Raw genomic sequence first — 909,308 nt, 5'->3', positions numbered from 1 at the left:
GGCACCAATGAAGGTGCGCGGATTACCGTGCCGGCCGTGACGCTCCTCGAACTCCTGCACAGCGAGGGCCTGAGCCGGGTCGATGCCGTCAAGCTCGACGTGGAGGGCGCCGAGGATCTGATCCTGGAACCGTTCCTGCGCGAGGCGCCGGAAGCACTCCTGCCGCGCATCCTGCTTGTCGAGAACGGCACCGGTCAGTGGCAGATCGATCTGCCGGAGCACCTCAAGGGCTACGGCTATCGCGAGATCGCGCGTACTCGGCTGAACCTCGTCTTTGAGCGTTGAACCCGCCGACGGCACCGTCGCGTCAGAGAAAGTCACGTTCTTGGTTAAAGGGCGAGCCGCCGATCCGTCATGGCGGCTCGCTTTCACCATAAATCACGGCCCTCACTCGGCTTGATGTCACCTCACGGCGCTGACAACCTGCCAGATCGGACGCATCGAATTGCTCTCCAAGTCGAAGATTGGAAGGTTTTCGATGAGTTTGAGTCGGCTTGATCCGCCCGTGAGAGTGAGCTGACCTGTTTCGTTGCGTGCCTCGCGGATTTTACTTTCGACGTAGCCTTGCTCAGCACTTAGAGCCGGCAAGCCATTGAGCCGATCCGCGCGGACAAAATAAGCGTTATTGCCGGCTGAATTTGATCCAACAAAGCAGTAACCCTTCTGAGTTGCGAGATGCACCAGCGCATTCAGTGAAGCGCCATAGTACAGATGCGTGTGGTGCGCAGCGCGTCGATCAAAATTCTCAGCATATTGCACCGTAACCTTCGCGCTGGAACCGAAAATGGAATTATATTCGCAGATCATTATAACCGGCCTGCAAACTTCGATTGCATTCCAAATCCAGTAATCTACGCCATCGATATCGATGCTCATAATGCCTAAATCATCGGCGAATCCTGTGTCTTTTATAATCTCATTTATGTTATCTCGGGTGATAAACGCGCGCACCGCCTGCAAATCGTGACGCCATGATATTTCGTCATGGAGGATCGATGTTACATTCTCCATCGACGAATCCATGATTAATCCGGACCAGTTGTTGTTTATAAGCAAAAATCGTGTGTTCGCCTCTTGGTAGTTCTCGACTCCAAATTCTATGAAGCGCTCCTCCCAAGAGTTAACCTTACATCTCTTGATCAGAAACTGGATGATGCCGTCGTCGCCAAACTGCGAAAAGACTCGAAATTCAGCATCGCTTAAACGTTCAATCTCGCCAATCCTATTCAGCAAATCCCTTGCGGCCACATGACCCATCAGGTGCATGACTTTATAATATTGCGACATTCTTACGTCTTTTCAGGTATTCTGGCACAAAGGGCCATTCTTCAGATGCTCAAATCTTCCGCTATCATAAGATAACTCGAAGAACAAGAGATCCGCATAAAGCTATATATTGGATCGCAAAGCACACGAACGATGGTCGATAGTCCAATTAAATGTTATTTAAAATTGATAAAAGTAGGTATTACACCGCACTACATCATTTCACGACGTGGATTTATTTTGAAACTGTTTCTCGATCATCCTGGAATGGGCAAAAGGGGGCAACTTTAAAGAGGCGTGATCACCGGGATCTCGTCCGCGATGGCGACGCCCTCCGGCGCCACGGCGCAGCGATAGGCCCGGACCTCCACGCCCGCGGCCCGCGCCTCCCGGAAGGCCCGGTCGAAGGCCGGATCGATGTCCCGGGCGACGTCGAAGGCCTGCGCCGCCATCTGAACGACGATGACGACCAGCGCCCGGCCGCCCTCGGCGACGACCTGGGCCAGGTCGCGCATGTGCCGGGCGCTGCGGGCGGCCGTGCAGTCGGGGAATTCCGCGAGGCCGGGCCGCCGCATCAGGTGGCAGTTCTTGACCTCAACGTGGCACGGCCCCCCCGCCGCACCGCTCGCCAGGAAATCGACCCGGCTCGCCTGCGCGTACCGGACCTCCGGTCGCAGCACGTCATGGTCGGCGAGTGCCGTGATGGCGCCGGCCCGGAACGCCTCGGCCACGAGCGCATTCGGCCGCATCGTGTTGATGCCGACCCATTGCGGGCCGCCGGGGAGGTCGGCCTCGACCAGTTCCCAGGTCAGCGGCAGCTTGCGGGCCAGATTGGTCGCGCGCGACAGGAGCACCCGCGCGCCGGCCGTGTTCAAGCCAAGCATCGCCCCGGGGTTGGGGCAGTGGGCCGTGACCAGCCCCGCATCGGTCTCGATATCGGCCAGGAAGCGCTTGTAGCGCCGCACCAGCCGTCCGGGCACGAGCGGCGCGGCGAACTGCATCGAGTCCTCGGGGTTCATGTAGTCGTGGGCTGCGGCTGCGCTATCTGCCTGCGACGCACGCCCGACACCAGAGACCCATGGACCAGACCAACGAATCCGTCACCGCCGCCATCCTCGTGATCGGCGATGAGATCCTCTCGGGTCGCACCAAGGACAAGAATATCGGCACCATCGCGGATTTCCTCACCGCCGCCGGAATCGACCTGCGCGAGGTGCGGATCGTGCCCGACGAGGCGGCCATGATCGTCGAGGCGGTGAACGCCCTGCGGGTCCGCTACACCTACCTGTTCACCACGGGCGGGATCGGGCCGACCCACGACGACATCACCGCCGACTGCGTGGCCCAGGCCTTCGGTGTCGGCATCGACGTCGACGAGCGCGCGCGGGCGATGCTGCTGGAGCGGCACAAGCCCGAGGACTTGAACGCGGCGCGCCTGCGCATGGCCCGGATCCCCTTCGGGGCCGACCTGATCGCCAACCCGGTCTCGAAGGCGCCGGGCTTCCGGATCGGCAACGTCCACGTCATGGCCGGTGTGCCGAGCATCATGCAGGCCATGCTCGACTCGATCGCCCCGACCCTGCAGGGCGGCGCCGCGATGATGTCCGAGACGATCGAGGCCGCCGGCATACCCGAGGGCAACTACGCGGGCGAACTCGGCGCGATCGCCAAGGCGCACCCGGCCGTGTCCATAGGCTCCTACCCGGCCATGACGCCGGACGGGTTCCGCAACCGGATCGTCGTGCGCAGCCGCGACGCGGAGGCGCTCGCCGAGGCGCGGCGTGCGGTCGAGGCGCTGGTGGCGCGGCTCACGGCCTGATCGGCGAACATCCGATCGGAACGAGTGGCGTAGCGGAGCTGACGGATGGTCCGGGACAAGAACAAGCGGGCCGAGCAGGTCGCTCGGCGCGACGAGTTGTTGAAGGAAGTCTCCGAGATCGGCCGGCCGGATGCCTACGTGCTGCACGAGGTCATTCGGCTCGAGGGCGACGAGGAGCTGCGGCGCCACGGGAGCGCCCTGTTCTTCTCGGCCTTCGCGGCGGGGCTCAGCATCGCGCTGTCGCTGATCGTCCCCGGCGTCCTGAGGAGCCATCTGCCCGTGTCCGACTGGGCGAGGATCGTGAGCTCGATGGGCTACGCGGTCGGCTTCCTGGTGGTCGTTCTCGGCCGCCAGCAGCTCTTCACCGAGAACACCATCACGCCGGTCCTGCCGCTTCTGCACGACCGGTCGGCCAAGACCGCGTTCCGGGTGGTGCGGCTCTGGCTCATCGTCCTGTGCGGCAACATCCTGGGAACGCTGGCGATCGCGACGGTGATGGCCCATTCCGGAGCCTTCGAGCCGCCGGTGCTGAAGGCCTTCGCGGAGATCAGCCACGACGCCATCGCGCACGGCTTCTGGGCGACGTTCGTCAAGGCGGTCTTCGCCGGATGGATGATCGCCCTGATGGTGTGGTTCCTGCCGGCGACCGCCAGCGCCGCGCCGTTCGTGATCCTGCTGATGACGTGGCTGGTCTCGCTCTGCGGCCTCGCCCACATCGTTGCCGGCTCCGTGGAGGCCTTCTACCTCGTGGTCACGGGCGCGGCGACGATGCACGATTACGCGCTGACGTTCTTCCTGCCGACCCTGCTCGGCAACACCTTCGGCGGCGCGGCCCTGGTCGGGGTACTGAACTACGGGCAGGTGGCGCCGGAGGTCGAGGAGACCAAGGCGGTCGAGGGCGAGCGGCCGGACTGAGCCGGGTCAGTCGAGCCTCACCTTCGGGCTGATCAGGTGGTCGAGATCGTCGAGCACCCATGTCAGGGTCCCGCGGAGCGGGCCGTAGAGGCCGATCTGGTGCTGCCGGTACAGCAGGTCGTGCGTCAGGCGCGCGGACAGCCCGTTCAGACGCCCGCCGCCGAACGTGTAACGGCCCAGCGTCCCCCAGCCGTTGAAATCGGCCAGCGAGACGATGGCGCCCTTCTCGACGTAGTGGAACGGCGGAAGCTCGGCCGCCGCCGTGTCGCCGCGCGCCAGGACGCGGCCGAGATGGCGCGCGAGGTGCTGGGCCTGCTGCCGGGCGGCCTGGGCCGTCGCCGGAACGGGCTGGCCGGTCTGCGGGTCGGTGAGGCTGGCGCAGTCGCCCAGCGCGATGATGGCGGGATCGTGGGTCGTACGCAGATCCGGACCGACGACGAGCTGCCCGGTCCGCGAGCGTTCCAGGCTGTCGAGATCCGCGAGCACGTCCGGTGCCTTCACGCCGGCCGCCCAGACCTTGAGCCCCGCCAGGATGCGGCTGCCGTCCTTCAGGGTGAAGCCGGTCGCGTCCGCCGCCGTCACCATCGCGCCGGTCCTGACCTCGACGGCGAGGCCCGACAGGGTGCGGGCGGCGGCCCGGGAGACCGTCTCGGGGAAGGCCGGCAGCAGGCGCGGCCCGCTCTCGATCAAGGTCAGGCGCAGGCGCCCCGGCAGGTCCGGCGAGCCGTAGGCCGAGAGCAGGTTGATGGCGTGCTTCAGCTCGGCGGCCAGCTCGACGCCGGTGGCGCCGCCGCCCACGATCGCAATCTCCAGCATCCCCCCGCGATCGAGCCGCGCCAGCAGATGGCACCGGAGCTGATCGTGGAAATGCTCGGCCTCGGTCAGGTCATCGATGGTCAGGCAGTGCTCGGCCACACCCGGCGTGCCGAAATCGTTGGCCCGGCTGCCGATCGCGAGCACGAGCAGATCGTAGGCGATCTTCACCTCCGGCCGCCCCTCCGCGGCCTCGACGGCGAGCCGGACGCGCCGGGCCTGCCGGTCGATGCCGACGAGGGCTCCCGGCTGGAAGCGGAAGCCGTTGCGCCGCGCCTGGGCGAAGAAATCCACCTTCTGCCGATCGGCCCGGGCGGTGCCGGCCGCGAAGGTGTGCAGCATCGGCTTCCAGACGTGGGACAGGCTGCGATCGGCCAGCGTCACTTCGGCCCGGCCGCCGCGGCCGAGACTTGTGGCGACCTCGATGCCGGCGACCCCGCCGCCGACGATCACGATCCGAGCCCTGTCCGCCATGACGTCTCCGCGTTCACACGCGTTGGGAACGCCCGTCAGGACACCGATGTTCGCCGGGGGAAAACCCGGATGCACCGCGTCTTTGCGAGCGCCATCCAGCATGAAAAAAGCCGCCCGGAGGCGGCTTTCTCAGACCTTGCCTACGCTGCGGCGGGATCAGGACCGCAGGCGCGTCCGGACCTCGCCGAGGCTGGCGCGGATCAGGCCCTGAGCGGCCTCGCCCTGCATCCGCTCGCGCAGGATCGTCTCCGACACCTTCACGGCGGCCTCGGCGGCGGCGGCGCGCACCTGAGCCTCGGCCTGCGCTTCGGCCTGGGCGATCTTGGTCTCGGCGGCCTTGGTGCGGCGAGCCAGGAAGTCGTCGAGCTTGCGGTGGCCCTCCTCGGCGGCGCGCTGGGCTTCCTCGCGGGCACCGGCGACGATCGACTCGGCTTCCTTCTCGGCCTCGGCGCGGCGACGCTTGTAGTCGGCCAGCACGGCGGCCGCCTCCTCGCGCAGGCGCTTGGCCTCGTCGAGTTCGTGGCGGACGCGGTTGGCGCGGCCGTCCAGGCCCTTGGTCATCGCCGAGAAGCCGCCGACCTTCCAGGCGATGCCCATGAAGATGACGAATGCGACGGCGACCCAGAATTCGGCTTCGAGCAGCATCGTTGGGGTTCCGTCTAGTGTGCGGTGGCGTCGAGGGCGCGGTCGAGGCTGGCCCGATCGGGGGCCTGCCCCGTCAGACGCTCGACGATCGCCGACGCGGCCTCGCCCGCGATCGAGCGGACATTGCCCATGGCAGCTTCGGTGCGGGTGCGGATCGTCGCCTCGGAGGCAGCGAGCTTGGCGTTCAGCTGCTCTTCGAGCGCCTTGCGCTTCACCTCGGCCTCGGCGGCCAGATCGTTCCGGGTGGTCTGCGCGATGTCGCGCGCCTTGCCCTGGGCGTCCCGCAGCGCGGTCTCGAAGGCCACGCCGGCGGCATCCGCCTCGGCCTTCATCGCCTGCGCCTGGTCCAGGTCGGCCCGCAGTCGCTCGGCGCGGGCATGCAGGATCGCCTGGATCCGCGGCAGCGCGATCTTGTCCATCAGGTAGTAGAGGAGCCCGAAGGCCAGGGCGAGCCAGATCAGCTGCGCCAGGAAGCCCGAGGTCTCGAAGGGCGGGAAGGCGCCGGTATGCGCCTCCGTGTGCTCGACATGGCCCGGCACGATCTGCGTGTCGGCGCCGTGGGGTGGCGTGGTGAGGGGATTGGGCTGCGCCATGAGACCGCTACACTGACACCGTTCGCTGGGTCACCGCTGGACGGTGACGGAAGAAGCGGGCGCCCCGCCTGGGAGCGCCCACCCGTTCATTGGGCGGCTGCCCGAGGAGGCCGCGGAATCCGCGGCCTCCGCAAGCCGATCAGACGGCGAAGAGCAGCAGCAGCGCGATCAGCAGCGAGAAGATGCCGAGCGCCTCGGTGAGCGCGAAGCCCAGGAGCAGCGTGGCGCGCTGGCCGTCGGCCGCGGACGGGTTGCGAAGGGCGCCGGCGAGGAACTGACCGAACAGGTTGCCGAGGCCGATGCCCGCACCCGCCATGCCGAGGCAGGCGAGGCCGGCGCCGATGTACTTCGCAGCGACGGGATCCATGATAACTCCTGAGGTCTCTTCAGATCGAAACGTGCTTTGACGTTTGCGGCGGGTGGAGCCGGCCGGATTAGTGGCCGGGGTGAAGGGCGTCGTTGAGGTAGATCGCCGTCAGTGTCGCGAAGACGTAGGCCTGAAGCGCCGCAACGAGGAACTCGAGGGCGGTCAGCGCGATCGTCAGGAACAGCGGGAGCGGCGATAGCACGCTCCAGGCGCCCGCGAGAAGAAGCTGGACCACGAAGAACGCGAAGATCTTCATCGCGATGTGGCCGGCCAGCATGTTGGCGAACAGACGGACCGACAGGCTGATCGGGCGCGAGATGAACGAGATGATCTCGATCGGCACCAGGATCGCGAGCAGCGGCTTCGGCACGCCCGACGGCACGAACAGGCCGAAGAAGTGGGTGCCGTGCTTCATCACGCCGAAGACCACCACCGTGGAGATCACCAGCGCGGCCAGCCCGAAGGTGACGATCAGGTGGCTGGTCACCGCGAAGGCGTAGGGGATCATCCCGAACAGGTTCAGGATCAGCACGAACATGAACAGGGAGAACACCAGCGGCATGAACCGCTTGCCGCCGTCGCCGGTCGCCTGGTGCAGCGTGTCGGCGATAAATTCGTAGAAGATCTCGGCCAGCGACTGCATGCGGCCCGGCACGACCGAGCGCGACGCCGTCGCCACGATGGTGATCAGCGCGATCACGCCCACGGCGGCGAACATGTAGAGGGCGGACTGCGTGAACGCGAGCTCCTGATGGCCGATATGGCCGAGCGACACGAGCGGCTTCAGCTCGAACTGCTCGATCGGGTCGATCGTGACCGCCATTCCCGCTTCCGCCCTTCTTGTCCGGCGCACCGACGGTTGCCGGCTGCCTCGATTGCCACCACCGGCGCGCCTTATGGCTCCTGCCGATCGCGCCGTTCCGGACGCGCGCCGGCGAAACCCGACACCCGCATCACGTTGTAGACCCCTGCGACGAACCCCAGCATCAGGAGGACGATCAAGCCCCAGGGTTTGGTCCCGAAGACATGATCGACGATCCAGCCGAGTATGCCCCCCGCGATTACGCCCGCGACGAACTCCGTGGAGATCGTCATGGCCTGGCCCAGCGAGGAGGCCCCGCCGCTCCGAGGTCGCGCCGAAGGATCGGGAGCGGCCTGCGGCCGCTTCCGTTCGATCTGCATTTCGAGACGTCTGAGCCTCGCGGAGAGTTCGCTATCCGTCGGCGTCTGCTCGGTCCCTTTCCCGTCCGTCGGGTCGTCGCCGTTCACGGCTCAAAACTCATCGGGCGGGAGGATCTGGAACCGGCTGGACGCCCCCAGCAAGCGGGCGCACCATAGTTTCGCCTATCTTGGGTGTCAAGGCGAAGCCCATACATACTAAGTCTTTGATTTTAAGTTGGTATTCCAGCTTTAGCGATTGTGCCGGGGTCGCGCTTCGCGCCCGTCTCCGGCCGGTCGCTCAGGCGCCCAGGATCGGCTTGATCACCTTCTCCATACCCTCAACCGTCATCTCGCCGGTGTAGCGCTCGCCGTTGATGAAGAAGGTCGGGGTGGAATCGACCTTGAAGACGTCGAGCCCGCGCTGCTTCACGGCGTTCACCGCGCTGTAGACCTTCTGGTCCTTCAGGCAGGCCTCGAAGGTCTGCTTGTTGTAGCCGGCCTGCCGCAGCATCTGCTCCAGCGCGTCGACGGGCTTCTGCGTGAACGCCCAGGCCGGCTGCTGATCGAACAGCAGGTCGGTGATCGGGTAGTATTTCGACTCGCCCTCGCAGCGCGCCAGCATGAAGGCCGCGGTCGCCAGGGGGTCGAGGGGAAACTCGCGCAGCGTGAACCGCACCTTGCCGGTGTCGATGTAGCGCTCCTTCAGCGTCGGCCACGTGTTCTTGTGGAAGGCCGCGCAGTGCGAGCAGGTCATCGAGGCGTATTCGATGATCGTGCACTTGGCATCAGCCGGGCCGAGCCAGACATCGCCGAGCGGGCCCGGCTGCAGCAGGGCGGCCGTGTCGATGCCCTCCGCCTGGGCAGGGCGAGCGAGGTAGGGCAGGGCGAGGCCGGCGCCGAGCGCGAGGCCGGAGATCTTGAGAGCGTCGCGTCGCGTCGTCATCGGGCAGGCTCCGCCGGATTGGTCGGTCTTGGCGTGCGAAAGCCGGTACTCGGGCACGGGCCTCCTGGCAAGATGACCGAATCGCCGGCGCGCCCGCGGCAGCGCCGGCATTGGGCTCAGCGTTCGGGACGGGTGGCGACGGCGGCGGTGCCGAGGCGGTCGAGAGCGGCGCGCAGCCCGTCATCCTCGATCCCCGAGATGGCGCGCTGCACCTCGACGACCCGCGCCGGATCGATGCGGGCGCGCGACGGCTGACGCCCGCCGCGGCCGACCCGGTCCTGCTGCAGCACGATCCGCGAGACGCAGGCCCAGCCGTAATGGGCGTTGATCCGCTGGATCACCACCGGCGCGAGGTGCTGCAATTCGATGGCGAACACCCCCTCGACCCGCACGACCAGCGTGCCGGATTCCGGCGCGTCAGAATCCTTGCGTCGGCGCTTGGGCCATTCGAGCTTGGACGGGCGGCAATAGCGGGCGAGCCGCTCGCCGACGATCTCCGGCCATGCGGCGAGGATGTCGGTCGAGGCGAATCCCTGCGCCGCAAAGGCCGGGCCGATGCAACTCTCGATCAGTTCGGCCAGCGGTTTGACGCGCGCCATGGTGAGTCCGGACCTGTGGATCCGCGGAGGTTAGCGCAGGATGGTTGACGAAGGGAGGACGCGTCGGCGCTTTCGCCGCCCTATGATCGTCGCCGGGCTCCGGCTATGCAGCGCCACCCCGATCGACGTGCCCATGCCCCCTCGCACAGCCACGGAACCCGAGCCCGGTCCCGGACCGCGCGCCGACGACCTGCTCGCCTGGTACGACCGGCATCGGCGGGTCCTGCCGTGGCGGGCGCTCGCCGGCGAGATGCCCGAACCCTACCGGGTCTGGTTGTCCGAGGTCATGCTGCAGCAGACCACGATCGCGGCGGTCCGACCGTATTTCGAGCGATTCCTGACGCGCTTTCCTGACGTCTTCGCCCTGGCCGAGGCTCCCGAGGAAGCGGTGATGTCGGCCTGGGCCGGCCTCGGCTACTACTCCCGCGCCCGCAATCTCCACGCTTGTGCCAAGGCGGTGGCAGCGACAGGCGGGCGCTTCCCCGAAACCGCCGACGGCCTGCGCAAGCTTCCGGGAATCGGCGCCTACACGGCCGGCGCCATCGCGGCGATCGCCTTCGACCGGCAGGAGGCGGCGGTCGACGGCAATGTCGAGCGCGTTCTGAGCCGGGTCTACGCGGTTGAGATGCCGCTCCCGGGCAGCCGGCCGGAGATTCGCCGCCTGACGCAGGCGCTGGTCCCCGAGGACAGGCCGGGCGACTTCGCCCAGGCGCTGATGGATCTCGGCGCGACGATCTGCACGCCCAAGCGGCCCGCCTGCGCGCTCTGCCCCTGGATGCGGCCCTGCCGCGCCCGCGCGCTCGGCATCCAGGAGACATTCCCGCGCAAGATCAAGGCGGCCAAGGGTGCGCTCCGCCGCGGTGCGGTCTTCGTGGCGATCCGCAGCGGCGACGAGGCGGTGCTGCTGCGGACCCGGGCCCCGGAGGGGCTGCTCGGCAACATGGCCGAGCCGCCGGGCAGCGCCTGGGAGCCGGATTACGACGTCGCCGCCGCCCTGCTGGACGCGCCCCTCGACGCCCGGTGGAAACGCCTGCCGGGGCTCGTGCGCCACGGCTTCACGCATTTTCCGCTGGAGCTGGCGGTGTTCGTGGCCCGGGTCGCCCTCTCGACACCCGCGCCGGCCGGCATGCGATTCACCCCGCGCAGCGCCCTCGATGACGAGCCGCTGCCCGGCCTGATGCGCAAGGTCCTGGCCCACGCCTTCGACCCGAAGCCGGAGCCGGAGAAGAAGCCGCGCGGCCGCCCCAGGAAGGAGCCGCCGCCGATGCCGCTGCTGGCGGCGATGGAGGCGCCGGTGTCGATGCCGGATCCGGAGCCACGCCCGCGCGTCCGGGCCGTGCCGAAACCGCAGCCGAAGCCGGCGGCCGCGCCACCGCCCGAGGCGGACGAACTGTTCGAAGGGGAGGTTGAACAGCCCGCCGGGGCGCCACCGCCGCGGCGCCGTGGACCGGCCCGCAGACGATCGTGACAGGATCGCGCCGTCATTCCGGGGCTCGCCGCAGGCGAGAGCCCGGAATCCAGGGCCGTTCTCGGTTCAGCACGTGGCGCTCCGAACCCGGTGACGGCGCGGTTCCGGATTCCGGGCCCTGCCTCGCAGTCCCGGAATGACTGAGCCTGTGTGGAATGCAGTTCCACCGCCGGTTGATAGCTGCGCCGCAGTTATCGACCACAGCGAACGGAAACAGGTTCAACCGTTCGCCATCGCCTGCCGGAGGCCGGCCCGGTAGCTGTCGATCACCATTGGCTTGCCGCCGCGCTCCACGTGCCAGAAGGTCCAGCCGTTGCAGGCGGGCAGCCCCTGGACCAGGGCACCGATCTTGTGGATCGAGCCGATGACGAGTCCGTTGTCGAGCTGGCCGTCCGGGCGCACCGTGGCGCGGAAGCGGCGGCGTTCGTCGGTTACGATCTCCCCGGGACGGATGTGCCCGGCCTCGATCACCGACAGGAACGGCACCCGCGGCTCGGCGCGCTTGGTCGGCGCCACCATGAGGGCGGCCTTCGACAGGGTCTCGACGGCGGCGATCCGCGCGCGGGCGGCCTCCGCGTAGACCGGCTCGCGCTCGATGCCGATGAACCGGCGGCCGAGGCGCTTGGCGACGGCCCCGGTCGTGCCGGTCCCGAAGAACGGGTCGAGCACGACGTCGCCGGGGTTGGTCGCCGCCAGAAGGGTGCGGGCGAGCAGGGCTTCGGGCTTCTGGGTCGGATGGACCTTGTGACCCGCCCCATCCTTCAGCCGCTCCTCGCCGGTGCAGAGGGGGATGAACCAGTCAGAGCGCATCTGGAGGTCTTCGTTCCCCGCTTTGAGCGCGTCGTAGTGGAAGGTGTAGCCCTTCGACTCCGCCGAGCGCGAGGCCCAGATCAGGGTCTCGTGGGCGTTGGTGAAGCGCTTGCCGCGGAAGTTCGGCATCGGGTTGGCCTTGCGCCAGACGATGTCGTTGAGGATCCAGTAACCGAGATCCTGCAACGCGCTCCCGACCCGGAAGATGTTATGGTAAGACCCGATCACCCAGAGGGTCGCGTTCGGCTTCATCACGCGGCGACAGGCCGCGAGCCAGTCCCGAGTGAAGGCGTCGTAGGCCTCGAAGGTCGCGAACTTGTCCCAGTCGTCGTCGACCGCGTCGACACGGCTCTGGTCCGGACGCAGCAGGCCGGCTTCGCCGAGCTGGAGGTTGTAGGGCGGATCAGCAAACACGCAGTCGACGCTCGACGCCGGCAGGGCGTTCATGGCGGCGATGCAGTCCCCGACGAGAACTTGGTCGAGGGGCAGAGAACGCTGGGCGGGCACGAGACCCATCCGTGGCGCCGACGCGGGCCGCCCGGCACGCGAAACATGTTTCCGGGCGACGGCGTCGGCAGCCACGGTACGCGGGGAAGCCATGGCAAACACCGGTTACGCGACTGACCGGCAGACCATGCCTCGGATACGGTAAAGGTCGCGTTGTCGATTTTGGCCGCCATGCGTCCCGTTCTGGGGCTGCAGTTTTTGCCGGGTGCGGATCAGGCCGAGCGGCGCACAGGTTAAGCAAGGGTTACGAGCCCGGTTCCGGGCCTCGCGCGCCCCGCGAAATCACCCCTCATCTGCCGCCCGATCGGCCATCGAGAGGGCTATCCTTGCCGGACCGGCGCGGACGAACGGCAGCAGCGATCGGCTTTGTTTGATGCGCGCGCGTCCAGCAAAGTGGGATGCAGGGTCACGGCCAGCGCAGGCCTTGGGAATATGGGCCTATTTGCCGGCCTTTCTGACTGCTTGCGAGAGTTCTTGCACAATACATCCCTCGACTGGGCGACGTGTAGTTCTCAGATAATCCGGAAATAAACCGAAATAAATGCTCATGTAATAAGAAGGACCAGGAAAAAACCGACCAAAATGTGACCTCGGCGGTACGCGAACACCTGCCATATTCCGGCCGATTTCCGGCACGACTGGCGACGCCCCGACAAAAACAAAGGGAATGCGTTGAGAATGTCGTTTGGTTTCGGAAAGTTCGTCGTCTCGCTTGGAATGCTCACCACCGTAATCGGAACAAGCCTCCCGGCCGCCGCGCAGAGCGGTGCGGCCTCCTGGTATGGCAGCGGTCATCGCACCGCGAACGGCGAGCACTTCAACCCCAACGGACTGACCGCCGCCCATCGCAGCCTGCCCTTCGGCACCCGGGTCCGCGTCGAGAACAAGCGGACCGGCCGCTCGGTGGTGGTGCGCATCAACGACCGCGGTCCGTTCGTGCACGGACGCATCATCGACCTGTCGCGCGGCTCGGCCCGCGCCCTCGGCATGGGCGGCACGACCTACGTCTCCTTGCAAGTCCTGAACTGACGTCGCAGACCTTCGGTCGCCCGAGCCCGAACGGGCAGGGCGGCCGAGGGCGTTGTCGGCGGCAAGGCGAGGCCCCATCTGCAGCCGGGTTCAAGCCGGATCAGCTACCCATGCCCAAGCCCCTCATCGTCGACATCCCGCACGACCTCGGCCGCGACGAGGCCAAGCGGCGCCTCGAGCAGGGGACCGAGCAGGCGCGGGCCTTCCTCGCCAAGAGCGGCATCGCGATCGACCAGCTGGCCTGGACCGGGGACCGGCTCGATTTCGGCGTGTCGGCCATCGCCCAGAAGATCGCAGGCACCATCGATGTCGGCGCCGAGAGCGTGCGTCTTGAGGTGAAGCTGCCCTTCCTGCTCGCCCTGTTCGCCGAGAAGATCCAGAAAGTGGCGAGCAAGGAGGGCAACCTCCTGCTGACGAAGAAGTAGCGATCCGGAACCGGAACGGCGGGACCTTGTTTCCGCCGGACCGGTGCAGGTTCGCACCTCGGTCTCGCGGAGGATCACCGTGTCCCAGTTCACGCTCGCCGACCCGGGCCAGGTCCCCGAGGTGCCGCCGCAGCCGACCCCGGTGCCGGATCGGCCCTACGACCCGCCGCAGGCGCCGACCCAGCCGCCGGGACCGGAGATCCCCGGGAATACGCCCGCCGAGGCGCCGGGCATCCAGCCGCCCGAGATCCCCATCAACGATCCCGGCGCGCCGGAGATCAGCCCGCCCACGGGGCCGGCCAACCCGATCGCCTGACCGGGCGAAGTCCCGGCGGGGCGGTACCGTTTGAACAGGCCGCCCCGCACTGCCATAAGCCGGCCCATGGCCGCTCCCCCGCTTCTCACGCTCCAGGACGTCGCGCTCACCTTCGGCGGCACGCCGCTGATCACCCGCGCCGAACTCACCATCGCCCCGGGCGAACGGACCTGCCTCGTCGGGCGGAACGGCTCCGGCAAATCGACGCTCATGAAGATCGCCGCGGGCCTCGTGGAATCCGACCGCGGGCGCCGCTTCATCCAGCCCGGCACCACGATCCGCTATCTCGCGCAGGAGCCGGACTTCTCGGGCTTCGCCACCACGCTCGATTTCGTCGAGGCCGGGCTGCCAGCAGGCGAATCCGCGCACCGCGCCCGCTACCTGCTGGAGAGCCTCGGGCTGACCGGCGCGGAGGATCCGCAGAAGCTCTCGGGCGGCGAGGGGCGGCGCACCGCGCTGGCGCAGGCGCTTGCGCCGGAGCCCGACGTGCTGCTCCTCGACGAGCCCACCAACCACCTCGATCTGCCGGCGATCGAGTGGCTCGAATCAGAGCTGAAGGGCACCCGCGCGGCGCTCGTCCTCATCAGCCACGATCGGCGCTTCCTGTCGGCTCTGTCGCGGGCCACGATCTGGCTCGACCGCGGCGAGACCCGGCGGATCGACCAGGGCTTTTCCAGCTTCGAGGCGTGGCGCGACGCCTTTTTCGAGGAGGAGGAGCGCGACCAGCACAAGCTCGACCGCAAGATCGTCGCCGAGGAGCACTGGCTCCGCTACGGCGTCACAGCCCGGCGCAAGCGCAACGTCCGGCGGCTCGGGAACCTGCATACGCTGCGTCAGAACCGCCGCGAGGTGCGCCGCCCGGTGGGCAGCGTCAGCATGCAGGCCTCAGACGCGGAATCCTCCGGCGCCCTCGTCGTGGAGGCGCGCGACATCGCGAAATCCTACGGCGACCGCCGGATCGTCGACGGCCTGTCCCTGCGGGTGATGCGCGGCGACCGGCTCGGCATCGTCGGCGCGAACGGCGCCGGCAAGAGCACGCTGATCAACCTGCTCATGGGCCGGCTCGCGCCCGATTCCGGGCAGATCGTCCTCGGCACCAACCTCCTGCCGGTGGTGCTCGATCAGGCTCGCGCGGTCCTGGAACCCGGCATGACCGTCACCGACGTGCTCACCGGCGGACGGGGCGACAGCGTCACGGTGAACGGCCAGAGCCGGCACGTGATCGGCTACCTGAAGGACTTCCTGTTCAGCCCCGAGCAGGCGCGCACGCCGGTCTCGGTGCTGTCGGGCGGCGAGCGCAACCGGCTTCTGATCGCCCGCGCGCTGGCGCAGCCGGCCAACCTGCTGGTCCTCGACGAGCCGACCAACGACCTCGATCTCGAGACCCTCGACCTGCTCCAGGAGATGCTGGGCGACTATCAGGGCACGCTGATCCTGGTGAGCCACGACCGCGACTTCCTCGACCGGGTGGTCGGCAGCGTGCTCGTCTCCGAGGGGGCGGGCCGCTGGGTCGAGTATGCGGGCGGCTACAGCGACATGCTGATCCAACGCGGGCAGGGCGTCGAGGCGCGGGCGGCCGCGCCGAAGGCCAGGGAGACCAAGGCACGCGCCGCCGCGCCCGCGGCCGCTCCCTCCGGCAAGCCCAAGCTCGGCTTCAACGAGCAGCACGAGCTGAAGACGCTGCCGTCCCGGATGCAGAAGCTGGAGGCGGCGATCGGCCAGCTCAAGACGATCCTGGCCGATCCCGACCTCTATGCCCGCGATCCCGCCCGCTTCGACAAGGCTTCGTCCATGCTGGCGCAGGCCGAGACCGACCTGGCGCAGGCGGAGGACCGCTGGCTGGAGTTGGAGATGCTGCAGGCGGGGTGAGTCCCGCCGGCAGCCACGAGACATTCCCTGGGACCGGAGACCGCATGACCGCCTACCAGACCCTCGAACAGCGCTTCGCCCGGCTCGCGGCCCTCGAAGGCGCCGCCGGGATCCTCGGCTGGGACGCGCAGACGCTGATGCCCGACGGCGCCGCCGAGGCCCGGGGCGACCAACTCGCGATCCTGCGCGGGCTGGCGCACGAGATCCTGACGGCGCCCGAGGCGGCCGAGGACCTGGCGGCCGCCGAGCGGGCGAGCGGCCTCGAATCCTGGCCGGCGGCCAACCTGCGCGAGATGCGCCGCGCCCAGGCCCATGCCACGGCGGTACCCCGAAATCTCGTGGAGGCGAGTTCCCGCGCGGTCTCCCGCTCCGAGATGGTCTGGCGCGAGGCGCGGCGGGACGCGGATTTCGCCAAGCTCGAGCCGCACCTCGCCGAGGTGCTACGGCTCCAGCGGGAGATCGGGCAGGCCAAGGGCGCGGCCCTCGGGCTCGACCCGTACGACGCGCTGCTCGACAGCTACGATCCCGGGATGCGCCGGGCGGTGATCGACCCGCTGTTCGCGGACCTGTCCAGCTGGCTGCCGGCGCTGATCGCCCGTGCCCGGGAGATCCAGGCCGCCCGCCCGGCGCCGCTGCCGCTGACCGGCCCGTTCGACGTCGCGGTCCAGCGCGAGCTCGGCCTCAAGCTCATGGAGGCGGTGGGTTTCGACTTCACCCGTGGCCGGCTCGACATCAGCCTGCACCCGTTCTGCGGCGGCGCCACCGACGACGTGCGGATCACCACCCGCTACGACGCCGCCGATTTCGGCCGCGCCCTCATGGGCGTGCTGCACGAGACCGGCCATGCCCTCTACGAGCAGGGGCGGCCGGCGGCCTGGCGGCACCAGCCGGTCGGCGCGGCCCGGGGCATGAGCCTCCACGAAAGCCAGTCGCTGATCATCGAGATGCAGGCGTGCCGCAGCCGGGAGTTCTTCACCTTCCTGGCGCCGCTGCTGCGCGCGGCGTTCGGCCGGTCCGGGCCGGAATGGTCGCCCGAGAACCTGCACGCGCTCAACACCCGGGTCGCGCCGGGCTTCATCCGGGTCGATGCCGACGAGGCGACCTACCCGGCCCATATCCTGCTGCGCTACCGCCTGGAGACCGCGATGATCGCGGGCGACCTCGCGGTCCGGGACCTGCCGGGCGCCTTCAACGACGGCCTGCGGGAGCTGCTCGGCCTCACCGTGCCGGACGACCGGGTGGGCTGCCTCCAGGACATCCACTGGCCGAGCGGCGCCTTCGGCTATTTCCCGACCTACACGCTGGGCGCGATGGCGGCGGCGCAGCTGTTCCGCGCGGCGCGGGCGGCCGAGCCGGCGCTTCCGGGCTGCCTCGCACAGGGCGATTTCGGGCCGCTGCGCGGATGGCTGCGGACCCGCGTGCACGAAGTCGGGAGCCTGCTCGGCACCGACGACCTGCTCACCCGCGCCACGGGCGCGCCGCTCGGCACCGCGGCGTTCCGGGCGCATCTGGAGGGGCGGTATCTCGGGGACGCGCGCGTCTGACCGGATCCGCGAAACCGGTTTCGCCGACCATCCGTCATCCCGGGGCCGCGCAGCGGTGCCCGGGATGACGGTTTGGCTGCGCGCTCCCGACCTGTGGGGGCCGCCACGGCCGACCGCCGACGCGTCCTTGCGAGCGCAGCCGACCGCCCCGCAACCCGCTACAGCGCCACCACGTCCACCGCCGCGCCGAGCCGGTCGCGGGCGATGTCGGCGACGTGGCGGTGATGCGTGAACAGGATCGGCTGGACCCGTTCCCCGATCGCCGCCAGCGCGTCGAGCCCGTGGCCGGTGCGCACCTCGTCGAAGGTCGAGAACAGGTCGTCGCCGATGAACGGCGCCGGCTCGGCGCGGCCGGCGTAATCCTCAAGGTAGGCCAGCCGCAGGGCGAGGTAGAGCTGGTCGCGCGTGCCCTCGCTCATCCCCTCGATCTGCACCAGCCCGCCGCCCGCCCGCTGTCCGGCGAGCCGCGGCGTGTCGGCCTCATCGTAGGTCTGGGCGAGCCCGGAAAAGCCGCCGCCCGTCATGGCGCAGAACAGGGCACCGGCGCGTGCCAGCAGCGGGTCCTGCTGACCGGCGCGGTGGCGGGCGACCGCCTGCCCGAGCATCAGCCCGGCGAGACGCAGGACTGCCCAGGAGCGGGCCGCCGCCTGCAGGTCCGCCTCCGCGGCCTTGCGCTCGGCGAGCGCCAGCTCGGCGCCGGTTCCGCCTTCCAGCTCGGCCCGGCGCCGCTCGGCGCGGTCGCGGTCGGCGAAGATGACCTGGCCGCGCTCCGCCTGTTCCTCCGCCTCCAGGGCGAGCCGGGCCAGCTCGGCCTCGATCGCCTCCGGCGGGAGTGCTTCGAGGCCCCCGCGCAGCTCGGCCTCGGGGAGCCCGTCGGCGGCGCCCGCGAGGCTCCCGCGCAGGCGCAGGAGCTCGGCGCGCAGGGTCTCCCGGGCGCTCAGGCGGTCGAACAGGGCCTCGATCTCGGGCATCGGCGCCTCGGCCCGGTCCGGCATCGCGGCTGCGACCACGCGGGTCAGCGCCGCCCGGGCCTCCGCGTGCAGGTCCGCTGCCGCGCGGCTCGCCGCCGCGGCCTCGTCGCGCCGGCGGTCCAGCTCGATGCGCCGCGCCTCCCGGGCCTGCGCGGCGACGAGGCGCGCGTGCAGGGTGCGGATCGCGGTCGTCGCCGGCGTGTCGGCGAGGTCCGGTGCCAAAGCCTCCACCAGGGACGCCGCGCCGACCCGAAACGCTTCCATGTCGCGCCGGATCCCGGTCGCCCGGCGGTTCAGGGCGGCGCGATCCGAGAGCCGGTCGGGCACCGTGCGCCACGCGTCCAGAGCACTTTCCGCCTCCTCGGGCCGGCTCGTGGCGGCGAGGCCCAGCGGCTGCAGCGCCGAGGCCCATTCGGTCTGCCACGCGGCGCGCCGCGTCGCGGTCTCGGCGCAGGCAGCGTCCAGCCGGGCGCAGGCGGCACGGGCCGCGCGCAGCAGGCCGCCGGTCTGGAGATTCGCCTCCCAGCGGCTCGCCAGCGTCGCCACCCGTGCCTCCAGCCGTTCGAGGGCCGGGCCGACTTCCAGCTCCGGCGCGGGATCGAGCCCGGAACTGACGTACAGATCCGCCAGCGGCGACCGGGCGGCCTCGATCCGCGCCGCCAGCCGCTCCCGCTCGATCCGCTGCTCGGCCAGCCGCTGCTCCGCCTCGATCAGGTTCTCCGTCTCGGCGAGCCACGCCGCCATCTCGACCGGCGGCCCCGGCTCGATCCCGGCGGGCCGCCATGCCGCGCGCCACGCCGCCTCGCCGGCCGAGATATCGGCCGTGATCCCGGCCAGGATGTCCTGGGCGGCGGCGATCTCCGCCTCCTCGGCAGCGAGGCGGTCCTGGTCGGCGGCATGGGCCGCGACCCGCGCCGCGTCGCTGGCGCGCTCGTCGGCCAGCCGGTCCACGTCGAGGACAGCCCGCTCGTAGGCGGCGATCTCGGCGAGCGCAGCTTTCCGTTCGGCCCCCAGGGCGTCCCGCAGCGGCGCGAAGGCTGCGTCGCGCGACGCCCGCGCCGCCCCCAGGCGCTCCAACGTGGCGATCGGCCGACCGGCCTCGCGCGCGCGCAGCCTGTCGCGGGTGGCGGCGGCTTGGCGCAGTGCCGTCTCGTGCCGGTCGACGGCGCGCTCCCGGTCGCGATGCCGACCGTCGAGAAGGGCGCGGAAGCGCGCGATCGCCTCCGGCGCGGGCAGCGGCATCCGGACGAGGGCGGCGGTGTCCGGGACGGGCGGCGACAGCCGGGCCGCCTGGTTGCGCAGCAGCGCCGTCTCCCGTCGGATCGCGCCATCGAGGGTCTCGTGGGCGGCGATCCACTCGTGCAGGCGGGCGAGCGGCTTCAGCGCCTCGCGCAGCGGCGTGGGATCGTGGGTCGCGCCCGCGGCTTCGATCTCGCCCGCCAGCCGGTCCCGCTCGGCGAGGGCCACGGCGCTGTCGCGGGCCGTCTGCTCCTCGGCCGCCGACAGGGTCCGATGCGCGCGGATCAGCCCCTCGATCCGGGCCCGGGCGGCATCCGTCGGCTGGGCCGATTCCAGCGCAGCGAGGTCGGCGGCGCCGATCCGGGCGCGCAGCCGCTCCAGCTCCAGCCCGACCTTGTGGGCATCCCCCTCGATCCGGGGCAGGTCCGTCCCGCCCTTCTCGTATTCCTTGGTGCCGCTGAAGGCCGCGAGGATCTCGTCGGCCCGGAGCGTCAGCCCCGGCTCGACCGGCACGGCCTCGGCCTCCGTCCGGGCCTGGGACAGGAGAATGTCGGCCCGGACCGCCTCGGCCTCCGCCGTCCGGCAGCGGTCGAGGGCGGCGCCGAGGCGCTCGATCCAGGCCGGATCCGCGTCGACGAGGCCGTCCTCGGCCGCGATGCGCCGCTCCAGCGCGTCGATCTCCGCGACGATCGGCCGGACGCGCTTCAGCCGCTCCAGGCGGCCGCGCTCGACGGCCATGGCCTTCTGCTCGGCCCGGAGCGCGTCGAGCTGGCCGGCCGCGGCCGCGATCTCGTCGTTCAGCGCGCGCCAGTCGCCTGCGCGCAGGCCCTTCTCGCGGATCGCCTTGCGGGCCGTGTCGTGGCGTTCCAGCGCCTGGTAGAAGGTCCGGTGCTTGGCCTGGCGCGGCGCGAAGATGGCCTCCGCCTCGGTGTCGAGGGCGGATTGCAGGTCGGTGAGGCCGCGCAGGCCAGAGCCCGCCGCGAACAGGCTCGCGCCGACCTCGCCCTCCACGTCGACCATCTCCCGCCCGCCCGCCCGCAGGCTCTGCGCGTCGAGGCCGAAGGCGCGGCAGAAGGCCGACCGCGACAGGCCGCCGAGGAACGGCGCGAGGGCGTCATCGGGCAGGGGCGCGTCGTCCGCATCGATCAGCGTGCGGCTGTTGCCCTTGCGGCGGCGGAAGCTCAGCCGGCGGCCGTCGGCGGCGGCGATTTCCGCGCCGAGGCGCAGCTGCGGCATGTCGTGCAGGAAGGCGTAGCGGGTGGACTTTTCGAAGCCGAACAGCAGGTCGGTGACGGCCGCCAGCGCGGTGCTCTTGCCGGCCTCGTTGGCTCCGAGCACGACATGCAGCCGCGCGTCGGGGCGGAACGCGATCGTGCGGTCCGTGAAGGCGCCGTAGCGCTCGAGGGCGAAGCGGATCAGACGCATCGGATGTCCCTGGGCGCTCCGCTCAGCAGTGCCGGCCGACGAGTCGGCCCAAAATCAGGGCCTCGGCCTCGGCGCAGAGGGCGTCGAACTCGTCTTCCAGACCCGCCTCGGCGGTGACCGCGGTCGGCATCCGGCCACCGATCTCGGCCAGCGCCGCCTTGGCCCGCGTCCGGAAATCGATATCGCGGTCGATGTCGGCGAGCAGCGCGGCGGGGTCGATCGCGGTGCCGGACGATTCCACCGCCGCCCGGGGCCGGTGCGTCTCGATCTTCAGGCGCTCCAGCCAGAGATCCTCGTGCAGCCGGTGGGCGGCGGCCTGGATCTCGGCCGTGAGCGCCTCCCGGTCCGCCGCCAGCGCGTCGTGGGCCGGCGTCGTGCCGGTGAGATGGACGCGCACGAGGACGAGACGGGTGGCGGCCAGGGCGGCGAGCGGCTGGAGCGCCGCCTCCACGGCCTCGAGCGCCGCACGGGGGTCTTCCGCCTCGGCGAGATCGACCGAGACCTGCTCGAACCGGGCGCGGTCGAGGGCGAGGCGCTGGAGGCCGGTCACGCGGCCGTCGGCGACATCGACCACCACGGCCCCCTTCTCGCCGCGCTCGCGGATACTGCGGCCCTGGAGATTGCCGGGGAACACGATCCAGGGATCCCGGGACAGCTCCGCGTATTCGTGGATGTGGCCGAGCGCCCAGTACTCGTAGCCCCGTGCCGCGAGGTCGGCGACCGAGCAGGGGGCGTAGGTCTCGTGGGCGGCGTGGCCGGTGCAGGAGGTGTGGAGGATACCGAGATTGAACCAGCCCGGCAGGGCGGCCGGGTAGGTCAAAGCCAGGTTCTCCTCGACCGCCCGGCCCTGAAAGCTCCGGCCGTGCAGAGCGACCCGCAGGCCCTCCAGGCGGAACGTTCCGGCGCGGTTGGCGGGGAAGACATGCACCGAAGCCGGCAGGGTGATCGAGCGGGTGATCACGCTCTCGGCGTCGTGGTTGCCGCGCACCAGGATCGTCGGGATGTCGGCACGGTCGAGGCGGGAGACCTGCCGGGCGAAGAACAGGCCGATCGTGTTGTCGGCCCAGTCGCCGTCGTAGATGTCGCCGGCCACGACCACGAAGGCGACCGACCGCTCGATCGCCTGGGTGACCAGATCCTCGAAGGCCTGCCGGCCGGCCGTGGCGAGGCGCCGGGCCAGGTCGGCATCGCGCGCGGCGAGCCCCGACAGGGGGCTGCCGAGATGCAGGTCCGCCGCATGGATGAAGCTGAAGCCCGTCATCGAAATCCCAGGGGATCGTGGCGCGTTCGGAATGGATGCCGGCCCATGCAGGCCGGCCGGCATCGCGTGCCGGCTCTTAGGCCGCCGGCAGGGTCGGCCTCAAGCGGCGTTCGTCGCTGGCCTGTGGGACGCGCCGGATAGGCCCCACCACGTCGGGCCGATTGGCGCACAGGCCGTCGAACGACGGAGCCGCGCGCGCGTTACAGCGTGGCGGTGGCGGGAGAGCCGCGTGATGAGAGGCAAGTCCGGCCCGATGAACATCGCTGCACGCCCCCCGGCCCGGCCCGGCTTGACCGCGGCTCCCGATCTGCCGCTTCGGCAGGCGGCCCGCGCCCACGCGCCGTTCAAGATCGTGAGCTGGAATCTCCTGCGCCGCACCGGCGCCGCCGTCGACGACGTGGCGGCCCTGATCGCCCAGGAGAAGCCCGACCTGCTGCTGATGCAGGAGGCGACCCGCGCCATCGGCTTCCTGCTCGACAGGATCGGCGGCCACTATGCCTGGGCACCCCTGCCGGGGCGGATCCACGGGCTCGCCATGTGGAGCCCCGAACCCTGGCCGGCGCCGCCGCGGGTGATCACGCTGCCCTCCGGCGCCCTGGTGCACCGGGTCTGCCAGATCCTCGACCTCGGCGAGTTCGGCGTGGCCAACGTCCATCTGTCGCACGGACAGATGCTGAACCGCCGCCAGCTCCGCCGCATCGTCACCGAGCTGCCGCCGCGCGCCGCCGTGCTCGGCGACTACAACATCGTCGGTCCGGCGCTGATCCCGGGCTTCCGCGACGTCGGTCCCCGCCGGCCGACCCACGCGATGGTGGACGTCCTGCCGCTGCGGCTCGACCGGTGCCTCGCCCGCGGCCTGATCTGCCACGCCCACGACGTCCTGCCCCGCGGTCCGTCCGATCACCGGCCGATCGTGGTCCATCTCGGGCCGGCGCCCGAGGCGCACGCGCCCGGCCGCTTCAAAGGTATGGCAGCAGCAGTCGCACGCCTGCGTCGCGCAGACGGACCGGCAGGACGCGGGCGGCGAGGTCCTCCCGGCTGAGACGGGCCTCCATCTTGCCGCGCATGAACCGGTCGAGCTCGGCGGCCAGCTCCGCGTCGATGATCTCGACATTCAGCTCGAAGTTGAGCCGGAAGCTGCGCATGTCCCAGTTGGCGCTGCCGACGAAGCACCAGATGTCGTCGACCACCATCGCCTTCGAGTGATCGAACGGCGGCTCGTCGAGCCAGACCCGCACGCCGGCCCGGAGCAGCGGGTCGAGATGGGCCCGGGTCGCCCAGTCGATGAACGGGTGGTCGCTGACCCGCGGGATGATGACGTCGACGGTGATCCCGCGGGTCGCGGCCTGGGCCAGGGCGCCGGTGACCAGCTCGTCGGGCAGGAAGTACGGCGTCACGAACCGGACCGTCTTGCGGGCGCAGGCCAGCGCCTGGAGGATGACCTGCTCGATCTTCTCCACGTCGGCGTCCGGGCCCGACGTGACCGCGCGGGCGACGCTGGTGCCGGCCGGCTCCAGATCGGCGAACCAGGGCTCGCCGTCGAGGTTCTCGCCGGCCACGAAGGCCCAGTCGGCCGCGAAGGCGACGGCGAGCTGCTCGACGACGGGGCCGGTCAGCCGGAAATGGGTGTCGCGGATCGGGTGCTCGGGCTTCAGGGCGACGCGGTTCGGGTGCGAGATGTTGAGGCCACCCGTGAAGGCGACCCGTCCGTCGACGATCAACAGCTTCTTGTGCGAGCGCAAGTTGAGGAACGGCATCCGCCAGGGCAGGGCGGAGTGCATGAACAGGGCCGCCGGCACCCCGGCGGCGGTCAGGCGGTGGTAGGCGGGGGCGCGGAAATAGCCGCCGCCGATCCCGTCGATGATGACCCGGACGCTCACGCCGCGCGCCTTGGCCTCCACCAGCGCGTCGCAGAATTCCCGGCCGGTGGGATCGTCCCGGAAGATGTAGCTCGTCAGGGCGATGCTCGCCCGCGCCTCACGGATGGCGGCGAGCATGACGGGATAGGCCGCGTCGCCGTTGCGGAACATCTGGACGGCATTGCCCGCGAAGGCCGGGAGGCCGGTGATCCGCCGGATCGCGCGGTCCAGAGGCCAGAGCGTCTCCGGCACGACCGCGTCGTCAGTGTCGGGCAGGCTCGTCGCATCGGAGGGCTTGGTCCGGAGTCGACGGGCGCGGCGCGAGACTCGGTTGATGCCGAAGGTCAGGTACAGGGCGGTGCCGAAGATCGGCGACAGCCAGGCGAGCCCGATCCATCCGACCGCCACGCTCACCCGCCGCTTGCGCAGCAGGGCATGCAGGGTCACGCCGATCGCGAGCGCGAAGCCGATGAGCGCCTCCACGTCCGACCGCAGCAGGGCGGTCGACTGGACCCATCGAGTGAGCGCGTTGTCCAAGGTCTCGGCATCCGGTTCGCGTGAGGAGGCGCCGGATATACCCGAAGGAAGTGCGGCGGCGCGGATTAATCCGCTGGCTTGGCCGTTGAGGCAATGGGTGACGCGACGGGCCCGGCCACCGGCCGCTCGCAGCGATACGGCCCGCTGCCGTCGAGGGCCGCATACAGGACGCGGCCGCCGGACTCGATGCAGCGCGTCTTCGCCTCCGCGTAAGGCCGGTGGAAGCTCCAGATGGTGATCATCGGCCCCATCGTGGCGAAGCAGATGCCGCCGAACACCAAGGCAGCCGCCCAGGTGGCGCCGTTCCGGTCGGGGCGCTGCGGCCGAGGGGGCGGCATCGCGCCGTAGAAGGCGAGCGTCAGACCGAACAGGTCGATGGTGCTCATCAGCCGTTCCGCTTTGGGGCGCCGGACCCGGCAGGATCGGGCGTATCCACAATCCTAGGGCAGGACAGCGCCATAACCTACGCGAACCGGCCTGCGTCGTATCGCGTCAGGCCGCGGAGGACCTACGGTTCCCAGCGGGGCGGCCGCTTGCCCAGGAAGGCGTCGATGCCCTCGTGGGCGTCGGCCAGCATCATGTTCCGGGTCATGACCTCGGCGGCGTAGCCGTAGGCCTCCTCCACGCCCATCTCGATCTGACGGCCGAACGCCTCCTTGCCGATCGCCAGAACGCGCCGTGCCTTGCCGGCGATCCGGGTCGCGAGGGCGCCGACCGCCGCATCGAGATCCGCCTGCGGCACGACGCGGTTGACGAGGCCGATCCGCAGCGCCTCGGCGGCGTCGATCGGCTCGCCGACCAGCAGCATCTCCAGGGCAGCCTTGCGCGACACCGCCCGCGAGAGGGCCACCATCGGGGTCGAGCAAAACAGCCCGATCTGCACGCCGGGCGTCGCGAAGCGGGCCTCCGCGGCGCAGACGGCGAGGTCGCAGGTCGCGACGAGCTGGCAGCCGGCGGCGGTGGCGATGCCGTGGACCCGGGCGATCACCGGCTGCGGCAGGCGTGTGAGGCTGAGCATCAGCCGGGCGCAGGTGCGGAACACCGCCTCGGTCGCTTCCCGCGCGGGATCGGCGCGCATCTCCTTGAGATCGTGGCCGGCGCAGAAGGCGGGGCCGGCCCCCTGCAGGACCACGACGCGTACCCCGGGATCCGTGCGGATCGCGTCGAGCTGGTCCTGGAGCGCGCCCATCAGGGCCATCGACAGGGCGTTGCGGGCCTGGGGCCGGTTCAGGGTCAGCGTCGCGACGCCGTCGGCGTCCGCGCGCAGCAGGATCGGTTCGTCCGATCTGTCCGAGGCGGATGGGACCGTGGACGGGGCTGCGGTCATGAGGGCGTCTCCCGATGCCGGCCGCTTTGGCACGTGCGGCCGAACCTGTGGCCGGAGGGTTAGCACGCGGCCCGAGCCCCCGCGATGCCGCCCACCGATTGGGCTGCCTCAAGAAAAGGTAAACCGCCCGTCTGGCAAGCTTGTCCGCCAGATCCGCGCGCTGCCGGCGCCGGCGGTCGCGCGAGGGATGTCCCGTCATGATGGTGCTGCCGTTCGTCGGCTTTGCGGGAAGTTTGGTCGCCGTGCTCGGCGGCCGTCGCGGGGTGGCCCTCGGCCTGTGGCTGGTCTCGCTGATCGGCACGCTCGTGCTGTTCGGCGCGCACGCCACCTCGACCCTTCAGCTCGATTTCTGAGGGATCGCGCGATGACCGCTCTTCAGGCCCGGACCCTCAACGCCCTCGCGCTGCTCGGCTGCTGCGCCGTGCTCATCGAGGCATTCTGGTATCAGTTCTTCCTCGGAGAATTGCCCTGTCCGCTCTGCCTGCTGCAGCGGGCCGCGTTCGCGGCGGCGGGAATCGGCTTCGCGCTCAACCTGCGCTTCGGTCCGCGGCCATCCCACTACGGGATCGCGATCCTCGGCGCCGTTGCGGGCGCCTGCGTGGCGGCACGACAGGTCGCCCTGCACATCGTTCCCGGCACCGGCGGCTTCGGCTCGACGCTGTTCGGACTGCATTTCTACACGCTGGCGCTCATCGCCTTCGCCGCGCTGATCGTCGGGGTGAGTGTGCTGCTCCTCGGCGACGGGGTCTTCCGGGCCGATCCCCGGGCGCAGAGCGGCGGGGCCGGCCGATTCGGCACGGCATGCCTGCTGCTGTTCCTCTGCGTCGTTCTCGCCAATGCCGTGTCCACGGCGGCGGAATGCGGCACCGGCCTCTGCCCGGACGACCCCACGCGTTACGAGGCGCTGGACAGCTGGCTGGGGCACGCCGGCCCGCGCTGACGGCGCAGGCCTCGGTCCCGTCGCACCCTACGCCAGCTCGGCCAGCGCGAGATCGAGGCTCGCGAAATCGGCGCCCGGGCCGTTCCACCATACCGGCGGATAGGCGGACAACCGGCCCATCAGGCCGGCATAGGCCTGCGCCAGCGTCGTATCGACGATTACCAGGGCCGCTCCCGACAGCGACAGGCTGTCGGCCAGAGCGTCACCGAGACCGGTCCCGTCGAGGCAGACGACCCGGAGGCCGAGGCGGGCGAGACCGAGGCGCATCGCCTCCGCCTGCCCGAGATCCTGCACCAGAAGCGCGACGGTGTCGCCGGCGCGCAGGCCCTCGCCGATGGCCCAGCGCGCGACCCGGTGCGGGCAGATTGCGGGCGCAGCCTCGGCGCCGCGCCGGTCGGCGGCTGCAGGCCCGGCCGGGCCGGTCCGGAAGGCGCGGGCCGGGTCCTGGGGCGCCAGGACTGGAAGTGATGCGGCAGAGGAGTTGACGCCGAACATGCGATGCAGACCGCCTTGATCTGGGTAGACCATGACGTCTGGCGTGACGCGGGCAGGTTAACACTCTCTCTCACCTCGCAGCCCAGCCGGGACACGGGTGCATTTTCGGCAGCTCCACGGCCCTGGACTGGATCTATGGCCAACGGGTCATGAAAATCGGTCGCACGTTTGCAGGCAAATTCGGTCGCATTGGCGAATGGCCCGCCCGGTCCTATGTCCCGCCCGCCTGAGGCGACCCGCCAGAGTTCGCCCGTCTTCGAGGAAACGGCTCCGCATGCGCCACATCGCCCTTCCCGCCGCCCTGATGCTCGCCGCTCTCCCGGCACAGGCGCAGGTCCGCAACGCGCCGGGCCCGCGGGCCCTGGAATTTGCCGCCTACATCTTCGCCGCCTCGAATGTCTGCGGCTACCGGGTCGGCAGCGACCAGTTCGAGGCGCTTCTGGCGAAGCAGAACGTGCAGATCGCCGATGTCCAGCCGCGGGGTCCGTTCGGCAACCGCGTGCAGACCATGTTCACGCTGATGTCGAACCAGATGGCGCAGAACCGCGATCAGGCCTGCATCGCGGTAGCCGGCGAATACGGCCCCGAGGGCACCGTCGCCAAGAACGTGCTGCTGCCGGCCGGCCAGGATCCGGGTGCTCCGGCGGCCAAGCCGGCGGAGACCGCCAAGCCGCAGTGAGCGCCGGCCGCGCTCAGCCCAAGCGCCACTCGATCGGGCGGCCACCGTGCGCGGTCAGCCACCGGTTGGCCCGCCCGAACGGATCCGAGCCGGGGAAATCCCGCGCGCGGTTGAGCGGCGAGGGATGGCCGCTCTCGAACACGCCGTGGCGGCGCGCATCGATCAGCGCCGCCCGGGCTCGGGCCTGGGCGCCCCAGAGCAGGAAGACCGCGGGCTCGGGACGCGCCGAGATTGCGGCGACCGCCTCGTCGGTCAGCGCAGCCCAGCCGTAGCGGAGATGCGCCCCGGCCTTGCCGGCCTCGACGGTGAGCGCGCTGTTGAGGAGCAGGACGCCCTGCCGCGCCCAGGGCGTCAGGTCGCCGCCCGCGGAACGGTCCGAGCCGGCCTCCGCCAGGATCACCTTCAGCGAGGCGGGGAGGCGGCCCGAGCCCACGAACGAGAAGGCGAGGCCGTTGGCGTCACCGGGGGTCGGGTAGGGGTCCTGCCCGAGGATCACCGCGCGCACCGCCGGCAGCGGCGTCTCCGTCAGGGCGCGGAAGATCCGGTCCGGCGCCGGCAGCACGCGGGCACCCGCGGCGATACGGGCATCGACGCGGGCTGCCACCGCGTCGGCCTGCCCCCCCGCGAAGAACGGCAGCGTCAGCCAGGGTGAGCTGGCGGCGCGGAAGGCCGCGAGGGCATCGGCAACAGGCGTGTCGGTCATGAGTCTCGCGGTCAGGATCGTGGCCGGGATCTGCGGCAGCCGGGCCCCGCGACCGGGGCGGCGGTTGCGGCTTGCGGCGACACATGGTTAGGGACAGAGGTCGAGCGCGCGGCGCCTCACGGGGCGGCATGTCGCATCCGGTCTTCGCCGGGCGGCATCGCACCCTACATGGAGCGCACCCGACAGGGGCAAGCCTCCGGTCCAGGCCCAAGCGCACGCGCCGGCCCCCGGATATCCGAAGCCAGAGGAAGGACTCGGCGCGCGGCGCCGGAACGATGCCATGAACGAACGCGTCGAACCTGCCGCGCTGGCCAATGGCCGGCCCCTGACGACCCTCAAGCCCGCAGCGGACGGCCTGCCGGCCGACCACCCGAAGGTGGCCTGGGGCCGTGTCGGCGTCCTCCTGATGAATCTCGGCACGCCGGAGGGCACGACCTACTGGCCCATGCGCCGGTACCTCAAGGAGTTCCTGTCGGACCGGCGGGTGATCGAGGTGCCGCGGCTGATCTGGTGGCCGCTGCTCAACCTCGTGATCCTGACCAAGCGCCCCAAGCCGAAGGGTCGCGACTATGCCAGCGTCTGGAACAACGCCCTGAACGAGGGTCCGCTCAAGACCATCACCCGCGGCCAAAGCGAGCGCCTCCAGGCCGCCATGGGCGAGTCCGTGGTGGTCGATTGGGCGATGCGCTACGGCAAGCCCGAGGTCGCCGGCCGGATCCAGGCCCTGCTCGACCAGGGCTGCGACCGTATCCTGCTGGTGCCCCTCTATCCGCAATACGCCGCCGCCACCTCGGCGACCGCCTGCGATCAGGCGTTCCGCGCCCTGATGGACATGCGCTGGCAGCCGACGGTGCGGGTTTCGCCGCCTTATCACGACGATCCGGTCTACATCGCCGCGATGGCCGATTCGATCCGCGAGGGTCTGGACAAGCTCGATTTCGAGCCGGAGGTGATCCTCACCTCGTTCCACGGGGTGCCGCGGAGCTACCTGCTCAAGGGTGATCCCTACCATTGCCAGTGCCACAAGACCGGCCGACTGATCCGGGAGAAGCTCGGCCTGTCGCCGGAGAAGATGCGGGTGACCTTCCAGTCCCGCTTCGGCAACGAGGAGTGGCTGAAGCCCTACACCGACGAGACGGTGATGGAGCTGGCGAAATCCGGCGTGAAGCGCATGGCGATCGTCGCCCCGGGCTTCACGGCGGATTGCCTGGAAACGCTGGAGGAACTCGACGGCGAGAACCGTCACTATTTCGAGGAGAATGGCGGCGAGCAATTCGCCTACATCCCCTGCTTGAACGACAGCGACCTCGGCATGCGGGTGATCGAGCACGTGGTGCGCCGCGAGCTTCAGGGCTGGATCTGACGATCGGGCGCGAACGCCGCTTGCGGGCTGGCCGCGCCCCCCTATTATTTTCCTAAGCCGGACGGGTTTTTCGGTCCGGCGCGGGAGGATCACATGGCGTTCTTCATCGGCATCGCGTGCCCATGGCTGCTGATCGCGGTGCTCGACCGAATTGCCGAAGGGCGCCGCAGCGACGAACTCGCCGCGCTCGGGGTCACGCCGCAGGCCGCGCCGGAACGCTCGAGCTACCTCGTGCCCGACCGGCCGTACTGACGGGTTCGACCGGTTCTCAACACCCGTGAGTGAGGTCGAGAAGCGCGGCGCGAGGCTGCGCTTTTTTCTATGTCCGGAATCGTTGGGTGCTGGTTATCTTGGCCGGGTCCGCCCATCCGGAGGACGCGATGATTCGTGCCGAACTCGGGGATCCGCTTGAGGCCTTCGTGACGCGGCTGGTCGAAACCGGCCGGTACACTTCGGAGAACGAGGTGCTTCGGCAAGGTGTCCGCCTGATCCGCGACCGGGAAGCGAGCCTCGCCGCGTTGGATCAATCGATCACGATCGCCCTCGCTCAGGCCGGGCGGACCAAACCGGCCGACGATGTCTTCGGCCGGCTGGAACGCAAGTCTCGTGCGCTCAGCGACGGGACAGAATGATCGTCCGTTTCGCGGACGCGGCGGAACACGATCTGGAAGCGCTCGGCGACCTCGTCGCGCAGGACAATCCGCAGCACACTGAGTTTCGTTCGGGGACTGCGCATGGCCTGCCTGGCGCTGGCTGATTTCCCCGAGCGTTTTCCGCTGGTTTGCCGCTATGAGGACCGTGGCGTTCGCCGGCATGTGCAGGGCAAGTACCCGATCTTCTACAGGGTTGAGACCGATTGCGTCGTCATCCTGCACATCCTGCGTGGCACCGTCGATCATGCCACGCGCCTGTTCCCGTCCTGACTGGACCCGTCCGGCCCGACCGTCAACAGCGCCCGGATCAGGGCTTCTTCGTCTCCGGCACCGGCTGAGCCGCCTCGGCGGGCGCGTCGGTGCGCTCGATCTTCGCCTCCGAGCGCAGTTTCAGGATCATGTCCTGCTGGGCCTTGCGGATCAGGTGCTGGTCGATCTGCTCTTTGAGATCCTCAAAGGTCGGCTGCGGCTTGGTCCGCTTCTCCTCGACCTTGATCACGTGCCAGCCGAACTGCGTCTTGATCGGGTCGGAGACCTGGCCGACCTTCATCGCGAAGGCCGCATTGGCGAAGTCCGGGACCATCCGCTCCTTGGTGAACCAGCCGAGATCGCCGCCCTCGGTCTTCGAGCCCGGATCCTTCGAGGTCTCGGCCGCGACCTTGGCGAAATCCTCGCCGCCCTTGATGCGCGCCGCGATCTTTTTCGCCTCGGCCTCGTTGTCCACGAGGATGTGGCGGGCATGCACCTCCTCCTCGGGCTTCATCAGCTTGACGGTCTGATCGTAGATCGCGTGCTCCGACTCGGGCGTGACCGCTAGCTTGGCCTCATGCTCCAGGTAGTCGTCGAGCAGGAGCTTGTCGCGGAAATAGGCGAGCTTGCGCTGGAACTCCGGCGTGTCGCCGATCTTGGCCGCCTCCGCCGCCTGCGCGCCGACCCGCAGGTCGACCATGTAGTCCACGAGCAGGTTCTTCTTCTGCGCCTCGTCGACACCCGGCAGCGACAGTGCCGGATCGTCGGCCGCGATGGCGAGGTCGCCCTGCGTGATCGGCTTGCCATTGACGCTTGCCGCAACCGCGTCCGGCCCGGGCGCCGCGGCGGGCGTGTTCGCCGCGGGCGTCGATGCCGGAGCCGGGGCCTTCTGCGGCGTCTGCGCCAGCGCGAATCCCGGCATCGCGAGCATGACGGCAAGCGCGCTGGCGCGCCGGAGGAGGGCGGTGTTCGGCATGCGGGCGAAGTCTCCGACTGACGTCTCGCGCCGCCCCGATCGGGCCGGGCGGCAGGCTGCGGCACAGGTGGCCCGCGTCGCGCGAGAAGGCAAGCGCTGCCGTTCCGCGCATCCCGGAACCGTGACCGTACCGGCCCGCGTTGAGCGCTGCCCCTTTCAGGTGCACCGGGCGATGTTTACCTCTATAAGCCCGGCCAACTCCGCCCAGGCCGGCCCGCCACGCTCACCCGTGGGCGGGCTCGCGCGTCCGCAGGTCAACGATGCTCGGCTCGATCGCCAAGAAGATTTTCGGCTCCTCCAACGACCGCCGCGTCAAGGGCTATCGCCCGCGCGTGGCCCTGATCAACGCGCTGGAACCGGAGATCCAGGACCTGTCGGACGAGGCCCTGCGCGCCCGCACCGACATGCTGAAGGCCGAGCTCGCCGCCGGCAAGAGCCTGGACGACATCCTGGTGCCGGCCTTCGCGACGGTGCGCGAGGCCGCCAAGCGCGTCTTCGGTCAGCGCCATTTCGACGTGCAGCTGATCGGCGGCATGGTGCTGCACGAGGGCGGCATCGCCGAGATGAAGACCGGCGAGGGCAAGACCCTGGTGGCGACGCTGCCGGTCTATCTGAACGCGCTCGAGGGCAAGGGCGTCCACGTCGTCACGGTCAACGACTACCTCGCCGCCCGCGACGCCGAGTGGATGGGCCAGCTCTACCGGTTCCTGGGGCTCAGCGTCGGCACCATCGTCCACGGACTCGACGACGCGCAGCGCAAGGACGCCTACGCCTGCGACATCACCTACGGCACCAACAACGAGTACGGGTTCGACTACCTGCGCGACAACATGAAGTACGAGATGTCCCAGCTGGCGCAGCGGGGGCACAACTTCGCGATCGTCGACGAGGTCGATTCGATCCTGATCGACGAAGCGCGCACGCCGCTGATCATCTCCGGCCCGGTGGATGACCGCTCGGAACTCTACGTGGCGGTCGACGCGCTGATGCCGCGCCTGCGCAAGGAGTTCTACGACCTCGACGAGAAGCAGCGCACCGTCTCGCTGACCGAAGAGGGCAACGAGTTCATCGAGGAGGCGCTGCGCGAGGCCGGCCTCCTCAAGGAAGGCGACCTCTACGACGCCCACAACGTCACGCTGGTCCACCACGTGAACCAGGCTCTGCGCGCCAACACGCTGTTCACCCGCGACAAGGACTACATCGTCAAGAACGACGAGGTGGTGATCATCGACGAGTTCACCGGCCGCATGATGCAGGGCCGGCGCTACTCGGAGGGCTTGCACCAGGCCCTCGAGGCCAAGGAGCGGGTCACGATCCAGCCCGAGAACCAGACGCTGGCCTCGATCACCTTCCAGAACTACTTCCGCCTCTACAAGAAGCTCGCCGGCATGACCGGCACGGCCTCGACCGAAGCCGACGAATTCGCCGAGATCTACAAGCTCGACGTGGTCGATATCCCGACCAACAAGGAGGTCGAGCGCGTCGATGAGGACGACGAGGTCTACCGGACCGTCGGGGAGAAGTACGAAGGCATCATCGCCGAGATCGACAGGGCGCATAGCCGTCACCAGCCGATCCTGGTCGGCACCGGCTCGATCGAGAAGTCGGAGCACCTCGCCGAGATGCTCAAGAAGGCCGGCTACAGCCTGCTCGACTATTCCGATCCGAACGCGCTGACAGACGTCTACGCCGCCGCCCGCGAGGGCCGGGTGACCAAGCGCTTCGCCGTGCTCAACGCCCGCTTCCACGAGCAGGAGGCCTATATCGTGGCCGAGGCAGGTGTGCCCGGCGCGATCACCATCGCCACCAACATGGCGGGCCGCGGTACCGACATCAAACTCGGCGGCAATCTCGAGATGCGGATCGAGAAGGAGTTGGGGCACTTGGCCGACGGGCCGGAGCGCAACGCCGCCATCGAGGCGATCAAGGCTGAGATCGCCGAGAACCGCGCCAAGGTGCTGGCCTCCGGCGAACCGGCCGATCCCGAGGCAGGCCGGAAGAAGGCGCTGCCCGGCGGCCTCTACATCATCGGCACCGAGCGCCACGAATCCCGGCGCATCGACAACCAGCTCCGCGGCCGTTCGGGCCGCCAGGGCGATCCCGGCCGCTCGAAATTCTACCTGTCGCTCCAGGACGACCTGATGCGGATCTTCGGCTCCGACCGCATGGACGGGATGCTGCAGAAGCTCGGCCTGGAGCAGGGCGAGGCGATCATTCACCCCTGGATCAACAAGGCGATCGAGAAGGCGCAGCAGAAGGTCGAGGCGCGCAACTTCGACATGCGCAAGAACGTGTTGAAGTACGACAACGTCATGAACGACCAGCGCAAGGTCGTGTTCGAGCAGCGCCGCGACTTCATGGGTCAGGACAGCGTCCGCGAGACCGTGGACGAGATGCGCGAGGGCGTGATCGACGACCTCGTCGCCCGCCATATCCCGGAGAACGCCTACGCCGAGCAGTGGGACGTCGCCGGCCTGCACGAGCAGGTGAAGGACATCCTCAACCTCGACGTGCCGGTGGAAGACTGGGCCAAGGAGGAGGGCATCGCCGACGAGGAGATGCGCGAGCGCCTGATGAAGGCCGCCGAGACGGCCTATGCCGACCGGACCGAGAAGAACGGTGCCGAGGTCACGGCCTATATCGAGAAGCAGGTCCTGCTCCAGACCCTCGACCATCTCTGGCGCGAGCACCTCGTGACCCTGGACCACCTGCGGCAGGTGATCGGCTGGCGCGGCTTCGCCCAGCGCGACCCGCTGAACGAGTACAAGTCCGAGGCGTTCGACCTGTTCAACGGTCTCGTGACCGCCCTGCGCGAGCAAGTCACCGCGCAGCTCTCGCGGGTCGAGATCATGATGCAGGAGCCGCAGGCGGAGTACCCGGCCGGTGGCCCGACGCTGCCGCCGATGTTCGCCCAGCATCTCGATCCGGTGACCGGCGAGAACGAGATGGATTATGCCGGGCAGGGTTCGGGCAGCGACGGGGGCGGTGGTCCGGCCTACGGTTTCGCCGCGCAGGGCCTCGCGGCGGATGGGGCCGTGCTGGAGCGCAATCCGGACGATGCCGCCACCTGGGGCCGCGTCGGCCGCAACGAGCCGTGCCCCTGTGGCTCGGGCAAGAAGTACAAGCACTGCCACGGCAGCCTCCAGGCCTGAGGCCGGCGTGCCCGCGCGGGCGGTCTTCATCGCCGGGGGCGGGACGGAGATCGGCAAGACCTACGTCACCGCGGCCCTGACCCGGCGCCTCCGGACGCTGGGTCGGCCGGTCCGGACCCTCAAGCCTCTCGCGAGTGGGGTCCCGCCGTTCGGCGACCCCGGCTTCGCCGAGAGCGACACTGCCCGTCTGCTCGACGCCCAGGATCTTGCCCTCGACGACGCGGCCGTCGAGGCATGCTCGCCGTGGCGGTTCTCGGCGCCGCTCTCGCCCGATCAGGCGGCCGCGTTGGAAGGGCGGTCCCTGGACCTTGCCGACCTCGTCGGCTGGTGCCGCACGCAGATCGCCGGCACCCGGGGCACGCTCCTGATCGAGGGCGTGGGCGGCCTCATGAGCCCCGTGACCGAGACAGCCACGGGTCTCGACTGGCTGCGCGCGCTCGGCGTTCCGGCCCTTCTGGTCTCCGGCAGCTATCTCGGGGCGATCAGTCATGCGCTCACCGCCTGCGAGACTCTGCGCCTGCATGCGGTTCCCCTGCTCGCCGTGGCCGTCAGCGAAAGCGAGGGTGCGCCGGCACCGGCCAGCACGGTGGCGGGAGCGATCGCCCGCCATGCCGGCGCGCCGGTCTTCTGCCTCAGACGCGGCCAGCCCTGTCCGGAGGGACTCACCGATCTGATCTGAGGCGCCGCCAATCGTGACCGCGGCGGCGCTGGACGGCTTGGCCGCAGCCGCTACTTCTTCGAAGGAGGCGCCGCACCCCGGACCGGGGGCGCCCTGCCGGAGTCCTGCGTTGAGTCAGTCCCTTGCCCCAGCGGCGCATTCCGGGTCCCAGGCTGCTGCGGGAGGCGATGTGCCGACGCGCGGCCGGCTGCGGCCGGCCCTCATCCTGGGCGCGCTGGGGGTCGTCTACGGCGACATCGGCACGAGCCCGCTCTACGCGTTCAAGGAGGCGGTGAAGGCCGCGACCGCCGGCGGGGCCTCGGTGCCGGCGGCGGCCACGGGTGCGGTGTCGCTGATCCTGTGGTCGCTGATCCTGATCGTGTCGCTGAAATACGCGGTGCTGATCCTGCGCGCCGACAATCGCGGCGAGGGCGGCATCGTCGCCATGCTGGCGCTGCTGGGGGCGCGGCAGGCGCGGCCGGGGACGTGGAAGGCGCTGCTTCTGGTGATCGGGCTCGTGGGCGCGGCTTTGCTCTACGGCGACGGGGCGATCACGCCGGCGATCTCGGTGCTGTCGGCGGTCGAGGGCCTGAAGGTCGATGCGCCGTCACTCGGTCCGTTCGTGGTACCGATCACGCTGGTGATCCTGGTCGGGCTGTTCCTGGTCCAGCACAAGGGCGTAGCCGCCATCGGCCGGGTGTTCGGACCGGTCATGCTGGTCTGGTTCGTCGTGCTGGCCCTGCTCGGAATCGTCGGCATCGTCGCCAAACCCGAGGTGCTCGCGGCCGCCAACCCGTTTCATGCGGTCGATTTCATGCTCCATGCCGGCTTGCACGTCAGCTTCGCCATGCTCGGCGCCGCCTTCCTGGCGGTGACCGGCGGCGAGGCGATGTACGCCGATCTCGGACATTTCGGCGCGTCGCCGATCCGCCTCTCCTGGTTCGCGCTGGTCCTGCCCGCGCTCATGCTCAACTATTTCGGCCAGGGCGCGCTGCTGATCGCCACCCCGGACGCGATCGAGAACCCGTTCTTCCGCCTGTGCCCGGATTGGGGCCACCTGCCGCTCATCGCGCTGGCCACGATGGCGACGATCATCGCCTCCCAGGCGATCATCTCGGGCGTGTTCTCGCTGACTCAGCAATCGGTCCAGCTCGGCTTCCTCCCGGCGATGCGGATCGTGCAGACGGCCCGGGAGGAGCGGGGACAGATCTACGTCCCGATGGTGAACTGGCTCCTGGCGGCGGCAACCCTCGTGGCGGTGGTGATGTTCGGATCGTCCGACGCGCTGGCCGGCGCCTACGGGATCGCGGTCTCGATGCTCATGGCGATCACCACATTGCTAGCAGCCCTCATCGCCCTGCGGTGGGGCTACAACCCGATCCTGGTCTTCGCGGTGAACGGCTTCTTCCTGGCGATCGACGCCGTGTTCTTCGCGGCCAACAGCGTGAAGATCTTGGAGGGCGGCTGGTTTCCCCTCGTCCTCGCCGGCGTCGTCGCCCTGATGATGCTCACGTGGAAGAAGGGCAACGAGCTCGTCGAGGACGCGCGGATCTCCCTGAGGCAGCCCGAGGACGTCTTTCTCGCCGGCCTCCAGCACCGCGACCTGCTGCGCCTGCCCGGCACCGCGGCGTTCCTCTCCGCGGCGGAGCACGGCATTCCGCTGCATCTTTCGCGGTTCGTTGCGCGCAACCACGCCCTGATGGAGCGCATCCTGATCATCACGGCCCTCTACGAGGAGACGCCCACCGTCCCGAAGGAGCGGCGCGCCCACGTGACGATCCTGGCGCCGGACTTCTACCGGGTGATCCTGCGCTACGGCTTCATGGAAGAGGCCTCGATCCCGGAGGGGCTCGCCTGCGCGGTGGAATCCCGGCACCTCCCGCCGCACGTCCTCGACGACATGACCATCTTCGTCGGCCATGAGACGATCATCCCGCGCAAGGACAAGCGGGGCATGGCGCCGTGGCGGGAGAACCTGTTCGCCTTCATGCAGCGCAACGCCGAGCGCACCGGCGCCTTTTTCGGCGTGCCGACCCGGCAGGTCGTGGAAGTCGGGACCGAAATCGAGATCTAGGCGTTCAGGCGACCACCCGACACACGCGCAAGTCTCCGCCGCGGCCCACGGGTGAGATCGCCAAGTCCACGCGGGACGACGGGTGACAATCCGCCCTGAATGGGTCGCGGATGCGACCGCCTGCACAGGGTACGACGACGGACCGGAGCGGAGCCGCAGGCCGTACTCAGCGCAGATCCTTGCCAGCCGATGCACAGAAACTTGAGCAGGCAATGCCGGACGGCGCGGAACCGCGGCCGCCGCGCCTCGTTGCGCCCCAACCTGGGCGACGCACCGACGTGGCGTGCGCCGGATCGGAGGGACGAGGATGAACCAAGATCATTTCGAAGGCGGCCTTCGCCATCTACGGGGCCGGGCCAAGACGGCGGCGGGTGCCATTCGCGGTCGGGCCGGCGATCAGTTCGACGGCGCATACGACCAGGCGACCGGAGCGGCGCAATACGCCTACGGGGAAGCGCGCGACGCCGTGCGCGACCTGCGCCACGGCGGCGAGAACCTCGTCGAGGAGGGACGCACCCGATTCCGTCAGGTCAGCGAGCGGAGCCATGCTCTCGCCGACGAGGCCATCGAGCGCGGGCAGCATTACCGCGACCGCGCCGTACGCCACGGCCGGACCCTCGCGCGGCGCGCGGACCAGAACCGCGGCACGACCCTGGCCCTCGTGGCGGCCATGGCCTTCGGCCTCGGCTGGCTTTCGCGACCGACCCGCTGAGCGGCCCTCCGCGATGACGCCGCGGCGGGGCCGCCGGCCACTCGGCCGCCCCACTGGGCGAAACGCATAAAGACATCTTTATGTCTTGATTGCTTCGTATCCCGCGAAGTGGTAGGGGCTTGGCCCGAACCGCAACGCGAACACGGAGCCATCGACTCATGGCCAAGGATTACATCGTCAAGGACATCGGGCTGGCCGATTACGGCCGCAAGGAAATCTCGATCGCCGAGACGGAGATGCCGGGCCTGATGGCGGTCCGCGAGGAATACGGCGCCGCGCAGCCCCTGAAGGGCGCGAAGATCGCCGGCTCGCTCCACATGACGATCCAGACCGCTGTGCTGATCGAGACGCTGAAGGCGCTCGGCGCCGACATCCGCTGGGTCTCCTGCAATATCTACTCGACGCAGGATCACGCCGCCGCCGCCATCGCGGCCGCCGGCATCCCGGTCTTCGCCGTGAAGGGTGAGACCCTGGAGGAGTACTGGGACTACACCTCGCGCCTGTTCGACTGGCATGACGGCGGCATGCCGAACATGATCCTCGACGACGGCGGCGATGCCACCATGTTCGTCCATCTCGGCCTGCGCGCCGAAAACGGCGATACCGCCTTCCTCGACAAGCCGGAGAGCGAGGAGGAGGAGATCTTCTTCGCGCTGCTCAAGAAGAAGCTCGCCGAGAAGCCGAAGGGCTGGTTCGCCGGCCTCGCCGACAGCATCAAGGGCGTCTCCGAGGAGACCACCACGGGCGTCCACCGCCTCTACGTGCTGGCCAAGGAGGGCAAGTTGCTCTTCCCGGCGATCAACGTGAACGATTCGGTCACCAAGTCGAAGTTCGACAACCTCTACGGCTGCAAGGAGTCGCTGGTCGACGGCATCCGCCGCGGCACCGACGTGATGATGGCCGGTAAGGTCGCGATGGTCGCGGGCTTCGGCGACGTGGGCAAGGGCTCGGCCGCCTCCCTGCGCAACGCCGGCTGCCGCGTGCTCGTGTCGGAGATCGACCCGATCTGCGCGCTCCAGGCCGCGATGGAAGGCTACGAGGTCGTGACCATGGAGGATGCGGCGCCGCGCGCCGACATCTTCGTCACCGCCACGGGCAACAAGGACATCATCACCATCGACCACATGCGGGCGATGAAGGACCGGGCGATCGTCTGCAACATCGGCCACTTCGACAACGAGATTCAGGTCGCCGGCCTGAAGAACCTCAAGTGGTCGAATATCAAGCCGCAGGTGGACGAGATCACCTTCGCGGACGGGCACCGCATCATCCTCCTGTCGGAGGGTCGTCTGGTGAACCTCGGCAACGCCACGGGTCACCCGTCCTTCGTGATGTCGGCCTCGTTCACCAACCAGACGCTCGCCCAGATCGAGCTCTGGACCAACCTGGGCAAGTACCAGAAGCAGGTCTACACCCTGCCCAAGACCCTCGACGAGAAGGTCGCGGCCCTGCACCTGGAAAAGATCGGCGTGAAGCTCTCGAAGCTCCGCCCCGATCAGGCCGCCTATATCGGCGTGTCCGAGGCCGGCCCGTTCAAGCCCGAGCACTACCGCTACTGACGGCGCCGCGACCTGGGTTCGGCGCAGGCCCGCGCCGAACCATCGGTTGCGAGTATGAACATCGCCGGGCGGTCTCACCGCCGGATGGACAATTCTTCGAGGCCCGGCGCGCTGCGTCGGGCCTCTTCGCTTGTCAAGCTCTGTATGCGAAATCGAACTGTGTCTTCTGTGTGTCGTTAACGACTGATTATGCGCAACTTGCCCGCAGGCACGCTTCGTTCCCCTTCCGGGGTGATTCCGCCCCACGGTAGAGTACCGGCGAATCTTTGATCGATGAGGCCGCGGCGGTCCGGGAGGATTGCCGCGGGGACGGTGCGTTCTGCGCCGCGCGATGACGCGCGCCGCTCGGACCGCCATCGATGGGTGGGGGTAGGGCAAGCCATGGGTGTCGGTCGTGCGGCACACGTTCGGATCTGCGTGGGTGCGCTCGCCCTGACCACGGCGAGCGCGGCGCTTGCCGAGCTGCCCGAGGCGACCGCGGCCCATCCGGCGCGCGAGATCCACAGCGTGGCCGCTCTTGCGGTGTTTGGCGGGCTCGTCGTCTTCGCGGTAATCCTGTCGCTTCTCCATCTCTATGAGCGCGGACGCTGGACGCGGCGCGAGCGCGAGTTGGCCGCAGCCCTCGACGTCCTGAGGGGTGCTCATGACCGCGCCGAGATGCTGCTCAACGCCGAGCGCCAGATCATCGTCACCTGGGACCGGCGCAGCGAGCCGGTGGTCGAGGGCGATATCAGCCTCGCGATCCACGGCGAGCGGCCGACTTCGGGCTACGCGCGCCGGGTCCTGGCCTTCGGCACCTGGCTCGTCGCCGCCGACGCGGACGCGGTCGAGGCCGCCGTCGACACCCTGCGGGCCCGGGGCACGAGCTTCGCGCTGAGCCTTCGGACGCAGACCGGCCGCAACATCGAGGCGCATGGGCAGGCGGTGGCCGGCCGGGCTCTGCTGCGCCTGCGCGAGACCAGCCAGGAGCGCTGCGAGATCGCCGACCTGCGCGCGACCCTGGACGAGACCCGTCGCGGTCTGTCGGCCCTGTCAGGGCTTCTTGACGCGATCCCGCAGCCGGTCTGGCGGCGCAACCGCGAGGGCAGCCTGAGCTGGGTCAACGCCGCCTACGTGGCCGCCGTCGAGGCGGAGAGCCGCGAGGCGGCCCTCGATGCCGGCACCGAGTTGCTGGACCGCCCGGCACGGGAGACGATCGCCCGCGAGGAGGCCGCCCGCTCCGCCGGCCTGACGCGCAGCGTACCGCGCCTGTCGGCCATCGTTGCCGGAAGCCGCCGGGTGCTCGACGTCTTCGAAACCAGCCTCGACACCGGCCGGGTCGGCATCGCCATCGACGTCTCGGAACTGGAAAGCGTCCGGATCGACCTGCAGCGGCAGATGAACGCCAATGTCCGGACCCTCGACCAATTGCCGACCGCGGTGGCGATGTTCGACGTGTCGCAGCGGCTGATCTTCCACAACGCCGCCTATCGGCAGCTCTGGGACCTCGATCAGGCCTTCCTCGACAGCCGCCCCGCCGACGGCGAGATCCTCGATCACCTGCGGGCCGAGCGGAAGCTCGAGGAGCATGCGGATTTCCGCGGCTGGAAGCAGGGGGTGCTCGCCGCCTACCGGGCCGCGGAGGCGAACCAGACCTGGTGGTACCTGCCCGACGGCCGGACGCTGCGCGTGGTCGCCGATCCGAACCCGCAGGGCGGCCTGACCTACCTGTTCGACGACGTCTCCGATCACCTGAACGCCGAATCCCGCTACAACGCCCTGCGCCGCCTACAGGCCGAGACGCTCGACACCCTGGCCGAGCCCGTCGCGGTGTTCGGGGCCGACGGCCGGCTGACGCTCGCCAACCGCGCCTTCTGCACCGTGTGGCGGCTCGACCCGGCCATCGTGGAGGAGCGGCCGCATGTCGACGCCGTCATCCAGGCGTGCCGGTCGCTGGCGCCGGCCGAGGAACCCTGGCTCGATATCCGCGACACCGTCGTCGGGCTGGAATCGCGGACCGCGCGCTCCTGCCGCTTGGAGGTCGTGGACGGCACCGTCCTCGACTGCGCCGCGCAGCCGCTGCCCGAGGGCGCGACGCTCCTGACGCTGATCGACGTCACCGCCAGCGTCAACGTCGAGCGGGCGCTGACCGAGAAGAACGACGCGCTGGAGAAGGCCGCGCAGCTGCGCGACACCTTCGTGCACCACGTCTCCTACGAGCTGCGCTCGCCGCTCACCAACATCATCGGCTTCACCCAGCTCCTCGGCGACGAGACGGTCGGCGCGCTGAACGAGCGGCAGCGGGAATATTCCGACCACATCATGCGTTCCTCGGCGGCGCTGCTGGTCATCATCAACGACATTCTCGACCTGGCCTCGATCGACGCCGGCTCGTTGGAACTGCAGCGCGAGGAAGTCGACGTCCAGGCCACGGTCGAGGCCGCCGTCCGCGGCATCGAGGACCGGCTCGCGGAATCGCACATCACCCTGGCCCTCGACGTGCCGGAGGATATCGGCAGCGTCCATGCGGACGGGAAGCGGGTCCGCCAGATCCTGTTCAACCTGCTCTCGAACGCCGTGGGCTTCTCGGATGCCGGCCAGCGTGTCGAGGTCCATGCCCGGAAGGACGCGCAGGATCTTGTCCTGAGCGTGCGCGATTACGGCCGCGGCATGCCGGCCGAGATCGCCGACTCGGTCTTCAACCGGTTCGAGAGCCATACCCTCGGCACCCGCCATCGCGGCGTCGGACTCGGCCTCTCGATCGTGCGGTCCTTCGTCGAGCTGCATGGCGGCCGGGTCCACTTGGAGACGGCGCCCGGACATGGGACGCACGTGACCTGCACCTTCCCGATCGGCCTCTCGGAACGCCCCGTGCGCGAACCGCGCCCGGAGCCCCGACCACCGGTGCCGCCTGCGGCGACCACACCGCGCAAGCCCGGGATGGCGCTGCACTGAGCGGGCCGATCCCGATCGCCGGCGGAACGGGCGCGACGATACAGCCTGAAGTTCGCTAGCGGTCCGCGAGGTCCCCACCGTCAGGCTTGATTCTTGTGCCCGTCCCGCGCAGCAGGAAGACATGTCCGCACATGATCGCTCCGGCTGGGCCGTCTTCGGCATCGGCGACTTCCGCCTGTTCGGCGCGGCCCGCTTCCTCACGGGGCTGGCCTATCAGATGCAGGCGGTGGCGATCGGCTGGTTCGTCTACGACCTGACCCATTCCGCCCTGGCGCTCGGCCTCGTCGGCCTGGCGGGCTTCCTGCCGGCGGTGCTCTGCGCGCTGATCACCGGCCACGTGGCGGACGCCTACGACCGCCGCCTCGTCGGCGCTGCGGCCTTCGCGCTCCAGAGCGCGGCGAGCGTCGGCCTCCTCGCCTACGCCCTGGCCGGGTATCAGTCGGTCTGGCCGATCTACACCCTGGTCATCGTCGTCGGCACCGCCCGGGCTTTCGCGAACCCGGCTCTCCAGGCGCTGCTGCCGACTCTGGTCCCCGGCCCGCAATTCAGCTCGGCCATCGCGTGGAACGCCTCCCTCTGGCAGAGCGCATCCGTGCTGGGGCCGGCCCTGGGCGGTTTCCTCTATGCCCTGGGGCCCGCCGTGGTGTTCGGCGGGGCCGGGGCCAGCTTCGCCCTGGCGAGTCTCCTGACCCTGCTGATCCGCTTCCGGCCGGCCGCATCGAGCGAGCGGCCGCCGATCACCTGGGCGGCGCTGTCGGCCGGCATCGACTACATCCGCTCGCAGCCGGTGGTGCTCGGCGCGATCAGCCTCGATCTGTTCACCGTCCTGCTCGGCGGCGCTACCGCCCTGCTGCCGATCTATGCTGGCGAGGTGCTGCATGTCGGCCCCCTCGGGCTCGGCGCGCTGCGGAGCATGCCGGCCTTCGGGGCGGTGGCCATGGCCGTGCTGCTGGCGAACTACCCGCTGCGCCGCCATGCGGGCGTGCGCATGCTCCGGGCCGCGGCGGTGTTCGGCGCGGCGATCGTGGTGTTCGGCCTCTCGACCTCGCTGCCGCTGTCGATGGCCTGCCTGTTCGTCACCGGCGCAGCCGACATGATCTCGGTCTACGTGCGCCAGACCTTCGTGCAGGGCGAGACGCCGGACGCGATGCGCGGCCGGGTCTCGGCGGTGAACACGGTCTTCATCGGAGCCTCGAACGAACTCGGCGAGTTCGAGTCCGGCCTGCTCGCAGCCGCGGTCGGGGCGGTTCCGGCGGTGGTGGCCGGCGGCGCGGCGACCATCGGTGTCGCGCTGCTCTGGGGTCGGCTGTTCCCGGCTCTGCGGAACCGCGATCAGCTGATGGTGCAGCGGTGACAGAACCGGCCGCGCGGCCGGAAAGAGCGGACGCCGTCCCGGCGAGCGCAGCGCAGCAACCCAGGCGGCGCCGCAGGTTCCGACCTCGCGCCGCCTGAACTCACTTCGCTTCCGCGCGTGATGACGGTCTGAACCGTCAGCCGCTCAGCGGCCCGCGAGAAGCGGCGACCAGGTCGGGTCGGAGGCGTAGGCGGGCGTCGGCACCGGTTGCTCCACCTTGCCGGTGATGTCGACCATGAACAGCTTGCCGCCGCCCTGGCCACCGGGATCGCGGAAGAACAAAACGTACTGGCCGTTCGGCGCGAAGGTCGGACCCTCGTTGTGGAAGCCCTCGGTGAGGACGCGCTCGCCGGAGCCGTCGGGCTTCGACACGCAGATGGCGAAGCCGCCGTTGCGCTGGCGCGTATAGGCGATCAGGTCGCCGCGCGGCGACCAGGCCGGCTGCGACGCCGAGCCTGCGCCGAAGGTGATCCGGTGCGGGTTCGAGCCATCCGCGCCCATCACGTAGACCTGCTGCGAGCCGCCGCGATCGGACTCGAACGCGATCTGCGCGCCGTCCGGCGCGTAGGTCGGCGAGGTATCGATCGCCATGCCGCTGGTGATCGCGTGCTGGGCCTTCGAGACGATGTCCATCGTCACGATGTCGGCGTTGCCGCCCTGCTGCACGCTCATGACGATCTTGCGCCCGTCCGGCGAGAAGCGCGGGCTCGCGCTCATCGAATCGACGTTGCCCAGCGCTTGGCGCGAACCGGTTTCCAGGTTGATCACCTGCACCCGCGGCTGGTGGCCGGTGGCCTGAGCCATGAAGGCGATGTCCTGCGTGGCCGGCGAGTAGCGCGGCGCGACGATCGACATCTCGCCGCTGGTGATGGCCCGGACGTTGGCGCCGTCCTGATCCATGACCATCAGGCGCTTGCGGCGGTTCTCCTTCGGGCCGGTCTCATCGACGAAGGCGATGCGGCTGTCGAACCACGGTCCGAGACCGGTGATCTTGGTGTAGACCGCGTCGGAGATCAGGTGGCCGGCGCGCCGGGCATTGGCGGAATCGGTGCCGTATTGCTGGCCGGTCATCTGCTGGCCGGAGGTGACGTCCCAGAGCCGGAACTCGACCTTGACCCGGCCGCCGTCGCGGACGACGCGGCCGGTGACCAGCCCCTGGATGCCGGTGGCGCGCCACTTCTCGAAATTGGGCGCCGCGTCAAAATTCGGCTGCTCCGGGAAGCGGGCATGGTCGAGGGGCGTGAAGTAGCCGGAGCGGCGCAGGTCATTGGTGACCACGCCGGAGACGAGGCCCGCAAGGCTCGGGTCGCCGCCGAAATCCGCGATGGCGATCGGCATCGGCTGGAAGTTGCCGCCGCCGATGCGCAGCTGCAGCTGCGCCTGCGCAGGCCCTGCCAGGAAGCCCGTCAGCATCACGAGGAGCGCGATCAGGCGCGCGGCATAGGACGTCGGGCGGCGCCCGACGGAAGACGTGTTCAGCATGGTGGGTCGGATCCGAGTGACGATCAGACGAGGGCGCGGGGACGGCTCGACAGCGGCTGGAAGACCTCAGGTCGCCGTGAACTCGAACTCCGCGTTGATGGCCTTCCAGTCATTGTAGTACGGCGCATAGGTGGCCGGAATGTTGTACGGCGCGCAGCGGCGGACCGCCCGGAGCGCGGCCTGCGCGATCGACTGATCCACCGCGCTCGCCCCGCCGCGCATGATCCGCGGCTCGGTGCTGAGCGAGCCGTTCGGGTTCAGACGGATGTCGAGAACCGGCAGGACCACGCCCTGAGCCGCGCCGGGGGGCGCCGAGTAGCACCGCTCGATCTGCTGCTGCAGCAGGCCGACCAGGGCGTCGCGCAGCGACGGCGACAGGCGCTGGGCATTGCCGGTCGCGGCGCCCAGGGCCGCCACCTTTTGCACGGCCTGTCCGGTGGCGCCAGTCGATTGCGACGGCGCCTTCGAGGCGAGCATCGAGCGGATGTCGCCCGCGTTGAACTTGTTGGCGAGCTCGGCCTGCTTGCGCGCCTTGGCCTCGCCGTCGGCCTTCGCCTTCGCGTCCGCCATGGCCTTGGCCTTCGCCTTGGCGGCGGCCTCGGCCTTGGCGGCCGCTTCAGCCTTCGCGGCATCTGCCTTGGCCTTCGCGGCGGCCTCGGCCTTCTCCCGCTCGGCCTCGGCCTTCGCCTCGGCGAGTTCCTTCTGACGCTCGGCTTCGGCCTTGGCTTTGGCGTCGGCGGCCTTCTTGGCCGCTTCCTTCACAGCCTCAGCCTTGGCGGCGGCCTCGGCCTTCGCCTTCGCGGCGGCCTTCTGGGCGGCGGCCTCGGCTTCGGCCTCCTGCTTCTCGATCAGCTTCTCGAGCTGCTCGCGCTTCTCGGTCTCGGCCTTCGCGACAGCCTCGGCTTTGGCCTTCGCCTCCGCCTTGGCGGCCGCAGCCTTTTCGGCGGCCTTCTCGGCAGCCGCCTTCTCAGCCGCGGCCTTGGCGGCCTTCTCGGCCGCCTTCTCGGCGTCGCGCTTCTCCTGCGCGGCCTTGGCGGCCTGCGCCACCTCCTGCGGGTCCGGCTCGCTGCGCAGCGGCATCTCCTCCGCGTTGGCGAGCTTCATCTCGGCCGTGCGGGTCGGGGCGGTGGGCGCGTCGGTCTTGGAATTCTCGGGCTCGCGATCCTCGACCTTCTCGGCCTTGCGGTCGGCCCGCGAGGTCGCGTTCGGCATCGGCTTGTCGGCCTGCCGCTCGCCCTTGGTGATCTCGGAGAACTGGTTCTCGGTGATCACCTCGACGGGCACGCCCTCCTGCGCCTCGGGCAGGGCCGGGGCGGCGACGCTGAACAGGGCCAGCCCGAGCAGCGCGACATGGGTGCCGGCGGAGATCCAGACACCCGGTTCCTTGCGGTCGAAGCGGAACTCCACGATCCAGGCCCTACTGATGCTCAGGCTCGGTCACGAGGGCGACCTTCTTGAAGCCGCCGCCGGTCACGATCGCCATCACCTGCGCGACGCGGCCGTAATCGACACGCTTGTCGCCGCGCACGAACACGCGCTCCTCGGTCCCGGTCTTGGCGGTTTCGTTGAGCTTGGGGACGATCGACTCGTCGGTGAGTTCGTCCTCGCCGAGGAAGACCTGCCCGGTCTGCCGGATCGACAGGGTGATCGGCTTCACGTCGGAATTGAGCGGCGACGCCTTCGACTGCGGCAGGTCGAGGGGAACGCCCACGGTCATCATCGGCGCGGCGACCATGAAGATGATCAGGAGCACCAGCACGACGTCGATGAACGGCGTCATGTTGATCTCGTTGATCGGACCGCCGCGGCGGCTCCGCCGTCGGCGGCGCTTTCCGCCCTGAGACGCACCCGCTGCCATACCCATGGACCTGTCTCCTCCGGATCAGCTTCAGGCGGCGAGCGGCAGCCGCTCGTCGATCTGGCGGGAGAGGATGGCGGAGAACTCGTCGGCGAAACCCTCCAGGCGCGATTGCGCCTTCGTGACCTCGGCCTGGAGCTTGTTGTAGGCGAGCACCGCCGGGATCGCCGCGAACAGGCCGATCGCGGTGGCGAACAGCGCCTCGGCGATACCGGGGGCGACGACCGCCAGCGAGGTGTTCTTCGAAGCGGCGATCGACGTGAACGCGGTCATGATGCCCCAGACCGTGCCGAACAGGCCGATATACGGACCGGCCGAGCCGATCGACGCGAGGAACAGCAGGCGCGACTCCAGCCGCTCGACCTCGCGATGGATGGTGACGTCGAGCTGCTTCTCGATGCGCTGCGACAGGGATTGGATCTGCCGGCCCGAGCCTTCGAACGAGCGCTTCCACTCCCGCATCGCGGCGACGAACACCGCGGGAAGCCCCGTGACGGGCCGGTCGTTGAATGAGCGGAACAGCTCTTCCAGGGAGCGGCCGGACCAGAACGCGTCCTCGAACGCGTCCATCTCGGCCTTGGTGCGCCGGAACAGCAGGGTCTTGTCGACGATGATCGACCAGCACCAGATCGAGGCGCTGAGCAGCCCGACCATCACGATCTTCACGACGAAGTGGGCCTGCAGGAACAGGCCGAGCAGCGTCATGTCGGCGACAGGCGCGGCCTGCATCGCGTCGGCTGGGTTCATCCGTCGAGGTCTCCTGCTCCGGATCGCGATGCGCCGGGCGAGGCCCGCGTCCGCCGGATACGTGAGCGATATCAACGCTGTCGCCCGCGAATCTGTCGAAAGTAAGGGCCGCTGGGCCCGCGATGTCTCGCCGCCGCACCGCCTCCGTTAAGGGCGCGACAGGGTTAAGGATCGGTTTCGATCCCGGCGATCCTGAGGCGTCCCGCTGTTCGAACAGGGGCAGCAGGCTGGACCCGTCGAAACCGCGTCCGCTAAGGTCCCGGCCAGCGGCGCCGAGTCGCGAGCCCTGAAACACGCAGGACCGCATGACCCTCCCCGTTCCCAATCTGCCCGAATTGCTGCCCACCGGACCGGCACGGTTCCTGGGCTGGTCCATGATCGCGGACCCCTTGGTCGCGGGCGCGCTGGCGCGGGCCGGCTTCGACGCGGTGCTCCTGGATCAGCAGCACGGGAGCTACGACTACCGATCCTGCTGCGCCGCGATCACCGAGGTTGCCCTCGCCGGAAAATCGACCCTGGTGCGCGTGCCGGTGGGCGACTTCGCCATGGTCTCACGCATGCTCGACGCGGGTGCCGCCGGGATCGTCGCCCCGATGATCAACACGGTGGCTGACGCCCAGGCGCTTGCCGCCGCCGCGAAATTTCCGCCGGTCGGCCAGCGCAGCTGGGGGCCGGACCGCGCCATGTGGTTGTCGGGTCTCCGAGACAGCTCCGCGTACCTCGCGGAGGCCAATGAGCGCGCCCTGACGATCGCCATGTGCGAGACCGAGGGTGCGATCGCGGATCTCCAGGCGATCCTGGCCGTGCCGGGGATCGACGGCGTGCTGGTCGGTCCCGCCGATCTGTCGATCGCGCTCTCGAAGGGCACGGCCTTCGATCCGCTCGGCGCTGCGGTCAGCGCCGCCCTCGCGGAGATCGCGCGCACGACGCGGGCGGCGGGGAAGATTCCTTGCGCCTTCGCGCCGTCGCCCGCACGGGCGCGGGAGATGGTCGGAATGGGCTATCAGCTCGTATCGGTCGAGTACGATGCGATGACGATCATCAACGCCTTCGCCCGGGTGCTGCGCGAGGCCGATCCGTCACGGTCCGGCTGACAGCTGATCGGCCGAGGCGGACGCGAAGCGCTGGCGCAGGCCATCCGGCAGGCGGACCGCGCGGCCGTCGCGCACGCAGGCAACCGTCACCTCCGCGGCCACGAGACATTCGCCGCCGCGGCGAACCTCCTGCGCCAGTTGCATCGAGGCGCCGCGCAGGACGCGCGTGCGGGTGAGGATCGTCAGCAGATCGTCCATCCGGGCCGGACGGATGAAATCCAGGCTCATCCGACGCACCACGAAGACGAGGCCGCGCGCCTCGCGGTGAAGGTCCGACTGGTCGCCAGCGAGGTCGCGGAGCAATTCCGTACGTCCCCGCTCGAGAAACCGGAGATAGCTCGCATGATAGACGAAGCCCGAGAAATCGGTGTCCTCGTAGTAGACGCGCACGGACAGCCGATGCGGCGCCCCTCCCTCGTTGGCCGGATCGTCGTTCGCGGGCTCTGTTGCGGTCATGCGCTCCCTTAGCGGCGCGCCGGGCGCAGACGCAACACGACGAGAGCCGCCCGAAGGCGGCCCTCGCGTTCACATCCCCTGAGGCTCGCGCGGATCAGCCGCCGATGCGGGCAGCGAGGGTCGCCGAGTGGGCATGCTCGTCGGCGATGTAGGGCAGGGCTTCGTTCGCGAAGCGACGGCCCTGCGCGTTGTCACCCGCCTTCGCGTAGGAATCGTACAGCGCCAGGGTCCGGGCATCGGACCGAGCCTGCTGGTCAATATAGGTCCGGTCGAAAGCGCGGCCCCTCGGGGCGGACTGGAGCTGCGCGAGGCGCGCCTGGCCACGCTCGCCGAGAGCCACCCGGCGACCCGGCTCGGCCGGGCTGTTATCGACGATGCCAACCGCACCGAGGGCGCCGCCGACGATGCCGGTGCCGATGTTGGCCGCGATCGTCACCGGCGCGAGCACCAACCCGACCGGGTTGCTCAAGTCGGTGCGGATACCCTGGTTGTCCGAGACCACCGAGCCGTTGCGCGACAGGGAGGTGTTCGGCGGCAGCAGCGCGTCCGTGGTGGCCTTGCGCTCGACCAGGACGCGGTTGGCGTAGTTGCGGACCTGCGGGTTGCGCGACCGCTGCAGGGCGATGCGGCTCGCCTCGATGCTGGCGGCGTCCGAACGCAGCGCCTCGGCGCGGAAGGCCGGGGTCTCGGTCGCGGCGGCGCCGATACCGTCCTGGTTGGCGAACGGCGACACGCGGATCGGCAGCGCGTCCTGCGCGAAGGCCGGCGCGGTGAAAGCGGCCGAGAGGCCGAGAATGGCGAGCGTCATCTTCTTCATGGCGGAAGTTTATCCCTGACGTTGTTCTTGGAAATACGAAGACCAGCCGCGAACCGAGGGGCAGGGCCTCGATGCAGGCAGCCTCACTCGCGCCAATCGGACGTAGCGCGGTCGCCTTCACAACTGGCGCATTTTCGCACTGTTCCATGGAACATCGCAGATTCTCTCTGGCGACTCTTGCTGCAATCCCGTCACAAGCTTGGCAATATTATCGGGCACTTACGCCAGAAATCGCCGTCGCGGCAGTCGGTTACATTCGAAGCGTCGTACGTCGCCTGTACCGAAGCGCGGTGGAACCCGGCGGTCAGACCATGAAACACGCGAAACGCAGGAGCGATCTCAGTGCATGGATGAGCGTGTCTCGGGCCTCAGTTTCCCTCGTCGTCGAGGAGCCCAAGTTGCCCGCCCGCGTCGCGTCTCGGCACGGCGAGGCCCATATGGCGGTAGGCGTGCCTGGTGAGGACGCGCCCGCGCGGGGTGCGCTGCACGAAGCCGCGCTGGATCAGGTAGGGCTCGATGATGTCCTCGATCGCGTCGCGCGGCTCCGACAACGCCGCCCCGATCGTCTCGATGCCCACCGGCCCGCCCCCGAACGAGCGCGCGATCAGGCTCAGGTACTTGCGGTCCATCACGTCGAGACCCGCCTCGTCGACGTCCAGCAGCTTCAGCGCCCGGTCGGCGATCGCCCGCGTCACCGTCTCGGCCTCCGCCACGATGGCAAAGTCCCGCACCCGCCGCAGCAGGCGCCCCGCGATCCGCGGCGTGCCCCGCGCCCGCCGGGCGATCTCGTTGGCGCCCTCCGCCGACATGCCGAGGCCCAGCACCCGCGCGCCGCGGGCCACGATCTGCTCCAGCTCGTCGATCTCGTAGAATTCCAGCCGGATCGGGATCCCGAACCGGTCGCGCAGCGGCGTGGTCAGGAGCCCCGCGCGCGTCGTGGCGCCGACCAGCGTGAACTTGGGCAGCTCGATCTTGACCGAGCGCGCCGCCGGGCCCTCGCCGATGATCAGGTCGAGCTGGTAATCCTCCATGGCCGGGTAGAGGATCTCCTCCACCGCCGGGTTGAGCCGGTGGATCTCGTCGATGAACAGCACGTCGCGCTCGTCGAGGTTGGTCAGCTGCGCGGCGAGATCCCCGGCCTTGGCGATCACCGGCCCGGAGGTCGAGCGGAAGTTCACACCGAGTTCGCGCGCCACGATCTGGGCCAGCGTGGTCTTGCCCAGGCCCGGCGGGCCGACGAACAGCACGTGGTCGAGGGCCTGCCCGGTCTTCTTCGCCGCCTCGATGAAGATCTGCATGTTCGCCCGCGCCGCCCGCTGGCCGATGAACTCGGACAGGCTCAGCGGACGGATCGTCTGATCGACGTCCTCGGCACGCTTCTCCGGCGTCAGGAGGGCGTTGGTCGGGGGCTTCGGCTTGCTCATGAACCCTTGCGTGTTGGACCGAACCGCGCCGCACCCGTTCGCGGCGCTGTGCAGGGGCTTCCGGCCGCCGTCGTGTCCGGTTTTGTTCCTCCTTACCCGTGAACGCGCGGAAGTCTAAGCGTCGCACCGAGGAACGTGCCGCGGCGCACCATCTGTCGCGGCCGATGAAACCGTTTTGGGCGCCCGTGCATTCAAGGTTCGATCCCCAAGCACGGCCGCAGAGCGCACTTCCCGCCATGATGATCCGTATGTCCGCAGCCGGCGTCGCCGGCGCCGCTCTTCTCCTTGCCAGCGTGGCCGCCCAGGCGGCGACAGCCCCGGCCGAGACGAAGGTCGCCCAGGCCGGCGCCCAGGTTCATCCCGCCGCCGTGGTCGAGCGCGACGATGACGCGACCTGCAGCCGGGCGCGCCGCCGTCTCTGGATCGAAGGGGAGGGGTGGGTCGTCCGGCGGATCACCACCTGCCGCTGAGTCGGCTGGCCGCGATCCGCAGGGTCTGAAGCGCGCCTTACGCACTCTCCGCGGCTGGAACGCCGGAACGGCCGGTGATCCGGTTCGTTCCCCAGCATCCCGCGCGACCCGGTCGCGCCGACGCGCATCGGAGCCTGCGCCATGGCACCCCGCACGACCCTCGCACTGCTCGCCCTGCTCCTCGCCGCCCCGGCTTCGGCCCAGGGCTTCCGCAATGTCGATACCTATGGTCCGGCCTATGCCGGCGAGGACGGCTTTGCCGGCAACTTCGTGCGCGGGACCTATATCGGCGCGCCCCTGACGCGGGTGCCCCGCCCCACCCAGATCGTTCCCGCGCCCTGGAGCTACGGCACGTACGGGATCCCCACGGTCACGGGCATCGCGGCGCCTCCAGCCGCGCAGCCGACCCTGACGGTCATCAATGCTGGCGATTCGACCGCACCGCGCCGCGGGCGCGAGGCTGCTGGCGGTCGGCCCTCCGGCCCTCAGATCATCTCGGTTCAGGTTCCCCGGCGCTGAGCGCGGCGTACCATTCCGCATAAGGGGTAGTGTGGACCATGTGCCGGTTGAGATCCGGCGCACCGTCCCGCCACCAGACCGGGCCGCGCTCGCCCAGCGCGATCTTGACCGCATTGACCTCCGCTCGGGCGGCGATCAGCGCGTCCGCTGCACCGGCTTCGTTGTCGCGCTCGGCCTGCTTGGCGGCCTTCACGGCCCGCCGCGCCGCCATCAGCCGTACGATCAACGCCTGTCGCCGCTCCGGAGACAAACTGGGATCGGTCCGCCGCCAAAGTCGATCACGGACAACGATATAGCGCTGGTCGGGTGTGGTTATGGCCGCGCTCATCCAGAGATTCAGGCTGTTTGGGGTGGGTTAAGTCTTCCGGCTTACACCGCGGATATCAATCCCGGGTCACGCCATGCAGATCGTCATCGTCGACTCGAGCCGCGTCGTGCTCCAGATCATCGCCTCGCTGATCGAGCCGCGCGGTCACGACGTGCACGCCTTCACGGATTCGGCGCAGGCCTTGGACTTTCTCGCCGCGACGCCGGCGATCCGGGTCCTGATCACGAGCCTTGAGGTTCGGCCGCTCAGCGGGCTCGAGCTCTGCTGGTCGGCACGCCTCCTCGCCGAGGGGCGCGGCCCCCTGCATGTCATCACCATGTCGTCGGCGCGCAACGTCCGCAGCCTGGCCGAAGCGCTCGACAGTGGTGCCGACGACTTCATCGAGAAGCCGCCAAGCGCCGAAGAGCTGAACGCGCGGCTCAGGGCGGCCGAGCGCCTGACCACGATGCAGGAGGAACTGATCCGTCTGGCTGAGACGGATCCGCTGACCGGTTCCTACAACCGGCGTGCCTTCTTCAATCGCGCCCGTAATGCTGTGGAGCCGAGCCGGCGTTCCGGCGGGGTTTCGGCCATCCTGCTCGATATCGATCATTTCAAGCGGATCAACGACGAGCACGGGCACGATGTCGGGGATGTCGCCATCAAAGCGGTGGCCGATCTGATCGCGGGGGCCGGCATCGCTGGCCGCCTCGGCGGCGAGGAATTCGCTGTCCTCCTGCCGGGTTGCGGACTCTCTCTGGCCCTCGCGCGCGCCGAAAGCCTCCGGGTCGGCGTTCAAGCGCTCGAGATCCCGGGCAGCAAGGGCGCGATCCGGCTGACCTGCAGTTTCGGTGTCAGCAGCTGGGCCGACGGCGACAGCGTCGAAGCCCTGATCAAGCGCGCCGACCTTGCGCTGTACGCGGCCAAGAGCGGCGGCCGCAATCGCGTGCTCCCGTACCGGGGCAATGAGGACGTGGCCGTCGCCGGTTGAAACGGCCGGGCTGCTCCAGATCGGCACAGCCGGGTCGAGCAGATCTCGGCACCTGCCCCAGATCGGGGCACCGATTCGCCCAGCAACCGCAAACGTGCATCGAATCTGCCAATATAAAGCTTAATATTCGCCCGGTCTGATTGGAACGGATCTTGGAACTTGGCCTTCGATCCCGGCCACATGTACCATGTCGGGAGAGAAAGGTGCGAGGTCATGAGTACGGCCGTTGGCGTCCTGATCCTGGATGAGCCGCAGGACCTGAGCGCGACTGTTCGCGCCACCCTGGAGCACATGCCGGAATTTCACACGATCGGCGAGGAAGACCTAGAACAGGCGGATGCCGGAAGCGCGGTCGCGCTGATCTTCCTGGATGAGATCCGGCTGGCCGATGGGATTGCACGCCTCGTCGGCCTGAAGGAGCGCCAGCCGAACCTGCGCACGCTGGTGGCGTTCGGCGCACTCACCGCCGATGACCTGCGCGCGCTCCTGGCTGCGGGCGCCGACGCCTTCGTCGCGCGCTCGAAGTCGCCGCGGGAGCTCGGTGCCGCGCTGCTCGCGCTCGCGGAGGGCTCCGAATGTCTGGTGCCGCCGGAACAGTCCATGCCCATGCCGACCGATCCCGGCGATAGCCTCGGGCTGACACCGCGTGAGGCCGAGGTGCTGCGCTTCCTCAGCTCCGGCTTCAGCAACAAGGAGGTCGCGCGGCGCCTGGCCCTCAGCGTACGGACGGTGGAGACCCACCGACTCAACCTGCGCCGAAAGACCCAGACCGGGCGTCTGAAGGACTTGGTCTCCCTCGCGCGCCAGCTCGGCCTCGCGCCGGTGGTGGACAATGGCGAGCAGGTCCGGCGCGGCACGAACAGCGGCACCGCGTCGAGCAACGACAATCAGTTCCGGCACTGACCGGGACAGCGTGCGGGCGCGCAGGACTGCGTCAGGCGGCGCCGGCCTGCGGTCTTCCCTGAGCGCGCGATCGAGGCTTGTCCTTTGCAGCCGGCTGGGTGCGGGCGGGACCCGCTCTCTTCGCTGCCGCCTGGGCAGGGGGCTTATCACGCGCTGTCTTCGTATTCGGGCCCTGCGTCGCCGCGGGCTTGACCAGTTTCCCCGTGCGGGCGTCGTCCTCAGCCGCAGCCAGCCGTGACTGGAGCAGCCCGAGGACTGCAGCCTCCTCGGGGCGAAGGCTGGATAGATCCTCGCTCAACTCCGTCTCGACCGCGTCCTTCACCTGTAGGAGCAGGCTTCCCTCCAGGTAGCAATCGAGAACCTGAGGATGGATGTAGCATTTGCGGCAGATCGTCGGCGTGTTGCCGAGGCGGCTGGCGACGCTCTCGATCGCCGCCCGGAGATTGCGCTTGGCGCCAGCTTCGCTGTCGAAGCTCTCGAACTCGCGCAGGGCGAGGGCAGCCAGGACCGTGCCGGCCCAGGTCCGGAAATCCTTGGCGGTGAAGTCCTCGCCGGTGATCTCGCGCAGATACGCGTTGACGTCCGACGAGGTCACGTCGCGCTGGGCGCCGTCCGCGTCGAGGTACTGGAACAGTTCCTGACCGGGGAGGTCCTGGCAGGCCTTCACGATCCGGGCGACGCGCCGGTCCTTCAGCGCGACGTCCCAGGTTTTGCCGCTCTTGCCCTTGAAGCGGAACGACAGGGCCGCGCCCTCGATTCGGACATGGGGATCGCGCAGGGTGGTGAGCCCGTAGCTCTTGTTGGTCCGCGCGTAATCGTCGTTGCCGACGCGGATCAGCGTCGTCTCGAGGAGGTGGACCACCGTGGCCAGCACCTTCGCGCGCGTGAGGCCCGGCCGCTTCATGTCGGCATCGACTTGCCGGCGGATGTCCGGCAGGGCGTTCGCGAAGGCCATGATGCGCGAGAATTTGTTCGCCTCCCGCGCCTGCCGGAAATCCGGATGGTAGCGGTACTGCTTCCGCCCCTTGGCGTCCCGGCCGGTCGCCTGGATGTGGCCGTTGCTGCGCGGGCAGATCCAGACATCCGTATAGGCCGGCGGTACCGCCAGGGACCGGATGCGGGCCAGGACCTTCTGGTCCCGAACCGGTGCGCCCTTCGCGTCGAGGTAGCGGAAGCCGGTGCCGCTGCGCTTGCGCGTCAGGCCCGGGCGGCTGTCGTCGACATAGACCAGCCCGGCTTCCTCCGCCGCCGCGCGCAGGTCTCCGCCGCTCTCGACCGTCCCGACATCCGCCATCGCCTGCCCCTCCCGTTTACGCCGCCGGGCTGCACGCCCCGCGAGAAGGCCTCGATCAACTGGCCGTATGGGCCGGCCGTTCCGGGGCTGCGCATCCGCCGCAGGACGCGTCGCGGGGGCGTGTTAGAGGAACGCCATGGCCTCTGAATCCGCCTCCGAAAATCGGCCCGCCCCGATGCGGCGCCTTGTCTTCGTCGTGACCGAGGACTGGTTCTTCGCCTCGCACTTCCTGCCGATGGCGCGGGCCGCCGTCGCCATGGGCCTGGCGGTGGCGGTGGTCACCCGTGTCCGGGAGCACCGCGCCGTCATCGAGGCGACCGGCGCGCAGGTGGTGCCCCTCGAGGCGGAACGGGCGAGCCTCAATCCCATGGCTGCCGGCTACGCGGCCGGTCAGCTCGCCGCGATCCTGAAGGCGCTCCGGGCCGACATCGTCCACTGCATCGCCCTGCGCGGCATCCTGGTCGGCGGCACGGCCGCCGCCATGGCGGGCGTTCCAGCCCGGGTCTACGCGCTGACCGGCCTGGGCCTCGTGGGTGCCCGGCACGACCGGATCGGGCGTGCGGCCCGGCTGGGCCTGCGGACGCTGATCCGCGGCCCGCTGGCCTCGACGCGCACCCGCTACCTGTTCGAGAACCCGGACGATGCCCGCGCGCTCGGCCTCGATCCGCTGGACCAATCGGTCACGGTGATCGGGGGCGCCGGTGTCGATCCCGCGGATTTCATGCCCTCTCCGCTGCCGGCGATGCCGCCGTTGCGGGTGGCCGTCGTCGCCCGCATGCTGTGGTCGAAGGGCGTGGACGTGGCCGTGGAGGCGACCCGTCTCGCCCGGGCGCAGGGCGCGCCGGTCGAGCTCGACCTGTTTGGCGCACCGGATCCTTCGAACCGGCGCGCGATCGCCGAGGCGACGCTGCGGAACTGGAGCCGCGACGGCGTCGCGTGGCACGGTCCCACTGCCGATGTCTCCTCGGTCTGGGCCCATCACCACGTCGCGTGCCTGCCCTCACGGGGCGGCGAAGGCCTGCCGCGGACGTTGCTGGAGGCCGCCTCCTGCGGCCGGGCCCTGGTCGCGTCGGACGTCCCGGGCTGCCGCAGCCTCGTGCGCGACGGTGTCGAGGGTCTGCTCGTCCCGCCGGACGACGCGCCCGCCTTGGCGCGTATCCTCGTGCGGCTGAGCGGCGACGCCCGCCTTGTCGCCGAGCTGGGCGCGGCGGCGCGGTCGCGGATCGAGGCCGGCGGCTTCACCGAGACCGCGGTGACCGACAGCGTCCGCGCCGTCTGGCGCGACCTGCTGGACGCCTGATCATGTTCGCGCCTGACGATCCGACGGGCTTCATCCGCGCCAACACCCGCCTGCGGCCCGTGCCCCACGCCCCCGAGATCCGGCTCCACGTCGCCGACGAGGCGACGGCGTTGTGGCAGCGGACCGAGGAGGAGCTGCAGACGATCGGCCTGCCGCCGCCGTTCTGGGCCTTCGCCTGGGCGGGCGGACAGGCCCTCGCCCGCTATGTCCTGGATCATCCGGATGTCGCAGCGGGCGCGCGCGTGGTGGATTTCGCCTCGGGTTCCGGCCTGGTGGCGATCGCAGCGGCGCGTGCCGGGGCGCGGCATGTCATCGCGAGCGATCTCGACCCGTTCGCCGTGGCGGCGATCCGCCTGAACGCCGCAACCAACAACGTCGCCGAGCGCATCGAGCCCATGTCGGACAATCTCCTCGAGACGGACCCCGAGGCCGATCTCGTTTTGGCGGCCGACGTCTTCTACGAGCGCGACCTCGCCGCGGCCGTGACAGGCTGGCTGATCGGCCTGCAGGCGAAGGGAACCACGGTTCTGATCGGCGATCCGGGCCGGACGTACCTGCCGCGGGACCGGCTCGAATGCCTGGAGACCTACGCGGTGCCGGTCTCGCGATCCCTGGAAGATTGCGAGATCAAGCGCAGCCACGTCTGGAGGCTGCGGCCGTGAGGCTCGGTCGCCCTGCAAAGAAATGGCCGCGGCGCGCGGATGCGCCGAGTGTTCATCCGGAGTGGTAATACGCTACCAACATGAAGCCCGAGGCGCGTCCGTTGCACGCGCCGGATTTATGCGCAGTCCCGCATCGGGGCGTCCTGCGGTCGAAAGGTTCCCGGTGAGTATCGAGTCGAGCGTCAAGCCCAGCATTGCCCGTGTGGTCGCCTTCTCGGGGAGCGCCAAACGGCCCTCGCGCACCCGCGTCCTGGTCGAGGCGCTCGGTGCCGAACTCGGCCGCCTGCGCCGGATCGACCTCACGGTCTACGACCTGATCGATGCCGGGCCCGGTCTCGGGGCGACGCAGCGCGACGCGCTGTCGGCGCCGGCGGCGCAGCTGATCGAGGCGATCGAGGGGGCGGACGCACTGATCGTCGGGACGCCGGTCTACCAGGGCGGCTACGCGGGCCTGTTCAAGCACGTGTTCGACTTCGTCGATCCGGCCCGGATGGCCGGCATGCCCGTGGCGCTGACCGCAACCGGCGGCGGCCTGCGCCACGCCCTCGTGGTCGAGCACGGGCTGCGGCCGCTATTCGGTTTCTTCGCGGCCCATATCGCACCGACTTCGGTCTATGCGGGGTCCGACGACGTGGTGGACGGCCGCATTGTGGACCCGGGGGTCGCGGTCCGGCTGAACGCCGCGGCGGCGGAGCTAGCCGCCCTGATCGCGGTGGCGCGGAAGGTGGAGTCCGACGCGTCCCGCTGACGGGATACTCCCCCGTCCTGCAACCGGCCCTAGATGCGGAACCGGATCACGCTCACGCGCGAGGGATCATGTCAGGTTCTCCGATCATGGCCGGCAAGGCGCCGCCGCTCCCCGCCACCTACGTCACGGCCTCCGGGCTGCCACGCTACAATCCCGTCGCGCAGGCGCTGCACTGGGTGACCGCGGGTCTGGTGCTCGCCATCCTGCCGCTGGCCTGGGTGGCGATCAGCCTGCCTCCGTCGCCGGCCAAGGGCAGCGCCTTCGTGCTGCACAAGTCGGTGGGCCTGACGATCCTGGCGATCGTGGTCTTGCGGATCGTCTGGCGCATGATCCGGCCGGCACCGCCGGACCCGCAGGCTCCGCGTCTCCTGACGCTGATAGGCCGTATCAACCATTGGCTGCTCTACGCGATCTTCCTGATCATGCCGGTCAGCGGCTACCTGCTGAGCGCGCTGTCCGGTCGCGACACGCCGTATTTCTGGCTCTTCATCGTGCCGGGCCTGCCGAAGGACGACGCGGCTCAGAAGGTGGCCGAGTCGATCCACGTCGCCGGGCAGTGGTTCGTGTATGCACTGGTGGTGCTGCACATCGCCGGCACGGTCTGGCACCTCGTCATCCGCCGCGACGGCCTTCTCGAGCGGATGCTCCCGGTTCAGGATGGCCGCGGCGCCTCGCGTTAGGCGTCAATCGACGCGGCGCAGAACGAAGGTGGTGCCGACCTCCGGGTCGCGCCGCCAGCGTCCATCGCCGTTCGGGACGAGCTCGATGCTGTGGCCACGCTTGGCGGTCAGCGTCAGGCGGCCGTTGGCGTAGCGCCAGCGCACCGGGTCGAACACCTCCAGCCCGCCATCGTGACAGCCGGGGACGATCCTCACGCCGCCGCCGGCACCGTCGATGGTGATCCGGCAGGTGTCGCGCTCCTGGAAGCGGTCCAGGGCGTAGACCCCCGGCGCCGGTCCCGACACGGCGACCGCGGCCGGCTGCAGCTCGGCCGGAACCGGCGTCGCGGCCTGGAGCGTGGAGGGCTTTGGTGCAGTCCCGGGTCCCGGCTCGACCTGAGCGCCCGCTCCGCTCGCCGCCTCGGCAGGGCGCATCGCAACGATGTCCAGCGGGACAAGGCTGTACTCCTCGCCGCTCTCCGTTCTTGCGACGAGGCTGCGCTGATCCGGCCGCTTGGCGAAGTCGAGGATCGGACGGACGTTGCGGTCGACGAGGCGCACGGCGCCATCGACGAAGAGCCATCCGGCGACGCCGGCGATCACCGGCAGCGCGCGTCGGCACCCCGCCGGGAAACTCACCTTCCGTCCGGCCTCGCCGCTGTCGAGCCGGAGTGTCATCACGCAGCGGCGGTTGGTACCGTCGCGGGACAGGTCCCAGGTTCCGGGAACCTCGCCGAGCTTCTCGGGAAGGCTCGGCGGGGCGAGTGCTGCGACGGGCGGGGCGGCGAGCATGTCGGCGGCCGGGGCAGCGGAGCCGGGGGCCGGCTCAGGCCCCTCCTGAGCCGCCGCCGGCCAGGGGATCAGGACCAAGCTGGCCAGCAGGGCGGCCTGTGCCGATCTCACGCCTTCGGTCTCCAGGGTGTCTCTGTGACGGGCGTCAGCGGGCCCCGGCCCTCGAGCCACGAGACGACGTTGTCGACGACGAGTTGCGCCATCGCGGCACGGGTATGCTCGGAGGCGGAGCCGACATGCGGCAGCAGCACTGTGTTGTCGAGGGCGGCAAGGTCTTCCGGCACGTGCGGCTCATTCTCGAACACGTCGAGACCGGCACCCAGGATCGTGCCCGCTTTCAGCGCGGCACTCAGCGCCGCCTCGTCGACCAGCGTGCCGCGGGCGACATTGATCAGGATGCCCTCGGGGCCGAGCGCCTCCAGCACGGCCGCGTCCACGATGTTGCGCGTGTCAGCACCACCGGGCGCCACCACGATCAGGATATGGACGGCCCGGGCGAGGCCGAGCAGGCTGTCGTGATAGGTGAAGGGCATGTCCGCCTGTCGGCTGCGGCCGTGGTAGTCGATCTCCACGCCGAAGCTCTCGAGGCGTCGGGCAATCGCCCGCCCGATCCGGCCGAGGCCCAGGATGCCGACGCGCCGCCCGCGCAGGGAGGCCGTGAGCGGGAAGGGCGCCTTGGGCCAGTGGCCGGCACGCAGGTAGCGGTCCGCCTGGGGGATCCGCCGCAGGGTCGCGAGCACGAGTCCGACCGCGAGATCGGCGACCTCGTCGGTGAGCACGTCCGGCGTATTGGTGACGGTGATGCCGCGCCGATGGGCTTCCACCGCGTCCACGGCGTCGTAGCCGACACCGAAATTGGCGATGAGTTCCAGGTTCGGCAGCCGGTCCATCAGCGCCGCATCCACGCCGACCTGTCCGCCCACGCAGAGCGCACGGATCCGCGGGCCGATCTCGGCCAGCAGCGCTTCCGGATCCGCAGCGCCCGCGAGCCGGTGGACCGTGTGCCGCCCCTCGAACGCCGTCTCTACAAGCGGGTGCATCTTCCGCAGCAACAGGATCTCGGCCGGCGCATCAGGCATCGCTCACTCCCATGTTCGGCCGTCCAGCAATGCGGCCGGTTTCCCCATTCCCGCATAGGGCCTGCGCGGGGTACGGCGCCAGCGGGACATCCCGTCCACGGTGACATCCGCGCGCCGACGCCGGGCGGCCATCGGACCGGGGCAAGGCTGGCCCCTTTCGAAATCCGTGCGCGATGCCTACTAAGGACGACGCACCATCGCGAGAGCTCTGCACCGCCCCATCCCGAAGACGAAAACCGATGACCAGCCCGCGCACTCTCTACGACAAGATTTGGGACGACCACGTCGTCGAAGTCCAGCCGGACGGCTCCAGCCTCCTCTACATCGACCGTCACCTCGTTCACGAAGTGACGAGTCCGCAGGCATTCGAGGGGCTGCGCACGGCCGGCCGCAAGGTTCGCCACCCGGAGAAGACGCTCGCGGTGGTGGACCACAACGTCCAGACCTCCGACCGCAGCAAGGGCATCGAGGATCCCGAGAGCCGTACACAGCTCGAGGCGCTGGCCGAGAACGTGCGCGATTTCGGCATCGAATTCTACGACGCCTTCGACCGCCGCCAGGGCATCGTCCACATCATCGGACCCGAGCAAGGCTTCACGCTGCCCGGCCAGACCATCGTGTGCGGCGATTCCCACACCTCGACGCACGGCGCCTTCGGGGCGCTGGCGCACGGCATCGGCACCTCGGAGGTGGAGCACGTGCTCGCCACGCAGACGCTGGTGCAGCGCAAGGCCAGGAACATGCGCGTCTCCGTCGACGGCACGCTGCCGCCCGGCGTGACCGCGAAGGACATCATCCTGGCGATCATCGGCGAGATCGGGACCGCCGGCGGCACCGGCCACGTCATCGAGTATGCCGGCGACGCGATCCGCGCCCTCTCGATGGAGGGCCGGATGACGATCTGCAACATGTCGATCGAGGGCGGCGCCCGGGCCGGCATGGTGGCCCCCGACGCGACGACCTTCGCGTACGTGAAGGACCGGCCGAAGGCCCCGAAGGGCGCGGCTTTTGAGGCGGCCCGGCGCTACTGGGAGAGCCTCGTCACCGATGAGGGCGCCCATTTCGACCGCGAGGTGCGCCTCGACGCCGGCAGCCTGCCGCCGATCGTCAGCTGGGGCACCAGCCCCGAGGACGTGATCTCGGTGCAGGGCCGCATCCCGGATCCGGCCGAGATCGCCGACGAGAACAAGCGGCAGTCGAAGGAGAAGGCGCTGGCCTATATGGGCCTGACGCCGGGCACCCGGATCACCGACATCACCCTGGACCGGATCTTCATCGGCTCCTGCACCAACGGCCGCATCGAGGATCTGCGCGAGGTCGCGCGGGTCGTCGGCGACCGCAAGGTCCATGAGGGCGTTTCGGCGATGATCGTTCCGGGTTCCGGTCTCGTGAAGGCGCAGGCGGAGGCCGAGGGCCTCGACAAGATCCTGAAGGCGGCGGGCTTCGACTGGCGCGAGCCGGGCTGCTCGATGTGCCTCGGCATGAATCCGGACAAGCTGCGCCCGGGCGAGCGCTGCGCCTCGACGTCGAACCGCAACTTCGAGGGCCGGCAGGGCCCGCGTGGACGGACTCACCTCGTGTCTCCGGCCATGGCGGCGGCGGCGGCGGTGGCCGGGCGCTTCGTCGACATCCGAGAGTGGCCGCAGGGCTGAAATCCCGATTGACGGCGACATCTCCGTTGCATAAACGAAGCCGTCGCCGGCCGATGGCCGACGGCAAGCCCAGGTGGCGGAATTGGTAGACGCGCTGGTTTCAGGTACCAGTCTTGCAAGAGGTGAAGGTTCGAGTCCTTTCCTGGGCACCAATTAACGGAAGTGAGCCCGCCAAGTTGTTGGCGGGCTTTATGTTTTATAAGGTGCGGGATTGATCCGAACCCGGTTCGCTGTCCGCGTGTACGTTGTACTTTCACGGCTGCCGGAGGCCCCAGCCGCATAGCAGGCCTCGATCGGCAGTCTGAGCCACCCACCTCCGGAAACCGTTCCAGGATGGAACGGCGCTCGGCTCTGGCACTCAGCGTGAGCGCACGCCGTAGGCTCGGCGCCGACGGACGAGCCGACAGAGACCGGCCTCAGCGGCCGCGCTGCGGCGTCAGCTTCTGCGCTTGCTTGACTGCCTCACGGCAGCCCTGGTCACCGCGCGTGTTGAGGTCCACGGCCCGCTGCAGTGCCATCTCGGCCTGGGAGATTTTGTTCTCGGACGAGCGCTCCGGGGACGCTTTGGCATCGCCACCCTGCGCCGCGGCATGGACAGCCGTCGGACGGTTTCCCGATTGCCGGCGCACATCGTCGGGTGAGGTCGCGATCCGGCCGATGGCGACGGCATCAGCCTGCGCGCCCCGGGTCGCCGCTTCGATTGGGCCCGAGACGCCACCGACAGTTCCGGGTGTGCCACCGCTCTCGCGGGATGCACCGCCCTGCTGCGCCCGATCCGGATCGGGCGTCCACCCCGGCTTGGCCGTGCTGCCGGTGGTGCTGGCCGAGGCCAAGTGGCCTCCGGGCTCGTTCGGCCCGCGCCGCTGGCCGAAATCGGGCTCGGAAACGGGCGCGCCCAGGCCAACCCGTGTCCCGAGCTCGCGCGTGAGCGTGGCGATGTCGTCAGTGCACGGGCCGCCCGCCCGCGCGAGAGCAGCCGTAGACAGGCTTACAGCCGTGAGCGCGACAGCGCCGCAGAGAAGGGGCAGACGTGTCCTCACAATTTCCCGGAAGTTTATTCTACTGGCACATGCTCAACCGTGCGTAGCAGCGACGGTTCGGTTACCGTCACCTGGCCCGACGAGGATGCGGCGAGCGTTTCGCCGGCCCCATGCCCGTCGAAGGGCGCTTCCCGAAACGCCGCCGCCGCCTATCTGCGCCCTTCGGTCCCGAGACCCACGGCGAGGGTTACCCAGGAGCAGGACGGCGCCCTCAATGTCATTGACGAAGCGGATTGTGGGCCTCGTGGGCTTGGCGCTCCTGCCGGCCCTCGCCATCCAGGGCTACAACGAGTACGCGCTGCGCAGCGCGCGCGGCGACGCCGTCCGGGGCGAGGCCATGCGGACGGCGCGCGGCGTCGCCGTCGACTTGGAGCAGTTCAGTCGCGGCGCCAGGCAGATTCTCGGCATCCTGTCCGAGCTGCCGGAAATCCGGACCAAGAATCCGCAAGTCTGCACGACCTATCTCAGGAGCGTCGTCGACAAGGTGCCGGGATCGTTTTTCTTCGGCGTCGCCGACGCCGAAGGTCACATCCTGTGCAACACGCTCGGCTCTTCTCCCGGCGCCTATACGGTTGCGGACCGATCCTACTTCAAAGAGGCGATGCGGACCGGCGGCTTCGCCATCGGCGAGGTCTTGTCCGGCCGGGTCACCAAGCGGCCAACGATCCAGTTCGCCCTGGCCATCCCGGGCGCGAACGGCCGCCCGGACGGCATCGTCCTGACAAGCATCGATCTCTCCTACCTGGCCATGCGCCAGGCCGCCGCCGGCCTCCCACCCGACACGGCGCTGACCGTCGCAGACCGGAACGGTACCATCCTGATTCGCCTGCCCGAACACGAGGAATGGGTCGGCCAGCCGCTTCCGGAACCCTTCTGGGCAGCGCTGAAACGCCACCGCGGCAATGTGGCGGATCTGATCGGCCTCCGGGGCAATCCGCGGATCACCGCGGTCGCCGAGACGAGCCCGGACGATCTCGGCTCCTTCACGGTCGCGGTCGGTCTCTCACCGAGCACGGCCTTCGCCGACATCAATGCCGCCACATGGCGCGGCCTCGTCCTGATCGGGATCGGAGCCGCCCTGGCGGTCGCCGCGGCCCTGATGGCTGGGCGCGCCTTCATCCGCCAGCCGGTCCGCCGCCTTCTCCGGGCGGCCGCAGCTTGGCGGTCCGGCGAGCTGGGCGTGCGCAGCGGGATCGGAGGGCCTGGCGAGTTCGGCCAGCTCGGCGAAGCGTTCGACGCCATGGCGGTCGCGCTGCAGAAGCACGAGGGCGAACTGCGCGCCGAGATCGCCCGCAGCCGCCTCCTTCAGGAGCGGCAGACGCTGCTGCTGCACGAACTCAACCACCGCGTGCGCAATACCCTCACGACGGTGCAATCGCTGGCTCGGCAGGCCCGGCGCGACGACGACCGGAGCGAGCGGCTGGAAGGACGCATCCTCGCTCTTTCGAAGACGCACGATCTGCTCTCGCGGGATGATTGGGGTGGGGCACCGCTGCGGCTCGTCATCGAGAACGAGTTCGCACCCTTCCAGGATGGGGACGGTCGCCGCTTCAGCCTCGATGGGCCGGATCTCGAGCTGCGCCCCCGCTATGTGCTCGCTCTCGGCATGACGATCCACGAACTGACCACCAACGCGGCCAAATACGGTGCCTTGGCGACGGAGAAGGGTCGGGTCGACGTGACGTGGCGTGTCGTCATGGGACCCGACAACGCCCGCAGGCTCGCGTTGGAGTGGCAGGAGAGTGGGGGACCACCCGTGGCGGTACCGACCCGTCGGGGCTTCGGCACGCGCCTGATCACCGGCGGCATCAACCGGGAACTCGGCGGATCGGTCGAGCTCAGTTTTCCGCCCGAAGGCGCACGCTTCACGCTCGATGTTCCGCTGGACGAGCCCGACCGCTTCCTCTCCTTCCGCCAACTCGCCGGCAACCTGCCCCAGCCCGTGGCTTGAATTACGCGGGCGCCTGGAACACGGCCGAGCCGGGACCCTGGCGGCCGGTGCCTATCGCCCCTGGAACCTGGACCCCGCCCAGCCGAGCGCGCGACCCACGCCGAAGCCGCCAAGAGGGCTTCGACGATCGGGACGATCATCCAATCCATCGGTCCTGCACGGGGGCCGAACTGGCCTTTCGACACGCCCGATGCGGCACCCAGACCGCCGATCGTGGACGCTGCGGCGATGCAGCGAAGAGACCGGGAACGCCGCCGGAACGCGGTGGCGGCGTCCCACCGCCAATGACCCGGAACGCCCGGCGCGGCTCGGGGCGACGCATCGGGCGCCTATGCGCGCGTTGCCGCGCCCCGGAAAGCGCTGGACCGGATCAGCCTCGATCGCGCGCCGCGCCTGCGCATCACGCCAAGCAGGATCGCGCCGCGGCCGGCATTCGACACCGGCACGCGGACAGGAGGGGGGGGCAGGCGCCGCTCAGGCCTTCGGGAAGTCGTAGAGTTCCGCGGGATTGTCGACGAGGATGCGTGTCCGATCGGCCTCGTTCGGCACGAAGGTCGGAAACAGATCGAGCAACAGGGCGTCGTCGGGCTTGTTGTCCTGACGCTCGGTGGGATGCGGCCAGTCCGTGCCCCAGACGCACCGCGTCGGCGCAGCGGCCGCGAAGGCGCGCGCGACGGCAACCGTATCGGCGTAGGAGGGCGGCCCGACCGTGGTGTCTGCGTAGTGGCCGGTCAGCTTCACCCAGGTGTTCCCCTGGTCGAGGAGCCGCCGCATCAGCTTGAACGTGTCGCTCTGGACGCCCGCCGGCTGCGGGCAATGCGCCAAGTGATCGAAGACCAGCTTTCCGCGGATCTTCAGGAACGTGTCGGACGCCGCCACGATCTTGTCGCCCGGCATGTTGATCTGGCAGTGCCAGCCGAGGGCGTCCACTCGCTGGGAGAGCGGTTCCAGCATGTCGAGCGTCGTGGTGCCGGCCTGCGCGAGATTGAACCGGACGCCGCGGATTCCGAGATCGTGCAGCCGCCGCAGTTCCGCATCGCTGACGGCAGGGGTCACCACCGCGACGCCGCGGAAGTTCGGCCCGAGGGCCGCCATGCCGGCGAGCGTCGGTCGGTTGTCGGTTCCGTACAGCGAGGGTTGGACCACGACGCCCCGGGTGGTGCCGAGGCGCGCCTGCAGCGCGCGGTAATCGTCCGGCGTCGCGTCCGGGGCCGGCAGGCCGCCCGCGGCCGGCGGGACGCGGTTGTCGTAGATATGGAAATGGCAATCGGCGGTGTTCGGCGGGACCTTGAACGTCGGCGCCGCGCTGCCGGTCGAGTAGCGCACGGTGTGCTGGGCGGAGGCCGGACGATCCCTCAGGCCGAGTGAGGCGCCAAGGGTTGCCGCGGCCGCACCGCCGAGCACGCGCCGACGGCTTGGGTCCAGAGTGATCATCGCGTCCTCCCGCTGCTTCGAGCCCGGTCGTCTGCGCGTCCGGTGTCACGCGGCAGCCTATCGACGCGCCTCATGCGCCGGAACGGATCGCGGAGAATACTGGATACGATCCGGCGCGAGCGTCAGCGGCGCATCCGGCCCTCCGGAGATCCGCGTTCGCCCGAAGCTCGGTCCGAGGGCCCGGGAGGCCGGAAGGCGCCCGCGATGACGGGGCGCCCCCAATTCCGGCTGCCTCAGGCGTTGTCGCCTCGGATCGCCGCGATGACCGCGTCGGTGACCTGACGGGTCGTCGCCTTTCCGCCGAGGTCAGGCGTGTGCAGGTTCGGATCCGCGGTGACGCGCTCGACGGCGCGCATCAGCCGGCCGGCCGCGTCCGGCTCGCCGAGATGCTCCAGCATCTGGCACGCCGTCCAGAAGGTCGCGACCGGGTTGGCGATGCCCTTGCCGGTGATGTCGAAGGCCGAGCCGTGGATCGGCTCGAACATCGACGGGTAGGTGCGTTCCGGGTTGATGTTGGCGGTCGGCGCGATCCCGAGCGAGCCGGCAAGCGCCGCCGCGAGGTCCGACAGGATGTCGGCGTGCAGGTTTGTCGCCACGATGGTGTCGAGGGTCTCGGGCTTCATCACCATCCGCATGGTCATGGCATCAACCAGCATCTTGTCCCAGGTGACGTCGGGGAAATCCGCGGCCACCTCGGCGGCGATCTCGTCCCACATCACCATGGCGTGGCGCTGGGCGTTCGACTTGGTCACGACGGTCAGGAGCTTGCGCGGCCGGGATTGAGCGAGCTTGAACGCGTAGCGGATGATGCGGTCGACGCCCGACCGGGTCATCATCGAGACGTCGGTGGCGACCTCGTTCGGATGGCCCTGGTGGACCCGGCCGCCGACGCCGGCATACTCGCCCTCCGAGTTCTCGCGCACGATCACCCAGTCGAGTTCCGGGCCCGAGACGTGGCGCAGCGGGCTGGTGATGCCCGGCAGGATGCGGGTCGGACGGACATTGGCGTACTGGTCGAAGGGCTGGCAGATGTTGAGCCGCAGGCCCCAGAGCGTGATGTGGTCGGGCACGTCCGGCGCGCCCACCGCCCCGAAGAAGATCGCGTCATGGTCCTTGATCTGCTCGCGGCCGTCGGCGGGCATCATCACGCCGTGCTTCTTGTAGTAGTCCGAACCCCAGTCGAAATGGTCGAACCGGAACCGGAACGCGCCGGTCTTCTCGGCCAGCACGTCGAGGACTTCGATACCGGCGGCGATGACCTCGACGCCGATGCCGTCCGCCGGGATCGCCGCGATGGTGTAGGTCTTGGTCATGACAGATCTCCTTGGGAACGTGAGAGGATTCAGCGCGCCAGCGCGCGTTCGGGCGCGGTGCGGCGCCCGGCGCGGGCGACGGCGAGGGTGAGGATGGCGGAGAGGACCAGAAGGCCGGCGACGAAGTACAGGCCGCCCGCGAAGCTGCCGGTCCGGTCCTTGATCCAGCCGATCGCCCAGGGTCCGACGAAGCCGCCGAGATTGCCGATCGCGTTGATGGCGGCAATGCCCACCGCGGCGGCCGACCCGGACAGGAACATGGTCGGCATCGCCCAGAGGGGCGGCTTGGCGGAACTAATCCCGATATTGACGAGGCTCAGGGCGGCCACGACCCCCACCACCGACGACGCGCCGCCGGCCAGGACGAGGCCCAGGGAGGCGGCGAGGCAGGCGATGACCACGTGCCACGTGCGCTCGCCCGTCCGATCCGAATGGCGCGCCCACAGAACCATCGCCACCACGGCCGCAGCGGGCGGTACGGCGTTGAGCAGGCCGACCGTCATCGTGGACAAGCCGAGACCCTTGATGATCTGCGGCGCCCAGATGCCGAGGGTGTAGAGGCCGGCCGAGGTGCCGAAATAGATCAGTGCCAGCGCCAGCACGCGGGCGTCGGCAAGACCGCTCAGCAGGCTGTGCCGGGCGCTCGGCTGCTTGGCGGCCCGCTCGGCGTTCATCTCGGCGACGAGCCATGCGCGCTGGTCGTCGGCGAGCCAGGTCGCCGCCTCCGGGCGGTCGGTCAGGTAGAACAGCACGGCCACGCCCAGGATCACAGCGGGGACAGCCTCGACGATGAACATCCACTGCCAGCCATGGAGGCCCAGGAGGCCGTCCAACTCGAGCAAGAGACTCGAGAGCGGCGAGCCGAGCAGCACCGAGATCGGCGCGGCCGCCATGAACAGCGAAACCACCGCGGCACGATAGCGGCTCGGGAACCAGTAGCTCAGGTAGAGGATGATGCCGGGAAAGAATCCGGCCTCCGCGGCGCCGAGCAGGAAGCGCAACACGTAGAAGCTCGTCTCGCCCCGAATGAAGGCGAAGGCGCCCGAAAGGAAGCCCCAGCTGATCATGACGCGGGCGATCCAGAGCCGCGCGCCGACCTTGTCGAGAATGATGTTCGACGGCACCTCGAACAGGAAATAGCCGAAGAAGAACACGCCGGCGCCGAAACCGAAGACAGAAGCCGAAAAGCCGAGATCCTTGTTCATCGTCAGCGCCGCGAAACCGATATTCACGCGGTCGATGAAGGCGATGAAGTACAGGAGGCAGATGAAGGGAACCAGGCGCCATGCGACGCGGCGCATGGTGGCGTGCTCGAGCGAGCCGTCCATCGTTTCCTCCCTTGGCCGTGGCGCGCGATTACGTCTTGCGCGCCATCTTCCATGCAAGATGGCATACTGCTAGAACCGGTGGGCAGACCTGTCAATGCCTGTTCCGCGGCGGATGTCGGGGGTGCTAGGTCAGCGCGGTCGAGGAGGCGGTTGATGGCGCGGGCGCAGCGCGGCAAGGATCCGGAGGTGGCGAGGGCCGCCGACGAGGGCGAGAAGCGCACCTCGCTCGTCGACGACGCGTACGCGGCGCTGCGCGCCGCGATCCGCGATGCCAGCTTCGCTCCGGGCTACCAGGCCTCGGAGCAGGAGATCGCCCTGCGGCTGGGCATGAGCCGTACGCCGGTGCACGAGGCGGCGATCCGGTTGCAGGAGGACGGGCTCGTGCGCGTCCTGCCCCGGAAGGGCATCCTGATCCTGGCCCTCGCTCCGGACGACATGCGCGAGATCTACGATGTCGTCATCGCGATGGAAGGCCGCGCCGCCGAGCTGGTGGCCACGCTGCCGGACCGTGAGCGCCTGACGGCCGCGCAGGCGCTGGATGCCCAGACCGACATCATGGCCCAGGCCCATGCACGCAGCGACCTTCCGGCGTGGGGGGAGGCCGACGGGGCGTTCCACGCCGCGCTGATCGAGCACGCCCGGAACGGGCGGATGAGCCGGATCGTGCAATCGATCAACGACCAGTCGCACCGGGCCCGGATGCTGACGCTCAATCTCCGCCGGGCGCTGGACGCCTCGACCGCAGAGCACCGGCGGATCGCGCAGGCGATCCGCGCGGGCGACGCGGCCGAGGCTCTCGACGCCGCGCGCCAGCACCGCATCCGCGCGCGGAACGAGCTGCTGCCCTTGCTGGACAGCTACGGGCTCAAGCACCTCTAGGCCTGGCGCCGGACCACCATGCCGTATCGCCCCGTGCCAGGACGTCGACGCGGTGGCCGCCTCAGCCCGCGCGCAGGCGTTGAATGTCCGCCGCAACACCGCCCGGATCGCGTCGATCGCCCGTGTAACGTTTTGTGTCAGCAGCACGTTTCGCGTTGCCGGGCCGCCTGCACCGCTTATGCTTCGGCCATGCACGAAGGCATGACCATCGCCATCGTCGAGGACGATTCCGACATCCGCGCGCTGCTCGCCGGCTATCTTGAAGGCGAGGGCTTCCATGTCGTCGCCCTCGACGGTGGCGCCAGCCTCGACCGGATCCTGGCGGCCGGCACCGTCCCGGACCTGATCGTCCTCGACTGGATGCTGCCCGGCGAGGACGGGCTCTCGATCTGCCGGCGGCTGCGGGACGCGAACGGTCCGCCCGTGGTGATGCTGACTGCCAAGGACGAGGATATCGACCGGGTGCTCGGCCTGGAGATGGGCGCCGACGACTACGTCTCGAAGCCGTTCAACCCGCGCGTGCTCCTGGCCCGGATCCGGGCCGTCCTGCGCCGGGCCAGCGGCGGCGGCCACGTGGCCGAGCCCGGCTCGGAAACGCTGCGCGTGGCCGACCTCACAGTGAATCTCGGGGCCCGCACCGTGACGCTCGGCGATCCGGCGAGCGAGATCCCGCTCACCAGCGCCGAATACGATCTGCTGCATTGCTTCATCACGCGGCCCCAGCGCGTGCTGTCGCGCGACCAGCTCCTCGACTGGACCCGCGGCCGGACCGCCGACGCCTTCGACCGCACCATCGACGTGCAGGTGAGCCGCCTGCGGCACCGGCTCGAAGCCGCCGGCAGCACCGCGGCGTCCCTGATCAAGACCGTGCGCAACGCGGGCTACATCCTGGCCGCGCCGGTGAAATCCGGCCTGCCGTGATGGGCCGCATCGGCCTCCTCGGCCGGATCATGCTGCTCCTGCTGGGGGCGCTATCGCTCCTCGTGCTCGCCACCGTGGCGCTGGACGATTGGCAGCGTCGCGAGGAACATCTGCCGAGTGGCCCGCGCTTTCCGCGCGTCGACCAAGCCGCCAGCATCATGACGCTCCTGCGGGATGCGGACCCGGCCGAGAGACCCGCCATCCTGAAGGCGGTGAGCGGTGAGATCCTGCGGGCGGAGATCGTCGACGCCCCTCCGAACGAGGCCGGACTGATCCGGGAGCCGCGCCTCGAAGCCCGACTTCGGCGGCTGACGGGCGGTTCGGTCAGGGCGTTCACCGATTCCGCGCTGCTCCTGCGGCGCGTCAACCCGGCCACGGTGGCGAACGCCGACCAGCATGGCCCGTTCGGTCGTCTGGCGATGGCGACGTACCCGCTGCCCGACGGCCGGACCCTGGTGATCACCGCCGTCGCCCGCCATCGCTCGCTCATGCCGTGGCTGTTCGGACAGCCGCTGAGTCTCTGGGTGGCCGCCCTCGGGGCGGTTGTGGCGGCCCTCGTGCTGGTCGGCACGCGCCACGAGCTTGCCCCGCTGCGGCGGCTGACCGACGCCGTGTCCCGCTTCGATGGCCGGGCGCCCGAGCGCGTGAGCGCCCCGCGGGGAGCCCCCGAGATCCTCCGCCTCGCCCAGGCGATCCAGGGCATGCAGGAGCGGATCAGCGGCCTGATGGCCGAGCGCTCACTGCTGATCGGGGCGATCTCGCACGACCTCAAGACGTACCTGACGCGGCTGCGCCTGCGCGCCGAGGGTGTGGCCGAGCCGAGGCTGCAGGAGCGGCTGGTGGCGGATCTCGACGCCATGACCGACCTGCTCGAGACCTCCCTGGTCTTCGCCCGCGGCACCGCCGTCGAGGCCGCGCGCTCGCCGGTGGATCTCGCCGATCTGGTGGCCGTGGAAGTCGCCGAGCACGCGGCGCAGGGCGCCAACATCGACTTGACCGGCGAGGACGTGCGGGACGCGACCGTGGCGGGCGACGCGCTCGCGCTGCGCCGCGTCATCGCCAACCTGATCGGGAACGCGGTGAAGTTTGGGCAATCCTCGGTCGCCGTGGCGGTGCTGCGGACCGGGGCGGACTGCCAGATCATCGTCGAGGACGATGGGCCTGGCATTCTCGCGGCCGAACGCGCCGCGATCTTCAGCCCGTATTATCGGGTCGAACGGTCCCGAAATCGGCAGACCGGCGGGACCGGTCTGGGGCTCGCGATCAGCCGACAGATCGCGGAGGCGCATGGCGGCACCGTGGTGGCCGAGACGGGTTCGCAGGGCGGTGCCCGGTTCATCGTGACACTGCCGGCCGTGACCCGAACCACCGGCACGACAACCAAAAGATGATGCGTTACGAAACGTTACACGCCGGCCTCCGCCCGTCACATCCGGGCAGAGCGCGCGGGCGAACCTTCGCTCACACGTCGCGGCGGCACCACCGCCGGGACGGTTGGGACAGAGCCCCGAAAGGCTCTTTCACGTGAGCAGAAGGAACGCACCGATGTTGAAGGTTCTCGGCCCGGCCGTTCTCCTCGTCGCCCTCGCGGCTCCGGCCTCGGCATTGCCGCTCGTCCAGGCGGCGGTTTCCGCCGGACCGGGCGATGCGCAGATCATCCAGGTCTATGGCGGCTGCGGCCCGTACGGGCATCGCGGCCCCTATGGCGGCTGCCGTCCCGGCGGCCAGCGGGGCGGCTACAGCCGGGGCGTGGCCTGCCCGCCCGGATTCCACATCGGACCCTATGGCCGACGCTGCTGGCCGAACTGACTCGTCGCCTGATCGCACCCCGTACCGTGTCCGGGCCGCGGCCGGACGACCATGGAGAGACAGATGATCCGCAAGCTTGTCATGCCCGCAGCCCTCGCGGCGGGCGTTCTGTTGGCCGGTTCGAGCGCCGAGGCCCGCGACGGATGCGGGCCCGGCTTTCACCGCAACTTTTACGGCTGGTGCCGGCCGAACGCGTTCTACCGTCCGTTCGTCGTCGTTCCCGGCTACCGGTGGCGCTACGGCCATCCCTACGCCTGGCATCAGCGGTTCGGCTGGAACCGCGGCTTCCGGCATGCGGGGTGGCACGGCGGATGGCATCGGGGCTGGCACGGCGGCCACCGTGGCGGGTGGCACCATCGCTGGTGAAACCGTCACGGCGCCCGGTTTCCTAGGGAAGGACCAGACCGGACAACGCGTAGGTCAGCGCGGCGACGAGGGCGGCGGCCGGCATCGTGATCACCCAGGCCACCACGATCCCCTGCGCGACGTTCCACCGGACCGCCGAGACGCGGCGGGCCGCACCGACCCCCACGATCGCCCCGGTGATCGTGTGGGTGGTGGAAACCGGGATGCCGAAGGCCGTCGCGGCGAACAGGGTCACGGCGCCGCCGGTCTCGGCGCAGAAGCCCTGCATGGGCGAGAGCCGGGTGATCTTCGATCCCATCGTGTGCACGATGCGCCAGCCGCCGAGCAGCGTCCCGATGGCCATGGCGGTCTGGCAGGACAGCACCACCCAGAGCGGCACGTGAAAGCTCCCGCTCTCGCCGTGGGCGTAGAGCAAAGCCGCGATGATGCCCATCGTCTTCTGGGCGTCGTTGCCGCCATGCCCGAGGGAGTAGAGCGAGGCCGAGACGAATTGCAGGCTCCGGAACAGCCGGTCGACGGCCGTCGGCGTGGACCGGACGAAGAGCCACGACACGGCGAGCATCAGCAGCAGCCCGAGCCCGAAGCCCAGCGCCGGCGAGAGCACGATCGCCGCGCTCGTGGCGACAACGCCGTGCCAGACGATCACGCCCGGCCCCGCCTTGGCGATCCCGGCGCCGAGCAAGCCGCCGATGAGCGCGTGCGAGCTCGAAGACGGGATGCCCGCATACCACGTCAGCAGGTTCCAGCTGATCGCGCCACCGAGCGCCCCGAGGATCACCCGGTCGTCCACGGCCGTGACGTCGATGATGCCGGATCCGACCGTGCCGGCGACGTGCAGGCCGAAAACCAGGAACGCGACGAAGTTGAAGAACGCCGCCCAGAACACCGCGTAGCGCGGCGCCAGAACCCGGGTCGACACGATGGTGGCGATCGAGTTGGCGGCGTCGTGCAGCCCGTTCAGGAAGTCGAAGATCAGCGCGAGGGCGATCAGGGCGACGAGGAACGTCACGCGTGCGACCCGTCGCTCAGACGTGCTCGACCACGATACTGCTGATCTGGTTCGCCACATCCTCGAACCGGTCCATGACTTTCTCCAAGTGATCGTAGAGTTCGGACCCGACCAGGAAGGCCATCGGATCCTGCCGGGAGGCCTTGAACAGCCTCTTCAGCCCGGCATTGTGCAGATCGTCCGCCAAGCCTTCCAACTCGATGACGCGCTCGGTCAGGCCGTTCAGGGCGGCGGCGTTCTCTCCGAGGGCGCGCAGCTTCGGGAGCGCCTCGGCGGTGACCTGGGCGGCCTCCTGGATCACCACGCCCATCTCGCGCATCGCCGGCTCGAAGGCCGTCACCTCGAAGAGCTGGACCGCCTTCGCGGTCTTGAGCATTTGGTCGATGGCATCGTCGAGGGAGCCGACGAGGGCCTGGATATCGCCGCGGTCGAAGGGCGTGATGAAGGTCCTGCGCACCGCCAGGAGCGCCTCGCGGGTGATCGCGTCGGCCTCGTCCTCGCGCGCCGCGATGGCCGCGCAGGCCCCCGCGATATCCTGCGTGCCCTCGAGGAGGGCCCGAAGGGCAACCGCGCCATCGACGAGCGTGGCCGCGTGACGCTCGAAGAGGTCGAAGAACCGGTCTTCCTTCGGCATCAGCGCCCGAAACCAAGCCAGCATGTCGTGTCCAGGTCCAGAAGATCGGTGTGACCGAAGGGCCGATCGGCGCCCGGCAAGCACAACCGCCAAGGAGGCCGGACCGATCCAGGCTTGAGCACGCAATTCGTCCGCCGATGATGCGGACGTTCCGCTCACCGCAGCGGGAGGACGCTCGGGCGCCGACCGGCCCCGGCGAAGCGGCGCCAGCGTCGCTTGCGCCCGAAGGTCCTGCGCGGATCGGCAAGGCGCGGGTCGGCCTGGCCCTCTCGCGGGCGCGGCTGTCGGATGGCGCCGATCGCCACAAGCGTCACGGCACAGATCAGGACGACGGGCGCCGCCCCCCAGAAAAAGCTCTCGAACATCAGCGACCCCCGAGCCGATGACCTCCACTCTTGAGTGATGAAGACCGCAGGCGATTACGGCCAAAGCTGGACTATTCGAGCGATGACGGCAACTCCGCTTTATCGGACACGAAAAAGCTGTGGGTTACTTGGGGCTCCCCGCCGGCGGGATCGGCGCCGCAATTCCGACCGGCGGTGACTTCCTCTGTCCTTGCTCCGGATCAAGGCACCCTGCGCCGCGTGGACCGACGATGGCTCCGTCCAGAGCGGAGCCGACCGATGCGCACCTACCGCGTGACCTTCACCATGACCGTCCCCGACGATACCGGGCACGACCACCGGGCCGTACAGAGCGCCATCGTGGTCCGCGCCCGCTCGGACGTATCCGCCGCGTGGCAGGCCAAAGCGATCCTGTGCGAGCGGGCGCAGGTGGTCGACTGGCGGTTCCGGGCCGACCGGTGTGAGGTCGCGGCTCTCACCGATGTGGCGGCGTGACAAACCGACCGCGTCTCGATGCGGAGCGCCCGCTCGGCTGAAGCGACCGGGCCGCCCCCGGACAGGACCGGGTGGAGGATCAATTCGGCGCGCTTCCCAATCTGCACGCCGCCCGGGCAGGACGGCAGGCATTCGGCGCAGCTTTTGAGCACAGAAACATATTTTCTGGATACATTTCGTAATATTTCTGACTTGTGCGGGTAATGTTTGCGTATAGATCGAGTAAAACGTGGCACAAAGATCACATTGCGCCCGCGGAACAAGCGGCGAGCACTGAATTCTATTGTCCCGCTGGGGCCGGCAGAGCATGATCGCAGCGCATTCAGGCATCGCCGAACGCGTTCCCTGATGAGCCTGCCGCCCAAGACGCAGGCCAAACCACAGACATGCGGTCAGATCTGGACAATCGGGCGACCGCGCCACGGGTCTCGAAGCTTTGGAGATTTCTATGACGCTCTTGAAGAGTTCGCTGCTCGGGTCAGCGGCCGCCTTCGCGGCCGTCGGTGCCGCGCACGCCGCCGACCTGCCGGTCAAGAAGGCGGTTCCGATCGAGTACGTCCGGGTCTGCACCGCCTACGGCGCCGGCTTCTTCTACATCCCCGGCACCGACACCTGCCTGCGCATCTCGGGCCGCGCCCGGTTCGAGGGCGGCTACCAGACCAGCTACTCGCGCCAATCCGGCACCAACGGCGGCGATACGTCGGGATACCAGGGCCGGATGCGCATCAACCTCGATGCCCGCACCCAGACCGCCTACGGCACGCTCCGCGCCTTCGTCCGCCTCGATGCGGGCGCCCGCACCGGCTATTCCGGTGTCGGCACTTCCGGCACCCAGCAGCGTATCGGCCAGGCCTTCCCGGGCATTGGCACCGATCAGTTCGGCCGTGACCAGCAATTCGTGAACGTCGACAAGGCGTTCATTCAGTTCGCCGGCCTGACCGCCGGTCGCGCCTCCTCGTTCTTCGACTTCTACGCCCACGATTTCGAGATCGCCGCCGCGACCCTCGGCTCGGACGTGTTTTCCACGAACCTGCTCGCCTACACGGCGACGATCGGCAACGGCCTGTCGGCCACGATCTCGATCGAAGATCCGGTCTTCCGCCGCACCCCGATCTTCTCGCCGCAGAACGTCTCGGCTACCCTCAATACCGGCAGCGTGCAGAACTTCGGCGTGACCACCCAGCCGACGCAGGTCTTCGTCGGCTATACCGGTGGCGTCCCGACACGTTTCAGCGCCATCGATACGATCGAGCGCGAGCGTATGCCCGACTTCGTCGGCGTCGCGCGCCTCGACCAGGCCTGGGGCTCGGCCCAGCTGTCGGCCGCGGCCCACGAGCTGAACGTCGGCAACATCTCCACCGCGGCGACCACCGGCACGGGCTCCATCGTGGCCCCGGCACACACCAACAGCGTGTTCGGCTGGGCGGTCCAGGGCGGCCTGAAAATCAACACCCCGTTCATCGCCCCGGGCGATGCCCTCTACCTGCAGGGCGCCTACGGCGACGGCGCGCAGATGTACACCGGCTACTGCGCGTATACCGGCTGCTACACGCAGAGCACCACGACCATCCAAGGCCAGAAATTCGCCCAGTACTTCTCGGATGCCACGGTCAACCCGTATACGGGCCAGCTGCAGACATCGCAGAGCTTTACGGTCACGGCGTCTTACCTGCACTATTGGACGCCGGAATGGCGCTCGGCCTTCTTCGGCTCCTACGGCGAGCAGGATTTCTCGGCGGCCGCCCGCTACCAGCAGGGCCAGCTCTACGGCCTCGTGAGCGGGCTGGCCGGCAGCAACCCGTTCGGCTCAAACGCCGTCGGCACGCCGGGCACGCGGTTCTTCCAGCTGAGCCAAGCCTTGCGCGACACCTACCAGTTCGTGGCGGGCGGCAGCGTGATCTGGTCGCCGGTCAAGGATCTCGATATCGGCGTCGAAGCCTTCTACACGCAGATCGGCCTGAAGAGCGGCCGGGCGATCGACCTCGACAAGAGCCCCACGGCCTATTCGAACATCGCGGCCATCAACGCTGGCACCTTCGCTGTCGCGACAGCCTCGAAGGACTCGGTTTCGCAGGTGCGCTTCCGAGTCCAGCGCGACTTCTGATCACCACTGGCGATCGGAACATGGTGCCGGGGCAGCTTGCCTCAGCGTCATGGACTACCTCCGTGCAAAATGGGACCTTGAGCCCAGCCTCGTGCCGGGCTTTTTTTGTCGCCGCCGGCAACGCGGGCGCCCGAGAGGCGGCTCGCTCCGTCTGTGCGGCGCCGCACCGCGAGGGCGAGGAGAGATGTTCCATCTGCCCGCTCCACAACGGACCAGCCCCCGATGCCCCGGATGCGGATCGTACGCGCCGTCATTTTGGCCTCGGCGGCCACGATCCTCACGGTGGTTCCTCGCCCCCGCTCTGGCCGCCGTCACCGGGCCTGGGCGGCAAGACGCGCGGGACGCATCACAGGGACGGCTTTACCAAGCGTTCATTCTCCGGGTGTCCCATCCGGGTTCGAACAGGCAGGATGCGGAAACATGCCGACCGAGACGAACACGCAGTCCCAGGAGCCAATCCTCGAAGTGTGGCGCATCGTGGCCCTCGCGCTGATCGTCGCGGCCGGGATGCTGTTCGTTCACCTGATCGTCCCGACCGAAGCCGATGCGTCCCCGAGCCCGGCCCGGGTGGCGATCGCCGCACGCTGACTGAGCTCAAACGCCTGGGCGTGACCGGCCCGGCACGGCCGGGTTCGCGGACAGTGTCAGGCTGGTCCTAACGGCCGCCCGTCGACCGCGGCCCGGCCTGATCCAGGGCGGTCGCCGCGGCGTTCAGGTCGTGCCGCACCTTGGCGATCACCGTCGCCCGTTCATCGCCCTGCGCGTTCAGCGCCTCGAGGAAGGCGGTCCAATCCGCGCGGGCACTATTCGGGATCTGGCCGTCGAGGCGTTGCCGAAGCTGGGCGACGCGCCCGTCAGCGGTCGCGACGGCGGGGGCAGCGATATCGGCGTCGTAAACGCCGACCGCGCAGGTCTGGTCACCCGCCTTGGTGTAGTAGGTGGTCTTCGGCTCCTCCACGGTGCTGCCGGGCTTGGGGAACAGGTAACGGATCACCGAGATCTGCCCGGGCTTGGCCGCCTCCATCATCGTCCGAATGAAATAGTTTCCCGTCCTGTCGTGCAGGTCCCGCACGTCGTGACCTCTCAGGATCGGGTTGGGATGGGCACTCATGATGCCGTCCGGACCGATGCAGAACACGTACGTGTCTGCGGTGCGAAACCCGCGGGCCCCGTCGGAGAAATCCTGAAGCGCCCGAACCCTGTCCGACCGCAAGGCCCGATCCACGCGGCCGAGCATCCAGGACGCAAAACCGTTCGGGCTCGGATCGTCGCAGGAGGTCGGGGCTTCGCCGTCGCCGCAGGCCAGAGCCGGTGCGGTCGGCCCCGCCCCAAGGATCAAGACAGCCGCAAGCACCGAAGCTCTCAGCGACATCGGCCTCTCCCGAAATCAGCACAGCCTCTCGAATCGCCACAATCAGAAACTGCACCTGCCGACTTGGCAAGCGCTCAATACAGTCCTCACGCACTCGTCAGCGCGATGGCTCAGGTTTGCCGCCTATTGCATCGGCAGGGGAATCGCCTCGATCCCCACCTCGCCGATCCCACGCGCCGCCAGTGCCGCGCGCAGAGAGGCATTCAGACAGGTGCCAGCCGTGAAGGCGCCGATCGCAGCCCCGTACCGGTCCGCGGCGCGGGGCAGAGGCCCGATCAGTTGCACGACGCGCCGCGCGATGGCGGGAGCTGGATCGATCCACGTGACCGGCCAGGGCGCGAGCGCCTCGAGGCGCGGCAGCAGCAGGGGGTAGTGCGTGCAGGCGAGACAGACCACGTCCGTTTGCCGCCCGTCCGGCTCAATCTTGAAGCAGGGCGCGATCTCGGCCGCGAGTGCGGCATCGTCCACCGGAGCACCGGCGAGTTCCGCCTCCGCGTAACCCGCAAGGTTCTGCGAGCCGACGAGGGTGACCGTGCAGGATCCGGCATAGGTTGCGATCAGGTCGCGGGTGTAGGAGCGAATTACCGTTCCGGGCGTCGCAAGCAGGGAGACCAGACGCGAGCGCGTCGCCTCGGCGGCCGGCTTGATCGGCGGAACCACACCCACGAAGGGCGTCGTGAAGCGTTGGCGCAGGGCCGGAAGGACCAGCGTCGAGGCGGTGTTGCAGGCAATGACCACGAGGTCTGGCCGGTGGATCGCGACGAGGCGCTCCATCACCGCGAGGACGCGGGCGACGAGGGCCGGCTCGCCGAGCCGGCCGTATGGGAAGGCCGCGTCGTCGCCGACATAGACGTAACGGGCATCCGGCCGGGCGCGGCGCACCGCGTCGAGGACGGTCAATCCACCGAGGCCGGAATCGAAGACCAGGATGGTCGGCTCGGAGGCGACGTGCAGCGCGGCGGCGGACAGGCTGGCTCCAGCCATCAGATCGATCCGCATGAGAACCCTGGACTCCTCGACGAGCGTCCTAAAATCTCGGCGGCGAGGGTTAAAGGGCCCTCACTGCGGCGAGAGAAAGACCCGCGATCCCCAACTGTTCCCGTTAACTTCGGCCTCCGGGGAGCGAAGACGTGCGGGACCACGCCCGCCGGGCTTCCCGGCCTGCAGAGGTTGTCTGACCACGGCTGGGACATATCTTCTGCGCGCTGGCTCGGAATCGAGGAAATGGTTCCGCGTCGTGCCCGGAACGGGGGACAATCGTCATGGCAGCCACGGCCGCACTGCGCCCGGAGGAGACGCGCGAGCAGGGGGCACCAGCCTTCCCGCCGCCGTTCATCACCGCCCGCCCGATCGACCGGGCCAGCTGGATCGCCGCGTTCCGCCACGTGCGGCGCGAGACCGAGCGCCGCGCCAAGCCGCTTTCCGCGGAGGACCAGCAGGTCCAGTCGATGGCGGATGCCAGCCCGACCAAGTGGCATCGCGCGCATGTCACGTGGTTCTTCGAGCAATTCCTGCTCCGCGAGCACCTGCCGGGTTACGCGATCTTCGATGAACGGCTGCACTACCTGTTCAACTCGTACTACGTGGCTGCCGGCCCGCGTCAGCCGCGCATCGAGCGGGGCCTGATCACGCGCCCGACCATGGCCGAGGTGAGCGCCTACCGGGCGCATGTCGATCGGGCCGTGGAGAGCCTGCTCGGGCGGGCCTCCGAGCGCGCTCTGGAGGCGGTGCTGCCGATCCTGGAGATCGGCCTCTTCCATGAGCAGCAGCACCAGGAGCTCCTGCTCACCGACATCCTGCACGCCTTCGCGCAGAACCCGCTGAGCCCCGCCTACGATCCGGCCTGGCGGTTCACCGATGCTGCGGCACAGCCCGGCCAAGCGCATCTCGACCGGAGCATCGCCTGGATCGGGCATGAGGGGGAGGGGTTCTCGTTCGACAACGAATCGCCCCGCCACGAGACGCTGATCGTGGCCGGCCGGATCGACCGGGCGCTCGTGACGAATCGCCAGTGGCTCGCCTTCATGGAGGATGGCGGCTACGCCAAGCCCGAGCTGTGGCTCTCGGATGGCTGGTATGCCGGTCCGGCCGAGGGGTGGGAGGCCCCGGGCTACTGGCGCCGGAACGGGGACGGCTGGGCCACCATGACCCTCGGCGGCCTGCGCCCGGTGGCGCTCGACGCGCCCGTCACCCACATCAGCTACTATGAGGCCGACGCCTATGCCCGCTGGGCGGGCCGGTTCCTGCCGACCGAGTTCGAGTGGGAGGTCGCGGCCCGGGACGGCCTGCTGCCGGACGCGTTCGGCCTCGTCTGGCAATGGACCCGCAGCGCCTACCTCCCTTATCCGGGCTACCGGCCGCTGCCGGGGGCGCTCGGCGAGTACAACGGCAAGTTCATGGCCAACCAGTTCGTGCTGCGCGGCTCGTCCGTCGCCACGCCCGACGGCCATGCCCGTCTGCCCTACCGCAACTTCTTCTATCCGCACCAGCGCTGGCAATTCACCGGCCTGCGCCTCGCGGACGCCGCCTGACGCGCCCCGGAGGCACCCTTGACCATCAAGCCCACCTTCCCCGACGCGGCACCGGTCGCCCTCGACACAGCCGCGCCGGAAACGGCCGCGCTGGCCTTCCTCGACGACGTCCGGGCGGGCCTGTCCCAACCCCAGAAGGCGTTGTCGCCAAAATACTTCTACGACGCTGCGGGCTCGGACCTGTTCGAGGCGATTACGCGGCTTCCGGAATATTACCCAACCCGCACGGAGATCGGCATTCTCGACCGGAGCGGGCCGGAGATTGCGACGTTGTTGCCGACGCACGCCGCCCTGGTGGAGTTCGGCAGCGGCTCGACCGTGAAGCTTCGCCGTCTCCTCGAGCATCTCGAGACGCTGGCCGCCTACGTGCCGGTCGACGTCTCCGGTGCGTTCCTGCAATCCCAGGCCGAGGCCCTCAAGGCGGACCTGCCGCAGCTCCGGGTCGAGCCGGTGGTTGCCGACTTCACCCGCGACTTCGACCTGCCCCAGAGCCTCGACGGCCTGCCGCGGGCAGGCTTCTTCCCAGGCTCGACCATCGGCAACTTCGAGCCCGCAGAGGCCGAGGGCCTGCTGCGCCGGTTCGGGCGGATCCTGGGGCAGGGCGCCCACATGATCGTGGGCGTCGATCTCGTGAAGGACATTGCGACGCTGGAGCGTGCCTATGACGATGCCGCCGGCGTCACGGCCGCCTTCAACCTCAATCTCCTGAGCCGGATCAACCGGGAGCTGGCCGGCCGCTTCGACCTCGACGCCTTCGCCCATCGCGCCGTGTTCAACGCATCGGCATCACGGATCGAAATGCATCTCGTTTCCCGGGACGCGCAAACCGTGCGTGTCGGTTCCGACACCTTCGCGTTCGCGGAAGGCGAGACGATCCACACCGAGAGCAGCTACAAATACACGGTCGCGACCTTCCGGGCCCTGGCCGAGCGGGCCGGCTGGACATGGCTCAAGGTCTGGACCGATCCGGAGGGACTGTTCTCGGTCCACGCGCTCCGGCTGGATTGAGGGTCCGCTGGCGACCGGAACCACGCAGGAGGCGCCGGTGCGTTTCAGACCGCCCTGGTTCTACGTGGTGGCGCCGGCCCTCGGTGCTCTGGCCGGCCTGGTCTACGGGCTGATCTTCGAGGTCGGACCGCTGACCGGCGCGGCGATCCGCGGCGCGATCATCGGCACGCCGATCATGCTCTACGAACGGCGGCTCCTGGCCCCGGCGCTGCGCGAGCGCGTCCGGAGTCTCGCAACGCCGCTGTTCCTGCTCGCCACGGTGGCGCTCTATGTCGCGACGATCGTCGTCGGCAACGCCGTCGCCAGTACCGTGCTGAACCGCCTGTTCCGGTTCATGTACAGCGAGCGCAACGCGATGCTGATGACCGACACGGGCCTGCTCTACGCGCTCTGCATCTCGGTGCTCGTGGTGTTCGTGTTCCGGGTCCGCGACCTGATCGGGCCGGGCGTGTTCGCCAACCTGCTGATCGGCCGGTACCATCGCCCGATCAGCGAGGAACGGATCTTCCTGTTCCTCGACGTGAGCGGCTCGACGCGCTTCGCGGACCGCTACGGTGACCGCGAGGCCCAGGCCTATCTCGGGCAGGTGTTCAACGCGCTGGCGCTGCCGGTCTCCCAGACGCGCGGCTCCATCGACGATTACATCGGCGACCTCGCGCTGGTGACCTGGACGATGGAGCGGGGCACCCGCGACGCCGCGTGCCTCCGCTGCGTCTTCGATTTCGCCGCGCGCCTCGCCGCCGAATCGGAGGCGTGGCGGAGCCGTTTCGGGCAGGTGCCGGAGTTCCGCGCGGCCCTCCATTGCGGCCCGGTGGTCACCGCCGAGATCGGTCTGGAGCGGCACAAGATCGCGTATTTCGGCGATGTGGTGAACACCACCGCGCGGCTGGAAACGCTGTCCAAGACGCTCGGCGTCCACGTGCTGGTATCGGCCGATCTTCTCCGCCGGCTCGGGCCGCTGCCGGCCGATCTTGTTGCAGAGGATCTGGGCGCCCACTCCCTGAGAGGCCGCGCGGAACCCTTGGCCGTCGCGGCGATCCGACGCCGCGCGCCGGCCGCCGCGACGGTAGCGCCCGTTCAGAGCCAAGCGGTGCTGGGCTGAAGCGGGCCGTGCGGCGACGCCCCGGCTCATTGGCAGACGAAGGCTGAGATCAGGCGCCCAGCGCCTTCAGCACATCGCGGGCGGCGCGCTCGCCGTCGAGAGTCGCACCGCCGACGGTCATGGCTCCGCCGCCGGCCAGGGCCTCTCCGGCGAAGAACAGCCGCCCACCCACCGGCTCCCGCAGACGGTCGCGAGCCTCGGCGTGCCCGGGCGCGACGATCGCGTACGATCCGCAGGCGTGCGGATCCGTCCACCAGCCGGCGAGCCGCCCCGCCAGCACGGCACCCTTGGCCTTCTCGCCCAGAACGACGCCGAGGCGTTCGGTGGCCAGCGCCACCGCTGCGGTCTCGCCGGCGCGGCACAGGTCGCGGGCGAGGTCGCCGCCGAGATTGGCCACCGCCAGAGGCCGGCCGAACGGGCCCATCTCGAAATACAGCGTCGGACCGCCGGTCGCGATCGAGACCGCATCGCCGAACGCCGTCGGATCGATCCTGGCTGGGTCGAGACGCAGCCCGACCTTGGTGTAGGCGCCCATCCGCAGCCCCTGGAGCGCGGCCAGCGGGCCGTCGGGGAGCCCAGGCCTGAGCCGGAGCGCACCGGATTGCAGCACGCCCACAGGCACCGTGACGATCACGGCGGCCGCCGACAGGGTGCCTTGGGCCGTCTCGACCCTAACCTCCCGGCCGGACCAGTCGATCGCGCGGACGGGGCAGCCGAGGCTGACCGGCAGATCCGAGAAATGGCGCGCCACCAGGTCGCCGTAGCCGTCGACCCACAGGTCGGTGCCGGACCAGAGCCGGTCGTAATCGACCGCCGAGACCCGCTCGGGATCCTCACCGAGGGAGAGCCGGCTCAAGCCCGCGGCTGCCAGCTCGGCGTTCGGGCCACCGGCCCGGGCGGCCTCGGCCAGGGACGGATCGCCTCCCTTCGGCTCCAGAAGTGCGTCGAGTCCGGAAAAGCCGGCGCGCCGGGCCGCCTTCTCCGCATCGGTCGCGGGGCGCCCGTCGATCGTGAGGGTGCGCGCCCAACCGTCCTCCCGGGCGAACCGGACCTCGGCCGCGCGGGCGATGGGCGCCCACGGGTTGTGCTCGGCCCAATGGATATACTCGGCTCCGGCGTCGAAGGGGCAGTCTGCGCCGAGCGCCCTGTCGGTGAAGGCGCGGCCGCCGATCCGATCCCGCGCCTCGACGAGGGTGAAGCTCTGGCCTGCCGCCCGCAACGCGGCCGCGGCCGCAAGACCCGCCGAACCGGCGCCGACGATCACCACGGGCCCGCCCCGCGCGGACGCGCGCAGGGCCGGCGCGGCCAGCAGGGCGGAGGCGATGATCGCGCGTCGGGTGGGTGTCGACTGGCCCGGGTTCATGGCGCCTCTGCTCGGAAACGTCCTGAACCAGCCGGACAAAGGAGAACGCGCTACCCGCGTGCGCCCTGCGTGCCCGAGCGCTTCTCCATCATCGTCTTGACCTGCATCAGCTGGTCCCAGACCTGACCCGGCGACGTCCCGAAGAAGTCGAAGCCCGCGTTGATGCCCCAGTAGATGCCGAAGCAAATCAGCGGCACGAGCATCCAGGCGAGCACCTCCTCGCCCCGCCGACGCCGCTGGCGGCGAAGGCGGCGTTCCTCGCGCCGGGTCAGCTTCTTCGGGGGCGCCGGCTGCGAGACGGAGGTGAGGGGGCCCTCGTGCAGGTTGTCAGTCATCGGCCGCCTCCTCGCCGCGGCGCATTCGCGTCGCGGCGGTCATAGACCGGCGGCTCCTAGTCCGGAAGGCCGCCGACCGCCGAGCGGACCATTAGGCGCGTACGAGTGGCACCTTCGGCACGGTCCGGACGCCGCCAGAACCGCCGCCACCCTTGTTGTCCTTCGGCGTCTTCTTCCGGGCCGCGGTGCGGGGCTTCGTGCGCTTGTGGCGCTTGGCGACGTTGGTCACGTCCTTCTCGGGCTTCGGCGTCACCGGACCGGCCGGGAACTCGAAGCCCAGGCTGTCCTTGGCGCCGGCCTTGGCCTCGTCGTCCTCGGGCTTCCGCACCACCACGCGGACGGCGCCGCCATCCTTCAGCTTGCCGAACAGCACCTCGTCGGCGAGCGGCGTCTTGATGGTCGACTGGATCAGCCGGGCCATCGGACGGGCACCCATCGCGTCGTCGTAGCCGTGCTCGACCAGCCACTCGCGGGCCTCGTCCGACAGCTCGATCGTCACGTTGCGGTCGGCGAGCTGCGCCTCAAGCTGAAGCACGAACTTGTCGACCACCTTGGCCACCACCTCCTTCGGCAGGTGGCCGAACGAGATGATCGCGTCGAGACGGTTGCGGAATTCCGGCGCGAACAGCTTGTTGATCGCCTCCACGTCATCGCCCGTGCGCTTCGACTGGGTGAAGCCGTAGGCCGACTTCGCCAGGTCCGAGGCGCCCGCGTTGGTCGTCATGATGATGATGACGTTTCGGAAATCGACCTGCTTGCCGTTGTGGTCGGTCAGCTTGCCGTGGTCCATGACCTGCAGCAGGATGTTGAACAGGTCCGGATGCGCCTTCTCGATCTCGTCGAGCAGCAGCACGCAATGCGGGTGCTGGTCGATCCCGTCGGTCAGCAGGCCGCCCTGATCGAAGCCCACGTAGCCGGGCGGCGCGCCGATCAGCCGGCTGACCGTGTGGCGCTCCATGTATTCCGACATGTCGAAGCGCAGCATCTCGACGCCGAGCGACGAGGCGAGCTGCTTGGCGGCCTCGGTCTTGCCGACGCCGGTCGGGCCGGCGAACAGGTACGAGCCGATCGGCTTGTCCGGGTCGCGCAGGCCGGCGCGCGCCAGCTTGATCGCCGAGGTCAGGGCCTCGATCGCGTTCGGCTGGCCGTAGACCACGCGCTTCAGGTTCTCGGTCAGGTGCTGAAGCACCACCGCGTCGTCCTTCGAGACGGTCTTCGGCGGGATCCGGGCCATCGTGGCGATGGTCGCCTCGATCTCCTTGATGCCGATGGTGCGCTTGCGGCGCGCCTCCGGCACCAGCATCTGCGAGGCGCCGGTCTCGTCGATCACGTCGATCGCCTTGTCGGGCAGCTTGCGGTCGTTGATGTAGCGGGCCGACAGCTCCACCGCGGCCTTCACGGCCTCGGTCGTGTACTTGAGCTTGTGGAACTCCTCGAAGTACGGGCGCAGGCCCTTCACGATCTCGATCGTGTCGGGGATCGACGGTTCGTTGACATCGATCTTCTGGAACCGGCGCACGAGGGCGCGGTCCTTCTCGAAGTACTGGCGGTATTCCTTGTAGGTGGTCGAGCCGATGCAGCGCAGCGTGCCCGAAGCCAGCGCGGGCTTGAGCAGATTCGACGCGTCCATGGCCCCGCCCGAGGTCGCGCCGGCGCCGATCACCGTGTGGATCTCGTCGATGAACATGATCGCGTTCGGGTGCGCCTCGATCTCCTTCATCACCTGCTTGAGGCGCTCCTCGAAGTCGCCGCGATAGCGGGTGCCGGCCAGCAACGTGCCCATGTCGAGGGAGAACACCGTCGCGTCGGCCAGAACCTCCGGCACCTCGTGCTGGATGATCTTGCGCGCCAAGCCTTCCGCGATCGCGGTCTTGCCGACGCCGGGATCGCCCACAAGCAGCGGGTTGTTCTTCTGCCGGCGGCAGAGCACCTGGATCGTCCGCTGGACCTCGGTCTCGCGGCCGATCAGCGGATCGATCTTGCCGTCGCGGGCCTTCTTGTTGAGGTTGACGCAGTAGGCGTCGAGCGCGTCGCCCTTCTTCTTGGCGCCGCCGCGGGGATCACCCTCGTCGCTCGGCCGCTCGGCCGCGCCCTCGTCCTCGGCCCCCCGCACGGGCTTCGACTCGGAGGCGCCGGGGCGCTTGGCAATACCGTGACTGATGTAGTTGACCGCGTCGTAGCGGGTCATGTCCTGCTCCTGCAGGAAGTAGGCGGCGTGGCTCTCGCGCTCGGCGAAGATCGCCACCAGCACGTTCGCCCCGGTCACCTCCTCGCGACCGGAGGATTGGACGTGGATCACAGCGCGCTGGATCACGCGCTGGAACCCCGCCGTCGGCTTGGCGTCCTGCCGCCCGTCGCCGGTGAGGTTGGACAGCTCGGTATCGACGTAGTCGACGAGGCTGCGCTTGAGCGTATCGATCTCGACATTGCAGGCGCGCATCACCGCGGCCGCATCCTGGTCGTCCACGAGGGCGAGCAGGAGGTGCTCCAGCGTCGCGTATTCGTGCCGGCGCTCTCCCGCGAGCGCCAGGGCGCGGTGGAGAGCTTGTTCTAGGCTGCGTGAGAAGCTTGGCAAAGCTGGCCTCTGTGTGGGTGCCTACCGCGAGCGGCGCCTATTTCTTTTCCATAACGCACTGGAGAGGATGTTGGTGTTTGCGCGCGAAGTCCATGACCTGCGTCACCTTGGTCTCCGCCACCTCGTAGGTGAAGACCCCGCACTCGCCGACCCCGTTCTGATGCACGTGCATCATGATCTGGTAGGCGTCCTCGTGGCTCTTGTTGAAGAACCGCTCGACCACGAGCACCACGAACTCCATCGGCGTGTAGTCGTCGTTCAAAAGGAGCACCCGGTAAAGGCTCGGCCGTTTGGTCCGCGGCTTCGTGCGGGTGATGATCGCCGTGTTGGATCGGTCGTCACCGCCTGGCGCGCGCGACCCGGACGCCGTGATCGCACGTTGCGCCGGCCAGTGACCCTTCGTGGAACTCGCGGTGCCCTGCATGGGGACCTGTCTCATGTGCGTCGAACCGATCCCTCAACTGGAGCGGGCGTCGCCAGCCCGTAAAGCCGCGTCTGTCTCGGCTTCGCCGGGAGCGGCGCTCGGCTCCGCTTCGGTTAATCTACAGACGGTAAGCCGACTTCGCCAGACGCCTGTGCGCACTTGTCCGCCCGGCCGGGAAGGTTTGCCACGCATGCCCAGCGTGCTGGCGCGCACGCATGCCCGGTCGCTGGCGATGAACCGCGCTCGCGAGCGCGGCCGAGCTTGGCAGGCATGGCTGATCTCCGGACCGCCGCCGGCCCAGCCGGGCCGGCAACCGCGGCCTGATCCGAATTTGTGTGCCGCGTCAGCCAGCGTCAAGCTGCGGCCGGTAAGGACGATAAGCGACCGTCGGATCGGCACGATCCGGCATTCGAGCCGAGCGCATTAACGGGCCTGTAACCGCACTTGCCTAACTCTCCGATGATGCAGCGGGGCCACGCGATCAGCGCGGATCACCCAGGGACATGACCGGCGCGTGCCGGTTTCGCGAGGCAGTCAGGCGTGATGCGTAGCGTAGTAGGCCGCTCCCGGACGATTCCCGTGCTGCCGGCCGCCCTCGCGGCCGCGGCACTCCTGACGGCCCTGGCCTCGCCGGCCGAGGCCCGGCGCGGTCGCCACCATCACCATGCGCGCGCCGGCGGCGGATACAATCCGCCCTACGCCGCGATGGTCGTCGACGTGAAGAGCGGCAAGACCCTGCACGCGGTCAACGAGGATGCCCTGCGCCATCCCGCCTCGATCACCAAGGTGATGACGCTCTACATGTTGTTCGAGCAGATGGAGCGCGGCAAGTTCGCCCTCGACTCCGAGCTGACCATCTCGGCCCATGCCGCCGCCCAAGCGCCCTCGAAGCTCGGCCTGCGTCCCGGCCAGACCATATCGGTCGAGAACGCCATCAAGGCGATCGTGACCAAGTCGGCCAACGACGTGGCCTGCGCGATCGGCGAGAACATCGCCGGCTCCGAGGAGCGCTTCGCGCAGATGATGACCGCCAAGGCGCACGCGCTCGGCATGAGCCGGACGCAATACGCCAACGCCTCGGGCCTGCCGGACCCGGATCAGCTCACCACCGCCCGCGACCTGACCGTGCTCGCCCGGGCGATCCAGGACCGATTCCCCCACTACTATCGCTACTTCCAGACGCGCTCTTTCGCGTTCCGCGGCCGGGTGATCGGCAACCACAACCACCTCCTCGGCAACGTCGAGGGCGTGGACGGGATCAAGACCGGCTACACTCGGGATTCCGGCTTCAACCTGATGACCGCGGCGAAATCCGACGGCCACCAGATCGTGGCGATCGTGCTCGGAGGGAAGTCCGGCGCGAGCCGCGACCGGATCATGGCCGACCTCGTCCGCTCCAGCCTGCCGCGGGCCTATGCCGGTGCGCGGACCGCACCTGCGGTCACCGAGGTTGCCGAGCGCGCCCGCCCGGCGGTGGTCGCCGATGCGGTCTCGCGGACGCGCACGCAGGTCGCCTCGGCCGACGACGAGGATGTCGAGACCACGGGCACAACCGGCGAGCCGCTCGAGCTCGCCCCGTCCAAGACCACAACGCCCGGCGGCACCTGGAAGCCCGGCCCGCAGGGCATCCCGAAGGCCGCGCAGGCCTATGCCGGCGCCGGCAGCGCGCAGGCGCCGTTCCCGGGCGCGACCAAGTCGGCGGCCCGGGTGGCGTCGGTCGAGCGCGACGAGCCGCCGAAGGCTGTCTCCGGCGCCCGTGTCGTGCCCACCGCCTGGGTGATCCAGCTCGGCGCCATGGATGACGAAACGAAGGCCCGGTCGATGCTCTCGGAGGCGCGCGCCAAGGTCGGTGGCAGCCTCGCCAAGGCGGCCCCCTATACGGTCAAGGTGGAGCACGGCGGGACGACGCTGTTCCGCGCCCGCTTCTCGGGCTTCGGCGAGCAGGATTCCGCCCAGGAGGCCTGCTCGGCCCTGAAGCGCAGCGGCTTCAGCTGCTTCGCGACCCGGAGCTGACGGCGCCCCAAGCCGGCCGATACAGTGATGCCGCGGTGGAGTTCGCCCGCGGCTGCATACGGTAACTCTCTGACAACGCGCGTGGAGTTTAGCGATGTCGGCTCAGAAGCCTGTCCCGGGCCGCGTTGACGCGCGCCGCCCGTTCGGCGCTGCCGCCCTGGTCGGGGTGGGCGCGCTTCATGAGCGACCGGTGGGCCGACCGGATCTCCTCAGCGGTCGCCCCGCGCTGAAGCCCCAGGACCTGGTACGCCTCCTCCTGCGTCATCGCCCCTGGGTTCGGCGGACGGCCCGGCCGCGGATCTCGATCGCGCTCAGCGTGTACACGCCATCCGGGCGCCCGGCGGTCGAGATACGGCTCTAGCAGGGCGGCACCCGCAGCGTCGCGCAGGCGGCAGAGCTGCAGGAGATCGACCACGGCACCGGTGGGCATGGCCTCGAGCCATGCTCCGATATCTGGCCCAGACAGGACCTGCCCGGTACGCAGGCTGCCGTCCGGGTTCAGCAGCGCGTCGATCAGAACCGTGCGGACGCGCCGATCCTGAGGGGTACCGGGGCCTCGGCCGGAGGCCGGCCGGACGAAGCGGCGGAGCCGTTCGGTTATCGAGGCTTGTCCCTCGATCATCCAGACGCCGCCAAGGCCGAGAAGCGCCGCGAGGACGAGGTTTCCACGGAGCAGCAGGAAGCCCGCTGCCAGGAGTGCGAAGGCGCCGAAGGTCGGCAGCCGCGCGCGGCCGAGGGCGGCGCCGAACCCTTGGCCGACGGCACGCTTCAGGCGCCGGCCGAGACCGTTGCTCCTCTTCGAAAGCCACCACAGCGTGAGGCAGGCGAGCAGACCGGCAAGCAGCGCCATCGCTCAGCGCCGCATGCCGTACTCGGCCGAAGCCCGGCCGCCGATCTGCACGGTGGTCCCGTTGCCGAAATTGTAGACGCCGTCACGCCGCGCCTTCGGCCTGGTGGCGACGGAGTCACAGCCTGGCTGCGGCGGCAGGCGGACGCCGTCGGGTAGATTCTCCGGGCACAGGCGCGACCGCAGCGGCGGCTCGCCGGCCAGTGCGGCCCCGGCCATCAGCCCGACGAGAAGAGCGACGAGAGAGGTTTTCATCGACGGTTCTCCGCCACATCCGCGGTCGTGACCCGCACCTGTCGGATACGGCCGTCGCGCTCGACCTTCAGCGTCACGGGCGTACCGAGTCCGGCGCCCTCGATGGCCGCCGTCAGATCGGCCAGGCGATGGACCGGGCGGCCATTGGCCTCCACGATCACGTCGCCGATGTCGCCGGTCTGGGCATCGACGCCGCGCAGGCCCGCCTGGGCGGCCGGCGACCCGGGCAGGACCCGCACGATCACCACGCCGTCAATGCCGAGCCGCGCGGTGGCGGCCTCCTGGGCGGCGATGATGCCGATGCCGGGATTGCGCACGCGTCCCGCCTTGATCAGTTCCGGCACGATCCGGTTGACCACGTCAACCGGGATGGCGAAACCGATTCCTGCGCTCGCCCCCGACGGCGAGACGATGGCGGTGTTGACGCCGATCAGCCGGCCGGCGGAATCGAGCAGCGGGCCGCCGGAATTGCCGGGGTTGATCGCCGCATCCGTCTGGATGACGCCCGACACTTCACGCCCCTCGCTGGTCGGCATCCGGCGGCGGACGGCGCTAATCACGCCGGTCGTCAGCGTGTGGTCGAGGCCGAACGGGTTGCCGATCGCGAAGGTCGATTGTCCGACCTTGAGATCCGCCGAGGTGCCGATGGCGAGCGGCGGCGGCATGTTCGTGACGCGCCCGAGCTGCAGGACCGCCAAGTCGTAGGACGGCGCCATCCCGACCAGTGTCGCGGGCACCACCGCGCCGTCGCTGAGGCGGACCGAGACGGAGCCGCCGCTCTGCGCGGCATTCTGAACCACGTGGGTGTTGGTCACGATATGGCCGGCGCCGTCCCAGACGAAGCCGGTGCCCGTCTGGGTGTTGCCCTGCTCGCCACCGTCCTCGTCGAGGTCGAGCAGGTCGCGGTTCTGGGCCGCACCCTGCGCGAAGACGTGGACCACCGACGGGCTCGCCTGCTCGAACAGGGCGACCGTGGCCTTCTCCGACTGCGCGAGATCGCCGCGCGCGGTCACCGCCCGGGGGGTGTTGGCCGCGTAGAGCAGGGGTTGCAGGTAGGGCTGGGCGACGTAGAGCGCCATCAGGACCAGGACCGCGGCGAGGAGGATGCGCACGGTACGATCCGGCACGGGCGTCTCCAGGGAAGGCCCGGGGCGGGCGCGGGTCTTAAGTGCGCGTTCAGCTTCAGGGCGTCAACACAGACAGGCGCCGCAGCCGACAGGCCTCAGACGTGTTCTGGCGCACGGCGGCGAGGGGCGCAAACTGGCTAACGGAATGGTCATCTTTCGAGGGCCACAATTCTCGCAAGTCCACGGCAGCTCGGATGTGTTCAAGACGGAGACGGAACACCGGACTCAGCCTTTCCTCGTGCCTTCGCACCGGATGCTGGCTTCGAAATCCGCCCGAATTGATCGCAAAGCTGCCGCAGAGATGCTTGCTTTGACGCTCAGACCATCGATCCCCGCCGCGTCTCGGCCCAGGCCGACGGCGGCGATCTGAACGGTCCAAAACGGTTCGGAAGGACGCGTACACATGGAAACCGAAGCTCTGGAACGGCCCGCGGATCTGACGATCTGGCGCACAGCCCCGGCGAGCGCCCCGCTCGCGCAGCCCGAGCGCTTTGACACGCTGCGCGAGGCGATCGCCGCCGCCGCCGGTGCCCTGACCGACCCGGCCAAGCAGCCATGGATCATCACCGAGGAGGGCGAGATCCTCTCGCCGAACTGGATCCGCACCTACCTGAACTGACGACCTCAGCGGTCGAACAACGGGGATACCGGGGATGGCAGCGAAAGCTCCGCTCCGGGCCCCCAGGGCTCATTCCGCCGCGTCCGAGTGGCGGAACCCTTCGATCCCGACCTGATCGGGGTTGATCGCGTGCAGCGCCCGCCGGGCGGCCTCGAGCGGGTGCTCGGCCTCGACCCGGACCGAGGTGAGATCCGGGCTCTTGTAGACCGTCACGATGGTGTCCATCACCTCGGTGAGCGTCGTGCGCTTGTCCTCGGGCGCCGCGATCAGCAGCTGCAGCCCCCAGGCCCGGTAGAGATCCACCAGCGCCTGGCTGTTGCGCACGTCGAGCTTCGAGAACGCCTCATCGAGAAGGCACAGACCCAGGCCCGGATTCTCGTCGCCGGGCCGGTCGCCGGGATAATAGGCGCTCGCCAGGGAAGCCGCGATCGCCACGTAGAACGGCGCCTGCGCCTCGCCGCCCGAGCCGCGGAGCGCCCGAGCCGACATGGTGGTGCGGTTACCCGCTTGGTCCCGCATGCCGATCTCGTAGACGAAGTAGTTGCGGTAATCGGCGAGCCGCGCCGCATCCTCCGCGCCGGCGATCAGGGCGGTGATCTCCGCCAGCGCTGCCGCCATCGGACCCTCGGCCTCGCCGGCGAACAGCGCCTGGGCGGCCTCGGGCGAACGGGCCGTCTCGATGGCGAGCGCGTGGACGGCGGCGTAGCGGCGGTCCACCGCCGCCTCGAATGCGTAGGTCTGCCCGGTGAAGCTGCGGGCCGAGAGCCGCTCGTTCAGGGCCGCGAGCTTGGCGTGGACGCGCTCGAACCGGTCGGCCAGACGCGTCAGCAGGTCCTCGGTCATGAGGCGGCGCATCTCGGTCTCGGCCCGCTCGGCCTGGGCGCGGTAGCGCCGTAGCTCGTGACCTTCTACCGCCTCGTATTCCCGCCGGACCCAGGCAAACCCGTCAATCGCGGGGGCATCGCCGGTATTGAGCGGATTCTCGACCCGCCAGGCGGCGCAGGCCTCCGCCAGCTCACGCTCGGCGGTCCGACCGTGCGCGCGGGCGGCGTCGGCCGCTTCCCGGGCGAGGGTGCGCTCGGTGGTCGCCCGCGACCCGGTGGCCTTGGCGTCGAGCCCCGCGAGGGCACGGCGTGCCTCGGCGATAATACCGACGTCGAACACCTCGGAGCGCGCGAGCCGCACCCGGGCGGCATCACCGCCCGTGAGCTGGCGCAGCGCCGCGCGCCGCGCCGCGAGCGCCGCGCGGGCGGCCTCGCGGACCGGGCCGAGCCGGGCGCGGAGCGCCGCCTCGTCGGCGAGCAGGCGGTCGAGCTTCGGCTCCAGCTCCTCCGACAACTCGCGCAGGTAGCCGGCGCGCTCCGCGCTCAGCGCGGTGATCTCGGCGGTGAGCCCGGCGGTGTCGCGCTTCTCGATCCCCTCGCGCTCGGTCTGAAGCGTGCGCCGCCGCCCGTCCAGGCCGTCCAGCTCGGTCCGCAGGGTGTCGATGTCGTCGAGACCTCGGGCGATGCGGGCGCGGATCGCGGCTGCTGTGCGGGCCGCCTCGCGCAGAACGGCCGCCTCGCCGCGCAGCCGACGCGCCTCCGCGACCGCGACCTCGTGCGCATGGCGGCTGTCGGCGGTCGGCCCGCGCTGGCCGCGGGTCATCAGCAAGTCGACGCTCCGGGTCACCGAATAGGCCATGCCGGCGGTGGTCCGTCCGCTCGGCGCCACTGCGCGAGTAAGATGGGCGAGCTCGGCATCGTCCCGGGCGAGGTCGTAGCCGCCCAGCCGCACGCCCAGGAACGCCTCCGCGTGCGGGTCTCTGGTCTCGATCACGGTGAGCGGCCCGTCATCGTAGCGGCGCGCCCGCTGCTTGGCGGTGTCGGTGGTCTTGACCAAGATGCAGCGATGGAACCGATCACGGCCGGATTGCAGGACGCCGAGCGCCTCGTTCAGCCGGTCCGGCGCTACCACCAGCGCCTCGCGCGCACGCCCGAGCAGGGCTTCGAGGGCCGGGCCCCAGGTCGGATCGACGATCTCGGCCAGCTCGCAGATCGGCACCGCCGCGATGCCGCGCCGCTCCAGCTCGCCGCGGAACGCCACCGTGTCGGAGGACAGCCGCGCCGTCGGCCCGGCGCCGGTGCGCGGCGCGGTGCGTTCCGCCTCGCTCTCCTGGGCGCGCGCCTTGAGGGCGGCATCCTCGGCGGCCCGCTCCAGCGCCTCGTCGAAATCGGGCAACCGCGTCAGCCCTTCGACCAGTTCGGCGAGTGGCCCCTCGGGGCGCAGGATTTCCTCCGGGGATGATTCCTTGCGCAGGCCGGCCCGCGCACAGGCCTCGGCCAACCGCGCCGCTTGCGGGCTGGACGGGCGCAGGATCGGGGCGACCGCCTGGAGCTTGCCCATCTGGCCGACGAGGCCGACGAGGTCGGCGATCCGGCCCGCGAGTTCCTTGCGGTCCCGTTCCAGCATGGAGAGGCCGAGCGTCGAGGCGGCGAGCCGCCCCTCCGCGGCACTCGCGGCGGCGAGCGCCTTCTTCTCGGCGATCTCGCCGTCGATCTCGCGCACGAAGGCGCGGCTCGCGGCGACACGCTCGCGGGCAATCCGCAGGGTATCGGCGCCCTCGCGCAGGCGCGTGCGGACGGCGATGAGGTCGAGGCTGCGGCGGCGCAACTCGGCGCTCGCCGCGCGCAAGTCGTGCGTCGCCGCGGCGAGCACCGACTCGCTCCAGGCCTCGTAACGGTCCCGCAGGCGCCGCAAGCGGCCGAGGCGTGTCTCAAGCTCGGCGATCGTCTCCAGGAGGCGCCGCCAGTTGGCGATGGAGAGGCGGACGCGCTCGACATCCAGCGGTTCCGGGTCGAGCACGAAGGCGCGCACGAAGGCGCTGGTGTCGAAGATCGGCTTGAACGCCACCGCGTTGGCGAAGCTGCGCAGGAAATGACGGGGCTCGGGCGCCAGCGCGCCCTCGCGCAGGGTCGCGAGGATATCCGCCGTGAAGCGCTCGCCGGAGGTGCGGTACTCCGTGAAGCTCGAAGCCCGGGCGCGCAGATCCGCGGCGATCTCGCTCCACGGCGCCGTGTAGCTTCCGCCCGGCGCGGTGCGGGCGTAATCGGCGACTTCGAACCGGTGCCCAACCGCGATGAAACGCGAGAGCACGGTCTCCTTCGGCTCGACGGCGCGCGCCGCCAGCGCCAGCCCGACCGTGACCACGCGCCCGGATTCGGGGTTCTCGAACACGAGGGCCAGCACGGTCTCGCAGGATTCCCGGGTCGGGCGACCGCCCTCCGCCGGGTCGCTGATCCAGCCCAGGCAATAATCCCGCACCGTGCGGGCGCTGCGCCCGGAGGCCGAGGCGTTGAGGGCGAGACGGCTGGCATTGTTGCCGGCCAGAACCGTGCCGACCGCGTCGAAGATCGTCGATTTTCCGGCCCCCGTCGGCCCCACGAGCGCGGCGGCGCCCCGCAGCCGAATCTGCTCGCGGCGAATCAGGTACCAGTTCGAGATGGCGATGTCGGTGAGGACGTACACGAGACCGGGCGTTGGACCGTTGGCAGGAATTCGGCCGGCCCAGTTGGCCGGGTTCGGCCGCGTATGCAAGCCGGCCGGGTCGCCGCCCGGATGCCGGACACGACCACAAGTTATGACAATTTTAGCACAACTTGCTCATGCCGCTGGGATCTCGCCCGATGACCCGGTTTCGATCGATGCGCCTGAGCCTGAAAACGAAGTTGAGCGGCCTGTTCATCATGCTGCTCCTCGCAGCGATGATCCAGGGCGGCGTCACCCTGTACAAGATGCAGGCGGTCGATCAGCGACTGACGGAGCTTCTCGACAACGCCGTCCCGTCGATCAACGAAGCCCAGGCCATCAACACTTTCGTGCTTCGGACCCGACTGTGGCAGTTCCGATACGTCACGGCAGATACGCAGGCCGAGCGGGACACGAGCCTGAAGAATGCGGACGAGATGACCCGCAACCGCCAAGCGAAGGTTGAGGCGTACCGTGCCTTGGTGGCCTCGAAAGAGGAGCAGGCCATCTACGAGGATCTGCTGACCAAGCTCGCAGCCCAGGAAAAGGACTGGGACCGGTTGCGGGCTTTCCCGGCCGACGCGCACGAGCAGGCGCTCGCCTATTTCCGCGGTCCGATGAATGCCAATTATCTGGCGGCCTCGACCGCCACCCGGGCCCTCGCCGACCTCAATATCAAGACCGGCGCGGCCGCCGGGCAGGTCGCCCGCCGGAGCCAGACGGAAGCCGTCCAGGCCACCGTGACCATCCTGGTCGTCACCGTGCTGATCGCCCTCGGCGCGATGCTCTACGCCTTCGTCGGCGTGTCGCGCCCGCTGGCAGCCATGACGCAGGCCATGCGGCGCCTCGCGGACGGCGACACGGAGGCCGCGGTGCCCTTCGCCCAGCGGCGGGACGAGATCGGCAACATGTCGGCGACCGTGGACGTGTTCAAGCAGAACCTGCTGCATGGCCGTGCCCTGGAGGCTGAGACCGCGCTCGCCCGAGCCGGTGCCGAGGCGCAGCGCCGGCAGGCAGCGCAGGAATTGGCCGATCGGTTCGAGGCGAGTGTCGGCGGCATCGTCGGCTCCGTCACCGCCGCGGCGACCCAGCTTCAGGCCACCGCCCAAAGCCTGACCGCGACCGCGACGCAGACCGCCGGCCAGTCGACCAGCGCGGCCGCGGCCGCCGAGGAGGCCTCGACCAACGTGACGACGGTGGCCGCCGCGGCCGAGGAACTCGGCTCCTCGGTCAACGAGATCGGGCGCCAGGTCGGCTCCTCCGCAGACCTCGCGCAGGCCGCCGTCCAGGAGGCCGGCGCGACCGCCCAGTTGGTCCAGGAGCTGAGTGCGGCGGCGCGGCGGGTCGGGGAGGTCGTCGACCTGATCTCCGCCATCGCGAGCCAGACCAACCTGCTGGCGCTCAACGCCACCATCGAGGCGGCGCGCGCCGGCGCGGCGGGCAAGGGCTTTGCGGTCGTCGCCTCCGAGGTCAAGGCGCTCGCCGACCAGACCGCCAAGGCCACCGCCGAGATCTCCGCGCAGATCGGGCAGATCCAGGGCTCGACCGGACAGGCCGTCCAGGCGATCGGCGGGATCGCCGGGCGCATCCGCGAGATCAGCGGCATGGCGAACTCGATCGCGGCCGCCGTGGAGGAGCAGGGCGCGGCCACCCAGGAGATCGTCCGCAATGTCGCCGAGGCCGCGACCGGGACGGACGCCGTCACCGCCAACGTGAGCGGCGTCGCCGGGGCCGCCGAGGAGACTGGCGCGGCAGCCGCCCAGGTGCTGGCCTCGGCGTCCGAAATGGCCCGCCAGGCCGCCCATCTCGGCAGCGAGGTCGAGCGCTTTCTGGCGACCGTCCGGGCGGCCTGAGCGGAAACCGGCGAGCGGGGGCTTGCGGGTGAGGAGCCCGGTTGCCCCCGTCGTCGACAGGCGCCGGCCTCAGGCCTCGCCGGCCTCGGACCAGGCCCGCAGGCGCTCCAGCCATGCATCCGAGGCCAGCACGGCGAGCCCTGGCAGGAGCGACAGCGGCGTGACCCGCTCGACCCGGTCGCGCTCGCCAAGCCGCAGCCCGCCGCGCTTGGCGTACATGCGCAGGATGTCGGCGAGCCGGCCCTCCTCGGGCGGCTCGTTGCGCGCCACGGTCCGGATCTTCTCGACGATCTCGTCGGTGGTGCACGCGACGATGCCGTCGGTGCCGGCGCGGTGGTCGCGCAGGCCCTCCTCATACAGGAGCCGAAGCGCCAGAAGCACAAGGGTCTCGTCCTTGCGCAGGCGCTCCGAGACGATGTCGTGGCGCGGCGCGTCCGCCGACGGGCTCAGCGAGACCATCTGGTCGCGGTGCGAGACCGTGAGCGCGTAGCCGAGGCAGGCGAAATAGTCGGTGAAGAACGGCGCGTAGTGCCGGGCGAGCTCGTAGGAGCGGCCGATCCCCTGCGTGTCCGCGTAGATCACCTGTCCCTTCAACAGCACCTGGAGCGCGCGGCTGAGTTCCTCGGCGTCGGGCGCCCGGGCGCCGGGAGGCGGCGGCTCGTCACCGTCGATGATGGCGCGGAAGCCCTCAAGCACGGGGACGTCGCTCCAAGAGGAAATCCGGGCAGTCGAGCCAGCCGTTGACCACCCGCTCCGGCAGGCGCGTGACGGCGTAGCGCTCGCCGAGCCGCGCGTCGAACAGAACGTCGATCTCGCGCAGGCGCTGGAACACGACGAAGTCGTCGACACCCGCGATGACGATCTGCGACCCGCGCAGCCGCACGGCCTTGCCGAGCCGCGCCTCCACGAACGCGGTCATGCTCTCGGGCGTCACGGTGGTGCGGCGCCGGAACTCCGCCTTGGCGGCCGCGAAGGCGTCCACCACGGGATCATCCTCCAGATCGGGCAGGGGCTCCATGTCGATCGCGCTCTTGCGCGCCCGCGGCGCCTGGAGATGCGCGTGGCCGATGGGTGGTCGCAGCTGGGAGATGTCGGCCGGCACGTCGGGCGCGATCTCCGAACCGCCGACCGCCCGCAGCATCGCGGCGACGCGCTCGAGCCCGCTCGGATCCGGGCGGTCCATGACGTGCAGGGCGGCGCCGATCCGGCGCTCCAGGCGCGCCACAACGGCGTCGACGGCGTCGAGATGGTTGTCGAGCCCCTCGAACACCGAGAGGATCTGGGCCAAGTCGGCCCGGACCGCCCGCTGCGCCGTGTCGAGATCGGCGCTGCGGCCTTCGCGGATCAGGCCCTCGGCCAGGGCCCGCAGGGTGAGCGCGTCGCGCAGCGCCCGGCCCGCCTCGCGCACCACGCTGGCGCGGAACCGGAACGGGTTGAAGCGCGTGTGCAGCGTCCTGTAATCGCTGATCAGGTGGCGCTCGACGAAATCCTCGAAGAACAGCCGGAAGGTCTTGGCCCGGTCCGACTCGCGCAGGATCCGCTCCTCGACCTTGCGCATGCCGGCGGCGAGCCCGCGCACGTGCGACAGGAAGGCGGCGGCGGCCCGGGCGGCGTTGGACAGGGCCTCCGAGCGGTTCGCCGGATCCGAGAGAGCGCTCTCCAGCCCGCCCAGCACCTCCAGAACGGCACCGCCGTAGGAGCGGGTCTCGCCCCGTTCGAGCCGGGACAGCTCTTCCAGGAGAAGCCGCGCCTCGGGATCGAACTCCACCACCGGCACGTAGCGCTCCCGGCGCTCGATCAGCCAGCCGGTGTCGAGGAGGCGCCGGTAGAGCGCGGTCCGGCGCTCCGCGGGATCGGCCGAGATCGGCTCATCGCCGCTGACTTCCGGATCGCTCCAGCCCACGGCGAAGTCGCCGATCTCGGCGAGCAACTCGGCCTTGCGCACCGGCTCAGCCCCGAGGACGCGCCGATGCAGGTGCAGGAGAAGGGCCGCATTGAAGCCGCGGCTCGGAGCCGCGAGCGGCTTGAACAGCTCGTCGGGCAGCTGCGCGAACAGCATTCTTTTGAGACTCTCGCCGTCGCGCAGCCGGGCCGTTACTTCGCGCCGAGGAGCTCGACGTCGAAGATCAGGGTGGCGTTCGGCGGGATCACGCCGCCGGCGCCCCGGGCGCCGTAGCCGAGCTGCGGCGGGATGATCAGGGTGCGTTTGCCGCCGGTCTTCATGGTGGCGACGCCCTCGTCCCAGCCCTTGATCACCTGGCCGGCGCCGAGGGGGAAGCTGAAGGGCTGGTTGCGGTCGCGGGAGGAGTCGAACTTCTTGCCCTTCTTGCCGCCCTCGTCGAGCCAGCCGGTGTACTGGACGGTGACCTGCTGGCCGGCCTTGGGCTCAGGCCCGGTCCCGACGACCTCGTCCTGGTACTGCAGGCCGGAGGGCAGGGTGACGGTCTCGGCATTGGCGGCTGTGCTCATGGCGATCAACGCGGCTCCGGCGATGAGGGACAGGCGAGGCATGGTTTCTCCCTGGAGCCGGCGCCGTACGCGCCGACCGTCGGAGCGCTTCTATCGGCTCACGTCGGTCGAGGCCAGGGAGGTTCTGATGCCCCTCATGTGCGGTGACGGTCAGCCGTCCAGCATCGCGGCCAGATGCAGCACCAGCCGGCGGGCGACCTCATCCTTGCCGAGACGTGGCCAGGATTCCACCGCGCCATCCCGGCGGATCAGATGGACGGCGTTGTCGACGCCGCCCATCACGCCGCCCTCGGCCGAGACGTCGTTGGCCACGATCAGATCGCAGCCCTTGCGGGCGATCTTCGCGCGGGCGTGATCCAGCACCGCATCGGTTTCCGCGGCGAACCCGACGACGAGTGGCGGGCGGCCCGACGGCATCCGCGCAACCGTCGCGAGGATGTCGGGATTCTCGGCGAGCGGGAGCGGGGCGGGGCCGCTGCCGTCCTTCTTGATCTTCTTCGTCCCGGCCTCGTGCTCCGGCCGCCAATCAGCCACGGCCGCGGCAAAGATGGCGATGTCGGCCGGAAGCGCCGCCTCGACGGCTGCCAGCATCTCGCGGGCAGTCTCGACCCGCACCACGGTCACGCCCGGCGGATCGGAGATCGTCACCGGCCCGGAGACCAGGGTCACGACGGCGCCGGCCCGCGCGGCCGCTTCCGCGATGGCATGGCCCTGGCGGCCCGACGAGCGGTTGGCGAGATAGCGCACAGGGTCGATCGGCTCGTGGGTGGGGCCGGAGGTCACAAGCACCTTTCGGCCGGCGAGGGGCCGCGCAGCGCCATCGGCGCCCAGCATCGTCTCCAGCGCATCGGCGATCTCGTTGGGCTCGGCCATGCGTCCGGGGCCGGTTTCGGCCTCCGCCATGCGACCGGCATTCGGGCCGATCACGCGCACGCCGTCGCCCTCCAGGGTCGCGAGGTTGCGTCGTGTGGCCGGGTGCGCCCACATCTGCACGTTCATGGCGGGCGCGATCAGGATCGGCAGGGTCGTGGCCAGGAGCACAGTGGTCGCCAGATCGGCGGCGTGGCCGCCCGCGAGGCGGGCCATCAGGTTGGCAGTGGCGGGCGCAACCACAACCGCATCGGCCTGGCGGGCAAGCTTGATATGGCCGATCTCCGCCTCCGAGGCCCGGTCGAACAGGTCGGTATGGGCCCGCTCGCCGGCCAGCGCCGCCGCCGCCAGAGGCGTGACGAATTCCTGAGCCCCCGCGGTGAGAACCGGGCAGACGCTGGCGCCCCGCTCGCGCAGACGCCGGATCAGATCGAGGGCCTTATAGGCCGCGATGCCCCCGCCGATAATGAGGAGAACACGGCGGTTGGCGAGGGTCTCGGTCATGCCGGACCCTCTGCGCGGCCGCGCGCGCGCGTCAAGCCGCACTCAGGCCGCGGCCGGGACGGCGGGCGCCTTGAGGCCGCCGAACCGGCGCTCGCGGCGGGTGAACTCGGCCACGGCGGCGGCGAGGTCGTCGGGACCGAAATCGGGCCACATCCGCTCGGTGAAGTGCAGCTCGGCGTAGGCCGCCTCCCACAGCATGAAATCCGAGAGCCGCTGTTCGCCGCCTGTCCGGATCAGCAGGTCGACGTCGACCGGTGAACCGTGCATCGCGCCCGCCACCACCGCGCCGAAACTCTCCCGCGTGAGGCCCTCTTGGCTCTGCAGGCGCTGCGCGGCGGCGATGATCGCGTCGCGGGCGGAGTAGTCGACGCAGATCCGCAGGTGCAGGCGGTTGCCCGAGGCCGTCGCCGCCTCCGCCGCAGCGATCGCCTCGGAAATGCCGTCCGGCAGCCGGTCGCGCCGGCCGACGACGCTGAGACGCGTGCCGGTGCGCGCCAAGCGCTGCGTCTCGTTGCGCAGGTAGGAGCGCAGAAGCCGCATCAGACCCCCGACCTCCTCGGCCGGGCGCTGCCAATTGTCCGCCGAGAACGCGTAGAGCGTCAGGGTGCCGATCCCGAGATCCGGACACGCCTCGGCGGTGCGCCGGATCGCCTCCACGCCGCGGTGATGCCCCGCCAGCCGGGGAAGCCCGCGCTGCGTCGCCCAACGCCCGTTGCCGTCCATGATGATCGCGGCGTGCAGGGCCCTCGGCACCGCTTCGCTTTGCATCGTAAAGTCTCCCGGCATGGGCGTTTCGCCAAGGTTTGTCGGATTATGGTTAACAATCCGTGGGGAATTGTGCGGTCTCACACCGTTTTCGTGGCCGGATCCAGGCTGCGCAGCCCGGTTTCGGTGCTCGAATCAGCGGCCTTCGCGGCATCCCGGACGACCTGTTCGAGGACGCCGAGATAACCGATGAAGCGCTGACGCCCGGTCGCCGTCAGACGACACACCGTCTGCGGCCGGTTATGCGCGGAGCCCTTCTCCAGACTGACAAGATCGGCCTCGCTCAGCACAGCGAGATGCCGACTCAGGTTGCCGTCCGTGAGCCCGCACAAACGCTTGAGATCCGGGAAGGGCAGGCCCTTCGGATGCGCGACCAGCGATGTGAGTACGCTCAGGCGCGCCCGCTCGTGGATGGTTCTGTCGAGCCCCTCGTATGAAAAGCGCCCGTCGGTGCGGTCAGAAATCGTCATCGAAGGCCCGGGCGCCGCGATGGAGGATACAGGCCAGCCAGACCTGACCGACCAAGAAGGGCAGGCCCATTGTCCAGGGAGAGAGGGCTCGCGTCTCGGCCGAGATCGCCAGCACGGCGAGCCCGGCCAGCAGGTACCAAGCGCCGACGCCCTGGACGGCCCGCGGCAGGATGCGCGCCGACGCGAACAGGCCGAGCCCGACCAGGACTTGCCAGAGGCCCGGCAGCATCCAGACCTCGCCGGGCGCGAATCGCGCGATCACCAGGGCGAGACAGGCGCCTGCACCGGCAGCCGGCAGAAAGACCTCGATGGCGTTCCACACCATCGCGTCGGCCAGCCCAGAATGCAGGCGGCGGCTGCGCCGGACAGCCTCGATGCCAACCAACGCGAACGCCACCAGGGCAACCGCGATCCACACGCCGAAGAACGTCCCGATTCGTGCGGCCGGGTCACCGAGCCAGAGAGCCTGACCGGCGGCGCAGGCCAGGGCGAGGCCGCCGGTGGCTGCAACCGTCGCAGCCCCGAGTCCGCGAAACGCCGTGTCTCGGGCGATCTGCGAGCGGATCGCCACGATATCGGCCAGCGCCTTGTCCAAGTCCTGCATGTGCCACATGCCCCGGGCTGCATCATGCTTTGTCGCGCAAAGTATCCGCCCGGCACGAGCGCTGCAAGCCGGTTGATGGACCCCAAGCGGCGGAATGTCTCAATATTGAGCCAACGATGCGCCTCCGCGTCGATGCGGACGCTACTCATCGGCGGCGCTCGTTTCGCCATCCGAATGAAGGATTTCCGCTGGGGTCGCGGGCATGGCGCGCCGGCGGGATCGGCCACGGTGCCGATGGAAGTGGCAAAACTCCACGCCGAAAAGGGTTTCTCGCGGCGGGCGCCGGGCCCATATTGGTGTCATGCCCGCTCCGAAGAAATCGCGCGCCGCTTCCGTCACGGCCTCGTCCGCCAAGGCGTCGAAGCCCGAGTTGAAGCCCCTCGATACCTATCTGGCCGAGTTGCTGAACCCGGCGCTCAACCGCAATCGGCTGGCTCCGATCGATCCGCCCCCTGAGCCGCCCGCGCGGCCGGGCAAGGTGAAAGGGCGCACCGGCAAGGGCGACAGCAAGGCGGCCACGCGCCGGGCAGAGATCGCCCGCGACGGCTTCGCGGAGGCCCCGCAGGCCGGCTACGCCCTGGGTGACGCGGCGGATGTCGATCCGCGCCTCGCTCAGGCCCTCGGCTTGACCCCGCCCGAGGACGGCCCGGTGCCGGAGGGCGCCGACCTGCCGGATCCCGGCGGCGACGGCGGCGCCTCGGCGACCGTCTCGGCCCTGGAGCGCCTGCTCACCGAGGGCAACCCGCTGTTCAAGGACGGTCAGACCTGGGTGCCGCACCGGCCGGAGCGGCCGCAGAAATCCGAGGGCGGCCTCAGGTTCACGCTGAAATCGGAGTTTACGCCGGCCGGCGACCAACCGAAGGCCATCGCCGAACTGGTCTCCGGCGTGCAGGCTCATGAGCGCGATCAGGTCCTGCTCGGCGTCACCGGCTCGGGCAAGACCTTCACGATGGCCAAGATCATCGAGGAGACGCAGCGTCCCGCCCTGATCCTGGCGCCCAACAAGACGCTGGCCGCGCAGCTCTACGGGGAGTTCAAGTCGTTCTTCCCCGACAACGCCGTCGAATATTTCGTCTCCTACTACGACTATTACCAGCCCGAGGCCTACGTCCCGCGCTCCGACACATTCATCGAGAAAGAATCGTCGATCAACGAGCAGATCGACCGGATGCGCCATTCCGCCACCCGTGCGCTGCTGGAACGGGACGACGTCATCATCGTCGCCTCGGTCTCGTGCATCTACGGTATCGGCTCGGTCGAGACCTACACGGCGATGTCGTTCACCGTGTCCCTCGGCGAGCGCATCGAGCAGCGCCAGCTCATCGCCGACCTCGTCGCCCTGCAATACAAGCGCATCCAGTCGGATTTCGCCCGCGGCACCTTCCGAGTGCGGGGCGATTCGATCGAGCTGTGGCCCGCCCACTTGGAGGATCGCGGCTGGCGGATCGGCCTGTTCGGCGACGAGATCGAGAGCATCGTCGAGTTCGATCCGCTCACCGGCAAGACCCTCTCCGAGCTGAAATTCGTGAAGGTCTACGCCAACTCGCACTACGTGACGCCGCGGCCGACGCTGCAGCAGGCGATCAAGGGCATCAAGACCGAGCTGAACGGCCGGATCGAGGAGCTGACCAAGATGGGCCGGCTGATCGAGGCCCAGCGCATCGATCAGCGCTGCACCTTCGACATCGAGATGATCGAGGCCACCGGCGCTTGCAACGGCATCGAGAACTATTCCCGCTACCTCACCGGCCGGAAACCCGGCGAGCCGCCGCCGACCCTGTTCGAGTACCTGCCCGACAACGCGCTCGTGTTCACCGACGAGAGCCATGTCACCGTGCCGCAGATCGGCGGCATGTACCGGGGCGACTTCCGCCGCAAGGCGACGCTCGCCGAGTACGGCTTCCGGCTGCCCTCCTGCCTGGACAATCGCCCGCTCCGCTTCGAGGAATGGGACGCGATGCGTCCGATGACGGTCCACGTCTCGGCGACGCCAGGCAAGTGGGAGATGGAGCAGACCGGCGGCGTGTTCGCCGAGCAGGTCATCCGCCCGACCGGCCTCGTCGATCCGGTGATCGAGATTCGCCCGGCCCGCAGCCAGGTGGACGACCTGCTGGGCGAGGTTCGGGACGTGGCGCAGGCCGGATACCGGACGCTGGTGACCACGCTGACCAAGCGCATGGCCGAGGATCTCACCGAGTATCTGCACGAGAACAGCGTGCGGGTGCGCTACATGCACTCCGACATCGACACGCTGGAGCGGATCGAGATCATCCGCGACCTGCGGCTCGGCGCCTTCGATGTACTGATCGGCATCAACCTGCTGCGCGAGGGCCTCGACATCCCGGAATGCGCCCTCGTGGCGATCCTCGACGCCGACAAGGAAGGCTTCCTCCGGTCGGAAACCTCGCTGATCCAGACCATCGGCCGCGCCGCCCGCAACGCCGACGCGCGCTGCATCCTGTACGCGGACAACATCACCGGCTCGATGGAGCGGGCGATGGCCGAGACCGAGCGGCGTCGCGCCAAGCAGCTCGCCTACAACGAAGAGCACGGGATCACGCCGCAGAGCGTGAAGCGCGGCATCGCCGACATCCTCAGCAGCGTGTTCGAGCGCGACCACGTCCAGGTCGATACCGGGCTGGCCAAGGATGCGATCACGGTCGGCCACAACCTCAAGGCCGTGATGGCGGACCTCGAGAAGCGGATGCGGGCTGCTGCCGCCGACCTCGATTTCGAGGAGGCGGCCCGGCTGCGGGACGAGCTCAAGCGGCTTCAGGCGACTGAACTGCTGGTTTCCGATGACCCAATGGCCCGGCAGAGCGATGTGGAGCGCGAGGCCGGCAAGTTCGGACGGAAGGCGCCGCGCGGGGCAGGGGGCAGCCGTATCGCCAAGCCCGACCTCGACAACATGGGTCCGGGGACCGACCGGGAGCTGCCCGTGGGCGGCACGGCGCCGGTCTGGCAGGAGCGGCCGAAGCCGCGCTCGACGCAGGGGCTCGGTGGGCAGAAGCCCAAATACAAGGGCGGCGGCGGACGGCGGGGTTGACCGGCCGTCTCCGTCTCAAGCGGCCTCGTGATCCCGGCCCTGGCGATGCGTCGTCGCGGCCTCGCCCGCATCGACGATCGCCTGGGCGATCCGGACGACCAGGGCGTTGCACGCTTCGTCGTAGGCGCGAGAATCGGCCTGCACGGCCGCCTGGGCCACCGCACCTCCGCGCTCCCGAACGATGTCGCGCGCGGTGCGCAGCGCGTCGGCGAAAGGCTCGAAGGGTCGGGGCATCGTCGCGCTCCGGAAGCGCCGGGACGTATCGGCCCGGTTGGCGGCTGCAACGAGCAACCCAACGAAACTGTTCCCGGCGGCCCTGGACGCCCATACCGCACCGGCCCAGATCAGCCGCCGGCGAGAGACGAGCACACGATGGCATCCGAGACGAACACGCCCCCGGCCCTCGATGACGAGACCCTGGCCTTCGCGGCCCGGGTGTTCCAGTACGCGCGGATGGGCCATGCGGAGGCGCTCGCCGAGCTGTTCTCCCAGGGCCTGCCGGCGAACCTGCGCAACGACAAGGGCGACAGCCTGCTGATGCTGGCCGCCTATAACGGCCAGGCGGAGGCCACGCGGGTGATCCTGGAGGCCGGCGGCGACCCGGAACTCGCCAACGACCGCGGCCAGACGCCACTGGCCGGCGCCGCCTTCAAGAACGATCTGGCGGTGGCGCGGCTGCTGCTCCAGCACGGGGCCGCGGTGGACGGGACCGGCAGCGGCAGCCGCACGGCCCTGATGACGGCGGCGATGTTCGACCGGACCGAGATGGTCGATCTCCTCCTCCAGCACGGTGCCGACCCGGATCGCCGCGACGCCGCCGGCCAGAGCGCCGCCGACATGGCCCTGGCCATGGGCGCGCAGGCGACGCCGGGGCAGCTCGACCAGGCGGGGCGTCGGTAGTGCACTTCGCCAAGCGCTGCAGCGTTGAGCCGACACGTACGGGCGCGACTGGCGCCTCACCCGGGAGCAGAATCTTGCAGCGATCCCTCGGAAGCATCGCGCTGGCCTGCCTCGTCCAGATCACGTCCTTCGGCATTGCATCCGCCGCCGAGACGCCCTGGCCCACCTTCGGCCACGACCCCAGCAACCGCAACTTCTCCGAACTCGCCCAGATCGACCGCGACAGCGTCGCCCGGCTGCGCCCTGCCTGGATCTTCCAGACCGGGATCACCGGCTACTTCCAGGCCCAGCCCGTGATGGTGGACGGAACGCTCTATCTCTCCACCACGCAGAACAACGTCGCGGCCCTCGACGCGAAGACCGGCAAGCCGCACTGGACCTACACGCACAAGCCGCGCACGGAAAAAATCTTCGGGCCGCCCTCGAACCGCGGACTCGCTGTATCCGGAGGCCTCGTCTTCGAGGCGACCATGGACGGGCGGCTGATCGCCCTCGACGCGAAGTCTGGCACGATCGTCTGGGACAAGGAGGCGGTGCGCCCGGAGGAGGGCGAGAGCGAAACCGCCTCTGGCCTCACCGCGACGCTCGGCGGCAAGCCCGTGCAGGGATCGAGCCGGCTCGGCTTCAAGATGCCGCCGCTGGTCGCCGACGGGCTGGTGATCGTCGGCGTGACCGGCGCGGGCTACGGCCTTCACATCGAGGACGAGGCTGGTGGTCTCGACGGCGGCGCGGTGGTCGGGATCGAGGGCGGATACGGGCGGCGCGGCTGGCTCGCCGCCTACGATGCCAAGACGGGCGAGGAGCGCTGGCGCTGGTACGTCACGCCGTCGGAAGGTTGGGAGGGCGGCTTCGTCGAGAAGACCGCAGACGGCACGCCGCTCCACCGCGACATCGCCGCCGAGAAGGCAGCCGCGCCGGCCAATCGCGACGCCTGGCGGGTCGGCGGCGGCTCCCTCTGGATGACGCCCGCCTACGACGCGGATCTCGGCCTGATCTTCCTCGGCACCGGCAACCCGGCCCCGCAGAATTTCGGTCTCTCGCGACCGGGCGACAACCTCTACACGATGTGCCTGGTGGCCCTCGACGTGAAGACCGGCAAGTTGCGCTGGTACTATCAGCAGGTCCCGCACGACGAGTGGGGCTACGATGTCGCCGCGCCGCCGTTCCTGCTCGATGGGCCCGGCGGCGCCAAGGCCGTGGCCTCGGCGAGCAAGACCGGTTGGATCTATGTCCACGACCGCGCCACCGGCAGGCTGATCGAGCGCTCGGCACCGCTCGTCGACCAGAAGAACCTGTTTTCACCCCCGACGGCGCAGGGCACGCTGGTGGCACCCGGTCCCCTCGGCGCCGTGTCGTGGCCACCCACCGCCTATGACGGCCAGCGTGCCTACGTGCAGGTCCGCCACGGGGCGACCACCTACACGGTGAAGACAGTGCCGGCCGCCGCCGGGCGGCCGGAGATCCGCTACACCGAGACCGGGGAGGCCAAAGGTGAGCCGTCCTTCAGCACCCTGACGGCCGTCGATCTCGGCGACGGCGGCAGGATTGCGTGGTCGGTTCGGTCGCCGAGCCGTTTGTCGGGGGGCACGCTGGCGACCGCCGGCGGCCTCGTCTTCTCCGGGGAGGAGGACGGGCATCTCGATGCGCACGATGCGCGCGACGGCCGGGTGCTCTGGCGCTTCCAGTGCGGGGCCGGCATCAGCGGGCCGGCGATGACCTACGCGCTGGACGGCAAGCAGTTCCTGGCGGTCGCGGCGGGCGGCGCGTCCTTCACCAAGGCGTCGGGCTTCGGCACCGGCGACGCGCTGCTGGTCTTCGCGCTGCCCGACTGACCGCGGCGGAGCCCGCCCCGCGAGCAGGTCAGTCGGCAGCGATCGCGTAGCGCGTGCGCAGGCGCAGGCCGAACACCGCCATCATGAACATGCAGCAGGTGGCGTTGTTGCCATTGTACAGCACCGTCTCGAACGACGCCGAGACCAGCCCCAGGAACCACAGCCGCAGGAACAGCATCGTCTCCGCGTCGAGGCGGGTTCCGCCCGCCACGCGCTGAAGGTCGCGCATGGGCGCGAGCACGAACGCCACCACGGTCAGGGCCAGGAACGGCAGGCCGCCGATCAAGGCCGTGTCGAGATAGGCGTTGTGGGCGTGATCGACGGTGTTGACCCAGGTCAGCTCCTCCGAGCCGCCATACATGGTCCGCTCGGTCATCCAGAACGCGCCGAGCCCCCAGCCGCGCCAGGGGCGGACGAGGATGTTGTCGATGGCGAACTGCCAGATCTCGCTGCGCCCCGTGAAGGTGGCGTTGGTGAGGAGCGCCCCGACGGCATCCTGGATCGACGGCACCAGGACCGAGCCGATCGAGATCAGCGAGAATCCGACGATCGGTCCGAGCAGCAGCAGCGTCCGCGTGACCCCGCCGGTGAGGATCTGGCACAGGCCCGTGATGGCGAGGATCACCGGCAGGAGCAGGATCGCGGTCTTGGAGCCGCTCGCGATCAGGAATCCGGCGGCCAGCAGCACGATGCCCCAGCCGAGGACGCGGCTCGCCACCCGCGCGACGTAGAGCCCGACGACCACCAGGATGACCATGGCGGCGCCGGCCTCGTTCTTCTGCGGGAAGATCCCGCGCCAGAGCCCCGGATGGCTCGGGTCGGAATTGACGTCGAAGGCCGAGTGGATGGCGAGGTTCGGGACGAAGGCGACCGCGAGGTAGCACGACAGCACGATCACCAGCGCGGCCCCGGCCATGGTCAGGGCGAGTTGCCGCGGAGAGCGGGCCACGATCAGCACGCCCGCCGAGAGCAGGGCGGCGATGGCGAACAGCGCCAGCCGTCGCAGCGACAGGCTCGGCTCGATGGAAAGGAGCGCCGTCCCGCCCAGCCAGACGGCGCACAGCAGGAGGGGGCCCGTCGCCAGCGGCCGCAGATGCCGGAAGCCGATCCGATGGATGGCCGCAACCATGGCGACACCGGCCGAGAGAAAGAGCGCCTGAGTGAGAAGGCTGCCCTCCTCGGAGGCCGCCAGGATTGACCGGTCGGACAGGTCGACGAGCCAGATGTGATTCCAGAGCAGCACGAAGACCGCGCCGTTCAGGAGAACGCGCAGCACGTCCGGCACATCGGAAGCCGCGGTGCCGCGCTGCCGCTCCTGAACCCGGATCCCGGTTGCCGCGTCCGCAGAAGCCATTCCGTCCCACCGCGAAAGCCGCAACCTGCGGCTCTGACCATTCTAGCGGATGACGGATCCAGGGCGATGGGCAATCAAAGCTTAGCCCCGACGATCGCGTGATAACCTTGACGCCGAGGCACGCTGCTCAGCGCCGCATCGTGTACTGCGAGCGCCCGGCCGATTGCCGCATCAGGAAGGACGCCATCTCGGAGAGCTCCGGCGCCTTGGAGCGAAAGGTCACGGAGAGCGCCAGGAGCGTATCCTTGTGGTCGAGCCCGGAATAGATCCGCTCCTGGACTGGAACGTGCTCGGCGCGCAGCTTGGCGGCCAGGCTGACCGTGTGCCGGGGCTTCACCACCGTGTCGGCGTCGCCGGTCGCCAGGAAGGCGGGCGGCGAGAGCGGGCCGACGAAAGTCCCGGGCTGCGTCGCGGCCTTGTCGGGCGCGTCCCCGAACACCTTGAGGGTGGTATCCTGGTCGAGGGGCAGGAAGTCGTAGGGACCTGAAAGGCCTGCGACGGCCTTGATCACCTTGGGATCGACGCCGGCCGCGGTCACGTAGCGCGGATCGAGGCCGAGCATCAGGGCGTTGTAGGCGCCCGCGGAGTGGCCGGCCAGCACGATGCGGCGAGGGTCGCCGCCGTAGGCCGTGATATTGTCGCGGACCCAGGCCACGGCCGCGGCACCGTCCTCCAGGAAACCCGGGAAGGGCGCGTCCGGATAGAGCCGGTAATCGGGCAGCACCGTGACGAAGCCCTGTGCGGCGAGCGCGTGCCCGACGAAGGCGTAGTCGTCCTTGGAGCCGCTCTGCCAGGAGCCGCCGTAGAAGAACACCAGCACAGGCGCGTTCTCGGCGGCCGCCGTCGGGACGTACACGTCGAGCTGCCGCCGCGGTCCCGCGCCGAAGGGCTGGTCCTTCGCCGCGAGGCGGCCACCCGGATCGCGCGGACCGATCGCGTCGAACAGGGCAAGCGGCGAGGCGGCGGTGAAGCCGAACGCGGCAAGCCCGAGGCAGAGGAGGCTAGCGAGCGCGGTGAGCAGACGTGTCATATCCCATCCGGTTGTCCCGACCGGGTCATACCGCATCGGGCTCAGGGCGGATTGATGACGGTCCCGCGGCGAACACCGGAAAATCAGGTTCGCAGCACGATGCAGGCGCCGCCGACCTTCCGGATCCGACCGCACAGGTCGTCGGCCGCCTGCCGGCTCTGCGCCGGGATGCGAATCCGGTAGAAGGCCCGGGTCCCGCGGTTGCGAAGGCGCGTCCCGATGATCATCGGCCGCACCTCGCCGATCACGCCCGCATAGCTGCTCCGGGCACGGTTGAAGCTTTGAAGGGCGAGCGCCTTGGAGAAGTTGCCGGCGAGCTGGATTCCCCAGGGGGCCGCCGGGCCCTCGTTGAGCCCCAGCGCGAACCGGTCGCCGCGGGCCGGGATCCGCAGGCTGGCGGTGACCTGCAGGCAGGTTTTGGGCGCCTCTGCCTTCGCCTCCTTCGTCTCGGGCTTCTCCGGCTTCTCGGGCGCGCCGCCCTCCGGGTACTCGATCGCCTTGGCGGGTCCGGTCCGCCAGTCGTCGACCGGGGCGCCCGTGATGGCGACCACATAGGCGCGGGTCTCGGCGGGCAGCCCGCCATCCCCGGCGAGCCACTTGCTGACCCGCGTCGCGCCGCCGTTATAGGCCGCTGCCGCCAGCCCGAGATTGCCGAACTGCGTCTTGAGGTCGGCCAGCAGGTGGGCAGCGTGCGGGATCGCCTGTTCCGGGTCGAACGGGTCGAGGAGGCCCCGCTCCCGTGCGGTCCCGGGCATGAACTGCGCGACGCCCTGTGCGCCCGCGGGGCTCACGACGCCGACGCGAAAGCTGCTCTCGCGCCAGATCAGCCGCGTCAGGAACGGCACCGGCAGTCCGCGGGCCTTGGCGGATTCGTCGATGAGCCGGCAGAGCGCCTGCTCGACGGTCTCGGTGGCCCCTTCGGAAGAAGCGGACGCCGCCGGATGCACGAAGGCGAAGCCGAGGAGGGCGAGCAGCGCGCCGAGGCGCAGGCGTGAGATAGTCACACCGGCGCTTGTAGCGACCTCCGGTTGCGGATCAATCCATCCGGTCCGCCGCCCAGGCCGGGGCATCGTCGCCGAGCCGGCGCGCCGCCCGGGCCCAGCTCATCGCGGCGCCGGGCACGGTCGCGGGCGGCCGAAGGCGCCGCGCCGGCCCCCACGCCGTCGCCTCGACCTCCGGGGCGAGGTCTTCGACCGCCCCGGCAACGGGCGGCCGGTCGGGGGCTCCCGGCCCCGCCGCGACCAGAAGCGCCGCCGTCCGGGCGAGCGAGAGCCGGGCTTGGCCGCCGGTCCCGTCGGAAAGCCGGCGCGCCAGCAGCCGTAGGATCGCGGCGGCCATCATGTAGCCGGTCGCGTGGTCGAGGGCCTGAACGGGCAGCGGCACCGGTGCTTCGGCCTTCCGCCAGTCCTGGCCGGCCTGCGCGATGCCGCAGCTCATCTGGACGAGGCTGTCGAAGCCGCGCCGTCCGGCCCAGGGCCCGGTCCAGCCATAGGCGTCGAGGCAGACCTCGACGAGGCCGGGCGCCAGCGCCCGCCGCGCCGCCGCGCCGTAGCCGAGCCCGTCCAGGGCTCCGGGCCGGTAACCGTGGACGAGCACGTCCGCCCCGGCGAGCAGCGCCTCGAAGGTCTCGCGACCGGAAGTCTGGCGCAGGTCGAGACGGGCGCAGGTCTTGCCCAGCGTCACCTCCGGCTCCAGGGCGGCCTCATTCCAGTCGGGCGGGTCGATCCGCAGCACGTCGGCCCCGAAGCCCGCGAGGAAGCGCGTCGCAACCGGCCCGGCGAGCACCCGGGTCAGGTCGAGCACCCGCAGGCCCGCAAGCGGCCGATCCGGGGGCGGCGCCCAGCACGATCCCGTCCGGTCGCTGGCCGGCTCGCTGGCCACCAGCGCCTCGGCCGCCACCGCGCGCCCCTGCGGGTGTACCGCCCACTCGGCGAGCCCGCGCATCTCGGCGGCGCAGCCGCCCTCGGCCAGGATCGCGGCCTCCAGCTCGGTCTTTGCCCAGCCTGCGACGGCCTGGGCCATGCCGGCGCGATCCGACTGCCCCCCGAGCACCCGCTCGGCTGCGGCTCTGTGGTGCGGGGCGTTGGTGTGGAGGCGGATCCAGCCGTCCCGGGTGGCGTAATCGCCGGCGACGGGATCCCAGGGCGCCGGCACGGTCCAGCCCTCCGGCCGCAGCGAGGTCGCGAACCAGAGCCCCGCGAGCCTTCGATCCACGCGAACCGGTCCGCGCCCACCCGCGATCTCCGCGAGCGCCAGCGCCGCCGCACCGATCGAGCCGGCGGCCAGTTCGGTGACCGCGAAGGCGGAGGGCAGGGCGGCCGTGCCGATGATATCCAGGCGGTCGAGGGCGCGGGGCGGTCCCCCGAGGGCGTCCCAGATCCGTACGGCGAATGCCTCGGCCCCAGCCGTCATGCCGATCTCCCGCGGGTCTGCGTGTCCGGGCGGATCACCCTCGCCGCCGGAGACACTAGGGCCGCGGCGCACGCGCGCTATAAGGGATGCATGTCAGAGGCCGAAAACCAGCCGCTCCTCGCCGTCGAGGGCCTGTCCGTCGCCTTCAGGTCCCGCGCGGGCGAGACCGGGGCGGTCGACGGTATCGCCTTCACGATCCGCCGCGGCGAGACCGTGGCGCTGGTCGGCGAATCGGGATCCGGCAAGTCGGTGACCGCTTTGGCGATCCTGCGGCTCCTTGACGGGGCGGCGCGCCAAGAGGGCCGGATCCTGTTCAAGGGGCGCGACCTCGCCGGCTTGCCGGAGCGCGCGATGCGCGACGTGCGCGGCGCCGACATCACCATGGTGTTCCAGGAGCCGATGACGTCGCTCAACCCGCTCCACGCGATCGAGCGGCAGATCGGCGAGGTGCTGGGCCTCCATCGCGGCCTCACCGGCAAGGCGGCAAGGCGCCGGATCCTGGAACTCCTGGAGCTCGTGGGCTTGCGCGACGCCGAGCGCCGCATGGGTGCCTACCCGCACGAGCTCTCGGGCGGCCAGCGCCAGCGGGTGATGATCGCCATGGCGCTGGCCTGCGAGCCGGACCTGCTGGTCGCCGACGAGCCGACCACGGCGCTCGACGTCACCGTGCAGGCCCAGATCCTGGCATTGCTGGCCGATCTTCAGAAGCGCCTCGGCATGGCGATGCTGTTCATCACCCACGATCTCGGCATCGTCGAGCGGATCGCCGACCGGGTCTGCGTGATGCTGAAGGGCAAGATCGTGGAGGCCGGTGCCACCGGGGCGGTGTTCGCGAACCCGCAGCACGATTATACAAGGCGCCTGATCGCCTCCGAGCCGAAGGGCCGCGCAAATCCCGTCCCGCCTGATGCCCCGTCTCTGGTCGAGGCCGGGCCGCTCAAGGTCTGGTTCCCGCTGAAGACCGGCCTGCTCCGGCGCGTCACCGGCCACGTCAAGGCGGTGGACGGGGTGTCCCTGCGGGTGCGAGCCGGCGAGACCGTGGGCGTCGTCGGCGAATCCGGCTCCGGCAAGACCACGCTCGGTCTCGCCCTGCTGCGGCTGACAGGCTCGGAAGGCCCGATCGTGTTCCTCGGCAAGGCGATCGACGGCTACGGCGTGGCGCAGATGCGCCCGCTGCGGAAGGACATGCAGGTGGTCTTCCAAGATCCCTACGGCTCGCTCTCGCCGCGGATGTCAGTGGCCGACATCGTCGCCGAGGGGCTGGTGGTCCAGGGCGCCGTGCGTTCCCGAGCCGAGCGCCGCGCCGTGGTGTCGAAGGCCCTCAGCGATGTCGGCCTCGACCCGGCCGCCATGGACCGCTACCCGCACGAATTCTCCGGCGGCCAGCGCCAGCGCATCGCCATCGCCCGGGCCATCGTGCTCAATCCGCGCTTCGTCGTGCTCGACGAGCCGACCTCGGCCCTCGACCGGTCTGTCCAGGCCCAGATCGTGACCCTGCTGCGCGATCTCCAGCGCGAGCGCGGCCTAGCCTACCTGTTCATCAGTCATGATCTGAAGGTGGTCCGCGCGCTGGCGAACTACGTGGTGGTGATGCAGAACGGCCGGGTGGTCGAGGAGGGCCCTGCGGAGACGATCTTCGCGAGCCCGCAGACCGCCTACACGCAGGCCCTGTTCAAGGCCGCCTTCGCCCTCGACAGCGACGCGCCCACCGAGCTGGAGCCCGCCTGACCGTGGCGCGCGCGCTCCTCATCGTCCTCGATTCCGTCGGCATCGGCGGCGCCCCGGATGCCGAGACCTACGGCGATGCCGGTTCGGACACGCTCGGGCACATCGCGGAAGCCTGCGCGGCGGGACGCGGCGACCGGCCCGGGCTGCGCGCCGGCCCATTGCGGCTTCCGCATCTCGCCGCGCTCGGTCTCGGGCTCGCGGCTGCCGGGGCGTCGGGCCGGATCCCACCCGGCCTGGCGCCGGACGGTGCGCCGGGCGGCGCCTACGGCCACGCCGTGGAGACGGCCGCCGGCAAGGACACGCCCTCGGGCCATTGGGAGATCGCCGGCCTGCCGCTGCCGGAGCCCTGGGGCCATTTTCCGGATACCCGGCCGGCCTTCCCGCCAGAGCTCACCGAGGCGCTCGTCGCGCAGGCGCAGCTGCCGGGCATCCTGGGCGATCGCCACGCGCCGGGCGTGGCGATCATCGAGGCGCTCGGGGCCGAGCACCTACGGACCGGCAAGCCGATCTGCTACACCTCGGCCGACAGCGTGTTCCAGATCGCCGCCCACGAGGAGGCGTTCGGGCTGGAGCGGCTCTACGCGCTGTGCCGCACCGCCCGCCGGCTCTGTGATCCCTACCGGGTCTGCCGGGTGATCGCCCGGCCGTTCGTCGGTTCGGCGGATGCGGGCTTCCGCCGGACGGGCAACCGCAAGGATTTCGCCGTGGCGCCGCCCGGCCGCACCCTGCTCGACCGGGCTGAGGCGGCGGGCCACGCCGTGGTGAGCATCGGCAAGATCGGCGACATCTTCGCCCACCGCGCCACGGGCCGCGAGATCAAGCCGGGCCCGAACGCGGCCTGCCTCGCGGCGGGGCTCGGCGCGCTCAAGGACCTGCCGGAGGGCGGCCTCGTCTTCGTGAACCTCGTGGATTTCGACACGGAGCACGGCCACCGCCGCGATGTGCCGGGCTACGCGGCGGAGCTTGAAGCCTTCGATGCCCGGGTCCCGGAGATCCTGGCCGCCCTCCGGCCCGGCGATCTGGCGGTGGTAACGGCCGATCACGGCAACGACCCGACCTGCCCGGGGACCGACCACACCCGCGAGCAGGTCCCGATTCTGGCCTTCGGCCCCGGCATCGCCGGACGCGCGATCGGGCGGCGGGACACCTTCGCGGATATCGGTGCCACGGTGGCGGCCCATCTCGGCCTGCCCTGGGACGGCGCCGGACGACCGTTCCTGTAGGGAGTACACACGATGCGGGACGATGACGACCGGCCGCGCAAGGCCGTCGCTCACGAGATCGGGCAGCCTCTGGACACGCTCTCGCTCTCGGATCTCGACGCGCGCGTCGCGCTCCTGCGGGCCGAGATCGCCCGGATCGAGGCGGCGCGGGCGGCCAAGCAGGCGGCGCAGGGTGCGGCCGACGCCTTCTTCAAGCGGGGCTGAGGCTTGGACCGGACAGACACGCTCGCCGCTCTCCGGCGCGGCGACCTCGGCGGCGCGCGGGAGGTGCGACTGCCCGATGGGCTCACCGAATTCCCCCGGGAGGTGCTGGACCTCGCCGACACCCTCGAAGTTCTGGATCTCGGCCGCGGCAGCCTCTCCGACCTGCCGGCCGATCTCGGACGCCTGCGGCGCCTGCGGGTGCTGTTTGGCTCCGGCAACCCCTTCACGCGCCTGCCGCCGGTGCTGGGCGACTGCCCGACGCTCAGCCAGCTCGGGTTCCGCGGCTGCGGCATCCGCGAGGTTCCGCCGGACGCGCTGCCACGCGACCTGCGCTGGCTGACCCTGACCGACAACCACATCGCGCACCTGCCCGACAAGCTCGGGGAACGGCCGCTGCTGCAGAAGCTGATGCTGTCCGGCAACCGGATCACGGCATTGCCCGACAGCCTGTCGGCGGCGGACAATCTCGAGCTGATCCGCCTGTCCTGCAACCGGTTCGACGCGCTTCCGTCCTGGCTGGCGCGGCTGCCGAGACTCGCCTGGATCGCCTATGCGGGCAACCCCGCGGAGCCGGAGACGGAGCCTGCGGGGAGCGCCCGAGTGCCGTGGGCGGCGCTGACGGTCGGCGATCTCCTCGGGGAGGGGGCATCGGGCCAGGTTTATAGGGCCGTGTGGACGAGCCCGGTCGGCGCGCAGGAGGTGGCGCTCAAGCTGTTCAAGGGCGCGATGACCAGCGACGGCCTGCCCGAGCGCGAGATGGACGCCTGCCTCGCCGCCGGCACGCATCCGGCGCTGACCGGCGCCCTCGGCCGGATCGACGGGCATCCAGACGGCGCGCAGGGATTGGTCCTGCGGCTCCTGCCCCAGCACTGGCGCGTGCTTGCGGGCCCGCCGAGCCTCGCGAGCTGCAGCCGCGACGTCTATGCGCCAGGCGTGCGCCTCAACCCGGCGCAGGTCCTGCACATCGCCCGGGCGGTGGCGGAGGCGGTGGCGCACCTTCATGGCCGCGGCCTCCTCCACGGCGACGTCTATGCCCACAACACCCTCTGGGATGGCGCAACCGGTGCGGCCGTGCTCAGCGATCTCGGAGCGGCCTCGGTCCTTCCATCGGGGGAAACCGGTTCGGCGCTGATGCAGGTCGAGGTCCGGGCGATCGGCATCCTGATGGGTGAGTTGCTCGACCAATGCACCGCGCCGCCGGAGAGCCTGCGGTTTTTGGCACGGGCCTGCAAGCAGGCCGATCCGGCGCGGCGCCCGGGCCTTCCGGAGGTCATCGCCATGATCGGGCGGGCGGCGGCCTGAGCCGTCGCTACGGAGTACGGCAGCTCCATCGAAACATCGACCTCACCTGGTCGCGTCCCAGCGCCTGTGATTCCGTACGTCACCGTCATTGCGGGGCGCCGAAGGCGAGCCCGGCATCCAGAACCGCCGTTCGTGCAAGGTCTGGCAGGTCCGCGGGTCTGGATCCCGGGCTCCGCTGCGCAGCCCCGGGATGACGGGGAGCTCGGCCCTTCCCGGGGGAAGCCCCGTGAGCTCAGGCTTTTTACGAAGGCGACGCCTCAACCCGGAATGTCGGCCTGCCTGCGGGCCACCACGGCAAACAGGTCGCCGAGCGCGGCGAGGCTCGCGGCCTGAAGCTGAGCGGCGGGGACCACGCTGCCGTCCGGCGCCGGAAGGTCGCGCGTCGCCGTGGCGGAGGCCACGACGGTGGGGCGGAACCCGAGATTGAAGGCGCTGCGCGCCGTGGAGTTGACGCACATATGCGTCATGAAGCCTGCGAGCAGGACGTCCTTCACGCCTTCCGCCTCCAGCCGCTCCTGGAGGTCAGTTCCCACGAACGAGCTCGGATAGGCCTTGGTAATCACCGGCTCGTCGCCCTGCGGCGCCACCTCCGGGCTGATCTGGCCGATCGGAGCCGTGACGTCGTAAGGCGAGCCCGGCCCGGCATCGTGGCGGACATGGAGGATCGGGATTCCGGCCTCGCGGGCCCGCCGGAGCAGGTCCGCCGCCTCGCGGATCGCGGCTTCGACCCCCTCGAGGCGCATGACGCCTTCGCGATAGGTCTGCTGCAGGTCGATCATGACGAGCGCCGAGCCCTTGAGCCCGGCCGGCTCGGGGCTGAGGCCTGACAGGCCGCGCAAAGTCGCGAGATCGGACATCCGGCTTCTCCCATGGTGCCGCGCGGGCCGCGGCCGCCATCTCTGTGGCCCTTGACCCTTACGACGGATGGGTGGGAGCGCACCATTGCCAATCGGCGCGCACCGGGACCTAGCGCGCCGGCGGCCCCGGATCGATCGCCGGCAGCTCGCTTGCCGGCAGGCCCGAGCCGGCCAGCGCCTGCGGGCCGCCGGCGCCGCGGGCCCGGTTGGCGAGCGCCACGGTCAGGCGCTCGGCGGTCTCGGGCTGCATCACGGCCAGCACCTCGGCCATCTTGCGCGGGTTCATGGCCAGCACGATCGGAACCAGAACCTCGTGGCCCAACCGGTCGAACACCCGGGCGGCATCCTTGGGCTTCATCGCCTCGTACATCGTGACGATGTTCTTGAGCCCCTGCTTCTCGGCCTCCTCCTTCGCCTTGGCGACGGAATCGACCTTGTCCTCGGCCTTCTTGAGATCGCCGAGCCCGGTCTCGAGCTTCCGCTCGGCCTCGCCCAGCATCTTCTCGCGCAGGTCGAGCTCCTCGTTCTTCTGGCGCAGGGCATCGCGCCGGGCCCCGAGCTTCTCCAGCAGCGCGCGCTCGGTGGGCGAGACCGAGGGAGGGGCCGCAGGCTGCGGCGGGGCCGTGACCGGAGCTTTCGCGGCCGCGGCGGCCGGCTCCTCCTTGGCGCCCACGGACCCGGTGGTGACCGGGTCGGACGGCTCGTAGCCGGTTCGGGCCCTGGCGACCGCGCGACTGTAGTCCGGCAGCGCGGCGCTCTCCGGCAGGCCGGCCTGCAGCAGGCTGAGGAGCTTGAGCACGAGGAGCCCACCCGCCGCGAGGGCGACGGCGTTGATGAGGCGCAGCCGCGCCGGCCGCGCCGGCTTGGGAGGCAAGCGGCGCAGCGCTTCGCCGGCGCGGCGCAGCTTCGCCTCGGGATCCGGCTTCGGGGGCGGGACCTTCGGGGCCTTGACTCCGGTCACGCGGCGCGCGCCCGGACGCGGGCGAGGGCGCGCTCGCTCATGGCGAGCGCAGCCGCGGCGGCGGCCCCGAGGCGCTCCCCGTTCGGGCTCGACGGCTCCGGTCGGCGCAGGGGCTGAAGCTCGGGCTCAGCCCCGACCTGGGGAGCGGATGCCGGCTCCGGACGGGCCGGCACCGCGCGCATCTGCGCCACGATGGCGCCGATGCGCGACACCACGGTCTCGCCCGCCTCGACCTGCAGCTTCAGCTCGGCGGACCGGGCGGTTGCGGCATCGAGGCTGGCATTGAGGGTACGGTCGGCATCGTCGATGGCCGCGCGCAGGCCCGCGATGGCGCGCTCGGCCGTCCCGCTCGCCACCATCAGGTCGCCGATCGTCTGGCGGAGCGCCGCCTCGTCGCCCTTCATCTGGCCGATCCGACCCGACAGACGCAAGGAGGTGACGATCGTCGCCGCGAGGAGGACGGCGACCAGGATGTCGGCCGCGAGGGTGACGAAGAGACTCATGCCGGGACCCTCATCGGCCCTAATTGTCCGACCGGTTGTTCATCGAGGCCTCGTAGGCCTGGATGGTCGTGCGTGACCGGCGCAGGGGCCGGGTGACCTGGACGGCGATGTGGCCGTCGACCCGGCCGATCCGCCCCTGCGTGAGCGCCCAGTCGCCGCAGCGCACGGTGATGAGGTCCGACGGCTTGGCTTCGAACATCAGCGTCTCGCCGACCTTGAGGCTCATGACCTGCTTCAGGGGCAGCATCATCTCGTGCAGCACCGCCTCCATGGTCACGTCGGCCTGCCAGATCTCGGTGGCGAGATGGCCTTCCCAGATGTGATCGCGGCCGAGCTTCTCGCCCATGAAGCTCTGGGTGAGCAGTTCGCGGATCGGCTCGATGGTCGCGTAGGGAAACAGGATCTGCAGCATGCCGCCGCGTCCGTCGACGTCGAGGCGCAGGCTGATCAGGATCGCGGCGTTGCCCGGCCGCGTGATGGTGGCGAAGCGTGGGTTCGTCTCGATCCGGTCGATGCCGAAGGTCACGGGCGAGAGCGGCTGGAACGACATCTCCAGGTCGCCCAGGACGATCTCCACGAGGCGGCGCACCAGCGTCATTTCAATGGCGGTGAAGGGCCGTCCGTCAAGGCGGCTCGACAAGCCGCCGCGCTTGCCGCCGAGCAGCAGGTCGAAGGTCGCGTAGGCGAGGTTCGAATCGACCGTGACGAGGCCGGAATTCTCCCATTGCTCGGCCCGGAACACGCCGAGCAGCGTCGGCAGCGGGATCGCGTTGAGATAGTCGCCGAAGCGCACCGAGGTGATGTTGTCGAGGGTCACCTCGACGTTGTCCTGGAACAGGTTGCGCAGGGAGGTCGACAGCAACCGGATCATCCGGTCGAAGACGATCTCCAGCATCGGCAGGCGTTCGTACTGGACGACGCCCGAATCGACGATGGCCTGCACGCCCCCGGCCCCGGAGGCCGAGAGCTCGCGCATGGAGAAGCCGAGGACGCCGTCGATCTCGTCCTGGTTCAGCACCCGGTCGTTGCCGGCGAGTTCGGGGAGGTTGTCGCTCTCCCCGTCCTCGATCATCGTCGCCCATTCGGCGGCGACGTCGCCCGCGTTGCGCGTGGTGCCCTGCTCGGCGAGCGCCGCGCCCCATTCCTCGGCCAGCGACGTGTCGCCGCCCTCGGCGCCCTGCTCCAGGAGCGCCGCCGACCAGTCGTCTTCGGGAAGTTCGTCCTCGGGTTCCATCAGGCGTGCTCGGTCAAGCCTTGGCGCGCGGCCTGCGCGCGGCGTGAGAGGATCTCGGGCCGGATCATTGGACGATCACGTCCTTGAACAGCACGGCCTCGACCTTGGCGGGATAGAGCGCGATGTTGACGCGGCGCAGCAGCTCCTCGCGCAGCCGGAACAGGCCTACCGAGCCGGTGAGGTCGCTGGCGCGCAGCTCGCGCATGTAGACCTGCAGCGCGTCCTCGACGCGCGGCATCAGAGGTTTCACCTCCTCCTCGACCTTGGCGTCCTTGAGTTCGAGGGAGAGGCGGACCTTGGCGTATTTCGTCTTATCCTGCGGCATATCGGGGCTGAGGTTCAGGAGCAGCTCGCGCACGTCGAGGAAGACGACCTGCTTCTTGCCGTCCGGCGCGGCCCCGTGGCCGCCGCCGTGACCGCCTTCCGCGGCCTCCTTGCCCTCACCGTTGCCTCCGCCGCGGCCCATCATCATGTAGGCGCCCGCACCGCCGCCCACCACCAAGAGAGCGACGGCCACCATGATGATGAGCTTCTTCTTGCCCTTCGGGGCGGCGGCTGTTCCGGCCTCGCCTTCCTCGGCGGAGGCCTTCTTGGGCTTCTTGGCCATGGAATAATGCTCTCTCGCGGAAGTCCGCGCGCCGGGTACAACCGGATATCGGAGCATCAGGGTTAACGCGCCGTTAAGCGGGCAATTCCTGCCGAGTCAGGTTTGCCGTGGCGCGGTCCGGACCGGCCGGACCGGCCGGCTTACTTCCGGATAAGCCACTCCAGATGCTGAGCAAATTTCCATCCGGTCACGTGGCACAGCGCATGCTGAAAGGATCGTTGCCGCCACCGCGGCGCACGAGTCCCAGAGTCCACGATGCAGAATGCCCTCTTCGTCGGCGTGTCGAGCCAGATGGCGCTCCAGCGCGAGCTGGACGTGATCGCCAACAACATGGCCAACGTGTCGACCACCGGCTTCAAGGCCCGCAACAGCCGCTTCCAGGAATACCTGATGCCGGTGGCGAGCGCGGATTCCTTCGCCCGGCCGGACCGGCGCCTCTCCTACGTCATCGACCAGGGCACCGCCCTCGACCTCGGGCAGGGTCCGGTCGAGCAGACCGGCAACCCGCTCAACGTCGCCGTCAAGGGCTCTGCCTTCATCGCTGTGCAGTCGCCCCAGGGCGAGCGCTACACCCGCAACGGCGCGTTCGAGCTGGACGCCCAGGGCACGCTCGTGACCAGCGACGGCAACAAGGTCGTGGGTGACGGCGGCCCGATCAGCATCAACCCGCAGGAGACCGGGCTGGCGATCGGGCCCGACGGCACGGTGTCGACCAATCTCGGCATCCGCGGCAAGATCAAGCTCGTCACCTTCGCCAACCCGCAGCGGCTGACGAACGAAGGAGCCAACCTCTACGCCTCGCCGGATCCGGCACGCCCAGCCGGGATCGACGGCCGCCTGGAGCCGGCCGCGCTGGAGCGCTCGAATGTCCGCCCGGTCATCGAGATGACCCGGCTGATGGACGTGAACCGCTCCTACGCCATGGTGTCGAGCATGATCTCCCGCCTCGACGATCTGCGGGGCACGGCGATCCGCCGCCTCGCCGACGTCGCGTAAGGGGGCCTGACCGATGCGCGCCCTCTACTCCGCCGCCACCGGCATGGCGGCCCAGGAACTCAACGTCCAGGTCATCTCGAACAACATCGCGAACCTGCGCACCACCGGCTACAAGCGCCAGCAGGTGCACTTCCAGGATCTGCTCTATCAGAACCTGCGCCGCGCGGGCTCCTCGACCTCGGAGCAGAACACGCAGCTCCCCGCGGGCCTCGCCCTCGGCTCGGGCGTGAAAACGACCTCGACCGCCCGGGTCATGTCGCAGGGCACGCTCTCCTCCACGGAGAAGGACTACGACGTCGCGATCCGTGGCGAGGGCTTCTTCCGGGTCACCATGCCGGACGGCCGGACCGCCTACACGCGGGACGGCTCCTTCGACCTCTCGGCCCAGGGCCAGCTCGTCACCCGCGACGGCTACCTGCTCGATCCGGCGATCACCGTGCCGCAGACCGCGACCGCGGTGACGATCAGCGCCACCGGCGCCGTGCAGGCGACGCTGCCGGGACAGACGGCGCCGCAGTCACTCGGCCAGTTCCAGCTCTCGCGCTTCGTGAACAAGGTCGGCCTCGAGTCGATCGGCGACAACCTGTTCATCGAGACCGCCGCCTCCGGCCCGGCCATCAGCGGCCTGGCGGGCGCCGAGGGCTTCGGCAACCTCCAGCAGAGCTACCTGGAGGAGGCGAACGTCAACGCCGTTACGGAGATCTCGTCGCTGATCGCCGCGCAGCGCGCCTACGAGATGAACTCCAAGGTCGTCACCGCCGCCGACCAGATGCTCTCCACCACCACCCAGATGTTCCGCAGCTAAGCGCGCAGCCCGCGCCCGCTCCAGGTCCCTGATCATGTATGCCCGCATGCTCCCCGATCCCGCCTTCGCGACCGTCGGTCTGCCCCTCGTCAGCACGGCGTCATACGAGAGCGACCTCAGCCCGATCGTCCGCCGTCCCCGGCCACGGGTCGTCCCGCTCGGCACGGCCGTGGTCCTGCGCGCCATGCTCGCCGTCCTGACCGTCGCGGTGCTCGGGGTGCTCGCGATCCCCGCGATGGCCCGGGCCGACGGCCTGCACCTGCGTGGGGACGTGACCGCCCGCGGCGACGTCCTGACCCTCGCCGACCTGATCGAGGGCGCGCCCTCGACGCTCGCGGCCCGCCCGCTGTTCCGCTCCCCCGCGCTCGGCGCGACCGGAACAATCCAGACCCGCCGGATCGTCGAAGCGGCCACGGCGCTCGGCCTCACCGGCCTGGAGACCGGAGGCCGGCTGCAGATCGCCGTGCAGCGCGCCGCCCGCCGCCTCGGCCCGCCGGAGATCGAGGCCGCGCTCAAGCACGGCCTGGAAACCGGCTATTCACTCGACCCGCGCACCGTCGCGGTGCGTTTCGACGGCGACGGTCCGACCCTGCTGGCGCCGGTTGATCTCGAGGGCCAGGCCACGGCCCTCGACCTCAGCTACGACCCGCGCTCCCGCCGTGTCGCGGGCCTCGTCAGCCTGGGCGAACGCCAGGCCTCGCTACGGGTCTCGGGCGTGGTCATCGAGATGCGCGAAGTCGCCGTTCTCGCCCGCGCGCTCAACCGCGGCGAGCCGGTCAGAGAGGGCGACCTCACCCTGGAACGGCGCCCGCGCGACGCCGTCGCGGCCGACGCGCAGGCCAGCGCCTCCGCGATCCTCGGGGAGGTCGCCCAGCACGCGCTGTCGGCCGGCACGGTGCTGCGGGTGTCCGACACGGCGCCGCCCGAGCTGGTCGCCCGGGGCGAGAACGTGACGATCGTCTATGAGACGCCGAGCATCAGCCTGCAGATGCGTGGGATCGCCAACGAGAGCGGTCGCATCGGCGCGGTCGTCAACGTCGTCAACGTGACCTCCAAGAAGGTCCTCCAGACCACCGTGATCGGGCCTGGCCGGGTCTCGGTGAGCCCGAGTCCCACGACCCAGCCGGGTGCCGCCGCGCAGGTCCAGGCCACCGCCTCCCTACGCTGAGCACCCGTCTTGTCCGCGTCGAAGAGTACCTGTCCGATGGCCAGCCGCATCGTCCTGAACCCGCTCGCCGCCGCGCTGCTTGCCGGCGCGCTCGGTGCCTGCAACACGGCCGACCGCCTCTCCCAGGTCGGCGCGACCCCGGCCCTGTCGGCGATCGAGGATCCGACGACCCAGCCCGGCTACAAGCCGGTGCGGATGCCGATGCCCGACGTCCAGCCGGTCTCCTATGCGCCGAACTCGCTCTGGCGCACCGGATCGCGCGCCTTCTTCAAGGATCAGCGCGCGGCCCGGCTCGGCGACCTCCTGACCGTAAAGGTCAATGTCACCGACCAAGCGAACATCAGCAACGAGACCAAGCGGTCGCGGGCCAACACCGAGAGCTTCGGCCTGCCGAACGCCCTCGGTCTCGAGAACAACGCCGTCGGCAAAGCCTTCGGCGTCGGCGGCACGGCGCTGCTCGCCGCCACCTCGGCCACCGCCAACGACGGTGCCGGCTCGGTCCAGCGCGCCGAGACCGTGACGACGAACGTGGCCGCCGTGGTGACCCAGGTGCTGCCCAACGGCAACCTCGTGGTGGAGGGCAAGCAGGAGATCCGGGTCAATTTCGAGATCCGCGAGATGGTGGTCGCCGGCGTCGTCCGGCCGGAGGACATCGAGTCCGACAACACCATCGATTCGACCAAGATCGCCCAGGCCCGGATCGCCTATGGCGGCCGCGGCCAGATCACCGACGTGCAGCAGCCACGCTACGGCCAGCAGATCGTCGACATCCTGCTGCCGTTCTGAGGCGTCTCAGCTCGGCTCCTCCGGCTCCGGACCGCGGGTCACGTCGAGGCCCGCGCCGGACCCAGGGGGCGGGCCGACCTTGACGGGCACGCCGGTGCGGGCGGCCTCGTAGATCGCCTCCATCAAAACCTGATCCTGCAGTCCCTCCTCGCCGGGGGTGCGCGGGCGCAGGTTCTCCTGGATGCACCGGGAGAAGTGATCCATTTCCAGGGCGAACTGATTCTTGGCGCTCAGGACCTTCTCGTCCCGGGCGGCATTCTTGCCGTCGCGGTGGCCGATGTAGAGCCGCTGGCCCTCGTACGCGAAGGCGTTCTGGAGATCGACCGACGCGTTGCTGGTGTGCAGGGTCAGCGCGCGCGCCTCGTAGACGCCGTAGCTCGACATGCACTGCGCGATCACCCCGGACGGGAAGCGCAGGGTGAAGCTCACCGTCTCCTCGACCTCGCGGTATTTCGGATCGTCGGCCAGCGAGTGGATCTGGGCCTGGATCAGCTCCGGCTCCTCGCCGAGCACGGCACGGGTGGTGTTCAGGCAGTAGAGCCCGATATCCGGCAGCGAGCCGCCGCCCGCCAGCGCCTTCTTGAGGCGCCACTGCTCCGGCAGGCCGGTCGTCTGGCCGTTGAAGGCCTGGATCGTCCGGGGCCGGCCGAACTCGCCCGAGCGGGCGATCCTGATCACCGCGCGGTTGTGCGGCTCGTACTGGCAGCGATAGGCGATCATCAACTTGACGCTCGCCTTGGCGCAGGCCGCGATCATCTCGCGGCACTCGTCCGAGGACACCGCCATCGGCTTCTCGCAGAGCACCTGCTTGCCGGCGGCGGCCGCGGCTACGACGTTGTCCCGGTGCACGCCGTTCGGCGTGACGACGTAGACCACCTGGACGTTCGGATTGGCCTTCAGCCGATCCCACTCGTCGTAGCCGTAGACGGCATCGTCGGGCAGGCCGTATTGGCGCGCTACGAGCTTCGCCTTTTCGGGCGAGCCCGACATCACCGCGGCGAGCCGCGAGCGCTTGGTCTCCCCGAAGGCCGGCAGGATCTCGTCGAGGCTGAGCCGCCCGAGGCCGATGACGCAGTAGCCGACGCGCTGGCCCGGCGGCTGCGGGGCTGGCGTCGGTGCCGGGGGACGATCCCCAGAGCCGCGCCAGTTCGGGAACATCACCCGGCCGCCCTGGACCGCGCCGGTATCGGCTGGGACGGACGGCGCCGGCGGGGCCGCCTGCGCGGGGCCTCCCATGGCGGCGCCGGCCAGGGCGCCCCCGGCGGCCAGAAGGTTGCGTCGTGAGAGCCGGTTGTCGTCCGCCATGAGCCTCGCCGTATCGCCGGATTGCAGTGACGGCGCCGAAGCGCCGCAGCAGGGGTCGGGCGCCAGCGCTGGCCGGACCGCCCACTCAGTGAACGCGACCGGGTTCCGGGCTGTTTCCAGCGAGGAGCGCGGCGCGCAGACGCGCCACCTCCGTTTCGCTGGCGGCGAGGCGCCGGACGACCGCCTCCGGCGCGGAGGCCGCCTGCGTTGCGTCGAAGCCGGGACCGACGGCCGCGCCCGACCGCCACGCCACGAACACCCGCCGCGTCGCGTTCCGGCAGGGGATGAACAGGTCGAAGCTTTCCGGCGGGATCGTCTCGGCGGCGATGCGGATCCCCGCGCCGTCCAGGGACACGTCGCGCACGGTACAGTCGTGCTCCCGCAGGAATGCGGCGCCGCGCACGGGGCCTCCGCGGTCAGGCCGGCGGCGGCGGGTCCGGCGCTTCGACCTCACCGCGGCGCTGAAGCTGCAGGGCGACGAACCAGCACAGGGACGCCCAGGCCGCGCCGATGCACCAGCCGGCCAGCACGTCGCTCGGCCAATGCACGCCGAGATAGATGCGGCTGAGGCCGACCAGCAGCGTCAGGCTCACGCCGAGCGCCAGAACCAGAGCCTTGGCGCGCCGGTTGCGCTCCACCCGGGCGATCAGGGTCGCCAGGGTCAGGTAGGCGATCGCCGACATGGTGGCGTGGCCGCTCGGGAAGCTCGCGGTGAACACCTCCATGCCGTGCGGCACGAGATCCGGCCGGGGCCGTTGGTAGAAGACCTTCAGCACGGTCGAGACCAGTTCGCCGCTGCCAACGGCGGCGAGCACGTACAGACCGATCCGGCGGCGCCCGGACACCGCAAGGTAAGCGGCGACCGCGCAGGTCAGGAACAGCACCGTGAACACGCTGCCGAGGCCGGTGATGTCGCGCATCGTCTCCTCGAGCCAGGGCGGCCCGATCGGGTCGGACAGGTCGGCCGGATTGCGCAGGCTCAGCAGGATCCTGCGGTCGAGGGCCGCGGTGGATCCCTCGCCGACCTCGTGGGCGAGGTAGAAGAAGCCGTAGCCCAGGATGCTGAGGCCGAGCAGGGCGACGAGGGGCCCGACCTCGTTGAGGCGCAGCCGCAGCCAGACCGCCGTGGCGGGCCGCATGAGCCGGTTGTCCCGGAGGCTCGCCGGCGCTCTCACGATGCGACCTCCCGATGAGGCGTGGTGGCCATCAGGCGTTCTCTCCGAAGGGCAGACGCGCGACCGCGCCCCAGGGACCTCCGAGGTAACGCCACAGCAGGGTCGCGGGAGCCGTGAAGCGGAACGGAGCGAACCCCGCCGACAGGTCGGCATGGAGCGCCCGGGCCTTCTCGGGCGCGACCTTGTTCTGCACGGTGACGTGCGGGCGCCAGCCCTGCCGATCCTGCGCGGTGAGATGCGGGTCGAACTCCCGGGCCAGGCGAGCCCGGAAAGCCGCCAGCGGCTCGCATTCCAGCACGTAGGCGACGCCCCGCCCGGTGAAGCGCAGGCCCGTCACGGCGACCTCCGGGGGCGGCAGGGTGCGGGCGAAGGCGGTTATCGCCTCGATCACGCCGCGCTCCCGGTCGCCCGGCAGGTGGTGGAACAGCGTGGCATGGGCCGGGATGACGTTCAGCGTCTCCGGAAAGCAGCGCCGCCGCTCGCCGTCGAAACGCGCGAAAGTCGGCTCGTCGAAGGCAAGCGTCAGGATCAGGGGGGCATCGTTCATGCGGGCGACATGGCGCCCGGGGCCGCTCAGGTCCAGTACAGCACGCGTCCCGCCGGCAGGATGCGCGCTGTGCTCTCGGTGAGATGCGCGCGCATGGCCTGCATCAGCGGCTTCGGAAAGACGTGCTTCACGGAGCCGAATTTCGTGCGCTTCTCCACGCGCTCCGCCTCGTCGAGGGGCAGGTCCGAGCCCGGATACCAGCCGCGCAGGACCGCCTTCGAGCCGGGGGTGAACCGGTGGGTGATGAGCTCGGCCGTCAGGTCGAGGTCCGGCACGCCCGACAGCGCGTCGGCGGCATCGCGGATCAGGTCTGTGTAAGCCTCCTCCCAGCCCGGGACCGGCAGGATCGGCGCGATGGTCAGGCCGACCGGATAGCCGGCGCGGGCCACCTGTCCCAGCGCGGCGAGCCGGGCGTCCAGCGGGTCGGTGCCGCCCTCGTAATGCGCGGCGGCGCGGGCATTCACCGAGAAGCGGATGCGGGTGCGCCGGTTGTGCGGCAGGTCGAGGAGCGGGGCGACCGCGGCGAACTTGGTGGTGAAGCGCAGCTGCACCGGGGCGTCCCAGGCACCGAAATGCCGGATCGCTTCCGAGAGCGAGCCGGTGAGGTGCTCGATGCCGAGCGGGTCGGTGTAGCAGGAGGCCTCGAAGGTGGTGCCCTCGTGAGCCCGCTCGGGGGAGGCCGAGGTGACCGCCCCGCGCCCGACATAGGCGGCGAGGTTGCCCAGGATCGCGTCGAGATTGGCGTAGGCGCGCGTGACCGGCGGTCCCTGGAGCGAGCCCGCGAGGTAGCAGTACTGGCAATGGGCCGGGCAGCCCTCCGCGAGGTCGAAGCGCCAGTCGGCCGAGGGCGGGATCGGCTGCAGCCGCAGCTTGGTCGGCGGTGCCACCGTCAGCGCGAGCGTCGCCTTGGCGGCCGCGTAGGCCCGGCGCGGATCCGGCTCGCACGGGCTCGGGAGGCGGTTCGCCGTCAGGCGCTCCACCGGAAGGCCCACCGCCTCGGCCCGGGCCAGCATGGCCCGCCCGTGCGCGTGCTCCAGCGCCGCCGGCGTCACCAGCACCCGGCGCGGGCGCCACAGGCGGGCGGGCCGGGGGCGGGTCGTCGGGTCGAGCGCGAGAGCGGACGAGGGCGGCATCCCCGGCGAACGCATGGGCTGCCGTGCCGGGTCCGGCCTAGTCGCCCGGTCCCGGTGCGGCTAAAGCACCGCCATGTCTGCAGGCAGAGAGAGCGTACATGTCGGCCGCGACGGCTGGTTGTTTCTCACCGGCGGCACCAACCGCGTCCTGGACCGGTATCGGGGCGGCCTGCGGCACTGGCTGCTGCTCCGGGGCTGGGTGCGGCTGATCCGGGCGCGGGCGCGGCGGGCGGAGAGCCTCGGCATCCGCTGCCTCCACGTGATCGTCCCGGAGAAGCTGTCAGTCTACGACGACAAGACCGACGGCCTGCGCTACGCGCCCGCCAAAGCTTCGACTCGGCGTCTGGCGCGATACCTCGCGCGTCACCCGGCCTATCTCGACCTTCTGGCCCCGCTGCGCGCGGCCCGGAACGGGCCTGAGCCGCTCTACCTGCGCACCGACACGCACTGGACGGCGCAGGGATGCCTGCTGGCCTATCGCGCGATCATGCGGGCGCTCGGGGCCATCCCGCCCGCCGATATCGGCACGCGCCCCGGCACCGTCTCGGACCAGCTCATGGATCTCGGCGAGAAGCTCGCCGAACGGCCGCGGGAGCGGGTCGAGCGGTTCATGCTGCAGCGCGATGCCGAACGGGTCGAGACCGGAGCCTATCTCGCTGCCTACGAGGCAGAGGGGCGCGACCGGGAGGTGCATGTCGGCGCGCATGTCATATACCGGAACGCGGCGCCGACCGCCGATCCGCGCCGCCTCGTGCTCTTCGGCGATTCCTGCGCGCATTTCGACCCGTTCCTGCTGACGGGGCTGCTCGCCGAGAGCTTTCACGAGGTCCACTTCGTCTGGTCCTCGAGCCTCGACTGGGCCTATATCGAGCGTGTCCGGCCCGACATCCTGCTCTTCGAGCTGGCCGAACGCTTCCTGACCAGGCTGCCGAAAGACGACTATGACGTCGCGGTCGCGGGCCAGCGTGGGACTGGAGGCCGCCTCGCGCGGATCCAGAAGGAGGGCCTCCCTGGGAAGCGAAGCGCGTCCGCGCTTCAGTAGATCGCCGGATCCATACGGGTGAAGTCGTTGATGCTCGCTGCCTGATACTGGGCGAAGGATTCCGGCGCGTAGGCGATCCCGATCATCAGCACCAAGAGGGTCGCGAGGCACGCGAGCGTCGCCGTGACCACGTCCGCGTGGCGTCGCAGGGCATGGATCACCAGGCACCCGAACGTGAACAGAGCCGCCTCGGCGACGGGCACCAGCGCGAACGACATCACACCACCTCCGTTCAATGTCCCGCCGAAATCGGGCCGTCCTTCGGACATCCAGCGGGCGAGCGCCCCGAGACATGCCGGATTTTGCTGCACTGCAACAGAAGGCCGCGCGCAAACCTGCCTTGCAGTGAATTCGCAGGCGGCCGGGAACGACCGTCCCGCGCGCCGGAGACACGGGGCCGCAAGAATGTCTCCGGCCGACTGTCCGCGCGCCGTACCGTGCCCATCTCGTTCGGAGTCTTACTGGGAACGGGATACGGCGATGGGTCTCCTCGTAGACGGCGTCTGGCGCGACCAATGGTACGACACCGCCGCGACGGGCGGGCGCTTCGAGCGCAAGGCCTCGGCCTTCCGCAACTGGGTCACGGCAGACGGGGCACCGGGACCGTCGGGCGAGGGCGGCTTCCGCGCCGAGCCGGGCCGCTACCACCTATACGTCTCGCTGGCCTGCCCCTGGGCTCACCGCACGCTGATCGGGCGTGCCCTCAAAGGTCTGGAGACGGCGGTCACCGTCTCGGTTGTCGATCCGCATATGGGCGCGGAGGGCTGGGTGTTCGGCGATACGCCCCGCGCGACGCCGGACCCGATCCACGGCGCCAGGCGCCTCTACGAGGTCTATCGTGCGGCGGACTCATCCTATACCGGCCGCGTGACCGTGCCGGTGCTGTGGGACCGGCAGCGCGCGACCATCGTGTCGAACGAATCCGCCGAAATCCTGCGGATGCTGAACGATGCCTTCGGCGGCACCGGGCCGGATCTCTACCCCGAAGACCTGCGCGCCGAAATCGATGCGGTGAACGCCCGCGTCTACGACCGCGTGAACAACGGCGTCTACAAGGCGGGATTCGCCACCGCGCAGGACGCCTACGCGAACGCCTTCGAGGCTCTGTTCGCGGAACTCGATGCCCTGGAGGAGCGGCTCGGCCGGAACCGCTACCTTTGCGGCGACCGGCTGACCGAGGCGGATATCCGTCTGTTCACCACTCTGGTGCGGTTCGACGCGGTCTATGTCGGCCACTTCAAGTGCAACAAGCGCCGGATCGCGGATTATCCGAACCTGTCGAATTACCTGCGCGACCACTACGCCCTTCCGGGCGTCGCGCCGACCGTGAACCTGACCCATATCAAGCGGCACTATTACGAGAGCCATCCAACCATCAATCCGACCGGCATCGTACCGCTCGGACCGGATCTGGACTTCTCGGCCCCGAACGACCGTGGCCTGCGCTTCGGCGCGTAGCGGGCTTCTGAAACCGGCTTGGCTCGCCCCGCGTCATTGCGAGCGGAGCAAGCCGGGGTGGCGGGGGGACCTCGGCGAGCGTGCCGCCGCTGGATTGCCGCGCTCCGCGCACGAAGATGGGGGAGGGCATGTTCAGCAGTTTGCGGGCGATCCGAGGCCGGACGATGTGCCGCGCCCCTCGACGGCCGTCATGGCGCGCCTAAGTTCGGCTCTCAACCGGAGGATGCCCGACACGCCATGATCAACAGCCTGCGTCTCGCCCTGCTCTGCGCCCTTCTCGGCCTGCCGTCCGCGGCGCGGGCCCAGGCGGCGTTACGGCTGGAAGGCACCTGCGAGAGGCTGGTGATCGGCACGCAGGACCTGAGCCAATCCTGCAGCAACGTCCTGATGAACGCGGTGAGCCGGAACCGTACGAGCTTCGACTTCACCACCTCCGACGGTCAGACGCTCAGCTTCAGCGGCAATGGCGCCCAGCAGGAGGCTACCGAAGAGACCGATCCGCTCCAGCCGATCAATGTCGTGATGATCGGCAAGGATGCCGGACCCACCCTGGCGATCGGCGCCTGCCGCTTCTCCACGCCGGAACCCGGCCGCACGGCCATCACCTGCGACGCCAACGCCGCCGACGGCCGCGCTTTCGCGGGAACATTCGTGACGGCCGCCAAGGCGGCGGCCGGGGCGCCCGGTCCCGCACCAGCCCGCTGAGCCGACGGCGTCCGGACTGGTCAGACGGCCTGGGAAGCCCCATTTAAGGCCCTTCACGAAAAAGGTTCCGAAGCGAGACCGATGCTCAACGACACCCTCGCCGGGGGCGGCGTCCCGGCCGGCGATACCGGCTCCCTGATCAAGGACACCACGACCGCGGGCTTCCGCCAGGACGTGATCGCCGAGTCGATGCACCGACCGGTGCTTGTCGATTTCTGGGCACCCTGGTGCGGGCCGTGCAAGCAGCTGACCCCGGTGCTGGAGAAGGTTGTCCGGGAGGCTGCCGGGGCTGTCGCCCTGGTCAAGATGAACATCGACGAGCATCCCTCGATTGCGGGCCAGCTCGGCATCCAGTCGATCCCGGCGGTGATCGTCTTCCAGAAGGGCCAGCCGGTCGACGGCTTCATGGGCGCGGTGCCCGAGAGCCAGATCAAGGAGTTGATCGGGCGCGTGGCCGGCCCGGTGCAGGATCCGGTCGAGGCGGCGCTCGCGGACGCCGCCGTCCTGATCGAGGAGGGCGACCTCGCGGGCGCCGCCGAGATCTACGCCGCCGTGCTCGAGCAGCAGCCCGACAACGTCACGGCGCTGGCTGGCCTTGCCAAGATGCAGCTGGATGCGGGCGAGATCGAGAACGCCAAGCGTGTGCTGGCGATGGTCCCGGAGGCGAAGGCCGGCGATCCGGCGCTGGCCGGCGTCCGCGCCGCCCTCGAGCTCGCCGAGCAGGCCGCCGCGCTGGGCGATCTTGCGGGTCTGCAACGGGACGTGGAGGCTGATCCGGATGCGCATCAAGCCCGGTTCGATCTCGCGCTCGGCCTCGCGGCGCGGGGCGAGCGTGGCCAGGCCGTCGACCACCTGATCGAGCTGCGCAAGCGCGATAAGGACTGGAACGAGGACGGCGCGCGCAGGCAGCTGCTGCAGTTCTTCGAGGCTTGGGGCGTGATGGACCCGGACACGATCCGCGGTCGGCGCAAGCTCTCGGCGCTTCTGTTCTCGTGAGGCGCCGGCTCGGGCGCCGGCCCACCCTTCGGTCCCTCTGGGAGGCGCCATGAGCACCCATGCGAGCTACAAGGGCCCCGCGGACTGTCCGGCCGTGATCCCGGTCTTCCCCCTGTCGGGGGCGCTCCTGCTCCCACGCGGGCAGATGCCGCTGAACATCTTCGAGCCGCGCTACCTGGCGATGGTCGACGACGCGATGCGCACCGACCGGATCATCGGCATAATCCAGCCCGATCCCGAAAGCCCGGGGGCAGCGGCGAACCCGAAGCTCTACCGGGTCGGCTGCGCGGGCCGGGTGACGCAATATGCGGAGACCGGCGACGGCCGCTATCTGATCTCGCTGACCGGTATCAGCCGGTTCCGGGTCGAGAGCGAGATTGCCTCGGTCGGGCCCTATCGGCGCTGCCACGTCTCCTATGACGCCTTCGCGGTGGACTTCGAGCCGCGGGCGGGCGAGGAGCTTGTCGACCGCGAGGGTGTCCTCAAGGCGCTGCGCGACTTCGTGGACTCGAACGACCTCAAGGTGGACTGGGCCGGGATCGACGAGGCGCCCGACGAGGCGCTGGTCAACGCCCTGTGCATGATGAGCCCGTTCGGCGTCCGCGAGAAGCAGGCGATGCTGGAGGCCCCCGACCTGAAGACACGGGCCGAGATCCTGATCGCGGTCACGCAGATGGAACTGGTTCGCGGCTCGAGCCCCGAATCGCCGATGCAATAGGTTGCACCCTTGATGTCCAACGACCTCACCACCGCCGTCGAGGCGACCCGCGTCGACCCGAAGCTTTTGGAGATCCTGGTCTGCCCTCTGACCAAGGGCACGCTGGAATATGATTCTGCCCGGCAGGAGCTGATCAGCCGCTCGGCGAAGCTCGCCTACCCGATCCGCGACGGCATCCCGATCATGCTGCCGGAGGAGGCCCGGCCACTGACCGATTGAGGGCTGCCTGGTCGCGCCGGTCACACCGCGCGCAGCTCAGCAATCCGTGGGCGCAGCCGCACCGACTTGCCCCGCTGGCCTCGAACGACCGGATGCATGGCTGAGAGCCATCGGCATCCGGCCTTTTCAGAGCCTGCCCGGTGACGCGACCGCCGGTGGCTCCCCGCGCGAGAGCGCGTCCCCGATCAGCGGCACCACCGCGTTCCATAGGGACCGTAGCCCGCGACATGGCCGCGATGGCGCAGGCACCATGCCTGGTTCTGCCCGCCCCACACGCAGCGGCCCCAGGCATTGCGGTGGCCGTTCGGACCGCAGGCGCCCAGCGCGGAGGCGGGTGCCGTGGCTGAACCCAGGGTGGCTGAGAACGCGACGAGGCCGATCAGGGCGAGCATGGGCTTCTTCATCGGACATCTTCTCCGGACGACCGTCTGCGAACCCGCATTGGGGCGGGCGGCTTCTGCGGCGCCACCGCAGGACCATCGCGCCGGGGATTTGCTGCGGTTTTGCGGTCCAGCCCGAAAGGTAACGTTTTGTAACGACACAGCCTGGCCGCCGGCTCGGCCCGGCGCCGGGTCGGCCTGCGTCTCGGGCCGTCACGGGAACGCAGCCCCTGCAACGACGAGGCCCGCCGCGGCATTGGCCGGGCGGGCCTCGAACGAGCGATAGGCTGGATCAGGCCGCCTTCACGCCGGCCAGGAACGCGGAGACCTCGTGGGTGAGGCTCTCCGAATGCCGGGCCAGCTCCTGCGCCGAGCTGAGGACCTGCGTGGCGGCCGCGCTCGTCTGGCCGGCCCCCGACCGGACCGCGCCGATATTGTGGGTGACCTGCTCGGTGCCGCGGGCGGCTTCCTGAACATTGCGGGTGATCTCCTGGGTCGCCGCGCCCTGCTCCTCCATGGCGGCAGCGATGCTCGCCGCGTAGGCGGACATGTCGCCGATCACGCGGGCAATCTGCTGGATGTCGGCGACAGCCTCCCGCGTGGCGGACTGGATCTCCGCGATGCGCTCGCCGATCTCACCGGTGGCCCGACCGGTCTGACCGGCCAGTTCCTTGACCTCGGCGGCAACCACCGCGAAGCCGCGGCCGGCCTCGCCGGCCCGCGCCGCCTCGATCGTGGCATTGAGCGCGAGGAGGTTGGTCTGGCTGGCGATGTCGGTGATCAGCGAGACGGCCGTGCTGATGCGCTCGGCCGTGCCGGTCAGCCTCTGCACGGTCGCGTCGGTCCGGCGCGCCGTCTCGACAGCCTCGCCGGCGATCCGCGACGCGTGGCTCACCTGATGGACGATCTCGGCGACCGAGGCCGACATCTCTTCGCTGGCCGCCGCTACCGTCTGCACGTTGGCCGAGGTCTGCTGGGCCGCGCCGGCCGCCGAGACACTCTGGTCCGTGGTCTCGTCGGCGGTGGCGGTCATCGCCCGCGCGGTGGCCTCCATCTCGGTGGCCGCCCCCGCCAGGCTTTGGGTCAGCACGGAGACGCTGCGCTCGAAGCTCCGGGTCAGATCGTCGAGCACATTGGCGCGGCGCATCTTGGCTTGGTTCTCAGCCTCCTGGGCGACCGCCAGGGCACGCGCCTCCACGGCGTTCTCCCGGAACACCTGCAGTGAGCGGGCCAGGGAGCCGACCTCGTCCCGGCGCTCGGTCCCGACGACCGACACGTCCAGCTCACCGGCCGCCAAGCGGCCCATATCGGCCGCCATCGCGTTCAGCGGACGCGCCACCCCGAAGACGGCGATCGCGGCGAGCAGACCGGTCGCGGCCAGCAGGCCGACGGCCGCCAGGACCGTGAGCGTCGTCGTGGCCGAGGCGGCGATCTCGGAGGCACGCTCCTGCGCGGCCTTCAGGTCCCGCTGGTTCTCGGCGATGCGCCCGTTGAGCTCGTCGATCAGCTTCAGCCGGACGTCGCGGCTCGCGCTCCCGGAGATCTTGGCGGCCATCTGCTTATCGCCCGCCAGGCCGTACCCCATGCCCTTCTCGACCGAGGCGAGATACGTCACGAGCTGAGACTTGATCGCCGCGTTGATGGCGCGGCGCTCCGGTGAGCTGGAGAGCGCGATCAGCTCGTCGGCCAGCGTCAGGGCGCGGGTCTTGTCAGCCTCGAACTGCTGGGCCTGCCGGGCGAGCACGCTGGGATCCGTCTCGATGATCGCGTTCTTGTCGCGGATCGTCGTCTCGTCGATGGCGAAGGCGAGTTGCTGGACGCGAATGACGCGCCCGGCACTGACCTCGACCGTGGCGCGGGTGATCGCGTCCAGCGTGCTCAGATTGGATCGCGCCAGCAGAACCATCCCGAGCGAGACGGCGATCAGGATCGCAACCGGGATCGCCAGTTTGCTGGTGAGCTTGAGGTTCTTTAGGGTATTCATTCGCCAAGCAAGCGGGAACGGGCGCGAATATCAGTACGGTCCCAGCGCAGCTGATAGAACGCTGTAGATGTCTCAACCTTAAAGTGAAATTAAGCCGAAACGCGGCGGAACGATTCCATCGCAGCGTGTGTCGCGCGCCCGCCGACACCGCGCCGGGTCGCCCTGTGGGAGCCGCCGGCCGGACCACCCGATCCGGCGGCAGGAGGCCGTCACGGCGACGGGACCTGCCCGGCGACCACGACGCCGAGGGTGTCGAGCAGCGAGGAACGCGCGCGGCTGACCCGGCTCTTCACGGTGCCCACCTGGCAGCCGAGCAAGTTCGCGGCCTCCTCGTAGGTGTGCCCCTCGGCGCCGACCAGCAGGAGGGCCTGCCGCTGCGCTGCCGGCAGGCCGCCGAGGCGCTCCCAGACCACCTTGAGCGTGCTGGCATCTTCCTGGTCGGACGGGCTGGTCATCTGGCCGGCATGCGTCCCGTCCACGTCCTCGACCTCGCGCCGGTGCTTGCGCAGCTCCGAGTAGAACTGGTTGCGCAGGATGGTGAACAGCCACGCGGTGAAGTTCGTGCCGGGCCTGAACCGCGTTTGGTTGGCCCAGGCCTTGACGAAGGTTTCCTGCACGAGATCGTCGGCGCGGCTCACATCTCCGACCAGCGACAGCGCGAAGGTGCGCAGGGCCGGAAGCGCCTTGATGATGTCGGTTCGGAAATCGAAGGCCACGCTCTGGCCATGCGCCGCGACCGCCGCCTCGAAGCGCGTCACCAGCGTGACAAGCTGCGCGGGCAGCGGTTCCAGCTCGACGACCTTGAAATAGTCGCGGATCGGCATGGCGAGATGCTGGCCGAGGATCGTCGCATAAGCGCCCGCGCTCCGCTCATGCCCCGGCTCGGCTGTCGGCTTCGCGGCGTCATCCATCATGGCCGTACCCTGAACCCTCTCCAGCTGGTATACTGGAATCGATCTAACGTCGGTACCTGCATAATTCTGAACCGATACCAAACGCTCCCGACGAAATCGGGTTGTTTGCGCAAGGTGTTCGCTGCCTTGCCGTTTGGTATATCCTGCGGCTCAGGATGGCCGCCGATGCGCGCTGATCCGGCTGGACATCGGCCTTGGAGCGCGGGGAAGAGAGCGGGATGAGCCACGATCACGCGCATCACGATCACGATCACGATCATGGTAGCGACCTGACCCCCGTGGAGGCGCGGGTGCGGGCGCTCGAATCCCTGCTCACCGAGAAGGGCTATATCGACCCGGCGGCCCTCGATGCCCTGGTCGAACTCTACGAGACCAAGGTCGGTCCGCATGCGGGCGCCCGCGTGGTGGCCCGGGCCTGGGTGGATCCGGATTACCGGGCGCGCCTCCTGGCAGACGCCACGCCGGCCATCGCGGAGCTCGACATCGGTGGTCGCGGCGGCGAGCACATGGTGGTTGTCGAGAACACGCCCGAGACCCACAACCTCGTCGTCTGCACGCTGTGCTCCTGCTACCCCTGGCCGGTGCTCGGCCTGCCGCCGGTCTGGTACAAGGCGCCGCCCTATCGGGCCCGGGCGGTGATCGATCCGCGCGGCGTGCTGGCCGAGTTCGGGGTGACGCTGCCCGAAACCACCCGGATCACCGTCTGGGATTCGACCGCAGAGACCCGCTACATGGTCCTGCCGATGCGGCCCGCGCAGACCGAGGGATTCTCCGAGGAGGCGCTGGCCGCCCTCGTCACCCGCGATTCCATGATCGGTACGGGCCTGCCCACGGGCATCGCGGCAGCGCCCGTGGAGATGCCGGTATGAATGGCGCCCAGGATCTCGGCGGCGCGCATGGTTTCGGGCCGGTGGTGCCGGAGCCGGACGAGCCGGTCTTCCATGCCGCGTGGGAGCGGCGCGTCTTCGCGCTGGCGATGGCCATGGGCTACACCGGTGCCTGGAACCTCGACGGCAGCCGTGCCAACCGCGAGTCCCTCCCGCCGGCCGAATACCTCGCGTCGAGCTACTACGAGATCTGGCTGAAAGCCCTGGAGAAGCAGGTCGTGGCGACCGGCCTCGCGACGCCGGCCGAGATCGCAGCCGGCCGATCCGCGGAGCCGGCCAAGCCCGTCGCCCGCATCCTGGCCGGCGAGGGCCTGGAGGAATGCTTCCGGGCCGGCTTCCCGAGCAGCCGCGCCGCCGATGCCCCCGCCCGCTTCGCGGTCGGCGACACGGTCCTGGCGCGCAACATCCACCCGACCGGCCATACGCGGCTGCCGCGCTACGTGCGCGGCAAGCGCGGCCGGATCCTGCGTGTCGACGGGGTCTTCGTCTTTCCCGACACCAACGCCTATCGGGCGGGCGAGAACCCGACCTGGCTCTACACGGTCGCCTTCACCGCACAGGATCTTTGGGGTGAGAGCGGCGACCCGGGCGGCGTCGTCACCGTGGCGGCCTTCGAACCCTACCTGGACCCCGCGTGACCGAACCGTCTCCGAGCAACTTCGCGGCGCCCTGGGAGGCGCAGGTCTTCGCCCTGGTGGTCTCTCTCCAGGAGGCCGGGCTGTTCACGTGGGCGGAATGGGCGGACCGGATCGGCCGGGAGATCCGACCCGCCGACGCCCCCGAACGCACGGCCGATTACGGCGCGTGGCTGGCGACGCTGGAGACGATCCTGGCCGAGCGCGGCGTGGCCGGATCGGAGAGCGTTGCCGCGCGGACCGAGGCGTTCCTGCGGGCCGCCGCGGCGACGCCCCACGGCCAGCCGATCCGCCTGGAGAACGATCCGCTCCATCGGCCACGCTGATGCTCACGTGCGGTCGTGACACGCCTGCGATCCGCGCTCGCGCCACCGAGGGCGGTCGGCGCGCAAGACGGCAGCTCTGCCACTCCCGACCGTGATTCCGGGGCCGCGGAGCGGAGCCCGGAATCCGGACGCGGATCCGCTAGAAGGCCTTGCTCCGTCGGCGGCTCTGGGTTCCAGGCTCGCCCGAGGCACCCTGGAACGACGGACGGACAGCTCGAGCCGCCGATCCGTGACCGCGTCCTGACGCCCCTAAACCCGCAGCCCATCGAGCGGCACGGGGGCAGCGTACGACCGGCCGCTCATCAGCTGGTCGAGGAGCGCCAGCACCTCCGGACGCCCGCAATTGCGCGCCGGCTCGAACGGCGTCCAGGTCTGGACGAAGTCGAGGCGCTCGAACACGTCGCGATAGCGGCGCAGCTCGCTCGGCGTGAGCGGCACCCCGCGCACGAACGCCTTGTGGGCCGAGATCGTGGTCGCCCGCCGAAAATCCGCCGGGTCGAGCTCGAACTTCAGCGCGTCGCCGCAGAAGCAGATCTTACGCGACCGGTCGTAGAGGACGGCGTGGCCGTCGAAATGCCCGGCGGTGCGGTGCAGCTCCAGGCCCGGCAGGGGCTCGAGGAAGTCGTCGTAGGGCCAGCTCACCTGCAGCGCGGCGCTCCAAGTGAAGTCGGCGGCCGGCAGGCATAGTTCCGGGTCGAAACGATCCTGGAGCTGCGTCAGCGCCCCGTAGGAATGTGGGTGAGAGGCCGAGAGCACCGCCATGCCGCCCAGCCGGGCGATCTGGTCGAGGGCGGCCTCGCTGAAGACCGGGCACCCCTCGAAACCCATATTCCCGCTCTCGGTCTGGATCAGGTAGGCGGAGGGGCCGATGCCCGAGACCGGCTCGTTCCAGAAGCGCCACACGCCCGGCTCCAGCTCCTGCCAGTGACACGGGAAGGCGTCCTGCGCCTCCCGGGCGGTGCGGAACCGCCAGCCGTCCTGCGGCACCACGTGACGGGCATCGAGGCACATCGGGCAGGCGGCCGGCGTCTCGAAGTGGCGCTGCCAGAACCCGCAATTGTCGCAGGTGTAGGCGGGCAGCTTCAGGGCGCCCGCGAAGGGGAGATAACCGGGCATCGTCTCGAACCTTCCTCGGGGCGGTGCACTGAATACGGCCCCAGTTGACGTCGCCTTCTCCGTCATCGCGCGGGTAGCGAAGCGACCCACGGCAGCGCGACCTCGAACATCGTGGCGCGACTGGATTGCTTCGCCCCGCTCGCAAAGACGACGGTAGGCCTATCGATTTGAACGGGCTTAACAGGCGGCGCGTAAAGGCGCAGCCGTCACGTCCGCCCCGGCAGCCGACGCGCCGAGCGCGCGGCGTGGACGGTGCCGGCGAGCCCGATCAGGGCCAGCCCGGCCAGACCGCCGACCACGAGATCCCGGGTGCGGCTCGTGACGAACTCGGCCCGGCCGGCCTTCGTCCGGCCGATGAACCGCCCGTCGATCCCGACGGGGCCGGGCACGGCTTCGTAGAGGTTGCCGTCCATCTCGGGGATGGTCTCGTCGGAGAGCTGCGCCGACCACATGGAGGCGGCCTTGCGGTCGGCGAGCGCCGGCGCCAGCGCCTGGGCGGCAGCCATCATCATCGACGAGCGCCCGACCCAGACCTCCCGGCGCGGGTGCTCGACCGCATACAGGATCGCCTCGGCGCAGAGCCGCGGATCGAACACCGGATCCGGCGCGTATTGCCGGTGCCCGGTGCGGTTGCGCGCCCAATTGAACTGGGGCGTGTTGACCGCCGGCAGGTAGACGACGCTGAGGCTGACATCGACCCGGTCGTGGAGCAATTCGCAGCGCAGGGCGTCGGTGAAGCCCGAGACCGCGAACTTCGCCGCGCAATAGGGCGCCTGCAGCGGCGCGGCGCGGATCGCGAGGCCGGACGAGACCTGGATGATCGCGCCGCGGTTGCGCCGCTTCATGAAGCGCAGGGCGGCGAGCGTCCCGTAGACTTGGCTGAGATAGGTGGTCTCGGTCACCCGCCGATACTCGTCCGGCGTGATCTGGTCGGCCGGGTTCACGATGGTCGACATCGCGTTGTTGACCCAGGCGCGAATCGGGCCGAGTTCCCGTTCCACGCGCTCGGCGGCCGCATCGACAGCCTGCGAATCGGCGACATCGGCGCTGATCGCCAGGACCGGCTGGCCGTAGGCGGCCAGGGCCCGTTCCACTGCGGCGAGCCGGCCCTCGTCGCGCGCGACGACTGCCACCGACCAACCACGCGCGGCGAGCCGATGGGCAGTCGCGAGACCGATCCCGGCAGTGCCCCCGGTAACGACTGCCACCCGTGCCATATCCACCTCATGCGACGCCGAACGTTCGATCCGGCAACACCGGTCGGGCACCGCAGTTGCGTCGCTTCAACATGCCGAATCGTCACGGCCGCGCCGATTTGTGGCTCCACTACGCAACGACTGCCGAAGAGCGCTGTTGACTGCCTGTACCGCCCCATGCGGGCGTCGAGGGTCGAAGCCATGCATCATGGACGACGCTTCTCCCTGCCGATCGATCCCTGGCCGCAAGCTTCCCTCGGGGAGCGGACGGCTGTCGGGATGGTGCTGACGTTCCTGCTGCTCGTACCGGCCTGCGCGGCCGGTGCGCTCCTTCTCGTGGCTGCCACGCTGGTGGCCCATGTCGACCGATCCTATGATCTCGGCGCCTCCCTGCGCGCCGCGATTGAGCGGCGCCTCGGGTTCCGCTCCCGCCGGAAGGAGCGCATCGTCTGGAAGGCTTGAGGGCGGCTGCGCTGCGGCGGGCCTGATCTTCAGAGGTGCCGGTCCGCACGACGAGCATTCCGTGCGGCCACAATTGCTGTGCGCTCTCACCGGGCCGATTTGACCTGGACGTATCTGGTAGGCCAGTCAGGTTCGGAACCGAGAGATCGCCATGTTCCGTACCCTGATGACTGCGCGGCGCTTCGCGCCGCTGTTCTGGTGCCAGTTCTTCTCCGCGTTCAACGACAATTTCCTCAAGAACGCGCTCGCCTTCCTGATCCTGTTCGGGATCGGCGGCCAGGCAGACGCCAACGCCGGCGTCCTGGTCACCCTGGCGAGCGCCGTCTTCATCGGGCCGTTCTTCATCCTGTCGGGTCTCGGCGGCCAGTGGGCCGACCGGTACGACAAGGCGCTGATGGCCAGGCGGCTGAAATTCGCCGAGATCTTCGCGGCCGGCACCGCGGTGCTCGGCTTCCTGCTGCATTCGGTGCCGGTGCTGTTCGTGGCGCTCGGCCTGTTCGGGACGATCGCGGCCCTGTTCGGCCCGATCAAGTACGGGATCCTGCCGGATCACTTGAAGCGCGAGGAATTGCCCGCCGGCAACGCCCTGGTCGAGGCCGCGACCTTCCTGGCGATCCTGCTCGGGACGATCGCGGCCGGGGCCGCCTCCGCGATGGGCGGTTCCGGGCTCCTGTTCGGCGTTCTGGTGATGGGCTTCGCCATCCTGTGCTGGCTCTCGGCCCGGATGATCCCGGCGACCGGGGAGGGGGCGCCGGACCTGCGCGTCGACCCGAACGTCGCGCGCTCGACCTACGCGCTGCTGCGCGACCTCTGGGCCGACACACGCCTGTGGCGCGGCTCGCTGACGGTGAGTTGGTTCTGGCTGGTCGGCGTGGTGGTGCTGTCGCTGCTGCCCGTGCTGGTGCGCGGCGCCTTCAACGGCACCGAGACCGTGATCACGCTGCTGCTGGCCCTCTTCTCCATCGGTATCGCGCTGGGCTCGGGACTGGCCTCGTGGCTCGCCAGCGGCCGGATCGTGCTGCTGCCGACGCCGGTCGGCGCGGTGCTGATGGGCCTGTTCGGCCTCGACCTCGCGTGGACGATCGGCCACCTGCCTGCGCCGCCGAACGAGGCGATCGGCCCGCTTGCCTTCCTCCAGACCGGCCACGGCCTGCGCACCGGAATCGACTTCCTCGGGCTCGCGATTGCCGGCGGTCTCTACATCGTCCCGTCCTTCGCGGCCGTGCAGGCCTGGGCCGAGAAGGCGATGCGCGCCCGGATCATCGGCGCCGTCAACGTCATGACGGCGGCCTTCATGGTGGCCGGCACCCTGGCGCTGGCAGCGCTGCAGGGTGCGGGATTGTCGATCGCGAGCCTGCTCGCCGTGGTGGCGGTGCTGAACCTGATCGTCGGCGCCATCGTGTTCGCGACCCTGCCGACCAGCCCGTTCCGCGACGCCCTGTCGATCCTGTTCCGGGCGTTTTACCGTCTGGAAGTCCGCGGCTTCGACAACATCGCGGCGGCCGGGCCGAACTGCATCGTCGCCCTCAACCACGTGTCGTTCCTCGACGCGCCGCTGGCCCTGTCCCTCTTGGAGCAGGAGCCGGTCTTCGCCATCGACAGCGGCATTGCCCAACGCTGGTGGGTGCGGCCGTTCCTGCGCGTCACCAAGGCGATGCCGCTCGACCCGACGCGCCCCCTCGCCACCCGGACGCTGATCAACGCGGTCAAGGGCGGCGAGACCCTGATCATCTTCCCCGAAGGCCGGCTGACCGTCACCGGCAGCCTGATGAAGGTCTATGACGGCGCCGGGCTGATCGCCGACAAGTCGGGCGCGATGGTGGTGCCGGTGAAGCTCGACGGCCTGGAGCGCACCGTCTTCTCGCGCCTGTCGCGCGGGCAGGTGCGCCGCCGCTGGTGGCCCAAGGTGACCGTGACGGTGATGCCGCCGGTGCGCCTGACGGTGGATCCCGCGCTGAAGGGCAAGGCCCGGCGGCAGGCGGCGGGCGCAGCCCTCTACGGGATCATGTCGGACCTGGTGTTTCGCACCACCGATACGGACCGCGGCCTGATGGCGGCGCTGATCGACGCGGGCGAGCGCCATGGCTGGCGCCGCAACGCCCTGGAGGATCCGGTCGGCGGGCGGCTCACCTACGGCCGTCTCGTGATGGGCGCCAACATCCTCGGCCGCAAGCTCATGCCGCTGGCCCCGGAGGGCGGCCGGATCGGCGTGATGTTGCCGAACGCCAACGGCGCCGCGGTGACGCTGTTCGCCCTCGCCTCAGCGGGCCGCGTGCCGGCGATGATCAATTTTTCCGCCGGACCCGCCAACGTCCTCTCCGCCTGCAAGGCGGCCGAGGTGAACCGGATCCTGACCTCCCGCGCCTTCATCGACAAGGGCCGGCTCGGCCCGCTCGTCGAGGCGATCCGCGGCTCGGTGGAGCTGATCTACTTGGAGGACGTGCGGGCCGGCATCACCAAGGCCGACAAGATCCGGGGCCTGCTGGCTTCCCGCCGGCCCCTGGTTGCGCGCTCCGGCGAGGATCCGGGCGCGGTGCTGTTCACGTCGGGCAGCGAGGGCACGCCGAAGGGCGTGGTGCTCGCCAACCGCTGCATGCTCGCCAACGTGGCGCAGGTGGCAGCCCGGATCGACTTCGGGCCGATGGACAAGGTGTTCAACGTGCTGCCGGTCTTCCACGCCTTCGGCCTGACGGCCGGGCTGGTCCTTCCGCTGGTCTCGGGCGTGCCGGTCTACCTCTACCCGTCGCCGCTGCATTACCGGATCGTGCCGGAGCTCATCTACGGCTCGAACAGCACGGTGCTGTTCGGGACCGATACGTTCCTGACGGGCTACGCCCGCGCAGCCCATTCCTACGACCTGCGCTCGCTCCGCTACGTCGTGGCCGGCGCCGAGGCCGTGAAGGAGACGACCCGCAGGACCTGGGCGGAGAAGTTCGGCCTGCGCATCCTCGAAGGCTACGGCGTCACCGAGTGCGGACCGGTGGTGGCGCTCAACACGCCGATGTTCAACCGCTTCGGCACGGTCGGGCGGATCCTGCCTGGGATCGAGACCCGCCTGGAGCCGGTGACGGGGATCGAGGAGGGCGGTCGCCTGTCGTTGCGCGGCCCCAACATCATGCTGGGCTATCTGCGCGCCGAGAAGCCCGGCGTCCTGGAGCCGCCGCCGGAGGGCTGGCACGACACCGGCGACATCGTGGCGATCGACGCCATGGGCTTCGTGACGATCAAGGGGCGGGCCAAGCGCTTCGCTAAGATCGCGGGCGAGATGGTATCGCTCGCCGGCATCGAGTCGCTCGCCGCAGATCTGTGGCCGGATCGGCCGAGCGCGGTGGCGGCGGTGCCGGATCCGCGCAAGGGCGAGCGCCTGATCCTGTTCACGCAGGAGAAGGGCGCCACCCGGGCCGCCTACCAGACCTTTGCCAAGGGCCGCGGCGCCTCGGACGTCGCGATCCCCGCCGAGGTGGTGGTGCTGGAGTCGATCCCGATGCTCGGTACCGGCAAGATCGACCAGATCGCCGTCACCAAGCTGGCCCAGGAGCGGGCGAAGGAATCGGCTGCCGCCTAGGGCCCGCAGACGCGCCCGTGCGCCGCGTCATTCAAACGGGGGATGCAACGCTTCGGTGGATCCGCTCGTATCACGAATACAGCCCCGATTCGATCCATGGCGGTCCACCCGGCGGGATCAGATCAGAGGACTGGATTTCGCGTCGCGAGTCGCATCGACGAGGGGCAGATCATGCTGAAGAGCAGGCGAATTCCGACTTGGCTGGCCAGACGGTCGTATTTTAAGCGGATCGAGCGTTGGGCGAAGATCGGCAAGGCTCGCAAGATGGCACCCGAGGCCACTTCCGTTCCCATGCCATCCAACGTGGTGCTGTTCCCGATGCGCATGAACCGGCCGGAGCGCCCGGCCTTCGAGGATCTGCGCGAGGTCGGCACGGCCTAGCCGTCGGAACGCCAGAGCCGTCCAGGGCTTGTCCGCCGCGTCGGATCGAGGAATCCTTCGCCGGAGACAGGCGGATCCGGAACCTGGAGGGGGTGTGCCGCAGGGTGGGCTTGATCGGGGCGGAGGACCGGTCCGTGGCCGCCGCTCCGTGGCGCGCCTGACGCTCGCGTTCGCGCTGGGGCTCGGGCTCATCGGGGCGGGCGCGCTGTGGCGCTACGCGGAGGGGCTGCCGCCGCTCGATCTCGCCGTCGCCTCGGCGCGGTCGACGGTGGTGCTCGACCGGTCCGGCACGCTCCTGCGCCCGTTCGCGACCGCGGACGGGCGCTGGCGCCTGCCGGTCACCGCCGACACGATCGATCCACGCTATCGGGCGATGCTCGTCGCCTACGAGGATCGCCGCTTCGCGAATCATCCCGGGATCGATCCCGTCGCGGCCCTGCGGGCCACGATCCAGTGGCTGAGGAATGGGCGCATCATCTCGGGCGGGTCGACCCTGTCGATGCAGGTGGCGCGCCTCGTCGAGCCGCGCCGGGAGCGCACGCTCGAAGCCAAGCTCCGCCAGATGGCGCGGGCGCTCCTGCTGGAGCGGCGCCTCGGGAAATCCGGCCTCCTCGACCTCTATTTCGCCCTCGCCCCCTACGGCGGCCCGCTCGAGGGCGTGCGCGCGGCGAGCCTCGCTTATTTCGGGCGGGAGCCGGTGCGGCTGACGGCGGCCCAGGCCGCGCTCCTCGTCGCCCTGCCGCAATCGCCCGAGACCCGCCGGCCGGACCGCTTCCCGGACCGCGCCCGGGCCGCCCGCAATCGGGTGCTCGACATCGCCAGTGCCCGGGGCATCCTCACCGCCACCGAGGCCGAGGCCGCCAAGAGCGAGCCGGTGCCGACGGCGCGGCGCCCCTTCCCGATGCTCGCGGCGCACGCCGCCGAGGAGGCCGTGGCGGCCGACAACACCGCCCCGGTGATCCGCCTCGCCATCGATGCGCGTTTGCAGGAGCGGCTGGAGGCTCTCGCGTGCGAGCGGGCCGTCGCGGCCGGCCCGGGCCTCTCGGCCGCGATCCTCGTCCTCGACAACAGCAATGGGCGCGTTCTCGCCCAGGTGGGCAGCGCGGGCTACCTGGATTCGACCCGGAATGGCGCGATCGACATGACCCTCGCGGTGCGCTCTCCCGGTTCCGCGCTGAAGCCCTTCGTCTACGCCATGGCCTTCGCGGACGGGCTGGCGCATCCCGAGACGCTGCTGGAAGATCGCCCCGCGCGCTTCTCGGCAAGCTACGCGCCGGAAAATTTCGACCTGACCTTCCAGGGCACGGTCACGGCCCGTCGGGCCCTGCAGCTCTCGCTCAACGTGCCTGCGGTCGAACTCATGGACGCGGTCGGGCCCGCGCGCTTCATCGCACGGCTGCGCGCGGCGGGCGCCGCGATCGTGCTGCCGCGCGAGGCGGCGCCGGGCCTGCCGGTGGCGCTCGGCGGTCTCGGCATCACGCTCACCGATCTCGCGCGCCTCTATGCCGGGCTCGCCCGCGGCGGCACGGTGCCTGATCTCCTCCGCCGAGCCGAGACGGCCCCGGCCGGTTCCGAGCACCGGGTCGCAGAACCCGTGGCCGCCTGGTACGTCGCCGACATCCTGCGCGGCACCCCGCCGCCGGAGAACGCGCTGCCGAACCGAATCGCCTACAAGACCGGCACCTCCTACGGCTACCGGGACGCCTGGGCGGCGGGCTTCGACCGGCACGTGACCGTGGTGGTCTGGATCGGCCGGCCCGACGGCGCCGCTGTTCCGGGCCTCGTCGGCCGGACGGTCGCGGCGCCGATCCTGTTCGACGCCTTCGCGCGCCTCGGCCGCGAGCCAGAGCCGGTGCCCCAGCCCCGAGACGTGCTGGCGGCCGGGCCCGGCGGCCTACCACCGCCGCTCCGCCATCTGCGCCGCGAGGTCCCCGGCGCGCCGGGGCCGGCGCTGCGGATCGCCTATCCCCCGGACGGCGCCCGGATCGATCTCGGCCTCGGCACGGCCGGGCACGATGGGGAGGGCACGGCCGACGGTCCGGCGCTCGCCCTCAAGGCCCTGGGCGGGGTGCCGCCGCTCACCTGGATGATCGATGGTCAGCCCGTCGTGCAAACACCGCGGCGGCGCGCCGCGTGGTCCCCGACAGGTGCCGGCTTCGCGCGGATCTCGGTTCTGGATTCTACGGGCGCGAGCGACAGCGTTTCCATCCGGCTTGAATAGCCCGACATCATCGTTCTTGCCGTCGAAGCTTGGCCGCTACGTGATTTTGAATACAGAAATACATGTAAGGCCCGGAAACTTCCTGCGGAGATTCATCGGTCATCAACGAATATGGGTCTACTCGTGACCTGTGAGGTTGGTGATGGCGTGGAAGGTCGGCGCCGCGGTGGCGGTGCTTCTCGGATTTGTCGGGGTTAGCGGGGGCGTCGGCAGCGGCCCCGATCCGCGCCGCGCGGGCTGGCGCGACGCCTACCGCGCGCCCACCGAAATCCCGTTTCCCGCCGAGAACCCCTACACGGCCGCGAAGGCCGACCTGGGCCGCCGCCTGTTCTTCGATCCGATCCTGTCGGGCGACGGCACCCGGGCCTGCGCCACGTGTCACATCCCGGATCTCGCCTGGGGCGACGGGCGCGCCCGCGCGGCCACGCGCCAGCAGGGCGACATGGATCTGCGCACGCCGACGCTCGTCAACATCGCCTGGCAGGACGGGCCGCTCGGCTGGGACGGCAAGTTCCGCACGCTCGAAGCGGTCGCGGCCATGCCGATGGCGTCGCCGGGCAACATGAATCTGCCGATGCCGGACGCCCTGGCGCGGCTCTCGTCCGACCCGAGCTACGCGGCGGCCTTCGCCACAGCCTTCGCAGACCCCGAGATCACCCGGGAACGGCTTGAGGCGGCACTGGCGACCTTCCAGCGCCTGATCGTGACCGGCACGACGCCCTTCGATCGCTGGATTGCCGGCCAGGAGGACGCGATCGGAGAGCCGGCCAAGCGGGGCTTCGACCTGTTCAACGGCCGGGCCGGCTGTGCGAGCTGCCATTCCGGCTGGTCGTTCACCGACAACTCGTTCCACGATATCGGGGTCGGGGTTGGCCCGGATATCGGCCGCGGACGGTTCAAGCCCACGTCGCTCGCTCTGCAATACGCCTTCAAGACGCCGACCCTGCGGGAGATCGGCCAGCGCGGCCCCTACATGCACGACGGATCCGTGCCGACCCTCAGCGCCGTGATCGATCTCTACAACCGCGGCGGGATCGACCGTCCGAGCCGCTCCCGGTCGATCAAGCCGCTTCAGCTGACCGCGGCGGAGCGGGCGGATCTCCTGGCGTTCCTGGCGACGCTCTCGACCAGCACCGGCCGCGACCTCGTCACGATCTCGTTCGCCGCCAAAGCGCCGGCACCCTGACGGACCGGCTCGCATCGGGCCGCAGTGCGGCCTGACGCGGCCGCCGGACCGCGCATCAGCGGTCGAGCGCGGGCCCGCGCTGCGATCCGCCCAGACTCCGTCGTTCAAAGCCCTGCAGCGCGGCGGCCAGCCGGGCCTCGCCGGCCGTCACATCGTGCGAGAGGCTGAGTACCGTCGCGAGGATCCAGACGCTTCCGAGAAGGCTGACCACGGCGACACCGACCAGCCCGTAGGTCAGCAGCCTGTTCCGGCGCAGATCGGACTTGATCGTCTGCACGAGATCCCGGCTGTCTTCGGCAAGACCGTTTCGCGCAGCCACCAGTTCATTGTACATGTTGGTGATGGCGTTGGTGGACATATACACCAGCAGCAGATGGACGACGAAGTCGTCGTCCGTCGTGGTGTTCAAGGCGGCCGCGATCCGCACGGCGAGCTGGCGCTCCCAGGGCTGGAGATCGCGGCCGTGGACCGACCGGTAGAACCGCTCGAGGTTGGTCACGGCCGGAGCGCATCCCGCCAGGCCATGTGGAAGTTGCGGCGGAGGCGACGCCCCTCGACGCGCAGCCGCATCGGCGCGCCGGTCGCGAGCGTCTGCCACGTCATGTGCTGAACCCGCAGCGCCTCGATCAGGCGCTCGCCGATCCGCTCGATCTCGATCACGCGGAAGTTCGGCTGCTTGCGCAAAGCCCGCACGAGATCGGACGCTTCGAGGTAGTCGAAATTGGTCGCCTGCGCGGTGTTCTTCGCGAGGATCGCCCGATCGCACTCGATCAGCATCGGCCGGAGTTCCTTGAGGACCTCGAGGGCCGTGGGATCGACCGCGCCGGCCGCGACCACCACGGAGAGGCGGACATTGGCCTCCCGGCAGCTCTCGACGATGATCTCGGTGCAGCGCCGCGTCGTCTCCGTGTCGCCGGCCGGAAAGTCGACCACCACGCAGCGCTCGGGCGCGTCCACCACGCGTTCGATCATGTCCTGGCACAGGGTCGGGTCGACGCGTCCGGTGCTGTCCTCCGCACGCAGACGCTGCCGGCAGCAGGACACGCCCGGCCGGCGCGGCACGAAATTGTCGCTGCCGGGGCTGGTCTGCGTCATCAGCGCGGTGTGGAAATGCCGGTTGGCCGGGTCGGTGTCGATCGCCAGCACCGGCCCGACCTCGGCACACAGATCGGCGATCTGCAGGGCGATGGTGGTCTTGCCGACACCGCCCTTGCCGCCGAGGCACAGGACGAGAACCTTCGCGGCCGAGCCCAGAAGGTCGCGCTGGATGTCCTGGATCTCGTCCGGGCTGTACCAGGCCGGAACCTTGATCTGCGTCGCGTCGGTCATGAGTGTCTCCTTGCTTCGTGGTGGATGCAGGCGTCCTGCGCGCGCCTCTGCGCCGCCCGGCACGGACCTGCGGGTTTGTCAGAGCTGATGCGTTGCGCGTTGCGCCCGCGCATGGGAGCGGCCGGCCGCGGGCGCCGATGCGCGGCGCCGCGGCGTTCCGAGCGGAGGCCCGATCCCGCCGAAGCGGCCGCGCGCACGAAGGCTGAACTGTCTCAAGCAGCCGATCCGATCATGCGCCGAGCAGGGAGCGCCCATGGCGCTGGCGGCCCACGTCCGGGCTGAGCAGAAGCGACGTCAGGCGGAACGCCGGCCCGGGACCGCGCAGCCCGGTGAAACGCTGTCCCGGCACCCCGCGCCGTGTGCCTGTGCTGAGCTCGCCGTCCACCCGCACCACCCGAATCCCGCTCCTGGCTCGTGCCTCCGGTGAGATGCTTCAGCAGATCTCATCTCGTCCAGGCGAAGCACGATCAAGACTCTGCGCATGCGTCCGCGATATGCAAGCCTCACCACGCAGATGTCGATATGGTTTCCTCCACCGTATCGCAAACACCAGTGAATCAATCGCTACCAACGATTTGGCATGACGGCGTGTTTCATTCCGAATAACACACATACATAATCACAGATACATCAAAAATGGCAATCTAATCTACAAATAGTGCAATTTTTGAGACCGAATTCGTTTATTGACAGCACAACGCCGCCACGAAGTGGGAAACACGCCGGCGCCGGGCTGGCTTCGCTTACGGCAAGCTGGACGTCGGGCGGGTGCTGCGCAGCCCCGCGAGCAGACGGGATTTCCGGCGGGCGCAGTTACCCGATGCGGCACGTCCGGTGGGCCGCGAAACGCGGCAACCTCCAGCGTCCTGCAGCCCCATGCCCAGCGCAGAAAAAGCAGGAGTCAGAAGGGCCTACGCCGAATCCACAGCGTTAACCTTTCACTCATATTCGTTAACAAACCATTGGCTAAAATTGCGCGAAGATATGTAAATGGCTGAGTAACCACGGTGTCGCTGTGCAGCGACGAGGGTCCGATGCCAAGATCCAAGAACAAGCGGTTATCGGTTGTCGGCGCTTTCGGCCTGTCCGGCCTGTTCACACTAGCGGCCCCGAATGCGGCCCAAGCCCACGTGAAGTGGTTCTGTGCCTACGACGTGGCCGGGCAGCCGCAGGGCCTCGAGCAGGTGCTGTGCGTGGACTTCGAATGGCTGACGGCCCTCGCCCTGGCCTGCCTCATGTTCGGCTGCCTCGCCGAGGGTACGCCGTTGGGCGGCGCGCTGCTCAATGCGCTCGACCGCGTGACCGCGCGGATCCGCACGGATACCGAGCTGCTGGTGCGCGCCACGCTGGGGTTCTTCCTGGTCTCGCTCTGGGAACTCGGCGGCATCATCCTCACGCCCGAGCTCAAGACCGACGTCGCCTGGATCCCGTGGCTTCAGCTCGCGATGGCCGCCTGCCTGATCTGGCGCCGGACCATGCCGATCACCGGCCTCGGCCTCGTCTTCCTGTTCAGCTTCGCGACGGCGCAGTACGGGCTGTTCCACCTCGCCGATTACCCGATCTTCCTCGGCATCGCCGCCTACCTGATCGCCCAGGGTCTCGGCCTGAAGCCGTTCGACATCCGGCCGCTCGACCTCGTGCGCTGGACAGCCGCCATCACGCTGATGTGGGCCTCGATCGAGAAGTGGGCCTATCCGGACTGGACGGCGCCGCTCATTGCCGCCAAGCCGCAGATGACGATGGGTGCGACGCCCGAGCTGTTCATGCAGGCCGCCGGCGTCATCGAGTTCACCCTGGCCTTCGCGCTGATCTGGACGCCGCTCGTCCGCCGCACCTCGGCGATCATCCTGGCGGCGATCTTCGTCTCGGCGATCTTCGAGTTCGGCAAGGTGGACGCGATCGGCCATTCCGGGATCATCGTGGTGCTTCTGGCGATTGCCGCCGACGATGTCCGGGTGCCGGTGCGGGCCCGGCAGGCGCTGCTGGCGCCGGCTTATTATGGGGCGGCGCTCGCGGCCTTCCTGTTCCTCTACTACGTGGGGCACGCGGCCCTGTTCGGGGGCTTGAGCGAGATACCCGTCATCTGACGACGGTCCTCTCCGCGTCCCGGTTCATCGCGCCGCGAGAAGCGGCGCGATCACGTCGGTGAGGCCATTGATCAGGATCTGCGTGCCGACGCAGAGCAGCAGGAAGGCGAACAGGCGCCCCACCACCCGAGCCCGGGCCGGTCCGATGAGCGCCACCACCCGGTCGGCCGAGGCGTAGATCAGCGCGACCGCCGCGGCGACCACCAGGGCGGCCAGCGTGATACCGAGATAGAATCCGAGCCGCTCTGCGTAGGCCTGGGGCCGGTTCGCGCCCAGGGTTATCGCGACCGCGATCGTTCCGGGCCCGGTGGTGAAGGGCAGGGTGAGGGGGAAGAAGGCGATCTCGGACAGCGGGCCCGGCGCCTGATCCGCCTGCGGTTCCGAGGGGACCGACCCGCGATCCGCCGAGCCCGAGGCTTCGGCCTGCTTGCGCGCTTCACGCGCCTCCGGCCGGTTGAGCTGGTTCCAGGCCGAGGACATCACCACGAGGCCGCCGGCGATGCGCAGCGCCGCCAGGGTGACGCCGAAGAAATTGAGGATCGGCGTGCCGGCCCAGAGGGCGCCGAGCATGACCAGCGCTGCGTAGACGCCGATCCGACGGGACAGCAGCACGCGCTCGGCATGGCTGTAGGCGCCGGTGACCTGGGCGAAGATGAAGGCGCCGCCGATCGGGTTCACGATCGAGATCAGGCCCGAGAGGGCGAGCAGGAACTGCTGGACGGTGAAATCGATGCTCATCTGGGCCGGCCCGTGTCGCGGCCGATCTTAGACGCAGGGCCGCTTAACAATCGTGTCGCCCGCCCGGGTCAGCCCGGAGACGGTGCCGGCACCAGCACCCGGGCCGGCGCGAGGCGGCGGGCGCGCCGCACCTGCTGCACGGCAATGGGCCGATAGAGCTGCTTCGTGGCATCGACCACGTGCAGGCCCGCGAAGGGCAGGGACAGGCTGGTGCCGAGCCGCTCCCAGGCAGGGCCGGTGCGCAGCATCAGGCGCGAGCGGACCGGCGGCATGTACAGGGTCTCGGACCAGTTCACAGGCGAGAACAGCGTGTCGCGCATCAGCCGGCCGAGCTGCGAGCGGCTGTAGGGCTGGCCGTGGCCGAACGGCGTCGCCTCGCGGCGGGCCCAGACGCCCCGCCGGTTGGGGACTACCAGGATCATGCGGCCGCCGGGCGTGAGCGTGCGCCAGACCTCCTGCAGCAGCTCGGTCGGGCTCTCCACGGATTCGAGGGCGTGAACCAGGATGACCCGGTCGATCGCGGCCTCGGGAAGCGGCATCATGGTGGGATCGGCCAGGGCCGCGCAGGAGCGACCCGTGTCCGGCCAGTTCACGACGCCCTGCGTGGCCGGCATGAACGCCAGGGTGCGCTCCGCGATGCAGTGGATCGGGCCGAGATAGGGGGTCGCATAGCCGATCCCGAGGACGCGCAGCCCCGAAACCGAGCCCAGGAACTCGTGCAGCGCGCGCCCGACGACGCGGTGCGTCGTGCGACCCAGGGGACTGGCGTAGAAGGCTCGCAAGCCGTTGACGTCGAGACGCATGGAGGAGCAGAAATTCGGGACTGGAACGGTTGCCGTACTCAATGGTGAGCCGGACCGCCTGCGGCAAGCTCCGACGGAACCCGGCCGGACCGTAGCCTGTTCACGGCAGCAGCTTTCGCGCCCCGAGGAGATGCCGTTCGATGGCCGCCGAGACCGAGATCCGCACCTTCCTGTGCCGCAGCGACAATATCGGCGTCCTGATTCGCGACCCGGCCACCGGAGCCTGCGCGGCGATCGACGTGCCCGAGGCCGAGCCCGTGCTGAGGGCCCTCGATGAGACCGGCTGGCGGCTCACCGACATCCTCGTCACCCACCGGCACGCCGACCATGTCGAGGGCATCCCGGCGGTGAAGCAGGCGACGGGCGCGCGCGTGACGGCGCCCGCGAAGGCCGGGGACGCCGTCCCGCTGGTGGACATCACCGTGCGCGAGGGCGACAGGGTGCGGGTCGGCAACCTGGAGGCCCAGGTCTGGGAAACGCCGGGCCATTGCGCCGACCACGTCACCTACTGGTTCGCCGAGGCCGGCCTCGTCTGCGCCGGGGACACGCTGTTCACGCTGGGCTGCGGGCGGGTGATGGAGAGCCCGCCCGAGACCCTCTACCGGTCCCTCCGGCGCTTCGACGACCTGCCCGACGACACGCAGGTGTTCAGCGGTCACGATTATGTCCTCAGCAACGCGCGTTTCGCCCTGGCGGCGGATCCGGATAACGCGGATCTTAAGACCCGCTTCGCCGACGCCGAGCGGGCGAAGGCGCAAGGCCGGTTCCTGATCCCGTCGACCCTGGCCGTGGAACGGGCGACCAATCCCTTCCTGCGCAGCGCCGAGCCGGCCCTGGCCAAGTCGGTCGATATGCCACTGGAAAGTGATCCAGAGGCAGTGTTCGTCGCCCTACGAGCGTGGAAGAACCGCTTCTGACGCAGGGGGTAACGAGAAAAATTTGTTGCCTTCTCAAGGCGAACTGACACATAGGGTTATTTAAGCGGTCCTAATCCGCTGAGGTAACCGGGCTCCCGGGGGGAAGCCGCAACGTCAACGCGAAGCGCCGGGACGCTTCAGCCGGTATGATGGGGGTCCGTCTCGCCCTACCACCTGTCCACTTCCCGCCTTCCACTTCCGTTCCTCAAGCCAGAATCTGACGGATCCAAGGAAGAGGCGCTCACCGCCAAGGCCAAGCTCACCCTCGCCGATGCCGAGACCGGCACGCCCCGCGACGGTGGCAATACGGCCGGCGCAACGCGGCCCCGAGCACCGGTTGCGGCCGATGTGCGCCTGCTCGGTATCGCAACCGAACATCTCTCGCGGCTCGGGCCCAAGCGCGTGACGGTCGTGGCCGTCGCCGCCGAGGCGGGCATGACGCATGCCAACGTGTACCGCTATTTCCCGTCGAAGGACGCGCTCCTCGACGCGGTGGCGGGCCGCTGGCTGCGCGAGGTCGAAGCCCGGCTCGCCGGCATCGCCGACGCGCCCGATCCCGCCGACGACAAGATCGAGCGGCTGCTGACCGCCCTCGCGACGGTCCAGCGGGATGCCCTGTTCGACGAACCGAATCTGTTCGCGGTCCATCTCGACGCCACGGTCTCGGCCCGGCCGATCGCCCGGCGGCATCGCGTCCGGCTGCGCAGCCTGGTCGAGCGCGTGGTGGAGGAGGGTATCACCTCCGGCATCTTCTCGGCGCGCGATCGGGAGCGGGCGATCGCCTACATCTTCGACGCGAGCTACCGCTTCACGCACCCCCTGGCCATCCAGCACGATGCCGAAGTGCCCCGTGACCTGATCGAGGCCCGGTTCGGGGCCGTCATCCACGCGATCCAGCGGGTCCTGCGCTCCGGAATTCTCTGAAGGCAGACACAAACGCCTCGCTCTTTTGAAAGGCCCGGACCCTGCGTCCGGGCCTTCTGCGTTTCCGGACACGGCGAGGGCGTCCGGTGCGACGACCCGAAATGACAGGTTTTCGGATCTGTCATCCGAGCTTTGCAGCACCGGCGAGGCCGCGTGCACCGCACCTAAAACCTTCGCGATGCTGGCCTTTCTCTGGCCGCCTTCAAGAACCGTTTCATTGCCTACCCCGAAGGAGGGGTCCCCCGCCGGCCGCGCATCGGGTTGAAGCGGCGGTGCTTTTCGGCCACACAGCCGCGCAGAATTCAGAGCGGCGAATCCGGCCTCGAACGCAAGCGGACGAACGGTCCCGGCCTCGCGCAGAACATCCTAGACCTCGAACGCAGCGGAGACGAATCCGACATGGCTCGCAACAAGATCGCACTCATCGGTGCCGGCCAGATCGGCGGCACCCTGGCCCTTCTGGCCGGCCTGAAGGACCTTGGGGATGTGGTGCTGTTCGACATCGTCGATGGCGTGCCGCAGGGCAAGGCCCTCGACATCGCCGAGGCCGCTCCCGTCGAGGGCTTCGACGCGACCTATGCGGGCGCCAGCGACTATAGCGCCATCAAGGGCGCCGACGTGGTGATCGTCACCGCCGGCGTGCCGCGCAAGCCCGGCATGAGCCGCGACGACCTGATCGGCATCAACCTCAAGGTCATGCAGGCGGTGGGCGAGGGCATCAAGACCTACGCGCCCGACGCCTTCGTGATCTGCATCACCAACCCGCTCGACGCGATGGTCTGGGCGCTGCAGAAGTTCTCCGGGCTCCCGACCAACAAGATCGTCGGCATGGCCGGCGTGCTCGACTCGGCGCGCTTCCGCCACTTCCTCGCCGAGGAGTTCAAGGTCTCGGTGGAGGATGTCACCGCCTTCGTGCTCGGCGGCCACGGCGACGACATGGTGCCGCTGACCCGCTACTCGACGGTCGCGGGCGTACCGCTGACCGACCTCGTCAAGCTCGGCTGGACCACCCAGGAGAAGCTCGACGCCATGGTCGACCGTACCCGCAAGGGCGGCGGCGAGATCGTCAACCTGCTCAAGACCGGCTCGGCCTTCTACGCGCCGGCCGCCTCCGCCATCGCCATGGCCGAGAGCTACCTGCGCGACAAGAAGCGCGTCCTGCCCTGCGCCGCCTATCTCGACGGCCAGTACGGCGTGAAGGGCATGTTCATCGGCGTGCCGATCGTCATCGGTGCCAACGGCGTGGAGCGCGTCCTGGAAGTGACCTTCGACGCCGCCGAGAAGGCGATGTTCGAGAAGTCGGTCGCCTCGGTGACGGGCCTGATCGAGGCCTGCAAGGGCGTCGACAGCAACCTCGCCTGACCGGTAAGCGGATACCGGGCAGCGCGTCGCGTTCGGGGATTCGAGTCCCAATCGCCACGCGCTGTTCGCCGTCACCTATTCGCTCCTCCCTACGAGGCTCCGATGAATATCCATGAATATCAGGCCAAGGCCGTGCTGAAGGAGTTCGGCCTGCCCGTCTCCCGCGGCGTTGCCATCTTCAACCCGTCGGAGGCCGAAGCCGCCGCCAAGGAGCTCGGAGGCCCCGTCTGGGTCGTGAAGAGCCAGATCCATGCGGGTGGCCGCGGCAAGGGCACCTTCAAGGGCGCACCCGAGGGTGCCAAGGGCGGCGTGCGCGTCACCAAGTCGATCGACGAGGTGAAGCAATATGCCGGCGAGATGCTCGGCCAGACCCTGGTGACGATCCAGACCGGCCCGGCCGGCAAGCAGGTCAACCGCCTCTACATTGAGGAGGGGGCCCAGATCGCCGAGGAATTCTACCTGTCGATGCTGGTCGATCGTGTCACCGGTGGGGTCGCCTTCGTGGTCTCCACCGAGGGCGGCATGGACATCGAGGCGGTCGCTCACGACACGCCCGAGAAGATCCACACGATCGCGGTCGATCCGGCCACGGGCGTCATGCCCCATCACGGCCGCGCGGTCGCCAAGGCGCTGGGCTTGACCGGCGCCCAGGCCAAGGAAGCGGCCTCGCTCACCGAGAAGCTCTACGCGGCGTTCGTGGCCAAGGACATGAGCATGCTGGAGATCAATCCGCTGGTGCTGACCGCCGACGGCCATCTCAAGTGCCTCGACGCCAAGATTTCGTTCGACTCGAACGCGCTCTACAAGCACGCCGACATCGTCGCCCTGCGGGACGAGACCGAAGAGGACGCCAAGGAGATCGAGGCATCGAAATATGACCTCGCCTACATCGCGCTCGACGGCACGATCGGCTGCATGGTCAACGGCGCCGGGCTCGCCATGGCGACGCTGGATATCATCAAGCTCTACGGCGAGAGCCCGGCCAACTTCCTCGATGTCGGCGGCGGCGCCTCCGAAGAGAAGGTCACGGCGGCGTTCAAGATCATCACCGCCGATCCGCAGGTGAAGGGCATCCTCGTCAACATCTTCGGCGGGATCATGAAATGCGACGTGATCGCCAACGGCGTGATCGCGGCCGTGAAGGCGGTGGGCCTGCAGGTGCCGCTGGTGGTGCGCCTCGAGGGCACCAACGTCGAGCAGGGCAAGGCCATCATCCGCAATTCCGGCCTCAACGTCATCCCGGCGGACGACCTCGACGACGCCGCCCAGAAGATCGTCGCCGCCGTGAAGGGAGCCTGATCATGTCGGTGATGATCGACGCCAGCACCAAGGTCATCTGCCAGGGTTTCACCGGCAAGAACGGGACCTTCCACTCCGAGCAGGCCATCGCCTACGGCACCAAGATGGTCGGCGGCACGAGCCCCGGCAAGGGCGGCTCCCGCCATCTCGGCCTGCCGGTGTTCGACACCGTGGCCGAGGCCCGCGAGGCCACGGGCGCCGAGGCCTCGGTGGTCTACGTCCCGCCACCGGGTGCCGCCGACGCGATCTGCGAGGCGATTGCCGCCGAGGTGCCGCTGATCGTCTGCATCACGGAGGGCATCCCGGTGCTCGACATGGTGCGGGTAAAGCGAGCGCTGACGGGCTCGAAGTCCCGTCTCGTCGGGCCGAACTGCCCGGGCATCGTCACGGCCGGCGAGTCGAAGATCGGCATCATGCCGGCCAACATCTTCCGGCCGGGCTCCGTCGGCATCGTGTCCCGCTCGGGCACGCTGACCTACGAGGCGGTGTTTCAGACCTCCAATGCCGGCCTCGGCCAGACCACCGCGGTGGGGATCGGCGGCGACCCGGTGAAGGGCACCGAGTTCATCGACGTGCTGGAGCTGTTCCTGGCCGACCCGAAGACCGAGTCGATCGTGATGATCGGCGAGATCGGCGGCTCGGCCGAGGAGGAGGCCGCCCAGTTCCTGAAGGACGAGGCCAGGCGCGGGCGCAAGAAGCCGATGGTCGGCTTCATCGCCGGCCGCACGGCGCCTCCGGGCCGCCGCATGGGCCATGCCGGCGCGATCATCTCGGGCGGCAAGGGCGGCGCCGAGGACAAGATCGCCGCCATGGAGGCCGCGGGCATCCGCGTGTCGCCGTCGCCGGCCCGGCTGGGCTCGACCCTGGTCGAGGTCCTGAAGGGCTGAAGGCAAGCGCGCCTGCGTTGCGGCCACCGCAGGGCCGCAACGCCCATATCGGGTGTGCAGACGATTTCAGCGGGGCGGTCACCCGCCCCGTTTCGGTTTCAGGGCAAGCCGCCGCGCTGACGGGGAGCCCGAGGGGCAGGCGAGCCTGCCCGCGCGATCAGGATGGACGCACCATGGCACGCCAGGACGTGAACGAAGCGCTCCTCGAAACCTCGTTCCTCTACGGCGCCAACGCCGCCTACATCGAGGAATTGCAGGCGGCCTACGCCCGCAACCCGTCCTCGGTGGATCCGGAGTGGCAGAGCTTCTTCAAGGGGCTCGGCGAGGACGAGACCCTGGTCGAGAAGAACGCCGCCGGTGCCTCCTGGGAGAAGCCGAACTGGCCAGTGCCGCTCAACGGCGAGCTGGTCTCGGCGCTCGACGGCAATTGGGGCGCCCTGGAGAAGGCGGTCGGAGACCGGATCGTCGCCCGCGACGCCAAGGAGGCCAAGCCCGGCAAGCCGCAGGACAGCGTCACCGCGACAACCGGTGTGTCGGTCGAGCAGGCGACGAAGGATTCGGTGCGGGCGATCATGCTGATCCGCTCCTACCGCATGCGCGGCCACCTGCACGCCAAGCTCGATCCGCTGGGTCTCGCGCCGCGGGGCGATCACGAGGAGCTGCACCCGCAGCATTACGGCTTCACCGAGGAGGCCGACTGGGACCGTCCGATCTTCCTCGACAACGTGCTCGGCCTCCAGTTCGGCACGATCCGCGAGATCGTCGACATCCTGGAGCGGACCTACTGCCAGACGCTCGGCGTCGAGTTCATGCACATCTCGGATCCCGCCGAGAAGGCGTGGATCCAGGAACGCATCGAGGGCAAGGACAAGGAGATCTCCTTCACCCCCGAAGGTCGTCGCGCGATCCTCAACAAGCTGATCGAGGCCGAGGGCTTCGAGAAGTTCCTGGATCTGAAGTACACCGGCACCAAGCGCTTCGGCCTCGACGGCAGCGAGTCGATGATCCCGGCGCTGGAGCAGATCATCAAGCGCGGCGGTGCGCTCGGCGTGCGCGAGATCGTGCTCGGCATGGCCCATCGCGGCCGGCTCAACGTGCTGACCAACGTGATGGCGAAGCCTTTCCGGGCGGTGTTCCACGAGTTCAAGGGTGGCTCGGCCTCCCCGGCGGAAGTCGAGGGCTCGGGCGACGTGAAGTACCATCTGGGCGCGTCGTCGGACCGGGCCTTCGACGGCAACAACGTCCACCTGTCGCTCACCGCCAACCCGTCGCACCTGGAGATCGTCGATCCGGTGGTGCTGGGTAAGGTCCGTGCCAAGCAGGACCAGTGGGCCAAGCCCAACATTGAGCGCCGCACGGTACTGCCGCTGCTGATCCACGGCGACGCTGCCTTCGCGGGCCAGGGCGTGGTGGCGGAGTGCTTCGGCCTGTCGGGCCTGAAGGGTCACCGCACCGGCGGCTCGATCCACTTCATCATCAACAACCAGATCGGCTTCACCACCGATCCGCGCTTCTCGCGCTCGTCGCCGTACCCGTCCGACGTCGCCAAGATGGTCGAGGCGCCGATCTTCCACTGCAACGGCGACGACCCCGAGGCCGTCACCTTCGCCGCCAAGGTCGCGGTCGAGTACCGCCAGAAGTTCGGCAAGCCGGTCGTGATCGACATGCTGTGCTACCGCCGCTTCGGCCACAACGAGGGCGACGAGCCGGCCTTCACCCAGCCGAAGATGTACCAGCGGATCCGCAAGCACCCGTCGGCGCTGGAGACCTACGGCCGCAAGCTCGTCGAGAACGGCTCGGTCACCCAGGAAGCCCTCGACGCCCGCAAGGCCGAGTTCCGCGGCATGCTCGACAGCGAGCTCGACGTCGCCAACAGCTACAAGGCCAACAAGGCCGATTGGCTCGACGGCCGCTGGTCGGGCGTGAAGGCCGTGCACGAGGACGTGGACGATCCGCGCCGCGGCCGCACCGCCGTGCCGGCCGAAACCCTTCAGGAGATCGGGCGCAGGATCACGCAGGCGCCGCCCGGCTTCCATCTGCACCGCACGATCCAGCGCTTCATGGACAACCGCGCCAAGGCGGTGGAGACGGGGGTCGGCATCGATTGGGCGACCGCCGAGGCCCTGGCCTTCGGGGCGACGCTCCTCGACGGCAACCGGGTCCGCCTCTCGGGCCAGGACGTCGAGCGCGGCACCTTCTCGCAGCGCCACGCGGTGGTGATCGATCAGGAGAACGAGCAGCGCTTCACGCCGCTCAACGCCATCCGCGAGGGGCAGGCCTCGATCGAGATCATCAACTCGATGCTCTCCGAGGAGGCGGTGCTCGGCTTCGAGTACGGCTATTCCCTGGCCGAGCCGAATGCGCTGGTCCTCTGGGAGGCGCAGTTCGGTGACTTCGCCAACGGCGCCCAGGTGGTGATCGACCAGTTCATCGCGAGCGGCGAGCGCAAGTGGCTGCGCATGTCCGGCCTCGTGCTGCTGCTGCCGCACGGTTACGAGGGGCAGGGGCCCGAGCATTCCTCCGCCCGCCTGGAGCGCTATCTCCAGGCCTGCGCCGAGGACAACATGCAGGTCGCCAACGTCACGACCCCGGCGAACTACTTCCACATCCTGCGCCGGCAGCTGAAGCGCGACTTCCGCAAGCCGCTGGTGCTGATGACGCCGAAGTCGCTGCTGCGCCACAAGCGCGCCGTGTCGAACCTCGACGCGCTCGCCGAGGGATCGACCTTCCACCGCGTCCTCTGGGACGATGCCGAGGAGGAGGGCGCGACCAACAAGCTGGTCCGGGACGACAAGATCCGCCGCGTCGTCCTCTGCTCGGGCAAGGTCTATTACGACCTTCTGGAGGAGCGGGAGAAACGGGGCTTGAACGACATCTACCTGATGCGCGTCGAGCAGCTCTACCCGTTCCCGCTGAAGGCGCTCGCCAACGAGATGGGCCGCTTCCGCAACGCCGACGTGATCTGGTGCCAGGAGGAGCCCAAGAACATGGGCGCGTGGTCCTTCGTCGAGCCCTACCTGGAATGGGTGCTCGGCCAGGCCGGCTCCGCTGTGAAGCGTCCCCGCTACGTCGGCCGCCCGGCCTCGGCCTCAACCGCGGTCGGCCAGATGTCGAAGCACCAGGCGCAGCTCCAGGCCTTCCTCAACGAGGCCCTGGCGGTCTGATCGTCCGGCCATGGCCTACTTCCTGCTCCGTCTGGAACCGCCCCGCCCGAGCTTCCCGTTCGACGCGACGGATGCCGAGAAAGCGCTGTTCTCGGCGCATTCCGGCTACTGGATGGAGGAGGCGGCCAGTGGAGCCGCTATCGCGGTCGGGCCCGTTTTCGAGTCCGGCGGCACCTGGGGCCTGGCCCTGGTCGAGGCAGCCGATGCGGCGCAGGCCCAGGCACTCGGTGCGGCGGATCCCGTCGTGATGGCGCAGGCGGGCTTCCGGTACCGTGTCTCGCCCGTTCCATCCCTGATCCTGCGGCACTGACGTCGCGACCCGACATCCAGAGGAGGCCCCCCGCGGGGGCAGAAGAGAGCATGGCAACCGACATCCTCGTCCCGACCCTCGGCGAATCCGTCAGCGAAGCCACGATCGGCCGCTGGTTCAAGAAGCCCGGCGACACGGTTGCGGCCGACGAGCCGATCGTCGAGCTCGAGACCGACAAGGTCACCCTGGAGGTGAACGCCCCGGCGGCCGGCCAGCTGGGCGAGATCCTGGTCAAAGACGGCGAGACCGTGGAGCCCGGCGCCCTGCTCGGCTCGATCGTCGAGGCCGGTGCTGGCGGCGGGACGGCCAAGAAGGCCGCGCCGAAAGAGGTCGCCGAGACCAAGGCCGAGAGCCGGAGCGAGGCCCCCAAGGCCGCCGCGCCCGCGAAGGCCGAGGCGCCGGCTCAGGAATCCTCGGCGGGTTACGGCAATCACGGCGATGCCGCGGCTCCGGCAACCCAGCAGCGCCCGGTCGGCGACAACGGCCCGGCGGTCGCCAAGCTCGCCCGCGAATCCGGCGTCGATCCGTCGAGCGTGAACGGGTCCGGCAAGGACGGCCGCGTCACCAAGGGCGACATGCTCGGCGCCATTGCCAAGGGGCCGGCTCCGTCGGCGCCCGCCAGGGAAGCGCGCCCGACCCTGCCGCGCGCGCCCTCGGCGCCGGACGATGCCGCGCGCGAGGAGCGCGTGCGCATGACCAAGCTGCGCCAGACCATCGCGCGCCGCCTGAAGGACGCGCAGGACACCGCGGCGATGCTGACGACGTTCAACGACGTCGACATGTCGGCCGTGATGGCGATGCGCAGCCAGTACAAGGACATCTTCGAGAAGAAGCACGGCACGAAGCTCGGCTTCATGGGCTTCTTCACCAAGGCGGTGATCGGTGCCCTCAAGGACGTGCCGGCGGTCAACGCCGAGATCGACGGGCAGGACCTCGTCTACAAGAACTACTACCACATCGGCATCGCGGTCGGCACCGATAAGGGCCTCGTCGTGCCGGTGGTGCGCGACGCCGACGACTTGTCGATCGCCGGCATCGAGAAGAAGATCGCCGGCTTCGGCAAGAAGGCCCGCGACGGCAAGCTCTCCATCGAGGACATGCAGGGCGGCACCTTCACGATCACCAATGGCGGCATCTACGGCTCGCTGATGTCGACGCCGATCCTTAACGCGCCGCAATCCGGCATCCTGGGCATGCACCGCATCGAGGAGCGCCCGGTGGTCCGCGGCGGCAAGATCGAGGCTCGGCCGATGATGTACCTCGCCCTGTCGTACGATCATCGCATCGTCGACGGTAAGGAGGCCGTGACCTTCCTGGTGCGGGTCAAGGAGGCGCTGGAGGATCCGGCGCGCCTCGTGCTGGACCTCTGAGGCTGTCATGTCGGGCGCTGAGAACAGGGTCGCCATCGTCACTGGCGGCGGCCGCGGCATCGGCCGTGCGGTGTCGCTGCTCCTGGCGGAGCGCGGCTACGCGGTCTGCCTGAGCTACGTGTCGGATGAAGCCGCGGCGCAAGGCGTGGTGGACGCGATCAAAGCCCAGGGCGGGACGGCGCTCGCCGTGAAGGGTGATGTCGGCAGCGAGGCCGACGTGATCGCCCTGTTCCAGGCGGCCGACGGCCTCGGCCGCCTGACGGCGCTCGTCAACAATGCCGGCGTGGTCGACGTGAAGTCGGACGTCGCCGACATGAGCGTCGAGCGCCTACAACGGATGATGACCACCAACGTCGTCGGCAGCTTCCTCTGCGCCCGCGAGGCGGTCCGGCGCATGTCGACCAAGCGCGGCGGCGCCGGCGGATCGATCGTCAACCTGTCCTCGGTGGCGGCACGCCTCGGCGGACCCGGCCAGTTCGTCGACTACGCCGCCTCCAAGGGCGCCATCGACTCTCTGACGATCGGGCTCGCCCGCGAGGTCGCCGGGGAGGGCATCCGCGTCAACGCGGTGGCGCCCGGCATCATCGCCACCGAGATCCACGCCAGCGGCGGCGAGCCCGACCGGGTGGAGCGCCTCGGCCCCGGCGTCCCGATGGGGCGGGCCGGCACCGCCGAGGAGGTCGCCGCCCCCATCGTGTGGCTCCTCTCGGAGGAGGCCGCCTACACCACCGGCGCCATCCTCGACATCGGCGGCGGCCGCTGAGTCCAACCTGACATTCATTGCCCGTCTGACACGCGGCACGACCGACCGGAAGCGAACGCACATGTCCTACGATCTCGTCGTCATCGGCACCGGCCCGGGCGGCTATGTCTGCGCGATCCGCGCGGCGCAGCTCGGCCTGCGGACCGCGGTCGTCGAAAAGCGCGCGACCCATGGGGGCACCTGCCTCAACATCGGCTGCATCCCGTCGAAGGCTTTGCTCCACGCCTCCGAGGCGTTCGAGGAAGCCAACAAGCACTTCGCCGATCTCGGGATCGACGTCGGCACGCCGAAGCTCGACCTCAAGAGGATGATGGCCTTCAAGGACGAGGGCGTGGCCGGCAACACCAAGGGCGTCGAGTTCCTGCTCAAGAAGAACAAGGTCGAGACCTTCCACGGCACCGGCCGGATCGCCGGCGCGGGCCGGGTCGAGGTTGTGTCTGACGATGGCGGCAACCAGATGCTCGAGACCAAGAGCATCGTCATCGCCACCGGGTCCGACGTGACGCGCCTGCCGGGCGTGACCATCGACGAGAAGGTCGTGGTGTCCTCGACCGGCGCCCTCGAACTCGACCGGGTGCCGAAGAAGCTCCTGGTGATCGGCGCCGGAGTCATCGGGCTGGAGCTGGGATCCGTCTGGCGCCGGCTCGGCGCCGAGGTCACCGTGGTCGAGTATCTCGACCGGGTGCTGCCCGGCATGGATGGCGAGGTCGGCAAGCAGTTCCAGCGGATCCTGACCAAGCAGGGCATCGCCTTCAAGCTATCCACCAAGGTGACGGGCGTCGAGATCGGCAAGAAGGGGGGCGCGAGCGTCACCGTCGAGCCGGCCGCCGGCGGCGGCGCGGAGACCCTGCAGGCCGACGTGGTCCTCGTGGCGATCGGCCGGGTGCCCTACACCGAGGGCCTGGGGCTCGACACGGTCGGCGTCCAGCGCGACGACAAGGGCCGGATCCTGACGGATTCACACTACGCCACCAACGTGACGGGCATCTACGCCATCGGCGACGTGATCGCGGGCCCGATGCTGGCCCACAAGGCCGAGGACGAGGGCGTCGCCATCGCCGAGATGCTGGCCGGGCAATCCGGCCACGTGAATTACGGCGTGATCCCCAACGTGGTCTACACCTTCCCGGAGGTCGCCTCGGTGGGCAAGACCGAGGAGGAGCTGCAGAAGGACGGCATCGCCTACAATGCCGGCAAGTTCCCGTTCACCGCGAACGGCCGCGCCAAGGCGAACGGCACCACGGACGGCTTCGTGAAGGTTCTGGCCGATGCCCAGACCGACCGCGTGCTCGGCGTGCACATCGTCGGCGCTGACGCCGGCAACCTGATCGCCGAGGTGGCGGTGGCGATGGAGTTCGGCGCCTCGTCCGAGGACATCGCCCGCACCTGCCACGCGCACCCGACGCTGACCGAGGCGGTCAAGGAAGCCGCGCTGGCGGTGAACAAGCGGGCCATTCACGTGTGAGCGAGAGGGAGCGTTCGGTACCCCGACCGCTTCCCGATCCCGGAGGCAGGCCGCGCGGAAGCCCCCTCAGAGACCAATCCGCGATGCTCCGGCCCCGCACGGCATCATTCCGGGTCGCCGAGGGCCCGCCCGGAATTCAGATCCGCACTCCGCGCGGGACCTGAGCTCGCCGGTATCGATGGATTAAGGGCTCAACTGCGCGGCCCGGGAACGACGGCGCGCCCCATCGTCCGGTCGTTTCTCAGACCCGCAGGACGATCAGGCGATCTTGCGCCGCGAATTCGGCAGATCGGCAATCCGCAGGAGCGCGCTCGGCGCAGGCGGAGCCGTGAGGGCGTTCAGCAGGTACGGCCGGCGCAGGCCGAGGGCGTTGTGCAGGGCGAGATCGATGTCGCGGGCGTAGAACGGCATCCGCAGCACCGCGTCGACGCCGAAATAGCGGCCCGCCTGGGCGACCGATTCCAGCTCGGCGGTGGTCAACAGGGTGATCCGGGTCGCGAGACCGAGAGGCTGAATCTGGCAGGCGAGTTCGAGCCCGTCGATGCCGGTGAGCTTCACGTCGATGAAGGCGAAATCGTAGGCCGCGAGCTTGAGCTGCCTCAGCGCGTGGCGGCCGTCATCCGTCTCGTCGAGCTCGATCGCGAAGCCGCTGCGGGCCACGACCCGGCTGATCGCGGATCGGCCAGCCGCTGTCGAGCAGGCGAGCAGCGCCCGGGTCGGCGCGCGGCGGCGGGCATCGGCGTGCAGAAGCTGCTCGATATGGCTCGGGTCGAGAGGTGTTTTCAGGACCTCGTAGGCGCCGAGGCTGCTGGCGATTTCCTGCCAATGTGCCAGCACGCGGGTGGCGACCAGAACCAGGCAGGGCGGCTCTGCGCCCGCCCGACGCGCCACCGCGACGGCTTCGGGTCCGCTCAGATCCTCGAGTTGCAGGCCGACGAAGGCCAGGGTCGGACGGTGGCGAAGCAGGATGTCGCAGAGCGCCTGACCGGAGGTCGCTTCCTCGATGATCGCCCGGGCATCGAAGCGCTGAACGATCTCCTTGAGGGCAGTGCGGCGGCCCGCGTCGCAATCCGCGATTACAACTCGTGCCGGCGTCATCCCCTCCTGAAGCTCCATGACGCCCGCCCAAGCCGATCTCTGTCTCGTCCGCTAGATTGGCCGTAGATCATGACGAAGCTCTTAAAGAAAACGACTGCTGACTCGAACCAGTCGATGTTCTGCAGAGGCTAGTAACATACCGCGCCAAAACAGCCGTCCTTGGCAGTTTAGATCAGCGTCCGGCTCGGGGATGGGCGGCCGCGTAGGCGCTCATCAGCCGGGCCGCATCGACCTGGGTGTAGAGCTGGGTGGTCGACAGGGAGGCGTGGCCGAGGAGTTCCTGGATGGCGCGGAGCTCCCCTTGCCGGGCGAGGAGATGCGTGGCGAAGGAGTGCCGCAGGGCGTGCGGCGTCGCGGTCTCGGGCAGGCCGAGGGCGCCCCGGGCGCGGGCGACCGTGTACTGGATGATACGCGGCGAAAGCGGGCCGCCGCGGGCCCCGACGAACAGGGGACCCTCCGGCGGCAGCGGCAGCGGGCAGGCGGCCAGGTAGTCGGCGACCGCCTGGGCGACCACGGGCAGGATCGGCACCATCCGCTCCTTGCCACCCTTGCCGAGCACGGTGACCTGATCGATGCCCGGCAGCGGCGCATCGCGCCGTGCGAGACCCAGCGCCTCGGAGATGCGCAGGCCGGCCCCGTAGAGCAGCGCCAGAACGGCAGCGTCCCGGGCGAGCACCCAGGGCTCGCGCTCCTCGCCGGCGCGGATCCCCGTGTTGGTCAGCGCCACCGCGGCGGAGACGGGGAGGGGGCGCGGCAGCCGCCGGGGCACCTTGGGCGAGCGCACGCCGCCCAGCGCCGAGACCGTGCCATAGCCCTCCCGTTCGAGGTAGCGCGCGAAGGAGCGCAAGCCCGCGAGCATGCGCATCAGCGAGCGCCCGGAAACCTCGTCGGCCCGCCGCGCGGCCATGAAGGCGCGGATGTCGCGCACCTTCAGGGCCACGAGCATCGGGATCGTCGGGGTGCCCTGGCGCGAGGCAAGATGGTGGAGGAACTGGCGCAGGTCGCGCGCATAGGCCTCGACGGTGTTGGGCGCCATCCGCCGCTCCCGCGCGAGCCCATCGAGCCAGGCCTGAACGGCCTCGCGCAGGCGGGCATCGCCCGGAAGTAGCAGATCGTGGTCAGGCGCACGCGCGTTCATAGGCCCTATCGACCGGATCATCCTTGCTGCGGGCTTAACGTGCGGCCGGGAAGGACAGCACGACGGTCGCTTGGCGCACGAGGTCGTGCCAAGCTGTGTCCATGACGCTCCTCGCCTATGCCGGCGCCGCCCTCGCGGAGATCGCCGGTTGCTTCGCGTTCTGGTCCTGGCTCCGGCTGGGACGCTCCGCCTGGTGGATTCTGCCGGGCCTGGGCTCGCTGGCGGCCTTCGCGGGGCTGCTGACCCTGGTGGACAGCCCGGCGGCCGGGCGCGCCTTCGCGGCCTATGGCGGCGTCTACGTCGCCGCCTCGGTCCTGTGGCTCTGGCTCGCCGAGGGCCAGCGGCCGGACCGCTGGGATCTCGCGGGCGGCGCTGTCTGCCTCGCCGGGACCGCCATCATCCTGCTCGGCCGCCGCGGCTGAGTCGGTCTCACCGGCCCATCGCGTAGAACGCATCGTTCGGGCGCAGCTCCGCGACGCTGGCGATCCGGTTCGACAGGGCGAAGAGCGCGGTGATCGCCGCGATGTCCCAGATGTCGTCCGCGCTGAATCCGTGGCCGGCGAGGGCCGCGTGGTCCTCTGCACCGACATTCCGGGACTCGGTCGCGACCTTGACCGCGAAGGCCAGCATGGCGCGCTGGCGCGGGGTGATGTCGGCCTTGGCGTAGTTGACCGCGATCTGGTCGGCGATCAGCGGGTTCTTGGCCCGCACCCGCAGGATCGCGCCGTGGGCGACGACGCAGTACAGGCAGTCATTGGCCGCGCTGGTCGCCACCACGATCATCTCGCGCTCAGCCTTGGTCAGACCGCCCGGCCGGTCCATCAGCGCGTCGTGATAGGCCATGAAGGCGCGGAACTCGTCCGGGCGATGCGCCAGCGCCAGGAAGATGTTGGGCACGAAGCCGGCCTTCTCCTGCACCAGGGCGATCCGGGCGCGCAGGTCCTCCGGCATCTCGGAGAGTTTCGGCACCGGGAAGCGGCTGATCGGGGCGTCGGCGCTCATGGTCATCCTCCAGAAGCCGCGTCTTGGTGAAACCCGGCGTTCACGATACGTACGGCAGCCTCGGGCCGTTCGTCGAGCGTTGGAGCATCATGACCAGCCCCGTCCGCATCCTCGGGATCGATCCCGGGCTCCGCCGTACCGGCTGGGGCCTCATCACCGCGCAGGGCACGAAGCTCACCTACGGCGATTGCGGCGTCGTGACCTCGGACGGCGACCTGCCGCTGGCCCTGCGCCTGCGCGAGCTGTTCGAGGGAATCGGGCGCATCGTCGACGGCGTGAAGCCCGATGAGGTCGCCGTGGAGGAGACCTTCGTCAACAAGGACGCGCAGGCGACCCTGAAACTGGGTCACGCCCGGGCCATGGCGCTGGTGGTGCCGGCGCTCGCCGGGCTGCCGGTGTTCGAATACGCCGCCAACCTGATCAAGAAGACCGTGGCGGGCTCCGGCCATGCCGAGAAGGTGCAGATCCAGGCGATGGTGCGCTTCCTGCTGCCGAAGGCCGAGTTCCGCATCGCCGACGCCGCCGACGCGCTGGCCATCGCCATCACCCATGCCAGCCACCGGGACTCGCACGCGCTGCGCAAAGCGCATTTGCCGGCGGGCAAGCGCCGCAGCCTCACCGGTCAGGCGGCTGCGGGGCAGGGCCTCGAAGGCAAGGGCTTCTCCGCCGCCGCCGCCGCACGCATCGAGGCGGCGCTGGCGAAACAAGGCTGACGGGATCGGGAAGAACTTGGTGGGGGAAGTAGGACTCGAACCTACGAAGCTTACGCAGCGGATTTACAGTCCGCCCCCTTTGCCGCTCGGGACATTCCCCCAAGGCGGGTTTTTCGCCCGCGGCGCCCTTATGGTGAGGGGTGGGCCGGGTGTCAACGCTTGTGATGGCCGGATCCGGTCTCCCGCGTGCGGCGGCCGTGGAGGGCCGTCGGTTTCTCTGGGCGAGACCGCTCGCGCATGAGCGTGTGAGCCGGGCTCGGATCGGATCCCGCTGATTCCGCCGGGACGAAAACGCGAACGTTCCGCGACTCCGGGGATTCACAAAGGAAGCCGGATCGGCCACTTTGCGCGCATGTCGCCCTGCTTCGTCGGCCGTTGACCCGTCCCGCCCCGTCCCTGCGGTCCCACCAGCGCACGCTGATGGCCCTGGTCGCGGCCATGGCGCGCGGGGAGGCGGGGCATGTCCGCAGGATCCTGGCCGCGGTGACGCCCGGCGGCGGCAAGTCGCTGCTGCCGGTGATCGCCGCACAGGGGCTCATCGAAGCCGGTCTCGTCGAGCGCGTGGTCTGGGTGGTGCCGCGGGATTCGCTGCGGTTGCAGGCCGAGGAGGCCTTTGCCGATCCGCTCTGGCGCGCGGCCTTCGGACACACGCTCTCGGTGCGGGCGGCCGACAACGAGCGCGACCCCACCCGGGGGCTTTCCGGCTACATCACCACCTACCAGGCGGTGGCCGCCGCGCCGGCGCTTCACCTCGCAGAAGCGCGGGCGCACCGGACCCTGCTGGTGGTCGACGAGGTCCATCACCTGCCGGTGCCGGGCAGGCCGGGGGCGGAGGAGGCCTCCGCCGAGGACGCGGAGGCCGGGGCATGGTCCCGGGCAATGCTGCCCGTGATGGAGGCTGCGGCCTTCCGGCTCTACCTGTCGGGCACGCTCGAGCGGGCGGACGGCCGGCGCATCCTCGGCCTGCCCTACCAGCCCGCCGCGCCGGGCCGCGGACCGGAACTCGACCTCGACGCGCCGGGCCTCGCGGTGATCGGCTATTCGCGCGCCCAGGCCCTCGCCGAGCGGGCCGTGCTGCCGGTGACTTTCGGGGCGATCGACGGCGAGGCGAGCTGGCTTGAGGGCGGCCGGATCGCCGGCGACAGCCCCCGGGTCGGGCCGCACCGGCTGGGCGCCGGCTCGGTGCGGGTCACAACGCGGCCGGCCCTGTTCACGGCCTTGCGCACCGGCTTCGCCCGCGATCTCCTGAGCGAAGCGTTCCACGCCACGAAGCGGCTGCGCGCCCGGCGCCGGGCCGATCGGGACCTCGCGCCCGGGGAGGCCGTGAGGGGCCTCGGCAAGCTCCTCGTCGTGGCGCCGGATCAGGCGAGCGCGCGCGCCTATCTGGCGACCCTGCGAAGCTGGATGCCGGTCGGGCAGGGGGAGCGCGACGTCCGCCTGGCGACCTCCAGTCAGGGCGACGCCCATGCCGCACTGGCCGCCTTCCGCCTGACCCCGGAGCCGGCGATCCTCGTGACGGTGGCGATGGCCTACGAGGGCCTCGACGCGCCGGAGGTCGCCGTGGTGGCGGCCCTCACCCATATCCGCTCGCGCCCCTGGCTGGAGCAGATGCTCGCCCGGGCGACCCGCGTCGATCCCCATGCCGGTGCCTACGACACGCAGCAGGCCCTGATCTTCCACCCCGACGACCCGCTCTTCGCCCGCTTCCGCCTGGAGCTTGAGACCGAGCAGGGCAGCAGCGTCCGGCCCCCGCGCGAGCGCCCGGCCAGCGCCGTCGTGCCCGAGCGGACCCGCTGGCGCGACGACGAGCCCGCCGGAATCACCCCCCTGGAGAGCAACGCGATCGGCCTGCGTTACGCCCTCCTGCGCCCGCGCCTCGCCGAGCCGACGGCGATGGCGCCGACACCCGAGCCGCCCTCCCTCACCGAGCGGACGCTGCGCCAGCGGCTCGCCGTCGCGGTCGCGTCGCAGGCGGTGGAGGACGAGGCCTCGCTGCGGGTGCCCCGCGGCGGCAACCTCGGGCATCGCTACAACGCCGTGCTGAAGCGCGTGCTCGGCAAGGGCCGCGCGACCATGACCCTGCCGGAGCTGGAGGCGGCGCTCGCCTGGCTTGAACGCAACCGCCTCTCGGACCATCTCGACCGCCTCGACGGTGATGCCCGCTACGCATGGTCCGCCCGGCAGCGCCGCGGGCGCTGGCAGCCGGAGCGCGCTGCCGGCCGCTGAGCCGAGCCGCGGGACCGACGCGACCGAGGGGAGAAGCACCATGATCGAGAGCCTGCCTGCCGCCTTCGCCGCGGCCCTGGCCGAGGCCGCGCCCCCACCGTCCTGGCCGGCGCCGCTAGCCGCCCTCTGGTGGCTGGCCAAGGATCCGTCCGGCTCGGACCCGGCGGCCTGGGAGCGGGCGCACGCCCTCGTTCAGGACGCGTCCGGACCCGAGGCCGCCTGGGTGCACGCCCATCTCCACAGGCTCGAGGGCGACACGGGCAACGCGCGCTACTGGTACGGGCGCGCAGGCCGCCCAGGACCGCACGGGACCCCGGCGGAGGAGCGGATCGCCATCGTCACGGCCCTGTCGAACCCGACGTAATGCGTCCTGTCGCGACGGATCGGAATCCGCACCCCCGCGGTTCCTGGTCCCGGCGGGGCCGCACCTGTCTTCAGGCGGAGCATTTTTTGATCGCCGCTTGCAACAAATGTCAATTTTCAAGTTCGGTTTAATACCGATAACGCTGGCATCGCTCGTTTCTAAACTGTCATCCCCATACAACCTCAGATTTAACATTCTCGAATTAAGCTGCGGGGCGATGACAAAAACTTGATTAGCCCGGATTTGCTCTGGATGACGGTGCTTTTCCGCTCGCCTATCGGCGAAATCTGACTATGGGTACGCGCATCAAGTCCGGAAGCAGGGGAACGTGCTGGTCGCCGTGATGAGCTTGGTGTGCCTAATCTGCGGCGTGAGTCTCGCGGGTCTTTCATTGCGCTATCCGGCCCGCGCGGCCGTCTTCGAGCGCTGGAGCGGGATCTGCCTCGTGCTCGGCCTGTGCCTGCTCGGCGCGGCACTGCACAGCGCCCGCGTGTAGGCCATTCGCGCCCATCCCGATGCACCGGATCACGCGAAGGGAGACGTCACGGTAGCGGCGTGGCGGCAGGACCGCAGAGCGGCCGACCCGAGCGGTGGCTCCGGCTTCTCGGCGGAACCGTCGGAGACGCTGCCAGCCGCGCGCATTCGCATGTCTGCCGGGCGGTTTGCCCCTTGGGCCGTCAGGCCTGCCCCGGGATGGCATCACGGCCGCGGCTGCCGCAGGCGGAGCAGAACCGCTCGAACGTGCTCTTGCGATGGTCGCAGGCGGGGCATCGCTCGAACAGGCCGATCCCGCAATGCGGGCAGAAATTCGCATTCGGGCTCGTGACGTCGATGGGCCGCTCGCAGCCCGGGCAGACCTTCTTGGCGAGGCGGAGCAGGGCCTGGTCGGTGGCGATCTCGGTTCGTCGCTCCTCGTCGGGCCGCGCTTCCGCGATCCGCTGGCGCTCCCGGTAGGTGTGGAGGGCGTTGATCGCCGCGCGCCCGGCCACGAGCGTGACCACCACCCCGACGCCATAATGGACGTAGCCGCCGTAGCTCGGCAGATACGGCACCAGCTCGACGAAGAACGCGAAGGCCGCCGCCAGCGCGAACCCCCACACGAACGGCCAATTGCGTGTGTTCCGCCGTTTCAGCAGCAGCCATCCGGCCAGAACCAGCAGCGGCAGGGTCACGGCGAGCCGGTAGCCGAAGACCCGCAGCTCCTGCGTGCCCTCGGTGGCCTGGAGCTTCTGCTGGGCGGCCGCGCGTTCCTCGCTGTCGTCGGCCATCAGCGCCGATTGTTTCTGCGCGAAGTCGAGATCCGCTTGAGCCAAGCCTTCCAGCCGTTCCTCGACCGCCCGCTCGGCGGCCTTCAGGGCGTCGAGTTGCTGCGTCCGGGCGATCAGATCGGGATCCTGGTCGACGCGCTGTGTGATGTCCCGGGTCTTCAGCCAGTTGGCGAAGGTCTCGCGGGCAGAAGCGGAGGCCGAGCGCGCCGCGTCGAGGGCGAGCTGGGCCTGATCCGTCTGCTGCTGGTTGTCGCTGCGCTCACGGCGGAGCTGCTTCAGCGCGGCCGCGGTGGCCTGCGACTTCCCGGTGTCGAGGAATTGCTCGAGTGTAGAGGGGTGCTCGACCTCCGGCAGGTCGCCGACAACCAGGGATCCGAGACCGATCAGGAAGCCCGCGAAGGCAACGGCCACCAGCCAGAGGACGAGGGTGAAGGACCGCTCGGACAGACTGACACCTGATCTCACGACATGATCCTCGGCTGGTCCAGGCGGGTGCGACGACATCCGATCTGCCCGGTGCAGGGCCGGGTCGCTTCGGTCCGGCCGGTCCCAGTGCGACCGCCGCAACTGCCGCGGGCGCACAGGGTCGAATCGGTTTCCCGTCGGCGAAAGCCATCGAGCTTAGCAGTTGACCGAGAGGCGCGTCCCGTCTCGGCGGTCGCACCCCGCACGCGGTCGATCCGGATGCGCAACGCCGTTCCGCGCGTCCCGGGGACCGGGCTACGGAACGTCGAGCCGCATCACCTGTTGTCAGGCCGCCCGGTGCGATTGCTGGGTTACGAGAATCGGAGCGAAGCCATGAGCCTCCTCGGCAGCATCGTCGGCAAGATCCTCCACCCGTTCGGCGGTGGAACCGCGGAGGCCGCGCCCTCGGCCACGGCCGGCTCGGGTGGTCCGGCCACTTCCAGCACCCCGTCGGCCCCCGGCAGCTCCGGCGGCAGCGAGCCCGTGGATGTCGCGGCCGTGCTCACGGGCCTCGCCGAGAAGAACCCGCAGACGCTCGATTGGCGCCACTCGATCGTGGACCTGATGAAGCTGCTCGGCCTCGATTCCGGGCTCGCCTCGCGCAAGCAGCTCGCCGACGAGTTGCACTACACCGGCGACAAGGACGACTCGGCCTCGATGAACATCTGGCTGCACAAGCAGGTCATGCAGAAGCTCGCCGAGAACGGCGGCAAGGTGCCGGACGACCTGAAGCACTAGGAGGCGGCGCCAGAGCCCCTCCTGACGGCGAGGGCCCGGCGACGCGGAGCGCCGGGCTCCTGCCCGAACGGCTGCCAGCGGCCATAGACCTCGTCGTTCCGGGGCGCCGGCGGTGAGGCCGAAATTCCTACGCACCGTCGGTGCTTATTCCTGCGGCCTCGGCGGGTCTGGATCCAGGGCTCCGCTCCGCGGCCCCGGGATGACGGCTCTGGAATCGTGCGTCGCGAGGCCCGCTCAGCGCCCGGTCCGGACCCGGGTCCACAGGCGGGTGACGAAGCGCTGGGTGCGGTCGTCCCAGGCGGTGTTGATCGAGAGGCGCTGCATCGTCGCCTCGTCCGGGTAGATGCCGGGATTGCTCAGGATCTCCGGCTTCACGAACTTCTTCGCCGCAAGGTTGCCGCTGGCATAGGCCACGAAGTTGGTGTTGGCCGCGGCCACGTCGGGTCGCAGCATGTAGTCGATGAAGGCGAGCGCCTCGGCCGGGTGGGCGGCATCCTTCGGGATCGCGAAGGTATCGAACCACATCAGGGCGCCTTCCTTCGGCACCACGTAGGCGATCTCAGTCCCGTTCTTGGCCTCGTCGGCCCGGCGCTTGGCCTGCATCACGTCGCCCGAGTAGCCCACCGCCACGCAGATATCGCCGTTGGCCAGCGCCTGGATATACTCCGACGAGTGGAATTTCCGCACGCTGCCGCGCACCTTGTAGAGGGCGTCGGTCACCAGGGTCATGTCGTCCCAGCGCTTGGAATCGGCCTTGGCGCCGAAGGCCGGCAGCATGCTCGGGATCAGATCCTCCGGGCTGTCGAGCATCATGATCCCGCATTCCTTCAGCTTGTTGGCGGAAGCGGGATTGAGGACGAGGTTCCAGGAGTTCACGGCCGCGTTGGCACCCAGGCGCTCGCGCACGGCGGCGACGTTGTAGCCGATCCCGGTGGTGCCCCACATGTAGTCGACGGCGTAGGCGTTGCCGGGATCGTAGGCCGCCAGCCGGCTCGTCACCTCGGGCCAGAGATTGCCGAGGTTCTTCAGCTTGGATTTGTCGAGCGGCAGGAAGGCGCCGGCCCGGATCAGCCGCTGCAGGTAGGGCCCGGACGGCACGACGATGTCGTAGCCGGAGCGGCCCGCCAGCAGCTTGGTCTCGAGGATCTCGTTGTTGTCGTAGGTGTCGTAGACGACCTTGATGCCGGTCTCGCGGGTGAAGGCCTCGAGTACCTTCGGGTCGATATAGTCCGACCAGTTGTAGATGTTGAGGATCCGCTCCTCGGCGGCACGGACAGGCTGCGCGAGGGGGAGGGCGGCGAGAAGGACGGCCGCCAGGACGAGGCGACGGAGGCCGCTCACCGGCTCCTCGCGGCCACGACCACGATCTCGACGAGATACTCAGGCGCGGCGAGCTTGGCCTCGACGGTGGCGCGGGCCGGCGGGTTCTCCGGGGCGACCCAGGCATCCCAGGCCGCGTTCATCTCCGCAAAGGTCGCGATGTCGGCGAGATAGACGGTGGCCGAGAGGATGCGTTCCTTGTCGCTGCCTGCCGCAGCCAGCAGCCGGTCGATCTCCGAGAGGATCTGCTGCGTCTGGATCGTCACCCCGGTGCCGACCGTGTCGGCGGCGACTTGACCGGCGAGATAGACCATGTCGCCGAAGGTCACGGCCTGCGACATCCGCTTGCCCGGCTCGATCCGCTGAATGTCCATACCCGCCTCCGCGCCTCAAGAACCGGCGTATCTGCCGCCGCACCCACCCGGTCGTAAAGGGCCGCGCGTCCGGACGTTGCTGGAACCCGAGGAAAATCGTCACGACGGGCCTGGGTGCGGGCAACCGTCGCGGGCCGCGGCGCGTTCTGCCGGCATCGACAGTCACGCCTTGGGGTTTGTTATGGGTATCCTCTGGACCATCATCATCGGGTTCATCGCCGGCGTCATCGCCAAGTTCCTCATGCCCGGCCCGAACGAGCCCGCCGGCTTCATCTTGACCACAATCCTCGGCATCGTCGGCGCCTTCGTGGCGACCTTCCTGGGCCAGGCCGTCGGCTGGTACGGACCGAATCAGGGCGCGGGCTTCATCGGTGCGATCGTGGGCGCCGTGGTCGTACTGTTCATCTACGGCCTGATCGCCGGCCGGCGCACCACGACCTACTGATCCGTCCGGCAGGTCCCGGAATGACGAGGGGCGCCCCGTGGGGCGCCCCTTTTGTTGTCCGGCTGACGCATTCCGGCTTGGGGTTCCGCCACCGCGCCCGCCGGCATGACGAGCGCAGCGAAGTGACCAAGGGCAGCCCCGCGATGGCGAACGGTGCGGGGCCTGGATTGCTTCGCTTCGCTCGCACAAACGGTGGCGCCGAAGCCCTCGAAAGTCGGGGCTTAAAAATGCTCGGACGCGGCCTTCACGGCGCAATGGCCGGTCGCGCCGCGCACCGCAAGGCCGACGCCGACGACGAGCGCCAGCAGGCTCAGGAGCTTGTTGGGACGGGGCTGCGCGGCGGCGGCGGCGATGCCGAGGCCGAGCGCCACCGAGACGGCGCGCTCCGTCGTCGACAGGTTCGGCTGCCCGCTGAAGATGTCGTGCATCATGTCGTTGGCCATGAGGGTCTCCGGTTGGGAAGTCGCGGGGGAACGCGGCATCCGGCGCCCCGTTCCCGGCTCGCGGCCGGGACGGGCGGTGCCCTGGCGGCGAACAGAAAAGGGCGCGGCCCCTGAGGACCGCGCCCGTCTGAGACATCCCGCACCGGCCGGAGCCGGCGCGTGTGTCCCGAGGCTTACTCGCCCGCCTCGCGGCGGCGCTCGCCGCGATGGCGGCCGCCCTCGCGGGGCTCCCGCGGCTCGTCGCCGCGCTCGGGCCGGTCGGCGTCGCGCTGGGCCTTCACCTTCTCGGTGATGTCCTCGCCGGTTTCCTGGTCGACGACCTTCATGGACAGGCGGATCTTCCCGCGGTCGTCCTGACCGAGGAACTTCACCTTGACCTTGTCGCCTTCCTTGACGACGTCCTGAACCTTGGCGACCCGCTGGGCAGCGAGCTCCGAGATGTGGACCAGGCCGTCCTTGGCGCCGAAGAAGTTCACGAAGGCGCCGAACTCCATGCACTTCACGATCGTGCCGTCGTAGATCACGCCGACCTCCGGCTCCGCCACGATCGAGCGGATCCAGTTGTAGGCCGCCTTGATCGCCTTGCCGTCGGCCGAGGCGATCTTGACGATGCCGGTATCCTCGATGTTGATCTTGGCGCCGGTCTTCTCGACGATCTCGCGGATCACCTTGCCGCCGGTGCCGATCACGTCACGGATCTTGTCGGTCGGGATCTGCATCGTCTCGATGCGCGGCGCGTACTCGCCGAGCTCCGGACGGGCAGCGGTCAGGGCCTTGGCCATCTCGGCGAGGATGTGGGCACGCCCGTCCTTCGCCTGGTCGAGGGCGACCCGCATAATCTCCTCGGTGATGCCAGCGATCTTGATGTCCATCTGGAGCGAGGTCACGCCCTCGTCCGTGCCGGCTACCTTGAAGTCCATGTCGCCCAGGTGATCCTCATCACCCAGGATGTCGGACAGGACCGCGAAGCGCTCACCCTCGAGGATGAGGCCCATGGCGATGCCGGCCACCGGACGGCGCAGCGGCACGCCGGCATCCATCAGCGACAGCGAGCCGCCGCAGACGGAGGCCATCGAGGACGAGCCGTTGGACTCGGTGATCTCCGACACGACGCGGATCGTGTAGGGGAACTCGTGGGCCGGCGGCAGGACCGGGCGGATCGCCCGCCAGGCGAGCTTGCCGTGGCCGATCTCGCGACGGCCCGGGGAGCCCATCCGGCCGGTCTCACCGACGCTGTAGGGAGGGAAGTTGTAGTGGAGCAGGAAGCGCTCCTTGTAGGTGCCTTCCAGCGAATCGATGAACTGCTCGTCCTCACCGGTGCCCAGCGTGGCGACCACGAGGGCCTGGGTCTCGCCGCGGGTGAACAGAGACGAACCGTGGGCGCGCGGCAGGACGCCGACCTCGGAGACGATCGGGCGGACCGTCTTCAGGTCGCGGCCGTCGATGCGCGAACCGGTGTCGAGCACGTTCCAGCGCACGACCTTCGACTGCGCCTCCTTGAAGGCGGCCTTGACCTTCTCGGCCGGGTACTTCTCGGCGCTCTCGGGGCAGAGGGCGGCCATCACCTTCGCCTTGACGGCGTCGACGGCGGCGTAGCGCTCCTGCTTGACCGTCTTGGTGTAGGCGGCGCGCAGCTCGGTCTCGCAGACCTCGAGGACGGCCTTCTCGACGTCGGCGTTCTCGGGGGCCTTGAAATCGCGCGGCTCCTTGGCGGCCTTCTCGGCCAGGCGGATGATCGCCTCGATCACCGGCTGGAAATGCTTGTGGCCGAACATCACGGCGCCGAGCATCACGTCCTCGGACAGCTCCTTGGCCTCCGACTCGACCATCAGCACCGCGTCCTGCGTGCCGGCGACGACGAGGTCGAGGCTGGATTCCTCCTTGGTCTCGGTGACCAGCGGGTTCAGCCGGTAGCTGCCGTTGATGTAGCCGACGCGGGCGCCGCCGATCGGGCCCATGAACGGCACGCCCGACAGGGTCAGGGCGGCGGAGGCCGCGACCATGGCGACGATGTCGGGATCGTTCTCGAGGTCGTGAGTCAGGACGGTGACGACGACCTGGGTGTCGTTGCGCCAGCCCTCGACGAAGAGCGGGCGGATCGGGCGGTCGATCAGGCGGGAGACCAGGGTCTCCTTCTCGGAGGGACGACCCTCGCGCTTGAAGTAACCGCCGGGGATGCGGCCGGCCGCGTAGGCCCGCTCCTGGTAGTTCACGGTGAGCGGCATGAAGTCGATGCCGGCCTTCGGCTCCTTCGTGGCCACGACGGTGGCGAGCACCGAGGTCTCGCCGTAGGTGGCGACCACGGCGCCGTCGGCCTGGCGGGCGACCTTGCCGGTCTCCAGGACGAGCTTGCGGTCGCCCCACATCAGCTCTTCGCGTTGAACGTCGAACATTCTTGATTTCTTCCTTGCCTGCGGCGGGCCCAAGCCCGGCGCCGCCGGGGGCAAGACGGCGAGACACTTCCCGGATGAAGTGTCTCGCGATCCTGCCCCGATGCCGACGCCTCGAAGCGGCCCGTTTGTCGGGAGGCCGGACCCATTCCGGCAGCCCGCGATGGTGAAGCGCGGCCCCGAGCCGGGCTCGGAACCGCGCGATAGACGCCTTAGCGGCGGATGCCGAGACGCTCGATGAGGGCGCGGTAGCGGGCCTCGTCCTTGCGCTTGACGTAGTCCAGCAGCGAGCGGCGCTGCGAGACCAGCTTCAGGAGGCCGCGCCGGGAATGGTTGTCCTTGGCGTGGGTCTTGAAGTGGCCGGTGAGGTTGGTAATCCGCTCGGTCAGGATCGCCACCTGGACCTCGGGGGACCCGGTGTCCTTAGCGTCCTTGCGGTGTTCCTTGATGAGCGCGGTCTTGCGCTCTGCCGTGATCGACATCGCATGCCTTTCGGGTTGTGCTGGTCGGATGCGGAGCCCCATTCGGGCACGCGCGGGCTCGGCGTTCGGCCAGTGCCGGGATGTCGTCCAGCACGGTCACAGCGCCAAGCGGTTCAAGCCCCGCCCGGTAACCCGGGTCGAGGCCCGCGATCCATGACACGAAACCGCCGGAGATGCCAGCCCCGGCGCCTGCGGGCCACCGTGTCCGATCGACCCCGCCCGAGATCGTCGCGCCAAGCGGCGTCATTCGGGACTGCGAAGCAGGGCCGGGAAACCAGATCCGCCCGGTTGGCTCAGCCTGGGGGCACCGGCGATTCGGGATCCCGGACTCCGTTGCGCGGCCCCCGGGAGGGTCCGATGAATCATTCCGTTTGCGGCCACGCTGCGCGATGCTTCGACGCGAGACTTGAGCCGGACACGTTCGGGCGCGCCGCTTGCTCCTCGTCGGCCGAGGCGCGATCCAGCAGGTAAGGGGAGACGGGATGGCCGAAACCGCGGTGACGACCGGCATAAGCGCCGAGCCCGGGCAGAGCCGCGCCCTGGCCCGGAGCCTCACGGCCCCCGGCCTCGTCGCCATCGGGCTCGGCGCCACGATCGGCGCCGGCATCTTCGTGCTCACAGGGACCGCGGCGGCGCAATATGCCGGCCCCGCCCTCAGCCTCTCCTTCGTCATCGGCGGGATCGCGTGCGGCTTCGTCGGCCTGTGCTACGCCGAACTCGCCGCCATGATCCCGGAGCCGGGCTCCACCTACACCTACACCCGCGCGAGCCTGGGGCGGTTTCCGGCCTGGGTGGTCGGCTGGGACCTCGTCCTCGAATTCGCCGTGGCGGCGGCGACGGTGGCGGTCGGCTGGTCGGGCTACGCACAATCGCTCGCGGCGGATTTCGGTCTGCGGCTGCCGGCGTCGCTCGCCGCGGCGCCCGGGGATGGCGGCCTCGTGAACCTTCCGGCCGTGGGCATCGTGCTGATGCTGACCGCCCTCCTGATGCGCGCCACCCGGGAGGCCTCCCTGATCAACGCGCTGCTGGTCGCCTGCAAGGTGGCGATCATCCTGGCCTTCGTGGGCGTCGGCGCGGCCCATCTCAAGCCGGAGCTCTGGCACCCGTTCGTGCCGGACAACGCGGGGAGCTTCGGCGCCTATGGCTGGAGCGGCGTATTCCGCGGCGCCGCAGTGGTGTTCTTCGCCTTCGTGGGCTTCGAGACCGTGGCGACGGCCGCCGGCGAGTGCCGGGCGCCGCAGCGGGACGCACCGGTGGGGCTGATCGGGTCGCTGCTGATCACCACAATCCTGTACGTGGCCATGGCGGCCGTGCTCACCGGCCTCGTCCCCTACCGCGACCTCGACGTCGCGGATCCTGTGGCCAAGGCCGTCGACACGATCGGCCTGTCGCGCTTCGCGACGGTGATCAAGGCCGGCGCCCTGATCGGCCTGACCACCTCGGCGCTCACCGCGCTCTACGGACAGGGCCGGATCTTCTTCGCCATGGCCCGCGACGGCCTCCTCCCGGAGGCCTTCTGCCGGGTGCATCCGGTGACGCGGGCGCCCGTGGCGAGCCAGCTCGTGATCGGCCTGTTCACGGCCGCGGTGGCGGGCCTCGTGCCGATCGACATCCTGGGCGAGATCGTCAGCATCGGAACGCTCCTGGCGTTCTGCCTCGTCTGCGCCACGGTGCTGATCCTGCGCCGGACGGAGCCGGACCGGCCGCGCCCCTTCCGGGTGCCGGCGGCGACGCTCACGGCCGGGCTCGGCATCCTGTCGTGCCTGACGCTGATGGCCTCGCTCCCGGTCGAGACCTGGATCCGCCTCGCCCTCTGGCTGGTGCTCGGCCTCGCGATCTATGCCGGCTACGGCCGGCGGCGCGCCCGGCTCAGCTGATCAGGTTGATCGTCGCCTGGGTCAGCTTGTCGATCGTGGCCGAGGCGTTGAGATTGGCCTCGTAGTTCCGGACCACCCGCTGCAGGTCGGCCGATTCCGCGGCGGTGTTGACGTTGGGCAGGCGGACATACCCCCTGAGGTCGGCGGCGCCGTTCGACGGGTCGTAGCGCCGGCGGAAGTCGCTGCTGTCGCGCACGATGCGGCCGACCGGGCTGTTCGGGCTGTCGGCCACGACGGGCGAAAACACCGCGATCTTGCGGGCATAGGGCGTCCCGCCCGGTTCGGTCGGCGCGGAATCGGCGTTGGCGATGTTCTCGGAGATCGTGCGGATCCGGCCCGTCTGCACCTGCCGGCCAGCCGCCAGCGCGTCGGAGGCCGAGTGGAGGGCGCTGGTATCCGGCATGCGCGGGCCTGGGCGGCGGAAGGACAGTGAGCGATCCTCGGCGCGATAGGCTTAATGACCGGTTAAGAGGACGCCCTGAACGTCCGGCGAAGCCTTGAGCCAAACCTCCGCCGCTTGGCGGAGCATGGCCCTCTGAGCCGCACGAGGATCCCCAACCCAGTCCATGTCCGAAGGGTCGTCCGAACCGAAAGCCGTCCCCGTCATCCCGGGGCCGCGCAGCGGAACGCGGGATCGAGACCCGCCGAGGCCGTCAAGGACGTGCATCGCGGCTGGGTCTGGATTGCCCCTCCAGCGTGCCCCTTCGGCTCCGGCCTCGCCTGCGGCGCCCCGGAATGACGGTGCGCCGCAGGCGAGCCGCGCGAATTCAAAATCTGAAGCTCACCTCACCGGACCGAAAGGCTCAGCGCCTCCCGGAGATCCTGACCGTCGGTCAGCCGCAGGCCCCGACGGCGCAGGGATGCCAGCATCGCCCGGTCCGGGAACGGGCAGTACGGCAGCACCGCATGGGTCCGGCCCTCGGGCATCGCGCCGGTCCGGGCGATCGTGTCGAGAAGCCCGTCCAGCAGGCCGCGCCCGTGGGCATGCAGCGCCACGGCAGCCCGGGTCGCGGTGGTGCCGGGGGGCAGGGGCACGGATTCCTGGGCGAGGATCGCCCCAGTGTCGATGGTCGCGGCCAGCCGGTGCAGGGTCATGCCGAAGCTACCGGGGCCCTCGGCCAGGGCGTGGATCGTCGGCACCGGGCCGCGGTGGCGCGGCAGCAGGCCGGGATGGCCGTTGATGCCCCCGAGCCGCGCCAGCCCGATCGTCTCCGGCTTCAGGATCTGGTCGAAATGGTAGGTCAGGATCAGGTCCGGCGCCGCCTCGCGCAGCCGCAGCGCGATCTCGGGACCGTTGACGTCGTCAATCGTCAGGGTCGGGATGTCGAGGCGCCGGCACAGGGTCTTGAGCGGCGTCGCTTCCGGCGCATCACCGCTTCCGGCCGCCGCCTGCGTCAGCGGCGCCAGCGGGCGCAGCAGGTCCGGCAGGCCGAAATTGACCGCCAGATAGGGCAGGATGCCGGCGCCCGAGCGCGCGAGGTGCCGCCGGATCTGCCCGGTCAGGCCGCCGCTCGACGGCCGCTCGGCATTGGAGAGTCCCACGAAGGCGATGTCGGCCCGGTAATCGGCGACGAGCCGGCGGACCACGCGGGCGTTCGGCAGCGCCTCCAGGACGAACAGCGCGATCCGGGGCCGCGCCATCAGCGACGCTTCCGCCGCTGGAAGCGGAAGGCGTAGAGCCCGGCCTTGCGGACGTTCTCCGGCAGGAGCAGCACGGTGCGGGCGAGCGCCGCGAGGATGAAGGGAAACGCGATCACGTCGCGATTGGCCGCGATGCCCTTGGCGATGCGCACGGCGGCCTGCTCGGCGCTGATCTCCAGAGGCCGCCAGCCCTTCAGCTCGCCGCCCATCGGGGTCTTCACGTAGCCCGGGGTCACGACGTTGACCTTCACGCCCCGGGGCCCGACCTTCTGGCGGAGCGCGAGACCGTGGGCAACGAGGGCCGCCTTGGCGCCGCTATAGGCCGGGGCGTCCTGCAGCGGCGCATAGGCCGCCAGCGACGACAGCAGGACAATCTGGCCGCGTCCGCGCTCGAGCATCAGCGTCAGGCCGGGCAGCACGACATTGAGCGAGCCGGTGTAATTGATGTCGGCGGTCTCGAAGGCCACGTCCTCGGCCTCGACCTGCCCCTCCTGGTTGCCGCCGTTTACCGCGGCATTGGCGATGACGAGGTCGAGGGGCGCCTCCGCGTCCGACCGGCGCACGAGCGCCACCGCGGCGGCCCGGTCGCGGGTGTCGAGGCGGGCGGCATCGACCGTGGCGCCGCTGGCGCGGCAGTCGCGGGCGACCGTCTCCAGGCGCTCGGCGTTGCGGCCGACGAGGATGAGGCTGACGCCGGGTTGCGCGTAGTGGCGCGCCAGCGCAGCGCCGATGCCGCTCGACGCGCCGGTGATCAGAATGCGGGGCATGGGGCGGGTTACGCCGCCGGGCGTGGAAAGATCAAGGTCGGGAGGAGCTCACCGACGGCGAAAGCCGAGTCAAATGCCCCAGATCTCTCTGCCCGCGCGGATTTCGGTCAGTAAACCGGGGCGAGTTCGCCGTCCCGCGCAGCCGTTTCGCGGATCGCCCGCGCCGCCGCCAGCATCGAATCTGGGAGGGCCGCCTCCATCCGCGGCACAGAGCCGGCCACGGCCCGGTCGATGGCTTCCTTGGAGAAGAAGCCGCCGTTGACCTGAGTCCGATGCAGCACGACGCGGCGGAAATCGGCCATCAGGCTCATATCGGGCGCCGTCGGGCTCTTCCAGAATCCGTCGAGGTCGCCCTGATGGGTCAGGCCGGCCATGTTGTAGATCGCACTGCCGACCGCGTGGGTGGGGCAGCCCATCTCCAGCGACAGCATGCCCACCGTCGAGTTGACGATGACCACGCCGCGCGCGCCCTTGATCAGGGCCGGGAGGTCGCCGCCGTCGATGAAGTCGAGCCGGTCGCTGACGCCGTGGCGGCGGGCCGAGGCGCGGGCGAACTTGCGCCAATTGATCAGGCCGCTGTCGAGCGGGTGCAGCTTCACCAGCAGACGCGTCGGCGCCGCGGAGGCGTCGGCGAAGGACTTGATCACCCGATCCATGAAGCCCTCGACGCCGAGGAACGGCGAGTGGACCCGGATCTGGTAATCGCTGTCGAGCTGGAGGGGCAGCAGGAAGTAGTCGCAGCCGACGGCGCGGTAGATCTCGTCGCAGCGCGCGGCCTCGCGGCGGGTGTGGGCGCGGCGGGTGAACTTCTTGATCCAGCCCGCGTATTCGGCCGCGATATGGGTCGGCCGATGGCTGCGGAAATGCGGGAAGAGGTAGGGGAACAGGACGTTGGCGAGGTTGTAGCCGACGTCCCAGATGCTGCGTCGGGCCATGTCGCCCGTGGAGGGCATCGCCCGGCCCGGTTGCGGCAGGCGCCGCGCCAGGGCCCGGATCTCGTCGGCCGTCCGCGGCAGCGACGAGAAGCCGTTCACGCCGCCCAGCTCGCAAGTGATCCAGTTCGGGCGGATGTAGCCCTCCTCGAACACGTGCACCCGCAGGCCGCGATACTCGGCGATCATCCGGGCGGCCTTGTGGAACGGCCGGCAATCCCCGAACAGCACGATGTCGGTGACGCTCTCGCGGTCGAGATAGGAGTCGAGATACTCGCCCCAGGCCTCGCGGCGGCCGCGGTAACTGTCCGCCTCGCCGCTCCAGAACAGCCAGTCGCCGGGGCAGAGATTGATGCGCCGGACCTGATGCCCCCGCGCGCGCAGCGCCTTTCCGAGGTCGGAGAAGAACGGCGTGGCGATGCCCTGAAGGAAGAGGAAGGTCGCAGGGCGGTTACGGAGGGCGTCGGGGGCGGGCTGTTGCATTCCGCGGCGCTTCTATCCTTGACCCTGGGCCGGACGAGCCGGGCCGATGATAAATCATCAGGTGGCACGGAGCCTGACGGCCCGGCAATCCAAAGCCGTGCCGCAGCACGGTTTTTCCGCGTCGGCGTGGCCCGTCTGCAACGGTGGCGCGTCAGCGGTTCGGGATTCGGATTAGGCCGGCAATCGCGGCGACGATATGTCCAAATCCTTTCCAGGTCGTGGCGGCGGTGACGTCGGCCGAGGTTGTCCCCGCGTTGCACGGCCATCCCACGCCGACGAAAATGCGCTACAGGCGGCCCACCACCTTGCCCGACCGGAGCCGGACGCGCCGACCATGGCCTCTAGACCCACCCCGTCGCTCTACGCGACCGGCCGCACGATCCGCCGTCTGCGGGCGGAGATCGAGGCCGCGACGGGCCTCGCCTTCGCGCCGGCGCAGTCCGGTGCGGTCGGTGCGGTCTGGGGCGCCGGAAGCCCGGCCGGGCGTCTGCTGGCGCTGGCGGGCCGGCGCCGCCTCGTGGTCGCACCCGGGCCGCTCCTCAGCCCGTACGACGCGCCGGAGACCGGTTTCGCGTCCTTGAGGATCAGCCTCGACGGTGTGCCGGTCGGCGGGGAGGCCGGCGTCCACTACCTCGATCCCTGGACCCGGGCGCCGATCGACCGCGCGGCCTGCGCCGAGCGGGTGGCGTGGCTCGCCGCGCGCTTTTCCGAGAACGACCGGCGGGTCATCTATGTCGGGATGTCGCGCTGGAAGCGGCCGGCCCTCGACGTGCTCGCGGCCGGGCCCGCCGGGCGCCCGATCCACACCATGACCACCGAGGCCGCCATCAGGGCCGGCCGGCGTCATCGCGGCCGTGTCCTCGCCTGGGCGACCCGGGCGCCGGGCCAGCTGGAGGAGGCCTGCGCGCAGGCCGGGCTGCCGCTGGCCCGGGTGGAGGACGGATTCCTGCGCTCGGTCGGTCTCGGTGCCAGCCTGCAGCCGGGCGCCTCCATCGTGGTCGACGATCTCGGCATCTACTACGACCCGCGCCGGGAGAGCCGCCTCCAGCGGCTGCTCGCCGAGGCGGACTTCACCCCGGACCTCGTCGACCGGGCGCGCCGCCTGCGCGAGGAGGTCGTGGCGCGCCGGCTCAGCAAGTACAATGTCGGCCTCGACGCCGCTTCCCTCGACTGGCCGGCCGGACAGCGGATCGTGCTCGTGCCCGGCCAGGTGGAGGACGACGCCTCGGTGCGGCACGGCTCGCCCCTGGTCCGCTCGAACCGGGCGCTCCTGCAGGCGGCGCGGCGGCGCAACCCGGACGCGTTCCTGCTCTACAAGCCGCATCCCGACGTGGAGGCGGGCTTCCGCCCCGGCACCATCCCGGAGGCGGAGGCGCTGACGCTGGCCGACCGGATCGTCGCCGGCATCAGCATCGTCGACCTGCTCGACCGGGTGCACCACGTCGAGACCATGACGTCTCTCGCCGGCTTCGAGGCGCTGATCCGCGGCCTCACCGTGGCGACGCATGGCCGGCCCTTCTACGCGGGCTGGGGCCTGTCGGAGGATCTGGCGCCGGGGGCCGACCGGGGCCGCCGGCTGAGCCTCGATGCGCTGGTGGCCGGGGCGATGATCCTCTATCCGCGCTACCTCGATCCCGTGGCGATGAAGCCGTGCAGCCCGGAGCAGCTCCTCGACCGGCTCAGCGCGGCCCGAGACGCGGCGCCGCGCAGCGCCCTGTCCATCGGACGGGCGGCCCATCTGCTGATGCGCGCCCGCTACGGGCTCCTCAACCCGATCGTGCGGGCTCTGCGCAGCCGGCGCGGCGTCGGCCGCGAGACCGGAGGCGGCCCGCAATGAGACGGCTCCCGGGGCAAGGAACCCGATTTCCCAGATCTTGCTGTGAGACCAAGGCGATAGCGCACGCCGCTCAGGTCGGCCGTCCGCAGCACGCCCCGGGCCGCCCCCGAACAATACGGATTAGGAGCGGCTCGCAAACCCTTGCTTTCGCGCGCTGTTTCCCGCCGGACCGTCGCCCGGCGGCGAGCAGGCCCGTCCCACGCCGAGTGCCCGAGTCTTGACGACCTTCCTCATTGCCACCGGCCTCGCGCTCGCCGTCTGCCTTGCCCTGGAGGTGTTCGTCGGCGACTCGATCACCCGGGCGAGCCTCGCGCCGCGCGACCTCGGCCTGCGGCTTGCCGGCTACCTGCTGATCCTGCTGTTCTGGTTCGAATTCTCCTGGCGGCCCTGGCTCGCCGCGCTGACCTGCGTGATCACCGTGGCGATCCTCATCGTCGTCAGCCGCGCCAAGCGCTCGGTGATCGGCGAACCGCTGCTGTTCAGCGATTTCGCCCTGCTGCCGCAGGTGCCGCGCCACCCGCAGCTCTACTACATCCCGCCGCTATGGGATCCGCGCATCTCCGTGCCCGTCCTGCTCACCCTGGCGGCCACCGTGCTGTGGTACCGGACCGAGCCGAGCGTGCTGCCCGCGTCCACCCTGCCGCGCGTCCTTGCCCTCCTCGGCCTGCCGCTGCTGCTCTGGCTGGTGGTCAAGGCCGCGCCGCGGCCTCCGCTCACCGGGCTGATCGCCCGCTGGTTCCCGCGCCCTGACCTGGAGGCGGACGTGGCCCGGGTCGGCCTTCCGGCGAGCCTTCTCGGCTACACCGCCCGGGCGCTGGCGGGTGGCGAGCCGGTACCCGAAGCGCCGACGCTGCCCTCCGGAACGGGCGACGACGTCGTGGTGGTGGTCCAGCTCGAATCCTTCATCGACCCGGAGCGGCTCGGCGGCGCGAGGCTGCCGGCGATGGAGCTGTTCCGGACGCGGGCCGCGCAGTATGGCCGTCTCCAGGTGCCGGCGCACGGCGCCTACACGATGCGCAGCGAGCACGCGGTGCTCACCGGCCGGCCGTCCGACAGCCTCGGCTTCGGCCGGTACGATCCCTACACGTCGCGCAGCGGCGACGAGCCGACGAGCCTCGCCCGTCTTGCCCGGGCCCGAGGCTACGCGACCCTGTTTCTCCACCCCTTCCACCGGGACTTCTTCCGCCGGGCGACGATCATGGAGGCGTTCGGCTTCGCCGACCTCGTGATGGGTGAGGCCTTTGCGGAGGCGCCGCGGGTCGGCCCGTATGTCGGGGACGTCGCCCTGGGCGAGCGCCTGCTGGCCGAGGTGCGAGCCCGACCGACGCCGCTGTTCCTGTTCTGCGTCACCATGGAAAATCACGGTCCCTGGAAGCCCGGTCGGCTGCCCGGGCTCGACGACCCGCAGGCGCAGTACCTCCACCACGTCGCCAATACCGGGCGGATGGTGGAGGCCCTCGTGGAGGGGCTCGATGCCCTGGCCCGCGAGCGTCGTCAGACGATGACGCTCTGCGTATTCGGAGACCACGCGCCCTCGCTGCCGACCTGCAAGCCAGGCTTCGGGGGCCGGACCACCGAATACGCCCTGTTCCGCTTCGGCCACGCGTCGGCCCCACCGCGCCGGGTCGATATGCCCGCCGATGCCCTCGGGCGGGCGCTTCGCGGCGCCCTCGCCACCGCGCCTGCGGACATGGCCGTTCGGACATGATACGGTTAAGCTTGAACGCCATAAGCGTGGCCGTGCCACGCTGGTGACGCATTGCCGACCGATAGCGCGACCGTCCGCCAGACGGCCGCGGGTTCGGCGCGGCCGTTAAAGCGATCGCAGCGTTTGGCGATCAAACTGGATGTCCCGGCCCATGCCAGCGATGGCAGGGGGTTCGGCGAGGAGAAGTCTCTGTGATGCTGCGTAAGACGACGCGCACCGCCTTGATGGCCGCACTGGCGGCGGGATCGGTCGGCGGCTGCACGTACCTGCCCGCGGCGGGTCCGACGGCGAGCGCGATCCAGGCGGGTGCGGAGGTTGCGACCGCCGATGGCGGCCTGGTGGCGCGCTACGAGATCATCGACGTCACCCCCAGCGTGGTCGAGGCCCTGCGCGGCCGTCCGCTGGACAGCCTGCTCGCCTCGTTCGGCGACCACCGCCCCTCGACCGAGCCGGTCATCGGCATCGGCGACATGGTCTCGGTCTCGGTCTGGGAAGCCGGCTCCGGCGGCCTGTTCTCCGGGCCGCTGGTCGCCGACCGGTTCTCGGCCGGCTCCAAGTCCGCCCTCATCCCCGAGCAGCCGGTCGGGCGCGACGGCGCCATCTCGGTGCCCTATGCCGGGCGCATCAAGGTCGCCGGCCGCCGCACCCAGGACGTGCAGGCGCTGATCGAGACCGAGCTCGCCGGAAAGGCCATCCAGCCGCAGGTGCTGGTCTCGGTCACGCGGCCGATCAGCCAGGCCGTGACCGTCACCGGCGAGGGCGCGGCCGGCGCCCGCCTGCCGCTCTCGGGCCACGGCGACCGCATCCTCGACGTCATCGCGGCCGCCGGCGGCAACCGCGCGCCGGTCAGCGAGACCTTCGTGCGGCTCTCGCGCGGGCCGGTCACCGCCACCGTGCCGCTGACCGCGGTGGTGTCGAACCCCAAGGAGAACATCTACCTGCGGCCCAACGACGTGCTCACGCTGGTGCGCGATCCGCAGACCTTCATCGCGGTCGGCGCGCTGGGCAACAGCACCGAGCTGGCGTTCCAGGCCGACGGCATCACCCTGGCGCAGGCGCTGGCCAAGGCCCGCGGCCTGTCGGACTTCGCCGCCGACCCGGCCGGCACGTTCATCTTCCGGTTCGAGCCGGCCAGCGTCGTGCGCCGGCTCAGCCCCGGCTCGCGGCTGCTCGGCACGCCGCTGGTGCCGGTGGTCTACCGGATCGACATGCGCGACCCCAACAGCCTGTTCGTCTCCCAGGCGTTCCGGATGCGCAACCGCGACCTCATCTACGTCTCGAATGCGCCGTTCACTGAGGTCTCCAAGGTGCTCTCCGCGTTCAGCGGCGTCACCGGACCGATCTCGTCGGTCGCAACGGCGTATTACTACGCGAAGTAGGACGCGTGGCCGGTCCCGAGGCCGGCGACGACGGACCGATGCTCGACCGAATGCGAAAACGGGCGCGGATGGGATCCGCGCCCGTTTTCGGTTTTCGTCGATCGTCCGGTATCGGCCACGATCCGGGGCCGGAGGCCCCGGCCGCGCTCAGGCCCGCTTGGCGAGGAGCTGCTCGATCAGCGAGCCGCCCTTGTCGATCGCCGCCAGTTCCTCGGCCACCGCATTGACGGTGTCGCGGATCTGGTCGGGGGTATGCTCGGAGGTCAGGAAGAAGCGCAGCCGCGAGGCCCGCTCCGGCACCGCCGGGTGGATGATCGGCTGGACGTTGATGCCCCGGCGGAACAGCCGATCCGACAGGGTGACGGCCTTCAGCGAATCGCCGACGATGATCGGCACCACGGCGAGGCCGAGGCTGAAGCCGGTATCGAGGCCGAGCTTCTTGGCGGTCGCCAGGAACAGCGTGCCGTTCTGGCGCAGGCGCTCGACCCGCTCCGGCTCGGCATGCATCACGGCGAGCGCCGCCTCGGCGGCCGCGGCGAGCGGCGGCGACATGCCGACGCTGTAGACGAAGCCGCCGGCCGAATGCTTCAGGTACTCGATCAGCGCGATCGGGCCGCAGATGTAGCCGCCGCAGGTCGAGAGCGTCTTCGACAGCGTGCCCATCCAGATGTCGACCTCCTTGGGATCGACACCGCAATGCTCGAACAGGCCCGCGCCGGTCCGGCCGGTGACGCCGAGGCCGTGGGCCTCGTCGACCATCAGCCACGCGTCATAACGCTTCTTCAGCGCGATGAGCCCAGCAAGGTCCGGCGCGTCGCCGTCCATGCTGTACAGACCCTCGACCACGATCAGCGCCCGGCGATGCTCGTGGCGGGTCGACTGGAGCAGGGTTTCCAGGGCGTCGAGGTCGTTATGCGCGAAGGAGCGCCGCTGCGCGCCCGAGAGCTGGGCGCCCGTGACGATGCTGTTGTGGGACAGGGCGTCGTGGAAGATGACGTCGCCGGCTTCCAGCAGGGCGCCGATCGTCGTGACGTTGGTGGCGTGCCCGCTCACCATCACCACGCAGCCTTCGGAGTGGTAGTGCTTGGCCAGGGCCTGCTCGAGGCTGATATGGCCGGGCCGCTCGCCCGCGACCACGCGGCTGGCCGACGCGGACGTGCCGTAGGCGTCGATCGCCTCCCGGGCGGCGTTGCTCACCCGCGGATGGCCGTTCAGGCCGAGATAATCATAGGACGAGAAGTTGGTGAAGGTCTTCTGGTCGATCCGCGTGGTCGCGCCGGCCTTCGCGTCGTGGACGCGGAAGAACGGGTTGCCCAAGCCGATCAGCTCTGCCGCCTGGCGCTGGAGCTTCAGCTCGCGGTAGCCCGGCAGGTTCTCGAAGTTCTGCGCCGCCGACTTGCCGGCCGGGGAGGCCGCTTTGACGGGGGCCGGGCGCGGCGTCGCGCGCCCGAGCCGGTTGGTCACGAAGCCGGCGAGCGCCGCGCGCCCGCCGTCCGGCCGTGCCGTGTCGGTCATGAGTTGGTCTCTTTGATTCCGCTGGACGTCTGCTCGATGAGTTCCCTGAGCGGCGCGATCATCTGCGCATCGACCTCACCGCCGACATGCTTCGAGACAAGGCTCATCGCGACGCCGGCCGCCTCGTCCATGGGCGCGGAAACCGCCTGAATTAAGGACTCCGACAGCTCGTTGACGGTCATGCCCGAGGACAGGCCTGCCGGCGGCGCGTCGAGGGCGAAGCGCTCCTGCAGGCTGGCGCCGAGCTCGACGCCCATCAGCGAGTCGAGGCCGATCTCCGAGAGCTGGCGCACCCGGCTGATGTCGTCCTTCGGCAGCCGCAGGATGCGGGCGATGTCCTCGACGATCGCGTCCGACACGGTCTTGCGGACCACGTCGAGGTCGCCGCCCTTGAGCAGCGCCGCGATGTTGATCGCCTGGACGCCGCCGGCCTCCGCCTGCTGGTCAGACCCGAGTTCGGCGTAGCTCGGCGAGCGCATGGTGGCGAGACGCTCGCGCGCCTTGCCCCAGTGCATCGCCGCAATGGCGATGACGGCCTCGTCGGGCGACGCGCCCTGGCTACCCAGCGCCTCGGCCATCAGGTCGAGGCAGCGGCGGGCCTCCATCGGCGTGACGCCGACGCGGCCGGCGAGGCCTTCCATGACCGCCTTGTTGCGGGCGAGCATGCCGACGTCGCCGATGGCGCCCCAGGCCACCGCCAAAGCGGGCAGGCCGCGGCGACGACGCTGCCGCGCCAACCCCTCCATGAAGCCGTTGGCCGCCACGTAGGAGCCCTGGCCCGGATTGCCGATGAAGGTCGTCGCCGAGGAGAACAGGACGAAGTAGTCGAGGCTCCGGTCGCGGGTCGCGGCGTCCAGGTGCTGGGCGCCGACCACCTTCGGGCCAATCACCGCGTCGAGCGCAGCCGCGTCGATGTTGGAGATCAGGCCGTCCTGGAGAACCGCCGCGGCGTGGAGCACGCCGGCCAGCTTCTTGCCGCCCTGCTCGATCCCGGCGATGAGCCGGTCCACCGAGGCGCGGCTGGTGATGTCGACGGCCTTGGCCTCGACGGTCACGCCGCGCGCCGTGAGCTCCGCGACGATCGCCTTGGCCTCGTCGGTGGCCGCACCCTTGCGGCCCGCGAGCACGAGATGCTTGGCGCCCCGGTCGATCAGCCAGCGCGCCGCCTCGAGGCCGAAGCCGCCGAGGCCGCCGGTCAGCAGGTGGACGCCCTCGGCCGAGACCGTGAACGGCCGGGCCGTGTCCTTCATGATCGTGCCGGCCTTGGGCGGGCTGATCACGATCTTCCCGATGTGACCCGACTGCTGCATCAGCCGAAACGCGTCCGAGGTCTCGGCCGCCGTGAAGGGCTGGTAGGGCAGGGGCTTGAGGCCGCCGTCGTTGAACAGGGCCATGACCTCGCGGAACATCCGCGCGCCGTCGTCGCCCTGGTGCTGGATCACCTGGTCGAGGTCGACGCCGAAGTAGCTGAGGTTCCGCCGGAACGGGCGCAGGCCGATATGGGTGTTGGCGACGTAGTCGCGCTTGCCCAGCTCGACGAACCGGCCGAAGGGCCGCAGCGCGTTGAGCGAGCGCTCCATCGCCTCGCCGAACAGGCTGTTCAGCACGATGTCGACACCATCGCCGGTGATCGCCCGAACCTCGTCCACGAAGGCGAGCGAGCGCGAATCGAGCACGTGCTCGGCACCCAGCGCCTTCACGAGCGCCCGCTTCTCGCGGGAGCCGGCCGTGGCGATGACCCGCGCGCCCTTAAGCTTGGCGATCTGCAGGGCCGCCAAGCCGACGCCGCCCGCGCCGCCATGGACCAGCACCCACTCGCCGCGCCGCATCCGGGCGCAGGAGACGAGGCCGTAATAGGCGGTGAGGAAGGCCACCGGCACGGTGGCGGCCGCCATCGAGTCGAGGCCATGCGGCATCGGCGCGACGACGAGATCGGGCACCACGATGTGGGTGGCGAAGCCCGACTGGGCGAAGGCGACGACCGGATCGCCGACCTTAAAGCCCTTCACGCCCGGGCCGACGGCGGTGACGCGGCCGGCACATTCGAGGCCGAGGCGGGGGCCGGCGAAGCCGTCCTCCAGGATCTCCTCGGGGAGCATCGAGAGCGCCCAGAGCACGTCGCGGAAGTTGAGGCCGGTGGCCTCGACCGCGATCTCCATCTCGCCCTTGCCGGGAGTGCGGCGCTCGGCCGGACCCCAGACCATCTCGCTCAGGCCGCCGGTGTTGCTGCGCTCCAGGCGCGCGGCCTCGGCCGGGACCAGATCCGCCGGATCCCGATGCTGCGGCCGGCCGGCATGGAACCGCACAACCTGGGTCCGCTCGTCGTCCAGCACGATCTCGGTCTCCGGGGTGCCGGAGAGGATGAGGTCGCGCAGGCGCTCGGAGGCGCGCTTCGACGACATCTCGGGGGAGAGGTCGATGCGGCGGACGTCGAGGTTCGGGGCCTCGTTGGCGAGGGTGCGGGAGAAGGCCCACACGCCGGCCTCGATGTTGGTGGTCTGGCCGCCGCGATCGCGGGTGGCGCCGGGCGCCACGACCCAAAGGCGGGTCTGACGGGCGCCGAGATGCTCCGTGCAGCGCTTGAGGCTGAGGCAGCGGTCGCGCAGCCGCTCGGCCGCCTCGCCGCCCCGGGTGAAGGCGCCGGCCAGGAACACCACCGTGTCGGGGGTCTCCTTCTCCAGCTCCATCAGGGAGGTCTCGGAGTCGAGGATGATCGAGACATGCACGCCGCCCGCGACCAGCAGGGTCGCCAGGGAGGAGGCGGTCTCGGCCGCGAACTCGTCGTCCGAACCGATGACGAAGGCGAAGCTCTGCGCCGGGGCCGGGCCCGGACGTACCGGCGCCTCGGCGGTCAGCAGCAGGTCGTCGCCGTTGGCGGAGGCCGCACGCTCGACCTCGACCTTGACGAGGCCGTGGGCGCTGAGCGTCCGCTGCCAGCCCTCGATATCCTCAAGCCGGCCGACGGGCAGGCCGCCCGCGGCCTCCTCGAACCAGCCGGACGTGAGGCCGAACACGAGGTCGCGGAACAGGGACGCTCCCGGCTCGACGGCCACCAGCAGGCCACCGGTGGCGAGCGCCCCGGCGAGCTGGCCCGGAAGGGCGCGGTCACCACGGTGCAGGCTGCCGGACGCCAGGATCAGGTCGAAGCTGCCGGGAGGGAGCTCCTCGGCGGTCTCGACCACGGCGGCGGCGCGGCCGAGGGACAGGCGGGCGCGCTCGGCGAGCCGACGGTCGGTCTCGAAGACGGTGAGCCGGGCCTCGGCGGCGGACGCGAAACTCGCGGTCTGCGCCGAGAGCGGGCCGAACCCGACCTGGAGGAACCGCAGCGCCCGCTCCTTCGGGAGCTGGGCACGGCTCCGCTCGATCAGGGCGGCGACCACGTCGGCGCCGTGGCGCGCGGTGGCCGAGCGCAGCACGAAGGCGTCGATCGCCCCCTGCGGCAGGGCCGGCGCGTCGGTGAGCTTGCCGGCGAGCAGCCGGTCGACCAGAGCGCCGACATCGGCGATCAGCACGAGCTCGGCCGAGAGATCCGGATGGTCGCCGGCGATCCAGCGCATGATCTCGTCGGGCGCCGGGAGGGCTGAACCGTCGCCGAGCGTCCAGTTCTGGCCCGCGCGCTCGGCGAGGCCGCTGCTGTCGAGGGCGTAGAGGGCGTTCAGCAGCCAGGGGCGCAGCGCCTCCGGCACGCGGCTGTCGGTGACCGACACGGTCTCGCCCTGCGCCAGCCCGGAGGCGAGGCGGTAGGCGAGCGAGGTCGCCCAGCCCTCCAGCAGGAGGTGGCCCGGCGACAGGGCGGCGTCGGCCGGCCCCTTCGCCTCGGCGGCGAGCGGACGCAGCCGCGCGGCCACGCTCGGCCGGCGCTCCATCGGGATCGCGGTCGGCTCGGTGGCCAGCTCCGGGACCTGCGAGATCGCGAAGGCCGCAAGATCGCCGCCATGCTTGGAGCGCAGGGCCTGGAACCGGCCCTCGCGGATCGTGGCGACCACCGCGCCCTCGGCGTCGAGGAGGGTGAAGTCGGCCAGGATCGAGCGCTCGTTGCAGCGGCGGGTGCGGATGATCGAGCGGGCGATCACCGCGCCTGGGCGCAGCAGCCGGACCTCGCCGAAGCGCACCGGGATGTAGGCCTTGCCGCCGTTCTCGCCGAGCAGGTCGGCGAAGAGCAGGATCAGCCCGTGGAAGCAGGCATCGAGCCGGTTCGGCACCAGGGCGTAGCGGCTGTCGGGCTCAGCCGGCAGCAGGTCGGAGACGATGGTGGCGTCGTCGAGACGGGCGCTCATCGCGACCTGCTGGAAGCTCGGCCCGAAGGCGAGCCCCGAGGCGAGGGCCTTGGCGTAGAGCGCGTCGCCGCTGAGCACATGCTCGCCCGCGGTCTCGAAGCTGAAGCCGTCGAGATCCGGCGTCTTCGGGGCCGAGAAGGTGCCCTCGACGATCTTGGCCTGGGCGTGGAGCTGCCAGGGCGTCTGGGTCAGGCGCGGCCGGCTCAGCACCTGGATGCCGTTGCCGGAGCCCGACAGGCGCACCGCGACCTCGCGCAGGGCATCCTCGGCGAACACCATCGGCGCGACGATCTCGAAATCGGCCAGCACGACCTCATCGTCGCGCATCGCCTCGCGGACGCAGGCCAAAGCCATCTCGACGAAGCCGGCGCCGGGCATGATCACCTGGCCGTCGACCTTGTGGTCCTCCAACTCGGGCACGGTCGCCGGATCGACGAAGCCGTTCCACTCCAGACCGTCGAAGGTCGTGCGCGACCCGATCAGCGGGTGGTAGGGGCGGGCGCTCATCGCGCCGACGCCTTCGGTGGTGTCGGCCAGCCGGAACGGACGGCGCTGCCAGGGATAGGTCGGCAGGCGGACGTCGCCCTTCGGCGCGTCGCCGAACAGCAGGGTCTCGTCGACCTGCGCGCCCTGGACCAGGGCGGCGTTTACGGCCTTGGCGATCGGGTCGCCGCCCGACGCCTTGCGGTGCATCACGCCGACCGTGGCGGTCTCGATGCCGAGCGGCTCGACCGCGTCGCCGACATGGGACATGAGGGTCGCGCGCGGGCCGACCTCGACGAAGACGCGGGCGCCGCGGCGGGTGGCGTCCTGCACGGCTTCGGAGAAGCGCACCGGCTCGCGGATGTTGCGCCACCAGTAGGAGGCGCCGAAATGGCTTCCGTCCAACACAGAGCCTGTGACGGTCGAGACCATCGCGGTGGTGCCGGCCCGGGCCTTCAGCCCGGCGAGGTCGCGCAGAAGCGGCTTCTCGGTCGGGTCCATCAGCCTTCCGTGGAAGGCGTAGGCGAGGTCGAGCTTGCGCCCGCGGCGGCGCTTGCGCGACAGGGCCTTGAGGGCGGCGTCGATATCGGCCACCGGACCCGCGACCGTGACAGCCTTCGGGCTGTTGTAGGCGGCGATGTCGAGGGTCGGGTAATCCTTGAGGAAGGTCTCGACCTCCTCGGACGGCATCAGCAGCACCGCCATGGTGCCCTGTCCGTGCGTCGTCTCCTGGTGGTGGCTGCGGTAGTAGATGACCCGGACCGCGTCCTCCAGGCTCAGGACGCCGGCGGCCTCGGCGGCCGCGATCTCGCCGACGCTGTGGCCGAGCACGTAGGACGGGATCAGGCCCTTCGCCCTGAGCGCGGCCGTGGAGGCGCTCTCGATGGCGAAGATCAGCGGCTGCGAGACGCTGGTGAGCACGAGGCGCTCGTCGAGGTCCTCCGCGTAGAGCGCGTCCTTCAGCGACCAGTCCGAATGAACCCGGAACAGGGTATCGATCCGGTCGAAGGCGGCGCGGAACGTCGCGTTCTCCTCGTAGGCCTCGCGGCCCATGCCGGCCCACTGGCTGCCATTGCCCGAATAGACGAAGGCGACCTCGGCGACGCGGTCGACTGCGGTGCCGGTGAAGGCGTCCTGGGTGTCCTCGCCCTCGCCGACGGCACGCAGGGCCGCGGCCACGTCGGTCTTACCGTCGAGCGCGATGGCGAGGCGGGCCGGCATGCGCTCGCGGCGATGCGCGACGGCGGCCGCCACGGTCGGGACCTGGGCCGGCTCGGCCTCCAGGCGCTCGGCGTAGTCCAGGGCCAATTCGTTCAGGGCAGCCCGGGTCTGTGCCGAGAGCAGCAGCACCTGGGCCTTGGGCTCCGCGGTGGCACCCGCCTGCGTCGCCCAGGCGGGCGCGTCGGTGATCACCACGTGGGCGTTGGTGCCGCCGAAGCCGAAGGAGTTCACGCCCGCAAAGCGCTCGCGCGAGCCACGGCTGATCGGCATGGCCTCCCGCACGACCTGCAGGTTCAGCTCGCCGAAGGGGATTTCGGGATTCAGCTCGGCCGCGTGCAGCGACGGCGGCACGAGGTCGTGCTCCAGCGCCAGCGTCGCCTTCATCAGGCCGGCGAGGCCCGAAACCGGCTCGGTATGGCCGATATTGGTCTTGATCGAGCCGATCGGCAGCGGCGCCTGCCGGCCGCGGCCGAGCTTCGAGCCGATGGCCGAGGCCTCGATCGGGTCGCCGACCGGCGTGCCGGTACCGTGGGCTTCCATGAAGGCGAGGTCGTCGAGCCCGATCTCGGCCTCGCGATAGACCTTCTCCAGCAGGGCGCCCTGGGCGTAGCCCGAGGGGAGCGAAATGCCGGTGGTGCGGCCGTCGGAGTTGATCCCCGAGGCCGCCACCACGGCGCGGACCGTGGCGCCGTTGCGCCGCGCGGCCTCGGCCGATTGCAGCACGAACACCACGCCGCCCTCCGAGCGCACGTAGCCGTCGGCGTTCTTGGAGAACGCCTGGCACAGGCCGGTGCGCGAGAGCATCTGCGCGGTGGAGAAGCAGATGAAGTTGAACGGGCTCGCCAGCACGTTCACGCCGGCGACGACCGCGGTGTCCACGCGGCCCGACCGGATCGCCTGCACGGCGTTGTCGAAGGCGACGAGCGAGGACGAGCAGGCCGTGTCGACCGTGAAGCTCGGGCCCTTCAGGTCGAAGATGTACGAGATGCGGTTCGAGATGATCGAGAGCGTGTTGCCGGTCGCCGCGTAGGCATCGCCCGACGGCGCGTCGAGAATGCGCAGGTTGCCGTAATCGAGCGACGAGGCGCCGACGAACACGCCGATGTTGCTGCCGGCCACGCTCGACGGGCGCAGGCCCGCATCCTCGAGGGCCTCCCAGGTCAGCTCCAGCAGCATCCGCTGCTGCGGATCCATCTGCTCGGCCTCGCGGGGCGAGATGCCGAACACCGCCGGGTCGAACGACCACACGTCGTCGATGACGCCCGCCGCCCAGGTGTAGCTCTTGCCACGCTCATGGGCGCGGGGATGCGCGAACCGCTCCAGGGAGAACCGGTCGGCCGGCACCTTGCTGACGGCGCAGCGCCCCTCGGAGAGGAGTGACCACAGCCCATCCACACTGGGGGCCCCGGGCAGTCGGCAAGCGCGTCCGACGATCGCAATGTCTGTACGTTGTGTCACGTTCGGTTCGCACACGCTCGTTATCGGAAGTCGGCTCGGCTCTCGACGAGTGAGTACCCTCTCACCCCTTACTGTGGCACCATTGCGGTGTCCAACCAGCCCCAACGCGAGGTCATCCCTGCGCGGTGAAATTGCCGGAGGCTGTGACATGTATTCATCAGCGGCTTATCCAATTCCCACGGCCACAATGCCAAGATTGGACGACTCGACTGGCTGCTGTAACGCTGGGACGATCATCAGAAAGCCACAGTTGCGCCATGCCGGCCGGACCCCGTCTACACGCGGCACGCCGGTATCCCGAAGACATCTTTTCCGGGCCGGCGAGATCCGAAGCGGGAATGCCGCCCTGCGGAGTGCGGCGGCGGCGATCAAGACGCCGTCTCTGCCGGGCGCTCTCCGCGTCGCCGGAGGCAGCTAGATGAGGCTGCCCGATGCGCGACCCGCTCGGGAGCGCCGGAATCGGCCGAGCATGTGCCCGGGATCGGGCCGACAGTGCCGGCCTCAATGATCGCACTCCGCATCCGGCCCTCCCGGCAGCCCGCCCAGCGGCTTGTTGCAACGCAGCATGGTCTGAGTGCCGCAACGATGCAACCCGACCATGCCGGGATCTCCTTCGATCTGGCGCCCGGACGTAACAACCTGGTGGATGAAAGCTTCGCGACGGCGCGCGGTGCGGGCCGGGCCCCGGGCCCGCGCTGCGAAGCGGCCTCGCCCACCGCGCCGATGCCGCTTCGCAGCGCGGGCGGCTTCCTGTAGAAGCGCCCCGCTCCCGAGGACCCGCCCCAAGGATCGGCGAAGGACTGCGATGACCGAATTGCCGAACGTGCACGTGCGCGCCGAGGTCCTGGCTCAGGCGCTGCCCCACATGCAGCGCTACGACCAGGAGATCGTGGTGATCAAGTATGGCGGCCACGCCATGGGCGACCGCGCCGCCGCCGAGGACTTCGCCGAGGACATCGTCCTGCTGGAGCAATCCGGGCTGAAGCCGATCGTGGTGCACGGCGGCGGGCCCCAGATCGGCAAGATGCTCGACCGGCTCGGCATCCAGTCGGAGTTCCGCGGCGGCCTGCGCGTCACCGACGAAGCCACCGTCGAGGTGGTCGAGATGGTCCTGGCCGGCCTGATCAACAAGCAGATCGTCGGCTGGATCTCCGCCGAGGGCGGCCGGGCGATCGGCCTGTGCGGCAAGGACGGCAACATGGTCCGGGCCAAGCGGGCGATGAAGACCGTCGTCGATCCCGAGAGCCATGTCGAGCAGACCGTCGATCTGGGCCTCGTCGGCGAGCCGGAACATGTCGAGCGCGGAGTCCTCGACGCCGTCCTAAAGGCCGAGCTGATCCCGGTCCTGGCGCCCGTCGCCTACGGGGCGGACGGTCAGACCTACAACGTCAACGCCGACACCTTCGCGGGGGCGATCGCGGGCGCGCTCCGGGCCAAGCGCCTGCTGCTGCTCACCGATGTTCCGGGCGTGCTCGACAAGGACAAGAAGCTGATTCCCGAGCTGACCGTGGAGGATTGCCGCCGCCTGATCGCCGACGGCACCATCACCGGCGGGATGATCCCGAAGATCGAGACCTGCATGTACGCGATCGAGCGCGGCGTGGAGGCGGTCGTCATTCTCGACGGCAAGGTCAACCACGCGGTGCTGCTGGAGCTGTTCACCGATTACGGCGCCGGCACCCTGATCCGGCGGGGCTGAGCGCCGCGCTCAGCCGGGTTGCGCGCGGGGCGGCAACTTCCGCCCCGCCGGCGCATTGTCGTGCCCCGGACCAGCCTCGTGCAGGCCGGCCTTGCGAGCTTGACCGTCTCGGTCCAGACTTGTCCACAGGGGACCACGAGCCAAAGGGATCCGGTGCATCACCCCGACAAGGCCCAGTTCACCACCACCGCGTCGCGCGGGTTCGCAGAGGTCGACACCTGGGTGTTCGACCTCGACAACACGCTCTATCCGAGCGACGCCCGGGTCTGGCCGCAGGTCGACGAGCGGATCACGCTCTACGTCATGAAGCTCTACGGGCTCGACGGGATCTCGGCCCGCGCCCTGCAGAAGCACTTCTATCACCGCTACGGCACGACCTTGAAGGCGCTGATGGTCGAGGCCGGGGTCGATCCGCACGAGTTCCTCGACTTCGCCCACGACATCGATCACTCGACCATCAAGCTCGACCCGGATCTCGGTGATGCGATCGAGCGTCTGCCGGGGCGCAAGCTGATCCTCACCAACGGGTCGCGCCGGCACGCCGAGAACGTCGCCGCCAAGCTCGGCATCCTCGACCATTTCGAGGACGTGTTCGACATCGCCGCCGCCGACTTCATCCCGAAGCCGGAGCGCTCGACCTACGAGCGGTTCCTCCGGACCCACGGGGTCGAGCCGACCCGTGCCGCCCTGTTCGAGGACATTGCCCGCAACCTCGCCGTGCCGCATGACCTCGGCATGGCGACCGTGCTGGTCGTCCCGAAGATCGCCGATCCCTACCGCGAGGCGTTCGAGCAGGAAGCGGTTCGCGAGGCGCATATCGACCACATCACCGACGACCTCGCGACCTTCCTGTCCGCCTGCGTGCTGCCCGAGGCCGGCGTGACGCCGGGATAGGGCGCCGTCCCCAAGGACCGCCCCGATAGCAGGCAGGTCGCCGGCGTGGGCTCGGAGAGTCGGGGCATATGCCCTGTGATCCTGCGCGGCAGCGATGAGGGCCAGGGGGCGGCGAGAACCCGGCTTTCCGCGATGCGGCTGGCGGGCACCACCCGCGAGCTCGGACGGGGGAGCGACGGATGGATCCGGCGCACGCGCCTCCGGCCGATCACGCCTGCGACCCAATCGACAAGCCGGGATCAATCCTGTAGAGAGCCGGCCAACTCACAACAGGATCGCCGAAATCCTGGCGCCGACCGCCCATGAGGGGCGTCACGGCGCGACGGCTGGAGCTATGCCATGAACATCATCGAGCAGCTGGAGCGCGAGGAAGTCGCGCGCCTGGCCAAGACCATTCCGGATTTCGAGCCGGGCGACACGCTCATCGTCAACGTCCGCGTGAAGGAAGGCGAGCGCACCCGCGTCCAGGCCTACGAGGGCGTCTGCATCGCCCGCTCGGGCGGCGGCCTCAACGAGAGCTTCACGGTCCGCAAGATCTCCTACGGTGAGGGCGTCGAGCGCGTCTTCCCGGTGCATTCCCCGATGATCGATTCGATCAAGGTGGCCCGCCGCGGCAAGGTGCGCCGCGCCAAGCTGTACTACCTGCGCGACCGCCGCGGGAAGTCGGCCCGTATCGTCGAGCGGACCGACCGCTACAAGGCCAAGGAGGCTCCGGCCGGCGCCCCTGCCGCCGCCGAGTAAGCTGTCCGAGGCGCTCCGCAGGGCGGAGTGATCGTGTTGTTTCAAACCGGTCCGGCTCAGCCGGGCCGGTTTTTTCTTGGCCGACAGCACCGTCTCGGCCGTCGATAGCCGGTGGCTCAGGCGGCCCGGATCCCGTCGAGGAACCGGTGGATCTCGGCGGAGAGCTGCTCGGACTTTTGCGCCATGCCGCGTGCGGCGCCGAGCACCTGCTCGGCCGCGCCGCCCGTCTCCTCGGTCCCCTTCGAAACGTCGGTGATGTTACCGGTGACCGCCTCGGTGCCTTCCGCGGCCCGCGCGACGCTGCGCACGATCTCCTCGGTGGTCGCGCCCTGCTGCTCGATCGCGGCCGCGACCGTCGTCGCAAGACCGCTCACCGCGTCCATGGTCCGGCCGATCCCCTGGATCGCGTCGACGGCCTGCCGGGTCGAGGCCTGAACCGCACCGATCCGGGCCGCGATCTCCTCGGTGGCGGCTGCGGTCTGTTCGGCCAGCGCCTTGACCTCGGCCGCCACGACCGCGAAGCCCCGGCCCGCCTCGCCGGCGCGGGCCGCCTCGATGGTGGCGTTGAGCGCCAGCAGGTTGGTCTGGCGGGCGATGCCGGCGATCAGGCTGGCGACTGCGCCGATCTGCTCGGCACCGTCCGCGAGTTCGCCCACGAGGGCATTCGTGCGCTGTGCCTCGGCCGCCGCCTGCGCCGTCCGGGCCGAGGATTGCGCCATCTGTCCGGAGATTTCCTGGATGGTGACCGCCATCTCCTCGGTGGCGGCGGCAACGCTCTGAACGCTCCCAGCCGTCTCCTGCGCGGCCTCCGCCACGCGTGTGGCCCGCGCACTCGAGCGCGATGCCGTCCGCGTCATCGCCTCTGCGCCCACCTGCATCTCCGTGGCGGCCGCGGCGACACCCGTCATCAGGGCCCCAGCATTGGCCTCGAACGCCTGGGTCAGGGCGCCGAGGACCTGCGCATGCCGGGCATCCGCCTCCGCCGCGCGTAAAGCCGCCCCGTCCAGCTCGGCCTTTGCGATCAGCGCATGGCGGAACACCTCGACGGCGCCGGCCATGTGGCCGATCTCGTCCGCGCGGTCGAGCCCGGAAATCGGGCTGGCGACGTCCCCGCCGGCGAGGGTTTGCATGCGGCGGCCGAGCTGGTCGAGGGGGCGCGTGATGCTGCGTCCGATCAGGAGCGAGCCGACAAACCCCAGGGCGCCGACGCCGAGGAGCAGGCCGATCGCCGCGAACGCGAGCGAGAGAAAGGCCGCCTTGATGTCATCGGTGTAGGTCCCCGCTGCGATCACGATCTTCCAGGGTTCGAACCTGACGGCGAACGTGGTCTTCGCGTACAGGCCCTCATGTCCTGGCCGGGCGTATCGGTACGTCATCATGGCCGAATCGGACGTCTTCAGCAGGTCGATCAGCGTCCCGGCCACGCGCACACCGTTGACCCGGGTATCCAGCTGGTTGCTGCCGACGAGGCTGCGGTCGGGCACCGCCACGACCGTGCCGTCCATCGCGTAGATGGCGACGTAGTTGGTGCCGTCGTCGAAGCGCATGCCCATGGCGGTCTCGGCCAGCTGCGCCAGGGCCGCCTCCCGGGTCAGGGCGCCGCTCCTCACCCGGGCCTCGAGATTCTGCGCGTAGGTGGTGAACAGCTCCGTAATGGCGCGCAGCGATTGCAGCCGCTCGGATAACATTTCCTGATAATACAACCGCAGACCGGCGGCGCCGATAAGCGTAACAATCAAGCCGGTCAGTGCAATTTGCGCCATGATCCGGCGCGACACACTCTTCTTCCAGAATTTAACGAGCATCATGCATTCCCGCAGACCGCCAACGTAAGCGATGCGGGGGCGAGATCTGATAAATCTGAACCGTCATGTCAAGAAAGGTCTTCATATCGAAGACGAGATCTACAAGTTGTGCCGATGAGATCTGAAGAAAAATCAGCCCGTCGCTCTCTTCGGAGCGCAACCATCGGACGCCGGGATGGGCCGTCATCCTGAAAGCGGAACCTGAGATCATCGCATCGCCGCGCACCCGCAGCACGCGAACGGATTCGCGGACCGGCCCGACATTGGGGCGGCATCCGGCACGGGATCGACGCCTGTTCGGGCGCCCTGGGGCCGTTCGGGCCGGTTGATCGAATGCCTCTGCGGCCCGGCGGAACGGCGCGATGGGTATTGTCGCCGACGCTATCCGGATCCGGACGCCGCTACCCGATCCGCGCGGTGACCTCGATCTCGACGCGCATCTCCGGGCGCAGCAATCCGGCCACGATCACGATCGTGGCGGCCGGCCGGACAGCGGCCAGCACCCGGCCGCAGACCGCCAGCATCGCCTCGGCATCGTTCCGGTCGGTGACGTAGTAGGTGGCGCGCACGATGCCGGCGAGGCTGGATCCTGCCACTGCCAGGACGTCCCGGATCGTCCGCCAGCAGGCCTCGGCCTGCGCGGCGGCGCCCTCCGGCATCGTCATCGTGGCGTAGTCGTAGCCGGTCGTCCCGGACAGGTAGACGGTGTCGCCGTCGATCACCGCCCGGGAGTAGCCGTAATCCCGCTCGAACGGCGAGCCCGACGTGATCAGCCGTCGACTCATCCGCCGCGCAGGGCTTCCAGCACCTTGCCGCCGGGACGGCCGGTCGGAGTCATGCCGAACCGGCGCTCGACGTCCTTGATGGCGTCGCGGGTCTTCTGGCCGACCTTGCCGTCCGGCTCGCCGACATCGTAGCCGCGGGCGGCCAGCCGGGTCTGGAGATCGCGCCGCTCGGCCCGCGACAGGGGCGGATCGTCTGTCGGCCACGCCGCCTGGACGCCGGCCTTGCCGCGCAGCCGGTCGGACAGGACCGCGATGGCGAGACCGTAGGATTCGGCGGCGTTGTACGAGTAGATCGCGTCGAAGTTCCGGGTCACCAGAAAGGCCGGGCCGTCGATGCCGGCGGGCGCGATGATGCCGGCGGGACCGTCGCCCGAGAGCGGGCGGCCATCCGCTCGGGTGACGCCCAGCGACGCCCAGTGGGCGACCGGCTTCTTGTTCTTGCGCCCGGCAGCGCCGACGTTGAAGCCGCGGGGCAGCTTCACCTCGTAGCCCCAGACCTGGCCGTGCTGCCACTTGGCGACGTGCAGGAAGTTGGCGGTGGAGGCGACGGCGTCGGCGACCGAATCGACCACGTCGCGCCGGCCGTCGCCGTCACCGTCCACGGCGAGGCGGTGATAGGTCGTGGGCATGAACTGGGTCTGGCCGAAGGCGCCGGCCCAGGAGCCGGTCAGCCGCTCCGGCGCGATGTCGCCGCGCTCGATGATCCGGAGGGTGGCGATCAGCTCGCCGCGGAAGAAGTCCCGGCGGCGATTGCTTGAGCAGGCCAGCGTCGCCAGCGACTGCACCAGCGGCATCTTGCCGAGATTCTTGCCGAAATTTGATTCGACGCCCCAGACCGCCGCGATCGTGTAGCGGTCGACCCCGTAGCGCGACTCGGCCTGGGCCAAAGCCGCCGCGTTCTGGCGCATGGCGGCGCGCCCGTCCTCGACCCGCTCGTCGTCGACCAGTGCCGCCATGTAGTCCCAGATCGGCGTCTTGAATTCGGGCTGCGCCTGGGACAGCTCGATCACCTTGTCGTCGTAGCTGATGCCGCTCGTGGCGGCCCGGAACGTCTGCGCCGAGACGCCCGCGGCGGCCGCCTGGGACTGGATGCCGGCGAGGCAGCCGTCGAAATCGGCCAGGGCCGGCAGGCTCGCCAGGGGCAGGGCCGCGATGCCGGCGAGCAGCCCGAGCGCGCGTGCCAGTCTCGGTCCCGTCGGGTGCTTCGGCATTCTGGCATTCCTCACGATGCGGGGCGAAGTCTGGGCGCGGATTCAGGCGACATGAGGGTTAACGAAGCGTGTGACCGGGCTGCATCACCGCGATCCTGAGCGCGGTCGGCGCGCCGCACTCAGCCCGGAGCGGCGGCCGGATCGTTGCGCCGGAGCCGGTCCAGATAGGCGCAGAGCATGTCGGCCAGCGCGTCGGCATCGTCCTGTATCGTCGTCTCCGGGCAAGACCGCTCCGAGATGCGCTCGCCGATGTCGCTCAGGGCCATGGCGATGATCTCACCCGCCCGGAGCCTGTCCGGCTCGGCAGTTCCGGGGAGTGCCTCGCACAGGAAGTCCCGGAAGACTCGCGAGCTGGCCAGTTGCGGCTCCGCGGCCTCCGGTGCGTCCCGATAATCGGGCGCCGCATCGTCGAGCGCCCGTCGCATGGCCGCCTCCTCGCATTCCGAACGCACGAATGCGTGCACGGCGGTGCGCAGCCGCTCGCCCGGCGGCGCGTCGCGAGTCTCCAGGATGGCGGCGAGTCGCGCAGAGGTGTCCCGCCATTCATCCCTCTGCAGCTGGAACAGGATCGCCGCCTTGTTGGGGAAATACTGATAGAGCGAGCCGATGCTCACCCCGGCGCGCTCCGCGACGCGCGCGGTGGTGAAACCTTGGGTTCCAACCTGCGCCAGAACCTGAGCGGCCGCCTGCAGGATGGCCGAAACGAGGTCGTTGGAACGGGCCTGCCGGGGCTGCTTTCGCCTGGAGATACCGAGACTTGGACGGTCAGCCATGGGACGGGCTCGGAACGCGAATAGCGAGGGCCGGGGCACGCCGGTACTCTGCGTCTTGTTCAGACGAACGCCAAGACGGAAAGCAACGGATCATGTCACACCAGATTTCAACCCTCGCCGAGCCCCCTGTCTCGACGGTGTTGGACAGTCTCTTCGCGCAAGCCGAGGCATCCTCACCGTTGACCGCCCTCGCCGATTTGTCTGCCGACGAGCGGGCGCGGCTGATGGGCAGCAAGACCGGCTACCGGGACTTCTACGGCCGTCTCAGGGACATGCCGCTTGCCGTCTCTCGCGAGACCGGACGGCTGCTCTACCTGCTCGCCCGCGGAAGCCGCGCCCGCTCGATCGTCGAGTTCGGCACCTCTTTCGGCCTCTCGACGCTCCACCTCGCCGCAGGCCTTCGGGACAACGGGGGAGGGCGGCTGATCACCTGCGAGTTCGAGCCGTCCAAGGTGGTCCGGGCGCAGGCGAACCTGACGGCCGCCGGCCTCGCGGATCTCGTCGAGTTCCGCGAAGGCGACGCCCTCCAGATGCTGAGCCTCGACCTGCCGGACACCGTCGATCTGCTGCTGCTCGACGGCGCCAAGGGGCTCTATCCAGAGATCCTCAGCCTCGTGGAGAGCCGTCTCCGGCCGGGCGCCCTTGTCGTGGCCGACAACGCGGATGACAGCCCCGATTACTTGGCCCGGGTGCGCGCACCGAACAAAGGCTACCTGTCGGTCCCGTTCGCCGAGGATGTCGAGCTGTCGATGCGGCTCGGCTGAACGCCGCACCACCCCGCACAGGGGCTGATGGACGGCCGCCTCGGCAGGCGACGGCCGCCGTCGGATGTCCCGGAGACTTCGCGTCGGTCAGGCCCATTCCCGCTGCGCGAGCTTCTGCTCGTAGGCGTCGATCGCCGAGGCGCGCTCCAGCGTCAGGCCGATCTCGTCGAGCCCGTTCAGCAGGTTGTGCCGTCGGCCGGCATCGATGTCGAAACGCAGCACGCCGCCGTCCGGCCCCTTGATGGTCTGGGCCTCCAGGTCGACCGTCAGGGTCGCGTTGGCGCCGCGCTCGGCGTCCTCGAACAGCTTCTCCAGATCCTCGGGCGACACGACGATCGCCAGGATGCCGTTCTTGGCGCAGTTGTTGAAGAAGATGTCGGCAAAGCTTGTGGAGATCACGCAGCGGATGCCGAAATCGGCGAGCGCCCAGGGGGCGTGCTCCCGCGACGAGCCGCAGCCGAAATTGTCGCCGACGACCAGGATCTTGGCGTTCCGGTAGGCGGGCTGGTTCAGCACGAAATCCGGGTTCTCCGAGCCGTCCTCGCGGTAGCGCATCTCGGCGAACAGGCTCTTGCCGAGCCCGGTCCGCTTGATCGTCTTGAGGTACTTGGCCGGGATGATCCGGTCGGTGTCGACGTTGATCGTCCGCATGGGCGCCGCGACGCCCTCCAGGATCGTGAACTTTTCCATCGTTTGACGGCCCGTGACGGTGGCTCTTCGGGGCGACGGTTTAGCAGCCCCCGGCGCGGGCCGGAAGCATCACGCCAAGTCCCTCGGCAAGGTCCGGGGCCGCGGCCCACGACAGGGCGCCGTCGTGGAGCGCGGAGGCGACCAGCGCCCCGGCCAGCCCCGCGTCGCGCAGAGCCCGCAGGTCGTCCGGGCCGCGCACGCCGCCGGCCGCGTAGAGGCGGCGATCCGGCGCCCGGGCCCGCAGAGCGCCCAGGGCCGCGACGTCCGGTCCGGCGCCGGCCCCGACCTGGGCGAGGGTCATGGCGATCACCTCGGGCGGCCAGAGCGACGGGTCGTCGTGGAGCGCCGCCGGGCCGAGCCGCTCCGCGCCGCGCGTGTCGAGGGAGAACACCGCCCGGTCCGCCAGCCGCGTCACCAGGCCGGGATCCGACTGGCTCTCGCTGCCGATCACCGGCCGGCCCAGGCCGGCGGCCAGGAACGCCTCCACCCCCGCAGGCTCGGCGAAGCCGGCATCCACCCACAGGCCGACGCCGGGGCAGGCGCGGGCGATGGCCTCAAGCGCCCCGAGATCGGGTGCCGCCCCGTCGATGATGGCGTCGAGATCGGCGACGTAGAAGAGGGCGGCAGGCCAGGCGTCGCGGAGCCCGCGTGCCACCGCGTCGGGCGCAGATCCCTTTGCCAAGGGCGTCTCGATCGGGGCATAGGAAGAGCGCTCGCCGCGGCGCGCCCGCACCACGCGGCCGCCCCGGAGATCGAGCACCGGGATCACCGCGAAGCCGGGGCGCCCGATCCTGTGGTCCGTCGAGGCGCTCGTCGCGTTCATATGCGCTCACCATTCCCAAAGACGATCGGGTGGGACCTGGGCGGGGTCCACGTCAAGGCCGCGCTGGTCGAGGACGGACGGGTCCTGGCCGCCGCGCAGGTCCCGTGCCCGCTCTGGCAGGGGGTGAAGGCCCTCGATCCGGCGCTCGCCGCCCTGCCGGACTGGGCGCGCGGCGAGGCCGCACACGCGGTCACCATGACCGGCGAGCTGACGGATTGCTTCGCCGACCGGCGGGACGGCGTCGCGGCGCTCTCCGGCTGGGCCGGGGCGCACCTGACCGGCGCCGTGCGGATCTATGCCGGCCGCTCCGGCTTCGTCGCCCCGGAGGCCGCCGCGGATGTCGCGGCCGACGTCGCCTCGGCCAATTGGCACGCCACCGCGGCGCTCACCGGGCGAATCGCCCCGGACGCGCTCCTCATCGATATCGGCTCCACCACCGCCGACCTGATCCCGATCGTCGGCGGCCGCCCGGCGGCCTCCGGCTACAGCGACGCCGAACGCCTGGCGAGCAGCGAGCTCGTCTATACCGGAATCGTGCGCACGCCGGTGATCGCGCTCGACGACCACGCCCCCTTCGCGGGCCGACGCACCCGGCTGATGACCGAGACCTTCGCCCACATGGCGGACGTCTACCGCATCCTCGGCCTGCTGCCCGAGGGGGCCGACCAGCAGACGAGCGGCGACCGGAAGGGCAAATCGGTGGCGGAGAGCGAGACGCGGCTGGCGCGCATCGTCGGCCGTGACCGCGCGGAGGCCCAGGCCGCGGCCTGGCCGGCCCTGGCCGCGCATTTCGCCGAGGCGCAGCTGCGTCTGCTGCACGACGCCGCCGCGCTCCTGCTCACCCGACCCGACCTGCCGACGCAGGCGCCCCTGATCCTCTGCGGGGCCGGCGCCTTCCTGGGCCCCCGCCTGGCGGAGCGGCTCGGGCGGCCGTCCAGCCTGCTGGTGTCGCTGCTGGGCGACCGGATCGCCGGCGCGCGCGACGCAATCTCGACCTGTGGGCCGGCGGTTGCGGCCGGCCTCATCGCCGCGGAGGAGACAGTCGCATGAGCGCCATCAAGATCCTGGCCCGTGTCCTCACGGCGCGGGTCGGGCCGCATATCGAGCTCGCCGTCGAGTCGGAATCGGGCGAGGTCCTGAAGGTGCTCGCCACCGAGGACCAGATCGACAGGCTGGTCGACGAGTTGGAGGATATCCTCAACTCGCCCGCCGAGCCGCAGGATGACGGGCCGCCCGAGGCGGCCTGACCCTCCGGATCGCCATGAGCCTGATCGCCGCCAAGATCATCGTCACGCCGACGCTGATGTGGGCCGTCTCGACGGCCGCGCGCCGGTGGGGCAGCCTCGTGGGCGGCCTGCTCTCGGGATTGCCGCTCACCTCGGCGCCGATCTCGATCTACCTCGCCGCCGAGCAGGGCGAGCACTTCGCCGCGGACGCCGCCGTCGGCTCGGTGGAGGGGCTGGGCGCGGTCACGGCCAGCTACCTCGCTTACGCCTTCTGCGCGCCGCGGATGGGCATCCTCGCGGCGATCCTTCTCGCCCTCGCGGCCTTCGTCCTCGGGGGCGCCCTGCTGCACGGCGTGATCCAGCCCGGCCTGTGGCTGGCCACGGCGATCGATCTGCCGGCGATGGCGCTGGCGGTCGCCCTGTGTCGGCCCGGCCCCGAGGCGCCGGCCCGCCGGTCCCGGCCGCCGCGCTGGGACATGCCGGCGCGGCTCGCGGCCGCCACGATCCTGGTCCTGCTGGTCTCGACGCTCGCTCCGCGCCTCGGCCCCGGCCTGAGCGGCGTCCTGGCGCCAATCCCGATCATCTCCTGGCCGCTCATCGCCTTCGCCCGGGCGCAGGGCGGGGTCGGGGCCGCGCTCGACGTGGTGCGCGGCAGCGCCCAGGGCGCCTTCGGCGTGCTGGCCTTCTATGTCTGCGTGCACCTGCTGCTCGGGCGGGTCGATCCGGTTGCCGCCTACGCCGTATCGATCGCGGCGTCGGCCGCCAGCGTGCTGCCCTGGCTGATCGCGCGACGGCGCCCGAGGGCGGCGTAATCGCGGCCCGTCGATGCGACCGCGGAGGTGATGATGCTGCCGGATACCGGAATTCCGACGCTCGCCCCGGGCTACGCGACGGTACCGCCGGGCCATCTCGCCACCATCGTCACCAGCCTGGAGATGCTCCGCCCGCCGCCCCCGCGTCCCGGGCGGCCGTTTCCGCCCGGTCTCCGCCTCGAGCCTCTGGGCCGCCCCGAACCGGAGACCTACCGGACCCTGTTCCGCGAAGTCGGCGCCGACTGGCTCTGGTTCTCGCGGCTCGCCCTGGCGGACGGCGCGCTGGCGGCGATCCTCGCCGACCGGGATGTCGAGATCTTCGCGCTGCGCCAGGACGGGCGAAACCTCGGCATGCTGGAATTGGATTTCCGACAGCCCGGTGCTTGCGAACTGGTCTTCCTCGGATTGATTGGGTCTGCGGTCGGGACCGGGATCGGCCGCACATTGATGAATACGGCGATCAGCCGGGCCTGGGCGCGGCCGATCACGCGGTTCTGGGTGCATACCTGCACCCTCGACCATCCGGGCGCGCTCGCCTTCTACCGGCGCTCGGGCTTCGACCCCTTCGCCGTCCATGTCGAGATCGCACCGGATCCGCGGCGCGACGGGACCCTGCCGCGGGACTGCGCCCCGCACGTGCCGCTGCTCGACTGACACGCCGCGGGAGCCCGACAAACGAAAAAACCCGCGGCCTCGCGGCCGCGGGTTCATGTCTTCAGCGTCGCGCGCCGGTCAGGCGGCGGTGCGCTTGCGGGCTTCCTGCTTGGTGTCGACGCCGGCCGCTTTGATCTCGGACAGCTTCTGCGCGACGTTGCGCGAGAACACGAACTCGGCGGGACGCTGATTCTCCAGGCTGACCTCGGGCGCCATCGCGCCGTCGGTCTTGATGCCGCGAATGGCGTGGACCAGCGGCTTCCAGGGCTTGCGAACCGAATCGACCACCGAGGAGGCCTCGTAGCCCGAGTGGACCATGCAATCGGCACACTTCTCGTAGTTGCCGGTGCCGTAGGAATCCCAGTCGGTGGACTCCATCAGCTCCTTGAAGGTCGCCGCGTAGCCCTCGCCGAGCAGGTAGCAGGGCTTCTGCCAGCCGAACACGGTGCGGGTCGGGTTGCCCCACGGGGTGCAGTGGTAGGTCTGGTTGCCGGCCAGGAAGTCGAGGAACAGGCCGGACTGCTGGAAGGTCCACTTCTCGCGGCCCTTCTCCTTGCCGTGCCGGAACACGCCGCGGAACAGCTCCTTGGTCGCCTTGCGGTTCAGGAAGTGCTTCTGGTCGGGGGCGCGCTCGTAGGCGTAGCCGGGGGAGACGGTGATGCCGTCGATCCCCATCCGGGTCACGCTGTCGAAGAAGTCGGCGATCTTCTCGGGCGCGGAATTGTTGAAGAAGGTGCAGTTGATGGTGACGCGGAAGCCCATCTCCTTGGCCTTCGCGATCGCCGCCACGGCCTTGTCGTAGACGCCGCGCTGGCACACCGACTGGTCGTGCATCTCCTTGTCGCCGTCCAGATGGATCGACCACGTGAAGTACGGGCTCGGCTTGTACTCCTTGATCTTCTTCTCGAGGAGCAAGGCGTTCGTGCAGACGATCGCGAACTTCTTCTGGGCGATGATGCCCTCGACGATCTGCGGCAGATCCTTGTGCAGGAGCGGCTCGCCGCCGGCGATCACCACCACGGGGGCGCCGCACTCGCGCACCGATTCGAGCGCGTCGGCGACCGGCAGCCGCTTGTTCAGGATCTCGTCCGGATAGTCGATCTTGCCGCAGCCCGCGCAGGCGAGATTGCAGCGGAACAGGGGCTCCATCATCATCACGAGCGGGTAGCGCTTGCGACCCGTGAGGTGCTGTTTCAGGATGTAGCCGCCGATCTTCGCGACGTACCGGAGGGGGATACCCAAGATTGCGGCTCCTTCACTTCGTCGGCCCCGGGGGTGTCGGGGTGCTTAACGCGAAAAAATCTCGAATTCCAGCGATCTAGCTTGGAACTGATCTGAAACGATCCCGTTTCGGCTGCGTCGCGACGCCTTATTCCGCGCCTGACGCAACCGCGCCACATCGATCGTACGGGCAGAACGCGTCGGCGGTGGAACCCGGTCGCCGAGGACAGCCTGTGCATTGCGTCGGCAATACGACCGCAAGCCCAAGTTTAGTCCCCGCGCCACGGGTGCCGTGCGCTAGCGCACATCGATCCCGCAAGGGCTGCGCCAGTGCCGCCGCGTTGCAATCTGGCATCGCCCTCTTTACTGAGCCCCTTGGCTGCGATGCAAGGTCGGGCCCGTGGCGGATGGCTGCGCTGCGGCCCATATCGGGCACGATCGGCTTGCGCATGCGTTTCGCACGGCCGGAATGGGCGGCGCAGCGTTCCTCGAAGGCGATGCGCGCCCGTACGGATTGCCGGACGGTCGGCACCGGGCACTGAACCCCGCTGGGCCGATCGCCGGGGTTCCGATGGACCGAATGGCAGGAGCCGGGCGCGCTAGGTGCGGGTCCGAGGCGAACAGGCAGGGTGCTCGTGATCGAAAGTCTCGTCGCGTTCTCGGTGCGGTATCGGTGGATCGTCATCGCCCTCGTGGCGTTCGTGACGGTCGCAAGTACCGGGGTCGCAGCGCACCTGTTCCGAATCAATACCGATGTCGAGCGGTTGATCGATCCCAAGGAGCCCTGGCGCCAGGACGAGATCAATTTCGAGAAGGCTTTCCCGCAGCGAACCAACACGATCGTGGCGGTCATCAACGGCGAGACGCCCGAAGAGACCGAGGAGGCGGCCGCCAACCTCGCGAAAGCGCTCACCGCCCACAAGAACCTGATCGAGACCGTCTATCGCCCCGATGGCGGCCCGTTCTTCGACAAGAACGGCCTGCTGCTGATGTCTCAGGCCGAGCTCGACAAGACGTTGGAGGAGCTCACCCAGCAACAGGGTCTGCTCGGGCCGCTGGCGGCCGATCCGTCGCTGCGCGGCATCATGCGGGTGCTGACGCTGGGCGCCCGCGGCGTGAAGACCGGCGATGCCAAGCTCGAGGATCTCGAGAAGCCCATGGGGCAGATCGACGGGACCCTCCAGAAGGTTCTGGCGGGCCAGCCGGCGCGGATGTCGTGGCAGGAACTTCTGGCAAACGGCCAGACCAGCGTCACCGACAAGATGAAGTTCGTGATCATCCAGCCGGTGCTGGATTTCAACGCGCTTGAGCCCGGCTATCAGGCGACCAAGCTGATCCGCAACGTCGCGCAGGATCTGAAGATCGACGCGCAGCACGGCCTGCGGATGCGCCTGACCGGCACGGTGGCGGTTGCGGACGAGGAATTCGCGACCCTGTCGGAGGATGCGGGCCTCAACAACAGCATCATCGTCGGCGCCATCGTGCTGTTCCTGTGGCTGGCCCTGCGCTCGGGCAAGCTCGTCGGCGCGGTGATCATCACCACCTTTGCCGGCCTCATCGTCACGGCCGCCCTCGGCCTCGTCATGGTCAGGGAGCTCAACCCGATCTCGGTGGCCTTCGCGGCCCTGTTCGTCGGACTGGGCATCGATTTCGGCATCCAGTTCTCGGTGCGCTACCGCGCGGACCGCTACGAGCAGCCGACCCTGGAGAGCGCGATCCGCGCCGCCGCCCGCGGGGTCGGCTGGTCGCTGACCCTCGCCGCGGTGTCCCTGGTGGCGGGCTTCTTCGCGTTCCTGCCGACCGCCTTCCGGGGCGTGTCCGAGCTCGGCCTGATCGCCGGCGTCGGCATGGTCGTGGCCTTCCTGTTCTCCCTGACGCTGCTCCCGGCGCTGATCGCGGTGTTCAAGCCGGAGGGCGAGAAGTCCGCGGTTCAGACCGAGTGGCTCGTCGGCGTCGATCCGTGGATCATCCGCCATCGCAAGCCGATCCTGCTCGCCGTCGGGCTTGTGACGCTGGCGGGCGCGCCGCTGCTCTGGAACCTGCCGTTCGACTCCAACCCGATGCATCTGCGCAGTCCGAAGACGCAGTCGATCGCGACCTATCTCGACCTGATCAAGAACCCGGAGACCAGCCCGAACCTCATCGACGTGCTGGCCCCGAATGTCGAAGCGGTCCCGGCGCTGACGAAGACGCTGGCGGCGCTGCCGGTGACGGCTTCGGTCAACAGCATCGATACGTTCGTGCCCCGGGACCAGGACAAGAAGCTCGCGCAGATCGCCGATACGGCCCAGCTTCTCGATCCGGTGCTGAACCCCGGCCGCCGGCCGCCGCCGCCGACCGACGCCGACAACGTGAAGGCGCTGAAGGATGCCGCGACGGCCCTCAACGGCGTCGCGGGCGAGGCCAAGGGCGATGCGAAAGGAGCGCAGGCGGCCAAGCAGCTCGCCGGCACCCTGGACAAGCTCGCCGCCGGTCCGGTCCCGCAGCGCGAGGCCGCGTCCTTCGCGCTGACGAAGGATCTGGGTCCGCTGCTGGCACGCCTGCGCGACCTGCTGCACCCCGACAAGATCACGCTGGACAACCTGCCGCCGCAGCTCAAGGCCGACTGGGTCGCCGCCGACGGGCGGGCGCGGATCGAGGTCCATCCGAAGGGCGACTCGAACGACGACCAGGTGCTCCGGACCTTCTCGGACGAGGTCCTGAAGGTTGCGCCCCATGCCACAGGCGCGCCCGTCGCGACCACGCAGTCGAGCTACACGATCCTGGGCGCCTTCGTGCAGGCGGCGGTCACGGCCTTCGTGCTGATCTTCGTCATCCTGTCGGTGGCCCTGCGCAAGCCCTGGGACGTCGCGATGACCCTGGGCCCGCTGGTGATCGCGACCCTCTGGACGCTGATGGCCCTGCGCATCGTCGGCATGCCGCTCAACTTCGCCAACATCATCGCGCTGCCGCTGATGCTCGCGGTCGGCGTGGCGTTCCACATCTACTACGTGATCGCGTGGCGGGCGGGCGTGAACGACATGCTCGCCTCCAGCCTGACCCGCGCGATCTTCTTCTCGGCGCTCACCACCGGCAGCGCCTTCGGGTCGCTGGTCCTGTCGAGCCATCCGGGCACCGCGAGCATGGGCAAGCTGCTCGCGCTCTCGCTGTTCTTCACCCTGGTGGCGGCGTTCTTCGTGGTCCCGGCGACGCTCGGCGAGCCGCCGGCACAGCCCGACGAAGACCGTCCCGAGGCTGAGAAGGCCGTCGGTGCGGCCCTGCGGAAGAGCGTGGCGCGGAAGGAACCGGTGCCGGCCAAGTAGGCGCCGGTCAGAGAACCTTCTCGAAGAAGTGGTCCGGGTAGGGGTCGTCGTTGAACCGGTCGATCTCGACCCAGCCGGAGCGCCGGTAGAGCGACAGAGCCTCGGGGAGGGCGCTGCTGGTATCGAGCCGCAATGTCCGGATGCCGAGGTCCCGGGCCGCATTCTCGACGTCGTGCATCAGGCGCTTGGCGAGGCCGAGGCCTCGCGCGGCGGGATCGATCCAGAGCCGCTTGACCTCCGCCACCGGGCCGCCGTTGCCCTTGAGCCCGACGCATCCGACCGGGGGGCCGTCCGCGACGGCGAGCAGGAAGATGCCGCGCGGCCGGACCATGTCCGCCGCCTCCGGGTCGCAGGACAGCGCGACGTCGAACCCCGAAGCGAAGCGACGGCCCAGTTCGGCATAGTAGGCGCCGAGGCAGGCGCCGGCCGCCGCGCCGCGCGGATCAGCCTCCGCAACGGCGATGGCGTGCTGGCCGAGCGCGAGGGCGACCCGATCCATGGCGCGCAGGAGTTCGTCCGTGTGCGGCGTGCGCTCGAGCAGGAGGGCCGCGCGGGCGTTCGACAGAGCCTCGTAGGCCTCGAATTCCCGCTGCCCCGCTGCCGTCAGCGACGCGATCCGGCGGCGGGCATCGGTGGGATGCGGCGCCGTCACCACCAGGCCCTCGACCTCCAGGCTCCGCAGAAGGCGGCTCATCAGTCCGGAATCGAGGCCCAGATAGGCGCGGATCTCGCCGATCTCGGTCCGCCCGGCGCCGATGGCGTTCAGGACGCGCGCGACCCCGAGCGGTCGGCCTCGTCCCAGGAACGAGCCGTCGAGCGCACCGACCTCGGCGGTGACGGCCCGCGCGAATCGGCGGACGCGGGCGATGTCGATCGACGTCATTTTATCTGACTAAAGTCAGATATCGGCTGCGGTCAACCGAGGAAGTCGGAGAACCCGCCGCGGATCGCGCCCGACGCGTCGGCGGCCGACCGCGAGGCGGGGGCGATCAACGCGTTCCGCTCGTCGACGTAGCGGTAGCCCGGTGCCTCGCCCGGGAAGCCGCCGGCGGTGGCCGGGTGGGTGTAGAGCTCGGTCAGGCCGTTCGGGAGTTCGGTCAGCAGAGCGGCGACGCGAGCGGGCGTCATGGCGCCGGACCACGCGAGGCCGAGGGTGCGGTCGGGGATCAGCAGCCCGGCCTGCCGGGCGCGGACCGCGAGCAGCGCCGCCCAGGGGGCGATGTCGAGGGCCGGCCGCGGCCGGGCGCCGGGCTCGGCGCGGCGCAGGATCTCCCGCGGCTCCCGGGGCACCCGCAGGGCGCGCATCCCGAAATCCCGGCCGATGCGCAGCACCGCGCCCGCGATCAGCGGGTGAACATGGAAGTGCTTGTGGGCGTTGACGTGGTCCAGCGGCAGACCGGTCGCCCGATAGGCCTCGAACTGCGCGCGGATTTCGGCGGCGAGCTGGCGGCGGGCCGCGGGCTTGCGGGCGAAGTCGAGGCCCAGGCGACCCATATCGGCGCGCATCAGGCCGGCCGTGTCGGTCAGGTCGGGCAGGTCCGCCGCCGGAAGGGTGGGCCACGCCTCCACGAGGACGAGGTGCAGCCCGACCCGCAGGGACGGCATCCGCTTGGCCCGGGCCACCGCGTCGGCGGCGGCCGGGGCCGAGACCATCAGGCTCGCCGCGGTGAGGATCCCGTCGCGGTGCGCCCGCTCGACGGCCTCGTTGACCTCGGGGCTCAGCCCAAAATCGTCGGCGGTGACGACCAGACGCTTCACGAGAACCTCAGTCCTGGGTGTCGACGGGTCCAGGGCGGAGCCGGCGAAGAGGGGGCGGGGCTCTGCCCCCCGCCCCCGCCGGGGCCGCAGGCCCCGGACCCCTGACTTACGCCGCCTTGGCGGTGCCCTGACGCTCCTTGAGGAAGCGGTAGAACTCGACGCCCTCGCGCAGGCGACGCTTCATCATGTCGGGCGAACGCACCATCTCGCTGACGATCGAGGCGATCTTCGGCGCCCGGAAGTAGAACTTCTTGTAGAACTCCTCGACCGAGGTGAAGATCTCGGTGTGCGAGAGGTGCGGGTAGTGCAGCGGTGCGACCTGCACGCCGTTCTCGTCGACGAGCTCGGCATTCTCGATGTCGAGCCAGCCGTTCTCCACCGCCTGCTTGTACAGGAAGGTGCCCGGGTAGGGCGCCGCCAGGGAGACCTGGATCGTGTGCGGGTTGATCCGCTTGGCGAAGGCGATCGTCTCCTGGATCGTCTCCTTGGTCTCGCCCGGCAGGCCGAGGATGAAGGTGCCGTGGATGGCGATGCCGAGGTCGTGGCAATCCTGGGTGAACTTCTCGGCGACCTCGACCCGCATGCCCTTCTTGATGTTGTGCAGGATGGTCTGGTTGCCGGATTCGTAGCCGACCAGCAGCAGGCGCAGGCCGTTCTCCTTGAGCACCTTCAGGGTCTCACGCGGCACGTTTGCCTTGGCGTTGCACGACCACGTGACGCCGAGCTTGCCGAGCTCGCGGGCGATCTCCTCGGCGCGCGGCAGGTTGTCGGTGAAGGTGTCGTCGTCGAAGAAGAACTCCTTGGTCTGAGGGAATTCCTTCAGGCAGTACTTGATCTCCTCGATCACGTGGGCGACCGAGCGGGTGCGGTAGGTGTGGCCGCCGACCGTCTGCGGCCAGAGGCAGAAGGTGCAGCGGCTCTTGCAGCCCCGGCCCGAATAGAACGAGATGTAGGGGTGCTTCAGGTAACCGATGAAGTACTTCTCCATCTCCAGGTCGCGCTTGTAGACGCTGGTGACGAAGGGCAGCTGATCCATGTCGGTCATGATCTCGCGGTCCTCGTTGTGGACCACGACACCGTTGGCATCGCGATAGGACAGACCCTTGATCTGCGCCATCGGCACGCCGTCGGCGACTTCCTTCACGGTGAAGTCGAACTCGTTGCGGGCGCAGAAATCGACCACCGGGGCCTGGGCCATGGCGCCGGCGGCGTCGACCGCGACCTTGGCGCCGATCAGGCCGGCGATGAGCTTCGGATTGGCGGCCTTCAGCGCCTCGATCGTCTTCACGTCCGACTTGAACGACGGCACCGAGGTGTGGAGCACGACGAGATCGAAGTCGTTGGCCTGGGCCACGATCTCGGGAAGCTTGATGTTGTGCGGCGGCGCGTCGATCAGCTTCGAGTTCGGCACCAGGGCGGCCGGCTGGGCCAGCCAGGTCGGGTACCAGAACGACTTGATCTCGCGCTTGGCCTGATAGCGGGAGCCGGCACCGCCGTCGAAACCGTCGAAGGTGGGGGCCTGGAGGAAGAGCGTGCGCATGGGGTTCAAGGCCTCAGGGCAATGCCGGGGGAGGGCGGAGGGACGAGGAAGCCGGGTTCAGCGGAGCGGCGCGCCGGCATCGCGGCCGAGTTCGGCGTCCGGGATCAGGGTGCCATCCGCAACCACGTGATAATCGTGACCTTTCCATGTCACCGCCCCCGACATGAAGGCCCAGGCGAAGTTCAGGAAGGACAGGATGTCGCGAATCGGCAACAGTCCGTAGGGGTGCGGGGTGAGGCCGAAGGCGCGTTCGAGCTGCCGGCAGAGCAAGACACGGCTCGCCAGCGCCGCCGCGGCGATCCAGAGTGCGCCGGTGCCGGCGCCCGGCAGCAGGGCCCCGAGCAGGGCCAGCGGGAAGGCATGCGTGACGATAGATCCAGCATAGCCGGCCGGATCGACGTTGCGGATCGTGCGGTTCCAGCGCAGCTCGTGCCGCCAGAGGCCGGACAAGTCCGTGTCGACGCTGGTATGGCCGATGGTGAAGCTCGGGATCACCACCCGGCCGCCAAGGCCGCGCAGGGCCGCCCCGATCGCGTAATCGTCCGCCAGGTCGTCGCGGAAGCTGCGGAATCCGCCCACCGCGTCGAGGCTCGCCCGGGTGAAGGCGATGGTGGAGCCGAAGCAGGGCTTCGCCAGCCCGAGGCTCAGGCCCATCACGACGTTGGGCAGGAAGTGGGTGTCGATCGCCAGCGTCGAGAGCTGGTCATAGAGGCCACGATAGGCGGGTACGCCGTGATAGAGGCAGGTCACGCCCGAGACGCCGTCCTGCGACAGCTCCGCGACCAGGCGCTCCAGGTAATCGGGCCGGACCAGCATGTCGCTGTCGGCCAGCACCACGACGTCGTGCGCGATCCGCTCGGCCATGTTGATCAGGTTTGAGACCTTGCGGTTCGAGCCGTGCTGGCGGCCGTCGATCACGAGGTCGATGCGCGCGGCGGGATAGGCCTGCCGCAGCCGATCGACTACGCCGATGGCGGGATCACTGGCTCTCTGGACGCCGAAGATCACTTGGACGGCGCCGGCATAATCCTGGCGCAGCACGGTCTCGAGGTTCTCGTAGAGATTCGGCTCCAGGCCGCAGAGCGGCTTGAGCATGGTCACGGACGGCCGGGGCGCGCCGGGGGCCAGTTCCGGCATGGCCCGCGCCGCGTAACGGCCGGCGCAAAAGGCTGCGGCCAAGCTGTAGAGGCCGCCCGACGCCGCCAGGATCAGGCAGATCAGCGACAGCCACGAAAGCCCGTTCAGCGCCAGCGAGGAGAGATCCATCCGGTCGGGTCCGTGCGATCGTCGGCCGCGTCAGGCGGCAATGGCCGCGAACGGCCGGCTCAGTTCGGCCCCATGCGAGGCGCTGGTCACGGCGTCGGTTTGGCGGCCAGCATCCCGTCGGCCCGCTGGCGGAGAAACTTGACGACCCCGTCGGCTCCGCCGGTCTTCAGCGGCGCGGAGAGCGCGTTGCGCTGGGCCGCGACCTCGCTCACGTCACCGTTGAGCAGGACGTCCTGGATGCGGTTGCTGGCGTTGACGACGAAGTCGACCTCGGAATCGTCGCCGTCCGACGCGGTGACACGGGTCACGACCACGCGCTGGGCACCGCGCTCCTCGACCTTGGGGGTGACGTCGAACTTGCCGCCAGCCGCGCGGGCCAACCGGTTGGCATAGGTCACGGTCAGGCTGCGCTTGAACGCGTCGATGACCGCCGCCTGCTGCTCCGGCGTGAAGCTCGCCCACTTCGCGCCGACGGCGATGCGGGTCATGGCGGGGAAGTCGAACGCCTTGTCGATGGCCGGCCCCACCGCTTCGACCCGGGCGGGCAGGGGACCGGGTCCGTCCTTCAGCGCGGCCGTGAAGGCGGCGTAAAGGTCGCGCACCGTCTGAACGGCCGGATCGTCCGCGGCCCATGACGGGACCGGGACGAGCAGGGGGACGGCGATGAGGGCGGCGGCGAGGCGACGGGTCAGGCGCACTTCTTCAACTCCTCGCCGTCGCCGAGCCGCGCGCCCATCCGGGGCGGCGCGTAGCTGTAGAACGGCCCGAGCGTGACCGGCTGCGCGACCCGCTTGGCATTGCGCCCGGCATCCGCCACCGGCGCATCCTCCTCATCCGGCGCCTCGGCCCGGATCCTGGCCTCGATCCGATGCCAGAGCAGCAGGCTCGGAAGCCCGACGCCGAGATCTGCGAAGCGCTTGACCAGGGACAGGGCGAGCGCCGCCTCCACCGGGATGTCGAACAGGCCGCACAGGGCGATCAGGCCGCCTTCCTGGGCCCCGAGGGCGCCGGGCACCGCGAAGGCCGCGCCGCGTACCGCCTGAGCGAGGCTCTCGATCATCAGCGCCTGCGCGAAATCGATGGGATAGCCCATGAAACGCAGGCAGACGTAGACTTCGAGCGTTCCGATCACCCAGCCGACGAAGTGGACCGCCAGCGCGAACACGAACCGGCCGCGGTTGCCGTAGAGCCGGCGCAGGCTGTCGTAGAGCTGGTCGATGGCACCGAAGGCCCGCCACTCGCGCCCGGAGGCGAAGCGGCTGAGCAACCCCTGGATGAGTCGGTGCCCGGCCCGGCGCTGGATCAGGTAGAAGGCGCCGAGCGCCGGCACCGCCAGGGCCAGCCCGCCCTCGACGGTCCGGGCGATCGGCCCGTCGCCGCAGATCAGGACCAGCAGGGCCAGACCGAGCACCGTGAACAGAAGCTGCGTCAGGGCCTGCGTCATCAGGTCGACGAACATGCTGGCACCGGCGAGCGCGCCGGTGACGCCGCGCTTGGCGAGCAGGCGCGCGCCAACGAAGTCGCCGCCGACGGTGGCGACGGGCAGGAGGGTGTTGATGCCCTCGCGCACGAATCGGAGCGAGACGCAGTCGGCGAGCTTGGCCGTCCCGGCCGGAAACACCACGTACCAGCCGAGGCCTGCCCAGGCGACGGCCACGAGGCGGGCCAGCACCACGAGGGCGGCGCCCCAACCGGCACTCACGACGGCGGCCGACACATCCTCAAGGCCGGAGGACATGAACAGGCCGACGACCGTGCAGAGACCGGCGATCGAGGCCAGGGTCGTCAGGCGCTTCATTGTCGTCTTTCAAGCTCGCAACAGGCTTGATGCGGGAAATCGGCCACGGTCGCGGCAGAAATAGGTCCGCCGGGTCGTGAACGTTTCTGTCACGTTGCAGCACGGATTACCGGTGTCTATCACCCGTTTGACACACCGGGGGCCAAAGCGGCGGCGGGGCCGAGGAGCCTACGCAGAAGGTCGCGGCTCGTCGCAGAAGGGGCACACGTCATGGAGCGCGAATCACCGATCACGGCCGTGGAGGCCGTGACCGACGACACGCATGCCGGCGGCCTCCCGGGTGGAACGGGGCCGGGCGTGCCGGCTCCGCAATCCCCGGTGATGGCCTGGAACGAGTGGGATCCGCTGGAGGAGGTGATCGTCGGTTCGCTCGACGGCGCCACGATCCCGACCCACCACCTGACCGTGATCTTCAACCTGCCGCGCGCCGCGCAACCGTTCTACCGGCTGGCGAGCGGCTGGAAGTATCCGAAGTTCATGAAGAAGCTCGCCCAGGCCGAGCTCGACAACTTCATCACCATCCTGGCCGGTGAGGGCGTGAAGGTCCGCCGCCCCGACACGGTGGACTTCTCCAAGAAGTTCAAGGCGCCGCGCTGGACCTCCCGGGGCTTCTGCGTCGCCTGCCCGCGCGACCCGTACCTCGTCATCGGCGACGAGATCATCGAGAGCCCGATGTGCTGGCGCTCGCGCTACTTCGAGGGCGACGCCTACCGGTCGCTGTTCAAGGAATACTTCCGCGCCGGCGCCCGCTGGACCTCGGCGCCGCGGCCGCAGCTGACCGACGACCTCTACAATTACGATTACCGGGTGCCGAACCTGAAGGCCGGCGAGCCCATGCAGTTCACCGTCAACGAGTTCGAGCCGGTCTTCGACGCCGCCGACTTCGTCCGCTGCGGCCGCGACTTGTTCGTCACCCGCTCGAACGTGACCAACCTGATGGGCATCGAGTGGCTGCGCCGCCACCTCGGCCCGGGCTTCCGCATCCACGAGATCGAGAGCCGCTGCCCGCAGCCGATGCATATCGATTCGTCGTTCATGCCGCTGGCCCCCGGCAAGGTGCTGGTGAACCCGGACTACGTCGACGTCGAGAAGCTGCCGGCCGTGCTCAAGAAGTGGGACGTGCTGATCGCCCCGCGCCCCGACCCGGTCGAGGGCTTCATGAGCAAGATCTCGATGTGCTCGCCCTGGACCTCGATCAACGTCCTGGCGATCACCGAGAAGAAGATCGTCGTCGACCAGAGCCAGCCGACGCTGATCAAGGCGCTCAAGGATTGGGGCTTCGACCCGATCCCGGCGCCGTTCCTCAGCTACGGCCCGTTCGGCGGCTCGTTCCACTGCGCCACGCTCGACGTGCGGCGCCGGGGCGTGCTGAAGTCGTACTTCTAGGCGCCGAACCCTCCGTCATTCCGGGGCCGCGGAGCGGAGCCCGGAATCCGGACGCTCCGACGGTGCCAATCCTGACGCCGTCGGAGGTTGTGGGTTCCGGGCTCGCCCGCGGCGCCCCGGAATGACGGGACGTGAGGCTCAGCGCGCCGCGACCCCTTCGATCAGGGCCCGGTTGAACCCCTCCGGGTCGGACATCTGCGGGGCGTGGCCGAGTTCGGGAAACTCCACCAGCCGCGCCCCCGGGATGGCCTTGGCGGCTTCGTTGCCGAGTTCGGGATAGTTGCCGAGCTTCGGCCGCAGCTCCGCCGGGGCGAGATCCTTGCCGATCGCCGTGTTGTCCTTCTGGCCGATCAGCAGCAGGGTCGGCACCGCGATCTGCGGGAACCGGTAGACCACCGGCTCGGTGACGATCATGTCGTAGACGAGTGCCGAATCCCAGGCGACCGCCTCCTTGCCGGGCCCGTTGTTGAGGCCGGCGAGCATCGTCACCCACGGCTCGTAGCGGGGCTCCCATCGGCCCGCGTAATAGGTCGCGGTCTCGTAGGCGCGGATCGACTCCGCCGAGGTCTTCAGCTCGCGCTGGTACCATTGCGCCAGGGAGATCGGCGGCAGGCCCTTGGCGCTCCAATCCTCCAGACCGACCGGATTGACCAGGACGAGCTGCTCGACCGCCTTCGGGTAGAGCAGGGCGTAGTGCGCGGCGAGCATGCCGCCCGTGGAATGGCCGACCAGGATCGGGCGCTCGACCCCGAGCTTGTCCAGCAATGCGTGGGTGTTCTCGGCGAGCTGCCGGAAGCTGAACTGATAGGCAGCCGGCTTGCTCGACTTGCAGAAGCCGATCTGGTCCGGCGCGATCACCCGGTATCCGGCCGCGTTCAACGCGCGGATCTGGCTTTCCCAGGTGGCGGCGCAGAAGTTCTTGCCGTGGAGCAGCACGGCGGTTCGGCCGTTCGGCGTCCCGGCCGGCACGTCGAGATAGGCCATTTGGAGCGCCTGGCGCTGCGACGGGAAGGTGAAGCGCTGTACCGGGAAGGGATAGTCGAAGCCCTCGAGTTCCGGCCCGAAGGCCGGCTGCGGCATCGGTTCGGCCGTGCTGTGGGCGGGCAGCGCCAGCGCCAGCAGGAGGACGGGGAGGGCGGTTCGGAGCATGGGCTTCATCGGAGCCTGTTCTGCGCGCGGAACGTGGTGCCGCGCCGCCCGCCCAGATCGGGCATCCGGGTCGCCCTGTCCATGCACCGCCGGCATCCGCCGCGGCGCGGCTTCGCGGTTCGGTCGCCCCGCGCTATCTGCTGCGTGCCGACCTGTCCTGCCGCGGATGTCCCGATGCTGCGCCCCTCCGTCCTGACGATCCTTGCCGGCGCCCTCGTCCTCGGGCCGGCGCCGGCCCGCGCCGCGGATGCCTGCGACGCGCTCACCGCGAAGGTGATCCGCACCACCGGCGCGTCCCTGGCTGGACGGGCCGGGCCGGTCGCGGTGTTTCGGGCGCAGGACGCCGAGCGGATGAGCCTCGATTGCCGCGCGCCGGCGCGGATCACCGTGGCCTCCCTCGACCGGGAGCCGCCGCCCGCCTACTTCGTGCTGATCGGTCGCGCGGCCCGGGCGCTCGCCGGGGCGGATTCTGCCGCCGCCGAGGTGCTGGCGCTCAACCTCCACCAGGCCAGCCTGCTCGCGAGCGCGCCGCAGCGCGGCGGTACCGGCCGCGCCCTGATGCTGTGCGAGACCGGCCCGCGCACCGACGCGCTGCGGGAGGATCTCACGGTCTGCCGGATCGCGCCCCGGGCCGGGCTTTCGCGGATCCGCCGCGCGGGCTAGACCGCACGCATGTCGAATCCCGAGACACACGGCGCCGTCGTCCAGGTCGGCGGCACGCGCTTCGCCAACCATCTGCCGCTGGCGCTGATCGCCGGCCCCTGCCAGCTCGAAGGGCGCAGCCACGCCCTGGAGATCGCGGCCGCCCTCAAGGAGATGGCCGCGAGCCTGGGGCTTGGCCTCGTGTTCAAGACCTCCTTCGACAAGGCCAACCGCACCTCCGGCAGTGCGGCCAGGGGCGTCGGCCTCGACGAGGCGCTGCCGGTCTTTGCGGAGATCCGCGAGTCCTTGGGGCTGCCGGTGCTCACCGACGTGCACGCCGCCGAGCAATGCGCCCGCGCCGCCGAGGCCGTGGACGTGCTCCAGATTCCCGCCTTCCTGTGCCGCCAGACCGACCTGCTGCTGGCCGCCGCCGCCACCGGCCGGGCGGTCAACATCAAGAAGGGCCAGTTCCTGGCGCCCTGGGACATGAAGCACGTGGCCGCCAAGGTGACGGAAGCCGGCAACCCCAACGTCATCGTCACCGAGCGCGGCGCCTCCTTCGGCTACAACACCCTGGTCTCGGACATGCGCAGCCTGCCGATCATGGCGCAGGTGACGCAGGGTGCGCCGGTGGTGTTCGACGCCACCCACTCCGTCCAGCAGCCGGGCGGGCAGGGCGCCAGCTCCGGCGGCCAGCGGGAATTCGTGTCCGTCCTGGCCCGGGCCGCCGTAGCCGTCGGCGTGGCGGGCGTCTTCATCGAGACCCATCCCGATCCCGACCGGGCGCCCTCCGACGGCCCGAACATGGTCGCCCTGAAGGACATGCCGGCCCTGCTCGAGGAACTCCTCGCCTTCGACCGGATCGCCAAGCGCCGGGCAGGGTGACGGGTTCAGGCGCCGACGGGCTCCAGAACGTGGATGCGCAGGGGCTGGACGAGGCCGTAGGACCCGTCGGCCCCGCGCTCGGCCGCCTGCAGGAACGCGTCCTCCACGATGGCGCGCCGCGCCCGGATCGTCGCCTCGCGGGCGGGATCCACCGTGCTGACCCGGGCCAGGAAGGCGTCCAAGGACGCGAAGCTCTCCCGGCGTGCGACGGTCACGTCGCGATGGCACGCGAAGGTGCCGTGGCTGAGGGCAGCCGCAATCGCGGCCTGGGCACCCGCCCGGACGACACTCTCGTCCTCGATCGGCCGCAGAGCCTCGAAGAAGCTGCCCTCCGCCAGCGGTTCCACCACCACAAGGACGCCGCCCGGCACCAGAACCCGCGCGGCCTCGGACAGGGCGCCGGCCGGGTTCGGGACATGATGCAGGGCATTGAGCATCACGGCCCCGTCGAAGCTTCCGTCCGGGAACGGCAAGGCCTCGCCCGAGGCCGCCTCGAACCGCGCGGCCGGCACGGCGGCTCGGGCCCTGGCGAGCGCCGCCTCGCCGGGGTCGATCCCGGTGACCGCCGCCCCATCCTCTGCCAGCCGCAGCGCCAAGGTTCCCGGACCGCATCCGATATCGAGGACGCGCTTGCCCGGCAGCGGGGCGAGCGCGTCCCGGATCAGACTCAAGGCATCCATCGGTCTCTCCATCGGCTCAGGCGTCGCACAGCCATGGCAGAAGGGGCGGAGATGTCCACGCTGGGGATCGGCCGAATGTCCCAAGGCAGGACTGGCGCCCTGCCGGCAGGGTAGACTCTGCTCGTGGCGGAGAAGGCTTCACGAGCTTTTCAGCCGTCAGAGAGGCCCAACGGTCAAGCTCTCACCAACCGGCCGGATCGGACAGGATGATGAACCGCGGTTCATAATTCAGCCTGCGTGTGCGCCCGCACGGCAAGACATGCCGAAACTTGGAACTGTCCCGGTGCGGCCACGTTATTGGGCATGTTCGATCGAGGATCGAGAAGGAACACTATGCGCAAGATCGGTATCATCGCCACTGCTGCCGCCCTCGCCATCGGCAGCGTCGCCGCCACCACGGGCGCCGAGGCGCGTCCCTACGGCTATCACGGCGGGTACGGTGGCTATCACGGTGGCTATTACCGCGGCGGCCGTCGCGGCATCGGCACCGGCGCCGCGATCGGCCTCGGCATCGCCGGACTGGCGGCCGGTGCGATCGCCGCCGGCGCGGCGCGCGACAGCTATTATGGCGGCGGCTACGGCTACGCCCCGTCCTACGGCTACGGCTACGCCCCGGTCTACGGCGGCGGCTACGGCTACGCGGCCCCGGGCTACGGCTATTACGGCTACGGCTACTAAGATCTGAGATCCGGACGGATCGGGGGCGACCGGCGCAAGCCGGTCGCCCTTTTTCGTGGCCGCTCCAAGCCGCCGACTCGCGGTCGGCCTGCGAGGGACCGCATCGAACCGGAGGTTGTTTACCGCCCGCGATAGGGGGGAACGCCCGGATCCGGCAGCCAGGCGTTCTTCGGCAGCGCACCCGTCTGCCAGAACACGTCGATCGGGATGCCGCCGCGGGGGTACCAGAACCCGCCGATCCGCAGGTAGCGCGGCTCCAGGAGGTCGCGGAGCCGCTTGCCGATCGCCACCGTGCAATCCTCGTGGAAAGCCCCGTGGTTGCGGAACGACCCGAGGTAGAGCTTCAGCGACTTCGACTCCACCAGCCAGTCACCGGGCACGTAGTCGATCACCAGAATCGCGAAGTCCGGCTGGCCGGTGACCGGGCAGATCGAGGTGAATTCGGGCGCGGTGAAGCGGGCGACGTAGTCGGTATCCGCGTGCGGGTTCGGGACCCGGTCGAGCCGGGCCTCCTCGGGCGAGGTCGGGAATGGCGTCGGCTGGCCGAGCTGGAGATCGCTGGAGGTCGTCATGAGGCGCATATAAAGCGCGCCGCCGCCGCGCGCATCCACCTGATCCGCGGCGCTTTCTCCGGAGGATCGGGCGCGGTGCCGGCCGCCCCGGCGCTTGCCGCCGGGCGCGCCTTGGCGGATAAGCCGCCGCGATGCGCCGCACCCCTGATTTGGGGACGGCCGCCGACCCGCGGCCCCCGCGAGAGGACGTTCCATGACCGCGATCACCAATATCAGCGCCCGCGAGATCCTCGACAGCCGCGGCAACCCCACGGTCGAGGTCGACGTCATCCTGGAGGACGGCTCCTTCGGCCGGGCCGCCGTGCCGTCGGGGGCCTCTACGGGCGCCCACGAGGCGGTGGAGCTGCGCGACGGCGACAAGAATCGCTTCCTCGGCAAGGGCGTGCTGAAGGCGGTCGAGGCGGCGCAGACCGAGATCCTCGACGCGATCGGCGGCATGGAGGCCGAGGATCAGGTCGCGGTTGACGAGGCGATGATCGAGCTCGACGGCACGCCCAACAAGGCGCGGCTGGGCGCGAACGCGATTCTCGGCGTGTCGCTGGCGGTGGCCAAGGCCGCGGCCGAGGCCTCGGGCCTGCCGCTCTACCGCTATGTCGGCGGCGTGCAGGGCCGGGTCCTGCCGGTGCCGATGATGAACATCATCAACGGCGGCGCGCATGCCGACAACCCGATCGACTTCCAGGAATTCATGATCATGCCGGTGGGCGCCGATTCGCTCGCCGAGGCCGTGCGCATGGGCTCCGAGGTGTTCCACACGCTCAAGGGCAAGCTGAAGAAGGCGGGCCACAACACCAATGTCGGCGACGAGGGCGGTTTCGCACCGAACCTGCCGTCCGCCGAGGCCGCCCTCGATTTCGTGATGGACGCGATCAGCGCCGCCGGCTTCAAGCCGGGCCAGGACATGGCGCTCGCCCTCGACTGCGCCGCCACCGAGTTCTTCAAGGACGGCGCCTACGCGTACGAGGGGGAGGGGAAGACCCGCACCATCGAGGCGCAGGTCGACTATCTCGCGCAGCTCGTCGCCACCTACCCGATTGTCTCCATCGAGGACGGCATGTCGGAGGATGACTGGGCCGGCTGGAAGCTCCTGACCGACAAGATCGGCACGCAGTGCCAGCTCGTCGGCGACGACCTGTTCGTCACCAATGTCGAGCGCCTGTCCCGCGGCATCGCGGAGGGCACGGCCAACTCGATCCTGATCAAGGTCAACCAGATCGGCACGCTCACCGAGACCCTGGCGGCGGTCGATATGGCCCAGCGCGCCGGCTACACCGCGGTGATGTCGCACCGCTCGGGCGAGACCGAGGATTCGACCATCGCGGACCTCGCGGTCGCGACCAATTGCGGGCAGATCAAGACCGGCTCGTTGGCGCGCTCGGACAGACTGGCGAAGTACAACCAGCTGATCCGCATCGAGGAGGGCCTGGGCCCGCAGGCGCTCTACGCCGGTCCCGCGGCGCTCAAGCAGCTCGCCCGGCGCTGATCCGACGGCTCCTGCTGGCCGGCCTGCTCTACCTGGGAGCGGCCGGATCGGCCTGGGCGGACCCCCTCTGCGACGGCGCCCGCCCGACGCTTAGCGCGCAGCTGCTGTTCGGCCTGTCGCGGCCGGATGGCGGCCGCGTCTCGAATCGCGCCTTCGACCGGTTCCTGGCCGAGCGGATCACCCCGCGCTTTGCCGATGGCCTGACCGTCTTCGCCGGCCGGGGCCAGTGGCATGGGCCGGACGGCCGGGTCGTCCACGAGGCCGCCCGGATCGTCCTGATCGTCACCGAGGCGACGCCGGCGGCGGTGGCGGCCCTGCGTGAGATCCAGGAGGATTATCGGCGCCGCTTCCTGCAGGGCGCGGTCGGACTGGTGCTGCAACGGAGCTGCGCGCAGTTCTGAGGGCCCGGCACGGCGCTCTGTCACAGCGACGTACGGCCTCCCTCCGTCCTTCAGAGCTGACGCTTCGCCCCGTCATTCCGGGCTCCGCTGCGCGGCCCCGGAATGACGGGGCGGATCGCGGATCGCCGGAAGACCCCCTCTCGCCTCAGGCCTTCGCAGGCCTGTATCGCTGCCCTGGCACGGTCCAGACCCGCATCGGCCGCGACAGGCCGCGCAACTCGATCGTCCCGACCGGCTCCAGCGGCCGCGGACAACGCTCGGCGAAGGCCTCCGACACCAGCAGCTCGTGGCCGAGCACCGCGCACTGGCTCTCGATCCGGCTGGCCTCGTTCACCGCCCGCCCGATGATGGTGAAATCGAGCCGCCGCTCGGTCCCGACATTGCCGTAGATCACCGTCCCGAAATGCACGACGCATTCGGCCGGCAGTTCGGGCAGCCCCGCGGCGCGGCGGCGGGCGTTGAGCGCGGCGTTGGCGGCGAGCCCCTCGGTCGCGGCGTCGAGGGCGGCGCCGCAGATCGAGCAGGGGAGGGCGTCGGCCTCGGGAATCGGGAAGATCGCCAGGAATCCGTCCCCCAGGAATTTCAGGATCTCGCCGCCGTGCCGCGCCACCGGGTCGCCGAGGGCGTCGAAATGCTCGTTGAGCCACGCGACCATGTCGGCCGGGTCGACCCGGTCGGCCAGCGCCGTGAAGCCGCGCAGATCCGTCAGCAGGATGGCGGCCGGTACGGCCCGTCCCTCGCCCCGACGGATCTGGCCGTCGAGGACGCGCTCGGCGGTGGATCGGCCGAGATAGGTCGCCGAGACTTCGCGAAACGTGTGGGCCAGCCCCATCTTGGCGATCGCCAGCGTCAGGAACGGCAGGACGCCGGCGATGGCCGACAGATGCGCGTCGGTGAAGCCGGCGGCCTCACGGGTGCAGAACGAGACCGCGATGCCGCGCAGGGCAGTGCCGGGGGCGAACGCGACGATGTGGAGCGCGTAGTCGGTCCCGCCCTGCGCCCCGAGGGCCCGCAGGACCGGGAAGTCCGCCTCCCGCTCCGGCGCGTCGAGGCGCCACCGGCCGAAGCTCTCGTCCTTCTCCACCAGCGCGTAGACGGGGCTGAAGAGCCAGTCGATCTCCGCGTCGGCCCCGTGGGCATTGGCCACGAAGGACAGCCCCTCGCCTGCGTGCCAGTTCAGGCTGACGCCGCGCAGCGTCGGGTCGAGGGCCGGGGCCATGACGCTGACCCGCCAGATCGGGATATCGGCGCCGGCCAGGGTCTCGCAGAAGCCGGTCAGCAGGATGTCGTGATCGTCGCTCGCCGTGGCGTGCTCGGCGATCCAGCGACCCAGATGCGTCAGGTCCATCCCTTAGGCTCGCCCTCTGCTCGTGCCGGTCGTGGCGCGAGATCGCAAAGATCCGTTAACCTTTCCGCGCGAGGGTCGTGCCATGGTCGTGCGCCGCAGAGTCAGAATGGTCGTGTTGCCGCTGGGTCTCTGGACCCTGTCGGCGCTCGTCGTCGGCTATTTCGTGTGGCAGGCGGAAAGTGGCAACCGCGGCCTGGAAGCCAAGAAGGCGCTGAAGATCCGCGCCTATGTCCTGTCCCAGGAACTCGCCACCGTGAAAGCCGAGCGCGCCATCTGGGAGCACCGGGTCACCCTCCTGAAGAGTGATCAGATCGACCGAGACCTCCTCGAGGAGCGCGCTCGGATCGTATTGGGCCGGGTCCACGCCAACGACGTGGTCATCATCACCCCCTGAGCGTCGCCGCACAGCATTCCCCTAGTCCCAAAATGTCTCTGACAAGAGCGCTCTCCTGTCAGAGTGGCTGCCCTCGCTTTCCAACCGTCGCTGTCCTACACCCCCACGAAGTCGCGTGGAATCACGGGGAGAGCGCCGATGGATGCCGCCAAGGAGCCCGCCAAGGACGCTGCGTCCTCGGCTTCGCAGGCCGCGAGTCCTCAGGCCGGAAGTCCTCAGGCCGGAAGTCCTCAGGTCAGCGAGGCGCACAAGCCGGCGCCGAACATGCCGCAATTCACGCGGGACGAAGACCTCCACGCCTATCATGAGATGCTGCTGATCCGGCGCTTCGAGGAGAAGGCCGGCCAGCTTTACGGCATGGGTCTGATCGGCGGCTTCTGCCACCTCTATATCGGCCAGGAGGCCGTGGTGATCGGCATGCAGATGGCCTCGGTCGACGGCGACCAGGTCATCACCGGCTATCGCGACCACGGCCACATGCTGGCCTGCGGCATGGACCCGAAGGGCGTCATGGCCGAGCTGACCGGTCGGCGCGGCGGCTACAGCCGCGGCAAGGGCGGCTCGATGCACATGTTCAGCCGCGAGAAGCAGTTCTTCGGCGGTCACGGCATCGTCGGCGCGCAGGTCTCGCTCGGCACCGGCCTCGCCTTCGCGGACCATTACCGGGAGAACGGCAAGGTCAGCCTGACCTATATGGGCGACGGTGCCGCCAACCAGGGCCAGGTCTACGAAAGCTTCAACATGGCCGCGCTCTGGAAGCTGCCGGTCGTCTACGTGATCGAGAACAACCGCTACGCCATGGGCACCTCGGTCGCCCGCGCCTCGGCGCAGACCGACTTCTCGAAGCGCGGCCTCTCCTTCGGCATCCCGGGGGAGCAGGTCGACGGCATGGACGTCCGCACCGTCCGCGAAGCCGCGACACGGGCGATCGGGCACGCCCGCACCGGCCAGGGCCCCTACATCCTGGAGATGCAGACCTACCGCTATCGCGGCCACTCCATGTCCGATCCGGCCAAGTACCGGACCAAGGACGAGGTCTCGAAGATGCGCGACGAGCACGACCCGATCGAGATGGTGCGCAAGCGCCTGCTCGAGCTGCACGGGGTGCCCGAGGCCGATCTGAAGGCCACCGACGCCAAGGTCCGCGAGACGGTCAACGCCTCGGCCGAGTTCGCCACCAACGATCCCGAGCCGGATCCCTCCGAGCTCTGGACCGATATCCTGCTCGAAGCGCACGCCTGAGCGCGGACGACAAAGCTGGCCGCCCCCATACCGAACAAACGACCGCAGAGCTGAGCATGGCGACCGACATCCTGATGCCCGCCCTCTCGCCCACCATGGAGGAGGGCAAGCTCGCCAAGTGGCTGAAGAAGGAGGGCGACCCGATCAAGTCCGGCGACGTGCTGGCCGAGATCGAGACCGACAAGGCCACCATGGAGGTGGAGGCCATCGACGAGGGCGTGCTCGCCAAGATTCTGATCGCGGAGGGCACCGAGGGCGTCGCGGTCAACACGCCGATCGCCGTCATTGCCGGCGAGGGCGAGGATCCGGCGAGCGTCCAGTCGGGCGGCGGCGCCAAGCCCAACGGCGCCGGCGGCCATCCGGCGCCGACCCCCGACATGCAGGCCGAGGGCATGGCCGACAAGGCCGCGCCCGCCGCGAAGACCGGCGACGACGCCCCGAAAGCGCCGGCGGCCCCGGCGGTCATCACCAACAAGGCCCAAGAGCCGGTGATGGCGGAGTTTCCGGCCGACACGCCGATGGTCACCCAGACCGTCCGCGAGGCCCTGCGCGACGCCATGGCCGAGGAGATGCGCCGCGACGGCGACGTCTTCGTCATGGGCGAGGAGGTCGCCGAGTATCAGGGCGCCTACAAGGTCACCCAGAACCTGCTGCAGGAATTCGGGCCGAAGCGCGTGGTCGACACCCCGATCACCGAGCACGGCTTCGCGGGCATCGGCGTCGGCGCGGCGCTTGCCGGGCTGAAGCCGATCGTCGAGTTCATGACCTTCAACTTCGCCATGCAGGCGATCGACCACATCATCAACTCGGCAGCCAAGACGCTGTACATGTCCGGCGGCCAGCTCGGCTGCCCGATCGTGTTCCGCGGTCCGAACGGCGCCGCAGCCCGGGTCGGCGCCCAGCACAGCCACGATTACGCCGCGTGGTACTCCAACGTGCCGGGCCTCAAGGTGATCGCGCCCTACACGGCCTCGGACGCCAAGGGCCTGCTCAAGGCCGCGATCCGCGACCCGAACCCGGTGATCTTCCTCGAGAACGAGATCCTGTACGGGCAATCCTTCCCGGTGCCGAAGCTCGACGACTTCGTGCTGCCGATCGGCAAGGCGAAGATCCACCGCACCGGCAGCGACGTGACCATCGTGTCCTTCGCCATCGGCATGACCTACGCGCTGAAGGCCGCGCAGGCGCTGGCCGAGCAGGGCATCGAGGCCGAGGTGATCGACCTGCGCACGATCCGCCCGATGGACACCGCGACGGTGGTGGAATCGGTCAAGAAGACCGGCCGCTGCATCACCGTGGAGGAGGGCTTCCCGCAATCCGGAATCGGCGCCGAGATCGTGGCCCGCCTGATGGTCGACGCCTTCGATTTCCTCGACGCCCCGGTCCTGCGCATCACCGGCAAGGATGTGCCGATGCCCTACGCGGCCAACCTCGAGAAGCTGGCCCTGCCGACGGTTTCGGAGGTCGTCGAGGCCGCCAAGAGCGTCTGCTACAAGTGACCGGCGCGCGGGCGACGCCGTCGCCCACGGCACGGACTCGAGGAACAGCCGGCGCGCCATGAGCCAAGATCCCAGCAACGACTTCGCCGAACTCGCCATCCCGCCCGATGCCCGCGCACAGGGCGGTATCGAGGTGCTGCGCGCGGCCGTGGTCGACGGCGCGGTGAGCGTCGCGCTGCGCCGCTCCTTCGATGATCCGGCGACCTGGGGCCGGCTCCTGGCCGACCTCGCCCGGCAGGCCGCCCGCGCCTACGCGCTGGAGACCGACATGTCGGAAGAGGAGGCGGTGGAGCGCATCCGCGCCGGGTGGGAGGCCGAGGGGCTCGACCCTGGCGGCCTCAATTAGCGATGGCATCCGACCATGGCTGAGGCGGCTGTCCGGCAGGCGACCTACGCGGATCTCGAAGCGGTCCCCGAGCATCTCGTGGCCGGGATCATCGACGGGGTGCCGGAGGTCCATCCGCAGCCGCGGCAAGCCGGCGCAGCCGTGCGGCTCGGCGGTGAGCTTGATCTCACCTTCAACCGTGGACGAGGTGGTCCCCGAGGCTGGATCGTCATGATCGAGCCGGAGCTCCATCTCGGATCTCAGATCGTGGTGGCCGATCTCGCAGGTTGGCGCCGCACGCGGATGCCAACCGAGCCCGAGGGCGCCGAGATCGAGACTTCGCCGGACTGGGTCTGCGAGATCCTCTCGCCGTCCACGATCCGCCTCGATCGAGGCCGCAAACGCAGCATCTCCGGCGAGGCCGGGATCGGCCACCGCCGGCTGCTCGATCCGGCCGCGGGCGTGCTGGAAGGCTTCGCCCTCGCGGACGGGCGCTGGGTGCGCCTCGCCACGGTCCAGCGCGGCGAGAGCGTGGCCCTGCCGTGCTTCGACGCCGTCCCGTTCCCCCTCGACGACCTCTTCCCCTTCGACGATCCGGCCGCCCCGGCCTTGCCCGAGACCTGATGCCATGCCGATCAACGTGCTGATGCCCGCGCTGTCGCCCACCATGGAGAAGGGCAACCTCGCCAAGTGGCTCAAGAAGGAGGGCGACCCGATCAAGTCCGGCGACGTGCTGGCCGAGATCGAGACCGACAAGGCCACCATGGAGGTGGAGGCCATCGACGAGGGCGTGCTCGCCAAGATCCTCGTGCCGGAGGGCACCGCGGATGTGCCGGTCAACGACCTGATCGCCATCATCGCCTCCGAGGGCGAGGACCCGGCCAGCGTCCAGGCCGGCGGCGATGCGCCGAAGGCGGCGTCCAACGGCGCGGCCAAGCCCGAACCGGCGGCCGGGGCCTCGGCGGCCGATCAGAACACCACGCCCGGCGGCGGCCACATGTCGTACGAGCGGATCAATGCCGCTCCGGAGGGCGCGCAGCCAAGCGGGACGCCGCAGGGTGACTCGGGCGGCCGGGTCTTCGCATCGCCGTTGGCCCGCCGGATCGCCAAGCAGGAGGGTGTCGAGCTCGGAGCCGTCCAGGGCAGCGGCCCGCACGGCCGCATCATTGCACGCGACGTCCAGGCCGCGAAGGCCGCCGGCACCACCAAGGCACCCGCCGCCGCGCAGCCCGCCGCCGAGGCGCCGAAGGCCGCCCCCGCCCCGAAGGCCGCCGCTGCGGGCGGCGCGCCGGCCGGGCTCACGACCGATCAGGTCCGGGGCTTCTTCGCCAAGGATTCCTACGAGGAAGTGCCGCTCGACGGGATGCGCAAGACCATCGCCAAGCGCCTCACCGAGGCGATGCAGGTCGCCCCGCACTTCTACCTGACGGTGGATTGCGAGCTCGACGCGCTGATGAAGCTGCGCGAGACGCTCAACGGCTCCGCCGGCAAGGACAGGGACGGCAAGCCCGCCTTCAAGCTCTCGGTGAACGACTTCGTCATCAAGGCCATGGGCCTCGCGCTGACCCGGGTGCCGGCCGCCAACGCGGTCTGGGCCGAGGACCGGATCCTGCGCTTCAAGAACGCCGAGGTCGGCGTCGCGGTGGCGATCGACGGCGGGCTGTTCACCCCGGTGATCCGCCGCGCCAACGAGAAGACGCTCTCGACCATCTCCAACGAGATGAAGGACTTTGCCGCCCGCGCCCGCGCCAAGAAGCTGAAGCCCGAGGAATACCAGGGCGGCGTCACCTCCGTGTCGAACCTCGGCATGTTCGGCATCAAGCACTTCACCGCGGTGATCAACCCGCCGCAATCGAGCATCCTGGCGGTGGGCGCGGGCGAGAAGCGCGTCGTCGTGAAGGACGGGGCGCCGGCCGTGGTCCAGGTGATGACGGCGACGCTGTCGTGCGACCACCGGGTGCTCGACGGAGCGCTCGGCGCGGAGCTGGTCTCGGCCTTCAAGGGGCTGATCGAGAACCCGATGGGCATGCTGGTGTGAGCGCACCTTCTCTCCTCCCCCTTGTGGGGAGGAGTTGGAGGTGGGGGTGGCGCAGAAGGCACCGCAGCGCTCGATCCGGCACCACCCCTGGCCCCTCCCCACAAAGGGGAGGGGAAAGTGCGTCAGCGAATGTCGAGGTGGGGGAAGGTGGCAGGCATCGGTCAGAACACGCCATCCCGGTGCGATAGGCCGTGCTCCATGCTCACGGGGAGCATGCGCCCATCAGCCACGTTCGATTGACCTGCCGCCGGATGCCCTGGAACCAGCAGACCCGGAGAGCAGCCTCGCCCAGAGCGGCCGCGAACGCGAAGACGCTGCGGCGTTCGCGCACCGTGGCAGAGAGGCGCCTCTGGTGGCATCTGCGCCATCGCCTGCCGGTGGAGGGCTCGCATTGCCGCAGGCAGATCGCCCCCGGCCCCGACGGGGCGGATTCCTGCCGCCCGTCGGCCCGGCTCATCGTCGAGGTCGACGGCGAGCCGCACGGCTTCGAGGCGGGCACGGCCTACGATATTCGCCGGGATACCTATCTTCACTCTGAAGGCTTCCGCCTCCTGCGCGTCCCGAAGCGCATGGTCCCGCGGGAGATCGACACCGTCCTCGACACGATCCACGCGGCCCTTGCCGCATTCGAGACGCCTCTTCCGGATTCGGCCGGCCAGGCGGAGCCACCCCCACCCCCAGCCCTGTCCCCGCGAGGGGGAGGGGCGTTCGCGGAGAGGTAAATGTCCGACACCTACGACGTCCTCATCATCGGCGCCGGGCCCGGCGGCTACGTCACGGCGATCCGCGCCGCGCAGCTCGGCTTCAAGACCGCCGTGGTCGACCGCGAACACCTCGGCGGCATCTGCCTGAACTGGGGCTGCATCCCCACCAAGGCGCTGCTCCGCTCGGCCGAGATCTTCCATTACTTCCAGCACCCCGGCGAGTACGGCCTGACGGCCGAGAAGGTCGGGTTCGACACCGCGGCCATCGTCAAGCGCTCCCGCGGGGTCTCGGCCCGGCTCAACGGCGGCGTCGGCATGCTGCTCAAGAAGAACAAGGTCGACGTGATCTGGGGCGAGGCCGCGGTCGACAGCGTCGCCAAGGGCAACCAGCCCGGCCAGGTGACCGTGAAGGAGAGCAAGCGCGCCGAGCCGCCGAAGGGCGCCAAGGGCGCCGGCACCTATCAGGCCAAGCACATCATCGTGGCGACCGGCGCGCGCCCCCGGGCGATCCCCGGGATCGAGCCCGACAAGAAGCTGATCTGGACCTACTACGAGGCCATGGTCCCCGAGACGATGCCCAAGAGCCTGCTGGTGATGGGCTCGGGCGCGATCGGCATCGAGTTCGCCTCGTTCTACCGCGCCATGGGCGCCGAGGTGACCGTGGTGGAGCTGCTGCCGCAGATCCTGCCCGTGGAGGATGCCGAGATCGCAGGCCTCGCCCGCAAGCGCTTCGAGAAGCAGGGAATCAAGATCCTCACCGGCGCCAAGGTCACCAAGGTCGAGAAGGGCGCCGACTCGATCACCGCGACCATCGAGGGCGGCGACGGCAAGACCCAGCAGATCACCGCGGAAAAACTGATCTCGGCGGTGGGCGTGGTCGGCAACATCGAGAATATCGGGCTGGAGAAGCTCGGGGTGAAGATCGACCGCGGGATCGTGGTGACCGACGGGCTCGGCCGCACCAACGTGCCCGGCCTCTACGCGATCGGCGACGTCGCCGGCCCGCCGATGCTCGCCCACAAGGCCGAGCACGAGGGCGTCATCTGCATCGAGACCATCAAGGGCCTGCACACCCACCCGATGGACAAGGCCAAGATCCCGGGCTGCACCTACTGCCAGCCGCAGATCGCCAGCGTCGGGCTGACCGAGGCCAAGGCCAAGGAGCAGGGGTTTGCCGTGAAGGTCGGCCGGTTCCCCTTCGCGGGCAACGGCAAGGCGATCGCTCTTGGCGAGCCGGACGGGCTGATCAAGACCGTGTTCGACGCCAAGACCGGCCAGCTGCTCGGCGCCCACATGGTCGGGGCCGAGGTGACCGAGCTGATCCAGGGCTACGTCGTGGCGATGAACCTGGAGAGCACCGAGGAGGAGCTGATGCACACGGTGTTCCCGCACCCGACGCTCAGCGAGATGATGCACGAGAGCGTGCTGGATGCGTATGGGAAGGTGATCCATACGTAAGCGGGGCCCTGTGCGTCTGCGGCCATACCCGGCCGCAGCGCCGTCCTCAGCGGCCGCCCGCCTCCACCGGCTCCGCCTGCTCCGGCGACGGAACGTAGGCGCACCACTCGCAGACGCCCCGCTCGGCGCCGCGCTGCGCATTGCGCTGGGAGCACAGCGGGCAGACAAGCAGGATCAGCTGCGTGCCGGACCGCACCGCCAGCCCCCGACCGCGGAACGTGACCGTGGTCGACCCGTCGTCCGAAGGCCGCTCGCGGACCCAGGCGCTCACGAGACTCCTGCGCAGGCCGACCGGCTGACCGAAATCCTGTCCCGGATCTTCGTTCGCATTGTGATGACGCCCCCCAGCGTTCCGGCCAGATCGGCCTCACCAGGATAAACCGTGAGCCGCCGAATGGCTCCGCTTCGACCTGTGCATTGGATTGGGATGCGCGCGACGCCGATGGCCCGTATGACTCGCCGCTTCACGAAGCGGGAGCAAGGCGGGATCCGATGCAGGGCGAACAGGTCGAAGCGGCAGCAGGCCTTCCCACTTTCGCGGACGTGGCGCGCGCGGCCGAGCGGATCGCGGGGGCCGCGCACCGCACGCCGGTGCTCACCTCCCGCACCGCCGACGCGCGAACCGGCGCAAACCTGTTCTTCAAGGCCGAGAACCTGCAGCGGGCCGGCGCCTTCAAGTTCCGCGGGGCCTACAACGCCATCAGCGCCTTGGGCGAAGTGGAGCGCGCCCGCGGGGTGATCACCTTCTCGTCGGGCAACCACGCCCAGGCGGTCGCCCTGGCCTGCCGCCTGCTCGGGGCCCCGGCCACGATCATCATGCCGGAGGACGCACCCGCGGCGAAGATCGAGGGCACCCGCGGCTACGGCGCCGAGGTGATCCTGTACGACCGCTACAGCCAGGACCGCGAGGCGCTCGGCCGGTCGATCGCGGGCCCCCGGGGCCTGACGCTGATCCCGCCCTTCAACCATCCCGACGTCATCGCCGGGCAGGGGACGCTGGCCCAGGAGCTGATCGAGACCGTGGGCCCGCTCGACGTGCTGGTGGCCTGCCTCGGCGGCGGCGGCCAGCTCGCGGGCTGCGCGCTCGCGGCCGCGGAACTGTCCCCGGGCTGCCGGGTGATCGGCGTCGAGCCGGAAGCCGGCAATGACGGCCAGCGCTCGTTCCGTGACGGCCGGATCGTGACGATCCCGGTGCCCCGGACCATCGCGGACGGGGCGCAGTCGACGGCGCTCGGCGACCTCACCTTCGCGATCATCCGCCGACACGTCGCCGACATCCTCACCGTCACCGACGATCAGCTCGTCGAGACGATGCGGTTCTTCGCGACCCGGATGAAGCTCATGGTCGAGCCGACCGGCTGTCTCGCGGCGGCGGCGGTGCTGAACGGGCTCGTGGATGTCCGGGGCAAGCGCGTCGGGGTGGTGATCAGCGGCGGCAACGTCGATCTCGCGACTTTCGCGCAGCTCACCGCCTGAGGCGCCGAATGCCGGGCGGGTGTGACCCGGGCGCGGTGGACCGACTGCCACCCAATGCTTATCTTGTCGGTGTCAGAATGCGCGTCCCCGGGCCTTGAACCCGGATGGGCGGGAGGGTGACGATGTCGACTGGGTTCAAGGTTCTCTCGCTGACCGATCGGGCCGCCGACCGGATCAAGGCGATCATGGCGGAGGCCGACCGGCCGATCGCCGGCCTGCGGGTCGGCGTCCGCAACGGCGGCTGCGCCGGCATGTCCTACACGATGGAATATGCCGAGGCGGTCAAGCCCGGTGAGGATGTGGTCGAGGATCGCGGCGTGCGCGTCTTCGTCGATCCGAAGGCGGTGCTGTTCCTGCTCGGCACCGAAATGGATTTCACGACCAACAAGCTGGCGTCGCAATTCGTCTTCAACAATCCGAACCAGACGTCGGCCTGCGGCTGCGGCGAATCGGTGGCGATCACGCCGGTCTCGGCCGACCGGATCCCGGCCCAGGTCTGAGGGCGCTCCGCTCAGGCGACCTGGGACAGCGCCTCGGCGGTGTCGTCCACGACCCGGTTGCGCCCACCCCGCTTGGCGGCGAACATGCACAGGTCGGCCCGCTCCATCAGCGAGGCCGGCGTGTCGCCCTGGCGGAACACCGCCACCCCCAGCGACACGGTGACCTTGCCGAGGGACTCGCCGGTCGAGCGCTTGACCAGCTCGCGCCCCATCACGCTGGCGCGGACGGTCTCGGCCACCTGCCGCGCGGCGGCGCGGTCAGCCCCCGGCAGCACGATCCCGAATTCCTCGCCGCCGAACCGGGCGAGATGCGCCTGCTTGCCGGCATTCTCCCGCATCACGATCGCCACGAGCCGCAGGACCTGATCGCCCGTGAGATGGCCGTACAGGTCGTTGAAGCGCTTGAAGAAGTCGATGTCGAGGATGATCAGGCTCATCGGGGTGAGGCGCGCGCGCGCGGCCTCCAGGGTCGCCTTCAGGGTTTCCTCGAAATGCTTGCGGTTCGACAGGCCGGTCAGGGTGTCGGTGAGGCTCTCCAGCCGCGTCGCCTCGAGCTTCTCGCGCAGGGTCTCGATCTCGCTGCGGGTCTCGCGCATCCGCGCCTCGAGAACCCGGTTGTTGACCGCAACCTCGCGCGTCTTGGACACCAGCGTCGACACGATCTCGCCGAGTCTCGCCCCGTTGGGCAGGCCCTGCGCCAGATCCTGTGCCAAGCCGCGCAGGGATTCGCCGTATTGGGTCGTGGAACCGAGCGACAGGTCGAGGATCTCGGTGATGGCCTCGATCTCGCTCAGAACGACGCGACTGATGTCGCCGGTGGCGCTCGCCAGGCGGCGCCCGTCCAGATAGCTCTCGTGCAGATCGTCGATATCGGCCTCGGTGAGGCAGCCGTTCTGCGCGGTCAGCCGCTTCACCGCGTCGCTCAGCAGTGGGAGCTCCGCCGACACGTAGGCGTACCAGACCGCGTAGGCGCGCGGCGTCGCGGAGGGGCCGTAATCGCGGATCAGGTCGTGACTCCGCTTCGCCAGCGCGAAGCTCCGGTCGCGATCCGAATAGGTCTCCTGGCTCATCCGTGTCCTGCCGCCCGGGACGCCCGATGCTCCGACGCATCGTCGCCCTAAACTGGTCTAAGACAGCTTGGTAGCTGGAGAGTTAAGCCCGAAAAGAATCCTGTTACTTGTCCTTCTTCGCCAGAACTGGTCGAAGAAGGAAGGCCGGCACATGCGAACCGAGCCCGATCGGCGTATCGCCCTCGGCCTCGTGCCGGCGTCCGCGCTCCTCGCGCACGGGCTCGCGGCGCGCCTCGGGCCGCAGTGTCTCGACGCGCCGGGTCTCGGCGTGTGGCCGGGACTCAGCGCGAGGAGACTCGGCGCGAGGGGTTTCGGCGCGAGGAGGGGTTTCGGCGCGCGCAGCGGCCGCTGTGCCGCCTCCGCTGCGGGCTCTGGGCCTGCCTGAGGCCTCACCGGCGCTCCGCCCGCCGGCCTTAGCCGTACGGCCGCTGCGGCGGCCGTCGCTCGAACGGCCGCGATGGCGCGTGCCGGTCTCGGAGGAGGTCTCGGCCACCGTGGACAGGTCGCCGTCGAACCAGGGGATCGGCTGACCGATCAGCGCCTCGATGGCCCCGAGCGAGCGGGAATCCTCCGGGGACACGAGGGTGTAGGCCGTGCCGGCGCGGCCGGCGCGGCCGGTGCGGCCGATCCGGTGGACGTAATCCTCCGGATGGTGCGGCACGTCGAAGTTGAAGACGTGGCTGACCGCCGGGATATCGAGGCCCCGGGCCGCCACGTCGCTGGCGACGAGCAGGGCCGTCTCACCGGCGCGGAACGCGTCGAGGGCGGTGGTGCGGGCGCGCTGATCCATGTCGCCGTGCAGCGCGGCGGCATCGAATCCATGGCTCACCAGGGACTTCTGGAGCAGGGCGACATCGCGCTTGCGATTGCAGAAGATGATCCCGTTGTTGAGTTCGCCCTCGCCGCGGATCAGATCCCGCAGGCGCTCGCGCTTGGCGTGGCCTTCCGAGCCGGTGGCGACCAGGCGCTGGGTGATTGTGGTCGCGGTCGAAGCGGGCCGGGCGACCTCGACCCGCTGCGGGTTATGCAGGAACATGTCGGCCAGCCGCTCGATCTCCGGCGGCATGGTGGCGGAGAAGAACAGGGTCTGCCGGGTGAACGGCACCATCTTCACGATGCGCTCGATATCGGGGATGAACCCCATGTCGAGCATGCGGTCCGCCTCGTCGATCACCAGCAGCTCGACGCCGGTGAGCAGCAGCTTGCCGCGCTCGAAATGGTCGAGCAGGCGGCCCGGCGTCGCGATCAGCACGTCGGTGCCGCGCATCAGCTTGGCATCCTGATCGGCGAAGGACACGCCGCCGATGATCAGCGCCACGTTGAGCTTGTGATTGGTGCCGTAGCGGTCGAAATTCTCCACCACCTGGGCAGCCAGCTCGCGCGTCGGCTCCAGGATCAGCGTACGCGGCATCCGAGCGCGGGCGCGGCCATTCTCCAGCAGCGTCAGCATCGGCAGGGTGAACGCCGCTGTCTTGCCGGTTCCGGTCTGCGCGATGCCGAGGACATCGCGGCGCGCCAGCACATGCGGGATGGCTTCGGCCTGGATCGGCGTGGGCTCGGTGTAACCCGCCGTCTGGACGGCGTTCAGGACTTTCTCGCTCAGTCCCAGGTCGGTAAAAGGCATCTGCAATCAGGAACCGTTGCGCGCCCGGCCGGCGCGATGGACACCGTCGCGGCAACGGCTGGGAAAGGCACGCGCGGGACGCTCGGATGCTCCCGGGGCCGCGGGGCGCATGCTTCCTGTCAGTTAGGGCCTTGGCGCGGCTTGTCAATCTCGCAATGCGCACCAAGACGCCGCAACGCACAAGCGATCAGGGCCTGAGGCGGTCGGCAGCCGGCATCTGGCAGGGGTCCAGGCGCGTGGCCGCGGCTGCCCCGGCGGCGGTTAGCGAGCCGGTCGTCTCAGGGTCGGCGAGCGCATGACGCGCGTCGATCGCCGCCATGGTGGGGGCCGGACCCGGCTGGCTCACACGGGCAAGATACGAGCCGGCGGCGATTGCCAGGAGTCCGGCGATCCCCGAGATCCGCAACGCCCAGCCGAGCGCGCCCGCCGGCCGGTCGGGCCTGAGCCGATCAGCACCCGCTTGTGCCAGGCCGCCCCCGCCCGCTTCGGCCGGGGTCCGCCGCCTGCCGAACGGCTTCGCGCCCTGCGCGTCGCGGATGTGCATGGCAATACCCTCACCGGCCGAGACGCTGGCCCTCGGACCATCGGACAACACGGTTAACCGTCGCCTTACGCCGCATTACCGGTCCCACGTCAGATGTGCCGAAATAAAACGTCGGCTCTTCGGCCTCTCTTATCGGGCGCGGATAATGTCGGGCCCGGCGCCTGCGATGGGGCGCACGTCCGGGCCGCAAGTTCCGGACAATCGTCTGGGCCTTTTCGCTGGTCTTTGCCGCCTGTCGCGAGTCGAAGGGCGACAGTGCTGTGAGATACGGGGCGTTAGTCTTCACCTTTCGTTGACGAGATCAAGCTAGTCTGAGGATGCTTGTTGCAGGAACGCGACAGACACGCCATCCCAGGGCACCTTGCAGGCCGCCGGCTCAAGCCAAACCAGGACCCACGACACCATGAAGAAGCTCCTCCTCGCATCCACCGTGCTGGCCGGCATGACGGCTGCCGCGTCCGCGGCCGATCTTCCGCGCCGCGCCGCGCCGCCGCCGGTCTTCACGCCGGTGCCGGTCTTCACCTGGACCGGCTTCTACGTCGGTGTGAACGCCGGCTACGGCTTCGACGCCAGCAGCCGCAACACCAGCAACTACGCGCTGCCGGCCGGCTCGCTGATCAACTCGCCCGGCACCGCCGGCGTCGTGAGCGTCAACAACCGCAGCAACAACGACGGCTTCTCGGGCGGCGCCCAGATCGGCTACAATTACCAGTTCACGCCGGGCTCGGGTGTCGTGATCGGCTTTGAGGCCGACGCCCAGTACGTCGACTTCGCCCGTCGCGCCAACGCCACCCAGAACTACGCGTTCGGCGGCACCACCGGCATCGCCTTCGCCCCCCCGCGCGCCTTCGTCGCCACCAGCGGCAACGGCCTCGACTACTTCGGCACCGTCCGCGGCCGCCTCGGCTACGCCTTCGACCGCACCCTCGTGTACGGCACCGGTGGTTTCGCCTACGGTTCGGGCCAGGACGATCAGAACTTCGCCGGCAACCGCTTCCGCGACAGCTTCCGCACCGGCTGGGCCGCCGGCGGTGGCGTCGAGTACGCGCTCCCCACCGACTCGTTCCTGAACTTCTTCCGCTCCTCGGCCGTGACGCTGAAGGTCGAAGGTCTGTATGTCAGCCTCGACCGCCAGAAGAACGCCGCCGGCGGCGTGTTCTACGGCAACCTCCTGGCCCCGAACGGCACCGCCTACCTCAACGGCGCCGCCGCGAAGACCGAGTTCGCCGTCGTCCGCGCCGGCCTGAACTACAAGTTCGGCTCGTACTAAGAGCGAAAGCCGGAGCCGACACGATCGGCTCCGCGCAACGGAAGGGCCCGGCCGCAAGGCCGGGCCTTTTCGCGTTTCGGGCGGCCTATCGGGCGGGCCGGATAGGACAGGGAGGGCCGGAACCGTGCGTGCCGTCCGCGATTGAGACCGCGGGCCCCTGAGACATCCACCGAAGACGGACCGGGCGCACCGGAGCGATCAGCCATGAAGAGCCGAACCCTTCTCCTGTCGCTCGCCGCCCTCGCGCTGGCGGGCACAGCGGTGGCCGCGCAGGACGCCACCGTGATCGGCAAGGATACGGTCCTGCCGGGCACGGGGCCGGGCACCTCGACGGACGGCAAGGGCGTCGGGCGGCTGATGGAGGCGGCGAGCGCCGAGGACGCCGCCAAGCGTCAGGGGCTCAAGCCCGCCGCCTTCCTGAGCACCAAAATGATCGGCGTGACCGTCCGCAACGCCGCGGGCGACAGCGTCGGCAAGATCGAGGACCTTCTGATCACCGACGGCAGCCTGCTCCGGGCGGTGGTGATCGATGTCGGCGGCTTCCTCGGGCTGGGCAGCAAGCTCATCGCGGTGGAGCCGGGCGCCCTGGTGCTGCGGCCCGGCGGCGACCGGTACTCGGCGGTCCTCAACATGAGCAAGGACACGGTGGCGGCGGCGCAGCCCTTCGATCCCGCGAAGGCAATGTCCGCGCCCTAGCAGAGCCGTCACGGCATCCGTCATCGCGAGCGCAGCGAAGCGACCCAGGGCAGCGGGATGCTTCCGAACGCGGCGCGGCTGGATTGCTTCGCGCCGCTCGCAGGGACGGCGCCGGTTTTGCCGCCTCGGACCCGTAGCCGCTGGAGCCGACACGGCGGGTGCGGCGTCGGCTCCAGCGCGTCAGATGTCGAGGTCGGCGCCCTCGGTGAAGGCCGCGCGCTCGCTGATGAAGGCGAAGCGCGCCTCGGGCTTGTTGCCCATCAGGCGCTCGACCGTGTCGCCGGTCGATTCCCGGGCCTCGTCCAGGATCGCGACGCGCAGCAGCGTGCGCTTCTTCGGATCCATGGTGGTCTCCTTGAGCTGGGCCGGCATCATCTCGCCCAGGCCCTTGAACCGCCCGATCTCGACCTTGCCGCCCTTGAACACCGTCTTGGTGATCCGCTCGCGATCGGCGTCGTCCCGGGCGTAGGCCACCTTCGAGCCCTGCTGCAGCCGGTAGAGCGGCGGAATCGCGAGGTAGAGGTGCCCGCGGTCGATCAGCTTCGGCATCTGCCGGTAGAAGAAGGTGATCAGCAGCGAGGCGATGTGGGCGCCGTCGACGTCGGCGTCCGTCATGATGATCACCTTGTCGTAGCGGAGATCCGCCTCGCGGAAGGCCGCGCCCGTGCCGCATCCGAGCGCGAGGGTGAGATCCGAGATCAGCTGGTTGGCGCCGAGCTTGTCCCGCGAGGCCGAGGCGACGTTGAGGATCTTGCCGCGCAAGGGGAGGATCGCCTGGGTCGCCCGGTCGCGGGCCTGCTTGGCAGACCCGCCGGCGGAATCGCCCTCGACGATGAAGATCTCCGAGCCGGCGGTGCCGGCCGCCGAGCAATCGGCGAGCTTGCCGGGAAGGCGCAGCTTGCGGGTGGCGCTCTTGCGGGCGACCTCCTTCTCCTGGCGGCGGCGCAGGCGCTCCTCGGCCCGGTCGATCACCCAGTCCAGCACCTTGTTGGCCTGGGCCGGGGAGGCGGCGAGCCAATGGTCGAAGGCGTCGCGCACCGCCGTCTCGACGATGCGCTGCGCCTCGACGGTGGCGAGCTTGTCCTTGGTCTGACCCTGGAACTCGGGCTCGCGGATGAACACCGACAGCATCGACGCGCAGGTCGCCATGACGTCGTCGGTGGTCACCGCATTCATGCGCTTGGCCTGGTTCACCCGCTCGGCGTGCTCGCGCAGGCCGCGGAGCAGCGCGACCCTTAAGCCGGCCTCGTGGGTGCCGCCCTCGGGCGTCGGGATCGTGTTGCAGTAGGAATGCGAGACCCCGTCCTCGGTGACCATCCAGGCCACCGCCCATTCGAGCGACCCGTGCGAGCCCGGCTTGGTGATCTTGCCGCAGAACATCGCCTCGGTGACGAGCTCCTTGCCGTCGATGTCCCGGGCGAGATAGTCGCGCAGCCCGTCGGGGAAGCGGTGGACGGCTTCCGCCGGCACACCCTCCAGGCCTTCGAGCAGGGCAGGGGCGCAGCGCCAGCGGATCTCGACGCCGCCGAACAGGTAGGCCTTCGAGCGCGCCATCTTGAACAGGCGGCGCGGGTCGAACTTCAGCGAGCCGAAGATCTGTGCGTCCGGATGGAAGCGGACCCGGGTGCCACGCCGGTTCTGAACCCGGCCGACCAGCTCCAGCGCCCCCTGCGCATGGCCCCGCGAGAAGGTCTGGCGGTAGAGGGTCTGGTTGCGGGCCACCTCGACCTCCAGGAGATCGGACAGCGCGTTGACCACCGAGATGCCGACGCCGTGCAGGCCGCCGGAGGTCTCGTAGACCTTCGAGTCGAACTTACCGCCGGCGTGCAGCGTGGTCATGATGACCTCAAGCGCCGACTTGCCGGGGAATTTCGGATGCGGATCGACCGGGATGCCGCGGCCGTTATCGGTCACCACGAGGGCGCCGGATTCCTCCAGCTCCACCTCGATGAAGCTGGCGTGGCCCGCCACTGCCTCGTCCATCGAATTGTCGATCACCTCGGCGAAGAGGTGGTGCAGCGCCCGCTCGTCGGTGCCGCCGATATACATGCCGGGGCGGCGCCGGACCGGCTCCAACCCCTCCAGGACCTCGATGTCGGAGGCGGTGTAGCCGCCCTCCGGCTCGGCGGCGGCGAGCGTCGCCACGGAGGCCGAGGCGTCCAGGCGCCGCCGCGGCTCGGGCGGCCGGGCGGCCGGGCCCTTGCCGCCCGGCCCGAACAGATCCCGCGCCGGATCGCTCACGCGCGGCCTCCGCGGGCGCGGCGCATCGGCCGGCTCGGATTCGCGCAGACGGGTCTTGGGTCGTGGAGCATGCGCCTTCATCCCCGCATGATAGCGGAACAAAACATAAACATCAAAGCCGTTCGCCCTTCGGCGACGCGCATGCATCATCGCATGCTGCGTTGCCGCGAGCGAGGGCCGGAATGACGCCGGGGCCCGGAAGGGCAGGGCCGTCCGTCATGACGACGTTGCACAACAATGGGTTAAAGCTTTCTCGTGACCGGCCCGTTCGGCGTCCACAGCCCGCACCGGAACAGAACGGGACAATCGACGTTGACGGTCGAGAGAGTCTTGGCCGTGGTCAGGGAGCCGCAGTCCATGAGCGACGCCGCGATCGAGGCCCGCCGCCTCACATTGATCCGCTTCGAGCACGCGGCCGGCGCCGCCTTCGGATGCGATGAGGACGCGGCCGGCGTGCCGCCCACCCGCGCATTGGTCAACGCAACCACGCTGGCGCTGGCGACTTTCGCGACGGCCTTGGCTGCGACGATCACCTACCTGGTCTGAACCCGCTCCCGAGCGCTGACCGCAGCCCGCGGTGAGCGGGCGGCGTCGCTGCCTCACCGGCGTCGTTGCGCGCGAAGCGAAGCAGCCCAATCGGCGCCCCGTTCGACAGCCTCGCTCTGCCCCGGCTTGCTTCGCTCCGCGCGCAAGGACGGGGCGGCCCCGGTCTGAGCCGCCCCGCGGCGTCAGCCCGCGCCCGTCTTCTTCGCCGCCGCCTTCTTCGCCGCCGGCTTTTTCGTCGCGGTCTTCTTCGCGGCGGGCTTATCACCGCTCGCACCACGCGCTGAACTCTTCCGGACCGCCCCGCGCTTGGCCGGCTTGCCGCCGCCCGACGCCCGCTTGGCGTTCACCAGGGCGATCGCCTCGTCCAGCGTCAGCGCCTCGGCGGCCATCGTCTTCGGCAGCGTGGCGTTCACCTCGCCGTCCGTGACGTAGGGGCCGTACTTGCCGGCCTTGACCACGAGGTCGCGCCCGCTGGTCTCGTCCTTGCCGAGCGGCCGGCCGGGATCGGCGGCCGGACGGCCGCGGCCGCCGCCCTGCTCCTTGGCGACGATCAGGTCGATGGCGCGGTTGCCGCCGATCTCCAGCACGTCGTCGTCCTTGCCGAGATTGGCGTAGGTCTTCCCGTGCTGCACGTAGGGCCCGAACCGGCCGAGATTGGCCAGGATCGGCTCGCCGGTCTCGGGGTGGCGCGCCACCTCGCGCGGCAGCGCCAGCAGGGCCAGCGCCTTGTTGAGATCCACGTCCGAGGGGCTGAGCCCCTTGGGCAGCGACGAGCGCCTCGGCTTCGCGGCGTCCTTCTCGGTGGAGGCCTCGCCGAGCTGGACGAACGGCCCGAACCGCCCGTCGCGGATCGTCACCGGCATCCCGGTGACGGGATCGTTGCCCAGCACCCGCACGCCCGGCTGGCCGCCCTCGGCGGACGAGCCGTCCCCCTCGCCCTCGACGCCCGAGGCCGAGAGCTGGCGGGTGTACTTGCACTCCGGATAGTTCGAGCAACCGATGAAGGCGCCGAACTTGCCGAGCTTCAGCGACAGCTGGCCGGCCCCGCAGGTCGGGCAGGTGCGCGGGTTCGAGCCGTCGCCCTTGTCGGGGAAGATGTGCGGCCCGAGGAGACCGTTCAGCGCCTCCAGCACGTCGGTGACGCGCAACTCCTTGGTCTCGCCGATCGCGGCGGAGAAATCGCGCCAGAAGTCGCGCAGCACCGCCCGCCAGTCGATCTCGGCGTTGGAGACGCGGTCGAGCTGCTCCTCCAGGCTGGCTGTGAAGTCGTACTCGACATAGCGCCGGAAGAAGCTCTCGAGGAAGCCCGTGACGAGCCGCCCCTTATCCTCCGGCTGCAGCCGTTTTTTCTCGATCTTGACGTATTCGCGATCCCGCAGGGTTTGGAGCACGGCCGCATAAGTCGATGGGCGGCCGATGCCGAGTTCCTCCATGCGCTTCACGAGGCTCGCCTCGGAATAGCGCGGCGGCGGCTCGGTGAAGTGCTGGGTCGAGCTGATCCGCTCGCGCTTGAGCGGATCGCCGGCCTTCATGGGCGGCAGGCGACGGCTCTCCTCGTCCTCCTCGTCGTCCTTGCCCTCCTGGTAGAGGGCCAGGAAGCCGTCGAACTTCACCACCTGCCCGGTGGCGCGCAGGTCGATCTGCCGCGGGCCGACCGTCGCGGTGACGTCCACGGTGGTTCGCTCCAGCTCGGCCGATTCCATCTGGCTCGCCATGGTGCGGGTCCAGATCAGGTCGTAGAGCTTGGCCTGCTCGGGCTCGAGGTGGCGCGCGACCGCCTTAGGCAGCCGGCCCATATCGGTCGGCCGCACGGCCTCGTGCGCCTCCTGGGCGTTCTTGGCCTTAACGCTGTACTTGCGCGGCACGTCCGGCACGTAGCGGTCGCCGAACTCCTTGCCGATCACCCGGCGGGTGTCCTGAATCGCCTCCGGCGCCATGTCGACGCCGTCGGTCCGCATGTAGGTGATGATGCCCACCGTCTCGCCGCCGACATCGACGCCCTCATAGAGGCGCTGGGCGACCCGCATGGTCTGGGCCGGCGCCATCCCGAGTTTGCGCGAGGCCTCCTGCTGAAGGGTCGAGGTGGTGAAGGGCGGCTGAGGATGGCGCTTGGCGGGCTTGGCCTCGACGCTCGCCACCTGGAAGGTCGCGAGTTCGAGGTCGCGCTTGAAGGCAGCGGCCTCCTCGCCCGTGCCGACATCGAGGCGCTGGATGCGCTTGCCGTCGGCGCCCACGAGGCGGGCCTCGAAGGTCGCTCCATCGGCGGTCGTCAGCGTGGCGATGAGCGTCCAGTACTCGCGCGGCTTGAACCGCTCGATCTCCATCTCGCGTTCGACCACGAGGCGCAACGCCACCGACTGCACGCGGCCCGCCGAACGGGCGCCCGGGAGCTTCCGCCACAGGACCGGCGAGAGGTTGAACCCGACGAGATAGTCGAGCGCCCGGCGCGCCAGATAGGCATCGACCAGCGCCTGGTCGATCTCGCGCGGCTTGCGCATCGCCGCCTCGACCGAGGACTTGGTGATGGCGTTGAAGGTCACGCGCTCGACCGGGATGCCCTTGAGCACCTTGCGGGCGTTCAGCGCCTCCAGCACGTGCCAGGAGATCGCCTCGCCCTCGCGATCCGGGTCGGTCGCCAGGATCAGCTTGTCGGCACCCTTGACCGCCTTGGCGATCTCCGAGACCCGGCTCGCCCCACGGTCGGCCAGCTCCCAGACCATGTGGAAGTCCTGCTCGGGATCGACCGAGCCGTCCTTGGCTGGCAGGTCTCGGATATGCCCGAAGGAGGCGATGACTTCATAGTCGCGGCCGAGATACTTATTGATTGTCTTCGCTTTGGCCGGCGACTCGACGACGACGACTTTCATTCAGACCTCTGCCCCTGACGGAGCCTGGGCGCGACGGACGAATTCTTTTCGAGATTCGCGTGGGACGTATGCCCGCCGTCGGGCCGGGGCCGCGCGCCGGGGACAAGTGGGTCACGGGCGGCGGGATGTCAAATGGCGGGGGTGACGCAAGCCTCGCCCGACGGCGGCGGCGTAGGCCGCGCATGGGGCTTATGAGTCGTGCAAGACAGCGATCACCGATGATCCGGCCAAATCGGGTTCGGGATCGCCGCCCGGCCGATGAACTTGGCGGACCAGACCTCCCACGCGCGCTCCCGCCCCCCACTGCGGGGGGATGCGCCCGTACCATTCTCGATGGGGAAGGCCCATGTCAGAGAGCAGAAGCACTGCGCAAAGCTGATCCCCTGAGGCCGCGATCAGGAGCGACTTGGCCAAGGTGGACGCGCAGACGATCACGCCGGAGGCGCACGACAAGGTCCCCGAACCGACCGACGCGATGCCCGCGCGCGCTGAATTCTATGTCGGCGACCGCTTCGCGCGGCGTGGATCGGCTGGCAGGTCCGACGACGCGGTCGCGATCCAGCCCCTTCCCGAGAGCGTCGCGCATTTCCGCGCTCAGGGTCCAGGTTGGCAGGCCCGCATCGACGCCGTGCCGATGGAGCGATCGAGCGCGAGCGCGCGGCGAGGTCTCGCTGAACGGTCAGATCCCCGCGTACCATTCGTAGCCGCGGTCCTCCCAATACCCGCCGCTGCCTTGTCCGATCCCGGCCAGCGACTCAACCATCTCGACCCGCATCACGTACTTGGCCTGCTTGTAGCCGAGCTGGCGCTCGACCCGCAGGCGCAGGGGCGCGCCGTTCGAGACCGGCAGCGGCTTGCCGTTGAGGTCGTAGGCCAGGATCGTCTGCGGGTTGAAGGCGTCGTAGAGGTCGATGCTCTCGTAGTAGCGGATCGGGATCCCCGTCGGCTCGGGCTCCGCGGCCGGGCTGCCCTGGCCCCAATCGTCGTTCGGGGAGTCCGTCTTGGGCGCGTCGGTGGCGGCGGCCGGGCCGCCCCAATCGTCGGCGGCGGCAAGCTGGACATAGGCCTCGCGGACCGCGCCCGGATGGGTCGGGCGCCACAGGGATGCCCCCTGGCCGCGCCCCTTGGAACCACCCTTGGGTCCGGCCTCGTATTCCAGCGTATCGGCGCAGTGGAACACCGCGTAGCGCGCCTGCGGCTTCAGCCCGGCCTTCTTCAGCACCTCGCCGAGCGGTACGCCGGCCCATTGCCCGATGCAGCTCCAGCCCTCGACGCAATCGTGCCGGGTGATCTGGCTGCGCGCGGGCAGGGCGCGGAGATCCGCGAGGCTCAGCGACAGCGGCGTCTGGACGAGCCCGTCGACGGCGAGCTTGAACTCCGAAAATGTCCGCGCCGCCAGCGCCCGATAGGCGCGGTCCGGCGGGTCGATCGTGCCGTTCGGCTTGAACCAGGGCGAGATCATCGAGGCCGGGAATTCCCGGGCCAGCGTCGCGGGCGACATCAGCAGGCGCTGGACGTAACGGTTGGCATCCTCGCCGATCTGGAGGGTGCGCTGCCCCGTCTCGGTGCCGGCGAACCGATCGCAGCCGCCGAGCAGGGCCGTGCCCATCAGGCCCGCGCCGGCGCTGAGGAGCTTGCGGCGGTGGAGGATCATCGCACGCTCTCCCGGTCGCGGCCGAGGCTGAACCAGCCGGTGATCATGCCGCGCATGTTGTTGACGAGCCCGGAGACGATCACGAGCAGCACGTGGACCACCACGAACAGCACGATCAGCCCGGCCGCGATGAAGTGGATGCTGCGCGCCGATTGCCGGCCGCCGAACAGCTCCGTCAGCCACGGCCAGGCCGCGTCCATCCCCGGCGACATGGCAAGGCCGGCGAGCACCATGGCGGGCAGGAGGCCTAGAATCAGAAGCAGATAGGTGAGCTTCTGGATGACATTGTAGCGCTTGGCCTCCGTGCCTTCGGGGAAGCGCAGGAGGAGGTGCTCCTTCACGGAGCCGCCGAAGTCGCGGATCTGGTCGCCGTCCGGGATCAGGCGGCGGCGGAGCTGGCCGCTGACGAGGCCGTAGAGCAGGTAGACCGCGCCGTTGATCACCAGCAGCCACGCGAACAGGAAGTGCCAGCGCCGCCCCGTGGCGAGGTCCTGATTGGCCGGCAGGGTCGCCCAGGCGGGGAAGGCGCGCTCCACCTCGGTTCCGCGCTCCTTCGACAGGCCGAGGACGCCGGTGGTGTCGAGGGTGTGGGCCCCGACCGTGACGACGCCGCGGTTGGTGCCGTCGCGCCCCTGCTCGCTGGTGATGGCGAGGGCCGGGCTGTCGAAGGTCGAGGTCGCGCCCCAGTAGAGGGCCGGATGGGCGTTGAAGATCTGCAGGCCGCTCATCAGCAGCACCAGCAGGACCGCCGCATTGATCCAGTGCGCCAGCCGGATCACCAGCGGGTGGCGGTAGAACCAGCGGCGCCCCTGCCGGTCGACGGTCTCGGGGGCTTCGAGGGCAGGGGAGGCGGCCAAGCGTTGGGATCCCGATCGGCGGTGCGGAGCCGGGCAACGTACGGATCCCGACCGTTCGGGCGAATACGTGGGGCAGGGCCGTTCGGTTACCATCGGCCGGAAAAAAGGCCGCAGGCGGCGGCTCACCTTGCGGAGGTGCCGGCTCACACGCCGAAGCTCGAGAACAACGATCCACCCACGCGCCCTCCCCCCTCCGCGGAGGAGGGGGAGACCTGGAGACGGTTGCTCCTCTTCCTCCTCTGGTGAGGTCCGTGCCGAACAGCCTTGCCCGCCGGGCGCGCGGCACCTACACCCGGGCCTCATCATGACGAGCCTCGCGCCCTTCCCGCACCGGCACCTCCTCGGCATCGAGGGCCTGACCCGGCCCGACATCGAGGCCCTGCTCGACGCTGCCGATTCCGCCGTCGAGATCTCGCGGCAGGTGGAGAAGAAGCGCACGACCCTGCGGGGCCGCACGCAGATCAACCTGTTCTTCGAGCCCTCGACCCGGACGCAATCGTCCTTCGAGCTCGCCGGCAAGCGGCTCGGCGCCGACGTGATGAACATGTCGGTGGCCTCGTCCTCGGTGAAGAAGGGCGAGACCCTGATCGACACCGCCGCCACCCTCAACGCGATGCGGCCCGACATCATCGTGGTGCGCCACGAATCGGCGGGTGCCGTGCATCTCCTCGCCCGCAAGGTCGATTGCGCGGTGGTCAACGCCGGCGACGGCGCCCACGAGCACCCGACCCAGGCGCTCCTCGACGCGCTGACCATCCGCCGCAACAAGGGCCGGATCGAGGGGCTGCAGGTGGCGATCTGCGGCGACGTCCTGCACTCGCGGGTGGCGCGCTCCAACATCATCCTGCTGCAGGCGATGGGCGCGCGGGTCCGCCTGATCGCGCCCTCGACGCTGCTGCCCGCCGGGATCGAGCGCTTCGGGGTCGAGACCTTCACGGACATGCGCAAAGGTCTCGTCGGCTGCGACATCGTGATGATGCTGCGCCTCCAGCGCGAGCGCATGAACGGCTCGTTCGTGCCCTCCGTGAAGGAGTATTTCCGCTACTTCGGCCTCGACGGCGAGAAGCTGGCGCTGGCCAAGCCCGACGCCCTGGTGATGCATCCGGGGCCGATGAACCGCGGTGTGGAGATCTCTTCCGAGGTCGCCGACGGCGCGCAGTCGCTGATCCGCGAGCAGGTCGAGATGGGCGTCGCCGTGCGCATGGCTGTGCTGGAGGCGCTGGCCCGGCACCTGCCGAACGAGTGAGTCCCGGACAAAGCCGGGCGGCCTTCACCCGCCCCGCTTGCCCGCGGGCTGGCCGTGGCGCAGTTTCCTGCCGAAATCCGGTCCTGATCCGTATAAAGGGCCGTCGTAACATGCAGATCGCTTCATGACCGCCTACACGCTCGCCGACCTCGCCGCCCTCGTGGCGAGCCGTGCCGGGACCGATCCCGCCACTTCCTACACGGCCAAGCTCCTGTCCGAAGGCCCCGCCAAGGCGGCCAAGAAGCTCGGCGAGGAGGCGGTGGAGGCGGCGATCGCGGCCGTGCAGGGCGACAAGACCGGCCTGCGCGACGAGGCCGCCGACGTGCTCTACCACCTCGTGGTGCTGTTGCGGGCCGGGGGCGTAGACCTCACCGACGTGATGGCCGAGCTGGAGCGGCGCACCGCCCAGAGCGGCATCGCCGAGAAGGCCGCGAGGCGCCCCGCGTGAACGCGGCCGTGCTGCCGGGCTCGGTCGAGGCGATCCTCGAAGCGTCCGACCGGCTGTCGCCGTATCGCCGCTTCAGCCGCGAGGAATGGGCGCAGCTCCGCGCCGACACGCCGCTCACCCTCAAGCAGGAGGATCTCGAGCGGCTGCAATCGATCAACGACCCGATCTCGGTGGAGGAGGTCGAGGCGATCTACCTGCCGCTGTCGCGGCTCCTCGCCCTCTACGTCGCGGCGACCCAGGGGCTGTTCAAGGCGACGCAGCGCTTCCTGCTGGCCGAACGCGAGACCAAGGCGCCCTACATCATCGGGCTCGCCGGGTCGGTGGCGGTGGGCAAGTCGACCACGGCCCGCATCCTGACCGCCCTGCTGGCGCGCTGGCCCAACACCCCGAAGGTCGATCTCGTCACCACCGACGGGTTCCTGCTGCCCAACGCCGAGCTCGCCGCCAACGGGCTGATGGAGCGCAAAGGCTTTCCCGAGAGCTACGACACCGCCGCGCTGCTGCGCTTCCTTCACGACGTGAAGGCCGGCCACAAGCGCGTGACCGCGCCGCTCTACTCGCACCTCGTCTACGACCGGGTGCCCGGTGAGGAGCGGGTGGTGGAGAGTCCCGACATCCTGATCGTCGAGGGGCTGAACGTGCTCCAGCCCGCCCGCCTGCCCCGGGACGGGACCGCGATTCCCTTCGTCTCCGACTTCTTCGACTTCTCGATCTATCTCGACGGCCACGAGGACGACCTGCACCGCTGGTACGTCACGCGCTTCATGAAGCTGCGCCAGACCGCGTTCCGCGACCCGCGCTCGTACTTCCGGAAATACGCCGAGATCCCCGAGACCGAGGCGCTCGACATCGCCGACCGGCTCTGGACCACGATCAACCTGCCGAACCTGCGCGAGAACATCGTCCCGACGCGCCAGCGGGCGAGCCTGATCCTCACCAAGGGCGCGAGCCACCGGATCGAGAGCGTGGCTTTGCGGCGGCTCTAAGGGTGACGCGCAGCCGGGGCGATCTGTGAAACGCGCCGGTCCTTCCGGGTCGGCGCAGCGGAGCCCGGAATCCGGAACCACGCCGCGCGTTCGGTTCGGCGCAGGACCGGCCATCCCCGGGCCTCGGAAGCGGCTCTGGATTCCGGGCTCTCGCCTGCGGCGCGCCCCGGAATGAGGCGGGACGGGTCTCGGGGCCGGCCGATGAAAGGGCGACACCGTCGCACATCTCACGGGAACGGAAACTCGCCCTCCGCCACATACGGCCCGCCCCCGGTCGAGTCCCGCGCCGAGAACAGCGTCACCCGGTCGACCGCGAACGTCACCGGCGCGAAGACCGGCGCCTGCGACAGGTACATCGCGGCCGCCTCCGGCGTGGCGTCGCGCCGCAGCCGGGCCAGGGTGACGTGCGGGGTGAATTTGCGCCGTTCCGGCTCCAACCCGGCCCGGCGGACCAGACGCTCCTGCTCGGCCTGGAGATCGGTCAGGGCCGGATCGGGGCTGACCGCGGCGTAGAGTGCCCGCGGCTTGTTGCCGCCGAACAGGCCGAGGCCCTCGAGCGTCACCGTCAGGGGAGGGCGCGCCCGCATCTCGGAGAGCGCCTCCACCACCTCGTCGGCGGTCGTCGCCTCGACATCGCCGATGAACCGCAGGGTCACATGGAAATCGCCCGGCTCGATCCAGCGGGCGCCGGGCAGGCCGCCCTGATAGAGGGTCAGCGCCTCGGCGACCGCTTGCGGCACGGCGAGCCCGGTGAACAGCCGCGGCACTACCGCGATGCCCCCTGCCGGAGGCCTCCCAAGAACGTCTCGACCGTCGGCAGCATGCGCGCCGCGATGGTCTCCACGCCCTGCCGGTTCGGGTGCAGCATGTCGTCGAGGTGCTGCGCCCGGTCGCCGACGATCCCGTCGAGGAAGAACGGGTAGAGCGTCAGCCCATAGCGCTCGGCGAGCGCCGGGTAGATCGCGTCGAACCGGGCCTTGTAGTCCGGCCCGAGATTGGGTGCCGCCTGCATGCCGGCGAGCAGGACCGGGATGCCCCGCGCCTTCAGCCGCTCGATGATCGCCGACAGCGCCCCCGCGGTGACCTTCGGGTCGGTGCCGCGCAGCATGTCGTTGGCGCCGAGTTCGAGGATCACCCCCGCGGTCCCGTCCGGCACCGACCAGTCGACCCGGTCGAGGCCGCCGGTGGCGGTATCGCCGGAGACGCCGGCATTGGCCACGATGACGTCCTCGCCCTTGGCCTTGAGCAGGCGCTCCAGCACCGTCGGGAAGGCGGCGTCGGCGGGAAGGCGATAGCCGGCGGTCAGGCTGTCACCGAGGGCGACGAGCTTGACCGGGTCGCCCGGGGCGGCGTGGGCGTCTGGCATGGAGGCCGTCATCAAAGGGAGGACGAGACAGGCTAGCGCTGCGGCAAACAGGGCCGTGCGCCGGAACACAGCGCGTCCGTCATGGCGCGGCCCCAATGCCCAACCCATATCGCGGTGCAACCGCGGACCGTGCAGCCAAGATCGACCCCACCCGAGGACCTCGCGCGCCATGCTCGTCATCGCCCACAGATCGGCTCACCGGTGAGCCAAGGCAAGGTGCTGCGCGAGCCCGCGATCGCGCTGTCGGACATCGACCTCAGCCTCGGCCGCGGCGCCGCCCGCGTCCACGTCCTGCGCGGCATCTCGCTCGCCGTCGACCGCGGCGAGGCAGTCGGCCTCGTCGGCCCCTCGGGCTCCGGCAAATCGACGCTGCTGATGGTCATGGCCGGGCTGGAGCGGCCCGATTCCGGCGGCGTCGTCATCGAGGAGACCGACCTCGTCCGCCTCGACGAGGACGCGCTCGCCCGGTTCCGCGGCCGGCGGATCGGCATCGTGTTCCAGGCCTTCCACCTCGTGCCGACCATGACGGCGCTGGAGAACGTGGCCCTGCCGCTGGAACTCGCCGACCGGCCCGGCGCCCTGGAGCGCGCCCGCGCCGAGCTGGAGGCGGTCGGCCTCGGGCACCGGCTGCACCATTACCCGGCGCAGCTCTCGGGCGGCGAGCAGCAGCGCGTCGCCATCGCCCGGGCGGTCGCCCCCGACCCGGCGATCCTGGTCGCCGACGAGCCCACCGGGAATCTTGACGAGACCACCGGCCGGCAGATCGTCGACCTGCTGTTCCGGCTGAAGCGGGACCGCGGCGCGACGCTCGTGCTGGTCACCCACGACAACGGCCTCGCCCGCCTGTGCGACCGCACCGTGCGCCTGCGCTCGGGGCGGATCGAGGAGGCGGTGACCGCCTGATGCACGGCACGATCACCCGCCCCGACCCCGCGCCCCGCCGGATCCCGCTGACCCTGCGCCTCGCGCTGCGCGAGTTGCGGGCCGGGCTCAACGGCTTCGCGGTGTTCCTCGCCTGCATCGCGCTGGGCGTCATGGCGATCGCCGGCGTGGCGTCGATCTCGCGCTCGCTCTCGGACGGGCTCGGCCGGGAGGGCCGGCGGATCCTCGGGGGCGATCTCGCCTACAACCTCATCAACCGCGAGGCGACCGACGCGGAGAAGCAGGCGCTCGCGCGGGAAGGCCGCCTCGACAGCGTCGCCTCCCTGCGGGCCATGGCGGTGGCGCCGGGCGGCGACGCGGCCCTGGTCGAGCTGAAGGCCGTCGATCCCGCGACCTATCCGGCCGCGGGCGAGCTCGTCACCGATCCGCCGGGGCGCCCGGCCGACCTGCTGGCGGAGCGCGACGGGGTGCCGGGGGCGCTCGCCGACCCGGCTCTGCTCACCCGCCTCGACGTCAAGGTCGGCGACCGGATCACCCTGGCCGGCCATCCGGTCGCCATCCGCGGCACCATCGTGTCGGAGCCCGACAAGATCGCCGGCGGCATCGGTTTCGGGCCCCGGCTGATGATCTCCGAGCCGACCTTGCGCGCCACCGGCCTCGTCCAGCCCGGCAGCCTCAACCGCTGGAGCTACCGCCTCCTCCTGCCGCCCGGCACGCCGGATGCCGAGCTCGACGCGGCGCAGGCCCGGATCCGCGCCGCGACCCCCGAGGCCGGCTGGGAGATCCGCTCGCGCACCAACGCGGACCCGCGCTTCGCCAAGAGCATCGAGCGGTTCACCCAGTTCCTGACCCTGGTCGGGCTCACCGCGCTGATCGTCGGCGGCGTCGGGGTCGGCAACGCCGTCCACGCCTTCGTGGAGCGCAAGCGGCCGTCGATCGCGACGCTCAAGAGCGTCGGCGCGCCGGGCTCACAGGTGGTCGCCCTATACCTGACGCAGGTGATGCTGATCGCCGGCCTCGGCACCCTCATCGGCCTCGTCATGGGCGCGAGCCTACCCTTCGTGCTCGACGCGCTGTTCTCCGCCGACCTGCCGCTGCCGCTGAACCCGACGCTCGCCCCGGGCGAGCTGGCGCTCGCGGCCGCCTACGGGCTGATCACGGCCTTCGCCTTCGCGATCACGCCGCTCGGCCGCGCCCACGACGTGCCGGTCTCCGGCCTGTTCCGCGACACGGTCGATCCGGCCCGGGTCCGCCCGCGCTGGCGCTACCGGGTCCTCCTGGCCCTCAGCCTCGCGGCGCTCGTCGGCCTGTCGGTGGCGACCGCCTTCGACCGGCGGGTCGCGCTGATCTTCATCGCGGCCGCGGCCATCGCGTTCGGCCTGCTGCATGGGGTGGCGCTCGGCCTGATGGCGCTCGCCCGCCGGCTGCCGCACCCGCGCTGGCCCGCGCCCCGGATGGCGCTCGCCAACCTGCACCGGCCCGGGGCCCTGACGCCCGCCATCGTGCTGTCGCTCGGCCTCGGCGTGACGCTCCTCGTGACGCTCAGCCTGATCGATGCCAATGTCCGCCGCACGATCAGCGCGACCCTGCCGGCCAAGGCGCCAAACCTGTTCTTCCTCGACATCCCCTCGCGGGACGCGGGCGCGTTCCGCGAGTTCCTGGCGCGCTCGGCGCCGAACGGGAAGATCGAGGACGTGCCGATGATGCGCGGCCGGATCGTCGCCCTGAACGGCGTGCCGGCGAGCAAGATCCGGCCCCCGGAGGACGCCGCCTGGGTGCTCGACGGCGACCGCGGCATCACCTACGCCGACACGGTGCCGGACGGCTCGAGCCTCACAGAGGGCGCGTGGTGGAGTCCCGAGCAGGGCGCGAAGCCGCTCGTCTCCTTCGAGGCCGACCTCGCCCGCCAGCTCGGCCTCAAGCTCGGCGACACCGTGACGGTGAACGTGCTCGGCCGCGACCTCACGGCGACGATCTTCAACCTGCGCCGGGTGGAGTGGCGCAACCTCGGAATCAACTTCGTGATGGTGTTCTCGCCGGGCACCTTCCGGGGCGCACCGCATTCCGACCTCGCCACCCTGACGCTGCCCGGCGGCACCGACGCGGCCACCGAGAACCGCATCCTGCGGGATGTCGCGAAAACCTTCCCGTCGGTGAGCGCCGTGCGGGTGAAGGACGCGCTGGACGCGATCGGCGACCTTGTCGGCCGGCTGGTCCTGGCGATCCGCGGGGCGAGCGCCGTGGCGGTGCTGGCGAGCCTGTTCGTGCTGGCCGGCGCCATCGCGGCCGGTCACCGGGCGCGGCTCTACGACGCCGTCGTGCTCAAGGTCCTGGGCGCGAGCCGGGCGCGGCTGCTCACCGCCTACGGCATCGAGTATGCCGCGCTGGGACTCGCCACAGCGCTGTTCGGCCTGATGGCCGGGACGCTCGCCGGCTGGGTGATCGTCGCCAAGGTCATGCACCTCGACTTCCGCCTCGACCTGTCGGGGGCGTTGGCGGCGGCGGTGGCCGCCGTAGCGCTGGCAATCCTGCTCGGGCTTGCCGGCACGTGGCGGATCCTGGGGCAGAAGCCGGCGCCGTATCTGCGGCAGATCGGATGATGGCGGGCGATCCGGTCCGTCGATTCCTGTCCGGGTGATCGTTGCCAGCTCGCCGTCCTTGCGAGCGGAGCGAAGCAATCCAGACGGCGCCACGCTCTGTGGAGTCGCGCTACACTGGGTCACTTCGCTCCGCTCGTGATGACGGAGCGGGTCCGTCGCCCGGAAGGCGTATCGGGCCATCGATGCTGATCCTGGATCGAGCCATTCAGCCTTCGGCTTGGACAGGATCGATCTGCCCGATCATGAATGCGTGTCGGCTCAACGCCGCCGTGTCGCGAGGCAGACCATGGATGAGACCGTCACCGGGATCCGGCTCCGCTCGGTCTACCTGCCGCTGAAGACCCCGATCAGCGACGCGAAGGTGCTCACCGGCCGCCAGAAGCCGATGACCGAGATCGCGATCCTGTTCTGCGAGGTCGAGAGCAGCGCCGGCCATCGCGGCCTCGGGATCAGCTATGCGAAGCGGGCCGGCGGGCCGGGCCAGTTCGCCCATGCGCGCGAGCTCGCCCCGGCCCTCATCGGGGAGGATCCGAGCGACATCGCCAAGGCCTGGGACAAGCTCGCCTGGGCGGGCGCCTCGGCCGGCCGCAGCGGCCTTGCGGTCCAGGCGATCGGCGCCTTCGACGTCGCCCTGTGGGATCTCAAGGCGAAGCGGGCCGGCCTGTCGCTCGCCAAGCTCCTCGGGGCGCAGCGCGACGCGGTGCGCTGCTACAACACCTCCGGCGGCTTCCTGCACACCCCGCTGGAGGCGTTGCTGACCAATACCGACGCCTCTCGGGAAAAGGGCATCGGCGGCATCAAGCTGAAGGTCGGCCAGCCCGACGGGGCCGAGGACATCCGGCGGGTGACCCGCGTCCGCGAGCATCTCGGCGACCGCTTCCCGCTCATGGTCGATGCCAACCAGCAATGGGACCGGCCGACCGCCCTGCGGATGGGCCGGACCTTCGAACGCTTCAACCTGATCTGGATCGAGGAGCCCCTCGATTGCACCGACGCCGCAGGCCACGCGGCGCTCGCCGCCGCCCTCGACACGCCGATCGCCACCGGCGAGATGCTGACGAGCGTCGCCGAGCACTGGGACTTCATCCGGCAGAACGGCGCCGATTTCCTGATGCCCGACGCGCCGCGCGTGGGCGGCATCACGCCCTTCCTCAAGGTGGCGGCACTCGCAGAGTTCGCCGGGCTGACCATCGCGCCGCATTTCTCGATGGAGCTGCACATCCACCTCGCCGCCGCGATGCAGCGGGAGCCCTGGGTCGAGCATTTCGAGTGGCTCGAGCCGCTGTTCAACGAGCGCCTGGAACTCAAGGACGGGCGTATGGTGGTGCCGACCCGGCCCGGCCTCGGGATCTCCTTGAGCGAGCAGGCCTTCGCGTGGACGCGCGAGAGCGCCGGATTCGGCAGCCTGGCCTGAGGCGACCGGCATCCGGCGCCTCTGCGGTTACAAGGCGGTCCGACGCCGCGGCATTCGGAAGCTGTTAAGACTTTCCTCTAAGCCTTCGAACTGGCTCGGGCCGGCAACCGGAAGTCGAAATACCGGCCACAATGTCGGAGATGCATTTTAATCCCCGGCGCGATGGACAAAATTACATCCTCCGGACACGGAAAACACGAACCGCAACCGTGGCCGGGGACTTGTGTCGCGGACGCGGGCGCAACATATTCCCGGTCGAGGCGCCAGCCTGGCGCCAGAGGTCCTGCGTGGGCCTCGCCCGAACACCACGCTGAGAGAGCCTCCGCAAGGAAACTCCCATGGCATTCGAAAACAGTCCCTTCCGGTACGGCGCCCAGCAGCCGACGGGCTACGCCGGCACCCAGGTCGAGGTCGACCAGGGCCTGCGCACCTTCATGCTCGGCGTCTACAACAACATGGTCATCGGGCTCGGCATCTCCGGTCTCGTCGCGCTCGGCCTGAACATGGCGTCGGTCGCGGCCTACCAGGGTACGCGCCCGGTCCTGACCCAATTCGGTCAGACCCTCTACCTCAGCCCGCTGAAGTGGGTCCTGATGCTCGCCCCGCTGGCGTTCATCTTCGTCTTCTCGATGCGGATGGACCGCATGTCGGCCTCGTCGGCGCGGACGATGTTCTTCGCCTTCGCGGCGGTGATGGGCGCCTCGATGTCCTCGCTCCTGCTGGTCTTCACCGGCGGCAGCGTGGTGCAGGTGTTCTTCATCACGGCGGCGGCCTTCGGCTCGCTCAGCCTCTGGGGCTACACCACGAAGCGTAGCCTCTCGGGCATGGGCTCGTTCCTGATGATGGGCCTGATCGGCATCATCCTCGCGTCGCTGGTGAACATCTTCTTCGCCTCGTCGGCCCTCCAATTCGCCATCTCGGTGCTGGGCGTGCTGATCTTCGCGGGGCTGACCGCCTACGACACCCAGAAGCTCAAGGAGATGTATCTCTACGGCGGCTTCGACGGTGAGATGGCGGCCAAGATGTCGGTGAACGGCGCCCTGACGCTGTATCTCGACTTCATCAACATGTTCCAGTTCCTGCTCAGCCTGATCGGCGATCGCCGCTAGGCTCCAGAGACTGAGCGTTGCGAATTGCCCCGGCGGGAAACCGCCGGGGTTTCTTTTTGTCTGGCCGCCGCGTTCGGATGCGCTAGGCTCGGACCATGCGCGCGATTGCCGGCCTCTCCGCCTTCCCGATCACCCCGAGCGATGCCGACGGCCGGGTCGACGCCGACGCCCTGCGCCGGCTCCTGGAGCCGCTGGCGGCGGCCGGGATCGATTCGATCGGCCTGCTCGGCAGCACCGGCACCTACGCCTACCTGTCCCGGGACGAGCGACGCCGGGCCGTCGCGATCGCCGCCACGGCGGTCGGCGGGCGCGTCCCGCTCCTGGTCGGCATCGGCGCCCTGCGCACCGACGAGGCCATCCGCCTGGCGCAGGACGCGCGGGCGGCGGGGGCGGATGTCGGGCTCCTCGCCCCCGTCTCCTATACGCCGCTGACCGAGCCCGAGGTCGAGGCGCATTTCACCGCGGTGGCGGAGGCGGGCGGCCTGCCGCTCGTCCTCTACGACAATCCCGCGACCACGCATTTCCGCTTCTCGCCGGACCTGATCGGCCGGATCGCGCGCCGGCCCGGCATCGTGGCGGCCAAATGCGCCGCACCGGAGCCAGCCCATGCCGCGGCCGGGGTCGCGGCCCTGCGGGCGGCCGTCCCGGCAGGCTTTCCGATCGGCTTCAGCGGCGACTGGAACGTGACCGAGGCCCTGATCGCCGGCGGCACGGCGTGGTTCAGCGTGGCCGCGGGCCTGTTTCCGAAGCGCTGTCTGGCGATCGTCCGGGCCGTCGAGGCCGGCGACGTGGATCGGGCCCGCAGCCTCAATGCCGAGCTGGAACCCCTGTGGACGCTGTTCCGGACGCATTCCAGCCTGCGGGTGGTCTACGCCCTGGCCGATCTCATGGGCCTGTGCCGCGCCGAGCCGCCGAAGCCGATTCGCCCTCTGGCGCCCGAGGTGGTGGCCGAGATCGCCCGGACCGTCCGGCACCTATCCCTGTCCTGAGCATCCGCGTTGCCCCCGTCATTCCAGGGCCGCGCAGCGGAAGCCGGACCTGCGCCCGGCACCAGGCCTTGCTCCGTCGATGCGTCCGAATTCCGGGCGCGCCTGCGGCGCCCCGGGATGCCGGCGTCGAGCGCCTCTCAGCCGCGCCTGCGAGCGGTCAGACCGGCCGGGGCGCCGGCTCCAGAACGGCGATCACGCGGGCGAGGTCCGTCCCGCGCTTGAGGACCTGGCCGCTGGCGGCGATCACCGCATAGGCGCCCTGGCGGCGGGCGAGCTTCGGGTCCTTCTCGATCCGGTAGAGCGGCATCTCGGAGGCGCGGCGGTAGATCGAGAACACCGCCTTGTCGCGGCGGAAATCGAGGGCGTAGTCGCGCCACTCGCCCGCGGCGACCTGCCGTCCGTAGAGATTGAAGATCGTGCGCAGCTCGTCCCGGTTGAAGGCGACCTGCGGAGGAGCCGCGCGGGCAGGGAAGGGAATGACATGGCCCGCCGCTTCGTCGGGCCTCGGCCCGGCGCTCGTCCGTTCGGTCATCTTGGCTCCCGGGAATCGTTCCTTTGCCGGATGATGGGCCTCACCGCAGCGGCCCGCAAGAGTGGCCGCGGCCGCGACGTCCGTGTCACACAGGACACGCCCAAGCGACAAAAAACACGGTTCTGCCCGATTCACGCCTTTTGCGGGCCGCGTTGCAACGACACAACAACCGCTGAACCTCGCCGGGTTTTGCCCGGCCGGCGCCCGAGACCCAGCTCCCCAGCCCTCGGTCGCCGTTCGGGATCCCAGGATCCGGCACTCCGAGGTTTCGAGACCCAAGACTTCAGGCCGCCCCGACCGGGCGGCCTTTTTTCTGGTTCCGGTCCGACCGGCGTTGCGGGTATGCCATCGGGATCATGGGCCCGCCCGCCTTCGACGACGCCTTCCTGCACGACCTCGACGCGCTGTTCGCGTGGCGCCGCGACGTGCGCCGCTTCCGGACGGATCCGGTCGCGGAGGCGCCGCTGCAGGCCTGCCTGGCGGCGGCGCACCGGGCGCCGTCGGTCGGCAACAGCCGCCCGTGGCGCTTCGTGCGCGTCTCGGATCCCGCTCGGCGCGCCGCCGTCGTGGAGAGCTTCGGCCGCTGCAACGCCGCCGCGGCAGCGGGCTACGATTCGGACCGCGCCGCGCAGTACCGGACCCTCAAGCTCGCCGGCCTCAAGGAGGCACCGGTGCATCTCGCGGCGTTCTGCGACGTCGTCACCGAGACCGGCCTCGGCCTCGGGCGCGCGAGCATGCCGGAAACGCTGGCCTATTCGGTGGTGGGGGCGGTGCAGTGCTTCTGGCTCGCGGCCCGCGCGCGCGGGCTCGGCGTCGGCTGGGTCTCGATCCTGGAGCCGGCGGCGGTCACGACGATCCTGGCGGTGCCGGAGACGTGGCGGCTCGTGGCCTATCTCTGCGTCGGATACCCGGTTGAGGAGCATCTCGACCCGGAGCTGGAGCGCCACGGCTGGCAGGCGGAGGACCGGCGGGGCTGCACGCTGGTGGAACGCTGAGGCCGCGCTCCCCGGCGCCCGTCCGACAGGACGGTCTCACCCCTCGATCTTCGCGAACTCCGCCACCGCCCGCGTCGCGGCGCGCAGCGCGTTGAGCAGCAGCAGGCGGTTCTCGCGGAGCTTCGGATCGGGCGCATTGACGGTCACGTCCTGGAAGAACGCGTCGACCGGCGCACGCAGCGTCGAGAGCGCCTGCATGGCGCCGGCGAAATCCTCGCGGGCCACGGCCGCCGAGGCGGTGTCCCGCGCCTTGGCCAGGGCCGCGCCCAGCGCCCGCTCGGCCGGCTCGCCCGCGGCGGCCAGGGCGGTGTCGGGCTCGGCGTCGTAGGCGCGGCCGTCCTTCTTCTCCTCGATGCGCAGGATGTTGGCCGCGCGCTTGTAGCCCGCGAGCAGGTTTTTTCCGTCCTCGGTGTCGAGAAATGTCCCGAGCGCCTCGACCCGGCGGACCACCATCAGCAGGTCGTCCTGGCCGGGCAGGGCAAAGACGGCGTCGATCAGGTCGTGGCGGGCACCCTGGTCGCGGAGATAGACCTTCAGGCGATCGGCGAAGAAGGCGAGGAGGTCCTTCGCATCCGCGCCGGCCCGGCCGGCGAGGCCGCGATCCGCCGCGCCCACCTGCTCCAAGAGGCGCAGGCGCAGGCCGCGGTCGAGGATCAGCCGGATCACACCCAGAGCCGCCCGGCGCAGGGCGAACGGGTCCTTGCTCCCTGTGGGCTTCTCGTCGATCGCCCAGAACCCCGCCAGCGTGTCGAGCTTGTCGGCCAGCGCCACCGCGATCGAGACCGGGTCGCTCGGCACCCGGTCGGAGGGGCCGAGCGGCTTGTAATGCTCCTCGATGGCCGCGCAGACGCTGTCGTGCTCGCCCTGGAGCGCCGCATATTTGCGGCCCATCAGCCCCTGAAGCTCGGGGAACTCACCGACCATCTCGGTGACGAGATCGGCCTTGGCGAGACGGGCGGCACGCCCGGCCAGCGCCGGATCGGCCCCGACCCGCGGCGCCAGGTCCTGCGCCAGGGCGGCGATGCGCGCGATCCGCTCGCCCTGCGTGCCGAGCTTCTCGTGGAAGACGATGCTGTCGAGCTTGGGCAGGCGGTCTTCCAGGCGGGTCGCCTTGTCGGTCTCCCAGAAGAACTTCGCGTCCGAGAGGCGCGCCCGCACCACGCGCTCGTTGCCGGCAGTGATCGCCAGCCCGCCGTCGGTGGCGAAGAGGTTCGAGACCAGGATGAAGGCCGGCGCCAGATCGTCCGAGCCGCCCTTGCGCAGGACGAAGCACTTCTGGTTCGCCCGGATCGTCGCCCGGATCGCCTCGGCGGGGATGTCGAGGAAGGACTCGTCGAACGAGCCCATCAGCACCACCGGCCATTCCACGAGGCCCGAGACCTCGTCCAGCAGACCCTCATCCTCGACGAGGTCGAGGCCGCGGGCGAAGGCGAGGTCGCGGGCATCGTGCAGGATCACGTCCTTGCGCCGCTCGGGGTCGAGGATGACCCTCGCCCGCTCCAGGGCCTGGATGTAATCGTCGAACCGCCGCACCTCGATCGCCTCGGGCGCGAGGAAGCGGTGGCCGTAGGTCGTGGTGCCGGCCGCGATCCCGCCGACCGAGAACGGCACCACCTCCGGCGTCTCGGTCTCCGGCCCGAAGGTCGCGACGATCGATTGCAGCGGGCGCACCCAGCGTAAGGAGCCCGGCTCGGCCGAGGCCGCGCCCCAGCGCATGGATTTCGGCCAGGGGAAGCTCTTGATGATCTCCGGCAGGAGCTCGGCCAGGACGTCGAGCGTCTCGCGGCCGGGACGCTCGATCACCGCCAAGTAGAATTCGCCCTTCTTGGGATCGGTGACGGTCGTGGCCTGATCGAGGCTCGTCAGCCCAGCACCCTTCAGGAAGCCCTGGATTGCCGCCTCGGGGGCGCCGACCCGCGGGCCGCGGCGCTCCTCGCGCACCGCCTCGCCCCGGGCGGGCAGGCCGGCGATGTGGAGCGCCAGCCGGCGCGGGGTCGAGAACGCCTTGGCGCCCTCGTACAGGAAGCCGCGCGCCACCAGAGCATCGGTGACGAGCTTCTTGAGATCCTCCGCCGCGCGCCGCTGCATGCGGGCGGGGATCTCTTCCGATCGGAGTTCGAGCAGGAGGTCGGGCATGGCGCGGCCATATCGCCGCGCCGCACACCTGTCGAGGGCCGGGGACCCGCCTCAGCGCGCCTCGCCCTTGAGGATGGTCGAGAGCTGCCACTTGCGGTCGCCGATCGCGTGGGCGTCCGACACCTTCCAGCCGCCATCCTCGCGCACGAGGTCGTAGACGATCGCCTTCGAGCCGTCGCCGCCCTTGCGCTCCACCGTGACCTTCGCCTGGTCCTTTCCCTCGGTGGCCTCCTTGAAGGCCAGGCTCTTCACCGTGTCGGGCTTCAGGGGCTCGCCGTTGAGGCGGTAGTCGAAATCGAGGTTGCCGGTGGCGCCGTTGGCCTGCTTCGCATCGGCATCGAACAGGCTCTGGAGGCGCTTCGAATACACGGCGGAGTGATTCGGGTGCGGCTCGGCGTAGAGCTTCTTGACCACGGCCTCCGGGCCCGGATCGGCCGCCAGCGCGGGGGCGAGGCCGAACCCGAGGAGGCTGAGGGCGAGGATCGTCTTTTTCATCACGAGGTTCCCGCGTCTGCGGACGCGCCGGAGCGCGCCGGTTGGCGGGGGTTGCAACGCGCGAGGGCTCAAGGGGCTCCGCGATAGGGGGGCAGCTCCGTCATCGCGAGCGAGCGCAGCGACCCAGGGTCGCGCCACGCCACCGAACAGGGCGCCGCCGGGTTGCTCCGCTCGCAAAGACGTGACGCGCGAATTCCGCGACGCGCATTGCCGTGGTCGGAGCGCCTCACGCGCCCCCGGCCGCCGTCCTCAGCCACGCGGCCCCGCAGGCCTTGGCCAGGTCCCGGACCCGCAGGATGTAGCTCTGGCGCTCCGTCACCGAGATCACGCCGCGCGCGTCGAGCAGGTTGAAGACGTGGCTCGCCTTGATGCACTGGTCGTAGGCCGGCTGTGCCATGCGGTGGCGCTCGCCCTCCGCGGACGGCGCTCCCGCGTCGAGATAGGTCCGGCAGGCGGCCTCCGCGTCGGTGAACTGCCGGAACAGCATGGCGGTGTCGGCCGTCTCGAAGTTGTGGCGGGAATATTCCTGCTCGGCCTGCAGGAACACGTCGCCGTAGGTGATCCGGTCCGGGCCCTCGGCGCCGTTGAAGTCGAGGTCGTAGACGTTCTCGACGCCCTGGACGTACATGGCCAGCCGCTCCAGCCCGTAGGTCAGCTCGCCCGCCACCGGCGCGCACTCGAAGCCCGCGACCTGCTGGAAGTAGGTGAACTGCGAGACCTCCATCCCGTCGCACCAGCATTCCCAGCCGAGACCCCAGGCGCCGAGCGTCGGGCTCTCCCAGTCGTCCTCGACGAAGCGGATGTCGTGGAGCGTCAGGTCGACCCCGATGGCGTTGAGCGAGGCGAGGTAGAGCTCCTGCAGGTTGGGCGGGTTCGGCTTCAGGATGACCTGGAACTGGTAATAGTGCTGGAGCCGGTTCGGGTTCTCGCCGTAGCGGCCGTCCTTGGGCCGGCGCGAGGGCTGGACATAGGCCGCCTTCCAGGGCTTCGGGCCGAGCGCCCGCAGGGTCGTGGCCGGATGGAAGGTGCCGGCGCCGACCTCCATGTCGTAGGGCTGGAGGATCACGCAGCCCTGCGCCGCCCAGAATTCCTGAAGCGTCAGGATCAGACCCTGGAACGATTTTTTCTGGGACATGGGTGTCGGAGGCTCGGGCTCGCGCGGCGGCTCGGGCCGCTGGCGGGCCGGTTTAGGTGCGGGCGGGCGGGGGTGCAAGGCGAAGGGCGGATGGCGAGCCCCTCGGGTTGCACAGGCGGGGCGGATGGTGGTCCGTTCCCGCAGGACCACGACCGGAGGAACACATGGACAGCGGCACGGCCGGCATCGCGATTCGCCCGATCGGACCCGGCGACCGGGAGGCGTGGTGGCCGCTCTGGCGGGGGTACCAGACCTTCTACAAGATCGACCTCGCGACGGAGGTCACCGACACCACCTGGAGCCGCCTCAACGACCCGGCCGAGCCGGTCGACGGCGCGCTGGCCTGGCGGGGCCCCGAGGCGATCGGCCTCGTCCACCATATCCGCCACCGCTCGGCCTGGACGATCGGCGACTATTGCTACCTCCAGGACCTGTTCGTGGCCGACGGAGCCCGGGGGCTCGGGATCGGCCGGCGGCTAATCGCGCATGTCTACGCGGCGGCCCAGGCCGCCGGCTGCTCCCGCGTCCACTGGCTGACGCACGAGACGAATACCGACGCGATGCAGCTCTATGACCGGATCGCGGAGAAATCGGGCTTCGTGCAGTATCGCAAGATCATCTGAACACCGGCTTCCTGCGTGCGGCGCGACACCCAAGCGTGGCGGTTTTCGGGCAATAGCTGGAACCGTCAAGCCTGCGGCCAAGTTATCGCGGCAACAGGGGATATCGGCACCTCAGCGCTGCCGAACACGTCGGAAGATCAGTCATGCGCACGGCTCGCACCGTTAACGACTTCGGCCGCAAGAACATCGCCGTCTTCGCCGCACTCGCCATCTCGTCCTTGGTCGCCACGCCGTTCGTGATGGGCGCCAGCCGCGCGCTGGCCACGTCGGAGGACCAGCCGGTCGCCGCGACGCTCCGGGTCCAGCCGGTCGAGGTCGCTCCCGTGGCGACGGCCGCGAAGGCCGAGGGTCCCTGCCTGCGCAAGGTGCGGGTGGTCTATGGCGGCTACGGCCAGACGGCGGATGGCTGCGCCGCCCATTGAGGGCCGTGGCTCGGTCTAGCCGTGGGCCGGGGCGCTCCCGGCCAGACGCGTGAGGTGGAGTTCCTCCAGGTCGATCTCCGCCTCCAGCTGCCGCAGCACCGAGCTGTGGATCCGGTTCTCCCGATGCAGGCCGATCAGCGCCGACCGGCCTGACCGGACCGCGAGCAGCGCGGCGGCGAAATGCGCGCTCTTCTCGGTCGCCAGGGCCTTCCGTTCGTCGCGGTCCCGGGACGTGGCCCGGACCCGGCGGCGATACTCCTCCACGAGGCGCGGGTGCTGCAGCGCGCCGGTCTCGGGAAACACCAGCCCCTCAAGGGCGCCGAGGCCGGCCTCGTTCACGACAACGCGGGCCATGGGCGCGTCGAGGTGGCCGTCGGGCAGGTGCGCCGTGGGATCGAGGCGCAGCCGCCGGATCAGCGGGCCCAGGGTCGTGCCCTGCACCAGCACGGTGAACAGGATGACCACGAAGGCCGCGATCAGGATCGCGTCGCGGCCCGGGAAGTCCGCGGGCAGCGCCAGCGCCGCCGCCAGGGTCACCACCCCGCGCATGCCGGCCCAGCCGAGGATCAGCGGTACGGCCGGGCTCGTCGGCGGCTCCTGCGCCCGCAGCCGGGCCGAGAGGAGCCGCCGCAGGTAGACGGCGGGGAACACCCAGAGCAGGCGGGCGGCCACGCAGGCCGCCGTGACGGCGAGCGCGAGCGGCAGCGCCGCCGAGAGCGCGCCGACCTCGCCGCCGGTCCGGGCCAGCACGCCGCGGAGCGCCAGCCCGATCAGCACGAAGACCAGGGCCTCCAGCACGAACACCACGAATTCCCACACCGCCACGGAATGGCGGCGGGCCTGCGCGTCGAAGGTCTCGTGCTCGCGGCCGCCCATCATCAGCCCGCAGGCCACGACAGCGAGCACGCCTGAGGCGTGCATCTCCTCGGCCGACAGGTAGGCGCTGTAGGCCGCCAGGAAGCTCAGCACCGTGATGGCATTGGCGTCCTGCAACCGCCGCATCACGGCATTCACCGCCAACCCGCAGGCGCACCCGACCGCGACGCCGGCCACCGCCAGCCACGCGAAGCTGCCGGCCGCCGCCCAGGCGCTGAAGCTCCCCGTGAGCGCGGCCGCCACGGCGAAGCGGTAGAGGACGAGACCGGAGGCATCGTTGACGAGGCTCTCGCCCTCCAGGACCGTGGTCATCCGGCGGGGCAGGGCGACGCGGGCGAGCACCGCCTTGGCAGCCACGGCGTCCGGCGGCGAGACGATCGCGCCGAGCGCGAAGCAGGCGGCCCAGGGCAGGGCGGGCACCATCGCGTGGGCCACGAGCCCGACCACCAGGGTCGTGAACAGGACCGCCCCGAGCGACAGGGACAGGATCGGGCTCAAGCTCGCCCGGAAGTCGCGCCAGACGGTGAAGTAGGCCGATTCGAGCAGGAGCGGCGGCAGGAACAGGACCATGATCAGGTCCGGATCGAGATCGAAGGCCGGCAGGCCCGGTGCCACCGCCAGCGCCATGCCGCCGAGGACCAGCGCGGCGGCCGGCGGGAAGCCGAGACGCCCGGCCGCCAGCGACAGCAGCAGGGCCGCGCCGAGAAGGCCCAGGATCAGCTCGAACAGGGCGACGGATGTCATGGATCGACCGGTCTCGGCGCCGGAACTCCGGCAAGCGCGACTGTTCTAGGCCGGTTCCGTCACGGCTGGATACCCGAAGCGCGACCGCGTCCCGAGGGGCCGGCGCCCGCAGGGTGCGCAGGAGCTTTGCAGCGCGCACCGCGATCCCCGGCATCCTCCTTCGAGGCCTCCGCTCCGCTGCGGCGCCAGTCCCGGCGATCCCCGGCAACGTGCGGCAGGCCCACCGGCGGGTCTGCCGCACGGATTTCGCTGCCTCCGCCCGAGCGACGGGGCTGCGAACAGTTCAAACAAGTCTCCGATGGATGAACGCCGCCGAGATCTTTGAACCATCCCGAGAAAGCAATTCTTATCCGACGACGCTCCGGTCGCGCCCCGTCGATTTACGTTGCTCCTTTACCGTTCCCTGCAATTTCAGGGACCGACGGGTCATCAACCATAGCTTTTCCTGGAACGACAAGCTCGACCATGGATTACTGGGGCGCAGACGCTCTTGCCGGTCGAGGAACAGGTCATGTCGGGTCGGGTCGCGGCTTTATTCGGAGTGGCCGGCGCGGTGCTGGCGGGTTGTTTCGGCACGGCGCAGGCGCGCGAGATCGTGCCGTTCCAGAACAGCGTCGAGCCGGGCTCGATCGTGATCAGCGTGTCGCAGCGCAAGCTCTACCTGGTGAACGGCGACGGGACGGCGATCCGCTACCCCGTGGCGGTGGGCCGGCCCGGCAAGCAATGGTTCGGCACCAAGCCCATCGACGGGAAATACGTCGCCCCCGCCTGGTCGCCCCCCGCCGAGGTGCGGCGCGACAACCCGCGCCTGCCGAATCTCATCGCCGGCGGCTCGCCGCACAACCCGATGGGTGCGGCGGCCATGACCCTGGCGGGCGGTGAATACGCCATCCACGGCACCAACCGGCCGGGCTCGGTCGGTACCTACGCGTCCTATGGCTGCATCCGGATGTTCAACCAGGACGTCGTCGATCTCTATGCGCGGGTCGATGTCGGCACACAGGTCTACATGACCCACTGAGATGTGCGCGCGATCGGAGGATCGGCGGGCACCGTGCCGGACGATGTGAGCCAGGAGAAACATCTCGTTGATGGAGGCCCGAATGTCAGGTCGTCTGCTCGATCGGGCCGGGTGGCACACCACCAAGAAACACGTGGTGCCTGCCAAGATCACCCGTCTGCCCTTGCCGGCCCGCGCTCCCCGAACGCAAACCGGCGAAGCGGGGCAAAAGGGTCCGCGGGAGCCGTAGGTCGGATTGACCGACCGACATCGTCCTCGGAGGCCGGCACACCCGCTGCACACCCGAGGTCCGCACTCAGCGATACAAGGATCTGGCAGAGGTGTGCCGGCAGCTTCGGCTACCGGCCCATGAGATCCGGCCGTGTTCAGCCGGCCGGCGGGGCCGTGGCCTCGACGGCCGTGAAGGTCTCCAGGATCCGGTAAGTGTGCTCGGCCCCGGCCGGGACGCAGTACGAATCGCCGGCCGCCAGTTCCACCGTCTCGCCGCGGATCACCAGCTCGGCCCGCCCGCTGATCACGTAGCCCACGGTCTCGTGGGGCGAGGTGGTCATCGGCTTGTCGGCGTTCGGCTCTTCGGCCCGCCACATCCGCATCCCGAGCCGCTCGCCCCGGGCCAGCGGGATCTCGCCATGCGGCCCCTCGGCCGCGCCCCGTGCCGATACCTTCGTCGCCATCGCCTGGTCTCCCTGTCGGTCAGCCAGGGGAACGGCCCTTGGGCCGCGGCGTTCCGGCTTCAGAAATCGACCGCGAGGCCTTTCACCTCCCAGTCGTCGTAGCGGACCGGCTCCAGGCCGCCGCGGCCCAGGCGCTCGGGTCGGGCGCTGATCTCGGCAGCGCGCGCGTCGATCGCGGCGCGGCGCTCGGCCGCCTCGGCCAGGGCGCGCTCCGCCGCCGGGCTGAGGGTGCGGCGCGCAGGGCCGGCTGCCTTCGGGTCGTGTCCGTTCGGGTCTTGCATCGCGCTCGCTCGGGTGTGAGGGCGTGGATCGGAATAGAATTCGGCTCGGGAGAAGAAGTGGCATCGCGGGACACAGGCCGCAACACGCGGGACAGGACTTCGGCACGGGGCACGGGGGCCGGCACGGCAGGCCCCGATGCGGCCGGCCTCGGCGCGCGCCGCGCGGCGCAGCAGGCGGTCGCCGCGCTGATCGGCCAAGAGCGGCCGCCGGCGCTCGACGAAGCCCTCGCCCAGGCGATCCGGTCCGAGGCTCTGGCGCCCGCGGATGCCGGGCTGGCGCGGGCCATCGCGGTCGCGACCTTCCGGCGCTACGGGATGATCCGCGCGGCGCTCGCCGCCCGGCTGGAGCGCGGGCTCCCCGTGGCCAAGCCACAGCTCACGGCCTTGCTGGCCACCGCGACCGCCCAGATCCTCGACCTCGCGGTCCCCGACCATGCGGCCGTCGACCTCGCGGTGCGGCTCGCCAAGGCGGACAGCCGCACGGTGCATCTCGCCGGCCTCGTCAACGCGGTGCTGCGCCGGATCGCCCGGGAGCGCGACGCCATCCTGAGCGGCGCCGACGCGCTCTCCACCAACACGCCGGACTGGCTCGCCCGCCGCTGGCACGCGGCCTACGGGCCGGAGCGCGCGGGCGCCATCGCGCAGGCCCATCTCGCGGGGGCGGCGATCGATCTCACCCTCTGCGGGGAACCGGGGGACTGGGCCGAGCGGCTCGGCGCCGTGACGCTGCCCACCGGCTCCCTGCGCCTGCCGGAGAACGGGCCGGCGATCCCCGAGCTGCCGGGCTTCCAAGAGGGCGCATGGTGGGTGCAGGATGCCGCCGCGGCGATCCCGGCCCGGCTGCTCGCGCCCGGACCGGGCACCCGCGTGCTCGACCTCTGCGCCGCACCCGGCGGCAAGACCATGCAGCTCGCCGCCGCCGGGGCGCACGTCACCGCAATCGACCGCTCTGCGCCGCGGCTGGAGCGCCTGCGCGAGAACGTCGCGCGGCTCAGCCTCGCCGTCGAGATTGCGGTCGCCGATGCCCTGACGCTCGAGGGCCGGGATCACGATGCGGTGCTCCTCGACGCCCCGTGTTCGGCCACCGGCACGATCCGGCGCCACCCGGATGTCGCCTGGACCAAGGCCGAGACCGATATCGCCCGGCTCGCCGCGCTCCAGACCAGGCTCCTCGACCACGCGGCCGGGCTGGTGCGACCGGGCGGCCGTCTCGTCTACTGCACCTGCTCGCTGGAGCCGGAAGAGGGCGAGGCGCAGGTCGCGGCGTTCCTCGCCCGCGACGCACGGTTCGTACGCGTGCCGGTGCGGCCCGAGGAGGTCGGTGGCGCCACTGCGCTGATCGATGCCAACGGCGATCTGCGGACCCTGCCGTGCCACCTGCCCGAGGTTCCGGGCGCCCGCGGCGGGCTGGACGGCTTCTTTGCCAGCCGGCTGCAGCGCGCGGGGTGAGGCTCGCACGCCCGCATCTCCAGATCGGGAAACGGCGCGATCCTCGTTCTGGGGGATCGTTGCCGCCGCGTCCCCCCGTCATCCCGGGGCCGCGCAGCGGAACCCGGGATCCGGAGCCGAGGGCGGCGCGCTATCCTGGCGCGGCGGCGGCGCTCGGCGGCCCGCCTCCGGCGTGCCCCCGCGGGTCCGGGCCCGCCTGCGGCGCCCCGGGACGACGATGCGGGGCGTGATCCACACCGGCTGCACGGCGACGGGCATGACCGCTCTTGACAATATTCCTATTCTGTGCTTCCTAGCCGCACCTGCCCACGGCGGTTCGGGAGCGATCCCGGGGCGTCCTTCATGGGTCCCGTGCGGTGGCTGACCGGGCGGGTCCGGGGGTGGGGCGGCGCCCGCGTCGGTGGCTTTCAGCCGCCATCGCCCCGGGCGGCGTGCCCGGTACGGGGCGTGTCTCGGTGGCGGGCGTGAGACCGGGCGGCCCTTGGCCCGGCGGGGGCGGAAATGCCCCCGCGCCGACCAGCGTCTGGGCCGACCCCACGCATCCTGCGGATCCGCCCACGACGAGGCGGGCGAACGGCTGGAAGGCCACGGAGAGTGATAGCGGGTTCCGGAGGCGCGTGCGCCTCGCCTGAGACCGCTTGGCAGGCCGGCGCAGGACCGGGACGTCGCACAGACGCCGCGACGAGAAAGACGGCATCGGCCGGGGACCATGCCCGGCCGATGCCGCGGGCGCCGCGGGGATCGGATCCCGCGCGTTGACTGGCCGACACCTGGGTTCCCGCGGCGTCCCGCGTCCCCTGTGGTCGCTTCTTGGGCCATGCCCCCGGCGCCAAACGGCGCGCGGGGACGATCGCGCATGGCGGGAGGGGCCCTGCCGGTTCCGCCACCCGCGCCGTCGTTCCGGGGCGCCGCAGGCGGGCCCGGACCCGGACGGGCAGGCCGGGGGCGGGCAACCCAGAGAAGCCGGCGGTGCACGCCCTTGCCGCCTCGGCGGGTCCGGATCCCGGGCCCCGCCGCGCGGCCCCGGGATGACGGGGCGGTACGGGGCGGGCGAGGATGTGACGCGGCGACCGCATGAGCCGCCTGGTCGCGCGCAGCGCCCCGGGATGGCCCGACATGCGCAGAGCCGATGGCCCACAGCGTGAGGACAGGCTGAGGCCAGGGACGCGCGGCGCGGCCGTTCCCTCATCGAAAAAATCGGTCTACACGGCCGCTCCCTCGAAACCGCTTACCTGCCCCGTATGCAGGACTGAGCCCGGAGACGCTTGAACCATGCCGATCCTCACCTTCCCCGACGGCAATACCCGCAAGATCGCCGCCGGCACCACCGGCCGCGCCGTCGTCGAGGGCATCGCCAAGTCGCTGGCCAAGCGGACCGTCGCCATGGCGCTCGACGGCACGGTCGCCGATCTCGACGATCCGATCGACCGCGACGCCCGCATCGAGTTCCTCGACCGCACCGATCCGCGCAGCCTGGAGTTGATCCGGCACGATTGCGCGCATGTGCTCGCCGAGGCGGTGCAGGCGCTCTGGCCGGAGACGCAGGTCACGATCGGCCCGGTGATCGAGAACGGCTTCTATTACGACTTCTACCGCGAGACCCCGTTCACGCCCGAAGACTTCCCGAAGATCGAGGCGAAGATGCGCGAGATTGTTTCGCGCGATGCTCCGTTTACCAAGGAAGTCTGGAAGCGCGAGGACGTGCGCGCCCTGTTCGCCGGCAAGGACGAAAAATTCAAGGTCGAGCTGGTCGACGCGATCCCGCCGGGCGAGGATCTGAAGATCTATCGCCAGGGCGAGTGGTTCGACCTGTGCCGCGGCCCGCACATGACCTCGACCGCCAAGGTCGGCACCGCCTTCAAGCTGATGAAGGTCGCGGGCGCCTACTGGCGGGGTGATTCGAACAACCCGATGCTGACCCGCATCTACGGCACCGCCTGGGCGAACCAGGCTGATCTCGACGATTACCTGCACCGGCTGGAGGAGGCCGAGCGCCGCGACCACCGCCGGCTCGGCCGGGAGATGGACCTGTTCCACTTCCAGGAGGAGGGGCCGGGTGTCGTGTTCTGGCACGCCAAGGGCTGGACGATCTTCCAGGAGCTGATCGCCTACATGCGCCGGCGCCTGCGCGGCGACTACGCCGAGGTCAACGCCCCGCAGATCCTCGACAAGGCGCTGTGGGAGACCTCCGGCCACTGGGGCTGGTACCGGGAGAACATGTTCGCCGCCCAATCGGCCGGCGAGGAGGCGGAGGACAAGCGCTGGTTCGCCCTCAAGCCGATGAACTGCCCGGGCCACGTGCAGATCTTCAAGCACGGCCTGAAATCCTACCGCGACCTGCCGCTGCGGATGGCCGAGTTCGGCATCGTCCACCGCTACGAGCCGTCCGGCGCCATGCACGGGCTGATGCGCGTGCGCGGCTTCACCCAGGACGACGCCCACGTCTTCTGCACCGAGGACCAGCTCGCCGACGAGTGCCTGAAGATCAACGACCTGATCCTCTCGACCTACGCGGATTTCGGCTTCGACCAGATCGTCGTGAAGCTCTCGACCCGGCCCGAGAAGCGCGTCGGCTCGGATGCCCTCTGGGACCATGCCGAGGACGTGATGACCCGGGTTCTGGCGCAGATCGAGGAGCAGTCGGCCGGCCGGATCAGGACCGCGGTGAACCCGGGGGAGGGCGCGTTCTACGGGCCCAAATTCGAGTACGTGCTGCGCGACGCCATCGGCCGCGACTGGCAGTGCGGGACCACGCAGGTGGATTTCAACCTGCCCGAGCGGTTCGGCGCCTTCTACATCGACGCCGACGGCGCAAGGAAGCCGCCCGTGATGGTCCACCGGGCGATCTGCGGCTCGATGGAGCGCTTCACGGGCATCCTGATCGAGCACTTCGCCGGGCATTTCCCGCTCTGGCTGGCGCCCGTGCAGGTGGTGGTGGCGACGATCACCGGCGAGGCCGATCCTTACGCCCGGGATGTCATCCGCACCCTCGCGCGCGCGGGCCTGCGGGTCGAGGCGGATCTGCGCAACGAGAAGATCAACTACAAGGTCCGCGAGCACTCGCTGGCCAAGGTGCCGGTGTTGCTGGCGCTGGGCAAGCGCGAGGCCGAGGAACGGACGGTCTCGATCCGGCGGCTCGGCAGCCAGCAGACCCGCACGCTGCCGCTGACCGAGGCTGTGGCGGCCTTCGTCGAGGAGGCGACCGCGCCGGACCTCCGCCGGGCGCAAGCCGTGGCCGAGACGGTCCCGACCAGCGACACGGTGCTCGACGGGCATCATGTCGAGCAGAACGCTCCCTGACCGGTCTTCAGGTTCGGGACCTGCCGGACGGAGGCGAAGTCTCGACTCGGAAGCAGTCACGGTCGGGATTTCGCGGCCCTTGGCGCGCGAAATCTACCCTAGATCGTACGACTCAACCCGGGAGCGGCCTGCCCGAGCAAGACCTTGATGGAGCTGGCGCGCGCGGCCGCGCCGTCGCAACTTCGCGATCCGGGGCGAGACCTTGTTCTATCGCTGAACGCTGCCCGCTATCGTCAAGGTTGGCGAAAGGATTCCCATTCTATAAGCCGCCGAGATTGGTTTCCGGTCGGGTCTCGACCGGCTGGCGCGGGCCGGACCGGCACCGCGCATGAGGGGACGGTCATGGCGGCGCGAGCGGACCGGGTTGCGTCGAAGCCGATACGGCGCGCGGGGCGACGGCTCCGCGCGCCGCGCGAATCGGCGTTCGGTCATGCCCGGCGTCTCGGTCCCGGGCTGGTCCGCGCCCTCGACAGCCTGCCGCACGGGCTCTGCGTGTTCGACGCCGCCGATCGGCTGCTGTTCGTCAGCGCGGGCTTCCGGCGTCTGTTCGGACAGCGGGCCCAGCGGATCCGGCCCGGCATGCATGCGCGGGATGTCGGCGCGTTGAGCGCGGTCGCGGACCTGCGCGGGGCACCAGGCCGCTCCGGACTGCAGACCCTTCCCGACGGGCGTCAGGTCGCGCTCACGACCCACCCTCAGGCGGGGGGTGGCTGGGCGGTCCTCGTCGAGGAGGTGACCGAGCGCCGCCGGGCGGAAACGCTCCTGCGCTACATGGCGCATCACGATCCCCTCACCGGATTGCCCAACCGCTACCGGTTCGCGGCCCGCCTCGACCATGCGCTCGACCGTGCTCCTGCCGGTCCCGGCATCCGCCCCTGCGCCTTGCTGTGCATCGATCTCGACGGCTTCAAGCCGGTGAACGACCGCTACGGCCACGCCCTCGGCGATGCGCTGCTGCAGCAGCTGGCCGGGCGGCTCCAGCAGGAACTCGGCGAGGCCGACCTCGCCGCGCGCCTCGGGGGCGACGAATTCGCGATCCTTCTGGGCGGCGCAGCGCCGCCGCAGGCCCTCGCCTTCGCGCGGCGCCTCCACGTGCGGCTTGCCGAGCCCTACGATCTCGGGGCCGGGGCACCGATCCGTGCCGCGGCCGCCATCGGTATCGCCTGCGCGCCGCTGCACGCGACCCGGGCGAAGGCCCTGGCCGAACGGGCCGACGCGGCGATGTACGAGGCCAAACGGCGCGGTCAGCCCTGCCTCTGGGACGTCGCGACGGTTCTCGGCACCCTGGCGGGCGCAGCGTCACAGCCCTGACCTGTCAGGTGTGTCGCGGAGCACACCCGGCCCGAATGCTTGCGCTTATGTCGTCTCCACACCGCGACGACAGACACGCCGTGAATGGGGACTTCCGATGAGCCGGACAAACCGCGTCACCCTGGCCGCTACCCTGATGGGCGGCGTCATCGCCCTGACCCTGTACGCCCAGAGCCTGTCGCTGCCGGCGCATTTCACCTGACCGAAGACCCGAGCGCTTGGCTTCCCGGTCGGAATCGACACCGAGGCACCCCCGGGCCGCACCCGATGGGGCGCGGCGTTACGAGCGGTTGAGGACGCAGGGCGAGCGCGATACCGCCACGCGAGCCGCGCCCGAACACGCCCGGAGGGATGCATGATCCGTCTCGCTGCCGCCCTCGCACTGGCCGTCGTCACCGCCGGCGCCGCCGCGCAGGAGCGGGTCTCCACGCGCAACCTCAGCTGCACGGCGCTGAAGGCCCGCGTCGCCCATGATCAGACCGTCATCCTGGCGCGGAGCGAGACGGCCTACGAGACCGTCCATCGGGATTCCGGCGCGTGCCGGCAGGACGAGACCGGCGTGCCGGCCTTCGAGCCATCCGCCGACATGCCGAACTGCCTCGCCGGGTGGCGCTGCACGCAGCGCAACAGCGACAGCGGCCAGCGCTGACGCTGAAATCCCGCGGGGACGGGCCGCGTCGCCGGCTCAGCGCGCTTTCTCGTGCTCCCCGAGACCGACGGCCTTATAATCGTAGGTGGGATAGAACTCCGTCCGGTACGGCCCCCAAGCGGTATCCTCAAGGACCCGGTTGATTTCCCGGAGCCGCGTGGCGGGCAACCGCAGCGTGATGATCTGCCCGATCCCCATGACGACGTTCCACGACACGACCTCGATTCCCGGCGGCGGGAACGCCTTGTAGAAGCCCTGCTTGGCGAGTTGCTCATTCAGCTCGGCCAGCGGGCGCGACTGGTCGTGACGCAGGAAGACCGTCAGCAGAATGGCGTTGTCGGCGGTCGCCGTCGCCGAGCCGACCTGCGGCGCCGCAGTGGTCTGGGCCGTCGCCGCCGTGTCTACGGCACAGAGCAGCACGAGGGCCGCCGCGAGTGGCTTGAACGCAGGGGGTGAACGTCGCATCCGATCTCCTCAGCCGTGCGCCTACGCCGGCGCAGCGTCAACGCAGACGCGCTTCGCGCTATCCCGGCGGCCTGCCCGTTTCGATGGCGGCGACGCGCTCAGCCTGGTTCGACGTCGTAGGAGAGGCGCAGGCGCAGGCGGACCGCACCCTGATCGTCGCGCACGGCGATGACGTAGTCCTGACGCTCATGGGGATCTGCCAAGCCCTGCGCCAGGCGAGTCATCATCCGGACCGCCTGCGCCCTTGCCGCAGCGAGGTCCGGGAGGTCGACTCCCTTATGGTCGCGCACGAGATTGGCGCCGTCGTGAAGATCGATGAAGTAGCGGGGCACAGGCTTCGGCTCGACAGGCTCTTATGCCCGCAGAAATCAGTCTAGGTTGTTTCTACGTAGTTTCTGTTGGTCGACAATCAGGGGGCAGCGATGCCGCATGAGGAACCGGAGGGCTTGTCAGCCGCGTTGAAACGTCCCGACGGAATCGTCCGGGATGTTGCCGAACTGGCCAAGGATCGGCACGCCTTCGATCTCACTGGTTTCATCATCGGCAACGACTTCCTCGCCGCCGCGACCGGAAGGCGTGCGGCGCGCCTCGGCCTTCTTGAGAGCAACAAATTCGATCTGGGCAGGCTCCTGGTGGGCTGGCCGCAGGCGATTCCGGTGCATCGCGAACGGTTGCAACACGAAGCTGGTCTTCAGGATCATGTCGATCTCCTCCGGGCGGCCGGCGGTTCCGACCCGACGGGAGCACCGTCGGTCACAGGCTGCGGGTGGTGACCCCGAGCGCCAACAGGACATAGGCGCCGAGGAAGAACCATTGCCGATGTGCGACCACCGTCCGTCCGACCATGGGGATCCGGGTGTAGAGGCTGGCGACGGCAAGGCCGATCAGAACGATCGACACTAGAAAGGTGAGGAGGCGCGGGGCGGAGAGCGTAGGCATGAGGCATGCTCGCGCCGACAGGTTTACCGAACCGTTACCGGTCGAGCCCGGGGACGACGGGCCGGGTCTCAGTGAGCGGTCCCTTCGATCCGGGAAGCAGGCCGACCTCGGCCAGCCACAGGGCCATGATCGCCCCCGCGATCAGCGTGGCCAGTGAGGCCAGGCGGCCGGTCCATCGGCGGAGGATGATCATCGCTACGAGGACGGCCACGAGGGCGAGAAGCAGCGCAAGCAGGAGCATCGCCGGGCCATGCCACGACTTGGCCTCCGCGTCACCGCGCGCGCGGCATCCGGACGGCGCGACCGGGCAGGGCACAGACCTCAGCGTATTCGCCCGGCAGGATCGCTGACTTTAGGTGATGCAGCCTCCCGGCTCCGCACCGTGAAATGTCGTGCCTCCGACACAGATCCGCATGCGGGTGCACAAGGTCTCGGCATCGATTGCCAAAAATACCCGCCCGCGGCTCGCGCCAAGCATGCCAATCATGCGCAGAATGCCACCCGCAAAAGGGTTTTGTAACTTGCATTCATCCAACAAAAGTAGCAAATCGCCCGTGAGGGGCACACTAGGAATCTTGAAGTGACAGAAGAAACCATCGGGCCCGACACCAACTTCATCGAGCTGGCCGGCGATATCGTGGCTGCCTATGTGTCGAACAATCCCGTGCCGGTTGCCGAGCTGCCGGCCCTGATCACGCGCGTGCACGGCGCGATCGCCGGTCTCGTCTCCGGCACCCTGACCGCCGATTCCGGCGCGACCGCGCAGGCCGATGTCGAGAAGCCCAGCGCCGCCCAGATCCGCAAGTCGGTCCGCCCCGACGGGATCGTCAGCTTCATCGACGGCAAGACCTACAAGACGCTCAAGCGCCACCTGACCAGCCACGGCTTCGACCCGCGCAGCTACCGCGACCGCTACGGCCTGCCGGCCGACTACCCGATGGTCGCCCCGAGCTATGCCGAGCAGCGCTCGGCCCTGGCCAAGGCAATCGGCCTCGGACAGCCCGGCGCCATGGCCGAGCGCGAGCGCAAGGGTCGCAAGGCCGCCTGAGGGCCGCCCGTCTCCGGGGCACCCCGTCACAGAACCGTCCCGCGCGGCGCTGCGACGGGGTGCCCGGCCAAGGATGCGCCGGGGGACCGCATCGGAAACGCGCGTCGGCGCATTCCGCAGCCGCGCACCCGATCGCGATCAGGACTTTGACGCGCCTGCTTCGTTGCCGCAGCGCCACACTTGTCCGAGACATCGCGCGACACGGACAAGCTGCCTTACTCTGCACAAAGCTGCTGCGCACGTCGGAGCCCGAGGACGCGAACCGAGGGATCCGCACCATGAAGCGAGAGCAGACGATGACGAGTACGGTGGTGCCATTCCCGGCGCATATCGCACCCGCCGTGGCGGACGAGGAGACGGCGTCGATCATCGCCGTGCTGCAGGATCAGCTGGCGCTCGCCCGCGAAGGCCGCCTGCGCTCGGTGGCGGTGGTCTCCGTCGCGGCGGATGGCGAGGCGATCGGGACGCATTGGTCGTGCAAGAGTTCCGACATCAGCAGCCTCATCGGCAAATTGACGGTCCTGACTCACGACCTGATGGCCGCCCGGAAGTGACCGGTCGGGCCTGAGCCCCACGGGCCTTCGGGCACCGCACAGAGACTACGGCGTTCCCGCGGGCCGGTCCGCTCTCGGACGGGCTAGGAGTGCGTGAGATGAGACGCGTTCGGATGCCTGCTCTGCTGGCCGCTGCCGCGTGGCCGGGCGGGCCCGCAGCGGCCGAAAGTGCCAAAGGGCGTCCGCGTGTTTGCTGATTGTCCGCGACGGGGCAGCCGCTTCTCCGGACCGACAACCCTGGCGGCACAACCGGCAGGAGCTTCGCGCCCGGATCAGATCTCAGCGGCGCATCGACGTTTCGTTCCGCCATGCAGAACAGAATAGCGTCTTGTTCCCCGCTTCCTCGTCTGTCATCTTTCGATGACGGATGAGCTTAAATAAATCGCGCCGGTTGCACACATCCGCACAAGAGCCCTGAAGGGCCGCGAGACCGGCTGAAGAGGAAGCGTCATGTCTCGGTCCATCTATCTTGCCATCGCCCTTGTCGTGTGCGGGGCTGCCGTCACGCTCTTCGCCTTCCTGCGTGCGCCCCGGTCCAAGGACTTTGCCGGCTGGGATGTCGCGTTCATGAGCGGGATCGGCGCGGTCGCCCTCGGCTTTCTGACCACCCTTGTCGAAGTGATCACCGGATAGGTCGGCCGCGGCCGCCTGGTGCGGACGGATACGCGTCCTGCGCGCCGCCGCCGGGCCTCCCGTCCGGCTGCGGCGCGCCTTCGTATTTGCCCGCTGAATATCCCAAAACCCGAGAATAGAACCCTTAATTCACAGCGCGATCACGATAATGAAAATTCGACGCATTTTAAAAACCGTGCCTGAACGCGGGTAGCCGATCCTACCGCCTGGATTTCTATGAGGCGGCAATGTTCGAACGACGCAGCGCTTCGCGCACGTTGCTGAATGAGACCGGCAGCATTTCGGTGGACGAACATCGAAGCCTGCCCTGCATCGTCTACGACCGGTCGGTCGGAGGCGTGCGCGTCGCGCTTCCCGAGGCCGAGATCGTCCCGGACAGCTTCGTGCTCAGCATCGATGCGAGCCGCGAGATCCTCGTGTGCAGTGCCGTCTGGCGGAAAGCGGAGGAAATCGGCGCGACCGCGAGCGGCGTCGCGTCCCTGAATCCGGGCCGGCCGGCCTCCCTGGAAGCCCTGCAGCCGGCCTGAACGAGGCGACAGCCCCGGCCCTTCGCGAGACGACGGGCACCTTCGCGCCGGCCGATCGTTCACGATCGGGCCGCACCGACCGACAGGCGGTGGCGCGCCAGGGATACGCCGGGGACGCCTCATGCCGGATCCGAAAGCTTCGAACGCGGGCGAGATGCCCGTACCCGATTTGCCGCACGGCCTGCCGATGCCGCCCAATACCGGCGACATGCCGCCTCCGCGACTCCCGCCCGCGCCCGAGGATCATCCGGTGTCGCGCGATGAGCCGGCGCCCGAGATCGACGAGGTGCCGGGCCTCTGAGGCGCCCCGCTCCCAAGCCGAAGCCCCGGTTGTGTGCGAGGCGCCGGCGGGCCTAAGCTGCGGGAATGCGATGGTCCGCGGCCTTCCTCGCCTGTTTCGGCTGGCTATCCACGGCGCGCGCTGCGGAGCCGTCACTCAGCATCGAGCGGCTCACAGCGGACGGCTGGGAGATCGCCGGCTATGCCGGGACCTTGGACAATCGCTCCTCCCTGATCCTGTTTCGCAGGAAGGATCGGACGTATCTCGTCCAATGCTCGATCCTGTACGACGTGACGCGTAGTCCACGCGTGATCACCAATTGCTATGAGCTGCACTGAAAGTTTCGGGAGGAACTGGGTCGGTTTCACGCGTGGGGGTGAACTTCCCCGTCGGTCAGTCGTTGGCATCGGACCGCGCACGACGGATCAATTCATGAAACCCGCGACCCTTCTGCTCTCCGCGGCCTTAACCGTCCTCGCGGCCGCTCCCACGCGGGCACAGGTGACGACCGGTGGCGCCGGCAATACCGGCGTGCGGGCGCCGGCCACGACCGGCGGGGTGGCGGCCGGGACGGTCGGCTCAGAGCGCGCGGGCGAACCGAGCGACGGCGCGGCGGCGGCGCAAGGCAACGCCACGGTGCCGGGTACCACGCCGGGGGCAATGATCGGTGGCACTCCGACAAGTGGCCCTCCAGGCACGGGCGGCGCGGCCGGCGGGCCGGCGCTGGGGAACCGGTAGGAGCGCAGCCCTCACTCCCAATCGATGTTCAGGGATCGCTCGAAGGCGGCCGCAGACATCTCCTTGCCCTTCGGATCGGCGACCGTGATCTCGCGGAAGCCGCGCCGGGCAAGCTCCCAGGTCTTCTCCATGGCCTGCTCATCGGTTCCGCAGGCGAAGGTCATGACGCGCCCGGACGGATCGATCCCCTTGACGGTGAACACAACACTCTCCTCACTCTCCCGGCCCCATATAGCGCCGCAGCGGCGTTCCTGCTCATGCCGAATCGACAAGGCCGGGACCCCGAGGGCCGTCCCCGCGTTGACGGGACAAGGGGAGCCGGGATGACGACCGCGCACCAGCCAGCGACGCCAGATCCCGGCGCCGGACAGAAGGGTCCGGGACAGGACGAATCCGGTGCCTCCGCTCCGAATGCCGAGGACAAGCCTGTGCCGATCACCGACGAGGATCCGGATGTCGGCCTGTCCCAGAAGGGCAGCGGTGAGGACGCCGTTGTGCGCCGCGAAACCGAGGTCTGATCAGATCCGGCCATGCCTGGACGCAGCGGCTTGTGCGGTGCACAAATAGACTGGCCGTGCCTGCCACGCGGCCTGAAGGAGACCAATCATGGCGAATATCCCAAGCTACGAGGTCCCACCACAGTTGCGCGACTTGGCCGAGAGTAGCCTTGAGCAGGCTCGGAAGGCCTTTGGAAGCTTCATCGGAGCCGCACGGCGCACCACCGACACCCTACAGGGCTCGGCCGATCTCGCCCGCAGTAGCACGCAGAACATGTATGCTCGCGGCCTGGACTACGCCGAGCAGAACGTCCGCGCCGCTCTGGATCTCGGGCAGAAGCTCGCGGCTGCGCGCTCGCTCCCCGAGGCGGCACAGATCCAGGCCGCGTACGTGCGCGAGCGGTTCGCCGCCATGCAGGCGCAGGCCAAGGAGCTGGGGGGCCTCGCACAGGGCGCGTTGCAGCAGGGTGCGGAGCGGGCTCGGGCGGCGGTGCAACAAGGAGCCGACGAGTCCAGCAAGGCCGTCGAGCAAGTCCAGGATGCGGCTCAGGACGCGGCGGACGAGGCGCAAAAGGCCGCACACTGAGTGCATCGGGAAGGAAGGCCGGCGTCGCACCTGAGCGCCGCCGGCCGGATCGCAGCGGAGTCGCGGATGATCTATGGGGAGGTAGGCCGCTTGGCGGATGAAAGCCTGCGGCTGAGCCTGCGACAGGCCGAGATCGCCATTCTCCTCGTGACAGCGGCCCAGTATGCCTGGTGGGATCTGTACCTAGACCTGTACCACGCGGCCGGGACCGGTCTCAGCGCCGAGCTGGACCAGCGGGCGCGGACGCGGCGGCTGATCCGACGGGGCGTGTCACCAACGGCGGCTGCACAGGAATTGCACATCGTCTGATCGTCCGCGGTGCGAAATTCGACGCGCCACGAGGACGATCCCGGCCGATCCGATGCGGGGCTTCAGAGCGATCCCGGATCGGCAGCGGGCGTCAGCGCAAAGCCTCGGCGGAGGCCTGAACCATCGGCCGGTCGACCATCGACACGGTCCGGCTGCCGCCGTTCGTCGGCGCCGCCACAGGCTGCGGTGTCGTCGTCAGGTCGCCGACCGGGTGCGCCTGCTGCGTGGCCCGGGCCTGCTCCCGGTAAAGCGGCGGCGTCAGGTGGAGGGGACCTTCGGCAGCGGCGGGGCCTGTGAGGACGGCGGTCGCGGTGAGCGCGGCCGACGCGAGGATGAGGATCGTGCGCATGGTGCGTTTCCGTTTCGATCGCGGCCCCAATCGCGGGCTGCGATGGGAGACCGTATGAGAGCACGGATTTGTGCGACGCGGCATGATAATGACGCAATGCAACATAACACTGGATCGGCATGGTAATGCAGTGTTCGAGGTGTGTACGCAGGCGCCTCCTGATCGGGAACACTGATCGCGTCATGCATTCAGCGCAAATGAAATAAACTTCCACCGATGAACTCTCAAAGTAAAATTGAGACGCAGGCGCATTTAATTTTCGAACTCGGCCCGGGTGGCGCGTTTGCCGGCCATGATGCGGCTGTCGCTGCCTCGTGAGGTGGTGACACGAATCGGCAACACCTTCGCCAAAGCCGCGTCACACGGGCGCGTTAGAGCCCCCCGACCGACGAAGCTTTCGGAGCGAGAGCATGACGCCCGCCGATCTCGACAAGCGCGCCGAGCTGACCGTCTGGCCGAAGCGCGCTCCTGGCCATTCCGCGGAAGGGCACCCGTTCGAAACCTTGCGCGAAGCCCTGGCTGCCGCAGCCCGGGTGATTGAGTCAGAGGATGCGCAGCCCTGGATCATCACGGAGGCGGGCGACATCCTCTCCCCCCGCTGGATCCGCGCGAACACGCTCTCGCGCCCGCTGCAATAGGGCATCGCACAGAAGGGGTTGTGGCGGCCGGCCCGCTCAGCAGCCGATGCAGATGTCGTGCACCACGCGCTCGCGTCGCGGTCCGGTACGCTGGTTTGGAAGTTGGCCGTCGGTGGACGGGAAACCGCTGCCGAGAGCCCGGAGCCGCCGTCGGCCTCCGGTGAGGTCGGCCTGGACAGCGACCGGTGGAGCCCCAAGTCCGGGAGGCGTGGCGGGGGTGCTATTGGCCATGCCGGGATCCGGCAGCGTCAGCGCCATACCCGGGGCGGGGGGAGCTGGCGCGAATTCGCCCGCTCGGGCCGCTGCAGACGCGAGGGCGAAGGCCGCGAGGAAGAGCCGGCTCAGCGGACGCATCACGCACTCTCCTGGCTCAGACGGTGGTGCGAGGGCCGGCGCACCCGCACCAGCCCATGTGATCGAGAAGCCTCAGTAGGCCCGGCCGTAGAAGGGCTGCGACACCGGACGGTAACGGTCGCTCACTGGCCACGTGTAGGGTTGATCCTTGCCAGTGCGCAGGGCGGATCGGAACTTCGGCTCAGCGAAACCGATCCCGTGAAGGCCCGCCGCATGCCCGGCGCCGTGGGCCTTGGGACCAGCCTCGCGGGCGAGGGCCGCACCTGAGACACCCACAACGAGTGCGGCCGCGAGAGAGACGCGGCTCAGAATGACGTTCATCTCTGCCTCCTGTCCCGGCCGAGGTGCCGGAGCAGAATGAACCGCGGCGGCAGAGCCGCGGTTCCGCGCAGCGCCACGGATCAGAACGTGCCGGCGCCGCCGAGGCAGGCTTCTGCCAAGGGGCCGCTGCACAGGTCGCTGGTACGGGCTGGGGCGGCGGCCGCGCCGCCGCCGATGCCGGCGCCGCTTGCCCCACCGCCCGCCCGGGCCGCCGCGGTCGGCGGGACGAGATTTCGGGCTGCCGTCACGCCCGACCCCGCGGCGATCCCGGCGCCGCCCGAACCGCCCCCGACAGTCGCCGTCGCCGCGGGCGACGCCGCGGCACCTGTGCTGAGGTTCGCGGCAAGACCGGTCCCGCCGCCGACCCCGGAAGATCCGAAGGTCAGGCCCGTGGCGGAATCGAGGGCAGCGCCGGTGGCCTTGTTGCTCGCGGTCCCGACCGTGCTCCCGGCCGTTCCGGATACAGGAGCAGACATCGAGGTCGCGGTCGTGCTGAGGCTCGCGGCAATCCCGGCCCCGTTCCCGGATCCGGATGTCCCGAGCGACGAGGCCACCGTCGAGGCCGCGGTGGCGTTGGTGTTCAGGCTCGTGGCGATGGCTGATCCGCCACCCAGACCGATCGTGCCGGAAGTGGACGACAGGGCGCTGCCCGAGATCGAGCCCAGGGCTGCGCTCGACGAGGTGCTGAAGCCGCTCCGTGTCCCGGTGGCGCCGATCGTGCTGCTGGTCCCGAGCACGCCGAGCGTCGACCCGGTGACGCCAGCCCCTCCGGTGCTTCCGGATCCCGAGAGGCCAAGCTGGTTGCCGCCCAGACCCGTGCCGCCGGGCGCTCGGATGCCGCCGCCGCCACCGCCGCCACCGCCGAGGCTGAGCTGACCGGCATTCACCAAGCCCCCGGACTGCGCCGAAAGGACCGGGAAGGGACTGGTGGTACTGCCACCGCCGAGGCTGAGCTGTCCGGGATTGGCGATCGCCGTGGTCGGCTCGAGCGCGGCCGAGCTGGGCACGGTCGCGGTGGCCGACAGGCTCTGGGCCGCAGCGGGAAGAGCGGACGGCAGCAGCAGCGCGATGGAGAGGATGGCCCGCATGACGATCTCCGCAGGAGGCATGTGAGAGGCCAACGGTACCGATTCCGAGGGAGTTCCGGCGGCGCGCCGACGCGGGCCGGGTCCGTGGAGGCTCGCCCGCGATGTTTGGGATGAAGGCGAACGGCCTTCATGCTGCCGGAAAGGCGGTGTCGTCTCCGGAGCGGATCCGCCAGAACCTGCAATCGTGCCGTTGCCCGAAACCTTCGCCCCAGGCTTGCGTCGCGCCGGCTGGCTCGCCGGCCTGCCGGCGCTCGGGCTGATCTGGGCGAGCGCGACGCTTTATGCCGCCCCGCAGATCGCCGACCGGCTCGAGGCGGAGGGCGCGACGGTCGCAGCTGGCACGGCCAACGCCACCGGCGAGCCCTGGCTGCGCCTGGAGGCACGGGGCCGCGATCTCATGGCGGCGGGGGAGGCGCCGGATGTCGGCGAGCGCGAGACCGTCCTGTCCCGCCTCGCCGCGCTCGACGGCCCCCACCGGATCGTCTCAGAGGTCGGGATCGTCGAGACGGCCGCGCCGTTCCAATGGGCGGCGATCCGCAGCGGGCCGAACCGGATCGCCCTGGAAGGCAGCCGCCCCGTGGAGCTCGGCCGGCGGGCGCTGGAGGCGCGGGTCTCCGGCGCGTTGAGCCCTGGCACCACACTCGACGACACGGCCCGGGCGGCGCGCGGCGCGCCGCCGGATTTCCCGAGCGCGGCGGCGTTCCTGGCAGCGCGGCTCTCCGGGCTCGCCCAGGGCGGCCGGGCGGCGCTCAGCGACACCGTGCTCAGCCTCTCGGGCGAGGCCCTGGACATGCCCGCCTACGAGGCGCTGCGGGCGTCCTTGTCCGATCCGCCGGCGGGGTTCAGCATCGGGCGGATCGAGATCGTGCCCCCGGTGGTGCCGGATTATCGCTTTGTCGTGGAGAAGACGGCCCGCGGCATCGCCCTCGACGGGTTCGCGTCCACCGCCTCCGACCGCGAGGCCGCGCTGCGTGCCGCCACCGAGGCCGCCGCGGGCGGAACCGTCGACGATCATCTCCAGGCCGCCCGGGGTCTCGACCCGGCGATCGACCCGAAGAGCCTGATCGGCTTCGCGTTCCGCCTCGCCGACCTGATCCAGTCCGGCCGCGTCTCCTTCGCGGGCGGGGCGATCTCGATCATGGGCGATGCCATCGACGGGCAGGCGATCCCCGACGCGGAGGCGCTGATGCGCGACGCCCGCCCCGCCGGGATCAAGGCCGGCCCGGTCTCGCTGACGGCGCGGCCCCTCTCACCCTACCGGGTGGTGATCCGGCGAACAGCGGACGCGGTCACGCTCACCGGCCACCTGCCCGATACGGCCACACGGGAGCGGGTGCTCGATGCCCTGCGGCCGCGCCTGTTCCGGGAGCCGGTCATCGACCGTACGCGCCTCGCCGAGGGTGCGCCGCCGGATCTCGGCGCGGCTTTGGCCGCCGCCGTCCCCCTGGTGGCAAGCCTCGCCTCCGGCGAGATCGCCGTCTCGGACCGCGCCCTCACGCTCACCGGCGAGAGCCTCTACCGCGAGAATGCCGGCCGCGCGCCCGAACGGCTGGCCGAGGCGTTGCCACCCGGCTGGACCGGACGGGCAGCGGTGTCCGCCCGCCAGGCGCCGGAGCGGCGCGATCCCGAGACCTGCCGCGCGGACTTCGCCGCCGCTGTGACGGGGGCGGACCTCCGTTTCTCGGCGGGCAGCCCCGTGCTGGCGCCGTCCTTCTATCCCACGCTCGATGCGTTGGCGACCGTCGCCAAGGCGTGCCCGTTGTTGCGCATCACAGTCTCGGGCACCGCCGACCCGGCCAAGCCCAAGGCGCCGACCCCGCCTCCCGGGGAGGAGCCTCGTGCGGACGCCGTCGAGCCGGCCCGCGTCGCCAGCGCCGCCAAGCCGGACCTGGCCGCCAAGCCGACGTCCCAGGATGCGGCCAAGACCACCGCCAAGCCCCCCAAGGGTCCGGCCGGGAAAGAGGCGGCCCAGTCCGGCAAGCCGGCTGCGAAGAAGCCCGCCGAGACCTCCGACGAGCCACCGCCGGATCTGCCGCGGCTGCGGGCGCAGGCCGTGGTCGAGTATCTGCTGCAGGCCGGAGCGCGGCCCGAGCAGGTGAGCGTCGGGCCGGACGGGCCGGCCGGGCCCGTCGCCTTCGTGCTGCTGCCGTGAGCGCCGTCCGATCCGCCCTGCGCCCGCCCGCCGGGCTGCGCCCACCTGCGCGAGAGTTCCGCGCCCCGAGGGAGGCCGGACGGCCGTGACGCTCCTGCTTGCCGTATTCTGGCCCGGGCTCGCCGGGGCGGCCGCGCTCGGCCTCGTGGTCGGGGCGCTGGCGGGCTGGCCGGATTGGTACGCCGTGCCCCTCGGCCTCTGGGTGCTGGCGGGGCTCGTGGCGGCGGCGGCGCTGGCCGGGTTCGTGCCCGGCATGGCCGGCCTCTGGCTGGAGGGGGCCGCCCTGGTCCTGCCGCCGTATCTCGCCGGCTGCGCCCTCGGGGCCCTGGCGCGGCGCCTGGCTGCCCGGGGCTGATCGCCGCCGCACCGGCTGCGGCGGGTCGGGAACCGTCGCGCCCCCGTTGGGCGTTGCTTCGGCATGACGGGCGCGTGACGCCCACCCCGAACCAGACGAGACCCGCCATGTCCCGGACCGATCGGAGCCTGAACCCGACGAAGCGCCGCTACGCCGTCCGCCTGCCGCGCCCCCGCGCCGGCGCCGCCGCCACCGGCCTGTTCCTCGCCGCCCTGGCGCTCTCCGCCGCGACGGTGCCGCTGGTCGAGCCCGCGGACGCGAATACCGCCCACGGTACCGCGCAGGCGACCCTCACCGCACCGGCCGCCCGCTGAGCGGCGGCGTGCTGTCGGCGACAGGCTGTCAGAACAGAAACTGGCGCATCGCCCGCTCGCCGATCGCGTACGCTCCGTTCCGTCGCTCCAGAGCGCCGCAGGCGAGCCCGGACCTGAAGGGACACGCCGGAGGCGGGCAACCCAGAGCCGCCGTCAGGGCCGAGGCTTGGCGGCCCGGCAAGTCTGGATCCCGGGCGCCGCAGCGCGTCCCCGGGATGACGGCTCGGACGCGATGTCGGCCCGGCTCTCGCTCGGACAATGCTAGAGCGATCCCGCCGGTTCGGCGACGGAGGCAACCTGCACCCGCCCCCGGGGGTTGTTCGCCCGGGCCGATGCGGAGCCCGGGGGAGACGCAGATGGGACTGCTCGAATCGGCGATCGGCGGCGTGCTCGGTCAGGTGTTCGGCGGGCAGAGGCAGGGCTCCGCCGGGATGTCGCCCCTGGTGAAGGCTCTGCTGATGCTGCTCCTCGCGAAGGGCGCGAGCGGCGGCTTCGGCGACATCTTTGGCCGCGGTCGGCAGGGCGAGCCCGGCCCCGAGGCCGACCGCTCAGGCGGCGCCGGACCCTACGGGCGCGATCCCGGCCAGAATCCCGCCGATGCCGGCGGGCGCCGGCCCGACGACAACGGCGATATCGGCGGCTGGGACCAGTATGGCGGCCGCCGCGACAGAGGTCCGGAGCGCAACGCCGACCCGTCCCTGCCGCCCGGCGATTTTTCGGACCTGTCCGGCATGCTCGATGGCCCCGGCGGCGCCCCGGCCCCGAGCCGCGCCGCCCCGGACGACCAGGGCGATCTCGGTGGCCTCGACGGGCTGGTCGATCGTTTCCGCCAGGGCGGCCTCGGCGACGTGATCGAGTCCTGGATCGGCCACGGCGCCAACCGCCCGGTGGCCCCGGACCAACTCGCCCGGGCGCTCGGCCCCGACACGGTAGATACTCTCCAAAGCCAGACCGGGATGGACCGCGAGACGCTTCTCTCGCAATTGGCCCAGGCGCTGCCGGAGGTGGTGCACACACTCACGCCGCAGGGGCGGGTGCCGGGGGCGGATGAGCGGCGCGGGTGGTAGGAGATCGCCGTAAAAAAAAATGCCGCGCGGCGAGCCGACTATCCCAACTTCGACCTCATCCTGAGGTGCCCGAGCGCAGCGGAGGCCTCGAAGGAGACCTCCAGAACGCACCGCGATCCCTGGGCCCTCCTCCGAGACTGCTGCGCAGCACCGCAAGATGAGGGCAAGGGTTAGAGACCCCTATGATGAGCTTGGGACGCTCAGGCCGAACTGCGCCAAGGGGCCAAGCCGGGTCGCTTGTGAAACGTTGCGATCTCGGCTCGCGCTAGCACTCCGAAAGTGGTGCTCGCGCTTACGGCGTAGGGGCAACTTTCGTGGGAGATGCAGCGGCAGGGCTATTGGAACTAACCGGATCCATCAGAACCAACATAAGGCTGCGCATGCTACCGGGATTCGTTATTGTCGGTCAGCATTTTGAAATCCTATATAGAATTTTTGTATGCTGAACATTGAGCCCTCGAACAAAGCCATTGACCGCAGCAAAAAATATTCGGGGCGTATTTCCCGGACAAATGTTCAGCAGAAGCTGGATGCTACAGATGTGGCAATCTCGAAAATACCCTCTCCCACGACAGCTAAAGAAGCACTGAGGTCTGCAAAAGAATTCGGTCCAGCGTCAATACTACTTACCGGTCGAATCGCTCAACTCAGTGGTATTAAGCACCCAAATTAAGGGGATTGTTTAAACCCGCCGCATCACCAAGCTGGCATTCGTCCCACCAAACCCGAACGAGTTTGACAGCACGACATCCACCAACTTCCGCTTCGCCTCGAACGGCACCAGATCGATATTCGTCTGCACCGACGGATTATCGAGGTTGAGCGTCGGCGGGATCACGCCGTCGCGCAGGACGAGGATCGAAAAGATCGCCTCGACCGAGCCGGCCGCACCCAGCAGGTGGCCCACCGAGCTCTTGGTCGACGACATGGTGGCGTTCGCGGCTGCGTCGCCCAGGAGGCGCTCCACGGCCTTCAGCTCCAGTTCGTCGCCCATGGGGGTCGAGGTGCCGTGGGCGTTGATGTAGCCGATCTCGGACGGGGAGATCCCCGCCCGCTTCACCGCCGCGCTCATGCAGCGGAAGGCGCCGTCGCCGTCCGGGGAGGGGGAGGTGATGTGGTAGGCGTCGCCCGAGAGACCGTAGCCGACCACCTCGGCGTAGATCTTCGCGCCGCGGGCCTTGGCGTGCTCGTATTCCTCAAGCACCACGATGCCGGCGCCCTCGCCCATGAGGAAGCCGTCGCGGTCGCGGTCGTAGGGGCGGGAGGCCTTCTCGGGCGAGTCGTTGAAGCCCGTGGTCAGCGCCCGACAGGCCGAGAAGCCCGCGATCGACAGGCGGTTGACCGGTGATTCGGCCCCGCCCGCCACCATCACGTCGGCGTCGCCGAGCCCGATCAGGCGGCTCGCGTCGCCGATAGCGTGGGCGCCGGTGGAGCAGGCCGTGACCACGGCGTTGTTCGGACCCTTCAGGCCGTACGCGATCGAGACCTGGCCGGAGGCGAGGTTGATGATCCGGCCCGGGATGAAGAACGGCGAGATCCGGCGCGGGCCCTTCTCGTGCAGGGTCACGGAGGCGTCGTAGATGCCGCCGATGCCGCCGATGCCGGAGCCGATCAGCACGCCGGTGGCGCACTGGTCCTCGTGGCTCTTGGGAAGCCAGCCGGCATCCTTCAGCGCCTCGTCGGCCGCCGCCATCGCGTAGACGATGAACGGATCGACCTTGCGCTGCTCCTTGGGCTCCATCACTGCGTCGGGGTTGAAGGTGCCGTCGGTGCCGTCGCCGAAGGGGACCTGCGCGGCGATCCGGCAGGGCAGGTCGGCGGATTCGAAGCCGCGGATCGGGCCGGCGCCGCTGTCGCCCGCGATCAGCCGGCTCCAGGTGTGCTCGACCCCGCTGCCCAGCGGCGTGACCATCCCCAGACCCGTGACCACCACCCGCCGCATCGCACTCGTCCCGTCTTGCAGCGCTTCCCCGCCGCCGGCAGGCGGCCCCCGCGGGGCCGGAGCGCACCGTCTATAACTGCCGAAGGCGGATTCGGTCCCTGGGGGACCGGTCACGCCTCCGGGCCTTCAAACGCGTAACGGCGCGGGGGCTGTTCCGCCTCGCCCGCGCCGCATGAAACGAAAAGCCCCGGCGCCTCAGGCGGCGGAATTCTTCTCCAGGAACTTCACGGCGTCGCCGACCGTCTGGATCGTCTCGGCCGCGTCGTCCGGAATCTCGACGTTGAATTCTTCCTCGAAGGCCATGACCAGCTCGACCGTGTCGAGGCTGTCGGCACCGAGGTCGTCGATGAAGTTGGCGCTCTCGACCACCTTCTCGGGCTCCACGCCCAGGTGCTCGACGACGATCTTCTTCACGCGCTCAGCGATATCGCTCATCGGTCTTCCGTCCTCGTCCTTCTGGTCTGTCAGACTTCTTGGGGTGGTGCCGTGGCCGCGTCGCGCCCCTGCGGGCTTGTTGACGGGCCGGTGTTCGATCGCGCGTGCTTCGAGGTGATCCGGCGCGTTGAGCCGGCATGGCCCCGCCGGGAGGCCTTGGACTGAAAACCCGCTGAACCGTCAACCCCCTGTGCGGCTGCGGGGGTTGGTAGCACAGGGTTCCAGCCCTGGCGAGGGGCCGTTCAGAAACCCTTCATGGGTGTGGCGTTTGCGTGCCGGACGGGGTGATTCGCTCAGCGCCAGGACCAGTATAAAGGTCCTAGTACATCGCCATTCCGCCGTTCACGTGCAGCGTGTGACCGGTGACGTACCCGGCCTCCGCAGAAGCAAGGTAGACGCACGCCGCGGCCACTTCCGCGCCCTCGCCGAGGCGCCCGGCGGGCACGCGGGCCAGGATGCCCTCGCGCTGCTTCTCATTCAGGGCGTCGGTCATCGGCGAGTTGATGAAGCCCGGCGCGATGCAGTTGACGGTGATCCCGCGGGAGGCGACTTCCGCGGCCAGGGCCTTGGTCATGCCCACGAGGCCGGCCTTGGCGGCCGCGTAGTTGCCCTGGCCAGGATTGCCGGTGCTGCCGACCACCGAGCCGATATTGACGATCCGCCCGGAGCGACGGCGCATCATGCCCTTCACGGCGGCGCGCGACAGCCGGAAAGCAGCGGTGAGGTTGACGGCGAGCACCTGCTCCCACTCCTCGTCCTTCATCCGCATGAACAGGTTGTCGCGCGTGATGCCGGCATTGTTGACCAAGATGTCGAGAGGGCCGATCGCCGCCTCGGCGGCCGGCACAAGCCCCTCGACCGAGTCCTTGTCGGAGAGGTCGGCGGCCACGGGGCTCGCGCGCTCGCCGAGCTCGGCGGCCAACGCTTCCAGGGCCTCCAGCCGGGTGCCGGAGAGCGCCACGGTCGCGCCCTGCGCGTGCAGTGCCCGGGCCATCGCCTGGCCGAGACCGCCGGTCGCGCCGGTGACGAGGGCCTTGCGGCCGGTGAGATCGAACATGCCGGGATCCTGCCGTGATTAGAGCGCGAAGGCCGCGATGTCCGCGGGCGTACCGATCGCGGTGGCCGAGGCCTGCGGGGCGATACGCTTGACGAGGCCGGTGAGCACCTTGCCGGCGCCGAGTTCGTGGAAGCGGTCGACGCCGGAGGCCGCCATGGCGGCGACGCTCTCGCGCCAACGCACCGTGCCGGTGACCTGCTCGACCAGCGCCGTCCGGATCGCCTCCGGATCGGAGACCGGGGCGGCCGCCACGTTGGCGTAGAGGGCGACCCGCGGCGCCGTCAGGGTCACGGCGGCCAGCGCCCGGGCCATGGCCTCGGCGGCGGGCGCCATGAGGCGGCAATGGAACGGGGCCGAGACGTTGAGCATCACGGCGCGCTTGATGCCGCGGCCGGTGGCGATGCCGATGGCGCGCTCCACGGCCGGCCGGTCGCCCGAGAGCACCACCTGACCGCCGCCATTGTCGTTGGCGACGTCGCAGACCGCGCCGCCCCCGGCCTCCTGGGCGGCCGCCTCGGCAACCGCGCGGGCGGCTTCGAGATCGGTGCCGATCAGGGCCGCCATGGCGCCCGCGCCGGGCGCCACGGCCTCCTGCATGGCCTCGCCGCGCAGGCGCAGGAGCTTGGCCGCGTCGGTGACGGTGAGGCTGCCGGCCGCCGCCAGGGCCGCGTATTCGCCGAGGGAGTGCCCGGCCACGCACGACACGTCGCGCGCGAGGTCGAGGCCGCGCTCGGCCTCCAGCACGCGCAGGACCGCGAGGCTCGCCGCCATCAGGGCCGGCTGGGCATTGGTGGTGAGGGTCAGGTCCTCGACCGGCCCCTCGAACATCAGCCGCGACAGGTTCTGGCCGAGGGCGGCATCGACCTCGTCGAGCACGGCCTTCGCCTGCGGGAAGGCCGCGGCGAGGTCCCGCGCCATGCCGACCGCCTGACTGCCCTGGCCGGGAAAGATGAATGCGCGCATCGTGAATCCCGATGGCCGGCACCGGCCCGCGCGAACGCCGCCCGTGTCGGCCGAAACTCTGGAATGGGCCGCGCACTCGCACCCGCGGCGGCGGGTTGTCAACAATGCGCCGCAGCATGGCGCCGCTCGGCGCCTCCGAGCCGACGCAGCGGAACGCGGTCCCGGCTCACGCGGCCGCTCACATCCGCCTTGTCATCCCGGGGCCCCGGAGCGGAGAAGGGGATCCCGACCCGCCAACGTGCCACGACATCGCGCCGCCGGTCGCTGTCGGTCGCCCGCCTCCGACGTGCCCCTTCGGGTCCGGCTTCGCCTGCGCGCGCCGGAACGACGGGGTGCCGCGCTCGGCCCGCCTCCGGTGCGGGCCCGGCAGACGCGCGCCCTGCGCAACCCGCTGTGCTTGTTGCACAACGGCATCCGGTGTAAGACGGCGTCATACCTGACAGCATCCGTCGCTCAAGCCCAAGGAGCCGCCCCGCATGGCGCGCGTCACCGTCGAAGACTGCATCGAGAAGGTCGAGAACCGCTTCGAGCTCGTCCTGCTCGCGAGCCACCGGGCGCGCCTCCTCGCCGCCGGTGCCCCCCTCACCATCGACCGCGACCGCGACAAGAACCCCGTCGTGGCCCTCCGCGAGATCGGCGACGAGACGATCACGGCGGACGACCTGAAGGAGCAGCTGATCCATTCGATGCAGAAATACGTCGAGGTGGACGAGCCGGAGGCCGAGACCGTGCCGCTGCTGTCGAGCTCGCCGGCCGCCGCCGCGGTGGCGCCGCAGTCTTCCAGCGACGATTCGGCGGTCCAGTTCGACCGCATGAGCGAGGAAGACCTCCTGCGCGGCCTCGAGAACCTTGCCCCGCCGGTCGAGACCGACGACGAGGGCGAGTGAGCCTGTCTCCGTGGGCCTGGATGCGCACGACCTGACCGAGACCGGACCCGGCGGAGACGCCGGGTTCTCTCGTTCCAAGGCCGATACAACGGCGAATGGTGCTTTACCGTCGCCGGGGGCTGGCGCCGGCGCGACGGTTGCGGAACAATCGCGCGTGATCCCGACCCCGCGCACGACCCAGGACGCGCCGGCCCCGTCCCGGCGGATGATGCGCCAGTACGAGCTGGTCGAGCGGGTCAAGCGCTACAATCCGGCCGCCGACGAAGCGCTGCTCAACCGCGCCTACGTGTACGCCATGCAGGCGCACGGCACGCAGAAGCGCGCCTCGGGCGATCCGTTCTTCGCCCATCCCCTCGAGGTCGCGGCGATCCTCACGGATCTCCACCTCGACGATGCCACCATCGTGGCCGCGGTCCTGCACGATACCGTCGAGGATACCGAGGCGACGCTGGAGGAGATCCGCCGGCTGTTCGGGCCGGAGATCGGTGCGCTCGTCGATGGGCTGACCAAGCTCAAGCGCCTCGATCTCGTCTCGAAGCAGGCGGCGCAGGGCGAGAATTTCCGCAAGCTGCTGCTCGCGGTGGCGGCGGATGTCCGCGTGCTGCTGGTCAAGCTCGCCGACCGCCTGCACAACATGCGCACCCTCCAGCACATGCGGGAGGACAAGCGCCACCGCATCGCGCAGGAGACGCTGGACATCTACGCGCCGCTTGCCGGCCGCATGGGCATGCAGGAGCTGCGCGAGGAGCTGGAGGATCTGGCCTTCCGCAACATCGAGCCGGAGGTCTACGCCACCATCACCCAGCGCCTGACGCGGCTCACGGCCAAGTCCGAGAGCGTGGTCGGGACGATCGCGCAGGTGCTCACCGAGAAACTGGGCGCGCAGGGCATTACCGCCGAGGTGAGCGGCCGGCAGAAGCGGCCGTTCTCGATCTGGTCGAAGATGGAGCGCAAGTCGGTCGCCTTCGAGCAGCTCTCCGACATCTTCGGCTTCCGCGTGGTCGTCGACACCGTACAGGACTGCTACGCGGCACTCGGCATCGTCCACACCAGCTGGCCGATGGTCCCGGGCCGCTACAAGGACTACATCTCGACGCCGAAGCAGAACGATTACCGCTCGATCCACACCACGGTGATCGGGCCGAAGAGCCAGCGCGTCGAGCTGCAGATCCGCACCCGCGCCATGGACGACATCGCCGAATACGGCATCGCAGCCCACGCCCACTACAAGGAGCTCGGCAAGGACCTGAGCCGCCGCGAGGGCGAGGGCAGTGTCCACCCGAAGCTGGCGGCCGAGAGCGGCGCCTACCAATGGTTGCGCCGGACCATCGAGTTGCTTGCCGAGGGCGACAGCCCGGAGGAGTTCCTGGAGCATACCAAGCTGGAGCTGTTCCAGGACCAGGTGTTCTGCTTCACCCCGAAGGGTCGGCTGATCGCATTGCCGCGGGGCGCAACCCCCATCGACTTCGCCTACGCGGTTCATACCGATGTCGGCAACACGGCGGTCGGCGCCAAGATCAACGGGCGGATGGCGCCGCTGCTGCACGAACTCGCCAACGGCGACGAGGTCGAGATCAGCCGCTCCGACGGGGCCTCGCCCCCGGCGGCCTGGGAATCCCTGGTGGTAACCGGCAAGGCCCGGGCGGCGATCCGGCGTGCGACCCGGGCGGCCGTGCGCCGGCAATATGCCGGGCTCGGGCGCCAGATCCTGGACCGGGCCTTCGAGCGTGCGGCCAAGACCTTCTCGGAGGATAAGCTCCGGGGCGCCCTGCCACGGCTCGCCCGCGCCACAACCGAGGACGTGTTCGCGGCCGTGGGCCGTGGCGAGATGTTCTCGGGCGACGTGGTCCGGGCCGTCTATCCCGACCATCGCGACGAGCGCCGGCCCTCCGCCGCGCAGGGGGCCGCCAGCGGCGCCGGCCGCCTCGTCCGCTCGGCCGACCAGACCATGCGGCTCACCTTTCCGGGCGCCGAGGGCAAGGAGGGCACCGGGGACCGGAGCGACGCGATCCCGATCCGCGGCCTCACGGGCGACCTGCCGGTGACCTTCGCGCCGAATGGCGGCGCGGTCCCCGGAGACCGCATCGTCGGCATCCTGACGCCTGGAATCGGCGTCACCGTCTACCCGATCCAGTCGGCGGCGCTCGCCGCCTTCGACAACGAGCCGGAGCGCTGGCTCGACGTTCGCTGGGATACGGAGGCGCTGGGCGGGGAGCGCTTCCCCGGGCGCCTCGCGCTCAAGTCGATCAACGAGCCGGGCGTGTTCGCCCAGATCGCTCAGGTCATCGCCGACCACGACGGCAACATCGACAACATCTCGATGAAGCGGCGCACGCAGGACTTCACCGACATCACCATCGACCTGTCGGTCTGGGACCTGCAGCATCTCAACGCGATCATCGCGGAGCTGCGCGGCAAGCGTCCGGTCAACAGCGTGGAGCGCGTGAACGGCTGAGGTTCCCCGGCAGGTGGCATGACCTCAGGTTTAAGAGCAAGGCCTCGGTAAATTGTCCCACCATTGTCGCGGACATCGTCGTGACGCTCCAATGTGGCGGTCTCTCTCGGAAGTGTCGATCTTCACAGCCGAACTTCTTCAGCTCTGCTTGACACTGGCGCATTTGGAACGAATGGTCCGCCTGCCGGGGCGGCGGTCATGCGGAGTGGGACCGTGCTTTTCGCCTCGGATTGCAGACCAATCGACAATCCATCGCGGCGATCCGTCCCCGGCCTGCCGATCGGACGGAGCTTGTCCGTTTCATCTGACGATTTTCCGTCGTCCCATATTTTTCTAGGACTCGACCTGTCCATGCCCGTGAACCAGCGCAGCGCCGTCTTTATTGACGGCGCAAATCTCTACGCCACCACCAAGGCCCTCGGCTTCGATATCGACTACAAGAAGCTCCTGAAGGAATTCCAGTCCCGGGAGAACCTTCTCCGCGCCTTCTATTACACCGCGATGATCGAGGATCAGGAATACTCCTCGATCCGCCCGCTCATCGATTGGCTCGACTACAACGGATACCGTGTCGTGACCAAGCCCGTGAAGGAATTCACGGATTCGATGGGGCGGCGGAAGTACAAGGGCAACATGGATATCGAGCTGGCGATCGACGCCCTCGAACTCAGCCAGCACATCGACCACATGATCCTGTTCTCCGGCGACGGCGATTTCCGCTCTCTCGTCGAGGCGATGCAGCGGCGCGGCGTCAAGGTGACGGTGATCTCCACCATCCAGACCCAGCCGTCGATGATCTCCGACGAGTTGCGGCGCCAAGCCGACGAGTTCGTCGACCTCGCGACCCTGGCGGGCCGGATCGGACGCGAGCCCAGCGAGCGTCCGGCCCGGCCGCCCGGCGAGGCTCCGAGCCGTTACCGCGGGGAGGGCCGGACGAATCCGGGCCTGGAAAACCGCTACGGCATCCGTCAGCCGGACGCCGAGGAGGAGTAGCGCCTCAGGCGCCCGCTCCGGCGAGCCAGTCGAGAACCTGCCGGGCGCTCCGGTCTGGCGGGAAGACCGGATAGAACAGCTGGCTCACCACGCCGTCGTCGATCACCAGGGTGAGGCGGCGCAGAAGCACCTGACCGCCGGCCTCGAAGACCGGCAGGCGCGCCGCCATCGCGAAGGCCCGGTGGGGGTCGGCGAGGAGCGGGAAGGGCAGACGCAGACGTTCGGCCGCCGCGCGCTGGTAGGCGCTCGTCTGGGTCGAGAGGCCGAAGACCTGGGCGACGCCCCGCGCCGTCAGGTCGGCGTGGTGATCGCGGAAATCGCAGGCCTGCGGCGTGCAGCCCCGGGCGCCGGGGATCGCGTCCCAGTCGGGTGTCAGGCCGGGCTGTCCCGGCTCGCCGGTACGCGGATAGGCGTAGGCCACAGTGCGGCCGGTCAGCCGCGCAAGCGAGATTGTGCGACCATCCGTGGCGGTGAGCGCCACGTCGGGCAGGTGCATCCCGCGGAGATGGTCGGCTGCGCCGTCGTCAACCGGGACGGGCAGGTCGTCGGGCAGGACGTCGTGGGTGGATGGCATGGGTCGCTCCGCAGAACCGCTGGCTCGGGGCGCCGCACCGGCCGATCGGGATCTTGAGACATCGCGCGGTCGGCGCCAAGGCGATCGCATCCCCGTCTCCGAAGCACCCTCTGCCGCGGACTTCGGAACTGTCGTTTTCGCGAGCGAAGCGCGGCAATCCAGCGTCCCGCGCCAGCGGACGTGGCGCGGCCCTGGGTCACCTCGCTGCGCCCGCGACGACGGCGCGGAAGCCGCCTCCGCAAGGCGGCCTGCTCGCTCTGGAACCTAGCCCCGGTCCCGCAGCAGCCGTGCCCGGTCGCGCTGCCAGTCGCGCTCCTTGACCGCCTCGCGCTTGTCGTGGGCCTGCTTGCCTTTCCCCAGGCCCAGCTCGACCTTCGCGCGCCCCTTGTCGTTGAAGTAGATCTTCAGCGGTACCACCGTGTAGCCCTGGCGCTGGGTCGCGCCGATCAGCTTGTTGATCTGGCGGCGGTGCAGCAACAGGCGGCGCGGGCGCTTGGTGTCGTGGTTGAAGCGGTTCGCCTCCAGGTATTCCGGGATGTAGGCGTTGAACAGCATCAGGTCGTTGCCGGAGGGGCCCGCATAGGCCTCGCCGATCGTGGCCTTGCCGCCGCGCAGGGACTTCACCTCGGTGCCGGTCAGCGCGATGCCGGCCTCGAGCGTGTCCTCGATCGTGTAGTGATAGCGCGCGGCGCGGTTGTCGGCGACGATGCGCCGACTGGGCTCCGGTTTCGGGGCCATGATGCGTGACTTCCCTCAGTCGACCAGCAGGCCGGCGTGGCGCAGGGCGTCGTCCACGATCCGCTTCGTGGGCTCGGTCACCGGCACCAGCGGCAGGCGCAGCTCGTCGGTCATGTGGCCGAGGCGTGACAGCGCGTACTTCACCGGCGCCGGGTTGGCCTCGGCGAACAGACCCGTCTGGAGGGGGAACAGCTTGTCCTGGAGGGTCAGCGCCTTGGCGTAGTCGCCCGAGAGCGTCGCCTCCTGCAGGTCGGCGCAGAGGCGCGGCGCGACGTTCGCCACCACCGAGATGCAACCGTGGCCGCCCTGGGCATTGTAGCCGAGCGCCGTCGCATCTTCGCCCGAAAGTTGGAGGAACTTCTCCCCCATGGCCTGACGCTGCTGGCTGACGCGATCGATCTTGGCGGTCGCGTCCTTCACGCCGGCGATGTTCTTCAGTTCGAAGAGCCGGGCCATCGTCTCGACGCTCATGTCGACGACGGAGCGTGGCGGGATGTTGTAGATGATGATCGGAATGCCGACCGCATCGTTGACGGCCTTGAAGTGGGCGTAGAGGCCCGCCTGCGTCGGCTTGTTGTAGTACGGCGTCACCACGAGGACGGCGTCGGCGCCCGCGCGCTCGGCGTGTTGCGCACGCTCGACCGCCTCGGCGGTGGAGTTGGAGCCCGCGCCCGCCACGACCGGCACGCGCCCGCCCGCCTCGTCGATGCAGGCCTCGACCACCCGGTCGTGCTCGGAATGGGTCAGGGTCGGGCTCTCGCCGGTTGTGCCGGTGGGCACGAGCCCGTGGCTGCCCTGCTCGATCTGCCAGCGCACGAACTTTCGGAACGCCGCCTCGTCGAAGGCCCCGTCGCGGAAGGGCGTCACAAGCGCGGTGAGCGAGCCCCGCAGGCGGCTCCCGGTCATCTCGGTCATCTCAGGCGTCCCAAAGGGTCCCAGCTGGGATCTCGGCGGTCTCGGCGCCGCGCGTGGCCCGCATCGTACGGGCACGGACCGGCAGACATAGGCGGTCGCGTCACGGCGCGCAAACAGATCGTGGCGACGGTTAACGCGATCTTAATGGTGACGGCCCGATCCTCGACCTTTCCCGCTCCAGTGATCAGTAGGGGGGAATCGTGATCCGACCCGCGGCCTCGTCTCCGGCCTCGAAGCGCACGTCCCTCACCGCCGCCGCGCTCATCGCCACGGTCGGCGTCGCGCTGGCCGGTCAGGTCGGCCAAGCCGGCACCGACGCGCCCGCCATGCCGCCGGCCTCGCAGCCGACGCCGCCGGCGAGCGACGCCGCCCTCTCGACCGCCCAGGTTCGCGGCGCGCAGGCCGCAAAGGCCAGCGACCCGGTCGCGGCCGACGCTCTCAGGCTCGACCCGGTCCATGCCTCCGGGAGCGACGACAAGGGCGAGGAGCCCGCCCGGACGCTGCCCGCCGCGGCCTCGGCCTACGCCTCCGCGGACCCCGACGCCCCCGTGGCCTTCCCGCTTCCGGACGCCGCCGTCACCCCGCCGGCCCCAGTGCCCGAGGTGCCCGATCCGGCGCGGCCCAAAATTTCCGGCGACACCGACCCGACGCTGCTGCGCGGCGCCATCGACCTCTACCGCAAAGGCCGGGTCGCCGACGGCGACCGGATGCGCGACGGCTTCACCGACCCGGCCGCGAAGGCGCTGCTCGAATGGGTGGCGATCCGCGCGGGCGCCGGGATCGGCTTCAACCGCACGATCGCCTTCGTCCGGGCCAATCCGGACTGGCCGGCCGGCCCGCTGCTGCGCCGCCGGGCTGAGGAGGCGCTGCTCTCCGAGCGGAAATCCCCCGCGACGGTCCGGGCCTTCTTCGCCACGGCGAAGCCGTCGAGCGCGCCGGGCAAGTTCGCCCTGGCGCTGGCTTTGCGCGCCGACGGCTGCGAGGCCGACGCCGCCGAGATGGTCCGCGACCTCTGGCGCACCGAGAGCTTCGGCCGCAGCCTCGAGGCCAAGGTGCTCGATGCCTTCCCGGACGCGCTCACACGGGTCGACCACCGCTACCGGATGGAGCGGGCGCTCCTGAAGGACGATTGGGAGAGCGCCGGCCGGGCGGCCGGCTACGCGGGCGGCGCCTATGCCAGCCTCGTGCGCGCCCGCCGGGCCGTCGAGGACAAGTCCTCCGGCGCCGCGGCCGCGCTCGCCGCGGTGCCGCCGTCGCTGCGCAGCGACGCGTCCTACATCTTCTCCCGGGCGCAGTACTTCCGCCGGGCCGACAAGCCCGAGGCCGCCGCCGCAATGCTCGCCACAGCGCCGAGCAACCCGGACGTGCTGGTCGACGGCGACGAGTGGTGGATCGAGCGCCGGATCGTGGCGCGCAAGCTTCTCGACCTCGGCGACGCCAAGACCGCCTACGCGGTCGCGAGCCAGCAGGCGGCGCGCACGCCAGAGAAGCGGATCGAGGCCGAGTTCCATGCCGGCTGGATCGCCCTGCGCTTCGCCGGCAATCCGGCCGCCGCCGCGCAGCATTTCGCGCAGGTGGCGGCGATCGCCGAGAGCCCGATCTCGGTGGCGCGGGCCGCCTACTGGCAGGGCCGGGCAGCCGAGGCGCTCGGCCAGTCGGAGGAGGCGAAGCGCTTCTACGAGCGCGCGGCCCTGCAGCCGATCGCCTATTATGGCCAGGTGGCGCGGGCCCGGCTCGGCCAGACCAGCCTGCCCCTGCGGGCACCCGCCGATCTCGAGGGCGCGGAGCGTCAGGCCTTCGATGGGCGGCTCTCCATCCGCGCCCTGCGCCTGCTCGGCGAGGCCGGGATCAAGGAGCTGGCGCTGCCGCTCTACATCGACGCCGCCCGGGATCTCACCGACCCGCGCGAGCTCCAGGCGCTCGGCGATCTCGCCACCGACATGAAGGATCCCCGCGCCCTGGTGGCGATCGGCAAGCTCGCGGTGCAGCGCGGCCTGCCGCTCGACGCCCACGCCTACCCGACGATCGGAATTCCGAATTACGAGACCTTCACGGCGGTGCCGCAGGTGGAGCGGGCCATGGTCTACGCCATCGCCCGACAGGAGAGCCAGTTCGATCCGCGGGCGCAGTCGGGCGTCGGCGCGCGCGGGCTGATGCAGATGATGCCGGCCACCGCCCAGCGCACCGCCCGCCGGGTCTCGGCTGCGTTCGACGTCGAGCGTCTGACCAGCGACCCCGCCTATTGCGCCAAGCTCGGCCAAGCCCATCTCGGCGAGCTGATGGAGGATTGGCGCGGCTCCTACGTGCTGGCCTTCGCCTCCTACAACGCCGGCGGCGGCAACGTGAAGAAGTGGATTGACGCCTACGGTGACCCGCGCAAGGGCGATGTCGACGTGATCGACTGGGTGGAGCGCATCCCCTTCACGGAGACGCGCAACTACGTGCAGCGCGTGATGGAGAACCTGCAGGTCTACCGGTCGCGGCTCGACAGCCGCAGCGCCTTGCTGATCGAAGGCGACCTCCATCGCGGGGCGCGGTAGGACGCCGCTTCGGGTAACCGTCTCTCCCCGCGGATCTGGGCCGCGTTCGTCCTTCCGAGGCGCCGCAGGCGAGCCCGGAACCCAGAAACGCCGCTGGGCCAAGACGTGAAAGGTCGGCAGTTCCGGATCCCGGGTTCCGCTGCGCGGCCCCGGAATAACGGAGTGACCGTGAAGGCCGGCGGAAGGCCCGACGAAACATCTGCGCCTCTCGGCTTTCCCCGCCTCCCAGACTTCAGCGGCATAGCTTTTGGTTGTGCCTCCACCGCTTGGCTCCCTAGAAGATGGGCCGGTCCGCATTGACCGGCTCACGAGAGCCCGCGCTGCCGAGAGGTTCCCCATGCTGCGTTCGAGATCGGGTTTCGCCCTCCTGCTGATGCTGAGCACCGCGCTCGCGGCCGCCGCCCCGGCCCTGGCCCAGGAGGCCTCCACCGCCGAGCAGACGATCGACGTGATGAACACGCTGTTCGGTAAGCATCCGGGCGCCCGGGCCAACCACGCCAAGGGCGTGGTCGCCGAGGGCAGCTTCACCCCGTCTGCGGAGGCGGCCAAGCTCAGCAAGGCCTCTCTGTTCAAGGGGCCGGCGGTGCCGGTGACGATCCGGTTCTCGGACGCCACCGGCGTCCCGACCATTCCGGACGGCGTCGCCGACGCCAACCCGCACGGCCTGTCGCTCAAGTTCAAGCTGAGCGACGGCTCGGAGATGGACGTCGTGACCAACGCGCTGAAATACTTCCCCGTCGCCACAGGCGAGGAATTCCGCGACCTCCTGAAGGCCGCCGCCGAGAGCGGCCCGAACGCGGCCCATCCGACCGCGCTGGAGCGCTTCGCCGCCGCCCATCCGGCCGCAGCGACCGCGGGGGAGACCGCCAAAACCCCGTCGAGCCTCGCCCGGCAGACCTATAACGGCGTCAACGCCTTCATCCTCGTCGATGCCGCCGGCAAGCGGCAGCCGTTCCGGTTCCGCTTCGTGCCGGTGGAGGGCGAGGAGATCCTCGCCCCCGAGGACGCGGCCAAGCGCGACCCGAACTTCCTGATGGCCGAGATCGGCCCGCGGGTCGCCAAGAATCCGGCAAAGTTCAGGATGCTGGCCCAGCTCGCCGAGCCGGGCGACCCGACCAACGACGCCACCAAGCCCTGGCCCGACGACCGCAAGACCGTCGATCTCGGCACCGTGACGGTGAGCAAGGTCGTGTCCGACAGCGCCGAGGCCGAGAAGGCGCTGCTGTTCATGCCCAACAACCTGACCGACGGGATCGAGGTCTCGGACGATCCGCTGATCGATGCCCGCGTCCAGGCCTACGCGGTCTCGTTCAGCCGCCGCTCGCAGTAGCGCGGTCCGGCCGGACGGAAGCTCCAGGTCTCGCCCTCATCCTGAGGTCCAGGGGGAGATATGCTCCGGAACGGAGCAGATTAGCGGCCCGTCCCGGCCTTCGGGGCGGACGGCGCCTTCGCGCCGCCCGGCTGCCCCTTGCTCTCGACCGAGCCCGTGCGGGCGCCGTCCTGGGTGGAGCCGGTGCCGCTGAGGCCACCGGCGCCCATGCTGGTCGAGGACGCGCCGGCACCCTGGCGTCCCTCGGCCCTGCCCTGGCCTTCGGCGGCACCCACGGCACCCGCCGCACAGGTGAGCAGGGCCGCGAGCAGGATCGTACGGCTCAGGATCCTCATGGGGCCTCCGCGATTTCTCGAGCGCCCCGGGCGGGGTTGCGAGTCCAACCGGGCGCGCCCGGCAGCGTTCCCGCGCGGATGGCCGGCCTGTCACCCGGCGGCGCCGAGCGCGGCGGCGGCGCGCCGTCCCCGCCGCTCCGCAGGATCCTGGAACACCCCCGACCACAGGCCGAGGCGGCGCCCCCAGGCCCGGTCCGCCGCCGCCCCATAGTCCGGCGCGAGATCCCGATCGGGCAGGGCGAGGCCCTGCGCCACCATCCAGGCCCCGAGATCCGCCTCGCCGACCCGGCAGAGCGCCGCGCCGGCCTCGCCCCGCGTCTCGCAGGCGACGGCCGCCCCGCCGATCCGGTCGGCGAGCGCACGGGCGGCGTCCCGGCCGCACGGGTAGGGCCGATCCTGGGCATCCGAACAGGTCGCGTCGCCCGCCGGCGCGGCGATCCCGAACAGGCTGAGCTGCCGCGCGCCGAGGCGGAGGGTTCCGCCGTCGATCACCTGGGCGGGGCCGCGCAGGATCTCGCCGGCCCGGGCGGGGCCGTGCCAGGCGAGGCCACCCGCCAGGAGGGCGGCCAGGAGCGGCAGGCGCGAGCGGCCGGCCTTGTCGTCCGGGCAGAGGAGGGTGCCTGCGAGGCCGGCCGCGCAGGCGAGGAGGATACCGACGAACAGCGACATGGTCTCAGGTCTCCAGACGGGCTATGGCCGCCCTTGTGCCGAAGCCCCGCCCCGCGACCCTGACGCCGCCTGTCAGCGTCCCGTCAGGCGGCGCGGCCTAAGCCTGTGCCCGCATGAGCCCGTCCCGCCGCCTCTTCCGCCCTATCCTGGCCCTCGGCCTGCTGGCCGCCCTCGCGGGCGGGCCCGCGCACGCCTCCGAGGATGCCGACCGCGCCCGCCGCGCCCTGGAGCGGGGCGAGATCCGTCCCCTCGACGCTGTGCTGGCGGCGGCCCGTGCGGCCGTTCCGGGCGATGTCGTGTCGGTCGATCTCAAGCACGACGACGGGCACTGGCTGTACAAGCTGCGCATCCTCGGGGCCGACGAGAAGCGCCGGACCGTGAAGGTCGATGCCGGCAGCCTCAAGATCCTGGACGAGGACGACGATGATTGAAGCGCGGGACCGGCCGTGCGCGTCCTGATCGTCGAGGACGAGCCGCGCATCGCCGCCGATCTCCGGCAGGGACTGGAGATGGCCGGCTACGTCGCCGACGTCGTGGCGGACGGCGAGGGGGCGTGGTTCCGGGCCGAGACCGAGCCTTACGACGCCATGGTGCTGGATCTCGGCCTGCCGCGGCTCGACGGGCTCGGCGTGCTGCGCCGCCTGCGCGCCGCCGAGGTGACGCTGCCGGTCCTGATCCTCACCGCCCGCGACGGCTGGCGCGAGCGCGTCGAGGGCATCGATGCCGGCGCCGACGACTACCTCGCCAAGCCGTTCCGGATGGAGGAGCTGGTCGCGCGTCTGCGGGCGATCCTGCGGCGCACCGCCGGGCACGCCTCGCCGGTCCTCCGGGCCGGCACCGTGGAGCTCGACACCCGCACCCGCGCGGTCAGCGTCGACGGAAAGCCCACGGAGCTGACCGCCCTGGAATACCGGCTCCTCGCCTTCCTGCTGCACCGGCCGGGGCAGATCGTGCCGGCGGGCGAGCTGCTCGACCACCTCCACGGGGTCGGGACCGAGCGCGAGGCCAACGCCCTGGAGGCGCTGCTGACCCGTCTGCGCCGCAAGCTCGGGCCGGGGGTCATCGAGACCCGGCGCGGCCAGGGCTACCTGATTGCCGGACCGGGCGGATCGTGAGGCGCGACTCCCTCCGCCTGCGGCTCGGCCTCGCGGCGGCCGCGCTGATCGCGCTGGCGCTGGTTCTCGCCGGGATCGGCCTCACGGTGATCCTCGACCGGGTGCTCGATGCCCGCACCGTCGAGGAGCTGGACCGGACCGCCAAGCTCATCGCCGGGCGGGTCGGCCTCGCGCCGGACGGGACGCCGACGCTCTCGCGGGACCTGCCGGACCCGCGCTTCGCCACCCCCTATGGCGGCCTGTACTGGCAAGTCGAGGCGGGATCGCACCTCCTGCGCTCGCGCTCGCTCTGGGACAAAAGCCTCGACCTGAGCCGGGCCGGGACGGGCGCGCAGGCCCCCGCCACCCTCGACACGGTCGGGCCCGATGGCGGCTGGGTCATCGCGGTGGTGCGACCGGTCCAGATCGGCGCGCAGGGCTCAGAAACCGCGCTGCGGGTCGCGGTGGCGGAGGACCGGCGCAGCCTCGCGGCGGGCCGAAACACGTTCCTGCACCTGCTGATCCCGGCCCTGATCGCCCTGTTCCTCGTCTTGACGCTGGCGATGGGCCTGTTCGTGCACCGGGCGCTCAGCCCGTTCCGGGTGCTTCAGGCGGAGCTCCTGGCGGTCCATGCCGGGCGGCGGGCACGGCTGCCGGAGCACTTCCCCGACGAGGTCCGGCCGCTGGTCGCCGACCTCAACCGGCTGCTCGATGCGCAGGAGCGAGCCCTGATCCGCGCCCGCGACGCCGCCGCCGACATGGCCCACGGCCTCAAGACCCCGCTCGCGGTGCTGGACGCCCTGGCGCGCCGGACCGGGCCGGCCGATCCGGCGCTGGCGGCCGAGATCGCCGAGCAGGCGCGGGCCATGGGCGGGCAGGCGGAGCGCGCGCTGGCACGGGCGCGGGTCGCCGCAGCGGGCGACCTGCGGCGGCGGTCCTGCCGGGTCGCCCCGGTGGCGGCGCGTCTCGTTGCAACCCTGCGGCGGCTGCCGGAGGGCGACTCCCTCGACTGGGCGCTGGCGGTGCCCGAGACCCTCGCCTATCCCGGCGAGGAGGGCGAGTTGATGGAGGTGCTGGGCAACCTCCTCGACAATGCCCGCAAGTGGGCGCACCGGCGGGTCCGGATCACCGGGACGGGCACCGGACGCCCGGGCCTCGCCGTCGAGGATGACGGCCCCGGCATGAGCGCCTCGGCCATCGCGGGGATTGGGCGCGGCCAGCGCTGGGACGAGAGCCGGCCGGGCACCGGCTTCGGCATCGCCATCGCCCGCGACGTCGCAGAGGCCGCCGGCGCCCAGCTCGATTTCGGCCGCTCGGAGATGGGGGGCCTGCGGGCAGATCTGAGCTGGCCGAGCGGGTCGCGGGGGCATCCTACGGCGCTCCCCACCCATGCCCCCTCATCGTGAGGGGCCGCACGTTTCTCCATGCGCGCCGCTGATGAGCGCGCGACCTGCCCCCTCTCCCGTTCGGGAGGGGGCTGGAGTGCGGGATGAGATCGGCCGGGATCGTGCACGCGGTCGCCGCGCGATCAGGGCGCGCCTCGTCAGAAGAAACCTGATCCCTCACCCTGTCCCCCTCCCGCACGGGAGAGGGGCCTGCGCTCGGTCCCGGATCGTCAACCCGTCCGCAGCGATCCAGGTTGCGGTCGGCGTCCGATCAGTGCGGTCGCGCCGCTCACCGCCGGCGCGGCTCTCCCGCGGCCGCCCGGCTCAGCCGGATCAGCCGCGCACTCAGGGCGCGGGCGCAGGCCGCGGTGCTGCGGCCCTCGGTGGCGATCGTCAGGTCCGGCCGCTCCGGCGCCTCGTAGGGCGCCGAGATGCCGGTGAAGTCCGGAATCCGGCCGGCGCGGGCCAGCCGGTACAGGCCCTTCGGGTCCCGGGCCTCGCACAGGCCGAGCGGCGTATCGACGAACACCTCCAGGAACGGGATGTCGCCGGCGATCCGGCGTGCGAGAGCCCGGTCGGTCCGGTAGGGCGAGATCAGCGAGACGATCACCACCGAGCCCGCCTCGGCCATCAGCCGCGCTACCTCGGCGGTGCGCCGGACGTTCTCGGCGCGGTCCTCCGGCGAGAAGGCAAGATCGGCGTTCAGCCCGTGGCGCAGGTTGTCGCCGTCGAGGACGGCGCTGTGCCGGCCGGCCGTCACGAGCGTCCGGTCGGCCGCCGCCGCGAGGGTGGATTTCCCGGCTCCCGACAGGCCGGTCAGCCACGCGATCACCGGCACCTGGCCGAGGCGCGCCCACCGCGCCTCCCGGGCCTGGAGGGGGTGCCACGTCACGGGGCCTGGAGGGAGACCGGTCAGGATTTTCTGCGAGACGTGCATTTCCACCGCCTGAGGCAGCGTCCGCGGGCGCGGCTGCCGGATTCCGGACATCGATACGGGTTCTGGGGATCGGCGCGGGCCGTCAGGGCACGCGCCAGACCGGGTAGCCGAGGGCCTCGCCGAGCCGCGCCTTGCCTTCTTCCAGGATGTGGGCCGTCCGGCGCCGCCACGCGGGCGGGGACCGGAAGGCGGCCTGCGCGGCCGCCGCCCGCACGAGCTGTTCGACCAAGGCTTCCGTCTCCGGCGGGATCGGCCCGGCGGCGAGTTCGTTCGGAGGTGCGGCGGGCGCGGGCGCGACGATCGCGTCCCAGGCCGCCCCCCAGCAGGCGGCAGCGAAGCGCGCGTTCGACGCCGCGGAGCGTGCCGCGACGCGGGCCAGACCGTCCGGTGCATCGCCGCGGAACCGCTCCGCGTCGAGCCCCCGCGCCCAGGCCCAGTCGTCGACTACATGGCCGAGCAGCCGGCGGTGCCCGGTCACCTGACGGTGCACACCGAGCCGGTACAGGCGGCGCGACGCCTCGACCGCGACGGGCCCGGAACTCCGGTTGGTGCGGTACGCGAGGTCGGCGGGTACCATCAGGGGTGCAAGGCGGCCGCCCAGGCCAAGCCCGTCGACCAGCCGCTTGAGCAACGGCGCGTCGGACCGGCGATCGCGGAACGGCACGGCCGTGACGCGCCCCGCCGAGGCGCGGCGCCAGGGTTCGAGCCGGGCCGCGTAGTCGTAGCGCCCGGACGCGCCCTCGGAGCGCAGGAAGCCGCGGAACGTGCGGCCCTCGGCGACCACCTGGGCGCGCAGGGCATAGGCCGAGGCCAGCTGCTCCCCCTGCGGCTTGACCACGAGTGCCACCTCCAGGGCGAAGCCGCGCCGCGCAAATAGATCCGCCAGGATCTCGGGAACACGCCAGAGCGGACGCTGCACGGCGAAGTCCTCGTACGAGAGCAGGACCGTATCCGCCGGCGTGGCGGTGAGTACCGCATCGAGGCGCGCGAGGGCCTCGCGCCGCTCGGCCGCGGTGCTGCGGCGGTCCAGCGCCTGGCCGAGCCGGTAGTGGTTGACGTCGTCCCCCCCCGAAGAGCCCGGCCGAGCGAGGTTCGGGTAGCAGATCCCGACCGATGCGAGTTGCGGCCGCAGCCGGGCCATCACCTCCTGGAACGAGGTCGAGCCGGTTCTCGGCATGCCGATGTGGACGATTGCGCGGCGCACGATTCCTGTCGACCTTGCTGGATTTCGTCATGGCGGCAAGTCTTCCGCCTAGACGGGCACGGTCCACGACCCCTCGTGAACGCGCACGTCTTTGGAAGACGCCAAACGAATCCGTAATCACGGTCCGATCACGGGAACGCGATCAGGAATAGCCAAGCTCCGTTTCTGATCTATTTCGGCGTGCTGAGCCCGCGCAGGCCGGACGCTCGGCCAGAGTATCCTGCGTCGATCGATCCCCGATGTCTTTCCGGGTCGCCGAGGGCGAGCCCGGACCCGAAGAGGCACGCCGGAGGCGGGCAATCCAGAGCTACCGGGGCTGCCAAAACGTGGCGCGTCGGCGTATCCGGATCCCGGGTTCCGCTGCAGGGCCCCGGGATGACGGGGTGAAGCGGCTGTGCCGCATCCACGAAGAGAAACGATTTGGGTCCTCCCCGGGGCGAGGGATGAAGTTTGCCCCGCTTGCGACCCTGTGTTCCGGACGCCGCGACACATACCGTCGCTGCGGATTCGGCGCCGCGTCCGCTAGCTCTCGACACCCTCGCGCCGGAGCAGGAACACGCCCTGCGCGCCGAACAGGTTCCAGACCCACCAGGGCATGGCGAAGCGCATCGGCCGGCCGCGGGCGTCCAGCGCCGTGGCGGTCTCGATCCGGGCGCCGATCACGCGGCAGAGGCCGACGAAGTCGCGGATCGTGCAATGGTGGATGTTGGGCGTCTCCCACCACGCGTCCGGCATGATCTCGGTGACCGGCATCCGCCCGCGGAAGGCCAGTTCCGAGCGCACCCGCCAGTGCCCGAAATTCGGGAACGAGATGATCACCTGCCGGCCGATCCGCAGCAGGTGCTCCAGCACCACCCGGGGATTGCGGGTCGCCTGGATGGTCTGGGACAGGACCACCACGTCGAAGGCGCGATCGGGATAATTGGCGAGGTCGGTGTCGGCGTCGCCCTGGATCACCGACAGGCCCCGAGCGAGGCAGGCGTTCACGCCCTCGCGGGACAATTCGATCCCGCGCCCGTCGATGCCGCGGCGGTCGCGCAGCAGCGCCAGCAGCGAGCCATCGCCGCAGCCGATGTCGAGCACCCGGGCCCCCGCCGGCACGAGGCCGAGCACGACGAGATGGTCGACCCGGGCGCCGCTGCCCTCGGCCGCGTGGGGGAGGGCATCCGCGCTCTCCCAGGGCGCCCCGTGCTGAGCCTTGCCCAGGGGCGGCTTGCCGAGCGCCGTCCGCATCACAGGCCGCGCGCCCGGGCAGCGGCGTCGATGAACCCGCGGGCCGCGGAGAACATCGCCGGCTCGTCGAGCAGGAAGGCGTCGTGGCCCTTGTCGCTCTCGACCTCCACGAAGGCCACCGGCGCCGCCGCGGCGTTCAGCGCGTGGACGATCGCCCGGGAATCCCGGGTCGGGAACAACCAGTCGGAGGTGAACGAGATCACGCAGAAGCGGGTCTTGGTGCCCCGGAAAGCGTTGGCGAGCACGCCGCCGTGGTCCTCGGCGAGGTCGAAATAATCCATCGCCCGGGTCAGGTAGAGATAGGCGTTGGCGTCGAATCGCTCGACGAAGCTCAGGCCCTGGTGGCGCAGGTAGCTCTCGATCTGGAAATCGGCGTTGAACGAGAAGGTCGGCGCCGTGCCGCCCTGGAAGCGCCGGCCGAACTTCCGGTGGAGCGCCGGCTCGGAAAGATAGGTGATGTGCGCGCCCATCCGGGCGACGCCCAAGCCCTTGGCGGGCCGCGTGCCGGCTTCGAGGTAGCGCCCGTCCGCCCAGGCAGGGTCGGCCATGATCGCCTGCCGGCCGACCTCGTGGAAGGCGATGTTCTGCGCCGAGTGGCGGGCGCCGGTGGCGATCGGCATCGCGGCGAAGACGCGCTCCGGGTAGAGCGCCGCCCATTGCAGAACCTGCATCCCGCCCATCGAGCCGCCGATACACAGGAACAGGTCCCGGATGCCGAGATGCTCCAGCAGCATCGCCTGAGCCCGGACCATGTCGCGGATCGTCACCAGCGGGAAGTTCAGCCCGTAGGGCCGCCCCGTCGCGGGATCGATCGAGGCCGGGCCGGTGGAGCCCATGCAGGAGCCGATGACGTTCGAGCAGATGACGAAGTAGCGGTCCGTGTCGATCGGCTTGCCGGGACCGACCAAGGTCTCCCACCAGCCGCCCTTGCCGGTGACCGGATGGGTATGGGCGAAATACTGGTCGCCGGTGAGCGCGTGGCAGATCAGCACCGCGTTCGAGCGCGCGGCGTTGAGCGTGCCGGCGGTCTGGTAGGCGATCTGGAACGGCGCGAGTTCAACGCCGGCATCGGTGAGCAGCGGCGTGTCCGCGGCGAAGCGCGCCACCGGGCTCTTCGGGTCGAGCGCCTGCGAGCGCTCGGAGGCGCGCCGCGACGGCTCGTCGATCGGGTCCGGCCGCAGGGCCGTGTCCGGTTGGGTGTCCATGGCGGGTCTTGACGACCGTGTATCCGTTCGGATCCGGACCGGGGGAGCACGGTGCCACCTGACGCGCCGCACTCGCCCGACGCGGCCAGCAGGCTCCGGAGGTAATGCTCCGGGCGGCGAGCGTCAACGCGGAACGCCGTCGGCCTCCACTCAGGCGAACGGCGCGGCCATCACCGCCAGGCCCAGGGCCGGCAGGCCGAGCGCCAGGGCGGCGCGGGCGTCGATCCGGTCGGCACGGGCGCCCGCACGCCAGTGCCGGCTCGCCGCGCTCTCGATGACGAGCCCGGTCAGGACGAGCGCACACCCGATCAGGGCCTGCCACGAAACCATGAATCCCTCGCCCAGCGGCCGCGCCATTCACGCCGCGCAAGACCGCGCGGCGTCCGCTACCGGCTGGGAAATCCGTCTCGTGCCCGACGGTTCCTCAGAGCATCGCCGCCGCGCAGGCGGCGAAGACCAGGGCGGCGCCCGCCGCCGTGATGCACCCGCTGGACCAGGAGGCGGCATCCACGCGGCGGAGACGGCAATCGGCGGCTACCGAGGTGAGGATCCCGATCAGGAACAGGCTGCAGGGGATCAGGTCACCGGGCATTGTCGTCCATCCAGGAGCACGCGGGGCGCGGCACGCCCGACGCCCCCTTTCTCCGGGTTCAACAGGCCGAAACATGGCGAGTGCCCCGCGGCATTTGCGCGTCGCCGTTTTGCCGCGGCGGGTGCGGATGGACCTACGCCTCAGATCTGTCCCGGAGCTGGCCGGGTGTCGAAATCCTCCGGGCCCATGTCGAGGAGATCGTTCGGCGTCGGCGTCCGGTCGTAGGCCTGGCTGGCCGCCGCCTCGATCACCGCCTGGTTGCGGGCGAAGAGATCGAGGGGCGCGAGATCGCCGCCCCCGAAATGCTGGCGCAAAACCGGGATCGGCACGTCGATCCCGATCACCCGCTCGCCGTTGGTCATGGCGAAGCGGATCAGGGTGTCGTCGGCGGCCAGGATATGGGCGCCGCCGTCCAGGTAGCGTTCGAGGGGCATGAGACCGCTCCGTGCTTCGGAAAGTGATCTCCTCAGGTAGGGCGGCGCGATCGGGCTTGTATCGATCGGGCTTGTATCGATCGGCCTTGTATCGATCGGCCTGGCACGATCGCCCCGCGTCGGGCGGAGGACCGGCGCGCCTACGGCGACCCCGGGTTCACCGGCCCGGGAAATGCTGTAGACGGACGCGGAACCCACCAAACCCCGCCGATCCCGAGTCGCCCCGCAATGTCCGCCCCCCGACCCGCCCGTCCGGAACCGCGCCCCGGCATCCTGGCGATCGACACCTACGTGCCCGGCAAGAGCAGTCGGCCCGGCGGCGGCAAGGTCTACAAGCTCTCGTCCAACGAGACCCCGCTCGGCCCCAGCCCCGCGGCGCTCGCTGCGCTCCACGCGGCCACCGCCAAGCTCGAGACCTACCCGGACGGGCGCGCCACGGTGCTGCGCACCGCCATCGCCAAGCGGTACGGGCTCGATCCCGAGCGGATCGTCTGCGGCGCGGGCTCGGACGAGCTTCTGTCGCTGCTGGCCTACGCGTATGGCGGGCCGGGCACCGAGGGGATCTACTCGGAGCACGGATTCCTCGTCTACCGGATCGCCATCCTGGCCTCGGGCGGCGAGGCGGTGGTCGCGCCCGAGCGCGACTTCACCGTGGACGTCGACGCGATCCTGGCCCGGGTCACCGACCGGACCCGGATCGTCTACGTCACGAACCCCAACAACCCGACCGGCACCTACCTGCCCTTCGACGAGATCCGCCGCCTCCACGCCGGCCTGCAGCCGCACGTGCTGCTGGTGATCGACGGCGCCTACGCGGAATACGTCCGGGCCAACGACTACTCGGCCGGGCTCGAACTCGCGCTCGAATCCGAGAACGTCGTGATGACCCGGACCTTCTCGAAGATCCACGGCCTCGCCGCCGTGCGGATCGGCTGGATGGTCGCGCCGTCACACGTGGCGGACGCGGTCAACCGGATCCGCGGCCCGTTCAACGTCTCGGGGCCGGCGATCGCCGCGGGCTCGGCGGCGATCGCCGACGAGGCGCACATGGCCGCCGCCGCCGCCCACAACGCCGAGTGGCTGCCGAAGCTCACCGAGGGCGCCCGCGCGCTCGGCCTCACGGTCACGCCGAGCGTCGCGAACTTCCTGCTGATCCACTTCCCCGACGCGCCGGGCCGCTCGGCGGAGGACGCGGACGCGTTCCTGACCGAGCGCGGCCTCATCACCCGGCGGGTCACCGCCTACGGCCTGCCCAACGCCCTGCGGGTGACGGTGGCGGGGTCTGAGGCCAACACGGCCTTCCTGGCGGCGCTCGGCGACTTCGTGCGGGGCCAGCATGGCTGAGACGCTCAAGGCCGGGACGCCCGCCGTCGGCCGCCTCGCCATCGTCGGCCTCGGGCTGATCGGCTCCTCGATCGCCCGGGCGGCCCGCCGCTACGGCCTCGCCCGCACCATCGTGGCCGTCGACCGGGACAAGGCCGTGCGCGACCGGGTCCGCGAACTCGGCATCGCCGACATGGTTACGGGCGACCCGGGCGAGGGCGCGGCCGATACGGATCTGGTGATCCTGTGCGTGCCGGTCGGCGCCATCGGCGCCGCGGCGGCCGAGATGGCGCCGTATCTGAAGCCCGGCGCGATCGTGTCGGACGTCGGCTCGGTGAAGGGCGCCGTGGTGGCGGCGATCCGCCCGCACCTGCCCGAGGGTGTGGCCCTGGTTCCCGGCCACCCGATCGCCGGAACCGAGTTTTCGGGGCCGGATGCCGGCTTCGCGACCCTGTTCCAGGGCCGCTGGTGCATCCTGACCCCGCCCGAGGGCACCGACCCGGCGGCGGTCGACACCGTCCGCGCCCTGTGGTCGGGGATGGGCGCCGATGTCGAGACGATGAGCGCCGAGCACCACGACCACGTGCTGGCCATCACCAGCCATCTGCCGCACCTGATCGCCTACAACATCGTCGGCACCGCGGCCGACCTCGAATCGGCGACGCAGTCCGAGGTGATCAAGTTTTCGGCGAGCGGCTTTCGCGATTTCACCCGCATCGCGGCGTCGGACCCGACCATGTGGCGGGACATCTTCCTCAACAACCGCGACGCGGTGCTGGAGATGCTCGGCCGGTTCAACGAGGACCTGTCGGCGCTCGCCAAGGCGGTGCGCTGGGGCGACGGCGACGCGCTGCACGCGATGTTCACCCGCACCCGGGCGATCCGGCGCAGCATCGTGGCGCAGGGCCAGGAGACCGCGGCTCCGGATTTCGGCCGGCCGCGGCCGCCGGAGGAGTAGGGGAAGGCCGCGCACGCCATCCCCTTTGGCAAACGCCCCGTCGGCCGGATAAGCCACCCCGTCTTTCCGGGCCGCCGCAGGCGAGCCCAGCCCCGACGGGATCCGCCGGGGCGGGCAATCCAGAGCCGCCGTCGGTGTAGGTTCCCGGCACGTCGGGGGTTCTGGTTTCCGGGGCTCCGCTTCGCGGCCCCGGACAGACAAATTTGCCTGGATGTCAGCCGCTCAGCCTCACGCCGGCGGGCGGTTGACCAGGACCGGCTGCGGTACGGTCCTTTCCGGGAACAGAACCCGCAGCGCCTCGAGCTTGGGCGCGTCGTTGACGGCGATGTACGGGTGGCCGGGGTGCAGGGCCATGAAGTCCTGGTGGTAGCCCTCGGCCGGGTAGAACGCGGCGCCCGGCTCGATCCGGGTGGCGACCGGCCGCGCGTAGGCCTTGGCCGCGTCGAGCTGGGCGATGTAGGCCCGGGCCACCTGCGCCTGCTCGGCATCCTGCGGGAACAGGGCCGAGCGGTACTGGCGCCCGGCATCGGGCCCCTGACGATCCACCTGGGTCGGGTCCAGCGCCACCGAGAAGAAGATCCGCAGGAGCTCGTCGTAGCGGATCAGGCCCGGGTCGTAAGTGACGGAAACGGCCTCGGCATGGCCCGTGCCGCCGCCGCTCACTGTCCGGTAATCGGCCTCTGCGCTTGTGCCGCCGGCATAGCCCGACACCGCGCTCGTCACCCCGCGGACGTGCTGGAACACCCCCTGCACGCCCCAGAAGCAGCCGCCGGCGAAGGCGGCCACGTGCGGCCCCGCCGGCTCGGCGGAGCGGGTCACGGCCTCCGGCAGGCGCCGGGGTGCCTCCTCGGCGAAGGCCGGAAGCCGGGGGAGCAGGACGGCCGCCGCGAGGCCGAGCCCGAGACCCGCCCCCAGGACCGGGCGGGAGAGGGAGCGAAACGTATCGCGCAGAGCCATGCTGACCTCCTTGCCGGCCATTTGCCGGCTCCTGGCGGATGCTGACAGCCTGTTCGCCCCGGCACCCGATCCGGTTACCCGGTCGGCAAGCCGCATTGCGGCGGCGGCCGCATGGGTCTAGGCACCCGGCAACCGATCGCCCCTCGCGCGCAGGATCCGTCCCGTGACCATCGCCCCCGAGCCCAACTCCTTCCGCACCGGCCCCGACGAGCGCGGCCGCTTCGGCATCTTCGGCGGCCGCTTCGTCGCCGAGACGCTGATGCCGCTGATCCTCGAGCTGGAGGCGGCCTACGAGACCGCCAAGACGGACCCGACCTTCCAGGCCGAGATGGAGAGCTACGGCACCCACTATATCGGCCGGCCGAGCCCGCTCTACTACGCCGAGCGCCTCACCGAGCACCTGCGCGCCAAGGCGCCGGCGGGGCAGGGGGCCAAGGTCTACTTCAAGCGCGAGGAGCTGAACCATACCGGCTCCCACAAGGTGAACAACGTGCTGGGCCAGATCCTGCTGGCCCGCCGCATGGGCAAGCCGCGGATCATCGCCGAGACCGGCGCCGGCCAGCACGGCGTCGCCACCGCGACGCTCTGCGCGCGCTTCGGCCTCAAATGCGTCGTCTACATGGGCGCGGTCGACGTCGCCCGGCAGGCGCCCAACGTCTTCCGCATGAAGATGCTCGGCGCCGAGGTGATTCCGGTGGAATCCGGCACCAAGACCCTCAAGGACGCGATGAACGAGGCGCTGCGCGACTGGGTCACCAACGTCGCCGACACGTTCTACTGCATCGGCACGGTGGCGGGCCCGCACCCGTACCCGGCCATGGTCCGCGACTTTCAGTCGGTGATCGGCCGCGAGACCCGCGAGCAGATGCTCGCCCAGGAGGGCCGGCTCCCGGATTCCCTCATCGCCTGCATCGGCGGCGGCTCGAACGCCATGGGGCTGTTCCACCCGTTCCTGGACGACCGCGAGGTCGAGATCTTCGGCGTCGAGGCCGCGGGCCACGGCGTCCAGTCCGGCCTGCATGCGGCCTCGCTCACCGGCGGTCGGCCCGGCGTGCTGCACGGCAACCGCACCTACCTGCTGATGGACGGGGACGGCCAGATCGCCGACGCGCACTCGATCTCCGCGGGCCTCGACTATCCGGGCATCGGCCCCGAGCACGCGTGGCTGCACGAGATGGGCCGGGTCACCTACCTGTCGGCGACCGATACCGAGACGCTGGAGGCGTTCAAGCTCTGCTCGATGCTGGAGGGAATCATCCCCGCCCTGGAGCCGGCCCACGCCCTGTCCAAGATCCTGGACCTCGCGCCCCAGCGCCCGGCCGAGCACCTGATGGTGCTCAACATGTCGGGCCGCGGCGACAAGGACATCCCGCAGGTGGCGGAGATCTTCGGGACGACGCTCTGAGGGCGCTGCGCCGGAGCCGCGCCGTCGCTCAAGATCACCGCGGGCGAACCCGGATCCGTGCGGCCGACCGATGATGCCCGTCGGCGCGGAATCTTGATGCGTCGGCGGGTCTGGATCCTAAGGCCCGCCGCGCGGACCCAGGATGAAGTCGGCGCATTGTCGATCCGGGTCGAGGACCGGCCTCACCGCACCGTGACCTGATCCCGGATCCGCTCGTAGACCGACCGGCTGAGCACCCGCTTCGAGAGAAGCTGGTCCACCGACGCGTAGGGACGCTTGGCGACGATCGCCCGGCCGATGGCGCCGCCGCCTCGCAGGCGGTTGAGATCCGCCACCGAAGCGGTGTTCAGGTCGACCACAGCCACGGCCCGAGGCCCGGCATTGTCCTCGGCCCGGTCGATCTCGGCCTGGCCCGCGGATTCTGGCCCCTGCGGCTGCGCCTCCGGCGGTGCGGCCGGATCGGACGGGAAGGCGAGGGCGTCAGACGGCATCTGGGGCGGCGCGGCGGGCGCCACGGTGGTCCTGGGCAGGGCGGGCGTCTCCCGGCCAGGCTCGGCCGACGCGGTCGGCGGGGACAGCGGCTCGCCGCGCTGAACCGCGGCCGGCGCCTCGGCCACCGGGGCAGGCTTGGACGCGGATGCGGACGGCGAGGCAGCCCGGGATTCCGGCTCGGGCGCCGGGCTCGGCAACAGGAACTGCACCACCGCGGCGAGCAGGCCGGCGATAATGAGTAAGACCGAAATTCTCAGGATTGCAGGACCGCTGAGCACGCACAACTCGACGAGATTTAAGTCTAGATAATGCTACAGCTTATGCTTTCTTCGCCTTTCGGCCAACTGGCGGCGTCTCTTCAGCGTGGGATCGTGCGGCGATGACCGTCAGCCCGGCTTCCCGCCCGGGCGAGCGCCAGAATGCGCGTCTGGGGGCCCTGGGCTACCTGCCTGCGCTGTTCCGCGAGATTGCTGCGGCCAGTCCCCGCCTCTTCGCCGCAAGCCTTGCCTTGCGGCTCGTGGCGGCCTGCCTGCCGATCCTGACCCTGTACCTCGCCAAACTGATCCTCGACGGGATCGTGGCCGAGCATGCGCGTCCAGCGCCGGGAGCGGGGCTCTCGGACTGGCTCGCCGATCCCGGTCGGGCCCGGCTTGCCGGTCTGGTGGCGGCCGAACTCGGCCTCGCCCTGGTCTCGGACCTCACCGGCCGGCTCTCGAACCTGACCGAGACCCTGATCGGCGACCGCTACGCCAACGCGGCCTCCCTGCGGCTGATGGCGCATGCCGCCGCCCTCGACCTCGCGCAGTTCGAGGACAGCGCCCAGCAGGACCGGCTCGAACGGGCGCGCCGGCAGGTCAGCGGCCGGACCGGCCTCATCGGGACGGTGCTCGGGCAGGTCCAAGCGCTCGTCACCCTGGCCTCCCTGGCGGCGGGTGTGGCGGCCTTCACCCCCTGGCTCGTGGTGCTGATCGCCCTGGCCCTGGTCCCGGCTCTGCTCAACGAGTGGCACTTCACCAAGGCCGGCTACCGGCTGGCCTGGTTGCGCAGCCCGGAGCGGCGAAGGCTCGACTACCTCCGCTATCTCGGTGCCAGCGTCGAGACCGCCAAGGAGGTCAAGCTCTTCGGCCTCTCGGGCTATGTGACTGACCTCTACGCGACGGTGGCGCGCCGTCTGCTGGCCGAGAACCGCAGCCTCGCCACGGCCCGCGCCGGCTGGGGCTTCGCCTTCGCGAGCCTCGGCACGCTCGCCTATTACGCGGCCTATGCGGTGATCGTCTGGCGGACGGTGGCGGGATCCTTCTCGGTGGGCGACCTCGCCTTCCTGGCCGGCGCGTTCCAGCGCCTGCGCGGCGGCATCGAGGGGCTGCTCCTCGGCTTCACCCAGATCACCGGCCAGGCCCAGTACCTCGACGACTTCTACTCCTTCTTCGCGATCCGGCCACAGATCCGCGCGCCCGCGCGGCCCGTCCCGGTCCCGAGCCCGATCCGGGACGGGCTGGTCTTCGAGGATGTCGGCTACCGCTACCCCGGCACGCAGACCTGGGCGCTGCGCGGCCTCTCCTTCGCGATCCGCGCCGGCGAGACCGTGGCGCTGGTCGGCGGCAACGGCGCCGGCAAGACCACGATCGTCAAGCTGATGACCCGGCTCTACGACCCCCACGAGGGCCGCGTCCTCCTCGACGGCGTGCCGCTCCAGGCCTACGACCTCGACGACCTTCGGGCGCGGATCGGGGCGATCTTCCAGGATTTCGTCCGCTTCGACCTGACCGCGGGCGAGAACGTCGCGGTCGGCCGGATCGAGGCCGCAGCGGACGCGGACCGGATCGCGGTCGCGGCGGCCAGAGGGCTCGCCGCCCCGGTGATCGAGCGCCTGCCCGAGGGCTACGCCCAGCCGCTCGGCAAGCGCTTCGCCGGCGGCCTCGACCTCTCCGGGGGTGAGTGGCAGAAGGTCGCGCTGTCCCGGGCCTATATGCGGGAGGCCGAGATCCTGATCCTCGACGAGCCGACCGCTGCCCTCGACGCCCAGGCCGAGCACGACGTCTTCGCGCGGTTCCGGGAATTGTCGGCCGGGCGGACGGCCGTGCTGATCTCGCACCGCTTTTCGACGGTGCGCATGGCCGACCGGATCCTGGTCCTGGAGGGCGGCCGGCTCCTGGAGGAGGGCAGCCACGCCGCCCTGATGGCGCGGGGCGGCCGCTACGCCGAGTTGTTCACCCTGCAGGCGGAGGGCTACCGATAGGCAAGCCTGAACCGGACGGCTGTCCCCGCAGTCATCTCGGAGCCGCGCAGCGGAGCCCGGACGCGGAGGTGAACGCCGGAGGCGGGCCATCCGGAGCCGCCGACGCGGCAAGCATCTACACCGAGGGTGGTTCCGGGTTCCGGGCTCGCCTGCGGTGCCCCGCAATGACGGCGTGGATCGCCGGATGCGCCGTCACCCAAGCATTGCCCGATTCCCTGAGCCTGCTATCTGCGGCGGACCGAACCGAGGTTGTCCATGCGCCTGCGCTTCTCCCGACTCCTGACGGCCGGCCTTCTCGTCTCCGCGTGGGGCGCGCAGGCGGCCCCCGCCGTCTCCGAGCCCCCCGCGCCCGGGGCGCCGACCGCGGCCCCCGCGATCGTGCTGGCCAACCATCGCGCGGTCTACGACCTGTCGCTCGCCGAGGGCAGCGGCACCCGCTCGGTGGAAAGCGCCCGCGGGCGCATCGTCATCGATTTCCGGGGCGATGCCTGCCGCGGCTACACGATGCTGACCCGCCAGGTGACGGAACTCTCCTCCGGCGAGTCCGGCACGCGCCTGTCCGACATGCGAAGCACCACCTTCGAGGGCGGCGAGGGCCGCGAATTCCGGTTCAAGACGACGACGCTCACCAACAACCAAGCCGCCGCCCCCGTGGATGGGACCGCCTCCGAGCAGGGCGATGCCCTCACGGTGAAGCTGAAGGGTGGCCCCAAGCCGTTCACCGTGGCGGGGCCGGTGCTGTTCCCGAGCGAGCACATGCGCCGGCTGATCGACGCGGCGCGGGCGGGTCAGTCGACCGTCTCGGTCAAGGTTTATGACGGCTCGGACGACGGCAAGAAGGTCTACGACACCTTCGCGGTGATCGGCCATACGGCGACCGGCCCGGCCCCGGCCGCCGATGGCGCTCGGGACAAGCCCCTGCGCGACGGGCCGCTCGCCGGGATGCCGCACTGGCCGGTGCGCCTGAGCTACTACACGGAGGGCGCCGGGGAGCGCACGCCGATCTACACCCTCGGCTTCGACCTCTACGAGAACGGCGTCAGCGGCGCGCTCAAGCTCGATTACGGCGACTTCGCCATCCGGGGCGACATGACCGCCCTCGACATCGACGCCAAGGCGGGGCGGGGCGACAAGGATTCGGGCAAGGGCTGCACGCCCTGAGGGCCGGGACCACCCGGGCCTGTCTCCCGCAGGAACCGGGGACGACCCCGTGCGCGCCGTCATCCCGGGGCCGCGCAGCGGCGCCCCGGAATGACGGCCGGATCGACACCTCCGGAAACGAACGTCCCGAGCGTTCGGCCCCTCACGCCCACGCGTCGTCGGGGCGTGGCGACAGCCTGTGCCACGCCGCGGCGATCCGTTCCGGCTTGACGCCGAGCGCCTCCGCGCAGGCGAGGAGCACGTTCTCGTCGCCCATCACGTGGTCGAGAACGCCCACCAGGAAGGCCGGCTCCCGGACGCTGTCCCGGAGCGTCTCGGGGCCGAGTCCGCTCGCCGCCAGGAACGGCAGGAGGCGGTCATCCTCCGCCGTGATCCACAAAAGAACGTCCAGGGCGAGCCGTTCGGCGGCTTCATCCCCTTGAAGAGGTTTGCCATTCATCAACATGTGAACGCTACAAAGGCGACGGAGGGGCTTCACCGCCCACTAATCATGATCGGCGCGCACCGGGACAACGGATCATGAAGAAGACGGTGCTGATCGTCGAGGACAACGAGTTGAACATGAAGCTGTTCAACGACCTCCTTGAGGCGAACGGCTACGCGACCCTGAAGACCGCCCACGGGATCGAGGCGATCGAGCTCGCGCGCGCGCATCATCCCGACCTGATCCTCATGGACATCCAGCTGCCGGAGGTCTCCGGGCTGGAGGTGACCAAGTGGCTCAAGGAGGACGACGATCTCAAGAGCATCCCGGTGATCGCCATCACGGCCTTCGCCATGAAGGGCGACGAGGAGCGGATCCGAGAGGGCGGCTGCGAGGCCTACCTGTCGAAGCCCATCTCGGTCGCGAAGTTTTTGGCAACGGTTCGCGCGTATCTTGAGCCGCGCTGACCCCGCAGGGGCGCACCGTTGAGGAGGCGACCCGGCCGCATCGGACCGGATCGCCTCCTCAACCGTCCCCCCGATGCGCGGCCATGCGCCGACCCGCCCGATCCGGGCCGCCCAGCCGCGTGTCAGCGAGGAACCATGTCGGCCCGCGTCCTGATCGTCGACGATCTGTTCCCGAACGTGAAGCTTCTGGAAACGAAGCTCGGGCTTGAATATTTCGACACGCTCGCCGCCATGAACGGCCCGGACGCCATCGCGATCTGCGAGAAGGGTCTGTGCGACCTCGTCCTGCTCGACGTGATGATGCCCGGCATGGACGGGTTCGAGGTCTGCCGCCACCTCAAGGGCAACCCGGTCACCGCCCACATCCCGGTGGTGATGGTCACGGCCCTCGACCAGCCCTCGGACCGCCTGCGCGGGCTCGATGCCGGCGCCGACGACTTCCTGACCAAGCCCGTGGACGACACCGCCCTGTTCTCCCGGGTCCGCAGCCTCGTGCGCCTCAAGGCGGTCACCGACGAGCTGCGCCAGCGGGCGCTGGCCTCGCGGGAATTCGGCATCGGCGATCCCCTGGCTCTCGCCACCGCGGAGACCGGCCTCGACGCCCGGATCCTGCTGATCGAGGACCGTCCCGGCGCGGCGGACCGCATGGCCGGGGCGCTGCGCCAGCACCACGCGGTGACGATCGAGCCGGACCCGCAGGCCGCCCTCCACCGCGCCGCCGAAGAGGGGTTCGACCTCGCCCTGGTGAGCCTCGACCTCGCGGGCTTCGACGGCCTGCGCCTGTGCAGCCAGCTCCGCTCCCTGGACCGGACCCGCGCCACGCCGCTGATCATGCTGGCGGAGGAGCATGACCGCGCCCGCGTGGTCCGCGGCCTCGATTTCGGCGTGCACGACTTCCTGATGCGCCCGGTCGACCGGAACGAGTTGACGGCCCGGGTCCGCACGCAGGTGAAGCGCAAACGCTTCACGGACGCGCTCCGGGGGGCGATGCAGGCCTCCCTGCAGATGGCCGTGACCGACGCCCTCACCGGCCTGCACAACCGGCGCTACCTCGACAACCATCTCGGCGCATTGTTCGCCGACGAGGCCTCACGGCGGCCGGCGCTCGCCGCCCTGATCCTCGACATCGACCACTTCAAGGGCATCAACGACAGCTTCGGTCACGAGGCCGGCGACGAGGTGCTGCGCGGTTTCGCCGAACGGGTCCGCCAGCACACGCGGCCGGTCGACATCGTCGCGCGCTACGGCGGCGAGGAAATCGTGGTGATCCTGCCGGAGGCCGGCCTCGTCGAGGCGCAGATCATCGCGGAGCGCATCCGTGAGCGGGTCGAGGCGGTGCCGTTCACGGTGCAGCGATCCACCCGCTCGATCCCCGTGACGGTCTCGATCGGCGTCGCCGTGCGGCACGCGGAGGATACCAGCCCCGGCGACATGCTCAGGCGTGCCGACCTCGCCCTCTACCGGGCCAAGGCGGCGGGACGGAACCGGGTCGAGCCGCAGGCGGCCTGAGCGCCGCCCAGGAGCGGATCGCGCCGTTTCACAGTTCCTCCCAGCCGGCCGGCGTCCCGCGACGGGGCATCGGCTCGGCCGCTTCTCCGGTTGCGACAGGGTTTGCGGGGCTGGCGCATCTCCGAGGCGCGAGACACCGCATCCGATTGCCCAAACCGGCCTGGAAGCCCCTCGGGTCCATCCCGAGCGGATGCGTGCGCCGCGTCTGGGTCGAAAGCGGCGGGAGGCGCGACGGCAATCCGGAGCGCGGCATCGACGCCGAGCCGGTAACCTGGGGCGCATCAAATCGCTTACCCCTGCTTAGGGATGAGAACCCTAGGATGGCCGTGGCAGGTAGCCCGGTGCCGGTTCGGCGCCGGCAGAGGATCGGACGACCCGGATGGACATGCAGGTGCCGGAACAGACCGGCCGCGACGCGAGCGTGCTGGAGCAGCGCCGCCTGTGCAAGATCGCCTCCTCGCCGCACGCCTATGTCCGCGGCAGCACGGCGCGCTTCTACGAGCTCCTCGCCCGCATGCCGGCGGGGTCCCTGCCCGAGGGGCCGCCGGTGTGGATCTGCGGCGACGCGCATCTCGGCAATCTCGGCGCGCTCGCCGGCCCGGACGGGCAGATCGACATCCAGATCCGCGACCTCGACCAGACCGTGGTGGCGAACCCGGGTTTCGACCTCGTCCGGCTGGCGCTCTCCCTGGTCACCGCCGCGCTCAACGCGACGCTGCCCGGCATCGTCACCGCCCGGATGATGGATTCCATGGCCGACGGCTACGCCGACGGGATCGCCGACCCCGAAGGCGCCGAGCGCGACATCGCCGAATCCGAGATCGTCGCCACGACGAAGCGGCGGGCGCTCGGGCGGCGCTGGCGCCACCTGTCCCGCGAGCGCCTGAAGGGCAAGGCTGGCCGTCTGCCGCGCGGCAGCCGGTTCTTCGACCTCGACCCCGACGAGCATGCGGCCTTCGAAGCCCTCAGCCGCGATCCGGAGGTGCGGCGGCTTGTCCTGGCGCTCGGCGGCGCGGCTTCGGATGCCGAGATCCGGCTGCTCGATGCCGCCTATTGGATCAAGGGCTGCAGCTCGCTGGGCCGCCTGCGCTATGCCGGCCTGGTGGAGATCCTCGGCGGCGACCGTCCGCACCTCGCGCTCCTCGATGTGAAGGAGGCGGTGCCGCACCTCGCGCCCGCCGCCCCGGGGGCCGCCATGCCGGCCGACCATGCCGAGCGGGTCGTCGCGGGCGCCCGGGCGCTGTCGCCGAACCTCGGCGACCGGATGGTGGCCGCCCACTTCCGGGGTGCGCCCGTCACGGTCCGGGAGCTGATGCCGCAGGATCTCAAGATCGACGCCGAGCAATTCTCGCGGAGCGAGGCGGTGCGCGTCTCGGGTCACCTCGCGGCGATTCTCGGCCGGGCCCACGGCCGCCAGATGGACGGGGACGCCCGCCGGAGCTGGATCGAGGCCGTCCGCGATCCCGGCCCGGGACCGGACGCGCCGGGCTGGCTCTGGACCGTGGTCACCGACCTCATGGGCGAGCACCAGCGCGGCTACCTGGAGCATTGCTATCGGATCGCCCGCGAGGACCTGACGCGGGGGTGACGGGCGGCCGGCGCGGGGCCTTCCGCCACGACGCCGGTTGACACCAATCCCGCCATCGCCAACACCTCGCGCCCGCCGCCTCTCGCGCGGCGGAATCCGGGAAGACCTGTGACACGATGGCGGTGACGCGCACCTACCTCGACTTCGAGAAGCCGGTGGCCGAGCTGGAGGCCAAGCTCGAGGAATTGCGGGCCGTGAGCGCGCGCGACGGCGCGGTCTCGATCGCCGAGGAGGTCGGCCGGCTGGAGGTGAAGGCCGGCCAGGCGCTCGCCGAGATCTACGCGAACCTGACGCCCTGGCAGAAGACCCAGGTGGCGCGCCATCCGCAGCGTCCGCACTTCGTGGATTATTGCGGCGGGCTGATCACCGAGTTCACGCCACTCGCCGGCGACCGCAGCTTCGGCGAGGACGAGGCGATCCTGGGCGGGTTCGGCCGTTTCCGCGGCCGCCCCGTTCTGGTGCTCGGGCAGGAGAAGGGCGCCACCACCGAGGCGCGGCTGCGCCACAATTTCGGGATGGCGCGCCCGGAGGGCTACCGCAAGGCGGTGCGTCTCATGGAGACGGCCGACCGGTTCGGCCTGCCGGTGATCGCCTTCGTGGACACGGCCGGCGCCTATCCGGGCATCGAGGCAGAGGAGCGCGGTCAGGCCGAGGCCATCGCCCGCTCGACCGAGGCCTGCTTGGCGCTCGGCGTGCCCAACGTCGCCGTGGTGATCGGGGAGGGCGGCTCTGGCGGGGCGATCGCACTCGCCACCGCCAACCGCGTGCTGATGCTGGAGCACGCGATCTACGGTGTGATCTCTCCCGAGGGCGCCGCCTCGATCCTGTGGCGCGACCAGGGCCGCGCCTCCGACGCCGCCACCGCCATGAAGATCACCGCCCAGGACCTGCTGCGCCTCGGCGTCATCGACGCGATCATCCAGGAGGCCACCGGCGGGGCCCATCGCGACCGCGAGGGCGCGATTCGCGCCGCAGGCGACGCCATCGCCGAGTCGCTCGCCCCGTTCGACGGCCTTACGCCCGCCGAGATCCGCGACCGGCGCGCCGAGAAGTTCCTCGCCATCGGCCGGACGCTGTGACCGCACCCGGAGCGACCGGGGGCCTGCTGGGCGCCCTCGGGCGGCTCATCGGCCGGCGCGACGCCCGGGAGCCCGGCCCGCACAACCACATTTCGCTGGGCTGCAATTGCCAGATGGCGCACGTGCTCAAGACCCTGGATCTGCGCCAGTGGTCGGGCCCGCTCGACTGGATCTTCTCGATGCCCGGCATGGCCCGGGACTGCCTCGCGGACGATTTCGCCGCGCTCGTCGACCGGAGCCAGCTGGAGACCATCCCGGAGGCGGAGCGGCGCGGGCCCGACATCTGGCGCGGACGCCATCGGCTCTACCGCGCGCGCCACGGGCTCGAATGCGTGTTCAACCACCACGATCCGGCGGCGAACGACGCGGATTACGCCTTCCTCACCGAGGGCGTGCGCCGGATCCGCAGGGCGCTCGACACGCCCGGCACCGACAACCGCCTGTGGATGATGACCCATCTCCACACGCCCCGGGACGTGGTCGGGGCGATCGACGACCTCCTCGGGGCGCGGGCAAGCCGCAACCACCTGACCTTCGTGCAGCTCGAGACGGGGCACCCGGGCATGGAGGTCGCGGAGGCCATCGACCTGCGGCCGACGCTCCGCTGGCTCACGGTGCGCACCCCCTCGGAGCCGGTCGGCCTCCGGCTGGCCGACCCGGCCGACGACGCCGCGCTGGTGGCGATCATCCGCACCGAGGCGGCCCGGCGGCCCGCTGTGCTCGGCTGAGCCGAGCCGGCCGTCATTCCGGAGCCGTCTGTGGAAAGGGCGCATTCGCGGGCTCTCCACACATGGGAACAATCCAGTGTTGCAGCCGGGTCCTTGCGGTAAGGAAGGCGCAAGCTTAACGAGCCTATTGGGTTGGGGAGTGGCGCCCGACGTTGGCCAACAAGGCCCGCGGGCGCGCATAGGACATCGAGGTTCCCCATGACGGCGCGTCTCGCGACCGCGCGACTGCTGGCGGCGGCGTCCCTGCTGGCCCTGTCGCTCGCCGCCTGCCAGGACGGTTCCGGAATCAACGGCCCGAGCGCGCGCAGCCTCGCGCCGATCGCCCCCCAGACCGTTGCCCTGATGCAGACCAAAGGGATGCAGCAATCCGACCCGATCCTGATCCGCACCTTCAAGAAGGAGGCGGAAATGGAGGTCTGGAAGCGGGGCAGCGACGGCCGCTACGCCCTGCTGAAGATCTACCCGATCTGCCGTTGGTCCGGCCAGCTCGGCCCCAAGACCCGCGAGGGCGACCGGCAGGCGCCGGAGGGGTTCTACACGATCACCCCGGGCCTGATGAACCCGAACTCCTCCTACTACCTCTCGTTCGATACCGGCTTTCCGAATGCCGTCGACCGGGCCAACGGGCGCACCGGCAAGTACCTGATGGTGCACGGCACCTGCTCGTCGGCAGGCTGCTTCGCCATGACCGACGCCACCATCGCGGAGATCTACGCCATCGCCCGCGAGGCGTTCATCGGCGGCCAGCGCAGCTTCCAGTTCCAGTCCTACCCGTTCCGGATGACGGCCGAGAACATGGCCAAGTTCCGCAACGACCCGAACATCGGGTTCTGGCAGAACCTCAAGGAGGGCTCGGACTATTTCGAGGCCCTGCGCGAGGAGCCGAAGGTCGGCCAGTGCGGCACCAAGTACGTGTTCGGCGGCTCGGACGCGGCCGCCGGCTCGTGCAAGCCGAAGGTCGATCCGCAGGTTGCGGAGAAGAGCGAGCGCGACGCCCACACGGTGGCCGAACTCGTGGCCAAGGGCGCCCCGGCGGTGCGGGTCGTCTACCAGGACGGCGGCCAGAACCCGGTCTTCCGCCCGCCGGCCAACACCAGCGCCTTCGCGAGCCTCGGCGGCACCGAGACGGTGCTGCCCTACGACGCCAAGGAATACGGCCGGCACAATCTCGGCGACGTCAGCCGCCCGGAGACCCTGGCGGCCGGGCCGCAGGAGATCGAGGTCAGCCCGAAGGGCCAGACCGTGATGATGGCCGGCGCCGAGCCGGCGAAGGCCGCGAAGGCGGGGGCCGCCAAGGGCGCGAAGCCGGCGGCCACGACCCTCATGGCGAATCGGGTCGAGCCCGAGCCCAAGGTCGACGCCAAGGTCGAGACCACCGCGGCGCTGCCGGAGAAGCCCGCGCGGATTGCCGTGGCGGATGCCGATGGCGACCCGAGCGCCTATCAGAAGCTGTTCGGCAAGCTGTTCGCCAAGGACAATCCGGCCCAGGCTGCCCCGCCGACCCCGGCGGCCGCGGCCGCAATCGTGCCCGAGCCGGTCAAGCTGGCTCACGCCGCCGAGACGGTCCCGCCGAAGCCGGCCGCCAAGACGCATGCGGTCAGGACCGCCAAGGTCGAGGCCAAGGCGGACGCGAAGGCCGACGCGAAACCTGCCCTCCGGAAACTCGAGGACAAGGCCAAGCCGTAAGGCGACGTCCGCCGGCGGGCTGGCGCGGGAATCCCCTTCGCGCCCGCATCCCGAGGTGCGGGCGGGCAGCGGCAACCGCGAAGGACCGCGCCGTGTGGATTCCGGCAGCCCTGCCTCGAGGCCCGCTGATGCGGGCTCCGCAGGATGAGCGCGCGCTGGACCATGCCGCGAAGCAGGGACGACCCGGCCGAAGCCGAGCCGTCCGCGCCGGTCTTCGCCCGCCGCCTCAGTTCGCGCGCGACACCTCAACGAGGTTGTCCGAGAAGGACGGGGCGTGGCCCATGTCGGTGAAGGCGCCCGACGAGATGCTGTTGACCGTGCCCTCGTTGAGCTGCCGCCAGTAGCCCAGCGTCGCCACGACAATGCCAGCCGTCACGTCGTCGGTGATCCGCGCCACGCCTTTGAAGGTCCCGCGGTCGTTACCGACCTTCACCCGGTCGCCGTCCCGGATACCGCGGGCATCGGCATCGTGCTGGCTGATCATCACGAACTGCTCGCCCTGTCCCTTCTGCTTGTCCTCCATGTTCGCGTAACAGGAGTTCAAGAAGTAGTGACTCTTCGGCGAGACGATGTTGAGGGGGTAGCGCTTGGCCAGCGCCGGGTCGTTCGTGTGGGACTCGCGCGGGCCCAGGTAGTCCGGCAGCGGGTCGAGGGCCTCGCCGGGCTGGAAGCCCTCGTACATCTGCCGGAAGGGCGGGGCGACGAAGTTCGTGGCGCCCTCGACCTTCAGCATGCACTTGCCGGTCGGCGTCGGGAAGTTCCCCTCCCGGTGCGGCGCCCGATCGTCCGGCGTGCCGACCTTGAGGCGCGCGAAGCCGTGCTCGCGCAGATAGGCGAGGTCGATCCCTTCGCAGGCCGGGGCGTTCCAGTCGACGTAGTGCTCAAGGCACTCGCTGTCGCTCCACTTGAAGTTCTCCTCCTCGAAGCCGAGCCGGGCGGCGAGCTGCCGGAAGATCTCGTTGTTGGGGATCGCCTCGCCCGGCGCCTCGGCGCACTTGGTGTTGTAGGTCAGGTAGAGGTGGCCCCACGAGAGGATCATGTCCTCCATCTCGGCGCCCATGGTGGCGGGCAGCAGGATGTCGGCGTAGGAGGCCGTGTCCGAGATGAAGTGCTCGGCGGAGACCATGAACAGGTCCTCGCGCATCAGCCCCTCGACGATCTTGTCGGTCTCGGGCGCCTGCGTGACCGGGTTCGAGTTCCAGCACATCATCGACATGATCGGCGGGTCGAGCTGCATCTCGCCCGTCAGCGCCCGGCCGATCTGCAGGTTCGAGACGACGCGGGTCCCCTCCGGGATCAGGTCCGGGCGGCAGATGACGTCGAACTTGTACGGGTGCTCCCAGACGCCGAACTGCGTGATGCCACCGCCGACATGGCGCCACGCGCCCGTGAGCGCCGGGATGCAGGCGACCGCCCGGATGGTCTGGCCGCCGCCATAGTGCCGCTCGAGGGCCACGCCGATGCGGATGCCCACCGGCTGCTCGGTCGCCATTTCCCGGGCGAGCTTGCGGATGTCGTCGGCGGGGACGCCGGTGATCTCGGCGGCCCATTCGGGCGTGCGACCCGCGGCCCGCTCCTTCAACTCCTCGAAGCCGACCGTGTAATTGTCGACGTAGTACTGGTCGACGAGGCCCTGCGCGATGATCGAATTGATCAGCGCCATGGCGAGCGCGCCGTCCGTGCCGGGCTTCGGCGCGATGTGCCAGTCGGCGGCCTTGGCGGTGCGCGACGCGTAGGTATCGATCACCACGACCTTGGCGCCCTTCTTCTGGGCATCCTTCACGATCGCCCAGTGGTGCAGGTTCGTGCTGACCGAGTTGCAGGCCCAGATCACGATGTACTTGGAGTGGATGTAGCTGTCCGGGTCGAGGCCCGCCGTCGGGCCGACGGTGAGGAGCCACGCGGTGCACGAGCCCTCGCCGCAGAAGGTGCGCTCGGTCACGGTGGCGCCCATGCGATTGAAGAACGCATCGCCGCCGTTCAGCCCGTGCACGAGGCCCTGGTTGCCGAGATAGCTGTAGGGCGCGATGGCTTGAGGACCGTACTGGTCGATGATCGCCTTCCAGCGCGACACGATGGTGTCGAGGGCCTCGTCCCAGGTGATCCGCTCGAACTGCTTCGACCCCTTCGGGCCGACCCGCTTCATCGGGTAGAGGAGCCGGTCCGGGTGGTAGTGGCGCTTCTCGTAATCCTTCAACTTCACGCAGAGACCGCCGCGGGTCATCGGGTGGTCCGGATTGCCGCGCACGCCCTGGAGCTGGCCGTCCTTGACGTCGAACAGCATCGAGCAGGTGTCGGGACAATCGTGCGGGCAGCCCCCGAAGAAGGTCTCCGTCAGGCTCTCGGCCTCGGCGACGATCAGAGAGTCCGGCTTGACGATCTCGTTCATGATTCCTCCCTGGCCGGGGTTTAGAGGCCTGTTATTGTTCGGGCATCCCGGTCTCACGCGTCGATAGCGTACAGGTTAAGGAAGAAAAGTTCTAACGCCGATCCCGTGCGGGTTCTCCGCACGGGATCGGCGTTGGGAGATCTCAGACCAGCGGGCGGTCGCGGTTCATCAGCCACAGAGCGTGGACCGTGCCGGGCAGCCAACCCAGGATCCACAGGACGATGTTGAGCAGGAACTGCAGGCCGAAGCCTGTGGTGACAAGCACGGCGATTGGCGGGAAGAAGATCGCGAGCAGGATCCGGATGAGGCTGGACACGGGGACTCCGGGTCTGGGGAAGTGACGAGTCGACGCGTCCAACGAAGCGCGACCGTCCGCGTTCCACTGAGCCCGTCATCCTGGCAATGCGCAGCTGGGCCCGGCTTCCGGGCGCGCCGCGTCGGCAGGTTGGACCCGCGCGGCCTGCCCGCATCCCGCACGGCGTCGCGGTTCTGGGTTCCGGGCTCGCCTGCGGCGCCCCGTCATTCCGGGGCCGCGCCGCGGAGCCCGGAACCCAGAACCGCGACGGGGCAGGACGAGATCGGCCACCCCCGTCTCGTCCGGCAGCCGATGCGCTCCGGAACGACGGTGCGCCCCTCAGTTCTTCATCGGCGGCGTGGTCGCGGAGGGCACGTTCGCCGCCTGCTTCTCCGGATGCTTCACTTGGCTGTAGGCGACGTTGGCGAAGGTGCCGATCACCGCCGGCCAGCTCGGGCTGCCGTATTGCGGATCGTCGCGGCCGACCTTGCAGAAGGCCGTCGTCAGGGCATTGACCACGTCGTCGTCGTTGGCCCCCGTGTCAGCCGCCTTGATCTGCGGCACCAGCCGGACCAGCGTCGGGACGAAATCCTGCTGCTTCACGCCCTTGAGGGTGTTCTGAACGCCGATCTGGTCGAAAGCAGCCTTGAGCTTGTCCTGCTCGATCTCCGCGCAGGGGGCGGTGCCGGCCAGCATGGTCTTGGTGGCGGCCCGCGCCTCGGAGGCCTTGTCGCCGGTCACCGGCGGCGCCTTGTTCCCCCAGGAATTGCGGATGTAGTCGGTGACGTTCTTCACCTCGACATCGGTCATCTGCTGGCCGATCGCCACCATCGGGGCGAGCCCGCTCTGGGCGCCAAGCCCGCCGTAGATCACCCGCAGCACCGTCTCGGGGCCCTCCGACATCACCGAGGTGTTGCCGGCCAGCGCAGGCACCGCGCCCTCGATGCCCTTGCCGTCGGGCTGGTGGCAGGAGGAGCAGTAGGTCAGGTAGGTCGAGGCGCCCGGCGCGTCCGGCTTGTCGAAGGACGCGAGGTCCTTGGGCTTGTAGGTCTGCTTGGCGGGCACGGTGCGGAGATACGCGACCATCGCCTTCAGATCCTCTTCCCTGACCTTGGAGAGGGATTCCATGATGGTCTGGCGCATCGGGCCGGCGGCGACGCCCGGCCGGTCGCCCGGGGCGGTGCCGGTCTTCAGGTAGGTGACCACCTGCTCGTCGGTCCAGGCGCCGATGCCCTGGTGGCCGTCAGGCGTGATGTTCGGGGCGTACCAGCCGTCGATCACGCCGCCGCCAAACCGGCCCGCGAAGCTCGAATTGCCGACGAGCTTGTTCTCGTTGTGGCACATGGCGCAATGGCCCAGGCCCTCGACCAGGTAGGCGCCGCGATTCACCTCGGCGCTGGCCTTCGGGTCGGGCGTGAAGCGCGCGTCCGTGAAGAACGCCGTGCGCCACGTCACCAGCGCGGTGCGGACGCTGAACGGGAACGGGATCTGGCTCTCCTGCCGCTTCTCGTTCACCGCCGGGACCGATTGCAGATAGGCCCAGATCGCCTTCGTGTCCTCGTCGGTGACCTTGGTGTACCAGCCGAACGGGAAGGCCGGGTAGAGGTAGCCGACATTCTTGCTGTAGCCGTGCCGGAACGCCTTCTCGAAGTCCTCGTAGCTCCAGTTGCCGAGCCCGTACTCCTTATCGGGGGTGAGGTTGGGGGTCATGATCACGCCGAAGGGCATGTTCAGCGCGTAGTTGCCGGCGAGGAATTTGCCGCCCGGCGCCGTGTGGCAGGCCGCGCAATCGCCCATCGTGACGAGGTACTTGCCGCGTTCGATCGGGTCCGCCGACCCGTCCTGCGCCAGAGCCGGGGCGGCCAGGAGCAGGCTCGCCAGAACCGGGGCAGAGGCCCAGACGGACGGGAGGGCGTTCGTGCGCTTCATGGCAACCTCCCGGGGCAACTGTAGAGATTTTTCGATCAGGTGACGCGCGTGAACGCGGCCGTTTGCGGCGTTGTTCCGGTCGGCGCCCGGCTGCGGCGTTGTGCCGTGGCCGCCCGGAACCGCAGGCCGAGATCGGCCAAGTGGGCGATCAGCCCCGCCAGCAACCATCCGGCGACCGCAACCCAGCCGGCCCCCACCAACGCCGCCCGCAGGGCCAGCATCAATGCGGCGCCCGAGGCGAGATTCGCCAGCAGCGACGGCAGCGGCGGCCCGCGCCGGCGGCCGATCCAGGCGAGGGCGAGCGCCTCGCAGGCGACGAGCAGGAGAATGCCGTCGACGATCCGCCCGGAGGCGAAGGCGGCGGCGATCGGCGCCTCCATCACGCGGTCTTCCCGAAGGGCGCGTTGAGGCGGACGATCCGCAGGTTCAGACAGGCGGCGGTGCTGACCCAGGCGAGGTAGGGCAGGTTCATCAGGCCCGCCGCGCCCGAGACACGGCCGGTGACCAGCACCAGCGCGACGATCGACAGCCACAGGGCCGCGATCTCGGCGAGCGCCCAGTCGGGCCGGCGGAGCCGGAAGAACAGCACGCTCCAGGCGATGTTGAGCAGCCCGTTCACCAAGAAGGCGGCGAGCAGTACGCCCCGGGCGACCGGGTCGGCATCGCCGGTCCAGGCCAGCACCCCGGAGGTGGCGGTGAGCGCGAAGATCACGGTCCAGACCGGTCCGAAGGCCCAGTCCGGCGGCTTCCAGGCCGGCACGCGCAGTGCCCGGTACCAGCCGTCCGTGGTGGTCGCGAAGGCGCCGGCCACCGCCACCAGCACGGCGGCCACGGCCGCGACGGTCGGTGGTCCCCAGCCGGCGCCGGCCAGGACGGTCACGGCGAGACCCAGCGGAACAAGTGGGCGAGGTCCTTGAAGAAGATCCGGGCGTGGGCGGCGGGCTTCGCGCGGACCAGCTCCTTGTTCATGTAGCTGTCCCAGGTGAGCTGCTGGACATCCTTGTCCCGGCAGATCGAGACGAAGCGCTCGCGCAACCCGTCGCTGCGGTACCAGACCCACTGCATCATCCCGAGGATCCAGAACACGCGGCCGTGCAGCTTCATGAACTGCTTGCGCGCGCCTGCGAGCGCCCGGGCATCGCCGGTTTTCAAGAAGGCGGCGGCGGCCTCGGCCGAGAGCCGGCCGCCGAGCATCGCGTAGTAGATGCCCTCACCCGAGGCCGGCGCCACCACGCCGGCGGCGTCGCCCGCGAGCAGCACGTCCCGGCCGTTATCCCACCGTTTCAGGGGCTTCAGCGGCAGCGGCGCCCCCTCGCGACGGACAGTCTCGGCGTTGTCGAGGCCGGTGGCGGCGCGCAGGGCCCGGATCGAGGATCGCAGCGAAAACCCCTTCCTGGCGCTGCCGGTGCCGATGCTCAGCGTGTCCCCGTGGGGAAAGATCCAGCTGTAGAAATCCGGCGAGTGGCGGCCCTGGTAGTAGACGTCGCAGCGGGCGGCATCGACCGACCCGGCCCCGGGCGCGCCGGCCTCCGGCACCCGCAGGATCTCGTGATAGGCGAAGACCTGTCGCATCTTGGCGTGGCCCGGTACCTCCGCCCGGCCGACCGGAGAGCAGGCCCCGTCGGCTCCGACGACGAGGCGCGCCCGGACGGCGTGGCGGGCGAGGGACTCGCCGGCGCCGGTGGTGAAGTGGATCAGCGGCGGCCCGTCATCGGGCCGGGTGATCCGGTCGTAGGCGGCCTCCCGCAGGTCGGCACCGGCCTCCGCGGCCCGGACGCGCAGCCACGGGTCGAAATGCTCGCGGTCGACCATGCCGACGAAGCCTTCGCCCACCGGCATGTCGACGGCCTTGCCGCTCGGCGCCACCATCCGGGCGGAGCGGATCTTCGCGACGAGGAGCGAATCGGGGATCGCGAAGTCGCGGATCAGCCGCGGCGGGATCGCGCCGCCGCAGGGCTTGATCCGGCCGGGCTTATCGAGGAGCAGCACCGCGTGCCCGGCCCGGGCGAGATCGGTCGCCGCCGTGGCCCCGGCCGGTCCGCCGCCGACCACGACGACGTCGTAGCTGTCGCGACCGGAGCCGCCTTCATCCAACCGAGCCATGGCCTCACCTCACGCTGAAGGCAGGATCGAGCGGCACCGAATCGGGTGCCGGAGCGGGTTCGAGCCGCGCCGCCAGGACGACCGCGACGAGGAACAGCAGCCCTTCCGCGGCGAACACCACCGCGTAGGCCTGGACGGGTTCGGCGGTGACGAGCCGGACGGCATCCACCGCCACCGCGCCGAGAAAACCGCCGGCCCCGAAGGCGACGCCCTGCGCGGCGCCCCAGACGCCCATGCGGGTGCCGCGCTCCCGCGCGTCGCCGCGGCCGGCGAGCGCCATCATCGAGCCGATGGCGGCGACCGCGTAGGCGCCGTTGGCGACACCGAGGGCGAAGACCGTCGCGCGCAGGGGGAAGTCCGATCCCGACGCCGCGCCGCTCGCGAGGGCGAACAGGGCGGCGGCCGAGCCGGCGCAGCCGATCCCGATCCAGAGCCGCAGGGAGGCGAGGGCGGTCCCGCGGGCGACGAGCGTCACCGCCGCCACCAGCAGCATGCCGGCGAGCACGCCGCCATGCTGGAGGCCGGCGAGCTTGGTGGTGGCACCGGGGCTCATCGCGAAGACGAAGCCGGCATAGGGCTCCAGAATCAGCTCCTGGGCGCTGTAGGCCAGCATCGACACGAAGACGAAGATCGTGAAGGTCCGGGCCACCGGGTCGGCCAGGACATGGGCCAGCACGGTGAAGAACGGGCGGCGCGCCTCCGCGGCCTCGGGCGCCCGGATCGGCAGGCGGCGCTCGACGCCCGCGACCGCGAGCGCCGCCACGCAGAAGGCGACGAGCGAGACCGTGCCCGACACCGCCGCGAGCCGCAGGCCGGAGAACGGGTCGAGGAAGTGCCCGGCGAGCGGCGCCGTGACGGCGAAGCCGACGATCATCATGACCCAGACGACGGTGGCGGCCGCGCCCCGCCGGGCCGGCGCGACGCCGCCCGACAGCAGGACGAGGAGCGAGGTCCCGGCCGCGCCGACGCCCATGCCGACGCACAGGAACGAGAGGGCGGCGAGCGCAAGCCCCAGAACGAGGTTCTCGGCGGCCAGCGCAGTGCCGCAGGCGGCGCCGAACCCGCCGAGGCAGAGGGCGGCCATGCCGCCGACGATCCAGGGGGTGCGGCGGCCGCTGCGGTCGGAGCCGTAGCCCCAGCGCGGGCGCAGGACCTGCACGGCGTAGTGCAGGGCAACCAGCAGGCCCGGCACGAGGGCGGGGAGCGCCAGCTCCACCACCATCACCCGGTTGAGGGTGGCGGTCATCAGCACGACGACGCTGCCGAGCGCGGTCTGGACGAGGCCGAGGCGGACGATCTGGGGCCAGCCCAGATACCCTTCGGGCGTGGACGCTCTCCCCCGCCCCTTTGCGGGGGAGGGTACCCGGCGCGGCAGGGGGGAAGAGGGGCGGCGCGACGTCTCAGGCTGTGAGACGAATCGCGACCGGTTCGGCACCGTCGCTCCCCTCTCCCGACCGTCTCTGACGCGAGAGCCACCCTCCCCCGCAGAGGGGGGAGGGAGAGCGTCTGCGCTGCCCGCGCCTAGATCCTGCGCCATCACGCCCCTCCCACTAGCGGGCGCAGCGCGAAGGCCGCGACCAGCATGCCGAGGACGTAGAGGGTGGTGCCGGTACCGTTGTACCAGATCGCCCGCTCCCGGGGATTCTCGAGGAACCGGACCATCAGGACCAGTTGGCCGGCGAGCAGCGCCGCCACGATCCCGGCATGCCAGTACCGCTCCCAGCCGACGAGCAGCGCAATCACCGCGACCTGCGGCAGGGCCATGACCAAGCAAGCGAAGCGCGCGGCACGCTCGGAGCCCATCTGCACCGGCAGCGACAGCAGCCCCATCCGCCGGTCGCCCTCCACCGACTTGAAGTCGTTGAGGGTCATGATGCCGTGGGCGCCGGCCGCGTAGAGCAGCGCCACCAGGAGCACCCGCCGGTCGGGCAGGGCGGCGGCCATGACGGCTGCGCCGGTGAACCAGGGCAGACCCTCGTAGCAGAGCGCCACCGCCGCGTTGCCCCACCAGCCGTTCCGCTTCAGCCGCACCGGCGGCGCCGAGTAGATCCAGGCGAGCACCAGCCCGAACAGGGCGGCCCCGAGGATCCAGGGACCCAGAGCCGCGGCCACGACCAGCGACAGCAGCGTCCAGGCGAGCGCAAGGTAGAGCCCCCAGCGGCCCGGAATGCGCCCGGAGGGAATCGGCCGGTTCGGCTCGTTGATCGCGTCGACGTGGCGGTCGAACCAGTCGTTGGCGGCCTGACTGGTGGCGCAGACCAGCGGCCCGGCCAGCAGCACGCCGGCGGCGATCACCGGCCACTGGCCACTGGCCGGCTGGCCCGAGGAGATCACCCCGCAGGCGAACGCCCACATCGGCGCGAACCATGTCAGCGGCTTCAGCAGCTCGATGACTGCGCTCGGGGCGGGCGTGGCGGCCATGATCGGAAGCTACCGGTGCAGCACCGAGTGTCAAGTCAGATTTACATTTCGGGTTTCGGCGTGCGTGCCATTTGTCTCGCGAATACAGCCGCGGGTTGAAAATACATTATTCAGCGAGCGGCGGAATGGAGGGCTTCCATGTGCGGATCCGCCCTCGACGATACGCTGGATGGATGCGGCCGGCAGGCACCGTCCGGGCCTTCGACGCCTATGCCGATCCACGTCTCGGACCTGTTGTCCGACGGGTGCGGCCTGCTTCGTGTTCCGAAAGGGCGCGCTGTTATGGACGCCATCGTTCTGGAGCGCAGGCGGCGTGCCGGAGCCCGACGCGTCGGGCTAAAGGTTGGGCAGTCCGGCGGGCCCGATCGAGCCCGATGTGGCGCCTCGGCGGGTCAAAATCCCGGGCGCCGCGGCCACGGATGTCGGATGTGGACGCGCCGCTGCGCGCCGTGTTTGTGAAGGCGGCGGAGATCGCCTCTCGGGGACTCAGTTCTCCTCGGCGGGCCCGTCGAGGTCGCCGACACCGTAGCGGTGCATCTTGGCGTAGAGGCCCTGCCGGCTGAGGCCCAGCATCTCGGCCGCCGAGGCCCGGTTGTCCCGGGTGATCCGCAGGGCCGCCTCGATGCAGAGCTTCTCGATCAGGTCGGTCGTCTCGCGCACCAGGGTCTTCATCGAGACCCGCCCGACCAGTTCGGCCATCTGCTCCACCGATCGCGGCACATCCCGCCCGCCCGGAAGGCGCCCCTCAAACCGCCCTTCGGGGATCCGCCGCGGCGCGGGGCGGATCGCGAAGCCGAGGCAGGGACGCGCGCCCGCCACAGACACGGCGGCGACCTCCACATCTTCGATCCCGCCGAACGTGCCGCGGATCACGGTGGCGAACCGGCGCACGGCCCCGTGTTCGACGAGGGTGGCGAACAGGGCCTGCGCCTCGGTCTCCTCGCGGCCGAGCCAGTGATCCAGCGTCCGCCCGCGCGCCTGCCCCTCGGTGGCAAGCTGCGCCAATTCAAGGAAGGCTGCGTTGGCGGTGAGGATCCGCCGGGACGGGTCGGTGACCACGAAGCCCTCGGGCAAGGCCTCAATCACCGCGCGGGTGGGCGCTTCCTCGGCCCCAGTCTCGGCGGCCACCGGATCGGCCACGAGCCGCATCAACGCGCTGGCTCCGCCCTCGCCACGGAACAGCGAGGCCGAGACGGTCACCTCGCCGCGCCCGTGCGGCAGGGTGGCCCGGATCTCCCCGGCCTGCCCGGTTGCCCGAAGGGCGGCGAACTGGGCTTCGATGGCCCGGGGGCTGGCGGCATCGAACAGGTCGACCGCGTCCTGGCCGACGATTCGCTTGGCGGGGCGCCCGAGCAGGCGTGCGGCAGCCGGGTTGGCCTCGGAGACCCGCCGTGTGCCGGCATCGACCACCAGAACCGGCTCACCAGAGATCTGGAACAGCTGTCGGTAGCGGGTCTCGGCCGCGCGGAGGCGGTCGTAATCCCGCTCCAGCGCCTGCTGGGTTTCCACCAGCCGGCGCTGGAGCGCCGAAACGGCCCGCATGTCGCGCCCGAGAACCAGGATCGGGCCGCCTTCGGCCGGACGAATCGAGGTGTAGCGAATCGGCAGGTCGATGCCGCTGGGGGAAGGATGGTTGATCTGGCGCCAGCGGGTGATACCCTCGGGCCGGGCGTCGCGCAGCAGGGCATCGACCTTGGGCCGGCTCTCCACCGTCACAGTGTCGACCCAGCGCCGGCCCAGCCAGCCGGGGATGTTCTCCGCATCGAGATCCGTGCCGACCGTCGCGTCGCGGATCACGCCGTCGGCGTCGATTACCAATGACAGGTCGGCAGAGGCCGCGACGATGCGCCCGGCCACCGCTCCGTCGAGGTGACCGGCCACCTGCTGCAGGGCCGCGGGCGGCTGCTGCGGGGTGGGGCGAGGCTGGAGTGTCACGGTCACCGTAATGTGAAGTTCGGGTTACAACCCTTTCAGCAGGCCAATGCCTGTCTGTCCAGCAAAGCTTCCGCCGCGGCGGGTGCGAGGCAGGCATCGGCCGCGCAGGCATCGGCGCCGACGATCCCCGCATCGCCGCCGGCGCGCGCAAAATAGGGGCCGCCGACGAGCACGCGGATTCCCGGGTTGCGCGAGACGCGGCGCACATCCGCGACGGCTGTGACCAGGGCCGGCAGGAGGACATCCGAGGAGAGCGACAGCCCGACCACGTCGAACCACTCGATGCCGAGCAGGTCCAGGGGATCGAGATCGGGCCCCGGCGCCGCCGTGGTCACGTCCCAGCCGGCCTCCCGAAAGAAGCTCGCGACGATCGACAGGCCGAATCGGTGAGTCTCGCCGGGGCAGGGCAGCAGCAGGACGCTGCGCCCGTTCGCGGAGACCGATTCGCTCTCCATCTCGGCGCAGAGGTACCGGCTCATCGTCTGGAGCCGGCCGAGCGCTTCAGTGACGGCCAGGAAATCGCAGGCATCCTCCTCCCAGAGCGCCCCGAGGTGCCGCGCCGCCGGGGCGAGCAGGTCGAGGAGCAAACGCGCCAGCGGCAGACCGCCCTCCCGTAGAGCCTCCACCTCGGCGCCGAGATCGACCGGTCCGGGAGCCAGCAGCAGGGCGCTGAACGCCGCGATCTCATGCAGACTCGGTGCACGCCCGGCCTGCTGCGCCCGACGCCCGGCGACCGGGCGGTGGGCCAGCATCAGCCGCGGCAGGATCTCGGCTTCGACGACCCGCGCGAGCGCCTCGGGCAGAGGCGACTGCCGGTCAGGCCAGGCGGCGGGTACATCACGGTAGTGGGGAAGGGCATCGCACGCGGGTCCGCAGCCTGCCGAGGGCGGGCCGTATTCCAGGCGCTCACCGAAATGCCTCCAGTCTCCCATCGGCATCCCTCCCTGAAACGGCCCCGGCCATCAAAGGTCCGGTGCTCCCGCTTGCGAATCGGGTGCGGCGTTGCTCGCCTGTCTATTCTTCGTCTTCGTTGGTCCCTGGATCTGACCAGCCAAGTCGCCGCAGTCTCCGGCGGCCGAGCGACGATACGCTTCCTGACGAACTTGGCAATGATCTTAGCCGAAGAAAAAATATCGCTCCCCCTGTCAGGGCCCGATACCGTCAAGCGCACTTGACACTTCTAGGAGCTGGGCCCTAGCCTCTGTCAACGACGGAGCCGCAGGCGCCGCCGGGCACATGGGGGGGCGGATGCATGGGTCCCAGGGACCGATCGGCACGACCGCTCTACACGCCCGCCGAGAGGGAGCGGCGAGACGCCTCGCCGTGGACTCTCGTCCAGGGCGTCCTGGCGCCTCTGCAATTCGCGATCTTCCTCGTCAGCCTGATCCTGGTGCTGCGCGCCCTCACTACCGGCGAGGGCTTGTTCGCCGCCGAAGCCTCGGTGGTGATCAAGACCGTCGCGCTCTTCGCGATCATGATCACCGGCTCGATCTGGGAGAAGGTCGTGTTCGGCCGCTGGCTGTTCGCGCCCGCCTTCTTCTGGGAGGACGTGGTCAGCATGCTGGTGCTGGCCCTCCACACCGCCTATCTCGCCGCCCTCGCCACGCAGGCGATCGATGGGCGGACGCTCCTCCTCCTCGCGCTGGCCGCGTACGCGAGCTACGCGGTCAATGCCGGCCAGTTCGTCCTGAAGCTGCGGGCCGCCCGCCTGCAAGGCGGCAATCGCCGCACGCCGCGCCTCGCAGGGGCGCTTTCATGAACGCCCCCCTGGCGCACACAGCCTCCTGCGGCGGGATCGACCTGCATCAGGAGCACGGCCAGCGGGCCGTGTTCTGCGGACTCACCGGCATCGTCTGGCTGCACCGGAAGATCCAGGACGCATTCTTCCTCGTGGTCGGCTCGCGGACCTGCGCGCACCTGATCCAGTCGGCGGCCGGGGTGATGATCTTCGCCGAGCCGCGCTTCGCCACCGCGATCATCGACGAGCGCGACCTCGCAGGCATCGCCGACGCCAACGAGGAGCTCGACCGGGTCGTGACCCGGCTGATCGAGCGCCGGCCGGACATCAAGCTCCTGTTCCTGGTAGGCTCCTGCCCGTCGGAGGTGATCAAGCTCGATCTGTCCCGGGCGGCGCAGCGCCTGTCGGGCCGCCTCGCACCCGTGCGGGTGCTGAACTATTCGGGCTCCGGCATCGAGACCACCTTCACGCAAGGGGAGGATGCCTGCCTCGCGGCCCTGGTGCCGGATCTGCCGCGCGAGGCCGAGACGGCCGCGCCGTCGCTCCTGATCGTCGGCGCGCTCGCCGACGTGGTGGAGGACCAGTTTCTCCGGATTTTCGCCGCGATGGGCATCGCGGATGTCCGGTTCCTGCCCGCCCGCCGAGCCGGCGCGATGCCCGCGGTCGGGCGAGGCACCCGCTACCTGCTCGCTCAGCCCTTCCTGACCGACACGGCACGGGCCCTCGAGGAGCGCGGCGCCCGCCGGCTCCCGGCGCCGTTCCCGCTGGGCGCCGAGGGCACCACCGGCTGGCTGCGGGCGGCGGCCGAGGCGTTCGGCGTCTCTGACGAAATCTTCGAGGCCGCGACCGCACCGGGCCGGGCGCGCGCCGAGACCGCCCTTGCACCCCACCGCATCACGCTCGGCGGCAAGCGGGTGTTCTTCTTCCCCGATTCGCAATTGGAGGTGCCGCTCGCGCGCTTCCTCGCCCGGGAACTCGGTGCGGAACTCGTGGAGGTCGGGACACCCTACCTGCACCGGGGGCATCTCGCCGCCGAGATCGAGTGGCTCCCCGCGGGGACGCGGGTGACGGAAGGCCAGAGCCTCGACGACCAGATGGACCGCTGCCGGGCGGCCCGGCCGGACCTGACGGTCTGCGGCCTCGGCCTTGCCAACCCGCTGGAGGCTGAAGGGCTGTCGACCAAGTGGTCGATCGAGCTGCTGTTCACGCCCGTGCAGGGCTACGAGCAGGCCGGCGACCTCGCCGAGCTGTTCGTGCGCCCGCTCCGGCGCCGCGCCCTGCTGGAGGTGTAGCACCATGCAGCTCACCCTCTGGACCTACGAAGGCCCCCCGCATATCGGCGCGATGCGCGTCGCCACCGCGATGTCCGGGCTGCATTACGTGCTGCACGCGCCGCAGGGCGACACCTACGCCGACCTGCTGTTCACCATGATCGAGCGGCGGGACGCCCGCCCGCCCGTGACCTACACGACCTTCCGGGCACAGGATCTCGGCCGCGACACCGCCGCGCTGTTCAAGACCTCGGTCGCCGCCGCCTACGCGCGCTTCCAGCCGCAGGCGATGATCGTCGGCGCCTCCTGCACCGCCGAGCTGATCCAGGACGATCCGGGCGGGCTGGCCAAGGCGCTCGATCTGCCGATCCCGGTGATTCCGCTGGAGCTGCCCGCCTACCAGAAGAAGGAGAACTGGGGCGCGTCGGAAACTTTTTATCGCCTCGTCCGGGCGCTCGCAGGTGCCGCCGGTCCGCGCCCCGCGCGTGAGCCCGGACAGCGCCCGCTCTGCAACATCCTCGGGCCGACGGCGCTCGGCTTCCGCCACCGGGACGATCTGATCGAGATCCGCCGGCTGCTCGATTCGCTCGGCGTCGCGGTCAACGTCGTGGCGCCGCTGGGGGCCACGCCCGCCGATCTCGGCCGGCTCAGGGACGCCGACTTCAACGTCGTGCTCTACCCCGAGACCGCCCGCTCGGCGGCAGAATATCTGAAGAAGAATTTCGGGCAGCCGTTCACGCAGACCGTCCCGATCGGCGTCGGCGGCACCCGCCGGTTCGTCGAGGAGGTGGCCGGTCTCGCCGGGATCGATGCGTCGCCCGTACTCGACGGCCCCGGCTCGCGGCTGCCCTGGTACTCCCGCTCGGTCGATTCGACCTATCTCACGGGCAAGCGCGTCTTCGTGTTCGGCGATGCCACGCACGCCATCGGCCTCGCCCGGATCGCCGCGAAGGAACTCGGCTTCACCGTTGTCGGGCTCGGCACCTACGGCCGCGAATTCGCCCGCGAGGTCCGCGCCGAGGCGGCCGAGCACGGCATCGAGGCGCTGATCACCGACGACTACCTCGACGTCGAGGCGGCGATCCGGGCGGCCGCGCCGGAACTGGTGCTCGGCACCCAGATGGAACGCCACGTCGCCAAGCGGCTCGGCATCCCCTGCGCGGTGATCTCGGCCCCGGTCCATGTCCAGGACTTCCCGGCCCGCTACGCCCCTCAGATGGGCTTCGAGGGCGCCAACGTCCTGTTCGATACCTTGGTCCATCCGCTGATGATGGGCCTCGAAGAGCACCTCCTCGGCATGTTCCGGGAGGATCCCGAATTCCACGACGGCGTCGGCCCCTCGCATCTCGGCGGCACGCCGGTCGCCGCACCGGCGCCCCAAGCCGCGCCTGTGCCCCAAGCCGCGCCTGTGCCCGAAACCGCGCCTGCACCGGAGTCCGCGCCGGCGCCGATCCATCTCGACCATCCTGTCGCGGTGGCGGTCGCCCCCTGGGCGCCCGAGGCCGAGAAAGAGCTGAAAAAGATCCCGTTCTTCGTGCGCGGCAAGGCGCGCACCAACACGGAGCGATTCGCCCGTGAGCGGCAGCTGCCGCTCATCACCCTCGAAACCCTCTACGACGCCAAGGCGCATTATGGCCGCTAAAGCGCTCTCCGCCGGCCACGGTGCCGGCCCGGCCAAGGCAGGCGCGTCGCAGCGCCGGCCGCCGATCCGCGTCGTGATCGTCACCCTCGACAATCACCTCGCGAGCGCGGTCGAGCGGGCGCGCCTGCGGCTCCGTACCGAGATGCCGGGGCTGGTCCTGGGGTTCCACGCGGCGGCCGAGTGGGACAACAACCCCGCCGCCCTCGACGATTGCCGGGCCGATATCGCGAGCGCCGACATCGTGCTCTCGGCCATGCTGTTCATGGACGAGCATGTCCGGGCGATCCTGCCGGCGCTGGCGGCGCGGCGCGAAGCCTGCGACGCGATCGTCGGCTGCCTCTCGGCCGGCGAGGTCGTGAAGACCACGAGGCTCGGCCGCTTCGATATGAGCGGCAACAAGCGCAGCGCCCTCGACTTCCTGAAGAAGCTGCGCGGCAAGCCGGGCCAGCAGGGCAATGCCGGCCGGCAGATGGCCCTGGTGCGCAAGCTGCCGAAGATCCTGCGCTTCATCCCGGGCTCGGCCCAGGACGTGCGCGCCTATTTCCTGACCCTGCAATACTGGCTCGCGGGCTCGGACGAGAACGTCGCCGCGCTGGTGCGCTTCCTGGTCCATCGCTACGCGGCGGGCGAGCGGGCGGCGTGGCGCGAGGGTCCGGCCGCGCCCGCACCCCTCGATTACCCCGAGACCGGCCTGTACCACCCCCGCCTGCCGGGCCGGATCGGCAACGACCCGTCGCGGCTGCCGCGTGTTTCGGGCGCGAAGGGTCGCGTCGGCCTGCTGGTGATGCGCAGCTACGTGCTTGCCGGCAACACCGCGCATTACGACGGCGTCATCGCGGCCCTGGAGGCGCAGGGTCTCGACGTGGTGCCGGCCTTCGCCAGCGGCCTCGACAACCGCCCGGCGGTGGATGCCTTCTTCATGAAGGACGGCCGCGCCGCGATCGACGCTCTCGTGTCGCTCACCGGCTTCTCCCTGGTCGGCGGCCCCGCCTACAACGACGCCGCCGCCGCCGAACTGATGCTGGGGCGGCTCGACGTGCCATACCTCGCCGCCCAGGCGCTGGAGTTCCAAACCCTGGAACAGTGGGAGGCGGGCGACCGCGGCCTGTCGCCGGTCGAGGCGACCATGATGGTCGCGATCCCCGAACTCGACGGCGCCACCGCCCCGATGGTGTTCGGCGGCCGCTCCTCGGCCTCGGGCAGCGACAACGCCCGGGACATGCGGGTTCACCCCGAGCGGGCCGCGCGCCTCGCCGAGCGGGTCGCGCAATTGGTGTCGCTGCGCCGGACCCCGAAGGCCGCGCGCAAGCTCGCCGTGGTGCTGTTCAATTTCCCGCCCAATGCCGGCGCCACCGGCACCGCGGCGTTCCTGTCGGTCTACGCCTCGCTGCTCAACACCCTGAAGGGTCTGGCGGCCGACGGCTATGCCGTGGAGGTGCCCGAGAGCGTCGATGCCCTGCGCACGGCGATCCTGGAGGGCAATGCCAAGCGCTACGGCAGCCAGGCCAACGTCCACGCCCGCATCCCGGCCGAGGACCACCTCCGCCGCGAGACCTACCTCGCCGAGATCGAGGCCCAGTGGGGCCCGGCGCCCGGCCGCCACCAGACCAACGGTGCCGACCTGTTCGTGCTCGGCGCGCAGTTCGGCAACGTCTTCGTCGGGGTCCAGCCCGCCTTCGGCTACGAGGGCGATCCGATGCGGCTGCTGTTCGAGCGCGGCTTCGCGCCGACCCACGCGTTCTCGGCCTTCTACCGCTACCTGCGCGAGGATTTTGCCGCCGACGCGGTGCTGCATTTCGGCACCCACGGGGCGCTCGAATTCATGCCCGGCAAGCAGACCGGCCTGTCCGAAGCCTGCTGGCCGGAGCGGCTGATCGGGGCGCTCCCCAACGTCTACCTCTACGCGGCCAACAACCCGTCCGAGGGAACGTTGGCCAAGCGCCGCTCGGCCGCGACGCTGGTGAGCTACCTGACCCCGAGTCTCGCGGCGGCCGGTCTCTATCGCGGGCTGATCGACCTGAAGAGCTCGATCGAGCGCTGGCGCGGCCTCGATCTCGAAGCCACGGCCGAGCGCGGCAGCCTCGCCGAGCTGATCCAGCAGCAGGGCGCGGCGGTCGATCTCGTGACGGCCGAGCCGGCTTGGACCGGCGACCTCGGCATCCATGTCGCCGGCCTCTGGACCGCGCTGCAGGAACTGGAACAGACCCTGATCCCGCACGGGCTTCACGTGGTTGGCGCTGGGACGCCGGCAGAGGAGCGGATCGACCTGCTGCTGGCGCTGGCCGAGTCGGCGCACGGCGTGCAGTCGGAGCGGGCCGGGATCGAAGCGCTCGTCGCCGGCCATGGCGTCGAGGCGGCGCTGAAGGCCTCCGGGTTGCCTGCCGACGAGACGGCCCGCGCCGCCTTCGCGAATCTGGCCGAGACCGACCGGCTCCTGTCGCGAGACCATGAGGTTCCGGCCCTGCTGCGCGCGCTCGACGGCCGGTTCGTGCCGCCGGTGGCCGGGGGCGACCTCCTGCGGAATCCCGCGATCCTGCCGACCGGCCGCAACCTCCACGGCTTCGATCCCTACCGCCTGCCCTCGGCCTTCGCGGTGGCGGACGGCGCCCGGCAGGTCGCCCGGATCCTCGAGCGCTTCGCGGCGGACGGAAAACCCTGCCCGGAGAGCGTCGCCCTGGTCCTGTGGGGCACCGACAACCTCAAGAGCGAGGGCGGCCCGATTGCCCAGGCGCTGGCGCTGATCGGCGCCGCGCCCCGCTTCGACGGCTACGGCCGCCTGAGCGGCGCCGAGCTGATCCCGCTGGAGACTCTCGGCCGCCCGCGCATCGATGCCGTGGTCACACTTTCCGGCATCTTCCGCGATCTGCTGCCCCTGCAGACGAAGCTCCTGGCCGAAGCCTCCTTCCTCGCTGCCACCGCGGACGAGCCGCTCGAACAGAACTACGTGCGCAAGCACGCCCTCGCCATCCAGATCGAGCAGGGCTGCGATCTGGAGACCGCTTCCCTACGGGTCTTCTCCAACGCCGAGGGTGCCTACGGCGCCAACGTCAACCACCTGGTCGATTCGGGGAACTGGGACAACGATGCGGAACTCTGCGAGACCTTCTCGCGCCGCAAGAGTTTCGCCTACGGCCGCACCGGCCGCCCGGCGCCGCAGCGCGCCCTGATGGAGGCGGTGCTGGCTTCGGTCGACATGGCCTACCAGAACCTCGACTCGGTCGAGGTCGGCGTCACCTCCGTCGACCACTATTTCGACGGGCTCGGCGGCATGGGCCGGGCGGTGGCCCGGGCCAAGGGCGAGTCGGTGCCGATCTACATCAGCGACCAGACCCGCGGGGAGGGGCGCGTCCGCTCCCTGGAGGAGCAGGTGGCGCTGGAGACGCGCACCCGGATGCTCAACCCAAAATGGTACGAAGGCCTGCTCGGCCACGGCTACGAGGGCGTCCGGCAGATCGAGACGCATCTCACCAACACGGTCGGCTGGTCGGCCACCGCCAACGCGGTCCAGCCCTGGATCTACGAGCGCATCACCGAGACCTACGTGCTCGACCCCGCCATGCGCGAGCGCATGGCCACGCTCAACCCCACCGCCTCCGCCAAGGTCGCCCAGCGGCTGATCGAGGCCCACAAGCGTGGCTTCTGGACCCCCGACGCAGCGATGCGGGACGCCCTGGACCGGGCCGAGGAGGAACTGGAAGACCGTCTCGAAGGCGTCACCACAGGAGTCGCCGCATGAACATCGCCATTCGCAATCCGGTCGTTGCCCGGAAAGAAGAAGGCAGCGTCCAGGTCGAGCTCGACCCGGACCTGAAGATCGAGACCGCGAAGGTCTTCGCGGTCTACGGCAAGGGCGGCATCGGCAAATCCACCACCTCGTCGAACCTGTCGGTGGCGTTCTCCAAGCTCGGGAAGCGGGTGCTGCAGATCGGCTGCGATCCGAAGCACGATTCGACCTTCACGCTGACCAAGCGCCTCGCCCCGACGGTGATCGACGCCCTGGAGGCGGTGAACTTCCACTCGGAGGAGCTGCGCGTCGAGGATTTCGTGGTCGAGGGCTACAACGGCGTGATGTGCGTCGAGGCGGGCGGTCCGCCCGCCGGCACCGGCTGCGGCGGCTACGTGGTCGGCCAGACCGTGAAGCTGCTCAAGGAGCACCATCTCCTGGAGGACACCGACGTCGTGGTGTTCGACGTGCTGGGCGACGTCGTCTGCGGCGGCTTCGCCTCGCCGCTCCAGCACGCCGACCGGGCGCTGATCGTCACCGCCAACGACTTCGATTCGATCTTCGCGATGAACCGGATCGTCGCGGCGATCCACGCCAAGGCGAAGAACTATCCGGTGCGCCTCGGCGGCGTCATCGCCAACCGCTCGGCCAAGACCGACGAGATCGACCGGTTCAACGACGCGGTCGGGCTCAAGCGCCTCGCCCATTTCCCCGACCTCGACGTGGTCCGCCGCTCGCGGCTCAAGAAGTCGACCCTGTTCGAGATGGATTCCTCGCCCGAGCTCGACGCCGTGACCGCCGAGTACATGCGGCTCGCCGAGACGCTCTGGGCCGGGGGCGAGCCCTGCGAGGCAATCCCCATGAAGGACCGCGACCTGTTCGAGTTCCTCGGTTTCGATTGAGTTTGGGGTTCGATTGATGGCCAGCGCCAGCTACGACGCCCGCCGGGGTGAGCTGACCACCTATTTCGACCGCACCGCGGTCGATGCGTGGTCGCGCCTGACCTCCGACGCTCCGGTGAGCCGGATCCGCGCCACGGTGCGGGCCGGGCGCGACGCCATGCGGGCGACGCTGCTCTCCTGGCTGCCGGCCGACATGACCGGCCTGCGCCTGCTCGATGCCGGCTGCGGCACCGGGGCGCTGAGCGTCGAGGCCGCCCGCCGGGGCGCCGAGGTGGTGGCCATCGACGTCTCACCCACGCTGATCGGGCTGGCGCAGGAGCGGCTGCCGGCGATCCCCGGGGGAGGGCGCATCGATTTCCGTGTCGGCGACATGCTCGATCCGGGGCTCGGACGGTTCGACCACGTGGTGGCGATGGATTCGCTGATCCACTACCGCTCCGCCGACATCGCCCGGGCGCTGGCGGCGCTCGGCGCACGGACGAACGGCTCGGTTCTGTTCACCGTGGCGCCGCGTACAGCGCTGCTGACGCTGATGCACGCGGCCGGACAGTTCTTTCCGCGCGGCGACCGCTCGCCGGCCATCGTGCCGGTCACCGAGCGTGGGCTGCGGCGGCGGATGTCTTCGGAACGGGCCCTCGACGGCTTTGCCTGGGCGCGGTCGCACCGGATCAACAGCGGCTTCTACCTGTCGAACGCGATCGCGCTGACACGCACCCTCCCGCCCCCCTTGGCGGGGGAGGGTACCCCGCGCGGCAGGGGGGGAGAGGGGAATCTGGCCTCCGGACGCGGCGAGAGCCTTCATGAAGGCCGCGCCAGTTCCGACACCGTCGCTCCCCTCTCCCGACCCCTGCTGACGCAGGGGCCACCCTCCCCCACGCAGGGGGGAGGGGGCGTAGCGACGCCCAGGGTGCTGACATGAGTGCCGCATCCCGAAAACTCACCGCCGCCCTGATGCGTCTCGGCCCGGCGATCCTGCCCTTTGCGGATGCCGCAACCGTCGAGCTGCCGCTGGGCCGCCTCCTGCGTCTCGCTTTGTTCCAGGTCACCGTCGGCATGGCGGCGGTGCTGCTGATCGGCACCCTGAACCGGGTCATGATCGTCGAACTCGGCGTTCCGGCCTGGATCGTGGCCGTGATGCTGGCCCTGCCGCTGATCTTCGCCCCCCTGCGGGCGCTCGTCGGCTTTCGGTCGGACACGCACCGCTCGGTGCTGGGATGGCGGCGGGTGCCCTATATCTGGTTCGGCACGCTGCTCCAGTTCGGCGGGCTGGCGATCATGCCCTTCGCCCTGCTGATCCTGTCGGGCGATACGACCGGGCCGCTCTGGGTCGGTGACCTCGCTGCGGCGCTCGCCTTCCTGCTGGTCGGCGCGGGCCTGCACACGACCCAGACCGTGGGCCTCGCCCTCGCCACCGACCTCGCCCCCGCGCATGCCCGCCCGAAGGTCGTGGCGCTGCTCTGCGCGGCCTTGCTGTTCGGCATGATGGCGAGCGCCGTGGTGTTCGGCCTGTGCCTCGCCCACTTCTCGGCCGTCCGCCTGATCCAGGTGATCCAGGGCGCGGCGCTCGTCACCATCATCCTCAACGGCTTCGCCCTCTGGAAACAGGAGCCGCGCGATCCCAACCGCAGCCGGGACGTGCCGCAGCGCGACTTCCGCGCCTCCTGGCAGGCCTATGCGGGGCAGCGCACCGCCCGGCGGCGCCTCGTGGCGATCGGGCTCGGCACGGCCGGCTTCTCCATGCAGGACATCCTGCTCGAACCCTATGGCGGCCAGATCCTGCACCTCTCCGTGGGGGCGACCACGGCGCTGACCGCGCTGCTGGCCGCGGGCGGCGGCCTCGGCCTGCTGATCGCGGCGCGCTGGCTCGGCCGCGGCGGCGACCCGTTCCGGGTGTCGGCGGTCGGCGTCGGGATCGGGATCCTGGCGTTCTCCGCGGTGGTCTTCGCAGCCCCCCTCGCCTCCGCCGATCTGTTCGCGGCGGGCGTCAGCCTGATCGGGCTCGGCGGCGGCCTGTTCGCCCACGGCACGCTCACCGCCTCGATGAACCGCGCCGGCCCCGAGGATACCGGGCTGGCGCTCGGCGCCTGGGGCGCCGTGCAGGCGACCGCCGCGGGCCTGTCGATCGCGGCGAGCGGCCTCGTCCGCGACGTCGGCGGCGCCATCGCGCAGTCGGGCGTGCTCGGCGAGGGCATGAACGAGCCCGCCATCGGCTACCTCATCGTCTACCACATCGAGATTGCCCTTCTGTTCGCCGCGCTCGTCGCGCTCGGACCGCTGGTGCGTGAGGACGCGCGAACAGAAGTTCGAAACCGCATTGCCGACGGCCTTGCCGGCCGGACAGCCTGAGACTCGGGGAGGATCGCCATGCCAACCGGCGCACTTACAGGTTATGTCGACGTCGCCCAGGTCGTGCTCTACGCGTTCTTCATCTTCTTCGCGGGCTTGGTGTTCTGGCTCCGACGCGAGGACCGGCGCGAGGGCTACCCGCTGGAGAACGAGGCCGTCGGCCGCCGCAAGGCGGACGATCCGATCCTGATCCCCCGGTCCAAGGCGTTCCACCTGCCGGGCGGCGAGACGACCTACGCGCCGCAGGCGGTGCACGGCCGGAACGACATTGAGACCGGCATCCCGGCCCGCAAGGTCGAGCCCTGGCCCGGCGCACCGTACGAACGCACGGACTCCTCGCTCCAGGCGGGCGTCGGACCCGGCTCCTGGGTGCTGCGGCACGACGTGCACGACAGGACCTGGGACAACGAGATCCGCATCGTGCCCCTGCGGGTGGCGAAGAACTTCGTCGTCCACGAGGACGGCCCGAACCCGATAGGCATGAGCGTGTTCGGCACCGACAACGCCGTGGCGGGTGTCATCAGCGATGTCTGGGTCGACCGCGGCGAGTCGCTGATTCGTTACTACGAGGTCGAGTTGACCACGGGCGGCCGCCGGCTGATGCCGACCACCTTCTGCAGGGCCGGCGGCTTCACCAAGACGGTGACGACCGAGGCGCTCCTCGCCAGCCAGTTCGCCGACATCCCGGCCACCCGCGACCCCGACAGCGTGACCTTCCTCGAAGAGGAGCGGATCGTCTCATATTTCGGCGCGGGCACGCTCTACGCCACGCCCGAGCGCGCGGAGCCGATCCTGTGAGCGGCGATTTCCTCCCGGAGGGCACCCTGCGGGGACTGCCCGGCCCGCTGCCGGCGGGCGAGCGCATCCTCTGGCAGGGGTCGCCGACGACCGCCGGCCTGCTGGTGCGGGTGTTCCACGCGCGCCTTGTGGTCGCATGGTTCGCAATCTGCGCCCTGGCCTTCGGCCTCACTGCCGGCTCCCCCGCGGCGGCGCTCGCCAAGGTCGGACCGACGCTGCTGATCGGCGCCGGTGCCGTGGCGCTGCTCTGGCTGCTGGCATGGCTGACCCACCGCACGACACGCTACACGGTGACCAACCGCCGGATCGTGCTGCAGGCTGGGATCGCCCTGCCGGTAACCCACAACCTGCCCTTCGCGCAGCTCGACGGCGCGGCGCTGCGCGCATTCACGGATGGCAGCGGCGATCTGCCTCTGCAGTTGCGGCCGGGGCTGCGCATCGCCTACCTTCAGCTCTGGCCGCATGCCCGGCCCTGGCGTCTGACCCGGACGGAGCCGATGCTGCGCTCCGTACCGCAGGCGGACGCCGTGGCGGGGATCCTGGCGCGGGCGCTCGAAGGGCACGCCGCCGGGACCGCGCTTCCGGTGCGGGTGGCCCGTCTGCCGCAGGCGGACGAAAATCCCGGCCGCCTCGTCGCGGCCGAATAGGGAGGGGCATCATGGGCGAGCGGGCGGAGAAAGCCGGCCGAACGACTGGACCGGCGCCGGCGCTGCTGATGATCGGTGCGGGCGCGCTGATGGGCTTCTCCATGCTGGCGGTCCTGATCGGCCGCAGCGAGGGGGTCGGCCTCGTCGCCCTGCCGGCCGCCAAGGCGGTGGCCCGGCTCGAATTCCGGGCCGAGGACCAGGTCGACGGGTCCATCGCGTTGCGGGACGTCGCCGACCGGCACATCGTCGCCTGGATCCGCCCCGGCGAGGATGGCTTCCTGCGCGGGACGCTGCGGGGCCTCGCTCAGGCTCGCCAGCGCGGGGGCCTCGGGCCGGAACAACCTTTCAGCCTGACTCGCTACGACGACGGCCGCCTCGCTTTGGCCGACGAGGCCACCGGCCGCCAAGTGCCCCTGGAGGCCTTCGGGTCGACCAATGCCGGGGCCTTCGCCCGGCTGATGCCCGCGCCGGGCGCGCCCGCCACGGAGACGCGGTGATGGGCCTGTTCGGCAGCCGCACCGTCACCGTGCCCTGCACGGTGGAGATCGAGCAGACGCCCGAGAGCCTGCACGCGCATGTCACCCTGGATGCCGGCTTCGAGATCGAGCCCGGCGACGCGGTCCAGGTTCACGACGCGCCGACTTCGGTGCCCTACGGCGAGCGCCTCAGCGTACGCCGCACCGCCACCGTCACCCGGGCCGGCCCGCTGGAGCGGGTCTGGACCAAGCTCATCGCCCATCTCGAGCTGACCGAGCTCTACGAGGTCAGCTTCTCCGAGAGGAGGAAGCTATGAACGCTCCCGTCGCGCCCCCCACCGGCCAGCCGATCCCGAAGATTCCGGTCAACGAATCGACCAAGGCGGCCCAGGAGACGACCTTCCTGTCGCCCCGGTTCTACACAACCGATTTCGTCGAACTCGACCGCACGAACGTCGAACCGGTGCGGCGCGACTGGGACGTGCTCATCGCCGAATTGCGCGCCGACCCGAACAAGCGCCACTTTACCCGCAACGAGGAGTTCGACTGCGACCTGTCGCAGATGGAGCCCGAGTTGCGGAAGGAGTTTCTGGACTTCCTGGTCTCGTCGATCACCGCCGAATTCTCGGGCTGCGTCCTCTACGCCGAGATGCGCAAGCGCGCCAAGAACAAGGACATCAAGGAGCTGTTCGGCTTCATGAGCCGCGACGAGGCGCGTCACGCCGGCTTCATCAACGACACGCTCAAGGATTTCGGCATCGGCGTGGACCTCGGATTTCTCACGAAATCCAAAAAATACACGTTCTTCCGGCCGAAGTTCATCTTCTACGCCACCTATCTCTCCGAGAAGATCGGCTACGCCCGCTACATCACGATCTTCCGCGAGCTGGAGCGGCACCCGGAGCGGCGCATCCACCCGATCTTCAAGTGGTTCGAGCTGTGGTGCAACGACGAGTTCCGCCACGGCGAGGCCTTCGCGCTGCTGATGCGCGCCAACCCGAAGCTGACGAGCGGCGTGAACCGCTACTGGATCCGGTTCTTCCTGCTCGCGGTCTTCGCCACGATGTACGTGCGCGACCATCACCGCCCGGCCTTCCACAAGGCGCTCGGCGTCGATCCGAGCGACTACGACTTCAAGGTGTTTCGGATCACCTCGGAGATCTCCCGGCAGACCTTCCCGCTGGAGCTCGATCTCGACAACCCGAAGTTCAAGGCGGGGCTCGACCGGCTGCTCGCCTGCTCCGGCGCGATCGCCGACGCCAAGGCGCGGGGCGGCCTCGTCGGCAAGGCCCGGCAGGGGTTCCACGCCGCGCGGGCGGCCGTAACCTTCGCCAGACTCTACCTGCTGCCCGTCAAGGCCAATGCCCTGCCGGCCGATATCCGCCTCCAGCCGGTCTGGTAGAATGGCGAGCTATGCCGCCCCGGTCCTGTACGCGGTGCTGCTCTGGTGGTTCTCCACCGGGCTGATCCTGCTGCTCGACCACGCCCCGCGGCGGACGCATCCGTGGAGCATGGCCGGGGCGACGTTGCTGCTCGCCGCCGCCCTGGTGGCGATCCGCGCCAGCGCCGGGGATACGAGCGGCACGGGGGCCTACACGGCCTTCACGGCGGCGCTCATCGTCTGGGGCTGGCAGGAGATGAGCTACTATATGGGCTTCCTGTCGGGCCCGCGGCCGGTCGCCTGCGCGCCGGGTGTGCGGGGGTTCGACCGGTTCCTGGCGGCGCTCGCCACCAGCCTGTGGCACGAATTCGCTATCGTGATCGGCGGCCTGGCGATCCTGGCGCTGGTCTGGGGCAGCCCCAACCGCTTCGCCCTGTGGACCTACGGCACCCTGGTGGTGATGAACCTCTCGGCGCGGCTCAACCTGTTCCTGGGCGTGCGCAACCTCCACGCCGAGTTCCTGCCGGACCATCTCGGCTACCTGGCCTGCTACCTGTCCCGGAAGCCGATGAACCTGCTGTTCCCGGTCTCGGTGAGCCTGGGGACCATCGCGGCGGCCCTTCTCGGGCGCGCGGCGCTCGGCACCGATCTGCTGGCGCATGAGCTCATCGGCTTCACGGTCCTGGCGACGCTGACCGGGCTCGCCACCCTGGAGCACTGGTTCCTGATGCTGCCGCTGCCCTCCGCGGAGCTGTGGCGCTGGAGCCTGCCGGGGCGGGCGTCCGGGGAGGCGGCACCGCCGCGGGATCGCGTGTAGATCGAGGGATCACCACGGGCGACGCACGTCCACCAATCTGGAACTGGTCTTGTGCGAAGTCCGGTGTCACAGGCGGGATCAACCCGCAGGGTTTGTTCGGGGAGAGGCGACATGGACTACGAGACCTTCTTCGGGGCCGAGATCGCCGGTCTGCACCGGGAGGGGCGCTACCGGGTCTTCACCGACCTCGAGCGCCATGCGGGCAACTTTCCGCACGCCACGCATCACCACACCGGCGGCACGCGGCCGGTCACGGTCTGGTGCTCGAACGATTATCTCGGCATGGGCCAGCACCCGAACGTCACCGGGGCCATGCACGAGGCGATCGATCGCTGCGGCGCCGGCGCCGGCGGCACCCGCAACATCTCGGGCACGAATCACTATCACGTGCTGCTGGAGCAGGAACTTGCCGACCTCCACGGCAAGGAGGCGGCCCTGCTGTTCACCTCCGGCTACGTGTCGAACTGGGCGGCGCTCGGCACCCTCGCGTCGCGCCTGCCGAACTGCGCGGTCTTCTCCGATTCCGAGAACCACGCCTCGATGATCGAGGGCATCCGGTTCTCCCGCGCCGAGCGCCACATCTTCCGCCATAACGACCCGGAGGACCTGAACCGCAAGCTCGCCCTGGTCGATCCGGCCCGGCCGAAGCTGGTGGCCTTCGAATCGGTCTACTCCATGGACGGCGACATCGCCCCCATCGGCGAGATCTGCGACGTGGCCGAGGCCCACGGGGCGCTGACCTACCTGGACGAGGTCCATGCGGTCGGCCTCTACGGGGCGCGGGGCGGCGGCATCTCGGAGCGGGACGGCGTCGCCCACCGGCTCGACGTGATCGAGGGGACGCTGGGCAAGGCCTTCGCGGTCCATGGCGGCTACATCACCGCCTCGGAGAAGCTCTGCGACTTCGTGCGCAGCTTCGCGTCAGGCTTCATCTTCACGACCTCGCTGCCTCCCGCGGTCGCGGCCGGCGCGGCGGCGAGCATCCGTCACCTGAAGGCGAGCGGTGCCGAGCGTGCCCGGCATCAGGAGCGGGTGGCCAAGGTCCGAGCGGCGCTCGACGCCGCCGACATCCCGACCATGCCCAACGACAGCCACATCGTGCCGGTGATGGTCTGCGATCCGGTGCTGTGCAAGGCGATCTCCGACACCCTGCTCGACGAGTTCGGCATCTACGTGCAGCCGATCAATTATCCGACGGTCGCGCGCGGCACCGAGCGCCTGCGGATCACCCCGTCGCCGCTGCACACGGATGCCGACATCGGCCATCTGGTCGACGCGCTCACCACGATTTGGGGACGGATCGGGCTCCGGCAGAAGGCGGCGGAGTAGGACGCTCTTCCCTCCCCCTTGCGGGGAGGGGTAGGGGTGGGGGCGGTGCCGACGGCATCGCTTCGATCCATCCTGCCCCCCACCTCCGGCTCCTCCCCACCCAGATCGGGCTTGCCCAACCTGGGCAGATAAGAAGCGGATCTCGGACGGGTCCGGGATCTGCGGGGAGGCGAGCGGCACAGTGCGAGTTCTGCGTGCCCACTTTCCCCTTCTCGGCCATCGTCGGCCAGGACGAGATGCGCCAGGCGCTGCTGATCGCGGCGGTGGACCCGGCAGTCGGCGGCGTGCTTGTCTTCGGTGACCGCGGCACCGGCAAGTCCACGGCGATCCGGGCGCTCGCCGCCCTGCTGCCGCCGATGCGGGCGGTGGTCGGCTGCCCGTACAATTGCGATCCCGACAGCCCGGCGGAATCCTGCCCGCACTGCGCGAGCATGCCGGGCGCGCGGAGAAGGTCCGAAAAAAAATCGGTGCCGGTGGTCGACCTGCCCCTCGGCGCCACCGAGGACCGGGTGGTCGGCACCCTCGACCTGGAGCGGGCGCTCGGCGCGGGCGTGAAGGCCTTCGAGCCGGGGCTGCTCGCCCGGGCCAACCGCGGCTTCCTCTACATCGACGAGGTGAACCTCCTCGAGGACCACCTCGTCGACCTGCTGCTCGACGTCGCGGCCTCCGGCGTCAACACCGTCGAGCGCGAGGGCCTGTCCCTGCGCCACCCGGCGCGGTTCGTGCTCGTCGGCTCGGGCAACCCGGAGGAGGGAGAATTGCGCCCGCAGCTCCTCGACCGGTTCGGGCTGGCCTGCGAGGTCGTGACCCCGAAGGACATCCCGACCCGCATCGCGGTGGTGCGTGCCCGCGACGCCTACGAGCGCGACCCGGAGGGATTCTGCGCGGCCCGTGCAGGCGAGGAGCGCAAGATTCAAAAGCGAATCCTGCTGGCGCGGGAGCGCCTGCCGTCCGTGACCGTGCCCGATGCCGCCCTGGAGCGCGCGGCGCAGCTCTGCCTCGCGCTCGGCACCGACGGGCTGCGCGGCGAGCTGACCCTGATGCGCACCGCACGGGCGCTCGCGGCCCTCGACGGTGACGCCGCGGTTACCGACGACCATCTCCGGCGCATCGCCCCGGCGTCCCTGCGCCACCGTCTGCGCCGCAACCCGCTCGATGAATCCGGCTCCACGGCGCGTGTGGAGCGGGCGCTGGCGGAGGTATTTGCGTGACGGGCCCGCCACCGCTCCCTCCGCCCATTGCGGGGGAAGGCGCCCCCCGAAGGCGGTCGGGCCGGGACGTCGTCCCGCAAGAGGGGCAGCGCGACGGCGCGCAAGATGGCGTCTCCCTGCACGCCGCGTCTACCTTGTCCGGCAGCGTCGTCCCCCTCTCCCGACCCGCGCTGACGCGAGGGCCACCCGCCCCCGCAGAGGGGGACGGGAGTGCGCCCGACAGGTGGGCCGACGCCCGCCTCGCCGCCCGGCTCCTCACCGCCGACCCGCACGGATTCGGCGGCGTGGTGCTGCGGGCCCCCGCCGGTCCGGTGCGCGAGCGCTGGCTCGACGTCCTGCGGGCTGCGTTGCCCCCGGGAACGCCCTGGCGGCGTCTGCCGCCGGGCATCGGCGACGACAGCCTGCTCGGCGGGCTCGACCTCGCCGCGACCCTGGCGGCCGGCCGCCCCGTCGCGCGGGCCGGTCTGCTGGCGCAGGCCGATGGCGGCCTGATCGTCGTGCCCATGGCGGAGCGCCTCGCGCCCGGCATCGCGTCCCGCCTCGCCGCCGCCCTCGACACCGGCACGGCCTCGGAGCGCAGCGCCCGCTTCGGCCTGGTCCTGCTCGACGAGGGCGAGGCCGATGAGGCCGTCGCCGAGACCCTGGCCGATCGCCTCGCCTTCCGGATCGACCTGAGAGGCCTCGGCGTCGCGGACGCCGAGGGGACCGTGCCCGACCCGGAACCCGCCTCAGACGCCGCGGAGCCGGACCCGGTCGGCAGCCTCTGCGCCCTGGCCGAGGCCTTCGGTGTCGCGTCCCTGCGCGGCCCGATCCTGGCGGCCCGGGTGGCGCGGGCGCTTGCCGGTGCGGGACCGGTCGGGCAGGCGGCGATCACCGCGGCCGCGCGCCTCGTCCTGGCGCCGCGCGCCACGCGCCTGCCGGCCCCCGCGGAGGCGGCGCCCGAGACTGCGCAGCCCCCTCCGGACGATTCCCCCGAGGACCGCCCGGCAGACGCCGCGGATCCGGACGCCGACCCGGCCGCCGCGGATGCGCCGGAGGAGATCGTGCTGGAGGCCGTGCGCGCCGCGATCCCGCCGCACCTCCTCGATCAGCTCCTGTCGGGACAGCCGCGTCTCGCCGCCGCGAAGGCCGGCCGGGTCGGGCAGGCCGCGTCGTCGCGTGCCGGGCGCCCGGTGGGCAGCCGGCGGGGCGATCCGCGACGGGACCGGCTCGATCTGCTCGCGACCCTGCGGGCGGCGGCGCCCTGGCAGGCCCTGCGGCGTTGCGGGGAGGAGACGCGCCGCATCGTGGTGCGGCGGGACGATCTGCGGATCCGGATCCTCAAGCAGCGGACCGAGACGACCACGGTGTTCTGCGTCGACGCCTCGGGCTCGGCCGCGCTGGAGCGGCTCGCGGAAGCGAAGGGCGCGGTGGAGCTGCTGCTGGCCGAAGCCTATGTCCGGCGCGACCGGGTGGCGCTGGTGGCGTTCCGCGGCGCCGGCGCGGAACTCGTCCTGCCGCCGACCCGCTCGCTCACCCGGGCCAAGCGTGGCCTGTCGGGACTTCCGGGCGGAGGCGGGACGCCTTTGGCGTCGGGGATCGATGCGGCCGTCGCGGTGGCGCTCGGCGTGCGCCGGGGCGGCAGCCGGCCCGCGATCGTGCTGCTGACCGACGGCCGTGCCAATGTCGCACGCTCGGGGGAGGGCGGTCGCGCCCGGGCGGGAGCGGACGCCCTGCAGGCGGCCCGAACCTTGCGGGACGCCGGGCTGCCGGCGCTGGTGGTCGATACCGGCAGCCGAGGCGAGGAAGCCCGGCAGGTGGCGGAAGCGATGGGCGCCCGCTACCTGAAGCTGCCGCGCGTCGAGGCTGGACAGCTCAGCGCGGCAGTGCGCGCGGCTTTGTGAGCGCCGCGACGGATCTGGCTCAGAGGTCGCCGCTGATGCCGAGATCGGCGAGGCGCTGGTGATGGGCCAGCCAGGAGTTCAGCATCTCGCGGACGATGGCGCTCACGCTCCAGCCGCCGGAGGTCGGGGCCGCGATGTTCTGCGTCGAGGAGGTGAAGAGGATCATGGCCTGCTCCGAAGTTGGGGGACGTGTCTTGCTCTTGTTCGATCGGGATATGCAGATTCTGCTGCGCCGCAGCAATCCAGCCTGGGTCAGCGGTGGCATGCGGCCGCCGCATGGGATTCTTCAGTGTTACGAAATACTTCCAGCCTTGAATGATAGCGCCGCCCTTCCGTCTTGCAGGCCCGGCTTCGGTGCAGTGCGGGAGAGCGGTGCGTGGTAGGCCCTTTCGATGCCGACCGGCCGGACTGGGCTGTCGAGGGACGTGACTGGCCGCACCGGGAGGCGAGCCGGTTCGTCGCGGCGGCCGGCCTGCGCTGGCACGTCCAGGAATTCGGCCGGGCGGAGGCTCCGGCGCTGCTGCTGCTGCACGGGACCGGGGCGGCGACCCATTCCTGGCGCGGGCTGGCGCCGCTGCTCGCCCGGGACTTCTTCGTGATCGCCCCGGACCTGCCGGGCCACGGCTTCACCGATCCCCTGCCCGATGCCGACCTGTCGCTGCCCGGCATGGCGCGGGCCGTCGCGGGCCTCGTGGCCGCACTCGGCCGCCCGCCGGTCCTGGCCGCCGGCCATTCGGCCGGCGCGGCGGTGCTGGCGCGGATGTGCCTGGACGGATCGATCGCGCCGCAGCTGCTGGCGGCCTTCAACGGCGCCTTGGCGCCGCTGCCGGGGGCGGCCAATCTCCTGTTTCCCAGCATGGCGCGGCTGCTGTTCCTCAACCCGTTCACCCCGCGGATCTTCGCCTGGACGGCCGACCGGTCCGCGGCCAAGCGCCTGATCGAGGGGACGGGCTCGCGCCTCGACCCCGCGGGCGTCGACCTCTACCGGCGGCTCTTCGCCCGCGCCGGTCATGTCCGCGGGGCGCTGGGCATGATGGCGAACTGGGACCTCGCCGGCCTGCACCGGGCGCTGCCCGGCCTCGCGACCCGGACGCTGCTGATCGTCGGCGGCGACGACAAGGCGATCCTGCCGGACACCGCCTTCGCCCTGCGCGACCGCCTCCCGGAGGCGCGCGTGGCTCTGATCCGCGGGCTCGGCCACCTCGCCCACGAGGAGGCGCCGGAGCGTGTGGCCGAGGTGCTGCTCGCGGAGACACGGACCCTCGGCCTGCCCTGAGCCGCCGGGACTGGCGCCGCCCTTGCCTGGGCTTTAGAGCCTCCGGCGGGGGCGGGAACGAGGAGCATCCGGCACGATGGCGAGACCCGTGATCGGCGTCATCGGCAACGCACGTCTGATCGACAATCGCTTCCCGGCGCAGATCGTCGGCGCGAACAACATGCGGGCCGTGGCCGCCGTGGCCGGCGCGCTGCCGCTGATGTTCGCCGCCGCCCCGGCGATCACCGATCTCGGCGACCTCCTCGACACGGTGGACGGGATCCTGCTCACGGGCGGGCGCGCCAACGTTCACCCGACCCGCTTCAACGCCACGCCCTGTGCGGCGCACGAGCCCTACGACGAGGAGCGCGACGCCGTGGCGCTGCCGCTGATCGAGGCCTGCGTGGCGCGCGGCGTGCCGCTGTTCGGCATCTGCCGTGGCTTCCAGGAGATGAACGTCGCCTTCGGCGGCAGCCTGCACCCGGAGATCCGCAACTTGCCCGGGCGCCTCAACCACCGGATGCCGCGGCTCGAGAACGGCGAGATCCACCCGGACCTGGAGGTGATCTTCGCCGACCGGCACGACGTCCGCCTGACCCCGGGGGGCGCCTTGGCGCGGCTGCTGGAGCGCGCGACGATCCGGGTGAACTCGCTGCACGGCCAGGGCATCCTCGAGCCCGGAGCCCGGGTGGTGATCGAGGGCGTCGCCGAGGACGAGACGATCGAGGCGATCCGGATCGAGGACGCCGCGGGCTTCGCGCTCGGCGTCCAGTGGCACGCCGAGCACGACCCGGCGACCAACCCGATCAACCGCGCCCTGTTCGAGGCTTTCGGTGCTGCCGCGGCGGCACATCACCGTGCGCGGGCCGGCGGACAGCGCTGATCCCCGGCATCCGAGCCGACCGGGCCAGCTCAGCGCGGCAGCGAAACGGTCCGGCCGAGTCCTGCGCGACTTAACCTATGTTTATGCTCGGCGGCAGATCTGCTCCAGATCTTGCATGGCGCAGACCAAGTCTTGCCTCAGCCTGGCATGATTCACCGTCTTCCACGGACGACCTGTCGCAGGACGGAACAGGACCGCCATGGGTCAGTTGCCGGAGTCCCGAACAGCGGCGGCCGCAATCCCAGGCCGCCTGCGCAGGAGACGAGCAGAGACCGCATGCAGCTTCCCCGCGACGACCGCGAGCATCCGCGCGCCGAGGCCTTCCGCGACTTCATCCGAAACCCGCCCTTTCCCTGCGTCGGCGCGAAGTCGGCACTGTCGCGCGGGCGCATGCAGATCGTGGTGGCCCGGGACATCACCTCGGGCTGGGACGACATGCGCATCTACCCGGCGCTCCTCGCCTTCGTGGCGCGCTATCGCCACCAGCCCGACCTGTTCCAGAGCTTCGCGGTCGTGTTCGAGGGGCCGGGTGATCTGTCCGAGGAGGGCTTCGAGCAGAACCTCTGGGCCCGGGCGCAATCGCTGACCGACAAGGACGCGTGGCTCGGCCAACCCCACGATGCCCGCGTGGCGGACGACCCCGAGAACCCGCACTTCTCCCTGAGCTTCGGCGGGGAGGCGTTCTTCGTGGTCGGCCTCCACCCGCAGGCCAGCCGCCCGGCGCGGCGCTTCTCGTCGCCGGTTCTGGTCTTCAACCTGCACGCGCAGTTCGAGCGGCTGCGCGCCGAGGGTCGCTACGAGAAGCTGCGCGCCTCGATCCTGGAGCGGGATCAGGCCCTGGCCGGCAGCGTCAATCCGATGCTGGCGCGCCACGGCGAGGCCTCGGAGGCGCGCCAGTACAGCGGCCGCGTCGTCGGCGCGGACTGGCGCTGCCCGATGCACGGCCGTCCGGCGCCCGCCGCCGAGGCCGATGACTGGCACCCGCCGGTCCTGCCCCTGGACCGGACGCTGCCGGGCACCGGAGCGTGAGCGCGCAGATCGCGGGGCCGGCCAGCGCGTTCCCGGACGCGGACCCGGCGCGACCCATAGCGGAGTGAGCCAAGCCATCATGTGCCAAGCGGACGTGCAGCAGATCGAGCCGCGCTCGGGCGTCGCCTTCACCCTCGACCGGGGTCAGCGCCTGACGGTGATCGACCCGCGCGGCGAGCAGGTCGCCGACCTCGTCGCCTACAATCGCCACGACATCGGCGAGGTGATCTCGTCCGGGCGAACCCTCGACTATGCCAGCCGGATCTACCTGACCACCGGCGATCCGCTGTACTCGAACCGCTCGAACGTGCTCCTGCGCATCGTCGAGGACACCGTCGGGCGGCACGACTTCCTGCTGACCCCGTGCTCGGCCGACACGTTCCGCATCATCTACGGCGACACGGACCCGCATCGTGGCTGCTTCGGCAACCTCGCCGCCGCGCTCGCCCCCTACGGCATCGCGCCGGACGCCATCCCGGTGGCGTTCAACTGCTTCATGAACGTGCCGATCGACGGTACGACCGGCGCACTCACGGTCGAGCCGCCGCTCAGTCGGGCCGGAGACCGGATCGTCTTCGTGGCCGAGACAGACCTGATCATCGGCCTGACCGCCTGCTCGGCCCTGCAATCAAATAATGGCAGCTTCAAGCCGATCCATTACCGGGTCGACACAGAGATAGAGCCTATCAATCCCTGATCTTTTGCCGATCTGGTGTCTATAATTTCTGCCGCAATAACCTAGATTACTCATGTTATAGATGCAAGAACGGCGCTTTCTCACAAATCATCGCTCACGTTGCTTTAAAGTGTTTGTCATTTACTAACCCGAATCGTGGAGTATGCCGCGGCGCAGCAGTCTCGGCGATCAGCCGCGACCCGCTGGATGTGCCTCGACGGCCGCCGCCGTCCCCTTCCGGTGCTCAGATGACCTACACGCAGACTCGCCGCCCCTCCGCCGATCACGTCGCGTCGCCGCGGAGTCTCGCGGACCTCCCGCTGCGCCACAAGCTCGCGGCCGTGATGGCCCTGGTGGTGATCGCCATGGGCGCACTGAGCGCTGTCAGCTTCGTCGACATCCGGTCCTCGGCCATGGAGGATCGCGGGCTGATGACGAGTCGCCTCGCCGAGGTCGCGCAGAGTCTGCTCGCCCACTACGAGACGCTCGCCACTTCGGGCGCCATGCCGGTCGGGGACGCGCAGAAGGCGGCGCTCGCGGCGATCAGCGCCCTGCGCTTCGGAAACGAGGATTATTTCTTCGTCCTCGATTCCAACGGCCGGCTCGTCGCCAACGCCTTCAACGCCAAGAATGTCGGCCAGCAGGTGCTGGATCAGACCGACGTCCCGGGCGGCAAGCGCTACTTCGCCGAGATGGTCGCGACCGCCAAGCGCGACGGCGCCGGCTTCGTCGATTACATGAAGCCCCGCCCGGGCGGGACCGTCCCGGTGGAGAAGGTCGCGAGCGTGCAGGTGTTCAAGCCCTGGGGCTGGATCGTCGCCGTCGGCCTCTACCGCGACGACGTGCACGAAGCCGTGCGCGGCCGTGCGCTCACGAACGCGCTCTGGTCCGCGGGCCTCGCGCTGCCGGTTCTGGCCCTGCTGCTCCGCATCGGCAACAGCCTGTCGCGGCCGATCGGCCGCCTGACCGCGGCGATGCGCGGCCTCGCCGACGGCGATCTCGCGGTCCCGATCGCGGACCAGCGGCGCGGCGACGAGGTCGGCGCGATGGCGCGCGCCGTACAGGTCTTCAAGGACGCGATGATCGCCAAGCGCGCGGCCGATGCGGCGGCCCGGGCAGAGAGCGACGCCAAGATGCGCCGCGCCCAGACGCTCGACGCCATCACCGCCCGGTTCGACGCGCAGGTCGGCACCCTGACGCAGGGCTTGGCCTCGGCCGCCGTCGCGATGGAGGCCACCGCCCAGGCGATGACCCGCACCGCTGCGCGCACCACCAAGCAGTCCGTGCGCGTGACGGCGGCGTCCGAGCAGACCGCGAGCAACGTCCAGACCGTGGCCGCAGCCAGCGAGGAGATGGCCGTCTCGATCCAGGAGATCACCGCCCGTGTCGCACAGTCGTCGCTGATGGCCGATCAGGCCAGCACCGATGTGGCGCGCACCAACGACCTCATTCAGGTCCTGGCCCGGGGCACGGACCAGATCGGCGACGTGATGGGCCTGATCGCCGGGATCGCCGGCCAGACCAACCTTCTGGCGCTCAACGCCACGATCGAGGCCGCGCGGGCCGGAGCGGCCGGCAAGGGTTTTGCCGTGGTGGCAAGCGCGGTGAAGGCCCTGGCGACCCAGACCGCGCAGGCGACCGAGACCATCGCCCGCCAGATCGCGACGATCCAGGGCGAGTCGCGCCACGCGGTCGACGCGATGCGGGCGGTCGGCGGCAGGATCGACGCGATGCGCACGGTGGCGGTGAGCGTGGCCGCCGCCATGGAGGAGCAGGGCGCGGCGACCAGCGAGATCGTGCGGAACGTGTCGCAGGCGGCGCAGGGGACGCAGACGGTGAGCATGGACATCGCCGACGTCCGGCAGGCCGCCCGCGAGACCGGGACCGCCTCCGGCCAGGTCCTGAGCGCCGCGCAGGACCTGGCGCGCTACTCCGCCTGCCTCGGCCAGGAGGTCGCCACGTTCCTCGCCGCCGTGAAGGCCGCCTGACGCGCGGGGAGCGCAACCCTGGGATAGTGGACAGCGCGGAGGCGGATTGCGACGATCCATCATCCGAATCCGGGCGCGTCGGGCCGGCGCGGGATCCGAGGCGGCCGCACCCGAGGAATGGCCCGATGCGCTTCGCCCATGTCGCCCTTTGGACACCCGACCTCGACGCGGCCAGCGCATTCTGGCGGACCTATTTTGGTGCCGAGATCGGCGCGCCGTACCACAGCCGGCGGCGGGACGGGTTCGTGTCGCGCTTCGTGACGCTTCCCGACACGGACACGCATATCGAGCTGATGACGGGGCCATGGATCCAGCCTGCGCCAAGCCGGGAGCAGGTCGGCTGGGCACACGTGGCCGTCTCCGTCGGCTGCATCGCCGCCGTGGACGCGCTGGCCACCCGATGCGCGGCGGACGGGTGCCTCCTGTCGCCGCCGCGCCGGACCGGCGATGGCTTCTACGAGGCGGTGATCGCCATGCCGGACGGGACGCCGGTAGAGATCACCATCTGAGGCGGGCAGCGGCACGTTCCACGGCCCTCAGATGCGCTAGCGTTCGGTATGCGAGCCGACGATGAAGAGCGCATCGACGAGGCGGCCCTGGCTCTGCTGGGGCTGAATCTTCACGACGGGGATCGGGCCTGGAAGGGTTCGACCGGGACGTGGATCGTCGCCTGCACGCACAGGGGTTGATCGACGATCCGGTCGGCCGCGCCACGTCGGTGGCGTTCACCGCGGAGGGCTTGCAGCAAGCCGAGGCCCTGTTCGAGCGCCTGTCCACGCGGCCCGCGTGACTGGTCGGGCGGAGCGGGCGAGAGGGACGAGAGAGTTCAGGATCGGGCACGCCATCGACATCGTCGCGTCGCGGCATCCCGGCCGCTCGACCCCGGCATTCCGGGGCCGCGCAGCGGAGCCCGGTATCGAGAAGCGACAGGATCCTGCAACGAAAGCGGTTCTCGATTCCGGACTCGCCTCCGGCAATCCGGAATGACGGTGCGGCTCACGTGATCCCGTCGATCGCCACCCGCAGGTGCTTCGGGCCCCGTAAGGCCGCGCCCGGCCGGTAAGGCGGCGGATCCTCGATCAGGCGCGGCGCCTTCAATCGGGCGGCCAGGGCGGTCAGCGCCGCCTCGGCCTCGAACCGGGCGAGCGGCGCGCCGACGCAGTAATGCAGGCTGCCGCCGAAGCCGAGATGGCGGGTACCGGTGCGGTCCGGATCGAACCGGTCGGGATCCGGGAACACGGTTTCGTCGCGGTTGCCGGAGGCCAGCAGCAGCACGAGGTCGGCCCCCTCGGGGATCGTGACCCCGGCAATGTCGATGGCAGAGAGCGTCCTGCGCGTCCGGAACTGCACGGGCGGCTCGTAGCGCATCAGTTCCTCGATCAGCCGCGGCGCCCGGAGCGGATCCTGGCGCAGGCGCTCCATCTCATCGGGATGCCGCAGCAGCGTGAGCAGGCCGTTGGTGATCAGGTTTACGGTGGTCTCGTGGCCCGCGACCAGCATCAGGATCGAGGTGGCGATCAGGTCGTAATCGCCCATCTTCACCCCCGCCGGAGTCGCGTGGCTGGCGAGCCCCGACAGCATGTCGTCCTGCGGATGCTTGCGCTTCTCCTTGATCAGGTCGGCCATGTAGCCGCCGATCGCGTCGAAGGTCCGGCTGTTCTCGGCGCGGATCTCGGGGTCGGAGAGGCTGTCGGGCTCGAGCGCGGTCGCGAGCTGCGTCGCCCAGCCGTGAAATTTCGGCTCGTCCTCCCGGGGCACGCCGAACAGCTCGCAGATGACCGTCACGGGCAGCGGGTAGGCGAGGTCGTCGACCGCGTCGATCTCCCGGGCGCCGCACTTCTCGTTGAGCAGGTCGGCCACCAGCCGGTCGGACCGCGCGCGCATCGCTTGGACGCGCGCGCGGCTGAACTGGTGCATCACCGCCGAGCGCAGGATGTCGTGGTCCGGCGGGTCGCGAAAAATGAAGACCCGGTGCCGGTCCATCATCCAGTCCTTGAGCGGCTTCACGATCAGGTCGGTGAGGGGGTTGCCGGTGCGCGGCCGGTCCGCCGGGGGCAGGGTGTCGGAGCTGACCCGCGGATCCTGCAGCAGGCGCGCGATGGTGCCGTGGGTCGCCGCCACCCAGGTGCCCGCCTCGGTGCCGTCGTCCTGGCGCGAGACGGGATGCTCCCGCAGCTTCGCGTAGACCGGGTAGGGATTCGGCCGGTTCGCGATATCCTTGACCTGATCGAGGAGGGTGGCGTCGGGCATGCAGTCTCCTTGGTGCATCAGCCCGAAAAGCGGCCGTCGGCCTTCGGGAGAAGATGCCGCGACAGCAAAGGCTTCGCGCATCGTGGCGGTTCCGCTTCCGGGTCTACGCCACCTGGGTGGCAAGGCCGGGCGGCCCCGGTTGCCGGCCGCGATGCGCCGGGATTCCACCCCCCGCACCCTCATTCCGGGTCCGCGCAGCGGAGCCCGGGAACCAGAGCCGCCGACGCGCCGAGCCTTTGCGGAACCTGCAGTTCTGGTTTCCGGGCTCGCCCTCGGCGCCCCGGAATGACGCAACAGGCCTGTTCACCGCGGCGAACGGCACGCACGGCGTGTCCGAAGGAGTGTGCGGCTCAAGGAAAGTCCGGCGCGAAGATCGCGATGTCCCTCGGTCGGTCGGTGGCGGCGCCGCGGGGCGGGAACGGCGCGCCGGCGGCGACCAGTTCCGCATGGGCCGGCAGCCAGCGGGCCGAATCCACCGAGAGGGCCGCGATGCACCGCCCGTCGCGGCCGTAGAGGGCGACGAATCGGCCGGATGCCGGATCGCCCTGCGTGATCGCCACCGCGTCCGCCCCCTCGGTCAGTCCGGCCGACTTGACCACGAGGTCGCCCTGGGTCGACCAGAAGGTCGGCAGCTCGGCATAGGGGCCTTCGGGCACGGCACCGGCGAGCAGCCGGCCGGCATGGATGCCCTGCGCCACCGCCTGACTCCAATGCTCCAGCGCGACGCGCCGGCCGCCATAGAGCGGGTGCGGGAAGCGCGCCACGTCGCCGGCCGCGGCGATCCGCGGATCTTCAACCCAATCCGCATCGAGAACGTAGCCACTCGCGTCGCAATCGACCCCGCCCGGATCCGCCGATAGGCCGGACCCGTCCAGCCACGCGGTATTGCGCATCGCGCCGAGGGCGACGACGGCCACGTCGGCCTCGATCCGGGTTCCGTCGACGAGATGGGCGCGGACCAGCCGTCCACGCTCGTCCTCCAGCCACTCGACCTCGCTGCCGCAGCGCAACTCGACACCGTGACCCGCGTGGATCGCGCCGATGAACGCCCCGACGGTGCGGCCGAGGACACGGGCCAGCGGCGTCGGGCCGGACTCCACCAGGGTCACGGGCAGGCCGAGTTTCCGGCACAGGCTGGCGACCTCGCAGCCGATGAAGCCGCCGCCGATCACCAGCACGCGCCGGGGACCGGCGGCCAGGGCCCGGCGCAGGGCGGCGGCGTCGTCCCGGCCGCGCAGGGTGAAGACGCCGGCGAGCCGACCCTCATGGGGGTTCGGCCAGGGTCGGGCCCGGGTGCCGGTGGCGATCAGCAGGCGGTCGTAGGGGAGGGTGCGCCCGTCGGCCAGTCGGACGGTGCGGGCTTGCCGGTCGAGACCGGAGGCCGGGCAGCCCAAGAGCCAGTCCGCGTCGAGGCCGAGGCTGCCCGGGAGGGTCGTCGCGTCTGCAGGCGTCGCACCGGCGAGGACGTGCTTCGAGAGCGGCGGTCGGTCGTAGGGCCGGTAGGGCTCGTCGCCGACGATGGTCAGCGGGCCGGAGAAGCCGGCCGCCCGCATGGCTTCGGCGCCGCGCAAAGCCGCGAGGCCGGCACCGACGATCACGGCGCGTTCGTGGGCTTGCGCCATCAGGCGCCGCGCTCCGGATCCTCGACCCGGATCGCCTGGAGCGGGCAGGCGACACGCGCGCGCTCGATGTCGGCCCGGTGCTCGGCGGCGGGAGCCGGGTCGTAGAACAGGGCCTCATGCCCCTCGATACGGAAGTGCCGCGGCGCCGCGTAGCAGCACTGGGCATAGGCCTGGCACAGGTTGAGATCGACGCTCACCCGAAGGCCGGGTGGGGAGCCGGAGGACGCATCGGCGGGGGTGGACATGGCGAAGGAACCCCCGCTAGCGCTGCAGGTTCCGCACCGCTGAAACGGGGTATCACCGGTATAGGCATGTACTCGCCGATCCCCGCGGAGACGGAAGGTCGGAATTCCCTTGCGCCGCCGTTCGCTCTATTGTTGCACCGCCCCGCGGACCAGCCCGATGCACCGCGATCTCAGGAGGGCACCATGCCGCACGGCGCACGCACGAGCCTCGTCGCCCTTATCCTGCTCCTCGGCGTCGGGGGCGCCACCGCCGAGCCCGCCGCGGGCTCGACCTGGACGGATCCGCCGGCCCACAAGCGGTCCGCCGAGACGCCGCCGGCCGCCGATCAGAAAGCCGCCGCGCCGGCAGCCGTGAGCGCATCGACGCCGGCCGCGGCGTCGCCGGAGGTCCGGCCGCCGCGCGCCAAGCGAAAGGCCGTTGCGGCGCGGCGCGCTCCGGAGCGGACGGCAATACGCCGGATTCCAGCGACCAAGCGGGTCGTCGCCGCGCCACGCCGGACCCGAATCGCAGCGACGCCCGCGCGGACATCCCGCGAACCGCAGGTCGCCGCCGCGCCCCCGCCGCCGCCGCCGGAAGGCTACGCGCGCTACCGTGCCTACGGGTACGGACCCGGCTACGGCCCGGGCTACGCCGACGAGCGCCTCGACCGGCTGAGCAGCGCGGAGGCCGCCGGCTACCTCGTCGTGCGCCGCCGGACCGTGCAGTTCCCGGACGGCCGGACCCTGCGGTACTACCGCCCGGACGACGAGGGCGAGCCGTTCTGATGATCCTCTGAGCCGGCAAAGACCTTCCGCAGCGGCGCGCGCAGGACCTTCCCGGCCGGGTTGCGGGGCAAGAGCCCGTCCCAGACCACGACCCGCACCGGCACCTTGAACGCCGCAAGCCGTTCCGCCGCGAAGGCCCGGATCGCCTCCGGGCTGGTCTTGGCCCCCTCGGCCAGCGCCACGATGGCGCCCGGCTCCTCGCCCAGCGTTGGGTGGGGGACGGGCAGCACCACGGCGTCGATCACGTCCGGATGTTCGTAGAGGACGTTCTCGACCTCGCAGCAATAGATGTTCTCGCCGCCGCGGATCAGCATGTCCTTGATCCGGTCGACGATGGTCAGAAAGCCCTCGGCATCGGCACGGGCGAGGTCGCCGGTGCGCATCCAGCCGTTCGAGAAAACCTCCGCGATGGCCGCCGGGTCGTCCCAGTAGCCGCGAACCACGTTCGGGCCCTTCACGCACAGCTCGCCAACCGCGCCCGGCGGCAGATCCTGCCCGAAGGGATCGAGGATCCGCACCTCGCAGACCGGCAGGGGCGGTCCGCAGGATTCCGGATGGGCGAGGTAATCCTCGCCCTGGTGATGGGTGAAGGTCGCCGAGGTCTCGGTCATGCCCCAGCCGGTGCCGGGAACGACCCGGGGCAGGGCCTCGCCGAGCGCCCGCACGAGGTCGCCGGCCGCGGGCGCGCCGCCGTAGGTGACACCCTCGAGGGTCGGCAGAGGGCGGCCGGCCTCCCGGGCCGCGGCGGCGAGCTGCCACGCGATGGTCGGCACGCCGCCCGCGCTGGTGCAGCCCTCGGCCTCGATCAGGTCGAGGGCCGCATTCGCGTCCCAGCGGTGCATCATCACCAGCCGGTGGCCGCCATAGAGCGCCGCCCCAAGGCTCGCGTGGCACCCGGTGACGTGGAACAGCGGGATCACCAGCAGCGCCGCCCGCTGCGGCGCGGCCGGGTCGGGCTTCGGCGGGCTCTCGCCCCGGCGCAGGGCGCTGCGCGCCGCCGAGTAGGGGTAGGCCATCACCGTGGTGGCGGCGGCCCGGTGGGTGCCGACCGCGCCCTTGGGCTTGCCGGTGGTGCCCGAAGTGTAGAACAGGGTCGCGTCGTCCTCCGGGTCGAGGGCGATGTCGGGCAGGGGCAGGTCGGGCAGGGCGGCCCAGTCCCGGACCGGCCCGATGAGGTCGGCGAGCGGCGTCGCCCGGGTGTCGGGCTCCAGCCGGGTGGTGAGCACCCGCTCCAGGGCCCGGCATTCGGGCAGGTGCGGGGCCAGCCGCTCAAAGCGCTCGCCGTCGGCGATCAGAACGCGCGCGCCCGAATTCTGCAGGCCGTAGGCGAGTTCTGGCCCGGTCCACCACGCGTTGAGCGGCGTCGCGATCGCCCCGGCGAGCAGGGCGCCGAAATAGCCGACGGGCCATTCGGGCAGGTTGCGCATCGCGATGGCGACCCGGTCGCCCTTGCGCACGCCGGAAGCCGTCAGCGCATGCGCCAGGGTGGTGGCGGCGCGGGCGAAGCCCGTGAAGGTCACGCGCTCGTTCTGGTAGACCACGAAGGTCTTGTTTCCGTGGCCGCGCGCGATCCGGAACAGGTCGCCCAGCGTCGGCGGAGCCTTCTCCCAGATCCGGGTCGGCACGCCGCGGATCGGCACCGTGGCAATGGCGAAGGGCGCGCCCGGGGCGGTGAGCCGCGCCTCGGCCTCGCGGAAGGGCAGGGCCGGCCAGCCGGCGGGGATGCGGGGATCGGGGCTCATCGGGCGATGGTCACGCCGCCGTCGATCACGAGCGCTTGGCCGGTCACGAACCGGCCGGCCGCCGAGGCCAGGAACACGGCCGCGCCGGCGATCTCGTCGGGCTCGCCGATCCGGCGCAGGGGCGCGGCGTCCGTGGTGGCGGCCAGCATGGCGGGATCCTCCCACAGGGCGCGGGCGAAGTCGGTGCGGATCAGACCCGGGCAGAGGCAGTTCACCCGCACGTTGGCGGGCCCGTACTCCACCGCGTAGTTGCGGGCGAGCTGGAGGTCGGCGGCCTTCGAGACGTTGTAGGCGCCGATCACCGGCGAGCCCTTGAGCGCCCCGATCGAGGAGACGAGGATGATCGCCCCGTCCCGCCGCGCGACCATGCCGGGGGCGACCTTCTGGATCAGCCAGTGGTTCGACAGGACGTTGTTGTCGAGGATTTTTCGGAACTGCGCGTCGGTGATGTCGGCCAGCGGTCCGTAATAGGGGTTGCTGGCGGCGTTGCAGACCAGCACGTCGACCGGCCCGAGCCGGTTCTCGGTCTCGGCGACCAGGGCCTCCAGCTCCGCCTTCACCGAGATGCTTGCCTGGATCGCCACGGCGCGCCCGGGGCCGTGCGCGGCCTCGATCTCGGCCACCACCGCCGCGCAGGCCTCGCGCTTGCGCGAGGAGATCACCACGCGGGCGCCGTGCTCGGCCATCCGTAGGGCGATCGCCCGCCCGATGCCCCGGGAGGAGCCGGTGATGAGGGCGGTCTTGCCGGTCAGGTCGAACAGGGACATGGGCTAGGCCCTCTCACCGGAGAAGCGCGGATCCCGCACCGGCCCCGTCGTCCCGGGGCGCCGCGGGCGAGCCCGGGACCCAGAGCCGCCGCGGCGCCAGGATGAGGCCGGACAGCGCGTCCGGATCCCGGGCTCCGCTGCGCGGCCCCGGGATGACGGGCGGTGAGGGGGCGCGACACAGATCATCGGCCGCCATTCCCCCCCGCCCGCATCGACCGGCGCAGGCGCGCCATGCCGGCGAGCCAGCGCTCGGGATCCTCGGCCCGGCGGCGGGCATATTCGGCCACCTGCGGGTGCGGCAGGATCAGGAAGCGCCCCGATGCCAGCCCGTCGAGGGCGGCCTCGGCCACGGCCTCGGGGGCCAGCACGCCGTCGCGCGACGCGGCGCTGGCGGCGCCCAGCATGGCGGTGTCCACCCCCTGCGGGCACAGGGCGGCGACCCGGATCCCGTCCTCGGCATGCGCGATGGCGAGGTGCTCCAGGAAGGCGAGCGCCGCGTGCTTGGTCGCCGAATAAGTCGCGCTGCCGATCTGGCTGAGCAGTCCCGCCGCCGAGACCGTGCCGAGAAACGCGCCCCCGCCCCGGGCGCGCCAGAGCGGGATCAGAACCCGCGCCGCGTGGACATGGCCCATCACGTTGACCGACCAGCAGCGCCCCCAGCTCTCCGGACCCGCGGAGCTGGCGAGATCCGGATCGGGGTCGCGCTCCAGGATGCCGGCATTGGAGCAATAGAGCGCGACAGGGCCGATCTCGGCCTCGATCCGCTTCAGGATTGCGGCGACCGCCTCCGCGTCGCCCACGTCGAGCGAAAAGGCCCGTCCGCCGAGTTCCGCGGCCACGGCGTCCGCCCCGGCCGCGTCCCGGTCGAGGGCCACGATCGTCGCGCCGCGGGCCTTGGCCGCGACCGCGAGCGCCCGGCCGATGCCCCGTGCAGCCCCCGTGACGGCGACGACGCGGCCGGCGAGTTCCATGCTCACGCCCCCGCCCGCTCGGCGAAGCCCCAGGCCGCGGCGGCGAGTTTCGGCACGCGGGCCGCCATCGCGGAGGCGTGCTCGCTCGCGGCGTTGCCGGCCTTGGCGCGGGCCGCCACGCCCTGCAGGATGCCGACCAACCGGAACAGGTTGTAGGCGAAATACCAGTCGAGATCGGGCAGGGTTTTCCGACCGGCCGCCCGGCAGTAGAGCGCCACCGCCTCGTCCCGGGTGGGGATGCCGAGCGCCGTCAGGTCGAGGCCGCCGAGCCCGCTGCGCCCGTCGGCCGGCAATGCCCACTGCATCAGCAGATAGCTGAAATCGGCGAGCGGATCGCCGAGGGTCGACAGTTCCCAGTCGAGGACGGCGCTGACGCCGCCGTCGCGGGAGAAGATCAGGTTGTCGAGGCGGTAATCGCCGTGGACCACGCAGGCGCCCTGCTGCTCCGGCACCGTCTTGGGCAGCCACGCGATCAGGCGCTCGACATCGTCCAGGCGCCCCTCCTCGGCGGCGCGGTACTGGCGGGTCCAGCGGTCGACCTGCCGCGCGAAGTAGTTGCCGGGCCGCCCGTAATCGGAAAGCCCCGCCGCCTCCGGGTCGATGGCGTGGAGGCGCGCCAGCGTGGCGATCATCGCGGCGTAGTGCCGGTGCCGGGCGTGGCGGTCGAGGTCCGGCAGGGCGCCGTCCCAATGCACGGCGCCGTCGACCGCCTCCATCACGTAGAAGGCGGCGCCGATGATCTCGGCGTCCTCGCAGAGCGCGAAGGGGCGCGGCACCGGAAACCCCTCGCCGTAGAGGGCACCGATCACCCGGAACTCGCGCTCCACCGCGTGCGCGGAGGGCAGGAGCGGGCCAAAGGGCTTTCGCCGCAGCACGTAGGCCTGGCCCGGCGTGTCGAGCCGGTAGGTCGGGTTCGACTGGCCGCCGCGGAACTGCTGCACGGTGAGCGGGCCAGAGAAGTCACGCACGTGATCGGCCATCCAGGCGGCGAGCCGCGCCTCGTCGATCCGGTGGCGCGGCTCGACCGGCTTCACGCCGGAGAAGACGTCGGACTCGCTCATGCCCCCTCCCGGGCGTTGGTGTAGCGCCCGAATTCCAGCCGAGCGATCGACCGGTTGTGGACCTCGTCGGGCCCGTCGGCGAGCCGCAGGGTGCGGATATGGGCGTACATCTTGGCGAGCCCGAAATCCTCCGAGACGCCGGCGCCGCCATGGGCCTGGATCGCGTCGTCGATCACCTTCAGCGCCACCCGGGGCGCCGCGACCTTGATCATGGCGATCTCGAGCTTGGCGCCCTTGTTGCCGACCTTGTCCATCATGTCGGCGGCCTTCAGGCAGAGGAGGCGAGTCATCTCGATGTCGATCCGCGCCTCGGCGACCCGCTGCTCCCAGACCGATTGCTCGGAGATCCGCTTGCCGAAGGCGACGCGTGAGACGAGACGGCGCGCCATCGCCTCCAGCGCCACCTCGGCCGCCCCGATCGTGCGCATGCAATGGTGGATCCGGCCGGGCCCGAGCCGCCCCTGCGCGATCTCGAAGCCCCGCCCCTCGCCGAGGATCAGGTTCTCGGCCGGCACGCGGACATTCTCCAGCACGACCTCGCCGTGGCCCTTGGGGGCGTCCTCGTAGCCGAAGACCGGGAGCAGGCGCTCGACGCGCACGCCCGGTGTGTCCATGGGCACCAGGATCTGCGACTGCTGGCGATGGCGGGGGGCCTCCGGGTCGGTCTTGCCCATCAGGATCGCGATCTTGCAGCGCGGGTCGCCGACGCCGGTCGACCACCACTTGCGGCCGTCGACGACGTAATGGTCGCCGTCGCGGCGGATCGACGTGCTGATGTTGGTGGCGTCCGAGGAGGCGACCTCCGGCTCGGTCATCAGGAAGGCCGAGCGGATCTCGCCGGCCATCAGGGGCTTCAGCCACCGGTCCTTCTGGGCCGCGGTGCCGTAGCGGTGCAGCACCTCCATGTTGCCGGTGTCGGGCGCCGCGCAGTTGAACGCTTCCGAGGCGATCCCGACCCGGCCCATCGCCTCGGCGCAGAGCGCGTAGTCGAGGTTGGTCAGGCCGGCGCCGCGATAGGCGTCGGTGTCGTGCTCGGGGGAGGGCGGCAGGAACAGGTTCCACAGGCCCTCGGCCTTCGCCGTCTCCTTGAGCCGCTCCATCGTGGGGGAGGGTTCGCGGCTCTCCGCGCGCTCGGCCGCCACCGCGGCGGCGGCCGGCAGGATCGCGTCGGCGATGAAGGCGCGGACGCGGGTCAGCCAGTGGGTCTGGGATTGGGAGAGGGTGAAGTCCACGGTGTCCGCTCCGCTCACATCCGTCGCTGCGGGCTTCGCTCCTCCCCCTGGCGGGGAGGAGTTGGAGGTGGGGGTGGTGCGGAATGAGGCGTTGCGGTCCCTTCTGCACCACCCCCACCCCTGGCCCCTCCCCGCAGGGAAGGGAGGGGAAGCGCCCCTCACAGATAGGCCGATCCCATCTCGCTGGCGAAGCGCTGCGGCGGCCCCTCCCAGACGATCCGCGCCTGTTCCAGCACGTAGACGCGATCGGCGTGCGGGAGCGCGAAGGTGACGTTCTGCTCGCCGAGCAGGACCGTGATCGGCGTGGTCTGCCGCAGCTTCTCCAGCGCCTTCGACAGCAGTTCCAGGATCACCGGGGCGAGGCCGAGCGTCGGCTCGTCGAGGATCAGGAGGCGCGGCCGCATCATCAGCGCCCGGGCGATGGTCAGCATCTGCTGCTCGCCGCCCGACAGGGTCCGGGCGGTCTGGCCCTCGCGGGCCTTGAGGATCGGGAACAGCTCGTAGAGCCACTCGCGCTGCTTGGCGCTCTCGGCCTTCGGGAAATGCTGGCCGCCGAGGTCGAGATTCTCGCGCACGCTGAGATCGCCGAACAGCTCCCGGGTCTCGGGCACTTGGACGATGCCGGCGCGGGCGATGGCGGCGGGCTTCATCCGGGCGAGGTCCTGGCCGCCGAACCGGATCGTGCCCATGTGCGGCACGAGCCCCGAGATGGCGTTGAACAACGTGGTCTTGCCGGCGCCGTTCAGGCCGACCACCGAGACGAACTCGCCCTCGTGGACGTGGATCGAGGCGGCGCGCAGGGCCTGCGCCTTGCCGTAGAGCACGTTGACGCCCTCGACGGTGAGCAGCGAGTCGGGCTTGAACGCCGCCTCGGGCCGGGCCGCCGTCTCGATGCTGCCGCCGAGATAGACCCGGCGCACGGTCGGGTCGGCCATCACGGATTCGGCCGAGCCCTCGGCGATGCGCTCGCCGAGATACATCGCGAAGACCCGGTCCACGAGGGCCGCGACGCTCTTCACGTTGTGGTCGACAAGGAGCACGGCCTTGCCCTCGTCGCGAAACCCCCGGATCAGCTCCGAGAAGGCCGCGACCTCGCCGCCGGTCAGGCCGGCGAAGGGCTCGTCGACCAGCACCACCCGCGGATCGCGGGCGATGGCCTTGGCGAGTTCGAGCCGGCGCAGATCCGCGAAGGGCAGGGTGCCGGGGCGCCGGTCGATGACGGCCCCGAGCCCGACGCGCTCGGCGATCTCTTTCGCACGACGCGCCACATGGGGGTCGGCCGCCAGCCGGATCAGGCTGTCGGGCAGGAGCGCGAGGCTGATATTCTCCAGCACGGTCTGCCGCTGGAGGGGCCGCGCGTGCTGGAACACGAGGCCGATCCCGGAGCGCGCCACCCGGTGGGCCGGCATCCCGCCGATCTCGGTGCCATCGAGGCGGATCGAGCCGGCGCTCGGCCGCTCCAGGCCCATGATCAGCTTCATCACGGTGGATTTGCCCGAGCCGTTCGGGCCGATCAGGCCCAGGATCTCGCCGGGCCGCAGGTCGAGGTCGACCGCCTTGACGGCGACGAGGCCGCCGTAGCGCTTGGTCAGGCCGCGGACGCTGAGGCAGGGCTCGGCCAGGACGGGCGACACGGCCGGCGGGGGCGCGACGGCGACGGTCATCGGGCTCTCCGGAGCGATCCGAGGCCGAGCAGCCCCGAGGGTACGAACAGGATCACCAGCAGCGCCACCGCCGAGACCACGAAGGTCGAGAGCCCGCCGAGGGGGCGCAGCAGCTCGCCCGCCGCGATCAGGAACACGGCGCCGAGCGCCGCGCCCACGATGGTGCGCCGGCCGCCGAGCACCGCCGCGATGATCACCTGCACGCCGACCGACGTGTTGATCAGCGTGCCGACCGAGGCGGTGCCCATGTAGAAGACCACCAGCCCCCCCGCGAGGCCCGAGAAGGCGGCGCTGACCGCGAAGGCCGCGAGCTTGTGCTTGGCGACGTTGAAGCCGAGCGCCCCGGTCACCACCGGGTCCTGGCCCGCGGCCTGGAGGATCAGCCCGGCAGGCGAGCGGGCGATGGCGGTCAGGATCAGGCCGGAGACGGCCATGAAGCCGAGCGCCAGCCAGTAGTTGGTGTCGGCGTCGATGGAGATGACGTCGGGCACGGTCAGCCCGATCTCGCCGCCGGTGAGGTCGGAGAAGACCACGATCATGTTCTGCAGGAGCAGCACCGCCACCAGGGTGATCAGCCCGAAATAGGGGCCGCGGACCTTCAGCGCCGGCAGCGCCAGGGCGATTCCGCCGACCACGGCGAGCACGGTCCCCACCGCGAGGCAGTAGGGGATCGGCAATTCGTAGCGGTTGTTGAGGATGCCGGCGCCGTAGGCCCCGAGCCCGATCAGGAAGGTCGGGCCGAAATTCACCTCGCCGGCGAAGCCGAAGAGCAGGTCCCAGGCCATCGAGAACACGCCGAAATAATAGGCGATGGTCAGAAGGCCGAGGATGTAGCCGGAGACCCACCAGGGCAGGGTGGCGGCGGCCAGGACGGCGAGGATCGCGATCCAGAAGCCGGGGGTGCTGAGGAGCTTCATGGTTGCTCGCTGAGGGCGGAACTTTCCCTCCCGCCTCTGCGGGGGAGGGTACCCTGCGCAGCAGGGTGAGAGAGGGGCAGCGCGACGGTGCGGGTTTCGGCTCGCGAAGCGACCGCTCCGGCAACGTCGCTCCCCTCTAGCGGGCCTTCGTCCCGGCCCGACCCGGCCTGACGGCCGGCCCACCCTCCCCCGCAGAGGGGGGAGGGGGAGCGGCGGCTCGGGACAGCCACGAAAAGAACCATCACCGCCGCCCCAGCAGACCCTGCGGGCGCAGGTACATGACGGCGACGAGCAGCAGCAAAGCCGGGATCACCCGGTAGGCCGGCGAGATCAGGTAGGCGGTGGCGGTCTCCAGATACCCGACCACGTAGGCGGCGATCAGCGAGCCGGTGACGCTGCCCAGTCCCCCCAGCACCACGATCGAGAAGGCGCTCGCGGTGAGCGGCCCGACCGAATACGAGGACACCCCCAGGAACATCCCGAGCAGCACCCCGGCGATGCCGGCGAGCAGGCCGTAGATCGCCCAGACCGCCACGTAGATCTTCGCCATGTCGTGGCCGAGCAGCGTCACGCCGCGCGGGTTCATGGAAGCCGCGAGCAGGACCTTGCCGGCCCGGGCCCGGTTCACGAACAGCCAGAGCAGGGCGATCACCACCCAGCAGATCAGCGCGGTGAACAGCTCGTTCTTGGGCGTGCGGACGCCCGCGATCTCGACCACGCCCTCGATGAGCGGCAGCACGGTCTTCGGGTTGTCGGTGAAGAAGTAGGCCACCAGCTCCTGGATCATGATGCCCCAGAGCAGCGTGCCGGTCAGGACGAAGATTTCCTTTTCTTCGCGCGGGATGGCCCGGCTGCGCTCGATCGGCGCCACGACGGCGAAGTAGGTGACCAGCGCCCCGGCGAGCCCGCACAGAACGCCGATCGCCGCTCCCGCGTAGGAGCCGAGCCCGAACAGGGCCGAGGCCGCCCAGGCCGCCACCGCGGCCATCACCATCAGGGCGCCGTGGGTCAGGTTGAGGACGCCCGAGACCCCGAAGATCAGGGTGAAGCCCATCGCGCCGAGCGCGTAGAGGGCCGAGATGGCGAAGCCATCGACGAGGATCTGGAGGCCGATCACCGCGCTCTCCCCGTCCGGCCTACTGGACCGCCGGCTTGACTGCAGGGGGCAGGATCATGGCCCCGTTGGCGGTCGCCGCCGGCCAGATCGCCACCTGCTTGCCGTTCTGCCACTGCCCGAGCACGCTGGTCATCAGGCCGGGCCCGTACTGGATCGAGTGGGTGAACGGCTCGTCCTTGCCGTAGAACTTCAGATGCCCAACGGTGCCGACATAGTCGGTCTTCTCCAGGGCCTCGACGAGCTTGTCGGCGTCCGTGGAACCCGCCCGCTTGATCGCCTCGGCGGTGTAATGGACGGCGTCGTACGCCATGTAGCCCGCGTAGGACGGCGCCCCGCCGAAGCGCTTGGTGAAGGCCTCGGCGAACGGGATCGTCTTCTCGGTGAGCGCCACGCCCGGCAGCGCCACGCTGTCGAACAGCACGCCCTGCGTGCCGCCGTTGGTGTTGGCCCAGAAGGTCGAGGAGGTCGCCTGGCCGCTGATGCCCGTCATGGCGATCGGCACCTGCTGGTTCTGCCACTGCACGGTCGGCTGCACGCCGACATGGGCGATGCCGGTGACGATCAGGTCGGGCTTGGCCGCCTCGATCTTGTTGTAGATCGGCGTGAAGTCGCCGGTGTCCGGCGAGAAGCGGACATGCTCCACCACCTTGAGACCGGATTTCGGCAGGCATTCCTGGTAGGCGGCGTCCAGCGGCCGGGTCCAGGCCGCGTCCTCGCTCATGATCGCGGCGGTCTTGGCCTTGAGCCTCTCGACCAGCACCTCCTTGGCCGAGTCGCAGACCGCCTGCGCCAGGGCGTGCGAGGTCAGGTAGCCGTGGAAGGTGTACTTGTTGCGCGCGTAATCCTTGTGGACCGCGACGCTGATCTCGTTCGAGGCCGCGCCCGGCGTGATCATCGGCGTCTTCAACCGCGCCGCCCAGGGCATCAGGGCCAGCACGACCTCCGAGATGTAGCTGGCGATGACGAGGTTGACCTTGTCCTCCGAGACCGCCCTCTGGAAGGCGCGGACCGCGTCGGAGGCGGAGGACTTGTCGTCGTAGGTGACGACCTGAATCTGACGGCCGTCGATGCCGCCCTGGGCGTTGATCTCGTCGGCGGCGAGCTGGACGGCCTGCGGGATCGAGGCTCCGGCCACCGACTGCGCCTCGGCGATGACGCCGATCCGGATCGGGTCCGCGGCTTGGGCCGGCCCTGCGAGCATCGAGCCAGCCACCAGCAAAGCGGGCAGCATGCGCCGGTTCGGAACGCGCCGGGAAACGGCGCGCGCGGGGTCGGACATCGGCGTTTCCTCTGGTCGCGCCCGCATTCTTTATTCGCAGGCTTGGGGGTGACTGTAGCCGTGGCTCGACGGATCACAAGGGCCGGCCGGCGCGCGGCGCGTGACGTTTCCGGCGAGTCGTTCGCACCGACCTGCGCTCCGGAGCGATGGGTTTCACGAAGCCCGCTCTGTCCTCCCGCGGGGCTTTTGGGCTCAGGCGCGCCGACCTAGGCTCCGAACACCCCCGCACGATCGGGCGGGCCGGATGGCCTCGAAGAAGGGCGCAGACAGGTGAGGAACGCACGCGCAGCCGTGCCCGGGGCCTTCCCGGGCCGCGGCCTCCGGCCATGCCGGACGTCACAGCCATGAGCCTGCGCTGGACCCGGCGGCCCGAGGGCTCGACCTGGGGGGATTTCGGCCCCGACGACGAGCGCGGGCGCCTCAACCTGCTGACCCCCGAGAAGGTGCTGCAGGGCGTCGCCGAGGTGCGCGAAGGTCTCACCTTCTGCCTCAGCCTGCCCCTCGACCTGCCGGGCGGCAACGTCCTGAACCCGCGCCGCCATCCGCCGCAGATCACCCCGACGCGGCGCGCCAACGGCCGGCCGAACATGAATTTCCCGGTCTGCGAGGAAGTCGACGGCGCCACCGACGTGATCTGCGACGACCGCGCGCTGATCCACCTGCAATACTCGACGCAGTGGGACTCGCTCGCCCATGTCGGCTCGCTGTTCGACGCGGACGGCTCAGGCGCGGCGCCGACCTTCTACAACGGCTTCCGCGGCGGCCGCGACATCGTCGGGCCGGAAACCGCCGCGGCGGCGGAGCAGCCGTCCCGGGCGAAACGGCTCGGGATCGAGCGGCTCGCCGAGACCGGCATGCAGGGTCGCGCCGTCATGATCGACCTGCGCGCCCATCTCGGCGACGCCAAGACCCGCGTCGGCTTCGACCAGCTCGCCCGGATCCTGGAGGCCGACGCCGTCGTGATCGAGCCCGGCGACATGGTCTGCCTGCACACGGGCTTCGCCGAGCGGCTGATTGCCATGGGTGGCGATCCGGACCCGAAGCTCGTGCACAATCTCTGCGCCGGGCTGGACGGGCGCGACCCGCGCCTGCTCGACTGGATCACCCGCTCCGGGCTGTGCGCGCTGATCGCCGACAATTACGCCGTGGAGGCCTACCCGGCCGGGCCCGGCCCCGCCTGCTGCGCGACGCTGCCGCTCCACGAGCACTGCCTGTTCAAGCTCGGGGTCAATCTCGGCGAACTGTGGCACCTGACGCCGCTCGCCGATTGGCTGCGCGCGCACGGCCGGAACCGCTTCCTGCTGACGGCCCCGCCGCTCCGCCTGCCCGGGGCGGTCGGCTCACCGACGACGCCGATCGCGACGGTGTGAGGGGAAGACCGCATGAGCGAGATCGCAATCGTCGGCGGCGGCCTGATGGGGCACGGCATCGCCCTGGTGCTGGCGCTGCACGGGCACAGCGTGCGGATCACCGACACGTCGCCCGAAACCCGCGCCAGAGTCCCCGCGCTCATGGCATCGGCGCTCGCGACCCTGCAGGACGCGGGCGCTGCGCCCGCGGGTTGGGACGCGGACCGCCTCAGGCAGGCCGTCCGGGTCGAGGCGCATCTGGACGCGGCGGTCGCCGGCGCCGGCCTCGTCATCGAGGCGATCACCGAGAACCCGGAGGCCAAGCGCGCGTTGTTCGCCGACCTCGACCGGCTCTGCCCAGCCGAGACGATCCTCGCCAGCAACACCAGCTACCTCGACGTCTTCCCGCTGATCCCGGAGCGCCGGCAGGCGCGGGCGCTGATCCTGCACTGGTACACGCCGCCCTACATCGTCGATCTCGTCGATGTGGTGCCCGGTCCCGGCACCGATCCGCCGGTGGTCGCCGCGATGGCTGATCTCGTGCGCGGCCTGGGCCAAGTCCCGATCGTGCTCAAGCGCTTCATTCCCGGCTACATCGCCAACCGCATCCAGCAGGCGATCAGCGCCGAGGTTTTTCGGCTCCTCGACGAGGGCGTCGCCGCGCCCCGGGACATCGACGACGCGATCATCCACGGGCTCTCCCTGCGTATCCCGATCCTCGGCCACCTCGCCAAGGCCGACTTCACCGGCCTGGAGCTGACGCAGCGCGCCCTCGCCAATGGGAGCTACGCGCCGCCGGCCCCACGCACCCGCTCCGAGACCCTGGACGCCCTCTGCGCCGAAGGCCGGACCGGGGTGATGGCGGGGCGGGGCTATTTCGACTGGGGCGGCCGCCCGCCGGAAGAGCTGTTCCGCGAGCGCGACCGCAAGCTCCTGGCGTTGAAGGCGGCGATGGCCGGGATCGGCCGGATGGAGGGATCATGATCGGGGCGGATCTGTCGGGACGGCGCGTCCTCGTCACCGGGGGCTCGTCAGGGATCGGGCTCGCGACCGTCGAAATCTTCGCCCGCAACGGCGCCACCGTGGCGCTGAATCACCTGCCCGACGACGGCCGCGGCCCCACAGAGGCCGCAAGGCTCGCCGGGGCAGGGCTCTCGGTGATCCCATTGCCCGGAGACGTGTCCGCCCCCGGCGAAGCCGAGGCGATGGTGGCGGCGGGGATCGACCGGCTCGGCGGCCTCGACGTGCTCGTCAACAACGCCGGCACCTCGGGCACGACCACACCCATCGCCTTCGAGGATCTCGACGCGATGAGTGAGGATTTCTGGGCTACGATCCTGGCGACCAACCTACTCGGGCCGTTCCGTTGCGCTCGGGAAGCGGCGGCGACGCTCAAGGCGAGCCGCGGCGCCATCGTCAACACCGCCTCGGTGGCCGGTCTCGGGCGGCGGGGCTCGTCGGTCGCCTATTCGGCCAGCAAGGCCGGGCTGATCAACCTGACCCGCAGCCTCGCCCGGGCGCTGGCACCGGAGGTGCGGGTCAACGCGGTGGCGCCGGGCCTCGTCGCCACACCGTGGACCGAGCCCTGGTCGGAGGAGCGGAAGGCCTCGACCGTGGGGCGCACCATGCTCGGCCGCATGGCCCGGCCGGAGGACATCGCCGAGACGATTTTTTTCCTGAGTGCAGGCGCGGCCTACATCACGGGCGAGACGATCACGGTCGACGGCGGAGCGATGTGACGCCCGGGGAGCACATACATGTCGAGCACCACCGTCATCACCTGCGCCCTCACGGGCTCCTTCGACACGCCGCGGAAGAACCCGGCCGTGCCGGTGAGCCCGAAGGCCATCGCGGAGTCGGCCCTCGAGGCCGCCGCCGCCGGGGCCGCCGTGGTCCATATCCACGTCCGCGACCCCGAGACCGCCGCGCCGAGCATGGAGCTCGCCCATTACCGCGAGGTGGTTGAGCGGATCCGCGCGAAGAACGACGCCGTGATCCTCAACCTGACCACGGGGGCCGGGGGCCGGTTCGTGCCGGGCGATCCCGATCCGGCCGTCGCCGGCCCGGGCACCACCTTCGTGAGCCCGGAGGTGCGCACCCGGCACGTGGCGGCGCTCCGGCCGGAGATCTGCACCCTCGACGTCGCCACGATGAATTTCGGCGAGCACCTGTTCCTCAACACCCCCGGCCACCTGCGGGCCATGGCGGGTCACATCCGCGACGCGGGCGTGAAGCCCGAGATCGAGGTGTTCGATCTCGGCCAGATCGAGCTGGCCCGGCACCTGATCGCCGAGGGACATCTGGCGCGCCCGCCGCTGTTCCAGATCTGCCTCGGCATTCCCTGGGGCGCCCCGGCGACACCCGAGGCGCTGGTGGCGATGCGGGCGCGGCTGCCGGAGGACGCGATCTGGTCGGCCTTCGGCATCGGCCGGGAGGAGTTCCCGATCCTCGCGGTGGCGGCCGGCATGGGCGGCAACGTCCGGGTCGGCCTGGAGGACAACCTGTACCTGTCCCGGGGCAAGCTTGCGCCGAGCAACGCCGCCCTGGTGGAGAAGGCCGTGAGCCTGCTGGCCCTTCTCGACAGGGAGCCGGCCACGCCCGATCAGGCGCGGACGATGTTTGGGTTGGCGCCGCGGGGCGGTTGAGAGTCCGATCGCCGCCGCTCACCCGTCATCACGCGCGCAGCGAAGTGGGCCCATGGCAGCGCGCGACCGCGGCGGGCGTGGTGCTGCTGGATCGCTTCGCTGCACTCGCGACGACGGGGCGGCGCCTCGAAGAGGCGGATGCCCGTCCGCGATCACCGAGGCGTCGTCGCGGGCGGGGAAGGCGGCCCCTGACGGAACGCCGGCATCCTCACGCGCACCCGTTTCGGCCGCGCCTCTCCACGGATACGCTGCATCCCGACGACCGCGAGCGGCGATCAACGCCGCCGGGTGCGACACGACAGGGAGAGAGACATGACGCTCCGCCACCGCGCCGCGGCGCTGCTCGGGAGCTTGTGCGCGCTCGGTGCCGGCGCGGCGCTCGCGGCCGATCTCGTGCCCGTGAAGATCGGCGTGCTGAACGACCGCTCCGGCGTCTACTTCGACTCCACCGGGGAGGGCTCGGTGGTGGCGGCCCGCATGGCGGTCGAGGATTTCAAGCCGGAGACGCACGGGCTGAAGGTCGAGGTCGTCGCCGCCGACCACCAGAACAAGCCCGATGTCGGCGCCTCGATCACCCGGCAATGGTACGACCGCGACGGCGTCGACGCAGTGTTCGACGTGCCGACCTCCTCGGTGGCGCTCGCCATCGCGCAGATCACCAAGGAGAAGAACAAGGCCTTCATCAACTCGGGCGGCGGCACCGCCGACCTCACCGGCCCGGCCTGCACGCCCAACACCGTGCACTGGACCTACGACACCGCGGCGCTCGCCAACGGCACTGGCAAGGCGATGCTCAAGCGCGGCGGCAAGACCTGGTACTTCATCACCGCCGACTACGCGTTCGGCCTCGCCCTGGAGCGCGACACCAAGGCGGTGGTGGAGAAGAACGGCGGCAAGGTCGTCGGCGGCGTGCGCACGCCCTTCCCGAACCCGGACTTTTCCTCGTTCCTGCTCCAGGCCCAGGCCTCGGGCGCGCAGGTGATCGGGCTCGCCGATGCCGGGCTCGACGCCGCCAACGCCATCAAGCAGGCGCACGAATTCGGCATCCGCCAGGGCGGCCAGACCCTCGCGGCCCTGCTGATCGCCATCACCGACATCCACTCGCTGGGCCTGGACGTGGCGCAGGGCCTCGAATTCACCGCCTCGTTCTACTGGGACCTCAACGACGGCACCCGGGCCTTCGCGGAGCGGTTCGAGAAGCGCATGCCCGGCAAGAAGCCGACCTCGTACCAAGCGGGCGTCTACGCCAGCACGCTGCACTACCTGAAGGCGGTGGCGGCCCTGCACTCGGCCAAGGACGGCGCCGCCGTGGTCGCCAAGATGAAGGAGCTGCCGACCGACGACCCGCTGTTCGGCCAGGGCACGATCCGGCCGGACGGGCGCAAGATCCACCCGATGTACCTGTTCGAGGCCAAGGCGCCGTCGGAGTCGAAGGGCGAGTGGGACCTCTACAAGGTGCTGGAGACGATCCCGGCCGAGCAGGCGTTCCGGCCGATGAGCGAGGGCGGCTGCCCGATGCTGGCGCAGCAGACGGCGAAGTAGGCGCCGTCAGGCTTGTCATCCCGGGTCCGCGCAGCGGCGCCCGGGATGCCGACGCGCCGACGGGGCAAGGATCGGCATCACCTGCGGATCTGGAGTCCGGGCTCGCCTGCGGCGCCCCGGAATGACGGTGCAGGACGCGGCACGTCGGGGAGCGCGCGTCGCTCACGCCCCTCCGATCCGGTCCAGGGCCGCCATCGCGGCGTCCGGGAGCGCGAGCTCGGCCGCCGCGAGGTTCTCGCGCAGGTGGCCGAGGGACGACGTCCCCGGGATCAGCAGGATGTTGGGCGACCGGCGCAGCAGCCACGCGAGCGCCACCTGCATCGGCGTGGCGCCGAGCCCGGCCGCCACCTCCGACAGGGTGCCCGACTGGAGCGGGCTGAACCCGCCCAGCGGGAAGAACGGCACGTAGGCGATTCCGGCCGCCGCCAGATCGTCGATGAACGCGTCGTCGTCCCGATGCGCGAGGTTGTACTGGTTCTGCACGCAGACGATGTCGGTGATCCGCCGTCCCTCGGCGACCTGGCGCGGCGTGGCGTTGCTCAGGCCGATCCGGCGAATCAGCCCCTGGCGCTGGAGATCCGCCAGGACCGTCAGCGGCGCCTCGATCGGCCCTTCCGCGGGGCCGTGGACGTCGAACATCAGGCGCAGGTTGACCACGTCGAGGGCGTCGACGCCGAGGTTGCGCAGGTTGTCGTGGACCGCCTGAATGAGTTCTTCGGCCGAGAAGGCCGGGTTCCACGAGGCGTCGGTCCCGCGCCTGGCGCCGACCTTCGTGACGATCACGAGGCCGTCCGGGTAGGGGTGCAGCGCCTCGCGGATGATCTGGTTGGTGACGTGCGGCCCGTAGAAGTCGCTGGTGTCGATGTGGTCGACGCCGGCCGCTGCGGCCGTGCGCAGCACCGCGACCGCGGCGGCGCGATCCTTGGGCGGCCCGAAGACGCCCGGCCCGGCGAGCTGCATGGCCCCGTAGCCGAGCCGCTTCACTTTCCGGTCGCCGAGGGGGAAGGTTCCGGCCTGCGCGATGTCGGCGGTGATGTCGGACATGACGAATCTCCTGTTGGTGTCCCGGATGTAGACGCCGGCTTTTGCGCCGATAAGCCGTGACAATCGGCACGGGCTGTGCCGATTCTCGAACGATGACCCAGAATCTCACGGACCTCGCCGCCTTCGTGACCGTGGCGCGGGCCGGCGGCTTTCGCGACGGCGCCCGCGCCGGGGGCGGGAGCGCGTCGAGCCTCAGCGAGGCCGTGCGCCGGCTGGAGGCGGGCCTGGGGGTGCGCCTGCTGAACCGCACCACCCGCAGCGTCGCGCCGACCGAGGCCGGGACCCGCCTGCTGGAGCGGCTCGGCCCGGCGCTCGCCGAGGTGGATTCCGCCCTCGACGTGGTGAACGGCTTTCGCGATCGGCCGGCTGGGACGCTGCGGCTGAACGTGCCGCTGAGCGCGGCCAGGCTGGTTCTGCCGGCGCTCGTGCCCCCCTTCCTGGCGGCCTATCCGGAGATCCGCCTGGAGGTGATCGTCGAGGACGGGTTCGTGGATGTGCTGGCGGCCGGCTGCGACGCCGGCATCCGCTACGACGAGCGGCTGGAGCAGGACATGATCGCGGTGCCGATCGGCCCGCGGCGGCAGCGTTTCGCCACCGCGGCGGCGCCGGCCTATCTCGACCGGCGCGGCCGGCCGGACCATCCGCGCGACCTCCTCGGCCATGCCTGCCTGCTCGGCCGGTTCCCCAGCGGCGCCCTGACGGCGCCCTGGGAGTTCGAGCGCGACGGCGACATCGTCCGGGTGGATCCGTCCGGGCCGCTCATCGTGCGGGTCGGCGCCAGCGACCTCGCGGTGGTGGCCGCGGTCGCGGGAACCGGGATCATCCACCTGTTCGAGGACTGGCTTCGGCCGCAGCTTGACAGCGGCGCCCTGGAGCCGGTTCTGGAACCCTGGTGGCAGGTCTTCTCCGGCCCGTTCCTCTACTATCCCGGCCGGCGGCATCTGCCGGCGCCCCTGCGCGCCTTCGTGGACTTCGTCAGTGGCCGGCCGGCGGCGCCGGCTCCGGCAGTTCGAACACCGTGAGCTGCCCGCCCGGCGCCGTGTATTGCGACAGCGCCGCATAGCCGCCGACCGCTCCCGAACCGTCGGCCGGGTCGGTCAGCCCGGCCGCCAGACCGATCCCGGCCCAGCCGCCGATTCCGGAGAGCACCGCCACGTACTGCTTCCCGTCATGCAGGTAGGTGGTGACGTTGCCGACGATGCCCGACGGCGTCTTGAACCGATAGAGTTCGTGCCCGTCCCGGGCATCGACCGCCTTCAGGTAGCCCTCCAGCGTGCCGTAGAAGACCACGTTGCCCGCCGTGGCGAGCGCCCCCGACCAGACAGAGAACGGCTCCGGGATCGTCCAGGCGATCCGGCCCCTGGCCCCGTCCCAGGCGATGAACGCCCCGGTCCGGTCGGTGCCTTCGGGCGGGTGCAGGGTGAGCGTCGCGCCGACATAGGGCTGGCCGGGCGTGTAGGTGACCCGGAACGCCTCGTAATCCATGCACATGTGGTTGGTCGGCACGTAGAACAGGCGCGTCCGGGGCGAGTAGGCGGCCGGCTGCTGGTTCTTGGCGCCGAGCGCCCCGGGGCAGATATTTTTGGTGGTCTCGTCCTCCTCGGCCTCGCCGGGGGCGTAGCGCCTGTCGACCACCGGCCGGCCGTAATCGGGGGCGGCGGGGTTCATCTCCACGCGGCTCGCCCAGTTGACCGTGGGGTCGAACTTCTCCGCCACCAGCAGCGCGCCCGTGGCCCGGTCCAGCGTGTAGCCGAAGCCGTTGCGGTCGAAATGGGTCAGCACCTTGCGGGGCCGGTCGCCGATCATCTGCTCGGTGAGGATCATCTCGTTGACGCCGTCATAGTCCCACTGGTCGTGGGGGGTCATCTGGTAGACCCAGCGGGCGAGGCCCGTATCGGCGTCGCGGGCGATGATCGCCTGTGCCCAGCGGTTGTCGCCCGGGCGCTGGGCCGGGTTCCAGGTCGCGGGATTGCCGGTGCCGTAATAGACGAGGTTCAGCTCCGGGTCGTAGGAGAACCAGCCCCAGCTGCAGGCGCCGCCGGTCCGCCACTGGTCGCCCTCCCAGGTCTTGAGCGAGGAATCCGTGCCGATCGGGCGACCCAGCGCGGTGGTCTTCTCCGGATCGACCAGCATGTCGGCATCCGGCCCGGTGGCGTAGGCGCGCCAGAGCCGCTTGCCCGTCGCCTGATCGTACGCGGTGACGTGGCAGCGCGCCCCGTACTCTCCCCCCGCGAGCCCGACGATCAGCTTGCCGTGCACCGGCAGAACCGTGGCGGTGTTGGTCTCGCCCCGGCCCGGGTCGCCGTTCTTCACCGACCACAGCACCCGGCCGGTCTCCGGATCGAGGGCGACCACGGTGGTGTCGGCCTGCTGCAGGAACAGCCGCCCGTCCGCGTAGGCGAGGCCGCGGGCGACCGTGTCGCAGCACATGACGGCGATCACGTTCGGGTCCTGCCGCGGCGCGTAGCGCCACAGGATCTTCCCGTCCTGGTCGAGGTCGAGGGCGTAGACCACGTTGGGGAACGGCGTGTGCACGACCATCACGTGCCCGATCACGATCGGCGCGCCCTCGTGGCCGCGCAGCACGCCGGTGGAGAAGGTCCAGGCGACCTTGAGGCGGCCGACATTGCCGGCGTCGATCCGATCGAGGTCGGAATACCGGGTGTTGGCATAGTCGAGGGTCTGGAGGACCGGTGCGTCGGCGGCGGCGACCGCACCGGTGAGGCAGGCGAGCGGCAGGGCCGCGAGGTGGGAAGCGCGCATCCTGGACATCCTCTCGCCGCGCGACGGCCGACGCGCGGGATCCCCGCGCGGGCCGCCTCACATCCGCTGCTGGACGATCTCCTCGGCCTGGGGATCCGGCTCGTGGCCGGCCTCGCGGAGCATCGGCACCACCTCGGCCGCCTCGCGGGCGACGAGGTAGCTGAGATCGAGCCCCTCGCGGATGAAGCCGTGGCCGCGCATGTGCTCGAACAGGGCGAGCAGCGGCGACCAGAACGCGGCGATCGAGACCAGCACCACGGGCTTGCGGTGCCGCCCGAGCTGCGCCCAGGTCAGCTGCTCGACGAGTTCCTCCAAGGTGCCGATCCCGCCCGGCAGGGTCACGAAGGCGTCGGAGCGCTCGAACATCAGGCGCTTGCGCGTGTGCATGTCGGGCACCACCACGGTCTCCTGGATGTCCGCCAGCATGTGCTCGCGCGCCTGGAGGAAGTCCGGGATGATGCCGGTGACGTGGCCGCCGGCGGCGAGCGCCGCCCGCGCGACCGTGCCCATCAGGCCGACATCGCCGCCGCCATAGACGAGGCGCATCCCGGCCTCGGCCAGCGCGGTCCCGAGCAGCTCCGCGGCCTCGCGGAAGGCGGGGTCGCGGCCGAAGCCGGAGCCACAATAGACACAGACTGTCCTCACCGGGGCCATCCGGCGCCCTCCTGCGTGTCCGTTGCGTGCCGTCCAGAAAGAGCCCCGCGCCCGGCGCGTCCCGCGCCAAACTGCTGACATCGCGTGGGATTCACCCGCCTGGGCGGCGGGACGGCTTGGTGTCGGGAGCATGTACGGTATTATGGCCCACGCCGTCGACGGTTTTCGCGCGGCCCAGTGCCCGCAGCCGGGCGGCAACAGGATCAGGGGAGGCCTTCGTGGCGATGTCGGGACAGGTGCGGCGCAGTCTCGCCCTGGCGCTCGCCGGCCTGTTCGGTGGCCTCGGGCTCGTGGCGGCCCTGTTCGGCGGCGAGTCCCTGCGCCGGCTGACCGGTCGAGATGCGGCGGAGCCGCCGGCCGCCGCAGCGCCCGTGCCGCAGGGCAGCCTGCGGGGGCTCGCCGATCCCGGAACGATCGCGAAGGCCCCCGACCCGGCGATCGATTTCCGCAACGATCCACCCAAGGCGGCCCGGCCCGGCGCGGCAAGGCCCGATCCGGCCATGCCCGGGGCGCCCGACGCCCGATCCGCCAGACCGGTGGGGGAGCCCGGCGCCGCCGAGGCGCCGCGCTTCGACATCGTCCGGGTCGAGCCGAACGGCGACGCCGTCGTGGCCGGGCGCGGAGCGCCGCATGCCGAGGTCGAGATGTTGGTCGACGGCAAGCCGGTGGCCAAGGCGACGGCCGATGCCAGCGGGCAGTTCGCGATCGTGCCGCCGGCTCTGCCCGCGGGTTCCAGCACGATCCGGCTGCGCATGACGGCCAAGGACGGCCAGCCGGCCAGCTCGCAGCAGAGCGTGGCGGTAAACGTCGCCCCAGGCCGGGACCGCCAGCCGCTGGTCGCCCTGACGGCACCGGATGCGGCGACCGTGGTCCTGTCGCAGCCCGGCGCCGCCGGACCGGCCGCGTCCGCCAGGATCGCCAACGCGGCGCCCGGCCAGCCACTGGCGCCCAACAAGCAAGCGGCCGGGGACGGCCGCACGGCGGCCCATCCCGGGCCGGCGCAGCCGACCCGCATCGTCAGCGTCGACGTGCAGGGCAACGGGCGCCTGTTCGTGACGGCTTCCGGCACGCCCGGCGCGACGCTCCGGCTCTACCTCAACGACACGCTGATCGCGCCCGGCAGTATCGGCCCCGATGGCCGTGCGAGCTTCACCATCGGGCGCGGGGTCAAGCCCGGCCAGTACCACGTGCGGATCGACCAGATCGATCCGGCAACCGGCAAGGTGGCGTCCCGCGCCGAGGTGCCCCTGGCCGTGCCCGAGCCGGCGCCGGTCGCGGCCCGCGAGCCCGCGGCGCCATCCGGCGGCCAGGGCGTCACCCGGGAGTCCTCCAGAACGGTCTCCAGGGAGACCGCGCAGAGTCCTGAGGCAGCGGCGCCCCGTCAGGCCGCCTCGCCCGCCACCGCACCCGTCACCAGGATGGCCCCGGCACCCGATGCGAGGCCCGACACGCGCCAGCTGGCGGCCAAAACCGGCACCCCGGCCCCGGCCGGGGCCGTGTTCGTGCCGGAGATCAGCACGGCCCGGATCACCCGCGGCGACAACCTCTGGCGGATCAGCCAGCGCACCTACGGTCGCGGCGAGCGCTACACGGTGATCTACGACGCGAACCAGAACCAGATCCGGGATCCGGACCTCATCTACCCCGGCCAGATCTTCGTGCTTCCACCCGACAAGCGGGGCTGACCGGTCTTCTTCCCGGCTCCGCCATCCGTCTGCTCACCACAAATGAGGTCGGAGACCTCGCAATCCGTCACCGCGATCGCACGCGAGTTGGCGGGCTTTGTCTGGGCCATCGCCCGACAGGCGCCGCCGATCGGCGCCCGTTGAGCTGATATCTGCAAAACGCGAGACAGGAGAACCTTACCGGCACAGCACCATCCAACGCTGAGCGCGGTCGGAGGCACGGTCCCGGTCAGAAGAACCCTCGCCACCACTACCAGACGGGTCTCATCCGACGCTGGCTTCTAGACAGAGGACGCTCCGCCACGCATCCGGTCCGACGGTACCCAACCCGCACATCAGAGCAGGGTCGACCGTCGTCTCAGGATCGTGCCTCCAGCCCTGCTTAGCCGCGGCCACGAGGATTAGCTCGACGGCGAGCAGCAATTTGTCGTGCCTGCAGCTTGAAATGGCGAACATGAGATTGGAGCGAACCTTCGGCTGGATCAGCCACTGGGGCGGCGTGCTGCGCGAGCGCGCCGGCCGCCTCGATGTTGCGACCGGCCGTCTCGCCTGCGTGGCGAGCCTCCTGGCCGTCGGCGCCCTCAACAATCCGTCTTGGGATCACACGCTCAAACAGGCTCTCAAATAAGATACATCGTCCCGTTGGTCTTGAAGGCCTTCGGACAGTTAGTCTCGTCGACCAGATTCTGGGCCTCGGCGAGCGTCAAGTGCCGGTCGGCGGCCACTTCGGCCAAGGTCATCCACTTGCTCTGCATGGTCACGCTCCTGCGTTCCTGTTCAACGACCCAGCGTCGGAATCGTTCAAGCGCACGAGAAATCCAGTGCGGCGGGGCCGGAGTCCGAGAGAAATGGTCTGGATATCGCAAGAGGTGGGCCAATTAGCATTACAGTCGCAGGCTGAGGCTCAAAATTTTAAATACTTTTGGTGCGAGAGCGTGATTATTGCTAATTCAGTTTTAGCTTGTTTGTTATAATTATCATAATTTACTTTTACACGTGACATGCGCTTGAATTGTTCTGATTTCCCAAGTTATTATGGCCTGAATGTTCGTAAATCACTAAACTCGCTATTTGCTTCGCGAAACTGTGCTGTCCCTATCGCTAATGATATAGGCAATTCCGCTACCTTTCAGATTTTGGTCAATTAGGTGCAGGAGCTCACCTTCATTGCGGCGTCGAAGGTATGCGCCAGAAATCCAGAAAACCTTCTGGGGGCGAGCAAGGACGGGATTGGGTTGATGGCTCACGAGGCGTACGTCCCTACTTGGCTGGTTTGTTTCGGACCGAACAGATCGAGAGGATCAGTCAAGACCGGAGGGACTGAAGATGAAGCAAGAACAGAGGCTAAGCTCTGAGCAGCTGGTGCGGACGCTACGCGAAATTGAGATGAGATAGTGCAGGGCAAGAGCATTGCCGCCACCTGAAAGGAAGCGGCGATCTCCGAGCAGAGCTGCAGGACCAGTATCTAGAGCAAGAGAGCCCCGCGGAGGTCATTGGCCTCTGTCGAGAAAGCAACCGTTTTCTTGACATTATGGGCAGCACGCTCCTGCGGACAGCAGGATCGGAAGACGGCGCGGTCAGAGGGTCGCCCTTCCCGAAACCTTTGGTTTCAGGTCTCCTGCTTGCCCACCGAACGCGTCGTGCGGCGAAGCTCGCCTGAGAGCGATCTTCGGTATTCGCCAGGTGCGCGTTAATGATATCGGCCGGAAAGTTCCACTGTTATGCGGATTGTCGCCCCGAGGCGCTTCTCAAAGCCGTGCTCCCAGGCCACCTTAGGTATGGGCAGAGCCGTCGGATCTGCCGCGTCGCCTTTAGCAGAGGCGGCCGGCACCGGTGTTAGCAGCACCAGCCCCGGCCTGACCACGACCCGTATCCTCAGGAGATACCGAGCCATGGCTGAGACCCTCCCTATCGGCATTCCGCCGTCGGCGAAACCATCCCACCGTCTGCCGTCCCTGCGACGCCGCTCCCCCGTCCTGCCGATCCGCACGAGCGCCTAAGGCTCTTCCGTTCACGCGCTCCTGAAGCGCGCTGCCGATCGCCTTTGCTCCCTGCAATCCCGACACCCGACGACGTCGAAGGCTTAGCCGCCACGACGTGTTCCTGCACTCCGTCCGATCCCTCGATCGGTCAGCGCATGCGGATGGGTGTCCCTTGGACGGACCCGGACCATGAATACCGTCATCCCCCACCCGGCAACCCACTGCGGACGGCATCGACCGCCCGCGGGCACTCCCCCGTCGTCACGCCCGGCACCAAGCGGGCGCATCCCCGTCCCCCTCGGTAGCGGAGCCGCTGAGGGTGCCAGCCTCCCGCGACCGACCCATTCGCAATTCTGCTCGCCCACGCTGCTGGCTGCCGCCGACGCCGTCGTCGCCAATGCTCGGCGTGCGGTGTTCGTCTCCGACCCATTGCTCGGCCCCCGTCTGTCGCAGATCGGGTCCGTGCTGGCCTCGGTCGTGAAGAGACACGGCACGCTGATCGAACTAGCGCTGAAGGACGTCCTCGAGCGCGATGATCGCTATTTCGTCCTACGTGACGTCGCAATGCCGATCACGACGACGACCCAGGAGCTGGTCCGTACCGGCACCATGGCGCAGTTGGCTACGACGTCGGTGGCGCTCACCGGACCCATCGCCCAGACCGTCAAGCTCGATCTCATCGTGATCGACCGTCAGGAGAACCGGGCCTTCATCGCCGAGGTGAAACGGGGCGGCGGCAAGAGCGAGTCCAGAAAGGTCCATCAGGTCGAGTGGATCCTAAGGTGCGCCCAGGTCCAGGCGATCGCGTTCCTGGCGACCCTGAACTACCACGTCGCCACCGCCCGCGCGGTGCTGATCGATGTCTACGGACGGGCCGGCTACTCGCCCGATCTCTCCGTCAGCGGTCCGGCCATCGACGCCCTGTTCGGGGTACCGGTCCTGGATGCTGTCGAGGCGGTGACCGGTCTGCTCACATCCCGCCTGCACGCGGAAGTCCCGGATCTGCTCGCACTCGCGCTGGCGTCCCTGGAGCCGCTCCCGGACGCGGCACCGCCGTTCCCACGCACCGCGTTGGCGCCCTGATCCCGGCGGGCCGCACTCGCGATCCGCCTCCGTCCGCCCCTTCCGTGAACCCTCGTGCATCGCGCGCCGCCGCGCCGGTGCCCTCGCCAGGCTTGCTTGCATGACCCCTGATTTCACCCCCGGACCCCACCAGCCCCGGACCTCCGCGGCGATCTTGCCGTCCGCCCGCCCGCTGACCTGGTGGCGCCATCTTCCGCCCACGGCCCTCGACCTGCCCGCACAGCACCGTCTGCGCTCCGTCCTGGTCGCGACGCCGCCCCTACCGCTCCCCGGCTGGAAAGCTGCAACCGAGGCGGAACCGGCCGCCGCTATCGGCGTGGCGATCGAGACCCTCGCCGAGGGCGTCGTCTATCCCGGACGCCTCGACCCGGCCCTCTCGACGGTCCTCCTCTGCGCTGCCCTCGGGGATCCCGCATGCCGCGACCTGCTCGTCCATGTCGTCGGCCGCCGAGCCCGCCGGCGCGCCGATCTCGATCTCCTGATGCTGGCCCACGCCTGGCATGACACGAGCAACCGGGGGCCCGGTCTTACGCTCGCGCCCGGCCGCTGAAGGGGACGACGTCATGGCCTTTTCCACGACCTCGCACCTTCCCCTGATCGACGCCGAGGCGGCGCGGCGCCTCGTGCTGCCCCTCTTTCCACGACGGCTGCGCACCTGTCTCGACACCGGCCTGCGGATCCCGGCCGCGCGGCAGAACTTGGTTCTAGACATCGTCGCGCTCGTACCGGAAGCTGCCGCCCTGGCTCGCGCCTGGAGCGGCAACGCCGACGCCGGCAACGATCCATCCCCGAGCGACCCAAGCCCCGTCCTCGCCCGTCACGCCTTGACGCAGTTCCTCGATCATCACGCCGTCGCGTGGGATCGGCCGGCCGCACGGTCCCTAGCCGACCTCGTGACCCTGTTATCCTGTACGGTGGACGACGCAGATGCGAGCGCGCGATTAGCTCTGCCACTGTGGCTCGAGTTCGAGGCGCTGTCGGATCTTCCGTTGAAGTTGCCGGCGATCGCGGAGGTACAGACGGCGATCGGCCTGGGGCCTGCGCACGGCTCGAAGGTCGATGACGACGACCTCGTGGCCGGATCGGAGGCGCGCCAGATGCTGCTCGATGCCTGGAACGAGGCCCTCCGGGAGGCGCTCTTGATCCTTACGGGCAGCGCCGGCAACGCCGTCGCCGCGGCGGCCGTCCTCAGTCGCGGCGGGACGTGCGAGTTCATGATCGGTGCCCCGCTGGTGCCCGGGCTGACCCGTTTCGGCGAGAGGCTGACCCTGTCCGTCGCCGACAGTGCCAAACAGGGGGAACGGCGGCGCAGGCGCGCGGCCGAGAGGGCCCTCCAGCGGAGCGACAAACGCCTGCGCGAACTGAAGGCCTCGACGGCCGCCTCGCCTCCACATCCAGTCCCCCCGGCTGAAACGCCTCCCCGATCCATCCCCGAAGGGCACGTCCTCGTCGTCTCCGAGGTTCAGGACACCCCCGATCGCAAGTCGAGCGTGACGCGGGGGTATGAGGGCATCATCGGACGCCCTGTCCCCCTCGCACCGGTCCCGGACCTCGCAGCTCTGCGCGCGGCGCTCGCCTTCGAGTTTCCCTACGCGGTCGACGTGGTCGACCGTCTCCTCGTCGATCTCGTCGGTCGCAACGACGTCGCCTTCCGTCCAACCTTGATCCTGGGCTCCCCCGGCGCGGGCAAGAGCCGGCTGGTCGGGCGGCTGGCACACCATCTCGCCGTCGGGTTGTGGCGGGTCGATGCGACCCGGGACAGCGGTGCCAGCATCGGCGGCACGGATCGCCGCTGGTCGACGTCCGAGCCGGCCCACCCGCTCATGGCGATCGCGCGCTACGGCATCGCCAACCCGCTCATCCTCGTCGACGAACTCGAGAAGGCGGCGGCGAGGAGCGATCACGGGCGCCTCTGGGACAGTCTGCTGCCGCTGCTTGAGGCTGAGACCGCCCGGGCCTATCCCGATCCGGCTTTCCAGGCCGAGGTCGATCTCTCCCACGTCAGCTGGGTCGCCACCGCCAACGCGATGGACCCGTTGCCCGGGCCCCTGCGCGACCGGCTGCGGGTGCTGGAGATGCCGGCACCCGGGATCGAACACCTCGAGAGCCTGGTCGCTCCGGTCCTGGCCGGGATCGCCGAGAGCCGCGGGCTGGATCCCCGTCTCCTGGCAGCCCTCGACGGCGAGGAGATCGCTCTCGTTCGTCGGGGGTGGCGGGGCGGCTCGATCCGGCGCCTCAGCCGCCTCGTTGAGGCCGTGGTGACAGCACGCGAGGCGCTGAGCCCGCGGCACTGACTGCCCGACCGACGGTGACCCGCCATCGATGCGGATGCAGTGCGGGATGGTGAGGCGACCCGGCCGCGGGCGGCGACAGACACCTTGGAGGCACTCGCCCTGTACTGACACTCGGTACAGGGCGAGTGCCTCTTGCATCGCCTTTCCCTACCCTAAGGTGAGCCAGCTGGTGCTTGTGAGGCGGGAATGGAACCGGATCTGTCAACCTGGAGCAGTGCAATCCGCCGCGATCCACATGTCCGCCGTTGTGCCATGTCGGTGGCTTGGGCCGTGTCGGAACTGATCGCCTCCGGTACAGCGGGGGAGGACGACAGGGCGCTCGCCGTCCGCACGGGCGTGAAACTCTCGACAGCCAAGAACGGCTTGAGCCAACTTAGGCGAGCCGGCTATCTCGACTGCTCCTGGACACATATCGACGGACGGCGAGTCCGCGTCCTGCGACCGACGCTGCCGGTGCTGCGTCACGACATTGACCAGAGCCTAGACGGCCCTGGACCCGTGGCGGATACGCCCGTTTGTCTTGACAGTCGGTACAGTCCTAGGCCCGCGGCGGACACACCCGTTTATCCCGACAGTCGGTACAACCCTGAGGTCGATGCAGAGGCACCACTCATCCTCCCGGCTCACGCGCCAGAACCATCAAGCAACGACTCTGACGAGAAACCTGCCGATTGGACACCGAGCCATACCAAACCGCGTCGTGCGCCGTTCGTTTGGGAGTTGTCGTCCACCGCTCAGGAGCGTCGTGCGCGACCGCGCGCCACCCATTTTGTGGATCAGCTCTACTGGAGGGTCAGCCAGCTGCGATGCAGCCACGACGCCTGCGGGATACGAGCCTCGATCGTGTGCGGTGAGGGTGGCGAGCCGTTCTGCCAGGATCACCGTGGATACGCCCAATATCCAGTCGTCCTATCGTCGCTCTTGGCCTGAGAGCAGATACTTAGCGATTTTCAGGCGTGCCTGCCAGGCTTTCCCCGCCTGCTGCTACACGCTCTCAGTCGAGGGCGCGGCTCGTAGGCCGGCGGGCTAAGTGGGCTGTTACTGCCCGCCGTTACTGCCGCTGGCACTAACGTGGGGGTTCGCATGTTTGCCGTTGATATCACCCAATCTCCCGACACCCGGAAATTCTATCGCACCACGGCCAAAAGATTGTTGTCGGCCGCTGGAAATGCGCTCGGGCTAGACGTTCAGAGCGCAGCCGCCACGATCCGGACCAACGAGGTCGTCCAGTGGTTCCTCAGCCAGAACGGAGTATGGGAGCCCGCGACGATCCGGGTGTACAAGGCAGCCCTAGCGTATGTCGTGGAGGCTGGGTGCCGGAAGCGGCCGGATGATAAGGAGTTGCGTCTGGCTCTCGACGAGCTGGAACAGACAAAAGGCCCCGCACCGCGCGAGGGTGGATCACCCCGTACAAGTGCGCGAAAGCGGAAGGCGATGACGCCGGAGGAGGCTGGCGCCATCGTGAGATGCCTCGCTGCCGCCCCGCACAGGCACGCGCCCTTGGCATCAGGGTTACTACAATATGGGGTCGAATTCGGCCTGCGGCCTTCCGAGTGGCAGGGCGCACATATCGAGGACGGCTTCTTGGTCGTGATCAATGCCAAGCGCACCAACGGTCGCGGAAACGGGGAGACGCGTCGTTTTGATCTCGCTACTTGGACTGAAGTGAAGATCGCGGAGTTGCAAACTTTCCTGGATGCCCTGGCCGCGGCGCTGACGAGCGAACCGTGGGGCAAAATCTACCGTGCTGCCAGGGGGCAACTCGCCGTGGCTTGCAACAAGGCCGCGGCGACTGTCCCGTCGCTGCGTGGCAGGCCAATCGCTTTCTACACTGGCCGCCATGTCGCCGGAGCGCGTGCGAAGAAGGCCATGCCGCCGGCAGAAGTCGCAGCCTTCCTGGGTCATGCGACGGACCGGACGGCACAGATCCACTACGCTCGCGCCCGCTCCGCTCGCTCCTGGGGGCCGCTGGCTACGACGCCGGATCCGGCGCAGGTCGCGACGGTCCGCCGGGCCTACCGGGAGCGAAACGTAGGGGCCAACCGTCCATCCTCTCCAGCGGCGCCCTGATGCCTCGCCCAGCGGCGAGCCTCAGGTGACCCTGACCCAGCAAACTGGTCCGTGCCGAGCGCAAAAATGGCGCTTTGGGCTGTGAGTCGGCCCCGGTGGCGGAGCGACGGTGGCTAGACGTCTGCCTTTGGATGCCTGAGGGCTCCCGGACTGCCGGGTTGCGAGGGCTTGGTGAAGCAATCCGGGGTTTGACGAGCTTGTTTGCGAGGCTCATCCCGGCGGTCGGCACACGGTGAGATGTGCCTCGGGGAGCGGCTCCTCGAGTCTTTGGTGACATCAGGCTGCGCGAAGACGGTGTGAGGTATCAGCTCGGCTCGGCTTTTCGCTTCACCCGGTGGGTGAAGATGACCGAGAGCCAGGGCACAACCTCGTGCTCGACTTCGATGGAGAGCAGCACCTCGAGGTGGAGCGCGTAGGGCAGGGTGAAGCGGAAGCCGCAGCGGGCCTCCTCCATGGTGGTCGGCATGTCGCCGAGCACCGCCGCGATCACGTCGGGCCGGTGGACGTCCACGGGAATGCGCTGGACCTCGCCGTCGACCTCGGCGACCAGCGTCGCCTTGGCGCGACTCGCCGATACGACCCAGCCGGCCAGCACCACCTGCCCGTCCTGGATCTCGGCCCAGACCCGGTCCTGCGGCGCCTCGAGGTTCGCCCGGGCGAAGGAATCCGGCAACTCGCCGTCGAGCTCGGCCACGGTGCAGCCGACCTCGTATTTCTCGAAGCCGCGCCCCTCGCCGAAGATGCCGGCGAACTGCTTCTGATACTGGGCGATCCGGGCGTTCTTGATGTTCTCGGGCAGGCCCGACCACTGGCCCTTTTCCTGGATCGTGTAGACCGAGAGCAGCTCGCGCAGGAACGCGATGCGCCCCTTGTCGGCAATGTAGAGGTTCATCAGCCAGTCGGCCGCGGCGGCGTTCTCGTAATACGCCTCCGGCACCCGGCGCAGGGCCTCGGCGCGGTAGAAGCAGCTGGAGAAGTTGGCCGTGAGCGGCGAATTGGCCAGAACCGGGAAGCTGATCGTGCCGGTGGGATAGCGGCCCTGCTCGTCGTGCGGCACGTAGGAGCCGGTCGCCGGGTAGTGGAGCAGGACCCAGTTGAAGCACATGTCGAGCGCGCGGTCGTTGCGCAGCATCCGCATCTGCAGGCCGATCTTGCGATCGGACAGCCAGTAATCGTCCGCCTCGCAGAACGCGATGTAGCGGCCCGTGCAGGCGGAGAGGCAGTCCTGCATGTTGCGCAGCATGCCGAGGTTCTGCGGCCGGGGCCGGACCACGATCCGCTCGGGATCGCGCGCCCGGTAGCGCTCGATGATCTCGGCCGTCCCGTCGGTCGATTTGTCGTCGCCGATCACCACCTGCATCCGGAACAGCCCGCGCTGGCTCAAGACTGCGTCGAGGCAGCGGCCGATATCGGCGGCGTGATTGTAGGCCGTGACGACGACGCTAACGGTGAGCTGCTCCATCAGCCAGCCGCGCAGGGCATCCGGTTCGCCGGAGAGCGCGTCCGGCGCGTCGAGGCCCATGTCGCTCAAGGCGTCCCGGGCGATGTCGGGATTGGCCTCGATCAGCCGCCCGAGGCTCGGCACATCCTCCTCGTCGAGATAGGCCTCGGCGAGCCGCCGGAAGATCGATTTCTGCGCCGCCTCGTAGCCCGCCGCGTAGCGGCCGCCGAAATGGCCGCGCAGCTTGCGGAAGAACGCAATCTCGGAATTGCCGAGCTTCTTGTGCCGAGCGAGCTCGGTCGCGTAGGTCGCCCACATCCCGGCCGCGTGCTTGCGGTAGACCGCCATCACCTCCGGCAGGAAGCCGATGCGCCCGACCTCGGCATGCATCAGGTGGACGTACCAGTCGCCGGGCGCGATGCCCTCGTCGAACACGAACGCCTCGGCGCCGTGGTAGCGCCAGCGATAGAGCACGCTGTTGGTCTGGACGAAGTTGTGGGCGACGAGATCGGACAGCGACGGCTGCGGGCTGCACTGCTCCGGGTAGATCTCCTCGATCCCCGGCATGTCCTCGTAGACGACGCGAACTGGGTGGAAGCAGAGGGTGAATTCCGGCCGCGTCCGCAGGAATTCGACCTGGCGCTGGAGCTTGCGCGGATCGGTCCAGTAATCGTCGCCCTCGCAGATCGCGACGAATTCCCCGCGGGCGCGCGCCGTGAGGTCGGCGAAGTTCTTGTTGGGCCCGAGATTCTCAGACCGCAGAACCGCCACCAAGTTGGGATGGCGCGCGGCGTACTCGGCGATGATCTCGGCGGTGCCATCGGTGGAGCGGTCGTCGCCGACGAGCAGCTCGAAGGGGAAGTCCGTGGCTTGACCGAGGATGCTGTCGAGCGTCTGCCGGATGAACGCCGCCTGGTTGTAGGTGATGCACAGGACGGAGACGACCGGCCGGTTCCAGGCCGGCGCCGGCTCGGTCTCGGCCCGCGCGCGGATCCAGGTCGCGAAGGGATTGACGAAGCTGCCGTCGAAGGTCTCGTCCGGCGGCGCGGTGAAGTCGGCCCGGGGCTGGCGCCCGAGCCGGGCGCCGTACTTCACGTAATGCTCAAGGGGCGACAGGTCGGTCAGGCCGACTTCGGGATAGCGCGTCGCGTACCAGATGTGGTCGAACAGGCCGCTCGCGTAGATCGTCGCGAAATCGTCCTGCCACGGCTCGAGCGCGGGTGCGGCCTCTCCCGCGGCCTCTCCTGCCCCGTCCTGCATCAGTCAGATCCCTCGCCGATCCCTCGAACGCGCATCAGCCGGCCGCTTCCCAGACCGGACCCTCAGAGGGTGCTGGGAAGGCGCCCTTCCTCGGAGCCGTGGTTGTAGTAGTGCTGCGTCGGGTCAGCGCCGGCACCCGCGACATCGTCGTTGCACGTGAGATAGAACTGGCGGTCGAACAGGCCGGAGGTTTCGAGCCATCCGAGCATCGTCGCCTCGGGCACGACGGGCGCGCGATCGGGCGAGGCGGAGGCGGCCTCCCGGTAGAGATGCGCGAACCGGGCGATGCGGGCCGCGACCTCCTTGGCGGCCGGGCGGCGGACCGAGGATGCGACGACGCTCGATTGCTCACCGGGACGACGGCGCTGAAGATCGGCCTCGGCTAGGCGCACCAGACGGGCGAGTTCCCCCTGCGCCTCCTTGAGCCGTGCCTGGGTCTCGGCGAGCTCGGCCCGCAGCGCCTCTACGTCCTCGGCCAAGGTCGGCTCCGTCTCAGTCACGACGCTCTCAGGAGCTCACGCGCATCGTCGCGCGGCGGAATCGACCGGATACCGGCGCGACAGGGCGCCCCTGGGAAGTGAGGCGGGGTGATACGATCGCCTCCTAGACCGGTCAACCCTGAGTGAGAGACAGTGCGTGGGCCGAAGTAGGGTGCTCCCGATCCTAGCCGGCTCTGCCGGTAAGGCGCGCCGGACAGTACAGCGATTGCCTGACTAGCGTGCAGCGCTAGGCTCTCCTTCCACGTAGACCTGGGTCACCGTGCCTGCGTCGTCCATGACCACGATGTCGGCCCGCAGCCCGGGTTGAAGCGCTCCACGGTCTTTCAGCCCGAGATAGCCAGCCGGGAGTGCTGAGACCCGGCGCGTCGCGTCCGTGACGGTCAATCCCAGTGCCCGAAGGTTGCGCCACGCGACGTCGAGCGGCGCGGCTGAGCCGGCCAGTGCGCCTGCGCTATTGCTGACCCGGTCCCCCTGTTTGCGGATGGGGACCCCGCCGAGGCTGTAATCGCCATCCGGCATACCGGCAGCCGCCACCGCATCTGAGACGCAGAAGAGATCGGGGATCGTCCGTAAGGCGGTGCGCAGCGCGCCCGGGTGCACGTGAATGAAATCGGCGATGATCTGCGCGCTCGTCGCATGTGCCAGGGCGGCCCCGACCACCCCCGGCTCCCGGCCCTGCAGGGGGCTCATCGCGTTGTAGAGATGGGTCACGCCTGAGCCGCCCGCGGCGAAGAAGGCAGCAGCCTCGTCGTAAGTCGCGTCGGAGTGGCCGAGCTGCACGCGGATGCCGGCCTCCCTCGCCAGCGTGGTCAGGAGCGTTGCGCCCGGAAGCTCCGCAGCCAAGGTCAGGACGCGCAACGGAACAAGGGCATGCAAGCGGCTGACGAGGTCCCAACTCGGCGCGGCGGTGTGGGGGCCGTGCGTGCCTCGCCGCTTGGCGCTGATAAACGGGCCTTCGAGGTGGAGACCCGCCATGTCCGGTTCACCGCGCTGGCTGTCGGCACGTGCTGCAGCGACCGCGCGCGTGACGCGCTCCAGCTCGTCGGCCGCTTCGGTGATGACCGTTGGCAGCCAGGTTGTAACACCCCTGGTGCGATGGAAGCGCCCAGTGTCGCGCACGGCGTCCGGGTCCCTCCCCATAATGTCGTGGCCGCCGCCGCCATTCACCTGCAGGTCAACGAAGCCCGGCAGGATCAGGGGTGCATCCTCATCCACCGGCCCCGGACGGACCTCCTCGATACTCCGGCGGAAGCGCAGTTCGCCCGTCACCACACCCGTGGGCGTGACGATCCGACCAGCGATGCTCTTACACCCGGACAAGAGCGCTGGAGCGCTGACAGGTGCGTCCGTCTCCCGCACAATGGAAAGGGCTCCGCGGACCACTGCGTCCGCAGTTGTTCTTACGGGCCGGTGCGTCGTCTCGTCGAGCCAGGGCCGCAGAGGCGCCGCGAGACCGCCCGTCACGACCAGGGGGAGCTCGCCGCTGGGGTCGGCTCGCTCGGCAAGGTGCACAAGCTCGCTTGCCGCCGAATGCAAGATCGCTGATGCGGATCCACTGCTCACGACGAGGTCGAAGGCGATCGGTGCCAGGGTCGCGTAATCGGCTGGATTCGCGATCGTCAGCCAGGCGTGCAGTCGCGCGTTGTCGCCGCCGAAGCGGTCGAGAACGGCATTGGCGAGTGCGTCGAGCTCTGCAGCATCGGTCCGGCGCAGCGTATGACGGATCAGTTGAAGACCGATCCAGGCTCCCCCACCCTCATCTCCTGCCGGGAATCCGTGCCCGCCCGCTTTCGTGGTCTTGCCTTGCCGCGATCTGGCCCAGGCGACGGTGCCGGTGCCGGCCGCGACCATTACCCCCGCTTCCGTTGCACCGAGGCAGCCGCTCAGGGCGGCAAGACCATCCGACACGATCTGTAGACGCCCGAACCGGGGCGACGTCGCTCGGGCCGCCGCGAGCGCGGCCACATGCTCGCCACCTGCTATCGCCAGACAGCAATGCAATTGCTCGGGCACGAGCGCTACGCCCACCTCGGCGAGGGCAGCAGCGGCGGTCGGCAGGACCACGTCCCAGACCCCTGCGCCGAGCAGGCCGATATGCGCACCCGCTCCCCGCGCCCGCGCTAGCTCGGCTCCATTCGCGTCTGCCAAGACCGCGATCGTCTTGCTGGCTCCCGCATCGATGGCCAGCAGCCTGATCCCGTTGCTCTGTGCGGAGTGCGAGAGATGTGGGGCCTGCATGATCACGAGACCCGAGGGAACCGGCGCCTGGTCGCAAAGTCTCGGTGAGCCGGCGCAGGACCCAGCTTCCGGCATCGTATCGACCAGTGCCTCATGACCCCCAAACACCACCTCCGGGCGAGCTCTGAGCCAGGTACGTCCTGCACAGGTGATCCATGTGATCCTGTTCTATGAACGAACGATCCTGCCTCCAGGCCGTTTCAGGTTGTTGGCGTGATTTTCCGAGACTCAGCCCGCGGGCAGTGCGCCCAGGCGTGCGGCGGAGATGACGAGATCGGGGGCGCTCACAGAGTCTCCGTGATTTTCGTGAGGCCGACCGGCGCGTCCGGATCCAGACCTCGGCGGCGGGCTTCGCGCTCGATCGCACGGTAGGCGGGCACCAGCATGGCGATTGGGTCACAGGCGGCGTGATCGGGTACAAGCCAGGGCAAGTTACCGTCCGGGCCCCCACAGGCATGAACGCGCAAATTTGCGCGCCGGAGTTCCTGCACAAGCGCGTCGATCCCCTCGGCGAGCTGATCGTCCTGGCGGAACGCCAGCACCGGGGTCCCGGACTGAATCGCGGCACGCGGTCCGTGCCGCAGTTCCGCGGCGCTGTAGCCGAGGGCCGGCAGGCGCAAGGTCTCAGCAAGCTTGAGTGCGATCTCGCGCACCGTACCCAAGCCGTGACCGCGGCCCGTGACGAAGGCGGCCGGCGCGCCCGCGAGATCGGCAGTCCAGGCGCTCCAATCAAGGTCAGAGGCCGCAGCGAGGCGACCCGGTAGAGCCGCGAGGCCACGAATCAGCGCGTCGTCGCCGGACCAGCGCGCGACCAGTGCGGCGCTCGCGACCATAGAGTTCACCACCGTCTTCGTTGCCGCGACCGCCCGTTCAGGCCCGGCTGCGATTGGCAGGACCAGATCGGCCGCCGCCGCGGCGGGTGAGGCCGCATCGTTCACGAGCGCGAGCGTGAGGGCGCCGCCCTGGCGTGCGGTGCGCGTCGCCGCGACGAGGTCCGGCGACCGGCCGGATTGCGAGATGGTGATGAAGAGCGCGCCATCCATTCGCGGCGGGCGATCGTATCCGGTGACGACGGATGGGGCTGAGGCCGAGACGGCGAGCCCGCATCGGGTCTCGATCAGGTAGCGGAGGTAGACGCCCGCATGGCCCGAGCTTCCTCGACCGCATACGACCGCGAACGGGAAGCTACGCGCGTTGAGGACTGAGGCGACGCGCTCCGCCTCAGCCCAGCCGGCGCAGAGGGGGGCGGCGACCTCGGGCACCTCGGCGATCTCGCGGGCCATAAATGTCTCGGGCCCATTCGGCATCGGCGCGGGGTCGTTCATGCCGGCCCCGCTTCGGCCAGAGCCGCGCGCAAATTGCCACCGTTGCGCATGAGCAGGCTGGCCGCCTCAATGCGGTCGATCCCGAGGGCGACAAGCACCGCGCGCGGGATGTCCCCCTCTGCCGCGGCCAGGGCGCTGGCCGCGGCTTCGGCATCGCAGCCGGCGATCTGCGCCACCATCGCTACGCCACGTCGGCGTAGCTTGGTGTTCGTGGCGCGCATCGCGACCATACGGCCGCGATAGACGCGCCCGAGCCGGATCATGATCAGCGTCGAGAGCAGATTGAGCACGATCTTCTGCGCGGTTCCCGCCTTCATCCGCGTCGAGCCGGCGATCGCTTCCGCGCCGGTCGCCACGAGGATCGGATGGGTACAGTCACGCAGAATTGGCGTGTCGGGATTGTTCGCGATCCCGATGGTGACGGCACCGCGATCGCGGGCGCGGCGAAGGACGGCGAGGGTGAACGGCGTGATCCCGCTTGCGGACAAGCCGATGACGACATCGTCCGGCCGGATCTCGGCGTGCTCGGCCCAGAGCGCCGCGTCCTGCGTCGAGTCCTCGGCCCCCTCGACCGCTCGGACCAGCGCACCTTCGCCGCCCGCCACGGCGAAGCCCAGGCGTTCCTCTGGCCAGTCGAAGGTCGGCGGCAGCTCCGCCCCGTCCTGGACGCCGATCCGGGCCGAGGTGCCGGCCCCCACATAGAGGAGGCGCCCGTCGCGGCGCAGACCGGCTTCGGCGGCCGCCGCGGCCGCGGCGATGGCCGGCAGCGCAGGCCCGATCGCGGCGACGGCCGCGAGTTGTCCCTCCCAGAGCGCCTGCAGGATGTCGGCACTCTCCCAGGCGTCGAGTTCGCTGAAACGGGGGCTCGCCCACTCCGTGCTCATGCCTGGATGTTCCTCCGCATAATCCCGTGGCTGAAGAACGGAGATGGCGGACGAACGCTCCGCCGTCTTTCGCGTCAAGATCTCATAAGCGGTGCCCGAGCAGCCGCTCAGGCCGGGAACGTCGCTACGACCGAGGAGGAAGTTCGTCCGATCGACAGCTTTCGGCACGAGTCGGTTTGTGGGTCCGACACAGTCCGCCTCCCGATGATCCTACCTACCGGGAGATGCCATGCGCGACACTCGATCGCCGCGACAAAGGGCCGGCCAGCGATCATCAAGCTGGGCTATCCAACTCATGCCGCTAGCGAAGCATCAGAAGCCCGACGACCCGGCGCAAGGCCAGCGCATCCTGCTCGGGCGCGGGCGCCGTGAGGAAGCCGCTCGGTGCCGCCGGCTCCGCCGACAGCCAGGAGGGGAGCGTCTCGGGGTCCGGGAAGAGCTGTCGGGCGACCGTCTCGATCGACTGCCCGGTGAACCAGGGCGCGTAGGTCGCGGTGAAGAACCGGAAATAGACCGGCCAGTTTTCGGGTGTGGGCGCGAGCCGGTTGGCCGTCGGTCCCCCGGCGATCAGCGCCAGATAGGTCTTCAGCGCCGCCGATCCCTCACCCTGCATCAGGTCGCCGGTGGTTTTGAGCGTGTTGGTCGGATGTGTCCGGTACCGGAGATGCGCGCCGGGCACGAAGATCGGCTCCGCATGGACCATGCAGCGGATGAGGAAGTCCCAGTCGTGGCACATGCGGTAGGCCGCGAACGGGCCGACCCGCTCGTAGAGACCGCGCGAGAACACGAGGTTGCCGCTCGTCACCGCGATGTTGGCCCGCAGCAGCGCGAAGCCGATCGTCGGGCAGGCGCCCGCCTGACCCAGCACGTCGCGGTACCAGACGCGGACCGGATCGTCCTCGGCGAGCCGGGCTCCGGAATCGTCCATGAAGTCGACGCCGGTGAACGCGATGAAGTCGCCGTCCGGCGGCAGCGCCGCGTGGATCGCGCGGAACCGGTCCGGCGCGTAGGCATCGTCCGAGTTCAGGATGGTGAGGACGTCCCCGCTGGCCTTCGACAGGCCGTGCGCGATCGCCGCGTGGGCGCCGCCGTTGCGGTCGAGCAATTCGCATCGGATCCGGACCGGACCGGCATAGCCGTCGATGGTCCTGGCGATGACGTCCCGCGACGCGTCGGTGGAGCGATCGTCGACGATGATCAGCTCATCGACCGGGCTTTCCTGATCCAGCACCGAGCCGATCGCCTGCGCGATATAGGCCGCGTGGTTGTAGGACGGGATGACGACCGAGATCCGCCGCCCGGCCGGCGGGCGGGGCGCGGGCTGCGGGCGCGCGGACTTGGTCAGGAACCGCAACATCGGCGCTTGCACCTCTCTCCGATGATCCCCCGGGGTTGCCGTGCCGCGGCTCTACGCGGCCCCAAGCTGCGCCCGAAGCAGGTCGAGGCGCGGCCGCATCTGCCGCTCGAAGCTGTATTCCCGCAGGATCGCCAAGCGGCCGGCCTCGCTGAGCCGCCGGAGCGCCTCCCGGTCGCCGGCGTAGAACTCGATCCGGTCGGTGATCCCGTCGACGTCGCGCGTGATCAGCTCGAACTCCGCGCCGGGCCTCATGGCGTGGGTACCGTCGAGCCGGCGGTTCAACGCGAGGGAATCGGTGAGGAACATCGCCACGCCGCGCAGGCCCGCCTCGACGCAGGAGGTGGTCGGGAAGCCGTCGAAGGAGCCGCGGCCGCCGTCCAGCTCCATCGGCGACTGGTTCGGCGAGATGACGATGTCCATGCCGGGATAGAAATCCGGGAAGAACGAGGCCGGCTGCACGCCGTGGAAGCGCACCCTTTCGACCCGCGTGAGGCCGAGAAGCTCCGCGTTCCAGTCGCCGACATAATGCCACTCGAAACGCGGGTCGTCCGCGTAGCGCCGGACGAGGTCGGTGAACACGTCGCAGCCCTTCTCGATGCCGAGCTCGGTGTAGCGCTGGGCCACGAAGCAGATCCGGATCGTATCCGGCAGCGGCCGCTCGACCCGCGCGCAGCGGGCGCTCGCCGCGACATCCCAGCAATCCGGCGAGACGGCGCCGAAGATGAAGGCGATCTGCTGCGGGTCGCACCAGCCCCGGTCGAGCAGGTAATCGCGCTGCAGGGTGTGGGTCGTGAGCACCTTGGCGAAGCGGCGGTCGCCGAGCACGCGCCGCAGCTTGGCGTCCGAGACCGGATCGTTCGGCATGAACCCGCCCCCCGGATACAGGGTGAAGACGAAGCGCTCGGCGCGCAGGTCCGGGTTCGAGGCCAGGAGCACGGCCGCATTGTGCAGGAAGGTCGTGTGCAGGACCTCGGCGCTGAGGTCGTGGCCGGTGTTCAGGGCCTGCACCCGGCCCGCGAGGGTCGGATGCTCCGCCTCGAACTGGCGCAGCTCGTCGAGGAAGGTCCGGTCCGGCCGGTAGCGGTCGATGTCGCGCAGCGACGAGGCGGCTCGGCTCTCCGGGATGGCGTAGAGGTAGGTGAGCAGCTCGCCGTAGCGGAACGCCGAGAACCGGGACGGGAAGCTCGAATCGACCAGGAGGAGGCCGGCCCCGCGCCCCCGGACCGGTCGGCCCGACCCGGCCACCTGCGGGTAGACGGCCCGGGCCTGGTTGGCGGCCTGCCAGGCTTCGGGGGCGAAATCTGGCACGGCCCGGCTCTCGGCCTGGAGCCGCTCGGCCTGGCCGCGATCGCGCGCCAGCAGGTCGTGGAGAGCTCGGGTGTGCGGGCTGGCATCGCCGAGCTCCAGGGCCAGGCGCGCCTGCTCTTCGGCATCCACGAGCCGGCCCCAGGTCCGGAAGATGACCGCCAGGCGGAAGCGGAACAGGGCCGGGTCCTCGCAGCCCGAAGCCAGGGCGACCGCGTAGGCTGCCGCGGCGGTCCCCAGCCGGCCCAGAGACTCGGCCTGATAGGCAGCCAGACCGCATCGGGCGACCAGGCCGTCGCCCTCCGCCTGGAAGGCGGACCGGGCGGCCGCATCGGCCGCCTCGCCGCGGCCCAGGGCGAGCAGGGCCCCGACCCGCACCAGCAGGGCCTGGAGCCCCGCGACGGGCCCCCCGTCCAGCAGCGCCAGCGCCGCCGCGGCATCGGTCGCGTGCAGCCGCTCCGTCGCGGCCTGCACCCGCGCGTAGGGGTTCGCCGGATCGCGCGCCAGCGCCGCCCCGGCCGCCGCGGCGAGGGTGCGCCCCTCCATGAGGTTGGGCAGCCGACCTTCCGCGGCGCCGTAATGGAGATAATGGCCGAGCGGGTTGACCCCGGCCTCGGCGATATCGGGGTAGAGCGTCAGATAGGTGCGGGTGCTGAACAGCGGCCCGGGATCGAGGCCGATCGCGGCGCCTTGGGCGCAGTAATGCTCGGCCGGGCTGAGCCCGGTCGCGTGCGCGGGCGAGACCTGCGCGCGGTAGAAGGCCGTGTCGAACAGCGGGTTCGGATCAAGATCGGAGAGCCAGCCCGCGGCCGCGTAGGCCGCCGTGTCGATGCCGCGCGCCTCGCCGTTGCGTCGGGCCACGAAGCCCGCATCGAACAATCCAGGCAGATCCGGATGCATGCCGTCGTCCGTCCCTCTCGGCGCGCCCGCCCGATCGGCGCAGAGCGGCGGGACGTGCGGCCGCCCGGGCCGGCGCGCTCACGTCCCCCGAGCTCCCGCGCGGCCTGGCTTCTCGCATAGCGGGCCGGGCGTGCCTACCCCGGGTTCAGGCGTCGGGCATGGCGCGCGACGCCGGCTCAGGCCGCCAGCCCGATGGCGTCCTCGGTCTGCGCTACGGGGGTCGACGACCCGGTCGCCCGCAGCCGCCGATGGATGACCGCCAGGAGGACGGCGGGTCCGAGCAGGATCAGCCCGGTGCCGACGATCCCGACGTGACCAACCAGGCGCCCATAGAGGCCGCCGGTCACCCCGTAATGCCATGACGCGAGGGCCATGCCGGCGGCGGCCATGAGGAGCAGGACGAGAACCTTGAACCACAGGGGCAGGGGCGCGGGCGGGCGCTTCTCCCGTGCTGGAGCATCGGCGTGGGCGCGATCAGCCTCCTGCTGCGCCAGGAACGCCTCGACCTGGCTCTGAAGTTCCGGCAGGTCCGCGCGTCGCGCCGCAGGACCGGCGGCCACGCTCCGGGCTACCTCGAGCCGCGGCGCTTCCATGCCCGGTCCCTCGGCGAGCGGGCCCGGGATCGCGGCCTCGGCATCCGCCATCAGGCGTGCCTCGTGGCGGCGCATGAACAACCACAGCGCGACGGCCCCGAGCAGCACGAAGGCCAGCAGCCCGAGGCCGACCGGCCCCATGACGTTCTCGATCGAGCGGCCGCACAGATAGGCCCCGAAGCCCATGATCGCGGCCCAAGCGACGCCACCCAGCGCGTTGAAGGCGAAGAACCGGCGGGCATCGAGCTTGTTCACGCCGGCCAGGACGGCCGCGTAGGCGCGCAGCATCGCGGTGAAGCGGCCGAAGAACACGATCTTCCCGCCATGCCGGCGGAACAGGTACTGGCCGAGCTTGAGGCGTCCGTGGTCGAGGCCGATCAGGTGGCCCTTGCGTAGGAGCAGGGGCAGTCCCCAGCGGCGGCCGACCCAGTAGCCGGCGTTGTCGCCCAGGATGGCGGCGGTCGCGGCGATCGCCACCACGACGGCGATGTTGATGTTGCCGGTGCTGCCGGCATAGGCCGCCGACGTCAGCAGGACCGTCTCGCCGGGCAAGGGCAGGCCGGCGCTCTCCAGGGTGATGATGACGAAGATCGCCAGATAGCCGTAATGCGCGATCAGGTCGGCGATCGGCAGGTCGTGCAGGAAGGACATGCGGTCTCCTTGCGAATCGTGCACAACGCACTCGCAGGCAAAAATGGCCGCGCGGGGGCGGCGGAGACAGGGCGCCTGTCTGCTCGTGGGCGGCACGGAGACTGCGGCGTCGGCCATCAACCTCGGGCGGTGCTCATGTCCGGAGAGCGAGAGGATTGACCGTGGCCAACCCATCCATCCTCGAAGGTCGAGGCCCGGTGCCCGCGCACGCCCGCAACCCGCGCCGCGCCTACGATGCCGAGGGGCGCGAGATCACCCCGATGACCCTGCAGAACGCTATGGATCGCGGGGTCACGGCGCTGCGCGCCATCTGCACTTGCGGACACGAGGCCGAGGTTTCGATCCATGTCGGACGCTGGGCCTCCACGAGCTTCGTCCCGGATGCGGGCATGACGCTCCGGTGCGATGGCTGCGGAACGCCGGATCCGAAGACCCGGCCGGTCTGGCCGCGGCAGGGTCACCGGCCCTGACGCCCGCGCGACCGCCTGCCCGGACACACCCTCTTTCGTGACGGCGCGCCCGACCCGCCGCCGGCGCGCCCGTAATCAGGACACCCGTTCGATGTCGTTCATCCCCCAGCACCTGTACAACCAGATCCTGGAGGCGATCCCCATCGTCTGTGTCGACGTGGCCATCGTCAACGATGGCTGTGTCCTTCTGGTTCGACGCCGCGACGCCCCGGCGAAGGGCCAGCTCTGGCTCCCCGGCGGCCGCGTCCACAAAGGCGAGACCCTTCGTCAGGCCGCGGCCCGCAAGGCGCTGGATGAGACCGGGATCGACTGCCATGTCGGGCCGATCATCCATACGGACGAGACCATCTTCGAGGACGGCCCGGAGGGCATTGCCGTCCACAGCGTCAACACCTGCTTCTTCCTGTTCAGCCGACAGCATTCGGTCGAGGTGAATCTCGACAGCCATCACGAGGATTGGGTCTGGATCGATCACATCGACCCGGGTCTGCACCCTTACGTCAAGCTGTGCCTCGCCGCCGCCGGCCTCGATGAGCGCTGAACGCGGGATGCCCGCCGGGGGAGGCCCGCGCGACCGGTCCCGGCCCTCCGAGGTTCACCGATCGGAGGCGCCTCAACCCTCACGGGCCGGATGCCGCGGCGCGCCCGGATGCGCCTCGGCCAGATGGGCGCGCATCCACGCGATCGTGCTGACCAGCCCCGCGCGCAGGGCGACGCGCGGCTGCCAGCCGAGCTCGGACCGGATCAGCGCGGTGTCGAGGACGTTGGCCGGAACGTCGGCGGCGCGGCTCGGCTTGTAGAGGCAGGGCAGGCGGTCCAGCCCGAAGGCCGCCTCCAGCTCGGCGATGACTTGGTTGACGCTCAGGCCCACGCCGCTGCCGACATTCAGGATCTTGTGCGGTCCTTCATAGGTCACGGCGGCGAGGAACGCGTCGCTGACGTCGTCGACATGCAGGAAGTCGCGCACCACCTCGCCGGTCCCCCAGACCTCCAGCGGCAGGCCCGAGAGCACGCGGTGGATGTAGCTCCCGATCAGACCCTGATGCTTGGTGCCGAGCTGGAACCGGCCGTACGGGTTGGCGATCCGGAGGATCTGGTAGTCGATGCCGTGGAGGTGGCGGTACAGGTAGAGCGATTTCTCGATCATCAGCTTGCTGATGCCGTAGGCCGAGATCGGGTCGGTGGGCGCGTGCTCGGGGATCGGGATGGCGCGGGGGATCCCGTAGATCGCGCCGCCGGTCGACGAGAACACGAGCTTCCTGATCCGGGCCGAGCGGCAGATCTCGAGCAGGTGCAGGGTGTTGATCGGCGCGGCCGCGAGTTCCGCCGACGGATCCCGGTTCGAGCTCTCCGGGATCGATCCGGCGATCAGGTGGAAGACGACGTCCTGGCGCTCGACGGCGTTGGCGATGGCGAGGCGGTCGGCGAAGTGTCCGGTGACCCGGGTCACGCACCGGTCGAGGACCTCGGGCTGCGGATGGCTGCGGCTGAAGCACGTGACCTCGGCGCCCGCCTCCGCGAGACGGTTGCACAGGTTCAGGCCGAGGAACCCGCCGCCGCCGAGCACGAGGCAGCGGATCCCCGCGAGCGACACGGTCGGCCGGCTCGACGCGACGGGATCCGCCGGCCCGGTCTGCCGGTCCGCGCTCATGCTCGAGCCTCGGCGTCGTGGCGGACCGGCGGGCCGGCGGCCGCATCCGACATCCGGTCTGTTTGACGGAGGTCCCCCTCGCTCAGCGCGATCATGCGCTCGACCAGCGCCAGAGCGGAGTCCTGCAATGCGCGCCGTGTCGGCTCGAGCGGCGCCTTCCCCCAGGCCCGGGCCGCCGCGTAGGCGGCCGCGTAGGCCGCGTCCCAACCGGCCGCGAGGATCGGCGGACCGGCGGCTTCCAGATCGTCTCGGATGGCGGTCCACGCGGCCTGATGGGCCGCGTCCCAGGCTGCGGCCCGGACCCCGGCCCCGGTCTGGCGCAGGGTCGGATTCGCGACCGCCGCCCGCTTGCGCGCCCGTTTCAGGTGATCGCACCAGGCGGCCAGATCGGCGACGTCCGCGACCGCCGGCCTGTCGGCCAATTCGTCCGCCTCGACGTTCAGCTTGGCCAGGCGGAACCACGCCGGCACGTGGCTGCGGACCAGCCAATCCACGACCAGGGCGACGCGCCGGCGCTCCAGCGCCTCCGAGCCTCGCGTGCCGACGAGGCGCGGGACGAGCGGGAGGATCAGGGCGTCGCGCGCATCCTGGGGCAGGCGGTCGCTCCAGGTCCGGACGAAGGCGGCGAGACTCGGCGACGCGCAGGCCGGCTGATCCGAGTGGGGCTCGCCCGCGATGAAGGCCACCGCCTCGAGAGCGCACAGGCCGGCCTCCGCGCTCCGATGCCGGCCGGCCGCCAGAGTCCTGACGCGTGCGAGCCGGTCGGGATCGACGCGCGCGGGTCCTGCCGTCCCGGCGTTCCGGGATCCGGCCGAGTCGCGATCCGGCACCTGGATCGGCCGGTCATCCGCAGCCTGGACCGTGAAGCCGGCCGGCACCCCGGTGGCGACCTCGGTCTCCAGCGCCGCCACGGCGGCCACGACCTGCCCGGGATCGACCGTGTAGCTCACGTGGAAGGCGTGCACGCCGGGACGCGGCAGCGTGCGCCCGCGCAGGAACAGGATCCGCGCGCCGCCGGCCTCGATGAAGCTGGTATAGCCCCGGAAGTTGAAGGACAGCTCCTCGTGGATCAGGCCGAGGATCCGGCACCCGGGCCTGCAGAACAGGGCGTTGCTGAGCGCCGAGCTCGACGAGCCGACCACCAGGGCGGCCGAGTGGAAGGCCTCGACCTGCTCGAGGAACGACATCGTCTCCGGGTAGATCACCTCGAAGCCCAGGGGGCGCAGCCGCTCGGCGATCTCCGCCTCGTTGACCAGGGCGCGCTGGGTGAAGGCCTTGCGGGAGATGAACAGGCGCCGGTCGGTGCGGTCCGAGAGGATCCCGCGCGCGCGGGCGCAATCCAGGATGCGTTGGCGCACCGCCGCGAAGACGTCGGCCGGCCAGACCGTGTCGTAGAACGGGCGTCCCGGCTTCATGTCGAAGGGGAAGAAGGCCGGCACCGGTGCCAGGCCGAGGCGCCCGAAAGCGACCGGCCTGGGCGCCAGCGTGATCACGGGGCGGTCGCGCGTATCGAGCAGGCGCAGGATCTCCGCGTGGGAGTCCGGCATGTGGTCGTCGATGCAGAGCGGGATCCCGTCCGGGCAGCGCGGGTCGTTGTAGGCCAGCATCCGCGGCACGAACTCGCAGAACCAGTGCCCGTAATTCCGGCTCTGGAGGCCGAACATCATGAGGCCGGCCTCGATCGTCTGCGGATCCTCGGGCACCTCCACGAGGGCTCGCGTGGCGCCGAAGGCGGCGGTCATGATCTGATCGGGGTTGAGGCCGTCCTGCAGCAGGATGTCCGGGCGGCGCGGGTGGGCGGCGAGATCGTAGACGAGCTTGCCGCCGGCGATGACGACGTTGCTGCGCGGATAGGCCAGCGCGTCGTCGAGAAAGGCGAGGTACTGGGCCGGGATGTCCAGGCTGCCGGGCTCCGAGCGCAGGGCAGGGGGCTTTTCCCAGAAGCGCAGCTCGGGCGCGGCGATGCGGCGCTCCGGGAGCAAAGTGATGGAGCGCGCGCCGCCCGCCGCCGCGAGGTCCTGGACGGAGACGATGTCGTAGGCCTCCAGCGGACCGGAGCCGGTGACGTGGCGCGTCGTCGCGTGGAGCGCGATCGCCGCGTCGAAGCGTCCGTCCGCCAGCTGGGTGTCGAGGAGCAGGCGGCGCAGGTTCTTGACCTTGGTGCTGAGCCGATCGCCGTCCTCGGTCGTCACGCCTGCATCGCCGCCGTTGAGGTCGTAGGCGAGGCGGTAACAATGGAGGCACGGCTCGGGCTGATTCCGGCACTCGTGGGCCCATCCGAGCCGCAGCAGGGCCGCGAGGCCGTCCTGGATCAGAGCGGGCGCGTCGGCGTCGGCGCGCAGCTGCGCGACATAGGTCTCGGCCTCATCGAACCAGCCGCGCGTGCACAGGTCGCGCAGCCGCGCCATGGCGGCTCTCCGCGTCCAGCGCGCCCGGTCGCCGGGGGCGAGCGTCGCGATCAGGTCGTAGATCTCGGCGGCGTCGCTGAGCCGGTCGTCGCCCTCGAACCGGAATGCGAGGGTCTCGAGGTGCCGGCGCATCGTGCCGCGCCGCTCCGGCTCGGGTGCCTCGGCAGCGAGGGCCCGGAGCCGCGCGATCACGTCCGACGCGTTGTCGACCTTGACCGTCCGGATCAGGTCGATGAAGGTCTCCGTCGGCCTCATGTCGGTTGCGCGCCTGATCAAGCCTGCTTGTCCGCGCGCCGGCCGGGCGGCGCGTGCTCGCGGGCGGTGTACTGGAACGGACGCGCCGTGACGAGGGATCCGGCGCATCCGGTCGGCTGACGGCCGGCGTGCACGGCGCTGGAGGGCGCCCGACGTCTCGTGTAGGGCAGAGCTCCGGACAGGCAGGGAACCCCGCGCATGGACGATGACCGGAGCGACACGCCGCAATCGGGACGGAGCCTCAGCCGGACCCGGTCGCGGTTTTCGGCGCGATGACGACCCGCCTCGTCCTGTACGGCGCGGGTGCACTCGCGCGCGAGATCGTCGATGCCCTTGAACGCCTCAACGCGCAGGGCGCCGCGATCGAGCTTCAGGCGAGCATCGTCGATCCGGGGATCGACGCGCCGGAGACGTTCCGGGGGCGGCCGGTGGTGCGGGATGTCCACGCCTTCGCGGGCGATCCGGGCTTGCGCTTCGTCGTCGCCCTGGGCGAGCCCGCGGCCCGGGCCCGGGCGGTCGCCCATCTGCGGGCCGAGATCGACGCGCAGTTCACCGCGATCATCGATCCCGGCGTGCTGGTCGGGGCCAGCAGCCGGATCGGCGCGGGCGCGGTGATCCTCGGCCATTCGTCCATCACGGCGGATGCGCGGCTCGGGGAGCACGTCCTCATCAATCCGGGCTGCACCGTCGCCCACGACGACGTCCTCGACGACTTCGCGACGCTGAGCCCCGGGGTTCACTTGGCCGGGCATGTCCGCGTGGAGGAGGGGGCGTTCCTGGGCACCGGGGCCTGCGTCATCCCGCGGATCCGGATCGGCGCGCATGCCGTGGTCGGCGCGGGCGCCGTCGTGATCCGGAACGTGGCGCCGGGCCAGACGGTGTTCGGCAATCCGGCGCGACCCCTGCGGCGCGGCTAGCGGGGACGGGCGCCGACGGCGCGCCCTCGGAGCGGCGCCTTTTGCGCGCCTGCCGGGCCATGTATAGCGGACGCCGTCACCGGGCATGCACATGAGGATGGTGGCGGTCGACAATCAGGACGTGTCTCGACGATGATCCCCGTGCTCATTCCAAGCCTGCCGGAGACGGATGCGATCGTCCCGTATCTGCGCCGGATCGATCAGTCGCACATCTACAGCAATTACGGGCCGCTCTCCCGCGCATTCACCGAGAAGCTCTGCCGCTTCGTGTCGGAGCGCGCCGGCGGCGCACCGGTGGCGGCGACGATCACCGGCAGCGGCACCACGGCCATCGAGCTCGCCCTGCGCTGCCGGATCGCCGGCCGGACGGGCCGGTTCTGCCTGATGCCCGCCTACACCTTCGTGGCCACCGCGCATGCGGCGGTCAATGTCGGCCTGGAGCCGTTCTTCGCGGATGTCGATCCCGAGACGCTGGCGCTCACGCCCGCGATCGCCGCGCGGGCCCTGGCCTCGGCCGCCGGCGAGGTCGCCGCCATCGTGGTGGTGAGTCCCTACGGCGCGCCGATCGACGTGGAGGCCTGGGAGGCGTTCGAGGCAGCGCACCAGATCCCCGTGGTGTTCGACGCCGCCGCCGCCACGCTCAACCTGCGCCGCGTGGGCACGCAGCCGATCTGTGTCAGCCTGCACGCCACGAAGGCGCTCGGAATCGGGGAGGGCGGCGCGATCCTCACCACCGACACCGACCTGGTGGCCCAGACCACCGCCATGACGGGCTTCGGCTTCGCGGCAGGCAGCCGCGTCTCCGAGGTGCGGGGCGGCAATTACCGGATTTCGGAATACGCCGCCGCGGTCGGTCTGGCGGTGTTCGACGGGCTCGAGGCACGCATCCAGCAGCTGCGGGCGGCCTCACTCGCCTATGTCGCGGGCTTCGACCGGATCGGCGTGCGCATGCAGCCGGGCTTCGGCCGAGAGTGGCTGACCATGACAATCAGCGCGCTGTTCGAGCCCGCCGACGTCGACGCGGTCACGGCGGGCTTCGACGCGGACGGGATCCAGTGGCGGCGCTGGTACGGCACTGGCTGCCAGGCACATCCCGCTTTTGCGACCTGCCGCCATGACGGTCTCGCGCAGACACCGGCCGTATCCGCCGGCGCGATCGGCGTGCCGTTCTTCCCGGCGATCACGCCGGAGCAGATCGGCGCGGTGTGCGCCAGCGTGGCACGGTCCCTGGCGGCCCGCTGAGGCGGCGCGCGGAGCGGGTTGCCGAGAGGAACGGTCGAGGACGATGCAGGGCGATTTCCGGCGGATCCTGACGCAGGCCAACCGGTCGAACGGCGCCGCCGCGCTCGACGCGATCGAGGATGACCTTCCCGCGTTGGTGAACGGCCGGCCGCAGGTCGCCGCGCAGCACCTCGCCACGCTGGCCTTCCGGCTCCAGGGCGAGAACAGGCTCGACCTCGCCGCGCGCGCCTATGACCTGGCCGCCCGGGTGACACCCGCCCAGGCGGCACCGTATCGTCTCGCCGCCATCCGGACGCGCATTCTCGATTGCTGCCGACGCGGCGCGTTCGACCCGGTGGAGGGGCTGCTGCAGGACTTGCGGGAGGCCAAGGCGGCCGCCGGCGACCGCGGACAGGACGACCCGTCGCTGGTCCATATCGCCTGGGATTACGAGCTCGCCGGCGACGCCGAGGGGGCGGTGCGCAGCTACCTGCTCGCGCGGCTCGCCCGGGACCTGCTGGGCGGTCGGGCGCTCACGATCGACGGCGACACGCTCGAGCGCAAGATCCGGAACCTGCGCATCCTGCAGATGAACGCCCTGGCCGAGGACGGCCGGCACGCGGAGGCGCAGGCGCTCCACGAGCGGACGCGGCACGTCCTGGGTCTCGGGCCGCTGCGGATCTACGACATCGTCTCCGCGCGCGAAGCCGCCGCGACGGGGGAGGGCGAATACCACGAGTTGCTCGGCCCCCGCCGGATCGCCGAGCCGGCGATCGCCTTCCTCGAAGGCCCGGTCGCGCTGACCTCGACGTGCGGATCCCTCGACGCGCCGCCGCAATACGTCGCGCGGTTCAAGGACTGCCTGACCTTCCCGCGCAGCAACATCGTGCTGCAGGGGAACCGCCTGATCTACGATCTGGCCGCCCACCCGCTCAGCGGCATCGCCGACATCAAGGACGGGGTGAACCCCGACCAGGTCATGACGGCCGTCTACGGCGCCGGGCGCGCCCTCGTCGAAGAGCCCGCCGAAACCCAGAGCCTGGATGCCGGGCTGATGCTGTTCGGCCTGCAGAGCAAGAACTACGGCCACTGGCTCCTGGAATTCGTGCCCCGGATGCTGTGGTTCAACGACCGCGCCTGTCCCTCGGACTTCCCGATCTGCATCGACGATCACATGCCGGACAGCCATCGGCAGATCGTCGAGTTGCTCGATGAGCGTGGACGACAGATCCTGCCGCTGCCGGCCAGGGCCGCGCGCTTCCGGGAGCTGGGCGTCGCGCCCGTGCCGACGTTCTTCCCGTTCGACTCGCGGCCGGGCGTGCCGGTCTACGACGCGGTCTGGCCGGAGGACGTGCTGGCGGCCATGCGCCGGAAGGTTCTGGAGCGGCTTTCCGAACAGGGCACCGATCTGCGGCGCACCGGCCGGCGGATCATCCTCTCCCGGCGCGGCTTCGCGCAGCGCCAGCTCGTCAACGAGGCCGAGATCATCGCCGCGCTGGCCCCGCACGGCTTCGAGGTCGTCTATCCCGAGAAGCTCACCTTCCCGGAGCAGGTCGCGATCTACCACGCCGCCGACGTGATCGTCGGATCAGCCAGTTCGGCGCTCACCAACTGCATTTTCTGCAACCCGCACGCCCGGATCATCGCGATGATCCATGAGGAGCGCTCTTTCAACTTCCGCGGCTATACCAGCATGATCGAGTCGAGCGGCGCGCGGCTGCTGTTCATTCGCGGCAAGACCGTTGCAGGCGAGGCGGTTCACGCGTTCCACGCCAACTACAATGTGGCGCCGGCGCTGGTTCTCCGTGGCCTGGAAACCCTCCAGCGCAGCGCACCGTGACGGGCCGCCGCCGCGGCGCGCTCCGATCGGCCGGGTCTCGTGTCGCCGCGCGGGGCCTCGCCCGCAGGCGGCGTCATTCGGGTCACGACAAAGCGGAACCGAACGTCAGGTCTGCCAGCCCTTGAAGCGGCACAGGGCGACGTACATCCCGAAGGTGATCATCTCGGCGTCGAGCAGGTCGAGCGCTTGCTGACGGGTCTCGATCAGGTCGGCATTCATGGCGGCCTCGCGGATGAAGTGTTCCCGCGATAACGGGACCGGGGCGGCCGCGTTCCGTGAGATCCCGTCCACGATCGATTCCGATCCCTGATCGCCAGGGCGCTCCGGCAGTGTCTCAAAAGCCGCCGGCCTCAGGAGAACCGACAAGGTCGGATCGCGGGCGACGGGCCCGGGCGCGTCCGGCACGGTCCGGGGCTGGCCCTTTTCGGCGCGGATCCGGTAGAAGCCTCGCGTGAGCCTGCGCGGAGCGGGGCGGGCCGGGCCCGTGTGGGGGCCGGGTGCGGCCCGCATGCGGCGGGTTTGCGGCGCTCCGGGCGCGAGAGCGAGAGACACATCCATGTGCGGCATCGTCGGCATCGTCGGGCGCGACGCGGTGGCGGGGCAGGTGATCGAGGCCCTGCGCCGGCTCGAATACCGCGGCTACGATTCCGCCGGCCTGGCCACCCTCGAGCACGGCCGGCTGGCGCGCCGCCGCGCCGCCGGCAAGCTCGCCAACCTCGAGGCCCGGCTCGCGCGGGAGCCGCTCACCGGCACGATCGGCATCGGCCACACCCGCTGGGCCACCCACGGCCGGCCCAACGAGACCAACGCCCACCCGCACGCCACCGCCCACCTGGCGGTGGTCCACAACGGCATCATCGAGAACTTCCGCGCGCTCAAGGCCGAGCTCGAGGCCGACGGCGTCGTGTTCGAGACCGAGACCGACACCGAGGTCGTCGCCCAGCTGGTCAGCCGCAGCATCGACCGGGGCCTGGGGCCGGTCGAGGCGGTCGAGGCCGCCCTGCCGCGGCTGCGCGGCGCCTTCGCGCTCGCCTTCATCTTCGCCGGCGCCGACAACCTGCTGATCGGCGCCCGCCACGGCGCGCCGCTGGCGATCGGCTTCGGCGCGGGCGAGACCTATCTCGGCTCCGACGCCCTGGCGCTGGCGCCCTTCACCGACGCGATCACCTATCTCGACGAGGGCGACTGGGCGATCCTGACCCGCGACGGCGCCGAGATCCGCGACGCGTCCGGGGCCACGGTGGCGCGCCCGCGCCAGACGATCGCCCCGCAGGCCTACCGGGTCGACAAGGGCGCCTACCGCCACTTCATGGCCAAGGAGATCCACGAGCAGCCCGAGGTGGTCGGGCGCACGCTGGCCCATTACGTCGACCTGGCCAACGGCCGGGTGGTGCTGCCCGCGGCGCTGCCGTTCGACTTCGCCAGGCTCGGCCGGCTGTCCATCACGGCCTGCGGCACGGCGTATTATGCCGGCCTGGTGGCGCGCTACTGGTTCGAGCAGCTGGCGCGGCTGCCGGTGGAGATCGACGTCGCCTCCGAGGCGCGCTACCGCGAGGCGCCGCTGGAGCGGGACGGGCTGACGCTGGTGATCTCGCAATCGGGCGAGACCGCCGACACGCTGGCCTCGCTGCGCTACGCCAAGAGCCAGGGCCAGCACACCTTGAGCGTGGTCAACGTGCCGAGCTCGACGATCGCGCGGGAATCGTCCGTGGTGATGCCGACGCTGGCGGGTCCGGAGATCGGGGTGGCCTCGACGAAGGCGTTCTCGTGCCAGCTGACGGTTCTCTTGTGCCTGGCGATCGCGGCGGGGCGGGCGCGGGGCACGCTGGACGCGGCGGGCGAGGCGCGGCTGGTGGAGGCGCTGATCCGGGCGCCGGGCCTGATGGCGGAGGCGCTGGCCCAGGAGGCGGCGATCGCCGGCCTGGCCCGGGAGGTCGCGCAGGCGCGGGACGTTCTGTATCTCGGCCGGGGCACGAGCTACCCGATGGCGCTGGAGGGCGCGCTGAAGCTGAAGGAGATCAGCTACATCCACGCGGAGGGCTACGCGGCGGGGGAGCTGAAGCACGGCCCGATCGCGCTGATCGACGCGGCCGTGCCGGTGATCGTGATCGCGCCGCATGACGGGGTGTTCGACAAGACGGTGTCGAACATGCAGGAGGTGGCGGCGCGCGGCGGGCGGATCGTGCTGATCGGGGACGCGCAAGGGGCGGCCGCGCACGGCCTGGACACGCTGGCGACGGTCACGATGCCGGCGGTGGACGCGACCGTGGCGCCGATCGTGTACGCGGTGCCGATCCAGCTGCTCGCCTACCACACCGCCGTGGTCATGGGCAAAGACGTCGACCAGCCCAGAAACCTCGCCAAATCCGTCACCGTGGAGTGACGAACGACTGAACCCAGTCTACGAAATTCCCACACCCGACGCCGGGCCTTATGGCGATAAAGCGTTGGACGGTTCGGTATCGTTTAAAACAAAGAAAGAGCCATTGTCTTGATCAGAATAGCGATCGTTTCAACCTCGGTCCCCCCGGCGCAATCTGGCCAAGCTTTAGTTATCGGACGATTACTGGCAACCGTACCCCCACAAGCATACGCCTTTCTGTCCGTTCAACCCTCGCTTCAGAACAGCACAGCCGGCGCAGAGCCGACGTGGCGCCACATTCAGCTTCAACCGCCCGTCCCGCCCGCCGCTCTCAGCCGCCTCTTATCTTCGACGAAGACACTCAATCAGTATATCAGTCCCTTCGCCATCATCCTGAAACGCGCTCGCGAGATCAGCGAGAATCTGAAAGCGGACCGGCCGGAGGTCTTGATCGCCTGCAGCGGCGATCCGTACGATATCGGCGCAACGATGCTTGCTGCTCAGCGGCTCAAAGTGCCGTTCGCTCTATACCTGTTCGATGATCCTGTTTTTCAGTGGCCCGCGGGGCCGTTGCGGCGGATAGCACAATTGCTCGAGAAATTCTGGGCTCCGCGAGCCAAGCTCGCCTTCTTACCAAATGAAATGCTTCGTGACGATTTCCAGAAGCGTCAGCCCAAAACACCGACGCTGGTCGTGCGAAATCCAGCCCACGAGGACGCGTTCAGGATTTCTCAAGGCGCCCAGTCCAGTGCCCAAACATGGCCAAAGAAGATCGTCTACACGGGATCAGTATATCACGCGCAGGGGGATGCCTTTCGAAATCTAATTGAGGCACTCGATCTGCTGGAAGGACGATTCGAATTGCACGTCTACTCCTCCCAGACGCAGGAGGCCTTCACCCGACAAGGCGTGCTCGGACGAAATGTGATTCGGCACGACGCCGTCGAGCCCGCGGAAGCCCTACAAATTCAGAGCAGTTCTGACATTCTGTTCCTGCCACTAGGCTTCGATACCGGCATTGATGACGTCATCAGAAGTTCGGCTCCAGGCAAGACCGCCGAATACCTGAGCAGCGGACGCCCCATCCTTGTGCACGCGCCTGCAGACAGCTTCATCGTCGACCTCTTCAGAAAACATGATTGCGGCTTCGTCGTCGACCATCCAAATCCCGTGACCCTTGCTCTCGCCCTCGAACGCATAAGCCACGATCGGCCACGTGTCGCAGCGGTCACAGAAAACGCCCTCACGCTCGCCGGCGATTTCCGTGCCGAACGTTCACGCGCCATATTCTGGGACGCACTGTCCTCAATATCGAATGCGTCAGCGACAACCCGCCCGCCTCGAATCCTGTTTGTGGCCATGCACCACAGCATCCATGTGGCGCGCTGGATCGCAACACTCCAAAACCTCGGATGGGACCTCCACATGTTCCCATTGGATGGCGCCCCACCGAATGAAAATCTGTCGGGCGTCACACTGCATTGGCCGGAGGGACCAGACGTCGCCACTATAGAGAGCCGATCGCTCACAATCGCCACGTTTTCAGCGAATTTGGATCTGATTGACGGCTACGAGGTCGACGCAGAAGGACGCGTCAAGCTAGGGGAATCGAATTCGACCTCATCGCGAACACATGGGCCGCATGTCTTGAACTCTGTCATCGAGCGGGTCAAGCCCGACTTGATCCATTCAATGGAATTCCAGCATGCGGGGTACTTGGTTCTCCGCGCGAAGGAGTTGTTCAGCGGCCAATTCCCGCCATGGCTGGCCACAAATTGGGGGAGTGACATCTTCCTGTTCGGCCGCGAGGAAGCTCATCATCGGCAAATTACACGGTTGCTGAGCCAAGCCGACTTTTATTCTTGTGAGTGCGGCCGCGACGTCGGCCTTGCCCGAGAATACGGCTTTAGAAACACCATCCTGCCCATTCTTCCAAACTCCGGCGGGCTGGATCTTGAGCGCGTGAATTCACTCAGAAGTGGAATATTCCCGTCTCAACGCAAGATCATCATGGTCAAAGGCTATGATCATTTTGCGGGAAGGGCCATGGTTTCTCTGGGCGTCCTGGAGTCGCTCGCCGACAAACTGAAGGACTACGAAATCGTTCTCTTCTCAGTCAGTTCCCGGCCTAGAACTCGGGCACTGGAGCTATCTAGAGATGGCATTCTCAATACTCGCGTTATTGATTACGCCACTCACGATGAGATCTTGTCCTTGTTCAGCCGCGCGCGAATATATCTGGGCGTGAGCATTAGCGACGGCATAAGCACGTCAGTTCTCGAAGCCATGTCGATGGGCGCCTTTCCGATCCAGACGAACACATCCTGTTCGGCTGAATGGTTCAATGACGGAAGCACGGGATTTTCGGTCAGCCCGGACGATGCAGATCGTATTCGCGAATGTTTCCGAATTGCTTTGTCCGATGATCAGCTAGTGGATGAAGCCGCCCGCGTGAATCGCAGGATCGTAGCAGACCGCCTGGACAGACGCGTCTTATCGGAGCGTGTTCGCGAATTCTACGACATAGCTTTCAAGGAAATCGCGGCGGACACGCAGAGCATCCCATAAAATCCGGAGTGTTCTCCGTCGCGAGGAGTAGGCTTGCTGCTGTCAGCCGGAAGCGCGCGGACCATGCGGCGTCTAGCCATCAAGTCGGGACAGGACGCTGCCTGAGCCGGTCTGATTCCGGACGCTTCAGCTTCCGCAAAGGCCGCACCAGCCGTGCACCGGGTGTACCGATGCCGTCCGCATGTCACGTACAGCCTGAAACTACCAATTGCGGGTAGCCGGACCTGAAGCTCGGCCTTAGCTAAACGCCGGCCCTTCGATTGAACGGAGATATCAAGTGAATGTACTTCACCTCACCCATTATCAAACGCCCGGGCGCCGGTTCACAGGGTTAGACATCGCGCCTCTGCTGGAGAAAGATGGAATTACATCGACGCATGTCGTGTGGCAGCCAGACGCGCCCGATCCGAATGTCCACGTTTATGACAGCCCGTTCACGCACCAAATTACCGCTATGTATCAGCGCATCGAGGAAAAGCACTCGATACAGTCGCTCCTGCCTCAAAATTTTCTTGAACTGCAGAATTCAGCGGCGTTCCGCAAAGCCGATGTTGTGCATTGTCATCTGATTCATACCGGATACGGAAGCTTGTACGAGCTACCGGAAATATCCGCGCTGAAACCCACCGTTTGGACGATTCACGATCCGTGGGCAATTACGGGACATTGCATATACCCCGGTGATTGTACGCGTTGGCTGACCGGGTGCGGGCATTGTCCCGATCTCCGTCAGCCTTTGAACATGCACAATGACCACACTGCGTTGATGCATAGGTTTAAATCGTACATCTACAAACGCTCGCGTCTCCAAGTCATCGCGGCGTCCAATTGGATGCTCGATATGATTAGGCGATCCCCTCTGCTGAGAGACTTCCCGTCCCATCACATACCGTTTGGGGTTGATCTAGATACCTTTTCTCCGGAACACGCAAAGCAAGCGCGATCGCGTTTTGAAATATCAGTCGACGAGGTTGTTCTTCTTTTCCGCAACCAGCCGCATGGGTATAAGGGCGTCGATTACCTGCTCGCAGCCCTCCGCCAACTTCCTCGGCGGCATAAGATCTGCTTGCTAACAGTTGACGGATTGCCCGGCGCTCTCGCGGACTTTTCCGATCGGTTCAGAGTGATCGAGCTGGGCTGGAGCAACGATCAAATTTTGATGAGAGACGCGATCTCTGCAGCTGATGTCTTCATCATGCCATCGATCGCGGAGGCATTTGGCCTAATGGCGGTGGAGGCAATGGCTTGCGGGAAGCCGGTCATCTGCTTTGATGGCACCGCGCTTCCAGAGGTGACAAGCGCTCCGCACATTGGTATCGCGGTTCCGATACGGGACTCGGATGCGCTCGCGAAAGCGATTCTACACCTTGTTGAACATCCAGAAGAGCGCCAGAAACGCGGAAACTTAGGACGGGAATATGCAACGCTTCGATATGATCGTCAGCAGCATGTATCTCGGATCGGCAGTTTGTACAGGAATGTCGCGGCGTCCTCCGGCTGAATTCCAGATATTTGCTTTGTGATCTAAGACACTCTACAATTTAGGGGCTGGACTTTGACAACCAATCGACTGTTATCCAGAAGCGCTCAAGCGTACAAACTTCTTCTTCAGCAGATAGTCCCCTTCGGCCGGGGAACGCGCGCCGAACTTATCACGTTACGAAACAAATTGTCCCATCATGAAGGTGAGCTCTCTGCGCGGATTTCGGAGCGCGATGACTGGGCCGCGAAGGTCAACTTGTTGGAGGCAAGGATTGCCGATCTCACGCATGACCATGCGGAGACTGTGAGGCTGAACTCCGTCCTCGAACAGCAGCGTGATGCACTTGCTGCAGAGCGCGATGCACTTACCGCGGAGCGCGATGCGAGTGCGGCCCACGCTCAGAACCTCAGCGAAGCACTCAGTGTCAAAGAGCGCGAACAGGAGGTGAAGGCAATCGAGCTCGTTGCGATCAAGGCACACATACAACGTCTTGACGATATCATCAAAGAAAAGGATCGCGAACGCCAAGCAGTCGAGGCACATGCTCAACGCCTCGACGAGATGCTGAGTGCCAAAGACCGGGAATTCCAAGCATCGATCAGCGTAACACAGACGCTTGTTGGCGAACGGGACAGTGCGGTGGGAAAGTGCGAGGTCTTAACGTCCACCAACGACCGCCTGCAATCGCTTCTTCTTGGTAAATTCTCTTCAGTTGAGTATAGCATCGCGGCCTTGAAGAAAAACTTGGATCGATCCTCTTTATCGAGTGCCGTTCGGGTCAATGGCCAGGCTGTGCTCTATCTCGATCTGTTGGAGAATGCTCTCACAGGCTATCTGTTCGACGACACCGCGATTAGCCCATGGTCTCAGGGACAGTTCGACCACGATGCCAGACTGATCGGTCGAGATTGGCCCTCTCGTGCACAAACCATGATCGGCAAGGTCCGAATGCAAAACTTGCGCTTCCTGACAGAGGCGGTGTTGACTGACGGAATCCCAGGAGATTTCATCGAAACCGGTGTTTGGCGCGGCGGTGCATGTATCTATATGCGTGGTATCTTGGCGGCCCACGGCATTGCTGATCGGACGGTCTGGGTGGCGGATTCGTTTGCTGGATTGCCCCCACCCGATGAAACGACTTATCCGCTGGATAAGGGTGACGAACACCATACGATGGCGGATCTTGCGATCACGCTGGATGATGTCAAGGATAATTTTCGTAAATTCTCACTGCTTGATGACTCGGTAAAGTTTCTCAAGGGATGGTTCAAGGATACTTTGCCCAATGCTCCGATTGACCGGCTCGCCCTGATCCGGCTCGACGGAGATATGTATGAGTCGACAATCCAAGCTTTAGACGCACTTTATCATAAATTGTCTCCGGGAGGGGCGCTCATCGTGGATGATTTCCTTTTGCCGCCCTGCAAAGCGGCGGTCATGGATTATCGAAACAAACACAATATCACAGAGGAGATTTTTGAGGTTGATGGTGCAGCAGTTTATTGGCGGAAGCGCTCGACCACATAGTGGTACGAGCTGGAGCTGTGGCCGGTACGACGCAATCGAGCGCGCTTTTAGTTCCTTATTATTCCAGCTGCTGTGACGTCGAACTGCCGATTGCTTCGGAGTGGTTCCAGCTTGCTTCCGCGCGGGGCAAGCTGCTCCTCGGTGAAGCTGCCTCAGGTTCAACGCCCCGCTCCTCCCGTCTAGAGGCTGTTATGAACCTATGGCGAGTTGAGCGGCCTGTCTGAGCATGAGACAGACGAAGGCGGCGAGGTGCAGGTCTGCCAGGGTGCTGGCATAGCGCTCGTAATCTTTGCCGAGCCTGCGGAAGCGGGTGGCCCAGGCAAAGGAGCGCTCGACCACCCACCGGCGTGGGAGTAGCACGAAGCCGCGCTTGGCCTCGGGCAGCTTCACAACCTCCAGGTGGATGCCGTGCTCGCGGGCTGCCGCGGCCGGCTTCTCACCGGTGTAGCCCTGATCGACGAAGGCGACCTCGACGCTCGAGCCGGTCGCCGCCTGCGCGGCCTTTGCCAGCCGTCCCACCTGTGCTCGATCATCGGCATCGGCGGGGGTGACGTGCAGCGCCAGGAGGTGGCCGAGCGTGTCCACCGCCATGTGCAGCTTCGAGCCCTTCTTGCGCTTGGCCCCATCGTAGCCGGCCCGCTCGCCGCTCTCGGGTGAGGACCGTAAGGCTCGGCTGTCGACCACGGCCGCCGTCGGCTCCGGCGCCCGACCCGAGGCCATGCGCAGCACCGCGCGTAGATCCCTCGGCCAGTTGCTCGAAACAGCCGGCCGACAGCCAGCGCTGGGCCTGCTGATACACGGCAAACCAGGGCGGCAGGTCGTGGGGCATCAGCCGCCAGGAACAGCCCCTCCTCACCACGTAGCGCAGGCCGTTGAACACCTCGCGCAACGCATGCTCTCGCTGACCGGTATCCTCGCGCAGCAGCGTCAGGTAGGGCGCGACCAGCGCCCACTCCTCATCGGAAACGTCGGACGGATACGGCTTGCGGACAGGGCTCATCTCCACTCATCTGAGCATCAGCCCCAACCAGGTCCATAACAGCCTCTAGGGATTACAGAGCCGGGAAACGCGCCCTTAGGCCAGAGCAGACCGTCGGGATACGTCACGACATATCGCAATGCTCCCGCCCGTTTCATGGGTGGCGCCGAACCGCGGGACAGAGGTGTTTCATAGGGATGAATTACCCCACGATATCAGGCAGTGAGAACGACTCAACACCGTCGCCCAAGCTTGATCTCACACTCGAAATTGTCGTAGACGTCGCGCTGTATGGAACGGCTACGAAAAGCTGCCAGCGCGGCAGACGAACTTGAGTGAAAGAAGTCGCCGACCCTTCCTTGCCGCCTTTATGTGCTGGGGGCGTACACCTCACAATGAGGCATCTATTCTTGTGCGTTCGGCTGTAAAGCTCAGTTCCCACGTTCTCAGCAGAGCGTCCAACGCGGACGGCGTGAAGCGAGGCTCCCTCTATGAGATTAGTACAATTCTCGTCTATTCAGAGTATCGATAACCACAATTTTCTTCAATATAGTGAAAATAACATGTCGCGTTAGTTGCTACCACTTCACTATTCAGCCTCACGGGTTCTGCAATCAGAATAATAGAGCGGCGTAGTCTATGCAAACCTTGAAGCCTCGTCCTGCTGCAGCTCAATAAAAGTGCCGCACTTCGATGAGATTGAATCCCATACCTACCAGCATTGGACATATCGATGTTAGTCACTGAAGAAGGTAGGACAGCGTTCGAAGCATACCTCGCTACAAATGCTAAATATTGGAATAATTCCAAGATCCCACAGGTGGTCAGTTCTGAAATTATCGTAGATCTATACCATTTTGCTCCAGAATACATAAGGATGAATTTGCTGATCGCAAAATATGTGCAGCAATTAACTGGTGGAGCGATCGTCGGAATTACACAGAGCGGCGATACAGACAGATCCATCATTACACATGGAAGTCGAATCGATCTAGAGGCGATTTGCTCCTCGTTCGGGGTTAAAGAGATCATAACTATCGATGTTGCCGAAGATGAATCTTTCGATTTGGCATCGTGCCTGAAAGTGCCTGCCGATTCCAGCCGTGACACGTTGCGAGAGGCGGCAGCCAACTACGCGGTATCCAATGTGCCTTTAGGGCGCTATGCCTACGAGACCTTTCTTCGCGCTATGCATGACTCTACGGTTTCTGACAATAGCATCGCATACTTCGTGGATGAAGCCCGTCAGCTTCACAGGCATATATCGAAATTATTGCATGACCGAAATGTCTCGCACATCGTTTCCGGCCATTTGGTGTATAATTTCTGGGGTATTCTGTCGCATTTGGCCCTGCAAAGCAATATCCCGATTATACACGCCCACCCCGTTATGCCTCTTTTATGTTATTTGGTGCGGGGACATCGGGATATCAAGGAACCAGTTCAGACATTGATGCGAGCTGCCGATACTTTTGCGTTCAACAATACAATTTGGCCGCAGCGTGACAAATTCCAAAGAACAACCGAAGATTTGTTTGCTGCTTCAGCTGCTGGACGCAAGTTGCCGAATTGGTGGGTAAAACCTCAGTCGTCGGATTATGACTCTTCACAGTTGAAGCAACGGGTCCGAACCCGCCTGGGACTGGAGGATCCAGCGAAGTATGTCGTAGCAGTATGCGCGCACGCGTTTTCCGATGCGCCATTCGCTGACAAAAATATCTATCTCGATTACCACATCTGGTTAGAGGAAACCTTAAAGATAGCGGAAGATGTTGATACGAGGTACTGGCTGTTCAAGCGCCATCCGTGGGATGCAGCTTATAATCGTACCGACTCGTGGAACTCCATTGTTGAGCCATTTAGATCTTCTCAAAATATTAGAATAATCGAAGACGACTTAACGAGGGAAGAATTGTTGTCGGTTGCTGACTTAGGTGTAACAATTCGAGGCAGCGTGGGCTACGATTTCCCAGCCAATGGAGTTCCTTGTATAACTGCGGGTTATTCTCAATATTCGGATCTCGGCTTCAACAAGGTTATAGACAGCAAAGAGGCCTATCTCGCCGCGTTCAGGGATGACGCGACTTTTCAACCCTTGGAGCAGGATATTGTCAATCGAGCGCGACTATATTTTATGATGAATCAGAATTTGGGTCTGACCGGAGTGTTTTACTACGGTGATGGCGTCGATACTCTTTCCGGGAATTACTGGCGGAGAGCAGCGGATGACCTTTCGACTTATTCAGTGGATCAAGATCCTATGTACAGAAACATCAAACATGGCCTCACTTCCCCACACACGACGAAGATATTCGATTTTGAAGTCGTGAAAAGTCTGGGAGCCCGGACGTCTTTCACTAAGTTTTCGAGGCTTAAATCCTGGATGCATGGTCTTAAAGCATGACCAAGCCGTGCGGCTCCGGACGAGGCTGATCTTGAAGCATCCCGGAGCAGAGGGCCGGAAACTGAAGCGTGATCGAGTTACGGACACGAACCAGGTTGCGCTGCTCCTGTGTCCGATCGAGGTGCAAGGAGTGCGCTGGGTATTAACCGATGCGCAGCACGCGGTCGGTAGCAACTCTCGCCTCGCCGCTCGAGCGCAGCCCCGATTCGCCGGCGCGGTGACCCAGCGGCAGCCACTGCTCGAGCGGGCATTGACGATGGCGCAAATGGTTGGAAGCAGCCGCGCATCTTCCGGCTTGCGGTGGGAATCACGCGGTGGGGCAGGCCGGATAGGTGCGGGCAACCCCGAGTGTGTCCGCTACCGCCTTGATCGCGAACCCTCTCTCCTGCGGCTCCTGAACCCAAGTGGCGAGATCGATTGTTTGTGCGTGCTAGGTCGAGGGTGGACTTGCTTCGCAAAAGTGGAGAGCTCTTTTCCTGAAGGAGGAGGGTTCCGATGGCAGACCGGAAGCAGACCTTTACCCCTGAGTTTCGTGCCGAGGCGGTGCGACTGGCGCAGACGAGCAGGCGGTCCCGCCGGGAGATCGCCGCTGATCTCGGCGTCGGGCTCTCGACGCTGCGCAACTGGATTGACGGCCGGCGTGAGCGGGAGATGGACCACCCGCCGGCCGAGCGACAGGAAGACATGGCTGCCGAACTCAAGCGGCTGCGCCGCGAGAACGAGGTGCTTCGCCAAGAACGGGAGATCCTAAAGCGAGCGACAGCTTTTTTCGCCAAGGAGGGAAGTCGACGAGGTTCCGCCTCGTCGATGCGGCGAAGAAGGACTTCCCGGTCGCGCGCCTGTGCAAAGTCCTCGACGGCAGTCCAAGCGGCTACTTTGCCTGGAAGGACCGTCCAGCCTCGGCGCGGCAGCGCGAGGATCTCGTGCTGCTCGCCCACGTCCGCTCCGCCTTCACGCTCTCGCACGAGACGTACGGCAGCCCCCGCATGACGCACGAGTTGCGCGAGCAGGGCTTGGCGGCAGGCCGGCGGCGCGTGGCCCGGCTGATGCGGGAGAACGGGCTCAAGGCCCGCCAGCCGCGCCGCTTCCGACGCACGACGGACAGCGGCCACGCCTTCCCAGTCGCGCCCAACCACCTCGATCAGAACTTCACGGCGGCGGGACCGGATCGGAAATGGGGCGCGGACATCTCCTACGTCTGGACGCGGGAGGGCTGGCTGTACCTGGCGGTGGTCCTCGACCTGTACTCCCGCCGTGCCACTGGCGGACGCCCCGGCGATCTCAACTTGCCCCGTAGTGCCCGATCCGAACGCCGTCGACCCGCCATCGCAACTGCCCTCCGCAGGCTGTTGCGACGACCACTTGAATCTACCCAGTACTGTTCGAACGAGTATCAGGCGGAGCTACGAGGACATGGCATCGTGATCTCGAGGTCTGGCAAGGGCAACTGCTTTGACAATGCGATGGTCGAGACGTTCTTCAAGACGCTGAAGAACGAGCTGGTCTGGCGCACCACGTTCCAGACGCGAGCGGAAGCCATCGTCGCGCTGGCCCGTTACATCGATGGCTTCTACAATCCCCGCCGCCGTCACTCGGCGCTGGGCTTCACCAGCCCTATCCAGTTCGAGAGGGGCTTCAACCACCAAACCGCTCTCCATTAAACCGGAGCAAGTCCAGGATGGTGGCGATCAACCGGTGGCTCTTGAGCCAATCTCTCAGGCTCTGCGCGTCGTAGGCCCTGTCGGCAAACAAACGTTTGGGCGGCACCACGGCCCGCAACAAGGGTAGCGCCATGATGATGTCGGCCACGTTGCCGGGCGTCAGCGCGAACGCAACCGGTCGGCCGCGACCATCGGCCAAGCAATGGACTTTGCTCGTGGAGCCGCCCCGCGATCGGCCGATCGCCTGGCTCCCGGCCTCCCTTTTCCGCTAGCGGCCGAGCGGTGGGCTTTCACGTGGGAAGCGTCGAGTGAACCGCACTGGGTTTCCCGGAGGCCATTTGATTTTGAACCAGACGGCCAAGGCTTGAACCTTACTGTTTGCCGACGAGACCACGGCACCGGTGCTCGATCCAGGCCGCGGCCGCACCAAGACCGGCCAGCTCTGGACGTATGCGCGCGACGACCGGCCCTGGGGCGGGACCGATCCGCCCGGCGTCGCCTACGTATACGCGCCCGACCGCACGGCTGGACGACCGATCGCGCATCTCTCCGGGTTTGCAGGCGTGCTCCAGGTCGACGGCTACGCGGCCTACGAGAGCTTGGCCAAGGGCGGCGCAGTGCGGCTGGCCCACTGCTGGAGCCATGTGCGTCGGCAACTCTATGACCTTGCCGCGGCCTCGCCGATCGCCACAGAGGCGCTGTCGCGCATCGCCGTGCTCTACCGGATCGAGGCCAAGATCCGCGGGCGCCCGGCCGAGGAGCGACGGGCGGCCCGTCAGGAGCGAAGCCGGCCGGTGGTCGAAGCGCTGGAGCCGTGGCTGCGGGAGAATCTCGACCTCCTGAGCCGCAAGAGCAACCTGGCGGAGGCGATCCGCTATGCCCTGAGCCGCTGGGCGGGGCTGAGCCTGTTCCTCGATGATGGGCGCGTGGAGATCGACTCCAACACCGTCGAGCGCGCGATCCGGCCGCTGGCTTTGAACCGGAAGAATGCCCTGTTTGCTGGTTCGGACGGAGGGGGCGAGCACTGGGCGGTGATTGCCTCGTTGGTCGAGACCTGCAAGCTCATCGGCGTCAAGCCGCAGGCCTACCTGGCCGACGTCATCACCCGCATCATCGACGGCCATCCGCAGCGACACCTCGATGATCTGCTGCCCTGGGCTTACCAGCCAACTCCAGCCCTCAAAGCCGTGGCCTGAGGACAGCGCTTACGCTCAGGTCGGCGACGTTGCAGGATCGGCCCGCAGCGCGGCATGGGCGTCCTACATCGGCGGGGCGATCGGCAGCACCCTGTAGATCGGCTCGACCCCGTAGGTGGCGCGATGATCGTCGATGAAGGCGATCATGACCGAAACCGGCGGTCGAGCTCCGCCCGGACAAAATACGCGGTCGCCTTCCTCAGGATCTCGTCGACCACGGTGTCGGTGAACTGGGGCGGCTTACCGGGCGAGGGGTCTTGTCGCGCAGGAGACCCTCGACGCCTTTTTCAGAATAGCGCTGTTGCCAGCGCCAGACGGCGGACCGGCTGACACCCGCCTGCTGCGCGACTTCCAGAACGAAGAGGCGCTCGGCAATAGCAGGACGATGCAAGCGCGCTGTATGTGCTTGAGAGGTCGTATCCGATTTGCGACGACGGCGGACAGGCGGGTCAGGTCGTCGGCGCTCGGGATCACACAGACAGTATGAGTCAACCGCAGGCTCGCACGGCCCACATCGTCTGTGAGTCCTCCGTATGCGTCAATGCACTAGCAGGCGTTCGCGATCTGGCGCGCCGCTTCAGCGGGCCCACCGGCTTCGTACGGACCGCCTCCTCCCTGGGTCGCACCGGCTGATGGCAGCCTTCACCAAACGTCGCATCCCCGACAACCGCGGGCACGATATTGACGAGACGGGTTGCCGTCCTTATCCAACAAAATTGATTGTCTCGGACGTGGACCAGCGACGTCAGCGCTGAGCGACGTTGCGGATCTCGCCGAACTTTGCTCCCACAACAGCCTTATCCTGGTCGAAGTTAGCTGCCGAACCATACAAGTGACGGGCGGCAATTACGACAGGATATGCTGGATGCGCACCGGCATGAAGATGCCCTGCGGAGTTGAAACCCATGGGGATCCAGCGTAGCATCGCCTGGCCTAGATGCGCGAACGCTCAGCTCTAAAAGGCGAGTTGGAATTGTAGAGAAGAGCGGGCCTGCGTCATGCGGCGCCGGTCGCGATATGAGGCGTCCTAGCTATCATTTGATCTGACGGTTGAGCGCGCGATTTGTCCAACGTTTTCAATTATGACCTTCCACCTGCGCGGTGGTGCTCACGCTGCGTGAATCCATCGCGCGCTGCTGTAACGGCCACCTTTGATGAAAGTGGCGTTTGCAGTGGCTGCCGCGTACACGAGCAGAAGAAAACCATTGACTGGGATGAACGCCTAGAAGAATTGCTGGAGATTGTTGAGCCGTATCGAAAGCCGTCTGGATACGAGTGCGTTATTGGAGTATCGGGCGGAAAAGACAGCTATTATCAGGCGCATTTTGTGATCGAAAAGCTCGGCCTTAGGCCGTTGCTGGTTACGTACAATGGCAACAACTACCTTGACGTTGGTTGGCGCAACCTGATGACGATGAAGGAGCGCTTCAAGGCTGATCATATAATCGTATCGCCGAGTGTTGAAGTGCTAGTGCGGATGAACCGGCTGTGTTTCCGCAAAATGGGCGATATGAACTGGCAGAATCATGCTGGGATTGCGACGATCCCGATGAAGGTCGCTGTTCAACATAGTATCCCTCTAGTGTTCTGGGGTGAGCACGGCTGGACCGATATTGGTGGAATGCACTCGCTTCACGATCGAGTCGAGTATACCGCGCGTTACCGTCGCGACCAATTGCTGCGGGGCTATGACTGGTTCGATATGCTAGGCGACGAAGAGGATCCAGTCGAGGAAGCCGAGCTCGAGTGGTGCAAGTATCCAGCCGATGAAGAAGTGAGGTCACTCGGTCTGCGCGGCATTTTCATTGGTAACTTTGATCCCTGGGATGCTAATGCTCACGCCCGGCTCGTGACTGAGCGTTATGGTTGGGAAGCGTCGCCGGTGCCATTTGATCGAACTTATCGTCGGATGTCGAACCTCGATGATCGTTACGAAAACGGGGCTCATGATTATCTTAAATATGTTAAATTCGGATATGGCCGAGGCACCGATCACGCATGCAAAGATATTCGCGCTGGTTTGATGACACGAGAGGAAGGTATAGAAATGGTCCGTCGATACGACCATGTTGTGCCGTCCGATCTTGAATATTGGCTGCGCTACGCCGATTACGACAGGGAGCGCTTCGAAAAGATTGCCGACTCGTTCCGCGACGCGTCTGTCTGGAGGCGAGACGCGGCAGGCGAGTGGCGGAAGAGAAATATCTGGGATTGATATCGTGACAATTTTTTCCGACGCCGGAGAATCCGGCTCTATCACCGTCGACTCAGTCCGACCGGAGATCTACCAAGAGGGGCACCAGCGGGCGCTTGCACTCGACATAAGCTGGCTTTCTGAGAGATCGGGGAGTTTTGTAGAGGTAGATTGCCCGGCCTGTAACTGCAGCGGGCGCCACCCGTTGTATGAGAAATACGGGATGCATCATGTCGTATGTGACGATTGTGGAACCCAGTATATATCGCCCCGTCCAACGCCCGGTATGTTGGCTGAATTCTATGCGCAATCAGAGATTTATTATTTCTGGGGTCAGACTATATATCCATCGAGCGCAACGGCACGCAAGGAACGCATCTTCCGGCCACGGGCTCGGATTATCGACGAGATTTGCGAAAAAGCCGGCCTAGTCAAAGGGGGTATCCTCGTCGAAATCGGAGCCGCATATGGCCTATTTTGCGAAGAAATTCGCGCGTTGGGACGATTTGATCGAATCGTCGCAATCGAGCCAGTTCCCACCCTCGCAGCAACTTGTCGCGAAAAAGGATTTGAAGTCATCGAGTCCACGGTAGAGCAAGTAAATTTAGACTGCTCTGTTGATGTGGCCTGCAGCTTCGAGGTCATCGAACATCTGTTCTCACCCCTCGCATTCATGAAAGAAATTTTCAGGCTTCTCAAGCCCGGAGGGCACGTAATGCTGAGTTGTCCGAACATCAAGGGCTTTGACACGGAAGTCCTCGGCGCACGCTCCGATACAGTCGATCATGAACATCTGAACTATTTTTCACCGGCATCGATAACCATTTTGGCGGAACGAGTTGGCTTTGTCGACGTCAAGGTCGTTACACCCGGTCGGCTGGATGTGGAGATCGTATCTTCGGCGCTCCGGCACGGCCTCATATCAGAGGATGAGCTCGGAAAATTCGTTTCAAAGATTGTAGCCGGTCCTGATCGAGCTGTAGCGGAACACTTCCAAGCATTCCTTGCGGCTTCAGGTCTCTCCTCTTCTATGCTGCTCATCGCTCGTAAATCCTGACATGGTCGTCGGTGTCGTATCCTACGGACTTGGAAATGTTCAATCGGTTGTGGCTGCTTTGCAGCGCATCGGTGTCCAGCCGGAAGTCCTGCACAGCGGTGACGAATTGATCGCCGCCGCTCCTGACCGAATCATTATGCCTGGCGTCGGGGCGGTCGGAGCAGCGCTCCACCAGCTAAAAGCCACAGGTTTGAAGAGTGCTCTGAATCACCTCGTAATCGAGGAACGGCGACCATTTCTGGGCATTTGTGTCGGCATGCAGGTACTTGCATGTACGTGCGAAGAGTTTGGTAGTCACGAGGGCCTAGGCTGGATTGAAGGATCTGTGGGTCGTCTTGAGTCTCAGGACAGAAGATTGCGTCTTCCTCACATTGGCTGGAACAACATTGTGGTGAGGAAAAAGGGTTCGCCTGTCGCGGATCTCGACGGAACGGACTTCTATTTTCTGCACAGCTATGCGCTGCGCTGTCCAGCGGAGTGCGTGGCCGCCACGGCAGATTACGGCGGCTCCTTTGTCGCGGCTGTCTCACAGGGACACATCCACGGCGTGCAGTTTCATCCTGAGAAGAGCGACGTTGCAGGTGGCCGCCTTCTCAAACAATTCCTCTCACTACCATGCTGAAGCGTCGCCTTATCCCCGTCCTTTATCTATTGAACGGCTGGATGGTGCGCAGCGAGTTGTTCCGAACGCATCAAGTGCTCGGCCAAGTTGTGCACCACATCGAGCGGATGATGGACTGGGAGGTTGACGAGTTGATCGTGCTCAATATTGGGCGTGAGGAGAGGTACGAGGCTGGTCGCACGGACGTGCGGTATCCTGGCGCGTTTGACTTTGCGAGTTTGATTTCACAGATTTCGGGCCAATGTCGTATCCCGCTTACATTTGGTGGACAAATTCGTACATTTGGCGATGTTGCGATGCGCATTGAGAACGGTGCAGACAAGATTGCACTCAACACGGTTCTGCATGAAGATCCTGCGATGGTGACCCGCGCCGCGCATGCGTACGGGAGCCAGGCTATTGTAGCAAGCATCGACTATAGATTGGTAGACGGGCAACCCGTCACTTTCATAGAGGGCGGCACCAAAAGCGTTGCTCTTTCACCCGTCGAGAGCGCTCGGCGAGCTGTGGAGCTCGGGGCCGGCGAGATCCTTCTGAACGCTATCGATCGCGACGGTGTTGCCTGCGGATTCGATATAGCCCGAATCGCTGAATTGGTTGATTCTGTCGATATTCCAGTAATTGCCTGCGGCGGAGCCGGACGAGACATTCACTTCGTTCGTACTTTTGAGGCTACGACGGTCCCAGCGATCGCTGCAGGCAATATATTCCACTTCACAGAAGACGCTTACCCCCGCATCAAACGGCTTCTCCGTACCCGGTTCGGCGACTTTCGGTGACACGGCAAGGACGGCTTGCTGTCTTCCGAGCCGACGGTAACAAGTCGATCGGCGGGGGCCATATTCTTCGCTGTCGCACGGTGGCCGATGAACTCGCGCGTCGTGGCTGGCGGGTGGCACTTGCGACCGACGCCCAGACAACGGCTCATCTTGGAGCTTGGGCCGTTTGGCCCGAAATGCTGGTGGTTGAACAATCCGGAGGACCTAGTCCGGAGGATTGCGCTCGACGCTGGCCCGACGGTTGCGATCTTCTGGTCACTGACCACTACTCATTGGACATCAAATTTGAAACCGCTTGCCGGCCCTGGGCAAACTTCCTGTTTGTGATCGATGATCTCGGCGACCGCGCCCATAATTGTAATCTGTTGCTCGATCAAACGCTTGGAATCTCGTCGGATGCCTACCTGAACCTAGTGCCAGACGGGTCAAGGCTTCTGATTGGGCCAACTTTCGCACTTATTCGACCCGACTTCGTCAAACTCCGGGCCGCTTCTATAAAACAGCGTCGCTTGGCGCCCAACTTCCGGCGTCTTCTAATCGCCCTTGGTCTGGCAGACAACGGCTTGTTACTTGAGTGCTTAGTTGAGGCTATCTCGGAAAGTGATCCGACCCTTTCCATCGATGTCGTGACGGGCGACGCTCGAACCTCGACAAGCCGGAAAGGTAGAGTGACCTGGCACGGCAGAGTTGGAGATATGGCCTCGTTGATGGCTACTGCAGACCTCGGATTGGGAGCAGCTGGGACGTCCACCTGGGAACGATGCTGCCTCGGGCTTCCCAGCTTGATGGTCATCCTCGCCTCCAATCAGGAGGCGATTGCGCAAGCGATCGAGAGGGCTGGCGCGGGCCTCTCACTCGGGCCGGCCAACGAAGGTCTAGCTGGGCGTGCAGCCGCGGCGCTCCAGCACCTTCGGAGCGCCGATACTTCGCTACGTACAATGTCGCGACGAGCCGCCGCGATATGCGACGGAAAGGGCGTTCAGAGGGTCGCAAACGCGGTAGAGGCCCTTTATTGTGATAACTGACACCTCGATTCGTACCTCCGCGGGCGCTCCGTCGAAGTTGGTGGACCGGTGGAGCAAAAAATGCAGCGAGGTCGATGTCCCGAGCGTCACAGCGGAACCTTCAACGCCTAATCGCCCTACGAAAGTTGGCCGCTTTTTCGCGTACGTCTCTCGTTATTCAAATCCGCTGAAGCTCAGGTGGCATCGGGATCTAGCCAGCCCGCTCCCAACGTTGAAGTCGTCCGTCAGAGAGGAGCGTAAATCCAGCACCGGCGGCGATCCGCTGAGAGGGAATGTTCTCGGATTTGATACAGGCAAAAACTCGACCGCTCGGCAACGCTGCGCGCACCATCTGCAGCCCGATTCCTTGGCCTCGCGCCTCCGGAGCCACCGTCCAACTCATCTCCGTGGAATCACCAAAATCTAGCCGAACCACGCCAACCGGCCGATCAGTTTCCGCGATGAGTAACGTTCTGCCTGCACCGGCGATCGCTTTGAGCAGCCAAGCCTCATGTGATTCAGCGTCGACTTCGGCTTCACTGATCGAGGCGAGGCGCGTTGCAGGATCGTTTCGCCACTCCAAGAGCCACGAGGCGTCTGAAGGACGAGCATGCCGAAGGTGCAGAGTCATGACGAACCCGCTAGCAGGGTGTTGAAAAAGTCTAGGCATGTGGGATTTATACCTACATCTGGTGTGGCCATATGGAACTGCACCTACCAACAGTATATCGTCTCCATCTTCTGAGACGCATTTCGACTTTTTCAACAGCCTGCTAGTGTCCTGGATCCTCGGTACCTTGGTTCGGATATACACCACACGTGTTGTGGCGTTCCACTTAGAAGCGGATACCGCGAGAAGATAGAGAGAAGGAGTCAACCCATGTCAGCGGGTCTCACGATCGCCGGTCGCAGGATCGGGCCTAGCGATCCGCCTTACATCGTCGCCGAGGTTTCTGCTAACCACAACGGCTCGATTGAGCGCATCTACGCAATCCTAGAGGCCGCCAAGGCCGCCGGTGCTGACGCGGCGAAGATCCAAACTTATACGGCCGATACGTTGACGATAGATCATGACGGACCGGATTTTCAGATTGCGGAGGGTCTCTGGAGAGGGCGTACTCTATACGATCTTTACAGCGAGGCCTCAACGCCGTGGGACTGGCACCACGGAATATTCCGTAAAGCTGAGCAAATTGGGCTGCCGATTTTCAGCTCTCCGTTTGACGAGTCAGCCGTGGAATTTCTTGAGGAACTTGACTCGCCAGCTTACAAGATCGCATCGTTTGAAGCTGTTGACCTTGAGCTTATTGCCTCTGCGGCTCGAACCGGGAAGCCCGTGATTATCTCTACGGGCCTGGCGACCCGGCTTGAAATTGCGGAAGCTGTAGCAACCGTCCGGGAGAACGGCGGAGCCGGTCCCATCCTTCTACACTGCGTCAGCGCCTATCCAGCACCGCCAGAGGATATGAACCTACGCAGCATCCCAGCGTTAGCCTCAGAGTTCGAAACAGAGGTCGGCCTGTCCGACCACACTCTTGGTACCGGGATCGCCGCTTCCGCCGTTGCTCTTGGTGCAACTATGATCGAGAAGCACCTAACGCTTCGACGGGCTGACGGCGGCCCCGATGCGGCCTTCTCCTTGGAGCCGTCTGAATTCGCAGATCTAGTCCAGCAGGTACGTACGACCTGGGCTGCACTGGGGAGTTCAGGAGTAGAGCGGGCTGGAAGCGAGCGAAGCAATCTGGCTTTCCGCCGGTCTCTCTATGTAGTTGCTGATATTATGAGGGGCGAGACACTGACGCGCGCCAATGTACGCTCGATCCGGCCAGGATATGGGTTGCCACCGAAATTCGTTGGCGAAGTTCTCGGTCGTAAAGCGAAGATCGATATTTTAAGAGGGACAGCTTTAGATTGGTCGTTTGTCGAATGATGGGTAAATCGAAGTAGCAACAACAAAGATTGCGATTATATTATGTTTCGTCTCGATCTTCAAAGCAATATTGTACTGAGGAAATCAGCTGCGGTAATTGTAAGCTCGGCCCTAAGAAAAACTCTTAACCTGTCCACTAGCGGCTGGCATAATGCACGTTACATCGAAGCGAGGATTCGCCCGACATTGCAAAACTTCAGAAAAAGCACTACTCACCGTGTATCAGCCACTGTTGGATTGATGTCGACCTGCAAAGAAAGATTTGGTGCTCGCCAAGTGGCATAATTTGGTCATGGTCCGAGTGCTGCAAGTCCTGGTTCCGACGTAGCAAGAAGCGAGAACGAAGTGATGATGAAATCTGCACGTGGACTGTACCGACTCGTCGATAGAAGGACTGGTGATAATAAAATCCAAGTTATGGATGGAACCCTCAGTTTCGCGATGCCCGAATCAAAATATCGAGAATTAAGCATCAAGCCCGCGATCGAAGATCTGCCATACAATCCGGTTTCTGATCGGCCCGCCTTCGGGAGCGATCCGGGTAAAGACGCACCTTCGTCGTCATAGGCTTCTGATATCTTCAGTTAAATTGACATTCTGACTCTGGAGTTCGTCGTTATGTCGATTTCGTCTGTCCGATATTATGCCGAGTCTATTTCATTGTTTGTCATCACAACAATATTTAATGCGGCACCTGGTGAGAGATGGTCCTAATATGCAATCAACTGTCGCTAAGCTGATGGCTCCCCGGCATATCGAATTTGTTGAAGAGGAGTTGCCGGAATTGATGGACGGTGACCTGTTGTGTGAGACGTTGGTGTCCGCAATCTCAACCGGTACAGAGATCGCAGCGTACGTAGGACTTCCCCCACTCCGCCCCTCCGCTGCGTATCCAAGATTATTGGGCTATTGCAACGTTTCGAGGGTGACGGACAGCAGGAGCGACAAGTTTCAGGTCGGCGATAGAGTGCTGACTTTTCAATCTCATCGGAGTGCGTTTGTTGTTAATTACACGGGCGTGTTATTGCGGCTGCCCGATCAGGCAGACGCCCGCCATATCTCGACGAGTTATCTATTTCATCTCGGCTACAATGCTGTCGTTCGTAGCCAAGCGCAGATCGGCGCGCGTGTCGTTGTCATCGGGTTGGGTGTCATAGGGCTCGCATGCGTGGCAATGGCTAGTCTCGCGGGATGTCGCGTTGACGCCGTTTCAGATCATGCGGATCTCAGCGTCGTCACGGCGTTCGGTGCAAACAATCTTTTGCGCCGGCCCTATTCCGGACCCGCGGCCGAGGTCGTTTTGCTAACGACAAATTCTTGGGGTGACTGGCAGATGGCGCTAAAAGCAGCGGGAAAGTTCGGCACAATCGCAGTATTGGGCTTCCCCGGACGAGGGCAGCCAGCACCACAGCAAAATCCGCTACCCACTGAAGACTTCTACGACAAGCAGCTTCGTATCGAGGCGGTGGGTTTATCTCCAGAGTACAATGACTCGCGTGGATTTCTCCCTCGAAACGAGCGAGACAATATCGCGTTTATTGCGGGAAAAATCATGGATGGTACACTGAAGCCTGATTTGTTAATCTCAGGTGCTTTTCCCGCAAGGCGCATCGAAGATGCTTATAAACGCCTGATTGATCGAGAGAGAGGAGCGTTAACCTACGTTCTGGATTGGCCCCGATGAGGGCTGCAGTCATCGGATGTGGACGGATGGGCGCCTTCGCAAGTGATGTCGCGCGGCAATGGCTGCCATCCGATTGGTTCCCGCTGACGCATGCAGAGGCTATCCTTGACCACCCAAGCCTGGATTTGGCTGCGATCGTCGACAGTGACGCTTCGAAGCTTTCGGTGGCTCAGGCGCGATATGGATGCGACGGCTTCTCGGGATTCGAGGAGATGTTGGATGTAGTGAAACCGGAGCTTGTCTGCATCGCCACTCGTACGCCCGGTAGAGCGGCATTGATCAAGCGTTGTGTTCGCGCTGGAGTGAAGGCGATCCATGTTGAGAAGCCGTTATGCAATTCGGTGCTGGAGCTGAACGAGCTCGAAGCGGAATTGTCTTCGGAGCAAATCTTCTTGACGATAGGTGCCCTTCGCAGGCATTTGTCACCATATCTCACAGCGCTCGATTTTGTGACGCGAGGCGATCTAGGTAAGTTGAGAGAGATACGGGTTGGATTTGGACCTGGTCCGCTATACTGGACTCATCCTCATAGTGTCGATCTAATGCTGTGGGCGGCTCGTCCTCAGGCTGTTTTGAGTGTTCAAGCTCGGTTGGATAAGCTTGATTTTGACAAGTCTTCCGGTGTCGTTTTGAATGATCCTATCGTTCTGAATGCTGTAATTGAGTTCAAGGATGGAATTATTGGCCACATCTCTCAATCTGGTTTGGGTGAGCTTACCCTGGAATGTCAAGATGGTGCTGTCGTGGTTGAAAACGACGGTTGGGTACTCAAATCTCGCAGCCGAGCTGGGGATGATCCGTACCCACACTGGAAGTCGGTAACCCCGTCTCGGACATCGCCGTTTCGTGGAACAACCGCCGCGTTGCAGCAATTGGTGTCGTGCCTTAAGGACGACATCGGTGCCCGTTCGGAAAACTCGGCTTTGAAGGCGGAGATATTCCTGGGGCAGAGGCTCTTATTTGGAATAATCGCGAGCCACCTAGAGGGTGGTCGTCCTTTACGGCTCTCTGAAATACCGCAGGATTTGGCCGTGGAAGCCATGACCGGCGGACGGCCGGCCTAGTACTATAGATGCATTCCCGGCGTGATCGGAGATGGGCTGCTCGTTCGGAGGCGCGATGTCGTGGGACTGTCAGGAATTTCGTGTTCGGGCGGCCATAGTGGATCCGATGGAGGTTCCCGATGGCACGACGCAAAGCACCCCGTATCCCTGACGCGATCCTGGACCAGCTCCTGGCTGGGGCCGATCCCAAGACGGCCTTCGAGGCCGATGGCCTGCTGGACGAGCTGAAGAAGGCCCTGGCCGAGCGGGCGCTCAACGCCGAGATGGACCACCATCTGGCGGGCGAGGACGCCGGCAACACGCGCAACGGCTATGGCCGCAAGACGGTCACGACCGAGACAGGCCGGATTGAGCTGGCGATCCCGCGCGACCGGCAGGCGACGTTCGATCCGCAGCTGATCGCCCGGTATCAGCGCCGCTTTCCCGGCTTCGACGACAAGATCGTGTCGATGTACGCCCGCGGCATGAGCACCCGGGAGATCGTCGCGCACCTGCGCGAGCTCTACGGCATCGAGGTCTCACCCGACCTGATCAGCGCGGTGACCGACGCGGTCCTGGAGGAGGTCGCCGCCTGGCAGGCCCGGCCGCTGGAGCCGGTCTATCCGATCGTGTTCTTCGACGCTCTGCGGATCAAGGTGCGCGACGAGGGCGTCGTTCGGAACAAGGCCGTCCACATCGCGCTGGGCGTGCGCGCCGACGGCTCCAAGGAGATCCTCGGCCTGTGGCTGGAGCAGAACGAGGGCGCCAAGTTCTGGTTGCGGGTCATGAACGAGCTGAGGAACCGCGGCGTCGAGGACGTGCTCCTGGCCGTGGTCGATGGCTTGAAGGGCTTCCCCGACGCGATCCGGGCGGTGTTCCCCGAGGCGCTGGTCCAGACCTGCATCGTGCACCTGCTGCGCCACAGCCTCGACTTCGTCTCCTACAAGGACCGCAAGGCCGTGGCGGGGGCGCTGAAGGACATCTACCGCGCGCTCGATGCCGCAGCCGGCGAGGCGGCGCTGGCGGCCTTCGAGGCGAGTGAGTGGGGCCGGCGCTACCCGGCCATCGCCCAGAGCTGGCGACGGGCGTGGGGCGAGGTGATCCCGTTCTACGCCTTCCCCGGCGAGGTGCGGCGGATCCTCTACACCACCAATGCCATCGAGGCTCTGAACGCCACGCTGCGCCGGGCTGTGCGCGCCCGCGGGCACTTCCCGACCGACGAGGCCGCGCTGAAGCTGCTCTACCTGGTCTTGAACCGCTCCGAAAAGGCGTGGAAGATGGGCCCGCGTGAGTGGGTCATGGCCAAGGCGCAGTTCGCCGTCATCTTCGGCGAGCGCTTCACCCGGGCCATGGCGGCCTGATGTTCAATCCGCCGCCCGCACACGGAATTCCTGACAGTCCCGATGTCGTTGTCGCTAGGGTGACGAAGCCAACAGCAACTTGCGCACAGAGTAAGCAAGCTGCCTAGGCCGCACCAAGACGAAAGGCAAGGTCGAACGGCCGTTCTCCTACATCCGCCAGGACTTCTTCGTTGCCCGCTCCTTCCGCGACCTCGACGACCTGAACCTCCAGCTCCGGACTTGGCTCAACACCATCGCCAACGTCCGCCTGCACGGCACCACGCAGCGAGTCGTCTCAGAGGCCTTCGCCGCCGAGAAGCCCGAGCTGCAGCCGCTGCCCGCCGTGCCCTTCGACGTCCTGCTCAAGCTCGAACGGCGCGTCAGCCACGACGGCCTCGTCTCGATCGGCGGCAACTACTACAGCGTGCCGGATCGGACCCGGCGCGTCGTCGAAGTGCACCAGTTGCCCGACACGATCCGCATCCTCGACGGCGGCCGGCTCGTGGCGAGCCACCCGATCCCGGGGGGACGGCGTCAGTACCGCGTCGATCCCGAGCATCGGCAGGGCGCGGCCGCCCGAGCCATGCGGCACGGCCATCTCGACAGCCTGCCGATCGTTCGGAGTGGCGATCACGTCGCGCAGCGCTCCCTGGCCGTCTACCAAGCCGTTGGCGAGCGGCTCGCCGCCGGGATCGGGGTCCGGTCATGACCCGCACCGCTCCCGCCCATGCCGCGAGGACCCTCGACAGGATCAAGCACAGCCTGGTCGGCTTGCGCATGCCGCGAGCCCTCGAAGTCCTCGACGCCACGGTCCGGCGCATCGAGCAGGGCGAGATCGATGGGGTCACCGCCCTCGACGAGATCCTGATGGAGGAACTGACGCTGCGCGAGAACCGCCGGGTGAAGACCGCCCTGCTGGTGGCACGCCTGACGACGATCAAGACGCTCGCCGGCTTCGACTTCACCTTCCAGCCCTCCCTCGACCGGGAGCGGATCATGGCGCTGGTGGAACTGACCTTCATCGACCGGGCCGAGGTGGTCCATCTCCTCGGCCCGCCCGGAACCGGCAAGAGCCATCTGGCCACGGCGCTCGCCGTCGAGGCGGTGAAGGCCGGGCGCAACGTGGTGTTCTCGACGCTGGCCGATCTGATCGCCTCGCTGGCCAAGGCCGAGCGCGACGGCGCGTTGCGCGAGCGGATCCGCTACCTCAGCCGGGCCTCGCTCCTAGTCGTAGACGAGATCGGCTACCTGCCCGTCGTCCCGGGCGGGGGCAACCTGTTCTTCCAACTCGTCAACGCGCGCTATGAGAGGGAGCGATGATCCTGACCTCGAACCGCGGCTTTGCCGAATGGGGTGAGGTGTTCGGTGATCCCGTGGTGGCCACGGCCCTGCTCGACCGCTTGCTGCATCACGCCGTCGTCATCCAGATCGAAGGGGCGAGCTACCGGCTGCGCCAGCACGGCGATCTCATCCCCGAGCACGTCCGTTCGAAGGCGCTGATCACCCCGCCGCCGGTTCCACGACGCCGCGGCCGGCCACCCAAAAAGGCGACCCTTGATCATATCGCCGGCTGATCACCGATCACCATCGAACCCGCCGGGTAGGGAATTTTGAAAGCCCACAAATGCGGAGACTTCGGCGCTCGTTGACACACGCTTCTGTCCCTCAATGACGGCAAGGAGCAGTGGCCCAGCCTGCGCTTGGCCATCCTCGACGGCGCCTTCACGGGCCGAGCGCTGTCAAGACTGGTGTAACCTCCATGGCATGCGTCACCGCGTCGTCGAGAAGCAGCCGGACCAGAAGGGCTTTGTCGTGCTGGAGCGGCGCTGGCTCGTGGAGCGAACCTTCCGCTGGTTCAGCCACTGGGGAGGCCTACTGCGCGAGCGCGCCGGCCGCCTCGATGTCGCGACCGGACGTCTCGCCTGCGTCGCCAGCGTCATGTCCGCCGGCGCCCTCAACAATCCGTCCTAGGATCACACGCTCAAACAGGCTCTAAGGCTGACAGACATAGTCAGCTTCCTGCTATATCCTCGTGTGACCAGGTGATGCCGGATCTAACTACACGGGCCGGCGACCCGACGCAAATTGATCCGGCCGGAATGGCACAGTTGACGGTAGAACGAGCGCCGACAACCGCGTCCTTACCAATGCATGTGCCAGGAAGAAGAAGAACCTGCAATCCGAGCCAAACATGATCATCAACGAATACTTGGCCACCAAACGGATTAATGCGCCTTCTTGTTTGCGCATCGAGGATCGCATGCATATCATCCGTGTAGATTACAATTTGACTCGACCAAAGAGCATTTTGACCTATATAAATTCTTCCGCCATTGCGCGCGTTTAGATTCGGAGCCCATCCTGCATTCAACCTGCCATGAATAATGATCGAAGACTCGCCGCCACAATTTAAGCTTCCACCGGAACCGATATGTGAATGGCTGCCTATATAAATCAGCGGCTTACTTCCCCAAATTATAATTGAGGAATTTATCACTACGTTTTCGCCAAGAATGATAATCGCGCCCTCAGGCGGCTCTATTCCAGGATGATCCTGAATTGTCGGTAATGCAACGCTCGGATGGGCGAGAACAACGTTTCTCCGAGACCGCCACCAATCTGGAAGGCCGTCGCATACAGGAACCATATTTTCCAACGACTTAATGATGTCACTTCGCTCGGCCTCGGGAAGGTCTGGCCACCTAGACATCAATGCGGCCCCTATACCATACGCGTCGTGCATCAAAGTGCCTCCATGATGAGACGAACTGGTTGCTTCGTACAGCCCAATCCTGCTAAATTAGCGTCGGAGTGTTTGGAATGGGTGCGACACGTTCGCTTGTGCCTTTGACAAGATCGAACAGATCATTGACCAGCCACTATCCAACTAGGTCTATTAACATAACGGCCCAGGAGTGCAACCAAACCGGGAACGCGCGCTTAGACTTCGCCAGCGACAATAATTGTGAGGGACATTTTTTCGAACGGCGTGCGAGAAGATCCGCATCGGCTTTAGAATTCGATCCGATTCGCGGGCTCATGCGTGTATAACAGCCTTATTAGATTATTGCCACGTTCACGACGTTGCTTCAGTAAGGGCCATCATCCTGTGCATCAACTAAGAAGGGAAGACCAACGTAGGCGCACGCACACGTGGCAGGCGGCCGGATTAGCCGTACCTAATATGCATCCACACGAGCTGGTGTGAAGCTACGTCAGCGAATGAACTATAAATGCATTATAAGTGGAGAATTGCGGCCGCCGGTCAAGAGCGGCCGATCACGATCAACCATCTGTATAAAACGTGGAACGAACAGGCCAAATAGAAAGGACTGGAAAGTTGAGCGCCGAATTCTGAATTTCACGAGTCTTGTTGGAGTTGAACTTTGAGCCACATATAGATTGTTTTATTGACCTCGTGTAGAATCCCGAAGTACGGGTCCGAGATTTGCCCCGCCCGATCAGCCCGAACGATCTCCGAATGTATGCTCTCGACCACGACGCTTGTTAGGTGTTCAACAAATCGCAAGAGAGCGTCGGATCTGTCTTCACGCTCCACCTCGAGCCAATCTACGTAATCCTCGTAATTCCGAACGCTGTCGTCGTATAAGCCAGGTCCTGCGGGAGCTTTCTCATTCGGGCGGCAGCCATTTCGCCAGCCAACCGCGACGTAGTGCGAGAAAGGATCCTTCTCCGTCTCGGCCGCATCACGACACGTATCTAGATAATAGCGGGTCGAGAAGAAAGCGTTTGGGTTGCGGCCCTCTCGCCAGCCTTCACAAAGGTGATAGACGAGCGGCGCCACTTCAGCACCGGCCAGATCTGGATTGTCGCTCAAATACCACGAAGATGAAAAGTTCTCGCCAATCTCTCGGCCCTCCTTCCACCCAAAGAGCAAATAATGAGCGAAAGGCTCAACATCGCTTTGCCGCACATCGGGATTTTCAGTCAAGTAACGTCTAACGGAGAAGTATGCGTTTGGCGACCTTCCTTCGCGCCATCCTTGTGAAAGGTAATCAATGAGGGGATTCGTGTCGTCTTTTAAGAGATTCCCGTATCGTTCTAGATAAAGCGAGACAGGAAACAGAGGACTTGGATCCTGATTCTTAGACGCACCAGCGGTCAGGTAATGGCCAACAGGCTCGATATTCCGCAACGCGAGATCAGGATTTCGTTGAAGATAGAATGAAGTCGAGAAGACCGAGTTGGGGTCACGGCCATCGCGCCAGCCCAAACGGAGATAATGTTCAAGCGGCTCGATCTTTGAAGTCCAGACATCTCGATATCGATTTAGATAATAGAATGTATTGAACCAAGGCGTCGGATCTAACATCTCGCTCCAACCACGTTCGAGGTAGTCCAGAAGCGGAGCGGTCTGCAAGACCCGCCTTTGACTAATCTGGTCCTTATAATAGTCGTCGTCGAATATCCCAGCCGTCTTACGCCCCTCTTTCCACCCCAGCCTGAGATAATGGGCCAGCGGGTCCATATCCATTCCCTCGATATCCGTATGCTCCTTCAAGTAATCTCGACCGGAAAAATACACTGACGCTGGTCGGCCCTCTCTCCAGCCTTTCGTGAGTTGGTAAATGAGAGGGTCACTGTCACCTCGAAGATCTGGGTTCAGTTCCACATATTTGGATGGTGAGAATAATGGACTTATTGCCCGCTGCTCTTTCCATCCATGCTCAAGGTAATGACCCATCGGTTCGACTCCGAGCTCGGCGACGTCGCTGTGCTGGCGGAGATAAAACTTGGTTGAAAATAATTGATTTGGGTCGAGGTGGCTCTTCCAGCCAGAACTAAGATAATGAGCGAGCGGGTCAACGTTATCGAACCGTTCGCAAGGAACTTGCGAACGGTAATACCAGATTGAAAACCATGGATTGGGATCAAGCCCCATACGCCATCCCTCAGTGAGATAATGCTGAAAGACGTCATCACCGGGATCGATGCCTCGTGCGGAGCATAGAGACCCGTAGTAGGACGGATCAAAATAGCGCGCCGTTAAGTGCGGACCTGCCGGTAGATCGTCTTCCGCCTCGATATCTCTGAATTCTGAGTTAGGCTCGGCGCCATCGTCGATATTAAAAATTCTTTTCACAGCTGAGGATTGAACGTCGAGGGTGAATTCCCTTATTAATGTTTCTTGCGCATACTGAGCAACAAGTCGAGCAAGCAATGGAGATTTTACAATGGACTCAATTGCATCTAAAACAACGTCGCCTTTTAAAGACGGACAAGTAAACCCGCATCGGTTTTGGGACAAATAATTATAGACTGAGGCATTTTCAGGGCCGTGAAATAAGATCGGTCGACCTGCAGCCATGTACGTAACGAGCTTAGATGGAAAGCTAAAGCGCGTCACTTCCGACATCTCTGCTGAGAACGGGTACGGGCAATACAAGATGTCGCAATTTTTGGAGAGGGTGGCGATCACCTCCGTTTGCGGAAGCCATCCACGGTAGTCAACATATTCAGGGGGAATGTTTCCGGGTGGTGGTGCGGAACCAAGGATGAGGAGGCGGACTTTGCGTTCGCCGAGGGTCCAATTATTTGACTCGAGTGCAGCGCATAAGGATTGCCAGGCATCGGCCGCATAAAACTGGCCTGCCATTCCGAGTGTGACAGGTTCGGAGGTGCCTCGGGACGGCGGTGGTGAAAATACCGTTGAATGGTCAACTGAAGCGATTACAGCCGTTGCGTTACTGTCTGGAAGCCGCTCTCTTACGTGCTTTGTCATTGCGGCGGATGCAGTGATGATGGTTTTGCTGGCTGAAAGTGACTTCCAGAACTCTCGTTGATCGAGATGAGCGCTTAGCGCGTCGACTTTGTGAGCAGAGTGCCACCAGGATAAGGGGTCCCAGATTTGCACAGTAAATGGAACGCCCAGCTTCTGAGAGGCACGTCTTGCAAGACGGACCATAGTTTGCCCTTGCAGTATGGCCCACACTTGCGAGATGTTGTGGGATTTGCCGAACTGCACAGCTTCCTGAACGATACGTCTGGAATCGATCAAGCGCTTTTTCGTCTCATTTAAAGTCTTGCCAAATTCGCCCAAATGAATGCGAAGAAATTTCGGATCGCCGAATTCATTTGGCTTTTTGACTGTCTTGATTGGTAGCCAGAGAAGGTCCGGTGGTATTTCTGGTGTTAAGGCCGGGTTCATAACGATAAAGGCTGCAAGTTGGCCGGGTTGAAATGCGCGGCACATCTGTAGAGTTACGAGCCCGGCGGTATAATTTGTGCAAGGTGGGATGTCTGTTATCAGTAATACGGTCACGTCATTGGCCTCTCGCGTTAAATATAAGTGCTTCGTGATACTGACTTACCTCATAAGATTGGTCCTATTTAACATCGTATTTCATTGATTCTCAATCAATGTTCGAGTGCGTTGCCTTAGACTTCGGGATGAGCTTTTCGCTTTCCGTTTATTTAGTGGATTTGTCGGTTCAAAGTGTGGGTTCCGGGATGAAATTGGCTGCTGATGATAGATTCATCTTTATCTGATGTGGCGTTAGCTTGAGCGCCTGATAAGATCAGGTGGCGCATCCTCTGATTGCCTTATGGCTTAGCTAGTTGGCCGTTGGACACACGCCGACACGATCTTGAGTTCGAAAATCGACCTGAGAGCGCGTCAAGCGAACTAAAGCTTAACCCTTATCTGCTGCTGCCCGGCGAGCCATCACAACGTGCCTCTTGACCTCGACGATTTGTAGGCCGGAGTCCCGAAGATCGATCCTGAACACCTAGTTTACCTGTTAGGAAATTTAACATTCCACTGACTCACACTCGGGGATGGTCGCGACGCGCTATTTGGGTTGATGCCGCCTGTCCATTCGGGGCTATGTTCATCGCCGTTGATCCCGCGTTGTCGCCTTTTCCTTATAGGCGTACTGCAGCAGAGAATCTGTGGCTTAGGTGCCACCGCTTCGAGGCGGAACGCTTCGCGCGGTATAAGTCGCGAAGCCATAGCGGCGGACAGGGTTGAGGCGGGGCCTCGTTAGCTTTCTGAGCAGGAGAGCCTTGATGTTGTCTATCGGGACGAGGGCTTGAGCCTGCGGCTCAAGCGGCCGCGCCGGCACGTCAGCCCGGCACACCGTGAACGTCAGCCCGCCGCGCTCCGCGATCGAGCGCTGGTCGATGGACTTCGCCTCTGACGCGCTATTCGATGGCCGCCGCCTCCGGGTCCTGACGGTCGTCGATGCGTTCACGCGCGAGGCTTCGGCGATCGCGGTCGACCAGGGCATCAAATGCGAGTAGGTCGTGGCTACCATCTCCCGCTTAGATGTTTGGTCCCGGCATGTGGTGTGACGAATCGAGCCTGAAGCGTTCTGGCTCTTTCGTCCAGGTCTGGCAGATGAACTCGTAGGGAGTGAGGCCGCGCAGGGTCTTGTGATTCTCCCTGGGCGTCGCGGACACCTCTGATACGCTCATGCTGAGCGGGGAAGGTGTTGGATGGCGAAGACGAGACGAGAGTTCACACCCGAGTTCAAACGCGAAGCGGTCGCCCTGCTGGAGAGCAGCGGCCGACCGCAGATGCAGGTCGCGGCCGAGCTCGGGATCCAGCCCTCGATGTTGCGGCAGTGGCGCGCCACGCTGAATGGGGCTTCACCCCGGCCGTGGCCGTCAGGATCGAGAGGGATTGCGCCACCGAGCCCGGTCGCGTCCCCGTCCGATCAGGCCGCCGAGATCGCCCGTCTGCGGCGTGAGCTCGACCGCACGCGCACGGAGCGCGACGTGCTAAAAAAAGCCATCGGCATCTTCGCGGAGATGCCCAAGTGACCTTCGCCTTCATCGAGCAGCATGCGCGGACCTGGCCGGTGCGTCTCATGTGCCGCGTGCTCAAAGTCTCCCCCAGCGGGTTTCATGGCTGGCGGTCACGGCCAGAGAGCGCCCGCTCGGCCTCCAACCGCCAGCTCCTGGACGATGTCCGGCGCATCCATGCCGCTCATCACCGGCGCTACGGCTCCCCGCGCGTGCATGCCGCCCTGCGGGCCGAGGGCCGTTCCGTCAGCCGCGGGCGGGTGGAGCGTCTCATGCACCGGCATGGCATCCGTGCCCTGGCGAGGCGTTGATTCCGGCCCTGCACGACCGACAGCCGCCACGAGCTCCCGATCGCCCCAAACCTCCTGAAGCAGGACTTCTCGGCCGCGCGGCCTGGCACGGTCTGGCTGGCTGTAGCGCGGCGATCTGGATGAGATGTCAGCGACAATCAGGATGAGTGACCGGTGTCGCGGCGGGTTGATGATGAGCGGGTCGATCGACCGGCGCAAGGTGGCGTCGGGTCAGGTTCGTGTCGCGGAGCGTCACGCATCGGCAGTTTTGATTGTCGCGCGAGTTGGCGGTCGACCAGGACCGCGTTTCCGATCCAGGGCCGTGCGACGCCGGTAGCTCTCGACGTTCATCTCGAAGATGGTGGCATGGTGCACCAGCCGGTCGACGGCAGCGAGCGTCATGGCCGGATCGGGGAAGATCCGACCCCACTCGCCGAAGGGCTGGTTGGCGGTGATCATCAGGGAGCGGCGCTCGTAGCGGGCGCTGATCAGCTCGAACAGCACGCTCGTTTCGGCTTGGTCCTTGGTGACGTAGGCGAGGTCGTCGAGGATCAGCAGGTCGAAGCGGTCGAGCCGGCCGATGGCCGCCTCCAGGCCGAGGTCGCGCCGGGCGACCTGCAGCTTCTGGACGAGGTCGGTGGTGCGGGTGAACAGCACCTTGAAGCCGGCCTCGACGAGAGCGAGCCCGATCGCGGCGGCGAGATGGCTCTTCCCACCGCCAGGTGGACCGAACAGGAGCAGGTTGGCCCCCTGCGCCAGCCAAGCGTCGCCGGCGGCGACCGCCATGACCTGAGCCTTCGAGAGCATCGGCACGGCGGCGAAGTCGAAGCCATCGAGCGTCTTGCCGGGTGGCAGGCGCGCCTCGGCGAGATGACGCTCGATGCGTCGTCTGTCGCGCTCGGCCAACTCGTGCTCGGCCAGCGCCGCGAGGAAGCGGGCGGCAGGCCAGCCCTCCTTGTCGGCCTGTTCGGCAAAGCGGGGCCAGACGGTCTTGATGGTCGGCAGGCGCAGCTCACCGAGCATGATCCCGAGCCGGGCGGTGTCGACCGCGGTGGTGGTGCGGGCCAGGGCCTTCATGCCGCCCCTCCCGTCGTGACGCCGTCGAGGAGGCTCTCGTAGCTCGCCAGCGAGCCGAGGGCGACGTTGACGTGAGGGATGGTAGCCGGATCGGGTGCGAAGCGGGCACGCAGGACGGCTAGATCGGGCAGGCGCTTGGCGGCCAGTTCGACGGCCAGGCATTCGGCGAGTTCGGCCTCGCAGCCGCGGTCATGGGCCAGCGCAAGTAAATCGACGGCGATGCGGCAGGCCTGCCGTTCCGGAAGCGCGGCGCGCAGGGACTCAAAGGCGTGCCGGTAGGGTGCCCGCGGGAAGAGCCGGTCGCGGTAGACGAGGTTGAGCAGCGCCATCGGCTTGCGCCGGAGGGCGTGGATGACGTGGTGGTAGTCGACGACCTGATCGTGCCGTCCGTCCGGATGAGCCCGCCCCCGCGGCAGGGTGAAGAGGTGGGATCCGCCGACGAAGACGTCGAGGCGGTCGTCGTAGAGGCGCACGCGCAGGGTGTGGCCGATCAGGCGCGAGGGCACGGTGTAGAACACCTTGCGCAGGCGGAACCCGCCGGCCGAGGAGACGCGCACGCTGACCTGCTCGTAGTCGCACGAGCGCCGCTCGGGCAGCCGCGCCAGGACAGCCCGCTCGCTGTCGATGCGCTTAGCTTGGCGGGCGTTGCGGCGTCCGACGAGCTCGTCGACGAAGGTGCGGTAGGCGGTCAGGTCGGGGAAGTTGGTGCTGGTGCGCAGCAGGAGCGCATCGGCGAGGGCCCGCTTGAGGTGGCCGTGCGGGCCCTCCACCGAACCGTTCTCGTGGGCGAGGCCGGCGTTGTTGCGGGTGGGCGTCATGCCGTAGTGGGCGCACAGGGCCTCGTAGCGGCGGGTGAGATCCTCCTGGGCGGCCTCGTCGAGGTTGCGGAAGGCGGCCGAGAGGCTGTCGGTGCGGTGCTCGCGCGGCACGCCGCCGAGAGACCAGAGGGCATTCTGCAGCCCTTCGGCGAGCGCCACGAAGCTCTCGCCGCCGAGCACGACGTGGGCGTGCTCGAAGCCGGAGTAGGCGAGCCGGAAGTGGTAGAGCCGATGGTCGAGGCGCAGCCCAGCGATGCTGACGCCGAGATCGGCCATGTCGGTAAAGTCCGACAGTCCCATCCGCCCGGGCTCGTGGGTCTGACGAAAGATGACGTCCTGGTCGGCTCCGTGCACGGCGCGCCAAGCCCGGATACGCCGCTCCAGTGTCCGTCGGACCCCTTCACCGAGATCGGGATGACGGCGCAGGATCTCCTCGAAGACGGCCACCGGCCTCAGGCCGGGCGCGGCTTCGAGCAATGGCACGATCTCGGCCTCGAACACCTCGGCGAGGGGATCGGGCCGACGCCGTCCGCGCGGGGTCTTCTTAGCCGAGGGCAGACGCGGATCGGCGGCAATGCGATGGCCGGTGGCGGGACTGAAGGCGGCCTTGGCGGCGGCCGCAGCGACGCTGTCGCTCTGACGGAACTGCATGAAGAGCCTCATCTGGTGATCGGTCACGTGGCGGCCGGGCACGGGCAGGCTCCTCAAACTGAGGACGACCCGCAGCTGGCCCGGTGGCCGCGATCACCAGACGACGTGCCCCTGAAGGTCACGCCGACGCCGATCCGATGCCTCCGGTCGGGCTCTGCCCTCCTTGCGTCATCAGATCGGCGGTTCCTCTCATCTTGATTGACGCGCTGGTCTCATCCTGATTGCCGCGCTGCACTCGGCGCGCACGGCTGGGGTTGTGCGGGCCTGAGGATGGATAGCGAGCATCAGCGGGCCCTCCTAGCAGCACGGCGGCGCACACCGTCGAACCGCCACGCATAGGCTTTGATGGCCCAACGCGCCGCATCCCAACGACGTTCCGCAACCACACAACTAACATTACAGTTGCAGGTTGAGGTTCCTATCTGAGAGGTTTCGGATGGGAGACTGCGATGTCCTCAGCCTCGCTCGAGTCTGTGTGATTGCGCCGGCGAGGCCGCATCGTGACTGACCGTGTGAAACGGCCACGGAGCTGCTATTCCGGCGCTCGACCATCGGCCGATCGCTACAGAAGCCCTGAAGCATTGGGGTTATCGATCCGTTGCTCGACAGAGTGTTCGGTTTCGCAAGACGAAAAGGCCCGCACCGGCGGACCGGGCGGCCTAAACTTCATTACCGATCGCCTATGGCCTAAGGGCAACAGCCTCTCACCCGTAGCATGCCTATAACACGGCCGGACAATGTCGGATTGCAGGCGATGAGCACAGCGACTGAACGGGCCGACGGAAAGGCCGCAAAGCCTGTTCCGGGTGAGGCGCGATCTGACCTCTATGATCCGCACTTCCCAGCGCGGCAGCGGACGAAAGAGGTGTCTGACCGCGTGCGCACCGAGACTTTCGACCCGCACTTCCCGTCGCTCAAACGGCACTAATCTCATTCAGGAAACCGTCAGTCGGGCACTGCCTTCCTCTCGAAGTACAGGGAGGGGCACCGTGGTCGATATCCGCATATCCGAGGACACAGACGGGCGCAGGACGGTCTACGCGCCGGGCCTGGTGGTCACTGATCTGACGCATGAGGACGCCGAGGCGTTCGCAGCGAGCTACCGCCGGGTCACTGCGGCCTGACGAAAAAGCCCCGCGCGGCGGTGCCGGCGGGGCTGAAGGTGCGGCGGCCGTCCAAGCTGCCGATGGCACGTGATAGCAGACGGTCGCGCACGAAAAAACCGCCGCGGCCGTAGCCGGGCGGTTGAAGGTTGGGTCTCGCCATGAGTGCTTGGTAGACCCGCGACCAGAGGCGCGGTTCCGGTCAGCCGGGTGCCTTCTTCGGCGCCGTCCGGTTGCCAATCTCGAATCCCGGGACCTGAGGCCCCCAAGCCGTGGGGCGGCTGCAGCGTCAGCAAGCACCGCCCGGAGACATGTTTGCACCATGCCGACGTTGGAGTCGGGCCTGCGCCAGCCAGCCTTGTTGCCCGCGGCCTGCAGGTCGCCCAGCTCGCCGGCGCGGGCCTTTTTCGTGATCAGCGACTACCAGCCGAAAGGCTCGAACCTACGCTGCCGGAGAGCTGGCTCGGGGTGCCCAGCTGCGTTCCGTTCGGGTTAGAGTTGAGGTCCGTATCCGGCGAGACGAGGCCGCCGGGTGAGGGGTTTGTCGACTGAGCCGGCTCAAACACCTGCTTGCCGCCAGCTAAAGGAACGATGACGCGCTCTGGCCGGATCTGTGTCTCACACAGGCCTTGGCAGATCGGTACCATGACGTCGGTCGGCTGGCAGATTGGCTTCATCTCGCCCTGGATGCACGTACAGCGGCACAGCGCCGAAGCAGGGGCTGGAAGCAGCAGCAGCGAGGCCGCGAGCAGCATAGTACGCATGTTGATCGGTCCGATTTGGGCAGTGGCGTTCAGGGCTGATAGCACAGTCGCGGCGGCATCTCGTACGCGGTCTTAGCCTTTGGGCTGTCATGCGATCCCGCCGCGGGAGGGCTGCACATTCAGCGCCTGCCCTGCCAAATGACCGGCGCCGACAATCCTCCATCCCGGGTTCGCCAAGCGTAGACGGCCGATGCTGTCCTGCGCGGGATTCAGGCTGGACGAGATGGCCTCATAGGGCCCCGTCATCGCTGGTGAGATCAGACGCTCCCCAGTCCTGTGAGAAAATTGAGGCGAAGGCGAGCGCACTTTCGGCCCCGTCGGTTCAACGCTTTGGCCTTTTCATAAGCCTCAGCGCGGCATCATGCGCTCGGGCTAGGCCTAGCAGATCCCCATTCGTTGGCAGATCACGAAGCTCGCCGGGCTCGCCGGCACGGCAGGTTCTTGCGTGCGCTTGAACCAACCCGCCAACTCGGACTCGCTGATCTTCCGGCAGATCTCGTCTACCGTCGCATCCTTTCAGGGGCGGCCGAGCAAATCGGTGAGTGCGTGGATCTTGGTGGTCTGGCCGCCGCGCGACGGGCCGATGGCCTGGGCCTGCGCCCCCCTTTATGGATGGCCCGCCCCTCACCGGGCTGCCCTGCTAGGCTGGCAGGGTAGCGGAGATGAGGAACGGAGCGAGACGATGCCGATCACGGTGTTGGGGATCGACCTGGGCAAGAACAGCTGCAGCCTCGTCGGGCTGGACGCGACCGGGCGTGTTGTGCTGCGGCGGCGCATGCGGCGTGAGAGCGTGATCGCCTTCGGTGCGCAGTTGCCGTCCTGCGTTGTGGCGATGGAGGCGTGTTGCGGTGCCCATCACATGGGTCGAACGCTGGCAGCCCAGGGGCACACCGTTCGGCTGATGTCGCCCGAGTACGTGCGCCCCTACGTCAAGGCTCAGAAGAACGACGACCGTGATGCCGAGGCGATTGCCGAAGCGGCGACGCGTCCGACCATGCGCTTCGTGGCCCTCAAGTCGGAAGCGCAACTCGACATGCAGACCCTGCACCGGGTCCGCGATCAGCTCGTCGGCGAGCGGACAGCCCTGATGAACCAGATCCGCGCCATCCTGCTGGAGCGTGGCCATGTCGTGCCGCAGGGTCGTGCCAGATTGGCCGCCCGCCTCGCAAGCCTGCTCGACGACGAGGCAGCCACGGATCTCACACCCCGTATGCGGACCCTCGTGACGGACGTGCGCGAGCGCTGGCAGTTCCTCGATCAGCGCATCGCTGCCCTTGATGCCGAGTTCAGCGAGCAGGCCCGCTCGGATGAGAGTGCACGTCGGCTGACAACCATCCCCGGTATCGGCGCGCTCAACGCGACCGCCCTGGTGGCCGCCATCGGCGACGTGACGACCTTCGCGCGCGGACGTGATCTGGCAGCTTGGCTCGGCCTTGTGCCGCGGCAGGTCACGACCGGCGGACGGCCTAAACTCGTCGGCATCACCAAGCGCGGCAGCAAGTACCTGCGCAAGATGCTGATCCAGGGTGCACGGGCCGCGATGCCGACGCTCCAGCAGAGTGAGACCCGCCTCGGGCAGTGGCTGCGCGGGCTTCTGGCGCGGGCGCACGCCAACACAGCCGTGGTCGCGCTGGCCGCCAAGATGGCCAGGACTGTCTGGGCGCTCCTGCGCCATGAGCGCGTTTACGAGGCGGCTGTCATCGCCGCCTGAACCAAGCTTGGTCGGCGAAGCCTTCGCCGGCCTTCCGATGTCTGCGTGTGGTGCGAGGAAGATGGCCTGACAGTCGATCGGTGTTCTGGAAGCCTTTGGCTGGCAAATGGCGCTCGACGCCGACCCCTTTATGAGGCCCAGGACGCGCGGATCTCCATCTTGGCCAACGGCTCGCCGGAAGGCCGGATACGTTTGTGCAGACTGCCCAGACCAGCGGAACCAGAGCCACTTGCGGACGGGGCGGGCCATACGTTGCCATGGGCCAAGCGGTTAGCGCGAACGTAACCGCTGTCGAAGGCGGCTGCGTCGCCGGCCCATCCGGCCTTGGCCAGCGCGGCGAGCGTCACTTTCCAGAAGCCGCGGCGCGACCAGTGATTGAAGCGGTTGTAGATTGTGGTGCGCGGTCCGTAGGCGCGCGGGCAATCGCTCCAGCGGCAGCCGGAAGTGATACCATTTCCGGTTGATTAGTTCGGTGTGGATTTCTGAGGCCACCAGCGGAAGAGCGTGTTGTCTCGGCGGATGTCTGGTTGAGCTTCGAGGTCGCGGCAGCGCTGCTCGATGCGGTCCTGGATCTCGGCGATCCGGTCGAAATGCCGGTTGACGATCGGCTCGTCGACGAGGCGCCAGAGATGCTCGGCGGGTTGGAGTTCAGGGGTGTAGGGCGGCAGGTGGATGAGCCTCAGGCCGTCGGGCACCCGCAGTCCCGGCTCAGTGTGCCAGCCGGCCCCGTCGAGCAGCAGGAGGATCGTGCGCTGTGGGCCTGCGCCGGCTTCCTGCGCGAACAGGGCGAGCAAGCGCTCGAACAGCGGCTTGGAGACGCCGTTGCCGACGTACCAGTGGCTCTCGCCGGTGGCCGGCGCCACAAAAGCGGTGACGTAGAGCCACGCGTAGCGGTGATGGCCAAGCGCGGTGGGCCGCTGGCCACGCGGGGCCCAGACCCGGCGGGTCACGGGCTTCAGCCCGATGCGGTGCTCGTCCGTGCAGAAGAGCGTGACCGGGCGGGCGGGCTGGCGCGCCTCTTCCTCGGCGAGCGTGGCGGCGAGTTTTTTTTGAAGGCTTCCTGCGCGTCGGGGCCGGCCGCAGCCGGGTTCTCCGGGCGCGGCGCCTGGATCGACCAGCCGAGCGCCTGCAGCGCGTCCCAGGCCCGCTGCGGGTAGACCGAGACGAGGCCGAGATCCTGCGCCATCCAGACCGCGATCTTGGTGGTGGTCCACACGCCCCCGTCGGGCGGTGGCGTCTCCAGCCGCCTGCGCAGGCGGCCCAGGAGTTCGGGCGTCAGCAGCCGCGCCCGCGCGCCGTTGCGGCGGCGGCGATCACCCAGCGCCTCGGGACCGACCTGATTGTAGCGGCTCGCCAGTTGCTCAAGCCAGCGCGGCACGAAGCCGGTGACGGCCGCCGTCGCCGACACCGGCTGCCCCCAGGCCAGAAGCCAGATCGCCTGGTAGTGCCGTGCCGCGCAGGCATCCGCGCTGGTGCGGGCACGCCGACCCAGTTCCTCGACGCTCAGATGATCGGCGATGTGGGCCATGTCCGCCTCCGCGAGAAGGCACACACGCTAACCCCGCGCCGCGCCAGCGGGAATCCGCCCCGAGTCGATCAGCCGGAAACGGTATGAGAACATGCAGGATGCCGGAGATGATTTGCCGGTCGTCCTTCCGCTCAGGTCCGGGCTGATCCCTAGGCATGAACGGCGCGATCACCGCCCACTGCTCATCCGAGAGCCAGAACAGGTCCGCCAGCGCTACCTCCAAGCCGAAAAACGACCGCCTAGTGCAGTGACGCGACGGAGGATTCACGTGTACGATGAGACGTGGGAGTCTGGGCCATGGCTCAGAAGGTATGCGTGCTCCTCGATGCGACCGACGCGGGACGGTTGGCTACGATTGCCAGCGACCGCTCCCGTCCGCTCAAGCACATCCAGCGCGCCCGCATCGTCCTGCTCTCGGCCGAGCGCCTGAGCGTCCAAGATGTGGCCCGGCGGGCGGGCGTCAGCCGCCCGGCCGTGTGGCGCTGGCAGTGGCGCTACGCCGAGGCGGGTGTCGAAGGTCTGCTGCGCGACAAGACGCGCCCGCCCGGCACGCCGCCCCACTCGACCGAGACGGTGGCCGAGGTGCTGGCGCTGACCTGCTCGGAGCCGCCGGGCGAGGTCACGCACTGGACCGGCCGTGCCGTAGCCCACGCGGTCGGGATCTCGTTGCGCGCCGTGCAGCGGATCTGGGACGCTTACCGCCTACAGCCGCATCGTCTGCGTACGTTCAAGCGCTCGCGCGATCCTGCCTTCGCCGCCAAGGTCGAGGATGTGGTCGGCCACAACAAAAGACCCACCCGCCCACGCGGTGGTGCTGTCCATCGATGAGAAGAGCCAGATCCAGGCGCTGGAACGGACCCGCCCCGACCGTCCGCTCGCTCCCGGCCATCCCGCCGCTCAGACCCACGACTACACCCGCCACGGCACGACGACACTGTTTGCCGCCCTCGACGTCTTGGCGGGTACCGTGCTCGGCCGCTGCATGCAGCACCACCGGAACGGTGAGTTCATCCGGTTCCTCAACGCCGTCGAGGCCACCGTCCCGCCCGGCAAGGCGATCCACGCCATCCTCGACAATGTCGCCACCCACAAACATCCGAAGGTGTGCGCCTGGCTTGCCCGTCACCCGCGCTGGACCTTCCACTTCACCCCGACCTCGGCCTCCTGGCTCAACGCCATCGAGGGCTTCTTCTCAGCGCTGACCCGCCGTCGGCTGCGACGCGCCTCCTTCACCGGCGTCGTCGATCTGCAGGCAGCGATCAAACGCTACATCGCCGAGCACAATCGACGCGCCAGACCTTTCGTCTGGACCAAACCCGCCACCGACATCCTCGCAGCCGTCAGCCAATCCCCTGAACCTTCCGTCTGAGTCAGTGCACTAGAAGCACAAAACGACAAACCCAACGGCGGCCCAAAGGGCAAGCTCGCGATGCGGGGCGGCGGGCGGCGATGGCGCCTGTGTCCCCGGACACCTATCATTAGGCGATCCTCGCCAACGGTACCGTCGCTGATCTCACCGTGCCGGTGTTTCATGGCACAACCACCACGCCGCGATCCCCGCTCGTCTCGGCCAGGACGCCTAAGCCATGCCGATCCTTCGCCGTTCCCTCTTGGCGAGCGCCATCCTTCCGATCGGGGGCGCGCCGGGCGTAGACGGTCGAGCCGGCAAAGACGGTGGTGTTGGGGCGCCAGGCGTCATCCGGTCGATTGCCGGCGTCTCGGAAGCTGACATCACACTCGCTGACATCGGAGCGCAGCCGTCCACAGTCCCGGCACTGTTCCCGAACGGCGCGCCCGCCCTGATCTCCGATCTGATGGCCGAGTTCGTCACGGGCCGGAAGTTCGGTCTGCGCGGGGACGCGTCCGACCAGACCGCGCAGCTCAATCACGCGCTGGCGGAGGCTAACGGAACCGGCAAGAAGCTGCGCCTGATGGCCGGGGCCTATGGCGTCAACCCGAGCGACGTTGATCGCTGCCTGACGGCGCCCGGCGGCGTCAGCATCGTGGCAGAAGGCCGCAACCGGGCCATCATCTTCCCGATGGACGGCGTGGGGCCGCAACATTCGATTTTCAAGATTGCGCCTAAGGCGGCGGTATCCCTGGAGTTCATGGATATCGAAGGACTGCTGATCTACCCCGCAGGAGCGGATGGCCATACGAAACGCGGCGGCAAGGGCCTGCACATAGACACGACTGGCGTCGTGAGCGGATTGAACCTTGCCGCCCTCAACATGCGGCGGGTCTACTTCGCCGCGGGCAACGATTACAGCGTCTATATCGTCAACGACATCTCGAAGCAGTCGCAGGGCGCCCCGTCGAATAGCCTGTTCGACACCTGCTTCTTCTTCGACGGGTTCTTTGCGCGCGGCGTCGGCGACTCCAACCGCTGGGCCAACTGCGTCTTCCAGACGACCTCAACTACCCGGAACATGATCGACATCGCGCTCGTGGATACGAGCAGGGGTGGTAATGGCGCCTCGGTCGCCATCTTCGACACATGCAATGTCACCGGCCTGGGCGCCATCGTCCTCCGCGCGGGTCGCCGCTTCGAGTTCCGTGGCCTCAACTCGGAACTCGGCAACACCCCCGGCTCGACCGGGAGCAACGGCGCGCTGATCGACATCCTGGGCGACCTCGGGCGGGTTCATGGCGTCAAGTTCACGGGCGGCCTCGCCGCGCTGTTCGGCGATACCGCAGCCACGCGCCTAATCCGCATTGGCAACGCGCAGGATGTCGACGTCGACGGGATGGAGCTCTCGAACGGCACCATGAACTTCATGGCTGCCGCGATCGAGATCACGGCCGATGCCACGGACACGCACGTCGGCTGGACCTCGAGCCTCGACGCGACGAGGTTCGCGAAGATTGCGAACGACGCCGGCATGGGCACGCGCGGCGTCATCCAGAAACCAACCCTGGCCAAGAGCTGGTCCAATCTCGGTTCCGGCTACGACGGCGCCTCGTTCCAGAAGGATCGCTACGGCCGCGTCACGCTCGACGGCTTGCTGTCCGGCAGCGGGATCGTCGCGGGCGGCGTCACCGTGTTCACGCTACCAGCCGGGTTCCGCCCGGCGGGGATGAAGCGCTGCCTCGCCTACGCAATTGTCGGAGGGCCAGCCGTGACTGTTCCGGTGGACATCCTGCCCAACGGCGCCGTCGTTTACAACGGGCCCGCTGGCGCCACGCAGCTCGCTCTAAGTGGTGTCGCGTTTCAGACGCCTTCGTTCCACACGAGCGCATAATCGTGACTGCTCCCCGCTGAACCGGCGGCCGTCGCGGCCTTCGACCGGCGTGACCGTGATCCGATTCAAGGCGACCTCCGGCTTCGTCGTGCTCTCGCTCCATCAGGTGAAGGCGGTGGGCTCGGCGCTGTTCGCGCACACGCAGGCCTGCTTCGACGCCGAGGATCGGGCCGATGCCGGCCTCGCGGCAAAGCCACCGACCGTGACCACGACGGATCAAGTCGAAGCGATGTTCGCCGTCGGACGTGGTCGCCTTCGTTGAGGGCAGCGAATCCGAGCAGCTGCAGGCCATGGTCCGCTTCATCAAGGTCAACTACCTCGACGATGAGCTCCGGGCGCACAACTGGCCCGCGTTTGCGCGGCTACAATGGGCCGAGCTACGCCGAGAACGGCTACCACACGAAGCTCGCGGTCCGGTTCGCTTTCTGGCGGAAGATCCCGGACACGCCCTGGTCGCCGCCCACCCCCGCCGTCGCCGCGATCCTGGCCGAGCCGACCACCGACGAGCTCTTCCGGCAGGCCAACCGCGTCACGGCATGACGATCAGCGGCTGCCTGAGGATCTCGGCACATGCAGTGGCATCAATCGGCAGCAGCTCGCACGATCTCATCCGGGGTTAGGGACTCGCCGTCGGGACCGCGCACGTCAAGCACGTGCTCGCCCCGCGCCAACGCTGCGCGAGCCAGCTTGATCGCCTCCTGCCGGGACCCGCACTCGTCGGTGACGACTGCCATGTGCGTCACCTTGACAGGGTCTGCGTGGGTGATGTGCCAAGCCATGTCGCTCTCCTTCGATCCACGTGTTCGCTCAGGTAGCGCCCGGGGCGCTGTCGTCGAGAACGGCACCCTGGTCGCCCAGTACACCAACGCCTCCACAATCGACGCGTTCGCGATCGACGAGCCGTGAAACCTCAACTTCTTCCCGGCCGCTGACGCTGGCGACCTGAGCGCCGGTAGGTCCCGGGCGCACTCTCAGCAGGAACATCCAATGATCCGCACGCTTCTCGCGGCGCCAGCGCTCGCCTGCGCGCTCTCCGGCCATGCCCGGGCCGTCGATAGTGATGGCACGCACCCGGACGACCGGCTCACTCCAGGCGAGATCCGCACCATCGACCGTGCGGAGATCTGCGGTCACACGACAGGCGAGTTCCGGAACGTGTCGGTGACGACGACGATCGCCGCTGGGCGCGCCTACGGCCTGATGAGCTCGAAGGTCGGCTGGTGCGCCGTCGAGGAACTCGGAGGCTCCATTGGCCGCTGGCGTGATCTCAAGGATCGAGTGCGCAGGACCGAAACCGCTGAGGGGCGTGATGATGGTCAGGTTGTTGCCCTCGCCCTCGATCGAGGTGCCGTTGCTGACGACACAGGCCGTCGAGGTCGAGGGGTTCACACCATACAGGCCGACCGCGAGGCGGAGCCGCTTGCCGATCTGCCAACAGGCGTTCAGGGCCGCGTTGAGCCCCGCCGTCTGATCGCTGCCGTCGCCCGTCAGGCCAAACTTGCGTCCGGTTACGAATTGCTCGCGCAGGTCGCCGACATAGGCAGGCGCCGCGCCCGCGAAGCGCGGCTCTGCCCGCACGTTGCGCGCCGCGAGGAGCGCTCCACCGAGCGCGCCTGCACCTGCTGCGGCGATCGAGGCGGCGACATGAGGGCGGGCCGGATCTGGGATCATGAGGGTCCTTGTATCGGTCTCGGCTGCGGCGGCACGACCGTCGTAGACCGAGGCAGCGACGGTCTGCGAACCCACCCGCGTCGCGTGCGAACGGAACGCCCCGCAGGATACCGCACGCGACGGGGGCACCCGCACAGGCGGGCCTGGGCCGCCGCGATGTTCCCGATCGCCGGACGCCAGCAAGGGAACCCCCGTCGCGCCGAGCCCCGTCCACGCATTCTTAGTACACGCCCGTCGGACGAGCATCGCGCGTGCCGTCTCACCGTCCGCCCCCACTCACGGGCCCGACTTACGGGAACGCCAAATCGACCACCTCATCCCGGCCGCCGCGCCGCCCGAGGCCCTCGTCGGCAAAATGAAAGCATCCCCGCTTCGCCAAGACGTCCGTGATACAGGCCAACCATTCGGCCGGTGTCGCATCCCAGGGAAAGACGGCGCCCTCATCAAGATCCCTCACGCGCTCCTCGAAGGCGCCAATGTTGGAACACAGGACCGAGAGGCCCAGGCGCAGCGCGGCGGAGAGCGTGAATGACCATGTTTCCGGGCACTGGGCGGGGAACCACACCAGATCCGGATCTTCGCGTCTCAGCAGGTCGCTCAGTTCAGCATCGGCGTACCGACCGGTGACCCTCACGTTCTCGCCCAGGTCGTCGCCTTCATCGCAGTAGCCGATTATGACAAAGCTCAGCTCAAGACCCTTCTTCCGAGCGAGATCGAATACAGCTCGGGCGATATCTATTCCCTTATGCTGCTGCATGTAGCCTATCAACGCCACCTTGGCAGAACCTCGGACCCTCCGGTCCGACTTTGGGTCCGGCGATTGCAAGGCGGAGTGCCCCGCGTCGAACGTTTCGTAAGGCACAACATCGATCGCGACCCAAGGATAGATTTTCTCAACGCGACGCGACACGTCGGCCGACGGAGCGATCACCCGGCTTGCCGCTTCGAACAGCCAGCGATGTGCTCTCTGCCACGATCTGATCGTGCCGTGGCCCATACCGGTCGCGGCACGCTGCAACGCCGCATAATGGAGCTCCAGCTCGTCCCCGACGAACGTCCCGTCCGGGCCTAGCAGATGCGGCTGCGGCGACAGCAGGAAGTAATCGTGCAGGTACAAGGTTATGGGAGCGTCGAGCGCGGCGATGATATCCTTGATCGATCGAAAGCCCTGGATATGATGCAGCTCGATGCTCGTAAGGCGACAGCTCTGTAACAAAGAGACTAAGTCTTGCGTCCGAAGAGACGGGATCGCAACCTCCATGTCCGAGGTCGGATCGCGAAATCTAAGAATATAATCAGCCTGTGTTGTGGTCAGAACGACGATATTACATCGGTCGATCAGCGTCTGAACTCGCTCCTCGACGAATCTTGCCACGCCCCCACCCCAGCGGTGCGAGATTAGGAGAACGCTGGGTACCGTCCCATCCAGAAAATACTGGACTTGGCCAATCGAGTGCTCTGCCTTTCTGCCCAGCGTGTCGACCAGGCTGTGAATCGCCTCACCTGGATGAGATCGGATGAGCCCTGCGATCGCACTCTTGGGCCGGTCTTCGGGGTCGCGTCCGAGGGTGAGAGCATCCAGTGTAGCCGCTGTGAGGTCTTCAGACGGTTGACGACCCTCGGCCTCACCCCACTGCTCGAAGTGATAGAGCGGGTCGCATCGGACCTCGGCAACATCCGGGTAGGTCGCCAAGTAATAGGCGTCATCGAAGAAGGCATTTGGCGTGAGACCGATCCTTCGGCCGACATGGAGAAAATGACCGAGAGATGTCTGCGGCGCTCGCAAGCGACACGCCGTCAGAAACCTTCGATACCAAGCCTCGTCGAACAATGGGTGCGGATCGATCCCTTTCGCGGAACCGATGAGAACGTAGTGGGCTAGGGGATTGTGAGGACGTGGAACAGCACCACTTTGCTCGACGTAGAAGGACACGTCGAAGAGCGGATTCGGGCGATAGCCCAACTCGGCACCGTACTTGAGGAAATGCTGAAGGGGATCTTCCTCCTGCGCGACGAAGTCGCCGTACATCAAAGCATACCAGGCAGGATCGAACAACCCAGATGCCCGAATCGCCCACTCATCTTCGTGATCCATCAACAATCCCGAACCGTTAAAATAGTAGGCGGCAAATGCGTTGGTCGCTGCTCTTCATCGCTCAGCCAAAGCCCTCCGCCTCCAGTAAACGAGCTCCTGGTTAGCGTCCGAAATATCCTGAGACAGAAGTGCCAGCCGCTGGCTCATGATCTCGATCTCACGGTCCCGGCACTCGAGCAGCTTGGCAGCTGATCGCGATCCGTCATGCACGCGCGCCAACTCACTCATGAGCTCGTCGTTCGAAGACATGCAACGCTCATAGTCCGAATTACAAGTATAGTATCTAAGTTCCGCCTCTTGCAGCGCGCGCAGCGACGCCTCGAGATCTTCGGCCAAGCTTGATCGCGCCAAGTCCAGGCAGGCGCGAAGTTCCCTCAGACAGGTATCGTCCCGGGGGACGACGTGCGCCCTGAGGATTGTCTGAATGCATTCCGCTTCAGCGGTTCTCGCGGCCGGCTGCCCGGGTTGGTTCCACGATGTGTAAGCGCGCGGCGGAAGTCGGTCGAATCGAACGGCGTCTAGGCGCCCTTCTTGCGCGCCGTGTTTGATAAAATGCAGCAAGGGGTTGATGCCCGCGCTCCGGATATCTGGATAATGCGAGAGGTATAGAGCACCATCGAAACCGAGGTCGGGTCCTCGTCCTTCGGCTCCGCCGTGCCTGAGGTAATGCTCGGACGCCTTCAGAACGGTTTTAGGGACATCCGGGTTGGCGTTGATGTATGCGGTCGCCTCAAACAACCCCGACACGAGAATAACCACGCACTCGATAGCTTCAGAGTCGAATAGTCTCGCCCGCGGCCGTCCAAGCCTCGGAGGCCACCCAACCGGATGTCGACCGTGATCCGTCTGCAGCAACGCGCCGGCTTCAAAGATGCTGCAAGCCAGAGACAGGACTTCCACCTGCCAGGATTTCCACAGTAGAGCCAGATGTGTCCGGTTGAAGATCATGAGCTTCCGCGAGTGGCCGCGCCGATGGGTTTGCAGATTTAATGAGATCTCAGATGTCTGTTACTCTCATTGATCGGATTTTAGTTTTCAACGGCTACGGTACCTCGGCACCGTGATCCGCCGCCGCCAAGACCGAGGGATCAACATCGCAAGCTACAATTGCTGCGACAGTCTGCGGCGCTCGACGCGCAGATGCCGCGAGATCGCGTAGTTCATCGCCGTCAGGAATCCGTAGGCGCCGCGTACGAAACGGCGGCCGAGATAGGCCTTCAGGAAATTGCCCGGCAGCTCGACGAAGACCCGCCAGGTCGGGATCACCACGCCCCGCGCTTCGAGGTCGTCCGCCTGCTGGTCGGAGTAGCGGTTCAGCTTGCCGAGCTGGTCGCCGAGCGAGCGCACCGTGAAATGGTGAATCACGCCCCTGAGCCGCGCCGGTTTCACCCCGGGCTCCAGCGCCACCCGGTAGTGGACCGGCGAGGCGAAATAGCGGCCCCAGTCCTTCCGGTAGAGCCGAACCGGCGTCAGCGTGTACGCGACCGGGTGCGGCCGGCCCTCGCCGGAGAAGATCTCCACGATGTCGATCCGCCACGCCGGCCGGCGCTGCTCGCCCGCGGCCCAGAGGCCCCAGATCTCCCGGACCAGCTCCGGCGGCACCACCTCGTCGGCGTCGAGGTTCAGGAGCCAGACGTGCCGGCGCTGCTACTCGGCGAAGCGCTTCTGCGGGCCGTAGCCCGGCGAGGCATTGTGCAGCACCCGCGCCGAGGGATGCCGCCAGCGCCTGCGTGCTGTCCGTGGAGCCCGAATCGACCACCACGAGGTCGTCTGTCAGGCCGCGCACCGCCCGGCTCGTCGCCCTGATCCGGTCCGCCACGTTGTGAGCGATGATGAAGACCGACAGCGGCAGCATAACCCTGGACCTAAACCCTCAGCGGTGAGATCACCAGCCCGACGGTATAAGGCGCACTCCCAACCAACGGGCGGCTTCGACCGGTGCTCGCGAGCAAGTCCGACGCCCTTTGGTGCCATAGCACCTGAAGCCGATCAGCCACGCTATAGCCACGATCCTGAGGCATGTCGACACGGCCGAGCGGGGCCGCAAGCGACCGAAGCGCGTGCGCCTACTTCTGAACCGCGCGAGCCCGGGACGGATCGCGGCAGGGTTGCGACGGTCAGCGGCTTCGGCCTCACCGGCCCCGGAACTCCGAAGAGCGCGTGCTAGGAACCGGAAGCTTGAACGATTATCAGGGCCTGCAACTCCTTATTGCACCGCGATCGCCGTTTTGCCGAAAGGTCGTGGCCTGTATAGCCGAAGCAGGACTGCAAGATCAAATCGCTCTGCAGATCGTAGACCCTTGGACCGACGAGCGCCTGCGTGCGGCGAACCCGCTGTGCAAGGTCCCGACACTGATGTTGACCGACGGTACCGCGCTGTTCGACTCTGCGGTGATCGTCCAATACATCCAGGATAGGTCAGGTGCCGCGTTGATCCCTCGGGGTGAGTCGCGATGGGACGCGCTTCGCCGTGAGGCCCAGGCCGACGGCCTCGCCGACGCGGTCATCCGTCGGTTTGTGGAGCGGAGCGGCTCGGACGGCGATCGCGCATCGAAGGTTGTCCGTCGCCAGGAGCAGGCCATCGACGCAGCCCTGGGGCGCTTCGAGCAGGCGCCGGCCTGGGTGGACTTGCCCGTCGATGTCGGCCACATAGCCCTGGCCTGCGCGATCGATTACCTCAATCGGCGCTCCCCAGAGCTCGATTGGAGCGCCGGCAGGCCCTTGCTCGTAGAATGGTTTTATGATTTCCGTACGCGACCCTCGTTCGTAGTCGCCTCTTCGACAGGCGTAGAGCAGTCTGGCTCGATCGTCCAAGGGTGACATCTCAGATAAATTCGCGGCGCACGAGGTAGGGGCTGGAACTTCAGATCTTGAGGTAAATGCTCCAGTTCGCCAGCGAGGATGTTTGCCAGCGAGGATGCTATAGTGAGGGTTGCAGTCCTAGGCGTCTCCGGCATGCTCGGAAGTGCCGCGTTTCACATTCTCTCCGAGCGACTCCCCGGCCAAGTCTGCGGTACGGCGCGCTCGTCGGCCATCCTGCGGGCTTTCCAGCCGGAGGCGGCGGAGAACATCGCCGTTGGGCTGGACGTGCAAGATTTCGACGCCCTAGCGGGATTTTTGCGCGAAACGCGGCCGACGGTCATCGTGAACTGCATCGGCGTCGTGAAGCAACTCGCCACCGCCGAGGATCCGCTGACTGCAATCCCCATCAATTCTCTTTTGCCCCATCGATTGGCTCGCTTAGCGGATCTGATTGGTGCACGACTGATCCATGTCAGCACTGATTGCGTGTTTACCGGAGAAAAGGGCGGCTACACCGAGGGGGATCGTCCTGACGCGAAGGACCTTTACGGGCGCTCGAAACTTTTGGGCGAAGTCGATTACGAGAACGCGATCACGCTCCGCACCTCCATCATCGGTCATGAAATCGGCAGCCAGAACGGTCTCGTCGAGTGGTTTCTCGCACAGCAGGGGCGCGTCAAAGGATACCGGAACGCGATCTTCTCCGGCTTGACCACCGATGAGCTCGTGCGGGTCATCGTGGATTACGTGATGCCGGCCCCCGAGCTGCGCGGCGTGTATCACGTCAGCGTCGATCCAATCAGCAAGTTTGACCTGCTCTCGATCGTCAAAAACGCCTATGGTCGGACGACAGAAATCGAGCCGGACGACGAGATCGCCGTCGATAGGTCGTTAGATTCACGTCGTTTCCGCTCCGCTGTGGGATACGTGCCTTCGCACTGGCCCGATCTCATTAAGCGCATGCGCGCGTTTCAAGAAACGTTCTTATCACAGGTGTGATGATGTTCGCTGGCAAAACGCTTCTGATAACTGGCGGCACTGGCTCGTTTGGCAACGCTGTCGTCCAGCGGTTCCTCGCGACGGACATCGGACAGATCCGCATTTTCAGCCGAGACGAGAAAAAACAGGAGGACATGCGTCTACTGCTCCGTGACCCTCGCGTGCGATTTTTCATTGGGGATGTCCGCGAGTACGGATCGATCGCTCAGGCGACGAAGGGCGTAGACTACATTTTTCATGCCGCCGCACTCAAGCAGGTTCCTTCCTGCGAGTTCTATCCGATGGAGGCGGTTCGAACGAACATCCTTGGTGCCGAGAACGCGCTCAACGCTGCCGTCCAAAATGGGGTCGAGCGCATGGTCGTGCTCTCCACCGACAAGGCAGTCTATCCCATCAATGCGATGGGTCTCAGCAAAGCCATGATGGAAAAGCTGACGATCGCCAAATCGCGGATGCTGGACAGAAACGATACCATTCTCTGCGCGACCCGCTATGGTAACGTGATGGCCTCCCGCGGATCTGTGATACCTCTATTCGTGAATCAGATCAAAGAAGGAAAAGACATAACCATAACCGATCCCACGATGACGCGCTTCTTGATGTCACTTGAGGAATCGGTTGATCTGGTGCTTTTCGCCTACCAACATGGCAGCCAAGGCGACATCTTCGTACAGAAGGCCCCGGCCTGTACCGTGGCGGATTTGGCGGAAGCCCTGAGGACGATTTTTAAGGCGCGCAACGAGATCAAGATCATCGGCACGCGTCATGGCGAGAAGCTCTTCGAGTCTCTGGTCTCGCGCGAAGAAATGGCGCGGGCGGATGATCTGGAGGGCTTCTATCGTATTCCGGCCGACGACCGCGACCTCAATTACTCGAAATTCTTTACGGCCGGCGAGACCGCGATCAGTGCCGCAGAAGACTACACATCGCACAACACCACTCGCCTTGATCAAAAGCAGGTTGTAGATTTGCTGATGGGCTTGGATTACATCCAGCGTGAACTCAAGGCATATGAGCGGTGAGCGAGCCGGACACAGTGTGTTCCTGACCTGTGAGAGCGTGCGCGTCGACGGTTCGCCGGAGGCTCAATTAGATCGGAATACACATGCGTAAGATCCTCACAATCGTCGGAACCCGCCCCGAACTAATCAAGATGTCACTGGTGATTCGGAAGCTTGATCATTTGACCGATCACGTCCTAGTCCATACCGGGCAGAATTATGATTACGAGCTGAATCAGGTTTTTTTCGACGATCTCGGGATCCGGAAGCCCAATTATTTCCTCGATGCGGCTGGCTCGGGCGCCGTTTCGACCATCGCGCGCGTCATCGAGCGCTCCGACGAGATCTTCGCGCGCGAGAAGCCGGAAGCCGTTCTCATCTACGGTGACACCAACTCGGGCCTGTCGGTCATCGCCGCGAAAAGGCACAAGATTCCGATCTTTCACATGGAAGCTGGTAACCGCTGTTTCGACCAGCGGGTTCCGGAGGAAATCAATCGCAAGGTCATCGATCATCTGAGCGATGTAAACATCGTCCTAACGGAACATGCGCGTCGGTACCTTTTGGCTGAAGGGCTGCCGGCTCAGCGGATATTCAAAGTCGGTTCGCACATGAAGGAGGTGCTCGCCGAATTCGCCCCGAAAATCGCGTCGTCTGATATCCTCGACAAGCTGAATTTAGTAAAGGACAAGTACTTTATCGTCTCCGCCCATCGCGAGGAGAATGTCGACTCCCCGGCGCGGCTAAGCGCATTCTTGGAGGAGCTGCTTCACCTAGACCAGACCTTCGGCCTCCCGATCATCATGTCAGTGCACCCGCGTACGCGCGCGCGCCTCGACGCGATGGGCGGCGCCAATGTCCCCGCCGCCGTGCAGTTCTTGCGGCCTTTCGGGTTCACGGACTACATAAGGTTGCAGCAGGATGCGTTCTGCGTCCTGTCGGACAGCGGTACCATTACTGAGGAAGCCTCGCTTCTTGACTTGCCCGCGGTGACCTTTCGTGATGCCCACGAGCGCCCCGAGGGGATGGACGCCGGCACTCTAGTTGTGGCGCCCCTCGGAAAATCCTCGTTTGTTGACGCGGTAAACACCGTACGAGATGGGCACGGTGGCAATTGCAAATTTAGCGGTTCGGTCAACGATTACGACGCGGATGCAGTATCTTCAAAGATAGTCCGCATCGTCTTGTCGAATATCGACTACGTAAATCAGACGGTCTGGTTCAAGCATTAGCTAGTGGTGCGAGTCTAACGTTTGGTGCCCGCGTTTGGCGGTCTGGATGATGCGATCTGGGTCTGCCGTCCAGACGAAGGGCTTCGGGTTTCCGTTGCTCTCGGCGATGAAGCGTTTGATGGCGGCCTGCGCCTCGACCAGTGATCCGAACATGCCCCGTCGCAGCCGGCGCTTCGCGAGCTTGGCGAAGAAGCCCTCGACGGCGTTAAGCCAGGAGGCGGAGGTGGGCGTAAAGTGTAAGGTCCAGCGCGGATGGCGGTCGAGCCAGGCGCGGACCTTCGGGTGTTTGCGGACGGCATAATTGTCCAAGATCGCGTGGAGGACCTTACCGGTGGGGACCGCCGCCTCGACCGCATAGAGGACGCGGATGAACTCTTGATGCCGATGGCGCTGCATACACCGGCCGATCACCTTGCCCTCCAAGACGTCCAGAGCGGCAAACAAGGTCGTGGTGCCGTGGCGCTTGTAGTCGTGGGTGCGTGTCGTCGGCTTACTCGGCTTCATCGGCAATGGGTCCTGCGTGCGAGCGAGTGCCTGGATCTGAGACTGCTCGTCGACGGAGAGCACCACGGCATGGGCCGGTGGATCGACGTAGAGCCCGACCACATCGCGCAATTTGGCGGCGAAGGCCGGGTCGGTAGAGAGCTTGAACTGCCGCACCCGGTGCGGCTGCAGGCCGTGCCCGCGCCAGATCCGCTGCACCGACGAGTCGCTGATGGATACAGCCTTGGCCATGGCAGCCGCCGTCTAATGCGTGGTCTCGCCGGGTGGCTCGCCTTGCGTCAGGGCCACGACGCGCGCCGCCACCGCCGGACTGAGCGGCGGGATGCGTGCCGGGCACGTCTTGTCTCGAAGGAGTCCATCGATGCCCTCCCGTGCGAAGCGCTCCTGCCAGCGCCAGACCGCAGTCTTGGATACGCCCGCCTCATGCATGATCGCGTGGGTGCCCAGACCATCGGCGCTCAGCAGCACGATGCGAGCGCGCCAGACATGCTTCTGCGCTGTGTTGCGGCCAGCCACGAGGGCTTCGAGCCGAAGGCGATCCGAGGCGGCAAGCGAGAAGGAGATTCCGCCGAGCATCCGGTCAGACTCGCAGGGCACGGCCCAAACCGAAACCTCGGACGGACTCAGCCGTCAGATTGCGACCACTAGTCCACACGAAGATCGGGCTTTCGACGCGCCAACTCTACACACATGTGGAGCAAAAGCTGTAGTTAAATTGAGCGTTCCGATTTTGAAGAGGTGCAGACAGCATCCCTGAAATAAGTTGATGCGCCTGTCGAACTTCGCGCGCTGGTAGAGCCGACAGCGGATGGTCCAGCTCTACACGGCATCGTGTTCGGTCCAATTGAGGCGTGAGCGCAAACATGGAAGCGACTATCCTCTGCTCATCGGCCTTGTCCCGCTCTGGCAAGTCGACGACTCCTAACGCTCTGCTGTGTCTTCGCGTCGCGCACAACCGGGCGGCCGCGATCGTGAATGGCGATGAGTTGCGCCATGGGGTGAGCCGAGACGCATCCCCCTCCACCAAGCTCGGCGATGAACCGCTTCACTGGGGGGCGGATCACCGGTCGTCGCGGCAGGCCGAGGATAAGCCGCCCCAAAGCCCGTTGAACGGCATGGCATTTCCTTCCCGGATCAGGACCTCAGGTGCTCAAAATCTGGACGGACCTGGGATTGGCCTGGTTCGGAGGACATCGTCACTCCTTTCGTGCGCCGCCTTTCCGATGCTCAGGAGCGGTCCGCCGTATCCCTGGACCAGCACGCCTCAGGCCATAGAGCCCAGGTCGCGCCGATGCAATGATAGCGCCTCTGCGTCTGCGCGGCGCGCTACTTCGGAGCGTCTCACGCCTCTCACTCCATGAGGGCTATCAAGCAATCGTCGACGGACGGAAGATCAGGGATTTCCGGAATGCAAAAATGATCATCTTCAAAGCAGGCTTGGCTCAGTATCCTGCTCATCTTTCCTGAGCAGATGACGTTCCTGTGGACCATCAAGGTCGAAAGACGGCGAGCGTCGGCCGGGCGATGGACTGTCTCGGATACGAAGTCAGCGCCGTCTGTGAGGTCGGTGGTCGAGCCTCGACGGGCGATCATTGCCGATCCCGAGGTCGCCATCGCCAATCCGGCTTGTTGCATGAAGAGCATCTGAGTCTGAAGCTTGTCCTCAAAATATAAGGATCTCTCGTCGGCGAATGCTATGTATTCTCCACTAGCATAAAAGAGGCAGCGATTGAGCAAATTTAGGTTGTCATTTTCTTCAAATCTAATTTGCTTGATCCTGTCGTCCGACTGCGACCAGCGACGAAGGATCGTTTTATCGCCGAGCGCATCTGGCGTAGCCAGCAGAAGTTCGAATGTCCGATGGGTTTGCCTAAGGATGCTTGCAGCCGTCATTAAGCATTCTTGTACATTCTTGGTCGCGACCAATACAACACTCACCAAGGTGTCAGCGTAAACCTTGGATGATAAGGATTTGAGATGCGCGGCCGCATGCTTGTAGGGGGTGGTCGCGAGAAACTTGGCCAAGCCGTCGAAATACAGTTGACTGCTGCCCGCGATCTGTGCTCGCTCAACCGCCGTTCGCTGGCACGCGATATCGATCCACAGACTGTCGCCCTCTACGACCGCCTCAGGGTGGCGAGTGCCCTGATTAGAGTGGATGCGATAGCTGACGAGCGGAGTCGGGAGAAGGAAAAAATCGTGCTTCTGGAGAATTTTGCTCCAGAGCGCATAATCCTGAACATACTTCAGGCTTGCGTCGAACGGGCCAAACGCTCTCATCACGTGAGTGGGGATGAAAAGTGTGCATCCATTGATTGCGCTGTCAAGCAATGCTCTCTTTGGGTGGGTCGCGTACTTAACGAAATTGAGCCGGCTGTCGTCGATTTTGTAGCCCTGGCTATTGATGTAGAAAACATCGCTGAATATGATGGCGCTTCTTTTATTTAAAGCCCTATAATACTCAACCTGAAGCTCTACCTTCTCTCGGCGATGGACGTCATCATGACTGAGCCAAGTAAAGAAATCGCCCTCCATTATGTCGAGAATGTGGTTCATCGCTCCTGCGACACCGAGATTTCTTTGATGCAGGTACTTGATCTTTCCACCGTAACGCAATGCGACGTCGCGGGTGCGCCCGCCATCGTCAGACCCGTCGTCCAAAACGATGATTTCAACGTTCTCATAAGTCTGTCTGAGTGCGCTGTCGATTGCATCGCTAAGGTAATCGGCGCCATTGTAGACAGGAATTGCAATTGTTACCTTCGGAGAGGTGTGTGCCAAGACTGAAATCTCTTCAATAATCGCCTGCAAGCGACGTGCAATTGATACGCGTCACTCCACGGTGACGGATTTGGCGAGGTTTCTGGGCTGGTCGACGTCTTTGCCCATGACCACGGCGGTGTGGTAGGCGAGCAGCTGGATCGGCACCGCGTACACGATCGGCGCCACGGTCGCGTCCACCGCCGGCATCGTGACCGTCGCCAGCGTGTCCAGGCCGTGCGCGGCCGCCCCTTGCGCGTCCCCGATCAGCACGATCCGCCCGCCGCGCGCCGCCACCTCCTGCATGTTCGACACCGTCTTGTCGAACACCCCGTCATGCGGCGCGATCACGATCACCGGCACGGCCGCGTCGATCAGCGCGATCGGGCCGTGCTTCAGCTCCCCCGCCGCGTAGCCCTCCGCGTGGATGTAGCTGATCTCCTTCAGCTTCAGCGCGCCCTCCAGCGCCATCGGGTAGCTCGTGCCCCGGCCGAGATACAGGACGTCCCGCGCCTGCGCGACCTCCCGGGCCAGGCCGGCGATCGCCGCCTCCCGGCTCAGCGCCTCCGCCATCAGGCCCGGCGCCCGGATCAGCGCCTCCACCAGCCGCGCCTCGCCCGAAGCGTCCAGCGTGCCCCGCACCCGCCCCGCCGCGATCGCCAGGCACAGCAGAACCGTCAGCTGGCACGAGAACGCCTTCGTCGAGGCCACCCCGATCTCCGGACCCGCCAGCGTCGGCATCACCACCGCCGATTCCCGCGCGATCGTCGAGCTCGGCACGTTGACCACGCTCAAGGTGTGCTGGCCCTGGGCCTTGGCGTAGCGCAGCGAGGCCAGCGTGTCGGCGGTCTCGCCCGATTGCGAGATCACCAGCGTCAGCCCGTCCCGCTCCAGCGGCGCCTCGCGGTAGCGCGCCTCGGAGGCGACGTCGATCTCCACCGGCAGCCGCGCCAGCTGCTCGAACCAGTAGCGCGCCACCAGGCCGGCATAATACGCCGTGCCGCAGGCCGTGATCGACATCCGGCCGAGCTTGGCGAAGTCGAACGGCAGTGCCTCGGGCAGCACCACCCGGCTGCTCGCCAGGTCGACGTAGTGGGCCAGCGTGCGCCCGACCACCTCGGGCTGCTCGTGGATCTCCTTGGCCATGAAGTGGCGGTATTCGCCCTTGTCGACCCGGTAGGCCTGGGTGGCGATCGTCTGGCGCGGGCGCTGGACGATCGCCCCGGACGCGTCGCGGATCTCGGCGCCGTCGCGGGTCAGGATCGCCCAGTCGCCCTCGTCGAGATAGGTGATCGCGTCGGTGAAGGGGGCCAGCGCCAGGGCGTCGGAGCCGAGATAGGTCTCGCCCGCGCCGAAGCCGATCGCCAGCGGCGCGCCGTGGCGGGCGCCGATCAGCAGGTTGTCGGCGCCGGCGAAGATGAAGGCGAGCGCGAAGGCGCCGCGCAGCCGCGGCAGGGCGGCGGCGACCGCCTCGACCGGCCCCAGGCCGCGGTCGATGCTGCGGCTGACCAGCTGGGCGACGACCTCGGTGTCGGTCTCGGTCTCGAACACGACGCCCTCGGCCTCGAGCTCGGCCTTGAGCGCGCGGAAGTTCTCGATGATGCCGTTGTGGACGACCGCGAGGTTCCGGGTGGCGTGGGGATGGGCGTTGGTCTCGTTGGGCCGGCCGTGGGTGGCCCAGCGGGTGTGGCCGATGCCGATCGTGCCGGTGAGCGGCTCCTGCGCGAGCCTGGCCTCGAGGTTGGCGAGCTTGCCGGCGGCGCGGCGGCGCGCGAGCCGGCCGTGCTCGAGGGTGGCCAGACCGGCGGAATCGTAGCCGCGGTATTCGAGCCGGCGCAGGGCCTCGATCACCTGCCCCGCCACCGCGTCGCGCCCGACGATGCCGACGATGCCGCACATGGATGTGTCTCTCGCTCTGAGACCGGCACCCGTCGTGCTGGGCGCTTTCGATGGAAGGACGGCCGCGGCTGAAGCGCCCGCACGCACGAGCAGCATGGGGCTCCGGCCCCACCCGCTGTAAGGCCAAATTCAGCTTGTACCTATCACTACGCCTCGCATCCAGCCCCAGCTGTCGCAGGAGTGTCATAATCGAGGGTGTCCCGACTGCTCGGGATTTTGCCTCCGCGTAACCGTGATAGCTGTCAGGGTGGGTGGCTGAGGACGACATTACAATGTGGGCTGCGCCACGTCGGGGACCTGCTGAGGTGGCCGAGGATGGCCTGTCAGACCGCCGGCATCGTGGGATGAGGGGGCGGCAGCCGATTCTTTTTTCCGCTCTGCCGTATCGAGGCGACTGGACCAGAGGCAGGCGTGAGCCATCATCGTCATCAGCACATGCCGGGTTAGTCCTGTCCAGCATCGGCTTTAGCGCGCACTTGCGGTGCGAACCCGGTCGATCTCGACCAATGCGATCTCTGCCTTAGTTCGTGCGCGGCGTAGATTCCCCGGCACACCGGCCTGTGCTATTCGGTCGAGATCACCCGTCCAGACTTCGGGCAAGAACGCCTCAGCCCGACGGCTACGGACTCCTCACCACGCGCCAGCGTGAGCGAGACCAGCGACTGGCAGTTGGCGTTCTTGCCGAGCGTGGTGGCGTATTGCGGCGCGACCCCGACCGAGTGCTCGCCCTTCTTGGGCAGGGCCGTGTTGTCGACCACCAGAATCGCATCCGGAGCGCCGACCAGGCGATCGGCCTCTGCGACGAGCGCCTGCTCCACAGATCGTGCTCGTCCCGAAGCTGGACGCGCATCTCCTCCAAGGTGATGCCGTCCTTCTCGTCGATCAGGCCGCGCTGGAACGCCTCGTGCGGATTGAGCTTCGACCGGCGTGGCCGTCAATGCGGACGGGCGGCCACCGTCCCGGTCGTCGTGAGCGCGGCCATCCAGCGGATCGAGGTGGCGACACCGACCCTAAAACCGCGCGGCCACCTGCTGGCGCGAGATCGTTGCGGCGGCTTCCACGACCCGCTCGCGTAGATCCTGGCTGTAAGGTCGTTCCATCCATCGCTCCTCCCCAGAGCGACCAATGAATCAGCCCGTCGCCTCTCCATGAATCCTACCTCTTCGACTCCGCGCAACCAAAAACGCTCTAGCCCAACGAGGAGGACTTCTCTGCCTGCCGCCTCGTCTAGGACAAAATTACACCGTCTTGTGGACACGCTAGCCTCCCGTTGATCGGAATGCCACGTATGCCCAGCACTAGCGGTTCGGCGATAGCATGGCGCGAACAGCACCTCACTTGCAGCCGCAGAGTGATCCGTCGGCAGGTCGACGCATCCGCGACGTGGCCCACGCACGACCCTCGATCCTGTTGGGACTCACATCAGTGGGATGAGAACCCGCGCAGGAAGTGGTGCGACGGCCATCGCGGATGGCAGACACAGGGCTTCGGCAGCGACGCCGATTGTCCGATTATCGAAACGGGCGTTCAGGCGGTCTCGGCACATAGTCGCTCATGAGGTCGTTGGCCTGGCCGGCAGTTTGCGCCTTCAACTGGATAAGGAATTAAGATGCCGTGGCAGTTTAATCTTGACGAACAAGGACGGTCACCTGAGCGTGAGCATACCATTGCGGAGTGCAAACGTTGCTGGTCCTATGAATCGCCTTTTCCGGACTATGATTTGATCACCGAAGAAGTGCGTTCTCGCGATATTTACGGCCGCCTTCGCATTCCTTATGACGAGAACCTGAGTCAATTGGCAGAGATCGTTACGCGCTATATTTCGGAGTGGAACCCGAGAATAGATGACGATGGGAAATCTTTCTGCAAGACCCCAACGATAAATTACTCCTTTCCCGAATATGACGCCTTCATAGTTCACTGCCTAGTGCGGCACCTGAAGCCCAAGCGCATCATTGAACTCGGCTCGGGCATGTCGACTCGTGTGCTTGTTGATGCGGGAAACCGCAATCAAACGCCACCGTCAATCACTTGTGTAGACAAATACACGTTTGATTCGACTAAGGCTGTGTTAGGCCAGCTCGGCGTAAAATTCCTAGATCAAGATATCACCGCGATCAGCATGGAACTTTATGAGGCGCTGGAAGAAAATGATGTTCTATTTATCGACTCGAGTCACGTGCTGAAGAATTTTGGCGACGTCGAGCTTGAGTTTATGATGATACTACCGACGCTGAAGCCGGGCGTCGTGGTACACGTGCATGATATTTTTTTACCGTATAATTATCCAAGTGATTGGATAATCGATTGGAAGTGTGTTTTGACTGAGCAGCAGGTGCTCGCGGCTTATCTCCACGACAATGCGCGGGTCGAGATCTTGGCTGCAAATGCTTACAATTCCGCGCGCGGCATCTGCGTTCCTGAGGAAATCGAGTACAAGGCCGGCGGATCTTTTTGGTTCAAGATAAAATAGATGGCTGCATATTAGATGTTTTCTATCTGCGATCTTTGATGAATTCCAGTCCATGCCATCAATGGCTTTCGGAGAATAACTCGCTAATGACGCGATGCGATTATGCGCTTGATGAAGGGAAGACGGGCGAAGTCATCTGCGTTGGTCTAACGAGTCTCGGGGACGCCATTGGTAGCCCACCCATACCTGATGCGTTTGAGTGGCGCCACTTCATGCGGTCCTATCGCTGCCATCGCCTTTATCTGATCGATTGCTTCCAGCACTGGTATCGTGGGCCAATTCTTGGCTTCAGTCATTCTATCGACCAGACTGCCGCACCTTTCCTTGAGACCAAAAAGCGTTTGCGCGCACGCCGCCTGATCTTCATCGGATCCTCGATGGCCGGGTTCGGTGCGATGGTGCTCGGCGCCAAAACTGGGGCCGACCTCGCGATCGCGATAGCGCCGCAGACCAGCGTCGATGCTGCCTTCCTAGGGAGCATCGGCGATTCCCGCTGGCCGGGGAAAACGTTCGAGGTCAACAACTTCGGGTGCGCGCATAGGGACCTGTGCGACCTATACCATTCGACGGGCGGCCCTCAGCGCACGCACATTTTGTATGACGCTTCGTGCCCCGATGATGGCCTCCATGCCGGGCGCCTTGCCGCGTTCCCTAATGTGGAGATTGAGGATGTCGGCTACGGTGGGCACGGGTGCGCATACGAGATGGCGAAGAATGGGAGGATGACTCAGATGGTCGATGCAGCCATTGCGTCAGACCATTTTCTAAGCAGCAGGTAGCAGCACTGAGGCTTGCGCTTGGTTGGTCGGCAGCTCCTTCGCCCCGCGCTTAGACCGGCATCTCGGTTCAATGGCGAGACTACCTCGGACCGCCCGGCCCCGGCCGAAGCGTTTATTTCGTGCTCGGCGCTGCGGTGGGCCGCCGCTTGCGACGCACGGGCGGTTCCCCTCACTTTCAGCTCCGCCTGGCAGAGCTTTTAGTGTCAAAATGTCCGGCTGCTGGTTGTATCCCACAGCTGGCCGGTCTCTTGAATCACCAGTTCGGCGCCGACCCGCATCTGTCTGAGGCGACAGGCGCTCATCACCGTCCTATAGGGCCCAGCTCCGGTGGGCGTGCTCCTAAACCAACTTTCGCCAGATTTCTCGTGGATTTGCCCTGGCAACCAAAGGGTTCAATCGCCGATGACGACTTTAGCTAGCTCAAGGGCGTTGAAGAGCCCGACAGAGTCATATCTGCACGTGCTGTACGCTCTGATGCTACGCGACATGCGCACGCGCTTTGGAGCCTCACTGTGGGGATACGCCGTAGTCGTGCTGTGGCCCTGTGTGCACATCTTCATGCTGATTGCGATTTATACATTCCAGAAGATGCCATCGCCGCTAGGTGATGATCGAGCCTTATTTTTCGCGACCGGCGCGGTTCCAGTGCTGGTGTTCCAGTACATTTCGCGTGAAGTAATGAAGGCAGTGATGTCGAACCGGCCGCTCACATACTATCCACAAGTCAAGCTATTCGATGTAATATTTGCAAGAATGTTGGTTGAAATCGTAACCGGCTTTCTAGCCCTTATGGTGGTCATCACCGTTCTCTTCTGCATGGGTTCTAATCCAATACCGTCAGACCCTTTCGTGGCGATGTGCGCCTACCTAACTGCGATCCTTCTTGGGATTGGTATCGGGACGATCAACGTCGCCATCATCGGCTTCTTCCCCGGATGGATAATCGGATACGCTCTGTTTGGAATTCTATTATATATCTCAAGTGGCGTCATTTTCATGCCTAGCTATCTTCCGGAGAAAATATATGTTTGGTTGAAGTATAATCCCGTTCTACAACTATCTGAATGGATGCGGTCGGCCTACTATCCATACTCGGGATTGCAGATTGATTATCTATATATACTGCTTTGCGCGATGACATCAATTTCTATTGGGCTTTATCTAGTAAAGCACGTAGTCGCAAAATTATCGACTTGATGAAGATCGCTTTTGGAGAAATGTACGTCGGTTTAATCTATCAGGCTGAGCGCTGCCGAATCGTTGCGTTCGGGACGGTACGGGCTGTCAAGCTTAGCCGAAGTGAATCAGGTCTGACGCCGAGCGAATGTGAGGTGCCCATTACGGTGGAGCCCGCCTTCGAGGCCCGCTGCCGCGCGCACCTCAGGATGAGGGCAGGGATGGGACATAGGCTGGTCGTCGCCGGCTCGCCAACACGCCCTCGCTCTCGGAGGGTGTCGCAACACCAACGGTCGCGGCTTTAGGGTTTGGACTCGATCAGCATCAGAAGGCGATGATTGCAGCCAGGGCGACGGCTGAGGCGTAGTTGCGGGCGAGCTTGTCGTACCGGGTGGCGATGCGGCGGAAGTCCTTGAGGCGGTTGAACGTCGCCTCGATGCGCCAGCGCTCCCGGTAGCGCCGCTTGTCGTGATGGATCCTTCTCTTGCGGCTGCGCTTGCCCGGCATGATGCCGCTTCTGCGTAGGTCAGCGCGCAGCCAATCGGCGTCGTAGCCCTTGTCGGCGCTCAGGCGGCGGATCCGGCCCGGCGCCTCGGCCAGGACGGCCGGAGCGGCGGTGACATCGCTGGCGTTGCCGGGCGTCAGCAGGAGCACGCCGGGCCGGCCGAGGACATCGGTGAGCGCATGGACCTTGGTCGTCTGGCCGCCGCGCGACGGGCCGATGGCCTGGGCCTGCGCCCCCCTTTATGGATGGCCCGCCCCTCACCGGGCTGCCCTGCTAGGCTGGCAGGGTAGCGGAGATGAGGAACGGAGCGAGACGATGCCGATCACGGTGTTGGGGATCGACCTGGGCAAGAACAGCTGCAGCCTCGTCGGGCTGGACGCGACCGGGCGTGTTGTGCTGCGGCGGCGCATGCGGCGTGAGAGCGTGATCGCCTTCGGTGCGCAGTTGCCGTCCTGCGTTGTGGCGATGGAGGCGTGTTGCGGTGCCCATCACATGGGTCGAACGCTGGCAGCCCAGGGGCACACCGTTCGGCTGATGTCGCCCGAGTACGTGCGCCCCTACGTCAAGGCTCAGAAGAACGACGACCGTGATGCCGAGGCGATTGCCGAAGCGGCGACGCGTCCGACCATGCGCTTCGTGGCCCTCAAGTCGGAAGCGCAACTCGACATGCAGACCCTGCACCGGGTCCGCGATCAGCTCGTCGGCGAGCGGACAGCCCTGATGAACCAGATCCGCGCCATCCTGCTGGAGCGTGGCCATGTCGTGCCGCAGGGTCGTGCCAGATTGGCCGCCCGCCTCGCAAGCCTGCTCGACGACGAGGCAGCCACGGATCTCACACCCCGTATGCGGACCCTCGTGACGGACGTGCGCGAGCGCTGGCAGTTCCTCGATCAGCGCATCGCTGCCCTTGATGCCGAGTTCAGCGAGCAGGCCCGCTCGGATGAGAGTGCACGTCGGCTGACAACCATCCCCGGTATCGGCGCGCTCAACGCGACCGCCCTGGTGGCCGCCATCGGCGACGTGACGACCTTCGCGCGCGGACGTGATCTGGCAGCTTGGCTCGGCCTTGTGCCGCGGCAGGTCACGACCGGCGGACGGCCTAAACTCGTCGGCATCACCAAGCGCGGCAGCAAGTACCTGCGCAAGATGCTGATCCAGGGTGCACGGGCCGCGATGCCGACGCTCCAGCAGAGTGAGACCCGCCTCGGGCAGTGGCTGCGCGGGCTTCTGGCGCGGGCGCACGCCAACACAGCCGTGGTCGCGCTGGCCGCCAAGATGGCCAGGACTGTCTGGGCGCTCCTGCGCCATGAGCGCGTTTACGAGGCGGCTGTCATCGCCGCCTGAACCAAGCTTGGTCGGCGAAGCCTTCGCCGGCCTTCCGATGTCTGCGTGTGGTGCGAGGAAGATGGCCTGACAGTCGATCGGTGTTCTGGAAGCCTTTGGCTGGCAAATGGCGCTCGACGCCGACCCCTTTATGAGGCCCAGGACGCGCGGATCTCCATCTTGGCCAACGGCTCGCCGGAAGGCCGGATACGTTTGTGCAGACTGCCCAGACCAGCGGAACCAGAGCCACTTGCGGACGGGGCGGGCCATACGTTCCCGCCGTGCGCCGAGCGATGTGCTCGCACGTAGGTGCTGTCGATGGCAGCCGCCTCGCCCGACCAGCCGGCCTTGGCCAGGGCCGCCAACATCGCCGTCCAGAAGCCACCCCGGGACCAGCGGTTGGAAGCGGTTGTAGACGGTCGTGCGAGGCCCGTACGCGGCGGGGCAGTCACGCCAGCGGCAGCCCGAGGTGAGCACGTGCAGGATGCCGGAGATGATCTGCCGGTCGTCCTTCCGCTCCGGTCCGGGCTGATCCTTGGGCATGAACGGGGCCATCACCGCCCACTGCTCATCCGAGAGCCAGAACAGGTCCGCCATCGCCGCCTCCACGGTGTAAAGGGCGGCCCTGAATCATAAAACCACAAACCCTGCAACGGCTTGGTTCGGTTCACATCCTAGTAGTCATTAGGCGAGGCCGATGAAGGCTTCAAGACCGCGCCGCCTACCTGCGCGTCTCCCAACCTTTTGAAGAGATCCCTTCAGTCCTGTCGGCAACGCTGCGCCGGACACGTTTTGTGAGCTGGCAACCGTTCGCCCGGTCAAGAGCGGTCTTGCATGTTCCTCCGGATAGTGCGCTCTGAGATGTAGGTTCGGGTGGTACGCCCTTGGGTTCGCGTGGTATGCCCCGCTGCTGAAAGCTCCTCAGCTTTCGAGTGAGCCGCCAGACCACCGCCCGAACATGTGCTGTCACCCTATCTCCATTCCGCCTTAATTGTTTGAGAGAATTCAAGTCAGTGCCTCGCAGGCATGTTCGACAAAGCCGGACATGCAGGAGTCGATCGAACCAATGATTGAATCAGACTTCCCAAATACCATAATTCTTGACACGACGAATCTCTGCAATGCTCGCTGTCCGTTCTGCCCTCTCTTTCAAGGGGATGCGCAGTTTGATCGACGCGTCCGCCCTGCTGCAGTCATGTCTTTAGATTTATATGATCGACTAATTTCCCAAATTGCGGATTGGCCGACCCGACCCGCCGCTCTTGTGCATTCGGCGAATGGTGAAATCCTGCAGGACCCGAAACTCCACGAGCGCTTGCGAATATTGAAAGAGCGCGGGCTGGCATCGATTACATCTCTGCTGACCAATGCGCAGTATTTAAGCGAAGCTCACGCGAACGCTATTCTGGACAGCGGTGTTTCTCAGCTCATTATCGGTTTCGATGGAGCTACGAAAGAGACTTATGAAGCACATCGCGTCAGATGCGATTACGACCGAGTGCTGGGCAATATTCGCCGCTTCGTCGCGATACGCGCTTCTCGCAACCTCAGCTCGACTAAAATCTTACTCAAATTCGTGCGAACACAGAGGAACGAGCACGAGCTGATCGATGCGTTCAAGATGTTTTCAACGATTTTAGATCCCGAGCTTGACCGATTTCAGGATGCGCTTGCCGTAGATTGGTCAGATAATCCATCCGAAAAAGAAGATTTGTACTTCCGTCCCAGAGTCAAGGATGGGGTTCGACGGAAAAGCTGCGAGTACTTTGACAATGCTCTTGAGATACAGCCAAGCGGAACGATCGCCGCGTGTTGCTGGGATTACAATCTGACAGTCTCGGACGGCGGCCTCGGCGAGGCTGCAGAGGAGCCATTAATCGATATCTGGCGCGGGAAGAAGAGGCATGACCTTCAGATTGCGCATCTTCCCGGAGGTTCGGGCCTGCCGGAGAAATGTCAAAGCTGCATCATCATGAATGAGCCGGAGCCAATTACTGATGATATGATCCGTATTGACCCTGCTTATCTCGAGTCTAAAGCGGAGACAGCCTTGCTGTATCGCATGATGCCGATGAATGCGTAATCGGAACGTTGTTCGACGTGGATCGCTCTGTGAACTGAGTGCAGCATTCGAAAGGCTGTCGGACCCCGTTTCATTACGTTTCGATGACCTGCCTGATCGGGATCGTGGCTGCAGCGAGCACGAAGGCGCGTGTGGAGGCTGGGGCCGCCTCGTGGTTGCGCGCGAGCCGGCGGCGACTGATTCGACTGGACGCCCGCTCGATCACCCACCGCCTGAGCTGAACAGCAAAGCCCTGCTGAGTGCCTTCGATCTCGACCACGATTGTCGGTCGGCGGCGCCTCGCTCTGCTTTGCAGGCACGCACAGCGAAGCAGTGAGGCAGATAAGGGGAACTGCCTGCACGAGGCCCGTAGCACGGCAGACCCGCCGCGGTTGTCATGCCGGCTGAAGGTGGAGACGGCTATTGGGGTGCGGCCGTCTATGTCGGTGACAGCGTAGCGGTTCAGTCCGACAATTTGCCGGGCGGGGTCATAGCCACGCGCGACTGCCACACCTCTACGCCGCGCGAACGTGCGGCTTGCGTGTTCACGACCCGGGCGTCCCCCGCCGGTCTCAAGTCCGACCCGCTTCCGGTTAGCCATTGCGAGAGAGTAGGCGAGGCATCCGACAGGGGTCGCTGGCGCAGGACGGCCTGGCGAGCGAGATCCACGCGTCAGTGAATGCCGGAGGCACCTCATGGCGCTCAAGATTACGGAATGCCAGGCGCATGACGATCCGGCGGCGGCCGAAGCTCTGGGTGGGTCGGGCGCGGGGCGGATCCTGCTAGTCGACGAGCCTACGACAGCGACGCGTTGCGCACCCGGACGGATGAGCACGAGGCGCGAGCCAACGTGAAACCGATGCCCAACTGCAAGCAGATGCGAGCCTTAGCCCCTTCTGGTACGAGTGCCGCAACTTGGATCGAGCGCTTCTCCAGCAAGATCAAGCACTTCCGGGTCGTTGTCACGCGCTACGACAAGGACCCGACACTCCCCTCGCTAGAGCTGTTTCCGGTCAGGTAGCGACGGCCAAGTCGTCTTCGTAGCCGGCTGCGGCGACGTAGTTGCGACACTCCTGCGGGGTGAAGCGGGTGAATGCCTGGCGGATCGCCGCCCAGAGATCCGGGATCGTGCGGGTGGCCGCGCTGCGCAACGGCGCCTTCAGCTTTGCGAAGGCCTGCTCAATCGGGTTGAAATCAGGGCTGTAGGGCGGAAGGTAGAGCAGCTGGGCCCCTACGGCCTCGATCGCATCCTGCACGCCGGCGACCTTGTGGGCAGGCAGGTTGTCCATGACGACGATGTCGCCCGGCTGCAGCACCGGGATCAGGGTCTCGGTGACGTAGCTGCGGAAGCGCGTGCCGTTCGTGGGGCCGTCCAACAGCGCGATCGCGCACAGCCCGCTCGTGCGCAGGGCGGCCGTGAGGGTCGTGGTTTTGTCGTGGCCAAACGGAGCCGCAAGCCGGCAGCGCTCGCCGCGCGGGCGGGGCCCAGCCGGAGCGCCGCACCATGTTGGTGGCGGCCGCCGTCTCGTCCAGGAACACCACCCGGTCCGGGTCGAGCCCGGGTTGCGCCTCGAACCACGCCTCGCGCGCCGCGCTTACGTCTTCACGCTCCTGCTCAGCTGCGTAAGCCGCCCCTTTTTCCAGCTGATCCCGTGCCGCTGGAAGAAGCGCGACAGACCACTCGTGCTGGTCGTCACGCCTCGCTCGGCCAGGGCCGCATACAGTTCGTGCAGGCAGATCGCGGGCCGTGCTTCGTAGGTCGCGCGGATCAGATCCGCGTGCGCCTCGGTGGCCAGTGAGCGCTGATCGCCGCTGCGTGGCCGCGCCGCGACCCGGCCCTCCTTCCGTAAGCGCCCCGCCTAGCCGCTGGCGCTCGACGCGCTCACCCCGAAGCGGGCGGCCGCGCCGTGGCAGGAAGTTCCCTCCGCCAGCGCGGCGACGACGCGCACATGGAGATCAATCGACAGGGCTGACGGCATCAAAGCCTCCTGGGCTCGTCAAGGACTCACCCCAAACCATGTTGCGGATCGGTCGGGCGCAGCTTGAGCGTCAAACGCGCAGCCCTGAGTGTTCAACTGCGCATCTTATCGCACCGCGAACGACCCAGCCCAGCCATGATTGTAATGCGCCCTGTCCAGGCTGTAAGAGTGCAAGCGACTCGAATAAGGGCGGTATAGCGCGAGTTAGGAGACGGTCGATGGCCATCTACGCGATCTCGTTCAGAATCGGTCCGGAGGGCGACCACCAAGCACGGTCAGCATCTTTGAAACAAAAAATCCAAACGGAAGCTGTTGATTTCGCGTGGACCGGAACCGAATGCTTCTACGTTATCGAGTCACCGAAGAATACTGAAGATTTGGCATATTTTTTGTACCGCAGCACAGATTTAAGCTCACAGCATGATGAACTGCTCGTGATAAATTTGACGGCCAAACAGCATGTTGCCCATGGTGCGGTGACGGAGAGGAAGGTACTGCGCTCCCTGCTCGATCGGGGGTAGAAGCCGAGTGGATATGTTGCTCGTGCAGCGATAAGGCATGCGGCCACATCGCGGGCTTTTCATATGTTCAGCCGCCAGTCCGGAAAGGAGTGCCCGTGCCTACAATTCCATATGGTCGCCAATCTGTCGACGAAGCTGATCTCGCCGCAGTCTCCGCAGTGCTCACCTCTGACTTCCTTACGCAAGGACCGCACGTCGAGCACTTCGAAGCTGCGCTTGTAGAGGCATGCGGCGCAACCCATGCGGTCGCGGTGAACAGCGCCACCTCGGCACTCCACGTCGCGTATCTTGCACTCGGACTCGGGCCTGGCAAGCGCTTGTGGAGCACTCCAAACACATTTGTATCGACAACAAACGCCGCGCTTTTGTGCGGAGCTTCGGTCGATTTTGTCGATATCGACCCACAAACTTACAATCTTGATCCACAGGCGCTCGCCCACAAGTTAGAGACAGCACGCCGCCGCGGCGAGCCCGGCCCGGACGTGGTAGCCACCGTCGACTTTGCTGGCCAACCATGCGATGTGGCGTCTATCCGCAAACTGGCCGACGCATACGGCTTCCGTGTCGTTGAAGACGCCTCCCATGCGATCGGAGCGTCATGGCGCGGAGAACCGATCGGCTGCGGGCAACACGCCGACATCACGGTCTTCAGTTTCCACCCCGTAAAGATCATTACCACTGGAGAGGGTGGCGCGGCAATGACGAACGACTCTGTGTTAGCAGAGTCAATGAGGTTGTTGCGGACTCACGGCGTGACCCGACAAGTCGATCGACTGGAGGGGGCGACCCATGGAGCGTGGTATTACGAACAAGTAGCGTTAGGTCTAAACTATCGCATGACCGATATTCAGGCTGCCCTCGGCGTCTCGCAGATCAAACGGCTCGAGAGTTTCATCGCGCGCCGGCGGACGATCGCGGCACGCTATGACGTCGAGCTGACTGATCTGCCTTTGAAGACGCCGTGGCAGTCCGAAGACTCGGTCTCAGCGTATCATTTGTATCCCGTCACGCTTGACTTGCAGCGATTAAAGGGCGGCCGTAAAGCTTTTTTTGATCTCTTGCGCGCTCGCGGCATCGGAGTGCAAGTTCATTATATCCCGGTTCATACGCATCCTTATTACAAGCGCCTCGGATTTCAAGTCGAAGATTATCCTTGCTCGGAAAGATACTACGAAAGCTGTATTTCTCTGCCAATATTTCCTGCTCTTACCGATCAAGAGCAATCACGGGTCATTCGTACCGTCCAAGAGGTAAGTTTTGATCTGGGAGTCGATTAACAATTAATACGTGGCGGAGCGGCGCATGGGAACGGTCGGCATAGTCGTACAGGCTCGGGAGTCTTCGACGCGACTTCCGGGCAAAGTCCTTAAGCTTATTGATCAACATACAGTACTTAGTCATGTCTTGCGTAGGTGCAAAGTTGTCAAAGGCGTCGACGTTGTGTGCTGTGCCGTCGCAGAAGGATCCAAGCATGATCGCGTTGCGGATGAGGCGCTCGCGTGTGGAGCAACGGTCATACGGGGGTCGGAATCAGACGTCCTCGATCGCTATCGCCGCGCCGCGGAACAACTCAATCTGACAGAAATCATTAGAGTAACCAGTGATTGTCCGTTGATAGATCCGGGGCTCTGCAGCCAAGTGCTCGACGCACTCTTAAGCAAACGAGCGGATTATGCCTGCAACAATATGCCGCCGTCTTTTCCGCATGGCCTCGACTGTGAAGCATTTACAGCCAGCGCACTTTATCAAGCTGCGCAAAACGCTACTTTACCCGACGAACGCGAACATGTGACACCTTGGCTTCGGACACGAACTACGATCAAACGCGCTTTTATTGTTGGGCCCGGCGGCGCGATCATAAAGCAACGATGGACCTTAGATTACGAAGAGGATCTGCAATTTATGCGGCGTCTGTTTCAAATTTTGCCGAAATCTCTGAATGTCGCCAATTACGAGTGCGTGATGCAAGTAATAGATCAATTCCCGGAACTGCAAGAAATCAACATGCGGCGACGGGATTCGGGCCGCATTTCCGGCATTGAGATTTCAAAATAATAAAACCGTTCTTAATTTCTTTCATCCACTTTATTGTAAGCCGACGAGGAGGTCGTCGGCACCAGCCGCCTGCGCGAGTTGGAGCGGCGCGTGCGCGACCTTGAACGCTTGCTCGGGCGCAAGACCTTGGAGGTTGAGATCCTCAAGGAGGCGCTCGGCCTCGCGCGCACAAAAAAACCGATCTCGCCGCTCAGCTCCTGGAGCGGTTCGACGGGCGGTTCGCTGTGAAGGCGGTGGCCGACTGATCCTCCCTCGGCATCGCGGACACAGGGAAATCATTTCGCGGCCCTCTCGGCTTGCTCGGGCGTGAGATAGCCGAGTGCCGAGTGGATGCGTTGCCGATTGTACAACCCCTCAGCACAAGACCCATAGTACCGACGCTGGCGACGACGGTGTCGTCGTCTACGGGTGGCATCCATGGGCCGGGCGTGCGGTTCGCCTTCACGAGGTGATCGGGCGCGCAGCAGGTACGGCCGCGCGCTGCACACTCGTGGACGCGCCAGCCGCACGCCTACAGGAGATCCCGGTCTGGATGCTCGATCCCGTCGCGTGCGGGGCAATGCGGGCGGCGGCGCAGCCGGTCGTGGCCTTGTCCGCGCTGATGAGCTTGCGCGTCCTGCTCGCCGCGGCGGGCAGAGGCCCTGTCCCGCGCCGAGCAACGCTAGCATCGCCCGAGTCCTCGGGAGATTGCCATGCCACAGCCTCCGCGCCGACCGCGCCGGTCGGACCCGCAGCTCGACCTCGGCCTGACGCAAGGGCCGTCGACTCTGACACCGCCAGCCTGGAGCAGCCTGCCGACGGCGACGCAGCAGACCCTCACCCGCCTGCTGGCCCGCCTGCTCGTCGCCCATACCAACAGATCCTCGCAGCAGGACGTCCGAGCCGGAGGCGCCGATGAGCGCTGAGAAGATCGGCCCGCAGCACCGAGCCCGCAAAGCCGTGCTCTACGTCCGCCAGTCCTCGGCCCATCAGGTCCAGCACAACCGCGAGAGCCAGGCCCTGCAATACGCCATGCGCGAGCGCCTCGTCGGGCTCGGCTTTGCCGAGGTCGAGATCATCGACGAGGATCTCGGCTGCTCGGCCGCCGGCGGCACGCTGCGCGCCGGCTTCGAACGTATGGTCGCCGAGGTCTGCCTGGGCAAGGTCGGCGCGGTCGCCGCCCGCGAGGTCTCCCGCTTCGCCCGCAACAGCCGGGACTGGCAGCAGCTCGTGGAGATGTGCCGCGTCGTCGATACCCTGCTCGTCGACCAGGAGGCGATCTACGCGCCGCGCCTGGGCAACGACCGCCTGCTCCTCGGGCTCAAGGGCAGCCTCAACGAGTACGAGCTCGACCTCCTGCGCCAGCGCTCGCTGTCCGCGCGCTACGAGAAGGCGCGCCGCGGCGAGCTCGTGGTCGCGGCACCTGTCGGCTTCCTCAAGGCCGGCGACCGGCTCGAGATGGATCCCGATCGGCGTGTGCAGGCCGCGATCCGGTTGGCCATCGACAAGGTGGCCGAGTTGGGCAGCGTGCGCCAGGCCCTGCTCTGGTTCCTGGAGCACGGGCTCGATCTGCCGACCCGCGTCAACGCCGGCCCGGTGGTCTGGCGCCGCCCCCGTTACTCGACGCTGCGCGAGTTCATCGCCAATCCTGCCTATGGCGGCGCCTACGCCTACGGCCGCAGCCGCGTCACGGCCAGCTACGACGCGGCCGGCGCCAAGGCGCGGGCCCGGCGCACGCCGCGCTCGGAGTGGCTGGCGTTGAAGCCCGGCGCGCATGAGGGTTACGTCACGTGGGAGCGGGCGGAGGCGATCCGGGCGATGGTGAGCGAGAACGTCCCGACGAGTTCCCGTGGTGCGCCCAAGCTCGGCTCGGCCCTGCTCTCCGGTCTGCTGCGCTGCCGGCGCTGCGGACGCAAGCTGAGCGTCCAGTACACCGGGGCCAAGGGGCAGATCCCGCGCTACGCCTGCGTCCGCGGGCGGATCGACTACGGCGAGCCGAACTGCATCGCCTTCGGCGGCCTTCGTGTCGATGACGTCGTCGAGGCGGCGCTCCTGTCGGTGGTGCAGCCCGGCGCCATCGAGGCGACGCGGGCAGCCGAGTCGCAGGCGAGCATGCGCCGCGACGAGGCACGTGAGGCGATGATGCGCGATCTGGAGGCGGCGCGCTACGCGGCCGACCGCGCGTTCCGCCAGTACGACGCCGCCGACCCCGAGAACCGCCTGGTGACCGGCGAACTCGAAGCGCGCTGGAACCGCGCTCTGTCCCGGGTCGGCGCCTGCGAGACGCGCGTTGCCGAGCACGACGCGGTCGCCCCCCGACCCGCCCTTCCTCCAATCGCGTTGGAGACGCTCGCCGCGGACCTGCAGGGCGTCTGGTCAGCGCCCACGACGGATGCGCGGCTCAAGAAGCGGATCGTGCGCACCCTCATCCACGAGGCGATCGCCGACCTCGACGAGGTGCGGGCCGAGATCGTGCTCACCCTGCATTGGGCCGGTGGCGCCCACACCGAGCATCGCCTGCCGCGTCGGCGACGCGGTCAGCGCACCAGCACGCCCGCCGACGTGATCGAAGCGGTGCGCACACTGGCGCTCATCGCGCGCGACGACGTGATCGCGGGCGTACTCAACCGCAACGGCGTGAGGACGGGGCACGGCAACCGCTTCACGCGCGAGCGCGTCACCGCATTGCGCTCGCAGTACCGCATCCCGGTGTTCCGCGAGGCCGCGGCGGGAGAGGAGCCTTGGCTGAACCTGACCCAAGCTGCCGCCCGCGTCGGCGTTGCCGCGCGAACCCTTCGTCTGGCCGCGGAACGGGGCGAGATCGATGCAGCGCATCCGCTCGCGGACGGACCTTGGGTCTTCAGCCGCGCGGCTCTCGACGGCCCGGCTGCCCGCGTCCTCGCACAGGAGGCACTCAACCGCGGCAAACACCCCGCGGTACCGCATCCAGCACAGCAATCCCTCTTCGCATCAACGACATAGCGAGATGTGCGTTCTGATGAGCAGTTGTAGTAGCCCTCGATGTAGGCGAACAGATCGCGCCGCGCTTCCGGTCGCAGGCTCATCGCGTACCTCCATGCCCACGCCCCCGACCAACTGATTCGCCGACAGTATCTAGGTGATGTCGGCCAGCCTGCAGCGCGGCAATCAGGATGAGACCAGCGCGTCAATCAAGATGAGAGGAACCGCCGATCTGATGACGCAAGGAGGGCAGAGCCCGACCGGAGGCATCGGATCGGCGTCGGCGTGACCTTCAGGGGCACGTCGTCTGGTGATCGCGGCCACCGGGCCAGCTGCGGGTCGTCCTCAGTTTGAGGAGCCTGCCCGTGCCCGGCCGCCACGTGACCGATCACCAGATGAGGCTCTTCATGCAGTTCCGTCAGAGCGACAGCGTCGCTGCGGCCGCCGCCAAGGCCGCCTTCAGTCCCGCCACCGGCCATCGCATTGCCGCCGATCCGCGTCTGCCCTCGGCTAAGAAGACCCCGCGCGGACGGCGTCGGCCCGATCCCCTCGCCGAGGTGTTCGAGGCCGAGATCGTGCCATTGCTCGAAGCCGCGCCCGGCCTGAGGCCGGTGGCCGTCTTCGAGGAGATCCTGCGCCGTCATCCCGATCTCGGTGAAGGGGTCCGACGGACACTGGAGCGGCGTATCCGGGCTTGGCGCGCCGTGCACGGAGCCGACCAGGACGTCATCTTTCGTCAGACCCACGAGCCCGGGCGGATGGGACTGTCGGACTTTACCGACATGGCCGATCTCGGCGTCAGCATCGCTGGGCTGCGCCTCGACCATCGGCTCTACCACTTCCGGCTCGCCTACTCCGGCTTCGAGCACGCCCACGTCGTGCTCGGCGGCGAGAGCTTCGTGGCGCTCGCCGAAGGGCTGCAGAATGCCCTCTGGTCTCTCGGCGGCGTGCCGCGCGAGCACCGCACCGACAGCCTCTCGGCCGCCTTCCGCAACCTCGACGAGGCCGCCCAGGAGGATCTCACCCGCCGCTACGAGGCCCTGTGCGCCCACTACGGCATGACGCCCACCCGCAACAACGCCGGCCTCGCCCACGAGAACGGTTCGGTGGAGGGCCCGCACGGCCACCTCAAGCGGGCCCTCGCCGATGCGCTCCTGCTGCGCACCAGCACCAACTTCCCCGACCTGACCGCCTACCGCACCTTCGTCGACGAGCTCGTCGGACGCCGCAACGCCCGCCAAGCTAAGCGCATCGACAGCGAGCGGGCTGTCCTGGCGCGGCTGCCCGAGCGGCGCTCGTGCGACTACGAGCAGGTCAGCGTGCGCGTCTCCTCGGCCGGCGGGTTCCGCCTGCGCAAGGTGTTCTACACCGTGCCCTCGCGCCTGATCGGCCACACCCTGCGCGTGCGCCTCTACGACGACCGCCTCGACGTCTTCGTCGGCGGATCCCACCTCTTCACCCTGCCGCGGGGGCGGGCTCATCCGGACGGACGGCACGATCAGGTCGTCGACTACCACCACGTCATCCACGCCCTCCGGCGCAAGCCGATGGCGCTGCTCAACCTCGTCTACCGCGACCGGCTCTTCCCGCGGGCACCCTACCGGCACGCCTTTGAGTCCCTGCGCGCCGCGCTTCCGGAACGGCAGGCCTGCCGCATCGCCGTCGATTTACTTGCGCTGGCCCATGACCGCGGCTGCGAGGCCGAACTCGCCGAATGCCTGGCCGTCGAACTGGCCGCCAAGCGCCTGCCCGATCTAGCCGTCCTGCGTGCCCGCTTCGCACCCGATCCGGCTACCATCCCTCACGTCAACGTCGCCCTCGGCTCGCTGGCGAGCTACGAGAGCCTCCTCGACGGCGTCACGACGGGAGGGGCGGCATGAAGGCCCTGGCCCGCACCACCACCGCGGTCGACACCGCCCGGCTCGGGATCATGCTCGGTGAGCTGCGCCTGCCGACCATCAAGACCGTCTGGCCCCGCTTTGCCGAACAGGCCGACAAGGAGGGCTGGCCTGCCGCCCGCTTCCTCGCGGCGCTGGCCGAGCACGAGTTGGCCGAGCGCGACAGACGACGCATCGAGCGTCATCTCGCCGAGGCGCGCCTGCCACCCGGCAAGACGCTCGATGGCTTCGACTTCGCCGCCGTGCCGATGCTCTCGAAGGCTCAGGTCATGGCGGTCGCCGCCGGCGACGCTTGGCTGGCGCAGGGGGCCAACCTGCTCCTGTTCGGTCCACCTGGCGGTGGGAAGAGCCATCTCGCCGCCGCGATCGGGCTCGCTCTCGTCGAGGCCGGCTTCAAGGTGCTGTTCACCCGCACCACCGACCTCGTCCAGAAGCTGCAGGTCGCCCGGCGCGACCTCGGCCTGGAGGCGGCCATCGGCCGGCTCGACCGCTTCGACCTGCTGATCCTCGACGACCTCGCCTACGTCACCAAGGACCAAGCCGAAACGAGCGTGCTGTTCGAGCTGATCAGCGCCCGCTACGAGCGCCGCTCCCTGATGATCACCGCCAACCAGCCCTTCGGCGAGTGGGGTCGGATCTTCCCCGATCCGGCCATGACGCTCGCTGCCGTCGACCGGCTGGTGCACCATGCCACCATCTTCGAGATGAACGTCGAGAGCTACCGGCGTCGCACGGCCCTGGATCGGAAACGCGGTCCTGGTCGACCGCCAACTCGCGCGACAATCAAAACTGCCGATGCGTGACGCTCCGCGACACGAACCTGACCCGACGCCACCTTGCGCCGGTCGATCGACCCGCTCATCATCAACCCGCCGCGACACCGGTCACTCATCCTGATTGTCGCTGACATCTCATCCAGATCGCCGCGCTACACATCGGCTGTCATCCGTAAGTACGCCCTCGCAGCGCCCATCCGCCCGGGCCAGCGCGGCCCGCTGCACAGCCTTGCTGAACTCCCGCCTGATCATCACGGCGCTCCCGTCGCGGCTCTGGCCATCGATCCGCCGAGGTCGACTGCGACCGCAGAGCGCTCGAGCGCAGTCTCGGCCAACCGGTAGGCATGCAGCTCACGCGCGCCAAGCTTGGCACAGGCGGCAAGCCAGCCGAGGAACCCGGGGTCTCCGATCTCGCAGGCCCGAGCACCGACGATAGAGGCCTGGCCTCGCTCGTCCCTGGCCACGGTGAGAACGACCGCCGCGCTCTCGGCCACGAGATCTGGGGTGTCGAGTGGCTGGACCACGACGACGTAGCGCCGGCTCGAGAGCCCACGCCACACGCTCATCGCGAGGACGGGCGCGCCGCGCAGGCCGGTGCTCGTGCGCAGGCGCTCCTCGCGCACAGGGCGGCGAATGGTACGGTCAGCCTTCAGCTCGCGCAGGGCGGAAGACCAGGAGATGCTGCGATTGGACATCGTGGCCCTCACGCCAGGGTAGAGCGGGACAGCGCACAGCGTGCGCGTGCAGCTGATGCTAGCCGGCGTTGCGATGGCGACTCCGCTCCCCGACACGGCGGGGACAGGGTGAACCGCCCCGGGTTTTCCCGAGGCCGGTTGGTTTGGGTCAGGCGGCCAAGGCTTGGACCTCGGCCTGGGCATAGTAGCGCGCTTCCGCCTCGGCGGGAGGCACGTTGCCGATCGGTTCGAGCAGCCGACGGTGGTTGAACCAGTCGACCCATTCGAGGGTGGCGTACTCGACAGCCTCGAACGAGCGCCACGGCCCGCGCCGATGGATCACCTCCGCTTTGAACAAGCCGATCACCGTCTCGGCAAGGGCATTATCGTAGCTGTCGCCGACGCTGCCGACGGAGGGCTCGATGCCCGCCTCGGCGAGGCGCTCGGTGTATCGGATACTCACGTATTGCGACCCTCGGTCGGAATGGCAGACCAAGCCGCTGCCGGCGGAGGGGCGGCGCTCGTGCACGGCCTGCTCTAGGGCATCGAGCACAAAGTCCGCCCGGGCCGATCGGGACACGCGCCAGCCCACGATCCTGCGGGCGAAGACGTCGATCACGAAGGCCACGTAGACGAACCCGCCCCATGTGGCGACGTAGGTAAAATCCGCGACCCATAGCCGGTTCGGGCATTCGGCCTTGAACTGCCGATTGACCCGATCGAGCGGGCAAGCCGCCGCCGGATCGGGAACGGTCGTACGGACCCTGCGCCCCCGGACGACGCCGGCCAAGCCCATCGCTCGCATCAGTCGGGCTACCGTGCAGCGTGCCACCGCGGTCCCCTCGCGGGCGAGCTGCCGCCAGACCTTCCGGACGCCGTAGACGCCGAAGTTGGCCGCGTGCACACGCCGGATCTCGGCCACGAGCGTTGCGTCCCGCTTGGCCCGAGCCGGCAGCCTGCCGGGATCGAGCCGCCGCGCGGCATGGGCGTCGTACGTCGACGGGGCGATCGGCAGCACCCTGCAGATCGGCTCGACCCCGTAGAGCGCGCGGTGATCGTCGATGAAGGCGATCATCGCTTGAACCGGCGGTCGAGCTCCGCCTGGGCAAAATACGCCGATGCCTTCCTCAGGATCTCATTGGCCTGCCGCAGTTCGCGAACCTCCCGCTCCAGCACCTTGATCCGCTCGCGCTCAGCGCTCGTGGGGCCGGGCCGCACACCACGGTTCCGCTCGGCCTGCCGGATCCAGTTGCGCAGCGTCTCACCCGAGCAGCCGATCTTGGCGGCAATCGACTGGATCGCAGACCATTGCGAGCCGTGCTCGCTCTCGTGCTCCCGCACCAGCCGGACCGCACGCTCGCGAACCTCGCGGGAGAAGGGTGGGGTATGCTTCGTCATGGCTCCAGTCTCTCAAGAGTTGGAGCCTCCGGAAAACCCGGGGCGGTTCAGGGGGCGGATCTGTATTGAAGTGTCGGTGTGCATAGTGGCGCGCCTTGAGCTCGAGGCGGGATCCAGCCCCGCCACTGCCCTGGCCCCGCATGCGGCTCGATGAGCCTGCGGGGCGACGCGATCCTCATGACGACGATGCCCGGTCCGGCCGGCGTACCTCAGCCCTGAGCTATGGAGGCGCTCGTCTCGCCCCATGCTCGCCGCTGGTGTGCAGAACCCGCAGCGACGCGGCGTCTCGTCCCGGAGCTTCAAAGTTAAGCGCCGCGCGGCCGTTCTCAGTCGGCACTTCAGCCGCAGCGCAGATCTTCATGCCTATCGTCACCATGCTCGTCTCGGTCTGACGCACGGCGTACGTGAACTGACGGACAATTCCGTTTAAACCAAGCGTGCCCATAAAGATCCCGCCGCGCTTCAGCTGGCTAACTGCTTCGTCGCACGACCATTCACGCTCCTTTCGCAGCAGCAGTCCAGTCCAATCCGGGCACTGCCGTAAATTGTTCTGGAGTTGGCGCGCCGAACGCCGAGAACATCCGCATCTTCCGGCAGAAGCAGGTCAACTCGCAATGATGAAACTGTATCAGCGGCGCTCGATATCCCTGCGCACGGGGTTCTGGCGCTGCAGCGGGGGAGGGGGCAGCGCGCGAGCGGTGAGGTAATCGAGCGCCTGCGAGGTGCTGTCGACCTGATCGTCGTGCCGCCCGTTCGGAAAGGCCATCAGTTCCGCGATGTAATCGGCCAGCCACGGAGCGTCCGATGGCAGGTGGACCTGCCCAGCCTCGAAGCGAGCTGCCTGAGCCAGGAGCCGAGCCTCCTTATCGTAGCGCGAGCGATGAAGGAGCGTCGACAAGGTTCCGGTCCGGCGCAGATCCTGATGGAGGGCACGCCCGAGCTCCGTATCCTCGATCAGGGTAGCGCTCGCCCTCCAGTGCCGGCTCAAGCTCACGATTTCTCGACGCAGTTCGGGTGCCTCGAGACGCTCGCGAACGATATCGAGCAGGTAGTAGTCTAAGCTCGACTTTGGCCATTTGCGGCGGGTCGAGTGGGCGGAGGTGACGAAGCGGGCGTGACGGGTAGGCTGGTCGCGTTCCCGCCAAGAGACAGGCCTACAAAGGCTATGATCATCGTCGTTGTCTGCGCGAGGGCCGGGCGTTGAGCATCAAGCCTCAGATCGCCGGCACGGCATTGCGAGCAGCTTGAACCACGTGCAGCCCGCGCCAGTCGATGAAGGTGCCGAACACGCCGCCCTCGACGAGGTGGGGCAGGGCCGTCCCGATCCACTCTAAGTTGAATGTCCGGAACTCCGCCTCGGTCATCTCGCCGCTGGCCATCGCGAACTCGCCGTGGTTACCGCTGGTCACATGCCCGCGGATCGGTACGTTGTAAGGCTCGTCCGTCAGGAGCAGGCGCGCACGTTCCGCTCCCATGAGCGCTGCCACCAGGGCCGGATCGCGGGCATCCCCGCAGACCACCCGGTGCCGACCGAGCACGAACACGTCGCCCAGCCGCGCGACCGCTGCTGCACCCGCCGACGGTGTCACTGGGCCCGGCTCGACGGTCTCGGGCTCATCGTCCAGGAGGATCTGGTCGATCTGGTGCGAACAAAAGTTCCAGATCGGCCTGCGTCATCGCGAGGGTCGGCGCGCCGTCGTGGTCAAACAGTGATTGCGCCAACGCGCTCTTGCGCTCCTTGAGGATCTCCATCTTCTCCTCAATCGTTCCACTCGCCACAAGCTTGTGCACAAACACCGGCTTGGTCTGTCCGATCCGGTAGGCCCGATCGACCGCCTGATCCTCCACCGCGGGGTTCCACCAGGGGTCGTAGAGGATCACGGTGTCGGCCGCGATCAGGTTGAGACCCGTCCCGCCGGCCTTCAAGCTGACGAGAAAGACACGGGCGGAGCCCTCCTCGAACAGCCGGATCGCTGCCTCTCGATCCCGGGTTGCCCCGGTTAAGACCGCGTAGCGGATGGCTCGCTTCGCGAGCCGCTCCTCGGTCAGGCGCAGCATCGAGGTAAATTGGGAGAAGACGAGGATGCGCCGCCCCTCGGCGAGGAGTTCGACCAGCATCTCCTCCAACCGGTCGAGCTTGGCCGAGCCGGCACCGGCCGTCCGTGTCGCCGGTTTGTGAGCCCTATCTCGTCTCGGCGAGAGGATCTCGCCGTCCCCGCTGTCCGTGGCACCCTGCTTCAGGAGGCGCGGGTCGCAGCAGGCTTGGCGTAGCTTCAGCAGGGCGTCCAGGATGACGATCCTGCTGCGCGCCCAGCCCCGCTCAGCGATCGCGGCGCTGATGCGCGCATGCATGGACATCCGGATGGCCTCGTAGACGTCGCGCTGCGGACCGTGGAGGTCGATGCGCTCGACGATCTCGGTTTTCGGCGGCAACTCGCGGGCGACCTCTTCCTTGGTCCGGCGCAACAGGAACGGCTTCACACGGCGGGCGAGCAGTCGGCCCCGCTCGCGGTCGCCCTGCTTCTCGAACGGGTTGCGCCAGACCCGAGCGAAAGTCTTACGGTCGCCGAGCAGGCCGGGACAGGCGAACGCGAACAGCGACCACAACTCGTCGAGGTTGTTCTCCAACGGCGTTCCGGTCATGCAGACGCGGTGACGAGCCTCGATCCCGAGCAACAGCTTCGTCGTCGCAGCATCGGGGTTCTTGATCGTCTGCGCCTCGTCGAGCAGCAGCAGCGGCCAGGTGCGCGCCGCCAACACGGCATGATCACGGGCGATCAACGGATAGGTCGTCAGGACAAGGTCGCTGTGGGGGATCGCGCCGAACCGGTCCGCGCGGTCGTGGCCGTGCAGGGTCAGGATGCGCAGGTCAGGCGCGAAGCGCTCCGCCTCTCGACGCCAGTTCGCTATAAGGCTGGTCGGCGCGACCACAAGGGCCGGACCATCGAGCCGACCTTGTGCCTTGCCGATCGCTATCAGAGCCAGGGCCTGGACCGTCTTGCCAAGACCCATGTCGTCCGCGAGCACGCCGCCGAACCCGACCTCACCCAGGAAGGCAAGCCACGATACGCCCTCCTGCTGGTAGGGCCGCAGCGTCGCGCGGAAACTCGGTGGCAGGACGGCCGGCGGGATACCGCCGGTCGCGCCGAGCCTGCGCCCCATTTCGCGCACGCGCTCGCCGCCGCGCCAGATCGTATCGGGCATTGCCGCCTCGAAAGCCGCAAGCCCGGCTGCATCCGCACGGTTGAGGCGCAAGCGGCCTTCCCCCGCCCCACTGCCGAGCGCGAGGTCGCGGATCGCGGCGACGATGGGCTTAAGCCGCGCCGCCGAGAAAGCGAGAACGCGCCCGTCGCCCAGTGGCAGATAGGCGGCCTCATCATCCTCCGCTGCTGTGTCCACCATCGCGAGATCGAAGCCGGGTGCGGCGATCATCGCCACGATCGGGCCGATCAGGTCGATCCGCTCGCCGTCGACCATGGTGCCGAGGTGGAGTTCGAGCCAGTCGATGCCCGACCCCTCACGGACCTCCGCCTCGAAACTCTCGCCCGCCCGCAGCAGTCGCCCCGGAAAGTCATCGGAGACCTCGATCTCCCAACCATACGCACGAAGCTGGGGCAGCGTGTGAAACTGCGCGTCGAGCCACGCGAGGTCGTCGCCGTCGGGGACGAAGTCGCGCGCGTGCGCGGCCGGGACCCGGGCGCGACGCTCGGGCAGTGGGACGAAGTCGTTGGCCAACAGGTGAGCGACGGCGCGGCGCTCCGCGTCCGCATCGCGGCGAAGCTCGATCAACCGTCCGGCCACGAGCCGCGTCACCACGGGATCGGCTTCGCCGAGGGGAATGGTCACGGGACCGTATCGGAACGAGAGGCGCCCCAATCCGACCCGTTCGGACTCGGGGGGCGCACCGTAGCCGAAGTAGCTGTAGGGTGACGCCGTTTCGGGCGGCAGATCGGCGGCGAACAGCCTCAGGACCGGAGTCGGCGCGACGCCTGCCACGCGCTCTCGCTTCGGTTCCGGCGCAGCCAGGGCGGCCAGGTTGGGCGCGCGTTGGATCAAAGCGGCGTTGAACGCCGCCACCGCCGTGCCGGGCACCGCGGGAGCGGCCAGCAGGGTCCCGGCGATCCGCGGCGGATGGCTCGTCTCCACCTTCCCGATCAGACCCTGCTCGGGATCGACATAGACCGGCGGCGTGGCGGCGAGTGCGATGCCCCGCCCATCGAGTTCGAGCCGGGGTATCAGAGCAGCCTCGCCAACCGGCTGCCAAACGATCCGGCCCGATCGCGGCGGCCCCTCGGCGAGGACCGGCCCGGCCAAGCCGAGCCAACGGGCCCGCCCGGTGGCGAGGATCTCAGCTAGGACCACCGCCCCCCTTCGCAGGCGAGGTTGATAACACCTCCGCCTCTGTAGTCGCCGGAGTCGCACCGGAGCAGCGTCGCCGCACGAAGGATCCTCAGATCCGAAGGCCTCAGGAACTTGGCGGGGCTTCCCGACAGCGCCGTGCTGGCTTCGTAGGGGCGGCTGGTCTGCGAGAAGCAGCCGTCCTTGAGCAACCGCGCGGAGATGGGTTGGACGCCGAGCCGCGGAACACTCTGACCGAACGGGATCGCGCTGAGAACATAGACGAGGCGCTGGGTGATGCCGCCGGGGTAACTCTCCTCGGCCGCGGCTTGGGCTCGGTCGAGATCGTCCAACCACGCGGCCAAGCTTGGCGTCAGAATCGCACTTTGGTTAGGCGACGTGGCGAAGCGCTGTACCGGCGCGGACAGGATCCGAGCGATGCGCTCCTCAGACGAGAGACGAGCGAAGCTCTTCGTCGAATGAAGCCCGTAGAGGAGCAAGGCCGCAACATGCTTGCAGTTGAAGCCGACGGGGCAGCTACATTCGCCCGCGATCCGGACACCGCCGCGTATGTCCTCAATCTCTATCGTCTGCTCGTAAGGTCGGGCGGCCGTGCCGAGAACCCGACCGAACACGACCTCTTCGTCCTGCTCGAAGGCGAGAACCCGGCCGTCCCGTAGATACTGACGCGCAGCCTCAAAAGCTTTCCGACCGACTTCGCTGAGGATGTCTTTTTCGCTGTAACGCTCCATAGGATTACCGCGGAGCCTTCTCAGAACGCCAACACCGCATTTCATTCGGTAGGAGCAAGGGCCCCTCTAAATCAGAAGCACGCCAGCCGTCGGCACCGCCACTACCATCTTTCTTTCACTGCCGTACACTCGTACATACATGTAACGGAAAAGGAGCACCTCATGCCATCCGCCATCAGCATGCGCGATCTGCAAAGATTGTCGGCCGGCGCGATCCAGGCATTGCCATACGCGGTCCCGATCAAGAACGGGACCGCAACCGTCGGTGTTTTGCTCCCGATTCACACGCTCTCGCGTGAGTATCTGAGCAAGGTGTTGGCGGACATCGAAGCCGCAGCAGCGCTGCGCTCGCCTGAACAGGAAGCGGCGATCGACCAGCTGCTGGCCGAGCGCGGCGTCGAGTGATGCAGGAGAACGAGACAACTGGCCCTAGAGCACCGACATCGGTCATCGTCGTCGACGCCAACATCATCTTGAGTGTCGTTCTTGGCCGCCGCTCGCGGCCGGTGTTCGCAGAGGTGATTGCGGCCCGCAATATCTTGACGTCCGCTCGCGTGGCGGAGGAGGTTCGTCACGTCCTACGCTCAGTGCCGCATCTACCACCCGAGGCGGCTGAACTCGCCGAAGCGCTGCTGGGCGGCATCGTGGTTGTGCCGCAAGTGGTCTACGCCGAACGTCTCGATGAAGCCTCACACGTCCTGACCGACGCGGTCGCTTCGCGAAACGGCTCAGTCAGCGATGCGCATCTTCTCGCCTGCGCCTGGACCTTCGACGCCGATGTTTGGAGCCACGATCGCGACTTCGCTGGCACGGGCTGGCCGGCATGGTCGAACGCGAATTTGTACCGTGCGATCGGCGCAGAACCAAAACGAGGCCCACCCGAGGCGTCGCTTACATCTCTCTGAGCCGGCTGCTGTGTTGCAGTCACATCGGATCTGACCAGCTGCACGACCTGACTGGTATTTTGGACCGAGCCGAGTGAGAAGCTACTGCATGGTAGCACTCATGGGTAGCCGGAAGGCTAGATCCGGGAAGCTGACAGGCGCGGGGGCCGGTAGCCTAGCGACGAATGCGGTCGGACACGGTTGTAGGCGTTCTGCCATAGAGCGATCACGATCTGAGCTTCCTTCAGTGAGTAGAAGATCTCCTGGCGCAGGCACTCGTCGCATAGCTCTGCTCGGCGATCTCTGCCTCCTTGCACGTCAACGCCAAACTCTTACCCTCCGATCCGGCGCAGATTTAGCGCAGCCTGCTACGCGCTCGTCTTCTGACCTCGCGGCTCGTCCGACTCCTTCGGTCCAGGCTGATCCTCTCAATCAACTAGGTCCAAAGCCAGCCGGTCAGGTCAATTTCGGCGTGCCACCGCCAGCAATCGAATGAAGGAACTCGCCGCAACAGAGGGACACTTCGTGACACTTAGGCAGCAGATGTCTCTACTCGCCGCGTCTATCCAATCGCTCGCCCGTGTTGCGGCAAACCACGCCCCCGCCGATCAGCCGCTTGAACGGGGTGGCCTTACCGCCTGGCAACGGCCGGTGGTGCGGATCGACGACGCCCGCGTGCCGGTCACGCACTCGCCGCACCCGCGCGATCACGCCCACATCCACCACCGTCTTGGCCGCGTGACAGGGCCGACACAGCACCTGGCAGTTCGCCAGTGAGGCATCCTCGGCCAGCGCCGCTGGGACGATGTGGTCGTAGTGGAACCGACCGACCTGCAGCGCGCATGGACAGCGGCTGCCATCCGTGAGCACGCCCTCGCAGCGCCCGTCCGCCCGGGCCAGCGCGGCCCTCTGCACGGCCTTGCTGAATTCCCGCCTGATCATCACGCCGCTCCGGCCGCGGCTCTGGCCATCGATCCGCCGAGGTCGGCCGCGATCGCAGAGCGCTCAGGCGCAGTCTCGGCTAACCGGTAGGCATGCAGCTCACGCGCGCCAAGCTTGGCACAGGCGGCAAGCCAGCCGAGGAACCCGGGGTCTCCGACCTCGCAGGCTCGGGCACCGACGATAGAGGCTTGGCCTCGCTCGTCCCTGACCACGGTGAGAACGACCGCCGCGCTCTCGACGACGAGATCTGGGGTGTCGAGTGGCTGGACCACGACGACGTAGCGCCGGCTGGAGTGTCCGCGCCAGGCGCTCATTGCGAGGACAGGCGCGCCGCGCAGGCCGGCGCTCGTGCGCAGGCGCTCCTCGCGCACAGGGTGCCGGATGGCACGGTCAGCCTTCAACTCGCGCAGGGCGGCAGCCCAGGAGATGCTACGATTGGACATCGCCGGCCCTCACACCAGGAGAGAGCGGGACAGCGCACAGCGTGCGCACGCAGCTGATGCTGGCCCGCGTCGCGATGGCGACTGTGCTCCCCAACCAGGCGAGGACAGGGGGCGGGTCTGTATGGAGGTGTCGATGTGCATAGTGGCGCGCCTTGAGCTCGCGACGGGATCTGGCCCCGCCACTGCCCTGGCCCCGCGTGCGGCTCGATGAGCCTGCGGGGCGACGCGATCCTCAACACGACGATGCCTGTTTCGGCCGAGGTTCCTCGGCCCGGAGTTATGGAGGCGCTCGTCTCGCCCTATGCTCGCCGCTGGGGTGCAGAACCCGCAGCGACGCAGCGTCTCGTCCCGAAGCTTCAAAATTTAGGGCCGCGCGGCCGTTCTCAGTCGAAACCTCAACTGCAGCGCAAGTCGCGATGCCTATCATCGCCCCGCTCGTCTCGGTCTGACGCACGGCGTGCGTGAACTGACGGACAGTTCCGTTTAAACCAAGCGTGCCCATAAATATCCCGCCGCCCTTCAGCTGGCTAACTGCTTCGTTGCACGACCATTCACGCTCCTTCCGCAGCAGCAGTCCAGTCCAATCCGGGCACTGCTGTAAATTGTTCTGGATTTGGTGCGCCGAACGCCGAGAACATCCGCATCTTCCGGCAGAAGCAGGTCAACCCGCACTGATGAAATGGCATCAGCGGCGCTCGATATCCCTGCGCACGGGGTTCCGGCGCTGCAGCGGGGGAGGGGGCAGTGCGCGAGCGGTCAGATAATCGAGCGCCTGCGAGGTGCTATCGACCTGATCGTCGTGCCGCCCGTTCGGAAAGGCCATCAGCTCCGCGATGTAATCGGCCAGCCACGGAGCGTCCGATGGCAGGTGGACCTGCCCAGCCTCGAAGCGAGCCGCCTGAGCCAGGAGCCGGGCCTCCTTGTCGTAACGCGAGCGATGGAGGAGCGTCGACAAGGTTCCGGTCCGGCGCAGATCCTGATTGAGGGCACGCCCTAGCTCCGTATTCTCGATCAGGGTAGCGCTCGCCCTCCAGTGTCGGCTCAAGCTCACGATTTCTCGACGCAATTCGGGAGCCTCAAGACGCTCGCGCACGATATCGAGCAGGTAGTAGTCTAAGCCCAGCACACCCCAGACCGTGCCGACGGACCAGTCGCTCGCCTCCCCCAGAGTCGAAGCGGTATCCCAAGAGACTACCACACGCTCGAAGGTTTCCGGATCCTCCCCATCCTCGTAGAAGCGCAGCCAATCCCGGCGGATCACGTTGCCCTCGGCCGGCACCGGTGCCTGTTGGTATTGGGCGCTGAAGGTCAGAGTGCCAAGTTGGCGGCGAAGCCCCTCCAGCACGTCCAGGGGCTCACGCCCAGGTTGGAGCACCTCACCACGCGCCCGCGAGTAGACATCACCCGGACTGTCGCTCAGCTGAAACGACTCGGCCCGGACGGCGATCGCGGGAAGCTCCACCACCTCCCAATCCTCAGGAGATCGCTCGCGGAGATGCCCGCACAAATCATCGGCGTGCAGACGTTGCATCACGATCACGATCGCGCCGTTGGTCTTGTCGTTAAGGCGCGAGACCAGGGTGCCTTCGTAAAATTCGATCACCCGCCGCCGTTCGGCTGCCGAGAAGGCATCGATCGCCTTCATCGGATCGTCGATGAGGATGATATCAGCGCCGCGCCCAGTCAGGCTGCCGCCGAGCCCGACTGCCAGCCGGCCGCCGCGCTGGGTGGTGGTAAGCTCCATATCGCGTTGCCGGCCCGGGACCAGAGCACAATCGGGGAACAGCTCCCGGAACCACGCGCTCTCCATCACGGTGCGCGTGTCTTGTGAGAGCTTCCGGGCGAGATCGGCGGCGTACGAGACTGCGATGATCCGGCGGCTCGGCGCGTGACCGAGGAACCAAGCCGAGAATGCCACCGAGACGGCGATGGACTTCATCGATCGCGGCGGCATGTTGATGATCAACCGCCTGATGTCGCCACGCGCGATGCGTTTGAGTTGCCAAGCGAGATGATCGTGATGCCAGCTGTGCTGGTAAGGTGTCCCAGGCTCGAGAGCCTGGAACGTCCGGTGAGTGAAAGCGGAGAGCTCATGGCGGAGGAGCGCCCTCAGAAAACGAGCGCGGTCAACCATCGTCGCCCTCCTCATCACTCCTCGTCTCGTCGTCCGGCCGCTCAACCTCAGGGGTCAGTTTGGAGGCGGGACGTAGATAATGGCGCAAGATCGCCTCATCGTCCTCGGACCGATCTGGCGTGAGTGTCAGTTCGGGGCTCGGAGCGGCGGCAGCTCGGCGTTCCAAGCGATCGAGGATTTTCTCGATAGCGTTCGTATCGCCATTCAGAGCTTTCTGGCGCCAAAGCATCATCATCGCGATGACGGCGTTGGCACGTTCCGGGCCGTTTCGGCCGTTGATAGACACCTCCCTCTCGAGAAATGCGTCAAAGTAGTAATCATCGAGTAATTTTGAAGTTAGACCACCTTTCGGCCGACCACGTGGATTACCAGATTTCCCCTTTTGAAATCGGTGCTTGCGCGGCGGATGCCCAGGGCCAACCTTCTCACCGTCGTCACTATCGCTCATGGTCAGATCTCCGGCACATTAGCGTCGAGAAGCGCCCAGACCACGTGCATCGACATCCCATTACGTCTCGCCCCCGTAACGAGGGGGTTTCAGACGCCTTTGGAATGCTGCTTGCGCGGTGCGCCGCAAAGTTCCCGACAGGCCAGAGGAGCGAAGCTTAGGTCTTGGTACCCCCTCAACAAGGTTCAACGCGGCAATAATGGGGAGATTTCTCGCAAAAGCGCAACCCATCACGGTTGCGACATCTTAAAGCACAGCACAGATTCTTGGCTAAGTACTGTCGATCGCTCCAGGGCCGACGCTTGCGTCGAGCCCTCGAATTTGTGGCGCGCCGATGCGTCCCGACATGGTATGCACCTGTGCATGCGGATTCTGTAGAGAGCCAGAAACGCTTTGACGCGCGTGCCGCCCCATGAACCTGTCAGGGCACGCGTGTGCGAATGCGTATGCGGGGCGGGGGCGCCGCGGATGGTGCCTCCTCCGATGCCGAGGCCGCGGCAGGTCCGCTAACCTCCGTCGAGCCCACCAGAGCGCACGCGTCATGTGGCGTCCGATCTACGCGCCGGGTACGCGCGTGAAGCCAATCATCGAGACTCTCCCCGGTCTCCGCACAGACCGCCGTGCGCCCGGTCATCCGCTCCCAGCGGCGGATCGCGACCTGTGCGTAGCGCGGCTCAATCTCGACGGCTCGCACCCGCCTCCCGACCTGCTCCCCGGCCAAGATCGTCGTGCCGGAGCCCACGAACGTGTCGAGCACCACCGCTCCCGAGCGGGTGACGTCCTTCAGTGCATCTGCAACCAGTTGCAAAGGCTTCACGGTCGGATGAGCGGCGAGGTTCGCTAAGCGCCCCGCGCCGAATCCATTGGCGCCCGGATAGGCCCAGACGTTGGACCGATTGCGGCCATACCGCCCCATCTGGACGTTGTCGCGGTGCCGTGCCTCGCCGACCCGGAATACGGCGATCAACTCGTGCTGGTTGCGATAGAGACCACCCTGGCCAGCGTTGGTCTTGTTCCAAACGACGAGGTTGAGATAGGCGCCGTAAACGCTGGAACCCGCCGCGAGCAAGTCTTGCACATGTCGCCAATCGATGCAGGCGAAATGCACGGCCCCCGGAGCCGAGACGCGCGCCGCATTTCCCAGCGCGGCGGATAGAAACGCGACATACTCCGTTGGGCTCATCTCGCCGGAGGCAAACGCAAAATCGGGGTGCCGCACCTTCCCGCGCGTGCTGAGCTCCGCCTGCGCGAGATTGTAGGGTACGTCGAGGAACGCACACTCGACCGCAACGCCCGCCAACAGCCGATCCAGCAGGGACGTATCCCGTGCGTCGCCGACGGCGAGGCGATGCTCTCCCAGCTGAAGCAGGTCTCCCGGGCGCAGGACGAGAGGCTCCTGCAGCAGTGCAGGATCGATGTCGTCATCGGCCCCGATCTGATCGGCGAAATCGAGGGTCAAAGCGTCGAGTTCAGCGATCTCGAAGCCCGTATCGGAAATCTCGAAGCCGGCCTCCTGAAAAAGGATCGTCAGCTCCGGGATCTGTTTGGCGAGCCGTTGCCGGTCGAGCCGCGCATCCTCGCCGATGCGATTGTCAGACAACAGGAACGCACTCTTCTGCGCCTCGGATAGCCCGAAGACCTGCACAATCGGTATCGATTCCGATCCAGCACGGACAGCCTCGACCCGAGCATGGCCCGAGAGGATCGTGTAGCCCTCGTCGACGACCACCGGGGTGAGGGGACCTGCCACCTCGATGGCGCGTGCGAGCTTCTTGATCTGCTGTTTGGGATGAACGCGAACGGCGGCCGGGTTGGCTTTGAGCGTGCTGCAGGGGCACAGGCCGTATCGCGCCTCGATGCCCGGTCCAAGCGCGATCCGGGGGGCGCTGTCGAGAGGGAGTGCGTTAGACCGAGCTGTTAACGCCGCAAGCTTTGATGTCGATGCAGGCATTGTAGGCCTCCAAATTGGAGACCGAGGGCAAGGCAACCGCGCAACGACCATCGACTTTCCCCGTTCGCGCGACGCGCGTGGCTCCTGGGGAAATTGTCGAAGCCGCTGCGGCATGTGGAAGGCTGCCGCCGCTAAACTTTGGTGAGGCACAGCTACCGATTGCAATCGGTCGCTTGTGAATACTCGTCGACATGACGAGCAACGCCAACTTAGATCTGCACCTGAGACGTTTCAAGACCTACCGTCATTGGAACATAACAAGAACATACTTTGTGAGCACGTCGGCTCTGGTGTATGCGTAACAGTGCTTTCAGCGGCCGAAATATTAGAACCGACCTCCCATAAGTGGATACGGGAAACGCGGAAGCCCTCCCTGTTATTCTCCCTGGTGCAGGGAGGGGAAGGCTCGCGCACCGCATCATGGGCGGAGCAGGCCGCTTCGCTGTCCGGTCAAGGCGCTCTCTCGGCTGTGAGGCGGCGGGCTCGGCCTCAAGTGCCGCTCACTCTACAACCTGATCGTCCCCCGCGAAGACGAGCTGGCGTAGGCTACGCAGCGCCTGGCCAAGCGGCGCAGGTTGCTAGGACGCCCGCCGCCGAGCCGGCACCGTCCCGCGCTCGCTATCGCGCCCCGATGGCAAGCCCCCGGCAACAAGCCGCCTCAGCGTCCGATGCCACGATAGGTAATTCCATGACGTGCGGCGCTCGCGGGATCGTAGATATTGCGCAGATCGATCAGGACGGGGGCGGCTTCGCCGGACGCCATGGTCTGACGCAGACGGTCGAGATCCAGCGCCCGAAAGTGATCCGCCTCCATTGAAGTGGTCAATCGCATAGAGCTTGGTCAATATCTTTGCCGGTCCGTTTGCCAGCAACTAACTGAATTAGAACACCGGCTTATGTCGAAGACGGCGAGGCCAAAATGCCGGTCTTTTTGCCGGTTTCTTCGGCGCTGTGCCTGTCACCGCCTCGCGCCCGATATCAAGGCCGATGTCAGGCCCCCGGCAGCAAGCCGCCTCACCGTCCGATACCACGATAGGTAAATCCGTGACGTGCGGCGCTCTCTGGATCGTAGATGTTGCGGAGATCGATCAGGACCGGGGCGGCTTCTCCGGACGCCATGGTCTGACGCAGACGGTCGAGATCGAGCGCCCGGAAGGCGTTCCACTCGGTGACGATGACCAGGGCGTCGGCGCCCTCGGCGCAGGCATACGCGTCCTCGGCGTAGGTCACCTCCGGCATCAGCGCGCGGGCCTGGGCCATGCCCTCCGGATCGTAGGCCACGATCCGCGCCCCGGCATCCTGCAGCCCGGCCACGATCGCCAGAGAGGGCGCATCGCGCATGTCGTCGGTGTCGGGCTTGAACGTCAGCCCGAGCAGCGCCACCGTCTTGCCCCGCACCGAGCCGCCGCAGGCCTTGATCACCTTGCGGGCCATGGCGCGCTTGCGCTGGTCGTTGACCGCCACCACGGTCTCGACCAGCCGCAGCGGCGTGCCGGCATCCTGGGCGGTCTTGACCAGCGCCAGCGTGTCCTTGGGAAAGCACGAGCCGCCGTAGCCCGGACCGGCATGCAGGAACTTCGGGCCGATGCGCTTGTCCAGGCCGATGCCGCGGGCGACCTGCTGGACGTCGGCGCCGACCGCCTCGCACAGGTCGGCGACCTCGTTGATGAAGGTGATCTTGGCGGCCAGGAACGCGTTGGCGGCGTACTTGGTCAGCTCGGCGGTGCGCCGGTCGGTGACCAGGATCGGCGCCTGGTTGAGGTAGAGCGGCCGGTAGACCTCGCGCATCACCGCCTCGGCGCGGGCATCCTGGGTGCCGACGACGATCCGGTCGGGCCGCTTGAAGTCGGCGATCGCCGCGCCCTCGCGCAGGAACTCGGGGTTCGACGCCACCGAGACCTCCGCGGCCGGGTTGGCCTCCCGGATGATCCGCTCGACCTCGTCGCCCGTGCCCACCGGAACCGTCGACTTGGTCACCACAACGGTGAAGCCCGACAGCGCTCCGGCGATCTCGCGGGCGGCGTCGAACACAAAGCTCAGGTCGGCGAAGCCGTCGCCGCGGCGCGACGGCGTGCCCACCGCGATGAACACGGCCTCGGCCTCGGCCACGGCCTCCCGCATCGACGTGCCGAACGTGAGCCGGCGCTGGCGCACGTTCTCGGCGACCAGCGCGTCGAGGCCCGGCTCGTAGATCGGCATACGGCCGGCGTGCAGGCTGGCGATCTTGTCGGGGTCCCGGTCGATACAGACCACGGTGTGACCGAAATCGGCCAGACACGCCCCGGAGACCAAGCCGACATAGCCGGCCCCAATCATCGCAATCTTCATGAGGTCTTCCGCACGTTGAGCTTGCCGTATCCCGGACCTGATCGATCGACAAGAAATCGGCAGGCGGGTCGATCGTCCACGCTACGGTCGAACGGCATCAGATTTACGAACCTCGGCGCAGGATCTCCGCGCTGCGATAAGATACGAGCCGCGTATCGCTCACGGACGGAACAGGCGGCTCCGCTTTCCGATCGCGGCGTTCGCACGGTCGAGCGGCCTCGCGCCCCGCTCACTCCACGACCTGATCGTCGCCCGCGAAGGCGAGCCGGCGCAGGCTGCGCAGCGCCCGGTCGAGTTCCTCCCGTGACGGCGCCGCCAGCGCGAGGCGGACGGCGTTCGGCGCATGGCCGGGATGGACCGCGAAGGCCGAGGCCGGGAGGAGGGCGATGCCCTGGCGCAGGGCCGCGGCCGCGTAGGCCTCGGCCCGCCACGTCTCGGGCAGTTCGAGCCACAGGTGATAGGCGTGCGGATCGCCGACCACCCGCAGGTCCGCCAGCGCCGCCCGGGCGACGGCCTGCCGGGCCGTGGCGTCCCGGCGCTTGGCCTCCGCGAGCGCCGCCGCCGAGCCCCCATCCATCCAGTGCATGCCGGCCGCGAGCGACAGGCCGAGCGCCGTCCAGGCGCCCTGGCGGACCGAGGCCGCGAGCCGGTCGGTCAGGTGCGGAGGCGCGGCGATCAGGCCCACCGTCAGCGCCGGCATCACCCGCTTCGAGAGGCTGTCGATCAGGATCACCCGGTCCGGGACGAGGCTGGCGAGGGGCCGCGTGTCGGCCAGGAAGCCGTAGACCGCGTCCTCGATCGCGGTGAGCTCCGTCCGGTCGAGGCACGCCGCGAGGTCCGCGCGCCGGGCCGGCCCCATCGTGACGCCCAGGGGGTTCTGCAGGGTCGGCTGGATGTAGACACCGCTCAGCGGCGCCGCCCGGTGCGCCTGGAGGAGGGCCTCCGGGCACATGCCGTCCGCGTCCATGGCGACCGGCACCAGGGTGATCCCCAGCCGGGCGGCGATGCCCCGCACCGCCGGGTAGGTCAGCGGCTCGCAGCCGATCCGCGCCCCCGGCGCCGCCAGCGCCGCCAGGGCCGCGGCGAGCGCCTGCCGGCCATTGCCGGTGAACAAGATGTCGGCCGGCTCGGGCGCGTAGCCGTCGCGGGCCAGGAACCCGGCCGCGACCGCCCGCGCCCGGGGCGTCCCCGCCGGCCCGTACTGGCTGAACCCGATCTCGCCGCCGCTCCGCGCCAGCGCCGCCAGCGTCTCCGCCAGCACGGCCTCCTGCTCGGGCAGCCGCGAATGGGTCCGCTGCAGATCGACCGCCGCCGGGGGCGGTTCCGGCTGGAGCGGCCCGGCGCGGCCCGGATCGCTCCGGACATAGGTGCCCCGTCCGACCTCGCCGGCCGTGAGCCCCCGCCGCGCCAGCTCCGCGTAGACCCGGCTCGCCGTCGAGACCGCGATGCCGCGGGCATAGGCGAAGTCGCGCTGCGGCGGCAGCCGCTCGCCGGGGCGCATCCGGCCCGCCGCGATCTCGGCCGCGATGGCGTCGGCGACCGACCGGTAATCCGCGGACCGCATTATTGCTCCGAGGTCAATGTTTCGATTGATCCGAGGTATGTATCGGATCAATCCTCCGCCAGCAATCCCGGCCGGACTGCACCCCCTGCCACCGGATCGTCCGCGATGCCCACCGTCACGCTGTCTGCCTCACCCGCTTCCCCCCGGCCCGCCCCGGGCCCATCCGTGCTCCGGCTCTGGCTGCGCCGGATCCACACGCGGCGCGCCCTCGCGGCGCTGCATCCCGACCAGCTCCGGGATATCGGCCTCGAACCGTGGGCTCTGCGCGCGGAGATCGACAAGCCGTTCTGGCGGGCGTGAGAGGGGGACATGCACGCGAGGCGGGTGATCCGGCGCGATCACACGCCTATATGCGGGTCTCGTAACGTTCCTCCCGACAGAACCCGCATGACCGACGACACCGCGGCCGGGCCGAAGGCCCCGGCCGAGCGCCCCGGCCTGATCGCCACCTACCGGCGGCTCTGGCCGCATCTCTGGCCCCACGGCCGGCCCGACCTGCAGCGCCGCGTCTTCCTGGCCTTCGGCCTGCTGCTCGCCGCCAAGCTGGTGACCATGGTGACGCCGTTCACCTTCAAATGGATCACTGACGCGCTGGTGGCGGCGGTCGGCGGTAAGGACGCGCCGCTGCCCACGGGGCTGCTCGCCGCGCCGATGCTGCTGATCGCCCTCTACGGCGTGTCGCGGATCGCCATGTCGGCGCTGACCCAGGTGCGCGACGGGCTGTTCGCCAAGGTGGCGATGCACGCGGTGCGCCGCCTCGCGCTCAAGACCTTCGAGCACATGCACCGCCTGTCCCTGCGCTTCCACCTGGAGCGCAAGACCGGCGGCCTGACCCGGGTGCTGGAGCGCGGCCGCGCCGGCATCGAGGAATTGTCGCGCCTGATGGTGCTGACCCTGGTGCCGACCATCGTCGAGTTCGTGCTGGTGCTGGGCGTGCTGGCCTACGAATTCAGCTGGACCTACGCGGCGACCGCCTTCCTGACGGTCGCGGCCTATCTGGCCTTCACCTACAAGGCGACCGAGTGGCGGATCGCGATCCGCCGCCGGATGAATGCCTCCGATACCGACGCCAACACCAAGGCGGTCGATTCGCTGCTCAACTACGAGACGGTGAAGTATTTCGGCGCCGAGCGCCGGGAAGCCGCCCGCTACGACGAGTCGATGGCGAAATACGAAAAGGCCTCGACGCAGACCTACGTGTCGCTGGCGGTGCTCAATGCCGGGCAGGCGGTGATCTTCACGCTGGGCATGACCGTGGTGATGTGGCTCGCCGCCCGGGACATCCTGGCCGGGCGCACGACGATCGGCGGCTTCGTGCTGGCCAACACCATGCTGGTGCAGCTCGCGATGCCGCTCAACTTCATGGGCATGATCTACCGCGAGATCAAACAGGCGCTGATCGACATCGACGACATGTTCCGCATCCTCGGGCAGAACCCCGAGATCGCCGACCGGCCGGGCGCGGCGCCGCTGGCGGTCGCGGGCGGCACGGTGCGGTTCGAGGACGTGCGCTTCGCCTACAATCCCGAGCGGCCGATCCTGCGCGGGGTCTCCTTCGCGATCCCGGCGGGGCAGACGGTGGCGGTGGTGGGGCCCTCCGGGGCCGGCAAGTCGACGCTGTCGCGCCTGCTGTTCCGGTTCTACGAGCCCTCCGCCGGCCGGATCAGCGTCGACGGCCAGGACATCGCCGCGGTGACGCAGGCGAGCTTGCGGGCGGCCATCGGCATGGTCCCGCAGGACACGGTGCTGTTCAACGACACGATCGGCTACAACATCCGCTACGGCCGGGCCGACGCCACCGAAGCGGAGGTTCGCGAGGCGGCCCGGCTCGCGCAGATCGACGGCTTCGTGTCGAGCCTGCCGGAGGGCTACGACACGCCGGTGGGCGAGCGCGGCCTGAAGCTCTCGGGCGGCGAGAAGCAGCGGGTCGCCATCGCCCGCACGATCCTGAAGGCGCCACCGATCCTGGTGCTCGACGAGGCGACCTCGGCGCTCGATTCCTTCACCGAGGCCGAGATCCAGGCGGCCCTCGACCGGGTCAGCCGCGGCCGCACCACCCTGGTGATCGCCCATCGGCTCTCGACGGTGGTCAACGCCGACGCGATCCTGGTCCTCGACCACGGCCGCATCGTCGAGCGCGGCACCCATGCGGAGCTGCTGGAGGCCGGCGGCGTCTACGCTGCGCTCTGGGACCGCCAGCGGGAAGCCGACGCCGCCCTGGAAGTGCTCCAGCGAGCCGATGCCCCTGTTGTGCCGGTGCGCGGGCGCGGCGCCGTGCCGGAGACGGCGGCGGCGGAGTGACAGGAAGGCCAGAGCTGCGCCGCTCCCGCCGCATCGCGACGAGACCCGGAGCGGCGGGTCCGGCTTGCCGGACAGGCCGCACGTCTACCACCCTATCGGGGACGGCCAGGGGTGGATCCGGCCCTACCGGCCCGATCGCACCCTGACCCCGAGCAGGTCCTCGAACGGCAGCACCATCGCGCCCTTGTCCTTGCCGGCGTGGCCCTGGCGGAGCGCCGTCTGGTAGGTGGCGGTGGCGGCCGCCGTGACCGGCATGGGGAAGCCGTTCTCCGCCGCGACCGCGGCCGCCGCGACGAGGTCCTTGTAGGCCGCGCCCATCGGGTAACCCTCGTCGAAGCGCCCCTGGAGGATGCGCGGCACGAAATACTGCGCCGCGTAGCTCCGGCTGGTGCCGGTGGTGACCACCTTGGCAACCTGATCGGGATCGAGTCCCATCGCCACCGCCATGGGCAGCACCTCGGCGAGCGCCGCGATGTTGATGTCGTAGAGTACGTTGTTGATCGTCTTGGTGAGCTGGCCGGACCCCACCGGACCCATGTGGAGGACGCTGCTGCCGATCCGCTCCAGGAGCGGACGCACCTGCGCGACGGCCTCGGCCTCGCCGCCGCACATGACGGTGAGCGTCCCGGCCTCGGCGCCGGCCGGCGCCCCGGAGACGGGCGCGTCGACGAAGCGCCGCCCCATCGCCTCCAGGGTCCGGCCGATCGCCGTCGCCTTGGCGTGCGCGATGGTGCTGAGATCGACCACGACCGCCCCGGGCGCCAGCCGCTCGGCGAGGCGGCCTGCGCCGAACAGGGCCGATTCGACCACATCGCCGTTCGGCAGGCACAGGAACAGCACGCCGGCGCCGTCGACGGCCGCGGGATCCGCCGTGGCGACGAGGCCCGGCGCGTCGAGGCCGGCGAGGCGCGCCGGATCGGAATCGACCGCGACGATCGTCTCGGACTCGGAGTCGCGCTTGGCCGCGAGATTGCGGGCGATGGGGTGGCCCATCGCGCCGAGGCCCAGGAGGGCGATGCGGGTGACCATGGTGGTGTCCCTGTCCTAGCGCCCGGCCGCCGCGCGCTTCTGATTGAGGGCGAAGAGCCGCGCCAGATGCCGCTCGCTCGAGAAGGCGGCTCGGCGCCGGCTCAAGACTTGCCACGCCGCGCTGCCCGCCGCCAGCAGACCCATGCGGCCCGCGCCGAAACCGCCCGAGTTACACGCGACAGCGGCACGCGGGGCACACGGGTCCGCCGCTCTTCCCCTTGACATTATTCCTATTCTGTGCTTCCTAGCCGCACCTGCCCACGGCGGTTCGGGAGCGATCCCGGGGCGTCCTTCATGGGACCCGTGCGGTGGCTGACCGGGCGGGTCCGGGGGTGGGGCGGCGCCCGCGTCGGTGGCTTTCAGCCGCCATCGCCCCGGGCGGCGTGCCCGGTACGGGGCGTGTCTCGGTGGCGGGCGTGAGACCGGGCGGCCCTTGGCCCGGCGGGGGCGGAAATGCTCCCGCGCCGACCCGCCTCTGGGCCGACCCTACGCATCCTGCGGATCCGCCCACGACGAGGCGGGCGAACGGCTGGAAGGCCACGGAGAGTGATAGCGGGTTCCGGAGGCGCGTGCGCCTCGCCTGAGACCGCTTGGCAGGCCGGCGCAGGACCGGGACGTCGCACAGACGCCGCGACGAGAAAGACGGCACCGGCCGGGGACCATGCCCGGCCGATGCCGCGGGCGCCGCGGGGATCGGATCCCGCGCGTTGACTGGCCGACACCTGGGTTCCCGCGGCGTCCCGCGTCCCCTGTGGTCGCTTCTTGGGCCATGCCCCCGGCGCCAAACGGCGCGCGGGGATGATCGCGCATGGCGGGAGGGGCCCTGCCGGTTCCGTCCCCCCGCGCCGTCCTTCCGGGGCGCCGCAGGCGCGCCCGGACCCGGACGGGCAGGCCGGGGGCGGGCAACCCAGAGAAGCCGGCGGTGCACGCCCTTGCCACCTCGGCGGGTCCGGATCCGGGCCCCGCCGCGCGGCCCCGGGAAGACGGGAGGTCTGGAAAGACACCGTTGGCTTCCGGCTCTCAGGCATGCGCCCTCGGTCTCCGGCAGTATCGAAGCGGCCCGGAGGCCGGCTTCCCGCCCCAAGCCGCGGCCGCCCGGGACCGGCCGCGGGGCGGCCCGCGACCCTCGGAAAGTTGACGGCAGCCCAGCGGGCTGCCATCCGCGCGTCCGACCTGTCCGCCAGCCCGCGGCCCCGTGAGCCCGAAACAACAATGACCGACCTGATCGAGACGATCCGCCGGACGCTCGTGCCGATTCACAAGGAGGGCTACCCCTTCATCCTGATCGGCATCGTGCTGACGGTGCTCGCCGGCTACTTCTCCCAGTTCTTCGGCTGGATCTTCCTGATCCTCACCCTCTGGGTCTGCTACTTCTTCCGCGATCCGGAACGGGTCACGCCGGTGGCGGACGGGCTCGTGGTCTCGCCCGCCGACGGGCGCGTGAACCTCATCGCTACCGTCCTGCCGCCGCCCGAGCTCGACCTGCCGCAGGTGCCGACCTTGCGGGTCTCGGTGTTCATGAACGTGTTCGACTGCCACGTGAACCGGGTGCCGGTGGCGGGCCGCATCGGCCAGATCCACTACACGCCGGGCCTGTTCCTCAACGCCGAGCTCGACAAGGCCAGCGACGACAACGAGCGCAACGGCATGGTCATCGAGACCAGCCATGCCGGCGTGGCGAAGCGCGTCGGCGTGGTGCAGATCGCCGGCCTCGTGGCCCGGCGCATCGTCGGATTCGTCTCGGCGGGCGACGTGCTCGGCGTCGGCGAGCGGTTCGGGCTGATCCGGTTCGGCTCTCGGGTCGACGTCTACCTGCCGGCGGGCGCGACCGTGCTGGTCGGGCTCGGCCAAAAGGCGGTGGCCGGCGAGACGGTCCTGGCCGATCTCGGCGGCGGCCCGGACCGGGTGTTCAAGCGGATCTGAGGCGGCCATGGACGAGCTTTTCCCGCCCTTCGCGCCCGATCCGAACGAGCCGCGGCCGCGCCGGTTCAAGCCGGTGCCGTTCCGGATGATCGCGCCCAACATGATCACCCTGATGGCGCTCTGCCTCGGGCTGACGGCGATCAGGCTCGCCTTCGAGGGCAAGTTCGAGCCCGCGGTCATCGCCGTGGTGGCGGCCGGCGTCCTCGACGGCATCGACGGGCGGGTGGCGCGGCTGCTCAAGGGCACCTCGCGCTTCGGGGCCGAGCTCGACTCGCTCGCCGACTTCGTGAATTTCGGCTGCGCCCCGGCGCTGATCCTCTACGGCTTCGTGCTGTTCCACCTGAAATCGGCGGGCTGGATCGTCGCGCTGATCTTCGCCATCGCCATGGCGCTGCGGCTCGCCCGCTTCAACGCCATGCTGGACGACCCGAACCGGCCGGACTGGAAGAAGGATTTCTTCGTCGGCATGCCGGCGCCGGCGGGGGCGCTCACCGCGATGCTGCCGCTCTACCTGCACTTCCTCGGGTTCGGCCTGGAGAAATGGGCCGCGCCGGCGATCCTGATCTACGTCCTGTGCATCGCCCTCATGGTCGTCTCCACGGTGCCGACCTACTCGGGCAAGACCATGGGCAAGCGGGTGCCACGCAGCCTCGTCCTGCCGATCTTCCTATTCGGGGTCGCGGCTTTCGGCATCCTGATCAGCTATCCCTTCGAGGCGCTGGTGACGGTGAGTGCCGGCTACCTGCTGACCATCCCAGTCGTCGCCGCCCAGTACCGCCGCCGGGCCAAGGCGGAGCTGGCCGCCGCGAGCGGGGAAGGACCGGCCGCCGGCATGCCGGCCGGGCCGGATTAGCGGGCCGGACGTCGCCCGGGATTGCTTCGCTGCGCTCGCAAGGACGGGGGACCGGCGCTCCGGGCGCTGGACGATATCTGGCAGGCCGCTATCTTGGCAGCATTCGGCGGGGGACTGGCGGATGCTCGAAGAGTTCAAGAAATTCGCGCTGCGCGGGAACGTGGTGGATCTCGCGGTCGGCGTGATCATCGGCGCGGCCTTCGGGGCCATCGTCAACTCGGCGGTCCAAGATGTCTTCATGCCGGTGATCGGCGCGGCGACCGGCGGGCTCGATTTCTCGAACTACTACATCCCACTCTCGTCCAAGGTGCAGGCCGGCCTGCCCTACGTGGACGCCAAGAAGCAAGGTGCCGTCATCGGTTACGGGCAGTTCCTGACGCTGACCCTGAACTTCCTGATCGTCGCTTTCGTGCTGTTCCTAGTGATCCGCGCCATGAACAAGCTGCAGAACGCCGAGGCCAAGAAGCCCGACGAGATGCCGGCCGACGTGAAGTTGCTCTCGGAGATCCGCGACCTGCTGGCGACGAAGCCCCGAATCTGAGGGCTCAGCCGGCGCGCTTGTCGGTGTCCGCAGGCCTGACGCCGAACGCGTCCAGGATCTGGTCCAGGGCCTGGCCGACGGCGCCCGTGCCTTCCTCGTGGGTCTTCAGGCGCGTCTCAAGCCGGCGGATCTGCGGCTCGAAGGCCTCCGGCACCGGATCGTCGCCGAGGAAACGGGGCTTGTCGGCCTCCACGGGCAGGACCCCGCGCAGCTGCTGGCCGAGATGGTCGCGCACGGGCTCGGGCAGTGATGCACTCGGCGCGTTGGGATCGTCATTCATGGTCGCCTCACGGGTCGGACCGCCTATCAACGGCCGGACGGATGAAGCGTTGCGCCGACGGCCGCCCCCGGGGAGGACGGCCCCCGGAGCGCCGCTCCGGGGGCTTGTGGGCCGGTGCTGGACCGGCCCGGGATGTTAGTCGATGACCTCGACGATGCGGTGACCGCGGTCGACCAGCACCGGGCGGTCGTTCACCACGGTGTAGCGGTAGCCCGGCTGCACGCGGTACTCGCTCGGCACGTCGTAGTAGGTCACGCCCGAAGCCGGCAGGGTCGAGCCGACGGCGACGCGGCCGTCGTAGTCGTACGAGCGGACGTTGCGCTCGCGGACGTAGCTGCGGAAGCGCGGGGCCATGTCGACGCCGAGGATGCCGCCCACCGTGCCGGTGGCCGCACCGACCGCGCCGCCGACGATGCCGCCGATCGGGCCGGCCGCATCGGCACCCGCGGCCGCGCCGCGCTCGGCACCCGGGATCGTCCCCTGGGCCTGGGCGGCCAGCGGCAGCGACAGGGCCAGAGCCGAGGCGGCGATGAGGGTCTTGAAGGTCATACGGGATTGCTCCGTTCCGTGGTGTTCCACCGCAGAGACGCGGTGAAGCTCGGGCCGGTAACGCCCGATCCCCGGATTCGGATGCATCCTTTTTTGCGTCGGCCGGCGGAGCGGCTACGCGTCCTTGGGCATCGCCGACTGGATGAACCGGTCGGAGCCGAGGTCCTCCTCGTCGTAGCCGAGCAGCTCCGCGAGCCGGCCGCGGGCGCGGCTGACGCGGCTCTTCACGGTGCCGACCTTGCAGCCCATGATCGCCGCGGCCTCCTCGTAGGAGACGCCCTCGGCCCCGACCAGGACCAGGGCCTCGCGCTGGTCCGGCGGCAGCTTGGCCAGCGCCGATTGCAGGTCCTCGACGTCGAGCCGGTCGCCCTGATGCGGGGCGGTGGCGAGGCGGGCGGCGTAGGAGCCGTCCTGATCCTCGACCTCGCGGACCCGCTTGCGGTGATCCGAGTAGAAGATGTTGCGCAGGATCGTGAACAGCCACGCGTTCAGGTTGGTCCCCGGCTGGAACCTTGCGCGGTGCTGCCAGCCCTTGAGCAGGGTGTCCTGGACGAGATCGTCCGAGCGGGCCGGGTTCGAGGTCAGCGACAGCGCGAAGGCGCGCAGGGACGGAACCGCGGCGAGCAAGCCGTTGCGGAATTCGGGCTCGATCGCCTCGCCGCGCGCCCGGAGCGCCGCCTCGAGCTTCTCGATCAGCTCGGCGAAACGGGATGGCAACGTCTCCTCGCCGATCCGGTCGTAGACCGTGCGCAGGTGCTCCCCGAGATGCGTTCGGATGCCGGGGGCCAGGTTCGGGCGGCCATCCCGCGTCCCGTCCTCCTGGGACAGGACGGTGTCGGTGTCGTCGCGGGTCATGCGTATCGCACTCGTCAGCTCATCGTGGCTCGACCTGCGGTCCCGAGAGGGTCGAGGCGGAGCGCTTGCCGGCTTGAACCGGGGGAGAAGTCCGGCCGATGCGCTCCTGTTACCGGGGTTCTAGCGCATCGGGGGCGGGCATGCACCCTCGGGGACTCTACACTTAAGCTAAGTTGGCCGGCCGCAACAGGCGGATCGCCCCATCCCGCAGGGTCAGGACGTCGCCGCGGGCGAGATCGGTCCAGCACTCGTCCCGGGTCAGCGCCTGGGTGGCGATCACCGTCACCACGTCGTGCTCGGTGGTCTCCTCGGAGAAATCCACCTGCCAGTCCTCGTCGATCAGGGTGGCCTTCCCGAAGGGCGCGCGACGGGTGAGGTAGCAGAGGCGCTTGCCGCAATGGGCGTACAGGGTGCGGCTGTCGGTCAGCAGCATGTTGAACACGCCGAGGGCGTGCAGCTCGCCGGCGAGATCGGCCACGGCGCGATCCAGGGCCTCGGGCCGCGGCAGGGCCTTGTACCGGCCCTGGAGGCGGCCGAGCATCCAGCAGAAGGCGTGCTCGCTGTCGGTGGTGCCGATCGGCATGAAGCCGCCCAGCGGCAGGCGCTTCACGCCCTTGAGCTGGCCGTTATGCGCGAAGGTCCAGCGGCGGCCCCACAATTCCCGGGAAAACGGGTGGGTGTTCTCCAGGCTGACCCGGCCGCGATTGGCCTTGCGGACATGGGCGACCACGATCCGGCTCTTGATCGACATGTCGCGCAAGAGCCGGGCGAGCTGCGAGCGGGCGCTCGGCTCCGGCTCGTGGAAGCTCCGGCAGGTGCGGCCGTCGTAGAAGCTGATGCCCCAGCCGTCGGCATGGGGTCCGGTGTCGCCGCCGCGCCGGGCGAGGCCCGCGAAGGAGAAGCGGATGTCGGTCGGCACGTTGGCGCTCATGCCGAGCAGTTCGCACATCGGGTTTCGACCGGGGCAGGGCGGGGGAGCGGCGACGTTTAGGAGTGTTCGGCCGCCCGGACAACGGATTTCGCACGGCTCAGCGGGCGAGATAGTCGGTCAGCGTCATGCCGACCAAGATGGCGACCCAGAAGAAGCCGAGCCCCGAGAACAGCCGGATCAGCGGCGGCTCGTGCATCACCTCCATGGAGACGAGGAGGATCAGCGCCACCATCACGGCGACGACGGCGAGCTCGACGATCCAGACCTGCGCGAAGGGGAGGGTGGCGCCGAGGGTCACGTTGACGGCGAGCAGCGCGAGCAGCGCCAGGAAAGTGAGGACGGGCGTGCGCAGGCGCTTCCGGATCAGGGCGCGGTCGTCGGCGTTCAGAGTCGCGCGGGGGGGCCGCATCCTACCGGTTCACCACGTAGAGGATCGGGAAGGCGAGGATCCAGACGAGGTCGATGAAGTGCCAGTACAGGCCGTAGACCTCGATCCAGTTCTGATGCCGCGACAGGAACCCGGCTTTGGCGGCCATCCAGGTCATGCCGAGCAGGAGCGCGATGCCGGTGAACAGGTGCAGCGCGTGCAGCAGCGTGGCGACGTAGTAGAGGTTCACGAACAGCCGCGCGGCCGGCGTCTCGGCCAGCGCGAAGGGCCGATGGCTGAGGAACGGCATCATGTGCTCGTCCCAGTCGGCATAGTACTCGTAGCCCTTGAGCACGAGGAACAGGCCGCCGAGCGCGGCGGTGGCCAGCATCGCCCGCACCATGGCGCGCTGCCAGCCCATCCGCGAAAATTCGATCGCCATCGACATCGTGAGCGAGGAGCCAATCAGCACCACGGTGTTGGTGGCGCCGATCCAGAACTTGAGGTGCTTGGCCGCCGCGACCGTGGCCTCGGGATGCTGGATCCGGGTGATCAGCGCCACGAGGAACAGCGCCGAGAACAGCAGCAGCTCGGTGATCAGCCACGCCCAGATGCCGAGCGTCGCCGCCTCGCGCTGCTGCGCGACGGTCTCGAAATGCTCGGCGCGGGCGACCCCGACGCCGTCAGCCAGCTTCGCGCTCATCCGTGCTGGTCCCGGGATTCCTGGGCCTGGATCGGGTAGTCGTAGGGGATGCGCGGCACCTCGGGCGGGGACAGGAAATTGTGCGTCGGCGGCGGGGATGCGGTCTCCCACTCGAGTCCCTTCGCGTTCCACGGGTTGGCGGGCGCCTTGCGGCCGAACCATAGGGAGTAGACGAGGTAGAGCATCGGGAAGAGGTAGCCCGCCGCCAGGATCGTGGCGCCGGCCGACGACAGGACGTTCAGGAGCTGGAATTCGGCCGGGTAGGTCGCGTAGCGCCGCGGCATCCCGAGATAGCCCAGGATGAATTGCGGGAAGAAGGTCACGTTGAAGCCGAGGAAGATCAGCAGCGCCGAGACCCGGCCCCAGGGTTCGCTGTACATCCGGCCGGTGAATTTCGGCCACCAGAAGTGCAGGCCGCCCAGGAACGCCAGCACCGTGCCGCCGACCATGATGTAGTGGAAATGCGCAACCACGAAGTAGGTCGCGTGGATGTGCTGGTTGATGGCGAGCGTCGCGAGGTAGAGGCCGGTCAGCCCGCCGAGCACGAACAGGCCGATATAGCCCATCGCGTAGAGCATCGGCGTGTCGAGCCGCAGGCTCCCCTTATGGATCGTGGCGGTCCAGTTGTAGACCTTGACGGCCGAGGGCACCGCCACCGCGAAGGACAGGGCCGAGAACACCAGCGAGGCCAGGTCGCTCTGGCCGTTGACGAACATGTGGTGGCCCCAGACGAAGAAGGTCACCGAGGCCAGCCCGATCGACGCGTAGGCGACGAAGCGGTAGCCGAACAGCTTCTTCTGCGCGAAGGCCGGGACGATCTCGGAGATCACCCCCATGCCGGGCAGGACCATGATGTAGACGGCCGGGTGCGAGTAGAACCAGAACAGGTGCTGGAACAGCACCGGGTCGCCGCCATAGGCCGGATCGAACACGCCGATGTGGAAGGCGCGCTCCGCGATCAGCAGGATCAGCGCCGTCGTGATCACGGGCGTCGCCAGCAGGAAGATCAGGCTCGTGGCGTAGTGCGCCCAGACGAAGATCGGCAGCTTGAACCACGTCATGCCGGGCGCCCGCATGGTGTGGATCGTGACCACGAAGTTGAGCCCGGTCAGGATCGACGAGAAGCCCACGATGGTGACGCCGATCAGGGCCGGCAGCACCCAGGTGTTCGAGAAGGCCGTGGAGAGCGGCGCGTAGAAGGTCCAGCCGGTATCGACCCCGCCCAGCACCACCGAGACCAGGGTGAACAGGGCGCCCGCCATGAACACGTACCAGCTCGTCAGGTTGAGCTTCGGGAAGGCGAGGTCCTTGGCCCCGATCATCAGCGGGATCAGGAAATTGCCGAAGGTCGCGGGGATCGACGGGATCAGGAAGAACCAGACCATCACCACGCCGTGGATGGTGAAGGCCTTGTTGTAGGTGTCGTTGGTCATGATCGCGCCGTTCGGCACGACGAGCGCGAGGCGCACGACACCGGCCGCCAGGGCCCCGATCACGAAGAAGCCGGTAATCGACGCGAGGTAGAGGATCGCGATGCGCTTGTGATCGGTGGTGAGGAACCACGAGCGCAGGGTCGATTCCGCGTGCAGGTAGTCGGCCTTGCGCCCAATCGTCGATTCCGGGGCGTGGGGTTCGCGGCGGGCGGTGCCGCCGATGCTGCCCGATGCGCTCATCGTTTCGCCCTCGATGGGTGAAGTCGGAGGCTGGGCGTCAAGGCGGACGCGCGCGCGTCCGACCCCGCTCGGCGGGCTGCGATGCTCCCATGTCCGAGGCGCGCACCGCCGTCAGCGGCAGGCCGCGACAGCCCCCCTCTTCCGTGCGGAAGAGGGTCGGGGTGAGGGACGACAAGGTTCATCAGCGAGCTCGCGATGAACGTGCGCTCGCCTCGAGCCTCGTCCGGGGCGTTCTCATCCCTCACCCTGTCCCGCGCGGGAGAGGGGACCCGCCCCCGATCCTGAAACGGCATGGCTCGAGCGGATCTGTGAATCCGTAAGCAGGGGGAGGAACGCGATCGGCGCGCCTTCTGATCCGACGGGTGCATGAAGGAAGTGACGCGGTTCATCATCGTGTCGCGTCCGCAGCCTTCGACGTCGGATAGGCCTTCAAGAAGTCGATCAGCGTGCCGAGCTCATCTGCCGGGATCCGGCCGGCGAAGCTCGGCATCACCTGCTTGCCCCCGCCGGCGAGGCGGTCGCCGTTCGGGTTCAGGATCTTCTCGCGCAGCCAGCCCTCGTCGGCCGTGACGGTACGGCCGTCGGCGAGCGTCACCTGGGACCCGTAGAGACCCGCGAGGCTCGGGGCCTTCACGGCCGAGCCGGGCTCGTGGCAGCCGGCGCAGCCATAGGCCTCGTAGAGCGCGCGGCCCGCCGCCACCTTGCCCTGCTGCGCGCCCGAATGGGTCAGCCAGTCCTGGTAGTCGCCGGGGTTCATGAAGGTAATCTCGCCGCCCATCACGGAATGGTCAGTGCCGCAATATTCCGAGCAGTAGAGGTGATAGGTGCCGGTCTTGTCGGCCTTGAACCACAGGTCGGTGTAGCGGTCGGGCAGGGCGGCCACCTGCAGGCGCACCGCCGGCAGATAGAGGGCGTGGATCACGTCCTGGCTGATGATGTGCAGGCGGATCGGCTGGCCGATCGGCAGGTGCAGGTTGTTGATCTCGGACTGGCCGGTCGGGTGCTGGAACTTCCACATCCATTGCCGGCCGATCGCCTCGACCACCATGGCGTCGGGCGGCGGGTTCTTCGAGTGGACGTACAGCCGCGCGCCCCAGACGAAGAAGATCAGCGTCAGCAGGAACGGGATCAGCATCCAGCTGATCTCGATGAGGTTCGAGCGGATGCCCGAGGGGCTCCGGTCCGCCTCTGAGCCCTCCCGGTAGCGCACGGCGAAGTAGGTGATCGCCACGAAGACCGGCACGGTCAGCAGCAGCGTCAGCACCGTGAAGGCCAGGATCAGCCAATCGGTCTCGATCGCCGTGGCGGAGACCGCGGCCGGCCAGAGCTGGAGGGAATCGTGGCTCGGCGTCATCGCGCGGCGGGCTCCGCCGGTTCGAGGGAGCGGCCGACGGTCAGGTCCATGGCGCGCCCGATCGGGATGCGGGCGCGGGTGCGGGCCTCGTCGCGGTAGCCGTAGCCGGAGAGGCGCGCCGCGGTCTCGGCCCGCGCGCGGTCGAGGTCGGCGTAGGGGTCGGCCTGCAGGTTCGGCGGCGGCGGCGCCAGCCGCGTCGTCTGCTGCGGCGTCAGGGCGGGGAGCGCCCGGCGCTGGCTCGCCGCGAAGGTGCTCATCAGCCAGACCATCGTGCCGACGACCGCCAGGGCCGTGAGCGCGAGGCCCGCCATCACCATCACGGTGTTGCGGACGTTGACGTCGCGGGTCTCGTGCCCGGGATCGTCGGGATCGCGCTGGGAATTCGCCGCCGGGCGCGGCGGCCGCCCGTTCAGGAGGCCGATGCCGCGCAGGGTCAGCCCGGCGAGGATCGCCGGGATCAGGCCGCTGGGTCCGTCCGCGCTCATGCCGGCCTCCCGGCGCGGCGAGCGGCAGAGGCCGCACGGTCGGCGCGCGGACGCATCAGCGGGCGCAGCGCGGCCGCGAGGCAGGCCACGGCGCCGGCGGCCAGCACGTCGCTCGGCCGGAGAACGAACCGGTCGCGCACGGCCGGGGTGATCAGCCAGAACATCTCTAGGGCGTGGACGGCGAGCGCCGCGCCGGCCAGGATCCGGGTGGTCGGGCGGCCCGGCCGCAGGGTCGCGAGCCCGGCCAGCACCACGACCGCACCGGCCACGATCGCCAGCGCCCGCCCGACCCAGCCACCGCGGGCGAAGTACCACGCCACCTCGGGTGGCAGGTTGGCCGACCAGACGATCAGGAACTGCACGAAGTGCATGTAGGCCCAGAGGCCGAGGAGCACGACGAGGGGAACCAGCCGACCCCGTCCGGGCGCGGTGCGGCCGCGGCCCACGGGCTCCGGCTCCTCCCAGGCCAGCAGGATCGCCGCCGCGAAGGCGAGGCCGCTCCAGGCCGTCATCACCAGCAGGCCCAGGAGGGTGGAATCGAGCCGCGGATCCAGGGAGGCGACGACGTCGGTGACGAACAGCGTGCCGATGACCGCGTGCAACCCGACCGCCGTCACGGTCCGCCCCTCGCCGGGCGCGGCGAACGGGCGGGCGAAGCGCAGCGCCAGCCAGGTCCAGGCCGCGAGGTAGACGATCACCCGGACCACGAAGAACGGCACCGTGAACCACAGGGCGGCCAAAGGCGTGCGCGCCGGGGCGCTCACCCAGGGATAGAGCAGGGGCGCGGCGGCCAGCAACGGCAGCGCCAGCACGGTCGCGGCCGGCAGCAGCGCCATCAGCCGGCGCAGGCCCGCCAGCATCTCGATACCGCCGCGCTCGCGGACCCGCTGGCCGAAGCGCTCGGCGACGATGACCACCGGCAGGGCGCCGACCGGCAACGCGAGGAGGACCAGCCACGCCGCGAGATACGAGGCCGCCGCCCCGCGCCAGCCGCCCGCGATCAGGCAGACGGCCAGGAGGACGAGGCCGGCGAGGCCGGCGAGGGCAGGCCGCCTCACGGCGTCGCCTCCAGCCGCGCGCGATCCGCCGCGGGCAGGCTCGCCACCGGGGCGTCCTGGCTGAGCTGGAGGGCGCGGACATAGGCGACGATCGCCCAGCGGTCGGTCGAGGGGATCATCTGCGCCATGCCGAACATCGCCCTCCGGCCGTTCGCGATCGCGTCGTAGAGGTCGGACGCGGCGGCCGCCCGCACGGGCCCGGCGGTGAGATCGCCGGCGGACGGGAAGCCCCGGGCCACGACCATTCCAGCGCCGCGCCCGTCCTGCCCGTGGCAGGGGGTGCAGAACACCCCGTAGCGCTCGCGGCCCTGGTCGAGCAGCGCCCGGCTGATCATCTGCGGCTGCGGCGCCGCGCGGGCCGGATCGAGCCGCGGCACGGTGCCGGCCACCGGCTGGCGCATGGTGATCTCGCGGGGGAAGAACGGGTTCTTGTCCCAGGTTTTGGCCCGGGCCTGATCGGCCATGTCGGCCTCGCCGCAGGCTGCCAGAGGCGCCAGTACGAGGAAGGCGAGCGGCACGGCGCTGCGGGCGGCGGGCCTCATCGCGGGATCCGCCGGATCTCGAGGGGGCGCCCGGCCTCGGCCGGCAGCGCCGCGAGCCGCCGCTCGATCCGGCCCGCGTCGAACCGGTCCCCCCGGGCCTCCGCGGAGAGGAAGAACCGGTCCTCCGAGGCCCGCAGGAAGCCCGGGATGTTGAAGGCCGGGTGGTTCAGGCGGGGCAGACGGTTGAGCACGAGGAGCGCGAGGTGGATCGCCACGCAGCCTGCCATCATCGCGAAGGATACGCTCGGGACCACGAAGGACGGCCAGGACAGGCGCGGGCGGCCGCCGATCAGGAACACGTAGTCGTAGGCCGTGGCGTAGACGCACATCGCGAAGAAGCCGAAGCCGCCGAGCAGGGCGCCTGCCAGGGCGTAAGGCAGGATCGAGCGGCCCTCCAGGCCCAGGGGCCGCAGGGTGCGGGGCATCGGAACCGGGCCGTGCCCGTCGAGATGGACCTGATCCGGGCCGATCCCGGACACCGCCTGAAGGGCGGCAGCGAGGTCGCCCTGGCTCGCGAAGGTCGCCGACACGCCCCACAGGGGCGCGGTGACAGGGTTCTCCTCCGGGCGGCCCGTGGCCCGGGACGCCGCGGTCCGGGCGGCCTCCTGCGCGGCCGGCGACACCGTCAGGGCGAGGCGGCGGCTCTCGACGATCGAGACGGCCGGCAGGTAGCGCAGGAACAGGAGCAGCAGGGTCAGGAACAGCCCGATCGAGCCCGCGAAGGTGGCGATGCCCCAGATGTCGGTCGTGTAGGGCAGCCTCGAGGAGGGCAGGAAATCCTGGGTCAGGGTGACGACCAGCACCATGACGTGGTCGGCATAGGCGCCGATCGCCACGAGGAGACCGACCGCCGCGATGGCCAGCGGCGCCGTGCGGGCCCGGGCCGACCACAGGATCTGCGCGGGCAGGACGAGGCACAGGACCGCCGTCCAGGACACCAGGGCGTGGTCGCCGGTCATGCGCCGGACCAGGACGCCGCGGCCCTCGGCGTCGCCGTTGAGGAACGTATCGAAATACTCGGCCGCGTAGCAATAGGCGCTGGCGCAGCCGAGGCAGAGCAGCAGCCGCCCGAGCACGTCGAGATGGCGGTTCGTCACCAGGGCGTCGAGGCCGTAGACGAGGCGGATCAGCATCACGATCACCGCCGTGACGCCGACGCCGGAATAGACCGCGTTGACCAGGAAGCTCACCGGCAGCAGCGTGCTGTGCCAGCCGGGCATCAGCGAGCCCGCCAGCATCACCGAGGCGCCGGTCTGGACCGAGACCACCAGCAGCACGCCGAGGAGCGCCACCGTCCGGTAGGCCTGGACCCAGATCTGCCAGTGGGCCGCCGAGCCGCGCCAGCCCGAGGCGAGGATGCCGTAGACCCGCGCGCGCAGCAGGGCGAGCTTGCGGGTCGGCGCCTTCACGTCGGACTGGCGGAGAGCCTCGACGTGGGCGCGGTCGCGCAGCGTCGCGAGATCCGGCAGCAGGCCGATGAACCAGAGGCTCACGCAGATCACCAGAAAGGACACGATGTCGATCGCGTCCCAGAGGAGTGGCGAGCGGAACTGCGGCCAGAGATTGTAGGTGTTGGGGTAGGGCAGGTTCCAGAAGAAGAACCATGGCCGGCCGAGATGGATGATCGGATAGAGCCCGGCGGCCGCGGTTGCGAGCAGCGCCAGGGTCTCGGCGATGCGGTTCACGGCCCCGCGCCATTCCGCGCCGAGGAGGAGCAGGATCGCCGAGACCAGTAGGCTGCCGGAGGCGACGCCGATCCACCAATCGTAGCTCGCGATGTCCAGCGCCCAGACGACGGCATTGTTGTTGGCCCAGATCCCGGGGCCCGCGTACAGCAGGTAGGCGAGGGTGAGCGCGAACAGGCCGAGGAGTGAAGCCGCCCCGGCGAAGGCGATCCACCAGCGCCGGTTACCGGGATGCGTCAGCGGGATCTCCGCGACCGCGCCGCCGATGCCCGGGAGGGTCGCGTCGGGCCGGATCAGAGCGCCGGACATGCTCAGCCCTCCCGCCCGTTGGGATCCGCGGCCGGCGCGAGCCCGGCGAGGTAGGTGGTGCGCGGCCGCGTGTTGAGATGCCCGAGGAGGGCGTATTCGCGGGTGTCCCGCCGGGCGGCCGAGACGGCGCTTCCCGGATCGGCGACGTTGCCGAAGGTGATCGCCCGGGTCGGGCAGGCGCCCTGGCAGGCGGTCTCCACGGCCCCGTCGGGGATCGGCGCGTGGGCGTCCTTGGCCGATGTGATCCGGGCCGCCGTGATGCGCTGGATGCAGTAGGTGCACTTCTCCATCACGCCGCGGGACCGCACCGTGACCTCGGGATTGCGCTGTTGCTGCTCCACCGGGGTCATGCCGCCGGTATAGTCGCGGTAGTTGAAGCGGCGGACCTTGTAGGGGCAGTAGCTCTGGCAGGTCCGGGTACCGACGCAGCGGTTGTAGACCTGCAGGTTCAGGCCCTCGCTGTCGTGGAGCGTCGCCTCCACGGGGCAGCCGAGCTCGCAGGGCGCCTGCTCGCAATGCATGCAGGGTACCGGCTGGAAATGCGTGGTTGGCGCGTCGAGGTCGCCCGCGTAGTAGCGGTCGACCCGCAGCCAGCCCATCCAGCGGCCGAGCTCGACCTCCTCGCGCCCGACCACGGGGATGTTGTTCTCCGCCTGGCAGGCGGTGACGCAGGCGTTGCAGCCGGTGCAGGCGTCGAGGTCGATCGCCATGCCCCATTGCGCGGCGACCCAGCGAGCCTGGCTCTCCGGGGGCGGGTAGAACGAGGCCGGCGTCGGCGCGCCCTTCGGGTCGCCTACCGGCGCGGCGCCCAGGGCCTGCACGCGGACGAGGTCCTGCCCCTCCATCGTTCCGAGGTGCTGGGTGGTCACCGGCTTGCGCACTTGGCCGGTCTTCGTCAGGCGGGCGCCGGCGAGGCGCCAGGTCGAACCGGGCGGACGCAGGGGCGCGGAATCGTAGCCGAGGCCGCGGGCGAGGTGGTCCGGCACGTCGCGGCCGTAACCGAGCGTGAGGGTCACGGTGGCGTCGGCCTGGCCGGGCAGGATCCAGGCCGGCCCCTCGACCGCGCGGCCGCCGGCCTCGACCCGCAGGATGTCGCCGGTGGCGATCCCCTCCCGCTCGGCGAGGCGCGGGCTGACCGCGACCACGTTCTCCCAGACCACCTTGGTCAGGGGCTTCGGCAGTTCCTGCAGCCACGCGAGGTCGGCATGGGTGCCATCCCAGATCGTCGGATCGGGCCGGAACAAAACCTCGACCCCGTCGGCGACCGGCGCAGGGGACGAGGACGGGGCGGGCGCAGCGTCCTGCGTCAGCGCGACGGTCTCGGCCGGGCGCGCGCTGCCCGCCCAGAAGCCGAGCCGCAAGGCCTCGGTGAAGCGGGCCTCGAAGGTCGCATCGTCCTCGCCGGCGCTCCGCGCCTGCGCCTTGAGGAGGCCGAGGGCGTCCTGGCCGCCCTCCCCGCCCTCGCCGCCGGCCAGGAAGGCCAGCATCTCCGGCAGCGTCCGGCCGTTGTAGAGGGGCGCGACCGTCGGCTGGATCAGCCCCACCGTCCCGTCGAGGGACCGGATGTCGCCCCAGGATTCCAGCGGGTGCGCGGCGGGCAGGTGCCAGTCGGCATGCGCGCCGGTCTCGTCGTAGTAGAGCCCCGCGTGGATCTTGAGCGGCACGCGCGCCATCCGGGCGGCGAAATCGAGGGCGCCCGGCGCCTCGTAGACGGGGTTCGCACCGAGTACGAGCAGCACCTGGACGGCGCCCCGATCCATCGCCTCCGCGAGCTCCGCCTGGGTCCCGGCGCCGGTCTCTTCCGCGGGCGCCGTGTGGACCAGGGTCGTGCCGGTGTTGCCAAGGGCGCCGTTCAGGCGGTGGACCAGCGCGTGCAGGTCCGGGCTCGCGGTCAGGCCGGCGGTGACGATGCCGCTTCCCCGGGCCTCGGCGAGCGCCGTCCCGGCACTCCGCGTCCAGCGCGCGACGGGGTCGTCGCCCGCCGGCGCCGCGCCGCCCGCGGTGAGGGCGAGGAGATCCCGGGCGAGAGCCTCCAGCCGGCCGGCCGGCACCACGAGGCCGCGATCCGCCTTGGCGCTGGTCAGCGTCGGGGTCGGCGCCGCCGCGTGGAGGGTGAGGAGGCGGCCCTCCGCGTAGGCCGCGCGCCGCGCCGCGCTCCAGCGCCGCGATAGGCCGACCTGGCCGGGCCCAAGGTCCAGAAAATCGCCGTCCAGGGACACGATGGTGCGGGCACGGTCGAAATCGGGGATCGTCTCCAGAGGCCGGCCGTAGGCCTGGCGGGCACCCTCGTAGATCCCGCCGCGACCGGCCCCGGCGCCGGTGTACCAGCGGAGCGCCGGGTAGGCGGCGCGCAACCGCGCGATCTGCGCGGCCACACCGGGCGACGTCACCGGGCCGGTGAGCAGGGCGAGCCCCTCGCCGCGGCTTTCGCGCCAGCCCGGCATCTGCGCCTGCAGGTCCGCCCGGAACGCCGCCCACGAGCTCGGCCGGCCGAGATGCTGCACCGCCTGGGAGCGGAACGGATCGTAGAGCCCGAGCACCGAGGCCTGGGCCAGCACGTCGGTGCCGCCGCGGCTCCAGGGATGCTCGGGATTGCCCTCGACCTTCAGGGGCCGGCCGTTGCGGGTGGTGACCAGGATGCCGTTGCCGAAGCCGTCGAATACCGCCGAGGAGGCGTAGGACAGGTCCGTGCCCGCCACGATCCGCTCGGGCTGATTGACATAGGGCACCTCGTAGTCGCGGCCGCTGCCCCCGCCGCAGGCGGTGAGGCCGCCCAGCGCGAAGGAGGCGGCCATGAGCTTCAGGAAGCCGCGCCGCTCCGGGGCGGCGGCGAGCCGGGACGCCGACGGGAACTCGACCGCCAGATAGGCGCGGAACTCGGCGCTGTCGGCCACGGCGTCGAGGCTGCGCCAGAAGCGCGGGCCGTCGCCGCCGGCGAGTTTCTCGCGCAGGGCCGCGATGTCGGGGGCGCCGGTCATCGGTGGCAGATCCCGCATTCGGTCAGCCGCTCCCCGCCGCGGATATGGTACTGGGCCACGAGCTTCGGGCCCAGGGTCGCCTGGTCGGCCGGCGGCGTCCAGGTCATGTTCCAGACCTGATCCGGCGTGCGGACGTACTTCTCCGGCGCCCGGTGGCAGTCGAGGCAGAACTGCATCTCGAAGGCGTTGGCCCGGTAGGTCATCTGCATCGAGGTGACGTCGCCGTGGCAGGTCGAGCAGCCGATCCCCTTCGTCACGTGGACGGAGTGGTTGTAGTAGACGTATTGCGGCAGCTTGTTCAGCCGCTTCCATTCCAGCGGCTTGTCCTGCGCGTAGCTGTCGCGCACCGGCTTGAGCATCTCGGAGCCGGTCCAGATCTGCGAGTGGCAGGTCATGCAGGTGTGGGTCGGCGGGATGCCGGCGGTGGCCTCCCGGTCGACCGTGGTGTGGCAGTAGCGGCACTGGATGCCGAGCTCGCCGGAATGGTGCTTGTGGCTGAACGGCAGCGGCTGGGCCGGCGCGACCCCGACGCCCGTCACGTAGTTCGAGCGCACGATCCCGGCCGCCAGGACCGGGACGCCCACCAGGCAGGCCACGCCGGTCATCAGGGCGAGGCGGTAGAGCGCGTCGGCGCCGGGGGTGAACAGCTGCGCCATCAGGCGCGCCCGCGCGTCGCGGCGGTCCGGCGCCGTCCGTTCTGCTCAGCCCCTCGCCGCAAGCGTCGTCCCACCTTCTGCCCCCGGCCGAAACTCAGGCGGCGCACCGGCACGCACGCGCGTCACAGCCGGTGCGACCCGAGGTGGTCCCGAAGCGCGGTCGCCGCACACGGTCGAATCTGCACCGCATCCTTCGTAACCTAGAGCGCTTCCAGACCGGGACCAGAACTTGGCTCACGCGGGCCGACATGTCGCAGCGCGGTGGCCTCGAACCGCAACCCTTCCCGCAGCGGTCCCGAAGGCCTATGCCCTCGGCCGGCCCCTCGGCTGATCCCGTCCGGAGACGCATGGAATCCGATCCCCTCGTCCTGACTTGGCGCGCTGCGCGGCGTCTGCACGTCACTGCGGTTTCCCTCGCGGTCGGGATCGGCGCGCCGCTCTGCGCCCTCGCCCTGCTGTGCCTGCGCGACCTGATCGCCGTGCTGCCGCGCGACGAGGCGCCGGTCCTGCCTTTCCTGCGCCTCGCCGTGGCGCTGCCGGGCCGCGAGCTCGTGCTGGCACCCGGCTTTCCGATGCGGCCGCCGGAGCTCGAACTCGCGGCCTTCCTGTGCATCGCCGTCTGCGCCGTGGTCCTGGCTGTCCTCGGCTGGGGCGTAGCGCGCCTGTGCTTCAAGGCTCAGAACCGGGCGTCCGATGCGGTCCGCGAGGGAGTCCTGCAGGCAATCCTAGATGCGCCGGCCGGTGCCCGGGACGAGGCGCGCAACCTCGCCCGGATCGTCGGCGAGGTCCTGGCGCGGGCGGACCGGCTGCTCGCCGCAGGCATCGTGATGCCGGCGATGACGCTGGCCGCCCTGGTTCTGGCGCTGGGCTTCGCGTGCCTCGCCGCACCCCGGCTCATCCCGGCTGCCGTGGTGGGCCTCGGGGCCGTCAGTCTCGCCTACGGGCTGGTGCTGGAGCGGGTCCGGGACCGACAGGAATTGCGCCTGCGCACGAGCGCACGGGCGGAGGAGAACCTCAACGACCTCGTGCGGCGGCTCCCGGCCGTGCGCAGCCACGGGGCGGCGGCCCTGGAGCGGACGCGCATCGCGGCCCGGGTCACCGCGATGCGCACCACCGTGGCGCGCTCCGAAGCGCGGCTGGCCTATGCGCGGGCGCCGGCGCTCGCCCTGGCGGTGATCCTGCCGGCGATCGCGGCCGGCACGGCCCTGTGGCGCTCAGGACAGGCGGGACCGCAGGCTCCGCCGGTGGATCCGGCCGCCCTCCTGGCCGCGGTCGGCGCCTTCGGTCTCGCAGGCTGGCTCGCCGCAACCTGCGCGCGTCTCTGGACCGTACGCAAGGCCGTCCGCCCGCGATTCCGCGACCTCGCCCGCATCATCGCGTCCCTCGAGGGACGCAGGATGCGGGCGGGCCGGACCGACGACGCGCCGTCGCTGCCCCGATCCGGGATCCTCGCGACCCAGGGCGTGGGTGCCTTCGATCCGGCGACGGGCGAGCGCCTGACCGGTGTCGATGTGGCCGTGGCCATGCCGGGACATGTGGCGATCACCGGTAGCCGCGGCAGCGGCGCCCGGGCCCTGGCGGCGGTGCTGGCGGGACAGGTCGAGCCGACCGCGGGCGCCGTCACCTATGCGGGGACGGACCTGCGCGCCTTCGACGCCGCGGAACGCGCCCGCCGCATCGCCTTCGCGGCCGGGGAGGCGATCCTGATGGCAGGCTCCCTGCGACAGAACCTGCTCTACGGCGCCGACCCGGCGAGCGCCCCGGACGACATCGCGCTGATCGGGATCAGCCGGCTCACGGGCCTCGACGGCTTCGTCTACGCCCGCGGCCTGACCGGCCGCCTCGATCCGGCGACCCAGCCGCGGCTCGCGGCCGCGATCGTCACCGCCCGCCGGACCATGCGGCAGGCGCTCGCCGCCAAGGGGGCCGAGCGCCTCGTCGAACCGTTCGACCCCGACCGCTACAACCATCAGGCGAGCATCGGCGAGAACATCCTGTTCGGCGAGCCGGTGGGCGGCGCCTTCGCGCCGCTGCGCTTCGCCCGCCATCCCTATCTCCGGGCGGTGCTGGAGGCCGAGGGACTTGTGCGCCCACTCACCGAGATCGGCCTGTCGGTGGCCCGGAGCACGGTGGAGATCTTCGCCGACCTGCCCAACGATCACCCGCTGTTCGACGCCTACTCGCTGTTCCAGGCCTCGGAGCGCGGCTATTTCGAGGATCTCGTGGTGCGGCTGCCCAACGCCGCGGCCCTCCGTCGGGGGCCCGCAGGCCAGCGCGACCGCATCCGCCTGATCGGCCTCGCGCTGCGCTACAGCGAGACGCGCCACCGCTTCGGCCTGATCGACGCGGACTTCGAGGCACGGCTGGTCCAGGCGCGACGCTCCTTCGCCCGGATGCTGCCGCCCCATCTCGCGGGCGCCGTGGAGTTTCACGATCCGTCCCGGGTCAATCCCGCCGCCAGCCTGGAGGAGAATCTGCTGTTCGGTCGGATCAGCCTCGGCGAGGCCAATGCCGAGCCGCGGGTGCGGGAACTCGTGCGCCGGGTGCTCGCCGAGGAGGGGCTCGAGGCCTCGGTCTACGGGCTCGGCCTGGACAGCAAGGTCGAGATCCAGCCCAGCACCGGCGCGTTGGCGGACGGCGCGATCAATGCCCGTGAGCGGGTGGCGATCGAGCTGACCCGCTGCCTCGCGCGCGAGCCCGACATCCTGGTCGTCGCGATCGCTGCCGACGAGCGCAAGGCCGAGGGCCTGCGCGACCGTCTGGCCCGGCTGCGGCACGCCCGGGTCGGGCGCGGCCTCATCGTCTGCCTGCCCGAGACCGGCGTGCCCGAGGGCGCCGAGCCGTTCGACGCGGTGATCGTCGTGGAGAACAGCGCGGTGGTCGCACCCGTGCCGGTGGCCCTCGAACGGGAGCCGGCCCCGGCCTGAGACCGGCCCAGCCGAAACGCATCGACCACCCGCCTGTGCGCGCGGAGCGCGGCAATCGGAACGGCTCCGTGCTGACGGGTGTCGCGCGGCTTCGGTCGGCGTCGTGGCATCCGCGGTGTCGGTGCGGATCGGACCACCCGCGCTCTCGGCCGCCTGGCAGCCTCACGGCCGCCGCAATACTCGGTCAGGCCGGTAGGCCGTGCCTGTCCGGCGCCATCCCGGCTGATCCAGCGCGGACGGTCTATGCCTCGAACGATCCCGATAACGCGCGCCGCGCTCCTCACGCTCCTGGCCCTGTCCGGCCCTGCCGCCGCGCAGGCCGGAAAGGCCGAGGCGCCGATCCCCGGCGCGACCCTCGCCCTGATGGCGCAGAAGGGCGTGACGGCCGCCTCGCCGGTCCTGTTCCGGGCCTACAAGAAGGAATCGGAGATCGAGGTCTGGAAGAAGGGACCGTCCGGCTACGTCTTCATCAAGACCTTCCCGATCTGCCGTTGGTCCGGCCAGCTCGGGCCCAAGCGCAAGAGCGGCGACCGGCAGACCCCGGAGGGGTTCTATACGGTGCCCCGGCGCCAGATGAACCCGAACTCGCATTACTACCTGTCCTTCGACGTCGGCTATCCGAACGCTTACGACCGGGCCCATGGCGGCACCGGTTCGGCCGTGATGGTTCACGGCATCTGCTCGTCGATGGGCTGCTTCGCCATGACCAACGGCACGGTCGGCGAGATCTACGCCATCGCCCGCGACGCCCTGAACGGTGGGCAGGCGGCCTTCCAGTTTCAGTCCTACCCCTTCCGGATGAGTGCCGAGAACATGGCTCGGCACCGGACCGACCCGAACATCGCCTTCTGGCGCGAGCTCAAGGCCGGCTCCGACCGGTTCGAGGCGAGTCGCGAGGAGCTCCAGGTCTCGGTGGTCGCCGGCCGCTACGCCTTCGCGCCTTCCCGCAACCCCGTGATCGAGGCGGCGGTGACCACGCGCCGGGCCGTGGAGGAGGCGCGGATCGCGGCGCTCGCCGAGGCCGGGGAGCCCGCCGTGCGCACCACCTACTCGGACGGCGGCCAGAACGCCTTCTGGGCGGCCTACACGGCCCGGGGCGGGACGGTCGGCGACATCAGCCGGCCGGAGGCCCTGGCCTTCGCCGGGCAGGAGGTGGTGGTCGTGCCCGGCCACCGCGTCGCGCGGCCGGTGCCCGAATCCGTCTGGGCCGCCTGGGCCGCGCCCGATTCCGTCCTGTCGCCGCGCTGGATGGCGGGCTTCGTCCCATCCTACCTGCGCGCGCCCGGACCCTTCGAGGCGCTCACAGCCCGCCTCCCGACGCGCTACGGTGACGGATTGCCCTCCTGGCTGGCTGCCGGCCTCGGTAGCACGCTCGCCGGCCGCCCGAATCTGTCCGGCTCGGTACCCGAGCTCCTGGCCTCGGCCGAGAGCCTCTAGGCATGCAGCGACCCCGGACAGCGGCCCATCCGTGTGCGCGGCCGCACATCGCAGCGGCTCACGGCACACCAATTCATGGTACGGCAGGGGATGAGCGGTACTCCTGTCCCGTCGGCCTGCCGTATTCACTTCTACCTTCCCGGAACGGCGACGGGGTTTCGATCATAATGGATCGGGACCGTCTGTCCGCAGATTCGTGATCGCCATGTCCAACTGTTCCGAGCCGATCCTCCCGGCGGCCGACCAGGACCTCGTCCTCCGCTTCTGGGGCGTCCGCGGCTCGACCCCTGTCAGCGGCCCGCAATACGCCGAGTTCGGCGGCAGCACGCCCTGCATCGAGGTCTGCTGCGGCCGACGGATGTTCATCGTCGACGCGGGTTCAGGCATCTACAACCTCGGCCAGGGTCACCGGACCGACCTGCCCCGGGAAGTCGATCTGCTGTTCAGCCACCTGCATCTCGACCACACGGCGGGTCTCCCCTTCTTCAAGCCGGCGGTCCTCGACTGCAACCGGGTGATCAACACCTATTGCGGCAATCTCGGCGGCGAATCGGCCGGCCCGACGCTCGACCGCCTGTTCGCGCCGCCGCTCTTCCCGGTTACGCTCGACAAACTGTGCTGCACCTTCAACCATCATGGGTTCGAGGCGGGACAGACGCTGACCTTCCCGGACGGAGCGCGGGTCGACACGATCCCGCTGAACCATCCGCAGGGCTCGGTGGGTTACCGGTTCGAGCATGCCGGCCGGCGCCTGTGCCTCATCAGCGACATCGAGCACAGCGACCCCTGGCCGGATCCGGAACTCGTTCGGTTCGTCAGCGGGGCAGACCTGATGGTCTACGACGGCATGTTCACCGACGGCGAGTACCCGACCTGCCGGGGCTGGGGGCATTCCACGTGGCAGAAGGGCGTGGAGCTGGCGCGGGCGGCGGGCGTGAAGGCATTGGCCATCATCCACCTCCACCCGGCCCATTCCGATACGAACCTGCGGGACATGGAGGCCGATCTCCAGGCCGAGATGCCCACGGCCTTCATCGCCCGCGAGCGCCAGAGCATCACGGTGGGCGCGCCCCGGACGGTGAGCCGCCCCGCCGTCGCACGGGAGATGCGCCGACGGGTCAAGGTGGCCTGAGCGTCGCCGGAGCGGCCGCGTCAGGCGGACCGGCGCGGGGATCGCGCCCGGCGCGTCCGGGCGAAGTGGCGGACGGCGAACAGCACGAACAGGGCGACGCCGATGATCAGGATGCTCCAGCCGTAATTGCTGACGAGCTGGGCGTCGATCGGATGGCCGATGCGGCCGAGGGCGACCAGTAGCCCGAACGCGGCGATCGCCGCAGAGATCAGCATCCCTACAATCATCGGGCCTCTCCGGCGCGGCCTGTGTCAGGGTCCGGCGGGTTGAACGGGTCCGGAGGAATGCGCAGAACCGGCAGCCGTTCCCAGTCTTGGATCGCGTGCATTGCGCGCGGGTGTCAAAACGGAAAGATCGGATGGCCCCTGATTGCAACGCCCGCGCCCCCCGCTCTAAGTAGGCCGCAAGAGGGCGCCTCCGGGCGCGCGCGGACCGAGACCACGGCGATGACCGGCCAAGAGACCACGACTGCGAACACGTCCCGGGACGCGGCGCCCCTCACGGGGTCGGGGCCGCTGCGCCCGCAATCCCAGCTCGTGACGATCTACGGCGGCTCGGGCTTCCTGGGCCGGCACGTGGTGCGGGCCCTGGCCAAGCGCGGCTACCGGATCCGCGTCGCGGTGCGCCGGCCGGACCTCGCGCTGTTCCTGCAGCCGCTGGGGCAGGTCAACCAGATCGTGGCCGTCCAGGCGAACCTCCGCTACCCCGATTCGGTGACCCGCGCCGCCGAGCGTTCGGACGTGCTGATCAACCTCGTCGGCATCCTGCAGGAAACCGGCTCGCAGAGCTTCGCCAAGCTGCAGGTCGACGGAGCCGAGGCGATCGCCCGCGCCGCCGCCCGGCTGGGCGCCCGGATGATCCACGTCTCGGCGATCGGCGCCGATCCGGCCTCGCCGTCGCTCTACGCCCGCACCAAGGCGGACGGTGAGGCGCGGGTCTTCGCCGCCTGCCCGGACGCGGTGGTGTTCCGGCCCTCGCTGATCTTCGGACCGGGCGACGGCTTCTTCAACCGCTTCGCCAGCCTCGCCCGGGCGCTTCCGGTCCTGCCCCTGGCGGGTGGCCAGTCGCGCTTCCAGCCCGCCTTCGTGGGCGACGTCGCCGAGGCGATTGCCCGCGCGGTCGACGGCACCTTGGCCGGCGGCCGGGTCTACGAACTCGGCGGCCCGGAGGTGGGCACGCTGGAACATTTCGTGCGCTACATGCTCAAGACGATCCGGCGGAAGCGCCCTGTCATCGACCTGCCGCTTCCGGCCGCCAAGCTCCAGGCACGCCTGCTGGAGATCGCCGACACCCTGACCTTCGGCCTCCTGCCGGACACGCTGAAGCTCACCCGCGATCAGGTCACCCTGCTCCAGAACGACAACATCGTCTCGGAGGCCGCCAGGGCCGAGGGGCGGACCTTCGAGGGTATCGGGATCACCCCGACGGCCGCCGAGGCCGTGGTTCCGGGCTATCTCTGGACATTCCGCAAGGCGGGACAGTTCAACACCGACCGGGACGAGGAATACCTGTCCGAGGTGCCCGACACGCTGGCGTCGCAGCCGCTTGCGGCCGGCTCCCAGCACAGGCCGATGACCGCCTCGGGCCCGGCGATCGGCGCCGATGCGGGCAGTTCGCCGGGGGGCGGGCAGGGCAGCATGGGCGTCCGCTGGGGCTCCCGGAAGCTGGGCTAGGTGACAGTTCCTGTTCGAGACCGCGCGGCGACTCCGCTCTCGAGGCAAAGATCGGCAGACCGGTCGTGAGACGTATTCTCGTCACCGGCGCCGCAGGCTTCGTCGGCGGGCATGTGCTTCCGCTGCTGGCTGAGGCAGGCGACCGCGTGGCGGGAATCGGCCGGGGGACGCTGCCGGATCTGGCGGCGGGCGTCACCTATGAGACTCTCGACCTTCTCGACGAAGCCGCACTCAGCGGCTTCGTGGCCCGCTTCCGGCCGACCGCGATCCTGCACCTCGCCGGTCTCGCTTCGGTGGCCGACTCCGCCAGCGGGCCCGGGCAGACGTGGCGGGTGAACGTCAACGGCCTGATGAACCTCGTCGCCGCCGTCGAGGCGGTGCCGGGTTGCACGTTCTTCTTCGTCAGCTCCGGTGAGGTCTACGGCAGCGCCTTCCTGGCCGGGCACGCCCTCACGGAAGCGGCCGAGCCCCTGCCGCGCAACACGTACGCCCGGTCGAAATGGGTCGGCGAGCAGCTGCTGCGCGACCTGCTCCCCCGGATCGGCGTGAAGCTCGTCGTCTTGCGGCCGTTCAACCATATCGGGCCGGGCCAGGACGAGCGCTTCGTCGTGGCCTCCTTCGCGCGCCAGATCGCCCGCATCGAGGCCGGGCTGGTGCCGCCGTGCCTCGCGATCGGCAATCTCTCCTCCGCCCGCGATTTCCTCGACGTCACAGACGTGGCGCAGGCCTATGCCGACCTGATCGGCCGGGCGGAGTCGCTGGCGGACGGGAGCGTGTTCAACATCAGCTCGGGCCATGCGCGCCCGATCGCCAGCGTGCTCGCGGATCTGCGCGCCCGAGCGCGCGTGCCTTTCGAGGTCCGGACTGCGCCCGAGCGGGTGCGTCCGACCGAGATCCCGCTCGCCGCCGGCGATGCCAGCCGCCTGCAGGCCGCCACCGGCTGGCGGCCGCAGGTCGATTGGGACGTGTCCCTGACGCGGGTGCTGGCGGATGCCCGCGCGCGCAGCGCGGACACAGGCGGGAGACTGTCTGAGCCTCCCCTTTCCACGTGAGAGGCCCGCGCACCGGCGCCGCGCACTAGCGAAGCACGCCCTTCGCCACGAGCGCGTCCCGCGCCGCGTCCGGATAGTCCAGCCGCTCCGCGAGGATCTCGCGGCTCGAATCGCCCAGGCTCGGCGGCATGCGGCGCACCGGCAGCCTGCGACCGTCGAGCCGGTAGGGCGGCGCGATGACGTGGGCGTTCCCCGGCGCCGCGACCACCAGCCCGGCCTCCTGGGTTCGGTCGCAGGTGAGCGCCTCGCGTAGGCCCATCACCTCGCCGCAGGGGATGCCCGCGGCCCTGAGGCGCGCGATCAGCGGCGCGCGCGCCCACTTGGCGAGTTCGGCTTCCAGCACCGGGATGAAGGCGGCGCGGTTGCGCGACCGGTCAAGGTTGGTGGCGAAGCGCGGGTCGGCGACGAGGTCCGGGCGGTCCAGCACCTGCTCGCAGAAGCGGCGGTACTGGCCGTTATTGCCGACCGTGATCACCACCGGCCCGTCGCCGGCTTCGAACACCCCGTAGGGGACGATCGACGGGTGGGCGTTGCCGTAGCGGGGCGGGTCGATACCGCGGGCCAGCGCTTCCAATCCGTAATAGGAGGTCAGCGCCACGCCGCAATCGAACAGGGCGAGGTCGATCGCCTTACCGCGCCCCGTCCGCTCCCGCTGGAACAGGGCGGCCAGCACGGCCTGCGCGGCGAACTGCCCGGTGAAGAGGTCGACCGCCGCCACCCCGAACTTCAGGGGCGGTCCGCCGGCCTCGCCGTTGAGCGCCATCACGCCGGACTCGCCCTGCACGACGAGGTCGTAGCCCGGCCGGCCGGCCTCCGAGCCGTCCGACGCATAGCCGGCGATCGAGCAGTAGATCAGCCCCGAATTCTCCGCCGACAGGTCTTCGTAGCCGAGGCCGAGCTTCTCGGCGCCACCAGTCTTGAAGTTCTGGACCAGCACGTCGCTCTCACGGGCCAGCGCTTTCACGATCGCCAGTCCCTCGGGCGTCGCGAGGTCGATCCCGATCGAGCGCTTGTTGCGGTTCACGCTGTCGAAATACGAGGTGTTGCCGGGGCTCGTCGGCACGCCCCAGTCGCGGGTGTCGTCGCCGCGCTCCGGATGCTCGACCTTGATCACGTCGGCGCCGAGGTCACCCAGAACCTGCGCGCACCAGGGCCCGGCCAGGACCCGGGACAGATCGAGCACGCGGATCCCGGACAGCGGCAGGTCGGCAACGGCATCCATCGCGAAAGGTCCTCAGGCTCCCATGACGCCGTCGAGGCTGCGCACGGCGTCGATCAGTTTCGGGCGCGCCACCTCCATGAGGAAGCGCGCATCGGTGATGACGGTCGGGGCACCGCAATTGACCGACATGGGCGGCAGGCCGCCGCCCGGATGGAACCCCACCGCGATCGCGCAGACCGTCTCCTGCCACTCGCCGAAGGAGGTGCAGCAGCCGATTTCCCGGTGCTCGGCCACCGCCCGGTCGAGGCCGGTGCGCAGCGCGGGCCACGCCACGGGATCGAGCGCCTTCAGATCCTCGTAGATCCCCTGGCGCTCCCGCTCCGGGCAGATCGCCACGTAGGCCCGGCCCATGGCGCTGCGGGCGAGGGAGATGCGCGAACCGGTATCGAGGTTGAGCGAGATCGCGGCCGGGCCGCGCTGGCAATCGACGTAGCGCATGCTCAGCCGGTCGCGCACGCCCAGCCCCACCGAGGCGTTCGCCGCCTCCGCCACCGCCTGCAGGGCCGGTCGCGCGATGGCGCGGACGTCGAGCCCCCCGAGCGCCGCCGAGCTGAGCGCGATGGTCGCGGTGCCGAGACGGTAGCGGCCGAGTTCCGGCATGTGCTGCAGGTAGCCGAGCTTGGTCAGCGTGTAGGTGAGCCGCGACACGGTGGAGCGCGGCAGGCCGCAGGCCTCCGCGATGTCGTGGTTGGCGAGGCTCGTCCGGCCCGGGCCGAAGCAGGCGAGCACCGCCAGCCCCCGGGCCAGCGCCGTGACGAAGTGCCGGTCCTCCTTGGCACCGTCCACGCCCGTGGCGGCCGCGGCGGTCTCGGTCAGCACCGTCGTCTGCCCGGCACTCATCGGCGCAGGAACGCCGCGAAGGCGGCCTGCGCATCCGGCCCGCGGCGGAGCGCGTGGAAGACCTCCGCCTCCTCGGCCATGGCGCGGGCGACGCTGTCGTCGTGGCCGCGCCGCAGGGCCCGCTTGGTGGCGGCGATCGAGACCCGGGGGAGGGCGGCGAGTGCCCGCGCCTTGGCCAGGGCAGTCTCAAGCGCCGCGCCCGCGGGAACGGCTGCGTTGACGAGGCCGGCCGATGCGGCATCCGCAGCCGTGAAGGGCTCCCCGAGCATCAAGAGTTCGGCCGCGCGCTTCGCGCCCGCGACCATCGGCAGCAGGTAGCTCGACCCGCCCTCCGGGCTGAGGCCGAGCGCGGTGAACGGCAGGCGGAACCGGGCGCCGTCCCCCGCATAGGCGAGGTCGCAGTGCAGGAGCAGCGTCGTGCCGATGCCGACAGCATGGCCCTCGATGGCCGCCACGACTGGCTTCGGGCAGGCGCGCAGGGCTTTGAGAAAGGTCAGGCCGGGGCTGTCGCCCCCGGTCTCCAGGTCCTGGAAATCCGTGAGGTCGTTGCCGGCGGTGAAGCAGCCGCCCGCGCCGGTGAGCACCACGGCGCCCACCCGCCCGTCCGCGCCCGCCGCCTCGAAGGCGGCGGTCAGCGCCGCATAGGTCGTCCGGTCGAGGGCGTTCCGCCGCTCCGGCCGGTCGATCGTAACGAGCCGAATTCCGGGCTCCGGATCGGCGACGCGGACGCTCACGAAGCGGCCTCACCTGCGTAATCCGCGGACAGCCCGGCCATCCGCGCCTGCGCCGCCGCATATTCGCGCGCGAGCCGGGCGACGAGATCGGCGGTTGCGGGCGCGTCCGCGATGGTGCCGACCCCCTGGCCGGCGCCCCAGACGTCCCGCCACGCCTTCACGCTGCCGCTGCCGAAGTTCATCGCGGTCTTGTCGCGTATCGGCAGCGCCTCGGGATCGAGCCCGGCGGCGCGGATGCTCGGCGTCAGGTAGTTGCCCGGCACACCGGTGAAGTAGGGGGTGTAGAGGATGTCGGCGGCCGCGCTGCCGGCGATCATGTCCTTGTAGGCCGGGGCGGCGTTCGCCTCCCGGGTGGCGATGAAGCGGGTGCCCATGTAGGCGAGGTCGGCGCCCATGGCCTGAGCCGCCAGGATCGCCGAGCCCGAGGTGATCGCCCCCGAGAGGATCAGCGGCCCGTCGTAGAACCGCCGGATCTCGCCCACCAGGGCGAAGGGACTCAGCGTCCCGGCGTGGCCGCCTGCGCCGGCACAGACCAGGATCAGCCCGTCGACGCCGGCCTCCAGCGCCTTCTCGGCATGGCGCACATTGGTGACGTCGTGGAACACCACGCCGCCGTAGGCGTGGACCGGGCGGATCACCGCGTCCGGGGCGCGGAGCGAGGTGATGATGATCGGCACCTGGTGTCGGACGCAGGCCTCGACGTCCTGCGCCAACCGGTCGTTGGAGGCGTGGACGATCTGGTTCACCGCGAAGGGCGCGACCTTTCTCGACGGGTCCGCCGCGCGGGCCTCCGCGAGCGTTCGCGTGATCCGCGTGAGCCATTCGTCCAGCAACTCGGCAGGTCGGGCGTTGAGGGCGGGGAAGGAACCGACCACGCCGGACAGGCACTGGGCGATCACCAGATCCGGGCCGGAAACGATGAACATCGGTGCGCAGATAACCGGCAGGGCGAGCCGTCCGCGCAGTGAAGCGGGGAGGCGCCCGGAATGTGTTTGCTCGGGACCGTCGGTCATCGGCAGCGGCCCGCCATGGGCGCGCGCGCCGAACGGGCGCGGCCGGGTCGCTCCCGCAGATCGATGCTGCGCATCGTGCTCCTCCCCCTTCCCGGCGCCCGGTCCCGCTCGGCACCGCATCCGCAGGACTTTTGGCCGATCGCGGCCGGAGCGGTTTGATGACATGGGCGGCGGAGGCCGGTCAAACGTCATCGGTTACAGAAGTCTGCAATGCAGAACAGGAGAGGCCTGCGCAATCCATCGCAATAGCCTCCTTGACGGAGCCGGTTCGTCGAACCAACATCCGGTCCAATTGCAGACGGCTATTCTGCATTGCAGAACAACGGGGAGTCCAGGGTGGTTCGTCAGGAGGTCGATGGCGGCGTGGCGGTACTCACGCTCGCCAACCCGCCGGTCAACGCGCTTGGCGCCGCGATGCGGGCGGCCCTTGACGGCGCCCTGGCGCAGGCCGTCGCGGACCCGTCGGTCCGGGCGATCGTCTTGGCGGCCGAAGGCAAGGTGTTCGTGGGCGGCGCCGACATCACCGAGTTCGGCAAGCCGCAGCAGCAACCGAGCCTGCCGGATCTGCTGGACCGGCTCGATGCCAGCGCGAAGCCGGTGGTGGCGGCGATCGGCGGTGCGGCGCTCGGCGGCGGCCTGGAACTGGCGATGGCCTGCCACGGCCGCGTGGCGGCGCCGTCCGCCAAGATCGGCCTGCCGGAGATCAAGCTCGGGATCATCCCGGGGGCGGGGGGCACGCAGCGCCTGCCGCGCCTGATCGGGCCCGATGCCGCCTTTCCGATGATGCTCACCGGCGAGCCGGTCTCCGCCGAGAAGGCGGCGGCGCAGGGGATCGTGGATGCTGTGGCGCTGGGCGACCTCGTGGCGGCGGCCCGCACCCGCGCTCTGGAACTCGCCGATACGGGAACCCTGCCGCGGGTGCGTGACCTTTCCGACAAGCTGACCCCGGAGGCCCGCGACCGGTTCGAGACCCAGGCCACGGAGGCGGTAAGGCGCGATCCCGACGCCACGAATGTCCACGCATTGGCGCGGGCCGTGCGCGCCGGCCTGGAGCAGGATTTCGACGCCGCCGTGGCGGTGGAGCGGGCCGAGTTCCGCGCCCTGGTGGAGGATCCGCGCTCGAAGGCCCTGCGCTACGCCTTCTTCGCCGAGCGCGAGGCCGGCCGGGTGCCCGGCTTGCCGAAAGACACGCCGCGGCGTCCCATCCACACAGCCGCGGTGATCGGGGCCGGCACGATGGGCGGCGGCATCGCCATGTGCTTCGCCAATGCCGGCATCCCCGTGACGGTGATCGAGATGGAGGAGGGCGCCCTGGCGCGCGGCCTCGACCGGGTGAAGGGCCTCTATGCCGGCTCGGCCAAGCGCGGCTCGATCACCGAGGCCCAGCGCGACGAGCGGGTCGGCCGGATCACGGGGGCGATCGGCCTGGAGAACGCCGGGGAGGCCGACATCGTCATCGAGGCGGCCTTCGAGGATATGGGCGTCAAGCGCGAGATCTTTTCCAAGCTCGATCAGGTCGTCAAGCCGGGCGCGATCCTGGCCACCAACACCTCCTATCTCGACGTCAACGCGATCGCGGGGGTGACGGGCCGGCCGCAGGACGTGCTCGGCCTGCACTTCTTCAGCCCGGCCAACGTCATGCGTCTCGTGGAGGTGGTCCGTGCGGAAAAAACCGCGTCGGAGGTGCTGGCCACGGCCCTGGATCTCGGCAAGCGTCTCAACAAGCTGCCGGTGACGGTGGGCGTCTGCTTCGGCTTCGTGGGCAACCGCATGCTGGAGCGCCGCAGCCGGGCGGGCGAGCGCCTGCTGCTCGAGGGGGCGCTGCCCCATGAGGTCGACGCGGCGGTGACCGGGTTCGGCTTCCGGATGGGCCCCTTCGCCATGGGCGACCTCGCCGGGCTCGATATCGGCTGGCGCTCGCGCAAGGATTTCGGCGGCCGGGCCCCCGTCGCGGACTCGCTCGCCGAGCAGGGCCGGTTCGGCCAGAAGACCGGCCGCGGCTTCTACCTGTACCCGGACGGCGCCCGCACCGGCACGCGGGACCCGGAGGTGGAGGCGCTGATTGCGCGGGTCGCCGCCGAGCACGGCGTCGCGCGCCGCAGCTTCACGCCCGACGAGATCGTCGCGCGGCTGATGTACCCGATGGTCAACGAGGGCGCGCGGATCCTCCAGGAGGGCATCGCGGCGCGGCCCGGCGACATCGATACGATCTGGATCAATGGCTACAACTGGCCGGCCTGGCGCGGTGGACCGATGCATTGGGCCGACACGGTCGGGCTGAAGACTGTCGCGGCGGCGCTGTCGCGCTTCGCGGCGGAGACCGGCGACGACAGCCAGGAGCCGGCGCCGCTCCTGCAGAAGCTCGCCGCCGAGGGTGGCAGTTTCGCCAGCCTGAAGAACACCTGAGCGGGAGAGCGATCATGACCGACGCGGTGATCGTCTCGACCGCCCGCACGCCCATCGGCAAGGCCCATCGCGGCGCCCTGAACCTTACCCGAGGTGCCGACCTCGCGGCCCACGCGATCCGCGGCGCCCTGGACCGGGCACGCCTGGAGCCGGAAGCGGTCGAGGAGGTGGTGCTCGGCTGCGGCTATCCGGAGAACGCCACGGGCGGCAACGTCGCCCGCCACGCGGCCCTGGTGGCGGGGATCCCGGTCGCGTCGGCCGGCGTCACCGTCTCGCGCTTCTGCGCCTCGGGGCTGGAGGCGATCGCCAGCGCGGCCCGGCGGATCGTCCTCGACGGCGTGCCGGTGGCGGTTGCGGGCGGCGTCGAGTCGATCAGCCTCGTCCAGCCGAAGGTCCAGCGGGAGCTGACGCGCAACGCGTGGCTGGAGGCGCACCTGCCGGCGATCTACATGCCGATGATCGAGACCGCCGACATCGTGGCCGCGCGGTACGGAATCTCGCGGGAGGCCCAGGACCTTTTCGCACTGGAGAGCCAGCGCCGTACCGCGGCGGCGCAGGACCGCGGGCTGTTCGACGACGAGATCGTCCCGATGAGCGCCGTCATGGCGGTGACCGACAAGGCCACAGGCGAGACCCGGGAGGTCGAGACGCGGCTCTCCAGGGACGAGGGCAACCGGCCGGACACTACCCTGGAGGGGTTGTCCAAGCTCACGCCCGTGCGCGGGGAGGCGGCCTTCATCACGGCGGGCAACGCCAGCCAGCTCTCGGACGGGGCCTCGGCCAGCGTGCTGATGTCGGCCGCCGAGGCTGCGCGGCGGGGTCTGACCCCGCTCGGTACCTTCCGGGGCTTCGCCTCGGCCGGCTGCGGGCCAGACGAGATGGGCATCGGCCCGGTCTTCGCGGTGCCGCGGCTGCTGGAGCGCCAGGGGCTGAAAGTCGCCGATATCAACCTGTGGGAGCTGAACGAGGCCTTCGCGTCGCAATCGGTCTACTGCCGCGACACGCTCGGGATCGATCCCGAGAAGGTCAACGTCAACGGCGGCGCCATCGCGGTCGGCCACCCGTTCGGCATGTCGGGGGCGCGGCTCGTGGGCCACGCCCTGCTGGAGGGCCGTCGCCGCGGCGCGCGCTACGCCGTGGTCACCATGTGCGTCGCCGGCGGCCAGGGCTGCGCCGGCCTGTTCGAGATCGCCCGGAGCTGAACCGATGGACCTGCGCTTCACCGACGCGGAAATCGCGTTCCGCGACGAGGTCCGGACCTTCTGCCGGACGGAGATCCCGGCCGAAATCCGGAAGAAGGTCTCGGAGGGGCGCAGCCTCGCGAAGGACGATTACGTCACGAGCCAGCGGATCCTCAACGCCAAGGGCTGGGCGGTGCCGCACTGGCCGCAGGAATGGGGCGGCCGGGATTGGACCCCGATCCAGCGCTACATCTACACCGAGGAGCTGTTCCAGGCGGCGGTGCCGCTGCCGCAGCAATTCAACTGCTACATGTTCGGCCCGGTGCTGGCGACCTTCGGCCGGCAGGACCAGAAGGCGCGCTTCCTGCCCCGCGCGGCCAATCTCGACGATTGGTGGTGCCAGGGCTTCTCCGAGCCCGGCGCCGGCTCCGACCTGGCCTCGCTCAAGACCAAGGCCGTGCGCGACGGCGACCACTACGTCGTGGACGGCCAGAAGACCTGGACGACGCTGGGCCAGCACGCCGACTGGATCTTCTGCCTCGTGCGCACCGACTTCGAGGCGAAGAAGCAGCGCGGCATTTCGTTTCTCCTGATCGACATGAAGACCCCAGGCATCACCGTGCGGCCGATCCTCACGCTTGAGGGCCGGCACGAGGTCAACGAGGTCTTCTTCGACTCCGTACGTGTGCCGGTCGAGAACCTCGTCGGCGAGGAGAACAAGGGCTGGGACTACGCGAAATTCCTGCTCGCCAACGAGCGCACCGGCATCGCCCGGATCGGTCTCACCAAGGAGCGGATCGCGCGGATCAAGCGGCTGGCCCGCGAGATGCCGGCGGGGCCCGGGACGATGTGGGACGATCCCGCTTTCCGGTCCCGCGTCGCGGAGGTCGAGGTCGAGCTGAAGGCGCTGGAGATCACCCAGATGCGGGTGGCGGCCAAGCAGGGAAGGGCGGATTCGGTGGAGCCGGACCCGGCCTCCTCGCTCCTCAAGATCCGCGGCTCGCAGCTCCAGCAGGCGGCCACCGAATTGCTGGTGGAGCTCGCCGGACCTTTCGCGCTGGCGGCGCCCGCGCGCGGGGCCGGGGCCAACAACCTGCCCGGCGGCTTCGACTGGGTCGACGCGGCGGCGCCGAGCTACTTCAACAACCGCAAGGTCTCGATCTACGGCGGCTCGAACGAGATCCAGCACAACGTCATCGCCAAGGGCATTCTGGGATTGTGAGACCTCCCACGCGACCGGCTCTCCCTCCCCCCGCTGCGGGGGAGGGTGGCCCGCGAAGCGGGTCGGGAGAGGGGAGCGACGGCGCAGGATGAAACTGTGGCCTTCAAACCTGCTCCGCCCGTTCCTGAACCTGGGCTCCCCCCTTGCGGGACTTCGTCCCCACCCGACCCCTGCTGATGCAGGGGCCCCCTTCCCCCGCAGAAGGGGAGGGAACGACCGAGGACACCACCATGGATTTCGACCTGAACGAGGACCAGTCGCTCCTGCGCGACAGCGTCGAGCGGCTGGCCGCCGATCTCTACCCGTCGCTGGAGAGCCGGCAGGCGCGGCTGAAGGCGCCGCTCGGCTTCCCCGCGGAGGGCTGGGCGGCCTTCGCCGAACTCGGCGTCGCCGGCCTGCCCTTCTCCGAGGAGGAGGGCGGCCTCGGCGGCGGCCCGGTCGAGACCATGCTGGTCATGGAGGCGGTGGGCCGCAACCTCGTGGTCGAGCCTCTGCTCGCGAGCCTCGTGCTCGGCTCCACCGCCCTGCGGCTCGGCGGCAGCGCCGCGCAGAAGGAGCGCCTCGTCCCGGGCCTCGTGGCCGGCGACCTGCGCCTGACCCTCGCCCACACCGAGCGCCAGTCCCGCTACGACCTTGCGGACGTCGCCACCACGGCCCGGCGCAGCGGCGACGGCTTCGTGCTGAGCGGGGCGAAGAGCGTCGTGCCCAACGCCGACGCAGCCGGCATGATGGTGGTCTCGGCCCGGGTCTCGGGCGAGCGGCGCGACCCGCACGGGGTCGGCCTGTTCCTGGTCCCGGCAGACGCCGCCGGCGTCGCGATCGAAGCCTACCCGACCCAGGATGGCGGCCGGGCCGCGGAGGTGTCCTTCTCGGACGTGACGCTCGCCGCCGACGCGGCGCTCGGCGATCCGGAGGGCGGCCTGCCGCTCCTGGAGCGGGTGGTGGAGCACGGCATCGCGGCGCTGGCCGCCGAGGCGGTGGGTTCGATGGACACGCTCCACAAGCTCACGGTCGAGTACCTCAAGACTCGCAAGCAGTTCGGGGTCAGCGTCGGCTCGTTCCAGGCCCTGCAGCACCGGGCCGTCGACATGCTGATCCAGCTGGAGCAGGCCCGCTCGATGGCGCTCTACGCCGCCATGATGGTGGACACACCGGATGCGCGGGCGCGGGCCGCGGCCCTCGCGGCCGTGAAGGTGCAGATCAACAAGGCCTGCCGCTATGTCGGCCAGGAGGCGGTCCAGCTCCACGGGGGAATCGGCATGACGCTCGAGTATATCGGCGCCCACCACTTCAAGCGGCTCGCCATGATCGAGTATCAGCTCGGCGACACCGCCCACCACCTGTGGCGGATCACGCAGGACGAGAACGGACTGCTGACGGCGTGAGACGCTGAAGCCCGTTCCTTCGAACGCTCCGTCCTTCCGGGGACGCGGAGAGGGGCCCGGAAAGACCGGGGGAGCGGCGTAAAGGTTCGTTCACCGCCGGAACAGGAACGCCCGCGTCTCAGGTTGAGACGCGGGCGTTCAGACCGGTTCGATAACCGCAGATCAGTTGAACAGCGAGCCGACTCCGCCCTGCACCCGGCCGAGGCCGGCGCGGGCGACGGAATTGTTCGGGTCGATCGTCGCGGCGCGCTGATAGTTCTCCATCGCCTCCTTGCGCTGGCCCGACTTCTCGTAGGCCAGGCCGCGATAGGCCCAGGAGGTGGCGTCCTTGTTGTTGACGTTGAGCGCCGCGTTGTAGTCCTCGATCGCCTTCGGGTACTGGTTGGTGGCGATCAGGCTCTGGCCGCGGGCGGCGTAGGGCGCGGACTTGAAGGGGTCGCGGTCAATGGCGGCGTCGAAATCGGCGATCGCCTGGGTGTCCTGACTTTGCTTCTGCCGCACGAGGCCGCGGGCATGGTAGGCTTCGGCCGATTCGGGCATCAGCCGGATCGCGACGTTGAGGTCGTTGAGCGCCTGATCGACGTTGCCCTGGGCGCGCTCGACGTTGGCGCGGCCGATATAGGCGGGGCCGTAATTCGGATCGATGCCGATCGCCTTGGTGAAATCTTGCAGCGCGGGGCCGTCACGGCCGATCTGGCGGCTGGCAAGCGCCCGGTTGTTGTAGGCCGAGGCCGAGTTCGGATCGATCTGGATCGCCTTGGTGAAATCCGCGATGGCGTCGCTGAACTGGCCGGCACGGGCGTAGGCGGCGCCGCGGGTGTTGTAGGCCGCCGCATCGTTCGGGTTGCGCTGCACGACCTCGGTCAGCGAGGCGATGTTCACGTTCGTGGCGCCCGTCGTGTCCGTCTCCAGCACCGCGTATTGTCGCGGGCCGGCTGCGCTCCCGACGGTCTCGCAGCCCGCAAGGCCCGCGGCCGAGATTATGGCCGCGCCGATCAGTGCCGTCGTCCGAACCAGCCCGTTGCGTACGATCATCGCCCCACTCTCCCCAAGGCGCGGCCCGCATCCCGCGGGCCCGCCTTGCCCCTCACGTCCCAGAGCCCGCGCCGCGCGCCGGGCACACCCGATCCGGGGCACCGTCGCGCATCACGGTGAAGGCCGGCTTAAGAGGCGTCGCATCGTGACCCGGCCCGTTATCCGTCCTGGCGGAGTACGGCAGCGCGGATGGAATCGATCAACAGCATTCGGCACCGACCACGACTTGGTGGAAGCGGCGGGATGTGGCGAAGGTATGGCTCGACGATGCCCCGGCGCCGCGTCAGGGCCTCCGGGCGGCACGCGGCGGCGCGGGTGTGCCCCCGAAGCCTCAGGACTCGACCGGGTCGGATCCGAGACAGGTGACGTGCCCCATCTTCCGGCCGGGGCGCGCCTCGCCCTTGCCGTAGAGGTGCAGATGCGCGCCGGGCTCGGCCAGCAGCGCGTGCCAGTCGTCGGCCTGGGCGCCGATCAGGTTGCGCATCTCCACCGGCAGGCCGCCCACCCGGGCGGCGTCGCCGAGCGGCCAGCCGCAGACGGCGCGGACATGCTGGGCGAATTGCGAGGTCCGCGCGCCCTCGATGGTCCAGTGTCCGGAATTGTGGACCCGCGGCGCGATCTCGTTGACCACGAGTCGCTCGGCACCGTCCTCCCGCACCAGGAACATCTCCACGGCGAGCACGCCGACATAGTCCAGCGCGTCGGCGATACGCTTGGCGATGTCGAGAGCGAGGCGGCGCGTCTCGGGCGACACGCCGGGAGCCGGGACCCGGGTCAATGCGAGGATGTGATCGCGGTGCTCGTTCTCGCACAGGTCGAAGGCCGCGAAGCTGCCGTCGCGGGCGCGGGCGCCGACCACCGAGACCTCGCGCTCGAACGGCACGAACCCTTCCAGGATCAGCGGCGCGCCGCCGAACTCGGCAAACAGGGCGTTGCGGTCGCCCTCGGCCCGCTCGCGGAGCATACGCTGGCCCTTGCCGTCGTAGCCGAAGCGGCGGGTCTTGAGCACCGCCGGCAGGCCGATCGCCGCGATCGCCCGGTCGAGGTCGTCGGGCGTATCGACCGCCTGGAACGGCGCTGTCGGGATGCCCAGCCCGTTGACGAATTCCTTTTCGGACAGGCGGTCCTGCGTGGTCGAGAGCGCCCGCGCGTTCGGGTGCAGGGCGGCGTGCCGGGCCAGGATATCGGCGGTGGCGTGGGGGATGTTCTCGAACTCGTAGGTGACGACGTCGACGCTGCGCGCGAAGGCCGCGAGCGCCTCGGGATCGTCATAGGCCGCGCAGGTGGTGCGAGCGGCCACATCGAAGGCGGGGCTGTCCTGGTCGGGCGCGTAGACGTGGACCTTGAGGCCGTAATTGGCCGCGGCCAGCGCAATCATGCGCCCGAGCTGACCGCCGCCGACGATGCCGAGCGTCGCGCCGGGGCCGAGGATCTTGTCCGTCACGCGTTCTCTTCCGTCACCGGTCGCTCGGCCACCGAGGCGGTCTGGGCCGCGCGCCACGCTTCGAGTCGCTCCGCCAGCTGCGGGTCGGAGAGCGCCAGGACGGACACGGCGAGCAGGGCTGCGTTGATGGCCCCCGCCCGACCGATCGCCAGGGTCCCCACCGGGATGCCGGCGGGCATCTGGACGATGGAGAGCAGGCTGTCCTGGCCGGACAGGGCCTTGGATTCCACCGGCACGCCGAAGACCGGGAGCCGGGTCATCGCCGCCGCCATGCCGGGCAGGTGCGCGGCGCCGCCCGCACCGGCGATCACGACCTTGAGACCGGCCGCGACCGCGCCCTTGGCGAAGGCCACCAGCCGGTCGGGTGTGCGGTGGGCCGACACGATCCGCGCGTCGTAGGGCACGCCGAGCGCGTCGAGCGTCTCGGCGGCGTGACGCATGGTCGCCCAGTCGGACTGGCTGCCCATGATGATCGCGACCGGAGGCGACACCATCGTTGATCCCGGCAAAAGAGGGCGCTTACAGGCGGTGCGGGCCGGCGGCAAGGCGCGGCGCGACGGCGTCCACCGGCATCAGGCGATGATGTCCGGCGTCAGCGCGTCCTCGATGTGGAAGATGCGGTCGCGCAGCGTGAGCTTGCGCTTCTTCAGCCGCTGGATCTGGAGCTGGTCCCCGGCGACGCTGAGCTCCAGCGCCTCGATGGCGCTGTCAAGGTCCCGGTGCTCCTCGCGCAGCCTGGCCAGCTCGCCCAGGAGATCCGATTGCGCGCTCTCACCCGACTCTTCCGCCATTGTCACCCGCGGACCCGAAGTTCGTTCATGGCCCGGGAGCATGCGTCACGCCCGGGCGCCGGACAAGACGGGGCGGTAAGCATTCGTGAGACTTAGCAGCAGAAAACGCTTCGACAGGCCCTGCATCCTGTGCCAATCTCGACGTGTCGAAACGATGACAGGAGATTCGACTCATGTCGCTGCAGACGCATCTGAACCAACTCGCCCGGAAGCACGAAGCCCTCGAGCGCGAGATTCAGGAAGCGACCCACAGGCCTTCGGCGAACGACCTTCACATCGCCGAGCTGAAGCGACGGAAACTCCTTCTCAAGGACGAGATCAACAGGCTCCAGGCGGGCAACGACACGTTGCACTGAGGCCTGACACGTCCAACCAGATAGCACACCCCGTATGACAGCCGCCGCATCGGAGCTCCCGGTGCGGCGGCTGTCTTGTGGCGCGCACGCAGCCGCTCTTGTGGCGCGCACGCAGCCGCTCTTGTGGCGCGCACGCAGCCGCTCTTGTGGCGCGCACGCAGCCGCTCTTGTGGCGCGCACGCAGCCGCTCTTGTGGCGCGCACGCAGCCGCTCTTGTGGCGCGCACGCAGCCGCTCTTGTGGCGCGCACGCAGCCGCTATCGGGCACGAGAGCCTCTCACCCCCGCGCGCGAGAATGGGCTAATCTGCGCCGGCCGCCGGAGAGCGGTCCGCGAGGAAACGCCGAAGCGATGACGAACGCCAGCCTTTCGGGCCGCTACCCGGAGATCTACGAATCGGCCCGCCGCGATCCGGAGGCGTTCTGGCTCGACGCGGCCCGGGCGCTCGACTGGGCGCGCGCGCCGGAGCGGGCCTTCGCGCCGGATTCGGGGCCCTACGGCCGCTGGTTCTCGGACGGCACGCTGAACGCCTGCCACAACGCGGTCGACCGTCACGCCGAGGGGGCGCGGGCGGAGCAGGTGGCGATCCGCTACGATTCCCCCGTCACCGGCACCAAGCGCAGCATCACGTACCGCGAGCTGCGCGACGAGGTGGCGGTGCTGGCCGCCGTGCTGGCCGGGCTCGGCGTCGGCCGGGGCGACCGGGTGATCCTCTACATGCCGATGGTGCCGGAGGCGCTGTTCGGCATGCTGGCCTGCGCCCGGCTCGGCGCGGTCCATTCGGTGGTGTTCGGCGGCTTCGCCGCCAACGAACTGGCGGTTCGGATCGAGGATGCGGCGCCGAAGGTGGTGCTCGCCGCCTCCTGCGGCATCGAGCCGAACCGGGTGGTCGCCTACAAGCCCCTCCTCGACGCGGCGATCGCGGCCTCGCGCCACAAGCCGGAGGCCTGCCTGATCCTCCAGAGACCCCAATGCGCCGCTGCCCTGGCGCCGGAGCGCGACCGCGACTGGGCCGAGACCGTCGCGGCCGCCCGAGTCGCGGGTGAGAGGGCGGCCTGCGTGCCGGTCGCCGCCACCGACCCGCTCTACATCCTCTACACCTCCGGCACGACCGGGAAGCCGAAGGGCGTTGTCCGCGACACCGGCGGCTACCTCGTCGCCCTCGCCTGGTCGATGCCGAATCTCTACGGCGTCCAGCCCGGCGAGACCTATTTCTGCGCCTCCGACATCGGCTGGGTGGTGGGCCATTCCTACATCGTCTACGCGCCGCTGCTGCACGGCTGCACGACGGTGCTCTACGAGGGCAAGCCGGTGGGCACGCCCGATGCCGGCGCCTTCTGGCGTGTCGCCGCCGAGTACGGCGTGACCTGCCTGTTCACGGCGCCGACGGCCCTGCGGGCGATCAAGAAGGAGGATTCCGCGGGCGCCCGGATCGGCGACTACGATCTCTCGACCTTCCGCAGCCTGTTCCTCGCCGGCGAGCGCGCCGACCCCGATTCGGTCGCCTGGGCCGAGCGGGTGCTGAACCGGCCGGTGATCGACCATTGGTGGCAGACGGAAACCGGATGGCCGATCGCCGGCAACCCGCTGGGGCTCGGCCTCCTGCCGGTGAAGCACGGCAGCACCTGCGTGCCGATGCCGGGCTACCGGGTCGAGGTGCTGGACGAGGGCGGAAAGCCCGTCCCGGCTGGCACGATGGGCACCATCGCGATCCGCCTGCCGCTGCCCCCGGGATGCCTGCCGACCCTGTGGGGCTCGGACGCGCGGATGCGGTCGAGCTACCTCGCCACCTTCCCGGGCTACTACGACACCTCGGATGCCGGGGTGATCGACGCGGACGGCTACATCACGGTCCTGGGCCGGACCGACGACATCATCAACGTCGCGGGCCACCGCCTGTCCACGGGCGGCATGGAGGCGGTTCTGGCCGGCCATCCCGACGTGGCGGAATGCGCGGTCATCGGCATCCGCGACGCGCTGAAGGGCGAGGTGCCCTGCGGGTTCGTGGTGCTCAAGGCCGGCGTCGTACGGCCGACCGAGGCGATCGAGCGGGAACTCGTCGCCAAGGTGCGCGACGAGATCGGACCGGTGGCGGCCTTCAAGCTCGCGCTCACCGTGCCACGGCTGCCGAAGACCCGCTCGGGCAAGATCCTGCGGGCCACCATGAAGCGGATCGCCGATCACGAGCCCTGGACGATGCCGGCGACGATCGACGATGCCGCGGCCCTCGACGAGATCGGCGAGAGCCTCAAGGGGCGGGGGATCGGCGCGGTCTAGAGCATTTTCAGCGATGCTTGAATCGCTGAAAATGCTTCATCCTATTGATAAGGCCGCATGTTCCGCCGAATCGGCGACCATTTCGGCGGAACATGCACTCGCGGGCCGCCAGGCCGCTCCGCCTAGTCGGCGTCGGCCTCGTCGTCGCTGTCCATCTCGACTGTCGGCGCCGGCTGCGTCATGGCCGGGGCGTAGGCACCGTAAGCCGGTCCCGTGGCGACGGCGGCCGGCAGCCGACGCGCGTTCGGCTCGGACGGAATCAAGGTCGCGGTGGCGGCCACGAGGCCGGCGAGGGACCGGACATCCTGCGGCTGACGCGGATCACGCGAGATCAAAGTCGCCTCCTGCTGGAGGCGGAGATTGCAGGCCTGGGAGGGCAGGCCGCCCTGCGGCGTGCAGGCGTCGTGGCGGGCGCAGGCCGCGTCGAGGGCGTCGATCGGCGGGAGGGGCGCGTTGTTGCCCGGCCCACAATAATTGCCGTGGAGCAGCATCTTGGGACCGCCGAAGGCGGCGGGCTGGGCCTGTGCCGACGCCGCGAGGGCGGCACAGCCGGCGGCCAGGATGAACGGGGCGGCGAGCTTCGTGAGCATCATATGGACCTCGGGCGATCTCGCCCCCTCAGGCGGTTCGCGTCGATTGCCGCGATGCGGCGACAGCGCCAGAAACGGCCCGCCGTCTCAGCAAGTTCCCGCAATCCCTGGCCGCAGGGGTGCTGTGCCGCACAGCACTGGCCGCCGTGCCCATCCTGCGCCAGAGTGGCTCTACCACCGGGAGTTGCCGATGACCGCTCGCCTGTTCGAACCGCTGACGCTCGATGCCCTCACCCTCGAGAACCGCATCCTGATCGCCCCGATGTGCCAATACTCGGCGCGCGACGGCGAGGCCACCGACTGGCACATGATGCATCTCGGGCAGCTCGCCATGTCGGGCGCCGGCCTGCTCACCCTGGAGGCCACCGCGGTGTCCCCGGAGGCGCGGATCACCGCCTGGGATCTCGGCCTCTACAACGACGGTTGCGAGCGGGCGCTGGCCCGCGTGCTCGGCGCCGTGCGCGACTACGCGCCGATCCCGGTCTGCATCCAGATCGCCCATGCCGGCCGGAAGGCCTCGAGCGACGCCCCCTGGGCCGGCGGTCAGCAGATCCCGCCCGAGCACGTTTACGGCTGGCGCACGGAGGCGCCCTCGGCGGTGGCGCACGGGGAGGGCGAGGTCCCGCCCCACGCCCTCGACGCCGCCGACCTGAAGCGCGTCCGCGATCAATTCGTGGCCACCGCCAAGCGCGCCGTGCGCCTCGGCATCGAGGCTGTGGAACTGCACGGCGCCCACGGCTACCTGCTGCACCAGTTCCTGTCGCCGATCGCCAACAAGCGCACGGACCAGTATGGCGGCAGCCTCGAGAACCGCATGCGCTTTCCGCTGGAGGTCTACGACGCGGTGCGCGACGTCGTGCCGGCGGGCAGCCCGGTCTGGTTGCGCGTCTCGGCCACCGACTGGGTCGAGGACGGCTGGGATCTCGACGAGACCGTCGAGTTGGCGAAGGCCCTGAAGCGGGCGGGCTCGCCCGCGCTCCACGTCTCCACGGGCGGCGTCTCCCCGAAGCAGGCGATCAAGCTCGGGCCGGGCTACCAAGTGCCCTACGCGGAGCGGATCAAGGCGGAGACCGGACTCACCACCATCGCGGTGGGACTGATCACGGAGGCTGCCCAAGCGGAGACGATCCTGCAGGAGGGCAAAGCCGACGCGATCTCGCTGGCGCGCGCCATGCTGTACGATCCCCGCTGGCCCTGGCACGCGGCTGCCGAGCTCGGCGCGCAGGTGCGGGCGCCCAAGCAGTACTGGCGCTCGCAGCCGCGGGCGTACAAGGACCTGTTCAAGGACACGGCCTTCGGGCAGCGCTGAGGGCGTGCAATCCAGAACCCTTGCGGGTGCCGAAGCTTGGCGCCGCGTCGGCTCTGGGTCCCGGGTTCCGCTCCGCGGCCCCGGGATGACGGCGATGGCGCCATTCGAGCCGGCCCGACGCGGACCGAGGGCGAGAGGCAGTCTTCCCCGGCCGTCCCCCAAGCTCTGGACCGTCCTCAGCGCGGCAGCGCCCCCACCAACGGCCCGAGCGGCCGGCTGATGTCGGTGCGGCCGAGATTCGGCGCGTAGAGGCTCGACACCGAGCCGTCGAGGAACAGGGCGTTCCGGCAGCCGAGATCGTCCCGGAACAGCCGCGCGAAGGCCCCGAAGGTCACCGGTCGCTCGGAGATGGCGAAGATCGCGACGTGTCCGTCCTCCGGGACGCCCACGCCGTTGCGGATCTTCTGGCTCGGCCCGTCGGCCGAGATCTTCGGGTGGATCTGGCCGTCGATCACCAGCATCGGCCCGGACTGCGTGGCATAGTCCGGGCGGATCTTCGCCCGGAGATAGCGTGCCGTGTCGAGCACGCCCGCGCGCTCACCTTTCACCCAGAAGATGCCGTTGGGCTTGAGATGGAAGTTGCCCGGACCATCGGCCGTCGAGACCCGCTTCATCTCGCGCCCGTCCTCGACGTAGAGGCCCACCGGCGCCTGGTCCTTGTCGTACATGCCGGCATTCATCGCGAAGCTGAGGCGCCCGCCCTGAGTCTCGGCCAGTGTGCCGAGCGAGCCGTAGGGCCGCCCATCCTGTTCGCGCCAGAACAATCGCAGCCGCTGCCGCCGCAGGTCGACCGTACAGACCGTGAAGGTCTCGCCCTGCGCCTCGACGGCCCGGCAGGGGGTCGGACCGGCCGGCGCCTCGGCAGCCCAGGCGGGGGCGGCCAGCGCGAGGAGCGCGATCAACAAGGCGTGAGCCGGGCGCATCGTCATCACTCGTTCCGCATTGCTCGGAGGGTTGGAGCGGGCTGTTACCGGGGCCTCTCGCCTCGGAAAGCGGCGATTTTGGAGCTCGGAGCAGGGCCGGGGCTTGCCGCGGCCAGGAGCGGCGGCGCGCCGCAAGAGATGACTGGACCGTTTTTGGCCTTGAAACGTTTCTTGCCTCAGAGGGCGGTTTTCCACGGAGATGACGTGATGAAGGGTGCAGTGCTCGGCTCGGCCCTGCTCGCAGCGGGTGCCCTGGTTCTGGCGCCGGCCAGCGCGGACGCGCGCGGATTCGGCGGTGGTGGTTTCCACGGCGGCGGCTTCCACGGCGGCGGCTTCGGCGGTTTCCGGGGTGGCGGCTTCGGCGGCGGCTTCCGCGGCGCCGGCTTCCGCGGGGGCGGCTTCTATGGTGGACGCGGCTTCGGCTACGGCCGCGGCTTCGGTTATGGCCGGGGCTACGGCTACGGCCTCGGTGGGTTGGGCCTCGGCGTCGGCCTGGGTCTCGCGGCCGGCGGTCTCTACGGCGGGTACGGCTACCCGGGCTATGGCTACGGATACGGTGGCTACGCTCCGGTCGGCTACGGCTACGCCGGCGATTACGGCTATGGCGGCGGCTGCTACACGGTCCCGCGGGTGCGCTGGACTCCCTACGGCTACCGCCGGGTCTTGGTCGAGCGCTGCTACTGAGCGTTGACCGGGAAGCGAAAAGACGGGGAGAGGCCGCCTGTGGGCGGCCTTTTCCTTGCGTGGACCTCTCCGACGTTGGACAGCTCAGCCTAGGACGCTGATACTGGTATCGGACGGCGGGAGGCGGCGATGAGCACAGCAACCGGGCAGGGGAGCACCGGCGTGGACGCGGTCGAGATCCGCGACGCCAGCCTCACCGCCTTCTACCGATCGATGACGCCGCCGGAGCGGCACACGTTCTGGGCGTGCGCCGCCGGATGGTGCCTCGACGGCATGGACTTCATGATCTACCCGCTGGTGATCGGGACGATCATGGCCCTGTGGCACGTCGATTCCGGCACGGCCGGGCTCGCCGCCACAGTGACGCTGCTGGCCTCGGCAGTTGGCGGCTGGCTCGCGGGCTTCATCGCCGACCGGATCGGCCGGGTGCTCACCCTGCAGATCACGATCCTCTGGTTCTCCCTGTTCTCGCTGCTCTGCGCCTTCGTGCAGAATTTCGAGCAGCTTCTCGTCGCCCGGGCGATCCTGGGCCTCGGCTTCGGCGGCGAGTGGGCGGCTGGCGCCGTGCTGATCGGCGAGACGATCCGGGCCGAGTATCGCGGCCGCGCGGTCGGCTCCGTCCAGTCCGGCTGGGCGATCGGCTGGGGCCTCGCGGTCCTGTCGCAGGCGGTGCTGTTCTCGATCCTGCCGCCCGAGACCGCGTGGCGCTGGATGTTCGCGGTGGGCGCTCTGCCGGCGCTGCTGGTCTTCTACCTGCGCCGCTACGTGAAGGAGCCGGAGGTCGCCGCCGAATCCCGCGCCCGGGCCGCCGCCACGGGCGACCGGCCGCAGATCTGGGAGATCTTCTCTGGCCCGATCCTCAAGACGACACTGCTCGCCTCCCTGGCGGCGGCGGGCTGCCAGGGCGGCTACTACGCGATCACCACCTGGGTGCCGCGCTTCCTGACCACCGAGCGCCACCTGTCGATCGTGTCCTCCACCGGCTACCTCGCGGCCCTGATCGTCGGCTCGTTCACCGGCTACCTTGTGGGCGCGTGGCTCGCCGACCGGCTCGGGCGGCGGCCGCTCTTCCTGATCTTCTCGCTGGGCGCCATCGCGGTAATCGTCGCTTACACGCAGATCCCGCTGTCGAACGGCGTGCTCTGGGTGCTGGGCTTCCCGCTGGGCTTCTTCGCCTCCGGCTACTTCTCCGGCATGGGCGCCTTCCTGACCGAACTGTACCCGACGCGCCTGCGCGGCTCGGGGCAGGGGTTCTGCTACAATTTCGGCCGCGGGATCGGCGCGCTGTTCCCGGCGCTGGTCGGCTACCTCGCGGAGCGCGCCGGTCTCGCCTCAGCCATCGCGATCTTCGCGGCCATCGCCTACGGGATCTTCTTCCTGGCGGCCTTCGCGCTGCCCGAGACGCGCGGCAAGGTCCTGCACGCGGATTCCTGATCATGCCCGAGATCCGAGACTGCCCCGCCCCGGACCCGCATCCGGAGGGCCCGACCCGCTACGCCATTCCGGAGGGTGCGGTCGACACGCACGCCCACGTCATCGGCCTGCCGCCGGACTTTCCGCTGGTGGCGGACCGCAGCTACACGCCCCCGGCGGCGCCGGCCGATCGGTATCTCGCGATGCTCGACGGGACCGGCATGGCCAACGGCGTGCTGGTCCAGGTCAGCGTGCACGGCACCGACAACCGGCTGATGGTCGAGACGCTGCGCGCCAACCGGCAGCGCCTGCGCGGCATCGCGGTGATCCCGCTCGGCCTGCCCGACGCGGAACTCGCCGCGCTGAAGGAGGCCGGCGTGGTCGGCCTGCGCCTCAACGTCCTGTTCGGCGGTGGGGTCGGGCTCGACGCGGTCGAATCCTACGGGGCGCTCGCCCGCGAGATGGGCTGGCACCTCCAGTTCCTGCTCGACGCCCGAGAGCTGCCGCCGATCGCCGGCCGCCTGTCGCGGCTGCCCGTGCCGCTGGTCTTCGACCATATGGGCCACATGCCGACGTCGGCGGGCGTGGATCATCCGGGCTTCCGGGCGCTGCTCGGCCTCGTCGCCGACGGCAACTGGGTGAAGCTTTCGGGCGCCTTCCGGGATTCCGTGACCGGCCCGCCCTACGCGGACACGATCCCCTTCGCCCGGGCGCTCAACGACGCCGCGCCGGAGCGCTGCCTCTGGGGCTCGGACTGGCCGCACGTGGCCGCCTGGGACGGTCCGCCGCGGACGCGGGAGCTCCTCGACCTGATGGCCGACTGGGTACCGGACGCGGACAGGCGCCGGATGGCGTTCGTCGACAACCCGCGGCGGCTCTACGGCTTCGGGTAGGGACGGGCGCGCACGGCGCCCCCGTCAGACCCGTAGGTCGACGCTCAGCCCCTGTCCGGGAGGCGCGGGCGGGCCGGCACTCGCCGCCTGGGCGGCGCCGTCCGCCACGAGCCCGGCGACCGCCTTGTCGGCCGAGAGCTGCTGCCTGGCGACGGCGATGCCGATCTGCTGGCTCTGGGACGAACCCAGCATCTGGACGGCGGCTGCGGCGATCGAATCCATGGCGCCGATCCTAGGCCGCCGGTGTGAATCCGGCGTTACCCGGATCCGGCGCCTTTGATCGGCTTGCGCTCACCCGTCCAGGAAGCCGCGCTGCTGCGCCCGGTAGCCGCCGATCGCCGTGACGCACAGGAACGATACGCCGGCCAGCGCCGTGCCGAACACCGCGATCGGCCACCAATGGCCCTGGAAGCGCTCGGCCAGCACGGTGCCGACGATCGGCGTCAGGCCGCCGGCCAACGCCCCGCAGAACTGGTAGGCGATGGAGATCGCCGTGTAGCGGATCCGCGTCGGGAAGGCGCCCGCGAGGTAGCCGGCGATCACCGCGTAGAAGGTCGCGCTGCCAACCACGTTGAGGGCGAGACCCAGCACGATCAGGGGCACCGACTGGGTCTCGACCAGCCAGAACAGCGGGTAGGGGGCCAGCATCGCCCAGACCAGCGTCCCCTGGAGGAACAGCCGCTCGTTGCGGATCACCTCCGCGATCCGGGCACCCACCGGGGTCATCACCAGCTGGACCACGGCGGCGATCAGCAGGGCGTCGAGGATCGTCGCCCGCGCGATGCCGAGATACTGCGTGGTGAACGCGATCATGAAGGTGTTGAACAGGTAGACCGAGGCGATCGCGAAGGTGTTGGCCCCCGCGGCCAGCAGCACCGGCTTCAGGCAGGTCGTCAGCACCTCGCGCACCGGCGCCGGCGGCGGCCCGCCGGCGGCCCGGGCCTTCTCGAAGGCCGGCGATTCCGCGACGCCGAGGCGGATCGCGAGCCCGACGCCGAGCAGCAGGATGCTGACCAGGAACGGCACCCGCCAGCCCCAGGCCAGGAAGCTCTCCTTGTCGAGGAGGCCGGCGAGCCGGAAGGCTAGCAGCGACAGGATCTGCCCGGCGGGGCTGCCGAGCTGCGCGAAGGAGGCGAAGAAGGTGTTGCGCCCGGCCGGCGCGTGCTCGGCGGCCATCAGCACGGCGCCGCCCCACTCGCCGCCGACCGCGAGCCCCTGGATCAGCCGCAGGACCACCAGCAGGACCGGCGCCCACAGGCCGACCGAGGCGTAGGTCGGCAGAAGCCCGATGCACGAGGTGGCGATGCCCATCATCACGAGCGTCGCCACCAGGGCGCGCTTGCGCCCGAACCGATCGCCGAGATGCCCGAAGATCAGGCCGCCCAGCGGCCGGGCCAGGAAACCCACCGCGAAGGTCCCGAAAGCCGAGAGCGTGGCGATATAGGGCGATTCCGCCGTGAAGAAGAGCGGCCCGAACACCAGGGCCGCCGCGGTGCCGTAGATGAAGAAGTCGTACCACTCGATCGTGGTGCCCACGAAGGCCGCCAGCGCCGCGCGCGCCGACTGGTTCTGTCCGGTCCCGGCGGCCGGGGCGGCGGTGGTGACGGCCATCGATCCTCGCGCTTATCGGTATTTTGAATTCACGGTTACGCGGCGAAGCCCCCCGTCGCAAGGAACCGCGCCGTCTGCGCGATGACGACGGGATGGTTCATCATCAGGGCGTGGCTGACCGGCAGCACCAGATGCCCCTGCAGGCCCGGGATCCGGGTCCGGGCGACGCTCACCCGCCCGTCGTTCGGCCGGGGCAGCATCAGCCAGCCGACCGGATCGATGCTGCGCGTGCCGGCGATGACGCCGACCGGATAATCGGGATCGGGCCAGACCGGCACCGACGCGGTCCCGAGCGACAGCGCGGCCGGCCCGAGGAGGCGGCGATAGAGTGCGACATGCCGCAGCCGGTCCGCGATCTCGCTGCCGCGGTTGGGCGGCCCGAGCATGACGAGGCGACCGAGCCTGTCCGGTCGCGCATCCGCGATCAGGCTCCGCGCGAGGAGACCGCCCATCGAGTGCCCGACGACATGCAGCGCGCCCGCCGTCGCGCCGGCGATCGCGGCGACCTGCGGACGGAGCGTCAGCGTCAGGGTAGGGAGGTCGTGGCGGGTCGAGGGATAATTGAGCGCGAACACCCGGTAGCCCTCCGCCGTCAGGGCCGACCGCATCCGCGCGAACGAGGCGGCGGTGCGCCCGAGACCGTGCAGAAGGACGACGCTGTCGCTCGGCATGGGATCGGCGCGATCAAAAACTCGGCGGCGTGCAGGCGCTGACCACCTCGCAGGGGTTGGGCCCGACGCAGCGGAACCGGTGCGGGCGGCGGCTGTCGAAGCTGTAGGCGTCGCCGGGGCCGAGGATCCGGCGCTCGGAATCCACCGTCACCTCCAGGCGGCCGGAGAGCACGATGCCGCCCTCCTCGCCCTCGTGGGAGAGCGGCACCCGGCCGGTATCGGCGCCCGGCTCGTAGCGCTCCTTGAGGATCTGGAGCTTGCGCCCGAACAGGCTGTCGCCGACCTGCCGATACGAGATCGCCCCCTTGGCAGCCCGTCGGCCGATCTCGGTGAGGTCCTCGGCGGCGAAGAACGCCTTGCGCTCCGGCTCCGGCTCCAGGGCGAAGAACGCGGCCATGCCGATCGGCACCCCGTCGAGGATCCGCTTGAGAGCGCCCACCGACGGGTTCACGCGGTTCGCCTCGATCAGCGAGATCGCGGAATTGGTCACGCCGGCCCGCTTGGCCAGCGTCCGCTGCGACAGGCCGTGACGGGCGCGCACGAAGCGCAGGCGCGCGCCGACATCGATGCTCATCCGGCGGGCCCCGTTTCAGGTGTTGCGGATCCCGCAACGGTGCCATCCGTGGCCCCGGTCATGCAAGGGGTTGGCGGCGACCAGAAAAGGACTTGTTGCCCGATCGGCGAAGGTGTCCCCTGGTCCCGCCGCCCGATCCGCGCCGCCTGCTCCCGGAGAACCGCCCATGACCGACCATCCGCTCCGCAATACGCCCGCGATGGACGCCTTCTGGATGCCGTTCACGGCCAACCGCCAGTTCAAGGCGGCGCCGCGCCTGCTCGTGTCGGCCGAGGGCATGCACTACACCGCCGACGACGGCCGCAAGATCCTCGACGGCTCCGCGGGCCTCTGGTGCGTCAACGCCGGCCACGGGCGGCGGGGCATCGCCGCCGCGGTGGAACGCCAGCTCGCGACCCTCGACTTCGCCCCGACCTTCCAGATGGGCCACCCGATCGCGTTCGAATTCGCCGAGCGCCTCGCCGAGATCGCCCCGGGCGGCCCTGATCAGCGCCTCGACCGGGTGTTCTTCACCAATTCCGGCTCGGAATCGGTCGACACCGCCCTCAAGATCGCGCTCGCCTACCAGCGGGCGATCGGGCAGGGGACCCGCACCCGGCTCGTCGGCCGCGAGCGCGGCTATCACGGCGTCGGCTTCGGCGGCCTGTCGGTCGGCGGCATCGTGTCGAACCGGCGGGTCTTCCCGCAGCTCAACGGCACCGACCACCTGCGCCACACCCACGACCCGGCCCGCAACGCCTTCGTGAAGGGCCAGCCCGAGCACGGGGCGGAGCTCGCCGAGGATCTGGAGCGGCTCGTGGCGCTGCACGGGGCCGAGACCATCGCGGCCTGCATCGTCGAGCCGGTGGCGGGCTCCACGGGCGTGCTGATCCCGCCGAAGGGCTACCTCGAGCGCCTGCGCGAGATCTGCACCAAGCACGGCATCCTGCTGATCTTCGACGAGGTCATTTCCGGATTTGGCCGTCTCGGCGCGCCGTTCGCGACCGACTTCTTCGGCGTCGTCCCCGACCTCGTGACCAGCGCCAAGGGCCTGACCAACGGCACGGTGCCGATGGGCGCGGTCTTCGCGAGCCGCGCGGTCCACGACGCGCTGATGCAGGGCCCGGACGGGATCGAGCTGTTCCACGGCTACACCTATTCCGGTCACCCGATCGCCTGCGCGGCCGGCCTCGCGACGCTGGACATCTACCGGGAGGAGGGGCTCCTCACCCGCGTCGCCGATATCGCCGACGACTGGGCGGCGGCGATCCACGACCTGCGCGGGCGCAAGGGCGTCATCGACATTCGCACCATCGGCCTCGTGGCCGGCGTCGAGCTGGCGCCGCGCCCGGACGCGCCGGGCAAGCGCGCCTACGACGTGTTCGTGGACTGCTTCGAGCGCGGCCTGCTCACGCGGGTGACCGGGGACATCATCGCCCTGTCGCCGCCGCTGATCATCGAGCGCGGCCAGATCGCCGAGATCGTGGACATCCTGGGCGGCGCGATCGACCGGGTCGCCTGAGAGCCCCCGTCTTTGCGAGCGTCGCGAAGCAACCCAGGGTCGCGCGAGGGTTCGAGACCACGGGCTGCCATGGATCGCTTCGCTGCGCTCGCGATGACGGGAGAAGCCTCGCGATCACGCAACCCTTGCGCGCTGCACAGGCGCAGCCGCTGCGCGGCGGGGTTGTCGCGGCACCACCCGTGCCCATCTGCCCCGGACCCGTGATTTCGCCGGGTATGAGGCTTTCCATGTCGAACACCGCCCTGATCGTCGGCGCCAGCGGGATCGTCGGCAGCGCCACCGCGGCGCTGCTGAGCCAAGAGGGCTGGCGGGTCGCGGGTCTCGCGCGCCACCCGGTGGCCCAGGCGGGAGTCGAGCCGGTAGCCGGCGACCTGCAGGATCCGGCCTCGCTGGAGAAGGCGCTGGCCGACCTCGCCCCGAGCCACGTTTTCCTGGCGACCTGGCAGCGGCGCCCTACGGAAGCCGAGATGATCCGCGTCAACCGGGCGATGGTCGAGAACGTCCTCGACGCGCTGCGCCCCAAGAAGAGCGTCCGCCACGTCGCCCTGGTGACCGGGCTGAAGCACTATCTCGGCCCGTTCGAGGCCTACGGCAAAGGCACCCTGCCGCAGACGCCGTTCCGCGAGGACCAGGGCCGGCTCGACATCGAGAACTTCTACTACGCGCAGGAGGATGCCGTGTTCGCGGCCGCCGCCCGCGACGGCTTCACCTGGAGCGTCCACCGCCCGCATACGATCATCGGCAAGGCGGTGGGCAACGCCATGAACATGGGCACGACGCTCGCCTGCTACGCCACCCTGTGCCGGGAGCTGGGACGCCCGTTCATCTTCCCGGGCTCGGCCGCGCAGTGGAACAGCCTCACCGACATGACCGACGCGCGGCTGCTGGCCCGTCAGCTGCTCTGGGCCTCGACCGAGCCGAAGGCTGCCAACGAGGCGTTCAACGTCGTCGACGGCGACGTCTTCCGCTGGAGCTGGATGTGGGGCCGGATCGCCGCTTGGTTCGGGATCGAGCCGGTGCCGTTCGACGGCACGCACCGGCCGCTCGAACCCCGGATGGCGCAGGACGGCCCGGCCTGGGCGGAGATCGCGCAGCGCTACGGACTGGCCGAGCCGAAGCTCGAGAAACTCGCCTCAGCCTGGCACACGGATGCCGATCTCGGCCGGCCGATCGAGGTCGTCACCGACATGAGCAAGAGCCGCCGCCTCGGCTTCACGGCCTACCAGCCGACGGACGACGCGTTCTTCGACCTGTTCGGCCAGCTCCGCGCGGACCGGCTGATCCCCTGAGGCACCGCGCGCGGGATATCGCGCCTCGGTGTCTTTCAAGCGCGAGATGCTCCCTCTCCCGCACGGGAGAGGGGACCCGCGCTGAGCGCCGGCCGGTCGACGTCACCCGGCCTTGCGCTCGGTCCCGCACCATTCGGCCACGAACAGCGCCATGGTGGTCGTGATCCGCTTGACCGAGGCGAGGCTCACGCGCTCGTCGAAGCCGTGGATGTTCTGCGAGGTCGGGCCGTAGCAGAGGGCCGGCACCCGATCGTAGAGGGCGTGAACCCGGCTATCGAGATAGCCCGCCGTCATGAAGCTCTGGAGCGATGACCCGATCGCCCGCTCGTGGGCGCGGCCGAGCACGGCCTCGGCCTCCGAGCCCTCCTCAAGCACGTAGCCCTCGGCGAAGAATCCGTTGAAGACCACCCGCGGCGGACTGTTGGCCAGGAACGGGTCGGTGCGGGCGAAGCTCGCCACGGCGGCCTCTATCTCGGCGGCGGCCTGCGCGGCGGTCACGCCCGGGTAGAGCGCCACCCGGCAGTGGATCCGGCACCACGCCGGCACCGAGGAGGCCCAATCGCCACCCTCGATCTTGCCGATGTTGAGGTTGATCGGGTGGTCCTCAGTCTCGAAGTGCCGGTGCCCGGCCTTCTCGGCGTTCCAGCGGGCCTCGACGTCCCGGAGCGCCCCGATCACCCGGTAGGTGGCGTCGATGGCGTTGGCGCCCGCGCCCATCTCGCGGACATGGACCGGGACGCCCCGCACCTCCACGGTGAACCAGAGCACGCCGGTATTGGCGCGCACGAGCTTCTCGTCCTCGGGCTCGGGGATCAGCACGGCATCGGCCCGGTAGCCGCGCAGATGGGTCATCAGGGCGCCGTTCCCGGTGGATTCCTCCTCGACCACCGACTGCACTGTGACGGAGGCGGCCGGCTGCAGGCCGAGGCGGGCCAGAGCGTCGAGGGCGAACAGGTTGGCGGCGTGGCCGGCCTTCATGTCGCCGGCCCCGCGGCCATACATCCAGTCGCCCTCGATCACCGGGTCGAAGGGCCGATGGGTCCAGAGGTCGAGGGGCCCCGGCGGCACCACGTCGACATGGGCCTGCAGGATCAGCGAGCGGCCGGTCTCGGTGCTCGGCCGGTGGTGGCAGACCACGATCGGCGCGTCCGAATGATGCGCCTCGTCGATCTTCGAGCCGCCTGGATGGGCCGCAATGGCGGCCCGATCCATAGCGAAGCGCTCCGTGGCGTAGCCCCGGGCGCGGAACTGCTCGAACACGTAGTCCTGGCAGGCGTGCTCCTCCCCGCGCAGGGACGCGAACCGGACCAGCGCCTGCGTGTGAGCGACCTGATCGGCAAACCCCTCCGCCACGGCGGCTTCGATCTCGGCGGCGAGGGTGGGGTCGAGGGCCATGGGAACTCCGAACCGTCTGCGGCCGGGAGGAAGCGCCCGGGCTCGGGCAGCTGTCAACCGGCGGTTGTCGCGAGCATGGCGCGTGCCGCGGACCCTGCGCAGGCGGCACCCCTCCGATGCGGCGGAGGACAACCCGCGGCGCGCCCGATCAGCAAAGCGTGACTACGCACCGCCTGCAACTGCCGGAACCGCGGTGTTGCCAACGGCTTAGCCTGTCGGCAAACCCGCGGGGTTTCGCAGTCGGAGTCGCTCATGCGTATCGGTCTGATCTCGGTCCTGTCCGGCGTTCTCCTGTGGGCCGCGGCGCCCGGCGCCGCCAACGCCGACGTGCTCGTGAACGTCGACAAGACCACGCAGCGCATGGAGGTTTCGGTCGACGGGCAGCCGCGCTATTCGTGGCCGGTCTCCACCGGCGTCGCGAGCTACGACACCCCGGCCGGATCCTACCGCCCGTTCCGGATGGAGCGCACGCATTTCTCGAAGGAGTGGGACGACGCGCCCATGCCCTTCGCGATGTTCTTCACAACCCAAGGTCACGCCATTCACGGCACCAACCACGTGCGCAATCTCGGCCGTGCGGCGTCGCATGGCTGCGTGCGCTTGTCGGTGCGCAACGCCGCGACGCTGTTCAACCTCGTGAAGAGCCAGGGTATGGGCCGGACCCGCGTGGTGATCGACGGCGCGGATGCCCCGGTTGCGGAGCGCGGGCAGCGCGGGGTCCGCGTCGCCCGGCACCGCAGCCCCTACGAGACGGACGATCTGCTCGCGGACAGCGATCAGATGGGCCGCCGGTCGCTGCCGGCCTATTATCGCCCTGCCGCGCGGCCCGCCTACGCACCGGCCACGGTCTACGACTACCCGGCCGACACCGACGCGATGGACAGCTGGTAGCCCGCCCCGGAACCGCGTCGTCCGACCACGAACGTCATGGCTGGACGACACGACCCATTGCCGAGGGCGGAATGCCGGACTAGCTCCTGCGCGGCCATCAGAGCCTGCGCGGCCCCTGCCGCGACCTGAGACGGACGGAGACACCCCAAGATGCCCTTCGCTTTCTGCCGGTCCCTTCCCCTTGCGGCCTTGGCGCTCGCCGCGGCCACCGTGCCGGGCTACGCCCTGGAGGTGACGCGCTCGGCCGACATCGCCGCCCCCCCGGCCAAGGTCTGGCAGACCATCGGCGAGTTCTGCGGCATCGGCGATTGGCACCCGGCGATCGAGAAGTGCGCCCTGTCCGACAAGGACGGCATGAAGGTCCGCACGCTGAGCCTGAAGGGCGGCGGCGCCATCAAGGAGGAGCAGGTTTCCCGGGACGACAAGGTGATGAGCTACACCTACACGATCCTGGAGAGCCCGCTGCCGGTCTCGGACTACAAGTCGACCCTCTCGGTCGCCCCGGCCGGCTCCGGCTCGAAGGTGACCTGGACCGGGACCTTCAACGCGAAGGGCGCGCCCGACACCGTCGCCACCGACGCGATCCAGGGCATCTACGATTCCGGCCTGAAAGCGCTGTCCGACAAGGCGAAGTAAGCGTCCTCACAATCTGGAGCGCGCTGCTCAACCGTCATGGCAGCAGCGCGCACCAACCTCCTCTGACGGCAGCGGAATTCCGAGAACACGCCCCCGGCAGCCCAGCGTCCTTTTCCCATCGGCATGCCGGGGCGGCGATTGACCCACGGCCAAGCTCGGCCCAGAACCCTGGCGGCGTAGCCCCTCGCGCCTCAACAGGATGTTCGCCGTGCCCGCGTCCCGCCTTCCGATGCGTCTCAGCCTCGCAGCCGTCGCCGTAGCGGCTCTGGGAGCCTGCCAGCAGCGCACCCCCGCGGTCATGGAGCCCTCGCCCGTCATCCCGGCGCCGCTGGCCCTGCCCACGGGCAGCGGCTGCGGCCCGGAAATCGCGCGCACCAAGGCGATCGTCGACAGCGACGTGGCGACCGGCAACCTCAACAAGCCGGTGGGCGACCGCTTCAACGCCGATCTCGCCCACGCTGCCGCCGAATGTTCGGCCGGCAAGCCGGGTGAGGCCCTGCAGCTCCTGGCGGCCGCCAAGAGCCGGTACGGCTACCGCTGAGCGGGCAGCGGCAGGCTTGTCTGCCGCTCCTCGTCCTTGCAAGCGGAGTGAAGCGGGACGAACCGTTCGACCGGATCCGGCGTCAGATCACGAACAGCAGGTTCAGCCCGGCCCGCCTGAACCCGTCCTCGGCGATCTTCAGATCGAGCCCGTATGACGCGATGTCGTCCGCCACCGGGTCGAGGGCCGGCGCCCGGTGCTGGTGCAGGTGCTTGATGTAGCTGTGGCACGTCGTGCAGGTCTCGACCTGGACGTCCTTCGAGACCTCGTCGAGTCCGTAATAGCTGATGTTCTCGCCGTCGCCGCAGGCGGTGCAGCGGATCCGGACGTGGTTCCAATACGTGCCGCAGAGCGAGCAGCTGAGATACCGGGCCTTGTCGGCCGGGGTCCAGGCGACCACGACGCTCGCCACCGGCGCGCCGCCGCAGCACGGGCAGACGCCGTCCGCGACCGGCTTCAGCGCCTTCGTATCGAGACGCGCGGCCTGCTCGGCCAGGCGCACCTGCAGCGCCGCCGCGACGAACACGCATTCGGCGATCCGATCGACCGGCAGCGCGCCCTCGAAGACCTGCAGAGCGAGGTCGAGGCGATCCTCCCGGGATGCGGCACGCAGGGCCTCTCGCGCCGCGTGGGAAGCTTCCGGAGCGGTGCCGAGATCGAGTTCGGCGAGCAGCGCCAGGAGGCAATCGTCGAAGCCCTGATCCGCTTCGAGGCTGTGACGCGACAGCGGCGGCATGCCGTGCTCGCTCCGCAGCGCCAGATCGGCGGCCTCCGGCAGCGCGGGAGCTGGCGCCTTTGCCTGGATCACGCTCTGGGCACGGGCGACCGCGGCGACGAACCGGAGATAGGCCTCCAGCGGATGACCGGGCGCAGCCTCCGCCAGGCGCGCGGCGCGGTCGGCGAACAGCGTCGTCGGGTCCGGCAGGCGGACGAACGGGACGGAGCCAGAGATCCCGATCTTGTCGGGATCGGGCTTCAGCTCGCTGAAATCCCGCCGGCGAGGCTTCGGCGCCTCGGCGGGTGCCGGAGCCTTGTCCGCGGCCGGAGCCGCGCGTTTGCGCTTGAAGAAATTGGCCACGCCTCAGGATCCGCGCTTGTCCACCGAGCCGTGGCGCGCCTTGCCGCCGGCGATCTGCCGGAACCACTTGCGGTGATGCCGGTAGGCCCAGCCGCCCGTGACCGTGCCGCGAACCATCGCCCGGCCGGTGCCGCGCACCCAGATGCCGGCGTAGATGTGCACCACGATGATCGCGATGGCGATCACGGCGGCGAGCGAGTGCGCAAGCAAGGCCCAGCGCTGCGTCTCGATCGAAGTCAGGCCGCCGAAATAGGTGTTCCAGATCACCAGGCCGGTCACGAACATCACGCCGATCAGCGCGGTCTGGCCCCAGAACACGCCCTTCTGGCCGGCATTGTACTTGCCGAGTTCCGGCAGCCGGTCCTCGCGGTTGGTCACCACGTCGCCGATGTGCTTCGTCCACTCGACATCGTCCTTGTTGGGGATGTTGAGCTTCCAGAAGCGCACGAACAGGAAGAAGAAGCTGACCGCCAGCGCCACGCCGAACCACGGGTGGATCGCACGGGTCGCCTGGCCGCCGCCGAACAGGCCGGTCAGCGAGAACAGGTACGGCGTGAACATCGCCAGCCCGGAGAGGGCCAGCAGGGTGAACAGGATCGCGGTGATCCAGTGGTTCACACGCTGCACGCCGGTGTAGCGCGGGACGTACATCACCTCCGGCGCCTCGGACTTGGCGTGGTGCAGGGGGCGGGGATCGCCGTCGCGGATGTCGCTGTGGATCGTCATCGGCCTTCTCGCGCCTGACGGGCTGGCTCCGCGGGGCGGCGGAGGCGGCTCTGTTATTCAAGATAGGGTGGAGCGGCTGTGCCGTCTCCATCCTGTCGCTGTCCGCTCCGCCTCTCTCCCTCCCCCCTCTGCGGGGGAGGGTGGCCCCTGTGTCAGCATGGGTCGGGAGAGGGGAACGCCGCGTCCGAATGTGGTGCGACCGGCATAAAGGGCGGAGCTTAATTCTGCACCGTCGCTCCCCCCTCCCGACCCCCTCCGGGGGCCACCCGCCCCCGCAGAGGGGGGAGGGATACCGTCGCGTTTCTCAATGCGGCCGTGCCGCGTCGCCGCCGGTCTCGCGGCGCTTGGCCTCGTCGTACTCGACCGCTTCTTCCTCCTCCTCGGGCACGACCTCGTTGGGGCCGGCCGTCACGTAGTGGAAGAAGCCCGCCACGGCTGCAAAACCCATCGCGGCGAGACCGAACACCTTGGCCCCGCCCTTCCAGAAGGCGACCAGCGGGGAGATCTTCGGGTCGTTCGGCAGGCCGGCATAGAGGCTCGGCTGATCGGCATGGTGCAGCACGTACATGACGTGCGTGCCGCCGACCCCGGCCGGGTCGTAGAGGCCGGCATGGGCGAAGCCGCGCGACTTCAGGTCGACGACGCGGGTCTCGGCCTGCTCGATCATCGCCTGCTTGGTGCCGAACATGATCGAGCCAGTCGGGCAGGCCTTGGCGCAGGCCGGAGCCTGACCCACCGCCACCCGGTCCGAGCACAGGGTGCACTTGTACGCCTTGTGGTCGGTCTGGCTGATCCGCGGGATGTTGAACGGGCAGCCCTTCACGCAATAGCCGCAGCCGATGCAGTTCTCCTCGATGAAGTCGACGATGCCGTTGGAGTACTGCACGATCGCGCCGGGCGACGGACAGGCCTTCAGGCAGCCCGGCTCGGTGCAGTGCATGCAGCCGTCCTTGCGGATCAGCCATTCGAGGTTGTTGGTCTCCGGGTTCTCGTACTCGGTGAACCGCATCAGGGTCCACGACTTCGGCGTGAGGTCGTGGGGGTTCTGGTAGGTGCCCGTGTTGACACCGATGTCGTCGCGCAGGTCGTTCCACTCCTCGCAGGCCGACTGGCAGGCCTTGCAGCCGATGCACTTCGACACGTCGATGAGTTTGGCGACCTCCACCTGGCGGCGGATCTCCGGCGGCGTCTCCGTGGAGGCGGAGCGCTGGCGGATGTCGAGGGAGCTGTAGTCGGCCATCTGTCAGCTCCCCCTTACGCGACCGCGTCCGACGGAGGCGTGGTCGGCTCGATATTCACGAGCCAGGCCTTGAACTCCGGCGTCTCGGTGTTCGCGTCGCCGACGACGGGCGTCAGCGAGTTCGGGTGCCATCCTTTCTTGGTGTGGCCCATGAAGCCCCAGTGCTGCGGGATGCCGACGACGTGGACGGGCTTGCCGTCGCAGATCAGCGGCTTGATGCGCTTCGTCACCACGGCCTTGGCCTTGAGCGAGCCGCGCTTCGACCAGACGCGGACCCAGCCGCCCTTGGCGATGCCCTTCTCCCTGGCGAGCTCCTCCGAAATCTCCACGAAGGCCTCCGGCTGGAGGATCGCGTTGATCCGGGCGTGCTTGGTCCACCCGTGGAAGTGCTCGGTCAGGCGGTAGCTCGTCGCCGCGTAGGGGAACTCCTTTGCGTCGCCGAGGTCGGCCAGATCGTCCTTGAAGATGCGGGACGCGGGCGCGCCCTTGATCTTCGGGAAGGCGAGGTTGGCCACCGGGGACTCGAAGGGCTCGTAATGCGTCGGGAACGGCCCGTCGCGCATGAGACCGCGGGTCCACAGGCGGGCGACGCCCTCCTGGTTCAGGATGAACGGGCCGACGCCCTTATCGGGGGCGACGGTGACGCCGTAATCCGGCACGTCGAAGCCGATCCACTGCTTGCCGTTCCACTCGATGAGCTTCTTCTTCTCCGACCACGGACGCCCCTCGGGGTCGCACGAGGCGCGGTTGTAGAGGACGCGCCGGTTGGCCGGCCACGCGAAGGCCCAGTTCGGGGCGATGCCGCGGTCGCCGGGATCCGTATTGTCCCGGCGGGCCATGGTGTTGCCCTTCTCGGTGTAGCAGCCCGAGTAGATCCAGCAGCCGCAGGCCGTGGTGCCGTCGTCCTTGAGCTGGGCGAAGCCGTCGACCTGCTTGCCCGCCGGGATGATCGTCCCGTTGAGGTCCGGCGTCGGCGCCACCGTGTAACCGTTGAGCTCGCGGGCGAGCTCCACCGGCGTCGGCGACTCGGCCATCGCGTAGTCCCACTTCAGATTGACGATCGGGTCCGGGAAGGCTCCGCCGTCCTTCTTGTAGGCCGCCTTCACGCGGAGGAAGATCTCCGACATGATCTCGATGTCCGAGCGGCACTCGCCCGGCGCTTCCTGCGCCTGCCAGTGCCACTGCAGCCAGCGGCTGGAGTTCGACAGCGAGCCTTCCTCCTCCACGAACAGGGTGGTCGGAAGCTCGAACACCTCGGTCTGGATCTTGGTCGGATCGACGTCGTTGTACTCGCCGTGATTCTCCCAGAACCGGGCCGTCTCGGTCTTGAGCGGATCCATCACCACGATGAACTTCATCTTGGAGAAGGCTTCCGTCATCTTGGCGCGATTCGGGAACGACAGCAGGGGGTTGAAGCCCTGGATGACGTAGCCGGTCATCTTGCCCTGCTTGGCGAGCTCGAACCCGCGCAGCACGTCGTAGGTCGGCACGTCGAGCTTGGGCAGGTAATCGTAGGCCCAATCGTTGTCCTTGGTGGCGTAATCGCCCCACATCGCCTTCTGGAACGAGACGAAGAACTTGTTGTAGTTCTGCCAGTAGCTCGTCTGTCCGGGACGCAGCGGCTTGAACTGCCGCTTGGCGATGTAGCTCGCGTAGTCGGGCTCCTTCTCCACCGGGATGCTCAGATAGCCGGGGATGAGATTGCTCATCAGCCCGATATCGGTCAGCCCCTGGATGTTGGAGTGGCCGCGCAAAGCCTGCATGCCGCCGCCGAGCACGCCGATGTTCCCGAGCAGCGTCTGCACGATGCACATCGAGCGGATGTTCTGCGAGCCCTTGGAGTGGTGCGTCCAGCCGAGCGCGTACAGCGAGGCCATCGACTTCTCGGGGGAAGCCGTGGTCGCCATCATCTCGCAGACCTTCAGGAAGGTCTCCTTGGGCGAGCCGCAGATCTTCTCGACCATCTCGGGCGTGTAGATCGCGATGTGCTTCTTCAAGAGCTGCATCACGCAGCGCGGGTGCTGCATCGTCTCGTCGACCACGGCGTAGCCATCGGGGCCGATCTCGTAGTCCCAGGTGGTCTTGTCGTAATCGCGCTTGTCCGCGTCGTAGCCCGTGAACAGTCCCTCGCTGAAGTCGTAGCCCTCGCGGACCACGTACCCGGCGTTGGTGTAGGCGGAAACGTAGCGGTGCTGCAGCTTGTCGTTGTCGAGCAGGTACTTGGCCACGCCCGACAGGAACGCGATGTCGGTCCCCTGCCGGATCGGGCAGTAGAGATCGGCCACCGAGGCCGTGCGGGTGAAGCGCGGATCGACGACGATCAGCTTGGCGTTGTTATGGGCTTTCGCCTCGACGACCCATTTGAAGCCGCAGGGGTGAGCCTCGGCGGCATTGCCGCCCATCACGGTGATCACGTCCGCGTGCTTGATGTCCATCCAGAGGTTGGTCATCGCACCGCGTCCGAAGGAGGGCGCCAAACTGGCGACCGACGGACCGTGTCAAACTCGAGCCTGGTTATCGAAGACCAGGGCCCCCATGCTTCGGACTGTCTTGTAGGTCAGCCACGCCGTCTCGTTGGTGGTGGCCGAGGCCCCGAGGAAGCCCATCGTGGTCCAGCGGTTGACCGTGAGGTCGCCGTTCTTGGCCACGAAGTTCTTGTCCCGATCCTCCTTCAGGAGCTGGGCGATCCGGTCGAGGGCGAAATCCCAGGACACGCGCTTGAACTCCGAGGAGCCCGGGGCGCGATGGAGCGGGTACTTGGTGCGGGTCTCGGCATGCACGAAGTCGAGCAGCGCCGAACCCTTCGGGCAGAGCGTGCCACGGTTGACCGGGTGATCCGGATCGCCCTCGATGTGCATCACCGAGGAGCGCGCGTTCTTCGAACGGTCGCCCAGGCTGTACAGGATCACGCCGCACGCGACCGAACAGTACGGGCAGGTGTTGCGGGTCTCGCGCATCTGCGCGAGCTTGAAGGGCCGCACCGCGGCGGCCATGGCGGGCTCGAGTCCGCCGAATCCGAGTGCGCCCAGCGAGCCGCCCGCGAGGCCGGCACCGGCCCCCTTGAGCAGGCCACGCCTTGAGACCTGGACCGTCATCTCCGCTCCGTAAAGGCGATCTGGTATAATTCCAGGGTGTCCCAAAAAAGCGTGTACGGGGCAAGTGCGGTCGCATGACACAGCAAGTCGTACTGTATCAGCCGAAGCTGCACGTTACGCGCTTCGGCATAATCCTGCAGGAAACACTTTTTTTACTTGCTCGGATTGGCAGGATTAGTCCCAGACGGGCTCGCCGTCCGGTGCTCCAGGGGGGCCTGCGGCTCGGTGCCCGAGGTGCCGCCGGGCTTGGCTGACGGAACGGGACGGTCCGCGTTCTCCTTGGTCGAGTTGCCGCCGGGATCGGGCGCGTCCTTAGCGGCTGATTGCTCCCGTGGCACGGGCGCTTGGCTCCAGCCGTCCTGGGCGCTGCGCGACTTGTCACCCATCGCGTCGATGCCCTTGATCTCGCCGGGTTTCGTCTGCGCGACGCAGGGCACGCCGGCCGTCACCGTCCCGAGGACCAGCACCATCATGAAGGGAATTGCACGGGACACAGGGCGGCTCCGGATGCTCAAGGAGGATGCGCCGGCAACGTGCCCTTCGCCGCCTCAGTTCCGGCCTGCGACGCCGCTCCGACGACAGGCGCCCGACCGGGCGCGCCGGCCAGTCGCCGCGGCACGGTGACGGCTCCTTAACCAAACCTTGCAACCGTACGTCCCGTCAGGTGCGAGGATCCCCCGGTCATGTCGAAGCCGCGTCCAGAGCGCTCCTGCGAGACGGAACGGAACGCCGAGGCGGCACCGCTGAGCCCCAATATCCGTCGTCATCTCGGCCAGCACCTGCGCACGCTCTTCACCGATACGCTCTCCGCACCGGTCGACCAGCGGCTCGAAGCGCTGATCGCCAGGCTCAACAATCCGAAGCGCTGAGCGACCGCGCGCTGCGGAAACGAGATTGGCGCCTCGCGGCCTTGAACGCGTCGCCGCAACAGGATTACCGCGCATCCTTGCGAGCGAAGCAGGCTTCAAACCGGCCTGCTCAGGCCCGGCGCCGGAAGCGGAATCCTGCCGCCCGTGGGCCTTGCGTGACCCGCATCGGACCGTCCCATCGCACCATGGAGCCGGCGCGCCATGCCCACGCGACAGGCGAAGGCGCAGCCGACGTGTGCCAGCGCACATGAGATCGTCCGTTCTAAAAAACCCACCGCGGGGCTGATTTTCTTCCCCAGCATCTCTTCTTCAGAGAAGATCCATGCCTTCTGACCCGCTAATGCGCTGAAGACGCTTGCCTTATGGTGCGGATGGGCGATCTTGCCGGCGCGATGGGATCAAGATCCCGCGCCGTCCTGGCTTGACTTCGTTCGATAAAAAGAACGACTTGCTGGGCAATCTCGGGGCGCGCTGTCCTGGGGTTGCAGGCGCCAGGCTGGGAATCGGACGGGATGAAGAACGCTTCAACTCGGGGGCGGATGGCTCGGACCATCGGGCTCTCCCTACTCGCCGGGGCCGGCCTATGGACCTGCGCGCTGCCGGCAGCGGCGGAGACCGCGCTCCTAAACGTCTCGTACGATCCGACCCGCGAGCTCTATCGGGACATCAACGCGGCCTTCGCGGAGCAGTGGAAGGCGAAGACCGGCGAGGCCATCACGGTGCGGGCGTCGCATGGCGGCTCGGGCGCGCAGGCGCGCACCGTGATCGACGGCGTCGACGCCGATGTGGTCACCCTCGGCATTCCGTCCGACATCGACGCCATCGCCAAGCTCACCCGCAAGATCCCTGAGGACTGGCGCAGCAAGCTGCCGAATACGGCGACGCCCTACACCTCCACGGTGGTGTTCCTCGTCCGCAAGGGCAACCCGAAGGGCATCAAGGACTGGGCCGACCTGATCAAGCCGGACGTGAAGGTGATCACCCCGAACCCGAAGACCTCGGCGGGCGGGCGCTGGAACTTCCTCGCCGCCTGGGGCTACGCCTACAATCAGGACAAGAATTCCGACGCGGCCGACGCCTTTGTCGGGCAGGTCTACAAGAACGTGCCGGTGCTCGACACCGGCGCCCGCGGCTCCACGGTGACCTTCGCGCAGCGCGGCCTCGGCGACGTGCTCCCGACCTGGGAGAACGAGGCCTACTTGGTGCTTCAGGAATTCGGGGCCGACAAGTTCGACATCGTCTCGCCGCCGAGCTCGATCTACGCCGAGCCGCCGGTCGCCCTCGTGGCGGCCAATGCCGAGCGCAAGGGGACGACGAAGGCCGCGCAGGCCTATCTCGACTTCCTTTACACCGACCAGGCGCAGGCGATCTTCGCCAAGCACCATTACCGGCCGATCAAGCGTGAGGCCGCGGCGCCGGCCGACCTCGCGCAGCTCTCCGACATCAAGCTGTTCAAGATCGAGGATCTGCAGGGCTCCTGGGACGAGATCCAGAAGCGGAACTTCGACGCCGGCGGCCTGTTCGACCGTTTGAGCCGGGCCGGCCGCTGAGGCTTGAGACCATGGTCGAGACGCCCCGCCCCCGTTGGACCTTCCGACGGCCGAGCGTGATCCCGGGTTTCGGGATCAGCTTCGGCTACACCCTGACCTGCCTCGGCCTGATCGTCCTGCTGCCGCTCGCCGGGCTGGTGGTGAAGGCGTCGGGGCTCGGTCTCTCCGGGATCTGGGACGTCGCCACCGATCCGCGGGTGGCGAGTGCCCTGCGGATCAGCTTCGGCGTCTCGGCGATCGCGGCGCTCGTCGCCTCCGTGTTCGGCTTTCTTGTGGCCTGGGTGCTGACCCGCTACCGCTTCCCGGGCCGCAAGCTCGTCGACGCGGCGGTGGACCTGCCCTTCGCCCTGCCGACCGCAGTCGCCGGCATCGCGCTCGCCTCGCTCTACGCGCCGGACGGGCTGCTCGGCGCACCGCTCGCCCGCCTGGGCATCCAGGCGGCCTACACGCCGGTCGGCATCTTCATCGCCATGGTGTTCATCGGCCTGCCCTTCGCGGTCCGGACCGTGCAACCGCTGATCGCCGAGATCGACAAGGAGATCGAAGAGGCCTCCGCCACCCTCGGGGCGACGCGCCTCGTCACCCTCACCAGGGTGGTGCTGCCGCCGCTGATCCCGGCGGTGCTCACCGGCTTCGCGCTCGCCTTCGCCCGGGGCGTGGGCGAGTACGGCTCGATCATCTTCATCGCCGGCAACCTGCCCTACGTGTCGGAGATCGCGCCGCTCCTGATCATCATCAAGCTGTCCGAGTTCGACTACGGCGGCGCGGCGGCCATCGCGACGATCATGCTCGGGATCTCGTTCCTGACGCTGCTCGCCATCAATCTGATCCAGGCCTGGTCACGGCGGCGGTTCGGCTATGTCTGAGATCTTCTCCCCCGCCTTCGTGCCGGCCGCGACGCCGGCCCCGGTCGCCTCGGAGGGGACCCGCGTCCGCGTGATTCTGATCGGGATCGCCGTGGCGTTCCTGGCGCTGTTCCTGGTGCTGCCGCTCTTCGCGGTCTTCACCCAGGCCTTCTCGAAGGGGCTCGACGCCTTCCTGAGCGCGTTCCGGGAGCCCGACGCCTGGAGCGCGATCCGCCTGACGCTGACCGTGGCGGCGATCGCGGTGCCGTTCAACGTCGTGTTCGGGCTGGCCGCCTCCTGGGCGATCGCCAAGTTCGAGTTTCCCGGCAAGTCGCTGCTGATCACCCTGATCGACCTGCCGTTCTCGGTCTCGCCGGTGGTCTCGGGAATGATCTACGTGCTGCTGTTCGGGTCCCAGGGCCTGTTCGGCACCTGGCTCATCAATCACGGCATCCAGATCCTGTTCGCGCTGCCGGGGATCGTGCTGGCGACGGTGTTCGTGACCTTCCCGTTCGTCGCCCGCGAGCTGATCCCGCTGATGCAGGAACAGGGTACCGCCGAGGAGGAGGCGGCGCTGACGCTGGGCGCATCGGGCCTGCACGCGTTCCGCACGGTGACGCTGCCCAATATCCGCTGGGGCCTGCTCTACAGCGTGCTCCTCTGCAATGCCCGGGCGATGGGTGAATTCGGGGCGGTGTCGGTGGTGTCGGGCCACATCCGCGGCCTGACCAACACCATCCCACTCCACGTGGAGATCCTCTACAATGAGTATAACTTCGTCGCCGCATTCGCCGTCGCTTCGCTCCTCGCCGTCCTTGCCCTCATCACCCTCGTCCTCAAATCCGTCCTCGAATGGCGCTTCGCAGGCGAGCTCGCGCACGGCCGAGCTGACTGACCGGGTCTCCACGGCGATCCGCGTCGAGGGCGTCTCGAAGACCTTCGACACGGCCGCCGTGCTGCACGACCTGTCTCTGGACGTGCGGGCCGGCGAGCTGATCGGGCTCCTGGGCCCGTCGGGCTCGGGCAAGACGACGCTGCTGCGGATCATCGCCGGGCTCGACGCGCCGGACCGGGGCCGGATCCTGTTCGGGGGCGACGACGCCACAGGCCTGCCCGTGCAGGAGCGGGCGGTCGGCTTCGTGTTCCAGCACTACGCCCTGTTCAAGCACATGAGCGTCGCCGACAACATCGCCTACGGGCTGAACGCGCGCCGCCGGGCGGACCGGCCGGCCAAGGCCGAGATCAAGCGCCGGGTCGGCGACCTGCTCGACCTGATCCGGCTCTCGGGCTTCGGCGACCGCTACCCGTCGCAGCTCTCCGGCGGCCAGCGGCAGCGGGTGGCGCTGGCCCGGGCGCTGGCCGTCGAGCCGCGGGTCCTGCTGCTGGACGAGCCGTTCGGGGCGCTGGACGCCCAGGTCCGCAAGGACTTGCGCCGCTGGCTGCGCGAGATCCATGATCGTACCGGCCAGACCACGATCTTCGTGACACACGACCAGGACGAGGCGCTGGAGCTGTCGGACCGCGTGGCCGTGCTCGACCGGGGCCGCCTGGAGCAGGTCGGTACCCCCGACGAGGTCCAGGAGAACCCGGCCTCGGCCACGGTCATGAAGTTCCTCGGCGATTCCGTCGAGGTCGAGGCGATCGCCGAGGGCGGACGCGTCCTGGTGCGGGGTCGCGAGACGCCGATCGTCGCGCCGGCCGGGATCATCGGCCCGGTGAAGCTCTACGTGCGGCCCTGGCAGCTGCAGCTCGCCGAGCCCGAATCCGCGCACCTGTCCGGCACCGTGCGCAGCTCGTATCGAACCCAGGGCCGTCAACGGATCGAGGTGGTCGATGCCGAGGGGCGTGTGCTGGCCGTGGAGGCTTTCGACGGCATCCGCTACCCAGCCGGGCACCCGGTCGGACTGCGGATCAACGGCGGGCACGTTTTCGGGTGAGGCTCGCCAGCGGCAGCGCTGCATCCTAGGCTCCTATCCATGACCGCACCCAGTCGCGAACCCGCCGCCGATGTCCTCGCCGCCATCGGCCAGACGCCGCTGATCCGCCTGCGCCGCGCCTCCGAGGAGACGGGCTGCGCCATCTACGGGAAGGCCGAGTTCCTCAATCCCGGGCTGTCGGTGAAGGACCGCGCGGCGCTCTCCATCGTGCGGGACGCGGAGGCGAAGGGGCTGATCCGGCCGGGCGGCACGATCGTCGAGGGCACCGCCGGCAACACCGGCATCGGCCTCGCGCTGGTGGCCTCGGTGCGCGGCTACCGGACGCTGATCGTCATCCCGGTCACCCAGTCCGAGGAGAAGAAGCAGACCCTGCGGCTCGCGGGCGCGCGCCTCGTCGAGGTGCCGGCCGTGCCCTTCGCCAACCCGAACAACTACGTCCACGTGGCCAGGCGGCTCGCCGAGAAGCTCTCCGCGACGGAGCCGGCCGGCGCCTTCTTCGCCGACCAGTTCGACAACATCGCCAACCGGCAGGCGCATGTGGACGGCACCGGCCCGGAGATCTGGGCGCAGACCGGCGGCCAGGTCGACGGCTTCGTCTGCGCGGCCGGAACCGGCGGCACGCTCGCCGGCACCGCCGAGGCCCTCCGCGTCCGGAATCCGCAGGTGCGGATCGCGCTCTCCGATCCGGAGGGTTCGGCCCTCTACGCGCATTACACGACCGGAACGCTGAAGGCCGAGGGCTCCTCGATCACCGAAGGCATCGGTCAGGGCCGCATCACCCGCAACCTCGAGGGCTTCACCCCCGATCGCGCCTTCCGGATCCCGGACCGTGAGGCCCTCGACATCGTCTTCGGCCTGATGCGTGAGGAAGGGCTGTCGCTGGGCGGCTCGTCGGGCATCAACGTCGCCGGCGCGATCCGGCTGGCGCGGGACCTCGGGCCCGGCCACACGATCGTGACCATCCTGTGCGACGGGGCGGCGCGCTACGCCTCCAAGCTGTTCAATCCGGCTTTCCTCACCGAGCGCGACCTGCCGGTGCCGGGCTGGCTGGACGCGCCGGAGGCGGCCCTGCCGGACTGGCACGCTTGAGGCTGGCGGCCGCATCCCGACTTTTCACACAAAAGCTTGGCCGGCCGTTGAACGGAACGGATTGTCGCAGCGTTTGAACGGTCACGCTCGCATTAGCGCAGCCGTTCGGAGAGCCCGACCATGTCCCTCGTCACCATCCTTCTCATCATCCTGATCATCCTGGCCTTCGGCGGCGGCGGCTTCCTCGGCGGCGGTGCATATCGCGGTCCCGGCTTCGGCCTCGGTGGCATCCTGCTGATCGTTCTGATCGTGCTGCTGGTCACCGGCCGGCTGTAAGCCCGAGCCCAAGCCTGAGCGGATGCGCGTCGGCTGGCCGGCGCAGGTTCGCTCAGCGGCAGGTGATCGCCACGACGGCGGGCGCGACCGCGCCGGGACCGCCATCCCGGCGCGGCGTCGTCGCGGAGAGGCCCTGGGCGGCCAGGAAAGCCGTGACGGCCCGCGCCGGCACAAGCGGCAGGCGCGAAGGCGGCACCACCCCGGCGACCCGGCGCGGCGCCGCGGGATAGCGGGCGACGAGTCCGACGAGGGCCCCCGACCGGTCGAGCACCGGCGCGCCGCCGGATCCCGGTTGGAGCGCCGCGATCACGTCCCCGCCGCGCGACTCGCCGGGAGCGGCCTGGACGCCGTCCGGGGACGGGGCAAGGGCGATCAGGCTGTCCTCGGCGCCGACGGGCTCGGTCCGGATTGCGAGCTGGAGCGGGGCAGGGGCGCCGGGCACGTCGAGGAGGGTAAGGCCGGCGGGATCGGTGGCGAGCACCCGCGCCGGCACCGAGCCGATGCGAGGCTGGGCGCATCCCTCCAGCACGGCGGCGGCAGTCAGCACGCGTCCCGGCGCCACCGTGAGACCCGCGCCCGATACCGGAGCGGATGACAGGCTCGCCGGCCTCAGGGGCACGGCGGCTTGCGGCGGGGATGCCGGTTTGCCGGCAGCGCCGGCCGCCGGTGCTGACCCCGAGCCCGCCGGGATCTGAGCGACCGGTACCGTAGCGGGGTCCGGAAACGGCACGAAGGCGTTGGCTACGGCGATGACGAGCCGGTCGACCTCTGGCGCCAGGGCGCGGTCGTAGCCGAGCAGGAAGCCGCGCACGCCCTCCGGTCCGGACGCGTAACGGATATAGGACAATCCCGTCCCGGTCTCGGCGGTGACCACCACGGTGTCGGGCCGCCGCAGCTTGTAGGTCACCTTGCGGCCGGGAAGCGGCGCGGTGGCCTTCTCGAACAGGGTGTCCAGGGTCTCGGTCCCGGGCGGGAAGACGCGGGATTCCAGGGTCACGCGGCCGTCCTGGCTCTGCCAGCGGGTTCCGGAGGGCAGGGCGGTGCGCTTCGCCAGCAGGCGCTCGGGCACCCCCATCAGGGCACCTGTGCCGGGATCGACCGAGACGCGGAAGCGCGCCGCGTTCCGCGCCGCCGCGCCGGCGGAGAGCAACGCCGCCCGGACGCGCGGATCGAGGGGATCGGCCCCGCCGGTCCGGGCGCCGTAGGCGTTGAGCGCCTCGAAGGTCCGGCGCCCGAAGGCCCCCGACACCACGGCGTTGAAGTCGCCGGTCCAGACCAGGGCATCCTGGACCGCCTTGCGGTCGGCCTCCGGCAGCGCCTCGAAGGTCACCTTCGCGGACTCGAAGGCGGGGTCGGCCGGCGCCCCCGCCGCCGGCGCCGGCCTCGGTGCGGCCCGGGCCGGAACCGGCCGATCCTGAGCCAGAACCGGCAGGCCGCCGAAGGCGATCAGGATCGCGAGCGATGCCCCGCACCGGGAGCGGCCGCGCGACGCGCCCGGGGGCCGACACCGCGACGAGACACCCGAATCCATCTTCGTCCCCCGACCGTCGCCGTCCCGATCCTGGCAGAGGCCGCAGCGGCAGGCCAGATCAAACCGTCTCTCCGCCCCGGTGCGCCCGGGCCGGCAATGCGCTAGAGGGCGGATGTCCGGCTCTGGGCGGCGGCCGGATCGCCGGATCGTTCGACCGGCCACGTGAGGCCGCCACGGTTCGACGCGGAGCCCGGCATGAGCGACCCGAACAACACCTTCAAGAAGGCGCCCAAGCGCAAGCCCACCAAGGGCAAGAGCATCAGCGTCTCTCCGGAGATGCGGCAGGCCTATGCCGACCTGATCCAGCAGCGCGCGGACAAGGAGGAGGTCTATGGCCGCCACCTGCCGCAGGACGAGTCGCGCCGGCGGTAGCCGGCGGCCCGCGAAAGCACGCGGCCTCGCCGCGCATCGTCCTCGCGGGCGGCGCGAAGCCATCCCGTCGGCGACGCGGTCGAAGACGCCGCGCTGCGCGCCCTGACGCGGCGCGCGGTCCCGTCGCGTGATCGGGATCGCACCGACAGCCGGCGATCGTCCCGGCAGGGCCGTCCGTTCAGCGCTTCCGGACGAATTCGGTGCGCAGGACCAAGCCCTTGATCGTGTCGTGGCGGCAGTCGATCTCCTCCGGATCGTCCGTGAGCCGGATCGACCGGATGACGGTGCCTTGCTTCAGGGTCTGGTTGGCGCCCTTGACCTTGAGGTCCTTGATCAGCGTGACCGAATCGCCGTCGGCCAGGACGTTGCCGGCCGCGTCGCGGACGGCCGCCGTCTCAGGGAGCTTGGCCGCGGTCCCGGGCGGGAGCCATTCGCCCGTCGCCTCGTCGTAGACGTAAGCCTCGTCGTCGGCGCTCAAATCCGTGCCCCCTGTTCGGATCGGGGCCGGGTCCTGTCAGGATCTCGTGGGCCCGTCATCCGCGCGCGTCCCGGCACACCGAACCGGTCGCCGAGTCGGCGCGGGACGCCGGGAGCTTAGCCGATCGGGCCGGCCCCGCGCGAGAGCGGCGGGGCCGGCCCGACGGGACGCCTTACCGCTTCAGCGGGCCGGCCTCGATCACGTCCTCGACCGTGCGCAGGCCGGCGCGCGGGGAGTTGACCAAACAGGCCATGTTGCCCGGCGGGTGCTGGTTCTTCCACATCTTGGTGTGGGCCTGGGGGATCTTGTCCCAGGGGAAGACCTCGCTCATGCACGGGTCGATCCGCTGGTCGAGCACGAACTGGTTCGCCGCCGAGGCCTGCTTGAGGTGGGCGAAGTGCGAACCCTGGATGCGTTTCTGCCGCATCCAGACGTAGCGGGCGTCGAAGGTGATGTTGAAGCCGGTCGTGCCGGCGCAGAACACCACCATGCCGCCGCGCTTCACCACCAGCGCCGAGACCGGGAAGGTCGCCTCGCCGGGATGCTCGAACACGATGTCGACATCCTGCTTGCCGGTGATGTCCCAGATCGCCTTGCCGAACTTCCGCGCCTCCTTGGTCCAGGCGTGGAACTCGGGGCTGTTGACCTTCGGCAGCTGGCCCCAGCAGTCGAAGTCCTTGCGGTTGATGACGCCCTTGGCGCCGAGGCTCATCACGTAGTCGCGCTTCGACTCGTCGGAGATCACCGCGATCGCGTTGGCGCCACTCGCCGCGCAGAGCTGCACGCCGAACACGCCGAGGCCGCCGGAGGCACCCCAGATCAGCACGTTCTGGCCCGGCTTGACCGTGTGCGGGGCGTGGCCGAACAGCATGCGGTAGGCGGTGGCGAGCGTCAGCGTGTAGCAGGCGGCCTCCTCCCAGGTGAGGTGCTTGGGCCGCGTCATCAGCTGGCGCGACTGCACCCGGCAGAACTGCGCGAAGGAGCCGTCGCCGGTCTCGTAGCCCCAGATGCGCTGCGAGGGCGAGAGCATCGGGTCGCCGCCGTTGCACTCCTCGTCGTCGCCGTCGTCGCGGTTACAGTGGACGATGACCTCGTCGCCGACCTTCCAGCGCTTCACCTTGGAGCCGACCTTCCAGACGATGCCGGAGGCGTCCGAGCCCGCGATGTGGTACTCGCCCTTGTGGACGTCGAACGGCGAGATCGGCTCGCCGAGGCCGGCCCAGACGCCGTTGTAGTTCACGCCCGCCGCCATGACGTAGACCAGCACCTCGTCGTCGCCGATCTCCCAGACCGGCAGCACCTCGAGCTGGTGGGACTGCTCCGGGGGGCCGTGCCGCTCGCGCCGGATCGCCCAGGCATACATCTTGGCCGGCACATGACCCAGCGGCGGGATTTCACCCATCTCGTAGAGGTCCTTGACCTCCCCGCCCGTCGGACTGATCGCAGCGCTCGCCGCCATCTCGCTCTCCTCTCGTCCCGCGTGTTGCTCACGGCCGCGGTTCTCAATCGGGCTATAGCGGTGATGCCTGAGGCCTCCAAGTGGGTCGAAAGTCGAAAGCCGGTGGTTTCCGGCATGAAAAAGGCGCCGGCACAGGGCCGGCGCCCACGTATTCAAATTCGGTTTTTCGAACGACCAAGTATTATTCGGCCGCCGCCTTGCCGGCCTCGATCCCGAGACCTTCCGCGACGCCCCGCCCGAAGTCCGGGTAGACTTTATACCAGTGGCCGATCATCCGCGCCTGGATAAGACGCGGCGAGTCGCCCATCGCGGTGACGATGTTCTGAACGAGCCGCTGGCGGGCGCCCTCGTCGAGCCCCATCGACCACAGGTCACGCGGCTGGCCGTAGAGGTCCGCGTCGTCGTTGGGCCAGCCGTACCGGGCGGCGTCGCCCCGGATCCGGAGCGGCGGCTCGGCGAAGGACGGAGCCTCGACGGGCCCGCCGAACGAGTTCGGCTGACAATCGACCTGCGCGCCGTGGTTGCCGTCGGTGCGCATCGCACCGTCGCGGTGGTAGGTCTGGACCCTGGCGTTCCGGGCTTGGTCCACCGGGATCTGGTGGTAGTTCGCCCCGAGCCGGTACCGGTGGGCGTCCGCGTACGACAGGATGCGGTTCTGGAGCATCTTGTCCGGCGAGGAGCCGATGCCGGGCACGACGTTCGATGGTTCGAAGGCCGATTGCCCGATCTCCGCGAAGTCGTTCTCCGGGTTCCGGTTCAGCGCCATCGCGCCGATCTCGATCAGCGGGTAGGCGCCGTGCGGCCAGACCCTGGCGAGAGCGAGCGGATTGATGCGGTACGTGTCGGCGTCCAGCTCGGGCATGATCTGGACCTTCACCGCCCATTCCGGGAAGTCGGCCGCCTCGATCGCCGAGGACAGGTCGGCGGACGAGTAGTCCGGATCCTTGCCGGCGATTTCGTCGGCCTCGTCGGCGGACAGGTTCTGGATCCCCTGCCTGGTGTGGAAGTGGAACTTCACCCAGGAGCGCTCACCCTTCTCGTTCCAGAGCGAGACGGTGTGCGAGCCGTAGCCGTTCGTGAAGCGCGCCGATTTCGGCGTGCCGCGGTCGCTGTACCGGATCATGACCTGGTGGATCGCCTCCGGCGACAGGCCCCAGAAATCCCACCGGCGCCCGTGTGGAGGACGGGCGGGCGCAGGCGCGAATCGTGTTGCGCGCGATGCATTCGCTGGCGGCCCAACGCGCGGGCTCCCGATTGGCGCCCTCGTGAAGTGGATCAGAGCTGACAATCCCGGGGCGACGATGCGGCCGCGCGACAAGCCTCAAATCGGGCTGTCCCGGCGGACAAGTTTTTTAAAGGCCGGCCGGGCGCTGCGGGGGCCCCTTGCCCTTCTGTCCCGGATGACGGGCCGCCCGGCCTTCGCTACGGTGGCCGCAAGTCGGCGCCCCGCGCGCGGATACTAAAGATCACACGGAGGCGAGGGATGGCCGCAAGCGTCGCGGAGACCAAGAGCGACAAGTCGAGCCGCGACAAGCCCTGGATCATCCGCACCTATGCGGGGCACTCGACGGCGGCGGAGTCGAACAAGCTCTATCGCGGAAACCTCGCCAAGGGCCAGACCGGCCTGTCGGTCGCCTTCGATCTGCCGACCCAGACCGGCTACGACCCCGACCACGAGCTGGCCCGCGGCGAGGTCGGCAAGGTCGGCGTCTCGATCGCCCATCTCGGCGACATGCGGACCCTGTTCCAGGACATCCCGCTCGCCCAGATGAACACCTCCATGACGATCAACGCCACGGCCCCGTGGCTGCTGGCGCTCTATCTGGCGGTGGCCGAGGAGCAGGGGGCGCCGCTCGCCGCCCTCCAGGGCACGACCCAGAACGACATCATCAAGGAATACCTGTCGCGCGGCACCTACGTGTTCCCGCCCGCGCCGTCCCTCCGGCTCACCAAGGACGTGATCCTGTTCACGACCAAGAACGTGCCGAAGTGGAACCCGATGAACGTCTGCTCCTACCACCTGCAGGAGGCGGGGGCGACGCCGGTCCAGGAACTCTCCTACGCGCTGGCCATCGCCATCGCGGTCCTCGACACCGTGCGCGACGATCCGGAATTCGACGCCGCGAGTTTTTCCGACGTCTTCGGCCGGATTTCGTTCTTCGTGAACGCGGGCCTGCGGTTCGTCACCGAGATCTGCAAGATGCGGGCGTTCTCCGAACTCTGGGACGAGATCGCCCAGGAGCGCTACGGCATCGACGACCCGAAGAAGCGCATTTTTCGGTATGGGGTGCAGGTCAATTCACTCGGCCTGACGGAGCAGCAACCGGAAAACAACGTCCACCGCATCCTGATCGAGATGCTGGCGGTGACGCTCTCCAAGCGCGCCCGCGCCCGGGCGGTGCAGCTGCCGGCCTGGAACGAGGCGCTCGGCCTGCCCCGGCCCTGGGACCAGCAATGGTCCATGCGCATGCAGCAGATCCTGGCCTTCGAGACCGACCTGCTGGAATACGACGACATCTTCGACGGCAGCCACGTGATCGACGCCAAGGTCGAGGCGCTGAAGGTCGAGACCCGGGCCGAGCTGGAGCGGATCGGCGGCATCGGCGGCGCGGTGGCGGCGGTCGAGACCGGGGCGCTCAAGCGCGCGCTGGTGGAGTCGAACGCCCGCCGGATCTCGGCGATCGAGGCCGGCGAGCAGATCGTCGTCGGCGTCAACAAGTGGCAGCAGGGCGAGCCGTCGCCGCTCACCGCCGGGGAGGGCGCGATCTTCTCCGTCTCCGAGACCGTGGAGATGGAGGCGCAGAACCGCATCCGCGAGTGGCGCGGCCGCCGCGACGAGAACGCCGTGGGCCAAGCCCTCGACGCCCTGGAACAGGCGGCACGCTCCGGCGCCAACATCATGCCGCCCTCGATCGCGGCCGCAAAGGCCGGAATCACCACCGGTGAGTGGGGCGCGCGCCTGCGAAACGTCTTCGGCGAGTATCGGGCGCCCACCGGCGTGACCGTGGAGACGGTCTCCTCCGGCGCCGCCGAGGAAGCCAAGCTCCTGATCGCCGACCTCGGCGAGCGGCTGGGCGAGACGCCGAAGCTCGTGGTCGGCAAGCCGGGCCTCGACGGCCATTCCAACGGCGCCGAGCAGATCGCGTTGCGGGCCCGGGACGTCGGCTTCGACGTGACCTACGACGGCATCCGCCAGACCCCGGCCGAGATCGTCGCGAAGGCCAAGGAGACCGGCGCCCACGTGGTCGGCCTGTCGATCCTGTCCGGTTCCCACGTGCCGCTGGTGCGGGAGGTCCGGGCCAAGATGCGCGAGGCGGGGCTCGACCATATCCCGGTGGTGGTCGGCGGCATCATCTCGCCGGAGGACGAGCTGGTCCTCAAGAACATGGGCGTGCGCGCCGTCTACACGCCGAAGGACTACGCCCTCGATCAGATCATGGTCGGGCTGGCCAAGGTGATGGAGAAGAGCCTGGATCGCCGGGACGGCCTGTCCGACAGGCCGCGCGAGGAGGCCCAGGTCTACTGAACGGCCACCACGCGCAGGTTGAACGAGCCGCTAGATCATCTCAAACAAGTTTAACCGTTCTGCCGCCATAACGCCTTCGGTCCTTCCCTCCGGGACCGAGGGCGACATCCCATGCGCACCGGTATCTCGATCGCGGCCAAGCTCGGGTTCTGCCTCGCCGCGCTGTTTCTCCTGATCGCCGCCACGAGCGGCCTCTCGCTGTCCGAGCTGCGCAGCGTCAACGCCACCGCGGCAGAGCTGCGCGACGTGCGCGTTCCCACCACAGATTCCCTCGGGCGGATCGGCGTCCTGATCATGCGCCATCGGGTCAACGGAGGGCGCCTGATCACCGCCGACACGCCGGAGCTGCGGGCCGAGGTTGCGGCCATGATCGCCAAGCGCGGCGATCAGCTCGCCGCGCAGTTCACCCGCTACGAGGCCGAGCCGCTCACACAGGCCGAGCGCGACACATACGCGGCGCTGCGTCGGAACCTGGACGCCTACACCGACCTGCAGAGGCAGGCCGTGGACAAGGCCGCGTCCGGCGACGTCGCCGGCGGCCTGCGGATCTACAACACGGCGATGTCGGCCGGCATCAACGCCGTACTCTCGGAATGGGACCGGCTGGTCGACCTGAACGCCGCCGGCGCCAAGGCGAGCGGCACGCGGATCGAGGAGACGTACGCGGCCGCCAACCGGGACATGCTGGCGCTCGCCGGCCTCGCGTTGATCGTCGCGCTGGGCGCCCTGGTGATGGTGCTGCGCGGCGTCAGCCGGCCGCTGCGGGCGATCTCCGCGGCGACGCAGCGCCTCGCCGCGGGCGACACCGAGGCCGAGATCCCGGGCCAGAGCCGCCGGGACGAGATCGGCGCGCTGGCCGGTTCCGTGGTGGTGTTCCGCGACAACCTGATCCGGAGCCGCGCCCTCGAGGCCGAGACGGCGCTCGCCCGCGCGGATGCCGAGACCCAGCGCCGGGCCGCGACCCGGGCCATGGCCGACGCCTTCGAGCAGGCGGTCGGCGGCATCGTCGGCGGCGTCTCGGCGGCCGCAACCGAGCTGGAGGCGACGGCCCGGTCCCTGACCGGCAGCGCGACCGACTCGGCCGGCCAGTCGGGCACGGTCGCGGCGGCCGCCAACGAGGCCGCCGCCAACGTCAACACCGTGGCGGCGGCGGCCGAGGAGCTGGGCTCGTCGGTCCAGGAGATCGGCCGGCAGGTCAGCGGCTCGGCGGAGCTGGCGCGGATCGCCGTCGCCGAGGCGGCCGATACGGTGGCCCTGGTGCAGGATCTGAGCGCCGCCGCCGCGAAGGTGGGCGACGTGGTCGGCCTGATCTCCACCATCGCGGCCCAGACCAACCTGCTGGCCCTGAACGCCACCATCGAGGCGGCCCGCGCCGGTGAGGCGGGACGCGGCTTCGCGGTCGTCGCCACCGAGGTCAAGGAACTGGCCAGCCAGACGGCACGGGCCACCGAAGAGATCACCGGTCAGATCACCCGGATCCAGGCCTCCACCGGGCAGGCCGCGACCTCGATCGACGGGATCGGGCGGCGTATCCGCGAGATCGACGGTGTGGCGGCCTCGATCGCCGCCGCGGTGGAGCAGCAGGGCGCCGCGACCCAGGAGATCGTCCGCAACGTGGCCGAGGCGGCGGCCGGGACCGGCGCGGTCACCGGCACCATCGCGAGCCTCGCCCAGGCTGCCGAGGAGACCGGCGCGGCCGCCGCCCAGGTGCTCGGCGCGGCCTCCGAGATGTCGCGCCAGTCCGAGCATCTGACCGCCGAGGTCGGGCGGTTCCTCGCCACGGTGCGGGCGGCGTGAGCCGCCCCCTCACGGTTACGCCCGGGATCGCGTAGGACGGCGCCATGCCGTCCGCGCTGCCCACGCTCCTGCTTCTCGCCGTCCCGCTCGCCGCCGCCCTCTCGGCCGGGCTGATCCTGCGCCTGTTCCCGCTCCTGCAGCGCTACGCCCTGGCGCGGCCGAATGCCCGTTCGAGCCACACGGTGCCGACACCGCAGGGCGGCGGGATCGCGGTCGTCACGGCTCTGGTCACGATCTCGGGCCTCTTCATCGCGGCCCCCGAGATCGGCGGCCGGCCGGACTGGATCTGGCTCGCCGGCAGCACGCTCGCGCTGGCGGTCCTGGGTGCGGTCGACGACATCCACCCGCTGCCGGCCGCGTTCCGGCTCGCCGTGCAGGCGGCGACGGTCGGCCTGCTGGTCTGGCATCTCGACGGGCGGCTGCTGCCCGCGGCTCCCCTCTGGCTCGAGCGCGGCCTGACGCTCCTCGCGGGCCTGTGGTTCGTGAATCTCACGAACTTCATGGACGGGCTCGACTGGATGACGGTGGCCGAGGCCGTCCCGATCGCCGGGGCCCTCCTGCTGCTCGGCCTCGCCGGGCCCCTGCCGCCGTTGCCCGCCCTGGTAGCGGCCAGCCTGCTCGGGGCATTACTGGGCTTCGCGCCGTTCAACCGGCCGGTCGCGAGACTCTTCCTCGGCGATGTCGGGTCGCTGCCGATCGGGCTCGTCACCGCCTGGCTGCTCTGGCAGCTGGCCGTGGCGGGCGGCCTCGCGGCCGCCTTGCTGCTGCCGCTCACCTACCTGGCCGATGCCAGCCTGACGCTGCTGGCCCGGGCCGCCCGGGGCGAGCGGGTCTGGGAGGCGCATCGCGGACACTACTACCAGCGGGCCACCGTGAACGGCCTGCGCGTTCCGGGCATCGTGGCGCGCGTCTTCGGCGTCAACCTCGCCCTGGCGGCGCTCGCCGCCGCGACCTTGCTTTGGCCGTCCTGGCCGGTCACCCTCGGGGCGCTCGCGGCCGGGCTCGTCCTGGTCGCGGGCCTGCTCCGCCGCTTCGCCCGCGCCCCGGCGCCGGCCCCAGCCGAAGGTGCCGTTCAGCCTTGACCGGACTCATCGCGCTCACCGGGGCAACCGGGTTCATCGGCCGCCATCTGCTCGCCGATCTCACGGCCCGCGGCTACCGGGTCCGGGTCCTGCTGCGCCGGCCGACGGCCCTGCCCGAGGGTGCCGCGAGCGCGGTGGTCGGCGACCTGACGCGCCCGATCAACATGGCGGCAGCGCTCAGCGGCGTCGACGCGGTGGTGCACTCGGCCGGCCTCGCGCACGCCATGTCGGGTGCCCCCGAGGACGATTACCGCACGCTCAACACCGAGGCGACGCGCAAGCTCGCCGAGGCGGCGGCCCGCGCCAAGGTGCGCCGGTTCGTGTTCCTGTCCTCGATCCGCGCCCAGGTCGGGGCGAGCGCGCCGGGCGTGGTCGGGGAGGGCGATCCCGCGACGCCCACCGACGCCTATGGCCGCTCCAAGCTCGAGGCCGAGCGGGCGCTCGCCGAGGCCGGGCTCGATTGGGTCGCGCTCCGCCCGGTCCTCGTCTACGGCGCGGGCGTGAAGGGCAACATGGCCGCGCTCCTGCGGTTGGCGCGCAGCCCCTATCCCTTGCCGCTCGGCGGTCTCGTGGCGCGGCGCTCGCTGATCTCCCTGGACAGCCTGTCGGGTGCCGTGGCGACGGTCCTGCGGGCACCGCAGCCTCTGAACCGAGCCCTCGTCGCGGCCGACCCGGATCCGCTCAGCCTGCCTGAAATGATCGCGGCGCTCCGCGCGGGCCTGGGCCGCAGCGCGGGACTCGTCCCGGTCCCGGCCGGCTTCCTCAAGCTGGCCTGCCAGATGACGGGGCGGGAGGCGCAGTTCGCCCGCATCGCCGAAGGACTGGTGGCCCGTGCCGACGGCCTCGCGGCGCTCGGCTGGCATCCGGCCAGCGCGACCCGGGACGGGCTGGCGCAGCTCGCGCGGGCGGGCGGTTGAACGCTCCGGGCGGGATGACACGGTTTCCGGCTGAAGCCCCCGGATGACGGGCCCGCTCCGCTCGCAGAGCCGGGAATGCCGGAGCGATCCCCCGGACAAGGCATGACGCGCTGTGTCGCTTCCGAAGGCTGGATGCGTCAGCCGATGGCCGGGGTCGCGCCGGCAAACGGCGCCGCCTCCGGGATCCCATCGCCGGTCGCCGGCACCCGACCGGCCCGCGGGGCATTGCGGTCCCGGAAATGCGGCACCGCCGCCTCGAAGACCGCCTCCGCGGCCGCCCGATCGCCCGCCGCCACGGCTCCGCGCAGCTGCGCGACCCAGGCCTCAAGGCGCGCCCTGTCGGCGAAAACCGGCCGCGCCGCCATCACCCCGTCGATCCCCGGCAGCGTGACGCGCGGCTCCTCGCGGGCGAACAGGATCTCGTTGAGCCGCTCGCCCGGCCGCGCCCCGGTATAGGCGATCTCGATCTCTGCGCCGGGCTCGAATCCGGCGAGCCGGATCATGCGCTCGGCCAGATCCGCGATCCGCACCGGCTGCCCCATCTTGAGCACGTAGACCGCGGCGCGCGCCGAATCCGCAGCGGCGCGCGCCTCGCCGTCGGCGTGAGAGGCGGCCGTGAGCACGAGGTCGCAGGCCTCGCGCACGGTCATGAAGTAGCGGACCATCTCCGGATGGGTGACGGTGACCGGACCGCCGCGGGCGATCTGCGCCTTGAACACCGGCACCACCGAGCCGGCGGAGCCGAGGACGTTGCCGAACCGCACGGCGATCAGTCGGGTGGGGTGCTCCGGCCGGACGGATTGCTCGGCGTCGAGGGCCTGGGCGACCATCTCGGCGAAGCGCTTGGTGACGCCGAGCTGCGAGACAGGTTCGATCGCCTTGTCGGTGGAGATCATCACCAGGGCCCGGGCGCCCGCCGCGACCGCGGCCTCGGCGACGTTGATCGAGCCGAACACGTTGGTCTTGATCCCCTCCTGCCAGTCCCGCTCCAGATAGGGCACCTGCTTCAGGGCGGCGGCGTGGAGCACGTAATCCGGCCGGAACGCCGTGATGACCTGAAACGTCCGCTCGCGGTCGCGGATGTCGGCGAGGACACCGGTCACCTCGGCCTGCGCGGCCAGGATCGCGGGGTGGCTGAGGATGCCGTGGAGTGCCGGCTCGGACGAGTCGAGAACCAGCACCGCGGCGGCCCCGAAGGCCACGGCCCGCAGGCAGATCTCGGAGCCGATCGAGCCGCCGCCCCCCGTGACCACCACCCGGCCGGTGAGGAATGCCTCGAGGCGCTGCCGGTCGATGGCCACGGTCGGCCGCAGCAGCAGATCCTCGATCTCGAGCGGCGCCAGCTGCGGCCCCTGCGCGCCTTCGCCGAGGCCGGCCACGCGGGCGAGCGGCAGGCCGAGGCGGCGGGCCCGGACGAGGAGGTCGTCGGGCGCAGCCTCCGGGGCGAGGGCGCTCGGGGCGGCCACCAACCGCCGCACCGGCTCGCCGCGGGCGGCGAGATCGGCCACCACCCGCTCGAGATCCGGGAAGCCGCCGAGGACCGGCACGCCGCGCATGAACTGACCGCGCTCGTCCGCCCGGGGCGAGAGGATGCCCCGCGGCGCCAGCTTCTTCACCGAACCGGCCTCGATCGCGCGGATCAGCACGTCGATATCGGCCCCGCGCCCGAGGAGCAGCGTCGGGACCGTGGCGGCCCGGGCGCTCGAAAGCCGGGACCGTGTGTCCTTGAGGTAGCGGAACGCGAGCCGCGCGCCGCCCAGGAAGAAGATCTGCAGCACCCAATAGAGCAGGATCGCGATCTTGCCGAAGAAGTAGAATCCGTAGAGGTCCGACGAGACCAGCACCCAGTCGGTCACCAGCAGCGCTAGGGCCAGCACGCTGGCCGCGCGCACGATCCCGGCGAGATCCTGCAGGGACGCGAAGCGCCACTTGGTCCGGTAGAGCCGGAAGCGGCCGTAGACGAGGCCTGCGACGATCAGGAACGGCGGCAGCAGAAGGGGCAGGGCCTGCAGGCGCTCGGCGAGCATGCCGCCCTGGAAGCGGAACAGGAAGGTGAGCACCACGGCGGCTGCGGTCGCCGCGAGGTCGTGGGCCACCATCACCGCGGTCTTGTAGAAACGCTGCTGCATCGGGTGCCGGATCGGGATGCCGCGGGGTATCCGCCGCGGCACCGGCCCTGTCAACGCGGCGGGAAACCGGCCCGGCGCTGCGCCGCTACCGGCATCAGGTCAGCGCACGGACCGCGGCACCCGCCGCATCGTCCACCCTGTCGATGTCCGGGGCGTCGATGTGCCGGTAGCGCGCCTGGATCAACCCGAAGGCTCCGAACGCCGCGTGGCCCGCCGCGACGAGCCCGAGCAGGATCCAGCCGTAAGGCTGGGCGCGCAGCAGCGCGAAGGCGTCGGTCAACCCCTTGGCGTCCGAGGAACGCTGATGCCAAGCCGCCGCCACGAGAAAGCCCCCGATGATCAGGAAGGCCAAGCCCCGCGCCGCGTAGCCGAAACGGCCGATCGGCCCGGCCCAGCGCTCGCGCGCGCGGGCATCGAGGGCGAGCCGGTCGGTGACATCTCCCCGCCACGCCTTGCCCAGGAAGCCGAATCCGCCGCCGACCACCGCAAGGCCGCCGAGGGCCACGAGCCAGCGTCCGAAGGGCTTAGCCAGGAGCCAAGCGGTCCAATCGTGCATGCCGTCGCCGCCGCTCATCCCGAGGCCGAGGCTGAGCGAGGCCGCACTGGCGGCGAGTCCCAGATAGAGCCCGGCACTGATCAGGTGCGCCCCGCGGACCGCGAGGCCTTTGGCCGAGGTGCCGCGCCGGTCCGCATCGGTGACGCCCTCGACCAGGCGCCAGAACGCGAAGCTGAGGAGCCCCAACGCGATCAGGCCGACCACCAGCGCACCGAACGGTCCGGCCAGCACGGCGCGCAACGCATCCTTGCTGTCGCCGGCCCGCCCGCCCTGCCCGACGGACGCGAGCAGCGCCAGGGCGCCCACCACGATATAGACCGCGCCGCGCGCGCCGTAGCCGAGGCGGGCGATGCGCTCGATCGTGTTGCGGCCACCGGGAAGCGGCCTCATCGGCGAACCCGGACGGCAAGAGGATCGATGGTCGGCATAGGCGGGATCCGATCGTGCGGGACCGATCAACGCCCGTCGGCTCGGACCCGATCCGTTGCCGTCACCGCGATCCCGTCCCGCTACGGTGGCGTCCGCTCGGCCCGGCCGGACAGCGACACGTAGAACCCGAGGCCGTCCTGGGCCGGCAGCGTCTGCAGGCGCTCGATCAGCCCGCGGCGCTTGGCATCGAGGAGCAGGCGCCCGGCCGGCTGGAACAGGGTCTCGCCCCCGCCCTCCGGCGGCGGGTCCAGGCGGATCGCCACGGTCTTGCCCTTGGCGAAGCGGCTGCGCTCCAGCATGTCCTTGAGGGAGGCCTCCGCGGTCGCCCGGTTGGCGCCGCGCAGGTCGAGCACCGATTCCGCGTCCGTCACGCCGAGGGAGCCGCGCAGCTTGGCGGCGTAGAAATCTTCGAAATGGGGCAAGTCGTTGCCTTGATGCTCTGCCGGGCCGGGCAAGCCGGCCGTTGAGATCGGGTGCGGCTCAGAAGGTGAGGCCGCGATAGATGTCGCGCACCGGCACGGCGCCATCAAGCTCCGGCAGCGTCACGGCCGCGTCGAGCCCGGGCGCCGCCACGCTCCAATCCGCGTCCGCGCGCCGCCAGACCTCGACCCGGGCCTCGTCGGAATAGACGATCAGCAGCACCGCGAGGCTCGGCACGGTCCGGTAGAAGTCGATCTTGCGGCCGCGGTCCAGGCTCATGGTCGAGAGCACCTCGGCGACGAGGAGCGGATCCGCCGCATAGCCGTCCGGCAGGGGCGCCCCGCACCGGACCACCACGTCGGGAACCGGAGCGAGATCATCCATCGCCGCGCTGAGGATCGCGAGGCCCGGCATGGCCCGGCAGCCCCGCGGCTCTGCCAGGGAATCGAGACGTCCCGCCAAATTCATCACGATCCGCTGGTGGCGCTCCCGCGGCGGCGGCATGAGCACCGGCTCGCCGTCGAGCAGCTCCCAACGCTCCCCGTCCGGGCGCGGCTCCAGCCAACGCCTATACTCGGCGACGCTCATCCGCGCGTCGCGCTTCACGGCCAATGCCATGGCGGCCTCCGATCGCGACTCGAAGTTAGCACGGGGCGGGGGTTGGGGCGACGGGATCAATCGGCCCCGAGCTGCGCCGTCGCCAGCGTGGCGCCAGCCTCCAGGAAGCGCTGCGGGTCGACCGGCTCGCCGTCGACGCGGGTCTCGTAATGCAGATGCGACCCCGTGGACCGCCCGGTCGAGCCGACGAAGCCGATCACGTCGCCGGCCGCGACACGCTGGCCCGGGCGCACGGCGATGCGGGAGAGATGGCCGAACCGGGTGGCCAGGCCGTGACCGTGGTCGATCTCGACCATGTTGCCGTAGCCCCCCGCGGCCTCCGCGGTGGTCACCCGGCCCGCGGCGGTGGCGCGGGCGGGCTCGCCGTACTCCGCCTTGAGGTCGAGGCCGGTATGCAAGGCAAGTCCGCGGGTGAATGGATCGAGACGCGTGCCGAACGGGCTCGACACCGGCGCCTCGCCCCGGATCGGCCTCGCCAGGGGCAGCGCGGCGGCGAGCCGGCGCAGGCGCTCGCCGTCGCCGAGCGCCCGTCGGGCCAGAGCGAGGCCGGCCTCGAACCCGGCGCCGTCCAGCGCCTGGGCATCGAGCGAAACCAGCGGGCCGCCGATGCCGGCGGCCGGCGTCGGCGCCTCGAAACGCCCGAGATCGAGGCCGGTACGGCCGATCGTCCCGCGCAGGCGCCGGACCTCGTCACCGATCCGGACGGCCAGGCGGGCGAGGCGCTCACCCTGGGCCGCCTGCAAACCTTCGAGATGCGCCTCCAAGCGGACCAGTCCGGTCTCGGCATCGTGCGCGCTTCGGCGGGGCAGGGGGCGACGGTCAGGTCGCGACCGCACGGGACCTTCGGACGGCCGCAGCAGGAGCCCGTCATCGGGCGCGGCGCCAGCCTCATCCGCGCGCGACGGCAGCGTGCCGGTGATTGCCGGATCGGTCGGACTCTGCCGGTCGAGACCCGCGAGGGCCGCCGTGCGCCGCTCGAGATCCGCCTGGCGCTCCAGCGCCGCCGAGACCCGGTCCGCCAAGCCCTCTTCGGAGCCGGCCCGGTCGCGCCGGTCGCGCTCGATCAGGTCCTGAAGTTCCGCGATGCGCGCCTCGTAGGCGTCCCGCATCGCGCCCTGCCGGGCCACGAACCCGGCGAGCACGTCGTCGTGGAACACGATCACGTAGGAGGCGCCAAGCGCCCAGAGGAGGGCGAGGGCAAGGCCGGCGGCGAGCCAGGGTGCGGCCCGGCCCTGTGCAAGCGGCATGAGGATCTTCGGAGCGTGCATCCGGACGGCCCTGCGGGAGCCGTCATTCAATCCGCAGTAAGGTTAAGGATCCGTCGAGGATCCGTCGACCCGGATCCCTCCGCTGGCCTCAGGGAAGCGCCCGGGCGGCCTCCAGCACGGTCTCGGCATGACCCGGCACCTTCACCTTCGGCCAGAGCTTCGCGATGCGCCCCTCGCGATCGACCAGCACGGTGGTGCGCTCCACGCCCATGTACTTGCGGCCGTACATGCTCTTCTCGACCCAGACACCGTAGGCCTCGAGCACGCCCTTGTCCTCGTCGGAGGCGAGCGGGAAAGCCAGCCCGTACTTGCCGCAGAACTTGTCGTGGCTCTTCACCGGGTCGGGCGAGAGGCCGACGATCCGCGCTCCCGCCTCCGCGAAGGCCGGCAGGAGGCCGTTGAAATCCTGCGCCTCCAGGGTGCAGCCGCTCGTGTCGTCCTTCGGGTAGAAGTAGAGCACGACTTTGTGACCCTTGAGCGCGGACAGCGCGACCCGGCCTCCTGCAGAGGCGGGCAGGTCGAAATCGGGGGCGAAGTCACCCTCGGACAAGGACATCGTGCCTTCCTTTCGGCCGATTGATGATGTGCAATTGATTGCGTGCCGGGCATGACGAGGTTGCACCCGGCACGTCCGAGCCAAAACCGGAGTCGCGACCGCTGTAAAGCGTGGGCGCGCTTCGATCCACCGGCCGCGGCGCCTGACGGCTCCGCGTGCAGAGCCCCCGGAACAAGGGTCCCGATGGCGGACGAGACAACGTCGGCATGCAGACCTCGGGGGAGGGCACGTCGCGTCGGGGGCTTCTGCCTCGTGAGCGCCCTCGCCCTGATGCTGCTCCTCGGGGCCGGGATCGGCCTCGTGGCCGTGCGGCTGTCGAACGGGCCGCTGCAGATCGACGGCCTGTCGCGCCGCGTCGCCGCCGCGGTGGCCGAGCGGATCGGACCCGGATGGAGCATCGGGATTCGCGGCAGCAGCCTCGAACTCGACCGCGAGAACGCCCTCAGCCTGCGTTTCTCCGGCCTCGACATCCGCAATCCCCAGGGCGCCCTGGTGGTGCGGGCGCCGTTGGCGCTGGTCAGCCTCGACCTCTGGAGTCTCCTGCGTCTCAATCTGCAGCCGCGCTCGATCGAGTTCCGGGAGACGCAGACCACCGCGCTGGTGCACCGGGACGGCTCCATCGCGTTTGCGGCCTCGGAGGCCAACCATCCCGTCGACATCGAGCCGGTCACGCCGCCGAGCGTAGACGGGGTGCGCGGCAGCGTCTCGCCGCTCTCGGCCGCCATCGCGTCGATCTTCGGTGTCGTCCTCGATTCGAGTGGCGTCGTCGGCGCTCTCGACCGCGCCCGGGTCACGGATGCGCGCCTGCGGCTGATCGACGAGGACGGTCACGAGCGCGCAGTCTTCGCGCGGGTCAACGGCCTGTTCGGACGTGATCCCGTCAACGGGACGCGCAACTTCGAGTTGCGACTCGACGGGCCGCATGGGGAATGGCGCTTCGGCGGCTCCCTGCGCGACGGCGGCGCGAATCAGGAGCGCTCGGGCGTCATCACCCTGGACGATCTGCCGGTGACCGACCTCCTGCTGCTCTCAGGCCAGTCCGGCCTGCCGCTGACCACGGACCTGAAGGTTTCGGCCCGCGCCGACGTCAGCCTGGCGGCAGGCCGCATCAAGACGATGAGCGCCAAGCTCCACACCGGCGACGGCACATTCCTGATCGAGGAGAAGGACTTCAACCCGGTCACCGTCGAGAGCCTCGACGCCGCACTGGACTGGGACGAGGCCGGCCGTGTCATGTCGCTCACCGGGATGGATTATCACGGGGCCGGCAATGCCGTGCACCTGACGGGCACGTGGAGGGGAAGTCCGCCTGGCGCCAACCCGGCCTGGACCGCGACCCTGACAAGCCGCGACGCCACCTTACGCGGCGCGACGCCGCAGGACGCGCCGGTTAAGATCAACGCGATAGATGCGCAGCTCTCAGGGCGGGACGGCGGTATCGCCATCGACGCGCTGAACCTGTCCGCCCCGGGGGTGACGGGGGCGATCACCGGGACGATCGGGACCATCGCCGACGATGGCGGCCTCACGCTCCACATCGTCGGCCATGACGGCGAAGTCCGGACGGGCTTACGCCTCTGGCCCGAGCACATCGCGCCGCCGGCCCGGACCTATCTGGTGGACCAGTTGCGGCGCGGCCGGGTCGATTCCGTCGACATCCGGGTGAAGATGTCGGGGACCGTACTGGCCGCCGCGACCCGGGGCGATCCGGCACCGGACGACGCGGTCCATATCGATTTCCACGTCTCGAATGCGGCGATCGACGTCAGCGCCGATTCGCCGCCGGTGACCAAGGGCAACGTCGTCGGCGTCATCACGGGACGCTCGACCACGGTGCGGAACGTGACCGCCGAGGTGCACGGTCCGGACGGGCGCGGGCTCGCGATCACGGACGGCAGCTTCGTGATCCCGCAGATCACCCCGGATCGGGTGGTGGCGCAGATCGGCATGCGGCTCTCGGGGGGGGCCGACGGGATGGCGTCCGTCCTCCAGGCGAAGCTGTTCAAGACCGTGATGAGCGTCGATCTCGACCCCGCCACGATCAAGGGCAGCGCCGACCTGCGCGTCGATTTTCCCCTCGACCTCAAGCACATCCCCGACCTGCCGGACCTGCCGGTGACGCTGACCGGCACGCTGGGCGACCTCTCGGTCGACAAGGTGATGGGCAAGGACCGGCTGGAGGCCGGCCGGTTCTCCCTTTCGTACGATCGCGGCGCCTTCGCGCTGAAGGGCGACGGACGGGTCGCGGGCGCGCCGGTCTCGGTCGATCTGCGCCAGTCGAAGGTCGGGCAGCCGGGCGAGGCGGTGGTCAACCTTTCCCTGGACGACGCGGTGCGCGGCCGGAAGGGCCTGCCGACCGCGCCGCAGCTCACCGGCACGATCCCGGTCCGCGCCGTGGTGCCGATCGGGCGGCCGGGAACGGCCAAGCCGCCGATCCGGGTCGAGGCGGATCTCACCAAGGCCGGGATCGACGGGATGCTGCCGGGACTGACGAAATCCGCCGGCAAGCCGGGCCGGCTGACCTTCACGCTCGTGGATAGCGGCCAGACCCTGGAGCTGCGCGATTTCGCGTTCGACGCCGGGCCGGCGACGGCGCGCGGAAGCGTGTCCATCACACCGGACGGCGGCCTGGAGCGGGCGGACCTGACGAACGTCAAGCTCTCGCCCGGTGACGATCTGCGGGTGAGCCTCGACCGGACCGGCAGCGGCTACAAGGTCGCGGTCCGCGGCGCCGTGGTCGACGCGCGGCCGTTCCTGAAATCCCTCGGTGCGCCGGACGCGAAGGGTGGCAAGGAGTCCAATCCGAAGGATGTCGAGGCCGATATTCAGGTGCCGATCGTCACCGGATTCAACGACGAGGCGCTGACCAACGCCAACCTGCGGCTGTCGCTGCACGGCAAGACCCTACGCGGCGCCAACATCACCGGACGCTTCCGATCGGCGCCGTTCGCCGCGTCCGTCACGCGGGGCGACCGCGGCGCGCCGACGCTCGCCGTCGACTCCGCCGATGCCGGCGCGACCCTGCGCTTCGTCGACGTGTACCGGCGGATGCATGGGGGGCGGCTCAATGCCGGGATCGGCCTCAACGAGGGTCCGCAAGCCGGCGTCGTGCAGATCCGCGACTTCACCCTGCGCAACGAGCCGGCGCTGTCGAGCATCATGGCGCAGGGGCCGGAGACGAGCGACACGGACACGGCCCGCGGCCGCCGGGTCGCCCCGGGCCGCGGGGCCGGCGATGTCACCTTCGACCGGATGCGCGCCAATTTCGTTCGCACCGGGACGCGGGTCGCCTTCAGCGATGCGGCGATCTCGAATGCCGCCATGGGCTTCACCCTGTCGGGCTGGCTCGATACCGGGCAGGAGCGCACCCTCATCGACGGCACGTTCGTGCCGCTCTACGGGCTGAACAACGTGGCGTCGCAGCTGCCGCTGCTCGGGCCCCTCCTCGGCGGCGGGCACAATGAGGGCCTGTTCGCGGTCAATTTCCGCGTCTCCGGCAAGCTCGCCTCTCCGGACGTGAGTGTGAACCCGCTCTCGGCCATCGCCCCGGGCTTCCTGCGCAAGTTGTTCAGCGCCGGCGGTGGTCCCTTCGCGGATGGGATGCCGGCCCCGCAGTAAGGCCGGCACCGATCGATCGGGGACCATCGCGTTCGCCGCTACCGCGGGCGAAGCGAGTGACCCGCGGTAGCGGGCCGTCCGGAGCCTGCGCATCGGCTCGATGGCTTCGCACCGCGCGCAAGCACGGTGGCGCTGCGTCTTAAACTGTTGTTCCACAGACGGAAAAAGACACACCAAAGCCCGGCGCAGCGGACCGCACCGGACCGAAGCCAAGTCCCAAAAAACTACTTCTCGACGAAGGCTTTCTCGATCACGTAGTGGGCGGCCTCGCCGTGGTTGCCCTCCTCGTAGCCGCGCGAGGTCAGGAGCTCACGGGTATCGCGGATCATGTCGGGGCTGCCGCAGAGCATGAAGCGGTCGTTCTCGATCGACATCGTCGGCAGGCCGATATCCTCGAACAGCTTGCCCGAAACCATCAGGTCGGTGATCCGGCCGCGGTTGCGGAACGGCTCGCGGGTGACGGTCGGGTAGTAGATCAGCTGGCTCGAGATCATCTCGCCCAGGAATTCGTGGCGCGGCAGCGTCTCGGTGATGGTCTCGCCGTAGGCCAGTTCCTGCACCTGACGGCAGCCATGGACCAGCACGACCTTCTCGAACCGGTCGTAGGTCTCCGGATCCTTGATGATCGACAGGAACGGCGCGAGGCCCGTGCCGGTGCCGAGCAGGTAGAGGTGCCGGCCCGGCAGCAGGTTGTCGAGGACCAGCGTGCCGGTGGGCTTCTTGCCGACGATGATCGGATCGCCGACCTTCAGATGCTGGAGCTTCGAGGTCAGCGGACCGTCCTGAACCTTGATCGAGAAGAACTCCAGCTCCTCCTCGTAATTGGCCGAGACCACCGAGTAGGCGCGCAGCAGCGGCCGGCCCTCGACCTCGAGGCCGATCATGGTGAACTCACCGTTGCGGAACCGGAACGCCGGGTCGCGGGTCGTGCGGAACGAGAACAGATTGTCGGTCCAGTGATGGACCGACAGAACGCGCTCCTCGTAGAACTTGCTCATCGACGGATCAGTCCTCGAATCCTCTGATGCTCGGCTCACGGCCCCGGCGATTCGGGGCCCATGGTTCGGCGGATCCCGCCGCCCCCCTCGGGCGGGGGAGGATCCTCGGCGAGGGCACTCGCCCGGATCCGGATGATAAACACACGCGCGCTGCTTCTTTCGCAGTTGCAGCACACCCGTCAAGGCGTGCCGGGATCACACTCACGGAAGAAGTGAACGGTCTGGAATCGTTCGAATATTTAGCGCCTTCGCGGGATGTCTGCAGCATCGCTGCCGACATGGGAGGGTTGTCGTCGATCCGCGGTCTCGTGCGGTGCGCTCAGTCGGGTTTGCCGGGTCGAAGCGGCTTCAACCCGGCCTCGATCTCGGCGCGACGGGGCTCCAGGAAGGGCGGCAGCGCGAGGCGCGCGCCCAGGGTCTCGAGTGGTTCGTCGGCGGTGAAGCCGGGCCCGTCGGTGGCGATCTCGAACAGGATGCCGTTGGGCTCGCGGAAGTAGAGGCTGCGGAAGTAGTAGCGATCCACCGGGCCGCTTGTGGGCACCCGAGCAGCTGTCAGCCTCTCGGCCCAGGCGCCGTAATCCGCATCCGGGATGCGGAAGGCGACGTGGTGGACTGCGCCCGCCCCCTGACCGGCCGGCGCGGAGCGGTCGGCCAGGAGCTGAACCTCCGCGGCCGGGCCGCCGGGACCCATGGCGTAGACCTCCACCGGGCCGTCGCTCGTCTCGAAGGCGCGATCGCGGCGCATGCCGAGGATCTGGGTCAGCACCGCCGCGGTGCGGGCCGGGTCCGGCACCGCGAGCCGGATCGGGCCGAGGCCGCGGATCTGGTAGGCGGCCGGCACCGGGGATCCGTCCCAGGGATGCTCCGGGCCGCTGCCCCCGTCATCGACGAGGGCGAGGCGCTGACCCTCCGGATCCTCGAAATCCAGGGTGAGGCGCCCATCGCGCAGGGCGGGCTCGGCCTCGACGATCCCGGCCTCGCGCAGGCGCGCGTGCCACCACGCCACAGCGCCCTCGCCGGGCACGCGCAGATGCGTGCGGGTGATGCTGTTCGAGCCGCGCCGCTCCCGGGGCGCGGGCCAGTCGAAGAAGGTGATGTCGGTACCCGGGCTCGCCAGCCCGTCCGCGTAGAACAGGTGGTAGGCCGAGACGTCGTCCTGGTTCACCGTCTTCTTCACGAGGCGCAGGCCGAGCGTCCCGGTGTAGAAGGCGACGTTCCCCGCCGCGTGGGCTGTCACCGCGGTCAGATGGTGGATGCCGGTCAGCTGCATGTCGGTCCGGGGGTTGACTCTGCTCGGCCTGAAGTGGGGATCACCGCCGGCGATGCGAGCAGCCCGCATTTCACAGGATGCCGGCGTCCCTCCCGAGGAAGGCCACGGCCAAGGTCGCGGGAGAAGGCTGCACCTCGAAGCGACAAGCCCGGCATTCCGGGACTGGACAGCAGGGCCCGGAATCCAGAACGCACCGGATGCCCAACAGGGCACCATCGGCGCCTCTCGATTCCGGGCTCGCCTGCGGCGCCCCGGAATGAGGGCGGGATGTCACCGGGCGATCAACATTCAGGCGCGGGGGGACCCGCGTTCCGAGCCCTGCCGCTCAGAGCCCGACCGGCCGGCCGGCGGCAACCACCAGCATCTTGCCGTCCGCGAAGGTGCGGGCGGCGGCGCGGCGGATATCCGCCTGGGTCACGGACGAGACCAGGGCGTTGCGCCGGGCGATGTAGTCCATGCCTAGCTCCTCGAAGGCGATCTGCACCAGCTGGTGGGCGATCTTGGTCGAGGTATCGAAGCCCAGCGCGTAGGAGCCGGTCAGGTAATCCTTGGCCTTCTGCAACTCGTCGTCGTCCGGCCCGTCGGTGATCAGCCGGCCGATCTCGTCGCCGATCACCGAGAGCGCCTCACCGACGCGCTCGTTCTTGGTGGCGGTATAGCCCCAGGTCATCGCGGCCGAGCGGTGGCTGACGAGCGAGGTTCCCACCGAGTAGGCGAGGCCGCGCTTCTCCCGCACCTCCTGGAACAAGCGGGACGTGAAGGCGCCGCCGCCGAGAATGTGGTTCAGCACGTAGGCCGGGATGAAGTCCGGGTCGCGCCAGGGCACGCCGGCCATGCCGAACCGGATCACCGACTGGGGCACGTCCAGGTCGACCACGACACGCTTCCCGAGATCGTGCACCTCCGTGCGCGGCACCGCCTTCAGCTCCCCGGCCTCCGGCAGGGCTCCGAAGGCCCGGTTCAGTCCCTCGGCGAGTTGCTCGGCCCCGATGGCGCCGACCGCCGCGACCTTCACCCGGCCGCGCCCGATGATCCGGGCATGCATCGCCAGGAGGTCGTCCCGGGTGATCGCCGCGACGCTCTCCACGGTCCCGGAGGACGGGCGGGCGTAAGGGTGGCCGACGAACGCCTCCTTGAAGAAGCGGCGGGAGGCCAGCACGCCCGGGTCGTTCTGCTGGTAGCGCAGGCCGGCGATGATCTGGCCGCGCACGCGCTCGATCGCGTCCGGGTCGAGGCGGGGCTTGGCCAAGGCCAGGGCGAGGAGCCCGATCGCCTCGTCGGCGTGCTTGACCAGCATCTTCAGCGAGCCGCCGACCGCGTCCGGCCCGGCATGGAACGACAGCTCGATGGCCCGGGCGGCGAGCCGCTCCTGGAACAGGTCGGACGTGAAGTCGCCCGCGCCCTCGTCGAGAAGCCGCGCCAGCATCTGCGCGCAGCCGGACTTGCCGGCCGGATCCTGCGCGGCGCCGCCCTCGAAGGTGAAGGCCAGGGCGATCATCGGCACGACGGGGGATTCGACGTGCCACGCCTCGATGCCGGGGGCCGTCGTCACCGGCAGCGCGGTGGTCGGCGAGTTGGCGGCGGGGGCGGCGGTCTCGACCAGAGTTTCGGTCAAGCTCATGGAAACCTCGTGTCTACTTTCTCGGGCGACGGTGGAGCAGGCCAAGGCTCCCGTTCGGCATGTCCCGAACGCGGGCCCGGAACGGGCCCGCCGGGACGCGACCGGGGCTACTCGGCGGCCATCGCGACCGGGGCGTCGGAATCCTGGGCCTTCGTCAGGTAGCCGGTGACCGAGCGGGCCGGCGTCAGCCAGTGCTCGGCGGCGCTCTTGAGGCGGTCCTGCGTCACCGCCTCGATGTCGAACGGCCAGCGGCGGACCTCTTCGATCGTCTCGCCGATCGCCAGCGCCGAGCCGTAGATGCGGGCGAGCGACGACTGGCTGTCGGACGAGTAGACGGTCTCGGCGACCAAGCGGGTCTTGGCGCGCTCGATCGCCTCGGCATCCAGGGCCTCCGAAGGCGCGCGGCGCAGCACCTTGTCGACGGCCTCCTCCAGCTTCTCCAGCGGCACGCCCTCGGCGGGCACCGCGTAGACGGAGAAGCGCGTGTCATCGATCGCCGAGCCCATGTACCAGGCGCCGGCATTCACCGCGAGGCCGGTCTCCATGACCAGCTTCCGGTAGAGGTAGGAGGTGGAGCCGCCGCCCAGGATCTCGGCGAGCAGTTCGAGGTCGTGGCAGCCGCCATCGCGGGCGGTGATGCAGGAGGGGGTCAGGTAGAGCCGCTGCAGGGTCGGCTGCTCGACCTTCGGGTCGGCGACGGCGACGCGGCGGAGGGCCTTCGGCTCCGGCTCCCGCGCCCGCAGGCGCTCGGGCCGGGCGCCCTGGGGCGCGACGCGGCCATAGGTGTTCTCGGCAAGCCGCCGGACCTCGTCGGGCGTGACGTCGCCGGCCACCACTAGGATGGCGTTCTCCGGCGTGTAGAAGCGCTTGTAATAGGCCAGCGCGTGCTCGCGGTTCAGGCCCTCGATCTCGTGCATCCAGCCGATGATCGGGATCCCGTAGGGATGGTGCACGAACAGGGAGGCGGCCATCGCCTCCGAGAGCTGGGCTGACGGGTCGGTCTCGACCCGCATGCGGCGTTCCTCCAGCACGACGTCGCGCTCCGGCGCCACGACGGCGTCGTCGAGGACGAGACCGCTCATGCGATCAGCCTCGAATTCCATCATGGTGCCGAGGTGATCCCGGGCGACCCGCTGGAAATAGGCCGTGTAGTCGTAGCTGGTGAAGGCGTTCTCCTGGCCGCCGAGGCCCGACACCGCCTTCGAGAAGGCGCCCACCGGGTGATTCTCGGTCCCCTTGAACATCAGGTGCTCGAGGAAGTGGGCGATGCCCGACTGGCCGAGCGGATCATCGGCCGAGCCGTTGCGGTACCAGATCATGTGGGTGGCGACGGGGGCCCGGTGATCGGGGACGACAACGACGTCGAGGCCGTTGTCGAGGGTGAAGGCCGTTACTTCCGGGCCACCCGCCTCGGACCGCCCGAACGGCGCGGCCTCGCCCCGGCCGGCGCTGGCGCCGAAGGCCGAGCCCGGACGCAGCGGGAAGAGGGGGGGCGTCGCCGTCCTGAACAGGTGCATTCCGCTTTCCTTCTGCCGGCCCCGGACTCGGCGTCTCACGTCGGGACGCGCGCGCGAATCGGGACCGTCCTGATCTCCGGTCGGCAAGCGCCGTGCCGGGTCGAACGTCACATGTTGCCACGCCGAGTCGCCGTTGCAACGGCGACACAGCGACTCCGCTACTGCTGCGCCCGCTGACGGAGGTAGGCTCCGGGATCGGACTCCTCCTTCTCGCGGCTGGCGTTGTTGATCGGGTCGTTCGACGGCGGGCGCGCCAGCTTCTTGGGCGATTGCCGATACCCGGTCGGCGGATCGGTGAGGATATCGCGGTTCGGCTCGACGTCCGAGGGCTCGGCGTTGGCACTCTTTCCCTTGAGCAGGTCGAAGGGGCTGAGCAGGCTGTCGTCGCGGTTGTTTTCGCCGGGCTTGCGCTCGGCCTCGGTGGTCACGCTCGCGCCGGCACGGCGGCCGCCCCGGATCTCGTCCACCGAGAGCGTGGCGTTGTTGTCGTCGTAGCGGCCCCGGACCTGGTTGCCCACGGGACGGCGGCGCTCTGCGGCGGCCCGCTCGCGCTCGACGATCTCGGGATCCTTCGGCCACGCGGTGCTGGTGGAGCGGGCGCGCGGCTGAGGCAGGGCCTTGCCGTCGAGCTTGGGCGGCATCACCAGCGGCGGGCGCTCGTGATAGTCGATCGGATCCTGGCGCTTCTCCAGGAGACCGATGCCCGACAGCGCGTCGCGCATGAACTCGCCGCGCTCCTGCGCGTGCGCGCCGCTTACGGCGAGCGGAGCCAGGACGACCACGGCGGGAAGGAGGAGACGAAGCCTGCGATGCCCGGTCATGCTGCCTCACGGAGTCCGGATCGGAATATCCGGTTCAGGGATCGCCGCGGCGCGGCCTGATCCGATGGTTCCGGCCTGAGGCCGGTTTCCGGCGATCGTATGGCGCCTTGGCCACGTCGCGCCAGGGCGGGGATGCTGCGGGACCTGTGTGTTGCGCGGATCACAGGCGCGGCGCCGGGTCGCCCTGCGGCTGAGGCCCCCGTTCCTTGCGGCTGTCGGGAGACAGGCTGTCGAGAATCAGGCCGATCACGCCCGCCACGATCGCCGCGTCGGCGACGTTGAACACGTACCAGGACCAGCCGCCGGCATGCAGGTGGACGAAATCGAGCACCGCCCCGTAGGTGGCGCGGTCGATGGCGTTGCCGAGCGCGCCTCCGATGATGAGCCCGAGGGCGACGGCGAGGAGCCGTGAGGAGGCCCGGCGCATCCAGATGCCGAGGCCGATTGCGGCGGCCAGCGACAGGGCCACGAGGAGCCAGCGGCCCAGCCCGCTCTCCTGCTGGAACAGGCCGTAGGAGACACCCCGGTTCCAGACCACCACGAAGTCGACGAACGGCGCCAGCCGCCAGGGCTGGGTGAGGACGAGGTCGGTGCCGAAATAGAGGCCGAGCTTGGAGGCCTGGTCGAGGAGGAGGGTGAGGAGGAGGGCCGTAAGGCCGGCGCGGAAGGGGGTCATGGGCAATGGACCCCGCGCGCGTCTCCCTCCCCCCTCTGCGGGGGCGGGTAGCCTGCGAAGCAGGGGGGGAGGGGGGGACGACGGGGCAGAACCAGGCTCCGCCCCGCGTGAAGGCCGCGCCCCTTCCGGAAACCGCGCTCCCCTCTCCCGGCCCTCGCTGACGCAAGGGCCACCCTCCCCGGCAGAGGGGAGAGGGAGGGTGCGTGCCATGTCCATCGTGAGAGAAGCAAAAGCCCGCAGGGGAAAGGGGGCAATGCCGCGGGTCTGATCACGCCGCGCTCGCCTCCGGGTGCGCCGCGTCCCACTCGCGCAGGGCCTGGGCGTCGCGGGGCGTCACGTCCGGGTAGTCCGGATCGCTGCCCACGCTCGGGCTGACCCGCCAGGAGCGCGCGCATTTGCGGCCCTCGGCCGGGCTCGGCACCACGGCGACGCCGCGCACCTCGTCGAGCCGGAAGGCCTCCGCCGGCCCCTCGCCCGCAACCACGGTGATGGCGGAGGTGATGCAGGTATCGGCGAAGTCGCAGCCTTCGAGCGCCGCGAGCAGCTCCGGATCCGCGACATAGACCGTCGGCGCCGCCTCCAGGCTCGCCCCGATGCGCTTGGCCGCGCGCTCGATCTCCAGGGCACCGGTGACCACCCGCCGGACCCGCCGGATTTTCTGCCAGCGCTCCGCGAGAACGTCGTCGAGCCAGCCCGCCGGAGTCTCCGGCAGGGTCTGGAGATGCACCGAACCGTCCGCGGACGGGTAGCGGTCGAGCCACGCCTCCTCGGCCGTGAAGGCGAGCACCGGGGCGAGCCAGACCGTCACCCGCCGGAAGGCCTCGTCGATCACCTGCAGGGCCGCCCGGCGGCGAACCGAGGAGATCGGATCGCAGTACAGCGCGTCCTTGCGCACGTCGAAGTAGAACGACGACAGGTCGCCGGTCATGAAGCCGTTGAGCAGCGCCACCACCCGCTTGGTGTCGAAGGTCGCGTAGGCCTCGCGGATCTCGCCGTCGAGCTCGGCCAGCCGGTGCAGGATCAGCCGCTCCAGCTCCGGCATGTCTTCGTACGCCACGTCGTCGCCCGGCACGCGATGCGCCAGGGAGCCGAGCATCCAGCGCAGGGAATTGCGCAGCTTGCGGTAGGTCTCCGCGAAGGTCTTGATGATCTCCGGGCCGATCCGCAGGTCGTCGGTGTAGTCGGAGGCCGCGACCCAGAGGCGCAGGATGTCGGCGCCCGAATCCTTGATGATGCTCTGCGGCGCGACGACGTTGCCCTTCGACTTCGACATCTTCAGGCCCTTGCCGTCGAGCACGAAGCCGTGGGTCAGGACGATGTCGTAGGGGGCCCGGCCGCGGGTGCCGGACGATTCGAGCAGCGAGGATTGGAACCAGCCGCGATGCTGGTCCGAGCCCTCAAGATACATCACCCGGTCCTGGCCGCCGTCGCGAACCCGCTTGACCTCGGCGAGCCCGGGAAAAGCCTCCGGATCGTCCAGCACGAAGGCGTGGGTCGAGCCCGAATCGAACCAGACGTCGAGGACGTCGGTGACCTTCTCGTAGGCGGCCGGGTCGTGGTCGGGCGCCAGGAAGCGCTCGGCGGCATCGTCGCGGAACCACGCGTCGGCGCCCTCTTTGGCGAAGGCGTCGCGGATGCGGGCGTTGACCCGCTCATCCTTCAGGATCTCGGCCGTCTCCCGGTGGACGAACACGGTGATCGGCACGCCCCAGGCGCGCTGGCGCGAGACCACCCAGTCCGGCCGGTTGCCGACCATGCCGGTGATGCGGTTCTTGCCCTGCGTGGGCACCCATTGGGTGTCGTCGATGCCCTGGAGGGCGACTTCGCGCAGGGAGCGGTTGCCGAGTGATTCCACCGGCCGGTCCATGGCGATGAACCATTGCGGGGTATTGCGGAAGATCACCGGCTTCTTCGAGCGCCAGGAATGCGGGTACTGGTGGCGCAGCACCCCGCGGGCGACGAGCGCCCCGGCCTCGGTCAGCGCCGCGATGACCGCCTTGTTGGCGTCGCCCTTCTCGCCCTTGGCGGTGAGCACGCGGGTGCCGGTGAAGCCCGGAGCGGCCTCCGTAAGCACGCTGTCGGCGTCGACCGTGTAGGGGATGGTCGGGTCGATGCCGCGCTCACGCAGCAGCCGGCCGCTCGCCATCCAGAGCTCGAAATCCTCGCGGCCGTGGCTCGGCGCCGTGTGGACGAAGCCGGTGCCGGACTCGTCGGTGACGTGGTCGCCGTCGAGCATCGGCACGGCGAAGCCGTAGCCGCGATCGGCCAGGGGATGTGCCAGGGTGAGGCCGGCGAGCGCCTCCGGGCACACGTCGCCGACGCGCTCGAACGCCGCGACCCGGGCGGCCTTGAACACGGTCGCGGCCAGACTGTCGGCGAGCAGGTAGGTCTGGCCGGGCACCGCCCAATTGTCGGCCGGCGCCTCGGTGACCCGGTACAGGCCGTAAGCGATCTTCTTGGAGTAGGCGACCGCGCGGTTACCCGGGATGGTCCAGGGGGTCGTCGTCCAGATCACCACCCGGGCTTCGGCGAGGTCGCCATCGGCGCCGGACCGGATCGGAAACGCACAGAAGATCGTGTCGCTGACGTGCTCCTCGTACTCGACCTCGGCTTCCGCGAGTGCGGTCTTCTCGACCACCGACCACATCACCGGCTTGGAGCCGCGATAGAGCTGGCCGCTCATCGAGAACTTCATCAGCTCGTCGGCGATCACGGCCTCGGCCGGGAACGCCATGGTGGCGTAGGGATGGTCCCAGTCGCCGGTGACGCCGAGGCGCTTGAACTCCTCGCGCTGCACGTCGAGCCACTGGGCCGCGAAGGTCCGGCATTCCTGCCGGAACTCGATCACCGGCACGTCGTCCTTGTTGCGGCCCTTGGCGCGGTACTGCTCCTCGATCTTCCATTCGATCGGCAGGCCGTGGCAGTCCCAGCCCGGGACGTAGTTGGCGTCGAAGCCGAGGGCGGTCTGCGAGCGGACCACCACGTCCTTCAGGATCTTGTTGAGCGCCGTGCCGATATGGATGTTGCCGTTGGCGTAGGGCGGGCCGTCGTGGAGCACGAATTTCGGCCGGTTCCGGCCGCGGGCGCGCAGCGTCCCGTAGAGGTCGATCTGCTTCCAGCGCGCGATGAGCAGCGGCTCCCGCACCGGCAGGCCGGCGCGCATCGGGAACTCGGTCTGCGGCAGGAACAGGGTCTTGGAATGGTCGCGGGCGGGCGCGGTCTCGGGGGCGGTCATCGGATCTCGCATCGGCGGTCGGGCCGGCGGCAGGCCGGCGGAATCGGGTCAGGCGGCAGGAAGATCCCGGACCTCCGCGCGGCCACGCCGAAGCGGGCCCTCAGGCGGAGGCCGGGCCGGTAATTCGAATCGGGCGGCCGAAGCCGCGCAGGGCGCGCGAAGCGTGCATGACGCGTTCTCTACCAGCCGCCCCGGCCCGAGGCCAGCGGCAGCCGGGATCACGCGCCCGTGACTGCGGATGGGACCAATCGGCGTCTGAACCGTTGACCGACACACCCTCCGCACCGCCACGGCGGCGCGGAGCCGACCCAGCCCAACATCCGGGAGTAGCCCTATGAAGAAGCTTCTGATCGCCACCCTCGCCCTCGCGCCCATCGCTTTCGCGGGGGCCGCGCAGGCCCAGGGCACGGCCCGGGGTGCCCAGCGCGGCGTCGAGGACGGTTCGGCCGCGGCCGGCCCGGTGGGCGGTGTCGTCGGCGGCGCGGTGGGCGCGGCCACCGGCACGGTCGGCGGCGTGCTCGGTACCGATCCGGATCCGGCCCGCCGTGCCCGCGAAGAGCGCCGTGAGGAGCGGATGGATCGCCAGGAGCGCCTGGGCCGCTGACCCTGTCGGGCCGGTCGCCTCAGGCGGCCGGCCGCGTCTCCCGGCGGATCGTCTCCTGCGCCAGGAGATACAGCCCTGAGCCGACCACGATCATGGCGCCCGCGACCGTCCAGCGGCTCGGCACGTCGCCGAACAGCAGGAAGCCCAGCGTCACCGACCAGAGCAGCTGCGTGTAGATGAACGGCGCCAGCACGTTGGCCGGGGCGCGGGCATGGGCCATCACCAGCAGCCAGTGGCCCAGCGTCCCGAACAGCGCGACCCCGAACAGCAGCGCCCAGTGGCTCAGGCTCGCCGGGCTCGTCCAGATCCACGGCAGGAGTGGGGCCATCAGCGCGAGCCCCGCGAGCCCCGTGTAGAACATGGTCGTGGCGGTCGAGTCGTAGGCCGCGAGCTTACGCGTGATGATCGCGTAGAAGGCGTAGACCACGACGTTGGCGACGCAGAGCAAAGCGGCCGGATGCATGCCGCCGACGCCCGGCCGCACGATCACCAGCACGCCGAGGAAGCCGACGCCGATCGCCGCCAGCCGCGCCCGCGACGACCATTCGCCGAGCAGCGGCCCGGCGAGCAGCGCCACGGTCAGCGGCGCGGCGAACTGGATCGAGATCGTCTCGGCGAGCTGCAGGTAGCGCAGGGCCAGGAAGTTCAGCGCCGTTGAGGCGAAGAGCAGCAGGGAGCGGACGATCTGCAGCGGCAGGCGCCGGCTTTTGACGACGCCCGGGGTGCGCACCGGGTTGATGAACAGCGAGATCATGGCGACGCTCGCCGCGTAGCGCATGAAGGTGGTGACCAGCGGGTCGACGCCGGCCCGCGCCAGGGTCTTGCCGCAGGCATCGAGGCTCGCGAAGAAGGCGACGGCCCCGCACATCAGGGCGATGCCGACGATCCGCCGGCGGCCGGCGAGGTCCGTTTCCGGAGCGGCACGCGCGGGGCCGCTGTCATCGGGGACGGAGGTCGCGACCTGCGTGCTCATGCCTGACCAATCTCGGTAGAGGCCGAACTCCTGCCACGTCCCGTGCCGCCGTGGTATCGGCCGCCGCGCAGGGGAACCATGCAGCCGGCACGGTCACCCGGCCAAGGCGAGCTCAACGCTTGGCGGTGGGTCGTTCCGCAGAGGCGGTCTTCTCCGCAGACGCGGTTTTCGTCGCCGTCTTGGCGAGCTTCGGCTTCGGCGGCGCCGCGCCGGCGATCAGCGCAGCCAAGTGCGACTGATCGAGCCCCGATGCGGTGCGGGCAGGCGCCACCGGAGCCGCCACGGGGAGCGGCGCGACCGCGGCCGTACGCTCGACACGGCGCGGCTCGATCGAGCCGGTCGTGACGGGTTCGGGAAGGCTGGCGGCAACCGGGATCGGCGCCGGGGACTCGCGCTGCACGCGCAGGGTCCAATGGGCGGCGGTGGAGAGCGCGGCGATGCCGAGGATCGCCTTGATGCCGCCGGTAAGCAGGGCTCGCATGGTCGTCAGGCCCGAGAGAACGCAGTTACGCGGAACCGGATCCCCGGCCCTGACGCATCATCGCGCGGGAGCGTGAACGAAGCCGCAACCGCCGCGCGGTGCGGCCTGTCCCGGAACGGGGCAGATCCGGATCGCCGAAGCGCCGCGACGGACCGATCCGCCTGCTTGTCGGGAAGCGGGATCTGTGTGGGCCCTGCGCCGAATCCGCGGTTCCTGTTCCCCGCGCTCCCGACACTCCTGCAGCGACTCGGCCCACTGAGCCTCACAGGAACGGCCCAGAGAACTGGTCCGGACCACCCCGTCACTGCCGACCCCGCCGCCATGCAGGCCCGAGCGGGCTCGCGAAACCTTCAGGCGCATCGGCCGCTGGGGACAGCCCGTGTAGAGGGTGACAGCCGAGCCGGCAACAGAGGCGGAACCGTTTCGGCGGGTCCTGCGGCGGTCAGCGCTCCGCCGCGGCCGCGGCGAAGCGTATCAGCGCGGCGATCTCGGCCGCGCCGGCCTCCGCGGCGAGGCGCCGGTAGAGGTCGGCATAGCCGGCGAAGACCTGCCGCCCGGCCGCGTCGAGCCCGAGGAACCCGGCGATCTCCTCCATCTCGGGCGCCCAGCGAGAGGCCTTCGGCGCCATGTCGGGCAGGCCCTTGGCGAAGCGGGCGAGAAGCGCCGGCTCGTTCTCGGCGAGTTCGGCGCGCAGTGCCTCCCCGGCGCCGGCGCGCTCGGCGGCGAGGATCATGAGCGCGGCCAGCGCCGTCAGGCCCTTGTTGAGGCCGGCATAGCTCATCTTCAGGCTGGAGGCGGCCCCGACGTCACCGGGGCAGACGCGCAGGTCGAGGCCGAGGTCGCGCAGGACCAGGGCCGGGCCCGTGTCCGGACCCGAGACGTAGACGCGCGGCCCCCGGCTGCCGGGCTTCGGCGGCAGGCCGAGGATCGCGCCGTCGAGGAACGGTGCGCCGGTGGGCGCGACGATCCCGGCGATGCGCCCGACCGTTTCCGGGCTGACGGCATTGGCGTCGATATAGACCGGCTTGCGCGGGGCCGCCGCCAGGGCGGGGGCGAGCCGACGGGCCAGCGCCTCTGCGTCGGCGGGGGGGACGATCGAGAGCAGGAGGTCGGCGGCGACGAGGTCGGCATCCGCAGCGTGGACCATGCCGGCGGCCGCGGCCCGGGCGCGGCTCTCAGGCCGGCGCCCGTCTAGGGAGGTCAGCACCCGGGCCCCGTGCCCGGCGAGCCGGGCCCCGACTGCGCTGCCCATGGCGCCGGGGGCGATCACCGCGATGGTGGCCATGGTGAGTCTCCCGCAGAGCGGATGGCGGCCCTATGGTCGTCGGAGGCTTGACCGAAGCCCAGGGTGGCGCACAACCGTGACCCAGACCAAGCTGAGGGAAGACGCACCGACAATCCCGAGTGTCAATCGCCGCCCGACACCGACACCGTCATTCCGGAGCGCCGCAGGCGAGCCCGGAATCCAGAACCGCGACACGTGCACAGCTTGGCGTCGTTGACGGACCTATCATTCGCAGCTGCAACCCGGTCTCGAAGCCGCAGCCAGAGGTTCTCGTGCCGTCTTGGTTTGTGGCTCCCCACCCGCGGTCGCCGGTGAGGATCGTCAAGCGCGACCGTCCAGGGCGCCTACCGCAGCGAGCCACAGAACCGCTGGATGCGCCGGCAGGCCTCCTCCAGCACCGCGTTGGACGTGGCGTAGGAGATGCGCAGGTTCGGGCCGAGCCCGAAGGCCGAGCCGTGGACCGCGGCCACGCCCTCGGCCTGGAGCAGCTCCATGACGAAGTCCTCGTCGGTCTCGATCGTCTTGCCGGCTTCCGTCTTCTTACCGATCAGCGCCGCGCAGGACGGGTAGACGTAGAATGCGCCCTCGGGCGTCGGGCAGGTCAACCCGTTGGTCTGGTTGAGCATCGACACGACGAGGTCGCGCCGGCCCTGGAAGGCCTCGCGGAACGTGGCCAGGTGATCCTGCGGCCCGTCGAGGGCGGCGACCGCGGCCCATTGCGCGATCGTGCTGGCACCGGAGGTCTGCTGGCCCTGGACGAAATCCATCGCCTTGATCAGCTTCTCCGGCCCGCCCGCGTAGCCGATGCGCCAGCCGGTCATGGCATAGCCCTTCGAGACGCCGTTCATGGTCAGCGTCCGCTCGAGGAGCTGCGGCTCGACCTGCGCCGGGGTGACGAACGCGAAATCGCCGTAGGTCAGGTGCTCGTAGATGTCGTCGGTCAGGATGTGCACGTCTGGATAGCGCAGCAGCACGTCGGTGAGCGCCTTCATCTCGGCGCGGGAATAGGCGGCGCCCGACGGGTTCGACGGCGAGTTGAGGACGATCCACTTGGTCTTCGGGGTCAGCACCCGGTCGAGCTCCTCGGGCCGGAGCTTGAAGCCGTGTTCCATGTCGGTGTCGGCGAAGACCGGGGTGCCGCCGCACAGCCCGACCATCTCCGGGTAGGACACCCAGTAGGGGCGGGGGATCACCACCTCGTCGCCGGGGTTCAGGGTGGCGAGGAACGCGTTGTAGAGCACCTGCTTGCCGCCGGTGCCCACGATGGTCTGCGAGACCTTGTAGTCGAGCCCGTTCTCGCGCTTGAACTTGCGCACGATCGCCTCGCGCAGGGGCACGATGCCGGAGACCGGCGGGTAGCGGGTCTCGTTCCGGTGGATCGCCGCGATGGCGGCCTGCTTGATGTGCTCGGGCGTGTCGAAGTCGGGCTCGCCCACCGACAGGCTGATGACGTCGACGCCTGAGGCCTTCAGGTCCCGGGCCTTCTGGGTCATCACGATGGTCGCGGACGGCTTCACCCGCGAGAGGACGTCGGCGAGGAGAGCCATGATCTGCGGTGCTCCGGATTGTCGAGGTCGGATGCCGCCTGTTTTGCGGCGCGGCGGACCCTAGGCCCGAGACGCTGAGCCGGCAAGGCGGCGGGGGGCACGAGGCCGGGTCGCGCGCCCGGCGCGCGGCGCATGTCTCGCCTGCTGTCTCGCCTGCGCGGCCGCTCTCGCTTTGCGGGATCATCGATACCAGATCCTGTCCATGACCCCGCTCTCCGTCCTCGACCTCTCCTTCGTCAGCGCCGATTCGACCCCGGCGCGGGCGCTGCACGACACCCTGGCGCTCGCCCGCCACGTCGACGGCCTCGGCTACCGGCGCTACTGGCTCGCCGAGCACCACGCCCTGCCCAACGTGGCGAGCCCGGCGCCCGAGATCATGATCGGCCAGATCGCCGCCGCGACCCGCAATCTCCGGGTCGGCTCGGGCGGGATCATGCTGCCGAACCACGCGCCGCTGATGGTGGCCGAGCGCTTCCGGGTGCTGGAGGCCCTGTTCCCCGGCCGGATCGACCTCGGCCTCGGCCGGGCGCCCGGCACGGACGGTCTCACCGCCCGGGCGCTCCGGCGCCGGGACGCGCCGGGGGAGGGCGGGGACGACTTCCTCGACCGGCTGCAGGAGCTGCTGTTCTGGGACGGCGGCTTCCCGGAGGGGCATCCGTTCGCGCGGATCGAGGCGAGCCCCGCGGGGGTGCCGCTGCCGCCGATCTTCCTGCTCGGCTCCTCCGACTACAGCGCCCGGCTCTCCGCCGAGATCGGCTGCGGCTTCGGCTTCGCGCAGCATTTCTCCGGCATGCCCGCCGAGGCTCCGATGCTGGACTACCGGAACCGGTTCCAGCCGACGCGCCTCGGCGCGAAGCCCCACGCGATCCTGGCGGTCGCGGCGATCTGCGCCGCCACGGACGCGGAGGCCGAGCGGCTGGCGTCCAGCGCGCGGCTCGCGACGCTGCGGCGGGAGCGGGGCGAGTACCGGCCGCTGCCGAGCCTCGCCGAGGCGCTGGCCTACCCGTATTCCGACGCCGAGCGGATGCAGATCGCGCGCGGCCGCGACCGCCTGCACGTGGGCGGCCCCGAGACCCTGCGGGCCCGGCTCGCCGAGATGGTCCAGCGCACGCAGGCCGACGAGCTGATGATCGTCTCGGCGCTCCCCGATCAGGCGGCGCGGCACGAATCCTACGCGCTGCTGGCGCGGGCCTGGGGGCTCGGCGCCGCCTCACAGGCGGCCTGAGCCGTCACCCGGCACCCGTCGCGGGCCCTGGCGGCGCCGCCGCCGGCCGTGCAGGCTCGCATTCGGATCAGGCCCGCGACCAGACGGGCCGACCGGAGGAGAGGCAGCATGGGCAACCGACGCGAATTCCTGACCGCCACGGCCGCGGGCCTCGCCGCCGCCGCGGCGCCGGCCCGGGCCGCCGAGGAGCGCACGGCGGCGCCGAAGACGACGCCGGCGGGGGCAGCACCCTTCGGCATGCCCCGGGACATGGTCCTCCTCAACATGCGCCGCGGCGACGGCTACGCCCTGGGCGTGAAGACGAAGGACGGCGTCCTCGACGTCGAAGCCGCCGGCCGGGCCCTCGGGATGCCGGTTCCAGCCGACATGGACGACCTCCTCCAGAACGGGCGCGGCCCGGCCCTGCGCGCCCTGATCGACGCGGTCGAGGCCGCCCCCGACGGGCGCTTCGTGCTGGCGGAATCCGGCATCGCCTACGCGCCGGTGGTCACGCGGCCCGAGAAGATCATCATGATGGGCTTCAACTATCGCCACCACGCGGAGGAGACCGGCACGCCGATCCCCAAGGATCCGCCGCTGTTCAACAAGTACAACAACACCCTGAACCACCACGGCGGCACGATCACTCTGCCGACCCAGGCCGCGCGGGAATTCGACTACGAGACCGAACTGGTGATGGTGTTCGGACGGGAATGCCGGAACGTGTCCGAGGCGGACGCCCTCGACTATCTCGCCGGCTACTGCACGGGCAACGATTTCAGCGCCCGGGACCTCCAGACGCTGACCTCGCAATTCATGATCGGCAAGACCTCGGACGGGTTCGCGCCGCTCGGCCCCTACCTGGTGACCGCCGACCGGGTGAAGGACCCGAACAACCTGAAGCTCAAGACGCTGGTCAACGGGCAGGTGCGCCAGGACTGGAGCACCAACGACATGATCTTCAACTGCCGCCAGCTGATCAGCTTCGCGTCCAAGGTGATGACGATCAAGCCGGGAGACATCTTCTACACGGGCACGCCGCAGGGGGTGATCTTCGGCGAGAAGACTCCGCGCAAGGACCGGGCGTGGCTGAAGCCCGGCGACGAGGTCGTGTCGGAGCTGGAAGGGCTCGGTGAGCTGCGCTTCAGGCTGGTCTGATCGCTTTTCGGGCCGACGCGGTCCGCTGCGTCTTCACGGGCCGGCGCGCGACCGGCCCCCTCTCCCCCGTGCGGGAGAGGGTTGGGGTAAGGGACGAGAAGCTACAGGATCGAGCCCATCCTTGCCGCGCAGCCAGGTCGAGCCCTCTCCGGACAGACCTGATCCCTCACCCTGTCCCTCTCCCGCACGGGAGAGGGGACCCGCGCGCGATCCTTGAGCCGCGTCGCGCGCCCCGCCGGCCTCAGCGCCCGAACAGGCGACCGAGACGGGCGAGGAAGCCGCCCCCGTCCGCCGGCTTCACGCCGGGCGTCGCCGCCTGCGCGGGCGCCGCCTGCGGCGCCAGGACCAGCCCGAGGGCTGCCGTATCGGTGGTCTCGCGGTCGATCAGGATCAGGCTGCCGGTCTCGCGGTTCTCCGCATAGGCGTCGACCGCCACCGCCCGGTCGAGGCGCAGGGACACGTCGGCGATGTCATTGGCCGACAGGCGCTCGGCCGGGCCGGGCCTGCCGGTCTCGGGATCGATGCGCGAGGCGATCCGCTCCACGGTCGCGGTGACGGTGGCGGTGCCGATCTTGGCGAACAGGCTCGCGCCCGGCGCCAGATCGGCCTCGGCTGCCCAGAACAGGCGGGCGTCCAGGGTCTCGGTGACCCGCATCGGCGCGGCGCTCGCCACGATCACCTGACCGCGGGAGACGTCGATCTGGTCGGCCAGTACCAGGGTGACCGATTCGTCCTCGCCGGCCTCGGGCAGGTCGCCGTCGGCGGTGTAGATCCGTGCCACCGTCGAGGTCCGACCGGAGGGCTGGACCGTCACGGCATCGCCCGGGCGCACCCGGCCGCTGGCGATCCGGCCGCTATAGCCGCGGAACTCGGAATTCGGCCGGTTGACCCACTGCACCGCCATCCGGAACGGCGCGTTGAGCGCCTCGGCGTGGACCGGCACGGTCTCCAGGTAGTTGAGCAGCGTGCCGCCCGTGTACCAGGGCGCCGCGACGCCCGCGTCCACGACGTTGTCGCCGTTCTTGGCCGAGAGCGGGATCGCCTTGACCTCGGAGAAGTTCAGCCCCCGGGCGAACTCCGAGAACCCGGACACGATCCCGTCGAACGTGCTCTGCGCCCAGCCGGCGAGATCCATCTTGTTCACAGCCAGCACGACGCGGCGGATCCCGAGATTGGAGACCAGCAGCGCGTGGCGGCGGGTCTGACGGGTCAGGCCCTGGCGGGCATCGACCAGGATCACCGCCACGTCGGCCGTCGAGGCGCCGGTGGCCATGTTGCGGGTGTACTGCTCGTGGCCGGGGGTGTCGGCCACGATGAACGAGCGCTTGTCGGTCGAGAAGAACCGGTAGGCGACGTCGATGGTGATGCCCTGCTCGCGCTCGGCTTGGAGGCCGTCGACGAGCAGCGCGAGATCCACCTCCTGCCCCTGCGTGCCGTGCTTGCGCGAATCGCGCTGGAGCGCCGAGATCTGATCGTCGAAGATCTGCTTGGTGTCGTGCAGGAGGCGGCCGATCAGGGTCGACTTGCCGTCATCCACCGAGCCGCAGGCGATGAAGCGCAGCACCGCCTTGTTGCGGTGGGCGGTGAGGAAGGCCGCGTAGCCGGCGACGCGATCGGCAAACGCCGTGGGAGCCTGGTGCAGGGTCATCAGAAGTAGCCCTCCTGCTTCTTGCGCTCCATGGCGCCGGCCCCGTCCTTGTCGATCACCCGGCCCTGGCGCTCCGAGGTGCGGGCGGCGAGCGTTTCGCCGATGATCTCGGGGAGCGTCGCGGCATCGCTCTCGACCGCGCCGGTCAGCGGGTAGCAGCCGAGCGTGCGGAAGCGGACGAGGCGCTGCTGCGGGGTCTCACCCGGCTCCAAAGGCAGGCGCTCGTCATCCACCATGATGAGCTGGCCGTCGCGCTCCACCACCGGCCGCTCCTTGGCGAAGTAGAGCGGCACGATCGGAATGTTTTCCTGCTCGATGTAGAGCCAGATGTCGAGCTCGGTCCAGTTGGACAGCGGGAAGACCCGCAGGGACTCGCCGCGCTTCTTCTTAACGTTGTAGAGATGCCAGGGCTCGGCGCGCTGGCGCTTCGGGTCCCAGCGGTGCTGCGCGGTCCGGAGCGAGATGATCCGCTCCTTGGCGCGGCTTGCCTCCTCGTCGCGGCGGGCGCCGCCGAAGGCCGCGTCGAACTTGTGCTTGTCGAGAGCCTGCCGCAGGGCCTGCGTCTTCATCACGTCGGTGTGGACCTCGGAGCCGTGGCTCACCGGCCCGACGCCGCGGGCGAGCCCGTCCGGGTTGGTGTGGATCAGCAGGTCGAGGCCGAGCTCCTTGGCGCGGGCGTCGCGGAAGGCGATCATCTCGCGGAACTTCCACGTCGTGTCGACGTGCAGCAGCGGGAACGGCAGCCGCCCGGGCGCGAAGGCCTTGAGGGCGAGGTGCAGCAGCACCGAGGAATCCTTGCCGATCGAGTAGAGCATCACCGGGTTCTCGGTCTCGGCGACCGTCTCCCGGAAGATGTGGATGCTCTCGGCCTCCAGCCGCTTGAGGTGGCTGAGGCGATCGGCGGGGGTAGGGGCGCTCGGCTGCACGGCAGCGGCGAGGGCTACGCTCATCGGGCGAACTCCGGCTGGCGATTCGTCTCGGTCTGGATGGTTTCGAACGCAGCGGCCTCAAGGACTGCAGGCTCCTGGCCCGGCTGCACCGACGCCCCGGGGCGCCCGACATGCAGGCCGCATTCCTTCTTCTCTTCCTGCTCCCACCACCAGCGGCCGGCGCGCTCCGGCTCGCCGAGCTTCACGGCCCGGGTGCAGGGGGCGCAGCCGATCGAGGGAAAGCCCTGGTCGTGCAGGACGTTGTAGGGGACGAAGTTGTCGCGCACGAAGCTGTCGACCTGCGCCCGGGACCAGTCGGCGAGCGGGTTCAGCTTGATCAGGCCGCGCTCCGCGTCGAAGGCCGCGAGCGGCGTCTCAGCGCGGTTGGCCGACTGGCCGGCCCGCAGGCCGGTGAGCCAGCCGCTCGCCCCCTCCAGGGCCCGGCCCAGCGGCTCGACCTTGCGGAAGCCGCAGCAGGCCTGCCGGGCGGCGACCGAGCGGCGGAAGCCGTTGATGCCCTCGCTCCGCACGAAATCCTCCGCGGCCGCGCGCTCCGGCGCGTAGGCGGCGATCCGGATGCCGTAGGCCGATTCGGTCTCCGCCCAGGTGTCGTAGGTCTCGGCGAACAGGCGTCCGGTATCGAGTGTGGCGATCTCGACTCTGCCCTTCGCGAGGCCCGCCATGGCCAGCGCGTGGGTGAGCGCTTGGTCCTCGACGCCCAGGCTCGTGGTGAAGACGAGGCGGCCGGGGATCTCGGCGGCGATCCGCTGGAGGCGGCCTGGAAGGTCGAGCCCGGACAGCTGCTCCCCAAGAGACTCAGCCGTCTGTCGGTCCGGACGGGTCATCGCGACATGTCCCGGGGTTCGCGTGATGGAAAGGGCACGGCGCACGCCGCCCCTGTTGTCGAACGGTCGAAATGTTCGCTATAACGAACGAAGTCAAGGTGCTTCGACCCCATTGCCGGGCTCGGACATGGGGTCGATTGTGCGTTTGCGCACAGGGACCCGCACCGGCGGCCGGCGGTCAGGATAAAACATTCTTCTTATCGACACCGGTACGCCCCTATATCGACCCCGCGCCGGCCCGCGCGGAAGAAGCCGATGGAGACAGCTTTGGACGCGATCGATCTGAAGATTCTCGCCCTGCTACAGACGGACGCGACCCTGTCGATCGCGGCCATCGGCGAACGCGTCGGGCTGTCGCAGACCCCCTGCTGGAAGCGGATCCAGAAGCTGGAGGCTGATGGCGTCATCGACCGGCGTGTGGCGGTGCTGGACCCCGTGAAGCTCGGCCTCGGCCTGACCGTGTTCGTCTCCATCGAGACGGCCGACCACTCGCAGGACTGGCTGCAGCGCTTCGCCGCAACCGTCTCGGCCATGCCGGAGGTGCTGGAGTTCTACCGGATGGCCGGCGACGTGGATTACATGCTGCGGGTCGTCGTCGCCGACATGCAGGCCTACGACAGCTTCTACAAGCACCTGATCGCCGTGCTGCCGCTCAAGAACGTCACGTCCCGCTTCGCCATGGAGAAGGTGAAATCCACCACCGCCCTGCCGCTGCCGGCGCCGCCGAAGAACGGGCGGCATCTGCCCGGGACCGGTCCGGTCCTGGCCGTGGTTGGAGAATGATCTTCTCTTATTCCGCAACGCAGCGAACTTGATGTCCTAATCTTCACCCGTTCTGCAAAAAGAACGTTTCTCGATTGACAGCGGCCGCACAGGCCACGACATGGTCTCTTGATGTCACGCCAGAATCTTCTCCCGCGCACCGCCCCGTTCGGGGACGGCGAGCGCGCCAGCCTCGATGCGGTGCTCGGCGCCGCGAGCCCCACGCAGCGCGCCTGGCTCGCCGGCTTCCTGGCGGGCCTCGACGCCGCGGGCGGCCAGCCGGCCGCCATGCCGGCTGCCCCGCCCAAGGCCGCCGAACCGCTGACGGTGATCTACGCCAGCGAATCGGGGAATTCCGAGGCGCTCGCCGGCAATGTCGCGAAGCTCGCGCGCAAGCAGGGCTTCAAGCCGAAGGTCGTGGATTTCTCCGACCTCGACATCGCGACCCTGCCCAAGGCCGGCAAGCTCATCGCGATCGCGGCCACCTGGGGCGAGGGCGAGCCGCCGGCCCGGGCCGTGCGGGCCTACGGCGAATTGATGGGGGAGGGCGCCCCGCGCCTCGACGGCGTCGAGTTCGCGGTCCTGGCGCTCGGCGACACCTCCTACGCGGAGTTCTGCGCCATCGGGAAGGCGCTCGACGAACGCTTCGAGGCGCTGGGGGCCAAGCGCGCCGCCGAGCGGGCCGACCTCGACCTCGACTTCGAGACGCCCGCTGCCGGCTGGATCAAGGGCGCGCTGAAGGCGCTCGCCCCGGCCGAGCAGCCCGACAACGTCGTGGCGGTGGACTTCGCCCGCGCCGGGTCCGGCGAGGACGACGATGCCGAGCCCAGCCGCGAGCCCGTGGTGGTCGAGGTCGTCGAGCACGTGAACCTCAACTCCTCGCGCTCCGACAAGGAGACGATCCACCTCGCGCTCGCCTTCGAGGATGGCGCCCCGGCCTACGAGCCGGGCGATTCGCTGGAGATCTTCCCCGAGAACGACCCGCAGCTGGTGGACGAGATCCTCAACGCCGCCGGGCTCTCGGGGGACGAGGCCCTGCGCCGGGCGCTGCTCGCCGAGCGCGACATCACCACGCTGTCGGCTGCCACGATCGAGCGGTTCGTGAAGGCCACTGGCCACGCGGACGCGCAGACGCTGATCGACAGCGGCGCCGCCAAGGCCTGGATCGAGGGCCGGCACCTGATCGACCTGCTGGAGACCTACCCGGCCAAGCTCACGGCCGAGCACGTCACCACGATCACCCGGCCGCTGCCGCCGCGGGCCTACTCGATCGCCTCCTCGCGCAAGGAGGTGGGCGACGAGGTCCACCTCGCCATCGCGGCGGTGCGCTACGAGACCCACGGCCGCGCCCGCTCGGGCGTCGCCTCGGTCCACGTCGCCGACCGCATCCGCGACGGCGCCAAGCTGCGGGTGCGGCTGAAGCCGAACCGCCACTTCCGCCTGCCGCAGGATCCGGCCACCGACATCATCATGGTCGGCCCCGGCACCGGCGTCGCGCCGTTCCGCGCCTTCGTGCAGGAGCGCCGGGCCGTCGAGGCTCCGGGGCGGTCGTGGCTGTTCTTCGGCGACCGGCACTTCACCCACGACTTCCTGTACCAGCTCGAGTGGCAGGACGCCCTGGAGGACCGGTCGCTTACGAAGATCGACGTGGCGTTCTCGCGGGATCAGCCGGAGAAGGTCTACGTGCAGGACCGGATCACCCATAACGCCGCGGAGCTGGTCTCCTGGCTGGACGGGGGCGCCTATTTCTACGTCTGCGGCGATGCCAAGAACATGGCCAAGGACGTGCGCGCGGCGGTGGTGGGCGCGTACCAGACCGCGAAGGGCCTCAGCGCCGCCGACGCCGAGACGCAGGTCGCGGCGCTGGAGCGCAGCCACCGCTACCAGCAGGACGTTTACTAACGGACCGGCCTTCCGAGGCCGCAGGATCGAGATTGAAGCGGAGCAGGATGGGGCGCGGGTCCCCTCTCCCGTACGGGAGAGGGGCAGGGTGAGGGATCCAGGTCTTTCCGGAGAGGGCGCATCCCTCACCCCAACCCTCTCCCGCACGGGAGAGGGGGACCGTCGCGGATCCCGCCCAGTCCGTGAACCGGCACGCGTTCCGCTCGGCACTCACCCCTGACGCGCGGGGTGGGAGACGCGTTCAGACAGACGGATTCACCCCATGGACGACCACAGCCCCCGCGACCCCGCCGAGACCCCGAACGCCGCCCCGGCCAAGCGCGTCTACGAGACCCCGCCGACGGCGCGCCCGATCACGGACGCCGAGGCTGCCCGCGCGGAGAAGCTCGCGGCGAACGAGCACATCAAGATCGCCAGCGGCTACCTCCGCGGCACGCTGGCGGACGGCCTCCTCAAGCACGCCTCCGGGGCGATCTCGGAGGATGACGGGCAACTCGTGAAGTTCCACGGGATGTACCTGCAGGACGACCGCGACCTGCGCCCCGAGCGGACCAAGAAGAAGCTCGACAAGGCCTACAGCTTCATGATCCGCCTGCGCATCGCCGGCGGCGTCATCACCCCGAAGCAGTGGCTGATCCTCGACGACATCGCCCGGACCTACGCGGGCGGGGCGCTGCGCGCGACCACGCGCCAGACCTTCCAGTACCACGGCGTGATCAAGTCGAACCTGAAGCGCACGATGGCGGCGATCGACGGCGCGCTCCTCGACACGATCGCGGCCTGCGGCGACGTCAACCGCAACGTCATGGCGGCGACGAACCCGGCCCAGGTCGGCGCCCACAAGGCCGCCTACCAGCTCGCCAAGGACATCTCCGACTCGCTGCTGCCGAAGACCAGCGCGTGGCGCGAGATCTGGCTCGACGGCGAGCGCGTGGTCGGCGGCGAGGACGCGGCCGAGGTCGAGCCGGTCTACGGCCGGACCTACCTGCCGCGGAAGTTCAAGACCGTCGTGGCGGTGCCGCCCTCCAACGAGGTCGACATCTTCGCCCACGATCTCGGCTTCATCGCGATCCTCGACAAGAAGAATCAGGTCACCGGCTGGAACGTCACGGTGGGCGGCGGCATGGGCATGACCCACGGCGAGCCCGACACCTTCCCGCGCACCGCCGACGTGATGGGCTTCGTGGCTCCTGAGGACGCCATCAAGGTCGCCGAGGCGGTGATGACCGTCCAGCGCGACTGGGGCAACCGCAAGAACCGCAAGAACGCCCGGCTCAAGTACACGATCGAGCGCTACGGCCTCGACGCCTTCCGGGCCGAGGTGGAGAAGCGGATCGGCAAGAAGCTCGGCGCGCCCAAGCCGTTCACCTTCACGGGCAACGGCGACCGCTACGGCTGGGTCGCGGGCGACGACGGCCGCCATCACCTGACCCTCTACGTGCCGGCGGGCCGGATCAAGGATATCGAGGGCGGCGCGCAATTCCTCTCGGGCCTGCGCCGCATCGCCGAGGTGCATCAGGGCGATTTCCGCCTCACCGGCAACCAGAACGTCATCATCGCCAACGTGCCGGCGGAGAAGCGCGCCGAGATCGACGCGCTGGTCGACGAGTACGGCCTGACCCGGGGCGCGAGCGCGCTGCGGCGCAGCTCGCTCGCCTGCGTCGCCCTGCCGACCTGCGGCCTCGCGCTGGCCGAGAGCGAGCGCTACCTGCCGGACCTGATGACCGAGCTGGAGGAGAGCCTCGCGTCCCACGGGCTGGCCGAGGAGGAGATCACGATCCGCTCCACCGGCTGCCCGAACGGCTGCGCCCGGCCGTTCATCTCCGAGATCGGCCTCGTGGGCCGCGGCCCCGAGCGCTACCACCTCTACCTGGGCGCTGCCCACGACGGCTCGCGCCTGAGCAAGCTCTACCGGGAGGACGTGGCGGCCTCCGAGATCCGCGACACCCTCGATCCGCTCTTCGCCGACTACGCGAAGGGCCGGCAGCCGGGCGAGCATTTCGGCGACTACCTGATCCGCGCCGGCCACGTGGCCCGGACCACCAACGGCCCGGACTTCCACGAGCGGACCGGCGCCCTCAAGCCGGCGGTGCACGGCTGAGCGCGGATTTCGCGCATCGAGGGCATGGCGCCCGGATGTGCGGAGAGCAGCGCTGCGGCGGCGGTGTGCCGGGGACGGATTGGTACCCGGATGCCCGCCCCGCGAACATCCCAACCGCCTCGTCATCCTGAGGTGCCGGAGCGCAGCGGAGGCCTCGAAGGAGCCCTCCAGCCGGCCGCGCGATCCCTGGAGCCCTCCTTCGAGGCCCGCTGACGCAAGCGCCTCGGGATGACGGGAGGGGCTGCCGAAAACGCCCTGAGCCGGCTTGGACAGCCCTCGAAGGTCGCGTCGGCACCCGGGCCGGATCCTCCCGGCCTCCTTCAAATCTGCGCGCAGATCCGACCGCCTCCCGCACCCGGATGCGTCCGTGCCCGGAACGAGAATGAACGTTCATTGACATGAGAATGAACGTTCATTACGATAATGGGGTAGACAGGAGCGCGCGATGGCCCTGACGTTCGAAGGCCGCTGGTCCGATCTCGATGCGGAGCGCTTCGGTGCCCGCGATCCGGGCATCCTCGCCCTCGCCCGCGCGGTCTGCACCCCCGCCAACCTGACCTTCGGCGCCGTGCTGGCCCTCGCCTGGCTGGCGCTGATCGGCTGGACCGGGGCCGGACCGGAAGGCTGGCAGGCCCGGATCTGTGCGGACCTGGGCCAGAGGCCGCAATCCTGCGCGGTCGCCAGCCCCGGCAAGGATCAGAGCCGTGTCATCCCCGTCGCCTTCGCGACCCGGCCGCCGCGGTGACCGGCACCGCCGACGCGCGCGGCGGCCCCTCCGTCCGGCGGGATCACATTCTCGATGCGGCCGAAGCCTGCTTCGCGCGCAACGGCTTCCATCGCACCACCATGCAGGACCTCGCCCGCGAGGCCGCGATGAGTCCAGGGAACTTCTACCGCTACTTCGAGTCCAAGGAAGCCCTGGTCGTCGGGCTGGTGGAGCGCGAGCGCGAGCGCGGCACCCTCCTGGTGGCGGAGATGGAGGGCAGCGGCAATCGGCGTGGGGCGCTGCTCAGCATCATCGCCCGCTACTTCGTGTCGATCACCCGCGAGGCCGCGATCCTGCGGGTGGAGGTCTGGTCGGAATCCACGCGCAATCCGGCCATCGCCGCCCTGACGGCGCGGACCGAGGCCGAGACCCGCGACTGGTTCGTGACGATACTCGCGGCGCTCGCCACGAGTCCGGCCTGCGATCCGAAGGCGCTCTACGCGCTCCTTGCGCCGCTGATGCGGGGAATCGTGGTCGGCCGCGCCGCACTGCCCGATTACGACGTCACCGCGACCGTGGCCCAGCTCCACGCCCTGCTGGATGCGGGCCTCGACGGCCGCCTGCCGCACGCCGCGGATCCGGATCCGCAGGCGGGCCGCTGATCCGCGCCCGGCGCGATCGATGCTTCGGCGCGGCAAGCCCGGCGGCAGCGAGGCCCCGCCTGGAGATACCCCATCCTCCGATCGCGCGCCGACACCGGCGCGCGGTACGCCGGCCGGTCCGCAATCCCCCCCTCATGCGGGCCGGCCGGTCGTGACCGGGCCCCGCGCGCTTCGGGTTCGCGCGTGATTCGGTGTTCTCTTCCCCGGCGCGTACACGTCTAAGTAGGCAGTCTGGAAGTGTTTTAAAAACATCCTCCCGGAATTCGTGCCATATCGGCCACATTCCGGTCGATGGGACATGCCGCACCTGAAAATATGCGGTCCTATCGCGCCGATGCCGCGCGCCGCCATTGAGACGACGCGCACCATACACTTAGGAGGAGCGCATCCTGCTGATGCACCGCTCCTGAGAACGATTTTAAACCATGCCTTCGGATCGGATCGACGATGTCGATCGCACGTATCGTCTCCGCAAGTACTTGAATGCCTCTCCTGCGGCACTCGCCACGACGGCTCTGCTCCTGTCCTCGACGTGTCTTCAGGCGCAGTCGCAACCGGAGGCCGAAGAGGTCGCCCTTTCCGAACTGACCGTCACCGGCACCGGTCCCGCCGTCGAACGCGCGGGCGGTCCGGTCGTCGGCTACCGCGCCACCCGCTCCGCCACCGCGACCCGCACCGACACGCCCCTGCGCGACACGCCGCAATCGGTGCAGGTGGTGCCGCGGGAGGTGCTGGTCGACCAGCAGGATATCCGCCTCAGCGACGCGCTGCAGAACGTCAGCAGCGTCCAGCCCGGCGGCACGATCCAGGGCCGGAGCGACACCTTCATCATCCGCGGCTTCCGAACCCAGACTTACGCCATCGACGGCGTGCTGCTGAACCAGGCCAACACCTTCTCGCCGGTGACGCGCGATCTCGCCGACGTGGAGCGGATCGAGGTGCTGAAGGGGCCGGCCTCGGTGCTCTACGGGCGCGGCGATCCCGGCGGCCTGATCAACATCGTCACCCGGCAGCCGACGCTGGTCCCGTCCGGCGACATCAGCGTGCAGGGCGGCAGTTTCGGCTTCCGGCGGGTGCAGGGTTCGGTGTCGAGCGCCATCGAGGGCGTCGAGGGCCTGTCCGGGCGCGTCAGCTTCGCCAGCCAGTCCGACCCGACCTTCCGCAACTACGGCGGCCGGGACAATGCCCGAACCTTCGTGGCGCCGGCCTTCGCGTGGAATCCGAGCCCGGACACGCGGGTCACGTTCCTCGGCGAGTTCACCCGGGTGGACACCCAGTACGACGAGGGCCTCATCGCCCGGAACGGCCGCGTGCCGCTGGACGATCGCGCGCGCTATTACGGGGAGCCCTTCGCCCGCTACAACGGCACCGCCAATTTCGGGCTGCTGAAAGTCGAGCACGACCTCAACGCCAACATCACCCTGCGCGAGGTGCTGAACGTGCAATGGGGCGGGTTCGACACCCTGGCGACCCGCGCCACCGGCCTCAACGCGGCCGGGACTCAGGTCAGCCGGCGCGAGATCGGCGTCTACTCGACCTACGCGGCGGTCGACAGCCAGACCGAGATGGTGGCCCGGTTCGACCTGCTGGGCTTCCGCCACACGGTGCTGGCCGGCGTCGAATACACCAACGGCTACCGGCGCGCCTACCAGACGCAGAGCACCAACTTCCCGTCGGTGAGCTTCCAGAACCCGGTTTTCGGGGCGGCTCTGGTCGGCCTCCAGTTCCAGTCGGACCTCAAGCAGAAGACCGAACTGAACGGCCTCTACGTGCAGGACCAGATCGACCTCGGGCTGGGGCTGCAACTGCTCGTCGGTGTCCGCTACGACACTGGCACGCAGTATTACTTCAGCCGGACACCGACCGCGCGGACGATCCCGCCCGACCAGCAATTGTCGGGCACCTCGCCGCGCGTCGGCCTGATCTACCGGCCGGTTGAGCCACTGACCCTTTATGCGAGTTATACGACCTCGTTCAAGCCGCAGACCGACAACGTCCTGAACGTCACCAACCCGCCTCCGGAGACCGGGGAGCAATACGAGATCGGCAGCCGGCTGGATCTGACACCGGACCTGACCCTGTCGGCGGCGGCGTTCTCGATCACCCGCAACAACGTCTCCGCCACGGATCCGAACAACGCCAACTACGCGGTGATCACCGGTCAGCAACGCTCCGAAGGGGTGGAGGCCGACCTTGCCGGCCAGATCCTGCCGGGCTGGAAGGTCATCGGCGGCGTCAGCGTCCTCGACGCGCGGATCACGAAGGATACGACCTTCGCGGTGGGCAACCGCCTCGTCGGCGCCCCGGCCTTCAGCGGCAGCATCTGGTCGACCTACCAGTTCCAGCAGGGCTTCCTGCTCGGCTGGAACATCGGCGCCGGGGTCACCTATGTCGGCCGGCGCACGGGCGACCTCAACAACAGCTACTCGGTGGGCGGCTACGCCCGGCTCGACGCCGCCGTGTTCTACGATTTCAACGAGCACGCGCGGTTCTCGATCAATGCGCGGAACCTGACCGACCGGCGCTACATCGAGCAGCCCTTCAACCAGACCAACAACCAGCCCGGCGCGCCGTTCTCGGTGCTGGCCACGATCACCGCCCGGCTCTGAGCCGGACCGGCCGCATCAAGGGCGACGGTCTCGTCAGCGGAGGCCGCGCGGGAGAAATCCCGGGATCGCGCGGCCGTCTGGAACCGGCCGTCGAGTCCCGCTGGCGCGGGCGTCACAGGACGAGGCCGCGGGTCGGAATCCCCAGCTCGGACAGGCGTTCAGGGATTGACCGGGCTGACCGTCGCGCCTGCGGTCTCGGGCTCGACGATTCTCCGGCGGGCACCCGCGCGGCGGCGCAGGACGTACAGGGTCAGGCCGGTGGCCGCGAAGCCCGGCATGGCCAGAGCCGCGAGGCAGAACAGCAGGGCGACGACACCGCCGAAGAAGCGGCCGCGATGCACCTCCAGCATGTTCTCGACGAGACGCCGCCCCAGCGGCAGGTCGGCGGCGTGCTCGGCCGACACCAGCGCGCCCGTGGCGGCGTCGTAGCGTGCCTCGTTGCGGGCGCTCGGCGCGTCGACGCCGCGGGGCAGCCAGCGGATGCGGATCGCCTTCGCGTCGGCCCCGGGGAGGATCGCGGTCGCGGACCCGGCCGCGCGGCCCTCGGCGGCGCGGAAGGCCGCCCAGGCGCGGTCGAGGGACGTCCCGGATGCCGCGGCGTCCGCGTCGGCCGGCCTGCCACGGCCCTCCGGACGACCCGCCGCGCGGGCGGGTTTTGCCGCCTCGAGATCGCCCGCCAGCAGCGCCGTGGCGCCGTCCTTGAACCAGGGGTAGGACCAGGTCAGGCCCGTGAGCGCGATCACGAGATAGACCGGCACGAGCCACGTCCCCGCCACCGCGTGCAGTGACCACCAGCGCGCCCGGCCGGGCCGCGACAGGTGCGGCTTCAGCCAGATCCGCCAGCGGTGGATCTGGGGCCAGCGCAGGTACAGGCCGGTCGCCAGGAAGGCTAGGAGCGCCCAGAGGCAGGCACCCGTGATCGTGCGGCCCCAGCCCTTGGAGCCGCCGGGGAGCAGCAGCCAGCGGTGCAGCTCCCGCACCGTCGCGAACGCCGTCTCGAACCGCATCGGGCCGAGCACCGTGCCGTCATACGGGTCGGCATAGACCGAGGGCGGCCGCGCGCGGGTCGCGGGATCGCGGGCGAAGCGGACGAGGACGCTGGCGCCGGGATCGTCCGACAGGGTCAGCGCGTCGACCTTGGGCCCATGCACCTGCGCGCCGATCCGGGCGGCCAGGGCCGCGGGCGTCAGGGCCGGGCGCTCGGCCGCCCGGACCGTCAGCCGGTCGCGGTTGGCGAAGGCGGTGACCGCCTCCTCGTAGCTCATCAGCGCCCCGGTCAGGCCCATCACGGCGAGGACGAGACCGGCGGTGAGGCCCAGCGCCCAGTGCAGGCGGAAGAGCACGGTTCGGAGGGCGGGAATCGGCATCGGCATGGCAGTGGCGGCTGCCTAGCAGAGTCCGGCCGGGGTGACGATGCCGCTGGCCAGAATGCAAGCGCCGGATGTGCTTGTCCGCCCGCGCAGGGCGCTGGGCCCGGCCGCCCCGTCATCCCGGGCCCGTGAAGCGGAATCCGGATCCGTCTCCGCCAGCGCGGTCGCGTCCTCGGCCAGCGCGGTCGCGTCCTCGGCCGACGGCGGCTCCGGCTCAGTTCGCGCGCAGGGCCTCGATCTCGGCGATCGTCGCGGCCACCTGGGCCTGGAGCGGGCCGAGCAGGGGGGCGACGTCCTCTGCAGCCCGGCAGGCCGCTTCCACCGCCCGGCAGGTGTCGGCGAGCGTCACGAAGCCCACCATGCTGGCCGCCGACACCATCGCGTGCGCGTCCAGCATGAGCCGCTCGCGGCCATGATCGGCGGCGTCGGCCCCGAACCGTTGCGTGAGCTCCCGGGCGAGCATCGCCAGGAGGCCGCGCATGCGGTCCCGTCCGACCATCTCGGTCATCTCGTCGAGAACGGTGCGATCGAGCGCGGCGGCGGCGCGCGGATGCGCGTCGCGCGGGCAGGCCCAGCGGTCGATCGCCGCCAGCAGCGCCTCCGTCCGGAACGGCTTGCCGACATGGTCGTCGAGACCGGCCGCGCGCAGCTCGGCCACCTGCTGCGGCAGGACATTGGCGGTCATCGCGACGATCGGCAGACGGCTCAGCGGCCCGCCCAGCGCGCGGATCCGCCGGGTCGCCGTGATGCCGTCCATGACCGGCATCTGGACGTCCATCAGGACGAGGTCGTAGGGCCGAGCCTGGACTGCCGCCACCGCGGCGGCGCCGTCGCCGACCACGTCCACCAGGTGCCCGGCCCGTCCCAGGATCGTCCGGGCGAGCTCCTGGTTGAGCGGCACGTCCTCGGCCAGCAGGAGGCGCCTGCCCGTCGCCCGGGTGGTGGCGGTGACCGGTGCCCCGGCGCCGGCCTCCGGGGCCGTCTCCGGCAGCGTGACCTCGAACCAGAAGGTCGAGCCCGCGCCCGCAACGCTCGCGACGCCGATCGTCCCGCCCATGAGCGAGACGAGGGATTTCGAGATGGCCAGGCCCAGCCCGGTGCCGCCGTACTCGCGGCTGACAGAGCCGTCGACCTGCGAGAAGCGCCGGAACAGGCGGTCGCACTTGTCCGCAGGGATGCCGATCCCGGTGTCGCGGATCTCGAAGCGCAGGGTGCGCGCGCCGGCCCGGCTGCCGGGGCCCGCCAGGACCGTCAGGCGGATGCGCCCGATCGGGGTGAACTTCACGGCGTTGTTGAGCAGGTTGAGGAGGATCTGGCGCAGGCGGTCCTCGTCGCCCGCGATCCAGGCCGGCAGGTCCGGCCCGCGCGTGATGGCGAGCGCGAGCCCCTTGCGCTCGGCCGACGGACGCACGATCGAGACGGCGTTGTCGATGAGCGCCTCGACCGCGAAGGGGCGGGGCACGATCTCGATCTGGCCGGCCTCGACCTTCGAGAAATCGAGGACATCGTTGACCACGGTCAGGAGCGCCGCGCCGGCGGTGCGGATGCGGTCGGCGTGCTTGCGCGCCACCGGCCCGAGTTCCGTCTCGTCGAGCAGCAGGTCGGCGTAGCCGATCACCCCATTGAGCGGCGTGCGGATCTCGTGGCTCATGGCGGCCAGGAACTCGCTCTTGGCCGCGCTCGCGCGTTCGGCCTCCAGGCGGGCGGAATCGGCCGCGGCCTTGGCGGCGATGAGCGCCGCCTCGACAGCCTTGCGGGCGGTCACGTCGATGTTGAGGCCGATCATCCGCCGCGCCCGGCCGTCCGGCCCCGGGACGCCGCGCCCGACGCCGTTGATCCAGCGCACCCCGCCGTCGGGAGTGGGGACCCGGAACTCGATCGAGAAGGTTTCCCCCGCCTCAGCGGCGGCCGAGGCGATCTGAAGGACGCGCGCGCCGTCCTGGCGATCGATCAGGGTGAGCCAGGACGGCACGTCGAGGGCATAGTCCCCGTCCGTCTCGATTCCGTGCAGGCGCGCGCTCTCGGCCGACCAGTCGATCTGGCCGCTGTCCAGGTCGAGGTGCCACGTGCCCGCCTTGGCGGCCTGCTGGGCGAGGAGCAGGAGGCTGCTCGCCTCCTCGACCTTGCGCCGCGCCGCCACGATCTCGTCGATATCGAGGGCGGTGCCCAGCATGCCCACCATCGTCTCGCCCTGCCAGATCGGCAGGAGAACGAGCTTGTGCCAGCGATAGGCGCCGTCGTGGCGCTGCAGGCGGCCCTCGACCTCGTAGGCGGTCCGGCGCGCCCGCGCCTCGCGCCACAGGTCCTCCATCCGCTCGGCGTCGTCGGGGTGGTTGCGGGCCGTCCGGGCGGCGCGCGCAGGACCGATCGGCCCGTAATAATCCTCGAACCGGCGGTTCACGTAGCTCGCCTCGCCGGTCTCGGTCGCGGTGATCCAGACGAGCTGGGGAAGCGCATCCGCCAGCGCGCGGTAGCGCGCCTCGCTCAGGCGCAGGGCATCCTCTGCGGCCTTGCGGGCGCTGATGTCGCGCAGGGTGGCGACGTAGCCGTCCGCTTCGCCGGTCGTGGCGTCCTGGGTCAGGCTGAACGAGATTTCCAGCCACACCCAGTGGCCGTTCCGGTGCCGGTAGCGCTGCGAGGTCAGGGCGCGCGCGGTGCGCCCGGCGATCAGGCCGTCGAGGACCTCGCGATAGGCGGCGACGTCGTCCGGATGGGTGAAGTCGAGGGGCTGCGTTCCGATGAGCTCGTCCGGATCGTAGCCGAGGACGGTGCGCACGGCGGGCGAGACGTAGCGGCGGCGGGTGGTCAGGTCGGACCAGATGATGATGTCGGTGGCGTTCTCGGCGAGCAGCCGGTAGCGGCGCTCGCTCTCCTCCGTCGCCCGCTCGGCGAGCCGCGTCTGCGTGACGTCGCTGAAGGTCAGGACCGCGCCGCCACTGGCGAGCGGCGAGCGCCGCACCTCCAGGATGACACCGCTGGGCAGGCGCCAGTCGAAAAGCGGCGGCAGCGCCCGCAGGTCGCGGCCGGCCACGCCGAGCCGCAGCTCGGTTTCCGCTGCGGCGAAATCGCCCCGCGCGCGCTGGTAGGCATGAATGTCCGGGAAGGCGACGCCCGCGCGCAGGACGTCGCCCGGCAGGTCGAGGAGTTCCGCGGCGCTCCGGTTGAACACGCGGACGCGCTGGGCGGCGTCGAGCACGACGAGGCCCTGGTCCATGCTGTCCAGCGTCCCGTGCAGGAGCGTGTCGGTCTCGTGCGCGCGCCGCTCGGACAGGACCAGATCGGTCACGTCGAGGAGCATCCCGTGCAGGGCGACGAGCGCGCCGTCGGGGCCGTGTTCGGGCACGCCCTGGATGATCGCATCGAGGCCGCTGCCGTCCGGACGCACGATGCGGGCCCGGGCCTGATAGGGCGTCGCCGGCCGGCGGCCGGACAGGAGATCGTCGACCCGCGCGATCACAAGCGCGCGATCATCCGGGTGATAGCACGCGAAATGGTCCTCGAAGGCCAGATTCTGCCCCGTCGGCGGTCCGCCCAGGACGCGCGCCAAACTCGCCGACCGGGCGACGCACCGGGTGCGCGCATCGATCCGCCACTGCCCGAACCCCGCGGCGCCCGCCCACGGCTCCGCCTCGCGCGCGGGGGAGGGGGACGCGGGGCTTGGCGGCGCGACCGGGAGAGGCGCGTCTGTGTACATCGGCGTTGCCGGATCCGTTCGACCGGCGCGAACCGCGCCCCGAAGCACGCACGGTGCTGCTCCGGCGCAGCCTGCTTAGCTGATGGTTGCGGATTCCTTGCCAGATTCGTGCGGCATGCGCGACCGCCCCCTGCAGCGCGGGGCCCTTCCCCCATCCAGGGTCATCACGGACGCCCGTTCGCCGGGAAACCGGATGTCGGCGCCAGCCGCAGAACGGCCTGGGCCGGGGAGCCAGCTTGCGCAACACGCGGCGGGCCGTACGCGCGCGAGATCATCGCTACCGGTTTGAGGCCCCGGCCCGTGCGATCTGCACTCTCGTTCCGGCGCGCCAGCGCCTCTGCCGGTACAAGACCTTGACGTGTCGGCGGCTCTGGATCGCCGGGCTCCGCTGCGCGGCCCCGGGATGACGGGACGATACGCCCTGGGCCAGATCTCAGGCCGGAGAACGCGATCGCGCATGGTGCGCGGGCGCTTGGCCTGCGCCCGATGAGCCGGGTGCCGGTTGAGGCGGTCTTCTCGGTGGTCAGCAGCGCGGCCACGGAATTGCGGGCGCCGTGCCACGCGACCGCGCAGGGTGGCTGTGCCCGGCCGGGCGCCCCCCCGAACCGGGCCGGCGCCCCGCGTTGATCGTGCAGGCAGCGCCGGCCAGGGGCCGCGGTCAAGCCCCCGTCAGTCCTTGCCGACCAGGGCCGCCGGGGCACCCGCCTCGCCGAGGCCGAAATCGGCCAACCGGTAGGAGATCTGCGCGAAGGCGCCGTAGCGGTCGGTCTCGAACTTGGTCGGGCTGCGCGGGTAGGTCGGGAATTTCACCGAGCCCGAATCGGTCTGCATCCGCCAGTAGCGACCGCCGACGCCGACGCTCACGCGCGGCGTCACGTCGTATGAGACGATGCCCTCGGCGAAGTAGCCGTCTCCGTGCCCCTGCTGCGGCAGCGGGTTGATGTCCGGCCGGAGCCAGTGACGATCGACCCCCTCCAGAGACACGGCTGGGAGGTAGGCGCCCTCCAGGCTCAGCCGGACCCGGTCGAACCGGGCCTCGCCGATCAGGCCGACGCGCAGCGCATTCCAGCGCAGGGTCTCACCCAGGACCTTGACCTGATCGGGTACGGCGGACCGGCCCGCGCAGATGCCGTTGCGTGCCACCTGCCGGCAGCCGTCGCCGTTGAGAAGTTCGGCGTCGTACTGGTAGCCGACGAAGCCGCCCAGGCTGAAGCCATCCCGGCGCAGCACATCGTAGCCGAAATCGATGACGCCGTAGCTGATGTCGCCGTCCTTGATCGGCGAGAGCGTCTTCGAATACGGGCTCTCGGCGGGTGGGAAATCCTCGTCGGAGAGCCGGCCCGACGTGACCCCGCCGGCGCCGAGGAAACCCTTGGCGAACAGGCCGGTGGGTACATGCTCGACCCGCGCGAAGCTCTCGCCGGAATGGGCGTCGGAACCCGCATAGGTCAGGCGGGAATTGATCTGGCCGGGCTTGAAGGGATCGCCGAGGGTGTAGCGCGGGCCGCCGGAGCTGTAGAAGTAGCGCAGGCCGCCTTCGAAGGCCCAGGGCGAGGGTGCGGCCGGACCGTCCGACGGCAGGCCGGCACCGAACCGGCAATTGAGGCCGACACGGGTCAGGAAGCCGTCCGTCGCGATGCGGGCACCGGCATGGTAGCCGGGCAGCACGCGACCGATCGGTGCCGCCAGGACCGAGCGGCTGCCGAGGTCGTAGTAGAGGCCCTCGACCTTGGCCGAGAGGTGATCGGTGAATGCGTGCTCGAGGCCGGCGCCGACGGCGTAGCCCGTGCGGACCTCGCCCTCGCGCGCGTCGAACACGCTCCGGTTGAAGGTCGTCAGGTTGCTGTCGATCCGCACATTGCCGAAGGCGAGGCCGCCGGTGCCGTAGATCAGCGTCGGCCCCAGGGCGAAGCCAACCTTGCCGCGCACGGTCGCCAGCTGGTCGAGCCGCTGCCCGGCATGCGCGACGTTGAAGATCAGGGCGCGGCCGCCGCTGTCGGTGAAGCGTCCCTCCCGCTCGCCGTAATCCCAGAGGCGCGTGAACTGGTAATCCGCGGCGCCGCCGACCACGAAGCCGGATCCGACCTCCCAGTTGCCGCCGACCTCGCCGCCGGCGATGAAGCCGTCGTCGGTGCCCCGCCGGGACGGGAGGACGGGGCAGCCCGCTGCGCCGGCCCGGCCATCGGGACCCGTGCAGAGGAACTGCGTGGCGCTGTCGAGCGCGCCGAAGCCGGCGAACAGGCCGCCATAGACGCCCGACCACGTGAAGACGGGCGGCGCCACCGGTTCGGATGCGCGCCTATGGGCCAGATCGGCGGACAACGCTGTGCTCGACAGCAAGCCCATCACGAGGCCGGTGCTCACAATACGGTGCATCATCGCTTCCTGATTCGGAGTTATCTCTGTCGCGATCTTTGGGAATATACTTTGTGAAGACCTGGAAGTGCTTTTTTCTGAGATCAAAAACGATAAATCAAATGCGATATCTAGATTTTTGGCGCCCTCGACCGCTCGGATCCCGATTCCATTGCGGGTGCGGCACAACATAACAAATCGCTGCAGATTTTCCAGATAAAATTACTATCAGTACTGGCGATAACTATGGGGTCACAATCGACTAAAAGCGCAAATCGGAAGAAATGATATAAATTTTAAACTAGCGTATATTTATCTACTCACGGCAATTGCGGTCGATATCGATGCTGCGCGCGACCGCCGGCAGGTCGATGGTGCCGGTTGAGCGGGGGATTGCAGGACCGATCGCGCGGGCCTGTCCGCCGGATCCGGGCGGGTGCCCGGCCAGGCGGCACCGGGGCCGGAACGATCGCCCGGAGGCTCGGTTGGCGGGCATGCGGCAGCGGGTGGTCCGCTGCAGGGCGTGCCATCCAAAGGGCGCGGGCGACCTGAGAATTCTCCGCATCTGCCGCCGTGTGGGGGCGGCCGGATCCGCCGCCACGCAGGGCGTCGCATAGGGGCGTCGCGCCGGGTGCCGCGCCAGGCAGCGGAAGTGGCGCGGCGCGGCGCCGATGGCCGGCAGCACGTCACCGTCGAGCGGGGACGGCCTGGGCGGGGGGCGCGCCCGAATGTCCTGGAACCATCCGGGCAGACCGCGGCTTCCTGGGCGGGGCTGTGGGAGGATCTCCTCCCGTCCCAGCCCTGAAGGAAACGCCCGCCTCCATCGGCGGCGAAAGAGGATACATCCTTTGCGCATTTCGATCATCACCGCCGCCCTGCTCGCCGCTCTCGGCGGCGCCGTCGCGCTGCCCGCCTCCGCCGCGCCGCTGGCGCCCGGCGCCGTCGCCGCGCCGTCCGACATGGTCTCGACCGTCCAGATGGATCGGATGGAGCGTCACATGATGCGGCGGCGCATGGAGCACCGGATGATGCGCCACCGCATGGAGCGTCACGAGATGCGCCGCGGGATGCGCCACCGCATGATGCGCCGGGAGATGATGCACCGCATGTAATCGGGGATTCGGCCGGCCGGTTGACCCGGCCGGCCCGGATCCGGGCCCGGCGCGGTCGATCCCGCGGCCGGGCTTTTTGTCGCATCTCAGGTCTCGACTCCGCACTCGGCCGCCATGGGCGACTGAGGACGGATCGAAACCATCTCGCCCGCGGGGCGTTTCAAGCGACCAATCGGGAGCGTCCCGACGAAGCTTCGCTGCGCGATCATGCGCAGACGGAGCCAGCCCGATGAGCGGGTGTTTTGCAGGATGCTCGAGGAGGGCAGACGGATGAAGGCGTTTCTGGCAGCAGCCGCGGTGAGCCTCGGTGTTCTGGGTGTGGTCGGCCCGGTCGCGGCGCAGCCGCGCCCAGACTACGACGATTACGGCTCCCGCGATCGGGGCTACCGGGACCGGGACCGCGGCGATTACGAGTCCCGCGATCGGGGCTACCGGGATCGGGACGATTATCGGGGGGGGCGGGCCAATTACGGGTTCGACGAGCGCGAGTATCTGCGCTGCAACCCGGATGTCCGCCGCGCGATCGCGAACGGCCAGATGGAATCCGGCGCCGCCCATTACCGGGTCTTCGGCCGCCGCGAAGGCCGCCGCCTGAGCTGCTGACCGGCGCGGGCCTGCCAAACCCCGTGATCCCGGGGCCGCGCCGCGGTGCCCGGGATCCGGGCACGCCGACCTGCCGGGTCCCGATGCCGCCGGTGTTTTCGGGCCTCGAGCCGGGCCATGGCGTGACGGAGCGCGACGAGGGTGCTGGCGCCCGCCGGATCCGGTCGGACGGCGTCACTGTCGTGGCGTGGGATCGGATCGGGTCAGCGGCTCGCGCAAACCAGACCTGATGCGCATGACCGCGTGCACGGGGCCGCGTTCGACCTCGGCCTCATGCGCGGTCCGGAGCCTATGATGCCCGGGGCAGGCTGTCCTGCGAGCCTTCGACGAGCCTGCGGACCGCCAGCAGCAATTCGGTGTCGCGGCTCGGCTTCTCCCGCTGCGGGCGTGCGACCTAGTCGGAACGATCGGCGACCTGCATCCCCCCGTGGCGGACACGCGCGCGTCAGGCTTTCGGGGGCGGAGCCACGTTGCGATACGTCAGGCGAGCGGCATCTCGATCCGGCAACGCACCCCGTCCGCGCCGAGCCGGTACTCGGTCCGGGCCTGCAGGGCGTAGGTGAGCGCCCGCTCGATCAGCTCTCGCCCGTAGCCATGCCGGGTCACCGTCTCGGGCTGCACATCCACGCCGCTCTCGATCCAGCTCAGGGCGAGCCGGTCCTTGCCCTCATCGCCCCGAAGCCGCTCCCACGTGACCGACAGCCGGCCCGTGTCGCTCCTCAGGGCGCCGTACTTGACGGCGTTCGTGGTCAGCTCGTGCAGCGCGAGCGCGAAGTTCTGCACCTGCTGCGAGGTGAGCCGCACCTTCGGACCCGCGATGGTGATGCGGGTCGGCGTGCTGCCGGCATGGGCGGCGAGTTCCGCGTCGACGAGCGCGCCGACCTCGACCATGTCGCTGCCGGATTGGCTGAGCAGCGACTGCGCCCGACTGAGCGCCTGCAGCCGCGTCGTGAAGCTCTCGAGCGGCGCGCCCTGACCGACGGTGCGTTGCGCCAGGGCGGTGACCACGCCGAGCAGATTGCGCGAGCGGTGCTGCAGCTCTCTGACCAGCACCTCCTGCCGGGCCTGGGCGTTGCGCAGCTCGTCGATGTCCATTGCGGCACCGAACCACTTGACGAGCTGCCCGCGCGCGTCGGTGATCGGTGTCTGCCGCACCAGGAACCAGCGGTACAAGCCGTCCCGCGCGCGGATCCGGAGTTGCACCTCCACCAGCTTCCGCTCGGCATGACCCGTGCGGAACGCCTCGCGGGTTATGGCCTGATCGTCGGGGTGGATGGCGTCGAGCCAGCCGCTGCTCTGCGACTGCTCCAGGCTCTGGCCGGTATAGTCGAGCCAGGGCTGGTTGGCCGAGTTGTGCGTCCCCCCCGCATCCGAGCGCCACAGCAGGACGGGAACGAGGCTCGCCACGGCCCGGAAGCGCACCTCGCTGTCGCGCAGCGCCTCGTCGGATTTGCGCCGCTCGGTGACGTCCTGGCCGATCTTGAGGAAGCCGCGCAGGCTGCCGTCGGCATCGCGCAACGACGTGGTCATCCCCTCGATGAACACGCGCGCGCCGTCCTTGCGCCGGTGCCAGCGGATGTCGGGGGCCGAACCTTCGCGCCGCGCCTCCTCCAGCTCCTTCTCGTCCGCCCGGTGCCGCCGGTCCTCGGGGGTGAAGATGATGGAAGCGGGCTGCCCGATGGCCTCGCCGGCCGTCCAGCCATAAACGGCCTCCGCGCCCGGGTACCAGTCGGTGATCCGGTCCTCGCTATCCGTCAGGAAGATCCCGTAGTCGCGGGCATTCTCGACGACGAGGCGGAAGCGCTCCTCGGTGACGCGCAGAACGTCCACCTTGTGGAGGCGGTCGATCACCGGGCCCAGGATGGTCGCGTAGGTGCGCAGGAACTCGGTGTCGGCATGTCCGAAATCCCGCGGCTCGGTCGCATCCACCTGCAGAAGGCCATAGGGCTTCTTGCCAGGCACGAAGATCGGCACGTTGGCCAGCGCGACGACACCGGCGTTCCGCATGAACGCGGGGACATCGAAGCGCTCTTCCTTGCGGATGTCCCGCGTGATGACCGGCTTGCCTTCGCTGATCGCGAAGGTCTCGGAGGAGTGCTCGTCCAGGGGCAGGCGCAGCAGCCCGACGATGCCGAAATCCCAGCCCACGCCGGCCCGCACGAGCAGGCATCTCTGATCCTCCTGGATCTCCAGGATCTTGGCGCGGCCGGTCCCGAGTGCCTCGCCGACGAGGCGGCAGGCTTCGGCGAGCACCGCGTCGAGGCTCTCGCTGCCCAGGGCGAACTCGCCGAAATCGGCCAGCATCTGCTGGCGCTTCATCATCTGTTCGACGTTCGGCATCGCCGATCCTCGACGCGGAACGCCCGCGTGCCCGTCCACGAGGAACCCCGTCTCGATCCCTGCGCAGCATCCGAGCCATCTCTGGCCCCCTGCAAGGTTGCCCTGGGTCCGCGCGCATTCCAATGGGTCTTGGATACGCGGATCGTTCCGGGCCTGCCAAGGGCCAGCTCCAGACCGGGGGAGCCGCCGGTCTGGGGCAATCCGGTCACGGGCAGCGCGTGAAAGCGGGGCGGTCAATGCCCGTCCGCAGCCTACAGCAGCGTTTGCGACACGCCCGCCCTGCGCACCGGCGGGCTCGCCGCAGGTGCGCAGGGCCGCCGCGTCGTCCTGCCGCTTCAGCCCAGCGCCTGCACACTGGGCGAGCTCAAGCCGCGCGCACGGATCGCGATCTCGAACGGAGTCTCAGGCGGCGCGGCGCCGTGTCGTCAGCGAAACAGGTTCGGGGGCACCGGCGGGCTCGCGTTGAGCAGCGTGACCGTCACCCGTCGGTTCGGCGCGAGGTAGGGATTGTCGGGGAAAACCGGCTCGGTGTCGGCCCGTCCCGTCACGGAAGCGAAGTTGTCGTTGGGAACCCCGGCAGCCGCCAGGACCTCGCGCACGGCGAGGGCACGCCCGGCGGAGAGGTTCCAGGGTTCGCCGGCCCGCGTCGAGCCCGGGCGCGCGACGGCCGTGTGGCCGGTGATCGACAGGCGGTTGGGCAGCTGGCGCAGGGTCGGCGCGAGCGCCACCAGCACGCGACGGGTGTGCTCGTAGGGGTCGACGGAGCCCTCGCGGAACATGGAGCGGCCGTCCTGATCCACGAGGGACACGTTCACGCCCTCCTTGGTCTGCTCGATCACGATGTTGCGCGACAGCTCGGCAATGTCGGGCATCGCCTGGAGCGCCTGCCGGAGACTGGCTATGGCGCTGACATTGGCCTGCACGTTGGCGGCCGTGCGGCTGGCATCGAGATCGCTGGCGCGGCCCGGACTGGTCGAGCGCGCCTTGTCCTCCTGCTCGATAGAGCCCCTCCCTGCGTCGCGGGGCGTGGACGACTTGTTGCCTGCCGTGTCCAGGGCGGTGCCGTAGAGAATACCGCCCGCGCCGCTGGTTGCAGGGCTCAGAGCCGCCGGCGCGAAGTATTCCGCCAGACCGACCTTCTGCTCCTGCGTGGTCATGCTGATCAGCCACATCAGCAGGAAGAACGCCATCATGGCGGTCACGAAGTCCGCATAGGCGATCTTCCAGGCACCGCCATGGTGCGCGTGACCGGCCTTCTTGACCTTCTTGATGATGATCGTGGTCATCGAATCCCCACCGGATATCGGGTCAGATCTGGGCGGGCAGGGCGGCGGTTGCCGCTTCCACTTCGCTGAAGGTCGGGCGGACGTCGCTCATCAGAGACTTGCGGGCAAATTCGACCGACATCACCGGCGGCTGGCCGGCGATGTGGGCGAGCAGACCCGCCTTGAGCGAGAGGTAGTATTTGGCTTCGGCCTCGAAGAGGCTTTTCAGCGACTGCGCCATGGGCCCGAAGAAGCCATAGGCGACGAAGACGCCGAAGAAGGTGCCGACGAGCGCGCCGCCGATCAGATGTCCCAGCACCTCCGGCGGCTCCTTGATCGCTCCCATCGTCTTGATCACGCCGAGCACGGCGGCGACGATGCCGAGCGCCGGCGTTCCGTCGGCGAGCGACTGCATGGCCGAAACGACACGCTCCTGCTCCTGGTGGTGCGTCTCCAGCTCCTCGTCCATGAGCGCGTCGATCTCGTGGACGTTGTTGGCGCCCAGCGTCACCATGCGCATGTAGTCGCAGACGAACTCGACCGCGTGATGGTTCGCGGCAAAGGTCGGGAAGGCGTTGAACAGGGACGACTCGCTCGGATTTTCGATGTGCGGCTCGAGCGCCATCGAACCCTTCTGCTTCGCAAGCTTGTACAACGAATACTGCATTCCCAGCAGTTCGACATAGGATTGCTGGTTGTATTTGGGGCCCTTCAGGAGCGTGCCCAGCATGGCGGGCACGGCCTTGAGCACCGGCCCGGTATTGCCGATGACGAAGGCGCCGATCGCCGCGCCGAGGATGATGACGAACTCGAATGGCTGCCAGAGGACTTCCAGGTGGCCACCCATCATCTTGTAGCTGCCGAAGACGCAGGCGAAGACGATCAAAGTGCCGACGATCAGCCGCATAATTTGCCATCCCTGCGCGGCAGCAGGTCCATCCCGCGCGAAGCCACTAATGGTTTGGCAAATCACTGATTAAGGTTAACGGCGCGTTTCGAGGGCCCGTCGCAACCGCGAACGCGCCGCGATTCGCGGCGCGTCGGCCCTGCCTGCCCAGCGTGCCACGCCATCCTCGGCGCGGGCCTGTGACCCTCACCACGCTTGCCCGCACGCAGAAGCCGGACGCCCGCGGTGGCGTCCGGCCTCGAACACAGCGTGAGAGCAGGGCGGGCGGTGCCCTTCCGCCGCGCGCAGCCGGCTTTGCGACACGCCCGCCGAACTTGCCGGACGGCTGACGAACGGCCGCTTTGGAGACGCGCACACGGCGTTCTCGGCGGGCGGGGTCGGGTCGCAGGCAGCCCCTCGCTGTGGGCACCAAGCGTCTGATTCTCCTGACCACCAGAGCATCTTCTTGCGCCGCACCGGCGACCATGTCGGCGGAAATGCTCTAGCGGCGCGCCTCCCGAGACCGCGCCCGGTCGCGCAGCAGGGTGAGGATCAGCGCCGTCCAGCCGGTCTGGTGCGACGCGCCGAGCCCCCGGCCGGTATCCCCGTCGAAGAACTCGTGGAACAGCAGGGCCTCTTCGGCGCCGGGCGCCGTGAGATTCCGCGCCCCGTCGCCCAGGGCGGGCCGGCGACCCTCCGGATCCCGGGCGAACAGGGCGATCAGGCGGTCCTCCAGGGCATCGGCGATCGCGCTCAGCGTGCACTGGGCCCCCGAGCCCGTCGGGTACTCCACCAGGAAGTCGTCGCCGTAATAGGTATGGAAGCGCCGCAGCGCCTCGACGATGAGGTAGTTCATCGGCATCCAGACCGGGCCGCGCCAGTTCGAGTTGCCGCCGAACATGTTGGAGGTCGAGTCGGCCGGGTCGTACCGGACCGTGAACGACGCGCCCAGCTCGTTGAGCACGTAGGGCGCGTCGCGGTGGACCTTCGAGAGCGAGCGCACGCCGTAGGGCGAGAGGAACTCCGCCTCGTCGAGCATGCGCCGGAGCAGCGCCTTCATGCGGTGGCCGCGCAGCAGCGACAGGAGCTTGCGGTCCTTCACGCCGCCCTCGGTCCAGCGCGAGACCAGCCGGGCGAGGTGGGGCCGGTTCTCCAGCACCCAGTTCAGGCGCCGGGCGAAGTCCGGCAGGCGCTGCAGCACGGAGGGCTCGATCACCTCCACGGCGAAGAGCGGCACCAGCCCGACCATGGAGCGGACCCGCAGGGGCAGCATCCCGCCGCCGGGGATGTCGACCTCGTCGTAGTAGAACTCGTCGGCCTCGTCCCACAGGCCGAAGCCCTCGCCGCCCATATCGGTCATCGCCTCGGCGATGAGCAGGAAGTGCTCGAAGAACTTCGAGGCGGTACTCTCGTAGACGTCGTTGTGCAGGGCGAGTTCCAGGGCGATGCGCATCATGTTGAGCGCGTACATCGCCATCCAGGCGGTGCCGTCGGCCTGGTGCACCACCCCGAAGCCCGGGGGCGGGCGCGAGCGGTCGAACACCCCGACATTGTCGAGCCCCAGGAAGCCGCCCTGGAAGACGTTGCGCCCCTGCGCATCCTTCCGGTTCACCCACCAGGTGAAGTTGATCAGGAGCTTGTGGAACACGCCCTCCAGGAAGGCGATGTCGCCGCGCCCGCCGCGCCGGTCCCGGTCGATCTCGAACACCCGGTAGGCGGCCCAGGCATGGACCGGCGGGTTGGCGTCGCCGAACTCCCACTCGTAGGCCGGAAGCTGCCCGTTCGGGTGCATGTACCATTCGCGGGTCAGCAGCAGGAGCTGCTTCTTGGCGAAGCCGGGGTCGAGCAGCGCCAGCGGCAGGCAGTGGAAGGCGAGGTCCCAGGCGGCGAACCACGGGTATTCCCAGGTGTCGGGCATCGACAGGACGTCCGCCGCCGCGAGGTGCCGCCACTGGCCGTTGCGGCCGCCATCCCGCCCGCGCGGCGGCGCGGGCTGGAGCGGGTCGCCCGCCAGCCAGCGCCGCGCGTCGTAACAGTAGAGCTGCTTCGACCAGATCAGCCCGGCGGCGGCCTGCCGGAAGATGGCGCGGGCATCCGGGTCCGTGATGCCGTCCTGCAATTCCTCGTAGAACGCGTCCGCCTCGGCCCGCCGCTGCCGGATCGTGGCCCCGTCGCCGTCGACGGCGCGGATGCGCGCGCCCGCCGAGAGCCGCAGCCGGATCCGGGCGCTCGCCCCGGGCTCCAGCCGCAGCGCGTAGTGCAGGCCGAGCTTGGTCCCGGCATCCCGCCGCACCGCCGCGGCGTCGCCCTCGACGATCGCCGCGTGGAGCCCGTCCTTGAATGGGCCGGGGGCATCGGGCTGTCCGCCGTGGCGCCGCAGGTTGGTGTCGTTCTCGCAGAACAGCAGGTCCGGGGCGCCGTCGAAGGCGAGGCGGTACGGCCCCAGCCGCTCGTGGGTGCAGGCCACGCCCCCGTCGGGCGCGCGGGCGATCACCGGGCGCGCCTGCCCGGCCTGCCAGGACCACGTGTTGCGGAACCAGAGAAGCGGGATGACGTGGAGGTCGGCGGCCTCGGGACCGCGGTTGAGCACGGTGATCACCGCGTGGATGTCGTCGGCATCGGCCTTGGCGTATTCCACCGTGACGTCGAAGAACCGGTCGCCCGCGAAGATCCCCGTCTCGTCGATCTCGTATTCGGGCTGGTCGCGGCCGCGCGCCAGATTCTCGCGGACCAGATCCTCGTACGGGAAGGCGCCCTGCGGATAGCGGTAGAGCATCCGGAGATAGGCGTGGCTCGGGACGGCATCGAGGTAGTGGTAGACCTCCTTCACGTCTTCGCCGTGATTGCCCTCCTGGTTGGTCAGGCCGAACAGGCGCTCCTTGAGGATGCGGTCGCGCCCGTTCCACAGGGCCAGCGCCAGGTTGAGGCCGCCGCGCTCGTCGCAGATCCCGGCCAGCCCGTCCTCGCCCCAGCGGTAGGCGCGGGAGCGGGCGTCCTCGTGCGTCAGTGCGCGCCAGGCATCGCCGTCGGCGCTGTAATCCTCCCGGACCGTCCCCCATTGCCGCTCGCTGAGATACGGGCCCCACAGGGACCACGCCCGGTCGCCCCGGCCCTGCTCGGCGATCCGGCGGCGCTCCGCCCAGGCGACGGAGCCGTCCTCGGGCGATTCCATCAGCCGCGTCCCCGGCGAGGGGATCGGGCGGGGCGCGGGCAGGGCGTGTGCAAAGCGGTCATCGGTCTCGCGGGCTGCGACGGCGACGCCGGCCGGATGCATCATCGACGCCACGCCGCGCGGTGCTGGCGGCCGCTCTGGACACGAACCGGAGATCAGGGCCTTGGAGATCTATTTCGCGAGCATATTTGCATGAAGACAAATATCTTAAGGTCATAAAATGCTATTTTCACAATCCATTTACGTATATTCTGCCAGAAATACACGAGACTTTACTCAACAATCATGACTTGACGGCCGGGAGTGCTACCGGAACAATCCGGATCCCGGCCTCCGTGTCGCCGAGTCGCAGATCGGGCCGGGTCAAATCTTGCGCGATAGGTCCAGCCTGCCGCGCCGAGCACCAGGGGGAGACCGATGAGAAGCCTGCGCCTTGCCGCCGTCACCGGCCTTCTGATGCTCTGCGCCGCACAGGCCGAGGAGAAGAGCGGCCCGGTGAAGATCGGGATCGCCGTCGGCATCACCGGACCGTACGCGGCCTTCGGGGCGCAGATCCGGACCGGCGCCGGGCAGGCGATCGCCGACATCAACAAGGCCGGCGGGGTCGGGGGCCGAATCTTCGAGACGGTCGTGGGCGACGACGCCTCGGACCCGAAGCAGGGCGTCTCGGTGGCCAACAAGCTCGCCAGCGAGGGCGTCAAGATGGTCGTGGGCGCCTTCAACTCGGGCGTGTCGATCCCGGCCTCCGACGTCTATCTCGACGCCGGCATCATCCAGGTCACCCCGGCCTCGACGAACGTGAAGTTCACGGAGCGCGGCCTGTGGAACACGTTCCGCACCTGCGGCCGCGACGACCAGCAGGGCGCGGTGGCGGGCGCCTATCTCGCCCAACACTTCAAGGACAAGAAGATCGCCGTGATCCACGACAAGTCGCCCTACGGCAAGGGCTTGGCCGAGGAGACTCTGACGGCTCTGAAGTCGCGGGGCGGCCGGGCGGTGCTGGTCGAGGGCATCAACCCGGGCGAGAAGGATTATTCCGCGCTCGTGTCCAAGCTGAAATCGGCCAATGCCGACGTGGTCTATTACGGCGGCTACCACACGGAGGCCGGGCTGATCCTCCGCCAGATGCGCGACCAGGGCCTCGGGGCGATCCTGGCGGGCGGGGATGGGCTCGCCCCCAAGGAGTTCGTGCAGATTGCCGGGCCGGCGGCCGAGGGCACGCTGATGACCTTCGGGCCGGATGCCCGCAAGAACCCGAACGCCCAGGCCGTGGTGGCGGCCTTCAACGCCCGGTCGATCGATCCCGACGCCTACACGCTCTACGGTTACGCGGCCGTGCAGGTGCTGGCGAAGGCGATGGCCGAGACCGGCTCGAGCGACGGCCGGACGCTCGCCGACTGGCTGCATCGGGGCCAGCCGATCGACACCGTGATCGGCCCGATCGCCTACGACCGGAAGGGCGACATCACCCGGCCCGATTACGTCGTGTACGAATGGAGGAAGGGTCCCGACGGCCGGATCGACTACGCCGGCACCGAACGCACGCGCTGAGCTCCGCCCGGCCCGTCGGGACGCGGCGGCCGCCGAGGCTCTATGCTCCGCCGCCGCGGCGCGCCAGGGAGCCTCCATGTTCGATTTCAGCCAGCTCCGGTGTTTCGCCGCCGTGGCGGAGGAGCTGCATTTCGGCCGTGCCGCCGCCCGGCTGAACATGACGCAGCCGCCCCTGTCGCGGCAGATCCAGGTTCTGGAGCGCATCCTCGACGTGCAGCTCCTGGAACGCACCAGCCGCTCCGTCCGGCTGACGGCGGCCGGGCGCAGCTTCCTGCCCGAGGCGCAGCGCATCCTGCGGCTCGCCGAGACCGCGACCCACGTCACCCGGCAGGTGGCGGCGGGCCGCGCGGGCGTGCTCAAGCTCGGCTTCACCGCCGCCTCGGCCTACGATTTCCTGCCGCGCCTCGTCACCGCGCTCCGGCAGACGCTGCCGGACGTGACGCTCTCCCTGCGCGAGATGGTCAGCAAGGATCAGGTCGAGGAGCTGCTCGCCGGCCGCATCGACGCCGCCCTGGTGCGCCCGCCGGTGACGCATCCCGACCTGATCGCCGTCCGGGCGCTGGCCGAGCCCCTCGTGGCGGCGCTGCCCGCGGGCAATCCCCTGGCGCTGCGCGACCGGCTCACCCCCGGCGATCTCGGCCTGGAACCGCTCATCGCCTACGCGCCGAACGAGGCGCGCTACTTCCACGATCTCGTCCTCGGCCTGTTCACCGAGGCCGGGATCCAGCCGCGGATCGTGCAGCAGCTCACCCAGATCCACTCGATCCTGGCCCTCGTCCGCTCGGCCCTCGGCATCGCCCTCGTGCCGGCGGCGGCCGAGCGCCTGCGCTTCGAGGGCGTCGTGTTCCGGCCCCTCGCGCTGCCCGCGCCGCGGCCGGTCGAGCTTCTGCTGGCCTGGCGGCGCGTGGCGGACGAGCCCCTGATCGCCCAGCTGGTCTCGGTCCTGGCGGATATGCCGTCGCCGTGAATTGCCGGCCGATCGATGCCGGGGCGGCATCGATCGATCCAGACTTTGGCTTTGACTGCGCGGCCGAAGGGTGCGCCTGTTGCGGTGGACGGCGCGCAGACGCCGCGACGCGCCGGCGCTCAGGAGGATTCGCGATGGACAGCCTCACCAACCGCTTCAAGGCGGCGCTTTCCGAGGGACGCCAGCAGATCGGCCTGTGGTGCAGCCTCGCGAGCCCGATCTCCACCGAGGTGGTCGCCGGGGCCGGGTTCGACTGGCTGCTCCTCGACATGGAGCACTCGGCCAACGACCTCCGGGACATCTACGCCCAGCTCCAGGCGATGATGGAGGGCGGCACGCACCCGATGGTGCGGGTGCCGAGCGACGACCCGATCACGATCAAGCGCATCCTCGACGCCGGCGCGCAGTCGCTGATGATCCCCAACATCGACGATGCCGAGCAGGCCGCCCGCGTGGTCGCGGCGACGCGCTACGCGCCCCGCGGCATCCGCGGCTTCTCGCAGGCGCCCCGCGCCGCCCGGTTCGGCCGGATCAAGGATTACCACACCCGCTGCGAGGCCGAGATCTTCGTGGCGGTGCAGGTCGAGTCCCGTCGCGCCCTCGACAATCTCGACGCGATCGCCGCCGTGGAGGGCGTCGACGGCGTGTTCATCGGGCCCGGCGACCTGTCCACCAGCCTCGGCCATCTCGGCCAGCAGGGCCATCCGGAGGTGGTCTCCACCATCGAGGCGGCGGTCGCCCGGATCGTCCAGGCCGGCAAGCAGGCCGGCATCCTGACGCCGAGCGAGGAGCTGGCCCGCCGCTACATCGCCGCCGGGACCCGCTTCACCGCGGTCGGCTCCGATATGGGCCTGCTCGCCCGCGGCTCCGAGGCGCTCGCCGCCCGCTTCCGCGCCTGACCCCGCACCCGGGATCGATACCCATGAACATCGGATTCATCGGCCTCGGCATCATGGGCGCGCCCATGGCGGGTCACCTGATCGGGGCGGGCCACAGCCTGTTCCTCAAGACCCGGCGCAGCGTGCCCGAGGCCCTGCTCGAAGCGGGCGGGACCGCCTGCGCCACCGCCGCCGAGGTGGCGGAGCGGTCCGACACGATCATCCTGATGCTGCCCGACACGCCGGACGTCGAGCAGGTCCTGTTCGGCGCGGGCGGCGTCGTCGAGGGCCTGTCGCCCGGCAAGACCGTGATCGACATGAGCTCGATCGCGCCGCTCGCCACCAAGGATTTCGCCGCGCGGGTCGCCGCGCGGGCTTGCGCCTATCTCGACGCGCCGGTCTCGGGCGGCGAGGTCGGCGCGAAGAACGCCGCGCTGTCGATCATGGTCGGCGGCGAGCCGGACGCCTTCGAGCGCGCCAAGCCCCTGTTCGCCGCGATGGGCAAGACCGTGACCCATGTCGGCCCGGTCGGGTCGGGCCAGGTGGCCAAGGTCGCCAACCAGATCATCGTCGCCCTGACCATCGAGGCGGTGGCCGAAGGGCTGCTCTTCGCCTCGAAGGCGGGCGCCGACCCCGCCAAGGTGCGGCAGGCGATCACCGGCGGCCTCGCGACCTCGCGGATCCTGGAGCTGCACGGCGCGCGGATGATCGAGCGGACCTTCGACCCCGGCTTCCGCATCGGGCTGCACCAGAAGGACCTCAACCTCGCCCTGGACAATGCCCGGACGCTGGGCCTCAGCCTGCCCGCCACGGCGCTGGCCCAGCAGCTGTTCTCGGCCTGCGTGGCGCAGGGCGGCGCGGCCTGGGACCATTCGGCGATGGTGAAGGCGCTCGAGGCCCTGGCGAACCACGCGGTCGGCGACGCCGCCTGACGGCGCCGGATCATTCACACGCTCGAACGGGAGCGCAACGGAGGACCATCCGATGCAGGCCGAGATCGAAGCCCCGACCCGTCCGCACGCCGCCGGCGCGGGGGCCGGCGACGTTCCGCGCACGATCCGCCTGAGCGCCGACGACAACGTCGCGATCGTGGTCAACGCCTTCGGGCTGCCGGCCGGCACGGTCTTTCCGGACGGGCTGGAACTCGTCGAGTTCGTGCCGCAGGGCCACAAGGTCGCCCTCGCCGATATCCCGGAGGGCGGGGAGGTCCGCCGCTACGGCGAGGTGGTGGGCCTCGCCACACAGGCGATCCCGCGGGGCGCCTGGGTCGAGGAATCCCGGGTCACGACGCCGGTCGCACCCGCCCTCGACGCCCTGGAGATGGCCACCCGCGTGCCGGCCCCTCTGCCCCCGCTCGAAGGCTACACCTTCGAGGGCTACCGCAATCCGGACGGGTCGGTCGGCACCAAGAACATCCTGGCGATCTCGATCAGCGTGCAATGCGTCGCCGGCACCCTCGACGTGGCGATCCGGCGGATCAAGCAGGAGCTGCTGCCGCGTTATCCCAACGTCGACGACGTGGTCGGCCTGACCCACGCCTATGGCTGCGGCGTCGCCATCAACGCCCCCGAGGCGGTGGTGCCGATCCGGACGCTTCAGAGCCTCGCGCAGAACCCGAATTTCGGCGGCGAAGTCATGGTCGTCGGCCTCGGCTGCGAGAAGCTGGTCTCGGAGCGGCTGCTGCCCGACAACGGCGCGGCCGGCGACGGGGTGGTGCGGCTGCAGGACGAGCGCCACCGCGGCTTCTCGGCGATGCTCGACAGCATCCTGGCGATGGCCGAGGCGCGCCTGGAGGTACTGAACCGCCGGACCCGCGAGACCTGCCCCGCCTCCGCGCTGGTGGTCGGCCTGCAATGCGGCGGCAGCGACGCCTTCTCGGGCGTCACCGCCAACCCGGCGCTCGGCTTCGCGGCCGATCTGCTGGTCCGCTGCGGCGCCACCGTGATGTTCTCGGAGGTGACCGAGGTCCGCGACGCGATCCACCTCCTGACCCCCCGGGCGAAGAGCCCGGAGGTCGCCGAGGCCCTGATCCGCGAGATGGCGTGGTACGACGCCTACCTCGCCAAGGGCGAGGCCGACCGCCGGGCCAACCCGTCGCCGGGCAACAAGAAGGGGGGCCTCAACAACATCGTCGAGAAGGCTCTGGGCTCGGTCGCGAAGTCCGGCACCAGCGCGATCTCCGGGGTGCTGGCCCCGGGCGAGCGCGTGCGTGAAAAAGGCCTGATCTTCGCCGCGACGCCGGCGAGCGACTTCGTCTGCGGCACGCTGCAGCTTGCCTCGGGGATCACCCTGCAGGTCTTCTCCACCGGCCGCGGCACGCCCTACGGCCTCGCCCAGGCGCCGGTGATCAAGGTCGCCACACGGACCGAGCTCGCCGAGCGCTGGTCCGACCTGATCGACCTCGATGCCGGCCGCATCGCCACCGGCGCGGCCACGATCGAGGAGGTCGGCTGGGAGCTGTTCCACCTGATCCTCGACGTGGCGAGCGGGCGCAAGCGCCCCTGGTCCGACCAGTGGGGTTTGTTCAACGACCTGACGCTGTTCAATCCCGCACCGATCACCTGAACCGGTGTCCGGTCGCGGCTTCGGACGCCGCAGCCCGCGCCGTCCCCGGGCGCGCAGGGACCTGAGCCGCGGCGCCGGAGGCGTGCCCGGCCCCGAAGGGGCACGCCGGAGGCGGGCAATCCGGAACCATCGTCGGTGCAGAGCCTTGCCGCGCCGGCGGGTCTGGATCCCGGGTTCCGCTGCGCGGCCCCGGGATGACGCAGCGGGCTGCGGCCTCGGTCGCGCCTCCGGCCGGCAGGCCCGCACGGCGCCACCGCAGCCCGGAAGCCCGGAAGCCCGGCGCATCACAACCTATGTAAGTACGACTTAAATACGCAGAGTAATCCAAATATATATGTCAGTCGCTTTTATCTATAACTACTTATTATCTTTGCCGATGTAATCCGATTTCCATCGCCGAACTACCACGCGCCCGGTCTCTTATAGCCTCCACGATACCGTCCCTGCACGCCCGCAGGGCCGCCCCGCTCCGGGGCGGCCCTGCGCTGCCGCGCCTCCCATCGCACCCCCATCGGCCCCCATGACCCTGCGCATCGGCACGCGTCTCCAGATGATCACCGCCACGGCCCTGCTCGGCATGGCGCTGCTGATCGGGCTCGCGGCCTGGGACCTGTCCCGGGTGATCGGCGACGCGCGCGCGGCGCAGACCCGCAGCCTGGTCGAGGCGGCGCACGGGGTGCTGGCCTATTTCGAGGGGGAGGAGCGGGCGGGGCGGATGAGCCGCGCGGCCGCCCAGGCGGGGGCCATCGCGGAAATCCGCGGCCTGCACTACGCGGGAAGCGAGTATTTCTGGATCCAGGACATGCATCCGCGCATGGTCCTGCATCCGAAAGCCGCGCTGATCGGCCAGGATATCGGCGGCCTCGCGGATCCGACCGGCAAGCACCTGTTCGTCGACATGGTCGACCAGGTCCGCCGCGACGGCGCGGGCTTCGTCCCCTACATGTGGCCGAAGCCCGGCCTGGATCAGCCCGTGGCCAAGATCTCCTACGTGAAGGGCTTCGCGCCCTGGGGCTGGATCATCGGCACCGGCATCTACGCGGACGACACCGCCGCCCAGGTGCAGCCGGCGCTCCAGCGCCTGCTCGCCGGCGCCGCGCTCGCTGCGCTCCTGATCGCCGGGCTGGCGACGCTGATCGGACGGGGCGTCACCCGGCCGATCCGGGCGCTGACCGACACGATGGACGGCCTCGCGGCGGGCGATCTCGGCCGGGACGTGCCCCGCTCCGCAACCGCGGAAGAGCTGGGCCGGATGGCCGCCGCGGTCCAGGTGTTCAAGGACGGGCTGATCCAGATGAAGGCCCTGGAGGCGGAGACCGCGCAGGCGCGGCTGGCCGCGGACGAGCAGCGCAAGGCCGGGATGCGCGAGATGGCCGACCGGTTCGAGGCGGCGGTCGGCGGCATCGTCGGCCAGGTCTCGGCCTCGGCCACCGAGCTGCAGGCCACCGCCGGCGCGATGTCGGCGCTCGCCGGCCAGACCTCGGCCCAGTCCGGCACGGTCGCGGCCGCCGCGGAAGAGGCCGCCTGCAACGTCAACACGGTCGCGGCCGCGGCCGAGGAGCTGGGCTCCTCCGTGCAGGAGATCGGCCGGCAGGTGCAGGGCTCGTCGGAGCTGGCCCGGGTCGCGGCGGCGGAAGCCGACCAGACCGGCGCGCTGGTGCAGGAGCTGAACAACGCGGTGGCCAAGATCGGCGACGTGGTCGGGCTGATCGCGTCGATCGCCGGGCAGACGAACCTGCTGGCACTCAACGCCACGATCGAGGCGGCGCGAGCCGGAGCGGCGGGGCGGGGCTTCGCGGTGGTGGCCTCCGAGGTGAAGGCCCTGGCCGAGCAGACCGCGCGGGCGACCGGCGAGATCTCGGGACAGATCGCGCGGATCCAGGGGGTGACGGGTCAGGCGGTGGGCGCGATCGGGGCGATCACCGGCCGGATCCGGGAGATCAACGGGGTGGCGGCGGGCATCGCGGCGGCGGTGGAGGAGCAGGGCGCGGCGACCCAGGAGATCGTCCGCAACGTCACGCAGGCGGCGGCCGGCACCGGCGCGGTGACCGGCACCATCGCGGGCGTGGCGGGCGCCGCGGCGGAGACCGGGGCGGCGGCCAGCCAAGTGCTGGGGGCGGCCTCCGAGCTGTCGCGCCAGTCCGAGCACCTCGCCGCCGAGGTCGGACGCTTCCTCGGCACCGTCCGCGCCGCCTGAGGCCGCCTTCGATCCGGAGCGGACGACGCTCGATCGCTCCCAACGCGTCAAGCCTGCGCTCGGAGCAAGCATTCCCAGAGAGGACGGCCGGAGATCCGGAATGTGTCCACTGCGCCCCGGGGTGACGGCAGGGATCAAAACGGACGGATCCAGCAGGCTGGAGATGGAACTTCCAACCTGATCTTGCCGGCCGCGCGGGCCCTTGCGTCGCGAGCCGAGCGTGCCCGACTTTCCCGACGGCGAGCCGGCTCGATTCTTGAGTCGTCTCGCCGAGGGAATCCGTTCCATGGCTACAGCACTGCGTTCCTGCCGCCGCGTCGCGCGCGCGGCCCTGGCCTTCCTGATCCTCGGTCCGCTCACGGCGGGCGGGGCCTGGGCGGCGGAGCGGCCGGTCACCTTCGCCCATCAGGATATGGTCGTCCCGTTCCGGGCCCTGATGGCCGCGGGAGCCGTCGAGAAGGCCACCGGCTACACGGTGCAGTGGCGCAAGTTCGGCGGCGGCGGCGACGTGATCCGCGCCATGGCCTCGGGCAATGTCCAGATCGGGGAGGCGGGGTCGAGCCCGATCGCCGCGGCCGCCTCCCAGGGGCTCGACATCCAGCTGTTCTGGATCCTCGACGCGATCGCCGAGGCCGAGCAGCTCGTGGCGCGCAACGGCGGCGGCGTGACCCGCGTGGGCGACCTGCGCGGCAAGACGATCGCGGTGCCCTTCGTGTCGACCGCGCATTATCGGCTGATCGCAGCCCTGGCCGAGGCCGGGCTGACCCAGCAGGATGTCCGGATCCTGAACATGCGCCCGCCCGAGATCGCCGCCGCCTGGGAGCGGGGCGACATCGACGCCACCTTCATCTGGGATCCCGTGCTGGCCCGGGTGAAGAAATCCGGCACCGTGGTGGTCTCGGCGGGCGACCTCGCCCGCCGGGGCAAGGCCACCTTCGACGGCCTGGTCGTCGACCGGGCCTGGGCGGCCCAGAACCGGGCCTTCCTCGTCACCCTGGTGCAGCTGATCGCCGCCCAGGACGCCGCCTACGCCGCCAGACCTTGGGGCGCCGACGCGCCGGAGGTGGCGGCCATCGCCCGGATCACCGGCTCGGCGCAGGCGGAGGTGCCGGCGAGCCTCGCGGCCTATCGCTTCCCGACGCTGGAGGCCCAGGCCTCCCCGGCCTGGCTCGGCGGCGGCGCCGCCAGGGCCCTGACCGAGACCGCGGAATTCCTGAAGGCGCAGGGCCGCGTCCAGGCGCTCGCGCCGGATTACGGCCGGTTCGTCACCGGAGCGTACGTGGACGCGGCCCGGAAATAGCCCGACTCCGGACCAAAGAGGCTCATGATCGAGATCCGCAACCACAGCGTCCGCTACGGGGAGGGGCCTTCCGCGGTCGACGCCCTCGCGCAGGTCGACCTGACGATCCGGCCGGGGGAGTTCGTGGTCGCGCTCGGCGCGTCGGGCTGCGGCAAGACCACGCTGCTCTCGGCCATCGCGGGCTTCCTCGAACCCACGCAGGGCCGGATCCTCCTCGACGGCGCGCCGATCCGGGGGCCGGGGGCCGAAAGGGGCGTGGTCTTCCAGCGCCACGCCCTGATGCCCTGGCTGGACGTCGCCGAGAACGTGGCGTTCGGCCCCCGGATGCGGGGTGTTCCCCGGTCGGAGCGGCGGCGGATCGCCCAGGCGATGCTCGACCTCGTGGGCCTACCCGATTGCGCCGACCGGACGGTCGACGCGCTCTCGGGGGGCATGCAGCAGCGGGTCGGCCTGGCCCGGGCGCTCGCCGGCGACCCGCGCGTCCTGCTGATGGACGAGCCCCTCGGGGCGCTCGACGCCCTCACCCGCGAGCAGGTGCAGGAGCTGATCCTCCAGATCTGGCACCGGACCGGCAAGATGGCCTTCTTCATCACGCACGACGTCGAGGAGGCGGTGTTCCTCGCGAAACGGCTGGTGATAATGAGCCCGCGTCCCGGCCGCATCGTCGAGACGCTGGAGCTGCCCTTCTCGCGCGCGGTGGTGGAAGGCCGCGACACGCGCGCGGTGAAGTCGGATCCGAGCTTCATCGCCCTGCGCGCGCGCGCGCTCGCGCGCATCCGCGAGCGCGCCGAGGCGCCGACCGGAGAGGCTCGATGACCGGGCTGCCCCTGGACGCGACGGCCCCGGCGGATCCGGCGCGGCGTCCCGGATCCGGCCGCCGCGGCGGCGGAGCGCGGCGCCGCGGCGGAGCGCTGGTTCCGGCAGTCAGCCTCGCCACCGTGATGGCGGTCCTCGGCCTCTGGGTCGCCGCCACGCGAGCCGGCTGGGTCAAGCCACTGTTCCTGCCGGCGCCGGAGGCGATCCTGTCGGCCTTCGTCCAGGCCTGGACCGGCACGATCGACGGTGCGCCGCTCGGCCTCCACGTCCGGGACAGCCTCCTGCGCGTCACCGGCGCCTTCGGGCTCGCCGCCCTGCTGGAGATTCCCGCCGGGCTCGCCATGGGCACGAACCGGATCGCCCGCGGCATCCTCGACCCGCTGATCGAGTTCTACCGGCCGCTGCCGCCGCTGGCCTACCTGCCGCTGATGGTCATCTGGTTCGGGATCGGCGAGCTGTCCAAGGTGCTGCTGATCCTCCTCGCCTGCTTCGCGCCGGTCGCCCTGTCCACCCGCGCCGGCGTGCTCGCCGCCTCCCGCGACCAGATCCATGCGGCGCGCGCCCTCGGGGCGAGCCGCGCGCAGGTCCTGCGCCACGTGGTCGTCCCCGCGGCGATGCCGGAGATCCTGATCGGCCTGCGGATCGGCATGGGCGTGGGCTGGACCACCCTGGTGGCCGCCGAGATGGTGGCGGCCCAGGCCGGCCTCCGCCAGCCCGTCCTCAACGCCTCCAACTTCCTGCGCACCGATGGGGCGGTGATGGGGATCTTGGTGATCGGCCTGTTCGCGACCCTGTTCGAATGCGGCCTGCGCTGGCTCGAACGCGTGCTGGTGCCCTGGAAGGGACAATCCTAGACCCGCGCCTAAACCCGCGCCTAGACCCGCGCCTAGACCCGCACGCGGGCTCGGCGGTGCCCGCGAGAGAGGGCGCGGGATGCGCACGCAGGGAGATGGCCCCGATCCTCGCCAGCCTCCAGCCGCCGGGGCGATCAGTCCGCGTCGCGATGTCCGACACGGTTGGGCATTCGGCTATCGGTTCGGCCCGGCCTGCGCATCCTTGACCCACAAGCTTGGCTGTGGCGATGTGACTCACGAAAATTGGACGATGACGGATGGGCGACCTCTATCGCATCACTGCATCATGCCGAAGATTATATCAAACCAGCACATCAAGCTGGCATTTCTTGTTCGGTCGGGGCCAGAAACATGAGACGGGAGGGCATGGATGCTCCGGAAATCGGGCAGCTTATCGGTCGATCGAATGCAACAATTCTCGATATTGGCGCCAACAAAGGCGACATGAGCGAGAACTTTGCGACCTGGTTCCCGTTCGCGTAGGTCTTTTCCTTCGAGCCTGATCCGCGTGCGATCCGGAAGATATTGGCGCGCAATCCGAATCCGCGCATTCATCTGACCCAGAAGGCGCTCGGCCAGACGATCGGCAAGGCCATCTTCCATCAGAGTTCCGGCCACGATCTCGGCGGGGGCGCGATCGACCAGGAAACGGGGCAGGTCGAGGAATGGGATCAATCCGGATCCCTCCGCGAGCCGAAGGAGCATCTCGAAAAGTTTCCGTGGGTCAAGTTCGACAGAACGATCGAGGTCGACGTCACGACCCTAGATGCGTGGGCCGCGGAGAATTACGTCAAGTATGTCGATTTCATCTGGGCGGACGTGCAGGGCGCGGAAGAGGACCTGATCCTCGGAGGCATGAACACCCTGCGCAACACGCGGTATTTTTACACGGAGTTCTCGACGACCGAGCTCTATGCCGGCGCATTCGGTCTGAACGAGATCACGGAACGGCTGCCGTTCTTCGAGATCGTCGAAGTTTTTCAACAGGACGTGCTCTTGAGAAACAAGAATCCCTGGGGCTAGCGACCCCGCCCCGGAGATCAGGAACCGTTGACACAGGCGCGGACGGATTCTCCGCGCGGTCATTCCGTTTCGACTTGAACTTGGATCGGCACAGGTCGTGGACCGTTGGAATCAGCTTCACATCATTCTCGAGGCCGCAAAAGAACGCGAAAATGCTCTGACGAAGCAGCTTGAGGAAGAACGTGAGCGCGCGGCGGCCTTGCGGATCGTCATTTCAGCGATGATCGAGAGCACCCGCTGGCTTGGCCTCGATCGATCGAAGTTTCGGTCCCTGATCGTCAAGGCGGGGCGGGACACGCCCAATTCCGGGCCGTCCTCGAGCCGCCACGGCGTGCTGCTGGCCGAAGCGAAGAGGATCCTTTCGCACCGATAGGTTTCGGACCTGCCGGGGGCCGCGACCTGACGGCCCCGCGTGACCGGCCCGGCCTCACGCACTCACCGGTAGACCGGGCAGCTGTCGACGTCGCCGGTCGGCAGGAACTCGCAATTGGTGACCGGCGGGATGAGCCCGTCATCCGCGACACTCGGGACCGCGGCTTCGCTGGTCGGCGGCGCGGTCAGCATGACCGTGCCGAAAGCGAGGGCGGCGGCGACGAAGGCGAGCGCGAACAGGGCGAGGTCGCGCCGGAGCGCAGGGATCGAGGCGGCGTCCATCTTTGTCCTCCCACAGGGCGCAGGCGTTGCGCCGAGGGGAAGGCTAGATCCGGTTGCGGGTTGCCGCGCCCCCCGAATGCAGGAGGCGCGCAACGCGTGCCGACCGCCATCGGTGCGCGGGGCACGCAGGAGCGCGGCACCTCCAGCGCCGCCGGGCCGGCGCCCCGCCGTCACCGCGTCGTCCGGATCGTGTCGCTACCGCTGCGGCGCCGGCGCCGGAGGCTGGGGCGAAGACCCGGGCTGGCCGGGGGCCTGCGGGATCGCGTTCTCGGGCGGCGGCGGCGGCTTCTGCCCCGGAGCGGGCGCGGCCTGATCATTCTGCAGGGTCTGGTTCGCCCGCGTCTGGATCGAGTCGGAGGTCTGCTGGCTGATCAGGCCGTAGGAGACGGCCGCCGCGAGGGCGACGGCGATGACCGCCCCGATGATCGCTTTGGTGAGCTTGGGCGGCATGTCTCCGTCCTCGTGCGGCGCCGGACGCGCGTCAGGCGGCTTCCCTGCGGGTGACGATAAGTGCCCAGATCGTCGCCGGGATCCATCCGATGATCGTCAGGTGAAGAAGAATGCAGAGGATGCCCTGGAACACCTTCCCGCGCAGGAACATGGCGAGCCATGGCGCCAGGAAGCAGATGAGGATCATGATCATGGTGGGAACGGCTCCTTGCCGGGGGAGACATAGGCGCCGGGCCGGCTTGCGGTAGCCCTCCGGATGGGACGGAGCGGGATCAGCACGGCGCGGGATCCCGGTCGGCCGCAGGGCCGCCCGGATCAGACGCGATGCCCCTCAACTGGTCCACCATGCAGGTCAGCCACGCGACGGGCGCGGCGTCCCACGGGAACGTCCTGCCGTGCGCGACCCCCGCGAGCCGCTCGGTGAAGGCACCGATGTCGGAACACAGAACCGGCAGGTTCAGCCGCAAGGCGGCAGTCAGCGTGTAGGACCAGGTTTCCGGGCACTGCGCGGGGTACCAGACGAGATCGGGCGCCTCCGTGTGTAGGGCGGTGACAAAACCATCCACTGGAGCGTCGGCGTCGTGCTGATGCGGGCGGCGTAAAAGCCGGCCAGTGGAGAAGCTTCTCTTTCGAGAGGAGCTGGGGATGTTTGCCGTGGAAGTCTACGCGGCCGTTCGGCAGTTCGTGTTTATCGAGGGCAACTCTCGGCGTGAGGCGGCTCGAGTGTTCGGGCTGAGCCGAGAGACGATCGCCAAGATGTGCCGGTTCTCCCTGCCGCCGGGCTATACGCGCTCGAAGCCGGTCGAGAAGCCGAAGCTTGGGCCTCTTCTGCCGGTGATCACGGCCATCCTGGAAACGGACCGAAGCGCGCCGATCAAGCAGCGGCACACGGCCAAGCGGATCTTCGAGCGTTTACGCGACGAGCACGGCTATGCCGGCGGCTACACGGTGGTGAAGGACCACGTGCGGATCTGCCGATCGCAGGGGCGGGAGACCTTCGTGCCGCTGGCCCACCCGCCTGGCCATGCCCAGGTTGACTTCGGCGAGGCGGTGGCCACGATCGGCGGCGTGCGTCGCAAGATCCATTTCTTCTGCATGGACCTGCCGCACTCCGACGCCTGCTTCGTGAAGGCATATCCGCGGGAGACCACCGAGGCGTTCCTCGACGGGCACGTCGCCGCCTTCGCCTTCTTCACGGGCGTGCCGCTGTCGATCCTGTACGACAACACGAAGATCGCGGTCGCCAAGATCTGCGGTGACGGGCAGCGCGAGCGCACGCGCGCCTTCACCGAGTTGGTGAGCCACTACCTGTTCCGCGACCGCTTCGGCCGTCCGGGCAGGGGCAACGACAAGGGCAAAGTCGAAGGGCTGGTCAAGTTCGCCCGGTCCAACTTCATGACCCCGGCTCCGGAGGCAGCTTCGTTCGAGGCGCTGAACGCTGATCTGGAGCGACGCTGCCGAGTCCGGCAGGATGAGTGTGCCGGTCGGTCTGCCGAGCTCATCGGTACGCGGCTCGTGGCCGACCGTGCGGTCCTGCGCGCCCTGCCGGCGGTCCCGCTGGAGCCGTGCGAGAAGCGGGCTGGTCGTGTCTCCTCGACCGCGCTGGTGCGCTATCACGGCAACGACTACTCGGTGCCCACCGCCTACGGCTTCCGGGACGTGCTGGTGAAGGGCTTCGTCGACGAGGTCGTGATCCTGTGCGGCGGGATCGAGATCGCCCGGCACGAACGCAGCTACGGCACCGGCGTGTTCGTCTCCGAGCCGCTGCACTACCTCGCGCTGATCGAGACCAAGCCGAACGCCCTCGACCAAGCGGCGGCCCTCCAGGACTGGGATCTGCCCGAGGCGTTCCAGCACCTGCGCCATCTCCTGGAGGCGCGCATGGGCAACCGGGGCAAGCGCGAGTTCATCCAGGTGCTGCGCCTGATGGAGGCGATGCCCAAGGACGTGGTGGCCGCAGCCGTCGCGGAGGCGATCCGGCTCGGGGCGATCGGCTTCGATGCGGTCAAGCTGATTGCGCTGGCCCGACTCGAGCACCGACCGCCCCGGCTCGACCTGGCAGCCTATCCGCACCTGCCCAGAACCACGGTGCGGACCACCGTGGCTGCCGACTATGCCGTGCTGGTGCCGGAGGTGGCCGCATGAGCCTGGCGCGCGACGAGACCACGCCGGGCGTCCTGCTGGCTCACCACCTCAAGCAGCTCAAGCTGCCCACGGTGCTGCGCGAGTACGACAAGGTTGCCCGCGAGTGCGCTCAGAGCGGCCTGGACCACTCGCGCTACCTGTTGCGGCTGGTTGAACTGGAGCTGATCGACCGTGAGCGGCGCATGGTCGAGCGCCGCATCCGGGCGGCGCGCTTCCCGGCGGTGAAGAGCCTCGACACGTTCGACTTTGCCGCGATCCCGAGCCTGAACAAGATGCTCGTGCTGGAACTGGCCCGCTGTGGCTACATCCTCGGCCGGGAGAACGTCATCGCACTTGGCAACTCGGGCACTGGCAAGACCCACATCGCCTTGGCTCTCGGCTTGGCGGCTTGCCAGAAGGGCTTCTCGGTCACGTTCACCACCGCGGCCTCGCTGGTCAACCAACTCCTGGAGGCGCGCGACGAGCGTCGTCTGCTCCGGCTTCAGCGCGAACTAGCCGCGGTCAAGCTCCTGATCGTCGACGAACTCGGCTACGTGCCGCTGTCGTCGACGGGGGCGGAGTTGCTGTTTGAGGTCTTCTCGCAGCGCTACGAGCGTGGCTCGACCGTGGTGACCTCGAACCTCCCGTTTGAGGACTGGACGTCAGTTCTGGGCTCGGAACGGCTCACGGGCGCGCTGCTCGACCGGCTGACCCACCACGTCAGCATCCTGAGCCTGAACGGCAACAGCTACCGCCTCAAAACTTCCCGCAGCCGGCGCGGCCGGGCCGAAGGGGCGGAGCAAAACCAGGCCACCGCCGATCCTCACGACCCCGAGACGGGCGAGATCCCGCCGGCCTGACCCTTACGATCGGCGACGAACGAAGAAGGGGCCCGATCGGGCCCCTTCTTCGTTCGAGCTGCACGTTGCCAGTGGCCTGATTTTGCTCCGACACGGCGGCCTGGAATTGGTCCGCCCTTTACAGTCCTGCCCATCACGCTACGGTCTGCCGGTTTTGCCGTGCTTCTCGTCTGCGCCTACGCCCTGGAAGAGACCTTGATCAACCTTTGGAAGGGGCACAGGCTGGTCGAGGCCCTGCCAGCGGTCGGCGGCGGCGTGCGCGGCCTCGCGGTCATGACGGTGATCATGGCCATCGCGCTCGTACCCTACTTTGCGTGGCGGGAGCTTGGCCGCGTGCTCGGCCGCGAAAAGCTGAAGGCGCTGATGCTCTCGAGCCACGAGGTATCACCCGGGACCTGATCGTTACGAGTGGGACGGCCAATTGTCCCGTCCGATCAAGCCGGGCGGACGTAATCTGCAAGGATGCGAGGGGATTCTCCGGGCGAGGGACGGTCATGTTCCGCTGGTCTCGTTGTCTCTTCGTCCTCGCTCTTCTCACCGCAGGATCGCATGTCGCCTTCGCGGAGCCTGCCCCCGCAGCAGCCCTCCCGGTCGGCACCGTCGCCGCGCAGAAGAGGGCCATCGACAAGGCGCTCGACTTCGTCGGCCGGGTGGAAGCGGTGAGCCGCGTCGAGGTGCGGGCGCGGGTCACGGGTTACCTCGACGCGGTCCTGTTCAAGGAGGGCGAACTCGTTCCGGAGGGAGCGCCGCTTTACCGGATCGAGCCCGACCTCTTCGAGGCCGCCGTCCGTCAGGCGGAGGGGGCGCTGGAGCGCACCCGCGCAGCCAAGACGCTCGCGGCGATCCAACTCCAGCGCGCGCAGGATCTCCTTGATCGCAATTCCGGCACCGTGGTCGCGCGGGACCAGGCGCGCGCCGCCCTCGAACAAGCGCAAGGCGCCGTGCTGGGCGACGAGGCGAGCCTGAAAACGGCGCAGATCAACCTCGGCTACACGAAGATCCTGTCCCCGATCGCCGGCCGGATCGGACGCACCAGCGTCACGAAGGGCAACGTGGTTGGACCGGATAGCGGGGTGCTCACCTCCATCGTGAGCCAGAATCCCATGTACGTCTCCTTCCCGGTTAGCCAGCGCGAATTCCTCCGGGTGCAGCAGAGCGGTGTCCAGCCGGACCGGAGCAAGATCGCCGTGCGGATCCAGTTCTCCGATGGCACGACGTACGACCAGACCGGCCGGGTCAACTTCGTGAACATCAGCGTCGACCGCACCACCGATACGGTGCTGGTGCGCGCCAGCATGCCGAACCCCACCGGCGCCCTGCGGGACGGCCAGCTCGTCAAGGTCGCGTTGCAGACCGGAGCGCCGGTGGAGAAGGTGATGGTGCCCCAGGCTGCCCTCATCGCCGACCAGGGCGGCGTCTACGTTTTCGTCGTCGAGGACGGGCGGGCCGTGATCCGGCGGGTCAAGCTGGGCTCCGGCGGCGCCGGACCGGATGCCATCGTCGACGAGGGCCTGTCGGGTGGCGAACTGGTCATCGTCGACGGCCTGCAGCGGGTGCGGCCCGGGATCGCCGTTCGGGCGAACCCGATCGGCCAGTCGGCAAGCGGGATCTGAGGCCATGCTGTCCGCGATCTTCGTCGACCGACCGCGCCTGGCAATCGTGATCGCGATCGTCACGTCGATCGCCGGTGCCCTGGCGCTGTTCACCATTCCGGTCGCGCAGTACCCCGACATCGTGCCGCCGCAGGTCTCGGTGACGACGACCTATCCCGGCGCCGCCGCCGCGGTGGTCGAATCCACGGTCGCCCAGCCCATCGAGTCGCAGGTCGTGGGCGTCGACAAGATGATCTACATGAAGAGCGTCAGCGGCAACGACGGCAGCTACACGCTCACCGGGTCGTTCGAACTCGGGACCGATCCCGACATCAACGCCGTCAACGTCAACAACCGCGTCCAGATCGCCCTAGCCAAGCTGCCCGAGGACGTTCGCAAGCAGGGGATCACGGTCAAGAAGAAGTCGTCCGCCCTGCTCGGCGTGCTCGCGGTCTACTCGCCCAAGGGCGCCCAGGACCCGCTCTTCATCTCGAATTACGTCACCATCAATCTGCTCGACCGCATCAAGAGCACGCCCGGCGTCGGCGACGCGACCCTGTGGGGACCGCAGGATTACGCGATGCGGGCCTGGGTCCGGACCGACCAGCTGACCGGGCTCAACCTCACCACGAGCGACGTGATCGACGCGATCAAGGCGCAGAACGTCCAGGCGCCCGTGGGGCGGATCGGTGCCCGACCGATCTCCAACGCGCAGCAGCTTCAACTCAGCATCCAGACCCAGGGACGGCTCACCTCGCCCGAGCAGTTCCAGAACATCGTCCTGCGCACGAACCCGGACGGCTCCCTGCTTCGCCTCGGCGACGTCGCCCGGATCGAACTGGGTGCGGCGAGCCTCGACCGTGAGACCCGGCTCAACGGCAGCCCGGCGACCGTCGTGGCGATCTACCAATCGCCGGGCGCCAACGCGATCGCGACGCTCAAGGAGGTCAAGGCCCGCGTCGCGGCGCTCGCCCCCTCCTTCCCGGAGGGGCTGGAGTGGAAGGTCACCTACGACCCGACGGCCTTCATCACCGAGACCGTCCACGAGGTGCAGAAGACCCTGATCGAGGCGTTCGTGCTGGTCGTGGTGGTGGTGTTCCTGTTTCTTGGAAGTCTTCGCGCGACGCTCATCCCGACGCTGGCCGTGCCCGTCAGCCTGATCGGTACCTTCATCGCCCTGAAGGCGGTGGGGTACTCGGCGAACTCCGTCTCGCTGCTCGCCATGGTGCTCGCCATCGGCATCGTGGTCGACGACGCCATCGTGGTCGTCGAGAACGTCGAGCGGGTGATGGAGGAGCATCCCGAGCTCTCCCCGCGCGAGGCCACCAAGCGGGCGATGGCCGAGATCACGGCCCCGATCATCGCGATCACCCTGGTCCTGCTCTCGGTCTTCGTGCCGGTCGCCTTCGTGCCCGGCATCTCGGGGGAGCTGTTCCGCCAGTTCGCCGTGGCGGTCGCAGTCTCGATGTTTCTCTCGGCGATCAACGCGCTGACGCTCTCGCCCGCGCTCTGCGGGGTGCTGCTTCGGCCGCACCACGGCCCGCGCCGCGGGATCATGGGCTTCATCATGCGCGCGATCGACGGGGTGCGCGACGGCTATGGTGCGGCGGTCGCCCGCATCGTCCGCCTGTCGATCATCGGCGTCGTGCTGTCGCTCGCGGCGGCCTGGGGCACGGTCGAGCTGGCCAAGATCACGCCCACCGGCTTCCTGCCGGAGGACGACCAGGGCGCGTTCTTTGTGGTCGTGCAACTGCCCGAGGGGGCGTCCGTCGACCGGACCTCGGAGGTCGCAGCCAAAGCCGAGGCGATCCTGCGCGAGGAGCACGCGGTCGCGGACACGACCACTGTGGTCGGCCTCAACTTCATCGACAATTACTCACAGGGCAGCGCCGCCTTCCAGGTGGTGACGCTCAAGCCCTTCGAGGAGCGGAAGGGCGTGGGCGACGGCGCGGCGGCGTTGATCGCGCGGCTCGGCCAGCGCTTCCGCGAGATCCCCGGCGGCACGGTCGTGCCGATCGCGCCGCCGCCGATCATCGGTCTCGGCACCGGTGGCGGCTTCGCCTACGTGCTGGAGGACCTGCGCGGCGGCGACCCGAAGGAGCTCGCGCAAGTCTTGCGCGGGCTTCTCGTCGCGGCGAACCAGGAGCCGAAGCTCAATCGCGTCTTCAGCACCTTCTCGGCGACGAACCCCTCGGTCTACCTCGACATCGACCGCAACAAGGTCCAGATCCTCGGGGTGTCGCTCGACGCCGTGTTCCAGGCACTGCAGGCCTCGCTCGGCGGCTACTACATCAATGACATCAACCTGTTCGGCCGTGCGTGGCAGGTCCAGGTCCAAGCCGAGGCGACGGACCGCCAGAAGATCGACGACATCTACCGCATCAACGTGCGCAACAAGGACGGCGGGATGGTCCCGTTGCGCAGCCTGGCGGAGGCCCGCATCATCGTCGGACCGCCCGCGCTGATCCGGTACAACAACCTCCGCGCCGTGACGGTGCAGGGCGGCCCGGCGCCGGGCGTCTCCTCGGGCCAGGCGCTCGCCGCCATGGAGGCCGTCGCCGCACGCACGCTGCCCGCGGGATTCGGCGGGGAATGGACCGACACCGCTTTCCAAGAGAAGCGGGCGGAGGGCAAGACCGCGATCATCCTCGCCTTCGCGGTTCTGTTCGCCTTCCTGTTCCTGGTCGGCCTGTACGAGAGCTGGACCATCCCGGTGCCCGTGCTGCTCTCCGTGACCGTCGGCATCGTCGGCGCCTACGCGGCGATGGTCTGGGGCAATCTCACCCTCGATCTCTACGCGCAGATCGGCATGGTCGTGCTGATCGGCCTGGCCGCCAAGAACGGCATCCTCATCGTCGAGTTCGCCAAAGAGCAGCGGGACAAGGGCGTCCCGCTGCGCGAGGCCGCGACCGAAGGCGCGCGCCTCCGCTTCCGCCCGGTGATGATGACCTCCTTCGCCTTCATCCTCGGGCTCCTCCCGCTCGTGATCGCCACAGGCGCCTCGCAACTCGCCCGGCGCGATGTCGGCACGCCCGTGTTCGGCGGCATGATCGCCGCATCGTTCCTCGGCATCTTCGTGATCCCGCCGCTCTACGTCGTGTTCCAGGGCCTGCGCGAGCGGGCGTGGCGCCTCCTGAGCGGTGGGACCGGCAAGACGACCGACACGGCCGCGCAACCCAACGCGCCCGCCGGCACGCCGGGGCATCTCCCGGCGGAATAGCGGAGGATTGGCCCCATGGAGGGTACGAATCAGGCACTCGCCGCTGAGTGGCGCGTCGATGACGAGCCACCCGGCGAGCGCAGCCGGCTCAAGCGCAAGGTCTACGAGCGCGAGTTGCGGAAGCTACAGGTGCAGCTCTGCCACCTTCAGGCCTGGGTGAAGGCGACCGGCGCACGGATCATCGTGGTGTTCGAGGGGCGCGACGCGGCTGGCAAGGGCGGAACCATCAAGGCGATCACCGAGCGGGTCAGCCCGCGCGTGTTCCGCGTCGTCGCCCTGCCGGCGCCGTCCGATCGCGAGAAGAGCCAGCTTTTCCTCCAGCGCTACATCGCGCACTTCCCGGCTGCGGGCGAGATCGTGATCTTCGACCGCAGCTGGTACAATCGTGCGGGCGTCGAGGCCGTCATGGGGTTCGCCGGCGAGGCCGAGCAGCGTCGCTTTCTGACCCTCTGTCCGCAAATCGAGCAGTTCATCGCCGGGAGCGGGATCCAGCTCATCAAATTTTGGCTGGAGGTCGGCCGCCAGGAACAGAGGATCCGCTTCGAGGCCCGCATCAGCGATCCGCTGCGGCAGTGGAAGCTGAGCCCGATGGACCTGGAATCTTATCGGCGCTGGTATGATTATTCCCGCGCTCGTGACTCGATGCTTGCAGCAACCGATTCCGACGATCTCCCGTGGTATGTGGTGCGATCCGACGACAAGCGCAGGGCGCGGCTGAACTGCATCGCGCACCTGCTGCATCTGATCCCCTACCGGGAGCTCAAGCCGGAGCCGGTGGCGCTACCCAAGCGCTGCAAGAAGAACGCTTACGACGACACGCTGCGCGACCAGCGGTTCGTGCCGGAGCAGTACTGATCCGGCGGCGGGAGCCACCGTTCGCGGACTGCACGGTGTTGCGGCGATAGAGGATCTCGATCGCGGACGCGACGCACTCAGGCCGGCTGGCGGCGGGACGCGGCCTGCAAAGGTGTGTTCACTCCCGTGAAGGCGCAGTCCCGGCTGCGCGCCGCAGCCGGACTTTGCCGTGAATCCTTTTTCGTCCCAGTATCGGAGTTCTCTGTATCGGGACCGAGCCAACTCTGATGGATCGGCCGGCAAGGTTCCTCTGAGAAGTCCTCGCTCGGCCCCGAAAAAGATCAGGGAGCCTCTTACTAGGTTCGGAGCTGTTCCGGTGTCCCGTCCGATCAAGAAGTAATTAGAGGCTCAGATTAACTGGCGTCGGAGGATGCGACTATGCCCCTGTCCGCCAAGTTGCGCAGCGGCTTCTGCTTGACGGAGGCAGCCTTGGCCGAGCGCGTCCACGCGACCGAGAAAGCGCCCTCGACGAGGTTTGTCCCAGTCGACGACGTCAGGGCGATCCAAGTCGATCTCGCCGAACTCAGCGCCGGCTTCGGCAGCCTCGTCGCCGAAGCCGGCCTCGATCCGCAGATAATCGATAGCCGCACGAAGCTCGTCCCGTTCACCGCGGTCGGCCGCCTCATCGCTCTAGCAGCCGATTGCCAGCAGCTCGGGCTCCTCATCGGGGAGCGCGTCACGCTGGCCTCACAGTGGCTCCGCGCTTCGATGCTGTGCAACTGCGACACGGTCGGGGACGCTCTGCAGGCCCTCAAGGCACATCTGTGCGTACAGGACCGGGGCGGCGTGGTCAGGCTGGGCGTCTTCGGCGAGATCGCCGTACCCAGCTACACCCCGTATGAGCCCGAGGTTGTCGGAGCCGCCCTGCATTCCGAGCAGGCCCTGGCCAAGATGACCAACGTTCTGCGGGCGCTCTGCGGGGCCCGATGGGAGCCGCTGGAGGTGCTACTGCCGCGCTCCGCGCCGGATGACAGCACGCCATACGGTGCGTTCTTCCGCGCGCCCGTCCGGTTCGATCAGGAAATGACCGCCCTGATTTTTCTGGCGCCCCTCGTGCAGCAGACGATCGCCGGCGCGGACCCGGCCGTTCGCCGACGCGTGGAGGAGCGGATCCGCCGGATCGAGGTCGCTCAGCCCGCCAAGCTCACCGACGAGCTCCGCCACTATCTCCGTGCTACGGTGATCAAGCAGCGCTGCAAGGCGGAGCGGATAGCGCGCCTGCGGCTGGTGAACCGCCGCACCCTGAGCCGCCGCCTGAGGGCCGAGGGCACGAGCTTCAGGCAGCTCACCAACGAGGCCCAGTTCGCGGTGGCCAAGCAGCTCTTGGCCGACACGAGCATGAACCTGACGCAGATTTCGGCGGCCCTGAACTTCTCCGAGCTTGCCGCCTTCACGCATGCCTTTCGGCGCTGGTCGGGCATGGCGCCCAGCACATGGCGGAAGGAGAAGCGATCGGAGACGAACAGCCCCGTCGACAGTGACATGCCTCAGGCGGGTTAGAGGAGGGACAAGGGATGCGCCAACCCGCTCGCATCTTGGTCTGCGCCCTCATCCTGTTCGCCGGCGCCGCGCGCGCGCAGGAAGCCCGCTCGCTTATCGCGATGCAGGCGGATTCGCACATGCAGATGGCGGCGGCGTCGCTGATTCCGACCCTCCGGGGACGGTGGCTCCACGCCGATCACAAGCTCGTCGTGGGGCGCGTGCAGGATGTCAGGGTCTCACAGGACGGCCACACGCTGATCGCCGTGGTCGCCCGCCGACGATGGCTCCGTGGCGGGGAGATCGGCATCCCGGTCCCACGGCTGCATCAGCGCGACAATGACCTGACCGTAAGCGGCACGCGCGAAGATATCCGGCAAGCTCCCGTGATCGGGCCATGAAAAAGGCTCCTCAGCTGAGCGCCATGCGTTTTCCAGGACCGCAACCCGGGCGCACGCCGATTGCGGCGGCGCCGGCAAAGCTGACCGCACGACCTTTGTGACGGTTCGACGGGAGTTGATGAGATGACCTTCGCCAGCATCCTGGTTTCCCTTGACCTTGGCGCGGCAGCCGCTACCCGCGTTCGCCTTTCGGCGAATCTCGCGAAGCGCTTCGAGGCCATGCTGACCGGTGTCGCCGCGCGCAAGATTCCAAATCCTGGCCCCGGCTACGACCTGGCTGAGATTCAGACGGCCTACAACGAGGAGCGAGCCAAGCTCGCGAGGGATTTGGAGCGATGCCGGGATCTGTTCGAGCGGAATTCCGGCGCGGATGTCCCGACCAGCTGGTTACAAGCAGAGGCCAACGCGGCAGACTTTCTGGTGCGGCAGGCGCTGGCTGCGGACGTCGTTGTCGTTGGGCGCGAGAGTGATGAAGGCATCGGCGAGATGAGCGCCTTACCCGGCGCGGTCCTGATGGAAGTCGGGCGTCCGGTCCTGATGACTCCGCCCGGCTCGGATGACCTCAGAGCCGAACGGATCGTTGTCGCTTGGAAAGATGCGCCCGAGGCACGCCGCGCGGTCTCGGCTGCGCTGCCGTTCCTCCGCCGCGCGAAGCACGTCTCCGTCGTCAGCGCGGGCGAGGAAGCCCGATCCGATAGTGCCGATCGCGTCGCGGAGTTTCTGGCCCGTCACGGCGCACAGGTCAGCCAGCACCTGTTGGATGCGAACGCTCGGAACGTTGCGGATGAAATCCTGCGCTTCGTAGACCAGGCGGATGCGGATCTCGTGGTCATGGGCGGATATGGACGGTCCAGATTGCGGGAATGGTTGTTCGGCGGCGTGACGCGAGATTTCCTGAAACGTTCGCCGGTCTGCTGCCTCATGAGCCACTGAAGATCCGCGCGCGGTGTGAAGCCGCCAGTGATCGCCCAACGACGGCAGCGGAGGGTCTACGGGGCGCGTGATTGCCATGCGCGCCGCAGGCGCGCGCCGCGATACAGGCGTACCCGCAGGTGCGGGCCAATCAGCCTCTCGAAGGCGTAAGCCACCTGCTTGTACTCCTCTCCGCACGTCGCGGCCCGTTCGGTCGGCAGATAGCCCTTTGCAACAATGTCGGCGTAGCGACGGGGATCGGAGCCGTAGGCGAGGCAGACGAGGCTGTAGAATCTCTGCCACGATAGGCCGTGCACGTTGGCGAAACTGGTCCTGTCGACCGCTTCCTGTCGCCCCAGCGTCACGAAGAAGTACCCGCTCCCGCCGACGAGATCCCGGGCCCGCGCAGGAGCGAGGTGGAGCAGAAGGAGGGCTGCGAGTTGGTCGGCCGCGTCCTCCTCGCGCCCGAAGATCGGGACGCGCAACAGGTGGAACAAGGCATGTCCGGTCTCGTGCACGAGGATCTGGGCGACCGGCCCACGGATCGCCTGATCCTCGGTGACGCCGCCTGCAGAGGCCTCGTGCGGGGCGAGAGCGATGATACCGGCGACCAGCTCGTAGCACATCGTTACGGCGCGGCTGGCGGGATCGTACCAGGCGTTCGCCTCGCCGCCGCACCCCTTCACCCGGAGCGTCAAACGACCGGGGAGCCGGACCAGGCGGACGACCGCTCCGAGCCGCTCCAACACGCGCTGCCGCCGCAGCGTCCGGTAGATCTCGCGATGCGTGGGGTCGGTCGGGTGCACGTAGGTCATGACGACGCGCCCGCGGCCGTGCCGCGCAGGAGCGGCATGGACGGGAGCAACCGATAGAAGGAGGGCGGCCGTCACCAGGACCCCGTGGATCGCCCGGTAGCCGACGCCTTTGATCACGGCGCCGTCCTGTCCCGGACCTCCGAGCCCGGAAACCGCCATCGCCTGAAGGCGCTGTGCCATGCCCATGACGCGCACCCGGTGGTAGAGGACTTTGTGGGCGGTTGGATCGGGTCGAATTGCGGCCTGACGGACGAATCCGAGATGCGGCTCGACGCAGGGTCGCCGGAACGGTCCCGCCAGACGCCGAGCCGCATTCCATTGGCAGCCTAAATTACAGTCGCTTCCATGTTGAACAAGATGGCCAAATGACAAGCTACGAAATCTCGGCAACGAGATCTGTCTCTGTCACGAATGATCAAGCGGATCGTATCTGTGCCGTTATAGATTCTGGCCGTCATAGCTTCCGTCCGGGTTCACACCGCGGCGGGATCTGGTGGGTGTTGCCGCAATATTGGCAGCTGTCATCCGCGCGCCTGGAATCGCTGATGCGAAGGCGAGCGACCGGATAGGGAAACATCCTATGGCCGATTGGCTCGTCAGAACCTTTCAGACCTATCCCGAGCTGGCGATCTTCCTGTCCCTGGCGATCGGGTTTGCAATCGGTCCTCGGAAAATCGCGGGCTTCAGCCTCGGGAATGTCACCGCGACCCTGCTCGCCGCCGTCGCCATCGGGCAGCTCGGGATCGCCATCTCGCCCAACGTCAAGTCGACCTTCTTCATCCTGTTCATCTTCGCGGTTGGCTATGGAGTCGGGCCGCAATTCGTGAGCGGCCTGACCAAAGAGGGCCCGCGGCAGATCGGCTTCTCGCTCGTCGTCCTGGTCCTCTGCCTGCTCTCACCCGTGCTCTGCGCCAAGCTCGCCGGCCTCGATCTCGGCTACGCGGCGGGGATGTACGCCGGCTCGCAGACCATCTCGGCCTCAATCGGCGTCGCATCCGACCAGATCGCGCGGCTCGACATGCCGGCCGACCAGGCCAAGACCTATCTCGATCAGATCCCGATCGGTTACGCGGTCACCTACATCTTCGGGACGATCGGGTCGGCGATCATCCTGGCGCAGCTCGGACCGAAGCTGATCGGCGTCGATCTCGAGAAGGCCTGCAAAGACTACGAGCAGACGATGGGCGGTCAGGTGAGCGAGGGCGGCCTCATCTCGGCGATCCGTCACATCGAGTTGCGGGCCTACCGGGTACCCGACGACGACAGCATCGTCGGCCGTCCGGTGCGGGACATATGGCCGGGGATGCGCGTCTTCGTTGAGCGCGTGCGGCGCGGCGATCAGATCATCGAGGCCGATGGCGAGACCATGCTGCGGCCGGACGACGTCGTGGCCGTCTCCGGACGTCGCGAGCGCCTCGTCGAAACCCTCAATCCCATGCTGGAGGAGGTCCAGGACCGGGAACTCCTCAATGTTCCGGCAGAGGTCGTCGACGTTCTCGTCACGCACCGCGCCGTCGCCGGCATGACCCTTGAGGCGCTTGCGAGCCATGAGTGGGCACGCGGCGTCTATCTGCGCAAGATCATGCGCAACATGGTCGAGATCCCCGTGCTGCCGCGGACCGAGATCCTGCGCGGGGACATCCTGACGCTCGCCGGAGGCCGTCGCCACGTCGAAGCGGCGATTGAGCAACTCGGCTACCCGGACCGGACGGTCGAGACGACCGATATCGCCTTCCTCGCCGCCGGTATCGTCCTCGGCGGCCTCGTCGGCGCCCTGAGCTACAAGCTCGGCGGCATCCCGATCAGCCTGTCGACCTCCGGCGGCGCGCTGCTCGCCGGTCTGGTGCTCGGCTGGCTGCGAACCATCCGCCCGGTCTTCGGACGCATCCCGGGACCGGCCCTCTGGCTGCTGAATACGCTGGGCCTCAACATCTTCATCGCCGTCGTCGGCATCAGCGCCGGTCCGGGCTTCGTGGCGGGCGTCCAGGCCGTGGGCTTGAGTCTTCTTCTCTGGGGGGCACTCGCGACCGCTATCCCGATGGTCCTGTCGGTCTACATCGGCCGGTACATCTTCAAGTTTCACCCGGCGATCCTGTTCGGCGCCTGCGCGGGCGTGCGGACCACCACGGCGGCCCTCGGCATGGTCCAGGAAGCCGCCAAGAGCAAGATCCCGGCCCTGGGCTACGGCATGCCCTACGCCATCGGCAACACTGTGCTCACCATCTACGGCATGGTGATCGTGCTCGCCTTTTCCTGAGACAACCCGCGACGGGGAGTATTGTCATGGCAGAATCGTTCGATCTACGGGATTTCGAGTCGCTTAGCCCATTCGAGATCAAGGACGAACTGATCAAGCTGGCCAAGTCGACGTCGCGCCGGACACAATCGGCCTTCCTCAATGCGGGGCGGGGCAATCCGAACTGGGTCGCGACGACGCCGCGAGACGCCTTCTTCCTCCTCGGCCAATTCGCAATGAGCGAGAGCCGGCGCGTGATGACTCACCCGGCCGGGCTCGGCGGCATGCCGCAGGCGACCGGAAGCGCGGAGCGGCTCGCGGCCTGGCTGCAGCAGCGTGCCGATCAGCCCGGCGCGGACTTCCTGACCGCCCTCGTTCCCTACGCGACGAAGACATTCGCCTTCGAGCCGGACGCCTTCGTGCACGAACTCGTCGACTCGATCGTCGGAGACAACTACCCCGTTCCCGACCGGATGCTCGTCCACAACGAGCGCATCGTGCACGAATACCTGATGTGGGCGATGTGCGGGTCGCGCAAGCCGCCCGGCCGGTTCGACATCTACGCGGTCGAGGGCGGCACGGCGGCGATGTGCTACCTGTTCAAGTCGCTCAAGGCCAACCGGCTCCTGATGCCGGGCGATACGATCGCCCTCGGCACGCCGATCTTCACGCCTTATCTCGAGATGACGCATCTTGAGGACTATGCCCTCGACGTGGTTCACATCAAGGCGCCGCAGGAGAACAAATTTCAGTACACGGATGCCGAGATCGACAAGCTGCTCGATCCCAAGGTCAAGGCTTTCTTCGTCGTCAATCCCGGCAACCCGACCGGGATGGCGCTGAGCCCGGAGACGATCGCCAAGATCACCCGGTTGGTCAGGGACAAGCGGCCCGATCTGATGATTCTGACCGACGATGTCTACGGCACGTTCGTGCACGATTTCCGATCGCTGATGGCGGAGCTGCCGCACAACACCATCGGTGTGTACTCGTTCTCGAAATATTTCGGCTGCACCGGCTGGCGGCTCGGCGCGATCGCGATCCACGAGGACAATATCTTCGACACGGCGATCGCGAAGCTGCCGCCCGAGGTGACCGCGGATCTCGACAAGCGCTACGGGCCGCTGACCCTGGAGCCGCGCAAGCTCAAGTTCATCGACCGCATCGTGGCCGACAGCCGCGACATCGCGCTCAACCACACCGCCGGCCTCTCCCTGCCTCAGCAGGTGATGATGAGCCTGTTCTCGCTCGCCGAACTGATGGACGAGAACAAGATCTATCAGGACGCCTGCATGGAGATCGTCAACCGGCGCGCCTGGTCGATGATCGAGGGGCTCGGCCTCCAGCTCACGCCCAACCCGAATTACGATGCCTATTACGGGCTGATCGACTTCGAGTTCTGGGCGCGCAAGAACATCGGCGAGGAAGCCGTGGCCTACCTGAAGCGCAACGTCCATCCGCTAGACCTCGCCTTCCGGCTGGCCGAGGTCCACGGCATCGTGCTGCTCAACGGCGGCGGGTTCGAAGCGCCCGACTGGTCCCTGCGGGTCTCCCTCGCCAACCTGTCCGACGAGGCCTACGCCGATATCGGACGCGGCGTGCGTGCCGTCGCGCGCGGCTATCGGGATGCCTACGAGGCTGCCAAGCGCGCCGCCCCGGCGGAGATCGAGGTCGAGCACGTGCCGGCTAAGTAACCGGCCCGACGTTCCGGTGCCGGGTTCGCGCGGGTCCCGGGCCTGTTGATCGCATCTCCTGTCCGCACCGGCATGGTCGAGGCGCCGACGATGGCTTTCGTTGATGGAGCGGATGCCGCGATCGGCCTCCCGACGGCCCGGCTCCGCTCGTCCCCCGGCAGCCGCCGCGCGCGGCGCGTGCTCGCGGCGGCGCTGCTCTGCCTGGGGGCGCAGGGTGCCGTAGCACGGACGATCTACGTTACGCCCTCAGGATCGGGACCGGGATACGGTGCGGACGGCCGGATGGTCACCCCGCAGACGCAAGCCTTCTCGACTGCGGCGATGCGGGGACTGAGCCCGGGCGACGTCGTCCAACTCCTCGCCGACAATCCGGATCCGGCGGTTGCAGCGTTCTACCGCGAGCGGATCGTCTTGACCGGACTGGGACAGCGGGACGCGCCGCCGGTTCTAATCAGGGGGCTTGGTCAGCGCACGCGACTGGTTGGACGCACGGTCGAGGAGATACGCGGCTGCCCGATGCCCGAGGACGATGTCGAGCAGGCCTGCGGCGGCCTCGCGATGGCCCTTGCGGCCCCCCGGACTCCGGATCTGCTCGGTGCCCTGACCATGCCGGCCTCGACCGGCGAGCGCGAGCGCAGCCGCCGCTCGCGGCTCGCCATACCGATCGGCCGTGCCGGAAGGCTTGCGGAGGCGGCCTGCCTCGATATCGACCGGGGGGACGGCGTCACGATCGAGGATCTGACCTTCGACGGGTGCTGGCTCGCGGCTGTCCGCGCGATCGGCAGCCGCCGCGTCACGCTGCGCCGCTCGCTCGTGATCGGAAGCAGCTACGGTCTCGCGGCGCGTGGCAGCCCGGAGCACCCTGTCGATTCTCTCGTGGTCGAGGACGTGACATGGGTGCAAGACGCGAGCGGCTTCGACGCCGCGGCCCTGACGCGCGATGGGCCGTTCCGCTGCGCCGACGGCCGCGTCAGCCCGCTCGGTTGCCCAGGCCTGCTCTGGCGGAGCATTCCTTGGGGCGTCAGCCATCACGGCGCCTACGATCACTTCAACGGCGCGCTCCTCGGCGCAACCGATGTGCGGGGGCCGATCATCTTTCGCCGCAACACGGTCGTTTCGGCCTACAATGGCGTGCGGCTGAAGGCGGCCGCCTGCGATGACCGCAAGGCTGCGGATCTCTCGCCGGAGACCTGCCCGTTCAATCAGGACATCTGGATCTACGACAACCTGTTCGCCTACGTGCGCGACAACCCCGTCGAACTGGAGACTTGGGCGACGGACGTTCGGATCTACCGCAACCGGATCGTCAATGCCCACGCGTGGTTCTCGTTCGACGACATGGCGGGCGGCCCGATCTACATCTACAGCAATCGCGGCTGGTTCGACGACGTCCCCGCGACCGCCTTGCCGGATCGTTCACCGTTCCCGCCGCCCTGCACACGCCATCCCGTCGACAAACCGGCCGCCGGGGGGGCGTTCGATCCGAAGCTGGACCGCCGGTACGACTTCCCGCGCGCCCGCTGGCTTCCCGTCGGGGTCGAGAGCATCGGTCCGGGCGGTGCCGTCTCCTGGATGGATCCGCTCGATCAGACCTGCGAGGCCAGCCTCCAGGGCCGCGTCGTCAAGCTCGCGCTCCCGCCGCGGGATGCGGAGCCCGGGACCTACCGCTATGCGGAGCGCGGCGCGATCTACCTGTTCAACAACAGCTGGTACCTGCGCTCGCCCGTGACCGCGATCGGCGCGGCCGCCTATGTCAGGCATTGGAACAACGCCCTGCTGTTCTGCGAGGACGGCGTGCCCGGCTACGATAAGGAAGTGTGCCGGCCGAGACCCGAGACGTTCGATGTGAGCACCTGCGGACGCGGCGTGGTCGGCGGGGACGGCCTCGCCCGTTATCTCGGCGAGACCGGAACGCTGCCGTTCTTCGACTGCTTCCGGTGGCTGCCCGTCGACGAGTCCGGACGCGATCTCCCGGCGCTCGCGAGCGTCTTCGATTACGATGTCAGCAGCAACGGCTTTCCGATCGCGCTCCAGCGCGAGCACCGGATCGAGTCCCACGGACGTGCCGGCAATCCGGGCTTCACGGCACCCGAGCGCGGCGACTTCCGGCTCGTCCCGGGCGCGCTGGCGGCAACGTCGGGATGCACGGTGACGGAGATTTCAAATCATGATCTCGTCTGCGCGGAAACGACAGGAGGACAGGCATTCGCCGGTGCATTCGGCCCTGACGGCCACCTCTATGCGGGACCCGCTTCAGCGCGATTTCGAATGCCGGAATAGGTCGCGCCTGTAGGGTTCGGCGCACCCCGGTCCTGCCTGTACGCGGGCTGACCGACGCGTGGTTCTATGCCTGATGAAGTCAGGCGTATTGCCTAGGCGCGGCGCCCTATCCTCCGCTTGAGGCGCCGTTCGGAAATCGGCAGGTCTCTATCAGGCGAGGCGGCGCACGAACGTGGCCTCTGCCGCCGGTCGAACACGCGAGTGAGCGTCAAGGCTCCCAGCAGGACTTCTTAGACCCCGCTGGCCCGGATTGCCGGGCCGTTCCGGAACGGGCGTGCTTCCGGCGAGCCTCCTGGGTGACGCACGCAGCGGTCGGGTCCAGATGTCACGCGGGACTGGTTCGAGCCACGCCGGAACTGAACTCGCATCGTGCCTCATCGAAATGACGCGACGGGAGGCGGCAACATGTTCAAGACGTTGGCGGCATGTCTGATGTTGCTGATCCTGGTCGCCCCATCTCCTGTTCTCGGGCGGGGGAAATTCCCAATTTCACATCAAGCGGCGGAGATCGAGTCCCTGGTCAACAAGGCCTCCGACGTTCTAGTGGAACGGGGCAGCGAAGCCTTTGCGGACTTCAGGACGAAAGGCAGCTCTTGGCGATACGCGGATGTCTACCTGTTCGTGGTCGACATGAACGGCATCGTGCTGTTCAACGCCGCTCGCCCGGACCGCGAAGAACGGGACTTCCTCGACGACCGCGATGCTGACGGAAAGCGGTTCCACAGAGACTTCATCGAAGTCGTCAAGACGTTCGGCTCCGGCTGGGTCGATTACATGTTCCCCAAGCCCGGACAGTCCCATGCCCACGTGAAGTGGAGCTACATCTGCGCGACGCGCGTCGACGGCGTCGATGCACTCGTGGGGGCGGGTGTCTATGTCGATTGACGCCGCCATCGTCCCCGACGGAACGGCGAGGACAGGAGATGAGCTCATCGGCGCAGCCGCAAGGTTTTCAAAGGTCTAATATGATCTCGTAAGTGATGCCTCGTCGATGACATCCCGGGCGGCTGCCAAGCGGCGGCAGGAGCCTGTCCCCTTTCACAACTGACCTTATCCGATGCAGACGGGCCGCTTTCGGCCAGACTACGTCAGATCGGAATGCCGTCGCACGCAGAACCGGACCGTGGGTTTCGCGCCCTTCCCGGTCATTCCGGGACCGTCGGACGCTCCTCCCGTGCTGGCATTCATGCGACCGCTTCGATCCGGAGCCATTCGCATAACGGGCGGAACACTGTTAGCGAAATCGCAGTCATGCAGCGAGAGCGGCAGAGCGTGAGGTGCGCGTCGTGCCAACTGGGCGTTCGGCGAACCGCACGGCGAGTCGGTAGAGGTTGAGTGCCGCGGCGATGGCAACGGCTCTGCACGCTGGTAGGGTTCTCGCGCGCCCCGACGGCCGGTGAGCACAACCAGCTGCTCGTCAACTGCTTCGGACCCCCGTCGAACCAAAAAAGAAAGCGCGGCGGCAGCGGTCTTTCTGTGTCTCGGCTCCGAGTTTGCGACGCGTCCGAGGCTCACGCCCGCAGCCGCAAATTCCCGTAGTAAAGACCCTGTTGATCAAGCAGGCCGTCCGGAACAGTGATCTACCTCCAGAACGGCTGCGGTCCCGGGCCAGATGAAGCTTTGCTCTCGTCACGCCCGCGACGCGGCAGACCTTGTGCCGCGGACGGATAATCTCGCCTCTCCCGCGCCATGACTCGCCAGAGTCCGATCACGAGCGAGGCGCACCGGGGGCGGTACGGGGCTGAACCGAGGGAGATGCCCATGCTGTGCCGTCATGTGTCCGGACTCTTCGTCCTCGCCGCGTTGACTTTGGTCCCGCTGGGCGCCGCTCGGGCCGCCCCCTTGAGCTATCTCCGACCCGCGGTCCAGGCGACCGCGGTGTCCGATCGCCTGGTCATCAAGACCGTGACGGCGGTCGGGATGGCACACCGGTCGGCTCGCAGGACGGCCCGGCGCGTCAGCCGGCGTCACGCGTACTGACATCCGCTCCGTCTCCTCAGAACAGACCGACGACGGACACCACGGCCCGGGCTGTCGCCCGGACGCTCTACCCGGATAGGAGGCCGATATGCAGAAGCGCTTGATTCCCATGGCTGCCGTCTTCGTGCTCGCCGGAGGCCCGTTGGCCTTGGCGGAGGACGTGTCCCGTACCGGCGCGCTCGGTGAGACTGGAAAGCTGACCCAGACGGACTTCAAGGCCCTGACCGATGCCCGGATCGGGGTGGTGAAGGCCGCCCTCCAGCTCACGCCCGACCAGCAGAAGTACTGGCCGGCCATCGAGGAGGCCATCCGCACGCGCGCCGATGCGCGCTACACCCGGCTGTCCAACCTGCAGGGACGGGCCGCTGCCCAGCGCGCCGACCCCGACCCGCTCCGGCTTATGCGCGAGCGGGCCGAGATCATGGACGAGCGCGCCAACGGGCTCAAGAAGCTCGCGGATGCCTGGCAGCCGCTCTACCAGACCCTCTCTCCAGATCAGAAGAGCCGGATGCGCGTGGTCGTCACCCGGGTCATCGGGGGATTGCGGGACGCCGCAGAGAATCGCCGCAAGGAGCTCATGGACGATGACGACGACGACGAGGGCTGAGTGAGGATTCGCCTCACCCGCCTCCAGGGCGGGTGAGGCGACGTAGACGGTGACCGAGAGCAGGGGCGCGGGTCCCGCCAGGGCTGTCCGCGCTGTCCGATGTTGCCGACGCCCCGACGCCCCGAAGCCCTGGAGGCGGGACGATGCCACGGCCGCTTGCCCTCGCCGGGTTAGCCTTCACCCTGATGATCAGCGCCTCCCGGGCCGATACGGGCAGCCCGATCCGGACCGTCTACCAGGTTCCGAAGACCGCGCAGGCACAGGAGATATACCGGGAAATGCGCGCACGCCGCGTCCTTGAGGGCTTGCGCGAGATCGTCGGTATGGTCCGGCTGCCGCGGGCCATGACCTTGCGCCTGTCCGAGTGCGACGGCGAGAGCAACGCCTGGTACGAGCCCAAGACCCGCTCGGTCACGGTCTGCTACGAATACATCCAGGATGTGCGCGATCGGGCGCGCAGGGCCCCGTCCCTCGGCGGCCTGTCGCTTCACGATGCCGTTTCCGGCCCAGTCGCGCAGGTCTTCCTGCACGAGACCGGGCATGCCCTGTTCGACCTGCTGGACGTACCTGTGCTCGGCCGCGAGGAGGACGCCGCCGACCAGTTCGCCGCGCTCGTCCTGCTCCGCCTGAAGCCGGCCCAGGCCCGGCAGATCATCGCGGGCAGCTCCATCCTGTTCACGAGCTACGGCGCGGAGGACAAGCAGGAGAAAGCCACCTACGCCGATGATCACGGGCTGTTTTACCAGCGCCTATACAACCTGCTCTGCCTCGCATACGGCTCGGACCGGCGCGCCTTCGGCTACCTGGTCGAGCGCGGCGACCTGCCTAAGGAGCGGGCAGAGAACTGCAGGGGTGAGTACGGCCTGGCGGTGCATGCCATGGACAGGCTGTTTCGCAATCATCTCCGGGGTGGCCAGATGGGGCGCGAACGGATACGGCGGGGGTTTCGCTGGATCTACTGAGCGCGGACGCGCAGCCCAGGCCAGACTTCCTCCGGCACCGCTTCTGGCCACGGCCCGGCGTCTCGGTTGGCCGGTTGGTTGAGGACGCCGGGGACACAGGCTGCACCGGGTCACGCCAGGGTGGCCAAACCCGTAGGACGCTGGCGCGACCGCTCAGTAGGGCACGCAGCCGCCGTGATTCGCGTCGTAGTAGCTGTAGGCGCCACACCCGCCGCCGTAGTAGCGGTGCGCGCCATAGGCGGCAGCGCCGACACCGGCCGCCGCGAGGCCATAACCGCGGTAGCCATAGCGCCCATACCCACCTCTGTAGCCGTAGCGGCCATACCCGCCACGATAGCCCGCCACGCCGCCCCGGTAGCCTCCATATCCGCCGCGATAGCCGCCCGCCACGCGCCCTCCGTGGAACCCGCCCCCTCGGAAGCCGCCGCCCCGCATCCCGGCTCCATGGAATCCGCCCCCGCCCCGGAAGCCGCCGCCCCCGCCGCGAAATCCGCGCGCGTCCGCCGTGACGCTGGTCAGGATCAGGGCGCCGATGCCCGTTGCCGCGATAAGGATCTTGTTCATGGGGCTGTCTCCTTGCTCGGGACGTGCTGAAGGCAGTCCGCGCCCAATCCGCGTGATCGGGGCGGACCCGGGGTCGGCTCAGGGCCGGCCCTTTGTCCGGACAACCGTAGCGTCGCGCCAGGCGCCTCGCTTGATCCGATGAGCCGAGTAGAGGCCAGAATGAGGCATTTCATGAAGGCAGACGAACGGGATTAGTTGCTCAGTCGCTCATCCAGGCCCAAGGGCGTCGCGCTGAACGATTGACGGATGTTCTCGTGGCAGTCGCGCTCGTGACCCTGCGGACGACCGCTTTCCCAATTACACGCGAGGACGTGTCGAACATGGCGGCGATGGCAGAGCTGGAGCGTCGCTCCCTCTGCAGCCTGAGCTCGACTTTGGCAATTCATGCGGCGTGGCAGAGGGCATAGGCCCAGGGCGCTGGCAAACGGAAGCGGGGTTTTGTTCGGGCGCATCGGCGCGGTGATGTTGCCAAAGTCCGCTCGCGCCAGATCGCATAGCGCACGGCGGCCAGAGCATCGGCAAAGGTCGGGCGCGGTTTGGGGTACCACGCGGCGGCCGCGATCCGTTGCCGTTGGCGGGCCGGGAGCTGCGCAGCCAGCAGCGTGACAATCGAGAACAGGGCGAGCAGGCAGGGCGTGGTGCGGGCAATTGCCGTGTCGGACCACTGCCGCTGCGTCTCGACGCCGAGATGGGCGCGCACTTCCTGGAAGGTGACCTCGACGCTCCAACGGCGGACGAACCACGACACGACCTGGGTTGGGTCGCAGGCGAGGTCGGTGCAGAGCAGGGCTTGGGCCTCGAAGCGTTGGGCGGGATCACGCACGAGCACGAGAGCGGATTGGCACGACCGGCATCCCGCCGTGCCGCCACACCGCGGTGCCGGAGGCGACCTCGATGGCGCGCTGGGCTGACCCGTACCAGCCCGACACCACGACCGCATGCCAGCGCGTGTCCTTGGCCACGAGGCTCGCGGCGAGTGTAGGCAGGCGTGCGCCTTTGGTGCGTGGGCGCCCGATTGTGCCGGGCGGCCGGGGCGGAGCGGGTTCGTAGAGGGCCGCGTCGAGCCGTAGGCGGGTGATCGCCGTGATGCGGGCGTGGCGCATCGCGTCGAGGAACAGCAGGGCGGAGAAGCCGCCGTCGCCGACCAGCACGAGATCGCGGCCCGGCAGCCAGCGCCGCGCTTGGAGGGCGAGTTGACGCCCGACATCGAGCAGAGGCTTGTGCCGGCGGCCCCGCTCCCGGCAGGCGCGTTCGGACGGCACGAGCGCGGTGAGGAACGGCAGCGCCCAGATGCGCCCCGCCCAGGGGATTGGGGCCAGCAGCATCAGGCTCATCCAACGCAGGCCGCTCGCCTTGACGAAATGGCTGTCGGAGGAGCGAACCGGATCGCGGTAGATGCCCTTGGCCGCGATCCGCTTGCCGCGGCGGCGCTCGATCGTGTCGTCGAGAGCCAAGACGACGGGACCGCGTGGAGCGAAAGCGGCGATCAGCAGCCCGAGCAGGATACGGCCGCCAGCACGCGGGCTCCACGCGGCGCGGTTGAGGATGCGGTGAACGTTCACGAACCGCCGATCCTGCGCGCGACCCATGATGCGCAGGGCACTCGCCACCGTGCGCCGCCCCGGGGTCAGGATCGCACCGATCAGCAGCAGTTGCGCGTGTCGCCACGAGCGGTGGACGAACAGTGGCGCGAACGCCAGGATGAGCTCGGCGAAGCGGGCGGGCAGATCAGGCATTGGGTGTCTCTTGGTCGGGACACACCGAGCCTACCCGTCATGCCCGCTTCGTCACCTGCCGCCAAACCGCCCGTCCGATTGGCCAAAGTCGAGCTGAGAGCCCGTCCGATAAGAGTCTGAGGCGGGGTTGAGTGGTCGGGACGGTGCTAATTCTTGGCGGGTGTTGAAGCCCGAATTGGACCTGCCATGTCGGCCTTGGCCACCCGGCAGAAGCATAGCCGCATTGGTCTTCGCGACGAAACTGACCTGATCGATACGGAGTGGGAGGTGATCGCGCCGCTCATGCCGGAGCTTGCTCAATGTGGTCGGCCTCTGGTCTGGACGCCGCGGGCGGTCTTGAACGCGGTTTTCTAAGGATCTTTGACTAGATAGGCCGCAATCGCCGCCTCCGCCAAAACCTTCCTCTACGCGGCAGCCGTCATGATTCTCGTTAGACACCTCGCCAGATTATCCTGATATTTCGGAAGAATTCTGAGGAATGCTGCCGATCAATTTTGGATATACATATATATGTATCCGGTTGAGATCGCCCCTGTCTCATGAGCGTTATGACTGCTTTAATGAAGGGACGCTGAAATCCATCCCGATATGCAGGGCCACTGTCCCAGCCAATCAAGCTGACTTGTCCAACCTCTGTATGCTGCCGCGTGCCGTGACCGAAGTGGTCGTCGAAGTATGCCCTCGCCGTGCTGACGGTTAGCGCCCCCGGGTTGGCGGCAGGCCACTATATCTAGGGCCTGCCGTAGCCGGATCGCGATTGTTCCCGGATCGGCCTCGGCATGAGCGGGCGATTTTCCAAGGGGCTAACATGGAGTCACCAGACGGATCCTCGCCAAAAGCGCCGCTCAGATCCCATTCACCGGCGCGGATCGGCACGCTTCTTGGGCTCAGAACGCGGCTAAGGATGCGCCGGAACCCGAAAACGAGCGACGCTCATTGGAGATTGCTATGAGGATAAATCTTCCACTCACTGTTGCCGCCTTGATACTCGTCTGCGGTCTGCCGAGCCCGATGGCTCAGACCACGTCACCAGCTTACCGCTACTCGGGTCCCCACGCTGGCGGACCTGCCGATGATCTGAATAGAGGCGGCGCGGTGCAGCCAGTGGTACGGCCAGTAAAGCCACCGGCCTACGGCTATTCTGGCTCTCATGCCGGCGGCCCTGCCAATGATCTGAATAGGGGCGGCGCGGTGCAGCCAGTGGTACGGCCGTTGAAGCCGCCCGCCTACGGCTATTCTGGCTCTCATGCCGGCGGCCCTGCCAACGGCCAGCCGCGCAATTGAGACCGCTTGTCCTTATCGATGGCCTCCGTTCCGATTGACCGTCAGGGCATGCCCTTCCTGACCAGTGTGTGAGCGGCAGCCGGTAGGTGCAGGACGCTTGCCGACGGTCTACAGGGCACTGTTCCGTGTCCCCTAAAGGCAAGAGGCTGGTGAGAGTTATTCCGCGCCGTGCTGGTAGGGCACGGGCTGTACGTGTATCGCTAACCCCCAGTGGCGATGGTTGTTAGCAGGAGGAGATTCCGGGTCTCATGGTATCCGTCCTGATCGCTGGCCACCGGCTAGCAGGGACGGCCTGGCTCTGGCACCGCGAGGGCAGGCGCATCAATCTCGCCATCCGCAGCACCAATTCCAGGTGAAGCGATACGGGGCTGCCCGCAGTCTGTCCGCTTGACCCTCCGTCAAACATCAGCGTGCGGGCTCTACGTCGAAATATTGGTCGACACCCGCAATCGGTCCTGCAAGATGTTCGCTGCCGACCCCAGGTCGGCCGTCGTGTGAACGTTGATGGCCGGAGCGATTAAAGCTTGCCAAATTTCCGACCGGTCCTGCAAGAAGCCGGTCGCATCGATGGAACCCCTGGTCGATCGTTTCACCGCACGCGCCCTCACACGCAAGTGGCTCTCGGCGATGTCAGGTTGCAAATGACGCGCTTCGTGCGGGCCACCTGCACGTCCGCTACCAATGGCGATCTGCCACTGCGCGGCCGATACCCGTGTCTCGTCCGATCAAGCACCGCTCGTCATTACAGCTAGAAGGTAACGGCAGAGCCTGTTCTCGGGCCTGTGACAAAGTCAGGAGATGACGATGCCGAAGCTGGGACTCGCGGGGCTGTCCATCGCTGCAGCTCTTGCGCTCGGACTGAGTGGCGGAGCAAGCGCGGCCCCGCTGATCGGTTCTCAGTCAGCGATTGGCGCGTTCGGGATCGCGGACGGGCCAATCATCAAGGTGCAGACCATGGGAATGATGCGTCGGCACGACCGTCGGATGGCGCGCCACGACCGGAGAATGGACCGACGGGACTATCGGCACCACCGGAGAATGGACCGGCACTACTGAGTCGAGCCGCTGAACAATAAAAAGGCGCCGCCCTCCATCATCGAATGTGCCGAAAGAGAAGCTCGCATTTAAGCGACTCCCCGGGAGGTTTGGGTCATCTGGATGGGCGGCGTTCCTCGAATACAATATTAAACGAAGCATATCGCGCAATTCGATTTTGAAAAAGTAACGACAACAGATTTCTGTCAATGCGTTTCTAAATATAAAACTTGATCGAAGCGGACGGATCAACCATTGTCGCAGGAATAACCTAGGCTATCGGGATCAGGCGGATCCGGAATCAAGGGGGTCCACGCCATGGAATACCCTATCGCGCCACACACGAACGGCCGCTCAGATCCGTCTCTCGAAGCCCGAATTCCCGTTCCGCCTGAAACGCAGCCTGTCGGTTTCATCCATCCCGAGGTCGCACGAGCGCTCTACGCTGTCCTCGTCGAATTCGGCGCCAATCCCGACGCCCTCGTGGCCGAGATCGGTCTCAATCCGGCTCTCTTCGACGGCGGTAACGCCCTTGTCTCCTACGCCGCGTTCGGCCGCCTGATTGCCCTCGGAGCCGAACGCACCGGCTGTCGCCACCTCGGCCTCCTCGTCGGTCAGCGGAACACCCTGGCCTCGCTCGGGCCGGTCGGACTGCTGATGCGCAACTCCAATACGGTCGGGGACGCCCTGCGAGCGCTCGAAGAGCAAGTGGGCAAGCGGAACTGGGGCGCGGTGATCGGGCTCGGCACTTGCCAGGGCGTGTCGGTCCTCAGCCACTCACCCTACGATCCGAGGCCCGAGGTAGCGGCCCCCCATTCCGAGCGCGCGCTCGCCACGATGACCAACGTGCTGCGGGGGCTGTGCGGGTTCGGCTGGACTCCGCTTGAGGTGTTGCTGCCGCGCACTGCGCCGCGGGACAGAAGGCCCTACAGCACCTTCTTTCGCGCGCCGCTCCGGTTTGACGAGGAGGTGGCCGCCCTGGTGTTCCCGGCCGAACTCCTGGAGCAGCCGATCGCGGGCGCGGACCCGGTCGCCTGCCGAGACCTCGAGGAGCGGATCCGCCAAATCGGGGCCGATCAGCCCTACACGTTGACGGATGAGCTGCGCCGCTACCTTCAGATCGCTGTCACCCGGCAGCGCTGCACAGCCGACCGGGTCGCGCACAGGCAAATGACGAACCGCCGCACCATGGCCCGCCGGTTGCGGGCGGAGGGCACGAGCTTCAAGCAGCTCACCAGTGAGACGCAGTTCCAGGTGGCACAGCGGCTGCTGGTCGACACCGGGTTGAGCGTGACGCAGATCTCAGAGGTCCTGCACTTCTCCGAACTCGCAGCCTTCACGCATGCGTTCCGGCGCTGGTCGGGTGTGGCTCCGAGCGTCTGGAGACTGGAGAACCGGTAGACGGACGCTGATTCGCACGATGAAGATCCGTAGCCTAACCCACCAGCTCCTAAACTGGACCAATGTGAGTTGTAGGGCGATTTCTTCGCCACCGCTGGCTGCCAGATCAGTTATCCGCGGGAACTCTGCGGCACCGTGTTGCGATAGTAGCTTGTGCGATTGTGCGTCTAGTCACCCGAGGATCAGCTGCAGGTGCTGACCTTGCCCCCTGGATTGCCCTCGATCTGAAGCTAGGGTCCGTCGATCAGGAGACGGACGATGAAGAAGAGCCGGTTCAGTGAAGAGCAGATTATCGGCATCCTGAAGGAGCAGCAGGCTGGCCTGCCGGTCGCCGATATCTGTCGCCGCCACGGCATCAGCGACGCGACGTTCTACACATGGCGTTCGCGCTACGGTGGCATGGAGGTCTCGGATGCGCGGCGTCTGAAGGCGCTCGATGAGGAGAACCGCAAGCTCAAGAAGCTCCTGGCCGAGGCGATGCTCGACGTGGCCACGCTGCGCGAGGCACTGGGAAAAAACTTCTAACGCCTGGAGCACGGAGAACAGCCGTGAGCTGGGCCATCGAGGAGAAGGGCTATTCGCAGCGTCGCGCCTGTGGGCTGATCGGCCTGGAGCCGAAGACATACCGCTACGCCCCGACCCGTGATGATGATGCGGCCGTGCGGGTACGCCTGCGCAGCCTGGCCGGCGAGCGTCGTCGCTTTGGCTATCGGCGCCTGCTTATCCTGCTGCGGCGGGAGGGCCTTAAGCTGAATCACAAGAAGCTGTTCCGGCTCTACCGGGAGGAGCGGCTGTCGGTGCGCAGGCGGGGTGGGCGCAAACGAGCCCTAGGGACGCGGGCACCGGCCGCCGTGCCGCAGGAGCCGAACCAGCGCTGGAGCCTCGACTTCGTCTCCGACACGCTCGACGACGGACGGCGCTTCCGCATCCTCGTCGTGGTCGACGACTGCACGCGGGAGTGCCTGGCGCTCGTGGTCGACACGTCGCTGTCCGGCCAGCGGGTCGCGCGCGAACTCGACCGGATCATCGCGGATCGGGGCAAGCCGGTTATGATCGTCTCGGACAACGGCACCGAGCTGACCTCGCACGCCATTCTTCGCTGGCAGGAGGAGCGTGCGGTCGCGTGGCACTACATCGCTCCCGGCAAGCCGCAGCAGAACGGCTTCGTTGAAAGCTTGAACGGGCGCTTGCGCGACGAGTGCTTGAACGAGCATCTCTTCCGGAGCCTGTCGGCGGCTCGGACCATCATCGAGGCGTGGCGGGTGGACTACAACTGCTCATCAGAACGCACATCTCGCTATGTCGTTGATGCGAAGAGGGATTGCTGTGCTGGATGCGGTACCGCGGGGTGTTTGCCGCGGTTGAGTGCCTCCTGTGCGAGGACGCGGGCAGCCGGGCCGTCGAGAGCCGCGCGGCTGAAGACCCAAGGTCCGTCCGCGAGCGGATGCGCTGCATCGATCTCGCCCCGTTCCGCGGCCAGACGAAGGGTTCGCGCGGCAACGCCGACGCGGGCGGCAGCTTGGGTCAGGTTCAGCCAAGGCTCCTCTCCCGCCGCGGCCTCGCGGAACACCGGGATGCGGTACTGCGAGCGCAATGCGGTGACGCGCTCGCGCGTGAAGCGGTTGCCGTGCCCCGTCCTCACGCCGTTGCGGTTGAGTACGCCCGCGATCACGTCGTCGCGCGCGATGAGCGCCAGTGTGCGCACCGCTTCGATCACGTCGGCGGGCGTGCTGGTGCGCTGACCGCGTCGCCGACGCGGCAGGCGATGCTCGGTGTGGGCGCCACCGGCCCAATGCAGGGTGAGCACGATCTCGGCCCGCACCTCGTCGAGGTCGGCGATCGCCTCGTGGATGAGGGTGCGCACGATCCGCTTCTTGAGCCGCGCATCCGTCGTGGGCGCTGACCAGACGCCCTGCAGGTCCGCGGCGAGCGTCTCCAACGCGATTGGAGGAAGGGCGGGTCGGGGGGCGACCGCGTCGTGCTCGGCAACGCGCGTCTCGCAGGCGCCGACCCGGGACAGAGCGCGGTTCCAGCGCGCTTCGAGTTCGCCGGTCACCAGGCGGTTCTCGGGGTCGGCGGCGTCGTACTGGCGGAACGCGCGGTCGGCCGCGTAGCGCGCCGCCTCCAGATCGCGCATCATCGCCTCACGTGCCTCGTCGCGGCGCATGCTCGCCTGCGACTCGGCTGCCCGCGTCGCCTCGATGGCGCCGGGCTGCACCACCGACAGGAGCGCCGCCTCGACGACGTCATCGACACGAAGGCCGCCGAAGGCGATGCAGTTCGGCTCGCCGTAGTCGATCCGCCCGCGGACGCAGGCGTAGCGCGGGATCTGCCCCTTGGCCCCGGTGTACTGGACGCTCAGCTTGCGTCCGCAGCGCCGGCAGCGCAGCAGACCGGAGAGCAGGGCCGAGCCGAGCTTGGGCGCACCACGGGAACTCGTCGGGACGTTCTCGCTCACCATCGCCCGGATCGCCTCCGCCCGCTCCCACGTGACGTAACCCTCATGCGCGCCGGGCTTCAACGCCAGCCACTCCGAGCGCGGCGTGCGCCGGGCCCGCGCCTTGGCGCCGGCCGCGTCGTAGCTGGCCGTGACGCGGCTGCGGCCGTAGGCGTAGGCGCCGCCATAGGCAGGATTGGCGATGAACTCGCGCAGCGTCGAGTAACGGGGGCGGCGCCAGACCACCGGGCCGGCGTTGACGCGGGTCGGCAGATCGAGCCCGTGCTCCAGGAACCAGAGCAGGGCCTGGCGCACGCTGCCCAACTCGGCCACCTTGTCGATGGCCAACCGGATCGCGGCCTGCACACGCCGATCGGGATCCATCTCGAGCCGGTCGCCGGCCTTGAGGAAGCCGACAGGTGCCGCGACCACGAGCTCGCCGCGGCGCGCCTTCTCGTAGCGCGCGGACAGCGAGCGCTGGCGCAGGAGGTCGAGCTCGTACTCGTTGAGGCTGCCCTTGAGCCCGAGGAGCAGGCGGTCGTTGCCCAGGCGCGGCGCGTAGATCGCCTCCTGGTCGACGAGCAGGGTATCGACGACGCGGCACATCTCCACGAGCTGCTGCCAGTCCCGGCTGTTGCGGGCGAAGCGGGAGACCTCGCGGGCGGCGACCGCGCCGACCTTGCCCAGGCAGACCTCGGCGACCATACGTTCGAAGCCGGCGCGCAGCGTGCCGCCGGCGGCCGAGCAGCCGAGATCCTCGTCGATGATCTCGACCTCGGCAAAGCCGAGCCCGACGAGGCGCTCGCGCATGGCGTATTGCAGGGCCTGGCTCTCGCGGTTGTGCTGGACCTGATGGGCCGAGGACTGGCGGACGTAGAGCACGGCTTTGCGGGCTCGGTGCTGCGGGCCGATCTTCTCAGCGCTCATCGGCGCCTCCGGCTCGGACGTCCTGCTGCGAGGATCTGTTGGTATGGGCGACGAGCAGGCGGGCCAGCAGGCGGGTGAGGGTCTGCTGCGTCGCCGTCGGCAGGCTGCTCCAGGCTGGCGGTGTCAGAGTCGACGGCCCTTGCGTCAGGCCGAGGTCGAGCTGCGGGTCCGACCGGCGCGGTCGGCGCGGAGGCTGTGGCATGGCAATCTCCCGAGGACTCGGGCGATGCTAGCGTTGCTCGGCGCGGGACAGGGCCTCTGCCCGCCGCGGCGAGCAGGACGCGCAAGCTCATCAGCGCGGACAAGGCCACGACCGGCTGCGCCGCCGCCCGCATTGCCCCGCACGCGACGGGATCGAGCATCCAGACCGGGATCTCCTGTAGGCGTGCGGCTGGCGCGTCCACGAGTGTGCAGCGCGCGGCCGTACCTGCTGCGCGCCCGATCACCTCGTGAAGGCGAACCGCACGCCCGGCCCATGGATGCCACCCGTAGACGACGACACCGTCGTCGCCAGCGTCGGTACTATGGGTCTTGTGCTGAGGGGTTGTACAACACCTGCCGCCCTCACACGAGCCTCGGCGGACTCACCCCGAACGCGTTTGCAACCCGGTCCAAACAGGACCAGAACCAGAACGGACTCTGGTTATGAACGGGGGCAAACAGGGGGCAAGGTCAGTGCAGATCGCCAAATTTAAGATTCCAGCTCTGTAGCCAGGCGGGTCCGGCATTAGCGACACCTCCGAGGACGCCTTCACTCCCGCGCAGTTGACCGAGCTGATCCGGAAGCAGGCGGAGAATTCTGCGGAGAACATGAAGGAACCCGGGGCATTGGCCGATCAGTCACTGGCGGCCCTGGTAATGAACGCGCTCCTGCTGCACGAACGGGAGCGTATGAATCTTCTGGACCACGATACCGTGCTGCCCGAGGCCACTCGGCGGCCGAAGTCGATCCGCCCCCAGAGGTGGGCGCCAGCGTGGCTCAGGCGATCAAGATCGTCTTCGACGGGGGAACCACCGGCCGCCTGTAGCCCTACCGGCATCAACGGAAGTGAGGTGGAGGCACAGCACTGATGCGTCGGCTCGGGTGCTGCTGGGTACGGGAGCGATTGACGTTTGGCGTGGAAGAGCTAATCATTTGACGGAACGCAATCTCGCTGAATGTGGCTCGCCACGACAGCGGTCCTGGCGTGAAGGGGGCGGCGCAGAGATCGGTCGGAGCATCTGCGGCTCTGGCATCCTACCGCCTTATCTCCGCCGCTCGTTCAGGCCTCAGAGGGCCAGCCAGAGCAGCGCCGACGTCACCAACGCGGCAATCATACCCACAGCCAGAGGCTGAAGACTGCCGATGGTCCGGTAACGACCGCCGTCCGTGACGATGCTCGCTAGCGGCTTAGCGCGTGCCTCCCGCTTTGCTGCCTCCCGCACGCGGCTCGCCCTTGCGATTTAGATGGATCGAAGCACCAGGACCATCGTTCGCTCCCATCTTGTCTGACGAGCGCATCCTGCCAAGTCGAAGCGATCGCCGGTCCGTGGCCGGCGTGCTGGTGTACACTCCAACAGACGATGCGAGGCCCGCGCAGCACCATTCCTTCAATTTCGGTCATACCAAACGCTGAACCGGACAGCCTGCTTGATCCGACGAGCTGCACAGGGCCCACGATGTGAGGCTTCTTGACCGCAGACGAATTGAGTCAGGTGCTCGCTTGTGCGACCTCGACCAAGACACCCTCAAGGTACGCCTTGATCCGGCCTATACCGGCCGCGCTTGGTCCTTTGATGCTGAAGCCGATCAGCTCGCCGCGTGCATGAACCCTGCGGACAAGAGTTTCCGCCTTCGTCGCCATCTCGCGTTCAGTCGGCGCGCGCAGGATGCTGCCCGTCTCGCAGGTCGTAATCCGGACTTCGAAGATAGGCGAATCACCCATGATCATTGCCATTCTTCGCCCGAACTGGGGCGAAAGCGTGGTCGAATACCCGCCGATACTCATCGCACATGCAATGCGAGCTTTCGAGGTGATGCGCGTCGTCGGAAACAGAGCCTCTGGTCGCCCTGAAGACTGGAACCTCTGCGATTACCCTCTAGAGGCTCCGCGCCAGGCGGATGAAAGTTGAGTTTGCCCAAATATTTTTATTTGAAAGTTCTCGGCGCGTCCCAAAGGATCAAGCACCGGGGGCCTAATGATTTTACTGCACCAGAACGTCTATCGTGGCGTTCGCCTACCGCTTATCCGGGGAGAAAACCATGTCTACCATGCGAACTCGCGCAACAGGCCTGCTCACCGGAGCTGGAGTTGCGGCGGCGGGTCTCCTGACTGGCTCGCTGGCTCTTGCTGAACCGCTGGTGCTGCGTGTCAATCCGCATCTCGCCGATCACGGCGTTCTCATGCAGGGTGACGAGAGCGGGACGATCCAAACGCTGTTTGATGCGGGACCTCACTACACCGAAGCGAGCGGTGTGCGGGTCGGGCGCGGCAGCGTGATCCCCGGCTGGCTGGGGTTGGGTTCATTTCAAAATGTTTCGCTCGCGGGGCTGAACCCGACTGGATATTACGGTTACTACATATCTCCTGATGACCAGGCGGTCGTCATCGATCTTGACTCGCGCAGAGTTGTCCGTGTGATCTCACGCTGAAAGCCTGGGTTTGACGAGACTTGGCAGCGGGCACCGAAAGGATGGCGTTGTAGGAAGAGCTGGGCCGGTCCATCGCATCCGGCGAATGATCGGGCGGGACAGCAGACTCGCTCATGTGGTCGCTGTTTCGGGGACCGGGAGAGGGCGATGCGCCACACTCTGATCGTCCCACAACTCAGGGTCTTTGCCCTGCTCCGCTACGCTCTCGTTCTTGCGCTTCTGGGCACGCCCGAAGCGGCCTTCGCACGCGCTATAATCACCACTTCAAGATCGGTAAAACTGCTCCCTAGTTCAGTGTCGCCCCCTAGTTGCATGCACCTGAGGAGGAAGGCGTTTCGTCCCGTGGAGGGCTGGTCCGTGAGGACCGTCGCCATCGTGTGCAAGACTGTAACAACTGCTCTTCGGCGATCGGGCAACCGCAGCTTCACGAGCATGGGGCCAAACAAGAATATAGACGCAAAATAGGCCCGGCTCGGGCGAAGGCCCGGCCAGCCAATGCACTGGCACAATGGCTCGAGCCGGGGGATTAGATCTAATTCGAAATAACAGGGCATTATAGTCGTCATTTTATATACGTTTATATAAATGATCTCGAATCGTCCCAAAATTCACGCCTCGCATTATTTAGAACGGAAGCGGATCCCATCGAAAGTGTGTGTGGAACGTTTTCGCCCCACTTGCTGCCGAGGTAATTTTCTGCGCCCTGTGCTTCCTCATCTTCTTACGGTTTGGTTTTACAAGCGGTGGGATAGATAAGAGAATGCTAGGTACCTATCTTATGCTGGCTATTGGGATGTTTCCAGCCGCAGCACTCGGCCAACAGTCACCTGTTCGTGAGGCTCTCAAACAGAGCCGCACCGGCGACTACTTGGCACACTGTAGTCAGTTTTCCCCTGGCGGACCCGAGGTCGAAGTGTGCTTCCGGGTCAGCATCAATCAATAATCGCTCGGCTAATCGGCCTCCATTTCGAATTATAAGCGCGATCGGAAGTCGATGAGAAAGGTCAGCGTGGGCCATTGAGGGTTTAATCTCCGGGCATTCCCGGAAGAGGTCCGCCTCTCATCATGTCTTCTTTAGAGCGTGCGGCGTTGAGGCCCTCGGCCCGCTATGCAGCCAAGCTGTGGAGAGCGTGAGGGCCGGACGAACTGCAGTTTTGGAGCCGTCAATAGGAAGGCTCACTCTGCCGGGGCGGCCGGTGCTATGCCGGTAATCTGAGCCGCGGGTTGCTCGCTTAGCCAGCGGTAGAGCATTCCGCCCAGCGCGCCGCCGACCAGCGGGGCAACCCAGAACAGCCAGAGCTGTGCTATCGCCCAACCGCCGGCGAACAGGGCCGGCCCCGTGCTGCGCGCCGGGTTGACCGACAGGTTCGTCACCGGAATGCCGACGAGGTGGACGAGGGTCAGGCAGAGACCGATGGCCAGAGGCGCGAAGCCGACCGGCGCCTTGCCGTGCGTCGCCCCCATGATGACGAAGAGGAACATCATCGTGAGCACCACCTCGGCCAAGAGGCACGAAAGCAGTCCGTAGTGGCCCGGCGAGTGCTCGCCGTAGCCATTGGCGGCAAAGCCCTTCGCAAGGTCGAACTCCGGCGAGCCGCTCGCGATGGCATAGAGCAGCGCCGCGGCAGCCGCGCCGCCGATGACCTGTGAAACCACGTACGGAGCGATGTCGCGAGTCGGGAAGCGCCCGCCCGCCGCAAGCCCGATGGTGACTGCTGGGTTGAGGTGACACCCCGAGATGTGGCCGATGGCGTAGGCCATGGTGACCACGGTCAGGCCGAAGGCGGCGGAGACCCCAAGCAGGCCGATGCCGACCTGCGGGAACCCGGCGGCGATGACGGCACTGCCGCAGCCGGCAAAAGTGAGCCAGAAAGTGCCGATCGCCTCGGCGCTGCACTTGCGGATGTCCATGCTTGCCTCCTCAGCCCAGAGAACGAACTGGACCGGCTTAATCGGTGGGCTACGAACATTCTGGGCAGATCCGTGGTGCGGAGACACGCAGGATCGACGGTTTCAGCAAGCTCCCGACTTCTGCAAACCTTCAGCCGTCGTGAGGCCGGAACTCATCATTGCGACGGCTGCAGCGATGATACTTGGCGGCGTCAGCGCGTTACTCCGTCGGTTCCGTCGCGCCTCACCACGAGACGCGACGGCGTCCAAGCGCGAACTGCTCCTGAGAGCACGTTCGCCGATCCCAGACGGCGACATGGTCGGTCAGTTCAGCTGCTCGTATTAGCGGCGCCGGTCGTTCCTGCGGTCGTGCCGATCCGTCCGGCGATCTCCCCGACGATCCATTCCCACGGTCCCGGTCTTGATCACCAAGTCAGAGGCAGCTCCGGCCGTCTCAATCGCGGAATGTGAGTTGCTGAGCGGGGCAGCTTGCGGCCCGCTTCCCAGACCGAGCACAAGCGCCGCAGCGACAGAGAGCCCTGCAAGTCTCAGATACGGCATCATCATCTCCCTTACCTCGTCGCTGGCCTGAAAGCCCCGCCATCCCATCTTCGCACTTCCTGCGTGCGTTGCTTGATCCGGCGAGACACGGCCATCGACATAAGCTATGGGGCAGAGCCGAAGCGGCAGAGCTCACTAAGTGCATTTGCGTGGCACATTCGCGGAACGCCGGCGTCTGTGCTTGCGCGAGGTCGGTCCAAAAGCCCAGAGCCGGCAAGGAACTCACTACAAGAGCTCATAGTGGTATTGCGCGAGTGGGTTGAGAGAAAAGCTGTATCCGACGCCCAGGCGTTGGCTCCGACAACGGCCGCAGCGCTGCGCTGGCTCCTTCTCGCCTCGCTGAGGCAAGCACCAGCACCGAGCTATCGCCGCCTACCCATACTGATGTCCTGGACCGCGCCAGTTCAGCGATTGTCGTCCGGTTCAAGCTCGTCGTGAACTGCCGAGCTCAAGCGGATATTTCGACAACAAGCGTTTACCGCTGACCCGATCGATCAAGCAGCGTGGGCATATAGGATCCACACTGGACCACGATGTCGTTTGTTGCGGCGTTGACACCTGTTAGCGCGCTTTGGATCACAGTGGAGTGCACGAGATGCGACGCATAAGGCTGTTGGTGTTTGTCGCACTGTTCCTTGGGAGTTGGCTTAGCCTGGGCTCACCGGAGAAGGGGCGGTTCGGCGTCAGCGTGGCCGAGGCGGCCGGGGGCTGCGGCATCGGCTTTCACCGCGGACCGTATGGCGGCTGCCGTCGGAACGGCTATGGAGGCTACTATGGTGGGCGTAGTGTCTACGGCTACCGAGGCGCCTATGGGCACCGCGCAGGAGCCTATGGATATCGCCGCGGCGGAGTCTATGGCTACCGCGGCGGCGGAGTCTACGGCGGGCGACGCGTCGGCGTCTACAGAGGCGGCAGCTTCCATGGCGGCCGAGGCTTTCACGGTGGCCGAGGCTTTCACGGTGGCCGAGGCTTTCGCCGGTAGGTGGCAAAGGGGTCAGCACGCCCGGTCCGAGCGTCGGATCGACAACCGGATGGGTTGAGGCGACCCGTCACATCAAGCGACCGATCTGGCGGCAGCGCACAATCGCTCAGGCGCTCGCTATGCTGGCGATTCGGGATAGAACGATGTCCGCCCCTCTGATCATGCCTCTTGCGATGGCAGCTATGTTCACGGCCGGCGCCATCCTGGTTGTGCATCTACAGCAACATGCCGAGCACGTCAGAGCCGTGCTCTGGGTTACCTACCTGCTCTTGGCCACGTTCGTCGTTCTAGCTATGCTCGATCGCTTGGCCAACGACCACCGCAACTTGGGGGTCGCGATGGCTCAAGTGCAGATTCGGAAATCGCCTACACCGGCATCAGGTTTACAGCTGATCGAGTCTAACTGGCGGCCTCTGAAGGCTAATCAGTGAACCTGATTGACGACGTGCCACTAATAAAAGCTCATCAATTGTCGGATCTGATTGCATTATCTCGTCACGTTCGTCGCGCTCTTCCTATCCGAGGCCTGACCGAACCCGTTTACAGACACAGGGTTTCGGACGGACAATAGTGGCGCCGCGGTCCCAAATTCTCAATATCTCAGTCGAAAAACTGCTCGGTTTCGACTTAGATAACGCCGAAGCCGCTACGCGGAAATCGGGCGTGTACCACTTCCGGCGGGAATTCAGCTTCGCCTTGAGCTGGAATGATTTGGACGCCGCGTAAGAACGGGTTCGGCGCTCATCGCGTCGCGCCCATTCCGGAGTGTGCATTCACAATCTGCCACGCTGCGCACAGGATCGCGGCGATCCAGCGGAGCGCGAGAAGCCCGGCCGCAGCAATCACGGCGAGAACGATACGTTCCTGTCAGGAACGTCTGACCTGGTCCCGAACGGGCGTCGTGAGACCCTGAACAACCATCGCACCCAATTCCGCCTAATCGACAGTTCTTTGCAGGCGCGGTTCCCGAAATAGTCCGATTCCGCATGCCCGCGGGCATCAATCCACAACGGTCACTCGCTGACGCGCCGCCTGTCCGAGCTGAAGGCGTCACTTCCGCTTCTCCGGGATAATGCCACCGGCGAATGGATACGCGTCCTTGCTGCTGGAACCGACTCAGAGCTCTTCAGGCGCCCTGACGAGGCACGCTCAGTGCGCAAGGTACCGGGCCCGTGACAAAGCCGTTGTTTGATAGCGACTGCAGCAGAAATTGGCCCGTTCGCAGCGTGTTGAGACTCACTGCAGCGCTTCCAGCGAGTGCTTCCCGTATAGTAATCTGACAAGCGATGTTGCTAGGCTAATTGAGGAGCTGAAATCAGACGCTCCGACGTTGATTAAGCATAGAATGGACGGGATGACCGCTGCAGTCTTTGGCGGCGAGCCTGAAGAGGTCATTGGAGCAAGCGCCCGCATCGATGTGAATGAGGTGTTCGTCCAAGTTGCTGGCCGGCAGATGTACGTGTGCGAGTTGTCTATGCCGAGGCGAGATGCCGGACGTGCTGGTCCCGGCAGAACCAGATGGACAAGCTGTGTAGGGCGGTGACAAAACCATCCACTGGAGCGTCGGCGTCGTGCTGATGCGGGCGGCGTAAAAGCCGGCCAGTGGAGAAGCTTCTCTTTCGAGAGGAGCTGGGGATGTTTGCCGTGGAAGTCTACGCGGCCGTTCGGCAGTTCGTGTTTATCGAGGGCAACTCTCGGCGTGAGGCGGCTCGAGTGTTCGGGCTGAGCCGAGAGACGATCGCCAAGATGTGCCGGTTCTCCCTGCCGCCGGGCTATACGCGCTCGAAGCCGGTCGAGAAGCCGAAGCTTGGGCCTCTTCTGCCGGTGATCACGGCCATCCTGGAAACGGACCGAAGCGCGCCGATCAAGCAGCGGCACACGGCCAAGCGGATCTTCGAGCGTTTACGCGACGAGCACGGCTATGCCGGCGGCTACACGGTGGTGAAGGACCACGTGCGGATCTGCCGATCGCAGGGGCGGGAGACCTTCGTGCCGCTGGCCCACCCGCCTGGCCATGCCCAGGTTGACTTCGGCGAGGCGGTGGCCACGATCGGCGGCGTGCGTCGCAAGATCCATTTCTTCTGCATGGACCTGCCGCACTCCGACGCCTGCTTCGTGAAGGCATATCCGCGGGAGACCACCGAGGCGTTCCTCGACGGGCACGTCGCCGCCTTCGCCTTCTTCACGGGCGTGCCGCTGTCGATCCTGTACGACAACACGAAGATCGCGGTCGCCAAGATCTGCGGTGACGGGCAGCGCGAGCGCACGCGCGCCTTCACCGAGTTGGTGAGCCACTACCTGTTCCGCGACCGCTTCGGCCGTCCGGGCAGGGGCAACGACAAGGGCAAAGTCGAAGGGCTGGTCAAGTTCGCCCGGTCCAACTTCATGACCCCGGCTCCGGAGGCAGCTTCGTTCGAGGCGCTGAACGCTGATCTGGAGCGACGCTGCCGAGTCCGGCAGGATGAGTGTGCCGGTCGGTCTGCCGAGCTCATCGGTACGCGGCTCGTGGCCGACCGTGCGGTCCTGCGCGCCCTGCCGGCGGTCCCGCTGGAGCCGTGCGAGAAGCGGGCTGGTCGTGTCTCCTCGACCGCGCTGGTGCGCTATCACGGCAACGACTACTCGGTGCCCACCGCCTACGGCTTCCGGGACGTGCTGGTGAAGGGCTTCGTCGACGAGGTCGTGATCCTGTGCGGCGGGATCGAGATCGCCCGGCACGAACGCAGCTACGGCACCGGCGTGTTCGTCTCCGAGCCGCTGCACTACCTCGCGCTGATCGAGACCAAGCCGAACGCCCTCGACCAAGCGGCGGCCCTCCAGGACTGGGATCTGCCCGAGGCGTTCCAGCACCTGCGCCATCTCCTGGAGGCGCGCATGGGCAACCGGGGCAAGCGCGAGTTCATCCAGGTGCTGCGCCTGATGGAGGCGATGCCCAAGGACGTGGTGGCCGCAGCCGTCGCGGAGGCGATCCGGCTCGGGGCGATCGGCTTCGATGCGGTCAAGCTGATTGCGCTGGCCCGACTCGAGCACCGACCGCCCCGGCTCGACCTGGCAGCCTATCCGCACCTGCCCAGAACCACGGTGCGGACCACCGTGGCTGCCGACTATGCCGTGCTGGTGCCGGAGGTGGCCGCATGAGCCTGGCGCGCGACGAGACCACGCCGGGCGTCCTGCTGGCTCACCACCTCAAGCAGCTCAAGCTGCCCACGGTGCTGCGCGAGTACGACAAGGTTGCCCGCGAGTGCGCTCAGAGCGGCCTGGACCACTCGCGCTACCTGTTGCGGCTGGTTGAACTGGAGCTGATCGACCGTGAGCGGCGCATGGTCGAGCGCCGCATCCGGGCGGCGCGCTTCCCGGCGGTGAAGAGCCTCGACACGTTCGACTTTGCCGCGATCCCGAGCCTGAACAAGATGCTCGTGCTGGAACTGGCCCGCTGTGGCTACATCCTCGGCCGGGAGAACGTCATCGCACTTGGCAACTCGGGCACTGGCAAGACCCACATCGCCTTGGCTCTCGGCTTGGCGGCTTGCCAGAAGGGCTTCTCGGTCACGTTCACCACCGCGGCCTCGCTGGTCAACCAACTCCTGGAGGCGCGCGACGAGCGTCGTCTGCTCCGGCTTCAGCGCGAACTAGCCGCGGTCAAGCTCCTGATCGTCGACGAACTCGGCTACGTGCCGCTGTCGTCGACGGGGGCGGAGTTGCTGTTTGAGGTCTTCTCGCAGCGCTACGAGCGTGGCTCGACCGTGGTGACCTCGAACCTCCCGTTTGAGGACTGGACGTCAGTTCTGGGCTCGGAACGGCTCACGGGCGCGCTGCTCGACCGGCTGACCCACCACGTCAGCATCCTGAGCCTGAACGGCAACAGCTACCGCCTCAAAACTTCCCGCAGCCGGCGCGGCCGGGCCGAAGGGGCGGAGCAAAACCAGGCCACCGCCGATCCTCACGACCCCGAGACGGGCGAGATCCCGCCGGCCTGACCCTTACGATCGGCGACGAACGAAGAAGGGGCCCGATCGGGCCCCTTCTTCGTTCGAGCTGCACGTTGCCAGTGGCCTGATTTTGCTCCGACACGGCGGCCTGGAATTGGTCCGCCCTTTACATCAGTGGCGCCGCATGCCGCTGGAGAGCTACGAGGCGGGTCCGCAGGACATCGACAGGGAGACCCTCGCGCATGTGCGCTTTGGGAAGGTGCTCGACGGCAAGGTCATCCCGTGCTGCGTGTCGATCGACGGGCCGCGCAATTTCTTCCATGAAGCCATACCCGCTGCGCACGAACGGCATGGTCGAACGCTTCAACGACTGAATCTGTCACCAGGAGTTAGGGCATCGCGATCACAGCTTGACCAAGAGGCCATGTTGCGCGGGTCGCCGCGACCTTGATCGACTCAGATCGGAGGTTGCGTGACCCAAGCGTCGCCACGCAGCGCGCGCTGCCGGCCATATTCATAGAGGGGGCGCATGTAGGATGGGTCAAATGGCTTGTTCCGCTCCATCGTGAAGTCCGGTCCGATGAAGGCCAAGTTGTAGTCTACCCCGTCGCGCTCGGCTGCGGCATGGATCCGCAACACGTCGTTGTAGCCGCTCGCCGCGATCATGGCAGTGATCGCGCGACCTACAATGCCGAGGGTCCGACGCTCCGTCGAGGCCCATTCGGGATCCAGCCGACCATTGCGGATCACCCAAGCCCGAGTCCGCGCCGTTGGCTGCCCGCGCGCCAGCCGCTCCCGACGAAATCGCGAGACGCTGGCGGGATATAGGAAGAGTTGGGCGAACGCCCCGCCGTCAACATGCAGCTCCTGAAAGGGCTTCCCGTTCAGCGTCACATCGAAAAAAACCGGCGCGAAGGCACCTGGGATGGCAGCGGAGGCCAGTAGAATCCGCCGCACCGTCTCCAAGGCGCGAGCATGGCCGCTCTGCGCGATAGCGCCGATGTTCCAAATGACTGGTGTCTGCGCATCGAGATTAGAGGTGCCCACCAGCAGCAGCCTGCCATTGGCGTAGGCTCGGGCGATCTCGGCCAGCATCGCCTCATCGAGGTAGCGGGAAATGGTGCGGAACAGAGGGCTGTTGTCCGCCATGGCATCGTCCAAGATCGCAGCGGTGTAGCTGCGCTCCAGCAGAACATCCGCCAAGGTGATGTCGGTGAATACGCTCTTCAGTTGCGCGTCATAGGCGCCGCCGAGAAATGCGAAGGGGGCACTCAACGCGCCGGTGCTGATGCCGGTGACCAGGAAGAAGTTCGGGCGGTCGCCATGCTCGGTCCAACCGTTGAGAAGCCCGGCGCCGAAGGCTCCGTTTTCACCACCTCCTGAGATGCCGAGCAGGTCCAAGTCGGGCAACGGCGTGGCCGGCCGGATGCCGCTCGACACGATCTGGCGTTGGACAGCCTCGATGAACTCCCGCTGAAGCGCGGACTGCCCGGTGATCTCAGTCGGGAAGAACCGCTCGTTCGGCACACCGAGCACCGTTGCGGCACTCGCGCATCCGCGTGGCACGGCTGCGAGCCGAGTTGGCAGGGCACAGCCGAGGAGGCTGGTTGATGCGCCGAAGGCCGTCACGCCGAGTAGCGACCGGCGAGATAGCAGTGTTGCATGTAGCGCCAAGCCGGAAGCGGACATTGCGCACCTCACGATATCGCAATGTATCATCTTCGCTCAACGTGTTCTCGTAAAGCACCGGCATTCTGGTGCTCGCCGTGGCGCCTACAATTATCCCGCAGGTTTATTGAGGCCGCCGCAGGCTATGCAAGCGCAAAAGCACACATGGAAATTTTGCGCAGAGGCGATGCCAAGGCATGACCGCTTCTCGGAAGCGCCGAAGATTGCTCGCTCGGCGGGTTTGGGTTGGTAGGAGTGCGTCTGCTTTCCCGGCGGGCATTCTCCGAAACAGCCATTCCGCTTACGGCCAGAGTACGCCAAGCCGGATCGCAGTTGCGCGCCGAATCGGACGTTCGGCTTCGCGCCCATCCCAGTCATTCAGATCGCTGTCGGTTCGCAGGGCATCGTCAGCGCGCCGCTTGAAGCATCCAGTTCCGAGCAACCGCCAACGCGTCGACGTCTTCGGCACCCGGCATCGCGGTGATGACAGCCTCAACGATCTGGCGGACCGCGCGATCATCAAAGCCCAGCCCCTGCGCATAGCCGTGCAGGCGGCGCGTCAGGCTGGAGACGGTAGCGTCACGGGGAGAGGCGAGTTCTTCAACTGCCATGGTCGCGGCCTATTGCAGCCGCCCAGGTGAGTCCATGAGGCCGAGCCGTATGGCAAGCGCCATGAGGTCATCGTCCGTCAGTCAGCATCTCACCATCGACCAGCCAGAGCATGCCATCCACGAGCCAGAGCATGACGTCTTCGGCCCATGGTCCAACGTTGCGACCGCTCGCTTTCAGCGCCTCAACGGCTTCAAGGACCCGGTCGGCGCCTTCGCTCATGCCTGGACCGGGCAGTCCATGATCGCAGCGGTCTTCACCATCGTGCGGCGTGGGCCCATCAACGTCCCTATGCCTTGGCTCGGGCCCACGCCTCCGACAAGGCTTGGACTGCCTCGTCCTTAGTTTGCGCTTCTCCATTGAGAGGCTGCGCGTCAGCTTCACTGGCCTGAGATCCCGTGCATTCCCAGAACCACGTATCGGCGTTCGGGCCGCCGAGGTTCTTCATGACCCGGCCGACATCTAAGCCATCCTCGGTAGCGACGAGATCATAGTGCGTTTCTGGGGATGTTCTCGACCAAATAAGAGGCATGCCGAAGGATCGCCGCACGCTGTCCGATACCGCCTACGGTGCAATCTTGGCGCCACAGCAGCTTGAACTGCATGGTGACGCGCCTCACCAACGCTGGCCGCGACCATCGGTCAAACGAAATTGTGAGTGACCGAGCGCAGTCCTGGCGACGATCCTGCTTTGCTGTCGAGATGCGATCTCTGAGCGATCTTGAACAAGCCATTCACAAGGTGCTGACGGACTACCCAGTTAGCACAAGTGTGATCAAGTCTCGGGCCGGCGTCCCCGCGAAAGAGCGCATTGGCCCCACGCTTGCTGCCTGCCTCGAACTACAGCGTCGAGGGCTTGCCGAAAGTGTCGGACCCAAATCGTTCCAGCGTCGGCGACTGGTAAGCAGCGCAGAGGCGCTGCAAAGCATCCGAGTATAATCGTTCATCACGGACGAAGCCAGGCGGCCATATAATCTCGGCTCGTCCGGTAGTCCCAGATTGCCGCCAAGTCGGCGACATCTGTGCAAGGCAGCTCGGTGAAGGGTGCGCACATTCAGCCTACCCTCAAGGATACGCGTCCGATGCGTATCCCTGCGGATCAAAGGGGGTGGCGAAACACCATCCCCTTTCGGCCTGCAGCAGCAAAGGGGGCCGCAAATCGCTACTCCCCTGCGCGCTGGCCGAGTCGATGGGGCAAAGGGCGGTCATGGCATCGCCAATTACGTCGGCCGGGCGGCCACATTATTGCAGCTCGCCCGACCTTGGACATCCCGCCCGCCTTTTTCTAGCAACGTCGACTGAAGGCCGCAGTCGTCCTAGGGATGGATGAAGAAAGATGCGCTGGCCGTCCGTGATGCCAATTGCTTGGCCCGTGGATGCCAGGGGTACTCAAGGAGGATCGGCTTCATGCACATCAATTGCGACTGCTGCGCTTCGGATGGCTCGCTGCGGCTTGGGCGCCGACATCTCCTAATCGCGGCGGCGAGCGTCCTCGCCGCCGCCGCCGTGCCGAACGACGCCGCGCAGGCCGCTTCGCCCGTGGCGAAGACCGCGCTGGCCCCGGCAGAAGCCCTGAAGCTCATGAAGGAGGGCAACGAGAATTTTCGGAACGAGGCCCCGTCCCTAGCGGCAAACGGGCGCGAGCGCCGTCTGGAACTTGCCCGAGGCCAAGCCCCCTTCTGCGTGCTGGTCGGCTGCTCCGACAGCCGGGTCTCGCCCGAGATCCTGTTCGGCCGCGGTCTCGGTGAGTTGTTCATCGTCCGGAACGCCGGCAACACGGTCGACACGGCGGCGCTGGGCAGCATTGAGTACGCCGTCGGCGTCCTAGGGGTGCCCCTTGTCATCGTGCTTGGACACCAGTCCTGTGGCGCCGTCGCGGCCGCGGTCGATGTGGTGCAGAAAAACGCGACTTTCCCGGGTGTCATCGGCGAGATGGTGCAGCCGATTGTGCCGGCCGTGCTGGAAGCTCGGAGCCAAGGCGGCGACCTTCTCGAAGCCTCCGTGCGGAGCAACGCGCGCCGCGTCGCCAAGCGGCTGACGACCCAGAGCATCGTGATCAAGGACGCGCTCGACGCGGGGAAGGTCAAGGTAGTCGGCGCGCGCTACGGCCTCTCCGATGGCCATGTTGAATGGATGGAAGACATCTGAGGCGCGACATAGCTCGGCTCACACCGAGCGAAGTTCGTTTCATAAGGCTGGGAGCAGCTAACCGACTGCGTGCTCTCAATATCCGCTACGATGTTCCACATGGAGGCCGCGCGCCCTTGGCAGCCGCCCGATCCCCCACGCAGCTCCTACGTACCCTGTCGCGGACATCAACGTCACAAGCATGGGGTAGGAGCCACACAGTTCCTATTCTGCTGCGATGGATGCCTCGGCGACATCGATTTGAAGAATATCGTTGAAGCGGTTGAAGGCGCCGCAGAGCGCGATCCGCCATGTCAGCTCGACGAGTTGCGGCTCGCCGAAATGTCGACGTAGGCGGACGAAGATCTCGTCCCGGGTTTTGCTCCAGTTGCTTGTGACCGCGATGCTGTACTCGACCACAAGCTTGTCGACGTCGTCGAGTTCGGGATGCTCGGCATAGTCGAGGAGTCGCTCCGCGCCGGCCTCGGACACACCCTGCACGGCGAGCTTCGGCGCGTGGTGAGCGACGCAGTACTCGCATTTGTTGAGGAGCGAGACGGTGACGATCGCGAGTTCGAGGTAGCGCTTTGGCAGCACCGCCTCGTCGGAGAGCTGCGTGAGCATCGCCCAGGTGTGCTCGAAGATCGGCAGGCGCTGCGCCATCACGCCGGCTTGGTCCGCGAAGTCGCCGTAGGTCGTCATCTTATCCCAGAGCGGATGCAGTACGGCCGGCAGGTCGTCGCGGGTCTTCATCGTCACGCGGGCCATCAGGGTCTCTCCTTCGCTGCAGATGTCAGGCGATACTCGCGCACGAGGCCGTCCGGTCTAAAGATCAAGGTCACGACCAGGGCGACGCCGACCAGGGACAGGCGCAAGGCTGCAAGACGGGCGCCATCCAGCAGGCCGAACGCGTCGATGAGAAAACGGCTCCCTTCGACGAGTAGGACCAGGGTGAAGCCCGACAGCAAGACGCCTGTATTGCTTCCGCGGCCACCGATGATCACCGCCATGAACGCGTAGGCCTTGATCACCGGGCCGAACCGGGTTGGATCGATGTCGTTACAGTCTAACGCGTGCAGAGTGTAGTTCCTGCCCATCTGCGGATTGAGGGTCGCGTCGAGCTCGATCAACACCCTGGCCAGTTCCGTGAGCGCGCCGGACAGCTCCCATACCACCGTCAGGACGCGCCGCCGCCCGATGCCGGGCCGCGCCGCTCAGGAAGGGCGAACAGCGACGACCGACCCGCGATAGCGGTTGCGGATGAACTCCGCGACCTCCGCCGAGGTCAGCAGCGTTCCCAGGCGCAGCACGCGGGGATCCTTGGCCAAGTCTTCGGTCGTGACGAGGACATTTGCATACGGGTTGCCCTCGGCGCGTTCGAGCGCCAGCGCATCCCGCGCCGGTTCCAGCCCAGCTTCTAGCGCGTAGTTGCCGTTGATCACCGCAAGCGCCACGTCATCGAGGGAGCGCGGCAATTGCGGCGGCGCAATCTCGACGAACCGGAAGTTTTTCGGGTTCTCGATGACGTCGTCCAAGGTCGCGTTCACGCCCGCGTCCGTGGCCCGCAGCCGGATTAGGCCATTGGCCTGAAGGAGCGACAACCCACGGCTGGTGTTGGACACGCTGTTCGACAGGGAAACGACACCGCCGTTCGGCAGGTCGGCGAGCGCCTTTGCACGGCGGCTGTACAATCCCAGGGGCTCGATATGCACCGCCGCGATGACAGCGAAGCGCATCCCCATGGCGGCTTCCTCCGAACGGAGGAAGGGCACGTGCTGGAAGAAGTTGGCGTCGGCATCGCCGTCACGCAGCAGGGCGTTCGGGCGGAGATCGCCCGAGATTTCAACGATCTTCAGCGGCAGTTCGGGGGCGAGCTTTTCGCCCACGAATTCGAGGATTTCCGCATGCGGTACCGAAGAGGCCACGACCCGCAAGGGAGCTGTCGCGGCGCTGGCCGGTCCGATGCTGAATGCGAGGGCGCCGGATAGGAAGAAACGACGGGTTGATGCAGGCACGGCGCACGCTTTTCAGAACAAGCTTGATGATTGAAATCCGCCTCCGTATCCCGAAATGAAAAGGCCCCATCAAGAGTACTGATTATCAAAATTTTGTCCGCTCGAAGGGCATCATTCTCGCATTCTGCTGCCAGAAGATAGTGATTTTCTTCCGACAGATCACGATTACGGGCCTCGGTCGCTGCAGCGCAGGACGACGACAGGAAACGCTCCTCAGGAGTCGGAAGGCCCGCACCAGCCATCTTGGTTGCCGGCATGTCTGCACTGCTCGAACTCGGCCCGCTTTCGAACGATTTCCGCCAAGCCTTCGATGACGTCCTCTCGGTCGCCCCCGAGGATCTCGCACAGTGCATCGATGGCGTCCGAGAGCGGCTGCAGATCGCCGGTGTCCGGCATGTCGGGTGGTAGTGCGAACATCACTTGGCCTCCCCGACGCTTGCGGAAGCCGCAGACTTCGCTCGCTCTGCAGCTGAAGCCAGCATGCGGTCGATTTCCTGACCGGGAAGGTAGCCGGCTCCTTCGAGTTCGCGAGCAACAGCCTGCAATGCCGTCCGACGTTCCATCAGGATGTTCCGCGCCCGGTCGCTCGCGCGCTTGAGGCGCTCGGCGACGGCCGGCAGCAAGCCCTTGATCAGGACCATGTCGGTGGCGGCAGGCTCCAAGTAGATGTTGCCGAGAAATCCGAGCCCGTAGGTCAACTCGATGTCGCGAGCGAGCCCGGTCGCCAAGGCAAGATCGGAACTGGCGCCGAAGCTCGCGCCGATCGATCCGGAACCAAGTTCGATCTCTTCCGCGATCCGACCGGCAAGGAGCGAAGCCAACGCTTTCTCCAACTCGGTCAGGGTCGCGGCCCCGTCTCTAATGACCTCCCAACAGGCTTGGCCGCCCTCATCGTTTAGAGACAAATCCAAGAGCTCGCCGAAGCCGAGCGTGTGGCTGACGACCGCGTGACCGGCCTCGTGGATCGCCACGCGATGTCTGACCGCTGTCGGGAGTGGGCGACGCCCCTGCCGGATCTCGGCCAGAAGGTCATCCAGGGTCACGGCTCGGCCATTGCGGCGCGCGGTGCCTTTGGCGCGCCGCACAAAGGCTTCCGCATCCGCACCCGTCATGCCGCGGGCGGCCAATGCCAGCGGAAGCATCGAAGCGTCTGGGAGGATCTCGCGACCGAGATGGTGACGGAATATTCGGGCCAGCGCGGTGGTGTCCGGCTTCTCGATCGCGATCTCACGGTCCAGCCGCCCAGCCCGCTTTACCGCGGGGTCGATCTTATCGGGGTGGTTCGTAGCCGCCACGACGACGACGCCGGGCCGCTCATCCACGCCCGCGAGCAGTTCGAGGAAGAGATTTACAATCTGCGTCCAGTACTGAACGTACTCTCCGCGGATCTGACCACGGTCGGAGATGCCATCGAGTTCGTCGATGAACAGGATGCAGGGTGCCTGCGCCTGCGCCTGTGCGAAGACCTTGCGGATCGCCTGGAGCGTGCCGGACAGGTAGTCGGCTGCGTTCCATTCGGCGACGGAGGTAGCCACCAGGGGCACGCGAGCGCTCTTGGCCAGAGCGCGCGCGAAACTGGTTTTTCCGACGCCGGGCGGCCCCGACAGCAGCAGACCACGATGGTCCATCTGGGCCCAGGTCAGACGACCCGCACGATACGCCTGGAGATCGGCTGCCACGGCCAGGCCCCATGTCTTGGCTGCTCCATAGCCGTCGAGCTCCTCCAGGGCGGGACCTTCGCCGAGAAAATCGGCCTTCGCGGTAACGATACGCTGCAGCGCTTCGATGCACGCATCGGGCGAGGTTGCACGGCGGAAGGCGACCGGCAAATCGGCGATGTCGATCATGCGTAGGAGATCCCGATCGATCTCTCGCGAAGGCCGGCTGCCTACGACAGCTTCGACCACGAGGGCAAGCCCGGCCTGATCAAGGCTCGACAACCCGATTCGGTGTTCCGCGGAGCGCATCAGGTCGCGCGGCAGCTGTCGCTTAGGGTCGGGCGCTATGCCAACGATGGGTATGCGGACATGCAGGGCCGTGCCGATGACCTCGTTGCCTTTTTCAGGCCGTGCGTCGCGGCTGATCCCGTCGCAAACGAAAAGGGCGGCATGCCGCCGGCTCAGCTCGCGCGCCCGTCCGTTGGCGAGATCCATCACCTTGGTGTTGGGCCGGAACAGGCACTTCTCGGCGACGACGCGAACGGGCTCGACAAGATCGACTACATGCGTGGCGAGCGTGACCACAGGCGCTTCCCGGCGCAGGCGGCGCACAAGACCGGGCTCCGCCTCGATGGCCCGTGCGAGCATCACCGCGACGGCGGCGAGGTGTGCTGGAACAGGCACATGCGCGCTCTCGGGGCGGTTGATCTCGTCCTGAACGACAATCCGCTCGACGGCATCGGCTTCGTCGAGCATCGGCTCGGCATCGAGATCGTACGAGCTGGAGCGGTGGCCGACTTTGAGACGCCTGCGCTCGTCCTGGGCAAGCTGTTGCAGGAAGGCGCGTGCGAGTTGGTCGGACGATGTGTCGTCCTGCTTGGTTGGATTTACGGCTGGGGGCAACGACGATGGGGCGAGCATGCAAGATCTCCTATGGCCGGCCATGAGGCCGCGGCCGTCAGCAAAAAGGGCTGCGATGGATCAGTGACGCCGCTTGTTCGACAGAGTCGAAGCAACTGGCGGACGTCTGATTCAGGAGATCGCCTGCTTCATAGGCGATGAAGCGCTTCTAGAACAAAACACGAACATATGCTATTCGCCGTCGGAGCTGTCCACAGGAGGCGCTTGGCAGGCGTGTCGTACAAGCTTCCGGCCCGATCGGCGTCGCGGACTCGCCGCGGCGTCCGAGGCTGCCAGGTCGAGGTTGCAAGACCCTGAGATCTAGAGGCGCCGATTGGCAGGAGAGTTCGCCGTAAAGGCGCCTATCGTTCGAGGCCGAGACTGGTGCGGTGTCATCATGCCGGATGTACCGGGAGCGGCGTAAGCCACATTGCGCGGCCGCCTCTCCGAAGGAACCATAGCGTCGCGTCGCCACTCTGGAAGGAATGACCTCACCGTGCCATCCTCGCAGCCCGCGCTCTCCGCGAGCAAACGCATCGCCTAGGAGCTCGTTCGTTGCACTCGTATGAACAATGATGATGGACGGTGTTGGCTTCAAAGCACGTCTACGCCTGCTCGGGCGTACACAAGTTGGTTTCGCGGCCGAGATTGGCGTCGCGGAGCGCACCGTGCACGATTGGGCACGTCAAGGACCGCCTACGGTGGTCGCCTATCTTCTAGACCTACTAACCATGCACGACCTGCCCCTCGGGCCCCCAGATTCGCGTGACGAGTCCCGTCGGCAGCGACCCCAGTCCCGGCGGCCGCGACGCCTGCCCAAAGAAATCCGACACTAGGCGTGCCGGACAAGCTTCAAGAAAAGTCGGCGGCACCTCAGCCAAGCCCGGCTCCTAGCGCAGCACCGCCATTTCCGTCACCAGACCCACCCAAGGTTCCTCCGACAACGTCACTGCAGCCAGAATCGCCTGGAAACGCCGGCCGGTGATCGAGCCAGACGGCTTTGCGTTGGGCGTTTGGTACCCATGGGACAGGATTGGGGCGCGGCTTTTGGGGGGCGATATAATGGCCCTATGCCGACGCCCCCTGTGAGAGGTTCAGTTTCACCCGACTTTATTTACTCGCATGTTTCACTCGACTAATTATTTCACCCGACTTTATTTTTTCACCCGACTTTATTCGCCGGACACACCCGTTCTGCTCTGATCCGCTGCGTCACTCCACGGTGACGGATTTGGCGAGGTTTCTGGGCTGGTCGACGTCTTTGCCCATGACCACGGCGGTGTGGTAGGCGAGCAGCTGGATCGGCACCGCGTAGACGATCGGCGCCACGGTCGCGTCGAGCGCCGGCATCGTGACCGTCGCCAGGGTCTCCAGACCGTGCGCGGCCGCCCCTTGCGCGTCCCCGATCAGCACGATCCGCCCGCCGCGCGCCGCCACCTCCTGCATGTTCGACACCGTCTTGTCGAACACCCCGTCATGCGGCGCGATCACGATCACCGGCACGGCCGCGTCGATCAGCGCGATCGGGCCGTGCTTCAGCTCCCCCGCCGCGTAGCCCTCCGCGTGGATGTAGCTGATCTCCTTCAGCTTCAGCGCGCCCTCCAGCGCCATCGGGTAGCTCGTGCCCCGGCCGAGATACAGAACGTCCCGCGCCTGCGCGACCTCCCGGGCCAGGCCGGCGATCGCCGCCTCCTGGGCCAGCGCCTCCGCCATCAGGCCCGGCGCCCGGATCAGCGCCTCCACCAGCCGCGCCTCGCCCGCCGCGTCCAGCGTGCCCCGCGCCCGCCCCGCCGCGATCGCCAGGCACAAGAGAACCGTCAGCTGGCACGAGAACGCCTTCGTCGAGGCCACCCCGATCTCCGGACCCGCCAGCGTCGGCATCACCACGGACGATTCCCGCGCGATCGTCGAGCTCGGCACGTTGACCACGCTCAAGGTGTGCTGGCCCTGGCTCTTGGCGTAGCGCAGCGAGGCCAGCGTGTCGGCGGTCTCGCCCGATTGCGAGATCACCAGCGTCAGCCCGTCCCGCTCCAGCGGCGCCTCGCGGTAGCGCGCCTCGGAGGCGACGTCGATCTCCACCGGCAGCCGCGCCAGCTGCTCGAACCAGTAGCGCGCCACCAGGCCGGCATAATACGCCGTGCCGCAGGCCGTGATGGACAGCCGGCCGAGCCTGGCGAAGTCGAACGGCAGCGCCGCGGGCAGCACCACCCGGCCGTTGGCCAGGTCGACGTAATGGGCCAGCGTGCGCCCGACCACCTCGGGCTGCTCGTGGATCTCCTTGGCCATGAAGTGGCGGTAGGCGCCCTTGTCGACCCGGTAGGCCTGCGGGGCGATCGTCTGGCGCGGGCGCGCCACCGTGGCCCCGGACGCGTCGCGGATCTCGGCGCCGTCGCGGGTCAGGATCGCCCAGTCGCCCTCGTCGAGATAGGTGATCGCGTCGGTGAAGGGCGCCAGCGCCAGGGCGTCGGAGCCGAGATAGGTCTCGCCCGCGCCGAAGCCGATCGCCAGCGGCGCGCCGTGGCGGGCGCCGATCAGCAGGTTGTCGGCGCCGGCGAAGATGAAGGCGAGCGCGAAGGCGCCGCGCAGCCGCGGCAGGGCGGCCTCGACCGCCTCGACCGGCCCCAGGCCCCGGTCGATGCTGCGGCTGACCAGCTGGGCGACGACCTCGGTGTCGGTCTCGGTCTCGAACACGACGCCGTCGGCCTCGAGCTCGGCCTTGAGCGCGCGGAAGTTCTCGATGATGCCGTTGTGGACCACCGCCAGGTGGGCGGTGGCGTGCGGGTGGGCGTTGGTCTCGTTGGGCCGGCCGTGGGTGGCCCAGCGGGTGTGGCCGATGCCGATCGTGCCGGTGAGCGGCTCCTGCGCGAGCCGGGCCTCGAGGTTGGCGAGCTTGCCGGCGGCGCGGCGGCGCGCCAGCCGGCCGTGCTCGAGGGTGGCCAGGCCGGCGGAATCGTAGCCGCGGTATTCGAGCCGGCGCAGGGCCTCGATCACCTGCCCCGCCACCGCGTCGCGCCCGACGATGCCGACGATGCCGCACATGGATGTGTCTCTCGCTCTCGCGCCCGGAGCGCCGCAAACCCGCCGCATGCGGGCCGCACCCGGCCCCCACACGGGCCCGGCCCGCCCCGCCCCGCGCAGGCTCACGCGAGGCTTCTACCGGATCCGCCCCGAGAAGGGCCAGCCCCGGACCCGGCCGGGCGGCTGAACCCGCCGTCAGGGGCGCCGGCGACAGCCGTTCCCGATCACGTCGGGGCCGCCGACGATCGCTCACGGGTCGTTACGTCGGGTTGGGTCATCCCACCCTCGACCGCATCCTGTGGTCGAGGGTGGGCCGCGCCGGCACGCCAGCATGCCTCCCGCTCTCGCAGCCTGTCGCAACCCGGACGGTCGCGGCTCGACAGATCGCGGATCCTCTTCTCGATGCGCGCGGCCTCGGCTTCGTCGATCTCCACCGGCTCGCCGGTATCGTTGGGCAGGCCGCCCCCCGTCGGCGCGATGGCCTCGTCGCGGGGGCGGTCGCTCTGGCCGTCGGAGATCGGCGGCTCCTTCGACCGCTCGCGATCCCTGTCCGTCGGCGTCTCCTGCTGCGGTATCCTGCCGGGACAACACGGCAGAGGCGCTCGGGGATGCCGAGGCGTTCAGAACGGGTAGTCGCGCAGCGAGGTGATGTCGTTGCCGGCACATGGATCAAGTTCTGGGTTCGCCCGGAGCCGATCCGGTCCGGCATTCCCCCGGTCACCGCGCGACCGGCAGCAGACGGCCCGCGGGCCGCGCCTGCGACGTTCCGGCAGGAACTTGGCCGTACGGCCTCTGCGTTCCCTGGTTGAATGGGCTACTGAGCCCGCAACCTGAAAGAGGTGACCCCCATGGCCCTGGACGCACGCGAGATCTACGTCACGGCCCTGAAGAATACCCACGCCCTCGAGATGCAGGCGCTGCAGATCATGGAGCGGCAGGTCGAGCGCCTGGAGCGCTATCCGGAGATGGAGCAGGCCCTGCGCCGCCACATCGAGGAGACGCACGGCCAGCGCCAGCGGCTGGAGGAGGCGCTCCAGAGCCTCGGCGACAGCCCCTCGGCCCTCAAGGAGGGATTCCTGGGCTTCGTCGGCAACATGATGGCGCTGGGCCACGCCCCGGCCCAGGACGAGATCCTGAAGAACACCTACGCCAACCACGCCTTCGAGAATTTCGAGATCGCGGCCTACGAGTCGCTGCTCACCATCGCCGATGCCGCCGGCCAGCAGGGGCACCGGACGGCCTTTCAGCAATCGCTGAAGGAGGAGCAGGCGATGGCGGAGGCGGTGCGCAACCTGATCCGCCCGACCACGGAGCGCTACCTGTCGCTGACCACCGCCGGCGCGAAGGCGGACCGCTAGGCGCCGCCCCGGCCGCTCCCGAGCCGATCCGTCGGGAGCGGCTCCGATCGAGGTCCTGCGAGCGGCGCGCCCCGGTGCGCCCCGGTTCGCGCGGCGCGACTGTTTTTCGCGCACGACGCGCTGCTCCTGATGTACCGGATGCGCTACGGCCATCAGGTCGCGACGATGACCACCGCCGAGATCCTCGACCGCGGGCGGTGAGCGGGGCCGTGCCCCGCCGAACATTCGCGCCTTTATGGCCAAGCTCAGGCCAGATCAGGCTTGGCCGTTCCCGCCGCCGCGAGGATCACCGACACTCGATCCCGATCGGTCCGCGCGCGAAAAACAGTCGCGCCGCGCGAACCGGGGCGCACCGGAACCGTTATGTCTCCGAACATGGACCCGGAGGGCAGATTATGGCCAAGCACGAGATCCTCGGCTACTTCGAGCACCGCCGCGACGGGGCCTGGATCTGCGTCCGGCCCTTCACCCTGACGACGCGGGATGCGAGCATCGACATCCGCCAGGGCATGCGCTTCGATTACGGCAAGCGGATCGGCGGCGTCGACCTCGCCGAATATCTCGAGCGGCTGGGTTCGCAGTTCGGGTCCTGAGGGCGGGCGGCCCCGCCGCAGCCCGGATCCGGACCAGGACGATCCCGAGCGGCGCCGGACGCGAGTCCGGCGCCGCTTCGCCGTTCAGGCGCCGCCCCATTGCATGGTCAGGCCGCCATCGACCACCAGGGTGTGCCCGGTGACGTAGTCGGCCGCGTCCGAGGCGAGATACAGGATCGCCCGGGCGATCTCCTCGGGCTGGCCGGCCCGGTGCCACGGGATCCGTTCCAGGGACTGCTCGAGCACCTCCGGCTTCGCGAAGCGGTCGGCGGTCATCGGCGTCTCGATCAGCCCCGGGGCGACGGCGTTGACGTTGATCCGGTCCGGGGCGAGTTCCCGCGACAGGGAGCGGCACAGCGAGCCGAGGCCCGCCTTCGACATGCCGTAGGGCGCGCTCTCCGGGGTCGGCAGGTGCTGGGCCACCGACGACACGAACACGATCTTCCCTGTGCCGCCCTGCGCCTTGCGCATCTTGATGAACGGCCGGGCGGTAAACAGCGGCCCCATCAGGTTCACCCGCAGGATCCGCTCCAGAAGGGCGTCGTCCATCTCGGCGACCGGCACGCCGCTCATCGCCTGCCCGGCATTGGCCACCAGGATGTCGAGGGTGCCGAACTCGCTGCCGATCCGGTCGAAGGCCGCCGTGACGGCGGCCGGATCGCCGACATCGAGCTGGAGCACCAGGGCCCGCCGCCCGGCAGCCTCGACCCGCGCGGCGGTCTCGCGGATGCCGGCCGCGTCGGTGTGGTAGGTGATCGCCACGTCGGCGCCCTCCCGAGCCAGCAGTTCCGCGGTGGCCTGTCCGATGCCGGAATCGGCCCCCGTGACCAGGGCGCGGGTGTCGGTGAAGGGCATCGCGGATCTCTCGAGGCGCGCCGCGGTCGCGGCCGGATGCCGGGGCAATCGGTGCCGCCCGGGCGGGTTCCAGGCGCGCGCACCGGCCGCAGGCGAGACCCCATGGTCAAACCCCATCGCGGAACCCGATCCGGGCTCGTGTCTTTGACGGTCCGGGCCGGCATGGCCTAGTGAGAATGCATGTCCCTGGATGAGACGACCCACCTGATCGCGGGGGAGTGCGTGCCCGACACGCGCAGCCGCATCCTGGCGGCGGCGGACGCGTATTTCCGCGAGATCGGCTACCAGAAGACGACCGTGGCCGACATCGCCCGGACGCTGAAGATGAGCCCGGCCAACGTCTACCGCTTCTTCGACTCGAAGAAGGCGATCAACGAGGCGGTGCTGGAGCGCCTGATCGGCGAGAGCGAGGCGGTGGTCTCGGGGATCGCCGACCGGCCGGGCCTCGACGCGACCGCGCGCCTCGTGGCGGCGATCGAAACCCTGCATCGTGACTGCACCCGGCGCTGCGAGACGTTTCCCCGCCTGCACGAGATGATCGAGGCGGCCATGGCGGAGAGCTGGGACGTCTGCCGCCACCACGTCGCCCGGATCACCGCCGGGTTCGAGCGGATCGTCCGCGACGGCGTGGCGCGGGGCGAGTTCGAGGCCGCCGATCCGGCCGAGGCGGCGGCGTGCATCCACGTCGCCATCGCCCGCTACACCCACCCGCTGCTGGTGGGCTGTTCCAGCCTTCAGCCGGTGCCTCCGGTCGCCGCGATGTCGGCGTTCCTGCTGCGGAGCCTCGCGCCCAACCGGACGCGAGCCTAGGGCGAGCATTGCGATCAAGGCACCGCACCGACACGGCCGTCCTTGCGCGCGGAGCGGCCTATTCGGACGCCGGTCCCGCCTCCGGTGCCGGCGCCGAGGTGCTGGGCTGCGGGCCGTCATAGCCCTCGATCACCAGGATCTCGGCCTCGACGCCGCCGCGCTGCTTGGCCTTCGCGGCCTGATAGAGGTCGGAGTTCCAGCAGGCGAGGGCGTCCGCGTAGCTCGGGAACTCGATCACCACGTTGCGGGACCGGGCCGGGCCCATCACCGCCTCGTGGGTGCCGCCGCGCACGAGGAACCGGCCGCCGAACGTGGCGAAGGCCGCGCCGTTGGCCGCCACGTACTCCTTGTAGGCCTCCGCGTCGCGGACATCGATCCGCGCGATCCAGTAGCCCTTCGTCATGCTGCGTCTCCTGCCTTGCGGAGCGAAGTGGAACCGGTCCGCCCGAAGGCAATCCCGCTCGGATCAGGCGAGGTCCGCCACGATCGCCTGCGCCACCGCGCGAGGGTCCGCGGCGCCGGTGATCGGGCGCCCGACCACCACGTGGTCGATCCCGGCCCGGCGTGCATCGCCCGGCGTCATGACCCGCTTCTGGTCGCCGGCCTCGGCGCCCGCCGGGCGGATGCCCGGGGTGACGATCAGCCGGTCCGGACCGACGATGCGCCGGACCGAGCCCGCCTCGGCGGCCGAGCAGACGAGGCCGTCGATGCCGATCTCGGCGGCCTGGGCGGCCCGCTTGGCGACGAGTTCCGCCACCGGCAGGCCGTAGCCGGCCTCCGCTGCGTCGGCATCGTCGTAGGAGGTGAGCACCGTCACGGCGAGGATCTTGAGCCCCGCGCCCCGGCCGCGGAAAGCCGCCCGCATGGTCTGCGGGTAGGCGTGGACGGTGAGGAAGGTGGCGCCGGAGCCCGAGGCCGAGCGCACGCCCTCCTCGACGGTGTTGCCGATGTCGTGGAGCTTCAGGTCGAGGAAGACCTTGAGGCCGCGGGCCGCCAGCCGCTCGGCCAGGGCGAGGCCGCCCGCGTAACCCAGCTGGTAGCCGATCTTGTAGAAGGTCGCGGCATCGCCGATCCGGTCGATCAGCGCCTCGGCCGCCTGCACGCTCGGCAGGTCGAGGGCCACGATCAGGCGGTCGCGGGGGTCGGCAATCTTGGTCATCGGCGCGTCCTTCGGGGTCGCGGCAGCGATTCCGCGGAACGCCTGCGAGGTCAATGCCGGCACGGCCACTCACCCCGCCAACACCCGCGCCACCTCGGCGCGCAGCACCGGCAGCAGCTCCGCCTCAAACCAGGGCTCGCGCTTCAGCCAGCCGTTGTTGCGCCAGGACGGGTGGGGCAGGGGCAGGACCCGCGGGCGGCGCGGCTCGGCGAGGATCGCGCGCCAGCGCCGCACCGTGCCGGTGAGGCCGCCCTCCATCTTTCCCAGATGCCAGGCTTGCGCGTACTGGCCGATCACCAGGATCAGCGCGAGGTCCGGCAGGCCGGCGAACAGCTCCGCCCGCCAGCGCTCGGCGCATTCCCGGCGCGGCGGCCGGTCGCCGCCCTTGGCGTCGAGCCCGGGGAAGCAGGCGCCCATCGGCACGATGGCGACGTTCGCGGAATCGTAGAACTGCGCCGCGTCGAGCCCGAGCCAGGACCGCAGCCGCACGCCCGAGGGATCGGTGAACGGCTGGCCGGTGCGGTGGGCGCGGGTGCCGGGCGCCTGACTGGCAATGCACAGGCGGGCCGTGGCCGAACCCTGCACGATCGGCCGGGGCTCCTGGGGCAGGGGCGGGCCGTAGAGCGGGCTGTCTCGGCAGAGGCGGCAGGCGCGCAGGCGCGCGGCGGTGTCGTCGAAGGCCGGCATGGCCCGGACATGCCGCATCGGCGCACAAAAAAGAAACGGCGCGGTGTCGCGCCGCGCCGTTCGCAGTCGGGTCTCTTGCCTTGGGGGAAGGCCCCACACTCCTACGCCGATGCGCGCGATCGGAGCGTGCGATTCCTCACGCGCCCTTCACGCCCGAGAGGTCGAGGGGCAGGGAGCGCAGGCGCCGGCCGGAGGCGGCGAAGACCGCGTTGGCGATCGATGGCCCGAGCACGGGCACGCCCGGCTCGCCGATCCCGGTGGGCGCCATCTGGCTCGGCACGATGTGGACCTCGACCTTCGGCATCTCGCTCATCCGGGTCGGCTCGTAGGCGTCGAAATTGTGCTCCTGCACCTGTCCGTCCTTGAGGGTGATGCGGTTGCGCAGCACCGCCGACAGGGCGAAGCCCACCGCGCCCTCGACCTGCGCGCGGATCACGTCCGGGTTGACCGGGACGCCGACATCCACCGCGGCCACGATCCGGTTGACCCGGATCGCCGCATCCTGCGCGGTCACGTCGGCCACCATGGCGACGTAGGAGCCGAAGGATTCGTGGACCGCCACACCGAGGCCGCGGCCCGGCTCCTGCGGCTTGGCGCTCCAGCCGGCCTTCTCGGCGGCGAGCTTGAGCACGCCGGAGAGCCGCGGCGCCTGGGCCAGGAGGGAGAGCCGGTAGGCCACCGGATCGACGCTGGCGGCGTGGGCCAACTCGTCGATCATCACCTCCATCACGTGGGCCGTGTGGGTGTGGCCGACCGAGCGCCACCACAGGACCGGCACGCCCTCGCGGCCGTTATGGACGCCGAACCGGTAGGCCGGCAGCGCGTAGGGGGTGTCGGAGGCGCCCTCCACGGTGGTCGAGTCGATGCCGTTCTTGACGATCATCGCCTCGAAGGGCGAGCCGATCATGATCGACTTGCCGACCATGACGTGGTCCCAGCCGACCACCGCGCCCTTGCCGTCGATGCCGGCCCGGACCTTGTGCAGCACGGTCGGACGGTAATAGCCGCCGGCCATGTCGTCCTCGCGGGTCCAGACGAGGTGGATCGGGGCCTTCTCGCCGGACGCCTTGAAGACGGCGGCCGCTTCCGCGAGGTAGTCGGCGGTGGGGGTCGCCCGGCGGCCGAAGGAGCCGCCGGCCCAGTTGCTGTGCAGCCGCACCCGGTCGGGCGTCACGCCCAGGATTGCCGCCATGGTGGCCTGCTCGACGGTCTGGAACTGGAAGCCCGCATAGACGTCGTAGCCGCCGTCGGCCGCCCGCTCGATCGTGGCGTTCAAGGGCTCCATCGCCGCGTGGGCGAGGTACGGGAAGGTGAACTCGGCCTCGATGACCTTGGCGGCGCCCTTCAGCGCCGCCTGCGGGTCGCCGCGCTCGGACGCCGTGAGGCCGGGGCCCTTGGCCCGCTCGCGGTACTCGGCGAGGATCGCGTCCGACGAGCGGGTCTCGGCGGTGCTGTCGTCCCAGGCGACCGTGAGCGCCTCGCGGCCCTTCATGGCCGACCACGTATCGCGGGCGATCACCGCCACGCCGGTCGGCACCTGCACCACGTCGAGCACGCCCGCGACCTTGCGGGCGGCGGCGGCGTCAAAACGCTTCACGGTGGCGCCGAAGCGCGGCGCCCGGGCGACCACGGCCGTGACCTGGTTCGGGCGGCGGATGTCGAGGGAATAGACCGCCGTGCCGTTGGTCTTGGCGACGGAATCGAGGCGCGGGATCGTCTGGCCGATGAGCCGCCACTCGCTCGGATCCTTGAGCCGCGGCTCGGACGGCACCGGCAGCGAGGCGGCCGAGGCCGCGAGCTCCCCGAACCGGGCCTGCCGGCCGGACGGGCCGTGGCGCACGATGTTGTCGGCGACCGTGATCTCGGAAACCGGCACCTTCCAGCGGAAGGCGGCCTCGGCCATCAGCATCTCGCGGGCGGCGGCACCCGCCTTGCGCAGCTGGAACCAGGAATTGGCGACCGCGGTCGAGCCGCCGGTCCCCTGGATCGGGCCCATCAGGCTGTTGTTGTAGAGCGTCGCGTCGGCGGGCGCGAACTCGGTGCGGACCTGTCCCCAATCGGCGCCGAGCTCGTCGGCCAGGATCGTGGCCAGCCCGGTCGTGTTCCCCTGGCCCATGTCGAGGTGCTTGATCACCACCGTGACGGTGTCGTCCGCGCCGATGCGCACGAAGGCGTTGGGCTGCGCCTTGACGTCGGCGAGGTTCGGGCCGGCGGCGGCGCGGGCGGATTTCGGGTCGAGCCGGAACGCGACCACGAGGGCGCCGGCGCCGGCGAGCAGGCCGCGGCGGCTGGGACGGACGGGCAGGGGATTCGGTCGACGGGCATTCAGCATGGCGGCGAGGCTCCGGTCGGGACCGCGGGGCAGGGCGGGGGAAGTTGGGCGCGGGGACGGATCAGGCGAGGCTGCGCGCGGCTTCGTGAATCGCCGCGCGGATGCGCTGGTAGGTGCCGCAGCGGCAGATGTTGCCGTCCATGGCACCGTCGATCTCGGCGTCGCTGGGCTTGGCGTTGCCGGAGAGCAGGCCGATCGCCGACATGATCTGGCCGGACTGGCAATAGCCGCACTGGACCACGTCGAGCTTGCGCCACGCCGCCTGGACGGCCTCGGCCACCCGGCCGTTGACGCCCTCGATGGTCGTCACCTGGGCGGCGCCGACATCGCCGAGCTTGGTCTGGCAGGCGCGGACCGGCTGGCCGTCGAGATGGATCGTGCAGGCGCCGCATTGCGCGATGCCGCAGCCGTACTTGGTGCCGGTGGCGTCGAGCCGGTCGCGCAGCACCCAGAGCAGGGGCATGTCCGGATCGGCGTCGATCACGTGCGTGACCCCGTTGACGGTGAGATTCGGCATGGTCGGCGACCCCTCCTCGACGCGTGCGCCCGGTGCGTCCCGGATCGCGGCGTGCGGCCTCGCTCGGGCAGTGCGAGCGCGCTGCCCACGCTAGCGGGCGCGCCCGCCCGCACGATGTGCGGCACCGCACGTCGATCCGCAGGTCGACCCGGACGCCGGGCCGTCTCGATACGGCCCGCGACGCTTAAGATCCGAGCGATACCGACAGCCGCTTCTTAACACATCCGCCTCATCTTCACGGTGTGCCCTCGCGTCACCCCCGCCCCTGATTCCGAGCCGAGTGTCAAGACGCGCATGCCCGATCTCACCGTCGAGATGGTCCAGCGCGGTCGCGGTCCCTCGACGGAGGAGGCGGCGCGCCGCCGCGGCGTCGCCCGCGAGATCCGCTCGGCCCGCGAGAAGCTGACCTCGCAGACCGGCCTGGAGCGGGCCTTCGACTACGAGTTGCTGCGCCATTACGCCCAGTACCGGGCCGGGGCGGGGATCCCTCTGGCGCTGTTCGCGGGGGTGCTCGCCGCGGCGGCGACGTTCTGGATCACCCCGCCGGTGGCCGCAGCCTGGGCGGTCTGCGTGTTCCTGATGACCACGCTGAACACGAGCCTGAGCCGGCGCTTCCTGCACGCCGAACCGGCGACGATCCCGCTCGCCCGCTGGCGCCGCCGCTTCCTGATGGGCGAGGTGCTGCAGAGTCTGTCGTGGTCGGCGATGATCGGGCTCGGCACCACCGAGGGCTGGACCTTCGCGCTGTTCGGCCTCGTCATCGCGGCGGCCGTCACCACGATGCTGGCGGCGACGGTTCCGCTCGCGGCCGTCGCCGCCCTGATCCCGCTGGCGCTCGCCACCGCGTCGCTCGCCGCCTTCTCCCGCGGGATGGACGCGCTGATGCTGGTGGCGATGGCCGGCGGTGCGCAGCTGTTCTTCCTCGGCCTCGCCCGCCGCCTCTACACCTCGACGGTCGGCGCCCTGCGCTCCCGCGCCGAGAAGGACGCGGTGTTCGGCGAACTGGAGCAGGCCAAGGCCAATTCGGACGAGGCCCGCCGCCGGGCCGAGGAGGCGAACCTCGCCAAGTCGCGGTTCCTTGCCACCATGAGCCATGAACTGCGCACGCCGTTGAACGCGATCCTGGGCTTCTCGGAGGTGATGAAGAACGAGGTGTTCGGCACCCACACGGCGCCCTCCTACCGGGAGTACTCGCACGACATCCACGACAGCGGGATGCACCTCCTCAACCTGATCAACGAGATCCTCGACCTCTCGCGGATCGAGGCGGGACGCTACGAGCTGAACGAGGAGGCGGTACAGCTCGCCCACGTCGTGGAGGAGTGCCGCCACATGATGGCGCTCCGCGCCAAGGCCAAGAACCAGATCGTCCACGGCCTCGTCGACGAAACCCTGCCGCGCCTCTGGGCGGACGAGCGGGCGCTGCGCCAGATCGTGCTGAACCTCCTGTCGAACGCCGTGAAGTTCACGCCGCCGGGTGGCGAGATCTGGCTCAAGGTCGGCTGGACCGCCTCGGGGGGGCAGTACGTGTCGGTGAAGGACAGCGGCCCGGGCATCCCCGAGGACGAGCTCGGCACGGTCCTGTCCTCGTTCGGGCGCGGCTCCCTGGCGATCAAGACCGCCGAGCAGGGCTCCGGCCTCGGCCTGCCGATCGTCAAGGGCCTGGTGGAGCTGCATGGCGGGCAGTTCCAGCTCTCCTCCAGGCCCCGCGAGGGCACCGAGGTGGTGGTGACGCTGCCGGCCGCCCGGGTCATGGACACGCTGCCGGCGGTCGATGTCGAGGCGGCTCCGGCGCACGGCGCCCTCAACCGCGCCGCCTGACCCAGCCCCGGCGCGCCAGCCTCAGCCGAGGCCGCCCAGCGCGCAGACCCGGGCCCATTGCTCCGCGGTCACCGGCTGCACCGACAGGCGGGAATTGTTGACCAGCACCATCCCGGCCAGCGCTGGATCGGCCTTGATGGCGTCCAGCGTCACGGAGCGCGGCAGCGCCTTGACGGCACGCACGTCGACCATACCGAAGCGGCCGGTCTCGTCGGTATGGTCGGGGTAGTAGGGGCGGATCACCTCCACGAGGCCGACCACCGCCTTGCCGTCGTTCGAGTGATAGAAGAAGCCCTGCTCGCCGACCTGCATGGCCATCAGCTGCTTCTTGGCGAGGTGGTTGCGCACGCCGTTCCAGTACGTCCCCGCCGCACCGGCCGCGACCTGCTGATCCCACGACCACGTCGCGGGCTCGGACTTGAACAGCCAGTACGCCATCGCCGCTTTCCCCACCGGCCGCCGGGTCCGGCGGCGCGCCCCGCCATAGCCCAGCTTCACCCCCGGCGGACAGGCCCGCCCGCGACGCCGCGCGCTTCGGAGACCGGCGGGGCGGGGCCGAACGCAGCCTCGATTGCATTTGTATTAAGCGATGATATTGGCTGAATATTAAATGCTTTCTGCCAAGTCTTCGGGCAACTACGCCACAGATTGCCGCTGATTGTCTACATGTTGACCGTGATCGGCTGCTTCTTCGGTGAACACAACCCGTGGCTGGTGGCCCTGGCGGCGCTCGTCTGCACGCTGGCAAGCACGACGGCGATGGAGTTGCTGGTCCATTCCGGCCGGGCCGGGCGCCGCAGCCGCTACATGTGGCTCGCGATCGCCGCGATCGCGGGGGGCTCGGGGATCTGGGCGACGCATTTCCTGGCGATGCTCGCCTACGCGCCGGGGCTGCCTTCGGGCTACGGGGTCGGCCTGACCCTCCTGTCATACGTCGACGCCGTCGCGATCGCCGGCCTGGGCTTCGCGCTGGCCGAGACCGGCGGACGGGCGCGCGGGGCGATCGGCGGCGCCGTGGCAGGCGGCGGCATCGCGGCGATGCACTACACGGGCATGGCCGCCTACCAAGTGACCGGCCACCTGGTGTGGAGCCCCGTCCTAGTGGCGATCTCGGTCGCGGTCGGCTCCGGGCTCGGGGCGGCGGCCCTCGTCGTCGGCCTGTCGGCGCTGACGATCCGAGGGCGGTGCGTCGGCGCCTTGCTGCTGATCCTGGCCATCTGCGGCCACCATTTCATCGGCATGGGCGCGGTCACCATTCTGCCCGATCCCCTGGTGGCGATTCCGGAGAACGCGGTCCGGACCGAGTGGCTCGCCGCCGCCGTGGCGCTGGCGAGCAGCCTGATCCTGCTGCTCGCGGGAGCCGCCCTCGTGCTCGATCTGCGGGAGCGCAAGCGCGCCGAGTTCGAGCGCGCACGGCTGCTCAGCCTCGCCAACGCGGCCGTGGAGGGGCTTGCCGTCTGCCGCGATGGCCTGATCGTCAGCGCCAACGACGCCTTCGCCCGGCTCGCCGGCACCGGGGCAGACGCCCTGCTGGGGACGCGCCTCGCCGCGTACCTGCCGGGCCTCATTCCCGGGCTCGGAACGCCGGACCAGCCCCTGGAGGCCGACCTCGTCCAGGCGGGCGGCGGCACGATCCCCGTCGAGGTGATCATGCGCCCGGTGACCGAGTACGGGAACGAGCCGCACCATGCCGTGGCGGTGCGCGACCTGCGCGCGCGGCGCCGGGCCGAGAGCGAGATCCACTACCTGGCCCATCACGACGCGCTCACCGGGCTCGCCAACCGCACGAGCTTCCACGCGCGGCTCGAGCGGGAGATGCGCGCCGCGGACCTCCAGGGCACCCGGATCGCCGTCCTGTGCCTCGACCTCGACCGCTTCAAGGAGGTCAACGACCTGTTCGGCCACGCCGCCGGGGACGCGATGCTGCGCGACCTCGCGCTCCGGGTCGGCGGCCTCCTGGATGCCACGCAGCTCATGGCCCGGCTCGGCGGCGACGAGTTCGCGATCCTGACGCCGCAATCGGACGGTTCGGGCGAGCGGTTGGCCGAACGGATCCTGGACGTTCTGGCGGCGGTGCCGGCGGCCTCCGGCCCGGTGATCGCCACGAGCATCGGCATCGCGGTCTATCCCGACGACGCGCTGGACCAGCGGGCGCTTCTGAGCCACGCCGATGCCGCCCTCTACAGGGCCAAGAACGAGGGCCGCGGAACCTGCCGCCGCTACGACGCCAGCATGGGCGCGCAGATCCGCGACCGGCGGCAGCTGGAACATGACCTGCGCCACGCGGTGAGCCGGAACGAGCTCGCACTCGTCTACCAGCCCCAGACGCAGATCGAATCCGGCGGGGTCACGGGATTCGAGGCGCTGCTGCGCTGGCGCCACCCGAAGCGCGGGACCATCTCGCCGGCCCTGTTCGTGCCGATCGCCGAGGAGACCGGGGCCATCCTGGAGATCGGCGCCTGGGTGCTGCGCGAGGCCTGCCGGACGGCGGCCGGCTGGCCGCGCCCGCTCGGGATCGCCGTCAACGTCTCGGCGGTGCAGCTCCACAACCCGCATTTCGTGCAGTTCGTCCACGGGACCCTGTTCGAGACCGGCCTGAAGGCCGAGCGCCTGGAGATCGAGATCACCGAGACGGCGCTGATCCGCGATCCGGCCCGGGCATTGCTCACCCTGCGCCAGCTCAAGGCCCTAGGCATCCGGATCGCCATGGACGATTTCGGGACCGGCTATTCCTCGCTCTCGAACCTGCGCTCCTTCCCGTTCGATCGGATCAAGATCGACGGCTCGTTCATCAAGGCGGTCCACAGCAACCCGCAGGCGGCCGCGATCGTGCGCTCCGTCCTCGGGCTGGGGCGCGGCCTCGGGCTGGCGGTTGTGGCGGAAGGCGTGGAGTCGGACGAGGAACTGTCCTTCCTGGCCGCGGAGCATTGCACCATGGCCCAGGGCTACCTGCTGGGCCGGCCCGCGCCGATCGAGCGCTTCTCCGCCCACACCCACGGCACGGCGCCGGAGCCGGCGGCCTCCGTGGCGTAGATCCGGCGCCCGGATCGCGGCGCACGCGAAGGCGGAGGCCGGTTTGCCGACCGGAGGCGGCCCGCTGCACCGGCGCCCGCGCTAATCCGTCTCGCCGCGCAAGGGGCGGGCGAGGAGGCCGGCGACCACGTCGTCGACCCCGGCCGCGCCGGTCACGATGGCGGCGACGGCCTGCGCCACCGGCATCTCGACGCCCTTGGCCGACGCGAGGCCGGCGAGCGCCGCGGCCGTGAATGCACCCTCGGCGAGCTTGCCGCCGGCGGCCTCCGCGGGGCTCGCCCCGGCCCCGAGCCGCTGGCCGAAGGCGAAGTTGCGCGATTGCGGCGAGGAGGCGGTGAGCACGAGGTCGCCGAGCCCCGAAAGTCCCATCAGCGTCTCGGCCCGCCCCCCGAAGGTCCGGGCGAAGCGCATCAGCTCGGCGAAGGCGCGGGCGATCAGCGCCGCCCGGGCGCTCTCGCCGAGACCCCGGCCGGCCACGATCCCGCACGCGATGGCCAGCACGTTCTTGCCGGCCCCGCCGATCTCGACGCCGCGCACGTCGTCGGTGTGGTAGAGCCGGAGGCTCGGGCCCGACAACAGGGCGCTCAGGGACGCGGCGAGGCCGGGATCGGACGCCGCCAGGGTCACGGCGGTGGGCAGGCCGCGGGCGACGTCGGCCGCGAAGCTCGGCCCCGACAGCACCGCGACGGGCGTTCCGGGCGGCAGGACCTGCTCGGCCACCGCGCTCATGAAGCTGTCGCTGCCGCGCTCGATGCCCTTGGCGCAGAGGATCACAGGACCGGCCGACGCCAGGGGCGCGCGCAGGGCCTCCAGAACGCCGCGGACGGTCTGGGCCGGCACGACCAGCAGGGTTGCGCGGGCGCCGGCGAGGTCTTCCGGCTGCGCGGTCGCCCGGATGCCGGCATGGAGCGGCACGCCCGGCAGGTAGCGCGGGTTCTCCCGCCCCGCCTCGAGGGCGGCGGCCGCCTCCGCGTCGCGCAGCCAGAGGGTCACGGGATGGCCGGCCGCGGCCGCGGCGTTGGCGAGCGCCGTGCCCCAGGCGCCGCCGCCGACGACGTTGATCGCGCGTCCCGCGCTCATGCCGCGTCCTCCCTGTCCGCGCAGTCCAGCCGGTACAGGACGTGATCGCGCAGCGGCCCCGCAGGCACGGCCGGATGCGGGAACGTCACGGCCGGCGCCATGCCGAGGCGCTCCATCACGGCCCGGGATCGGGCGTTGCCGGCCGCCGTGTAGGCCACCACGGCGCGGATTCCGCAGCGCCCGGCGAGATCGGCCAGGGCCAGCCGCGCGGCGCGCGTGGCGAAGCCCTGCCCCCAGGCATCCCGCGCCAGGCGCCAGGCCAGCTCGACCGTCGTCCCGGGCCGGTCGCCGCCCGGGAAGGGCAGGGGCTGCAGGATCCGCAGCGCGCCGGCGAAGCCGATGAACCGGCCCGCATGCGTCAGCGCCCAGGGACCGAACCCGTCAGCCACGAAGCGCCGGTCGAAACGGCCGGCCTCGGCGGCGCTCTCGGCGTCCGTGCGTGGACGGGGGAAGTGGGCCATCACCTGGGGGTCGGCATTGAGCGCCGCGAACGGTGCCGTGTCCTCCGGGCGCCAGCGGCGCAGGATCAGGTCCCCGTCTTCGAGGGAAGCGGGCACCGGACCAGCGGCGCTCTTGCCGCGCCACGCGAGAGAGCGGCGGTTCAGCAGGGCGAGATTCGCGTGGCCGGCGAGCACGGCCTCGCCCAGGGTGATCGCCGCCTCGAGCTGATCGAGGGGCATGTTGGCGTGGGCGGGCGGGCGCACATGGTCGCGCCAGGGACCGCCACAGGCCTGGTCGAGGAGGATGCGGGCGAAGCAATGGTCGAGGCGCACCGGCCAGCCCGGCCGCGCGGCCTCGGGCAGGCGGCGCTCGACCAAGTCCCGCCAATGCGCGCGCAAGTCCGCCGCGTTCATCCGGCCGGGATCGCGGCGCGGGCCGGGGCGGCCGCGAGCGGCCACCGGGGCCGGGCCGGGGCGGTGAGGTCGTCCACGAGCCCGAGGCGCAGGCGCTCCAGCCCGGCCCAGGCGATCATCGCGCCGTTGTCGCCGCAGAGCGGCAGGGGCGGGGCGACGAAATCGAGGCCCGCCTCGCCGGCCAGGGCGGCCAGCGCCCGCCGGATGGCGCCGTTGGCCGCCACGCCGCCCGCCGCCACCAGGGCGGTGGGCCGCCCGGCCGCGTCCGAGAAGGCGCGCAGGGCGACCCGGGCGCGGTCAACCACCACGTCGACCACGGCGGCCTGGAAGCTCGCGCACAGGTCGGCGACGTCGCGCTCGGCCAGCGGCGCGATCCGCTCGGCCTCGATCCGCAGGGCGGTCTTGAGACCCGACAGGGAGAAGTCGGCCTCGCGCCGGCCGAGCATGGGCCGGGGCAGGGCGAAGCGCTCAGGGTCTCCGGTCTCGGCCATGCGCTCAACCTCGGGGCCGCCCGGATAGCCGAGGCCGAGGAGCTTGGCGGCCTTGTCGAAGGCCTCGCCGATGGCGTCGTCGACGGTGGAGCCGAGCCGCACGTAGTCGCCGACGCCCCGCACGGCGACGAGCTGGGTGTGGCCACCCGAGACCAGCAGCAGCAGGTACGGGAAGGCGATGCCGTCGGTCAGCCGCGCCGTGAGCGCGTGCGCCTCCAGGTGGTTGACAGCCAGAAGCGGCTTGCGGGTCACGAGGGCCAGGGTCTTGGCCGTGACGAGGCCGACCAGCACGCCGCCGATCAGCCCGGGCCCGGCCGCCACCGCGATCCCGTCGAGATCGGGGAAGCCGATGCCGGCCCGGTCGAGGGCGCGGGCGATCAGCCGGTCGAGCACCTCCACGTGAGCGCGGGCGGCGATCTCGGGCACGACGCCGCCATAGGCCGCGTGCTCGGCGATCTGACTCAGCACCTCGTTGGCGCGGATCTGGCCGACGCCGTCCTCGTCGACCGACACGATTGCGGCCGCGGTCTCGTCGCAGGTGGTCTCGATGCCGAGGACGGTCTTCTGCACGCGCGGAACTCCTTGTCCGGACCACACTCTATCCGCCGGCGGTCGCGGCGCGAAGGCCGAGCCTGGCCTCAATCGTCAGCCCGATCCGCCTGGTCGAGGCCTCCGCGGCGATTCGGCACCTCAGGACGCGGACGCGGGTGGGATGTGGATCACCGACCCGCGACTGCCCACCGGGCGCGCGACCCCGGCCGCCCTCAGTCGACGGCAACCATGACGTCGGAGGCCTTGATCACCGCATAGGCGGACCCGCCGGCGACGAGCTTGAGGGAATCGACCGCCTCGTTGGTGATCGAGGCCGTGACCACCTGGCCGGGGCTGATCTCGATCTTGACATGGGACGTGGTCGCGCCCTTGTCGACCGAGAGGACGGTGCCCTTTAGGACGTTGCGCGCGCTGATCTTCATGGGTGCGGACTCCGCTCGCCGCCCGCGGCGGCTCCGGCGCGTCTCCTACAGCATGGCGGGGCCGCGCGCGACAACCTCAGCGGGGTTCGTCCTCCGGCACGCCGGCCTCTCCGGCCTCGGCTTCCGGGATGGCGGCCGCACCCCAGGCCGTGAGCGCCGCGTTGAGGTCGTCGAGAACGAAGTGCCGGGCGCTGTCCCGGTCGTAGCCGTCGGCCAGGAGCGCGTCGTATTCGGTGAAGACGTGGCGGGCATAGGTGACGAGGGCGAGGCGGGCGGCCGTCTCGGGCGCAGCCCGGCGCAGGCCCGCGCTCGCCAGCGCGCGATCGAGGACGGCCTCGGCCTCGAAATCCGGTAGGCGCGGTGCGAGGCGGGCCAGCGCTGCGGCCACGGCCTCGCGGCGATTCCGGGGTGGCGCCACGCCGCTCATCGGAGCCATCCCGCGCGCATGATTTTACGGCACGGATCGGCTACGATCGGCGCCAGACAGGGTGGGGCAGGCATTCGATCCTGCGCCGGGGAGATCAGGTTCATGGCAACGATCCGTCACGCGGTGATCCTGGGCGTCCTGCTCGGGATAACGCCGGCGCTGGCCCAGAGCCCGCTCCCGGACCGGGCTCCGGGCGCGGTGCCGACCCGGGATCCGGGCGCGGTGCCGGCCCGGGATCCGGCGCTCACCGCGCCGGGCGGCCGCCGGATTGCCGCCACGGGCCAGACGAAGCCGCCCGGTACGGCCGCCACCGGTCTGCCGCGGCCGATCAACGAGGCCGAGATGATCAAGGCGCAGAAGGCCGCGGAAGCGCGCTCGAAGGCCTGGGACGCCAAGATGCGCAACACCATGGGCTCGATCTGCCACGGATGCTGACCCCGGAAACGCGAAGGGGCCGCCCAGGCGGGCAGCCCCTCCACCGATAGCGCTGTCGCGACAGGCTTAGCGGGAGTAGAACTCGATGACGAGGTTCGGCTCCATCTGCACCGGGTAGGGCACCTCGGACAGGCTGGGAATGCGGGTGACGCGGGCAGTCATCTTGGCGTGATCGGCCTCGATGTAGTCCGGCACGTCGCGCTCGGGGAGCTGGGTCGCCACGATGACGATCTCGAGCTGGCGGGAGGATTCCTTGACCTCGATGAGGTCGCCGGCCTTCACCTGGTAGCTCGGGATGTTGACGCGGACGCCGTTGACCTTGACGTGGCCATGGTTGACGAACTGGCGCGCGGCGAACGGCGTCGCCACGAACTTCGCCCGGTAGACCACGGCGTCGAGGCGGCGCTCGAGCAGGCCGACGAGGTTCTCGCCGGAATCGCCGCGCAGGCGGATCGCCTCGGCGTAGTAGCGGCGGAACTGCTTCTCGGTGATGTTGCCGTAGTAGCCCTTGAGCTTCTGCTTGGCGCGCAGCTGCGTGCCGAAGTCGCTCATCTTGCCCTTGCGGCGCTGGCCGTGCTGGCCGGGGCCGTACTCGCGGCGGTTGACGGGGCTCTTCGGGCGGCCCCAGATGTTCTGGCCCATGCGGCGGTCGAGCTTGTGCTTCGCCTGAATCCGCTTCGACATGTTTCGCGTCCTCTCGTGACGAGAATGAGGAACGCGCCCTCCTTTTCCCGGACGTCAGGTCCGGGACGACAGGGCAGGAGGATCCCGCCCACGGGTGCGCGTGAAAACGCCAAGGGGCCCCGTGCGGAGCCCCATCGACGGGCTGCGTCTTAGGGGACAGGGGCGCCGGGGTCAACCATGAGAGGTCGGATGGACGAGTCGGTTGCGGTCCGGCGCGGGGCGCTGGCGGACGTGGAGGCGATCCGGGCGCTGGTCGAGGCGGCCTACACCAAGTGGATCCCGGTGATCGGCCGTCTGCCGATCCCGATGCGGGCGGATTACGCGCAGGCGGTGCGGGACCACCGCTTCGACCTGCTTCTGGCCGGCCCGGATCTCGCCGGACTGATCGAGACGCGAGCCGAGGCCGATCACCTGCTGGTCGTCAACGTGGCGGTGGACCCGGCCTTCCAGGGCCGGGGCTTCGGCAGCCGGTTGATGGGACGCGCCGACGCCGTCGCGGCCGAGGCCGGCCTCGCGCGGCTGCGCCTGTACACCAACAAGAAATATGTCGCGAACCTGCGCCTCTACGGCGCACTCGGCTACCGGGTGGAGCGGGAGGAGCCCTATGCCGGCCCGGGCCGGACCCGGGACGACGACATCACCGTGCACATGGTGAAGGATCTGGCGTGAGGAGCTTGCCGGTCGCTCCCACGGCGTCCGTGACCGCCAACCCGGTCATTCCGGGACTGCGCAGCAGGGCCCGGAATCCAGATCCTCCCGGCGTGCTCGGCGGGACACCGTCGGCGGTTGTGGGTTCCGGGCTCGCCTGCGGCGCCCCGGAACGACGTGCTGGTTGTCGCCCAGCCCGGACCGAAGACGGTGTCCCCCGTCGCTCTCGTGCCTTCGTGAGGTCTCCGGATGGCTTCGCTCCGTCCGCGAGGACGGCGTGTTCAGGTCACCACGCTCGGCTCGGCCCGGCCGGTGCGGGGCGCGATTTCGGCGATCGCGCCGGCGGCGGCCGCCACGGGCGCCAGCACCTCGGCCACCGGCAAATCGAGCCGGTCGGGCGCGTTCTCGTAGCGCTCCAGGTAGACCCGCAGCGTCGCCCCGGCGGTGCCGGTGCCCGAGAGCCGGAACACCGCCCGCGCGTCCTCGGCGAAGCCGATCCGGATGCCCTGGCGCTCGGTGAGCGAGCCGTCGACGGGATCGCGATAGGCGAACTCGTCGGCCGTCGACACCGTGAGGTCGCCGATCCGCGTGCCCGGCAGCCCGGCGAGCGTTTCGCGCAACCCATCCATCAGGCCATTGGCGGCGTCCGAATCCACTTCTTCGTAGTCGTGGCGGGCGTAGTAGTCGCGCCCGTAGGTCTGCCAATGGGCGCGCACCAGCGCGTCGGCGCGCTCGCCCGTCGCGGCCAGGATGTTGAGCCAGAGCAGCACCGCCCAGAGCCCGTCCTTCTCGCGCACGTGGTTCGAGCCGGTGCCGGCGCTCTCCTCGCCGCACAGGGTGATCAGCCCGGCATCCAGGAGATTGCCGAAGAACTTCCAGCCTGTGGGGGTCTCATAGGCCTTGATGCCGAGCGCGGCCGCGACCCGGTCGGCGGCGCGGCTCGTCGGCATGGAGCGCGCGACGCCCGCCAGCCCGCCCGCGTAGCCCGGCGCCCGGTGGGCATGGGCGGCGAGCAGGGCGAGGCTGTCGCTCGGCGTCACGAACAGGCCCGGGGCCACGATCATGTTGCGGTCGCCGTCGCCGTCCGAGGCGGCGCCGAAATCCGGCGCGTCCGGCCCCTGCATCAGGTCGAACAGATCGTGGCAATGGACCGGGTTCGGATCCGGGTGGTGGCCGCCGAAATCCTCCTTCGGGACCGCGTTGACCACCGTGCCGGCCGGCGCGCCGAGCATCCCCTCGAGGATCGCCGTCGCGTAAGGCCCGGTCACCGCGCTCATGGCGTCGAAGCGCATGCGGAAGCCGGAGGCGAACAGGCGCGACACAGCTTCGAAATCGATCAGCGTGCGCATCAGTTCGGCGTAGTCGGCCACCGGATCGATCACCGTGACCGTCATGGCGCCCAGCCGCGTGTCGCCGAGCCGGTCGAGGTCGAGGTCCGGAGCCTCCACGAGGCGGTATTCCGTCAGCGCCTTGGCCTGCGCGAAGATGGCGTCGGTGACGGATTCCGGCGCCGGGCCGCCATTGGCGGCGTTGAACTTGATGCCGAAATCGCCGTCCGGCCCGCCCGGGTTGTGGCTCGCCGACAGCACGATGCCGCCGAGCGCCTTCGATTTCCGGATCACGCAGGAGGCGGCCGGCGTCGAGAGCAGGCCGCCTTGCCCGACCAGGACGCGGCCGAAGCCGTTGCCGGCGGCGAGACGCAGTGCCTTCTGCACCACCTCGCGGTTGAGGAACCGGCCGTCGCCGCCGAGCACCAGGGTCGCGCCGGCCTTGTCGGGCAGGGTGTCGAAGATCGCCTGGACGAAATTCTCGACGTAGTTCGGCTGCCGGAACACCGGCACCTTCTTGCGCAGGCCGGAGGTGCCCGGCTTCTGGTCGGGGAAGGGCGTGGTCGCGACGGTGGTCGGAGTCGTCATAAGCGGGCGTCTCCCGGGATCTCCCGCCTCAATGCCCGTCCGGGAGCTTGGCGTCACCAGCCCCGGCGACAGGGACGGGCTTTTTTCACGCGGTCTCGCCGGATCTGGCGACGGAATCCACCGCTTGTCCAACCGGCTGCGCCGCGGGGCGTTGCGCCGGACGACACCCGTCGGTTGAATCGCCCGAGCCGCCACGCAAGGCGGGCCGGAGGAAGCCCTGATGGACAGACCGATGCGCACAGATCCGAACGCGGCGCGGCCGAGCCGGGGCTTGGCCCGGCGCGAGCTGGTTGGAGCACTCGCGGCAGGCGTGGCATTGGCAGCCGCGCCCGCTGCGGCGGCCGCCCCGGCGGCGCGGCTGGCGACGGAGGAGTTCCGCCTGCCGTGGAGCGAGCCGGGCATCGACATCTACGTGCGCAACAAGCGTCCCGCCGGAACGGAGCGGTTTCCGGGCGACCGGATCCTGCTTTACGTCCATGGGGCGACCTACCCGGCCTCCACCGCTCTCGACCTGCCCCTCGGCGGGATGTCGGCGATGGACTATCTCGCGGGCCTGGGCTTCGACGTCTACTGCGTGGATCTTCCGGGCTACGGCCTGTCCGGACGTCCTGCGGTCATGAACGCGCCCGCGGCCGACAACCCGCCCTTCATGCGCACCCCCGACGCCGCCAAGGTCGTGGGGCAGGTGGTGGACTTCATCACCCGGCGCCGCGGGGTCGAGAAGATCAACCTGATGGGCTGGTCCTGGGGAACCTCGACGATGGGGCTCTACACCAGCACTCACAACGACGCGGTCAACCGGCTCGTCCTCTACGCGCCGCAATGGCTGGCGCGCACGCCGGCCCTGATCGGCGGCAACGGGCCGCTCGGCGCGTACCGCAGCGTCAGCCGGGACAGCGCCCAGGCGCGCTGGTTGACCGGGGTGCCCGAGGACAAGAAGGCCGAGCTGATCCCGCCGGGCTGGTTCGAACAGTGGGCCGACGCGACTTTCGCGACGGACCAAGCCGGCGCCAAGCAGACGCCGCCGGTCCTGCGTGCCCCGAACGGTGTGGTGGCCGACTCGAGGGAGTTCTGGCAGGCTGGCAAGCCGCTCTACGACCCGGGCGAGATCCGCGTGCCCGTGCTGATCATCCACGCCGAATGGGACGCGGACCTGCCGAGCTACCAGGCGCAGGAATACTTCACCAAACTCACGCACGCCCCTTACAAGCGCTTCGTCGAGCTGGGGGAGGGCACCCACACGGTGATGATGGAGAAGAACCGCATGCAGTTCCTCCACGAGGTCGGGGCCTTCCTCACCGAGGCGGACCCTCAGGCGCTGAACTGAGCGGCCGATCCCGTACCATCGCCTCATCCTGAGACGCGGCGCAGTCGCCTCGAAGGAGAGCTCCAGGGATCGCGCGGCCGGCTGGAGGGCTCCTTCGAGGCCTCCGCTTCGCTCCGGCGCTCAGGATGCGGTGTATGGGTGGGAGGGACCGAGGCGGCCGGACCGGCCGCCTCGGAAGGCGGGCCCTACTCCGCTGCCTGCCGCGCCGCGTAGCCCAGCCGCTCGTTCAGCGCCCGGATCAGCTTGACCGCCGCCTCGGCGATCACCGTGCCGGGCGGGAAGATCGCCGCCGCGCCGGCCGCCGTCAGCGCCGCGTAGTCGCCCGGCGGGATGACGCCGCCGATGGCGATCATCACGTCGTCCCGGCCCTGCTCGGTGAGCGCCGCCTTCAGCTCCGGCACCAGCGTCAGGTGGCCGGCGGCCAGCGACGAGACGCCGACGATGTGCACGTCGTTCTCCACCGCCTGCCGGGCGGCCTCCGCCGGCGTGGCGAAGAGCGGCCCGATATCGACGTCGAAGCCGAGATCGGCGAAGGCCGAGGCGATCACCTTCTGGCCGCGATCGTGCCCGTCCTGGCCCATCTTGGCGACCAGGATGCGCGGCCGGCGGCCGTCATTCTCCTCGAACGCCTCGACCAGCGCCCGGACTTCCTCGACCACTGGCGACATGCCCCCCACCTCGCGCTTGTAGACGCCCGAGATCGAGCGGATCTCGGCGCGGTGCCGGCCCCAGGCCTTCTCCAGGGCCTCGGAAATCTCGCCCACCGTCGCCTTGGCGCGGGCGGCCTCGACGGCGAGTTCCAGCAGATTGCCGGCGCCGTCCGCAGCCTGGGTCAGCGCGTCGAGCCGGGCCGAGACCGCGGCCTCGTCGCGCTCGGCGCGCAGGCGCTTCAGCTTGTCGATCTGGAGCCGGCGGACATTGCCGTTGTCGACCCGCAGCAGCTCGATGGCCATGTCGTCATCGGCCCGGAACTTGTTGATGCCCACGATGGTCTGGCGGCCGGAATCGATCCGGGCCTGGGCGCGGGCAGCGGCCTCCTCGATCCGCAGCTTCGGGATGCCGGCCTCGATCGCCTTGGCCATGCCGCCGAGCCCGTCGACCTCGCGGATGTGCTCCCAGGCCCGGGCGACCATGTCGGCCGTGAGCTTCTCCACGTAGTAGGAGCCGCCCCACGGATCGACGATCCGGGTGGTGCCGCTCTCCTGCTGCAGGAACAGCTGGGTGTTGCGGGCGATCCGGGCCGAGAAGTCGGTGGGGAGCGCCAGCGCCTCGTCGAGCGCGTTGGTGTGGAGTGACTGGGTGCCGCCCTGCGTCGCCGCCATCGCCTCGATATTGGTGCGGGTGACGTTGTTGAACACGTCCTGGGCGGTGAGCGACCAGCCCGAGGTCTGCGAGTGGGTGCGCAGGGCCAGAGACTTTTCGGACTTCGGATCGAACCCCTTCACGAGCTTCGCCCAGATCAGGCGCGCGGCCCGCATCTTGGCGATCTCCATGAAGAAGTTGGTCGAGATCGCCCAGAAGAACGACAGGCGCGGGGCGAACTGGTCGATGGTCAACCCGGCCGCGAGACCCGCCTTGATGTACTCGACGCCGTCGGCGAGCGTGTAGGCGAGTTCCAGGTCGTTCGTCGCCCCGGCCTCCTGCATGTGGTAGCCAGAGATCGAGATCGAGTTGAACTTCGGCATGTTCTTCGACGTGTAGGCGAAGATGTCCGAGATGATCCGCATCGATCCCTTGGGGGGATAGATGTAGGTGTTGCGGACCATGAACTCCTTGAGGATGTCGTTCTGGATCGTGCCGGCGAGCTTCTGCGGCGGCACGCCCTGCTCCTCCGCGGCCACGATGTAGAGGGCGAGGATCGGCAGCACCGCGCCGTTCATCGTCATCGACACGGTCATCTCGTCGAGGGGAATCCCCGAGAACAGCGTGCGCATGTCGTAGATCGAGTCGATCGCGACACCCGCCATGCCGACATCGCCCGAGACGCGGGGATGGTCGGAATCGTAGCCGCGGTGGGTGGCGAGGTCGAAGGCGACCGACAGGCCCTTCTGCCCGGCCGCGAGGTTGCGGCGGTAGAAGGCGTTCGAATCCTCGGCCGTGGAGAAGCCGGCATATTGCCGGATGGTCCAGGGCTGGGTGACGTACATGGTCGGGTAGGGGCCGCGCAGGAACGGCGCGATCCCCGGATAGGTGTCGAGGAACTCGATGCCCTCCCGGTCCTCCGGCCCGTAGCGGCCCTTCACCGGGATGCCCTCCGGCGTCATCCAGGGTTCGCCGAGCGCCGGAGCCGCGACCGCGAGCGATTCGCCGGCGAGCGGGATTTCGGCGAAGTTCGGGATGCGGGAGGTCATGGCGTTGACTCGTTATGGCGTTTGTCATGCCATTATAGGGACCCGCTCGGAGCGGGCTACTCCCCTATCGGCCGAGCCAGCCGCGCGACAGGCCGGTTTTGCAGGGTGCGGGCCCGCCGTCTCGAGGACGTGAGGGCAGGGGCCGGAGCGACCCGCTCGACGCGCGTGGCCGAGGGTGGTCGCGCAAGGACTACCCGTCATTCCGGAGCGCCGCAGGCAAGCCCGGAATGACGGCGCCGCCGTGGATGCGTCAGGATCCGCCTGGATCACCCGCGAGGCAGCCCGCGCGCCTCGGCAACCGGGTCCTTCCCCCGCCCGCCACGCAGCAGGTAGACCATCGCGCCCGCCAGCATCAGCGCCATCCCGTACCACGTGATCGCGTAGACGAGGTGGTTGTTGGGGAAGGCGATCACCGTGAGGCCGCCCACCGGCAGGCCGCCGGGATTGGGCGTCGCGTCCGCGTCCACGAAGTAGGGGGCGGCGTCGGTGAGCCCCCGAGCCGCCGCGATCGCCGCCACGTCGCGGGAGTACCAGCGGTCCTCCTTGGGATCGTTCGAGCGCAGGAAGGCGCCCTTGGGCTCGGTCAGCCGCAGGAGACCGGTCACCGAGGTCGCACCCGGGACCTGGCCGGGCTCCCGGGTCGTCGGATCCCGGCGGTCGCCGGGTACGAAGCCGCGATTGACCAGCACGAGGCTACCGTCGGGCCGGCGGAGCGGCGTCAGCACCCAGAAGCCGCCGCCGCGCTCCGTGACGGCCTGCACCAGCGTCTCGCGGTCGTGCAGGAAGATGCCCGAGACCGTGACATGCCGGTAGGCGTCGTCAGGGCCGATGCGCGGCCAGTCCGCGGGGCCCGGGGCCGGCAGGGGCGGGGCGTGGACCCGGGCCTCGACCCGGGCGATCAGGTCCAGCTTCCAGGCCCGCCGTTCCACCTGCCACGTGCCGAGCCCGAGCAGGACAACGAACACGAGGCCCGCACCGACGCCGAACACGAGGCGCCGCAGCAACGAGAGCGGGGCCGGGGGGGAGGCCGGATCGCCCCCCCCTCCCGACCCCGCGGGCCTCATTGCCGGACGCGCGCTCAGCGGGCGTTGTTCATGACGTCGTGGGCATCCATCGGCATCATGTTGTGGTTGAGGTGGTACATCACCCACACCGAGCCGGCGAGCATGATCACCACCAGCGTGATGGTGAAGATCAGCGCCATGAAGGTCCAGCCGCCCTCCGACTTCGTGCTCATGTGCAGGAAGTAGACGACGTGCACGACCATCTGGACGCCGCCGAGCGCCAGGATGACCAGCGAGGTGACGAGGCTGTTGTCGAGGACGTTGCCCATCACCAGCCAGAACGGGATCACCGTCAGGATCACCGACAGGACGAAGCCCGTCATGTAGCTCTGGAAGCTGCCGTGGCCGCCCTCGCTGTGGGCGTGCGTATCGTGCGTGTCCTGGCCGTGGCCGGTGAGGCGGTGTGCGTCGGCGCTCATTCGAGCACTCCCATCAGGTAGACGACGGTGAAGACGCCGATCCAGATCAGGTCGAGGAAGTGCCAGAACATCGACAGGCACATCAGCCGGCGCTTGTTCGCGACGATCAGGCCGCGCTTGCCGACCTGCACCATCAGAACGACGAGCCACAGGATGCCCATGGAGACGTGCAGGCCGTGGGTCGACACCAGGGTGTAGAACGAGGACAGGAACGCGCTGCGCCAGGGCGGTGCGCCCTCGTGGAACAGGTGGACGAATTCCCGGATCTCCAGGGCCACGAAGGCGACGCCGAACAGGCCGGTGACGGCCAGCCAGATCTGGGTCTGTTTCACCCGGTCCCGGTCCATCTCCAGCATGGCGAAGCCGTAGGTGATGGACGAGAACAGCAGCATGGCGGTGTTCACCGCGATGCCCGGCAGGTCGAACAGCTCCTTCGGGGTGGGCCCGGCCGCGTAGCTGCGCCCGAGCACCCCGTAGGTCGCGAACAGGGTCGCGAAGATGAGGCAGTCGCTCATCAGGTAGAGCCAGAACCCGAGCATGGTCGAGCCCTCGGAATGATGGCCCTCCTCGTCGGTCTGGTAGAAGACCGGCGCCGCGGCGCCGGGGGGTGCAGTCTCCGCGTGCATCATCGGATCACGCCATCTCCAGTTCGCGCGTCCGCTGACCTTCCGTCCGACTGACGACGTCGGCGGGAATGTAGTAGTCGCGATTGTAATTAAAGGTGTGCGCGATCGCCACGACGAAGATCGCCACGAAGGTGAGCGCCGCCAGCCACCAGACGTACCAGACCATGGCCAGGCCGAAGGTGAAGTTCAGGGCCGCCAGGATTGCGCCGGCCGCGGTGTTCTTGGGCATGTGGATCGGCCGGTAGCCCTTGAGCGGGCGGTCGAAGCCGCGGTTCTTCATGTCCCACCACGCGTCGGAATCGTGGACCACCGGCGTGAAGGCGAAGTTGTAGTCCGGCGGCGGCGAGGAGGTGGACCATTCCAGCGTCCGGCCGCCCCACGGGTCGCCGGTGAGGTCGCGCAGCTTGTCGCGGTTCCGGATCGAGACGACGAACATCACGATCTGTGAGGCGATGCCGCAGGCGATCAGCGCCGCGCCGATGGCGGCGATCACGAACCAGATCTGCAGCGACGGGTCGTCGAAGTGCTGCATGCGCCGGGTCACGCCCATCAGGCCGAGCACGTAGAGCGGCATGAAGGCGACGTAGAAGCCGGTCACCCAGAACACGAGGGCCACCTTCCCCCAGAACTCGTCGAGCTTGAAGCCGAAGGCCTTGGGGAACCAGAAGGTCACGCCGGCGAACATGCCGAACAGCACGCCGCCGATGATCACGTTGTGGAAGTGCGCGATCAGGAACAGCGAGTTGTGCAGCACGAAGTCGGCCGGGGGCACCGCCAGGAGGACGCCGGTCATGCCGCCGATCACGAAGGTGACGATGAACGCCACCACCCAGAGCATCGGCACCTCGAACCGGATCCGGCCGCGGTACATGGTGAACATCCAGTTGAAGATCTTCGCGCCCGTCGGGATCGAGATGATCATGGTCGTGATCCCGAAGAACGAGTTCACGTCCGCGCCCGAGCCCATCGTGAAGAAGTGGTGCAGCCACACGAGGTAGGCGAGGATGGTGATCACCACCAGCGCGTAGACCATCGAGGTGTAGCCGAACAGGCGCTTGCCGCAGAAGGTCGAGGTGATCTCCGAGAACACGCCGAAGGCCGGCAGGATCAGGATGTAGACTTCCGGGTGACCCCAGATCCAGATCAGGTTGAAGTACAGCATGGCGTTGCCGCCGAGGTCGTTCGTGAAGAAGTGCGTGCCGACGTAGCGGTCGAGCGACAGCATCGCGAGAACGGCCGTGAGGATCGGGAAGGCGGCCACGATCAGGATGTTGGTGCACAGCGACGACCAGACGAAGATCGGCAGCTTCATCATGGTCATGCCGGGCGCCCGCATCTTCACGATGGTGGCGATCAGGTTGATCCCTGAGAGCAGCGTCCCGATACCGGCGATCTGCAGCGCCCAGATGTAGTAGTCGACGCCGACGCCGGGGCTCATCGCCGCCCCGGAGAGCGGCGGGTAGGCGAGCCAGGTGGCGCGGGAGAACTCGCCGACGAACAGCGAGACCATCACCAGCATACCGCCGGCCACCGTCATCCAGAAGCTGAAATTGTTCAGGAACGGGAAGGCGACGTCGCGGGCGCCGATCTGCAGCGGCACGGCGAAGTTCATGAGCCCCGTGACGAACGGCATCGCCACGAAGAAGATCATGATCATGCCGTGGGCGGTGAAGATCTGGTCGTAGTGGTGCGGCGGCAGGAAGCCCTGCTCCTGGCCGAACGCGACCGCCTGCTGCGAGCGCATCAGGACCGCGTCGGCGAAGCCGCGCAGCAGCATCACGCCCGCGAAGATGCAGTACATGATACCGATCTTCTTGTGGTCGATCGACGTGATCCAGTCACGCCACATCGGCCCCCAGAAGCGGTAGTAGGTGATGACGCCGAGCACCGCGAGGCCGACCACGGCGACGCCCGCGAACGTCGCCTGCAGAATCGGCTCGTGATAGGGGATCTGCTCGATCGTAAATCGTCCGAAGAGCAGCTGCTGTAGGTCTAGGTTTGCGAACATGGGATCGGCCCGTTCAGTGGGTTCGACGGCGACCGCCGGTCATGTGTGTGGAGTCCGCTGTCATCGGCGCGCGGCCTCATTGGTTCAGCTGCTTCGGGGCGATCTGGCCGCCCTCGCTCTGGCCCTCGCCGGAGCCCTTGCCCTGGCTGTCGGGCGCCTTCTGGTCCCGGACATCCGGGTTGCCCATGTCGGGCCGCGGCTGCATGCCCTGGGGCTGCGTCTGGCCGTGCGGCCCGGTCTCGGAAGCCGGCGCCGTCGCGCCGGGCCCCTCGACGCCGCGCTCGGCAAGGCGGTTGTCGTATTGCAGCCGCTTGTAGTTCGCCGCCGCCTCCTCGCCCGAGGCGCCGCCCTGGGCGTCGATCTTCGTCATCTCGCCGACGCACATCTGGTCGGGACGCGGGCACATGCCGATGATCCGGTCGTAGAGGCCCTTCATGTACGACTTGTAGAACCGCGCCGGCTCGGCCTCGCTCGGCTCCTCGAGCTTGAGATAGGCCTCCTGCGTGAGCTCACCGCCCTGGGCCTTGGCCTTGGCGATCCACTGGTCGAAGCCCTCGTTGGTCACGCCGTGGAACTTGAAGAACATGTTGGAGAAGCCGGCGCCGCTGTAATGCGCCGAGCGGCCCTCGTAAGCGCCCTCGCGGTTGATCACCGCGTGGAGCTGCGTCTGCATCCCCGGCATCGCGTAGACCATGCCGGCGAGCGTGGGCACGTAGAACGTGTTCATCACGTCGGTCGCGGTAATCTTGAAGCGGATTGGCCGATCCACGGGCGCGGCCAGCTCATTGACCGTGGCGACCCCGTATTGCGGGTAGAGGAACAGCCACTTCCAATCCATGGCGATCGCCTCGACCTCGAGCGGCTGGGTGCCGGCCGGGACGTCGCGCTTGGGATCGATCTTGCTGAGCGGCCGGAACGGATCGAGGGTGTGGGTCCCGATCCAGGTGAGCGCGCCGAGCGCGATGATGATCATCAGCGGCGCCGTCCAGATCAGCACCTCGAGCTGCGTCGAGTGGTGCCAATCCGGATCGTAGACCGCATCCTCGTTGGTGGCGCGGTAGCGCCACGCGAAGATCAGCGTGAAGGCGATCACCGGCACGATGATCAGGAGCATCAGCCCGGTCGCCGCCAGCACGAGGTTGCGCTGCTGCTCGGCGACGTAGCCGGCCGGGTGCAGGACCACGAAGTTGCAGCCGCCCAGCAGGGTCAGGAGCGGCAGGGCGAGGAGCGGCAGCAGGCGCCGCCCACGGCCGCCTCGGCGGGTCGCAGTGTCGGTCCTGTCCGGTCGAGGGGTCGAAGAGGTCACAGCACGCGTCTCGTTATCCCATGCCGCTGCCGCGGCGCTTCTGCCGTGCCGCGCGAGGCGGCGTTCCTGTCGGTCAACGGGCGGCCGGCGGCCTGTGCCGCGGGCCGGACCGGCTACATCTGACGCATTTCCGAGCGGTCGGTGAACAGGGCCACCAAGCTGCAGGCCGCACCGGACAGGAGGTACACGCCGATCATCGCGAGCCCGTAGCGCTGCGAAAGGAACAGCGCGACGAGCGGCGCGAAACCGGCCCCGAGCAGCCACGCGAAGTCGGACGTGAGCGCGGCGCCGGTGTAGCGGTAGTGGTTGCCGAGGCGGGCGCTCACCGCACCCGCGGTCTGGCCGTAGGCGAGGCCGAGCAGCATGAAGCCGATCGTGACGTAGATCGTCTGGCCAATGGCGCTCTCGCCGAACAGGAGCGGCGCGATGATGCTGCCGATCGCGAAGAAGCCGATCAGCGAAGAGCTCATGATCAGGCAGTTGCGGCGGCCGATCTGGTCGGCGATCAGCCCGGAGGCCGCGACCGCGCCGGCGCACACGATGGCGCCCGAGAACTGCACGATCAGGAACTCCCCCGGCGAGCGGGTGGTGCTGTTCAGCGCCAGCCACGCGATCGGGAAGATCGTCACGAGGTGGAACAGCGCGAAGGCGGCCAGCGGCACGAAGGCGCCGCGGATCACGTCGCCGGCATGGTGGCGGAACAGTTCCAGGGCCGGGACCGGGCGCAGCCGGTCGAGATCCATCATCCGGGCGAACTCGTCTGTGGCGACCAGGCGAAGCCGTGCGAACAGGGCGACCACGTTGATGGTGAAGGCGCAGTAGAACGGGAAGCGCCAGCCCCAATCGATGAAGTCGGCCTCGTCGAGGTTGACCAGGAAGAACGCGAACAGGGCGCTCGCCACCGTGAAGCCCAGCGGCGCGCCGAGCTGCGGGATCATCGCGTACCAGCCGCGGCGCTCGCGCGGCGCGTTCATGGCGAGCAGCGAGGCGAGGCCGTCCCAGGCGCCACCCAGCGCCAGGCCCTGCAGCACCCGCAGGCCGGCGAGGATGTAGACCGCCGAGATGCCGATGCTGTCGTAGCGCGGCAGGAAGCTCACCGCCGCCGTCGAGCCGCCGAGCAGGAACAGGGCCGTGGTCAGCTTGACGCTGCGGCCGTGGCGCCGGTCGATCGCCATGAACAGCACGGTGCCGATCGGGCGGGCGATGAAGGCGAGGGCGAAGATCGCGAAGGCGTAGAGCATGCCTTTGAGCGGATCGACGAAGGGGAAGAACACCTTCGGGAAGACCAGCACGCAGGCGATGCCGAACACGAAGAAGTCGAAGTATTCGGACGCACGTCCGATCACCACGCCGATGGCGATCTCGTTGGGATGGACCTTGTGGTCCCCCGTCGCCTGCTGGGCGTCGCGCTCAAGGCCCGTGACCGTAGGGGTGTTCGCACTCATTTCTGGTTGCTGCCCTCGCCGCGCGCCCGCCTGGACGCCTTGGCCGGAACCGCCTCATGCGGCATGTCCAGAGGTATCGCAACCGGCTCCGGACGCAAGTTCACCCACTGACGCACGCATAGCACCATGTCGTCGCGGGCTGCCGACAGCATCCGCGGGACCGGCGCGGCTCAGACCCGGTAATGCGCCGAGTTCCGTGACAGGTTGATGTTGTAGTAGGGGTCTGCACGCAGCTCGGGCCCCCAGCGATCCAGCATGGTCAGCACCTCGCCTTCGAAGCGCTTCTGCTTCTCGGGCGTGTCCTCGGCGCCGCGGCTCTTCGACTCGTGGTGGATCAGCTTCGCGAAGGGCGTCCAGACGATCCGGTAGCCGGCCCGGCGGATCTTCAGGCAGAGATCGACGTCGTTGAAGGCGACCTTCAGGTCGACCGCGTCGAACCCCCCGACCTCGGTGAAGACCTCGGCCCGCATGGCCAGGCATGCGCCGGTGACCGCCGAGACCTCGTGGGCGATGACCATCCGGCAGAAATAGCCCGGATCCGCATCCGCGACGCCGAGATGGCTGTGGCCAGCCACCCCCCCGATTCCCAGGACGATGCCGCCATGCTGGATGGTGCGGTCCGGATAGAGCAGCTTGGCCCCGACGGCGCCGATCTCCGGCCGAACCGCGTGGCGGACCAACTCGGCGAGCCAGCCGGGCTCGAGCACCTCGATGTCGTTGTTGAGGAACAGGAGCACCGCGCCGGTCGCGGCGGCGGCACCCCGGTTCGACAGATCCGAGAAGTTGAACGCGCCCGGTACCTTCACGACGCGGACCCGCGGATCGTCCCGGTAGCGGGCGAACAGGGCCGCGGTCTCGGGCTCGCGGCTGTCGTTGTCGACGATCACCACCTCGATGTCGGGGTAGTCGGTCGCGCCGAGCAGCCCGTCAAGGGTCACCGACAGGATCTCGGCCCGGTCCCGGGTCGGGATGATCGCGGAGACCCGCGGCGGCGGTGCCGGCAGCGGCCGGATCAGGCGGTTGAAGCCGCCGGGACCGCGTTCCGCCCGGCCGCCCCAGGGGGCCACGACCTCCGCGAGGGCCTGCAGGCGCGCCGCTTCGGCCCGGGCGAGCGACCGGTCCGAGAAGGTGCCTGAGCCCTGCGCGGCCCGCCAGTGATAGAGCACCCGCGGAATATGGCAGATGCGGGCGGGATCGGCGCCGTTCGTGAGCCGGAGCAGCAGGTCGTGGTCCTGGCTGCCCTCGAAGCCGGGGCGCAGCCCGCCGACGGCGCGCAAAGCCTCGGTGCGCACCACCGTGAGATGGTTGATGTAGTTCTGCGCGTAGAGCAGCTCGCGGTCGAAGCCCGATTTGAAATGCGGGTCGAACCGGCGGCCGCGCCCGTCGATCTTGTCCTCGTCGCTGTAGATCAGCACGAGATCCGGATCACGGCGGAGCGCCCGGGCGACCTCGTAGAGCGCGTCCACGGTGAGCGCGTCGTCATGGTCCATGAAGGCGCAGACCACGCCCCGGGCCAGGCCCAGCGCGTCGTTGGTCGCGCGGGCGATGTGGCCGTTCTTCGACCGGGTGTGGACGCGGATGCGCGGATCGGCCTCGGCCGCCTGGGCCAGGATCTTCGGGATCGCGGGGCGCGTCGAGGCGTCGTCGACGACGCAGAGCTCCCAATGCGGGTAGAGCTGCGCGCGCAGCGACGCCAGGGCGGCCCGCAGCACCTTCGGGTCGGGGTCGTGCACCGGCATCAGCACGGAGATCAGGGGCGGGTCGGCCCAGTCCGCGATCTCGGCGGCGATCCCGTCCCGCTCCGCACGGCGCAGCGCATGGGTCCCGAGCCAGGCCTCGTAGCCGGTCACCCGCCGGTGGCGCAGGGCCCGCCCGAGGAAGCCCCGCGCGCGCACCTTCTTGCCGAGGACGCGCCAAGTGAGCGCCTGCGCGGTCAGGCCGGGCTCGCGCATCAGGCCGCGCAGGGCCAGGACCGGTCGGGCGAGGCGGCGCACCGAGATCCGGCGCAGCCGGGCCGGAACCCGCCCGGCCGGATCGGCCACGCGCAGCTCGACGATATTGCCGGGCAGGCGGCCGATCCACGCGAAGGCGCCCCCGCCCCGCGCCTCCTGGGGCAGCACCGATCCCGGACGCCCGTCCGGCCCGACGAAGCTGATATCCGGGACCGTATCGCGGCCCTCGGCCGGGTCGTTGGACAGCGTGATCTCGACCCAGCGATCCGCGAGGTCCAGAAGCGCGACGCGCAGCCCGTCCGGCGCGGCCCGGGCCGGCAGGGTGCGGCGCGCGCGCCAGAGCCCGGTCAGGTGCGCCGGCGGGAGGCGAAGTTCGGGCGCCTCCGGCCCGGTCGGCCGCACCGTCAACTCCAGCTCTTGTCGACCGAGGCCTTCACGGCATCCGACATGGCCACATCGAACACGATCATCTCCTCGACCGCCTTGACGGACCTGAGGCGCTCGGCCAGCGCCTGGGTCTCGGCGGGTATTGCGGGCAGGACCGGGATCGGCGCGCCGATGCCGAGCCGGTCGAACAGGGTCGACGCGAAGGCGGGAAACCGGGTCTTGTGCCCGACGATGCCGACCCGGGCGAGGATCTCGATCGCCGCGATAGAATTGCCCGGATGCAGCCGGTCCTCCGGCATGCGGGTTCCGAGCTGGCGCGTCAGCGGGTTGTAGAGCAGCCGGTAGGCGGATTCCGGCAGCATGCGGAAGAACCGTTTGAGGCTTTTCACGTCGGTGAAGTCATACTCGTCCGCGAAGGCCGCGGCCTCGGCGAGCGGGCCCAGGCGCCAGCTGCGCGCGGGATCGGCGGCGTCGCCGGTCCGCGCCTTCAGCCAGAGCATGCGGGTCGCCATCTCGATCTGCGGCTCCTGCAGCAGGATCGCGGTGATCATCAGGTCCGGCGTCAGGAAATTCTCGTAGCGCGGGATCGTCACGGCTCCGGACAGGAAGGCCGACGGGGCGGCCGGGCCGGTCAGCACGCAGGTCAGGATCTCGTCCGGCAGCTTGTGGACGCCGAAGTAGCAGTGCTGGAAATGCGGGAAGAGCGCGGCCTGGAGCACGGCCTCAGGCTCGATGCCGGTGTTGATCAGCATCGTGCGCAGCCGCACCCGACCCTCGGACGGCACGCGCCGGTAGACCAGCACGTTGGTATCGGCGTCGTAGAGCTCCAAACGCGGGAACTCGGGCAGCCCGGGCACCTCGCCCGGAGTGACCAGGAAGGTGCATTGGCCGGTCGCGTGCCAGCCATTGCGCTTGAAGACCTCGTCCGTGAAGCTGGCCGGGATCTCGGCCACGCGTCGCCCGTCGACCGAGACCACGACCCGGCTGATGGCGAGGGGATTGTCCGGCACGATCCAGCCGCGGATCGAGTCACCGTGATCATGGTCGATGAAGTATCGCATGTCCCGTAGCGTGAGGCGGCGGCGTGCCGGCGCCGTGTGTCGCGGCGCGGCCGGATGCCGAGCGGCAGGCCCATAGCGCATTTTTCCGCCGGCGTGCACCATAACGGCTCCGCCGGCTGGATCGGCGATTGCGGCTGCCCGGCGCTCAGGTACCGCTTGCGCGCTCGCCGGGCAGCCGCTATAGGCCCCGCCCACCGGAGTTCAAACGGCTCCGGCCCGGGCGCGTAGCTCAGCGGGAGAGCACTACCTTGACAGGGTAGGCGGCACTCCTCATAAGTCGCTGAGATACATGGACTATTTCGATGGCGTCCAGGTTCGGCGAACCTGATCGCGGTCGATCAGGAGACGTAGCACAGCGGTAGTGCATTCCCTTGACATGGGAAAGGTCACAGGTTCGATCCCTGTCGTCTCCACCATTAACGCTCTGATGGCACTGGTTTTTTCCAGAACGGCGTCCCACAGGAAATGTCATTGCAGGTTCACTGAACCTGGAGCGGGTGCGCCGAACCCGTCGCGGCCCGACGCGGCCTTTGGAACGAGATTCGGACCTTTGTCGAGCTCGAACGCGGCAGCCCCTCTGCTCAAAGCTTCCGGCGAGATCCGCGCATAAATCGCGCCGGTCATGTTCGGGCTTGGAATGGCCGAGGTCGCTCGCGATCTCCTCCATTGGAAGGCCTGCCTCTGCCTGTCGGACGGCAGCCGAGTGCCGCGGCCTGTGCGGATGAACATGCGGCAGACCGAATTTCTTCGTCGCTGCAGCCAGCCCGCCGCCAAGGCCGCCGGTGTCACCGACCCACGGGATCGACGCCGCCGGCCTCGCGACCGAAGCGGACTGGCTCGCGAAACTTGGCGGCGCAGAGACGACGCGCGCCTGATGGGCGGCGCGCGTTCGGACGATCGTGGCGCCGCCAGCCCCGCTCTGCGCGTCGCATTCGACCTTGCGGTTGAGGCGCCGCGTGCGCAGGGCCACAGCGTTGTGGCCCGATGACGATTCCGATCGCTGGCGGATCCCACCGGCGATGAGCCGATGCGCGGCTCGGTGAGGGGATGGCGGATCAGCGCGGCGTGCCACTGCCACGCCCGCCATCATCCCAGGCGGGGACTGGCGGCTCGAGGGGCGCGACAGGCGTGCTCGCGACGAGCAGAGCCAGCATCGCACTGCGTGGGTTGAGCAGGATGGCCGGCGGCTCGCCCGTGATGAGGCGCCAGCGTTCGACGAAGACGGCCGTCGGCAGATCGGCCATCGCACCCGCGCGGGACGTCGGGCAATCCTGTGGCGTCTGCGCGGGTATACCCATGCGCTCTGAACGGACACAGGCCCCTTTCGGCCCATTCTATCCGGCCGAGATGGTGAAAAGGACGTTCCCGCGATCGTCCATGGAACGGTTCGCCCCCGGCCGTGGCGGGCCGCCCTGCGCATGTGCCTGCGACGGAAGACGAAAGACCACGTCCCGTCTCGTGCACGCGACGCGGTTCCTGCGCGACAAGCACCTCACCGGCGGTGGCCGCCGGACACCACAGAGGAGGAGACGGTCACGATCCCATTCTTGGACACCGGCCCGCGTGATCCGCGGCCGGCAGCGTCTCCCCCCAAGATCAGGTCACGGTGCAGGCCGTGACGGATTCCGACCGCGGAGGAACGGAAGACACCCCGGTGACGCGGACTGTCATAGAGACAGCTGAATCAGCGATAGCAGCTCACGGCCTCGGGCTCGGCAGAGCGCAGGGATTTGAGCATCGCCTCCGTGAGCGCTGCTTGGACTGCGAGGGCAATCAGCTCCTGCTTGCGGTCGACACCTTGCTTGATACGATATGCGATCTCGAACGCCACGTGGTTCCGCAACAGATGCCTGGGGGCTACTGAAAGCTTGTCTATGTAATTGTCTATGAAATCTGCGGCCGAGACATACGCGTCTTGAGCAAGCTGAACCTGATCGGGTCTCATAGTTGCCGCCATCGCTACCCAGTCATAGCGTTTCCATCCTTTTTGTGCCGGCCACATCTTGATTAAAGTCAATCTTGCCGAAATTCCAGGCGTGGTAAGTTACGGACTGTCACATCGTCCGACACAGGCGTTACGCCCGCCTGACGGGTGTCACGCCCGTTCCAGGCCTCGGCGAGCCGCTCGCGAGCCTGCCTCCGGCACCGGTCGAAGCTGCGCCGCCAGATCCCGAACGCGCGGCGGTAATCCGTGATCGTGCTGGCCGGGCCGTCGCGCCCGGAAGCCAGCGCCAAGAACACGATCCGATCGAAGGCGGCCGCCGTCTCGCGCGAATCGTTCGGCGGCGTCCGGTTGGCCAGGACGCTGACGATGCCTGCAGCGGGAAACGCCATGAGTGCGGCGATCCGCCGATGCCCGGCATCGCGGCCCGCCATGGCCGGCGGGTCCGGCCCCTCGATCCCCAGCAGGCTCGGCATCGGCACGGGGTCCGGGAGCCTCTACGCCTCGCAGGGCGGGCAATCGCCGGCTCCGTGGCCCGGCAAGCCCTGAGCGCCTTCCAGAAGGACCGGCATACGATCGTGATCGAGCCCGGTGGAGGCTTGTCCGCCCGTCTCTCAGCCTCCTCGCAGACCGACCCCGTGCGCCTGCAGACACGCGCGCGTCGACGCAGCCGCGAATGCAATAATCGCGCTTAACATACCTTGTCATCTATCCGCCGACGCGTTCGAAAACTGACCGAAACCGGCAGGGCTCTTGTGAAGCCCGGCCGTTTCCGCGACCATCGGCCGGCGAGCAGCACCGATGGAGTGTGCGATGACGCCGGACGAGGCCAAGACGCTCAGCAGCACGATCCAGGATCTGGCCGACGTCGCCGGGGGGCGAGCCGCGCTGCACCTCAAGATGGCGACGATCTTCTTCGCGACCGAACTGATTCGCGCCCTCGTGGAGCGGCAGGCTCTGGCATCCTCGGACATCGTCGAAGTCTGCGATGCGCTCGACCGGCGGGCCATGCGGTTGGCCCAGGACCTGCCGCGGGCGGCGCAGGACATGGCGGAGATGTCCGCCTCGGTGCGCGCGGAGATCACGGGTCAAGTCGGCAGCGTCGTGTTGAGCTGACGCGCGCACCCGACGCAGCCGCCGCCTCGGCCTGAACGGATGGAAGGGCCGGGCGCTCACGCGACGCGCCCGGCGATGGCGCACAGGATGCCGACGCCGAGCATGTCCGGTTCCGGCGCGAGGCGGTGGCGTGACGGGCGCGGCTCAGACCACGTGTGCGGGCAGCGCCATGAGCTGCACGGACTGGAACAAGGCGAACGCCAAGCTGCCCGCCATCGTCCAGCCGACCGCAAGATCGGACGCGGTCATACCCTTGGTCATCGGGTTTCTGGTCATGGCATTCTGGACCACCCCCCGTCCCGGAGGTTGAGCGACCGTCGCTCGGCCACCCAGGGTGGAGGTCTGGCTGCGCCCGGTGTCTCGGGAATTGCGTCGACCATCGCGCGTCATCCCGACTTCGCACCGCCAGCGGCGAGGGCGCGGTGGCGTGAACGCCGCTTCAACGGCCCGGGATCGGCGCTTCCAGCGCGGACGGGCCCTGCCGCACGATCTGGCCCATCGGAGCATCGGACCAGTTCTGATCCGGCTGCGGCATCGCCCAAGCCAACGCCGCGATGGCAGCGAAGCAAAAGCCGACGCAGAGCAGCGCTGCCACGATCTGGCCAGCCGGCGCGCGCTGATGCCAAGCGCGTTCCACCAAGACAGAACCGGCGCCCCACGTCGCGACAATGAGGAGCGGGAAGAGACCCGTCAGCATCGAATTCATCGGCTGGCCCTTTCAGCGGCCAGCGATTTGGAGAAAGGCGCCGAGGTCGAGATCCCCGTGCGACGGTTGTCTGCTATCACCTCTGTCGCTGAGGGCCCCGCTGATGGTGGTCCCGACGCGCGGGGCAGGGTCTTGCCACGCCGCGACCGTGCTCGCTGTTCCGAAGAATGCGAGCCCGAGGCAAGCACAATCAAAGACTTTCATGCGTCGGGAGGGGTGTCGGACCGCGCGCTCATGAGCCAGCACAGAGCGTGCTGCGGCCTCGATTATCGTGGCATGATCCGTGAGCATGTCGCCCTCTGTCCTGGCCGCCGTATTGCGGTCTCAGACGGAGGACTAGGAGCTCCGACTTACAGGGCGATGTCCTGCCTGTTGCAGCTGAAATCTGCAGCGCTCGAAGTTTTTGCCGCTGCAATGTGCCGAACGAACCGCCTCGAGCTGCGGGATGCCCACGGCCGCCTACACCATCGCGGAGCAGCCTGGCCGGGCCCGGCACTCAGCCCGGCGGGTCCGAGCCGGCCACCCTCCGTCCGGGCTCTGCCGGCTCCCGGCGCCCAGCGGGGGCGGATGCAGAGCATCCAGGCGATCCACGCGAAGGCGGCGCCGCCGATCGCGGCGGACACCAGAACGGCGGGTTCGATCCGTGGCGCGGCCCCGCACAAGACCAGCCCCGCCAGAAGCCCCGCCGCGGTTCCGATCGCCGTCGTCGGCAGCCCTGCCGCGTGCAGCTTCGGGGGCGCTCGCCGTCACCCCACGGGGCTGCCCGCCGCCTGGCGGTCATCGTAGCGACCTCGGGTTACTCGGCCGTGCATCCCGAGCGGTCGCGCCCGCGCGACCCGATGTCCCCGTGGCGGGCCCTCCGGCGACCGGCCGGACCGGCAAGACGATGCGGGGCCGCTCACATCGTCGGATGCGAGGCCGGCGGTATCCACGGGTGCGAGGCCTCGTGCTGCCAGGTGGGGTGACGCGCATCCAGCTTCACGTGCTGGCCAACATACACGGTCGCGAGGAAGCCCAGCAGCAGGACCAGGGCCAAGGTCACGGCGTCCGGATGCTTGCGCGCACCATGGATGCCGACGCACCCCAGCGTGAAGGCTGCCGCCAGGGCCAGGGAGACGAGCGTGTCGCGCGACATCGGGAACACCGCATGCGTGTCGAAGCCGCTCCTTCGCGTGCCGCCTCGACGACGAGGGCGGCACGAAGCTGCAGGGAGTAGACGTTCGAGACCGCCCCAACCATCCCGTCCTGTCCCGGCTATCGTTCGCCCCCGCCTCGGCACCGCGGCGGCGTGACGAAGCGCGCTCCGCAGCCACGCCCGCCACCGCCAGAGGACGAACACCGCCACGCCGGCGACGCCGTCCGAGGCTATCGCTGATCCGTCGACCCGGGGGCGACGAGCGTCGTGCATGTGGAACTCGCCTGCCCGCGGCGCGTGGCTGCAGACGGGGACGAACCGGCCCGGTACGGATGAGGCCAGGACCGTCCCCTCATGCGTCAGCCTGTGCCGACCGCGTGACTGAGACCGTTCCACGGGACAGGGTGGGAGTACCCGAAACCGGTGGTGGTTCACAGGGCAGGCTCAGGCATCCGTGAACACCACGCCGAACCGTGCGCCGGTACGCCTGACGACGGCACAACGCCGCGAGGCTTGGTCGATCGCCGTCACCAGGGTGAATGTCTCCGGCACGGCATCATCCTCGCCAGCCTCGACCAGTGCACCGGTGTCGGACATGTTCCAGACAAGGCATCGCAGCCGTCTGTCGTTGCCTTCGGCGACGATGTGGCCGGCGCTGAAGCACTCTGTCCTGCCCGACAGGCGTTTTTCACTCGTCATGCTGATTCCTGAAGCAACCGAAGGTATTGAAAGAGATCCTCTCCTCCGAACCCGTTAGAAGCAGATTTCGATCGAATAAATCTCTCAGATTATGCTTAACCGAACATAGACGCCGCAGGTAAAACTACCTTTCTAGACCGTGATATCCACAACGCGCCGCTGTGAAGCTGGCCGTGAGCGCCCGGCATCCTGCTCCAGCGCAAGGGTGTCGGAGAGGCGTGATATCTCGACCGAGACGGTATGCGGACGCGGATCACGCTGGAGCGCCGCGTCGCGGCGCGCGGATTGGATCATCTCCGTCGCACGAACCACGCCGACCGTGTTGATCGAGGTAGAAATCGTCATGACTCGAACCTCCCAAAGCAGATTCTGAGCACGCGGCCAGTGACCAGACCGTTTGGTGGATCCCACCAATTCGACGCATTCGGCCTGATCGGCCTCAACAGGCTCTCAACCCTCCGCCTCGTCGCCCTGGCCCTGTCTGGCCCCGCCATTCGGGTCCGTGCTGTCCTCGCCTGACACCGCGCCGCTGCCGTGACCCTGCGGGGTCGGACGCGGGCGGTCAGGCGCGAGGTCTTCGGGTGTCGTTCCCTTCGGATCATCGGCCATGGTCACGCCTCCTGCGGGGCGAACCGTGCTGCCACGATGGTGGCGAAGGCCACGGATGGTAACGAGACTACGATGCGCGCGGCTGACCCCGACGCGTGCTCAAGCGCTCCGGATCGACCTGCTGTGGAGCAGAATCAGAAGCGACGGCAGCCCTGAGGCGCGCGTGTGAGCGGGGCGCGCCCCGCTACCGCAGTTCGATCCGCGCAAGCGCCATCTGGCGCACCCGACACGCCAAATGCGGGTGCGACCAAGGGCCGACGCTGCGGCCGCCCGAGCGGCGGGGGCGGCAGGCAGCGTCCACTGCGTCTAGCATCGCCGACGCAGCCGCCATCAGGACCAGCGCAGAGAACGATCCGATCGAGATCATGAAGAAGATCGTTGCGACGACTTGGGGAGCGGTCATAGCGGACCTCGCCGGGCGTTTCGGGTCAGGCCAGACACGTATGGCTGTCGAGGCCGCAACCGCGTGCGCGCGAACACGCCCCGCATCGCATCCGCCGGGCCGGACGAGCGCGGAGGGGGCAGCGCGTTCTGACATCGTGACGCCGTGTGAGGATGCGACGGGCGGGCCGCTCTGAGAGGCACGTCCGCGACCGGCTCGACGCCCAGGGCTGCGGCGGCCATCCTTCGTGATCCCGCATCTCCGGGGATCCACCGCGACGGCGTGGAGCCAGCCCTGGGCCGAACCGCGCGACCAACGAAGCGGGCCGTAAACGTACCGACAATTGCCTTCGCTAAAGGTCAAATACCACACATTCCACGTATTAACGATTTGTTAACTATTATAGACGGTTTAGTCAGCTAAGATTTTTGCGGACTTGGAGTGCGCGTTCCGTGAGTGAGCTGCAGAAGCTTCTGAGCGATCCTCGGTTCCGGCCCGTCGACAAGACCGCACGTGAACCGAGCGTTGCGTCCGAAGCCAACCTCGGCAGCGTCCTGCGCGTCGTCACGTCGATGCACGCGCAGACCGGGATTCCGACGCCGCAATCGCCGCCGCAGGATTGGGATGCGCTGATCCACCGCGTACAGGCCGCCGCCCGTCAGGCGCGCGAGATCGAGGCGCAGGCTCGGGAGCGGGAAGAGCGCATCGAGCACGTGCTGGAACGGGTTCGGGAGGACATCAACGCCTCCAATGAACGCGCTCGCATCGCGGAGATGCAGGCCCGCGACGCTCAGGTGCGCGCCGAGGCGCAGGTCATCGCCGCCGAGGAACGCGCCAAGGCGGCCGAGGCGCGCGCTCTTGTCGCCGAGGAGCGGGCCCAGAACGCCGAGGCGTGGCTCGGGCGCGTTCAGGACGCGATCATGGCCGAGTTTTCGGATCTGGCCAATCAGGCCGCCGCGTGAGCAGCCTGGCAAGAATTGCGGTCGAGCCGCCGGCCGGCCCTCTCGGGCTGCGCGGCGGCACACCCGACCCGATCGACCGGGTCGTGGCGCTGTTCTCCGGTCCCGTGCCCTCTGCCCCCGCCGAGGGCGAGGACTGGTCGGCCTCCCTGGCCGCCGTCCGCGGTGTCGCGACCCGGGTGCGCGCTCTGCAGAAGAGCGCCCAGGATTCGGTCCGGGATGCCCGGCGCGCGATGCGCGAATCCGACGCGGCGGCACGCGCGTCCGAAGACCGGGCCCGGCACGCCGAGGGATTGCTGCGCGAGGCGATCGGACGGGCGGAACGCGCCGAGGAGCAGGCCCGCACGGCGGGCGAACGGGCCGACCGGGCGGAGGCGCAGACCACGGAAGCCCGAGCCTGGCTGCGCCGCATGCACGAATGCATGGTCAGCGAGTTCGGCGCGTTGACCCAGGACGTCTCCGAACCGTAAGCGGATCTCGGCGCAGGCCCGGGCGGCAAACGCCCCCGGCGGCGTGACGCGGCGCGGCTACACGACCGCCGGCGACGCCACGACGTCGACAGCGTGCTGCGTCCAGGCGTAGGGCTCGATGCGGCCGTGATACACCGCGATCTCGAGCTGCAGGATCCGGATGCAGGCGTCGGACAGCTTCGGCAGCACGTCGTGCCCGGCAGCGTCGACGACGGATCGGATCGCGGCGAGCGGACGATCATCCTCGTAGATCACGAGCACCGTCTGCTCCGCGCATGGGTCGAGCGGGCTGCTGCAATACTAGGCCGGCATCGGGCAATTCCCTGCGGAAGCGTTCGCGCCGGCTGCGCGTAGTCCCGCCCGGTAACAGCCCGATGAAGGCAGCCCTCCGGCCGCGCGGCCGGAACGTTGTCAACGACGGCCCGACGGCAACCGCAATGCGACCAACCTATTTAAGCTCGCGACAACACATCTTCTGACACACTGAACCTGCCTCGCGTCGGTTCGACGCCGTCTGCCCGGCAGGATGGCCGTGACACTCAGCCTCGTCCTCAGCACCGCGCTCGCGCTCGTCACCGGGGCGGCGGCCCTGCTGTGGGCCGGCTTCGTCGCTCCGGAGAGGGATGAATTTGTCGATGCGCCCAGCATCCGCGACCTGCGTACGTGGTAGGCGCCGACCGCCGCGCAGAGCCGCCCCCGGACCTTCCGCCGACCCCGCGCGGGCGGAGGAAGGTCCCGGGTAACCGGGTGTTTCGCGGGGCGCCGTAAGGATGTCTTCACCGTGCGCCGAGGGGGCGAGACCCCTCCGGCGCCGCCGTCATTGCTAGAGGATGACCGTGTTCACGATCGTGCCTTCGGCTCCGCCGCAGCCCAGCAGGCCCGTGCGGGACCGCCCCCTCGGCCGCCGGGGGACCTTGCTGGAGCAGCTCGCGCGCGAGCTGAACGTCCCGGCCGAGACCTTTCTGGACGAGCCGCCGGACGGGGATGCCGGCGAGCTCTTCGCCCTGGTGCGGCACTGGCTGGCGATCGGCGACAGCCAGGCGCGCCGGCGCGTCCTGAGCCTGGCGCGCCAGGAGGCCGAGCGGTCCGGCTACAGCGAGTGTGCCTGAACGGCGCCGCACGGCTTTCGACGGCCGGCGCGGGCGCGCTATGACGCGGCGGGTGCCCTCGCGGCGAGGGCCGGTTCACGGAGGCTTCCCATGGATCTCGGCTTGAACGGGCGCCGGGCGCTCGTCTGCGCGGCGAGCAAGGGGCTGGGCAAGGGCTGCGCCCTGGCGCTGGCCCGCGAGGGCGTCGCGGTGACGATCACGGCCCGCAACGCGGAGATTCTGGAGCGGACCGCCGCGGAGATCCGCAGCGCGACGGGTGCCGCCGTCACCCTCGTGCCGGGTGACATCGCCACCGAGGCCGGCCGGGCCGCGGCGCTGGCCGCCTGCCCCGAGCCCGACATCCTGATCAACAATGCCGGCGGCCCGCCGCCCGGCGATTTCCGCGACTGGGACCGCGACGCCTGGATCCGGGCGCTCGACGCCAACATGCTGGCGCCGATCGCGCTCATCAAGGCGACGGTCGACGGGATGATTGACCGGAAGTTCGGGCGGATCGTCAACATCACCTCCGGCGCCGTGAAGGCGCCGATCGAGCATCTCGGGCTGTCGAACGGCGCCCGCTCGGGCCTGACCGGCTTCGTGGCCGGCCTCGCCCGGAAGACGGTGCGGCACAACGTGACGATCAACAACCTGCTGCCCGGCCCCTTCGACACCGACCGGATCCGCAGCAACGCCGAAGCGGGTGCCGCCAAGGCGGGCACCACCGTGGAGGCGTTTCTGGAGGCGCGGGCGCGCGACAACCCCGCCGGCCGCTTCGGCCGCCCCGACGAGTTCGGCGCCGCCTGCGCGTTCCTGTGCAGCCAGCAGGCGGGCTTCATCACCGGGCAGAACCTGCTGATGGATGGCGGCGCCTATCCCGGCACGTTCTGAGGCGGGCCTCCCGCTTGCAAGGCGCGCAGGTCTGTCGTCCGGTGAGGATCATGAGCGTACGCGAAACCGTCGAGGAGCGTCTGGCCCGGATCGGGGAGGGGGACCCGGCGGTCTTCACGCGGCTCTACCCCGCCGAGGCCCGTGCGGCGGCGGATGCCGCGGATGCGCGGCGCCGGGACGGGCTCTCCCTCGGCCCCCTCGACGGTGCGATGGTCTCGATCAAGGACCTGTTCGACGTGGCGGGCGAGACCACGCGCGCCGGCTCGATCCTGCTGGCGGACGCGGCCCCGGCGCGGGCCGATGCGCCGGTGGTGGCGCGCCTGCGCCGGGCCGGGGCGGTGATCCTGGCCAAGACCAACATGTCGGAATTCGCCTTCTCGGGACTCGGCCTGAACCCGCATTACGGCACCCCCGGCAACGCCGCCGATCCGGCGCGCATCCCGGGCGGATCGTCATCGGGCGCCGGCGTCTCGGTGGGGCAGGGCACGAGCGACATCGCGATCGGTTCGGACACCGGCGGCTCCGTGCGGATCCCGGCCTCGCTGAACGGCGTGGTGGGCTTCAAGCCGACCGCCCGCCGCGTGCCGCTGGACGGCGCCTTCCCGCTGTCGTTCTCCCTCGACTCCCTGGGCCCCCTTGCCCGGACCGTGGCGGATTGCGCGGCCGCGGATGCCGTGATGGCGGGCGAGGAGCCCGCGCCGGTAGAGGCGTTCGCCGTGGCCGGCCTGCGCATCGGCGTGCCGCGGGGCCTGCTGTTCACCGAGACGGAGCCGCTCGTCGCCGAGGCGTTCGAGCAGGTGCTGGGCAACCTGTCCCGGAGCGGTGCCCGAATCGTCGACCACCCGGTCGACGACCTCCTCGCCGCCATGGACGCGGCGCTGCCGGACGGCTCCATCGCGGCGATCGAGGCCGCGGCGATCCACGCCGACTGGCTGGACCGCGAGGCCGCTCGCTACGACAGGCGGGTCCACCGCCGGATCGTGGCCGGCCGGAATGCGACGGCGGCGGGCTACATCCGGACGATGCGCCGGCGGGCCGCGTTGATCGCCGCCTTCGACCGGCGGCTCGCCCCCCTCGACGTGCTGGTGCTTCCGGCGACCGCCACCACGGCGCCGCTGATCGCGCCGCTGGAGGCCGACGATGCCGCCTTCCTGGCGGCCAACCGCCTGATGCTGCGCAACACCGCCTTCGGCAATTTCTTCGACCTCACCGGCCTGTCCCTGCCGATGCCGGGCCTGTCCCGGCCGGCGGGGCTGATGCTGCTCGCCCGGCACGGCCAGGACCGCCGGCTGCTGGCGATCGGAGCCGGGATCGAGGCCGCGCTGGCGGGCTGAGGCCGTCGTCACCCCGCCGCGTCATCATCGCAAGCGCATCGACCTGCGCGCGGCGCATTGCCCGGCGATCCCCCGTGGTGCACCCTGCGGACGATTCCGGGCCTGGGCCTCGTTCCGCCCCCTAGCGCCCGGATCGCGGGACCGCCTGAGCCGGGCGGCGGTCCCGGAGAGCCGACTGGGCCGACCGGCAGGGAGCCGACGCATGAGCGCAGCCACGCAGTCGATCGTCGCGGACCGGGACGCGGATCCCGCCGCTCCTGCCGAAATCCGGGCGATGCGCGTCGACCTCGCGGCCGCCTACCGGCTGATCCACCGCCTCGGCCTCGACGACAGCATCTACACCCACATCTCGGCGCGACTGCCGGGGCGCGGGCACCGGTTCCTGATCAACCCTTACGGGATGCGCTTCGAGGAGGTGACGCCGGAGAACCTCGTGACCGTGGATATCGACGGGCGGGTTCTCGAGGATCCGATGGGGCTCGGCATCAACCCGGCGGGGTTCACGATCCACAGCGCCATCCACGCCGCCCGCCACGACGCGATCTGCGTGCTGCACACCCACACGGTGGCGGGCGTGGCGGTCTCCTGCCAGGAAGAGGGGCTGCTGCCCCTGAACCAGTGGTCGATGCAGTTCACGGGGCGCGTCGCCTACCACGCCTACGAGGGCATCGCCCTCGACCTCGACGAGCGGCAGCGGCTGGTGGCCGACCTCGGCGACAAGCCCGTGATGGTGCTGCGCAATCACGGCCTGCTGACCTGCGGGCGCACGGTCGGCGAGGCGTTCCGGCTGATGCACAACATGGAGCGCTCGTGCCGGGCGCAGCTGGCGATCCAGGCGGCCGGCGCGCCGGTGATCCGGCCCTCGTCCGCCATCGCGACTAAGACCGCCGGGCAATACGCCGCCGGCTACGACCGTGTCGTGGTCCAGGGGGCCCCCGACAACGAGTGGGCGGCATTCAAACGGATGCTGGCGCGGACCGATCCGGATGTCTTCGCACATGGGTGAGGGCGGGACGGTCGCCGGCTGAACAGCTCGGTCGATGCGACCCTCTCCGTCATCGCGACCGGAGCGAAGTGACCCAGGGCAGCGCGATTCCGGCCAGCTTGGCGCTGCCGGCCTGCTTCGCTTCGCGCGCAGGGACGGCGGTGCCGCAGGCATCGACCGGAGAGGGTATGGGACGTCAATCGGGCGCTCCCGTCCCTGCAGGAGCGAGACTCCGCGGCACGCGCCTCACCCCGCCGCCCAGGCGCGGCTCGACCGGTAGGTCTGCTTCAGGAACGCGATGAACGCCCGGGTCTTGGCCGGCACGAAGGCCCGGCTCGGATAGACCGCGAAGATGCCCGCCGAGGCCGCGGCCGTATAAGCGGGCAGCACCACCTCCAGAAGCCCGTCGCGCAGCTCCGCGTGCACGTCCCAGGTGGAGCGGAGCGCGATCCCGAGGCCGCCGATCACCGCCTCGCGCACCACCTCGTTGGAATGGGTGCGCAGGGGACCGGACGCGCTCACCGTACAGGGCCCCTCCGGCCCGATGAGTCGCCACGGATTCTGGTTCTCGGTGGCGAGGCAGACATGGCCGCGCAGGTCGTCGAGGCTCTGCGGCCGCCCCGCCGCGTCGAGGTAACCCGGCCGCGCGCAGAGAACCCGCCGCACCGGCGCGAGGCGCACCGCCGTCAGACCGGAACTCTCCAGCGCGCCGACCCGGATCGCGAGATCGTAGCCGCGCTCGACGATCGACTCGAAATCGTCGCTCAGCTCCAGGTTGAGCACCACGTCGGGGTGGAGGGCGAAGAAGGCCCGCAGGTGCGGGACGATGTGCAGCCGCCCGAAGGAGCTCGGTGCCGTCACCCGCAGCGTGCCGCGGGCCCGCGTCGCAGTCTGCGACACGAGGCTTTCGGCCTCCGCGATGGCGTCGACGATCGGGGCGATCCGCTCGAAGAAGGCCGCCCCGACATCGGTCGGGGCCACGCGCCGGGTGGTGCGGTGCAGCAGGCGCACGGCAAGCCGCTCCTCCAGCCGCTTCAACCGCTTCGAGACCACCGCCACCGACAGGCCGAGTTCCGACCCGGCCTGGGTCAGGCTGCCGGTGCGGACCACCCGGGCGAAGATCTCGAGGTCGCTCTGGTCGTGCATTCTCAACGCTACGGAAAGAATCAAATCCCTTTTGCCGCCTTTTTCGCGGATTCCAAGCGGTCTATCGATTTGGGGCTCAAAAAATTTTCACGGGCCGTTCGATTTTTTCTGACGCACGGCGCCCGCTGCATCCCTGGAGATCGCCATGTCGAGTCTCGTCGTCGCCGAGGACCTCCGCACCTTCCTGTCCGAGGAGGCGCTGCCCGGGACCGGCCTCTCGGCCGACCAGTTCTGGTCGGGCTTCGCGGCGCTCGTCCGCGATCTCGCACCGCGCAACCGGGCGCTGCTCGACCGGCGCGACGGCCTGCAGGCCGACATCGATTCCTGGCACCGCGACCATCGCGGCCAGCCGCACGACCCGGCGGCCTACGCGGCCCACCTGACGCGGATCAGCTACCTGCAGCCGGAGCCCGAGGCCGTGCAGGTGACCACCGGGAACGTGGACGCGGAGATCGCCGCTGTCGCCGGGCCGCAGCTCGTCGTGCCGATCTCCAATGCCCGCTACGCGCTGAACGCCGCCAATGCCCGCTGGGGCAGCCTCTACGACGCCTTCTACGGCACCGACGCGATCCCGCAGGACGGCGACCTCGCCCCCGGCACCGGCTTCAACCCGGCCCGGGGCGCGGCGGTGGTGGCCAGGACCAAGGCGTTCCTCGACGCGACCGCGCCGCTCAGCGTCGGCTCCTGGGCCGATGCCGTGGGCTTCTCGGTGACGGATGGCCGCCTCGCGATCGACCTCGGCGCCGGCCGCAGCGCCGGCCTGACCGGCCCGGCGGACTTCGCGGGCTTCACCGGCACACCTGAGGCGCCGACCGCACTGCTGCTGCGCCACAACGGCCTGCACATCGAGATCGTCATCGACCGCACGAGCCCGATCGGCCGCACCGACCCGGCCGGCATCGCCGACGTGGTGCTGGAGGCGGCCCTCTCGACCATCATGGACATGGAGGATTCGGTTGCCGCCGTGGACTCGGCCGACAAGGTCGCGGTCTATCGCAGCTGGCTCGGCCTGATGCGCGGCGACCTCACCGCCAGCCTGTCCAAGGGCGGCCGCACGGTCGAGCGGCGCCTCGCCGCGGACCGCACCTTCACGGCCCCCGACGGCGGGCGCCTGACCCTGCCGGGACGGTCGCTGATGCTGGTCCGGCATGTCGGCCATCACATGTACACGGATGCTGTGACCCTCGACGGCGCCGAGATCCCCGAGACGATCCTCGACGCGGCCGTCACCGCGCTGATCGCCCTGCACGACCTGAAGGGCACCGGTCCGCTCCGCAACAGCCGGACCGGCTCGGTCTACATGGTCAAGCCCAAGCTGCACGGCCCCGAGGAGGTCGCCTTCGCGGTCGAGCTGTTCGGCCGGGTCGAGGCGCTGGTCGGCCTCGCGCCGCGGACGCTCAAGATCGGCGTGATGGACGAGGAGCGGCGCACGACGCTCAACCTCAAGGCGGCGATCGCGGCCGCCTCCGACCGGTTGTTCTTCATCAACACCGGCTTCCTCGACCGGACCGGCGACGAGATCCACACCGCGCTGGAGGCCGGCCCCGTGGTCCGCAAGGATTCCATGAAGGCGACCGCCTGGATCCAGGCCTACGAGGACGGCAACGTCGATGCCGGCCTCGCCTGCGGCCTGCCGGGCCATGCGCAGATCGGCAAGGGCATGTGGGCCGCCCCCGACCGGATGGCGGCGATGCTGGAGGCTAAGGGCGGCCATCCCGAGGCCGGGGCCAACACCGCCTGGGTCCCGTCCCCGACCGCCGCGACGCTGCACGCGCTTCACTATCATCAGACCGACGTGCGCGCCCACCAGGCGGACCTCGCCGGCCGGGCGCCCGCGACCCGGGCCGCCATGCTGACCCTGCCGCTCGCCGAGGGCGCCTTCGCGCCGGAGGCGGTGCGGGAGGAACTCGACAACAACTGCCAGGGGATCCTGGGTTACGTGGTCCGCTGGATCGACCAGGGCGTCGGCTGCTCGAAGGTGCCCGACATCCACGAGGTCGGCCTGATGGAGGATCGCGCCACGCTGCGGATCTCCAGCCAGCACATCGCCAACTGGCTGCGCCACGGGATCGTCGACCGCGCACAGGTCGAGGCGGCGCTGCGGCGGATGGCGGGCGTCGTCGACCGCCAGAACGCCGGCGATCCGGCCTATCGGCCGATGGCCCCGGACTTCGACGGGCCGGCCTTCCGGGCGGCGACAGCCCTGGTGTTCGAGGGGGCACAGCAGCCGAACGGCTACACCGAGTTCGTGCTGCACCGGTTCCGCCGGGAGGCGAAGCGCCTTGCCGCGTGAGGCGCGCCGCCTCGGCGCCGGTGGATCGGACACGATCGCGCCGGCGCCTCGCAGACGGCGGAGGGGTGCCCGCCCTCCTCTCAGCGTCCCTTGCGCGTCATGACGTAGACGAGGAGGTTCGCCACCGCCCGGTAGAACTCCGCCGGGATCGCTTGGTCGATCTCGACATGGTCGTACATCGCCCGGGTGAGAGCCTTGTCGATCACGACCTCGATTCGATGCTTCTCGGCGATCTCCCGGATGCGCAGGGCGATGAGATCCTTGCCCTTGGCCAGCACCATCGGGGCATCGTTCTCGCCCTGGTCGTAGCGCAGCGCGATGGCATAATGCGTTGGGTTGGCCAGGATCATCGTGGCGCGGGGGACCGCCGCCATCATCTGCGTGCGCAGGCGATCCTGCGCCAGCGAGCGCATCTTCGCCTTGACGAGCGGATCGCCTTCGAGCTGCTTGAACTCGTCCTTGACCTCCTGCCGCGACATCCGCAAGTCACGCTGCCAGCGTATCCGGGTCCAGACCAAGTCACCGGCGACCAGCGCGATCGTCGCCACACTGACGGCCGAGACGAGCCGGACCGACAGGGCCAGCAAGAACTCGGGCACTCCGATCGGATCCACGAACATGATATTGATGATCTCGTGCCGGTCAGCCCGCAGGACCATGTAGGACATGCCGCCAATCGCGAGGAACTTGAAGAGGCTTTTCCCGAACTCGATGAATCCTTGTAAGCTGAAGAGCCTGTTCCAGCCGCTGGCGGGCGAAAGCCGGGACCATTGCGGCTGGATCCGATCAAACACGATGCGGGGCGCATTCTGAAAGATCGAGGCGGCGATCCCGGAGACGAGCAGGATCACCAGAATCGGCAGCAGGAACCGGCCCATCTCCAGAGCCAGGGCGTGGACGAGGCGCGTCGCGTCACGGCTGGTCTCCACGCTGAAGTTCCGCGGCTGCTCCAGAAGCAACGCGAGCCGCCGGACGAAAGGAACGCCCTGGTCCCGCGCCACGAAGACCAGGAAGATCAGCAAGCCCAGGATGGAGGCGAAGACGGGCGCCTCCCGCGAGAACGGGATGTTCCCCTGTGTGATCGCTTCGCCCACCTTCTTGTCGCTCGCGGGCTCGGTTTTGCTCTCCTTGTCGTCGGACATGGCGGCGGACCGGTTTCCAGTGCTCCCCGCCGAGCCGGCGACCGCTTCGGCGGAGAGGACGCGTCAGAAGGAAAGCTCAGGGCCATTCCTGAGCCGGAACGGCGCTAGCGGAAGTAGGTCTCGTCCGAATCGGCCGGACTGAGTTCGATCTCGCCGCGCGCCGCCATTTCGAGGGCTTGATCGGTGATGGCGCGGCGGGCCTCCAGCACGTCCCGCTGCGACGCAGGCTCACCGCCCTCCAGCTCGTGCTCGACGAGGCGCCGGGAGCGGGCGGTCAGGGCGCTGAGCACGACATTCCGCAGCTGACCGCTCGTGCCCTTCAGCGCGAGGATGACCTTCTCGTGCGGGATCTGGTCGAACAGCGTCGTGCGCGCCCGCGGCGTCATCGCGATGATGTCGTCGAAGGTGAAGAGCAGGCTCTTCAGGATTTCGGCCGATTTCGGACGCGACTGGGTGAGGTTGTCCAAAACCTCCTCCATGCTCTGGCGCTCCATCTTGTTGATGATGTCCGCCATCCGCGAATGGGTATCCGCCGCGGCGTTGCGCGCCAGATTGATCATGAAGTCCTCATGGATCGTCTGCTCGATCATCTTCATCGTCGCATCGACGATCGGCTTGAACGTCAGCATCCGCCGCATGATGCCATTGCGGATCGGGGCCGGCAGCTGCGCCATCACCTTGGCGGCGCAAGCCGGCTTGACCTTCGACAGGATGAGAGCCGCCGTCTGCGGGTGTTCCTTGATCAGGTAGCCCGCCAAGGCGGCTTCGGAGCCGTTGGAGATCCGGTCCCAGATCGAGCGCTCACCGGCACCGAGCACGTCCGACATGATGTCGGCGATCTGTTCGGGCGCCAGGACCCCCTCCAGCAGCTTCTCCATCTGGCGAGCCGTCCCGATCAGGTTGGCGCCGTCGGCAAAGAACGCGGCCAGCTGATCGACAATGACTTCCAGCTGCGTCCGCGAAACCGGCCCGAGCTGCGAGACCGCGCGGGTGATCTGCTTCAGCTCGGCGCTGTCGAAATACTTGACGAGACGGCTGGCCGTGTCCTTGTTCATCGCGATGAGGACGGCTGCAACCTCCTCGGCGGGCGTCAGGACTCTTCGACCAACCGTGGTCACGGTGCCTGCGGCCATGGCGATGCTTCCTGTCAGCCGTTGGAATCGGCCGAGGCGGGGCCGACGATCTCGGTAAGCGAGACGCCGAAGCGCGAGTTGTCGTCCTCGACCACGACCACCTCGCCCCGGGCAATGACCCGGCCGTTCACGACCACGTCGACAGGCTCGCCGACGCGATGGTCCAGGGGCACGATCGCGCCGCGCCCAAGCTTCATCAGGTTGGAGACCGGCATCGTGGCCGAGCCGAGGACCACCTGCATCAGGACCGGGATCCGCAAGATGGAATCGAGGTTCCGGCCGCTGCCCAGGTGCTCGTCCTGCGCGCGCTGATCTTTGGCCTGGGCCTCGATCTTCGCGAACAAGCTCTCGCTATGACTGCTCTCATGCCCGGACCCGGCATTCGGCTGGTCTGAGGGGGGGGACATCACGTGCTCCTCAACGAAGGGAAGGTTCGCGCCGACGGTCGCCGAAACCGGCGACCGTCGGGCGGAGAGGTTCTGGTGCCGGCGGCCGGCGTCAGGCGCTGGTCAGGCTCCCGCCAACCGTGGCCTCGTGGCCGGCGGCGGATTGCGCGGAGCTCATCAGCCTGGCCCGCTCGGCCCGCAATTCGGCCAGCGCCGCCTTGGCGGATTCGATCTCCCGGCTGAGATCCTCGAGGACGATCCGCCCGTCTTGAGCGAAGGACTGGACGGCATTGCTCGCGCCGACCAGGGCGGAGGCGCTCCAATCCACCATGTCCCGATACTGCGCATGATAACGGTCCAGCCGCTTCAGCCGCATGTACATCGGCACGAGGCAAGCGGTCGTCGCGACCAACGCGGCGAAGAGCAGGGCCTCAGCGAGTGAGAACATCATCGATAAACTCCTGGTCCTGATCGATGAAGCGGTCCACGCGCAGCACGATCGCACCATCCTCCTGCCCGACATCGCACCAGAACAGCTCCCGGTCGTTGCCGACGAGCTTGACCCGGCTGCGGGGGGTTGCGCGAAGCTCCAGAACCTGACCGACCTCCAGAGCGGCGAGGGCGCCCAGCGTCAGGTGCTTCTCCTCCAGGATGGCCTTCAGCGTGACCGGCGTCTTCTGCACCTCGCCGGCGATCTGCCGAGTCCACCGGGAATCTCGGGCCGAACTCTCGCCGACCAAGATACGCGCCAAGCTCTGGCGCATCGGATTCAGGACGGATTGCGGGATGACGATGAACATCTCGCCGCCGCGGTTGAGCGCCTGTAGGAGGAATTTCGCCGCGACTGCCTGGTTGTTCCGGCGGCCGATCACTGCGAAATCCATCCGCAGCTCGGTCCGCTCGAGCTTGAACGGCGTGTCCGCCACCAGCGCGAAGGCAGATTGCATCGCCTTGCCGATCTGATCGAACAGGCGCTGGGCGATCCGCATCTCGATGTTCGAGAACGAGCGCTCCTCGTCGAGGGGTGGCTCGGAGCCGTCGGAACCGAGCAGGACCTCGACCATCGTGAAGATGAAGTCACGGTCGAAGCCGACCAGGATGTGGCTATCCCATTCCGGCGCCTGGAAGATGCCGGCGATCGCGTTCGACTCGTAGGGCTCGAGAATGTCCCCGAAGCGCTGGCTTTCCACGTTGCTCAGCGAGAAATAGACCGGGGAGGCCGCGAAATGGCGAAGCTGATCCGCACAGAAGGTCGCGACCCTGTCGAGGATCACGTGCAGCATCGGCAGGCGTTCGAGAGAGAGGCCGGCCGCGTCGAGCAGCCGATCCCGGATGTCGTTGACGACTTGCTGACGGTCCATGATCAGGCCGCCTCACGCAGGACGGTTTCGCCGCGCGGCAAGCCCGTGATCGTCGCGTTCTCAACCTCGTCGATGGTCGGTCGATAGGCGGCCGTGATCGCCTTGCGGCCGTGCTCGACGGCAATCTGCGGGAGGGCGCCATTCATGTAGGCCAGCAGAGTCTGCTTCACGATCACGTAGACCCGCGCCTGCGCGTCGCGGGTGGCCTTCACCTTGTTGGCCAGGGGCGCCACCACCGTGTAGGAGGCGAAGATGCCCGTGAAGGTGCCCACCAGAGCGGAGCCGATCAGGCTTCCCAGGAGAGCGGGCGACTGGTCGAGGGCGCCCATGGCCTTCACGATGCCGAGGATCGCCGCCACGATGCCCAGCGCCGGCAGCCCGTCGGCCATGCTCATCAGCGCGCTGTACACCTTCAGCTTGTCGCCGCGATGGGTGGCGATCTCCTCCTCCATCAGCGCCTCGATCTCGTAAGGTCGCGCGTTGCCGATCAGGATGAGGCGGATGTAGTCGCAGATGAACTGGGTCAGCTCCTCGTCCCGCGTCACCCGCGGGTAGGCCCGGAAAATCTCGGACTGATCGGGCTTCTCAAGGTGGTTTTCCACCTCGTTGCGCGGCTTGGAGCGCAGCTCCCGCGTCAGCGCGAACAGCAGGCCGAGCAACGCCAGGTAATCGTCCCGTTTCGGCCCCCGCGCGAGGGCTGCCTCCAGAAGGGCCCTGCCGGTGTCCACGACGACCTTGGAGGAGTTGGCCACCATGTAGGCGCCGGTGGCCGCCCCCCCGACGATGATGAACTCGAAGGGCTGCCAGATCACAGTCAGGTGGCCGCCCATCGCCGAGAAGCCGCCCCCGACGCAGGCGACCGCAATCAGCAAGCCGATGACAACACCCACGCGCCGCGTCCCCAAACCCGTTCCGATCCGTCCCGGGCTAGAGCGCTATGCTTGCGCAGGGCTGGAGCAGCGCCCCTGCGCCCCCAGCAGCGCGTGGACAGACGAGAGGCGAGCAAGGTCCAGGCAAGCTCACGAACCCAGAATGGGGCAACCCCGCAGATGAAGGACCCGCCCCATGCTTTCGACCTTCACTGATTATCGATCGATCACAGCAAATCTGCAGAAATCCCTGAGCCGGACCGCCTCGGAGCCGGCGTCGAAGAACGAGATCAAATATTTTCAAGACCATATCGGTCAGGTCAAGACGGTTGACGACTTTCTCGGCAACACCCGGCTCTACACCTTCGCCATGAAGGCGTTCGGCCTCGACGACATGATCTACGCCAAGGGCTTCATGAGGAAGGTCCTCCTGGGTGAAGCGGATGCGAACGGCCGTGTCCTGGTCACCCGGTTGCAGGACGAGCGCTACAGGGATTTCGCGGCCGCCTTCAACTTCAGGACTCTCGGTGACGATCCGAACAGGGTAGAGCGGTCCGACGACCCCGAGATTCAAGACATTCTCGACAAGATGGCTCCGAAGCAGACCTTGGCGCAAAAAAGGGCCACTTACGACACGCAAACTCAAAGTTCCATTCAATACCTTCAAGACATGTCGGTACTGAGCATCGATCTCGACGACATCGTCAAAGATTCCAAGCTCTCTCAGATCGTCCGAATGACGGTGGGCCTACCGCCAGCGTCCGAATACGACGATGTGTCGACGCAGAAAGAGCAGATCCAGAGCAAATTTGACCCTGATACATTCCAGGATGCGTATAAGCTGAGCACATTCATCGGAAAATTCATAGAGGTCCGCTATGCGGGCAGAAACTCCGTTGTCGATCCGTACTTCCGGCCGGCCGGAACCTACGCCGACTCGGATGCCGAGCTCGAGAAGCAGACAGAGTATTTTCGAGACAAGGCGAGCGCTGTCCACACGGCCCAGGACATCGTCGCAGACCCGGCGCTGACGGATGTGGTCGTGACCGCGCTCGGCCTCCCCGCCGACACGAGCGCGCGGCGATCCGACGAGCAGGCCAAGCTGATCGGCCAGAAGCTCGATGTCGCGAGCCTGCAGGATCCCAAGAAGCTCAGCCAGATCCTCGGCCGATTCAAGGATGCGCGGCATGCAAGCCGCGCGGCCACGGTCGACGCCTATGTCCAGAAGACGCTCGAGTCGGAGGCCGGCAACGAGAACGAGGGTGTGAGGCTCGCCCTGTATTTCCGCCGCAAGGCACCGACCGTGACATCGGCGTACGGCTTCCTGGCCGACCCGGCCCTGGCCGAAGTCGTTCGGACCACGCTCGGCCTTCCGCCCGAGGCGGCAAAGAGCAGCATCGACGGGCAGGCCAACCTGATCAACCGCAAGTTCTCTGTCGCGAGCCTCAAGGATCCGGTCAAGCTCGATCAGTTCATCAAGCGCTTCACCATCCTGTGGGACGCCAAGAACGACACGGCGTCGACACCGGCGCTGTCGCTGCTGAACAGCTCCAGTTCCGGCCTCGACCCGGACGTCCTTCTCAAGCTGCAGGGTATCCGGCAGGGAGGCCGCTGATATGCAATCGTCGCTCTACGTCACCCTGTCCGCCCAGGTCGCTCTGGAACAGCGCCTGAACACGGTCGCAACCAACGTCGCCAATCTAGGGACGGCCGGCTACCGCGGGGAGGAGGTGAAGTTCGAGACGATCCTGTCCCAAGCCGGGCACCGCGAGGTGGCCTTCTCGACGCCGGGCGAGGCGTTTCTGTCGCGCAAGGCCGGTCCGCTGACCAAGACCGACTCGCCCCTCGATGTCGGCCTTCAGGGCGACGGCTGGCTGGCCGTGCGGGGGCCGCGGGGTCCTGTCTATACCCGGGACGGGCGCATGCAGGTCACGGCGGCGGGCGACCTCCAGGATCTCAACGGGCGCGCGATCCTGGATCCCGGCGGGTCGCCCCTGACGGTCGATCCGGAAGGGGCGCCGCTCACAATCGGTCAGGACGGGATCATATCCCAGGGCGCCAACCAGATCGGCGCGCTCGGGGTGTTCCGCCTCGATCCGGCCGCCAAGCTCACGCGCGTCGCTGGCGGCGCGGTGGCGTCGGACATCCCGGGCCGGCCGATCCTCGACTTCAACCAGCGCGACGAGACCACCGTGCGGGTTCAGCAGGGCTTCCAGGAAGGCGCCAACGTCAATCCGATCATGGAGATGTCGCGGCTCATCGAAATCACGCGCACCTTCCAGAGTGCGGCAGCCGCCGTGGCGGAGTCGGAATCGTCGCTGCAGGATGCGATCCGCGGCCTCGGCCCATCCGCGTAGGCCGCCGGATGCCTCGGGCCTCGGCGACGCGGGTTTCGGCATGAACGCGCTCGACCGCCTCGCGGACGCGCTGGAAGACCGCGACACTCATCCCCTCGTGCGGATCGGCGGATCCGTGCGGGAAATCGGCTTCGGCCATTGCCGCGTCCGCATCGACCTGCCGCTGCTGCGGCTCGGCGACCGCATGCGCATCGAGAGCCGGGACCGGCCGATCGACGGCGAGGTGGTGGGCGAGCGCGGGCGCGAGGTCCGGGAGTTCCTGGAGGGACCGATCCAAGAGAGCCGATCGCGCGCGGTCGTCGTGGTCGCCACGGGGGACGAGAGCCCGATGATGCGCCGACAGGCGCCGAAGCTCGCCTTCGCGGTCGCTGAATACTTCCGGGACCAGGGCCAATCCGTCCTGCTCGTGCTCGATTCGGTGACGCGCTTCGCCCACGCGGCTCGGGAGGTGGCGCTTGCGGCCGGCGAGCCGCCCGTGGCGCGCGGTTACCCGCCGAGCGTCTTCGGCGATCTGCCGCGCCTGCTGGAGCGGGCCGGGCCGGGTCGCGAAGGCGAGGGCACGATCACCGGCATCTTTTCGGTCCTGATCGACGGGGACGACCACAACGATCCCGTGGCCGATAGCATCCGCGGCACCCTCGACGGACACATCGTGCTCGACCGGGCCATCGCCGACCAGGGCCGCTATCCGGCGATCGACCTGCTGGGCTCGATCTCCCGCTTGGCCGACCTGGCCTGGACCCCGCAGCAGCGCGAACTCGTGCGCACGCTCAAGATGCTGATCGCGCGCTATGAGGATTCGCGGGACCTGCGGCTGATGGGCAGCTACACGCTGGGGGCCGATCGATGCATCGGTCAAGTCGATCAACGATCTGCTCGCCCAGTTCGACAAGGCCAACAAGGAGGTGGTGCTCGGCACGGCGCGCAAGGTCGATATCAGCGATGCCCTCGACAGGCGGGACAAGATCCTCGCGCAGCTGTCCGAGGAAATCGGCATCAGCACGGCTGTCCGCGCCGACAATGACATGGCGATCTACGCCGATAATGGATCGCCGCTCTACGAACAGGGGCCGCGACGCGTGACCTTCGAGCCGACCGCGCACTTCGCCGCCGGGACGGTCGGAAAGGCCGTCTTCATCGACAGCGTCCAAGTCACGGGCAACGGCGCCGTGATGCCCCTCCAGGCCGGGCAAATCGTCGGACAGATCGCCGTGCGCGACGAGATCGCGATCACGTATCAGAAGCAGCTCGACGCGATCGCCGGCGGGTTGATCAACGCCTTCGCCGAGACGGACAACACCGTCGTGACCGGGACTGCCCTGGCGGGTCTGCTGACCGATGACGGGCATTCGGCCCTGCCGGCGGCGGGAGCCGTCGGGCTGGCGAGCACGATCCGCGTGAACACGGCCGCCGATCCCGAGCAGGGCGGCAATCCGTTCACGCTGCGCGACGGCGGGATGAACGCGGGCGCGCAGTATCTGTACAACAGCACGAACGCGGCCTCGTTCACGGCTCACCTGGTTGCCCTTCGATCGGCGCTGGGCGCGGATCGCGCCTTTCCGTCCGACTCGGAGCTACCGCTGTCGACATCGCTGCAGACGGCGGCCGGGGCCTCGGCGAGCTGGCTGGAAGCGGCCCGCAAAGCCGCGTCGGTCCAGGTCGACAACGAATCGGCCTTCCTGGACAGCGCCTCGACGGCGCTCTCGAACGCCACGGACGTGAACCGCGACGACGAGGTCGCCACGATGCTCCAGCTCGAGAAGTCCTACGCCGCGTCGGCCAAGCTTATCGCGACGGTCAATGCGATGCTCCAAACACTCCTCGATGCGGTGAGGTAGTCCGATGAAAGCGAGCTTCATCTCCACAGCGACGTTCCTCAAGACGCCGCGGTCCAATGTGTCCCGGATTCAGGCCGATCTCGACAAGGCTGTCGCCGAGAGTTCGAAGGGCCGCTTCGCCGATGTCGGTCTCGAGCTGGGCTACAGGACGGGGCTCAGCCTCAACCTGCGGCAGGAAGTCGACAATCTCGATGCTCAGAGCAAGCGCAACGATCTGACAGGTGTGCGTCTCGACAGCTCTTACCACGCGCTCGACCGCGTCCGCACGGACGGTGAAGCCTTTCTCGCGCTGACGACGCCCGGCAAGCTGACCGATACCAGCGGGACCGTCGTCGCGCAGATGGCGGCCACCAAGCTCTCGGCCTTGATCGGCGACCTGAACACGTCGACCGGCGGCCAATACTTGTTCGGAGGCATCAACACGGGACAGCGTCCGATTGCCGATTACGAGGCGTCGCCGCAATCCGCCGCCAAGACAGCCTTTCAGAAAGCCTTCAAGGACGAGTTCGGCGTCCCGGTCGGCACGCAGCCGGATACAAGCAACATCACCCCTGCCCAGATGGAGCATTTCCTTCAGGATGGCGGTCGCTTTGCGCAGCTTTTTGAAGACAATCAATGGAAACAAAACTGGTCTTCGGCATCGGACACCAATATCAAAAGCGAAATCACCCGCAACGAGACGGTTGAGAGCTCCGTCAACACCAATGCCAAGCCGCTGCGGCAACTCGCGATGCTGTATACATTGGCATCCGACATCGGCTTGGCCAGTCTGGGTCCCGCCACGCAGAATGTCGTCTATGACAAATTACGCAGCCTGGCGAACTCGGGGACCCTGGGCGTCAAAGACATCCAGGCGGATATCGGCGTCGTCCAAGCGCGGATCGGCACAGTCGGCAAACAGATCGACGCGCAGAAGAACATCATGACGGAGGGGTTCGGAAAACTTGAAGCGGTCGACTCGGAAGAAGTCATCACCCGGACCCAGAATCTGGAGGCGCAACTCAAAGTTGCTTATTCCCTGACTGGTCAGGTCAGCAAGTTGAGCCTGTTAGATTATATCTGATCGGTAAAATCTATTTCAACAACAGAAACGATCTGAATTTTGCCAGATATCAGTTCTTAAGAACTGATCTTATCACTATCAGAGAGGCATACTTGCGATGTATGGTGCGTCCTACGCGGAGATGATGGACGACTCGCCCGCCCTTGCCCGGGAGCGCGAACGCGCGGCTTTCGACCGCGCCATCAACCTGATGAAGCGGGCCGAAGCCGCCGATGCGCCCGAGGCGCTGCGCCGGGAAGCCACCAGCTTCCTGCAGCGCCTCTGGAGCCTTCTGATCGACGATCTCGCGAATCCGGAGAACGGCTTGCCCAAGGAGCTGCGGGCTGACCTGATCTCGATCGGTTTGTGGAACATGAGCCGGACCGATCAGATTCTCCGCGGCGACGCGACCGGGTTCGAGCCGCTGATCTACGTGAACACGCTGATTCGCGATGGTCTCCAATGAGCCGCTCCATCAATCTCAGCCTGCGCGGTCATGAGCGGATCTTCATCAACGGAGCTGTTCTCCGCGTCGATCGCAAGGTGACGATCGAGCTGCTCAACGATGCAACCTTCCTGTTGGAGGCACACGTTCTGCAGGCCGAACAAGCGACCACGCCGATTCGTCAGCTCTACTTCATCGCGCAGGCCATGCTGATCGATCCGAGCAACGCGGATCAGGTCCGCCAGGCCTACGACGAGGTCGACAGCGCGATCGTAGCCCAGAATCCTGACTCCAAGGCCGTGTCCGCCCTCGGCACGGCCCGGTCCTTCCTCGATTCCGGCCGCCCGTTCGAAGCGCTGCGAGTCCTGCGGGGACTCTTCGAGCCGGAAAGCCCGCAATCGCCTCAGCTTATGAACACGCTCACCCATCAGGTTGCCTGAGGCGTCACCAGGCACAAGCGTCCAAATCGGATGGAGATCGAACCATGCCTGTATCCGCCACGAATGTCGCCTCTCAGTCCCTGTCGACCAAGACGCCGGACCGCACCGCCGCTGCCGCGAAGCAGACGACGTTGAACTACGACAATTTCCTCAAGCTCCTTCTGGCTCAGATGAAAAACCAGAACCCAACCGATCCGATGAAATCGACGGAGTATATGGGACAGCTCGCGACATTCTCACAAGTCGAGCAGAGCGTGAATATCAACAGTAAGCTCGACGCGCTCCTGACGTCTTCGACGTTGTCGCAAGCTGGAAGTCTGGTCGGTCACACGGTGACCTCTGCAGACAAGTCGGTCACCGGCACGGTCATCTCAGTCCAGGTGGCCAATAACGGGCTGCTCGCTCATCTCGATAACGGCAAGGATGTCCCGTACGAACCCGGCATGACCGTCTCGTAGGATAAGCTCCTCCGCGAATCGAGGGCCGCCAAAGGCAATGGGTGTTCAGATTCGGATGGCGGCGCCTGAGCCTCGGGCCCTCCTGCAACCGCCGTGCTTCGGAGATCACGTTGTGATGACGAACTGCATGCTGTGCACGGGCGGTGCGCGACAGGCTATTTTTCGTAGAGATGAGAGCCTGACTTGACGCTGTTCGCTGGTACGCCTGTTTCGGAACGTTCAGTTCCGCCGCGCCAAGACTCTGACATGGGCTCCTCCACCCATCCTCGGCCGGTCTCATGAACGAGGTCGACGCCCTGGAACTCGTCCGTTCCGCGATCTGGACCATCATCCTCGCCTCCGGGCCTGCGGTCGGTGCAGCGATGGTCGTGGGTGTCCTGATCGCTCTGTTCCAGGCGCTCACCCAAATTCAGGAAGTCACCCTGACCTTCGTCCCGAAGATCGTGGTGGTCCTGATCGTGATGATCGTCACAGGCTCCTTCATGGGTGGCCAGATCTACGCCTTTACCGAGATGGTCTACGGCCGGATCATCTCCGGATTCTGAGCGTCCCCGGGACTGTGAGCCCGGCTTTCGGGCCGTATCGTCTGGGCGCGGGCGGCAGGCGCAATCCAGACGCAAGCTTGGTGATCCAGAAGTACGAGCGAGACGGAAAGGGTTGAGAGCGTGGCAGCAGCCCTGGAAGCCCTCGCGCCGGACGGTCGAGTTCGGCGGGATGTCTGGTTCGCCGTCGGGATCATCGCGATCCTCGCGGTGCTGTTTCTGCCTGTTCCCGCGGTGCTGATCGACATCGGGCTGGCCCTGTCCATCGCGCTGTCCGTACTGATCCTGATGGTGGCGCTCTGGATTCAGAAGCCGCTCGAATTCTCGTCCTTCCCGACGATCCTGCTGATCGCCACGCTCCTGCGCCTCGCCCTCGGGATTGCGACGACGCGGTTGATCCTCGCCAACGGAGATGCGGGCGTCGATGCGGCGGGCCACGTCATCCAGGGCTTCTCGCAGTTCGTCATGAGCGGCGACTTCGTGATCGGCCTGGTCGTGTTCGCCATCCTGATCACGGTGAATTTCCTGGTGATCACCAAGGGCGCGACCCGCATTGCCGAGGTCGGGGCCCGCTTCACCCTCGACGCGATCCCGGGCAAGCAGATGGCGATCGACGCCGATCTCTCGGCGGGCCTCATCGACGATAAGGAGGCGCAGCGGCGGCGCCGCGAACTCGAGGAGGAGAGCGCGTTCTTCGGGTCCATGGACGGGGCCTCGAAATTCGTGCGCGGCGAGGCGGTCGCCAGCCTGATCGTCATCGTGGTCAACATCTTTGGCGGGATCGTCATCGGCGTCACCCGCCACGGCCTGCCGCTGGCGAAGGCCGCGGACGTCTTCACCAAGCTCTCGGTGGGCGACGGCCTGGTCTCGCAGATCCCGGCGCTGATCGTGTCGCTGGCCGCGGGCCTCCTGGTCTCCAAGGGGGGAACCCGCGGAACCGCGGAGCAGGCGATCCTCGGCCAGCTCGGTGCCTATCCACGAGCGCTCTTCGTCTCAGCCGGATTGATGGCGGTCTTCGCGATCATGCCCGGGATGCCGTTCGTGCCGTTCGCAATCCTGAGCATCCTGATGGCCACCGTGGCCTACCTGATCCCGCGGCGGCTCGCCGAGGCGCAATCCAAGGTCGAGGCCGCAACACAGGCCAAGGAGCGGCAGCTGCTTCTCGAACGCCAGGACAGCGAGGCCGTGAGGGAGTCGCTGAAGACGGCCGAGATCGAGCTGCGGCTTGGCAAGCACCTCGCCGTGCAGATGCAGCCCGCGCAGCAGGAGCTGGCCCATCGGGTCGGACGGATGCGCCGGAAATTCGCTCAGCAATACGGGTTCGTGGTCCCGGACATCAAGCTGATCGAGTCGGCCTCCGTGCCGAGCAAGAGCTACGAGATCGCAATCCACGGGACCGTCATCGCGGCGCAGCAGGTCCGCCCCGGCGAGATGATGATCGTCGTGGGCGACGGCCCGATGCCCGCCCTCACGGGCGAGGAGGTGCGCGAGCCGGCCTTCGGTATGCGTGCCGTCTGGGTGCCGGACACCTACGCCCCGGAGGCACGGCGCGAAGGCTTCAGCCCGATCGACTGGCACTCCGTCATGCTGACGCATGTCAGCGAGGTCATCCGCAACAACCTGCCGCAGCTCCTCTCCTACAAGGATCTGCGCATGCTCATCGATCGCCTCGATGGTGAGTACAAGCGCCTGGTCGACGAGATCTGTCCTTCGCAGATCTCGTATTCGGGTCTTCAGGCCGTGCTCAAGCTGCTGCTGGCCGAGCGGGTCTCGATCCGGAATCTGCACCTGGTCATCGAGGCCGTCGCCGAGATCGTCCCGCACGCGCGCCGGGCGGAGCAGATCGCGGAGCATGTCCGGCTGCGGATCGCGCAGCAGATCTGCGGCGATCTCGCGGAGAACGGGGTCCTCAGCGTCCTGCGGCTCGGCAGCCGCTGGGACCTGACCTTCCACCAGGGTCTCAAGCGCGACAGCAAGGGCGACGTGGTCGAGGTCGACATCGACCCGCGTCTGATCGAGCAATTCGGCGTCGAGGCCTCGGAAGCGATCCGGTCCCACATGAAGACGGCCCACAAATTCGCCCTGGTCACCGCACCGGAGGTCCGAAGCTACGTGCGGATGATCATCGAGCGGCTGTTCCCGACGATCGCGGTGCTGTCGCATGTCGAGATCGCCCGTGGGGTCGAGATCAAGTCGCTCGGCACGATCTCCTGACCGCCGATGATTCCGGAGACGATCCTCGGGATCTTCATGATCTTCTGCCGCGTCGGCGGCTGCCTCCTGGTCACCCCGGGTTTGTCCAGCACACGGGTTTCGCCGCGCATCCGCCTGCTCATTGCCCTGACGGTGACCCTGGCGGTCGCGCCGCTGCTGCTTCCGAAATTCGGCGCGAGCCTGCGGAATGCCGCGCCGGCCGACACCTTCTGGTGGATCGGGTGCGAGACGCTCACCGGCCTCGCCATCGGGTTCTTCGGCCGGTCCTTCTATTTTGCACTCGAAACGATGATGAACGGCCTGGCGACGATGATCGGCCTCGGGGGCATCCCCGGGAACCCGGTCGCCGACAACGAGGCGGCCTTGCTTGTCGGCTCGCTGATCATGATGGCGGCGACGGTCCTGGTCTTCACCATGGACCTGCATTGGGAACTCTTCCGCGGCCTGGTCGCCTCCTATGACCGCATCCCAGCCGGCAATCCGTTCGGCGCGCAGCCGATGCTGACGGGTCTCGTCGATCGGACCACCGCGGCCTTCCTCATGGCCCTGCGCCTGACGAGCCCGTTCATGGTCTATTCGGTGATCGTGAACCTCGCCCTGGGTCTCGCCAACAAGCTCACGCCGCAGATTCCGGTGTTCTTCATCGCGACGCCGTTCATCCTCTTGGGCGGGTTTCTCCTGCTGATGGTCCTGTCGAGCGACATGCTCGGCCAGTTCATCCTCGAATACGAGCACTGGCTGAGAAGGGGCTGACATGCAGACACGGCTCCTCCGAACGCGGCGGCTCCTTCGCCTGCAGGAACGCATGCACCGGCTCGCAGAGCGGGAACTGGCCGCCTTGGAGCAGCAAGTCCGGGCGGCCGACAGGGCCCAGGAAGACCTGATTCGCGCGCTCAACGAGGCTTCGGCCTTCCACGAGCCGATCCGCGCCACGTCGGTCGGCCGCCTAAAGGCCCTCGCGGTCGCGGCGCAGGACCTGCGCGGGGAGCGGGACATCTCCGCGCAGCAGCTTCGCGACCGGGCCAGCCGGCACAAGCGCACCGCGTCATGGGCCGGCCGCCTCGAAGACGAGCACCGGCACCGCCTGGAGAAGCGCGATTGGGCCGAGCAGCTCGACCGCCTCACCGATCCCGCGAGGCAAGCCTCCGGTCAGCCAGGCCAGTTAGCTTAGCGGGCGAACTGAGCTTGTCCGCAACCGCGACGGATTCGGCCGGATCCGAGGATCAGACCTGTCGCGGCCAGGCCCCTCTGAATACGAGCGCGCTGTGAGCGTCCAACCACCTTCCGATATCGTCCTCGACGTGGCGCGCGCCGCCGATCCGACCCGCTATCAGGCGGCCGTGACCAAGCTCACGCAGGCCGCCTCCGGGGATTTCGCGGCTGCGCTGGGCACCGCCTCAAGTCTTCGGACCGGCGTCCCGGTCGCGCCGCAGCCGAGCGCCGACGCCGTGCTGACCCGTTTCCGGACCGCCGCAACGCTTCCGGCGCCACGAGCGAAGGGGAGCCCGGCCCAGCAATTCGAGGCCTTCGTCCTGCAGACCTTTGTCGAATCCATGCTTCCTCAAGAGGCTTCGGCGGTCTTCGGCAAGGGCAACGCCGGTTCAATCTGGAAGTCGATGCTGGCCGAGCAGCTCGGCGCCCAGCTCGCCAAGTCCGGCGGCATCGGCATCGCCCGGATGATCGACGCCGCGCATCCTGAGACCGGCGATGCGACGCACGCCACCCGGACGCCGACGGTCTAGACCGGCCCGCCGGCCTCGTTCAACGGACAAGGATCATGCTGCTCTCGACCCTCAATCGCCTCGAGGCCACAATCGAAGCCGAGACCGCCGCGCTGACGGTGCACGACCTGCGGGATCAGGATGAGTTCAACCGCCGCAAGAGCCAGAGCCTGGTGGAGCTCGCACGTCTCGGACGGGCTATCGACGCGACGGCTCTCAATCCCGCGGAGATCGACGGCTTGGAACGGGTCCGCGCCAAGCTCCGGCGCAATCACGAACTCCTGGGCATCCACCTGCGCGCCATGCAGGAGGTCTCGGATATCGTCTCGACCATGATCCAGAGCGCGGAATCCGATGGCACCTACTCGGCCGCCCTACGCTATCAGGAGTGACCGCGCGTGACCCGAATCGTCCTCACCGGTCTCTGGATCTGCACGATCACGGTGCTGTCCAGCTACGCGGTGATCACCTGGATGCCCGACCTGCCGCGGCCGAGGGCCGAGGAGTACCTGGAGGGACTGAGCTATCAGAAGCTGCGACCGCTCAACATCCCGATCATTGCCGAAGGCAGCGTTCAGGGCTACATCCTCGCCACAATCATCTTCACGGCCGAGGCGCATCTGATCAAAGGTGCGGGCGTGACACCCGCGCCGTTCGTCATGGATGAGGCGTTCCGCCAGATCTATGCCGACGGTGACCTCGACTTCCGCAATCTCAAGAAATACGACATCAACAAGCGCCTCGACGAGGTCAAGCACCGGGTCAATGAGCGGCTGGGTTCCGAGATCGTCAAGGACGTTATGGTCGAGAATTTCAACTTCGTGACGAAGAAAGATATCCGCAGCTAAAGCCATCTCTAATAAGAAGACGTCCGTACTGTTCTGACAATTTCGATAACGGTAACGGATAAATATTTCTGCCAACCTCACTCCGTCTGCGCAATCAAGCGGGGAATGAGTCCTGCCGCTTGTCCAGTACGAGGGCTGCGGAATGCTGATGTCGCGTCCGCCCCACCTGCGATAACGGCCTGATCGGCCCCCACGGGGTGGTCCAAGGGTCGAGTCGCTTCACCACAGATTGCTTGGCCGGCGGAGTCGGTCGGGTAAGCGCAGCCCGCCAAGCGGTGAAGGCTGGCATGTACACGTCCGGTGCCGGCGGGCGGTATCCCAGCGAGGCGTGCGGGCGCACGGTGTTGTCGTGTCGTCTCCAGTTTTCGATGACGACCTGCGCCTCCGTGAGTGTATAGAAGATCTCACCGTTGAGCAGTTCGTCGCGAAGCCGCGCGTTGAAGCGTTCGACGTAGCCATTCTCCCACGGTGAGCCAGAAGTGATATAGGCGGTCTTGGCTCCGACGCCGGTGATCCAAGCTCGGACAGCTTTCGCGACGAACTCCGGCCCGTTATCCGAGCGGATGTGGCCCGGTACGCCACGCAGGATGAACAGATCTGAGAGCACGTTGATCGCCTTGAGCTTGCGTGCGGCCCGGATCGCCAAGCATGCATGTGTGAACGCGTCGACCACGTCGAGCATCCGGATCTTGCGTCCGTCATGCGTGCGGGCCTCGACGAAGTCGTACGACCACACGTGATTGCGGTAATTCCGGGCGAAGACGGATGCAGGCGCCGTCGTTGTCCCAGATCCGCCCTCGTTTGGGCTGCTTGGCCGGGACGGGACCTTCAGGCCCTCGCGCCGCCAGATCCGCTCGACGCGTTTGTCGTTGACGAACCAACCGGCCGCCTTCAGCAAGGCGCTGATCTTTCGGTAGCCGTAGCGCCCGTACTTCTCGGCCAACGCCACGAGGTCGGCCGTCCGCGCCTCTTCGTCGTCGCGCCCCCGCGGCACCTTGCGCTGTGTCGAGCGATGCTGACCGAGCGCCCGGCAGGCGCGACGCTCGGAGACGTCCATCGTCAGCATGATGTGTTCGACACAGGCGCGACGGCGCGAGGGGCTCAGAAGTTTCCCCGAGACGCCTCCTGCAAGATCAGCTTGTCCAGGGTCAGATCTGCAATGACTCTCCGGAGCCGTTGCTTCTCCGTCTCAAGATGATTCGTCCGCTTCACTTGATCCGACTTCAGGCTGCGGTATTCTATGCGCCAGCGATAGTACGTCACCTCAATTTCTTGCGCGAGGTTGCGCGCAACCACGGGGGGAGCAGCCCGCTCGCCCGGCCACGCCTCCGCTAGGATTAAGTAGCTTTGGAGCCGATATCCCTACTGATAGCCTCCTCGTCCGCGATGGCGCGATCTATAGCTTCGATCTCGGCCTGCACATTTTGAATACTGTCCTGCTGATCTACGAGTTTTCGGCGATTCATCACCATCTCGTCGCGGAGTGTTTTTAACGCATCAACCGGACTTAGCATGCTGCCCCTCCTTTTGATCCTCGCGGTGCCGCGCGCGGTCCTGCCCTGCGAACCGTGTTGCTCTCCTTGAAGTCCGCATCTCGCGCCAACCGCAATGTTCTGAGACTCATGGTTCGCTCGTCGAAATTAACTCGCTTCGCCTCGGCCTCGTCACGAATAGTCTGAGCATTTGCTTCTGAAATTTCTTCTCTGGAACTCGGCGTCACCAGTTGACCGCGGAGATTAAACGGCACATTGGACATCGCGAAAAACCCACCATCATCTGAGTGATATAGATGGTGTTGGCCCACCCAGTTTACGACCGTCGCTTTCTCTAAGATTTTCTTGCCAAGCTCAGGCCGGAATCAATTTGGCGGCGGACCGCCGGCTCCTCAAGCTGCTCTGTAAGCATCAACGTGCCGGCACCTCCGCATAGCGGATCCCGCCAGGATAGCTGCCGGTGAGACCAGCGCACCGCCATCTCAAGGGTGGCGAGCAGAGCCAGAACGAACAGGACCATGTTCGGGATCGACATCGGCTCGTTCTCTCAGGATCGCTTCCTCGGGCTGAGCCCTCGTGTCAGGCTCACCACGACATCGTCGCCCTTGGATCCGGCCTCGGCGCCTACGGATGCCGCCTTGGCTTCTTCGACCCGCTTAGCGACCTCCATCACGAGGTGTTCCACCGAAGGCGGCCATGGCACGCCGTTGTCGAGAAGCATCCGGGCCGCACGGATCAGCATGGTGAACTGTTCCGGCGGGATCGATGTGCCCGCCTCGTGCAGTTCGAGGATGCGACCGGCGATCGCTGCGGCCAGCCCAGCGACCTCAGCCATCTTGTTGGGCTGACCGCCGGCCTCGCTCACTTCAGGTGCTCGGCGAGGGCCTCGCATCCATCCTCGCGCGTCATTGCATTTTCGACCCGGCCTTGGCGGCATCTCGTTCAAGGCGCGCAGCCTTCAGGCGTGCGGTATTCTGATCCGCAGCACTGACTGCCGGCTGATTAGGGACCCGGCCGCCGGAACGATCCTGCATTTTCGCGAAAGCCGCCTCAGCCTGGATGCGCTGTTTGCTGTGGCTGTCTGCCATACGATATTCCTCGGTTCGCTCCCTCTGACCGTCGCGCTACCGCGGCGACCTGGTCGGCGTGCCGGTTAATGCGCGACCGCGTCGTCGCGGAAGCCGCGGGCATCGAAGATCCGGCGGACGACGCCGGCGCGTTTCGCCTCGTCCAGCCACGCCGTGACGTAGGCGAGGGCGCCCGGGCGGCCTCGCGGGACGGCGACGGCGACCTGCGTCTGCTGGAAGCCGCCGCTGACGATCCGAGAGCCCGGGACCTGCTCGACGATTGGTCGAAGCGTGTCGCGTGAGAGGGCGAAGGCATCCGCCTGCCCGGTGCGCATGCGATCCACGGCCTCGGCCACGGAGGGAATCGCGACGGGCTGCGTATGCGTCAGGGTGCGGGCGGAGGCGCGGAACGTCGTGGTGCCGTCGATCGCCAGGACCCGGAGCCCCGGCCTGTCTACCTGCGTCACATCGGTGATGCCGGAGGCGCCGCCAACCAGGTAGGTGCTCTCCAGATCGTAGTATCCCGGCCCGAAATCGAGCACCTGCCGCCGCGCCGCGTCGACCGGCATGAAGCTCACGTCGATGGTCTCGGCCTGGAGCGCGGCGGCCGCAGCGCCGGAGTTCGGGAACAGAGTGACGGCCCGTGGGAGATCAAGCCGCCCTGCGAGATCGGCACTCAGGTCAGCCGTGACGCCGTCCGGCGTGCCGTCTTCTAGGCGGCGGACGAAGATCAAGCCGGCGGTCGGCGCCTCGATGAGGCCGACCCGCAGCGTACCCGTCGGGGCCAACTCGGCTTTGACGGCTGCGTCCTGAGCGTGGCTGGAAAGCGTCATGCTGGCGAAAATCGCTGCGGTGGATAGAAGCGAGCGAGCCCACGGCAGGGAACGCGCTGGAGGGCTCTCGCGGTGACACCTTGGTGACACCCGCGATCCCTGCATCAGGGCTTGCCCCTGCTAAGTCATTGAGAAGACTGGCGCACCCGACACGATTCGAACGTGTGACCTTTGCCTTCGGAGGGCAACGCTCTATCCAGCTGAGCTACGGGTGCAGGCCGTGGCTATTCCCTAGCCCAACGGCGGCGCCGGCGCAACGGCGGCGATGCCGTCGTGCTCCGCCGACAGGACAGCGCAGATCCGGCATCGGTGTTGCCCCGGGGCCCTTGCCTTCGCGCCGTGTTTTCCGGCCCCTGGTCGCCGTCAGAGAGATCGTGGAGCGGATACAGGTGGCGGAGGCGGTAGGCGGCCCGGAGCGGAGGGCGAACAATTTCGGATCGCTGCGTCTCCTGTTCGCGGTTCTGGTGATCCTCGCCCACGCCCCCGAACTGGTGGACGGCGATCGCTCGCGCGAGTTGCTCACGCAGGTCTTCGGCACCCTGTCGCTCGGCGAGGTCGCGGTCGACGGGTTCTTCCTGGTGAGCGGCTACCTGATCACCGCGAGCTACTGCGCCAAGCGCTCCTTCGGCGATTTCGTGCTGCGGCGGGTGCGGCGAATCTACCCGGCCTTCGTGGTGGCCTCGCTCCTCTGCATCGCGGTCGTCGCCCCGTTGAGCGGCGGCGATCTCGCGGCGGCCTCGCCCCTGCAGACCCTGCTCCGGCTGTCGCTGCTGCTGATGCCGGTCGTGCCGGGCGCCTTCGCAGAGCTGCCCTATCCGCTGCTCAACGGCGCGATGTGGACGATCCCCTGCGAGTTCGGCTGCTACCTGCTGCTCGGGCTCGTCGGCACGGCCCGCGCCCTGCGGCGGCGCGGGCGCTACCTCGCCCTGATGGCAGGCCTCGGCGCGCTGCTGGCCCTGCGCTGGCTCTACCTGCCCATCGCGCATCCGGGCGACGCGCTCGGCTCCCTGTCGGAGATGATCCGGCTCACTTTCGTGTTCGCCTGCGGCGGCGCCTTCCGGCTGTTCGCCGACCGGATCGCCTATACCCCGCGCGGCGCGGCCGCAGCCGCCCTGCTGCTCCTGCCGCTGATGTTCAGCCGGCCGCTGGCCGAGCCGGCCTTCGCGATCCTCGGCGGCTACCTGATCTTCTGGTTCGCCTTCGCGGTGCGCCCCAACGCCCTCAGCCGCGCCACCGCGCAGGTCGATCCCTCCTACGGGCTCTACCTCTACGCCTGGCCGCTTCAGAACCTGCTGATCGCCCGCATCCCCGGGATCTCCCCCTGGACGGTGGCGGGCCTGGCACTGGCGGCCGCCATCCCCCTCGGGATCCTGAGCTGGTACCTGATCGAGCGGCCGATGCTCGGGGATCGGCCGGGCTCGCGCGGCGCGAACCGGCTGGGAGCCGGCGGAGCCGTGCCGGCAGCGCCTGCGCTCGGCCGCTGAGGCGCCGGTAACCCGCGGGCTGTTCGCGGGTTACCGGTGGGCGGGCAGGGCGGCACGACGGGGGCCGGGCATGTCGGAGACCATCGATCGCGGGACACTCGACCGGCTGATCGCCCTGGGACGGGCCAGCGGGGAGCTCTCGGCGGACGACCTGCGGGCCACGCTGCCGGTGGAGCGCATGGCGGTCGACGACCTGGTCCTGGTGATGCTGGAACTCGAGGCGGCCGGAATCAGCGTCGAACCCGAGGCCTTCGGACCGCCAACGGACCGGCCGGTCGCGACCGCGCTGACCCTCCCGGCGCAGGATCCCGGGGTGCCACCCCCGGTCCGGCTGACGGACGGGGCCGGCACCGCGGCGTCCGGGGCGCGGGACCCGGCACCGGTTCAGGCCGCAGGACCGGCCCGGGCTTCGGACGAGGCCGACGGCGCCACCCGGGCCGTCGTGCTGGCAGGCCTCGCGACGCTGGTGATCCTGGGCGCCGTGCTGCTGATGCTGTGAGGCACCGGGGCGGAACGCTTCGGCCGGCGGCCCCGTTGGCCCGGGTCTGTCCAGCGCCGGAGAGGAAGAGCCCGAACGATGCGCCAACACCCCGACGGAACCCTGGCCCTGCTGGTCGCGGCCCTGCGCGCCGGGACAGCCCATATCGAGGCCCTGCTGCAGCTGGCGCGGACCGAGACCGACGGCAATATCCGAGCGATCGTGTCGCTCATCGGCATCGTCGGAACCATCCCGATCCTGCTGATCGTCATCTTCTTCCTCGGCCTCGACGCCGTGGTGAAACTGCTGGCGGTGCCGCTCGGCTCCGAGGCGCCGGCGGCGCTGATCGTCGCCGCACCGTTCCTGATCGTAGCCCTCCTGCTCGGCTGGCTCGGAGCGCGCCGGATGGCGCTCTCGAACCTGGAGCCCTGGCGGACATGGCGGCAGGTCAAGCGGGACGTCCGGGAGGTCGCGCGGACCACCAGGGCGTGACGCTTCGAGACTGCATACGAAACGGTTTTGCCATTTTTCGACAGTGACATGTGCCCGATCTCTGCGGTGCCACATGAGCGGTTTTGCGCCCAGCGCGGCAGGATCTGCATCGCTCTGGGGCTTGTTCCCTCACACCGGGTGCCCGCATGCGCGGATCCCCAAGGAGCACCCCGGGCATCGTGGCGGTTCCCGGAGATCGCCTTGAGGCCTGCGCCGCGCGGCGATCCTTCGGGAGGACGGCCTGGGTCGGACAACCGTCAGCGGGCGACGCCCGGAAGCCGGCCCTGGCGGGACGACGATACGCCCCGCCTCACCACTTGTAGCTGACCTTCGCCAGTACCCGCCGGGCCTCGCCGTAGAAGCACGAGACGTTCGACTGGCAGGAGGCGACGTAGCGCCGGTCGCCGATATTCGCGGCGTTCACCTGGAAGCGCCAGTTCTCGTAATCGTAGTGCACCTGCGCGTCGAACAGCACGTAGTCGGGCACCCGCAGGGTGTTGGCCACGTCGGCGAACGAGCTGCCGACGTAGCGCACGCCGCCGCCGAAGCCGAAGCCGCGCCACGACCCGAACGGGATGGTGTAGTCGGCAAACAGCGAGGCCTGGGTCTGCGGGATGTTGACCGGAATCTTGCCGACCCGCAGCGGATCGGCATCCCGCACGGTGGTGAAATCGAGCTTGGTGAAGGACGCCACGAGGTTGAGGCCGTCGGCGACGTTGGCCACCAGCTGCGCCTCGAAGCCGGTGGAGCGCACCGCGCCGACCTGTGTCTGGAAGATCGTGTTCACCGGGTTGGGGGTGAGCACGTTGTTGCGGTGGATGTCGAAGCCCGCCAGCGTCAGGAAATAGCCCTGGCCGGGCGGCTCGAACTTGATGCCGCCCTCGACCTGATCGCCGGTATCGGGCCTGAAGGCCCGGTTGTTGATGTCGGTGCCGACCTCGGGCTGAAACGAGGTCGCGTACATGATGTAGGGCGCGAGGCCGAAGTCGAAATTGTAGATCGCCGCCGCCCGGTAGGTGAAGGCGCTGTCGTTGCGGCCGTTCGTGTTGGCCGGGTTCAGGCGGTCGTAGACGGTGTTCTGGACGAAGTCCTGGCGGCCGCCGAGGATCAGGGTCAGCTCCGGGGTGAGCTTGATCTGGTCCTGGAAGTAGAGGCCGACCTGCTGGAACGAGTCGGCGTTGATCAGGTAGGGCGAGGCCGAGACCGCCTGCGGGCCGTAGATCGGCGCGAGGATGTTGAGGTCCGGGCCGGGGAAGCCCGAGGCCTGGTTGTCGTGGATCTGGAAGTTCCGGTACTCCACGCCCATCAGGAAGTCGTGGCGGAAGAAGCCGTCGGAAAACCTGGCCTCGGCCTGGGTGTCGACGTCGAGCTGCGCGATCTTCGCGTTGTCCCGGAACAGGTAGCGGCCGAGCCGGGTCTGGAGCGGGTCGGTGTAGCCGAGCTGGCCGATATACGAGTTCTGATAGCTCTGCGTGTAGGCGTAGCGGGCGTTCTGGCGCACCGCCCAGGTGTCGTCGAAGACGTGCTCGAACTCGTAGCCGATGAAGGCCTGGTCGCGCTGGTAGGTGTTGAAGCCGGCATCGCCGACGTTCAGCGCGCGCGGGATGCGCAGGCCGAGCACCGTGGGCCGCGCCGTGCCGTAATAGGGCAGGAAGTTCGCCGTCACCGCCGTGTTGTCGTGCTGGAAGCTCGACAGCACCGTGAACTTGGTCGACCCGTCCGGCTTATAGGTGAAGGCCGGGGCGATGGAGTAGCTGTCGTCCGGCGCGCCCTGGACCTGCGTGCCGCCGTTGCGGGCATAGCCGGTGAGCCGTGTGAACCAGTGGCCCTCCCGGTCGGCCGGGCCGCCGACGTCGAAGGCGGCGTAGCGCTGGTCGAAGGAGCCGCCGCCGACCTCGATGTAGCCGAACGGGTTCTCGGTCGGGCGCTTGCTGATCTGGTTGATCAGGCCACCGGGATTGCCGGCGCCGAACAGGATCGCGGCAGGGCCGCGCAGCACCTCGATGCGCTCAAGCCCGAACGTGTTCACCCGGCTGTAGGCGAAGCCGTAGTTCAGGAGCTGCAGGCCGTTGAGGTAGAGGCCGTAATCGCTGACCACGAAGCCGCGCAGCTGGAAGAAATCGAGGCGCGTGTCGGCGCCGAACGTGCCCGCATAGGTGCCGGCGACGTACTGGGTCGCCTGGGTCAGGGTCTGGGCGTTCTGGGTGTCGAGCTGCTGGCGGCCGACCACGGTGATCGATTGCGGCGTCTCGATCAGCGGCGTGTTGGTCTTGGTCGCAGTGGCCGAGCGCTTCGCCACGAAGCCGTCGATCGGCCCGGTCGGGCTCTCCACCGCGCGGGCGGCCGCTCCAGCCCGGGCCGCCGGGACCGGGGCGGCGCCACCCTGGCTCTCGACGCTGAGTTCCTCGAGCTGCACGCTGCTCCCGGCCGGCGGGCCTGAGACGCCGCGGCGCGGCGGCGTGGCGTCCTGCGCCAGCGCCGGGCTCGCGGCGGCCTGCGCCAGGATGGCGAGCGAGACGCCGGCCAGAAGGGCGCGCAGGGTGGGACGCAGGGGGGGGCGCTCGGCGCCGGGACGGGGGTGAGCGACTCTCATTGTACCTAGCCGTGTGCGACGCCGCGGGCAGCCGGTCGCGTTCGCCGGATCCGGGACCGACGCGGTTGCCGTGCTGTTTAGAACTGTGATAAACTACTGTGATTATTAGCGTTTCTCCCACCCGGACTACGGCCAGCCAAGCGCGGCCGCAAGCGGCCTTCGCGCGGAAGGCGATGGCTGTTGCTGCTGCGACACGCCTCGGTGGCGCGGCCGGCACGGCGCGCTCTACCGGGACCGGGGCGCCCGGGCAGCCCGGCGCCTCCGCCCTCGGGGCAGGGGGTGGATCGCGGGCGGGGCTCCGGTTGGAGAGCCCGGCGTTACTTCATACGGCCGGCGATCCAGCCGGCCAGCATGTCGGCCACGGCGTCGCTGTTGGTCTCCAGCATCATCATGTGGCCGTTGCCGTGCAGATCCCGGTCGGCGAGGCGGATCACGTCGGGCTTGGCGCCGGCCTGGGCCAGAAACGCCTCCGTGCACGTGTCGTAGGGGGCGTGGAAGGAGGCCTCCGCGGTGACCAGCACGGTCGGAACCTTCGCGAGGTTCGGCAGGGTCCGGGCGGGCTCGCCCTGCAGCCAGCAGCGCACATGCCCGTCCGCCGCCTTGGCCTGCTGCGCCACGATCAGGTCCTCCGGCGCCTTCACGGGCGGATCGAAGGTCAGCGGCATACGGGTCAGCCCGTAGGCGCGGGCGCGGCCGTCGCCGGCCTTCTCCCAGAAATCCTTGCCGCCACGGAACTGCACGTCGAAGAAGGGCGGCCCACTCGGCTCGACCGAGACATGCGCCTTCACGAGGTCGGGGCGGGCATCCGAGACCGCCCAGCCGAACAGCGCCGCCTGGCCATGGGTCAGCAGGATCGCCGGCCCGACCTTGTCCAGCAGCGCCAGCAGGGCGGGATCGACCAGTTCCTCGGTCTGCTGGCTGTTGGCGAGGAACGGGACCTGGCTGGCGAAGAACTGATCGAAGCCGGCATTGCCCTGCACGCCGGGCCCGCCCGGCCACCGGGTGTGCAGCTTGGCCTGCGGGTAGAGGTCGTAGATCTCCGGTGCCGTGTGGGTCCGCTCGAGGCTGCGGCTGCCGAGCCGGTCATAGGGACCGTAGACCTCCGGGTTGGTGCCCGAGCGCCCGCGCCCGACCTGATCGACCACGTAGACCTGATAGCCCTTCTCGACGAAAGACTGCACCCAGCCCGGGCGACCGTCCGCCGTGGCGAGGAAGTTCACGCCGGTCTGGGCGAGGCCATGCACCATCACCAGCGGGTAGGGTTGCGTAACCCGCGCCGGTGTGCGCGACTGCACGAACATCTGGCCGACCATCACGGTCTTGTCGCCGAGCTTCTGGTAGCGGCCGCCGATGTAGAAGTAGCCGGCCCGGGTCACCGGCTCGTCCGGTGCCAGACCGGACGGCTGGGCCGGTTCCCGCGCCGGTGCCGGGACGGTTCCCGGAGGCGCGGCCTGCGACGCGGCCCGGGTTGGCGCCGGGACCTGGACCGGAACCATTCCCTGCGCCCGGGATGGTCCCACGGCCAGGATCGCCCCCTGAACGGCGAGCAGCGCTGCGAGGGCGCCGTTCGCGATGCCGTTGCCGGCCATGCCGTCTCTCCCGATGCGCCCTGCGCCGCGCGGGCGCTTATTGCGGGAAACGCAACGCGCGGCCAGCCTCGAAAGCTGCACCGTCACGCCACGTGACGCGCGGCACGAGCCCGAACCCACGCGCATGCCAGGCGCGACCACGGCAACGCTGGCGCCGCGGTCGCGGCGCGCCCACTTTGGGAGGACACCGGCGCCGTGCGCGGCGCCTCTCGCCCGGATCGCCCGGGACGAGACCCAGCAAGGACTCACGCCGTGGACCCCGCTACCGCCAAGACCCTGGTCTCCGCCGCCCTGGTCGCATCCATCGCCCTGTTCAGCCTGATGTCGTTCCAGGCGTTCTTCGCCCAGATCGTGTCCGACCTCCGCGACGCCCGGTCCGCGCTGAAGCCCGTGCCCGTGCCGGTCCGCGCCGACCGCCGGACCCCGCCCCAGGCCTGAGCGGCCCGCCGGTTTGCCAAGCCTGGGGCCGTCCTGGCGCGCAGCGCTGGCGGACGGCGTCTGGATCAGGCCCCGTCCTGCCGGGCCCGCGCGCGCAGGATGAATTTCTGAACCTTGCCGGTCGAAGTCTTGGGCAATTCCCCGAACACGACGTGGCGCGGCAGCTTGTAGGAGGCCAGCCGCCCCCGGCACCACTGGATCAGCTCGTCGGCGCTGGGCGTCGCGCCCGGCTTCAGCTCGACGAACGCGCAGGGCGTCTCGCCCCATTTCGGATCGGGCTTGGCCACCACCGCGGCGGCGGCGACCGCCGGATGCTTGAACAGCGCGTCCTCGACCTCGATCGACGAGATGTTCTCACCGCCCGAGATGATGATGTCCTTCGAGCGGTCCTTGAGCTGGACGTAGCCGTCCGGGTGCTTCACCCCGAGGTCGCCGGTGCGGAACCAGCCGCCCTTGAAGGCGGCCCGGGTGGCGGCGGGATTCTTGAGATAGCCGCGCATCACCACGTTGCCGCGCATCATCACCTCGCCGATCGTCGCCCCGTCGGCGGGCACCGGCTCCAGCGTCTCCGGATCGCGGACGTCGAGCGCTTCCAGAACCGGATAGCGCACGCCCTGGCGGGCCTTCCGGGCCGCCCGCTGGTCGGCCGCGAGCGCGTCCCAGTCGGCGTGCCAGGCATTGACCACCGCCGGGCCGTAGCTCTCGGTCAGGCCGTAGAGGTGCGTGACGTCGAACCCGGCCTCCGACATGCCGGCCAACACCGCTTCCGGCGGCGGCGCGGCGGCAGTGAAGAAGGCGACGCGCCGGGGCAGGTCGCGGCGCTCGGCATCGGGGGCGTTGATCAGCATCTGCATGACGATCGGCGCGCCGCAGAGATGCGTGACCCCGTGCTCATCCATCAGCCGGTACATCGCCTCGGCCCGCACCTGCCGCAGGCAGACATGGGTGCCGGCCACGATCGACAGCGTCCAGGGGAAGCACCAGCCGTTGCAGTGGAACATCGGCAGGGTCCAGAGATAGACCGGGTGCTGGCCGAGCCCGCCCGTGATGACGTTGCCGAGCGCCAGCAGGGCCGCGCCGCGGTGGTGGTAGACCACGCCCTTCGGGTCGCCCGTGGTGCCCGATGTGTAGTTCAGCGTGATCGCGTCCCACTCGTCGTCCGGCAGATTCCAGTCGTGCTCCGGGTCGCCGCCGGCCAGGAAGGCCTCGTAGTCGGTCTCGCCGAGGCGAACGCCGGGGCCGTCATATTCGGGGTCGTCGACGTCGATGACGAAGGGTTTCGTCGCGAGGCCGCCGAGGGCCGCCGCGGCCGTCTTGGCGAATTCGCGGTCGGTGATCAGCACCTTGGCCTCGCCATGCTCCAGGCAGAAGCGGATCGCGTCGGCGTCGAGACGGGTGTTGAGGGTGTTGAGCACGGCCCCGGTCATCGGCACGCCGTAGTGGCACTCGATCATCTCGGGGGTGTTGGCGAGCAGCGCCGCCACCGTGTCGCCGCGGCCGATCCCGCGCGCCGCCAGCGCCGAGGCGAGACGGCGCGCGCGGGCATAGAGGTCGCGGTAGGGCCGCCGCAGGGCGCCGTGGGTGACGGCGACCTGATCGGGGAAAACCCGCGCGGCCCGTTCGAGATAGAGCAGGGGAGTCAGCGGCTGATGGTTGGCCGGCACGCGGTCGAGGTCGCGGTCGTAGATCGTGTCGCGGGCCATCCCCGTCCTCCCGGCAAAGTGTTGCCGGGACAGTAGCTTGCCGGTGCGGATGCGATCAATCAGGCTCCTTCCGGAAACCCGGTCCGCGTTTTTGCCGTGAGAAGCCGGCATTGTTTCGGGCCTCAAGCCGAGCGATGCGCGGCACGCACCGAGGCCCGATGCGGATCGCCTCGCGTCGTCGAAACATCGGAAGGCGTCGACCGCTGCCGGATCTCGCGCGCTGCGCGCCCTCCTGTGCGAAGCGATCACACCGGGCAGGCGCGTGACGCTGTCCCCGAACGGCTGGACTGCATGCGCGCCATGGGCGGTCGGCGCCCGTCACTGCTCCGGTGGTTCCGACCCGCAGATCGCCGCGTCCGGGCTGGCGGACACCAAGCGCGTGCTTCGCGTGTCTGCACCGCGATCCGCCGCGGTGTCAGCCGCCCGTCCGGCCCGGGCCAGAGCCGGCCGCGGCGGTCGAGGCGGTTTGCTTCCACGCCCACGCGTGTTGAGCGGAGGATCGCGTGGGCGTGGAAGGCCAGCGATGGGCTGGTGAGACCTCTCTGGGCGATCATGGTTAACGAGGCCTTACCACTGGGTCGGGCAAACAGCGGCCAAGCCGTCGAAGGGGAATCGCGCCGGGCTTTCCGGAGGCCGCCGCGTCCCGGTCAGGCGGCCAGGGCTGAGATCTTGGCTCGGGTCTCAGAGCGCGCCTCCGCGTCGGCAGGAGGGACGTGGCCGACCGGTCCGAGCCGTCGGCGGGCGTCGAACCCGTCCACCCACTCGACGGTGGCGAACGCGACCGCTTCGAATGAGCGCCATGGTCCGCGCCGGTGGATGACCTGCGCCTTGAACAGGCCGGTCCCCGTCTTGGCGAAAAACTATCCTTGCTGTGATCGAGAGAACAATCCGAGTGGCAGATGCGCGACCGTCAATCCTGTCTCGTCACGTACGACGAGCGTCCAGAGACTATCCATATCGATGGCCTTCAGGTCATCGGCTATTTCGCTGATGACGGTTCGGGCATCGGCCAACGCTTGCTCCAGGTCCTCAGCCTCGACGCCCTGGTCGTCTCGAACCGTTTCCCGTCCATTGTCGACGTCGAAGTAGAAACGTCTGAACATCCCTGCCCCCGACCATCGCATGTGCTGAAGGCGACTTTTATCAAGCCCCGCGAACCTGCACCAAGGTACAAGGTAACCTACTTTTCAGAAGCCTTTCGGCAACATGATGCAAGATCAAGGTTTGTCAATAGCTTTTAGGTGCTGACATGACAATCCTCTCCAAGACAATAAATGATGAAACCTGCGATGTCGCAAGCATCAACAAGGTTCGCGTCCACATACGCAAGGTCCTATTGGATGCGATAGGCCAGTCAAATCAGAAGCAGATCGAGGCCCTGGTCCTCGATCTGTGTTCCTGAGCGATCTCCCGGGGTGGCTTCACTCAGCTTCGGTTGACGCGGCGGCCTGTTGCGCGACCTGGAGACATGTCGGAACGGCACGCCCCCTAGCGATCATGGCCGCTCACGGATGGCCGAGCCCTGCGTAGCCCCTGTCTCGAAGCGATTCGGCGAATCGGCGCCACACCGCGCGGAGAACTCCGCAACCCGACCCCATGGGAGACGCTCTGAATGCCCGCTCTGACGTGCCCGGACCCGGCTGATCGCCACGGCTGCGATGCGGCGGCGGAACGTCCGTCCGCGTGCTCAGGGCTGTGCCCCCCAAGGCCGCCGATGTTTCCGCATCCTGATCCGTGTTGCCCTGCTGACGGCGCTCGTCCCGCGCCGTGTGGCGGCAGCGCAGTTCGCAGCTCGTCAGGAGCCTGTGCACGCTGCCGGCGACACGACATCGCTCTCGATCACACCGGCAGCCGAGATGGCGGGCAGAACCGAGCGGGCGGCCGGAAACGCGCGCCTTCGGACCGATGGAGCTGAACGAAGAGGTCGCCCACCCTGAGCTGGAGCGCGTGGCTCTCCAGTCCCGGATGAGATGCCTGGGCCACGCACAGACAAGTGCCGTAGCCATCAGCCGCTCGCCCGCAACCCGAACAGTTTCCATAATATCGGTCGGTCACCCAGCCTGCGCACGGCCGGATGAGACGGGATGCCAACCACCCCCGCAAGTTTTCACGGCTTCCGCTTTCCAGCCGCGACTGACAATGCTTGTCTTGGGCGCACCCAACAGAAATATCCAGCCCCTCGGAACGTCGCGATCCTGAAACAGATCGAGGCGGAACCGCCGCTTCTGCGGCTGCGGGTGAGCCGTCGCGCCGGGTCAGCGCATAGCGGATTGTGGTCAGAGCACCGACAACCGATAGGCTCGCGCGTGCCTGGTGGCCGGCGGGTCGCGCGACCGCCCCCTGCGGGACCGGACCGGGGCCTCCAGGGCGGCGGGACGATCCCAGCCGCCGGCCGACGCCGGCCGGTGATGACGTGCCCGCCCTCATCGTCCGATGGTCGCGCTGGAGTCCGGCCGGTTCAGACATTCCGTCGCGCCGCGTTGCGATGCGTCAGGCTCTTCCCGCCGCCGGCCTCGGCGGCGCATGCAGGCGATTGAGCCGGAAGCTGTCCTCGCCCCGCACAAGGATGCAGGGCAGACTCCGCTTGCTGACGACGACGGGCGCGGAGTCGTCGTGGCTCCAGATGTGGCTCTCGACGTCCGGCGTCATGTAGCGCGATAGCACGGCGGGACGCGGCGCGACGGTGTGGTTCGGCGGTACGCCGTGCCAGAGGCCGCCCTTCGTCAGGAAGTACTCTCCTGGCTCAAGCTCCATCGTGACGAGTTCGTGCGGCGCGTTCTCTGGATGCGTGGCGTCTGCGAGCGCGAGCATGCTGGCGGCGTCGCGCAGGTCGCAGGCACCGTTGCGTTGACTCTCGTGCAGCGAGACCTCGTAGCGATGCGTCCCCGGGATCAGTTGCAGCGCCCCGTTGTCGCTTGTCATCGGCGCGACCGCGAAGGTTATGTGGACGCCGCCGACCATCTTGTTGTCGAAGTCCACGTGCCAATCCTGCCCCGAGCTGCCGGGCTGCCGAACGATGATCCGGCCTTTCCAGAGGAGGATGTCGGGACCGAGGATGGACTCGACGTCATCGAGCAGCTGGGGCTGCACGGCGAAATCGTAGAGCGGGCGGAATGCCAGATGGCCGTCGACCTGTTGAAGACGGCGATCGCCGGTCAGACGTGCTTTGGACAGGATGCGGCCGAGGACGCCGGGGTCTCGGTGACTTTCGATGAAGCGGCGCAAGGTCTCGACCTGAGCCGTGTCACGCAGCGTGAACGGTCCGGCAAAGCCTAACGTGTTGAAAGCCGAGAGCGGTGCGAAGCGCTGACGGCCCGAGGGCGGGGGCAGAACCGCGGCCGATGTCGACGACATGTGCACTCCTGCAGATCGCTTCGGAATTGCTTGAGCCGAGCCAGGGGCCGTGATGGCGGCGCCATTCACGACCCGTCCCATGAAGTACGACGTCGCGAGATCGCGGTCGGATCCGTTTCGGGATTATCGCTTCGTCCTAAACGTGATTATGCCAATTCTCCGGCCTATCAGATTGACAAAAGTCAAATCTGCTTCAAACGCCAAGCTTGCGGATCCGGATTTTTCACTTTAGACCAAGTATAAAATCGGATAATTTTATTGTATTTTCACGTCAATGGGCCGATTTTCGGCACGCGTATAGCATGAATTTTTGATCTTATCTCATCCGAAGCACAAAATTCCGACTTCGAACATAATTATTTCGAATATTTACTGATAGAAAACCGTCTTACATTTCAAGACGATGTCTTCCGCTCATTGATCCGGATTCGGCTGGGGATCGAATCGATCCGGCGGGGTTTCCTTCGCACCACGCCTTGGCGCGTAAGAGCGGATTCTGATCCCGGCTGTTGACCGACCCCGTGGTGCAGCGGCTCTGCCCGACGCCAGCATGGCACGTCGCATAGTCCGCCCTACCCGAATCAGAGAGCATGATCGCAGTGTCACCGCCGCCGCCGCGGTCTCAACCCGTCGGATAGGAATGCGAAGGGACGTTTTCGCTCACAGCGGCAAAAACTCTCGCTTCCGAAACTCCGCGACTGTGCATGCAGCAGCCAGGAATCGGTAAGCTCGACGTGTGGACGACGCGTCCGGACGTGCCTCGGCGATCCTGCGCGCCGCATCACAGGACCGGTGCCGTCAGCCCCGAACCCTGGGAACGCCTCCCCGGGGGAAGCGAAGTCAGAGACGGACAGAACCAGCGGAGAAGGACCACGCGGTTCGAGCCCCAGAGGTGAACCTCCGTTCGACGATGCACCCATGCACGGCACGGGGTCTCTGCGAGGCGGCTCGTCATGGCCGTCTGCGCCTCACGCGGTCGCCGGTTCCGAGGCGCCGGCATCCTCGAGCCGGGCGAGCGTCTGGCGCACCGCCGCGGCGACGTGTTGGACCGACTCGCCCTCGAAGATGGTGAAGTGGTTTCCGGGCGCGTCCCGGATCTCGAGGCGCCCCGTTGCGAGCTCGCGCCATCCGAGTGTCGGGTCCAAGAACAGCCCCGTGGGCTCTCCGAGCGCGCGCACGACGAGGATGGGGCCGCTGTAGGGTTCGATCGGGTGCCGGGACAGTCGGTCCTTCAGCCAGAGGACTCGCTCGATTTCCGCGTCCGGGACCGCGGACGGGTTTGGCCGGCCGAGCCGGATCCGGAGCTTCTCGAGGAGCCGCGTCAGGGGCAGTTGCCCGCGCAGGAGCTTGTCCAGCGCCATCTGCCAGCGGATCAGGCGGTAGGACGTGTTGATCAGGAAGGCCTCGCGCCGGGAACGGCGGGCGAGATGGCCGGGCGCCCAGCCGTCGACCGCGATGACGCAGGCGACCTCGGCGCCGGCCCGGACGAGTTGCTGCGCCGCCGCGTAGGCGAGATGACTGCCGAAGCAGTGGCCGAGAAGCACGTAGGGGCCCTGAGGCTGGGCCCGGCGGATGCCCTCGACGTAATGGGCCGCCACCGCGGCGAACGAGAGCGCGGGATCGCCGTTGATATGGGCGGCCGGCATGACGCAGAGGAAGGGCCGATCGGCGCCGATCCGCTTGGCAAGGTCCTGGAACAGGAAGGGATTGTCGAAGGCGATGATCGGGGTCGCGGCGCCGTGCGGCTGCAGGGTGACCACGGAGGCGAGTGCGTCGCGCGGGGCCGTGGCTTTCCGGATCGCGTCGGCGAGGCCGCTCACCGTCGGGTTGCCGAGAAACCGGTCGATCTCGAGCCGGACCTCGAAGGTCTGCTGGATGCGGGCGATGAGACGGAACGCGCTCAGGGAATGGCCTCCGGCGTCGAGGAAGCCGGCCTCATCGCTGCCCGCGCCGAGGGTCGCCCGCCACAAGGGAAGCAGGCGCCGGACGATGTCATCCGCCTGGCCCACCGGGCGCGAGACGGGAGGCGGTGCCGCCACGGCTTCCTCGGCGGCCGGCCGCGCGGCAAGCCGTGGGATCGGCCGCCGGGGGTCGTCGAGCGCCTCGGTCAGGAGCGACAGCGTGTCCTCCAGCATCGCCACGACGGTGTCCGGCCGGTAGAGGACGGTGTTGTACTCGCAGGAGAAGCGCCAGCCCTCGGTCCGCTCGACGAAGAAGAAGTTCAGGTCGAACAGGGCCCCGGCCGATTGCGAGGGTACGCCGCGCAGCAGGAGATTCGCGCACCGCACCTCGTCGAAGGCCCGCTGCTGTATGACGTTGATCGAGAACAGCGGATGCCGGCTCGGGTCCCGGTCCGGCTTGACGATCTCGATGATCGTCTCGAGCGCCGTGGTGCCGTTGTCGAGCGCGCCCTGCAGGGTGTCGGCGACGCGCGCCAGCGCCTCCGCGAAAGTCTGCACGCCGGCGAAATCGGTCCGCAGCGCCAGCGTGTTGATGAAGGGTCCGACGACGTTCTCGAGCTCGACCTCGTAACGGCCCGCGACCTGAGTGCCGACAATCACGTCGTCGCTGCCCGCGCGGGCGCGCAGCACGAGCAGCAGACCCGTCAGCATCGTGGTGAACCACGTCGCGCCGCTGGCCCGCGCCACGCGGTCCGCCGCGGCGGTCAGGGCGGGGCGCATCAGGATCGACGTGATGGCGCTGTCGCGCGTCAGGGCCGGCGGGCGCGGGAAGTCGGTGGCGATCTCGAAGCGGCGGAAGCCCGCCAGGCGCGCGCGCCAGTACGCGTCCGCGGCCGCGCCCTCGCCGAAATCGGCCAGGGCCTGCTGCCACAGGGCATAGTCCGAGTACTGAACGGGCAGCTCGGGCAGCGGTGTCGGCGTCCCGCCGATGAGGCCGTCGCACAGCGTCGCGAATTCTCGGGCGAGAATGCCCATCGACCAGCCGTCGGCGACGATGTGGTGGGCCGTGATCAGGAGGAAGCTTTCCTGCTCGGAGAACCGGAGCAGCTGCGCCCGCATCAGGGGCGGACGCGACAGGTCGAAGGGCCGCCGGGCCTCCTCCGCGGAGATCCGGTCGAATTCCTGTTCCACCGTCCCCAGCAGCCGCAGGTCGAGCTCGGGCACGTGCAGGTCCGCCGCGGGATAGACCTGCTGGACGGGGCCGTTCTCGCCCTCCACGAAGGCTGTGCGCAGGATCTCGTGCCGGGCGATGAGCTGGCGGAGCGCGAGACCCACGATGGTTCCGCTCACGGGCCCGACCAGCGACCAGCGGAGCGCGATGTTGAGGCCGGCGTTGCCGGGCGCGAGGAGCTCGGCCACGAAGAAGCGTTCCTGCACCGGGGTGCAGGGAAATGCGCAGCAGGTGCGCTGCGCCGATTGCAGCTGTGTCATCGCGAGGTCCTGCAGGATGAGGCCATGATGGCGGAGGCCGCGACCGGACGCGCCAACAGCGTCGCGTCCTCCGCGGAAGGCGGCCATGCGCGGAAGCGGATCCGGGGCGAGGGGTGCGTCGCCTCCGAGACGTCGGCGGCGCTGCCGCGCAGGGACCGGGCGAAGAAGGCTGCCGCGTAGGCCGAGACGACGCTCCGGATCTCGGGATCGCCCCCCGTGCCCGAGAAGCTCCCGTGGGTGGCGTGCGGGATCTCGATCGCGAACCCGCCCGATCGCAGCTGCCGAAGCTGCCGGTCGCTGTCCTGCGCGTCCTGGATCGCGTGGGCACGACGGCCCGGATCGTCCGCGGCGAGCGCCTCGGCCGACGGCGGATCCAGGGAATCGGTGATGACCATGTAGGCTGCGGCGAAGACCGGGGCGGCCGGATTCCCGAACAGCCAACCATCGAGGTTCAGAACCCCGCGGATCCGCCGGTCCGCGCGGGCCGCCTCTGCCGCCGCGGAAGCGCCGAAGGAATAGCCGAGCACGCCGGCGAGATGCGGGTCCAGGCGATCCGCGAGGTTGCGGGGCAGCCGCGCGCGTCCGGTATCGGCCAGCCAGTCCAGGGCAGCCTGGATGTCGCCGGCCTGGAGGCGGACCTCGCGCTCCGCGAGCATGCGGGTGCGCTGGCCGGCCAGTTCCGAGCGGAAATCCAGGCCGGCGAAGCCCGGGGCGGGGAAGTCGATGCCGATCACCACGAAGCCCTGATCGGCGAGGGCGCGGAGAAGGTCCGCGTTCTCGCGTGCGCGGCCGCCCCAGCCGTGGGCATAGACGAGCGGCGGCACGGGGCCGGTCACGGGGCCGGACGGCAGCCAGACATGGATCCCGATCCTGCGGGCCGGACCGGGCTGCTCGTTCGGGAGCCGCGCACGCACGACGTGCGCGGCGAGATCCGGCTCGGCCCCCGCACGGGTGACGCGTCCGATCAGCGTGCCTTCCAGGAGCAGCGCCAAGGTTGCCAGCACCGCCGACCGGCGCCAGCGATAGCGCCTGCGCCAGCCGATCCTCACTGGAATTCCTCGGAGCGCAGGTGACCGCCGTTCGCCCCCGCGCGCCGCGCCGCGCGGGCGACCCCGACGAGCGTCGGCCTGCTGCGCACCTGGACCGGCGCCACGTCGCTCCCGGCGGCGATGGCCGACACGGAGCGATGGAGGAACAGGTCCTTCGCGGTGGTCCGAATGCCCGCCTGATGCGCGCGCGCCACGATCCGGAACACCTGAAGCGAATCGAGGCCGAAGGCGAACATGTCGTCGTCGATACCGATCGCCTCGATGCCGAGGACGTCCGTCACGATCGCGGTCAGCGTCCGCTCGGTCGGCGTGCCGGGCGCCCGCCCGCCCGCGGAGAGCGGCGCCGCGTCCATCGCGGGCACCGCGTCGAGCACGGGGAGGCGCTTGCGGTCGACCTTGCCGGCCGGCGAGAGAGGAAGCGCCGCCAGCGGCACGAACAGGCTCGGGATCATGTAGTCGGGCAGATACCGGCCGAGAGCCTCGCGCAGCGCCGCCGTCGTGACAGGCCCGTTCGTCTCGGCGAAGTAGCAGACAAGCCGCTGCTCGCCCGTGACGTCCGCGCGCAGGGCCACGGCACAGGCGCCCAGTCCCGCGTGCCGCGCCAGGACCGCCTCGATCTCCTCGGGCTCGATCCGGAAGCCGCGCAGCTTCACCTGATGATCCGCGCGGCCGAGAAGCCGGATGCTGCCGTCGGCCTTCCGGCAGGCGAGGTCGCCCGTCCGGTAGAGCCGCGCCCCGGCCGCCGTGGAGAACGGATCGGCGATGAACTTCTCGGCGGTCAGATCGTCGCGATGGAGGTAGCCGCGCGCGAGCCCGGCCCCCCCGATATGGAGCTGACCCCGGACCCCTACCGGCAGCAACGCGCCGGCGCCGTCCAGAACGTGGAGCTGCGTGTTGTCGAGCGGGCCCCCGATCGTGATTGGCGCCTCGCCGGCCTCCACCCGGCCCACCGAGGACCAGACGGTCGTCTCGGTCGGCCCGTACAGGTTCCAGAGTTCGCCGCCACCCGCCAGCAGGGCGTCGGCCAGATTCCGGGTCAGCGGCTCGCCACCGCACAGCATCCGGAAGCCGGGTCTGGACTGGAAGCCCGCCTCCACAAGCATCTGCCAGCGGCTCGGCGTCGCCTGCATCACGGTGGCGCCGCTCGCGCGCACGAGGTCCAGCAGCGCGAAGGTGTCGGACAAGGTCCGGCTCGGGGCCAGGATCACGCGGCCGCCGGCGCAGAGCGGGGCGAACAGTTCGAGCACGGCGATGTCGAAGGACACCGTGGTCACCGCGAGCAGGGCGTCATCCGCGCCGAGGCCGGGCTCGCGCAGCATCGAGATCAGAAAATTGACCACCGATCCGTGGGAGATCTCGACGCCCTTGGGCTGACCGGTCGAGCCGGATGTGTAGATCACGTAGGCCGGCTGAGCCGGGTCGAAGGCGACCTGCGGCGGCGTCGCGTCCTCCTGGTCGATCGCCGGCGCCTCGGCCGCCAGATCGATCAAGACCGCCCCGTCGGGCATGGCGAGCTCGGGCGGCAGCCCGGGCGCGCCGCCCGCCACCAGGAGACCGGCCACGTCGGCATCGGTGAGGATGTGCCCGATGCGGGACGCGGGATGGCTCGGATCGAGCGGCACGTAGGCGCAGCCCGCCTTCATCACCCCGAGGAGCGCGATGAGCATGTCGGGCGAGCGGTCGGCCAGGACCGCGATGCGGCCGCCCGGCCGCCCGTCCAGCCTGCGCCTGAGGTGATGGGCGACTTGGCTCGACCGGCGATCGATCTCCCCGTGGGTGAGCGTGGTGCCGTCGCAGACGAGGGCAGGGCGATCCGGATCCCGCGCCCCGGCCGCGACCAGGGCCGGCACGGACAGGCCGGGAATGGCGCGGACCGGACCGGCGGCGACACGCAGCAACTCCGCCCGCTCGCGCGGGGACAGGATCGGCACCGTGTCGACCCGCCCGACCGGGTTCGCCACGACCGCTTCAAGGAGCGTCCGGTAGTGACCGATCCAGCGCTGAACCGTCGCCTCGTCGAAGAGGTCACGGCTGTAATCCACCTCGATGCGGATGCCGTCGCCGGTCTCCACGAGATTGAAGAACAGGTCGAAATTGACGAAGCGCTTCGGGTTGGCTTCGACCTTGACCCCCAGATCCCCGAAGGCGAGGTCGGAGGCGACGCGCTCGAGATTGAACTGCACCGTCGTCAGCGGCAGACGATTCACGTCCCGGGGAAGGCCGAGGGCGCGCACGATCGTGCCGAGGGTGCAGTTCTGCTGATCGTGGGCCTCGAGCAGCGCGCGCCGCGCCTCCGCCATCAGCGTGGCGAAGGCGGTCTCGGCGTCCCATCGGGCCCGCAGAGGCAGAAGATTGACGCAGTGGCCGACGAGGACCTGGTCCTCGACGAGGGACTGACCGGCGAACGGCACCGCGACGACGACGTCACGCTCGTCGAGGAGGCGGCCCAGCAGGGTCTGGAAGCCCGCGAGGAGGGTTGCGAACAGCGTACAGCCCCGTTCGGCCCCGACCGACCGGAGGGCGCTCACGAGCGCGCCATCGAGCCGGCCGCAGGTCATGGAGCCGGAGAACGTCCTGATGGCCGGGCGCGGCCGGTCGCCGGGCAGTTCCATGGCGGGCGGCAGGTCGCGCAGGACCTCGCACCAGTAGCGCGTGGCCTCGGAGATTTCCGGCGTGGCGCGCGCCTCGGCCTGCGCGGCGGCGTAGCGGCTGAACGGAAGAACCGGGCCGAGTTCCGCCGGGGCTCGGCCGACCGCCTCGGCGTAGTGCGAGGCGAGTTCCTCCACGATGACGTTGATCGACCAGCCGTCGCAGACGATGTGGTGCGCCGTCAGCACGAGGACGTGCTCATCCGGCGCGAGGCGCACGAGGCTCGCGCGGCAGGGCGGTCCCGCCACGAGGTCGAAGGGCAGCGCCGCTTCGGCCTCGATGAGGCCGCGCAGGGCCTCGCTGGCGGAATGGATCGGCTGGCCCGAGAAGTCCAGCGTCACCAGAGACGGGGCGACCTCGGAGACGAGCAGCGCGTCGCCGACCGGGCTGAACCGGCACCGCAGCGCGTCGTGCCGGGCCATCACCTGGGCGAAGGCGGCCGTGAAGGCGGCCGCGTCGAGCGGGCCGCGCAGGCGGACGCTGACCGATTCGTTGAAGGCGCACGAGGTCGCGTCGCCGAGCTGGGCCGCGAGCCAGACCTCCAGTTGCGGCTCGGTGAGCGGGGCTTGCTCGAGCGAGGGGGGAATCTCGGCCCGCGACGCGGCCGGCAAAGGGAGCTCTGCCGGCGTCGCGAAGTCCGGTGCATCGGCCGCCGCCCGCCCGGCCAGGATCCCGACCGCCCGCAGGGCGTCCAGCGATTCGCGGAAGGCCGTGACGAACGCGTCGAGATCCGCGTCCGAATGGGCCGTCGTCAGGAAGCACGGGAAGCCTTCCTGGATGTAAATGCCGCGCAGCCGCAGGTGGTAGTAGAGCAGGCTCGCGAGGCGGTCCTCGGCCGCGAAGGAGAAGTAGAAGAGGCTGCCGAACGTCTCGATGCGGCTTTCGATCCCGCGCTCCTCGAGCAGGGTGTTGAGACGGCCGACGAAGCCGCGCGCGCGCCGCCCGAGCCCCTCCTGGAGCGCAGGCCCGGCCTCCTTGAGGTGACGGAGCACCGCGCGGGCGGAGGCCAGGGCCAGCGGATGGCGCACGAAGGTCCCGGCAAAGAACGTGACGCCGGCCTCGGGGGCGGAATCGTCGCCGAAGCGCCAGTCGCCGCCGTCGAGCGCATCCATGAAGCGGGACTTGCCGGCGAGGATGCCGATCGGCATGCCGCCGCCGACCACCTTGCCGTAGGTCGCCATGTCGGCACGGATGCCCAGCACCGTCTGCATCCCGCCCGGGTGCATGCGGAAGCCGGTGACGACCTCATCGAAGATGAGGGCGATCTCGGCGGCTTCGGTCAGGGCGCGAAGCGACTGCAGGAAGCCGGTCGGGCAGAGACCGGGATGCCGGCTCTGCACCGGCTCCACGATCACCGCGGCGATCTCTTCGCCGTGAGCGCGGATCCAGTCGAGCGCGGCGGGATCCGCGTATTCGAGGACCATCATGGTCCCGACATTCGGGCTCGGGATCCCGGGCGCCGCCGGCAGCGCGCGCTCCGCGCCGGACCGGCCGCCGCGCTTGACCAGAACCTCGTCGAACTGCCCATGGTAGGAGCCGGAGAACATCACGATCCGGTCGCGCCCGGTGACGCAGCGCGCGATCCGCATCGCCGCCATCACGGCTTCCGAACCCGTGTTGCAGAAGGTCGCCCGTTCGTTGCCGGTCAGCTCGCAGACGAGGTCGGCGACTTCGCCGGCGAGCGCGGTCTGGGGGCCGATCTCGAAGCCCTTGTCGAGTTGCGCGCGCACCGCCTCGACGACGAGATCGGACCTGTGCCCGAGGAAGGTCGGGCCGAAGCCGTTGAGGAAGTCGATATAGGTGTTGCCGTCGATATCCCACAGGCGCGAGCCGCCCGAGCGGTCGGTGACGATCGGGTAGATCATCTCCTTCCACTCGGCGCGGAACCCCGACACGGCACGGGGATCGGCCAGCACCTTGCGATGCCGTTCGGTGAAGGCTTTCGAGCCGGCGGTCTTGCGGGTGTAGCGCGCCACCAGATCGGCGATGTGTCGCTGCTGCGCGGGCGTCAGCTCGAGATCGCCGCGCGCCTGACCGCCGCCTTTGAAGATCTCGAACCGGCTCGGCGCCTCGGCGGGCTTGTCGGCCCGGGGAGCGCCGCCGGCCTTCGCGGGCGCGTCCGGGATTGCCGGGACGGCCGGGACGAGGGCGTGCACGGGCGGGGAGGCCTGTGCGCCGTTGAGCACCTTGAGCTGCTGCGCGACGAGTTCGCTCATGACACGCAGCTGTTCGCGCATCAGCCCTTCGAGACCCTGCATGCCCACCGGCGACGCGGCGGCCTCCGCCGGCGCGACGGGCGCCGCGGGAACCGGGACCACCGCGGGGCTCGGCTGCGGGCCTGCAGGCGCCTCGTCCCGGAAGGCGGTCGGCGGCAGCGCGGCGAGAACGTGCTTCGTCAGCGCGTCGAGGGTCGAGAGGTCGCCGAGCAGCTGGCGGAAGGCCACCTTCAGGCCGAAGCGCGCCTGGATCTTGCTGGCCGCCTGGGTCAGAAACAACGAGTCGAATCCGAGTTCGAGGAAGCTCTTTCCTGGCGTCCGGGTGACATCCTCGCCCGACAAGTCGGTGAAGATCGCCGCGACCGCCTGAAGGACTCTCGCTTCGCGCCCGTCCTGCATCCGTCCCTCCTCCCTCTCCATCGATACCGGCATCGGCGGCGTTTCCGCGGCCGGCAGCGAAGCCGGCCCGGTCAGCGGGTTCCCGGCCGTCGCGGCGCCGGACCAGGGCCTGGCCTCGATCCAGTGGCTCTGGCGCTCGAACGGATAGGTCGGCAGCGAGACCCGCCGCGGCCCGTCCCCGTGGAGCTGGCGCCAGTCCGGCTTGGCGCCCGCGACCCAGGCCCGCCCGAGCGCGCCGAGGAACGCCGCCCGGTCGTCACCGTCGCCGCCGGCCGCCAACAGGGACGGCACGACGGTCACGTCCGGGCGGCGCAGGCAGGCCTGCATGGCGAGTGTCGTGAGCGCCTGTCCGGCACCGGCCTCGATCAGGATCGCGGGCGTCTCGCCGACCAGGGTCAGGACGCCTTCGTGGAAGCGCACGGTCTCGCGCGCGTGCCGGGCCCAGTATTCGGTCGACGTCGCCAGCTCCGGCGTGATCCAGGTGCCGGTGACGCAGGAGATGTACGGGGCGCAGGGCGGCCGCAGCTCGACCGTCCGGAGGAGATCGTGCAGCCGATCGACCATCGGCTCCATCATCGGCGAATGGAAGGCGTGCGAGGTGTGCAGGCGGCGCGCCGCCACGCCGTCGGCCGCGAGGGACGCCTCGAGGGCGGCGATGCCTTCGTGCGGGCCGGACGCCACCGACAGGGTCGGCCCGTTGACCGCCGCGACGGCGACCCCCTCGGGCAGGCGTGGAGCCAGATCCGCCTCCGGCAGCCGGACCGCGAGCATCGCACCGCCGGGCAGGTCGTTCATCAGCCGTCCGCGGGCCGCGACGACCCGCAGGGCGTCCTCCAGGGTCAGCACGCCGGCGAGCTGGGCGCTGACGAACTCCCCGACGCTGTGGCCGATCGTGGCGCGCGGCACGAGCCCAAGGGTCTGCCAGAGCCGGGCGAGGGCGTAGGAGACGCTGAAGAGCGCGGGTTGCGCCATCGCGGTCGAGCGCAGGGCCTCGGCCGCCGCGTCCGGCGGCAGATCGTAGAGGACGCGGCGGAGATCGATGCCCTCGTGGCGCGCGAGGAACGCGACGCAGCTCTCGATGTCGGCGCGGACGCTTTCCACGCCCTCGTAAAGAGCCCGCGCCATGCCGGGATGCTGCGAGCCCTGGCCGGGGAACATGAAGGCGATGTCGGGCGGGTCGGCGGGCGACGCCGCGCCGGGCGACGGCGCCTCCCGCAGCGCGCGGATCGCCGTCGCGTGATCGTCGGCGACGATGGCGGTCCGGTAGGGGAAGGCGCGGCGCCCGACTTGAAGCGTGAAGGCGGTGTCGGCGAGGGTCGGCGCATCGGGGGCCGCGAGCCGGTCGGCCAGACGGCCCCGCGCCTCGGCGAGCGCCTCGGCGCTGCGCGCCGAGACCAGCAGGACCTGCGGACCGGCTGTGTCCTCGACCGCCCCTTGAGCGGGCGCCTCCTCGAGCACCAGATGGACGTTGGTGCCCCCGACGCCGAACGCGCTGACCCCGGCCCGCCGCACGCCGTCCCGCGCCGGCCAATCGCCGAGGGCGGTGTTCACGAAGAAGGGGCTCGCCGCGAAGTCGAAGCGCGGATTCGGCGTCCGGAAATGCGCCATCGGCGGCAGGCGCCGGTGCTTGAGGGCCAGGCAGGTCTTGATCAGCCCGGCCGTTCCCGCCGCGACGTCGAGGTGCCCGATATTGGCCTTGACGGAGCCGAGGGCGCAGAATTGCCGCTCGCCGGTCGAGGCGCGGAAGGCCTTCTCCAGACCCGCCAGCTCGATCGGATCGCCGAGCGGCGTGGCGGTGCCATGGCACTCGACGTATCCGATGGTGTTCGCGTCGACGCCGGCCATGGCGTGGGCGGCCATGATGCAGGCCGCCTGGCCGTCGACGCTCGGAGCCGTGTACCCGACCTTGGCGGCGCCGTCGTTGTTGACGCCGAAGCCGCGGATCACCGCGTAGATCGCGTCACCGTCCCGAACGGCGTCGTCCAGCCGCTTGAGCAGGACGACGGCCGCCCCGCTGCCGAACACCGTGCCGGTCGCCTCGGCATCGAAGGGCCGGCAGGTGCCGTCCGCCGACACCATCCCGCCATCCTGATGCAGGTAACCGCGCTTCTGCGGCAGGCTGATCGAGACGCCGCCGGCCAGCGCCATGTCGGCTTGGTAGAGCAACAGGCTCTGACAGGCCTGCGTGACGCACAGGAGCGAGGTCGAGCACGCGGACAGCGACGTGATGCTGGGACCGCGCAGATCAAGCTTGTAGGACGTCTTGGTCGCGAGGAAATCCTGCGCGGCGCCGACGAGCGTCGGATAGCCGCCGACTTGGTATTGATTCGTGAAGTCGTCGATGACGCCGCGGTCGGTGCAGACGTTATTGAGAAAATAGGTCGGGACGCTGCACCCGGCGAAGACGCCGATCGATCCGGAACAGGCAGCCGGGTCGTAGCCGCCGTCCTCCAGGGCTTCCCAGGCGCATTCGAGGAAGACGCGGTGCTGAGGGTCGGTGAGCTGGGCCTCCCGCGGGTACATCCCGAAGAAGCCCGCGTCGAACTTGTCGACCTCGTCGATGATGGCGCGCGCCCGGACGAAATTCGGCTGGGCGCGGGTTTCGGGCGGGAAGCTGTCCTCAAGGTCCGCGTCGCCGAATCGGGTGATCGAGTCGATGCCGGTCGTCAGGTTCGACCAGAGCTGGTCGACACTCCGCGCGCCCGGAAACCGGCCGGACATGCCGATGACGGCAATGCCCTCGAGCAGCATGCCTGAATCGTCCATCGTCATGACCTCGCGTGTTGCCGGAAACGACGGAGGGCGTCGCTCTGCCGGGTCGCGCGCGCCCGCGCATTCGGGGCGTCCGCGGGATCGGGCGCGCGGGAGGAGGCGACGAGCGACCGGATGGTCGGTCTCGCGAACAGGTCGACGATGGTGAGATCCGGCGCCAGGACCGCGCGCAGCGCTTGGTGGATCGCCATCAGCTGAAGCGACGTGCCGCCGAGATCGAAGAAGTTGTCCTCGACACCGACGGCGTCGATCCCGAGCACACGGCGCCACTCTCGGGCGACCCGCTCCTCGTCCGGCCCCCGCGGCGGAACACAGGGACGCCCGAGGTTGGGGCGGGTCCGCACCGGCCGCTTGAGCGCACGGCGGTCGACCTTGCCGTTCGGTCCGAGCGGCAGCGACGGTAGCGCGACGAAAGCACTCGGAATCATCGCGGCCGGCACACGCTGCGCGAGCGCCGTGCGCAGGCGTTCAGGCGAGGTTTCCGGCGGCTCCAGCACCACATAGGCGACGAGGCTCTTGCCGCCGCCTGCGTCGGCCTCGACGATCGCTACGGCGTCACGGACGCCCGGCAGGCGGCGCAGGGTGGCGTCCAGGCCCTCCAGCTCGACTCTGTGGCCGTTGATCTTCACCTGGCCGTCGACGCGCCCCAGGAACGCGAGCGTCCCGTCGGGACGCTCGCGGACCAGATCGCCCGTCAGGTAGAGCCGCGCCCCGGGCTCGCGGGAGAACGGATCGCTCACGAAGCGCTCGGCCGTGAGATCCGGGCGGCCGAGATAGCCGCGTGCCAGGCCGTCTCCGCCGGCGCAGAGTTGGCCGACGGCGCCGCGCGGCAGCGGCTCGAGCCGGGGATCGAGGATGTGCGCGCAGGTGTTCGCGATCGGCCTGCCGATCGGAATCGTCTCGGCCGGCGGGAAACCGCGCGGCACCGTGTAGCAACAGGTGAAGGTCGTGTTCTCCGTCGGTCCGTAGCCGTTGATCAGTCGACACTGCGGAAGCGCGTCGAGGACCTGCCTGACGTGGCGCGGCGACAGCACGTCCCCGCCGGCCAGCAGTTGACGCAGGGAGGCGAGGTCTTCGAGCGGCCCGTCGGCCATCAGGTGGAAGAGGCCGGCCGTGAGCCAGAGCGTGGTGACGCCATGGTCCCTGACGGCGCGGGCGATGGCGTCGACGGTGGTCGGGCCCGCCGGCATGACGACGAGCTCGCCACCGTTGAGCAACGGTCCCCAGATCTCGAGGGTGGCCGCATCGAAGGCCAGCGGGGCGAGCTGAAGGAAGATCTCGTCCGGGCCAAGCGCCGCGAAATCGGTGTTGACCACGAGCCGCGCGATACCGCGATGCGGGACCATCACGCCCTTCGGACGCCCGGTCGTGCCCGAGGTATACATGACGTAGGCGAGATCCTCGGCCGCGCCCGGTCCTGGCAGCGCAACGCCCGGCTCGGGGAGGGGGGCGGGATCGTCGAGCCAAAGCGTCGGGCAGGTCCATAAACTCCCGTGCGCCCGCCCCGCGGCGAGGCCGCGTCTCGAGACGACGACGGCGGGGTCGCTGTCGGCGATCTGCAGCGCGAGGAGTTCGTCCGGGTGAGCCGGGTCGAGGGGTACGTAAGCGGCACCGGCCTTGAGCGCGGCGAGATGGGTCACGATGGCGGACCCGGAGCGGTCCAAGAGCAGGCCAATGCGTGCGCCCGGTTTCGCGCCCCGGCTGATCAGGCACCGTGCAAGGGCGTCGGCCTCGGCATCGAGCTCACGGTACGTCCACGTTTGCGTGCCGTCCCGGATCGCCACCGCGTCCGGACGAAGCCGGACCTGGGCCGCGAACAGGTCCGGAACCGTCGCGTCGCGCGGATAGGGCCGTCGCGCTCCCGTGCCGCTGGCGATCCGCGCGGCTCGCTCCGGGGGGCTCAAGAGCGGCAGGCGAGAGACCGACGTGTCGGGCGCGCTGGCCGCAGCCTCCAACAGCCACCGCAGCGCCGCGAGCCAGCCCGCAAGACCCTCCGCATCGAGGATCCCGGACGCCCCGGATGCCGTGACCCGGTACTCCGCCGCTCCCGGCTCCACGCGGAGACGCAGGCTGTCGGCCGTCCCCCCATCGCCCACGAGGTCGATCAGGATGCCGTGAGCGATGACCGATGACGCGGCCTGCCGAGGACGCGAAACCGATCCCGCGACCGCGATGCGCACCTGAACCGCGTCGCGGAAAGCGCTCCAGGTCGGATCGTCCGCGATGTCCGCCTCCAGCTCGACGGGCTCGACGCGTTGCTGCGCATCGCTGCCGCAGATCCGGAGACGCACCCGCGATGCCCCGGTGTAGCGATGGAAGACGGCGCTCGCAGCGGCGCAGAGCGACGCCACCGCCGCGGCGAAGGACGGCCTCCGCAGATCCGGTGCCCTGAGAAGCCACTCAGGCAGCACACGTGCCGCCGAACCGGGCCCTGCCGTCAATCCGTCCTGCGAATGCTCGGCAACGCGCAGCCCACCTTCAGCGGCCATCGAAGAATGCATGCTTTTGGCCTCGATAACATGGCTCTATAATGTGAGATCAAAGCCTTACCGGCATCCCTCCTAGCGTTATAATGCGATTCGCCGTTGATTTTAATCAACTTGACACGATGATTCCGCATGATAACTGCGCCAACCGAATGAAGCTGACGCGAAGTCCAGGTTATCGGCAATGTTCTACGCTCTGTCAGACGGGTCTAGATGGTCAGACAACTGTCTTATTTGTGCACTGCAAAAATATGCGACCGACAAGCCATCTCGATGAGACATTTGCGATGTCAGGAAATGCAAATTTGCGTATGCTAGCCATTGAATACGGCATAGATCATTGAAATCAAGAGGCGAGACTGAGTTTTCTTGTACTGACGAGCGCCGATGTCGACTGGCCTACATCCCGGGAGCAGGACGCATTCTTCTGACACTGTTGATGAACCGTCTACATCGCGACACTTCGAGAGCGACCCGCTCGCCCTGGGGCCAGTGGGCAGACGGTATACCTGCGTTCGGCAGGTTCGACGCAAATGAGCTTCGGAAAGACCAGCACTGTCACGTCGCATCGATCCCCTGCGACTGACGACGTCCCAATATCGGTCGGAAAAGACAGGCCATCAGATTCAAGACGTATCTACGAAACACAGCATTAAAAGCTTCGGTCGCGGTCCTACAATGAGTTCAGCTCCGACGATTTACGAATTTGAGGACAACATCACATCCGCAGGAGCCAGAATCGATGAGCGCCGAAGCCCTAAAAACACCCCTGCGCGTCCGCCAAGTTCGGTTCACCGGAGCCGCGCTGAACTGGCTGAGTCGGCTGGCTCTGGCTCGGCGCGTGATCAACGCCGCTCGGGAAGCGCCTGGATTCCGCTCTCTGTATCGCATGGCGCTCGGCTATCAACGGTCTTACCGGACATTGGAGGAGGCCGAGGCCGCGGTTTCAGCCTATGCACAGCAGGGTCACCAAAATCCCGCGAACGCCGACCTCCATCTCACGCTGAACAAGCGCGCGCGTCCCAGTGACTATGCCGCTCTCTTCCACCTGCAGCGCCTGCTCCCCAACATCCGATCGATCTTCGATTTAGGAGGCAATGTCGGCAATTTATATTATTGTTATTCAGATTTTTTCCCAGACAAGGATCTGGCCTGGACCGTACACGATCTCCCGGAGAACATCGCACGCGGGCGAAGGCTGGCGCAGGCGCGCGGCGCAGACCGCCTCTCATTCGCGGATACGTGGCGCGAAGCCAGCGGCGCGGATCTTCTCCTGATTTCCGGTGCCCTACACTACCTGAAACAACCGCTCGCGAGCATGCTTTCGACCCTGGAGGACGTACCGAGATACATTCTCATCAACCGGACACCGGTGACGGATGGCCCGTCGTTTGCGGCGGTGCAGGATAGCGGGTCCTTTCGGGTGGCCTGCCTGGTCAGGAACCGACAGGAGCTCCTGAAGGAACTTGAGGGCGCCGGTTATCGCTTGCTCGACACTTGGTCTGCAGCGGAGCTGACCCTCCAGATTCCGGGTGATGCCGATCATACGGTTCCTTTTTATTCCGGGTTCTTACTGGAACATGACCCCGTTTTCGTCGCGACGCAGTCCGGACAGGAGATCCGCGCTGACGGCTGACTCGTGTCGTGCTGGGCCTGGCGGCGGACACCGTTTCTGACGAAGAGGCCGGCTTGCCCCATCGGCGTCACCGGCGCGAGCCGGCGACGAATGACGTGGGACCCTGAAAGGCCAACCGTGCCGCCGGCGATGACGGATCGGGCAACGGTGAGGAACACGGCACCCCGCGTCTATGCTGCCGACACGAACCTGACGAGAACCCGTCATGTCGCGCCCTGTCAGCCATCGATAGCCTATATGCGCTCCGCAATCGCAGAACACAGGTAATATAACAGGATTTTTTCGAGTCACGCAAACATTAGTATGACAACGCATCGACGACCAACACTCAATCTATCGGAACGATCGTTGTCGCATGTCCGATTTGATCAGCAAGAAATCAAAATCTTGGGGGATTTAAACAGTATTGACAAATGTCATTGCCTCCGGATCGACCTGTATAACACTATCTGACCGTAAGAAGGAGACGTTCAATGACGACGGTGCAAAAGGGAGAGGCCGCCACCGTTCACTGGGCGACGCGCGAGCCTGTCGAGGTCTGTCGGCGGGCCCTTCACCGTGAGCCGTTCCGGGCGACCCACCCGTTGGCCGCACATCCGCTCTTCACGGTCGACGCCTTGATGCGCCTCGCGCGTGAGGTGAGTAAGCGCAAGGGTGATCTCTACTTCGACGCGGGCGACGTCAGCATCGACGACAAGTGGGGAAAGATCCCCGTGCCGGACCGGCCGGTGACCGACGTCATCGAACGGATCGAGAGCGCAGGCGCGTGGATCGTCATGAAGCACGTCGAGGTGAACCCGGCCTACGCTGCGGTCCTCGCGGATTGGGCCGCCTTCGTACGGGATGTGGCGGGACCGTCAGGTGCTCACCTGCTCCGCAATCCCGAGATGCTGGTCTTCATCACCTCGCCCAATCGGGTCACGCCATTCCATTTCGACGCCGAGGTCAACTTCCTGGTGCAGATCGCCGGATCCAAGGATCTGTGGGTCTGCGATCCGAACGATCGCACAGTCACGACCGAGGAAGAGCTTGAGGTTTACTATGCAGGCGACATCTCGGCGGGCCACTACAAGCCGCGGGTCGACGTCGAGGCGCAGCATTTTCGGCTCGATCCGGGCGATGCGGTTCATATCCCGACCCATGGTGCGCACTGGGTCAAGAACCACGACAACATCTCGATCTCGCTGAGCCTCAACTTTGAATTTCCGGCTTGGTATCGAGCCGACATCTACCGGGCCAATCACTATCTTCGACGCCTCGGCGTCACGCCGCGCGGGCCAGGCTGCTCCGTCTTGAGCGATCGCGCCAAAGCGGCCACCGGGGCGGCGATCCGCCTGACGAGGGATGCGCGAAGACGCTTGGTCTCCGCTGAACGAGCCTGAGCCTCGCCCTGCTGACGTGACCGGACCGCTGTTTTGGACCGAGCCCGATGAGAGGCGACGGCGTGGGAGCGGCCCTGGGTAGCCGGAAGATTGGATCCCGGCAGCGGACAGGCGCAGGCGGCCGGCAGCCCAGGGAGGCGGGCGGCCGGACACGGGGCAGTCGAAGGAGCCCGCGGTGAGCATCTGCTTCAGGATCAGCCCGGCCTGATCGTCTGGCCGGATGAAGCACTGCTCTGCCGTCCGGCCACGGCTGCGCATGTCCTCCAAGGCAACCTTATGAAGCCGACGCAACGCCTATTGCGTTCGGAAAGGAGGGCGCCGCTCGGCGCACGCCTCAGATCGTCAGGACGATCTTTCCGAAATGCTTGTTCTGCTTCATGCGCGCGAGCGCGGCTGGTGCCTCGACGAGCGGGTAACTGCTATCGATTGGCAGGCTGAATCTCTTCTCCGCAATCGCCTGCCAGAGATCCGCTCGGACCCGTTCGGTGATCGCGCGCTGCTCCTCGATCGATCGGGTCCGGTTCGTCACGCCGATGTAGCTGATGCGCTTCGTGGCATGGAGGTCGAAGTCGAACTCGCCTCGGCTGCCGCCGAGCCGACCGACGTTGACGATGCGTCCGAGAACGGCCGCAGCCTGCATGTTGCCGTTGATGACTGGCGCGGAGACCTGATCGATAATCACGTCGACGCCTCGGCCGCCCGTCGCTTGGCGAACCTGCTCGGGCCAGTTTGGGTCGTTCGTATCGATCGCCAGCGTGGCACCGAACTGGGACAGACGTGCGCGATGTTCAGGGCTTCTCGATGTGCCGATCACAACCGAGGCTTTCCGCCAGCGGGCCATCTGGAGGGCCATCAATCCAACCCCAGAACTCGCTCCCTGGATCAGCACCGTCTCGCCCGGCTGCAGGTGCGCCTGCGTGATGAGGGCGTCGTGCATCGTCTGAAGAGCGACCGGCAGCGTCGCGGCAACCTCGAACGACATGTCGGCCGGTAGCGGGAGGGTTCGACCGTGATCCGCGACGGCATACTCGGCGTACGCACCAGCACCGGAGCACATGACGCGCTCACCGGGACGGAAGTCGTTCACGGCCGTACCGACCGCCACGACCTCACCGGACCACTCCAGGCCGGGGATCGTGCCCGGGCCATGCGGCTGCCCCGCCCCGACGGCCAGATCGGCGCGGTTGAGGGCGGCCGCCCTGACCCTGACAAGCACCTCCGTCGGTTTCGGCGTCGGGGTGTCAGAGTCGGCGAAGAGGACCCCCTCCGGCCCGGCGACGACGGCTTTCATGCGCGCACTGGCCGGCGTGACTTGGCGGTCCTCGGCGCCGGCAATTTGAACCGGCAAGAGTTGTGCGGCCGCGCCGGCCAGGAGGAGACGTCGGTCTAAGTTCATGGAGCACTCCGGCCGCTGCGTCGGCTCGGCATCATAGCGCACCGCACCCCTTTCGATGCCGACATGAAGAATAAGAAGATACTCTTGTCATGTGCTGTTGGGCGGCCGTTTTGTGGCCTCCATCGAGGGCCGCCATGAGGCCCCTGCCAACCACGCCGATGCTGGACCGCCGAGCGCGACCGTCCGGCCTACCGCGTCAACATCGGCCATCTGCAACCATCCCGAGGGGGTCTCATCCGAGGCCCCCTTTGCTTTTCTGGAGCCAGCCATGACCGCAGCCACCGCCACGAAAACGATGGGCGCAGGGACGCCCGCTGAAAGCCCGCTCGCCAAGCCGGCGCCGGCCCTCGTCGTGTTCGGCACTGACAAGAGCGGCAAGCCCCATGCCGGATGGTTCGCCGGCGCGATGAGATGGCACTCCTACACGCGAACGCTGCCGCAGCAGCGGCAGCCTAACCGCAGACAAGGCAAGCCGGCGATTCGGCGTACGAATCGCCGGCCGATGAGCTGCTCAGCGCAGCGATAACCCCACGTCCGGAATGCGCCCATCCCGGCCGTTAAGCTGCTTGTTCGACCGTCTCGCAAGCGGACGCTGCCAGCTGCCCTGGGCGAGGCCCTAGTGAGCGAGATGCTTGTCGAAGAAGTGCGCAATTTCCTCGAACACCGCCCGGGTTTCCGGAGCGGTATCGTCCCTGATGTACTGGGCGTGGGACTGGCCTTCCCCGACTTGAAGGAAGGCTTCCACGCCGGCCTCGCGCAGCTTGCGATGCACGCGCACCGTGTTCGAGAGCAGCAGGTCGCGCGTGCCGGTGGTCAGGATGGCGGGCGGGAAGCCCGTGAAGTCGCCGTAGACGGGTGAGAGCATCGGGTCCCTGAGGTCGTGGCCGTCCGCGTAGACCTTGGCGCCGTCGTCACAGAAGCCGTCCGGCGAGACCAGCACGTTGTCGAGCATCGCGTTCGTCACGAAGCTGTCGCCGACCTTGGTGGTATCCGACATCGGCGTGCCGGGCGCGATGGCGGCCGGCAAGGGCAGTCCCTCCTGCTTGGCCCGGAGCACCATGGCGAGGGTCAGCGCGCCGCCGGCCGAGGTCCCGAAGATCGCGGTCTTGCGCGGATCCGTCGTCCGCGTCACGGCCTTCCAAACCGTCATGGCGTCGTCGTGGGCCGCCGGATAGACCGCCTCCGGCGGCATGCGGTAATCGACCGAGATCACCTTGAAGTGGCCGAATCCGGCCATGAACAGCGCCTCCGGCAATCCGGCCTCGCCGGGGTTGAGCACGAAGCAGCCGCCGTGAACGTGGACGAGGACCCGGTCGCGGTTCTCCGGCGGGACGACGTCCGGGGTCACGATGAAGGCCCGTACCCCGTCGATCGTCGTGCGCTCGACCTTCACGTGCAAGCGCTCGATCATGCCGGGCACGAGCTTCCTGAGCGCCTCCGCGCCGGCCTCGGCGACGGGCTTCCAGGCCGCGCCGTCCTTCGGGTGAATGTCCCAGTTCGTCCGCAGCGGCTGGCCGATGATCCTGCCCATCTGCGGGCTGACATCGGCGGGCACCGGCACGGACTTGGCCGGCACCTGCAGCGGGGCGGCCTGCTGCTGCGCCGCGGCGGGGCCGGCGGCGAGCGCCGCCAGAGCCGCGCCGATCGCGATCGCCGTCTGTCCGATCATCATCTGACCTCTCGCCGTGTCAACGGCCGCGCGGCGCGGCCGCGTCCAGGAAATCCCGGACGGTCCGGTTCATGAACTCCACGTCCGCGGCCTTGGTCGCCGTGGCCGTCGTGTGGCCCTGCACGGAGGGCACGGCGACGACGCTTGCCTGCGGGATATAGGCACCGGCCTCGCGCGCCTCCTCGACCGGATTGTACAGGTCGAGGTTGCCGCCGGTGAGGATCAGCGTTCGGGCCCTGATCGCGGCGAGCGCCTTCCGGACATCGCCGCCGTAGCCGGGCGTCTGGCCGATGTCGTGGCGGTCGTAGGCCCAGGTCTGGGCGATCCAGTCGTTGGCGTCGAAGCCGGCCTTGAGCACCGCCTCCTCTTGCGCGCGCATCCAGGGCAGGATGTCGAGGGGCTGCGGCGCGATCCCGCGCAGGGCCTCCGGCGTCCGGGCGGCCAGCACCTGCAGGATATCGGCGCGCAGCCGCCAGCCCTGCTCGGGCTGCTTTTCGTAAGTGCCGTCCTTGAAGGCCGGATCGAGCATCAGCGCCTTGCGGGTGGCCTCGTTGACGGCGATCGACCAGGGCGCGGTGCGCGCCATCGGGGTCAGCGCCACCAGGCCGTCCATGAAGGCGGGATGGCTGACGCCCCATTGCAGCGCCTGCATGCCGCCCATCGAGGCGCCCGCCACCGCAACGACGTGGGCGATCCCGAGCCGGTCCAGGAGCCGCTTCTGGCTCTCGACCATGTCGCGGATGGTGAAGTGCGGGAAGGCGGTGCCGTGCTGGCTCGGGCTGTTGCTCGGGCTCGTGGTCAGCCCGTTGCCGATCGCGTCGGTGGCGACGACGAAGTACCGGTCCGTGTCGAGGGCCTTGCCGGGGCCGATGAGGAAGTCGATCCGGTGATGGTTGCCGCCGATCGCGGTGGTCATGAGGATCGCGTTCGACTTGTCGGCGTTCAGCGTCCCGTGGGTGACGTAGGAGATCGCGAAGTCCCGGATCGTCTCGCCGCTCTCCAGCGGCAAATCGCCGAGCGGCTCCAGCCGATGCGGCGGCGCGTTCGGACCGTGCGCGGAGGATGGCGACAGGCCGGCGGCCAGCAGAATGGCGGCCAGGACCCATCCCAGCGGCCTGCGGTATGGTGTGCGCATCGGGGATCTCGCCTTCGAACGTGTTGATGCTTCCCGCAGGCCGAACTCAGCCGCCGTTCCGGACCGCCGAGTGCGGCTCCGGGATGGCGCGGGAACGTGATGGGCGCTCAGGTGATCGGGCGGGGCACCGCGCTGCGTGCCCCGCTGGCCTCGGCCGGCGTGAGGCCGGGCTCCAGGCTCTCCAGGCTCTGGCGGCGCGGCTCGACGCCGAAGACGGCGACGGCCACGATCTGCAGGGCCAGGAGCCCGATCATCAGGCCGGTCACGCCCGCGATGCCGTAGGTCTCGAACAGGCTCACGACCAGGAAGGGCGTCACGATCGTCGCCCCGCGCCCGACCGTGTTGCACAGGCCGGAGGCCCGCAGCCGCACCTCGGTGGGGAACAGCTCGGGGATGTAGATCCCGAACAGGAGCGCCACCAGCACGTAGATCGGCACGGTCAGCCCGAAGCCGACGAGCGGCAGCAGGACCGGATCCTGGGTCATCGGGTAGAGGATCCCGAACAGGATGGCGGCCGCCGAGGCGCCGATGATCGTCGGCTTGCGGCCCCAGCGGTCGGCGGTCAGCGCGCCGATGGCGCTCCCCACCGGCGCCCCGAGGCCCATCAGCAGTGCGTAGCCGAAGGAGGTCGCCACCGAGAGGCCCTGCCGGATGAAGAAGGTCGGCAGCCATGTCACGAAGCCGTAAAGCAACGTGTTGATCACCACGAGGCACAGGCAGCCCAGCAGCAGCCGCGACAGCAGCGGCGGCCGGAACAGGGCGGCGAGCCCGAGCTGCGGCACGGGCGCCATCGCGGCTGCGGGCGGCAGGGGCGCGCCCCGGCTCGCCTCGGCCTCGATCGTCAGCATCAGCGCCTCGGCCTCGGCGTGGCGTCCCACGGCCTCGAGCCAGCGCGGCGATTCCGGCAGGCTCTTCCGGGCGTACCAGACGGCCAGAGCCCCGACGCCGCCCAGCGCGAACATCGCCCGCCAGCCGAAAGCCGGAATGACGAGGTATCCGACGAGGGACGCCGCCGGCAGGCCGGTGACCACGAAGACCGCCATCAGGCCCAGGAAGCGCCCGCGCGCCCGCGCCGGCACGAACTCGGTCATGGTCGAGTAGCCGACCACGTTCTCGGCCCCCAGGCCGACGCCCATGATGAAGCGCAGGATGATCAGGACCGTCATGTTCGGCGCGAAGGCCGCGCCGATGGCGGCGAGACCGAAGACCAGCAGGTTGGCCTGGTAGGTGAAGCGCCGTCCGTAGCGGTCCCCGAAGAAGCCCGTGAGGAACGAGCCCGCCATCATCCCCACGAAGGTCGCCGAGACGAACCACGCATTCTGCGGCAGGGTCGAGAAGCCGCTCTTCAGGGTCGAGCCCAAAACGGTCGCGGCGATGTAGATGTCGAAGCCGTCGAAGAACATGCCGATCCCGATCAGCCACATGATGCGGCGATGGAATGGGCCGATCGGCAGGCGGTCGAGGCGGCCTCCGGCGTTGACCGCCGGGTTCACGGACGCGGGCATGGGCGTTTCCTTCCGGGGGAGGGGGCCGGCGCGGAAGGGGCCCGTCTGGCGCGGACCTCGCATCCCCCCGCGCCGTCGTCGTCAGTTCAGGCGACGCTGGCCGGCCGTGTCGCGGTACCAGTCGAAGGGCCCGTCGCCGGTGGCGACCATCACGCTCTTCACGTCGAAATGGTCGTTGAAGCTCTCGATGCCGCATTCGCGGCCGAGCCCGCTGTCGCCCACCCCGCCCCAGGGCGAGGCCGGGTCGAGACGGTGGTGGTCGTTGATCCAGACGATGCCGGCCTTGACGGCGTGCGCCACCCGGTGGGCGCGGGCGACGTCGCGCGTGCGCACGGCCGCGGCGAGGCCGAAGGGCGAGTCGTTGGCGAGCCGGAGCGCGTCGGCCTCGTCCTCGAAGCGGGTGACGCTGGTGAACGGCCCGAACACCTCCTCTTGGAAGATGCGCATGTCGGCGCGCACGTCGGCGAAGACCGTCGGCTCCACGAAGTAGCCGCCCTCGAAGCCCGGCACCGTCGCGGCGCGGCCGCCCGCGACCGCGCGGGCACCCTCGTCGCGGCCGTAGCCGACATAGGCCAGGACCCGCTCGCGCTGGCGCTCGGAGATCACCGGACCGAGCTGGGTCGCCGGATCGAAGGGGTCGCCCAGGCGGATCGCGGCGGTCTTGGCCGCGAGCCGCTCCACGAACTCGTCGTAGATCGAGGCCTGGACGAGATGGCGGCTGCCGCACACGCAGGTCTGGCCGGCGCCGATGAAGGCGCCGAAGGCCGCGTAGTTCACCGCCCGCTCGACGTCGAAATCCTCGAACACCATCACGGGGGTCTTGCCGCCGAGTTCCATGGTCTGGTGGGCGAAGACCTTGGCGGCGGCCGAGCCGGCGATCCGGCCGGCCTCGGTGCCGCCGGTGAGCACCAGCTTGTTGATGTCGCGGTGCTCGGCGAGCGCCTTGCCGGTGGAGGCGCCGAGGCCCAGCACGATGTTGAACACGCCCGGCGGCAGGCCGGCCTCCGTGAAGATCTGCGCGAGCTTGAGCGTCGTGAGCGGCGTGTACTCGGACGGCTTGACCACCGTGGTGCAGCCGGTGGCCAGAACGACCGCCAGCGACTTGCACAGGATCATCAGCGGGTGGTTGAACGGCGTGCAGTTCGCCACCACGCCGATCGGGGTGCGGCGGGTGTAATTGAGGTAGTTGCCCTCTACCGGGATCACGTCGTCGCGCCGGGCCAGCGCCACGCCCGCGAAGTAGCGGAAGAAGTCCGGCAGCCGGGAGAGTTGCGCCCGGGTCTCGTTCACGGGCCGGCCGTTGTTGGTGGTCTCCAGCCGGTAGAGCGTGTCGAGGTTGGCCTCGAACGCATCGGCCAGGCGATTGACCAGCCGGGCGCGCGCCCGGAGATCCATCCCACCCCATTCCTTGCCCTCGAAAGCGGCCCGGGCCGCGCGCATGGCCCTGTCGACATCGGCGGGACCTGAATTGGGAATCCGGGCGATCACCGCGCCGGTCGCGGGATTGCGCACGTCGATCAGCGCGCCGTCGCCGGCCTCGACCTCGCGGCCGTCGATGAAGTTGCCCCGTGTCTCGACCGAGGGTGCCGGCGCGTGCAGGGTCATGGCGTCTCTCCCGTATCGTTTCGAACCGCGTCCCGGGCTTCGTGCCTGAGGCGGCGCTGCTCAGAGGACGATCGCGCTGCGCGCCAGCGCGGTCAGGATCCGTCGCTCGGCCTGGGCAACGTGCGCGCGCACGAGGCGCCGCGCGCCGCGGGCGTCGCGGCGCTGGAGCGCGTCGATGATGCCGGCGTGCTCGGCCACCAGCTGCGCCGGATCGCGCCCGCGAATGCCGTCGAGGCTCACGCGCACCAGCCGGTCCGCCTGCTCGACGAGGTCGCGCACCGTCGCGGCCATGCGGCGGTTCCCCGACGCCTCGGCAAGGGCGATGTGAAAGGCGCGGTTCTCCGCGATGAAATCGGCGCCGTCGGCGACGGTGCGGAACGCGTCGAGCGCGTCGAGAACCGCATCGGGCGCGTTGGCCGCGGCCTCCGCCGCGCAGGCCGGCTCGAGGGCGAGGCGCATGCGCAGCAGATCCCGCGCGTCGGCGACCGAAATTGCGTTGATCTGATATCCCTGCCGCGCGTGAACCGTCACGAGGCGCTCGCGCTCCAGGCGCAGCAGCGCCTCGCGGACGGGCTGGCGGCTGACGGCGTAGCGCTTGGCTAGTTCCTGCTCGCGGACCTCCGCACCGGGCCGGAGTGTGCAGGCCAGGATGTCGGCGCGGATCGCCGCGTAGATGTTGTCACGGAGCAGCACGGCGGCCTCATTGGATCGACACATGCTGCCATTCGTGAAATATCACGTCAACTGTATTGCGACTGCGCGCGTCGGATGCGACAGCGGGCTGAAGGCGTCGGCAGGGGCGGTGGGGAGGTCTTGAATGCAGGCGTTGGTCGCGGAGGAAACCGTTGCGGTGCGGGAGTACGGTGCCGGGCCGCCCCTGATCCTGCTGCACTCGCTGCTCGCCGACGCCACCAGCTTCGACGCGGTGGTCCCGGTGCTCAGCCGTGACTTCAGGGTCCTCGTCGTGGACCTGCCGGGCTTCGGCGGTTCCGCGCCTGTCCCGGGCGGTCTCGAGGCGGTCTCCGACCGGGTCGGAAAGGCGGTGCGCGCGGCGACAGGCGGGCGGGCGGCGGCCGGGCTCGGCAACGGCTACGGCGGCTTCGTGCTGCTGCTCTGCGCCCTGCGCCACCCGGACTTGTTCGACCGCCTCGTCTTCGCGGATTGCGGCGCCTGCTTCTCCGAGCCGGGCCGCGAGGCCTTTCGCGGCATGGCGCGCGTGGCGGGCGAGCGGGGGCTTCCGGCCCTGGCCGAGACGGCGATGCGCCGCCTGTTCTCGCCCACGTTCCAGGCCGCCCATCCGGCCTTGATGGCCGAGCGGCGGGCCGCCTTCCTGCGGACCGACGTCGGCGTGTTCCAGAATGCCTGCGCGGCCCTGGCGGGCCTCGATCTGCGTCCCCGGCTGGCCGAGGTGCGCGCATCCGCCCTGGTGCTCGTCGGCGAGCACGACGAGGCGACGCCGCCGGCCATGGCGCGTGAGCTCGCGTCCGGGCTGGCGGATGCCCGGTTCGTGATGCTGCCGGACTGCGCGCACGTCCCGCAGCTTCAAGCCCCGGCGATGTTCGCCCGGGAAACCTTGGACTTCCTTCAGCGCTGACCTGACCGGCGCGCGTTGGGGCTGGCCGGCCGTCGCACCCGTCGGACGTGAGCGCGGCGGGATCCGATCGGACATCCGCCTCGCTCACGGGACGCGCGCGGAGCAGCAGATGCTCGAGCGCCGCCGCGATGCGGTCAGAGGAGGCCGGACCGGACCTGGCGCGGGCACGCTCATGCCCGCCGCCTCGTTCAGCTGCGTCGATCGTGGCGGCCGACGCACCGCCCGATGTCCGCGGCGAGGCCGGCGGACCAACGATCCGGGCCCGCGCGACCGGCGCGACGACCCGCCGATCCTGACCGTTGGCGCTTCAGGCCCCTGCAGGGCTGCCGTCACCTTGGCCGGGGTGAACGGCACGGACCGCACGCGCACGCCGGTCGCGTCGAAGACCGCGTTCGACACCGCCGCCGGCACGATGGCGGCGGACGGCTCGCCGGCGCCCCACGGCTTCTCGGTCGGCCGGTCGATCCGGTCGAGCACGACCTCGGGCACGTCCGGGAAGGTCAGGGCCGGGTCGCTCGACCCGTCAAGGCTCGCCACGGCGCCGCGATCGAAGGTGACCTCCTCCAGCAGCACCGGACCCTGTACGAACGTCGACCCGGACCACCCAGCGGGGGCTGATCACGAACGCTCGTCACCCTTCGTTTCAGGGTACGTCGGCGGCAATCCACGCCTGCACGGCTGGGCGGGCTTGCAGCCGCTGCCGGTACGCGATGAGCGCCGGCGTCGATGGTCGCGCAATCGGCGTCAGGAGCCATCGTTGGAGCGAAAGGCCGACCACCACGTCGGCCAAGGTGAAGGTGTCACCGATGACATAGCCTTCGGTGTCGGCCAAGTGCCGCTCCAAGATGAGCATCAAGTCGTTCCACCGCTCTGCGCTCCGCGCCATCGCAACCGGATCATGCCTGTAAGCAGGGTTTTTTCTGACCAAGCCCAGGAAGGCCGCCTGCCAAGCACAATTCAGATCTCCAGCCTGCCAGTCCATCCACTTCTCGACGGCGGCACGCGCGAACGGATTGTCGGGCAGAAGATCATGCCGGCCCGATCTCGCAACCAGATATCGGCAGATCGTATTGCTCTCCCAGAGGACCCCCTCCGCGCACACGAGAACGGGAACGAGTCCATTCGGGTTGAGGGATCTGAACTCAGGGCCTTGCGTGTCTTTGGTCAGAGCCCAGTCGTTCTCATGTTCGAAGCTCAACCCGGCCTCGGCCGCGGCCCAAAGAACCTTACGGACGTTGATCGAAGTCGAGCGGCCGAGAATGCGCATCATGACCTTGCCTTGGCATAAGACATCTGATCCGGCCATCCGGTGCGGCCCGTCAGAGCCCACCGACCGCGGCCTTCGCCGGTGACCGGATGTGCCGCTCAGGTCTTTCTGATGTTCCAGAGAATGGGAAATCCGAGAACCCGGCCTGTCAGATTGCGCCTGAAAGACGTCATGGACCGATAGGAGCCGACCGGTACGTAAACCACTTGGTCGAGCGCGACCCGCTGCATCTCCGCGCAGAGCGCCTTGCGCGCTTGTGCATCCACAGCGGCGAACCAGGCGGTGCGGAGTTCCTCCAGCTTCGGAATCGACGGCCAGCCGAACCAGGCACCGGCGCCGTTGGCCCTGATCGGGTGAAGCGCGGCCGGATCAGCATTGTCGAACGACGAGAACGTGGTCAGCAGCACGGACCAGCCGCCCCTGTCGACGGGCTCGCGTGAGACCCGGCGCTGGATGACCGTACCCCAGTCGCTCAGGGCCAGATCCACGTTGAAGCCGATCCGGGGCAGCAGATCGGCCGCGACCTGGGTGATCGCCGAGGGCGCCAGGATGTCCGTCGGACCGATCAGCCGGACCTTCGCACCGTTATAGCCCGCAGCTTTCAGCGCCACCTGCGCCTTCTTGAGGCTCCGCGGCCCCGTGAGCACCTCCATGCCGACATCCGTCGCCATCGGCGTTCCGGGCGTGAAGATCCCGCACCGGTCGTCATAGTTGGCGGGATCATCACCGGCCACGGCTGCCATGAAGTCGCTCTGGACGATGGCCGGCAGCACCGCCCGGCGCACCTCGACGTCGTCGAACGGCGGGTGCAGGTGGTTCATGCGCAGGATGGCCGGATTGGTGAAGCGGTCGAGCCCTTCCACGACGATGTTGCGATTGCGGGCGAGGAGCTGCTGGAGTTCCGGCGGCGGCTGCTCGTACCAGTCGATCTCGCCGTTCTGCAGCGCGGCCGCCGCAGTGGCGCCGTCGGCAATGATCTGCCACTCGACCCTGTCGAAATGGGCGACTTTGCCGCCCGCGGTCAGGCTCGGGGCACCGGGAGCGGGCACGTATCCTGCGTGCCGCTCGTAGACCATCAAGCTGCCCGAGTTGAACTCGTCCGCCTTCCAGCGGAACGGCCCGGAGCCGGTGGCGTCCGTGATCTGCTTGAACGGATCCGTCTGCGCGATCCGTTCCGGCATGATGAAGGCGGGTTGGCTGACGCTCGCCAGCGCGTTCGGCAGCAGCGGGAACGGCGCCTTCAAACGGAAGACGATGCGAGCATCGCCGTCGTGGCTGAGCTCGTCCGTCGCGGCCATCAACGTCTGGCCGAACCCGTTCCGGGCGGCCCAGCGCCTGATGCTGGCGACGCAATCCCGCGCGAGGACGGGGGTGCCGTCATGGAAGCGCAGCCCTTCGCGGAGGGCGATCGTCACCTTCCGCCCATCCTGCTCGATCCGGTATCCGGCCGCCATCTGGGGCTGGGGCTGCAGGTCGGCATCGAGGCCGAACAGGGTATCATAGACGATATAGGCGTGATTGCGCGTGACGATCGCGGTCGTCCAGATCGGGTCGATGGACGTCACGTTCGCCTGGGGCACCATGCGCAGCACTCGAGCATCCTGCGCTCGGCCGACGATCGGCGCTGCAAGTATGGAGGCACCTGCGGTGAGGAATGTGCGTCGCTTCATTGTGGCCCCGGCGAGACGCGCCAGCATAGCAACCGCCAGACCAACATGAGAGCACGCGCGCCATATCTTTGCGATCGCTGCTGCACGGCCTCCCGATTGTGGCCGAGGAACGGCCCGCGAAGCGCCCGGCCTATCAGTCGAGGGCAACGGTGAAGATTGCTCCGCGCATCCCGGATCAGTGCGGCATGCGGCCGCTATCGGCCACCCTTGTTAGCGAGCGCCGCTGATCAGACTGCCCTGAAGCGGATGTTGCGCGGGCCTGCGCTGGCTCGACTGCGGACGTTGACCGCCGACCGCAGGCGGACGATCCGCAATGCGCCCGGTGCAGTCGTCGGACGTCCTCAACGACACAGCTGAAAGCGGAAACTTCTCGAACCGTGGAGCCGGCCTTTCCGCGGAGCTTCTCTGACGTCGGTACGGCCCATCGCCGTGGGCCGAGAAAGGGCGGCGATCAGGATCGATCGCCACCCCTCCCTGACGACGCGATGCAGGCAGAGCCACCGAGACTTGGTGCTCCCGGCGAGCCGGTCACGCGGGGGCGCCCAGCGCGACCGGTTGGGTTGCACGGCGGTAGATCAGGAGCGTGGCGACGAGGCCGCACGCCCCGCCGAAGGCCATCCACAGCCCGGGGGCCGCGCGGTTGCCGGTGGCCTCGATCAGCCACGTCGAGACGAGGGGTGTGAAGCCGCCGAGCAGGGCCGTCGCCAGCGAGTAGGCGAGGGAGAAGCCGGCCGTGCGCACGCTCGCCGGGATCACCTCGGTCAGCGCCACCACCATCGCGCCGTTGTAGCTGCCGTACAGGAAGGACAGCCACAGGAGCGCGATCAGCATGTTGCCGAAGCTCGGGCTGGCCACGAGCCAGCCCAGCACCGGGTAGGCGGTGAGCAGGGTCAGCGCCGAGAAGACGAGCAGGATCGGCTTGCGTCCGATCCGATCGGACAGCGCCCCCATGATCGGCAGCCAGAACAGGTTCGACAGGGCGGTGCAGAAGGTGACCAGAAGGCTGTCGGTATCGGACAGCTTGAGCACGGCCTTGCCGAAGGTCGGGGTGTAGACGGTGATCGTGTAGAAAGAGATCGTCGTCATGCCGACGAGCAGCATTCCGAGCAGCACGATCTGCCAGTTGCGGGCGAGCGAGCCGAACACCTCCTTCATGGACGGCCGGTGCTTGCGATTCAGGAACTCCTCCGTCTCCTCCAGCGAGCGCCGGATGTAGAACAGGAACGGCACGATCGCGCAGCCGATGAAGAACGGGATCCGCCAGCCCCAATCGTTCATGTCGGCGGGCGAGAGGGCGTGGTTGAGGATGAAGCCGATCACGGCGGCGAACATCACAGCGACCTGCTGGCTGCCGGACTGCCAGGACACGTAGAAGCCCTTGTTGCCGGGGGTGGCCATCTCCGACAGGTAGACGGAGACGCCGCCGAGTTCGACGCCGGCCGAGAAGCCCTGCAGCAGGCGCCCGACAAGCACCAGGAAGGGCGCGAACAGGCCGATCGTGCCGTAGCCCGGGACGAAGGCGATCAGGATCGTGCCGGCCGCCATGATGCCGAGCGTGACGATCAGCCCCTTCCGGCGGCCGATACTGTCCACGTAGGCACCGAGGAAGATCGCGCCGAGGGGCCGCATCAGGAAGCCGGCGCCGAACGTCACGAAGGTCAGCATCAGCGAGGCGAACTCGTTGCCGACCGGGAAGAAGGTCTTGGAGATGTAGGTGGCGTAGAAGCCGAACAGGAAGAAGTCGAACATTTCCAGGAAGTTGCCGCTGGTCACGCGCAGGACCGTGGCGACTTTGGAACTCGACGGATGGGCCTGTATCATTGCTGTCTCCCTCAGGCGCCGGAGCGGTCGCAACCGCACGAGGGAAGCGTCGGTTCGGATCGGCTGACGATCGCTCCTGGCGATCGGGCTGCAGCCGCAAACCAATCCTCCCATGTATTCGCGCCGACTTCGCAGCGCTTGAAGCCGCTATACGCCGGTCAACCTGTCATGAAGCTGTCGCGGGACCCGAACTCAGCGGCCTTCCACGGCACGCCGCCAGCGCCGCAGCATGCGGGCGTGAAGGATCTGGTCGAGGTTGGCCAGCAGCTCCGGCCCGACCGGGACCGGCCGCAGGGCCGGGGCGGAAGCGACCGGGTCGTCGGCCCGGCGGGCATCCGTCCGGGCCGGTGTGAGCGACCGGGAGGCAAGGCGCTCCTGGCCCTCGCGGGAGAGCATGTAGTCGAGGAACAGCCGGGCGGCGGCGGGATGCGGCGCAGTTTTCGCGATGAAGGCGATCCGCGAGACGAGGAGCGTGTAGTCTGTGGGCAGCACGACGCCGATCGCCGGATCCTGCTTGGCCCGCTCGAGGGCGTAGGCGCCGAACACCCCGTAGGCGAGGAGGGCCTCGCCGTCGGCGATCCGGTCGAGCATGGTCTCCGTCCGGGTGTAGAGCTTCACGCCGGCCTGCCCGAGGGCGGAGACGAGGTCCCACGTTCGGGGCGTGACGTCCGCGTCCTGCGCGAGGATGAGCGACCCGACACCGCTCCGCTCCGGATCGTAGGCGACGACCTTCCCCTTCCAGGCCTCCGGGTGGTCGGTCAGGAATCGGATCAGGTCGGCGCGGGTCTGGGGTATACGTTCCGGCGGGAGGAGCGTCCGGTTGTAGGCGATGGCGATCGGCTCGGCCGTCACGCCGAAGGCCTCGTTGCGCCACACGGCCCAGGCCGGCAGGGAGGCCGCCTCGGGGGATGCGTAGCGGGCGGCGTAGCCGTCGTTCACCAGCTTGATCTGGCGGTCCATGGCGGAACTCCACACGATGTCCGCCGTACCCGCGCCGGCCGCCGCCTCCTCCACGAAACTGTCGTACAGGGTCGCGGAGTTCATCTTGGTATAGGAGACCGCCACGCCGGGATGGGCCTTGCGGAAGCCCGCGATGAGGTCGGCGACCTCGGCCTCGTCGGTTGTCGCCCGCACGACCACGACGGTCTCGCGGCGGGCCGTGGCGGAGCCCGCGTCCTCGGCCGCCAGGGGTGGTTCGACCTGTGCCGCAGCCGGACCGAGGCTGACCGCCAGGAGCAGGAGGAGGCCGACGGCATGGCGGGGACTCAACAGTATCTCCTCCTTGGATGAGGCGGATGTCCTGCACGTTCACCGTGCGCGGACCGGGCGAAAATGCTAAACCTCGCGTGCCGCTCCGGCCAAGACGCTCGGTGACGGGAGGAGCATGCGCGTACTGGTCGTCGAGGACGATGCCGCCCTGGCGCGTGGCCTGATCTCCGCCCTCCGGCAGGGCGGCTACGCCGTCGATCACGAGGCGGACGGTGCCGACGCGGTGCGGCTCGCGACGAGCGAGCCCTACAGCCTCGTCATCCTGGACCTCGGCCTGCCGGGCCTGCCGGGCTTCGACGTGCTCAAGGCCGTCCGGGCGGCCGGCTCGACGGTTCCGGTCATGGTGCTGACCGCGCGGGACGCCATCACCGACCGGGTCCGAGGGCTCGATCTCGGGGCGGACGATTATCTGCTGAAGCCCTTCGACCTCGCCGAGTTCGAGGCGCGGGTCCGGGCCCTGGTCCGTCGCGGCCAGGCCGTCCCGAACCCGATCCTGCGCTGCGGCACGCTGGAACTCGATCGGGCGGCAGGCACCGTGACCCTCGGCGGGGTGCCCGTCGCGTTGCGGCGCCGGGAACTCGCCGTCCTGACCATCCTGATGACGCGCGCCGGGAAACCCGTCCCGAAGGAACGGCTCAGCGCGGAGATCTTCGGTTTCGACGAGGCGGTCGCACCGAACGCCCTCGAACTCTACGTCGCCCGCCTTCGGAAGAAGTTGCAGCCGGACGGTCCTGAGATCCGTACGATCCGTGGCCTCGGCTATCTGCTGATGCCGGTGTGACCCAGCCGCGCGCGCCCTCGATCCGGCGGCGCCTGCTCGTCCGCATGCTGCTCCCGGCCCTGGCGCTCGCGCTGCTCCTGGGCTTCGCCGGGGCGCTCGTGATCCGGAACGTCGTTGAGACGACGCACGATCGCCTGCTCGACGGGTCCGTCCTGGCGATCGCCGAGAGGTTGACGGTCGATGACGGCGAGGTATCGGTCGACTTGCCCCGCGTCGCCCTCGGGATGCTCGAGAGCCAGGCACAGGACCGGATCTATTACAGCGTCACCTATGGCGGGGCGCTGGTGACCGGCTATCGCGACCTCGCAGACTTGGACGTCGATTCGCTTCCGCCCGGGGTGACGACCCATCGCGACGGCATCGTCCGAGGGGCGAGCGTGCGGATCGCTGCCCAGGCACGGCGGGTGTACGGGAAGCCGAGCGCGGTCCTCGTCCAGGTCGCTGAGACGCGCGAAGCCCGCCAGGGCCTGGAGCGACGCCTGCTTGCCGGGCTCGCCCTCGCCGAGCTGGGGCTGATGGGCTTGATCGGGGCCTTGTCCTGGTACAGCATCGACAGCAGCCTGAGGCCGCTGACCCGGCTGAGCGAGGCGATCAGCCAACGGGCGGTCCCGGGGGCGATCAACCTGCAGCCGCTCGATGTGGCCGGGGTGCCTCGCGAGGCGCTGGCCCCGGTGCTCGCCCTCAACACGCTGCTCGAGCGCCTGGAGCAATCGATTGCGGGGGAGCGCACCTTCACGTCGGATGCCTCGCACCAGCTGCGGACGCCGCTCGCCGTGCTCAGGATGCACGTGGACCTGCTCCGCAGGCTCACGCCCGGGGAACCGGTCCAGGCCGCAGCGATCGACGATATCGACGGAGCCGCGCGGCGCCTGGAACGCCTCCTGGCGCAACTGATCGCGCTCGCCCGCGCCGATGCGGGCGTCGCTGGCACGGACGCCCCAGTGGCGATCACCGACCTGAACGACATCGCGGCCCGTGTGGTCACGGAGCAGGTGCCCCACGCCCTCGCGCGCACGGGCGAGATCGTGCTCGATCGCCCCGACGGCACGGTACCGGTCGTGGGCGATCCGTTCATCATCGGCGAGATCCTCACCAATCTCGTGGACAATGCGATCCGCTACAACCGTTCTGAAGGCACCACCATCGTCCGCGTCCGGCGTACGAAGATCGGCGCCTGCGTGGAAGTCGAGGATGAGGGCCCGGGCATACCCTTGGAGGTGCGCGAGAAGGTCTTCGAGCGGTTCTACCGGGTCGCGACGCGAGACGGTCCGGACGGCAGCGGCCTCGGGCTCGCGATCGTTCGAGCCCTCGCGGATCGGATCGGCGGAGCGGTCACGCTTGCTTCCCGTGCAGGCAGGTCGGGATTGATCGCGCGGGCGAGCTTTCGGATTCCGTAGTCGCTGCACGGGACGAATTCCTGGAACCGTCGGGTTCGGGCATGATTTCATTCGCGCGCGGATGACGGGTCACCTTTGTCGTGTGCAACGGGGGCGCCGCGCTTTCGCGTGCGGTCAAGTCAAAGCGGCAATGGCAGGCCGCTTTTCCAGGGAATCGCCGTCGAAGCAGACCGACCCAAAGGTCCGGAAAGCCGACATCTCTAAAGATCACCCGTCATGCAAGACATGTATCCGCTCAGCGTCGACTTGATCGCTCCCTCGCAGCCCAAAGACAATTCTGCGAAGGGCCTCGGAATATAGCGGCCAAGGACTCTTGCCAGCCATCGGACATTTCGGAGAGGCCGTCAGGCCGGACGCAGGCATCACCATCTTCGCCGCCCTGCTCGGTGCAACGCTGCTGCCGGCGTCGGACAGAGGTCCGGTCGAGGCCAGCCTCGTGCGGCCGCTCAAGTCGGAGCGTCGAAGGGGCTCATGACCACGTCGCAGCAAGCGGACGTCCTGGGTCGTATTTGTCAAACATCATCCGAGCCTCACGCCCCGTCTCTCAATCCGGCTGCACCAGATAGATCAGCACGCCGAGCACCGTCATGGCGAATCGGAAGGCCGATTCCTGGCCGTTCCATGTCTTGGACATCCACATACCAAACCACTCACCGCCGATGCCGAGGAACCCCGCCTGCCAGATCAGGAATCCGGTGCTGAGTCCGACGATGGCCGGCGCTTTAGCGCGCGCGAAACGGGGACCGGCCTCCGTCAGGTGCCGGAGCATCTGAATCGCGCCGAGCCATATGGGCAGTGCGGCCAGAATCTCACCCAACACAATCAGGATGAAGGCAAGCCATTGCAGCTCAGGATTGATGATAGCTCGATTGTGAATACTGTGATCCGGGGAAATTGTGTCCATCGACAGAACATGCTGCACGAACGCCAAATTCAGATCCGGATCTACGATATTCCCCAAGGCCACCAGGCTGCAGGTCAGGGCGATCGCGGCAACCAGGGCAATTTTGGATAGGCGCAACCACATGCCTGAGCCTCCAGTGGCGGAATAGGCTCCCGGCTTCGGACTTCGCGGCCGCAACCTCCGGGACGGGCCCTCGGCGCGGGCGGCGGGATCGGACGCGTGCGGAGCGTGGGGATCTAGCCCTTTGTCGCGGATGCCGGCGGTACGGGGAGAATGATCTCGGCGGCGACCTTCCAGTCCGTCCCGACGCGCAGCCAATTGATGATCATCAGAAACGGTCTGGGCGTTCCGTCCTGTCCCGCGTACGAAACGGTGATCTTCATCGGCACGTAAGACTCCGCGACGTCGTGCGTCAGTCCGACCACCATGAGCTTCGAATAATCCGGCTCGAGCACGACCGGACCGGAGCTGCCGATGTCATGCAGCTTTTGATCGATCGCTTCGTTGCCCCAATAGCCGGCCCAGTTTCCCTCGGCCGGGTTCGCGCTCTTCGCCACCAACAGGGTTGTCGGCGATTGCCAGAACATATCATGCAGAGATTTGAAATCGTGCTTGTTGGCCAGTTCCATAAGCCGACTGAACTGCGATCTGATCGCATCAACACTCGTAGAATCCAGAGGCTCCGCCTTGGCGGCCGATGCTCCCGCGGCAGCCGCAGTGAAGAGAGCCGCGGCGGTGACGCTGGCAAGACAGTTCTTGAACATGCCGGAATTTCCTTTCCCATTTCGAGCCTGTCGGCCCGGACAACCGAACGACGGACCCTGTCTGCGTTGCGGTCCCGCAGTTTCGAGACGCCTGGGCTCGCCAGCCGAACCGTGATCAGACGGTCTCGGCCTGCACAGTCCCGCAGCAAGGTCGTGATCGTCGCATCACGAGGGCGGGCAACGGCACGAGCTTCCGTGTTGCCATAGGGCCGAGCGCGGGCTTGCGCGCAGTCACGCCAGCGTCGAACGGTCTGGATCTCAGGATTTTCAAGCGATCGACTGCAATCGTATCGAGTTTCATTACTGGCTCTGCACGAGATGCCTTCCAGAGACTGCGCTCGATCGTGACGGAACGCCAGGACGGCCACGCCATCGCCGGCTCCAGGTCCAGGCGGCCCCGCTCTCGGCAGGCGCAGCCGCTCACGGCGCGGGCGGACCGGGAGCGGCCCTGTTACTTGGCGAGCGCGGCCTTCTCGATCGCCGCGGCGACTTCGGTCGCGTGAACGACGAGCGAGGCGTGGCTGCCGGCGACTTTCGTCGTCTGGGCCTTCATGGCGGCGGCGAACAGCTTCTGGACTTCCGGTGCGATCACCTTGTCCAGCGTGCTGATCACGTAGAACGTCGGCTTGTGGTGCCACGCGGCCGCATCGACCGGCGCTTCGAACGCCGTGTGGCTCAACGGAAGCTGATGGTTCGCCAGGGATTGGGCGATCTGCGGGGGAAGGTCGGCCGCGACCGCGGATGGGAAGACTTTGGGATCGATGTAGAGATTGCCTTTGTCGTCGGGATGTATCGCCGCAGCCCCTTCCGTGGCCGGACCGCTCTTGGCGAGGGTCGCCAGGGATTGGCCCACGTCCGGCGCAAAGGCGGAGACGTAGACGAGCGCCGAGACCTTGGGATCGTTGCCGGCCTGCGTGATGACGACGCCACCCCAGGAATGGCCGACGAGAACCGTCTTGCCTCTCTGCTTTGCCAATGCCTGCTCGGTGGCCTCGACGTCGGCGGCGAGAGAGGTCAGAGGATTTTCGACGCGCGTGACGGTGTAGCCCTTCTTCGTGAGGATGTCGGCGACGGGCTTCCAGCTCGATGCATCGACAAACGCGCCATGGACAAGGACAATGTTGTGAGCCGCCCCCTTGGGCAGCGCGGTGGCGTGGGCAGCGGCCAATGTCGTTGCAGACATCAAGGCCGCGGCCAGGGACAGAACAACACCTTGCATAATAACTCCTGCCGACGGGCGGATAACGCGAGGTCGCGAATGTGCAAGCGCTGCGAAATGTTCGCGCCCTGAACCTTGCGCCAGGAACGAAGGACGATTGCACGATGCGTCAACGCCCTCGGCAGGACCTAATATGACTGTGTCTTGAACGATAGAGCTTGATCGTCCGCGTGTTGTGTCCGATCGTCCGGGACCTTATCGTCGCCATTATGGACATCCTTGCCGAAGTACTCGACCGCGTGCGCCTGGGTGGGACGCTGCTGTTCCATTTCGAGCTCGGCCATCCCTGGAACCTGGCACTGCCGCAACGCCCGTACGCGCTGTTCCACTACGTCAGCCACGGCTCGGCGATTCTCGCTCTCGATCAGGAACGCGAATTCCACATGAGCGCGGGCGACCTTGTCGTCATCTCGCGCGGCGAGCCCCACGAATTCTACTCGGATCGCCGAGCAGAGCCGTTCTCGGTCGTCGATCTCGATCGGTCGTCCGCGCATCACGGCATTGTTCGCCATGGCGGCGGCGCTCAGCCCTGCTCCACGATGATTTGCGGCAAGTTCACCGTGGCACAGCCGTCGCGGAGCAGCCTGTTGGAGCTGCTTCCGCCCGTCCTCCACCTCAAATCGGCGGAGGACGGTGCGTGGCTCGAGCAGATCCTGCGGCGCATGGTGCGCGAGTCGGCGCAGCCGCGTCCCGGCCAGGACGTCGTCCTCTCACGATTGACGGAGGTCCTCTTCGTCGAGGTGCTGCGAAGCTGGTCGCAATCGCTGCGTCCCGGCGAAGGCGGCTGGCTCGGGGCGATAACGGACCCGCATATCGGACCGGCGCTTCGATTGATGCACAAGCGATTGGATCGGTCCTGGACATTGGACGAGCTGGGGCAACAGGTCGGGCTCGGTCGCTCGGCGTTCTCGGCCCGCTTTACCAAGCTCGTCGGCCAATCGATGTACCGCTATCTGATCGCGCGCCGGATGTCGGAAGCTGCCTTCTTGCTCGAGACGAGTGACCTGGGGATCGCACGCATTGCGACCGGCGTCGGCTACGAGTCCGTCGCCGCGTTCTCAAAGCTTTTTCACCGGCATCATGGCCTATCACCTGGCCGTTACAGAGCGACCCGGCACCTCAAAGACGACGCGCGGCAGGAGAACGGCCTGTAACGCCGGTCTTTCGATCGGCCGAAGTCCGGGCCATGCGGAGCGGGCCGGTCCCGCATCGGCGGCGCTTCCTCGGAGAGGTGGAGCGCGCGGCGTGACGACAGGCATGACCGGCTTGCCCCGATGACCCGATCCCCCTCTGTCGCCAGCGCCACCGGCGTCGGGTCGGAGGCAAGCTGCGGTCAGATCCGCGTCAGCCGCGAGGCCAGATGCCCGAGCGCCGGGGCGGAGGCGACAGCGCGCACCAGCTGCCTGGCGGCATTGGGGGTCTCGGCCGCGCGCCAGAGCCATCCGGCCAGAGCGATCGGGACGGACGACCTTCGCGAGAACGATCGCTGGAAGCGTTCGGCCGGCTCGCCGCGCGCGATCGCGTTGGCCGCGGCCAAGCCGCTGCACAGCGCGATGGCGATCCCTTCGCCCGCGAGCGACGGGATGACCCCGGCCTGATCCCCGATCCGGTAGAGATTCGCGGGTCCGGGACCCGCGCGCCAGCCGTAGGGTACGTTCGCGACCGCCTGGGCGCGCCCGAGCGTTGCCGCGGCCAGGCGCAGACCGAGGGCGGGCGATTCCTCCGCGACAGCCTGGAGGAGCCGATCCGGTGCGCCGTCGACCTCGCTGAGGCGGCTTCGTCGGACGGCGAGGCAGAGGTTGGCATTGCCGTCCTCCTGGATGACCAATCCGGCATACCCGCCGCGGAACAGGTGCAGCTCCACCCGGTCGGAGAGCAACGTCGCGAGCGCCCGGCTCCCACCCAGGCGCCAGCGCAGCCCGACCGCGGCGTCCCCGTCCGGGCGCGGGCGCGCGGCACCGCGCAGATCATGCTTGCCGGTCGCGAGGATCGTGCAGGGCGGGCGGATCTCGCCCCCGTCGACGAGACGCACCCGGCCCTCCGCCAGGGCCCGCGCCCCGATCCCGGTCTCGATTGCCGCGCCCGCCGCCCGGGCGCGCGCGCGCAGGGCCTCATCGAGGACGCGGCGCGAGAGGGCGACGGCGGGTGCGGGCAGCCGAGCTTCGGCGCCGTCCCGCCCCGAGAACAGCGCCAGCGCCCCGACACGATGGGCGCCGAGGGCAACGGGATCAACGCCCAGATCGATCAGGCGCCGGATCGTCGTCCAGCTCAGGAAGCCGCCGCACAGGGCATCCTGCGCTTCGGGATTCCGTTCGATCAGCAACGGCCGCAGGCCCGCCCGGGCGAGTCCGATGGCGGCGGCGGCACCGGCCGGGCCGCCGCCGATGATCAGCGGAGGCGCTCGACGCATAGCCGGAACGGGAAGCGGCGAGAGACGGAGGCTTCGGCGATTCCGGCCTCGGCCAGGATCGGCGGCCATTCGGCCGGCCGGTATGCGCGCGCGATCGAGAGGGTGCCGTCCTCGCGGACGATCCGATGCCAGCCCATCGCCCGAGCCAGGATCGGAAAGCCCGCATGGGGCAGGGCGTGCCGGTGCAGGTCGTTGACCAACCAGCCGACACGCGCCTCGGCTTCCATGAAGCGAAGGAACGCCAGCAGTTCCGCGTGGTCCATGTGGTGCGCGACCAGGCTCGAGACGATCACGTCCCAGCCCTCTCCGGCGAGGTCCGCGTAGGCGCCGGTGCGGTATTCGATGCGGAGTCCGCCGTCGGTTGCCGCGCGGGCGACCGGCGCCGAACGGGGGTTGATGTCGATCCCGACCAACGCCACGGCAACGCCCTCCCGGGCCGCCCAGCGCGCGATCCGACGCAGCATGTCGCCCTGCCCGAAGCCGACGTCGAGGAGCCTGAGCCGCCCGGCGCGCCGAGCCGCCCGCCTCAGGAAAGCCAAGGTCGGCCGCGCCGCCAGCGTCCATCGGTTGACGCGCGCGAGGTCTGCGAGGAGCGCGGCATATGCGGCCTCGGGCAGATCCGGAGCATCCATCTGCTCTTGCGCCGAGGCCCGGACGGCCAGCGAGCGAGGGCGCGCGGGCCCGCGCCGCCCCGCGGTTCCGGAGGGCCCGGAACCTTGCGGCGCCGGTGCCCCGTCGGAACCCCGCCTCGGCGGCTCCGGCCATCCCTCGGTCTCGGTCTCCGTCGTCGCTGGCATCGACCACCTCTCCCGCGTCGATATCGAATGACGCCGCCCGCACCGGAACGCCCGCGTCGCGCGTCGGAAGACGCGCGGAGTCCGGGCGCCGGCATCCCGCCCGGTGCCGCGGCGTCTTTGAATCACGGCCGGCGAGCCCGGGATCCCGGATCCGGGCGCCGGACGCGCGGAGCTAGGCCGCCTTTCGGAACATCATGGTTTCGGCGACGAGACCCGGGCCGAACGCCATCGCACAACCGACCTGACCCGCCGTCGCCTGATCCATGAGCGCGGCGAGCACGAACATGACGGTCGCCGACGACATGTTGCCGAACCGACGCAAGATGTTGCGCGAGACCGCCAGCGCGCTGGGCGGGAGCGCGAAGGCGCGCTCCACGGCGTCGAGCACGGTCCGGCCGCCCGGATGGACGGCCCAGGCGTCGACGTCCGGGATCCGGTTCCCCGCCAGGAATTCGTCCGCGCGACCGCTGATCCCGTCCTGCACCGCCGCGGGCAGGCGGCCCGACAGGACCATGTCGAACCCGGATTCCCGGATATGCCAGGTCAGGAGCTGTCGCGTGTTGGGCGTCAGCAGGGCGTTGAACGCGTCGAGCCTCAGCCCGGTCGGATCGGCGGAGACGATGCTGGCCGCGCACCCGTCCGCGAAGAGCAGGAATGTCAGGATCTGCTCGAGATCCGAGGTCTCCTGGAGGTGCAGCGTGCAAAGCTCGATGTTCAGCACCAGGACCCGGGCCTGCGGCTCCGAGCGAACGATGTGCCGCGCGATCTTCAGGGCGTTGATTGCCGCGTAGCAGCCCATGAACCCGACCATCGTCCGCTCGACGGACCCCCTGAGGCCGCAACGCTCGATGATGTCGATGTCCAGCCCCGGGGCCGAGAAGCCGGTGCAGCTCGACACCACGAGATGGGTGATGCGGTCCCGCTGATCCCCGAGTTCGAGTTTCTCGACCGCACGCGTCGCGAGCGCAGGGGCGTGCTCCTCGTAGAGTCGCATGCGGGCCGCGGTCGTCGGGAAGCTCCCGGGTCGGTAGAGGCCCTCGGCATCCACGGCGTCGCGGCCCGGGTCGAGCCCGGGCGCGAGGCAGGAATACCGATGCTCGATCCCGCTGCGCTCCACCATGCGGTCCAGGATGCGCAGCTTGCGCCGGTCGTCGGCGAGCTGGGATCGGGCGAAGGCCGCGAAAGCCGCGTGGACGTCGTGGGGCGGGACGGCCGTCTCGATGCGGTTGAGGTAGGCTTCCGTCATGGCTTCGGCTCCAGGCTCGGATCGGCGCGTCGGCGGACGAGCAGCAGGGCGGCGATCGCGACCACGTTGAGAGTTCCGACCAGCATCCAGGCGTCGCCGATCGAAGCGGTCAGGGCCGCCTTCTCGACGAGCGGCGCGACGAGGGCACGGGTCGCCTCGCTGATCGGCTTGCCCGACCGGGCAGCGAAAACGGCCGGCGGGATGCCAACCCCTCGCGCGGCGTCGACATCGCCGGACGCGAGGCGCGCGACGAGATCGGATACGTGGCCGGGGATCCGCCCGTAGATCACGGTGTCGATCAGCGAGAGGCCGACGGCGCCGCCGAGATTCCGCATCAGGTTGAACAACCCGCTGGCATCCGGAACGCGCTCGGCCGCCAGCTGCCCCAGCGCCAACCGTGTCGGCGCCAGCAGGCAGAACATGATGGACAGCCCGCGTACGACCTGCGGGACGACCAGCGCCCCGGGATCCATCGCGGCCGTCTGGGTCGTGCTCAGGAACGAGCCGACCGCGAACAGACCGAATCCGAGGACGGCGAGCACGGTCGCGTCGACGCGCCCGTCCAGGGCGACGGCGAGCGGAGACGCGGCGAGCTGCGCCAAGCCGGTGACGAGCATGATCTCGCCGATCGCGAGCGGCCCGCGTCCCTGCACGTAGCCCAGGAAGACCGGCATGAGGTAGACGCAACCGTAAAGGCCCACGCCGCAGGCGAAGCTGAGTGCCGAGCCCACGGCGAAGCGGCGATCCGCGAACATCCGGAGCTCGACGAGCGGATGGGCCGCCGTCAGGGTGCGGCGGACGAACACGAGGGCGGACACCGTGCTCGCGCCGAGATGTGCGACGGTTGCAGGCGCCGTCCAGCCGGATTCCGGGGCCGCCTTGAGGCCGAGCTCCAGATTGCCCAGGGCGACGGCCAGGAGCACCAGGGCCGGCACATCGAGTTCGCTGAGCCGTCCGCGCCGCCGGTCCCGCGACGACAGCAGCCAGTACCCGCCGATGGCCGAGACGATGCCGGGGAGCACGTTGATCAGGAACAGCCAATGCCAGGACGCCGTCTCGGTGATCCAGCCGCCGACGACGGGGCCGGCGGTCGGGGCGAGGACGGCGAGCGTGCCCGCGACGGCCGTGGCGATGCCCTGGCGGTTCGGCGGGAACAGCAGGAAGACGGCCGAGAACACGGTCGGGATCAACGCGCCCCCGGACGCACCCTGGAGCGCGCGCCAGACGATGAGCGAGGCGAAGCCGCCGCTCGCGGCGCATCCGCACGACGCGAGCGTGAACAGGGTCACCGACGTCACGAAGAGCCGGCGCAGGCTCGCCAGGCGCGTGAGGGGACCCGTGAGCGGAATGACGAGCAGCTCGGCGGTGAGATACGCCGTCTGGACCCAGCTGATCCGGTCCGGCGCGATCCCGAGACCCGCCTGGATCCGCGGAAGGGATGTCGCGACGATCTGGATATCCAGGATGGCGATGAACATGCCGACGCACAGGATGGCGAAGCCGGCCCAGGTCCGGGGCCCGGCGGTCGGCGCCGGCGAAATGGCTTCGATCGGGTTCGTCGGAGCGGGCCGATCGGCGGCGTCCGCGACGTCGTGGACGATCGGGACGGACGCTCGGGCCGCCTGCCGGATATCGGGCATCCGGGGGCGAACGGCACCGACGGGATGCGGCGTCATCTCAGGGGCGTCCGGCCGCGGTCAGGCCGCCCATCGGCGTCACGGTGTCCGAAATCAACGCGATCCCCCTGTGACCCCTCGGCGCGACGGACCGTCCGCCGGCTCGCGGCCTACAGACCAGTTCGTGGCCCCCGGCGTCATCCTGTGAAATCTGACAGGCTGAACTCGGACGGGCCGGGCCTAAGCCTTCGAAGCCCGGCCGCCGGGTCCGCTGGGGGATCGCCATGTCGGTGCTGCGCAAGACCCTGGCCTGGCGCCACTCCCTGGTCGCGAAGCTGGGCCTCATGGTGCTCCTCTTCATCGCCGCGACGGAGGGCGCCCGCCTCCTCAGCCTGGATCGGCTCGAACATGCCGACGCGCTCTCCCGCGAGATGCACCACCGCTGGCTGGAGCGCATCCGGATCCTCGGGAGCCTGAACCACGGGATCTCGGACGCGCGCACCGCGGAGGCCGAGATCCTCCTGGGCCCGGATCCCGCGGACCGCCCCGATCGCCTCGCGTCGCTGCAGCGCATGTCCGCCCATCTCGCGGAGGTGATGGCACGCTACGCGGCGCTGCTCCGGCGAGACGAGGACCGGAGCGCGCTCGTGCGGCTGCAAGACCTGTGGCGCGCGCACGCAGCCGTGGCGGAGCGCGTGGCCGCGCTGAGCAGGGACGGCGAGGCCGAGCAGGCAACCCTGCTGTTCAACGGCCTGTCGAAGACCACCTTCGACGCGGCCCGCGACGGCGCCTTCGACCTGACGCTCGTGACAGAAGCGCGCGCGGAGGCCGACCGCGGCCGGGCGGCCGCGGCCATCGCGGAAGCTCAGGACTGGGTCTCCGACCTGATGCTCGGGACCCTGGCCCTGTTCTTCGCCATCACGGTCTACGTCTGGCGCGCCATCTCGCAGCCGCTCCTGCGGCTCGCCGATCGCATGCGGCGCCTCGCGGATGACGAGACCGATTTCGCGCTCCCCGACGAGAGGCGGCCAGACGAGATCGGCGCGATGGCGCGCGCCCTCGCGGTGTTCCGGCGCAACACCACCGAACTCCTCGAATCGCGCAAGCGCCTGGCCATTCAATCCGGGGCGCTGAGCACCGCCTTGAAGAAGGAGCGCGCCCTCGCCGTCGAGCAGCGCAACTTCATCACGACGGTCTCGCATGAATTCCGCACGCCGCTGATGGCGATCGACGGGAACGCCCAGCGGCTGATTGCGACCAAGGACCGGGCCAAGCCGGGCGACATCGCCGATCGGGCGCACCGCATCCGTTCCGCCGTGTTCCGGATCGCGAGCCTGATGTCGGGCCTGTCGCGGGCGCTGGAGGATACCGGCGGGAACCTGCGCCCGCGCATGCGCCGCTTCGATCTCGCCGAGATGCTGCGGTCGCTGTGCCGGTACTATCGCGAGATCGGGATGGGCGGTGCGTTGGTCGACGACGTGCCGGATGCATCGCTGGAGATCGTCGGCGATCCCGACCTGCTGCATCTGGCCGTCAGCAACCTGCTCTCGAATGGGTTCAAGTACGCGGCGGACAGCGTTCCCGTCCGGCTGCGGGCCTACCCGTCGGGCGCCGGCGTCGAGATCGTCGTCGAGGACGAGGGCGTGGGCATCCCGCGCGGCGAGATCGGACGGATCCGCGAACGCTACTACCGGGCGAGCAACGTCGGCACGATCCCGGGGACGGGGATCGGGCTGAGCCTCGTGGAGGAGATCGCGCGCCGCCATGGTGGTCGCCTCGTCATCGAGAGCGAAGAGGGCCGCGGAACCCGTGCTATGCTGGCGCTGCCGCGAGACGGGGCGCTTTCATCCCCGGAGCCGGAGCATGCCCAGGATACTCTGCGTTGAGGACGACGAGGAAACGGCGAGCCTGCTCGCGGAGGCCCTGGTCGACCTCGGCTACACGGTGGATCGCGCCCCGGACGGGGAGGCGGGTTTGTCGGCCATCCGGATGTCGCCTCCGGACCTGGTCCTGTGCGACGTGCGCATGCCGGGGATGAACGGCCTGGACCTGATCGAGCGGTTGGCTTCGACCGCCCCGCACCTCGCGCGGATCCCGTTCGTGTTCCTCACGGCTCTCGACGATCGCGGCAGCGAGATCGCCGCGCGCCGCAAGGGCGCGGATGACTATCTCACCAAGCCGGTCGACTTCGAGATGCTGGCTGTCGTGGTGGAGCATCGTCTCCGCGCGGGTCGCGGCGGGCAGAGCCACGACGCGTTCGGCCATCTGACCAGTCGGGAACGGGAAGTGTTGACCTGGGCCAGCCGCGGGAAGACGTCCGCGGAGATCGCCCTCATCCTCGATTTGCGGGAGCGAACCGTCAATTTCCATTTCGACCAAGCCATGAAGCGCCTGAACGTCGTCAACAGAACGCATGCGGTGGCGCGTGCGCTCTCGTTGCGTTTGATCGATTGAAGGACCTCGGCCGTCCGAACGTTTCCGGCAGACGGTCTGATCGATCGTCCCCCTGTGACTATGTCGGCCGTCCGATCCCACGGCGGCATGTTCCGCGGCCTGGACCGGCTGGTTGCACGTGGCAACGCCGGGTTCGTCTCCGGGGCCTACCGGGTCGGAGGCATGCTGCTCTACGTCAGCAACGGCACCGCGCTGTGGCCGGGCTTCGCGCCTCGGCTCGGCCGCCCGTCGGAATTGACGCGGATCACCCTGCGGATCCCGTCGTGACGTCGCTTTTGCCGTTCGGCGGGGCAGCGCAAGCGTCGCCGTCGCTCTAGGATGGTTGAACGTCGGGATGAAGCGATCATGACCGTAGATCAACCGGAAGGTGTGAGGCCGCGCCGCGTCCTCTTTCTGGGTGCGACCGGCACAATTGGCCGGGCGACGGTTCGGGCCCTGGTGTCGCGCGGTCACGAGGTCATCTGCCTCGTCAGGCGCCCTGCCGACACCGCGATCCCCGCGGGCGCCACCGCGCGGATCGTGGACCTGACCGATACGGTGTCGCTGGCGCGCGACGGGGTCCGCGGCGAACCCTTCGACGTCCTGGTATCGTGCCTTGCCTCGCGCACAGGGCTGCCCGACGACGCCTGGTCGATCGATTACGGCGCGCAGGTCAATGCCCTGCACGCGGGCCGGACGGCCGGCGTGCAGCATGTCGTGCTTCTGTCGGCGATCTGCGTCCAGAAGCCGATCCTCGCCTTTCAGCACGCCAAGCGCGCCTTCGAGGCAGAGCTGATCGCGTCGGGGCTCGACTACACGATCGTTCGGCCGACCGCCTTCTTCAAATCGCTCTCGGGGCAGATCGACCGCGTGAGACGCGGCAAACCGTTCCTGGTGTTCGGAGATGGGACGCTAACGGCCTGCAAGCCGATCAGCGACGACGACCTTGGCGGCTATCTCGCGGACTGCCTCGACGACGGGGACCGGCGCAATCGCGTTCTGCCGATCGGCGGGCCGGGCAAAGCGATCACGCCGCGCGCGCAGGGCGAGCGGCTCTTCGCCCTGCTGGGACGCGAACCGCGCTTCACGCACGTTCCGATCGTGCTGCTGGATGTGATCGTCGCCGTTCTGGCGACGATGGGCCGATGGGTGCCGACCCTGGCCGCCAAGGCCGAACTCGCGCGGATCGGGCGTTACTACGCGACCGAATCCATGCTCGTGCTGGACCCGGCGACCGGGCGATACGATGCGCAAGCCACCCCGTCGACCGGATCGGAGACGCTGTTCGACTACTACGCGCGCGTGGTCCGTGGCGAGGCGGTCGCCGAGCGTGGCGACCACGCCGTGTTCTGACGATGCGCGGATCCAGATGACGCCAGCCGACGCTGCGACCTTCCGCTCGGGGTGGAGGCTGTGTGAGAGCGCAGTTCGGTGTGTCGGTACGGAGTTGTGACCGCGCGCAAGGTGGCGCGTACTCTCACGCCCGGAGGGCGGTGCGGCGTGGTCCAGTGCCGAGGATCGCCATCACCCGCTTCAGATCGGAGGCCAGGACTTGCAAGCGCATCGCGGTCGCCACGTTTCTCAACCGGCGCATCCGGATGTGCGTCGCCCCCATCCAGCCCTTGAGCGTCCCGGTCACGTGCTCGACCGTCTGGCGGCGCGTGCGCATCGCGTGAGGATCCGCATCGAGCCGCCGCTGCACGGCTTCCAGGACCGCCTCATGGTCCCACCGCGTCACGCGCCGCTCCTTGGCTGGCGTGCAGCGCGCTTTGAGCGCGCAGCCGTGGCAGGCGGTCGTCCAGTCGCGGCGTAGCGTCAGTCCGTCTTCAACGTTCGTGTAGCGGTAGGGGAGCCGCCCGCCGGGCAACGGTAGGCGTCCGACCCAGGCGCGTAGACGAAGTCCTGTTTGCCAAAACGCCCCTCCGCCCTGGCGCCCGAAGCCAGCGGCTTGGTCAGTGTCACCGCGATGCCGGCCTGCTCGCAGGCCAGGATTTCCTCGCCCGAGAAGTAGCCGCGATCCGCCAGCACGTTGCGCGCTTCATGCCCGGTTGCCGCCTGCCCCTGGCGGCTTGTGCGCCAGTTGGGTCCGGTCGTGCCCGACGTTGGTGACCGCGTGGGCGACGATCAGATGATGCTCGGTGTCGACGACCGCCTGCACGTTGTAGCCGACCATCCCCGTACCCTTGCCGTGCGTGGCCATCGCCCGCGCGTCCGGATCGGTCAGAGAGATCTGCCGATCGGGCGCAGCTTCGAGGAGCCTCTCCATCGCCTGCAGTTCGCGCATCGGCGTCCGCAGGGTGTCCGGACGCTCGGCGATACGCACCTGGCGCACGCGCGCGACCTCGTCCGCATGGCGGTCGGCGGTGTCGAGGGCGGCCGGATAGGGCGCAATGCTCGCCTCGACCTGCCCGATGCGGCGCCGGACCGCCGCCGGGGTGAAGTTGCGATCGCGTGTGTTCACCGCTTTGAAGCGGCTGCCGTCGCGAGCCACGGCACCGCCGGCCAGGAGGCCGGGTTGGCGGCACTGGATCACGAACTGGCGGCAGGCAGCCTGTATCGCTGGGCCGTTGTCGCGTCGGAAGTCGGCGATGGTCTTGAAGTCGGGGGCGGGGCGGCCGGTCAGCCACCTCACCGCGACGTTGCGGCCGACCTCACGCTCCAGGCGGCGGCTGGAGGCCCCTGGTTGAGGTCGCCGTAGCGGCAGAGCTTCAGCAGTGTCGCGGGATGATGGCCGGGCCTGCCCGTCGCGGCCGGCATCACACCAGCAAAACCAAGGGCCGCAAGATCGCGTTCATCCACGAACACATCGACGACGCGAACTGGATTGTCCTCGGCCTCGGAGTCGTCCAGGCGATGCGGCGGAAGAGCGATCCGATGACGATCCGCACCACCAGCGAACCGCATCATACCAGCCTCCACCGTCACGCAAAGACGATCAGAACCGCAGCGTTCTCACACAGCCTGGGCGGGATGCGGAAGTCGATCTATTGCGCGCAAGCGGCCGTTCTGCCTACGACCCGATGCGGTCACTCAGCTGCCTCGGACGACGGCCCGAAGGCGGACGCGACCGGCGGGAAGTCCTGCCTTTGCGCCCGCCGGTAATCACGCGGGCTCAGACCGTAGCGATCCTTGAAGCGCCGGGCGAAATGGGCCTGGCTGGCGAAGCCGCAGCTATAGGCCACCATGCCGATCGACAGGTGGGCGCAGGCCGGGTCGGACAGCCGCTTCGCGGCCGCCTCCAGGCGGCGTTCCCAGATGTAGTCGGAGATGTGCCGGCCGCGCTCGTGGAACAGTTCCTGCAGCCGGCGTAGCGACAGCCCCATCGCGGCGGCGAGCTGCGGCGGGTCCAAACGCGAATCGCCCAGATGGGCCTCGATATGGGCCTTGGCACGCTGGACCGTGACGTTGCCGTGGACGGAACGGGGCACCTCCTGCGCCATCCGTTCGGCCAGGCTCGCTACGATCAGGTCCGTTCCGATCGACGCCATGCGCGCGGCCGCGTCGGGAGTGAGCTGATTGCCCACGCGCACCAGCTCTTGGATGAAGGTGTTTGCCAGGATCGTGGAGGCGAGGTCCGCGCCGACCGTGAGTGCACAGAATTGCCGGGACGGGCCCAGCATAGCCTCGAAGCGCTCGCGCGGCAGATCGACGACAAGGGATATACCTGTGCTTGTCTCGCAGACGGCCGGGCGGGCGTCGATGACGACGAAGTCGCCCGTCCGGAATACAGCCTCCTGATCGCCTTGCTGGATGGCGTCTTGGCCAGAGAGCTTCATGGACGCGTAGAGGCGGTCAGGCTGCCCATGGCGCCGGATCGCGTCGGGCGTCGCTTCAGTCCGCATGGCTGTGTGGGCCATCTTCGAGATCGGCACGCACCCGATGCTGGTGACGTCCAGCCTGCCGTGAAACGGAACATCGTGAAGGGGCTGAAGGTCGATCGGGATCAATCGCTCGCAGATCGTCTCCCGCCATCGCCGGAACGCGTTCCTGGGGTGAATTCCGTCTGTCGAGAAGAACGGTTGCATCCGTAGCCTCGGGACACAGCTCGCCGGACCATGGCGCGGACTGCGAGTCCGGGGGTTTATTGTATATAATCTATCATCTCAAGACCGACGTGCCGGGTGCTTCGCGGAGGTAATGTCCGCTTCCCAAGCACTGCCGCTCGAAGCGGAACGGCAGAAATCCGCCCGTTCCGGTCGTAGTTTCTGGCTCACCGATTTGCCGGTAAGCGGACGCTCCGATCTTCGGCAAAGGGTCGTCAGCGGAAATTCGACGGTCGGTTTAAGGAATGTCCGCACCACGGACAGATCGGAGGTTCCTCCCGCTACCGCTTGGCCTCCAAGTCACCTTCGATAAGCGAACGGATGCGCGTCGCCATCGCGTCCATTGCGAACGGTTTAGTCAGCACCGACATGCCCGGCGCGAGATGCTCATTGCCGAGGAACGCATTCTCCGCGTAGCCGGTAATGAACAGGACCCTGAGGTCTGGCCGGACCCCTCGCGCGGCGTCAGCCATCTGCCGCCCGTTCATGCCACCCGGCAGGCCCACGTCCGTGACCAGCAGGTCGATGCGCACATCCGATTGAAGCACCTTGAGCCCTGCCGCACTGTCGCTCGCCTCGATGGCTAGGTATCCGAGGTCTTCCAGGATGCCGGTGATGAGCATCCGCACGGACGGCTCGTCGTCCACCACCAGCACCGTCTCGCCCTGATCGGACCGATCCAGCGTTACGAGCTTGGCGGCACCTTCCTCGTCTCCGACCTCGCCGTAGTGGCGCGGCAGGTAGATGCACACCGTGCTGCCCTCGCCGACTTCGGAATATATGCGCACCTGCCCGCCCGACTGCTGGGCGAAGCCGTAGATCATCGACAGGCCGAGGCCGGTGCCCTCGCCCATGGGCTTCGTCGTGAAGAACGGCTCGAACACCCGAGCGATCACGTTCGGGCTCATCCCGGTGCCGGTGTCAGTTACGCACAGGGACAGATATTGACCCTCCGAAATGTCGAGCTTGCGGGAGGCGCGTTCGTCGATCCACTTGTTGTGGGTCTCGACCGTGATGCGCCCGCCATCCGGCATCGCGTCCCTGGCGTTGATGCACAGGTTGAGCAAGGCGTTCTCAAGCTGCGACGGGTCGACCAAGGCGGGCCATAGGTCGGAGGCCCCGACCACCTCGACCGGGATGCCTGGGCCGACCGTGCGCTGGATCATCTCCTGCATTCCCTCGACGAGGCGGTTCACGTCGGTGGGCTTTGGATCGAGCGTCTGGCGGCGCGAGAAGGCCAGCAGTCGATGCGTCAGAGAGGCAGCGCGCTTGGCGGCTCCTTGCGCCACTGCCATGTAGCGCTCGACATCTTGGAAGCGGCCCTGCTGCATGCGGTTCTGCATCATCTCCAACGATCCTGAGATGCCCGCGAGCAGGTTGTTGAAGTCGTGCGCCAAGCCGCCGGTCAACTGACCGACCGCCTCCATCTTCTGGGACTGGCGCAGCCTCTCCTCGGTCTCCAGAAGCGCGGCCGACCGCTCGGCCACCCGTTGTTCGAGCGTCTCGTTGAGTTCGCGCAACGCGACCGTCGCGCGGTTCTGCACGGTGACATCGTAGCCGCCGACGAAGATGCCGGTGACGACGCCGTCATCGTTGCGGATCGGGTGATACAAGAGATCAATGAAGCGGTCTGCGTCCTCGCCGCCGAGGCGGATCGGGATACCTCTGGCTAAGAACGGCTCGCCGGTCGCGTAGACTCCGTCGAGCAACTCGAAGAAGCCTTGTCCTATGAGGTCAGGGAACACCTCGCGTACACTGTGCCCCAGGAAGCTGCGCTGACCGGCTATCGTCACGTAGGCGTCGTTGACGTATTCGTAAACGTGCGTGGGACCGGTCAGAACCGCGACGAAGCCGGGCATTTGTCGCAACAGGTCGCGATGGCGCCGGTCGCTGGCGCGGAGACTGTCCTCCAACGCCTTACGCTTGGTGGTCTCGGTCAGGATCGAGATGACCCCGCCGATGCCGCCGGGGGCAGTGTCATCGTCGATGGGACTGAACCCGTAGGTCCAGTACGCATCTTCAAGACGGCCGTGCCGCATGATCGGGACGTGCCGGTCCTCGTACCACGTATGCCCGCCACCGTTCCGGACCTTGGCGACCTCGGAGGCGATCACCGGCCAGATTTCACCCCAGGTTTCGGAAGCTGGACGGCCAAGCACGGAAGGATGGCGTTCCGGTCCCGCCGAAGGCACGAAGGCGTCGTTGTAGAAGAATGTCGCTTCGGGCCCCCAGAAGATGTGCATGGGGTGGTGGCTATTCAGCAGCAGACGCACCGCCGTGCGCAGGCCGGAGGGCCAACCCTCGGGCTCAACGAGCGGCGTCGTGGTCCAGTCGTAGGCGCGCATCAGCGTCGCCATCTCGCCCGCCCCGGCGAGGAAGTCGCGGCTACCGGACATCGGATCAGGAGCGGTCATGAGAAGGAAGAGTCTGTTGCGCCATCGAAGCTTTACCCCTCTCGGCGCACTCCAACTCGCGCAGGGCAGCCCGCACGACCTCACTGATGCTCGTATGGCGCCCGGTGGCGACGCACCCCTGCAGGAACGTCCGTAGTTCCGGGGGGCACGGAGATGGTGATGGTTTCGCGCACGGCCATGCTTGATCGGTAACACGTCCACACACTGTCTTACACGTGACACCTGCGTGATCCGGTTGCGGTCCTTATACCGTCTGCTTCTTCACAGGAGCGGACGAAGACGGCGCTTACGCCAGTGTCCGAAAAGGGTGGATTTTCGCCGGTCCGCTTCGGGCAAGCGAATGCATTGAAGCGGACATCGCCGTTGAAACCTCTCACGGCCCATTGTTGAAGCACGAAACGTCCGCTTGCGGGCTGCGTCGAGGCAGAGATCTCCGGACGGAGTGGGTCGTCGTTCCGCCTCGCTCAGGCGGGCCTGTCGCCGAAACTCCTGCACGACCAGCTTCAGCCGAGTACATCTTTAACGTGAGCCTGTTTCTGTGCGGGGGTTCGGGGAACACGCACGCAAACGGCATCAGAATGGCTGGGCGGAGCCGCACCCGCACGAGCCTTGCGCCGTCTCGACAACGCCCGCAGCGCGTCTGGCGTCGCTTTCACGCCGACAATCGCGGTGCCGTCGCTCTGATCTTCGCGCTCGCCGGTACCGTCCTTATCGGCCTGGTCGGGGGCGGCATCGATTACACCCGAATGGTCTATCGTCGGAGCCAGATGCAGAATGCCGCCGATGGGGCTGTGCTCGCGGGTGGCAACACGCTCAAACTCTCGCCGTCGAACTCGACCGCTGTGGCCAGCATCGTCCAGCGGATCATCGTCGAGCAGGCGCCATCTCCGCCGGATTGTAGTAGCTTGCACTCGATCTGACAGTCGATGTCCGGAGATGGTCGGTCTCGACTGCCTGACGGCTCAGGCGGCGATCATCGTCTCCTGAACCTGCGCGCACAGATCTCTCAAACACCCCCTTGAATCCGATGGGGCCACACACGGTCGTGTCCCTGATGGTGGTGTAGCTCGGCGGTAGCGAAGAGGCCCGTCCGCGCGCCTTCCACAGGGCTGTGGCGGGCGGGGCTCCTCGCGGGGTGGTCATCGGCGGTTGCCGGGTAGGGTCGGGTTGCGAGCGCCAACCCCGAACCCGAGAGACCCCCGATGACCGACGAGATGATGGCCCTGCGCGGGCTGATGGAGAAGAGCGCCGACACCGATCTGCTGCGCGAGATGATCGGCTTTGCGGCCGAACGCCTGATGGAACTGGAGGTGGGCGGCCTGACCGGGGCCGCCCATGGCGAGAAGAGCGCAGAGCGGTTGGTCCAGCGCAACGGCTACCGTGACCGGGATTGGCAGACGCGGGCCGGCACGGTGGAGTTGCGCATTCCGAAGCTGCGCAAGGGCAGCTACTTTCCGGGCTTCCTGGAGCCGCGCCGCATGGCCGAGAAGGCGCTCACGGCTGTGATCCAGGAGGCCTACATCCAGGGCATCTCAACCCGCTCGGTCGATGACCTCGTCCAGGCGATGGGCGGCACAGGCGTGTCGAAGAGCCAGGTCAGCCGGCTCTGCCAGGAGATCGACGAGCGGGTCGGCGCGTTCCTCGATCGGCCGCTCGAGGGCGAGTGGCCGTATCTCTGGATCGATGCGACTTACGTGAAGGTGCGCCAGGACGGCCGCATCGTCTCTGTCGCCGTGATCGTGGCGGTGGGCGTGAACACCGACGGCCGGCGCGAGGTGCTGGGCATGGATGTCGGTCCCTCCGAGGCCGAGACGTTCTGGACGGACTTTCTCCGCAAGCTGGCGCGCCGGGGGCTGCGCGGGGTCAAACTGGTGATCTCGGACGCCCACGAGGGCATCAAGGCGTCGGTGGCCAAGGTGATGAACGCGACCTGGCAGCGTTGCCGCGTCCACTTCATGCGCAACGTTCTCGCCCATGCCGGACGCAGCGGGCGGCGTGTCGTGTCCGCCTTCATCGCCACGGCATTTGCCCAGGATGACGCCGAGGCGGCCCGTCAGCAGTGGCGGCGCGTGGCTGATCAGCTCCGGCCGAAGGTCCCCAAGCTCGCCGCCCTGATGGACGAGGCCGAGCCGGACGTGCTGGCCTACATGGGCTTCCCCACTCAGCATCGGGTCAAGCTGCACTCCACGAACCCGCTGGAACGCCTCAACGGTGAGATCAAACGCCGGACCGAGGTGGTCGGCATCTTCCCCAACGAGGCGGCCATCACCCGCCTCGTGGGCGCGATCCTGCTGGAACAGAACGACGAGTGGGCCGTCCAGCGCTCCCGCTACATCACCCTGGAAAGCATCGCCCCGATCGGCGATGATCCCCTCGTCAGCCTGCCCACCCTGGCAGCCTGATCAATCCGGCCCAAACCGGTGATCGTGGTGGCCACGCCGAAGCTACACCACGCCAGGGGACACAACCGCCACACACGGCGGTTCGTCAGCCGTCCGGCAACTTCGGCGTGGGGGTGGATCTACGACGGTCCGCTTCAGAGAGGCGAACGCGCCAGAGCGGACGTCGCCAATCCGCTCCTTCTCGACACCCAGCGAACCGTCAGGAGATCTGTGACAGGGAGTGACGCAGGTCGGCGATGAGGTCGGCAGGCTCCTCTAGCCCGACGTTGAGCCGCACGACCCGACCTTCGTAGCCCCGCTGCGTGCGGGGCAGAGGTGGGTAGGCCATGACGAGGCTGTGCGTCCCACCCCAACTGAACCCCAGCCGGAACAGCCGTAGCTGTTCCACAAAGCGCGTGATCCGCTCCGCATCCCACTCGGGCCGGAACACCACTGAGAACACGCTCGCCGAACCCGCGAAGTCGCGCCGCCAGACGTCATGGCCGGGACAGTCTGGCAGCGCCGGGTGAAGCACCAACTCGACCTCAGGCCGCGCCTTCAGCCAGTGCGCCACGTCCAACGCCGTCGCTTGCAGGCGGTCTAAGCGTACAGCCAGCGTCTCCAACCCGCGCAGTGCCAGCGCGCAATCGTCCGGCGACACCGCCATCCCGAGAAGGCGGTGCGTTGCACCCACCCGCTCGTGCGCCTCGTCCGTGCCGACCGACACGGTGCCAAGAAGGAGGTCTGAGTGGCCGCCCACGTACTTGGTGAGCGCTTGCATGCTCACGTCCACGCCATGGGCGAAGGCGTCGAACAGGACGCCCGCCGCGTAGGTGTTGTCGAGCGCCACCGGCACGCCCCTCTCGTGCGCGGTCGTGACGATGGCGGGTACGTCCTGCACCTCCATCGTGATCGTACCGGGGCTCTCGCACCAGATGAGGCGCGTGTTCGGGCGGATCAGTGTCGCAATCTCAGCGCCGAGCAGGGGATCGTAGGCTTGTACCTCAATGCCGAGCCCGGCGAGCAGCTTGTCGGCCAGTTCGCGGTTAGGGCGGTAAGCGCTCTCGGGCACGAGGGCGTGGTCACCCGCGCGACAATGAGCGAGGTAGACGAGGGCAATGGCAGCCTGCCCGCCCGGCACGACGAAGCTAGCCTTCGCGCCCTCCAGATCGGCGACGCGCAGAGCGAGTTCGCGCGTGGTAGGCGTGCCGTAGAGGCCGTAGGTGTAGCCGTCGCCACGCCAGTCATCGCGAGCATCGGCTACACGGTTGAACAGCACCGTGGAGCCGCGGTGGACTGCGGGAACGAGAGCCCGGAAGTCCTGCGGGGCAGTCACCCCGGGATGCACCAGCTTCGTGCGCCAGTGTGGAGCAGGGTGCTCGTCAGTCATCGTGCCTCGGTCGATGTCGTCCGATGCGATGTAGGGCCGCAACGAGGGACGGCACCAGTAACGACTGCCACTCACCCTGCGTCGACCGGGAATAGCGGCCGATCAATGGCTGCTTTCGGGAGGCCCTGACGGCCGTTGGCACGACTGATATGGGTCGGGGGGGCACGATGGCGAGCGCGCACTGCAGTTTGTGATGGAGCGGCCACAGCATCGAAGTTGAGATCGCAGGCGCCACGGTCCGCATCGCTCAGGGCGCGGGCGCGGCTCAAATCACCGCGGTGACCTCAGCGCCGCGGCATAATTCTTCTATGAAGCGCAGCTGGACGGCCAACGGTTGCGCCTCGACGGGCCAGCCCTAGGCGCCGACGCGGCTCAAGCGATCGCTGAGAAGCTCTCTCACTTGCAAGGGCGTGACGGTGCTATCGCGGTCGAGCTGCAGGTTCGACGCGACGCTCGCGCCCACCGGCTTCGATTTCGAGGAGGGCGTGACCCGCATCCACTTCCCTGGAATCGACTAAAATTCTCCGCGCCGACGCTGACGGAACTCGATTTAAGAGGGCGGGGGCGAATGGGTAGCTTGCCTGCCTCCGTCACGTGGCTGGCATACCAGCGACGCGCTGAGCGAATGCAACCACCACGACGCCCATAGGATTGGTGCGCCAATATCTAATCGGTCGATGGCAAGCCCAAGGTTGGTCATCGAATGATGCGATCCTGTTGCAAGCCGAAGCAGGTCCGTTCTGCGTGAGCTATCGACTTCTAGAGAGATCCAGTCGATGCAGAAGCTTCGAGTAGATTGCACCCGGTTAGCTAGTACACCAGAAAATGCATTTGGGGTTTCGTGACGTGTCAGTTTTGTTGGTTTCCGGGCGAATAAAAAAAGACTTGGCGTACCGCGTGTCGTTACCTCTCGTGGTCGTGTCAATCATATCTGCCGCAGCGATTTGGGTGCCGATCTACAATCTATCGGGCCGCTTCATATGGTTCTGGTGAATAGTTTTGCCTGCCAGATCATGGTTCAGCCTATGAAACAGGTAATAACCTACGAGGTATCCCGATTGATGAGCAATCAGATAGGCAAAGACGATTAATATCTGTAGATGTTCAAAACCGATAAGCATTATAAATAGCACTTCGGAGCATACGAATACCAATATCGACGAGATTACGACCGCCAACGCATTGAAGCGCCACCCGAGCGTCAGCCCAGCAATAAAAAGCAAAGCTGCGATTATCATGGCGGCGCTCGAAAGCTATCAAAAGACAGGATTTATGCGTGCGGGAACGGCTCAGCCAATAATTTTCGAATTCCTACAGCGAAAACGCAAATTACTCTTATCGCGCAGGAATTGCATCGCATACGCAATGCAGCCGTCGATGTAAATGAAATTGGTATGAAAATATCGCATTTTCATGGAGTCATGACGTTCTTTTTGGATCAACCTCGTGGATTAAAACCCGAATTACAAAGCTTCATCCAGACGAAGCTTGAGCGTAAAAGGCATTCCGCTCCGACGGACTTCGCGGGCTGAGCTTCAATCCTTTTCGGAGGAATGTATTCTAGCTGGAACGACATCGGCCTTTGTAGGGCCGGATACCCGTCGCGCCACCGACCGGCATCTGCGTCCCACCAGCGGGCATCACCGAGATGAGAGACCATCCGCCCGTGGGCCCGCCCGCAGCCCTCACAGCAGTCTCTCGCTCGCCCGAACCGGATCACGGCCGAGAGCTGCGGCCAGTCGATGGGGTAGAAAAAGCGGTGCTCGAGCCGGATCGGCATGGGGGCGCACTGTGCCACCCGTCGTGAAAAAGCGTAGCGGTACCTGCGCCCGCAGCTTGAAGCTTCAGCCTATCGCCCAGAGCAACGGGAGTGCGCCGGCCAACGGGGTCGAGGAGACGAGCACGGCAAGGCGCTCGCGATGGTGAAGGACGAAGGCGTGAGGGCTGGCGAACTTGGCAAAGCCGGATCGGCGGCAGCGTCATAGCCGCTTCGGGTGGATTTCGTTGAAAAACTCGCGGTCGGCCTGGATCGAGGTTTGATCGGGGCTTGGCTGAGGGCCTCCCCCAGCCGATCAGGCTAGGCTCGGCTGCCCCAGCGGGATCAGCTTGGCCAGCTTTCGTAGGTTCTGGGCGGCGGCCGCGAGGTGGAATTCGTCCCGGGCTCCATCCGGCCCCCGCAACCGAAGCCGATCCAGCTTCAGGATCCGCTTGAGGTGGGCAAACAGCATCTCGACCTTCTTGCGCTCCCGCCGCGAGGTACGGCCCGCCTCCGAGGCGCAGATGTCGCGCGCCATCTGCCGGGCGCCCTCATGGATCGAGCGTGGGATCTTGCGGGCGGATGCGTTGGGGCAGCATCGTGGCTTCAGCGCGCAGGCATCGCAGTCGTGCTTGCTCGCGCGGTAGCGCAGCATCCCGTCTGCGTCGACGAGCGGAGGCGGCGACCTGTAGACCTTCTGACGTTGCCGCAGGTGCTTGCCGGCCGGGCAGGTGTAAGCGTCAGCGCCAGGGTCGTAGATGAAGGCTGATCGGCTGAAGGTGCCGTCGCGGCGCTCAGACTTGTCGAAGACGGGGATGTGCGGCTCGATGCCCTGCTCGTGGACGAGCCAGCCCAGCATCGCGGCCGATCCGTAACCGCTGTCGCCGGCGAGCCGTGCCGGGTAGAGGTCGAAGCGCTCGCGCGAGCGCACGATCATGCGCTTGGCGGCTGTGACCTCGGCCTGCCGGATCGCGGTGGTCGGCTCGACGTCCACGATGACCGCGTGGTCGAGGTCGATCAGGTAGTTGGCCGCGTAGGCGAAGTAGGCCAGCCCGCCGTCCGCGCCCGTCCAGCGCGCAGCCGGGTCGGCGGGGGAGACGAGCTTGGGCACGACCGGCGTCGCAGCTCCGAACGCGGCGTCGTCGAGCACAGCCAAGTACTCCCGGGCGGCGCGGCTGACGGTCTCGGGTGGCAGGCCGTTCGTACCCTCGACACCCTTCTGCCGGTTGGCATCGGCCTTGATCAGGCTGGCGTCGACCGCGAAGCCCTCGCCGCCCACGAGCCCCTCGGCGATGCAGCGGGTGAGCACGGTCTCGAACAAGTGGCGCAGCAGGTCGCTGTCGCGGAAGCGGCCATGACGGTTCTTGGAGAAGGTCGAATGGTCCGGCACCCGGCCGTCGAGCCCGAGCCGGCAGAACCAGCGATAAGCGAGGTTGAGGTGAACCTCGTCGCACAGGCGGCGCTCGGAGCGGATGCCGAAGCAGTAGCCGATGAGCAGCATGCGGATCATCAACTCAGGGTCGACCGAGGGCCGGCCCGTCGTGCTGTAGAAGGGCCGCAGGTGCGCACGCAGATCCGACAGGTCAACGAACCGATCAATGGCGCGCAGCAGATGGTCGACGGGGACGTGGGTATCGAGCGAGAACTCGTAGAACAGGGCACCCTGCTCGACTTGCCGAGGTCCCATCATCTGCTTCGGTCTCCGTCTATCGACAGGAGTGAATCACCTCACGACTACCGCCGCAACACCCGAATTTTTCAACAGAATCGGTGGAAAGCGGACCTTATTCTGACTGCCGCTTCCCCAGGTCCTCGGCGAGACGCACAAGGTACCCGTCAGGATCTTGGACGAGGCATTCCCGCTGGCCGCCTTCGACCGGTCCCATCCGATACCAAGCCTCGCTTGGCTCCTCGAACAATGGCCATCCCGCTGCATCAAGCGCGGTTAGGATCGGCGCAAGCCGATCGACCATGATTTGGAAGTTCACCCCGCGCCCGTAGGGGCGCTCCAGCACCCCTGTGTCCCACCGGCCGTTGCGCTGGCACAACATGACCTGCGCGCCGCCCCGCACGAGGTAGGCGAAGCGTGCGGCTGGCCGATCGTAGGCCACCGAGAAGCCGAGCAGTTCGCACCAGAACCGTAGGCTCGCGTCGAGGTCTTGGACAGCCAGTTCCGGGGTTAGGGCGGAGAACCCACTATTCGGGGGTTGGCCAGAACCAGGGGAGCGAGCGCGTGCAACGGGATCGGCGAGCGGTTCCATGCTGCCGACCAAATCTTGCCTGAGCGACGGCGGTCAAGATCCGCTTGGGGTCGTGAGCGGGCACGAGGGCGATGTCCGCTTCCATCGATTACTGCCTGAGAGCAGACCGGCGGAAAACCACCCGTCTGAGACGTTCGGAGGAGCGAGGCATGGCGGCAGATGCTGGCCGAAAGCGGCTCGACCGCTTCCGAGAGCGCAACGCATGATAGCAGGCGTTGCGCTCTCAATGGCGAAGGGTAGACGATCAGCCAATCGTCCGCGCCAGAACACCCAGCCAGTTCTCGACCGCGATCTTTCGCAGGATGTCGTCACCATATCCGCGGGCCGAGAGCGCTTGGAAGATCGCCTGCGCCCCCGCCACCGAACCAATGCGGTCCGGGACCACGGCGCCGTCGAAGTCCGACCCCAGCCCAACACGTGTCTCGCTGAGGCGCTCGACGAGGCGGTCAATGTGGCGCACCACGACATCGAGATCGGTGTCGGCCAGCATCTGGCCGTCCGGCCTGAGGAAACACGTGGCTAGGTTCAGCCCCACGAGGCCATCGCTGTCTCGGATGGCGTCGAGTTGACGGTCCGTCAGATTGCGGGACGACGGGCAGATGTCGTGGGCGTTTGAATGGGTTGCCACGAGGGGGGCGTGCGACAGGCGGGCGACGTCCCAAAAACCCTGCTCCGTGAGATGGGATAAGTCGACGAGGATGCGCAGGCGGTTGCAGGCCCGGACAAGTTCGCGGCCGGCCGCCGTGAGCCCGGGACCGGCGTCTGGCGAACTCGGGAACCGCATCGGGACGCCGCCGCCGAAGGCGTTGTTCCGGCTCCAGACCGGTCCCAGGGAGCGCAGGCCCGCGGCGTGCAGCACGTCCAGCGCATGCAAATCCGGATCGATCGCTTCGGCACCCTCGAGGTGGAGGACGATGGCAAACCCGCTGGCCGCGATCGTGGATCGTATCTCGCCGACGCTGCGGCACAGAACGACCCGTTCCTCGGAGGCTGCGACGATCCGAAGGAGGATGGAGATCTGCTTCAGGATAATTTGCTGCGCGACCGCGATCGGCACCTCGGGCGGCAGCGGGCAGTCGTACGATGCGCCGCGGAAATGATCGAAGCTCAGCCCGGTTGCGGACGGCGCATAGAGTGCAAAGAGGCCGCCGAGCATTCCGCCGCGCTCGGCGCGCGGCAGGTCGATGTGGCCGTCTGGCCGGCCGTCAAGGAAGCTTCGCTCCGGGTCGGGCCGCGTGTACAGCGATAGACGCAAGAGCGTGTCGTTGTGGCCGTCGAAAAACTTCATAGCCGTATCCATCGCCTCTCACCGCTCGGTGACGTGTTTCAGGAACGAAGGGGGCTCTTCGGCAGGAGGTGTCCGTCGCCGTTCATGCGGCTCGGCGGTCAGGCGGGTCGGGGCAGCCGATTGGCCAGCATCACCACCGCTCCCACGGCCAGCAGCCCGACCATCACCAGCATCCCCGTGGCCATGCTGCCCGTCGCGGTCTTCACGCTGCCGATGATGATCGGGCTGAAGAAGCCCCCGAGCACGCCCACGACGTTGATGAAGGCGATGCCACCCGGCGCATCGTCGCGGTCCAGATAATCGGCCGGGATGGCCCACAGCACCGTGTACGATGCCCACATCATCGCGGTGGCAAGCGTGATGCTGGGCAGCGCCACGGCCAGGGTCTGCGGGTACATCGTCGCGCTCAGCAGTGCCGCTGCACCCACGATACCGCACAGCGCGCTGTGCCAGCGTCGTTCCCGGCGCCGGTCGGAACTCAGGCACAGGAGGCGCATCGCGACGAGCGCCGCGAGGTAGGGGAGCGCGGAGACCAGGCCGATTGTCGTCGTGCCGCTCATGCCGGTCGCGCTCAGGATCGTCGGCAGCCAGAAGCTCACGGTGTAGATGCCGCAGATCACGCAGAAGTTGCTGAAGGCGATACCGAGCACCCGCGGATCAAGCACGGCCTTGCGGAGTGAGCCGTGACCGTCAATCCGTACCGCCCCAGCGGCCAGATCCGCAGCCACGGTGGCCTTCTCTTGCTCGTCGAGCCACTTCGCCTGCGCGGGCCGGTCGGTCAGGGTCAGGTACGCGATCACGCCCAGCACGGTGCAGGGCAGCCCCTCGATCAGGAACATCCACTGCCAACCCCGGAGCCCGTGGACGCCGTCGAGCGCCGCCATCACCCACCCGGAGACAGGGCCACCCAGCGCCCCACCGATCGGACCCGCGGCCATGACGACGGCCATCACGCGCGCCATGCGCGACGGTGCATACCAGTAGGTGAGGTACAGGATCATGCCGGGCGCGAACCCGGCCTCGAAGACACCAAGCATGAAGCGCAGCAGATAGAATGTCGTCGAGTCGCGGATAAACATCATCCCCGCCGAGACGAGACCCCACAAGATCATGATGCGCGCCAGGGTCTTGCGGGCGCCGATCCGCGCCAGCAGCAAGTTGCTCGGGATCTCGAAGATGACGTAGCCGATGAAGAAGATCCCCGCACCAGTCCCGTAGACGGCATCGGAGAGGCCGAGATCGCCCTGCATTTGCAGTTTGGCGAAGCCGACGTTGATCCGGTCGAGGAACGCGAACATGTAGCAGACCGTCAGGAACGGCAGCAGCCGCCAGGTGATCTTCGCGTAGAGGTGTTCGGACGACTCGGCCGTGATCGCGTCAGGTGGTGCGAGCATGAGATCCTCCAGGAGGGATGGGCGTGGGAAGCCTCGCCGTCCCAGCTAAGCCTTGCTACTGTACTTTACAGTACAGTCAATTTTCGCGCCGACGACACCATCAAGGGTTCGGCATCGATCGGACGGTCAGCATGTCCGCAACGGCGGTCGTTCGGTCAGCAGGTCGTCACTCTGACCGGTGCGTAGACCCGGCGCCCAACCAGGCGCATCATCCCTCGCCGAGCGGATGGGGGCGCCCGGCGAAGGCGGTCACTTCGATCTCGACGGCGACGCCGCCGACCAGTTTGGCCTCTACGGTGCTGCGGGCCGGGAGGTGCGCGCCGAAATGCGCCGCGTACACCGCGTTGAACTGCGGCATCAGGCCGAGGTCTGAGAGCCACACCGTACAGCGGACGACCGCGGACAAGTCGAGCTCGAACTCGGCGAGCGTGGTTCGGATCGCCGTTATGACGGCCTCGGACTGCTCCGCGATGCCGCCTCCTACCGGCTTCATGTCGGGCGATCTCGGGGTCTGACCGGAGAGGAATAGCAAATCGCCGGCCCGCACCGCCTTGGAGAGCGGGGCGGACAGGGGCGAGGGGTAGCGGACGAGATCGCTCATGCGGCGGGCCTCCGGGTTGCGACGGGCATCGAGCGCGGATGCGGCGGGTGTCGTCGGCTCAGAGCGACGACCAGGCGAAGCCGTCCGTGACCCGGCTGATGGTGCCAACGGACGTGCCCGCGCAGTGCGAGCTGAACCACGTCAGGCCGCGGTCGGCGGCGAGGTCGAGGGCGTGGAGCCGCGACCGGCGCGCCTCCTCGGGGTGCGCGCAGAACATCGAGCACAAGTCCGGGCGGGCGACCTGCACCGGATCGTGCAACACGTCGCCGGCGAACAGCGCCTCCTGCCCGTCCGCACGCAGCAAGATCGACATGTGGTCCGGGCTGTGCCCCGGGGTCGGCAGGAAGGTGAAGCCGGGCAGCATCGCGCCCCCCTCCGGTGGCACCATGTCGACGCCGCCGGCTTGCACCACCGGCAGGACGCTGTCGGCGAACATGTCGTAGTTCGGCCGCGATCGGCCGTCCGGGGCGGTGAACAGCTCGTAGCCTCGCCGCGGCAGCAGGGTACGCGCATTCGGGAAGGTCGGCACCCATCCGCCCGGCCCGCGCACGGTGTTCCAGCCGACGTGATCGGTGTGCAGATGGGTCATGAGAACGTGGGTGATGTCTTCCGGCCGGGCGCCCGCGGCCTCGAGGCGAACGAGCCAGGGGGTGTCGAGGTGGTCGAACGCCTTCGCCGCACGGGCCTTGCCGTTGCCGACGCCCGCGTCGACCAACACGGTCAGGGCGCCGATGCGCACCAGCCAAGCGTGGACGGACACGGTCAGCTGGCGGCGCTGGCAGTCGATGGGCCGGGAGCCGTCCGTCGGCGGACCCCGGTCGGGGTCGTAACCTGGCAGGAGTGTGTCGGCCGGGAACGCGATCGCGATCTCCGGAATCTTGGCCACGCTCGCCCCGCCGATCCGGTGGACTTCAGGCGTCTTGCTCGCCGTCATGATGCCCTCCCTCACCCAATATCCCGCGCTGTCGTCACGCCCACGGCTCGCCCGCCCGCAGCCTGTCGGCCAGAGCGCGAGCACAGGCGTCGAGCAGCGCCTCGCCTTTGGCCGCGCTCGCACGGCGGGCGTCCCCTGCGACGCCGCTGGGCGAGATCTCGCGCCAGCCGCGCACCCGCTTGAGGGTAGGCATCAGCGAGGCCGCCAGGTCGAAGGCGGGCCCGTGCGCCTCGGACAGCCGGGCCTCGTCCACGAGCGCGGGGGCGAGCGCCATCATCATTGCGGTTTCGCCCTCGCAGGCGTGCATGACGTTGGCTTGGTCCTCCAGGAGGGTGGCCACCGCATCGGCGGCCTCCATGAAGTACGTGACGGTCGCGATGGGCGCGTCCAGCTCGCGCGACAGCTCGACGCTGAGCGTGGACAGGGCGGCGATGTTGCCGCCGTGGCTATTGACCAGCACGATTCTGCGGAAGCCCGCCCCCAGGATCGACCGACAGAGGTCGCGCAGCAGGGCATGGTAGGTGGATAGGGAGAGGGTGAAGGTGCCGCCGAAGGCCACATGGTGATCGGCCAGGCCGCACCAGACCGTGGGGGCGACCACGGCGAGGTGATCCGGCGCGAGCTGGTCAGCGGTCCGGTGGCAGACGGCAGTACCAAGAAAGTCGTCGACGCCGGAGGGAAGGTGTGGCCCGTGCTGCTCGGTGGAGGCCACCGGCAGCAGTACGACGGCGTCGCGGCGAGCGAGGTCGTTCAAGGCCTCTGCCGACAGGCGGCTCCAGGCGGCCTCGGGGCGAAGGATCTGCGTGGCGGGTCCGATCATGTCAGCCTCCTCAGACTCCGGTCGCCAGCGCCGGACCAGGCGGTCCCCGTCGCGCCGAAGACCGCGGTGTCTCACCCGCGTTCGCGGCCACGCAGGTGCGGTAGGAACTCAATCCGGTGAAGGCGGCCAGCGCGGCCAAGGCGGCCAGGGACGGCGCACCGACCGCCAGTGCGCGCCACAGGAGGGCTTCGTCGCCGAACGCCCGGTCGGTGAGCAGCGCGAACACGGTCGGGCCGAGTGACAGGCCGATGCCGTTGAACACGAACAGGTAGACCGCCGAGGCGGTGCCGCGCATGCGCGCCGGGGCGAGTTCCTGCACGCCGGTCGAGCCGGTGGTCGAGATCGCTGCCGTGAAGACAATCATGCCCCCGGCCAGGGCGAGCGCGAGACCGGGCGTTGCAGCGTGAGGGAAGGCGGCGGCGAACGGCAGCGCGCCGAGCGCCGCGAACCCGGTGACCCGCAGGCGCGCGTCGGTGCATCCCGCTTTGAGCATGCGGTCAGAGATCACCCCGCCACTGAGCACCCCCACCGTCCCCGCCGCGACGGTGACGAGCCCAAACAACAGCCCGCCCTGCGCGATCGGCAGTCCGTAGGTCCGGCGCAGGAACTCGGGCACCCACGCGCCCGTGCCGTAGAACAGCATGGCCAGCAGCGCACTCGCCGCGTGCTGCGTTGTGAAGGCGCGCCAGTGCCGGCGGTAGTGGCCAACAACCTGAGACAGCTCAGGCGCATCGGAGGCCGCCATGGTCCGGCCGGCCGCGCCGGTGGACCGCCGCGGTTCGAAGAGCGACAGGACGAACGGGATGACCAGCAGGCCGGGTGGGCCAATCAGAAGGAACACGAACTGCCACGTGCGCACCGGGCCGACGAGCGGCACCTCGACGACGGAGACGCCCGCGAAGGCGTGCACGATCGCGCTGCCTGCCACCAGCGCCAATCCCGTGCCGACGTAGGCCGAGACCGCGAACACGGCGAAGGCCAGCCCACGCCGGTGCGGCAGGAACCAGTCGCCGAGCAGGGAGACGACCACGGGTGTGCCGGTAGCTTCGCCGATGCCGACGCCGGAGCGGGCAAGGGCGAGTTGCGGGAAGGAGCGCACGAAGCCGCAGAGGAACGTGCAGCCGCACCACAAGGCGAGACCGGCCGAGAGCAGTGCCGGGCGGGAGATCCGATCCACGAGGCGGCCGATCGGCAGGCCGGCGATCGCGTAAGCGAGGGCGAAGCCTAACCCGATGACGAGGCTGACCTCTGTGTCGGACATGCCGAGATCGGCCTTGATCGGCGCGATGAGCAGGCTGAGCGCTTGGCGATCGACGAACGAGAAGATCTGCACCGCGAACAGAACGGCGACGCCGTACCACGCCACAATGGGGCGGGGCATGACGGGCGAGGCGCCTCCAGCGGCAGGATACAAGACGGGATGGTGTATGGACATCGTGACCTCCCGTATCGGGGGCGGCTGCGCTCTGGTGATTCGACGCGGTCCACCGAACGAAGGCGGTCCTGGTATATTGACTTTACAGTAAAGTAAAGCAGGTGGGTACGCATGGCACGGCGCGGCACGGAAATTCGAGACGATGCGCAGGGCGGGGCAGTCGGCTCAGGCGCGGATACCTCGACCGCGATCTTGGACGCAGCGCGTCGGCTGTTCCTCGACGCCGGCTATGAAGGGGTCAATCTGGATCAGGTTGGCCGCGCCGCGGGGGTGTCCCGCCAGACCGTGTACAACCAGTTTGGCAGCAAGGACGCGGTGTTCCGCGCGGTGGTGGACCGCCATTGGGATGCCATTCGTACCGAGGTCGCGGCGGTGTCTGCCCCGTCGCTGGGCTTGGACGCTGATGCCGAAAGCGTCCTACGCCGCTTTGCTCAATCTCTGCTGCGCTTCGTCCACGAGACCGACCAGATCGCCTTCACGCGCTTGGTGATCGCGGAATCGCGCCACCTGCCCTGGATCGCCGAGGCGTTCTACCAAGCGGGCAAGGCGCCGCTTGTGGAGGCGTTTGCAGCGGTACTGACGAAGCTGACGGAACGCCGCCTCCTGACCTGCAATCGGCCCGAATTGGCCGCGCGTCAGTTCATGGGTCTGATCCAGGAGTTCGTGATTTGGCCGCACGTGATGGCGGTTGGGATCGAAGCAACGGGAGCCCTCAGCGAGGAGGTCGTGGTCGACGAAGCGGTGGCGGTCTTCCTGGCCCGTTACGGGTTAAAGCGGCAAGCGGCGGCAATGCGAGGCTGATTTATTCACTGGTGATCGGTGGCCATTTGCTGGCTCAGTGTCCGCTTCGGGAACGTAAACGGCGGAGTTTAAATGATCGACTGGGGCGCGAAAAGAAATGTCTGGTTTTGCGCGCGGCGGCGATCCGGCGTGGCGTAGTCTGGCCGGATGCAGCCCGTCCGCTTCTTGCGCTGGAATCGAAAAAGCGGACATTGATTGCAGCCCGTGCAATTTCTAAAATACTTCTATACCGACAACGAACCTCCAGAACTTCGAAGACGCTGCAAAAGGTGGAAACGGAAAAATTCAACCGCACACTGGGTCTAAAGCTCTGCCGTTTGAACATGCGAGTGCGCCATCGGCTGCCGCACAGCGAAATGAGGGCACGTGACGGCTGGAAGTGAAACGTCATCGTCGCGATGGGACCGACGCCGCGCCACCTCCATCAACGGTCTGCGTCTGTATGTAGGTGAACCGCTCCGGATTTCCCGGAGGCTGTTCGGTTTGGGTCAGGCGGCCAAGGCTTGTACCTCGGCCCGAGCAAAGTAGCGCGCCTCAGCCTCGGCGGGAGGCACGTTGCCGATAGGTTCGAGCAAGCGGCGGGTGTTGAACCAATCGACCCATTCGAGAGTGGCGAACTCGACGGCCTCGAGGGATCGCCACGGCCCACGGCGATGGATCACCTCGGCTTTGAACAGACCGTTGATCGTCTCGGCCAGGGCGTTGTCGTAGCTGTCCCCGACGCTGCCAACCGAGGGCTCGACCCCCGCCTCCGCCAGCCGCTCCGTGTAGCGCAGGGCGAGGTATTGCGAGCCCCTGTCGCTATGGTGCACGAGCCCGCCGCCCCAGGGGGGACGACGTTCGTGCAGAGCCTGCTCAAGAGCATCGAGCACGAAGGCGGCGTGAGCCGTGCGGGAGACCCGCCAACCGACGATGCGCCGGGCATAGGCGTCGATCACGAACGCGACGTAGATGAAGCCGGCCCAGGTCGCGACGTAGGTGAAGTCGCTGACCCACAAGGCGTTGGGACGCGGCGCCTTGAACTGGCGGTTCACCCGGTCGAGCGGGCAGGCCGCGGCCGGGTCCGGGATAGTGGTGCGAACCTTCTTGCCCCGCACGATGCCCTGCAGCCCCATGACCCGCATCAGCCGGGCGACCGTACAGCGGGCAACCGCGATCCCTTCTCGACCGAGTTGCCGCCAGACCTTCCGCACCCCGTAGACGTGGAAGTTCTCCTCGAACACGCGCCGGATCTCGACCATTAGCGCCGCGTCCGAACGAGCCCGAGCCGGCAGCTTGCCGGGATCGGCCCGCCGCGCGGCATGGGCGTGATAGGTTGACGGGGCGATCGGCAGCACGCGGCAGATCGGCTCGACCCCGTAGGCCTCCCGGTGATCGTCGACGAAGGCGATCATGTCCGCGACCGGCGGTCGAGCTCCGCCATCGCAAAATAGGCCGACGCCTTCCTCAGGATCTCGTTGGCCTGCCGAAGCTCGCGGTTCTCGCGCTCCAGTGCTTTGATCCGCTCGCGCTCGTCCGTCGTTGGTCCGGGTCGCTGGCCCTGGTCCCGCTCGGCTTGCCGGACCCAGTTCCGCAGCGTCTCGCCCGAGCAGCCGATCTTGGCTGCGATCGAGCGGATCGCCCCATATTGCGAGCCGTGCTCGCCCTGGTGGTCGAACACCATCCGGACCGCGCGTTCGCGGACCTCAGGCGAAAAGGGTGTGCTGCGCTTCGTCATGGCTCCATCCTCTCAAGAGTTGGAGCCTCCGAAAATCCCGGGGCAGTTCATAGGTGCATGCAGTCACGACGCTGCCCATCGTGCTGATCGCCAGCACGCTGCTGCTACGGTTCTTCAAGGGTTGGCTCGTCGCCGAGCAGTACATCCGCAAGGCCGAGGAAGGGCGCATCGCTCGCCCAGAAGCGTCGGCACGCGATCCGACCTAGCCCGAGGCGAATAGAGGACCACCGGAGGACGTGAGACCTTCCTGACTATCCAAGTCTTGGGAGCGTGGTTCAGATGTATGTCGAAGCGAGGGCTGGCGAGCCTTCGAGCGCGTGGGCGAGCACCTCCAGGCCGTGCGTGATCTGCTGCCGGGTCGAGGGGCCGCCGAGGCAGAGGCGCACCGCCTCCGGCGGTGTGCCCGCCACGCAGAACGGGTCGCTGCCGACCACGCCCAGCCCAGCCGACCGGCCCTGGCTGGCGAAGGCCGAGCGCGTCCAGCCCTCCGGAAGCGTGATCCAGGCGTGGAAGCCGTGCGGATCGGCCGTGTAGGTCCCGGCCGGAAGCAGCGACGCAGCGATGCGCTGGCGCGCAGCCGATTCCTCGCGGACGAACTGAACGATGGCGTCCGCCGTGCCGTCCATGATCCAGCGCGTCGTCAGGGCCGTCGAGATCGGCGACGCCATGACGGTCGCGGCGCGTAGCGCACCCGCGAGCGGAAGGGCCGCCCGGGCGCTCGGGGCGACCAGGAAGGCGAGTCGAAGCCCGGCACCCAGGCACTTGGCCACACCTGCCACGTAGTAGGTGATTTCGGGCGCGAGTTCGGCGAAGCTCGGCGGCGGTGCCGGGCAGATGCGCGCGTAGGCGTCGTCCTCGATGATGCTGACGGCATAGCGGCGCGCCACCGCGATGATGGCCTCCCGCCGCGAACGGGACAGGGTCGCGGTGGTCGGGTTCTGGAGCAGCGGGTTCAGGTAGATGGCCTTCGGGGCGACCTTGGTGCAGGCGGCCGCGAACGCGTCGGGATCGACCCCCTGCCGGTCCATGGGCAGGTCGACGAGGCGCAGCCCCAGATGCGCCGCGAGCGCGCGGATGCCTGGATAGGTGATGCGCTCGGCGCAGATCGCGTCACCCGGCCGGGCGACCTGACCGAGCACGCTGAACAGTGCGCTGTGGGCGCCGGGACAGATCAGCAGGCGCTCCCGCGTCGCCTCGACCCCGCGTCCCTGAAGCCAGCGCAGCGCCGCGGCTTTGTCCTCGTCGGTCCCGCCGAAGCCTTGGTAGCGCAGCAAGTTGGCGAGGTCGCCGGACAGCTCCGCGAAGGAGGCCTGCATGCGGGCTCGCAGGGCCGGCGCGTCGGGCTCGGGCGGCAGGTTCATGGTGAAGTCGACCGGCCCGATCCGCGGCGCGATGGCGCCGCCGCCCGAACGGGCGGAGCGGGATGGATCGACCACGAAGGTGCCCTGGCCGACGCGCCCCTCGATCAACCCGCGCTTGTGGGCCTCGACATAGCCGCGCGAGACCGTGGTGAAGTTCAAATCGAGCGCATCGGCGAGGGCGCGTTGGGTCGGCAGCCGTGTCCCCGCCGTGAGGCGGCCCGCGCGGATGTCATCCGCCAGGGCCTCCGCAATGGCGAGATAGTGCGGCTTACCCCACCGCTTCAGGTCCGGCGTCCAGGCCACGACCATGACGTCCTGGGAGATCGTTGGCTCTTCTCGCTTCGTCGCCTTCATATGCTCCGCGCCCTCACCATCCATATGCGATCAATGTTTCATTGTATGGCAAGCAAGCGTCATACCGCAACGATGCCGCGGGATTGGTGTTCACTTAGTCCATACAATGCCATCAATCAGCGTAACTCAAAGCTGCCTGTCGTGGTCATCGGATATGCAACCGCTGCCTCCAGAATAAGCTCTGCCTGGATTGACGCACATCCGCGACGTCACGCTCATTGATCACATAATTGTATGTACTGCACTACGGTTTATTGATCGCCAAATTGATCGGCAGGGTTATGGCACACAGCTTGCCACGAAGGTCCCGTGACCGCTCGCAGGCCTGCCTGTCGCGGTCCTATCCTTCGAGGAGAGAGCCATGCCTGCCGTGAACCGCGAAGCCCACAAGAAGGGCGATTTCCTGGTCGACTACGAGGAGAAGGTCTTCGAGGACGTGAAGGCTGAGCCGGGCCAGAAGGCGCTGGTGACCTTCCACACTGTCGCGTTCGAAGGCTCCATCGGCCTCGTGAACTTGCTCCAGGCCACCCGTCTGCAGCGCAAGGGCTTCGACACCTCGATCCTGCTCTACGGCCCCGGCATCACGCTCGGCGTCCAGCGCGGCTTCCCGCGGCTTGGCGACGAGGCCTTCCCGGGCCACCTCAACTTCAACAACCAGCTTGAGAAGTTCATGGCCGAGGGCGGCAAGGTCTATGCCTGCCGGTTCTCGACCCAGGCCCTGTACGGGCACGGCGAGGCGGCCTTCATCGAGGGCATCCGCATGATCAATCCCCTCGACGTCCTCGACTGCATCCTCCTGCACAAGCGCGACAACGCGGTGATCATCGACACCTGGACCGTCTGACACGTGCGCAGCGCATCCGGCGGCCGCGGGGGACGCGGCCGCCGTCCCAGCCGGAGGATCATCCATGTCAGAGAACCGGATCGTGCGGGCTGCCGCCGTTCAGATCGCGCCGGACTTCGACCGCCCGGAGGGCACGCTGGAGCGCGTGCTCAACGCCATCGACGAGGCCGCCGCCAAGGGCGTGCGCTTCATGGTCTTCCCCGAGACCTTCGTGCCCTACTACCCGTACTTCTCCTTCGTGCTGCCGCCGGCCCTACAGGGCGCGGAGCACCTCAAGCTTTACGAGCGGGCCCCCACCGTCCCCGGACCGGTGACGCAGGCAGTTGCCGCCGCCGCCCGCCGCCACGGACTCGTGGTGGTCCTCGGCGTGAACGAGCGCGACCACGGCTCGCTCTACAACGCGCAGCTGATCTTCGACGCGGACGGCAGCCTGAAGCTGAAGCGGCGCAAGATCACGCCGACCTACCACGAGCGCATGATCTGGGGTCAGGGCGACGGCGCCGGCCTCGCGGTCGTCGAGACGGCGGTCGGCCGGGTCGGAGCGCTCGCCTGCTGGGAGCACTACAACCCGCTCGCCCGCTACGCCCTCATGGCACGGCACGAGGAGATCCACGCCGCGCAGTTCCCGGGCTCGCTGGTCGGCCAGATCTTCGCCGACCAGATGGAGGTGACGATCCGCCACCACGCGCTGGAGGCGGCCTGCTTCGTGGTCAACGCCACCGGCTGGCTCACCGACGAACAGGTGGCGCAGGTCTGTCCGGACGAGCGGCTGCGCGGCGCCTGCCGCGGCGGCAACTGCACCGCCATCGTCTCGCCCGAGGGCAAGCACCTCGCGGAGCCGCTCGGGCCCGGCGAAGGCATTTTGATCGCCGACATGGACATGGCGCTGGTGACCAAGCGCAAGCGGATGATGGACTCGGTCGGCCACTACGCGCGCCCCGAGCTCCTCAGCCTCCTCCACGACGACCGCCCGGCCTCGTTCGTGCACCAGCCGGTCCGTTCAACGTCCGATTCCCGGAGCTTCGACCATGAGCACCAGCCCGCTTCTGACGAACGAACCCTCCTTCCCGCCGGTCGTGGCGGGGCTGATCGGGATGCCGACGGAGCGCCTGATCAACGCGTTGCAGTCGTACGGCGTTAGGCTCGCCGACAGCCGGGCCGGAGCCCCGAGCCGCCGCGGCGGCGCCGGACCCTCGGACCACAAGGCGATGACCATCGCGGGCCGCACCGTGATGGTGCCGGTCCATACCGAGACCGCCTTCGACTCGCCCTTCCTCGTGCGCCGCCCGGACGCGGACGGCGTCTCGGTGATCGAGCACGACGGCGTAGTGATCGGGCAGGCGACCTTCCCGGGCAAGCCGCGCTTCTACGCGCTCTCGACCTTCGACGGCGTGCCCTACTCGAAGATCGCCGTGCTGCACGGCCGGGACGTTCTCGCCACCACGGTGCTGCAGACCTGTATCCGCTACGCGAGCCGGGCCAAGACCTGCCAGTTCTGCTCCATAGGCCAGTCCCTGGCGGCGGGTCGCACCGTGGCGCACAAGTCGCCGGAGCAGCTGGCCGAGGTCGCCCGCGCCGCCGTGCTCCTCGACGGCGTGAAGCACATGGTCATGACGACCGGCACCCCGAACGCCACCGACCGGGGCGCCTCCGTTCTCTGCGAGAGCGCCTTCGCCGTGAAGGCTGCGGTGGACCTGCCGATTCAGGCCCAGTGCGAGCCGCCCGACGACGACCGCTGGTTCGAGCGGATGAAGGCGTCGGGCATCGACGCGCTGGGCATGCACTTGGAGGCGGTCACGTCGGAGGTGCGGGCCAGGATCATGCCCGGCAAGGCGTCGGTGCCTCTGGAGCGGTACTATGCGGCCTTCGAAGCCGCTGTTCCGGTCTTCGGGCGCGGCCAGGTCTCGACTTACATCCTGGCCGGCCTGGGCGATGCACCGGAGGCCATCCTGGCAGTGGCCGAGCGCCTGATCGGCATGGGCGTCTACCCGTTCGTGGTGCCCTTCGTGCCGATCTCCGGCACGCCGCTGGAGAGCCATCCGGCCCCTGGACCCGACTTCATGCACGCCGTCCTGGAGCCGCTCGCCGGCATGCTGGCCGGCGCGAACCTGCGCTCGACCGACATCAAGGCCGGCTGCGGCCGATGCGGCGCCTGCTCGGCGCTGTCCACCTACGAGCGCGCGGAGGTGGCGGCATGATCCTCGAACCCGTTGCGCCCTATCGACCCAGCCACTTCCGCGTGAAGTTCGCCACGAATGCCTGGGAGAGGCGCGCCTGCGCGGCCCTGCGCCGCCAGGTCTTCTGCACGGAGCAGGGCATCTTCGCGGACGATGACCGCGACGCCATCGACGCGCATGCCATACCGATCTGCGCACTCTCGACGCTGGGCGGCGATGCCGACGCCGTCGTCGGCACCGTGCGCATCCACGAGGTGGCCGAGCGTCCCGGCGAGTGGTGGGGCTCGCGCCTCGCCGTCGCCAGCGCCTTCCGCGGCACGGCCGCGCTGGGCGCCGGGCTTATCCAGGTCGCGGTCTCCTCGGCCCATGCCCGGGGCTGCACCCGTTTCCTCGCCCACGTGCAGGAGCGGAACGTGCCGCTGTTCCAATCCCTGCATTGGGCAAGCCTCGACGCCGTCGACCTGCACGGGCGGTCGCATCACCTGATGCGGGCGGACCTCGCGGCATACCCGCCGATGCACGATCCCGAGCACGGGCTCATCACGTTCCGCAGGGCGGCGTGATGATGGCCGCCGTCGACATCCAGGCGCTGGCCCGCCAGATCCGGGAGGCCCGCGGCGTCGCGCACAAGCGCGACATCGTCGCCGTGGTGGCCCGGCTGGGGCTGGGAAGCCGCCACGCCGCGGTTCCGGTCGGCGACGACTGCGCCGCCATTCCGGACGGCGACGGCCATTTGCTGCTCGCCATCGAGGGCTTCCTCGATAGCTTCGTGGCCGCCGACCCGTACTTCGCCGGCTATTGCGGGATCATGGTCAACCTCAGCGACGTCGCCGCCATGGGCGGGCGCCCGCTCGCGGTCGTCGACGCATTGTGGAGCCGGGATGCGGCTGAGGCGGACCCGATCCTGGCCGGCCTCCGCGACGCCGCCGCCCTCTACCGCGTGCCGGTCGTCGGCGGCCATACCAACACGCGCGCCGATGCCGGCAACCTCGCGGTCGCGGTGCTCGGTCGGGCGGGCCCGCGCCTCCTGACGAGCTTCGACGCCGCGCTGGGCGACGACCTCGTGGCCGCCATCGACCTTCGCGGCCGTTTCCGCGAGCCCCATCCCTACTGGGACGCCTCGACCGGCGCGCCGGGCGAGCGGCTGCGCGGCGACCTCGCGCTGCTGCCGGGCTTCGCCGAGGACGGGCTCGCCTGCGCCGCTAAGGATATCAGCATGGCCGGTGTCGTCGGCACGGCGCTGATGCTGCTCGAATGCTCGAAGGTGGGCGGCGTCATCGACCTCGACGCGATCCCGCGGCCGGAGCACGTCCCGATCGCGCGCTGGCTGACCGCCTTCCCGAGCTTCGGCTATCTCCTCAGCGTCCGTCCTGACCGCACACCAGCCGTATGCGCGCGCTTCGCGGAGCGCGGCATCGCAGCCGCATCCATCGGCCGGCTCGACGCGAGCCGGGTCGCCCGAGTGTGCGATGCCGACGGTGCGGAGGCGGTGGCCTGGGACTTCGTGGCCAGCCCGCTCATCGGATGCGGCCAGGATGGCACCGGGGGCGCATCATGACGGCCCTGCGCATCGCCATCCTGACCCATTCCATGAACCCACGCGGCGGCGTGGCCCACTGCCTCGCGCTCGCCGAGGCCCTGTGCGCTCTCGGGCACGAGGCGGTGGTGCACGCGCCGGACCCCGGCGGCCGCGGCTTCTTCCGGCACGCGGCCTGCCCGACCGTGTCGGTGGCGGCACAGTCGGTCGGCGGCTCGACCCTCGACCTCGTGCGGGCGCGCATCAACGATTACCTGTGCCACTTCTCGACGCCGGCCGCCTGCGACTTCGACGTCTTCCACGCCCATGATGGCATCGGCGGCAACGCCCTCGCGACCCTTAGGCACCGGCGCCTGATCCCGGGCTTCGTGCGCACGGTCCACCACGTCGACAGCTTCTCCGACCCGCTACTCGCCGAGTGGCAGGACCGCTCGATCCGTGAGGCCACGCGCCTGCTCTGCGTCAGCCGCACCTGGGCCGACTGGATCAGGGGCGACCTCGGTGCCGAGGCCGCCATCGTCGGGAACGGCGTGGACCTTTCGGTCTATCGCGACGAACCCACCGCGGCAGACGCGGCCGTGCGGGAGCGCTTGGGTCTCGGCGACGGGCCAGTGATCCTCGCCGTCGGCGGTTTCGAGGAGCGCAAGAACACGCTCGGCATCATCGAGGGCTTCGCCCGGCTGCGCGCGCGCCACCCTCACGCGCAGCTCGTCGTCGCCGGCGGTGCTTCGCTCCTCGACCATGCCGCCTACCGCGCCCGATGCCGCGCGGCCCTGGTGGCGCACGGACTTGCCGTCGGCCCCGGCAGTGCCGTGGTCGAGACGGGCCCCGTCCCGCAAGCCGACATGCCGGCGCTCTACCGAGCTGCGGACCTGCTGGCTTTCCCGTCCTGGAAGGAGGGCTTCGGCCTGTGCGTGCTGGAGGCCATGGCCTGCGGCACGCCGGCCCTCGTCTCCCGACAGCCGCCCTTCACCGAATACCTGGAGCCGACGGACGCGCTGTTCGTCGACCCGGCTGACCCCGAGGACATCGCCCAGGCCATGGTGGCGGCCTTGGTGCCGGATATCCGCACGCGCCTGCAGGCGGCCGGCCTCGCGCGCGCCGCCGCCCATTCCTGGCGCGGCTGCGCCGAGCGCCACCTCGACGCCTACGCGGCCTGTGCCCGCGTCCGACAGGAGCCGATCCATGCCTGAGATGCACTTCCACGTTCGCTGGCCCGACGGACGCCGCGAGGCCTGCTACTCGCCCTCCCTCGTCGTGAAGGACTTCCTCACGCCGGGCGAGAGCTACACCGTCGACGACTTCGTCGAGAAGACCCGCACGGCCCTGAACATCGCGAGCGAGCGGGTTCGCGAGAAGTACGGCTTCGCGTGCTCCTCCGCCCTCAGCCAGCTCGCCCGCATTGAGGCCGCCGCGCAACGACAAGAGCCCGGTGGTCAAGTCACCGTCGAGTCCTTCGAACCCTGAGCTGACGCCCCCGTCCGGACCCTCACGGAGCCTGAGCCATGACCTCTACCCCCCGTCACGTTCCCGTCGTCGTCGTCGGCGGCGGCCAAGCCGGCCTCTCGGTCAGCCATCACCTCAAGCAGCGCGGCATTGAGCACCTCGTCTTCGAGAAGCACACGGCCGCGCACACTTGGTCGACGCAGCGCTGGGACACGTTCTGCCTCGTCACGCCGAACTGGCAGTGCGACCTGCCGGGCCACACCTATGACGGGCCTGACCCGGACGGCTTCATGAAGAAGGACGAGATCGTCGCCTACCTGAAAGCCTTCGTGGCCAAGTTGAACCCGCCGATCCGCGAGGGCATCTCGGTCACGCGCGTGGAGCGGCGCGAGGACGGCATCTTCTCGGTCCAGACATCGGAGGGCGACTTCACCGCGAACGAGGTTGTCGTCGCCTCGGGCGGCTACCACACGCCGATCATCCCGCGCATGGCCGAGAAGCTGCCGCCCGCGATCGCCCAGATCCACTCGAACCAGTACCGCAACCCGGAACAGCTGCCCGAAGGCGAGGTGCTGGTCGTCGGCTCCGGGCAATCGGGCGCGCAGATCGCCGAGGACCTCCACCTCGCCGGACGCAAGGTGCACCTGGCGGTGGGCGACGCGCCCCGCTGCGCCCGCTTTTACCGCGGCCGCGACGTCGTGACGTGGCTCGCCGACATGGGTTACTACGAGATGACCGTCGACAACCATCCGCTGCGCGATGGCGTCCGCGACAACACCAACCACTACGTGACGGGTCGCGACGGTGGCCGGGACATCGACCTGCGTCGCTTCGCAACCGAGGGCATGAAGCTCTACGGCCTGATGGAGGATTACCAGGACGGCAACCTGCGGTTCCGCGACGACCTCAAGCGCTCCCTCGACCAGGCCGACCGAACCTATAACGGCATCAACGCCGCCATCGACAAGTACATCGCCGAGAAGGGCATCGATGCGCCGACGCAGGAGCACTACAGCCCGGTCTGGGAGCCGGGCGAGCCGGTCCTCAGCCTCGCCCTCGAAGGCTCCGGCATCACGAGCATCGTCTGGTGCATCGGCTTCACGCCGGATTTCCGGTGGCTCGACGCCTCCGTGTTCAACGGCGCGGGCAGCCCCAAGCACAAGCGCGGCGTCACGAACGAGGACGGCGTCTATTTCATCGGCCTGCCATGGCTGAACACCTGGGGCTCCGGGCGCTTCGGCGCGGTCGGCCGCGATGCCGAATACGTCGTGCAGGTTATCCAGAAGCGGCTTGGCGCAGAGCGGTTCGCCCTCAAGTTCGCCGTTTGAACCGGTCACCCGCAGGGGCTGAACATCTTGTGATCATCATCGCATCCCCGCGACGTACCCCCGCGCCCAAACTCGATCCATATCGCGGCTGATTGGACTCCACGCCTGCACTAGGGGTGGGGGGTGACGATTAAGAAGACCGCGTCTCGCGCTCAGGACCGGTTGGTTAACCAAATCTCGCGACCAGCATTAAAAAATGGCGGGTGGAGCACCGGCGCGGGTCGATTTGCGTTGTGTCGGCCGAATGAAAGCCGCCGATCGCTGCATTCCAGCAGTTCCACTCTGGGTTGGTTAAATCGACCTTTGGAACGGCTAATCGCGTCGCCATAAGTTTGCCCGACAGCGGGCACGTTGGCGAGCTAGAAACGACCCGCGTATTTCTATGACGACCGGTACTGTGAAGTGGTTCAACGAAACCAAGGGCTACGGCTTCATCAAGCCCGATGGGGCGGCGGGGCTCTCGTTCATGCGTTTCGCCCACCTGCGGGCAGAGCGGACGGCAGGCGCACGGGCTAACGCAGCGCATGATGTGAACTCAGCTTCTCGGCGCAGCATCCGTTTCCTGCTGAACGCGGCTCTCTGGACACTCTGTCGCACAGCACAGAACTCACCCTCGGCCTGTTGGTCGAAGAACTGGCTGGGAGTTCTGCAACCGTGCCTCTGCCGTACATCATCATGCTCACTGCCACGATCGGCGCCATCGCACTCACGATCGCCGCGCTTCCGGCCCTCGACCGCTTCCTGAGGTGGTGAGGCAGCCATCCGAAACTTTGCCGCCTCATCGCGGTTTGTCGGCGTGGAAGCCAGGTGGAGGATACCGCGGTGGAGTTCGTTGTGATGATCGCGGGCGTGGTCGGGGCCGGCGCGACCTTGCTGTTCCTGATGCCGGGCCTTGACGCCTTCTTCTCCTGGTAGCTGATTGCCTATGTCCTGCCACACGAGCCGCGTCGCGAACCTGCCCCTCGCCGTGAGGAGCGAGCACCGCTAGCTCGTGATCAGATCGGGCGTCGTAGCCGAAATCGAGCTCCCGGAACAGAAGCGTGACGCTGCATCACTGGGCGCGAGCAGTTGTCGCACGGCGTCCGCCGGAACTCCGGTCACTGAGTGCTCTTCCCCAGGCTTAAGAACCTGGAGGGACCATGTCCAAGATCCTGAATATCGCCACCGTTACCGCGATGCTCGCGCTGTCAGCGAGCCTGGCTGTTGCTGCGCCGTGCAAAGTCGGTACGACGACGAATGCGTCTACTGGGAAGGATGCCAGCTCGAATGTCGATGGCGGCTCGACCGCCAAAGTGACCCCTGGGGCTAAGGCGGAGTCTCCCGGCACGGTCGGCGCGATGAACAACACGGGCGCCGCTATGAAGGATGACGGCACGAAGAAGGCTCCCGAAGGCCAGCCCGTGAAGCCCGGCGCCGACGATTGCTGAGTCTGCACCAACCAACTCGGATCGTTCAGCTAAGGACCAAGGCATGAGCAAGGTGAAGCGGGCGATGGACACCTATCTGAACGGTCTGCGCAATCAGCACGCGGTTGAGATGCAGGCGGTTGGGACTCTTCAGAACGAGATGCCGCGCATGGAGTCTTACCCGGACCTGTACGCGAAGATGAAGGCCGACCACGAACGCTCGGTCACTCAAGCCGCACGCCTCGACGATCTCCTCGAAAGGCACGGGACGAGCAAGTCGGTCGTCAAGCAGGCTGTAACCGGCGCCGTCGCCACCGTCGCCGGATTCATTCACACGGGTGCCGAGGACGAGGTGATCAAGAACGTCCTCGCGGCTATCGGCTACAAGGCCTACGAGATCAGCTCCTACAAGGTATTGCTGACGCTTGCCGACGCAGCAGGGGCCGGCGACGACAAGCCGGCCTTGGAGCAATCGATGAAGGAGGAGCAGGAGATGGGTGATTGGCTCGGTAGTCACGTCCCGAGCTTCGTTGAGGCCTACCTCGACCAGCGGTCCGCGTAGATATCAAAAACTAAGCTATCTGATCTGTGATCTTGTCGCGGGCGGATATTTCGCCCGCCTCACTCGTTGTACGGATCCGCGCGATGGTCAGTCCCGCCGCTGGCGGATGAGGATTGACCCCATGACACTCCTGATGATCGTTGCGCTGGCCATCGCCTTGGCCGGTGTCGCTGTGACGTTCAGCGCCTACCGGTTCGCCCCCATATCGAAGCATATCGCCAGTTGGGATGTCGCCCTCGTTGGCGGGATCAGCACCGCCGCGTTGGGTAGCCTTGGCGCGCTCCTGCTGGTGTTCACCGCGTGAGGCAGTTGGAAAAAGTCAGCTGCAAGCCGTGACCGGACCGAGCGGCGGAAGCAAGTCGCGTCTCCGTCGTCCTCGAAACGTAGCGGCAGACGCTGTAGCCATTCGATCATAGGAGTTGATCAGGGTGATCACGGGCCCGCAGCTTCTCGCAGCACGGATCTCCATCCGCTGGTCGCCTGGTGAACTGTCTAAGCGCGCCAAAGTGCCTGTGAGCGTCGTGGCGCGAGCTGAGGGCAGCCCTGGCGAGCCGGCGGTCACCATCGCGCAGCTGAACGCCCTGATGCGGGCGCTACGCGCTGCTGGCGCCAGCTTTCCGCCGGCTGATCCTGATCAGAGTACCAGCAGCGGCCAGCCGTGAGCCACTTCAGAGACTGGTCCAGGGGCGACCCTGGCCTCCCGTTTGAGCATCTGATCAAATTCAACCCAGGGCAGTATCTTCGGACCAATATTAAATTTGTGCTAACGATACAGGTTGAGGAATGGACCGCCCTACGTGCGGGACAACGTCGGGTTGCCGCGTTGATCCCATACGGCCGGACCGATGAAGCTCCTCGACAATCTGAAGCTCCTCGCCAAGCTAGCGATCCCTGGCGCGCTTCTTGTGGCTGTCTCCATTGGCATGGTCCTCTTGGCCCGGAACAGCCTCTCCAATCTCGATGCCAACACGCAGGAGATTGTCGACTACAGCGCCCAACGCGCCGTCCTCGCCCTCCGGCTTGCCGTCGCCGTGGATGAGGCGACCATTCGCGAGAAGAATCTCATCATCGAGAGAGGCGGACCAGAGGGGCAGGCGCTCCGCGAACAGCATGGGGAAGCGGAGCGTGCTGCAACCAAGGCGGTCGATGAGTTGATCCGGCTATCCGACACGCCCGAGCGCCGCGCCATCAACGAGCAGCTGAAAGAGCTGACAGGTCGCTTCTTCTCGGCCTCGCGGACAGGGGTCGACTCCGTCCTGGAGGGCGATGTCGCCTCCGCGACGCGGCAGTCCAACGGTGAGGGGCGGACCGCGCGCAAAGCCCTCGTGGAGGCAGCCAACAAGCGCGTTTCCGCCAACGTCAGTGCCTTGGAAGAGGAAAAGCGGCGGGCAGGGGAGGTCGCTGCGGCGGCCACGCAGACCCTCACGATCGTCGCCGGGGTCGGCCTCTTCGTCGCCCTCGGCCTCCTCGGTGTCATCGTCATGTTCGGGATCGTGCGCCCGCTCAAGAGCCTCGTCAGTGTCCTTCAGCGCATGGCCAAAGGCGAGGTCGACGCGCAGATCCCCGAGGCGGTGCGCGGCGACGAGATCGGTGCGGTCGGCCGCGCAGTCAAGGGCATCCGAGACATGGTCGCGCAGAAGGCAGCCGAGCAGGCTGAGATCCGGCGCGTCGCCGACGAGGCCGCGGCGATCGAGCGGAAGCGCACCATGATCGAACTCGCCGACAGCTTCGAGCGCGCGGTGGGAGGCATCGTCGGCATGGTCTCCTCCTCGGCCACCGAGTTGCAGGCAACGGCAGGCGCGATGAGTGGCACCGCCTCAGAGACCGCGGCCCAGTCGAGCACGGTCGCTACCGCTGCGGAGGAGGCAGCGAGCAACGTCAGCACGGTTGCGGTAGCGGCTGAGGAGTTGGGCGCGTCAGTCCGGGAGATCGGCCGGCAGGTTCAGGGATCGACAGAACTGGCCCAGATCGCTGTGTTCGAGGCCGATAAAACCTCGGACATGGTCCAAGAGCTGAACGCCGCCGTGTCGCGGATCGGCGACGTGGTCGGCCTCATCTCGGGTATAGCCGGTCAGACCAATCTGCTGGCGCTGAACGCTACCATTGAGGCGGCACGTGCGGGGGCCGCAGGCAAGGGCTTTGCGGTGGTGGCCTCGGAGGTGAAGGCGCTGGCCGAGCAGACGGCTAGGGCGACGAACGAGATCTCAGGTCAGATCGCACAGGTTCAGACCTCGACGGGTCAGGCTGTGTCGGCGATCGGCGGGATCACGACGCGCATCCAGGAGATCAGCGCGGTGGCAACTTCGATTGCGGCGGCTGTCGAAGAGCAAGGGGCAGCCACCCAGGAGATCGTGCGCAACGTCAGCCAAGCGGCGCAAGGTACGGGCGAGGTAACCAGCAACATTTCCGGTGTCGCGGTTGCGGCTGAGGAGACTGGGGCGGCTGCGAGCCAAGTGCTTGGTGCAGCTTCTGAACTGTCGCGCCAATCCGAGGAGTTGCGCGCGGAAGTCGGCCGTTTCTTAGCGACGATCCGAGCGGCCTAACCCTCTATGAGCCTCATCCACAACGGGCGCACGAAGCTGACGGCGACGTTGCTGAACAGCATCGCGGCGGCGGCCGTGGCGGTCGGCGGGATCAGCCCAACCATCGCCGCGGCGTCGGGGGTCATCAGCTTCGGGCTCGCGGCGATCCTCCTCCCGGCTTGGATAGTTGTCGGTCTGGGCCTACACCTATTCGCACGCGCCATCCTCGGCCGACTGAGGGGCGCCCGATGAACGGCGACGGCTTTTTCTGGCTTCAACTCGCGGCACCCCTTAGCGGTGCTCGCGGCTGGTGGCTTCGTGTACTGGCTCACCGCTCGGCAGGATCGCCACGAGGCGGCACGACGCGGTAGGTAACGACCACATCCTGGCCCGCCTGCGCTGATCTACTCCACCGTGCGCCACTTCGCGGGCGGTAGGGTCTGCCCGGGCGTGGTGGCGTCCCGCTGTCAGAAGGTTCGCCGGTCGCTGGTTATGGCATCCGCTCAACTCGCACACTGACGGTTTACCGCTACGTGCACACCTGCGGAACGGGTCCTCGCACCGAGCACTTAGCGAACCGCCATGCTTTGGTCCTGCCTGATCCTCGTCGCTGAACACGGGTTCGTGCCCGCGCAGTGGGAGCGCGCCTCCGTGCGGAAGGAGGCGGTCCACGAAGCGCTCTTGCTCGGCTTCGTAGGTGCCGTCGTAGGCGTCGGGGCGCTCGCGTTCCTGATGGGATCGATCGAGATCAGCGGCATAACCCACTGCGTGAACTGGCAGCGAAGGCACAACCTGGTGCGGCTGGACGACGGGCCCCTACCGGCCCTTGCCCCGGAGCGCGCCAGCCATCTGCTGCTCAAGCCCCATGCTGTCGCTCCCGGTCGAACGGCCAGGATGTAGAACGATGGGGGTTGGCGGTCCGTCCAATCTGGGCCTGGACCGACTGCCATTACCGACTGTCAATCCGATCCGGGATCTGGGCAGAGGCGACCGTTGAGCCTCGGCTAACCGCCCTTCGCCATCCTGTGGCTCGGGCCGCGTTGCGTACTGGCCCCGGCCGTGAGGAGCGGCACTGAGCCCCGCCGCCCCGTGATCAAATCGAGCGGCGGGGTCTCTCTTCCATCTGAGCCGCGTGTCGGCCTCGTCCTGGCTGCCCGCGTGCGGCCGCTCGGAGTTGCTATGTCTGACCCGCGGCAGATGCCGGTTCTTGTTGTCGATGACGTGCCCATGATCCGTGTGGTGGTCCGCGCCGTGCTGGAGCAGGTCGGGGTCAGTGACGTTCACGAAGCTCCTGACGGCGCAGCCGCGCTCGCGATGCTTGATGAGCGCTCCTACGGCCTCGTCATTTCGGACCTGCACATGTCCCCGATGTCGGGCTTCGAGCTACTGCACCGGGTGCGAGAGGACCGCCGCCTGCGTGAGACGCTGTTCGTGATGATGACGATTAAGGAGCACGCCCACGCCTTCACGGCGGTGCGGAAGGCCGGTGTGAATGCCTGCCTCACGAAGCCCTTCATGCCCGCGGCCCTGCGGAAAACGCTCGAAGGGCTCTGGGGTGGCGAAGACGAGAAACCTAGCGAGGATCCTAAAACAGCTACCGTTCTGCTGTGGCCGATTTTCCATAAGGGCTTGATCAGATCGGGCGACGGGGCGGACGCACGGCGAGCGCCGATCGGCGGCAACGATCCGTTAACCATAATGGCCGAGGTACCTGTCAGCGATCGGCTGGGGACTGAGCGTTGGAAGAGCAGCACCGAGACCCGGATGTACGGTCTCGCGGTGCGGCCTCGTCGGCGCAGTCGCAACAAGCCCGCACCTGGAACACCAGGGCGGGCTTCTATCGCCAGATCAAGCAGCGACGCCGATCTGCCTTAGGTAAGCACCTGCGGATGCGGCGAGGGCGTGCCGGAGTACCGCTTCGGGTCCAGCGGGCAGCCGGTATGCACCCTGCGATGAGAAAACCTCCGGCTGCCGTTCTCGGCGTATGACCCTGAGAGTACCACCGCGCCGTGGCAGGACGGGCAACGCTTGAGCGCCATCACGTAGGCGCTCTTCGCCTCAGCGACACCGATCGAGCGCCAGACACCTTCGATTTTCGCTTCGCAGGTCTGAGCATCGGGTGTGGACATATCTGGGAGGTGCCATGCTGGGGCCAGCCCGTAACGGTGTCGGGCCGCAGGGTTCTAGCTCGCCCGCTTTGCATTCCAACTGCCGTCACACGCAACGAGTCCGCCCAACGTGCGCCATGTGCCGCTGCCGCTGCCCTTTGCGGTCAGGCTGCCGGCGATCGGCACCTTGTTGGTGCCGCTGGTGATCGTGGCCCGCACGGCGCCACCTGCCGACACACCGCCATCGATGTCGACGTCCTGCCCGGGGATGGAAGCATCGCTGTCCTTGATCTGCACGTGATAGCTCGTGCTGGCCGAGCAGGGGCCTTGAGCCGTAGTGGCCACGATGGTCCAAGAGCCGTCGTACTGGTTCGGTACACGCACCCTCTTCGTCGCAGCATGAACCGGGCTGAGAGCGCCTGCAGTCAGGCCAGCGGCGAGGATCAAGAGAGAGGTACGTGCCATAGATAGCTCCGACGGTCGCGCCGTCGCTGTTAACGACGCGTTCGGACAACAGATGCTTTAAAGAAATCGTTTCAAAAATCGTTTGGGCAGCGACCCAGTCGAAAAATGGTTTAAAAACGGGACCGCGAAACTCGAACGCGAAACTTTCCAACATGTCCGTCCGTAATGGCAAATTATCTGAACTCATCATTTGATGAGTATGGCACAGATATCGAGCTGACTTAGGAACTTTGGCGAGAGTTGCAGGCTTTTGTGAGCCATGCGGGCGATCAGTCCGCGCCCACAGGAGATCTCGCATGAAGAAGATGAAGTTTGCGCTTGCCGCCGCCACCCTGCTTGGAGGCATCGCCTTCAGTGCTGGTTCGGTGTCAGCAGCTCCGATGTCCGCCAGCGGCCTCCACACCGACCAATCCGGCGTTACTCAGGTTCGCATGATGCACGGCGACCGCATGATGATGAAGAAGCGCATGATGCATCAGCGGATGATGCGCCGTCACATGATGAAGAAGCGAATGACTCACCGCATGTGAGGCGCTCACCACCACGTGGAAGGGCTCCTGCTAAAGCCCTTCCACCATGAACCGCTCTGCTTGATCAAGAGACCGACGCTTTGTCCCGCACCTACAAGCTCTCGGCGGTGCCCGCCTCTCGTACACTGGATACTTCCGCTGGATCGTGACGTTCGCGGATGGCCTCTTCTCCGAGCGATCGACCTATCCCTACGCGACCAAGGCGGCGGCCATGATCGTAGGCCGGATCCGAATGGCGGATCTCAGCGTCGGCCGACAAGGGACGGAACCGCTTATCCGGCGGCAAGATTGATTGTTATCCCTTGCGGTGACGGAGATGCCGGACGATAGCCAACCCTGGCATACCCGACCCCGACGGACCGGACCTACCAACACCCGGTGAGCCGCCGCCGACCGAACCCATGCCCGGCGATCCGCCGATGCCACAGCCACCCAGCGATCCGGTCGGGCCAGACTTGGTGCCGGGTGTTCCGGTTGGCCCCGGCACGCTGATTTGAAGTGCAATTGAGAAGGGCCGAGTGGCGGTATCGTTACGGCTCGCCTGCTCAATCCTACCCGTCCATGAACCCCATCCGCTCCGGCGACGAGTTCAGCGCCGGTCATCACCTCACCGTTCACCCGCCACAGACCGGGATCCTTGTCGAAGCGCTCGACTGAGGGGCCCCCGGATTTTGGTCCGGCCGAAAGGTGAGCCTCCGGGTCTCATTCGGCGGCCTGCAGGGCCGCCGCCAAGGCGAATTCCTGGGGCGTTCGCCACCCCAGGGCGGTGTGAGGACGGCTCTCGTTGTAGTGCCGCCGCCACGGCTCGGTCTTGCTCCTCGCGTCGGGCAACGACAAGAACCAGTTCGCGTTCAGGCACTCGTCGCGCAGCCGGCCGTTGAACGACTCGACCAGTGCGTTGTCGGTCGGCTTGCCAGGGCGCGAGAAGTCCAACGTGACACCGTTCTCGTAGGCCCAGCGGTCGAGGGCTTTCGAGACGAACTCAGGCCCGTTATCGACCTGAATCGCGCACGGTACTCCGCGCAGCAGCGCCAAGCGGCCGACGACAGCCACGACCTGCTCGCTTTTGATGCCTGGTCGACCTCGATCGCCAGAGCCTCGCGCGTGAACGCATCGACGACGGTCAGGGCCCGCAGTCGGCGGCCGTCGAACAGAGCGTCGGAGACGAACTCCATCGACCAGCGTTCGTTCGGCCGGAGCGCAGCAGGCTGACGCTCACGGTGTGCCGCGCTGACGTGCCGGCGCGGTCGCTTGAGCCGCAGGCTCAGCCCCTCGTCCCGGTAGAGACGGTGGACCCTCTTATGGTTCACCCGCCAGCCCTCCCGGCGCAGCAGGATGTAGATCCGGAAATAACCGTAGCGCACCCGGCTTTTGGCCAGATCACAGATGCGCATCCGCAGCGGTGCCTGATCGGGCTTGGTCGAGCGGTAGCGGATGCCCGACCGGCCGACGCCGAGCGCGGCGCAGCCGCGCCGCTCGCTCACCCCGTGCGCCTCCTGAACCGGGTGCACGAGCTCGCGTCGCCGAGCAGGCGTCAGAGCTTTTTTGCGAGCACGTCCTGCAGGATGTGCTTGTCGAGGCTCAGATCGGCGACGAGCTGCCTGAGCTTGCGGTTCTCGTCCTCGAGCTGCTTCAGCCGCCGCAACTCGCCCGTCCCCAAGCCACCGTAGAGCTTCTTCCAGAGGTAAAACGTCTGTTCGGAGATGCCCATCCGGCGCAGCCCCTCCGCGACCGGTGTCCCGGTCTCGGCCTGCTTCAGCGCGAAGGCGATTTGTTCTTCACACGCACTCTCTTATGGGTCTGATCGATGAAAATGAGCAGAGCACGGCTCCTTGGAGAGCTGCGCCGGCCGAAGGGACGAAACCGGTGGCATGCCGACCTTCTTCATCTCGCTTAGGCACTTAGCGCTGACCATCGCCTCACACTCATCAGAGCGCGCTTTGGCGAAGCAGGAGCCGTGCGCGCCAGAGGACCGCCGCTTGCATCGGGCGTCAATCGAAGGTCGACAATGTGGCCCGACCGGCCGCTTTGCGTCGTTCAGTTGCGGAGGCTCCTCGCGGCTTGGCTTCCTGAGCGACCGCGGTGAGTGCGACGGCCGCCCCGCGGAGGTGAAGCAATGCCCCGTAAGACGCTGATCAAGAGAGCAGATTGGGCGATCGCCTGGGATGGGGCGACGAGCCAACATGTCTACCAGCGCGGTATCGACGTCGCTTTCACCGAAGATCGCATCCTCTACGTCGGTCCCGACTTCACGGGCACTGCAGACCAGATTTTCGATGGGCGCGACCTGATGGTGATGCCCGGGCTCGTCGACGTTCACTCCCATCTCGGACACGAACCAGCCTACCGCGGCATCCGCGAGGAGCACGGCGTCCCGAGCATGTATATGACCGGGCTGTACGAGCGCTCCCAAGCCTTCGATACCACCGACCCTGGCCTGCGCTGCGCCGCCACCGAGGTCGCCCTGTGCGAACTGCTGAAGAGCGGTGTCACCAGCATCTGCGACATCACCGCGCCCTACGAAGGCTGGACCGAGACTATCGCGAGAAGCGGCATTCGTGGCTTCCTCGCCCCCGGCTTCGCTTCGGCCCGCTGGCGCCTGGAGAACGGC

General features: G+C 68.8%; 794 protein-coding genes, 5 tRNA genes, 36 pseudogenes and 3 other annotated features (2 of these 838 cut by a window edge). Of the genes and pseudogenes, 417 read left to right on the top strand and 418 right to left on the bottom strand.

The window, feature by feature from the left end:
* Positions 1 to 285, top strand: the 3' portion of a protein-coding gene (locus JOE48_RS04385; protein WP_210028148.1) for an FkbM family methyltransferase. The gene continues 540 nt to the left of window position 1, outside the view; the window shows 285 of its 825 coding nt (coding positions 541-825); its start codon lies off the left edge, out of view; it ends in the stop codon at positions 283 to 285.
* Positions 286 to 402: 117 nt separating this feature from the next.
* Here JOE48_RS04385 and JOE48_RS04380 read toward each other — a convergent pair whose 3' ends face one another.
* Positions 403 to 1,287 carry a hypothetical protein gene (locus tag JOE48_RS04380; RefSeq protein ID WP_210028146.1) on the bottom strand — a complete coding sequence of 295 codons (885 nt, stop codon included), beginning with the start codon at positions 1,285 to 1,287 and terminating at the stop codon, positions 403 to 405.
* A gap of 266 nt (positions 1,288 to 1,553) precedes the next feature.
* A complete protein-coding gene (sfsA, locus tag JOE48_RS04375) occupies positions 1,554 to 2,267 on the bottom strand; it encodes a DNA/RNA nuclease SfsA (RefSeq protein WP_210035559.1) in 714 nt (237 codons plus the stop codon).
* Positions 2,268 to 2,344: 77 nt separating this feature from the next.
* Between sfsA and JOE48_RS04370 the strand changes: the two genes are divergently transcribed.
* Entirely contained in the window at positions 2,345 to 3,085 is a 741-nt protein-coding gene (locus JOE48_RS04370; RefSeq protein ID WP_210028143.1) for a molybdopterin-binding protein, read from the top strand.
* A 45-nt stretch (positions 3,086 to 3,130) separates the two neighbouring features.
* Entirely contained in the window at positions 3,131 to 4,000 is an 870-nt protein-coding gene (locus JOE48_RS04365) for a formate/nitrite transporter family protein (RefSeq protein WP_210028129.1), read from the top strand.
* Positions 4,001 to 4,006: 6 nt separating this feature from the next.
* On the opposite strand, the gene JOE48_RS04360 is transcribed toward JOE48_RS04365, so the two are convergent.
* From JOE48_RS04360 to JOE48_RS04325, 8 genes are all read right to left on the bottom strand, one after another.
* Complete coding sequence (locus tag JOE48_RS04360) at positions 4,007 to 5,287, bottom strand: NAD(P)/FAD-dependent oxidoreductase (RefSeq protein WP_210028127.1); 1,281 nt, start codon at positions 5,285 to 5,287, stop codon at positions 4,007 to 4,009.
* A gap of 156 nt (positions 5,288 to 5,443) precedes the next feature.
* Entirely contained in the window at positions 5,444 to 5,929 is a 486-nt protein-coding gene (locus JOE48_RS04355; RefSeq protein WP_210035558.1) for an ATP F0F1 synthase subunit B, read from the bottom strand.
* A 17-nt stretch (positions 5,930 to 5,946) separates the two neighbouring features.
* Positions 5,947 to 6,525 carry a F0F1 ATP synthase subunit B' gene (locus JOE48_RS04350; RefSeq protein ID WP_210028125.1) on the bottom strand — a complete coding sequence of 193 codons (579 nt, stop codon included), beginning with the start codon at positions 6,523 to 6,525 and terminating at the stop codon, positions 5,947 to 5,949.
* 139 nt (positions 6,526 to 6,664) lie between these two features.
* On the bottom strand, positions 6,665 to 6,892 hold the full coding sequence (locus JOE48_RS04345; RefSeq protein WP_007566773.1) for a F0F1 ATP synthase subunit C: 228 nt from the start codon (positions 6,890 to 6,892) through the stop codon (positions 6,665 to 6,667).
* Positions 6,893 to 6,959: 67 nt separating this feature from the next.
* The gene (locus JOE48_RS04340; protein WP_210028122.1) at positions 6,960 to 7,715 is read right to left on the bottom strand and encodes a F0F1 ATP synthase subunit A; all 756 of its coding nucleotides are present in this window, start codon (positions 7,713 to 7,715) and stop codon (positions 6,960 to 6,962) included.
* 71 nt (positions 7,716 to 7,786) lie between these two features.
* Positions 7,787 to 8,161, bottom strand: coding sequence for an AtpZ/AtpI family protein (locus JOE48_RS04335; protein WP_210028121.1), 375 nt, complete (start codon positions 8,159 to 8,161; stop codon positions 7,787 to 7,789).
* A 190-nt stretch (positions 8,162 to 8,351) separates the two neighbouring features.
* Positions 8,352 to 8,996, bottom strand: a complete 645-nt coding sequence (locus JOE48_RS04330) for a DsbA family protein (protein ID WP_210028100.1) — start codon at positions 8,994 to 8,996, stop codon at positions 8,352 to 8,354.
* 116 nt (positions 8,997 to 9,112) lie between these two features.
* Positions 9,113 to 9,595, bottom strand: a complete 483-nt coding sequence (locus tag JOE48_RS04325; protein ID WP_210028098.1) for a DUF721 domain-containing protein — start codon at positions 9,593 to 9,595, stop codon at positions 9,113 to 9,115.
* A 133-nt stretch (positions 9,596 to 9,728) separates the two neighbouring features.
* Between JOE48_RS04325 and mutY the strand changes: the two genes are divergently transcribed.
* A complete protein-coding gene (gene mutY / locus JOE48_RS04320) occupies positions 9,729 to 11,063 on the top strand; it encodes an A/G-specific adenine glycosylase (protein ID WP_210028096.1) in 1,335 nt (444 codons plus the stop codon).
* 219 nt (positions 11,064 to 11,282) lie between these two features.
* Here mutY and JOE48_RS04315 read toward each other — a convergent pair whose 3' ends face one another.
* The gene (locus tag JOE48_RS04315) at positions 11,283 to 12,473 is read right to left on the bottom strand and encodes a site-specific DNA-methyltransferase (protein WP_280921295.1); all 1,191 of its coding nucleotides are present in this window, start codon (positions 12,471 to 12,473) and stop codon (positions 11,283 to 11,285) included.
* 585 nt (positions 12,474 to 13,058) lie between these two features.
* Here JOE48_RS04315 and JOE48_RS04310 point away from each other — a divergent pair.
* The 5 genes from JOE48_RS04310 to JOE48_RS04290 all read left to right on the top strand — a co-directional run bounded on the left by JOE48_RS04310 (position 13,059) and on the right by JOE48_RS04290 (position 17,563).
* Entirely contained in the window at positions 13,059 to 13,409 is a 351-nt protein-coding gene (locus JOE48_RS04310) for a septal ring lytic transglycosylase RlpA family protein (protein WP_210028092.1), read from the top strand.
* 110 nt (positions 13,410 to 13,519) lie between these two features.
* Complete coding sequence (locus JOE48_RS04305) at positions 13,520 to 13,834, top strand: polyhydroxyalkanoic acid system family protein (protein ID WP_210028090.1); 315 nt, start codon at positions 13,520 to 13,522, stop codon at positions 13,832 to 13,834.
* Between the two features lie 79 nt (positions 13,835 to 13,913).
* Positions 13,914 to 14,150: a hypothetical protein gene (locus JOE48_RS04300; RefSeq protein ID WP_210028088.1), complete on the top strand. Its 237-nt coding sequence runs from the start codon at positions 13,914 to 13,916 to the stop codon at positions 14,148 to 14,150.
* 66 nt (positions 14,151 to 14,216) lie between these two features.
* Positions 14,217 to 16,019 (top strand): ATP-binding cassette domain-containing protein, encoded by a 1,803-nt coding sequence (locus JOE48_RS04295; protein ID WP_210028086.1) that lies wholly within the window; start codon positions 14,217 to 14,219, stop codon positions 16,017 to 16,019.
* Between the two features lie 44 nt (positions 16,020 to 16,063).
* On the top strand, positions 16,064 to 17,563 hold the full coding sequence (locus JOE48_RS04290) for a carboxypeptidase M32 (RefSeq protein WP_210028084.1): 1,500 nt from the start codon (positions 16,064 to 16,066) through the stop codon (positions 17,561 to 17,563).
* A gap of 158 nt (positions 17,564 to 17,721) precedes the next feature.
* Here the strand turns inward: JOE48_RS04290 and JOE48_RS04285 are convergent, their stop codons facing one another.
* A complete protein-coding gene (locus JOE48_RS04285) occupies positions 17,722 to 21,198 on the bottom strand; it encodes a YhaN family protein (protein WP_210028082.1) in 3,477 nt (1,158 codons plus the stop codon).
* Between the two features lie 22 nt (positions 21,199 to 21,220).
* Complete coding sequence (locus JOE48_RS04280; RefSeq protein ID WP_210028080.1) at positions 21,221 to 22,459, bottom strand: DNA repair exonuclease; 1,239 nt, start codon at positions 22,457 to 22,459, stop codon at positions 21,221 to 21,223.
* A gap of 253 nt (positions 22,460 to 22,712) precedes the next feature.
* On the opposite strand from JOE48_RS04280, the gene JOE48_RS04275 reads away from it, so the two are divergent.
* Positions 22,713 to 23,501, top strand: coding sequence for an endonuclease/exonuclease/phosphatase family protein (locus JOE48_RS04275; RefSeq protein ID WP_245253088.1), 789 nt, complete (start codon positions 22,713 to 22,715; stop codon positions 23,499 to 23,501).
* Here JOE48_RS04275 and JOE48_RS04270 read toward each other — a convergent pair.
* From JOE48_RS04270 to JOE48_RS04260, 3 genes are all read right to left on the bottom strand, one after another.
* Positions 23,419 to 24,855: a phospholipase D-like domain-containing protein gene (locus JOE48_RS04270; protein WP_210028078.1), complete on the bottom strand. Its 1,437-nt coding sequence runs from the start codon at positions 24,853 to 24,855 to the stop codon at positions 23,419 to 23,421. The genes JOE48_RS04275 and JOE48_RS04270 overlap by 83 nt on opposite strands.
* Before the next feature lie 65 nt (positions 24,856 to 24,920).
* Positions 24,921 to 25,241 carry a hypothetical protein gene (locus JOE48_RS04265; RefSeq protein ID WP_210028076.1) on the bottom strand — a complete coding sequence of 107 codons (321 nt, stop codon included), beginning with the start codon at positions 25,239 to 25,241 and terminating at the stop codon, positions 24,921 to 24,923.
* A 122-nt stretch (positions 25,242 to 25,363) separates the two neighbouring features.
* Positions 25,364 to 26,182: an enoyl-CoA hydratase gene (locus JOE48_RS04260; protein WP_210028074.1), complete on the bottom strand. Its 819-nt coding sequence runs from the start codon at positions 26,180 to 26,182 to the stop codon at positions 25,364 to 25,366.
* A 197-nt stretch (positions 26,183 to 26,379) separates the two neighbouring features.
* On the opposite strand from JOE48_RS04260, the gene JOE48_RS04255 reads away from it, so the two are divergent.
* On the top strand, positions 26,380 to 26,535 hold the full coding sequence (locus JOE48_RS04255) for a DUF5993 family protein (RefSeq protein WP_210036133.1): 156 nt from the start codon (positions 26,380 to 26,382) through the stop codon (positions 26,533 to 26,535).
* An 11-nt stretch (positions 26,536 to 26,546) separates the two neighbouring features.
* Complete coding sequence (locus JOE48_RS04250; protein WP_210028072.1) at positions 26,547 to 27,122, top strand: disulfide bond formation protein B; 576 nt, start codon at positions 26,547 to 26,549, stop codon at positions 27,120 to 27,122.
* 27 nt (positions 27,123 to 27,149) lie between these two features.
* Here the strand turns inward: JOE48_RS04250 and JOE48_RS04245 are convergent, their stop codons facing one another.
* Positions 27,150 to 27,617 (bottom strand): AMP-dependent synthetase, encoded by a 468-nt coding sequence (locus JOE48_RS04245; RefSeq protein WP_210028063.1) that lies wholly within the window; start codon positions 27,615 to 27,617, stop codon positions 27,150 to 27,152.
* Positions 27,618 to 27,891: 274 nt separating this feature from the next.
* Between JOE48_RS04245 and JOE48_RS04240 the strand changes: the two genes are divergently transcribed.
* The gene (locus JOE48_RS04240; RefSeq protein ID WP_210028060.1) at positions 27,892 to 28,296 is read left to right on the top strand and encodes a hypothetical protein; all 405 of its coding nucleotides are present in this window, start codon (positions 27,892 to 27,894) and stop codon (positions 28,294 to 28,296) included.
* Between the two features lie 13 nt (positions 28,297 to 28,309).
* Here the strand turns inward: JOE48_RS04240 and JOE48_RS04235 are convergent, their stop codons facing one another.
* Entirely contained in the window at positions 28,310 to 28,999 is a 690-nt protein-coding gene (locus tag JOE48_RS04235; RefSeq protein WP_210028058.1) for a uracil-DNA glycosylase, read from the bottom strand.
* 280 nt (positions 29,000 to 29,279) lie between these two features.
* Here JOE48_RS04235 and hemH point away from each other — a divergent pair, with 280 nt between their 5' ends.
* From hemH to JOE48_RS04215, 5 genes are all read left to right on the top strand, one after another.
* Positions 29,280 to 30,362, top strand: coding sequence for a ferrochelatase (gene hemH, locus JOE48_RS04230; RefSeq protein ID WP_210028056.1), 1,083 nt, complete (start codon positions 29,280 to 29,282; stop codon positions 30,360 to 30,362).
* A 93-nt stretch (positions 30,363 to 30,455) separates the two neighbouring features.
* Positions 30,456 to 30,614, top strand: coding sequence for a hypothetical protein (locus JOE48_RS04225; protein WP_210028054.1), 159 nt, complete (start codon positions 30,456 to 30,458; stop codon positions 30,612 to 30,614).
* Positions 30,615 to 30,742: 128 nt separating this feature from the next.
* Positions 30,743 to 30,994, top strand: a complete 252-nt coding sequence (locus tag JOE48_RS04220; protein ID WP_210028052.1) for a type II toxin-antitoxin system ParD family antitoxin — start codon at positions 30,743 to 30,745, stop codon at positions 30,992 to 30,994.
* On the top strand, positions 30,991 to 31,119 hold the full coding sequence (locus tag JOE48_RS30990) for a hypothetical protein (protein WP_312893064.1): 129 nt from the start codon (positions 30,991 to 30,993) through the stop codon (positions 31,117 to 31,119). Before JOE48_RS04220 ends, JOE48_RS30990 begins: the two co-directional genes overlap by 4 nt.
* Positions 31,061 to 31,285, top strand: a complete 225-nt coding sequence (locus JOE48_RS04215; protein WP_312893405.1) for a type II toxin-antitoxin system RelE/ParE family toxin — start codon at positions 31,061 to 31,063, stop codon at positions 31,283 to 31,285. The genes JOE48_RS30990 and JOE48_RS04215 overlap by 59 nt, the downstream gene beginning before the upstream one ends.
* A 37-nt stretch (positions 31,286 to 31,322) precedes the next feature.
* On the opposite strand, the gene JOE48_RS04210 is transcribed toward JOE48_RS04215, so the two are convergent.
* A complete protein-coding gene (locus JOE48_RS04210; RefSeq protein WP_210028050.1) occupies positions 31,323 to 32,240 on the bottom strand; it encodes a peptidylprolyl isomerase in 918 nt (305 codons plus the stop codon).
* Between the two features lie 260 nt (positions 32,241 to 32,500).
* Here JOE48_RS04210 and secA point away from each other — a divergent pair, with 260 nt between their 5' ends.
* The 7 genes from secA (at position 32,501) to JOE48_RS04175 (ending at position 44,683) form a co-directional block, all read left to right on the top strand.
* A complete protein-coding gene (gene secA / locus JOE48_RS04205; protein ID WP_210028041.1) occupies positions 32,501 to 35,392 on the top strand; it encodes a preprotein translocase subunit SecA in 2,892 nt (963 codons plus the stop codon).
* 7 nt (positions 35,393 to 35,399) lie between these two features.
* Positions 35,400 to 36,071 (top strand): dethiobiotin synthase, encoded by a 672-nt coding sequence (gene bioD / locus JOE48_RS04200; RefSeq protein ID WP_210028019.1) that lies wholly within the window; start codon positions 35,400 to 35,402, stop codon positions 36,069 to 36,071.
* 109 nt (positions 36,072 to 36,180) lie between these two features.
* Positions 36,181 to 38,124: a KUP/HAK/KT family potassium transporter gene (locus tag JOE48_RS04195; protein ID WP_210028017.1), complete on the top strand. Its 1,944-nt coding sequence runs from the start codon at positions 36,181 to 36,183 to the stop codon at positions 38,122 to 38,124.
* Positions 38,125 to 38,431: 307 nt separating this feature from the next.
* On the top strand, positions 38,432 to 38,836 hold the full coding sequence (locus tag JOE48_RS04190) for a CsbD family protein (protein WP_210028009.1): 405 nt from the start codon (positions 38,432 to 38,434) through the stop codon (positions 38,834 to 38,836).
* 158 nt (positions 38,837 to 38,994) lie between these two features.
* Complete coding sequence (gene ahcY / locus JOE48_RS04185; RefSeq protein ID WP_210028007.1) at positions 38,995 to 40,395, top strand: adenosylhomocysteinase; 1,401 nt, start codon at positions 38,995 to 38,997, stop codon at positions 40,393 to 40,395.
* A gap of 381 nt (positions 40,396 to 40,776) precedes the next feature.
* Positions 40,777 to 43,329 (top strand): PAS domain-containing sensor histidine kinase, encoded by a 2,553-nt coding sequence (locus JOE48_RS04180; protein WP_210028005.1) that lies wholly within the window; start codon positions 40,777 to 40,779, stop codon positions 43,327 to 43,329.
* A 121-nt stretch (positions 43,330 to 43,450) separates the two neighbouring features.
* The gene (locus tag JOE48_RS04175; protein ID WP_210028004.1) at positions 43,451 to 44,683 is read left to right on the top strand and encodes an MFS transporter; all 1,233 of its coding nucleotides are present in this window, start codon (positions 43,451 to 43,453) and stop codon (positions 44,681 to 44,683) included.
* Between the two features lie 144 nt (positions 44,684 to 44,827).
* On the opposite strand, the gene tolB is transcribed toward JOE48_RS04175, so the two are convergent.
* The 4 genes from tolB to tolQ all read right to left on the bottom strand — a co-directional run bounded on the left by tolB (position 44,828) and on the right by tolQ (position 48,770).
* On the bottom strand, positions 44,828 to 46,165 hold the full coding sequence (gene tolB, locus JOE48_RS04170; protein ID WP_210028002.1) for a Tol-Pal system beta propeller repeat protein TolB: 1,338 nt from the start codon (positions 46,163 to 46,165) through the stop codon (positions 44,828 to 44,830).
* Positions 46,166 to 46,231: 66 nt separating this feature from the next.
* Positions 46,232 to 47,572 carry a cell envelope integrity protein TolA gene (gene tolA / locus JOE48_RS04165; RefSeq protein ID WP_210028000.1) on the bottom strand — a complete coding sequence of 447 codons (1,341 nt, stop codon included), beginning with the start codon at positions 47,570 to 47,572 and terminating at the stop codon, positions 46,232 to 46,234.
* 10 nt (positions 47,573 to 47,582) lie between these two features.
* On the bottom strand, positions 47,583 to 48,029 hold the full coding sequence (locus JOE48_RS04160) for an ExbD/TolR family protein (protein ID WP_210027991.1): 447 nt from the start codon (positions 48,027 to 48,029) through the stop codon (positions 47,583 to 47,585).
* Positions 48,030 to 48,053: 24 nt separating this feature from the next.
* Entirely contained in the window at positions 48,054 to 48,770 is a 717-nt protein-coding gene (tolQ, locus tag JOE48_RS04155) for a protein TolQ (RefSeq protein WP_210027988.1), read from the bottom strand.
* Between the two features lie 305 nt (positions 48,771 to 49,075).
* Between tolQ and JOE48_RS04150 the strand changes: the two genes are divergently transcribed.
* Entirely contained in the window at positions 49,076 to 49,864 is a 789-nt protein-coding gene (locus JOE48_RS04150) for an HpcH/HpaI aldolase/citrate lyase family protein (protein ID WP_210027985.1), read from the top strand.
* Here JOE48_RS04150 and ybgC read toward each other — a convergent pair.
* The 3 genes from ybgC to ruvB all read right to left on the bottom strand — a co-directional run bounded on the left by ybgC (position 49,850) and on the right by ruvB (position 52,561).
* A complete protein-coding gene (gene ybgC / locus JOE48_RS04145; protein WP_210027984.1) occupies positions 49,850 to 50,320 on the bottom strand; it encodes a tol-pal system-associated acyl-CoA thioesterase in 471 nt (156 codons plus the stop codon). The two genes, JOE48_RS04150 and ybgC, sit on opposite strands and share 15 nt — an antisense overlap.
* A gap of 94 nt (positions 50,321 to 50,414) precedes the next feature.
* On the bottom strand, positions 50,415 to 51,137 hold the full coding sequence (locus JOE48_RS04140) for a DUF4142 domain-containing protein (RefSeq protein WP_210027976.1): 723 nt from the start codon (positions 51,135 to 51,137) through the stop codon (positions 50,415 to 50,417).
* A gap of 368 nt (positions 51,138 to 51,505) precedes the next feature.
* Positions 51,506 to 52,561: a Holliday junction branch migration DNA helicase RuvB gene (gene ruvB / locus JOE48_RS04135; RefSeq protein WP_210027974.1), complete on the bottom strand. Its 1,056-nt coding sequence runs from the start codon at positions 52,559 to 52,561 to the stop codon at positions 51,506 to 51,508.
* 236 nt (positions 52,562 to 52,797) lie between these two features.
* Between ruvB and JOE48_RS04130 the strand changes: the two genes are divergently transcribed.
* Together JOE48_RS04130 and JOE48_RS04125 are read left to right on the top strand one after the other, a co-directional pair.
* Positions 52,798 to 53,031, top strand: coding sequence for a hypothetical protein (locus JOE48_RS04130; RefSeq protein ID WP_210027971.1), 234 nt, complete (start codon positions 52,798 to 52,800; stop codon positions 53,029 to 53,031).
* A 141-nt stretch (positions 53,032 to 53,172) separates the two neighbouring features.
* Positions 53,173 to 53,550, top strand: coding sequence for a hypothetical protein (locus JOE48_RS04125; protein ID WP_210027969.1), 378 nt, complete (start codon positions 53,173 to 53,175; stop codon positions 53,548 to 53,550).
* Here JOE48_RS04125 and JOE48_RS04120 read toward each other — a convergent pair.
* Positions 53,522 to 53,878: a hypothetical protein gene (locus tag JOE48_RS04120; protein ID WP_210027960.1), complete on the bottom strand. Its 357-nt coding sequence runs from the start codon at positions 53,876 to 53,878 to the stop codon at positions 53,522 to 53,524. The genes JOE48_RS04125 and JOE48_RS04120 overlap by 29 nt on opposite strands.
* Before the next feature lie 73 nt (positions 53,879 to 53,951).
* On the opposite strand from JOE48_RS04120, the gene JOE48_RS04115 reads away from it, so the two are divergent.
* A complete protein-coding gene (locus tag JOE48_RS04115; RefSeq protein WP_210027958.1) occupies positions 53,952 to 54,848 on the top strand; it encodes a diguanylate cyclase in 897 nt (298 codons plus the stop codon).
* 213 nt (positions 54,849 to 55,061) lie between these two features.
* Entirely contained in the window at positions 55,062 to 55,751 is a 690-nt protein-coding gene (locus JOE48_RS04110; RefSeq protein ID WP_210035554.1) for a LuxR C-terminal-related transcriptional regulator, read from the top strand.
* Positions 55,752 to 55,782: 31 nt separating this feature from the next.
* Here the strand turns inward: JOE48_RS04110 and JOE48_RS04105 are convergent, their stop codons facing one another.
* Positions 55,783 to 57,045 carry a DNA topoisomerase IB gene (locus JOE48_RS04105; RefSeq protein WP_210027956.1) on the bottom strand — a complete coding sequence of 421 codons (1,263 nt, stop codon included), beginning with the start codon at positions 57,043 to 57,045 and terminating at the stop codon, positions 55,783 to 55,785.
* A gap of 175 nt (positions 57,046 to 57,220) precedes the next feature.
* Between JOE48_RS04105 and JOE48_RS04100 the strand changes: the two genes are divergently transcribed.
* The 4 genes from JOE48_RS04100 to JOE48_RS04085 all read left to right on the top strand — a co-directional run bounded on the left by JOE48_RS04100 (position 57,221) and on the right by JOE48_RS04085 (position 60,435).
* Complete coding sequence (locus tag JOE48_RS04100; protein ID WP_409518556.1) at positions 57,221 to 58,345, top strand: glycosyltransferase family 4 protein; 1,125 nt, start codon at positions 57,221 to 57,223, stop codon at positions 58,343 to 58,345.
* A gap of 2 nt (positions 58,346 to 58,347) precedes the next feature.
* Complete coding sequence (locus JOE48_RS04095) at positions 58,348 to 59,007, top strand: methyltransferase (RefSeq protein WP_210027952.1); 660 nt, start codon at positions 58,348 to 58,350, stop codon at positions 59,005 to 59,007.
* A 163-nt stretch (positions 59,008 to 59,170) separates the two neighbouring features.
* Positions 59,171 to 59,755 carry an NAD(P)H-dependent oxidoreductase gene (locus JOE48_RS04090; RefSeq protein ID WP_312893061.1) on the top strand — a complete coding sequence of 195 codons (585 nt, stop codon included), beginning with the start codon at positions 59,171 to 59,173 and terminating at the stop codon, positions 59,753 to 59,755.
* A gap of 68 nt (positions 59,756 to 59,823) precedes the next feature.
* On the top strand, positions 59,824 to 60,435 hold the full coding sequence (locus JOE48_RS04085; protein ID WP_210027941.1) for a cytochrome b: 612 nt from the start codon (positions 59,824 to 59,826) through the stop codon (positions 60,433 to 60,435).
* A gap of 3 nt (positions 60,436 to 60,438) precedes the next feature.
* Here the strand turns inward: JOE48_RS04085 and JOE48_RS04080 are convergent, their stop codons facing one another.
* Both JOE48_RS04080 and JOE48_RS04075 read right to left on the bottom strand, forming a co-directional pair.
* Positions 60,439 to 61,317, bottom strand: a complete 879-nt coding sequence (locus JOE48_RS04080) for an AprI/Inh family metalloprotease inhibitor (RefSeq protein WP_210027932.1) — start codon at positions 61,315 to 61,317, stop codon at positions 60,439 to 60,441.
* Positions 61,314 to 62,285 (bottom strand): 2-hydroxyacid dehydrogenase, encoded by a 972-nt coding sequence (locus JOE48_RS04075; protein WP_210027930.1) that lies wholly within the window; start codon positions 62,283 to 62,285, stop codon positions 61,314 to 61,316. Before JOE48_RS04075 ends, JOE48_RS04080 begins: the two co-directional genes overlap by 4 nt.
* Before the next feature lie 239 nt (positions 62,286 to 62,524).
* On the opposite strand from JOE48_RS04075, the gene leuC reads away from it, so the two are divergent.
* The gene (gene leuC, locus JOE48_RS04070; protein ID WP_210027928.1) at positions 62,525 to 63,937 is read left to right on the top strand and encodes a 3-isopropylmalate dehydratase large subunit; all 1,413 of its coding nucleotides are present in this window, start codon (positions 62,525 to 62,527) and stop codon (positions 63,935 to 63,937) included.
* A 67-nt stretch (positions 63,938 to 64,004) separates the two neighbouring features.
* Positions 64,005 to 64,089 (top strand) — tRNA-Leu (locus JOE48_RS04065).
* A 264-nt stretch (positions 64,090 to 64,353) separates the two neighbouring features.
* Here the strand turns inward: JOE48_RS04065 and JOE48_RS04060 are convergent.
* A complete protein-coding gene (locus JOE48_RS04060; RefSeq protein ID WP_245252707.1) occupies positions 64,354 to 64,770 on the bottom strand; it encodes a hypothetical protein in 417 nt (138 codons plus the stop codon).
* A gap of 421 nt (positions 64,771 to 65,191) precedes the next feature.
* Between JOE48_RS04060 and JOE48_RS04055 the strand changes: the two genes are divergently transcribed.
* Complete coding sequence (locus tag JOE48_RS04055; protein WP_210027916.1) at positions 65,192 to 66,928, top strand: sensor histidine kinase; 1,737 nt, start codon at positions 65,192 to 65,194, stop codon at positions 66,926 to 66,928.
* 474 nt (positions 66,929 to 67,402) lie between these two features.
* Here the strand turns inward: JOE48_RS04055 and JOE48_RS04050 are convergent, their stop codons facing one another.
* From JOE48_RS04050 to JOE48_RS04040, 3 genes are all read right to left on the bottom strand, one after another.
* Positions 67,403 to 68,362, bottom strand: a complete 960-nt coding sequence (locus JOE48_RS04050; RefSeq protein WP_210027914.1) for an amidohydrolase family protein — start codon at positions 68,360 to 68,362, stop codon at positions 67,403 to 67,405.
* 233 nt (positions 68,363 to 68,595) lie between these two features.
* Positions 68,596 to 69,675: a tartrate dehydrogenase gene (locus JOE48_RS04045; RefSeq protein ID WP_210027912.1), complete on the bottom strand. Its 1,080-nt coding sequence runs from the start codon at positions 69,673 to 69,675 to the stop codon at positions 68,596 to 68,598.
* A 29-nt stretch (positions 69,676 to 69,704) separates the two neighbouring features.
* Complete coding sequence (locus JOE48_RS04040) at positions 69,705 to 71,003, bottom strand: MFS transporter (protein WP_210027910.1); 1,299 nt, start codon at positions 71,001 to 71,003, stop codon at positions 69,705 to 69,707.
* Between the two features lie 153 nt (positions 71,004 to 71,156).
* Between JOE48_RS04040 and JOE48_RS04035 the strand changes: the two genes are divergently transcribed.
* The 5 genes from JOE48_RS04035 (at position 71,157) to JOE48_RS04015 (ending at position 74,978) form a co-directional block, all read left to right on the top strand.
* Complete coding sequence (locus JOE48_RS04035; protein ID WP_210027909.1) at positions 71,157 to 71,882, top strand: GntR family transcriptional regulator; 726 nt, start codon at positions 71,157 to 71,159, stop codon at positions 71,880 to 71,882.
* A gap of 189 nt (positions 71,883 to 72,071) precedes the next feature.
* Complete coding sequence (locus tag JOE48_RS04030) at positions 72,072 to 72,803, top strand: response regulator (protein WP_210027907.1); 732 nt, start codon at positions 72,072 to 72,074, stop codon at positions 72,801 to 72,803.
* Positions 72,803 to 74,194 carry a cell wall metabolism sensor histidine kinase WalK gene (locus JOE48_RS04025; RefSeq protein ID WP_210035552.1) on the top strand — a complete coding sequence of 464 codons (1,392 nt, stop codon included), beginning with the start codon at positions 72,803 to 72,805 and terminating at the stop codon, positions 74,192 to 74,194. Before JOE48_RS04030 ends, JOE48_RS04025 begins: the two co-directional genes overlap by 1 nt.
* 154 nt (positions 74,195 to 74,348) lie before the next feature.
* Positions 74,349 to 74,612: a GCG_CRPN prefix-to-repeats domain-containing protein gene (locus tag JOE48_RS04020; RefSeq protein ID WP_210027904.1), complete on the top strand. Its 264-nt coding sequence runs from the start codon at positions 74,349 to 74,351 to the stop codon at positions 74,610 to 74,612.
* A 63-nt stretch (positions 74,613 to 74,675) separates the two neighbouring features.
* The gene (locus JOE48_RS04015; RefSeq protein ID WP_210027902.1) at positions 74,676 to 74,978 is read left to right on the top strand and encodes a GCG_CRPN prefix-to-repeats domain-containing protein; all 303 of its coding nucleotides are present in this window, start codon (positions 74,676 to 74,678) and stop codon (positions 74,976 to 74,978) included.
* A gap of 22 nt (positions 74,979 to 75,000) precedes the next feature.
* Here JOE48_RS04015 and JOE48_RS04010 read toward each other — a convergent pair whose 3' ends face one another.
* The 3 genes from JOE48_RS04010 to JOE48_RS04000 form a co-directional block, all read right to left on the bottom strand.
* Complete coding sequence (locus JOE48_RS04010) at positions 75,001 to 75,987, bottom strand: inorganic phosphate transporter (protein WP_210027901.1); 987 nt, start codon at positions 75,985 to 75,987, stop codon at positions 75,001 to 75,003.
* Positions 75,988 to 76,003: 16 nt separating this feature from the next.
* Entirely contained in the window at positions 76,004 to 76,645 is a 642-nt protein-coding gene (locus JOE48_RS04005) for a DUF47 domain-containing protein (protein ID WP_210027899.1), read from the bottom strand.
* A 131-nt stretch (positions 76,646 to 76,776) separates the two neighbouring features.
* The gene (locus JOE48_RS04000; protein ID WP_210027897.1) at positions 76,777 to 76,986 is read right to left on the bottom strand and encodes a hypothetical protein; all 210 of its coding nucleotides are present in this window, start codon (positions 76,984 to 76,986) and stop codon (positions 76,777 to 76,779) included.
* Between the two features lie 258 nt (positions 76,987 to 77,244).
* On the opposite strand from JOE48_RS04000, the gene JOE48_RS03995 reads away from it, so the two are divergent.
* From JOE48_RS03995 to JOE48_RS03985, 3 genes are all read left to right on the top strand, one after another.
* Complete coding sequence (locus JOE48_RS03995) at positions 77,245 to 77,460, top strand: hypothetical protein (protein WP_210027894.1); 216 nt, start codon at positions 77,245 to 77,247, stop codon at positions 77,458 to 77,460.
* A 448-nt stretch (positions 77,461 to 77,908) separates the two neighbouring features.
* Positions 77,909 to 79,564 carry a porin gene (locus tag JOE48_RS03990; protein ID WP_210027892.1) on the top strand — a complete coding sequence of 552 codons (1,656 nt, stop codon included), beginning with the start codon at positions 77,909 to 77,911 and terminating at the stop codon, positions 79,562 to 79,564.
* Positions 79,565 to 79,984: 420 nt separating this feature from the next.
* Positions 79,985 to 80,152, top strand: coding sequence for a hypothetical protein (locus tag JOE48_RS03985; protein ID WP_210027890.1), 168 nt, complete (start codon positions 79,985 to 79,987; stop codon positions 80,150 to 80,152).
* A gap of 67 nt (positions 80,153 to 80,219) precedes the next feature.
* On the opposite strand, the gene JOE48_RS03980 is transcribed toward JOE48_RS03985, so the two are convergent.
* Complete coding sequence (locus tag JOE48_RS03980) at positions 80,220 to 80,936, bottom strand: cache domain-containing protein (RefSeq protein ID WP_210027888.1); 717 nt, start codon at positions 80,934 to 80,936, stop codon at positions 80,220 to 80,222.
* Positions 80,937 to 81,059: 123 nt separating this feature from the next.
* Positions 81,060 to 81,935, bottom strand: coding sequence for a glutamate racemase (gene murI / locus JOE48_RS03975; RefSeq protein ID WP_210027886.1), 876 nt, complete (start codon positions 81,933 to 81,935; stop codon positions 81,060 to 81,062).
* 263 nt (positions 81,936 to 82,198) lie between these two features.
* Between murI and egtB the strand changes: the two genes are divergently transcribed.
* Genes egtB through JOE48_RS03960 form a run of 3 tightly spaced genes read left to right on the top strand, consistent with a single transcriptional unit; the run spans position 82,199 to position 85,577 of the window.
* Positions 82,199 to 83,467 (top strand): ergothioneine biosynthesis protein EgtB, encoded by a 1,269-nt coding sequence (gene egtB / locus JOE48_RS03970; RefSeq protein ID WP_210027884.1) that lies wholly within the window; start codon positions 82,199 to 82,201, stop codon positions 83,465 to 83,467.
* 18 nt (positions 83,468 to 83,485) lie between these two features.
* Entirely contained in the window at positions 83,486 to 84,475 is a 990-nt protein-coding gene (egtD, locus tag JOE48_RS03965) for an L-histidine N(alpha)-methyltransferase (protein WP_210027882.1), read from the top strand.
* 37 nt (positions 84,476 to 84,512) lie between these two features.
* Positions 84,513 to 85,577: an adenylate/guanylate cyclase domain-containing protein gene (locus tag JOE48_RS03960; RefSeq protein WP_210027880.1), complete on the top strand. Its 1,065-nt coding sequence runs from the start codon at positions 84,513 to 84,515 to the stop codon at positions 85,575 to 85,577.
* Between the two features lie 49 nt (positions 85,578 to 85,626).
* On the opposite strand, the gene JOE48_RS03955 is transcribed toward JOE48_RS03960, so the two are convergent.
* The 4 genes from JOE48_RS03955 to clpS all read right to left on the bottom strand — a co-directional run bounded on the left by JOE48_RS03955 (position 85,627) and on the right by clpS (position 90,274).
* Positions 85,627 to 86,940: a flavin monoamine oxidase family protein gene (locus JOE48_RS03955; RefSeq protein WP_210027870.1), complete on the bottom strand. Its 1,314-nt coding sequence runs from the start codon at positions 86,938 to 86,940 to the stop codon at positions 85,627 to 85,629.
* 50 nt (positions 86,941 to 86,990) lie between these two features.
* Positions 86,991 to 87,275 carry a hypothetical protein gene (locus JOE48_RS03950; protein WP_210027868.1) on the bottom strand — a complete coding sequence of 95 codons (285 nt, stop codon included), beginning with the start codon at positions 87,273 to 87,275 and terminating at the stop codon, positions 86,991 to 86,993.
* Positions 87,276 to 87,366: 91 nt separating this feature from the next.
* Positions 87,367 to 89,850, bottom strand: a complete 2,484-nt coding sequence (gene clpA, locus JOE48_RS03945; RefSeq protein ID WP_210027866.1) for an ATP-dependent Clp protease ATP-binding subunit ClpA — start codon at positions 89,848 to 89,850, stop codon at positions 87,367 to 87,369.
* 37 nt (positions 89,851 to 89,887) lie between these two features.
* Positions 89,888 to 90,274 carry an ATP-dependent Clp protease adapter ClpS gene (gene clpS / locus JOE48_RS03940; protein ID WP_210035550.1) on the bottom strand — a complete coding sequence of 129 codons (387 nt, stop codon included), beginning with the start codon at positions 90,272 to 90,274 and terminating at the stop codon, positions 89,888 to 89,890.
* A 543-nt stretch (positions 90,275 to 90,817) separates the two neighbouring features.
* On the opposite strand from clpS, the gene JOE48_RS03935 reads away from it, so the two are divergent.
* The gene (locus JOE48_RS03935) at positions 90,818 to 92,287 is read left to right on the top strand and encodes a D-alanyl-D-alanine carboxypeptidase (protein ID WP_210027864.1); all 1,470 of its coding nucleotides are present in this window, start codon (positions 90,818 to 90,820) and stop codon (positions 92,285 to 92,287) included.
* An 88-nt stretch (positions 92,288 to 92,375) separates the two neighbouring features.
* Here the strand turns inward: JOE48_RS03935 and JOE48_RS03930 are convergent, their stop codons facing one another.
* From JOE48_RS03930 to JOE48_RS03920, 3 genes are read right to left on the bottom strand one after another with little or no spacing between them, the layout of a single operon-like run.
* Positions 92,376 to 93,137 (bottom strand): DnaJ domain-containing protein, encoded by a 762-nt coding sequence (locus tag JOE48_RS03930; protein ID WP_210027862.1) that lies wholly within the window; start codon positions 93,135 to 93,137, stop codon positions 92,376 to 92,378.
* A 3-nt stretch (positions 93,138 to 93,140) separates the two neighbouring features.
* Entirely contained in the window at positions 93,141 to 93,389 is a 249-nt protein-coding gene (locus JOE48_RS03925) for a hypothetical protein (RefSeq protein WP_210027860.1), read from the bottom strand.
* Complete coding sequence (locus JOE48_RS03920) at positions 93,386 to 94,516, bottom strand: S1C family serine protease (protein WP_210027858.1); 1,131 nt, start codon at positions 94,514 to 94,516, stop codon at positions 93,386 to 93,388. The genes JOE48_RS03925 and JOE48_RS03920 overlap by 4 nt, the downstream gene beginning before the upstream one ends.
* A gap of 403 nt (positions 94,517 to 94,919) precedes the next feature.
* Between JOE48_RS03920 and JOE48_RS03915 the strand changes: the two genes are divergently transcribed.
* Positions 94,920 to 95,135, top strand: a complete 216-nt coding sequence (locus tag JOE48_RS03915; RefSeq protein ID WP_192708701.1) for a hypothetical protein — start codon at positions 94,920 to 94,922, stop codon at positions 95,133 to 95,135.
* A gap of 69 nt (positions 95,136 to 95,204) precedes the next feature.
* On the opposite strand, the gene JOE48_RS03910 is transcribed toward JOE48_RS03915, so the two are convergent.
* Positions 95,205 to 98,642 carry an SbcC/MukB-like Walker B domain-containing protein gene (locus JOE48_RS03910; protein ID WP_210027856.1) on the bottom strand — a complete coding sequence of 1,146 codons (3,438 nt, stop codon included), beginning with the start codon at positions 98,640 to 98,642 and terminating at the stop codon, positions 95,205 to 95,207.
* Positions 98,643 to 98,818: 176 nt separating this feature from the next.
* Here JOE48_RS03910 and JOE48_RS03905 point away from each other — a divergent pair, with 176 nt between their 5' ends.
* Positions 98,819 to 100,495 carry a methyl-accepting chemotaxis protein gene (locus JOE48_RS03905; RefSeq protein WP_210035547.1) on the top strand — a complete coding sequence of 559 codons (1,677 nt, stop codon included), beginning with the start codon at positions 98,819 to 98,821 and terminating at the stop codon, positions 100,493 to 100,495.
* A gap of 69 nt (positions 100,496 to 100,564) precedes the next feature.
* Here the strand turns inward: JOE48_RS03905 and JOE48_RS03900 are convergent, their stop codons facing one another.
* The 7 genes from JOE48_RS03900 to JOE48_RS03870 form a co-directional block, all read right to left on the bottom strand.
* Positions 100,565 to 101,191: a DUF4194 domain-containing protein gene (locus JOE48_RS03900; protein WP_210027854.1), complete on the bottom strand. Its 627-nt coding sequence runs from the start codon at positions 101,189 to 101,191 to the stop codon at positions 100,565 to 100,567.
* Positions 101,184 to 102,554, bottom strand: coding sequence for a Wadjet anti-phage system protein JetA family protein (locus JOE48_RS03895; protein WP_210027852.1), 1,371 nt, complete (start codon positions 102,552 to 102,554; stop codon positions 101,184 to 101,186). The genes JOE48_RS03900 and JOE48_RS03895 overlap by 8 nt, the downstream gene beginning before the upstream one ends.
* A 35-nt stretch (positions 102,555 to 102,589) precedes the next feature.
* Positions 102,590 to 103,006, bottom strand: a complete 417-nt coding sequence (locus JOE48_RS03890; RefSeq protein ID WP_210027850.1) for an FKBP-type peptidyl-prolyl cis-trans isomerase — start codon at positions 103,004 to 103,006, stop codon at positions 102,590 to 102,592.
* 108 nt (positions 103,007 to 103,114) lie between these two features.
* A complete protein-coding gene (gene coaBC, locus JOE48_RS03885) occupies positions 103,115 to 104,338 on the bottom strand; it encodes a bifunctional phosphopantothenoylcysteine decarboxylase/phosphopantothenate--cysteine ligase CoaBC (protein ID WP_210027848.1) in 1,224 nt (407 codons plus the stop codon).
* Between the two features lie 42 nt (positions 104,339 to 104,380).
* The gene (locus JOE48_RS03880) at positions 104,381 to 105,106 is read right to left on the bottom strand and encodes a di-trans,poly-cis-decaprenylcistransferase (protein ID WP_210027841.1); all 726 of its coding nucleotides are present in this window, start codon (positions 105,104 to 105,106) and stop codon (positions 104,381 to 104,383) included.
* A gap of 77 nt (positions 105,107 to 105,183) precedes the next feature.
* A complete protein-coding gene (locus JOE48_RS03875) occupies positions 105,184 to 105,573 on the bottom strand; it encodes a transcriptional regulator (RefSeq protein ID WP_210027839.1) in 390 nt (129 codons plus the stop codon).
* A complete protein-coding gene (locus JOE48_RS03870; RefSeq protein ID WP_210027837.1) occupies positions 105,560 to 106,177 on the bottom strand; it encodes a hypothetical protein in 618 nt (205 codons plus the stop codon). The genes JOE48_RS03875 and JOE48_RS03870 overlap by 14 nt, the downstream gene beginning before the upstream one ends.
* Positions 106,178 to 106,478: 301 nt before the next feature.
* On the opposite strand from JOE48_RS03870, the gene uvrB reads away from it, so the two are divergent.
* A complete protein-coding gene (gene uvrB, locus JOE48_RS03865; RefSeq protein ID WP_210027828.1) occupies positions 106,479 to 109,223 on the top strand; it encodes an excinuclease ABC subunit UvrB in 2,745 nt (914 codons plus the stop codon).
* Positions 109,224 to 109,238: 15 nt separating this feature from the next.
* Here the strand turns inward: uvrB and JOE48_RS03860 are convergent, their stop codons facing one another.
* Positions 109,239 to 109,457, bottom strand: coding sequence for a hypothetical protein (locus tag JOE48_RS03860; protein ID WP_210027826.1), 219 nt, complete (start codon positions 109,455 to 109,457; stop codon positions 109,239 to 109,241).
* 138 nt (positions 109,458 to 109,595) lie between these two features.
* Here JOE48_RS03860 and JOE48_RS03855 point away from each other — a divergent pair, with 138 nt between their 5' ends.
* Together JOE48_RS03855 and JOE48_RS03850 are read left to right on the top strand one after the other, a co-directional pair.
* Entirely contained in the window at positions 109,596 to 110,123 is a 528-nt protein-coding gene (locus JOE48_RS03855) for an ankyrin repeat domain-containing protein (protein WP_210027824.1), read from the top strand.
* Between the two features lie 74 nt (positions 110,124 to 110,197).
* Complete coding sequence (locus tag JOE48_RS03850; RefSeq protein ID WP_210027822.1) at positions 110,198 to 111,955, top strand: PQQ-binding-like beta-propeller repeat protein; 1,758 nt, start codon at positions 110,198 to 110,200, stop codon at positions 111,953 to 111,955.
* A 28-nt stretch (positions 111,956 to 111,983) separates the two neighbouring features.
* On the opposite strand, the gene JOE48_RS03845 is transcribed toward JOE48_RS03850, so the two are convergent.
* The 4 genes from JOE48_RS03845 to JOE48_RS03830 all read right to left on the bottom strand — a co-directional run bounded on the left by JOE48_RS03845 (position 111,984) and on the right by JOE48_RS03830 (position 116,751).
* The gene (locus JOE48_RS03845) at positions 111,984 to 113,309 is read right to left on the bottom strand and encodes an O-antigen ligase (RefSeq protein WP_210027814.1); all 1,326 of its coding nucleotides are present in this window, start codon (positions 113,307 to 113,309) and stop codon (positions 111,984 to 111,986) included.
* A 127-nt stretch (positions 113,310 to 113,436) separates the two neighbouring features.
* Positions 113,437 to 114,339, bottom strand: a complete 903-nt coding sequence (locus JOE48_RS03840; protein WP_210027812.1) for an alpha/beta hydrolase — start codon at positions 114,337 to 114,339, stop codon at positions 113,437 to 113,439.
* A gap of 83 nt (positions 114,340 to 114,422) precedes the next feature.
* Positions 114,423 to 115,337: a lytic transglycosylase domain-containing protein gene (locus JOE48_RS03835; protein ID WP_210035545.1), complete on the bottom strand. Its 915-nt coding sequence runs from the start codon at positions 115,335 to 115,337 to the stop codon at positions 114,423 to 114,425.
* A 37-nt stretch (positions 115,338 to 115,374) separates the two neighbouring features.
* Entirely contained in the window at positions 115,375 to 116,751 is a 1,377-nt protein-coding gene (locus tag JOE48_RS03830) for a CoA transferase (RefSeq protein ID WP_210027810.1), read from the bottom strand.
* 90 nt (positions 116,752 to 116,841) lie between these two features.
* Between JOE48_RS03830 and JOE48_RS03825 the strand changes: the two genes are divergently transcribed.
* From JOE48_RS03825 to JOE48_RS03810, 4 genes are read left to right on the top strand one after another with little or no spacing between them, the layout of a single operon-like run.
* Positions 116,842 to 118,479 (top strand): ABC transporter ATP-binding protein, encoded by a 1,638-nt coding sequence (locus JOE48_RS03825; RefSeq protein ID WP_210027807.1) that lies wholly within the window; start codon positions 116,842 to 116,844, stop codon positions 118,477 to 118,479.
* A 2-nt stretch (positions 118,480 to 118,481) separates the two neighbouring features.
* Complete coding sequence (locus JOE48_RS03820) at positions 118,482 to 119,702, top strand: phosphopentomutase (RefSeq protein WP_210027805.1); 1,221 nt, start codon at positions 118,482 to 118,484, stop codon at positions 119,700 to 119,702.
* A 12-nt stretch (positions 119,703 to 119,714) separates the two neighbouring features.
* Positions 119,715 to 119,906 carry a DUF1192 domain-containing protein gene (locus JOE48_RS03815; protein ID WP_210027803.1) on the top strand — a complete coding sequence of 64 codons (192 nt, stop codon included), beginning with the start codon at positions 119,715 to 119,717 and terminating at the stop codon, positions 119,904 to 119,906.
* 3 nt (positions 119,907 to 119,909) lie between these two features.
* Positions 119,910 to 121,208 (top strand): leucine-rich repeat-containing protein kinase family protein, encoded by a 1,299-nt coding sequence (locus JOE48_RS03810; protein WP_210027801.1) that lies wholly within the window; start codon positions 119,910 to 119,912, stop codon positions 121,206 to 121,208.
* A gap of 257 nt (positions 121,209 to 121,465) precedes the next feature.
* On the opposite strand, the gene JOE48_RS03805 is transcribed toward JOE48_RS03810, so the two are convergent.
* The 5 genes from JOE48_RS03805 to fliL all read right to left on the bottom strand — a co-directional run bounded on the left by JOE48_RS03805 (position 121,466) and on the right by fliL (position 125,370).
* A complete protein-coding gene (locus JOE48_RS03805; protein WP_210027793.1) occupies positions 121,466 to 122,065 on the bottom strand; it encodes a cysteine hydrolase family protein in 600 nt (199 codons plus the stop codon).
* Positions 122,066 to 122,174: 109 nt separating this feature from the next.
* Positions 122,175 to 123,026, bottom strand: coding sequence for a MotE family protein (locus tag JOE48_RS03800; protein WP_409518555.1), 852 nt, complete (start codon positions 123,024 to 123,026; stop codon positions 122,175 to 122,177).
* Positions 123,023 to 123,529 (bottom strand): DUF6468 domain-containing protein, encoded by a 507-nt coding sequence (locus tag JOE48_RS03795; RefSeq protein ID WP_210027790.1) that lies wholly within the window; start codon positions 123,527 to 123,529, stop codon positions 123,023 to 123,025. The genes JOE48_RS03800 and JOE48_RS03795 overlap by 4 nt, the downstream gene beginning before the upstream one ends.
* 19 nt (positions 123,530 to 123,548) lie before the next feature.
* Positions 123,549 to 124,766: a flagellar motor switch protein FliM gene (fliM, locus tag JOE48_RS03790; protein WP_210035542.1), complete on the bottom strand. Its 1,218-nt coding sequence runs from the start codon at positions 124,764 to 124,766 to the stop codon at positions 123,549 to 123,551.
* 61 nt (positions 124,767 to 124,827) lie between these two features.
* Positions 124,828 to 125,370, bottom strand: a complete 543-nt coding sequence (gene fliL / locus JOE48_RS03785) for a flagellar basal body-associated protein FliL (RefSeq protein ID WP_210027788.1) — start codon at positions 125,368 to 125,370, stop codon at positions 124,828 to 124,830.
* A 255-nt stretch (positions 125,371 to 125,625) separates the two neighbouring features.
* On the opposite strand from fliL, the gene flgF (JOE48_RS03780) reads away from it, so the two are divergent.
* From flgF (JOE48_RS03780) to flgH, 4 genes are read left to right on the top strand one after another with little or no spacing between them, the layout of a single operon-like run.
* Positions 125,626 to 126,366, top strand: coding sequence for a flagellar basal-body rod protein FlgF (gene flgF, locus JOE48_RS03780; protein ID WP_210027787.1), 741 nt, complete (start codon positions 125,626 to 125,628; stop codon positions 126,364 to 126,366).
* A 13-nt stretch (positions 126,367 to 126,379) separates the two neighbouring features.
* A complete protein-coding gene (gene flgG, locus JOE48_RS03775; RefSeq protein ID WP_210027785.1) occupies positions 126,380 to 127,171 on the top strand; it encodes a flagellar basal-body rod protein FlgG in 792 nt (263 codons plus the stop codon).
* A gap of 34 nt (positions 127,172 to 127,205) precedes the next feature.
* On the top strand, positions 127,206 to 128,339 hold the full coding sequence (gene flgA, locus JOE48_RS03770) for a flagellar basal body P-ring formation chaperone FlgA (RefSeq protein ID WP_210027782.1): 1,134 nt from the start codon (positions 127,206 to 127,208) through the stop codon (positions 128,337 to 128,339).
* A 36-nt stretch (positions 128,340 to 128,375) separates the two neighbouring features.
* Positions 128,376 to 129,125 carry a flagellar basal body L-ring protein FlgH gene (gene flgH / locus JOE48_RS03765; RefSeq protein ID WP_210027774.1) on the top strand — a complete coding sequence of 250 codons (750 nt, stop codon included), beginning with the start codon at positions 128,376 to 128,378 and terminating at the stop codon, positions 129,123 to 129,125.
* Between the two features lie 6 nt (positions 129,126 to 129,131).
* Here flgH and JOE48_RS03760 read toward each other — a convergent pair whose 3' ends face one another.
* The 5 genes from JOE48_RS03760 to JOE48_RS03740 form a co-directional block, all read right to left on the bottom strand.
* Positions 129,132 to 130,430, bottom strand: a complete 1,299-nt coding sequence (locus JOE48_RS03760) for a Gfo/Idh/MocA family protein (RefSeq protein ID WP_210027773.1) — start codon at positions 130,428 to 130,430, stop codon at positions 129,132 to 129,134.
* An 85-nt stretch (positions 130,431 to 130,515) separates the two neighbouring features.
* The gene (locus tag JOE48_RS03755; RefSeq protein ID WP_312893057.1) at positions 130,516 to 130,833 is read right to left on the bottom strand and encodes a PilZ domain-containing protein; all 318 of its coding nucleotides are present in this window, start codon (positions 130,831 to 130,833) and stop codon (positions 130,516 to 130,518) included.
* Between the two features lie 13 nt (positions 130,834 to 130,846).
* Entirely contained in the window at positions 130,847 to 131,569 is a 723-nt protein-coding gene (locus JOE48_RS03750) for a phosphatase PAP2 family protein (RefSeq protein ID WP_210027768.1), read from the bottom strand.
* A gap of 67 nt (positions 131,570 to 131,636) precedes the next feature.
* Positions 131,637 to 132,152 (bottom strand): 2'-5' RNA ligase family protein, encoded by a 516-nt coding sequence (locus JOE48_RS03745; RefSeq protein ID WP_210027766.1) that lies wholly within the window; start codon positions 132,150 to 132,152, stop codon positions 131,637 to 131,639.
* 26 nt (positions 132,153 to 132,178) lie between these two features.
* Positions 132,179 to 133,285 (bottom strand): radical SAM protein, encoded by a 1,107-nt coding sequence (locus JOE48_RS03740; protein WP_210027764.1) that lies wholly within the window; start codon positions 133,283 to 133,285, stop codon positions 132,179 to 132,181.
* A gap of 73 nt (positions 133,286 to 133,358) precedes the next feature.
* Between JOE48_RS03740 and JOE48_RS03735 the strand changes: the two genes are divergently transcribed.
* On the top strand, positions 133,359 to 134,327 hold the full coding sequence (locus JOE48_RS03735; protein WP_210027762.1) for an alginate O-acetyltransferase AlgX-related protein: 969 nt from the start codon (positions 133,359 to 133,361) through the stop codon (positions 134,325 to 134,327).
* Here JOE48_RS03735 and JOE48_RS03730 read toward each other — a convergent pair.
* Entirely contained in the window at positions 134,321 to 134,545 is a 225-nt protein-coding gene (locus JOE48_RS03730) for a hypothetical protein (protein WP_210027760.1), read from the bottom strand. The genes JOE48_RS03735 and JOE48_RS03730 overlap by 7 nt on opposite strands.
* A gap of 262 nt (positions 134,546 to 134,807) precedes the next feature.
* On the opposite strand from JOE48_RS03730, the gene JOE48_RS03725 reads away from it, so the two are divergent.
* From JOE48_RS03725 to JOE48_RS03705, 5 genes are all read left to right on the top strand, one after another.
* Positions 134,808 to 135,785, top strand: a complete 978-nt coding sequence (locus tag JOE48_RS03725; RefSeq protein ID WP_210027758.1) for a glutathione S-transferase family protein — start codon at positions 134,808 to 134,810, stop codon at positions 135,783 to 135,785.
* Between the two features lie 237 nt (positions 135,786 to 136,022).
* The gene (locus tag JOE48_RS03720; protein WP_210027756.1) at positions 136,023 to 136,490 is read left to right on the top strand and encodes a hypothetical protein; all 468 of its coding nucleotides are present in this window, start codon (positions 136,023 to 136,025) and stop codon (positions 136,488 to 136,490) included.
* A gap of 81 nt (positions 136,491 to 136,571) precedes the next feature.
* Complete coding sequence (gene trxA / locus JOE48_RS03715; protein WP_210027753.1) at positions 136,572 to 137,486, top strand: thioredoxin; 915 nt, start codon at positions 136,572 to 136,574, stop codon at positions 137,484 to 137,486.
* 49 nt (positions 137,487 to 137,535) lie between these two features.
* Complete coding sequence (locus JOE48_RS03710) at positions 137,536 to 138,204, top strand: LON peptidase substrate-binding domain-containing protein (RefSeq protein ID WP_210027752.1); 669 nt, start codon at positions 137,536 to 137,538, stop codon at positions 138,202 to 138,204.
* A 12-nt stretch (positions 138,205 to 138,216) separates the two neighbouring features.
* On the top strand, positions 138,217 to 138,423 hold the full coding sequence (locus JOE48_RS03705; protein ID WP_210027750.1) for a Trm112 family protein: 207 nt from the start codon (positions 138,217 to 138,219) through the stop codon (positions 138,421 to 138,423).
* Positions 138,424 to 138,608: 185 nt separating this feature from the next.
* Here the strand turns inward: JOE48_RS03705 and JOE48_RS03700 are convergent, their stop codons facing one another.
* The 3 genes from JOE48_RS03700 to JOE48_RS03690 all read right to left on the bottom strand — a co-directional run bounded on the left by JOE48_RS03700 (position 138,609) and on the right by JOE48_RS03690 (position 141,701).
* A complete protein-coding gene (locus JOE48_RS03700; RefSeq protein WP_210027748.1) occupies positions 138,609 to 138,827 on the bottom strand; it encodes a GCG_CRPN prefix-to-repeats domain-containing protein in 219 nt (72 codons plus the stop codon).
* A gap of 268 nt (positions 138,828 to 139,095) precedes the next feature.
* A complete protein-coding gene (locus JOE48_RS03695; protein ID WP_210027746.1) occupies positions 139,096 to 140,787 on the bottom strand; it encodes a methyl-accepting chemotaxis protein in 1,692 nt (563 codons plus the stop codon).
* A gap of 209 nt (positions 140,788 to 140,996) precedes the next feature.
* Complete coding sequence (locus JOE48_RS03690) at positions 140,997 to 141,701, bottom strand: sigma-70 family RNA polymerase sigma factor (protein ID WP_210027744.1); 705 nt, start codon at positions 141,699 to 141,701, stop codon at positions 140,997 to 140,999.
* Positions 141,702 to 141,919: 218 nt separating this feature from the next.
* Between JOE48_RS03690 and nthA the strand changes: the two genes are divergently transcribed.
* From nthA to JOE48_RS03675, 3 genes are read left to right on the top strand one after another with little or no spacing between them, the layout of a single operon-like run.
* Entirely contained in the window at positions 141,920 to 142,570 is a 651-nt protein-coding gene (gene nthA, locus JOE48_RS03685; protein ID WP_210027742.1) for a nitrile hydratase subunit alpha, read from the top strand.
* On the top strand, positions 142,567 to 143,226 hold the full coding sequence (nthB, locus tag JOE48_RS03680; RefSeq protein ID WP_210027733.1) for a nitrile hydratase subunit beta: 660 nt from the start codon (positions 142,567 to 142,569) through the stop codon (positions 143,224 to 143,226). Before nthA ends, nthB begins: the two co-directional genes overlap by 4 nt.
* Positions 143,223 to 143,549, top strand: coding sequence for a nitrile hydratase accessory protein (locus JOE48_RS03675; RefSeq protein ID WP_210027723.1), 327 nt, complete (start codon positions 143,223 to 143,225; stop codon positions 143,547 to 143,549). The genes nthB and JOE48_RS03675 overlap by 4 nt, the downstream gene beginning before the upstream one ends.
* Before the next feature lie 249 nt (positions 143,550 to 143,798).
* On the opposite strand, the gene JOE48_RS03670 is transcribed toward JOE48_RS03675, so the two are convergent.
* Together JOE48_RS03670 and JOE48_RS03665 are read right to left on the bottom strand one after the other, a co-directional pair.
* Positions 143,799 to 144,665, bottom strand: a complete 867-nt coding sequence (locus JOE48_RS03670) for an MBL fold metallo-hydrolase (RefSeq protein WP_210027714.1) — start codon at positions 144,663 to 144,665, stop codon at positions 143,799 to 143,801.
* A gap of 206 nt (positions 144,666 to 144,871) precedes the next feature.
* Positions 144,872 to 145,882, bottom strand: coding sequence for an SDR family oxidoreductase (locus JOE48_RS03665; protein ID WP_210027712.1), 1,011 nt, complete (start codon positions 145,880 to 145,882; stop codon positions 144,872 to 144,874).
* A 180-nt stretch (positions 145,883 to 146,062) separates the two neighbouring features.
* On the opposite strand from JOE48_RS03665, the gene JOE48_RS03660 reads away from it, so the two are divergent.
* The 5 genes from JOE48_RS03660 to JOE48_RS03640 all read left to right on the top strand — a co-directional run bounded on the left by JOE48_RS03660 (position 146,063) and on the right by JOE48_RS03640 (position 153,676).
* Positions 146,063 to 146,323 (top strand): hypothetical protein, encoded by a 261-nt coding sequence (locus tag JOE48_RS03660; RefSeq protein ID WP_210027709.1) that lies wholly within the window; start codon positions 146,063 to 146,065, stop codon positions 146,321 to 146,323.
* A 151-nt stretch (positions 146,324 to 146,474) separates the two neighbouring features.
* Positions 146,475 to 149,888, top strand: coding sequence for an acyl-[ACP]--phospholipid O-acyltransferase (locus JOE48_RS03655; protein WP_210027707.1), 3,414 nt, complete (start codon positions 146,475 to 146,477; stop codon positions 149,886 to 149,888).
* A 96-nt stretch (positions 149,889 to 149,984) separates the two neighbouring features.
* On the top strand, positions 149,985 to 150,269 hold the full coding sequence (locus JOE48_RS03650; protein WP_245252704.1) for a hypothetical protein: 285 nt from the start codon (positions 149,985 to 149,987) through the stop codon (positions 150,267 to 150,269).
* 94 nt (positions 150,270 to 150,363) lie between these two features.
* Complete coding sequence (gene pbpC / locus JOE48_RS03645; RefSeq protein WP_210027704.1) at positions 150,364 to 152,490, top strand: penicillin-binding protein 1C; 2,127 nt, start codon at positions 150,364 to 150,366, stop codon at positions 152,488 to 152,490.
* A 142-nt stretch (positions 152,491 to 152,632) separates the two neighbouring features.
* Complete coding sequence (locus JOE48_RS03640; protein ID WP_210027703.1) at positions 152,633 to 153,676, top strand: cytochrome-c peroxidase; 1,044 nt, start codon at positions 152,633 to 152,635, stop codon at positions 153,674 to 153,676.
* A 55-nt stretch (positions 153,677 to 153,731) separates the two neighbouring features.
* Here the strand turns inward: JOE48_RS03640 and JOE48_RS03635 are convergent, their stop codons facing one another.
* Both JOE48_RS03635 and JOE48_RS03630 read right to left on the bottom strand, forming a co-directional pair.
* Positions 153,732 to 154,175 (bottom strand): hypothetical protein, encoded by a 444-nt coding sequence (locus JOE48_RS03635; RefSeq protein ID WP_210027701.1) that lies wholly within the window; start codon positions 154,173 to 154,175, stop codon positions 153,732 to 153,734.
* Complete coding sequence (locus tag JOE48_RS03630; protein WP_210027699.1) at positions 154,172 to 155,005, bottom strand: ArsA-related P-loop ATPase; 834 nt, start codon at positions 155,003 to 155,005, stop codon at positions 154,172 to 154,174. The genes JOE48_RS03635 and JOE48_RS03630 overlap by 4 nt, the downstream gene beginning before the upstream one ends.
* A gap of 1,034 nt (positions 155,006 to 156,039) precedes the next feature.
* Here JOE48_RS03630 and JOE48_RS03625 point away from each other — a divergent pair.
* Positions 156,040 to 157,092 (top strand): hypothetical protein, encoded by a 1,053-nt coding sequence (locus JOE48_RS03625; protein WP_210027697.1) that lies wholly within the window; start codon positions 156,040 to 156,042, stop codon positions 157,090 to 157,092.
* Between the two features lie 24 nt (positions 157,093 to 157,116).
* Here JOE48_RS03625 and JOE48_RS03620 read toward each other — a convergent pair whose 3' ends face one another.
* Positions 157,117 to 157,830 carry a MarC family protein gene (locus JOE48_RS03620; RefSeq protein ID WP_210027695.1) on the bottom strand — a complete coding sequence of 238 codons (714 nt, stop codon included), beginning with the start codon at positions 157,828 to 157,830 and terminating at the stop codon, positions 157,117 to 157,119.
* A gap of 68 nt (positions 157,831 to 157,898) precedes the next feature.
* Positions 157,899 to 158,633 (bottom strand): class I SAM-dependent methyltransferase, encoded by a 735-nt coding sequence (locus JOE48_RS03615; protein ID WP_210027693.1) that lies wholly within the window; start codon positions 158,631 to 158,633, stop codon positions 157,899 to 157,901.
* Positions 158,634 to 158,773: 140 nt separating this feature from the next.
* On the opposite strand from JOE48_RS03615, the gene gloB reads away from it, so the two are divergent.
* The 10 genes from gloB to lpdA (JOE48_RS03565) all read left to right on the top strand — a co-directional run bounded on the left by gloB (position 158,774) and on the right by lpdA (JOE48_RS03565) (position 171,094).
* Complete coding sequence (gene gloB / locus JOE48_RS03610) at positions 158,774 to 159,550, top strand: hydroxyacylglutathione hydrolase (RefSeq protein WP_210027691.1); 777 nt, start codon at positions 158,774 to 158,776, stop codon at positions 159,548 to 159,550.
* A 348-nt stretch (positions 159,551 to 159,898) separates the two neighbouring features.
* Positions 159,899 to 160,474, top strand: a complete 576-nt coding sequence (locus tag JOE48_RS03605; RefSeq protein ID WP_012317921.1) for a TetR family transcriptional regulator — start codon at positions 159,899 to 159,901, stop codon at positions 160,472 to 160,474.
* A 399-nt stretch (positions 160,475 to 160,873) separates the two neighbouring features.
* Positions 160,874 to 161,836 carry a malate dehydrogenase gene (gene mdh / locus JOE48_RS03600; protein ID WP_091779812.1) on the top strand — a complete coding sequence of 321 codons (963 nt, stop codon included), beginning with the start codon at positions 160,874 to 160,876 and terminating at the stop codon, positions 161,834 to 161,836.
* 102 nt (positions 161,837 to 161,938) lie between these two features.
* A complete protein-coding gene (gene sucC / locus JOE48_RS03595; RefSeq protein ID WP_210027688.1) occupies positions 161,939 to 163,135 on the top strand; it encodes an ADP-forming succinate--CoA ligase subunit beta in 1,197 nt (398 codons plus the stop codon).
* 2 nt (positions 163,136 to 163,137) lie between these two features.
* Complete coding sequence (gene sucD, locus JOE48_RS03590; protein WP_210027686.1) at positions 163,138 to 164,022, top strand: succinate--CoA ligase subunit alpha; 885 nt, start codon at positions 163,138 to 163,140, stop codon at positions 164,020 to 164,022.
* A 173-nt stretch (positions 164,023 to 164,195) separates the two neighbouring features.
* Complete coding sequence (locus tag JOE48_RS03585; protein ID WP_210027684.1) at positions 164,196 to 167,186, top strand: 2-oxoglutarate dehydrogenase E1 component; 2,991 nt, start codon at positions 164,196 to 164,198, stop codon at positions 167,184 to 167,186.
* A 10-nt stretch (positions 167,187 to 167,196) separates the two neighbouring features.
* Entirely contained in the window at positions 167,197 to 167,496 is a 300-nt protein-coding gene (locus tag JOE48_RS03580; RefSeq protein WP_210027676.1) for a YciI family protein, read from the top strand.
* 50 nt (positions 167,497 to 167,546) lie between these two features.
* A complete protein-coding gene (odhB, locus tag JOE48_RS03575) occupies positions 167,547 to 168,866 on the top strand; it encodes a 2-oxoglutarate dehydrogenase complex dihydrolipoyllysine-residue succinyltransferase (RefSeq protein WP_210027658.1) in 1,320 nt (439 codons plus the stop codon).
* A gap of 7 nt (positions 168,867 to 168,873) precedes the next feature.
* The gene (locus JOE48_RS03570; RefSeq protein WP_210027656.1) at positions 168,874 to 169,629 is read left to right on the top strand and encodes an SDR family oxidoreductase; all 756 of its coding nucleotides are present in this window, start codon (positions 168,874 to 168,876) and stop codon (positions 169,627 to 169,629) included.
* A 61-nt stretch (positions 169,630 to 169,690) separates the two neighbouring features.
* Positions 169,691 to 171,094, top strand: a complete 1,404-nt coding sequence (gene lpdA, locus JOE48_RS03565) for a dihydrolipoyl dehydrogenase (RefSeq protein ID WP_210027654.1) — start codon at positions 169,691 to 169,693, stop codon at positions 171,092 to 171,094.
* 258 nt (positions 171,095 to 171,352) lie between these two features.
* Here lpdA (JOE48_RS03565) and JOE48_RS03560 read toward each other — a convergent pair whose 3' ends face one another.
* A complete protein-coding gene (locus tag JOE48_RS03560; protein WP_245252703.1) occupies positions 171,353 to 172,192 on the bottom strand; it encodes a response regulator in 840 nt (279 codons plus the stop codon).
* A gap of 172 nt (positions 172,193 to 172,364) precedes the next feature.
* Positions 172,365 to 173,330: a tyrosine recombinase XerC gene (locus tag JOE48_RS03555; protein ID WP_245252702.1), complete on the bottom strand. Its 966-nt coding sequence runs from the start codon at positions 173,328 to 173,330 to the stop codon at positions 172,365 to 172,367.
* A 101-nt stretch (positions 173,331 to 173,431) separates the two neighbouring features.
* Between JOE48_RS03555 and JOE48_RS03550 the strand changes: the two genes are divergently transcribed.
* A complete protein-coding gene (locus JOE48_RS03550) occupies positions 173,432 to 173,752 on the top strand; it encodes a YnfA family protein (RefSeq protein WP_210027643.1) in 321 nt (106 codons plus the stop codon).
* A gap of 7 nt (positions 173,753 to 173,759) precedes the next feature.
* On the opposite strand, the gene JOE48_RS03545 is transcribed toward JOE48_RS03550, so the two are convergent.
* Positions 173,760 to 174,332, bottom strand: coding sequence for a peroxidase-related enzyme (locus tag JOE48_RS03545; RefSeq protein WP_409518554.1), 573 nt, complete (start codon positions 174,330 to 174,332; stop codon positions 173,760 to 173,762).
* Between the two features lie 89 nt (positions 174,333 to 174,421).
* Between JOE48_RS03545 and ruvC the strand changes: the two genes are divergently transcribed.
* Positions 174,422 to 175,045, top strand: a complete 624-nt coding sequence (ruvC, locus tag JOE48_RS03540) for a crossover junction endodeoxyribonuclease RuvC (protein WP_210027639.1) — start codon at positions 174,422 to 174,424, stop codon at positions 175,043 to 175,045.
* A 17-nt stretch (positions 175,046 to 175,062) separates the two neighbouring features.
* Here the strand turns inward: ruvC and JOE48_RS03535 are convergent.
* A tRNA-Tyr gene (locus JOE48_RS03535) sits at positions 175,063 to 175,146 on the bottom strand.
* 274 nt (positions 175,147 to 175,420) lie between these two features.
* Here JOE48_RS03535 and JOE48_RS03530 point away from each other — a divergent pair.
* The 3 genes from JOE48_RS03530 (at position 175,421) to JOE48_RS03520 (ending at position 178,131) form a co-directional block, all read left to right on the top strand.
* Positions 175,421 to 177,271 (top strand): DEAD/DEAH box helicase, encoded by a 1,851-nt coding sequence (locus tag JOE48_RS03530; protein WP_210027637.1) that lies wholly within the window; start codon positions 175,421 to 175,423, stop codon positions 177,269 to 177,271.
* Between the two features lie 40 nt (positions 177,272 to 177,311).
* Positions 177,312 to 177,635, top strand: a complete 324-nt coding sequence (locus tag JOE48_RS03525) for a hypothetical protein (protein ID WP_210027635.1) — start codon at positions 177,312 to 177,314, stop codon at positions 177,633 to 177,635.
* A gap of 328 nt (positions 177,636 to 177,963) precedes the next feature.
* The gene (locus tag JOE48_RS03520; protein ID WP_210027633.1) at positions 177,964 to 178,131 is read left to right on the top strand and encodes a hypothetical protein; all 168 of its coding nucleotides are present in this window, start codon (positions 177,964 to 177,966) and stop codon (positions 178,129 to 178,131) included.
* 181 nt (positions 178,132 to 178,312) lie between these two features.
* Here JOE48_RS03520 and JOE48_RS03515 read toward each other — a convergent pair whose 3' ends face one another.
* Positions 178,313 to 179,368 carry a zinc ribbon domain-containing protein gene (locus JOE48_RS03515; protein ID WP_210027631.1) on the bottom strand — a complete coding sequence of 352 codons (1,056 nt, stop codon included), beginning with the start codon at positions 179,366 to 179,368 and terminating at the stop codon, positions 178,313 to 178,315.
* A 333-nt stretch (positions 179,369 to 179,701) separates the two neighbouring features.
* Between JOE48_RS03515 and JOE48_RS03510 the strand changes: the two genes are divergently transcribed.
* Entirely contained in the window at positions 179,702 to 180,106 is a 405-nt protein-coding gene (locus JOE48_RS03510; protein ID WP_210027629.1) for a DUF3597 domain-containing protein, read from the top strand.
* Between the two features lie 234 nt (positions 180,107 to 180,340).
* Here JOE48_RS03510 and JOE48_RS03505 read toward each other — a convergent pair whose 3' ends face one another.
* On the bottom strand, positions 180,341 to 181,447 hold the full coding sequence (locus JOE48_RS03505; protein ID WP_210027627.1) for a polyamine ABC transporter substrate-binding protein: 1,107 nt from the start codon (positions 181,445 to 181,447) through the stop codon (positions 180,341 to 180,343).
* A complete protein-coding gene (locus tag JOE48_RS03500; RefSeq protein WP_210027619.1) occupies positions 181,444 to 181,800 on the bottom strand; it encodes a RidA family protein in 357 nt (118 codons plus the stop codon). The genes JOE48_RS03505 and JOE48_RS03500 overlap by 4 nt, the downstream gene beginning before the upstream one ends.
* A 181-nt stretch (positions 181,801 to 181,981) precedes the next feature.
* Between JOE48_RS03500 and JOE48_RS03495 the strand changes: the two genes are divergently transcribed.
* A complete protein-coding gene (locus JOE48_RS03495) occupies positions 181,982 to 182,245 on the top strand; it encodes a GlsB/YeaQ/YmgE family stress response membrane protein (RefSeq protein ID WP_210027616.1) in 264 nt (87 codons plus the stop codon).
* A 221-nt stretch (positions 182,246 to 182,466) separates the two neighbouring features.
* Here the strand turns inward: JOE48_RS03495 and JOE48_RS03490 are convergent, their stop codons facing one another.
* The 3 genes from JOE48_RS03490 to rpsO all read right to left on the bottom strand — a co-directional run bounded on the left by JOE48_RS03490 (position 182,467) and on the right by rpsO (position 185,560).
* Positions 182,467 to 182,688 (bottom strand): YgaP-like transmembrane domain, encoded by a 222-nt coding sequence (locus tag JOE48_RS03490; protein WP_012317941.1) that lies wholly within the window; start codon positions 182,686 to 182,688, stop codon positions 182,467 to 182,469.
* Positions 182,689 to 182,861: 173 nt separating this feature from the next.
* The gene (gene pnp, locus JOE48_RS03485) at positions 182,862 to 185,081 is read right to left on the bottom strand and encodes a polyribonucleotide nucleotidyltransferase (protein WP_210027615.1); all 2,220 of its coding nucleotides are present in this window, start codon (positions 185,079 to 185,081) and stop codon (positions 182,862 to 182,864) included.
* A gap of 209 nt (positions 185,082 to 185,290) precedes the next feature.
* Positions 185,291 to 185,560, bottom strand: coding sequence for a 30S ribosomal protein S15 (rpsO, locus tag JOE48_RS03480; RefSeq protein WP_010685305.1), 270 nt, complete (start codon positions 185,558 to 185,560; stop codon positions 185,291 to 185,293).
* 482 nt (positions 185,561 to 186,042) lie between these two features.
* Here rpsO and JOE48_RS03475 point away from each other — a divergent pair, with 482 nt between their 5' ends.
* Positions 186,043 to 187,437 carry an amino acid permease gene (locus tag JOE48_RS03475; RefSeq protein ID WP_210027613.1) on the top strand — a complete coding sequence of 465 codons (1,395 nt, stop codon included), beginning with the start codon at positions 186,043 to 186,045 and terminating at the stop codon, positions 187,435 to 187,437.
* Here JOE48_RS03475 and JOE48_RS03470 read toward each other — a convergent pair.
* The 4 genes from JOE48_RS03470 to JOE48_RS03455 form a co-directional block, all read right to left on the bottom strand.
* On the bottom strand, positions 187,430 to 187,840 hold the full coding sequence (locus JOE48_RS03470; protein WP_210027611.1) for a flagellar basal body rod protein FlgC: 411 nt from the start codon (positions 187,838 to 187,840) through the stop codon (positions 187,430 to 187,432). The two genes, JOE48_RS03475 and JOE48_RS03470, sit on opposite strands and share 8 nt — an antisense overlap.
* 383 nt (positions 187,841 to 188,223) lie before the next feature.
* Positions 188,224 to 189,078 carry a formyltransferase family protein gene (locus JOE48_RS03465; RefSeq protein WP_210027610.1) on the bottom strand — a complete coding sequence of 285 codons (855 nt, stop codon included), beginning with the start codon at positions 189,076 to 189,078 and terminating at the stop codon, positions 188,224 to 188,226.
* The gene (locus JOE48_RS03460; protein WP_210027609.1) at positions 189,078 to 189,845 is read right to left on the bottom strand and encodes an SDR family NAD(P)-dependent oxidoreductase; all 768 of its coding nucleotides are present in this window, start codon (positions 189,843 to 189,845) and stop codon (positions 189,078 to 189,080) included. The genes JOE48_RS03465 and JOE48_RS03460 overlap by 1 nt, the downstream gene beginning before the upstream one ends.
* Positions 189,846 to 189,952: 107 nt before the next feature.
* Complete coding sequence (locus JOE48_RS03455) at positions 189,953 to 191,260, bottom strand: capsule biosynthesis protein (RefSeq protein WP_210027600.1); 1,308 nt, start codon at positions 191,258 to 191,260, stop codon at positions 189,953 to 189,955.
* 334 nt (positions 191,261 to 191,594) lie between these two features.
* On the opposite strand from JOE48_RS03455, the gene JOE48_RS03450 reads away from it, so the two are divergent.
* The 3 genes from JOE48_RS03450 to JOE48_RS03440 all read left to right on the top strand — a co-directional run bounded on the left by JOE48_RS03450 (position 191,595) and on the right by JOE48_RS03440 (position 196,184).
* Positions 191,595 to 193,097 carry a capsular biosynthesis protein gene (locus JOE48_RS03450; RefSeq protein ID WP_210027598.1) on the top strand — a complete coding sequence of 501 codons (1,503 nt, stop codon included), beginning with the start codon at positions 191,595 to 191,597 and terminating at the stop codon, positions 193,095 to 193,097.
* 217 nt (positions 193,098 to 193,314) lie between these two features.
* A complete protein-coding gene (locus JOE48_RS03445) occupies positions 193,315 to 194,805 on the top strand; it encodes an LTA synthase family protein (RefSeq protein WP_210027596.1) in 1,491 nt (496 codons plus the stop codon).
* 194 nt (positions 194,806 to 194,999) lie between these two features.
* Positions 195,000 to 196,184: a polysaccharide biosynthesis/export family protein gene (locus JOE48_RS03440; protein ID WP_210027594.1), complete on the top strand. Its 1,185-nt coding sequence runs from the start codon at positions 195,000 to 195,002 to the stop codon at positions 196,182 to 196,184.
* Between the two features lie 147 nt (positions 196,185 to 196,331).
* Here the strand turns inward: JOE48_RS03440 and JOE48_RS03435 are convergent, their stop codons facing one another.
* Positions 196,332 to 197,699, bottom strand: coding sequence for an aminotransferase class I/II-fold pyridoxal phosphate-dependent enzyme (locus JOE48_RS03435; RefSeq protein WP_210027581.1), 1,368 nt, complete (start codon positions 197,697 to 197,699; stop codon positions 196,332 to 196,334).
* Positions 197,696 to 205,138, bottom strand: coding sequence for a type I polyketide synthase (locus tag JOE48_RS03430; protein WP_210027579.1), 7,443 nt, complete (start codon positions 205,136 to 205,138; stop codon positions 197,696 to 197,698). The genes JOE48_RS03435 and JOE48_RS03430 overlap by 4 nt, the downstream gene beginning before the upstream one ends.
* A gap of 805 nt (positions 205,139 to 205,943) precedes the next feature.
* Here JOE48_RS03430 and argB point away from each other — a divergent pair.
* The 3 genes from argB to rplS all read left to right on the top strand — a co-directional run bounded on the left by argB (position 205,944) and on the right by rplS (position 208,472).
* Positions 205,944 to 206,837: an acetylglutamate kinase gene (argB, locus tag JOE48_RS03425; RefSeq protein ID WP_210027571.1), complete on the top strand. Its 894-nt coding sequence runs from the start codon at positions 205,944 to 205,946 to the stop codon at positions 206,835 to 206,837.
* A gap of 153 nt (positions 206,838 to 206,990) precedes the next feature.
* Complete coding sequence (locus JOE48_RS03420) at positions 206,991 to 207,731, top strand: pyrimidine 5'-nucleotidase (protein ID WP_210027569.1); 741 nt, start codon at positions 206,991 to 206,993, stop codon at positions 207,729 to 207,731.
* 339 nt (positions 207,732 to 208,070) lie between these two features.
* Entirely contained in the window at positions 208,071 to 208,472 is a 402-nt protein-coding gene (gene rplS, locus JOE48_RS03415) for a 50S ribosomal protein L19 (RefSeq protein ID WP_210027567.1), read from the top strand.
* 116 nt (positions 208,473 to 208,588) lie between these two features.
* Here the strand turns inward: rplS and JOE48_RS03410 are convergent, their stop codons facing one another.
* The 4 genes from JOE48_RS03410 to JOE48_RS03395 form a co-directional block, all read right to left on the bottom strand.
* Entirely contained in the window at positions 208,589 to 210,280 is a 1,692-nt protein-coding gene (locus JOE48_RS03410) for a methyl-accepting chemotaxis protein (RefSeq protein WP_245252700.1), read from the bottom strand.
* 398 nt (positions 210,281 to 210,678) lie between these two features.
* Entirely contained in the window at positions 210,679 to 211,062 is a 384-nt protein-coding gene (locus JOE48_RS03405) for a RidA family protein (protein WP_210027565.1), read from the bottom strand.
* Positions 211,059 to 212,273, bottom strand: a complete 1,215-nt coding sequence (locus JOE48_RS03400) for a lytic murein transglycosylase (RefSeq protein ID WP_210027563.1) — start codon at positions 212,271 to 212,273, stop codon at positions 211,059 to 211,061. The genes JOE48_RS03405 and JOE48_RS03400 overlap by 4 nt, the downstream gene beginning before the upstream one ends.
* 119 nt (positions 212,274 to 212,392) lie before the next feature.
* Entirely contained in the window at positions 212,393 to 213,046 is a 654-nt protein-coding gene (locus JOE48_RS03395; protein ID WP_210027561.1) for a TetR family transcriptional regulator, read from the bottom strand.
* Between the two features lie 92 nt (positions 213,047 to 213,138).
* Here JOE48_RS03395 and JOE48_RS03390 point away from each other — a divergent pair, with 92 nt between their 5' ends.
* Entirely contained in the window at positions 213,139 to 213,810 is a 672-nt protein-coding gene (locus JOE48_RS03390) for an O-methyltransferase (RefSeq protein ID WP_210027560.1), read from the top strand.
* An 87-nt stretch (positions 213,811 to 213,897) separates the two neighbouring features.
* On the opposite strand, the gene leuD is transcribed toward JOE48_RS03390, so the two are convergent.
* Positions 213,898 to 214,500 carry a 3-isopropylmalate dehydratase small subunit gene (leuD, locus tag JOE48_RS03385; RefSeq protein ID WP_210027558.1) on the bottom strand — a complete coding sequence of 201 codons (603 nt, stop codon included), beginning with the start codon at positions 214,498 to 214,500 and terminating at the stop codon, positions 213,898 to 213,900.
* Positions 214,501 to 214,540: 40 nt separating this feature from the next.
* Positions 214,541 to 215,323, bottom strand: coding sequence for a HisA/HisF-related TIM barrel protein (locus tag JOE48_RS03380; protein ID WP_210027556.1), 783 nt, complete (start codon positions 215,321 to 215,323; stop codon positions 214,541 to 214,543).
* On the opposite strand from JOE48_RS03380, the gene JOE48_RS03375 reads away from it, so the two are divergent.
* Genes JOE48_RS03375 through JOE48_RS03360 form a run of 4 tightly spaced genes read left to right on the top strand, consistent with a single transcriptional unit; the run spans position 215,324 to position 218,015 of the window.
* A complete protein-coding gene (locus JOE48_RS03375; protein ID WP_210027548.1) occupies positions 215,324 to 216,373 on the top strand; it encodes a hydantoinase/oxoprolinase family protein in 1,050 nt (349 codons plus the stop codon). It begins immediately after the preceding gene.
* Entirely contained in the window at positions 216,370 to 216,570 is a 201-nt protein-coding gene (locus JOE48_RS03370; protein WP_210027546.1) for a hypothetical protein, read from the top strand. The genes JOE48_RS03375 and JOE48_RS03370 overlap by 4 nt, the downstream gene beginning before the upstream one ends.
* Before the next feature lie 14 nt (positions 216,571 to 216,584).
* Positions 216,585 to 217,361, top strand: coding sequence for a hypothetical protein (locus JOE48_RS03365; RefSeq protein ID WP_210027544.1), 777 nt, complete (start codon positions 216,585 to 216,587; stop codon positions 217,359 to 217,361).
* Between the two features lie 33 nt (positions 217,362 to 217,394).
* Positions 217,395 to 218,015, top strand: coding sequence for a GNAT family N-acetyltransferase (locus JOE48_RS03360; RefSeq protein ID WP_210035536.1), 621 nt, complete (start codon positions 217,395 to 217,397; stop codon positions 218,013 to 218,015).
* A 78-nt stretch (positions 218,016 to 218,093) separates the two neighbouring features.
* Here the strand turns inward: JOE48_RS03360 and hpnH are convergent, their stop codons facing one another.
* Positions 218,094 to 219,257, bottom strand: coding sequence for an adenosyl-hopene transferase HpnH (hpnH, locus tag JOE48_RS03355; protein ID WP_210027542.1), 1,164 nt, complete (start codon positions 219,255 to 219,257; stop codon positions 218,094 to 218,096).
* 614 nt (positions 219,258 to 219,871) lie between these two features.
* On the opposite strand from hpnH, the gene JOE48_RS03350 reads away from it, so the two are divergent.
* Positions 219,872 to 222,538, top strand: coding sequence for an MMPL family transporter (locus JOE48_RS03350; protein WP_210035535.1), 2,667 nt, complete (start codon positions 219,872 to 219,874; stop codon positions 222,536 to 222,538).
* 7 nt (positions 222,539 to 222,545) lie between these two features.
* On the opposite strand, the gene JOE48_RS03345 is transcribed toward JOE48_RS03350, so the two are convergent.
* The 6 genes from JOE48_RS03345 to JOE48_RS03320 all read right to left on the bottom strand — a co-directional run bounded on the left by JOE48_RS03345 (position 222,546) and on the right by JOE48_RS03320 (position 228,900).
* Entirely contained in the window at positions 222,546 to 223,421 is an 876-nt protein-coding gene (locus tag JOE48_RS03345; RefSeq protein ID WP_210027523.1) for a helix-turn-helix domain-containing GNAT family N-acetyltransferase, read from the bottom strand.
* A gap of 32 nt (positions 223,422 to 223,453) precedes the next feature.
* Positions 223,454 to 224,296 carry a hopanoid biosynthesis-associated protein HpnK gene (gene hpnK, locus JOE48_RS03340; RefSeq protein WP_210027522.1) on the bottom strand — a complete coding sequence of 281 codons (843 nt, stop codon included), beginning with the start codon at positions 224,294 to 224,296 and terminating at the stop codon, positions 223,454 to 223,456.
* Between the two features lie 106 nt (positions 224,297 to 224,402).
* On the bottom strand, positions 224,403 to 225,836 hold the full coding sequence (gene hpnJ, locus JOE48_RS03335; protein ID WP_210027513.1) for a hopanoid biosynthesis associated radical SAM protein HpnJ: 1,434 nt from the start codon (positions 225,834 to 225,836) through the stop codon (positions 224,403 to 224,405).
* A gap of 57 nt (positions 225,837 to 225,893) precedes the next feature.
* Positions 225,894 to 227,102 carry a bacteriohopanetetrol glucosamine biosynthesis glycosyltransferase HpnI gene (hpnI, locus tag JOE48_RS03330; protein WP_210027503.1) on the bottom strand — a complete coding sequence of 403 codons (1,209 nt, stop codon included), beginning with the start codon at positions 227,100 to 227,102 and terminating at the stop codon, positions 225,894 to 225,896.
* Positions 227,103 to 227,188: 86 nt separating this feature from the next.
* Positions 227,189 to 227,800, bottom strand: coding sequence for a phospholipid-binding protein MlaC (locus JOE48_RS03325; RefSeq protein WP_210027487.1), 612 nt, complete (start codon positions 227,798 to 227,800; stop codon positions 227,189 to 227,191).
* Entirely contained in the window at positions 227,791 to 228,900 is a 1,110-nt protein-coding gene (locus JOE48_RS03320) for a flippase-like domain-containing protein (RefSeq protein ID WP_210027485.1), read from the bottom strand. Before JOE48_RS03320 ends, JOE48_RS03325 begins: the two co-directional genes overlap by 10 nt.
* Before the next feature lie 210 nt (positions 228,901 to 229,110).
* Here JOE48_RS03320 and JOE48_RS03315 point away from each other — a divergent pair, with 210 nt between their 5' ends.
* Entirely contained in the window at positions 229,111 to 230,286 is a 1,176-nt protein-coding gene (locus tag JOE48_RS03315) for an amidinotransferase (protein WP_210027477.1), read from the top strand.
* 138 nt (positions 230,287 to 230,424) lie between these two features.
* Here JOE48_RS03315 and JOE48_RS03310 read toward each other — a convergent pair whose 3' ends face one another.
* Positions 230,425 to 231,435: an alpha/beta fold hydrolase gene (locus JOE48_RS03310; protein WP_210027475.1), complete on the bottom strand. Its 1,011-nt coding sequence runs from the start codon at positions 231,433 to 231,435 to the stop codon at positions 230,425 to 230,427.
* A gap of 174 nt (positions 231,436 to 231,609) precedes the next feature.
* Here JOE48_RS03310 and JOE48_RS03305 point away from each other — a divergent pair, with 174 nt between their 5' ends.
* Together JOE48_RS03305 and kdsA are read left to right on the top strand one after the other, a co-directional pair.
* Positions 231,610 to 232,098, top strand: coding sequence for a hypothetical protein (locus JOE48_RS03305; protein WP_210027473.1), 489 nt, complete (start codon positions 231,610 to 231,612; stop codon positions 232,096 to 232,098).
* A 9-nt stretch (positions 232,099 to 232,107) separates the two neighbouring features.
* Positions 232,108 to 232,962, top strand: a complete 855-nt coding sequence (gene kdsA / locus JOE48_RS03300) for a 3-deoxy-8-phosphooctulonate synthase (RefSeq protein ID WP_210027471.1) — start codon at positions 232,108 to 232,110, stop codon at positions 232,960 to 232,962.
* Between the two features lie 5 nt (positions 232,963 to 232,967).
* Here kdsA and JOE48_RS03295 read toward each other — a convergent pair whose 3' ends face one another.
* Positions 232,968 to 233,642, bottom strand: a complete 675-nt coding sequence (locus JOE48_RS03295; RefSeq protein ID WP_210027464.1) for a class I SAM-dependent methyltransferase — start codon at positions 233,640 to 233,642, stop codon at positions 232,968 to 232,970.
* 333 nt (positions 233,643 to 233,975) lie between these two features.
* Between JOE48_RS03295 and JOE48_RS03290 the strand changes: the two genes are divergently transcribed.
* Positions 233,976 to 234,320, top strand: a complete 345-nt coding sequence (locus JOE48_RS03290; protein ID WP_210027462.1) for a hypothetical protein — start codon at positions 233,976 to 233,978, stop codon at positions 234,318 to 234,320.
* Between the two features lie 119 nt (positions 234,321 to 234,439).
* On the opposite strand, the gene queF is transcribed toward JOE48_RS03290, so the two are convergent.
* Entirely contained in the window at positions 234,440 to 234,892 is a 453-nt protein-coding gene (gene queF / locus JOE48_RS03285) for a preQ(1) synthase (RefSeq protein WP_210027460.1), read from the bottom strand.
* 193 nt (positions 234,893 to 235,085) lie between these two features.
* Here queF and eno point away from each other — a divergent pair, with 193 nt between their 5' ends.
* Complete coding sequence (eno, locus tag JOE48_RS03280; protein WP_210027459.1) at positions 235,086 to 236,375, top strand: phosphopyruvate hydratase; 1,290 nt, start codon at positions 235,086 to 235,088, stop codon at positions 236,373 to 236,375.
* The gene (locus JOE48_RS30100) at positions 236,372 to 236,776 is read left to right on the top strand and encodes a DUF3574 domain-containing protein (RefSeq protein WP_245253071.1); all 405 of its coding nucleotides are present in this window, start codon (positions 236,372 to 236,374) and stop codon (positions 236,774 to 236,776) included. Before eno ends, JOE48_RS30100 begins: the two co-directional genes overlap by 4 nt.
* Positions 236,777 to 236,921: 145 nt before the next feature.
* Here the strand turns inward: JOE48_RS30100 and JOE48_RS03275 are convergent, their stop codons facing one another.
* A complete protein-coding gene (locus tag JOE48_RS03275) occupies positions 236,922 to 238,124 on the bottom strand; it encodes an adenylate/guanylate cyclase domain-containing protein (RefSeq protein WP_210027456.1) in 1,203 nt (400 codons plus the stop codon).
* An 82-nt stretch (positions 238,125 to 238,206) separates the two neighbouring features.
* Between JOE48_RS03275 and JOE48_RS03270 the strand changes: the two genes are divergently transcribed.
* From JOE48_RS03270 to lpdA (JOE48_RS03235), 8 genes are all read left to right on the top strand, one after another.
* Positions 238,207 to 238,518 carry a septum formation initiator family protein gene (locus JOE48_RS03270; protein ID WP_210027454.1) on the top strand — a complete coding sequence of 104 codons (312 nt, stop codon included), beginning with the start codon at positions 238,207 to 238,209 and terminating at the stop codon, positions 238,516 to 238,518.
* A gap of 138 nt (positions 238,519 to 238,656) precedes the next feature.
* Complete coding sequence (pdhA, locus tag JOE48_RS03265) at positions 238,657 to 239,760, top strand: pyruvate dehydrogenase (acetyl-transferring) E1 component subunit alpha (protein ID WP_210027446.1); 1,104 nt, start codon at positions 238,657 to 238,659, stop codon at positions 239,758 to 239,760.
* Between the two features lie 56 nt (positions 239,761 to 239,816).
* The gene (locus JOE48_RS03260) at positions 239,817 to 241,259 is read left to right on the top strand and encodes a pyruvate dehydrogenase complex E1 component subunit beta (protein ID WP_210027444.1); all 1,443 of its coding nucleotides are present in this window, start codon (positions 239,817 to 239,819) and stop codon (positions 241,257 to 241,259) included.
* 58 nt (positions 241,260 to 241,317) lie between these two features.
* Positions 241,318 to 241,605 (top strand): DUF5076 domain-containing protein, encoded by a 288-nt coding sequence (locus tag JOE48_RS03255; protein WP_210027441.1) that lies wholly within the window; start codon positions 241,318 to 241,320, stop codon positions 241,603 to 241,605.
* 15 nt (positions 241,606 to 241,620) lie between these two features.
* Positions 241,621 to 242,208, top strand: a complete 588-nt coding sequence (locus JOE48_RS03250; RefSeq protein ID WP_210027432.1) for a Uma2 family endonuclease — start codon at positions 241,621 to 241,623, stop codon at positions 242,206 to 242,208.
* A gap of 4 nt (positions 242,209 to 242,212) precedes the next feature.
* The gene (locus JOE48_RS03245) at positions 242,213 to 243,622 is read left to right on the top strand and encodes a pyruvate dehydrogenase complex dihydrolipoamide acetyltransferase (RefSeq protein ID WP_210027430.1); all 1,410 of its coding nucleotides are present in this window, start codon (positions 242,213 to 242,215) and stop codon (positions 243,620 to 243,622) included.
* Positions 243,623 to 243,873: 251 nt separating this feature from the next.
* Entirely contained in the window at positions 243,874 to 244,344 is a 471-nt protein-coding gene (locus JOE48_RS03240) for an endonuclease domain-containing protein (protein ID WP_245253069.1), read from the top strand.
* Positions 244,345 to 245,784, top strand: a complete 1,440-nt coding sequence (gene lpdA, locus JOE48_RS03235) for a dihydrolipoyl dehydrogenase (protein WP_210027426.1) — start codon at positions 244,345 to 244,347, stop codon at positions 245,782 to 245,784.
* Between the two features lie 46 nt (positions 245,785 to 245,830).
* On the opposite strand, the gene JOE48_RS03230 is transcribed toward lpdA (JOE48_RS03235), so the two are convergent.
* A complete protein-coding gene (locus JOE48_RS03230) occupies positions 245,831 to 246,055 on the bottom strand; it encodes a hypothetical protein (protein WP_210027423.1) in 225 nt (74 codons plus the stop codon).
* 221 nt (positions 246,056 to 246,276) lie between these two features.
* Between JOE48_RS03230 and JOE48_RS03225 the strand changes: the two genes are divergently transcribed.
* Positions 246,277 to 247,260 (top strand): threo-3-hydroxy-L-aspartate ammonia-lyase, encoded by a 984-nt coding sequence (locus JOE48_RS03225; RefSeq protein ID WP_210027420.1) that lies wholly within the window; start codon positions 246,277 to 246,279, stop codon positions 247,258 to 247,260.
* A 122-nt stretch (positions 247,261 to 247,382) separates the two neighbouring features.
* Positions 247,383 to 247,760 carry a HesB/IscA family protein gene (locus JOE48_RS03220; protein WP_210027418.1) on the top strand — a complete coding sequence of 126 codons (378 nt, stop codon included), beginning with the start codon at positions 247,383 to 247,385 and terminating at the stop codon, positions 247,758 to 247,760.
* Positions 247,761 to 247,771: 11 nt separating this feature from the next.
* Here JOE48_RS03220 and JOE48_RS03215 read toward each other — a convergent pair whose 3' ends face one another.
* From JOE48_RS03215 to JOE48_RS03205, 3 genes are all read right to left on the bottom strand, one after another.
* Positions 247,772 to 248,830 carry a diguanylate cyclase gene (locus JOE48_RS03215; protein WP_210027416.1) on the bottom strand — a complete coding sequence of 353 codons (1,059 nt, stop codon included), beginning with the start codon at positions 248,828 to 248,830 and terminating at the stop codon, positions 247,772 to 247,774.
* A 103-nt stretch (positions 248,831 to 248,933) separates the two neighbouring features.
* Complete coding sequence (locus tag JOE48_RS03210; protein ID WP_210027413.1) at positions 248,934 to 250,454, bottom strand: DEAD/DEAH box helicase; 1,521 nt, start codon at positions 250,452 to 250,454, stop codon at positions 248,934 to 248,936.
* Positions 250,455 to 250,641: 187 nt separating this feature from the next.
* A complete protein-coding gene (locus JOE48_RS03205) occupies positions 250,642 to 250,998 on the bottom strand; it encodes a hypothetical protein (RefSeq protein ID WP_210027411.1) in 357 nt (118 codons plus the stop codon).
* 403 nt (positions 250,999 to 251,401) lie between these two features.
* Here JOE48_RS03205 and JOE48_RS03200 point away from each other — a divergent pair, with 403 nt between their 5' ends.
* Both JOE48_RS03200 and JOE48_RS03195 read left to right on the top strand, forming a co-directional pair.
* Complete coding sequence (locus tag JOE48_RS03200; protein WP_210027409.1) at positions 251,402 to 252,268, top strand: outer membrane protein; 867 nt, start codon at positions 251,402 to 251,404, stop codon at positions 252,266 to 252,268.
* Between the two features lie 204 nt (positions 252,269 to 252,472).
* A complete protein-coding gene (locus tag JOE48_RS03195) occupies positions 252,473 to 252,964 on the top strand; it encodes a PRC-barrel domain-containing protein (RefSeq protein WP_210027407.1) in 492 nt (163 codons plus the stop codon).
* A gap of 180 nt (positions 252,965 to 253,144) precedes the next feature.
* Here JOE48_RS03195 and parE read toward each other — a convergent pair whose 3' ends face one another.
* On the bottom strand, positions 253,145 to 255,205 hold the full coding sequence (parE, locus tag JOE48_RS03190; protein ID WP_210027405.1) for a DNA topoisomerase IV subunit B: 2,061 nt from the start codon (positions 255,203 to 255,205) through the stop codon (positions 253,145 to 253,147).
* A gap of 357 nt (positions 255,206 to 255,562) precedes the next feature.
* On the opposite strand from parE, the gene JOE48_RS03185 reads away from it, so the two are divergent.
* Entirely contained in the window at positions 255,563 to 255,751 is a 189-nt protein-coding gene (locus JOE48_RS03185) for a hypothetical protein (protein WP_210027403.1), read from the top strand.
* A 182-nt stretch (positions 255,752 to 255,933) separates the two neighbouring features.
* Here the strand turns inward: JOE48_RS03185 and topA are convergent, their stop codons facing one another.
* From topA to JOE48_RS03165, 3 genes are all read right to left on the bottom strand, one after another.
* Positions 255,934 to 258,618, bottom strand: coding sequence for a type I DNA topoisomerase (gene topA / locus JOE48_RS03180; RefSeq protein ID WP_210027401.1), 2,685 nt, complete (start codon positions 258,616 to 258,618; stop codon positions 255,934 to 255,936).
* Between the two features lie 679 nt (positions 258,619 to 259,297).
* On the bottom strand, positions 259,298 to 260,272 hold the full coding sequence (locus JOE48_RS03170; protein WP_210027399.1) for a molybdopterin-dependent oxidoreductase: 975 nt from the start codon (positions 260,270 to 260,272) through the stop codon (positions 259,298 to 259,300).
* A complete protein-coding gene (locus JOE48_RS03165) occupies positions 260,269 to 261,129 on the bottom strand; it encodes a cytochrome b/b6 domain-containing protein (protein ID WP_210027397.1) in 861 nt (286 codons plus the stop codon). The genes JOE48_RS03170 and JOE48_RS03165 overlap by 4 nt, the downstream gene beginning before the upstream one ends.
* 304 nt (positions 261,130 to 261,433) lie before the next feature.
* Here JOE48_RS03165 and JOE48_RS03160 point away from each other — a divergent pair, with 304 nt between their 5' ends.
* The 3 genes from JOE48_RS03160 (at position 261,434) to coaA (ending at position 263,809) form a co-directional block, all read left to right on the top strand.
* Positions 261,434 to 262,375, top strand: a complete 942-nt coding sequence (locus JOE48_RS03160) for an aspartate carbamoyltransferase catalytic subunit (RefSeq protein ID WP_210027395.1) — start codon at positions 261,434 to 261,436, stop codon at positions 262,373 to 262,375.
* A gap of 124 nt (positions 262,376 to 262,499) precedes the next feature.
* Positions 262,500 to 262,823 carry a phosphoribosyl-ATP diphosphatase gene (locus JOE48_RS03155; protein WP_210027393.1) on the top strand — a complete coding sequence of 108 codons (324 nt, stop codon included), beginning with the start codon at positions 262,500 to 262,502 and terminating at the stop codon, positions 262,821 to 262,823.
* Entirely contained in the window at positions 262,820 to 263,809 is a 990-nt protein-coding gene (gene coaA, locus JOE48_RS03150; protein WP_210027391.1) for a type I pantothenate kinase, read from the top strand. Before JOE48_RS03155 ends, coaA begins: the two co-directional genes overlap by 4 nt.
* 227 nt (positions 263,810 to 264,036) lie before the next feature.
* On the opposite strand, the gene thpR is transcribed toward coaA, so the two are convergent.
* Together thpR and JOE48_RS03140 are read right to left on the bottom strand one after the other, a co-directional pair.
* Entirely contained in the window at positions 264,037 to 264,576 is a 540-nt protein-coding gene (thpR, locus tag JOE48_RS03145; RefSeq protein WP_210027388.1) for an RNA 2',3'-cyclic phosphodiesterase, read from the bottom strand.
* Positions 264,576 to 265,175 carry an arylesterase gene (locus JOE48_RS03140; RefSeq protein WP_245252698.1) on the bottom strand — a complete coding sequence of 200 codons (600 nt, stop codon included), beginning with the start codon at positions 265,173 to 265,175 and terminating at the stop codon, positions 264,576 to 264,578. The genes thpR and JOE48_RS03140 overlap by 1 nt, the downstream gene beginning before the upstream one ends.
* A 201-nt stretch (positions 265,176 to 265,376) precedes the next feature.
* On the opposite strand from JOE48_RS03140, the gene JOE48_RS03135 reads away from it, so the two are divergent.
* The 5 genes from JOE48_RS03135 to JOE48_RS03115 all read left to right on the top strand — a co-directional run bounded on the left by JOE48_RS03135 (position 265,377) and on the right by JOE48_RS03115 (position 272,169).
* On the top strand, positions 265,377 to 266,078 hold the full coding sequence (locus JOE48_RS03135; RefSeq protein WP_409518552.1) for an ABC transporter ATP-binding protein: 702 nt from the start codon (positions 265,377 to 265,379) through the stop codon (positions 266,076 to 266,078).
* The gene (locus tag JOE48_RS03130; RefSeq protein ID WP_210027373.1) at positions 266,078 to 268,657 is read left to right on the top strand and encodes an ABC transporter permease; all 2,580 of its coding nucleotides are present in this window, start codon (positions 266,078 to 266,080) and stop codon (positions 268,655 to 268,657) included. The genes JOE48_RS03135 and JOE48_RS03130 overlap by 1 nt, the downstream gene beginning before the upstream one ends.
* A 286-nt stretch (positions 268,658 to 268,943) precedes the next feature.
* Positions 268,944 to 270,071 (top strand): L-talarate/galactarate dehydratase, encoded by a 1,128-nt coding sequence (locus JOE48_RS03125; RefSeq protein ID WP_210027371.1) that lies wholly within the window; start codon positions 268,944 to 268,946, stop codon positions 270,069 to 270,071.
* A gap of 338 nt (positions 270,072 to 270,409) precedes the next feature.
* Complete coding sequence (locus tag JOE48_RS03120) at positions 270,410 to 271,180, top strand: Bax inhibitor-1/YccA family protein (protein ID WP_210027369.1); 771 nt, start codon at positions 270,410 to 270,412, stop codon at positions 271,178 to 271,180.
* A gap of 95 nt (positions 271,181 to 271,275) precedes the next feature.
* Positions 271,276 to 272,169: a dihydrodipicolinate synthase family protein gene (locus tag JOE48_RS03115; RefSeq protein ID WP_210027367.1), complete on the top strand. Its 894-nt coding sequence runs from the start codon at positions 271,276 to 271,278 to the stop codon at positions 272,167 to 272,169.
* A gap of 157 nt (positions 272,170 to 272,326) precedes the next feature.
* Here the strand turns inward: JOE48_RS03115 and JOE48_RS03110 are convergent, their stop codons facing one another.
* Positions 272,327 to 272,701 (bottom strand): DUF2794 domain-containing protein, encoded by a 375-nt coding sequence (locus JOE48_RS03110; protein ID WP_210027364.1) that lies wholly within the window; start codon positions 272,699 to 272,701, stop codon positions 272,327 to 272,329.
* A gap of 356 nt (positions 272,702 to 273,057) precedes the next feature.
* Between JOE48_RS03110 and bluB the strand changes: the two genes are divergently transcribed.
* Positions 273,058 to 273,696, top strand: a complete 639-nt coding sequence (gene bluB / locus JOE48_RS03105) for a 5,6-dimethylbenzimidazole synthase (protein ID WP_210027356.1) — start codon at positions 273,058 to 273,060, stop codon at positions 273,694 to 273,696.
* 36 nt (positions 273,697 to 273,732) lie between these two features.
* On the opposite strand, the gene glyS is transcribed toward bluB, so the two are convergent.
* The 3 genes from glyS to JOE48_RS03090 form a co-directional block, all read right to left on the bottom strand.
* Positions 273,733 to 275,832, bottom strand: coding sequence for a glycine--tRNA ligase subunit beta (glyS, locus tag JOE48_RS03100; protein ID WP_210027341.1), 2,100 nt, complete (start codon positions 275,830 to 275,832; stop codon positions 273,733 to 273,735).
* A 51-nt stretch (positions 275,833 to 275,883) separates the two neighbouring features.
* On the bottom strand, positions 275,884 to 276,327 hold the full coding sequence (locus JOE48_RS03095; protein ID WP_210027339.1) for a DUF3828 domain-containing protein: 444 nt from the start codon (positions 276,325 to 276,327) through the stop codon (positions 275,884 to 275,886).
* A gap of 226 nt (positions 276,328 to 276,553) precedes the next feature.
* Entirely contained in the window at positions 276,554 to 277,462 is a 909-nt protein-coding gene (locus JOE48_RS03090; RefSeq protein ID WP_210027336.1) for a glycine--tRNA ligase subunit alpha, read from the bottom strand.
* Positions 277,463 to 277,626: 164 nt separating this feature from the next.
* On the opposite strand from JOE48_RS03090, the gene JOE48_RS03085 reads away from it, so the two are divergent.
* Positions 277,627 to 278,085 carry a GNAT family N-acetyltransferase gene (locus tag JOE48_RS03085; protein WP_210027334.1) on the top strand — a complete coding sequence of 153 codons (459 nt, stop codon included), beginning with the start codon at positions 277,627 to 277,629 and terminating at the stop codon, positions 278,083 to 278,085.
* A gap of 143 nt (positions 278,086 to 278,228) precedes the next feature.
* Positions 278,229 to 278,507: a hypothetical protein gene (locus JOE48_RS03080; protein ID WP_210027332.1), complete on the top strand. Its 279-nt coding sequence runs from the start codon at positions 278,229 to 278,231 to the stop codon at positions 278,505 to 278,507.
* 15 nt (positions 278,508 to 278,522) lie between these two features.
* On the opposite strand, the gene JOE48_RS03075 is transcribed toward JOE48_RS03080, so the two are convergent.
* The gene (locus JOE48_RS03075) at positions 278,523 to 280,127 is read right to left on the bottom strand and encodes a Na+/H+ antiporter (protein ID WP_210027330.1); all 1,605 of its coding nucleotides are present in this window, start codon (positions 280,125 to 280,127) and stop codon (positions 278,523 to 278,525) included.
* A gap of 511 nt (positions 280,128 to 280,638) precedes the next feature.
* Here JOE48_RS03075 and JOE48_RS03070 point away from each other — a divergent pair.
* Positions 280,639 to 281,148 (top strand): L,D-transpeptidase, encoded by a 510-nt coding sequence (locus JOE48_RS03070; RefSeq protein WP_210027328.1) that lies wholly within the window; start codon positions 280,639 to 280,641, stop codon positions 281,146 to 281,148.
* A 365-nt stretch (positions 281,149 to 281,513) separates the two neighbouring features.
* On the opposite strand, the gene JOE48_RS03065 is transcribed toward JOE48_RS03070, so the two are convergent.
* Complete coding sequence (locus tag JOE48_RS03065) at positions 281,514 to 281,822, bottom strand: cupin domain-containing protein (protein WP_210027319.1); 309 nt, start codon at positions 281,820 to 281,822, stop codon at positions 281,514 to 281,516.
* A gap of 59 nt (positions 281,823 to 281,881) precedes the next feature.
* The gene (locus tag JOE48_RS03060; RefSeq protein WP_210027317.1) at positions 281,882 to 282,103 is read right to left on the bottom strand and encodes a DUF1674 domain-containing protein; all 222 of its coding nucleotides are present in this window, start codon (positions 282,101 to 282,103) and stop codon (positions 281,882 to 281,884) included.
* A 57-nt stretch (positions 282,104 to 282,160) separates the two neighbouring features.
* Here JOE48_RS03060 and JOE48_RS03055 point away from each other — a divergent pair, with 57 nt between their 5' ends.
* The 4 genes from JOE48_RS03055 (at position 282,161) to JOE48_RS03040 (ending at position 288,812) form a co-directional block, all read left to right on the top strand.
* The gene (locus tag JOE48_RS03055) at positions 282,161 to 283,552 is read left to right on the top strand and encodes an RsmB/NOP family class I SAM-dependent RNA methyltransferase (protein ID WP_210027315.1); all 1,392 of its coding nucleotides are present in this window, start codon (positions 282,161 to 282,163) and stop codon (positions 283,550 to 283,552) included.
* A gap of 1,272 nt (positions 283,553 to 284,824) precedes the next feature.
* The gene (gene thrS / locus JOE48_RS03050) at positions 284,825 to 286,852 is read left to right on the top strand and encodes a threonine--tRNA ligase (RefSeq protein WP_210027308.1); all 2,028 of its coding nucleotides are present in this window, start codon (positions 284,825 to 284,827) and stop codon (positions 286,850 to 286,852) included.
* A gap of 342 nt (positions 286,853 to 287,194) precedes the next feature.
* Positions 287,195 to 288,163, top strand: a complete 969-nt coding sequence (locus JOE48_RS03045) for a diguanylate cyclase domain-containing protein (RefSeq protein ID WP_210027293.1) — start codon at positions 287,195 to 287,197, stop codon at positions 288,161 to 288,163.
* 355 nt (positions 288,164 to 288,518) lie between these two features.
* A complete protein-coding gene (locus JOE48_RS03040) occupies positions 288,519 to 288,812 on the top strand; it encodes a hypothetical protein (RefSeq protein ID WP_210027279.1) in 294 nt (97 codons plus the stop codon).
* 36 nt (positions 288,813 to 288,848) lie between these two features.
* Here the strand turns inward: JOE48_RS03040 and JOE48_RS03035 are convergent, their stop codons facing one another.
* The 5 genes from JOE48_RS03035 to JOE48_RS03015 form a co-directional block, all read right to left on the bottom strand.
* Complete coding sequence (locus tag JOE48_RS03035; RefSeq protein WP_210027271.1) at positions 288,849 to 289,277, bottom strand: hypothetical protein; 429 nt, start codon at positions 289,275 to 289,277, stop codon at positions 288,849 to 288,851.
* A gap of 98 nt (positions 289,278 to 289,375) precedes the next feature.
* Entirely contained in the window at positions 289,376 to 289,609 is a 234-nt protein-coding gene (locus JOE48_RS03030) for a DUF6894 family protein (protein ID WP_210027270.1), read from the bottom strand.
* A gap of 117 nt (positions 289,610 to 289,726) precedes the next feature.
* Positions 289,727 to 289,978 carry a hypothetical protein gene (locus JOE48_RS03025; RefSeq protein ID WP_210027268.1) on the bottom strand — a complete coding sequence of 84 codons (252 nt, stop codon included), beginning with the start codon at positions 289,976 to 289,978 and terminating at the stop codon, positions 289,727 to 289,729.
* Between the two features lie 52 nt (positions 289,979 to 290,030).
* On the bottom strand, positions 290,031 to 290,216 hold the full coding sequence (locus tag JOE48_RS03020) for a hypothetical protein (RefSeq protein WP_210027266.1): 186 nt from the start codon (positions 290,214 to 290,216) through the stop codon (positions 290,031 to 290,033).
* A 34-nt stretch (positions 290,217 to 290,250) separates the two neighbouring features.
* A complete protein-coding gene (locus JOE48_RS03015; RefSeq protein WP_210027264.1) occupies positions 290,251 to 290,457 on the bottom strand; it encodes a hypothetical protein in 207 nt (68 codons plus the stop codon).
* Positions 290,458 to 290,796: 339 nt separating this feature from the next.
* Here JOE48_RS03015 and JOE48_RS03010 point away from each other — a divergent pair, with 339 nt between their 5' ends.
* The 6 genes from JOE48_RS03010 to JOE48_RS02985 all read left to right on the top strand — a co-directional run bounded on the left by JOE48_RS03010 (position 290,797) and on the right by JOE48_RS02985 (position 293,596).
* Complete coding sequence (locus tag JOE48_RS03010; RefSeq protein WP_210027254.1) at positions 290,797 to 291,264, top strand: MucR family transcriptional regulator; 468 nt, start codon at positions 290,797 to 290,799, stop codon at positions 291,262 to 291,264.
* A gap of 278 nt (positions 291,265 to 291,542) precedes the next feature.
* Positions 291,543 to 291,818, top strand: coding sequence for a hypothetical protein (locus JOE48_RS03005; protein WP_210027252.1), 276 nt, complete (start codon positions 291,543 to 291,545; stop codon positions 291,816 to 291,818).
* A gap of 450 nt (positions 291,819 to 292,268) precedes the next feature.
* Positions 292,269 to 292,451 carry a hypothetical protein gene (locus tag JOE48_RS03000; protein ID WP_192710351.1) on the top strand — a complete coding sequence of 61 codons (183 nt, stop codon included), beginning with the start codon at positions 292,269 to 292,271 and terminating at the stop codon, positions 292,449 to 292,451.
* A gap of 284 nt (positions 292,452 to 292,735) precedes the next feature.
* The gene (locus tag JOE48_RS02995; protein WP_312893051.1) at positions 292,736 to 292,978 is read left to right on the top strand and encodes a PilZ domain-containing protein; all 243 of its coding nucleotides are present in this window, start codon (positions 292,736 to 292,738) and stop codon (positions 292,976 to 292,978) included.
* Positions 292,979 to 293,099: 121 nt separating this feature from the next.
* On the top strand, positions 293,100 to 293,279 hold the full coding sequence (locus JOE48_RS02990; RefSeq protein ID WP_210027248.1) for a hypothetical protein: 180 nt from the start codon (positions 293,100 to 293,102) through the stop codon (positions 293,277 to 293,279).
* A 65-nt stretch (positions 293,280 to 293,344) separates the two neighbouring features.
* Positions 293,345 to 293,596 (top strand): hypothetical protein, encoded by a 252-nt coding sequence (locus JOE48_RS02985; RefSeq protein WP_210027246.1) that lies wholly within the window; start codon positions 293,345 to 293,347, stop codon positions 293,594 to 293,596.
* A gap of 411 nt (positions 293,597 to 294,007) precedes the next feature.
* Here the strand turns inward: JOE48_RS02985 and JOE48_RS02980 are convergent, their stop codons facing one another.
* Positions 294,008 to 294,199, bottom strand: a complete 192-nt coding sequence (locus JOE48_RS02980) for a hypothetical protein (RefSeq protein WP_210027244.1) — start codon at positions 294,197 to 294,199, stop codon at positions 294,008 to 294,010.
* 120 nt (positions 294,200 to 294,319) lie between these two features.
* On the opposite strand from JOE48_RS02980, the gene JOE48_RS02975 reads away from it, so the two are divergent.
* The 3 genes from JOE48_RS02975 to JOE48_RS02965 all read left to right on the top strand — a co-directional run bounded on the left by JOE48_RS02975 (position 294,320) and on the right by JOE48_RS02965 (position 295,388).
* The gene (locus tag JOE48_RS02975) at positions 294,320 to 294,514 is read left to right on the top strand and encodes a hypothetical protein (RefSeq protein ID WP_210027242.1); all 195 of its coding nucleotides are present in this window, start codon (positions 294,320 to 294,322) and stop codon (positions 294,512 to 294,514) included.
* Positions 294,515 to 294,602: 88 nt separating this feature from the next.
* Positions 294,603 to 295,079, top strand: coding sequence for a phasin (locus JOE48_RS02970; RefSeq protein WP_210027240.1), 477 nt, complete (start codon positions 294,603 to 294,605; stop codon positions 295,077 to 295,079).
* Positions 295,080 to 295,169: 90 nt separating this feature from the next.
* Positions 295,170 to 295,388 (top strand): hypothetical protein, encoded by a 219-nt coding sequence (locus JOE48_RS02965; protein WP_245252697.1) that lies wholly within the window; start codon positions 295,170 to 295,172, stop codon positions 295,386 to 295,388.
* A 91-nt stretch (positions 295,389 to 295,479) separates the two neighbouring features.
* Here JOE48_RS02965 and JOE48_RS02960 read toward each other — a convergent pair whose 3' ends face one another.
* Positions 295,480 to 295,737, bottom strand: coding sequence for a hypothetical protein (locus tag JOE48_RS02960; RefSeq protein WP_210027230.1), 258 nt, complete (start codon positions 295,735 to 295,737; stop codon positions 295,480 to 295,482).
* A 410-nt stretch (positions 295,738 to 296,147) separates the two neighbouring features.
* Here JOE48_RS02960 and JOE48_RS02955 point away from each other — a divergent pair, with 410 nt between their 5' ends.
* Positions 296,148 to 296,375 carry a hypothetical protein gene (locus tag JOE48_RS02955; protein ID WP_210027229.1) on the top strand — a complete coding sequence of 76 codons (228 nt, stop codon included), beginning with the start codon at positions 296,148 to 296,150 and terminating at the stop codon, positions 296,373 to 296,375.
* 426 nt (positions 296,376 to 296,801) lie between these two features.
* Here the strand turns inward: JOE48_RS02955 and JOE48_RS02950 are convergent, their stop codons facing one another.
* On the bottom strand, positions 296,802 to 297,050 hold the full coding sequence (locus JOE48_RS02950; protein ID WP_210027226.1) for a hypothetical protein: 249 nt from the start codon (positions 297,048 to 297,050) through the stop codon (positions 296,802 to 296,804).
* 80 nt (positions 297,051 to 297,130) lie between these two features.
* Positions 297,131 to 298,138 (bottom strand): hypothetical protein, encoded by a 1,008-nt coding sequence (locus JOE48_RS02945; protein WP_210027224.1) that lies wholly within the window; start codon positions 298,136 to 298,138, stop codon positions 297,131 to 297,133.
* 184 nt (positions 298,139 to 298,322) lie between these two features.
* Between JOE48_RS02945 and JOE48_RS02940 the strand changes: the two genes are divergently transcribed.
* From JOE48_RS02940 to JOE48_RS02925, 4 genes are all read left to right on the top strand, one after another.
* Positions 298,323 to 300,290, top strand: a complete 1,968-nt coding sequence (locus tag JOE48_RS02940) for a hypothetical protein (protein WP_312893050.1) — start codon at positions 298,323 to 298,325, stop codon at positions 300,288 to 300,290.
* Between the two features lie 85 nt (positions 300,291 to 300,375).
* Positions 300,376 to 300,645, top strand: a complete 270-nt coding sequence (locus tag JOE48_RS02935) for a hypothetical protein (protein WP_210027222.1) — start codon at positions 300,376 to 300,378, stop codon at positions 300,643 to 300,645.
* A gap of 107 nt (positions 300,646 to 300,752) precedes the next feature.
* Complete coding sequence (locus JOE48_RS02930) at positions 300,753 to 300,959, top strand: hypothetical protein (protein ID WP_210027220.1); 207 nt, start codon at positions 300,753 to 300,755, stop codon at positions 300,957 to 300,959.
* Positions 300,960 to 301,315: 356 nt separating this feature from the next.
* Positions 301,316 to 302,026, top strand: coding sequence for a YidB family protein (locus tag JOE48_RS02925; protein WP_210027218.1), 711 nt, complete (start codon positions 301,316 to 301,318; stop codon positions 302,024 to 302,026).
* A 682-nt stretch (positions 302,027 to 302,708) separates the two neighbouring features.
* Here JOE48_RS02925 and fabF read toward each other — a convergent pair.
* The 4 genes from fabF to fabD form a co-directional block, all read right to left on the bottom strand.
* Entirely contained in the window at positions 302,709 to 303,968 is a 1,260-nt protein-coding gene (fabF, locus tag JOE48_RS02920) for a beta-ketoacyl-ACP synthase II (RefSeq protein WP_210027209.1), read from the bottom strand.
* A gap of 195 nt (positions 303,969 to 304,163) precedes the next feature.
* Complete coding sequence (locus tag JOE48_RS02915; protein WP_007559070.1) at positions 304,164 to 304,403, bottom strand: acyl carrier protein; 240 nt, start codon at positions 304,401 to 304,403, stop codon at positions 304,164 to 304,166.
* Positions 304,404 to 304,722: 319 nt separating this feature from the next.
* Positions 304,723 to 305,460, bottom strand: coding sequence for a 3-oxoacyl-[acyl-carrier-protein] reductase (gene fabG, locus JOE48_RS02910; protein WP_210027201.1), 738 nt, complete (start codon positions 305,458 to 305,460; stop codon positions 304,723 to 304,725).
* 18 nt (positions 305,461 to 305,478) lie between these two features.
* Positions 305,479 to 306,423 (bottom strand): ACP S-malonyltransferase, encoded by a 945-nt coding sequence (gene fabD / locus JOE48_RS02905; protein WP_210027199.1) that lies wholly within the window; start codon positions 306,421 to 306,423, stop codon positions 305,479 to 305,481.
* Between the two features lie 476 nt (positions 306,424 to 306,899).
* On the opposite strand from fabD, the gene rpoZ reads away from it, so the two are divergent.
* The 3 genes from rpoZ to JOE48_RS02890 all read left to right on the top strand — a co-directional run bounded on the left by rpoZ (position 306,900) and on the right by JOE48_RS02890 (position 310,758).
* Positions 306,900 to 307,310, top strand: a complete 411-nt coding sequence (gene rpoZ, locus JOE48_RS02900) for a DNA-directed RNA polymerase subunit omega (RefSeq protein WP_007559067.1) — start codon at positions 306,900 to 306,902, stop codon at positions 307,308 to 307,310.
* A gap of 205 nt (positions 307,311 to 307,515) precedes the next feature.
* Positions 307,516 to 309,765 (top strand): RelA/SpoT family protein, encoded by a 2,250-nt coding sequence (locus tag JOE48_RS02895; RefSeq protein WP_210035532.1) that lies wholly within the window; start codon positions 307,516 to 307,518, stop codon positions 309,763 to 309,765.
* Between the two features lie 351 nt (positions 309,766 to 310,116).
* The gene (locus JOE48_RS02890; RefSeq protein ID WP_210027197.1) at positions 310,117 to 310,758 is read left to right on the top strand and encodes an NYN domain-containing protein; all 642 of its coding nucleotides are present in this window, start codon (positions 310,117 to 310,119) and stop codon (positions 310,756 to 310,758) included.
* Between the two features lie 4 nt (positions 310,759 to 310,762).
* On the opposite strand, the gene JOE48_RS02885 is transcribed toward JOE48_RS02890, so the two are convergent.
* From JOE48_RS02885 to dapA, 3 genes are all read right to left on the bottom strand, one after another.
* Positions 310,763 to 311,332 (bottom strand): peroxiredoxin, encoded by a 570-nt coding sequence (locus JOE48_RS02885; protein ID WP_210027194.1) that lies wholly within the window; start codon positions 311,330 to 311,332, stop codon positions 310,763 to 310,765.
* Positions 311,333 to 311,596: 264 nt separating this feature from the next.
* Positions 311,597 to 312,070, bottom strand: a complete 474-nt coding sequence (gene smpB, locus JOE48_RS02880) for an SsrA-binding protein SmpB (RefSeq protein ID WP_020095208.1) — start codon at positions 312,068 to 312,070, stop codon at positions 311,597 to 311,599.
* Between the two features lie 15 nt (positions 312,071 to 312,085).
* The gene (gene dapA / locus JOE48_RS02875; RefSeq protein WP_210027192.1) at positions 312,086 to 312,985 is read right to left on the bottom strand and encodes a 4-hydroxy-tetrahydrodipicolinate synthase; all 900 of its coding nucleotides are present in this window, start codon (positions 312,983 to 312,985) and stop codon (positions 312,086 to 312,088) included.
* Between the two features lie 200 nt (positions 312,986 to 313,185).
* On the opposite strand from dapA, the gene JOE48_RS02870 reads away from it, so the two are divergent.
* Both JOE48_RS02870 and JOE48_RS02865 read left to right on the top strand, forming a co-directional pair.
* Entirely contained in the window at positions 313,186 to 315,525 is a 2,340-nt protein-coding gene (locus JOE48_RS02870; RefSeq protein ID WP_210027190.1) for a transglycosylase SLT domain-containing protein, read from the top strand.
* Positions 315,526 to 315,862: 337 nt separating this feature from the next.
* A complete protein-coding gene (locus tag JOE48_RS02865) occupies positions 315,863 to 316,855 on the top strand; it encodes a catalase family peroxidase (protein ID WP_210027181.1) in 993 nt (330 codons plus the stop codon).
* Positions 316,856 to 316,935: 80 nt separating this feature from the next.
* On the opposite strand, the gene JOE48_RS02860 is transcribed toward JOE48_RS02865, so the two are convergent.
* On the bottom strand, positions 316,936 to 317,190 hold the full coding sequence (locus JOE48_RS02860; protein ID WP_210027179.1) for a hypothetical protein: 255 nt from the start codon (positions 317,188 to 317,190) through the stop codon (positions 316,936 to 316,938).
* A gap of 90 nt (positions 317,191 to 317,280) precedes the next feature.
* Positions 317,281 to 317,859 carry a thermonuclease family protein gene (locus JOE48_RS02855; RefSeq protein WP_210027176.1) on the bottom strand — a complete coding sequence of 193 codons (579 nt, stop codon included), beginning with the start codon at positions 317,857 to 317,859 and terminating at the stop codon, positions 317,281 to 317,283.
* 113 nt (positions 317,860 to 317,972) lie between these two features.
* Here JOE48_RS02855 and JOE48_RS02850 point away from each other — a divergent pair, with 113 nt between their 5' ends.
* From JOE48_RS02850 to JOE48_RS02840, 3 genes are read left to right on the top strand one after another with little or no spacing between them, the layout of a single operon-like run.
* Positions 317,973 to 318,290 carry a PepSY domain-containing protein gene (locus JOE48_RS02850; protein WP_210027174.1) on the top strand — a complete coding sequence of 106 codons (318 nt, stop codon included), beginning with the start codon at positions 317,973 to 317,975 and terminating at the stop codon, positions 318,288 to 318,290.
* 15 nt (positions 318,291 to 318,305) lie between these two features.
* Positions 318,306 to 318,974: a response regulator transcription factor gene (locus JOE48_RS02845; RefSeq protein WP_210027159.1), complete on the top strand. Its 669-nt coding sequence runs from the start codon at positions 318,306 to 318,308 to the stop codon at positions 318,972 to 318,974.
* Positions 318,971 to 320,359, top strand: a complete 1,389-nt coding sequence (locus tag JOE48_RS02840; protein WP_210027157.1) for an ATP-binding protein — start codon at positions 318,971 to 318,973, stop codon at positions 320,357 to 320,359. The genes JOE48_RS02845 and JOE48_RS02840 overlap by 4 nt, the downstream gene beginning before the upstream one ends.
* Positions 320,360 to 320,627: 268 nt before the next feature.
* Here JOE48_RS02840 and cysC read toward each other — a convergent pair whose 3' ends face one another.
* From cysC to JOE48_RS02805, 7 genes are all read right to left on the bottom strand, one after another.
* Positions 320,628 to 321,275, bottom strand: a complete 648-nt coding sequence (gene cysC / locus JOE48_RS02835; RefSeq protein ID WP_210027155.1) for an adenylyl-sulfate kinase — start codon at positions 321,273 to 321,275, stop codon at positions 320,628 to 320,630.
* Between the two features lie 82 nt (positions 321,276 to 321,357).
* Positions 321,358 to 322,479, bottom strand: coding sequence for a hypothetical protein (locus JOE48_RS02830; RefSeq protein ID WP_312893049.1), 1,122 nt, complete (start codon positions 322,477 to 322,479; stop codon positions 321,358 to 321,360).
* A 522-nt stretch (positions 322,480 to 323,001) separates the two neighbouring features.
* Positions 323,002 to 323,712 carry a methionine biosynthesis protein MetW gene (metW, locus tag JOE48_RS02825; protein ID WP_210027153.1) on the bottom strand — a complete coding sequence of 237 codons (711 nt, stop codon included), beginning with the start codon at positions 323,710 to 323,712 and terminating at the stop codon, positions 323,002 to 323,004.
* Positions 323,712 to 324,917 carry a homoserine O-acetyltransferase gene (locus JOE48_RS02820; protein ID WP_210027150.1) on the bottom strand — a complete coding sequence of 402 codons (1,206 nt, stop codon included), beginning with the start codon at positions 324,915 to 324,917 and terminating at the stop codon, positions 323,712 to 323,714. The genes metW and JOE48_RS02820 overlap by 1 nt, the downstream gene beginning before the upstream one ends.
* A 150-nt stretch (positions 324,918 to 325,067) precedes the next feature.
* The gene (locus JOE48_RS02815; protein ID WP_210027148.1) at positions 325,068 to 325,247 is read right to left on the bottom strand and encodes a hypothetical protein; all 180 of its coding nucleotides are present in this window, start codon (positions 325,245 to 325,247) and stop codon (positions 325,068 to 325,070) included.
* Positions 325,248 to 325,341: 94 nt separating this feature from the next.
* Positions 325,342 to 325,509, bottom strand: coding sequence for a hypothetical protein (locus JOE48_RS02810; RefSeq protein ID WP_210027140.1), 168 nt, complete (start codon positions 325,507 to 325,509; stop codon positions 325,342 to 325,344).
* Positions 325,510 to 325,649: 140 nt separating this feature from the next.
* Complete coding sequence (locus JOE48_RS02805; protein WP_210027138.1) at positions 325,650 to 325,943, bottom strand: hypothetical protein; 294 nt, start codon at positions 325,941 to 325,943, stop codon at positions 325,650 to 325,652.
* 228 nt (positions 325,944 to 326,171) lie between these two features.
* Here JOE48_RS02805 and JOE48_RS02795 point away from each other — a divergent pair, with 228 nt between their 5' ends.
* Positions 326,172 to 327,287 (top strand): pyridoxal phosphate-dependent aminotransferase, encoded by a 1,116-nt coding sequence (locus JOE48_RS02795; protein ID WP_210027136.1) that lies wholly within the window; start codon positions 326,172 to 326,174, stop codon positions 327,285 to 327,287.
* Entirely contained in the window at positions 327,280 to 328,224 is a 945-nt protein-coding gene (locus JOE48_RS02790) for a prephenate/arogenate dehydrogenase family protein (RefSeq protein WP_210027134.1), read from the top strand. The genes JOE48_RS02795 and JOE48_RS02790 overlap by 8 nt, the downstream gene beginning before the upstream one ends.
* A gap of 228 nt (positions 328,225 to 328,452) precedes the next feature.
* Here the strand turns inward: JOE48_RS02790 and msrA are convergent, their stop codons facing one another.
* Positions 328,453 to 329,181 (bottom strand): peptide-methionine (S)-S-oxide reductase MsrA, encoded by a 729-nt coding sequence (gene msrA, locus JOE48_RS02785; RefSeq protein ID WP_210035527.1) that lies wholly within the window; start codon positions 329,179 to 329,181, stop codon positions 328,453 to 328,455.
* Positions 329,182 to 329,344: 163 nt separating this feature from the next.
* Between msrA and trpB the strand changes: the two genes are divergently transcribed.
* Entirely contained in the window at positions 329,345 to 330,586 is a 1,242-nt protein-coding gene (gene trpB / locus JOE48_RS02780) for a tryptophan synthase subunit beta (RefSeq protein ID WP_210027132.1), read from the top strand.
* 182 nt (positions 330,587 to 330,768) lie between these two features.
* On the opposite strand, the gene JOE48_RS02775 is transcribed toward trpB, so the two are convergent.
* On the bottom strand, positions 330,769 to 331,356 hold the full coding sequence (locus JOE48_RS02775) for a helix-hairpin-helix domain-containing protein (RefSeq protein WP_210027130.1): 588 nt from the start codon (positions 331,354 to 331,356) through the stop codon (positions 330,769 to 330,771).
* Positions 331,357 to 331,457: 101 nt separating this feature from the next.
* Between JOE48_RS02775 and JOE48_RS02770 the strand changes: the two genes are divergently transcribed.
* Entirely contained in the window at positions 331,458 to 333,317 is a 1,860-nt protein-coding gene (locus JOE48_RS02770; protein WP_210027120.1) for an ABC transporter ATP-binding protein, read from the top strand.
* Positions 333,318 to 333,572: 255 nt separating this feature from the next.
* Positions 333,573 to 334,478: a cell envelope integrity EipB family protein gene (locus tag JOE48_RS02765; RefSeq protein WP_210027112.1), complete on the top strand. Its 906-nt coding sequence runs from the start codon at positions 333,573 to 333,575 to the stop codon at positions 334,476 to 334,478.
* Between the two features lie 142 nt (positions 334,479 to 334,620).
* Here JOE48_RS02765 and JOE48_RS02760 read toward each other — a convergent pair whose 3' ends face one another.
* Complete coding sequence (locus JOE48_RS02760) at positions 334,621 to 334,917, bottom strand: DUF3572 domain-containing protein (protein ID WP_210027110.1); 297 nt, start codon at positions 334,915 to 334,917, stop codon at positions 334,621 to 334,623.
* Positions 334,918 to 334,997: 80 nt separating this feature from the next.
* Here JOE48_RS02760 and JOE48_RS02755 point away from each other — a divergent pair, with 80 nt between their 5' ends.
* The 6 genes from JOE48_RS02755 to JOE48_RS02730 all read left to right on the top strand — a co-directional run bounded on the left by JOE48_RS02755 (position 334,998) and on the right by JOE48_RS02730 (position 341,959).
* Positions 334,998 to 335,369 carry a response regulator gene (locus JOE48_RS02755; RefSeq protein ID WP_007560977.1) on the top strand — a complete coding sequence of 124 codons (372 nt, stop codon included), beginning with the start codon at positions 334,998 to 335,000 and terminating at the stop codon, positions 335,367 to 335,369.
* 135 nt (positions 335,370 to 335,504) lie between these two features.
* Positions 335,505 to 336,878 carry a PleD family two-component system response regulator gene (locus JOE48_RS02750; RefSeq protein WP_210027103.1) on the top strand — a complete coding sequence of 458 codons (1,374 nt, stop codon included), beginning with the start codon at positions 335,505 to 335,507 and terminating at the stop codon, positions 336,876 to 336,878.
* Positions 336,879 to 337,257: 379 nt separating this feature from the next.
* Positions 337,258 to 338,466, top strand: a complete 1,209-nt coding sequence (locus JOE48_RS02745) for a DUF2252 family protein (RefSeq protein WP_210027101.1) — start codon at positions 337,258 to 337,260, stop codon at positions 338,464 to 338,466.
* Between the two features lie 116 nt (positions 338,467 to 338,582).
* A complete protein-coding gene (locus JOE48_RS02740) occupies positions 338,583 to 339,545 on the top strand; it encodes an acetyl-CoA carboxylase carboxyltransferase subunit alpha (RefSeq protein WP_210027099.1) in 963 nt (320 codons plus the stop codon).
* Positions 339,542 to 340,273, top strand: a complete 732-nt coding sequence (locus JOE48_RS02735) for a DUF1796 family putative cysteine peptidase (RefSeq protein WP_210027097.1) — start codon at positions 339,542 to 339,544, stop codon at positions 340,271 to 340,273. The genes JOE48_RS02740 and JOE48_RS02735 overlap by 4 nt, the downstream gene beginning before the upstream one ends.
* A gap of 198 nt (positions 340,274 to 340,471) precedes the next feature.
* Positions 340,472 to 341,959: a murein L,D-transpeptidase family protein gene (locus tag JOE48_RS02730; RefSeq protein WP_210027095.1), complete on the top strand. Its 1,488-nt coding sequence runs from the start codon at positions 340,472 to 340,474 to the stop codon at positions 341,957 to 341,959.
* A 226-nt stretch (positions 341,960 to 342,185) separates the two neighbouring features.
* On the opposite strand, the gene JOE48_RS02725 is transcribed toward JOE48_RS02730, so the two are convergent.
* The 10 genes from JOE48_RS02725 to JOE48_RS02680 form a co-directional block, all read right to left on the bottom strand.
* Positions 342,186 to 344,348: a molybdopterin-dependent oxidoreductase gene (locus JOE48_RS02725; RefSeq protein ID WP_210027093.1), complete on the bottom strand. Its 2,163-nt coding sequence runs from the start codon at positions 344,346 to 344,348 to the stop codon at positions 342,186 to 342,188.
* 142 nt (positions 344,349 to 344,490) lie between these two features.
* Entirely contained in the window at positions 344,491 to 344,664 is a 174-nt protein-coding gene (locus tag JOE48_RS02720; protein ID WP_192710302.1) for a YqaE/Pmp3 family membrane protein, read from the bottom strand.
* A 318-nt stretch (positions 344,665 to 344,982) separates the two neighbouring features.
* On the bottom strand, positions 344,983 to 346,572 hold the full coding sequence (locus tag JOE48_RS02715) for a c-type cytochrome (protein ID WP_210027085.1): 1,590 nt from the start codon (positions 346,570 to 346,572) through the stop codon (positions 344,983 to 344,985).
* Positions 346,573 to 346,607: 35 nt separating this feature from the next.
* Entirely contained in the window at positions 346,608 to 346,952 is a 345-nt protein-coding gene (locus JOE48_RS02710) for a hypothetical protein (RefSeq protein ID WP_210035525.1), read from the bottom strand.
* On the bottom strand, positions 346,952 to 347,452 hold the full coding sequence (locus JOE48_RS02705; protein ID WP_409518551.1) for a TspO/MBR family protein: 501 nt from the start codon (positions 347,450 to 347,452) through the stop codon (positions 346,952 to 346,954). The genes JOE48_RS02710 and JOE48_RS02705 overlap by 1 nt, the downstream gene beginning before the upstream one ends.
* Entirely contained in the window at positions 347,449 to 348,675 is a 1,227-nt protein-coding gene (locus JOE48_RS02700) for a geranylgeranyl diphosphate reductase (RefSeq protein ID WP_210027077.1), read from the bottom strand. Before JOE48_RS02700 ends, JOE48_RS02705 begins: the two co-directional genes overlap by 4 nt.
* Positions 348,676 to 348,679: 4 nt before the next feature.
* Positions 348,680 to 349,987, bottom strand: coding sequence for a BCD family MFS transporter (locus JOE48_RS02695; RefSeq protein ID WP_210035522.1), 1,308 nt, complete (start codon positions 349,985 to 349,987; stop codon positions 348,680 to 348,682).
* Positions 349,988 to 350,211: 224 nt separating this feature from the next.
* A complete protein-coding gene (gene chlG, locus JOE48_RS02690) occupies positions 350,212 to 351,096 on the bottom strand; it encodes a chlorophyll synthase ChlG (RefSeq protein WP_210027062.1) in 885 nt (294 codons plus the stop codon).
* Positions 351,097 to 351,582: 486 nt separating this feature from the next.
* Entirely contained in the window at positions 351,583 to 353,037 is a 1,455-nt protein-coding gene (gene ppsR / locus JOE48_RS02685; RefSeq protein ID WP_210027060.1) for a transcriptional regulator PpsR, read from the bottom strand.
* Positions 353,038 to 353,066: 29 nt separating this feature from the next.
* Positions 353,067 to 353,963 carry a B12-binding domain-containing protein gene (locus JOE48_RS02680; RefSeq protein ID WP_210027058.1) on the bottom strand — a complete coding sequence of 299 codons (897 nt, stop codon included), beginning with the start codon at positions 353,961 to 353,963 and terminating at the stop codon, positions 353,067 to 353,069.
* A gap of 320 nt (positions 353,964 to 354,283) precedes the next feature.
* On the opposite strand from JOE48_RS02680, the gene bchF reads away from it, so the two are divergent.
* From bchF to JOE48_RS02600, 16 genes are all read left to right on the top strand, one after another.
* Positions 354,284 to 354,790, top strand: a complete 507-nt coding sequence (gene bchF, locus JOE48_RS02675; RefSeq protein WP_210027056.1) for a 2-vinyl bacteriochlorophyllide hydratase — start codon at positions 354,284 to 354,286, stop codon at positions 354,788 to 354,790.
* Positions 354,787 to 356,061: a ferredoxin:protochlorophyllide reductase (ATP-dependent) subunit N gene (locus JOE48_RS02670; RefSeq protein ID WP_210027026.1), complete on the top strand. Its 1,275-nt coding sequence runs from the start codon at positions 354,787 to 354,789 to the stop codon at positions 356,059 to 356,061. The genes bchF and JOE48_RS02670 overlap by 4 nt, the downstream gene beginning before the upstream one ends.
* Before the next feature lie 4 nt (positions 356,062 to 356,065).
* A complete protein-coding gene (bchB, locus tag JOE48_RS02665; RefSeq protein ID WP_210027024.1) occupies positions 356,066 to 357,682 on the top strand; it encodes a ferredoxin:protochlorophyllide reductase (ATP-dependent) subunit B in 1,617 nt (538 codons plus the stop codon).
* The gene (locus JOE48_RS02660) at positions 357,672 to 361,418 is read left to right on the top strand and encodes a magnesium chelatase subunit H (RefSeq protein ID WP_245252694.1); all 3,747 of its coding nucleotides are present in this window, start codon (positions 357,672 to 357,674) and stop codon (positions 361,416 to 361,418) included. The genes bchB and JOE48_RS02660 overlap by 11 nt, the downstream gene beginning before the upstream one ends.
* Positions 361,415 to 362,308: a ferredoxin:protochlorophyllide reductase (ATP-dependent) iron-sulfur ATP-binding protein gene (bchL, locus tag JOE48_RS02655; protein ID WP_210027022.1), complete on the top strand. Its 894-nt coding sequence runs from the start codon at positions 361,415 to 361,417 to the stop codon at positions 362,306 to 362,308. The genes JOE48_RS02660 and bchL overlap by 4 nt, the downstream gene beginning before the upstream one ends.
* A gap of 16 nt (positions 362,309 to 362,324) precedes the next feature.
* The gene (gene bchM, locus JOE48_RS02650; protein WP_210027019.1) at positions 362,325 to 363,227 is read left to right on the top strand and encodes a magnesium protoporphyrin IX methyltransferase; all 903 of its coding nucleotides are present in this window, start codon (positions 362,325 to 362,327) and stop codon (positions 363,225 to 363,227) included.
* A complete protein-coding gene (locus JOE48_RS02645; RefSeq protein ID WP_210027010.1) occupies positions 363,224 to 364,654 on the top strand; it encodes a BCD family MFS transporter in 1,431 nt (476 codons plus the stop codon). The genes bchM and JOE48_RS02645 overlap by 4 nt, the downstream gene beginning before the upstream one ends.
* 18 nt (positions 364,655 to 364,672) lie before the next feature.
* Complete coding sequence (puhA, locus tag JOE48_RS02640; protein ID WP_210027008.1) at positions 364,673 to 365,452, top strand: photosynthetic reaction center subunit H; 780 nt, start codon at positions 364,673 to 364,675, stop codon at positions 365,450 to 365,452.
* Positions 365,449 to 366,099 carry a photosynthetic complex putative assembly protein PuhB gene (gene puhB / locus JOE48_RS02635; RefSeq protein WP_210026999.1) on the top strand — a complete coding sequence of 217 codons (651 nt, stop codon included), beginning with the start codon at positions 365,449 to 365,451 and terminating at the stop codon, positions 366,097 to 366,099. The genes puhA and puhB overlap by 4 nt, the downstream gene beginning before the upstream one ends.
* A gap of 11 nt (positions 366,100 to 366,110) precedes the next feature.
* On the top strand, positions 366,111 to 366,596 hold the full coding sequence (gene puhC / locus JOE48_RS02630; protein WP_210026997.1) for a photosynthetic complex assembly protein PuhC: 486 nt from the start codon (positions 366,111 to 366,113) through the stop codon (positions 366,594 to 366,596).
* Entirely contained in the window at positions 366,596 to 366,892 is a 297-nt protein-coding gene (locus JOE48_RS02625; protein WP_210035520.1) for a hypothetical protein, read from the top strand. The genes puhC and JOE48_RS02625 overlap by 1 nt, the downstream gene beginning before the upstream one ends.
* Entirely contained in the window at positions 366,889 to 367,977 is a 1,089-nt protein-coding gene (acsF, locus tag JOE48_RS02620; protein ID WP_210026988.1) for a magnesium-protoporphyrin IX monomethyl ester (oxidative) cyclase, read from the top strand. Before JOE48_RS02625 ends, acsF begins: the two co-directional genes overlap by 4 nt.
* A 1-nt stretch (position 367,978) precedes the next feature.
* Complete coding sequence (puhE, locus tag JOE48_RS02615; RefSeq protein ID WP_210026980.1) at positions 367,979 to 368,773, top strand: putative photosynthetic complex assembly protein PuhE; 795 nt, start codon at positions 367,979 to 367,981, stop codon at positions 368,771 to 368,773.
* A 111-nt stretch (positions 368,774 to 368,884) separates the two neighbouring features.
* The gene (gene hemA / locus JOE48_RS02610; RefSeq protein WP_210026959.1) at positions 368,885 to 370,102 is read left to right on the top strand and encodes a 5-aminolevulinate synthase; all 1,218 of its coding nucleotides are present in this window, start codon (positions 368,885 to 368,887) and stop codon (positions 370,100 to 370,102) included.
* A gap of 194 nt (positions 370,103 to 370,296) precedes the next feature.
* On the top strand, positions 370,297 to 371,313 hold the full coding sequence (gene bchI / locus JOE48_RS02605; protein WP_210026957.1) for a magnesium chelatase ATPase subunit I: 1,017 nt from the start codon (positions 370,297 to 370,299) through the stop codon (positions 371,311 to 371,313).
* A 170-nt stretch (positions 371,314 to 371,483) separates the two neighbouring features.
* The gene (locus tag JOE48_RS02600; protein ID WP_210035519.1) at positions 371,484 to 373,196 is read left to right on the top strand and encodes a magnesium chelatase subunit D; all 1,713 of its coding nucleotides are present in this window, start codon (positions 371,484 to 371,486) and stop codon (positions 373,194 to 373,196) included.
* Between the two features lie 19 nt (positions 373,197 to 373,215).
* On the opposite strand, the gene JOE48_RS02595 is transcribed toward JOE48_RS02600, so the two are convergent.
* A complete protein-coding gene (locus JOE48_RS02595; RefSeq protein WP_210026944.1) occupies positions 373,216 to 373,362 on the bottom strand; it encodes a hypothetical protein in 147 nt (48 codons plus the stop codon).
* A 210-nt stretch (positions 373,363 to 373,572) separates the two neighbouring features.
* Here JOE48_RS02595 and bchO point away from each other — a divergent pair, with 210 nt between their 5' ends.
* The 7 genes and pseudogenes from bchO (at position 373,573) to JOE48_RS02560 (ending at position 379,817) form a co-directional block, all read left to right on the top strand.
* The gene (bchO, locus tag JOE48_RS02590) at positions 373,573 to 374,472 is read left to right on the top strand and encodes an alpha/beta fold hydrolase BchO (RefSeq protein ID WP_210026942.1); all 900 of its coding nucleotides are present in this window, start codon (positions 373,573 to 373,575) and stop codon (positions 374,470 to 374,472) included.
* Positions 374,473 to 374,548: 76 nt separating this feature from the next.
* Positions 374,549 to 375,334: a gamma-glutamyl-gamma-aminobutyrate hydrolase family protein gene (locus JOE48_RS02585; protein ID WP_210026940.1), complete on the top strand. Its 786-nt coding sequence runs from the start codon at positions 374,549 to 374,551 to the stop codon at positions 375,332 to 375,334.
* A gap of 276 nt (positions 375,335 to 375,610) precedes the next feature.
* On the top strand, positions 375,611 to 376,363 hold the full coding sequence (gntA, locus tag JOE48_RS02580) for a guanitoxin biosynthesis heme-dependent pre-guanitoxin N-hydroxylase GntA (RefSeq protein ID WP_210026938.1): 753 nt from the start codon (positions 375,611 to 375,613) through the stop codon (positions 376,361 to 376,363).
* Positions 376,364 to 376,442: 79 nt separating this feature from the next.
* A complete protein-coding gene (locus JOE48_RS02575) occupies positions 376,443 to 377,060 on the top strand; it encodes a DUF1989 domain-containing protein (protein WP_210026936.1) in 618 nt (205 codons plus the stop codon).
* A gap of 227 nt (positions 377,061 to 377,287) precedes the next feature.
* Entirely contained in the window at positions 377,288 to 379,027 is a 1,740-nt protein-coding gene (locus JOE48_RS02570; protein WP_210026934.1) for a methyl-accepting chemotaxis protein, read from the top strand.
* 125 nt (positions 379,028 to 379,152) lie between these two features.
* Entirely contained in the window at positions 379,153 to 379,536 is a 384-nt protein-coding gene (locus JOE48_RS02565; RefSeq protein ID WP_210026927.1) for a VOC family protein, read from the top strand.
* Positions 379,537 to 379,584: 48 nt separating this feature from the next.
* Positions 379,585 to 379,817, top strand: a pseudogene (locus JOE48_RS02560) (DUF6429 family protein).
* Between the two features lie 206 nt (positions 379,818 to 380,023).
* On the opposite strand, the gene JOE48_RS02555 reads toward JOE48_RS02560, so the two are convergent.
* The 3 genes from JOE48_RS02555 to JOE48_RS02545 all read right to left on the bottom strand — a co-directional run bounded on the left by JOE48_RS02555 (position 380,024) and on the right by JOE48_RS02545 (position 383,144).
* Positions 380,024 to 381,277: a cytochrome P450 gene (locus JOE48_RS02555; protein WP_210026914.1), complete on the bottom strand. Its 1,254-nt coding sequence runs from the start codon at positions 381,275 to 381,277 to the stop codon at positions 380,024 to 380,026.
* 350 nt (positions 381,278 to 381,627) lie between these two features.
* On the bottom strand, positions 381,628 to 382,899 hold the full coding sequence (locus JOE48_RS02550) for an NAD(P)/FAD-dependent oxidoreductase (RefSeq protein ID WP_210026912.1): 1,272 nt from the start codon (positions 382,897 to 382,899) through the stop codon (positions 381,628 to 381,630).
* Positions 382,899 to 383,144, bottom strand: coding sequence for a ferredoxin (locus tag JOE48_RS02545; RefSeq protein ID WP_210026910.1), 246 nt, complete (start codon positions 383,142 to 383,144; stop codon positions 382,899 to 382,901). Before JOE48_RS02545 ends, JOE48_RS02550 begins: the two co-directional genes overlap by 1 nt.
* Positions 383,145 to 383,327: 183 nt before the next feature.
* Here JOE48_RS02545 and JOE48_RS02540 point away from each other — a divergent pair, with 183 nt between their 5' ends.
* Positions 383,328 to 383,909: a hypothetical protein gene (locus tag JOE48_RS02540; RefSeq protein ID WP_210026908.1), complete on the top strand. Its 582-nt coding sequence runs from the start codon at positions 383,328 to 383,330 to the stop codon at positions 383,907 to 383,909.
* Here JOE48_RS02540 and JOE48_RS02535 read toward each other — a convergent pair.
* The 9 genes from JOE48_RS02535 to JOE48_RS02495 all read right to left on the bottom strand — a co-directional run bounded on the left by JOE48_RS02535 (position 383,876) and on the right by JOE48_RS02495 (position 394,659).
* Positions 383,876 to 385,651, bottom strand: a complete 1,776-nt coding sequence (locus JOE48_RS02535; protein WP_210026906.1) for a class I adenylate-forming enzyme family protein — start codon at positions 385,649 to 385,651, stop codon at positions 383,876 to 383,878. The genes JOE48_RS02540 and JOE48_RS02535 overlap by 34 nt on opposite strands.
* A complete protein-coding gene (locus JOE48_RS02530) occupies positions 385,648 to 386,418 on the bottom strand; it encodes an SDR family NAD(P)-dependent oxidoreductase (protein WP_210026897.1) in 771 nt (256 codons plus the stop codon). Before JOE48_RS02530 ends, JOE48_RS02535 begins: the two co-directional genes overlap by 4 nt.
* 182 nt (positions 386,419 to 386,600) lie before the next feature.
* Entirely contained in the window at positions 386,601 to 387,389 is a 789-nt protein-coding gene (locus tag JOE48_RS02525) for an SDR family oxidoreductase (protein WP_210035518.1), read from the bottom strand.
* A 2-nt stretch (positions 387,390 to 387,391) separates the two neighbouring features.
* Positions 387,392 to 388,450 (bottom strand): phosphotransferase family protein, encoded by a 1,059-nt coding sequence (locus JOE48_RS02520; RefSeq protein ID WP_210026895.1) that lies wholly within the window; start codon positions 388,448 to 388,450, stop codon positions 387,392 to 387,394.
* Positions 388,447 to 389,682 carry an acyl-CoA dehydrogenase family protein gene (locus tag JOE48_RS02515; protein ID WP_210026886.1) on the bottom strand — a complete coding sequence of 412 codons (1,236 nt, stop codon included), beginning with the start codon at positions 389,680 to 389,682 and terminating at the stop codon, positions 388,447 to 388,449. The genes JOE48_RS02520 and JOE48_RS02515 overlap by 4 nt, the downstream gene beginning before the upstream one ends.
* A 158-nt stretch (positions 389,683 to 389,840) precedes the next feature.
* Positions 389,841 to 391,346: an ATP-binding cassette domain-containing protein gene (locus JOE48_RS02510; RefSeq protein ID WP_210026874.1), complete on the bottom strand. Its 1,506-nt coding sequence runs from the start codon at positions 391,344 to 391,346 to the stop codon at positions 389,841 to 389,843.
* Entirely contained in the window at positions 391,343 to 392,263 is a 921-nt protein-coding gene (locus JOE48_RS02505) for a branched-chain amino acid ABC transporter permease (RefSeq protein WP_210026867.1), read from the bottom strand. Before JOE48_RS02505 ends, JOE48_RS02510 begins: the two co-directional genes overlap by 4 nt.
* A 241-nt stretch (positions 392,264 to 392,504) precedes the next feature.
* Complete coding sequence (locus JOE48_RS02500; protein WP_210026865.1) at positions 392,505 to 393,380, bottom strand: branched-chain amino acid ABC transporter permease; 876 nt, start codon at positions 393,378 to 393,380, stop codon at positions 392,505 to 392,507.
* A gap of 19 nt (positions 393,381 to 393,399) precedes the next feature.
* Positions 393,400 to 394,659 carry an ABC transporter substrate-binding protein gene (locus tag JOE48_RS02495; protein ID WP_210026862.1) on the bottom strand — a complete coding sequence of 420 codons (1,260 nt, stop codon included), beginning with the start codon at positions 394,657 to 394,659 and terminating at the stop codon, positions 393,400 to 393,402.
* 344 nt (positions 394,660 to 395,003) lie between these two features.
* Here JOE48_RS02495 and JOE48_RS02490 point away from each other — a divergent pair, with 344 nt between their 5' ends.
* The 5 genes from JOE48_RS02490 (at position 395,004) to JOE48_RS02470 (ending at position 400,195) form a co-directional block, all read left to right on the top strand.
* Complete coding sequence (locus tag JOE48_RS02490; protein ID WP_210035517.1) at positions 395,004 to 396,029, top strand: cyclase family protein; 1,026 nt, start codon at positions 395,004 to 395,006, stop codon at positions 396,027 to 396,029.
* A gap of 12 nt (positions 396,030 to 396,041) precedes the next feature.
* Positions 396,042 to 396,992 carry a 3-hydroxyacyl-CoA dehydrogenase family protein gene (locus JOE48_RS02485; protein ID WP_210026860.1) on the top strand — a complete coding sequence of 317 codons (951 nt, stop codon included), beginning with the start codon at positions 396,042 to 396,044 and terminating at the stop codon, positions 396,990 to 396,992.
* On the top strand, positions 396,989 to 397,747 hold the full coding sequence (locus tag JOE48_RS02480; protein ID WP_210026858.1) for an SDR family NAD(P)-dependent oxidoreductase: 759 nt from the start codon (positions 396,989 to 396,991) through the stop codon (positions 397,745 to 397,747). The genes JOE48_RS02485 and JOE48_RS02480 overlap by 4 nt, the downstream gene beginning before the upstream one ends.
* Before the next feature lie 18 nt (positions 397,748 to 397,765).
* Positions 397,766 to 398,653: a 3-keto-5-aminohexanoate cleavage protein gene (locus JOE48_RS02475; RefSeq protein WP_210026856.1), complete on the top strand. Its 888-nt coding sequence runs from the start codon at positions 397,766 to 397,768 to the stop codon at positions 398,651 to 398,653.
* Between the two features lie 312 nt (positions 398,654 to 398,965).
* Positions 398,966 to 400,195 (top strand): ABC transporter substrate-binding protein, encoded by a 1,230-nt coding sequence (locus JOE48_RS02470; protein ID WP_210026854.1) that lies wholly within the window; start codon positions 398,966 to 398,968, stop codon positions 400,193 to 400,195.
* Between the two features lie 162 nt (positions 400,196 to 400,357).
* Here JOE48_RS02470 and JOE48_RS02465 read toward each other — a convergent pair whose 3' ends face one another.
* A complete protein-coding gene (locus JOE48_RS02465; RefSeq protein WP_210026852.1) occupies positions 400,358 to 401,239 on the bottom strand; it encodes an aldo/keto reductase family oxidoreductase in 882 nt (293 codons plus the stop codon).
* 92 nt (positions 401,240 to 401,331) lie between these two features.
* Between JOE48_RS02465 and JOE48_RS02460 the strand changes: the two genes are divergently transcribed.
* A complete protein-coding gene (locus tag JOE48_RS02460) occupies positions 401,332 to 402,261 on the top strand; it encodes a LysR family transcriptional regulator (RefSeq protein ID WP_210026850.1) in 930 nt (309 codons plus the stop codon).
* Here JOE48_RS02460 and JOE48_RS02455 read toward each other — a convergent pair.
* Positions 402,215 to 404,002 carry a methanol/ethanol family PQQ-dependent dehydrogenase gene (locus JOE48_RS02455; protein WP_210026848.1) on the bottom strand — a complete coding sequence of 596 codons (1,788 nt, stop codon included), beginning with the start codon at positions 404,000 to 404,002 and terminating at the stop codon, positions 402,215 to 402,217. The two genes, JOE48_RS02460 and JOE48_RS02455, sit on opposite strands and share 47 nt — an antisense overlap.
* Positions 404,003 to 404,059: 57 nt before the next feature.
* Entirely contained in the window at positions 404,060 to 404,656 is a 597-nt protein-coding gene (locus JOE48_RS02450; protein WP_210026846.1) for a TIGR00730 family Rossman fold protein, read from the bottom strand.
* Positions 404,657 to 404,880: 224 nt separating this feature from the next.
* Between JOE48_RS02450 and JOE48_RS02445 the strand changes: the two genes are divergently transcribed.
* Together JOE48_RS02445 and JOE48_RS02440 are read left to right on the top strand one after the other, a co-directional pair.
* Positions 404,881 to 406,341: a LysM peptidoglycan-binding domain-containing protein gene (locus tag JOE48_RS02445; protein ID WP_210035516.1), complete on the top strand. Its 1,461-nt coding sequence runs from the start codon at positions 404,881 to 404,883 to the stop codon at positions 406,339 to 406,341.
* Positions 406,342 to 406,795: 454 nt separating this feature from the next.
* Complete coding sequence (locus JOE48_RS02440) at positions 406,796 to 406,969, top strand: hypothetical protein (RefSeq protein WP_210026835.1); 174 nt, start codon at positions 406,796 to 406,798, stop codon at positions 406,967 to 406,969.
* Here the strand turns inward: JOE48_RS02440 and JOE48_RS30760 are convergent.
* The gene (locus tag JOE48_RS30760; RefSeq protein WP_280921289.1) at positions 406,962 to 407,096 is read right to left on the bottom strand and encodes a hypothetical protein; all 135 of its coding nucleotides are present in this window, start codon (positions 407,094 to 407,096) and stop codon (positions 406,962 to 406,964) included. The two genes, JOE48_RS02440 and JOE48_RS30760, sit on opposite strands and share 8 nt — an antisense overlap.
* Positions 407,097 to 408,785: 1,689 nt before the next feature.
* Between JOE48_RS30760 and JOE48_RS02435 the strand changes: the two genes are divergently transcribed.
* The 4 genes from JOE48_RS02435 (at position 408,786) to JOE48_RS02420 (ending at position 413,770) form a co-directional block, all read left to right on the top strand.
* A complete protein-coding gene (locus JOE48_RS02435) occupies positions 408,786 to 409,406 on the top strand; it encodes a hypothetical protein (RefSeq protein WP_210026833.1) in 621 nt (206 codons plus the stop codon).
* A 100-nt stretch (positions 409,407 to 409,506) separates the two neighbouring features.
* Positions 409,507 to 409,956, top strand: coding sequence for a hypothetical protein (locus tag JOE48_RS02430; RefSeq protein ID WP_210026831.1), 450 nt, complete (start codon positions 409,507 to 409,509; stop codon positions 409,954 to 409,956).
* Between the two features lie 13 nt (positions 409,957 to 409,969).
* Positions 409,970 to 411,700, top strand: coding sequence for an AAA family ATPase (locus JOE48_RS30090; protein ID WP_245252692.1), 1,731 nt, complete (start codon positions 409,970 to 409,972; stop codon positions 411,698 to 411,700).
* A 1,083-nt stretch (positions 411,701 to 412,783) separates the two neighbouring features.
* A complete protein-coding gene (locus JOE48_RS02420; protein ID WP_210026828.1) occupies positions 412,784 to 413,770 on the top strand; it encodes a hypothetical protein in 987 nt (328 codons plus the stop codon).
* Between the two features lie 304 nt (positions 413,771 to 414,074).
* Here JOE48_RS02420 and JOE48_RS02415 read toward each other — a convergent pair whose 3' ends face one another.
* The 8 genes and pseudogenes from JOE48_RS02415 to JOE48_RS30085 all read right to left on the bottom strand — a co-directional run.
* Positions 414,075 to 416,471, bottom strand: coding sequence for a glycosyltransferase family 2 protein (locus JOE48_RS02415; RefSeq protein ID WP_210026826.1), 2,397 nt, complete (start codon positions 416,469 to 416,471; stop codon positions 414,075 to 414,077).
* A gap of 62 nt (positions 416,472 to 416,533) precedes the next feature.
* Positions 416,534 to 416,971 carry a hypothetical protein gene (locus JOE48_RS02410; RefSeq protein WP_312893046.1) on the bottom strand — a complete coding sequence of 146 codons (438 nt, stop codon included), beginning with the start codon at positions 416,969 to 416,971 and terminating at the stop codon, positions 416,534 to 416,536.
* A gap of 213 nt (positions 416,972 to 417,184) precedes the next feature.
* Positions 417,185 to 419,209, bottom strand: a complete 2,025-nt coding sequence (locus tag JOE48_RS02405; RefSeq protein ID WP_245253053.1) for a BadF/BadG/BcrA/BcrD ATPase family protein — start codon at positions 419,207 to 419,209, stop codon at positions 417,185 to 417,187.
* 284 nt (positions 419,210 to 419,493) lie between these two features.
* Positions 419,494 to 420,492 carry an SIS domain-containing protein gene (locus JOE48_RS02400; protein WP_210026809.1) on the bottom strand — a complete coding sequence of 333 codons (999 nt, stop codon included), beginning with the start codon at positions 420,490 to 420,492 and terminating at the stop codon, positions 419,494 to 419,496.
* A gap of 38 nt (positions 420,493 to 420,530) precedes the next feature.
* Entirely contained in the window at positions 420,531 to 421,418 is an 888-nt protein-coding gene (locus tag JOE48_RS02395; protein WP_210026807.1) for an N-acetylmuramic acid 6-phosphate etherase, read from the bottom strand.
* Between the two features lie 301 nt (positions 421,419 to 421,719).
* Complete coding sequence (locus tag JOE48_RS02390) at positions 421,720 to 422,775, bottom strand: glycosyltransferase (RefSeq protein WP_210026804.1); 1,056 nt, start codon at positions 422,773 to 422,775, stop codon at positions 421,720 to 421,722.
* Positions 422,776 to 422,826: 51 nt separating this feature from the next.
* A complete protein-coding gene (locus JOE48_RS02385) occupies positions 422,827 to 424,980 on the bottom strand; it encodes a glycosyltransferase family 4 protein (protein ID WP_210026802.1) in 2,154 nt (717 codons plus the stop codon).
* A 608-nt stretch (positions 424,981 to 425,588) separates the two neighbouring features.
* Positions 425,589 to 426,224, bottom strand: a pseudogene (locus JOE48_RS30085) (DedA family protein); the annotation flags it as partial.
* Between the two features lie 161 nt (positions 426,225 to 426,385).
* Between JOE48_RS30085 and JOE48_RS02375 the strand changes: the two are divergent.
* Entirely contained in the window at positions 426,386 to 426,694 is a 309-nt protein-coding gene (locus tag JOE48_RS02375; protein WP_210026798.1) for a hypothetical protein, read from the top strand.
* A 91-nt stretch (positions 426,695 to 426,785) separates the two neighbouring features.
* Positions 426,786 to 427,235, top strand: coding sequence for an NUDIX domain-containing protein (locus JOE48_RS02370; RefSeq protein ID WP_210026796.1), 450 nt, complete (start codon positions 426,786 to 426,788; stop codon positions 427,233 to 427,235).
* A 72-nt stretch (positions 427,236 to 427,307) separates the two neighbouring features.
* On the opposite strand, the gene JOE48_RS02365 is transcribed toward JOE48_RS02370, so the two are convergent.
* Together JOE48_RS02365 and JOE48_RS02355 are read right to left on the bottom strand one after the other, a co-directional pair.
* Positions 427,308 to 428,345 carry an NAD-dependent epimerase/dehydratase family protein gene (locus tag JOE48_RS02365; RefSeq protein ID WP_210026794.1) on the bottom strand — a complete coding sequence of 346 codons (1,038 nt, stop codon included), beginning with the start codon at positions 428,343 to 428,345 and terminating at the stop codon, positions 427,308 to 427,310.
* Complete coding sequence (locus JOE48_RS02355; protein WP_245252691.1) at positions 428,342 to 431,008, bottom strand: DUF563 domain-containing protein; 2,667 nt, start codon at positions 431,006 to 431,008, stop codon at positions 428,342 to 428,344. Before JOE48_RS02355 ends, JOE48_RS02365 begins: the two co-directional genes overlap by 4 nt.
* Positions 431,009 to 431,280: 272 nt before the next feature.
* Here JOE48_RS02355 and JOE48_RS02350 point away from each other — a divergent pair, with 272 nt between their 5' ends.
* From JOE48_RS02350 to JOE48_RS02340, 3 genes are all read left to right on the top strand, one after another.
* Positions 431,281 to 431,925 (top strand): NeuD/PglB/VioB family sugar acetyltransferase, encoded by a 645-nt coding sequence (locus tag JOE48_RS02350; RefSeq protein WP_210026791.1) that lies wholly within the window; start codon positions 431,281 to 431,283, stop codon positions 431,923 to 431,925.
* A 132-nt stretch (positions 431,926 to 432,057) separates the two neighbouring features.
* Entirely contained in the window at positions 432,058 to 433,167 is a 1,110-nt protein-coding gene (locus JOE48_RS02345; protein ID WP_210026784.1) for an aminotransferase class I/II-fold pyridoxal phosphate-dependent enzyme, read from the top strand.
* 43 nt (positions 433,168 to 433,210) lie between these two features.
* Positions 433,211 to 434,986, top strand: a complete 1,776-nt coding sequence (locus tag JOE48_RS02340; protein ID WP_210026782.1) for a DUF563 domain-containing protein — start codon at positions 433,211 to 433,213, stop codon at positions 434,984 to 434,986.
* A 105-nt stretch (positions 434,987 to 435,091) separates the two neighbouring features.
* Here JOE48_RS02340 and JOE48_RS02335 read toward each other — a convergent pair whose 3' ends face one another.
* Positions 435,092 to 435,544, bottom strand: a complete 453-nt coding sequence (locus tag JOE48_RS02335) for a hypothetical protein (protein WP_210026774.1) — start codon at positions 435,542 to 435,544, stop codon at positions 435,092 to 435,094.
* Here JOE48_RS02335 and glmS (JOE48_RS02330) point away from each other — a divergent pair.
* The 4 genes from glmS (JOE48_RS02330) (at position 435,543) to JOE48_RS02315 (ending at position 442,926) form a co-directional block, all read left to right on the top strand.
* Positions 435,543 to 437,369 carry a glutamine--fructose-6-phosphate transaminase (isomerizing) gene (gene glmS, locus JOE48_RS02330; RefSeq protein WP_210026772.1) on the top strand — a complete coding sequence of 609 codons (1,827 nt, stop codon included), beginning with the start codon at positions 435,543 to 435,545 and terminating at the stop codon, positions 437,367 to 437,369. The genes JOE48_RS02335 and glmS (JOE48_RS02330) overlap by 2 nt on opposite strands.
* Positions 437,370 to 437,477: 108 nt before the next feature.
* Positions 437,478 to 439,916 carry a glycosyltransferase gene (locus JOE48_RS02325; protein WP_210026770.1) on the top strand — a complete coding sequence of 813 codons (2,439 nt, stop codon included), beginning with the start codon at positions 437,478 to 437,480 and terminating at the stop codon, positions 439,914 to 439,916.
* A 277-nt stretch (positions 439,917 to 440,193) separates the two neighbouring features.
* Positions 440,194 to 441,417 (top strand): glycosyltransferase, encoded by a 1,224-nt coding sequence (locus JOE48_RS02320; RefSeq protein WP_210026768.1) that lies wholly within the window; start codon positions 440,194 to 440,196, stop codon positions 441,415 to 441,417.
* A gap of 168 nt (positions 441,418 to 441,585) precedes the next feature.
* A complete protein-coding gene (locus JOE48_RS02315; protein ID WP_245252690.1) occupies positions 441,586 to 442,926 on the top strand; it encodes a TylF/MycF family methyltransferase in 1,341 nt (446 codons plus the stop codon).
* A 189-nt stretch (positions 442,927 to 443,115) separates the two neighbouring features.
* Here JOE48_RS02315 and JOE48_RS02310 read toward each other — a convergent pair.
* Positions 443,116 to 443,926: pseudogene (locus tag JOE48_RS02310) on the bottom strand (IS5 family transposase).
* 712 nt (positions 443,927 to 444,638) lie between these two features.
* On the opposite strand from JOE48_RS02310, the gene JOE48_RS02305 reads away from it, so the two are divergent.
* Together JOE48_RS02305 and JOE48_RS02300 are read left to right on the top strand one after the other, a co-directional pair.
* A complete protein-coding gene (locus tag JOE48_RS02305; RefSeq protein WP_210026766.1) occupies positions 444,639 to 446,309 on the top strand; it encodes a hypothetical protein in 1,671 nt (556 codons plus the stop codon).
* A 495-nt stretch (positions 446,310 to 446,804) separates the two neighbouring features.
* Positions 446,805 to 447,970 (top strand): IS3 family transposase gene (locus JOE48_RS02300; protein ID WP_409518550.1). Its coding sequence is split into 2 segments (ribosomal slippage): positions 446,805 to 447,063 and positions 447,063 to 447,970, totalling 1,167 coding nucleotides; the frame shifts between segments, so codons are not numbered across the junction.
* Between the two features lie 16 nt (positions 447,971 to 447,986).
* Here the strand turns inward: JOE48_RS02300 and JOE48_RS02295 are convergent.
* Positions 447,987 to 448,279: pseudogene (locus JOE48_RS02295) on the bottom strand (transposase); the annotation flags it as partial.
* 62 nt (positions 448,280 to 448,341) lie between these two features.
* Between JOE48_RS02295 and tnpC the strand changes: the two are divergent.
* A pseudogene (gene tnpC, locus JOE48_RS02290) lies at positions 448,342 to 449,166 on the top strand (IS66 family transposase); the annotation flags it as partial.
* Between the two features lie 72 nt (positions 449,167 to 449,238).
* Positions 449,239 to 449,355 (bottom strand) — a sequence feature (AL1L pseudoknot).
* Here the strand turns inward: tnpC and JOE48_RS02285 are convergent.
* Positions 449,239 to 449,658, bottom strand: a pseudogene (locus JOE48_RS02285) (helix-turn-helix domain-containing protein); the annotation flags it as partial. (Overlaps the previous feature by 117 nt.)
* Positions 449,659 to 450,229: 571 nt before the next feature.
* Here JOE48_RS02285 and JOE48_RS02280 point away from each other — a divergent pair.
* From JOE48_RS02280 to pseG, 5 genes are read left to right on the top strand one after another with little or no spacing between them, the layout of a single operon-like run.
* The gene (locus JOE48_RS02280) at positions 450,230 to 451,381 is read left to right on the top strand and encodes an N-acetyl sugar amidotransferase (RefSeq protein ID WP_245252689.1); all 1,152 of its coding nucleotides are present in this window, start codon (positions 450,230 to 450,232) and stop codon (positions 451,379 to 451,381) included.
* 4 nt (positions 451,382 to 451,385) lie between these two features.
* On the top strand, positions 451,386 to 452,417 hold the full coding sequence (locus JOE48_RS02275) for a class I SAM-dependent methyltransferase (RefSeq protein ID WP_210026749.1): 1,032 nt from the start codon (positions 451,386 to 451,388) through the stop codon (positions 452,415 to 452,417).
* Between the two features lies 1 nt (position 452,418).
* Positions 452,419 to 453,039, top strand: coding sequence for an imidazole glycerol phosphate synthase subunit HisH (gene hisH, locus JOE48_RS02270; protein WP_210026746.1), 621 nt, complete (start codon positions 452,419 to 452,421; stop codon positions 453,037 to 453,039).
* On the top strand, positions 453,033 to 453,818 hold the full coding sequence (locus JOE48_RS02265; RefSeq protein WP_210026744.1) for a HisA/HisF-related TIM barrel protein: 786 nt from the start codon (positions 453,033 to 453,035) through the stop codon (positions 453,816 to 453,818). The genes hisH and JOE48_RS02265 overlap by 7 nt, the downstream gene beginning before the upstream one ends.
* Positions 453,815 to 454,843 (top strand): UDP-2,4-diacetamido-2,4,6-trideoxy-beta-L-altropyranose hydrolase, encoded by a 1,029-nt coding sequence (gene pseG, locus JOE48_RS31160; RefSeq protein WP_210026742.1) that lies wholly within the window; start codon positions 453,815 to 453,817, stop codon positions 454,841 to 454,843. The genes JOE48_RS02265 and pseG overlap by 4 nt, the downstream gene beginning before the upstream one ends.
* Before the next feature lie 190 nt (positions 454,844 to 455,033).
* On the opposite strand, the gene JOE48_RS31155 is transcribed toward pseG, so the two are convergent.
* Complete coding sequence (locus JOE48_RS31155) at positions 455,034 to 455,453, bottom strand: GNAT family N-acetyltransferase (RefSeq protein ID WP_210026738.1); 420 nt, start codon at positions 455,451 to 455,453, stop codon at positions 455,034 to 455,036.
* Positions 455,454 to 455,702: 249 nt separating this feature from the next.
* On the opposite strand from JOE48_RS31155, the gene pseI reads away from it, so the two are divergent.
* From pseI to JOE48_RS02220, 7 genes and pseudogenes are all read left to right on the top strand, one after another.
* On the top strand, positions 455,703 to 456,752 hold the full coding sequence (gene pseI / locus JOE48_RS02250; protein ID WP_210026737.1) for a pseudaminic acid synthase: 1,050 nt from the start codon (positions 455,703 to 455,705) through the stop codon (positions 456,750 to 456,752).
* Positions 456,753 to 457,467: 715 nt separating this feature from the next.
* Entirely contained in the window at positions 457,468 to 458,436 is a 969-nt protein-coding gene (locus tag JOE48_RS02245) for a zinc-dependent alcohol dehydrogenase (protein ID WP_210026731.1), read from the top strand.
* A complete protein-coding gene (locus tag JOE48_RS02240; protein ID WP_280921288.1) occupies positions 458,433 to 459,500 on the top strand; it encodes a Gfo/Idh/MocA family oxidoreductase in 1,068 nt (355 codons plus the stop codon). Before JOE48_RS02245 ends, JOE48_RS02240 begins: the two co-directional genes overlap by 4 nt.
* A 119-nt stretch (positions 459,501 to 459,619) precedes the next feature.
* The gene (locus JOE48_RS02235; RefSeq protein ID WP_210026721.1) at positions 459,620 to 460,840 is read left to right on the top strand and encodes an IS256 family transposase; all 1,221 of its coding nucleotides are present in this window, start codon (positions 459,620 to 459,622) and stop codon (positions 460,838 to 460,840) included.
* A gap of 109 nt (positions 460,841 to 460,949) precedes the next feature.
* Positions 460,950 to 461,528, top strand: a pseudogene (locus tag JOE48_RS02230) (Mu transposase domain-containing protein); the annotation flags it as partial.
* Positions 461,525 to 462,393, top strand: a pseudogene (gene istB / locus JOE48_RS02225) (IS21-like element helper ATPase IstB). The pseudogenes JOE48_RS02230 and istB (JOE48_RS02225), both read left to right, overlap by 4 nt.
* A 190-nt stretch (positions 462,394 to 462,583) precedes the next feature.
* Entirely contained in the window at positions 462,584 to 462,790 is a 207-nt protein-coding gene (locus JOE48_RS02220; protein ID WP_210026719.1) for a hypothetical protein, read from the top strand.
* A gap of 40 nt (positions 462,791 to 462,830) precedes the next feature.
* Here JOE48_RS02220 and JOE48_RS02215 read toward each other — a convergent pair whose 3' ends face one another.
* On the bottom strand, positions 462,831 to 463,562 hold the full coding sequence (locus JOE48_RS02215) for a hypothetical protein (protein WP_210026717.1): 732 nt from the start codon (positions 463,560 to 463,562) through the stop codon (positions 462,831 to 462,833).
* Positions 463,563 to 464,180: 618 nt separating this feature from the next.
* Positions 464,181 to 467,102 (bottom strand): hypothetical protein, encoded by a 2,922-nt coding sequence (locus JOE48_RS02210; protein WP_210026715.1) that lies wholly within the window; start codon positions 467,100 to 467,102, stop codon positions 464,181 to 464,183.
* A 751-nt stretch (positions 467,103 to 467,853) separates the two neighbouring features.
* On the opposite strand from JOE48_RS02210, the pseudogene JOE48_RS02205 reads away from it, so the two are divergent.
* Positions 467,854 to 468,079: pseudogene (locus JOE48_RS02205) on the top strand (IS3 family transposase); the annotation flags it as partial.
* 24 nt (positions 468,080 to 468,103) lie between these two features.
* On the opposite strand, the pseudogene JOE48_RS02200 reads toward JOE48_RS02205, so the two are convergent.
* Positions 468,104 to 468,214 (bottom strand): annotated as a pseudogene (locus tag JOE48_RS02200) (IS481 family transposase); the annotation flags it as partial.
* A 63-nt stretch (positions 468,215 to 468,277) separates the two neighbouring features.
* Here JOE48_RS02200 and JOE48_RS02195 point away from each other — a divergent pair.
* Positions 468,278 to 468,999 (top strand): annotated as a pseudogene (locus JOE48_RS02195) (IS3 family transposase); the annotation flags it as partial.
* A gap of 129 nt (positions 469,000 to 469,128) precedes the next feature.
* Here JOE48_RS02195 and istB (JOE48_RS02190) read toward each other — a convergent pair.
* Entirely contained in the window at positions 469,129 to 469,953 is an 825-nt protein-coding gene (istB, locus tag JOE48_RS02190; protein WP_053611553.1) for an IS21-like element helper ATPase IstB, read from the bottom strand.
* Positions 469,950 to 471,434, bottom strand: a complete 1,485-nt coding sequence (gene istA / locus JOE48_RS02185; protein WP_409518549.1) for an IS21 family transposase — start codon at positions 471,432 to 471,434, stop codon at positions 469,950 to 469,952. The genes istB (JOE48_RS02190) and istA (JOE48_RS02185) overlap by 4 nt, the downstream gene beginning before the upstream one ends.
* Before the next feature lie 977 nt (positions 471,435 to 472,411).
* Between istA (JOE48_RS02185) and JOE48_RS30755 the strand changes: the two genes are divergently transcribed.
* Positions 472,412 to 472,546 (top strand): hypothetical protein, encoded by a 135-nt coding sequence (locus tag JOE48_RS30755; RefSeq protein WP_312893045.1) that lies wholly within the window; start codon positions 472,412 to 472,414, stop codon positions 472,544 to 472,546.
* 392 nt (positions 472,547 to 472,938) lie between these two features.
* Here the strand turns inward: JOE48_RS30755 and JOE48_RS02180 are convergent, their stop codons facing one another.
* Positions 472,939 to 473,280 (bottom strand): hypothetical protein, encoded by a 342-nt coding sequence (locus tag JOE48_RS02180; RefSeq protein WP_245252688.1) that lies wholly within the window; start codon positions 473,278 to 473,280, stop codon positions 472,939 to 472,941.
* A gap of 528 nt (positions 473,281 to 473,808) precedes the next feature.
* A pseudogene (locus JOE48_RS02175) lies at positions 473,809 to 473,892 on the bottom strand (IS5/IS1182 family transposase); the annotation flags it as partial.
* Between the two features lie 79 nt (positions 473,893 to 473,971).
* Between JOE48_RS02175 and JOE48_RS02170 the strand changes: the two are divergent.
* The gene (locus JOE48_RS02170; protein WP_210026649.1) at positions 473,972 to 475,000 is read left to right on the top strand and encodes an IS110 family transposase; all 1,029 of its coding nucleotides are present in this window, start codon (positions 473,972 to 473,974) and stop codon (positions 474,998 to 475,000) included.
* 128 nt (positions 475,001 to 475,128) lie between these two features.
* On the opposite strand, the gene JOE48_RS31150 is transcribed toward JOE48_RS02170, so the two are convergent.
* The 4 genes and pseudogenes from JOE48_RS31150 to JOE48_RS02150 form a co-directional block, all read right to left on the bottom strand.
* Positions 475,129 to 475,449 (bottom strand): transposase, encoded by a 321-nt coding sequence (locus JOE48_RS31150; RefSeq protein ID WP_409518627.1) that lies wholly within the window; start codon positions 475,447 to 475,449, stop codon positions 475,129 to 475,131.
* Between the two features lie 15 nt (positions 475,450 to 475,464).
* The gene (locus JOE48_RS02160; protein WP_245253050.1) at positions 475,465 to 476,118 is read right to left on the bottom strand and encodes an IS630 family transposase; all 654 of its coding nucleotides are present in this window, start codon (positions 476,116 to 476,118) and stop codon (positions 475,465 to 475,467) included.
* Positions 476,052 to 476,528: pseudogene (locus JOE48_RS02155) on the bottom strand (helix-turn-helix domain-containing protein); the annotation flags it as partial. The pseudogene JOE48_RS02155 and the gene JOE48_RS02160, both read right to left, overlap by 67 nt.
* 85 nt (positions 476,529 to 476,613) lie before the next feature.
* Positions 476,614 to 476,739: pseudogene (locus JOE48_RS02150) on the bottom strand (transposase); the annotation flags it as partial.
* Between the two features lie 86 nt (positions 476,740 to 476,825).
* Here JOE48_RS02150 and JOE48_RS02145 point away from each other — a divergent pair.
* The 4 genes and pseudogenes from JOE48_RS02145 (at position 476,826) to JOE48_RS30070 (ending at position 480,310) form a co-directional block, all read left to right on the top strand.
* Positions 476,826 to 477,897: pseudogene (locus tag JOE48_RS02145) on the top strand (IS630 family transposase).
* A 217-nt stretch (positions 477,898 to 478,114) separates the two neighbouring features.
* A complete protein-coding gene (locus tag JOE48_RS02140; RefSeq protein ID WP_210026690.1) occupies positions 478,115 to 479,770 on the top strand; it encodes a hypothetical protein in 1,656 nt (551 codons plus the stop codon).
* 49 nt (positions 479,771 to 479,819) lie between these two features.
* A complete protein-coding gene (locus tag JOE48_RS02135) occupies positions 479,820 to 480,032 on the top strand; it encodes a hypothetical protein (protein WP_210026689.1) in 213 nt (70 codons plus the stop codon).
* A gap of 92 nt (positions 480,033 to 480,124) precedes the next feature.
* Complete coding sequence (locus tag JOE48_RS30070; protein WP_245253602.1) at positions 480,125 to 480,310, top strand: N-acetylmuramidase domain-containing protein; 186 nt, start codon at positions 480,125 to 480,127, stop codon at positions 480,308 to 480,310.
* 41 nt (positions 480,311 to 480,351) lie between these two features.
* On the opposite strand, the gene JOE48_RS02125 is transcribed toward JOE48_RS30070, so the two are convergent.
* The 5 genes and pseudogenes from JOE48_RS02125 to JOE48_RS02105 all read right to left on the bottom strand — a co-directional run bounded on the left by JOE48_RS02125 (position 480,352) and on the right by JOE48_RS02105 (position 485,391).
* Positions 480,352 to 480,549, bottom strand: coding sequence for a hypothetical protein (locus JOE48_RS02125; RefSeq protein ID WP_210026686.1), 198 nt, complete (start codon positions 480,547 to 480,549; stop codon positions 480,352 to 480,354).
* A gap of 28 nt (positions 480,550 to 480,577) precedes the next feature.
* Positions 480,578 to 481,516, bottom strand: a complete 939-nt coding sequence (locus JOE48_RS02120) for a hypothetical protein (protein WP_210026684.1) — start codon at positions 481,514 to 481,516, stop codon at positions 480,578 to 480,580.
* Between the two features lie 214 nt (positions 481,517 to 481,730).
* Positions 481,731 to 483,536 (bottom strand): glycosyltransferase, encoded by a 1,806-nt coding sequence (locus JOE48_RS02115; RefSeq protein ID WP_210026677.1) that lies wholly within the window; start codon positions 483,534 to 483,536, stop codon positions 481,731 to 481,733.
* Positions 483,537 to 483,590: 54 nt separating this feature from the next.
* Complete coding sequence (locus tag JOE48_RS02110; RefSeq protein WP_210026675.1) at positions 483,591 to 484,484, bottom strand: hypothetical protein; 894 nt, start codon at positions 484,482 to 484,484, stop codon at positions 483,591 to 483,593.
* A 153-nt stretch (positions 484,485 to 484,637) separates the two neighbouring features.
* Positions 484,638 to 485,391 (bottom strand): annotated as a pseudogene (locus tag JOE48_RS02105) (glycosyltransferase family 2 protein).
* A 323-nt stretch (positions 485,392 to 485,714) separates the two neighbouring features.
* On the opposite strand from JOE48_RS02105, the gene JOE48_RS02100 reads away from it, so the two are divergent.
* The 4 genes from JOE48_RS02100 (at position 485,715) to wecB (ending at position 489,570) form a co-directional block, all read left to right on the top strand.
* Entirely contained in the window at positions 485,715 to 486,356 is a 642-nt protein-coding gene (locus JOE48_RS02100) for a glutathione S-transferase family protein (protein WP_210026673.1), read from the top strand.
* 81 nt (positions 486,357 to 486,437) lie between these two features.
* Entirely contained in the window at positions 486,438 to 487,337 is a 900-nt protein-coding gene (locus JOE48_RS02095; RefSeq protein ID WP_280921287.1) for a dTDP-4-dehydrorhamnose reductase family protein, read from the top strand.
* A gap of 2 nt (positions 487,338 to 487,339) precedes the next feature.
* Entirely contained in the window at positions 487,340 to 488,359 is a 1,020-nt protein-coding gene (locus JOE48_RS02090; RefSeq protein ID WP_210035510.1) for a polysaccharide biosynthesis protein, read from the top strand.
* Positions 488,360 to 488,442: 83 nt separating this feature from the next.
* Positions 488,443 to 489,570: a non-hydrolyzing UDP-N-acetylglucosamine 2-epimerase gene (wecB, locus tag JOE48_RS02085; RefSeq protein ID WP_210026669.1), complete on the top strand. Its 1,128-nt coding sequence runs from the start codon at positions 488,443 to 488,445 to the stop codon at positions 489,568 to 489,570.
* Here wecB and JOE48_RS02080 read toward each other — a convergent pair.
* The 5 genes and pseudogenes from JOE48_RS02080 to JOE48_RS31145 form a co-directional block, all read right to left on the bottom strand.
* Positions 489,571 to 490,650: pseudogene (locus JOE48_RS02080) on the bottom strand (IS630 family transposase).
* A 774-nt stretch (positions 490,651 to 491,424) separates the two neighbouring features.
* Positions 491,425 to 492,855, bottom strand: coding sequence for a glycosyltransferase family 2 protein (locus tag JOE48_RS02075; RefSeq protein ID WP_210026660.1), 1,431 nt, complete (start codon positions 492,853 to 492,855; stop codon positions 491,425 to 491,427).
* A 51-nt stretch (positions 492,856 to 492,906) separates the two neighbouring features.
* A complete protein-coding gene (gene glmS / locus JOE48_RS02070) occupies positions 492,907 to 494,733 on the bottom strand; it encodes a glutamine--fructose-6-phosphate transaminase (isomerizing) (RefSeq protein ID WP_210026657.1) in 1,827 nt (608 codons plus the stop codon).
* A gap of 468 nt (positions 494,734 to 495,201) precedes the next feature.
* Positions 495,202 to 495,533, bottom strand: a pseudogene (locus tag JOE48_RS02065) (transposase); the annotation flags it as partial.
* A gap of 17 nt (positions 495,534 to 495,550) precedes the next feature.
* Positions 495,551 to 495,833 (bottom strand): annotated as a pseudogene (locus tag JOE48_RS31145) (IS630 family transposase); the annotation flags it as partial.
* A 509-nt stretch (positions 495,834 to 496,342) separates the two neighbouring features.
* Here JOE48_RS31145 and JOE48_RS02055 point away from each other — a divergent pair.
* The 3 genes from JOE48_RS02055 (at position 496,343) to JOE48_RS02045 (ending at position 499,182) form a co-directional block, all read left to right on the top strand.
* Positions 496,343 to 497,206, top strand: coding sequence for a class I SAM-dependent methyltransferase (locus tag JOE48_RS02055; protein WP_210026655.1), 864 nt, complete (start codon positions 496,343 to 496,345; stop codon positions 497,204 to 497,206).
* A gap of 38 nt (positions 497,207 to 497,244) precedes the next feature.
* Entirely contained in the window at positions 497,245 to 497,985 is a 741-nt protein-coding gene (locus JOE48_RS02050; protein WP_210026653.1) for a hypothetical protein, read from the top strand.
* Positions 497,986 to 498,387: 402 nt separating this feature from the next.
* Positions 498,388 to 499,182 carry an ABC transporter permease gene (locus JOE48_RS02045; protein WP_210026651.1) on the top strand — a complete coding sequence of 265 codons (795 nt, stop codon included), beginning with the start codon at positions 498,388 to 498,390 and terminating at the stop codon, positions 499,180 to 499,182.
* 303 nt (positions 499,183 to 499,485) lie between these two features.
* Here the strand turns inward: JOE48_RS02045 and JOE48_RS02040 are convergent.
* Positions 499,486 to 499,902 (bottom strand): annotated as a pseudogene (locus JOE48_RS02040) (IS5 family transposase); the annotation flags it as partial.
* A 79-nt stretch (positions 499,903 to 499,981) separates the two neighbouring features.
* On the opposite strand from JOE48_RS02040, the gene JOE48_RS02035 reads away from it, so the two are divergent.
* Positions 499,982 to 501,010, top strand: coding sequence for an IS110 family transposase (locus tag JOE48_RS02035; RefSeq protein WP_210026649.1), 1,029 nt, complete (start codon positions 499,982 to 499,984; stop codon positions 501,008 to 501,010).
* Between the two features lie 209 nt (positions 501,011 to 501,219).
* On the opposite strand, the pseudogene JOE48_RS02030 reads toward JOE48_RS02035, so the two are convergent.
* A pseudogene (locus JOE48_RS02030) lies at positions 501,220 to 501,586 on the bottom strand (IS5 family transposase); the annotation flags it as partial.
* A gap of 448 nt (positions 501,587 to 502,034) precedes the next feature.
* Between JOE48_RS02030 and JOE48_RS02025 the strand changes: the two are divergent.
* On the top strand, positions 502,035 to 503,072 hold the full coding sequence (locus JOE48_RS02025; protein ID WP_210026641.1) for a radical SAM/SPASM domain-containing protein: 1,038 nt from the start codon (positions 502,035 to 502,037) through the stop codon (positions 503,070 to 503,072).
* 73 nt (positions 503,073 to 503,145) lie between these two features.
* On the opposite strand, the gene JOE48_RS02020 is transcribed toward JOE48_RS02025, so the two are convergent.
* Together JOE48_RS02020 and JOE48_RS30750 are read right to left on the bottom strand one after the other, a co-directional pair.
* Positions 503,146 to 503,331 carry a hypothetical protein gene (locus tag JOE48_RS02020; RefSeq protein WP_210026626.1) on the bottom strand — a complete coding sequence of 62 codons (186 nt, stop codon included), beginning with the start codon at positions 503,329 to 503,331 and terminating at the stop codon, positions 503,146 to 503,148.
* Positions 503,332 to 504,064: 733 nt separating this feature from the next.
* Positions 504,065 to 504,535, bottom strand: a pseudogene (locus tag JOE48_RS30750) (IS630 family transposase); the annotation flags it as partial.
* Positions 504,536 to 505,248: 713 nt separating this feature from the next.
* Between JOE48_RS30750 and JOE48_RS02005 the strand changes: the two are divergent.
* From JOE48_RS02005 to istB (JOE48_RS01970), 8 genes and pseudogenes are all read left to right on the top strand, one after another.
* Entirely contained in the window at positions 505,249 to 505,551 is a 303-nt protein-coding gene (locus JOE48_RS02005; protein ID WP_210026616.1) for a hypothetical protein, read from the top strand.
* Between the two features lie 95 nt (positions 505,552 to 505,646).
* Positions 505,647 to 506,828 carry a UDP-4-amino-4,6-dideoxy-N-acetyl-beta-L-altrosamine transaminase gene (gene pseC / locus JOE48_RS02000; RefSeq protein ID WP_210026614.1) on the top strand — a complete coding sequence of 394 codons (1,182 nt, stop codon included), beginning with the start codon at positions 505,647 to 505,649 and terminating at the stop codon, positions 506,826 to 506,828.
* A gap of 25 nt (positions 506,829 to 506,853) precedes the next feature.
* On the top strand, positions 506,854 to 507,606 hold the full coding sequence (locus tag JOE48_RS01995) for a cytidylyltransferase domain-containing protein (protein ID WP_210026605.1): 753 nt from the start codon (positions 506,854 to 506,856) through the stop codon (positions 507,604 to 507,606).
* A 39-nt stretch (positions 507,607 to 507,645) separates the two neighbouring features.
* Positions 507,646 to 507,848: pseudogene (locus JOE48_RS01990) on the top strand (IS3 family transposase); the annotation flags it as partial.
* 450 nt (positions 507,849 to 508,298) lie between these two features.
* Complete coding sequence (locus JOE48_RS01985; protein WP_139231676.1) at positions 508,299 to 508,511, top strand: hypothetical protein; 213 nt, start codon at positions 508,299 to 508,301, stop codon at positions 508,509 to 508,511.
* The gene (locus JOE48_RS01980; protein WP_210026075.1) at positions 508,501 to 510,567 is read left to right on the top strand and encodes a recombinase family protein; all 2,067 of its coding nucleotides are present in this window, start codon (positions 508,501 to 508,503) and stop codon (positions 510,565 to 510,567) included. The genes JOE48_RS01985 and JOE48_RS01980 overlap by 11 nt, the downstream gene beginning before the upstream one ends.
* A gap of 374 nt (positions 510,568 to 510,941) precedes the next feature.
* Positions 510,942 to 512,426 (top strand): IS21 family transposase, encoded by a 1,485-nt coding sequence (gene istA / locus JOE48_RS01975; protein ID WP_409518549.1) that lies wholly within the window; start codon positions 510,942 to 510,944, stop codon positions 512,424 to 512,426.
* Complete coding sequence (gene istB / locus JOE48_RS01970) at positions 512,423 to 513,247, top strand: IS21-like element helper ATPase IstB (RefSeq protein ID WP_053611553.1); 825 nt, start codon at positions 512,423 to 512,425, stop codon at positions 513,245 to 513,247. Before istA (JOE48_RS01975) ends, istB (JOE48_RS01970) begins: the two co-directional genes overlap by 4 nt.
* Positions 513,248 to 513,471: 224 nt before the next feature.
* Here the strand turns inward: istB (JOE48_RS01970) and JOE48_RS01965 are convergent, their stop codons facing one another.
* The 5 genes from JOE48_RS01965 to JOE48_RS30985 all read right to left on the bottom strand — a co-directional run bounded on the left by JOE48_RS01965 (position 513,472) and on the right by JOE48_RS30985 (position 519,369).
* The gene (locus JOE48_RS01965; protein WP_210026603.1) at positions 513,472 to 513,915 is read right to left on the bottom strand and encodes a hypothetical protein; all 444 of its coding nucleotides are present in this window, start codon (positions 513,913 to 513,915) and stop codon (positions 513,472 to 513,474) included.
* Between the two features lie 148 nt (positions 513,916 to 514,063).
* Positions 514,064 to 515,292 (bottom strand): IS3 family transposase gene (locus JOE48_RS01960; protein ID WP_210026595.1). Its coding sequence is split into 2 segments (ribosomal slippage): positions 514,064 to 515,004 and positions 515,004 to 515,292, totalling 1,230 coding nucleotides; the frame shifts between segments, so codons are not numbered across the junction.
* Positions 514,895 to 515,011, bottom strand: a sequence feature (AL1L pseudoknot). (Overlaps the previous gene by 117 nt.)
* Before the next feature lie 628 nt (positions 515,293 to 515,920).
* Positions 515,921 to 516,340, bottom strand: coding sequence for a phage terminase large subunit (gene terL, locus JOE48_RS01955; RefSeq protein WP_210035506.1), 420 nt, complete (start codon positions 516,338 to 516,340; stop codon positions 515,921 to 515,923).
* A 166-nt stretch (positions 516,341 to 516,506) separates the two neighbouring features.
* Complete coding sequence (locus tag JOE48_RS01950) at positions 516,507 to 516,881, bottom strand: hypothetical protein (RefSeq protein ID WP_210026592.1); 375 nt, start codon at positions 516,879 to 516,881, stop codon at positions 516,507 to 516,509.
* 25 nt (positions 516,882 to 516,906) lie between these two features.
* Entirely contained in the window at positions 516,907 to 519,369 is a 2,463-nt protein-coding gene (locus JOE48_RS30985) for an SNF2-related protein (protein WP_312893042.1), read from the bottom strand.
* A gap of 54 nt (positions 519,370 to 519,423) precedes the next feature.
* Between JOE48_RS30985 and JOE48_RS30055 the strand changes: the two genes are divergently transcribed.
* On the top strand, positions 519,424 to 519,648 hold the full coding sequence (locus JOE48_RS30055; protein WP_245252686.1) for a hypothetical protein: 225 nt from the start codon (positions 519,424 to 519,426) through the stop codon (positions 519,646 to 519,648).
* On the opposite strand, the gene JOE48_RS30050 is transcribed toward JOE48_RS30055, so the two are convergent.
* Positions 519,645 to 520,382, bottom strand: a complete 738-nt coding sequence (locus tag JOE48_RS30050; protein ID WP_245252685.1) for an SWIM zinc finger domain-containing protein — start codon at positions 520,380 to 520,382, stop codon at positions 519,645 to 519,647. The genes JOE48_RS30055 and JOE48_RS30050 overlap by 4 nt on opposite strands.
* Before the next feature lie 162 nt (positions 520,383 to 520,544).
* Here JOE48_RS30050 and JOE48_RS01940 point away from each other — a divergent pair, with 162 nt between their 5' ends.
* Both JOE48_RS01940 and JOE48_RS01935 read left to right on the top strand, forming a co-directional pair.
* Entirely contained in the window at positions 520,545 to 520,787 is a 243-nt protein-coding gene (locus JOE48_RS01940; RefSeq protein ID WP_210026590.1) for a hypothetical protein, read from the top strand.
* Complete coding sequence (locus JOE48_RS01935; RefSeq protein WP_210026588.1) at positions 520,787 to 521,287, top strand: PIN domain-containing protein; 501 nt, start codon at positions 520,787 to 520,789, stop codon at positions 521,285 to 521,287. Before JOE48_RS01940 ends, JOE48_RS01935 begins: the two co-directional genes overlap by 1 nt.
* Before the next feature lie 81 nt (positions 521,288 to 521,368).
* On the opposite strand, the pseudogene JOE48_RS01930 reads toward JOE48_RS01935, so the two are convergent.
* The 9 genes and pseudogenes from JOE48_RS01930 to JOE48_RS01890 all read right to left on the bottom strand — a co-directional run.
* Positions 521,369 to 521,556: pseudogene (locus JOE48_RS01930) on the bottom strand (integrase core domain-containing protein); the annotation flags it as partial.
* A 259-nt stretch (positions 521,557 to 521,815) separates the two neighbouring features.
* A complete protein-coding gene (locus tag JOE48_RS01925; protein ID WP_210026580.1) occupies positions 521,816 to 522,208 on the bottom strand; it encodes an HNH endonuclease in 393 nt (130 codons plus the stop codon).
* Positions 522,208 to 522,651, bottom strand: a complete 444-nt coding sequence (locus JOE48_RS01920) for a hypothetical protein (protein ID WP_210026578.1) — start codon at positions 522,649 to 522,651, stop codon at positions 522,208 to 522,210. Before JOE48_RS01920 ends, JOE48_RS01925 begins: the two co-directional genes overlap by 1 nt.
* 685 nt (positions 522,652 to 523,336) lie before the next feature.
* Positions 523,337 to 524,785: a phage terminase large subunit gene (gene terL, locus JOE48_RS01915; RefSeq protein ID WP_210026576.1), complete on the bottom strand. Its 1,449-nt coding sequence runs from the start codon at positions 524,783 to 524,785 to the stop codon at positions 523,337 to 523,339.
* A complete protein-coding gene (locus tag JOE48_RS01910) occupies positions 524,778 to 525,233 on the bottom strand; it encodes a DUF5681 domain-containing protein (protein ID WP_210026567.1) in 456 nt (151 codons plus the stop codon). Before JOE48_RS01910 ends, terL (JOE48_RS01915) begins: the two co-directional genes overlap by 8 nt.
* A gap of 421 nt (positions 525,234 to 525,654) precedes the next feature.
* Positions 525,655 to 527,184 carry a DNA modification methylase gene (locus JOE48_RS01905; RefSeq protein WP_210026566.1) on the bottom strand — a complete coding sequence of 510 codons (1,530 nt, stop codon included), beginning with the start codon at positions 527,182 to 527,184 and terminating at the stop codon, positions 525,655 to 525,657.
* Positions 527,185 to 527,842: 658 nt separating this feature from the next.
* A pseudogene (locus JOE48_RS01900) lies at positions 527,843 to 527,995 on the bottom strand (UDP-glucose 6-dehydrogenase); the annotation flags it as partial.
* A 203-nt stretch (positions 527,996 to 528,198) separates the two neighbouring features.
* Positions 528,199 to 529,512 (bottom strand): UDP-glucose/GDP-mannose dehydrogenase family protein, encoded by a 1,314-nt coding sequence (locus JOE48_RS01895; protein ID WP_210026564.1) that lies wholly within the window; start codon positions 529,510 to 529,512, stop codon positions 528,199 to 528,201.
* 229 nt (positions 529,513 to 529,741) lie between these two features.
* On the bottom strand, positions 529,742 to 531,076 hold the full coding sequence (locus JOE48_RS01890; protein WP_210026562.1) for a PLP-dependent aminotransferase family protein: 1,335 nt from the start codon (positions 531,074 to 531,076) through the stop codon (positions 529,742 to 529,744).
* Between the two features lie 105 nt (positions 531,077 to 531,181).
* Here JOE48_RS01890 and JOE48_RS01885 point away from each other — a divergent pair, with 105 nt between their 5' ends.
* Positions 531,182 to 531,376, top strand: coding sequence for a DUF1127 domain-containing protein (locus JOE48_RS01885; RefSeq protein WP_210026553.1), 195 nt, complete (start codon positions 531,182 to 531,184; stop codon positions 531,374 to 531,376).
* Positions 531,377 to 531,463: 87 nt separating this feature from the next.
* Positions 531,464 to 533,377 carry an ABC transporter ATP-binding protein/permease gene (locus tag JOE48_RS01880; RefSeq protein WP_210026551.1) on the top strand — a complete coding sequence of 638 codons (1,914 nt, stop codon included), beginning with the start codon at positions 531,464 to 531,466 and terminating at the stop codon, positions 533,375 to 533,377.
* Positions 533,378 to 533,500: 123 nt separating this feature from the next.
* On the opposite strand, the gene JOE48_RS01875 is transcribed toward JOE48_RS01880, so the two are convergent.
* The gene (locus tag JOE48_RS01875) at positions 533,501 to 534,406 is read right to left on the bottom strand and encodes an NAD(P)-dependent oxidoreductase (RefSeq protein WP_210026543.1); all 906 of its coding nucleotides are present in this window, start codon (positions 534,404 to 534,406) and stop codon (positions 533,501 to 533,503) included.
* Between the two features lie 1,212 nt (positions 534,407 to 535,618).
* On the opposite strand from JOE48_RS01875, the gene JOE48_RS01870 reads away from it, so the two are divergent.
* From JOE48_RS01870 to mscL, 3 genes are all read left to right on the top strand, one after another.
* Positions 535,619 to 536,329 carry a phosphatidylserine decarboxylase gene (locus tag JOE48_RS01870; RefSeq protein WP_210026541.1) on the top strand — a complete coding sequence of 237 codons (711 nt, stop codon included), beginning with the start codon at positions 535,619 to 535,621 and terminating at the stop codon, positions 536,327 to 536,329.
* A 7-nt stretch (positions 536,330 to 536,336) separates the two neighbouring features.
* The gene (locus JOE48_RS01865) at positions 536,337 to 537,182 is read left to right on the top strand and encodes a phosphatidylcholine/phosphatidylserine synthase (RefSeq protein ID WP_210026539.1); all 846 of its coding nucleotides are present in this window, start codon (positions 536,337 to 536,339) and stop codon (positions 537,180 to 537,182) included.
* Positions 537,183 to 537,303: 121 nt separating this feature from the next.
* Complete coding sequence (gene mscL / locus JOE48_RS01860) at positions 537,304 to 537,723, top strand: large conductance mechanosensitive channel protein MscL (protein ID WP_210026537.1); 420 nt, start codon at positions 537,304 to 537,306, stop codon at positions 537,721 to 537,723.
* A 4-nt stretch (positions 537,724 to 537,727) separates the two neighbouring features.
* Here mscL and JOE48_RS01855 read toward each other — a convergent pair whose 3' ends face one another.
* The 14 genes from JOE48_RS01855 to JOE48_RS01790 all read right to left on the bottom strand — a co-directional run bounded on the left by JOE48_RS01855 (position 537,728) and on the right by JOE48_RS01790 (position 552,148).
* Positions 537,728 to 538,003 carry a hypothetical protein gene (locus JOE48_RS01855; protein ID WP_210026535.1) on the bottom strand — a complete coding sequence of 92 codons (276 nt, stop codon included), beginning with the start codon at positions 538,001 to 538,003 and terminating at the stop codon, positions 537,728 to 537,730.
* 135 nt (positions 538,004 to 538,138) lie between these two features.
* Entirely contained in the window at positions 538,139 to 538,552 is a 414-nt protein-coding gene (locus JOE48_RS01850) for a DUF1236 domain-containing protein (RefSeq protein WP_192709986.1), read from the bottom strand.
* A 114-nt stretch (positions 538,553 to 538,666) separates the two neighbouring features.
* The gene (locus tag JOE48_RS01845; protein ID WP_192709987.1) at positions 538,667 to 539,407 is read right to left on the bottom strand and encodes a NepR family anti-sigma factor; all 741 of its coding nucleotides are present in this window, start codon (positions 539,405 to 539,407) and stop codon (positions 538,667 to 538,669) included.
* A gap of 163 nt (positions 539,408 to 539,570) precedes the next feature.
* The gene (locus JOE48_RS01840) at positions 539,571 to 540,356 is read right to left on the bottom strand and encodes a class II glutamine amidotransferase (RefSeq protein WP_210026533.1); all 786 of its coding nucleotides are present in this window, start codon (positions 540,354 to 540,356) and stop codon (positions 539,571 to 539,573) included.
* Positions 540,357 to 540,435: 79 nt separating this feature from the next.
* Positions 540,436 to 540,747: an oxidase gene (locus JOE48_RS01835; RefSeq protein ID WP_210026531.1), complete on the bottom strand. Its 312-nt coding sequence runs from the start codon at positions 540,745 to 540,747 to the stop codon at positions 540,436 to 540,438.
* Between the two features lies 1 nt (position 540,748).
* On the bottom strand, positions 540,749 to 541,408 hold the full coding sequence (locus JOE48_RS01830; RefSeq protein WP_210026529.1) for a cytochrome c oxidase subunit 3: 660 nt from the start codon (positions 541,406 to 541,408) through the stop codon (positions 540,749 to 540,751).
* Positions 541,405 to 543,081 carry a cbb3-type cytochrome c oxidase subunit I gene (locus tag JOE48_RS01825; protein ID WP_210026527.1) on the bottom strand — a complete coding sequence of 559 codons (1,677 nt, stop codon included), beginning with the start codon at positions 543,079 to 543,081 and terminating at the stop codon, positions 541,405 to 541,407. The genes JOE48_RS01830 and JOE48_RS01825 overlap by 4 nt, the downstream gene beginning before the upstream one ends.
* A 388-nt stretch (positions 543,082 to 543,469) precedes the next feature.
* Positions 543,470 to 544,435, bottom strand: coding sequence for a cytochrome c oxidase subunit II (coxB, locus tag JOE48_RS01820; RefSeq protein WP_210026518.1), 966 nt, complete (start codon positions 544,433 to 544,435; stop codon positions 543,470 to 543,472).
* Entirely contained in the window at positions 544,432 to 544,920 is a 489-nt protein-coding gene (locus JOE48_RS01815) for a hypothetical protein (RefSeq protein ID WP_210026509.1), read from the bottom strand. The genes coxB and JOE48_RS01815 overlap by 4 nt, the downstream gene beginning before the upstream one ends.
* Positions 544,917 to 545,978: a hypothetical protein gene (locus JOE48_RS01810; protein WP_210026507.1), complete on the bottom strand. Its 1,062-nt coding sequence runs from the start codon at positions 545,976 to 545,978 to the stop codon at positions 544,917 to 544,919. The genes JOE48_RS01815 and JOE48_RS01810 overlap by 4 nt, the downstream gene beginning before the upstream one ends.
* Positions 545,975 to 546,520: a cytochrome c gene (locus JOE48_RS01805; RefSeq protein WP_210026505.1), complete on the bottom strand. Its 546-nt coding sequence runs from the start codon at positions 546,518 to 546,520 to the stop codon at positions 545,975 to 545,977. The genes JOE48_RS01810 and JOE48_RS01805 overlap by 4 nt, the downstream gene beginning before the upstream one ends.
* Complete coding sequence (locus JOE48_RS01800) at positions 546,517 to 548,514, bottom strand: quinol:electron acceptor oxidoreductase subunit ActD (protein ID WP_210026502.1); 1,998 nt, start codon at positions 548,512 to 548,514, stop codon at positions 546,517 to 546,519. Before JOE48_RS01800 ends, JOE48_RS01805 begins: the two co-directional genes overlap by 4 nt.
* 2 nt (positions 548,515 to 548,516) lie before the next feature.
* Positions 548,517 to 551,492 carry a TAT-variant-translocated molybdopterin oxidoreductase gene (locus JOE48_RS01795; protein ID WP_210026500.1) on the bottom strand — a complete coding sequence of 992 codons (2,976 nt, stop codon included), beginning with the start codon at positions 551,490 to 551,492 and terminating at the stop codon, positions 548,517 to 548,519.
* Complete coding sequence (locus JOE48_RS01790; RefSeq protein ID WP_210026492.1) at positions 551,489 to 552,148, bottom strand: cytochrome c3 family protein; 660 nt, start codon at positions 552,146 to 552,148, stop codon at positions 551,489 to 551,491. Before JOE48_RS01790 ends, JOE48_RS01795 begins: the two co-directional genes overlap by 4 nt.
* A gap of 347 nt (positions 552,149 to 552,495) precedes the next feature.
* Here JOE48_RS01790 and JOE48_RS01785 point away from each other — a divergent pair, with 347 nt between their 5' ends.
* From JOE48_RS01785 to JOE48_RS01775, 3 genes are all read left to right on the top strand, one after another.
* Positions 552,496 to 555,075 carry an ABC transporter ATP-binding protein/permease gene (locus tag JOE48_RS01785; protein WP_210026484.1) on the top strand — a complete coding sequence of 860 codons (2,580 nt, stop codon included), beginning with the start codon at positions 552,496 to 552,498 and terminating at the stop codon, positions 555,073 to 555,075.
* A 243-nt stretch (positions 555,076 to 555,318) separates the two neighbouring features.
* Positions 555,319 to 556,512 carry a murein L,D-transpeptidase family protein gene (locus tag JOE48_RS01780; protein WP_210026482.1) on the top strand — a complete coding sequence of 398 codons (1,194 nt, stop codon included), beginning with the start codon at positions 555,319 to 555,321 and terminating at the stop codon, positions 556,510 to 556,512.
* A 205-nt stretch (positions 556,513 to 556,717) separates the two neighbouring features.
* Positions 556,718 to 557,644, top strand: a complete 927-nt coding sequence (locus tag JOE48_RS01775) for an MBL fold metallo-hydrolase (RefSeq protein WP_210026473.1) — start codon at positions 556,718 to 556,720, stop codon at positions 557,642 to 557,644.
* A 20-nt stretch (positions 557,645 to 557,664) separates the two neighbouring features.
* On the opposite strand, the gene JOE48_RS01770 is transcribed toward JOE48_RS01775, so the two are convergent.
* Complete coding sequence (locus JOE48_RS01770) at positions 557,665 to 557,871, bottom strand: hypothetical protein (protein WP_210026470.1); 207 nt, start codon at positions 557,869 to 557,871, stop codon at positions 557,665 to 557,667.
* Positions 557,872 to 558,090: 219 nt separating this feature from the next.
* On the opposite strand from JOE48_RS01770, the gene JOE48_RS01765 reads away from it, so the two are divergent.
* Together JOE48_RS01765 and JOE48_RS01760 are read left to right on the top strand one after the other, a co-directional pair.
* A complete protein-coding gene (locus JOE48_RS01765; protein WP_210026468.1) occupies positions 558,091 to 559,317 on the top strand; it encodes a complex I NDUFA9 subunit family protein in 1,227 nt (408 codons plus the stop codon).
* Between the two features lie 65 nt (positions 559,318 to 559,382).
* Entirely contained in the window at positions 559,383 to 560,369 is a 987-nt protein-coding gene (locus JOE48_RS01760; RefSeq protein ID WP_210026466.1) for an NAD-dependent epimerase/dehydratase family protein, read from the top strand.
* 25 nt (positions 560,370 to 560,394) lie between these two features.
* Here the strand turns inward: JOE48_RS01760 and JOE48_RS01755 are convergent, their stop codons facing one another.
* Genes JOE48_RS01755 through JOE48_RS01740 form a run of 4 tightly spaced genes read right to left on the bottom strand, consistent with a single transcriptional unit; the run spans position 560,395 to position 564,178 of the window.
* Complete coding sequence (locus JOE48_RS01755) at positions 560,395 to 561,591, bottom strand: CaiB/BaiF CoA transferase family protein (protein ID WP_210026464.1); 1,197 nt, start codon at positions 561,589 to 561,591, stop codon at positions 560,395 to 560,397.
* Positions 561,592 to 561,603: 12 nt separating this feature from the next.
* Positions 561,604 to 562,431 (bottom strand): IclR family transcriptional regulator, encoded by an 828-nt coding sequence (locus tag JOE48_RS01750; RefSeq protein WP_210026457.1) that lies wholly within the window; start codon positions 562,429 to 562,431, stop codon positions 561,604 to 561,606.
* Positions 562,428 to 563,165, bottom strand: coding sequence for an enoyl-CoA hydratase-related protein (locus JOE48_RS01745; protein ID WP_210026455.1), 738 nt, complete (start codon positions 563,163 to 563,165; stop codon positions 562,428 to 562,430). Before JOE48_RS01745 ends, JOE48_RS01750 begins: the two co-directional genes overlap by 4 nt.
* On the bottom strand, positions 563,162 to 564,178 hold the full coding sequence (locus tag JOE48_RS01740) for a nitronate monooxygenase family protein (RefSeq protein WP_210026452.1): 1,017 nt from the start codon (positions 564,176 to 564,178) through the stop codon (positions 563,162 to 563,164). Before JOE48_RS01740 ends, JOE48_RS01745 begins: the two co-directional genes overlap by 4 nt.
* 336 nt (positions 564,179 to 564,514) lie before the next feature.
* Here JOE48_RS01740 and JOE48_RS01735 point away from each other — a divergent pair, with 336 nt between their 5' ends.
* From JOE48_RS01735 to JOE48_RS01720, 4 genes are all read left to right on the top strand, one after another.
* Entirely contained in the window at positions 564,515 to 566,584 is a 2,070-nt protein-coding gene (locus JOE48_RS01735) for a 3-hydroxyacyl-CoA dehydrogenase NAD-binding domain-containing protein (protein ID WP_210026450.1), read from the top strand.
* Positions 566,585 to 566,598: 14 nt separating this feature from the next.
* Positions 566,599 to 567,786 carry an acetyl-CoA C-acyltransferase gene (locus JOE48_RS01730; RefSeq protein WP_210026448.1) on the top strand — a complete coding sequence of 396 codons (1,188 nt, stop codon included), beginning with the start codon at positions 566,599 to 566,601 and terminating at the stop codon, positions 567,784 to 567,786.
* 4 nt (positions 567,787 to 567,790) lie between these two features.
* Positions 567,791 to 568,987, top strand: coding sequence for an acyl-CoA dehydrogenase family protein (locus JOE48_RS01725; RefSeq protein WP_210026446.1), 1,197 nt, complete (start codon positions 567,791 to 567,793; stop codon positions 568,985 to 568,987).
* A 230-nt stretch (positions 568,988 to 569,217) separates the two neighbouring features.
* Positions 569,218 to 570,372, top strand: a complete 1,155-nt coding sequence (locus tag JOE48_RS01720) for an acyl-CoA dehydrogenase family protein (RefSeq protein WP_210026438.1) — start codon at positions 569,218 to 569,220, stop codon at positions 570,370 to 570,372.
* 162 nt (positions 570,373 to 570,534) lie between these two features.
* Here the strand turns inward: JOE48_RS01720 and JOE48_RS01715 are convergent, their stop codons facing one another.
* From JOE48_RS01715 to JOE48_RS01700, 4 genes are all read right to left on the bottom strand, one after another.
* Positions 570,535 to 571,407 carry a tetratricopeptide repeat protein gene (locus JOE48_RS01715; RefSeq protein WP_210026428.1) on the bottom strand — a complete coding sequence of 291 codons (873 nt, stop codon included), beginning with the start codon at positions 571,405 to 571,407 and terminating at the stop codon, positions 570,535 to 570,537.
* A 331-nt stretch (positions 571,408 to 571,738) separates the two neighbouring features.
* A complete protein-coding gene (locus tag JOE48_RS01710) occupies positions 571,739 to 572,851 on the bottom strand; it encodes a 5-(carboxyamino)imidazole ribonucleotide synthase (protein ID WP_210026425.1) in 1,113 nt (370 codons plus the stop codon).
* Positions 572,848 to 573,345, bottom strand: coding sequence for a 5-(carboxyamino)imidazole ribonucleotide mutase (gene purE, locus JOE48_RS01705; RefSeq protein WP_210026423.1), 498 nt, complete (start codon positions 573,343 to 573,345; stop codon positions 572,848 to 572,850). The genes JOE48_RS01710 and purE overlap by 4 nt, the downstream gene beginning before the upstream one ends.
* A gap of 78 nt (positions 573,346 to 573,423) precedes the next feature.
* Positions 573,424 to 573,642: a YdcH family protein gene (locus JOE48_RS01700; RefSeq protein WP_238197202.1), complete on the bottom strand. Its 219-nt coding sequence runs from the start codon at positions 573,640 to 573,642 to the stop codon at positions 573,424 to 573,426.
* A gap of 173 nt (positions 573,643 to 573,815) precedes the next feature.
* On the opposite strand from JOE48_RS01700, the gene JOE48_RS01695 reads away from it, so the two are divergent.
* Both JOE48_RS01695 and JOE48_RS01690 read left to right on the top strand, forming a co-directional pair.
* Complete coding sequence (locus JOE48_RS01695; RefSeq protein WP_192710016.1) at positions 573,816 to 573,998, top strand: YdcH family protein; 183 nt, start codon at positions 573,816 to 573,818, stop codon at positions 573,996 to 573,998.
* 349 nt (positions 573,999 to 574,347) lie between these two features.
* The gene (locus JOE48_RS01690) at positions 574,348 to 576,273 is read left to right on the top strand and encodes a propionyl-CoA synthetase (protein WP_210026419.1); all 1,926 of its coding nucleotides are present in this window, start codon (positions 574,348 to 574,350) and stop codon (positions 576,271 to 576,273) included.
* A 122-nt stretch (positions 576,274 to 576,395) separates the two neighbouring features.
* Here JOE48_RS01690 and JOE48_RS01685 read toward each other — a convergent pair whose 3' ends face one another.
* Entirely contained in the window at positions 576,396 to 576,866 is a 471-nt protein-coding gene (locus JOE48_RS01685; RefSeq protein WP_210026417.1) for a hypothetical protein, read from the bottom strand.
* 187 nt (positions 576,867 to 577,053) lie between these two features.
* Between JOE48_RS01685 and JOE48_RS01680 the strand changes: the two genes are divergently transcribed.
* Complete coding sequence (locus tag JOE48_RS01680; RefSeq protein WP_210026415.1) at positions 577,054 to 578,172, top strand: NADH:flavin oxidoreductase/NADH oxidase; 1,119 nt, start codon at positions 577,054 to 577,056, stop codon at positions 578,170 to 578,172.
* 176 nt (positions 578,173 to 578,348) lie between these two features.
* On the opposite strand, the gene JOE48_RS01675 is transcribed toward JOE48_RS01680, so the two are convergent.
* The gene (locus tag JOE48_RS01675; protein ID WP_210026413.1) at positions 578,349 to 579,101 is read right to left on the bottom strand and encodes a phosphodiester glycosidase family protein; all 753 of its coding nucleotides are present in this window, start codon (positions 579,099 to 579,101) and stop codon (positions 578,349 to 578,351) included.
* A gap of 201 nt (positions 579,102 to 579,302) precedes the next feature.
* Here JOE48_RS01675 and JOE48_RS01670 point away from each other — a divergent pair, with 201 nt between their 5' ends.
* From JOE48_RS01670 to JOE48_RS01660, 3 genes are all read left to right on the top strand, one after another.
* On the top strand, positions 579,303 to 579,779 hold the full coding sequence (locus tag JOE48_RS01670; protein ID WP_210035504.1) for a hypothetical protein: 477 nt from the start codon (positions 579,303 to 579,305) through the stop codon (positions 579,777 to 579,779).
* A gap of 129 nt (positions 579,780 to 579,908) precedes the next feature.
* The gene (locus JOE48_RS01665; RefSeq protein WP_210026405.1) at positions 579,909 to 581,213 is read left to right on the top strand and encodes an MFS transporter; all 1,305 of its coding nucleotides are present in this window, start codon (positions 579,909 to 579,911) and stop codon (positions 581,211 to 581,213) included.
* Positions 581,214 to 581,215: 2 nt separating this feature from the next.
* Positions 581,216 to 582,085, top strand: a complete 870-nt coding sequence (locus JOE48_RS01660; RefSeq protein ID WP_210026403.1) for an amidohydrolase — start codon at positions 581,216 to 581,218, stop codon at positions 582,083 to 582,085.
* Positions 582,086 to 582,109: 24 nt separating this feature from the next.
* Here JOE48_RS01660 and JOE48_RS01655 read toward each other — a convergent pair whose 3' ends face one another.
* The 4 genes from JOE48_RS01655 to JOE48_RS01640 form a co-directional block, all read right to left on the bottom strand.
* On the bottom strand, positions 582,110 to 582,307 hold the full coding sequence (locus JOE48_RS01655) for a hypothetical protein (protein WP_210026400.1): 198 nt from the start codon (positions 582,305 to 582,307) through the stop codon (positions 582,110 to 582,112).
* Positions 582,308 to 582,376: 69 nt separating this feature from the next.
* Positions 582,377 to 583,696: an MFS transporter gene (locus JOE48_RS01650; RefSeq protein ID WP_210026399.1), complete on the bottom strand. Its 1,320-nt coding sequence runs from the start codon at positions 583,694 to 583,696 to the stop codon at positions 582,377 to 582,379.
* A 35-nt stretch (positions 583,697 to 583,731) separates the two neighbouring features.
* Entirely contained in the window at positions 583,732 to 584,367 is a 636-nt protein-coding gene (locus tag JOE48_RS01645; RefSeq protein ID WP_210026397.1) for an alpha/beta fold hydrolase, read from the bottom strand.
* Positions 584,368 to 584,380: 13 nt separating this feature from the next.
* A complete protein-coding gene (locus JOE48_RS01640) occupies positions 584,381 to 584,941 on the bottom strand; it encodes a cupin domain-containing protein (RefSeq protein WP_210026395.1) in 561 nt (186 codons plus the stop codon).
* A gap of 166 nt (positions 584,942 to 585,107) precedes the next feature.
* Here JOE48_RS01640 and JOE48_RS01635 point away from each other — a divergent pair, with 166 nt between their 5' ends.
* A complete protein-coding gene (locus JOE48_RS01635; protein WP_210026385.1) occupies positions 585,108 to 586,442 on the top strand; it encodes an aspartate aminotransferase family protein in 1,335 nt (444 codons plus the stop codon).
* A gap of 227 nt (positions 586,443 to 586,669) precedes the next feature.
* Complete coding sequence (locus tag JOE48_RS01630) at positions 586,670 to 587,731, top strand: SDR family oxidoreductase (RefSeq protein ID WP_210026383.1); 1,062 nt, start codon at positions 586,670 to 586,672, stop codon at positions 587,729 to 587,731.
* Between the two features lie 102 nt (positions 587,732 to 587,833).
* Here JOE48_RS01630 and JOE48_RS01625 read toward each other — a convergent pair whose 3' ends face one another.
* The gene (locus tag JOE48_RS01625) at positions 587,834 to 589,126 is read right to left on the bottom strand and encodes an ArgE/DapE family deacylase (RefSeq protein ID WP_210026381.1); all 1,293 of its coding nucleotides are present in this window, start codon (positions 589,124 to 589,126) and stop codon (positions 587,834 to 587,836) included.
* 252 nt (positions 589,127 to 589,378) lie between these two features.
* Between JOE48_RS01625 and JOE48_RS01620 the strand changes: the two genes are divergently transcribed.
* From JOE48_RS01620 to JOE48_RS01610, 3 genes are all read left to right on the top strand, one after another.
* Positions 589,379 to 590,017: a L,D-transpeptidase gene (locus tag JOE48_RS01620; RefSeq protein WP_210026379.1), complete on the top strand. Its 639-nt coding sequence runs from the start codon at positions 589,379 to 589,381 to the stop codon at positions 590,015 to 590,017.
* A 150-nt stretch (positions 590,018 to 590,167) separates the two neighbouring features.
* Complete coding sequence (locus JOE48_RS01615) at positions 590,168 to 590,653, top strand: SRPBCC family protein (RefSeq protein ID WP_210026370.1); 486 nt, start codon at positions 590,168 to 590,170, stop codon at positions 590,651 to 590,653.
* Between the two features lie 199 nt (positions 590,654 to 590,852).
* Positions 590,853 to 591,194 (top strand): hypothetical protein, encoded by a 342-nt coding sequence (locus JOE48_RS01610; RefSeq protein WP_210026368.1) that lies wholly within the window; start codon positions 590,853 to 590,855, stop codon positions 591,192 to 591,194.
* An 82-nt stretch (positions 591,195 to 591,276) separates the two neighbouring features.
* On the opposite strand, the gene fdhE is transcribed toward JOE48_RS01610, so the two are convergent.
* From fdhE to JOE48_RS01585, 5 genes are all read right to left on the bottom strand, one after another.
* The gene (fdhE, locus tag JOE48_RS01605; protein WP_210026366.1) at positions 591,277 to 592,272 is read right to left on the bottom strand and encodes a formate dehydrogenase accessory protein FdhE; all 996 of its coding nucleotides are present in this window, start codon (positions 592,270 to 592,272) and stop codon (positions 591,277 to 591,279) included.
* Positions 592,273 to 592,275: 3 nt separating this feature from the next.
* Positions 592,276 to 592,998, bottom strand: a complete 723-nt coding sequence (locus JOE48_RS01600) for a formate dehydrogenase subunit gamma (RefSeq protein ID WP_210026357.1) — start codon at positions 592,996 to 592,998, stop codon at positions 592,276 to 592,278.
* A 304-nt stretch (positions 592,999 to 593,302) separates the two neighbouring features.
* Positions 593,303 to 594,238 carry a formate dehydrogenase subunit beta gene (fdxH, locus tag JOE48_RS01595; RefSeq protein WP_210026341.1) on the bottom strand — a complete coding sequence of 312 codons (936 nt, stop codon included), beginning with the start codon at positions 594,236 to 594,238 and terminating at the stop codon, positions 593,303 to 593,305.
* A 14-nt stretch (positions 594,239 to 594,252) separates the two neighbouring features.
* Positions 594,253 to 597,333, bottom strand: a complete 3,081-nt coding sequence (fdnG, locus tag JOE48_RS01590) for a formate dehydrogenase-N subunit alpha (RefSeq protein WP_210026333.1) — start codon at positions 597,331 to 597,333, stop codon at positions 594,253 to 594,255.
* A gap of 152 nt (positions 597,334 to 597,485) precedes the next feature.
* Positions 597,486 to 597,827, bottom strand: a complete 342-nt coding sequence (locus JOE48_RS01585; protein WP_210026325.1) for a hypothetical protein — start codon at positions 597,825 to 597,827, stop codon at positions 597,486 to 597,488.
* 189 nt (positions 597,828 to 598,016) lie between these two features.
* On the opposite strand from JOE48_RS01585, the gene JOE48_RS01580 reads away from it, so the two are divergent.
* The 7 genes from JOE48_RS01580 to JOE48_RS01550 all read left to right on the top strand — a co-directional run bounded on the left by JOE48_RS01580 (position 598,017) and on the right by JOE48_RS01550 (position 603,899).
* Positions 598,017 to 598,202, top strand: coding sequence for a hypothetical protein (locus tag JOE48_RS01580; RefSeq protein ID WP_210026323.1), 186 nt, complete (start codon positions 598,017 to 598,019; stop codon positions 598,200 to 598,202).
* A 539-nt stretch (positions 598,203 to 598,741) separates the two neighbouring features.
* Positions 598,742 to 599,752, top strand: a complete 1,011-nt coding sequence (locus JOE48_RS01575) for a sulfate ABC transporter substrate-binding protein (RefSeq protein WP_210026321.1) — start codon at positions 598,742 to 598,744, stop codon at positions 599,750 to 599,752.
* Positions 599,753 to 599,763: 11 nt separating this feature from the next.
* Positions 599,764 to 600,618, top strand: coding sequence for a sulfate ABC transporter permease subunit CysT (cysT, locus tag JOE48_RS01570; RefSeq protein WP_210026319.1), 855 nt, complete (start codon positions 599,764 to 599,766; stop codon positions 600,616 to 600,618).
* Positions 600,611 to 601,492, top strand: a complete 882-nt coding sequence (gene cysW / locus JOE48_RS01565) for a sulfate ABC transporter permease subunit CysW (protein WP_245252684.1) — start codon at positions 600,611 to 600,613, stop codon at positions 601,490 to 601,492. Before cysT ends, cysW begins: the two co-directional genes overlap by 8 nt.
* A 16-nt stretch (positions 601,493 to 601,508) precedes the next feature.
* On the top strand, positions 601,509 to 602,534 hold the full coding sequence (locus JOE48_RS01560; RefSeq protein ID WP_210035502.1) for a sulfate/molybdate ABC transporter ATP-binding protein: 1,026 nt from the start codon (positions 601,509 to 601,511) through the stop codon (positions 602,532 to 602,534).
* A 39-nt stretch (positions 602,535 to 602,573) separates the two neighbouring features.
* The gene (locus JOE48_RS01555; protein WP_210026317.1) at positions 602,574 to 603,623 is read left to right on the top strand and encodes a cysteine synthase A; all 1,050 of its coding nucleotides are present in this window, start codon (positions 602,574 to 602,576) and stop codon (positions 603,621 to 603,623) included.
* A 120-nt stretch (positions 603,624 to 603,743) separates the two neighbouring features.
* Positions 603,744 to 603,899 carry a hypothetical protein gene (locus JOE48_RS01550; RefSeq protein WP_007563230.1) on the top strand — a complete coding sequence of 52 codons (156 nt, stop codon included), beginning with the start codon at positions 603,744 to 603,746 and terminating at the stop codon, positions 603,897 to 603,899.
* 52 nt (positions 603,900 to 603,951) lie between these two features.
* Here JOE48_RS01550 and JOE48_RS01545 read toward each other — a convergent pair whose 3' ends face one another.
* Positions 603,952 to 605,430, bottom strand: coding sequence for a trypsin-like peptidase domain-containing protein (locus tag JOE48_RS01545; protein ID WP_210026315.1), 1,479 nt, complete (start codon positions 605,428 to 605,430; stop codon positions 603,952 to 603,954).
* 195 nt (positions 605,431 to 605,625) lie between these two features.
* Here JOE48_RS01545 and JOE48_RS01540 point away from each other — a divergent pair, with 195 nt between their 5' ends.
* Positions 605,626 to 605,802 (top strand): hypothetical protein, encoded by a 177-nt coding sequence (locus JOE48_RS01540; protein WP_210026313.1) that lies wholly within the window; start codon positions 605,626 to 605,628, stop codon positions 605,800 to 605,802.
* 178 nt (positions 605,803 to 605,980) lie between these two features.
* Here JOE48_RS01540 and JOE48_RS01535 read toward each other — a convergent pair whose 3' ends face one another.
* From JOE48_RS01535 to JOE48_RS01525, 3 genes are all read right to left on the bottom strand, one after another.
* On the bottom strand, positions 605,981 to 606,280 hold the full coding sequence (locus JOE48_RS01535; RefSeq protein ID WP_210026304.1) for an alkylphosphonate utilization protein: 300 nt from the start codon (positions 606,278 to 606,280) through the stop codon (positions 605,981 to 605,983).
* Positions 606,281 to 606,452: 172 nt separating this feature from the next.
* Positions 606,453 to 607,739 carry a crotonyl-CoA carboxylase/reductase gene (ccrA, locus tag JOE48_RS01530; RefSeq protein ID WP_012318106.1) on the bottom strand — a complete coding sequence of 429 codons (1,287 nt, stop codon included), beginning with the start codon at positions 607,737 to 607,739 and terminating at the stop codon, positions 606,453 to 606,455.
* A 181-nt stretch (positions 607,740 to 607,920) separates the two neighbouring features.
* Positions 607,921 to 609,027 carry a catalase gene (locus tag JOE48_RS01525; RefSeq protein ID WP_245253040.1) on the bottom strand — a complete coding sequence of 369 codons (1,107 nt, stop codon included), beginning with the start codon at positions 609,025 to 609,027 and terminating at the stop codon, positions 607,921 to 607,923.
* 195 nt (positions 609,028 to 609,222) lie between these two features.
* On the opposite strand from JOE48_RS01525, the gene JOE48_RS01520 reads away from it, so the two are divergent.
* The 4 genes from JOE48_RS01520 to JOE48_RS01505 all read left to right on the top strand — a co-directional run bounded on the left by JOE48_RS01520 (position 609,223) and on the right by JOE48_RS01505 (position 615,061).
* On the top strand, positions 609,223 to 611,265 hold the full coding sequence (locus tag JOE48_RS01520; RefSeq protein WP_210026302.1) for a protein meaA: 2,043 nt from the start codon (positions 609,223 to 609,225) through the stop codon (positions 611,263 to 611,265).
* Positions 611,266 to 611,376: 111 nt separating this feature from the next.
* A complete protein-coding gene (locus tag JOE48_RS01515) occupies positions 611,377 to 613,062 on the top strand; it encodes a methyl-accepting chemotaxis protein (protein WP_210026300.1) in 1,686 nt (561 codons plus the stop codon).
* A gap of 44 nt (positions 613,063 to 613,106) precedes the next feature.
* Positions 613,107 to 614,144: a glycosyl transferase gene (locus JOE48_RS01510; RefSeq protein WP_210026287.1), complete on the top strand. Its 1,038-nt coding sequence runs from the start codon at positions 613,107 to 613,109 to the stop codon at positions 614,142 to 614,144.
* Positions 614,141 to 615,061, top strand: a complete 921-nt coding sequence (locus tag JOE48_RS01505; protein ID WP_210026284.1) for an NAD-dependent epimerase/dehydratase family protein — start codon at positions 614,141 to 614,143, stop codon at positions 615,059 to 615,061. The genes JOE48_RS01510 and JOE48_RS01505 overlap by 4 nt, the downstream gene beginning before the upstream one ends.
* A gap of 137 nt (positions 615,062 to 615,198) precedes the next feature.
* Here the strand turns inward: JOE48_RS01505 and JOE48_RS01500 are convergent, their stop codons facing one another.
* The 6 genes from JOE48_RS01500 to JOE48_RS01475 form a co-directional block, all read right to left on the bottom strand.
* A complete protein-coding gene (locus JOE48_RS01500; RefSeq protein WP_210026283.1) occupies positions 615,199 to 617,190 on the bottom strand; it encodes an SDR family NAD(P)-dependent oxidoreductase in 1,992 nt (663 codons plus the stop codon).
* A gap of 94 nt (positions 617,191 to 617,284) precedes the next feature.
* Positions 617,285 to 618,136, bottom strand: coding sequence for a DUF1206 domain-containing protein (locus JOE48_RS01495; RefSeq protein WP_210026281.1), 852 nt, complete (start codon positions 618,134 to 618,136; stop codon positions 617,285 to 617,287).
* 119 nt (positions 618,137 to 618,255) lie between these two features.
* Complete coding sequence (locus JOE48_RS01490) at positions 618,256 to 618,597, bottom strand: hypothetical protein (protein WP_210026279.1); 342 nt, start codon at positions 618,595 to 618,597, stop codon at positions 618,256 to 618,258.
* A gap of 58 nt (positions 618,598 to 618,655) precedes the next feature.
* Complete coding sequence (locus JOE48_RS01485; RefSeq protein ID WP_210026277.1) at positions 618,656 to 619,213, bottom strand: Uma2 family endonuclease; 558 nt, start codon at positions 619,211 to 619,213, stop codon at positions 618,656 to 618,658.
* A 56-nt stretch (positions 619,214 to 619,269) separates the two neighbouring features.
* Positions 619,270 to 620,460, bottom strand: coding sequence for a M23 family metallopeptidase (locus JOE48_RS01480; RefSeq protein WP_245252683.1), 1,191 nt, complete (start codon positions 620,458 to 620,460; stop codon positions 619,270 to 619,272).
* A 109-nt stretch (positions 620,461 to 620,569) separates the two neighbouring features.
* Positions 620,570 to 621,037 (bottom strand): peroxiredoxin, encoded by a 468-nt coding sequence (locus tag JOE48_RS01475; protein ID WP_210026272.1) that lies wholly within the window; start codon positions 621,035 to 621,037, stop codon positions 620,570 to 620,572.
* Positions 621,038 to 621,220: 183 nt separating this feature from the next.
* Between JOE48_RS01475 and JOE48_RS01470 the strand changes: the two genes are divergently transcribed.
* On the top strand, positions 621,221 to 624,655 hold the full coding sequence (locus tag JOE48_RS01470) for a hypothetical protein (protein WP_409518548.1): 3,435 nt from the start codon (positions 621,221 to 621,223) through the stop codon (positions 624,653 to 624,655).
* 224 nt (positions 624,656 to 624,879) lie between these two features.
* Here the strand turns inward: JOE48_RS01470 and JOE48_RS01465 are convergent, their stop codons facing one another.
* The 7 genes from JOE48_RS01465 to ileS all read right to left on the bottom strand — a co-directional run bounded on the left by JOE48_RS01465 (position 624,880) and on the right by ileS (position 634,793).
* A complete protein-coding gene (locus tag JOE48_RS01465; RefSeq protein WP_210026263.1) occupies positions 624,880 to 625,653 on the bottom strand; it encodes a ferredoxin--NADP reductase in 774 nt (257 codons plus the stop codon).
* A 319-nt stretch (positions 625,654 to 625,972) separates the two neighbouring features.
* Positions 625,973 to 626,923 (bottom strand): ring-cleaving dioxygenase, encoded by a 951-nt coding sequence (locus JOE48_RS01460; RefSeq protein ID WP_210026261.1) that lies wholly within the window; start codon positions 626,921 to 626,923, stop codon positions 625,973 to 625,975.
* Between the two features lie 325 nt (positions 626,924 to 627,248).
* On the bottom strand, positions 627,249 to 628,544 hold the full coding sequence (locus JOE48_RS01455) for a M16 family metallopeptidase (protein WP_210026259.1): 1,296 nt from the start codon (positions 628,542 to 628,544) through the stop codon (positions 627,249 to 627,251).
* Between the two features lie 107 nt (positions 628,545 to 628,651).
* A complete protein-coding gene (locus JOE48_RS01450) occupies positions 628,652 to 630,061 on the bottom strand; it encodes a pitrilysin family protein (protein ID WP_210026257.1) in 1,410 nt (469 codons plus the stop codon).
* A gap of 158 nt (positions 630,062 to 630,219) precedes the next feature.
* Positions 630,220 to 630,882 carry a hypothetical protein gene (locus tag JOE48_RS01445; RefSeq protein ID WP_210026255.1) on the bottom strand — a complete coding sequence of 221 codons (663 nt, stop codon included), beginning with the start codon at positions 630,880 to 630,882 and terminating at the stop codon, positions 630,220 to 630,222.
* 160 nt (positions 630,883 to 631,042) lie between these two features.
* On the bottom strand, positions 631,043 to 631,558 hold the full coding sequence (gene lspA, locus JOE48_RS01440) for a signal peptidase II (RefSeq protein ID WP_210026252.1): 516 nt from the start codon (positions 631,556 to 631,558) through the stop codon (positions 631,043 to 631,045).
* A gap of 268 nt (positions 631,559 to 631,826) precedes the next feature.
* Positions 631,827 to 634,793, bottom strand: a complete 2,967-nt coding sequence (gene ileS, locus JOE48_RS01435) for an isoleucine--tRNA ligase (protein WP_210026244.1) — start codon at positions 634,791 to 634,793, stop codon at positions 631,827 to 631,829.
* A gap of 334 nt (positions 634,794 to 635,127) precedes the next feature.
* Between ileS and JOE48_RS01430 the strand changes: the two genes are divergently transcribed.
* The gene (locus tag JOE48_RS01430) at positions 635,128 to 635,397 is read left to right on the top strand and encodes a hypothetical protein (protein WP_210026242.1); all 270 of its coding nucleotides are present in this window, start codon (positions 635,128 to 635,130) and stop codon (positions 635,395 to 635,397) included.
* A 19-nt stretch (positions 635,398 to 635,416) separates the two neighbouring features.
* Here the strand turns inward: JOE48_RS01430 and JOE48_RS01425 are convergent, their stop codons facing one another.
* From JOE48_RS01425 to JOE48_RS01410, 4 genes are all read right to left on the bottom strand, one after another.
* Positions 635,417 to 636,370 carry a DMT family transporter gene (locus tag JOE48_RS01425; protein WP_210026239.1) on the bottom strand — a complete coding sequence of 318 codons (954 nt, stop codon included), beginning with the start codon at positions 636,368 to 636,370 and terminating at the stop codon, positions 635,417 to 635,419.
* A gap of 112 nt (positions 636,371 to 636,482) precedes the next feature.
* Positions 636,483 to 636,851 (bottom strand): hypothetical protein, encoded by a 369-nt coding sequence (locus tag JOE48_RS01420; RefSeq protein WP_210026237.1) that lies wholly within the window; start codon positions 636,849 to 636,851, stop codon positions 636,483 to 636,485.
* 442 nt (positions 636,852 to 637,293) lie between these two features.
* The gene (locus tag JOE48_RS01415) at positions 637,294 to 638,136 is read right to left on the bottom strand and encodes a DUF1932 domain-containing protein (RefSeq protein WP_210026235.1); all 843 of its coding nucleotides are present in this window, start codon (positions 638,134 to 638,136) and stop codon (positions 637,294 to 637,296) included.
* Between the two features lie 344 nt (positions 638,137 to 638,480).
* On the bottom strand, positions 638,481 to 639,683 hold the full coding sequence (locus JOE48_RS01410; protein WP_210026226.1) for a pyridoxal phosphate-dependent aminotransferase: 1,203 nt from the start codon (positions 639,681 to 639,683) through the stop codon (positions 638,481 to 638,483).
* A gap of 202 nt (positions 639,684 to 639,885) precedes the next feature.
* Here JOE48_RS01410 and JOE48_RS01405 point away from each other — a divergent pair, with 202 nt between their 5' ends.
* Both JOE48_RS01405 and JOE48_RS01400 read left to right on the top strand, forming a co-directional pair.
* Entirely contained in the window at positions 639,886 to 640,908 is a 1,023-nt protein-coding gene (locus tag JOE48_RS01405; protein WP_210026224.1) for an LLM class flavin-dependent oxidoreductase, read from the top strand.
* Positions 640,909 to 641,016: 108 nt separating this feature from the next.
* On the top strand, positions 641,017 to 642,045 hold the full coding sequence (locus JOE48_RS01400; RefSeq protein ID WP_210026221.1) for a fumarylacetoacetate hydrolase family protein: 1,029 nt from the start codon (positions 641,017 to 641,019) through the stop codon (positions 642,043 to 642,045).
* A gap of 241 nt (positions 642,046 to 642,286) precedes the next feature.
* Here the strand turns inward: JOE48_RS01400 and cysN are convergent, their stop codons facing one another.
* Genes cysN through JOE48_RS01385 form a run of 3 tightly spaced genes read right to left on the bottom strand, consistent with a single transcriptional unit; the run spans position 642,287 to position 645,467 of the window.
* Positions 642,287 to 643,693 (bottom strand): sulfate adenylyltransferase subunit CysN, encoded by a 1,407-nt coding sequence (cysN, locus tag JOE48_RS01395; RefSeq protein WP_210026218.1) that lies wholly within the window; start codon positions 643,691 to 643,693, stop codon positions 642,287 to 642,289.
* The gene (gene cysD, locus JOE48_RS01390; protein ID WP_210026216.1) at positions 643,693 to 644,643 is read right to left on the bottom strand and encodes a sulfate adenylyltransferase subunit CysD; all 951 of its coding nucleotides are present in this window, start codon (positions 644,641 to 644,643) and stop codon (positions 643,693 to 643,695) included. Before cysD ends, cysN begins: the two co-directional genes overlap by 1 nt.
* Positions 644,640 to 645,467: a phosphoadenylyl-sulfate reductase gene (locus tag JOE48_RS01385; RefSeq protein ID WP_210026207.1), complete on the bottom strand. Its 828-nt coding sequence runs from the start codon at positions 645,465 to 645,467 to the stop codon at positions 644,640 to 644,642. The genes cysD and JOE48_RS01385 overlap by 4 nt, the downstream gene beginning before the upstream one ends.
* A 267-nt stretch (positions 645,468 to 645,734) precedes the next feature.
* Here JOE48_RS01385 and JOE48_RS01380 point away from each other — a divergent pair, with 267 nt between their 5' ends.
* The 6 genes from JOE48_RS01380 to JOE48_RS01355 all read left to right on the top strand — a co-directional run bounded on the left by JOE48_RS01380 (position 645,735) and on the right by JOE48_RS01355 (position 654,209).
* Positions 645,735 to 646,250, top strand: coding sequence for an Lrp/AsnC family transcriptional regulator (locus tag JOE48_RS01380; protein ID WP_161393443.1), 516 nt, complete (start codon positions 645,735 to 645,737; stop codon positions 646,248 to 646,250).
* Positions 646,251 to 646,361: 111 nt separating this feature from the next.
* The gene (locus JOE48_RS01375) at positions 646,362 to 648,131 is read left to right on the top strand and encodes a sulfite reductase flavoprotein subunit alpha (RefSeq protein WP_210026197.1); all 1,770 of its coding nucleotides are present in this window, start codon (positions 646,362 to 646,364) and stop codon (positions 648,129 to 648,131) included.
* A gap of 262 nt (positions 648,132 to 648,393) precedes the next feature.
* On the top strand, positions 648,394 to 650,232 hold the full coding sequence (locus JOE48_RS01370; protein WP_210026195.1) for an NADPH-dependent assimilatory sulfite reductase hemoprotein subunit: 1,839 nt from the start codon (positions 648,394 to 648,396) through the stop codon (positions 650,230 to 650,232).
* Positions 650,233 to 650,677: 445 nt separating this feature from the next.
* Positions 650,678 to 650,977, top strand: a complete 300-nt coding sequence (locus JOE48_RS01365; protein ID WP_210026185.1) for a hypothetical protein — start codon at positions 650,678 to 650,680, stop codon at positions 650,975 to 650,977.
* Positions 650,974 to 651,600 (top strand): TetR/AcrR family transcriptional regulator, encoded by a 627-nt coding sequence (locus JOE48_RS01360; RefSeq protein ID WP_210026183.1) that lies wholly within the window; start codon positions 650,974 to 650,976, stop codon positions 651,598 to 651,600. The genes JOE48_RS01365 and JOE48_RS01360 overlap by 4 nt, the downstream gene beginning before the upstream one ends.
* A gap of 425 nt (positions 651,601 to 652,025) precedes the next feature.
* Positions 652,026 to 654,209, top strand: coding sequence for a TonB-dependent siderophore receptor (locus JOE48_RS01355; RefSeq protein ID WP_210026180.1), 2,184 nt, complete (start codon positions 652,026 to 652,028; stop codon positions 654,207 to 654,209).
* A gap of 158 nt (positions 654,210 to 654,367) precedes the next feature.
* Here the strand turns inward: JOE48_RS01355 and JOE48_RS01350 are convergent, their stop codons facing one another.
* From JOE48_RS01350 to JOE48_RS01340, 3 genes are all read right to left on the bottom strand, one after another.
* Positions 654,368 to 655,582: a PepSY domain-containing protein gene (locus JOE48_RS01350; RefSeq protein ID WP_210026178.1), complete on the bottom strand. Its 1,215-nt coding sequence runs from the start codon at positions 655,580 to 655,582 to the stop codon at positions 654,368 to 654,370.
* Between the two features lie 211 nt (positions 655,583 to 655,793).
* Positions 655,794 to 659,126, bottom strand: a complete 3,333-nt coding sequence (locus JOE48_RS01345; RefSeq protein WP_245252682.1) for a PAS domain S-box protein — start codon at positions 659,124 to 659,126, stop codon at positions 655,794 to 655,796.
* Positions 659,127 to 659,942: 816 nt separating this feature from the next.
* Positions 659,943 to 661,652 carry an outer membrane beta-barrel protein gene (locus JOE48_RS01340; RefSeq protein ID WP_245252681.1) on the bottom strand — a complete coding sequence of 570 codons (1,710 nt, stop codon included), beginning with the start codon at positions 661,650 to 661,652 and terminating at the stop codon, positions 659,943 to 659,945.
* An 824-nt stretch (positions 661,653 to 662,476) separates the two neighbouring features.
* Between JOE48_RS01340 and JOE48_RS01335 the strand changes: the two genes are divergently transcribed.
* Positions 662,477 to 662,740, top strand: a complete 264-nt coding sequence (locus JOE48_RS01335; RefSeq protein ID WP_210026174.1) for a hypothetical protein — start codon at positions 662,477 to 662,479, stop codon at positions 662,738 to 662,740.
* 270 nt (positions 662,741 to 663,010) lie between these two features.
* Complete coding sequence (locus tag JOE48_RS01330) at positions 663,011 to 663,343, top strand: hypothetical protein (protein WP_210026172.1); 333 nt, start codon at positions 663,011 to 663,013, stop codon at positions 663,341 to 663,343.
* 480 nt (positions 663,344 to 663,823) lie between these two features.
* Here the strand turns inward: JOE48_RS01330 and JOE48_RS01325 are convergent, their stop codons facing one another.
* The 4 genes from JOE48_RS01325 to JOE48_RS01310 form a co-directional block, all read right to left on the bottom strand.
* The gene (locus JOE48_RS01325) at positions 663,824 to 665,683 is read right to left on the bottom strand and encodes a PAS domain S-box protein (RefSeq protein WP_210026164.1); all 1,860 of its coding nucleotides are present in this window, start codon (positions 665,681 to 665,683) and stop codon (positions 663,824 to 663,826) included.
* A gap of 425 nt (positions 665,684 to 666,108) precedes the next feature.
* The gene (locus tag JOE48_RS01320) at positions 666,109 to 666,969 is read right to left on the bottom strand and encodes a flagellar motor protein MotB (protein WP_210026158.1); all 861 of its coding nucleotides are present in this window, start codon (positions 666,967 to 666,969) and stop codon (positions 666,109 to 666,111) included.
* A 22-nt stretch (positions 666,970 to 666,991) separates the two neighbouring features.
* Entirely contained in the window at positions 666,992 to 667,855 is an 864-nt protein-coding gene (motA, locus tag JOE48_RS01315; protein WP_210026155.1) for a flagellar motor stator protein MotA, read from the bottom strand.
* Positions 667,856 to 668,336: 481 nt separating this feature from the next.
* The gene (locus JOE48_RS01310; protein WP_210035499.1) at positions 668,337 to 671,006 is read right to left on the bottom strand and encodes an MGH1-like glycoside hydrolase domain-containing protein; all 2,670 of its coding nucleotides are present in this window, start codon (positions 671,004 to 671,006) and stop codon (positions 668,337 to 668,339) included.
* Between the two features lie 417 nt (positions 671,007 to 671,423).
* Between JOE48_RS01310 and JOE48_RS01305 the strand changes: the two genes are divergently transcribed.
* From JOE48_RS01305 to JOE48_RS01255, 11 genes and pseudogenes are all read left to right on the top strand, one after another.
* Positions 671,424 to 672,557 (top strand): branched-chain amino acid ABC transporter substrate-binding protein, encoded by a 1,134-nt coding sequence (locus tag JOE48_RS01305; protein WP_210026147.1) that lies wholly within the window; start codon positions 671,424 to 671,426, stop codon positions 672,555 to 672,557.
* A 76-nt stretch (positions 672,558 to 672,633) separates the two neighbouring features.
* A complete protein-coding gene (locus tag JOE48_RS01300) occupies positions 672,634 to 673,524 on the top strand; it encodes a LysR substrate-binding domain-containing protein (protein WP_210026145.1) in 891 nt (296 codons plus the stop codon).
* A gap of 134 nt (positions 673,525 to 673,658) precedes the next feature.
* On the top strand, positions 673,659 to 674,423 hold the full coding sequence (locus JOE48_RS01295; RefSeq protein WP_210026138.1) for an HpcH/HpaI aldolase/citrate lyase family protein: 765 nt from the start codon (positions 673,659 to 673,661) through the stop codon (positions 674,421 to 674,423).
* Between the two features lie 23 nt (positions 674,424 to 674,446).
* The gene (locus JOE48_RS01290) at positions 674,447 to 675,334 is read left to right on the top strand and encodes a 2-hydroxy-3-oxopropionate reductase (protein ID WP_210026130.1); all 888 of its coding nucleotides are present in this window, start codon (positions 674,447 to 674,449) and stop codon (positions 675,332 to 675,334) included.
* Positions 675,335 to 675,386: 52 nt separating this feature from the next.
* Positions 675,387 to 676,967, top strand: a complete 1,581-nt coding sequence (gene garD, locus JOE48_RS01285; RefSeq protein WP_210026122.1) for a galactarate dehydratase — start codon at positions 675,387 to 675,389, stop codon at positions 676,965 to 676,967.
* Positions 676,968 to 677,487: 520 nt separating this feature from the next.
* Complete coding sequence (locus JOE48_RS01280; RefSeq protein WP_210026120.1) at positions 677,488 to 679,164, top strand: cache domain-containing protein; 1,677 nt, start codon at positions 677,488 to 677,490, stop codon at positions 679,162 to 679,164.
* A 286-nt stretch (positions 679,165 to 679,450) separates the two neighbouring features.
* The gene (tauA, locus tag JOE48_RS01275; RefSeq protein WP_210026109.1) at positions 679,451 to 680,464 is read left to right on the top strand and encodes a taurine ABC transporter substrate-binding protein; all 1,014 of its coding nucleotides are present in this window, start codon (positions 679,451 to 679,453) and stop codon (positions 680,462 to 680,464) included.
* A 24-nt stretch (positions 680,465 to 680,488) separates the two neighbouring features.
* Positions 680,489 to 681,280: a taurine ABC transporter ATP-binding protein gene (locus JOE48_RS01270; RefSeq protein WP_210026107.1), complete on the top strand. Its 792-nt coding sequence runs from the start codon at positions 680,489 to 680,491 to the stop codon at positions 681,278 to 681,280.
* The gene (locus JOE48_RS01265) at positions 681,277 to 682,134 is read left to right on the top strand and encodes an ABC transporter permease subunit (RefSeq protein WP_210026104.1); all 858 of its coding nucleotides are present in this window, start codon (positions 681,277 to 681,279) and stop codon (positions 682,132 to 682,134) included. Before JOE48_RS01270 ends, JOE48_RS01265 begins: the two co-directional genes overlap by 4 nt.
* A 495-nt stretch (positions 682,135 to 682,629) precedes the next feature.
* Positions 682,630 to 683,157: pseudogene (locus JOE48_RS01260) on the top strand (FkbM family methyltransferase); the annotation flags it as partial.
* 97 nt (positions 683,158 to 683,254) lie between these two features.
* On the top strand, positions 683,255 to 683,530 hold the full coding sequence (locus JOE48_RS01255) for a hypothetical protein (protein ID WP_210026099.1): 276 nt from the start codon (positions 683,255 to 683,257) through the stop codon (positions 683,528 to 683,530).
* Positions 683,531 to 683,592: 62 nt separating this feature from the next.
* On the opposite strand, the gene JOE48_RS01250 is transcribed toward JOE48_RS01255, so the two are convergent.
* The 4 genes from JOE48_RS01250 to JOE48_RS01235 all read right to left on the bottom strand — a co-directional run bounded on the left by JOE48_RS01250 (position 683,593) and on the right by JOE48_RS01235 (position 684,827).
* Positions 683,593 to 683,811 carry a hypothetical protein gene (locus JOE48_RS01250; RefSeq protein ID WP_210026097.1) on the bottom strand — a complete coding sequence of 73 codons (219 nt, stop codon included), beginning with the start codon at positions 683,809 to 683,811 and terminating at the stop codon, positions 683,593 to 683,595.
* Between the two features lie 195 nt (positions 683,812 to 684,006).
* The gene (locus JOE48_RS01245; RefSeq protein ID WP_210026095.1) at positions 684,007 to 684,261 is read right to left on the bottom strand and encodes a hypothetical protein; all 255 of its coding nucleotides are present in this window, start codon (positions 684,259 to 684,261) and stop codon (positions 684,007 to 684,009) included.
* Positions 684,262 to 684,292: 31 nt separating this feature from the next.
* Positions 684,293 to 684,454: a YqaE/Pmp3 family membrane protein gene (locus JOE48_RS01240; protein ID WP_192710096.1), complete on the bottom strand. Its 162-nt coding sequence runs from the start codon at positions 684,452 to 684,454 to the stop codon at positions 684,293 to 684,295.
* Between the two features lie 79 nt (positions 684,455 to 684,533).
* Positions 684,534 to 684,827: a hypothetical protein gene (locus tag JOE48_RS01235; protein WP_210026093.1), complete on the bottom strand. Its 294-nt coding sequence runs from the start codon at positions 684,825 to 684,827 to the stop codon at positions 684,534 to 684,536.
* Positions 684,828 to 684,906: 79 nt separating this feature from the next.
* Here JOE48_RS01235 and istA (JOE48_RS01230) point away from each other — a divergent pair, with 79 nt between their 5' ends.
* From istA (JOE48_RS01230) to JOE48_RS01190, 9 genes are all read left to right on the top strand, one after another.
* Entirely contained in the window at positions 684,907 to 686,406 is a 1,500-nt protein-coding gene (gene istA, locus JOE48_RS01230; protein ID WP_210025731.1) for an IS21 family transposase, read from the top strand.
* Positions 686,403 to 687,245 (top strand): IS21-like element helper ATPase IstB, encoded by an 843-nt coding sequence (istB, locus tag JOE48_RS01225; protein WP_210025729.1) that lies wholly within the window; start codon positions 686,403 to 686,405, stop codon positions 687,243 to 687,245. Before istA (JOE48_RS01230) ends, istB (JOE48_RS01225) begins: the two co-directional genes overlap by 4 nt.
* A 159-nt stretch (positions 687,246 to 687,404) precedes the next feature.
* Positions 687,405 to 687,644: a hypothetical protein gene (locus JOE48_RS01220; RefSeq protein WP_245252680.1), complete on the top strand. Its 240-nt coding sequence runs from the start codon at positions 687,405 to 687,407 to the stop codon at positions 687,642 to 687,644.
* A gap of 95 nt (positions 687,645 to 687,739) precedes the next feature.
* Positions 687,740 to 688,858: an efflux RND transporter periplasmic adaptor subunit gene (locus JOE48_RS01215; protein ID WP_210026091.1), complete on the top strand. Its 1,119-nt coding sequence runs from the start codon at positions 687,740 to 687,742 to the stop codon at positions 688,856 to 688,858.
* Positions 688,859 to 688,862: 4 nt separating this feature from the next.
* Positions 688,863 to 692,057 (top strand): efflux RND transporter permease subunit, encoded by a 3,195-nt coding sequence (locus tag JOE48_RS01210; protein ID WP_210026089.1) that lies wholly within the window; start codon positions 688,863 to 688,865, stop codon positions 692,055 to 692,057.
* Between the two features lie 15 nt (positions 692,058 to 692,072).
* A complete protein-coding gene (gene ppk2, locus JOE48_RS01205; RefSeq protein WP_210026087.1) occupies positions 692,073 to 692,912 on the top strand; it encodes a polyphosphate kinase 2 in 840 nt (279 codons plus the stop codon).
* A gap of 378 nt (positions 692,913 to 693,290) precedes the next feature.
* A complete protein-coding gene (locus JOE48_RS01200; protein WP_210026085.1) occupies positions 693,291 to 694,412 on the top strand; it encodes an AraC family transcriptional regulator in 1,122 nt (373 codons plus the stop codon).
* Positions 694,413 to 694,447: 35 nt separating this feature from the next.
* Positions 694,448 to 694,792, top strand: coding sequence for a PRC-barrel domain containing protein (locus JOE48_RS01195; protein WP_245252679.1), 345 nt, complete (start codon positions 694,448 to 694,450; stop codon positions 694,790 to 694,792).
* A gap of 123 nt (positions 694,793 to 694,915) precedes the next feature.
* On the top strand, positions 694,916 to 695,725 hold the full coding sequence (locus tag JOE48_RS01190) for a universal stress protein (RefSeq protein WP_056527348.1): 810 nt from the start codon (positions 694,916 to 694,918) through the stop codon (positions 695,723 to 695,725).
* A 56-nt stretch (positions 695,726 to 695,781) separates the two neighbouring features.
* Here JOE48_RS01190 and JOE48_RS01185 read toward each other — a convergent pair whose 3' ends face one another.
* Positions 695,782 to 696,699 (bottom strand): DUF4344 domain-containing metallopeptidase, encoded by a 918-nt coding sequence (locus JOE48_RS01185; RefSeq protein WP_245252678.1) that lies wholly within the window; start codon positions 696,697 to 696,699, stop codon positions 695,782 to 695,784.
* 400 nt (positions 696,700 to 697,099) lie between these two features.
* Between JOE48_RS01185 and aspT the strand changes: the two genes are divergently transcribed.
* The 6 genes from aspT (at position 697,100) to JOE48_RS01155 (ending at position 706,278) form a co-directional block, all read left to right on the top strand.
* Positions 697,100 to 698,776 carry an aspartate-alanine antiporter gene (gene aspT, locus JOE48_RS01180; protein ID WP_210026080.1) on the top strand — a complete coding sequence of 559 codons (1,677 nt, stop codon included), beginning with the start codon at positions 697,100 to 697,102 and terminating at the stop codon, positions 698,774 to 698,776.
* A gap of 26 nt (positions 698,777 to 698,802) precedes the next feature.
* Entirely contained in the window at positions 698,803 to 700,449 is a 1,647-nt protein-coding gene (locus JOE48_RS01175) for a bifunctional aspartate transaminase/aspartate 4-decarboxylase (protein ID WP_210026078.1), read from the top strand.
* A 90-nt stretch (positions 700,450 to 700,539) separates the two neighbouring features.
* Positions 700,540 to 702,729 (top strand): hypothetical protein, encoded by a 2,190-nt coding sequence (locus JOE48_RS01170; protein WP_244491951.1) that lies wholly within the window; start codon positions 700,540 to 700,542, stop codon positions 702,727 to 702,729.
* A gap of 405 nt (positions 702,730 to 703,134) precedes the next feature.
* Complete coding sequence (locus tag JOE48_RS01165) at positions 703,135 to 703,614, top strand: cache domain-containing protein (RefSeq protein ID WP_056527357.1); 480 nt, start codon at positions 703,135 to 703,137, stop codon at positions 703,612 to 703,614.
* Positions 703,615 to 704,797: 1,183 nt separating this feature from the next.
* Positions 704,798 to 705,316, top strand: a complete 519-nt coding sequence (locus JOE48_RS01160; RefSeq protein WP_056532023.1) for a Spy/CpxP family protein refolding chaperone — start codon at positions 704,798 to 704,800, stop codon at positions 705,314 to 705,316.
* Between the two features lie 143 nt (positions 705,317 to 705,459).
* Complete coding sequence (locus JOE48_RS01155) at positions 705,460 to 706,278, top strand: DUF4344 domain-containing metallopeptidase (protein WP_056532025.1); 819 nt, start codon at positions 705,460 to 705,462, stop codon at positions 706,276 to 706,278.
* Positions 706,279 to 706,431: 153 nt separating this feature from the next.
* Here JOE48_RS01155 and JOE48_RS01150 read toward each other — a convergent pair whose 3' ends face one another.
* The 3 genes from JOE48_RS01150 to JOE48_RS01145 form a co-directional block, all read right to left on the bottom strand.
* Positions 706,432 to 706,842 carry a hypothetical protein gene (locus JOE48_RS01150; RefSeq protein WP_056532027.1) on the bottom strand — a complete coding sequence of 137 codons (411 nt, stop codon included), beginning with the start codon at positions 706,840 to 706,842 and terminating at the stop codon, positions 706,432 to 706,434.
* 382 nt (positions 706,843 to 707,224) lie between these two features.
* Positions 707,225 to 707,671 carry a hypothetical protein gene (locus tag JOE48_RS30045; RefSeq protein ID WP_245252677.1) on the bottom strand — a complete coding sequence of 149 codons (447 nt, stop codon included), beginning with the start codon at positions 707,669 to 707,671 and terminating at the stop codon, positions 707,225 to 707,227.
* Positions 707,658 to 708,578, bottom strand: coding sequence for a transposase (locus JOE48_RS01145; RefSeq protein ID WP_245252676.1), 921 nt, complete (start codon positions 708,576 to 708,578; stop codon positions 707,658 to 707,660). The genes JOE48_RS30045 and JOE48_RS01145 overlap by 14 nt, the downstream gene beginning before the upstream one ends.
* Positions 708,579 to 710,666: 2,088 nt before the next feature.
* On the opposite strand from JOE48_RS01145, the gene JOE48_RS01140 reads away from it, so the two are divergent.
* From JOE48_RS01140 to JOE48_RS01130, 3 genes and pseudogenes are all read left to right on the top strand, one after another.
* On the top strand, positions 710,667 to 710,918 hold the full coding sequence (locus JOE48_RS01140) for a hypothetical protein (RefSeq protein WP_056532045.1): 252 nt from the start codon (positions 710,667 to 710,669) through the stop codon (positions 710,916 to 710,918).
* Positions 710,919 to 711,215: 297 nt separating this feature from the next.
* The gene (locus tag JOE48_RS01135) at positions 711,216 to 712,298 is read left to right on the top strand and encodes an AraC family transcriptional regulator (RefSeq protein WP_210026076.1); all 1,083 of its coding nucleotides are present in this window, start codon (positions 711,216 to 711,218) and stop codon (positions 712,296 to 712,298) included.
* A 258-nt stretch (positions 712,299 to 712,556) separates the two neighbouring features.
* Positions 712,557 to 713,572 (top strand): annotated as a pseudogene (locus JOE48_RS01130) (IS3 family transposase); the annotation flags it as partial.
* Positions 713,573 to 713,595: 23 nt separating this feature from the next.
* Here JOE48_RS01130 and JOE48_RS01125 read toward each other — a convergent pair.
* The 3 genes from JOE48_RS01125 to JOE48_RS01115 form a co-directional block, all read right to left on the bottom strand.
* Complete coding sequence (locus JOE48_RS01125; RefSeq protein WP_210026075.1) at positions 713,596 to 715,662, bottom strand: recombinase family protein; 2,067 nt, start codon at positions 715,660 to 715,662, stop codon at positions 713,596 to 713,598.
* Positions 715,652 to 715,864, bottom strand: a complete 213-nt coding sequence (locus JOE48_RS01120; protein WP_139231676.1) for a hypothetical protein — start codon at positions 715,862 to 715,864, stop codon at positions 715,652 to 715,654. Before JOE48_RS01120 ends, JOE48_RS01125 begins: the two co-directional genes overlap by 11 nt.
* A 1,489-nt stretch (positions 715,865 to 717,353) precedes the next feature.
* Positions 717,354 to 717,599, bottom strand: coding sequence for a hypothetical protein (locus JOE48_RS01115; RefSeq protein WP_245252675.1), 246 nt, complete (start codon positions 717,597 to 717,599; stop codon positions 717,354 to 717,356).
* A gap of 269 nt (positions 717,600 to 717,868) precedes the next feature.
* Between JOE48_RS01115 and JOE48_RS01110 the strand changes: the two genes are divergently transcribed.
* Complete coding sequence (locus JOE48_RS01110) at positions 717,869 to 718,294, top strand: hypothetical protein (protein WP_157862059.1); 426 nt, start codon at positions 717,869 to 717,871, stop codon at positions 718,292 to 718,294.
* Between the two features lie 1,176 nt (positions 718,295 to 719,470).
* On the opposite strand, the gene aqpZ is transcribed toward JOE48_RS01110, so the two are convergent.
* Positions 719,471 to 720,205 carry an aquaporin Z gene (aqpZ, locus tag JOE48_RS01105; protein ID WP_056532040.1) on the bottom strand — a complete coding sequence of 245 codons (735 nt, stop codon included), beginning with the start codon at positions 720,203 to 720,205 and terminating at the stop codon, positions 719,471 to 719,473.
* Positions 720,206 to 721,340: 1,135 nt separating this feature from the next.
* Between aqpZ and JOE48_RS31140 the strand changes: the two genes are divergently transcribed.
* The 4 genes from JOE48_RS31140 to istB (JOE48_RS01090) all read left to right on the top strand — a co-directional run bounded on the left by JOE48_RS31140 (position 721,341) and on the right by istB (JOE48_RS01090) (position 725,701).
* On the top strand, positions 721,341 to 721,727 hold the full coding sequence (locus tag JOE48_RS31140; protein ID WP_409518547.1) for a GCG_CRPN prefix-to-repeats domain-containing protein: 387 nt from the start codon (positions 721,341 to 721,343) through the stop codon (positions 721,725 to 721,727).
* Between the two features lie 143 nt (positions 721,728 to 721,870).
* Positions 721,871 to 722,158, top strand: a complete 288-nt coding sequence (locus tag JOE48_RS01100) for a hypothetical protein (RefSeq protein ID WP_056532036.1) — start codon at positions 721,871 to 721,873, stop codon at positions 722,156 to 722,158.
* A 1,204-nt stretch (positions 722,159 to 723,362) separates the two neighbouring features.
* Positions 723,363 to 724,862 carry an IS21 family transposase gene (gene istA / locus JOE48_RS01095; protein ID WP_210025731.1) on the top strand — a complete coding sequence of 500 codons (1,500 nt, stop codon included), beginning with the start codon at positions 723,363 to 723,365 and terminating at the stop codon, positions 724,860 to 724,862.
* Complete coding sequence (istB, locus tag JOE48_RS01090) at positions 724,859 to 725,701, top strand: IS21-like element helper ATPase IstB (RefSeq protein WP_210025729.1); 843 nt, start codon at positions 724,859 to 724,861, stop codon at positions 725,699 to 725,701. The genes istA (JOE48_RS01095) and istB (JOE48_RS01090) overlap by 4 nt, the downstream gene beginning before the upstream one ends.
* 408 nt (positions 725,702 to 726,109) lie before the next feature.
* On the opposite strand, the gene JOE48_RS01085 is transcribed toward istB (JOE48_RS01090), so the two are convergent.
* The 3 genes from JOE48_RS01085 to JOE48_RS01075 form a co-directional block, all read right to left on the bottom strand.
* Complete coding sequence (locus JOE48_RS01085; protein ID WP_210026073.1) at positions 726,110 to 727,189, bottom strand: patatin-like phospholipase family protein; 1,080 nt, start codon at positions 727,187 to 727,189, stop codon at positions 726,110 to 726,112.
* A 539-nt stretch (positions 727,190 to 727,728) separates the two neighbouring features.
* Complete coding sequence (locus JOE48_RS01080; protein WP_210026071.1) at positions 727,729 to 727,932, bottom strand: hypothetical protein; 204 nt, start codon at positions 727,930 to 727,932, stop codon at positions 727,729 to 727,731.
* A 67-nt stretch (positions 727,933 to 727,999) separates the two neighbouring features.
* Positions 728,000 to 728,152 carry a hypothetical protein gene (locus JOE48_RS01075; RefSeq protein ID WP_210026069.1) on the bottom strand — a complete coding sequence of 51 codons (153 nt, stop codon included), beginning with the start codon at positions 728,150 to 728,152 and terminating at the stop codon, positions 728,000 to 728,002.
* A 1,185-nt stretch (positions 728,153 to 729,337) separates the two neighbouring features.
* On the opposite strand from JOE48_RS01075, the gene JOE48_RS01070 reads away from it, so the two are divergent.
* Positions 729,338 to 730,078 carry a carbonic anhydrase gene (locus tag JOE48_RS01070; RefSeq protein WP_210026068.1) on the top strand — a complete coding sequence of 247 codons (741 nt, stop codon included), beginning with the start codon at positions 729,338 to 729,340 and terminating at the stop codon, positions 730,076 to 730,078.
* 204 nt (positions 730,079 to 730,282) lie between these two features.
* Here JOE48_RS01070 and JOE48_RS01065 read toward each other — a convergent pair whose 3' ends face one another.
* From JOE48_RS01065 to JOE48_RS01055, 3 genes are all read right to left on the bottom strand, one after another.
* Positions 730,283 to 730,825 carry a carboxymuconolactone decarboxylase family protein gene (locus tag JOE48_RS01065; RefSeq protein ID WP_210026066.1) on the bottom strand — a complete coding sequence of 181 codons (543 nt, stop codon included), beginning with the start codon at positions 730,823 to 730,825 and terminating at the stop codon, positions 730,283 to 730,285.
* Positions 730,825 to 731,187, bottom strand: a complete 363-nt coding sequence (locus JOE48_RS01060) for a hypothetical protein (RefSeq protein ID WP_210026063.1) — start codon at positions 731,185 to 731,187, stop codon at positions 730,825 to 730,827. The genes JOE48_RS01065 and JOE48_RS01060 overlap by 1 nt, the downstream gene beginning before the upstream one ends.
* An 84-nt stretch (positions 731,188 to 731,271) precedes the next feature.
* Positions 731,272 to 731,982, bottom strand: coding sequence for a MetQ/NlpA family ABC transporter substrate-binding protein (locus tag JOE48_RS01055; RefSeq protein ID WP_312893403.1), 711 nt, complete (start codon positions 731,980 to 731,982; stop codon positions 731,272 to 731,274).
* A gap of 345 nt (positions 731,983 to 732,327) precedes the next feature.
* Between JOE48_RS01055 and JOE48_RS01050 the strand changes: the two genes are divergently transcribed.
* Complete coding sequence (locus tag JOE48_RS01050) at positions 732,328 to 732,480, top strand: hypothetical protein (protein ID WP_210026060.1); 153 nt, start codon at positions 732,328 to 732,330, stop codon at positions 732,478 to 732,480.
* A gap of 8 nt (positions 732,481 to 732,488) precedes the next feature.
* On the opposite strand, the gene JOE48_RS01045 is transcribed toward JOE48_RS01050, so the two are convergent.
* Together JOE48_RS01045 and glmS (JOE48_RS01040) are read right to left on the bottom strand one after the other, a co-directional pair.
* Positions 732,489 to 734,651, bottom strand: coding sequence for an AAA family ATPase (locus JOE48_RS01045; RefSeq protein ID WP_210026058.1), 2,163 nt, complete (start codon positions 734,649 to 734,651; stop codon positions 732,489 to 732,491).
* A 1,191-nt stretch (positions 734,652 to 735,842) separates the two neighbouring features.
* Positions 735,843 to 737,669 (bottom strand): glutamine--fructose-6-phosphate transaminase (isomerizing), encoded by a 1,827-nt coding sequence (gene glmS, locus JOE48_RS01040; protein WP_210026056.1) that lies wholly within the window; start codon positions 737,667 to 737,669, stop codon positions 735,843 to 735,845.
* Between the two features lie 827 nt (positions 737,670 to 738,496).
* Here glmS (JOE48_RS01040) and JOE48_RS01035 point away from each other — a divergent pair.
* Complete coding sequence (locus JOE48_RS01035; protein ID WP_210026055.1) at positions 738,497 to 739,006, top strand: ferritin-like domain-containing protein; 510 nt, start codon at positions 738,497 to 738,499, stop codon at positions 739,004 to 739,006.
* Positions 739,007 to 739,401: 395 nt separating this feature from the next.
* The gene (locus JOE48_RS01030) at positions 739,402 to 739,599 is read left to right on the top strand and encodes a hypothetical protein (protein ID WP_091716776.1); all 198 of its coding nucleotides are present in this window, start codon (positions 739,402 to 739,404) and stop codon (positions 739,597 to 739,599) included.
* Between the two features lie 84 nt (positions 739,600 to 739,683).
* On the opposite strand, the gene JOE48_RS01025 is transcribed toward JOE48_RS01030, so the two are convergent.
* On the bottom strand, positions 739,684 to 740,454 hold the full coding sequence (locus JOE48_RS01025) for an SDR family NAD(P)-dependent oxidoreductase (RefSeq protein WP_210026054.1): 771 nt from the start codon (positions 740,452 to 740,454) through the stop codon (positions 739,684 to 739,686).
* Positions 740,455 to 740,634: 180 nt separating this feature from the next.
* Between JOE48_RS01025 and JOE48_RS01020 the strand changes: the two genes are divergently transcribed.
* Positions 740,635 to 741,264: a TetR/AcrR family transcriptional regulator gene (locus JOE48_RS01020; protein WP_210026050.1), complete on the top strand. Its 630-nt coding sequence runs from the start codon at positions 740,635 to 740,637 to the stop codon at positions 741,262 to 741,264.
* A gap of 58 nt (positions 741,265 to 741,322) precedes the next feature.
* Here JOE48_RS01020 and JOE48_RS01015 read toward each other — a convergent pair whose 3' ends face one another.
* The 5 genes from JOE48_RS01015 to JOE48_RS00995 all read right to left on the bottom strand — a co-directional run bounded on the left by JOE48_RS01015 (position 741,323) and on the right by JOE48_RS00995 (position 745,959).
* On the bottom strand, positions 741,323 to 741,667 hold the full coding sequence (locus JOE48_RS01015) for a DUF1330 domain-containing protein (protein WP_210026048.1): 345 nt from the start codon (positions 741,665 to 741,667) through the stop codon (positions 741,323 to 741,325).
* Between the two features lie 63 nt (positions 741,668 to 741,730).
* The gene (gene pyrF / locus JOE48_RS01010; RefSeq protein ID WP_210026046.1) at positions 741,731 to 742,423 is read right to left on the bottom strand and encodes an orotidine-5'-phosphate decarboxylase; all 693 of its coding nucleotides are present in this window, start codon (positions 742,421 to 742,423) and stop codon (positions 741,731 to 741,733) included.
* A 69-nt stretch (positions 742,424 to 742,492) separates the two neighbouring features.
* Entirely contained in the window at positions 742,493 to 743,110 is a 618-nt protein-coding gene (locus JOE48_RS01005) for a uracil-DNA glycosylase family protein (RefSeq protein WP_210026044.1), read from the bottom strand.
* A gap of 136 nt (positions 743,111 to 743,246) precedes the next feature.
* Positions 743,247 to 745,442 carry a xanthine dehydrogenase family protein molybdopterin-binding subunit gene (locus tag JOE48_RS01000; protein WP_210026042.1) on the bottom strand — a complete coding sequence of 732 codons (2,196 nt, stop codon included), beginning with the start codon at positions 745,440 to 745,442 and terminating at the stop codon, positions 743,247 to 743,249.
* 61 nt (positions 745,443 to 745,503) lie between these two features.
* Positions 745,504 to 745,959 (bottom strand): (2Fe-2S)-binding protein, encoded by a 456-nt coding sequence (locus tag JOE48_RS00995; RefSeq protein ID WP_210026040.1) that lies wholly within the window; start codon positions 745,957 to 745,959, stop codon positions 745,504 to 745,506.
* 294 nt (positions 745,960 to 746,253) lie between these two features.
* Here JOE48_RS00995 and JOE48_RS00990 point away from each other — a divergent pair, with 294 nt between their 5' ends.
* Positions 746,254 to 747,780 (top strand): sensor histidine kinase KdpD, encoded by a 1,527-nt coding sequence (locus JOE48_RS00990; protein ID WP_210026038.1) that lies wholly within the window; start codon positions 746,254 to 746,256, stop codon positions 747,778 to 747,780.
* A gap of 21 nt (positions 747,781 to 747,801) precedes the next feature.
* On the opposite strand, the gene JOE48_RS00985 is transcribed toward JOE48_RS00990, so the two are convergent.
* The gene (locus tag JOE48_RS00985) at positions 747,802 to 748,218 is read right to left on the bottom strand and encodes an EVE domain-containing protein (protein WP_210026036.1); all 417 of its coding nucleotides are present in this window, start codon (positions 748,216 to 748,218) and stop codon (positions 747,802 to 747,804) included.
* Between the two features lie 228 nt (positions 748,219 to 748,446).
* Here JOE48_RS00985 and JOE48_RS00980 point away from each other — a divergent pair, with 228 nt between their 5' ends.
* Positions 748,447 to 750,813, top strand: coding sequence for an EAL domain-containing protein (locus tag JOE48_RS00980; protein WP_210026034.1), 2,367 nt, complete (start codon positions 748,447 to 748,449; stop codon positions 750,811 to 750,813).
* A gap of 81 nt (positions 750,814 to 750,894) precedes the next feature.
* Here JOE48_RS00980 and JOE48_RS00975 read toward each other — a convergent pair whose 3' ends face one another.
* From JOE48_RS00975 to JOE48_RS00955, 5 genes are all read right to left on the bottom strand, one after another.
* A complete protein-coding gene (locus JOE48_RS00975; protein WP_210026032.1) occupies positions 750,895 to 751,893 on the bottom strand; it encodes an NAD(P)H-dependent glycerol-3-phosphate dehydrogenase in 999 nt (332 codons plus the stop codon).
* Positions 751,890 to 752,747, bottom strand: a complete 858-nt coding sequence (locus JOE48_RS00970) for a GNAT family N-acetyltransferase (RefSeq protein WP_210026030.1) — start codon at positions 752,745 to 752,747, stop codon at positions 751,890 to 751,892. The genes JOE48_RS00975 and JOE48_RS00970 overlap by 4 nt, the downstream gene beginning before the upstream one ends.
* Entirely contained in the window at positions 752,744 to 753,808 is a 1,065-nt protein-coding gene (gene tsaD, locus JOE48_RS00965; protein ID WP_210026027.1) for a tRNA (adenosine(37)-N6)-threonylcarbamoyltransferase complex transferase subunit TsaD, read from the bottom strand. The genes JOE48_RS00970 and tsaD overlap by 4 nt, the downstream gene beginning before the upstream one ends.
* 194 nt (positions 753,809 to 754,002) lie before the next feature.
* The gene (locus JOE48_RS00960; protein ID WP_210026025.1) at positions 754,003 to 754,212 is read right to left on the bottom strand and encodes a molybdopterin-binding protein; all 210 of its coding nucleotides are present in this window, start codon (positions 754,210 to 754,212) and stop codon (positions 754,003 to 754,005) included.
* 76 nt (positions 754,213 to 754,288) lie between these two features.
* Entirely contained in the window at positions 754,289 to 754,639 is a 351-nt protein-coding gene (locus tag JOE48_RS00955) for a DUF2293 domain-containing protein (RefSeq protein WP_210026023.1), read from the bottom strand.
* 102 nt (positions 754,640 to 754,741) lie between these two features.
* Here JOE48_RS00955 and JOE48_RS00950 point away from each other — a divergent pair, with 102 nt between their 5' ends.
* Positions 754,742 to 755,074 carry a hypothetical protein gene (locus JOE48_RS00950; protein ID WP_210026021.1) on the top strand — a complete coding sequence of 111 codons (333 nt, stop codon included), beginning with the start codon at positions 754,742 to 754,744 and terminating at the stop codon, positions 755,072 to 755,074.
* Between the two features lie 66 nt (positions 755,075 to 755,140).
* Here JOE48_RS00950 and rpsD read toward each other — a convergent pair whose 3' ends face one another.
* Positions 755,141 to 755,758, bottom strand: coding sequence for a 30S ribosomal protein S4 (gene rpsD / locus JOE48_RS00945; RefSeq protein WP_007558459.1), 618 nt, complete (start codon positions 755,756 to 755,758; stop codon positions 755,141 to 755,143).
* A 189-nt stretch (positions 755,759 to 755,947) separates the two neighbouring features.
* On the opposite strand from rpsD, the gene JOE48_RS00940 reads away from it, so the two are divergent.
* Positions 755,948 to 756,427: a GNAT family N-acetyltransferase gene (locus tag JOE48_RS00940; protein WP_210026019.1), complete on the top strand. Its 480-nt coding sequence runs from the start codon at positions 755,948 to 755,950 to the stop codon at positions 756,425 to 756,427.
* 260 nt (positions 756,428 to 756,687) lie between these two features.
* On the opposite strand, the gene JOE48_RS00935 is transcribed toward JOE48_RS00940, so the two are convergent.
* Positions 756,688 to 758,322: an alpha-D-glucose phosphate-specific phosphoglucomutase gene (locus JOE48_RS00935; protein WP_210026017.1), complete on the bottom strand. Its 1,635-nt coding sequence runs from the start codon at positions 758,320 to 758,322 to the stop codon at positions 756,688 to 756,690.
* Positions 758,323 to 758,554: 232 nt separating this feature from the next.
* Between JOE48_RS00935 and JOE48_RS00930 the strand changes: the two genes are divergently transcribed.
* Positions 758,555 to 759,649 (top strand): alpha/beta hydrolase, encoded by a 1,095-nt coding sequence (locus JOE48_RS00930; RefSeq protein ID WP_210026015.1) that lies wholly within the window; start codon positions 758,555 to 758,557, stop codon positions 759,647 to 759,649.
* Between the two features lie 185 nt (positions 759,650 to 759,834).
* Here JOE48_RS00930 and scpA read toward each other — a convergent pair whose 3' ends face one another.
* The 9 genes from scpA to JOE48_RS00885 form a co-directional block, all read right to left on the bottom strand.
* The gene (gene scpA / locus JOE48_RS00925; protein WP_210026012.1) at positions 759,835 to 762,000 is read right to left on the bottom strand and encodes a methylmalonyl-CoA mutase; all 2,166 of its coding nucleotides are present in this window, start codon (positions 761,998 to 762,000) and stop codon (positions 759,835 to 759,837) included.
* Positions 762,001 to 762,266: 266 nt separating this feature from the next.
* Positions 762,267 to 763,064, bottom strand: coding sequence for an SURF1 family protein (locus JOE48_RS00920; RefSeq protein WP_210026010.1), 798 nt, complete (start codon positions 763,062 to 763,064; stop codon positions 762,267 to 762,269).
* Positions 763,065 to 763,078: 14 nt separating this feature from the next.
* Positions 763,079 to 763,483, bottom strand: coding sequence for a cytochrome o ubiquinol oxidase subunit IV (cyoD, locus tag JOE48_RS00915; RefSeq protein ID WP_210026008.1), 405 nt, complete (start codon positions 763,481 to 763,483; stop codon positions 763,079 to 763,081).
* A complete protein-coding gene (gene cyoC, locus JOE48_RS00910) occupies positions 763,480 to 764,112 on the bottom strand; it encodes a cytochrome o ubiquinol oxidase subunit III (protein WP_210026006.1) in 633 nt (210 codons plus the stop codon). Before cyoC ends, cyoD begins: the two co-directional genes overlap by 4 nt.
* 4 nt (positions 764,113 to 764,116) lie before the next feature.
* Complete coding sequence (cyoB, locus tag JOE48_RS00905) at positions 764,117 to 766,117, bottom strand: cytochrome o ubiquinol oxidase subunit I (RefSeq protein WP_210026004.1); 2,001 nt, start codon at positions 766,115 to 766,117, stop codon at positions 764,117 to 764,119.
* Between the two features lie 76 nt (positions 766,118 to 766,193).
* The gene (gene cyoA / locus JOE48_RS00900) at positions 766,194 to 767,423 is read right to left on the bottom strand and encodes a ubiquinol oxidase subunit II (protein WP_210026002.1); all 1,230 of its coding nucleotides are present in this window, start codon (positions 767,421 to 767,423) and stop codon (positions 766,194 to 766,196) included.
* Between the two features lie 113 nt (positions 767,424 to 767,536).
* On the bottom strand, positions 767,537 to 768,868 hold the full coding sequence (locus JOE48_RS00895) for an MFS transporter (protein WP_210026000.1): 1,332 nt from the start codon (positions 768,866 to 768,868) through the stop codon (positions 767,537 to 767,539).
* Positions 768,869 to 769,038: 170 nt separating this feature from the next.
* Complete coding sequence (locus JOE48_RS00890; protein WP_312893402.1) at positions 769,039 to 771,222, bottom strand: glycosyltransferase family 2 protein; 2,184 nt, start codon at positions 771,220 to 771,222, stop codon at positions 769,039 to 769,041.
* A gap of 2 nt (positions 771,223 to 771,224) precedes the next feature.
* On the bottom strand, positions 771,225 to 772,268 hold the full coding sequence (locus JOE48_RS00885; protein ID WP_210025997.1) for a hypothetical protein: 1,044 nt from the start codon (positions 772,266 to 772,268) through the stop codon (positions 771,225 to 771,227).
* Positions 772,269 to 772,486: 218 nt separating this feature from the next.
* On the opposite strand from JOE48_RS00885, the gene JOE48_RS00880 reads away from it, so the two are divergent.
* Positions 772,487 to 772,605 (top strand) — tRNA-Val (locus JOE48_RS00880).
* A 4-nt stretch (positions 772,606 to 772,609) separates the two neighbouring features.
* Positions 772,610 to 772,684: transfer RNA gene (locus tag JOE48_RS00875), tRNA-Val, on the top strand.
* Between the two features lie 639 nt (positions 772,685 to 773,323).
* On the opposite strand, the gene JOE48_RS00870 is transcribed toward JOE48_RS00875, so the two are convergent.
* The 3 genes from JOE48_RS00870 to JOE48_RS00860 form a co-directional block, all read right to left on the bottom strand.
* Positions 773,324 to 773,512 carry a hypothetical protein gene (locus JOE48_RS00870; RefSeq protein WP_210025995.1) on the bottom strand — a complete coding sequence of 63 codons (189 nt, stop codon included), beginning with the start codon at positions 773,510 to 773,512 and terminating at the stop codon, positions 773,324 to 773,326.
* A gap of 440 nt (positions 773,513 to 773,952) precedes the next feature.
* Positions 773,953 to 774,285: a hypothetical protein gene (locus JOE48_RS00865; RefSeq protein ID WP_210025992.1), complete on the bottom strand. Its 333-nt coding sequence runs from the start codon at positions 774,283 to 774,285 to the stop codon at positions 773,953 to 773,955.
* Positions 774,282 to 774,686, bottom strand: coding sequence for a hypothetical protein (locus JOE48_RS00860; RefSeq protein WP_210025990.1), 405 nt, complete (start codon positions 774,684 to 774,686; stop codon positions 774,282 to 774,284). Before JOE48_RS00860 ends, JOE48_RS00865 begins: the two co-directional genes overlap by 4 nt.
* A 337-nt stretch (positions 774,687 to 775,023) precedes the next feature.
* On the opposite strand from JOE48_RS00860, the gene JOE48_RS00855 reads away from it, so the two are divergent.
* Positions 775,024 to 775,326 (top strand): hypothetical protein, encoded by a 303-nt coding sequence (locus tag JOE48_RS00855; RefSeq protein WP_210025988.1) that lies wholly within the window; start codon positions 775,024 to 775,026, stop codon positions 775,324 to 775,326.
* 439 nt (positions 775,327 to 775,765) lie between these two features.
* Here JOE48_RS00855 and JOE48_RS00850 read toward each other — a convergent pair whose 3' ends face one another.
* The 4 genes from JOE48_RS00850 to JOE48_RS00835 all read right to left on the bottom strand — a co-directional run bounded on the left by JOE48_RS00850 (position 775,766) and on the right by JOE48_RS00835 (position 778,211).
* Positions 775,766 to 776,023 (bottom strand): hypothetical protein, encoded by a 258-nt coding sequence (locus JOE48_RS00850; protein ID WP_210025986.1) that lies wholly within the window; start codon positions 776,021 to 776,023, stop codon positions 775,766 to 775,768.
* Positions 776,024 to 776,930: 907 nt separating this feature from the next.
* On the bottom strand, positions 776,931 to 777,167 hold the full coding sequence (locus tag JOE48_RS00845; protein ID WP_210025985.1) for a hypothetical protein: 237 nt from the start codon (positions 777,165 to 777,167) through the stop codon (positions 776,931 to 776,933).
* Between the two features lie 444 nt (positions 777,168 to 777,611).
* Positions 777,612 to 777,866, bottom strand: a complete 255-nt coding sequence (locus JOE48_RS00840; protein ID WP_210025983.1) for a PilZ domain-containing protein — start codon at positions 777,864 to 777,866, stop codon at positions 777,612 to 777,614.
* 132 nt (positions 777,867 to 777,998) lie between these two features.
* Entirely contained in the window at positions 777,999 to 778,211 is a 213-nt protein-coding gene (locus JOE48_RS00835; RefSeq protein WP_210025981.1) for a hypothetical protein, read from the bottom strand.
* A gap of 1,098 nt (positions 778,212 to 779,309) precedes the next feature.
* Between JOE48_RS00835 and JOE48_RS00830 the strand changes: the two genes are divergently transcribed.
* Both JOE48_RS00830 and JOE48_RS00825 read left to right on the top strand, forming a co-directional pair.
* Positions 779,310 to 779,819 carry a hypothetical protein gene (locus JOE48_RS00830; protein WP_210025978.1) on the top strand — a complete coding sequence of 170 codons (510 nt, stop codon included), beginning with the start codon at positions 779,310 to 779,312 and terminating at the stop codon, positions 779,817 to 779,819.
* Positions 779,816 to 780,286, top strand: a complete 471-nt coding sequence (locus JOE48_RS00825; RefSeq protein WP_312893037.1) for a hypothetical protein — start codon at positions 779,816 to 779,818, stop codon at positions 780,284 to 780,286. Before JOE48_RS00830 ends, JOE48_RS00825 begins: the two co-directional genes overlap by 4 nt.
* 57 nt (positions 780,287 to 780,343) lie before the next feature.
* Here the strand turns inward: JOE48_RS00825 and JOE48_RS00820 are convergent, their stop codons facing one another.
* Entirely contained in the window at positions 780,344 to 780,547 is a 204-nt protein-coding gene (locus JOE48_RS00820) for a hypothetical protein (protein ID WP_210025976.1), read from the bottom strand.
* A 271-nt stretch (positions 780,548 to 780,818) separates the two neighbouring features.
* On the opposite strand from JOE48_RS00820, the gene JOE48_RS00815 reads away from it, so the two are divergent.
* The 5 genes from JOE48_RS00815 to JOE48_RS00795 all read left to right on the top strand — a co-directional run bounded on the left by JOE48_RS00815 (position 780,819) and on the right by JOE48_RS00795 (position 784,605).
* The gene (locus JOE48_RS00815) at positions 780,819 to 780,956 is read left to right on the top strand and encodes a hypothetical protein (RefSeq protein ID WP_210025974.1); all 138 of its coding nucleotides are present in this window, start codon (positions 780,819 to 780,821) and stop codon (positions 780,954 to 780,956) included.
* 211 nt (positions 780,957 to 781,167) lie between these two features.
* The gene (locus JOE48_RS00810; protein ID WP_210025972.1) at positions 781,168 to 781,395 is read left to right on the top strand and encodes a hypothetical protein; all 228 of its coding nucleotides are present in this window, start codon (positions 781,168 to 781,170) and stop codon (positions 781,393 to 781,395) included.
* Between the two features lie 90 nt (positions 781,396 to 781,485).
* Positions 781,486 to 782,265 (top strand): SDR family oxidoreductase, encoded by a 780-nt coding sequence (locus tag JOE48_RS00805; RefSeq protein WP_210025970.1) that lies wholly within the window; start codon positions 781,486 to 781,488, stop codon positions 782,263 to 782,265.
* Between the two features lie 50 nt (positions 782,266 to 782,315).
* Positions 782,316 to 783,599, top strand: coding sequence for an amidase (locus JOE48_RS00800; RefSeq protein ID WP_210025968.1), 1,284 nt, complete (start codon positions 782,316 to 782,318; stop codon positions 783,597 to 783,599).
* A 202-nt stretch (positions 783,600 to 783,801) separates the two neighbouring features.
* Positions 783,802 to 784,605, top strand: a complete 804-nt coding sequence (locus tag JOE48_RS00795) for a class II aldolase/adducin family protein (protein WP_210025966.1) — start codon at positions 783,802 to 783,804, stop codon at positions 784,603 to 784,605.
* A 225-nt stretch (positions 784,606 to 784,830) separates the two neighbouring features.
* On the opposite strand, the gene JOE48_RS00790 is transcribed toward JOE48_RS00795, so the two are convergent.
* Positions 784,831 to 785,730: a LysR family transcriptional regulator gene (locus JOE48_RS00790; RefSeq protein WP_210025963.1), complete on the bottom strand. Its 900-nt coding sequence runs from the start codon at positions 785,728 to 785,730 to the stop codon at positions 784,831 to 784,833.
* 145 nt (positions 785,731 to 785,875) lie between these two features.
* On the opposite strand from JOE48_RS00790, the gene JOE48_RS00785 reads away from it, so the two are divergent.
* Positions 785,876 to 788,023: a malate synthase G gene (locus tag JOE48_RS00785; RefSeq protein WP_210025962.1), complete on the top strand. Its 2,148-nt coding sequence runs from the start codon at positions 785,876 to 785,878 to the stop codon at positions 788,021 to 788,023.
* 80 nt (positions 788,024 to 788,103) lie between these two features.
* Here JOE48_RS00785 and flhB read toward each other — a convergent pair whose 3' ends face one another.
* The 6 genes from flhB to motA (JOE48_RS00755) form a co-directional block, all read right to left on the bottom strand.
* Entirely contained in the window at positions 788,104 to 789,165 is a 1,062-nt protein-coding gene (gene flhB / locus JOE48_RS00780) for a flagellar biosynthesis protein FlhB (RefSeq protein WP_210025961.1), read from the bottom strand.
* Positions 789,166 to 789,269: 104 nt separating this feature from the next.
* The gene (locus JOE48_RS00775; RefSeq protein WP_210025960.1) at positions 789,270 to 790,298 is read right to left on the bottom strand and encodes a flagellar motor switch protein FliG; all 1,029 of its coding nucleotides are present in this window, start codon (positions 790,296 to 790,298) and stop codon (positions 789,270 to 789,272) included.
* A 14-nt stretch (positions 790,299 to 790,312) separates the two neighbouring features.
* A complete protein-coding gene (gene fliN / locus JOE48_RS00770) occupies positions 790,313 to 790,705 on the bottom strand; it encodes a flagellar motor switch protein FliN (protein ID WP_210025959.1) in 393 nt (130 codons plus the stop codon).
* A gap of 91 nt (positions 790,706 to 790,796) precedes the next feature.
* Positions 790,797 to 791,135 carry a hypothetical protein gene (locus JOE48_RS00765; protein ID WP_245252670.1) on the bottom strand — a complete coding sequence of 113 codons (339 nt, stop codon included), beginning with the start codon at positions 791,133 to 791,135 and terminating at the stop codon, positions 790,797 to 790,799.
* Positions 791,116 to 792,045 carry a flagellar motor switch protein FliM gene (locus tag JOE48_RS00760; RefSeq protein ID WP_210025958.1) on the bottom strand — a complete coding sequence of 310 codons (930 nt, stop codon included), beginning with the start codon at positions 792,043 to 792,045 and terminating at the stop codon, positions 791,116 to 791,118. The genes JOE48_RS00765 and JOE48_RS00760 overlap by 20 nt, the downstream gene beginning before the upstream one ends.
* Positions 792,046 to 792,047: 2 nt before the next feature.
* Positions 792,048 to 792,935, bottom strand: coding sequence for a flagellar motor stator protein MotA (gene motA / locus JOE48_RS00755; protein WP_210025957.1), 888 nt, complete (start codon positions 792,933 to 792,935; stop codon positions 792,048 to 792,050).
* Between the two features lie 175 nt (positions 792,936 to 793,110).
* On the opposite strand from motA (JOE48_RS00755), the gene JOE48_RS00750 reads away from it, so the two are divergent.
* The 15 genes and pseudogenes from JOE48_RS00750 (at position 793,111) to JOE48_RS00680 (ending at position 804,819) form a co-directional block, all read left to right on the top strand.
* Positions 793,111 to 794,529 carry a DUF1217 domain-containing protein gene (locus tag JOE48_RS00750; protein ID WP_210025956.1) on the top strand — a complete coding sequence of 473 codons (1,419 nt, stop codon included), beginning with the start codon at positions 793,111 to 793,113 and terminating at the stop codon, positions 794,527 to 794,529.
* A 1-nt stretch (position 794,530) separates the two neighbouring features.
* Positions 794,531 to 795,271, top strand: a complete 741-nt coding sequence (gene flgF, locus JOE48_RS00745; protein ID WP_210025955.1) for a flagellar basal-body rod protein FlgF — start codon at positions 794,531 to 794,533, stop codon at positions 795,269 to 795,271.
* A gap of 223 nt (positions 795,272 to 795,494) precedes the next feature.
* Positions 795,495 to 796,130 (top strand): annotated as a pseudogene (gene fliI, locus JOE48_RS00740) (flagellum-specific ATP synthase FliI); the annotation flags it as partial.
* On the top strand, positions 796,114 to 797,109 hold the full coding sequence (locus JOE48_RS30980; RefSeq protein WP_210035493.1) for a FlgK family flagellar hook-associated protein: 996 nt from the start codon (positions 796,114 to 796,116) through the stop codon (positions 797,107 to 797,109). The pseudogene fliI and the gene JOE48_RS30980, both read left to right, overlap by 17 nt.
* A 4-nt stretch (positions 797,110 to 797,113) precedes the next feature.
* On the top strand, positions 797,114 to 798,172 hold the full coding sequence (locus tag JOE48_RS00730) for a flagellar hook-associated family protein (protein WP_210025954.1): 1,059 nt from the start codon (positions 797,114 to 797,116) through the stop codon (positions 798,170 to 798,172).
* A gap of 97 nt (positions 798,173 to 798,269) precedes the next feature.
* The gene (flaF, locus tag JOE48_RS00725) at positions 798,270 to 798,617 is read left to right on the top strand and encodes a flagellar biosynthesis regulator FlaF (protein WP_210025953.1); all 348 of its coding nucleotides are present in this window, start codon (positions 798,270 to 798,272) and stop codon (positions 798,615 to 798,617) included.
* On the top strand, positions 798,614 to 799,036 hold the full coding sequence (gene flbT, locus JOE48_RS00720; protein WP_210025952.1) for a flagellar biosynthesis repressor FlbT: 423 nt from the start codon (positions 798,614 to 798,616) through the stop codon (positions 799,034 to 799,036). The genes flaF and flbT overlap by 4 nt, the downstream gene beginning before the upstream one ends.
* 44 nt (positions 799,037 to 799,080) lie before the next feature.
* Positions 799,081 to 799,494 (top strand): flagellar hook assembly protein FlgD, encoded by a 414-nt coding sequence (gene flgD, locus JOE48_RS00715; RefSeq protein ID WP_210025950.1) that lies wholly within the window; start codon positions 799,081 to 799,083, stop codon positions 799,492 to 799,494.
* Positions 799,495 to 799,772: 278 nt separating this feature from the next.
* Entirely contained in the window at positions 799,773 to 800,039 is a 267-nt protein-coding gene (fliQ, locus tag JOE48_RS00710) for a flagellar biosynthesis protein FliQ (RefSeq protein ID WP_192711184.1), read from the top strand.
* A gap of 120 nt (positions 800,040 to 800,159) precedes the next feature.
* Complete coding sequence (gene flhA, locus JOE48_RS00705; RefSeq protein ID WP_210025948.1) at positions 800,160 to 802,250, top strand: flagellar biosynthesis protein FlhA; 2,091 nt, start codon at positions 800,160 to 800,162, stop codon at positions 802,248 to 802,250.
* A 6-nt stretch (positions 802,251 to 802,256) separates the two neighbouring features.
* Positions 802,257 to 803,003 carry a flagellar biosynthesis protein FliR gene (gene fliR / locus JOE48_RS00700; protein ID WP_210025946.1) on the top strand — a complete coding sequence of 249 codons (747 nt, stop codon included), beginning with the start codon at positions 802,257 to 802,259 and terminating at the stop codon, positions 803,001 to 803,003.
* 52 nt (positions 803,004 to 803,055) lie between these two features.
* Entirely contained in the window at positions 803,056 to 803,421 is a 366-nt protein-coding gene (locus JOE48_RS00695; RefSeq protein ID WP_210025944.1) for a hypothetical protein, read from the top strand.
* A 94-nt stretch (positions 803,422 to 803,515) separates the two neighbouring features.
* Positions 803,516 to 803,992 carry a rod-binding protein gene (locus JOE48_RS00690; protein WP_210025942.1) on the top strand — a complete coding sequence of 159 codons (477 nt, stop codon included), beginning with the start codon at positions 803,516 to 803,518 and terminating at the stop codon, positions 803,990 to 803,992.
* 35 nt (positions 803,993 to 804,027) lie between these two features.
* Entirely contained in the window at positions 804,028 to 804,363 is a 336-nt protein-coding gene (locus JOE48_RS00685; protein ID WP_210025940.1) for a flagellar protein FlgN, read from the top strand.
* A 6-nt stretch (positions 804,364 to 804,369) separates the two neighbouring features.
* On the top strand, positions 804,370 to 804,819 hold the full coding sequence (locus JOE48_RS00680) for a hypothetical protein (RefSeq protein ID WP_210025938.1): 450 nt from the start codon (positions 804,370 to 804,372) through the stop codon (positions 804,817 to 804,819).
* 94 nt (positions 804,820 to 804,913) lie between these two features.
* Here the strand turns inward: JOE48_RS00680 and JOE48_RS00675 are convergent, their stop codons facing one another.
* The 7 genes from JOE48_RS00675 to JOE48_RS00645 form a co-directional block, all read right to left on the bottom strand.
* Positions 804,914 to 805,885, bottom strand: a complete 972-nt coding sequence (locus JOE48_RS00675) for an IS3 family transposase (RefSeq protein ID WP_245252669.1) — start codon at positions 805,883 to 805,885, stop codon at positions 804,914 to 804,916.
* A gap of 271 nt (positions 805,886 to 806,156) precedes the next feature.
* A complete protein-coding gene (locus JOE48_RS00670; RefSeq protein WP_210025936.1) occupies positions 806,157 to 806,333 on the bottom strand; it encodes a hypothetical protein in 177 nt (58 codons plus the stop codon).
* Positions 806,334 to 806,646: 313 nt separating this feature from the next.
* The gene (locus JOE48_RS00665) at positions 806,647 to 806,847 is read right to left on the bottom strand and encodes a hypothetical protein (protein ID WP_210025934.1); all 201 of its coding nucleotides are present in this window, start codon (positions 806,845 to 806,847) and stop codon (positions 806,647 to 806,649) included.
* A 12-nt stretch (positions 806,848 to 806,859) separates the two neighbouring features.
* Positions 806,860 to 807,177 carry a hypothetical protein gene (locus tag JOE48_RS00660; protein WP_312893035.1) on the bottom strand — a complete coding sequence of 106 codons (318 nt, stop codon included), beginning with the start codon at positions 807,175 to 807,177 and terminating at the stop codon, positions 806,860 to 806,862.
* Positions 807,178 to 807,217: 40 nt separating this feature from the next.
* The gene (locus JOE48_RS00655) at positions 807,218 to 807,400 is read right to left on the bottom strand and encodes a hypothetical protein (RefSeq protein ID WP_210025932.1); all 183 of its coding nucleotides are present in this window, start codon (positions 807,398 to 807,400) and stop codon (positions 807,218 to 807,220) included.
* Positions 807,401 to 807,465: 65 nt separating this feature from the next.
* On the bottom strand, positions 807,466 to 808,212 hold the full coding sequence (locus tag JOE48_RS00650; protein WP_210025930.1) for a transporter substrate-binding domain-containing protein: 747 nt from the start codon (positions 808,210 to 808,212) through the stop codon (positions 807,466 to 807,468).
* A 138-nt stretch (positions 808,213 to 808,350) separates the two neighbouring features.
* Positions 808,351 to 808,427 (bottom strand) — tRNA-Arg (locus tag JOE48_RS00645).
* A 174-nt stretch (positions 808,428 to 808,601) separates the two neighbouring features.
* Here JOE48_RS00645 and JOE48_RS00640 point away from each other — a divergent pair.
* The 3 genes from JOE48_RS00640 (at position 808,602) to JOE48_RS00630 (ending at position 810,666) form a co-directional block, all read left to right on the top strand.
* Positions 808,602 to 809,696: an acyltransferase family protein gene (locus tag JOE48_RS00640; RefSeq protein ID WP_210025928.1), complete on the top strand. Its 1,095-nt coding sequence runs from the start codon at positions 808,602 to 808,604 to the stop codon at positions 809,694 to 809,696.
* A gap of 70 nt (positions 809,697 to 809,766) precedes the next feature.
* Positions 809,767 to 810,195: a hypothetical protein gene (locus tag JOE48_RS00635; protein ID WP_210025926.1), complete on the top strand. Its 429-nt coding sequence runs from the start codon at positions 809,767 to 809,769 to the stop codon at positions 810,193 to 810,195.
* Positions 810,196 to 810,273: 78 nt separating this feature from the next.
* Complete coding sequence (locus JOE48_RS00630; RefSeq protein ID WP_210025924.1) at positions 810,274 to 810,666, top strand: phage holin family protein; 393 nt, start codon at positions 810,274 to 810,276, stop codon at positions 810,664 to 810,666.
* Positions 810,667 to 810,976: 310 nt separating this feature from the next.
* Here the strand turns inward: JOE48_RS00630 and JOE48_RS00625 are convergent, their stop codons facing one another.
* The gene (locus JOE48_RS00625; protein ID WP_210025922.1) at positions 810,977 to 813,259 is read right to left on the bottom strand and encodes a TonB-dependent siderophore receptor; all 2,283 of its coding nucleotides are present in this window, start codon (positions 813,257 to 813,259) and stop codon (positions 810,977 to 810,979) included.
* Positions 813,260 to 813,576: 317 nt separating this feature from the next.
* Positions 813,577 to 814,848 carry an alpha/beta hydrolase gene (locus JOE48_RS00620; protein WP_210025920.1) on the bottom strand — a complete coding sequence of 424 codons (1,272 nt, stop codon included), beginning with the start codon at positions 814,846 to 814,848 and terminating at the stop codon, positions 813,577 to 813,579.
* Positions 814,849 to 815,100: 252 nt separating this feature from the next.
* On the opposite strand from JOE48_RS00620, the gene JOE48_RS00615 reads away from it, so the two are divergent.
* Positions 815,101 to 815,286, top strand: a complete 186-nt coding sequence (locus JOE48_RS00615; RefSeq protein WP_210025918.1) for a hypothetical protein — start codon at positions 815,101 to 815,103, stop codon at positions 815,284 to 815,286.
* A 65-nt stretch (positions 815,287 to 815,351) separates the two neighbouring features.
* Here JOE48_RS00615 and JOE48_RS00610 read toward each other — a convergent pair whose 3' ends face one another.
* The 8 genes and pseudogenes from JOE48_RS00610 to JOE48_RS00580 form a co-directional block, all read right to left on the bottom strand.
* Positions 815,352 to 816,989 carry an acyl-CoA synthetase gene (locus JOE48_RS00610; RefSeq protein ID WP_210025916.1) on the bottom strand — a complete coding sequence of 546 codons (1,638 nt, stop codon included), beginning with the start codon at positions 816,987 to 816,989 and terminating at the stop codon, positions 815,352 to 815,354.
* 647 nt (positions 816,990 to 817,636) lie between these two features.
* Positions 817,637 to 817,843 (bottom strand): annotated as a pseudogene (locus JOE48_RS30035) (IS3 family transposase); the annotation flags it as partial.
* Between the two features lie 6 nt (positions 817,844 to 817,849).
* Positions 817,850 to 818,092: a DUF6894 family protein gene (locus JOE48_RS31135; RefSeq protein ID WP_409518546.1), complete on the bottom strand. Its 243-nt coding sequence runs from the start codon at positions 818,090 to 818,092 to the stop codon at positions 817,850 to 817,852.
* 1,387 nt (positions 818,093 to 819,479) lie between these two features.
* Positions 819,480 to 820,343 (bottom strand): phytanoyl-CoA dioxygenase family protein, encoded by an 864-nt coding sequence (locus JOE48_RS00600; protein WP_210025912.1) that lies wholly within the window; start codon positions 820,341 to 820,343, stop codon positions 819,480 to 819,482.
* A gap of 968 nt (positions 820,344 to 821,311) precedes the next feature.
* Entirely contained in the window at positions 821,312 to 823,735 is a 2,424-nt protein-coding gene (locus tag JOE48_RS00595) for a condensation domain-containing protein (protein ID WP_210025910.1), read from the bottom strand.
* A complete protein-coding gene (locus JOE48_RS00590; RefSeq protein WP_210025908.1) occupies positions 823,732 to 824,784 on the bottom strand; it encodes a hypothetical protein in 1,053 nt (350 codons plus the stop codon). Before JOE48_RS00590 ends, JOE48_RS00595 begins: the two co-directional genes overlap by 4 nt.
* The gene (locus JOE48_RS00585) at positions 824,781 to 832,814 is read right to left on the bottom strand and encodes a non-ribosomal peptide synthetase/type I polyketide synthase (protein WP_210025906.1); all 8,034 of its coding nucleotides are present in this window, start codon (positions 832,812 to 832,814) and stop codon (positions 824,781 to 824,783) included. The genes JOE48_RS00590 and JOE48_RS00585 overlap by 4 nt, the downstream gene beginning before the upstream one ends.
* Before the next feature lie 2 nt (positions 832,815 to 832,816).
* Positions 832,817 to 835,321, bottom strand: a complete 2,505-nt coding sequence (locus JOE48_RS00580) for a non-ribosomal peptide synthetase (protein ID WP_210025904.1) — start codon at positions 835,319 to 835,321, stop codon at positions 832,817 to 832,819.
* A 727-nt stretch (positions 835,322 to 836,048) separates the two neighbouring features.
* Between JOE48_RS00580 and JOE48_RS00575 the strand changes: the two genes are divergently transcribed.
* Together JOE48_RS00575 and JOE48_RS00570 are read left to right on the top strand one after the other, a co-directional pair.
* Positions 836,049 to 836,942 (top strand): methyltransferase, TIGR04325 family, encoded by an 894-nt coding sequence (locus tag JOE48_RS00575; protein ID WP_210025902.1) that lies wholly within the window; start codon positions 836,049 to 836,051, stop codon positions 836,940 to 836,942.
* Positions 836,943 to 837,415: 473 nt separating this feature from the next.
* Positions 837,416 to 838,324 carry a cupin-like domain-containing protein gene (locus JOE48_RS00570; protein WP_210025900.1) on the top strand — a complete coding sequence of 303 codons (909 nt, stop codon included), beginning with the start codon at positions 837,416 to 837,418 and terminating at the stop codon, positions 838,322 to 838,324.
* Positions 838,325 to 838,658: 334 nt separating this feature from the next.
* On the opposite strand, the gene JOE48_RS00565 is transcribed toward JOE48_RS00570, so the two are convergent.
* The 6 genes from JOE48_RS00565 to JOE48_RS00540 all read right to left on the bottom strand — a co-directional run bounded on the left by JOE48_RS00565 (position 838,659) and on the right by JOE48_RS00540 (position 846,327).
* Positions 838,659 to 839,615: a zinc-binding dehydrogenase gene (locus JOE48_RS00565; RefSeq protein WP_210035491.1), complete on the bottom strand. Its 957-nt coding sequence runs from the start codon at positions 839,613 to 839,615 to the stop codon at positions 838,659 to 838,661.
* Between the two features lie 721 nt (positions 839,616 to 840,336).
* The gene (locus JOE48_RS00560; RefSeq protein WP_210035490.1) at positions 840,337 to 841,389 is read right to left on the bottom strand and encodes an alpha/beta hydrolase; all 1,053 of its coding nucleotides are present in this window, start codon (positions 841,387 to 841,389) and stop codon (positions 840,337 to 840,339) included.
* A gap of 19 nt (positions 841,390 to 841,408) precedes the next feature.
* Entirely contained in the window at positions 841,409 to 842,524 is a 1,116-nt protein-coding gene (locus tag JOE48_RS00555; protein WP_210025898.1) for an alpha/beta fold hydrolase, read from the bottom strand.
* Between the two features lie 107 nt (positions 842,525 to 842,631).
* Positions 842,632 to 844,029 (bottom strand): MFS transporter, encoded by a 1,398-nt coding sequence (locus tag JOE48_RS00550; RefSeq protein ID WP_210025895.1) that lies wholly within the window; start codon positions 844,027 to 844,029, stop codon positions 842,632 to 842,634.
* An 81-nt stretch (positions 844,030 to 844,110) separates the two neighbouring features.
* Positions 844,111 to 845,634: an aldehyde dehydrogenase gene (locus JOE48_RS00545; RefSeq protein ID WP_210025893.1), complete on the bottom strand. Its 1,524-nt coding sequence runs from the start codon at positions 845,632 to 845,634 to the stop codon at positions 844,111 to 844,113.
* Between the two features lie 60 nt (positions 845,635 to 845,694).
* Positions 845,695 to 846,327, bottom strand: a complete 633-nt coding sequence (locus JOE48_RS00540) for a GntR family transcriptional regulator (RefSeq protein WP_210025891.1) — start codon at positions 846,325 to 846,327, stop codon at positions 845,695 to 845,697.
* Between the two features lie 124 nt (positions 846,328 to 846,451).
* Between JOE48_RS00540 and JOE48_RS00535 the strand changes: the two genes are divergently transcribed.
* The gene (locus tag JOE48_RS00535; RefSeq protein ID WP_210025889.1) at positions 846,452 to 847,228 is read left to right on the top strand and encodes an alpha/beta fold hydrolase; all 777 of its coding nucleotides are present in this window, start codon (positions 846,452 to 846,454) and stop codon (positions 847,226 to 847,228) included.
* A 315-nt stretch (positions 847,229 to 847,543) separates the two neighbouring features.
* Here the strand turns inward: JOE48_RS00535 and JOE48_RS00530 are convergent.
* The 5 genes and pseudogenes from JOE48_RS00530 to JOE48_RS00510 form a co-directional block, all read right to left on the bottom strand.
* A pseudogene (locus tag JOE48_RS00530) lies at positions 847,544 to 847,801 on the bottom strand (xanthine dehydrogenase family protein molybdopterin-binding subunit); the annotation flags it as partial.
* A gap of 70 nt (positions 847,802 to 847,871) precedes the next feature.
* Entirely contained in the window at positions 847,872 to 848,498 is a 627-nt protein-coding gene (locus tag JOE48_RS00525) for a glutathione S-transferase family protein (RefSeq protein WP_210025887.1), read from the bottom strand.
* A 95-nt stretch (positions 848,499 to 848,593) separates the two neighbouring features.
* Entirely contained in the window at positions 848,594 to 850,165 is a 1,572-nt protein-coding gene (locus JOE48_RS00520) for an ABC transporter substrate-binding protein (RefSeq protein WP_210025885.1), read from the bottom strand.
* 528 nt (positions 850,166 to 850,693) lie between these two features.
* The gene (locus tag JOE48_RS00515) at positions 850,694 to 851,986 is read right to left on the bottom strand and encodes an MFS transporter (RefSeq protein ID WP_210025883.1); all 1,293 of its coding nucleotides are present in this window, start codon (positions 851,984 to 851,986) and stop codon (positions 850,694 to 850,696) included.
* A gap of 192 nt (positions 851,987 to 852,178) precedes the next feature.
* Complete coding sequence (locus JOE48_RS00510; protein ID WP_210025881.1) at positions 852,179 to 853,255, bottom strand: ABC transporter substrate-binding protein; 1,077 nt, start codon at positions 853,253 to 853,255, stop codon at positions 852,179 to 852,181.
* Positions 853,256 to 853,370: 115 nt separating this feature from the next.
* Here JOE48_RS00510 and JOE48_RS00505 point away from each other — a divergent pair, with 115 nt between their 5' ends.
* A complete protein-coding gene (locus JOE48_RS00505; protein ID WP_210025879.1) occupies positions 853,371 to 854,036 on the top strand; it encodes a response regulator in 666 nt (221 codons plus the stop codon).
* Entirely contained in the window at positions 854,033 to 855,433 is a 1,401-nt protein-coding gene (locus tag JOE48_RS00500) for a sensor histidine kinase (RefSeq protein ID WP_210025877.1), read from the top strand. Before JOE48_RS00505 ends, JOE48_RS00500 begins: the two co-directional genes overlap by 4 nt.
* 544 nt (positions 855,434 to 855,977) lie before the next feature.
* On the opposite strand, the gene JOE48_RS00495 is transcribed toward JOE48_RS00500, so the two are convergent.
* The 3 genes from JOE48_RS00495 to JOE48_RS00485 all read right to left on the bottom strand — a co-directional run bounded on the left by JOE48_RS00495 (position 855,978) and on the right by JOE48_RS00485 (position 858,320).
* The gene (locus tag JOE48_RS00495) at positions 855,978 to 856,460 is read right to left on the bottom strand and encodes a DUF2165 family protein (RefSeq protein ID WP_210025875.1); all 483 of its coding nucleotides are present in this window, start codon (positions 856,458 to 856,460) and stop codon (positions 855,978 to 855,980) included.
* 113 nt (positions 856,461 to 856,573) lie between these two features.
* Positions 856,574 to 857,101 carry a hypothetical protein gene (locus JOE48_RS00490; protein WP_210025873.1) on the bottom strand — a complete coding sequence of 176 codons (528 nt, stop codon included), beginning with the start codon at positions 857,099 to 857,101 and terminating at the stop codon, positions 856,574 to 856,576.
* 451 nt (positions 857,102 to 857,552) lie between these two features.
* The gene (locus JOE48_RS00485; protein WP_210025871.1) at positions 857,553 to 858,320 is read right to left on the bottom strand and encodes an alpha/beta hydrolase; all 768 of its coding nucleotides are present in this window, start codon (positions 858,318 to 858,320) and stop codon (positions 857,553 to 857,555) included.
* A 209-nt stretch (positions 858,321 to 858,529) separates the two neighbouring features.
* Here JOE48_RS00485 and JOE48_RS00480 point away from each other — a divergent pair, with 209 nt between their 5' ends.
* The gene (locus JOE48_RS00480) at positions 858,530 to 859,474 is read left to right on the top strand and encodes an AraC family transcriptional regulator (protein ID WP_210035489.1); all 945 of its coding nucleotides are present in this window, start codon (positions 858,530 to 858,532) and stop codon (positions 859,472 to 859,474) included.
* 179 nt (positions 859,475 to 859,653) lie between these two features.
* On the opposite strand, the gene JOE48_RS00475 is transcribed toward JOE48_RS00480, so the two are convergent.
* The 4 genes from JOE48_RS00475 to JOE48_RS00460 form a co-directional block, all read right to left on the bottom strand.
* Positions 859,654 to 860,730, bottom strand: coding sequence for an NAD(P)/FAD-dependent oxidoreductase (locus JOE48_RS00475; protein WP_210025869.1), 1,077 nt, complete (start codon positions 860,728 to 860,730; stop codon positions 859,654 to 859,656).
* Positions 860,709 to 861,362, bottom strand: a complete 654-nt coding sequence (locus JOE48_RS00470) for a methyltransferase domain-containing protein (RefSeq protein ID WP_210025867.1) — start codon at positions 861,360 to 861,362, stop codon at positions 860,709 to 860,711. Before JOE48_RS00470 ends, JOE48_RS00475 begins: the two co-directional genes overlap by 22 nt.
* A 337-nt stretch (positions 861,363 to 861,699) precedes the next feature.
* Positions 861,700 to 862,773: a type III polyketide synthase gene (locus JOE48_RS00465; RefSeq protein ID WP_210025864.1), complete on the bottom strand. Its 1,074-nt coding sequence runs from the start codon at positions 862,771 to 862,773 to the stop codon at positions 861,700 to 861,702.
* Positions 862,770 to 864,449 carry a DHA2 family efflux MFS transporter permease subunit gene (locus JOE48_RS00460; RefSeq protein WP_245252666.1) on the bottom strand — a complete coding sequence of 560 codons (1,680 nt, stop codon included), beginning with the start codon at positions 864,447 to 864,449 and terminating at the stop codon, positions 862,770 to 862,772. Before JOE48_RS00460 ends, JOE48_RS00465 begins: the two co-directional genes overlap by 4 nt.
* 224 nt (positions 864,450 to 864,673) lie before the next feature.
* Between JOE48_RS00460 and JOE48_RS00455 the strand changes: the two genes are divergently transcribed.
* The 4 genes and pseudogenes from JOE48_RS00455 (at position 864,674) to JOE48_RS00440 (ending at position 868,175) form a co-directional block, all read left to right on the top strand.
* Entirely contained in the window at positions 864,674 to 866,275 is a 1,602-nt protein-coding gene (locus JOE48_RS00455; protein WP_210025862.1) for an ATP-binding protein, read from the top strand.
* Positions 866,253 to 866,843, top strand: coding sequence for a response regulator transcription factor (locus JOE48_RS00450; protein ID WP_210025861.1), 591 nt, complete (start codon positions 866,253 to 866,255; stop codon positions 866,841 to 866,843). Before JOE48_RS00455 ends, JOE48_RS00450 begins: the two co-directional genes overlap by 23 nt.
* 75 nt (positions 866,844 to 866,918) lie before the next feature.
* A pseudogene (locus JOE48_RS00445) lies at positions 866,919 to 867,110 on the top strand (metallophosphoesterase); the annotation flags it as partial.
* A 78-nt stretch (positions 867,111 to 867,188) separates the two neighbouring features.
* Complete coding sequence (locus JOE48_RS00440) at positions 867,189 to 868,175, top strand: NAD(P)H-binding protein (protein WP_210025858.1); 987 nt, start codon at positions 867,189 to 867,191, stop codon at positions 868,173 to 868,175.
* A 124-nt stretch (positions 868,176 to 868,299) separates the two neighbouring features.
* Here JOE48_RS00440 and JOE48_RS00435 read toward each other — a convergent pair.
* From JOE48_RS00435 to JOE48_RS30975, 4 genes and pseudogenes are all read right to left on the bottom strand, one after another.
* Positions 868,300 to 869,729: pseudogene (locus JOE48_RS00435) on the bottom strand (IS1182 family transposase).
* Between the two features lie 119 nt (positions 869,730 to 869,848).
* Positions 869,849 to 870,847, bottom strand: a complete 999-nt coding sequence (locus JOE48_RS00430; protein WP_210025856.1) for a helix-turn-helix domain-containing protein — start codon at positions 870,845 to 870,847, stop codon at positions 869,849 to 869,851.
* Positions 870,848 to 871,146: 299 nt separating this feature from the next.
* Positions 871,147 to 873,279: an ATP-binding protein gene (locus JOE48_RS00425; protein WP_409518545.1), complete on the bottom strand. Its 2,133-nt coding sequence runs from the start codon at positions 873,277 to 873,279 to the stop codon at positions 871,147 to 871,149.
* On the bottom strand, positions 873,266 to 873,484 hold the full coding sequence (locus JOE48_RS30975; RefSeq protein ID WP_210025854.1) for a type II toxin-antitoxin system ParD family antitoxin: 219 nt from the start codon (positions 873,482 to 873,484) through the stop codon (positions 873,266 to 873,268). Before JOE48_RS30975 ends, JOE48_RS00425 begins: the two co-directional genes overlap by 14 nt.
* Before the next feature lie 319 nt (positions 873,485 to 873,803).
* Between JOE48_RS30975 and JOE48_RS00415 the strand changes: the two genes are divergently transcribed.
* Together JOE48_RS00415 and JOE48_RS00410 are read left to right on the top strand one after the other, a co-directional pair.
* A complete protein-coding gene (locus JOE48_RS00415; RefSeq protein ID WP_312893034.1) occupies positions 873,804 to 874,199 on the top strand; it encodes a TadE/TadG family type IV pilus assembly protein in 396 nt (131 codons plus the stop codon).
* 282 nt (positions 874,200 to 874,481) lie between these two features.
* Complete coding sequence (locus JOE48_RS00410; protein WP_210025717.1) at positions 874,482 to 875,681, top strand: IS256 family transposase; 1,200 nt, start codon at positions 874,482 to 874,484, stop codon at positions 875,679 to 875,681.
* Positions 875,682 to 875,880: 199 nt separating this feature from the next.
* On the opposite strand, the gene JOE48_RS00405 is transcribed toward JOE48_RS00410, so the two are convergent.
* From JOE48_RS00405 to JOE48_RS00365, 10 genes and pseudogenes are all read right to left on the bottom strand, one after another.
* Positions 875,881 to 877,050, bottom strand: coding sequence for a cystathionine beta-lyase (locus JOE48_RS00405; protein ID WP_210025852.1), 1,170 nt, complete (start codon positions 877,048 to 877,050; stop codon positions 875,881 to 875,883).
* Positions 877,051 to 878,647: 1,597 nt separating this feature from the next.
* Positions 878,648 to 878,830 (bottom strand): annotated as a pseudogene (locus tag JOE48_RS30025) (hypothetical protein); the annotation flags it as partial.
* A gap of 292 nt (positions 878,831 to 879,122) precedes the next feature.
* Complete coding sequence (locus JOE48_RS00400; RefSeq protein WP_210025850.1) at positions 879,123 to 880,496, bottom strand: transposase; 1,374 nt, start codon at positions 880,494 to 880,496, stop codon at positions 879,123 to 879,125.
* A gap of 94 nt (positions 880,497 to 880,590) precedes the next feature.
* Positions 880,591 to 881,067: a bleomycin resistance protein gene (locus tag JOE48_RS00395; RefSeq protein WP_210025848.1), complete on the bottom strand. Its 477-nt coding sequence runs from the start codon at positions 881,065 to 881,067 to the stop codon at positions 880,591 to 880,593.
* A 244-nt stretch (positions 881,068 to 881,311) separates the two neighbouring features.
* Complete coding sequence (locus JOE48_RS00390) at positions 881,312 to 882,355, bottom strand: dipeptidase (RefSeq protein WP_210025846.1); 1,044 nt, start codon at positions 882,353 to 882,355, stop codon at positions 881,312 to 881,314.
* A 98-nt stretch (positions 882,356 to 882,453) separates the two neighbouring features.
* Entirely contained in the window at positions 882,454 to 883,749 is a 1,296-nt protein-coding gene (locus JOE48_RS00385) for an MFS transporter (RefSeq protein ID WP_409518544.1), read from the bottom strand.
* Between the two features lie 208 nt (positions 883,750 to 883,957).
* Complete coding sequence (locus JOE48_RS00380; protein WP_210025841.1) at positions 883,958 to 884,350, bottom strand: RidA family protein; 393 nt, start codon at positions 884,348 to 884,350, stop codon at positions 883,958 to 883,960.
* A 58-nt stretch (positions 884,351 to 884,408) separates the two neighbouring features.
* Complete coding sequence (locus JOE48_RS00375; RefSeq protein ID WP_210025839.1) at positions 884,409 to 885,284, bottom strand: MBL fold metallo-hydrolase; 876 nt, start codon at positions 885,282 to 885,284, stop codon at positions 884,409 to 884,411.
* Between the two features lie 34 nt (positions 885,285 to 885,318).
* Complete coding sequence (locus JOE48_RS00370; protein ID WP_210025837.1) at positions 885,319 to 886,104, bottom strand: creatininase family protein; 786 nt, start codon at positions 886,102 to 886,104, stop codon at positions 885,319 to 885,321.
* 10 nt (positions 886,105 to 886,114) lie between these two features.
* On the bottom strand, positions 886,115 to 887,485 hold the full coding sequence (locus JOE48_RS00365) for an MFS transporter (RefSeq protein WP_245252665.1): 1,371 nt from the start codon (positions 887,483 to 887,485) through the stop codon (positions 886,115 to 886,117).
* Between the two features lie 165 nt (positions 887,486 to 887,650).
* Here JOE48_RS00365 and JOE48_RS00360 point away from each other — a divergent pair, with 165 nt between their 5' ends.
* Positions 887,651 to 888,340 carry a TetR/AcrR family transcriptional regulator gene (locus JOE48_RS00360; protein WP_210025834.1) on the top strand — a complete coding sequence of 230 codons (690 nt, stop codon included), beginning with the start codon at positions 887,651 to 887,653 and terminating at the stop codon, positions 888,338 to 888,340.
* Positions 888,341 to 888,828: 488 nt separating this feature from the next.
* Here the strand turns inward: JOE48_RS00360 and JOE48_RS00355 are convergent.
* Positions 888,829 to 890,057, bottom strand: a protein-coding gene (locus JOE48_RS00355; RefSeq protein WP_210025736.1) for an IS3 family transposase whose coding sequence is annotated in 2 segments (ribosomal slippage) — positions 888,829 to 889,769 and positions 889,769 to 890,057 — 1,230 coding nt in all. Because the reading frame shifts where the segments join, the coding sequence is not laid out codon by codon here.
* Positions 889,660 to 889,776 (bottom strand) — a sequence feature (AL1L pseudoknot). It overlaps the preceding gene by 117 nt.
* A gap of 53 nt (positions 890,058 to 890,110) precedes the next feature.
* Here JOE48_RS00355 and JOE48_RS30740 point away from each other — a divergent pair.
* Positions 890,111 to 890,263: pseudogene (locus JOE48_RS30740) on the top strand (DUF983 domain-containing protein); the annotation flags it as partial.
* A gap of 69 nt (positions 890,264 to 890,332) precedes the next feature.
* On the opposite strand, the gene JOE48_RS00345 reads toward JOE48_RS30740, so the two are convergent.
* The gene (locus JOE48_RS00345; RefSeq protein ID WP_210035484.1) at positions 890,333 to 891,727 is read right to left on the bottom strand and encodes a PLP-dependent aminotransferase family protein; all 1,395 of its coding nucleotides are present in this window, start codon (positions 891,725 to 891,727) and stop codon (positions 890,333 to 890,335) included.
* Positions 891,728 to 892,133: 406 nt separating this feature from the next.
* Between JOE48_RS00345 and JOE48_RS00340 the strand changes: the two genes are divergently transcribed.
* From JOE48_RS00340 to JOE48_RS00280, 13 genes and pseudogenes are all read left to right on the top strand, one after another.
* The gene (locus JOE48_RS00340) at positions 892,134 to 892,616 is read left to right on the top strand and encodes an MSMEG_0572/Sll0783 family nitrogen starvation response protein (protein WP_010685777.1); all 483 of its coding nucleotides are present in this window, start codon (positions 892,134 to 892,136) and stop codon (positions 892,614 to 892,616) included.
* 64 nt (positions 892,617 to 892,680) lie between these two features.
* Positions 892,681 to 893,757 (top strand): Nit6803 family nitrilase, encoded by a 1,077-nt coding sequence (locus JOE48_RS00335; RefSeq protein WP_210025831.1) that lies wholly within the window; start codon positions 892,681 to 892,683, stop codon positions 893,755 to 893,757.
* Positions 893,711 to 894,814, top strand: a complete 1,104-nt coding sequence (locus JOE48_RS00330; RefSeq protein ID WP_210035483.1) for an MSMEG_0568 family radical SAM protein — start codon at positions 893,711 to 893,713, stop codon at positions 894,812 to 894,814. The genes JOE48_RS00335 and JOE48_RS00330 overlap by 47 nt, the downstream gene beginning before the upstream one ends.
* Complete coding sequence (locus tag JOE48_RS00325; protein ID WP_210025829.1) at positions 894,811 to 895,356, top strand: MSMEG_0567/Sll0786 family nitrogen starvation N-acetyltransferase; 546 nt, start codon at positions 894,811 to 894,813, stop codon at positions 895,354 to 895,356. The genes JOE48_RS00330 and JOE48_RS00325 overlap by 4 nt, the downstream gene beginning before the upstream one ends.
* Positions 895,356 to 896,351, top strand: a complete 996-nt coding sequence (locus tag JOE48_RS00320) for a sll0787 family AIR synthase-like protein (protein ID WP_210025827.1) — start codon at positions 895,356 to 895,358, stop codon at positions 896,349 to 896,351. Before JOE48_RS00325 ends, JOE48_RS00320 begins: the two co-directional genes overlap by 1 nt.
* Positions 896,348 to 897,523 carry an MSMEG_0565 family glycosyltransferase gene (locus tag JOE48_RS00315; RefSeq protein WP_210025825.1) on the top strand — a complete coding sequence of 392 codons (1,176 nt, stop codon included), beginning with the start codon at positions 896,348 to 896,350 and terminating at the stop codon, positions 897,521 to 897,523. The genes JOE48_RS00320 and JOE48_RS00315 overlap by 4 nt, the downstream gene beginning before the upstream one ends.
* Positions 897,516 to 897,797 (top strand): MSMEG_0570 family nitrogen starvation response protein, encoded by a 282-nt coding sequence (locus tag JOE48_RS00310; protein WP_210025824.1) that lies wholly within the window; start codon positions 897,516 to 897,518, stop codon positions 897,795 to 897,797. The genes JOE48_RS00315 and JOE48_RS00310 overlap by 8 nt, the downstream gene beginning before the upstream one ends.
* A 38-nt stretch (positions 897,798 to 897,835) precedes the next feature.
* On the top strand, positions 897,836 to 899,104 hold the full coding sequence (locus JOE48_RS00305; protein ID WP_210025822.1) for an MSMEG_0569 family flavin-dependent oxidoreductase: 1,269 nt from the start codon (positions 897,836 to 897,838) through the stop codon (positions 899,102 to 899,104).
* Between the two features lie 382 nt (positions 899,105 to 899,486).
* A pseudogene (locus tag JOE48_RS31130) lies at positions 899,487 to 899,552 on the top strand (cold-shock protein); the annotation flags it as partial.
* Positions 899,553 to 900,243: 691 nt separating this feature from the next.
* Positions 900,244 to 900,531, top strand: a complete 288-nt coding sequence (locus tag JOE48_RS00295) for a hypothetical protein (protein WP_210025820.1) — start codon at positions 900,244 to 900,246, stop codon at positions 900,529 to 900,531.
* A 43-nt stretch (positions 900,532 to 900,574) separates the two neighbouring features.
* The gene (locus JOE48_RS00290) at positions 900,575 to 901,072 is read left to right on the top strand and encodes a DUF892 family protein (RefSeq protein ID WP_210025818.1); all 498 of its coding nucleotides are present in this window, start codon (positions 900,575 to 900,577) and stop codon (positions 901,070 to 901,072) included.
* 121 nt (positions 901,073 to 901,193) lie between these two features.
* Complete coding sequence (locus JOE48_RS00285) at positions 901,194 to 901,376, top strand: hypothetical protein (protein ID WP_210025816.1); 183 nt, start codon at positions 901,194 to 901,196, stop codon at positions 901,374 to 901,376.
* Between the two features lie 541 nt (positions 901,377 to 901,917).
* A complete protein-coding gene (locus tag JOE48_RS00280; protein WP_210025814.1) occupies positions 901,918 to 903,615 on the top strand; it encodes a methyl-accepting chemotaxis protein in 1,698 nt (565 codons plus the stop codon).
* Here the strand turns inward: JOE48_RS00280 and JOE48_RS30735 are convergent.
* Positions 903,612 to 903,740, bottom strand: a complete 129-nt coding sequence (locus JOE48_RS30735) for a hypothetical protein (RefSeq protein ID WP_280921281.1) — start codon at positions 903,738 to 903,740, stop codon at positions 903,612 to 903,614. The two genes, JOE48_RS00280 and JOE48_RS30735, sit on opposite strands and share 4 nt — an antisense overlap.
* A 436-nt stretch (positions 903,741 to 904,176) precedes the next feature.
* Here JOE48_RS30735 and JOE48_RS00275 point away from each other — a divergent pair, with 436 nt between their 5' ends.
* Together JOE48_RS00275 and JOE48_RS00270 are read left to right on the top strand one after the other, a co-directional pair.
* The gene (locus JOE48_RS00275; protein ID WP_210025812.1) at positions 904,177 to 904,494 is read left to right on the top strand and encodes a hypothetical protein; all 318 of its coding nucleotides are present in this window, start codon (positions 904,177 to 904,179) and stop codon (positions 904,492 to 904,494) included.
* 279 nt (positions 904,495 to 904,773) lie between these two features.
* Entirely contained in the window at positions 904,774 to 905,469 is a 696-nt protein-coding gene (locus JOE48_RS00270) for a response regulator (RefSeq protein WP_210025810.1), read from the top strand.
* A 308-nt stretch (positions 905,470 to 905,777) separates the two neighbouring features.
* On the opposite strand, the gene JOE48_RS00265 is transcribed toward JOE48_RS00270, so the two are convergent.
* Complete coding sequence (locus JOE48_RS00265; protein ID WP_210025808.1) at positions 905,778 to 906,167, bottom strand: heme utilization protein; 390 nt, start codon at positions 906,165 to 906,167, stop codon at positions 905,778 to 905,780.
* Between the two features lie 296 nt (positions 906,168 to 906,463).
* Between JOE48_RS00265 and JOE48_RS00260 the strand changes: the two genes are divergently transcribed.
* Positions 906,464 to 906,697, top strand: a complete 234-nt coding sequence (locus JOE48_RS00260) for a hypothetical protein (protein ID WP_210025806.1) — start codon at positions 906,464 to 906,466, stop codon at positions 906,695 to 906,697.
* A gap of 702 nt (positions 906,698 to 907,399) precedes the next feature.
* On the opposite strand, the pseudogene JOE48_RS00255 reads toward JOE48_RS00260, so the two are convergent.
* Positions 907,400 to 908,468 (bottom strand): annotated as a pseudogene (locus JOE48_RS00255) (IS3 family transposase).
* Positions 908,469 to 908,813: 345 nt separating this feature from the next.
* On the opposite strand from JOE48_RS00255, the gene JOE48_RS00250 reads away from it, so the two are divergent.
* Positions 908,814 to 909,308: the beginning of an amidohydrolase family protein gene (locus JOE48_RS00250; RefSeq protein ID WP_210025804.1), read on the top strand. It continues 948 nt past the right edge of the window; only the first 495 of its 1,443 coding nucleotides appear in the window; it begins with the start codon at positions 908,814 to 908,816; its stop codon lies off the right edge, out of view.

Origin of the sequence: Methylobacterium sp. PvR107 (assembly GCF_017833295.1) — a bacterium.
Lineage (GTDB): Bacteria > Pseudomonadota > Alphaproteobacteria > Rhizobiales > Beijerinckiaceae > Methylobacterium.
The sequence above is the reverse complement of the archived record's forward strand: the minus strand, read 5'-3'. Positions and strand labels throughout refer to the sequence as shown.

Bases quoted from the DNA above. Each gene is read 5' to 3' on its own strand.
- JOE48_RS04380 (WP_210028146.1), bottom strand. From the start codon at position 1,287: ATGTCGCAATATTATAAAGTCATGCACCTGATGGGTCATGTGGCCGCA.
- sfsA (WP_210035559.1), bottom strand. From the start codon at position 2,267: ATGCAGTTCGCCGCGCCGCTCGTGCCCGGACGGCTGGTGCGGCGCTAC.
- JOE48_RS04370 (WP_210028143.1), top strand. From the start codon at position 2,345: ATGGACCAGACCAACGAATCCGTCACCGCCGCCATCCTCGTGATCGGC.
- JOE48_RS04365 (WP_210028129.1), top strand. From the start codon at position 3,131: ATGGTCCGGGACAAGAACAAGCGGGCCGAGCAGGTCGCTCGGCGCGAC.
- JOE48_RS04360 (WP_210028127.1), bottom strand. From the start codon at position 5,287: ATGGCGGACAGGGCTCGGATCGTGATCGTCGGCGGCGGGGTCGCCGGC.
- JOE48_RS04350 (WP_210028125.1), bottom strand. From the start codon at position 6,525: ATGGCGCAGCCCAATCCCCTCACCACGCCACCCCACGGCGCCGACACG.
- JOE48_RS04345 (WP_007566773.1), bottom strand. From the start codon at position 6,892: ATGGATCCCGTCGCTGCGAAGTACATCGGCGCCGGCCTCGCCTGCCTC.
- JOE48_RS04340 (WP_210028122.1), bottom strand. From the start codon at position 7,715: ATGGCGGTCACGATCGACCCGATCGAGCAGTTCGAGCTGAAGCCGCTC.
- JOE48_RS04330 (WP_210028100.1), bottom strand. From the start codon at position 8,996: ATGACGACGCGACGCGACGCTCTCAAGATCTCCGGCCTCGCGCTCGGC.
- JOE48_RS04325 (WP_210028098.1), bottom strand. From the start codon at position 9,595: ATGGCGCGCGTCAAACCGCTGGCCGAACTGATCGAGAGTTGCATCGGC.
- mutY (WP_210028096.1), top strand. From the start codon at position 9,729: ATGCCCCCTCGCACAGCCACGGAACCCGAGCCCGGTCCCGGACCGCGC.
- JOE48_RS04315 (WP_280921295.1), bottom strand. From the start codon at position 12,473: ATGGCTTCCCCGCGTACCGTGGCTGCCGACGCCGTCGCCCGGAAACAT.
- JOE48_RS04310 (WP_210028092.1), top strand. From the start codon at position 13,059: ATGTCGTTTGGTTTCGGAAAGTTCGTCGTCTCGCTTGGAATGCTCACC.
- JOE48_RS04305 (WP_210028090.1), top strand. From the start codon at position 13,520: ATGCCCAAGCCCCTCATCGTCGACATCCCGCACGACCTCGGCCGCGAC.
- JOE48_RS04295 (WP_210028086.1), top strand. From the start codon at position 14,217: ATGGCCGCTCCCCCGCTTCTCACGCTCCAGGACGTCGCGCTCACCTTC.
- JOE48_RS04290 (WP_210028084.1), top strand. From the start codon at position 16,064: ATGACCGCCTACCAGACCCTCGAACAGCGCTTCGCCCGGCTCGCGGCC.
- JOE48_RS04285 (WP_210028082.1), bottom strand. From the start codon at position 21,198: ATGCGTCTGATCCGCTTCGCCCTCGAGCGCTACGGCGCCTTCACGGAC.
- JOE48_RS04280 (WP_210028080.1), bottom strand. From the start codon at position 22,459: ATGACGGGCTTCAGCTTCATCCATGCGGCGGACCTGCATCTCGGCAGC.
- JOE48_RS04275 (WP_245253088.1), top strand. From the start codon at position 22,713: ATGAACATCGCTGCACGCCCCCCGGCCCGGCCCGGCTTGACCGCGGCT.
- JOE48_RS04265 (WP_210028076.1), bottom strand. From the start codon at position 25,241: ATGAGCACCATCGACCTGTTCGGTCTGACGCTCGCCTTCTACGGCGCG.
- JOE48_RS04260 (WP_210028074.1), bottom strand. From the start codon at position 26,182: ATGACCGCAGCCCCGTCCACGGTCCCATCCGCCTCGGACAGATCGGAC.
- JOE48_RS04255 (WP_210036133.1), top strand. From the start codon at position 26,380: ATGATGGTGCTGCCGTTCGTCGGCTTTGCGGGAAGTTTGGTCGCCGTG.
- JOE48_RS04250 (WP_210028072.1), top strand. From the start codon at position 26,547: ATGACCGCTCTTCAGGCCCGGACCCTCAACGCCCTCGCGCTGCTCGGC.
- JOE48_RS04245 (WP_210028063.1), bottom strand. From the start codon at position 27,617: ATGTTCGGCGTCAACTCCTCTGCCGCATCACTTCCAGTCCTGGCGCCC.
- JOE48_RS04240 (WP_210028060.1), top strand. From the start codon at position 27,892: ATGCGCCACATCGCCCTTCCCGCCGCCCTGATGCTCGCCGCTCTCCCG.
- JOE48_RS04235 (WP_210028058.1), bottom strand. From the start codon at position 28,999: ATGACCGACACGCCTGTTGCCGATGCCCTCGCGGCCTTCCGCGCCGCC.
- hemH (WP_210028056.1), top strand. From the start codon at position 29,280: ATGAACGAACGCGTCGAACCTGCCGCGCTGGCCAATGGCCGGCCCCTG.
- JOE48_RS04225 (WP_210028054.1), top strand. From the start codon at position 30,456: ATGGCGTTCTTCATCGGCATCGCGTGCCCATGGCTGCTGATCGCGGTG.
- JOE48_RS04220 (WP_210028052.1), top strand. From the start codon at position 30,743: ATGATTCGTGCCGAACTCGGGGATCCGCTTGAGGCCTTCGTGACGCGG.
- JOE48_RS30990 (WP_312893064.1), top strand. From the start codon at position 30,991: ATGATCGTCCGTTTCGCGGACGCGGCGGAACACGATCTGGAAGCGCTC.
- JOE48_RS04210 (WP_210028050.1), bottom strand. From the start codon at position 32,240: ATGCCGAACACCGCCCTCCTCCGGCGCGCCAGCGCGCTTGCCGTCATG.
- secA (WP_210028041.1), top strand. From the start codon at position 32,501: ATGCTCGGCTCGATCGCCAAGAAGATTTTCGGCTCCTCCAACGACCGC.
- JOE48_RS04190 (WP_210028009.1), top strand. From the start codon at position 38,432: ATGAACCAAGATCATTTCGAAGGCGGCCTTCGCCATCTACGGGGCCGG.
- ahcY (WP_210028007.1), top strand. From the start codon at position 38,995: ATGGCCAAGGATTACATCGTCAAGGACATCGGGCTGGCCGATTACGGC.
- JOE48_RS04180 (WP_210028005.1), top strand. From the start codon at position 40,777: ATGGGTGTCGGTCGTGCGGCACACGTTCGGATCTGCGTGGGTGCGCTC.
- JOE48_RS04175 (WP_210028004.1), top strand. From the start codon at position 43,451: ATGTCCGCACATGATCGCTCCGGCTGGGCCGTCTTCGGCATCGGCGAC.
- tolB (WP_210028002.1), bottom strand. From the start codon at position 46,165: ATGCTGAACACGTCTTCCGTCGGGCGCCGCCCGACGTCCTATGCCGCG.
- JOE48_RS04160 (WP_210027991.1), bottom strand. From the start codon at position 48,029: ATGGGTATGGCAGCGGGTGCGTCTCAGGGCGGAAAGCGCCGCCGACGG.
- tolQ (WP_210027988.1), bottom strand. From the start codon at position 48,770: ATGAACCCAGCCGACGCGATGCAGGCCGCGCCTGTCGCCGACATGACG.
- JOE48_RS04150 (WP_210027985.1), top strand. From the start codon at position 49,076: ATGACCCTCCCCGTTCCCAATCTGCCCGAATTGCTGCCCACCGGACCG.
- ybgC (WP_210027984.1), bottom strand. From the start codon at position 50,320: ATGACCGCAACAGAGCCCGCGAACGACGATCCGGCCAACGAGGGAGGG.
- JOE48_RS04140 (WP_210027976.1), bottom strand. From the start codon at position 51,137: ATGAAGAAGATGACGCTCGCCATTCTCGGCCTCTCGGCCGCTTTCACC.
- ruvB (WP_210027974.1), bottom strand. From the start codon at position 52,561: ATGAGCAAGCCGAAGCCCCCGACCAACGCCCTCCTGACGCCGGAGAAG.
- JOE48_RS04130 (WP_210027971.1), top strand. From the start codon at position 52,798: ATGATGATCCGTATGTCCGCAGCCGGCGTCGCCGGCGCCGCTCTTCTC.
- JOE48_RS04125 (WP_210027969.1), top strand. From the start codon at position 53,173: ATGGCACCCCGCACGACCCTCGCACTGCTCGCCCTGCTCCTCGCCGCC.
- JOE48_RS04120 (WP_210027960.1), bottom strand. From the start codon at position 53,878: ATGAGCGCGGCCATAACCACACCCGACCAGCGCTATATCGTTGTCCGT.
- JOE48_RS04115 (WP_210027958.1), top strand. From the start codon at position 53,952: ATGCAGATCGTCATCGTCGACTCGAGCCGCGTCGTGCTCCAGATCATC.
- JOE48_RS04110 (WP_210035554.1), top strand. From the start codon at position 55,062: ATGAGTACGGCCGTTGGCGTCCTGATCCTGGATGAGCCGCAGGACCTG.
- JOE48_RS04105 (WP_210027956.1), bottom strand. From the start codon at position 57,045: ATGGCGGATGTCGGGACGGTCGAGAGCGGCGGAGACCTGCGCGCGGCG.
- JOE48_RS04100 (WP_409518556.1), top strand. From the start codon at position 57,221: ATGCGGCGCCTTGTCTTCGTCGTGACCGAGGACTGGTTCTTCGCCTCG.
- JOE48_RS04095 (WP_210027952.1), top strand. From the start codon at position 58,348: ATGTTCGCGCCTGACGATCCGACGGGCTTCATCCGCGCCAACACCCGC.
- JOE48_RS04085 (WP_210027941.1), top strand. From the start codon at position 59,824: ATGTCAGGTTCTCCGATCATGGCCGGCAAGGCGCCGCCGCTCCCCGCC.
- JOE48_RS04075 (WP_210027930.1), bottom strand. From the start codon at position 62,285: ATGCCTGATGCGCCGGCCGAGATCCTGTTGCTGCGGAAGATGCACCCG.
- leuC (WP_210027928.1), top strand. From the start codon at position 62,525: ATGACCAGCCCGCGCACTCTCTACGACAAGATTTGGGACGACCACGTC.
- JOE48_RS04055 (WP_210027916.1), top strand. From the start codon at position 65,192: ATGTCATTGACGAAGCGGATTGTGGGCCTCGTGGGCTTGGCGCTCCTG.
- JOE48_RS04050 (WP_210027914.1), bottom strand. From the start codon at position 68,362: ATGATCACTCTGGACCCAAGCCGTCGGCGCGTGCTCGGCGGTGCGGCC.
- JOE48_RS04045 (WP_210027912.1), bottom strand. From the start codon at position 69,675: ATGACCAAGACCTACACCATCGCGGCGATCCCGGCGGACGGCATCGGC.
- JOE48_RS04040 (WP_210027910.1), bottom strand. From the start codon at position 71,003: ATGGACGGCTCGCTCGAGCACGCCACCATGCGCCGCGTCGCATGGCGC.
- JOE48_RS04035 (WP_210027909.1), top strand. From the start codon at position 71,157: ATGGCGCGGGCGCAGCGCGGCAAGGATCCGGAGGTGGCGAGGGCCGCC.
- JOE48_RS04030 (WP_210027907.1), top strand. From the start codon at position 72,072: ATGCACGAAGGCATGACCATCGCCATCGTCGAGGACGATTCCGACATC.
- JOE48_RS04025 (WP_210035552.1), top strand. From the start codon at position 72,803: ATGGGCCGCATCGGCCTCCTCGGCCGGATCATGCTGCTCCTGCTGGGG.
- JOE48_RS04020 (WP_210027904.1), top strand. From the start codon at position 74,349: ATGTTGAAGGTTCTCGGCCCGGCCGTTCTCCTCGTCGCCCTCGCGGCT.
- JOE48_RS04015 (WP_210027902.1), top strand. From the start codon at position 74,676: ATGATCCGCAAGCTTGTCATGCCCGCAGCCCTCGCGGCGGGCGTTCTG.
- JOE48_RS04005 (WP_210027899.1), bottom strand. From the start codon at position 76,645: ATGCTGGCTTGGTTTCGGGCGCTGATGCCGAAGGAAGACCGGTTCTTC.
- JOE48_RS04000 (WP_210027897.1), bottom strand. From the start codon at position 76,986: ATGTTCGAGAGCTTTTTCTGGGGGGCGGCGCCCGTCGTCCTGATCTGT.
- JOE48_RS03995 (WP_210027894.1), top strand. From the start codon at position 77,245: ATGCGCACCTACCGCGTGACCTTCACCATGACCGTCCCCGACGATACC.
- JOE48_RS03990 (WP_210027892.1), top strand. From the start codon at position 77,909: ATGACGCTCTTGAAGAGTTCGCTGCTCGGGTCAGCGGCCGCCTTCGCG.
- JOE48_RS03985 (WP_210027890.1), top strand. From the start codon at position 79,985: ATGCCGACCGAGACGAACACGCAGTCCCAGGAGCCAATCCTCGAAGTG.
- JOE48_RS03980 (WP_210027888.1), bottom strand. From the start codon at position 80,936: ATGTCGCTGAGAGCTTCGGTGCTTGCGGCTGTCTTGATCCTTGGGGCG.
- murI (WP_210027886.1), bottom strand. From the start codon at position 81,935: ATGCGGATCGATCTGATGGCTGGAGCCAGCCTGTCCGCCGCCGCGCTG.
- egtB (WP_210027884.1), top strand. From the start codon at position 82,199: ATGGCAGCCACGGCCGCACTGCGCCCGGAGGAGACGCGCGAGCAGGGG.
- JOE48_RS03955 (WP_210027870.1), bottom strand. From the start codon at position 86,940: ATGAACCCGGGCCAGTCGACACCCACCCGACGCGCGATCATCGCCTCC.
- JOE48_RS03950 (WP_210027868.1), bottom strand. From the start codon at position 87,275: ATGACTGACAACCTGCACGAGGGCCCCCTCACCTCCGTCTCGCAGCCG.
- clpS (WP_210035550.1), bottom strand. From the start codon at position 90,274: ATGCAGGGCACCGCGAGTTCCACGAAGGGTCACTGGCCGGCGCAACGT.
- JOE48_RS03935 (WP_210027864.1), top strand. From the start codon at position 90,818: ATGCGTAGCGTAGTAGGCCGCTCCCGGACGATTCCCGTGCTGCCGGCC.
- JOE48_RS03930 (WP_210027862.1), bottom strand. From the start codon at position 93,137: ATGGCGCTGCTTGCCGGTCTGCTCGCCTGCCTCACGCTGTGGTGGCTT.
- JOE48_RS03925 (WP_210027860.1), bottom strand. From the start codon at position 93,389: ATGAAAACCTCTCTCGTCGCTCTTCTCGTCGGGCTGATGGCCGGGGCC.
- JOE48_RS03915 (WP_192708701.1), top strand. From the start codon at position 94,920: ATGGAAACCGAAGCTCTGGAACGGCCCGCGGATCTGACGATCTGGCGC.
- JOE48_RS03905 (WP_210035547.1), top strand. From the start codon at position 98,819: ATGCGCCTGAGCCTGAAAACGAAGTTGAGCGGCCTGTTCATCATGCTG.
- JOE48_RS03895 (WP_210027852.1), bottom strand. From the start codon at position 102,554: ATGCTGTTCGCGCAGCTGCCCGACGAGCTGTTCAAGCCGCTCGCGGCT.
- JOE48_RS03890 (WP_210027850.1), bottom strand. From the start codon at position 103,006: ATGCCTCGCCTGTCCCTCATCGCCGGAGCCGCGTTGATCGCCATGAGC.
- coaBC (WP_210027848.1), bottom strand. From the start codon at position 104,338: ATGACCGAGACCCTCGCCAACCGCCGTGTTCTCCTCATTATCGGCGGG.
- JOE48_RS03880 (WP_210027841.1), bottom strand. From the start codon at position 105,106: ATGCAAAGCGAAGCGGTGCCGAGGGCCCTGCACGCCGCGATCATCATG.
- JOE48_RS03875 (WP_210027839.1), bottom strand. From the start codon at position 105,573: ATGACGATTTCTGACCGCACCGACGGGCGCTTTTCATACGAGGGGCTC.
- JOE48_RS03870 (WP_210027837.1), bottom strand. From the start codon at position 106,177: ATGCAGGACTTGGACAAGGCGCTGGCCGATATCGTGGCGATCCGCTCG.
- uvrB (WP_210027828.1), top strand. From the start codon at position 106,479: ATGCCCGCTCCGAAGAAATCGCGCGCCGCTTCCGTCACGGCCTCGTCC.
- JOE48_RS03860 (WP_210027826.1), bottom strand. From the start codon at position 109,457: ATGCCCCGACCCTTCGAGCCTTTCGCCGACGCGCTGCGCACCGCGCGC.
- JOE48_RS03855 (WP_210027824.1), top strand. From the start codon at position 109,596: ATGGCATCCGAGACGAACACGCCCCCGGCCCTCGATGACGAGACCCTG.
- JOE48_RS03845 (WP_210027814.1), bottom strand. From the start codon at position 113,309: ATGGCTTCTGCGGACGCGGCAACCGGGATCCGGGTTCAGGAGCGGCAG.
- JOE48_RS03840 (WP_210027812.1), bottom strand. From the start codon at position 114,339: ATGACACGTCTGCTCACCGCGCTCGCTAGCCTCCTCTGCCTCGGGCTT.
- JOE48_RS03830 (WP_210027810.1), bottom strand. From the start codon at position 116,751: ATGACGGCTGGGGCCGAGGCATTCGCCGTACGGATCTGGGACGCCCTC.
- JOE48_RS03825 (WP_210027807.1), top strand. From the start codon at position 116,842: ATGTCAGAGGCCGAAAACCAGCCGCTCCTCGCCGTCGAGGGCCTGTCC.
- JOE48_RS03815 (WP_210027803.1), top strand. From the start codon at position 119,715: ATGCGGGACGATGACGACCGGCCGCGCAAGGCCGTCGCTCACGAGATC.
- JOE48_RS03805 (WP_210027793.1), bottom strand. From the start codon at position 122,065: ATGTCCGATCTCGCGACTTTGCGCGGCCTGTCAGGCCTCAGCCCCGAG.
- JOE48_RS03795 (WP_210027790.1), bottom strand. From the start codon at position 123,529: ATGAGTCTCTTCGTCACCCTCGCGGCCGACATCCTGGTCGCCGTCCTC.
- fliL (WP_210027788.1), bottom strand. From the start codon at position 125,370: ATGGCCAAGAAGCCCAAGAAGGCCTCCGCCGAGGAAGGCGAGGCCGGA.
- flgF (WP_210027787.1), top strand. From the start codon at position 125,626: ATGCAGAATGCCCTCTTCGTCGGCGTGTCGAGCCAGATGGCGCTCCAG.
- flgG (WP_210027785.1), top strand. From the start codon at position 126,380: ATGCGCGCCCTCTACTCCGCCGCCACCGGCATGGCGGCCCAGGAACTC.
- flgA (WP_210027782.1), top strand. From the start codon at position 127,206: ATGTATGCCCGCATGCTCCCCGATCCCGCCTTCGCGACCGTCGGTCTG.
- flgH (WP_210027774.1), top strand. From the start codon at position 128,376: ATGGCCAGCCGCATCGTCCTGAACCCGCTCGCCGCCGCGCTGCTTGCC.
- JOE48_RS03760 (WP_210027773.1), bottom strand. From the start codon at position 130,430: ATGGCGGACGACAACCGGCTCTCACGACGCAACCTTCTGGCCGCCGGG.
- JOE48_RS03750 (WP_210027768.1), bottom strand. From the start codon at position 131,569: ATGCGGCCCGCCACGGCGGTCTGGCTGCGGCTGCGCCTCAACGAGGTC.
- JOE48_RS03745 (WP_210027766.1), bottom strand. From the start codon at position 132,152: ATGAACGATGCCCCCCTGATCCTGACGCTTGCCTTCGACGAGCCGACT.
- JOE48_RS03740 (WP_210027764.1), bottom strand. From the start codon at position 133,285: ATGCCGCCCTCGTCCGCTCTCGCGCTCGACCCGACGACCCGCCCCCGG.
- JOE48_RS03735 (WP_210027762.1), top strand. From the start codon at position 133,359: ATGTCTGCAGGCAGAGAGAGCGTACATGTCGGCCGCGACGGCTGGTTG.
- JOE48_RS03730 (WP_210027760.1), bottom strand. From the start codon at position 134,545: ATGTCGTTCGCGCTGGTGCCCGTCGCCGAGGCGGCTCTGTTCACGTTC.
- JOE48_RS03725 (WP_210027758.1), top strand. From the start codon at position 134,808: ATGGGTCTCCTCGTAGACGGCGTCTGGCGCGACCAATGGTACGACACC.
- JOE48_RS03720 (WP_210027756.1), top strand. From the start codon at position 136,023: ATGATCAACAGCCTGCGTCTCGCCCTGCTCTGCGCCCTTCTCGGCCTG.
- trxA (WP_210027753.1), top strand. From the start codon at position 136,572: ATGCTCAACGACACCCTCGCCGGGGGCGGCGTCCCGGCCGGCGATACC.
- JOE48_RS03710 (WP_210027752.1), top strand. From the start codon at position 137,536: ATGAGCACCCATGCGAGCTACAAGGGCCCCGCGGACTGTCCGGCCGTG.
- JOE48_RS03705 (WP_210027750.1), top strand. From the start codon at position 138,217: ATGTCCAACGACCTCACCACCGCCGTCGAGGCGACCCGCGTCGACCCG.
- JOE48_RS03700 (WP_210027748.1), bottom strand. From the start codon at position 138,827: ATGAAGAAGCCCATGCTCGCCCTGATCGGCCTCGTCGCGTTCTCAGCC.
- JOE48_RS03695 (WP_210027746.1), bottom strand. From the start codon at position 140,787: ATGAATACCCTAAAGAACCTCAAGCTCACCAGCAAACTGGCGATCCCG.
- JOE48_RS03690 (WP_210027744.1), bottom strand. From the start codon at position 141,701: ATGATGGATGACGCCGCGAAGCCGACAGCCGAGCCGGGGCATGAGCGG.
- nthA (WP_210027742.1), top strand. From the start codon at position 141,920: ATGAGCCACGATCACGCGCATCACGATCACGATCACGATCATGGTAGC.
- nthB (WP_210027733.1), top strand. From the start codon at position 142,567: ATGAATGGCGCCCAGGATCTCGGCGGCGCGCATGGTTTCGGGCCGGTG.
- JOE48_RS03670 (WP_210027714.1), bottom strand. From the start codon at position 144,665: ATGCCCGGTTATCTCCCCTTCGCGGGCGCCCTGAAGCTGCCCGCCTAC.
- JOE48_RS03665 (WP_210027712.1), bottom strand. From the start codon at position 145,882: ATGGCACGGGTGGCAGTCGTTACCGGGGGCACTGCCGGGATCGGTCTC.
- JOE48_RS03660 (WP_210027709.1), top strand. From the start codon at position 146,063: ATGCATCATGGACGACGCTTCTCCCTGCCGATCGATCCCTGGCCGCAA.
- JOE48_RS03655 (WP_210027707.1), top strand. From the start codon at position 146,475: ATGTTCCGTACCCTGATGACTGCGCGGCGCTTCGCGCCGCTGTTCTGG.
- JOE48_RS03650 (WP_245252704.1), top strand. From the start codon at position 149,985: ATGGCGGTCCACCCGGCGGGATCAGATCAGAGGACTGGATTTCGCGTC.
- JOE48_RS03640 (WP_210027703.1), top strand. From the start codon at position 152,633: ATGGCGTGGAAGGTCGGCGCCGCGGTGGCGGTGCTTCTCGGATTTGTC.
- JOE48_RS03630 (WP_210027699.1), bottom strand. From the start codon at position 155,005: ATGACCGACGCGACGCAGATCAAGGTTCCGGCCTGGTACAGCCCGGAC.
- JOE48_RS03625 (WP_210027697.1), top strand. From the start codon at position 156,040: ATGCCAAGATCCAAGAACAAGCGGTTATCGGTTGTCGGCGCTTTCGGC.
- JOE48_RS03620 (WP_210027695.1), bottom strand. From the start codon at position 157,830: ATGAGCATCGATTTCACCGTCCAGCAGTTCCTGCTCGCCCTCTCGGGC.
- JOE48_RS03615 (WP_210027693.1), bottom strand. From the start codon at position 158,633: ATGCGTCTCGACGTCAACGGCTTGCGAGCCTTCTACGCCAGTCCCCTG.
- gloB (WP_210027691.1), top strand. From the start codon at position 158,774: ATGGCCGCCGAGACCGAGATCCGCACCTTCCTGTGCCGCAGCGACAAT.
- mdh (WP_091779812.1), top strand. From the start codon at position 160,874: ATGGCTCGCAACAAGATCGCACTCATCGGTGCCGGCCAGATCGGCGGC.
- sucC (WP_210027688.1), top strand. From the start codon at position 161,939: ATGAATATCCATGAATATCAGGCCAAGGCCGTGCTGAAGGAGTTCGGC.
- sucD (WP_210027686.1), top strand. From the start codon at position 163,138: ATGTCGGTGATGATCGACGCCAGCACCAAGGTCATCTGCCAGGGTTTC.
- JOE48_RS03585 (WP_210027684.1), top strand. From the start codon at position 164,196: ATGGCACGCCAGGACGTGAACGAAGCGCTCCTCGAAACCTCGTTCCTC.
- JOE48_RS03580 (WP_210027676.1), top strand. From the start codon at position 167,197: ATGGCCTACTTCCTGCTCCGTCTGGAACCGCCCCGCCCGAGCTTCCCG.
- odhB (WP_210027658.1), top strand. From the start codon at position 167,547: ATGGCAACCGACATCCTCGTCCCGACCCTCGGCGAATCCGTCAGCGAA.
- JOE48_RS03570 (WP_210027656.1), top strand. From the start codon at position 168,874: ATGTCGGGCGCTGAGAACAGGGTCGCCATCGTCACTGGCGGCGGCCGC.
- lpdA (WP_210027654.1), top strand. From the start codon at position 169,691: ATGTCCTACGATCTCGTCGTCATCGGCACCGGCCCGGGCGGCTATGTC.
- JOE48_RS03560 (WP_245252703.1), bottom strand. From the start codon at position 172,192: ATGACGCCGGCACGAGTTGTAATCGCGGATTGCGACGCGGGCCGCCGC.
- JOE48_RS03555 (WP_245252702.1), bottom strand. From the start codon at position 173,330: ATGAACGCGCGTGCGCCTGACCACGATCTGCTACTTCCGGGCGATGCC.
- JOE48_RS03550 (WP_210027643.1), top strand. From the start codon at position 173,432: ATGACGCTCCTCGCCTATGCCGGCGCCGCCCTCGCGGAGATCGCCGGT.
- JOE48_RS03545 (WP_409518554.1), bottom strand. From the start codon at position 174,332: ATGAGCGCCGACGCCCCGATCAGCCGCTTCCCGGTGCCGAAACTCTCC.
- ruvC (WP_210027639.1), top strand. From the start codon at position 174,422: ATGACCAGCCCCGTCCGCATCCTCGGGATCGATCCCGGGCTCCGCCGT.
- JOE48_RS03525 (WP_210027635.1), top strand. From the start codon at position 177,312: ATGATCGAGAGCCTGCCTGCCGCCTTCGCCGCGGCCCTGGCCGAGGCC.
- JOE48_RS03510 (WP_210027629.1), top strand. From the start codon at position 179,702: ATGAGCCTCCTCGGCAGCATCGTCGGCAAGATCCTCCACCCGTTCGGC.
- JOE48_RS03500 (WP_210027619.1), bottom strand. From the start codon at position 181,800: ATGGACATTCAGCGGATCGAGCCGGGCAAGCGGATGTCGCAGGCCGTG.
- JOE48_RS03495 (WP_210027616.1), top strand. From the start codon at position 181,982: ATGGGTATCCTCTGGACCATCATCATCGGGTTCATCGCCGGCGTCATC.
- JOE48_RS03490 (WP_012317941.1), bottom strand. From the start codon at position 182,688: ATGGCCAACGACATGATGCACGACATCTTCAGCGGGCAGCCGAACCTG.
- pnp (WP_210027615.1), bottom strand. From the start codon at position 185,081: ATGTTCGACGTTCAACGCGAAGAGCTGATGTGGGGCGACCGCAAGCTC.
- rpsO (WP_010685305.1), bottom strand. From the start codon at position 185,560: ATGTCGATCACGGCAGAGCGCAAGACCGCGCTCATCAAGGAACACCGC.
- JOE48_RS03475 (WP_210027613.1), top strand. From the start codon at position 186,043: ATGGCCGAAACCGCGGTGACGACCGGCATAAGCGCCGAGCCCGGGCAG.
- JOE48_RS03470 (WP_210027611.1), bottom strand. From the start codon at position 187,840: ATGCCGGATACCAGCGCCCTCCACTCGGCCTCCGACGCGCTGGCGGCT.
- JOE48_RS03465 (WP_210027610.1), bottom strand. From the start codon at position 189,078: ATGGCGCGGCCCCGGATCGCGCTGTTCGTCCTGGAGGCGCTGCCGAAC.
- JOE48_RS03460 (WP_210027609.1), bottom strand. From the start codon at position 189,845: ATGCCCCGCATTCTGATCACCGGCGCGTCGAGCGGCATCGGCGCTGCG.
- JOE48_RS03455 (WP_210027600.1), bottom strand. From the start codon at position 191,260: ATGCAACAGCCCGCCCCCGACGCCCTCCGTAACCGCCCTGCGACCTTC.
- JOE48_RS03450 (WP_210027598.1), top strand. From the start codon at position 191,595: ATGGCCTCTAGACCCACCCCGTCGCTCTACGCGACCGGCCGCACGATC.
- JOE48_RS03440 (WP_210027594.1), top strand. From the start codon at position 195,000: ATGCTGCGTAAGACGACGCGCACCGCCTTGATGGCCGCACTGGCGGCG.
- JOE48_RS03435 (WP_210027581.1), bottom strand. From the start codon at position 197,699: ATGACCGACACGGCACGGCCGGACGGCGGGCGCGCGGCGCTCGCCGGC.
- argB (WP_210027571.1), top strand. From the start codon at position 205,944: ATGACCGAATTGCCGAACGTGCACGTGCGCGCCGAGGTCCTGGCTCAG.
- rplS (WP_210027567.1), top strand. From the start codon at position 208,071: ATGAACATCATCGAGCAGCTGGAGCGCGAGGAAGTCGCGCGCCTGGCC.
- JOE48_RS03410 (WP_245252700.1), bottom strand. From the start codon at position 210,280: ATGATGCTCGTTAAATTCTGGAAGAAGAGTGTGTCGCGCCGGATCATG.
- JOE48_RS03405 (WP_210027565.1), bottom strand. From the start codon at position 211,062: ATGAGTCGACGGCTGATCACGTCGGGCTCGCCGTTCGAGCGGGATTAC.
- JOE48_RS03400 (WP_210027563.1), bottom strand. From the start codon at position 212,273: ATGCCGAAGCACCCGACGGGACCGAGACTGGCACGCGCGCTCGGGCTG.
- JOE48_RS03395 (WP_210027561.1), bottom strand. From the start codon at position 213,046: ATGGCTGACCGTCCAAGTCTCGGTATCTCCAGGCGAAAGCAGCCCCGG.
- JOE48_RS03390 (WP_210027560.1), top strand. From the start codon at position 213,139: ATGTCACACCAGATTTCAACCCTCGCCGAGCCCCCTGTCTCGACGGTG.
- leuD (WP_210027558.1), bottom strand. From the start codon at position 214,500: ATGGAAAAGTTCACGATCCTGGAGGGCGTCGCGGCGCCCATGCGGACG.
- JOE48_RS03380 (WP_210027556.1), bottom strand. From the start codon at position 215,323: ATGAACGCGACGAGCGCCTCGACGGACCACAGGATCGGGCGCCCCGGC.
- JOE48_RS03375 (WP_210027548.1), top strand. From the start codon at position 215,324: ATGCGCTCACCATTCCCAAAGACGATCGGGTGGGACCTGGGCGGGGTC.
- JOE48_RS03370 (WP_210027546.1), top strand. From the start codon at position 216,370: ATGAGCGCCATCAAGATCCTGGCCCGTGTCCTCACGGCGCGGGTCGGG.
- JOE48_RS03365 (WP_210027544.1), top strand. From the start codon at position 216,585: ATGAGCCTGATCGCCGCCAAGATCATCGTCACGCCGACGCTGATGTGG.
- JOE48_RS03360 (WP_210035536.1), top strand. From the start codon at position 217,395: ATGCTGCCGGATACCGGAATTCCGACGCTCGCCCCGGGCTACGCGACG.
- JOE48_RS03345 (WP_210027523.1), bottom strand. From the start codon at position 223,421: ATGACGTCGATCGACATCGCCCGCGTCCGCCGATTCGCGCGGGCCGTC.
- hpnJ (WP_210027513.1), bottom strand. From the start codon at position 225,836: ATGCGCACGCTCTTCCTCCAGGCCCCCACCTTCGACGGTTTCGACGGC.
- hpnI (WP_210027503.1), bottom strand. From the start codon at position 227,102: ATGGATCTCTCCTCGCTGGCGCTGAACGGGCTTTCGTGGCTGTCGCTG.
- JOE48_RS03320 (WP_210027485.1), bottom strand. From the start codon at position 228,900: ATGAAGCGCCTGACGACCCTGGCCTCGATCGCCGGTCTCTGCACGGTC.
- JOE48_RS03315 (WP_210027477.1), top strand. From the start codon at position 229,111: ATGGAGCGCGAATCACCGATCACGGCCGTGGAGGCCGTGACCGACGAC.
- JOE48_RS03310 (WP_210027475.1), bottom strand. From the start codon at position 231,435: ATGCTCCGAACCGCCCTCCCCGTCCTCCTGCTGGCGCTGGCGCTGCCC.
- JOE48_RS03305 (WP_210027473.1), top strand. From the start codon at position 231,610: ATGCTGCGCCCCTCCGTCCTGACGATCCTTGCCGGCGCCCTCGTCCTC.
- kdsA (WP_210027471.1), top strand. From the start codon at position 232,108: ATGTCGAATCCCGAGACACACGGCGCCGTCGTCCAGGTCGGCGGCACG.
- JOE48_RS03295 (WP_210027464.1), bottom strand. From the start codon at position 233,642: ATGGATGCCTTGAGTCTGATCCGGGACGCGCTCGCCCCGCTGCCGGGC.
- JOE48_RS03290 (WP_210027462.1), top strand. From the start codon at position 233,976: ATGCGCAAGATCGGTATCATCGCCACTGCTGCCGCCCTCGCCATCGGC.
- queF (WP_210027460.1), bottom strand. From the start codon at position 234,892: ATGACGACCTCCAGCGATCTCCAGCTCGGCCAGCCGACGCCATTCCCG.
- eno (WP_210027459.1), top strand. From the start codon at position 235,086: ATGACCGCGATCACCAATATCAGCGCCCGCGAGATCCTCGACAGCCGC.
- JOE48_RS03275 (WP_210027456.1), bottom strand. From the start codon at position 238,124: ATGGACCTGACGCATCTGGGTCGCTGGATCGCCGAGCACGCCACGGCG.
- JOE48_RS03270 (WP_210027454.1), top strand. From the start codon at position 238,207: ATGGTCGTGCGCCGCAGAGTCAGAATGGTCGTGTTGCCGCTGGGTCTC.
- pdhA (WP_210027446.1), top strand. From the start codon at position 238,657: ATGGATGCCGCCAAGGAGCCCGCCAAGGACGCTGCGTCCTCGGCTTCG.
- JOE48_RS03260 (WP_210027444.1), top strand. From the start codon at position 239,817: ATGGCGACCGACATCCTGATGCCCGCCCTCTCGCCCACCATGGAGGAG.
- JOE48_RS03255 (WP_210027441.1), top strand. From the start codon at position 241,318: ATGAGCCAAGATCCCAGCAACGACTTCGCCGAACTCGCCATCCCGCCC.
- JOE48_RS03250 (WP_210027432.1), top strand. From the start codon at position 241,621: ATGGCTGAGGCGGCTGTCCGGCAGGCGACCTACGCGGATCTCGAAGCG.
- JOE48_RS03245 (WP_210027430.1), top strand. From the start codon at position 242,213: ATGCCGATCAACGTGCTGATGCCCGCGCTGTCGCCCACCATGGAGAAG.
- JOE48_RS03240 (WP_245253069.1), top strand. From the start codon at position 243,874: ATGCCCTGGAACCAGCAGACCCGGAGAGCAGCCTCGCCCAGAGCGGCC.
- lpdA (WP_210027426.1), top strand. From the start codon at position 244,345: ATGTCCGACACCTACGACGTCCTCATCATCGGCGCCGGGCCCGGCGGC.
- JOE48_RS03225 (WP_210027420.1), top strand. From the start codon at position 246,277: ATGCAGGGCGAACAGGTCGAAGCGGCAGCAGGCCTTCCCACTTTCGCG.
- JOE48_RS03220 (WP_210027418.1), top strand. From the start codon at position 247,383: ATGTCGACTGGGTTCAAGGTTCTCTCGCTGACCGATCGGGCCGCCGAC.
- JOE48_RS03215 (WP_210027416.1), bottom strand. From the start codon at position 248,830: ATGAGCCAGGAGACCTATTCGGATCGCGACCGGAGCTTCGCGCTGGCG.
- JOE48_RS03210 (WP_210027413.1), bottom strand. From the start codon at position 250,454: ATGCCTTTTACCGACCTGGGACTGAGCGAGAAAGTCCTGAACGCCGTC.
- JOE48_RS03205 (WP_210027411.1), bottom strand. From the start codon at position 250,998: ATGCACATCCGCGACGCGCAGGGCGCGAAGCCGTTCGGCAGGCGGCGG.
- JOE48_RS03200 (WP_210027409.1), top strand. From the start codon at position 251,402: ATGAAGAAGCTCCTCCTCGCATCCACCGTGCTGGCCGGCATGACGGCT.
- JOE48_RS03195 (WP_210027407.1), top strand. From the start codon at position 252,473: ATGAAGAGCCGAACCCTTCTCCTGTCGCTCGCCGCCCTCGCGCTGGCG.
- JOE48_RS03185 (WP_210027403.1), top strand. From the start codon at position 255,563: ATGAGCGACGCCGCGATCGAGGCCCGCCGCCTCACATTGATCCGCTTC.
- topA (WP_210027401.1), bottom strand. From the start codon at position 258,618: ATGAAAGTCGTCGTCGTCGAGTCGCCGGCCAAAGCGAAGACAATCAAT.
- JOE48_RS03170 (WP_210027399.1), bottom strand. From the start codon at position 260,272: ATGATCCTCCACCGCCGCAAGCTCCTCAGCGCCGGCGCGGGCCTGATG.
- JOE48_RS03160 (WP_210027395.1), top strand. From the start codon at position 261,434: ATGACGAGCCTCGCGCCCTTCCCGCACCGGCACCTCCTCGGCATCGAG.
- JOE48_RS03155 (WP_210027393.1), top strand. From the start codon at position 262,500: ATGACCGCCTACACGCTCGCCGACCTCGCCGCCCTCGTGGCGAGCCGT.
- JOE48_RS03140 (WP_245252698.1), bottom strand. From the start codon at position 265,175: ATGCCAGACGCCCACGCCGCCCCGGGCGACCCGGTCAAGCTCGTCGCC.
- JOE48_RS03130 (WP_210027373.1), top strand. From the start codon at position 266,078: ATGCACGGCACGATCACCCGCCCCGACCCCGCGCCCCGCCGGATCCCG.
- JOE48_RS03125 (WP_210027371.1), top strand. From the start codon at position 268,944: ATGGATGAGACCGTCACCGGGATCCGGCTCCGCTCGGTCTACCTGCCG.
- JOE48_RS03120 (WP_210027369.1), top strand. From the start codon at position 270,410: ATGGCATTCGAAAACAGTCCCTTCCGGTACGGCGCCCAGCAGCCGACG.
- JOE48_RS03115 (WP_210027367.1), top strand. From the start codon at position 271,276: ATGCGCGCGATTGCCGGCCTCTCCGCCTTCCCGATCACCCCGAGCGAT.
- JOE48_RS03110 (WP_210027364.1), bottom strand. From the start codon at position 272,701: ATGACCGAACGGACGAGCGCCGGGCCGAGGCCCGACGAAGCGGCGGGC.
- bluB (WP_210027356.1), top strand. From the start codon at position 273,058: ATGGGCCCGCCCGCCTTCGACGACGCCTTCCTGCACGACCTCGACGCG.
- glyS (WP_210027341.1), bottom strand. From the start codon at position 275,832: ATGCCCGACCTCCTGCTCGAACTCCGATCGGAAGAGATCCCCGCCCGC.
- JOE48_RS03095 (WP_210027339.1), bottom strand. From the start codon at position 276,327: ATGAAAAAGACGATCCTCGCCCTCAGCCTCCTCGGGTTCGGCCTCGCC.
- JOE48_RS03090 (WP_210027336.1), bottom strand. From the start codon at position 277,462: ATGTCCCAGAAAAAATCGTTCCAGGGTCTGATCCTGACGCTTCAGGAA.
- JOE48_RS03085 (WP_210027334.1), top strand. From the start codon at position 277,627: ATGGACAGCGGCACGGCCGGCATCGCGATTCGCCCGATCGGACCCGGC.
- JOE48_RS03080 (WP_210027332.1), top strand. From the start codon at position 278,229: ATGCGCACGGCTCGCACCGTTAACGACTTCGGCCGCAAGAACATCGCC.
- JOE48_RS03075 (WP_210027330.1), bottom strand. From the start codon at position 280,127: ATGACATCCGTCGCCCTGTTCGAGCTGATCCTGGGCCTTCTCGGCGCG.
- JOE48_RS03070 (WP_210027328.1), top strand. From the start codon at position 280,639: ATGTCGGGTCGGGTCGCGGCTTTATTCGGAGTGGCCGGCGCGGTGCTG.
- JOE48_RS03065 (WP_210027319.1), bottom strand. From the start codon at position 281,822: ATGGCGACGAAGGTATCGGCACGGGGCGCGGCCGAGGGGCCGCATGGC.
- JOE48_RS03060 (WP_210027317.1), bottom strand. From the start codon at position 282,103: ATGCAAGACCCGAACGGACACGACCCGAAGGCAGCCGGCCCTGCGCGC.
- thrS (WP_210027308.1), top strand. From the start codon at position 284,825: ATGCCGATCCTCACCTTCCCCGACGGCAATACCCGCAAGATCGCCGCC.
- JOE48_RS03045 (WP_210027293.1), top strand. From the start codon at position 287,195: ATGGCGGCGCGAGCGGACCGGGTTGCGTCGAAGCCGATACGGCGCGCG.
- JOE48_RS03040 (WP_210027279.1), top strand. From the start codon at position 288,519: ATGATCCGTCTCGCTGCCGCCCTCGCACTGGCCGTCGTCACCGCCGGC.
- JOE48_RS03035 (WP_210027271.1), bottom strand. From the start codon at position 289,277: ATGCGACGTTCACCCCCTGCGTTCAAGCCACTCGCGGCGGCCCTCGTG.
- JOE48_RS03025 (WP_210027268.1), bottom strand. From the start codon at position 289,978: ATGATCCTGAAGACCAGCTTCGTGTTGCAACCGTTCGCGATGCACCGG.
- JOE48_RS03020 (WP_210027266.1), bottom strand. From the start codon at position 290,216: ATGCCTACGCTCTCCGCCCCGCGCCTCCTCACCTTTCTAGTGTCGATC.
- JOE48_RS03015 (WP_210027264.1), bottom strand. From the start codon at position 290,457: ATGCTCCTGCTTGCGCTGCTTCTCGCCCTCGTGGCCGTCCTCGTAGCG.
- JOE48_RS03005 (WP_210027252.1), top strand. From the start codon at position 291,543: ATGAAGCGAGAGCAGACGATGACGAGTACGGTGGTGCCATTCCCGGCG.
- JOE48_RS03000 (WP_192710351.1), top strand. From the start codon at position 292,269: ATGTCTCGGTCCATCTATCTTGCCATCGCCCTTGTCGTGTGCGGGGCT.
- JOE48_RS02990 (WP_210027248.1), top strand. From the start codon at position 293,100: ATGCCGGATCCGAAAGCTTCGAACGCGGGCGAGATGCCCGTACCCGAT.
- JOE48_RS02985 (WP_210027246.1), top strand. From the start codon at position 293,345: ATGCGATGGTCCGCGGCCTTCCTCGCCTGTTTCGGCTGGCTATCCACG.
- JOE48_RS02975 (WP_210027242.1), top strand. From the start codon at position 294,320: ATGACGACCGCGCACCAGCCAGCGACGCCAGATCCCGGCGCCGGACAG.
- JOE48_RS02970 (WP_210027240.1), top strand. From the start codon at position 294,603: ATGGCGAATATCCCAAGCTACGAGGTCCCACCACAGTTGCGCGACTTG.
- JOE48_RS02960 (WP_210027230.1), bottom strand. From the start codon at position 295,737: ATGCGCACGATCCTCATCCTCGCGTCGGCCGCGCTCACCGCGACCGCC.
- JOE48_RS02955 (WP_210027229.1), top strand. From the start codon at position 296,148: ATGACGCCCGCCGATCTCGACAAGCGCGCCGAGCTGACCGTCTGGCCG.
- JOE48_RS02950 (WP_210027226.1), bottom strand. From the start codon at position 297,050: ATGAACGTCATTCTGAGCCGCGTCTCTCTCGCGGCCGCACTCGTTGTG.
- JOE48_RS02945 (WP_210027224.1), bottom strand. From the start codon at position 298,138: ATGCGGGCCATCCTCTCCATCGCGCTGCTGCTGCCGTCCGCTCTTCCC.
- JOE48_RS02930 (WP_210027220.1), top strand. From the start codon at position 300,753: ATGTCCCGGACCGATCGGAGCCTGAACCCGACGAAGCGCCGCTACGCC.
- JOE48_RS02925 (WP_210027218.1), top strand. From the start codon at position 301,316: ATGGGACTGCTCGAATCGGCGATCGGCGGCGTGCTCGGTCAGGTGTTC.
- fabF (WP_210027209.1), bottom strand. From the start codon at position 303,968: ATGCGGCGGGTGGTGGTCACGGGTCTGGGGATGGTCACGCCGCTGGGC.
- JOE48_RS02915 (WP_007559070.1), bottom strand. From the start codon at position 304,403: ATGAGCGATATCGCTGAGCGCGTGAAGAAGATCGTCGTCGAGCACCTG.
- fabG (WP_210027201.1), bottom strand. From the start codon at position 305,460: ATGTTCGATCTCACCGGCCGCAAGGCCCTCGTCACCGGCGCGACCGGC.
- fabD (WP_210027199.1), bottom strand. From the start codon at position 306,423: ATGCGCGCATTCATCTTTCCCGGCCAGGGCAGTCAGGCGGTCGGCATG.
- rpoZ (WP_007559067.1), top strand. From the start codon at position 306,900: ATGGCGCGCGTCACCGTCGAAGACTGCATCGAGAAGGTCGAGAACCGC.
- JOE48_RS02895 (WP_210035532.1), top strand. From the start codon at position 307,516: ATGATGCGCCAGTACGAGCTGGTCGAGCGGGTCAAGCGCTACAATCCG.
- JOE48_RS02890 (WP_210027197.1), top strand. From the start codon at position 310,117: ATGCCCGTGAACCAGCGCAGCGCCGTCTTTATTGACGGCGCAAATCTC.
- JOE48_RS02885 (WP_210027194.1), bottom strand. From the start codon at position 311,332: ATGCCATCCACCCACGACGTCCTGCCCGACGACCTGCCCGTCCCGGTT.
- smpB (WP_020095208.1), bottom strand. From the start codon at position 312,070: ATGGCCCCGAAACCGGAGCCCAGTCGGCGCATCGTCGCCGACAACCGC.
- dapA (WP_210027192.1), bottom strand. From the start codon at position 312,985: ATGACCGAGATGACCGGGAGCCGCCTGCGGGGCTCGCTCACCGCGCTT.
- JOE48_RS02865 (WP_210027181.1), top strand. From the start codon at position 315,863: ATGCTGCGTTCGAGATCGGGTTTCGCCCTCCTGCTGATGCTGAGCACC.
- JOE48_RS02860 (WP_210027179.1), bottom strand. From the start codon at position 317,190: ATGAGGATCCTGAGCCGTACGATCCTGCTCGCGGCCCTGCTCACCTGT.
- JOE48_RS02855 (WP_210027176.1), bottom strand. From the start codon at position 317,859: ATGTCGCTGTTCGTCGGTATCCTCCTCGCCTGCGCGGCCGGCCTCGCA.
- JOE48_RS02850 (WP_210027174.1), top strand. From the start codon at position 317,973: ATGAGCCCGTCCCGCCGCCTCTTCCGCCCTATCCTGGCCCTCGGCCTG.
- cysC (WP_210027155.1), bottom strand. From the start codon at position 321,275: ATGCACGTCTCGCAGAAAATCCTGACCGGTCTCCCTCCAGGCCCCGTG.
- metW (WP_210027153.1), bottom strand. From the start codon at position 323,712: ATGCGGACGGCGCTCGGCAAGCCGCCCCTGGGCAAGGCTCAGCACGGG.
- JOE48_RS02820 (WP_210027150.1), bottom strand. From the start codon at position 324,917: ATGGACACCCAACCGGACACGGCCCTGCGGCCGGACCCGATCGACGAG.
- JOE48_RS02815 (WP_210027148.1), bottom strand. From the start codon at position 325,247: ATGGTTTCGTGGCAGGCCCTGATCGGGTGTGCGCTCGTCCTGACCGGG.
- JOE48_RS02810 (WP_210027140.1), bottom strand. From the start codon at position 325,509: ATGCCCGGTGACCTGATCCCCTGCAGCCTGTTCCTGATCGGGATCCTC.
- JOE48_RS02805 (WP_210027138.1), bottom strand. From the start codon at position 325,943: ATGCCCCTCGAACGCTACCTGGACGGCGGCGCCCATATCCTGGCCGCC.
- JOE48_RS02795 (WP_210027136.1), top strand. From the start codon at position 326,172: ATGTCCGCCCCCCGACCCGCCCGTCCGGAACCGCGCCCCGGCATCCTG.
- JOE48_RS02790 (WP_210027134.1), top strand. From the start codon at position 327,280: ATGGCTGAGACGCTCAAGGCCGGGACGCCCGCCGTCGGCCGCCTCGCC.
- msrA (WP_210035527.1), bottom strand. From the start codon at position 329,181: ATGGCTCTGCGCGATACGTTTCGCTCCCTCTCCCGCCCGGTCCTGGGG.
- JOE48_RS02770 (WP_210027120.1), top strand. From the start codon at position 331,458: ATGACCGTCAGCCCGGCTTCCCGCCCGGGCGAGCGCCAGAATGCGCGT.
- JOE48_RS02765 (WP_210027112.1), top strand. From the start codon at position 333,573: ATGCGCCTGCGCTTCTCCCGACTCCTGACGGCCGGCCTTCTCGTCTCC.
- JOE48_RS02760 (WP_210027110.1), bottom strand. From the start codon at position 334,917: ATGAATGGCAAACCTCTTCAAGGGGATGAAGCCGCCGAACGGCTCGCC.
- JOE48_RS02755 (WP_007560977.1), top strand. From the start codon at position 334,998: ATGAAGAAGACGGTGCTGATCGTCGAGGACAACGAGTTGAACATGAAG.
- JOE48_RS02750 (WP_210027103.1), top strand. From the start codon at position 335,505: ATGTCGGCCCGCGTCCTGATCGTCGACGATCTGTTCCCGAACGTGAAG.
- JOE48_RS02745 (WP_210027101.1), top strand. From the start codon at position 337,258: ATGGACATGCAGGTGCCGGAACAGACCGGCCGCGACGCGAGCGTGCTG.
- JOE48_RS02740 (WP_210027099.1), top strand. From the start codon at position 338,583: ATGGCGGTGACGCGCACCTACCTCGACTTCGAGAAGCCGGTGGCCGAG.
- JOE48_RS02730 (WP_210027095.1), top strand. From the start codon at position 340,472: ATGACGGCGCGTCTCGCGACCGCGCGACTGCTGGCGGCGGCGTCCCTG.
- JOE48_RS02725 (WP_210027093.1), bottom strand. From the start codon at position 344,348: ATGAACGAGATCGTCAAGCCGGACTCTCTGATCGTCGCCGAGGCCGAG.
- JOE48_RS02715 (WP_210027085.1), bottom strand. From the start codon at position 346,572: ATGAAGCGCACGAACGCCCTCCCGTCCGTCTGGGCCTCTGCCCCGGTT.
- JOE48_RS02710 (WP_210035525.1), bottom strand. From the start codon at position 346,952: ATGGAGGCGCCGATCGCCGCCGCCTTCGCCTCCGGGCGGATCGTCGAC.
- JOE48_RS02700 (WP_210027077.1), bottom strand. From the start codon at position 348,675: ATGGCTCGGTTGGATGAAGGCGGCTCCGGTCGCGACAGCTACGACGTC.
- chlG (WP_210027062.1), bottom strand. From the start codon at position 351,096: ATGGCCGCCACGCCCGCCCCGAGCGCAGTCATCGAGCTGCTGAAGCCG.
- JOE48_RS02680 (WP_210027058.1), bottom strand. From the start codon at position 353,963: ATGGGAGACTGGAGGCATTTCGGTGAGCGCCTGGAATACGGCCCGCCC.
- bchF (WP_210027056.1), top strand. From the start codon at position 354,284: ATGGGTCCCAGGGACCGATCGGCACGACCGCTCTACACGCCCGCCGAG.
- JOE48_RS02670 (WP_210027026.1), top strand. From the start codon at position 354,787: ATGAACGCCCCCCTGGCGCACACAGCCTCCTGCGGCGGGATCGACCTG.
- bchB (WP_210027024.1), top strand. From the start codon at position 356,066: ATGCAGCTCACCCTCTGGACCTACGAAGGCCCCCCGCATATCGGCGCG.
- JOE48_RS02660 (WP_245252694.1), top strand. From the start codon at position 357,672: ATGGCCGCTAAAGCGCTCTCCGCCGGCCACGGTGCCGGCCCGGCCAAG.
- bchL (WP_210027022.1), top strand. From the start codon at position 361,415: ATGAACATCGCCATTCGCAATCCGGTCGTTGCCCGGAAAGAAGAAGGC.
- bchM (WP_210027019.1), top strand. From the start codon at position 362,325: ATGGCCAGCGCCAGCTACGACGCCCGCCGGGGTGAGCTGACCACCTAT.
- JOE48_RS02645 (WP_210027010.1), top strand. From the start codon at position 363,224: ATGAGTGCCGCATCCCGAAAACTCACCGCCGCCCTGATGCGTCTCGGC.
- puhA (WP_210027008.1), top strand. From the start codon at position 364,673: ATGCCAACCGGCGCACTTACAGGTTATGTCGACGTCGCCCAGGTCGTG.
- puhC (WP_210026997.1), top strand. From the start codon at position 366,111: ATGGGCGAGCGGGCGGAGAAAGCCGGCCGAACGACTGGACCGGCGCCG.
- JOE48_RS02625 (WP_210035520.1), top strand. From the start codon at position 366,596: ATGGGCCTGTTCGGCAGCCGCACCGTCACCGTGCCCTGCACGGTGGAG.
- acsF (WP_210026988.1), top strand. From the start codon at position 366,889: ATGAACGCTCCCGTCGCGCCCCCCACCGGCCAGCCGATCCCGAAGATT.
- puhE (WP_210026980.1), top strand. From the start codon at position 367,979: ATGGCGAGCTATGCCGCCCCGGTCCTGTACGCGGTGCTGCTCTGGTGG.
- hemA (WP_210026959.1), top strand. From the start codon at position 368,885: ATGGACTACGAGACCTTCTTCGGGGCCGAGATCGCCGGTCTGCACCGG.
- JOE48_RS02595 (WP_210026944.1), bottom strand. From the start codon at position 373,362: ATGATCCTCTTCACCTCCTCGACGCAGAACATCGCGGCCCCGACCTCC.
- JOE48_RS02585 (WP_210026940.1), top strand. From the start codon at position 374,549: ATGGCGAGACCCGTGATCGGCGTCATCGGCAACGCACGTCTGATCGAC.
- gntA (WP_210026938.1), top strand. From the start codon at position 375,611: ATGCAGCTTCCCCGCGACGACCGCGAGCATCCGCGCGCCGAGGCCTTC.
- JOE48_RS02575 (WP_210026936.1), top strand. From the start codon at position 376,443: ATGTGCCAAGCGGACGTGCAGCAGATCGAGCCGCGCTCGGGCGTCGCC.
- JOE48_RS02570 (WP_210026934.1), top strand. From the start codon at position 377,288: ATGACCTACACGCAGACTCGCCGCCCCTCCGCCGATCACGTCGCGTCG.
- JOE48_RS02565 (WP_210026927.1), top strand. From the start codon at position 379,153: ATGCGCTTCGCCCATGTCGCCCTTTGGACACCCGACCTCGACGCGGCC.
- JOE48_RS02555 (WP_210026914.1), bottom strand. From the start codon at position 381,277: ATGCCCGACGCCACCCTCCTCGATCAGGTCAAGGATATCGCGAACCGG.
- JOE48_RS02550 (WP_210026912.1), bottom strand. From the start codon at position 382,899: ATGGCGCAAGCCCACGAACGCGCCGTGATCGTCGGTGCCGGCCTCGCG.
- JOE48_RS02545 (WP_210026910.1), bottom strand. From the start codon at position 383,144: ATGTCCACCCCCGCCGATGCGTCCTCCGGCTCCCCACCCGGCCTTCGG.
- JOE48_RS02540 (WP_210026908.1), top strand. From the start codon at position 383,328: ATGCCGCACGGCGCACGCACGAGCCTCGTCGCCCTTATCCTGCTCCTC.
- JOE48_RS02535 (WP_210026906.1), bottom strand. From the start codon at position 385,651: ATGAGCCCCGATCCCCGCATCCCCGCCGGCTGGCCGGCCCTGCCCTTC.
- JOE48_RS02530 (WP_210026897.1), bottom strand. From the start codon at position 386,418: ATGTCCCTGTTCGACCTGACCGGCAAGACCGCCCTCATCACCGGCTCC.
- JOE48_RS02525 (WP_210035518.1), bottom strand. From the start codon at position 387,389: ATGGAACTCGCCGGCCGCGTCGTCGCCGTCACGGGGGCTGCACGGGGC.
- JOE48_RS02520 (WP_210026895.1), bottom strand. From the start codon at position 388,450: ATGAGCGAGTCCGACGTCTTCTCCGGCGTGAAGCCGGTCGAGCCGCGC.
- JOE48_RS02510 (WP_210026874.1), bottom strand. From the start codon at position 391,346: ATGACCGTCGCCGTCGCGCCCCCGCCGGCCGTGTCGCCCGTCCTGGCC.
- JOE48_RS02505 (WP_210026867.1), bottom strand. From the start codon at position 392,263: ATGAAGCTCCTCAGCACCCCCGGCTTCTGGATCGCGATCCTCGCCGTC.
- JOE48_RS02495 (WP_210026862.1), bottom strand. From the start codon at position 394,659: ATGTCCGACCCCGCGCGCGCCGTTTCCCGGCGCGTTCCGAACCGGCGC.
- JOE48_RS02490 (WP_210035517.1), top strand. From the start codon at position 395,004: ATGAGCCTGCGCTGGACCCGGCGGCCCGAGGGCTCGACCTGGGGGGAT.
- JOE48_RS02485 (WP_210026860.1), top strand. From the start codon at position 396,042: ATGAGCGAGATCGCAATCGTCGGCGGCGGCCTGATGGGGCACGGCATC.
- JOE48_RS02480 (WP_210026858.1), top strand. From the start codon at position 396,989: ATGATCGGGGCGGATCTGTCGGGACGGCGCGTCCTCGTCACCGGGGGC.
- JOE48_RS02475 (WP_210026856.1), top strand. From the start codon at position 397,766: ATGTCGAGCACCACCGTCATCACCTGCGCCCTCACGGGCTCCTTCGAC.
- JOE48_RS02470 (WP_210026854.1), top strand. From the start codon at position 398,966: ATGACGCTCCGCCACCGCGCCGCGGCGCTGCTCGGGAGCTTGTGCGCG.
- JOE48_RS02465 (WP_210026852.1), bottom strand. From the start codon at position 401,239: ATGTCCGACATCACCGCCGACATCGCGCAGGCCGGAACCTTCCCCCTC.
- JOE48_RS02460 (WP_210026850.1), top strand. From the start codon at position 401,332: ATGACCCAGAATCTCACGGACCTCGCCGCCTTCGTGACCGTGGCGCGG.
- JOE48_RS02455 (WP_210026848.1), bottom strand. From the start codon at position 404,002: ATGCGCGCTTCCCACCTCGCGGCCCTGCCGCTCGCCTGCCTCACCGGT.
- JOE48_RS02450 (WP_210026846.1), bottom strand. From the start codon at position 404,656: ATGGCCCCGGTGAGGACAGTCTGTGTCTATTGTGGCTCCGGCTTCGGC.
- JOE48_RS02445 (WP_210035516.1), top strand. From the start codon at position 404,881: ATGTCGGGACAGGTGCGGCGCAGTCTCGCCCTGGCGCTCGCCGGCCTG.
- JOE48_RS02440 (WP_210026835.1), top strand. From the start codon at position 406,796: ATGAGATTGGAGCGAACCTTCGGCTGGATCAGCCACTGGGGCGGCGTG.
- JOE48_RS30760 (WP_280921289.1), bottom strand. From the start codon at position 407,096: ATGCAGAGCAAGTGGATGACCTTGGCCGAAGTGGCCGCCGACCGGCAC.
- JOE48_RS02430 (WP_210026831.1), top strand. From the start codon at position 409,507: ATGACCCCTGATTTCACCCCCGGACCCCACCAGCCCCGGACCTCCGCG.
- JOE48_RS30090 (WP_245252692.1), top strand. From the start codon at position 409,970: ATGGCCTTTTCCACGACCTCGCACCTTCCCCTGATCGACGCCGAGGCG.
- JOE48_RS02420 (WP_210026828.1), top strand. From the start codon at position 412,784: ATGTTTGCCGTTGATATCACCCAATCTCCCGACACCCGGAAATTCTAT.
- JOE48_RS02415 (WP_210026826.1), bottom strand. From the start codon at position 416,471: ATGCAGGACGGGGCAGGAGAGGCCGCGGGAGAGGCCGCACCCGCGCTC.
- JOE48_RS02405 (WP_245253053.1), bottom strand. From the start codon at position 419,209: ATGCAGGCCCCACATCTCTCGCACTCCGCACAGAGCAACGGGATCAGG.
- JOE48_RS02400 (WP_210026809.1), bottom strand. From the start codon at position 420,492: ATGGCCCGCGAGATCGCCGAGGTGCCCGAGGTCGCCGCCCCCCTCTGC.
- JOE48_RS02395 (WP_210026807.1), bottom strand. From the start codon at position 421,418: ATGAGCACGGAGTGGGCGAGCCCCCGTTTCAGCGAACTCGACGCCTGG.
- JOE48_RS02390 (WP_210026804.1), bottom strand. From the start codon at position 422,775: ATGTTGCGGTTCCTGACCAAGTCCGCGCGCCCGCAGCCCGCGCCCCGC.
- JOE48_RS02385 (WP_210026802.1), bottom strand. From the start codon at position 424,980: ATGCATCCGGATCTGCCTGGATTGTTCGATGCGGGCTTCGTGGCCCGA.
- JOE48_RS02370 (WP_210026796.1), top strand. From the start codon at position 426,786: ATGTCGTTCATCCCCCAGCACCTGTACAACCAGATCCTGGAGGCGATC.
- JOE48_RS02365 (WP_210026794.1), bottom strand. From the start codon at position 428,345: ATGAGCGCGGACCGGCAGACCGGGCCGGCGGATCCCGTCGCGTCGAGC.
- JOE48_RS02355 (WP_245252691.1), bottom strand. From the start codon at position 431,008: ATGAGGCCGACGGAGACCTTCATCGACCTGATCCGGACGGTCAAGGTC.
- JOE48_RS02350 (WP_210026791.1), top strand. From the start codon at position 431,281: ATGACGACCCGCCTCGTCCTGTACGGCGCGGGTGCACTCGCGCGCGAG.
- JOE48_RS02345 (WP_210026784.1), top strand. From the start codon at position 432,058: ATGATCCCCGTGCTCATTCCAAGCCTGCCGGAGACGGATGCGATCGTC.
- JOE48_RS02340 (WP_210026782.1), top strand. From the start codon at position 433,211: ATGCAGGGCGATTTCCGGCGGATCCTGACGCAGGCCAACCGGTCGAAC.
- glmS (WP_210026772.1), top strand. From the start codon at position 435,543: ATGTGCGGCATCGTCGGCATCGTCGGGCGCGACGCGGTGGCGGGGCAG.
- JOE48_RS02335 (WP_210026774.1), bottom strand. From the start codon at position 435,544: ATGGATGTGTCTCTCGCTCTCGCGCCCGGAGCGCCGCAAACCCGCCGC.
- JOE48_RS02305 (WP_210026766.1), top strand. From the start codon at position 444,639: ATGTTAGTCACTGAAGAAGGTAGGACAGCGTTCGAAGCATACCTCGCT.
- hisH (WP_210026746.1), top strand. From the start codon at position 452,419: ATGGTCGTCGGTGTCGTATCCTACGGACTTGGAAATGTTCAATCGGTT.
- JOE48_RS02265 (WP_210026744.1), top strand. From the start codon at position 453,033: ATGCTGAAGCGTCGCCTTATCCCCGTCCTTTATCTATTGAACGGCTGG.
- JOE48_RS31155 (WP_210026738.1), bottom strand. From the start codon at position 455,453: ATGACTCTGCACCTTCGGCATGCTCGTCCTTCAGACGCCTCGTGGCTC.
- pseI (WP_210026737.1), top strand. From the start codon at position 455,703: ATGTCAGCGGGTCTCACGATCGCCGGTCGCAGGATCGGGCCTAGCGAT.
- JOE48_RS02245 (WP_210026731.1), top strand. From the start codon at position 457,468: ATGCAATCAACTGTCGCTAAGCTGATGGCTCCCCGGCATATCGAATTT.
- JOE48_RS02240 (WP_280921288.1), top strand. From the start codon at position 458,433: ATGAGGGCTGCAGTCATCGGATGTGGACGGATGGGCGCCTTCGCAAGT.
- JOE48_RS02235 (WP_210026721.1), top strand. From the start codon at position 459,620: ATGGCACGACGCAAAGCACCCCGTATCCCTGACGCGATCCTGGACCAG.
- JOE48_RS02220 (WP_210026719.1), top strand. From the start codon at position 462,584: ATGCGTCACCGCGTCGTCGAGAAGCAGCCGGACCAGAAGGGCTTTGTC.
- JOE48_RS02215 (WP_210026717.1), bottom strand. From the start codon at position 463,562: ATGCACGACGCGTATGGTATAGGGGCCGCATTGATGTCTAGGTGGCCA.
- istB (WP_053611553.1), bottom strand. From the start codon at position 469,953: ATGAAGGCCCTGGCCCGCACCACCACCGCGGTCGACACCGCCCGGCTC.
- istA (WP_409518549.1), bottom strand. From the start codon at position 471,434: ATGAGGCTCTTCATGCAGTTCCGTCAGAGCGACAGCGTCGCTGCGGCC.
- JOE48_RS02180 (WP_245252688.1), bottom strand. From the start codon at position 473,280: ATGCTGCTCGCGGCCTCGCTGCTGCTGCTTCCAGCCCCTGCTTCGGCG.
- JOE48_RS02170 (WP_210026649.1), top strand. From the start codon at position 473,972: ATGCCGATCACGGTGTTGGGGATCGACCTGGGCAAGAACAGCTGCAGC.
- JOE48_RS02140 (WP_210026690.1), top strand. From the start codon at position 478,115: ATGCCGATCCTTCGCCGTTCCCTCTTGGCGAGCGCCATCCTTCCGATC.
- JOE48_RS02125 (WP_210026686.1), bottom strand. From the start codon at position 480,549: ATGGCTTGGCACATCACCCACGCAGACCCTGTCAAGGTGACGCACATG.
- JOE48_RS02115 (WP_210026677.1), bottom strand. From the start codon at position 483,536: ATGGATCACGAAGATGAGTGGGCGATTCGGGCATCTGGGTTGTTCGAT.
- JOE48_RS02110 (WP_210026675.1), bottom strand. From the start codon at position 484,484: ATGATCTTCAACCGGACACATCTGGCTCTACTGTGGAAATCCTGGCAG.
- JOE48_RS02095 (WP_280921287.1), top strand. From the start codon at position 486,438: ATGTTTGCCAGCGAGGATGCTATAGTGAGGGTTGCAGTCCTAGGCGTC.
- JOE48_RS02090 (WP_210035510.1), top strand. From the start codon at position 487,340: ATGTTCGCTGGCAAAACGCTTCTGATAACTGGCGGCACTGGCTCGTTT.
- wecB (WP_210026669.1), top strand. From the start codon at position 488,443: ATGCGTAAGATCCTCACAATCGTCGGAACCCGCCCCGAACTAATCAAG.
- glmS (WP_210026657.1), bottom strand. From the start codon at position 494,733: ATGTGCGGCATCGTCGGCATCGTCGGGCGCGACGCGGTGGCGGGGCAG.
- JOE48_RS02055 (WP_210026655.1), top strand. From the start codon at position 496,343: ATGCCGTGGCAGTTTAATCTTGACGAACAAGGACGGTCACCTGAGCGT.
- JOE48_RS02050 (WP_210026653.1), top strand. From the start codon at position 497,245: ATGAATTCCAGTCCATGCCATCAATGGCTTTCGGAGAATAACTCGCTA.
- JOE48_RS02045 (WP_210026651.1), top strand. From the start codon at position 498,388: ATGACGACTTTAGCTAGCTCAAGGGCGTTGAAGAGCCCGACAGAGTCA.
- JOE48_RS02035 (WP_210026649.1), top strand. From the start codon at position 499,982: ATGCCGATCACGGTGTTGGGGATCGACCTGGGCAAGAACAGCTGCAGC.
- JOE48_RS02025 (WP_210026641.1), top strand. From the start codon at position 502,035: ATGCAGGAGTCGATCGAACCAATGATTGAATCAGACTTCCCAAATACC.
- JOE48_RS02005 (WP_210026616.1), top strand. From the start codon at position 505,249: ATGGCCATCTACGCGATCTCGTTCAGAATCGGTCCGGAGGGCGACCAC.
- JOE48_RS01995 (WP_210026605.1), top strand. From the start codon at position 506,854: ATGGGAACGGTCGGCATAGTCGTACAGGCTCGGGAGTCTTCGACGCGA.
- JOE48_RS01985 (WP_139231676.1), top strand. From the start codon at position 508,299: ATGCCACAGCCTCCGCGCCGACCGCGCCGGTCGGACCCGCAGCTCGAC.
- JOE48_RS01980 (WP_210026075.1), top strand. From the start codon at position 508,501: ATGAGCGCTGAGAAGATCGGCCCGCAGCACCGAGCCCGCAAAGCCGTG.
- istA (WP_409518549.1), top strand. From the start codon at position 510,942: ATGAGGCTCTTCATGCAGTTCCGTCAGAGCGACAGCGTCGCTGCGGCC.
- istB (WP_053611553.1), top strand. From the start codon at position 512,423: ATGAAGGCCCTGGCCCGCACCACCACCGCGGTCGACACCGCCCGGCTC.
- JOE48_RS01965 (WP_210026603.1), bottom strand. From the start codon at position 513,915: ATGTCCAATCGCAGCATCTCCTGGTCTTCCGCCCTGCGCGAGCTGAAG.
- JOE48_RS30055 (WP_245252686.1), top strand. From the start codon at position 519,424: ATGGCTCGTCTCCACCTTCCCGATCAGACCCTGCTCGGGATCGACATA.
- JOE48_RS30050 (WP_245252685.1), bottom strand. From the start codon at position 520,382: ATGGAGCGTTACAGCGAAAAAGACATCCTCAGCGAAGTCGGTCGGAAA.
- JOE48_RS01940 (WP_210026590.1), top strand. From the start codon at position 520,545: ATGCCATCCGCCATCAGCATGCGCGATCTGCAAAGATTGTCGGCCGGC.
- JOE48_RS01935 (WP_210026588.1), top strand. From the start codon at position 520,787: ATGCAGGAGAACGAGACAACTGGCCCTAGAGCACCGACATCGGTCATC.
- JOE48_RS01925 (WP_210026580.1), bottom strand. From the start codon at position 522,208: ATGATCAGGCGGGAATTCAGCAAGGCCGTGCAGAGGGCCGCGCTGGCC.
- JOE48_RS01920 (WP_210026578.1), bottom strand. From the start codon at position 522,651: ATGTCCAATCGTAGCATCTCCTGGGCTGCCGCCCTGCGCGAGTTGAAG.
- terL (WP_210026576.1), bottom strand. From the start codon at position 524,785: ATGGTTGACCGCGCTCGTTTTCTGAGGGCGCTCCTCCGCCATGAGCTC.
- JOE48_RS01910 (WP_210026567.1), bottom strand. From the start codon at position 525,233: ATGAGCGATAGTGACGACGGTGAGAAGGTTGGCCCTGGGCATCCGCCG.
- JOE48_RS01905 (WP_210026566.1), bottom strand. From the start codon at position 527,184: ATGCCTGCATCGACATCAAAGCTTGCGGCGTTAACAGCTCGGTCTAAC.
- JOE48_RS01895 (WP_210026564.1), bottom strand. From the start codon at position 529,512: ATGAAGATTGCGATGATTGGGGCCGGCTATGTCGGCTTGGTCTCCGGG.
- JOE48_RS01890 (WP_210026562.1), bottom strand. From the start codon at position 531,076: ATGCGGTCCGCGGATTACCGGTCGGTCGCCGACGCCATCGCGGCCGAG.
- JOE48_RS01885 (WP_210026553.1), top strand. From the start codon at position 531,182: ATGCCCACCGTCACGCTGTCTGCCTCACCCGCTTCCCCCCGGCCCGCC.
- JOE48_RS01880 (WP_210026551.1), top strand. From the start codon at position 531,464: ATGACCGACGACACCGCGGCCGGGCCGAAGGCCCCGGCCGAGCGCCCC.
- JOE48_RS01875 (WP_210026543.1), bottom strand. From the start codon at position 534,406: ATGGTCACCCGCATCGCCCTCCTGGGCCTCGGCGCGATGGGCCACCCC.
- JOE48_RS01870 (WP_210026541.1), top strand. From the start codon at position 535,619: ATGACCGACCTGATCGAGACGATCCGCCGGACGCTCGTGCCGATTCAC.
- JOE48_RS01865 (WP_210026539.1), top strand. From the start codon at position 536,337: ATGGACGAGCTTTTCCCGCCCTTCGCGCCCGATCCGAACGAGCCGCGG.
- mscL (WP_210026537.1), top strand. From the start codon at position 537,304: ATGCTCGAAGAGTTCAAGAAATTCGCGCTGCGCGGGAACGTGGTGGAT.
- JOE48_RS01855 (WP_210026535.1), bottom strand. From the start codon at position 538,003: ATGAATGACGATCCCAACGCGCCGAGTGCATCACTGCCCGAGCCCGTG.
- JOE48_RS01850 (WP_192709986.1), bottom strand. From the start codon at position 538,552: ATGACCTTCAAGACCCTCATCGCCGCCTCGGCTCTGGCCCTGTCGCTG.
- JOE48_RS01845 (WP_192709987.1), bottom strand. From the start codon at position 539,407: ATGACCCGCGACGACACCGACACCGTCCTGTCCCAGGAGGACGGGACG.
- JOE48_RS01840 (WP_210026533.1), bottom strand. From the start codon at position 540,356: ATGTGCGAACTGCTCGGCATGAGCGCCAACGTGCCGACCGACATCCGC.
- JOE48_RS01835 (WP_210026531.1), bottom strand. From the start codon at position 540,747: ATGCGGCCCCCCCGCGCGACTCTGAACGCCGACGACCGCGCCCTGATC.
- JOE48_RS01830 (WP_210026529.1), bottom strand. From the start codon at position 541,408: ATGAGCGCGAAGCTGGCTGACGGCGTCGGGGTCGCCCGCGCCGAGCAT.
- JOE48_RS01825 (WP_210026527.1), bottom strand. From the start codon at position 543,081: ATGAGCGCATCGGGCAGCATCGGCGGCACCGCCCGCCGCGAACCCCAC.
- coxB (WP_210026518.1), bottom strand. From the start codon at position 544,435: ATGACGCCGAGCCACGATTCCCTCCAGCTCTGGCCGGCCGCGGTCTCC.
- JOE48_RS01815 (WP_210026509.1), bottom strand. From the start codon at position 544,920: ATGAGCGCGGACGGACCCAGCGGCCTGATCCCGGCGATCCTCGCCGGG.
- JOE48_RS01805 (WP_210026505.1), bottom strand. From the start codon at position 546,520: ATGAGGCCCGCCGCCCGCAGCGCCGTGCCGCTCGCCTTCCTCGTACTG.
- JOE48_RS01800 (WP_210026502.1), bottom strand. From the start codon at position 548,514: ATGTCCGGCGCTCTGATCCGGCCCGACGCGACCCTCCCGGGCATCGGC.
- JOE48_RS01795 (WP_210026500.1), bottom strand. From the start codon at position 551,492: ATGACCGGCGCCCCCGACATCGCGGCCCTGCGCGAGAAACTCGCCGGC.
- JOE48_RS01790 (WP_210026492.1), bottom strand. From the start codon at position 552,148: ATGGCGCAGCTGTTCACCCCCGGCGCCGACGCGCTCTACCGCCTCGCC.
- JOE48_RS01785 (WP_210026484.1), top strand. From the start codon at position 552,496: ATGGAATCCGATCCCCTCGTCCTGACTTGGCGCGCTGCGCGGCGTCTG.
- JOE48_RS01780 (WP_210026482.1), top strand. From the start codon at position 555,319: ATGCCTCGAACGATCCCGATAACGCGCGCCGCGCTCCTCACGCTCCTG.
- JOE48_RS01775 (WP_210026473.1), top strand. From the start codon at position 556,718: ATGTCCAACTGTTCCGAGCCGATCCTCCCGGCGGCCGACCAGGACCTC.
- JOE48_RS01770 (WP_210026470.1), bottom strand. From the start codon at position 557,871: ATGATTGTAGGGATGCTGATCTCTGCGGCGATCGCCGCGTTCGGGCTA.
- JOE48_RS01765 (WP_210026468.1), top strand. From the start codon at position 558,091: ATGACCGGCCAAGAGACCACGACTGCGAACACGTCCCGGGACGCGGCG.
- JOE48_RS01755 (WP_210026464.1), bottom strand. From the start codon at position 561,591: ATGGATGCCGTTGCCGACCTGCCGCTGTCCGGGATCCGCGTGCTCGAT.
- JOE48_RS01750 (WP_210026457.1), bottom strand. From the start codon at position 562,431: ATGAGTGCCGGGCAGACGACGGTGCTGACCGAGACCGCCGCGGCCGCC.
- JOE48_RS01740 (WP_210026452.1), bottom strand. From the start codon at position 564,178: ATGACCGACGGTCCCGAGCAAACACATTCCGGGCGCCTCCCCGCTTCA.
- JOE48_RS01730 (WP_210026448.1), top strand. From the start codon at position 566,599: ATGACCGACGCGGTGATCGTCTCGACCGCCCGCACGCCCATCGGCAAG.
- JOE48_RS01725 (WP_210026446.1), top strand. From the start codon at position 567,791: ATGGACCTGCGCTTCACCGACGCGGAAATCGCGTTCCGCGACGAGGTC.
- JOE48_RS01720 (WP_210026438.1), top strand. From the start codon at position 569,218: ATGGATTTCGACCTGAACGAGGACCAGTCGCTCCTGCGCGACAGCGTC.
- JOE48_RS01715 (WP_210026428.1), bottom strand. From the start codon at position 571,407: ATGATCGTACGCAACGGGCTGGTTCGGACGACGGCACTGATCGGCGCG.
- purE (WP_210026423.1), bottom strand. From the start codon at position 573,345: ATGGTGTCGCCTCCGGTCGCGATCATCATGGGCAGCCAGTCCGACTGG.
- JOE48_RS01700 (WP_238197202.1), bottom strand. From the start codon at position 573,642: ATGGCGGAAGAGTCGGGTGAGAGCGCGCAATCGGATCTCCTGGGCGAG.
- JOE48_RS01695 (WP_192710016.1), top strand. From the start codon at position 573,816: ATGTCGCTGCAGACGCATCTGAACCAACTCGCCCGGAAGCACGAAGCC.
- JOE48_RS01690 (WP_210026419.1), top strand. From the start codon at position 574,348: ATGACGAACGCCAGCCTTTCGGGCCGCTACCCGGAGATCTACGAATCG.
- JOE48_RS01685 (WP_210026417.1), bottom strand. From the start codon at position 576,866: ATGATGCTCACGAAGCTCGCCGCCCCGTTCATCCTGGCCGCCGGCTGT.
- JOE48_RS01680 (WP_210026415.1), top strand. From the start codon at position 577,054: ATGACCGCTCGCCTGTTCGAACCGCTGACGCTCGATGCCCTCACCCTC.
- JOE48_RS01675 (WP_210026413.1), bottom strand. From the start codon at position 579,101: ATGACGATGCGCCCGGCTCACGCCTTGTTGATCGCGCTCCTCGCGCTG.
- JOE48_RS01670 (WP_210035504.1), top strand. From the start codon at position 579,303: ATGAAGGGTGCAGTGCTCGGCTCGGCCCTGCTCGCAGCGGGTGCCCTG.
- JOE48_RS01665 (WP_210026405.1), top strand. From the start codon at position 579,909: ATGAGCACAGCAACCGGGCAGGGGAGCACCGGCGTGGACGCGGTCGAG.
- JOE48_RS01660 (WP_210026403.1), top strand. From the start codon at position 581,216: ATGCCCGAGATCCGAGACTGCCCCGCCCCGGACCCGCATCCGGAGGGC.
- JOE48_RS01655 (WP_210026400.1), bottom strand. From the start codon at position 582,307: ATGGATTCGATCGCCGCAGCCGCCGTCCAGATGCTGGGTTCGTCCCAG.
- JOE48_RS01650 (WP_210026399.1), bottom strand. From the start codon at position 583,696: ATGGCCGTCACCACCGCCGCCCCGGCCGCCGGGACCGGACAGAACCAG.
- JOE48_RS01645 (WP_210026397.1), bottom strand. From the start codon at position 584,367: ATGCCGAGCGACAGCGTCGTCCTTCTGCACGGTCTCGGGCGCACCGCC.
- JOE48_RS01640 (WP_210026395.1), bottom strand. From the start codon at position 584,941: ATGAGCATCGATGTCGGCGCGCGCCTGCGCTTCGTGCGCGCCCGTCAC.
- JOE48_RS01635 (WP_210026385.1), top strand. From the start codon at position 585,108: ATGACCGACCATCCGCTCCGCAATACGCCCGCGATGGACGCCTTCTGG.
- JOE48_RS01630 (WP_210026383.1), top strand. From the start codon at position 586,670: ATGTCGAACACCGCCCTGATCGTCGGCGCCAGCGGGATCGTCGGCAGC.
- JOE48_RS01625 (WP_210026381.1), bottom strand. From the start codon at position 589,126: ATGGCCCTCGACCCCACCCTCGCCGCCGAGATCGAAGCCGCCGTGGCG.
- JOE48_RS01620 (WP_210026379.1), top strand. From the start codon at position 589,379: ATGCGTATCGGTCTGATCTCGGTCCTGTCCGGCGTTCTCCTGTGGGCC.
- JOE48_RS01615 (WP_210026370.1), top strand. From the start codon at position 590,168: ATGCCCTTCGCTTTCTGCCGGTCCCTTCCCCTTGCGGCCTTGGCGCTC.
- JOE48_RS01610 (WP_210026368.1), top strand. From the start codon at position 590,853: ATGTTCGCCGTGCCCGCGTCCCGCCTTCCGATGCGTCTCAGCCTCGCA.
- JOE48_RS01600 (WP_210026357.1), bottom strand. From the start codon at position 592,998: ATGACGATCCACAGCGACATCCGCGACGGCGATCCCCGCCCCCTGCAC.
- fdxH (WP_210026341.1), bottom strand. From the start codon at position 594,238: ATGGCCGACTACAGCTCCCTCGACATCCGCCAGCGCTCCGCCTCCACG.
- JOE48_RS01580 (WP_210026323.1), top strand. From the start codon at position 598,017: ATGTCGAAGCCGCGTCCAGAGCGCTCCTGCGAGACGGAACGGAACGCC.
- JOE48_RS01575 (WP_210026321.1), top strand. From the start codon at position 598,742: ATGGCTCGGACCATCGGGCTCTCCCTACTCGCCGGGGCCGGCCTATGG.
- cysT (WP_210026319.1), top strand. From the start codon at position 599,764: ATGGTCGAGACGCCCCGCCCCCGTTGGACCTTCCGACGGCCGAGCGTG.
- cysW (WP_245252684.1), top strand. From the start codon at position 600,611: ATGTCTGAGATCTTCTCCCCCGCCTTCGTGCCGGCCGCGACGCCGGCC.
- JOE48_RS01555 (WP_210026317.1), top strand. From the start codon at position 602,574: ATGACCGCACCCAGTCGCGAACCCGCCGCCGATGTCCTCGCCGCCATC.
- JOE48_RS01550 (WP_007563230.1), top strand. From the start codon at position 603,744: ATGTCCCTCGTCACCATCCTTCTCATCATCCTGATCATCCTGGCCTTC.
- JOE48_RS01545 (WP_210026315.1), bottom strand. From the start codon at position 605,430: ATGGATTCGGGTGTCTCGTCGCGGTGTCGGCCCCCGGGCGCGTCGCGC.
- JOE48_RS01540 (WP_210026313.1), top strand. From the start codon at position 605,626: ATGAGCGACCCGAACAACACCTTCAAGAAGGCGCCCAAGCGCAAGCCC.
- ccrA (WP_012318106.1), bottom strand. From the start codon at position 607,739: ATGGCGGCGAGCGCTGCGATCAGTCCGACGGGCGGGGAGGTCAAGGAC.
- JOE48_RS01520 (WP_210026302.1), top strand. From the start codon at position 609,223: ATGGCCGCAAGCGTCGCGGAGACCAAGAGCGACAAGTCGAGCCGCGAC.
- JOE48_RS01515 (WP_210026300.1), top strand. From the start codon at position 611,377: ATGCGCACCGGTATCTCGATCGCGGCCAAGCTCGGGTTCTGCCTCGCC.
- JOE48_RS01510 (WP_210026287.1), top strand. From the start codon at position 613,107: ATGCCGTCCGCGCTGCCCACGCTCCTGCTTCTCGCCGTCCCGCTCGCC.
- JOE48_RS01500 (WP_210026283.1), bottom strand. From the start codon at position 617,190: ATGCAGCAGCGTTTCTACAAGACCGCGGTGATGGTGGCCCACGACCTC.
- JOE48_RS01495 (WP_210026281.1), bottom strand. From the start codon at position 618,136: ATGAGGCCGCTTCCCGGTGGCCGCAACACGATCGAGCGCATCGCCCGC.
- JOE48_RS01485 (WP_210026277.1), bottom strand. From the start codon at position 619,213: ATGGCATTGGCCGTGAAGCGCGACGCGCGGATGAGCGTCGCCGAGTAT.
- JOE48_RS01480 (WP_245252683.1), bottom strand. From the start codon at position 620,460: ATGCCGCTTGCACAGGGCCGGGCCGCACCCTGGCTCGCCGCCGGCCTT.
- JOE48_RS01475 (WP_210026272.1), bottom strand. From the start codon at position 621,037: ATGTCCTTGTCCGAGGGTGACTTCGCCCCCGATTTCGACCTGCCCGCC.
- JOE48_RS01470 (WP_409518548.1), top strand. From the start codon at position 621,221: ATGGCGGACGAGACAACGTCGGCATGCAGACCTCGGGGGAGGGCACGT.
- JOE48_RS01465 (WP_210026263.1), bottom strand. From the start codon at position 625,653: ATGAGCAAGTTCTACGAGGAGCGCGTTCTGTCGGTCCATCACTGGACC.
- JOE48_RS01460 (WP_210026261.1), bottom strand. From the start codon at position 626,923: ATGCAGCTGACCGGCATCCACCATCTGACCGCGGTGACAGCCCACGCG.
- JOE48_RS01455 (WP_210026259.1), bottom strand. From the start codon at position 628,544: ATGAGCTTGACCGAAACTCTGGTCGAGACCGCCGCCCCCGCCGCCAAC.
- JOE48_RS01450 (WP_210026257.1), bottom strand. From the start codon at position 630,061: ATGCACCTGTTCAGGACGGCGACGCCCCCCCTCTTCCCGCTGCGTCCG.
- JOE48_RS01445 (WP_210026255.1), bottom strand. From the start codon at position 630,882: ATGACCGGGCATCGCAGGCTTCGTCTCCTCCTTCCCGCCGTGGTCGTC.
- lspA (WP_210026252.1), bottom strand. From the start codon at position 631,558: ATGACCCCCTTCCGCGCCGGCCTTACGGCCCTCCTCCTCACCCTCCTC.
- ileS (WP_210026244.1), bottom strand. From the start codon at position 634,793: ATGACCGCCCCCGAGACCGCGCCCGCCCGCGACCATTCCAAGACCCTG.
- JOE48_RS01430 (WP_210026242.1), top strand. From the start codon at position 635,128: ATGAAGAAGCTTCTGATCGCCACCCTCGCCCTCGCGCCCATCGCTTTC.
- JOE48_RS01425 (WP_210026239.1), bottom strand. From the start codon at position 636,370: ATGAGCACGCAGGTCGCGACCTCCGTCCCCGATGACAGCGGCCCCGCG.
- JOE48_RS01420 (WP_210026237.1), bottom strand. From the start codon at position 636,851: ATGCGAGCCCTGCTTACCGGCGGCATCAAGGCGATCCTCGGCATCGCC.
- JOE48_RS01415 (WP_210026235.1), bottom strand. From the start codon at position 638,136: ATGGCCACCATCGCGGTGATCGCCCCCGGCGCCATGGGCAGCGCAGTC.
- JOE48_RS01410 (WP_210026226.1), bottom strand. From the start codon at position 639,683: ATGGCTCTCCTCGCCGACGTCCTCTCGCGGGTGAAGCCGTCCGCGACC.
- JOE48_RS01405 (WP_210026224.1), top strand. From the start codon at position 639,886: ATGACCCCGCTCTCCGTCCTCGACCTCTCCTTCGTCAGCGCCGATTCG.
- JOE48_RS01400 (WP_210026221.1), top strand. From the start codon at position 641,017: ATGGGCAACCGACGCGAATTCCTGACCGCCACGGCCGCGGGCCTCGCC.
- cysN (WP_210026218.1), bottom strand. From the start codon at position 643,693: ATGACCCTGCACCAGGCTCCCACGGCGTTTGCCGATCGCGTCGCCGGC.
- cysD (WP_210026216.1), bottom strand. From the start codon at position 644,643: ATGAGCGTAGCCCTCGCCGCTGCCGTGCAGCCGAGCGCCCCTACCCCC.
- JOE48_RS01385 (WP_210026207.1), bottom strand. From the start codon at position 645,467: ATGACCCGTCCGGACCGACAGACGGCTGAGTCTCTTGGGGAGCAGCTG.
- JOE48_RS01375 (WP_210026197.1), top strand. From the start codon at position 646,362: ATGTCACGCCAGAATCTTCTCCCGCGCACCGCCCCGTTCGGGGACGGC.
- JOE48_RS01370 (WP_210026195.1), top strand. From the start codon at position 648,394: ATGGACGACCACAGCCCCCGCGACCCCGCCGAGACCCCGAACGCCGCC.
- JOE48_RS01365 (WP_210026185.1), top strand. From the start codon at position 650,678: ATGGCCCTGACGTTCGAAGGCCGCTGGTCCGATCTCGATGCGGAGCGC.
- JOE48_RS01355 (WP_210026180.1), top strand. From the start codon at position 652,026: ATGCCTTCGGATCGGATCGACGATGTCGATCGCACGTATCGTCTCCGC.
- JOE48_RS01350 (WP_210026178.1), bottom strand. From the start codon at position 655,582: ATGCCGATGCCGATTCCCGCCCTCCGAACCGTGCTCTTCCGCCTGCAC.
- JOE48_RS01340 (WP_245252681.1), bottom strand. From the start codon at position 661,652: ATGATGCACCGTATTGTGAGCACCGGCCTCGTGATGGGCTTGCTGTCG.
- JOE48_RS01330 (WP_210026172.1), top strand. From the start codon at position 663,011: ATGAAGGCGTTTCTGGCAGCAGCCGCGGTGAGCCTCGGTGTTCTGGGT.
- JOE48_RS01325 (WP_210026164.1), bottom strand. From the start codon at position 665,683: ATGCCGAACGTCGAACAGATGATGAAGCGCCAGCAGATGCTGGCCGAT.
- JOE48_RS01320 (WP_210026158.1), bottom strand. From the start codon at position 666,969: ATGACCACGATCATCATCAAGAAGGTCAAGAAGGCCGGTCACGCGCAC.
- motA (WP_210026155.1), bottom strand. From the start codon at position 667,855: ATGCGGCTGATCGTCGGCACTTTGATCGTCTTCGCCTGCGTCTTCGGC.
- JOE48_RS01310 (WP_210035499.1), bottom strand. From the start codon at position 671,006: ATGGAATCGCCCGAGGACGGCTCCGTCGCCTGGGCGGAGCGCCGCCGG.
- JOE48_RS01305 (WP_210026147.1), top strand. From the start codon at position 671,424: ATGAGAAGCCTGCGCCTTGCCGCCGTCACCGGCCTTCTGATGCTCTGC.
- JOE48_RS01300 (WP_210026145.1), top strand. From the start codon at position 672,634: ATGTTCGATTTCAGCCAGCTCCGGTGTTTCGCCGCCGTGGCGGAGGAG.
- JOE48_RS01295 (WP_210026138.1), top strand. From the start codon at position 673,659: ATGGACAGCCTCACCAACCGCTTCAAGGCGGCGCTTTCCGAGGGACGC.
- JOE48_RS01290 (WP_210026130.1), top strand. From the start codon at position 674,447: ATGAACATCGGATTCATCGGCCTCGGCATCATGGGCGCGCCCATGGCG.
- garD (WP_210026122.1), top strand. From the start codon at position 675,387: ATGCAGGCCGAGATCGAAGCCCCGACCCGTCCGCACGCCGCCGGCGCG.
- JOE48_RS01280 (WP_210026120.1), top strand. From the start codon at position 677,488: ATGACCCTGCGCATCGGCACGCGTCTCCAGATGATCACCGCCACGGCC.
- tauA (WP_210026109.1), top strand. From the start codon at position 679,451: ATGGCTACAGCACTGCGTTCCTGCCGCCGCGTCGCGCGCGCGGCCCTG.
- JOE48_RS01270 (WP_210026107.1), top strand. From the start codon at position 680,489: ATGATCGAGATCCGCAACCACAGCGTCCGCTACGGGGAGGGGCCTTCC.
- JOE48_RS01265 (WP_210026104.1), top strand. From the start codon at position 681,277: ATGACCGGGCTGCCCCTGGACGCGACGGCCCCGGCGGATCCGGCGCGG.
- JOE48_RS01250 (WP_210026097.1), bottom strand. From the start codon at position 683,811: ATGGACGCCGCCTCGATCCCTGCGCTCCGGCGCGACCTCGCCCTGTTC.
- JOE48_RS01245 (WP_210026095.1), bottom strand. From the start codon at position 684,261: ATGCCGCCCAAGCTCACCAAAGCGATCATCGGGGCGGTCATCGCCGTC.
- JOE48_RS01240 (WP_192710096.1), bottom strand. From the start codon at position 684,454: ATGATCATGATCCTCATCTGCTTCCTGGCGCCATGGCTCGCCATGTTC.
- istA (WP_210025731.1), top strand. From the start codon at position 684,907: ATGTTTGCCGTGGAAGTCTACGCGGCCGTTCGGCAGTTCGTGTTTATC.
- istB (WP_210025729.1), top strand. From the start codon at position 686,403: ATGAGCCTGGCGCGCGACGAGACCACGCCGGGCGTCCTGCTGGCTCAC.
- JOE48_RS01215 (WP_210026091.1), top strand. From the start codon at position 687,740: ATGTTCCGCTGGTCTCGTTGTCTCTTCGTCCTCGCTCTTCTCACCGCA.
- JOE48_RS01210 (WP_210026089.1), top strand. From the start codon at position 688,863: ATGCTGTCCGCGATCTTCGTCGACCGACCGCGCCTGGCAATCGTGATC.
- ppk2 (WP_210026087.1), top strand. From the start codon at position 692,073: ATGGAGGGTACGAATCAGGCACTCGCCGCTGAGTGGCGCGTCGATGAC.
- JOE48_RS01200 (WP_210026085.1), top strand. From the start codon at position 693,291: ATGCCCCTGTCCGCCAAGTTGCGCAGCGGCTTCTGCTTGACGGAGGCA.
- JOE48_RS01190 (WP_056527348.1), top strand. From the start codon at position 694,916: ATGACCTTCGCCAGCATCCTGGTTTCCCTTGACCTTGGCGCGGCAGCC.
- JOE48_RS01185 (WP_245252678.1), bottom strand. From the start codon at position 696,699: ATGGCACAGCGCCTTCAGGCGATGGCGGTTTCCGGGCTCGGAGGTCCG.
- aspT (WP_210026080.1), top strand. From the start codon at position 697,100: ATGGCCGATTGGCTCGTCAGAACCTTTCAGACCTATCCCGAGCTGGCG.
- JOE48_RS01175 (WP_210026078.1), top strand. From the start codon at position 698,803: ATGGCAGAATCGTTCGATCTACGGGATTTCGAGTCGCTTAGCCCATTC.
- JOE48_RS01170 (WP_244491951.1), top strand. From the start codon at position 700,540: ATGGCTTTCGTTGATGGAGCGGATGCCGCGATCGGCCTCCCGACGGCC.
- JOE48_RS01165 (WP_056527357.1), top strand. From the start codon at position 703,135: ATGTTCAAGACGTTGGCGGCATGTCTGATGTTGCTGATCCTGGTCGCC.
- JOE48_RS01160 (WP_056532023.1), top strand. From the start codon at position 704,798: ATGCAGAAGCGCTTGATTCCCATGGCTGCCGTCTTCGTGCTCGCCGGA.
- JOE48_RS01155 (WP_056532025.1), top strand. From the start codon at position 705,460: ATGCCACGGCCGCTTGCCCTCGCCGGGTTAGCCTTCACCCTGATGATC.
- JOE48_RS01150 (WP_056532027.1), bottom strand. From the start codon at position 706,842: ATGAACAAGATCCTTATCGCGGCAACGGGCATCGGCGCCCTGATCCTG.
- JOE48_RS01145 (WP_245252676.1), bottom strand. From the start codon at position 708,578: ATGCCTGATCTGCCCGCCCGCTTCGCCGAGCTCATCCTGGCGTTCGCG.
- JOE48_RS01140 (WP_056532045.1), top strand. From the start codon at position 710,667: ATGCCGAAGCTGGGACTCGCGGGGCTGTCCATCGCTGCAGCTCTTGCG.
- JOE48_RS01135 (WP_210026076.1), top strand. From the start codon at position 711,216: ATGGAATACCCTATCGCGCCACACACGAACGGCCGCTCAGATCCGTCT.
- JOE48_RS01125 (WP_210026075.1), bottom strand. From the start codon at position 715,662: ATGAGCGCTGAGAAGATCGGCCCGCAGCACCGAGCCCGCAAAGCCGTG.
- JOE48_RS01120 (WP_139231676.1), bottom strand. From the start codon at position 715,864: ATGCCACAGCCTCCGCGCCGACCGCGCCGGTCGGACCCGCAGCTCGAC.
- JOE48_RS01115 (WP_245252675.1), bottom strand. From the start codon at position 717,599: ATGGCAATGATCATGGGTGATTCGCCTATCTTCGAAGTCCGGATTACG.
- aqpZ (WP_056532040.1), bottom strand. From the start codon at position 720,205: ATGGACATCCGCAAGTGCAGCGCCGAGGCGATCGGCACTTTCTGGCTC.
- JOE48_RS31140 (WP_409518547.1), top strand. From the start codon at position 721,341: ATGCGACGCATAAGGCTGTTGGTGTTTGTCGCACTGTTCCTTGGGAGT.
- JOE48_RS01100 (WP_056532036.1), top strand. From the start codon at position 721,871: ATGTCCGCCCCTCTGATCATGCCTCTTGCGATGGCAGCTATGTTCACG.
- istA (WP_210025731.1), top strand. From the start codon at position 723,363: ATGTTTGCCGTGGAAGTCTACGCGGCCGTTCGGCAGTTCGTGTTTATC.
- istB (WP_210025729.1), top strand. From the start codon at position 724,859: ATGAGCCTGGCGCGCGACGAGACCACGCCGGGCGTCCTGCTGGCTCAC.
- JOE48_RS01080 (WP_210026071.1), bottom strand. From the start codon at position 727,932: ATGGCAGTTGAAGAACTCGCCTCTCCCCGTGACGCTACCGTCTCCAGC.
- JOE48_RS01075 (WP_210026069.1), bottom strand. From the start codon at position 728,152: ATGAGCGAAGGCGCCGACCGGGTCCTTGAAGCCGTTGAGGCGCTGAAA.
- JOE48_RS01070 (WP_210026068.1), top strand. From the start codon at position 729,338: ATGCACATCAATTGCGACTGCTGCGCTTCGGATGGCTCGCTGCGGCTT.
- JOE48_RS01065 (WP_210026066.1), bottom strand. From the start codon at position 730,825: ATGGCCCGCGTGACGATGAAGACCCGCGACGACCTGCCGGCCGTACTG.
- JOE48_RS01050 (WP_210026060.1), top strand. From the start codon at position 732,328: ATGTCTGCACTGCTCGAACTCGGCCCGCTTTCGAACGATTTCCGCCAA.
- JOE48_RS01045 (WP_210026058.1), bottom strand. From the start codon at position 734,651: ATGCTCGCCCCATCGTCGTTGCCCCCAGCCGTAAATCCAACCAAGCAG.
- glmS (WP_210026056.1), bottom strand. From the start codon at position 737,669: ATGTGCGGCATCGTCGGCATCGTCGGGCGCGACGCGGTGGCGGGGCAG.
- JOE48_RS01035 (WP_210026055.1), top strand. From the start codon at position 738,497: ATGGCCCTGGACGCACGCGAGATCTACGTCACGGCCCTGAAGAATACC.
- JOE48_RS01030 (WP_091716776.1), top strand. From the start codon at position 739,402: ATGGCCAAGCACGAGATCCTCGGCTACTTCGAGCACCGCCGCGACGGG.
- JOE48_RS01025 (WP_210026054.1), bottom strand. From the start codon at position 740,454: ATGCCCTTCACCGACACCCGCGCCCTGGTCACGGGGGCCGATTCCGGC.
- JOE48_RS01020 (WP_210026050.1), top strand. From the start codon at position 740,635: ATGTCCCTGGATGAGACGACCCACCTGATCGCGGGGGAGTGCGTGCCC.
- JOE48_RS01015 (WP_210026048.1), bottom strand. From the start codon at position 741,667: ATGACGAAGGGCTACTGGATCGCGCGGATCGATGTCCGCGACGCGGAG.
- pyrF (WP_210026046.1), bottom strand. From the start codon at position 742,423: ATGACCAAGATTGCCGACCCCCGCGACCGCCTGATCGTGGCCCTCGAC.
- JOE48_RS01005 (WP_210026044.1), bottom strand. From the start codon at position 743,110: ATGCCGGCCTTCGACGACACCGCCGCGCGCCTGCGCGCCTGCCGCCTC.
- JOE48_RS01000 (WP_210026042.1), bottom strand. From the start codon at position 745,442: ATGCTGAATGCCCGTCGACCGAATCCCCTGCCCGTCCGTCCCAGCCGC.
- JOE48_RS00995 (WP_210026040.1), bottom strand. From the start codon at position 745,959: ATGCCGAATCTCACCGTCAACGGGGTCACGCACGTGATCGACGCCGAT.
- JOE48_RS00990 (WP_210026038.1), top strand. From the start codon at position 746,254: ATGCCCGATCTCACCGTCGAGATGGTCCAGCGCGGTCGCGGTCCCTCG.
- JOE48_RS00985 (WP_210026036.1), bottom strand. From the start codon at position 748,218: ATGGCGTACTGGCTGTTCAAGTCCGAGCCCGCGACGTGGTCGTGGGAT.
- JOE48_RS00980 (WP_210026034.1), top strand. From the start codon at position 748,447: ATGTTGACCGTGATCGGCTGCTTCTTCGGTGAACACAACCCGTGGCTG.
- JOE48_RS00975 (WP_210026032.1), bottom strand. From the start codon at position 751,893: ATGAGCGCGGGACGCGCGATCAACGTCGTCGGCGGCGGCGCCTGGGGC.
- JOE48_RS00970 (WP_210026030.1), bottom strand. From the start codon at position 752,747: ATGAACGCGGCGGACTTGCGCGCGCATTGGCGGGACTTGGTCGAGCGC.
- JOE48_RS00960 (WP_210026025.1), bottom strand. From the start codon at position 754,212: ATGAAGATCAGCGCGCGCAACGTCCTAAAGGGCACCGTCCTCTCGGTC.
- JOE48_RS00955 (WP_210026023.1), bottom strand. From the start codon at position 754,639: ATGAGCGGCGTGGCGCCACCCCGGAATCGCCGCGAGGCCGTGGCCGCA.
- JOE48_RS00950 (WP_210026021.1), top strand. From the start codon at position 754,742: ATGGCAACGATCCGTCACGCGGTGATCCTGGGCGTCCTGCTCGGGATA.
- rpsD (WP_007558459.1), bottom strand. From the start codon at position 755,758: ATGTCGAAGCGGATTCAGGCGAAGCACAAGCTCGACCGCCGCATGGGC.
- JOE48_RS00940 (WP_210026019.1), top strand. From the start codon at position 755,948: ATGGACGAGTCGGTTGCGGTCCGGCGCGGGGCGCTGGCGGACGTGGAG.
- JOE48_RS00935 (WP_210026017.1), bottom strand. From the start codon at position 758,322: ATGACGACTCCGACCACCGTCGCGACCACGCCCTTCCCCGACCAGAAG.
- JOE48_RS00930 (WP_210026015.1), top strand. From the start codon at position 758,555: ATGCGCACAGATCCGAACGCGGCGCGGCCGAGCCGGGGCTTGGCCCGG.
- scpA (WP_210026012.1), bottom strand. From the start codon at position 762,000: ATGACCTCCCGCATCCCGAACTTCGCCGAAATCCCGCTCGCCGGCGAA.
- JOE48_RS00920 (WP_210026010.1), bottom strand. From the start codon at position 763,064: ATGAGGCCCGCGGGGTCGGGAGGGGGGGGCGATCCGGCCTCCCCCCCG.
- cyoD (WP_210026008.1), bottom strand. From the start codon at position 763,483: ATGAGCGCCGACGCACACCGCCTCACCGGCCACGGCCAGGACACGCAC.
- cyoC (WP_210026006.1), bottom strand. From the start codon at position 764,112: ATGATGCACGCGGAGACTGCACCCCCCGGCGCCGCGGCGCCGGTCTTC.
- cyoB (WP_210026004.1), bottom strand. From the start codon at position 766,117: ATGTTCGCAAACCTAGACCTACAGCAGCTGCTCTTCGGACGATTTACG.
- JOE48_RS00895 (WP_210026000.1), bottom strand. From the start codon at position 768,868: ATGAGTGCGAACACCCCTACGGTCACGGGCCTTGAGCGCGACGCCCAG.
- JOE48_RS00885 (WP_210025997.1), bottom strand. From the start codon at position 772,268: ATGCGATACTTCATCGACCATGATCACGGTGACTCGATCCGCGGCTGG.
- JOE48_RS00870 (WP_210025995.1), bottom strand. From the start codon at position 773,512: ATGGCCGATCTGCCGACGGCCGTCTTCGTCGAACGCTGGCGCCTCATC.
- JOE48_RS00860 (WP_210025990.1), bottom strand. From the start codon at position 774,686: ATGCCGAGCCTGCTGGGGATCGAGGGGCCGGACCCGCCGGCCATGGCG.
- JOE48_RS00855 (WP_210025988.1), top strand. From the start codon at position 775,024: ATGACGCCGGACGAGGCCAAGACGCTCAGCAGCACGATCCAGGATCTG.
- JOE48_RS00850 (WP_210025986.1), bottom strand. From the start codon at position 776,023: ATGCTGACGGGTCTCTTCCCGCTCCTCATTGTCGCGACGTGGGGCGCC.
- JOE48_RS00845 (WP_210025985.1), bottom strand. From the start codon at position 777,167: ATGTCGCGCGACACGCTCGTCTCCCTGGCCCTGGCGGCAGCCTTCACG.
- JOE48_RS00840 (WP_210025983.1), bottom strand. From the start codon at position 777,866: ATGACGAGTGAAAAACGCCTGTCGGGCAGGACAGAGTGCTTCAGCGCC.
- JOE48_RS00835 (WP_210025981.1), bottom strand. From the start codon at position 778,211: ATGACGATTTCTACCTCGATCAACACGGTCGGCGTGGTTCGTGCGACG.
- JOE48_RS00805 (WP_210025970.1), top strand. From the start codon at position 781,486: ATGGATCTCGGCTTGAACGGGCGCCGGGCGCTCGTCTGCGCGGCGAGC.
- JOE48_RS00800 (WP_210025968.1), top strand. From the start codon at position 782,316: ATGAGCGTACGCGAAACCGTCGAGGAGCGTCTGGCCCGGATCGGGGAG.
- JOE48_RS00795 (WP_210025966.1), top strand. From the start codon at position 783,802: ATGAGCGCAGCCACGCAGTCGATCGTCGCGGACCGGGACGCGGATCCC.
- JOE48_RS00790 (WP_210025963.1), bottom strand. From the start codon at position 785,730: ATGCACGACCAGAGCGACCTCGAGATCTTCGCCCGGGTGGTCCGCACC.
- JOE48_RS00785 (WP_210025962.1), top strand. From the start codon at position 785,876: ATGTCGAGTCTCGTCGTCGCCGAGGACCTCCGCACCTTCCTGTCCGAG.
- flhB (WP_210025961.1), bottom strand. From the start codon at position 789,165: ATGTCCGACGACAAGGAGAGCAAAACCGAGCCCGCGAGCGACAAGAAG.
- JOE48_RS00775 (WP_210025960.1), bottom strand. From the start codon at position 790,298: ATGGCCGCAGGCACCGTGACCACGGTTGGTCGAAGAGTCCTGACGCCC.
- fliN (WP_210025959.1), bottom strand. From the start codon at position 790,705: ATGTCCCCCCCCTCAGACCAGCCGAATGCCGGGTCCGGGCATGAGAGC.
- JOE48_RS00765 (WP_245252670.1), bottom strand. From the start codon at position 791,135: ATGATGTTCTCACTCGCTGAGGCCCTGCTCTTCGCCGCGTTGGTCGCG.
- JOE48_RS00760 (WP_210025958.1), bottom strand. From the start codon at position 792,045: ATGGACCGTCAGCAAGTCGTCAACGACATCCGGGATCGGCTGCTCGAC.
- JOE48_RS00750 (WP_210025956.1), top strand. From the start codon at position 793,111: ATGCTTTCGACCTTCACTGATTATCGATCGATCACAGCAAATCTGCAG.
- flgF (WP_210025955.1), top strand. From the start codon at position 794,531: ATGCAATCGTCGCTCTACGTCACCCTGTCCGCCCAGGTCGCTCTGGAA.
- JOE48_RS00730 (WP_210025954.1), top strand. From the start codon at position 797,114: ATGAAAGCGAGCTTCATCTCCACAGCGACGTTCCTCAAGACGCCGCGG.
- flaF (WP_210025953.1), top strand. From the start codon at position 798,270: ATGTATGGTGCGTCCTACGCGGAGATGATGGACGACTCGCCCGCCCTT.
- flbT (WP_210025952.1), top strand. From the start codon at position 798,614: ATGAGCCGCTCCATCAATCTCAGCCTGCGCGGTCATGAGCGGATCTTC.
- flgD (WP_210025950.1), top strand. From the start codon at position 799,081: ATGCCTGTATCCGCCACGAATGTCGCCTCTCAGTCCCTGTCGACCAAG.
- fliQ (WP_192711184.1), top strand. From the start codon at position 799,773: ATGAACGAGGTCGACGCCCTGGAACTCGTCCGTTCCGCGATCTGGACC.
- fliR (WP_210025946.1), top strand. From the start codon at position 802,257: ATGATTCCGGAGACGATCCTCGGGATCTTCATGATCTTCTGCCGCGTC.
- JOE48_RS00695 (WP_210025944.1), top strand. From the start codon at position 803,056: ATGCACCGGCTCGCAGAGCGGGAACTGGCCGCCTTGGAGCAGCAAGTC.
- JOE48_RS00685 (WP_210025940.1), top strand. From the start codon at position 804,028: ATGCTGCTCTCGACCCTCAATCGCCTCGAGGCCACAATCGAAGCCGAG.
- JOE48_RS00675 (WP_245252669.1), bottom strand. From the start codon at position 805,885: ATGCTGACGATGGACGTCTCCGAGCGTCGCGCCTGCCGGGCGCTCGGT.
- JOE48_RS00670 (WP_210025936.1), bottom strand. From the start codon at position 806,333: ATGCTAAGTCCGGTTGATGCGTTAAAAACACTCCGCGACGAGATGGTG.
- JOE48_RS00665 (WP_210025934.1), bottom strand. From the start codon at position 806,847: ATGTCGATCCCGAACATGGTCCTGTTCGTTCTGGCTCTGCTCGCCACC.
- JOE48_RS00655 (WP_210025932.1), bottom strand. From the start codon at position 807,400: ATGGCAGACAGCCACAGCAAACAGCGCATCCAGGCTGAGGCGGCTTTC.
- JOE48_RS00650 (WP_210025930.1), bottom strand. From the start codon at position 808,212: ATGACGCTTTCCAGCCACGCTCAGGACGCAGCCGTCAAAGCCGAGTTG.
- JOE48_RS00635 (WP_210025926.1), top strand. From the start codon at position 809,767: ATGTCGGAGACCATCGATCGCGGGACACTCGACCGGCTGATCGCCCTG.
- JOE48_RS00630 (WP_210025924.1), top strand. From the start codon at position 810,274: ATGCGCCAACACCCCGACGGAACCCTGGCCCTGCTGGTCGCGGCCCTG.
- JOE48_RS00625 (WP_210025922.1), bottom strand. From the start codon at position 813,259: ATGAGAGTCGCTCACCCCCGTCCCGGCGCCGAGCGCCCCCCCCTGCGT.
- JOE48_RS00620 (WP_210025920.1), bottom strand. From the start codon at position 814,848: ATGGCCGGCAACGGCATCGCGAACGGCGCCCTCGCAGCGCTGCTCGCC.
- JOE48_RS00610 (WP_210025916.1), bottom strand. From the start codon at position 816,989: ATGGCCCGCGACACGATCTACGACCGCGACCTCGACCGCGTGCCGGCC.
- JOE48_RS31135 (WP_409518546.1), bottom strand. From the start codon at position 818,092: ATGTTCAGACGTTTCTACTTCGACGTCGACAATGGACGGGAAACGGTT.
- JOE48_RS00600 (WP_210025912.1), bottom strand. From the start codon at position 820,343: ATGTCGTCGACATCGGCCGCGGTTCTGCCCCCGCCCTCGGGCCGTCAG.
- JOE48_RS00595 (WP_210025910.1), bottom strand. From the start codon at position 823,735: ATGACACAGCTGCAATCGGCGCAGCGCACCTGCTGCGCATTTCCCTGC.
- JOE48_RS00585 (WP_210025906.1), bottom strand. From the start codon at position 832,814: ATGGACGATTCAGGCATGCTGCTCGAGGGCATTGCCGTCATCGGCATG.
- JOE48_RS00580 (WP_210025904.1), bottom strand. From the start codon at position 835,321: ATGCATTCTTCGATGGCCGCTGAAGGTGGGCTGCGCGTTGCCGAGCAT.
- JOE48_RS00575 (WP_210025902.1), top strand. From the start codon at position 836,049: ATGAGCGCCGAAGCCCTAAAAACACCCCTGCGCGTCCGCCAAGTTCGG.
- JOE48_RS00570 (WP_210025900.1), top strand. From the start codon at position 837,416: ATGACGACGGTGCAAAAGGGAGAGGCCGCCACCGTTCACTGGGCGACG.
- JOE48_RS00565 (WP_210035491.1), bottom strand. From the start codon at position 839,615: ATGAAAGCCGTCGTCGCCGGGCCGGAGGGGGTCCTCTTCGCCGACTCT.
- JOE48_RS00560 (WP_210035490.1), bottom strand. From the start codon at position 841,389: ATGATCGGACAGACGGCGATCGCGATCGGCGCGGCTCTGGCGGCGCTC.
- JOE48_RS00555 (WP_210025898.1), bottom strand. From the start codon at position 842,524: ATGCGCACACCATACCGCAGGCCGCTGGGATGGGTCCTGGCCGCCATT.
- JOE48_RS00550 (WP_210025895.1), bottom strand. From the start codon at position 844,029: ATGCCCGCGTCCGTGAACCCGGCGGTCAACGCCGGAGGCCGCCTCGAC.
- JOE48_RS00545 (WP_210025893.1), bottom strand. From the start codon at position 845,634: ATGACCCTGCACGCGCCGGCACCCTCGGTCGAGACACGGGGCAACTTC.
- JOE48_RS00535 (WP_210025889.1), top strand. From the start codon at position 846,452: ATGCAGGCGTTGGTCGCGGAGGAAACCGTTGCGGTGCGGGAGTACGGT.
- JOE48_RS00525 (WP_210025887.1), bottom strand. From the start codon at position 848,498: ATGATGCGCATTCTCGGCCGCTCGACTTCGATCAACGTCCGTAAGGTT.
- JOE48_RS00520 (WP_210025885.1), bottom strand. From the start codon at position 850,165: ATGAAGCGACGCACATTCCTCACCGCAGGTGCCTCCATACTTGCAGCG.
- JOE48_RS00515 (WP_210025883.1), bottom strand. From the start codon at position 851,986: ATGATACAGGCCCATCCGTCGAGTTCCAAAGTCGCCACGGTCCTGCGC.
- JOE48_RS00505 (WP_210025879.1), top strand. From the start codon at position 853,371: ATGCGCGTACTGGTCGTCGAGGACGATGCCGCCCTGGCGCGTGGCCTG.
- JOE48_RS00495 (WP_210025875.1), bottom strand. From the start codon at position 856,460: ATGTGGTTGCGCCTATCCAAAATTGCCCTGGTTGCCGCGATCGCCCTG.
- JOE48_RS00490 (WP_210025873.1), bottom strand. From the start codon at position 857,101: ATGTTCAAGAACTGTCTTGCCAGCGTCACCGCCGCGGCTCTCTTCACT.
- JOE48_RS00485 (WP_210025871.1), bottom strand. From the start codon at position 858,320: ATGCAAGGTGTTGTTCTGTCCCTGGCCGCGGCCTTGATGTCTGCAACG.
- JOE48_RS00480 (WP_210035489.1), top strand. From the start codon at position 858,530: ATGGACATCCTTGCCGAAGTACTCGACCGCGTGCGCCTGGGTGGGACG.
- JOE48_RS00475 (WP_210025869.1), bottom strand. From the start codon at position 860,730: ATGCGTCGAGCGCCTCCGCTGATCATCGGCGGCGGCCCGGCCGGTGCC.
- JOE48_RS00470 (WP_210025867.1), bottom strand. From the start codon at position 861,362: ATGGATGCTCCGGATCTGCCCGAGGCCGCATATGCCGCGCTCCTCGCA.
- JOE48_RS00465 (WP_210025864.1), bottom strand. From the start codon at position 862,773: ATGACGGAAGCCTACCTCAACCGCATCGAGACGGCCGTCCCGCCCCAC.
- JOE48_RS00460 (WP_245252666.1), bottom strand. From the start codon at position 864,449: ATGACGCCGCATCCCGTCGGTGCCGTTCGCCCCCGGATGCCCGATATC.
- JOE48_RS00455 (WP_210025862.1), top strand. From the start codon at position 864,674: ATGTCGGTGCTGCGCAAGACCCTGGCCTGGCGCCACTCCCTGGTCGCG.
- JOE48_RS00450 (WP_210025861.1), top strand. From the start codon at position 866,253: ATGCCCAGGATACTCTGCGTTGAGGACGACGAGGAAACGGCGAGCCTG.
- JOE48_RS00440 (WP_210025858.1), top strand. From the start codon at position 867,189: ATGACCGTAGATCAACCGGAAGGTGTGAGGCCGCGCCGCGTCCTCTTT.
- JOE48_RS00430 (WP_210025856.1), bottom strand. From the start codon at position 870,847: ATGCAACCGTTCTTCTCGACAGACGGAATTCACCCCAGGAACGCGTTC.
- JOE48_RS00425 (WP_409518545.1), bottom strand. From the start codon at position 873,279: ATGACCGCTCCTGATCCGATGTCCGGTAGCCGCGACTTCCTCGCCGGG.
- JOE48_RS00410 (WP_210025717.1), top strand. From the start codon at position 874,482: ATGACCGACGAGATGATGGCCCTGCGCGGGCTGATGGAGAAGAGCGCC.
- JOE48_RS00405 (WP_210025852.1), bottom strand. From the start codon at position 877,050: ATGACTGACGAGCACCCTGCTCCACACTGGCGCACGAAGCTGGTGCAT.
- JOE48_RS00400 (WP_210025850.1), bottom strand. From the start codon at position 880,496: ATGATGGGACCTCGGCAAGTCGAGCAGGGTGCCCTGTTCTACGAGTTC.
- JOE48_RS00395 (WP_210025848.1), bottom strand. From the start codon at position 881,067: ATGGAACCGCTCGCCGATCCCGTTGCACGCGCTCGCTCCCCTGGTTCT.
- JOE48_RS00390 (WP_210025846.1), bottom strand. From the start codon at position 882,355: ATGAAGTTTTTCGACGGCCACAACGACACGCTCTTGCGTCTATCGCTG.
- JOE48_RS00385 (WP_409518544.1), bottom strand. From the start codon at position 883,749: ATGCTCGCACCACCTGACGCGATCACGGCCGAGTCGTCCGAACACCTC.
- JOE48_RS00380 (WP_210025841.1), bottom strand. From the start codon at position 884,350: ATGAGCGATCTCGTCCGCTACCCCTCGCCCCTGTCCGCCCCGCTCTCC.
- JOE48_RS00375 (WP_210025839.1), bottom strand. From the start codon at position 885,284: ATGACGGCGAGCAAGACGCCTGAAGTCCACCGGATCGGCGGGGCGAGC.
- JOE48_RS00370 (WP_210025837.1), bottom strand. From the start codon at position 886,104: ATGATCGGACCCGCCACGCAGATCCTTCGCCCCGAGGCCGCCTGGAGC.
- JOE48_RS00365 (WP_245252665.1), bottom strand. From the start codon at position 887,485: ATGCCCCGCCCCATTGTGGCGTGGTACGGCGTCGCCGTTCTGTTCGCG.
- JOE48_RS00360 (WP_210025834.1), top strand. From the start codon at position 887,651: ATGGCACGGCGCGGCACGGAAATTCGAGACGATGCGCAGGGCGGGGCA.
- JOE48_RS00345 (WP_210035484.1), bottom strand. From the start codon at position 891,727: ATGGTCGTGGCCTGGACGCCGGACCTGAAGCGGTGGGGTAAGCCGCAC.
- JOE48_RS00340 (WP_010685777.1), top strand. From the start codon at position 892,134: ATGCCTGCCGTGAACCGCGAAGCCCACAAGAAGGGCGATTTCCTGGTC.
- JOE48_RS00335 (WP_210025831.1), top strand. From the start codon at position 892,681: ATGTCAGAGAACCGGATCGTGCGGGCTGCCGCCGTTCAGATCGCGCCG.
- JOE48_RS00330 (WP_210035483.1), top strand. From the start codon at position 893,711: ATGCCGACGGAGCGCCTGATCAACGCGTTGCAGTCGTACGGCGTTAGG.
- JOE48_RS00325 (WP_210025829.1), top strand. From the start codon at position 894,811: ATGATCCTCGAACCCGTTGCGCCCTATCGACCCAGCCACTTCCGCGTG.
- JOE48_RS00320 (WP_210025827.1), top strand. From the start codon at position 895,356: ATGATGGCCGCCGTCGACATCCAGGCGCTGGCCCGCCAGATCCGGGAG.
- JOE48_RS00315 (WP_210025825.1), top strand. From the start codon at position 896,348: ATGACGGCCCTGCGCATCGCCATCCTGACCCATTCCATGAACCCACGC.
- JOE48_RS00310 (WP_210025824.1), top strand. From the start codon at position 897,516: ATGCCTGAGATGCACTTCCACGTTCGCTGGCCCGACGGACGCCGCGAG.
- JOE48_RS00305 (WP_210025822.1), top strand. From the start codon at position 897,836: ATGACCTCTACCCCCCGTCACGTTCCCGTCGTCGTCGTCGGCGGCGGC.
- JOE48_RS00295 (WP_210025820.1), top strand. From the start codon at position 900,244: ATGTCCAAGATCCTGAATATCGCCACCGTTACCGCGATGCTCGCGCTG.
- JOE48_RS00290 (WP_210025818.1), top strand. From the start codon at position 900,575: ATGAGCAAGGTGAAGCGGGCGATGGACACCTATCTGAACGGTCTGCGC.
- JOE48_RS00285 (WP_210025816.1), top strand. From the start codon at position 901,194: ATGACACTCCTGATGATCGTTGCGCTGGCCATCGCCTTGGCCGGTGTC.
- JOE48_RS00280 (WP_210025814.1), top strand. From the start codon at position 901,918: ATGAAGCTCCTCGACAATCTGAAGCTCCTCGCCAAGCTAGCGATCCCT.
- JOE48_RS30735 (WP_280921281.1), bottom strand. From the start codon at position 903,740: ATGACCCCCGACGCCGCGGCGATGGTTGGGCTGATCCCGCCGACCGCC.
- JOE48_RS00275 (WP_210025812.1), top strand. From the start codon at position 904,177: ATGCTTTGGTCCTGCCTGATCCTCGTCGCTGAACACGGGTTCGTGCCC.
- JOE48_RS00270 (WP_210025810.1), top strand. From the start codon at position 904,774: ATGTCTGACCCGCGGCAGATGCCGGTTCTTGTTGTCGATGACGTGCCC.
- JOE48_RS00265 (WP_210025808.1), bottom strand. From the start codon at position 906,167: ATGGCACGTACCTCTCTCTTGATCCTCGCCGCTGGCCTGACTGCAGGC.
- JOE48_RS00260 (WP_210025806.1), top strand. From the start codon at position 906,464: ATGAAGAAGATGAAGTTTGCGCTTGCCGCCGCCACCCTGCTTGGAGGC.